General features: G+C 39.5%; 578 protein-coding genes, 12 tRNA genes, 9 rRNA genes, 2 other RNA genes, 15 pseudogenes, 3 riboswitches and 7 other annotated features (1 of these 626 cut by a window edge). Of the genes and pseudogenes, 132 read left to right on the forward strand and 484 right to left on the reverse strand.

Annotated elements, in window-relative coordinates; genetic code table 11:
- The 13 genes from F0161_RS08040 to ccpA all read right to left on the reverse strand — a co-directional run.
- On the reverse strand, positions 1-1,038 hold the 5' portion of the coding sequence (locus F0161_RS08040; protein WP_137602516.1) for a bifunctional metallophosphatase/5'-nucleotidase. It extends 342 nt beyond the left edge of the window; the window shows 1,038 of its 1,380 coding nt (coding positions 1-1,038); the start codon lies at positions 1,036-1,038; its stop codon lies beyond the left edge, outside the window.
- A 20-nt stretch (positions 1,039-1,058) separates the two neighbouring features.
- On the reverse strand, positions 1,059-1,667 hold the full coding sequence (locus F0161_RS08045; protein WP_137602517.1) for a metallophosphoesterase family protein: 609 nt from the start codon (positions 1,665-1,667) through the stop codon (positions 1,059-1,061).
- A gap of 93 nt (positions 1,668-1,760) precedes the next feature.
- Positions 1,761-2,945 carry an acetate/propionate family kinase gene (locus F0161_RS08050; protein ID WP_150204263.1) on the reverse strand — a complete coding sequence of 395 codons (1,185 nt, stop codon included), beginning with the start codon at positions 2,943-2,945 and terminating at the stop codon, positions 1,761-1,763.
- A gap of 17 nt (positions 2,946-2,962) precedes the next feature.
- Entirely contained in the window at positions 2,963-3,976 is a 1,014-nt protein-coding gene (locus F0161_RS08055; protein ID WP_150204264.1) for a class I SAM-dependent methyltransferase, read from the reverse strand.
- 72 nt (positions 3,977-4,048) lie between these two features.
- Entirely contained in the window at positions 4,049-4,324 is a 276-nt protein-coding gene (locus F0161_RS08060; RefSeq protein WP_137602520.1) for a hypothetical protein, read from the reverse strand.
- Positions 4,321-4,776, reverse strand: coding sequence for a competence type IV pilus minor pilin ComGF (locus F0161_RS08065; RefSeq protein ID WP_137602521.1), 456 nt, complete (start codon positions 4,774-4,776; stop codon positions 4,321-4,323). Before F0161_RS08065 ends, F0161_RS08060 begins: the two co-directional genes overlap by 4 nt.
- The gene (locus F0161_RS08070; RefSeq protein WP_150204265.1) at positions 4,773-5,060 is read right to left on the reverse strand and encodes a hypothetical protein; all 288 of its coding nucleotides are present in this window, start codon (positions 5,058-5,060) and stop codon (positions 4,773-4,775) included. The genes F0161_RS08065 and F0161_RS08070 overlap by 4 nt, the downstream gene beginning before the upstream one ends.
- The gene (gene comGD / locus F0161_RS08075; protein WP_170175968.1) at positions 5,047-5,484 is read right to left on the reverse strand and encodes a competence type IV pilus minor pilin ComGD; all 438 of its coding nucleotides are present in this window, start codon (positions 5,482-5,484) and stop codon (positions 5,047-5,049) included. The genes F0161_RS08070 and comGD overlap by 14 nt, the downstream gene beginning before the upstream one ends.
- Complete coding sequence (locus tag F0161_RS08080; protein ID WP_150204266.1) at positions 5,477-5,797, reverse strand: competence type IV pilus major pilin ComGC; 321 nt, start codon at positions 5,795-5,797, stop codon at positions 5,477-5,479. The genes comGD and F0161_RS08080 overlap by 8 nt, the downstream gene beginning before the upstream one ends.
- Before the next feature lies 1 nt (position 5,798).
- On the reverse strand, positions 5,799-6,854 hold the full coding sequence (gene comGB / locus F0161_RS08085; RefSeq protein ID WP_150204267.1) for a competence type IV pilus assembly protein ComGB: 1,056 nt from the start codon (positions 6,852-6,854) through the stop codon (positions 5,799-5,801).
- Positions 6,790-7,785: a competence type IV pilus ATPase ComGA gene (gene comGA, locus F0161_RS08090; RefSeq protein WP_137602526.1), complete on the reverse strand. Its 996-nt coding sequence runs from the start codon at positions 7,783-7,785 to the stop codon at positions 6,790-6,792. The genes comGB and comGA overlap by 65 nt, the downstream gene beginning before the upstream one ends.
- A gap of 100 nt (positions 7,786-7,885) precedes the next feature.
- Positions 7,886-8,617 carry a YebC/PmpR family DNA-binding transcriptional regulator gene (locus F0161_RS08095; RefSeq protein WP_137602527.1) on the reverse strand — a complete coding sequence of 244 codons (732 nt, stop codon included), beginning with the start codon at positions 8,615-8,617 and terminating at the stop codon, positions 7,886-7,888.
- Positions 8,618-8,706: 89 nt separating this feature from the next.
- The gene (gene ccpA / locus F0161_RS08100; RefSeq protein WP_150204268.1) at positions 8,707-9,708 is read right to left on the reverse strand and encodes a catabolite control protein A; all 1,002 of its coding nucleotides are present in this window, start codon (positions 9,706-9,708) and stop codon (positions 8,707-8,709) included.
- A gap of 162 nt (positions 9,709-9,870) precedes the next feature.
- On the opposite strand from ccpA, the gene F0161_RS08105 reads away from it, so the two are divergent.
- On the forward strand, positions 9,871-10,968 hold the full coding sequence (locus F0161_RS08105) for a M24 family metallopeptidase (RefSeq protein WP_150204269.1): 1,098 nt from the start codon (positions 9,871-9,873) through the stop codon (positions 10,966-10,968).
- Between the two features lie 52 nt (positions 10,969-11,020).
- Here F0161_RS08105 and F0161_RS08110 read toward each other — a convergent pair whose 3' ends face one another.
- Both F0161_RS08110 and F0161_RS08115 read right to left on the reverse strand, forming a co-directional pair.
- The gene (locus F0161_RS08110) at positions 11,021-11,476 is read right to left on the reverse strand and encodes a hypothetical protein (protein ID WP_137602606.1); all 456 of its coding nucleotides are present in this window, start codon (positions 11,474-11,476) and stop codon (positions 11,021-11,023) included.
- Positions 11,477-11,487: 11 nt separating this feature from the next.
- Positions 11,488-11,913, reverse strand: coding sequence for a DUF948 domain-containing protein (locus F0161_RS08115; RefSeq protein WP_137602607.1), 426 nt, complete (start codon positions 11,911-11,913; stop codon positions 11,488-11,490).
- A 146-nt stretch (positions 11,914-12,059) separates the two neighbouring features.
- Here F0161_RS08115 and F0161_RS08120 point away from each other — a divergent pair, with 146 nt between their 5' ends.
- Complete coding sequence (locus F0161_RS08120) at positions 12,060-12,923, forward strand: mechanosensitive ion channel family protein (protein WP_137602608.1); 864 nt, start codon at positions 12,060-12,062, stop codon at positions 12,921-12,923.
- Between the two features lie 63 nt (positions 12,924-12,986).
- Here F0161_RS08120 and F0161_RS08125 read toward each other — a convergent pair whose 3' ends face one another.
- The 6 genes from F0161_RS08125 to murI form a co-directional block, all read right to left on the reverse strand.
- Entirely contained in the window at positions 12,987-14,144 is a 1,158-nt protein-coding gene (locus F0161_RS08125; RefSeq protein ID WP_150204270.1) for an N-acetyldiaminopimelate deacetylase, read from the reverse strand.
- A gap of 78 nt (positions 14,145-14,222) precedes the next feature.
- Positions 14,223-14,933 (reverse strand): 2,3,4,5-tetrahydropyridine-2,6-dicarboxylate N-acetyltransferase, encoded by a 711-nt coding sequence (gene dapD, locus F0161_RS08130; protein ID WP_137602610.1) that lies wholly within the window; start codon positions 14,931-14,933, stop codon positions 14,223-14,225.
- 12 nt (positions 14,934-14,945) lie between these two features.
- Positions 14,946-15,425, reverse strand: a complete 480-nt coding sequence (cbpB, locus tag F0161_RS08135) for a cyclic-di-AMP-binding protein CbpB (protein WP_137602611.1) — start codon at positions 15,423-15,425, stop codon at positions 14,946-14,948.
- A 90-nt stretch (positions 15,426-15,515) separates the two neighbouring features.
- Positions 15,516-16,043 (reverse strand): metallophosphoesterase, encoded by a 528-nt coding sequence (locus F0161_RS08140; RefSeq protein ID WP_137602612.1) that lies wholly within the window; start codon positions 16,041-16,043, stop codon positions 15,516-15,518.
- The gene (locus F0161_RS08145) at positions 16,043-16,639 is read right to left on the reverse strand and encodes an XTP/dITP diphosphatase (protein ID WP_150204271.1); all 597 of its coding nucleotides are present in this window, start codon (positions 16,637-16,639) and stop codon (positions 16,043-16,045) included. Before F0161_RS08145 ends, F0161_RS08140 begins: the two co-directional genes overlap by 1 nt.
- 5 nt (positions 16,640-16,644) lie before the next feature.
- Positions 16,645-17,469, reverse strand: coding sequence for a glutamate racemase (gene murI / locus F0161_RS08150; RefSeq protein ID WP_225423103.1), 825 nt, complete (start codon positions 17,467-17,469; stop codon positions 16,645-16,647).
- Positions 17,470-17,591: 122 nt separating this feature from the next.
- Here murI and F0161_RS08155 point away from each other — a divergent pair, with 122 nt between their 5' ends.
- Complete coding sequence (locus F0161_RS08155; protein WP_150204273.1) at positions 17,592-18,059, forward strand: YslB family protein; 468 nt, start codon at positions 17,592-17,594, stop codon at positions 18,057-18,059.
- Between the two features lie 71 nt (positions 18,060-18,130).
- Here the strand turns inward: F0161_RS08155 and trxA are convergent, their stop codons facing one another.
- From trxA to F0161_RS08180, 5 genes are all read right to left on the reverse strand, one after another.
- Positions 18,131-18,442, reverse strand: a complete 312-nt coding sequence (trxA, locus tag F0161_RS08160) for a thioredoxin (RefSeq protein WP_150204274.1) — start codon at positions 18,440-18,442, stop codon at positions 18,131-18,133.
- A gap of 84 nt (positions 18,443-18,526) precedes the next feature.
- A complete protein-coding gene (locus tag F0161_RS08165) occupies positions 18,527-20,899 on the reverse strand; it encodes an endonuclease MutS2 (RefSeq protein WP_150204275.1) in 2,373 nt (790 codons plus the stop codon).
- Positions 20,900-20,917: 18 nt separating this feature from the next.
- The gene (locus tag F0161_RS08170; protein ID WP_150204276.1) at positions 20,918-21,451 is read right to left on the reverse strand and encodes a CvpA family protein; all 534 of its coding nucleotides are present in this window, start codon (positions 21,449-21,451) and stop codon (positions 20,918-20,920) included.
- Entirely contained in the window at positions 21,448-21,681 is a 234-nt protein-coding gene (locus tag F0161_RS08175; RefSeq protein WP_137602618.1) for a cell division protein ZapA, read from the reverse strand. Before F0161_RS08175 ends, F0161_RS08170 begins: the two co-directional genes overlap by 4 nt.
- Positions 21,682-21,736: 55 nt before the next feature.
- Positions 21,737-22,969, reverse strand: coding sequence for an MFS transporter (locus F0161_RS08180; protein WP_263862654.1), 1,233 nt, complete (start codon positions 22,967-22,969; stop codon positions 21,737-21,739).
- A 94-nt stretch (positions 22,970-23,063) separates the two neighbouring features.
- Here F0161_RS08180 and rnhC point away from each other — a divergent pair, with 94 nt between their 5' ends.
- Positions 23,064-23,978: a ribonuclease HIII gene (rnhC, locus tag F0161_RS08185; RefSeq protein ID WP_137602619.1), complete on the forward strand. Its 915-nt coding sequence runs from the start codon at positions 23,064-23,066 to the stop codon at positions 23,976-23,978.
- An 82-nt stretch (positions 23,979-24,060) separates the two neighbouring features.
- On the opposite strand, the gene F0161_RS08190 is transcribed toward rnhC, so the two are convergent.
- The 22 genes from F0161_RS08190 to yfmF all read right to left on the reverse strand — a co-directional run bounded on the left by F0161_RS08190 (position 24,061) and on the right by yfmF (position 50,308).
- A complete protein-coding gene (locus F0161_RS08190) occupies positions 24,061-24,378 on the reverse strand; it encodes a DUF1292 domain-containing protein (protein WP_137602774.1) in 318 nt (105 codons plus the stop codon).
- A gap of 10 nt (positions 24,379-24,388) precedes the next feature.
- Positions 24,389-24,826 carry a Holliday junction resolvase RuvX gene (gene ruvX / locus F0161_RS08195; protein ID WP_137602773.1) on the reverse strand — a complete coding sequence of 146 codons (438 nt, stop codon included), beginning with the start codon at positions 24,824-24,826 and terminating at the stop codon, positions 24,389-24,391.
- Positions 24,826-25,086, reverse strand: a complete 261-nt coding sequence (locus F0161_RS08200; RefSeq protein WP_137602772.1) for an IreB family regulatory phosphoprotein — start codon at positions 25,084-25,086, stop codon at positions 24,826-24,828. Before F0161_RS08200 ends, ruvX begins: the two co-directional genes overlap by 1 nt.
- A 114-nt stretch (positions 25,087-25,200) precedes the next feature.
- Positions 25,201-27,852 carry an alanine--tRNA ligase gene (alaS, locus tag F0161_RS08205; RefSeq protein WP_150204277.1) on the reverse strand — a complete coding sequence of 884 codons (2,652 nt, stop codon included), beginning with the start codon at positions 27,850-27,852 and terminating at the stop codon, positions 25,201-25,203.
- Between the two features lie 263 nt (positions 27,853-28,115).
- Positions 28,116-29,468 carry a DEAD/DEAH box helicase gene (locus F0161_RS08210; RefSeq protein ID WP_150204278.1) on the reverse strand — a complete coding sequence of 451 codons (1,353 nt, stop codon included), beginning with the start codon at positions 29,466-29,468 and terminating at the stop codon, positions 28,116-28,118.
- 1 nt (position 29,469) lies between these two features.
- Complete coding sequence (locus F0161_RS08215; protein WP_137602769.1) at positions 29,470-30,420, reverse strand: DHH family phosphoesterase; 951 nt, start codon at positions 30,418-30,420, stop codon at positions 29,470-29,472.
- Positions 30,421-30,510: 90 nt separating this feature from the next.
- Positions 30,511-31,629 (reverse strand): DNA polymerase IV, encoded by a 1,119-nt coding sequence (dinB, locus tag F0161_RS08220; RefSeq protein ID WP_137602768.1) that lies wholly within the window; start codon positions 31,627-31,629, stop codon positions 30,511-30,513.
- A 187-nt stretch (positions 31,630-31,816) separates the two neighbouring features.
- Positions 31,817-32,278 (reverse strand): IS200/IS605 family transposase, encoded by a 462-nt coding sequence (tnpA, locus tag F0161_RS08225; RefSeq protein WP_150204279.1) that lies wholly within the window; start codon positions 32,276-32,278, stop codon positions 31,817-31,819.
- Between the two features lie 210 nt (positions 32,279-32,488).
- Positions 32,489-32,902, reverse strand: coding sequence for a preprotein translocase subunit YajC (gene yajC / locus F0161_RS08230; RefSeq protein ID WP_137601597.1), 414 nt, complete (start codon positions 32,900-32,902; stop codon positions 32,489-32,491).
- Between the two features lie 71 nt (positions 32,903-32,973).
- A complete protein-coding gene (gene tgt / locus F0161_RS08235; protein ID WP_150204280.1) occupies positions 32,974-34,116 on the reverse strand; it encodes a tRNA guanosine(34) transglycosylase Tgt in 1,143 nt (380 codons plus the stop codon).
- 93 nt (positions 34,117-34,209) lie between these two features.
- Positions 34,210-35,247: a tRNA preQ1(34) S-adenosylmethionine ribosyltransferase-isomerase QueA gene (gene queA / locus F0161_RS08240; protein WP_137601595.1), complete on the reverse strand. Its 1,038-nt coding sequence runs from the start codon at positions 35,245-35,247 to the stop codon at positions 34,210-34,212.
- A 5-nt stretch (positions 35,248-35,252) separates the two neighbouring features.
- On the reverse strand, positions 35,253-36,269 hold the full coding sequence (gene ruvB, locus F0161_RS08245) for a Holliday junction branch migration DNA helicase RuvB (protein WP_137601594.1): 1,017 nt from the start codon (positions 36,267-36,269) through the stop codon (positions 35,253-35,255).
- 19 nt (positions 36,270-36,288) lie between these two features.
- Positions 36,289-36,882 (reverse strand): Holliday junction branch migration protein RuvA, encoded by a 594-nt coding sequence (ruvA, locus tag F0161_RS08250; protein WP_150204281.1) that lies wholly within the window; start codon positions 36,880-36,882, stop codon positions 36,289-36,291.
- Between the two features lie 108 nt (positions 36,883-36,990).
- Positions 36,991-38,937 (reverse strand): DNA mismatch repair endonuclease MutL, encoded by a 1,947-nt coding sequence (mutL, locus tag F0161_RS08255; protein ID WP_150204282.1) that lies wholly within the window; start codon positions 38,935-38,937, stop codon positions 36,991-36,993.
- Between the two features lie 33 nt (positions 38,938-38,970).
- Positions 38,971-41,541, reverse strand: coding sequence for a DNA mismatch repair protein MutS (gene mutS, locus F0161_RS08260; protein ID WP_137601600.1), 2,571 nt, complete (start codon positions 41,539-41,541; stop codon positions 38,971-38,973).
- A gap of 147 nt (positions 41,542-41,688) precedes the next feature.
- On the reverse strand, positions 41,689-43,248 hold the full coding sequence (rny, locus tag F0161_RS08265) for a ribonuclease Y (RefSeq protein ID WP_150204283.1): 1,560 nt from the start codon (positions 43,246-43,248) through the stop codon (positions 41,689-41,691).
- Positions 43,249-43,666: 418 nt separating this feature from the next.
- On the reverse strand, positions 43,667-44,713 hold the full coding sequence (gene recA, locus F0161_RS08270) for a recombinase RecA (RefSeq protein WP_137601590.1): 1,047 nt from the start codon (positions 44,711-44,713) through the stop codon (positions 43,667-43,669).
- A 94-nt stretch (positions 44,714-44,807) separates the two neighbouring features.
- On the reverse strand, positions 44,808-46,049 hold the full coding sequence (locus F0161_RS08275) for a competence/damage-inducible protein A (RefSeq protein ID WP_150204284.1): 1,242 nt from the start codon (positions 46,047-46,049) through the stop codon (positions 44,808-44,810).
- 88 nt (positions 46,050-46,137) lie between these two features.
- Positions 46,138-46,722: a CDP-diacylglycerol--glycerol-3-phosphate 3-phosphatidyltransferase gene (gene pgsA / locus F0161_RS08280; protein ID WP_150204285.1), complete on the reverse strand. Its 585-nt coding sequence runs from the start codon at positions 46,720-46,722 to the stop codon at positions 46,138-46,140.
- 26 nt (positions 46,723-46,748) lie between these two features.
- Positions 46,749-47,657, reverse strand: coding sequence for a helix-turn-helix domain-containing protein (locus tag F0161_RS08285; protein WP_137601587.1), 909 nt, complete (start codon positions 47,655-47,657; stop codon positions 46,749-46,751).
- Between the two features lie 97 nt (positions 47,658-47,754).
- Positions 47,755-49,053 (reverse strand): EF-P 5-aminopentanol modification-associated protein YfmH, encoded by a 1,299-nt coding sequence (gene yfmH / locus F0161_RS08290; RefSeq protein ID WP_150204675.1) that lies wholly within the window; start codon positions 49,051-49,053, stop codon positions 47,755-47,757.
- A 1-nt stretch (position 49,054) separates the two neighbouring features.
- Positions 49,055-50,308: an EF-P 5-aminopentanol modification-associated protein YfmF gene (yfmF, locus tag F0161_RS08295; RefSeq protein WP_137601585.1), complete on the reverse strand. Its 1,254-nt coding sequence runs from the start codon at positions 50,306-50,308 to the stop codon at positions 49,055-49,057.
- Positions 50,309-50,500: 192 nt separating this feature from the next.
- Between yfmF and F0161_RS08300 the strand changes: the two genes are divergently transcribed.
- Positions 50,501-51,859: an aspartate kinase gene (locus F0161_RS08300; RefSeq protein ID WP_150204286.1), complete on the forward strand. Its 1,359-nt coding sequence runs from the start codon at positions 50,501-50,503 to the stop codon at positions 51,857-51,859.
- A gap of 96 nt (positions 51,860-51,955) precedes the next feature.
- On the opposite strand, the gene cls (F0161_RS08305) is transcribed toward F0161_RS08300, so the two are convergent.
- The 14 genes from cls (F0161_RS08305) to ezrA form a co-directional block, all read right to left on the reverse strand.
- A complete protein-coding gene (gene cls, locus F0161_RS08305; RefSeq protein WP_150204287.1) occupies positions 51,956-53,401 on the reverse strand; it encodes a cardiolipin synthase in 1,446 nt (481 codons plus the stop codon).
- A gap of 59 nt (positions 53,402-53,460) precedes the next feature.
- On the reverse strand, positions 53,461-54,303 hold the full coding sequence (locus tag F0161_RS08310) for an amino acid ABC transporter substrate-binding protein (RefSeq protein ID WP_150204288.1): 843 nt from the start codon (positions 54,301-54,303) through the stop codon (positions 53,461-53,463).
- A gap of 18 nt (positions 54,304-54,321) precedes the next feature.
- Positions 54,322-54,972: an amino acid ABC transporter ATP-binding protein gene (locus F0161_RS08315; protein WP_150204289.1), complete on the reverse strand. Its 651-nt coding sequence runs from the start codon at positions 54,970-54,972 to the stop codon at positions 54,322-54,324.
- A 14-nt stretch (positions 54,973-54,986) separates the two neighbouring features.
- Positions 54,987-55,631, reverse strand: coding sequence for an amino acid ABC transporter permease (locus tag F0161_RS08320; RefSeq protein ID WP_137601580.1), 645 nt, complete (start codon positions 55,629-55,631; stop codon positions 54,987-54,989).
- Between the two features lie 176 nt (positions 55,632-55,807).
- Positions 55,808-56,035 (reverse strand) — a binding site (T-box leader).
- Between the two features lie 58 nt (positions 56,036-56,093).
- Positions 56,094-56,633, reverse strand: coding sequence for a rod shape-determining protein MreD (gene mreD, locus F0161_RS08325; RefSeq protein ID WP_150204290.1), 540 nt, complete (start codon positions 56,631-56,633; stop codon positions 56,094-56,096).
- 14 nt (positions 56,634-56,647) lie between these two features.
- Entirely contained in the window at positions 56,648-57,496 is an 849-nt protein-coding gene (gene mreC, locus F0161_RS08330) for a rod shape-determining protein MreC (RefSeq protein WP_150204291.1), read from the reverse strand.
- A 104-nt stretch (positions 57,497-57,600) separates the two neighbouring features.
- Positions 57,601-58,602 carry a rod shape-determining protein gene (locus F0161_RS08335; protein WP_137601599.1) on the reverse strand — a complete coding sequence of 334 codons (1,002 nt, stop codon included), beginning with the start codon at positions 58,600-58,602 and terminating at the stop codon, positions 57,601-57,603.
- Between the two features lie 158 nt (positions 58,603-58,760).
- Positions 58,761-59,378, reverse strand: coding sequence for a RadC family protein (radC, locus tag F0161_RS08340; protein WP_150204292.1), 618 nt, complete (start codon positions 59,376-59,378; stop codon positions 58,761-58,763).
- Between the two features lie 44 nt (positions 59,379-59,422).
- Positions 59,423-60,721 carry a bifunctional folylpolyglutamate synthase/dihydrofolate synthase gene (locus F0161_RS08345; protein WP_137601576.1) on the reverse strand — a complete coding sequence of 433 codons (1,299 nt, stop codon included), beginning with the start codon at positions 60,719-60,721 and terminating at the stop codon, positions 59,423-59,425.
- 93 nt (positions 60,722-60,814) lie between these two features.
- Positions 60,815-63,472, reverse strand: coding sequence for a valine--tRNA ligase (locus tag F0161_RS08350; protein WP_137601575.1), 2,658 nt, complete (start codon positions 63,470-63,472; stop codon positions 60,815-60,817).
- 53 nt (positions 63,473-63,525) lie between these two features.
- Positions 63,526-63,732, reverse strand: a binding site (T-box leader).
- Between the two features lie 39 nt (positions 63,733-63,771).
- The gene (locus F0161_RS08355; RefSeq protein ID WP_137601574.1) at positions 63,772-64,266 is read right to left on the reverse strand and encodes a peroxiredoxin; all 495 of its coding nucleotides are present in this window, start codon (positions 64,264-64,266) and stop codon (positions 63,772-63,774) included.
- A gap of 138 nt (positions 64,267-64,404) precedes the next feature.
- On the reverse strand, positions 64,405-65,625 hold the full coding sequence (thiI, locus tag F0161_RS08360; protein WP_137601573.1) for a tRNA uracil 4-sulfurtransferase ThiI: 1,221 nt from the start codon (positions 65,623-65,625) through the stop codon (positions 64,405-64,407).
- A gap of 15 nt (positions 65,626-65,640) precedes the next feature.
- Positions 65,641-66,789, reverse strand: a complete 1,149-nt coding sequence (locus tag F0161_RS08365; protein ID WP_150204293.1) for a cysteine desulfurase family protein — start codon at positions 66,787-66,789, stop codon at positions 65,641-65,643.
- A gap of 277 nt (positions 66,790-67,066) precedes the next feature.
- A complete protein-coding gene (ezrA, locus tag F0161_RS08370; protein WP_150204294.1) occupies positions 67,067-68,761 on the reverse strand; it encodes a septation ring formation regulator EzrA in 1,695 nt (564 codons plus the stop codon).
- Positions 68,762-68,907: 146 nt separating this feature from the next.
- Between ezrA and F0161_RS08375 the strand changes: the two genes are divergently transcribed.
- On the forward strand, positions 68,908-69,363 hold the full coding sequence (locus F0161_RS08375) for a GAF domain-containing protein (protein ID WP_137601570.1): 456 nt from the start codon (positions 68,908-68,910) through the stop codon (positions 69,361-69,363).
- Positions 69,364-69,559: 196 nt separating this feature from the next.
- On the forward strand, positions 69,560-70,168 hold the full coding sequence (gene rpsD, locus F0161_RS08380) for a 30S ribosomal protein S4 (RefSeq protein WP_137601569.1): 609 nt from the start codon (positions 69,560-69,562) through the stop codon (positions 70,166-70,168).
- 59 nt (positions 70,169-70,227) lie between these two features.
- Here the strand turns inward: rpsD and F0161_RS08385 are convergent, their stop codons facing one another.
- Entirely contained in the window at positions 70,228-70,824 is a 597-nt protein-coding gene (locus F0161_RS08385) for a DUF1054 family protein (RefSeq protein ID WP_137601568.1), read from the reverse strand.
- 74 nt (positions 70,825-70,898) lie between these two features.
- Between F0161_RS08385 and F0161_RS08390 the strand changes: the two genes are divergently transcribed.
- From F0161_RS08390 to F0161_RS08405, 4 genes are all read left to right on the forward strand, one after another.
- Entirely contained in the window at positions 70,899-71,354 is a 456-nt protein-coding gene (locus F0161_RS08390) for a YueI family protein (RefSeq protein ID WP_150204295.1), read from the forward strand.
- A gap of 36 nt (positions 71,355-71,390) precedes the next feature.
- Positions 71,391-72,647 carry a replication-associated recombination protein A gene (locus F0161_RS08395; protein ID WP_137601598.1) on the forward strand — a complete coding sequence of 419 codons (1,257 nt, stop codon included), beginning with the start codon at positions 71,391-71,393 and terminating at the stop codon, positions 72,645-72,647.
- 291 nt (positions 72,648-72,938) lie between these two features.
- Positions 72,939-73,223, forward strand: coding sequence for a hypothetical protein (locus tag F0161_RS08400; protein WP_150204296.1), 285 nt, complete (start codon positions 72,939-72,941; stop codon positions 73,221-73,223).
- 71 nt (positions 73,224-73,294) lie between these two features.
- On the forward strand, positions 73,295-73,771 hold the full coding sequence (locus F0161_RS08405; RefSeq protein ID WP_150204297.1) for a universal stress protein: 477 nt from the start codon (positions 73,295-73,297) through the stop codon (positions 73,769-73,771).
- A gap of 40 nt (positions 73,772-73,811) precedes the next feature.
- Here F0161_RS08405 and F0161_RS08410 read toward each other — a convergent pair whose 3' ends face one another.
- From F0161_RS08410 to F0161_RS08560, 31 genes are all read right to left on the reverse strand, one after another.
- Positions 73,812-74,660, reverse strand: coding sequence for a helix-turn-helix transcriptional regulator (locus tag F0161_RS08410; RefSeq protein ID WP_150204298.1), 849 nt, complete (start codon positions 74,658-74,660; stop codon positions 73,812-73,814).
- Positions 74,661-74,677: 17 nt separating this feature from the next.
- On the reverse strand, positions 74,678-76,108 hold the full coding sequence (locus F0161_RS08415) for a glycerophosphodiester phosphodiesterase family protein (RefSeq protein ID WP_150204299.1): 1,431 nt from the start codon (positions 76,106-76,108) through the stop codon (positions 74,678-74,680).
- Between the two features lie 60 nt (positions 76,109-76,168).
- On the reverse strand, positions 76,169-77,320 hold the full coding sequence (locus F0161_RS08420; protein WP_137602279.1) for a D-alanine--D-alanine ligase family protein: 1,152 nt from the start codon (positions 77,318-77,320) through the stop codon (positions 76,169-76,171).
- 102 nt (positions 77,321-77,422) lie between these two features.
- A complete protein-coding gene (locus F0161_RS08425; RefSeq protein ID WP_150204300.1) occupies positions 77,423-78,394 on the reverse strand; it encodes a DUF2785 domain-containing protein in 972 nt (323 codons plus the stop codon).
- A gap of 251 nt (positions 78,395-78,645) precedes the next feature.
- Positions 78,646-79,467: a MetQ/NlpA family ABC transporter substrate-binding protein gene (locus F0161_RS08430; protein WP_150204301.1), complete on the reverse strand. Its 822-nt coding sequence runs from the start codon at positions 79,465-79,467 to the stop codon at positions 78,646-78,648.
- A gap of 24 nt (positions 79,468-79,491) precedes the next feature.
- Positions 79,492-80,121 (reverse strand): methionine ABC transporter permease, encoded by a 630-nt coding sequence (locus F0161_RS08435; RefSeq protein ID WP_174795645.1) that lies wholly within the window; start codon positions 80,119-80,121, stop codon positions 79,492-79,494.
- A gap of 49 nt (positions 80,122-80,170) precedes the next feature.
- On the reverse strand, positions 80,171-81,211 hold the full coding sequence (locus F0161_RS08440; RefSeq protein ID WP_137602275.1) for a methionine ABC transporter ATP-binding protein: 1,041 nt from the start codon (positions 81,209-81,211) through the stop codon (positions 80,171-80,173).
- A gap of 387 nt (positions 81,212-81,598) precedes the next feature.
- Positions 81,599-81,904, reverse strand: coding sequence for a glycine cleavage system protein H (locus tag F0161_RS08445; RefSeq protein ID WP_137602274.1), 306 nt, complete (start codon positions 81,902-81,904; stop codon positions 81,599-81,601).
- A gap of 18 nt (positions 81,905-81,922) precedes the next feature.
- Complete coding sequence (locus F0161_RS08450) at positions 81,923-83,122, reverse strand: FtsW/RodA/SpoVE family cell cycle protein (RefSeq protein WP_137602273.1); 1,200 nt, start codon at positions 83,120-83,122, stop codon at positions 81,923-81,925.
- A gap of 26 nt (positions 83,123-83,148) precedes the next feature.
- Positions 83,149-83,370: a DUF2969 domain-containing protein gene (locus tag F0161_RS08455; RefSeq protein ID WP_137602272.1), complete on the reverse strand. Its 222-nt coding sequence runs from the start codon at positions 83,368-83,370 to the stop codon at positions 83,149-83,151.
- An 8-nt stretch (positions 83,371-83,378) separates the two neighbouring features.
- On the reverse strand, positions 83,379-83,621 hold the full coding sequence (yidD, locus tag F0161_RS08460; RefSeq protein ID WP_137602271.1) for a membrane protein insertion efficiency factor YidD: 243 nt from the start codon (positions 83,619-83,621) through the stop codon (positions 83,379-83,381).
- A 9-nt stretch (positions 83,622-83,630) separates the two neighbouring features.
- A complete protein-coding gene (mreB, locus tag F0161_RS08465; protein ID WP_137602270.1) occupies positions 83,631-84,608 on the reverse strand; it encodes a rod shape-determining protein in 978 nt (325 codons plus the stop codon).
- A gap of 54 nt (positions 84,609-84,662) precedes the next feature.
- Entirely contained in the window at positions 84,663-85,973 is a 1,311-nt protein-coding gene (gene murA / locus F0161_RS08470) for a UDP-N-acetylglucosamine 1-carboxyvinyltransferase (RefSeq protein ID WP_137602269.1), read from the reverse strand.
- Positions 85,974-85,992: 19 nt separating this feature from the next.
- The gene (locus F0161_RS08475; protein WP_137602268.1) at positions 85,993-86,223 is read right to left on the reverse strand and encodes a DUF1146 family protein; all 231 of its coding nucleotides are present in this window, start codon (positions 86,221-86,223) and stop codon (positions 85,993-85,995) included.
- Positions 86,224-86,369: 146 nt separating this feature from the next.
- A complete protein-coding gene (locus tag F0161_RS08480) occupies positions 86,370-86,786 on the reverse strand; it encodes a F0F1 ATP synthase subunit epsilon (RefSeq protein WP_137602267.1) in 417 nt (138 codons plus the stop codon).
- 11 nt (positions 86,787-86,797) lie between these two features.
- Positions 86,798-88,201, reverse strand: coding sequence for a F0F1 ATP synthase subunit beta (gene atpD / locus F0161_RS08485; RefSeq protein ID WP_150204302.1), 1,404 nt, complete (start codon positions 88,199-88,201; stop codon positions 86,798-86,800).
- A gap of 26 nt (positions 88,202-88,227) precedes the next feature.
- Positions 88,228-89,151 carry a F0F1 ATP synthase subunit gamma gene (locus tag F0161_RS08490; RefSeq protein ID WP_137602265.1) on the reverse strand — a complete coding sequence of 308 codons (924 nt, stop codon included), beginning with the start codon at positions 89,149-89,151 and terminating at the stop codon, positions 88,228-88,230.
- Positions 89,152-89,183: 32 nt separating this feature from the next.
- The gene (atpA, locus tag F0161_RS08495; RefSeq protein WP_150204303.1) at positions 89,184-90,704 is read right to left on the reverse strand and encodes a F0F1 ATP synthase subunit alpha; all 1,521 of its coding nucleotides are present in this window, start codon (positions 90,702-90,704) and stop codon (positions 89,184-89,186) included.
- A gap of 27 nt (positions 90,705-90,731) precedes the next feature.
- Positions 90,732-91,274: an ATP synthase F1 subunit delta gene (atpH, locus tag F0161_RS08500; protein ID WP_150204304.1), complete on the reverse strand. Its 543-nt coding sequence runs from the start codon at positions 91,272-91,274 to the stop codon at positions 90,732-90,734.
- Positions 91,274-91,786: a F0F1 ATP synthase subunit B gene (gene atpF, locus F0161_RS08505; RefSeq protein ID WP_150204305.1), complete on the reverse strand. Its 513-nt coding sequence runs from the start codon at positions 91,784-91,786 to the stop codon at positions 91,274-91,276. The genes atpH and atpF overlap by 1 nt, the downstream gene beginning before the upstream one ends.
- Positions 91,787-91,821: 35 nt before the next feature.
- Positions 91,822-92,034, reverse strand: a complete 213-nt coding sequence (gene atpE / locus F0161_RS08510) for a F0F1 ATP synthase subunit C (protein ID WP_137602261.1) — start codon at positions 92,032-92,034, stop codon at positions 91,822-91,824.
- A 23-nt stretch (positions 92,035-92,057) separates the two neighbouring features.
- Complete coding sequence (atpB, locus tag F0161_RS08515; RefSeq protein ID WP_137602260.1) at positions 92,058-92,774, reverse strand: F0F1 ATP synthase subunit A; 717 nt, start codon at positions 92,772-92,774, stop codon at positions 92,058-92,060.
- A gap of 204 nt (positions 92,775-92,978) precedes the next feature.
- Entirely contained in the window at positions 92,979-94,256 is a 1,278-nt protein-coding gene (gene uraA / locus F0161_RS08520; protein WP_150204306.1) for a uracil permease, read from the reverse strand.
- 149 nt (positions 94,257-94,405) lie between these two features.
- Positions 94,406-95,170 carry a YibE/F family protein gene (locus tag F0161_RS08525; RefSeq protein ID WP_150204307.1) on the reverse strand — a complete coding sequence of 255 codons (765 nt, stop codon included), beginning with the start codon at positions 95,168-95,170 and terminating at the stop codon, positions 94,406-94,408.
- Positions 95,167-96,285 carry a YibE/F family protein gene (locus F0161_RS08530; RefSeq protein ID WP_150204308.1) on the reverse strand — a complete coding sequence of 373 codons (1,119 nt, stop codon included), beginning with the start codon at positions 96,283-96,285 and terminating at the stop codon, positions 95,167-95,169. The genes F0161_RS08525 and F0161_RS08530 overlap by 4 nt, the downstream gene beginning before the upstream one ends.
- Positions 96,286-96,492: 207 nt before the next feature.
- On the reverse strand, positions 96,493-97,122 hold the full coding sequence (upp, locus tag F0161_RS08535) for a uracil phosphoribosyltransferase (RefSeq protein ID WP_137601154.1): 630 nt from the start codon (positions 97,120-97,122) through the stop codon (positions 96,493-96,495).
- A 75-nt stretch (positions 97,123-97,197) separates the two neighbouring features.
- On the reverse strand, positions 97,198-98,430 hold the full coding sequence (gene glyA, locus F0161_RS08540) for a serine hydroxymethyltransferase (protein WP_137601155.1): 1,233 nt from the start codon (positions 98,428-98,430) through the stop codon (positions 97,198-97,200).
- Positions 98,431-98,506: 76 nt separating this feature from the next.
- Positions 98,507-99,517 carry an L-threonylcarbamoyladenylate synthase gene (locus F0161_RS08545; RefSeq protein WP_150204309.1) on the reverse strand — a complete coding sequence of 337 codons (1,011 nt, stop codon included), beginning with the start codon at positions 99,515-99,517 and terminating at the stop codon, positions 98,507-98,509.
- Positions 99,518-99,522: 5 nt separating this feature from the next.
- Positions 99,523-100,380, reverse strand: coding sequence for a peptide chain release factor N(5)-glutamine methyltransferase (gene prmC / locus F0161_RS08550; protein WP_174795631.1), 858 nt, complete (start codon positions 100,378-100,380; stop codon positions 99,523-99,525).
- Entirely contained in the window at positions 100,373-101,455 is a 1,083-nt protein-coding gene (prfA, locus tag F0161_RS08555; protein ID WP_137601158.1) for a peptide chain release factor 1, read from the reverse strand. The genes prmC and prfA overlap by 8 nt, the downstream gene beginning before the upstream one ends.
- 21 nt (positions 101,456-101,476) lie before the next feature.
- Positions 101,477-102,046, reverse strand: coding sequence for a thymidine kinase (locus F0161_RS08560; RefSeq protein ID WP_137601159.1), 570 nt, complete (start codon positions 102,044-102,046; stop codon positions 101,477-101,479).
- Positions 102,047-102,195: 149 nt separating this feature from the next.
- Between F0161_RS08560 and F0161_RS08565 the strand changes: the two genes are divergently transcribed.
- From F0161_RS08565 to F0161_RS08575, 3 genes are all read left to right on the forward strand, one after another.
- On the forward strand, positions 102,196-102,618 hold the full coding sequence (locus F0161_RS08565) for a MarR family winged helix-turn-helix transcriptional regulator (RefSeq protein WP_170175889.1): 423 nt from the start codon (positions 102,196-102,198) through the stop codon (positions 102,616-102,618).
- A 97-nt stretch (positions 102,619-102,715) separates the two neighbouring features.
- The gene (locus F0161_RS08570) at positions 102,716-104,059 is read left to right on the forward strand and encodes a Mur ligase family protein (RefSeq protein WP_150204310.1); all 1,344 of its coding nucleotides are present in this window, start codon (positions 102,716-102,718) and stop codon (positions 104,057-104,059) included.
- Positions 104,059-104,766, forward strand: coding sequence for a type 1 glutamine amidotransferase (locus tag F0161_RS08575; RefSeq protein ID WP_137601162.1), 708 nt, complete (start codon positions 104,059-104,061; stop codon positions 104,764-104,766). Before F0161_RS08570 ends, F0161_RS08575 begins: the two co-directional genes overlap by 1 nt.
- A 40-nt stretch (positions 104,767-104,806) precedes the next feature.
- Here F0161_RS08575 and F0161_RS08580 read toward each other — a convergent pair.
- The 6 genes and pseudogenes from F0161_RS08580 to F0161_RS08605 form a co-directional block, all read right to left on the reverse strand.
- Positions 104,807-104,989: pseudogene (locus F0161_RS08580) on the reverse strand (hypothetical protein); the annotation flags it as partial.
- A 12-nt stretch (positions 104,990-105,001) separates the two neighbouring features.
- On the reverse strand, positions 105,002-106,591 hold the full coding sequence (locus F0161_RS08585; RefSeq protein ID WP_150204312.1) for a glycerophosphoryl diester phosphodiesterase membrane domain-containing protein: 1,590 nt from the start codon (positions 106,589-106,591) through the stop codon (positions 105,002-105,004).
- A gap of 114 nt (positions 106,592-106,705) precedes the next feature.
- The gene (locus F0161_RS08590; protein ID WP_150204313.1) at positions 106,706-107,719 is read right to left on the reverse strand and encodes a serine hydrolase domain-containing protein; all 1,014 of its coding nucleotides are present in this window, start codon (positions 107,717-107,719) and stop codon (positions 106,706-106,708) included.
- Positions 107,720-107,734: 15 nt separating this feature from the next.
- The gene (locus tag F0161_RS08595) at positions 107,735-109,570 is read right to left on the reverse strand and encodes an ABC transporter ATP-binding protein (protein ID WP_150204314.1); all 1,836 of its coding nucleotides are present in this window, start codon (positions 109,568-109,570) and stop codon (positions 107,735-107,737) included.
- Entirely contained in the window at positions 109,563-111,305 is a 1,743-nt protein-coding gene (locus tag F0161_RS08600) for an ABC transporter ATP-binding protein (RefSeq protein WP_150204315.1), read from the reverse strand. The genes F0161_RS08595 and F0161_RS08600 overlap by 8 nt, the downstream gene beginning before the upstream one ends.
- 33 nt (positions 111,306-111,338) lie before the next feature.
- A complete protein-coding gene (locus F0161_RS08605; protein WP_150204316.1) occupies positions 111,339-111,752 on the reverse strand; it encodes a MarR family winged helix-turn-helix transcriptional regulator in 414 nt (137 codons plus the stop codon).
- Positions 111,753-112,097: 345 nt separating this feature from the next.
- Here F0161_RS08605 and F0161_RS08610 point away from each other — a divergent pair, with 345 nt between their 5' ends.
- Positions 112,098-113,432: a gluconate:H+ symporter gene (locus F0161_RS08610; protein WP_137601169.1), complete on the forward strand. Its 1,335-nt coding sequence runs from the start codon at positions 112,098-112,100 to the stop codon at positions 113,430-113,432.
- 56 nt (positions 113,433-113,488) lie between these two features.
- Here F0161_RS08610 and F0161_RS08615 read toward each other — a convergent pair whose 3' ends face one another.
- From F0161_RS08615 to F0161_RS08630, 4 genes are all read right to left on the reverse strand, one after another.
- Positions 113,489-114,856, reverse strand: a complete 1,368-nt coding sequence (locus F0161_RS08615) for an ISL3 family transposase (RefSeq protein WP_150204317.1) — start codon at positions 114,854-114,856, stop codon at positions 113,489-113,491.
- A 281-nt stretch (positions 114,857-115,137) separates the two neighbouring features.
- A complete protein-coding gene (locus F0161_RS08620; protein ID WP_190318857.1) occupies positions 115,138-116,025 on the reverse strand; it encodes an IS3 family transposase in 888 nt (295 codons plus the stop codon).
- Positions 116,022-116,558: a helix-turn-helix domain-containing protein gene (locus tag F0161_RS08625; RefSeq protein WP_150204319.1), complete on the reverse strand. Its 537-nt coding sequence runs from the start codon at positions 116,556-116,558 to the stop codon at positions 116,022-116,024. The genes F0161_RS08620 and F0161_RS08625 overlap by 4 nt, the downstream gene beginning before the upstream one ends.
- A 92-nt stretch (positions 116,559-116,650) precedes the next feature.
- On the reverse strand, positions 116,651-117,688 hold the full coding sequence (locus F0161_RS08630; RefSeq protein WP_150204320.1) for a branched-chain amino acid aminotransferase: 1,038 nt from the start codon (positions 117,686-117,688) through the stop codon (positions 116,651-116,653).
- A gap of 564 nt (positions 117,689-118,252) precedes the next feature.
- Here F0161_RS08630 and F0161_RS08635 point away from each other — a divergent pair.
- On the forward strand, positions 118,253-119,575 hold the full coding sequence (locus tag F0161_RS08635) for an MFS transporter (protein ID WP_150204321.1): 1,323 nt from the start codon (positions 118,253-118,255) through the stop codon (positions 119,573-119,575).
- A 67-nt stretch (positions 119,576-119,642) separates the two neighbouring features.
- Here F0161_RS08635 and F0161_RS08640 read toward each other — a convergent pair.
- Both F0161_RS08640 and F0161_RS08645 read right to left on the reverse strand, forming a co-directional pair.
- Positions 119,643-119,715: transfer RNA gene (locus F0161_RS08640), tRNA-Glu, on the reverse strand.
- Positions 119,716-119,769: 54 nt separating this feature from the next.
- Positions 119,770-120,099 (reverse strand): hypothetical protein, encoded by a 330-nt coding sequence (locus F0161_RS08645; protein WP_137601172.1) that lies wholly within the window; start codon positions 120,097-120,099, stop codon positions 119,770-119,772.
- Positions 120,100-120,232: 133 nt separating this feature from the next.
- Here F0161_RS08645 and F0161_RS08650 point away from each other — a divergent pair.
- Together F0161_RS08650 and F0161_RS08655 are read left to right on the forward strand one after the other, a co-directional pair.
- Positions 120,233-120,305, forward strand: a tRNA-Gln gene (locus F0161_RS08650).
- A gap of 81 nt (positions 120,306-120,386) precedes the next feature.
- The gene (locus F0161_RS08655; RefSeq protein WP_137601186.1) at positions 120,387-120,797 is read left to right on the forward strand and encodes a hypothetical protein; all 411 of its coding nucleotides are present in this window, start codon (positions 120,387-120,389) and stop codon (positions 120,795-120,797) included.
- 129 nt (positions 120,798-120,926) lie between these two features.
- Here F0161_RS08655 and F0161_RS08660 read toward each other — a convergent pair whose 3' ends face one another.
- The 6 genes from F0161_RS08660 to thiW form a co-directional block, all read right to left on the reverse strand.
- A complete protein-coding gene (locus tag F0161_RS08660) occupies positions 120,927-121,292 on the reverse strand; it encodes a hypothetical protein (RefSeq protein WP_150204322.1) in 366 nt (121 codons plus the stop codon).
- 15 nt (positions 121,293-121,307) lie between these two features.
- On the reverse strand, positions 121,308-121,925 hold the full coding sequence (locus F0161_RS08665; RefSeq protein WP_150204323.1) for a hydrolase: 618 nt from the start codon (positions 121,923-121,925) through the stop codon (positions 121,308-121,310).
- Positions 121,926-122,072: 147 nt separating this feature from the next.
- Positions 122,073-122,444, reverse strand: coding sequence for an iron chaperone (locus F0161_RS08670; protein ID WP_137601189.1), 372 nt, complete (start codon positions 122,442-122,444; stop codon positions 122,073-122,075).
- Positions 122,445-122,461: 17 nt separating this feature from the next.
- Entirely contained in the window at positions 122,462-122,869 is a 408-nt protein-coding gene (locus tag F0161_RS08675; protein ID WP_150204324.1) for a hypothetical protein, read from the reverse strand.
- 229 nt (positions 122,870-123,098) lie between these two features.
- Entirely contained in the window at positions 123,099-123,620 is a 522-nt protein-coding gene (locus tag F0161_RS08680) for a L,D-transpeptidase (RefSeq protein ID WP_150204325.1), read from the reverse strand.
- 92 nt (positions 123,621-123,712) lie between these two features.
- Positions 123,713-124,216, reverse strand: coding sequence for an energy coupling factor transporter S component ThiW (gene thiW / locus F0161_RS08685; RefSeq protein WP_150204326.1), 504 nt, complete (start codon positions 124,214-124,216; stop codon positions 123,713-123,715).
- A gap of 51 nt (positions 124,217-124,267) precedes the next feature.
- Positions 124,268-124,365, reverse strand: a riboswitch (TPP riboswitch).
- 109 nt (positions 124,366-124,474) lie between these two features.
- On the opposite strand from thiW, the gene F0161_RS08690 reads away from it, so the two are divergent.
- The gene (locus F0161_RS08690) at positions 124,475-125,443 is read left to right on the forward strand and encodes an asparaginase (RefSeq protein ID WP_150204327.1); all 969 of its coding nucleotides are present in this window, start codon (positions 124,475-124,477) and stop codon (positions 125,441-125,443) included.
- 53 nt (positions 125,444-125,496) lie between these two features.
- Here the strand turns inward: F0161_RS08690 and F0161_RS08695 are convergent, their stop codons facing one another.
- The 6 genes and pseudogenes from F0161_RS08695 to F0161_RS08720 form a co-directional block, all read right to left on the reverse strand.
- On the reverse strand, positions 125,497-126,846 hold the full coding sequence (locus F0161_RS08695; RefSeq protein ID WP_150204328.1) for a glucose-6-phosphate isomerase: 1,350 nt from the start codon (positions 126,844-126,846) through the stop codon (positions 125,497-125,499).
- 77 nt (positions 126,847-126,923) lie between these two features.
- Positions 126,924-127,802 (reverse strand): GRP family sugar transporter, encoded by an 879-nt coding sequence (locus F0161_RS08700; RefSeq protein WP_137601199.1) that lies wholly within the window; start codon positions 127,800-127,802, stop codon positions 126,924-126,926.
- 190 nt (positions 127,803-127,992) lie between these two features.
- On the reverse strand, positions 127,993-129,471 hold the full coding sequence (locus F0161_RS08705) for a sensor histidine kinase (RefSeq protein WP_137601200.1): 1,479 nt from the start codon (positions 129,469-129,471) through the stop codon (positions 127,993-127,995).
- Positions 129,468-130,190 (reverse strand): response regulator transcription factor, encoded by a 723-nt coding sequence (locus F0161_RS08710; protein ID WP_137601201.1) that lies wholly within the window; start codon positions 130,188-130,190, stop codon positions 129,468-129,470. The genes F0161_RS08705 and F0161_RS08710 overlap by 4 nt, the downstream gene beginning before the upstream one ends.
- Before the next feature lie 237 nt (positions 130,191-130,427).
- Positions 130,428-131,612: an aminotransferase-like domain-containing protein gene (locus tag F0161_RS08715; RefSeq protein WP_150204329.1), complete on the reverse strand. Its 1,185-nt coding sequence runs from the start codon at positions 131,610-131,612 to the stop codon at positions 130,428-130,430.
- 248 nt (positions 131,613-131,860) lie between these two features.
- Positions 131,861-132,408, reverse strand: a pseudogene (locus F0161_RS08720) (phenolic acid decarboxylase).
- Between the two features lie 107 nt (positions 132,409-132,515).
- Here F0161_RS08720 and F0161_RS08725 point away from each other — a divergent pair.
- The 4 genes from F0161_RS08725 (at position 132,516) to F0161_RS08740 (ending at position 136,751) form a co-directional block, all read left to right on the forward strand.
- Positions 132,516-133,061: a PadR family transcriptional regulator gene (locus F0161_RS08725; protein WP_150204330.1), complete on the forward strand. Its 546-nt coding sequence runs from the start codon at positions 132,516-132,518 to the stop codon at positions 133,059-133,061.
- Between the two features lie 4 nt (positions 133,062-133,065).
- Positions 133,066-133,959, forward strand: a complete 894-nt coding sequence (gene rarD, locus F0161_RS08730) for an EamA family transporter RarD (RefSeq protein WP_150204331.1) — start codon at positions 133,066-133,068, stop codon at positions 133,957-133,959.
- A gap of 13 nt (positions 133,960-133,972) precedes the next feature.
- Complete coding sequence (locus tag F0161_RS08735; RefSeq protein ID WP_150204332.1) at positions 133,973-135,127, forward strand: AbrB/MazE/SpoVT family DNA-binding domain-containing protein; 1,155 nt, start codon at positions 133,973-133,975, stop codon at positions 135,125-135,127.
- Between the two features lie 313 nt (positions 135,128-135,440).
- Positions 135,441-136,751, forward strand: a complete 1,311-nt coding sequence (locus tag F0161_RS08740; RefSeq protein ID WP_190318858.1) for a DHA2 family efflux MFS transporter permease subunit — start codon at positions 135,441-135,443, stop codon at positions 136,749-136,751.
- A gap of 105 nt (positions 136,752-136,856) precedes the next feature.
- Here F0161_RS08740 and F0161_RS08745 read toward each other — a convergent pair whose 3' ends face one another.
- Positions 136,857-137,570: an SDR family oxidoreductase gene (locus F0161_RS08745; protein WP_150204334.1), complete on the reverse strand. Its 714-nt coding sequence runs from the start codon at positions 137,568-137,570 to the stop codon at positions 136,857-136,859.
- Here F0161_RS08745 and F0161_RS08750 point away from each other — a divergent pair.
- Positions 137,497-137,766 carry a hypothetical protein gene (locus F0161_RS08750; RefSeq protein WP_150204335.1) on the forward strand — a complete coding sequence of 90 codons (270 nt, stop codon included), beginning with the start codon at positions 137,497-137,499 and terminating at the stop codon, positions 137,764-137,766. The two genes, F0161_RS08745 and F0161_RS08750, sit on opposite strands and share 74 nt — an antisense overlap.
- Positions 137,767-137,867: 101 nt before the next feature.
- Here F0161_RS08750 and F0161_RS08755 read toward each other — a convergent pair whose 3' ends face one another.
- The 7 genes and pseudogenes from F0161_RS08755 to F0161_RS08785 all read right to left on the reverse strand — a co-directional run.
- A complete protein-coding gene (locus F0161_RS08755) occupies positions 137,868-138,758 on the reverse strand; it encodes an IS3 family transposase (protein ID WP_096772843.1) in 891 nt (296 codons plus the stop codon).
- Between the two features lie 11 nt (positions 138,759-138,769).
- A complete protein-coding gene (locus tag F0161_RS11735) occupies positions 138,770-139,015 on the reverse strand; it encodes a transposase (protein ID WP_150204336.1) in 246 nt (81 codons plus the stop codon).
- Between the two features lie 411 nt (positions 139,016-139,426).
- Entirely contained in the window at positions 139,427-140,767 is a 1,341-nt protein-coding gene (ltrA, locus tag F0161_RS08765) for a group II intron reverse transcriptase/maturase (RefSeq protein WP_225423104.1), read from the reverse strand.
- Between the two features lie 681 nt (positions 140,768-141,448).
- Positions 141,449-141,821, reverse strand: a transfer-messenger RNA (tmRNA) gene (gene ssrA, locus F0161_RS08770).
- 111 nt (positions 141,822-141,932) lie between these two features.
- Positions 141,933-142,508 (reverse strand): aggregation-promoting factor, encoded by a 576-nt coding sequence (apf, locus tag F0161_RS08775; RefSeq protein ID WP_150204337.1) that lies wholly within the window; start codon positions 142,506-142,508, stop codon positions 141,933-141,935.
- Positions 142,509-142,830: 322 nt separating this feature from the next.
- Positions 142,831-143,637: a Cof-type HAD-IIB family hydrolase gene (locus tag F0161_RS08780; RefSeq protein WP_150204338.1), complete on the reverse strand. Its 807-nt coding sequence runs from the start codon at positions 143,635-143,637 to the stop codon at positions 142,831-142,833.
- 200 nt (positions 143,638-143,837) lie between these two features.
- Positions 143,838-144,287, reverse strand: a pseudogene (locus tag F0161_RS08785) (MarR family transcriptional regulator); the annotation flags it as partial.
- Between the two features lie 159 nt (positions 144,288-144,446).
- Here F0161_RS08785 and F0161_RS08790 point away from each other — a divergent pair.
- Positions 144,447-145,202, forward strand: a complete 756-nt coding sequence (locus F0161_RS08790) for a LicD family protein (protein ID WP_225423105.1) — start codon at positions 144,447-144,449, stop codon at positions 145,200-145,202.
- A 40-nt stretch (positions 145,203-145,242) separates the two neighbouring features.
- Here F0161_RS08790 and F0161_RS08795 read toward each other — a convergent pair whose 3' ends face one another.
- From F0161_RS08795 to cdaA, 11 genes and pseudogenes are all read right to left on the reverse strand, one after another.
- The gene (locus F0161_RS08795) at positions 145,243-145,710 is read right to left on the reverse strand and encodes a universal stress protein (RefSeq protein ID WP_137602699.1); all 468 of its coding nucleotides are present in this window, start codon (positions 145,708-145,710) and stop codon (positions 145,243-145,245) included.
- A 47-nt stretch (positions 145,711-145,757) separates the two neighbouring features.
- Entirely contained in the window at positions 145,758-147,614 is a 1,857-nt protein-coding gene (locus F0161_RS08800) for an acyltransferase family protein (protein ID WP_150204341.1), read from the reverse strand.
- Positions 147,615-147,745: 131 nt separating this feature from the next.
- Positions 147,746-147,818, reverse strand: a tRNA-Asn gene (locus tag F0161_RS08805).
- Positions 147,819-147,937: 119 nt separating this feature from the next.
- A tRNA-Asn gene (locus F0161_RS08810) sits at positions 147,938-148,010 on the reverse strand.
- Between the two features lie 69 nt (positions 148,011-148,079).
- The gene (locus F0161_RS08815; protein WP_137602705.1) at positions 148,080-148,364 is read right to left on the reverse strand and encodes a hypothetical protein; all 285 of its coding nucleotides are present in this window, start codon (positions 148,362-148,364) and stop codon (positions 148,080-148,082) included.
- A 225-nt stretch (positions 148,365-148,589) separates the two neighbouring features.
- The gene (locus tag F0161_RS08820; RefSeq protein WP_150204342.1) at positions 148,590-149,294 is read right to left on the reverse strand and encodes a glucosamine-6-phosphate deaminase; all 705 of its coding nucleotides are present in this window, start codon (positions 149,292-149,294) and stop codon (positions 148,590-148,592) included.
- A 112-nt stretch (positions 149,295-149,406) separates the two neighbouring features.
- A pseudogene (locus F0161_RS08825) lies at positions 149,407-150,757 on the reverse strand (gluconate:H+ symporter).
- 157 nt (positions 150,758-150,914) lie between these two features.
- On the reverse strand, positions 150,915-152,735 hold the full coding sequence (glmS, locus tag F0161_RS08830) for a glutamine--fructose-6-phosphate transaminase (isomerizing) (protein WP_150204343.1): 1,821 nt from the start codon (positions 152,733-152,735) through the stop codon (positions 150,915-150,917).
- A 133-nt stretch (positions 152,736-152,868) separates the two neighbouring features.
- A complete protein-coding gene (gene glmM, locus F0161_RS08835) occupies positions 152,869-154,218 on the reverse strand; it encodes a phosphoglucosamine mutase (RefSeq protein WP_150204344.1) in 1,350 nt (449 codons plus the stop codon).
- Positions 154,219-154,254: 36 nt separating this feature from the next.
- Positions 154,255-155,097 (reverse strand): CdaR family protein, encoded by an 843-nt coding sequence (locus tag F0161_RS08840; RefSeq protein WP_150204345.1) that lies wholly within the window; start codon positions 155,095-155,097, stop codon positions 154,255-154,257.
- Positions 155,090-155,932: a diadenylate cyclase CdaA gene (gene cdaA, locus F0161_RS08845; RefSeq protein ID WP_137602176.1), complete on the reverse strand. Its 843-nt coding sequence runs from the start codon at positions 155,930-155,932 to the stop codon at positions 155,090-155,092. The genes F0161_RS08840 and cdaA overlap by 8 nt, the downstream gene beginning before the upstream one ends.
- A gap of 154 nt (positions 155,933-156,086) precedes the next feature.
- Here cdaA and F0161_RS08850 point away from each other — a divergent pair, with 154 nt between their 5' ends.
- Positions 156,087-156,728 carry a DUF1361 domain-containing protein gene (locus tag F0161_RS08850; protein WP_137602175.1) on the forward strand — a complete coding sequence of 214 codons (642 nt, stop codon included), beginning with the start codon at positions 156,087-156,089 and terminating at the stop codon, positions 156,726-156,728.
- Here F0161_RS08850 and F0161_RS08855 read toward each other — a convergent pair.
- The 3 genes from F0161_RS08855 to ppdK all read right to left on the reverse strand — a co-directional run bounded on the left by F0161_RS08855 (position 156,725) and on the right by ppdK (position 162,556).
- Positions 156,725-158,836, reverse strand: a complete 2,112-nt coding sequence (locus F0161_RS08855) for a cation:proton antiporter (protein ID WP_150204346.1) — start codon at positions 158,834-158,836, stop codon at positions 156,725-156,727. The genes F0161_RS08850 and F0161_RS08855 overlap by 4 nt on opposite strands.
- A gap of 55 nt (positions 158,837-158,891) precedes the next feature.
- Positions 158,892-159,785: a UDP-N-acetylmuramate dehydrogenase gene (gene murB, locus F0161_RS08860; RefSeq protein WP_150204347.1), complete on the reverse strand. Its 894-nt coding sequence runs from the start codon at positions 159,783-159,785 to the stop codon at positions 158,892-158,894.
- A 137-nt stretch (positions 159,786-159,922) separates the two neighbouring features.
- Positions 159,923-162,556 carry a pyruvate, phosphate dikinase gene (gene ppdK / locus F0161_RS08865; RefSeq protein ID WP_150204348.1) on the reverse strand — a complete coding sequence of 878 codons (2,634 nt, stop codon included), beginning with the start codon at positions 162,554-162,556 and terminating at the stop codon, positions 159,923-159,925.
- Between the two features lie 174 nt (positions 162,557-162,730).
- Between ppdK and F0161_RS08870 the strand changes: the two genes are divergently transcribed.
- Positions 162,731-163,348 (forward strand): helix-turn-helix transcriptional regulator, encoded by a 618-nt coding sequence (locus F0161_RS08870; protein WP_150204677.1) that lies wholly within the window; start codon positions 162,731-162,733, stop codon positions 163,346-163,348.
- A gap of 155 nt (positions 163,349-163,503) precedes the next feature.
- Positions 163,504-164,040 carry a 3'-5' exonuclease gene (locus F0161_RS08875; RefSeq protein ID WP_150204349.1) on the forward strand — a complete coding sequence of 179 codons (537 nt, stop codon included), beginning with the start codon at positions 163,504-163,506 and terminating at the stop codon, positions 164,038-164,040.
- Positions 164,041-164,080: 40 nt separating this feature from the next.
- Here the strand turns inward: F0161_RS08875 and F0161_RS08880 are convergent, their stop codons facing one another.
- The 4 genes from F0161_RS08880 to F0161_RS08895 form a co-directional block, all read right to left on the reverse strand.
- Positions 164,081-164,578, reverse strand: coding sequence for a GNAT family N-acetyltransferase (locus F0161_RS08880; protein ID WP_150204350.1), 498 nt, complete (start codon positions 164,576-164,578; stop codon positions 164,081-164,083).
- Complete coding sequence (tsaE, locus tag F0161_RS08885; RefSeq protein WP_150204351.1) at positions 164,568-165,029, reverse strand: tRNA (adenosine(37)-N6)-threonylcarbamoyltransferase complex ATPase subunit type 1 TsaE; 462 nt, start codon at positions 165,027-165,029, stop codon at positions 164,568-164,570. Before tsaE ends, F0161_RS08880 begins: the two co-directional genes overlap by 11 nt.
- Before the next feature lie 62 nt (positions 165,030-165,091).
- Positions 165,092-166,063, reverse strand: coding sequence for a phosphate acetyltransferase (pta, locus tag F0161_RS08890; RefSeq protein WP_150204352.1), 972 nt, complete (start codon positions 166,061-166,063; stop codon positions 165,092-165,094).
- Positions 166,064-166,096: 33 nt separating this feature from the next.
- Complete coding sequence (locus F0161_RS08895; protein ID WP_150204353.1) at positions 166,097-166,786, reverse strand: uracil-DNA glycosylase; 690 nt, start codon at positions 166,784-166,786, stop codon at positions 166,097-166,099.
- 103 nt (positions 166,787-166,889) lie between these two features.
- Between F0161_RS08895 and F0161_RS08900 the strand changes: the two genes are divergently transcribed.
- Positions 166,890-167,471, forward strand: a complete 582-nt coding sequence (locus F0161_RS08900) for an LURP-one-related/scramblase family protein (protein WP_174795644.1) — start codon at positions 166,890-166,892, stop codon at positions 167,469-167,471.
- 38 nt (positions 167,472-167,509) lie between these two features.
- On the opposite strand, the gene smpB is transcribed toward F0161_RS08900, so the two are convergent.
- From smpB to eno, 5 genes are all read right to left on the reverse strand, one after another.
- A complete protein-coding gene (gene smpB, locus F0161_RS08905; protein WP_137602166.1) occupies positions 167,510-167,980 on the reverse strand; it encodes an SsrA-binding protein SmpB in 471 nt (156 codons plus the stop codon).
- Positions 167,981-168,002: 22 nt separating this feature from the next.
- The gene (rnr, locus tag F0161_RS08910) at positions 168,003-170,411 is read right to left on the reverse strand and encodes a ribonuclease R (RefSeq protein ID WP_150204354.1); all 2,409 of its coding nucleotides are present in this window, start codon (positions 170,409-170,411) and stop codon (positions 168,003-168,005) included.
- Positions 170,398-171,168 (reverse strand): alpha/beta hydrolase, encoded by a 771-nt coding sequence (locus tag F0161_RS08915; RefSeq protein ID WP_137602164.1) that lies wholly within the window; start codon positions 171,166-171,168, stop codon positions 170,398-170,400. Before F0161_RS08915 ends, rnr begins: the two co-directional genes overlap by 14 nt.
- Before the next feature lie 59 nt (positions 171,169-171,227).
- Complete coding sequence (gene secG / locus F0161_RS08920) at positions 171,228-171,467, reverse strand: preprotein translocase subunit SecG (RefSeq protein WP_137602163.1); 240 nt, start codon at positions 171,465-171,467, stop codon at positions 171,228-171,230.
- A 213-nt stretch (positions 171,468-171,680) separates the two neighbouring features.
- Positions 171,681-173,003: a phosphopyruvate hydratase gene (gene eno, locus F0161_RS08925; protein WP_137602162.1), complete on the reverse strand. Its 1,323-nt coding sequence runs from the start codon at positions 173,001-173,003 to the stop codon at positions 171,681-171,683.
- 176 nt (positions 173,004-173,179) lie between these two features.
- Between eno and F0161_RS08930 the strand changes: the two genes are divergently transcribed.
- Positions 173,180-173,608, forward strand: a complete 429-nt coding sequence (locus F0161_RS08930) for a LysE/ArgO family amino acid transporter (protein ID WP_150204355.1) — start codon at positions 173,180-173,182, stop codon at positions 173,606-173,608.
- 161 nt (positions 173,609-173,769) lie between these two features.
- Positions 173,770-174,621 (forward strand): IS30 family transposase, encoded by an 852-nt coding sequence (locus F0161_RS08935; protein ID WP_150204356.1) that lies wholly within the window; start codon positions 173,770-173,772, stop codon positions 174,619-174,621.
- 170 nt (positions 174,622-174,791) lie between these two features.
- On the opposite strand, the pseudogene F0161_RS08940 reads toward F0161_RS08935, so the two are convergent.
- From F0161_RS08940 to F0161_RS08955, 4 genes and pseudogenes are all read right to left on the reverse strand, one after another.
- Positions 174,792-175,979 (reverse strand): annotated as a pseudogene (locus F0161_RS08940) (iron-containing alcohol dehydrogenase).
- A 16-nt stretch (positions 175,980-175,995) separates the two neighbouring features.
- A pseudogene (locus F0161_RS08945) lies at positions 175,996-176,734 on the reverse strand (SDR family oxidoreductase).
- Positions 176,735-176,751: 17 nt separating this feature from the next.
- A complete protein-coding gene (gene tpiA, locus F0161_RS08950; protein ID WP_150204357.1) occupies positions 176,752-177,504 on the reverse strand; it encodes a triose-phosphate isomerase in 753 nt (250 codons plus the stop codon).
- A 190-nt stretch (positions 177,505-177,694) separates the two neighbouring features.
- Entirely contained in the window at positions 177,695-177,904 is a 210-nt protein-coding gene (locus F0161_RS08955) for a hypothetical protein (protein WP_137602717.1), read from the reverse strand.
- A gap of 72 nt (positions 177,905-177,976) precedes the next feature.
- Here F0161_RS08955 and F0161_RS11850 point away from each other — a divergent pair, with 72 nt between their 5' ends.
- On the forward strand, positions 177,977-178,312 hold the full coding sequence (locus F0161_RS11850; RefSeq protein WP_150204358.1) for a helix-turn-helix domain-containing protein: 336 nt from the start codon (positions 177,977-177,979) through the stop codon (positions 178,310-178,312).
- A gap of 52 nt (positions 178,313-178,364) precedes the next feature.
- On the opposite strand, the gene F0161_RS08965 is transcribed toward F0161_RS11850, so the two are convergent.
- Positions 178,365-179,567, reverse strand: a complete 1,203-nt coding sequence (locus F0161_RS08965; RefSeq protein WP_150204359.1) for a phosphoglycerate kinase — start codon at positions 179,565-179,567, stop codon at positions 178,365-178,367.
- 80 nt (positions 179,568-179,647) lie between these two features.
- Positions 179,648-180,664, reverse strand: a complete 1,017-nt coding sequence (gene gap / locus F0161_RS08970; protein ID WP_137602719.1) for a type I glyceraldehyde-3-phosphate dehydrogenase — start codon at positions 180,662-180,664, stop codon at positions 179,648-179,650.
- 516 nt (positions 180,665-181,180) lie between these two features.
- Between gap and F0161_RS08975 the strand changes: the two genes are divergently transcribed.
- Together F0161_RS08975 and F0161_RS08980 are read left to right on the forward strand one after the other, a co-directional pair.
- Entirely contained in the window at positions 181,181-182,989 is a 1,809-nt protein-coding gene (locus F0161_RS08975) for an FAD/NAD(P)-binding protein (RefSeq protein ID WP_150204360.1), read from the forward strand.
- Between the two features lie 138 nt (positions 182,990-183,127).
- Positions 183,128-183,859: an MIP/aquaporin family protein gene (locus F0161_RS08980; RefSeq protein WP_137602721.1), complete on the forward strand. Its 732-nt coding sequence runs from the start codon at positions 183,128-183,130 to the stop codon at positions 183,857-183,859.
- Between the two features lie 54 nt (positions 183,860-183,913).
- Here F0161_RS08980 and F0161_RS08985 read toward each other — a convergent pair whose 3' ends face one another.
- Both F0161_RS08985 and F0161_RS11740 read right to left on the reverse strand, forming a co-directional pair.
- A complete protein-coding gene (locus F0161_RS08985; RefSeq protein WP_150204361.1) occupies positions 183,914-184,834 on the reverse strand; it encodes an L-lactate dehydrogenase in 921 nt (306 codons plus the stop codon).
- Positions 184,835-184,937: 103 nt separating this feature from the next.
- A complete protein-coding gene (locus tag F0161_RS11740; RefSeq protein ID WP_263854046.1) occupies positions 184,938-185,069 on the reverse strand; it encodes a hypothetical protein in 132 nt (43 codons plus the stop codon).
- 245 nt (positions 185,070-185,314) lie between these two features.
- Between F0161_RS11740 and F0161_RS11745 the strand changes: the two genes are divergently transcribed.
- Positions 185,315-185,437, forward strand: a complete 123-nt coding sequence (locus F0161_RS11745; protein WP_263854047.1) for a hypothetical protein — start codon at positions 185,315-185,317, stop codon at positions 185,435-185,437.
- 110 nt (positions 185,438-185,547) lie between these two features.
- Positions 185,548-186,138 (forward strand): ATP-dependent Clp endopeptidase proteolytic subunit ClpP, encoded by a 591-nt coding sequence (gene clpP, locus F0161_RS08990; RefSeq protein WP_137602849.1) that lies wholly within the window; start codon positions 185,548-185,550, stop codon positions 186,136-186,138.
- Between the two features lie 92 nt (positions 186,139-186,230).
- Here clpP and whiA read toward each other — a convergent pair whose 3' ends face one another.
- The 11 genes from whiA to F0161_RS09045 form a co-directional block, all read right to left on the reverse strand.
- Positions 186,231-187,172 (reverse strand): DNA-binding protein WhiA, encoded by a 942-nt coding sequence (gene whiA, locus F0161_RS08995; protein ID WP_150204362.1) that lies wholly within the window; start codon positions 187,170-187,172, stop codon positions 186,231-186,233.
- A 15-nt stretch (positions 187,173-187,187) separates the two neighbouring features.
- A complete protein-coding gene (locus F0161_RS09000; protein ID WP_137601210.1) occupies positions 187,188-188,195 on the reverse strand; it encodes a gluconeogenesis factor YvcK family protein in 1,008 nt (335 codons plus the stop codon).
- The gene (gene rapZ / locus F0161_RS09005; RefSeq protein ID WP_150204363.1) at positions 188,192-189,076 is read right to left on the reverse strand and encodes an RNase adapter RapZ; all 885 of its coding nucleotides are present in this window, start codon (positions 189,074-189,076) and stop codon (positions 188,192-188,194) included. Before rapZ ends, F0161_RS09000 begins: the two co-directional genes overlap by 4 nt.
- 102 nt (positions 189,077-189,178) lie before the next feature.
- Positions 189,179-190,561 (reverse strand): argininosuccinate lyase, encoded by a 1,383-nt coding sequence (argH, locus tag F0161_RS09010; RefSeq protein WP_150204364.1) that lies wholly within the window; start codon positions 190,559-190,561, stop codon positions 189,179-189,181.
- Positions 190,561-191,784: an argininosuccinate synthase gene (locus F0161_RS09015; protein ID WP_150204365.1), complete on the reverse strand. Its 1,224-nt coding sequence runs from the start codon at positions 191,782-191,784 to the stop codon at positions 190,561-190,563. Before F0161_RS09015 ends, argH begins: the two co-directional genes overlap by 1 nt.
- A gap of 188 nt (positions 191,785-191,972) precedes the next feature.
- The gene (locus tag F0161_RS09020; RefSeq protein WP_137601214.1) at positions 191,973-192,446 is read right to left on the reverse strand and encodes an S-ribosylhomocysteine lyase; all 474 of its coding nucleotides are present in this window, start codon (positions 192,444-192,446) and stop codon (positions 191,973-191,975) included.
- A gap of 60 nt (positions 192,447-192,506) precedes the next feature.
- Positions 192,507-195,344, reverse strand: a complete 2,838-nt coding sequence (uvrA, locus tag F0161_RS09025) for an excinuclease ABC subunit UvrA (RefSeq protein WP_150204366.1) — start codon at positions 195,342-195,344, stop codon at positions 192,507-192,509.
- Positions 195,345-195,368: 24 nt separating this feature from the next.
- On the reverse strand, positions 195,369-197,372 hold the full coding sequence (gene uvrB, locus F0161_RS09030) for an excinuclease ABC subunit UvrB (protein ID WP_150204367.1): 2,004 nt from the start codon (positions 197,370-197,372) through the stop codon (positions 195,369-195,371).
- 112 nt (positions 197,373-197,484) lie between these two features.
- Positions 197,485-198,126 (reverse strand): YfbR-like 5'-deoxynucleotidase, encoded by a 642-nt coding sequence (locus tag F0161_RS09035; RefSeq protein WP_150204368.1) that lies wholly within the window; start codon positions 198,124-198,126, stop codon positions 197,485-197,487.
- A gap of 47 nt (positions 198,127-198,173) precedes the next feature.
- Positions 198,174-199,898 (reverse strand): phospho-sugar mutase, encoded by a 1,725-nt coding sequence (locus F0161_RS09040; RefSeq protein WP_150204369.1) that lies wholly within the window; start codon positions 199,896-199,898, stop codon positions 198,174-198,176.
- A gap of 295 nt (positions 199,899-200,193) precedes the next feature.
- Entirely contained in the window at positions 200,194-202,179 is a 1,986-nt protein-coding gene (locus tag F0161_RS09045) for an ABC transporter ATP-binding protein/permease (protein WP_137601219.1), read from the reverse strand.
- Positions 202,180-202,416: 237 nt separating this feature from the next.
- Here F0161_RS09045 and F0161_RS09050 point away from each other — a divergent pair, with 237 nt between their 5' ends.
- Together F0161_RS09050 and F0161_RS09055 are read left to right on the forward strand one after the other, a co-directional pair.
- A complete protein-coding gene (locus tag F0161_RS09050; RefSeq protein ID WP_150204370.1) occupies positions 202,417-203,049 on the forward strand; it encodes a TetR/AcrR family transcriptional regulator in 633 nt (210 codons plus the stop codon).
- 121 nt (positions 203,050-203,170) lie between these two features.
- Entirely contained in the window at positions 203,171-204,847 is a 1,677-nt protein-coding gene (locus F0161_RS09055) for an IS1182 family transposase (RefSeq protein WP_051552863.1), read from the forward strand.
- 23 nt (positions 204,848-204,870) lie between these two features.
- Here F0161_RS09055 and trxB read toward each other — a convergent pair whose 3' ends face one another.
- The 12 genes from trxB to F0161_RS09115 form a co-directional block, all read right to left on the reverse strand.
- Entirely contained in the window at positions 204,871-205,812 is a 942-nt protein-coding gene (gene trxB, locus F0161_RS09060) for a thioredoxin-disulfide reductase (RefSeq protein ID WP_137601221.1), read from the reverse strand.
- A 151-nt stretch (positions 205,813-205,963) separates the two neighbouring features.
- Positions 205,964-206,863: a UTP--glucose-1-phosphate uridylyltransferase GalU gene (galU, locus tag F0161_RS09065; RefSeq protein WP_137601222.1), complete on the reverse strand. Its 900-nt coding sequence runs from the start codon at positions 206,861-206,863 to the stop codon at positions 205,964-205,966.
- Positions 206,864-206,913: 50 nt separating this feature from the next.
- On the reverse strand, positions 206,914-207,930 hold the full coding sequence (locus F0161_RS09070) for an NAD(P)H-dependent glycerol-3-phosphate dehydrogenase (protein ID WP_137601223.1): 1,017 nt from the start codon (positions 207,928-207,930) through the stop codon (positions 206,914-206,916).
- A gap of 23 nt (positions 207,931-207,953) precedes the next feature.
- Entirely contained in the window at positions 207,954-208,781 is an 828-nt protein-coding gene (gene lgt / locus F0161_RS09075) for a prolipoprotein diacylglyceryl transferase (protein WP_137601224.1), read from the reverse strand.
- A 6-nt stretch (positions 208,782-208,787) separates the two neighbouring features.
- Positions 208,788-209,723: an HPr(Ser) kinase/phosphatase gene (gene hprK, locus F0161_RS09080; RefSeq protein ID WP_137601225.1), complete on the reverse strand. Its 936-nt coding sequence runs from the start codon at positions 209,721-209,723 to the stop codon at positions 208,788-208,790.
- An 18-nt stretch (positions 209,724-209,741) separates the two neighbouring features.
- Positions 209,742-210,101 (reverse strand): phage holin family protein, encoded by a 360-nt coding sequence (locus tag F0161_RS09085; RefSeq protein WP_137601226.1) that lies wholly within the window; start codon positions 210,099-210,101, stop codon positions 209,742-209,744.
- Between the two features lie 12 nt (positions 210,102-210,113).
- Complete coding sequence (locus tag F0161_RS09090) at positions 210,114-210,437, reverse strand: PspC domain-containing protein (protein ID WP_150204371.1); 324 nt, start codon at positions 210,435-210,437, stop codon at positions 210,114-210,116.
- 109 nt (positions 210,438-210,546) lie between these two features.
- Positions 210,547-211,663 (reverse strand): peptide chain release factor 2 gene (gene prfB / locus F0161_RS09095; protein WP_190318860.1). Its coding sequence is split into 2 segments (ribosomal slippage): positions 210,547-211,590 and positions 211,592-211,663, totalling 1,116 coding nucleotides; the frame shifts between segments, so codons are not numbered across the junction.
- 63 nt (positions 211,664-211,726) lie between these two features.
- On the reverse strand, positions 211,727-214,090 hold the full coding sequence (gene secA, locus F0161_RS09100; RefSeq protein WP_150204373.1) for a preprotein translocase subunit SecA: 2,364 nt from the start codon (positions 214,088-214,090) through the stop codon (positions 211,727-211,729).
- A gap of 184 nt (positions 214,091-214,274) precedes the next feature.
- Positions 214,275-214,832, reverse strand: a complete 558-nt coding sequence (gene hpf / locus F0161_RS09105) for a ribosome hibernation-promoting factor, HPF/YfiA family (protein ID WP_137601230.1) — start codon at positions 214,830-214,832, stop codon at positions 214,275-214,277.
- Between the two features lie 119 nt (positions 214,833-214,951).
- A complete protein-coding gene (locus tag F0161_RS09110) occupies positions 214,952-215,626 on the reverse strand; it encodes a ComF family protein (protein ID WP_150204374.1) in 675 nt (224 codons plus the stop codon).
- A complete protein-coding gene (locus F0161_RS09115; protein WP_150204375.1) occupies positions 215,616-216,953 on the reverse strand; it encodes a DEAD/DEAH box helicase in 1,338 nt (445 codons plus the stop codon). The genes F0161_RS09110 and F0161_RS09115 overlap by 11 nt, the downstream gene beginning before the upstream one ends.
- A gap of 63 nt (positions 216,954-217,016) precedes the next feature.
- Here F0161_RS09115 and F0161_RS09120 point away from each other — a divergent pair, with 63 nt between their 5' ends.
- A complete protein-coding gene (locus F0161_RS09120; protein ID WP_150204376.1) occupies positions 217,017-217,655 on the forward strand; it encodes a YigZ family protein in 639 nt (212 codons plus the stop codon).
- Positions 217,656-217,689: 34 nt separating this feature from the next.
- On the opposite strand, the gene F0161_RS09125 is transcribed toward F0161_RS09120, so the two are convergent.
- The 4 genes from F0161_RS09125 to F0161_RS09140 all read right to left on the reverse strand — a co-directional run bounded on the left by F0161_RS09125 (position 217,690) and on the right by F0161_RS09140 (position 222,556).
- Positions 217,690-219,528, reverse strand: coding sequence for an APC family permease (locus F0161_RS09125; RefSeq protein ID WP_150204377.1), 1,839 nt, complete (start codon positions 219,526-219,528; stop codon positions 217,690-217,692).
- A gap of 266 nt (positions 219,529-219,794) precedes the next feature.
- Positions 219,795-221,417, reverse strand: a complete 1,623-nt coding sequence (gene groL, locus F0161_RS09130; RefSeq protein WP_150204378.1) for a chaperonin GroEL — start codon at positions 221,415-221,417, stop codon at positions 219,795-219,797.
- Positions 221,418-221,482: 65 nt separating this feature from the next.
- The gene (gene groES, locus F0161_RS09135; RefSeq protein WP_137601236.1) at positions 221,483-221,767 is read right to left on the reverse strand and encodes a co-chaperone GroES; all 285 of its coding nucleotides are present in this window, start codon (positions 221,765-221,767) and stop codon (positions 221,483-221,485) included.
- A gap of 141 nt (positions 221,768-221,908) precedes the next feature.
- Positions 221,909-222,556: a redox-sensing transcriptional repressor Rex gene (locus F0161_RS09140; protein ID WP_150204379.1), complete on the reverse strand. Its 648-nt coding sequence runs from the start codon at positions 222,554-222,556 to the stop codon at positions 221,909-221,911.
- A gap of 161 nt (positions 222,557-222,717) precedes the next feature.
- Here F0161_RS09140 and F0161_RS09145 point away from each other — a divergent pair, with 161 nt between their 5' ends.
- Entirely contained in the window at positions 222,718-224,625 is a 1,908-nt protein-coding gene (locus tag F0161_RS09145) for an ABC-F family ATP-binding cassette domain-containing protein (RefSeq protein ID WP_150204380.1), read from the forward strand.
- Here F0161_RS09145 and tsaD read toward each other — a convergent pair.
- The 17 genes from tsaD to F0161_RS09230 form a co-directional block, all read right to left on the reverse strand.
- Positions 224,622-225,635 carry a tRNA (adenosine(37)-N6)-threonylcarbamoyltransferase complex transferase subunit TsaD gene (gene tsaD, locus F0161_RS09150; protein ID WP_137601239.1) on the reverse strand — a complete coding sequence of 338 codons (1,014 nt, stop codon included), beginning with the start codon at positions 225,633-225,635 and terminating at the stop codon, positions 224,622-224,624. The two genes, F0161_RS09145 and tsaD, sit on opposite strands and share 4 nt — an antisense overlap.
- A 2-nt stretch (positions 225,636-225,637) precedes the next feature.
- Positions 225,638-226,216 carry a ribosomal protein S18-alanine N-acetyltransferase gene (gene rimI / locus F0161_RS09155; protein WP_137601240.1) on the reverse strand — a complete coding sequence of 193 codons (579 nt, stop codon included), beginning with the start codon at positions 226,214-226,216 and terminating at the stop codon, positions 225,638-225,640.
- The gene (gene tsaB / locus F0161_RS09160; protein WP_150204381.1) at positions 226,200-226,925 is read right to left on the reverse strand and encodes a tRNA (adenosine(37)-N6)-threonylcarbamoyltransferase complex dimerization subunit type 1 TsaB; all 726 of its coding nucleotides are present in this window, start codon (positions 226,923-226,925) and stop codon (positions 226,200-226,202) included. Before tsaB ends, rimI begins: the two co-directional genes overlap by 17 nt.
- A 126-nt stretch (positions 226,926-227,051) precedes the next feature.
- Positions 227,052-228,044 carry a UDP-glucose 4-epimerase GalE gene (galE, locus tag F0161_RS09165; RefSeq protein ID WP_137601242.1) on the reverse strand — a complete coding sequence of 331 codons (993 nt, stop codon included), beginning with the start codon at positions 228,042-228,044 and terminating at the stop codon, positions 227,052-227,054.
- 55 nt (positions 228,045-228,099) lie between these two features.
- Positions 228,100-228,849: an acyl-[acyl-carrier-protein] thioesterase gene (locus F0161_RS09170; protein WP_225423109.1), complete on the reverse strand. Its 750-nt coding sequence runs from the start codon at positions 228,847-228,849 to the stop codon at positions 228,100-228,102.
- A gap of 20 nt (positions 228,850-228,869) precedes the next feature.
- Positions 228,870-229,733, reverse strand: a complete 864-nt coding sequence (rsmI, locus tag F0161_RS09175; protein ID WP_137601244.1) for a 16S rRNA (cytidine(1402)-2'-O)-methyltransferase — start codon at positions 229,731-229,733, stop codon at positions 228,870-228,872.
- Positions 229,734-229,885: 152 nt separating this feature from the next.
- On the reverse strand, positions 229,886-230,224 hold the full coding sequence (locus F0161_RS09180; protein ID WP_137601245.1) for a DNA replication initiation control protein YabA: 339 nt from the start codon (positions 230,222-230,224) through the stop codon (positions 229,886-229,888).
- Between the two features lie 14 nt (positions 230,225-230,238).
- A complete protein-coding gene (gene holB / locus F0161_RS09185) occupies positions 230,239-231,252 on the reverse strand; it encodes a DNA polymerase III subunit delta' (RefSeq protein ID WP_225423111.1) in 1,014 nt (337 codons plus the stop codon).
- A gap of 17 nt (positions 231,253-231,269) precedes the next feature.
- A complete protein-coding gene (locus F0161_RS09190) occupies positions 231,270-231,599 on the reverse strand; it encodes a cyclic-di-AMP receptor (protein ID WP_137601257.1) in 330 nt (109 codons plus the stop codon).
- A gap of 39 nt (positions 231,600-231,638) precedes the next feature.
- Entirely contained in the window at positions 231,639-232,277 is a 639-nt protein-coding gene (gene tmk / locus F0161_RS09195) for a dTMP kinase (protein WP_137601246.1), read from the reverse strand.
- Positions 232,278-232,300: 23 nt separating this feature from the next.
- Positions 232,301-232,519 (reverse strand): YaaL family protein, encoded by a 219-nt coding sequence (locus F0161_RS09200; RefSeq protein ID WP_137601247.1) that lies wholly within the window; start codon positions 232,517-232,519, stop codon positions 232,301-232,303.
- A 15-nt stretch (positions 232,520-232,534) separates the two neighbouring features.
- Positions 232,535-233,134, reverse strand: a complete 600-nt coding sequence (recR, locus tag F0161_RS09205) for a recombination mediator RecR (RefSeq protein WP_137601248.1) — start codon at positions 233,132-233,134, stop codon at positions 232,535-232,537.
- Between the two features lie 9 nt (positions 233,135-233,143).
- Positions 233,144-233,455, reverse strand: a complete 312-nt coding sequence (locus tag F0161_RS09210; protein ID WP_137601249.1) for a YbaB/EbfC family nucleoid-associated protein — start codon at positions 233,453-233,455, stop codon at positions 233,144-233,146.
- 21 nt (positions 233,456-233,476) lie between these two features.
- Complete coding sequence (dnaX, locus tag F0161_RS09215) at positions 233,477-235,237, reverse strand: DNA polymerase III subunit gamma/tau (RefSeq protein ID WP_150204382.1); 1,761 nt, start codon at positions 235,235-235,237, stop codon at positions 233,477-233,479.
- A gap of 141 nt (positions 235,238-235,378) precedes the next feature.
- An RNA gene (gene ffs / locus F0161_RS09220) (signal recognition particle sRNA small type) lies at positions 235,379-235,475 on the reverse strand.
- Between the two features lie 36 nt (positions 235,476-235,511).
- Positions 235,512-236,006, reverse strand: coding sequence for a tRNA adenosine(34) deaminase TadA (gene tadA, locus F0161_RS09225; RefSeq protein ID WP_150204383.1), 495 nt, complete (start codon positions 236,004-236,006; stop codon positions 235,512-235,514).
- 5 nt (positions 236,007-236,011) lie between these two features.
- The gene (locus F0161_RS09230; RefSeq protein ID WP_150204384.1) at positions 236,012-236,620 is read right to left on the reverse strand and encodes a class I SAM-dependent methyltransferase; all 609 of its coding nucleotides are present in this window, start codon (positions 236,618-236,620) and stop codon (positions 236,012-236,014) included.
- 220 nt (positions 236,621-236,840) lie between these two features.
- Between F0161_RS09230 and nrdH the strand changes: the two genes are divergently transcribed.
- The 3 genes from nrdH (at position 236,841) to nrdF (F0161_RS09245) (ending at position 240,333) form a co-directional block, all read left to right on the forward strand.
- Entirely contained in the window at positions 236,841-237,071 is a 231-nt protein-coding gene (nrdH, locus tag F0161_RS09235; RefSeq protein WP_137601253.1) for a glutaredoxin-like protein NrdH, read from the forward strand.
- 86 nt (positions 237,072-237,157) lie between these two features.
- A complete protein-coding gene (gene nrdE / locus F0161_RS09240; protein ID WP_150204385.1) occupies positions 237,158-239,323 on the forward strand; it encodes a class 1b ribonucleoside-diphosphate reductase subunit alpha in 2,166 nt (721 codons plus the stop codon).
- Between the two features lie 17 nt (positions 239,324-239,340).
- The gene (gene nrdF / locus F0161_RS09245) at positions 239,341-240,333 is read left to right on the forward strand and encodes a class 1b ribonucleoside-diphosphate reductase subunit beta (protein ID WP_137601255.1); all 993 of its coding nucleotides are present in this window, start codon (positions 239,341-239,343) and stop codon (positions 240,331-240,333) included.
- A gap of 54 nt (positions 240,334-240,387) precedes the next feature.
- Here the strand turns inward: nrdF (F0161_RS09245) and F0161_RS09250 are convergent, their stop codons facing one another.
- Positions 240,388-241,065, reverse strand: coding sequence for a YoaK family protein (locus F0161_RS09250; RefSeq protein ID WP_150204386.1), 678 nt, complete (start codon positions 241,063-241,065; stop codon positions 240,388-240,390).
- Positions 241,066-241,218: 153 nt separating this feature from the next.
- On the opposite strand from F0161_RS09250, the gene F0161_RS09255 reads away from it, so the two are divergent.
- From F0161_RS09255 to F0161_RS09265, 3 genes are all read left to right on the forward strand, one after another.
- Positions 241,219-241,932 carry a glycosyltransferase family 2 protein gene (locus F0161_RS09255; protein WP_150204387.1) on the forward strand — a complete coding sequence of 238 codons (714 nt, stop codon included), beginning with the start codon at positions 241,219-241,221 and terminating at the stop codon, positions 241,930-241,932.
- Between the two features lie 198 nt (positions 241,933-242,130).
- Positions 242,131-243,336 carry an acyltransferase family protein gene (locus F0161_RS09260; protein WP_263862618.1) on the forward strand — a complete coding sequence of 402 codons (1,206 nt, stop codon included), beginning with the start codon at positions 242,131-242,133 and terminating at the stop codon, positions 243,334-243,336.
- Positions 243,337-243,525: 189 nt separating this feature from the next.
- Positions 243,526-244,449, forward strand: a complete 924-nt coding sequence (locus F0161_RS09265; protein WP_150204389.1) for an IS30 family transposase — start codon at positions 243,526-243,528, stop codon at positions 244,447-244,449.
- Positions 244,450-244,492: 43 nt separating this feature from the next.
- Here the strand turns inward: F0161_RS09265 and F0161_RS11605 are convergent, their stop codons facing one another.
- Positions 244,493-244,828 (reverse strand): DUF4767 domain-containing protein, encoded by a 336-nt coding sequence (locus F0161_RS11605; RefSeq protein ID WP_225423112.1) that lies wholly within the window; start codon positions 244,826-244,828, stop codon positions 244,493-244,495.
- Here F0161_RS11605 and F0161_RS09275 point away from each other — a divergent pair.
- Positions 244,817-245,104 carry a transposase gene (locus F0161_RS09275; RefSeq protein ID WP_003688751.1) on the forward strand — a complete coding sequence of 96 codons (288 nt, stop codon included), beginning with the start codon at positions 244,817-244,819 and terminating at the stop codon, positions 245,102-245,104. The genes F0161_RS11605 and F0161_RS09275 overlap by 12 nt on opposite strands.
- A 23-nt stretch (positions 245,105-245,127) precedes the next feature.
- A complete protein-coding gene (locus F0161_RS09280) occupies positions 245,128-246,006 on the forward strand; it encodes an IS3 family transposase (RefSeq protein WP_150204391.1) in 879 nt (292 codons plus the stop codon).
- A gap of 31 nt (positions 246,007-246,037) precedes the next feature.
- On the opposite strand, the gene F0161_RS09285 is transcribed toward F0161_RS09280, so the two are convergent.
- From F0161_RS09285 to cysS, 12 genes are all read right to left on the reverse strand, one after another.
- Positions 246,038-246,292 (reverse strand): hypothetical protein, encoded by a 255-nt coding sequence (locus F0161_RS09285; RefSeq protein WP_150204392.1) that lies wholly within the window; start codon positions 246,290-246,292, stop codon positions 246,038-246,040.
- Positions 246,293-246,580: 288 nt separating this feature from the next.
- Positions 246,581-246,949, reverse strand: a complete 369-nt coding sequence (gene rplL / locus F0161_RS09290; protein ID WP_150204393.1) for a 50S ribosomal protein L7/L12 — start codon at positions 246,947-246,949, stop codon at positions 246,581-246,583.
- 51 nt (positions 246,950-247,000) lie between these two features.
- Positions 247,001-247,501, reverse strand: a complete 501-nt coding sequence (gene rplJ / locus F0161_RS09295; protein ID WP_150204394.1) for a 50S ribosomal protein L10 — start codon at positions 247,499-247,501, stop codon at positions 247,001-247,003.
- A gap of 31 nt (positions 247,502-247,532) precedes the next feature.
- Positions 247,533-247,648 (reverse strand) — a sequence feature (ribosomal protein L10 leader region).
- Positions 247,649-247,685: 37 nt separating this feature from the next.
- The gene (gene rplA / locus F0161_RS09300; RefSeq protein ID WP_137601356.1) at positions 247,686-248,378 is read right to left on the reverse strand and encodes a 50S ribosomal protein L1; all 693 of its coding nucleotides are present in this window, start codon (positions 248,376-248,378) and stop codon (positions 247,686-247,688) included.
- 92 nt (positions 248,379-248,470) lie between these two features.
- Positions 248,471-248,896, reverse strand: coding sequence for a 50S ribosomal protein L11 (rplK, locus tag F0161_RS09305; protein WP_137601357.1), 426 nt, complete (start codon positions 248,894-248,896; stop codon positions 248,471-248,473).
- A 133-nt stretch (positions 248,897-249,029) separates the two neighbouring features.
- On the reverse strand, positions 249,030-249,578 hold the full coding sequence (gene nusG / locus F0161_RS09310) for a transcription termination/antitermination protein NusG (RefSeq protein ID WP_137601358.1): 549 nt from the start codon (positions 249,576-249,578) through the stop codon (positions 249,030-249,032).
- 112 nt (positions 249,579-249,690) lie between these two features.
- Entirely contained in the window at positions 249,691-249,870 is a 180-nt protein-coding gene (secE, locus tag F0161_RS09315; protein ID WP_137601359.1) for a preprotein translocase subunit SecE, read from the reverse strand.
- Between the two features lie 14 nt (positions 249,871-249,884).
- Positions 249,885-250,034, reverse strand: a complete 150-nt coding sequence (gene rpmG, locus F0161_RS09320; RefSeq protein WP_137601360.1) for a 50S ribosomal protein L33 — start codon at positions 250,032-250,034, stop codon at positions 249,885-249,887.
- A gap of 75 nt (positions 250,035-250,109) precedes the next feature.
- Entirely contained in the window at positions 250,110-250,676 is a 567-nt protein-coding gene (locus tag F0161_RS09325) for a sigma-70 family RNA polymerase sigma factor (protein WP_150204395.1), read from the reverse strand.
- 280 nt (positions 250,677-250,956) lie between these two features.
- On the reverse strand, positions 250,957-251,712 hold the full coding sequence (gene rlmB, locus F0161_RS09330; protein ID WP_137601362.1) for a 23S rRNA (guanosine(2251)-2'-O)-methyltransferase RlmB: 756 nt from the start codon (positions 251,710-251,712) through the stop codon (positions 250,957-250,959).
- Entirely contained in the window at positions 251,709-252,113 is a 405-nt protein-coding gene (locus F0161_RS09335; RefSeq protein WP_150204396.1) for a Mini-ribonuclease 3, read from the reverse strand. The genes rlmB and F0161_RS09335 overlap by 4 nt, the downstream gene beginning before the upstream one ends.
- 1 nt (position 252,114) lies before the next feature.
- Positions 252,115-253,521, reverse strand: coding sequence for a cysteine--tRNA ligase (cysS, locus tag F0161_RS09340; protein ID WP_150204397.1), 1,407 nt, complete (start codon positions 253,519-253,521; stop codon positions 252,115-252,117).
- Between the two features lie 322 nt (positions 253,522-253,843).
- Between cysS and F0161_RS09345 the strand changes: the two genes are divergently transcribed.
- Complete coding sequence (locus F0161_RS09345; protein WP_150204398.1) at positions 253,844-254,392, forward strand: M15 family metallopeptidase; 549 nt, start codon at positions 253,844-253,846, stop codon at positions 254,390-254,392.
- Positions 254,393-254,569: 177 nt separating this feature from the next.
- On the forward strand, positions 254,570-256,246 hold the full coding sequence (locus F0161_RS09350; protein WP_051552863.1) for an IS1182 family transposase: 1,677 nt from the start codon (positions 254,570-254,572) through the stop codon (positions 256,244-256,246).
- Positions 256,247-256,275: 29 nt separating this feature from the next.
- Here F0161_RS09350 and gltX read toward each other — a convergent pair whose 3' ends face one another.
- From gltX to F0161_RS09370, 4 genes are all read right to left on the reverse strand, one after another.
- Positions 256,276-257,763 (reverse strand): glutamate--tRNA ligase, encoded by a 1,488-nt coding sequence (gene gltX, locus F0161_RS09355; protein ID WP_150204399.1) that lies wholly within the window; start codon positions 257,761-257,763, stop codon positions 256,276-256,278.
- Positions 257,764-257,864: 101 nt separating this feature from the next.
- Positions 257,865-258,998: a PIN/TRAM domain-containing protein gene (locus F0161_RS09360; RefSeq protein WP_150204400.1), complete on the reverse strand. Its 1,134-nt coding sequence runs from the start codon at positions 258,996-258,998 to the stop codon at positions 257,865-257,867.
- A gap of 26 nt (positions 258,999-259,024) precedes the next feature.
- A complete protein-coding gene (gene radA, locus F0161_RS09365) occupies positions 259,025-260,395 on the reverse strand; it encodes a DNA repair protein RadA (protein ID WP_137601368.1) in 1,371 nt (456 codons plus the stop codon).
- A gap of 22 nt (positions 260,396-260,417) precedes the next feature.
- Entirely contained in the window at positions 260,418-260,954 is a 537-nt protein-coding gene (locus F0161_RS09370; RefSeq protein WP_137601369.1) for a dCTP deaminase/dUTPase family protein, read from the reverse strand.
- A 139-nt stretch (positions 260,955-261,093) separates the two neighbouring features.
- Between F0161_RS09370 and F0161_RS09375 the strand changes: the two genes are divergently transcribed.
- Positions 261,094-261,378, forward strand: a complete 285-nt coding sequence (locus F0161_RS09375) for an N-acetyltransferase (protein ID WP_150204401.1) — start codon at positions 261,094-261,096, stop codon at positions 261,376-261,378.
- 64 nt (positions 261,379-261,442) lie between these two features.
- A complete protein-coding gene (locus tag F0161_RS09380; RefSeq protein ID WP_150204402.1) occupies positions 261,443-262,774 on the forward strand; it encodes a C1 family peptidase in 1,332 nt (443 codons plus the stop codon).
- A gap of 70 nt (positions 262,775-262,844) precedes the next feature.
- On the opposite strand, the gene F0161_RS09385 is transcribed toward F0161_RS09380, so the two are convergent.
- The 22 genes and pseudogenes from F0161_RS09385 to F0161_RS09490 form a co-directional block, all read right to left on the reverse strand.
- Complete coding sequence (locus F0161_RS09385) at positions 262,845-263,516, reverse strand: 2,3-bisphosphoglycerate-dependent phosphoglycerate mutase (protein ID WP_150204403.1); 672 nt, start codon at positions 263,514-263,516, stop codon at positions 262,845-262,847.
- A gap of 169 nt (positions 263,517-263,685) precedes the next feature.
- A pseudogene (locus F0161_RS11890) lies at positions 263,686-264,036 on the reverse strand (CHAP domain-containing protein); the annotation flags it as partial.
- A gap of 668 nt (positions 264,037-264,704) precedes the next feature.
- Positions 264,705-265,490 carry a C40 family peptidase gene (locus F0161_RS09395; RefSeq protein ID WP_150204404.1) on the reverse strand — a complete coding sequence of 262 codons (786 nt, stop codon included), beginning with the start codon at positions 265,488-265,490 and terminating at the stop codon, positions 264,705-264,707.
- 228 nt (positions 265,491-265,718) lie between these two features.
- Entirely contained in the window at positions 265,719-266,657 is a 939-nt protein-coding gene (locus F0161_RS09400; RefSeq protein ID WP_150204405.1) for a DMT family transporter, read from the reverse strand.
- A 127-nt stretch (positions 266,658-266,784) separates the two neighbouring features.
- Positions 266,785-267,732, reverse strand: a complete 948-nt coding sequence (locus F0161_RS09405) for an AEC family transporter (RefSeq protein WP_137601374.1) — start codon at positions 267,730-267,732, stop codon at positions 266,785-266,787.
- 100 nt (positions 267,733-267,832) lie between these two features.
- Positions 267,833-268,588 carry a carboxyltransferase subunit alpha gene (accA, locus tag F0161_RS09410; protein WP_150204406.1) on the reverse strand — a complete coding sequence of 252 codons (756 nt, stop codon included), beginning with the start codon at positions 268,586-268,588 and terminating at the stop codon, positions 267,833-267,835.
- Between the two features lie 2 nt (positions 268,589-268,590).
- Positions 268,591-269,379 (reverse strand): acetyl-CoA carboxylase carboxyltransferase subunit beta, encoded by a 789-nt coding sequence (locus F0161_RS09415; RefSeq protein ID WP_137601376.1) that lies wholly within the window; start codon positions 269,377-269,379, stop codon positions 268,591-268,593.
- Positions 269,360-270,697: an ATP-binding protein gene (locus F0161_RS09420; protein WP_150204407.1), complete on the reverse strand. Its 1,338-nt coding sequence runs from the start codon at positions 270,695-270,697 to the stop codon at positions 269,360-269,362. The genes F0161_RS09415 and F0161_RS09420 overlap by 20 nt, the downstream gene beginning before the upstream one ends.
- Before the next feature lie 4 nt (positions 270,698-270,701).
- Entirely contained in the window at positions 270,702-271,067 is a 366-nt protein-coding gene (locus F0161_RS09425) for an acetyl-CoA carboxylase biotin carboxyl carrier protein (protein WP_150204408.1), read from the reverse strand.
- Positions 271,068-271,072: 5 nt separating this feature from the next.
- Positions 271,073-272,044 carry a beta-ketoacyl-ACP synthase III gene (locus F0161_RS09430; protein ID WP_150204681.1) on the reverse strand — a complete coding sequence of 324 codons (972 nt, stop codon included), beginning with the start codon at positions 272,042-272,044 and terminating at the stop codon, positions 271,073-271,075.
- Between the two features lie 132 nt (positions 272,045-272,176).
- Positions 272,177-272,262: transfer RNA gene (locus F0161_RS09435), tRNA-Leu, on the reverse strand.
- 54 nt (positions 272,263-272,316) lie between these two features.
- Entirely contained in the window at positions 272,317-272,757 is a 441-nt protein-coding gene (locus tag F0161_RS09440) for a SprT family protein (protein WP_150204409.1), read from the reverse strand.
- A 3-nt stretch (positions 272,758-272,760) separates the two neighbouring features.
- Positions 272,761-274,935, reverse strand: coding sequence for a Tex family protein (locus F0161_RS09445; protein ID WP_150204410.1), 2,175 nt, complete (start codon positions 274,933-274,935; stop codon positions 272,761-272,763).
- Positions 274,936-275,056: 121 nt separating this feature from the next.
- Positions 275,057-275,881: an ammonia-dependent NAD(+) synthetase gene (gene nadE, locus F0161_RS09450; protein ID WP_137601381.1), complete on the reverse strand. Its 825-nt coding sequence runs from the start codon at positions 275,879-275,881 to the stop codon at positions 275,057-275,059.
- 12 nt (positions 275,882-275,893) lie between these two features.
- Entirely contained in the window at positions 275,894-277,360 is a 1,467-nt protein-coding gene (locus tag F0161_RS09455; protein WP_150204411.1) for a nicotinate phosphoribosyltransferase, read from the reverse strand.
- Positions 277,361-277,512: 152 nt separating this feature from the next.
- Complete coding sequence (locus F0161_RS09460) at positions 277,513-278,169, reverse strand: ABC transporter ATP-binding protein (RefSeq protein WP_150204412.1); 657 nt, start codon at positions 278,167-278,169, stop codon at positions 277,513-277,515.
- Between the two features lie 14 nt (positions 278,170-278,183).
- The gene (locus F0161_RS09465; protein WP_150204413.1) at positions 278,184-279,638 is read right to left on the reverse strand and encodes an ABC transporter permease; all 1,455 of its coding nucleotides are present in this window, start codon (positions 279,636-279,638) and stop codon (positions 278,184-278,186) included.
- Between the two features lie 524 nt (positions 279,639-280,162).
- Positions 280,163-280,864 (reverse strand): GntR family transcriptional regulator, encoded by a 702-nt coding sequence (locus F0161_RS09470; protein WP_137601385.1) that lies wholly within the window; start codon positions 280,862-280,864, stop codon positions 280,163-280,165.
- 51 nt (positions 280,865-280,915) lie between these two features.
- A complete protein-coding gene (nagA, locus tag F0161_RS09475) occupies positions 280,916-282,049 on the reverse strand; it encodes an N-acetylglucosamine-6-phosphate deacetylase (RefSeq protein WP_150204414.1) in 1,134 nt (377 codons plus the stop codon).
- A gap of 21 nt (positions 282,050-282,070) precedes the next feature.
- Positions 282,071-282,865: a pyrroline-5-carboxylate reductase gene (gene proC / locus F0161_RS09480; protein ID WP_170175900.1), complete on the reverse strand. Its 795-nt coding sequence runs from the start codon at positions 282,863-282,865 to the stop codon at positions 282,071-282,073.
- 53 nt (positions 282,866-282,918) lie between these two features.
- A complete protein-coding gene (locus tag F0161_RS09485) occupies positions 282,919-283,542 on the reverse strand; it encodes a GyrI-like domain-containing protein (RefSeq protein WP_150204415.1) in 624 nt (207 codons plus the stop codon).
- A 94-nt stretch (positions 283,543-283,636) separates the two neighbouring features.
- The gene (locus F0161_RS09490) at positions 283,637-285,121 is read right to left on the reverse strand and encodes a hypothetical protein (RefSeq protein ID WP_150204416.1); all 1,485 of its coding nucleotides are present in this window, start codon (positions 285,119-285,121) and stop codon (positions 283,637-283,639) included.
- Between the two features lie 349 nt (positions 285,122-285,470).
- Here F0161_RS09490 and F0161_RS09495 point away from each other — a divergent pair, with 349 nt between their 5' ends.
- Positions 285,471-286,571: an acyltransferase gene (locus tag F0161_RS09495; protein ID WP_225423115.1), complete on the forward strand. Its 1,101-nt coding sequence runs from the start codon at positions 285,471-285,473 to the stop codon at positions 286,569-286,571.
- Positions 286,572-286,581: 10 nt separating this feature from the next.
- Positions 286,582-287,010: pseudogene (locus tag F0161_RS09500) on the forward strand (IS30 family transposase); the annotation flags it as partial.
- Here F0161_RS09500 and F0161_RS09505 read toward each other — a convergent pair.
- A complete protein-coding gene (locus tag F0161_RS09505; protein ID WP_150204418.1) occupies positions 287,007-287,648 on the reverse strand; it encodes a hypothetical protein in 642 nt (213 codons plus the stop codon). The pseudogene F0161_RS09500 and the gene F0161_RS09505 overlap by 4 nt on opposite strands.
- A 393-nt stretch (positions 287,649-288,041) precedes the next feature.
- Between F0161_RS09505 and F0161_RS09510 the strand changes: the two genes are divergently transcribed.
- A complete protein-coding gene (locus F0161_RS09510) occupies positions 288,042-288,983 on the forward strand; it encodes a 3-hydroxyacyl-CoA dehydrogenase family protein (RefSeq protein ID WP_137601393.1) in 942 nt (313 codons plus the stop codon).
- A gap of 44 nt (positions 288,984-289,027) precedes the next feature.
- Here the strand turns inward: F0161_RS09510 and F0161_RS09515 are convergent, their stop codons facing one another.
- Positions 289,028-291,106: a DNA topoisomerase gene (locus F0161_RS09515; RefSeq protein WP_150204682.1), complete on the reverse strand. Its 2,079-nt coding sequence runs from the start codon at positions 291,104-291,106 to the stop codon at positions 289,028-289,030.
- A 205-nt stretch (positions 291,107-291,311) separates the two neighbouring features.
- On the opposite strand from F0161_RS09515, the gene F0161_RS09520 reads away from it, so the two are divergent.
- Positions 291,312-292,397 (forward strand): Ldh family oxidoreductase, encoded by a 1,086-nt coding sequence (locus F0161_RS09520; RefSeq protein WP_137601394.1) that lies wholly within the window; start codon positions 291,312-291,314, stop codon positions 292,395-292,397.
- Between the two features lie 98 nt (positions 292,398-292,495).
- Here the strand turns inward: F0161_RS09520 and ltrA (F0161_RS09525) are convergent, their stop codons facing one another.
- The 8 genes from ltrA (F0161_RS09525) to F0161_RS09555 form a co-directional block, all read right to left on the reverse strand.
- Entirely contained in the window at positions 292,496-293,881 is a 1,386-nt protein-coding gene (gene ltrA / locus F0161_RS09525) for a group II intron reverse transcriptase/maturase (protein WP_150204683.1), read from the reverse strand.
- Positions 293,882-294,362: 481 nt separating this feature from the next.
- Positions 294,363-295,970, reverse strand: a complete 1,608-nt coding sequence (locus tag F0161_RS09530) for an amino acid ABC transporter ATP-binding/permease protein (RefSeq protein ID WP_150204419.1) — start codon at positions 295,968-295,970, stop codon at positions 294,363-294,365.
- On the reverse strand, positions 295,970-297,358 hold the full coding sequence (locus F0161_RS09535) for an ATP-binding cassette domain-containing protein (protein ID WP_225423117.1): 1,389 nt from the start codon (positions 297,356-297,358) through the stop codon (positions 295,970-295,972). The genes F0161_RS09530 and F0161_RS09535 overlap by 1 nt, the downstream gene beginning before the upstream one ends.
- 81 nt (positions 297,359-297,439) lie before the next feature.
- Positions 297,440-297,667, reverse strand: coding sequence for a hypothetical protein (locus F0161_RS11610; RefSeq protein ID WP_225423119.1), 228 nt, complete (start codon positions 297,665-297,667; stop codon positions 297,440-297,442).
- Positions 297,660-299,081, reverse strand: a complete 1,422-nt coding sequence (locus F0161_RS09540; protein WP_150204420.1) for an ABC transporter ATP-binding protein — start codon at positions 299,079-299,081, stop codon at positions 297,660-297,662. The genes F0161_RS11610 and F0161_RS09540 overlap by 8 nt, the downstream gene beginning before the upstream one ends.
- A complete protein-coding gene (locus tag F0161_RS09545) occupies positions 299,074-299,805 on the reverse strand; it encodes an energy-coupling factor transporter transmembrane component T (RefSeq protein WP_150204421.1) in 732 nt (243 codons plus the stop codon). The genes F0161_RS09540 and F0161_RS09545 overlap by 8 nt, the downstream gene beginning before the upstream one ends.
- On the reverse strand, positions 299,753-300,370 hold the full coding sequence (locus F0161_RS09550; RefSeq protein WP_318635331.1) for an MptD family putative ECF transporter S component: 618 nt from the start codon (positions 300,368-300,370) through the stop codon (positions 299,753-299,755). Before F0161_RS09550 ends, F0161_RS09545 begins: the two co-directional genes overlap by 53 nt.
- A 266-nt stretch (positions 300,371-300,636) precedes the next feature.
- Positions 300,637-301,275, reverse strand: a complete 639-nt coding sequence (locus tag F0161_RS09555; RefSeq protein WP_150204423.1) for a 1-aminocyclopropane-1-carboxylate deaminase/D-cysteine desulfhydrase — start codon at positions 301,273-301,275, stop codon at positions 300,637-300,639.
- 120 nt (positions 301,276-301,395) lie between these two features.
- On the opposite strand from F0161_RS09555, the gene F0161_RS09560 reads away from it, so the two are divergent.
- Complete coding sequence (locus F0161_RS09560) at positions 301,396-302,385, forward strand: IS30 family transposase (protein WP_150204424.1); 990 nt, start codon at positions 301,396-301,398, stop codon at positions 302,383-302,385.
- Positions 302,386-302,864: 479 nt separating this feature from the next.
- Here the strand turns inward: F0161_RS09560 and F0161_RS09565 are convergent.
- From F0161_RS09565 to pth, 27 genes are all read right to left on the reverse strand, one after another.
- Positions 302,865-302,936: transfer RNA gene (locus tag F0161_RS09565), tRNA-Gln, on the reverse strand.
- Between the two features lie 9 nt (positions 302,937-302,945).
- A tRNA-Tyr gene (locus tag F0161_RS09570) sits at positions 302,946-303,027 on the reverse strand.
- Positions 303,028-303,239: 212 nt separating this feature from the next.
- Positions 303,240-304,112, reverse strand: coding sequence for a metallophosphoesterase (locus F0161_RS09575; RefSeq protein WP_225423121.1), 873 nt, complete (start codon positions 304,110-304,112; stop codon positions 303,240-303,242).
- A gap of 10 nt (positions 304,113-304,122) precedes the next feature.
- A complete protein-coding gene (locus tag F0161_RS09580; RefSeq protein WP_137602841.1) occupies positions 304,123-305,619 on the reverse strand; it encodes a peptide MFS transporter in 1,497 nt (498 codons plus the stop codon).
- 348 nt (positions 305,620-305,967) lie between these two features.
- Entirely contained in the window at positions 305,968-307,254 is a 1,287-nt protein-coding gene (locus tag F0161_RS09585) for an MATE family efflux transporter (RefSeq protein WP_450091352.1), read from the reverse strand.
- Positions 307,255-307,650: 396 nt separating this feature from the next.
- Positions 307,651-308,427, reverse strand: coding sequence for a zinc ribbon domain-containing protein (locus F0161_RS09590; protein WP_150204426.1), 777 nt, complete (start codon positions 308,425-308,427; stop codon positions 307,651-307,653).
- Between the two features lie 29 nt (positions 308,428-308,456).
- Complete coding sequence (locus F0161_RS09595; protein WP_150204427.1) at positions 308,457-309,362, reverse strand: serine hydrolase; 906 nt, start codon at positions 309,360-309,362, stop codon at positions 308,457-308,459.
- 37 nt (positions 309,363-309,399) lie between these two features.
- Positions 309,400-310,440 carry a zinc ribbon domain-containing protein gene (locus F0161_RS09600; RefSeq protein WP_150204428.1) on the reverse strand — a complete coding sequence of 347 codons (1,041 nt, stop codon included), beginning with the start codon at positions 310,438-310,440 and terminating at the stop codon, positions 309,400-309,402.
- A gap of 467 nt (positions 310,441-310,907) precedes the next feature.
- Positions 310,908-312,293, reverse strand: a complete 1,386-nt coding sequence (gene ltrA / locus F0161_RS09605; protein ID WP_150204683.1) for a group II intron reverse transcriptase/maturase — start codon at positions 312,291-312,293, stop codon at positions 310,908-310,910.
- A 499-nt stretch (positions 312,294-312,792) separates the two neighbouring features.
- Positions 312,793-312,865 (reverse strand) — tRNA-Thr (locus tag F0161_RS09610).
- Between the two features lie 67 nt (positions 312,866-312,932).
- Positions 312,933-313,049, reverse strand: a 5S ribosomal RNA gene (rrf, locus tag F0161_RS09615).
- A gap of 84 nt (positions 313,050-313,133) precedes the next feature.
- Positions 313,134-316,055: ribosomal RNA gene (locus F0161_RS09620) — 23S ribosomal RNA — on the reverse strand.
- A gap of 180 nt (positions 316,056-316,235) precedes the next feature.
- Positions 316,236-316,308, reverse strand: a tRNA-Ala gene (locus F0161_RS09625).
- A gap of 5 nt (positions 316,309-316,313) precedes the next feature.
- Positions 316,314-316,388, reverse strand: a tRNA-Ile gene (locus F0161_RS09630).
- 87 nt (positions 316,389-316,475) lie between these two features.
- Positions 316,476-318,050 (reverse strand): 16S ribosomal RNA (locus tag F0161_RS09635).
- Together the 16S, 23S and 5S rRNA genes with 3 tRNA genes alongside form the textbook arrangement of a ribosomal RNA operon.
- Before the next feature lie 491 nt (positions 318,051-318,541).
- Positions 318,542-320,014 (reverse strand): lysine--tRNA ligase, encoded by a 1,473-nt coding sequence (gene lysS, locus F0161_RS09640; protein ID WP_150204685.1) that lies wholly within the window; start codon positions 320,012-320,014, stop codon positions 318,542-318,544.
- Positions 320,015-320,054: 40 nt separating this feature from the next.
- Positions 320,055-321,053 carry a tRNA dihydrouridine synthase DusB gene (gene dusB / locus F0161_RS09645; RefSeq protein ID WP_150204429.1) on the reverse strand — a complete coding sequence of 333 codons (999 nt, stop codon included), beginning with the start codon at positions 321,051-321,053 and terminating at the stop codon, positions 320,055-320,057.
- Positions 321,054-321,122: 69 nt separating this feature from the next.
- Positions 321,123-322,010, reverse strand: coding sequence for an Hsp33 family molecular chaperone HslO (gene hslO / locus F0161_RS09650; RefSeq protein ID WP_137602391.1), 888 nt, complete (start codon positions 322,008-322,010; stop codon positions 321,123-321,125).
- Between the two features lie 80 nt (positions 322,011-322,090).
- On the reverse strand, positions 322,091-324,160 hold the full coding sequence (ftsH, locus tag F0161_RS09655; RefSeq protein WP_137602390.1) for an ATP-dependent zinc metalloprotease FtsH: 2,070 nt from the start codon (positions 324,158-324,160) through the stop codon (positions 322,091-322,093).
- A gap of 91 nt (positions 324,161-324,251) precedes the next feature.
- Complete coding sequence (hpt, locus tag F0161_RS09660) at positions 324,252-324,791, reverse strand: hypoxanthine phosphoribosyltransferase (RefSeq protein ID WP_137602389.1); 540 nt, start codon at positions 324,789-324,791, stop codon at positions 324,252-324,254.
- Positions 324,792-324,793: 2 nt separating this feature from the next.
- The gene (tilS, locus tag F0161_RS09665; RefSeq protein WP_190318863.1) at positions 324,794-326,110 is read right to left on the reverse strand and encodes a tRNA lysidine(34) synthetase TilS; all 1,317 of its coding nucleotides are present in this window, start codon (positions 326,108-326,110) and stop codon (positions 324,794-324,796) included.
- A 28-nt stretch (positions 326,111-326,138) separates the two neighbouring features.
- Positions 326,139-326,645: a S1 domain-containing RNA-binding protein gene (locus tag F0161_RS09670; protein ID WP_150204431.1), complete on the reverse strand. Its 507-nt coding sequence runs from the start codon at positions 326,643-326,645 to the stop codon at positions 326,139-326,141.
- A 106-nt stretch (positions 326,646-326,751) separates the two neighbouring features.
- Positions 326,752-327,120 (reverse strand): FtsB family cell division protein, encoded by a 369-nt coding sequence (locus F0161_RS09675; protein WP_137602386.1) that lies wholly within the window; start codon positions 327,118-327,120, stop codon positions 326,752-326,754.
- A 158-nt stretch (positions 327,121-327,278) separates the two neighbouring features.
- Positions 327,279-327,548 (reverse strand): RNA-binding S4 domain-containing protein, encoded by a 270-nt coding sequence (locus tag F0161_RS09680; RefSeq protein ID WP_137602385.1) that lies wholly within the window; start codon positions 327,546-327,548, stop codon positions 327,279-327,281.
- Position 327,549: 1 nt separating this feature from the next.
- Positions 327,550-329,136: a putative polysaccharide biosynthesis protein gene (locus tag F0161_RS09685; protein WP_150204432.1), complete on the reverse strand. Its 1,587-nt coding sequence runs from the start codon at positions 329,134-329,136 to the stop codon at positions 327,550-327,552.
- On the reverse strand, positions 329,114-332,656 hold the full coding sequence (gene mfd, locus F0161_RS09690) for a transcription-repair coupling factor (protein ID WP_150204433.1): 3,543 nt from the start codon (positions 332,654-332,656) through the stop codon (positions 329,114-329,116). The genes F0161_RS09685 and mfd overlap by 23 nt, the downstream gene beginning before the upstream one ends.
- Before the next feature lie 16 nt (positions 332,657-332,672).
- A complete protein-coding gene (gene pth, locus F0161_RS09695) occupies positions 332,673-333,233 on the reverse strand; it encodes an aminoacyl-tRNA hydrolase (protein WP_150204686.1) in 561 nt (186 codons plus the stop codon).
- 260 nt (positions 333,234-333,493) lie between these two features.
- Between pth and F0161_RS09700 the strand changes: the two genes are divergently transcribed.
- A complete protein-coding gene (locus F0161_RS09700; protein ID WP_137602381.1) occupies positions 333,494-334,450 on the forward strand; it encodes an L-lactate dehydrogenase in 957 nt (318 codons plus the stop codon).
- A 193-nt stretch (positions 334,451-334,643) separates the two neighbouring features.
- Positions 334,644-335,285 (forward strand): cyclic di-AMP binding protein CbpA, encoded by a 642-nt coding sequence (cbpA, locus tag F0161_RS09705; RefSeq protein ID WP_137602380.1) that lies wholly within the window; start codon positions 334,644-334,646, stop codon positions 335,283-335,285.
- A gap of 93 nt (positions 335,286-335,378) precedes the next feature.
- On the opposite strand, the gene F0161_RS09710 is transcribed toward cbpA, so the two are convergent.
- The 7 genes from F0161_RS09710 to F0161_RS09740 form a co-directional block, all read right to left on the reverse strand.
- Positions 335,379-335,753 (reverse strand): type II toxin-antitoxin system PemK/MazF family toxin, encoded by a 375-nt coding sequence (locus tag F0161_RS09710; RefSeq protein WP_137602554.1) that lies wholly within the window; start codon positions 335,751-335,753, stop codon positions 335,379-335,381.
- 86 nt (positions 335,754-335,839) lie between these two features.
- A complete protein-coding gene (gene alr, locus F0161_RS09715) occupies positions 335,840-336,949 on the reverse strand; it encodes an alanine racemase (RefSeq protein ID WP_150204434.1) in 1,110 nt (369 codons plus the stop codon).
- A gap of 4 nt (positions 336,950-336,953) precedes the next feature.
- Positions 336,954-337,310 (reverse strand): holo-ACP synthase, encoded by a 357-nt coding sequence (gene acpS, locus F0161_RS09720; protein WP_150204435.1) that lies wholly within the window; start codon positions 337,308-337,310, stop codon positions 336,954-336,956.
- Positions 337,311-337,438: 128 nt separating this feature from the next.
- Positions 337,439-339,022: a DEAD/DEAH box helicase gene (locus F0161_RS09725; RefSeq protein ID WP_150204436.1), complete on the reverse strand. Its 1,584-nt coding sequence runs from the start codon at positions 339,020-339,022 to the stop codon at positions 337,439-337,441.
- Positions 339,023-339,532: 510 nt separating this feature from the next.
- Positions 339,533-340,903 (reverse strand): UDP-N-acetylmuramoyl-tripeptide--D-alanyl-D-alanine ligase, encoded by a 1,371-nt coding sequence (locus F0161_RS09730; RefSeq protein WP_150204437.1) that lies wholly within the window; start codon positions 340,901-340,903, stop codon positions 339,533-339,535.
- Between the two features lie 129 nt (positions 340,904-341,032).
- Entirely contained in the window at positions 341,033-341,926 is an 894-nt protein-coding gene (htpX, locus tag F0161_RS09735) for a zinc metalloprotease HtpX (RefSeq protein ID WP_137602549.1), read from the reverse strand.
- 26 nt (positions 341,927-341,952) lie between these two features.
- The gene (locus F0161_RS09740; RefSeq protein ID WP_137602548.1) at positions 341,953-342,510 is read right to left on the reverse strand and encodes a LemA family protein; all 558 of its coding nucleotides are present in this window, start codon (positions 342,508-342,510) and stop codon (positions 341,953-341,955) included.
- Between the two features lie 108 nt (positions 342,511-342,618).
- On the opposite strand from F0161_RS09740, the gene F0161_RS09745 reads away from it, so the two are divergent.
- Positions 342,619-343,077, forward strand: a complete 459-nt coding sequence (locus F0161_RS09745; protein ID WP_150204438.1) for a low molecular weight protein-tyrosine-phosphatase — start codon at positions 342,619-342,621, stop codon at positions 343,075-343,077.
- A 28-nt stretch (positions 343,078-343,105) separates the two neighbouring features.
- Here F0161_RS09745 and F0161_RS09750 read toward each other — a convergent pair whose 3' ends face one another.
- The gene (locus F0161_RS09750; protein WP_150204439.1) at positions 343,106-343,813 is read right to left on the reverse strand and encodes a class A sortase; all 708 of its coding nucleotides are present in this window, start codon (positions 343,811-343,813) and stop codon (positions 343,106-343,108) included.
- A gap of 119 nt (positions 343,814-343,932) precedes the next feature.
- On the opposite strand from F0161_RS09750, the gene F0161_RS09755 reads away from it, so the two are divergent.
- Positions 343,933-345,150 carry an MFS transporter gene (locus F0161_RS09755; protein ID WP_150204440.1) on the forward strand — a complete coding sequence of 406 codons (1,218 nt, stop codon included), beginning with the start codon at positions 343,933-343,935 and terminating at the stop codon, positions 345,148-345,150.
- Positions 345,151-345,190: 40 nt separating this feature from the next.
- Here the strand turns inward: F0161_RS09755 and F0161_RS09760 are convergent, their stop codons facing one another.
- From F0161_RS09760 to F0161_RS09780, 5 genes are all read right to left on the reverse strand, one after another.
- Positions 345,191-345,436: a type B 50S ribosomal protein L31 gene (locus F0161_RS09760; RefSeq protein ID WP_137602544.1), complete on the reverse strand. Its 246-nt coding sequence runs from the start codon at positions 345,434-345,436 to the stop codon at positions 345,191-345,193.
- Between the two features lie 95 nt (positions 345,437-345,531).
- Positions 345,532-346,830, reverse strand: coding sequence for a UDP-N-acetylglucosamine 1-carboxyvinyltransferase (locus F0161_RS09765; RefSeq protein ID WP_137602543.1), 1,299 nt, complete (start codon positions 346,828-346,830; stop codon positions 345,532-345,534).
- Positions 346,831-347,086: 256 nt separating this feature from the next.
- Positions 347,087-348,685, reverse strand: a complete 1,599-nt coding sequence (locus F0161_RS09770; protein WP_150204441.1) for a CTP synthase — start codon at positions 348,683-348,685, stop codon at positions 347,087-347,089.
- A 393-nt stretch (positions 348,686-349,078) separates the two neighbouring features.
- The gene (gene rpoE / locus F0161_RS09775) at positions 349,079-349,690 is read right to left on the reverse strand and encodes a DNA-directed RNA polymerase subunit delta (protein ID WP_318635332.1); all 612 of its coding nucleotides are present in this window, start codon (positions 349,688-349,690) and stop codon (positions 349,079-349,081) included.
- A 45-nt stretch (positions 349,691-349,735) separates the two neighbouring features.
- Positions 349,736-350,176, reverse strand: a complete 441-nt coding sequence (locus F0161_RS09780) for a DUF1934 domain-containing protein (protein WP_150204443.1) — start codon at positions 350,174-350,176, stop codon at positions 349,736-349,738.
- 132 nt (positions 350,177-350,308) lie between these two features.
- On the opposite strand from F0161_RS09780, the gene F0161_RS09785 reads away from it, so the two are divergent.
- From F0161_RS09785 to yidA, 3 genes are read left to right on the forward strand one after another with little or no spacing between them, the layout of a single operon-like run.
- Entirely contained in the window at positions 350,309-351,115 is an 807-nt protein-coding gene (locus F0161_RS09785; protein WP_150204444.1) for a lipoate--protein ligase family protein, read from the forward strand.
- Positions 351,112-352,461, forward strand: coding sequence for an HD domain-containing protein (locus tag F0161_RS09790; protein ID WP_137601867.1), 1,350 nt, complete (start codon positions 351,112-351,114; stop codon positions 352,459-352,461). Before F0161_RS09785 ends, F0161_RS09790 begins: the two co-directional genes overlap by 4 nt.
- Before the next feature lie 17 nt (positions 352,462-352,478).
- A complete protein-coding gene (gene yidA, locus F0161_RS09795; protein ID WP_150204445.1) occupies positions 352,479-353,300 on the forward strand; it encodes a sugar-phosphatase in 822 nt (273 codons plus the stop codon).
- A gap of 58 nt (positions 353,301-353,358) precedes the next feature.
- Here the strand turns inward: yidA and F0161_RS09800 are convergent, their stop codons facing one another.
- The 23 genes from F0161_RS09800 to trpS all read right to left on the reverse strand — a co-directional run bounded on the left by F0161_RS09800 (position 353,359) and on the right by trpS (position 376,090).
- Positions 353,359-354,705 (reverse strand): FAD-dependent oxidoreductase, encoded by a 1,347-nt coding sequence (locus tag F0161_RS09800; RefSeq protein WP_150204446.1) that lies wholly within the window; start codon positions 354,703-354,705, stop codon positions 353,359-353,361.
- A gap of 246 nt (positions 354,706-354,951) precedes the next feature.
- Positions 354,952-355,506 carry a hypothetical protein gene (locus tag F0161_RS09805; RefSeq protein WP_150204447.1) on the reverse strand — a complete coding sequence of 185 codons (555 nt, stop codon included), beginning with the start codon at positions 355,504-355,506 and terminating at the stop codon, positions 354,952-354,954.
- Positions 355,507-355,632: 126 nt separating this feature from the next.
- Positions 355,633-356,616 (reverse strand): ribose-phosphate diphosphokinase, encoded by a 984-nt coding sequence (locus F0161_RS09810; RefSeq protein ID WP_137601863.1) that lies wholly within the window; start codon positions 356,614-356,616, stop codon positions 355,633-355,635.
- Positions 356,617-356,681: 65 nt separating this feature from the next.
- Positions 356,682-358,049 (reverse strand): bifunctional UDP-N-acetylglucosamine diphosphorylase/glucosamine-1-phosphate N-acetyltransferase GlmU, encoded by a 1,368-nt coding sequence (gene glmU / locus F0161_RS09815; RefSeq protein WP_137601862.1) that lies wholly within the window; start codon positions 358,047-358,049, stop codon positions 356,682-356,684.
- A gap of 3 nt (positions 358,050-358,052) precedes the next feature.
- Positions 358,053-358,895, reverse strand: a complete 843-nt coding sequence (gene purR / locus F0161_RS09820) for a pur operon repressor (protein ID WP_150204448.1) — start codon at positions 358,893-358,895, stop codon at positions 358,053-358,055.
- 209 nt (positions 358,896-359,104) lie between these two features.
- A complete protein-coding gene (locus F0161_RS09825; RefSeq protein WP_150204449.1) occupies positions 359,105-359,893 on the reverse strand; it encodes a metal ABC transporter permease in 789 nt (262 codons plus the stop codon).
- Entirely contained in the window at positions 359,893-360,570 is a 678-nt protein-coding gene (locus F0161_RS09830) for a metal ABC transporter ATP-binding protein (RefSeq protein ID WP_225423254.1), read from the reverse strand. The genes F0161_RS09825 and F0161_RS09830 overlap by 1 nt, the downstream gene beginning before the upstream one ends.
- Before the next feature lie 114 nt (positions 360,571-360,684).
- Positions 360,685-361,215, reverse strand: coding sequence for a serine O-acetyltransferase (gene cysE / locus F0161_RS09835; protein WP_150204451.1), 531 nt, complete (start codon positions 361,213-361,215; stop codon positions 360,685-360,687).
- Between the two features lie 20 nt (positions 361,216-361,235).
- Complete coding sequence (locus F0161_RS09840; protein ID WP_150204452.1) at positions 361,236-362,396, reverse strand: trans-sulfuration enzyme family protein; 1,161 nt, start codon at positions 362,394-362,396, stop codon at positions 361,236-361,238.
- Positions 362,397-362,420: 24 nt separating this feature from the next.
- The gene (locus F0161_RS09845) at positions 362,421-363,335 is read right to left on the reverse strand and encodes a PLP-dependent cysteine synthase family protein (protein WP_150204453.1); all 915 of its coding nucleotides are present in this window, start codon (positions 363,333-363,335) and stop codon (positions 362,421-362,423) included.
- A 252-nt stretch (positions 363,336-363,587) separates the two neighbouring features.
- Positions 363,588-364,439 carry a 4-(cytidine 5'-diphospho)-2-C-methyl-D-erythritol kinase gene (ispE, locus tag F0161_RS09850; RefSeq protein ID WP_150204454.1) on the reverse strand — a complete coding sequence of 284 codons (852 nt, stop codon included), beginning with the start codon at positions 364,437-364,439 and terminating at the stop codon, positions 363,588-363,590.
- Between the two features lie 158 nt (positions 364,440-364,597).
- Positions 364,598-364,876: a Veg family protein gene (locus F0161_RS09855; protein WP_137601854.1), complete on the reverse strand. Its 279-nt coding sequence runs from the start codon at positions 364,874-364,876 to the stop codon at positions 364,598-364,600.
- A gap of 87 nt (positions 364,877-364,963) precedes the next feature.
- Positions 364,964-365,857, reverse strand: coding sequence for a 16S rRNA (adenine(1518)-N(6)/adenine(1519)-N(6))-dimethyltransferase RsmA (gene rsmA / locus F0161_RS09860; protein ID WP_150204455.1), 894 nt, complete (start codon positions 365,855-365,857; stop codon positions 364,964-364,966).
- On the reverse strand, positions 365,850-366,419 hold the full coding sequence (gene rnmV / locus F0161_RS09865) for a ribonuclease M5 (RefSeq protein ID WP_150204456.1): 570 nt from the start codon (positions 366,417-366,419) through the stop codon (positions 365,850-365,852). The genes rsmA and rnmV overlap by 8 nt, the downstream gene beginning before the upstream one ends.
- A gap of 1 nt (position 366,420) precedes the next feature.
- The gene (locus F0161_RS09870; protein ID WP_150204687.1) at positions 366,421-367,188 is read right to left on the reverse strand and encodes a TatD family hydrolase; all 768 of its coding nucleotides are present in this window, start codon (positions 367,186-367,188) and stop codon (positions 366,421-366,423) included.
- Between the two features lie 265 nt (positions 367,189-367,453).
- Positions 367,454-369,475, reverse strand: a complete 2,022-nt coding sequence (metG, locus tag F0161_RS09875; RefSeq protein ID WP_150204457.1) for a methionine--tRNA ligase — start codon at positions 369,473-369,475, stop codon at positions 367,454-367,456.
- Between the two features lie 135 nt (positions 369,476-369,610).
- Positions 369,611-370,450: a DUF72 domain-containing protein gene (locus F0161_RS09880; protein WP_150204458.1), complete on the reverse strand. Its 840-nt coding sequence runs from the start codon at positions 370,448-370,450 to the stop codon at positions 369,611-369,613.
- Between the two features lie 12 nt (positions 370,451-370,462).
- The gene (locus F0161_RS09885) at positions 370,463-370,780 is read right to left on the reverse strand and encodes a hypothetical protein (protein WP_137601849.1); all 318 of its coding nucleotides are present in this window, start codon (positions 370,778-370,780) and stop codon (positions 370,463-370,465) included.
- 54 nt (positions 370,781-370,834) lie between these two features.
- Positions 370,835-371,533, reverse strand: coding sequence for an NAD-dependent protein deacylase (locus tag F0161_RS09890; protein WP_150204459.1), 699 nt, complete (start codon positions 371,531-371,533; stop codon positions 370,835-370,837).
- Between the two features lie 5 nt (positions 371,534-371,538).
- Entirely contained in the window at positions 371,539-372,489 is a 951-nt protein-coding gene (locus F0161_RS09895) for an IpaB/EvcA family protein (RefSeq protein WP_150204460.1), read from the reverse strand.
- Between the two features lie 2 nt (positions 372,490-372,491).
- On the reverse strand, positions 372,492-373,733 hold the full coding sequence (locus tag F0161_RS09900; protein ID WP_150204461.1) for a hydroxymethylglutaryl-CoA reductase, degradative: 1,242 nt from the start codon (positions 373,731-373,733) through the stop codon (positions 372,492-372,494).
- A gap of 14 nt (positions 373,734-373,747) precedes the next feature.
- Positions 373,748-374,686 carry a Ppx/GppA family phosphatase gene (locus F0161_RS09905; RefSeq protein WP_150204462.1) on the reverse strand — a complete coding sequence of 313 codons (939 nt, stop codon included), beginning with the start codon at positions 374,684-374,686 and terminating at the stop codon, positions 373,748-373,750.
- A gap of 387 nt (positions 374,687-375,073) precedes the next feature.
- Positions 375,074-376,090 carry a tryptophan--tRNA ligase gene (gene trpS, locus F0161_RS09910; protein WP_137601845.1) on the reverse strand — a complete coding sequence of 339 codons (1,017 nt, stop codon included), beginning with the start codon at positions 376,088-376,090 and terminating at the stop codon, positions 375,074-375,076.
- Between the two features lie 306 nt (positions 376,091-376,396).
- Between trpS and helD the strand changes: the two genes are divergently transcribed.
- A complete protein-coding gene (helD, locus tag F0161_RS09915) occupies positions 376,397-378,667 on the forward strand; it encodes an RNA polymerase recycling motor HelD (RefSeq protein WP_150204463.1) in 2,271 nt (756 codons plus the stop codon).
- Positions 378,668-378,789: 122 nt separating this feature from the next.
- Here helD and F0161_RS11450 read toward each other — a convergent pair whose 3' ends face one another.
- The 6 genes from F0161_RS11450 to F0161_RS09940 form a co-directional block, all read right to left on the reverse strand.
- Positions 378,790-378,945, reverse strand: coding sequence for a hypothetical protein (locus F0161_RS11450; RefSeq protein ID WP_170175931.1), 156 nt, complete (start codon positions 378,943-378,945; stop codon positions 378,790-378,792).
- 293 nt (positions 378,946-379,238) lie between these two features.
- A 5S ribosomal RNA gene (gene rrf / locus F0161_RS09920) occupies positions 379,239-379,355 on the reverse strand.
- 97 nt (positions 379,356-379,452) lie between these two features.
- Positions 379,453-382,374 (reverse strand): 23S ribosomal RNA (locus F0161_RS09925).
- A gap of 233 nt (positions 382,375-382,607) precedes the next feature.
- Positions 382,608-384,182 (reverse strand): 16S ribosomal RNA (locus tag F0161_RS09930).
- A gap of 437 nt (positions 384,183-384,619) precedes the next feature.
- Positions 384,620-385,873 (reverse strand): tyrosine--tRNA ligase, encoded by a 1,254-nt coding sequence (tyrS, locus tag F0161_RS09935; RefSeq protein ID WP_150204464.1) that lies wholly within the window; start codon positions 385,871-385,873, stop codon positions 384,620-384,622.
- Positions 385,874-386,183: 310 nt separating this feature from the next.
- A complete protein-coding gene (locus F0161_RS09940) occupies positions 386,184-386,450 on the reverse strand; it encodes a hypothetical protein (protein WP_150204465.1) in 267 nt (88 codons plus the stop codon).
- Positions 386,451-386,653: 203 nt separating this feature from the next.
- On the opposite strand from F0161_RS09940, the gene F0161_RS09945 reads away from it, so the two are divergent.
- The 3 genes from F0161_RS09945 (at position 386,654) to F0161_RS09955 (ending at position 388,377) form a co-directional block, all read left to right on the forward strand.
- Positions 386,654-387,220 carry a TMEM175 family protein gene (locus tag F0161_RS09945; protein WP_150204466.1) on the forward strand — a complete coding sequence of 189 codons (567 nt, stop codon included), beginning with the start codon at positions 386,654-386,656 and terminating at the stop codon, positions 387,218-387,220.
- 5 nt (positions 387,221-387,225) lie between these two features.
- A complete protein-coding gene (locus F0161_RS09950; protein ID WP_150204467.1) occupies positions 387,226-387,831 on the forward strand; it encodes an NAD(P)H-binding protein in 606 nt (201 codons plus the stop codon).
- Positions 387,832-387,900: 69 nt separating this feature from the next.
- Positions 387,901-388,377 carry a nucleoside 2-deoxyribosyltransferase gene (locus F0161_RS09955; protein ID WP_137602533.1) on the forward strand — a complete coding sequence of 159 codons (477 nt, stop codon included), beginning with the start codon at positions 387,901-387,903 and terminating at the stop codon, positions 388,375-388,377.
- A 473-nt stretch (positions 388,378-388,850) separates the two neighbouring features.
- Here F0161_RS09955 and F0161_RS09960 read toward each other — a convergent pair whose 3' ends face one another.
- The 6 genes from F0161_RS09960 to argC all read right to left on the reverse strand — a co-directional run bounded on the left by F0161_RS09960 (position 388,851) and on the right by argC (position 395,590).
- The gene (locus tag F0161_RS09960) at positions 388,851-389,900 is read right to left on the reverse strand and encodes a hypothetical protein (protein ID WP_150204468.1); all 1,050 of its coding nucleotides are present in this window, start codon (positions 389,898-389,900) and stop codon (positions 388,851-388,853) included.
- A gap of 151 nt (positions 389,901-390,051) precedes the next feature.
- Positions 390,052-391,062, reverse strand: a complete 1,011-nt coding sequence (gene argF / locus F0161_RS09965) for an ornithine carbamoyltransferase (RefSeq protein ID WP_150204469.1) — start codon at positions 391,060-391,062, stop codon at positions 390,052-390,054.
- Positions 391,059-392,222, reverse strand: a complete 1,164-nt coding sequence (locus F0161_RS09970; protein ID WP_150204470.1) for an acetylornithine transaminase — start codon at positions 392,220-392,222, stop codon at positions 391,059-391,061. Before F0161_RS09970 ends, argF begins: the two co-directional genes overlap by 4 nt.
- Before the next feature lie 17 nt (positions 392,223-392,239).
- Positions 392,240-392,974, reverse strand: a complete 735-nt coding sequence (gene argB, locus F0161_RS09975; RefSeq protein ID WP_150204471.1) for an acetylglutamate kinase — start codon at positions 392,972-392,974, stop codon at positions 392,240-392,242.
- A gap of 12 nt (positions 392,975-392,986) precedes the next feature.
- Entirely contained in the window at positions 392,987-394,177 is a 1,191-nt protein-coding gene (gene argJ / locus F0161_RS09980; protein WP_150204472.1) for a bifunctional glutamate N-acetyltransferase/amino-acid acetyltransferase ArgJ, read from the reverse strand.
- Positions 394,178-394,552: 375 nt separating this feature from the next.
- Complete coding sequence (gene argC, locus F0161_RS09985; protein ID WP_137602541.1) at positions 394,553-395,590, reverse strand: N-acetyl-gamma-glutamyl-phosphate reductase; 1,038 nt, start codon at positions 395,588-395,590, stop codon at positions 394,553-394,555.
- A gap of 245 nt (positions 395,591-395,835) precedes the next feature.
- Between argC and F0161_RS09990 the strand changes: the two genes are divergently transcribed.
- Positions 395,836-396,909 carry a carbamoyl phosphate synthase small subunit gene (locus F0161_RS09990; RefSeq protein WP_150204473.1) on the forward strand — a complete coding sequence of 358 codons (1,074 nt, stop codon included), beginning with the start codon at positions 395,836-395,838 and terminating at the stop codon, positions 396,907-396,909.
- A complete protein-coding gene (gene carB / locus F0161_RS09995; protein WP_150204474.1) occupies positions 396,902-399,976 on the forward strand; it encodes a carbamoyl-phosphate synthase large subunit in 3,075 nt (1,024 codons plus the stop codon). The genes F0161_RS09990 and carB (F0161_RS09995) overlap by 8 nt, the downstream gene beginning before the upstream one ends.
- A gap of 525 nt (positions 399,977-400,501) precedes the next feature.
- Here the strand turns inward: carB (F0161_RS09995) and F0161_RS10000 are convergent.
- From F0161_RS10000 to F0161_RS10025, 6 genes are all read right to left on the reverse strand, one after another.
- Entirely contained in the window at positions 400,502-401,803 is a 1,302-nt protein-coding gene (locus F0161_RS10000) for a pyrimidine-nucleoside phosphorylase (protein WP_150204475.1), read from the reverse strand.
- Between the two features lie 85 nt (positions 401,804-401,888).
- Positions 401,889-402,842 (reverse strand): sugar-binding transcriptional regulator, encoded by a 954-nt coding sequence (locus tag F0161_RS10005; RefSeq protein WP_318635333.1) that lies wholly within the window; start codon positions 402,840-402,842, stop codon positions 401,889-401,891.
- A gap of 84 nt (positions 402,843-402,926) precedes the next feature.
- Positions 402,927-403,634, reverse strand: a complete 708-nt coding sequence (gene deoD, locus F0161_RS10010; protein ID WP_137602749.1) for a purine-nucleoside phosphorylase — start codon at positions 403,632-403,634, stop codon at positions 402,927-402,929.
- 18 nt (positions 403,635-403,652) lie between these two features.
- Entirely contained in the window at positions 403,653-404,840 is a 1,188-nt protein-coding gene (locus tag F0161_RS10015) for a phosphopentomutase (protein ID WP_150204476.1), read from the reverse strand.
- 41 nt (positions 404,841-404,881) lie between these two features.
- The gene (gene deoC / locus F0161_RS10020) at positions 404,882-405,553 is read right to left on the reverse strand and encodes a deoxyribose-phosphate aldolase (protein WP_137602747.1); all 672 of its coding nucleotides are present in this window, start codon (positions 405,551-405,553) and stop codon (positions 404,882-404,884) included.
- A gap of 262 nt (positions 405,554-405,815) precedes the next feature.
- On the reverse strand, positions 405,816-406,466 hold the full coding sequence (locus tag F0161_RS10025; RefSeq protein WP_137602746.1) for an MIP/aquaporin family protein: 651 nt from the start codon (positions 406,464-406,466) through the stop codon (positions 405,816-405,818).
- A gap of 339 nt (positions 406,467-406,805) precedes the next feature.
- Here F0161_RS10025 and F0161_RS10030 point away from each other — a divergent pair, with 339 nt between their 5' ends.
- The gene (locus tag F0161_RS10030; protein WP_150204477.1) at positions 406,806-407,957 is read left to right on the forward strand and encodes a VanZ family protein; all 1,152 of its coding nucleotides are present in this window, start codon (positions 406,806-406,808) and stop codon (positions 407,955-407,957) included.
- 48 nt (positions 407,958-408,005) lie between these two features.
- Here the strand turns inward: F0161_RS10030 and ndk are convergent, their stop codons facing one another.
- From ndk to F0161_RS10050, 4 genes are all read right to left on the reverse strand, one after another.
- Entirely contained in the window at positions 408,006-408,440 is a 435-nt protein-coding gene (ndk, locus tag F0161_RS10035) for a nucleoside-diphosphate kinase (protein WP_137602744.1), read from the reverse strand.
- 920 nt (positions 408,441-409,360) lie between these two features.
- The gene (locus F0161_RS10040) at positions 409,361-410,566 is read right to left on the reverse strand and encodes an IS110 family RNA-guided transposase (protein ID WP_150203428.1); all 1,206 of its coding nucleotides are present in this window, start codon (positions 410,564-410,566) and stop codon (positions 409,361-409,363) included.
- A gap of 766 nt (positions 410,567-411,332) precedes the next feature.
- The gene (locus F0161_RS10045; RefSeq protein ID WP_137602731.1) at positions 411,333-412,019 is read right to left on the reverse strand and encodes a 2,3-diphosphoglycerate-dependent phosphoglycerate mutase; all 687 of its coding nucleotides are present in this window, start codon (positions 412,017-412,019) and stop codon (positions 411,333-411,335) included.
- A gap of 121 nt (positions 412,020-412,140) precedes the next feature.
- Positions 412,141-413,181: an AI-2E family transporter gene (locus F0161_RS10050; RefSeq protein WP_150204478.1), complete on the reverse strand. Its 1,041-nt coding sequence runs from the start codon at positions 413,179-413,181 to the stop codon at positions 412,141-412,143.
- A gap of 243 nt (positions 413,182-413,424) precedes the next feature.
- On the opposite strand from F0161_RS10050, the gene F0161_RS10055 reads away from it, so the two are divergent.
- Positions 413,425-414,624 carry an SAM-dependent methyltransferase gene (locus F0161_RS10055; protein ID WP_150204479.1) on the forward strand — a complete coding sequence of 400 codons (1,200 nt, stop codon included), beginning with the start codon at positions 413,425-413,427 and terminating at the stop codon, positions 414,622-414,624.
- A gap of 370 nt (positions 414,625-414,994) precedes the next feature.
- On the opposite strand, the gene F0161_RS10060 is transcribed toward F0161_RS10055, so the two are convergent.
- Together F0161_RS10060 and F0161_RS10065 are read right to left on the reverse strand one after the other, a co-directional pair.
- Positions 414,995-415,369 (reverse strand): hypothetical protein, encoded by a 375-nt coding sequence (locus tag F0161_RS10060; RefSeq protein ID WP_150204480.1) that lies wholly within the window; start codon positions 415,367-415,369, stop codon positions 414,995-414,997.
- A gap of 132 nt (positions 415,370-415,501) precedes the next feature.
- The gene (locus F0161_RS10065; protein WP_150204481.1) at positions 415,502-416,032 is read right to left on the reverse strand and encodes a TetR/AcrR family transcriptional regulator; all 531 of its coding nucleotides are present in this window, start codon (positions 416,030-416,032) and stop codon (positions 415,502-415,504) included.
- A 112-nt stretch (positions 416,033-416,144) separates the two neighbouring features.
- Between F0161_RS10065 and F0161_RS10070 the strand changes: the two genes are divergently transcribed.
- Together F0161_RS10070 and F0161_RS10075 are read left to right on the forward strand one after the other, a co-directional pair.
- Positions 416,145-416,873, forward strand: coding sequence for a hypothetical protein (locus F0161_RS10070; protein WP_150204482.1), 729 nt, complete (start codon positions 416,145-416,147; stop codon positions 416,871-416,873).
- A gap of 366 nt (positions 416,874-417,239) precedes the next feature.
- Complete coding sequence (locus F0161_RS10075; RefSeq protein WP_150204483.1) at positions 417,240-418,712, forward strand: sugar porter family MFS transporter; 1,473 nt, start codon at positions 417,240-417,242, stop codon at positions 418,710-418,712.
- A 104-nt stretch (positions 418,713-418,816) separates the two neighbouring features.
- Here the strand turns inward: F0161_RS10075 and F0161_RS10080 are convergent, their stop codons facing one another.
- Entirely contained in the window at positions 418,817-420,184 is a 1,368-nt protein-coding gene (locus F0161_RS10080; RefSeq protein WP_150204484.1) for an ISL3 family transposase, read from the reverse strand.
- A gap of 223 nt (positions 420,185-420,407) precedes the next feature.
- Between F0161_RS10080 and F0161_RS10085 the strand changes: the two genes are divergently transcribed.
- Positions 420,408-421,133 (forward strand): helix-turn-helix domain-containing protein, encoded by a 726-nt coding sequence (locus F0161_RS10085; RefSeq protein WP_150204485.1) that lies wholly within the window; start codon positions 420,408-420,410, stop codon positions 421,131-421,133.
- Positions 421,130-422,008 (forward strand): IS3 family transposase, encoded by an 879-nt coding sequence (locus tag F0161_RS10090; protein WP_263862621.1) that lies wholly within the window; start codon positions 421,130-421,132, stop codon positions 422,006-422,008. Before F0161_RS10085 ends, F0161_RS10090 begins: the two co-directional genes overlap by 4 nt.
- A gap of 93 nt (positions 422,009-422,101) precedes the next feature.
- Here F0161_RS10090 and F0161_RS10095 read toward each other — a convergent pair whose 3' ends face one another.
- The 15 genes and pseudogenes from F0161_RS10095 to F0161_RS10165 form a co-directional block, all read right to left on the reverse strand.
- Positions 422,102-422,869: a hypothetical protein gene (locus tag F0161_RS10095; protein WP_150204487.1), complete on the reverse strand. Its 768-nt coding sequence runs from the start codon at positions 422,867-422,869 to the stop codon at positions 422,102-422,104.
- A 9-nt stretch (positions 422,870-422,878) separates the two neighbouring features.
- Positions 422,879-424,252 (reverse strand): AAA family ATPase, encoded by a 1,374-nt coding sequence (locus F0161_RS10100; RefSeq protein WP_150204488.1) that lies wholly within the window; start codon positions 424,250-424,252, stop codon positions 422,879-422,881.
- 172 nt (positions 424,253-424,424) lie between these two features.
- Positions 424,425-424,512: transfer RNA gene (locus tag F0161_RS10105), tRNA-Ser, on the reverse strand.
- Positions 424,513-424,561: 49 nt separating this feature from the next.
- Positions 424,562-424,632: transfer RNA gene (locus tag F0161_RS10110), tRNA-Gly, on the reverse strand.
- Positions 424,633-424,708: 76 nt separating this feature from the next.
- On the reverse strand, positions 424,709-425,038 hold the full coding sequence (locus F0161_RS10115; protein WP_225423256.1) for an AzlD domain-containing protein: 330 nt from the start codon (positions 425,036-425,038) through the stop codon (positions 424,709-424,711).
- Between the two features lie 65 nt (positions 425,039-425,103).
- Positions 425,104-425,835 (reverse strand): AzlC family ABC transporter permease, encoded by a 732-nt coding sequence (locus F0161_RS10120; RefSeq protein WP_225423258.1) that lies wholly within the window; start codon positions 425,833-425,835, stop codon positions 425,104-425,106.
- Between the two features lie 567 nt (positions 425,836-426,402).
- Positions 426,403-427,653 carry a serine hydrolase gene (locus tag F0161_RS10125; protein ID WP_150204491.1) on the reverse strand — a complete coding sequence of 417 codons (1,251 nt, stop codon included), beginning with the start codon at positions 427,651-427,653 and terminating at the stop codon, positions 426,403-426,405.
- 64 nt (positions 427,654-427,717) lie between these two features.
- Positions 427,718-428,854, reverse strand: a complete 1,137-nt coding sequence (locus F0161_RS10130; RefSeq protein ID WP_150204492.1) for a sensor histidine kinase — start codon at positions 428,852-428,854, stop codon at positions 427,718-427,720.
- Between the two features lie 239 nt (positions 428,855-429,093).
- On the reverse strand, positions 429,094-429,783 hold the full coding sequence (locus F0161_RS10135; RefSeq protein ID WP_150204493.1) for a response regulator transcription factor: 690 nt from the start codon (positions 429,781-429,783) through the stop codon (positions 429,094-429,096).
- A 128-nt stretch (positions 429,784-429,911) separates the two neighbouring features.
- The gene (locus F0161_RS10140) at positions 429,912-430,718 is read right to left on the reverse strand and encodes a hypothetical protein (protein WP_150204494.1); all 807 of its coding nucleotides are present in this window, start codon (positions 430,716-430,718) and stop codon (positions 429,912-429,914) included.
- Positions 430,719-430,829: 111 nt separating this feature from the next.
- Complete coding sequence (locus F0161_RS10145; protein WP_150204495.1) at positions 430,830-431,576, reverse strand: hypothetical protein; 747 nt, start codon at positions 431,574-431,576, stop codon at positions 430,830-430,832.
- Positions 431,577-431,675: 99 nt separating this feature from the next.
- Positions 431,676-432,518, reverse strand: a complete 843-nt coding sequence (gene rfbD / locus F0161_RS10150; RefSeq protein ID WP_150204496.1) for a dTDP-4-dehydrorhamnose reductase — start codon at positions 432,516-432,518, stop codon at positions 431,676-431,678.
- Positions 432,519-432,657: 139 nt separating this feature from the next.
- Complete coding sequence (gene rfbB, locus F0161_RS10155; protein WP_150204497.1) at positions 432,658-433,686, reverse strand: dTDP-glucose 4,6-dehydratase; 1,029 nt, start codon at positions 433,684-433,686, stop codon at positions 432,658-432,660.
- Between the two features lie 88 nt (positions 433,687-433,774).
- Complete coding sequence (rfbC, locus tag F0161_RS10160) at positions 433,775-434,347, reverse strand: dTDP-4-dehydrorhamnose 3,5-epimerase (RefSeq protein WP_190318937.1); 573 nt, start codon at positions 434,345-434,347, stop codon at positions 433,775-433,777.
- Positions 434,348-434,359: 12 nt separating this feature from the next.
- Positions 434,360-434,533, reverse strand: a pseudogene (locus F0161_RS10165) (glucose-1-phosphate thymidylyltransferase); the annotation flags it as partial.
- Between the two features lie 76 nt (positions 434,534-434,609).
- On the opposite strand from F0161_RS10165, the gene F0161_RS10170 reads away from it, so the two are divergent.
- Positions 434,610-434,897 carry a transposase gene (locus F0161_RS10170; RefSeq protein ID WP_003688751.1) on the forward strand — a complete coding sequence of 96 codons (288 nt, stop codon included), beginning with the start codon at positions 434,610-434,612 and terminating at the stop codon, positions 434,895-434,897.
- A gap of 23 nt (positions 434,898-434,920) precedes the next feature.
- Positions 434,921-435,799, forward strand: a complete 879-nt coding sequence (locus F0161_RS10175) for an IS3 family transposase (RefSeq protein ID WP_105310504.1) — start codon at positions 434,921-434,923, stop codon at positions 435,797-435,799.
- 360 nt (positions 435,800-436,159) lie between these two features.
- Here the strand turns inward: F0161_RS10175 and guaB are convergent, their stop codons facing one another.
- The 13 genes from guaB to F0161_RS10240 all read right to left on the reverse strand — a co-directional run bounded on the left by guaB (position 436,160) and on the right by F0161_RS10240 (position 451,970).
- Complete coding sequence (gene guaB, locus F0161_RS10180) at positions 436,160-437,302, reverse strand: IMP dehydrogenase (protein ID WP_137602042.1); 1,143 nt, start codon at positions 437,300-437,302, stop codon at positions 436,160-436,162.
- Between the two features lie 226 nt (positions 437,303-437,528).
- Positions 437,529-438,299 carry a DUF1129 domain-containing protein gene (locus F0161_RS10185; RefSeq protein ID WP_150204499.1) on the reverse strand — a complete coding sequence of 257 codons (771 nt, stop codon included), beginning with the start codon at positions 438,297-438,299 and terminating at the stop codon, positions 437,529-437,531.
- Between the two features lie 372 nt (positions 438,300-438,671).
- The gene (ychF, locus tag F0161_RS10190; protein WP_137602044.1) at positions 438,672-439,772 is read right to left on the reverse strand and encodes a redox-regulated ATPase YchF; all 1,101 of its coding nucleotides are present in this window, start codon (positions 439,770-439,772) and stop codon (positions 438,672-438,674) included.
- A gap of 59 nt (positions 439,773-439,831) precedes the next feature.
- Positions 439,832-440,035 (reverse strand): DUF951 domain-containing protein, encoded by a 204-nt coding sequence (locus F0161_RS10195; protein WP_137602045.1) that lies wholly within the window; start codon positions 440,033-440,035, stop codon positions 439,832-439,834.
- A gap of 14 nt (positions 440,036-440,049) precedes the next feature.
- A complete protein-coding gene (locus tag F0161_RS10200) occupies positions 440,050-440,928 on the reverse strand; it encodes a ParB/RepB/Spo0J family partition protein (RefSeq protein ID WP_150204500.1) in 879 nt (292 codons plus the stop codon).
- Positions 440,915-441,685 (reverse strand): ParA family protein, encoded by a 771-nt coding sequence (locus tag F0161_RS10205; protein WP_150204501.1) that lies wholly within the window; start codon positions 441,683-441,685, stop codon positions 440,915-440,917. The genes F0161_RS10200 and F0161_RS10205 overlap by 14 nt, the downstream gene beginning before the upstream one ends.
- A gap of 14 nt (positions 441,686-441,699) precedes the next feature.
- On the reverse strand, positions 441,700-442,644 hold the full coding sequence (gene noc, locus F0161_RS10210) for a nucleoid occlusion protein (RefSeq protein ID WP_150204502.1): 945 nt from the start codon (positions 442,642-442,644) through the stop codon (positions 441,700-441,702).
- A gap of 9 nt (positions 442,645-442,653) precedes the next feature.
- On the reverse strand, positions 442,654-443,388 hold the full coding sequence (gene rsmG / locus F0161_RS10215) for a 16S rRNA (guanine(527)-N(7))-methyltransferase RsmG (protein WP_137602049.1): 735 nt from the start codon (positions 443,386-443,388) through the stop codon (positions 442,654-442,656).
- Positions 443,389-443,601: 213 nt separating this feature from the next.
- A complete protein-coding gene (gene rihC, locus F0161_RS10220) occupies positions 443,602-444,513 on the reverse strand; it encodes a ribonucleoside hydrolase RihC (protein ID WP_137602050.1) in 912 nt (303 codons plus the stop codon).
- A 294-nt stretch (positions 444,514-444,807) separates the two neighbouring features.
- Positions 444,808-446,052 carry a NupC/NupG family nucleoside CNT transporter gene (locus F0161_RS10225; protein ID WP_150204503.1) on the reverse strand — a complete coding sequence of 415 codons (1,245 nt, stop codon included), beginning with the start codon at positions 446,050-446,052 and terminating at the stop codon, positions 444,808-444,810.
- A gap of 443 nt (positions 446,053-446,495) precedes the next feature.
- Entirely contained in the window at positions 446,496-447,245 is a 750-nt protein-coding gene (locus F0161_RS10230; protein ID WP_150204504.1) for an epoxyqueuosine reductase QueH, read from the reverse strand.
- Positions 447,246-448,352: 1,107 nt separating this feature from the next.
- Positions 448,353-450,158 (reverse strand): threonine--tRNA ligase, encoded by a 1,806-nt coding sequence (thrS, locus tag F0161_RS10235; protein ID WP_137602053.1) that lies wholly within the window; start codon positions 450,156-450,158, stop codon positions 448,353-448,355.
- Between the two features lie 456 nt (positions 450,159-450,614).
- Positions 450,615-451,970, reverse strand: a complete 1,356-nt coding sequence (locus F0161_RS10240; RefSeq protein ID WP_190318864.1) for an amino acid permease — start codon at positions 451,968-451,970, stop codon at positions 450,615-450,617.
- Between the two features lie 504 nt (positions 451,971-452,474).
- Here F0161_RS10240 and F0161_RS10245 point away from each other — a divergent pair.
- Complete coding sequence (locus F0161_RS10245) at positions 452,475-453,323, forward strand: oxidoreductase (protein WP_150204506.1); 849 nt, start codon at positions 452,475-452,477, stop codon at positions 453,321-453,323.
- Positions 453,324-453,529: 206 nt separating this feature from the next.
- Here F0161_RS10245 and serS read toward each other — a convergent pair whose 3' ends face one another.
- From serS to F0161_RS10265, 4 genes are all read right to left on the reverse strand, one after another.
- Complete coding sequence (gene serS, locus F0161_RS10250) at positions 453,530-454,831, reverse strand: serine--tRNA ligase (RefSeq protein WP_150204507.1); 1,302 nt, start codon at positions 454,829-454,831, stop codon at positions 453,530-453,532.
- 764 nt (positions 454,832-455,595) lie between these two features.
- Positions 455,596-456,735 carry an RNA-guided endonuclease TnpB family protein gene (locus F0161_RS10255; protein ID WP_150204508.1) on the reverse strand — a complete coding sequence of 380 codons (1,140 nt, stop codon included), beginning with the start codon at positions 456,733-456,735 and terminating at the stop codon, positions 455,596-455,598.
- Entirely contained in the window at positions 456,716-457,168 is a 453-nt protein-coding gene (tnpA, locus tag F0161_RS10260) for an IS200/IS605 family transposase (protein ID WP_150204509.1), read from the reverse strand. The genes F0161_RS10255 and tnpA (F0161_RS10260) overlap by 20 nt, the downstream gene beginning before the upstream one ends.
- A gap of 462 nt (positions 457,169-457,630) precedes the next feature.
- The gene (locus F0161_RS10265; protein WP_137602843.1) at positions 457,631-458,059 is read right to left on the reverse strand and encodes an OsmC family protein; all 429 of its coding nucleotides are present in this window, start codon (positions 458,057-458,059) and stop codon (positions 457,631-457,633) included.
- Positions 458,060-458,216: 157 nt separating this feature from the next.
- On the opposite strand from F0161_RS10265, the gene rpsN reads away from it, so the two are divergent.
- Positions 458,217-458,486, forward strand: coding sequence for a 30S ribosomal protein S14 (gene rpsN, locus F0161_RS10270; protein WP_137602844.1), 270 nt, complete (start codon positions 458,217-458,219; stop codon positions 458,484-458,486).
- A 90-nt stretch (positions 458,487-458,576) separates the two neighbouring features.
- Here the strand turns inward: rpsN and F0161_RS10275 are convergent, their stop codons facing one another.
- The 6 genes from F0161_RS10275 to thiM all read right to left on the reverse strand — a co-directional run bounded on the left by F0161_RS10275 (position 458,577) and on the right by thiM (position 463,560).
- Entirely contained in the window at positions 458,577-459,395 is an 819-nt protein-coding gene (locus F0161_RS10275; RefSeq protein ID WP_190318865.1) for an alpha/beta hydrolase, read from the reverse strand.
- A gap of 97 nt (positions 459,396-459,492) precedes the next feature.
- On the reverse strand, positions 459,493-460,287 hold the full coding sequence (locus F0161_RS10280; RefSeq protein ID WP_150204511.1) for an alpha/beta hydrolase: 795 nt from the start codon (positions 460,285-460,287) through the stop codon (positions 459,493-459,495).
- A gap of 115 nt (positions 460,288-460,402) precedes the next feature.
- Positions 460,403-461,134 (reverse strand): Fic family protein, encoded by a 732-nt coding sequence (locus F0161_RS10285; RefSeq protein WP_150204512.1) that lies wholly within the window; start codon positions 461,132-461,134, stop codon positions 460,403-460,405.
- Positions 461,135-461,262: 128 nt separating this feature from the next.
- Positions 461,263-461,910: a thiamine phosphate synthase gene (gene thiE / locus F0161_RS10290; protein ID WP_150204689.1), complete on the reverse strand. Its 648-nt coding sequence runs from the start codon at positions 461,908-461,910 to the stop codon at positions 461,263-461,265.
- A 40-nt stretch (positions 461,911-461,950) separates the two neighbouring features.
- Positions 461,951-462,769, reverse strand: coding sequence for a bifunctional hydroxymethylpyrimidine kinase/phosphomethylpyrimidine kinase (thiD, locus tag F0161_RS10295; protein ID WP_404825388.1), 819 nt, complete (start codon positions 462,767-462,769; stop codon positions 461,951-461,953).
- Positions 462,770-462,771: 2 nt separating this feature from the next.
- A complete protein-coding gene (gene thiM / locus F0161_RS10300) occupies positions 462,772-463,560 on the reverse strand; it encodes a hydroxyethylthiazole kinase (protein ID WP_137602439.1) in 789 nt (262 codons plus the stop codon).
- Positions 463,561-463,700: 140 nt separating this feature from the next.
- A riboswitch (TPP riboswitch) is annotated at positions 463,701-463,806 on the reverse strand.
- Positions 463,807-464,049: 243 nt separating this feature from the next.
- Between thiM and F0161_RS10305 the strand changes: the two genes are divergently transcribed.
- Positions 464,050-465,744: a phosphoenolpyruvate carboxykinase (ATP) gene (locus F0161_RS10305; protein ID WP_150204514.1), complete on the forward strand. Its 1,695-nt coding sequence runs from the start codon at positions 464,050-464,052 to the stop codon at positions 465,742-465,744.
- Positions 465,745-465,817: 73 nt separating this feature from the next.
- On the opposite strand, the gene F0161_RS10310 is transcribed toward F0161_RS10305, so the two are convergent.
- Together F0161_RS10310 and F0161_RS10315 are read right to left on the reverse strand one after the other, a co-directional pair.
- Positions 465,818-466,573, reverse strand: coding sequence for an ABC transporter permease (locus tag F0161_RS10310; protein WP_150204515.1), 756 nt, complete (start codon positions 466,571-466,573; stop codon positions 465,818-465,820).
- Positions 466,570-467,211 (reverse strand): ABC transporter ATP-binding protein, encoded by a 642-nt coding sequence (locus F0161_RS10315; RefSeq protein WP_150204516.1) that lies wholly within the window; start codon positions 467,209-467,211, stop codon positions 466,570-466,572. The genes F0161_RS10310 and F0161_RS10315 overlap by 4 nt, the downstream gene beginning before the upstream one ends.
- Before the next feature lie 403 nt (positions 467,212-467,614).
- Between F0161_RS10315 and F0161_RS11790 the strand changes: the two genes are divergently transcribed.
- From F0161_RS11790 to tenA, 4 genes are all read left to right on the forward strand, one after another.
- On the forward strand, positions 467,615-467,839 hold the full coding sequence (locus F0161_RS11790; protein WP_318635341.1) for an FMN-binding protein: 225 nt from the start codon (positions 467,615-467,617) through the stop codon (positions 467,837-467,839).
- Positions 467,840-467,841: 2 nt separating this feature from the next.
- Positions 467,842-468,627, forward strand: coding sequence for an FAD:protein FMN transferase (locus F0161_RS10325; protein ID WP_150204517.1), 786 nt, complete (start codon positions 467,842-467,844; stop codon positions 468,625-468,627).
- Positions 468,611-469,894 (forward strand): FAD-binding oxidoreductase, encoded by a 1,284-nt coding sequence (locus tag F0161_RS10330; protein ID WP_190318866.1) that lies wholly within the window; start codon positions 468,611-468,613, stop codon positions 469,892-469,894. The genes F0161_RS10325 and F0161_RS10330 overlap by 17 nt, the downstream gene beginning before the upstream one ends.
- A 41-nt stretch (positions 469,895-469,935) precedes the next feature.
- Positions 469,936-470,026, forward strand: a riboswitch (TPP riboswitch).
- Between the two features lie 164 nt (positions 470,027-470,190).
- Entirely contained in the window at positions 470,191-470,856 is a 666-nt protein-coding gene (gene tenA, locus F0161_RS10335) for a thiaminase II (protein WP_150204519.1), read from the forward strand.
- Here tenA and F0161_RS10340 read toward each other — a convergent pair whose 3' ends face one another.
- A complete protein-coding gene (locus F0161_RS10340; protein WP_190318867.1) occupies positions 470,857-472,161 on the reverse strand; it encodes a Fic family protein in 1,305 nt (434 codons plus the stop codon).
- Between the two features lie 332 nt (positions 472,162-472,493).
- Between F0161_RS10340 and F0161_RS10345 the strand changes: the two genes are divergently transcribed.
- Positions 472,494-473,345 carry an aldo/keto reductase gene (locus F0161_RS10345; protein WP_150204521.1) on the forward strand — a complete coding sequence of 284 codons (852 nt, stop codon included), beginning with the start codon at positions 472,494-472,496 and terminating at the stop codon, positions 473,343-473,345.
- 77 nt (positions 473,346-473,422) lie between these two features.
- Here the strand turns inward: F0161_RS10345 and F0161_RS10350 are convergent, their stop codons facing one another.
- The 3 genes from F0161_RS10350 to F0161_RS10360 all read right to left on the reverse strand — a co-directional run bounded on the left by F0161_RS10350 (position 473,423) and on the right by F0161_RS10360 (position 475,407).
- Complete coding sequence (locus tag F0161_RS10350; RefSeq protein WP_150204522.1) at positions 473,423-473,830, reverse strand: helix-turn-helix domain-containing protein; 408 nt, start codon at positions 473,828-473,830, stop codon at positions 473,423-473,425.
- Between the two features lie 497 nt (positions 473,831-474,327).
- Positions 474,328-475,011 (reverse strand): metal-dependent hydrolase, encoded by a 684-nt coding sequence (locus F0161_RS10355; RefSeq protein WP_150204523.1) that lies wholly within the window; start codon positions 475,009-475,011, stop codon positions 474,328-474,330.
- A 15-nt stretch (positions 475,012-475,026) separates the two neighbouring features.
- Positions 475,027-475,407, reverse strand: a complete 381-nt coding sequence (locus tag F0161_RS10360; RefSeq protein WP_137602449.1) for a nuclear transport factor 2 family protein — start codon at positions 475,405-475,407, stop codon at positions 475,027-475,029.
- Between the two features lie 326 nt (positions 475,408-475,733).
- On the opposite strand from F0161_RS10360, the gene rlmD reads away from it, so the two are divergent.
- On the forward strand, positions 475,734-477,131 hold the full coding sequence (gene rlmD, locus F0161_RS10365; RefSeq protein ID WP_150204524.1) for a 23S rRNA (uracil(1939)-C(5))-methyltransferase RlmD: 1,398 nt from the start codon (positions 475,734-475,736) through the stop codon (positions 477,129-477,131).
- Positions 477,132-477,339: 208 nt separating this feature from the next.
- Here rlmD and F0161_RS11455 read toward each other — a convergent pair whose 3' ends face one another.
- Positions 477,340-477,555 carry a hypothetical protein gene (locus tag F0161_RS11455; RefSeq protein ID WP_190318942.1) on the reverse strand — a complete coding sequence of 72 codons (216 nt, stop codon included), beginning with the start codon at positions 477,553-477,555 and terminating at the stop codon, positions 477,340-477,342.
- Here F0161_RS11455 and F0161_RS11860 point away from each other — a divergent pair.
- From F0161_RS11860 to F0161_RS10375, 3 genes are all read left to right on the forward strand, one after another.
- Entirely contained in the window at positions 477,526-477,831 is a 306-nt protein-coding gene (locus F0161_RS11860; protein WP_404825389.1) for an MMPL family transporter, read from the forward strand. The two genes, F0161_RS11455 and F0161_RS11860, sit on opposite strands and share 30 nt — an antisense overlap.
- An 18-nt stretch (positions 477,832-477,849) precedes the next feature.
- Positions 477,850-478,125, forward strand: a complete 276-nt coding sequence (locus F0161_RS11865) for an MMPL family transporter (RefSeq protein WP_404825415.1) — start codon at positions 477,850-477,852, stop codon at positions 478,123-478,125.
- Between the two features lie 167 nt (positions 478,126-478,292).
- Positions 478,293-481,214: an LTA synthase family protein gene (locus F0161_RS10375; RefSeq protein ID WP_150204525.1), complete on the forward strand. Its 2,922-nt coding sequence runs from the start codon at positions 478,293-478,295 to the stop codon at positions 481,212-481,214.
- Between the two features lie 237 nt (positions 481,215-481,451).
- Here the strand turns inward: F0161_RS10375 and asp1 are convergent, their stop codons facing one another.
- Entirely contained in the window at positions 481,452-482,957 is a 1,506-nt protein-coding gene (gene asp1, locus F0161_RS10380) for an accessory Sec system glycosyltransferase Asp1 (RefSeq protein WP_150204526.1), read from the reverse strand.
- Positions 482,957-484,501 carry a glycosyltransferase gene (locus tag F0161_RS10385; protein WP_150204527.1) on the reverse strand — a complete coding sequence of 515 codons (1,545 nt, stop codon included), beginning with the start codon at positions 484,499-484,501 and terminating at the stop codon, positions 482,957-482,959. Before F0161_RS10385 ends, asp1 begins: the two co-directional genes overlap by 1 nt.
- A 165-nt stretch (positions 484,502-484,666) precedes the next feature.
- On the opposite strand from F0161_RS10385, the gene F0161_RS10390 reads away from it, so the two are divergent.
- On the forward strand, positions 484,667-485,104 hold the full coding sequence (locus F0161_RS10390) for a DUF2628 domain-containing protein (protein ID WP_150204528.1): 438 nt from the start codon (positions 484,667-484,669) through the stop codon (positions 485,102-485,104).
- 286 nt (positions 485,105-485,390) lie between these two features.
- Here the strand turns inward: F0161_RS10390 and nrdF (F0161_RS10395) are convergent, their stop codons facing one another.
- The 4 genes from nrdF (F0161_RS10395) to F0161_RS10410 are packed head-to-tail and all read right to left on the reverse strand — an operon-like array spanning position 485,391 to position 489,939.
- A complete protein-coding gene (nrdF, locus tag F0161_RS10395) occupies positions 485,391-486,341 on the reverse strand; it encodes a class 1b ribonucleoside-diphosphate reductase subunit beta (protein ID WP_137602156.1) in 951 nt (316 codons plus the stop codon).
- 15 nt (positions 486,342-486,356) lie between these two features.
- On the reverse strand, positions 486,357-487,286 hold the full coding sequence (locus F0161_RS10400) for a ribonucleotide-diphosphate reductase subunit beta (protein WP_150204529.1): 930 nt from the start codon (positions 487,284-487,286) through the stop codon (positions 486,357-486,359).
- Positions 487,287-487,296: 10 nt separating this feature from the next.
- Positions 487,297-489,465: a class 1b ribonucleoside-diphosphate reductase subunit alpha gene (gene nrdE / locus F0161_RS10405; protein ID WP_137602160.1), complete on the reverse strand. Its 2,169-nt coding sequence runs from the start codon at positions 489,463-489,465 to the stop codon at positions 487,297-487,299.
- A gap of 6 nt (positions 489,466-489,471) precedes the next feature.
- Positions 489,472-489,939: a class Ib ribonucleoside-diphosphate reductase assembly flavoprotein NrdI gene (locus tag F0161_RS10410; protein WP_150204530.1), complete on the reverse strand. Its 468-nt coding sequence runs from the start codon at positions 489,937-489,939 to the stop codon at positions 489,472-489,474.
- Between the two features lie 439 nt (positions 489,940-490,378).
- Here F0161_RS10410 and F0161_RS10415 point away from each other — a divergent pair, with 439 nt between their 5' ends.
- The gene (locus F0161_RS10415) at positions 490,379-491,212 is read left to right on the forward strand and encodes a YitT family protein (protein ID WP_150204531.1); all 834 of its coding nucleotides are present in this window, start codon (positions 490,379-490,381) and stop codon (positions 491,210-491,212) included.
- A 39-nt stretch (positions 491,213-491,251) separates the two neighbouring features.
- Here F0161_RS10415 and pyrE read toward each other — a convergent pair whose 3' ends face one another.
- The 6 genes from pyrE to F0161_RS10445 are packed head-to-tail and all read right to left on the reverse strand — an operon-like array spanning position 491,252 to position 498,475.
- Positions 491,252-491,887 (reverse strand): orotate phosphoribosyltransferase, encoded by a 636-nt coding sequence (gene pyrE / locus F0161_RS10420; protein WP_150204532.1) that lies wholly within the window; start codon positions 491,885-491,887, stop codon positions 491,252-491,254.
- A gap of 1 nt (position 491,888) precedes the next feature.
- Positions 491,889-492,608 (reverse strand): orotidine-5'-phosphate decarboxylase, encoded by a 720-nt coding sequence (gene pyrF / locus F0161_RS10425; protein ID WP_150204533.1) that lies wholly within the window; start codon positions 492,606-492,608, stop codon positions 491,889-491,891.
- On the reverse strand, positions 492,605-493,525 hold the full coding sequence (locus tag F0161_RS10430) for a dihydroorotate dehydrogenase (RefSeq protein WP_137602151.1): 921 nt from the start codon (positions 493,523-493,525) through the stop codon (positions 492,605-492,607). Before F0161_RS10430 ends, pyrF begins: the two co-directional genes overlap by 4 nt.
- Before the next feature lie 18 nt (positions 493,526-493,543).
- The gene (gene carB, locus F0161_RS10435) at positions 493,544-496,726 is read right to left on the reverse strand and encodes a carbamoyl-phosphate synthase large subunit (RefSeq protein WP_150204534.1); all 3,183 of its coding nucleotides are present in this window, start codon (positions 496,724-496,726) and stop codon (positions 493,544-493,546) included.
- Positions 496,719-497,813 carry a carbamoyl phosphate synthase small subunit gene (locus F0161_RS10440; protein WP_137602149.1) on the reverse strand — a complete coding sequence of 365 codons (1,095 nt, stop codon included), beginning with the start codon at positions 497,811-497,813 and terminating at the stop codon, positions 496,719-496,721. The genes carB (F0161_RS10435) and F0161_RS10440 overlap by 8 nt, the downstream gene beginning before the upstream one ends.
- Positions 497,813-498,475, reverse strand: coding sequence for a dihydroorotase (locus F0161_RS10445; RefSeq protein ID WP_225423124.1), 663 nt, complete (start codon positions 498,473-498,475; stop codon positions 497,813-497,815). The genes F0161_RS10440 and F0161_RS10445 overlap by 1 nt, the downstream gene beginning before the upstream one ends.
- Here F0161_RS10445 and F0161_RS10450 point away from each other — a divergent pair.
- A complete protein-coding gene (locus tag F0161_RS10450) occupies positions 498,464-498,751 on the forward strand; it encodes a transposase (RefSeq protein ID WP_003688751.1) in 288 nt (95 codons plus the stop codon). The genes F0161_RS10445 and F0161_RS10450 overlap by 12 nt on opposite strands.
- Positions 498,752-498,774: 23 nt before the next feature.
- Positions 498,775-499,653, forward strand: a complete 879-nt coding sequence (locus F0161_RS10455; protein WP_057889459.1) for an IS3 family transposase — start codon at positions 498,775-498,777, stop codon at positions 499,651-499,653.
- Here the strand turns inward: F0161_RS10455 and F0161_RS10460 are convergent.
- From F0161_RS10460 to F0161_RS11460, 20 genes are all read right to left on the reverse strand, one after another.
- Positions 499,639-500,406, reverse strand: a complete 768-nt coding sequence (locus F0161_RS10460; RefSeq protein WP_150204536.1) for an amidohydrolase family protein — start codon at positions 500,404-500,406, stop codon at positions 499,639-499,641. The two genes, F0161_RS10455 and F0161_RS10460, sit on opposite strands and share 15 nt — an antisense overlap.
- Before the next feature lie 411 nt (positions 500,407-500,817).
- Entirely contained in the window at positions 500,818-501,747 is a 930-nt protein-coding gene (locus F0161_RS10465; RefSeq protein ID WP_137602147.1) for an aspartate carbamoyltransferase catalytic subunit, read from the reverse strand.
- Between the two features lie 153 nt (positions 501,748-501,900).
- The gene (pyrR, locus tag F0161_RS10470; protein ID WP_137602146.1) at positions 501,901-502,440 is read right to left on the reverse strand and encodes a bifunctional pyr operon transcriptional regulator/uracil phosphoribosyltransferase PyrR; all 540 of its coding nucleotides are present in this window, start codon (positions 502,438-502,440) and stop codon (positions 501,901-501,903) included.
- A gap of 232 nt (positions 502,441-502,672) precedes the next feature.
- Positions 502,673-504,946 (reverse strand): KxYKxGKxW signal peptide domain-containing protein, encoded by a 2,274-nt coding sequence (locus F0161_RS10475; RefSeq protein ID WP_190318868.1) that lies wholly within the window; start codon positions 504,944-504,946, stop codon positions 502,673-502,675.
- Positions 504,947-505,016: 70 nt separating this feature from the next.
- A complete protein-coding gene (locus F0161_RS11870; RefSeq protein ID WP_150204691.1) occupies positions 505,017-505,136 on the reverse strand; it encodes an LPXTG cell wall anchor domain-containing protein in 120 nt (39 codons plus the stop codon).
- Between the two features lie 24 nt (positions 505,137-505,160).
- A complete protein-coding gene (locus tag F0161_RS10485) occupies positions 505,161-507,860 on the reverse strand; it encodes a hypothetical protein (protein ID WP_150204538.1) in 2,700 nt (899 codons plus the stop codon).
- Between the two features lie 27 nt (positions 507,861-507,887).
- The gene (locus F0161_RS10490; RefSeq protein WP_150204539.1) at positions 507,888-508,124 is read right to left on the reverse strand and encodes a KxYKxGKxW signal peptide domain-containing protein; all 237 of its coding nucleotides are present in this window, start codon (positions 508,122-508,124) and stop codon (positions 507,888-507,890) included.
- Between the two features lie 174 nt (positions 508,125-508,298).
- Positions 508,299-508,415, reverse strand: a 5S ribosomal RNA gene (rrf, locus tag F0161_RS10495).
- Between the two features lie 97 nt (positions 508,416-508,512).
- Positions 508,513-511,434, reverse strand: a 23S ribosomal RNA gene (locus tag F0161_RS10500).
- A gap of 234 nt (positions 511,435-511,668) precedes the next feature.
- Positions 511,669-513,243, reverse strand: a 16S ribosomal RNA gene (locus F0161_RS10505).
- A 444-nt stretch (positions 513,244-513,687) separates the two neighbouring features.
- Positions 513,688-514,989 (reverse strand): D-serine ammonia-lyase, encoded by a 1,302-nt coding sequence (locus F0161_RS10510; RefSeq protein ID WP_150204540.1) that lies wholly within the window; start codon positions 514,987-514,989, stop codon positions 513,688-513,690.
- Positions 514,990-515,432: 443 nt separating this feature from the next.
- Complete coding sequence (locus F0161_RS10515) at positions 515,433-516,392, reverse strand: ketopantoate reductase family protein (RefSeq protein WP_150204541.1); 960 nt, start codon at positions 516,390-516,392, stop codon at positions 515,433-515,435.
- A 103-nt stretch (positions 516,393-516,495) separates the two neighbouring features.
- On the reverse strand, positions 516,496-517,674 hold the full coding sequence (locus tag F0161_RS10520) for a pyridoxal phosphate-dependent aminotransferase (protein WP_150204542.1): 1,179 nt from the start codon (positions 517,672-517,674) through the stop codon (positions 516,496-516,498).
- Positions 517,675-517,825: 151 nt separating this feature from the next.
- The gene (locus tag F0161_RS10525; protein WP_190318939.1) at positions 517,826-518,605 is read right to left on the reverse strand and encodes a carbon-nitrogen family hydrolase; all 780 of its coding nucleotides are present in this window, start codon (positions 518,603-518,605) and stop codon (positions 517,826-517,828) included.
- A 129-nt stretch (positions 518,606-518,734) separates the two neighbouring features.
- Positions 518,735-519,397: a methionine ABC transporter permease gene (locus tag F0161_RS10530; protein WP_150204544.1), complete on the reverse strand. Its 663-nt coding sequence runs from the start codon at positions 519,395-519,397 to the stop codon at positions 518,735-518,737.
- Positions 519,397-520,419, reverse strand: coding sequence for a methionine ABC transporter ATP-binding protein (locus F0161_RS10535; RefSeq protein ID WP_150204545.1), 1,023 nt, complete (start codon positions 520,417-520,419; stop codon positions 519,397-519,399). The genes F0161_RS10530 and F0161_RS10535 overlap by 1 nt, the downstream gene beginning before the upstream one ends.
- Before the next feature lie 311 nt (positions 520,420-520,730).
- Positions 520,731-521,567, reverse strand: coding sequence for a MetQ/NlpA family ABC transporter substrate-binding protein (locus F0161_RS10540; RefSeq protein ID WP_150204546.1), 837 nt, complete (start codon positions 521,565-521,567; stop codon positions 520,731-520,733).
- 250 nt (positions 521,568-521,817) lie between these two features.
- Positions 521,818-522,076, reverse strand: a binding site (T-box leader).
- A gap of 56 nt (positions 522,077-522,132) precedes the next feature.
- Entirely contained in the window at positions 522,133-522,615 is a 483-nt protein-coding gene (locus F0161_RS10545; protein ID WP_150204547.1) for a VOC family protein, read from the reverse strand.
- 120 nt (positions 522,616-522,735) lie between these two features.
- A complete protein-coding gene (locus F0161_RS10550) occupies positions 522,736-523,827 on the reverse strand; it encodes an iron-containing alcohol dehydrogenase family protein (RefSeq protein ID WP_150204548.1) in 1,092 nt (363 codons plus the stop codon).
- A 252-nt stretch (positions 523,828-524,079) separates the two neighbouring features.
- Positions 524,080-524,478, reverse strand: a complete 399-nt coding sequence (locus tag F0161_RS11460) for an LPXTG cell wall anchor domain-containing protein (RefSeq protein WP_190318869.1) — start codon at positions 524,476-524,478, stop codon at positions 524,080-524,082.
- Between the two features lie 52 nt (positions 524,479-524,530).
- On the opposite strand from F0161_RS11460, the gene F0161_RS11465 reads away from it, so the two are divergent.
- Together F0161_RS11465 and F0161_RS11470 are read left to right on the forward strand one after the other, a co-directional pair.
- Positions 524,531-525,049 (forward strand): hypothetical protein, encoded by a 519-nt coding sequence (locus F0161_RS11465; protein ID WP_190318870.1) that lies wholly within the window; start codon positions 524,531-524,533, stop codon positions 525,047-525,049.
- Between the two features lie 132 nt (positions 525,050-525,181).
- On the forward strand, positions 525,182-525,550 hold the full coding sequence (locus F0161_RS11470; protein WP_190318871.1) for a hypothetical protein: 369 nt from the start codon (positions 525,182-525,184) through the stop codon (positions 525,548-525,550).
- 115 nt (positions 525,551-525,665) lie between these two features.
- On the opposite strand, the gene F0161_RS10560 is transcribed toward F0161_RS11470, so the two are convergent.
- Positions 525,666-525,917 (reverse strand): hypothetical protein, encoded by a 252-nt coding sequence (locus F0161_RS10560; protein ID WP_150204550.1) that lies wholly within the window; start codon positions 525,915-525,917, stop codon positions 525,666-525,668.
- A 55-nt stretch (positions 525,918-525,972) separates the two neighbouring features.
- Between F0161_RS10560 and F0161_RS11760 the strand changes: the two genes are divergently transcribed.
- The 4 genes from F0161_RS11760 to F0161_RS10575 are packed head-to-tail and all read left to right on the forward strand — an operon-like array spanning position 525,973 to position 527,992.
- A complete protein-coding gene (locus F0161_RS11760) occupies positions 525,973-526,224 on the forward strand; it encodes an IS3 family transposase (RefSeq protein ID WP_002816285.1) in 252 nt (83 codons plus the stop codon).
- Between the two features lie 53 nt (positions 526,225-526,277).
- Entirely contained in the window at positions 526,278-526,505 is a 228-nt protein-coding gene (locus tag F0161_RS11765) for an IS3 family transposase (RefSeq protein ID WP_263862623.1), read from the forward strand.
- Positions 526,506-526,511: 6 nt separating this feature from the next.
- Positions 526,512-527,120 (forward strand): IS3 family transposase, encoded by a 609-nt coding sequence (locus F0161_RS10570; protein WP_225423260.1) that lies wholly within the window; start codon positions 526,512-526,514, stop codon positions 527,118-527,120.
- Between the two features lie 59 nt (positions 527,121-527,179).
- Positions 527,180-527,992, forward strand: coding sequence for a mucin-binding protein (locus F0161_RS10575; RefSeq protein ID WP_150204551.1), 813 nt, complete (start codon positions 527,180-527,182; stop codon positions 527,990-527,992).
- A gap of 154 nt (positions 527,993-528,146) precedes the next feature.
- On the opposite strand, the gene F0161_RS11475 is transcribed toward F0161_RS10575, so the two are convergent.
- From F0161_RS11475 to F0161_RS11615, 9 genes are all read right to left on the reverse strand, one after another.
- The gene (locus F0161_RS11475) at positions 528,147-528,299 is read right to left on the reverse strand and encodes a hypothetical protein (protein WP_170175904.1); all 153 of its coding nucleotides are present in this window, start codon (positions 528,297-528,299) and stop codon (positions 528,147-528,149) included.
- A gap of 58 nt (positions 528,300-528,357) precedes the next feature.
- Entirely contained in the window at positions 528,358-529,212 is an 855-nt protein-coding gene (locus F0161_RS10580; protein WP_137601428.1) for a transporter substrate-binding domain-containing protein, read from the reverse strand.
- Between the two features lie 283 nt (positions 529,213-529,495).
- Positions 529,496-530,233 carry an amino acid ABC transporter ATP-binding protein gene (locus F0161_RS10585; RefSeq protein ID WP_137601427.1) on the reverse strand — a complete coding sequence of 246 codons (738 nt, stop codon included), beginning with the start codon at positions 530,231-530,233 and terminating at the stop codon, positions 529,496-529,498.
- A complete protein-coding gene (locus F0161_RS10590) occupies positions 530,226-530,915 on the reverse strand; it encodes an amino acid ABC transporter permease (RefSeq protein WP_137601426.1) in 690 nt (229 codons plus the stop codon). Before F0161_RS10590 ends, F0161_RS10585 begins: the two co-directional genes overlap by 8 nt.
- Positions 530,896-531,555 carry an amino acid ABC transporter permease gene (locus tag F0161_RS10595; protein WP_150204552.1) on the reverse strand — a complete coding sequence of 220 codons (660 nt, stop codon included), beginning with the start codon at positions 531,553-531,555 and terminating at the stop codon, positions 530,896-530,898. Before F0161_RS10595 ends, F0161_RS10590 begins: the two co-directional genes overlap by 20 nt.
- Before the next feature lie 109 nt (positions 531,556-531,664).
- Complete coding sequence (locus tag F0161_RS10600; protein WP_150204553.1) at positions 531,665-532,963, reverse strand: O-acetylhomoserine aminocarboxypropyltransferase/cysteine synthase family protein; 1,299 nt, start codon at positions 532,961-532,963, stop codon at positions 531,665-531,667.
- A 55-nt stretch (positions 532,964-533,018) separates the two neighbouring features.
- Positions 533,019-534,203, reverse strand: a complete 1,185-nt coding sequence (locus F0161_RS10605; RefSeq protein ID WP_150204554.1) for a trans-sulfuration enzyme family protein — start codon at positions 534,201-534,203, stop codon at positions 533,019-533,021.
- A gap of 78 nt (positions 534,204-534,281) precedes the next feature.
- Positions 534,282-534,552: a binding site (T-box leader), on the reverse strand.
- Positions 534,553-534,630: 78 nt separating this feature from the next.
- Positions 534,631-535,389 carry an amino acid ABC transporter ATP-binding protein gene (locus F0161_RS10610; RefSeq protein ID WP_137601421.1) on the reverse strand — a complete coding sequence of 253 codons (759 nt, stop codon included), beginning with the start codon at positions 535,387-535,389 and terminating at the stop codon, positions 534,631-534,633.
- The gene (locus F0161_RS11615) at positions 535,386-535,673 is read right to left on the reverse strand and encodes a hypothetical protein (protein ID WP_225423126.1); all 288 of its coding nucleotides are present in this window, start codon (positions 535,671-535,673) and stop codon (positions 535,386-535,388) included. The genes F0161_RS10610 and F0161_RS11615 overlap by 4 nt, the downstream gene beginning before the upstream one ends.
- A gap of 123 nt (positions 535,674-535,796) precedes the next feature.
- Here F0161_RS11615 and F0161_RS10620 point away from each other — a divergent pair, with 123 nt between their 5' ends.
- Both F0161_RS10620 and F0161_RS10625 read left to right on the forward strand, forming a co-directional pair.
- Positions 535,797-536,084, forward strand: coding sequence for a transposase (locus F0161_RS10620; RefSeq protein ID WP_150204555.1), 288 nt, complete (start codon positions 535,797-535,799; stop codon positions 536,082-536,084).
- A 23-nt stretch (positions 536,085-536,107) separates the two neighbouring features.
- The gene (locus tag F0161_RS10625) at positions 536,108-536,986 is read left to right on the forward strand and encodes an IS3 family transposase (protein ID WP_150204556.1); all 879 of its coding nucleotides are present in this window, start codon (positions 536,108-536,110) and stop codon (positions 536,984-536,986) included.
- Between the two features lie 280 nt (positions 536,987-537,266).
- Here the strand turns inward: F0161_RS10625 and F0161_RS10630 are convergent, their stop codons facing one another.
- The 11 genes from F0161_RS10630 to F0161_RS10680 form a co-directional block, all read right to left on the reverse strand.
- Entirely contained in the window at positions 537,267-538,037 is a 771-nt protein-coding gene (locus tag F0161_RS10630; protein ID WP_150204557.1) for an acetoin reductase, read from the reverse strand.
- 11 nt (positions 538,038-538,048) lie between these two features.
- A complete protein-coding gene (locus F0161_RS10635; protein ID WP_150204558.1) occupies positions 538,049-538,522 on the reverse strand; it encodes an S-ribosylhomocysteine lyase in 474 nt (157 codons plus the stop codon).
- A gap of 19 nt (positions 538,523-538,541) precedes the next feature.
- On the reverse strand, positions 538,542-539,399 hold the full coding sequence (locus tag F0161_RS10640) for a MetQ/NlpA family ABC transporter substrate-binding protein (RefSeq protein WP_137601410.1): 858 nt from the start codon (positions 539,397-539,399) through the stop codon (positions 538,542-538,544).
- Positions 539,400-539,415: 16 nt separating this feature from the next.
- The gene (locus F0161_RS10645; RefSeq protein ID WP_150204559.1) at positions 539,416-540,087 is read right to left on the reverse strand and encodes a methionine ABC transporter permease; all 672 of its coding nucleotides are present in this window, start codon (positions 540,085-540,087) and stop codon (positions 539,416-539,418) included.
- A 5-nt stretch (positions 540,088-540,092) separates the two neighbouring features.
- Positions 540,093-541,160 carry a methionine ABC transporter ATP-binding protein gene (locus F0161_RS10650; RefSeq protein WP_137601408.1) on the reverse strand — a complete coding sequence of 356 codons (1,068 nt, stop codon included), beginning with the start codon at positions 541,158-541,160 and terminating at the stop codon, positions 540,093-540,095.
- Positions 541,161-541,163: 3 nt separating this feature from the next.
- Positions 541,164-541,643, reverse strand: a complete 480-nt coding sequence (locus tag F0161_RS10655) for a GAF domain-containing protein (protein ID WP_150204560.1) — start codon at positions 541,641-541,643, stop codon at positions 541,164-541,166.
- 56 nt (positions 541,644-541,699) lie between these two features.
- Positions 541,700-541,975, reverse strand: a binding site (T-box leader).
- A gap of 146 nt (positions 541,976-542,121) precedes the next feature.
- Positions 542,122-543,474 (reverse strand): APC family permease, encoded by a 1,353-nt coding sequence (locus F0161_RS10660; RefSeq protein ID WP_137601406.1) that lies wholly within the window; start codon positions 543,472-543,474, stop codon positions 542,122-542,124.
- Between the two features lie 206 nt (positions 543,475-543,680).
- Complete coding sequence (locus F0161_RS10665; RefSeq protein ID WP_150204561.1) at positions 543,681-544,094, reverse strand: hypothetical protein; 414 nt, start codon at positions 544,092-544,094, stop codon at positions 543,681-543,683.
- 153 nt (positions 544,095-544,247) lie between these two features.
- A complete protein-coding gene (locus tag F0161_RS10670) occupies positions 544,248-544,928 on the reverse strand; it encodes a hypothetical protein (protein ID WP_150204562.1) in 681 nt (226 codons plus the stop codon).
- A 113-nt stretch (positions 544,929-545,041) separates the two neighbouring features.
- Complete coding sequence (gene purB / locus F0161_RS10675; RefSeq protein WP_150204563.1) at positions 545,042-546,340, reverse strand: adenylosuccinate lyase; 1,299 nt, start codon at positions 546,338-546,340, stop codon at positions 545,042-545,044.
- The gene (locus F0161_RS10680; RefSeq protein WP_150204564.1) at positions 546,340-547,644 is read right to left on the reverse strand and encodes an adenylosuccinate synthase; all 1,305 of its coding nucleotides are present in this window, start codon (positions 547,642-547,644) and stop codon (positions 546,340-546,342) included. Before F0161_RS10680 ends, purB begins: the two co-directional genes overlap by 1 nt.
- Positions 547,645-547,908: 264 nt before the next feature.
- On the opposite strand from F0161_RS10680, the gene F0161_RS10685 reads away from it, so the two are divergent.
- On the forward strand, positions 547,909-548,883 hold the full coding sequence (locus tag F0161_RS10685) for a GMP reductase (RefSeq protein ID WP_137601401.1): 975 nt from the start codon (positions 547,909-547,911) through the stop codon (positions 548,881-548,883).
- Positions 548,884-549,138: 255 nt separating this feature from the next.
- Here F0161_RS10685 and addA read toward each other — a convergent pair whose 3' ends face one another.
- Positions 549,139-552,855 carry a helicase-exonuclease AddAB subunit AddA gene (addA, locus tag F0161_RS10690; RefSeq protein ID WP_150204565.1) on the reverse strand — a complete coding sequence of 1,239 codons (3,717 nt, stop codon included), beginning with the start codon at positions 552,853-552,855 and terminating at the stop codon, positions 549,139-549,141.
- On the reverse strand, positions 552,855-556,403 hold the full coding sequence (locus F0161_RS10695) for a PD-(D/E)XK nuclease family protein (protein WP_190318872.1): 3,549 nt from the start codon (positions 556,401-556,403) through the stop codon (positions 552,855-552,857). The genes addA and F0161_RS10695 overlap by 1 nt, the downstream gene beginning before the upstream one ends.
- A 156-nt stretch (positions 556,404-556,559) precedes the next feature.
- On the opposite strand from F0161_RS10695, the gene F0161_RS10700 reads away from it, so the two are divergent.
- The gene (locus tag F0161_RS10700) at positions 556,560-557,912 is read left to right on the forward strand and encodes an aspartate aminotransferase family protein (protein WP_137601398.1); all 1,353 of its coding nucleotides are present in this window, start codon (positions 556,560-556,562) and stop codon (positions 557,910-557,912) included.
- An 832-nt stretch (positions 557,913-558,744) separates the two neighbouring features.
- On the opposite strand, the gene ltrA (F0161_RS10705) is transcribed toward F0161_RS10700, so the two are convergent.
- The 4 genes from ltrA (F0161_RS10705) to F0161_RS10720 form a co-directional block, all read right to left on the reverse strand.
- Positions 558,745-560,130: a group II intron reverse transcriptase/maturase gene (gene ltrA / locus F0161_RS10705; protein ID WP_150204692.1), complete on the reverse strand. Its 1,386-nt coding sequence runs from the start codon at positions 560,128-560,130 to the stop codon at positions 558,745-558,747.
- Positions 560,131-561,225: 1,095 nt separating this feature from the next.
- Positions 561,226-562,698 (reverse strand): cardiolipin synthase, encoded by a 1,473-nt coding sequence (gene cls, locus F0161_RS10710; protein WP_225423128.1) that lies wholly within the window; start codon positions 562,696-562,698, stop codon positions 561,226-561,228.
- A 507-nt stretch (positions 562,699-563,205) separates the two neighbouring features.
- Positions 563,206-563,550 carry a chromate transporter gene (locus F0161_RS10715; RefSeq protein ID WP_150204567.1) on the reverse strand — a complete coding sequence of 115 codons (345 nt, stop codon included), beginning with the start codon at positions 563,548-563,550 and terminating at the stop codon, positions 563,206-563,208.
- The gene (locus F0161_RS10720) at positions 563,547-564,089 is read right to left on the reverse strand and encodes a chromate transporter (protein WP_190318873.1); all 543 of its coding nucleotides are present in this window, start codon (positions 564,087-564,089) and stop codon (positions 563,547-563,549) included. The genes F0161_RS10715 and F0161_RS10720 overlap by 4 nt, the downstream gene beginning before the upstream one ends.
- Before the next feature lie 102 nt (positions 564,090-564,191).
- Here F0161_RS10720 and F0161_RS10725 point away from each other — a divergent pair, with 102 nt between their 5' ends.
- Positions 564,192-565,064, forward strand: a complete 873-nt coding sequence (locus tag F0161_RS10725; RefSeq protein ID WP_150204569.1) for a LysR family transcriptional regulator — start codon at positions 564,192-564,194, stop codon at positions 565,062-565,064.
- A gap of 4 nt (positions 565,065-565,068) precedes the next feature.
- Here F0161_RS10725 and F0161_RS10730 read toward each other — a convergent pair whose 3' ends face one another.
- A complete protein-coding gene (locus F0161_RS10730) occupies positions 565,069-565,449 on the reverse strand; it encodes a VOC family protein (RefSeq protein WP_150204570.1) in 381 nt (126 codons plus the stop codon).
- A gap of 377 nt (positions 565,450-565,826) precedes the next feature.
- Positions 565,827-567,404 carry a helix-turn-helix domain-containing protein gene (locus tag F0161_RS10735; protein WP_150204571.1) on the reverse strand — a complete coding sequence of 526 codons (1,578 nt, stop codon included), beginning with the start codon at positions 567,402-567,404 and terminating at the stop codon, positions 565,827-565,829.
- A gap of 174 nt (positions 567,405-567,578) precedes the next feature.
- Here F0161_RS10735 and F0161_RS10740 point away from each other — a divergent pair.
- Positions 567,579-568,994: pseudogene (locus F0161_RS10740) on the forward strand (amino acid permease).
- Between the two features lie 87 nt (positions 568,995-569,081).
- On the opposite strand, the gene F0161_RS10745 reads toward F0161_RS10740, so the two are convergent.
- Positions 569,082-570,620 (reverse strand): multicopper oxidase family protein, encoded by a 1,539-nt coding sequence (locus tag F0161_RS10745; RefSeq protein WP_150204572.1) that lies wholly within the window; start codon positions 570,618-570,620, stop codon positions 569,082-569,084.
- A gap of 359 nt (positions 570,621-570,979) precedes the next feature.
- Here F0161_RS10745 and F0161_RS10750 point away from each other — a divergent pair, with 359 nt between their 5' ends.
- Positions 570,980-572,215, forward strand: coding sequence for an IS110 family RNA-guided transposase (locus tag F0161_RS10750; protein WP_150204573.1), 1,236 nt, complete (start codon positions 570,980-570,982; stop codon positions 572,213-572,215).
- 234 nt (positions 572,216-572,449) lie between these two features.
- Here F0161_RS10750 and F0161_RS10755 read toward each other — a convergent pair whose 3' ends face one another.
- The 4 genes and pseudogenes from F0161_RS10755 to F0161_RS10770 all read right to left on the reverse strand — a co-directional run.
- The gene (locus tag F0161_RS10755; protein WP_150204574.1) at positions 572,450-573,178 is read right to left on the reverse strand and encodes a DNA/RNA non-specific endonuclease; all 729 of its coding nucleotides are present in this window, start codon (positions 573,176-573,178) and stop codon (positions 572,450-572,452) included.
- A gap of 555 nt (positions 573,179-573,733) precedes the next feature.
- Positions 573,734-573,977, reverse strand: a binding site (T-box leader).
- 122 nt (positions 573,978-574,099) lie between these two features.
- On the reverse strand, positions 574,100-574,735 hold the full coding sequence (locus tag F0161_RS10760) for a hypothetical protein (protein WP_150204575.1): 636 nt from the start codon (positions 574,733-574,735) through the stop codon (positions 574,100-574,102).
- A gap of 480 nt (positions 574,736-575,215) precedes the next feature.
- The gene (locus F0161_RS10765; RefSeq protein ID WP_225423129.1) at positions 575,216-575,845 is read right to left on the reverse strand and encodes a L,D-transpeptidase; all 630 of its coding nucleotides are present in this window, start codon (positions 575,843-575,845) and stop codon (positions 575,216-575,218) included.
- Between the two features lie 506 nt (positions 575,846-576,351).
- Positions 576,352-577,761, reverse strand: a pseudogene (locus F0161_RS10770) (glycosyltransferase family 4 protein); the annotation flags it as partial.
- A gap of 123 nt (positions 577,762-577,884) precedes the next feature.
- Here F0161_RS10770 and F0161_RS10775 point away from each other — a divergent pair.
- The gene (locus F0161_RS10775) at positions 577,885-578,916 is read left to right on the forward strand and encodes an IS30 family transposase (RefSeq protein WP_190318940.1); all 1,032 of its coding nucleotides are present in this window, start codon (positions 577,885-577,887) and stop codon (positions 578,914-578,916) included.
- An 85-nt stretch (positions 578,917-579,001) separates the two neighbouring features.
- A pseudogene (locus tag F0161_RS11795) lies at positions 579,002-579,819 on the forward strand (alcohol dehydrogenase catalytic domain-containing protein); the annotation flags it as partial.
- A gap of 156 nt (positions 579,820-579,975) precedes the next feature.
- Here the strand turns inward: F0161_RS11795 and F0161_RS10785 are convergent.
- From F0161_RS10785 to F0161_RS10795, 3 genes are read right to left on the reverse strand one after another with little or no spacing between them, the layout of a single operon-like run.
- The gene (locus tag F0161_RS10785; protein WP_150204577.1) at positions 579,976-581,652 is read right to left on the reverse strand and encodes a glycoside hydrolase family 13 protein; all 1,677 of its coding nucleotides are present in this window, start codon (positions 581,650-581,652) and stop codon (positions 579,976-579,978) included.
- Positions 581,653-581,672: 20 nt separating this feature from the next.
- On the reverse strand, positions 581,673-582,653 hold the full coding sequence (locus F0161_RS10790; RefSeq protein ID WP_150204578.1) for a LacI family DNA-binding transcriptional regulator: 981 nt from the start codon (positions 582,651-582,653) through the stop codon (positions 581,673-581,675).
- Positions 582,634-584,139, reverse strand: coding sequence for a sucrose-6-phosphate hydrolase (locus F0161_RS10795; protein ID WP_150204579.1), 1,506 nt, complete (start codon positions 584,137-584,139; stop codon positions 582,634-582,636). The genes F0161_RS10790 and F0161_RS10795 overlap by 20 nt, the downstream gene beginning before the upstream one ends.
- Before the next feature lie 255 nt (positions 584,140-584,394).
- On the opposite strand from F0161_RS10795, the gene F0161_RS10800 reads away from it, so the two are divergent.
- The 3 genes from F0161_RS10800 to F0161_RS10810 all read left to right on the forward strand — a co-directional run bounded on the left by F0161_RS10800 (position 584,395) and on the right by F0161_RS10810 (position 589,475).
- Positions 584,395-586,350 carry a sucrose-specific PTS transporter subunit IIBC gene (locus F0161_RS10800; RefSeq protein ID WP_150204580.1) on the forward strand — a complete coding sequence of 652 codons (1,956 nt, stop codon included), beginning with the start codon at positions 584,395-584,397 and terminating at the stop codon, positions 586,348-586,350.
- Positions 586,351-586,369: 19 nt separating this feature from the next.
- Positions 586,370-588,529 carry an alpha-galactosidase gene (locus F0161_RS10805; RefSeq protein ID WP_150204581.1) on the forward strand — a complete coding sequence of 720 codons (2,160 nt, stop codon included), beginning with the start codon at positions 586,370-586,372 and terminating at the stop codon, positions 588,527-588,529.
- A gap of 79 nt (positions 588,530-588,608) precedes the next feature.
- Entirely contained in the window at positions 588,609-589,475 is an 867-nt protein-coding gene (locus F0161_RS10810) for a fructokinase (protein ID WP_150204582.1), read from the forward strand.
- Between the two features lie 77 nt (positions 589,476-589,552).
- Here F0161_RS10810 and F0161_RS10815 read toward each other — a convergent pair whose 3' ends face one another.
- Positions 589,553-589,813, reverse strand: a complete 261-nt coding sequence (locus tag F0161_RS10815) for a SemiSWEET family transporter (protein WP_263862626.1) — start codon at positions 589,811-589,813, stop codon at positions 589,553-589,555.
- Between F0161_RS10815 and F0161_RS10820 the strand changes: the two genes are divergently transcribed.
- From F0161_RS10820 to F0161_RS10830, 3 genes are read left to right on the forward strand one after another with little or no spacing between them, the layout of a single operon-like run.
- Positions 589,812-590,135 carry an isoprenoid biosynthesis enzyme family protein gene (locus F0161_RS10820; protein WP_225423134.1) on the forward strand — a complete coding sequence of 108 codons (324 nt, stop codon included), beginning with the start codon at positions 589,812-589,814 and terminating at the stop codon, positions 590,133-590,135. The genes F0161_RS10815 and F0161_RS10820 overlap by 2 nt on opposite strands.
- Before the next feature lie 39 nt (positions 590,136-590,174).
- Positions 590,175-591,221 (forward strand): ABC transporter permease, encoded by a 1,047-nt coding sequence (locus F0161_RS10825; RefSeq protein ID WP_057707429.1) that lies wholly within the window; start codon positions 590,175-590,177, stop codon positions 591,219-591,221.
- Positions 591,222-591,225: 4 nt separating this feature from the next.
- Positions 591,226-591,897: an ABC transporter ATP-binding protein gene (locus tag F0161_RS10830; protein WP_034529257.1), complete on the forward strand. Its 672-nt coding sequence runs from the start codon at positions 591,226-591,228 to the stop codon at positions 591,895-591,897.
- 103 nt (positions 591,898-592,000) lie between these two features.
- On the opposite strand, the gene F0161_RS11770 is transcribed toward F0161_RS10830, so the two are convergent.
- From F0161_RS11770 to F0161_RS10855, 5 genes and pseudogenes are all read right to left on the reverse strand, one after another.
- The gene (locus tag F0161_RS11770; protein WP_263862627.1) at positions 592,001-592,129 is read right to left on the reverse strand and encodes a hypothetical protein; all 129 of its coding nucleotides are present in this window, start codon (positions 592,127-592,129) and stop codon (positions 592,001-592,003) included.
- 96 nt (positions 592,130-592,225) lie between these two features.
- Positions 592,226-592,807 carry a recombinase family protein gene (locus F0161_RS10835; RefSeq protein ID WP_150204583.1) on the reverse strand — a complete coding sequence of 194 codons (582 nt, stop codon included), beginning with the start codon at positions 592,805-592,807 and terminating at the stop codon, positions 592,226-592,228.
- A gap of 135 nt (positions 592,808-592,942) precedes the next feature.
- Positions 592,943-594,328, reverse strand: a complete 1,386-nt coding sequence (gene ltrA / locus F0161_RS10840; RefSeq protein ID WP_150204697.1) for a group II intron reverse transcriptase/maturase — start codon at positions 594,326-594,328, stop codon at positions 592,943-592,945.
- 689 nt (positions 594,329-595,017) lie between these two features.
- The gene (locus F0161_RS10850) at positions 595,018-595,263 is read right to left on the reverse strand and encodes an integrase core domain-containing protein (protein WP_263862655.1); all 246 of its coding nucleotides are present in this window, start codon (positions 595,261-595,263) and stop codon (positions 595,018-595,020) included.
- Positions 595,264-595,282: 19 nt separating this feature from the next.
- Positions 595,283-595,555: pseudogene (locus F0161_RS10855) on the reverse strand (hypothetical protein); the annotation flags it as partial.
- Between the two features lie 471 nt (positions 595,556-596,026).
- Here F0161_RS10855 and F0161_RS10860 point away from each other — a divergent pair.
- A complete protein-coding gene (locus tag F0161_RS10860; RefSeq protein ID WP_137602828.1) occupies positions 596,027-596,473 on the forward strand; it encodes an Hsp20/alpha crystallin family protein in 447 nt (148 codons plus the stop codon).
- Between the two features lie 136 nt (positions 596,474-596,609).
- Complete coding sequence (locus F0161_RS10865) at positions 596,610-597,206, forward strand: AbiH family protein (RefSeq protein ID WP_150204585.1); 597 nt, start codon at positions 596,610-596,612, stop codon at positions 597,204-597,206.
- Between the two features lie 205 nt (positions 597,207-597,411).
- Here F0161_RS10865 and F0161_RS10870 read toward each other — a convergent pair whose 3' ends face one another.
- From F0161_RS10870 to F0161_RS10885, 4 genes are all read right to left on the reverse strand, one after another.
- Positions 597,412-598,272: an ABC transporter permease gene (locus F0161_RS10870; RefSeq protein WP_150204586.1), complete on the reverse strand. Its 861-nt coding sequence runs from the start codon at positions 598,270-598,272 to the stop codon at positions 597,412-597,414.
- Between the two features lies 1 nt (position 598,273).
- Complete coding sequence (locus F0161_RS10875; protein ID WP_150204587.1) at positions 598,274-599,137, reverse strand: ABC transporter ATP-binding protein; 864 nt, start codon at positions 599,135-599,137, stop codon at positions 598,274-598,276.
- A gap of 205 nt (positions 599,138-599,342) precedes the next feature.
- On the reverse strand, positions 599,343-600,716 hold the full coding sequence (locus F0161_RS10880; RefSeq protein WP_003690687.1) for an MFS transporter: 1,374 nt from the start codon (positions 600,714-600,716) through the stop codon (positions 599,343-599,345).
- 39 nt (positions 600,717-600,755) lie between these two features.
- Positions 600,756-602,285, reverse strand: coding sequence for a multicopper oxidase family protein (locus tag F0161_RS10885; protein ID WP_150204588.1), 1,530 nt, complete (start codon positions 602,283-602,285; stop codon positions 600,756-600,758).
- 126 nt (positions 602,286-602,411) lie between these two features.
- On the opposite strand from F0161_RS10885, the gene F0161_RS10890 reads away from it, so the two are divergent.
- Both F0161_RS10890 and F0161_RS11480 read left to right on the forward strand, forming a co-directional pair.
- A complete protein-coding gene (locus F0161_RS10890) occupies positions 602,412-602,603 on the forward strand; it encodes a hypothetical protein (protein ID WP_003576326.1) in 192 nt (63 codons plus the stop codon).
- A 128-nt stretch (positions 602,604-602,731) separates the two neighbouring features.
- Positions 602,732-602,821 (forward strand): annotated as a pseudogene (locus F0161_RS11480) (cation transporter); the annotation flags it as partial.
- Between the two features lie 12 nt (positions 602,822-602,833).
- On the opposite strand, the pseudogene F0161_RS10895 reads toward F0161_RS11480, so the two are convergent.
- The 8 genes and pseudogenes from F0161_RS10895 to F0161_RS11635 all read right to left on the reverse strand — a co-directional run bounded on the left by F0161_RS10895 (position 602,834) and on the right by F0161_RS11635 (position 622,843).
- A pseudogene (locus tag F0161_RS10895) lies at positions 602,834-603,763 on the reverse strand (IS30 family transposase).
- A 219-nt stretch (positions 603,764-603,982) separates the two neighbouring features.
- Positions 603,983-604,564 (reverse strand): recombinase family protein, encoded by a 582-nt coding sequence (locus tag F0161_RS10905; protein ID WP_150204589.1) that lies wholly within the window; start codon positions 604,562-604,564, stop codon positions 603,983-603,985.
- A gap of 161 nt (positions 604,565-604,725) precedes the next feature.
- Positions 604,726-604,923 carry an SGNH/GDSL hydrolase family protein gene (locus F0161_RS11875; protein WP_260158558.1) on the reverse strand — a complete coding sequence of 66 codons (198 nt, stop codon included), beginning with the start codon at positions 604,921-604,923 and terminating at the stop codon, positions 604,726-604,728.
- Positions 604,924-604,944: 21 nt separating this feature from the next.
- Complete coding sequence (locus tag F0161_RS11880) at positions 604,945-605,205, reverse strand: SGNH/GDSL hydrolase family protein (RefSeq protein ID WP_404825390.1); 261 nt, start codon at positions 605,203-605,205, stop codon at positions 604,945-604,947.
- Between the two features lie 209 nt (positions 605,206-605,414).
- Positions 605,415-605,852, reverse strand: coding sequence for a MarR family winged helix-turn-helix transcriptional regulator (locus tag F0161_RS10915; protein WP_068281351.1), 438 nt, complete (start codon positions 605,850-605,852; stop codon positions 605,415-605,417).
- Positions 605,853-605,863: 11 nt separating this feature from the next.
- The gene (locus F0161_RS11630; RefSeq protein ID WP_225423136.1) at positions 605,864-617,026 is read right to left on the reverse strand and encodes a mucin-binding protein; all 11,163 of its coding nucleotides are present in this window, start codon (positions 617,024-617,026) and stop codon (positions 605,864-605,866) included.
- The gene (locus tag F0161_RS10935; RefSeq protein WP_225423138.1) at positions 617,011-622,479 is read right to left on the reverse strand and encodes a mucin-binding protein; all 5,469 of its coding nucleotides are present in this window, start codon (positions 622,477-622,479) and stop codon (positions 617,011-617,013) included. Before F0161_RS10935 ends, F0161_RS11630 begins: the two co-directional genes overlap by 16 nt.
- A gap of 232 nt (positions 622,480-622,711) precedes the next feature.
- Complete coding sequence (locus F0161_RS11635; RefSeq protein ID WP_220096583.1) at positions 622,712-622,843, reverse strand: DUF5839 family protein; 132 nt, start codon at positions 622,841-622,843, stop codon at positions 622,712-622,714.
- A gap of 648 nt (positions 622,844-623,491) precedes the next feature.
- Between F0161_RS11635 and amaP the strand changes: the two genes are divergently transcribed.
- From amaP to F0161_RS10975, 7 genes are all read left to right on the forward strand, one after another.
- Positions 623,492-624,052 carry an alkaline shock response membrane anchor protein AmaP gene (gene amaP, locus F0161_RS10945; RefSeq protein WP_041095702.1) on the forward strand — a complete coding sequence of 187 codons (561 nt, stop codon included), beginning with the start codon at positions 623,492-623,494 and terminating at the stop codon, positions 624,050-624,052.
- A gap of 11 nt (positions 624,053-624,063) precedes the next feature.
- A complete protein-coding gene (locus F0161_RS10950; RefSeq protein ID WP_041095700.1) occupies positions 624,064-624,249 on the forward strand; it encodes a DUF2273 domain-containing protein in 186 nt (61 codons plus the stop codon).
- A gap of 27 nt (positions 624,250-624,276) precedes the next feature.
- Entirely contained in the window at positions 624,277-624,819 is a 543-nt protein-coding gene (locus F0161_RS10955; protein WP_150203729.1) for an Asp23/Gls24 family envelope stress response protein, read from the forward strand.
- Positions 624,820-624,833: 14 nt separating this feature from the next.
- The gene (locus tag F0161_RS10960) at positions 624,834-625,085 is read left to right on the forward strand and encodes a GlsB/YeaQ/YmgE family stress response membrane protein (protein ID WP_003680323.1); all 252 of its coding nucleotides are present in this window, start codon (positions 624,834-624,836) and stop codon (positions 625,083-625,085) included.
- Between the two features lie 11 nt (positions 625,086-625,096).
- Positions 625,097-625,237, forward strand: a complete 141-nt coding sequence (locus F0161_RS10965; RefSeq protein ID WP_003681696.1) for a hypothetical protein — start codon at positions 625,097-625,099, stop codon at positions 625,235-625,237.
- A 237-nt stretch (positions 625,238-625,474) separates the two neighbouring features.
- Positions 625,475-626,725, forward strand: a complete 1,251-nt coding sequence (locus F0161_RS10970; RefSeq protein WP_150204591.1) for an ISL3 family transposase — start codon at positions 625,475-625,477, stop codon at positions 626,723-626,725.
- A gap of 100 nt (positions 626,726-626,825) precedes the next feature.
- A complete protein-coding gene (locus F0161_RS10975; protein WP_076661461.1) occupies positions 626,826-626,903 on the forward strand; it encodes a putative holin-like toxin in 78 nt (25 codons plus the stop codon).
- A 265-nt stretch (positions 626,904-627,168) separates the two neighbouring features.
- Here the strand turns inward: F0161_RS10975 and F0161_RS10980 are convergent, their stop codons facing one another.
- On the reverse strand, positions 627,169-627,840 hold the full coding sequence (locus tag F0161_RS10980; protein WP_225423140.1) for a helix-turn-helix domain-containing protein: 672 nt from the start codon (positions 627,838-627,840) through the stop codon (positions 627,169-627,171).
- A gap of 290 nt (positions 627,841-628,130) precedes the next feature.
- Here F0161_RS10980 and F0161_RS10985 point away from each other — a divergent pair, with 290 nt between their 5' ends.
- The 3 genes from F0161_RS10985 (at position 628,131) to F0161_RS10995 (ending at position 631,329) form a co-directional block, all read left to right on the forward strand.
- Positions 628,131-629,102, forward strand: coding sequence for a S41 family peptidase (locus F0161_RS10985; RefSeq protein WP_150204592.1), 972 nt, complete (start codon positions 628,131-628,133; stop codon positions 629,100-629,102).
- A 242-nt stretch (positions 629,103-629,344) separates the two neighbouring features.
- On the forward strand, positions 629,345-629,950 hold the full coding sequence (locus F0161_RS10990; protein WP_225423142.1) for a DDE-type integrase/transposase/recombinase: 606 nt from the start codon (positions 629,345-629,347) through the stop codon (positions 629,948-629,950).
- Positions 629,951-630,609: 659 nt separating this feature from the next.
- Positions 630,610-631,329: an aspartate/glutamate racemase family protein gene (locus tag F0161_RS10995; RefSeq protein ID WP_150204593.1), complete on the forward strand. Its 720-nt coding sequence runs from the start codon at positions 630,610-630,612 to the stop codon at positions 631,327-631,329.
- A 64-nt stretch (positions 631,330-631,393) separates the two neighbouring features.
- On the opposite strand, the gene lepB is transcribed toward F0161_RS10995, so the two are convergent.
- The 4 genes from lepB to murE are packed head-to-tail and all read right to left on the reverse strand — an operon-like array spanning position 631,394 to position 636,821.
- On the reverse strand, positions 631,394-631,996 hold the full coding sequence (lepB, locus tag F0161_RS11000) for a signal peptidase I (RefSeq protein WP_150204594.1): 603 nt from the start codon (positions 631,994-631,996) through the stop codon (positions 631,394-631,396).
- A gap of 58 nt (positions 631,997-632,054) precedes the next feature.
- Positions 632,055-633,302, reverse strand: a complete 1,248-nt coding sequence (locus F0161_RS11005; protein WP_150204595.1) for a carboxylate--amine ligase — start codon at positions 633,300-633,302, stop codon at positions 632,055-632,057.
- Positions 633,303-633,330: 28 nt separating this feature from the next.
- On the reverse strand, positions 633,331-635,232 hold the full coding sequence (gene asnB, locus F0161_RS11010; RefSeq protein ID WP_150204596.1) for an asparagine synthase (glutamine-hydrolyzing): 1,902 nt from the start codon (positions 635,230-635,232) through the stop codon (positions 633,331-633,333).
- 59 nt (positions 635,233-635,291) lie between these two features.
- Positions 635,292-636,821, reverse strand: coding sequence for a UDP-N-acetylmuramyl-tripeptide synthetase (gene murE, locus F0161_RS11015; protein WP_150204699.1), 1,530 nt, complete (start codon positions 636,819-636,821; stop codon positions 635,292-635,294).
- Between the two features lie 237 nt (positions 636,822-637,058).
- Between murE and F0161_RS11020 the strand changes: the two genes are divergently transcribed.
- The 3 genes from F0161_RS11020 (at position 637,059) to F0161_RS11030 (ending at position 641,134) form a co-directional block, all read left to right on the forward strand.
- Positions 637,059-638,564, forward strand: a complete 1,506-nt coding sequence (locus F0161_RS11020) for a UDP-N-acetylmuramoyl-L-alanyl-D-glutamate--2,6-diaminopimelate ligase (protein ID WP_150204597.1) — start codon at positions 637,059-637,061, stop codon at positions 638,562-638,564.
- A gap of 60 nt (positions 638,565-638,624) precedes the next feature.
- Positions 638,625-639,608, forward strand: coding sequence for an aldo/keto reductase (locus F0161_RS11025; RefSeq protein ID WP_150204598.1), 984 nt, complete (start codon positions 638,625-638,627; stop codon positions 639,606-639,608).
- Between the two features lie 911 nt (positions 639,609-640,519).
- Complete coding sequence (locus tag F0161_RS11030; RefSeq protein ID WP_190318875.1) at positions 640,520-641,134, forward strand: CPBP family intramembrane glutamic endopeptidase; 615 nt, start codon at positions 640,520-640,522, stop codon at positions 641,132-641,134.
- 60 nt (positions 641,135-641,194) lie between these two features.
- Here F0161_RS11030 and F0161_RS11035 read toward each other — a convergent pair whose 3' ends face one another.
- The 8 genes from F0161_RS11035 to rpmH form a co-directional block, all read right to left on the reverse strand.
- Entirely contained in the window at positions 641,195-642,418 is a 1,224-nt protein-coding gene (locus tag F0161_RS11035) for an L-lactate MFS transporter (RefSeq protein WP_137601935.1), read from the reverse strand.
- A gap of 205 nt (positions 642,419-642,623) precedes the next feature.
- Positions 642,624-644,531: a tRNA uridine-5-carboxymethylaminomethyl(34) synthesis enzyme MnmG gene (gene mnmG / locus F0161_RS11040; RefSeq protein WP_150204600.1), complete on the reverse strand. Its 1,908-nt coding sequence runs from the start codon at positions 644,529-644,531 to the stop codon at positions 642,624-642,626.
- A 375-nt stretch (positions 644,532-644,906) separates the two neighbouring features.
- Positions 644,907-646,295 carry a tRNA uridine-5-carboxymethylaminomethyl(34) synthesis GTPase MnmE gene (gene mnmE / locus F0161_RS11045; RefSeq protein ID WP_137601937.1) on the reverse strand — a complete coding sequence of 463 codons (1,389 nt, stop codon included), beginning with the start codon at positions 646,293-646,295 and terminating at the stop codon, positions 644,907-644,909.
- Positions 646,296-646,431: 136 nt separating this feature from the next.
- Positions 646,432-647,160 carry a Jag family protein gene (locus F0161_RS11050; RefSeq protein ID WP_190318876.1) on the reverse strand — a complete coding sequence of 243 codons (729 nt, stop codon included), beginning with the start codon at positions 647,158-647,160 and terminating at the stop codon, positions 646,432-646,434.
- Between the two features lie 33 nt (positions 647,161-647,193).
- Positions 647,194-647,940, reverse strand: a complete 747-nt coding sequence (gene jag / locus F0161_RS11055; protein WP_190318877.1) for an RNA-binding cell elongation regulator Jag/EloR — start codon at positions 647,938-647,940, stop codon at positions 647,194-647,196.
- A 152-nt stretch (positions 647,941-648,092) separates the two neighbouring features.
- Positions 648,093-648,923 (reverse strand): membrane protein insertase YidC, encoded by an 831-nt coding sequence (gene yidC, locus F0161_RS11060; RefSeq protein WP_137601941.1) that lies wholly within the window; start codon positions 648,921-648,923, stop codon positions 648,093-648,095.
- Positions 648,924-648,926: 3 nt separating this feature from the next.
- Entirely contained in the window at positions 648,927-649,280 is a 354-nt protein-coding gene (rnpA, locus tag F0161_RS11065; protein ID WP_137601942.1) for a ribonuclease P protein component, read from the reverse strand.
- 54 nt (positions 649,281-649,334) lie between these two features.
- Positions 649,335-649,469: a 50S ribosomal protein L34 gene (rpmH, locus tag F0161_RS11070; RefSeq protein WP_057890229.1), complete on the reverse strand. Its 135-nt coding sequence runs from the start codon at positions 649,467-649,469 to the stop codon at positions 649,335-649,337.
- Positions 649,470-649,964 lie beyond the last annotated feature (495 nt).

Genomic DNA, 649,964 nt, shown 5'->3' on the forward strand with positions numbered 1-649,964 from the left:
CATCAAATGCATCGCATGAGGTAACATTTTGTGTAATTGATTGCGATTGACAATTCCTTCATCCAGTCCATCTAAAAATAAGCCGGTATTCAGGATTGCAGTATCAGTATGCGCTGTTTCCTTGATGGCTGCTAAACCTAATTTAATTAAACTTGAATCTCGTTCGAAGTCGACAGAAAACGATTGTGGAATTTTGGCAATAACTTGATTAGATAGTAACTGTTCTCCAAGCTTAGTATAGCCCTCAATTACAGACTCATCTTCGGGTTTCGCTGGTAGATGCTCTGTGACTGTCACACGAGCTTGCGAATTAACCACTTGGTTGTCCTCAATCACCAAATCAATTTTCCCAATATATTGACCATATTTACCTGCGGCAGCCAGCAACGATTGATTAACTCGTTTACCATGTTCTAATAAATGATGTGTGTGACTGCCAATAATAACATCAAATTCAGGAAAACGGGCAGCAATTTTTTCATCGGTGTTCAACCCCAGATGAGACAACAGGACTAAAATATCATATTGACCCTGCAATTGTTTGAGTAATTCCGGAATAATGTCAAACACATCAATCGGTAACCAACCTTCAAGTGGATACGTCAAAATAAACGGTGCGGTTAATCCCAAAACTGCAATTCTGGTACCGCCTGCCGTAGTGATAATCTTTGATTTAATGGCAAATGATGGTAATGTGCCAGAGTCAATGTCCATGATATTGCCAAGAATGACATCAAAATTTTTATTTTGATACAAAGCTTCTAACTGAGCTTTAGTGTTTCCTAATCCTTCATTATTACCAATTGTAACGCCATCGTAATGGATTTCATTTAGCATCTCCACATTTGCCTTACCATCAGTGGCTTCGCTTAGCGGATGCACCCGATCCATCGCATCCCCAATGTCAAAAGTTAATACCTCACTACCGTCTTGAGTTAATGATTTTTTTTGACTTAATAAGTAACGCTTGATTTTAGGCCAATTTTCAAAATGTGAATGCATATCGTTAGTATGTAGTATCGTGATTTTTTCAATCATGTCTGGTCTCCTCACGTATTTCATCTACGTTTATTAAAATCATCTCGTTTACCTTCAACCATTTGACCAATTTCTGCCAATGAAAATGGTGCTCCAAAAGGAACCTTTTCACTTAAATAGTCTGTTTCAGGAGTATCTACTCCAACGTTGATATTCTCTTTGATATTAACCGCGTAATGGTGAATATGCCCGTGGAGGTTAATAATTTGTGGCGCAATGCCCAACATCATTGGATAATGAGTCAAATAATATTGACGATGATCGTACTTAATCAGGGTCCCCACATCGTGAAATTCAAATTTAGGTTTCCCATTAAGTTGATAATTATTTTTATCTAAGAATTTAAATAAAGCCCGATTGTCATGATTACCCTTAATTAACACCAAATTGCCATGCAATTCATTTAAAATGTCCAAGACCGCTTGTTCAGAAACGCGAGCTGGTTTGGTGAAATATAAAGCAATATCACCTAAATGATAGACTGTGTCTGTTTCGCTGACCTTCGCATTCCAATTGGTAATAATTTCTTGATTCATATCTTCAACTGTCAAAAATGGACGCGGCGCAAAATCACTCATCCCCAAGAGAGCTTCATGATAAAAATGAGTGTCCGCAGTAAAAAATTTCATTAACAATTACCCGCTTTGAATATATTTTCGTACAAAAAAGGACTAAGTAAAATCCTTAGTCCCTTTATTATAACGCTTTTAAATTATTTTTGACTATTTGAAACGTTCTACGTCGCGAGCAATCATCAATTCTTCATTAGTAGGAATTAATAATGCCTTGGTTGTTGAGCCAGCAGCAGTCAAGTCACGTTCTTCACCACGAATGTTGTTCTTTTCAGGATCAATTTTAACCCCAAAGAATGACAAACCATCAGCAATTGCTTGGCGAATTTCAATATCATTTTCACCAACTCCGGCAGTAAAGACAATCGCATCGGCACCGTTCATTTCAGCTACATATTGGCCAACATAACGAACAACACGATTAATCCAGATATCACGTGCCATTTTAGCACGATGGTTTTCGTCCATCACTTTTTCTAGATCACGCATATCTGCAGAAACTCCAGATAATCCGATTAATCCAGATTTATGATTTAAAATATCAATCATCTCTTCAGAAGAAATTTCAAGTTTATCCTCTAACCAAGCAACTAATGATGCATCAACATCCCCAGAACGAGTGGCCATTGTAATTCCTGCTAATGGTGTGAATCCCATTGAAGTATCATATGATTTACCATTCATCACGGCAGTAATTGAAGCTCCCGCACCTAAATGTAAAGTCACTAATTTAAGTTCTTCGAGTGGTTTGCCTAACATTTCAGCAGCGCGATTAGCTACATAGCGGTGACTGGTACCATGAGCACCGTATTTACGAGCACCATATTTTTCATACCATTCATATGGAATACTGTAGAGATAGTTCTTTTCAGGCATTGTTTGATGGAATGAAGTATCAAACACTGCGACTGAAGTAATATCAGGTAAAATTTTCTTAAAGGCTTTAATACCCGTCAAGTGGGCAGGGTTATGGAGTGGAGCATAGTCTGCCAATTCGTCAATTTTTTTCATGACGTCATCATCAATCACAACGGAATCCTTGAAATATTCTCCACCAGCAACAACCCGGTGTCCAACACCAGTAATCTCACTAAAATCGCTGATAATTGATAATTTCAACAATTGATCAAGCAAGTAGTTAATTGCAATTTCATGATTGCTAGCTTGAATAGTTTCTTGTAAACGTTGTCCGTCACCATATTTAATATCAACTAAAGAATCCTTTAATCCGATTCTTTCGATTACACCTTTAGCGATAACTTCTTCGCTAGGCATTTCGAATAGTTGAAATTTCAATGTAGAACTTCCTGCGTTAATGGAAATTGTTTTTGACATGATGAATGTTCTCCTTTTTATTCGGCTAAGTTACTTGCTACCCATTTATCGATTTCTCGCATAAATTTGGCAAGCTCCGGCTTATTTTTAAATGATGGAAATGTACCTAATAAAATCTGTTTTGCCTGTTTACTTTCGGGACCTCTACGTTGCAGGAGCAAAATTGATTTTTGCCCTTGCTTTGTAGTAAACAATTCATCAGGTAAATTAATCAAACCTTGCATGTGTGCATGGCGATTAATCCACTCGACAAATTGTTTTGACTCTTCAGTTTGAAATAGACTACTTGGTATCAAGAATACTCCGAATCCACCCGGTTTTAAATAGTTAATTGATTGTTCTATTAGTAAATGGTGAACATATGAATGGCCCTTATCGGCCCGTGTTTCATAATTCTTTGTATTATCGTCCAATGGGTAGTAACCCACTGGTAAATCAGATACCACCATATCTACCAGCGGGATATCTAACGAATCAACTGCATCTTGATGATACAAGGTGATAGGCAGCTTTTGTAGTGCAACATTAATGCTTGCCACTGCCAACATTGAATCATCATTATCAATCCCATAACCAGTTGCTTTTTGCTTTGTTTCCGCTTGCAAATGGTTAATCACAGTCGTTAATAGATTGGCGGTCCCAACACTTGGATCTAAAATGGTAAATTCATCTGATAGTTTTGTAACTCTTTCTAACAGAAATGACATCAAAAATCCAATTGTGTCAGGCGTCATTTGATGATTAGATTGTATCGAATCTTCTTTAATCGCCTTAATCATCGAAAGCTGAATCACAGTCCTAACATCTTCAGGGCTCACTTTTGAAAAATTAATTGCTGCATATTTTTCTTGAAGCTGTTTAACGACAGCCTCTGTTGGCTGTCCATCTTCAACTTGAACCTGGCCGTCGTCAATGATGTTATCAACGTTTTCGATAAACGCATCCAAGTACGAACTAGCCAGTGCACTTCGTAGGATTGTGGTGGTTTCGTCTAGCAGTGTGTATAATTGCTCAACCTCACTTTGTGACATTTTGTTTTCACTCCAGTCTGCTTGTAAATCATAACACTCCACGATACAGTTTAACGATTTTCACAAGCAAATTCAAGGTACTTTATGCCAGTCTGTGGTAGAAAAACCATTATTCAACTTAATTGGTGCCTTGGGGGCATTAAAATCAACCGTCCCGGTGTTGAATTTAATTTTTTCATGACTGTTGCCCGCCATATTTGACATCACGTCACATAACAATTTATTTTGTAAATCGGTATACATTCTTCGCTCCTGTCGGCACTGTTCATATCGATAAATTTCATAGCTCGTGACTAACGCCATCACAATCAATACATTTACCAACGCATACCCTGCTTTTTTCATCATTCCCCCGGCCCCTCATATATTGGAAAGTTAACTCGTCCACTATGTTTTTCACCACTCATAAATTCAACCTCAAACTCAACCTTAGGGCTTTGGTTAGAATGCACTGCCTGAAAAGTCTTTACATGTTGTAATAACGGTAAGTACCCCGTGCCAGCCTCTGTGCCGTACATATAAACTGTTGATTTATATGGGTTGTGTCCAATTGAATAATTTTTTTGTCTTGTACGACTAAACACATTGATTGATTGTTTTGTCCCATTATTTTTAATTTCATATTGATTATTCGATGATTCCATTTCCTGTAAAAAGATGTACCACTGAGCATTATCATCATATGGTTGTTGATCAACTTTTTCATACACCTTAAAGGTCAATTGAATCAAGACTGCAATCATCGCGGTGATTAATAATGCCACAATACATTCAACGATAGTGAAACCTTGTCTTTTCATTGCTTCATGACCCGAAACACACACAGATGTCTTTGTTCAATTGAAACCTCATGATGACTCGCCTGAATTTGATAACCGTCTTGTGTATAACTAACACTTGGATGGCTTTCATCTATTTGTGTGCTTGCTTCCTTGGCCATTCGTGCCAAATTTAACTCTTGTTTGGCATGCATCATCTCAGAGTGAAGTTGTTGTTCGCCAAAGCAAAAGAGTGACACTACGAGCGAGATGAGCACCAACGCGACTAAATTATCTGCTAACACAAAACCGTCACTCCTTATCAATATAATACCCTCCCCACGCTAACTGAACCTTCATTGAGTATTCTTTATGTGTCCGTGTTGAATAAAACTTTTCGGTGGTGGCCTTCACGTATCCATTTTGTAGCATGGTAATCTCATCAAACTTTTTGATAATAATTGTTTTTGGAACTTTCACATCTCGATTATCATCGTCATTACGTCTATTATGCGAACGAAATAAAATTTCGGTTTGATTTTTACTTTGCCTAATGGTTGTTGGTTTCCCATGATTTTGCGCTCTAGATTGGCTTTGCTGCCATGAACGCTCCAATTGAGTCCAAAATCTTCGTTCATCACTCGCCGCTTTTAAGTCTCCCAACTTCATTGTGCCGAAGACAAACATCAAGGCAATTAATGCCAGGACGATGACTGTTTCAATCATTGTAAAACCGTCTTGCTTAGCCATGATCTTCGATAGCTTTGTCATTTACGATTTTGATATTTTCTTTTTCCGCCTTGGCTACCTGATCTGCAGTCAGATAGTCGGCATTTTGTAAGGTTTTATAATCAACATTAGAGTCCCCTATTTCGTCGTGATACAGGTCAATTTGCGTTTGCACTACCGATGTCATCGCGCTTCGATGCACCCCGGTGGCATGTTTTCTTTGTGACGCTAGATTAGGTAAAATTATCAAGACCAACAAACTAATAATAAATAGCACGACACTCATTTCTAGTAGAGTAAATCCTTTATGTTTGCGAACCAAAAATTTTTTCATTTTAATAAATTCCTTTCATTGAGTGATAAATAGGTAACATAATGCTTAAGTACAATAAGACAATCACCACCGCAATTACACCAAACAAGAGTGGTTGAATCATCGTTAAAAGTTTTTCAATGGAACTTGTCAGACGCTTAAACAACACATTGCTAAAAGCTTCTAATTGTTTTCCTAATTCTTTGGGTGTTTCACCTTTGTTGACAAAGATAATTAGTTCCATTGGCAAATAAGAATATTCTTTCAATAATAATTCGGGTTTATTGCCTTCCGCCAAGATTTGATTTAACGAAATTCCTAACTGATGTAACAAAGAATCTTCATCAAAACTGGCAAACATTTGACAAATACTTTTCATCCCCATGCCATTGCTGAGTAGTAATGAAAAATTAGTGACCAAATAATACGCATAGTACAACCGATATGATTCACCAATAATTGGTAGCCGACACATCAATTGAATTTTTTGATTAGTGGTTTGTTGTCGCCATTTATGCCATAGCTGGATTGCTGCTGCTAAAGCAAAAACACCACACAACGCAAACCCAACAACATATAAATGATTGGTGGGCGTGACTGCTTGGTCTTGGTTTTGCCACGTTTCAAGCTCTGGAAAGACAAAAATTTTGAGTGCAATTAACAATACCCCTAACATACTTAATAAAATAATCGGGTACTGTAATAATCCCTTAAGCGTATTTTTTTGTTTAACTCTAACGGCTAAATATTGTCCTAACCGCTCAATACAATCTTGTAAATCCCCATGTTTTTCTGCAATCACTAATTGGTAATAAATATCTTTTGAAATAAATGGCCGCAGACTTTGTGCAAATAATTGACCTTGGCTCAATCCTTCATCGACTTGTTGCAAAATATTTTCATGCTTTGGCAACAGCGTTTGTAAAAAAGTAATGGCTTGTTGTAAGGAAAACCCAACTTTTAATAAATCACTGATTAACACAAACATTTTTGATTGTTCATTCGTTGATAATTTATCCCGCTTGGAACGTTTGAGCAGTTTTCCGCGTGATTCTTCCCGTTTCAACCAAGTCTGCAAGGTGCCGCCCCCAATCTTTTGTCATGCCTGTCTCTAAATTAGCTTCATTCAATGCCATCGACAATTGGCCATCGGCTAAAATGTCATATAACGGTGCCATTTGATCATCAGTAGTGGCGATTAATCGCTGATAACAAATTCCACTCAACGTTTGTGCCAAATAGTGATCTTCTATCCCCAATTGTTGCATTCTTTGAATTACTCCATAGACATTCTTAGCATGAACGGTTGCCATCACTAGATGGCCACTCAAGGCAGCTTGTACCGCCATCTTAGCTGTTTTACTATCTCTAATTTCACCAATCACAAATACCTCAGGACGATGCCTCAAGCCCACCTTCAGTAATTCTTCGTAATCCATATTTGCCTTTTGATTAACTTGTAATTGAATAAAATTATCCTCTTCAATTTCAACTGGATCCTCAATTGTCATCACTACCTGGTGCTGACTGTAGCGACGGGCAAGTTGATACATCGTAGTTGTTTTGCCTGAACCCATTGGCCCAGAAAATAACATCAAGCCACGTTTGGCCCCAATTTGGTTCAATGCCTCTATTTGACCATCAATTAGTTCGTGCTGGTCTAAGTTTTCAAGTGAGTAAATAAATCGAATCACCATTGATTCATCACCATTAAAGTCTCCAACCGTGGACAAGCGTAAATTCAATTCTTCGTCCAAATTTGATTCCGAATGCCACTTTAGTGACCCCACTTGTGGCCGACGATGCTCACTCACTGCCATATTCGCCCGATATTTAAAGAAGTTAATCATTTGAATACCTTTTTCGCGATTGACCTCGGCCAACGTGGTTAATTGCAGCTTAGAATGATAACTCAGTTGGTACATATTATCCTTTGGCAAAATATATAAGTCTGATGCCTGTTCTTCGATACACTCTGTTAAATACTCTGTAAAATCTTCGTCTGTCATAATTGCCTCCCTTCTACTAGTTAAATACGAAATAAAATTGGCAATTACAACAAAAAAAGCCTCAAAACAAAAATTTTGTTTTGAGACTTACTAATTTTGATTATTCTTCTGTAATAACTCCAGCTTCATAAACATCTGAAACGTCGTCATTTTCTTCAAGTTCATCAATCAAACGTTGATATTGAGCTGTTTTATCAGCTGGAACTTCAGTCGTGTTTTCTGGAAGCATAGTTACTTCAGCAGTATCTAAGTCATAACCTTTTTCTTGTAAAGCATCACGAACAGCAGCTAAATCTGAAGGCGTGGTATAAATTTCAAACGCAGCATCTTCAGTATTCATATCTTCTGCTCCGGCTTCAAGTGCGTCCATCAACATTGTATCTTCATCCGTGTCTAGTTCTTCACGAAGAATAACGATGTATCCGCGACGGTTAAAGTTATAAGCAACTGAACCAGTAGTTCCAAGTTCGCCACCAGCATGTGTAAATGCTGAACGAACAGCAGCTGCAGTACGATTCTTGTTGTCGGTCAAAGCAGAAACCATCACAGCAACGCCACCTGGCCCATAACCTTCATACGTAATTTCGGCATAGTTTGCACCACCGGCACCAGTAGCTTTGTCGATTGCACGTTGTACGTTATCCTTTGGCATGTTGGCAGCACGTGCCTTATCCATGATTAAACGTAGTTGAGGGTTGTTAGCTGGATCAGGATCTCCACCCTTAGCGGCTTGATACAAGTCACGGGAAATTTTTTGGAAAATTTTTCCGCGCTTGGCATCTTGCGCGTTTTTACGACCCTGTATATTGTGCCATTTTGAATGTCCTGACATAATAACTCCTCTTTTCTTTTAATTTTCTTGTACTAAAACATACGTCAAACATTTTAGCAAAATTTGACCTACTTTTCAATATATTAAATTTATCGTGTTGAACCACGCTTGATTAATCCGTAAGGAAGCACAATATTTTCTTCATCTGCTTCTTCATTGTTCATCAATTTAGTCAACAAACGCATTGCAACGGCCCCAATATCATACAGTGGTTGGGTAACTGAAGACATTTTTGGTCGAGTAATTTCAGTATATTTAGTATCGTTAGTTGTCGTGACTTCAAATTCTTCTGGTACTTTGACACCACGATCAGTCAAACCATTTAATAAGCCTGCTGCTAATTCATCGTCTCCAACAAATGCGGCTGATACTCCGTTAGCTTGAATTTTTTCTGATAAATTATAACCAGTGTTATATGACGTATCTGTTTCAAACACTAATTTTTCATCAAAGGTAACTCCGGCTTCTTTCAAGGCTTCTTTGTAACCTTTCAAACGGTAATCTTTGTTAATTGATTGATCCATTGGTCCAGTTACCAGAGCAACGGATTTATTGCCACGGTTTATTTGATTTAAGACTGCTTCTTTTGTGGCCGCAGCGTAATCAATGCTGACACTAGGCAAATCTTGCTTAGCGTCAACTGATCCAGCAATCACAACTGGCATCTGTGCACGAGTAAATTCAGATTTTAAATCATCTGAAATTTTATTACCCATGAAAATAATTCCATCCACTTGCTTGGCCAGTAAAGTGTTAACCACTTGTAATTCCTTACTACCATTTTCATCAGAATTAGCCAAAATGATATTGTACTTGTACATAGTAGCAATATCGTCAATTCCAAGTGCTAATTGTGCAAAATAAGCGTTAGTGACATCCGGAATGACCACTCCAACGGTAGTAGTTTTCTTGCTAGCTAGTCCACGAGCAACGGCATTAGGACGATAATCTAATCGATCAATGACATCGAGCACTTTTTGACGGGTCGCTGGTTTAACGTTTGGGTTCCCATTTACCACACGTGAAACGGTTGCCATCGAAACTGCAGCTTCTCTTGCAACGTCATATATTGTAACGGTTTGTTTTTCCATTTTTATTTAAGCCCTTTCTTTACTGTTATAGTCTGTTTTCACTTGTTTTCATAACTTAATCAATATATCAGATTAAAATCACAATTGCAAATTGAAATCCAATCTGAAGTCACCCAACCTATGCTATAATATTGGCATTACATAAAGAAAGAAGTCATGTTAATGAGTCAGTTAGATAAATTACAAAAATTAGTTGCAGATAATAAATTGGATATCGCTTATATTAGCGATCCAATGACAATCAATTATTTGACGGGATTTTACAGCGATCCAATTGAACGAGTATTGGCACTCCTGATTTTCCCAGACAATGAACCATTTTTATTTGCACCTGCCTTAGAAGTAGAAGCAATTAAAGATACTGGTTGGAAATATCCAGTTTATGGGTACTTAGATCATGAAGCTCCCTTTTCAATGATTGCTGATCAAATTAAGAAACGGAACAATAACCCCATCAATTGGGGGATTGAGCAAGATCAATTAACTGTTAGTCGTGCAAGCTCATTGAAAGCACAATTTCAAGACGCAGACCTCAGCTTTGATTTAACTCCCGTCGTTCAAGCTTTTCGTCTAATTAAAAGTGCTGAAGAAATTGAATTATTAAATGAAGCCGGTAAATGGGCTGATTTTGCTTTTAAAGTTGGATTTGAAGCTGTTAAAATCGGTAAAACTGAACAACAAGTCGCTGCCGAATTGGAATACGCCTTAAAGCAACATGGTATCAGTCAAATGAGTTTCGATACTTTAATTCAAGCTGGCACCCATGCAGCGGAACCTCACGGTGCTACTTCTTCCAAAGCCATCGCCAATAATGAAATGGTCTTATTTGATTTAGGTACTATCTACAAGGGCTATATTAGTGATGCTTCCAGAACCATTGCAGTTGGTACATTGAATGATAAGCAAAAAGATATTTATAATGTAACACTCGAAGCCCAATTGACTGCCCAAGATTATGCTAAACCAGGTGTAACCGCAGCCGAACTTGATAAAGTTGCTAGAGATATTATCACCAAGGCTGGTTATGGTGATTACTTCATTCACCGTCTTGGACATGGAATGGGCATGAGCGAGCATGAATTTCCTTCAATCATGGAAGGAAACGATTTAGTTCTTCAACCCGGCATGTGTTTTTCAATTGAACCAGGAATTTATATTCCAGAAGTTGCTGGCGTTCGAATTGAGGACTGTGTTCACATTACTGAAACTGGTTGCGAACCATTTACTCATACATCAAAAGAATTAACATATCTCGGATAAAATTTAAAGATCCCCTCAGCAAAATTTGCTGAAGGGACCTTTTTTTGTAAATTTATTTTTCACCGTTATCTTTTTCTGCCTGTTCATCAACTTGATCATCAGTTGGTTCCTCATCGGCTTGTGCATCAGCCAAATCTTCATCAGTCTGATCAATGATAATGTCATCATCGTCGTTAGCAGCACTTAACTGTTCACGAATTGAGGCGGTTTGTTCATCAAAATCATCTTGATTGAACTTATCTAAAACTTGTTCTTTTTTGTCAGCTAAACGATCAGTTGCACTTTGTACTTTGTCTTTCACGTCCCCATAAAAATCTGAATCGTCAATTAAATCATCAATTAAGTCTTCAGCATATAATGCGTAGTCCGCGAATTGTTCCTTCAAGTCATCTTTAGTATCGCGTAACTTGTCATGCAGTTCTTCTTTTTTTTCTTCAGAAAGAGCTTGATATGCAGCAAATGCAGCTACACCACCAACGGTTAATCCTAATAAAAATCCTTTTTTCATTTGAAATACCTCTACTTTTCTTTCGATTTATTTTTTGCTTTTTTGCGCAACTTCCAAAGCTTAGTTGCAACAGTTTGTCCAACTGAGGCAGCCACACCAAACTTGCCAATGTTTGCTGAGTTACTAGCAAACTTGTCAGTAACATTACGAGTAGCTTCATTCAGATCAGATACTGATGTTCCTAAATCTGCAACTGCTTGGAAAGCTGGGTCAATGGTAGAAACCTTTTGATTTACATCCTCTAATAAATCATTGGCGTTGTTCAAAATAACTTCGGTTTCCCGGCTAATTGAATCAACATCGTTGGTAATGATTGGTAAACTTCGATTAACTTCTTTCAAGGTTTCGCTTAACCGAACCAAAAAGACTGCAATAAAAACTGCTAAAATTAAAAACGCTATGGCTGCAATTAATCCTGCAACTGCTCCTAAAGTCATAATTAATTCCTCCATCCAAAAAGTTGTTTAACTAAGGATATCACTGACAAACTACATCCGCAATTAAAACCCTGCTTAATCTGGTTGCTATCTATATTTTTTGGTAAGATAGAGAGTAACCAAATCATTTAAGAAAGTCTGAGCTTATGAATAAACTGCTAACTAAACAAGCTTCAACCTTTACCAACTATTTTACCACGATTAATTGGGACAAGTTTGTTGCTGGATTTTTTAATAAATTTTTTATCTTAATTTTCATTACAATCATTTTTATGTTGGTTTTGTGGATTGGTCGAATTATTATTAATCGCACTTTCAAACAGTACGTCAAAAGTAATTTTGTAGTTACCACCAACCGCACCAATACAATCCACGCCTTAACTTTGAATATTTTTAGATATACTTGTTTCTTTTTCTTCTTATATGCACTGTTATCAACCATCGGTGTGCCCGTTGGAACTCTGATTGCCGGAGCTGGGATCTTCAGTATCGCTTTAGGTTTAGGTGCACAGGGATTTGTGAGCGACGTAGTAACTGGGTTTTTCATTTTATTGGAGCAACAATTAGATGTCGGTGATATCGTCGAACTTGGTACGGTCAAGGGAACCGTCACATCACTCGGGATTCGAACGACTCAGGTGACCAGTGCTGACGGAACTTTGAACTTCATTCCTAATCGGAACATCACCATTGTGAGCAATTTTTCGAGAAATAATATGATTGCAACCGTTGATTTATATATCGGACCCAATGCTCCCTTAGAAAAAATTGAAGCACAGATTCAGTCAGTTAATGATCGTCTTGTACCTAATTTAAAAGAACTTTCGAGCGCTCCCAAAATTATTGGACCAACCTTAAATAAAAATAATATCATGGTTTATCGAGTCACGATGACCACAGAAAATGGTAAACAAGATGCCATCCGCAGCCAATTCTTAGCCGAATATTTAACCGCTATTCGGGCTGCCAAGATTGATTTGGGTGCCCAACCAAAAAGCCCACTGATGTAAAAATCAGTGAGCTTTTTTGCTGCATTAAATCAGCTAATTTCATTTTAAACATGAAGTTACATGCTACTTTGCGCTTAACGTTTCAAAACGATGTTCTAAATATCCAGTCATTGCTTGAATACCAAGCTCAATGGCGTTGGTATCAGGCGCCATCTTTTCGCTGTGTAATGAATAAGGACTATTGACCCCTAACCAAAACATGGTTCCTGGAATTTTCGATAACAGAAAGCCAAAATCTTCTCCTGTCATTGCAGGTTTAGTTTCGATGAAATTGATTCCAGGAGTCTGACTCATATAGTTCATAAAATCAGTAGTAGTTTCATGGTTATTTTCAACGGGCAAATAACCGCCTTGGTGCAAAGTCAATTTGACTTCACAACCATAGGTGAGGGCAACTCCTTCAGCAATTACCCGCACACGACGTTGCATATTCAAATTATTCACTTGTGTTAACGAGCGAATCGTCCCGTCAACATGCGCGTGACCGGCAATTACGTTACCAGTATCACCAGCGACGACATGTCCAATTGTAACCACTCCACCTTCAATTGGATCAACGTTGCGACTGACTACCGTTTGAAGTTGTAAGACAAAAGCACTGACTGCGACGGCCATATCATTTGCAGCATGTGGAAAAGCAGCATGGCCACTTAAGCCTTCAAAGTCGGCATGAATCTCACAAGTCCCGGCAAACAGTGTGCCATTGAGCGAACCAATCGCACCAGTTGGCAAATTTGGATTATCATGAAAAGCATAAATTTCATCGGGCATCCATTCATCCAAAACACCGCTGTTATAAAGTTGCATCCCCCCGCTGTGATTTTCTTCCGAAGGTTGGAAAATAAAAATCAAATCAAACTCTGGTTGATGACTCGCAAAATAATCCAAGATACCTAACGCGACCGTCATATGAATATCGTGTCCGCATGCATGCATCCGGCCCTTGGTTTTCGAAGCAAATGTCAAGCCAGTTTTTTCTTCAATTGGTAAAGCGTCGATATCTGTCCGATAACCAATTCTTTTGGTATGCTTTTTTCCCTCCACTTTAACTAGTAGTGCAGTGGGTAACAAGTCGATCGTTCGATATTCTAAATACTCTTGATTCATCGCACTAATTACATTTTGCAGAAATTTATGAGTTTCAAATTCTTCCAACCCTAGTTCAGGAATTTGATGTAATTGCTGATAGATAGAAAGTAACTGTTCATTTTTTAATGTCATGATTATCCAACCTTACTATTAAGGGACTGGAACAAAACAGTTGTCTTGAGTCACAGTCCCTTGCTTTATTATCTAATTTTATAGTTTACGAAGTTCATCCATTAATTCTGTCTTACTCTTGGTTTTGTCGTCGATATCTTTAATCTTACGTGCAGGCACCCCGGCAACAACGGTGTTAGGCGCAACATCTTGGGTTACCACGGCACCAGCACCGACAACAGATCCCTTACCAACTTTGACCCCTTCAAGAACTACACAGTTGGCACCAATCAATACATCATCTTCAACAATCACAGGTGTAGCCGAAGGTGGCTCTACAACACCAGCAAGCACAGTACCTGCACCAATATGACAATTTTGGCCAACTAGTGCACGACCACCAAGCACGGCTCCCATATCAATCATCGTATTATCACCGATTTCAGCACCAATATTAATTTGGGCACCCATCATGATGACGGCATTATTGCCAATTAACACTTGTTCTCGAATAACCGCACCCGGTTCAATTCGCGCATTAATTTCTTTCATATCCAACAATGGAACGCCTGAGTTGCGTCGATCATTTTCAATTTCATAATCCACAATTTCAGTCTCGTGTTCAGCTAAAAATGTTTTGACATCCTTCCAATCGCCAAAAATCACTCCGGATTTGGATTCAACAAATGGTCGAATGGTTTCTGGAAATTGTAGGTTATCCAAATTACCACGGACATAAACCTTCACTGGAGTCTTCTTTGGAGAGTTCCCGATATAATTGATAATTGATTGTGCGTCTAATTTTGCCATGCTTTCCCTCACTTATTGAATAGTTTCATTTTTCTTTGTAATATCATAGCGCTCATCGATGTTATGAACAAGTCGATTAACTGCCTTTAATAATTCTCTTCGTGTGACAATACCGGTGAAATCACCATTATCGGCAACCACTGGTAAAAATGGGTTATCCGTTAAGAGCCGTAAATCATTTTCTACATCGTATGGATCACAGACCGTCACCGCATCCGTCTGCATAACATCTTTAACTAAAATATGAGTTAATTTGTTAACATTGACGCGTTCAGTTTCAAGCATTTGGTCTGTAATCATCGACAGTGACAGTAAACCTTTATATTTACCATCATTATCTAATACAATAATTTTGGCGTATTGATTCTTAGTTAGCACCAAAAAGGCATGATAGAGATTATTGGTTTCTAACACATTTGCAACTATATTGGCTGGAATCAAAAATTTCTGTTTTCTCTCAGTCAACATTTCTTCAATTGACGCATCGATCATTTAGAATGACTCCTTTCAGTACTATTTCATTGTATCTGAAATACTGCCGATTGAACACCAATGTCCCTGACATTTTAAAATACTTAAAAATCACTTCATATTTCTTTCAAAAGTAAAGTGTAAATCTTCAACTGGTTCCATTGCACGGTTATAATACTGCACGTCAACCTGCGTTTTGCTTGTCGTAATAATCGCATATGTCCCACCCAGATAACTGTATTCACCCCGAGGTAAACTGATACTTCCTGGATTAATGTAGAGCTTGCCATTTTGCATGGTCACCGCTAACTGGTGAGTATGTCCATAGGCGATAATTGAGGCATTTCGCCGTCTGGCTAACATAACTAGCTCATCTAAATTAAAATTGACATTATATAAATGTCCATGAGTCACCAAAACACGCTCGGACGCAACTTCTAGCAATCTTTTTTCAGGGAACGGTTGTCCCCAATCATTATTTCCAAGCACGCTAGGCATGTTGTCAAAGATTTCATCGTCAACTGCCAATTCAGAATCTCCACAGTGAATCATTAAATCCATTTTATCCACATACTCTTGCTGTAACTTGACCAAAATATCTCGATCACCATGATTGTCGCTCACAACTAATAATTTCATTATTCATTCCACCAAGTTTCAAAGTTTGTCATTAAGTTTCGCATTGCATTTCCACGATGACTAATTTCATTCTTTTGCGTATCCGTTAGCTCGGCCATTGATTTATTAAACTGGTTAACAAAAAAAATTGAATCATAGCCAAATCCATGATGCCCACGTTGTTGTGTCAAAATACTACCTTCAACTTCACCTTGGACCAATAGTTGATCACCGTTGGGCTTCACTGCAACTAACGAAGTGTGGAAACGAGCAGTTCGATCTGGTAAATCCACCGACTGTAAATTGCGTAATACTTTGTCTATGTTTGCTTGATCATCATGGTTACCAGCATAACGCGCCGAATATACCCCAGGAGCGCCATTTAATGCATCAATCATCAGTCCAGTATCATCTGCCACAACGGGCAAATTAGTGGCTTTAGAAACTGTCTGCGCTTTAATTAGAGCATTTTCTTCAAACGTCGTACCCGTTTCATCAATTTCGGGTAAATCAGGAAAATCTTTTAACGTTTTTATTTTAATGCCTATTGGTGCAAACAACTCTCGGTATTCCCTGGCTTTGCCGTCATTGTTCGTTGCGACAATAATCTCGTTCATGTCAATCACTCTCCCAATTCAACTGTATTCAAATCTAACTGAGTTTCCTCTAACCATTTAGTGGCAACTTTTTCAAATTGTATGGCAGAGCCTGTCGTAAATAACTTCAAAAACGTTTGATTATTCTCATCGGCTTTTGCATCCAATTTTTGCAGCGTCTGATTAACAATTTCAACGGTTGCGGCGCCAGAATCAATTAACTTTACGTCAGGTCCAATCGCCGCCTTAATTTCAGGAGCTAACAGCGGAAAATGAGTACACCCGAGAATTAAAGTGTCAATTTGATAATCTTCAAAATATGTTAGTTTTTGTTGAATCTCTGTGGCCGCCATCTTAGTTCCCATTTGATCTTGCTCGACCAAGGTGACTAACTCCTGAGCTGCTAACCCAATTACTCTTTCATCTGAATTAATTTGATGAATTTGCTGAGTATAAGCAGCACTTTCAATTGTTTTTTGAGTGGCGATGACACCAATTTGTTGATTGTTGCTTGCTTTGACTGCCGCTGTACTACCTGGTTTAATCACACCCACGACTGGGATATCAAACTGAGCTTGTAGATATGGTAATGCCGCTGCAGTTGCGGTATTACACGCAATCACAAACATTTTAATGTCAAAAGTCATCAAATACTGGGCAATTTGATAACTAAATTGACATACTTCTTCTGGGGGCCTAACTCCATAAGGTAATCTGGCCTCATCCCCTAGAAAGATAATTGATTCATTTGGTACTTGCCGTCTCATTTCTTTAACAAAGGTGAGCCCACCTAGTCCTGAATCCATAACTCCTATTGGTCGATTATCCACTGTCTTTGCCTCACTTCTCATTTAAACTACAAATTATAATTATCGACTTACTTGTGTTTTTTTTCAAGCAAAATAGCAGTAAGAACTGACATATTCCAATATAAAATGTATAATAAATTTTAGCTAAAAAAGGAGTTCGACTAATGACACAATCTTTGTACGATCAAATGATTAATAGCAAAACGGGTTTTGGACAAATGATGTTACGCGACGTCCTACTGCCATCAATTCTTGGGGCAGAAACTGATGGGATTTTATATTGGGCAGGGAAAGACATTGCTCGTCAATTTCCTGTGGCTTCTGATGAAAATTTAAGTACACTGTTTAATCAATTAGATCTCGGGACGTTAGAACTAATCAAAAAAAATAATAAGCAACAAGTCTGGCATCTCACTGGGGACGAGATAATGGATCGTTCAAAATTGGAGCATGCGAGCTTTAATTTTGAAGCTGGATTAATTGCCCAACAAGTTGAATTTATGACTAATGCTGTGACGGAAGCATCTATTGAAGTTGAAAAGAAAAAAATGGTTCAAATTACCGTCTATCATGATTTTTCCAACCCCATCACCGATGAAACCCCAGTTAACTTTATTACATTAGCAGAGTAGTTTATGACTAAAAAGAAGAGAACAGACAGAAACTAGGTTTCTATCCGTTCTCTTCTTTTTTTATTGATCAATTATAGATATTGATTTAGGATTTTGGCTAATTGTTCTTTTGAGTGATAGCCAACTAAAGTATCAACGACTTGACCGTCCTTTTGAACGAGCAAGGTTGGGATACTCATGACGTTAAATTTTTGAGCAGTTTCTGGGTTTTGGTCAACGTCTAATTTATTAAAAGTGACTGCATCCATTTCGCCTGCTAGTTGTTCAACTACGGGTGATTGCATCCGACAAGGACCACACCAAGTTGCCCAAAAATCAGTTAAAGTTACTCCGTTCGCAGTATCTGCTACGAAGGTTTGATCTGTTGTATCTACGACTGCCATAATCAATTCCTCGCTTTCTTTGATAACATTCTATCAAATTTCATGTTCAAAATAAATATATTTGCTTACAAAAAATTAGTAACTTTAGAAAAAGACTAACGTAGCGCCATCTCCACCAGCATTGGGTGCGGCATATTCAAAGCTTTTAACTCTCGGATTACTACGTAAGTACTCTTGGGTCCCTTTACGAAGTGCCCCTGTCCCCTTACCATGAACAATCGTGACAGACGGTAGGTTACTCAAAACGGCATGATCGATGAATTGATCAACTTCTGACATTGCTTGATCATATCGATGTCCACGTAAATCTAGCCGTGCCGAAGTTTCTCGAGTTGAGACCGCTCGAGTGATTCGCTGTTTTGGTTCGCGTTCTCGTTCTTGGGCCGCAACATTCGCTTGCTTTGATTTTTCCAAATCGGTTTCGTTAACTTTCATTTTCAAAATTCCGAGCTGTACTTCCCATTCATGCTTGCCTAACTTGCGAATTAAATCTCCATATTGCCCGTATGATTTAACAAGTACTGGATCGCCATCTTTTAAATCGTGTTTCAATTTTTCACGCTGTAGAACCTTATTCTTTTTAAGGCGTTGGTCGTCAACTTTTAATGAATTCAACTCACCTTTGGCATCAATCATTTGATTTTCTTTAATTTGATTGCCTTCCAATTCTAATTTACGCAGCCGATCAATAATTTTATCCGCTTGCTTTCGCGATTGGGCGACTAAATGATTATTTTCAACTTGAGCGGCTTCAAGCATTTTAGCTTTTTCTGCCTCAAATCGATTGAATTTAGCAGTCAAGTCCGTTTGCAGTGCATCGGCTTCTTGCAAATCGTGTTCCAATTGTTCTGAACGATCTCGAGCCAATTTACGCTGGTTAACTAAGTCACCGATAATTGCATTTAAGTCTTGACTGTCTTCAGAAATTAATGATTTAGCTTCTAAAATAACCGAATCCGACAAACCCAATCTTTTGGCAATTTCAAGCGCGTTAGACCGTCCTGGAATGCCAAGTAACAATTTATACGTTGGTTGCAGCGTTTCTTGATCAAACTCCATACTAGCGTTAATTGTTTTGTCACGGTCAAATCCATAAGCTTTTAGTTCCGGATAGTGGGTTGTCACAAGGACATAACTTTCTTTAGCACCCAAGTCATCTAAAATTGACATGGCTAAAGCTGCCCCTTCTTTCGGATCAGTCCCTGCACCGACTTCATCCAATAACACTAAAGAATTATCATCAGCTTGATCCAAAATTGCTTTGATATTAGACATATGAGAAGAGAAGGTACTCAAGTTTTGTTCTAACGACTGTTCATCCCCGATGTCAGCGAAGATTTCCCTAAACACGCCAATCGAACTTTCTTCTTGGGCCGGGATGTAAAAACCAGACTGGCCCATTAACTGAATTAGTCCTAAGGTTTTCATTGTGATGGTCTTCCCACCCGTATTAGGGCCAGTAATAACGACCATCTGATAATCTTCGCCAATAATAATATCATTGGCAACGGTTTTTTGAGCATCAATTAATGGATGGCGAGCTTGTTTTAGATCAACATATTGCTCTGCACTAATAATTGGCAGTGTAGCTTTCATGCTGTGGGCCATTTGTGCCTTGGCATTAATAAAATCTAAATGTCCCAGAATGCGTTCATTATTACCAATATCAACACGATAAGGTGCTACCGCAGCTGACAACTCAGCTAAAATCCGAATTTCTTCTTGCTTTTCGTCTAATTGATCTTGACGTAACCGATTATTTAATTCAATCACTGATTGCGGTTCAATAAATAGGGTTTGACCACTACCACTTTGATCATGCACGATACCGCCGAATTTACCACGGTAATTAGCTTGAACCGGAATGACATATCGATCATTACGCATCGTAACAATCGTGTCACTAAGATATTTAGCATTGGAACCTCGAGTAAAGCCTTCCATCTTCGTCCGAATCGCACCCTCAGTTTGAGTAATGCGTTGTCTGAGACCGTGTAATTTGGTGGAGGCTTCATCGGTAATATGGCCATCGCCTTCAATCGCGGTCACTAATTGCTTTGTGATTGTTGGAATTGTCACTAAATCGTCCACGTAATGTTCAATCACGTGCATATCGACATCCTGTTCCCGTAATTTAGCAAAGAAATCCTTCACTGACATACTGGTGCGTAGGATCTTCGCAATTTGAGCTAATTCATTACCGTTTAAAACGGCATCCATCTTTAACCGTTTTAATTGGGTACTAATATCTGCTAACTGCGGAATCACGATTCCACCAGTCAAACGATAAATATTAACTCCATCTGTGGTTTCCTTAATGGATAGTTCAACTTTATTTAATTCTGTTTCTGGAATTAAGTCATCGAGTTCTCGCTTACCAGCAGCACTAACCAAATAAGGCAATGCCTTGGCTTTGACTTTATCAAATTCCAAGATTTCTAAAATTTTTGAATTCATTCTTTATTTCCTTTATTTTTAACTACCAGATAACCAATAAACAACTTGTTGTGACAACATTGGTGTATCGTTAATAATCCACTGACACATGCCAGATGTATTTAATTGAGCTTGCCACCATTCATTGGGGAATACCTGAAACACCGTGAGCAAAATAAAAATTACGACATAACTCAACAATAAATTGATTAATCCGCCCGCCAATGCGTTCACTTGATGAATCACTGGAACTTTACTGACTAAATTTAAACGCATAATCAACCAGCGCACGATTCTCATGACAATTAAAAAAGCAATCACAAACGCAATTCCATTGTAAAAAAATGTATCGGCGTTGCCACTATTCAGAGCACTACCAGAATTAGTTGTCGTTGCATCAAACACTGGAAATAGGTCAGCTAAATGAGTGCCCACAAATTGAGCAACTGCTTTGGCAGCTATAATGGCCACAACAAAACTAATTGCTCGTAATATCATATAAATCAAACCGCGTTTCCGGCCAATGGAAAAATTAAGTACTAAAATGACCAACACTGCAATTGAAAGTATCATTGATTGTCCTTACTAATATCTAAATCTTTTTGCATTTTAATTTGATCCGCTACCGCATTAAACGCCACTAAATTGGCACGTTGGACGTCGTCGAGCTTAGGATTAACTTCTTTTAAATGATTAATTTGTTCATTCACTAAATTTTGTGCGGCCACAATTAAATCTGGCTCGCCCGGACCACTGATTGTGTAATCTTGTCCATCTAAATTGATTTTATATCTTCTATTCATGTCATCACCCGTTTCATTTTAACTTACATATTTTAGCATGAACCGCGTCATTTTGCTACTTAAGCCCATCTTTTCGATAGGCCCATAGTACGACAATTAAATTAATAATCACTAACAAAGTGGCCATCAAAAAGACATATCGATAATCTAAGACCCCTGCCACGATTGAAGCCAGCATTGGCCCTAGGACCGAGCCAATCGCTTGAAACGATTGATTATAACTAAAAATTCGGCTAATTGCTTCGTGAGGAGTATTCACACTCATCACGGTTTGAGTCACTGGCAGTAGCGCTGCATCGGCAATCCCAATAAGAAATCGAAAGACACCTAACATCATGACTGTCCCTACAAAGAATGTTGGTAAAAAGACTGCACCAGATAAAATTAATCCAGCCACTAGCACTTTTTGAGGTCCAATATGGTCACCAAGAGCACCTAAACGAGGGGCTGCGATTAACGTGGCGATTCCGGGTAATGCGGCGACTATCCCACTAATCAAGGCTAAGTTACTATGACTTGTCAGTAATTCTTTCACGAACAAACTAATGATGGGGTTGATTGAATTGGTTGCTGCTTGAATCAACATCGAGGAAATAATCATTGCCCACACAATATGAATATTTTTAATCCCGGCAAATGCACTTTGCTTAGCCAATTTACTATTTCTATCAATTGGTGTGAATTTTTCAGTGACACCAAAGACCGTAATGATGGTCGCTAAAAACATTAAGAAACCGAAAATAAAAAACGGAATTCGATAACCAAACGCATCAGCAATTATCCCACCAAAAATTGGCCCAATCAATTGACCACCGACACTACCTGTTGTCAGCATCCCCATGGTTTTACCACTTTGATTAGTGGGCACTTCACTAGCCACTAGCGCGTAAGCATTGTTAATGTAACCGGAAAATGCGCCTTGAATCAATCTCAACAAAATCAATATCCAAACATTAGGCGACAACCCCGTTAATGTAGCGGTAATGGTCATTCCAATCGCTGCTCTCAGTAACATTGGTTTTCGACCCGTTCGATCTGCTAACCGACCCCAGAGTGGTGATACAATCGCCTGACTTAAAAACGTAATCGAAAATGCAATTCCTGAATACAAAGATAATTGCCATTGAGAAAAATTACCCATGGTAGAAATAAACAAAGGTAAAAATGGTAGACTCATACTTGCACCGGCCCCGGTAGCAAAGTTACCCACCCAGATTGCATATGTGTTTTTCTTCCATCTTGGTAAATTATTCATCATGTTATTTCCACCCATTTCATATAAATACAACGTCAAAGTATACACTGATTTAGGCTAATTGTTAACCAACGAACTTCACTTGATATGGTAGAATTGAATTAACAAATCAGTTAGGGATGAACGTATGCAAGAAGTAATTAAAGTATCCATGAGCACGTTAAATAAAATGAAATCACATTATGCCCAGGGACAGCAAGTGCCACCACCAGGAGCTGCTTTTCGTGTGAAAATTGGCGGAACGATTATCACCGGCTATAATTCAGGAAAAGTAATGTTTCAAGGTACTAACATTGGTTCTGAGCTATCTAAATGGAGTGACCAGCAACCGAGTGCCACCAAAAAAGATTTTCCCAAGGCAGTTAATAATAGTTTACCAGCAGGCTTTGATACTTGGTCGGTCATTGGTTCTGACGAAGTTGGCACCGGTAGCTATTTTGGCCCTCTCACCGTGGCCTCAGTTTTTGTCGCAAAAGAAAATTTAGCCACGGTGCGTAAACTTGGAATCCAAGATTCTAAAAAATTAACCGATCCTGAAATCGTTAAAATGGCCAAGCAATTAATTCAATTTTTGCCCTATCACGTGGTCAATATTATGCCTGCCAAATACAATGAGATGTTAACCAAATATAATCAGGGTCAATTAAAAGCGCTGTGTCATAATTTAGCATTGACACAAGTTTTGCAAAAAATTAAGCCAATCAAACCTGACGCTATCTTAATTGACCAGTTTGTTGCACCTAGTACTTACTACCGATATCTCAAAGGACAGCAAATCGTTAGGGAAAATGTTTATTTTCAAACTAAAGGTGAACAGGCTCATTTAGCAGTAGCGGCTGCCTCAGTCATCGCACGTTATATTTCGCTTGAAGCAATGGATGATTTAACAGCTAGTGCCGGCATTACTCTACCAATTGGGGCGGGAAATGCCGTTGATCAAATTGCCGCTAAATTGATTCGTCAAGGTAAACCGCTAGGTGACTTTGCTAAATTGCACTTCGCTAATACACAAAAGGCGCAAGCAATTGCAGATCAAGACTAAACAAATAGGGACTGTGATACAAAACGTTAGTTTTGTATCACAGTCCCTATTTGTTGTTCAACATTTACTTTGTACAGATATTTTAAGCGTCGAAGTTGCCTTCGTCATCAAGAAATGTATTCAAAACTTCTTCAACCATTTCCCATTCAGCTTCATCTTCGATAGGCTGTAAATCGCCTTCTGAATCTTCGCTTTGATCTGGGTTGTAGGCATAAGCCTGAATGTCAACCTCTTCATCATTTTCAGCGCTTGATGGATAAAGAAGAATATATGATTTACCAAAATCATCAGAATCGAATGTAAAGAGAACCTTATAAAGCTCTTCGTTACCATCATCATCTACTAATGTAATTAAATCTTCATCTTCGTGGTTATGGTCGTGATTATGTTCTTCAGCCATTATTATTTCCTCACAGTTCTTGTAGTAGTTTGCCATGGCCATCTAAGTAATTTTGTAAAATTAGACTGGCCGCCAGTTTATCAATAACTTTCTTTTGTTTTGCACGAGAAGTATCAGCTTCTTCCACTAACATTCTAGAGGCTTCAACCGTGGTCAATCGTTCGTCTTGAAAATCCACTGGAAGATTAAAAGTCTCCTCCAGAAGTTTACCATAATTACGAGCAGCTTCAACTCTAGGGCCTTCGCTGTTATTCATATTTTTTGGTAAGCCCACAACAAAACCAGCAACTTTTTTGGCTTGGACTAATTCTTTCACTCGTTCAATACCAAAAATTTGTTCATCTTCATTGATTGGAATAATTTCAACACCCTGTGCTGTCCAACCTAATGGATCGCTCACTGCAATTCCGACGGTTTTTGAACCGACATCTAATCCCATTAGTCGCATTAAGCATCACCTTTAGTTTTTAAATAAGAGCGCACTAGCTCTTCAATAATTTCATCACGTTCAAATTTTCTGATTAAATTACGCGCATCGTTCAAGCGGGGAATATAAGCCGGATCGCCAGACAATAAATACCCAACTATCTGGTTAATCGGATTATAACCTTTTTCCTCAAGTGCTTCGTAAACCGTATTTAATGTTTCGTGAACATTCTTTTGATTACTATCTCCAAAATCAAAAAACATTGTTTTATCTACTGCCATTAAACCCACCCCCACATTAATTTGTTTATGTCTTAATAGTACTAAACACAATGCAAAAGTACAATCAATGACAAGTACTGTAACGCATTTTTAATGTAAACTACATTTTGAAAACTAATTCAAAAAGTCTTTTGCCTGAGACAAAGCAGTATCAATTCCAGCAGGATTTTTTCCACCAGCTTGAGCCATGTTCGGACGACCACCGCCACCACCACCAATTGCAGGTGCAATTGTTTTGATAATATCTCCTGCTTTCAGACCTTCTTTAACTTTTGCGTCACTTACCCCAACGATTAAATTAACCTTATCATTGACCACTGCTGCTAAGACCAAAACATCTGAAACTGCCTTACTACGCCAAGTATCAGCTAATTGACGTAATTGATCCATGCCATTGACTTGGACTTGTTCAGCAACCAAAGTACCTTGGTTAGTTGATTGAACGTTTCCGAAAACATCAGAAGCTTGTTGTGAAGTTAATTTACTTTGCAAACTGTCGTTGACACGTTGAACTTCTTTTAATTCACTCTGAAGAGCTTCAATCTTGTGAGGCAATTCTTTGATTTGTGGCACCTTAAGAACTTCAGCTGACTGTTTTAATAATGTTTCTCGATCATGTAACAGTTTGTATGCATCCTCTGCAGTAACTGCTTCAATTCTACGAACACCGGCACCAACACCAGCCTCAGAAACAATTTTAAAAATACCAATTTCATTAGTATTACGAACGTGATCTCCGCCACAAAATTCAGTATTAAAATCGCCAATTTTAACAACGCGTACTCGATCACCATATTTTTCACTAAACAAGGCGATGGCACCCATTTCTTTGGCAGATTCTAAGTCCGTTTCAACCGTTTGAATCTCAATTTCTCGCCAAATTTGTTCATTCACCATTCGCTCAACTTGTTGCAAGTCGTCTTCAGTAATAGATCCGAAATGATTGAAGTCGAAGCGCAAATAATGTTGTTCAACTAATGAACCAGCCTGTTGGGTGTGTCCACCTAACACATTGCGTAAAGCTTGATCTAACAAATGTGTGGCTGTATGATTTTTTTCAATTTTCAAATGGCGTGCACGATCAACGACTAATTTGTAGCGTGCACCCTTTTTCAATGGCTTACTTAAAATAACTGTGTGTAAATTTTGACCATTTGGTGCATGTTGAACATCTGTAACTCGGCCAACTTCTTCACCTAAATTATTAATAATGGCCCCGGTATCAGCAACTTGACCACCCATTTCAGCGTAGAAAGGTGTCCGGTCAAAGATAATCTCAATCGCGTTTTCACTAGGTTGAGCTTCAGTAACGTCTGTTTCGTCTTGCGCAACAATGATAGCTTTGGCATCATCCACGACCAAATTATCGTATCCAACATACTCGCTTTCATCCTTGACACTAATCCAGAAATCACTTTGAACACCCATTGATTTGGTATTTCCGCGGGCGTTACGAGCTCGGTTCTGTTGTTTGTGCATTTCTGCATCAAAACCGTCTTCGTCGACTTGTAATCCTTCATCTTCCGCATATTCACGCGTTAATTCAATTGGGAAACCGTACGTATCGTAGAGCTTAAAGGCAGCTTCACCATCAATTTTGTCGCTATGATTAGCTTTAGTGTCAGCAATCGTAGCATTTAACAAATCTAGACCGTCATTTAAAGTGGCATTAAATCGATCTTCTTCAGATTTAATTACAGATGCAATATAGTCCGCATTAGCTAACACTTCTGGATAGTATGCTTGCATAATTTCACCAACCGTTGGCACAAGTTGATACAAGAATGCATCGTTAATACCCAATTTTTTACCGTTGACGACTGCCCGTCGAATTAATCGGCGAATGACATAACCACGGCCGACGTTAGATGGCAATGCGCTATCACCAATGGCAAAGGTAATTGCACGGATATGATCAGCAATCACTTTGAATGAAACGTCATCAGCACTGGCTTTGCCATAAACTTTATGGTCACTAACCTTCTCAGTGGCTTTGATTAATGGCAAAAATAAATCTGTTTCGAAATTAGTCCGAGCATGTTGAAAAATTGACACTACTCGTTCTAGTCCCATCCCCGTATCAATATTTTTATGTGGTAATGGTTCAAAAGTGTCTTCAGGCGTATGGTTAAATTGTGAAAAGACAATGTTCCAAATTTCCAAATAGCGTTCATTTTCACCACCGGGATAACTCTCAGGATCATCTTCACTCAAATTATTCATTTCTTGGCCACGATCATAAAAGATTTCGGAATCAGGTCCCGAAGGTCCACGACCAATATCCCAAAAGTTATCTTCATCTTCTAAAATGTGATCTGGCTTAATGCCAATCTTTTCCCAAACTTGGCGAGCTTCTTTGTCTTTTGGATACACGGTAATATATAATTTTTCTGGATCCAAACCGTACCAATCAGGACTGGTTAATAATTCCCACGCCCATGGAATGGCATCTTGTTTAAAATAATCACCAACAGAAAAATTCCCGAGCATTTCAAATAAAGTATGATGACGAGCAGTTTTTCCGACATTTTCAATATCATTTGTTCTAATACTCTTTTGCGAACTAACTAATCTTGGATTTTCTGGGACAACTGATCCATCAAAATACTTTTTCATTGTTGCAACGCCAGAGTTAATCCATAACAATGTTGGGTCGTCCACTGGTACTAATGATGCACTTGGTTCAATTTTATGGCCATGTTGAGCAAAAAAATCGAGGAACATTTGTCGTACTTCACTACTTGATAATTGCTTTAATTCACTCATAAAAATTCTCCTAAACTTTTTTATATAAAAAATCCACCATTGCTTTCAGAGACGTCTATGACGCGGTACCACTCTGATTGCAACGATGGAAATCGTTAACCTCTTAATCGTTAAAGCCGATATACAATTTATTCAATTACACATCCTATTGGGTAGCATTTACCAGTCTGCATCGTTTTTCTCAGCCCCAAAACGTTTCTAAAAATTCAACTGGTAAATATGTCCCAGAACAGTGTTTATTATAGTCGAGCAGTTTCCAAAAATCAACGGGAGGAATTCTTTTTTGCTTTTTTTGCTCGACGGAATTCAGCACGTTGTTCAATACGACGCTTTTGAATCGCTTGTTCTGCAATTGCACCCTTGATTTTTTTCTTGTAACCGGGTTTAACAGTCTTCTTTTGTTTCTTGACGTAACCCTTCATGGTAATATCTAACTCTTCTTGACGAGGCTTGCGCTTGGTCCGGCGTAAACGGTCATAAGTATCAACCACTTCATCATTTTTGATTTCTTTATCTTTAAACTTCACACCCAGTTGTTCAAGTGCCACAACTGCCTTATCATCACCTGGTTCATACAATGTCACAGCGGTACCGTTCATCCCTTTACGGCCGGTTCGCCCAACACGATGAATAAAGAAATCTAAATCAGTCGGAATTTCATCATTGATGACCATGGAAACTCCTTCAATATCAATCCCGCGGGCGGCCAAATCAGTCGCCACAACAAATTGGAATTCCAAGTTATGAACTTGACGCATCACTCGTTTTCGTTCACGTGGTTTAATGTCACCATGAATCATGGCAACTTTTAAATTTTGTTGTTGTAGATAGGCGTGAATTTCTTCCACTCGTGTTTTAGTATTAGCAAAAATGAGCACCAAATATGGGTCACCCATAGTAATTAATTTGTAAATTAATGCATTTTTACTTTTACCCTTAGTTGAAAGTAACCAGTTATCAACATCAGGATTGATTACTGACGTAACCGGTATTTCTTCAATGACTGGATTATTCATGTACTTACGCAAGAATGGACGTAATTTTTCTGGAATAGTTGCGGAGAACACCAACATTTGTAAATCAGCAGGTAAACTACCAGCGATTTTGTCAACTTGGTCCAAGAATCCCATATCAAGAGTCATATCTGCCTCATCGATGACAAATTGTTTAGCTGTATGAACATCTAGTGATTGAGCTGAAATTAAATCCCAAATTCTTCCTGGGGTGCCAATCACAATTTGTGGTTGATGACGTTTCAATTGATCAATTTGACGAGCTTTATCTGTTCCACCAACATAGTTGTGCACAATTAAACTGTCTGGTCCAAAACCTGCAATTTGTTTAGCAGCATCATAAATTTGATAAGCTAATTCCCTACTGGGAGTTGTGATGACAACTTGAACTGTGTTCGAACTTGCATCAATTTGATCGAAAATTGGCAATAAAAAGGCATGGGTTTTACCACTACCAGTTTGAGATTGTCCAATGACACTTTTACCCGCCTTAACAAGCGGAATTACCTTAGTTTGAACCGGCGTGGGTTCCCTAAATCCTAAATCAGAAATCGCATCATAAACATACGATTGAAAATTAAAATTTTTAAATGTTTCGGCCATGTTATACCTCATTTTCTTTTGTTAACTGGTCTAATTGTGTAATAATTTCTTTCACTTCTTCATCATCTTTAGCCTTGGCTCCACTAGCTAATGGATGCCCACCACCATCATGAAGTTTAGCAATTTCATTAATTGGTTCACCTTTTGAGCGTAAGCGAACTCGATAACTCTTATCATCTTGTTGAACAAAAATTGCCCAAGAAACAACATCACTAATTTGGCCTGGCAAAGGCACGATTCCCGATGTACCAGAGTCTTTTAAATCAAATTTATCCAAAATTTCGGTGGTTAAAATCAAATACGCTGCCCCATGAGACATAATTTCAAGGTTCTCATAGACGTATGCCGATAATCTTGCTACCGGCAAAGGCATTTCATTTTCTTGTTGGCCAATCTTCGAGTTATCAGCACCTAGTTCCATTAAAGCGGCTGCAACTTTCATTGTATGGGCCGTTGTTGCTGGATAAAGATAGCGTCCTGTATCTCCGATAATACCAGCTAATAGAGCATGCGCCGCGTTTTGAGGTAACGTAAGTTCATCTTTAAAATGATGATAAAAATCATAAATAATTTCTGAACAACTTGATGCTTCAGTTTTCACTAGCATGATATCGCCATACGGTTCATCATTTGGATGATGGTCAATTTTAATTAACATATCACCCTGATCAAACCGGCGATCATCAATTCTGGGAGCATTGGCAGTATCAGTGACAATCACCAACGCATCATCAAATACTTCATTATCAATTTCATCCATTTCGCCAATCCAAGCAAACCCTGGAATCTTTTTTCCAACCATGAAAATTTCTTTTGTTGGAAATGAGACTTTTAAGATTTCAGCTAATCCCGTTTGAGAACCAATTGCGTCTGGGTCGGGGCGTTGATGCCGATGAATAATAATTTTTTGATATTTTTTAATTTTTTCTAAGATTTCTTCTTGTACATTCATATTAATTTATTCCTCTCTCTAAAGAGACATCGTGATAAAGTCCATTCTCCAGTATACCGTTTATTGATGTTGGTTTCAAAGGTTGTTTTATCAATGTTTAAATAATGGCAAAGTAATGTTTTCAAATGTAGCTGGGGATAGGTTCGTCACTGTAATTCCCAACAATCTGATTGCATCATCATTTTTAGGTAAGTCTTCGTAAATCTGATTTGCCAAAAAATATATTGCCTCTGGCGTATTATCAACAAACTCAGTTTGCGTTTCCCGCTTGGTTATCGTTGAAAAATCCTGATATCTAATTTTAAGGACCACGGTTTTACCATGTTTTTGGTTAGTGCGCAGCGCTTCTGCCACTAATTCGGATAAGTAAGTGAGCTGAGCTTGCGCACCCTCATCTGAATTAATTAACTGTGTATAGGTTCGTTCCTTCCCAATTGACTTACGATCTCGTTGATACTCAACTGGGCGGTTATCTTCGCCTCGTACACGCCGATACAGAATGTAACCCATTTTGCCAAATTTGGCCATCAGTTCCGCTTCCGACCTAGCATACAAATCAGCACCATTATCAATCCCCATATCATGCATCTTAGGCACTGTCTTCTTCCCAACCCCACGAAAATCTTCAATTGGTAATTTAAATAAAAAGAATTCCACATCATCAGGATTAATCACCGCTACCCCCGCTGGTTTTCGATACTCAGACGCCAACTTGGCCAAAAATTTATTATATGAAATGCCTGTTGAACAGGTTAATTTAGTTTCTTCGAATATTTCAGCTTGAAGGCGATGGGCTAAATCAACTGGATTGGTGATACCCTGCTTATTTTCAGTAACATCTAAATATGCTTCATCAAAGGCAATTGGTTCCACTTTATCAGTATAACGATGAAAAATTTCATGTACCTGAGCTGAAATGCGACGATATAAAGTAAAGTCCGGAGTTTTAAAGACGGCCTTAGGTTCTAATTCCAGTGCTTTGGCCGCACTCATGGCAGAATGAATACCTGCCTTTCTGGCGGCATAATTAGCCGTTGCAACAACGCCATGACCACCTGTTTTACGTGGATCCTTAGCAATGACCAATGGTTGCTGCCGCCATTCAGGGTGATCACGCATTTCAATTTGAGCATAAAAAGCATCCATATCAATATGGATGATTTTTCGTGTAGTATCAATATTGAGTTGTTGTTGCATAAACTCAGTCATGGTTTCTTCCTCTAAAAATGATTATAGCAAAAAACAAATCATAACCGCCCGTAAAACGGGTGGTTTGTTCATGGGCTATAAGCCCTATGTACTTGCCAGCGTCTCAAGGCGCTGGCTTTTTATTTCATCAAAGCCAATTGAATGCATTTGTCACTTTCACCGCCACTTTAAGTGGCGACGTTATTACTTACCTGGAACCCTTAAAAGGGTCTTCATATTCTTTAACACTTAATTTATCTACTGCTTGATCATGTTTTTCTTGATCTCTAATATATTTTGTTATGGTTGCCTCATTCAAACCACCTGTACTAACATAATATCCTTCTGACCAGAAATGCCTGTTTCCAAATTTATATTTTAAATTCGCATGTTGGTCAAACATCATTAACGCACTTTTGCCCTTCAAGTATCCCATAAAGTTTGAAACACTTAATTTGGGTGGAATACTGACCAACAGGTGTACATGATCTGGCATCATGTGTCTTTCAATTATTTCAACACCTTTGTACTGGCATAACAGCCTAATATCGTTTTGTAGATCCTTCCGATATTGATTATAAATGATTTTTCTTCTATACTTTGGTGTGAATGCGATATGGTACTTGCAATACCATTTGGTGTGCGCAAGACTATTAAGTTTATTTGCCATATTTAATGCTCCCTTTCGATTTTTTATGTTGGCTTCGACACATTCATTCTAAATCTGATGGGGGCATTTTTGTATAACCCATTTGCTCTCCACCCGCATAGCAGGTGGTTTTTTGTTTCGCACACTTGACGTGCTCAACCAGGTCTAAAGACGCAAAAAAAGGGTGAAATCAACGATTTCAGCCCTTATATCAGGTGGTGATTTAGTAATTTATTTTGCTTCTTCAGAAGTAGCATCACTTGCTGATTCAGCAGGTGTTTCTTCAACTGCTTCAGCTGAACTTGCAGGTTCTTCACTAGAATCAGCAGGTTCTTCGGTTTCAGCTGTTTCACTAACAACTGGTGCAGCAGGTGCTGGAGCGTCAGCTGGAACGACACTAGCAACAGCAGCTAAATCAAATGTTAAATAAATTCCTTCAACATCTAAAACAACTGTCTTGTTAGTGTTATCAACTGAATCAATCACACCATGAAGACGACCAATGGTAATCACTTTATCGCCTTTTTTAAGGGCACTAACCATATTTTGATGTTGCGCACGTTGCTTTTGTTGTGGACGGATCATTAAGAAGTACATTACTGCTACCATCACAACGATTAAGATAATTCCTGAGTAACTTTGCATTAATTTGAACATCCTTTCAGTTTTACTATCTCTACTGTATCAAAAAAACTTATAAAACACGAGTCAATTTACTAAAAGTTACGTGCATTTTCTTCATTAAACCCATATTGTTCAAAAACCATTTCACGAAATTCTAGTACTTGATCGTTTTTGATTGCCTCACGCATATCTTCCATCAAATGAATTAAGAAATACAAATTATGATAACTCGTTAATCTGATTCCAAAAGTTTCATTGACATGAATCAAGTGTCGAATATAAGCTCTGGTGTAATTACGACAAACATAACAATCACAATTGTCATCTAATGGATTAAAATCACGGGCATATTGAGAGTTTTTAACAACTAGCCGTCCATGTGATGTCATACAAGTCCCATTTCTAGCGATTCGCGTGGGTAGCACACAATCAAACATGTCAATTCCACGAATAACGCCATCGATTAAGGAATCAGCTGTCCCAACACCCATTAAATAACGTGGTTTATTTTCAGGTAACAATGGAGTTGTGAACTCCAAAACGCGATTCATTTCTTCTTTGGATTCCCCAACTGATAACCCACCAACAGAGTATCCTGGAAAGTCCATCGAAACCAAGTCACGAGCACTTTGTTGACGCAGCGCTTTAAACCCAGCTCCTTGCACAATTCCGAATAATCCTTGCGTGGATGGATTTTGATGGGCTTTTAATCCTCTTTCAGCCCATCTTGATGTCCGTTCCACAGACTTTTGAATGTAGTCGTAGGTCTCAAAATATGGGGGACATTCATCAAAACTCATCATAATATCTGGACCTAAAGCATTTTCAACTTGAATTGCTTTTTCAGGCGACAAAAACATTGTCCGACCACTAGAAGGATCTTTAAATGTAACTCCTTCTTCTTCAATATCACGATGCTTGGCAAGTGAAAACACTTGAAAGCCACCAGAATCGGTCAAAATTCCTTTGTCCCAATTCATAAATTTATGCAGGCCACCAGCCTGTTCGACCAAATCTTCACCTGGTTGCAACCACAAATGATACGTATTTGCCAAGATAATGCCGGCACCCATTTCATTCAGTTCTTCGGGGGCAATACTTTTAACAGTTGCTTGTGTCCCGACTGGCATAAACATTGGGGTTGGGAATGTGCCATGCGGAGTGATGATTTCACCAGTTCGAGCTCCAGTATGCTTATCTTGGTGAATCAATCGGTACTTAATTGCGGGTTCCATAAAATCTCCATTTCATCATTTAACTGTAAATTCCAGTTAATAGTATAACAAATAATTCATTTAATTTGGAACAATGTGTTTTAGGCTGTCGGTTTATTTGACAAACATTGCATCCCCAAAACTGAAGAAACGATATTTTTCCTTAATTGCATGTTCATAAGCATTTAAAATCTTATCACGACCAGTGAACGCAGCCACTAGCATCACTAAAGTTGATTTAGGTAAATGGAAGTTGGTGATAAAGGCATCTACGACAGTCCATTTATAACCGGGCATAATAAAAATATCAGTCCATCCAGAATCAGCTTGTAATTTGCCATTAAACTTTGTGCCAATGGTTTCAAGAGTACGGATTGAAGTTGTTCCAGTCGCGATAATGCGACCTCCATTGGCACGAACATCATTCAACGTCTTTGCAGACTCTGCATCCAATCGATAAAATTCACTATGCATCACGTGATCTTCAATTCTCTCTTCATCGACTGGACGAAAAGTACCAAGACCCACATGCAAAGTTAAATAAACAAGTTTAACACCCTTATCTTCAACCTTTTGCAATAATTCTTTTGTCCAATGAAGTCCTGCCGTTGGTGCTGCCGCTGAACCATTTTCTTTAGCATAAACGGTTTGATAACGATCTGGATCATCCAATTTTTCTTTAATATAAGGTGGTAATGGCATTTCACCTAATTTTTCCAGAACCTCTAAAAAGATTCCTTCATAGTGAAATTCAATCATCCGACCACCGTGATCAAGTTCTTCAGTAACTGTGGCAGTTAATTCACCGTTTCCAAAAGTTAAGACTGTCCCGATTTTAATTTTCTTACCTGGTTTAACTAATGTTTCCCAAGTGTCACCCTCAGTATTGTTTAACAACAAAACCTCCACATGAGCACCAGTATCAGCTTTAATTCCATAAATTCGTGCTGGTAAGACACGCGAATTATTCATAACAACGGCATCCCCAGGATTTAATTGATCAATTACATCATAAAAATGTTGATCTTGCATCTCACCGGTTTTGCTATCCAAAACAAGTAAGCGAGAAGTATCTCTTTTTTCAATTGGGGTTTGTGCAATTAATTCGTGTGGTAAATCATAATCAAAATCATCAACAGTTAAATCTGACATTAGTGCTATTCTCCTTTAATTTCGGGTATTCCTAAGTGTTTATACGCCAGGGAAGTAGCAATTCTTCCTCGCGGTGTTCGTTTAATAAAGCCAATCTGTAGTAAATATGGTTCATACATTTCTGAAATTGTATTGGGTTCTTCACCAATGTTGGCTGCTAGTGTACCTAGCCCTACTGGGCCGCCTTGATAAAACTCAATCATCGTACGTAACAGTTTCAAATCAATTTCATCTAAACCGCGATTATCAACTCGCAGTAAGTCCAATGCATATGAAACAATCTCTTGATCCACATCATCACGATTTTCGACCTGAGCGAAATCTCTCACTCGCTTCAACAATCGATTGGCAATTCGTGGAGTCCCTCGTGAGCGTAAAGCTAACTCGTGCGCCCCACTGGCGACCATCGTGATTTGAAAAATTTCGGATGATCTAAAAATAATTTGCTGCAACTCTTCAATCGTGTAGTAATCCATATGTTCCACAATTCCAAAACGATCGCGTAATGGCGCCGATAATGAACCCGCCTGTGTGGTAGCACCAATTAAAGTAAATGGAGGTAATGGAAAATGAATTGGGTGCGCTGTTGGGCCTTGCCCTACGACAATATCAACAAAAAAATCTTCCATGGCTGAATAAAGCATTTCTTCAACAATTTTTGGTAACCGATGAATTTCATCAATAAACAAGACATCCCCCGGCTCTAATTCATTCAATAATGCCACCAAGTCACCTGGCTTTTCGATTGCTGGCCCACTCGTTGTCCGGATATTTACTTTCATTTCATTGGCAATCACCATTGCCAACGTTGTTTTCCCAAGCCCTGGAGGCCCATAGAGGAGTACATGATCTAACGCTTCTTCACGTCCACTAGCAGCTTGAATATAGACATCTAATTCATGTTTAATTTTCGTCTGGCCGATATATGCATCTAACGTTTGAGGCCGTAATGACTTCTCAAGCGAGTTTTCTAGTTCATCCTCACTTTGTCCAGATAAAATATTTTCATTGTCATCATCCATCAAAACGACCTCCCTTCATCTATTTGGTTAATAATGTTAAGCCTTGTCGTAAATAATCATCCGTGGTAGTTTCTGGAATCTCACGTAATTTTTTTGCGACTTTTTCGACATCTTTAGTCCGATATCCCAGTGATTCAAGTGCCGATAATGCATCTGATAATGCCAAGATATCATTTGACACTTTGACAATTTCACTGCTGTTTTGACTTCCAGTATCTAGCTGTAAAATTTTATCCTTCAAATCTAAAACAATTTGACCAGCTGTTTTTTTACCAACACCTGGAAACTTAGTCAGATATGCCGCGTCATCATTCGCAATCGCATTGATTAATCCACTGTGGTCTGCATTGGCTAAAATAGCGAGTGCACTCTTGGGACCAATTCCTGACACGTTAATTAGTTGCTCAAATAGCTGCTTTTCCGCTTGGTCAACAAACCCAAATAAGGTTAGCTCTGTTTCGCGGACTGCTTGATAAATATAAACCCTTACCACTGAATCTTCAGTGTATCGGTATGGGTTAGCAGTTAATACTCGATAGCCGACCCCTTGTACGTCAACAACAATATAGCTTGGCGTGACAATTGTGATTTTACCTTCTAGATATTCGTACAATTGGTATTCCTACTCTTCCCTAAATTTACTTTAATAATTCTATCATAAAGTTATGTATGGCACAGAAGAGATTTATCATCTAATCTGTTAAATTAGTCCACAATCAACTTAAAACTCATGGTCATTAAATTCACCAGCATAGGCACTGTGTGAGTCTTGAATTCGTTTAAACATTTTTTCAAGTTCTGGTTCACTAAATTGAATGACGACTGGTCGACCATGAGGACAATTAAAAGGATTCTCGCATTTAGGTAGCGCGACCAACAGCGCTTTAGCTTGATCATCATTCAGATAATGGTTGGCTTTAATCGCTCGTTTACAGCTCATCATAATGGCCGTCTTCTCACGAAATTGAGCCACGGTTAAATGACCATCTGTAATAATCCAATCAACCATTTCTCGAATTGTTGACTCTTCTTGTCCTTGCTTAAACCACGTAGGATGTTGGTGAACCACAAAACTGTTTTGTCCAAAGGGTTCCAATTCCAGCCCTAAACTTTTCAAAACTTCCATATGTTCCATAATCATCATTGCATCAGCAGTTGGATAATCTAAGACAATCGGTACCAACATCGTTTGCGCATCTTCACTAACTTTGCCGATTTCTTCACGATAATACTCATAATTAATGCGTTCTTGGGCGGCATGTTGATCGACTAAGTATAAGCCATCCGCTGCGGAGGCCAACAAAAAAGTCCCACGAAACTGACCAATAAACTGTAATTCAGGAAACCGTTCTTTACTTCGATCAGTTTTATCGTTTAAATCTAATTCAAGATTCTCTTGTTGATGCTCAACTTCAGGCTCCGGTTGTCCATCACCAAAAACAGAAACTCCGGTTTCAGCATGATATTTTTCATCAAAATTTTTAACCAACGGATCAGTTAATTCATCTGATTTAACAATCGTAATGGGCGCAACCGGTTCAACGATGGTTGGATCAGCAGTTTCTTGCGTTGTAATTTTGGGCGCAGTATAGCTACTAGAAGCATCATTGAGGCTGGATTTTAAATCATCAAAATCAACTTTTTCTTCCGTATTTAACTCACCTAAGGCATCCGGTATCAAATTTTCTTGAGCAATCGATTCTTGTAAGGCGGTAGCAATCAATTGCCCCAGTTGGTCTTCTTTGCTAATTCGAACTTCTCTCTTAGCTGGATGGACGTTTACATCAACTAAAATTGGATCCAGTTCGATGTTAATCACACTAATTGGATAACGACCCACCATTAACTTAGAACCGTACCCTTGAATAATTGATCTGGTGAGCTGGTAATTCCGAATATAACGACGATTAATCAGAATCGTGATGTATTGACGCGATGCTCGGGTGACGGCTGGTAAGGACGTATATCCCGTTACCCGGAAATCAGCATCTTCATTTTCAAAGTATACCATTTGTCGAGCATTTGAAATCCCGTAAATTGCAGCAATCACTTGTTGTAAATTACCATTACCAGCCGTTCTTAAAATTTCATGCTGATTATGAGTAAACGTAATCGCCACATCCGGGTTGCCTAGAGCTAATCGATCGACAATATCAGTGATTTGAGCTAATTCGGTTTGGGGTGATTTTAAATATTTCAATCTGGCCGGTGTATTGAAAAATAAATCTTTCATGAAAATATCCGTACCTTGGCGAACTGCGGCCACCGAGTGCTTAATAATTTCACCACCGCGAATATTAATTTCCGTCCCGGAATCAGTTCCGTTTGAGGTAATCATTGTGACATCTGAAACCGACGCAATGCTTGGTAAGGCTTCGCCTCGGAAACCTAAGGAAGCTACTTTAAATAAATCCTGTCGCGAACTAATTTTACTGGTTGCATGCCTCTTAAATGCAGTAAAGACGTCGTCTGATTCGATACCATCGCCATCATCAATAATTCTGATACTATCAAAGCCTGAATTTTCAACAATAATGTCAATTTGTCGACTGTGGGCATCAACTGAATTTTCGACCAATTCTTTCACAATCGACGCTGGACGTTCAATCACTTCTCCAGCCGCAATTTGATCAGCGAGGACCTCTGTCAGTTCATGAATTTTTGCCATTAATTGGTCCCCTTTCCAGCTTAATATTTGAGCTTATAAAATTTCCTTTTGCCATTCATAAATTACATTCATAACATCCATAGGCGTCATGGACATCAGATTTAATTTTTTAATTTGTTCAATCACTTGTTCATACTTTGGATCAAGCTCCACTGTTTGGAATAATTCCATTTGACCTTTTGTTTCGTCAGGTTCTTTGGTTGCAGCTTTGGGTTCCTCAACAGTTTCATGAACCGCATCTGGAATGGTTACTTCTTCGCCCTCTAATTGAGACAAAATTGAAGTGGCGCGAGCCAACAGAGACTGAGGCATCCCGGCCAATTTAGCAACATGGATCCCATATGATTGATCTGCCGGTCCATCTTCCACCTTGTGTAAAAAGACCAATTCTCCGTTCTTTTCAACGGCGCCCACATGAACATTTTTTAAGTTTTCAAGAGACTTATCTAAAACTGTCAATTCATGATAATGGGTTGAAAATAAAGTCTTAGCGTGAACTTTTTCATGCAAATATTCAATAATTGATTGCGCCAATGCCATCCCATCAAAAGTCGCGGTTCCTCGACCCAGTTCATCAAATAAAATCAAGCTATTTGAGCTGGCATGACTGAGTGCATTATTGGCTTCCTGCATTTCAACCATGAAGGTACTTTGTCCAGAAACCAAATCATCGGCTGCCCCAATTCGTGTAAATATTTGATCAAAGATTGGAAGTGTGGCCGCTTTAGCTGGTACAAAGCAACCCATTTGTGCCATCACAACTGTCAAGGCTAATTGACGCATATACGTACTCTTACCAGACATATTTGGACCAGTAATCAACAAGATGTTCGTTTCACTGTCCATTGATACGTCGTTCGGCACATACGACTGATGCCCCATAAATTTTTCTACGACCGGATGGCGTCCGTCGGTGATTGACAGGTTATGTTCCGCACTAAATTCTGGGCGAACAAAATGATACGTTTCACTGACCACCGCAAAGCTTTGAATGACGTCTAATTCAGAAACTACTTTGGCGAGCTTTTGCAATCTAGCTATTGATGATTTCACGTTTTCACGAATTTGAGTAAATAGCTCATATTCCAGCGCTGTAGATTTGTCTTGAGCTTCTAAAATTAAAGTCTCGCGTTCTTTCAACTCTGGAGTTGCAAACCGTTCGGCATTTGTTAGTGTCTGTTTACGCTCGTAACGTCCCTCAGCAAGTTTATCAACATTTCCCTTTGATACTTCAATATAGTAGCCAAAAACACGGTTAAAACCGATTTTAAGGTTGCTGATACCAGTTGCTGCTCTTTCTTGGGCCTCCAAGTTAGCAATCCATTGTTTACCATTTTTCATTGCATCACGGTATTTATCAAGTTTTTCATTATAGCCATCTTTGATTACTCCACCATCCGTAATTGAGACTGGTGGTTCTTCCGCGATAGATTCCTTAATCAAGTCAGCAATATCAGTCAATGGATCCATTCCTTTGAGTAAAGTGTTGAAAGTTTCAGAATCAAGACTTTCTAGCACATAACTAATCTTTGGAATTTGTTCAAGTGAGGTTAACAATTGAATCAAATCACGACCATTAACGCTCCCATAAGCGACTCGACCGGCCAACCTTTCTAAATCATAAACTTTGGTTAACTCTTCTTGTAAATTACTGCGTTCAAAATAATGGTTGAGTAACTCTTGAACCTTATCTTGTCGGCTTTCGATGGCTGACTGATCTAATAATGGACGGTCAAGCCATTGTTTTAGCAATCGGCTCCCCATCGCTGTTCTAGTTTCATCCAACAACCAACTTAAAGTACCTTGTTTTTTACCACTTCGTATATTTGTGGTTAGTTCCAAATTGTACTTAGAATAATGATCCATTTTGAGAAAATAGGAAGTCTCGTATGAAACGGCACGTTGTAAGTGATCTAAGGCTCTTTTTTGTGTTGTGATTAAATACGAAATAAGTAATCCTACCACGTGTTCTTCAGTTGATTGATCCAGATCTTGAATTAGAAAATTTAATTCTGAGCTTTCTGAAATTGAATTTTGATGTGAGATTAAGATTGATTGCTGAGTAATTTTATTGATTAATTCATCATTAATTGAGTCGTCAACAACAACTTCTTTAGTTCTTAGATTAATCATCTCGTTTAAAACTGCATTTTGGTCTGACAAAAATGTTGTCTTTAATTCACCAGTTGATAAGTCGGTATAAGCTAGGCCAAAACTTTTATCCTCTGACATAATCGCCGTTAAATAATTGTTGTCATGTGTTTGGTCACCTTTGACATCCATTTGTGTTCCAGGAGTGACTAATCGGGTAACTTCACGTTTTACCATCCCTTTAGCTTCTTTGGGATCTTCAACTTGTTCACAAACCGCGACCTTATAGCCCTTATCAACTAAAATATCAATATAATTTTCTGCAGCATGGTGAGGTACTCCACACATTGGAATTGGATCAACCGCACTTTTATTTCGTGTCGTTAACGTTAGCTCAAGAATTTGAGAACCTTTAATTGCATCATCATTAAATAACTCGTAAAAATCTCCGAGTCGATAAAATAAAAATGCATCTTGATATTGATCTTTAATCGCCTGATATTGTTGCATCATCGGCGTTTCTTTAGTTTTTTGTGGCACGCAAATTCACCTCATCTGTCATTTGGAAATACTCATATAATTTTACCACGATTTACGATTTAAAGTATAAATTTACCCAGGCGACAAAAAAGGATTGCCCAGAAAATTCTGGGACAATCCTTACTTTGCGTAATCAATTGCGCGAACTTCACGAATAACAGTCACTTTAATATGGCCTGGATATTCAAGTTCATCTTCAATCTCATTCTTAATATCATGAGACAAGGCTGTTGCTTCCAAATCTGAAACGTTTTTTGGCTCTACCATTACACGAACTTCACGTCCGGCTTGGATTGCATAACTATGATCCACGCCAGCATGCTTGTTAGCAATAGTTTCCAATTGTTTCAATCTTTGAATATAATTCTCGAGCGATTCGCTTCTTGCTCCTGGACGGGCTCCAGAAATTGCATCCGCGGTTTGCACAAGTACAGCAATAATGGATTCTGGTTCGACATCTCCATGATGAGAAGCGATGGTATTAATTACCACAGAATTTTCCTTGTACTTCGTTGTTAATTCAACACCTAATTCTACGTGTGAACCTTCAACTTCATGATCAACTGCTTTACCTATATCGTGTAGTAACCCTGCGCGCTTAGCTAAAGTAACGTCTTCACCAAGTTCGCCAGCCATAATGCCAGCAATCTTAGCAACTTCAATTGAATGATTTAATACGTTTTGACCATAACTAGTTCGATACTTCATGCGTCCAATAATCTTGATTAAATCTGGATGGATAGAATGCACTCCCAAGTCAAAGACTGTTTGTTCCCCAGCTTCACGAAGCTGTTGATCCATGTCTTTTTGAGCTTTTTCTACCGCCTCTTCAATTCGTGCCGGATGAATTCTTCCGTCTTGAATCAGTTTCTCAAGGGCCATCTTAGCAATTTCACGTCTAATCGGATCAAATCCGCTTAAAACGACAGCTTCAGGAGTATCATCAATGATTAAATCGATTCCCGTTAATGTTTCTAAGGTACGAATATTACGACCTTCACGACCAATAATTCGGCCTTTCATGTCATCATTTGGCAAAGTAACAACTGAAACGGTTGTTTCAGATACCATGTCTGCCGCACTTCGTTGAATAGCAGAAACAATTAACTCTTTTGCTTTTTTATCGGCAACTGCTGCTGCTTCCTGTTCACTATCACGAATCATAACTTCTCGTTCGTGAGTAAGGTGCGATTTCACATCATCTAAAATCAATGTTCTCGCATCATCTTTAGACATTTCAGCAACAGCTTGTAAGTCGGCCTGTCGTTGTTCAATTAATTCAGTTACATGTTGTTGATCTGTTTGAATTTGTTCTTTGCGTGTTGCATTTTCTTGTTCTCGCTCACTTAGAACATTTTCGCGTTTTTCAATGGCGTTATCTTTGTGATCCAAGGTTGTTTCACGTTGAAGGAGTCGATCCTCTTGTTTTTGCAATTCAGATCTACGTTCTTTTAATTCTTCTTCAATGCTAGCCCGATACTGATGACTCTCCTCTTTAGCCTCGATAATAGCTTCTTTCTTGGCAGTCTCAGCGTCCTTTTTTGCACTCGAGATAATTCCTTCGGCACTATTACGTGCTTGATCTACTTTTTGTTCGTAAGTTGACTTACGGACGAAGTAGCCAATTGCACCACCGACAACTATAGCGATCGCGGCGAGAACTATGCTTAAAGCACTCATTGTTTCACCTCCGCATCACTTATTAATTTGTTGTTTGGTTAATAATCTTAAAATTTTTGAATGTGTTAAATGATTATTCACACACACTTAATTTTAATCTTGAGTGGATGGCATGTCAATAAATTGTATGAACAACAAACAAAGCTGATTTAATATTTTCATATGCTTTTTAACATTAATTTTTGCTTAAAGCCTAATTAAGTAACGTTTTGATTACTTAATCCGAACTCTGATAGTCATAATAAATTTTTTTATATTTATCGATAAAAGACAACAAAAGAGGAGCCGCAGAATAAAACTAACGTTTTGTTCAACAACTCCATCTTTTGATATAAACTATTTACGAATCAGTTCGATAAGTCAAAACACTACACGATATCCATGATTTGTTCGACTGATGTCACACAACTCCAATTAATTATTCTTGTTCTGCTGGTTGTTCGCTTACTTCTGGTTCAGCAGCTGTATCACTGATACCATCCATTCCATAAGCTGCACGAACCTTGGCATTCAACTCTGCCATTGCTGCAGGGTTATCAGCAAAATATTGTTTTGCATTCTCACGGCCCTGACCAATTCGGTCATCACCGTATGAATACCAGGCACCACTCTTGTTAACCAAGTCTTTTTCAACTGCCATATCGAGCAATTCACCAGTCTTAGAGATTCCTTGTCCGTACATGATATCAACTTCGGCACGGCGGAAAGGAGGTGCGACCTTATTTTTAACAACTTTAATCTTGGTACGGTTACCGATAACTTCAGTGCCATCCTTGATTTGTTCCCCACGTCTGATTTCAAGTCGGACAGTAGAATAGAACTTCAGTGCACGACCACCAGGCGTTGTTTCAGGGTTACCAAACATAACCCCAACTTTTTCACGAATTTGATTAATGAAAATTGCAATCGTTTTGGTTTGATTAATAGATCCTGATAACTTACGTAGTGCTTGTGACATCAATCGTGCTTGAAGTCCGACATGGGCATCACCCATTTCTCCTTCAATTTCTGCACGAGGTACAAGTGCAGCAACGGAATCAACGACAACAATATCGATGGCTCCACTAGAAATTAAAGCATCAGCAATTTCCAAGCCTTCTTCACCAGTATCTGGTTGAGAAAGTAATAAATCGTCAATATTAACACCTAAAGCTTCAGCATATTTTGGATCCATGGCATTTTCAGCATCGATATAGGCAGCTGTTCCACCTTTTGCCTGAACTTCTGCAACTGCATGAAGCGCAACGGTTGTTTTACCAGAACTTTCAGGGCCATACATTTCAATAATCCGTCCCTTAGGGTATCCACCTACTCCAAGAGCTTCATCAAGTGCAAGTGATCCACTGGAAACGGTAGCGACATTCATGTCACTTTTTTCACCCATTCGCATAATAGATCCCTTACCGAAATTCTTTTCAATTCTTTTAAGAGCAGCATCTAAAGCTGCTTGACGTTGATCTGCCAATTTTTCGTTCCTCCTCAGATTGGGGTAAATCTCTCTTAACTATCATATCAGTTAGAAATAAAAATGCAAGAAAAATCGAACAAAGGTTCGTATTTTATTTTAATTGTAACCAAATCATTTGCAACGCAGACATAACACTTTTTTCTCTAATTGATTTACGCGATTCTGTTGTAGCAAATTGAATTTTTTTTGTAATTGTCTCTCCAAAGCCTGCTAAACCTAACCAAACTGTCCCTGCCGGGTTGCCTTCTAAACTATCTGGCCCAGCTACGCCCGTGAAGGAAACTCCAATATTTGAATGCATAATTTTACTGGAATTATCTGCCATATATATGGCAGTTTCTGCGCTAACCACGCCATTTTGATTAATAATTTCTGCCGGAATACCAAGTAGCTGTTCCTTAACTTGATTCGAATAAGTCACAAACCCACCTGTGAAAATTTGAGATGCACCAGGCACTGAAGCAATTGTGCTTTGAAACATTCCTGCTGTTAAACTCTCAGCGGCGGTAATTGTCTTGTGCTTTGATTTAAGCAACTCAACTACAATTGCAGCTAAACTTTCTTGAACGTTATCTGAAAAGTAATAACTCGGAAAGCGCTGTGCAATGGTCTGTTGTACCTGATCAATTATTTGCTGAGCATCATCTTGTCCATCATCAAAAATAGTTAGCCGTAACCATATCTCATTACCTTTTCCATAAGATGCAATCGAAACTCGACTTGACTCACTTACTAAATCATCCAATTCAGACATTAATTGTGATTCAGAAATACCGTAAAATTTCATTACGGTCGAAATCAATTGATGTTTAAGGTGATAGCTATCAATCAAAATTGGTACGAGTTCATCCATCATTGGTTCCATCTCAGATGGCGGACCTGGTAATAACACCACATCAGTTCCGGCCTCATTTTGATAAAAGTCTCCAAGAGCCAAACCGTGATGATTTAACAGTTTCTGTCCACCGGCCAAGTACTGGGCTTGCCTAATATTGGTTTCGACAAATTGACGATTCTGCTCCACAAATTTTTGCTTAATTCGGTCTAATTGCTGATCATCAAGAATTAAATTTGTTTTGAGGAATTCAGCAACGGCAGGTTTCGTCATATCATCCAATGTGGGACCCAATCCACCACTCATAATAATCAAATCGTTGCGTTGACTCGCAATCTTCAAAGCTTCTTGAATATGAGCAGGATTATCGCCAATCGTTGTTTGATACCTAACCTCAATTCCGATATCAGCCAATTTTGCAGCAATGTATTTTGCGTTGGAGTTCACAATTCGTCCAAGTAACAACTCTGTCCCAATTGAAATTATCTCAGCTTGCATATTTTCCTCCTTACACTAGTTAAATACGAAAAAAATTGATTTTTTTGACAAAAAAACTGAGAAATATTTAATTTCTCAGTTGGTTTGTTTATTTTAAGCCATCTGAAAAAACAGAACGACCTTTGACAAAATAATCGATGCCAGAATATACCGTGAAGAATAAGCATACATAAAGCATAATTTCACCAAATGGAATATTGGCAAGAGCGAAAAACATATTGTCTAACAGTAAGAACAAAATTGCAATAAATTGACTAACTGTTTTTATTTTTCCAGGCATTTTAGCAGCTAACACTTCACCGTTGGTTTCAACAATCAATAAGCGAAGACCAGTAACGGCTAATTCACGCCAAATAATGACGACAGTAACCCAAGCTGGAACAACATTCATTGAAGTCAACATGATAAATGCAGTCATAACCAACAGTTTGTCAGCCAACGGATCTGTGAACTTACCGAAGTTTGTAATCAAGTGATACTTTCTGGCAATAATTCCATCCAAGTTATCAGTAATAACTGCTGCTAAGAAAATAATGGCAGCAACTAATTGAGTGACCGGAACCGTAGCCCCTGCAAACGAGATAGTTCCCCAATCGAGTGGTAAAACTAACAGTAACAAGAAAAAAGGAATTGCAATTAAACGTAATACAGTTAACTTATTTGGTAAATTCAAACCAAACCCTCCAGTAATAAAAATTTTTAATTAGATGAACTTGATGAGGTGCCATTCAATTGGATTGTCACAGTTCTAACATTAGGATATGTTCCAGAATCTGTGATATCTAGTGTTTTCCCATTCAATTTAACCTTGGTACCTGCACCATTACCCACTGATAGTGTAATTGAAGTAGCAGAACTATCAACTTTAACACTCTTTGAGCCGCCGCTTTCAAGAGTCCCACTATAAAGCGTTGAACCACCTGAAGTTACTTGTAACCATGATGATTCCGTCGCTGACAAGCCTAAAGTATAATCACTTGAAACTTTACCAGTCACATTAAATGTTGCTGCACTGCTAGTACGTGATGCGGCAGTGACTTTTAAAGCACTTGAACTAGAATCTTTTTTCGATTCTGATTTGCTTGAAGAACTGGCCTTCTTACTGCTTGAAGAAGTTTTCTTCGTAGAGCTACTTGATACAGACACAGAACTGCTATCAGCATTAGTGCTCTTATTATTTGAACGACTATGGATTGCAGTCAACCAAATCGCACCCAAAATGGCAATGACAATCACGACGACAATCACCGTTGGAATGTATTGACGCAAGTTATCCAGTCCACTAGAAGTTTTAGTTTTACTTGATCGAGTTGCCGGTTCATTTTCAGTAATTTTTTCTTCATATTCAACAGAATGAACATCAGGAAGTTGTTCATTAAATTCTTGCAATAATGCTTCACCATCTAATCCGACAGTTTCAGCATATTGTTTAATAAATGCCCGGACATAAAAATCACCTGGCAATTCATCAAAATTTTCGTCTTCAATGGCAATTAAAAATCTCTTTTGAATCTTCGTGGTTTGTTGTAAATCATCAAGTGTGAGTCCCTTGGCAACACGGGCATCACGTAATTTACGGCCGATTTGACCAACTTCATTGTTATCCATTTATCTCGATATCTCCAATACTGTATTATTCACCATTACGAACGAAAGTATATCACATTTGAGAGTGCAAATGATTGAAAAAACATTGAAATTTTCTTTAGTTATTCCGAGGAATAATATGGAATACTGATATACCAGCAGGTTGAATAAATTCCGGAATAACACTCAACACATCGTCAAACGTGACAGATTCTAAAATTTCAACTTCATCTAGTAAATTCGTATTGCCGAATAATTTGCCGGCATATCTATTGGCAATGGCTTCAGGAGAGTCCATCATCCCTATCATTCGTCCCAAGATTGAACGTTTTACGTTTTCAAAGCGATCTTGGCCTTGCACTAAATAATCATTTGCATGTTCTAAAATATCCACAATTTCGTCAGAAAAGCGCTCTGTATCATCTGTATCAGCACTAAAATAAGCAAAATGGAAGCCACGTTGCATTTCAAAATTATAACTGAATGAATCATCAATCGTGCCATTGTCATACAATTCTAAATACTTATCTGATGTGTCATCAAACAAAGTATCTAGTAGCAATTCAACTGCAATTCGATATTTTAGTCCTTCTCGGCCTGGTTCTATTTCTTTTAGCCCTCTAATGCCCACCATGACTTTTGGTCGTGAAACGTCCATTTCAAGTGTTCTAAACGGTATTACATCTGACCCATCAGGCGCGTTCAATTCAAAAGAGACTTCAACATCGGTTGGTTCGTCAAACTGTTTAGCTTGTTGGTTAGCCTCAACCCACTGGATTGTCGCTTCAGGTTCAACGTTACCAACAATGAACAAATTCATATTATTAGGCTGATAGAAGGTGTTGTAAGTGGTATATAAATCATCAGCACTGATTTTTGCGATTGATTCTTTGGTTCCGGCAATGTCAATGTGCATTGGATCTTGTGGATATAGATTTCCCAAAATGCCGAAATATAAGCGCCAATTTGGATCATCATCGTACATACTAATTTCTTGACCAATAATACCTTTTTCTTTTTCAACTGTTTTAGCAGAAAAATATGGGTCTTGAACAAAATCCAATAATACATCTAGATTTTCATGAATATGATCACTGCCAGAAAACAAATAGCTTGTTTGAGTAAAGCTAGTAAATGCATTTGAATCTGCGCCTAATTTGCCAAATAAATCAAAGGCATCGTGATCCTCTTTTTCAAACATTTTATGTTCCAAAAAATGTGCAATTCCATCTGGAATTGTAATCATGTCATTTTGTCCCTTAGGAACAAAGGTGCGGTCAATTGAACCAAAATCGACGGTCAAAATCGCGTAAGCTTTATGAAAATCCTTTTTGGGTAAAACTTGAACTAACAATCCATTGTCCATTTTTTGAGAATAAATAGTTTCATTAAATCTTGAATACTGATGTTTTTCCATGTTATATACTTTCTCCATTTAAGAAATACACTGCTTGTAATTTGAGAAGTTTTGCGACTTCCACTACAGCATCTGCATCTACCGCGTTGATTGCACCAACAACTTCATCGATTGTTTTTTCATTATCAAACATATCATTCATCAAAGCTCGTTCCGCACCGTTACTTGAGGAATCTAAGCCTGAAAGGAAATGATGCACGAGACCATCTTTAACTTCTTGTAACAACTCGTCAGAAAAATCACCTAATTCAACCGCTGCCACTTGCTGCTTAATCAATTTGATGGCTTTGCCCTTGTTCTGTGATTCAATCCCAGTTTGAATGGTTAAGACCCCATTAAAAGCATTGAAATTGCTATTTGCATAATAGGCCAAACTTTCCTTTTCACGGACGTTGACAAATAGTTTCGATAACGGTGTTCCACCTAAAATCCCGTTCATTACAATTGCTGCGTAATATTTTGTGTCTTGAAAATAAACAGGCAGACGATACGCCAAATTTAATTTTGACTGTTTTAACTCTTGTTTTTCTTCTTTTTCGAATACTTCATGCAAGGCTTGTCGATATAAAACTGTCGTATCTTTAATTTCACGAGGACTAAATTTTAGTTGACTGAAGTCAGCCAGCGCTTGTTGTTCATCAACATCGCCTAATAAAACAATATTAATTTTGTCGTGAGTAATCATTTCTTGATAGACATCAACCAGCTTTGCGGCAGTTAACCCTTCCAAGTCAGAAACACGACCAAAACTAGGTATTTGCATTGCACTATCATTATCAAAAAATAATTTTCTTAATTCCATTGAAGCATAATATTGTTTGTCGTCATTAAGTGAAGTAATTGAACTGGCCAAATTGGTTTTTTGTGTATTAAATGTGGCTTCATCAAATTTACCGTCATTAACTAACGGACGAAAAATCAACTCGCCAAGCGTTTCAATGACTTGATTTAATAAACCTGATTGTGAATACTGATCATTTAAAAAACTGGCCCTAATTTTAATGTTATGTAAGTTTCCGATTCGGCTAGCATTGGTGCCTAAATACATACCATATAATTCCGCTTCACGACGAGCTAAAGCAGTTTGGGTGGGATATTTTTGAGTACTGGTTTCCATGACATCAGCTAGTAAACTTCTAGCAGTAATATATTTTTCAGTTTGAGTTGTCGCGAAATTTACGATAATTTGATTTGTTTTAAATTGACTTGTTTTGATAATGCTTAAGTCAACACCTTCAGTTAAGTTAAAATGCAAATGTTTGCCTCCGTCATATTTATATCAATCTTTTTTCACACACGCTCAACAATACTACGTTATTATGACAAAAATTACAAATATATTTCCACCTACATTAAAATTAAATGAGATTATTTTTTGAGATTAATTGTAAGTAGATATATGGTTTGATATTATTATACCTAACGTATAGACGAGGAGAGTGTGATTGTGAAAGTAATCAAATTTGGTGGGAGTTCGCTAGCAGACAGCGACCAAATAAAAAAAGTAATTAAAATAGTTAGTTCTGATCCACAACGTAAGTGTGTAGTGGTTTCTGCCCCTGGTAAACGTAACCCTGCTGATACCAAAGTGACTGATTTACTGATTCGTTACGCCAATCAAGCAATTGAGCATAACGATTTCACTAATACCCAAGCAGCAATTATTAAAAGATACCAAGAAATTGCCGAGGGCTTTAATTTAACAACTGAAAATTTTACACCAATTAAACAAGCAGTCATTGATTTACCAAAAAAAGAATATCCAAATGATAAATATTTAATGGCAGCTTTCAAAGCTCATGGAGAAAAATTAAATGCACAATTAATTGCCAAAGTATTTACCACTTTAGGTATTCCTGCTCGTTATTTAGATCCTGCAGATGCTGGAATGGTCGTGACTAACGTCCCTGATGATGCGCAAATCTTACCCGAAAGTTACAATCGGATTGCCAAATGGAAATTAACAACTGAAATTTTAGTTGTGCCTGGCTTTTTTGCATATAACACTGAAGGAGACATTTGTACTTTTTCACGCGGTGGTTCTGATATTACTGGCGCAGTAATGGCTCGTGGTTTAGACGCCGATTTATATGAAAACTTTACCGATGTTGATGCCATTTTTTCAGCAAACCCAAATGTCGTCGAAAGTCCTCATGCAATTGCCCACATGACGTTCCGAGAAATGCGTGAATTGTCATATGCTGGTTTCTCTGTTTTTCACGATGAAGCTCTAATTCCCGCCATTCAAGGTAACATTTCCGTTAACGTGCGTAATACCAATAACCCTGATGCTCCAGGAACAATGATCTCATCTAAAATCGAACCTGATAAAAATTATCCGGTGCGCGGAATCTCTGCATCTAAAAATTTCTGTGGCCTGTATATTAGTAAATATCTATTAAATAAAGAAGTTGGATTCACAAGAAAAATTCTGAATGTGTTGTATAAAAATGGCGTCAGTTATGAACATATGCCTTCTGGTATTGATGACATCACGATTATTATGGATGAAAGTAACCTGACTCCAGAAATTGAACGTTCTATTATGACTGAATTACAAGAAGCAATTCATCCTGATGAAATGCATATTATTCACAATTATGCGATTGTGATGGTGGTTGGTGAAGGCATGCGTAATACAGTTGGTCTAATGGCTCGTGCCACTCAATCACTTGCCAACGCTGGCGTAACTCTACAAATGATTAATCAGGGTGCTTCTGAACTTTCAATTATGTTTGGTGTGTCCCAAGATGATGCTGACAAAGCCGTGCAAGCATTACACAAAGAGTTCTTCAAACTAGGCTAATAATTTTAAAAATAGGAGTCTGTGACAAAACTAACGTTTTGGCGCAGGCTCCTATTTGTATTAATTTTTTTAATCAGTACCACTATTAATTATTACTTATAAAATTGGTGCTAACAGTCGCGATAAGCTCTGCCGAATTTTCTTCCATCGAGATTGGTTTTCAAAATATTCCAACGTTAAAAATTTTGAATTATCCTGATCATGAAGAAAAATCAATTCCGTTGCACTAGCGAATTCACGGTCATAAAGAAATGCATTTGCTTCAAAGCTTAATTTAAAAGATCTAAAATCAAAATTAGCCGATCCAATGGAAACAATCTTGCCATCAATCACTACCATTTTTGAATGCATAAATCCTTTTTGGTAAGTATAAATTTTACCCCCGGACAATAATAACTCCTTAGAATAATACTCGGTTGCTCGATAAACAAACGGATGGTCAGGTGCATTAGGAATTATTAAACGGACATCTACTCCCGCTGTAGCAGCTATTGACAACGCCTCAAGGACACTACTGTCCGGTACAAAATACGGTGATTCAATATAGACGGACTCTTTAGCAATTGAAATCATTTTAACGTAGCCTTGTTTAATTTTTTCACGATCATCATCAGGGCCACTTGAAACAATTTGCATACTTGTTTGCCCGACTGATTTTGTCGCCGGAAAATATTTTAAATCAAAATCTATTTTGTGTTTCGCTGTTGCATTCCAATCTAAGAAGAATCGACTTTGCATTGACAATACGGCATCCCCAACGACCCTTAAATGCGTATCACGCCAAAAACCAAACTTCTCTTTACGATTCAAATACTGATCACCAACATTGAATCCGCCGATATATCCTGTTTCTCCGTCAATGATGACTAGTTTGCGGTGCATTCGAAAATTCAGACGGAAGGTGACGGGAAAAATATTAGACGTTAGAAATGGCTCTACTTCCCCGCCAAGTTCAACTAAATGTTTAAATAATTTGTGCTTTGATCCGTGTGAACCAAATGTATCGTAAATCACCCGAACCTGAACGCCATGCCGTTGCTTTTTCTCTAATATTTTAACAAATTCATTTCCAATGCGATCATCATACCAAGTAAAAAATTCAATATTGATATGGTGTTTTGCCTGACGAATGTCGTCAAAAATACTATCGAATAATTTATTACCATCCGCATAGATTCTAACTGCATTCTTTTTAGTTAAAATGGCGTTATCAGTTTCCAAGAATAAGCGCACTAATTCGCGTGCACTGCTGGTAATCTTATTTGCAGGTAAGAGTTCCTTCTCATCAATTTGAAGCTTCTGATTAGCCACAATTTGCTCAATTCCAAGTGGCTCTTGTGCCTGCAGATTGAACACCTTACGATGCGATAAACTACGTCCGGCAAATAAGTACAATAAAAGCCCGACTTCTGGTAATAGTAACAATACCAGTAGCCAAGCCCAAGTTGTCGAGATGTCACGCTTTGAACGAAAGACAATGATAAAAGCCACGAGCGTGTTTACAATTGCAACACTGTCAACTATTATCCAAAAATCCGTCATTTAGCGGCCTCCCTGTCATTAATTTTTAATAAATTAATTTTACCATAAATTAGTGTCAATTATGGCTTACCGAGCCAATTACTATTCTCGCCAAACCATTTTTCATTAATCTGTTTCAATTGGCCATTTTTTTGCATTTTGCCAAGTGCGGAATCAATCTTATTCTTTAATGTTTTATCACCCAGTCGCATGCCGACCGCGAAGTTTTCAGAACTAATTTGACTGCTTTCATAGGTTTTATATGATGAGCTATCCTTTTGATGGCGGATATAATATTCGGCATAAACCTTATCCATCAAAATACCTTGAATCCGATTAGCATTTAAATCAATAAATGCTTCCGGGAAAGTGTCATACAATACTGGTTCCTGATTTTTAATTAGGTTTTTCAAAATTTTAGGATTTTCATCAAGTACAGCGGTCCCGGTTGAACCATTTTGAACACCTAACGTTTTACCCGCCATGTCGCTAAAATTGTTGACATTATACTTAGTTTTGGTCACTAAGATTTGTTGATTTTGTTGGTATGGACGACTAAATAATACTTTCCCTTCTCGGGCAGGTGTCATTGTATAGCCATTCCAAATCAAATCAATCGTTCCATTGCGTAATTCTGTTTCTTTCATGGACCAATCAATTGGCTGAAAGTCGACCTTAATACCATATTGTTTAAATACAGCTCTGGCTAAATCAATATCATATCCAACTAATTTTCCGTTTTTCTGACGGAATCCCATTGGTACAAAGCTATCATCAAGGCCAATAATTACTTTCCCACGTTTTTGAATATGGGTCCATGTATCTTCAGTATTTGCTCTTTGTGTTACGTTCTCACAACCACTCAAAAAAATTGTTGGCACTAGAAGAACTAACAAGAGAAACCAAATTTTAAATTGCTTCATCTTCTGCCTCCAATGTAGTTATTTTTGATTTGCTTGATCTAACGAATTAACTTCCAAAATATCATCTGCAATCACTTTGGCAAAATCCATATCATGAGTGACGACCAGCTGAGTCATTCCGTCTTCTTTTAATCCTAAGATTAATTTTTCGACTTCGCGTCTTAAATTTGGATCCAAAGCAGATGTTGGTTCATCGTAACATAAGATTTTAGGATGCATGGCTAAAGCTCGAGCTAAGGCGACCCGTTGTTTTTGTCCACCCGATAATTGATGGGGATATAAATCACCTTTGTCATTTAAGCCCAAATCATTCAGCAGTTGTTCTGCTTCTGATTTAGCTTCGTCCTTAGTCTTTTTCAATACCATCGTTGGAGCTAACATTATATTGTCAAACACCGTTAAATGTGGAAACAGATTGAAATCTTGAAATACAACTCCAATTACACTTTCTGAAGTGTCACTGGCTGCTGGATCAAACGGAACTCCGTCAATCAAGAATTCTCCAGAATCAGCCTTTTCAAGTCCTGCAATGCAACGTAGCAATGTTGTCTTCCCAGCACCAGAAGGCCCTACAATGCTCAAAACTTCATGGTCTTTAACTGTAACATTGACATCATCTAAAATGACCCGTGAACCAAAACTCTTTTTTAAATTTTTAACTTCTAACATAGGTTTACCTCCTGTTATTTATATGAATATCGTTGTTCGACTTTGCGTAAGATATACGTGAGCACTGCAATCATGAGTAGGTAAATCACTCCGACGAGTAGCAATGGTACTAGTGAAACATCTCTGGAAGTTGCGATATTACCAGCTCTTAATAAATCACCTAATCCGATAACGTAAACCAATGACGAATCTTTAACTAAGTTAATGACTTCATTACCGACTGATGGTAAAACAATTCTGAAAACCTGTGGGATAACAATTTTACGAATCGTTTGCCAATAACTCAAACGTAGCACTTTAGCACCTTCATATTGTCCTTGGTCGATTGATTGAAGACCACCACGGAAAATTTCCGCAAAGTAAGCGCCATAGTTTAAAATAAAAGCAAAAATTGCTGCGTCATAACGTTCAAACACAACTCCAATTAAAGGCAAGCCATAAAAAACGAAAATCAATTGTAACAATAATGGCGTTCCACGCATCAACCAGACATAAATGTCTAAGACCCATTTAATTGGTTTGATTTTGGAATTCAATCCTAAACTGACAATTAAACCAAGGGGTAATGAACCAATTAACGTCCAAAAGAATAATTGCAAAGTTAACCCTGCACCTTGGAATAATGATGGTAAAATTTCTGAAACATAGTGTATTGACATGTGCCATCCTCCTAAATATTGGTAATTAAACAAAAAAGATCCTCTCAAGTTAGTTATTCAACTAACTCAAGAGGACGCTTCAACCGTGGTTCCACCCCTATTTGTAAATACCTTACGATACCTACCTCAGCAAGTTTAATCATTAAAATAAAAAATGCCCTCATAGTCAATTTGACTACGAGGGCGTATCCGCGGTTCCACCTCAGCATTACTAGACTTTCGCAAGTCTAGTCTCATTAAGTTTAATGATTAAACTTATGCTGTAACGGGCTACCCGGATTTTCTTACTTATTTCAGAAAATCAACTCACAGATGTGTTTCAACTAATTATTTGATCCCAATTCCATCAATTAGGGACTTTCTATGCAAGATAACTAATTTACTTTTCTGTTCAATGTCATTTAATTATTGTCTCTAATGTTAATATGCAACTCAATTTATGTCAATCATTAAATTAAGATTTTATGAACGTAATCTGGCATATTTCTCATAAACCGCTGAAATTGGCACATAGAATACGACAAAATAAATTAAATTTAACGCTAACGTGGGTGCTAAAGTATACAAAACAAAATCTGCAAAGCTGGCACTCGCAATGCCAATAATTGAATAGGCAATGTAATTAAGCAACTCTAATAATGCAATATCTATGAAAAAAATCATGATTGAATTGAAAAATGTAGGTGAAAAGTTTTTCGATAACATTCTGGTCACCCAGACAATTAGTGGAAATAAAAAGACGAATAGTCCTAAAATACCAGCATAATAAGTATCAAACAGAAATCCAATCACCGCTGCAAAGAAAGTAAAAGGAGTCACTCTCGTGTTGCGGCCCTCTTGGATAACCCCTAAAACAATCCACAAGATGACCAAATGGCTAACCATCGAATATGGGTAGCTGAATAAAAAGCTACTAAACACGCTGCTTAAAGAGCCATCTAAGAAGAAAGCTAAGAGTAGCACTATTGGAAAAATGAACCTCATTCTAGATAATCTATACATATCCGGCCCCTTTACTAATCAATTTCAGCAACGGAAACAACGCTAAGGTCGTTGTAGTCTGTAGCAGGAGTAATATATATTTTCTTGGCTAGTCCGTAATCATCTTTACCAACTTTGGCAACTTTACCTACGTATAGTCCCTTAGGAGTCACGCCACCCATTCCGCTAGTGGTAATTTTGTCATTTTTCTTCATATCAGCATCTGATGTCACTTGACCCATGATTAATTGACCAGTTGATTTTTTATAGCCTGTGATGATGCCATTTACAACATCCCCAGTACTAGTTTTAATCTGAATTGCAAATCGGTTTGATGATTCATTTGAGTCACTGAGCAGCTCGACTTTACTATTGGTCTTATTCACTTCAGAGACACGCCCAATCAAACCTGATTGAGATAAAACAGGCATATTCTTGCGAATCCCATCGGTTTGTCCTTTGCTGATGACAATTTGGCTTTGCCATGATGAAGGTGTTCTTGAGATGACCGCTGCAGTGACAGTGGAATAATCAGTCAATGATTTTTGCAATTTCAATTCTTTTTTCAATTGAGAATTTTCATCGGCTAAGGTTTGATCTCGTACCTTCACCTGTGCTAATTCACTCACTTGCTTTTTTAAGGTTTTATTTTCTGAGTACGAATTCATCAGTTCTGATACCGAATTAAGTCCGGATTTAACCCCACTGATTGGATAAGAGACAACATTATTAGTGAAGCCAACAATGTCATTACCAAACTGTTGAATTAACGTTGGCGTCGATTTCTTATTTCGTAAAGCAACCGAACCAGCCATTAAGCCAAAGCAAAGTATCAGCAAAACGAAGATAACAACTAATCTTCGATTTGAAAAAAATTTTTGCATTTTAATCCTCCACTTTTAAATAAAAATGACGGCATTGGACAAAACATTAGTTTTGTACCAACCCCGCCCAAATATCTCGTGATGCTTTACGCTTCAACGAATATTTATTTTTTCAAAACATCAATACTCTTTAATGATTCGCCTGTACCAATAGCAACACAATCAAGCGGTTCATTCGCAATAAATACGGGTACTTTCGTTTCTTCAGCTATGACTTCGGGAAGGCTCTTCAACAAAGCACCACCACCAGTTAACACAATTCCATGATCAATTACATCAGAAGAAATTTCTGGTGAAGTTTCTTCCAAAGTTTCTTTGATTGCAACGATGATTTCAGAAACAACATCCTGAAGTGCCGTTGCTACATCGACTGCTGAAACTTCAATAGTCTTTGGCAAACCTGTAACTAAGTCACGTCCTCTAACGTCAGTCACGCCCAAATCATTAGCAGCTTCGACTGAAGCAGAACCAATATCCCATTTAAGTTGTTCGGCTGTTCGTTCACCGATTAAAAGATTTTTATTTTGACGAATGTACGACATAATCGCATCATTCATTTTGTCTCCAGCCATTCTAATTGAACGACTTGAAACAATCCCACCAAGGGAAATTGTGGCAACGTCAGTAGTTCCGCCACCAATATCCACAACCATACTACCAGTTGGATCCATAACAGGTAACCCGGCCCCAACAGCTGCTGCAAAGGGTTCTTCGATGACATAAGCATCTCTGGCACCTGCAACGCGTGTGGCATCGATTACTGCACGTTTTTCAACTTCAGTAACTCCACTGGGAACACAAACCATTACAAATGGCTTGCCACCATTTTTGCCAATCACCTTATCAATGTAATATTTCAACATCGAAATGGTTGTATCATAATCAGCGATTACGCCATCTTTCAATGGACGGATGGCCTGGATACTACCAGGAGTACGGCCAATCATTTCGCGGGCTTCTTGCCCAACGGCAACTACATCATCAGTTTTTGTATTTTTGGCTACGACTGAAGGTTCACGCAAAACAATACCCTTGCCTTCCATGTAGACAATGGTGTTTGCAGTACCTAAATCTATTCCAATATTTTTCGTTCCAATTCCAAGCACGCTGTTTCTTCCCTTCGTCATTTAAACATTTTAATTTCAAATTATCTAAAACATTATACCATAGTGTAAGACTTGAAACACTCGCATTCCAAAAGATAAAAAGTTAAGATTTCCAAAAGGATAGGATAAACCATTGCTGTTGAGCCAATCAAAGGTATCTAATCAAATAAATCAGCTTCACGTAAACTTAAATAATCACCATCGCCAATAATAAAACTATCCAGTAGTTCCACACCCATTAAATCACCGCACTGATCCAACCGTTTACTAAACAAAATATCATTCTGAGATGGCTCCACGCTCCCACTAGGGTGGTTGTGAGCCACTAAAATACTCTCAGCGCGATGCTCTAACGCTAAGGCAAAAATTTCTCGCGGATGCACCGGGCATGAACTTAAGGTCCCTTTAAAAACAACTTGTTGAGCAACGATTTGATGTTTGACGTCTAAACAAAACAACACTAAGCATTCTTGAACGTCATCACGCAATTGTTCCACCAACTCAAGACCAATTTGCTGACTACAATATATTTTACCAATTACCGGTCTGGATTGATGAGCAATTCGCTGTCCAAGTTCAATCCCCACTAAAAGCTGCTGATACTGCGTGTCGGATTCAATTAAATCCGTTTTAGATTGACGTTTGGCAATCTTAAAGTCAGTTAGAGTCGGGAAGGTACGCCAAAAATTACTTGCCAGTTCCCCTACTCTATTTTGCTCACTATTTGAAAAAAATTTGATTAGTAATTCTTGGTCCGTTAATTCACTCATAATCATTTCATATTCACCTCACTTATTAAGTACGATGAAAAATGCCAAAATTAGTGAAAATAATTTCGAACTTCTGAAATAAAATATAATGATCCGGTAAAAATAAGAATATCATCGGATGACATTTCCTGTGTCACTTTGACTAATCCATCTTGCCACGAATCTACCGTGTCAAACTTCGTCGAATGTTCACTAATATCAGTTGTATCAATTGATGGACGTTGCTTATACGGTGCCGCAAAGGACGTTAAAATCACTTTTACATTTGGCAATCGTAATAATTTATCCACCATTTTTTTTGCCTGTTTATCCGCCAAAATTGCCACAATCAAATACACCTGCTGTTGAGAAAAATCGGTTTCAATGGTGGTAATCAATGCATCGATAGCTGGAACATTATGTGCACCATCAATAAAAATTGCCGGTTGCTCATTGATGAGTTCCATTCTACCCGGCCAACGGGTTTCCTTAATTGCTTTTTTCATACTCTTGATACTAGGCACCATTGTTAAAACTTGACTTAACTTTAAAAACGACTGAATTGCAATGGCAGAATTTTGAATTTGAAATTCTCCCACCATCGATAGCTCAAGCTGCATCTTTATCCGCCCTGAGCGAAAAGTATACTGTGGATAAATTGAAGTTCGTTTGTTAGTTACTACTTGGTAATCTTTTTGCCATTCACTTAGTTCTGACTGAGATTTATTTGCTACCGTCTCAATTACCAGTCTCGCTTCATCAGGAACATTACCTAAAACCACTGGAATTTTTGGCTTGATGATACCTGCTTTCTGGTCAGCTATTTCACTCAATGTATCACCTAGGATTTGCATATGATCCATACCAACTGTGGTGATAATCGACAAGATTGGCAAAATGATATTGGTTGAATCATAGGTGCCACCAATGCCAACTTCAACAATCACTATATCCGGTTGAATTTGTCCAAAATACATAAACATTAAGGCAGTGACAATTTCAAATTCAGTTGGTCCACCATCAATATCCGCTTGATCCATGTCCAAAATTATTGGTTCAATCTCTTGTACAATTTTCAGTAATGCTTCGTTACTGATTGGATTTCGATTCAAACTAACCCGCTCATTAAAACGAGTAATAAATGGTGAAGTGAAAGTTCCCACTGATAATCCTTGTTCTAATAAAATCGACGTCAAATAGGCAACTGTTGACCCTTTACCATTAGTCCCAGTCACATGAACCATCTTTAAACTATCTTGTGGGTTCCCCAGTTGTGCCATCAAACGACTCATCCGATCAAGGATTGGTATTTTTTTAAATTTCTGTCTACCGTGAATAAACGACAATGCTTCTTCGTAGTTCTTTATCATATTTAACTTCCTAAAAATGGCCGCGGCCAAAATTAAATTTGTCTCACGGCCATTCTATTTTATTTCTGTAACATTAACAATCTAAATTGATTATTAAGCATTTTCAAGACTCAAAAGTCGATCTTTTGCGGCTTGTAGCTTTTGTTCCCATTCAGTCTGTTTAGCACGTTCTTCTGCAACAACAGCTTCTGGAGCGTTGGCTACAAATCGTTCATTTCCTAGCTTTTTCTCGGAACGTTGAACTTCTTTAGCTAAACTATCAATTTCTTTAGCAAGCTTAGCCTTTTCTTCGTCTAAATCAACCAATTCAGCCATTGGAATGTATACTTCAGCACCGGTAATAATTGCGCTTAACGCCAATTTAGGTGCTTCAATATCTGTCCCAATCTCTAAGGCTGATGGATGGCAAAAACGTTCGATATATTCTTTGTTATTTTCAAACACTGTACCTAAATCTTTGGAGTCGACTTTAATCAACAAATCAACTGGACTAGACATTGGTGCTCCGGCTTCATTACGAATGTTACGGACTGCTTTGATCAAATCAATCAGATGATTCATTTGTTCAGATGCCTGAGTATTCTCAAATTTAGCATTTACTTCAGGATAGGGAGCATTGACAAGGGATTCGCCAACGTGTGGCATACTCAACCATAGATTTTCAGTCACAAACGGCATAATTGGGTGCATTAATTTCAACGTTTGATCCAATACGTAAGCTAAAATATTACGCGTATTGGCTTTTTGTTGTTCATCCCCACCATTTAATTTTTCTTTGGACATTTCAATATACCAATCACAGAAATCGTTCCAAATAAAGTTATACAAAATTCGTCCAGCTTCACCGAATTCAAACTTATCAAAGAGGCGAGTCGTTTCAGCAATCGTGGTATTTAATTGATTTAAAATAAATTGATCCGCTAAGTCCCATTCAGATTCAGCTGGCAAGGTTGGCACATCCATCTCGCCCAAATTCATAATAACATAGCGACTTGCGTTCCAAATCTTGTTGATAAAGTTCCAAGCGGCATCCATTTTAGTATAGCTAAAACGTACGTCTTGGCCTGGTGTTGAACCGGTAGATAAGAACCAACGAAGCGCATCAGCACCATACTTTTCAATTACGTCCATTGGGTCGATTCCATTTCCAAGTGATTTACTCATCTTACGACCTTGTTCGTCACGAATTAAGCCATGGATTAAGACGTTTTTAAATGGTCGACGTCCAGTAAATTCTTTACTTTGGAACATCATACGAGCTACCCAGAAGAAAATAATATCATAGCCCGTAACTAGGGTGTCTGTGGGGAAATAGCGTTTGAAGTCTTCGCTATCTGTATCAGGCCAACCCATTGTTGAAAATGGCCAGAGTGCACTAGAGAACCAGGTATCCAAAACGTCTGTTTCTTGTTCCCAGTTTTCAGGATCAGCAGGAGCTTCCATGCCAACGTAGACTTCACCAGTTTGTTTATGATACCAAGCGGGAATTTGATGTCCCCACCACAATTGACGTGAAATTACCCAGTCGTGAATATTTTCCATCCAACTTGAAAAAGTATTTTCGAAACGTGGTGGCACAAAGTCAACACGATCATCACCATCTTGGCCATCCAAAGAGGCTTTAGCCAAGGGTTCCATCTTAACAAACCATTGCGTTGACAAACGTGCTTCAACTTGAACCCCAGTCCGTTCAGAATGGCCAACCGAATGGACAATTGGATCAATACTCAACATAAATCCACCGTCTTCAAGATCTTTGACGATTGCTTTCCGAGCTTCAAAGCGATCCATGCCTTCATACTTACCGGCGTTGGCATTCATCGTGGCATCTTCGTTCATGGTATTGATACGTTCCAAATTGTGTCGATTACCCACTTTAAAATCATTAGGGTCATGAGCAGGCGTAATTTTAACCATCCCTGTTCCAAACTCTGGAGTAACATATTCGTCGGCTATAATTTCAGCTTCACGGTTAACAAGCGGAACAATCACTTTTTTACCAACTAAATCCTTATAGCGTTCATCACTTGGGTGGACAGCAATTGCCACATCCCCAAACATAGTTTCTGGACGCGTAGTCGCAATTTCAATGTAATCTTTGCCATTAAAAGTCGTTCCGTCAGTGAATGGGTACTTAACATGGTAAAATGCCCCTTCATCATCTTGATGAATAACTTCAATATCAGATAAAGCTGTCCGGGCTTGTGGGTCCCAGTTAATAATATATTCGCCACGATAAATTAAATCCTTGTTATATAAATCAACAAAGACCTTGCGAACGGCTTTGTTAAGTCCTTCATCTAACGTAAAGCGTTCACGGTCATAGTCTAATGACAAGCCAAGTTTGGCCCATTGTTGGTGAATAATTTCAGCATATTCATCTTTCCAGTCCCAAACTTGTTGAACAAACTTTTCACGACCTAAATCATAGCGAGAAATTCCTTGTTCACGAAGTCGTGCTTCAACTTTAGCTTGTGTGGCAATTCCAGCATGGTCCATTCCTGGCAACCAGAGAGTATCAAACCCTTGCATCCGCTTTTGACGAATAATCATATCTTGTAGAGTTGTATCCCATGCATGGCCTAAATGAAGCTTTCCAGTAACATTGGGAGGCGGAATAACGATTGAATATTTGTGTGCATTTTTATCTTCATTTGGTTTAAATAAGCCTTGGCTGATCCATTGTTCATAACGACCAGCTTCAACTGATTTGGGATCATATTTGGTCGACATTTCAGTTTCTTTTGTCATAAAGTTGGAGCTCCTCTCTTTTTTACATCTACAAAAAAAGAAACCCGTCCTTGGAATAGGACGAATTTCTCGCGGTACCACCTAAATTGGGGAAAAATCCCCCTCTTTATCATGTTAACGGAATGCTCCGGATATTCTTACTGACGTTCAGAATATCAGCTCACAAGTTACCTTCAGTAGTTGGGGTGAAAGACATCTCATCGTATTGCCTTTTTTCTGAACACGACCCGACCACTTACTTTCTTGTTCGATGCTTATTGATAAATATCATAGTCAAAAATAGTTGCGACGTCAATAGCTTAAAGCAATTTCTTCATTGCATTAATTGCTGCCAAATAATTAGGCTCATCGGTTTGTTCTTCGACAATTTGACGATAAACAATCACGCCCTCGGCATTAACTAAATAAATTGATCGAGCTAAGACGCCTGCTGTTGGTACTAATAGTTTCATTTCGTAGCCAAAAGATTGTTCTGAATCGGACATCATATCCATATTCTCAACACCTTCAGCCGCACACCAAGCAGCTTGTTCTTGTAATGTATTCATGGAAACTGTTATAAAATGCACATCTTGATATTGGTCCATGGTTTGATTAAATTTCTTCGTTTGTAAACTACATACTCTCGTATTAATATCTGGTACGACACTAATCAAAGTCGCTTTTCCCAGTAAATCACGAGTTTTAACCTTTTGTTTATCCGCATTATATAACTTGAAATGTGGTAATTCTTCACCGACTTCTGGTGGATTCCCTACAAGTTGTTCAGCAACACCATTTCGTTTGATTTCCACTATGTTCACTCCTCTAATATGTTACTAGTATCAATATCATGAATTGCTATAAAGTTAACGCAAATAATGCTTTTTTGCAAGTAAAATCCTGATAAAAAAACTCTTAAATTTACTGATAAAATTTAAGAGTTTCTTTGATTAGAGTAATTCTGCGAATGCATCTGCTTCTTGGTTAAGGAATTCTTCTCCAGCTTTAACTTCTGAAATTTTGATTCCATCAAGAGAACGTTGCATTAGGCCATCAATATCTAAACGTTGTTCGTAAATTCTAGTCCGTTCAAGATTAGGACGAGTTTTTGGACTTGGTGGCGCAAAAATCGTACAACAATCCTCAAATGGCAGAATAGATAAGTCATAAGTGTCGATATCTTTAGCAATTTTGATGATTTCATTTTTATCTAATGAAACTACGGGACGTAAGATTGGTAAAGTGGTCACATCATTGATGGCCATCATACTTTCCATTGTTTGTGAGGCAACTTGACCCAAAGATTCACCGTTAAAAATTGCCATCCCATGTCTTTTCAACGTGAGTGCTTGCGTTAAACGAAGCATCATTCGCCGTTGCACTGTCATCAAATAACCTTCTGGAACAATTTCCTTAATGGTTTCTTGAATCTCAGTAAATGGAACTTCAATAAATTTAATCGAACCACTGTACCGAGCCATCTTACCCGTTAATTCTTTGGCCTTAGCGAGTGCTTGTGGGCTAGTATATGGTGGACTAAAGAAATGAACCATTTCCATCGAGACACCACGTTTCATCCCCAGGAAGCCAGCAACTGGTGAATCAATCCCACCAGAAAGCATTAGCATTCCCTTGCCACCAGTTCCAACTGGTAATCCACCAATACCTTGAATTGTTTCACTCGAAAGAAAAATTCCGTTATTTCGTATTTCAACTCTCAAAGTTAATTCAGGATGGTGAACATCAACTGATAGTTGGTCAAATTGTTCTAATAAGTACCCACCAAGGCGCATATTCATTTCATTCGTGTCAATTTCAAATTCATGATCTGAGCGTCGGGTATTCACCTTAAATGTCATAGGTTCATCACCCAGTTGTTCCTGAATCATTTTAACGGCCATTTCAGCGGTCGCTTCAAATGTTCGTTCGACTTGAATTGAAGGTGAAAAGTTTTGAATTCCAAATACTAGCTTTAAGCGATTCATCACTTCATCGCTATTGGCACCATTAAGATCAACATGCAACCGATCGCGATTAGCATGCACTTTCACTTCGGGAAATTCATGCAACACGTTACGCACGTTCGAACCTAACCGATCAATAAAAGTTTGTCGGTTTTTCCCCTTCGTCGATAATTCGCCATAGCGAACCATAATTTCTGAATACTGCATTCACCGTTACCTCCTTTAAGCCATAATCTTTCCAAAGCCTGCATATAATTGATCAAATACTCGGTTAAACTCCTCAGCTTCTGCCAAGGTGTTTTGGTCACCTAAACTCACACGAACAGCACTAGTTGCCACATCATCAGCCACGTTCATTGCCTTCAGCGTACTTGAAGCCAGATGCTTTTTGGATGAACAAGCACTTGTTGTTGAAATATAAATTCCTTGTTCTTCAAACGCGTGCACAATCGTTTCGCCTCGCACACCTTCAATGGCAAAGCAGAGAATATGCGGAGCAAAATTAGCCGTGTCCTCTGAAAAAATTGTGATGTTTCGCAGTCCTTGAATATGATTCAATATCGTTTGTTTAATGGTTAATTCTCGTGCGACAGCCTCTTGTTCATGATCTAACAGTAATCTTAAAGCTTTGGCCATGGCAGCAATTGCAGGAACATTTTCAGTTCCGCTGCGCAAATTGCGCTCTTGACCACCACCAGTTAGTAATGGAGCGATTTTTCTGCCAGCACGCGCGTATATAAAGCCGGTTCCTCTTGGCGCATGGAATTTATGACCAGAGAAAGTCACAAAATCAACTCGATCATTCATAATTGCATCTTGCAGTCCCTTACCAATTCCTTGTACCGCATCAATATGAAAGTGAATTTTTGGATAGTCTTTGAGCACATCAGCAACTTCCACTAATGGTTGTTCGGAACCAATCTCATTATTGACCGCCATCACAGAAACTAATATTGTATCGGGGCGAATAGCTGCCTTTAAATCTTCAACTGAAATTCTGCCGTGCTCATCAACTGGTAAATAGGTCACATCAAACCCTAGTTCTTCCAATTGTTCCATCGAGTTTTGAATCGCTGGATGTTCAATTGTTGTGGTAATTAAATGTTTACCAAATTCTCGTTTTTCAAATGCCGTTCCTTTAACGACCCAATTGTCGCCTTCAGTTCCACCACTGGTAAACAATATTTCACCAGGGTTGGCCCCTAATAATTTGGCAATTTGCGCACGGGATTGTTCCAGCAAGTTCCAGGCTGATTCCCCAAACTTATGCAAACTAGATGGATTACCCCACACTTGTTCGCTTACCTTTGCATATGTTGACACAACTTCTGGGAGAGCTTGTGTCGTTGCACTATTATCAAAATAGATCATTATTTCTTCCTTCTTCGGTTAAACACTCTGTCATACAAATGAGTACCAGCCGTGCAGGATGTGCGCTTAACAGGGATAGACTATTAGGCGCTGATTCGACTCCATCCAAAACAGAAACAGTATATCAGAATTTTTAATCATTTAATAGATATTTATCTTAGAAATTATTTATTTTCATTTTAAATTGCGTTTCAAAGAACCATCGAAACCGTTAATCTCAAAAAATGTGAACAAAAAAGCTATGACAACTAACTAATTTGTCATAGCTTAGATTGAGTTATTTACCGTAATAATTATCTTCTAAGCGCTTATAAGATCCAGGTTCAACCTTATCAAGCACCGTAGCGATTGTTTCAAGACTAGCTGAATAATCGTAATCTTCATCAAACAATTTCTGTGCCTTTTGCACGGCAGCTTCAACTTCAGCGTTATTTTCACGTAAGCGATTTGCATATTGAAGTAGTCTTTCTGCTAGCTGTGCACTATCTTTAACGTCATTGGTTTGTTCTTCCAACGTTTCTAAGTCAGATTGAACAATCAATAATTGCTTAGTAATATCTTCCATATTAATTTTAATTTTATTAATATCAGAGTCTAATTTCTTAATTTCATCACTGACAACAAAGAAATATTCCAAATATGCTTTTGGTAGACCGGGTAGATTAAGGCCTTCAATATGTCGTTTGATGCCATGAATATCAATAGCAAATTGTCGTAAAGTTTCCTTTGCACGGCGTTCATCGTTTTGTAGTCCAGAAACACTGTCGTTAATTTCAGTTTGTTGTTTTTCAATTTGCTCCAACTGAACCAAAGCTTCTTGTTGTCTAGCTAAAATGTCACTATCAACGGCTTGTTTAGCTTCAATTGCATTCAAATCATTTTGATAGTCCTTTTCCAGTTGGCGGATTTGTTCACCCAATCCTCTGGCAGTCTCTAACTCCCCATGATCTAACGTGTAGTTTTGACCCAATCGGTCTAGTTCCAACATCAATTCATGATTTTGATTTTGAGCATGAATAATAAACTTGGACACTTGTGGCATAATTTCAGTCACCTGTGGGCGTGCGTCAATTTCTGTTTGCATCAACTCATACAAATGATCAATTTGGCGTTCAATCGTTTCGTCAGCTTTCGTAACTGCATCGACATCGAGATCTGCCAACTTACCCAGTACTGCCACTCGTTGTGTTTCCACATTAGCAATTTGAGTTTCAATATTGCCATCATTAAAGTTGAAATCATCCCCAACAAGTTTAGTATAACCTGCTTTGAGTTCTGCTAGTTGGTCTGCATAATCAGACTGGAGCTTTTTGTACAGGCCAGGAATAACACTGATTAATGACTCCAAATGATTAGTGTTAACTTCCAAAGTTGCAAGAATTTCTTTAGCCGAGGCGTGATCGCCATTTGTCGTCAACGTACTAAATTTATCAAATTCATCCTCTAATTTTGAGAGTTCATCCTCCAAATTATCAATACTGTCACCAAACTTAAAGTTTTGTGACAATAATTGTTTTCTTAGTTCTTGATATTTCTTTTCCAATTTAGAAACAGCTTGTCGATGTTTTTGGTCAATTTTTTTGAAATCATTTAGAGTTTCACGTGTTTGAGTCACATCGTGTTGGGCCACATTAACTAGATTGTCCAGCATTTTAACGTCACTTTGCGTCTTAATAACGTTAATACCCTTAATTTCACGGGCAATATTATCAGCCAGTTCGTCAATTGCTTTAAATTGCTCATTTCTAATTTGATCAAAACTAGTTTGTAATTGTTTAAATTCTTCTAATGACTCTCCAGTTAAGCTCATCTTTAAACCCGATTGCAATTCCTGCTCAACATGGAGTTCAACTAACCTGTATTTTTTTGCTTTGATATCGTTCACGCGATTAGTCGTTGTCTTCCGAAATATGTATAAGCCACCGACGATAATTGCTGCGATAATAATTAACCCAATTAAGACTTGCAGCATGTAATTTACCCCACCCTCAAAAATAGATACGTATAGTTTGCATTTTAATAGTAAATTTATTAAAATTCATTTTACTTAAAATTATAACATAGACGAATTTATGGTACACTACGTTTTTATTAAGAATTGATTAGGAGTTATAAATTATGACAGAATCACTACTGAATCAGCAATTAGATGCACTTTTATTTGAAGAAACTAATACCATTTCTAACATGTCAAACGCCTCTGCGTTACTATTTCAGACATTAGCAGACGTTAATTGGGCCGGATTTTACCTTTATGACGCCAATAACAATGAATTGCATTTGGGACCCTTCCAAGGAAAAGTTGCCTGTATGCATATCAAAAACGGTTCCGGTGTCTGTGGGACCGCACTAGCAACCCAATCGATTCAACGCGTGGCTAATGTACATGAATTTCCTGGTCACATCGCTTGTGACAGTGACTCAAATTCAGAAATTGTTATTCCATTATTTACCCAAGATGGATCACCAATTGGTGTTTTAGACATCGATTCAGCTAAACTCGATCGTTTTTCTGCAGCAGATGAACAAGAACTTGCTAATTTTGGCAAAGTTTTATTACAACATATTGACTAGCACCTACATTTTGAGGTATACTGGCGTTTGTGTAAAATAGTGCAGCAGTATGCGGGTAAGCTCGTCAACAGATTGATGCCATCATGGTTCAGCAAGTAACCTAAGCTGTAAAGGTGAACGCTGCAGAACAATCTGCACGAATATCGCGCTTACGTTCGGATTATTTTACTCCAAAAAATATTTGGAGGACTACAATATGTCTCGTTATACAGGTCCAAGCTGGCGTCTTTCTCGTCGTCTTGGTGTTTCACTTTCAGGTACTGGTAAAGAATTAGCTCGTCGTCCTTATGCTCCTGGTGATCACGGTCGTGATCGTCGTAGCAAATTGTCAGAATACGGCTTACAACTTCAAGAAAAGCAAAAGTTGCGTTTGACATACGGAATGACTGAACGTCAATTCTCTAACTTATTTGTACGCGCCGGTAAAATCAAAGAAGGTACTCATGGTACTAACTTTATGGCTTTACTCGAACGTCGTCTAGACAACATGGTTTATCGTTTAGGTTTGGCAACTACTCGTCGTCAAGCTCGTCAACTTGTTAATCACGGTCATATCACCGTTGATGGCAAACGTGTTGATATTCCTTCATACGAAGTTACCGTAGGCCAAGTAATTGGTGTACGCGAAAAGTCAAAGAACTTGGTAATCATTGCAGCTGCTGTTGAAGCCGTTGTTGGTCGCCCTTCATATGTTGAATTCGATGCTGATAAGCTCGAAGGATCATTAGTTCGTATCCCAGAACGTCAAGATATGGACGCAGAAATTGATGAATCATTAATCGTTGAATATTACAACAAACTATAATTCATTAGATTTTAAAAAAGTTGATTACATTTTATGTAATCAGCTTTTTTTCTACCCTATTAGTCTCGTATCACCCAAATTTGATAAATATTAATCAAATCAGCGATTGTAGCCTGAATGATATCAAATTGATCCTCATTACTAAAGAAACCGTCATGACGAGGCCATTCAATTCCAACCATAAATTCAGCGGATTTAACTTTGGAATATCTGTCAATGTAGTTACTTGTATTCTCCAGCAGTTGCATGCCTTTTGTAGTATGGTCGCCACTGACTCCATATTTATCATTTAATTGCTGAATTGCGGCTTCTGAATCTTGCAAATATTTAGCATTAAAAGGATTTGCTTTGGATTCTGACAACAGGCAAAGTTTCAAAAACATTCGATCATCCCAAAAGCCCAGTTCAAAATGAGGATCTTTTTTGTAACCACGTTTGTTGGGGCCAAAAGCAATCCAAGTATCGACCGGTGGATTTACAGTTCTTCTCGCATGCTTGGCGACATGTTGATACACTTGGAGACCTTGCTTTGAAAAATAATCATGTAATTGTTCTCCAGTTTTTTCAAATTTTGGATCAATAAATTCTCTAATTTTACCTAGTCTACCTTGTAAGGTTAAATCTTCGAAAATAATAAAATCTGATTCATCATACATAATATCACTCGTTTCATTTAATCAATTTACATCATGGTATAATAGATATGACTAAAATGAAAGGAGCATAAGTTATGTCAAGCAATAATCCGATTCCTGAAGATGAACATCTGCAAAATGCAATTTATGGAACTCCCAAGGTCAACCCAGATGAGCAGAGAAAATATCTGGGTACTTTCCGTGAACGAGTGGGATTAACAATCTCCGTTAAAGAATTAAGTTCACGTGATTGGACCAATGAATTTAGCCAAGAACTGGCACAAGATTATGTTCAAATCATTTTTATTAATGGTAATTTACCACAAGAAAAAATTAATCCATATATCATGATTGCCTCTAAATCAGGGATTAATTTTACGATGAAAACTAACCCTGAATTTCGAACAGAGCCAGATAACTTTGCGATTGTAGTTGCGAACAAACAGGCAATTCACATCTCTCCTGTTGACATCACATCCAAATATCCAGTTGCCACTGAACCTGACGTGGATACACCCAAACAATCATTTTGGAAAAAATTATTTAAATAAAAGAGGTAAAATTCTGTGCAGCCATTAGCTTATCGTATGCGTCCCACCAATTTAAGTGAAGTTGTCGGTCAACAACACTTAGTTGGTGAAGGCAAAATAATTAATCGAATGGTAACAGCCAAAATGCTATCGTCAATGATCTTATATGGTCCTCCTGGTACTGGGAAAACCAGTATCGCTAGTGCCATTGCCGGCTCAACCAAGTATGCATTTCGAATGTTAAATGCTGCTACCGATTCAAAGAAAGATTTACAAATTGTAGCCGAAGAAGCCAAAATGAGTGGTACCGTAATTCTTCTCCTAGATGAAATCCATCGCTTAGACAAAACTAAACAGGATTTCTTATTACCACATCTAGAAAGCGGCAAAATCATTCTCATCGGGGCTACCACTGAAAATCCTTATATTTCCATCAGCCCTGCCATTCGCAGTCGAACTCAAATCTTCCAAGTATTTCCACTGTCCGAAGATGAAATGGAACTGGCCGTACAACGAGCTCTAACCGATAAAGAAAATGGCCTTGGCAACATGAACATAAAATTGGAAGATAACGCCTTACTTCAATTGGTTCGTGCCACAAATGGAGATTTACGTAGCTCTTTAAATGGCCTAGAACTTGCCGCGAAATCTACCACACCAGATAAAAACGGGTTAATCACCCTAACTTTACCAATTATTGAAGAAAGCGTTCAGCATAAGGCCCTATCCGCCGACAAAAATGGCGATGCCCATTACGATGTAATTTCAGCATTGCAAAAATCAATTCGTGGTAGCGACGTCAATGCGGCCCTCCACTATTTGGCAAGATTAATCGAGTCTGGAGACTTACCAATTATCACACGTCGCTTAATGGTGATTGCATACGAAGATATTGGCATGGCCAACCTGCCTGCCGCAGCGAGAACCATTGAAGCCGTGACGGCTGCCGAAAAGCTAGGGTTTCCAGAAGCTCGAATTCCACTAGCCGATGCTGTAATCGAATTATGTATATCACCAAAATCAAATTCTGGAATGATGGCCATTGATAAGGCCATTGCTCAGATCAGAAGTGGTAATTTTGGCGATGTCCCAGCACACCTCAAAGACGCACACTACAAAGGTGCTGATAAATTGGGGCATGGCGTTGATTATCAGTATCCTCATGACTTTCCCAATGATTGGGTTAAACAACAGTACCTACCAGATAAAATTAAAAACGCAACATACTATGAACCAAAAGCAAACGGAACCTTTGAACAATCGCTAGGCCAGCGATATCACCAACTATTAGATGCACAACGTAAAAACCAGTAATTATTTGCGCTGCTCTGGTCACCATGTTAGAATAAGTTAAGGAATTCTCAGGTGTACGCGTTGTTCATTTACAGTTTTGCCTTACAGTCTCACTACATTGGGACTAGTGCTAAATTATTTGGATAACATGCCTTATCTTTTGGTAGTTAGAGATTTAATTGCCATGTCCCACCTGTCATTAATACAGGGTCATCACTGACGAACAGTTAACGGCACCATTAGAGTTCCTTTTATTGAGAAATTAAACTGAGTCCGAGACGTTCTCGGACTTTTTATTTTGGAGGCTGAACATTGATTGCCATACTGACAATTATTTTCGCATTAATCTTACTTTTTCTAGGAAGTTATCTATTAAGTCATAGAAATAAGCAATTCATGTACTTTGATCCAACTCAACAACCAGGGCTCAAAACAATGATGACCTTTTGGGGGGCCGAATTTTTATTAGTTGCTATTGTCTGCGTTGCCGTGGCAATTACTGGTAACGAAGTCTGGACAATTATCATTCTCACTATTGGCAGTTTTTCTGGAACTTTCATGTTAATGACAATGACCAGATTTTTATATAAAAAATAATAACGTTTTCTTTGCCTTTTCGCTATTGTTCAACTACAATGAATATATAGATAAATAAGGGGGAATGGCATATGTTACAACAATACGAACGTATTTTAGTCCCAGTTGATGGTTCAAAGGAAGCCGAATTGGCTTTCCAAAAGGCTGTTGCAGTCGCAATGAGAAACGGTGAAGGTACCGAGTTACGACTGGTACACGTCGTGGATACCAGAGCTTTCCAAAATATCTCAAGTTTTGATACTTCAATGGTTGAACAAGTAACTGAAACCGCTAAAAAGACATTGGATAAATATATTGAAGATGCCAAAGCTGCGGGTCTACAAAATGTCAGTTACACTATTGAATATGGTGCTCCAAAAACCATCATCGCGAAAGACATTCCAACCGAAATGAAAGCCGATTTAATCATGATTGGTGCAACTGGTTTGAATGCGGTTGAAAGACTATTGATTGGATCAGTTACTGAATTCGTTACTAGGAATGCCATCTGTGACGTCCTAGTTGTTAGAACAGATTTAGAGAACAAACCCTTTCCAAAGAAAAAATAAAAAGTAATTAAAAAAATCGAATGAAATTTCATTCGATTTTTTATTTACCCAATTTTGTGTTTTCTTGACTAATTTGCTGTGTTAATCGATCATTTTGGAGAACTTCATTAACCGCTTTAGCAATAATAATTTGCTTCTTCGCTTCTTTTATTTTGCCTAACGCATGATTCCCTAAAGCTAAAGATAGATAAATTTCATCAAGAGCCAATAATAAACCATGTTCTCGGCATGCTGTTAAAGCATCTGTGGCAGCTTCTAAACTAATTAGAATTTGATTTGACTCCAAAGCTAATTTGGATAAATTGACATTAACATAAATATATTGTTGAATACTTCCACCGAGTTGTTCATCCTTGACCATCGTTTGAGCTTGAATCGCTAATTGACCAGCCAGCTTTTCATTTTTTTGGGCTAAATAAACTTTGCCCATTTCGATAGTGGTCAGAACTTTGTACATATTAGTTTCTTGTTCAGCAAATTCTTGAATTGAGAGCTGAAAGTTGAACATCGCTTCATTCAGATCTTGACTGACTTGCAATTGAATCACACCAATAAAGTAATAATATCTTTGTTTATCAAACGAAGTCCTAATTTGTTTAATTCTAATTTGATTTAATTCTCGTTCGGCCGTTTCATAATCTTGTTCCAGTAAATGTTGATTAATTTGACTAAAAATATCTCCTAAGTTTCGATTATCTTCGGTCACTAAATCTTCGACTTGAATCCCTAACCTCTCACAAATAGCAAAAAGGATTGGCATACCGGGTAGTTTATTTTTATTTTCCATCAAACTAACAGTCGCCTGTGTGCAAATATCCTTCGCTAAGTCTGCTTGAGACATCTCTTTTTTTTGACGGTATTCTTTTAATTTTGATCCGCGAAGTTCCATATTTTCAATTCCTTAACTCAGATTAATTGCCAAATAATATTTTTTGCCTGTTCACTAATAAGATTAATTTTCTCATGAAGTACCTTTTTTATCAAACTACTTCGATCTGTAATAATACCATCAACCCCAAGTGCCACCATCCTTCGAGCTACGACCGGTTGATCAACCGTCCAGACATATACTTTTTTATTTTCCCGATGGGCTTGATTGACGATTGTTCGATTAATTGTACGAGAATCCAGCGAATAAAACGAGATGCCATTCGTTGGCAACTTAGTTAAAACAAATGGCCGGATTAAACCTACTTTCAAAGAAGGATTATCCAACTTCAGATTTTCAATTAACTCACCATCAATTGAATGAACCATCGACTTAGACCGCATTAACTGCGTTCCATAGAGCTGATTGAATCTTCGGGCAACTTGTTGTGGATTGATATCTTCTGGCTTCAATTCAATAATTAACTGGTTCTTTTGTTGATTGGCAACTTTAAAATATTGATCAAAAGAAGATAAGTTAGTTACATAGCCATTTTCGTGTAATTTAACCTTCTGTAAAGCAGCAAAATCATCAGTCGCAACCGCCTGTTTTTTATCAGCCAAATGTTTGAGATTTGGATCATGTAACAGCACAAATTGATTATCTTCGCTCATCTGAATGTCCATTTCAATATAGGTGGTTTGCTGACCTGTTTTTTTCAAACTTTGTGTTGAATTTTGCACGCCATTTCGATTATCCACACCCCGATGAGCAATCACAGTTGGATAGCGATTATTGGTACTATTTGGTAAGTTAATACCGAGCACAACTGTGCCAATCAATACTAACAAGGTTAAGGCCGGCCACCATTTAAAACGCTGAGTTTCTTTTGGCTGGTTTGCAACACTAAAATGAAAATACATCACGGTACTCAATAACGAGGCCACCAATAGCATCCCCACAATGATTACGCTCACTCCATATACCAGATCTGACAGCCATTGTATCTTAATGTTGATTACCAACAAGCCAATCAAACATAGCCCCAATAAAATGCCAGTCAGCAGTGGTTTCCAAAAATTATTAGTCGAGTTTAACGACTTGATTCGCGGATATTTCCACCAAATTAAACCGAGCACCAAATAAATGATTGCCATCGGAATGACAACTGCCACTCGGTGCAAATTAACAACTCTTAAAATTGTTTCTGGAAAAGGAAAATGTGCTGCCAAATAGCCTGATAACCCTAACCCGCCTAAAGGCAACATTAAGGCCCAGGCCAGGCTCATGATTACGAACGACTTTTTCCAGGAAGTAATTGTCGTATTTATGGCGACCCACTTTGAAATAATTAGTAATTCAAAAAGAAAGGCCGCTAAGATTCCGCCCCAGAAAATGTCGTAAAATACCAACGTACTATTAATTAATAATATCAACCAGATTATGCTGGTCAGTTCTCGCCATCTCAAATCATTTCCCCCATTAAAAAAACACCTACAATACTATTGTATTGCAAGTGTTTTGGAGTTTCAATCTACTACATCAGTATTATATTTTTTCTGACCTACCCGTTCGTCTCCCAAAGCTTGGAAGTCATAATGAATTTTATTATTTCGTTCAAATTCTGCCAAACCATATTCAATGATTTGGTCGATTAATTCAGAGTAGCTAATGCCAGATACTTCCCACATTTGTGGATACAAACTGATGTTAGTGAAGCCAGGCAATGTGTTAGGTTCACCCAAATAAGGAACATCATTCTTATCAACTAGAAAATCCATCCGAGTTAACCCTTTGAGCCCGAGAGCAACAAAGGCATCAATCGCCATTTTGGTAATTTCCTTGGTCAATTTATCTGACAATACCACTGGTAGTTCAAAAACAACCCCACTAGCATCAACAAATTTATTTTGATAATCATAGAAGGTATCACTGGCGGGAACCCGCACTGCACCTAATTTAGATGCTCGAGGGATTTCATTACCCAAAATTGAAATTTCAATTTCTTGAGGTTGTTCAATTGTTTCTTCAATCAAAATCTTAAAATCATAACGCAGCGCATCTTCGAGTCCTTCATTATATGATGCAGCATCGTTAGCCTTATGAATACCAACTGAAGAACCTTGATTAGCTGGTTTAATGAAAACTGAGTTACCTAATTTGGCACTGATATAGTCCCAAGTCATCGTATCCCGATTCTCGGGAGTGACCAAAATGTACTTCGTATTGCGAACACCGGCTTGATTCAAAATCCGTTTAGTCATGTCCTTATCAAATGAGACAGCTGACGCCATCACACCAGAGCCAATGTAAGGCTTACGGAGCAACTTGAACAATCCTTGGATCGTACCATCTTCACCCAAATTACCATGGATAACCGGATAAAATAAATCGATATCCTTTACTTCTTGAAAAGCTTTGATTGGTGCCAATGGATCTGACATATCAATCTTAGGATACTCCTCAGCAATAATATCGTCTTCAGGAACCCCATCAAAGATTTTCTTTGATGCTTCGTGTCCCAACAAGATACCATCTTTGGTGAACATAAATAGACTAACGTCGTATTTATTTTTGTCCATGGCATCGTATATATTGTGTGCTGAACGTTTTGAAACATCATGTTCAGACGAGTTACCGCCAAACAGCAAAGCAATGTGTAACTTATTTCCGTTTTGCATAATTTTTCACACCTATTCTGTCGTTTTATAGAACCTTAAGTGTATCATGAAAAATATTATTTGTCGTAATTTGGCATAAACTCTAATAAATCTTTAATAATTTTATGAGAAGAAGTTTTCTCCAGTGGCCACATATTTCATTATTTCTTCAGGAAAATCATCTCGAACTAAAATAGTTTGCATTAAGCGACCGTGATTAAAGATTAAATTCCAATCCGACTCTGTTTGTGGTTGAAATTTGGTCATTAAATAGCTTCTCCACGATTTTAACTGGAGTAATAGGTAATTACTGTAAAGTTCATTTTTATTCGCTAGAGACGATAAGAATGCGACAATTCGTTGTGGCTCGCCAAAAATAACTGGAGTATCCAAGCGCTTGTATCGTTCAATTAGGACGGTCATTAAAAATAACTTGTCTGCTCGTGATAAATCATCTCGTTTACATAGTTCATCAATCACGTTCCCAATATGGGTGAAAGCATGTGCCCACCCATTAGACTTGATAAAGCCACGTGTATCAGTTTCCAAAACCATATAAGTAGCAAATTGAATGACAAAATCATTTAAGCGATCGCTATCTAAGAAGAAGTATCCGGCTTGATCGCCATACAACACTGTCGACAGCAATAATAAGCTAAACGACCGTTTAAAAATTGCGTTATTTTTTGGTTCTAAAATATGTGCAAACATCACTTCGTCTTGAGATAAGTAGTTAAAAGACAGCGAGAGTTGTTCTTTTGAAAGTACTTGGAATTCCAGCAATTCACTGAAAAAGAAATAGACCCCTTTGTCGCGGACATTGGGATTAGTTGAGCCAATATGACTGAGCATTAACACCAAATCTTCATCAGAAATGTCGGTTAACTGTTGTTCATGATTTTGTTCACGTAGTCCATTTAATGTATCTAAAAATTCATCGTCATCCGTAGCCAAATTAACTTTTGTTAATCGAACTTTTTTTACATTATCAATGATTGTCCCTACTTCAGTTCCCAAGGATTGATAGATTTTCCCATCATTCACTTTTTTGCGTAGTTCGGTTAATTGTTTTTTTACTGTATCAATTTGTGTCATACCGATTCATTCCCCCATCGTCTACATTTATACATTAATACTATCATAACAATTGAATAGCTGGGAAATTATCCATCCGGCTCAAATCAGTCGTTATTTAAAGTTTTCATTTTAAGCTCTCATGATACCACTGATTAGTAAAAACGTTCATTAATGATGACAACCAAAAAAACACTATCAACATAAACCCATGTGGGTCAACGTCAATAGTGATTTGTGATCTCAAAATATGATTCTAAGTTACAGAAATTTTATTTTCCGTTAGGATAAACAGGGACAACTGCGCCCTTATATTCTTTTTGAATCCATTGTTGAGTACTCTTTGATTGGAGTGCTTTCATCAACTTCTTGATTGCTGGTTTATCAGTGTCGCCTTTACGAACGGCCACGATATTAGCATATGGTGATGAGTTCTTTTCAAGGGCAATAGCTTTCTTAGTTGGGTTAATTCCAGCTTGTTCAGCATAATTGGCATTGATGACAACTGCATCGCCTTCTTTTTGTTGATAGAATTTAGGCATTAATTTAGGTTCAAGATCAGTCTTAAATTTAAGATTCTTACTATTTGTAGCGATATCATCAAAAGTAGCAGTCGTAATATCAGTACCTGACTTGATTGTAATTAAACCAGCATCCTTAAGGATAGTCAGCACACGACCATAATCAGCAACGTTGTTACTTACAAGAATGGTTGCTCCATCAGGAAGATCCTTCAAACTCTTATATTTTTGTGAGTAAACACCGATTGGTTCAAGATGAACTTTACCGGCACTAACCAAAGTACCATTATTCTTCTTGTTCCAGTTATTCAAGAAAGGTGTGTGTTGGAAGTAGTTCGCATCCAAGCTCTTATTTGCCAAGCTCTTGTTAGGTAAAACGTAATCTTGGAATACTTTGACTTTTAAGTTTATTCCTTCTTTTTTCAATTGTGGCTTCACGTGTTTCAAAATTTGGGCATGAGGTACATTAGATGCTCCAACTGTTAAAGTAGTTTCCTTGGTTGATTTTCCACAACCGACTAATAATAATGCGACAGCAATAATGCTGGCAAAACCTGCAATCCATTTTTTCATATGCTATTTCCTCCAAAGTTTGTTTTATCTTTTATCAATGCGTTTCACTGCAAAATCACCAATCAATTGGAAAGCAAAAACAATAATCACGATAATGACCGTGGCTGTAAGAGTTACAGCATTGTTATTTGCTTGGAACCCGTCTAAGTAGGCAGTATTCCCTAATCCACCAGCACCAATGGCACCAGCCATGGCTGTATAACCAATTAATGAAATTGCGGTAACGGTAATCCCTGAAACTAAAGCTGGTAAACTTTCAGGTAGTAAAACTTTAAAAATAATTTGTGCTTTTGTAGCTCCCATTGCCTCAGATGCTTCTAACACTCCATGGTCAATTTCGTGAAATGCAATTTCGACCAAGCGAGCATAGAACGGAGCAGCTGAAATAATCAATGATGGCAAAGCAGCCTTAGCACCAATAATCGTACCCATGATAATTTGTGTTGCTGGTAGTAATAATACAATCAAGATGATAAATGGGATTGAACGGAAAATATTGACAAATGCTGAAACAATCCAATTTAATGCTTTGATTAAAAATGCGTCACTGTTAGTAGTTTCGAATAACAGCAATCCTAGGAGAAAACCAAGAATGGCAACGACAATTATTGACACAACTGTCATCCAAACAGTTTCCCAGGTAGCGATGCCCATTGAAGGCCAATCAACATTACTAAACTTAAAATATGAACCAATTCCTGTATCAACCACGTTCAATCACCTCGGTTTCAACTCGCAAAGTTTGAAGATACGATAACGTACCGTCGATACTCTGCTGATTATCACTCAACAATTGAATGTACAATGATCCAAGGGCGCCATCTTGAGTTTGATGAATATTTCCTTCAATAATGTTTAAGTCAACATCATCAAATTGGCGAAGTGTTTCGGAAACAATTGGCAGTGAAGCCTGTTCACCATGAAAGGTCAATTTAACAATTTTCCCTTGTGGATATTTTTTCAGAAGCTCTTCAACCGCTGTATTGGTATCACCTGCGCTGCCCGAATCAGTTTCTTGGTTCACAAACCGCTTAGTAATTGTTTGCTGTGGATTCTTGAAGACATCAAGCACTGGTCCTTGTTCGACGATTTCACCTGAATCAAGCACAGCTACATGATCACAAATCTTACGAATCACGTGCATCTCATGAGTAATCACTACAACGGTTAAATTGAGTTGCTTATTAATATCTAGCAACAAATCTAAAACTTCATCGGTTGTTTGTGGATCAAGTGCGCTAGTAGCTTCATCAGATAGTAAGATTTCTGGATCATTGGACAATGCTCTCGCAATCCCGACCCGCTGTTTTTGTCCACCTGATAATTCTGATGGATAGGCATTCTCACGACCACTCAAGCCAACCAGTTCAACCAGTTTCATTGCCTTTTCTTTCCGCTGCGCCTTAGGAACTTTGGCGATTTCCAATGGAAATTCGATATTTTCCAACACAGTTCGTGACCATAACAAGTTAAAATGTTGGAAAATCATGCCAATTTTTAACCGTTGATCTCTTAATTCTTTTCCTTTAAGTGCACTAATTTCAGAACCATTTACAGTTACTGAACCAGTTGTCGGTGATTCAAGACCATTCAACATCCGAATAATTGTACTTTTACCGGCACCAGAGTAACCAACAATTCCGTATATTTTACCATCTGGAATTACTAAGTTTACATCCTTCACTGCATGGACGGTTCCAACTTTTGCATCGAATGTTTTCGAAACATCTTTAAATTCAATCACCTAGACATCACCTCCTATAAAATTGGTAAAAAAAAGCTTTCCATTCACTATTAAACATAATTGTTTAATAGGACGGAAAGCTTGATTTGCTTTGCGTGATACCACCTAACTTCTCAGTAACTTCGCAGCTACTGACTCAATGAGTATTACTACTCATGTGCGTTAATGGGCACCACCATCACAAATTCATTATCTACCGATGACTTATTTGTAAATTAATATTCGAAGACCATCTTCCGCTTTACTTCATTACTCCTTTTCACTTAAGGGAGCTCTCTGTGTATCAAGTTAAAAACGTACTCATCTTTTCAAATTAATTTTTAATAATTAACAATGCAGTAATTATACTTAACATTCATTCAAACTGTCAAGACATAACCTAATTAATTAAACTTCTTTGACTTCAGCAATCCAACGTAAGTCAGCTTGAGTTGAGTTTAGGTCACTCAAATCATTTTCTAGCTTAGGATTAACAGCTGCGATAGTTCCGGCAATTGGACTAGGAATATCAGTCACTGCTTTTTCTGCTTCAACTGAGATGAATTCACCATCAGCTTTTAATGTTGCGTTAACTTCAGGTAAGTCGATGAAACTGATTGCGCCTAATTCATCAACGGCTCCATCACTAAGACCTACACGACTGGTACCATTTGCTTGTTTCTTTACCCAAAAATACTTACTGGCTTCACTCAAAATACTAACTCCCTTTCCCTATCTAAATTGATCTTTATTGCTGAACATGTACGAATGATCATGAAATCTCATTGACATTATCATCCCTACTCCAATCAAATTCCCGATTAATGAAGATCCACCAGCACTAATGAACGGCAATGGAATACCGGTCAAAGGCAGCAATCCGATGCTCATTCCAATGTTTTCAAACACATGGAATAAAATCATCATGACAACCCCTGTAGCAATGTAAGCGTAAAATTCATTTTTCGTATCAAATGTTACTCTAATCATTTGATATATCAAGAGTAAATATAGCAATATCAGTAAAATTCCACCGATAAAACCAAAATTTTCACCAATCACGGAAAAAATCATATCTGACTCACGGACAGGTACATATACTTTTGACGTATTAAATCCAGTTCCCATGATTTGACCAGAGCCAACTGCTTTAATACTTTGCCATAATTGATAACCGTTATTTGAAGTATCTTGCGAAGGATGCAACCATGTATCAACCCGAGAGAATTGATATGCCTGGAATCCGACGTGCTCAAGAATTGTGCGTCCAAATGTAGTAGCAACTAGCGATAATGCGGTAATTCCAATGGTAGCCACACTGATGACTCCTGGGATGATTATCTTCCACGAAATACCTGAGACTAACAGCATGCCTGCAAAAATTGCAGCAAAGACTAATGTCGTCCCAAAATCATTTTGTAAATGCAAAGAAATGACGATTGGTAATAACCACAGTACCATTTTACCAATTAACTCGAAATCAGATCTAATGGTGTGTGTGGGATGAGTATTGTTATGCACAGTGATGACCCGGCCCATCATTAAAATGTAGGCCGGCTTCATCACCTCAGACGGCTGGAATGTGATTGATCCAATCGCAAACCAGCTTTTCGCTCCAGTACTTGCAAAATACGAACGACTGTAGAAAATGAGAATTGCGTACATCAGGAACATTCCTATTCCAAATATAAATGGGGCAATTTTCCATAATTGTTCCGAGTCAAATTGCATAATAATCACGATTGCAATTGATCCAATCACGTACCAAGCTAATTGCATTACTACATAATGCATCACACTAGTCGAGGTTTTATCATAGTTGGCGGCAACGTAAATAGATGCTAGCCCAATTAGGGCCAAAACTAGCACACAAAAAATAATTCCATAGTCAATCCGTGAATTTCCTTCTGTTCTTTCTGATTTTCGTTGCATTTGAGAACTCCTTCAATGAATGAGAATTAACCTTGATGTAGATGGTATTGTTGTAACACAACTTCGATTCCCTCATCGAACGAATGAACATTAAATTCTTCACCATCAGTTAGAATTGCTGTGTACTTATTTTCTTGGTTTTCAATCTCACCAACCACGTTTTTACCAATCAATACTTGTTGTACTTGATTGCCATTTTTGGTTGTTTCTTCAATTGCTACCTCAATATTTTTATCTTTCTTTGACAAATTGTCACCTACTTACAATTTTTATTTCGACGTAAACTAAAGTGGTCAGGTACTGGATCAAACCCACCGCGTACAAATGGGTGACACCTTAAAACTCGTGCCACCCCCATTAGAACTCCGCGCATTCCAAATTTTTCCACAGCCTCAAGCATGTAATTCGAGCAAGTCGGAGTATACCTACAAGTTGCAGGTCGAAATGCGGAAATACTTTTCTGATACCACTTAACAATTTGTACAATGAGTTTCGTCATTAATTTATCCTATTTTTGCATTCTTTCAAGCAATGCGCCAGCGCCTTGCGCTACGTTATCTAAGGGACTTTCAGATACTAATACAGGCACCTTCAAAAAGCCACTAAATAATGAATCAATATTCTTCAATAATGAAGTTCCACCAGTGAGCATTACTCCACGGTCAATAATATCAGAAGCTAATTCAGGCGGTACAGTTTCTAGGACTTCAATTGCACCGTTAACAATTTGCATCAAAGTTTCATGCAAAGCTTCTTCAACTTCATTTTCATCAATTTCGATTGAACGTGGCATTCCACTAACTGTATCACGACCACGAACTTCCATCTTTTCAGGATTTTCTGCCTTTGTAGCAGTACCAATTTTCATTTTAATGCTTTCAGCAGCATGTTCACCAATCACAAGACCATGGTTATTCTTGATATAACTGACGATATCGCTGTTCATCTTATCTCCAGCAATCTTCAATGACCGGCTAGACACAATATCGCCAAGCGAAAGCACGGCAATATCACTAGTTCCACCACCCATATCAATAACCATACTACCGGTAGGACGGAAAATATCTAAACCAGCACCAATGGCTGCTACTTTTGGTTCGTATTCAAGAAATACTTTACCACCACCAGATTGTTCGGCGGCCTGCATAATTGCTTTTCTTTCAATTTCAGTGATATTAGTTGGTGCACAAATCATAATGTTAGGCTTTGACATAAATCCTTTTACATTGAGTTTATCAATAAAATATGACAACATCTCTTGAGCAACATCAAAATCAGAAATTACTCCATCCTTCAACGGACGAATTGCCCGGATATTACTTGGTGTTCTACCGACCATACGATAGGCTTCGGATCCAACTGCCAACACTTTATTAGTCTTTGTATCAATTGCCACTACAGAAGGCTCGTTTAATACAATTCCCTTTCCCTGAACATAAATTAATACATTGGCGGTCCCTAAATCAATTCCGATATCTTTTGCCATGTTTACTTGTTGCTCCCTTCGATTATACGTCGATATTATATCATATTTGTTCTGTTATTTTTCAGGCTTTAAAGCTGAATTTACGTTAATAGTTACATTGTCCACGTCTTCAACACGTTTAATGTCAGCACCTAAGGCATGTAATTTTTCGTGGAAACGGTAATATCCACGATCTAAATATTTTAAGTTGGTTACTTGAGTGTAGCCTTCTGCAGCCAGTCCAGCTAAAACGAGTGCGGCAGCAGCCCGCAAGTCGGTAGCTTCCACTTCTGCTCCATTAAGCTTAGCAGGCCCGTTTAAGACCGCTGTTGATCCTTGAATTGTCACACTAGCATTCATTCGACGTAGTTCATCTAAATGCATGAACCGATTTTCAAAGACGGTTTCATTCAATGTCGAAACTCCATTAGCTAATAGTTGTAAAACGGATATTTGTGGTTGTAAGTCGGTTGGATATCCTGGATGTGGCATTGTGGTCACATTAGCCGGTAGTAAAACAGAGGTCCCAATGACGCGAATCCCGTTGTCTTGTTCAACCACTGTCACTCCCATTTCCTTGAGCTTAGAGATTAGTGGCAAGTTATGTTCCGCAATTGCATCTTGAACTAAAATATCACCGTTAGTAACGGCAGCGGCTACCATAAACGTACCAGCTTCAATGCGGTCTTGAACAACTGCATGTTCGCAACCATGTAGGAAGGTAACTCCTTCAATTCTGATTTCTTCGGTTCCGGCACCATGAACGCGAGCACCCATTTTATTAAGGATATTGGCTAAATCAACGATTTCAGGTTCGCGGGCCGCATTTTCAATCACGGTAATTCCTTGAGCCAACGTGGCTGCCATCATAATGTTTTGAGTCGCACCAACACTAGGAAAATCTAAATAAATCCGGTCACCAACTAATTGATCAGCAAAGGCTTCGATATAGCCATCGTGTTGTTCAATTTTAGCACCTAGAGCTTGCAAGCCCTTTAAATGTAAATCAATTGGTCGTGAGCCAATTGCACAGCCGCCTGGTAAGGCAACCTTAGCGTGACCACAACGAGCCAACAACGGTCCCATAACGACGATTGACGCACGCATCTTTGAAACATATTCAAACGGTGCTTGATATGAGATATCTCCTGATGCATCTAGTACTAGGGTTTTTTCATCTTGATTAAAATCGAGTTTAATATTCAAAAATTCTAGAACACTATTCATCGTAAATACATCGGACAAAATTGGCACATTACTCAATTCAACCACGCCTTGTGACGCCAAAATTGATGCGGCTTGAATCGGTAATACAGCGTTTTTGGCACCTTCAATTGTTACAGTACCTGAAAGCTTGTTGCCACCTTTAACAATGATTTTTTCCATGATAATTCCTCCGACGAAATTACTTCACAATATAAATGAGATTACGAATTGAATCGAAAAATGACATAAAAAAAGTGGCACTGGTGTATCCAATTGCAATAGATAGCAACACAATTAGCAACGGCAGTGTTTTTGGCATTTCTCGAAACAACCGTTCAATATGTAGACCTTGAATTGATTTGAAGGCGAGCCAAATAAAACTAAACTGTACAACTAAACTAATTAAGGCTTCGATTCCAACTAATTTCATGACGTACCCCTTCAATTATCGTCTTCAATAATACCATAAACTATGAGCTTCTGTCTGTTCTTAAACAAAGCTTAAATTGTGACTTTTTTGTAAAAAAATAAGATTAAACTCAATTGACATCGAGTTTAATCTTATTATTTAAATGATTATTTGCCAGAAATATTTAAACGGTTAACCGCACGTTTCAACGCAACTTCAGCACGCGAAAGTTCATCTGCATCGTGAACCTCGTGAGCATGTTTGATGTGTTCTTCCGCACGACTCTTGGCATTTTGTGCCCGTTCAATATCAATTTCTTTGGACGTTTCTGCACTATCAGCCACGATTGTAGCTAAATTACCAGAAAATTCAATGAAACCACCACAAACAGCGACTTGATCTTCCTTATCACCAGTTTGAATTCGAACAGCATCAATTTCTAATGTTGCTACGAATGGTTGATGGCTAGCTAAAATACCCATTTCACCACCGCCTGTTTTGACAATTACCATTGTCGCGTCATCACGGTCGTACACACTTCCATCGGGAGTAACAATGGTGACTTCTACTGTATGATCAGCCATTTGAATTCCCCCTAGTTAGTTTGCAATTTTTTTGATTTTGCAATTGCATCATCGATAGTACCAACCAAACGGAATGCTTCTTCAGGTAAATCATCATGTTTACCATCAAGAATTTCCTTAAATCCACTAACTGTGTCTTTAAGTGAAACATAAGCACCAGGAAGGCCAGTAAATTGTTCAGCAACACTAAAACTTTGTGAAAGGAAGAATTGAATCCGCCGTGCACGAGCAACAATCGTTTTTTCTTCATCCGAAAGTTCATCCATACCAAGAATTGAGATAATATCTTGTAATTCATGGTAGCGTTGAAGTGTATGTTGAACTTCAGTGGCAACATCATAATGTTCTTGACCCACAATTTCTGGAGTCAAGGCAGTTGAAGTTGAAGCCAAAGGATCAACGGCTGGATAGATACCTTGTTGAGTCAAGGCACGTTCCAAGTTAGTTGTGGCGTCCAAATGGGCGAAAGTAGTTGCAGGAGCAGGATCGGTATAATCATCGGCAGGCACATATACGGCTTGAATAGACGTAATTGAACCTTTCTTCGTTGATGTAATCCGTTCTTGTAACTGACCCATTTCAGTAGCTAATGTAGGTTGATAACCAACGGCTGACGGAATCCGTCCAAGCAAGGCAGAAACTTCTGAACCAGCTTGAGTAAACCGGAAAATATTATCAATAAACAATAGCACGTCTTGACCTTTAACATCACGGAAATATTCCGCAATTGTTAAACCAGTCAAGGCAACGCGCATACGTGCCCCAGGTGGCTCGTTCATCTGACCATAGACCATGGCAGTTTTTTCAAGAACACCCGACTCTTTCATTTCGTAATACATATCGTTACCTTCACGGGTACGTTCACCAACACCGGTGAATACAGAGATACCATTGTGTCCCTGTGCGATATTATGAATTAGTTCCTGAATTAGAACAGTCTTACCAACACCGGCACCACCAAACAAACCAATTTTACCACCACGAACGTAAGGAGCTAGTAAATCAATAACCTTGATACCAGTTTCCAAAACTTCCGTAGCATTGTTCAATTCGTCATATTCAGGAGCATCACGATGGATAGGATTACGTTCAGCATCGGGACCAAATTCCGCACCGCCATCAATTGTATTTCCTAAGACATTAAACATTCGACCTAAGGTATCGTCTCCAACTGGAACACTAATTGATTGTTCAGTATTTTCGACGTCCATACCACGTTGTAAGCCATCAGTTGCGTCCATGGCAATTGTTCTAACAATTCCATCACCCAATTCAAGGGCAACTTCGACTGTTAAAGTATTTCCATCAGCTAACTTAATGTCAAGCGCAGTATTAATATCAGGTAAACTGTTGTCTAAGGGGAATTCAACGTCAACGACAGGTCCGATAACTTGTGCAACTTTACCAGAACTCATTTTGTTGTTTCCTCCTATTTTTAGATTTATTCAAGTGCTACTTGGCCACCAACAATTTCAGTAATTTCGGTGGTAATAGCTGCTTGACGAGCACGGTTATATTTCAGTTCAAGGGAACTAATAACATCCGCGGCATTATCAGAAGCAGCACGCATCGCGTTAGAACTTGAGGCGTGTTCAGATGTTTTCGCATCCAAAATTGCTCCGTAAACTTTACTCTCAGCATATTGTGGTAACACAACTGAGAAAATATCATCTTCCGAAGGTTCAAAATCATAAGCTGGACTCACTTGATCAGCATTCTCAGCTTCTTTTGCATCGACAATGTCACCAAGTGTTTCTTCAGAAATCGGTAGCATCTGTGAAACTTGTACTTCAGAAGAAATCCGATTGACGTAGTGGCTATGAACCACATACAACTGATCGTATACTTCGTTACTGTACATTTCAGTTACCGTTTTGACAATTTCCCTTACTTCTTCAAACTTTGGAACGTCGTTAACACCAGTATATTCATAAGCTACATTCATTTGACGCTTAGTGAAAAATTCTGTCCCCGTGTTACCAATGGTTAAGAATACACTATTGTTAGCATCTAATTCATGTTCTTTCATGAAGTCCAACGTTGATTTAATCACGTTGCTGTTGTAACTACCAACTAATCCACGATCTGAAGTAATTACCAAAATGCCAGTCTTTTTAACTGGACGTTGAGTTAATAGTGGAGAAACTGTAGAAGATTGACCAGCAGATGAAGAACCGAAAGCATGAGATTGTGCAAGATGCGCTATAACTGACTCTACTTTAGCAGCGTACACTTGATATGTAGCTGTGTGGTGTTGAATTTGGTTCAACTTTGAAGTTGAAACCATTTGCATCGCCGAAGTAATTTGTCGAGTATTTTTGGTTGAAACGATTTTACGTTTAACGATTGCTAGTGATGCAGGCACTTAATCTCACCGTCCTTTCTTACTGGTTAGTCCTATTTTGCAACTTGTTTGCTACCTTGGAATTGATCTGAGAATTCTTTAATTGCATTATAGAATCCGTCGCCTTCAGGTAGTTTAGAAGTGCTTGTAATTTCATCAAGGATTTCTTGATGGTTTCCAGTCATATAACTGAATAATTCACTTTCGTAACGTTGGATATCTTCGATTTCAATTGCATCGATAAATCCTTTACTCAAAGCAAACAATGTAACAACTTGTTGTTCAACAGTTTCCGGTTGGTGAAGTCCTTGTTTCAAAACTTCAACAGTTCGGGCACCACGATTCAATTTAGATTGTGTTGCTTCATCCAAATCTGAACCGAACTGAGCAAACGAAGCTAATTCAGTATATGAAGCTAAGTCCAAACGAAGAGTCCCTGAAACCTTCTTCATAGCCTTAATTTGGGCATCCCCACCAACACGTGAAACTGAAGTTCCGGCATCAATGGCAGGACGAGTCCCGGCATAGAATAAGTCTGAATCCAAGAAAATTTGACCATCAGTGATGGAAATAACGTTCGTTGGAATATAAGCAGAAACGTCACCGGCTTGTGTTTGAATGATTGGAAGAGCGGTCATTGAACCTCCACCCAATTCATCTGACAACTTAGCGGCACGTTCAAGCAAACGTGAATGAGTATAGAAAATATCACCAGGATAAGCTTCACGCCCTGGAGGACGACGAAGAATCAATGATAATTCACGATATGCATCGGCTTGCTTTGTCAAATCATCATAGACAATTAAGACATGCTTGCCATTAAACATAAATTCCTCACCCATTGCGGCTCCAGTATAAGGAGCAATATACAATAGTGGAGCTGGATCAGAAGGTCCGGCTGAAACAACGATTGTATAATCCATTGCACCATACTTACGTAGTGTTTCTACTTGGCCACGAACAGTTGATTCTTTTTGTCCAATTGCGACATAAATACAAATCATATCTTGACCTTTTTGGTTAATGATTGCATCCATCGCGATTGATGTTTTACCAGTCTTACGGTCTCCGATAATCAACTCACGTTGACCACGACCAATAGGAACAAGGGCATCAATAACTTTGATACCTGTTTGTAATGGTTCGAAGACACTCTTACGTTGCATAACTCCTGGTGCTTTTCTTTCAACAGGACGAGTCTTGTCGGTTTTGATTTCACCATTTCCGTCGATTGGGCGACCCAAAGGATCAACGACACGACCTAATAATGCATCACCAACAGGAACTTCCATGATTCGGCCAGTACGCTTAACACTGTTACCTTCACGAATACCAGTAAAATCACCTAAAACAACGATACCAACATCGTTGCTTTCGAGGTTTTGAACCATTCCAAACACGCCATTGTCAAATTCGAGCAACTCACCAGCCATTGCATTATCTAACCCGTGAGCACGGGCGATACCATCACCAACATACGTAACAGTACCTGTTTCTTCAACAGATAATTGTTCTTGGTAATTAGCCAATTGTTGTTTGATGAGTGAACTGATTTCCTCAGCCTTAATGCTCATAAAAGTCTCACCTCTTTAAATTAAATGTTATTTCAGTAATAAACGACGAACTTTTTCGATTCTTGAACTAATACTGCCGTCCAAGATTTCTTTATCGGTACGGACGATTACCCCACCAATAATTGAATCGTCGATACGTTTACTAACGACAACTTCCTTCGCATGAACACGTGAAGCAAGCTGGCTAGTTAATTTTTCCGTTTGTGAATCGTCAAGTTCAACAGCAGAAACTACTTCTGCGTGAACTCTTCCAATTTTTGAATCATAACGTCGCTCAAACTCATCAATAATTGCGACCATTTCATTCATGCGGCCGTAATCAAAAACCATCTGAATCAAGTTAGTAACATATGGAGAAGCTCCATGTGTCAAAGCCTGAATTAATGACTGCTTTTCTTGAAGTGATAATTCAGCACCTGTTAAGACAGATGTTAAACCATCATTAGCTTTAAAGACTTCACGCAATTGCGTTAATTCTTCAAGCGTTGCGTCAAGTTGATCTTGTTCAACGACTAATTCAAACAATGCTTTTGCATAACGTTTTGCAATTGTCATCTTATCAAGACTCATTATTCTTTACCCAACCCTTCAATATAAGAATCAATCAATGCCTTTTGATCACCAGCACTAAGTTCTTTGTGAATGATTTTAGAAGCAATTTCAATAGACAAGTTTGCAACGTCGTCTTTAGCACTCTTCAATGCATCTTCACGAGCTTGTTCAGCATCTTGTTGAGCATTTTCTTTCAGTGCTTGTGCCTCAATTTGTGCTGACGTAATGATTTGCGTCCGTTGGCTTTCACCACTTTGCTTAGCATTAGCTACAATTGTAGCTGCTTCTGAACGAGAGTTTTGAAGTTCTGATTCACGTTGTTCAGCAAGTTTACTTGCTTCATTACGTGATGATTCAGCACTGTCGATATCATTAGCAATTTTGTCAGCACGGTCTTGCATCATCTTGGTGATTGGACCCCAGGCGAATTTCTTAACTAACAACATTAGAATTACTAATGAAACTAGATAAAAAATCATATCGCCGACGTACAAGCTATTCGATTCAGCTAAAACGCTTTGTGCAAACATCTATCGTTACCTCCTTTATATAATATAAAAAATTATTACTTGTTCATAACCATAAAGGCAATAACGATAGCCAAGATAGGCATAGCTTCAATCAAACCTACTCCTAAGAACATAGTTCCTTGAAGACGACCAGATAATTCTGGTTGGCGTGACATTCCTGAAATTGTGTTTCCGATAACAAGACCGTTACCAACACCGGCACCGATAGCGGCACCCATCGCAGCGATTCCTGCAGCAATTGCTCCCATTGTTAAATCCTCCTTAAAATGTGTTATTCCTCAGCAACTTTGTGAGAAATATAAACCGACGTTAATGTTACAAAGACGTATGCTTGAATTGCACCGATAAAGACTGAGAATCCTTGCCAAATAACTGATAATGGTAAAGCATAAATCACACCAAGTGATAAATGGCCATCTGGTAAGGCAAGACCTGCAATCATTTTAAGTAGCAATTCACCTGCATAGATATTACCAAAGAGACGAAGACCTAGTGTTAAGAAGTTACCAAATTCTTCAAAAAGATTGATTGGTAGCAAAAAAGCCACTGGTTTAACATACCCTTTCAGATATTTAAGAAAACCATTTTGTGCCACCCCAACAAGATGTGTAAGCACCATAATTGAGAACGACAGCGTCATCGTAATGACTGGATCTGCCGTTGGGCTTCGCAATAGCTCGTGTCCACCCCAACCGAATTGAAGTATCAATCCAAATTGGTTTGAGACAAATATAAAAATGAACAAGAAAAATCCTAAGAAACTATACCTTGGTGCATATTCTGCTGGCATTTGTCCGCGAACAATTCCATTTGTAAAATCAACAAACCATTCTAGTGCATTTTGACCACCAGTTGGTTTCAAAGTTAATTTTCGAGATAGCCCGAACAACAAAAAGAAAACAATCACGAATACTGCAAGTCCAGAAAGGATATTAGTCCAGTTGAACATGAGGCCGAACAGCTTAAAGGTATAAGCATCACCACCCATGTACATTCCACCTCTTTTCCTTATAACGATTAATTTTGGTTCCTATATAGTGAGTTGACAGCTTGAAGATTCTATCAATGTTACATTATTTGACAGCTCAAAATATATAAAACGATATTACCACCATTTGAGGTAAAATTCAAAGTTATTTAATAAATTCAGTACATCTCGACCAATGTGTCTCGTTATGCATTATAACAAGGTTTACCCTATGTTTTGTTTTTCGCTAGCGGCATCCTCAGGTAGGACTAAATTTAAGATAATCCCCAAAACCGCGGCAACTGCGAGCCCAGAGAACTGATATTGACCTAATTGGAGGTAAGCATTACCTATACCAATCACCAAAATCGTTGATCCAATCATCAAATTTCTTTTCTTATCAAAATCAACTTTTTTATCAATTAAAACTCGTAATCCACTAGAAGCAATCACTCCAAATAATAAGAATGAAATTCCACCAATTACTGGACTTGGAATAGATTCAATTAAGGCACTCAGTTTACCGACAAAACTGAAGACAATCGCAAAGAACGCTGCCCCACCCAGTACGTAGATACTATGAACCTTCGTGATTGCCAAAACGCCAATATTTTCACCATAACTCGTCACTGGTGGACCACCAACAAAACCGGCAATAATTGAGGCTGTTCCGTCCCCTGCCAGTGTCTTGTTTAGGCCTGGATCTCTAAAAAAGTTTCGTCCGGTTAATTGGTTAAGCACCATAATATGGCCTAAATGTTCAGTCATTGTGACAAACGCAATCGGTGCCATACTCAAAATCGCACCCCAATAAAATTCTGGCTTGTAGGAAACAAATGGAATTTGAAAATTAGGCAGTTGGAACCAATTAGCTTTCATAACAGGAGTGAAATCTACTAATCCAAAAATAACGGCCACGATATACCCAAAAACAATTCCTAATAAAATTGGAATTAAGCCAAGGAAGCCTTTGAGATACATATTAAATCCGATAGTGACCAATAAAGTAATCATGGCAACAATAAATAATTTAATATCATACTTACCGGCGGCATTTAGGGTTGCATCTTTAGCAGCGGTACTAGCTAGTGACAATCCAATTACCATCACAATTGGTCCCACGATAATTGGAGGTAATACTTTATCAATCCAATCTGATCCAAAGAAATTGACAATAATAGCGACAATCAAATACACCAACCCTACGGCAACGGTTCCTTGGGCAATTGCAGGATAACCAGCTGCTTTCATGAGCGCGAGCATTGGGACAATAAACGAAAAACTGGAACCCATATAAGCGGGAATTTTGCCTTTCGTAATCAGAATGTACATCAAAGTTCCGATGCCAGAACTAAACAATGCAATTCCTGGATTTAAACCAACTAAAATCGGAACTAAAACCGTTGAGCCAAACATGGAGAACATGTGCTGGATGGATAACCCAAACCATTGTCCTAGCTTGGGACGATCCTGAATATCTAATACTACTTGCTTCTTATCCACAGTAAATCCTCCTTAAAATTCAAAAAGCCTTCAAACCCGCGAAGGTTTAAAGGCAACAAGGATTATACATATTCCACTGTCTCCCTTAGTAGCCTCACGGGACTACTTTAAAAGGACTCTTAATATTGTCATCTATGATATAGATATCTTTATTCGTTGTCAACGAACTTTTTATGTCGTTGTCGTGTCATCACTAACGTTGTTAACGGAATTGTGATAATTACTCCGATAAAGGAGACAAAAATCATAATTAATTCGGACACAAAAATTTTGTTATTCATAATTTCACCAAACGAATAATTCAAACCCATAAACCAAATAAATAGTGCTAAAAAGCCTCCAAAGAATCCAAAAAACAAGGTATTGAACGTCGTTCCTAAAATGGACTCTCCGATGGACATTCCGTTGGCCATCAAGCTTGAATTACTCAAATCTGGGTGTTGTTCTAGTACTTCCGACAAACCAGCTGAAATGGCAATTGAAGCTTCTGCAATCGCCCCTAATGTACTCAAAATAGTCGTTGTCACAGAAATTTTTAAAAAGTCCATGCCAATATACAAAGACATCCCTTCAAGCGCATCAGAGTCTTCAGCTCCAAAGCCTTGCACCATCGCCCAGTGTTCAACTGGCACAATTATAATCAATAAAATCGCCATCACAATTAATGATGCATAAAAAGCAGTTTGCGAAGTTAATAAATCATCATCACCCATAAAAATAGTAATCGCTAAAATCACGATACCGACGCTGACTGTCACAAACATTGGTGGCACATGGAAGGCAATCAAAATCACGGCAAAAAATAACAAGCCAAAATTTAGGACTAAACTCATAAAAGCTTTCCATCCTTGTTTACCACCAATTATCACCATTAAAATTAGTAAAGTTAATCCCAACGCTGTAATAGTTGTCATGCCGCTCGCCTTCTTCCTAATAGCAATGCTGCCAGGCCACTAGCAACCGGGATTGCCAACACTATGCCAATCCCACTAATTAAGCTTTGAACTGTACCTAAGCTCATATTCATGGCGAAGGTATAGCCCCAAGAATTACCGTTTTTTATATAGAGCAATGCAGAAATAAAAGTATCAGTCATGAAAATTAAAAATAACACGTTAACTAACGGTCCCATAATTGATTGACCAACTTTACGACCAGATAAAAATAGTTGCCCTCGGCTAACCTTAGGATCAATACTTTTTAGTTCAAATAACGTGGCCACGATATCTGTGGACTCATCCATGACTGCCCCAAGTGATCCCAATAATGTTTCGGCTAAAAATAAGGGACGTGGAACTTGTGTCACGTATTCCATTGATTCATAAAACATGCCCTTTTCTTGAGTTAAAGCAAAAATGGCTAGGCTAATCAGCATTGAGATACTAGTTCCTAGCACTGTCGCCCCTAAAGTCGCCAGCATTCGCTTACTTGGCCCCAACACCAGTAATAGGGTTAACACTGAAAAGATGACCGCTAAGACGCCGAAAATGAGCATGACGTGGTTTCCTTGCCATTTTAAATCCAGTTTCACCGCGAACAGGAACAACGTGGCGTTGAGCAAGACACTAAATAGCGCCATTGCACCCTTAAATGCCATCGACATGACTAACAAGCAGACCACTAACCAGGCTAAGAAAACTAAAACTGAATCACGTTTAAATCCTTTAATCGTACCCCCGAGTTTGCCATCGTACGTGTGCAATTTGACAAATATCTGATCCCCCACCTTATACTTTTGATCAGTGGCTTGAGAATCCGAATACTGATTTGTAATAGTCAAGGCTTGACCTTTTTTATCACCATTCATCAGCACCAAATGCAACTTCTGGTCCGTCAAATGATCCACGTTTTGGAAAGTATCAACTTGTTTTTGTGGTTTGTCAGTTTGAACTGTTGTAACTTTAGCAATTGTGTCGTGATAAAGCATTTGATTATGCGTCACAAAAAGCATTGAGACAATGCCAATCAATACCAAAATTAAAAACGTTATTATTTTTTTCTTCGTCCACCATCGTTTTATCGAGTTCATGAAACTCCTCCTACGTCATCAACCCTAATTGTACCCTACCGATTTATCTATGAATCAAAAGATTTGTATAAAAATAAAAGCGTGAAATCAGCGTACAAATTGTGAGGACTAATTTGACTTATGACACTAATTCTAAAAATAGTCTATATCAAAAAATGGAGCCAGTGAACAAAACGTTAGTTTTATCACGACTCCATTAAACTCTTATTATTTTGTACCAAACAAACGATCACCTGCATCGCCCAAACCAGGAACGATGTAGCCATTTTCATTCAATGAATCATCAAGTGAGGCAGTATAAATATCAATATCAGGATGTGCTTCTTGTAAAGCTTTCACTCCTTGAGGAGCAGCAACAAGACAAACAAACTTCATGGAAGATGCTCCACGTTTTTTCAAAGCATCGATGGCCATGATTGCTGAACCACCAGTAGCTAACATTGGATCAACAACAAATAATTGGCGTTGATCAATATCAGATGGCAACTTAACAAAATATTCATGTGGCTTCAAAGTTTCTTCATCGCGATACATACCGATGTGACCAACTTTAGCTGCTGGAATTAAATCAAGAATTCCATCAACCATTCCAAGTCCTGCTCGTAAAATTGGAACAACGGCGACTTTTTTACCAGCCAATTGTTTGCGGGTAGTTTTGGTGATTGGTGTTTCAACTTCGACATCTTCAAGCGGCATATCACGTGATACTTCGTATGCCATCAGAGTAGAGATTTCGTTAACAGTTTCACGGAAGTCTTTCGTTCCCATGTTCTTGTCACGAATTAATGTTAATTTATGTTGAATTAGTGGATGATCCAGTACTTCAAATTTGCCCATAATTAATACACTCCTTCTAAAAATTCCATATCCATTGTACCAGACATAGCGCCCGTTCAGTAGCAAAATCTGAAATTAATTTACTTTATGTGCTCTTGTTAATTCTTTGACCTGAGCGGCGACTTCATCCATTGAGGCTTGATTATCATGTTCATTGATAACTCGTAAGATTAATCTAGCTACTTCTTTAGAATCTTCCTCGCTAAATCCGCGGCTTGTAATCGCAGGACTGCCGATACGGATTCCACTTGTAACAAAGGGACTAAGTGGTTCATTTGGAATCGATTCTTTGTTAGTAGTGATGTTTACACTGTCTAATAAGTTTTGAAGTTCCTTCCCATTCACGTCAGTGTCAACTAAAGAAATATTAAACAAATGATTGTCCGTTCCACCTGAAACAACATGGACGTTATCACTGGCATTAAATACTTCTGCCATTGCATTGGCGTTGGTCACGACTTGATTAATATATGTGGTAAATGAAGGTTGGAGTGCTTCATAAAATGCTTGCGCTTTCCCAGCTATGACGTGCTCCAATGGGCCGCCTTGCCCACCAGGGAAAACAGCTGAATTTAATTTTTTAGCGTATTTTTCTTGACTCAAAATCATTCCACCACGAGGGCCTCGTAAGGTTTTATGAGTCGTGGTTGTGACAACATCCGCAATGCCAATTGGACTTGGATGAGCACCAGTTGCAACTAACCCAGCAATATGAGCCATATCAACCATTAAATAAGCGCCAACTTCGTCAGCAATTTCACGGAATTTTTGCCAATCAATCACTCGGCTATATGCAGATGCACCGGCGACAATAATTTGTGGTTGAACTTCTTTTGCCTGTGCCAAAATAGCATCATAATCTAACAATTCTGTTTCAGGGTTCAGTCCATAACCATAGGATTTATAAAATTTACCACTAAAGTTAACCGCTGCCCCATGAGTCAAGTGACCCCCTGAATCTAATCCCATCCCTAGAATTGTGTCTCCTGGTTTGATGAGAGCTTGATACACCGCCGCATTTGCTTGTGAACCAGAGTGTGGTTGAACGTTAACATATTCTGCCCCAAATAATTCCTTGGCATGATCAATTGCTAATTGTTCTACTTGGTCGACAAATTGACAACCGCCATAGTAGCGCTTGCCAGGATATCCTTCAGCATATTTGTTAGTTAAAACAGTTCCCTGAGCCTCACGAACAGCATCCGAAACAATATTTTCTGACGCAATCAATTCGATTGTGTCTTCTTGTCGAACTTCTTCACGGGCAATTGACTGCCATAACTGGTTATCTTTCTCTGTATAGTTCATCGCACGCACTCTCCTATTTTTCGGTAAGATTTACAACTTACTAAAATAATACACCATATTCGAGTGAAACTATCTATTAAAAGTGCGAACCACCAGCAGATTTTTCTAAACGGTTCATATAAGCCGTCCCTAAGCCTTGATTTTCAAAGGCTTGAACCAAGATTGTATTAATTTCAGAATGCTCATCAAAATATCGTAATCCGGCAAATAATGCATGGCTAGCATCTTGTAAATTATTACCCAATGAATAGGTTTCAATGTTTTTATTTAGGGTTAACTTGGCTTTGACATCATTACTAAGCATCAATCCAATGGCCTGAGTTTGTTGATTAAGCCACTCATTTAAACGCGTTAGATCAGTCGTCGGATCAAAAATCGTAACTTGCGCTTTGGGGGAATAATGTGTGTACTTCATCCCCGGTGCCTTTGGCGTTTCTTTTTCACCCACGTGGTGATGATTATTTTCAATTGATCCAATAACTGCTTCAATTTGAGATTTAGTGACTGCACCTGGTCGCAAAATTACAGGCATCGCGGTCGACATGTCAATGACAGTCGATTCAACGCCGACCTTCGTTTCTCCATCATCCAAAATCCCGGCAATTTTGCCGTTTAAATCATGATAAACGTGTTGCGCAGTCGTTGGGCTTGGTTTCCCTGATGTATTAGCTGAGGGGCCCACAATTGGCCGGCCGGCTAGCTCAATTAATTTGCGAGTTGCATCATTATCTGGAAATCTAAAAGCGGCTGTAGCCAAGCCGCCAGTGACTGATTTCGACAACACACCTGGCTTTAATGTAAAAATCATCGTCAACGATCCAGGCCAAAACTGCTTCATGAGCTTGTAGGCAGCTGCCGGAATAGTCTGCGCATATTTTTCAACCGTCGCAACATCGGCTACGTGAACAATCAGTGGATTGTCACTTGGTCGCCCTTTGGCTAAATAAACTTGCTTGACGGCAGATTCATTGGTTGCATCTGCGCCGAGTCCATAAACTGTTTCCGTTGGGAAAGCGACTAGTTCACCTGCCTGAATTAACTTTGCTGCCTGTTTGATTTCATTTGTTGTAAAAATTTTAGTTTCCATAAATATTAGTCACTTTCATTTAAATCTGAAATTTTAATCATCCGCATTTGGTCGTTGATATCGTGTTTAGTTTGGATTTTTGCTTTTGGTAAGATCCGATGTGTTAAAACTTGCATTGCTTTTTCTTGTCCATAACCAGTCTCAGCAAATAGCTCACCATGAGGTGTCAATTGTGATGTCAATTCACTAAAAATTCGTTCGTAAATTGCTAACCCTTGATGATCGGCAAAGAGTGCTAAATGTGGTACGTACTCTAACACTGACTTATCCATATCCGCTTTTTCATCATCCCCGATATATGGTGGGTTGGACACAATCAAATCAAATTTTTCGTTGTTTAAATCGGTGAACAAATCACTATGTACAAATGACACATCTGCGCCTAAATCATCCGCATTCAACTCGGCGACCGCTAAAGCTGACTCTGATACGTCACTCGCAACTACGGACCAATTTGGTCGTTCCAATTTCAAAGTAATCCCAATTACCCCACTACCAGTCCCTAAATCAAGGACTTTTAACGGTGCTTCTGAATGTTCATTTAAAACCCATTCAATCAGTTCTTCGGTTTCATTCTCGGGAATCAACACATTCTGATTAACGGTAAATGTACGTCCATAAAATGGTGCTCTACCGACGATATATTGAGCTGGTTCGTTTTGCATTAATCGTTCAACTTGCGCCTTAAAAATTTCAAACTCAAAATCAATCATTACATCGTTCCGATGCAGAATAATTTGCGTTGAATTCCAATCATGTTCCATGCTTAACAAATATTCAGGAGCGGTTGGATCAACATCTTGATTTGTCTGGATAAAAGAAGAAGCCCAATTAAGGGCTTCTTGATAAGTCGGATTATTCATCACGTAACTGCTCCATTTTTTCTGCTTGATCAGCAATAATCAATGCATCAATAATGTCTTCTAATTCACCACTCATAATGCGATCTAACTTATTAAGTGTTAACCCAATGCGATGATCGGTCACTCGATTTTGAGGATAATTATACGTCCGAATTCGTTCAGAGCGATCCCCCGTTCCAACCGCAGTCTTCCGTTGTTCATTATAGGCATTCTCTTCTTTTTGAGAATAGTAATCATAAACCCGAGCTTTTAAGATTTGCATAGCTTTGGCCCGGTTTTGTTGTTGCGAACGTTGATCTTGCATAGCGACGACAATCCCAGTAGGTAAATGCGTCATTCGAACGGCAGAGGAAGTCTTATTAATATGCTGACCACCAGCACCAGATGAACGATAGACATCAGTCCGAATATCCTTATCTTCAAGTTCGATATCCACATCTTCAGCTTCGGGCATTACCCCAACTGTTGCTGTTGAAGTATGAATTCGGCCAGCCGATTCAGTTGTTGGAATTCGTTGCACACGATGGGCGCCATTTTCGTATTTCAGTTTAGAATACACACTAGCCCCACTAATCATTAAGACGATTTCTTTAAAACCACCAACTTCAGTTTGACTTTGGTCAACAATTTCAACCGTCCAACCTTGTTTTTCCGCGTAGCGAGAATACATTTCAAATAAATCTGCAGCAAATAAACTGGCTTCATCCCCACCAGCTGCTCCGTGGATTTCCATGATGATATTTTTATCATCGTTAGGATCTTTAGGCAACAGTAAAACTTTCAATTCATTTTCTAAATTTTCTTGTTCTTCACGAGATTCAGTCAATTCTTCCTTAGTTAACTGAGCCATTTCATCATCGAGGTTTTCACGAAGTAACTCTTCGTCATCCTTAACTTGTTGAACCACTTTTTTGTAAGCAGTATATTTTTCGACAGTTTCTCGTAAACTGCCCTCTTCCTTTGAAAGGTCCATGAACCGATCAGTATCAGCAATCACATCTGGATCACTGAGAAGTTCGTTCACTTCATCATAACGGTCGGCGACCGCTTGTAATTTATCAAATATTTCGTTCATTAAATGTCTTCTCCTAAGTTTCTAAACAGTGGGATGGAAATAATGACGGCGACAAACTGGATAATATGCTTCATTACCACCAATTTGGACTTGCTCACCTTCATAAACAGGTTTCCCATCATGCATTCTTAAATTAAAACTGGCTTTTTTCTTGCAGAACCAACAGATAGTTTTCATTTCTTCAATTTTATCTGCATAAATCAATAGGTACTTTGAACCTTCAAAAAGTTCATTTCGAAAATCATTTTTGAGGCCAAACGTCATCACTGGAATATTCAAGTCGTCAACCACTTTGGTCAATTGTAAAATATGGTCCTTGGTGAGAAACTGAGCTTCATCAACCAATACACAAGCAGCATCCGGATTAGTTTCCTGCACGTAATCAAAGATATTAGTGTCTTGCATAATTGGTAGTGCCTCGCGTTCAAGACCAATTCGACTCGAAATTTTACCAACCCCAGCACGATTATCCAGTCCACTAGTCATCATAATAACTGACTTACCTTGTTCTTCGTAGTTATAAGCAACTTTTAAAATTTCAATTGATTTACCGGAGTTCATCGCTCCATACCTAAAGAATAATTGTGCCAATTTGAATCACCTTTTCCTTGCATAGTCCTTAATAGTATACCGAAAAAAACGTCCTTTGTGAACAGACAAGTCACGATTGATATAATTGACTTGTCTATATATTTATTTATAATTGTATGTACAATCAATTGATGGAGGTGACACATACAATGAATCAACCCCAATTTTCAGACTGTCTCTACTTTGCTAGTGCCCGCTTAAACCGCTATATCGCTAAGATTGGTGATACTAAATTTAAACAAATTGGCCTTTCATCCTCCTCGGCATTTGTTCTAATGTGTATCGCTGATAATCCAGCAATTAATCCTTCTGAAATCGCTGATGAACTATATCTAGACCGCTCGACAATTACTCGCTTTTTGGATAAACTGGAAGTTCAAGGTTTCATCACCCGTGTGTCGGATGGGCGGTCCGTTAAAATTAACGTAACCCCCACGGGTCACAAATTAATTCCGGCAATTGCAAACGTTTGGGACGATTTGAACCAGACCTACGCTGATTTATTAGGTGCAGACACGGAAAAAAATTTTCGAGCCACACTGAATCAACATTTTGCCAATTTAACTAATTAATTATTAAGTTTATGTAAATTAAGATACCAATATTTTCAAATAAAACAATACGGTTTATGATTAACCACAACAATTCATAACTGGAGGAAATTTTTTAATGTCGATTAGAAGTTCATTTGCAGCCGCAGCCGGTAAATCAAGTTATTGGTTGCTACACAATTTTTTTCATGGTGGTAGCTCACTGCCCGGTAAAATCACGGTCGCACTGGACCCCAACATTTTACGCGCATTTGGTAAGGATTATGATGTCGTAATTGTCACTGGGACCAATGGTAAAACATTAACCACTGCGCTAAGCGTCAAAGTATTAAAAGAAGGCTTTGACAATGTTGTCACCAATCCAACCGGATCAAACATGGAGCAAGGTATTGTGACTACATTCATAACTGCTAAAAAATCCAAAAATGGTAAAACCATTGCTGTGTTAGAAGTTGATGAAGCTAACGTGATTAAGGTTACCAAACATATCACTCCAATCGCCTTTGTCTTCACCAATTTGTTCCGTGATCAAATGGACCGCTATGGTGAATTGTACACAACATATCAAAAAATCTTGGATGGTGTTGCTAACGCACCTAAGGCAACCATTATTGCTAATGGTGATGCGATGATTTTTAATTCTCAAACACTGCCCAATCCAATTATCTACTACGGTTTTAACCACTTACCAGCTGGGGACATTAAAGCTCCTGCTAATACGGATAGCGTTTTATGCCCCAAATGTAATCACATCTTACATTATGGCTTTATCACCTACGGAAATTTAGGCGATTATTTCTGTCCAAATTGTGGATTCAAACGACCTGAATTAACCAATCAAGTCACCCGTTTAACAGAATTAACGCCCACTAGTTCTTCCTTTGAGATTGATGGTAAGCCATATTCAATCCAAATTGGTGGCACCTATAACATCTACAACGCGCTAGCAGCGTATACCTTGGGACGTTTCTTAGATATTTCCACTGATCAAATTAAAAATGCTTTCGAAAATGATAGTCGCGTTTTTGGCCGACAAGAAGTTATTCAAGTTGGAGACAAGCAAGTGACCTTAATTTTGGTTAAAAACCCAGTAGGACTTAATCAAGTAATTGACATGATTTTGTCAGATAAAGATGCATTTTCATTTGTTGGTCTCTTAAACGCCAATTACGCCGATGGGATTGATACTAGTTGGATTTGGGATGGTAACTTTGAAAAATTAAAAAAACACGATATTCCTCAATTCATCACTGGTGGAGAGCGATATAAAGACATCACATTCAGACTAAAAGTTGCTGGCGTTGATAATTTAATTATTGAACCCGAGTTAAAAGATGTTGTTCAACGAATCACTGAGCTACCCACCAAAAAAGTTTATGTCCTAGCAACTTATACCGCGGTATTGCAACTTCGCAAACAATTAGCTGATCAGAAATTGATTAAAGAAGGGATGGATGCTTAATGGCCAAATATGTTTTGAATTTAGCACATTTGTATGGTGACCTATTAAATACCTATGGCGACGTTGGTAATATTTTGGCATTACAATATTATGCAAAACAAATGGATACCGAGATTCAAACGACTGTCATTAGTACGGAAAATGACTTCCACGCAGATGACTTTGACCTCGCCTTCTTTGGTGGCGGTCAAGATTATGAACAAGTCATCGTTTCTAAAGATATCCAAAATAAAAAAGCTGAAATCCAAAAATTCATTGAAGCTGACAAACCCATGTTAGCCATTTGTGGTGGTTATCAACTATTGGGTCACTATTATCTCAGTGCTCAAGGCAAAAAAATCCCGGGAATTGGGGTCTTAAATCACTACACCCTGAATCAAAATAACAACCGTTTTATCGGAGACATTACCATTAAAAGTGAAGACACTGGTGAAGTCTACCACGGCTTTGAAAACCATAACGGCATGACTTTCCTTGGTGACGGCGAAAAACCACTTGGAACAGTGGTGTCCGGCAATGGTAACAACGATCAAGACAATAGCGAAGGCGCCATTTACAAACAAACCTATTGCTCATACTTCCACGGCCCAGTCCTAACGAGAAATGGGCTACTAGCTAAACGAATGATTTTAAAAGCGCTCCATAATAAATATCCAGATGTTGATTTTACGACACAAGAACAATACGAAGTGCAACCTACTTTTTAAATCACAAAACGACCCGCTTGATAGCGAGTCGTTTTTTTGACTAATTTTGTGGTGTGCCACTAACCCCATTTAATTGATTGGTATAAATCATTAATTGATTTGCATACGAAGGATGGTCTTTATTATCTTGAATAACTTTTTGTAGCTCTGAAGTATCATCAGTCACAATGCCGTCAACATTTAAAAATAATAGTCGCTGCATTTGATCTGGATCATCGACTGTCCAAGCGTATACTTATTTGTTGCGTTTATGAGCTTGATCCATAAATGCCTGCGTCAATGTAGTCTCTTCCATCGTGTACGCATTGGCCTGCGTCCTTGGAAATGCCAAATTATAAGGCAAAATAAAACTTGAAAACAGCTGTGGTTCTTGTTTTTTTACCTTCGTAATCACAGGGTAACTTAACGAATGCATATAATTTCCATCTGCCAACATCCGTTTTTGATATAGCTTCAGAAAGTTTGAAACCATCTCAGGACTGTCTTCATTAGAAGTCTTAATTTCCACCAATAACTTTTGGTGATTTTTCTCCGCAGCGGCCAAATAATCATTGAAACTAGGAATTTTAGCTGACTGGTCATTTTCACTCACGGTTAATTGTGTCAACTGTGCCAAGGTTAAATCATGCACCTTCTTATTGACTCCAGCTAAGTTTTTCAAATTACCATCATGAATTACCACAAATTGATGATCCTTAGTTTCGTGAATATCCATTTCAACAAAATCTGGCTTTTCTTTAGCTGTTTTTTCAAGCGCCGGAATGGTATTTTGAACTCCATTTTGATCATCAACACCCCGATGAGCAATCACCAATGGTGGATCAATTAACGCACCTTTAAAATATGCAAAATTATAAACTCCGGCCGCCCCACCAATAACTACCACAAGCACGACAGCTAAGCTTCTTTTTAATTTTTTAAAACGTACCACGCCGTTAGTTTGCGCCGACTTCGAAACAATACTTCCTTGAAACTCATCCAAAGCGATATTCACAATAAATACCACTCCCATGACCATCAAGATTTGGTTGATAATTTCTAACAGCATCAAATTAATCACTGCTCCGCCAAGAGCTATGGCTGGTAAATGTTGATCTAATAATGTTTGCACTACGTATAAAATGCCACGAGAAACTGCACCGATTAAGCCTAACAAAAATGAACTCGCGAACAGTTTGACTGCAATTTTGAAGAAGTGTCCTTTAGTTTCTCGCCAACTATCAACAATCACTTCGAAGGTTGTTTCATGTCGATTAATGGTCCCCGGTAAAAATGTAATCAAACGAATCGATAAAAATACTGCCAACAATGTGAATGTAACAATTGGTACCCAAATAGTCGCTGAATTCCACATATCATCTAAAATAAAAACTGGAATTGTAATTTTTGATAACAATTCAGATTGAAAAATAGTTTTGCTAAATGGCACCACAACTATTAAATATGCAATGGTCACCAGCATGGTTGTAAAGCGCACTCGCCTTAAATCTTTAATTCGCTCAACAATCAACTGCCAAATTGAAACGTTTTGTTGTGCCCTGATATTGGCCACAATAGCCATCCAAATCGTAAATTGCAAATATGCTGCCAGCAATGTAATAATCAAAATTATTAACAGGCCCACAGCGACTACCGGATGACCAATAATTACACTCACAATGTTCGTGTAAGATAAGTACGGAATATTGGCAAGTTCCATCATTTTTTGGACAAGCCACGTTAATCCTGGAATTACCACTTGGCCAATAATAAAACTCGAACCAATTGTCACTAAAATAAAATAACCCCAATATTTACTGAATTGTTGCCAATAACGGCGATACATCCCCAATATTTTTTCATAATCTCCCCCACCATATAAAAAAGGTCCCAAATTCCTGGGACCTACCAGTAATTCGTTACCGTTATTTTATACATTAACGCAAAGAACTACAATTATTTAACATTTTTCATCTAAATAAGTACTAATTATTTGATCTCGCCGTGGCAAATACACACTATTATTGTCATTTGGATGAACTCGGTTTGACAAAAATACGAAGGCTTGATTAGTAACTAAGTCAATTGTTAACCAAGTCCCGGTATACCCTGTATGGTACAAAATATTGTGTTGATCATTTCGATCTTGAAGTAATCTCCAACCAAAAGTTCGACCATGAAATCCCGCCATCGGTGTTTGATCTACTTGCAAAAGTTCTCTCGTCGAATCAGTTAATAAGCCATTTAAATTCGAATCAATCATCTGATGGGCAAACGAAACCACATCCGTCAGTGTTGAAAATAACCCCGCACTCCCACAATGGGCTCCTAAAGTATAGGCTTTCGGGTCATGAACAACTCCACGAATCAATCCTCGGGTTGGATGCATCTGTGTTGGTACACAATTTTCTTTCAGTGGCGAAAAGCTCGAACCCATCATTTTTAAAGGTCCCAAAACTTCAGTCGTAATCACTTGTTGCACCGGCTGTTGATAGAATTTTTCAATAATCCAACCCAAATAGATTAGTCCAATATCAGCGTATTTAACTTGCTGCCCAAAATTTTTCGACGTAGTCAAACTCAATAACGCTTGATGTAAATGAGTTGCATCCAAATCATCGCGATTTGGGATGTATCCTTCAATCCCCGAAGTGTGCGTCAATAAATGACGGATTTTCACCCTCGAATCACCAAACTCTGGTAAATAAGCTTGCACGCTGTCCTCGACAGATAATTTGCCCGCTTGAACCATGTGCATGATGACCGTTGTTGTCCCAATGACTTTAGTCAGAGATGCAACGTCATACTGCATTCCTGCTTGTAACTGTTCAATAGTTGGAACTACTTGAGCATTACCGAAAACTTCACTAATTTCATGTTGACCATCAAAAATAGCATATGAAACTCCAGGAGCAATGCCATCCTCCACCAATTGATGGATTTGTTTGATTGTCCGTGAGTATTCATATGCCATTATGCAGCCGTCCTTCTAAATTTGATTACCAAGGAACTGACTATTATATAAGTCGGCGTAGAAGCCATTTTGTTTCATCAGGTTATCGTGATTACCAGTTTCTACAATTGAACCATGGTTAACTACAATAATATTCTCTGCATTTCTAATTGTCGAGAGGCGATGTGCGACAACAAAACTTGTACGGTTCTGTTGCAAACTATTCATTGCTTTTTGAATCAAGGATTCAGTCCGGGTATCAACTGAACTGGTTGCTTCGTCTAAAATTAAAATTTCAGGATTAGCGACGAACGCACGCGCAATTGTAATTAATTGCCGTTGCCCTTGTGAAATGTTAGATGCAGATTCATCTAAGATAGTGTCATATCCATCCGGTAATTGACGAATAAAGCCATCCGCATGTGCTGATTCTGCGGCAGCATACACTTCTTCTTCCGTGGCTGATTCATTACCATATTTGATGTTATCAAAGATTGAACCGGTAAATAACCACGTTTCTTGAAGAACCATCGCAAAGTGACTCCGAACTTCTTCACGGGTCATATTACGTGTTTCTTTGCCATCCAAATAAATATTTCCACTTTGAATATCATAAAAGCGTTCCAATAAATTAATAATGGTTGTCTTACCAGCACCTGTTGGACCGACGATGGCTACCATATCATTTTTCGGCGCCAATAAGTTGAAATCCTTAATTAATGGATTTTTGTCGTAACTAAAGGCGACATCATCGAACACCACTTTAGCATTAATATCGATTGCTTTGCTGTCAGCTTGAATCGTATCTTCCATTTCTGGTTCATCCAGAACAGCAAAAATTCGTTCAGCAGAAGCAATAGTTGCTTGAATGGTATTTGAAAGGTTAGCAATTTGAGTAATTGGTTGTGAAAGTTGGTTAGTATACTGCAACATTGCTTGCACATTCCCCAATGTCACGGTTCCACTGGCCACTTCAAGTGTTCCAACCACTGCGACTAGTAGATACGTCAAGTTTTTTGTAAAGTTCATCATTGGAAACATTAAAGTTGAGAAAAATTGAGCTTTCCAAGCGGCCTTGTAATATTCACTATTTTGGCCGTTGAACTTATCAATCGCATCTTGTTCATGATTAAAGGTTCTAACGACTGTATGACCAGCATAGTTTTCTTCGACCTGATCATTTAATTTCCCCAAACTAGCTTGTTGTTTGGCAAACAATTTTTGTGATTTTGGAGCAATAATCCCAACAATCACTAAACTAATTGGTACCGTAATTAAAGCTAAAAGCGTTAACTTCCAGCTAATCGTCAGCATGAAATACAACACACCGAAGAAGGTTAAAATACTAGTCACAATTTGAATCAAACTTTGTTGTAAGGTTCCGGCAATGTTATCCATATCATTAATTGCCCGACTCATAATGTCACCATTTGAATGCGTGTCATAGTAACTAACAGGCACTCGTTGCATTTTCGCTTTAAAATCGCGGCGTAACTGATAGACTACTTGTTGTGAAATTCGAGTCATAACTACTTGTTGGATCATACTGAATATGGCTGAAATTCCATACAAAAGTCCGACTACAATTAAAATTTGAATGATTTTGTCAAAGTTAATTGGCAAACTGGTGACGTGTAGTCCGGCTTTCATTTCGCCATATCCTTTAGTCACACCCTTATAAATCTCAGTGGTTGCTTTCCCAAGCACTTTAGGAGCATTCACCGATAATACAACCGAAACGGCACCTAAAACAATGGAGATGACAACTCCAGGAATCCAGCGACCCATGTACTTAAAGAGGCGTTTCGTTGTTGGCCAAAAATGTTGGGGTTTTTCAGTGGGGCCTTTTGACCCATGATTAGGATTACGCATTTTGTCCATCCCCTTCCCGAATTTGTGATTCCACAATTTGGCGATAAGTTTCGTTATTGGCCTTTAACTCTTGATGTTTCCCTTGACCAACCACCTTGCCATTATCCATCACCAGGATTAGGTCGGCATCAGCGACAGTGGAAACCCGTTGCGCTACAATCACACTTACGGCATTGGCAACATTTTCATCTTGCTTCAATGCCATTCTCAATTCAGCATCCGTTTTAAAATCTAAAGCAGAAAATGAATCATCAAATACGTAGATTGACGCCGGTTTGATAATGGTTCGAGCAATCGCTAACCGTTGTCGTTGACCACCAGAGAAGTTGTCCCCGTTTTGTTCAACAATTGCATCCAACCCGCCATTTTCTTCAATGAAATCTTTTGATTGAGCAATATCCAGCGCATGCCATATTTCATCATCACTTGCATCGCTTTTACCATACTGCATGTTCGAGCGAATCGTCCCTTTAAAGAGCACCGCTTTTTGTTGCGTAATTGAAATGGCTTCGTGTAATTGATTTTGGCTAACTGAGGCATTATTCTGACCATTAACCTTTATCTCACCATGATCAACGTTAAATAGGCGCGGAATCAAGTTCACCATGGTCGATTTACCCGAACCTGTTCCACCAATAATCGCGACCGTTTGTCCTGCCGTCGCCTTAAAGTTGACATCTTGTAAGGCCATATTTTCCGCCCCACGATACGTAAAATCAACGTGATCAAATTCCAATGAAGCAGGCTGACTTTGATCAAATGATTTCAAATCAGTTCCTTGAGCATCTTTAACACTGCTTTCACGGTCTAGCACTTCATTAATCCGTTGACCAGAAGCTTGAGCACGTGGCACCATCACAAAGACCATTGATAACATCATGAAACTCATCAAAATTTGAGTTGAGTATGTCATAAAGGCAACCAAATTACCGACTTGCATCGACATATCGCCAATTAAGTGACCGCCTAACCAAATAATTCCAATATTTGTACCACTCAATATTAACGTCATAATTGGAAACATAAACGAAACAATCGTTTGAGCTTTAGTTGATGTCGCCGTGTAATCTTTATTGGCTACATCAAAGCGGTCTTGTTCAAATTGATCCTGATTGAAGGCACGAATAACACGTACACCTGTCAATCCTTCACGAAAAACTAAGTTAATCCGGTCAGTTTTCTTTTGAATGGATTTAAATAATGGCACAACAAAATACATAATAATTAAGACACTGACAGCGAGTAATGGTAACGACACCAAAAAGACGGTCGTCAATTTGGCTTCGCGATTATAGGCTAAAACGCCTGCCGCTATCAACATAATTGGTGCTTGTAACATCATTCGGAGCATCGTCACTAACACGTTTTGAATTTGAACGATATCATTTGTGGTTCTCGTAATTAATGATGAGTCCCCAAAATCAGTGAATTCACGACTGGAGAAATTAATAATTTTTGAATACATTTGAGTCCGTAATTTTTGTCCAACTCTCATTGCCTGAGTTGAGGCAAAATAAACGTTGCCACCAGCGGCTAATAAACCAATTAAGGCGACAATTAACATCTTCCCACCTTGACTCCATATATAGGACTGGTCATTTTGTGCAATTCCCTTATCAATCAAATCTGAGGTAATGGTTGGTAAATACAAGTCAGCACTAACTTGTAAAAGCAAGAATAGGACTGCAAGAGCAACTGCCCACCAAGCAAAATTTTTTCGTGCGATTTTAAACAATGGCTTTCTCCTTTGAATTTAGTCGTTTAACAGTTATTGATTATTTTCAACTTCAGTCGTTAACGAACTAATAATTTTTTGATGAATCGTATCTAGTTCTGATAACTCTTCATCAGTCAGTGTACCAAACATTATTTGATCCACCTGCTGCCGAACCTTCGCATTTTCATGCATCAGTTGTAATCCCTTATCAGAAATGGAAACTCTCGTAATACGCCGATCAGAACTATCCTTGGTTCGCGTAACAAGACCATCATTTTCCATCTTTTCTAATAAGTCTGTCACTGATGCCGCCCGAATATGGACAATGTCAGCCAATTGTTTTTGCAATAAATTATCATGTTGCATCAGTATACTGAGTAAATGTCCCTGTCCATGATGGATTCCATGTTGCTCCGTACTTCTAGTTGAGCTGGCTCGCCTCATCAGCCCTAAAACTTCAAACATTTGATGCGACAGCTATCCGTAATTTGTCGTCATTCGTTGACCTCCCACAATACTTAGGTACCTAACGATTATTTAATTTACTCTCAACGTTCTGAATTATCAATTAACTTACTACTAAATGTGGACTTTGTTGAGGCACTTTATTATTTCACTACATATTGTTTTACTTCCAGTCTGACTTTCCGTATATTGAGAACGGTTACACAGATAAATCAGGTAAAGGAGAGTTCGATGACGGTACGCTATCATAGCAATTATTTATTTTAATTTCTGTGTAGCTCGGGAGATATGCGTACCGCAATCTGTTTTTGTTGCTGAACTAACAACCGTAGGGGGAGAACGAATATGCCATTATTAATTGTCGTAATTGGCGTTATATTTTTAATTTTCTTAATTACCAAACTGAAGTTAAATGCGTTTCTATCATTGGTAATTACAGCTTTTATCGTCGGAATTGCTCTTGGAATTCCAGTCGCAAAGATTTCAACCAGTATTGAAACTGGTATTGGTGGTCAACTTGGGCATTTAGCTATTATCTTCGGATTTGGTTCAATGCTCGGTAAATTGGTTTCTGATGCTGGTGGTGGGTACCGTATCGCGAACAAATTGATTCAAATTTTTGGAAAGAAACACATCCAAATTGCCGTAATCTTAACTTCATTTATTATCGGGCTTGCTCTTTTCTTCGAAGTTGGATTAGTTGTTTTACTTCCAATTATCTTTGTTATCGCTCGCGAAGTCGATCTTCCATTGATGTATTTAGGAATTCCAATGGCCGCTACTTTGAACGTGGCCCATGGATTCTTACCACCTCACCCTGCTCCAACAGCAGTTGCTGAAGTGTTGAATGCACCATTAGGTCACGTTTTACTTGTTGGTATCGTGGTTGCAATTCCAACCATTATTATCTCTGGACCAGTTTATAACTATTTCCTTCATAAATTCTATCCAGTTGTTTACCGTAAGGACGTTAATATTTCAGTTCTTGGTGAATACAAAGAATTCAAAATTGAAGACACTCCAGGATTCGGAATTAGTGTTTTCACTGCACTTTTACCAGTTCTTCTGATTGGGATTGAAACTATTCTTTCATTTGTGATGGACACTAAATCAGTGGCTTTCCAAGTGATTGAATTTATCGGTACTCCTGATCAAGCAATGTTAATTTCCTTAATTGTTGGTATCTTCACCATGGGAATTTTCCGTGGCTTGAAAATTGCCGACATTGGAAATGCAATGTCTGAATCAATCAAACAAATCGCTATGATGCTTCTTATCATTGGTGGTGGTGGTGCCTTTAAACAAGTCCTTGTTGACGGTGGTGTGGCTGATTATATCGGTCAACTATTTAACCATACAAGTCTCTCACCAATCATCGTTGCATGGTTGATTACCGCACTTCTACGTATCAGTCTTGGTTCTTCAACTGTTGCTTCAATGACCGGTGCCGGTTTGATTACATCGATTGTTGCAAACTCTTCAGTTGACCCAGTTTTGATTGTTCTTGCAATCGGAGCTGGTAGTGTCTTCATGGATCACGTGAATGATGCTGGTTTCTGGATGATTAAAGAATACTTTGGTTTAACATTGAAAGAAACACTGATTTCTTGGACGACGCTTACGAGTGTCATTGGGGTATCAGGGTTAGCATCGGTCCTAGTGGTCTCGATGTTCATGTAAATAAAAGGTTCTTTGTCAAGAAGTACTGATGACCTAGAATTTCACAATCATTAACATCAAGCTGCTAGTTTCTCCGTTGTCGGGGAATTAGCAGTTTTTTGTTGTTTTGTGAGAGATATGAAATTTTTAGAATAGAAACTATTTTTAAATGCAATTAGAATTCGAATCTTGAAGTGATAGAAGTTTCTAAACCCGTACGCAGTACGCTTTATTACTTTAATTTTGTTGTTACATTCTTCTACAGGACCTGTTGAGAAATGACAGTATTTTGTTTTAAAACTGTTTATAATCTCTTCGAAATGTTTTCGTAGAGTCTTGATGGCAGCATCCATTTCCTGTGGGAGAATTGCCGAATTTTTATCATCTTCTGGCCACAATAAGGTTTTCAGCCGTTCTGAACTTTGATTATGAATTATGAAAATGAGATCTTGGTAGAAGTTATAAGCAGCACGCAATTCTTCGGAAAGCGATAGTAAACGATTAACGACTTCGTCGTCAGTCAATTGTAAATTTTTGAAATTACGACGTTTATATCGATCAGAGCGATTTAAGTCGCTTTCTGATTTCATAATTAGTTTCCAAAATCTGTTAAGTTGGCGATATTCGGGTGACCCGTACTTAAATGATTTCATTACTTTTATTCTAAGCTGATTGAGGCCTTTAAAGGCCTGGACTACCACATGAAAATGGTCAGCAATGATAATTGCATTCGGGAAAACTTTTTGAATAGTACTTCGATAAGAAGAAAATAAGTCGACCGTAACCGTTCGAACAGCAGCACGAGCCGCCGGAGAATATCTTAAAAAGTACTTTTCAAGGGAGTAATCACCTCTGTCAGAAATTACATCTATTGGTTGATGTGTTTCAATATTCATAAGTAAAAGGGAGTATCCGCTTTTAGCAAACTTTCCCGATTTGAAATCATCGAAAGCAATGTTTCGCGATAAATAATGAAAAGATGGTTTGATATAACAAGCTAATCCTAGAATTGACCGGATAACAGTATTTGAGGAGACGTTATTGATTTTCGCAATTGTAGTCATACTCATGTTTTCTTCAATTTGCATAGCGATAATTTGTTTTACGTCACGAAAAAGATGGTCTCCTTTTCTTATATTACTCAATTCAGCAAGCTCAGTATTTTTACAGCATTTACAAATGTATTTTTGCTTTTTAATTTTAAAGAAAATCAGACTTGTACCATTTTGGGCAGATTGATACATGACACTTTTGTACCCGTTTCGACTCATGACGGTTGAACATTTAGGACAAGTCATTTCGTATGTGAGCACGCAGTGCCACACGTTAGCCTCACCTTTGTCAGTCATTTCTCTAGACATAGGTTGAGATTTATATTTAGGGTCGGGATCAAATTCTAAACGAGTATCTGTGATATTGAGAGCTAATCTGGTATTATTATCCATGGGAGATAGTTCCTTTCGTTAGATAGGGGTCAGGCTATCTTCTATTTTTGTACAATTTTACTTGATAATAGAAAATGGCACCAGTAGAAATTCACAAAGTGAATCTCTATCAGTACCAAATATTGTAGAATCAAATAAAATGGGCTGCGTCAAAACTAACGTTTTGTATCGCAATCCATTTTTTAAAATCAATTCAATAATCCCACCCACTACTTTTTATTTACTCTTCACAGCAAAATGGCCATTGACGTGAAGTGAACCCACAAGTTTGGACAACTAAATTAAGCTACTAACTGATTGGCAAGTTCTCGGTATTGTACTGGTGACTTGCCTTTTAGCTTGGTCCTGATTCTACGGTTATTATAAAACTCAATCCATTCAGTCATCGCTTGCGCGAGACTCTCTGGATTTTCGAAGTGTTCATCCATCATCTCTGCTTTCATGAGATGAAAGAATGATTCCATGGCGGCGTTATCTAAGCAAGTCGCCTTACGGGACATACTCTGAAAGGTATGATGAGTTTTAAGCGTTTTTTGCCACTGCTTATGTTGGTACTGAAATCCTTGATCTGTGTGTACCGTTGTTCGATAAGGAAGCTCAGGTAGTCCATCTAATGCTTCTTTTAGTGGCTTCAACGCAAACTCAAGAGTTGGATGTGCACTAATGTTAAATGCCAAAATTTCACCCGAAAATAAATCCATGATGGGCTCTAAATAGATTCGTTCACTTTGACTCATCTGACCGTATCGAAATTCACTAACGTCGGCGACAAGTTTTTGATATGGTCGATCTGTCTTGAATCGCCGGTGTAACTTGTTTTTGGCGATTCTACCAACAACTCCTTTGTATGAGTTATATTTACGAGTTTGCTTATTAAAGGCCTGACATTTCCAGCCTTGTTCCTTCATAATTAGGAGGATGCGTTTGTGATTAACTTTAAATCCCTGTTCATGCATAACTAACGTTATGCGACGGTAACCGTATTTTTGAGTATACTTGGCATCTGTTTGGCAAATTTCATCAATGGCTTGGATAACCTGGTCATCATCATATTTTCGTCCCTGGCTGTGCTTAGTGTAATAGTACGTGCTACGTGGTATCTTAACGGCTTTGAGGATAAAACTAATCGACGTTTTGAAGACTCGCCTCAGATCATCAATTAAGGTCACGGTTTCGCGTGAGCTGATTTTTCGTGATCTAAGGCATCGAGTTTTTTTAGGAATTCATTCTCGATTCTTAACATCTTATTTTCTTGCTTGAGTTGCTTTAACTCATCTTTATCGTGGCGTGCTTGAATTTGTGCTGTTGTGGGTTTGGTTACTTTTTTATGCTTATGCTTAGCCATAGTCTTTGGATCTCCTCTCACTCTATTTAGGCCACTGAGTCCCTTTAAATCAAACTTTCTTTGCCATTGCCAGATAGTACTTGGTGAAGAGAGATTGAAGTGTAGTGCTGTTTCTGAAAGCGAAGCTTGGTGCTGTTGTTTCCAGTTTAATACTTCTATCTTGAACTCACTAGAGTATTCCAAGTTCATAGGTCTCGGTTTTAATCCTGCAATGCCAAAACGATTAAAGCGATGAGCCCATAGGAGAATCGTTTCATTGTTGGCAATATGGTATTTTCTGGCCAATTGAATGGAACTAATACCCGTTAAATATTGTGTCACAATAGAAATTCGTAACTCTAAATTAAATTTAGTCATAATAAAACCCCCGAGATTGTTGTCCAATCTCGGGGGTTCACTTCAACCAATTAATTGGGTAATAGCCATTTTTTATTAGAAACTTATTTAATTTATTCGTTAACCTTAACAACCCATCCTTCAGGTCCTTCAATTTCACCAAATTGAATGCCTGTTAGAGTGTCATACAGTTTTTGAGTAACCGGGCCAACTTCAGTTTCACTATAAAAGACATGTTTTTTATCACCATCGACAATCGCGCCAATTGGTGAAATCACGGCGGCCGTACCACAAGCCCCAGCTTCACTAAATTGGTCTAATTGATCAATAAAGATATCGCCCTGTTCTACTTCTAAACCTAACTCATGTTCTGCTAGATACAACAACGAGAACTTCGTAACTGAAGGTAAAATCGAAGGCGATTCAGGGGTAATAAACTTTTTACCATCTTTCGTAACGCCAAAGAAATTAGCCGATCCAGCTTCTTCGATTTTAGTATGGGAAATTGGATCTAAGTACACAACGTCAGCATAACCAGCTTGATGAGCTTCATCACCTGGTAATAAGCTAGCCGCATAGTTACCACCAACTTTAGATTGACCAGTTCCTTGATGAGCAGCACGATCATATTTTGAAGTAACAAAACTAGTAGGTGTCATTCCACCTTTGTAGTAGGCACCGACTGGCATGGCAAAAATACGGAAAATATATTCGTTAGCGGGATGAACACCAATATTTCCACCAACCCCAAACATTACAGGACGAAGATACAGTGTACCTCCAGTACCATATGGTGGTACAAAATCTTCATTAGCTTTAACCACCTGTTTTAAAGCATCGACAAATTGGTCAGTTGGAAAACCAGGCATCATCATTCGGGCACATGAGTTTTGCATCCGGGCGGCATTACGGTCTGGACGGAACAGTTGTAAAGAACCATCTTTTGTCCGATATGCTTTTAACCCTTCAAAGTCAGATTGTCCATAATGTAAGACAGTTGACCCTTCGTTAATATGTACCTCAGCATCTTCGGTCAGTTCGCCTTCACTCCATTGACCATCTTTCCAAGTTGCTTGGAATCGGTATGGAAGATCAAAATAGTTAAATCCTAGGTTGTTAAAATCGATCTCTGACGCTTTTGCTTTTGCCATCTAAAAATAGCCTCCTAATATGTATTGAATTATTATCATCACAAGAATTTAATAAAAGTTTAGCCATTTCACTATATGATGTCAAGAACTCTAATCAGCGTCATTAATCTGTCTACAACGATAAAATTCATGTCAATGTCTAAAATCAAGCAAAACAAATGAAAATTTTTTAATTTATTTCGTCATCTAAATCCTTGCTGTATCAACGATTATACTTAATAAAAGTAAATTCTTTAATTTTTTAATCAAACTTTCATTTACAAATTTTTTTTTATCATGTATGATACATCCATCAAATGAAAAAGGAGAACTCGAAATGACTAACACAAACATTATTAGCATTAGCGTCGTCGTCATTAACTACGTCATTATTATGTGATGCGGGCTACTTAATGTGCCCGTGATTTACGCGGGCAGTGTTGGCAAAGCCAAGGACTGTCAAATCAGTTCTTGGCTTTTTCTTTTTCTCAAAACTTTTGGCTTGGAGGTTAAGTTTCATTCGTTCAGTAACACATAGTTTATTGCAATCATTTCAAAAACACACATATTAGAGGAGTGAATTATATGGAGAATGTTACATCAAACACTTTACATAAAGAAGAAGGCACCACACTAGAGCGGGATCCAGTCAAAACAGTTATTTTTGCATCAATGATTGGTACTGCTGTCGAATTTTTCGACTTTTACGCATTTGGGACTGCATCAGCCACGTATTTCCCTAAAATCTTTTTCCCAACCTTAACACCAACAATTGCGATGATGCTTAGTTTACTCACCTTTGGAGTTGCCTTTGTTGCTCGCCCACTGGGTTCATTTATTTTTGGACACTTTGGTGACAAGATTGGTCGGAAAAAGACTTTGGTTGTTTCCCTAGTGCTCATGGGTGGATCAACAGTTATGATTGGCTTTCTCCCTGGGTATTCAACCTTAGGCTTTTCGGCAGTGTTACTACTTTGTCTCTGTCGCTTTATTCAAGGAATTGGTCTTGGAGGCGAATGGTCTGGAGCTGTCCTAGTTGCTACTGAAAATGCTCCTGAAGGCAAGCGTGCCTTATATGGTGCCTTTCCCGAATTAGGTGCACCAATTGGTTTCATTTTATGTAATGGATTATTTTATGTTCTTGAATCATTCTTATCTGCTTCACAAATGGCTTCATTTGGTTGGAGAATTCCGTTCCTTGCTTCATCAGTTATGGTTTTCATCGGACTTTGGGTTCGTAAAAGAATGCAAGAAACTCCTTTATTCCGTAAGGCTCAAGAAAACTCTGAAACAACTAAATCACCACTTAAAGAAGTTTTCAAAACCAGCTGGAAACAAATCATCCGTGGAACCTTCATCGTTGCTGTTACATACACACTTTTCTTTACACTTTCAACCTGGTCAATCAGTTACGCAACCACTAACCTAGGATTTTCAAACAAAGAATTCTTGCTAATCTTAATGGGATCAATTCTCGTCTTCACTGCTATGATTCTTATTTCATCATACTTGGCTGATTTCTGGGGACGCAAGAAAATGTTGATGACTACCGCTGCATTACTCGTAGTTTTCTCATTCGTTTTCCCTTACTTCTTAAGTGGCACGCACAACGTGGCCGGTGCCGTAGCTTTCCTTGTAATTGGATTCTTCTTAATGGGAATCATTTATGGCCCTATGGGAGCTTTATTACCAGAACTATTCTCAACTAAAGTTCGTTATTCTGGTTCTGCCCTTGCTTATAATCTAGCCGCCATCGTTGGTGCTGCTTTTGCTCCAACAGTTGCAACTTGGTTAGCTGCTAACTGGGGTATCAAATATGTTGGTTTATACTTAGGCGTAATGTCAGTATTATCATTCGTTGCCTTTGCATTTACTAAGGAAACAAAACATGTTGACTACACCGAATAATTAAAAATAATTATCATGTACTAAAAAAGCTGTACTCCGTGATATACAAGGAGTACAGCTTTTTTAATCACCCGCACGGGGATCGAACCCGTAACTCAGCCTTGAGAGGGCTGCGTCTTAACCAATTTGACCAGCGGGCAAAATTACTATACTAGTATAGCTATTTATTCGCTCCGTTGTCAATGGTATTCAGGCTATTCAAATGATAATTCCAATAAATATGTGTTTTTATCAATAATATGTGAAGTCGTGACCCAGACATCATGGAAATTAGGGATTTCTTGATGCGTCATTTGGTAATAATAATCAAGCAAGTTACCATTTTTCGCTACAAAATCTGGTGTAAATCGATTAACCATTAATTTTTGTCTAGGAAAATAGATGTCTGCATCTGCAACCTTAATTGAATCTGGTATATTGAGTCTAATGACATTCGTATATTCCAACGGTTGTCGGTTAATTACCTCAGGATGTTGTTGCATATACGTTAAAACATGATAAATTGAATCTGAATTACTTGCCATAAACTTTTCCCCTTTCAACTCACCCACAATTATAGCAAACAACCCTTAAAAGATTAACTGATTAGTCTATAGCTATTGAATGTGAATTTCCAATTCTGTATAATATTATTGTTGAGGAAACCTAACGTCTTATTGGGCATTAGCCAAATTGGTAAGGCACCGGACTCTGAATCCGCAATTTACTGGTTCGAACCCAGTATGCCCAATTGTCAGCAACTAGTCTCCCAAGGCCAGTTGCTTTTTTTATTTCAAGTAACCGTACTCAATTCAAATACTGGAGGTATTTAATGGCTCAATGGTCCGTCGTTTTCACCTTTCATAATACACAAACTGGTAAAATTAATTCATACTTATCCAAATACGAAAACACTACTTCTAGAGTAGTCAATAATATTGATTTTAAGCAATTTCAACAAATATGGGATTCCGCCAATCTATTGTCACAAAAACAACGATTACAGCAAATTTTGAATGATAAATTAGATGATGTCCGAGAATCTATCCAAAAATTCCGTTTACCAGACGATGACGCTGATATCAGGAAAGTCTATGCCCAAAGTAGAGTTCTAGCGTTACAAAACGGTTTTTTAGCTGGTATTGCCAAATTACAACTGAACTTTGATTCAATTAGCAACTTGGCATCTCAACTAAAACAAATTAATGAACAACATATCGAATTATTGAAAGATTCATATTAAATTAATCGTCCGCAAATTAAAAAACTGAGGTTACACCAAAGGTATGATTTAGTGTATTCCCAGTTTTTTTGTGTTATGCACATTTATTTATGCTAACATCACGGAGACGTATCTAATTAATTTCACTACTTAAATTTCTTTAGGTGCATGACTCGGTTGTAACTTTAAAATATCATTCAATGTTGCTAACAGGCTCGCTTGTGAGGTTTGATATTGATCAATCTTACCTTTAAATTGATTATCAAATTCATCTAATCCGCCACGTACAAACGCCATTTCATATTGAAAGACCTCATTATATTGAGCGGTAACTTTTTCCAATAAATCAGTTTGGTTATCAAGTTGAAGAGCCATTTGAATCGCCCGAAAATCTGAATAGGCTAGTTCAAATTGGACTGCAATGGCTCGCATAAATTCGTGTCGAGCTTGAATGTGTAAAAAATGATGTTCAGTAGTCCATTGTAGATTTGAAATTGATCCTGTCACATCTAACATTAAAGATCCCCCCATCTATAATTCTAAGAATTCACCATGATCAGATAGAGCTTTAAAGAACTGTGGTACTGTTTCCGTTCTGCTCCAGTCACGTTGCCATTCGCAAGCTAACTGCGCAAATGATGTAAGTTGAGCACCCGCCTGTTCCACGCGGCTTAATGCTGCTTCGTGAGCTTTCACGCTTGTACCTCCAACTGCATCCACAATTGGATATACTTCATAGCCCTCACGTAACGCATCAATCGATGGGAACGTTAAGCACGCCTCTGTCCAAAGTGCCGCAATGACAATTTTCTTGCGACCGGTGGCTTTCAAGGCGGCATTAAACTCTTTATCCTCCCAGGCATTAATCGAAGTCCGATCGTAACTCGTAACACCATCTAATTCAGCTTTCAATTCTGGAATGGTTTCTTTATTCCGCCCAGTCGCCACATTCACAGTCGAAAGGATGATTGGAACATTATAAATCTTAGAAAGCTTAGTCACTGCGATAATGTTATTAATCAATTCACGACGATTCATCGATTCAATTGATTGAACCTGAACTGGTTGATAATCAATGATAACGAGCACACTATTTTCTGGTGACAAAAGTTCTTCTTCAGCAACAGTACGTTTTGGATAACTTGTCATAACTATTCCCCCAATTTTTTAATTCAACAACACTTCTTTTAACAAAACCAGTGTAACAGCTTACATCCAAATTCATAATGATAAGGTTTTCATAATATTAATGGTACAAAAAGGCAGCATCAGGGTTTAATTGATGCTGCCAAAGTCTTATTTTCGAAAAAAGTTAGAATAGTCTTTTTTGTCTTCAATATTAAATTCAATCATTTTTCCAATTAATTCATAATCGATTTTCGCGTCAAAAGGAACTCTTACTATATTTGGAGTATGAGTATAACCGGTTTTTTCAATTTGCGTTTCAAATTTGCTGATTGTGACACTTTCTGGGGTAAAAGCAAAATTATTTTTGGCGACGCTAAAGCCGATGATAAAAGTACCGTGATCAGTAAACATTGGCTGTTTCCAAGCAATTTTACCACCCAATTGTGGATATGTTTCACTTACCCAATCAAGTACTTTTTCAAGTACCATACGATGTTCTTGATTATCAAGTTGATCTAAAAATTCACTATAAAATGCCATAACTGCCTCCCATTGCTCTAATTAATTGCTAACTGAGTAAAGGATACCAGACTATTAACGTCACTCAAAACATAATGCAATGACATCATCACGGGAAATGCTAAAGCGGGAATTACCAATAAACTAACAAGCGAAAAAACTGTAAAATGATATTCTTCAGGGGTATAGTCTCGATCTTCCTTAATTGGAGTTATTCGAGGTAACATCCCCAATCCATTTTTCAAGGCATTGAAGCTTACCATTGTCACTGCCGTGGTGCCCAGCCAAATATAAGAAATAAACCAACCTTCATGATTCACTGACGGAGTCGCTAATTTTGCCGGATTACTTAGCCAAACAATAAAGATTGCCACTAACATACTAATTGCAATCACTTCAAGCATCCAATTAATTCTAACTCTAGTGTTAATTGATAATTCACGCATATTTTCACCTCTTCATTTACTAAACTAAGAGATTATAGCACGAATTTCACTAAGTAGACATAGTTAAATGCTAAAATGTAACAATCATGAAAACTTGTACCTATCTATTTTTGTATTATGAATTATTGAAAACGCTTTTTTGATTGTGAATATTAAAATAAAAAATGCCCTGTGAGAAAATTAACGTTTTCCACAAGTCATTTTTTGCACGAGCCTATTTGATCATCAGTTATTCAACGACCACCTTGGTCCCAACGGGAATATTTTTATAAATCCATTTAGCATCGGGAATTGTTAACCGAATGCAGCCGTGAGACGCGACTTTGCCTAATTTTTTGGCTTCGGCTTTGTCATAGGTACCGTCTTGTTTAATGGGAACAGTATGAAACAGGTACTCCCCGTGGTTTTTAAATGAAGTCCAGTAATTTGCGCCCTCATTTAAATTGGCATTATAAAAAGTAGTCCCTTTTTCATTTTCAATACTAAAGGTCCCAGTCGGGGTAGAATTATTTAATCCCGTTGAACAATACATGGTGTACAAAACTCTTGAGCCATCTTTAATGTAAACGCGATGCTTTCGAATCGAGACGTCAATCCATGCATTTGGATGATTTTTTAATTTAGGATAGCTTTTAGTTTGTGATGGTTTAGTGTAATCAACCGTCTTAGCATTAATCACATTGACATAAATGCCGTAAGCCAGTCCAATCGCCACCACAATCAAAAGACATTTTTTGATAAATTTCAACATGATGATATTAGTAGCCTTTCGTGTTCAGAGCTGGTTAACTCTATCTACATTTTACCATGAACGTCTTCATCCACTCTCTTCGCCTGATTACTTTAATAAAATTTATCTAATTGGGGTACGATGACCGTTTTCCACATGACTTTTAAAATTCCATAGCCAATTACAACTCCGACTAACGCGCTCAAGAAGAAACTTGGAATGAAAATCCAAAGTGCACCTTTGGTTCCTAAAAATAAACTAGCGACAGGGTAAGCAACGATTGCTCCAATAATACCGGTCCCAATTAGTTCTCCAAACACAGCAAAAATTAATTTTCTCGTTTTCTTAAAAATCCAGCCAGAACAAAATGCACCAATCATGCTTCCAGGGAATGCGAGAATCGTTCCTGTCCCCAATATATTTCTAATTAATGAGGTTAAAAAAGCTTGAGTCAGTGCTGCCCATGGCCCTAAAATCACCCCAGAAATTAAGTTGATTAGATGCTGCATCGGTGCAACTTTGGCAACCCCAATTGTAAACTCAAACATGCTACCACCGACTACACCAAACGCGACGAACAAGGCGGTTAAAGTTAACCGGTAAATTCTTTTATGCATAAAAATAGCCCTCCTAAGTGATTTTGCACACTAGAAGAGCCCTAAGTTTAGAGTTAGGTTCTAACACTTTCCTCCGCTGGTATCATCCAGATCAGGTTCAAGGGTTCGAATTGAATCGTCTCAGCCATTTGGCGCCCCTAGTGTGATTGATATTTATTTACTCGTTGAGGATACCATTTTTACAAAATTTTGTACACCATATTGCAAAGTTACTTGTTTCAACTATAATTACCCTATTAACTATAAAGGAGCGCCCTCATGAAAAATATTCTAGTTCTTCATACTGGTGGTACCATTTCGATGTCGGAAAACGATTATGGAGCCGTTGATACCAATTCGAGTAACCCGTTGATGAAGCAAGCGAACCTCTCTGGTGAAGATTTCCATGTGACTTCAAAGGAATTTATGAATCTCCCTTCACCACATATGACACCAGAAACAATGTTGACGTTACAACAAGAAATAAAACAAGAATATGAAAAATTTGATGGCTTTGTGATTACTCACGGAACCGATACCCTGGAAGAAACTGCTTATTTTTTAGATTTGACACTAAGCTCTAATAAACCAATCGTTGTTACCGGGGCGATGCGTTCATCAAATAGTATCGGCTCAGACGGGCTGCATAACCTAATTAGTGCAATCCGAATTGCCATTAATAATGAATCCCGTAATCGTGGTGTTTTGGTCGCATTAAATGATCAAATTCACGCCGCTCGATTCGTGACGAAAGCTCACACAACGAATGTTGAAACTTTTGAATCACCTAGCGTTGGGCCAATCGGTGAAGTTTTACATGACACAATCGCCTACTACTTCAATCCTAAACCAATTGCCCCCATTCAGATTAATCAGGTCGTTCAACAAGTCTACCTGTTGAAAGCCTACGCCGGAATGGACGCTGATTTATTCAATCACGTGGCGAAAAAAAGTGGGAATGGTCTGATCATCGAAGGTACTGGCGCAGGAAATTTGCCACCAACTGTCCTACCAGCGCTTCAAAAAGTGATCGACCATCAGATTCCAGTCTTTTTAGTTGCTCGTGGTTATCGAGGCAATGCAGAGCCCGTCTATACTTATGAAGGTGGCGGTGAACAGCTCGTGAAGATGGGCGTTAACTTTGTCCATGGTTTAAATGGCCAAAAAGCCAGAATTAAGCTGCTGATTGGGATCTCTGCTGGACTATCAAATGACGGCTTAAAAGAATATCTATCAAATAATTTTTAACTAAAAAAGCAGTCCAATTCGGCTGCTTTTTTGATTTTACATATTTAAATTAATTATTTTTGGCGACTCTTTAATTCTTCACCAATTGCTTCAAAGCCTGGTTTCCCAAGTAATCCAAACATATTGGTTTTGTATGCTTCAACCCCGGGTTGGTTAAATGGATTAATACCATTTAAGTAGCCAGAAATACCAATCGCAACTTCAAAGAAATACATTAAGTAGCCCAAACTGTATTCATCTTGCTTAGGAATCTTGACAGTCATAACTGGTACGCCACCATCAACGTGCGCAAGGACAACGGCTTGATATGCCTTGTCGTTCACATAATCCATGGTCTTACCTTGAAGATATTCAAGGCCGTCTAGGTTCCCATCTTCACTAGGAATAACAACGTCGTTCTTAGGTTCGGCAACTTTGACAACTGTTTCCATCAATGTACGACGACCTTCTTGAATATATTGACCTAATGAATGTAAATCAGTTGAGAAGTTAGCTGATGAAGGATAAATCCCCTTTTGATCTTTACCTTCAGATTCGCCGGCCAATTGTTTCCACCATTCAGCAAACATCATCATAGTTGGTTCGTAGTTTTCAAGTAATTCAGTTGTATAACCTTTACGATATAAAATATTACGATAAGCAGCATATTGATATGCTTCATTTTTGTTGAGGTCGGTGTCGACATATTCATGTTCAGCGTCACGAGCGCCTTCCATTAATTTGTCGATATCTGCACCGGCAGCTGCAATTGGCAATAAGCCAACGGCCGTCAGTACTGAGAAACGACCACCAACGCCGTCAGGAATAACAAATGATTCGTATCCCTCAGAATTAGCTTCAGTTTTAAGTGCACCACGTTCTTTATCTGTCGTAGCATAAATCCGCGCTTTAGCACCATCATCACCATATTTTTTAATTAACATTTGTTTGAAAATACGGAAAGCAATTGATGGTTCAGTAGTAGTTCCTGATTTTGAAATTACGTTAACAGAAAAATCACGATCTCCAATTAATTGAACCAAATCATGTACATAAGAAGAACTAATTGAGTTACCAGCAAACAAAATTTGTGGAGCTTTACGGTCTTCATCTGTTTGTGCTTGGAAAAAGGCGTTATTTAGGAAGTCAATTGCTGCACGAGCTCCTAAGTATGAACCACCAATTCCAATGACAACCAATACCTTAGAATCTGATTGGATCTTTTGAGCTGCTTTTTTGATTCGAGCAAACTCATCTTTATCATAATCAGATGGGAGATGTAGCCAATCGATATATTCAGAACCTGCACCGGTGCCATTACGCAACTGATCATCAGCTGCTTTCACCATTGCTTGCATCTCACCTAATTCGTTAGGTTGGATAAATGTACTAAGATTAGAACTATCAAATGAAATATGAGCCAAAATAATTACCTCTTTCTTTTCTTGATAACATCATTATACACCACAAAATTGGTATAGACAACTCAAAATAACTTAGTTTACTTCAGCATTCCAAGAAGTACTGACCCAACAATAACTAATACTGAACCAATCACAACGTACACCATTTCTTTGTTGGTTTTCTTTTCTCCCAAGAACCAAATGCTCCCGAAAGTGGAGATAACGATTCCGCTTTGAGCTAATGAATAGCTAATAGCTAAACCAACGTGAGGAATAGAAATGAACATGAACAAATTACCAACACCCCACACAAGACCGGTTAACACGTTTTTGTATGATACTGGTTTGGTAATATCCTTTGCGCTCTTTTTGTACAACGCAAAGATAATTGCGCCAACAAACATACCAATGGCTTGTGGGAAGACCACTGCTTTAGCATCAACGTTAGCGTAGTTAACAATGATAGTGTACATTACATAACCTAACGTTGAAAAAATAATGGCACGGATACCAGTAGACACATCATTATGTTGAGTATCTGTGGCCCCCATGGCTGAGGCCGCACGATCACGTAAAGAAGTGATGGCAGCTCCAGCAATCAATACGACAACTGCAATGGTACCAACAGTAATCATATGCGTAGTTTTCCATTCGTGGAAAAGTAACACCCCTGCTAGAGCGTTACCAGCAAGTTGTAACCCAGTAGAAATTGGAACAGTTTTTGAAATTCCGATTGCTTTCATAGATGTAAATTGTTGGCTTTGACCGACTGCCCAGAATAAACCAGATAACAGCCCTGAAATCCAAACGCGTCCCGTCAGCGCTGGTTGGTAAACCACAATTGTAAAAATCCCGAATAAGACAGCCCCTGCTGTCATTCCTAAGGTTTGTTGGATAGGTGTACCACCCAGCTTACCACTAATCAATCCGACACTACCCCAAGCTAACGCTGGGATTAAAGCTAATGCAATAAACATAATATAATTCTCCCTTAAATTTCTCTCTATGACATACCATTATATATATCTGGAAACGGTTACACAACTGTTATTTATTTCACAAGTTTGAAAAACTAATTGGTCTACTGCTGAAAACGTTAACATTGTGTATTAACGACAAAAAACAGGCAATTGGTCTAAATTTAACCAATTACCTGTAGATATCATACTATGAGTGCTTTGCGTGTTCACGATCTGGGAAATAAATCGTAAATTTAGTTCCTTTACCATATTCACTAGTGACATCAATCTTACCACCATGTAAATCAACTAGTTGATGGACAATGGCCAAGCCAAGTCCAGATTCACCGTACTCGGTATTCATTCGAGACCGATCAGCTTTGTAGAATCGTTCCCAAATGTTTTTAACTTGTTCATCCGTCATTCCAATCCCTGTATCAGAGATTTCAAATTGACTACCGGTCTCAACTTTTTCAGCTTTCAAAGTAATCGTACCATCTTTAGTAAACTGAATTGCATTTTGAACGATATTAAAAATCACTTGTACGAAACGATCATAATCAGCATACGTCATCAATGAGTCTGGCGCATCAACGATGATCTTGTCTCCTTGATTGTCAGCTTTCTTATTGAGTTGCTCACTTAAGTTAGCCAAGACCTCTGCGGCATTAAAGACCTTACGTTCCATGGTAAATTGATTAGTTCGAATCTTTTCGTAATCCAAATTATCGTTAACCAATCTAATCAAACGCTTAGTATCATTTTGCATCAACTTAATGCTTTGAGCTTTATCTTCCTCTGGAATTGCATCATATTCAAGTCCTTCAAGCAACCCATTAATCGTCGTAAGTGGTGTTCTCATTTCGTGGGCGGCATCCGCCATAAATTTACGACGGCGTTCTTCTTGACGTTTAATTTCCTCTTGTGATTCTTGTAACGAGCCAGCCATCTTACCAAAGTCATTAGACAATTCACTGATTTCATCACGGCCACGCAGATCCAACTTCACATCGTAATTACCATGTGTAATTTGGTGAGTCGCAATTCTCATTTTGTCGATTCGTTTGGTTGTCGAACGGGCAAGGAAATAACTCAAGATTAACGAAATTAACGTGGAAACTACAAAAGCAATCCATAAGTTATTTTGAATTTGTTTAACATTTCCTTGGATATCGGAAACATACGCTCCAATTGAAACCACAGCAACCAGTTTGCCCTTATAGAAATAAGGACGCACCACTTCGGTCATTTGTGGTCGATTCACTCCTGCTTTTTTACTCGACGATTTAGAACTGGTATCAGTCTTAACTGCAGTTGCCATCATCTTATGAACAGTTTTACCCTGTTTTAGCTTTTTCCAATCTGCTTTGCTCACCTGAGTTGCAAATTCTGAACTAGAATAACTAATTTTGTTTTCTTTACTATAAATAGTAAAATGCACATTTTGACGTGCCAATAAGCGAGCATTATTTTGCAGCGGAATTGTAGTTAACCCTTCAAATTGTTTGGTATTTTCATCATAGCGCATGGAATCTTCAATCAAACTATCTGAATAATTTTGCAACTGCGTCCAAGTGTTCGTATATAACATTCTGGTCGTTACATTAATAAACAAAAGTCCCACAATTACGATACAAGTTAAAATAACCGCAAAAAAGCCCAACATTTGTTTATAAATTAATTTCATTGATTAGCTCCACTATCATCAAATTTATAACCAACACCCCAAACGGTTTGCACCACTTGTGGACCAACTTTTTCAATTTTTTGACGTAATTTCTTAATATGGGCATCAACGGTTCTTTCATCCCCATAATATTCATAATCCCAAACTAGCTGAAGTAACTGTTCACGTGAAAAGACCTGACGTGGTTTGGTAGCTAAAGTTTTAAGTAAATCGAATTCTTTTGGTGTCAAATCTGTAATTGCTTCATTATTTAAGTACACTTCACGAGTTTTACTATTTAATCGGAAATTTTCTGTCACTACGTCGAAAGTATCATCGGTTTCTTCTGATTCTGTATTACCGATAGTATTCAACTCACTACGACGGTAAAGGGCCTTAATTCGAGCAATCAAGGTAATTGGGCTAAATGGCTTGGTGACATAATCATCTGCACCCATTTCGAGTCCTAACACTTGATCACTTTCTGAGTCACGGGCGGTTAACATAATAATGGGAACAGTTGGTGATAACTTCCGTAATTCAGCGGCCACCTGCATACCATCCATTTTTGGTAAATTCAAATCCAAAGTCACAATATCCCAACTATTGGAATCATCCTTAAACTTTTCAATCGCATCTTCCCCATCATAAGAAAAGTGCGCGTCCCAGTTTTCTTTTTTAAAGAACATTGCCATCATTTCTGATACTGATTTATTATCTTCTACCATTAATAGTTTCATTGTGTCTCCTCCTGTCGTATCACTGCTTATCAGTAATTATACGTTGTTTTATTTATTTTTAATAGTCTGAGCTTATCTCACTTTATCTAATTTACACAATAAATTTTGCATTTCATTGATTAGAATGTGAAGAAAGATTGATAATTTGTATCGAATGCATCTTTTTTTAACTTTCACCGAATTAATTCGACAAAAAAAGTGCTGCACCTATTTAGTGCAACACTCTGTACATTTGTATTAAGCCATCACTTCACGAATAGCTTCAGCTAAACGTTTAACTCCATCATCAATCTTTTCTTCTGGAGTATTTGAATAGTTCATTCTGAAGGTACCTGGAATCGTTTCATTACCAAAGAATGGATCACCAGGGACAATCGCAACATTTCGTTCCAATGCAGCATCAAACAGTTTTTGGGTATCATCAACACCTGGAACCATGACCCAAAGGAACATCCCACCTTCAGGATTACTATGAGTAACATTCTTAGGGAAATACTTGTCAATAGCAGCCATCATGATTTGTTCACGTTTGTGGTATAAAGCAGTAATCGCTTGAACATGTTCATCAATATCATTTTCAGCGAAGTATTCAGCTGCAATATATTGTGCCAAACTATCAGTGTGTAAATCGGCTGATTGTTTCATCATCATATACTTTTTGATTAATTTAGGTTCAGCAACAACCCAACCCAAACGCAAACCTGGTGATAGAATTTTCGACAAGGTACCCATATAGATAACGTGATCTGTAGTATCCATTGATTTAAGTGAAGGTAGGTTATCACCTTCCCAACGAATAGCACCGTAAGGATTGTCTTCCAAAACCATCACATCGTATTTAACAGCCAATTCCAATAACTTCTTACGACGATCTAACGTCATTGTCCGACCAGTTGGATTTTGGAAAGTTGGAATCGTGTAAATTAAGCGTGCGGTTGGATTGTCCTTCAAAGCTTGTTCCAAGGCATCCATTCTCATGCCGTCTTCATCCATGTCAACTCCAACAAAATGTGCCCCATATGAACGGAAAACATCAACCGCAGTTAAGTAGGTTGGATTTTCAACGATGACAACACTACCTTCATCAAGAAACATTTTACCAGTCAAATCAATCGATTGTTGTGATCCAGTAGCGACCATCACATGGTCAACGTCGGTATTAATACCATCGATTTTTAAACGGTCAACAATCACATTGCGAAGTTCTGGTACCCCTTGTGACGAACCATATTGTAAAGCACTAGGACCTTTGGTATCAAAAACCTTGTCAGCCGCCTTTTTGACTTGCTCAACGGGAAAAAGTTCGGGAGCTGGTAGTCCACCAGCAAATGACATGACTTTAGGATCACCAGCAACTTTCAAAATGTTTCCAACTGGGTCAACGTCTGTCTTTGGTACACGATCTGAAAAATGATATTTCATTATGAATATCCCCTTTAATATGTATTTTGGAACTTAATAGCGTTTGGTCATTTAATACTATGTAAATCGTCTTGCAAACGAATATGAACAAATCCGCCAGAATGTTCTACCTACTCCAAATGGAATAATTGTGCTTATTATACAACTAAAAGTTAAAAGTTCCAATCGATTTTTCATAATATTTTAATTTTTAGACTAAAAAAAGCCCCATTTATTAGGACTTTCACTCGCAATAATACGTATTAATGTTATTTTTTAATCATTTTGTAATTTTCATCGTAGTATTTACCATTGCGAATATCATCTGGCATCCCCTCATATGGAGCCTGAGCAATCACGTCATTGTTATTTTGACCAGCATCCCCGATATAAGTAATATTAGCAAATTCTGGAACCACCAATTTTGGATAGGTCTCGAATTTCTCACGCGTTTCTTCCATTAAATCAATATGTTCATTTTGACAAGTCACCGTAATTTCAGGGTGTTCTTGAACCCACTTAGGGAAGAAAATAGTCCCATTTAACTTCTTTTCATTTGGAAGAAAATCCAGAGCCACATCTGTACCAGTTGGTTCAGTCCAGGCAATTTTATAAATGCCTCCCGTCAACATTACGATATTCGCTTCTTGATCGGTGACCCAGCGACCAGCCACCATACCACCATACCACCATGAATTCTATAATCGACGGTATGATCATTTTTAGCATACCATTCATATTCCCACCCATTATCATAGGTATAGATAAAATGGGTTCCCAAAAAATCATCTAGAGTTTTAAATTGTTTTTCGCTCATCATCAGTTCCCCTTTTAAGTTATTTATTACATGTAATTATTTACATGTTTTAGAATACTCGATTATGATATACTCAATTTTGTTGATTGTCAAATGAGGTGAGAAAAATGGCGCAAAAAAATAATTTAAAATATATCATTTTAGGGCTGCTGAGTGAACGGTCCTTAACCGGTTATGATATTACCAAAGCGTTTGATTCTGATATCGGTGAATTTTGGAGTGCAAACCATAGTCAAATCTACCCTCTATTAATTAAAATGGAAGCTAATGGATTAATTAGTCATGAAATAATTGTTACCGGTGCAAAACTTGAAAAAAAGCTTTATTCTTTAACTCAGACCGGTACAATAGAATTCAAGACTTGGCTTCAATCGCCCACGCCAGAATTATCAGCGTCCAAAGACGAATTCATTTTGAAGTTGTATTTTATTGAAAACTCGACGGATCCCTTACTTCCTGAAATGCTCGCTGAGCAATTAATGCTCCATCACAACAAGTTAGTGCATTTACAATCGCAAATGACTAATAAATTTGAAAATACCGACCGCAAACAGGCACAATTTGGCCACTTTTTAATCTTGCAACACGCCATCGAACGGGAAACCGCTTATGAGTCATGGTTACAACAAACTATAAATAATCTAGGTGATTAATGGAATGGAAAATAAAAAAATTGGGCTCACTACTGGCCTAGCGTCATACATAATTTGGGGATTACTTCCGATTTACTGGGGATTGTTACACATAGTACCTGCAATGAATACATTGAGTTACCGGATTGTTTGGTCAATGGCCACCATGCTAATTGTGATTACGGTCCAACACGACTGGCGCACACTTATCACAACCATTAAAGATTTATTTGCAGCCAAGAAGTTACGCTGGATAGTCATGGCATCTTTCTTAATTTCAATTAATTGGTTCATTTATATTTATATGGTCGGTCATCATCAAGCAACTGAAGCTAGTTTGGGATACTACATTATGCCATTGATGAATATCGTAGTGGCTGTGTTATTCCTCCACGAAAGTCTTTCTCGAAATAAATTAATTGCGATTTCACTAGCTTTAATTGGAGTAATCATTTTAACTATCCAATCTGGTTCACTACCACTGAACACTTTACTGATGGCGGCCTCATTTTGTCTGTATGGTTTAATCAAGAAACAAGTACCACTGCCTGCCACAATGTCTTTGACGCTCGAAACCTTGTTTGTCTTTCCAATTGCTGCCATTTATTTGATATGGTTTGCGCCTGGTTCCATTTTTGCTTATACTTCCAGTGTGACAACTCTCTTAATTTTCAGTGGAGTTATCACAGTAATTCCATTACTACTATTTGCCGTTGCAACTAAAAATTTGGACTTTATCACATTGAGTTTTATTCAGTATTTGAATCCAACTATGCAACTATTAGTAGCTGTTCTGCTGCTCCATGAAGCATTTGACGTCCACAAATTAATCGTCTTTGCGTTCATTTGGGCAGGTATCATTATCTTCGCTATTGGTAGTATCCGTAGTTATCGTCAATCACAAAATTTTTCTAAATAATTGAGGTATTATTATGTCTGCGTCACCGCGCAAAATATCCATTCCAACTGAGATTTCCGAAAAGCTTAATTTAAAGAACGGTGATCCAGTTAAAATTGTTAGTCAAAATCAAGAATTTACCGTTAAACCTGTCAATCAAAAGGAAATGGCGCTGAACAACATTTCCATTTTATGGTACTTACCGGTATCAATTATCTGTGGTTTAATTTTTTATGCCATTTTTGTTGATCAAAAAGTCCATCAAATTCCTTTACACGGAGATAATTCAATTGCCACGATGGTAATTTTTGGTAGTGCGATTACTGGGATTATTTTCTTTTCAATTTTCTTTTTTCTCGATCGAAAACGGATTGCCAGGGATGGTTCCCGTGTCTACTTACGTATCTATTTTCCTCTCGTCATTTCGTTTGCTGTAATTTTAGTATTAGGACTATTAGGATTATTTTGGACCGTTGGGTTAATGTTTCACGGCGCATCCTTTGATCCATTTACTTCATCCGTCATTTTTATTTTGTTTAATGCATTAATTAATTATTCAATGATTCTTGCCGCCCTGTCGGTTTCCACGGCGGTGATGACTAACTTACTGATGGCTGTGATTATCAGTGGTACCGTTGTTTCGATGCTCAGTAATCAAAATAGTCATTGGTGGCAACATAATCTCAGCTTCTTAGGAACACAAATGGCCGATAAATCGTGGCAATTCAATTTATCCTTGATGCTCTCCGCACTACTAATGATTGCCCTAGTCGATTATCTGTTTGTGAGCTTACATTCGGCCTTTCCCAAATCTATCAAGTTGTTGATTTTACGAATTATGTTGACCATCACTGCGATTGACGTTGCTGCTGTCGGTTTATTTCCAAATGATATTACTTATCACAATATTCATACTCATTTCGCCCAACTACTAGTCTTATTTGTCTTAGCCATGATGATTAGTGTTAATTGGCTTTTACCGAAGACATCAAAAGAATTTAACTTGGTATCAATTGGTGCTGGGATTGCTTTAGTTGCAACCTCTGTTGGCTTTTACGGCATTCATTATCTGTCTTTGACTGCCTTTGAATTGATTGCATTTATGGTCGCATTTGCTTGGATTTTGATTTTATTACAAAATATCACTAACTTAACTAAGCCTGAAAGTATCATCGTTACAATCGAATAAATAAATAATCAAAGTTGAAATTATTAATTCGGCTTTGATTTTTTAGACTAATTTAGTGTAAAATAATTAATGTTATAAAATTTGTCGCGGTAAAGACGAGCGGAATCATTCCGTTCGGTACTTGTATATCCTTGTATCAACCTACATGGTTAAGGAAAAGTACCTTTTAACTATTTATTTAGTTGGAAGTACTTTTCCTCGACGTGGAGGTTATTTTTTTGCAAAAAGAATCAAATCAAGTTTCAAAACAAACCAAACTCGCTATCTTTGGGACTGCCGGAGTTGCCTTTTGTGGGTCTTGGTGGAAACATCCATGAACGTCACATTCCCTACCTTAATGCACCAATTCAATGCCACCTTGAGTCAAGTTCAGTGGGTTACAACTGCATACTTGTTAGCAGTAGCGGCCACGATGGTTATCGCGGCCTATATTCAAAGCAATTTCAAAACTAAAACTATCATCAACATTGGTGGGATTGCCTTCGTCTTAGGTGGGCTGATTTGTGCCTTTTCACCATCACTTGTACTTTTACTAATTGGACGTATTATTCAAGCCTTTGGAACAGGGTTTGCGATGCCACTAGTTTTTTCGCTGATTATGCATCAGGTACCGTTTAATCAACAAGGAAAGTTCACTGGTACCGCTGGCATGGTTATTGCCATGGCTCCTTCATTGGGACCAACCTATGGTGGCTTAGTCACTCAAACAATGAGCTGGCCGATTATTTTTTGGATTACAATTCCGATTGGAGCAATCTGCTGGTTAGTGGCTAGTTTCAATATGCCACAAAATCAAGTTTTGCATCGTCGAGCATTTCCACTGGTTCAATTCATCTTAATTACACTTGGCCTAGTGTTAATTGCACTTGGCTTTAACAGCGCTGGTCAACACGGCTTCACCAACCCACAATTTTACATGCCCGTCTTGGTTGCCATCATTGCAATTTGGGGATTTGTAAAATTAAGTACCCAAAATTCGAATCCATTGCTTCAACTCAAGATGTTTAAAAATTCCACTTTTACTAAAGTATTAGCAATCTATTTTCTGATTCAATTCGTACAAATCGGGATGGTGTTCTTGCTCCCTAATTTTGCTCAACTAGCATTAGGCAAGAATTCTTTGGTTTCAGGAATGCTGTTGTTAACCGGTAGTTTGGTGTCAGCCATATTATCGCCACTAGCCGGTAACTTTATGGATCGAGTTGGCTTCAACAAGCCACTCGTCATTGGCACCTTGTTCTTACTGATATCGACACTATGCTTTGCCATTTTTGCCCAACGTCTAAATGTTCTAACGATTATCATTTTCAATGTTTTCTACATGATAGGCTTTAGCTTTATGTTCAATAACTCGTTAACATTTGGTTTACAAGAAGTGGACAAATCACAAATTGGAGATGCCAACGCAATTTTTAATACCCTTCAGCAATATTCAGGATCTTTAGGGACCACAATCATGGCAGTAATGTTAGCGACCGGATCGCGCGTACTTCCTAATGCTAATACAATCCATCAGACCTTAATGGGGAACCAGATTGCCATGTGGACTAACTTCGGCATCATTATTGTTGTGATAATTTTAGTTATTTCATTAGGTCGTCAGATTCAAAATTCAAAATCATAATCCACTTATACTAGGCTGTCACTTGACAACCTAGTATTTTTTTCAAATAAAAAACAACATTGGAATTGTACTTCCTAATGTTGTCTTTGGTGACTGATTTAATAATTATTGAGCACTTATCCCACCGTCGATAACAAATTCTGATCCGGTCGAATAACTAGCATCATCAGAAGCGACAAACAAGACCATTTTTGAAACTTCTTCAGGTTCAGCAATTCTCTGAATTGGTATCATTTTGGCATACTGTTCAACTTTATCGGCAGTTTCCCCTTGGCGAATCATTGGTGTAGAAATAACACCAGGATGGATTGAGTTAACCCGAATACCATAACGCGATAATTCGATTGCTGCGGCTTTCGTAAATCCACGCACGGCAAATTTAGTATCAGTATAGCCAATGGCACCAGCTACTAAGCCATTTAATGATGAAATGTTAACGATACTGCCATGTTTTTGATCTTTCATAACTGCAGCAGCATATTTAGTCCCTAAGAAAACACTTAATTGATTGATTTTAAAAATTTTTTCATAATCGTTTACGCTGAAATCAAATAGAGACTTGGCCATCGTGATTCCGGCGTTATTAACCAGAATATCTAATTGTCCAAACTTATCGACTGTTGTATCAACAACCTTTTTCCAGTCATCTTCATTTGAAACATCCTGTTTAACAAACAGTGCGTTGTCACCTAATTCTTTGGCATACTGTTCACCTTTTTCGGCGTTGATATCGGTGATTACAACTTTGGCACTTTCATCAACGAATAATTTAGCATGTGATGCAGTAGATTTAATAATGTCAGATATAGATGAGTCAATTCAATTAGATCTTATGATGGGTGCTGATCAAAGTATCAAATCAATAAATACAACAAATATTATTGTTGATGGTAAGCAAACAGATATGAGCATTTCTGAATTATTTGATAACAAAAAGTTTTCACACTTTGCAGGGGTGACATACTCTTGTTCGCCAAAATTTATCAATAAATATTGGATTGAAGTCAATATTTGAGACAGATTTTAAGAGACATTCAGAACCGCGTTTACCTTCCACAGCTCAAATAAATCATTAATCGCGATTAATAACTTATTTGAACCCTGGAAAGCATTAAATCAGGCGGCCATTTGGCTCGTAAGTGTTGCAATTTCAACTTGTAAGGGGGTCTGATAGCCCAGTGAACTATGAATTCTCTTCCTATTGTAGAAAGCATGCACATATTCAAAAAGGACGGCAGCGGCAGTTTCATAATCTTCAAAGACCGGCACTGGATAAACACATTCCTTTTTGAGGGAAGCGTGAAAGGATTCCATTGGCGCATTATCATACGGACAACCCTTACGGCTGTATGAGTGGCGGATATGTAGCTCAGTTAAACGTTGATTGTAATCATCGCTGGTATACTGTGATCCTAAATCCGTATGGATAATCAGGTCCCCAGTAATGGTTCGATTTTTAACCGCGCTTTCAAGGGTCTTTAAGACTAAATCAGTATCCATCTTTTTTGAGAACGAATAGCCGATAATCCGTCGTGAGTGCAGGTCCATGATGGTTGATAAGTAACACCAGCCATTACGCTTCGTTTGAATATAGGTCATATCAGCGGTCCATTTTTGATTTAAACCAGTGGTCGAGAAATCCTGCTTAAGCAAGTTGGGACGCTGTTCAACCTTGGTTTTGGAAGCCGAAGCCGCTTTCCACTTATTGACGGTAACGGAGTGGATATCCAGTTCCTTCATGAGCCGGGAAATCCGTCGTGGACTGCACCGAAGCTGCAGTGGTTGAAGTTCCAGATTCAATTCATGGTGGATCTTCATAACACCGTATCGCTGCTTAAATTCCGCAAAGATCCGCAGAATCCGTTGTTTCAAGCCCGCATCTTCGGCCCGGCGTTTTGAAGGTTTGGGGGATCGATAACGATAATACTGAGCTCTGGAAACACCGAGGATTCGGCACATCTTGGTTACCTGGTGGTGATGGCTTTCTTGGTGAATGTAATCAAAGATATTGGTTACTTCTACGCAAGGAAGCCCAGGGCTTTTTTTAGGATTTCGTTCTCCTCAGACAGCGAAGCCAGTCGCTTTTCCATCGCTTTGATTTCGTCTGGCGATTTACCGGATTGAGTTTTGGCCTGGCCCTGGATCCACTTATGAACTGTTGAATAGCCAATGCCATATTCTCTGGCCAGTTGGGCAGCTGATTCGCCTTGCTTATATAGGTTGATAATGTTTTGTTTGAATTCTTTGTCGTAATGAGTTGGCATGTAAAAATTCCTTCCTTTTGAGAGATGATTTATTCATTATACCCTCTCTTAAAAGTTGTCTCAGGAATCAGCTTACATCCAACCAGTGTTATCCCAATACTGTGAAATACATTATTGATGTAAACAACGGTTATACACATATCACACAGATTAAATTTAAAAAGTCTCTAGCCTACCAAGTTACTATAATAATACCAAATATTTTACATTATTTTTATGATATGTTGCGTTATTAATTTTATATTTCATCTACATACGTTGATTCAATAGCCGGTTGAATTCCAATCACTTTTGATTATTAATATATTACCTGAATCTATTATTTGAATCGAGTAGGAGGCAGTTGATTAGTTCAGCTACCGACCTCTCACACCACCGTACGTACGGTTCCGTATACGGCGGTTCAGTAATTTAAGCATTTTGAATAGACTGGAATACCTTGGAGAGATTCATCAATCCAAGTTGTTCCAGTTTTTCGTTTGTTAACGTATAAAGTAGTGTTTTTCTATGTGCTGTGCGCCAGTAACCCTTGCGGGTATAAGCAGCTAGCCGAGCATCATTCTGATTCAAACCTAGTCGTTTCAGGTTAGTGATCTTCGTTTTGATTTTCTTCCATGATTTCCAGATGTATTGTCGAACTTTAGACCGTAGCCACTGATCTATTCGTTTCAAGAAGTTTGTCATCTTACCAGATGAGTAGTATTGAATCCATCCGCGCATTTTTCGTGTGATTTCCATAAACATTTGTTCAAGTGAAATTCCGCGATTGCGTTTCGTAATTCGTTTGAGTTCCTGTTTGACCCGTATTTGGGATTGTTTTGACGGCCTTGAGAAAGCACCACCCCTACCAACTCCCAGTGAGAATCCCAGAAATTTCAATCTCAATGGTGACCCGACTTTACTTTTGTCACGATTGACGGTTACTTTAAGATCCTTTTCCAGAAATCTACTAATACTCTCAAGTACCCGGTGACCTGCTCGTTTACTCTTAACGTAAATATTGCAGTCATCCGCATATCGGACAAAGTGGAGACCTCGTTCCGTTAATACTTTATCCAGCTCATTGAGATAGATATTCGCCAATAGTGGTGACAGTGGTCCGCCTTGCGGAGTTCCCACGACACTCGCTTCGAAGGTTGAACCAGTCATAACACCACTAGTCAAAAACTTTCGAATTAGCTTAATCAACCAAGGATCATCAATATATTGTTCGATATACTTGATCAGTAAATCATGATTGACTGTATCGAAGTATGCCTTTAAATCAAGATCAACCACGACGTGGTAACCCTCGTTATACAACGATACCACTCGTTTAATTGCATCTTGCGCACTTCGATTAGGTCGAAAACCAAAACTATTATTTGAGAAAACTTGTTCAAAAATCGGAGACATCACTTGTGCGATTGCTTGTTGTATCATTCGGTCAATTACCGTTGGAACGCCTAATTTTCGCACGCCACCATTTGGTTTGGGTATTTCTACCCGTTTAACCGCCTTCGGCCAGTACGTCCCATCATTCAACTGATGAATAAGTTCAGTTTTATGAACTCTCAAATAACCTAACAGATCATCGATGGTCATTCCGTCGATGCCTGCGACACCTTTATTACGCACAACCCGTTGATAGGCCAGATTCAAGTTATCTCGATCCAACACGCGTTGTTCAAACTTAATGCCACTCATCATCGTTGTTTCATTAGAATTCATCCTACGCGCCCCAGTTTGTTCTTGGTCTTCCAGACCTACCATCCACTGGTGGTCAGCTTTGTTTTCTGTTTTCTACGATCGTCGCATAAATTCCACCTCCATAATCAATGTGAGTTATTACTGTTCAGCCCTTCGTGACGAAGTCACTACTATGGCCTCGGCTGACTCCTGATAAACTCAGTATTCCATCACTGAAACAGTTGTCCTGTAGAACTTGATTGCTCTTCTTGTCGGGACTTGTCTATCAGGCCTCCCCGGGTAAGAACGTCAACTTTCATACCATGTCACCATTAGCTTTACCATCGTGATTTTGAGTAGTATCGGACTTCGATTTGTTGGGCAATCTTATCCAATCAGTTCTGGCCTTATAGCTACTTCTTGTTCATTGGTGCGGTATTTTGCTCCTCAGACTTCCTTCAGATTCCACTTCACAGTGGACACCCTTGTCCTTGGCTAGTGGTTCCGACTACTACGGCCCACAGTGGACTTTCACCACCTAGTTGGCGCCCATGCCGGGCGCACCCACAAAAAAAAGTGCAACCCAATCGGGATGCACTTTCATTATCATCGTACAAACAACAAATTTTCCTACACAGAATTTAAAAAATCCTACCATTTTTCCTACACGTCAGCTGATATCCCATGAAATTCTATGAACTTCAATGAAACAAGAAGTCTGATAAATCAACGTTCGTGACACTCAGTGATACTCGATGAATCTAAATATGGAGATGAGGGGAGTCGAACCCCTGTCCTAGCATGTTGCCAATCTGACGTCTACGCTCATATATCAACTATTTAAAATTCGCTAATCAATTCGCCGCTGATCAGGGCCAACATGATTAACTAGTCCGATTAATCTCTTCTTACCACTTCTGACTGGAGCAATAAGCGTAAGCTCACTTAGTTTTTGGACCCAGTATCAAGCCATGAGCAAACCTGGCTGGATCTCCACTCGCTGGTATTAAGCAGCTAAAGCGAAATTGTTTGTATTATTTTTTGCAGTTATAATTTAAACTGAGCGTTTTAACGAAGTCGCAACCTTCGAAGCGCAGTCAAACCTCAACCCATACCAGTCGAATCCATAAACATCCCCGTTTATGCACATTCAATATTACCATATCGCGCACCATTTTGGTACCATTTGAGCTATAACTGCACAAAAAAAGACGCCTCACTGAGACATCTTCAAAAGTTAATTTAAATTTTAGTACCAACCATTTGCTTGCCAGAATGATTGTGCTGCAGTCCATGAACCATAACGGTTTGCAACATATTGGTCAGCAACACGTTCTTGGTTAGCAGCTGAATAGTCACCATTTAAGTATGATGCGCTCAATTGATACTTACCAATAAATTGTCCATTGGTTGCACCATATGAACCGCCAGATTCTTTGTTAGCAATCCAAGCTTTAGCGGCTGCATCACTACCAGAAGTTGAGCTTGTGTAGCTTGAGCTGTCACTTGAAGTAGTTGATTGATCAGCTGCTGGAGTTGTAGCAACTTCTTCGTCAGTTGCGGCACGAACTGTACCATCACTTGTGATAAGTAATTTTTGACCAGTAACGATCAAGTTAACGTCTGAAATGCTGTTGTTTTTTGCAATTGTATCAACTGCATCTGTTGTTTTAGTGTATTGTACTGCAATATCTGAAAGAGTATCTCCAGATTTAACTGTGTAGATTTCATCAGCGTTTGCTGTGGCTGTAGTTGCTACAACACCAAGTGCAACGGCGCCTAAAGTAGCAGCAGAATATTTTAAAACATTTTTACGTGAAGTCATATACCAATAACCATCCTTTTTGTAATGTTTACATTGTCTTTTTTTAACTGTGACTATCATAATGGATGGATATTACTCATGTGTAACGCGCGTATTTCAATTTGCACTATTTTTGAATTGTTTGTAATAAAAGCTATGTTAATTATCACTGATTGACGAATAATCAGTTTCATATCAGCAATTGTTTTATCACTCGATATTCTAACTAACCCGTGTTATAACAAACAAAAAAGGGTAGTAAGGCTGGAAATCTTAACCCTTTTTTAATAAATTAGATTATATATGTTAATTATTACAAAACAAGTCAATACTTAGACAAAACTTAAGCAAAGTCTGCGTATTTTTCGACAAATTCTGCAACTCCGTCAGCATCATTGGTCCCGGTGACGTCTGTCCCTTGTCGTTTTATCTCATCTTTGCCATTTTCCATGACAACGCCAACTTGGGCACTTTTAAGCATCCCTAAATCATTTTCGGCATCCCCGAACACCATCAAGTTTTCAAATGTCCAGCCAAAATGATTTAATAATGCTTCGAGTCCAACAGCTTTATCCATATCATGATCCAAAAATTCCAGAATTTTAGGTTGTGACCTCACAATATGATAAGTTTCAAACATTTCATCAGTGACTCGATCAAATGCGTCATTTAAAATTGCGGGTTGTGTAGCCATGACCGCCTTACTATAATCATCAGCGTCTAACTGATCAAAATCCGTGGGCACAAAATCAATCTTAGCATTCAGCATTTGCTGATAAACCGACCGTTTTAAATCCGTGATTGGATAGACAGCTTCAAAGTCTAAAATATCCAACGGCAATCCATTGGTTTGCGCAAAGTCATGCAGTAATTGCAGCTTTTGTTTTGAAATTCCTTTTTGACTCAAAACTGTCTTTTCAGTATTTTGAATTACCAACGCACCATTGAAAGTGATCGTATAGTCGTCATCGTTGGTTAAGCCAAGTTGTTCAATATACTTCCAAATCGCGTTAATTGGCCGACCAGTACAGAGCACAATCTTAACACCTTGTTGGTGTAAAGCCTTCAATGCCTGTTCGTTGCGTGGACTAATCTGCTTGTCACTCGTTAATAATGTTCCATCTAAATCCAGTGCCACCATTTTAATCATTATTTTCACCTCACCGCTTACTATAACAAAAAACCACGGTGACTTCACCGTGGTTAACTGCATTTATTGATTTTTTGTTGTTCTGCCGCCTCAGCTTCTTCTTTTAATAAAGCATCCTGGGCATCTTGTAAATCTTGAGCTTTTTTAGCGGCTTTTTTGGCGGCCGCCTTAGCAGCTTTTAACTCAGCATCTTTAGCTGCCTTTTTCTTTTTAGCTTCTTCACGAACTACTCGATTATCGAATTCTTCAATGAAGTCTAAAATCTCGCCGGCTTTGTTTTCACCAAAAATATTCACCCAACCACTAAAGCGGGTGGCCACATTTTTACTGATTTCTTCTTCAACCTCTTTACCGCTCTTGGTTAAATGTAATAATAAACGACGACGATCTAATGGATCAGCTTTTTGATACACATATTTATGTTTAAGTAACACTTTAATTTGACGCGAAATAGCACTTCTAGTTACGCCTCGTTGCTGCGCAATATCCATCAACATTATTTTCTTTTGTGTCGAAATATCGTGTAGAATTAGATATTGTTCAAATGAAAGAAAATACTTTGCAGCTGGTTCGGAAATAAAAGTGTCTAACGATTTAAGCGTTGACATATATACGCTAATTGCCTTTATCAACAATTCATCTGAATCCATGGCTATTCCCCTCCCGGTCATAATAATATAGACTATATCTATACGGTATAATATGCGTCATTTTGAACAATATGTCAACTGATTAATATTTAAGGGGGGTTAATATTGAATTTAAAGCCAATACAGCAAGCAGAGCTCAATTTATTCGAGACTTTTATCATGATTTGCAATCAATATTCATTACATTATTTTCTAATTGGAGGCTCACTTTTAGGAGCAATCCGTCACCAAGGATTTATTCCCTGGGATGACGACTTAGACATTGGCATGGCTCGTGAAGACTATAACAAATTTTTAAAACTGGCACCGGTTTTGATCTCACATTCTGCCTATTTTTTGCAAACTCCATTCACCGATAAAAACTATGCCATGAGTTACGCTAAGCTCATCGATTTAGATACTGAGATTCAAGAAAAGAATATTTATAATAATGCCAAGAGTGGAATTTTCATCGATATTTTCCCATTTGATGCCATTCCGGAAAAGAGTAGTGAGCAAACCGCTCAAATGGCCAAAATAAAATTTTACGATAGTTCGATTATCGTCCGGTTAGGTTATCGCTTAACTGACTCGGCACTTAATCGGCTATTTAAACCATTAACCACCCGTCAATACGGTGATGTCCGCGAATTAAAACATAAACGCGACGAGGTTTTTCAACAATACAATCAAGACAATTTACCAGAATACAAAAATTTAGCGTCACAATATAAGTATGACAAAGAGATCATGTCGGTAGAGGAAATGACGAACCTAACCAGTCACCCATTCGCTCATCTGAATGTGATGATTCCCGCCAACTACGATGCGATTTTAAGCCGCTTATATGGCAATTATATGGCACTCCCACCCGAAGGTGATCGCTCGCCAAAGCACTACACCGAAGTCATTATTAACGGTAAAGAAATCCTATAAAAAATGCACCTCAGAAAATTCCTGAGATGCATTTATTTTTTTATCTAACTACGATAACCGAACAAGGCGCATTCTGCGACATATAACTAGCTTGGGTACCAATAAAGATACTATTTTTTTCAGTTGTTTCCGATCCACAAACTAATAAGTCGGGATTAAATTCTGGAATGATATCTTGCACAATCACCTTACCAGGTTTACCTTCGCCAATAAAGCCCTTGACGTCTATTACACCAAACTCTTTTGCCTTCTTGACGTATTCATCCATGGAGGCTTGCATGACGTTTCTGCGGCCTTCTAGGACATCAGGCTGCATACTTTCATACACACTCAAATCCTTCGTTTCCAAAACCGTCACAATTCCCAGAGGAACTTTAGCGGCACGGGCAAAAGTGACTGCATAATTAAAAGCTTTTTGTGACGAACTTGAATCATCTTCATCAACCGCCACTAAGATACTCTTAATCGAAATCTCTTGAACATCAAAATCTATTTCTCGTTTACCCATGTTGTTTCCTCCACTCGTATTTACAATCTAAAACTATTTGCTTAACATTACTGATCTTTCAATATCTCTGTGACAATTAACTTCGCAAATTGCGTGTTACCATCCACGTTGGGATGCACATTGTCATCATAGAACCAGTCTCGATGAGCGATACTAGCGGAATACCAATCAATCACATGCACATTACTATGGGTTTTGGCCAGCTTATTGATTTTATCATTCACTGGTTTTTGCCAAGGTTTCGATGGCACATGCGTGGTAATCCAGTATACTTGACGTTTTGTTCCAATCGTCTTCAGCATTTTATTGGCATCATCATCACTAATTGTACCATTACTTCCAAGGTTCAAAACGACAATATCTTGTAAATGGCCTTCAGCTTTTAATGAGCTAACAATCGCTGGTGCTTGATATGCCTGACGTCCCACTTTTGCTGAGATGTAAATATTAGGAATAATTTCTTGTAAGTTAGATGAACCATCCGCCAGTACAGAATCACCAACTGCAGTCACTTTTAACTTTTTGGTGGCAGCTACCTGATCGTTACTTAAGCCATACTTTCTGGCGATTTCACTGGACCCAACTTTAGTCGTGGCTTGTCCAGCTTTCACTTTGGCATTATGCGCTTTAAGTGCCTTTTCATTTTGTTCGATACGTTTTTGTAAGGCGGTATTAGGTTTTTGAGCTGGTGATTGAACAATCCCAACAATGGCAATGATGACTACAATAATTGCTGGAGCCAATTTGAACCATGGTCGATGGTTTTCTTTCACGTGTGTCAAAGCTTTAATTTTGGCAGGTAACGTCTTCCAGTCAGACTTCGCAATTGGTTGTTCAATAAACCGATATGACAGTTCGCTGATCACTAAAATGATTGCCACTTCAATGATGGCGTTCACCCATGGGTGCGTTCCCATATTTTTAAAATGAGATTCATAAAAAATGAGGACTGGGAATTGATAAACATAAATTCCATAGGAGCGCTTACCAATCCAAGTAAAAATTGGGTTTGTAAACCAACGATTTAAGTGGCTCCCTGGATGAGCGATCACACCCATTAATACCATGGCAAAGATACTAAAAATATACATCCCACCATAATAGGTAAATGCTGCTTCACCTGACAACACAAAGTACATTAATATCACAATTAATAATGAAATCAATCCGACGCCGTCAATGAGACGGCGTGCCTTTGGCTTGAGCTGAGCCCGCAATTGGTCTGCTGGCCAGACAAACGCTAACCAGGCACCTAATAAGAAGGAAAAAGCCCGTGTATCAGTACCATAATAGGCACGGTTGATATTTTGTGGATCATATAGGACTGCCATCAAAATGGCTGACGCCACGCTCATCGCCAAAACAACCATGCTAATTTGATGTTTATCCCTTAGTAATTTAAACAATAAAATTAGTAGCAACGGCCAGATTAAATAGAATTGAACTTCTACCCCCATTGTCCACAAATGTGTAAATGGAGACTCACCGTTGAATCGATCAAAATACGATTGCCCATGACTGACTTCCCACCAGTTGTAAACAAATAGCACGTTAGTCACAAAAATCTCTTTTAACTGGTAGAAAAAGTTCCTCTGAAATAACGTAATATATGTGATTGTGAGTATTAGCATCGATAACAGCGTCGGGTACAATCGCTTCAGTCGACGTAGATAAAAATTACCAACTCCAATTGGTTGATTAGCACTGAGCTTCCCAATCATTTGATTGGTCACCAAATATCCTGCCAATAACAAGAAAATTGGTACCCCTAAATACCCACCTTTAAGTGCGTTAGGCGAAAGATGATAAACTATTACTCCAATTACGGCCAACGAGCGCAATCCATCGAATCCTGTGATATATCGACGCCCGGTTTTCTTACTTGGCCACTTTGGTTGATCCATTACAATCCCCCGTCCCAACATTAAACTCTTTAAATACTACTAACGATTATACTTCACTCGTGTTACATTTGGTAATTTAAAGATAAAATTATATAAAAAAAGAAGATTCCCATCAGGAATCTCCTTAAGTACTGCCCCAGCTGGACTCGAACCAGCGACCTCTTGATTAACAGTCAATTATTCTACCAACTGAACTATGGGGCAATAACCTCAAAACAACATATATAATAGTAACATATTCATGTCATTCTTGTAAAGATATTTCTAACAAGAAATACGATGAATTTTAAGCTTTTAAACTTCCAATTATTGAAAATTTAAAACTGCCCCAGCTGGACTCGAACCAGCGACCTCTTGATTAACAGTCAATTATTCTACCAACTGAACTATGGGGCAATAACCTCAAAACAACAATAACATTTATACCATAAAAATCAGTACCGTGTAAAGGCTTTTTGGCATTTTTTAACCAATATGATTATCTTTTAGAATATTTTGGAAAATTGGTTCAATTTCTTCAGTCCTGGTCCATTCATTCCAGTGATCCATCGACTCACCTAAGTCTTTAAAATTGTCTGCTACATAGGCTTCGTACTTTGCGACGTTTTGTGAATGTGGAATGTTCAATTGTAAAATACGTACCATTTTAATGAAGCCACGTTCTGCAGCCAATTCTGCGCGGCCATTTTGGACCATATTACCAACTTCATAATACTTGGTGCCATCATTGCGGGTAATTTCTTCAATCATATCTAACGTCAAATCTTCCAACCTTTTCACCTCACAAATAACAATTCTAAAGAAAAATCACTTCAATGTCAAAGCACAAAAAAATCACCGTTCGGGAAAACGGTGATCGGCATAAGAGAGAAAGAGAATTGATTAGAAGGCATTTCCATACCTTATGACAAAAGAATACCGCTAAATGAAAGCGCTGTCAACCACTTTTCTCTATTTATTTAATTTTGTTTTTCTCTATTTGCTTAATTTTGAAGCTGCCGCTTCATCTAGAATCAAAGTAACATTAGGATGGCGTTGCAAAATTGAGGCAGGTAAATCTTCAGTAACAGGACCTTCGACCATTTTTTGCACAGCTTCTGCTTTATTTTCGCCAAAGGCTTCTAATAAAATACTCTTTGCATCCATAATAGTGCCAATTCCCATTGAATAGGCAAACTTAGGAACATCGTTCTCATTGTCAAAGAAACGCGCGTTAGCGGCAATCGTTGATTCTGTTAAAGTCACTTTATGTGTGCGTGAATCAAAGGCAGTACCGGGTTCATTAAAGCCAATGTGGCCATTTTGTCCCAATCCTAAAATTTGGAAATCAACTGGATTTTCCGCGATGATTTTTTCGTATCGCACAATTTCAGCGTCAGCATCGTTCATTCCGTTAGGCACATATGATTCTTTGAATGGTTTCTTTGAGAAGAAATGTTGATTCATGGAGTAACGGTAACTTTGTTCATGAGTATCTGGCAACCCAGCGTATTCATCCAAGTTAATTGAAATGCAGTTAGAGAAATCTAAATCACTGGCTGTAATAGCGTCATAAGTTGAAATAGGAGTACTTCCTGTTGCTAACCCGAAGACGGTGCTTCCGTTTTCAAGTTGTTCCTTGAATAATTCGTATCCTGCTTGGCCTGCTGCTTTTGAATCTTTTACAATATTAATTTTCACGATGAGCCTCCTGATTAATGCCCTTATTGGTATATTCCAATATTAACTCATCATTTGAAAAATTGCAAATAAAAACAGCACTGCCGAAGCAATACTGTCAATAATAACTAAATTACATTACTAAACTTAATAAAAGAACGACCACTAATCCAACAATGGAGATAATTGTTTCCAATACCGTCCAAATTGATAGTGTCTGTTTAACCGTTAAATCAAAGTATTCTTTAAACATCCAGAAACCAGCATCATTGACATGTGAGACCGCTAATGATCCAGACCCGATTGCAAGCGCCATTAGCACTGGGTTTGCCCCAGTAGAATGCATCAATGGAACCACTAATCCGGCAGCCGTCATTCCTGAAACCGTTGCTGAACCCAATGAAATACGTAGAATCACTGTAATCAACCATGCTAAGAACAATGGTGACAAGTTCGCGTGGGCCATCAAACTTTGCACGGCATCCCCAACTCCACCATTAATCAAAACTTGTTTGAAGGCAGCACCACCAATAACCATTAATAACATGGCAATTGATTTGATTGCTTCTTCCATGGTTTTACCAACTTGGACCATCGTCCGTCCACGATGAATCCCCATTGACCACACAGCGAAAATCAACGCAATCACCATAGCAATCATTGGATTACCAAGCATTGATACAACTGCATCAAGTCCTTGTGGATGTTTGAGGGTTTTTCCACCATGTAAGGCCAAAGAATAAATCGTTGATAACATCATGAAAACAATCGGGAATAATGAAGTGAAAGCTGAAATCCCAAAACCAGGATTTTCATCAATGTTATTATTCTTTCACTTCCCCAAAAGCAGGCAATGACTTCTTGACAACAAACGCATCTGGCGCAATCTTCTTTGCAAAAATGGTAAACAATGGACCAGCAATAGCCACACAGGGAATTGCTACGACAATCCCAACCATTAATACCATTCCTAAATTAGCACCCAACGCAGATGCAACTGCGGTCGGAGCTGGTTGTGGAGGCAAAAATCCTTGTGTTGCAGACAACGCTGTAGCCATTGAAATCCCTAAATAAAGCAAAGGAACCTCAGCCTCTAACGCGATTGCGAACACAATTGGAATCAACAACACCATTCCAACTTCGAAGAACATTGACATCCCAATGATAAATGAAGCCACTACGACAGCGAGTTGTAGTCGTTTTTTACCGAAGAGATTAATCAACGTTTTCGCGATACGGTATGAACCACCCGCATCAGAAACTAAACGTCCAATCATCGCACCAAATCCGAAGACAATGGCTAATTCACCAAGTGAACTTCCAATACCTTCTTTGATGGTGTCTGCGATTTCCGCAGGATTCATCCCAAGTCCAAGTGCGACTAAAATGGAAGTTACAATCAGGGAAACGAACGTATTCAACTTGACCTTAATAATCAAGAAGAGTAGCAGTAGAATTCCTAATAACAATACTACAAATTGCATTTTATTTTACCTACTCACTTTCGAAAATTTAAAAAAACACAAAGACTGGTATATGAAATTCACTTACATTTTGCAAGCGTTTTTCGACAAAGTGCCTGGTAGCCATTTTCAAATGTACAAAAAAAAGAACTTCGTTTAAAAGTTCTTTCGTTCATATTTATTGAACAGTTACTGATTTAGCTAAATTACGTGGCTTGTCAACATCCAAGCCCTTACCTAAACTCGTGTAATAAGCCAACAGTTGTGCTGGTACCACACTAAGTAACGGTGTTAGTAATGGATCGACATCTGGTAATACAATCGTATCATCAGTTTGTGATAAATGTTTGGTAGCGATGGTAATCACACTAGCGCCACGAGAAATAACTTCTTGTAAATTGCTTCGTGTGAGTCCTGCCGTCCGGTCTTGGGTGATAATCCCGATAACTGGAGTTTGTGATTCAATTAACGCAATTGTACCGTGTTTTAATTCACCAGATGCAAATCCCTCTGCTTGTACATAAGAAATTTCTTTCAACTTTAAGGCAGCTTCCAGTGCAACCGACCAATCAGTTCCACGACCGATGTAAAATGCATTGCGTGGTGTAGCTAAATAACGAGAAGCGACAGATTCAAGCTTTTCTTTACTATCGACAATGGCTTGCATCCCCACGGCCACGAGACTTAATTGTTGTTTCAAATCAAAATCAAGTGCTTCTTGGTGTTGGAGGTATTCGCCAATTCCTTTTGCCAAGACTGCTTCGACAGCTACTTGAGCAGTATAGGCTTTGGTGGATGCCACTGCAATTTCAGGGCCTGCATATAAAAGCATCGTAAAATTAGCTTCTCGCGATAATGTCGATTTTGGTACATTCGTAATCGTCAAACTTGGCCAACCTTGCTTTTTAACATTAACTAACACTTCTCGACTATCAGCAGTTTCACCACTTTGAGTTAAGAAGATAAAGAATGGCTTTTCCGACATGATTGGCTGATCATAGGCAAATTCTGAAGAAATATGCACTTCAGTTGGAATGCCAGTCAACTTTTCAAACATTTTGGCGCCTACTAAGCCAGCATGATAACTGGTACCTGCCCCAATGATATAAATTCTATCTGATTGCTTGATTGTTTCTAACATTTTTTGGTCGATAACGGGGGAACCGCTTTCATCCAAATAAGTTTGCACAATCTTGCGCATGACTGCTGGTTGTTCGTCTACTTCTTTTAACATATAAAATGGATAAGTGCCCTTATCGGCAGCACTCGCATCCATATCTACACGGAAAGTATCACGTTTTTTCTCGTTGCCATCAAAATCAGTAATCAACACTTCTTGTGGTTTCACAATCACAATTTCTTGATCTTGAATTTCCATAAATGTGTGTGTGCGCTTCAACATTGCCATTGCATCAGACGACACCAAATTGAAGCCCTCACCAATTCCAACTAGCAATGGGCTTTTGTTCTTGGCCACGTATAATGTATCTGGCGTTTCCCGATCCATCAAAACAAACGCATAAGATGAATCATCACTAATTAAATGCAACACCTTTAAAAAGGCTGCCTTGGTTTCCATATGATATTCCACTACAAAACGATCAATCAATTGAACAATCACTTCTGTATCGGTCTCACTCTTAAATTCAACCCCAGCTAAATATTCAGCCTTTAGTTGCTTGAAGTTTTCAATCACACCATTGTGTACTAAATAGAAGCGTTCGTCATTTGAAAAGTGTGGATGAGCATTTTCTTCGCTTGGTACACCATGTGTTGCCCAACGCGTATGTCCAATCCCAGCTAACCCTTGAACTTCAGGAGTTAATGCTGCTTTTAAGTTGGCAATTCTGCCGACTCGTTTAACTAAATAATCAGTTCCTGACTCATCGTTAACATAAATTCCAGCAGAGTCATAACCGCGATATTCAAGTCTTTCAAGACCCTCGATTAGTATTGAAACGCTTTGATTTGTTCCCGTTACACCCACAATTCCACACATATGCATTCCCGTCCTTATCCGAATCTTTTCTTAATTGGTATAGATTTATTTTCGAGTTTTATTAGCTCTTAACATAAAACATATTAGCGATTTCGCAATTAATTGTCAACTAATTAAAAAAATTGGTCTATTTCTAGACCAATTCTTTATTTGCGACTTCAACAATTCTCTGCACATATGCATGAACTGCTTCTTTCGTAGGGGCTTCAGCCATGATTCGTAATAATGGTTCGGTTCCACTTGGTCGAACTAACACACGACCATCCCCGGCCATGTCATCTTCGACCTCGCCAATAATCTTCAATAAACTAGCGTTGGTTAAGGCAGCTTCTTTATCAGCTACTTTAACATTCACGAGTTCTTGTGGATATTCGGTCACGTCACTAGCAAGTTCTGATAGTTTCTTACCAGTTTGCTTAACGACTTGCATTAACTGTAACGCGGTTAACATCCCGTCTCCAGTAGTATTGTGATCAATAAAGACAATATGTCCAGATTGTTCGCCACCTAAGTTATAACCGTTTTTGATCATCTCTTCAACGACGTAACGATCTCCAACCTTAGTTTTCACGCTAGTCATACCTGCTCGCTCAAGTGCTTTATACATTCCTAGATTGCTCATCACCGTGGTGACAACTGTTCCTTTTTTCAAACGACCAGTTTCATTTAAATATTTACCACAGATATACATGATTTTATCACCATCGACAATGGCACCATTTTCATCCACTGCGATACAGCGATCTCCATCACCATCAAAGGCCACACCCATTTGCAAACCTTCATCTACCACAAATTTTTGCAAATGCTCTGGATGCGTTGAGCCACTTTCAACATTGGTATTCAAACCATCTGGTGAAGTTGAAATAGTATGGAAATCCACATTTAAATCAGCAAATAATGAAGAAACGTAGCTGCTGGTGGCACCATTAGCGCCATCTACTCCCACCGATAAACCAGTTAAATCATTAGGAATGGTTTGTTCCAAAAATTGAGTATATTTTAAAGAGCCTTCACGGTAATCTGATACGCGTCCTAGTCCTTGATCAGATGGGCGAGGCAAATCATCAACTTCGGCGTCTAGCAATTTTTCAATTTCTAACTCAATTTCATCAGATAACTTAAAGCCATCATTCCCAAAAAATTTAATACCATTATATTGAATCGGATTATGCGAGGCGGTAATCATTACACCTGCATCAGCTTCTTGAGCTCTAACCAAGTAAGCCACACCAGGTGTTGTGACAACTCCAAGGCGGAGGACTTCAATCCCAACTGACAATAGTCCAGCAACTAAGGCACTTTCCAACATCTCACCTGAGATTCTTGTATCTCGCGAGATTAGTACTTGTGCTTGTTTGCGTTCCGAATGTTGAGTCAGGACATAACCACCTGCTCGACCTAATTTAAATGCAAGTTCTGGGCTTAAGTCTGAATTGGCTACCCCACGAACACCGTCAGTTCCAAAATATTTTAAATCCATTGTTTTCCTCATTTCTCAAAATAATCAAAGGTTGTCTTAGTTGAATGATGTTGAACTTGAACTGCTTGAACTACTGGACGACGAACTATTATCGTTCGCATTGCTTGATGCGTTACTATCATTGGATGACTCGCTATTACTGTCATTAGAACTCGAATCTGACTCACTACGGGTAATCGGAATGTTGACCGTCGTCGTTGATGGCGAAATCACCACATTAACCGTATTCCCGTTTGAATCGATTGCCTGCAAGGTCACCTTACGTGACAAGTCAGATTTAGTATCTTTAGGGACGGTAATTGAAGCAACAATGCGATTAATCTTACTAATTTCATCGGTTGCCCCAGTAACTTTCACTGACTCAGTTGATGAAGTGGCTTTACCAACTTTATAGTTACTTGCCAATTGGTCTGAATCCACTTGAATATTCACTGGCATTGTCACCGTTTTACGGGTCGCAATCGTGACGGTAATATTATCTGGATCAATCGAATAGCTCAAGTCTTTATTGATTCCTGTTTCTTTTAATTTAACTTTGTGTGTTCCTGTCCCTAACTTACTCAAATCAGCTGAAATTTTAAAGTTTTGCGTGTTCGAAGTTGTCGTGACTAATGCTGAAGGGCCTGTGATTGTAACCTTTACGTTGGCTGGGTAACCAGTCACAACGTATTTATCACTATCTACATTAACATCCAATGGTACCGTAATTGTCTTTTTCATCGTGGAAGTCAATGTTGAACTATTGCCACTACTGCTATCACGGACATTTTGTAACTTTTCACCATTCACGTAAACAAACAATAAAATCGCCAGTACAAGTGAACTGATTCTTAAAAATGTATGGCTTTTGAAAAATAGCTTCGTTATCTTATCATACATTGCGACCACCACCTTTAAAGACTCGCTCAATAAAACTAGCGACTGTGGCTTTATTATCGTCCTCTGGTTTGTATAGTTGTGTTCTCAAAAATTTAAGATACATTTCTTGATCCATATCACGATATAAATCATTGTCCTTGGTGATTGAAACCTCACCAGTTTCTTCTGAGATTACCACGGTCAAAGCATCCGTGACTTCACTTATCCCAACCGCAGCACGATGTCTCGTTCCCAGCTCTTTAGGAATTAAATTACTTTCTGAAAGAGGTAGATAAGCCGCCGCTACTGCAATTTTATTATCTTTGATAATCACCGCTCCATCATGTAAAGGGGTATTAGGGATAAACGTATTGATAAGCAACGCGCCGGATACGTCTGCGTTCATTGGAATCCCAGTTTCAATATATTCTTCCAGACCAGTTTCCATTTGAATGGAAATCAAGGCCCCAATTCTACGCTTTGACATATATTGAATTGCTTGATCAAGTTGTTGAACTAACTGTTCCTCGTCTTCGTTTTGCCGTTTGTTACGAGTTAACACCGTTCCACGCCCAAGGTGTTCCAACCCACGACGAACTTCAGGTTGGAAAATAACAACCATGGCAATTACGCCCCAGTTAATCACTTGGTCCATGATCCATGAAACTGTGCTGAGGCCAAAATACCAACTAGCTAATTTGACCACGACAATTACTAAGATACCCCGAAACAATTGAACTGCTCGCGTACCGCGTAACAGTATCATCAATTCATAGATTAAAAACCAGACTACTAAAATATCAAATAATCTGATTACATTTTGCCATGTCAGGATTGAACTCCAGTCTATCGACATTTTTATACCCCCAAATTTAGTTCCTGAACTATTATATCACGTACTATCAGTGAATATTGGTCGAATAGAAGATTAATTAAGTCAAAATAAATAAGTAAACTAGTGGTTTAGATAGAAAACTTTTGTTACGCTACTATTAAAGAAGGGAGAAAATATGGCACATATTTCAATGCAGTGGAAAATTAGAGGATTCTTCCTTGTTGACTTAATTATTTTAGGCTTTCTTGCCGAATCTCCCTTTAATTTTCTCGTTTTAAACACATTTTTAGGTTACGTTCCAATTGAACTCGCCTTTCAAATTAAAAAAATTAAATCGGTCAAATCACTCCCGTTCTTACTATTTTTCGTAATCTGGCTCGCTTTTTATCCAAATGCGCCTTATTTAATGACAGATTTATTTCATCTCTCATTATTAAATCCACACGATTACGCCAATGGACTCTTAAGTAACAGTCCCAGAATGTGGTTAGACTTTGGCCTGCTAATGGTTAGCATGTTTGGTGCTCTCTTGATAGGAACGTATGAATTAAACGTAATTGCCCAGCGAATTAATCAAGCCTTCCGTATAAAATTTATTTGGGTATTACCCACCATTTTAATGGCTGCTTCTGGAATTGGCGTCTACATCGGTCGGTTCTTGAGAATTCATTCATTATATCTCTTTTTAACTCCCACTTGGTTCATCAAACAAATCTTAAATATGTGGAATTTGCGAATGGTATTCTTCGTCACGATTCTCACAATCGTTCAGTTAGCCGTTCTTTGGTTACTAAATGAAATCAAAAAAGCAGACTAATCGTCTGCTATTTTTATGATTGAATTTTCTGAATAATTCAAATATTGACGTAATTTTTGAACAGTTGCGATTGAAATCCGATCTCCATCTCGTAGTTGCACAATTCCTTGTCGTTGCGCATTAACTGCCTCAAATCGAAGCAATTCCAAATCTAATTTATATTTATCCGCTAATTTTAACTTCGGATGTTTACTATGTTCGATTTTATTTCGGTAATTAACAATTAAATGGTATACCGAAGTACGGTCGATTTCTTGACCATTTTCTTTGGCATCGGCTACATATTTTGATAAGGCCTTAATGGCTGCCTTGCTAGTTTCAATATCAATGGTACGACGTTTTTCTACATCCGTATCGCGGTTAATGGCCCATCGACTAAACCAGTGCATTAATCCTGCCACTCGCGTTTTTAATTTACGCCAAGTCCACCAAATATTAGGATCTTTCAAATCATGAGCCAAATGATGTTCGACCTGATCAACTCGCTTCATCGATTGATAATAATCATTAGCATTGATTACCTTTTTTTCGAGCAAGCGTTGCAGAGCATGACGTTCAGCCTCATACCCTACTCGCCGCAATTCCAGTTCGTGTTCTAATGTTTTTGCCAGAACCTCATCGGTTTGATTACTCCATTGCAAGCGCCGCATTAGAATTTGATAATTCAAAATTAAGTCGTACGCTGCTTGTTGATTATAATCCCGACGATGTTCTTCAATGGTTTGAACTGCTAGCTGCATCAAGAAAAATTTAGCCTGTTCCTCTGTCAGATAATTAGGTTGTTCAACTTCATCATCGTCATCTAAGTCCTCATCATCAGTTTCGTCTTCATCGTCGTCTTGATTACTCCCACGAGTTTCAAATGGAAAATCAACTTTCGTAAAAATTGGAATGAATAAGGCTGCCACGACTAAGCTGACGATAATCACTCCGGCTGCAATGAATAGCATCAAAGAACGGGCGGGAAATTGCTGCCCACTTTCAATCACCAAGGGAACGGACAGCACCCCGGCCATCGTAATTGCACCCCTGACTCCGGATAATCCAGCTAAGAAGGCTGACTTAACACTAATTGTCTCACGACGTTTTCTGAAGTATTGGAAAGTTTCATAAACTAAAATCCAGCCAACTCGAATGAACAGTAATATTAGCCAAGCACCAATTACATAGCCAAACAGGCTGAAATTATTATAGCTTTCACTCTTCAGCGAGTCCGCTGTCGCAATTGGCAATTCAATGCCCAAAATAACAAACACAATCCCGTTTAATAAATAAACGACTAACGACCAAGTTCGTTCACTCACGACGTTCATTTCTGGCCGATCATCGACAATTTGTAAACTACGCGTATGGATAAATATACCTGCGGCAACCACGGAAATAACACCAGAAGCATGGAAAACTTCTTCCGTAATCATATAAATGATAAATGGTGCCATCAAACGAAATGCGACATCAAAAATTACATCTTGAATTCCCTGATTATGTAAAAATTCATGCAGGACTTCGATTACTAACATCAGGACAACTCCGGAGATTAAACCCACGATGGCCGTGTACAAAAAATCTCCAGTGGCGTTGACAATCGAAAAGTATCCGGTGGTGACAGCTGCAACTGCATACTTGAAACCAATTAGTCCTGAAGCGTCGTTAATCAAACTTTCACCACTGACCAAATGCAAAATATTTGAATCCAATTTTGCTTGTTTGGCAATTGATTGCACGGCCACTGGATCAGTCGGCGATAAAATAGCTGCCAAAGCAAAGGCCACGTACAGTGGAATATCAGGCACCAATAAATAAATCAAATAACCACCGAGTAAAGTCGTCACAAAGACCAACACAATGGCATTTGCGAAAATCGGTCCTTTTAGTTTCCAAAGTTCCTGTTTGGGAAATTTTCGACCATCATTAAAAAGCAGTGGTGCGATAAACAACAGTAAAAACCAATCTGTCTCCAAAGGCACTTGAACTTTAAACAATAAAGCCACTAATAATCCTAACCCGATTTGAATCAAACTATCCGGGATGATTTTTAAATAATGCGCAAACACTTTTGAAATTAGTACGAGAAATATTAATAATAATACTTCTTCTAATATCAGCATAAAACTCCTCCCCTCAATTTAAAAAAATGGGACAACCTAAATTGTTCCATTTCACTCAACGTCCAATCACTCTCACTTCTGTTTCCAGATGTACTTGAAATTTGTCAAAAACCGTTTCTTGAACATGTTTAATGACATCCAAATAATCTGTGGCCGTACCGTTACCAATATTAATAATGAAGCCAGCGTGCTTCATTGAAACTTGTGCGCCACCGCTGGTATAACCTTGCAAGCCAGCATCATGAATTAATTTGCCCGCAAAGAAACCTTTAGGGCGTTTAAATACACTCCCACATGAAGGCCATTCCAATGGCTGTTTCTCTGCACGACGAGTATTAAAATCATCCATTTTAAACTTAATCGTGGCTTTCTCACCTGGAACTAACGTAAAGGTGGCATCTAGAATCACACCACCAGCATCTTGAATACTACTATGTCGGTAACTGAAATCTAATTCAATTGCATCCAGAACCGTGATTTCTCCAGTCGTGCTTAAAACGGTGGCCGAAGTAACAGCTTGACTGATTTCTCCACCATACGCTCCAGCATTCATAAAGACGGCCCCGCCGACACTACCGGGAATCCCCGCAGCAAATTCCAGTCCACTTAAACTCTCATCCAAAGCTTTTTCACTGACTGAAATTAATGCCGCGCCGGCTTGTGCAACAATCGCATCTGATTGCACTTCAATTGTATTCATCTTAGTTAAAATAATCACCAAGCCTGCAATTCCGCCATCCCGGACAATTAAATTACTAGCATTGCCAATAATTGTCGTCGCCAAATCATGCTGGTTTGCAAATTGAACCAAGCGTTGCGTTTCAGCAACAGTAGTTGGAAAAGCCAACCAATCCGCTGGGCCACCGGTATCTGTATTGGTATATTCAGACAAAGCTGCGTTGTGTATAATTTCAATTGTTGGGAATGCTTCTATGATTGCTAATGCCATTGAAAATCCTTCTTCATTAATAATTTTGTTACTTTTAATTGTATCATGAAATGCCGGTTTCTGGGTATTCGTTTAGAATTGTTAATCGCAATTAAAAAACATACTAAAAGTAGTATGTTTTTTGTCTCAAATAGGCTCTATTGCATCACAGTTTGGACATCTTGTACTGCCACCTGTCCAGCCGCCAATCGAGCACTTGGTACCCGATAAGGTGAGCATGAAACATAGTCAACGCCTAATGACTGACAAAAGGCAATTGAGTCTGGATCACCACCAACTTCACCACAAACTCCAATTGATAATTCAGGTTTGGTTCGTCGACCCCTTTCAATTGCAATTTGCATTAAGGCTCCAACTCCATCTTGATCTATCGTTTGGAATGGATCTTTAGTGATAATTTGTTGTTCTTCGTAGACGCCAATAAAGTGACCAATATCATCACGTGAGAAACCAAACGCCATTTGAGTTAAATCATTGGTCCCGAAACTGAAGAAATCTGCCGATACCGCAATTTGGTCTGCAACTAAGCAAGCACGTGGCACTTCAATCATTGTACCAATATGATAATCCATTTCTTGTCCTTGTTCTTCTAAAAATTCATCGATTGTATCGACCAATAGTTGTCTTAAAAGATCCATTTCATTAGACGTCCCAATCAGAGGCAACATGATTTTAGGCGTAATCGCGTGTCCTTGTTTTAGTTGAACGGCCAACGCACTTTCCATAATTGCCAAAGTTTGCATTTGATAAATTTCAGGATAAGTTACCGCTAATCGACTACCACGATGGCCTAACATTGGATTAACTTCTACCTTAGCTGCAATACGACGTTTGATTTCGTCGGTACTAATTTGTAAATCTTTTGCCAACGCAATTTGGTCCGCTTCTTCGTGTGGCAAGAATTCATGCAATGGTGGATCCAATAACCGAATCGTACATGGTCGTTCTTGAGCCAATTCGAAGATAGCTTTAAAATCCGCCAATTGTAACTCTTTTAATGCTGTTAAAGCTACTTGGCGATCACTTAATTCATCCGCTAAAATCATCTCGCGCATCTTGAATAAGCGTTCAGGACCAAAGAACATGTGCTCAGTCCGCACTAACCCCAAACCTTTCGCACCAAATTCAAAGGCAGTGGCTACTTCCTTAGGTGTTTCTGCATTAGCCCAAACATCAATCGGCGCAATTTCATCACACCATTCTAGAATCGTATTCAAGGCCGTTTGTTGTTTGCCGGTTTGTTGTTTGAGTGCTCCCTGGTAAATCCGCCCCGTATGACCATCAACAGAAATCGTTGACCCTTCTTTTAGAATCTGGCCATTAAAGTTTGCCTGTTTTCGTTCTGCGTCAACACTCAGTTGTGAACAACCAACTACACAGCAACATCCCATTCCACGGGCCACCACAGCTGCGTGAGAGGTCATACCACCTCGACTGGTCACAATCGCTTGACTAACAACCATCCCATCAATATCTTCCGGAGATGTTTCTTGTCGAACTAAGATGACACTTTCTCCAGCTTCATTTGCCCGTTGAGCTTGTTGTGCATCAAAATAAATGGTCCCTGTAGCTGCTCCTGGACTAGCGGGTAAGCCACTAACTAGCATTGTTGCTTCTTCCAAAGCTTTCGGATCAAATACAGGATGTAACACTCCTTCAATCATTGCTGGTTTCAAGCGTAAAATGGCTGTTTGCCGGTCAATCAGTCCCTCCGTAACCAAATCAACTGCAATTTTAAAGGCAGCTTGAGGCGTTCTTTTACCATTTCTAGTTTGTAATACATATAACTGCCCATCTTCAATGGTAAATTCCATATCTTGCATATCTTTATAATGAAGCTCTAATTGGTTTGCTAAGCCTTTGAATTGTTCATAAATAGCTGGTAATTGATCTGATAGTGTTGAAATTGGGTCCGGTGTGCGAATTCCGGCTACGACATCTTCACCTTGGGCATTTAATAGATATTCGCCAAACAAACCTGCCTCGCCTGTGGCTGGATTCCGGGTAAACGCAACCCCGGTCCCACTCTTGCCTTGATAGTTACCAAAGACCATTTGTTGAATATTCACAGCTGTTCCCATCGTGGCATCAATTTCATGGAGACGGCGATAAGTTTTAGCACGTGAATTTAACCACGATTTAAAGACTGCCTCGACCGCCAAATTTAACTGTTCTGTCACTGATTGGGGAAATTGTGCATTATCTGCACTTTGATAAAGCGCTTGATATCTTTGAATCAACTGTTTCAAATCAGCAAGTGACAAATCAGTATCATTCTCAACTTGTTTTTCACGTTTCAGGGCTGTTAATTCTGCCTCAAAAACAGATTTTTCGATGCCGTAAACAACATCCCCAAACATTTGAATTAATCGGCGGTAGCAATCGTAGGCAAACCATGGGTTATGGGTCTTACGTGCCAATCCGTCGACGGTTTGGTCGTTGAGTCCTAAATTCAAAATTGTATCCATCATCCCCGGCATTGAAATGGGCGCGCCACTTCGAACTGATACTAATAATGGCTGATCTGGATTACCAAATTGACGATCAGTTTTAGCTTCTAGTCGTTGAAGCGCTTTCATTAATTCGCCTTCTAAAAATTCACCATCTGGTTGGTCTGCATTTAAATAACGACGACATGCCGCCGTCGTAATCGTAAATCCAGCTGGTACTGGTAGACCCAAGCGAGTCATTTCCGCTAAATTAGCCCCTTTTCCACCAAGTTCTGTATTCGTTAACGTTTGATCTTCAGCAAAAGCGTAAATATATTTCATGTCGTAGCCTCCAATTTTTTATTGAACACCAACATCATATAGTGTGACACAATAAATGTCAATAGTAGGACCTATTTATTTAAATAAACCGCACTATTGCACGAACTTAATTGCAAATAGGCCGTCATTATTTTATAATAAAGGGATTAATATCAGGTAAATGAAGGAGCTATGATGGAATTATCCGCTCGACAAAAACAAATTATTCAAATTGTCCAAAAGAATCAACCAATTAGTGGCACTAAAATTGCGAAACAACTGAATTTATCTCGTGCTACTTTACGTAATGATTTCGCGATTTTAACAATGACGGGGATACTAGATGCGCGTCCCAAAGTTGGCTATTTTTACGTTGGTCATGAGGTTACTCCACTGTTAACTGATTACTTATATAAAATTTCGATTGATAAATTAATGATTGAACCAGTCCTAATTAACAAAAAAACCACTATTGATGAAGCCGTTACCCAACTTTTCATGCATGATGTGGGTTCACTTTACGTCGTTGATCAGCAAAAACGGTTACTTGGTCTCTTATCGAGAAAAGACTTATTAAGAGCTACCATGAACGCTGTCAATACAAGCACAACACCAGTTGCCTTAATTATGACCCGCATGCCAAATGTCATCACCATTACAGAACATGCGACCGTTTTACAAGCTGGCCAACGATTAACAACTCACGAAGTTGATTCACTACCAATTGTGGCTGCTGATAATGTGACAGTGATTGGTAAAATTACTAAAACCATCATCATGCGTTATTTCATCGAAGAAGGTTTACACATTTAGGATTGCATAAAAAGCGGACCGACGCTTAAGAAAGGCGCGGTCCGCTTTGACTGAATACTGTTTAACTTAGATGTCCATTAAATAATCTGTCCCAATTGCTTTATTACATGATTTAACGTAGAATTGCTATGTTAAAAAACATCAGGAGGAAAACTATGAACTTTGTTGCCATTGATTTTGAAACAGCTAATGCTAAACGATATAGTGCCTGTTCTGTGGCCTTGACAGTTGTTCGCGAAAATAAAATTGTGGATGAATTTTATTCCTTAATTAATCCGCCAACTGATTTTCACTGGCGTAATATCCAAGTCCATGGAATTCACGCCGCTGATGTCGTGAATGCGCCAACTTTTACTGATATATGGGGCCATATCAATTCTTTCTTTGATGAAAACAAATTAGTAATTGCTCATAATGCACCGTTTGATAATAGTGTCATCAAGAGTAGCTTAGATTATTTTGGAATTGAACGGCCGAAATATTTAACTTTAGATACAGTGAAAACCAGTAAACAATTTTTCCCAGATTTTCACAACCATAAACTTGACACAGTTTGTAATGAACTAAATATCACCTTAGACCATCATCATAACGCACTGGATGACAGTCAAGCTTGTGCTAACATTTTGCTTTATCAAGCCAGTCACTTTGGTATTCAGCCAATTAAACCATTTGTCAAAACAGCTAAATAAGACCCAAAAATCACCCCAAAATATTGAGGTGATTTTTTGATTAATGATCCAGATCTAACGTCATCATAAATGATTTTCGTTCAGTACCTTGGCCATCTTTAACCGTTTCGACTTGTTTAGGTTTAAAGCCCATTTTACGATAGAGCCCAACCGCAGGTGTATTATCAGCAATCACTGACAAGGTAAATTGTCTTAGTGGACTAAAGTGATCACCCCAATAAATTAATTCATCTAATAATGCAGTCCCTAAGCCTTGATGATAGTATCGCTTCAAAATTGCAATTCCAATCTCACCCGTCGGTTTACCATCCAATTTTGACACGGTAGCGATTCCAATCATTTCACCAGCGTCTAGCGCTAGTAAAACTAAGTTATCATCAGTTTGGCCAATCTGCTCTAAATTATCAGCTTCTTGATTAACCGTGAGGGCATCAAAGTTTTCAATCGTAAAAAACGATGACTCAGCTTGCAGTAATCTCAATAATTGTAAAACTTTGGCAGCATCGTCAGGCTCTGCGGCTTTTAATTCAATTTCCATTATTTAGGTCCTCAATAATCTTTTTAAAATGGTATCCATGTGGTACAAAAGTAACCCGGCGTTCAGTTTCAATATCAGTGCGGCGAAAATTCACAGACAGATAATCGTGAGGTAGTTCGTCTTCAACAAACTGGGCCCATTCGACCACACTAACCCCAGGACCATCGAAATATTCATCTAACCCAAGTTCTTCTCCACCACCGTTTTCTAAGCGATATACATCCATATGATAAAGTGGCAAACGTCCACCTTGATATTCACGAATTATGGTAAACGTAGGGCTTTTAATTAACGCATCAATCCCAAGTCCTTCCGCCAAACCTTTGGTAAAGGTTGTTTTGCCGGCACCTAAGTCTCCATTTAAAACTAAAACATCCCCTGGTTCCAAACAATCTGCTAATTTTTTGGCAAAATTCATTGTTTGTGTACTATTTGTAAATGTAATTTCCATTATTTCACCTTAATCATTAAATAAGCGAACCGATTTTTAAGTATCGATTCGCTTAATGTTTATTAATCTAATGCTTGAGCAGCTGTAATCAATGCTACTTTATAAATGTCTTCTTCACTGGCACCCCGTGATAAATCAGAAATCGGTGCATTCAATCCTTGAAGAATAGGTCCAATGGCTTCAAAGCCACCAAAACGTTGGGCTATTTTGTAGCCAATATTACCTGATTGCAAGTCTGGGAAGACAAAAACATTCGCATGTCCAGCAACTTTTGAACCTGGTGCCTTACGTTCGCCGACACTTGGAACAAAGGCAGCATCAAATTGAAGTTCCCCATCAATTGGCAAATTAGGTGCCAGACCTTGTGCAATTTCAGTTGCTTCTGCCACTTTGGTCACAACATCTGCTTTTGCGGAACCCTTAGTTGAAAAGCTAAGCAAGGCAACCTTTGGGTCAATATCAAATAATTGAGCCGTTTCAGCACTTTGCAAGGCAACTTCGGCCATTTCTTGTGCACCCAATTCAATATTGATAGCACAATCGGCAAAGACATAACGTTCGTCACCTTTTTCCATAATAAAGGCACCACTGATACGAGAATTGCCTGGCTTCGTCTTAATAATTTGTAAGGCGGGACGAACAGTGTCACCAGTCGCATGAACAGCACCAGAAACCATGGCGTCAACTTTGTTCATGTAAACCAACATCGTTCCAAAATAGCTCACATCACCAATCATTTGCGCAGCTTGTTCAGGAGTTGTTTTACCCTTACGGCGTTCAACTAAACTGTCAATCATGGCTTGTTTGTCATCATACGTAGCTGGATCGATAATTTCGATTCCGGTTAAATCAAATTTATTTTGAGCAGATACTTCGTTAATTTTAGCGGTATTACCCAATAAAACTGGCTCTACTAACCCATCTTTTTTAAGGCGAGAAGCAGCTCCTAAGACACGTTCATCTTCACCTTCAGGAAATACAACTCGTTTGTTTTGACCCTTAACTTTTGATGCTAAGCCTGTAAATAAATCCATATCTATCACTCCATCTAATTTATTATGAAACAATTATTTTTCTTCCACAGATTCTGGAAGCTGCCAATCAATTTCTTTTTCTCCTAATTGCCGAAGGTCTGCATTAACTTTAGAAAATGGTCGTGACCCAAAGAATCCACGATATGCCGAAAGCGGACTAGGATGTGCTGATTCAATCACCATATTTTTGGTAGTATCAATCAGCTTCACCTTTGCTTGCGCTGCTTTACCCCATAAAACGAAAATCACGGGTGTATTTCGAGCTGACAATGCCATAATCGCGGCATCTGTTAACGTCTCCCAACCTTTCCCTTGGTGAGAAAACGCCACTCCATCTTGTACTGTCAGAACAGAGTTCAATAACAATACTCCTTGGTCAGCCCAGTGTTTCAAATAACCATGATTAACTGGTGTAAAGCATAAATCATCTTTCAATTCTTTGTAAATATTGCGTAATGATGGTGGTATCTTCACGCCTGGTAAAACTGAAAAGCTTAACCCATGCGCCTGAAAATTTTCGTGATACGGGTCTTGACCCAATATCACCACCTTGGTTTGATTAAACGAAGTCCATTCAAATGCTTCAAAAATTTTATCTTGATCAGGATGGATATTTTTTGTGTGATACTCATCGCTGATAAACTGACTTAAGGTTTGAAAATATTCTTTATGAAACTCCGGCTCCAAAACCGACCACCAATCATTGGTAATAAATGGTTGCATATACAGCACCTCATGACAATTCTAGCATAATAGCCCCGAAAATGATATCGCGAACAAAGCGTGGTAGAATATAAACAAATCCAATCAAAGCGAGGTGTCAGCATTGCGTGACTTATTTATTCGCCAACATTCTTCTGATTTGCGTGGGGCCAGTGTCGTCAAAGACGAAAATGGCGAATCCCTGTATTTAGTGATTGGAAAATGGGGCATCCAAAAAGATGTTATTTCCGTTTATTCCATGCAAGGCGAACTGTTATCTGAAATTAAACAGCTCACCCTCGGAATGCTACCCAAATTTGCAATTTTCAAAGGCTCAGAACAAGTTGGTACAATCAGTAAATCATTTGGCTTTTTCCGAGAAGTAATTTATATTCGAGGCTTAAATTGGATTATTGTTGGTAATACCCTTCGAGAAAGCTATCGTGTTTATCATGGATCGCAATTGATTTTCTCGTTTCATCCAGAAGATGACAATAATTTACAGTTTAACCAACTAACGGTCTGCAGTGAAGAATATGAAGCCTTGTCAATTGCCGTTGCGTCTGTTTTAGACCACTGGGCACGACGCGATAATTTTAGAATTATGACAGTCCCACCAGTTCCAAGTCCTAGATTTAGAAATTCAGAAGCTTTTTTCAATCATCCAATGAAAATTAAACGTATCAAAAAGAGTGATAATCCGTAATGGGTTATCACTCTTTAATTTTACCGTTTCAATTGACATCAATAATGTTTCATCACTCGTTCAATTTGACGGTTTTGATCGCGTTTCTTAATAGTTTCACGTTTATCATACTCATGTTTACCCTTAGCAATGCCTAATAATACTTTTGCATACCCTTTTTTGATATACATCTTTAAGGGAACTAATGTGATACCTTGATTGGTTAACTCACCAGTCAATTTACGAATTTCTTTTTTATGCAAAAGCAATTTTCGGTTACGTAATGGATCATGATTGAATTGGTTGCCTTGATCATATGGACTGATATGCACATTCATCAACCATGCTTCATTACCTCGAATCTGAGCATAACCATCCTTGAGCTGAACACGTTTGGCACGGACTGATTTAATCTCAGTTCCCGTTAAAACCACTCCAGCCTCATAAGTATCAGAGATTGAATAGTCATGACGGGCTTTCTTATTTTGGGCAACTAAATTATCATCGTTTTGTTGCTTCTTTTTGGCCAATTTGAATCACCTCACTTGTAATCTAGTGTGAATCTCTTGGTGACTTTCGTGCTTGTCCTCGATTGATTTGACGATTATTTTGTTCGCCATTATTACGAGAAGTATTGTTACTACGGTGTCCATTGTTATTATTACTATTGCTGTTGCGGTTACCATTAGAATGGTTGCCATTACGGCTGTTACTATTACGATTATTGCCGTTACGGTTTCCTTGGCCACCGCGGCGACCCCCGCGACGATCGTCTTGACGTGGAACGCGGAGTTTAGTCAATGGTGCTTCTGCTGGGTCTACAAGTTCAAAGTCAATTTCACGTTGATCCTTATCCACCCGTAACAGCTTCACTTTGACCGGTTGACCAATTTGGAAAATGTGATGGAATTTACGACCAACTAATGCTAAATGTTTTTCAACATATTCGTAATAATCATCATTCATCACACTGATATGAATTAGACCTTCAACCGTGTTAGGTAAGGAGATAAAGAGTCCAAACTTCATAACGGAACTAACCACAGCGTCAAAAGTTTCACCGATGTGGTCTTCCATAAATTCAGCTTTCTTCATGCTATCTACTTCACGTTCCGTGTCAATTCCACGACGTTCTGTGACAGATGTATGCTCTGCAATTTCAGGTAACTGATCACGATATTTTTCTTTAGCCGCGGCGTCAGTACCATGTTTTTCGTACCACTTAATTAAGCGATGTACCGTCGTATCTGGGTAGCGACGGATTGGTGAAGTAAAGTGAGTGTAAAATTCTGCGCCTAATCCAAAGTGACCTAATGAGTCCTCTGAATAACGCGCCTGTTTCATACTTCGAAGCATCATCACTTGAACCATTTGTGCTTCAGGTGTGTCCGCAACATCCTTCAAGACATTTTGTAACATCTTAGGTTTCAAGTTATTTGGATCACCCTTAACGTTAATTCCAAAGACACTAAGGAATTCAAAGAAATTATTTACTCGTTCACCATCTGGCGTTTCATGGACACGATATAAGAATGGTACTTGGAGTTTTTTAAAGTGTTCAGCAACGGTTTCGTTGGCCGCCAACATAAATGATTCAATCATACGTTCTGACAAACCACGTTCACGCAATTCAATGTCAGTTGGATGGCCATTTTCATCAACAATGATTTTAGCTTCTGGCGCATCAAAATCAATTGCACCCCGGCGTTTACGGCTCTTCAAAAGAATGCGGTGTAAATCACCCATTTCTTCAAACATTGGCACAAGTTCTTTATATTCATCACGAGTTTTTTCATCATGAGCTTCCAAAATTGCATTGACTGCTTTGTAAGTCATGCGCGCGTGAGACTTCATCACACTGGTAAAGATTCGATGGTTAACAACTTGTCCCTCAGCATTAATTTCCATTTCACAACTCATCGATAGACGTTCAACATCTGGGTTCAATGAACAAATTCCATTTGATAAACGACGAGGTAACATTGGAATTACTCGGTCAGTCAGATACACCGATGTGCCACGATTAAAGGCTTCACGGTCAAGCGGTGTTCCTTCTTGAACATAGTGGCTCACGTCAGCAATATGAACCCCTAAATGGTAATTGCCATTATCCATTTTCCATGCCACGACTGCATCATCCAAATCCTTTGATTCGATGCTGTCAATCGTTACCAGTGGTTGATCCGTAATGTCTTCGCGGCCAACTTTTTCTTCTTCAAGTACTGTTTCGCTAATCGCATTAGCCTGTTCGATGACATCTTCAGGAAATTCGTGAGGTAAATCATGTGCATAAACAGAAGCCAAGATATCAATTCCTGGTTCGTCTTTCGCACCAATAACTTGTTTAGCTACACCAATCATGGTTTTAGGTGCTTCATTAGTTGGATATTCTGTCACATCTGCAGTGACAATTTCTCCATCGGTTGGAACTAAGCCTTTATCAGTAACCATAAACTTGAAGGTTGCAATCTTCTTATCTTTTAAGACGACTTCACCGACAAAATTAGCAGTTTTGTTCGACTTAAATTCACCCACCACTTGTGAATAGTGATGAGTTACAATTTTTTTAACGGTTCCTTCAGGTCCTTGAGACTTATCGGGACGACCTGGACGAATGATTTCAACCTCGACTTCATCACCATTCAAAGCATGCATGGTGTGGTCAGGATTAACATAGATATCTGGTTCGTCCGGATCATATGCGACAAATCCAAAGCCCTTATCATTACCATGAAAAACACCAGTTAAGGCATTTTGTTTTACAACGGCTTTGAACTCACCACTGTCGGTCACTTCAACTTCACCGTCACGTTCTAATTGGGCCAGGGCTTGAACAATTGGCGTAAATTGTTCCGCTGCAGCCATATCTATTTGCGAAGCCAACTTTTCAACTGAAAAACTTAGTTCAGAGTTGTCATGCAAATGTTGGTTAATTTTTATTTTTAAATTACTTTCTGTCATTATCTACCTCAAATATTTTTGCTAAAAATTTACGGACATCACTTTCTAATTCCCGATGAGCCGAATTAACGGTAAGGACGTGAGTCGCATCTGGATAGAAATGAAATTCTACTTCTTTGTTTAATTCGATTAGGCGTTGCTTAAATGCATTTCCATTTTCAGGATCAATCATTTCATCTGCTCCGCCTTGAGCAATAAAGAATGGCACTTTAATCTGATTTAAATTATCTGCGACATTTTCTGTAAAGGTTTCAATCTCGTCTAATTGATTCTTAACGTTATCTTTAATCCACTGCAGTCCTTGCGCTTTTTCTTCTGCAGCTGTTCCCATTTTATCATATTTTCTTGCTGCCATTTTTGGAAATTCAACCGGTACGTTCGAACCACCAACGCGCACTACTGGAGAAGCAAAAGTTCCCCCCGCCACTAACTGTGGATAAGTCTCAAGCATTTTAGTAGTATAAATTCCACCCATCGAGAGACCAAAGATTGCAATTGACTGGTAGCCTTTATCTAACATAAATTGCACTGCATTTTGAGCATCGGTTTGCCATTGACTGGTCGATCCCTTACTCAAAACATCTCGAGGGTCACTCGTAGCATGACCTGTAAAGATGGGCGCATAGACGGTGTAGTCATCTTTTTCTAAGGCTCGACCCATCATTCTCATATCATTGCTACTACCCGCATAGGCGTGCAATAAAATTACTGCGTTTGGTCCATGTTCAAATAAAAATGGTTCCGGTTCTCGTACCATAAGTTAAGTTCCTTTCATAAATCAAAAAACCTCCTGTAAATTAACAGGAGGTTTTTTGTTTAGTGTGATGACAGATAAACTAATGCAATGGCTACAATGAAGAATATTGCACCCATAATTGTAGTAGCTACCTGCATGACGGCTTCAAATCCGCGCGCCTTTTTACGTGAAAATAAATCACCGGCACCACCTGTTAAAGCTGACATTGCATCATTACTCGTTTTAGCTGGTTGCATCATTACGCATGCAATCAATAATACACAAATTATCAAAAATGCTGTTAAAAGAATGTTATACAAGGAAAATTCCTCCTAATTTTGCCCGATACAAATACTACTGAAGTATAGCATATATCGCCGCACCATTCTACTTTTTTTACAGAATAGTCTTTGAGGTTTAACGAAATTTAACAATCCAAAGTACTCACAAGTCTGGATTTGGCAGATAAAATAAGGTAAATAAAAACTATATTTCTGAGCATACCCAGAAATATAGTTTATTGTAATTAATAATTATTTGTTGATTACGTCTTGACGAGCTTGTTCGCTCAAGTTGTAGAATGCGTTAATACCTTTGTATTCTGACACACCTTCAAGTTGATCTTCAATACGCATAAGTTGGTTGTACTTAGCAATACGATCAGTACGGCTCATTGAACCAGTCTTGATTTGTCCTGCATTAGTAGCAACAACTAAGTCAGCAATGGTTGTATCTTCTGTTTCACCTGAACGGTGAGAAACAATTGCTGTATATCCAGCTTCTTTAGCCATTTCGATAGCTTCCATTGTTTCAGTAAGAGTACCAATTTGGTTAACTTTGATAAGGATTGAGTTTGATGCACCCATCTTAATACCCTTAGCAAGGTATTCAGTATTAGTAACGAAGAAATCATCACCAACAAGTTGAACTTTCTTGCCAAGTTCTTTTGTGATAGTTGCCCAGTCATCCCAGTTGTTTTCGTCGATAGGATCTTCGATTGAAATAATTGGGTATTTTGTAACAAGGTCTTCAAGGTACTTAGTGAAGTCTTCAGTGTTGAATTCTTCACCAGTTGACCAACGAAGCTTGTATTTCTTGTCTTCGTCACTCCATAGTTCAGATGCTGCAACGTCAATAGCGATTGCAATATCCTTACCTGGTTTGTAACCAGCTTCAGTAATAGCCTTTACCAAATATTGAAGAGGTTCTTCGTTATTGGCAAAGTCAGGAGCAAATCCACCTTCGTCACCAACTGAAGTAGCTTTACCGTCAGCGGCAAGCAATTTCTTCAATGTGTGGAAAGTTTCTGAACCCATACGGATTGCTTCTTTGATTGAAGGAGCACCAACAGGCATGATCATAAATTCTTGGAAATCGACCTTGTTGTCTGAATGAGCACCACCATTGATAACATTCATCATAGGAGTTGGTAAAACGTGAGCGTTGAATCCACCAATGTAGTTGTACAATGGTTGTTCAAGTTCGTCAGCAGCTGCACGTGCAGCTGCAATTGAAACGGCCAAAATAGCATTGGCACCTAATTTACCTTTGTTAGGTGTACCATCAAGCTTGATCATAGCCTTATCGATAGCAACTTGGTCAGTTACTTCAAAGCCAATGATTTCTTTAGCAATGATGTCGTTAACGTTAGCAACGGCTTTAGTTGTACCCTTACCTTGGTAACGGTTCTTGTCGCCATCACGCATTTCAACGGCTTCATGTTCACCAGTTGAGGCACCTGAAGGAACGATTCCACGGCCTGCACCACCGGCTTCAGTATATAATTCAACTTCAACAGTTGGGTTACCACGTGAATCAAGGACTTCACGAGCATAAATATCTGTAATTAATGACATTATTGTATCTCCTCTGATTGTATAATTTTAAAAACTTTACATTTGTAATTGTATTATTTTGTGCAATTAAAAACAAGCCATTTGACGATAAATGTGACTACTAAATCCAAAAATGATTGGTAACACCGATTAAATATGCTAAAATTGTGCTCTATGTTTAAAAGGAGTCGTTTAATATGTGGCCTATCTATCTCAAAGGATTATTAATTAGTCTTGCCTTAGTTTGCTCAATTGGCGTTCAAAATATTTTTGTTTTTAACAATGCCATTGCAAATAAACTTAGTCGAAGTATTTTATTTGCCAGTTTTATCTGGATTGCTGATACTGCATTAACCGTCATCGCATTTTTAGGAATGGGTGCCATTATCAGTACTCATCCAGTCTTCAAAATTATTGTGATGGCTGTTGGTGGCCTAATGGTAATTTGGATTGGATACGGTATTATCAAATCCGCCGCCAGTTTTAAATTTGATTTAGCCCAGAACCAATTAACTACCAAGCGCGCATTTATCATGTCGTGGATTGTCACTTGGGCTAATCCACAAGCATTAATAGATACCAGTTTGATGTTAGGTGCCTTCCGCAGTACTTTAACTGAAGCATAAGTTTTACCGTTCATGCTTGGCATCGTGAGTGCCACGGCATTGTGGTTTTTTGGTATCACTTTAATTTTAAATTTCCCTGTTTGTAAAATTAAGTTAGAAATTTAAAAAGCCATTTGTGATAGACTTTTGAGTGTTGAAATCAAAAGAAAGGCTGATCACAAATGACCTATACTCATCTTACCATAGACGAACTCACTACAATTTATTCCTTTTGGAAGCTCAATAAAAAGGCTTACCGAGTAGCACCAGCACTCCACCGGAGTGCTGAAACCGTTTATCGCATCTATCGTTTTCTTGACGCTGGCGGTACGCTTATTGATTACCAACAACATTATCGACGGCACAAACAACATTGTGGGCGTAAGCCCATTCAACTATCCCCTGATGAACTGGTTTATATCCAAGCCAAAGATTTACCCATGCATGGTCAGCGTCACCCTAATGGGTACGTTGAACGACGAGGAAAAGCTGGGCAATTGGGCAGAGATTTAAAAACCCGTTATCAGGACTATCCTAATTTTAAACGAGAATTCGGTCATTTAGAAGGCGACACGGTTCAAGGCAAAAACCATCAGGGTGCCGTAACCACACTGGTTGAACGGCAGACCAAGGTCGCAATTGTTTTGAATTCACATACCAAGTCATCACAAAACGTCAATCGTAGTTTAGCAGCCTGGTTGACGAAGCTGCCACGCCACTTGTTTAAGTCCATCACGTTTGATAATGGTAAGGAGTTCGCCGGTTGGCGAACGATTGCTAACCAGTTTGATTTAAATATTTACTTTGCCGCTGTAGGAGCACCCAATCAACGTGGGTTGAATGAAAACACCAACAACTTACTTCGTAAGGATGGGTTGCACCATGATCTCATCATGGACCAGCTATCAGATGAATTTGTCCAGGCAGTTGCTAGTCGACGGAACCATATTCCCAGAAAAAGTCTCAATTATCAAACACCACTTGAGGCATTCGTAAATCAAATCACTGATGAGCAGCTAAAATTTCTAACTTAATTTGACATTTGAAGTTTATTAAAAGACAAATTACCAAATCAAGTTTTAGTCGCTATCAATGTTATTTCCGGGTTGATTGTGATGGGCTACGGCTTTTACTTAGGTTGGAACGTCTTACACTTTTTATTCTTTTAAAAAGGATTATCGCATTTTGCGATAATCCTTTATTTTTATTCAAATCCGTTTGTTGACATTGAAGCTTGATACAGTTTCACAACGTCGTCCGGGCTTAACTTAACGTAGGCTTTTTCAGATAAGTTAGCTTGGTTAACCGCTGAGGTAGCCATCTCTTCAAAATGCTCAGCACTGTTGATTCCGACATCTGGTAACGTGGTTGGCACCCCAAGACTCTTAACCCAATCATAAACCGCTTGGATTGTCTTCGAGGCAACCTCAGTATCAGAATCTCCTTGAATATTCCACACGTTTCGACCCGCTTTAGCCATTTTAGCATGCGTTGAGGGATCTTCGAAAACTTTTTTCATCCAACAAGGTGTTAAAATTCCTAAACCAACGCCATGGGTGATGTCATAAAAAGCTGACAATTCATGTTCAATGGAATGACAAGTCCAACTATTTTCGCGACCAGATCTAAATAAGCCATTTAATGCCATCGTTGCACTAATCATTAAACTACCGCGCGCATCATAATTTTCAGGTTCAGCGATTGCAATTGGTGCATATTTAATGACTGCACGCATTAACCCTTCGATCATATTGTCCATTGGTTCAGTCATTGCTCGATCAAAATATTGTTCCGTCAGATGAGAAAAAATATCAATTGAGCCCGCAGCAGTTTGATATTTAGAAACTGTAAACGTCTGAGTCGGATCCAAAAATGAAACGGCCGGCGTCTTAGGACCAAAAGTTCCAATTTTTTTGTTCAAATCTGGGTTAGAAATCACGGCTGCATTATTCATTTCAGTCCCTGTAGCGGCAATAGTCAAAATATCAACAACCGGTAATTGATCTAAAGAGTTGCGTTTTTTGGCATCCACTACTAAATCCCAAGGATCACCTTGATAGAAATAAGCTGAACCGATTACTTTAGAAGCATCAATGACAGAGCCCCCACCAACAGCCAAAATTACATCAGTATTCAGCTTTTGCCTTAAGCGTTGGCCTTCAAGGACTTAATCAATTTTAGGATTTGGTGCTATCCCAGGTAATTCTGTGACCTCCAGCCCTTCCAAAGCTTTGATAACTCGTTGATATAGTCCAGATTTCTTGATAGAACCTCCACCGTAAGTTAACAATACTCGATTACCGAATTTTGCTACTGCATCGTGGAGCTCGTTATCAATGTGATTCTGACCAAATCTGATATCGGTCGTATTTTGAAACGTAAAATCATTCATCATATTATTAACCCTCTTAATTTACTGATATGCCCCCATCAACATGTATCGTTTGTCCTGTCACAAAGCCGTTATCCATTAGGAAAGAAAAGCTTTCGCAACTTCTTCAACTTTGGACACACGTTGAAGCGGAATTTGTTGAACCATTTGTGCTTGATTGCTTTTAAGCTCTTGTCCCTGCAAATCCCGCCATAGTCCAGTCGGCGTCCAGGTGGGAGCGACTGCATTGACTCGAATTTTAGGCGCCAATTCAACTGCCAACCCAGCGACCATTGTTTCAATTGCTTGATTACCAACAATGGCTCCCGAAGCATCAGCTGGATGTCCACCGGCACCACTGGTAAAAATCATACTACCTTGATTATTTATATGAGGCCAAATTGCCTTGGCAATGGTTAAATTAGCGAAAAATTTGTCCTCAATTTTTTGTCTGATTTCAGCGATTGGAGCGGTAACAAACCCACCACCCATTGCCCCACCTAACATTGAAATCACATGGTCAAATTGACCATAGTGAGTTAACAATCGGTTTAACTGTTCAGAATTCGTCGCGTCTAACACTTCACCAGCCACTTGATTTGCATTTGATTTTAATGATGTGACAGATTGATCTACCCGGTGTTCATCCCTACCAATAATGATTACTTCAGCGTTATTACTTCAGCGTTGGCTTTTAAAGCTAATTCTGCAGTTTTTAAACCAAATCCTGAACTCCCACCAATAATTAAGATCTTTTTATTTGATAAATCTGTCATAAACATCTTCACTTCCACTATTTGTAATTAACTAACTTCAAAAACGAATCTGGATCTAAACTAGCGTTACCAACGAGTACACCATCAATATCATGACGATCCATCAAATCTGCAATATTGCTTGGATTGACAGACCCACCATATAAAACACGAATTCCATTAGCAATTTCGTCATTATAAATATCTGCCACTGTTTGCCGGATTAAATAGCAACCTTCTTCAGCCTGTTCTGCAGTGGCACTTTTACCAGTCCCTATTGCCCAGCTAGGTTCATACGCTATTGAAATTAACTTCATTTGTTCATCTGTTAGGCCACGTAAGTCAGTCAAAATTTGACTAACTACCCAATGAATTTTATCTCCGGCCGCTTGTCGACCCATCGTTTCATCACAACAAATAATTGGCTTTAACCCCGCCTTTAGTGCTGCAAATACTTTCCGATTAATAATTTCATCTGATTCGTGGAAATACATCCGTCGTTCAGAATGTCCTAATAAAACATAGTTGGCGCCCACTTCTTTTAGTACTTGTGGACTAACCTCACCAGTATAAGCACCAGCTTGTTCATAAAAAATATTTTCACCCATGATTTCTAACGGACTACCCTTTGCGGCTTCGGCCATCGCCTGTACATACAATGGCGACACCGCTACAGCGCTTTCAACTTTCGTTGCAGCTGGCAGTTCATCAGCGACCGCATGCACAAATTCGATTGCTTCCGCGGCAGTTTTGTTCATCTTCCAATTTCCAACAATAAATGGTGTTCTCATAACTACACCTCCGTATCAAAGTCTTTACCCTCTAATAGTACTTAATTTGTCGACAAATGGCTAGTAAAGTTCATTAATCATTTTTGTTTGTAAACTACAAAAAGTTTTAACCAAATCGCAAAATTGATTAAAACTTTTTTAATATAACGTTATTGTTCCGAATTTTATCATCATATCACACATGCGACGATTAATTGAAAAAGATCTCGATAGGTATTTCTAAATTATCATGTAAAATTTGAATCTCATCAACAGTAAAGCCTGACTTTCCGCGAATCTTACGGTTAGTAGTTCCGAGACTTTTCCCAATCAAATTGGCAACGGATTGCTGTTTAATGCTATTCTCTTTTAGATGTCCAGCTACCCTAAATTTTGGACCTTCGATTCGGTCAGAAGCCATGAAAACACATCCCCTTTTCTTATGCAATGTATCATATAAGTTATAATAACTCGATACTTTAGAGAAAACAATATGTTTTTAAATAAAAATAGTAGCTTTTATGATGATAAACGGTATAAAATTAACATACTGTTAGTTGGCATTAGGGAGGCGCACACAATTTTTGATACAAGAGCAGTAAATGTATTATTAGGAACCACAATACAGAATAAACGGAAACTCCGCCACCTTTCAACACATGAACTTTCCGCAGAATTATTCCGCGTATACGGAATTTCTGTCAGCGCAATGACAATTTCTCGTGTAGAACGTGGCAACGTTATTTCGTCGGATAAGCTATTCGCAATCGCTAGTTTTCTAGAGATTAACCTAACCGAATTCACATCATCCTTTCCGACGGTTAAATAAAAAAAGTTCTAAACCCCAATAGTGTGGGTTTAGAACTTTTTTATTTTCGAACTTATTTGTCTGAAATTGATGCAATTCCTGGAAGAGTTTTACCTTCAAGGTATTCTAGTGATGCACCACCACCAGTTGAAATATGAGTTAAACGATCGCCAACACCAAGTTGTTGAACAGCGGCAGTTGAATCACCACCACCAACAATTGTGGTTGCGTCAGTAAGTGTACCTAAGAATTCTCCAACTTCAAGAGTTCCCTTAGCGTAGTTACTCATTTCGAACACACCCATTGGTCCGTTCCATACAACTGTTTTAGCATCTTTAAGAACATCTTTGAATAAGTCAACTGACTTAGGTCCGATATCAAGTGCCATATAACCGTCTGGAATATTGCCTTCAACGATTTTATGTTCTGCATCATTATTGAATTCTTTAGCAACAACAGAATCGATTGGTAAAACAAGCTTGTCGCCAGCTTTGTCCAAGATTTCTTTAGCTAAATCAATTTTATCAACTTCAACAAGTGAATTACCAATTGTCATGCCTTGAGCAGCATAGAATGTATAGGTCATTCCACCACCAACAATGACTTTGTCAGCTTTGCTGAGTAGGTTGTTGATTACGCCAATCTTGTCTGAAACCTTTGCGCCACCAAGAATAGCAACGAATGGATGAACAGGATTATCAACTGCTTCACCGATAAACTTGATTTCTTTTTCCATCAAGAATCCAGCAGCAGCTTGTGGCATATTTGAAGCAATTCCAACGTTTGAAGCATGAGCACGGTGAGCAGTACCGAATGCATCATTGACGAAAACATCGCCAAGTGAAGCCCAATACTTACCTAATTCAGGATCATTACCTGATTCGCGCTTAACATATTCACCATTAATAACATCTTCATAACGAGTGTTTTCCATTACCAAAACATCACCGTTATTAAGACCGTTAATTGCGTCTTCAAGTTGTGTACCCTCGGTAGTTGGTACAAATGTAACTGGTTTGTTCAATAAGTTTGACAAACGTTCTGCGACGGGACGCATTGAAAGAGCTGGCTTGTCTTCTTCTTTTTTGATACGGCCAAGATGTGAAAACAAGATTGCACGTCCACCCTTGTCAGTAACATATTGAATAGTCTTTAAAGCGGCAACGATACGGTTATCATTACCAATAACGCCATCTTTAATTGGAACATTAAAGTCCACGCGCATTAAAACTTTTTTACCTTCTAAATCTAGATCTTCGACTGTTAATTTAGCCATGTTGACCCTCCTAGTTATATATAAATTAAAAAATGAGAGGAGACATTCTCCTCCCACTTTTCAATTAATGATTATTTATCTTAAAGTGTGGCAAATTTCAAAAGAGTACGAACCATGTTGCAAGTAAAGCCGTATTCGTTATCATACCATGCAACTGTCTTAACGATTTGTTTGTCGCCGACAGTTGTAACTTCTGTTTGTGAAGGATCAAAAACTGAACCGTATGTGCTACCAATGATATCGCTTGATACGATTTCGTCATTTGTGTAACCAAATGCTTCATTGTTTGCTGTAGCTTTTTCCATAGCTGAGTTAATGTCTTCTTCAGTAACCTTTTTGTCAAGGATTGTAACCAATTCAGTCAATGAACCATCAACAACGCTAACACGTTGTGCATGTCCCTTTAACTTACCATTCAATTCTGGGATTACAAGACCAATAGCCTTTGCAGCACCAGTTGAATGAGGAATAGTATTTGTACTTGCGGTACGGTTACTACGCATCTTGCTACCCTTAGGTCCATCAAGGATCATTTGAGTTGAAGTAAATGCATGAACAGTAGTCATAGTACCAACTTCGATACCAAATGAGTTATTTAAGAAATAAGCCATTGGTGCTAAACAGTTAGTAGTACATGAACCAGCTGAAACGATAGTATCTGAACCATCAAGGATGTCCAAGTTAACACCAGGAACAACTGTCTTGATATCACCAGCAGGAGCTGAGATTAAGACACGTTTTGCACCGGCAGTGATATGAGCTTGTGACTTTTCTTTTGATGTATAGAAACCAGTACATTCAAGGACAAAGTCAACACCGTCATTCTTAACCCAAGGAATGTTTACTGCGTCACGTTCTGCGTAAACTGGGTATTCTTTACCGTCAACTACGATTCCGTTGTCAGTTGCACTAACTTCACCAGGGAAGGCACCGTGAGTTGAGTCATACTTAAGTAAGTATGCCAACATTGAAGGTGTAGTTAAATCATTGATTGCCACCACTTCAATGTCATTTGAGATAGCGCCTAATTCGTGAATACGGCGGAAGGCAAGACGGCCAATACGGCCAAATCCATTAATACCAATTTTTACAGTCATACTGCAATTTCCTCCTTTAGGAAATAAAATATTTTAATAAAACGTACTTGTTAAGTATATCACGTTGTTCTGAAAATACAACTTTCTATACAAAACAAAAAAGCTAGTTCTATTCTTTGACACACAGAAATAATACTCGAAATTCATCTTTTAGTCTAGCAGTCTGCCTATTTTATTAAAATATTATTAAAGGAAAAATGACTCTAAAAACTAATATCCTGATTCTTTCAGATTTTATCTTGAATTTTATTATCTTTTAACGTAATATTAAAGATTGTTAAGCGCCCCTAGTGTAATGGATCGCACGTAAGATTCCGGTTCTTGAGATCCCGGTTCGACTCCGGGGGGGCGCACTCAATAAAGCACCTAAGCAACTGATATTCAGCTGTTTAGGCGCTTTTTTATTTCTCAATTCTCAACATTTCATAATTCGTCGAATCAAATTTATCGAATTGTGTGCTTATATAGAAAATAAATATATAATAGAAGTAACATCAAATAAGAGGAGGTTTAATTATGCATGTAACTCTTATCGGTGCTGGTCCAAGAGGATTAGTCACCTTAGAAAGATTGACAGAGCGATACCGCTTAAATCAAGAAAAAATTAACATCACTTTAATTGACCCTCATGGAGTCGGTGGCAGAGTATGGCAAGTCGAACAGCCTCATGAGTTGATTATGAACAGTAATGTCAATTTTGTATCTTTATTTACTGACTCCTCAGTTCAAATGAATGGACCAGTGACTCCTGGCCCTAGTTTATATGAGTGGTCAAAAACTGCAGAAGCCAAAGAATTTATTGAAGATTTACATTTTGACAATGAAGAATACTTGCTGAAAGAATTAGCTATTATTCAACCCAATAATTATGCTTCAAGAAGTCTATACGGGACTTATCAGAAATGGTTCTATGAGCATTTAGTAGCTAATTTACCTGACAATGTTCACCTCGAATTAATTAAAGATGAAGTCTATAACGTAATTAAAAGCAACGAACAATATGTGGTTGAATTAAATAATCATTTTTTTAAAACTGATGCAGTCGTTATGTCACTTGGCCATATTGAAAATTTTCCGACTCCAGAAGAAAGCTCATTTAGTAAATTTGCTAAAAAAAATAAACTGACCTACGTAACACCCACTCATCCCCAAGAATATGATTTTTCCGATTTACAGGCACAACAAACTATCATTATTCGTGGACTTGGGCTCAGCTTTTTTGATGCCGTTACCATGCTGACCCAAGGGCGTGGCGGTCATTTCACCCGAGAAGCAAATCAACAGTTGGTTTATCATCCCTCCGGTAATGAGCCTCAAATCATTGCGGGGTCACGACGTGGATTTCCATTTCATGGAAAAGGCACCAATCAAAAACAAACCAATGAAAATGATCAACCCCATTTTTTAACTGCAAATTGGTTTGCCAAGCATACAAAACCTGGTAGCGTTTCAGGTGAAAGCTTTATTGCGTTAGTGCACTCTGAAGTCGAGTACGTGTATTACCAGCGTTTAATTCAAATGAAATATTCATCCATCAATCAGGAAGCATTTCTGGATGAATTCATCAAATCAACTGATCGAACTGAATTCATTCAAGACTCGCTGATTGAGCCTTCAGATTATTGGAATTGGGATTACGTTCTCGGACACACGAACACTCAAAACAGTTTAGTTGAATATCTCATCCATGATTATACGGATGCCAAACTGGGTAACAAAACCGGTCCATTTACCTCTGCCTTTGATATGTTGCACGATATTCGTGACCTAGTTCGTCAAGTTGTCAAATTAGAACTACTTTCACCGGTTGATTATCAAAAATACTTTCTCAATCAATTTAAGAGTGAAAATTCATTTCTTTCCGTTGGCCCACCAGAATCACGAATTGAAGAACTAACTGCCCTAATCTCTGCTGGCATTGTTACAGTTCTCAAGCCTCGTATGCAGTTAAATGCAAATCAACAAACTGGCAAATTTGTGACCTTTTCTGCCTTAGATGTGCCTACACAATATAGTGCAAGTTACCTTGTTGAAGCTCGTTTACCTGCAATCAATGCTAATAAAACTACTAGTTATTTAATTAAAAGTTTACTCAACTCCGGCATTGTTAAACCGTATTCACTCAAGTTGCCCGGTCAAATCACCTATCAGACTGGTGGAATTGTGACTGATAAAAAAGTTAAAAATTCTGGTAAAGGACTTTTCTTCTGGGGTGTCCCAACTGAGGGTAAGAGCTGGTTTACTACAGTTAGTCCACGTCCCAACAATAATGATAAAGTCTTCATTGACGCCGACCAAATTGCCGAAAAAATTGAAAATTTATAGGCAATATTAAAATCACTTGCGACAACCACTGAAGTGTGGCTTTCTTTCCTAATTTATCATTTACTAAACTATTAAAGTCGAGTATAGTGTTAAACAGTGTGAAAATTACAAATTTTAGGAAAGAAAGTGGGAAACATAATGCATTACAGCTTATTAATTCGTGCCATTGCCGAGTTTATCGGTACAGCATTTTTAGTCGTGTTAGGTAATGGTTCAGTCGCCAACGTGGAACTCAAAGGAACGAAAGGATCTCATGGTGGTTGGATTCTAATCGGACTCGGGTACGGAGCTGGTGTATTAATTCCCGCAATGATGTTTGGGAATGTTTCTGGAAATCATATCAATCCTGCATTTACATTGGGATTAGCTATTAATGGCATGTTCCCTTGGAGTAATGTGATTCCTTATTTGGCCGCCCAGTTTGCTGGTGCAATCGTCGGACAACTTATTGTGGTTTGGTGCTACAAGCCTTACTATAATCAAACTGAAAATCCAGAAGCCATTTTAGGTACCTTCTCGACCATCGATGCGGCTCATTCTTACCGTGATGGATTCGTTAATGAATTTGTCGGAACCTTTATTTTAGTCTTTGGTGCATTGGCAATGACCAAAAATATCGCCTTTGAACAAAATATTGCTTTAGCGAACTTCTCAGTTGGTTTCTTAGTTGCAACTCTTGTTATTTCCATGGGTGGTGCAACTGGTCCAGCCTTGAATCCTGTTCGTGATCTTGGTCCTCGATTAGTTCACGCATTATATCCAATTAAAAATAAGGGTGATTCTCATTGGGACTATTCTTGGGTTCCGGTTGTTGCTCCAATCTTGGCCGGTATCTTAGCAGTCTTCGTATACAAATCAATTTTTATTTAAATTCAAAAAATAAAACCTCGGAATTTTCATTCCGGGGTTTTTGTTTACACTATTTTATTTACTTTCAGCATACTTTGTTTTGATATAATCAGCTGAAATTTGAAGTTTGTCTAATTCTTCTTGAGTTAAATCAAGTTGGATTTGTTCAACAACTCCATCACGTCCAACAATGGCTGGATATGAGAGATAAGTGCCATATTCTTCGCGATAATTAGAAACTGGCAACTCAGTTAAGGCGTCATTCAACACCGTATTAGCTAATAGAACTGCCGCTGTAGCAACACCATAGTTGGTATACTTCTTACCATGGAAGACTTTGTGTCCACCCAATTTAGATTCTTTATCAATAGCTTCCAAATCAAGACCACGATCTTTAGCAAGTTCAGTAATATGGTGACCTAAGACACGTACCGTTGACCAAGCTGTAAATTGAGAATTACCATGTTCACCAAGGTTATAGCCAACAACTGAACGAGGATCAATATTCAATTCTTCAGCCACTGACCGTTTCATCCGTGCAGAATCTAGTAACGTTCCTGTACCGATGACATGGTTCTTTGGTAATTCAGTCACTTCTTGATAAATTGAAGTAATCACATCAACAGGGTTGGTAATTGCAACAATAATTCCATTAAATCCGGCAGCTTTGATTTTAGCAGCGACATCTCGAACTTGCACGCGAGTAAATGGCAATTCAGCAAACCGATCATCATTTGCATTATCTTGTAACTTAATGTTACCCAAAGCAGAAATAATAACATCTGCATCTTTTAAAGCAGAATAATCGTTAACAACAATATTGGTATGATATGGCAAGTTTGGCATTGCATCTTGGAAATCTAATGCATCTGCTTCAACCTTCTTTTCATTAATATCAATTAAAACCAAATCATCTGCGAACCCATTTGCAACTATGTAATGTGCGGCTGTCGAACCAACGTTTCCCATTCCAATAACACCGATTTTTCGTGACATAACAACATCTCCTAATATGTATTTATCTATCATTATATTACAATCTGACAAAAAAACAATCATGATACAAAAAAACACCACTATTCAGTGATGTTAGGTTGCTTTACTTAGCAGCTTCTGGCTTTTGTTTAGCCCAGGCACGAATATCTTCAGCCTTCTTGGCTTTTTGTGCTTGTTTGTATTGAGAAGCTACTGGACGGCGTCCTTGTACTCCATGTGGATGTGCTTTGCGCATGATAATTGCCTCCTTAATTTCATCGTTTTATTAATCAACATTACAATTATAGTCATATTGCCGAATAAAATCAATAGTTTTCCAGAATCCTTCAGTCATTCTATCTATACCAATTTTAAATTAAGAACAATTATTAAGGGTTATTAAAGACTTAAAATACTATTTGACAGTTAGACCAATTAATCATATACTAGCATTACTCATAATAAGTAAATGAAATTTTAAATACTTTGGGGGAATTAATTATGGATAATACAAAAAAGACCGAGACCACACAAGAACAATTGATTGAAGATGATCGTAAAGAACTCGATCAAAAAAGTGCGGCATCGGAACTCGAATGGCTTAGTCAACAGCTTGATGACTAAGCTTTTTTTCTGCCAAGATAAACTATTTGACCTTTTTTGACCTATGCGGTAAACTGTCTTTACACGTTTAGCAAACACAATCTTTAAGTGCTAAAAGGAGGAAAACTTTTATGAACTTAGTACCTACAGTTATTGAACAATCATCTCGTGGTGAACGCGCCTATGACATTTACTCACGACTATTAAAAGATCGCATTATTATGTTATCCGGCCCCATTGAAGATGACATGGCCAACTCAATTGTTGCCCAATTACTCTTCTTAGACGCCCAAGACTCAACCAAAGACATTTACCTATATATTAACTCTCCAGGTGGTGTAGTTAGCTCAGGACTCGCTATTTACGATACAATGAACTTCATCAAATCTGACGTTCAAACCATCGTAATTGGTATGGCAGCTTCAATGGCCAGTGTCTTAGTATCTTCAGGTGCAAAAGGTAAACGATTCGGTTTACCACACTCTCAAGTTATGATTCACCAACCATCCGGTGGTGCTCAAGGTCAACAGACTGAAATCGAAATTGCTGCAACCGAGATTTTAAAGACTCGTAAGCAATTGAACCAGATTTTAGCTGACAATTCGGGACAACCTTTTGAACGTGTTCAAGAAGACACCGAACGTGACCACTATCTCAGTGCTCAAGAAGCAGTAGACTATGGTCTGTTAGATGGTATCATGTCAAACAAAGACGCAAAATAAAATTGTAATTTAAAGGCTGTGACAAAACTAACGTTTTGTATCACAGCCTTTTTTTGTACAAATATTTTTAGAATTGGTTCTACAAGTCATTTTTATCCCGCTAAACCATCCTGGCGTAATTGTTCTGCATAGGCATTCAGCTTACGCAGTCGATGATTTACTCCAGATTTAGAGATAGCCCCACTCGGAATCAATTCCCCTAGTTCTTTTAAACTGACTTCTTCATTTGCTAAACGAGTCTCTGCAATTTCGCGCAATTTAACTGGCAAACTGCCAAGACCTACTTTTGAATCAATTAATTTAATATTTTCAATCTGTTGGTTCGAAGCAGTGGCAATTTTGTCCATATTTGCTGTTTCACAATTAACCAGTCGATTCACGGAGTTGCGCATGTCGCGGACGATTCGAATATCTTCAAATTTCAACATTGCGTTCGTGGCACCAATTAAAGATAAGAAATCAGCAATTTTTTCTGCCTCTTTCAAATAAACAATGTAACCACTTCTCCGCGGTGTCGAACGCGCATTTAAGCCAAATTCATTCATCATATCAACCAACATGTTGTTATGTTCTTCATATAATGAATAAACCTCCAGATGATAACGTGATGTTTCTGGATTATTGACCGATCCACCTGCCAAGAATGCACCACGTAAATAAGAACGTACCATTCCTTCATCAGACAGCATCTCAACGGGAACTTGTTCTTTAATTTGTAAGCCTTGTAAAATCCCTAAGTCGTCCAAAACACTCTCAGCATCATTTCGAAGTCGGACAATATAGAGATTATTTTTTTTCAATTTCATTTTACGCCGAACCACTAATTCACTTTCAGCGTGATAAAAATCTTTCAGCAATTGATAAATACGTCGAGCAATTGCTGGATTTTCAGTTTGGATATTCAATACCAATTTGTGATTGGCAATATTTAACGAGCCGTTCATTCTAATCAACGCCATCAATTCTGCTTTAGCATTGTTCAAATGGACTTCTAAGCCAGTTAATTCTTTTTTCACTTCACTAGCGTATGACATTTTGTCACCTCCTACTTAGCTACAATTTTTAACCGCATGCAGCCGATTCATTAATTCAGCGACAACCATCTTACTGTCATGAAAGGCACCATTATCTTCTAATCGAAGAAAATCATTAGAAATTACACGGACATTTTGTTCTCGCAGACCCTGAAAGTCGTGTTGAACCTGTTTCGATAGTTCATTCCACTTATGATAATCCATGTAATCTTCAGGGACCTCCGTGGTATTCACTAAAATCGTATTGACGAAGTTTTGGCCCAAATGACGATTCAAAATGCGGACATGGTCTGCATCCGTCATTGCATCAGTTTCGCCCAATTGAGTCATAATATTGCAAATATAAATTACTTCGGCCTGTGTTTCACACACTGCCTTTCCGACATTCTCAATCATTAAGTTGGGTAAGATACTAGTAAATAAACTACCCGGTCCAATCACAATCTGATCTGCATTCATAATTGCATCAATCACTTCTTCGACAGCTTCAGCACTATGTCCATCACTATCATCAGAAGGGGTGACCCAGACGCGCTTAATCTTATTGTGCGCTGCCGTAATTTCGGATTCTCCCGCAACAAAACTACCATCCATAAACTCAGCGTTCAACACCAATGGTTCATTGGCCGCAGGGTAGACGTGTCCATTCACGTGCATCATTTTTGACAATTCTTGAACCGCTTCAAACACCCCGGACTTCATTTCCGCCAGTGCCGCAATAATTAAATTACCAATCGCGTGGCCGGCAAAAAACGAATCTGAACTATCAAATCGATATTGAAAAATATCTAACGTCAATTGAGGCATATCTGACATTGATACCAAAACGTTGCGGATGTCCCCTGGTGGAACCACGTTAATGTAGTTTCTCAAAACGCCAGAAGACCCACCATCATCTGCGACCGTCACGACTGCAGTGATATCAACATTTTGATTTCGTAAACCCTTTAAAATAACAGGTAAACCTGTTCCTCCACCAATCACAACAACTTTAGGACGGTGAAACTTTTCTATTTTTGTCATGACCGATTACTAGATTCCTTTCTCTTTTCAATGTCGCGATTACTGAGATTGACTTGATATTTTTGTTTGATATCATTGGTTAATTTTGACGCGATTGCCACTGACCGATGTTGACCACCGGTACAACCAATCGCGATGGTTAGATTTTGTTTGCCTTCTTTTTCATATCCAGGCAAGGTGGTTTGAATTAAATTCAAAAATTGATCATAAAATTTATCTGCGTTAGGTTGGCTAAAAACATAATCACTGACCGATTGATCAAGACCAGTTAAATCTCGCAGTTCCTTAACGTAGTATGGATTGGGCAAGAATCTCACATCCATGACAATATCTGCATCTAACGGCAGCCCATATTTGAAACCAAACGACATAACTTCAACGTGAAAAGTGACCGCTTGATCTTCATTAAAATGGTCCATAATTCGATGTCTGAACTCGCGCGGAGTTAAATTTGACGTATCAATCGTAACATCTGCTGCTAAACGAGTTTCAGCCAAGAGAGCCCGTTCCGTTTCAATCCCAACCAAAACTCTGCCTTGCGGTGCTAATGGATGTGATCGGCGCGTTTCCTTATAGCGAGAAACAATTTCTTCATCGGTAGAATCTAAGAACAGTAACTGCATATGCAAATCAGCTTGTTTGCGTAAATCATCAATGACTGGCATTAATAATGGATAAAAACCCTTTGATCTTAAATCAATGACCATCACAACTTTATTGACTTCACCCGCTTCTTTAATAATATCTAAGAAACGAACGACTAAATTAGGTAACATATTATCGACAACAAAGTATCCTAAATCTTCTAGGCTTTGAATTGCGACTGTCTTGCCAGCACCACTCATGCCGGTGACTAAAACAACTTCAAGTTTTTTATCCACAATCATTCCTCCGAATTCGCATTTCAATAATTGTAACATACCTGGTGTGTCTTTTTATATAGTTGGACTCAAAAAGCCGAGATTTTCATCTCGACTTCTCATTTATGCTTGCCAAAGTTGCTTGGCACGGTCAATATTTTGTTTGATTTGTTTAAACCCAGTCCCACCCAGTGAGTTCCGACGTTCTACCGCGACTTCACTTTGGAGATCATGATAGACATCTTCTTCAATTAATGGCGAAATTTGTTTATATTCAGCCAAAGGAATATCTTGCAAATTAGTTTCTGTTTCCAATCCCTTAAGCACTAACTTACCAACAATTGCATGAGCCTCACGAAAAGGAATTCCTTTACTAGCTAGATAATCAGCTAATTCAGTGGCATTTGAAAAATCATTCCGTGTGGCCTGTGCCATATGTTCCTTCTTAATAGTTGCAGTTGCCAACATCTGCGTGAAAATTTTAATACTAGGCATAACAGTCTTCACGGTATCAAAGACGCCTTCTTTATCTTCTTGCATATCCTTATTGTAGGCTAATGGCAAAGATTTCATGACCGTCAGTAAGCCCATTAAATCGCCATAGACACGGCCACTTTTACCACGAATTAATTCGGCCATATCAGCGTTTTTCTTTTGGGGCATGATAGAACTCCCAGTTGAAAATTGATCTGATAATTCCAAATAATTAAACTCATAAGAACACCACAAAATGATTTCTTCACAGAAACGAGAGAAGTGCATCATCATGATTGACGCATTACTCAAGAATTCTAGCGCAAAGTCACGATCTGATACTGCGTCCAAACTATTATGATAGACATCCCCAAACCCGAGTTCTTGCGCACTAAATTCACGGTCAATCGGGAAAGTCGTTCCTGCCAAGGCAGCTGCCCCTAATGGCAAAATATCTGTATGCTTCATATTGAATTCAAATCTTTCAATATCACGTTGGAACATATCAAAGTATGCTAACAGATAATGTGCATATGAGATAGGTTGCGCATGTTGCAAATGCGTATAACCCGGCATAATCGTTTCCACGTTAGCTTCCGCCATATCAATCAACACCTTTTGGAGAGCCTTTAACTCTTCAATGACTGCTGGTATCTGTTGCTTAACATACAAATGAAAATCGGTAGCTACCTGATCATTTCGACTACGGGCAGTATGCAGTTTACCTGCGACTGGTCCAATTTGTTCAGCTAAAATGGCTTCTAGATTCATATGGATATCTTCATTTTGAATCGTGAATTCCAATTCACCTGCTGCCAATTGCTTTTGTAAACTTTCCAATCCTGCCACGATAGCATCAGCATCTGCTGCTGGCAAAATCTCAGTTTTCTTCAGCATTTTTACATGTGCCAAAGAGCCCTCTAAATCTTGCTTTGCTAATTGTTGGTCAAACGGAATTGATGCGCCAAATTGATCGACCCATTGTTCAGTTGATTCGGCAAACCGGCCGCCCCATAGTTTCTTAGTGCTCATTATTGAATCCCATCTTTCTCTTTCGCCACTTTATCTTGGACTTGTGAATAAACCGTCGTTGGTAGTCCCCATAACTTGATGAAGCCAACTGCTGCTTGTTGATCAAATTCGTCAGCTGATGTGTAAGTTGCTAGGTTCTTATTGTAAAGTGAGTTAGCTGATTTACGTCCTTGTGTAATGACATTACCCTTGAATAACTTCAAACGAACAGTTCCATTGACTACTTCTTGCGTTGATGCCAAGAATGCTTTCATTGCGTCCATCAATGGTGAGAACCACAAAGCGTTATAGATTGTATCAGCTAATTTCTGTTCAATGATTGGCTTGAAATGAGCTAAATCACGTTCAAAGGTCAAATCTTCGAGGTCCTTATGTGCATGCATTAATACTGCAGCTGCAGGTGCTTCGTAAACTTCACGAGATTTAATTCCAACCAAACGGTTTTCGATATGGTCGATTCGACCAATTCCATGTTTGCCGGCAATCTTTTCAAGTTTTTGAATTAATGCTGCGACACTCATCTTAGTATCGTTTAAAGCAACTGGAACACCTTTTTTAAATTCAATGGTAATGATTTCAGGTTCATTAGGTGTTTTAGCAATTGGTGTCGTGATATCAAAAGCATCTTCTGGAGCTGCTTCCCAAGGATCTTCGAGCACTCCGGCTTCATTGGCACGTCCCCAAAGGTTTTGGTCAATTGAATATGGACTATCCAAATCTATAGGAATTGGAACATTGTGTTCCTTAGCGTATTCAATTTCTTCTTCACGTGACCAGTGCCAATCACGAATTGGTGCTTCAATCGTCATTTCTGGTGCTAAAGCTTTGATAGCAACTTCAAAACGAACTTGGTCATTTCCTTTACCGGTACAACCATGAGCAATGGCTGTAGCACCTTTTTCCTTTGCAATTTCTACTAGTTTTTTCGAAATTAAAGGACGTGAAAGAGCTGACAACAAAGGATAGATTCCTTCATACAATGCGTGTCCTTGTAAGGCTACCATGACATAGTCACTGGCAAATTCTTCTCTGGCATCAATCACGATTGATTCAGTTGCACCAACTTTAAGTGCTTTATCATGAATGAAATCCAAGTCTTTACCTTGTTCACCAACGTCGATACAAACTGCGATTACGTCATAATTTTTGTCCTTCAACCAATTAATTGCAACCGATGTATCAAGTCCGCCTGAATATGCTAATACTACTTTTTTATTTGCCATTTAAACTTCTCCTTGTTTTCATGAATTATTATACAGAGAATATTAACATTAATAAAATAAGTAATCAAGTATTTATTCATTCTTTTCTGAAAAAAGGTGCGTTTTATTCAAAATAATTGAATGTATTCACTTTTTACTGCATAAAAATAAACCAATCATTATTCATAATTGGTTTATTTTTTTAATTGTTAAATTTCTTTACGAACATATGGATCAGTAGAAATTTTTTCACTCAAAATCTTTTTTGCCCATTCTTGTGCGGAAAATAGTGAATGATCCTTGTAATTACCACAGCTTTCAATTGCTGTGCCAGGAACATCATCCCAAGTTGCTTCATTACCAATGAAATCTAATGATGACTTCAAAGCCTTAGCCACTTCAGTTGTGGTGTGTTCACCCCACATGATTAAATGAAACCCTGTTCGACAACCAAATGGTGAACAATCAATCACTCCTTGCATCCGGTCTCGCAAAAGGCCAGCAAGCATGTGTTCAATTGTGTGCAATCCCGCTGTAGGAATTGCATCAACATTTGGTTGGACTAAGCGTAAATCAAAATTAGAGATTTTATCGCCGTTTGGTCCTTCTTCTACTGTAATTAAACGAACGTATGGTGCTAAAACTTTAGTATGATCTAATTCAAAACTTTCAATTTTTGCCATTCTCAATCGCTCCTTTTTTAGTACACTATCATTTTACGAGTCTGAAAATAAAATTCAAGACTAGTTTCGAGCTGCATCTCGTTCCAGAACTGGTTTTAAATATTGACCTGTATAACTTTCTGGTACTTCTGCAATGGTTTCTGGGGTCCCAGTGGCAATCACAGTTCCACCGCCAGCGCCACCTTCTGGGCCTAAGTCAATGAGCCAATCAGCTGATTTAACCACATCCAAATTGTGTTCAATGACTAAGACCGTGTTACCAGCATCTACTAAACGCTGTAGCACGCCCAATAATCGCTTGATGTCTTCTGTGTGTAAGCCAGTTGTTGGTTCATCCAAAATATAGAAACTTTTACCAGTTGATTGCTTGTGCAATTCTGAAGCTAATTTCATCCGTTGAGCTTCACCACCAGATAAAGTGGTGGCTGGTTGCCCCATGCTGACATAACCAAGACCAACATCCACGATAGTTTGCAATTTACGTGTAATTTTTGGCAATGCACTAAAGAATTCCAATGCTTCCGCTACAGTCATGTCTAGCACATCAGCAATTGTCTTACCTTTATACTGAACCTCTAACGTTTCAGAGTTGTAACGTTTACCATGACAGACCTCACATGGTACATACACGTCTGGCAAAAAATTCATCTCAATCTTGAGAATTCCATCGCCTTTACATGCTTCACAACGTCCACCCTTCACGTTAAAACTGAACCGACCTTTTTGATAACCACGTAACTTGGCCTCATTAGTTTGAGCAAATAATCCACGCACGTCATCAAATACTCCAGTATAAGTTGCGGGGTTACTCCGAGGCGTCCGGCCAATTGGTGATTGGTCAATATCGATAATCTTCTCAATATTTTTAACACCCTTGACTGACTTATACTTACCCGGTTTTTCAGAATTACGGTTAATTTTTTGCGCTAATACTTTTTTCAAAATTGAATTAACTAAAGTCGATTTACCAGAACCAGATACTCCAGTAACGGCAATGAATTTGCCTAAAGGAAAATCAACATCGATATTTTTTAAGTTATTTTCAGTAGCCCCAGTAATAGTGATTTTTTTACCATTACCAACGCGTCGCTCTGATGGAACTGGAATAAATTTCTTACCGGCCAAATATTGACCCGTTAAAGATTTACGTGATTTTTCAACTTGTTTAGGAGTACCAGCAGCCATCACTTCTCCACCCAGTTCACCAGCTCCAGGACCGATGTCGACTAGGTAGTCTGCTGCTCGCATTGTATCTTCATCATGTTCGACCACAATTAGCGTATTGCCTAAATCACGCATTTTTTTCAAGGATTCAATTAATCGATCATTATCACGTTGATGCAACCCAATCGAAGGTTCATCCAAAATATACATCACACCCGATAAATTAGAACCAATTTGGGTGGCTAAACGAATTCGTTGTGCTTCCCCACCAGATAACGTTCTAGCGGACCGACTCAAATTTAAATAATCTAATCCCACATTTTGTAAGAATGACAGTCGATCTCGAATTTCTTTTAAAATAGGTTTGGCAATCATTTCATTTTGTTCGGACAATTTCAATGAACTGAAAAATGGAATTTCATCACTAACAGGCTTTTCTGATGCTTCACCAATATGAATTCCACCAACTTTGACACTGAGTGCTTCACGATTCAAACGATATCCATGACAAGTTTGACACGTTAATTCTGTCATGTATTTACGCATTTGATCACGAGTGAAGTCAGAATTAGTTTCTTTATAACGCCGTTCAACGTTTCTCAAAACACCTTCAAATTCAACATCGACATCGCGCACGCCGCCAAAATCATTTTCATAATGGAAATGGAAAGTATGTCCTGGATGACCATTTAAAACCATATTTTGCTGACGCGTGGTTAACTTATTAAATGGCTTATCCATGTCAATTTTAAATTGAGTGGCAAATTGTAAGAGTAATTCTGGGTAATATTGTGACGAGATTGGGTTCCAAGGTGCAATCGCCCCTTCTCGTAAAGTCAAAGTAGAATCAGGAACAATCAAATCTTGGTCGACTTCAAGTTTCATCCCCAAGCCTTCACATTCTGGACACGCACCCAAGGGCGCATTAAAAGAAAATAGTCTGGGTTCCATTTCACCCACAGTAAAGCCACAAACTGGGCAGGCATAAGATTCAGAAAATGGAATTTGTTCACCATCGATAATGTCGGCCACCGCATAACCGTCACTGAGGCGCAGTGCTGCTTCAAATGAATCAAAGAGGCGAGAACGAATTCCTTCTTTGACCACAATTCGATCAACCACAATATTAATATTGTGACGTTCATTTTTGTCTAATTCAGGCACTTCATCAACATCATAAGTTTCACCATCAACTTGCACACGAACAAAACCTTCGCGTTTAGCTTTGGCTAAGTTCTTTTTTTGTCCACCTTTTTTATCACGAACAATTGGTGATAAAATTTGTAATTTGGTACGTTCTGGTAGATCTAACACTGCATCGACCATCTGCTCAGGTGATTGACTCGTAATTTCAGTCCCATCGTTGGGACAAATTGGAGTCCCCACTCTGGCCCATAATAAGCGGAGGTAATCATTAATTTCAGTGACCGTTCCAACCGTCGAACGTGGATTTTTCGACGTTGTTTTTTGATCAATCGAAATTGCGGGTGACAAACCATCAATTGAATCCACATCAGGTTTATCCATTTGACCCAAGAATTGACGAGCATACGACGAAAGACTTTCTACATAACGTCTTTGTCCTTCTGCGTACAGAGTGTCGAATGCTAATGAACTTTTCCCAGATCCTGAAAGTCCTGTCACAACCACTAATTTATTTTTTGGAATTGACACATCAATATTTTTTAAATTATGTGCTCGTGCTCCGTGAATCACAATTTTATCATTTGCCACTTTGTTTTCCCCCTACGAATGCAATTAACCGATCTGTGACTTCAGTTCCATCACGGTATCTCGAAGTGTTGCTGCTTGTTCGAAATCTAATCGTTTAGCTGCTGCTTTCATTTGTTCTTCTAGTTGCTTAATCATTTCTTTTTGATCATCTTTGGCCATATCAGCAAAGTCTTGTTGAGTAAATTCATCTTCAGTCCCAGTATCATCAGTTTCTTTGACACTCGAAATTAAATCACGAATTTCTTTTTTGATGGTATGTGGCGTAATTCCATGTTCAATGTTATAGTCTTCTTGAATTTTACGACGACGGCTAGTTTCATCCATTGCGGACTTCATTGAATCTGTCACTGTATCGGCATACATGATTACCATACCGTTTTCATTCCGGGCAGCCCGTCCGATTGTTTGAATCAATGAACGTTCATTCCGTAAGAAACCTTCTTTATCAGCATCCAAGATGGCGACTAAAGAAACTTCTGGAACATCAATACCTTCCCGCAACAAGTTAATCCCGACCAATACGTCAAATTTACCTAATCGTAAATCGCGGATAATTTGCGTTCGTTCCAGTGTTTTAATATCACTATGCAAATATTTAACTTTCAATCCTAAATCTTTGAGATAATCACTCAAATCTTCCGACATCTTTTTAGTCAAAGTCGTAATAAACACCCGTTCATTACGCTCAATCCGAAGATTGATTTCGCCAACCAAATCATCAATTTGTCCCATCACCGGTCGCACTTCAATCTTTGGATCCAGTAAGCCAGTCGGACGAATAATTTGTTGAACTACTTTATCAGTTTGCTCATATTCATATGGTCCTGGAGTGGCAGACATGTAAATAACTTGATTGATATGTTTTTCGAATTCGGGTAACTGTAATGGCCGATTATCCAAGGCGCTGGGCAAACGGAAACCATAATCAACCAGCATTTGTTTCCGAGAACGGTCTCCCTTATACATCCCCCGGACTTGTGGCATTGTCTGATGCGATTCATCTACCACTAATAAGAAGTCTTTTGGAAAGAAATCTAACAAAGTATATGGTGGTTCGCCTGGCTTGCGGCCGTCCATATGCCGAGAATAATTTTCAATTCCTGAGGTATAACCCATCTCACGCATCATTTCAATATCATATTCAGTCCGTTGCTTGAGTCGTTGCGCCTCTAATAATTTACCTTCTTTATCTAATTCTTTTAATCGATCTTCCAGTTCTTTTTCGATATTATCAATGGCTGTGGCCATGATATCATCGTTGGTCATAAAGTGAGTGGCCGGGAAAATAGAAACATGATCACGGTCACCAATTACTTCTCCAGTTAATGAATCAACTTCTCTAATTCGGTCAATTTCATCACCAAAAAACTCAATTCTTAACGCTCGTTCATCACGTGACGCTGGAAAAATTTCGACGACATCCCCATGGACACGAAAACGACCACGTTGAAAGTCAATGTCATTGCGTTCAAATTGAATATCTACTAATTCACGTAACAATTGATTCCGTTCGATTTCCATCCCAACTCGCAATGATAAGACATGATCACGATATTCATTAGGATCCCCTAAACCAAAAATACTAGAAACAGAAGCCACAACAATAACATCCTTACGTTCTAACAAAGAGCTAGTCGCAGAATGTCGTAATTTATCAATTTCATCATTAATAGCAGAATCTTTTTCAATATAGGTGTCGCTTGAAGGTACGTAAGCTTCTGGCTGGTAATAGTCATAGTAACTTACGAAATATTCGACCGCGTTATTGGGAAAGAATTGTTTAAATTCTCCGTACAATTGACCCGCTAAAGTCTTATTATGAGACAAAATTAATGTTGGTTTATTAACATTTTTGATGACATTTGAAATCGTAAATGTCTTCCCTGTCCCTGTTGCTCCAAGCAATATTTGTGATTTTTCACCCGATTCAATGCCATCGGTTAATTCTTGAATTGCAGTAGGTTGATCACCAGTTGGTTTATATGGTGATACAAGTTCAAAATCTTTATCTTCTTGACGATAAATCATTCTTTAATCCCCCTGAATCTTTTCTTAGTCGTAAAGAAAAAGGAAAGCACATGCTTTCCTTTTCATGTCAGTCAATCTTACCATACGAACATGCATTCGTCTAGCAATCAGATTAGTCCTCAATTTGCTTTAAAATTTGATTTGTAATTGCGTCCAATTGATTATTTTTATTCACATTATCCGCAATTAGTTCGGGTAAAATTTCATGAACAAAATATTGCACACTGGCCATCTGTTTAAATTCCAGCATCGTACTTAAACTTTCACGATAAATTTCCAGATAAACTGGCTCCGGATTGCCCTTTTGAATCTCACCGTACGATTCATACATTAAATCAATCTTATCTGCTAAAGACAAAATTCGGCCTTCAAGTGTATCATCTTTACCTTCTGACAACCGACGGCGATAAGCATCTTGGAACTCAGTTGGGATTTCATTATTAATAAAGTTTTCAGTCAATGAGTCTTCAACATCCGCTAACATTTGTCGCAATTCACTAGTGGCATACTTCACCGGCGTTTTGATATCGCCAATAAAACGTTCGGTATAGTCGTGATTGAGTGCTTTTTCGTATAATCTCCGCCAATCAACTTGATTACCGGCCTGTTCTTCGATATCACCCAACATCTGAGCAGCTTGCGCCACTTTAAATGAGTGAGCAGCGACCGTGTGCTTTTCAAATTTAAAGTAACCCGGTGCACGACTAATCATTTCTAAATCACTTAAACTATTTAAATATTGATGCATCCCCATCGTACATTTCTCCCTTCAAAAAAAGTCTGGTTTCCCAGACTAGTTGATTACTTACTAAAATCATTCAGTGCTTGTTCAAATTCAGCCACTTTTTGGTCAGCCGCATCCTTACTTTCAGCACTCGTTCCAATATAAAACTTCAACTTAGGTTCTGTTCCTGAAGGACGAATAGCAATCCACGTTTCGTCATCCAAAATATACTTCAACACATTCGCTGTTGGTAAGGCGAGTTTAGTCACATTACCTTGTGCGTCTGTTTCAGTTTGCAAACTAAAATCTTCAGTTTTAACAATTTGATGACCAGCAAAGGCCGTTGGGGCTTCTTCGCGGAACTTCTTCATTAACGCTTTGATTTCATCGGCACCGTTGATGCCATCATAGACATTTGAAATCGTTTTTTCACTGAAATAGCCATATTCCTTGAATAATTCTTGGAGGCCATCATACAGTGTTTTGCCTTGACTACGATAAAAGGCTGCCACTTCAGCCAACAAAACAAGTGATTGAATAGCATCTTTATCATGGGCAAATGGTTTCACCAAATAACCGTAACTTTCTTCAAAGCCAAACATGTATGTATGTTCACCGGTAGCTTCAAAATGTTCGATTTGTTCGGCAATGTATTTAAAGCCGGTCAACACATTAATCATTTCAACGCCATAGCTTTGAGCAATCTTAGTAGCAAATTCAGTTGAAACAATTGATTTAACCGCAGCAGCATTCTTCGGTAAATCACCGGCTTGCTTATGAGCTTCCAAAATGTAATGTAACATGACAGAAGCAATTTGGTTCCCGGTCAATAGTTGATATTCACCATTTGGTAAACGCACGGCGGTGCCCAAACGATCAGCATCTGGATCGGTAGCAATCAAGACATCTGCATTCACCTTTTTACCTAATTTGATAGCGAGATCAAAGGCAGCTGCATCTTCAGGATTTGGTTTTTTAATCGTGGGGAAATCACCATCTGCAATGGCTTGTTCTGGGACAATTTCATAATTTGTAAAGCCAGCATTTTGCAACGCTTTTTCACCAAGCATTTGGCCAGTTCCATGAAGTGGTGTATAAACCAACTTCATATCCTTACCTTGCTCTTTAGCTAAATCAGCGTTGATGGTGACAGTTTGAACCGCTTTTAAATAATCTTGATCAATATCATCACCAATAATTTTCATCGTGCCATTGGCTAATAATTCTGATTCAGCGACCGTTTTAATCGTAAACATGTTTTCAACTTTACGAATGTAGCTTGTGATTAAGTCTGATTCCTTTGGTGGCATTTGACCGCCATCTTCACCATAAATCTTGTACCCGTTATAATCTTTTGGATTATGACTAGCTGTAATCATAATACCAGCATAGGTATGCAAGTGACGAACCGTAAATGACAGTTCTGGTGTTGGACGCAAGCTTTCAAAGACAAATGACTTAATGCCATGGGCACCTAAGACGGCCGCTGCCGTATGAGCAAATTCAGTTGAGTAATGGCGTGAATCAAAGGCAATCGCCACTCCACGTTCTTTGACACTTTGATCCAGTGTATCCATGAATACTGCCAGACCTTCAGTGGCTTGGCGAACCGTATAAATGTTCATCCGATTGATGCCGGGTCCGAGCAATCCACGCATTCCCGCCGTTCCAAATGACATTGGTTCGTAAAATGCGTCCTCTAATTGTTCATCTTTACCATTTAATTGATCTAATTGTGCTTTTAAGTCAGCATCTAAATTTTTTTCATTGTTCCAAATTTGATAAGTATCTTTCCAGCTCACTAGTCTATCTCCTTTTCGTAATCGTTTTCGCTATTAAGTATACCGCATTTGATTTCGTCGGTACATAAAAAGCAGCCTTCAAATCAAAAGATTAAAAGCTGCTTCACATTAACAATTATTTTATTCGTTACCTCAAATCAATACTCATGAGCTACCCAAGGTAAATCGCACTTTTTTGAAACCGGCTCTTAACCTTAACTCATTGCGTTTAGGTACGGGTAGCTCGATTTCCAACTACATAATCCTTCGCTATCCTAGCCTATACTCATGAGCTACCCAAGGTAAATCGCACTTTTTAGTCTGCAGCCAAAGCATCAATTGGATTGAGCTTAGCAGCACTTCTAGCAGGAAGTAAGGCTGCTAAGAAGGAAATCACAATGGCGAGAATAAAGGTCGTCAAAATGTTTGTTGCGGATATTTGAATCAAATCGTACTTCGCAATTGTATACAAGAATTGATTCAATAAGTACCCTAGGCCAAACGCAAGCACAGTTGCGAGTGCAGCAGAGATGAGTCCAATCAGTAATGATTCACTTGTAAACAAACGACGCACATCTGCTTTACTTTCACCTAAAGCCCGCAAAATTCCAATTTCTTTGGTTCGTTCTGATACTGACATGTACATTGAAACAATAATCATCAAGGCTGAAACGACCAATGAAATTCCAGCAATCGCCATCAAGACATAGGTGGCCAAATCAACAATCGTATTAACTGTCTTCAGCGCACTACCAACTGTATTAGCTTTGAAGACCCGCTTGTTATCCATCTTGATACTATTAACTTTCTTTTCAACTGAATCAACATTCTTAGAATTATCAACATTGACAACCGTTGCAGAAGGCTTGGTTGTTGCACCTGCCGCTTTCAAAGTGTCCTTCATTGTTTCTCCAGACATCGCATTCATTGAAGCCCCACTTGAACCAGCATCAACAACCCCGGAAATCGTTAAATCTTTTGAAACTTGCACTGGCATGCCGTTGTCATCGGTAGTTGTCCATTTAACGGCAATCTTTTTACCAACGACTGATTTCCAATCCTTAGTATTATATACCTTAGCAACGGTCTTTTTATCAACCGCAATTTCATCTTTACCAGGTAAGGTCCCTGCCTTGAGCATGTCCTTTGAAAATAACTTGGTCCATGATTGAACGGTGGCTAAAGAATAATCACGACCACTCAAACTAAATTTCATATTGGCAGCGACATACATTGATTCAACAGAATCAACATGTTTCAAGTTAGCCATCTTTTTAATTTGTGCTTCACTAAATGAAGTCGTAGTTGGATCAGCTGATGCAGCTTGTGCCCAAGCCTCACTTTGACTCGATGCTGAGCCGGAAGTCTTTGTATATCGCTGAACCATCATGGCATTCGGATTGACTAAGGAATTAACTTGATCATTAATATAACCCTTAATTCCATTGCCTAGCCCACTAAATAACAGGACAGCAAACAGTCCAATCGCCGTTCCTATCATAATCAAAGAGTTACGACCAAAATTATATTTTAGATGCTTCCACGCATTGCTATAACTGGCACTAGCTGGTAATTTGCGACTTTCAATTTTTGATTCATTGGATACTTCTGGATATTTTTCGCGGATTTGCTTGTCGTAATCCACTTTTCCATCTTCAAGATGCACAATTCGAGTCCCAAAATCAGCTACATCTTGTGAATGGGTAACCGCAATGACCAATTTACCTTCAGCAGCAATGTTTCTTAAAATTTCAAGGACTTCTTCAGTGTTAACCGAATCAAGTGCTCCTGTTGGTTCATCGGCAATAATAATTTCTGGGTCTGCCGCCAAAGCTCGCGCAATGGCAACCCGTTGCTTTTGTCCACCAGATAATTGATTAGGATGCTTTTTGATTTGATCTTCCAAACCAACTTTTTTCAGCATTTCTTTAGCTCGTTCAACTCGTTGAGCTTGGCTCAATTGTGCCATTTCCAGCGAAGTGAGCACGTTATCTAGGACCGTTAAATGACTAATCAAATTGTAAGATTGATAAATGTAACCAATCGTTCCACGACGGTATTCGTCCATTTCTTTTTCTTTATGATGATCAAGTGCTTTATCATTGACTAAGACTTGCCCCTCAAACTTTCGGTCCAAACCACCAATAATGTTCATCAAGGTAGATTTACCACCACCTGATTCCCCAAGAATTGAAACAAATTCACCTAACTCAAATTTTAAATTAATCCCTTTTAAAACGGGAAATTCTTCTTTTCCAAGAAAATACGATTTATGAATATCTTTAAGTTCTAAGTATGACATCGAATTATCTCCTTTTGTTTTTGAATACGAGTAATGATAACCCAAGCATTTTTTTAAGTCAATAAAGGTTAACATTTTCTTCAAATGTTTAACTTTTCTTAGATTTATGATAGAATATAGCTTGTTAAAATATCGTCTATACTCAGTTAATCATAGTTAAACAATGTCTGTATAGTCTTACGCCTTAACTGGTTAATAATCTTGAGTAAGTGGTATCCATCTAGAGAGGAGCAGCCTATGAAACGCGAAGAAAAGAAGAAACTAACCCGCGCCAAAATCCTGGCAACAGCTGAAAAAATGTTTTCCGATAAAGGTATTAAAAAAACTGACATTCGGGAAATTGCCAAATCTTCCGGCGTTTCGGTTGTGACTTTTTACAAATATTTCGCCAGCAAAGAAGAATTACTCACAGAAATTACCATCAAGAAGTTAACTGAAGTCGCATCGTTAATTAAATTAAACTTAGCCACCTCTACTGATGATGTCATGTCGACTATGAAGCGAATTGATGATTTAGTAGAATCGCACACCAGCAATTTACACAACGCTGAATTTGATGAATTTATGAATATTGCCTTTTTCAGTAATCCCGAAGTCATCGCTGCACAAGAAGCCATGACTAAAGACATCGTGACCGCTGTTTATGAGCAACTCAAAAAGACCAATCAATTGCAAGACGGCGTCACACTAGAGGCAATGCTGATGTATGTAGATATGATTGTCCAATATAGTCGTTTACCCAAAAACCGTGGCATTCTGGGACCACATCCCCGCCATGCACACACTAATCTAGAACAAGAAGTACTGAATATCTTAATGTATGGACTAATCAAAAAAAGTGGCTGGGAAAAAACTAATTCCAGACTATAAAAAATAAAGGGACTTTGGAAAAACACTCCAAAGTCCCTTTAACTATGTACACAGGAAGTAAATTCCTGTTATGATGTTAGCGACCAAACCAAACAACAAAACAGTAAAGGAGTTTCCTTCCATGTACAAGAATTATAACACAGCACAAACTAGCATCGCTTTAAACTTAAATTTTGATATTCCTAATAACCATATTGCGAGACTAATTGATATGTTTGTTGAGACAATTCCGCATAATATTATTGAAACCTCTGTGGCGACCACCGGTCGTCCTGCTTATCATCCGGCTATGTTAATAAAAATGCTCCTTTTCGCGTATTCTCGCAAAGTATTTTCTGGACGTAGAATTGTTGAAATGAATACCGAAAATATTCCAATGAAATGGTTGAGTCAAGATGCCACAATTTCTTACAAAACAATCAATAATTTTCGATCCAGTAAAGAAGTTTCTAACTTAATCAAGATTTCCTTTATTTACTTTACCAAGTTGTTAGCCGACAACGGTATGATTGAAGATGAGGCCTTATTTATTGATGGTACGAAGATTGAAGCCGATGCAAATAAGTACTCATTTACTTGGAAACGTGCAGTTGATAAATTCTATCCAAAACTAAAAGAAAAAATTGTGCTCCTTTATGAAGAATTGATTGAAAATCAAGTTGTCAAAGAAATGGAGAAAGAATACCTAACGTCTAGCGATGGATTAGCTGAGATTTTAGAAAAAACGCACGATGAAATTACTCACTTAGATTATGTCATTGAACAAGAACCGAAGGTTATCAAAGGTGGCTCTAAGAATAAACAACAGCGGCGAAAACTCAAAAAATTAGCGCACAAAATGGAAAATGATTATTTGCCCCGAGCAAAAAAGTACGAAGAAGCTGAACGCCTTTTTAATGGTCGGAACAGTTTTTCAAAAACCGACCATGATGCTACCTTTATGCGTATGAAGGAAGATCCAATGATGAATGGTCAATTAAAGCCTGGATATAATTTACAGGCTGCCACTAATGGACAGTTCGTGCTAAATTACGGAATTTTCTCGAATCCGACGGATACGAGAACTTTATTACCATTTTTATCTGACATGCATTCACTCGATTTGTTTAAATACATCGTGGCGGATGCAGGTTACGGTAGTGAATCTAATTATTCCGCGATTGTCGACGATTTTGATAAGACACCACTGATACCGTATGGTATGTATGAAAAGGAACAGAAGCGCAAATTTAAAAATGATCCTACACGAATACACAATTGGAAGTACAATGCCGCAGACGATTACTATACGGATCATTTGAGTGTTAAATTCAGTTTTAAACGATACAGTATTCGTCATGATAAATATGGATACGAACGACAGTTCAAAATTTATGAAGCGGATAAAACACAGGAAACATTCAAGCTAGATGAACTAGCTAAAACCCCTAAGGGAAGGCAACGACAGGTTGCCTATAATCCAACTTGGAACTACTTTAAAAATTATGTTAAGGATTTACTTTCATCTGATCAAGGCTCAGAGATTTATTCGCATCGTAAGTATGATGTTGAGCCAATGTTTGGCAGAATGAAGTCCATTTTTGGTGTGCGCAGAACTCATCTTAGAGGGAAACAGCCTGTGGAAAATGAATTGGGTATTCTATTAATGACAATGAATCTAACAAAATTAGCGGGAATTTTAACCAAAGCAACCGCTAATTTTTCACATAAACAATTATCAAATATAAAAAAAACAAAAAACCGACCAAAAATTCTATTAATTATAGAATTCTTGGTCGATTTTTCTATAGCTGGTTAGTTTTTTCCCAGCCATTTTTTGTTTTAAACCGCTGTTTTATTGTCTTTTAATTCTTCAATGTAGTTGAAGACCCCTTGCCCGGCAATTCCACCATCACCGACCGCAGTGGTAATTTGACGTAACTTTTTGTCTCGCACGTCACCAATTGCAAAAATTCCAGGTACATTCGTCTCCATCTGATCGTTGGTGATTACCCAACCTTGGTCGTCAAGAATACCTAAGTTTTGGAATGAATCAGTCATTGGTAAGACTCCAACATAGATGAAAACACCGTTAGCATCAATATCAGATTCAGCACCAGTTTGGTTGTTCTTAATGTGCACACCGCCAACTTTTTGATCGTCATCTTTGATTTCAGTCACTTCACTATTCCAAATGAATTCCATCTTATCATTCGCAAAAGCGCGATCCTGAATTACTTTTTGGGCGCGTAATTTATCACGACGATGAACTACTGTGACTTTGTCAGCTAATTGAGTCAGGTAAATACCTTCCTCGATGGCTGAATCTCCACCACCGACAACGACCACGTGCTTATTCTTAAAGAAGGCACCATCACAGACAGCACAGTATGAAACTCCACGACCAGATAATTCAGCCTCACCTGGAGCCCCTAACTTCCGATATTGTGAACCAGTCGCAATAATAATTGCTTTGGTTTCATACTCTTCCATATCAGTCGTAACTGTCTTCACGTCGCCATGGTCTACAATACTAGCAACCGTTCCATATGCATATTCAGCTCCAAATTGAGTGGAACTTTCATACATTTCTTTGGACAAATCAGGTCCTAGGATTGATTTAAATCCGGGATAATTTTCGATTTCAGCGGTGTTATTCATTTGACCGCCATAAATTCCGCGATCTAACATTAATACGGATAGATTGGCCCGTGAAGCATATAGCGCAGCAGTCATTCCACCAGGCCCTGCCCCAATAACAATCACATCATAACTTTTTGCCATGTTCTTTCCTCCTAAAATTCCTAATCTAATTATTTTACAATACACTGAATTATGATTTTTGTCGACTACTTTAGCTCACAAAAAGTAAGTAAAAAAGTGGCGGAACAATTATTAATCTGCTCTACCACTTATTTGTAAAATTTGTTAATTATTATTTACTAGCTTTTTCATCTTCGGCAGTTAATTTCGCACCCAACGTCTTGATATAAGCACGGAGTTCATCTTTAACTTGAGGATGTTTGAGACCGTATTCGATATTAGTTTCAATCCAACCGAACTTGTTTCCAACGTCAAAACGTTGACCCTTAAATTCATGGGCGAAAACGCGTTGAGTTTTGTTCAATTCATCAATTGCATCGGTTAATTGTAGTTCTCCACCCTTACCCATTGGTGTTCTTTCCAACACATCAAAGATTTCAGGTGTTAATAGATAACGACCGATGATTGCCAAATCACTTGGTGCTTCATCTGGATCTGGCTTTTCAACAAAGTTTGAAACATTGTATAGTCCTGGTTTAACTTGTTCAATTGGATTGATAACACCATATTTTTCAGTTTCTTCATGAGGAACCTTCATTACAGCCAGCGTAGATGCACCAGTTTCTTTGTATGATTCCATCAATTGACGAGTTAAAGGCACTTTATCTTCCATTAAATCATCGCCAAGCATAACAACGAAAGGTTCGTCACCAATAAATGCTTTGGCAGTCAAGACAGCATCCCCTAAGCCACGAGGATGTGATTGACGAATAAAGTACAAGTTAATGTCAGTGGTCTCTTGTACCATCTTTAACATTTCTTGCTTATTTTTTTCTGCCAAGTTGTTTTCAAGTTCTGGGTTTGAATCAAAATGGTCTTCGATTGAGCGTTTACTTTTACCATCAACAACCACAATGTCTTCAATACCAGATTTACGTGCTTCTTCAACAATAAATTGAATAGTAGGCTTGTCCACGATTGGTAACATTTCCTTGGCAAGGGCCTTAGTAGCTGGTAAAAAACGAGTGCCTAAACCGGCAGCTGGGATGATTGCTTTTCTTACTTTTTTCATTAGTTAAAATTTCCTTTCAATCATTTCAATATACTTGCATTATATCATACCTAATCTAGCTCTGAGCGCATATCTCGTTGCATTAGACCATTGATCAGCACTTTTACGTCAGCGTTTTCATATAACACTTTATAAATTGATTCAATGATTGGCATTTCAACATGACGATCTTGGCTCATTTCATAAGCAGCCTTGGTAGTATAGACACCTTCAATCACCATGCCCATATCTGCCATCACATCATCCAAAGATTTACCTTGGCCTAGTTGATTACCTGCCCGCCAGTTACGTGAATTTACGCTAGTAGCAGTCACAATTAAATCACCGACTCCAGATAAACCAGTAAACGTGAATGGGTTAGCACCAAATGCAACGCCTAGTCGTTTAATTTCATTCAAACCACGGGTAATTAGCGCTGCCTTGGCATTGTCATGATATCCTAAGCCAACTAAAATTCCGGCAGCAATCGCAATAATGTTTTTGAGAGCCGCACCAAATTCAGCTCCTACAATGTCGTCATTTGAATAAATTCTAAAATAATCATTATTAAATAATACTTGTACCTCTTTAGCATGTGATTCATCAGCAGAGGCGGCAGTAATCGCAGTTAAATCTTTACGCGCAACGTCTTCGGCATGACTCGGACCTGTAATGGCCACGATACCACGACGATTAGTTTCGGGAATTTCTTCAGCTATCATTTCAGATGGTCGCTTATAGGTTACCTGCTCTAAACCCTTGGTTGCATGTAAAATCAGTGAAACTTGGTTTAATCTGGACAAAATGGTTCCGGCCTGATTCGCAACTTCACGAATTCCACCTGTTGGAATCGCGATTAAGATCACCTTAGCGTCCTGAATGGCATCTTCCATACTTTCAGTAGCAATCAATGTTTCTGAATATTTGAAATCTTTCATGTACTTGGGATTCTCGTGTTGATCATTGAGCACATTTACTTGCTCGGGATTATGTGACCATAACCGAACATCATGTCCGTTTTCGGCCAATAAATTTGCCAGTACACTACCCCATGAACCCGCACCAAGTACAGCAATTTTTTCTGTCATCTGTTGAAACTCCCTTCGAATTTCTACGATTTCTTTGTTTTTGCATCAACATAATACCAATCAATATTGTCTCGTTTACGTCTCACAATGATTGTCACAATTGCTCCGACAAATAAGATGACTGATAACAATTGAGATACACGAATTGTATTACCAATCATTAAACTGTCAGTTCGCATTCCTTCAACGAAAAAGCGCCCAACTGAATACCAGATTAGATAACACAAGAAAATTTCACCTTGTTTAAATAAATGAAATTTATGACGTAAAGTAAACAACACAATAAACCCGAGCACGTCCCAGACCGATTCATACAGGTACGTTGGCACCCGATAATGACCGTCGATATACATCTGGTTAATAATAAAGTTTGGTAAATGTAAGGACGTAAGAAAGCCCTTACTTGTTATTCTACCAAATGCTTCTTGATTCATAAAGTTTCCCCAGCGACCAATTCCTTGTGCCAGGATAACTGTTGGTGAAACAACGTCTAGCATTGTCCACATTGAGATAAATTTAGAGCGACAATACAAAAACATTACCAGAGCGGCTCCAATCAGTGAACCGTAGATGGCAATTCCACCATCCCACACCGCGATAATTTCACTGGTGTGCTGTGAATAATATCCCCATTCAAAAATTACATAGTATGCTCGGGCAAATATAATTGCCACTGGTAAGGCCCATAAAATATAATCATAAAAATTGTCGGCTTCAAGTCCAACACGAGTACCTTCACGCACTGACAACGTCAATGCAATAATGACGGCTGAAGCAATTATTACTCCATACCAATGAATTTGAATTGGTCCTAAATTAAAAAAAATCGGATTAATTGCGAGTACTGACATTAATTTTTAGTCCTTCTTTGAATTTTCTTTAATTAACTTATTTAGGTTGGCATCAAAGACTTCAGTCGCATCATATCCCATTGATTGAGCACGGAAGTTCATCGCTGCAGATTCAATGATAATGGCTAAATTACGTCCAGTTTTAACTGGAATAGACACTTTGGGTACAATAACGTCTAAAATCTTTTGACTATCACCTTTGTCACCGAGACGGTCAAATTGTACATCCGGGGCCCAGGTTTCAAGATTAACGATTAAATCAACATCATCTTCTTGCATAACTGCACCAGCACCATACAAGTTCATGACGTCAATAATACCGATGCCACGAATTTCCATTAAGTGATTTAAGATTGCAGGGGCTGAGCCAACCAGTGTTTGTTCATCTTGAGCGTACACTTCAACTCGATCATCGGCGACTAACCGATGTCCACGACGAACTAATTCAAGCGCGGTTTCACTTTTACCAACTCCAGAATCACCAGTAATCATGACCCCAACACCATTAATGTCCACTAACACACCATGCACAGATTGACGCTCTGCCAACTTGCCACTTAAATAGTAAGTCATATTACTCAAGACACGTGAGGAGGTGAGACTCGTGCCGAGAATTGGAATATTATTTTCTTTGGCAGCCTGTTTCAATTCCTTTGGTACTTCTAAATCGGTGGACACCACAAAAGTTGGTGTTTCGGGTGCACACATTTTTCTCATCACCATCAGTAATTCGTCATGGGTCATATTTTTGGCGAATGAGGTTTCGGTAATGCCAAGTAATTGGATTCTCATTGCTGGATAATATTTAAAATACCCAGTTAATTCCAATCCTGGTCGAGAGATATCACTAGTAGTGACCACCCGATCCAAATACTTGTCTCCTTGTAAAACTTTGAGTCTTGTCTTCTTAACTAAATCTGCAACCGTTACTTCATTTGCCACTAGTAACCCCTCCTTATGCTAATCACGATGTAAAAGATGTCCTGAAATAATTGTGTTACAAATGGAAATAATTATCGCAATGAGAATTGTTATTCCAAATGACGAAAACCGAAAACTATCCGTTCCAACTAACGTTGACGTTAATTGCAACATAATGGCATTGAGAATCACACTGAACAATCCCAAGGTAAAGACAGTTATTGGTAAGGATAAAATAAATAATATTGGCCGTACAAATGCGTTCAAAATTGCTAGCACCAAGCTTGCGACAAATGCAGTCCCAACACTTGCTACATAAAAACTTCCGCTTTGTGCAAAAAATCCAGCGATTGCCACAAACAGAACTGTATTAATCACTATTCTCATCGAAAAGCCCATGCAAATACCTTCTTATTTCTCATCATGTTCATCAACATCATGAATTACTTTACGATCCGTTTTACTTTTAGTTTCTGTTTTATTTCCAGTATTAAATCCAAAATTACTAAATAATGCGCTAAAGTCAGGTTTATTAGGATCTGCAGGCATTATGACAATCAACAAGATATAGATCAAAATTCCTGGAATAAAATGTGTTAAAGCTGTCAGAATAATAAACCCAACACGCAAATAATTTGCATTAATTCCAATAAATTCTCCAAATCCCCCGATTGACCCTGTCAGAACCCGATTACTTGCTGACTTCGTTAAACGACGTTTTGACTTTGATTTCATCGATCATCCCACCTTCCCGTGTATTAATAGCTTAATCTTACTGGTTTCACTTATTTATCGCAACTATAACTACCATCTGGCTACGGTTGTTAAGGTTTTCATAATTATTTTAATCTGGATTTTTTTGGCTCAGTTTCCATTGCAAATATGCGTCAATAAATGGATCCAAATCACCATCCATCACTGCATTTCCATCATGGGTTTCGTAATTCGTTCGGTGATCTTTAACCATGGTGTATGGATGAAAAACATACGATCTAATTTGCGAACCCCAGCCAATATCAAGCTGTTCACCTTGAATTTTAGCACGTTCTTGTTCCTTTTTTTGGACTTCTAATTGATACAACTTGGATTTCAACATGTTCATCGCAGTTTCACGGTTTTGTAATTGAGACCGTTGTGCCTGTGAAGAAACTACAATTCCAGTTGGTAAATGCGTCAAGCGAACCGCGGAAGAGGTCTTATTGATATGCTGGCCCCCAGCACCACTGGAACGAAAAACATCGACCCTTAAATCATCACTATTCACTTCAATATTGGTGGTATTATCCAATTCTGGCATAACGTCAATCGAAGCAAATGAGGTATGGCGACGACCGGCAGAATCAAAGGGCGAGATACGCACCAGACGATGAACACCACGTTCAGAGCGCAAGTAGCCAAATGAATTATGACCATTGATTAACAAAGTCACACTTTTAATCCCGGCTTCGTCCCCGGCTTCATATTCAGCAATTTCAACCTGAAAATTATGGGCACTGGCCCAGCGAGTATACATTCTTAATAGCATTGAACCCCAATCCTGAGATTCGGTGCCCCCGGCCCCCGGATGAATTTCTAAAATTGCATTGTTAGCATCATATGGTTCATCCAGTAGTTGTTCTAATCGATAAGTTTCCAATAGATGCTGAGTCTGACCCAATTCAGTTTCAAATTCGGTTCGCATTTCTGGATCATTTTCTTCTTGCAACAAACTTTGTGTAACTTCCAAATTTTCCACGCTATCACGTAACACGACAAAATTGTCACGTTTGGCCTTATGGTCGTTATTTTCATCAATTAACTTTTGTGCTTCAACCCCATCATTCCAAAAATTGGGTTCCGCCATTTTGGCTTCATTTTCGGCGATTCGTTCATTCAACAAATCGAGGTCAAAGAGACCTCCCGAAGTTAGCAACCTCTTGTTGCATCTCTTCTATTACTTTTTTGGTTTCGCTTAATTCCATTTTTCCCTCCGAAGGCTAAAAAAGAAAGCACCCAGAATAATCTTAGGAGCTTTCTTTTTATTCTTAGCGTGTAACGTTTTGTCTAATTTCTGATTTCATAAATAAGCGTGTTGTTTCATACTCAATATCTGCAATCATTTCTTGGAACAAGGTATACCCCGCAGTTTGATATTCAACTAATGGATTTAATTGACCATATCCACGTAGACCAACTGATTGACGGAATTGATCCATCGTATCAATATGATCAGTCCAGTGAGAATCAATTACTCGTAGCAAGACCACTTTTGAGAATTCAAGTACTTGGGCCTTGTCATTTAGTTGACTTGCCTTTTCGTCGTAGACTTCTTTGGCAAAGCCATTGAGTTTTTCTTTGATTTCATCACTAGATAGACCCTTCAAGTCATTTTCAGTAATTTTGTCTGGATGAACTAGTGTCGTTGTAGCAAAATTAACAATTTCATCCAGTTTCCAATCAGGTTCATTACCAACTGTAAATGAGTCCACGGCCCGTTCGATTGAACGACGGAAGATTGGTTTCATGATGTTTTCGAGTGATTCATCTTCTACAATCACTTGTTGACGTTGTGAATAAATAATTTCACGTTGAGAACGTAACACATCATCGTATTGCAGCACATTTTTACGTGAATCAAAGTTATTACCTTCAACTCGTTTTTGCGCTGATTCAACTTGGCGTGACAATAAACGACTCTTAATGACAGCATCTTCATCATCAACCTTCATCCGATCCAAGAAGGCTTTGATTCGGTCGCCACCAAATCGGAGCATTAAATCATCTTCCAATGATAGATAAAATTGTGAGAACCCAGGGTCCCCTTGACGTCCGGAACGTCCACGTAATTGATTATCAATCCGTCGTGATTCGTGTCGTTCAGTACCAATAACGGCTAATCCACCAACTTCAACCACACCGGGTCCAAGTTTGATATCAGTCCCACGACCAGCCATATTAGTGGCAATCGTCACGGCACCTTTTTGACCAGCATTTTTAACAATTTCAGCTTCACGCGCATGGTTTTTCGCATTCAAAACTACGTGAGGAATCTTTGCCTTATCTAATAAGTTAGACAAGTATTCAGAGGTTTCAACGGCCACAGTACCAACCAAGATTGGTTGACCCTTATCGTGCAATTCTTCAATCCGTTTGGCAACGGCATCGAACTTGCTCTTCAAAGTTGGGTAAAGCAAATCAGGTTGGTCATCACGTGCAACAGGACGGTTTGTCGGAATCGTGATGGTTTCCATGTTGTAAGTTTCACGGAATTCTTCTTGTTCAGTCTTGGCAGTCCCAGTCATCCCGGATAATTTTTTATAAATCCGGAACAAGTTTTGATACGTGATGTTAGCCATTGTTTTACTATCATCTTGAATTTCAACATGTTCTTTGGATTCCAAAGCTTGATGCAATCCATCACTAAAACGACGCCCTGGCATTGTCCGACCGGTAAATGAATCAACAATCAAGACTTCGCCTTCAGAAACCACATAATCTTTATTATTAAACATGATAAAGTTAGCCCGCAAGGCTTGGTCAATATGATGAGTTAAAGCGGTATTATCGGCGTCATACAAGTTATTCAGTTTGAAGTAACTTTCTGCCTTTTCAATTCCTTCGTTAGTCAAAGCAACTGTTTTAGATTCCAAATCAACCTTGAGATCATCGTCTTCTTTTAATGTTTTCGCAAAACGGTCGGCAGTGTCATAGAGTTGAGATGTTCCCGTACTTGGTCCAGAAATAATCAATGGAGTTCTCGCTTCATCAATCAGAATTGAATCCACTTCATCAATCAAGGCATAATTCATTTTACGTTGAACTTGATCAGCTTGGTAAACAGCCATGTTATCACGAAGATAATCAAACCCAATTTCCGCATTAGTTGAGTACGTAATATCAGCAGCGTAAGCTTCACGTTTTTCATCTGGAGACTTTTCAGAGCCATTAATCCCAACTGAACAGCCGAGCCAGTTGTATAACTCACCCATTTCAGTGGCATCACGTTCTGATAAATATTCATTAACGGTGACAACGTGCACGCCATCCCCACTAATTGCATTCAAATAAACTGGCATGGTGGCCGTCAAGGTCTTACCTTCACCAGTTTTCATTTCGGCGATGTTACCTTCATGTAACACGATTCCACCCATGATTTGAACGTGGAAAGGTGTCATTCCCAATACTCGCTTGGCCCCTTCTCGAGCCACAGCAAAGCCCTCTGGTAATAATTCATCCAGAGTTTCGCCGTCTTGATATCGTTTCCTAAATTCATCTGTTTTTGCTTTTAATTGGTCGTCAGTTAGCTTCTCATATTCATCGTAGTATGCTTCAACCTTGTCGGCTAAGCGACTAATGCGACGAAGCTCACGTCGATCGCTTTCAACCCATTTTTTTAGAACGTTTGCCATGAATAAATCCCTTCTAAATCTGTCTTTTCGTACGCTGGTGTAACTACTCCTCGCGTATTATAATTTCTTAAAAATATCACACTTTATCATACCATTATTTACTAATAATTAAAACCGAACTATTCAGCAACCAAAAAACGTACTCGGAAATTAATCCAAGTACGCTGTTGTATTTCATCATTTTTTATTCGTCAGCATCTGTTTCAATCAGGCCGTAACGACCATCATTACGTCTGTAGACTATGCTAACACCGTTCGTTTCAGAGTCTTCAAAAATAAAGAAGTCATGTCCAAGCATATCCATTTGTAAAATTGCTTCTTCATTATCCATCGGTTTCAAAGAAAATTGTTTTGTACGAACAACTGCCAATTCATCAACTGGCTCGTCTGAAACTTCTCCTGCCGTAAAATCAAGATTCTTGAATCCTTTTTCACGAGATTTGCGATTAACTTTCGTTTTGTATTTACGAATCTGACGTTCGAGCTTGTCAGTTACCAAGTCCACACTACCGTATAAGTCTTGTGATGTTTCCTCGGCTCTTAATGTTAAATATGGAAGAAGAATAGTTACTTCAACCTTTTCTTCGCGATCCCGGTTGGAGTACACTTTGAGGTTTACATTTGCTGTAGCATCTGTATTTTCCCCGAAGTATTTTTCTAACTTACTAATTTTTTTCGTTACATACTCACGAATTGAATCTGTTACCTCAATGTTTTCACCACGAATATTGAATTTAAGCATAGAAATCTCTCCCTTCGACTACATCTGGAATCGGAAGGACCACTCTTCCGATATCCTTATACTAATTGTAAAGGAGTTCCCGCCCCGTTGCAATTAATATGGCAGCGATTTCTTAATTTTTATCTGGCTAAAGTTAAACTACAAATTTTGTGAGCGCCTGCCGATTTCAAAAGATTAGCCGCATGGTATAAAGTCGTCCCGGTCGTATAAACATCGTCAATCAATAAAATATTTTGCTCAGGCAACTCATCTTTAAATTTATTTACCATCGCAAATGGCTGTTCCAATTGTATTCTTTCTCGCCTAGTCTTGTGTGATTGGGGTTCAGCTTTTTCACGTTCTACCGTCGATATGGCGGCACTCAATTCTAGATTTCCCAGCATGCCTGTAACTTGGTTAAAGCCCCTTGACCTCCAGGTGGCTTCAGTGACGGGAATGGGAACAATCAAGTCACACTCAATTAAACTTGCTGCTGATTTGAGCTGTGATTCAAAAACCAGTCTCAAACGATAATCACCATTAAACTTGTACTGTTTCATAAAATCTTTCATCGCTTCATCGTAATGAAACAATGCTTGATTGTGTAGCACATAGCCAAACTTATTTTCCCAGCGAATACACTCATCACATAGGGCGCCATTGGTATCAGTGCGACCACATCCTTGACATCTCGGTCCAGTAATTGGTTCAAACCCTTGATTACATTGTTCACAAATTAAAGGCGCTGGCAGTTTTTTCCAAGCTAATAATTGATTCAAATTAAATAGTTGATTGATACGTTGATTACAAATCATGCATTTCACGTTGAATAACCCGTCCTTTCTGATTCACAAATTTGATTTGATGAATGGCAGAGCGAACATTTTGCGCATATTGTCCAATCCAAAAGATGACGTCACCCGTTGGTCTATCCGTTGAACGACCGGCACGTCCGGCAATTTGGACAAGTGCTGAGTCCGAGAAAACATCATCTTCTGCTCCCAAGACAAACACATCTATGCCCGGAAAAGTGACTCCGCGTTCCAAAATTGAGGTCGTCACTAAAAACATAATCTTTTCTTCACGCATTGCCTGCACCTTTTCTAACCGTTGTGGATCAGCTGCATGAACCGTGACACATCGCACAACTGAAATTTTTCTTTCAATTGCTATCTTAATCAATGGGAGATCAGCAATTCGAGGTACAAATAGCAAAAATCGTTGTTGTTTAGCAATTCGTTCTTTCATCGCTCTAATTAACGATGGTGGCAACTGTTTCTTTTTTATTTTTAGTTGCCAATTTGGGACTAATTTAATTTTAATTTCTGGTAACAAATGGCCATGATATCGCAGTGGTAAGTAACTAATCCCCAGCTCACCGCGCTTCGCTCGTGCTAGCAACTTTTTCCCAGGGGTTGCCGTTAAATATAAAATTCCGCCTTCTTTTTTTACCGCTTGCTCCGTTGCAAAATAAAGTTGCGGGTTATCTGCATAAGGAAATGAATCCACTTCATCCACGATTAAATTATCAAAAGCATGGTAAAATTTAAGTAATTGATGGGTGGTGCAAATCGTCAATTGAGTATAACGATAAGGGTCAGTCTGTTTTCCATGTAACAAACACATCTCCGTGTTGGCAAATGCCGATTGAATTCGTGGGAATAATTCAATGCAAACATCCACTCGTGGTGAAGCAATCGCCACCCGTTCATTTCGCTTTAATGCTTCGCTAATCGCATTAAATAACATTTCTGTTTTACCAGCGCCGGTGACCGCCCACAATAAATGGCGTTGGTGTTGTTGCAAGCACTCGGTAACTTGCTGTGAACATTCTTCTTGTAGTTTCGACAACTGTCCCGTCCACGTTAACGGTTGAGTTTGCAATTCAAATCGATTCTCTTCAGGTAAATGGTAAAATTGAGTTAGCGTTGAATTGCGTCCTAACATAATACAATTGGCACAATAATAATTTTCGCCAGGCAATTGGGTTTGTAGCGGTTCAATCACTGAATTACATCGACCACAGCGCCAAGGCTTTTGACTTTGATTAATCGATGGCGAAATAATGACATCATTTGGATACTTAGTCTGTTGATTACAATTATCGACGATTCGTCGACCAAACAATAAATTACGGTCCATAAAATTCTCCCTTTACTAACTACATACGTAAAAAAACTTAAAATCTACTTGAAAGGTCAAACAATGAACGATTTATTATTAACCATCGCCAACAACCATACATTTGAACAAACCATTAAAAAGTCCAGATTTATTTGTTCACTAGCCAAAGTCCATTCAGAAGATGAAGCACAGGCATTCATCAACAGTGTGCAAGCCGCGAATAAAAAAGCCAATCATAACTGTTTCGCATATACGATTGGTGATCATTTTGAAATTAAGCGCGAAAGCGACAATGGCGAACCCAGTGGTACGGCTGGATTACCAATTTTAAATACGCTCGAAAAAGAAAATTTACACGATGTTGTAGCAGTAGTGACTCGTTATTTCGGAGGTATCAAATTAGGCGCAGGTGGATTGATTCGAGCATATGGTGGCACTGTCTCCCTTGCTATCAATGAAGTTGGCTTAGTACAACGTGTCCTTCAAAAACAAGTAATCGTTACCGTTAGCTATTCTAATCATGAAAAGCTAAAATATTACCTCGCACAAAACAACCTAAGCACCGCTAATGAAGAATTTGGTACCAACGTACAACTCACAATTTTGGTCAACGAAGAGTCTGTTGATGATACTATTCAGGACTTAACAAATCAGTTTAACGATTCACTCAGTTTTCAAATTGGTGAGCCTCAAATGATTGAAATTCCATATGAAAAGTAAAAGGTTTCTGCAAAATTGCAGAAACCTTTTATTATTACTCTTTTAGATGATAACTATAAGTGGATACAATCACGTTTTCACGAGAATTCAATAATCCTCTCAAACGTAAACTAGTTTGATTATGCAGTGCCATTTGCCAAGGATGCTTTGGAACAAATTGCGGTACAAGCACAGTGGTCGAATAGTTTCTCGCAGCAGCTCGTTTCGCAATTACATCGACGAATCGCAATGTTGGTGCCGCGATTGAACGATATGAAGAATGAATATCTACAAACCGAACGTCTGGGAATTCTGCCTTAAATTCATTGGCTGTCTTATGTTCCTTGCCTGGATTCTCATCAAATGAGATATGCATTGCAATCACATAATCACCAATCGAACGGGCATAGTTGATTGCACCAGCTGTCACTTTCGTCACATTGCTGACAAGCACAATAACCGTTGCTCCATCAAAGTCTTTAATCTGAACAGTCGATTTAGCTGCCACTCGTAATTGTTCAGCAACTTTTTTATAATGCTCATGGATTTTATGAAATAGCATCAACAGTAAGACCATGATGATGATGTATGGCCAAACTTTTTCGAAATGTTGCCAGAATAGGGCAACGACTAGTAGCAATGAAATCAAAGCACCAATCAAGTTAATAAATGATTTACCAAGCCAGAAGCCCTCGCGAGTTCTGAACCAATGAATAATCATCCCCGATTGCGACAGCGTAAATGGTACGAACACACCAACAGCATATAAAGGAATCAAATCAGTTGTTTTACCATGGAAAATTAAAATTAAGATTACGGCACCAACTGCTAAAGAGATAATCCCATTGGAATAACCTAAGCGGTCTCCGCGATCCATAAATGCATGTGGCATAAACTTATCTTTCGCCAGATTATAGGCCAAAATTGGGAACGCTGAGAAACCAGTATTAGCAGCAACTGCTAGAATTAAGGCAGTTGAAACTTGAAGTAAGTAATAACCAACCCCATGCCCACCATAAACGGCTGAACCAATTTGTGAAAGGACAGTTGCATGTTCATTTGGCATGATTCCTAAGTAGAAACTTAAGAAGATTACTCCAGCGAAGAAGCAAGCCAAAATAAAACTCATAATTGATAAAGTAGCGGCCGCATTTTTAGAACGTGGCGCATTAAAGTTTGGTACCGCATTACTGATGGCTTCAACCCCAGTTAAGGAAGAAGAACCAGCAGAGAAAGCACGAATGAGTAAGAAGATTGATACCCCTGGTACAGCAGTCCCAACAGGTGTTGGCGCATGGAATTCAATGTTCCCAGTCATAATATTGAACAGTCCCCACCCAATGGTGATAAACAAAGCCACCACGAAAAAGTAAACAGGTACCGTCAAAATATTGGCACTTTCACTCATCCCACGCAAATTCATCGCCATAATCAGAAAGACAATTACAATCGCAATTGGCACTGAATATGGATAAAGTGCTGGTACAGCTGAAGTGATGGCTTCAGTTCCAGAAGTTGTCGAAACGGCTACGGTTAACATGTAATCAACCAGTAACGATCCTCCGGCAACCAAACCACCATTTCTGCCCCAGTTAGCACTGGCAACCATATAGGCACCACCACCACCTGGATATGCATGAATAATTTGACGATAAGATAACGTAATCGCCAATAACAGAATTAAGACCACGCCGGCAATTGGAATAGAATACCACAGAGCGGCCGCAGATAAGCCAACTAAAACAGTTGTAATAGTTTCAGGTCCGTATGCCACTGATGAAAGTGCATCTGAAGACAACAAAGCTAAAGCTTTGAACTTAGTAAGATGCATCCCGCCTTCATCAAGTGTTTTCAACGGTTTACCAATTATCATGCGCTTTAAATAACGCCACATATTAAATATCTCCTTGAATTAAAAAATCGAACAATCGCTATTGTACTACTTTCAAAATTCAACTACTAGTACATTTCATTATTAAATCCAAGTATACCCTAAATTGTTGAAAAAACCGAGTAATGCTATAAAAGCAATACTCGGTTTTTTAGTAATCTTATTGGGATTAATAGAGTCAATATATTTACGATTTTAAATACTACTATTTTGGCCTAAACAAAATGCATTTTCAATCGTGCCCACTTATTATTAACTAATTAATCAAACTACATCATTCCGCCCATTCCTGGTGCTGCGGGAGCTGCAGGAGCTGGATTATCTTCAGGCTTGTCGGCAACAACAGCTTCGGTTGTTAATAACAAGGCTGAAACTGAAGCAGCATTTTGCAAGGCTGAACGAGTAACTTTGGTTGGGTCAACGATTCCGGCTGCAACCATATCTTCAAACTTGTCATCAGCAGCATTGTAACCAATTCCGCTTGCTTCACCCTTCAAACGTTCAACAATAACTGAACCTTCTAAGCCAGCGTTTTCAGCGATTTGACGAACTGGTTCTTCAAGTGCACGTTTAACAATCTTGATTCCTGTAGCAGCATCGCCTTCAGCTTCAAGAGCATCAACGGCATCAATTGCGTTAACTAATGCAGTACCACCACCAGCAACGAAGCCTTCTTCAACGGCTGCACGAGTTGCATTAAGAGCATCTTCAATCCGATACTTCTTTTCTTTTAACTCAGTTTCAGTTGCGGCACCAACTTTGATGACGGCAACTCCACCAGCTAATTTAGCAAGACGTTCTTGTAATTTTTCACGATCAAATTGTGAAGTTGTTTCGGCGATTTGGCCCTTGAGCAATTCAACACGTTCTTGAATTTGTTCTTTAGCGCCAGCACCTTCAACAATAGTTGTGTTTTCTTTAGTAACTGTAACTTTGTTTGCTTGTCCTAGTTGAGCAAGTGTCGTGTCTTTCAAGTTCAAGCCAAGATCATCAGTGATAACAGTTCCGCCAGTCAAAATAGCGATATCTTCAAGTTGTGCTTTACGACGATCGCCAAAGCCAGGAGCCTTAACAGCCACAACATTGAAAGTTCCACGCATCTTGTTCAAAACAAGTGTTGGTAAAGCTTCACCCGTAATATCGTCAGCGATGATTAATAATGAGCGGCTTTGTTCAACAACCCCTTGCAATAAAGGCAAGATATCTTGAATGTTACCAATTTTCTTATCAGTAATTAAGATATATGGATTGTCTAAGTCTGCTTCCATCTTATCGTTGTCAGTAACCATGTATTGTGACATGTAACCACGATCAAATTGCATTCCTTCAACAACATCCAAAGTTGTGTCAACACCACGAGATTCTTCAATCGTGATGACACCATCGTTACCAACTTTATCCATTGCGTCGGCAATCAAAGCACCAACTTCTTCGTTAGCGGCTGAGATTGAAGCGATTTGAGCAATATCATCCTTTGTCTTAACATCGTGTGACATTGAGTGTAGTGATTCAACAGCTGCCTTAGTGGCTAATTCAATCCCACGACGGATACCAACAGGGTTGGCACCGGCAGTCACGTTCTTCATACCTTCAGTAACGATTGCTTGTGTTAAGACGGTAGCAGTAGTAGTACCATCACCAGCAATATCATTCGTTTTTGAAGCAACTTCAGCAACTAACTTGGCACCCATATTTTCAAAATGGTCTTCCAAATCAATGGCCTTAGCGATTGTTACACCATCATTGGTAATTGTTGGTGAACCGTAAGTTTGTTCCAAAACAACGTTACGTCCCTTTGGTCCAATTGTAGTTTTAACTGTGTCAGCTAATTTGTCGACACCTTTGAGCATTTTTGCACGTGCATCTTCAGAAAATTCAATTTCCTTTGCCATGATAATTTTTCACCTCATAAAAATTTTTGAATATATTAGTTTAAATTTTATTGGTCATTTGCAGCTTAATCAATCACTGCAACGATATCTTTTTCATGTACGACTAAATATTTTTGGCCTTCATACTCAACTTCATTACCTGCATATTTGTCGAACAATACGCGATCATTTTCCTTAACTGAAGGAGCAAGTTTCTCACCGTTTTCAAGAACTCGGCCTTCACCGACGGCAATTACCTTACCAACAGTTGGCTTTTCTTGGGCATTAGATGCCAAGACAATCCCACCAATGGTTTTTTCTTCTTCTTGTTCAGCTTGTAAAACAACGCGATCTCCTAATGGTTTTAACACGTCTATCCCTCCATCATTTTATTTTTAGCACTCAAAACCTTCGAGTGCTAATCACAAAATCTACTATATCATTTTCAGATTAAATTGCAAGAATTAACCACATTTATCAAAAAAAGCCAACCCACGATTGGGCTGACTTAATTATGCTTGTTCGTCATTAGCATTGTAATGATCAATAAAATAAATTAATGTTTGCAATTCATTGGTCAAATCAACGTTTTGTACTCTGACATCTTTTGGCACTCCTAATCTGAGCGGTGTAAAGTTCAAGATACCACGTACGCCAACTTTAACAATTTGATCTGTCACTGCTTGGGCAGTTTCAGATGGCACTGATAAGATAACGACGTCAATTTGTTGGTCCCGTAATTGTTGATCCAGGTCATCAACAGAGTAGATTGGTACCCCGCTTTGAACCGTGTTAATGATTGAATCGTTCACGTCAAAGGCTGCACTAATCCGAACATTACTGTTCTTGTGAAAATTGAAATTCAAAAGTGCGTGTCCTAAATTACCTACACCAATTAAAGCTGCGTTCGTTAACTTGTCTTGATTTAGAATTTCTTTAAAGAAATTCAATAAATCCTCAACGTCATATCCGTATCCACGCTTCCCCAACTCACCAAAATAGGAAAAATCTCTCCTAATAGTTGCAGAATCAACTTGAACCGCTTGTGATAATTCTGTCGATGATACACGATGTTTATTAGCATCTAATAATATATTTAAATAGCGATAATAAATGGGTAATCGTTTGGCTGTGGCGCGAGGAATCTTCTTACTTGTCATAACTCATCCTCCTGCTTGTGAAATTTACTTCACCGTCAATTGTAGCATATGTAACTAGATTGTGAAACTTCTTTCAAATAAAACGCTATCATTTTTTTGTTTTGATACGGTTTACTGCTTAATTATGCTACAATTTTAGTATTATATTTCGAGGTAAACACATGATAATTTTACAAACACAAAACGTTGCTCGCAGATTTGGCAGCGAATATCTTTTTAAAAATGTTAATTTGCAAGTTCAGGATCGTTCACGAGTGGCATTAGTCGGTCGCAATGGTGCTGGTAAAACCACACTCTTAAAAATGCTTGCACAAATCACTCAACCTGACGAAGGCGAAATTAGTACCAAAAAAGATACCACCATCGGCTATCTAGCTCAAGATCAAGGCTTGGACAGTAGTTTAACCATCTGGAATGAATTAGACACCGTTTACGCAGATTTGCATGAACAGGAAAATAAAATCCATGTCCTAGAAAATAAAATTGCCACTCTTGATTCATCAACAGACGAATATGCTGACGTCTTACGTCAATATGATTTATTACAGTCCAATTATGCCAGTAACGGCGGTTTTGAAATTGAAAGCCAAATGCGCGGTGTGTTAAACGGATTTGGCTTTGCAGACGAATATCAAACTGTTGTCAGCAGTCTTTCCGGTGGACAAAAGACAAAATTGGCACTAGCTAAGTTACTTTTGCAAAAGCCCGATTTACTCATTTTAGATGAACCAACTAACCATTTAGATATGACCATTTTGGGTTGGTTAGAAGACTTTTTGAAAAATTACAGCGGTGCCCTATTAATCGTGTCTCATGACCGATACTTTTTGGATCGGGTCGTAAATGAAGTTTATGATATGAGCCAAGGAACATTGAAACACTATACCGGGAACTATTCACAATTTATGGACCTAAAGGCCGAAGATTTAAAGACTGAGATGAAACATTACGAACATCAGCAAGCTGAAATCAATAAGCTTGAAGACTTCGTTAATCGAAATATCGTTCGTGCTTCAACGACTAAACGGGCCCAGGCCAGACGAAAACAACTGGACAAGATGAAAGTCATGGATCGACCAACCACAGATGATCAATCCATTCACTTTACCTTCAAACAAGATTCGCCCAGCGGTAATATCGTCCTGAGAGCAGATGAACTTGCTATCGGTTATGATGACAAAAAAATCGCCGGCCCAATCAATTTTGAGCTGGTAAAACCCAATCGACTTGGTGTTATCGGGCCAAACGGGATTGGTAAATCAACGATGATTCGAACGATTTTATCAATGATTCCCAAAATTAGTGGCGACGTTAAACTTGGTGCGAACGTGAAAGTTGGTTACTACGACCAGGAACAACAAGTCTTGCATCCCAACAAAACCGTTTTGCAAGAAATTTGGGATGATTATCCAACCGTCGATGAACGTGAAATCAGAACCCTGTTAGGTAGTTTCTTATTCATCGGTGATGATGTCTTTAAAACTGTCAGTTCACTCAGTGGTGGCGAAAAAGCCCGTCTGCAACTGACAAAATTGTCATTTGAACATTCTAACTTTCTAGTGTTAGATGAACCGACGAACCATTTGGATATTGATAGTCGTGAAGTTCTGGAACACGCAATTAATGAATTTGATGGAACGGTTCTCTTCATTTCTCATGACCGTTATTTTATTAACCAAGTTGCCACTCAAATTCTAGCGGTGAGTGAAAATAACTCTGCCGTCTATAAAGGTGATTATGACGACTATCTGCTTGAATTAGAGAAGCATGCCGTCACAGAGACCGCCAGTTCCACGGAAAAAGGACCTACCACCAATTACCAACAAAACAAAGAACAACAACGTGAACGGCGAAAAGTTGAGCGCCGCGTTGAACAATTTGAAACTGAAATGAATCAATTAGAGGACAAAAAAACAGCCATTGAAACACAAATGGCTGATCCTGATAATGCATCCGATGGAACGAAATTAGGTGATTTACAATTAGAACTCAACGACTTAGCTGAAAAACTCGAGATTGTTGAAGCCAACTGGACACAAGCCGCTGAAGAATTAGAACAATTTGATTAAAATGATAAACCAGGAACCGCATTTAAACTCATGTCGGTTCTTTTTTTGTGGTCAAATGCCACTTGACCTGCTGCACCAATCATTGCGGCATTGTCTCCGCACAGCTTTAAGGGTGCCATTAACAATTGAACGTTGGGAAATTTAGTTTGTAAATCACGTTCAATTCGACTCCGCAATCCTTTATTAGCAGCTACTCCACCTGCAACGACAAATTGTTTGACTGGATGATCTAACAAAGCTCGTTCAACTTTGCTTGCCAAAACGTCCACAACACTTTGTTGAAAGCTAGCAGCTAAATCACGACTGTTTAACTCTTCATCCCGTTGTTCGGCATTATGCACTGTGTTGATGAAGGCACTTTTTAACCCACTAAAACTGAAATCATAATTATCTTCTTTAATCATTGCCCGAGGAAAATCAAATGTGTCACTACCTTCGTGCGCCCATTCATCAATCGTTTTTCCCGCTGGATAATTAACTCCTAAGACACGGCCAATTTTGTCATATGCTTCACCGGCAGCGTCATCTCGTGTCTCACCCAGAATTTCAAAATCATATTCAGATTTAATATACACGATTTCGGTATGACCGCCAGACACCAGCAGCGCCATTTGTGGATACTGAAATTGATCGACAAATCTAGCAGCATAAATATGGCCGGCCATATGGTTGACCGGTACTAATGGCAAATTATGTGCAAATGCAACGGCTTTAGCGGCCGTTACACCGATTAATAATGAACCAACTAGCCCAGGGCCATAAGTTACCGCCACAGCGCTTAAATCATCATAATCCACGTCGGCAACTTCCAGTGCTTCAGTCAGACAATGGGTGATTTGTTCAATGTGATGACGACTGGCAACTTCAGGAACCACGCCACCAAAACGTTGATGGCTATCAATTTGGGTCGCTACAATATTTGATAATATTTTTTCACCGTTTTCCACGACTGCGATACTAGTTTCATCACAACTAGTCTCAAACGCGAGGATTAATTTTCGTTTATCCATCTTTATTTTCCCTTCAAATAACTCAAATCAAGTTCCATATCTAGTGCATCTTCATGATCACCAAAATAGTAGCCGGCTTTTTTACCAGTCACAATGAACCCAATCTTTTTATATAACCGTTGTGCAGCCACATTACTACGACGAACTTCTAACGTCATCTTCTCCATATTAATCAAAGAAGCTTTACGAATTAGTTTGTGAATCAGGTAGCCGCCAATTCCCTTGCTTTGATATTCAGGACTAATCGCAATATTAGTGATATGTGCTTCATTGGTTTGTCGATTAAAAGAACAACCAGCAAAGCCCAATAATTTATCGTTTTTGCGCACGACTAAATATAACCGATCACGGCGACGACGGATTTCCTGAAGAAATGCTGATTCATTCCAGGGGGTCGCTCCATATATTTTTCTTTCAACTTCCAAGATTTCTGGCACATCCGTGACTTGGGCGCGCGCAACAAAATAATCGCAATCATTAATATTAATAATTGCGTTCTTTAACTCAATTGTTTGTGCAATCTCTTCACGTCTTTGTTTTTGACGTGTTAGATTCACCCATTTTTTAAACTTCGCGAACATATGATTTCTTTGATTCTCCTGGATGAGATTTTTGCCAATTCATTTCGGCTTCCGTAATTCTCAAATAATTTGGGACGAAGCCATCGATGTCTTCTACTGACTGTCTGTCCGTTCCAATTAAGGCTAATTGAAAAGCTGATGGAAATTGTGATTGTGCATTGCCAAAGGTTACCAAATTAGTATTATTCATAAATTGGTCTTTAAATTCCGGTATGATTTCACCAACTACCATGACAGGCTGTTGATTAGCATTAATTTGGCTAATTAAATCTGCCAATTCATAATGAGCTTCTGGGATAAATGTCTGCAATTGATTATTTTTAAGTTGATATCCACCGGCAAAGACAGTATTTCTACGTGCATTAAAAATGCTAACGACTGGTAAACCTGTTAACTCAATTGGTGCCTTTGCTAATACTTCTAAACTCGAAACACCAACTAATTCAATGTTCAAAGTACTAGCTAATGTTTTGGCCGTGGTGACTGCAATCCGCACACCTGTATATGAGCCTGGTCCTTTCGCCACTACAATTCGATTTAATTGTTGTGGCGTCCAGCTAGCCATTTGCATTAATTGTTCAATGACCGGCATCAGAAATACGCTATGATTTTTAGTGATATTTAGGGTTGTTTCAGCAACTAACTGCTTATCCTCAACCAAGGCAATGGCCAGAGGTGCGTTAGATGTATCTATTGACAGAATCTTCATTAGTACGTCCTTTCAAGTAAACATCAACTATCTTACCACAACCATTAACATTGCAATAGTAACTTGATATCAAAAAAGAGTAAAGTTATCGAACTTTTTGTCCGGTAGCTTTACTCAAATAATTAATTATCTATCTTCATATCCATTTGGATGTGTTTCGTGCCACTTCCATGCGGTTTTGATGATTTCGTGGACGTCGTCAAATCTTGGCTTCCAGCCTAAAATTTCACGAGCATCTTTACTTTCAGCGACCAATGTATCTGGATCTCCACCACGACGAGGTGCATCGACAGTTGGAATTGGCTTACCCGTTACATCACGAGCGGCTTCCACCATTTGACGGTTCGAAAAGCCGGTTGAAGAACCGAGGTTAAATGCACGACTGTCATGGCCTTCACTTAGATACTTCAAAGCTAGGATATGAGCATCAGCTAAATCCATCACGTGGACATAATCACGGACATTGGTGCCATCTGGAGTGTCGTAATCAGTGCCAAAAATTTTCAGTTCGTCACGTTTACCTTGTGCGACTTGCAAAATAATTGGTACTAAATGACTTTCAGGTCCGTGATCTTCACCAATACTACCATCTTCTTTAGCTCCAGCCACATTGAAGTAACGCAATGGAACAAATTTAACACCGTAGGCAACATCTGCCCAGTGCATCATTGTTTCCATCATCAACTTACTTTCGCCGTAAGGATTGATTGGCTTTTGGGTATCTGTTTCTTTTATAGGAACAGAATCAGGAACACCATAGGTTGCAGCAGTTGACGAGAAGACAATCTTTTTCACGTCATAATCAACCATTGTTTCCAATAAGGTAATCATGCCACCTGTATTATTATCAAAATACTTCAAAGGCTTTTTCATAGATTCTGGAACAACTGAAAAAGCAGCAAAATGTACGACTGCGTCAATATCTTCAGTATCAAAGACATGATTTAGAAAATCTCGATCTCGCACATCTCCTTGATAAAATTTGGCTTTGGCATCAATAGCTTTTTTATGACCTGTTGATAAATTATCAACAACTACGACACTTTCACCTTTTTCGATTAATCTGGCCACCATATGTGAACCGATGTAACCTGCACCACCAGCAACTAAAATTGACATTCCGCCCAACCTCCTGAGAAATATTGTTCCTTTTTAGTTTACCACAAGAATGCGCTTACGCACGTTTTTCCCACCAACAATTTGCTTCGGCATTTAATTCACCTTTAGTACCGATTTTGTGTTTCGTCAACAGTGCTTGATCATCAATGGATACCTCACTGCTAACTACATCTTTGCCATAGCGAACTTCTAAATCATATTTAATCAGCATTTTTTTCAGCTGATGAGACTTTAAAAAGTCTTCTCCAAGCACGTCTAACATCCAGTCAAAATAATGGGCATTGTTAACGTGCTGATTGGAGTCAATGTCAAAATAGCGGACATGGTAGTCTTGCTGCAAAATTGAATCATCTTCAGTAATGCCCTCTAATTTGCCCACCCGTGGGATGCGTTTTACCTCTTCAGAATGAAACGGTTTGATAATTTCGTCTGGTATTTGCACAATTTTTCTCGTAGTCAAATCCATATAAACAAACATACTTGAGATATGAGCATATTCCTCCCCATTTTGGTCACGAATCCAAAATTCTCGAAAGGCAAAGTAGCGATTATACGAAGTAGCTCGAGTACTCAAAACAATAGTTTCGTCTACTTTTGGTAATTTACTAATTTCAATATTATAACTGGTAATCACCCAACCACCGCCAAATTGAGCGACGACGTCAGGTCCTACACCAATTGCTTGTGATTGTTCTTCAGATACCAGGATGGCGAGATTAATCAGCATCCCAACTGTTACTTCGCCTTGTGGATCACATTCATAATAGGTCACAGTATGATTCATTTTAAATTCATTGTCTGCCAATTTTTCTCACTCTCCATTTATTAAATTTCGTGATAATCCTTGTACAAATCTTGTCGGTTAATTTCTCTGCGCTTGGCCACTTGTTTAATTGCAGCATTAGTTGTCAAACCTGAATCAATTAAGTGGGATACTTCTTCAACGGGAGACAAATTAATCACTTCTTCATCAACCTCTTCAGCATCATTACCTGCCACTAACATGACGAACTCTCCACGAACGTTATCTTCGGTAGCCCACGCTTGCAGTTCGACCAGCGTTCCTCTCAAGAACTCCTCATGCTTTTTAGTTAATTCTCTGGCTAAAACAGCCTGCCGGTCAGCCCCAAAAATTTCAATCATATTGACTAAAGTTTTTGCGATTCGATGTGGTGATTCATAAAAAATTAAGGTTTCTTGATGCTTAGCCAATTCCGTTAATTCTTGTTTTTGGAAGCTAGGCTTTCGTCCTAAAAATCCATAAAAATAAAATGGTTGCGGTTCTAATCCAGAAGCAATTAATGCTGTCAAGCCAGCATTAGCACCTGGTAACGGCACGACCGGAATATCGTTTTGGATGGCCGCAGCGACTAACTCTTTACCAGGATCAGAAATGGAAGGCATCCCCGCATCACTCACTTGAGCAATCGAAATCCCAGTCAATAATTTTTCCACTAATTGTGGAATGCGTTGCGCCGTATTATGTTCATGGAAACTAATTTGTTTGGTTTCAACTTCAAAATGATTTAATAATTTTTGGGTATTACGTGTATCTTCGGCAGCAATCAAATCTACCGTTTTTAAAGTATCAACTGCCCGAAAAGTCATATCTTGGAGATTTCCAATCGGAGTCGGTACTAAATAAAGCGTGCCTAACTCGGTCTGATCAAAACTATGTTGACGTTGCAAAATATTTTCTCCTTTGACTAATAAGCTTTTAATTCAATAATAATAGCCCTACATCTCTTTAGTCGACATGCAGAGCTTAATTTTAATATTAACATAATTATTTTAGGAACCAATCAGTTGAACGTCATCTTACACGCTTTTTTGAATTTTGGTTATTGTCTACCAAAAATGACATCCAGGCAAAACGTGCATGATTCATTATAATCGAGCCGCTTACCGTAATATTCATTACAAACATGAAAGCCCTGTTCGTAAATCTTTTGCAGATTTTGACGTGGCATGGACAACCCATCATCTTCGGTACTTTCACCTTTAATATCTTTAATAACTGTATGTAAATGGTCGTTTTCAACAGACAGTTCAGCATTTTCTTCCAAGATTTCCGTCATGTCTGCCTTTAACTGTTCCATACTATCTAATAGCTCTTGCGTCTGTTTAGTTACTTGCGCAAAACGGTCATAAACTTCTCGTTTATCAATTCTATCAGTCATTTTTATCCTCCGCGTTAGCCACGTAGTGTATCTAATATCTTAATCGTTAATTGTTCTACTATATTTTGAAAGCTAATATTTTGATCTAGCTTCCGGCGCAGTTCCAAAGTTAACTGCGCGATATTGGTAATTTTTTTCGTCGCTGTTTTACCAACAACTTGTTCAATCTGAACTGTAGCAGCTTGATAACTAATTTCGCCAGTATCTCGTTGGTTCGCTTCAATGATTGTATCACGCCAAATTAACATAATCATATCCAACATGGTTTGTTGCCGGTCACGTTCCTTAGCGAGAGGCATCATTTCTTTTTGAACGGCAATAAAGCTTTGCAAATCATGATTTCCTAGTAACACATACCAATCAATCACGGCTTTTTGGGCTTTATCGAGCCAATCATCTTCAAGCCACAACTTAATTTGATCAATTGAATTAGTCAATCCTGAAGCAAATTGGGCTTGTGACTTAGTAATACCATCTTTTTGAAGTAATTCAATTAACCTAGTCTTACTAATAGGAAGAAACTCAACACTTTGACTGCGTGATTGAATCGTCGGTAAAATTGAGCTTTTGTTGGCAGTCATCAAAAAGGCAATAAAATCGCCTTCGGGTTCTTCCAGAAACTTCAATAAACTATTGGCAGCATTGACGGTCATCTTATCAGCTTGCTTAATCATAAAAATTTTGATTGAGCCTTCGACAGCACTTTTAGAAAATTCGGACTTTAAATACCGAACTTGATCAACTTTGATTTGACGACCATCGGGTTCAACTTCGACAATATCTGGATGATTCCCGGATAAAATTCGTTGACACTCTTCGCAAGTTTCGTCAGGCTGATTATTTTCTACATGTAAACAAAATAAACGCATCGCAATCCACTGGGCAAGCTGAAACTTACCTGCTCCTGAAGGACCTGCAAATAAATACGCATGCGCCAATTCATTATTCTCAATAATTTTCTTAAATCGGGTCACAATCTGTGGTTGCGATTGCTCCAACTGATCAAGAATGGTCATTGTTTCGTTCATATTTGATTTACTATCCTCTAGAATTGATGGAACTGTTCGATAGGAAGTACAAAGACGGTTGCCCCTCCAACTTGAACTTCAACCGGATAAGCGGCAGATGCATCCATTGAGACATCCATATTAACCTGTGGGGTCATAAATTGACCGCGGGTGTGGGAAGTCTTTTTGATTAAACTTAACACTTCCTCAATCCGTTCATCTTCGATACCAATTAAAAAGGTCGTATTACCGGAACGCAGAAAGCCTCCCGTTGATGATAATTTAGTTGCACGAATATTTGCTTCAATAAATTCATTACTTAAAATATTACTATCTTTGTCTTGAACAATTGCTATAATCATTTTCATCATTGTCACACTCCCTTTACCAGTATTGTTTAATTAATATTAAAACAGGTTCGGATACTTTTGCAACATTGTTTCTTTAACATCTTGTAAAACTTTGTCTAACGGTTGGCTCGCATCAACTAATTTAATGCGTTCTGGATTTTGTTCCAAAAGATTTAAATACGACTTCCGAACCCGTTGGTGAAATTCTAATGCCTCGACATCAAGTCGATTAATTTCATCGGTGCGATGTGTTTTAATCCGGCGAATTCCTTCTTCAGATTCAATATCCAAATAAACCGTCAAATCAGGTTCCAATCCATCAATGGCAAATTGGTTCATTTGCCACACGGCTTGTTCACCGATTTCACGGCCGCCACCTTGATAAGCCACTGAGCTATCAACATATCGATCGGAAATCACTAATTTTCCTGCCTTCAAGGCTGGAATCACGGTTTCCATTAAATGTTGACGCCGGGCCGCTGCATAGAGTAACGCTTCAGTTCTGACATCCATTTCGGTGTTAATGGGGTCTAAAATAATATTACGAATTGACTCGGAAATTTTGTTTCCACCAGGTTCACGAGTTAACATCAAATTATCCCCGTATTTTACCCGTAATTCTTCCCCAATAGCCTTTAAAACACTGGTTTTTCCAGCGCCATCAGGTCCTTCAAAAGAAATAAATTGTCCGTTCATCAAATTACACCCCATCTTTAAGTTTAGCCGTGTACTTCGCGCCGCCGTGCTTCACGAAATAAATACATATATTTCTGCTTTTGCAATAATGTCTGCATTTCTAGTTCATTAGTAACATTGCTTTCATAAACTGCTTGCTCAGTTTCTTGTGCTTGGTCCCAACTAGCCTTCGCATTGTAAACCAATTCGAGCAATTGATCGTCATATTCAGCTTTGATGCGTTTATTAACTCTGTTAAACATCAGCCATCACCTTTTCTACAGTTCAGTTCGTCCTTCAACAGCCTTAAATAAAGTCATTTCATCGGCGTAATCGATATCTGCTCCGACCGAAAGCCCGTGTGCCAAACGAGTGACCTTAATCCCAGCAGGCTTAATTAATCTCGACAAGTACATTGCCGTGGCTTCACCTTCCGACGAAGCATTCGTCGCTACAATTACTTCTTTCACCGTGTCGTCTTTTTGCAGACGAGTTAATAATGACGGAATATTAATATCCTCCGGACCGGTTCCTTCAATCGGAGACAACACACCATGTAAAACATGATATAAGCCATGATATTCTTTCATTTTTTCCATTGAAATAATATCTTTTGGTTCTTCAACCACTAAAATCGTCGACTGGTCTCGTGACTTATCTTGGCAAATTGGACATGGATCATCTTCTGTTAAGTTGCCACAAATACTGCAGAAATGTAAATCTCGTTTCGCCGATAGCAACGATTTCGCAAAATTAGTCACATCATCATCTTGCATTGAAATAGTATAAAAAGCTAAACGGGTCGCGGTTTTATTACCAATCCCCGGTAGCTTCATATAGCTTTCAATTAGTTGTGCAATTGGTTCTGGATATTGCATAAATTTCTCCTACATACCTAAGCCGTTAGTATATTTACCCATTGTTTTTTGGGTGGCATCATCAATTTTAGCAATGCCATCATTAACAGCAGCAACCACTAAATCTTCAAGCATATCTACATCATCAGCATCAACTGCTTCTGGATTGATGGAAATATCTTTAAGCTTCTTATCACCTGTAAAGGTAGCTGTAACCATATCATCTGGTGCGTTACCAATAAATTCTTGGGCATTTAATTTTTCTTGTTCTTCGCCCATTTGTTTTTGCATCTTTTGAGCTTGTTTCATCATTTGTTGCATATTTCCCATTCCGCGCATCATATTAATTTCCACCTTTTTTTATTAGTCATTTTTAATTTCAACAATATCTTCGCCAAATAATTCTTGGGCTTCACTAACTATCTTATCATCTTTTTGTGTTTGAACTGTGTTATTTTCTTCTGACTCAGTTTGTTCTTCGTCCAGTTGATCTTCATTGGTGGTTTCACCAGCTTGCTTTTTACCAGCCAATTGGTCGATATAGCCTTGTCGAATATGCGGCCACTGTTCTTTAGAAACAAAAATAATGTCTCGGGCGCTTCCACTGAGTTTTTCCAGATTATCGTGCATCATCGTTAACAATTCAGTATCATCTGCTGCTTCTTGATAGAGCAAGCTATATTCAAATGACACAATCACACCGGCTGCACTCGCAGCGACTGGCGTTGAAACGTGAAGCATCGACCGCTGCGGCACAGTCAGCATGTCCAACATATCGCCCCATAAATCTCGCAAATTAACCAAATCTTCTTTAGTCGCAGTCTCCAAGATTGGATATACCTTAGTGAGATTAACTTTGGGTTCTTTTTTATTCGTATTAACCCGTGGTTTTTTGGTAGCCTTTTGTGTAGCCACTGGTGCTTTGTTGTGCGCCAATTGTTTGATTTCAGCCTGCATTTTAACAACTTGTTGCTGCAATTGATCCACACGAGCGTCTTCAACCTCGCCAGCTGGTGCGGCTTGACTCGGAACTGGTTGACCAGTTAATTGAGCCAATTTAATGGTTAAAACTTCCAAATAGACATCTGGATGGGTTGTAAACCGCATTTCTTGTTGAATTTCATTTAAAGTATCTATGGCTTGATACCACACTTCTTCTGAAACCTTCGTGCCTAATTGCGTCAATTCATCCGTTGTTAAGCCAGTAATTTCAACGTTCACCATCTCTGGTGCTTTTTGATACAACAAGATATCTCGAATAAAGGAAATTAAATCTTCAATGAACCGTTGGCCATCTTTTCCTTCATTCATAATGTTTTGCATGGTTTCTAGTGCCTGTGCACCATCATGATCCGTGATTTGGGTCACGTATTGGTGTAACAAGCCTTTAGTCACACTACCTGTCACTAAGAGCGCATTTTCAATTTCAACTTTATTGTTACTAAAAGAAATCACTTGATCCAAAATGCTCAAGGCATCCCGCATTCCACCTTCAGCTGCGCGAGCGATGACCCATAAAGCTTGTTCATCATACTCGACATGTTTTTCTCCCAAAATATATTTCATCCGTTCGAAACTTTGGTCAGCAGAAATCCGGCGAAAATCAAAACGTTGCGTTCTGGAAATAATGGTCAATGGAATTTTATGCGGTTCTGTGGTAGCCAAAATAAACACAACGTTTGCAGGTGGTTCTTCTAAGGTTTTCAGTAGCGCGTTAAATGCACCAGTTGATAACATATGCACTTCATCAATAATGTAAACTTTGTAATCAGCAATCGTCGGCGCATACTTTGCCTTATCCCGAATGTCCCGAATTTCTTCAACCCCGTTATTAGATGCCGCATCAATTTCGATTACATCATTTAATTGTCCATTGGTAATTTCCTTACACGTTTCACATTCATTACAAGGCTCACCATCTTTTAAGAAGTGGCAATTGATGGCTTTGGCAAAAATTTTTGCTGCGGATGTTTTACCCGTTCCACGTGGTCCGGTAAATAAATAGGCATGACTCGTTTGATTCGAAATTAACGCATTTTTTAAAGTTGTCGTAATTACTTGTTGCCCAACAATCTCGTCAAACCGTTGTGGGCGCCAAACTCGATACAATGCTTGATAACTCATCTACTTTTTCCTTTCCCGATAAAAATCTATGTAAATAATTATACTTCATTTTTACTTTTTTCGTGTGATGAAAATCTGCGGTTTCAATTTAATTTGTATAAAAAAAGATTGGCCGTGAGCTATCACGCCAATCTGCTAATTATCTTAAAAACTTAAGGCACAAGGTACTGCAAACTTAGTGCTGCTTCCTTCCGGACCTGACACGGTTCGTAAGAGCGCCCTCGCCCTAAGGCCTTTCGGCAATAACAATCATACTATATCTGATTAAAAAATGCTAGTCAGTTTGTCGTAATCGTTTGGCTTCTTTGCGTCGTTTACGAATCGCTCTAAAAAAATCAGTTAGCATTTGACTACATTCTGACTCTAACACTCCAGAGACCACCTGCACTTGATGATTTAAGCGCTGATCATTTAATAGATGATACAAGCTATCAACCGTCCCGGCTTTAGGATCACTCGCGCCATAATAAACCATCTTAATTCTGGAGTTGACAATTGCCCCGCTGCACATCATGCATGGTTCTAATGTGACATATAGTTCGCAATCTTCTAAGCGCCAACTATGCAAATTAGTACAGGCTTCCTCAATGGCTAACATTTCTGCATGAAAGGTCACATTTTGAAATCGTTCACGCATGTTATGACCATGACCGATAATAACCCCATCGTGGACCACAATCGCACCGATGGGCACTTCATCAACGAGCAACGCCTGCTTAGCCTCTTTGATTGCTTCAGTCATATAAAATTGACTTTGTTCCATGTTCATTAAAGCTAATCTCCTACATTAACACTTTTTAAAATATAATAGCCCTTATCTCGTTTCACCACTTCACAATGGCCAAAGACACTGGTCATTAATTTTTTAGCAGAAGGGGCCCCTTGTTTTTTTTGTAAAACAATCCACAACGTTCCATCATCTATTAAATGTTCTTTAGCTTCCGTAATAAAATCGTCGACAACACTTTTCCCTGCTCTGACTGGCGGATTTGAAACAATGGATGCATATTGATCAGTCACATTTTCATAAGCGTTTGAGCTATTAATCGAAATATTCTTAATCTCATTAGCGGTGGCATTAGCCCGAGCCAACTCCAACGCCAGTTCATTTACATCAACCATATCAACGGTTCGGTCGGGATATGCGTGCGCTAACGATAGTCCAATTGGACCATAACCACAACCAAGATCTAAAATTTTACCGGCAGGTAAATCGGCTGTGTCAAAACTATCAATTAAAACTCGACTACCATAATCAACTGATTGTTTTGAAAAAACACCGTTGTCAGTAGTGAATTTAAAATTATGACCGCGTAATTCAAAATTCCAAGTTCGTTCTTGATGAATTACATCCGGATTTTGTGTATAATAATGGTTGTTCATTTTCTCGTCTCCAAATTAAGTATGGTTCCATCATATCTTATTAACGAAAAAAAAAATACAATTTAATTGCTGCTTACAAAATGTTAGTACACCACAATATGTGGTGTTTTTTATTTTAAAATGTCACAATATGTGGTGTTTTATGGTTGCTTTTTCAAATTCACGCGGTATACTTATAAGCACAGAACATTAAAAAAAAGCTGTTACGAGGGTGAAGAATATGGGTAAAGTAGTATTATTTTCAAAAAATAATTGCATGCAATGCAAAATGACAAAGCGTTTCCTTGATGAACACAATGTGGAGTTTGTGGAACATAACATCGACGAACAACCAGAATTTATTGATAGTTTAAAAGCTGAAGGTTTCCAAGCTACGCCAGTAGTTAAATTAGGCAACGGCGAATCATTCACAGGTTTTCGTCCAGATGTGTTAAGCAAATTGGCAATCTAGACAGTTAAATTTTTTGAATGCATGAAGACGGGTCTTACCGGATCCGTCTTCTTTTGTCTAGTTATATGAAGAAAGAGGTTAAAATTATGTCGTTAAAAGAATTGAGCGATGTTACATATTTCGATTTAAACAACGAAATCAACATCCCTGTCAACAACCAAATCCCACTCAACAAGGATAAAGAAGCACTGGATGCCTTTATCAAACAAAACGTGGTGCCAAATACCAAAGAATTCACAGATTTACGCGATCGGTTTGATTACCTCATCGATAATGATTACATCGAACCTGAATTTTTCAATCAATACGATTTTTCATTTGTCGAAAGTCTCTATGATTATTTGAAGGGCGAAAACTTCCATTTCAAATCATTTATGGCAGCTTACAAATTCTATGCACAGTATGCCTTAAAGACTGATGACAATGCGTTTTATTTGGAAAACTACATTGACCGTGTAGCAATGAACGCTTTGTATTTTGCTGATGGTAATGAAGATTTAGCGATGTCATTAGCTGATGAAATGGTCCACCAACGTTATCAACCTGCGACTCCATCATTTTTAAATGCTGGTCGGAAACGTCGTGGTGAATTGGTATCTTGTTTCTTAATTTCCACGACTGATGATATGAATACCATTGGACGGACCATCAATTCCGCCTTGCAACTGTCACGTATTGGTGGCGGTGTTGGTATTAACCTCAGTAATTTACGTGCTGCTGGCGATCCCATCAAACATATCGAAGGCGCTGCTAGTGGTGTTGTTCCTGTGATGAAATTGTTGGAGGATAGTTTCTCATATTCCAATCAATTAGGCCAACGTCAAGGTGCCGGTGTGGTTTATTTATCAGTTTTCCATCCAGATATCGTGCAATTTTTATCTGCCAAGAAGGAAAATGCTGACGAAAAAATTCGTCTCAAGACATTGTCACTTGGTGTCACCGTCCCTGATAAATTTTATGAATTAACTCAAAATAACGAAGACATGTACTTGTTTAGCCCATATGATGTTGAACGTGAATATGGTAAGCCATTCTCATATGTCGACATTACCGCTGAATATGACAATATGGTGGCTAACGACACCATCAAAAAAACTAAGATTCCTGCTCGTGAATTAGAAGATGAAATTAGTAAATTACAACAAGAATCTGGCTACCCTTATGTTGTCAACGTTGACACTGCCAATCGTGCGAACCCGATCCAAGGTAAAATCATTATGAGTAACTTGTGTTCAGAAATTATGCAAATTCAAACGCCTGGTACTGTTAACGACAAACAAGAATATGAAACTATGGGAACCGACGTTAGTTGTAACTTAGGTTCTACTAATATTGTTAACTTAATGACTTCACCTGATTTTGGTAAGTCAGTGAGTGCGATGACTCGTGCCTTAACTTTCGTTACTGATACTTCTCATATTGAATCAGTTCCAACTGTTCAAAACGGCAATGATTTAGCTCATTCAATTGGTTTAGGTGCCATGGGACTTCACAGTTTCTTAGCTAAAAACCAAATTGAATATGGTGCGCCTGAATCCGTTGAATTTACGGGTGTCTACTTCATGCTATTGAACTACTGGACATTAGTTGCTTCTAACGAAATTGCTCGCGAACGCCAAACGACTTTCCATAATTTTGAAAATAGTGATTATGCCGATGGTTCATACTTTGATAAGTACGTCGCTGACGACTTTGGTCCTCAATCTGACCGTGTCAAAGAATTATTCGAAGGCATCTTCATTCCAACCACTGCAGACTGGGCAACCCTGCGTGATAACGTTAAAAAAGATGGTCTTTATAACCAAAACCGTTTAGCCGTTGCACCAAATGGCTCAATTTCTTATATCAATGACACCACTGCCAGCCTACATCCAATCATCAACAAGGTGGAAGAACGTCAGGAAAAGAAAATTGGTAAAATTTATTATCCAGCTCCTTACCTTTCGAATGAAACTATGCCATACTATAAGTCAGCATACGATATGGATATGCGTAAAGTCATCAACGTTTACGCTGCAGCTCAAGAACACGTTGATCAGTCATTGAGTCTCACTTTATTTATGCGTTCAACCATTCCAGCAGGTACTTATGAATGGAAAGATGGTCATACTAACAAAATGACAACTCGTGATCTTAATATCCTTCGTCACTATGCTTTCCGTAAGGGAATCAAGTCAATTTATTACATCCGGACCTTTACAGATGGTGAAGAAGAAGTTGGTGCAAACCAATGCGAAAGCTGTGTAATCTAATTTAAGGAGTATTATCAATGTCCGATTTCAAACAAATTAAACAATTTAAAGCCGTCAATTGGGATCAAGTCAATGACGCCATTGACAAAGCCACTTGGGAAAAATTAACGGAACAATTCTGGTTAGATACACGGATTCCAGTGTCAAACGACATGGATGACTGGCGCACCTTAGACGAAGACCATCAATGGTTAGTTGGTCATGTCTTTGGTGGACTCACCTTACTAGATACGGTTCAATCTGAACAAGGAATGGCCTCGTTACGCCAAACCGTTCGGACCCAACATGAAACTGCCGTGTTAAACAATATTCAATTCATGGAATCAGTTCATGCCAAAAGTTATTCAACTATTTTTTCAACCTTAAATACACCGGATCAAATCAGTGAAATTTTTGAGTGGACGGATACTGAAGAATTCTTACAAAATAAGGCTGTACGCATTACGAATATGTATATGGACCCTACCGTGGATCCATTGAAGAAAAAAGTGGCCAACGTCTTTCTAGAAACTTTCTTATTCTACTCTGGTTTCTTCACACCACTCTATTACCTAGGCCATAATAAATTAAACAATGTCGCCGAGATTATCAAATTAATTCTTCGTGACGAATCCGTTCACGGTACTTACGTTGGTTATAAATTCCAACTCGGTATGAAAGAATTAACCGATAACCAACAACAAGATATGAAAGATTGGATGTACAACTTCTTATATGAACTTTATGATAATGAAGAGCGTTACACTTCAATTTTGTATGATAAAGTTGGCTGGACAGAGGAAGTCTTAACCTTTATTCGTTACAACGCTAATAAAGCGCTGATGAATTTAGGTCAAGACCCACTCTTCCCTGACACTGCTAAAGATGTCAATCCAATTGTTATGAACGGAATTTCAACTACCACAGCGAACCATGATTTCTTCTCACAAGTTGGAAATGGCTATCGTTTGGGCGAAGTTGAAGCAATGGAAGAAAATGATTACTTTGTAGCTGATCCTAACGACAAGTAAAAATACAAAACACCCTGTCAAAAATCAGAGTGTTTTTTTGTGCTCACTATCCGATTAACGCTCAGGATTAACCATTAAAATCATCGCGGTGATGGCCACCATGACGGCTGAACAAACAATCGCCAATTCTTTTAACATCGGTACCAGTAAGCCCATTAAAACGGCCCCGGCCACAAAGCTTAAAATAATGGTTCCCATGTCAATCGCCTTGGAACGCGCTTTACTTTGGCCGACTAACCAGCCATTGAATAAACTTTCACCCAATGTGCGCAAATTTCCTGTCATCATCAACGACGTAAATGGGCCCCCTTTGAGTTGTCTAAACTCTTGTAATTGACCAGCTGCGACAATTGATAAAATCGCCGTTGCCATCATTTGTGGAATGTGTGTACCTAGAAGTGCCACAACCACCATTAAAACGCACTCATAAATTAAGACAAAAATTTCATGCCGTTTTAAACTATCTGAAAGTTCAAACCGGTACTGAATAAAACGAATAATAATTGCTCCCAAAATAAATGCTAAAATCGACACGATGTATTTTAGTACCTGCCAATAACCACCCTTACTAACTTCAACCCCAATTAAAATGCAATTTCCGGTCTGTAAGCCAGAAAAAACACCTCCATGGAGTAAGTAGGTATACGAATCTAAACTACCAGCGATACCGGCTAATAAGGCCCCAAAATACAATCGCTGATGCCGTGGAAATGCTTGTGATTGTGCTTGCAAAAATAACTCCTCCCCATCAATAACTTCAATTTATGTGTATGATGTCATAAATTGAAAACCATGTCTAACAACAAGTCTTGTCCTTTGAGCTGAATAATTGCTTTTTCAATGAGTAATCGGCATAATGACCAAAAAATAATTGAGGTATGTATTATGGAAAAGATATCCATTGTAATTCCAACCTATAATGTCGCTGGTTATTTAGAACAAACACTGGAAAGCTTAGCTGCCCAAACTCGACCATTTGAATTGTGGTTAATTGATGACCATTCCACTGATCAATCAGCACAACTGGCGGAAGCGTTCACGCGTGACCATCCTGATTACCACTTTCACCAGTTCACGCAACATCAAGGCATCAGTGTCGCTAGAAATTATGGTATTGAACATGCAACTGGGGATGCAATTGCTTTTGTCGACGGGGATGACGCGTTAGATCCATTATTTGTTGAAACTCTCGCTGATTCGTTTACAGATGGCGTTGTCGCCGCTGCTGTTGGCTATGTTTGGCATGGTAGTCGAACAACCGTCAATCATCCAATCAAAATTAACCAACGCGAAATGTTCAATCAAGTTTCTTCTCACGGATCTGAAATTGGCGGTTATGTCTGGAATAAAGCCTTTGCCAAAACGGCAATTGATGCAATTAATTTGCGGTTTGATGAAACATTGCCGATTGCAGAAGATTATTTATTTACATCTGCCTTTGTAGCAAATACAGCTGGCAGCTATGCCTACAATCCCAAACTGCTATATACCAAAATAAATCGCCCGAACAGTACAATTCACACTGCCAGTTTTAAAGATCGACAAATTGAACGGGAAGTCTTCAAACAAATTAATGGTTTAAAACACTTAGTTCAATAATCAAAAATAATAGGGATCTGTGACACAAAATGTGAATTTTGTTACAGGTCCTTTATTTATGTCCATTGATTCACCATCCACTTCATACTATCTTCGCTAAGTATTAAAAAAGATGACACTTTTTGCTCCTCAAATCGTCCACAACTTAAGTCTAACATGAGTAGTATTGTCCACAACTTAATGTGACAGGAAAGAAAGGTGATCGACTTGCAGCAAGACCACACCACCCCTAGAAAACGGAACTATTTATATGAAGTTGATTTTATGCGAATCCTTTTTATCAGTGGCGTTCTTTTGAATCATACCGTTAATATTTTTACGAGTGCCATGAACTCAACCAGTATGTCTTACGATGATTTGCGGAGCATACGTCTAATGATTCATTTCAGTCGCATGGGTTTTATGTTCATGAGCGGCTTGGTGCTAACCATGAATTACTATAACAATCACAATTGGCACAGCTTTTGGAAAAAGCGTTTCAATGGTAGCATTTGGACTTATTTAATTTGGAATTTAATTATTTTTAGTTTATCCATTTTCTTTGGCGTCATGCATGCCCCACATCATTTTTTGATTACATATGTAGGTCATCTCTTTCAAGGTGACTTGCAATACATGTACTATTTATTAGTCACCATGCAATTATATTTAGTCTTTCCTATCATTACCTGGCTATTCCACAAATGGCCGAATCACCATAAACAGCTGTTAGTGATTAGTTTTATTGTTCAACTAGCCCTAACAAGTTTAATTAAATACAAACTCTGGTATGTAGATACTTCACATTGGCCATATTGGTTTCATGCCTATAGTATTAATGTCTTTACTTATCAATTTTTCTTTATCTTTGGTGCTTATGCAAGCCAACATTATAATGAACTTACCAAGTTTGTAAACAAACATATTAAGATAATTAGTATCATCTTCGCTGGATTATCGCTTGGAACCATTCCTTTTTATCGCATCTTGAATCTGGGTATTTTACAGCTTAACTCTGACCACGCTCGGTCAGCATATCAACCTTACCTCATGGTTTTTGATACTATGGCCATCCTGTTTATCTTTTGGCTAGGTAAACGATATGCTTCTTGGCGGGCTACGCATCCAGCGGCTTTATTTTCTCGTGTTATTGGAACGGGTGCCAAAATAAGTTTTGGTATTTATTTAGATCAAATCATTGGGCTTCTATTATTGGAATGGGTATTGGCGCAATTGAGTCTGCCTGATTTACTCTTACTATTACTCGTGCCAATCGGCTGGTTATTTGTTTTGGCTATTTCATTTATCATCGCCTGGATATTCTATAAAGTTTCACCATTTGCTTTCCTCATTGGTAGGCCCCAACTACACTGGCGTGATATTAATAAATTTTGGCGATATCGAACTTCAGAAAAAGAAAATTAACTTGATAATAACTGCACTACATTAACCTAAAAAACGATGAATCTTTTTTGAAACTATGCGTTTCTAGATTGATTCATCGTTTTTATTTGGTAGATTGTAAAATTTAAGTTGAACATATTAGTGGACAGAAAAACCCATAAAGGCCTTTAATGGTGTCACCACAACATTCCACTAGAAAGAAGGACCTTTATGGGCACCACTATTTTATCATTTGAAGACCGCGTTGTCATCGAAACACTTCATCATGAAAAGCACTCACTTCAATATATTGCCGATTATTTAGGCTTTAGTAAAACCACTATCTTTAATGAGGTTCATCGCTTAGCTGGTGAGTACCACGCAGTTAAGGCTCAAACTGACCATGAAGTTAAACTTAGTCATCGTGGTCGTAAAACCATCTTAACGACCAATCTAAAGCGATTGATTGAAGAAAAAATCAAGATCCAAAAATGGTCAATTGAACAAGTGGCTCATGTAGTTAGAATTGCCTACAAAACCATCTATAACTGGATTGATCAGGAACTACTGGATATTAATGTGACTGATTTACCTGACCATGGTATTCGTCGCAAACGAGCTAAAGAAACCCGTGGTACTTTTAGTCATGGACGTTCCATCGAATATCGTCCAGCTGAAATTTCTGATCGTAATACTTCAGGTCACTTCGAAGCTGATACAGTTTTATCTGGAAAACGTAAAGGTCAAGCAGTAGCTACGTTTGTCGAGCGTAAGAGTCGGCTTACCATCGTTAAACGGCTTAATGGACGAGATAGTACTTCAATGACCAAGGCTATTTTAGAATTGGCTAACCAGTTAGGAGATAATCTCAAGACCCTTACTGTTGACCATGGGAAAGAATTCGCCAACTACAATTTGATTGAAGAACAGACCGGTGTTCCGCTGTACTTTGCGCACGCTTATTCGCCACATGAACGAGGCAGTAATGAAAATCGCAACCGAGTACTACGCCGCTTCATTCCCAAAGGTCAACTGATTGATGAGATTACCGATGATGAATTGATTCAAATTAACTGGTATTTGAATTCCCGACCACTCAAATGTTTAAATTGGCGAACACCGATTGAGATCTTTTTGCGTGATCTGCGTTACTAAATTTGTTCAAGTTATTTCTTGCAATCTGCCATTTGAATAAAGATTATTCTGCTATTTCTGCAAAATTGGACTTAACTTCATTATTTTGCGTTTCAGTTAATCTCGGTCCACCATCACGTGATTGGTCAACTAACGCTACTGGTTGACCATCATGGAAAGCAAACACATACGTGATGTGATTTGGTAATGGTGGTTGTGTGCCATCGTAATTATAGATGGCGACAACGTTATATTCGTAATTACCCATTCCATCAGCACTCCAACCAATACTAGTGCTTTCTCCATTTGGGCCTAGAATAAAAAGTGTACAAGTTAAATAGAGACTCTGATTTAGTATAATTAAGGAAGTAAATTGGAGGATCAAATAATGACGAAGCACAGTTATGACAAGGAATTTAAGGAACAGGCCGTTCAGTATTACTTAGATAACAAGGATCACATGACCATGAATGAAATAAGTAAGAATCTAGGTATTGGGGCTAGTACATTACATAAATGGATTAAGCTGTTTACTGAGACTGGGGAGTTTGGCCGTGGCTCTGGTAATTTTGCCAGCGATAAGGACAAGGAGATTGCACGACTAAAGCGTCAACTTCGTGACGCTGAAGGAGCGATCGAAGTGTTAAAAAAATCAATCGGGATTCTGAGCAAGTAACTACCGAAAAGGTATACCAAGAAATGGACGTTCAGCACGCTTTGGAATCCCACCCTTCCATCAATGGTATGTGTGATTATGTTGGAATCTCAAGAAGTGGTTACTATCAACGAGAAAAGCGTCATAATCACCAATCACCGCGAAAGCTTCGGAAGAAGTTTATTCAAGGTGAAATTAAAGCAATTTGGCTCAAAAGCCTTTGTATTTACGGTGCCGGCAAAATCACCCAAGAACTTCGCTCAAAAGGATATAAGATCGCTGAACGAACTGTTGGTAAGTATATGCGTGAACTTGGCATTCACGCCGTTTACCTAACCCCTTGGACGACTACCACTCGCAATTCTAAGTTTGGTAAACAGCTAATAAATATTTTAGACGAGCAGTTCAATCCATTGCGACCAAACGCCGTTTGGTGCATTGACACCACTTATATTCCAGTTCATGACGGATTCGTTTATTTAACCAGTATTATGGACTTGTACTCCAGACGGATCATTGGTTGGGACTTATCTGAAACCTTGGAGGTATCGAATGTCATCCCACTTATTGAAAAGACTAAGCACAGTCGCCATATTAGCAAGCCATTAATCATGCACAGTGATCGTGGTAGTCAGTTTACGTCTGAAGCTTACAATCAAGCTACAGCTAACATGACATTAAGCTATTCAAAGAAAGCTTATCCTTGGGATAATGCCTGCATTGAGTCGTTTCATGCCTTGATTAAGCGTGAATGGATAAATCGGTTTAAAATCCATTCATACTCCGAAGCTAAACGACTAGTTTTTCAGTACATTGAAACGTTTTACAACACAGTTAGAATTCACAGTCACTGTGGATTCAAATCACCAAAGCAACTTGAAGATGAGTATCAAACTCAAATTCAAAATTTAGTCGTGGCATAGGACAAAAAAGTCTCTATTTAAATTGTCTATTTTATTGACAGGGGACCAATTGATTAATGAAATTTTGTAATTCATTATCCTTAGTATCATTCCAAAGCGTGGTTGATTTTGATTCACTCGCTGCTTTGGCAGAGCTTGATACATTAGCACTATTCTTGTTAGTAGTTGATGTTGATGTTTGACTACTTTTGTTGGTATTATTCGTACTGCCTTGTGTGCCACAACCTGTCAAAATCAACAAGCTCACTCCAACCATTAACACAACTTTTACCCTATTTTCACCCATATTAATCCCCACCCTGTTTTGATAGTTAACCAATGTTTCCTCCCAATCAGTAACATTCCAATCACTACTGACGACATTAGTATATCTTAAATGATTGGGTTATCAAAGAAATCATTTAAATTAATTCCAAACTACAATATAAATTTTAGTATACAAAAAAATCCCACCAAGACATAACTTTGTAGGATTTTAGACAGGAAAACATGACATTTTCCTTGATTTTAATAATTACCATAAGAAACAAAAGACTTGTTTCATAAGGACATTGTTTCAAATTTATAAGTTGTATTACTTAAGAGTAACAACTCCACCGACTTCTTCAAGTTTTGCCTTGATGTCGTTAGCTTCGTCTTCTTTAACGTCTTCTTTGATTACAGAAGGAACGTCATCAACAAGACCCTTAGCATCTTTCAAGCCAAGTCCAGTGATTTCACGAACTGCCTTGATAGCTTTAACTTTTTGGTCGCCTGATTCAGTAAGTTCAACAGTGTATGAATCCTTAGCTGCAGCAGTGTCTCCACCAGCAGCGCCAGCAACTGCAACTGGTGCAGCAGCTGAAACGTCGAATTCTTCTTCGATTGCCTTAACTAAGTCGCTAAGGTCTGAGATTGATGCTTCTTTTAATGAAGCAATGATTGAGTCTTTATCAAAAGCCATTATATTGTCCTCCAAATATTGTGTGTGTTTGTTTTTTTGTTTGTTACTAGATTATGCAGCGTCTTCGCCCTTTTCGATAACAGCGTTAAGCGCATAAGCCACGTTGCGAACAGGTGCTTGTAGCATTGATGCCAATGTAGCAAGTAATTCTTCTCGACTTGGTAATGTAGCAAATAAATTGATCTTATCAAGATCGGCAACACTCTTTTCGAGAATACCACCCTTGATTTCAAGTGCCTCAAATTCATCTGAGAACTTCTTCAAGAGCTTGGCTGGTGCAATAGCATCTTCGTTAGAAAATGCAACGGCACTAGGTCCAGCAAAGACGTCGTTCAATTCAGCATAACCAGCTGCTTCAGCTGCACGAACCAATACAGTATTTTTAATTACTGATAATGAAACGCCAGCATCACGAAGTTCTCTACGTAGACGTGTGTCTTGTTCAACAGTTAAACCACGTAAATCAACAACGATTGCAGATTCTGCTGCCTTGAAACGATCAGCGACTGCTGAAACAGTTTCAGCTTTCTTTGCGATTGTTTGTTCACTCATATTTTTTCACCTCCAAAATTTTAATCATGTAGGATTTAATAAAAAATCCCTATGCCCACCTAGACATAGAGAAGAAATTTAGCTTCCTCGGCAGGTAATAATTATGGCTTGCGCCGCCTGAGTCTTAGGTGAATTATTTAATTGAACTAAGATAGTATAACAATCTGACGAGAAATGTCAAGAATTAAAGTGATGTTACATCAACATTAACACTTGGGCCAAATGTAGATGCAAGTGAAACATGTTTTACATATGTTCCACGAACTGAAGCTGGACGAGCTTTAAGAACTACATCTGAGATAGTCTTAAGGTTTTCAGCCAACTTAGCTGCATCAAATGAAACTTTACCAGTTGGAACATGAACATTACCGTCACGATCAGTACGATAAGTTACCTTACCGGCTTTTGATTCAGAAACAGCCTTTGTCACGTCCATAGTAACAGTTCCAGTTTTAGGGTTAGGCATTAATCCCTTAGGTCCTAAAGCACGACCTAAACGGCCAACTTGAGCCATCATGTCTGGTGTTGCGATAGCAACATCAAAGTCTAACCAGCCATCAGAAATACGAGCAACTAGGTCATCGTCACCAACGACATCTGCACCAGCAGCTTCGGCTTCTTTAGCTTTGTCACCCTTAGCAAAAACAACAACCTTTTGTTCTTTACCAGTACCGTTAGGAAGTACTACGGCACCTCGTAATTGTTGGTCTGCTTGTTTTGTATCAACGTTTAAATTGAAAGCAACTTCAATGGTTGCATCAAATTTTGCGAAATCAATTTCTTTAACCAAGTTGATAGCTTCGTCAACAGTGTATGATTTTTCAGCATCCACTTTCTTGACAGCATCTTGGTACTTTTTACCTCTATTTTGAGCCATTTGTGTTTTCCTCCTTGCAAAATGTGGTCAAACGGAGTTCCCTCCCACTTGGTACATTCATTTTTATGAAGTACCCGACTGTCACGGTTATATTAACCTTCGACTTCGAAGCCCATACTGCGTGCAGTACCTTCGATCATGCGCATTGCTGATTCAACATCAGAAGCGTTTAGATCTTGCATTTTAGTTTCGGCAATTTGTTGCACTTGAGCCTTGGTAACCTTGGCTACTTTCTTAGTGTTTGGTTCACCGGAACCGTGTTCAACACCTGCGGCTTTCTTCAAAAGAACTGAAGCGGGTGGTGTCTTAGTGATGAAGTCGAATGAACGGTCTTCGTATACACTAATCACAACGGGAATTAATAGTCCTGCTTGGTCAGCAGTACGTGCATTAAATTCCTTTGTGAAACCCATAATATTAATTCCTGCTTGTCCAAGCGCTGGTCCAACTGGTGGCGCTGGAGTTGCCTTACCGGCTGGAATTTGTAACTTAACAACATTAGCTACTTTTTTTGCCATGAGACATAACCTCCTTAGGTCATTGTGGTAATCATGGGACATTAGATTTGTCCCTCCCACTACATATGCCAAAAACATACTTAATGAGTTTACCACAAAAAAAGCACTGGTTCAACGACCAATGCTGTAAAAATTAAAGTAATTTATCTACTTGATCAAAATCAAGTTCAGTTGCAGTTTCACGACCAAACATTTCGATATTAACCTTTAATTTCATTTTTTCATTATCAATTTCAGTAATTTTACCGGTTAAATCAGCAAAGGCACCTTCAACAATTTTGATGGTTTCACCGACTTCAACGTCAAGCTCTTGATGACGAGCACTCATCCCCAAACGACGCAAGACAAGTTCAACTTCATCTGGTAACAATGGAGTTGGTTTTGAACCACCACCATGAGAGCCAACGAATCCAGTAACGCCAGGAGTGTTACGAACAATATACCAAGCTTGGTCAGTCATAACCATTTCAACTAGTACATATCCAGGAAAGGTTTTTTGGATGGATTCTTTTGCTTTACCATCTTTAATTTCACGCACTTCTTGTTCCGGAACCACAATCCGAAAAATGAATTCTTCCATCCCCATTGATTGAGCTCGGGATTCAAGATTACTTTTTACTCGATTTTCATATCCAGAATAAGTATGCAATACGTACCATTGTTTTTCAATTGATTCAGCCACGATATAATCTCCTATTTTTTTAAATCAGAATCATAAACAAAATAAAAAAACTTCGCACTAAACGAAGTCCTCAACAAACAAAGTATATCAAAATAATAACTATTTGACCACACTATTTAGTAAAAATGAGCAAACCGGACTCGATTAACCAGTCGAATAATGCAAAAAATAGCATGAAAAAGACTGATAATGAAACAACAACTGCAGTATCTCGACGATTTTCTTTGACAGTTGGCCAAACAACGAGTTTCATTTCTTTTACGACATTTTTAATGAATCTAAATAAATGCATTGGATGTTCTCCTCCTACTTTGTTTCTCTATGTAGCGTGTGTTTTCCACAGTATCTACAAAATTTTTTAACTTCTAACCGCACTTGGCGATTAGGATTAGCTGTAATTATATAATTGCGTGAACCACAAACGGAACACGCCAAAGCCACTTTAGTATGGGCCATAAACGCCACCCCACAATCCATATTATAGTATCATGCTTAGCTAATTTATGTCAACGGTCTTCCACTAAAACGATTTTACTTCATCGCTAACTTTAATTTTTTTCGACATCGACTTAAGGCGCCATCAATACTACGTTGATCACATTTCAATAGTATTTTAATTTCAGAACGTGTTCGTCCTTTGACAATTAAATCAAAGACATTTAATTCAAACGGTGAACAATAAGTGAGAAACTCATCAATTTCAGTATGACAAATTGCGCATTCATCTGGTTGAGATCGCGAGTAATCTACCAATACTTCATTTTCTTCATCGCTGGTAATAGTTTCGTTTACGTACTCAATCCGCTTTTCACGGCGAATAATGTCAAATGCCCGATTACGTAAACTAATTTTAAAAAAACTACCGAACGTCGCACCATTATTTTCATCAAATTGTCGGATGACCTTTAAACAAACAATTCGTGCTTCCTGCTCCCAATCTTCACGATCATACTGTTTAAAGTAATATTGACGTTGCATCTTATGAACCAATGGTAAATACCTTTTAAATAAAGCTGTAAAACTGATTGAATCTCCTGCGTTAAACCGCGTGATTAATTCCGTATCAGATATCAAATGTTTTGCAGTTCCCTCGTACATACTTCCTCCTGAGGCATAAAAAATTTGTTTTGAATATACCTATCTTTCCTAATATACCGAAACAGATTTCTAGCACAAGCGAACATATGTTTATTATTCATAATTCGGACAATATGCACCCTTTTATGAATATTACATGAGCATTAAAAAAATTCAATGAGCAAAATTTATCATTTGCTCATTATAATCCAAGATAGTATTTCAACGCACATAACATTTCATGGCATAACGTAACTGGTATTAAAAAACTATTTAAGCTTTCACCTAAATAGTTGTCTTTCTATAGTTGATGTCTTGAATTAAAACCTTGATAAATTAACAAACTAGCAGCGACACTAGCATTTAATGACTGTACGTGTCCAATCATTGGAATGGTCAACATTTCATCAACCGATTTTTTCAATAGTTGTGAAATTCCTTTGCCTTCGTTACCAATGATTAATGCAGATGGTCCTTTAGCGTCCCAACGACGGTAATCAGTTCCGTTCATGTCAGTCCCAAAAATCCAAACATTGCGTTTTTGTAATTCTTTGACGGTTTGCACTAAGTTAGTGACTTGGACTACTGGGACGTGTTCAATTGCCCCAGTCGAGGTTTTCGCCACCACAGAAGTAAGACCAACTGCGCGTCGTTTTGGAATAATAATTCCATGCACACCAGCTGCATCAGCAGTTCTCATAATAGAGCCTAAATTATGAGGGTCTTCAATTTCATCTAAAATTAAAAAGAATGGATTTTCATTTGCCTGTTCGGCCTTATCAAATAAATCATCGAGTTGTGCGTACTGATATGCCGAGATGGCCAGCACCACCCCTTGATGCTTCTGGTGGTCAGTCAACAAATCTAGTTTAGACTTAGGTACATTTGAAATCACAATACCCTTTTCACGCGCCAATTTAACGATGTCTTTAATGGTGTCAGACGTTAACGCGTCTTGTAAAAATAATTTGTTGATGGATTGGTCTGTTTTTAGTGCTTCAGTGACCGCGTGCCGACCAATGATAAAATCAGTTGCTTGTTTTTGTTCTTCGCTCATTCTGTTCTCCCTGCTTCTACTTGGTCAATACACCAGTTGGCAACTTCATCTAATCGTTCCTGCTGATCACTTAATTTCAAATATCCCATCAAAGCTTCAAAGCCGGTTGAAATACGATAAGTCAGCACATCTGTATTTTTGGCATGGGTATGACTGTTGGCGTTTCGACCACGTTTAAAGAAATCCCACTCTTCTTTATTGAGTAATTCATCTTGTTGCATTAAATCGATTAAGGCAGCCTGTGCCTTGGCAGAGACGAAATGCGTGGCTGTGTGATGTAGCTTGGTAGGCTTAGTATAACCTTTGCTTAATAAATGTTCTCGAACATATACCTCATAAGCTGCATCCCCTAAGTAAGCCAAGGCAATTCCGTTAACCTGTTGATAATCTACTTTTGACATTCTATTCCTTCCTGTAACGCGTTCCATTTGGTGTATCTTCAATGATAATTCCTTGATTCTTTAAATCGTCTCGAATTTTATCACTCATCGCAAAGTCCTTATCAAGTCTGGCTTGATTACGTTGAGCAATTAGTTCCATAATTTTAGCGTCATCAAGCGTTTCAACTCTTAATTCGATGCCAAAGACTGCGACTAACCGTTGTAAAGTCGTCTTTAATAAAGTTAAATCATCTTTTAGAACCACTTCACGTTCAGCATAAACATTGCTATACTTCACTAATTCATACACGACTGCAATTCCATTTTGTACATTAAAATCATCATCCATCGCTGCCGTGTACCGACTGACGTAATTATCGACTTCCGCTGTTACATCTGTGGACGATTCTGGTTGAGCATCATTTAACCGATAATCTAAATTTTCAAACGCATTTTGGATATGCGACAAATTATTTTGCGCATCCGCAATATTTAATGGACTATATTGAATTGGCCGACGATATTGGGTAGTTGCCATAAAGAAACGCAACACCTGAGGATCCAAATTTTTGATGATATCATGAACCGTCACAAAGTTACCAAGTGATTTACTCATCTTTTCATTGTCTTCACCTACTGTGACAAATCCATTGTGCATCCAATAGTTAGCAAATTTTTGGCCGGTTCTGGCCTCACTTTGCGCAATTTCGTTTTCATGATGTGGAAATTGTAAATCTTGACCACCACCATGAATATCAAACGTATCGCCCAAGTACTTGGTAGACATCACGGAACATTCGATATGCCATCCTGGTCGCCCTTTGCCCCATGGTGAATCCCAATTGATTTCATCGGGTTTAGCGGCTTTCCAGAGCGCAAAATCAATTGGATCTTCTTTTTTTTCAAATTCCTGCGAATCAACATGGCGACTTGCCCCAACCTCTAAATCATCAATTGATTGGTCAGATAGTTCACCGTAGTGCTTAAATTTGCGAGCGCGATAGTAGACATCCCCCTCAGATTCATAGGCAAAGCCCTTATCAATTAAATCCGCAATAAATTCAATAATTTCTGGAATGTTTTCGGTAGCACGCGGATGCATCGTTGCCGGTTCGATATTCACCGCTTCGGTATCTTCCATAAATGCATTAATAAATTTATCTGCTAATTGCGGAACCGTAATTCCTCGTTCATTAGCCGCTTTGATCATTTTATCATCGACATCGGTAAAGTTAGACACATAATCAACCGTATAACCACTGAATTCAAAATAGCGCCGAATTGTATCAAAGGCAATTGCGCTCCGGGCATTACCAATGTGAATATAATTATAGACCGTCGGACCACACACATACATTTTGACCTGTCCGAGATTTATAGGGACAAATTCTTCTTTTTTTCTTGTTAGAGTATTATAAATTTTTAGCATGCATTTTACCCCTTAAACGTTGTTAGTAATAGTATTTTACCACACTCCGAATTAGATACAAAAAAATGAATTTAAAAAAAATTGAACTTTTTTGCAAAAAATCACACATTTTTCACAAATACATGTTATTATATATCTTGCAGTTAGGAAGAAGAAATTCTTTCCGACTGCAAACCTATATTTTTCAATTACTCCTCCCAATAGTAACCGAAAAATAGTTACGAAATCCCCCAAGATTTTCGTAATACTCCTCAAAAGATGGCTCCCGCCATCTTTTTTTATACCCTTTTTTATTGAAATCCCTTACGTAGAGGTATACGACATGAACAATGAATTTATAGATATTCAACAACTTGATCCCGAAATCTATGTTGATTTAAAATATGCGACTAAAGATAATTTTACAAAACAAATAATTTACGATTTCACAACTGCAATTGCTAGAACTCAAACGGCCGAAAAATTAGCTGTTGCTAGTGAGCTTGTGAAAAAATCTGGCTTTCGTTTGAAAGTCTGGGATGCTTATCGACCAGTTGCGGCGCAAAAGAAGTTATTTGAGATTTATCCGGATCCAAAATGGGTCTTACCACCCAATCCTAATGCCAGTCATCAAAAGGGCGTGACCTTTGATTTGACCCTCTGTGAGCCAGATGGAACCAACCTACCGATGCAAAGCGCCTTCGATGAATTTGGCCCCAAAGCTAAGCGCAGTTATCGTCGCAAGCCATACCAGGAACATAATTATCAAATTCTGAATCAAGCCATGCTGGCAGCTGGCTTTGTCGGTTATATTGATGAATGGTGGGATTATCGCGACAGTGAGATGGATAACATGTCACCTGCCTCAGCTAACCCGAATGATTTTAAATAAATATAAATATGTGCACCAAAAAACGTGGCTGGGAAAAAACTAATTCCAGACTATAAAAAATAAAGGGACTTTGGAAAAACACTCCAAAGTCCCTTTAACTATGTACACAGGAAGTAAATTCCTGTTATGATGTTAGCGACCAAACCAAACAACAAAACAGTAAAGGAGTTTCCTTCCATGTACAAGAATTATAACACAGCACAAACTAGCATCGCTTTAAACTTAAATTTTGATATTCCTAATAACCATATTGCGAGACTAATTGATATGTTTGTTGAGACAATTCCGCATAATATTATTGAAACCTCTGTGGCGACCACCGGTCGTCCTGCTTATCATCCGGCTATGTTAATAAAAATGCTCCTTTTCGCGTATTCTCGCAAAGTATTTTCTGGACGTAGAATTGTTGAAATGAATACCGAAAATATTCCAATGAAATGGTTGAGTCAAGATGCCACAATTTCTTACAAAACAATCAATAATTTTCGATCCAGTAAAGAAGTTTCTAACTTAATCAAGATTTCCTTTATTTACTTTACCAAGTTGTTAGCCGACAACGGTATGATTGAAGATGAGGCCTTATTTATTGATGGTACGAAGATTGAAGCCGATGCAAATAAGTACTCATTTACTTGGAAACGTGCAGTTGATAAATTCTATCCAAAACTAAAAGAAAAAATTGTGCTCCTTTATGAAGAATTGATTGAAAATCAAGTTGTCAAAGAAATGGAGAAAGAATACCTAACGTCTAGCGATGGATTAGCTGAGATTTTAGAAAAAACGCACGATGAAATTACTCACTTAGATTATGTCATTGAACAAGAACCGAAGGTTATCAAAGGTGGCTCTAAGAATAAACAACAGCGGCGAAAACTCAAAAAATTAGCGCACAAAATGGAAAATGATTATTTGCCCCGAGCAAAAAAGTACGAAGAAGCTGAACGCCTTTTTAATGGTCGGAACAGTTTTTCAAAAACCGACCATGATGCTACCTTTATGCGTATGAAGGAAGATCCAATGATGAATGGTCAATTAAAGCCTGGATATAATTTACAGGCTGCCACTAATGGACAGTTCGTGCTAAATTACGGAATTTTCTCGAATCCGACGGATACGAGAACTTTATTACCATTTTTATCTGACATGCATTCACTCGATTTGTTTAAATACATCGTGGCGGATGCAGGTTACGGTAGTGAATCTAATTATTCCGCGATTGTCGACGATTTTGATAAGACACCACTGATACCGTATGGTATGTATGAAAAGGAACAGAAGCGCAAATTTAAAAATGATCCTACACGAATACACAATTGGAAGTACAATGCCGCAGACGATTACTATACGGATCATTTGAGTGTTAAATTCAGTTTTAAACGATACAGTATTCGTCATGATAAATATGGATACGAACGACAGTTCAAAATTTATGAAGCGGATAAAACACAGGAAACATTCAAGCTAGATGAACTAGCTAAAACCCCTAAGGGAAGGCAACGACAGGTTGCCTATAATCCAACTTGGAACTACTTTAAAAATTATGTTAAGGATTTACTTTCATCTGATCAAGGCTCAGAGATTTATTCGCATCGTAAGTATGATGTTGAGCCAATGTTTGGCAGAATGAAGTCCATTTTTGGTGTGCGCAGAACTCATCTTAGAGGGAAACAGCCTGTGGAAAATGAATTGGGTATTCTATTAATGACAATGAATCTAACAAAATTAGCGGGAATTTTAACCAAAGCAACCGCTAATTTTTCACATAAACAATTATCAAATATAAAAAAAACAAAAAACCGACCAAAAATTCTATTAATTATAGAATTCTTGGTCGATTTTTCTATAGCTGGTTAGTTTTTTCCCAGCCACGTTTTTTTATCTTGTTAACTTAATTCATTAATCATTTCGTCAAGATTCTTAATTGATTGTTCATAACCAATTAATTCAATTGATTCAGGCAGTTCTGGGCCATGCATCTCATGCGTAATTGCAATTCGAATTGGCATCCATAACTTGCGACCCTTAATCTTGGTATCCTTTTGAATACTCTTGATTGTCTTTAAGACTTTGACTGTATTCAAGTAATCAACGTCCGCAATACGAGCACGGAATTCTTTCAAGACAGTCAAAGCATCGTCTTCAACTAACTCAACGCGCGCTTCATCATTAATATCTGCAGGTCCATGGAAGAATGGCTTAGCAAATGGTAATATTTCGGCTGCGTAACTAATTTCACGCTTGAACAAGCTCACTAACTTACGAGTCCATTCCATCTTCATAGGATCAGCATGCTTTTCAAGCAACCCTGCTTCAATTAATTGAGGCAATGCCAAATCAAAGACTGCATCTTCATCCGCATTCTTCATGTATTGGTTATTAACCCATTCAAGTTTCTTGCCATCAAATGCAGCAGGTGATTTACTCAACCGTTTTTCATCATACATTTTAATAAATTCTTGACGAGTAAAGATTTCATCTTCACCAACTGGTGACCAACCAAGCAAAATAATGAAGTTTAACATGGCTTCTGGTAGATAGCCCAATTCACGATATTGTTCAATAAATTGAAGCACTGATTCGTCACGTTTGCTTAACTTTTTACCCGTTTCAGAGTTAATAATTAAACTCATATGACCAAATTGTGGTGCATCCCAACCAAAGGCTTCATAAATCATCAATTGCTTAGGCGTATTAGCCACGTGGTCATCCCCACGGAAAACATGAGAAATTTCCATTAGGTGATCATCAATCACAACGGCAAAGTTATAAGTTGGCATTCCGTCACGCTTTTGAATGACAAAATCACCACCGATAGTCTTTGATTCAAATGATACATCACCTTTAACTAAATCAGTCCAGGCATATGTTGCCCCTTCAGGCACGCGGAAACGAACAACTGGTTCCAGTCCATTATCTTCTGCATCAGCCTGTACTTTGGCGATTTGCTTGTCATCCATGCCAGCATATTCATAAACGTAATGAGGCATTTCCTTACGAGCTTTTTGAGCTTCACGATCAGCTTCTAGTTCATCTTCCGTCCGATATGACTTGTAAGCTAAACCTTTTTCTAGCAATTGATTAATGTAATCTACATAAATATCTTTACGTTCAGATTGACGATATGGTCCAAAATCTCCACCTACATCAGGACCTTCATCCCAATCTAAGCCCAACCATTTTAGATTATCTAATTGGCTGCGTTCACCATCATCGATGTTCCGTTTAGTGTCGGTATCTTCAATCCGGATGATGAACTTTCCTTTGTTGTGTCGTGCGTACAAATAATTAAATAGTGCTGTACGCGCATTTCCAATATGCAAGTGTCCAGTTGGACTTGGTGCGTATCGTACTCGGATTTTGCTTTTAGCCAAAATATTACGCCTCTTTCATGTATTGATAGTAAATGACTATCTACTTTTTTCAAACCATCTATTAGTTTACAAGTCTCAGAAAAAAAATCAATTATCTACTGTTATTTTTTTGGATCTGTGTGTTTATCGTTGATATTCTTGGTTGAATGCACTGGGCGAGCAAAAATCATCCGACCGGAATCAGTTTGCAAAGCACTAGTTACTTCAACTTCGATATGATCATTTAAGTAATAGCGACCATCTTCAACCACAACCATCGTGCCATCGTCTAAATAGGCGACCCCTTGTTGTCGTTCTGTCCCATTTTTAACGACCATGACATTAAGTTTTTCACCAGGTAAGACTCGTGCCTTCAATGATGAAGTCAATTCGTTGATGTTCATCACTTGAACATTTTGGAATTGAATTACTTTATTCAAGTTGTAGTCATTGGTTACGATGACGCCATCGACTTCCTTAGCTAAACGAATTAACTTGCTATCCACTTCAGGAATATCTTCAAAATCGCCTTCATACATTTCAATTGGGACGATTTTTTCACTTTGCAGTTTGTTTAAAATGTCCAATCCACGGCGACCACGAACCCGTTTAATACTATCGCTAGAATCCGCGATATATTGCAATTCGTACAAGACAAAATTAGGAACTAATAAAGTTCCTTCAATGAAACCTGTTTTGACAATGTCATAGATTCGACCGTCAATCAAAATATTAGTATCCAAAATTTTGTAGTGATGATAGTTAGCATCTTGTTTGGATAAAACACTGCCAGATTCACCATCAGTTTCTGGGGTTCCCTTTGAACGCCGTGACTGCATTAACGCACGCCAATCATCTAATCGAGTAGTTCCAATTCGAAAACCTAAGTACCCGAATGTAACCATTAAGATAATCGGAACAACATTGTTCAACACTGGCACGTGTGAATTCCACAAGGGTGTCGATACAAGGACCGCTAAAACCAGTCCAATAATCGTTAGAAAACTCCCAAATAACAAGTACACAGGACTTTGCTTGGTTAAATAGTTTTCCGTACGATTTACCAATCGTTCAATATATCCCCCAAGTGGTAATGACAGCAACCAAAAAATAATTGCACCAATCAAGATATCGCTAAATAATAACCCAATTCCGGGTAAAGTGACTCCTGTCATCCGCCAAAACATTGGTAAGTAGTAAAAGCCTAACGCAGCTCCAACAACAACGAATAATGATCTAATAATATGTTTTCTCATAATTTAATTACACCTCCCTTCTTCAGTTAGTCTAACGCAAGTTTAAGTGATTCGACAAGTGTAGCTACACCAATCACTTGGATTCCCTTTGGTGGGGTCCAACCTTGTAAATTATTCTTAGGGACAAAAATCCGTTTAAAGCCTAATTTACGGGCTTCTGCCACCCGTTCTTCAATGCGATTAACACGGCGAATTTCACCAGTTAAACCGACTTCACCGACGAATGCATCTGTAGGCCGTGTTCCTTTGTCTCGGTAACTTGAGGCAATACTCATCGAAATAGCCAAATCTATCGCTGGTTCATCTAATTTGACACCACCAGCCGCTTTTAAATAGGCATCCTGATTTTGAAGCATCAAATTCGCCCGTTTCTCAAGCACTGCCATTAAAAGGGAAACTCGGTTTCGATTTAAGTCACTCGCTGTCCGTTGGGCATTGCCAAAGACAGTCGGTGTAACTAGCGCCTGAATTTCTACTAAAATTGGACGCGTTCCTTCCATAGAAACCACGATGGCTGAGCCAGTTGCATCCTTCAGCCGTTCTTCCAAAAACATCTCAGATGGATTTGACACTTCGTACAATCCACCATTTTGCATTTCAAAAATGCCTAATTCATTTGTGGAACCAAAGCGATTCTTGACCGAGCGTAAAATTCGATAGGCATGGTGTAAATCGCCCTCAAAATAAAGCACTGTATCAACCATATGTTCCAAAATTTTAGGCCCCGCAATGGCGCCACCTTTGGTCACATGGCCAACGATAAAGATCGTAATATTATTGCTTTTACCAATTTGCATCAGTTCTGCGGTGACTTCGCGAATTTGGGCCACACTCCCAATCGCCGAAGTTACATCTGGTTCCATCATTGTCTGGACAGAATCAATAATGACATAATCTGGTTTCATTGTTTCAATGGTGGCGCGGATACTAGCCATATCAGTTTCCGGATAAATGTAAAATTGATCTCCGGTTACGTCTAAACGTTCCGCACGCATTTTAATTTGGTTGGCACTTTCTTCACCAGAAACATACAGCACTGTGCCACCCGTTTGGTTTAATTGTCCTGATACTTGTAAGAGGAGCGTTGATTTCCCAATTCCAGGATCTCCACCAATCAAAATCAAAGAACCAGGGACAATTCCGCCACCCAAGACGCGATTTAGTTCCGGCATTTTAGTCTGTACTCGTGGTGTATCTTCTGAATGAATGTCACTAATCCGTGTTGGTTTAGTTTTATTTCCATCAATGGTAATTCGGGAGCGGCTTTGGGCCGATTCTGGTTGCACCTTTTCTTCCACTAACGTGTTCCATTCACCACAATTAGGACACCGCCCTAAAAATCTGGGAGAACTATATCCACAATTTGAACATACATAGACTGTTTTTGCTTTAGCCATTAATACTCCTCCACCTCCTAAATTATTTCTTGGTTGATCCAAAGCCACCAGTGCGGTCGCTTTGAGGTTGTTCTTCATCATCAGCCGTCAAGAATGGCATAAAGATTCCTTGACCGATTCGTTCACCTTTTTTAATCACTAAATCCTTCACGCCATAATTAATTAATTGGAAAAATATTTCACCCTCATTACCTTCATTGTCGAAGTAATCAGCATCCACGATTCCAACCCCATTTGGTAAAATTAACCGACGTTTTAACGGCCCACTCGAGCGGTTGACCAGCATTAAAAATTCACTTTCTGGCATGTAGGCTTTAATACCAGTTGGTACTAAAACTGGCTTCAATGCATTATTAGCATCTAAATAATCGTCATCTGACAGCTCAATGTTGTGCAATAAGCCCTTAATGATTTTAACAAATTTTAATTTCCAAATTGAAGGTAACACGAAATCTTCTGAGCTTTCAAAATCATACCCAGCGGCTTGTCGAGTCTGGCGCTTTGGTAAATTGATATTTTGATCTGCTTTTTTTGATACTACTTGAAATCCCCGTAACATATAATTTCACCTCATCTGTTATTTACCCTCTAATTATAAGATATGGCAAAATATATTGATACTACTTTATCGGCTTGAATTGACAATCGTGTGTATTATCGTTTAAATTTTAATTAACCTCTCAGAAAGTTGGCTTTTCATGACATATCATTACACATCAGATCGTCTAATTCTTAGTGACACCAATTATCCAATTATTGGCGAAATTTATTTTCCTTCGATTGCCACAGATAATTCAATTGCGGTCTTAGAACACGTTTTTGTGCACCCAGATTTTGACGCGACTGAAATTGGTGCTCAACTAATTGCTGAATTTGTCAGTTATGCTACTCAAAATCATCTCACCATCAAATTATTAGACCCTTGGGCAAAAACTGAATTTTCCAAACACCCTAGTTATCAAAAAATACTAGTGAATGAGTAAAAAGGACGCAGTTTTACCCTACTTGCGCTACAATTGAAGATATACATTAAAGGAGAGTGACTTCATGAGTTTTGAAATTGATCAAACAAAATTAAACGCATATCAACAACAATTAGCAAATGAACCACAAGCAAAAGTGTTAGAACGAACTGTGACTAAAAATGGTATTTTAGCCAGCAGTTATGATTGGCATGCTGCCGTTGAATCAGATCCAACATTTTCAATTGACCTAGATACGGGTGACGTGGCCAATCAAAAACAATCTGGCCGTTGTTGGATGTTTGCAGCCCTCAACACGATGCGTCACGACATGGCCAATAAATTAGGCCTGAAAAAATTTGAATTATCACAGTCTTACACTTTTTTCTGGGATAAATTTGAAAAAGCTAACTATTTCTACGAAAACGTTTTAAATACAGCCACACAATCTGCAGATAGTCGCGAAGTTGCTTTCTTGATGGCCACTCCACAGCAAGATGGTGGTCAATGGGACATGCTTTGTGCCTTAATTGAAAAATATGGTATCGTCCCACAATCTGTCATGCCAGAAACTTACAGTTCTTCTAAATCTAATGAAATTAACACTGTTTTAAACAAAAAACTACGGAAAGACGCGATTACTTTACGAACACTCGTGGCTAATCATAGTGATGATTCACAAATTGACGCTGCTCGGAATCAAATGATGTCAGAGAACTATCGTATTTTAACTTATACCTTTGGCCAGCCACCGGTTAAATTTGATTTTGAATATCGCGACGAATCAAAACAATATCATATTGAAAAAGATTTAACTCCACAAAGCTTCTTCAAGAAATATATTGGCTGGAATTTGGATGATTACGTTTCAATCATCAACTCCCCTACGGATGACAAGCCCTACAATAAAACTTACACCATTGATATGCTTGGTAATGTCGTTGGTGGTCGTGCAGTCAAACATTTGAATGTAGAAATTGAACAATTCAAACAATTGGCCATTGCTCAACTAAAATCTGGCGAAAGCGTTTGGTTTGGTTGTGACGTAGGTCAAAGTTCAGAACGTCAGCAAGGAATTATGGACCTAAACGTCTATGCTAAGAGTGAACTTTTCAACACAGACTTTTCAATGACCAAGGCCGAACGTCTTGATTACGGTGAGAGTTTAATGACTCATGCCATGGTCTTGACTGGTGTTGATTTGGTTGATGGACAACCAACTAAATGGAAGGTTGAAAATTCATGGGGACCAAAAGTCGGAACCAAAGGCTATTTCGTGATGACCGATGCTTGGCTAGATGAATATTGTTACCAAATTGTGGTTAACAAAAAGTTCCTCCCCGAAGATTTGTTAAAGGCACAAGCCGAGGAACCAATTACATTGAAGCCTTGGGATCCAATGGGAGCTTTAGCATAATATCCATTTAAATAACTTTTGACTTAAAATAGTGTGTTACTTCATCGTTAATTGAAGTAGCACACTATTTTTATTCTAATATCTGTTTTTCAATGACATTTAATTTCGAATCAAGTTCATAGACGATGGGTTGCCCATTGGGAACTTCCACCAAATTTATTTGATCATCTGGTATTTGATCTAGATACTTGATCAGTGCTCGTAGAGAACTGCCATGTGCCACAATCAATTGATTCTGACCGTCTATCAATTGTCCGGCTATTACATCATTCCAATATGGTAATAGGCGCTCTTGCGTCATTTTAAGGCTCTCAGACAATGGTATCTGAACCCCTAAGCGGTCATAACGACGTTCATGATCTCGTTTTGACAATTGTGGGGGTACTTCTGAATAACCTCGGCGCCATTTAGCGACCTGTTCAACGCCAAATTGTTGTTTGGAATCATCCTTGTTCATACCACGAAGTGCACCATAATGGCGCTCATTTAAACGCCACGTTTTGTGGATAGGTAAATATGATTGATCAATCTCATCACAAATTAAGTTTGCAGTCGTAATTGCGCGTTGTAACATCGATGTGTGGACATCGCTAAAGTGAATATTCAAATTTTTAATTCGCTGAGCCGCCATCTGTGCCTGCTTAATTCCCTTGGCGGTTAAAGGCACATCAGACCACCCTGTGTACACATTGTCTCGATTCGCCTGACTTTCGCCATGACGGGTAATAACTAATTTGACCAATGCTTCCACCTCCGATTAATACCGCCTATTATATCACGCAAATTTGACTCTTTTTGGTTTTTCTGCAATTTAATAGTCGTACTAGTATTAATTACTAAAAATTTAAGCCAAATAAAAAATGCTAATTTTCGAGTTGAAAATTAACATTTTAAAATAATTAAATTTAAGTTTATTGGTGAATGTAAGTCAAATCAGCAGCACTAATTGTTTGCTCGTTAGGACCTGCAGGACTACTAAAGCCTAAACCACCTTGTGAAATAGTGATTGTGTTGTTAGCAGCATTGTATGATTTAACATAGGCAACGTGACCATAAGAAGCATCAGCTGGCCAGCCACCAACGGATTGTCCACCAGCAAAGGAAACGATAGTTCCAGCAGCTGGTGTACTGTTTACAGTAAAGCCTTCAGCGGCAGCACTGGCACCCCATTGGTTACCATTGCCCCAGTGATTACCTGCCCATGATGCGACAGTCTTAACATACCAAGTACATTGACCCCAGGCGTATGCATTACCTGCTGAATCAGCAGAAACGTGTGTTGAACCAGTTGTAGCAGCTGTATCTTCAGCAGAGGCTGATGAATCAGGAATTTCAATTGATTCGCCAGCAATGATCAAATTAGCATCAGCTAACTTATTAGCTTTAACAATATCATCGATTGAAACGTTGTATTTAGCCGCGTATGCAGACACTGTGTCACCAGATGCGACATTAATGGTAGCGGCGTTAGCCACTTGTGTTCCGGCAACGAATAGTCCTGCTGCACCTACTGTACTAATTAAAGCCTTTGTTGCTGCTGATTTAATCATATTACACTCCTGTATGTTTGTTTGACCTTTAACGGTCTTATTTTATCTTGATTTATCGTATGAGACCAATATTAACATGCTTAGATTTCGCTTAAATACCAGTAGTATTACAGTTATTTACAAAGATTACAGGAATATTGCATAATCATTCACAATCCCCGGTATAATACGGTTTTAATTTTTTAAGTTTTTTTAAAATTTGTGGAATTTTTTTGATTTTTTTATTTCTTTTTGTGTTTTTTCAATAATTATTGACTCAAATTATCGTGTACTGGTTTAAAATAGTCAATTCTTGATAGCTTTTTCAAAAATATCGTTTTATCAATGTACTAAAATCTACACCCAACAAAAAAAGAGCCCGAAGACTCTTTAAAGTTTAATTACATGTTGATATAAAATGAAGGCTTGTAGTATTGCATTGAACCAATCTTCACACTTTGACCAGGTTGTGGTGCGGCAACATATTGGCCATTACCAAGTGAGATTCCTACGTGATAAGGGTTTGAATCTGATCCCCAGAATACAAGTGCGCCAGCAGGTGCATTCGTTACATCATAATGATGTTCACCGATAGTTGCTTGTTCTGATGTGGTACGTTGTGATAATCCATAAGCATATTGAACAAGTCCTGAACAGTCAAATCCTGTAGTTGTGTTTCCACCCCATACATATGGTACTCCGATTTGACCCAAGGCAGTTGCAAGACCTTGTCCAGCAGCAACGCTACTACCTGTTGAAGCAGGTGCTGGTGTTTGTTGATCTGAACTTGAATCAGCAGGTGCAGCTGAAGTAGTGTCAGTAGAAGCAACAGTTGAGTCAGCAACGGCTGATGATGCAACTGCAGATGATTCAACAGCAGATGATTCAACAGCTGATGATGCAACAGTGGTGTCGGCAACAGCTGATGAAGCAACTTCTGAAGTTGCGTCGCTAGTAGCGCCTGGAATTTCAATAGTGTGACCAGCAATGATTAAGTTAGCATCAGCAAGCTTGTTAGCTTTAACGATGTCATCGATTGATACATTGTATTTTGCAGCGTAAGCTGAAATTGTGTCGCCTGATGCAATGTTGATTGTGTCTGCATTAGCTACTTGTGTTCCTACTACGAATACTCCTACTGCTCCTAAAGTACTGATTAATGCTTTTGTTACTACTGATTTACTCATATTACGCTCCTATATTGTTTGTTTAGCCTTGAATGGCTTTTCTTCTTTATTTATCGTACGAGAAATATACTAGCATACTTAGATTTCGTTAAAATGCCAGAAGCGTTACAGATATTTACAAGTATTACAGCAGTATTGCATAATCATTCGTCCACCCCAACATGGCGCGGTTTGAAATTTTTAATTTTTTTAAAAAAATGTGGAAATTTTTTGCCTTTTTTGTGTTTTTTACACTCTTTGGCGTTTTTTATTACCTAAGAAGGCCACAAATGACCCGGCAATTATTACAAGAATTCCGACAATTGTCGTTGGAAGTACGTCCTCACTAAGTAACAGAGCGGCGAATATTGGGGCTAAAGCTGGCTTAATGAAAAAGACTAATGAGGATGTCGAAACGTCAGAGAGTTCCATTGCCATGAAATAAAATGCAAATCCTCCACCTGTGACTCCAACACCAACGAAGAATAATAGCCAGAAATATTGTGGAGTAACATTGTTGAAAAATGGAATTGCACTAAATTGTTTAAGCCAAGAAACGTGATTCATCGCTGTTGCCACTGCTGGAATTTTAGTAATGAACATGATTACCATCAGCTCGACTGAACCAATCAAAAATGTAAAACAGGTCATTGTTATACCGTCAAAACCGCGACGTAGTGATCCATATCTAGAAATGATGCTATACAATCCAAAGGTCAACGCAGATGAAATTGACAGTGTGAGTCCTAGAGGATTCGTTAAATGGGTTGGATTAACAATAATCAGTAACCCAATTAAAGAAACAACTACTGAAATTAAGTTAGCTCGGCCAAGACGTTCTTTTAAAATTAAATTTGAAAAAATTAATGCAAAGACAGGGTTGGAACAAAAAACCACCGCTACAGTCGATGCTTTATCATATGTAATTGCCAATTGAAACAGTGTCATACTGACAACCAGACACATCAAGCCAGTGAGCGCAAACAACTTTAAATCTGCTAAATGAATCATTGAATTGCTCATCCGCAATGAATGAATCGCAAATGGCAAAAGCACAATGCCACCAATTGTAAATCGAATCCAGTTAATTTGGATTGGATTAAATGCCCCTCCTGTTGATTTCAATGTAATTTCCATTAAACTAAAAAGTACCGTTGATAACGCGATGTATAACCCTGTTCTTTTCAAAATATTCTCCTTATTCTCTTATGTAATAAAATAATGGCCGAGACAAGATTATCATCTCATCTCAGCCACATCTATTGTCCAATCTGCACAGACTAAATGTAGTCAATAAGTCTATGATACTACTTTTTTAAATCATCGTTTTGATAATAACCATCAAAATAGGTACCACAATGATGCTAAGTAACGTGGTTTCCGTGACCATGATGGCGGCGTAATCCGCATCCGCATCATACAATTTAGAAACAACTGGCGCATTAGTCATGACAGGCATTGCAGCTTGTAAAATGAAGACTTGTTTCATCAAATCTGACATGCTACTTGGCAAGACTAAAATCATCATTAAAATTGGTGAAAAAATAAATCGACCAATGATAATTCCTAATGAATCAGGATTAAGTCGCATTCGCGAAATACCCGCATTTGATACGGCTATCCCGATAAACAGCATTGATAAAGGAATGGTTAGCCCACCGATATAGTCTAAATCGCTCACGATAAATGCTGGCAATTTAATATGCAAAATTACAAAGATAACTCCGACCACGAAGCCCATCAATGGTGGCGAAAAGACTTTCTTAACAGTGGTCCAGATATCAATTTTAACTTTACCCATCCCATCTTTTTGAATCAGATAAACGCCTAAAGTCCAAAAGAAGGTTGTATTGGCCATGTAATAAACTAAAACGTAGGGTAAGGATTTATCACCAAACAAAGCTAAATTAATTGGTAATCCGACAAACACTGTATTTGAGTTAAAGAACATTGATGAAAAGAGTCCCGCATGTGATTTTTTAATATGTAATGCATTAGACACGGCAAATGACAATGCAAACAATATTAACATTGAAATAACTGGATATCTCAAATCAGGTAACAATGTTTTTAAATCGTGGGCGGTAAAATCACGCATAATGGTGGTGATCATGTATGCTGGTAGAGCAATTTGTGTAACTAACTTTGACAAAAGACGAGTGGAATTTTCATCAAACCACTTTTTTTCTGCCAATATGTATCCAATCACGACCATGATTAGAATAATCAAAACTCCCGAAACACTCGATAAAAAGACTGACACTTCTATGCCTCCAAAATATGTAATGTAAAAAGTATAGCACACGTATCAAGGATTAAATTGCAAAATAAAAAAGCCGTACCACCTGGTAGGGCTTCCATTCTTACTTCCAGGTGTTCAACACTTGGTTAAATTTATTACTGCGATCTGTAATTAATTCTTCTGCTGATAATGATGTTAATGAAGACACATGTTTTTTCAATGCCGATTTTAAATTGATGACTAAATTCTGATTTTCCAATATAGTTTCATCATTTACTCCAATTTTTAACAACTGACTGGCTGTCATTGGAAGATATTCACTGACGTCATCGTCGGTAGTAATAATAGCTGCAACTGCTTCTGGAGAGGCCACGGAAAATAAGGCCGATTCAAGCATTAAAATCCGGTTGGCATTCGATAAAGCTAGTGCCCCACCACTATGACCTTCACCAAGAAAGACAGCAATATTCGGAACGGTCAATGCACCCATTTTACTCATTAAATCTGCAATGGCTTGGCTCTGCCCGTGATCTTCAGAGTCAACACTAGCATCAGCGCCAGGCATATCAATCAGTGAAATCACTGGACGGTGGAACTTTTCTGCCGCCACTATCATTCTTAAAGCTTTACGATAGCCACTGACTCGTACTTGTCCACCATTAAATCGTTGGCGTTCTTGCATACTATGACCACGATTAACTGCGAGTACCGTCACCGGCATGCCTTCAAATAGAGCAATTCCGGCCGTTAGGGCAGGATCATCCCCCAAAACTCGATCTCCATGAATTTCGGTAAAATCCGTCACAATTTGGCTTAATAAGTCAGCACTAGAGATTCGATGACTACTTCTGATAATTTGAAGCTGTTTATCTAGCATGTTTATTCTCCTTGGTGCAATTTCAACATTTTCCCGACATAGTCAGCAATAGCAGCTCGTTCAATCACGTCATCTAACAAGCCATGTTGCTTTAAATGATCAGCATCTTGAAAATCAACTGGTAACTGTTCGTTAGAAATAGTTTCAATCACGCGACGACCCGCAAATCCAATTTGGGTATATTTTTCGGCAATCACAATATCACCTTCAAATGCAAAGCTAGCCGAAACGCCACCCATGGTTGGGTCCGTTAAAACATTCATCGAAAACAAGTCTTGTTGGTCAAAAGCTCGCTTCGCATTGAGAATCGTGTTCATTTGAAGTAATGAATAGATGCCTTCTTGCATTCGCGCTCCACCAGAGGCAATGAAAATGACGATGGGTAATCGTCGTTGTGCACCTTCTAAATACAATTGCTTAATAATCATGCCCACAGCAGTATTCAGCGTTCCCATCATAAAATGAGTGTCCATTACCCCGATTAATGTTGGCTGTGCCTTGATTTTGGCTTGACCAATCACCATTGCTTCATCTAATCCACTTTGCTGATGTGCTTTAGCTAGTTTTTGGGTGTATTCTGGCACATTCAAGTGGTTTGTCGATTCAACATTCGTGTCAATTTGACTAAATGAATTCGCATCAACCACTTGATTAATTCGTTGTTGCGCCGTGAGCCGTAGATAACGATGACAATGTGGACATTGCTTATAAAAGCCCCACTCTAGTTGGTTCACATGAGCATTGCAAAATGGACATTTACTCCACGTTCCATTAGCTGGTAAGTGACTCATATTGTTTCACCATCCCCGCATCTAACGTTTCGATTGTAAATGAGTTTTGCTGATACTTCGTGTTATCCATAATTTGCTGTAACAACTCTAGATTGGTATCAATACCACTGATTCTTACTTCTGACAAAGCTTGTTGCATTTTTTGAATGGCAGCCATTCTAGTCTCACCGTGCACAATGAGTTTTGCTAATAACGCATCATAATATGGCGTAATCTTGTCACCAGTTTGGTAGCCAGTATCAACTCGGACATCGGCTGGCACCTCAAACGTGTCCAAACGTGCTTCTTTTGAATTCAGATTCATGGAAATCCGAGCTTCAATTGCCACTCCACTATGGGTTGGCGTATTTTCACTGGCAATTTTGCCTTGGCCTGAAGCCAGTTGTAGCTGTAATAAAACCACATCTAATCCAGAAGTTGCTTCAGTCACACCGTGTTCAACTTGTAATCGGGTGTTCATTTCTAAGAAATAAAAGCGGTCTTCACAAAACAAAAATTCAACCGTGCCTAGCCCTTGATAACCGACCCCATCAAGCAATTGATGAACTGCTTGACCGAGTTCTCGCCGTTGAGCGCCAGTAATAAAAGTCGCCGTACTTTCTTCAATCACCTTTTGGCGACCGATTTGCAACGTGCAATCACGGTCACCTAAAATTTGAATATGCCCCTTTTGATCACCAATAATTTGAATTTCAATATGGCGCGCTTGGGTTAAAACTTTTTCCAAATAAATTTCACCATTCGCGAACGCAGATTGTGATTCACCTTTGGCTAACTGAACCATATTGTCCAATTCTTCTAGGCGTGTAACTTTTTTGATTCCTTTACCGCCACCACCACGACTGGCTTTGATTAACAAAGGAAAACCAAGTTTTGTCGCTGCTACGGTAATTTTTTCTGTATCGTCGATGACTTGTGTCCCTGGAATAATAGCAACTCCTCGACTCGCTGCAAATTTACGAGCAGACGCTTTATCACCCATCAAGGCAATAATTTCAGACCGAGGTCCTAACCATTGAATCCCGCACTGTTCACACATTTGCACAAACATTCCATCTTCTGCTAAAAAGCCATAGCCCGGATGAATTGCATCAACATTCGCAATCACCCCAGCCATTAAAACTGCTTCACGATTCAAATAAGACGCCGTGGCTGCAGATGACCCAATACAAAAAGCTTCATCTGCCATTTGGACAAATGTCGCATCTTTATCAACAGTCGAATAAACTGCAACTGTTTTTATATTTAATTGTTGGCAAGCCCGAATCAATCGACAGGCAATTTCTCCACGATTAGCAATTAAAACTTTTTTAAACATGACCCTAAATATCCTCGTTTAATTCAATCTCAAATAAGTTTTGGCCGAATTCAACTGCTGCTCCATCAGCAACTAAGACCTTCGTTATTTGACCTTCTACCCCAGCAACTAACTCATTATAGAGTTTCATGCTCTCGATTTGACCTAAGACGGCAGTCTTGTCTACCACGTCACCAACCTTGATTGGCTGCTCATTTTGATGAAAGATGCCAATCATTGGGCTAGTAATGACTTCCGTATCGGAATCAACGATTTGTTCGGAACCATCTCGATCAATTTCCAGTTCGAAATCATCAATTTTAATTCGAGCATGTGTGAAATCTATTTTTTTTAATTGTGAAATTAAAGTATTAATTTGTTTTGCATTCATATCAATTACATCCTAATGAGTATACTACCATAAGCCAAGCCTGCACCAAATCCTGTTAACAATACAGGTTTGTCTGCGTGTTCGAGTGTAGACAAAGTCAACGGAATTCCGGCTGACGATGTATTACCAAACCGTTCAACCGTGTGCGGAAACTTGCCCATATCGACTCCGAGTGTGTCACTTATTTTTTCAATAATTCTTAGATTAGCTTGATGACAAATTACGGCCTCTAAATCATTCCCGCTTAAATGATTTTTTGATAACAATTCCCGCATTTGAACTGGCACCGTTTGGGTGGCGAATTCAAATACCGAACGACCATCTTGATAAAAAGCATCAGTCACCGGAAAATTATCAGCGCTAATGTGAGTAATTGGGTTAACTCGACCGCTATGGATAGTGGTGGCCCCAGTTCCATCAGTTTCAATTTTTTCATCAATTAAAAATTCTTGTGCGGCATCATCGGTTTGGCTCAATAGCGCACCACCAGCTCCATCCCCGAAGAAAACCGTGGATGTTCTGTCTGTAAAATCCATCATTTTGGAATTAACTTCAGCGCTAATCACGATTGCGTGGCGATATAATCCACTACGCATCATTTTATCCGCTACGCTCATGGCATAAACAAACCCCGCACAGGCTGCGCTGAGGTCAAAGGCCATCGCATTTTTGGCATGTAGCTTTCCTTGCACAATTGCAGCAGTTGATGGAGTTAATGAATCTGGCGTAATCGTGGAAATGATAATTAAATCAATCTCTTCAGCGTCAATACCAGCTTGTTCAATTAACTTTTGTCCAACTTGCACCGATAAATCTGACGTGTTTTCCTGATTCATTGCATAGTGACGCGTGTGAATTCCGGTATGGGCCACAATCCAATCATCTGATGTATCCATCAATTCGGCAAGTTCTTCATTGGCTACAATCCGGTCTGGCACATAGCCCGCGGTTGCAGTAATTTTAGCAAAAGTTTCCATCATAATCCCTACTTTCAATTTGCGAACCACTACATTTTATCGTAGCGACATTGAAAATGCTACTTATCTACATAAACCTTTAAACAAACAAAAAGAGTTCGGCTCACACCAAACTCTTTCAATCGTATAATATGCGGCGAAGAGGACTTGAACCTCCACGGACATAATTGTCCACAAGATCCTTAATCTTGCGCGTCTGCCAGTTCCGCCACCGCCGCATCAACGAATACTATCATAGCAAATATTTTTGCAGATGACAATACTCAAATTGATTAAATTAACTTCAATCGGCCACCACATCTAGCACAAACATAGCGCTTCACATTTAATTTTCTGCGCCTCACTACAACATTCCAGCATGATTGGCATTGATAGCGCACCATCTTTGCTTGTTCAGTCGCAGGAATTGGCGCATAACGACTTCCACCAACTTGCTGCAACAATGCTTTAAAGTCATGACTACCATGATGATAATCCTTACCTGTTAAATGTAGATGATAGTGACACAGTTCGTGTAAAATCACACCCACCAAGTTATCCATATCAAATTGATCAATCATTTTCGGATTAATATCAATATGATGATCGTTCAAATGATAGCGGCCACCAGTAGTCCGCAGCCGTTGGTTAAAATAGACATCATGGATAAATGGTCGATTAAATTTTTCAGTCGACAATTTTTGTGTTAAATTTTGTAATTCTAAATTCGTCATTTTTTACTCTTTCGGATCAATCATCGTCAACTGAATTCTTTGTCGATTCAAGTCCACTGAATCAATCCATACTTCCACAATATCGCCAACGGAGACAACTTGCTTAGGATCAGACACAAACTTTTTAGTTAGCTTAGAAACGTGCACCAGACCATCATGCTTCACACCAATATCGACAAAAGCACCAAAATCAACTACGTTTCGCACCGTACCTTCCAGCTTCATGCCTTCGCTCAAATCTTCCATAGTTAAAACATCCTTACGTAATAACGGTGCTGGCATGTTATCACGTAAATCACGGCCTGGATTTTGCAAACTATTTAAAATATCATTCAAAGTTTCCATTCCGACTGACTCGTCAGTTGGTAATTGTTTGGCATTAATTTGTTTGAGTTTGTCAGCTGCTGAATCAGTACCTAACTCTTTAGCATCCACACCGGCTGCGATTAATACTTTTTTGGCCGTGGCATAACTTTCTGGATGAATATCGGTATTATCTAATGGCGTTTTGCCACCAATGATTCTCAAAAAGCCAACTGATTGTTCAAATGCTTTAGGTCCTAAACGTGGAACTTTTTTCAATTCTGTTCGACTATTATAACGCCCATTTTCATCACGATATTTGACAATATTTTCAGCTATCGTTTTCGACAAGCCAGAAATATGCGTCAATAATTGATAACTGGCCGTATTCAGATTAACACCGACACGGTTGACTGCCCGTTCAACAACCACATCCAACTCACTATCTAAATCTTTCGCTGGTAGATCATGTTGATACTGACCCACACCCACCGACTCTGGATTAATTTTGACTAATTCGGCTAATGGATCTTGTAACCGCCGTCCGATGCTGATGGCACTACGTTGTTCAACGTGCAAGTCGGGAAATTCATCCCGTGCTTCTTGACTAGCTGAATAAACTGACGCACCCGCTTCATTGACGATTACATAATAAATGGGTTGTTTGATTTTCGTAATTGCTTCCGCCACAAATAGTTCTGATTCACGACTTGCAGTTCCATTACCAATGGCAATCATTTCAACATGATATTTCGTTAACAAATCAATAAATTCTTGTTGAGCGGCTTGTCGTTTTGCTTCGGGCGCTGGCTTATGTGGATAAATAACAGCTTTTTCTAAAAACTTACCATTTTCATCGATGACCGCCAACTTACATCCAGTACGATAAGCCGGATCAAATCCTAACACAACCTTGCCTTTAATTGGCGCCTGCATCAATAAGTTGTACAGATTTTGACCGAACACTTTAATCGATTGTTCTTGGGCATCGTCTGTTAAACTATTTCGAATTTCACGTTCAATTGCTGGACCAATAAAGCGTTTATACGCATCTTGATAGGCTACTTCAATAAACTGTGTTGCTTCACTATCTGCATGTTTGCCAATCAATCTAAATCTAAAGAAGGTCATTATTGGTTCAGTTTCAACCTTAACTTTGACGGTTAATATTTTTTCTTTTTCACCGCGATTGATGGCCATCGTTCTGGTCGACGACATGCGTTTGATGGGTTCTTCGAATTGATAATATTGTTGATAAACTCCTAATTCGTCAAGCTCTTTACCCTTCGTTTTAACCGTCGTTTCGACTGTCCCATTGGTCATAGTTTGGTTACGAATCCAGTTACGAACAACCGCAATTTCACTAAATGCTTCGGCTAAAATTTCATGTGATCCATCAAGTACAGCTTGGACATCAGGCAATTTTTTCTCAGCATCAACAAATTGCTCGGCTTTGGTGGTTAAACTGTCAGTTGGGAACGACAAGATCCAGTTAGCTAATGGCTCTAAGCCTCTTTCTTTTGCGACCATCGCTTTAGTCTGTCTTTTCTGCTTGTATGGCAAATATAAATCTTCCACATCTTGAATTTTTTCCGCAGATTGAATCTTCTTTTCTAACGTTTCAGTTAGCTTACCTTGTTCAGCAATACTTTTAACAACCGCCGTCTTTCGGTCTTGAAGAGTTGTTACGCGCTTATATTCAGTTTCAATGTCTTGAATTTGGACTTCATCCAAACTACCAGTCATTTCTTTTCGATAACGTGCAATAAACGGCACAGTATTGCCCTCATCCATGAGTTTTAAGACCGTGTTGACTTGCTTGCCGCTAATTCCCTGCAAATTATTTTTAACTAGTTGAACAGTTTGTTCTTCCATTAAGTTTGTATTCCCCTTTATTGAATCTATTCATAACAATACCTCGACTTCAATATGAAATCGAGGTATTTATTTTTCTATCACGAATGCTCTGTAGCTGACCAGTTGGCTTCGCTTTTACTTATTTCCACCATTCATCTTTAACAGTGATTGGAAGGTGGCGTTTGTGTTGGGTTTTATTATACCAATTTTCAATGGTTGCAGCTGATTTGGCTGGTACTTCACGGCCTTCCAAATAGTCATCGATATCGTCATACTTTACCCCTAATGCGACTTCATCAGGTAAAGCGGGTCGATCATCTTCAAGATCTGCTGTCGGTACTTTAACGTATAAATGTTCAGGTGCATCAAGAGCTTTAAGCAATGCTTTCCCTTGACGTTTGTTTAAACGCCAGAGTGGCGTCACATCTGCTCCGCCATCCCCAAACTTAGTATAAAATCCGGTGACCGCTTCGGCAGCATGATCAGTTCCAACCACCGCTGCATTAAATCCGCCAGCAACCGAATATTGAGCAATCATTCGTTGGCGGGCCTTAATGTTACCACGATTAAAATCAGACACAGTAATGTTGTTTTCTTCTACCGCAGCGACAGTTGCATCTACTGCTTCTTTAATATTTACTCGAACAGTTTTGTCGGGTTGAATATACTCAATTGAAGCCATTGCATCCGATTCATCGGCTTGACTTCCATATGGCAAACGAACCGCAATAAATTGATAATCACTGTTGCCCGTCTCTTTACGTAATTCTTCCATGGCCAATTGTGATAACTTACCTGCTAGTGAAGAATCTTGTCCACCTGAAATTCCGAGGACTAATCCTTTTAGCCCAGTCTTCAATAAATATTGTTTCAAAAAATCAATACTATTTCTAATCTCTTCTTGAACATCAATCGTTGGTTGTACTTGTAACGCATTGATGATTTCAGTTTGTTTTGGACTCATTCTCTCACCTCATTAAAAATTCAACTTATTTACATAATCACGAACTTCGTTAATAATCTCCATTTTATTATCAAAACAGTTTTGCGACAAGTCAACAGGATAAATTTGTGGATTCAAATCACGTTTATATTCATCCCATAATAAGTTTAAGCGTGCTTGCGATCCCTTCTTAATATCTTCCAAAGAAGGTAAGTCATAGGTTAATTTGCCATTCTCATAAATTGGCTGCAACACAGCGCGAGCTTCAAAATTATCAACCGTCTTGTTGATATACGTGTAATCTGGGCTAAACATATAAATTGAATCTTGAGCTTGTGGATCTTCATCAAATAACGTGATGTAATCACCTTCTGATTTGCCATCCCCGGTGTCAGTAATTCGCCAAACCTGTTTCTTACCTGGAGTTGAAACCTTCGAAGCATTACTAGAAATTTTGATGGTATCAATCATTTTGCCATCATCATTTTCAAATGACACTAACTTATAAACGGCACCCAAAGCTGGTTGATCAAAAGCAGTAATCAACTTAGTACCCACGCCCCAAACATCAATCTTTGCGTGTTGCATTTTCAAGTTCAAAATTGTCTTTTCATCTAAATCGTTGGAAGCATAAACTTTTGCATCAGGAAAACCAGCTTCATCCAACATTTCACGCACACGTTTTGAAATGTAGGCCATATCACCACTATCAATGCGAACTCCTTGGAAATTAATCTTGTCTCCCATTTCCTTCGCTACTCGAATTGCGTTTGGCACCCCACTCTTTAACGTATCAAATGTGTCCACCAAAAAGACACAATCACGATGGGTTTCGGCGTATGCCATGAAAGCATCATAATCGTTCATATAAGCTTGCACTAGTGCATGGGCATGAGTTCCACTAATTGGAATATTAAATAGCTTCCCAGCACGAACGTTACTAGTCGCATCAAAGCCACCAATATAAGCCGCTCTGGTCCCCCAGATGGCTGCATCCATTTCTTGTGCACGACGAGAACCAAACTCCAGAACTGGATCAGTCCCCACGACTGATTTAATTCGGGCTGCTTTGGTCGCAATCAAGGTTTGATAATTAATAATATTCAAGATTGCTGTTTCAATTAATTGACCCACCATCAATGGTGCATCAACTTGAATAATCGGTTCATTGTTAAAGACAAGTTCGCCTTCAACGGCACTGTTAATTGAGCCTTCAAATTTAAAATCTTTTAAATAATCCAAAAAGTCATCATCAAATTGGTTCGTTGTTCTTAAATATTCGATATCACTCTTTGAAAAGGTTAACTGTTCGATATATTCCACAACTCTTTGTAGGCCTGCAAAAACTGCATAACCATTCTTAAACGGCATGTCGCGGAAATACGCTTCAAAAACAGCTCGGCGCTGACCGATTCCTTTTTTCCAATACGTTTGCATCATACTGAGTTCGTATGCGTCCGTATGTAATGTGCAACTGTCATCTGGAAATTGGTAACTCATGATTAGGTACCCTCCGTAATTTTATTACTGTAAATACATAACGCTATCATTTTACCACGTTTGGCCATCATTGATGAAATAACAATATTAATTACGATTGAACAAAAAACGAAGCCTCATTATTCGGCTTCGCTCATAATAGTTATCTTAAATTATTCTTTCGTAAACACGTGGTGCGATAGTCGATAGGAGACATCACATGCCGCCGCCACCGCGGTTTCATGGGTCACGATGATGACACACTTATCACGTTCATGCGCGATTCTTTGGAAGAGTTCAATTACTTCTGCGGTATTGTCTTCATCCAAATTCCCAGTGGGCTCATCAGCAACAATCACTTGGGCATCTAACACTAATGTCCTGGCAATTGCCACCCGTTGTTGTTGTCCACCGGATAAGTGTTGCATATTTTTATCCATTTGTAATTCAGATAGTCCTAATTGACGCAACATATCTCGGGCATATTCTTTATCACCCTTATGTTCAGCGTTGGTTACAGCCATGGCCGTCATTAAATTATTGAGTGGTGACATGTAAGTAAAGAGATTATATGATTGAAAAATTACTGACACGTCTTTTTTGCGGTAATTGTTTAAACCGATGCGTTTCAAATCACTGCCATTGAATTCTATCGAACCCATTTTAGGCGTATCAAGACCAGCCAACAGTGATAGAAAAGTTGTTTTACCTGAACCACTTTGTCCAACAATCGCATATAACTTACCAGTGTCAAATTCTAAATTGACTTCTTCAAATAAAATATTATCTGGATTGTCGTACCAGTATCCTAAGTCTTTCGTCGCTAACATATAAATACCTCCATTTAATCAATTGACACTTTCTTGGGCTGTAATCGGAGTATTCCGCCGGAAGCGAGTAAGACCGATAGGAACATAATTGCGAGACCAAAGCCTCCCAGTTCAACCATCTCAACCACTGATAAGTTTACATCAATGTCAGTGTCGCTTGTCGAAGTCCCAGCGGTTGCCCCACCAGACATACCACCACTTGGCTTGGAACCACCGGCCATACTGCCGCCACCGCCACCACTTGGCTTACCACTCATTTGCACGTTCTTATCACCTGGAGCTGAAATTGTACCGGCCGAGGTTGCTGCTTGTGATGAAACTAATTGTGAACCAAGCTTGTCACCAACGATCTTACCACCGATTCCAGCAACAGCTAACCCAACGACTAAAATGATGACCATTTCAGTAAATAGTTGACCAATAATTTTCCATCGTTGTTCACCCATCGACAGTAAGATGCCAATTTCATGGCGACGTTCTCGAACCATCAAGATTACAATCAAAGCTAAGATAATGGTCCCGGCAATTGACACAAGCCAGACGATTTTATTTGAAAATGACTTAACACTGCTCATGGCTGATTTAACAGTTTGATAACTAGCATCATTTGTTGCCAAAGTGTATTTGGAATTGTTGATGATTTTGTTACCAGCGGTTTTCACACTACTAATCTTTGATGGTTCCGAAATTGTAAAGGTAACTGAATCTGCAGTATTAGCGTACTTAGTCCCCTTAATTGTGTTAGCTAGCGTGTATGATCCATAAATTGTATTGCCAGGATCACTGGCGCCGGGGCCCATTTGAGTCGATGAACTTGAACTAGACTTATAAATTCCAACAACCTTTAGTTTGTAAGACTTGCTACCAGAAGCCGACTTGACGGTAATGGTGTCACCAACACTAATGTTTTCTTGTTTGGCTAATTCGGACTCAATGGCCACATTGTTAGTATTCTTATCTGAGGCAGTGATTCCGCGTCCCTTAGTGATTTTATTGGTTCCATCAGTAAACGAAGTTGATGAGGCAGTATTCGTTAACCCACTAATTGAAATATCACCACTACTAGACGAATCTGAACCACCTTGCTGGTTAGAACTACTTGTCGTCGTAATTGCATCAAAACTTGACGCGTTAACGGAAGCCGTTGCCGAAACATTATAACTCGCAACATGGTTTAATTTAGCAATCTTAGCAGCATCACTCAACTTAACTGAAGACATTTTAACTGTCTTTTTCGTCGTCGAGGAACTACTAGCTTGAGATTTACTAAATGCTGCCTCACGATTGGCAGACAACGTTAAGGTCGCCCCCACATTAGCTTTGGCATTTTTAATTGCCGAATCGGCTGCATTATTAATTAGTAACCCTGCTAAAACGAAAAGCATAATGGCAGAAGTGATAACTGCTAACAATACTGTTCTACCTTTCTTAGCGACTAAACTAAGCCAAGCTCGTTTAACAAAATTCATACTTGTTTCCTCCTGATAATTAATTCATAAGAACACTTTACTGAATAAAAATGACTTATTTATGAATTTAGTTAGCTCGTTTCATGGATTTTATCGCAAGAAAAAAGCGGTCAGCCAAATTTAGCCGAACCACTCTCGTCATTTCATTACATATTTCGATGTTTAGTAGATAGATAATCGTGCTCAACAAATTAATTCTCTCGCTTAGCTCGTAAAGCAAATACCCGATAGCTAAATTACGTTCAATAAGTCTGCAATTTCCGCCTAGTCATCAATGCCACCCATAACATAATCATGCTTACCTAATTAATTCTCTCGCTTAGCTCGTAAAGCAAATACCCGATAGCCAAATTACGTTCAATAAGTCTGCAATTTCCGCCTAGTCATCAATGCCACCCATAACATAATCGTGCTCACCTAATTAATTCTCTCGCTTAGCTCATAAAACAACTAACCGATAGACCCGGCTAATTGTTTTACTTTGCAAATGCTCCAGAATTGAACAATTAGGTTCACACTCTGGGCTATCTTTCCAACACGAATTCAAACCGATCTCCAACGTATTGGGTATGAACATATTCAAAGGGACGCCCATCTTGAAGATATGATAATTGGCGGACACGAAGCAAAGCATCCCCGCGTTTTACTTCCAGATGTTCGGCGATTTTTTCGGATGCTGCCATCGCTGACACGGTTTGCATCGCTTTCCCAGGGAAAAGCTTTGCCTTATTTTCTAATGAACTATAAAGGGAGGTCGTGATTTCTTCTTTAGTCAGCCCAGAAATTAAGTCAGATGGAATCGTCGCAATTTCAAAACAAATTGGGACGCCACTACCATAACGAATTCGTTCCATTCGTAACACCTTTTGACCATTTTTCAACTTCAATTGATCAATTTCACTTTGAGATGGCATCGTCATATGGTAAGAAATCGTCTTACTAGAGGCTACTTTACCAGCAGCCTTCATTAAATCGGTAAAACTGGTCACTCCAGACATTTTTTCTTGAACCTTTTGATTGGAAACATAGGTTCCAGAACCAACTCGTCGTTCAAGAATTCCTTCGTCAACCAATGTTTGGATGGCCTGTCGTAGCGTCATTCTGCTCACATCAAATTGAAGTGAAAGTTCACGTTCAGCAGGTATTTTAGCACCAACTGCCCACTTGCCGTCCTCAATCTCTGCTTTGATTTGATTATGAATTTGAATGTATACCGGTGAGGCCATATGTCAGTTCCTCCGCTATTTAAGAATATCGAAAGTCTATACCAATTTTAATTAATTGTCAAAGTGACGTCCATAACTATACACACGTTCAACATCTAAGGTACTGTTCATGATATTCAAGTCAGCATCTTTGCCAACTTCTAGGGTTCCTTTATCATCCAAGCCAAATTCGGTTGCTTGGTTGACAGATGACATCTTGACTGCATCTTCAATGGTACAGTTCATGAATGAAATAGCATTCTTAAAGGCATCATTAAACGTCAAGACGGAGCCAGCTAAATTGCCTGATTCCAAACGCGCTTGCTTATCCTTAACGATAACTTTTTGGCCACCTAATTCACTTTCGCCCTCAGGCATTCCTTTAGCACGCATTGAATCTGTAACCAATTCAATTTTATCGGCACCCTTTTGTTCAAAGGCCAAACGCAACATATCAGGGACAATATGGAAACCATCACAAATTAATTCACAATACATATCATCTTCAAGCATGGCATGTCCAGTTACACCTGGTTCACGATGCTTAAATTCACGTTGTGCGTTATACAAATGAGTCACGTGAGTTGCACGACTAGCTAACATTTGTTCACGGGTTGCATTACTGTGGCCGGCTGATGGGACAATGCCGTGTTCCAAACAATAATCTTCAAAGACACGTGCACCCTTATCTTCAGGTGCGTACGTAATTAAACGAACTAAATGATTAGATAGTTCATTCCAGTGGTCCAATAGTTTTGGATCAGGATCTTTGATGTATTTTTCGGGTTGGGCACCCTTATAAATTGCCGCAATAAATGGGCCTTCCAAATGAGTTCCCTTAATCACAGGGTTAACTTTGGCTGCTTCAGCAACCCCCTTCATAGCATGATCAATAGCTTGATCTGATTGAGTCATTGTTGTTGGGAAAATGGTGGTAATCCCTTCGTGTATCATTTTGTTAACCATTGTATTAATTTCGTCAGCATTTCCATCCATCGTGTCCAGACCATAGCCACCATGTGTATGCACATCAATAAATCCAGGGATAATTTTTTTACCGCTTACAAATTCGACTTGATCACCTGCTTGCGCCCGAAATTCACTCATTGGACCGACTGCTTCAATTTGCTTATCAAAGCGAATAAAGCCGTCACGAATTAATTCTAACCCTGTATAAATTTGTGCATGTTTTAATACGATACTCATGCTTGATTACACTCCTAATTTTTAATCTACTTTTTTGTCCTGACCAATTGTAGCGTCGATACATTTAATAATTGAAGTCATAAAGCCGGCTTCTTCCATCGCTAGTAACCCGCGAACTGTACTTCCACCTGGTGAAGAAACGGCGTCAACAACATCCATTGGTGTTTCGCCTGATTCTGTCACTAACTGTGCAGAACCTTGAACAACAGATGCGGCAATTTCAGTGGCCGTTTGTTTGCTCAAGCCGTATTTCACCCCAGCACGACTCATTGCATCAATGAAATAGGCCACGTAAGCAGGTCCACTTCCAGCCATCGCACTAAAAATACTAAATTTATCTTCTGGCTGTTCACTGACAGACCCAATTGCTTCAAATAGCCCAACTGCTTGTTTCGTTTGAGCTTCATTGAGTTGTTCATTCGCATGGATTGCAGTCATCCCTGCTGTTATTTCGACATTTACATTTGGTAATGCACGTAAAATAGGTGTGTTATAACCTGTCAATTCTTCTAACCGTTGGATACTCATCCCTCCAACAATCGAAATCAAAACTTTGTCTGTCAGTACATCATTGACTTCTCGAAGTACGTCAGCTGCACGATCCGGTGTCACTGCCAGCACTACATAATCTGAATTTTGTACAACTTCTTTATTTGTACTAGCAGCCACTAAGCCTTTTGCCTGAGCAAATGGTTCGTAATTGTTAGCATGTGCACTATGGAGATAGATATCTGAACCAGAAACATGGTTCGCTTTTAACAAGCCGTTGATAATTGCTTTCGCCATTTCACCGGCGCCAATAAATCCAACCTTCATGTAAATATCATCCTTTCAATTTGACTAGTGTCATTGTACCACGATTTAGAGGTCTATACCAATTTAATTTCAACTTGCAAGATAGTTTTCATCTTTTCAGGGGCCGTTTTTCTTGGATCAGACAAATAAATTTCATCGTGTTCATGCGAAACCCGTTGGTATCCTTCAGTCTTTAAATAGTCTTCGAGTTTAGCAAAACTGACTGGTTCTTCATCAAATGGACCAACATGCAAAATTTGGCTGACCTGTTTACCTTTAATTGTTTCGAACCTCACCTGTTTAAGTAACGCCGCATCAACTTTCTCAGCTGCTCGTTGTTTAGCTTTTTCTGCTACTGCCGCAGTCACAAACTCAGGCTGTTTAATGCCAATCGTGTATTTAAAATAATCTTTTTTCATCGGCGTCTGATTAAGATACTGCTCTTGAATTGACCAATGTCCTTGTAATGGATAGACCGTATATTCTTGATACCCATCAATCTCCCAATCATTGCGATAGCTCATTCGAATCGCATATGATAACGGATAAAGGGTTTGTACGCGCTGGGCAAAGTCGGCTTGGTTAGGATCACCCAGGCCATCAATTAAAAAATAATGTTGATCTGGCAAGGTTAGAATTCTTGCCTTTTTCCGTGTTGAGTACCAGGGTTCCGTTTTCTTCCATTCAATTTTTGTCATATGAATTCTTCCATTTACTATCTTAAAGATAACGATTATCTGCGGTTATTTCAAACAAAAAACTACCCTACAAACTGTAGGATAGTTGGATGAATTAGTCAGCTAGCTTAATTTTATTAAATTGTGTATTTTGCACGATTTTTTCAAACGCAATTAATTCTTTTTTGTCAGGCAAATTTGGCCAAACAACTTGTGGAATTTTGACAAAATCAGAATAAACGTCAGTCATGTAGATGTCTGTGTGATCAGACAAGCAGTCATCGATGTGAATCGAAGGATAACGGCGTAACAACATTTTGACGTAATCAGCATACGCAAAACTATTGGCATAATCCAAGGCAATATTAACGTTCTTATCAACCGAATCATCGGGAATAATTTCCATAAACCCAATTAAATAATTATATTTTAAATAATTCAAAGATTGTTCTTCTAAATCTAAGTCAAAAGTCGTAATTAATTTATCTACATACTGATCCGACACCAATGAACGTTGTGGATACTTGGCCACTAGACTTTGATAAACGCTATCAGGAACACCATTGATAAAGCCCAAGTCAAAAATCAATAACCATTCGTTGAGCCGCAAAATATACCCAATTTTTTGATCAATTTCAGCTGGACTAAATCCGTGATCGGATGCATTAATTTCCAGCAACTTATCAAGAAAAGTATATAAAGAATGATTCTTTTTTTGAATATAGCTATCAAATTCAACAAATTGGCCATACTTAGCTGGATCTTTAACGACGATTTGGCTATAACAGATACTTAGTAAAAAGACTGCCTCAGTCAATGCGTCAACGTCATCATCTTGAGCAAACTGCTTGTAAATCAATGAAAATTCATTCGCCAATTCTTCAGTCTTCAGCGTCATTGGCACTGAGTAGTTCTTTAAGAAGTTTTTATTCTTAATCCGCATCAATTGCACTGAAATACAGATTCTTAATTTCGCGGTATTCGCGTGTGACAAATCAAACGGCATTTTGCTGGCAATCAGATTAATAAACTCTGTGACTGTTTCTGAAACCTCAGGAAATGGATCCCGGACATCAGTGTAGTATGAGTAAAAGAGACTAGCTAATTTGCGACGTTTCACATATTCAAAATTATCAATGTAAGTCGGTACCATAGCGAAAACCGTTTTGCGTTCAAGTAACGGTTCCAATTCTTTTCTTAAATGATAATAGTTAGGCTGACCAATCCCGTTATCTTCTAAGAAATCGTGTAGCTTGTATCTGTTATTTTCAAACTGATTATATCTCATGATTTTAAATGAGTTTGAATTAACGATATATTCCAAACGAATAATTTTAATATGCGAACAAGTTAAATTTTGCGTAGTTAAATAATTATTTTCATACTTAAATGACACATCTGGATCAACGATATGTTGATTAATTTCTGTGTCTAATTCTTCAATTAGATTCTGCAATCTAAACTGAGACACCCCAGTTTGTTTGATAATATCTTTGTCCAATATTGAATGGTTTGGCAAATTAACTAAGATATTCAATATTTGAATTTTAATTAGCTCAGTATCGCGAAAAACAGCGTCCTTAACCATAACTTCTAACACTCCCCCAAAAATATTATATTATAGTAAGTTTCATGATATTTATCTATTTGTTTGTTATTATACCTTAAATATCCCGTCATTCAAGCCTACTCAACTTGTTTTTATAATATATTTGTCAAAATCAATTTAACCAGCTCTAATTAAAGTTGTTATTTTTTCATCATATTGGTCGCTTTTGTCGATTAAATTAGTTTATTTATCTTTTAAAAAAGCAAAAATTACATCGCTAAATTTGGCAGTTTAGCCTCACAATATTCATATTTAGTTGGTAGCATTTATAAAGACTAAACAGCGGAGGCATTTTTTAATGACAGATAACAAGCCATAACCTTATCTACACGAGGTTGATTTGATGCGACTACTTTTCATCTCTGGTGTCTTAATGAACCACGTCACCACCGCTTTCATCCACAGTATGAGTCACGGATCATTCAGTCGATTATTTTTAGAGTCGTCTCATCTCTCACTACATTTCACGCGCTTTGACTTCATGTTTATCAGCGGCTTAGTCCTCGTCTACCAATACCAAAACAGCAGCGATTTTATGCTTAATTTTTGGTATAAACGCGCCCGCCGTGTTGGCATCCCCTACTTATTTTGGAATCTCACTTTGATGCTTCCTACCGTTATTTATCAAGCTCGTTCCTTTACTTGGCATCGTTATTTGAATCATCTCTGGCCCGCTTTAATTCATGGAAATAAATTCTATATGTACTTTTTATTTGTCATCATTCAATTTTATCTTTTGTTTCCATTCTTTTTAAAATGGTGGCATTGGCTTGACCGCCAAGGATTAGTCCTGGGCATCAGTTTTCTTGCCCAATTAATTTTATCGTTGGGTATCAAATATCTTTTTCCTGGTGTTGATCGTAGCAGTTGGCCATTTTTCTTCCGCTCATACGGAATGAATGTATTTACGTATCAATTTTATTTTATTTTTGGCGCCTATACCGCCACTCACTACCAACAGCTGACCAATCTTTGGTTAAAATATCAACGGTTACTGTGGAGTGCCACCGACATTTTAGCTATTGGTACCTTTGGTTTGTTTTTCTACAACCGCCAAATCCTGCATTTATCCCTAGGTAGAACCGAATTAATTCACCAACCCTATTTACTCATTTATGGCATCCTCACTGTGTGCGTTACTTGGCTCCTGGGCCACCACTTACTTGCCAAAAAAAGCAGCCACTTAAATCATTTGATTAAACTCAGTTCACGATATTCATTTGGCATGTACCTAACCCAGACGATTCCATTAATGGGGCTTTATGGCTTATTAAGTTTAGTTTCATTACCCTCTTGGGGTATTTTACTGCTACTCCCGATTGGCTATCTTTTTGTTTGGGGTTGTGCCTGGGGAATTAACGCGCTCCTTGGTCATTTTAAAATCACTAGTTATGTCGTCGGGCTCTCGACTCTGCATCAACAAAATAAAGCGCGAATGTAACACAAATCGCGCAGTCATGACTTTGGTTGAACGACTCTCCAAAGTTGAAATCATTCTTAACATTCATCATCGTACTGCCGAATGTGTTAACACTCACCTTGATCAATGGCTTGCCAAAATACCACGGCACCTCTTCAAGTCCATCACATTTGATAATGGTAAAGAGTTTGCCGAATGGCGTGAGATCGCTAATAAGTATGATATTAGTACCTACTTTGCAGAAGTTGGTGCTCCCAATCAGCGGGGGTTAAACGAAAACAATAATGGTATTATTCGACGTGATGGGCTAAAGAAGGGTATGGATTTTCGTTCACTACCTGATGAATTAATCCAGCAAATTATGACACACCGTAATAACATTCCACGCAAGTCACTTAATTACCAAACACCTTTAGAAGTATTCATGAAGCATATTACAGATAGCCGATTTCTAATTTAAATTGACATTCCGGGTCTAATAAAATAGACGTGGAATGTTTTTCCACTAACCAGATTAGGATACTTGGCTGGATCTTGAAGTGTTGACGACCCAATTTGAAGCTTGACACCGTTATCTAATGTGGCGTCCAAACTAACTACGTCGCCAGATACAACAGACGATACATCAACATTAAAGGATTTAACTTCGGCTGGTTCTTGTCCACCCTTTAGAGTAACCGAATTAACTTGGAAACTACCGTCTGCTTGTTTTTCAACGTAGTGTGCAGTATCACCATTTAATAGTGAGGCAGCATCAATGACGGTGACCATTTGATCTAAATTTTCTCTGTCAGAAATTCTTGGTTCAATTACACCAGTATATTGTCCATTTTCATCCATCGCCTGTGATGGATTTATTTTGGCAGCATTTCCCACGTTAATAGGATCATAATCCTTGTCTGTCGCAGTCGATGCATCTACTGTATCATTAATTCCAGTTGTTTTAGTTGTTTGGTTTTCTGGAACTGCACTGGTGACTGATGTGGTCACGTCTGCAAAGACAGTTGTGTTATTAGTATCAGTCACAACTCCCAACGCCAGCGCTCCTAAGACAACCCCTGAAAATAGCACAGTGTTTCTTAACTTTCTACTCTTCATATTAATTCCTCCAAATTTTTCCAACCCTATACCCGACTCCAAATATTCCTAAAGCTTATGATTCGGACTGTTTCAACCCATTGTAATCAATTGAACCAATTCGATACCACACGATACCATAGGCCATTGTGTTAAATTTCTCACATTGTTACTCACCTAAAACAATAAAATGATAAATAGGCGTAACATTCAAAAACAGTTTTAAAAGCAACTCATTTTTTTGTTCCACAAGTAGCTTTACCTTTTTATTATTGTATTTATCCAATTATTTTATAATATCTTCAATAAATTGTTATAGATTAAATATGTAACTAATTATTTTAATATTCGTCTTATTACCGCTATAATCATGTTGTAAACGTATAACAAATTTAACCATTTGGAGGAAACGTTATGGACGTCAATCAAATTAAAAATATTGCGAACATTGGGGCTGGCACAATGGGACATGCGACTGCACTACAATTTGCCATGCATGGGTATCACGTCACCATTTTAGATTCCAGTCACGATGCACTTGAAAAGGGAATGGATGCCATCAACCACGACATTGCTACTTTCCAAAAAGCTGGACTGATTACTGAAACGTTAGAAGATATTACACAGCGCATCAGCATTACGACAGATTATGAAATAGCGTTCCCGAGAGCTGATTTTGTCATCGAATCTGTGATTGAAGACTTGAAAATTAAACAAAATGTCTGGCAACATGTGGAGGAATTTGTCTCCGACGATACTATTTTAGCCACCAATACTTCTGGTCTGAGTCCAACAGCTATTCAATCTGTGTTAAAACATCCAGAACGTTTCGTCGTCGCTCATTTTTGGAATCCGGCTCAATTAATGCCATTAGTTGAAATTGTTCCTGGCGAAAAAACTAATCAAGCCACCATGGATTTGACCGAACAATTAATCAAAAAGATTGGTAAGCATGGCGTGCCACTACAAAAAGAATCACTGGGCTTTGTCGGGAATCGAATCCAACTGGCGGTGATTCGCGAAGCGCTGCATATTGTCGACGAAGGGATTGCTACTCCCGCCGCAGTTGATGACATTATCAAATACAGTTTAGGCCGACGCTGGAGCTTGGTTGGACCCATCGCAAGTGCCGATCTAGGTGGCCTCGATATCTTCCGTGGCGTTAGTACCTATCTATACGACGACTTGGCTAATGATACTGGCGTTGATCCAGTTCTTAATCAAAAAGTTAAAGATAACAATTTAGGTTTAAAAACTGGCCATGGATTCTTTGACTGGCACGGTGAAGATGGCCAAAAAATTGTCGCGCAACGAGATCAAGCTTTAATGGAATTACTCAAACAAGATAAAGACTAAATAAAACACAGAAACTGCTGGTAAATGCCAACAACTTCTGTGTTTTATTTTTTGCCAAAATCAGCTTTAAATCCCCAAAACTTTTTGCCCTTATATGTTTGTTCCTTCAACATTCCACTAGCCGTATAAGCCTTGCCAGCTTTACTTTTAGCCGCAAATGAAATTACCTGGCCGGCCAATAACTGCTGAATTTCACCTTCAGTAAATTTATGACCGCCCCAAGTCGAACTAAACTCGACTGCTTTGCCGTTCGTCAATTGACCCTTTGTCTTTGGTTTGGCCGCATATTTCTTGGTTGCTTTGACTTGTTTCCCGACAAATTGTGTTAGTTCCCGACTGTTTTTTAAAATAATTGGTAAATCATGTTCAATCACTCTAGTCGCCGAATTTACTACAATCGCCGGTGATTCATTGAGTTTGCCAACTTCATCCATATGATCAAATAGTTGTTTGGTGATATTAGGAGATCCAATCCAGCTATCGCGCACTAACACGGCGGCAATGGTTCCCGGTTGGGTCAGTGTATAAAAACCTTTTTGATCTTTGATGAATGCATTTTTACCGCTTGTCAGTTGAGCTTGCACGCCCAATCGAGTAGCACCAGTGCCGATATTGTGTTTTTCAAGAAATTTGCCAATCCAATCTGCGCTCGGTCTAGTTGGCTTAGGATTAGCTCCTTGATAAACAAATGGTTCTGCTTCTGGACCTACGACATCACTGACTGAATTGGAATCGTCATCAGAATCATTATCATCAAAAATAGCTTTGTAATTCAGTTGCACGGGTACATTAAATCCGGTTTTAAAATCAGGATATAACTTCAATTCTGCAGTGACGCGATCAAACTGATAGTCTTCGCCTAAAATGGCTAAATAATTAAGTGCCAATGTCCGATAAATCGCCTGCGCACTCGGACCGTACTTAGACAATGATTCTAACGAACTAGGAACTTTAACTCCAGGTCGGTTCGCCCCATGGGCTGCCTCTGTGGCGCGATGCTTACTCCGCAAGCTTCGATGAGTTAAGAGCTGTTGATTAGCTCCAACTACTTGGGCAATCGCATCGACTACCGACAAGAGTTCATTAAATTGTTCCTGAGTGATTTTCTTGTCTTCGGTTCGGGGGTACGATACAATTTCTGCTTCATACATTTTTTGATAGGTCGCCAGTACTTCCTTAGAATTAAACCCTTGTTTTGCCAGAATGGAACCTAACTTCGCCAAATCTATCAAAGCACCGGGAGCTTGAGTCTTGTGTTGGCGTTTGATATTAGTAACTGGGCTTTTAGTATATTTATCAACTTCCGCTTGACCGTCTTTTTCAGCTGCAAATCGGGCAGCTTGTTTTTGTTCGTCATCCTTTAAGGAACGGGCAAAAATATGACCAGCTGGATCTTTAAACTTTGCTTCATAGTACGGGGTCTTCACGTATTGATCAATCAATTGTTGCTGTTGCCAAATTTTTAAGACAATCACTGACTTCAAGCGACCTTGATTAATTACCTTCACTCGATAGCCCGCTTGTCGCGCCGCGTACGTTGAAATTCTGGTCAGCTGCATCGAAAGAAAATCCCATTTGCTCCGTGCATCTGACTTAAGGTATTCGCCTTGTTTAAATTGGTCCGTGATTTCGACCATACTGTGCATTGCTTGATTCAATGACTTGGGTGTTTCATCAGCAAATCGAATCCGATAAACCGGCTTGTTCCATTTGATTGCATTGACAATCTCCCAGCCCAGTAAATCCCCTTCACCAGAAGGATCATTATCCGTCGCAATTAAAATAGCATCCGCATTGGCGGCTTCACTCTTGATTGCATTTACGTCATCTCGCGTCGATTTTGATTTTTTCGTATATGAATTATATGACTTTGCGTAAGTTTTGGCCCACGAAAAATCGGCCTGATTCCATGGCATTGTTTTCATATCCGACCAAGAACTGTAGCGCTCCTTTTCGGCATCTGTCTTCACCATTTTTTCAGGATCTTTAAACTCCATTAAGTGACCATGGGCATGTACAATTTTGTACGTTTTACCTGCCACTGTGCCACTCGTACCACCAAATGCCTTGGCCATATGCTTTGCTGCACTAGCCTTTTCGGCCAAAATTAACATATCCAATATCGACATACCTTCCTTTATTTTCTTAACATATTGTACCAATTTACTTCATTTTTTTGTGTTAATTTAGTTAAATATCACAAATACCCTTTCTTTTTATGGTTATTATGATTAAAATTAGATTAGAAAATGATTGACATTTTTTAATTTTATTACTAACATGTGAAATACAATACAATTTATACATATAACAGGAGAACATAATATAATGGTAAAACGATATGATAGCACCAAAATTAACGAACTGGTCTACGACATTTACAAAGCCTATGGTTTCTCAGAGGAACAAAGTCATCAAGCTGCTGACATGTTGATTTACACTGATTTACATGGTATTGAATCTCACGGGGTTCAACGCTTAGTCATGTATGATAACTTCATTCAAAACGGTAAAATCCGCGTTCAAAGCGCTCCTGAGATTGTGAAAGAAACAGACGTCAGTGCCGTTGTAGACGCTCACTTTGGTTTAGGCCAACTTAACGGCATCTACAGTATGGATATCGCCATTCAAAAAGCTAAGGAACATGGAATTGGAATTGTTACCACCCGTAATTCCGGTCACTACGGCATTGCAGGTTACTATGCCAACATGGCCGCGGAACAAGGACTGATGGGGATGTCATCATGTAACTCACGTCCTGCCATGTTACCAACTCACGCGACAAAAGCCTTAGTTGGGACTAATCCAATTGCCTTTGCAATGCCAGCAAAGCCCCATACCTTTATTTTCGATGTCGCTACAACGACGGTTCCTCAGGGTAAAATTGAAGTCTATCGTAAACTCGAAAAAGATTTGCCAGCTTTATGGGTGGCCAAAGATGGCGAAACCCCTGTCTATGATCACAATGATACCGAAGATTTTGATTTACTTCGTGATCCTGATGCTAACGTTGGATTAGCTCCTTTAGGTGGTGTCACTGAAGATACTGGTAGCCACAAAGGCTTTGGTTTAGGTGTAATCGTTGAAGTATTTACTTCAATTCTTTCCATGGGTAATGTGTCTAATGAAATTACTCCAACCGACCTATCTGTGGGCCCTTGTCAAAGTTTCGTTGCTATCGATCCTTCAATTTTTGGCGATAAAGATGCCATCTTTGAAAAATTCTCTAATTACCTGCAAGATATTCGTTCATTACCTGCTGTCCCAGGCAAAACTATCTATGTGGCCGGCGATAAAGAAGCACTCGCATATGAAAATAATATCAAAAACGGGATTGAAATTGATGACCGGACTCTTGAAGAAATTGAAGCTATCGCAGCTCGCTTAAACGTGAAGTACGAAGCATTCGTATAATCAATTAAATGGTAATCGAGTAGGAGGCATTTGATTAGTTCAGCTACCGACCTCTCACACCACCGTACGTACGGTTCCGTATACGGCGGTTCAGTAATTTAAGCATTTTGAATAGACTGGAATACCTTGGAGAGATTCATCAATCCAAGTTGTTCCAGTTTTTCGTTTGTTAACGTATAAAGTAGTGTTTTGCTATGTGCTGTGCGCCAGTAACCCTTGCGGGTATAAGCAGCTAGCCGAGCATCATTCTGATTCAAACCTAGTCGTTTCAGGTTAGTGATCTTCGTTTTGATTTTCTTCCATGATTTCCAGATGTATTGTCGAACTCTAGACCGTAGCCACTGATCTATTCGTTTCAAGAAGTTTGTCATCTTACCAGATGAGTAGTATTGAATCCATCCGCGCATTTTTCGTGTGATTTCCATAAACATTTGTTCAAGTGAAATTCCGCGATTGCGTTTCGTAATTCGTTTGAGTTCCTGTTTGACCCGTATTTGGGATTGTTTTGACGGCCTTGAGAAAGCACCACCCCTACCAACTCCCAGTGAGAATCCCAGAAATTTCAATCTCAATGGTGACCCGACTTTACTTTTGTCACGATTGACGGTTACTTTAAGATCCTTTTCCAGAAATCTACTAATACTCTCAAGTACCCGGTGACCTGCTCGTTTACTCTTAACGTAAATATTGCAGTCATCCGCATATCGGACAAAGTGGAGACCTCGTTCCGTTAATACTTTATCCAGCTCATTGAGATAGATATTCGCCAATAGTGGTGACAGTGGTCCGCCTTGCGGGGTTCCCACGACACTCGCTTCGAAGGTTGAACCAGTCATAACACCACTAGTCAAAAACTTTCGAATTAGCTTAATCAACCAAGGATCATCAATATATTGTTCGATATACTTGATCAGTAAATCATGATTGACTGTATCGAAGTATGCCTTTAAATCAAGATCAACCACGACGTGGTAACCCTCGTTATACAGCGATACCACTCGTTTAATTGCATCTTGCGCACTTCGATTAGGTCGAAAACCAAAACTATTATTTGAGAAAACTTGTTCAAAAATCGGAGACATCACTTGTGCGATTGCTTGTTGTATCATTCGGTCAATTACCGTTGGCACGCCTAATTTTCGCACGCCACCATTTGGTTTGGGTATTTCTACCCGTTTAACCGCCTTCGGCCGGTACGTCCCATCATTCAACTGATGAATAAGTTCAGTTTTATGAACTCTCAAATAACCTAACAGATCATCGATGGTCATTCCGTCGATGCCTGCGACACCTTTATTACGCACAACCCGTTGATAGGCCAGATTCAAGTTATCTCGATCCAACACGCGTTGTTCAAACTTAATGCCACTCATCATCGTTGTTTCATTAGAATTCATCCTACGCGCCCCAGTTTGTTCTTGGTCTTCCAGACCTACCATCCACTGGTGGTCAGCTTTGTTTTCTGTTTTCTGCGATCGTCGCATAAATTCCACCTCCATAATCAATGTGAGTTATTACTGTTCAGCCCTTCGTGACGAAGTCACTACTATGGCCTCGGCTGACTCCTGATAAACTCAGTATTCCATCACTGAAACAGTTGTCCTGTAGAACTTGATTGCTCTTCTTGTCGGGACTTGTCTATCAGGCCTCCCAGGGTAAGAACGTCAACTTTCATACCATGTCACCATTAGCTTTACCATCGTGATTTTGAGTAGTATCGGACTTCGATTTGTTGGGCAATCTTATCCAATCAGTTCTGGCCTTATAGCTACTTCTTGTTCATTGGTGCGGTATTTTGCTCCTCAGACTTCCTTCAGATTCCACTTCACAGTGGACACCCTTGTCCTTGGCTAGTGGTTCCGACTACTACGGCCCACAGTGGACTTTCACCACCTAGTTGGCGCCCATGCCGGGCGCACCCAAATAAACAGCCACCACAGAAATTATGTGATGGCTGTTTATTTGTTATGCAGGTTCTAATTGTCCTTGATTGAGCCTTAAGACGCGATCACAAATCGCGAGTGTACTCATTCTGTGAGTCACAATCACAACTGTTCCATGATAATATTGTTTAACTGCATTTAGAATAATTGCTTCATTAAGCACATCTAAATTACTAGTTGGCTCATCCAGTACCAGCAACGAGCTTGGATTTAATAATGCCCGGGCTAATTCTAGTCTCTGAATTTCACCAGCCGACAGCGTGCGCTTGCTATCAGAAATTTCGGTATCCAACTGATCAGGTAGGTTCCGGATAATTTCATCTAAATGAACCCACTTTAAAACATTCCAAATCCGGTCATCTTGGATTTCATTATCGCGGAGGACTAAATTTTCACGAATGGTGGTGGCAAAAATTTGCGCATTTTGAGATACGTAATTAATTAAACTGCGTTGATTATTTAATGCAATTTCTTCGTTGTTGATATCATTCAACTGAACTGTCCCGCTTTGGGCTTCGTACCAGCGCATAATTAATTTAACAATCGTACTTTTACCCTCACCACTTTTCCCAATCAATCCAATTCTTTCCGTTTGTTGAATCTTCAAATTCACGTGGGAAAGTACTTCATCAGTTGGGCGGCTGGGATAAGCAAAGGTCGTATCGTGCAAATCAATTTGGTTAATCTCTGAAATTTGATGTTCTCCTTGATCTGTTACTTCTGGTTGTTCATCAAACAGTCCAAACAAGTTTTTAGCTGCTAATAGGCCACCTGACAATGAACCTGGCAACGATGCGAGCGCTAAAACTCGACTAAAGGTAAATGGAAAGACTAAGACGGCGACGAAGGAACTTGAAGTTTTCAACGCCACTAGCAAAAATACGAGTAAACTCACGACCAATACCAATTGCATCAAAATACCTTGCCGTTCTTGTTTGGCCACTTTCGTTTGATTGATTTGCCAATAATCAGCCGTTGCAGCATTAATTTTATCTGTTTGCTTGTTGACAGCCTGATACTGTTGCAACTCAAACTTTCCATTGACCATCTCTGACATCAGTCGTTGATTCGTTAATTCGCTTTGACTCAACTCACTAGCTGATTTTTTCATCGTGCGTGAACTAATTAATGGCAGTACCATTCCCATCACTAAATAAGCAATCAGTGCAACCACGCCTAAACTTGGTTTAACTATCCAAAAACCAATCACCTGAATTATCGAGACAATAATCGCAATCACAATCGGAGACAGTGTATGGGCGTAAAAGATTTCAATTTGTTCAATATCTTGCACCAACAATTTCAACAAATCACTACTGTGCTGACCATCCAATTTAGCTGGTGCTAACTTCATAATTTTTTGGTATGTTAAATTGCGAAATTTCGATAAGATTTTAAAGGCGACCAAATGTCCGAGATATTGTTCCTCAAATCGAAAAATACCAGCACAGATTGCTAAAACTAACAGTAAGGCCCATGGAAAATCGGCAAGCCGCGTCATAAACGTCACGAACCCTAATCCAATAATACTGACTTGCAGCAATGTTGCGACGATTCCGGCCAAGATACTTGCCCCTAAAATAAAGTTCAGGCTACCAGCATTTTTTAATAATCTACTTAACAATTTCATTAGGCCTGTACCTCCGCTAATAATTTGCGTTGTTCGGTAATCAATTGCTTAAAGGCCGGCACTTGGTTAGCCAATTCTTCAGGCGAGCCCACTACTAGTTTTTGATTATCTATCATGTAAACTTTTGACAACTGTTCAATATCTTCCAAGCGATGGGTAATCAGTAACACTGCCTTGTCCGTCGCCAAGCTTTTAATTGCTGCCAAAATAACTTCAGCATTAACAGTATCAATATTAGAAGTGACTTCATCAAAAATATAGGCTGGTTTATTAGCTAAAATTGCTCTAGCAACTGCAATTTGTTGCTTTTGTCCGGGAGAAAGTAGCGAGCCATCTTCACCAACAATGGTGTTAAATTGTTCTGGTAAATCCTCCACAAACTGACATAACTGCAACTGATTCAATTTTTGTTGCCAATCGGTTTGGTCATGCATCCCCAATAGCAAATTTTCTTCGATTGTCCCGTCAAATAGCACCATCTCAGGTCCCAAGTAGCCAATCATCTTCCACCATTGGTCTTGCGAAAGTGAATCCAATTTATGTCCATCAACTGTGATTTGGGTATCTGGAATGTTTAATTGCTTCATTAATAGTTTAGCAACGGTACTCTTACCACTACCACTGGCTCCGGTTAAGCCAATTAATTTACCCTGAGTCAAATTCAAAGATCCATTTTGTAAAATGACGTGTTCATCAAAGGCGAGCGTTCCCGTTAGTTGAATGTTTTTAACGTCCTGGATTGAATTGACTCCATTATCATCATCAACAGTCTTATTTTGAACGTCGATTAGTTTGAAAATGTGATTCACCTTTGGCAATAATGACATGAAAATGTGGATGAAATAACCAAATTTTCGAAAATCAATTAGCCAAATACAGACCAGCGTACTGATTAGCACTGCACTCGGTACGCCTAACGAACCAGCCTTGATAGCAAATCCTTGCGCCAGGACGAACCAGCCCAGAGCACCATACAAACAAAAATCCATAATAGTCAGTGTTTGGAGTTGATAGCTCAGTACGCCCATTGTTTTTTGGCGATAATTTTCAGAATCGTCCGCAAAGTCTTTGGCATACTGGTCTTCCCGTTGATACATAATCAAGGTATTCATACCTTTGAAATCGCCTAAAAACCGTTGGCCCATTTGATTAAAACTTTTAATGTAGGAATTATTCTTTTTATTACCAAGTCCTTGTAGCATCCCCATTCCTGCACCGATGGCAACAATACTAATTAGCGGAATGAGCACTGTAATTGGATGAATGAATAGCACCGTCACCACCATCACGACAGCTGTCATGATTAATTGGAGGACAGTCGGAATAATCGTGTCATAAAACACTGATAAGCCTTTTATTGTTCCCAAATCTTGATGGATTACTTTCATGACTTGGGTTCGATCAACTTCGTGTTCATCTAAATAATAATTGAGAAAACGCTGCTGTAGTTCTTCACTGGCGGACGTTGCCTAGCGATCACTAAACAACTTTGCACCCCAGATACCATAAAATAACATGATAATAACTTGAACAATCACTAATCCAATTATTCCAGTTGACCACTGATTAGTCGTGAGATATGACGCTCCCAGCCACAAAATTGTAACCATCAGCATTTCACTTGCCCACTGGCATAAGACTTGTAATAAAGTGCGCCAACGTTGCTGACCACCTAATACCCATAATTTTTTAATCATTGATGTTCCCTCGATTTACATTTTTAATTTGGCCATGTTCTAATTCAATCACTCGACTGCATGTCATGTTAATAAAATCTAAGTCATGCGAGACGATGACAATCAGCACGTTTCGTTGTCGAATCTGTTTAATTATCTCACTTAATTTCACCAATGTGCCATAATCCAGGCCACTGGTTGGTTCGTCTAATAAAATTATTCGTTTGTTTGATGACAGGGCCGTCGCAATCGCGACTAATTGTTGCTGACCACCTGACAAGCTTTGCGGCCGACGTGTCAACAAGTCAGTCAATCCTAATGATGCAACTAATTTTGAATCAAGTTGTTGTTTGCCACCATTACTTAGCTCTTTAGCAACACTTTCAAAGAATAATTGCATTCTCACTTGTTGCATGACTACAAAAGAATATCGAATTTTCGATTTTCTGGTAAGTTGCTCCTGATTTAATTTGAATTCACCTGTTCGCTGTTTCAACAACCCTGCTAGTAATTGAACTAAAGTTGATTTCCCGGCTCCGTTATCACCGACGATTCCAATCACATCTTGATTATCCATGAACATCTGTGGCAACTGCAGGCTCAATTTTCGATGCGGATAATGAAAGTTAAGGTGACTAATTTGATACTGAATCAGACTGATAGATTCACGCGAAATAGCGTTTTCCGCTAGGGCCAATTGTGGTCGTTGCAAATTTCTTAGTTGAAACTTAGTTTGGAACTTTTGTGAAAATTGCCAAAATTCAGTAGCGGCAATATCAGCCACTATTTGTCCGTCCTGCATCACTATGTATCGATCAACTAAAGGACGCAAATAAAAAAGGCGATGTTCGGCAATCACCATCGTTTTTCCCTTGTCCTTCAGCGCCAACAACTGTTCCGTTAATTTATCGACTGTCTTAGCATCCAAATTACTGGCCGGTTCGTCTAATAAGTACAAATCTGGGTCCATAATCATCGACGCCATACAAGCGACCAATTGTTTTTGACCGCCAGATAGACTGGTTAACGGCCGATATAGCAATTTGTCAAATTCAAATAAATCCACAATCTGTTCAATTCTTGCTTGCATCTCGTGACGCTCAATCCCCATATTTTCCATGGCAAATGCCAATTCTGAATACACATCTGGATTGATAAATTGACTATTGGGATTTTGAAATACCATGCCAATTTTAGCGGCAAAAGTTTGAAACAATTGATCCATGTCGGATTGGCCCATAATTCGGCGTTCCCCAGTTAATTGTCCACCATGGATTGCCGGTGTCAGACCGCCGATAATATTTAATAAGGTTGATTTTCCACTGCCGCTTTCACCACATAACGCGACAATTTCACCAGCTTGAATATGTAAATTGACATTAGCAATAATGTCAGTTGATTCATTTTGATAACTAAGATTCGTGAGCTCAATCAAATGTCACACCCCCAATAATTAATAGCAAGCTACTGCCAATTGTGATTCCGTCCCGCCACCTAAACTGGTTCGGATAAATACTGGTATGCGGTACTTGATTGCCCATTCCCCGAATAAATACGACGGCACTCAATTCCGCAATAATTTCATCCGTGGACATCAAGATTGGCACTAACAAGTATTCGACCGCCCTAATTGGATGAACAATCAACTGGACGTTATGCGTAATCAGGCCACGAAACTTGAGGGCTTTTAAAATATCGCGGGTATTATGAAACAGCGTTGGAAAATAACGAAAGACAATTACGAGTGGTAAAATAACCCGAAATGGAATCTTAAGTTTCTGGAGGCTGGTCACCCACTCTCCAATTTGGGTATTAGTCATGGCAAACGTTGCGGCCATGATAGTGGGCAAAATCCGGCGGCCACCAATTAATAAAAATGAGCCTAAAATGGACCACGAATCTTGTATATTATTAAATACGGTTAAATTCAATCCTGCAAGACTCGCAAAAATCAACAAATAGACCGCACTCATTTTGTGATTGCCATTTAAAAATAATAAGCAGCTTAAAAAAATAACAAACCCAATTTCAATCATAAACGAAATATTTAGTACAAAAATCAGGGTCGTCATTATAATAATCGCTAATTTAGTTCTGGGATCAAATTTAATCCTGACTGGCATCAATGGATCCTTTCTGGACAGCAAAGTATTTAGCATAGATTTTTAATCCAATCGTCATCCCCACGAGACCACCAATAATAATCGAAATCATACAAACAACGAAACTCGTAGTGGTAATGGCTGAGAATACGTGGTCAATATAAGCCTGACTTTTGCCCCGACTAGCTAACTCATTAATGTATGCCCGTTTCATAAACCATAACGGTAGCAACGGTCCGGTCAAACCAAAGCTAAAAGCTGTGTAGCCCACATATAGCTTAGCTTTAGATGGTAACTTAGTTTTATATTGAATTGTATCAGCTAGTACTGAAAAGACGATACCAGGAACAAAAGCTAACGGAAAATGTCCAGTAATCAAGAAAAACAATCCGGTGACTGAACCAATGGTCGTTAATGCTCCAAACCGCGATACCTTGTCTAAGACTAATAAATAAACAATGCCGGCTAATAACGCATTTAGAGCTGGAATCATGATGGAATTAAAAATCGGTACCGTTAACTTTAAAAAGGCCGTCGAAAAACAAACTACTAAAAAATAAACTGCGGTATAAATTCCAATCGAAACTAGTTCCTTAATTCTTGATTGTTGCTGTGTCATCATGGTCCTCCCCAATAAATAATGAACAATTTTAATCGAAATGATTAGTAATTATGCTCTCATTATTACACATGAAAGTCAACGCAAAAAGCGGGTCGAAACATTGGTGTAACACTGTTTGTACCCACTTTAGAATGATTCTAAATCAATTTAATCGGTCAATCATAAGTCACTCACCCAGTTAGTAACCAAACTGAGAATGATTCTTATTTAGTGCTGTCAATTTCAATTATTTTTGAAATGTATTAGTAACATTTCACTGGCTGGTATTAATACAGTTTACCAACCATTTGTTGTTCAGCAAATAACGCTGAAATTCCACCGGTATGCCAGAAAACCACATTACTACCAGCGGCAATCTTACCAGTTGCTACATAGTCCAATAGACCAGCAAACGCTTTGCCTGTATAGACTGGATCAGTCAAAATACCTTCTGTCATTGCCAATCGTTTAATCGCATTAGTTCCAGCATCGCTCGGAATTTCATATCCCTCTCCAAAATAAGCTTGATTAAAATGTGTGTCATCCACCGTAATCCGCGCATCTAACTCTAACAAGCTCAATGCCTCATTGCCTAAATCGACTAAATGTTGATAATGCTCCACTGGCTTTGGGCTGACATTGATAGACAACACTTTGGTTGCTCCTTCATCATCTGCATATGCCTTGGCTCCAGCAACTAACCCAGCGGCCGTGCCACTCCCATGCACCACATAGTCAATTTGCACATCGGATAATTGATCTTTTAGTTCTTTGAAGCCTGTCACAAACGACGCTGAACCAATCGGCGTTGCGCCACCTACTGGAATAATGTAAGCTTTATGACCTTGCTGTGCTAATTCATGAGCTTTCTGTTTGGCCTGTTGCATGGCTAGCTCATCAGCTTCAGCTTCCGTGCGACCGTCCATTGAAATGCAGTGAATTTTTGCATCTTGAATTTATACTTTAAGTGCAACAAAAGAGACTCATGATATGAATCCCTGTAAAATGGTGTTTGCGAAGACAACCATCGAAGGGAGCACATAATCATGAGCCCATACAAACATCTTACCATGAGTCAACGCGAAACGATATTCCTGATGCATAATAATCAGGCTTCACTGACTTCAATTTCCCAAACAATTGGTCGAGCAACGTCGACAGTTAGCCGTGAGTTATCGCGAAATAGATCGGCATATTCACCTTCTGTTGCTCAAGAGCGCTACGAAGCTCAAAAATCTCATTGTGGACGCCGGTCGCTACTTTCTGATCACCAATTGCTTCAATTAATCCGGCATTTATTCTTGGATCTACAATGGTCACCAGAAGAAATTGCCGCACGCTTAAAATTAGAGACCTCATCATTTCAGATCAGCTACACCACGCTTTATCGTGGCATCTACTCCGGTTTATTTGATCAGAAGCTTTCATCACGAGGTGCCAGAGGGGTGATCAGAAAGCTTAGACATCATGGTAAATCGCGCCATAAAAAAGGTTATGATGAACGTCGCGGGAAGATTCCTATATCGCATACACTCCAAGAACGACCTGAGTCTGCCAATAAGCGGACTCAGATTGGCCACTGGGAGCTGGATACTGTAGCTGGCAAAACTGGCAGATCTTGTGTGGTCACAATGGTTGACCGTTGTTCAAGATACTTAATAATGCACAAAGCAGCTAAGAAAAACTCAGCCAGTGTGACCACTACTATTCGAAGACTACTAAAAGATCTGCCACCAGAACACTTAGGTACGATTACGCCCGACCGTGGCAAGGAATTCGCTAAACATCATCAACTAACTGAAGAATTTGGTATTGAGTTTTACTTTCCAAATCCTCATGCCCCGTGGCAACGTGGGTCAAATGAAAATACAAATGGCTTAATCCGCGAGTACCTGCCTAGAAATCAAGATATGGATCCAATTTCGGATACCGTCATTTTAGAATTCGTTGATCGGCTGAATAAAAGGCCACGAAAATGTTTAAACTGGAAAACACCATATGAGATCTATCATAATCAAAAATTGCACTTAATTTGACAATTCAAGGTACTAACCCCCATACCTAAAAAGTTTGGGTCAAATTTTGAAACTGAGAACCGGTGGGAATGGTCGACTTTACAGAAAAAGGCTTAAAAATACACACATGAGGGGGGAGTGGTATTGGTAAACGTTGTTATATCAAATAAAACATGTATAATTTCATGAAGTAAAACGGGTTAAAACCTTACTATTTGGCTAATTAATAAGACGTACAAGTAATAAAAAAACATAAGGTTCTACCATGTAAAGCGAATTTACCCGTCTATAAATATAAATGGGCTATAAAATACTAATATATTATACAAAAAAATAGCCATTCAATTAAGAATGACTACTTCCCGCCTGCTGAAGTTTTTGGCTACCAAATTGGCTTCCTGTAATGTGTAATCAACGACACTAAATGATAATTATAAATTTTAAAAACGTTGATTTATAGCACTTTGTGGCATGTAATGATAATGGATAAATACTAACAATTGGGCTAGCTGGGATCGAACCAGCGCATGACGGGATCAAAACCCGTTGCCTTACCGCTTGGCTATAGCCCAAAAATAAAGTGGAGGGGAGAGGATTCGAACCTCCGAACCCGAAGGAGCGGATTTACAGTCCGCCGCGTTTAGCCAACTTCGCTACCCCTCCATATGTCATAACCAACTATTATATAATACCGAAATTCGTGCTATATTACAAGCCCTTTTATCAAAAAATTGATAAATTTTGTCAACTTGTAACCGCTGGTATTGTTGACTTTAACAGTCATAAACGAACCAGTGAATTCGGTGCTGCCTAAATAAGCAACTATTACATCATACAGAATTTATGACATCATTTCAAGCCCTTTTAGAAAAAAGCTAATTTTTCTCAATGACCTGCAATCGTTCGACCCATTGATTAAAGAATGGTTCCGTCAGCCATTCATTGATATGTTTATTTTTATAGCCAACCGACTGATTGTAATAAGTGGTCTGACCGTACGTCCGTGGAGCCGGGTGAATATGCATGTGCCCAAATAATACGGAATCAACTTGCTCTTTTTCTAACAAATCACCAAGGCGATAACTACCCATCATGGCGTTTGCCATGCTCCACATCCGAATGTCAGGTTTATTAATTAAATATTCGCGCTTAGGTGAAAAATGAGTAAAGTAAAGCACTTGTCGCTGTCTTTTAGCGGCTAATTCAAGTTGTTGTTTCGTCTGCAACAAAACGATTTGCATTCTTTCAATATCGGTCATCGGTTGCTGAATAGCACGATCGACCCAGTATGCCCGCTTCCAAAGCTCAATTTCATCAATATCAGTTTTTTCCGGACGAAATGAATAGTCATACCAACCGTTATTACCAATAATCGTCCAATTTGTGCCCGCTACATCAATTGTTTTATTGTGAACGTAAATATCATCCTGTATCGACTCAAGTTCCTCAAACGAGACCCCAGCCAACATATCGTGATTACCCGCGATGAACAATACCTTGGTAGCATCCTCTAATTCAGTTTGTAAGTCGTGCACGTATTTCATCGATTTTTGAAAATCATTAAATAGATCGCCCGCAATTAAATAATAGTCGATTTGCTGCGTCACCAGGTATTCTGCTTGTTGTTTTAACATTTCCTGACTATCAATGCGATTCACATCAAAGTGATTATCACTCGTCATTGCAATTCTGCTCATCATGTCACTTCCAATTCCAAATAAAAAAGCCGACATATTGTCAGCTTTCATTATATATAAGTTAGTTAATCCCTGCCATTAATTTATGGATAGGTTTAACGAAGAAGAACAAGATGATACCAAGAACGACACTCGCTCCCCCAACGGCTAGGAAGTATTGAACTTCCGTGCCAGGTGTGTAAAATTTAACGATTTGAGCATTAATAGCTTGTCCAGCTGAGTTTGAAAGGAACCACATACTCATCATTTGCGCAGTAAATGCTTTTGGCGCTAATTTAGTGGTTAGAGATAATCCGATTGGTGAAATCAACATTTCGGCAATTTCAACGATGAACCATGAACCAACTAACCAAAGGGGACTCACGCGACCTGAAGTACCGTATAGCAATCCAGGCATAGCGATAAAGACATATGAAAGACCAGCAATCACAAGTCCAGCAGCAAATTTACCAGGGGCACTTGGTTGGTTTTTCCACTTACTCCAGATTACCACGAAGACAGGTGTCAAAATCATGATGAATAATGGGTTTAAGAGTTGGAAGTTTGCAGCTTGGAAATGCCATCCACCTAAATGTAAGACAGTCCGGTTAGCGGCAAACAAGGCCAAAATACTTGAGCCAGATTCTTCAATGCCCCAGAACATTGCTGCAGCAACGAAGAGTGGAATATAAGCCCAAACTCGTGATTTTTCAACTTTTTCAACTTTACGGCTGTTCAGCATTGTAACAAAGTAAATAATTGGTAAGGCAATCGCGATAACGGTAATCAACCAAATAATGCTGTCGATATTCAAATTACCCATTGCGCCTAATAATCCAACCACCGCAACTAATGCCACGATAGCAATCACAGTCCAAATAATAATTGATTTCATATTTTCACGTTCAATTGGATCTTTAGGATAGTTACTTTCAGATGGTAAGTATTTTTTACCATCAAAGTAATATTGTAAAAGACCAAAGAACATACCAATGGCGGCTAACGCAAATCCAGCGTGATAGTTAATATGACCACCAAAGAGGTTCATACCAAAGCCATCAGAAGCCCAAGGTACCAAGATTGGTGCCACAGCAGCCCCAAAGTTAATCCCAAAGACGAATAAACTAAAGCCGGCATCACGACGACGGTCAGTTTCTGAATACAAACCGCCGACCATTTCTGAAACGTTTGGTTTCAATAAACCAGTCCCAGCAACGATAAATGCAATTGATGCAAATAACGCAGCAGAGCCACCTGGAATCGATAGTGAAATATGACCAAGCATGATCAAAACTCCACCAATAAAGACAGTCTTACGACTACCCCAAATCCGGTCACTCAGCCATCCACCAATCACTCCTGACATATAAACAAGTGATCCATAAATTGACATAACTGAAGCAGCGGTTGTTTGGTCAAAACCAAGGCCGCCATCTTTTACAGCCAAAATCATGTAAAAGATTAAAATTGCACGCATACCATAGTAACTAAATCGTTCCCACATTTCAGTGAAGAACAACGTTGACAAGCCTCGAGGTTGACCCAAAAAGGCAGTGTCAAGTTTCGCTTTTTTATCCAAAATATATCCTCCGTTATGTAAATATCTTACATATTGTTGTCATTAAAATTCAATTAATGAATTATTAAATTATAGTCTTTTATCTGAAGTTGGTCAATAAACGGTACCATTTTTTAGTGAGTAGTTTGACCTTGATATTTGCAAATAAAAGTGGCTCAACACGTTATTATCAACGGATTGGGCCACTTTTGTCTAGAAGATACTATTTATCAGATTATCATCAACATGTAAAATTATCATGGGGTTAACAGTTATCTATATCAAACTATTATCAAAAGTGCGAAATGGATGTTTACTCACATTATTGGGTAATTGTGTTCCTTTTTAATGCTAGTCTAAGCACGCCGGTCACCAGTTTCTAATTGCACGTCCATTGGGACCAAATGCCCGACGGTACAACCAAAAACCAACTGCGGCTGTTAATACATCAGCTATTGGTTGAGCTACAATTACTCCTTGGTATCCTAATAGATTTGCCATAATAAATATGACGACAATAAAAATAATCCCTTGTCGCGAAATCGACATCACGAAAGCATCAAGTGGTTGGTTAACCGACTGAAACATGGTTGTGAAAACTAACGACAAACCAATAAATGGGGTTGTAATCAAGAACCAACGCAGCATGTAAGTTGCTGAACGAACCACTTGTTGATCTTTCATAAATAAACTAACTAGTGCTGGTGCAATTGCAATTAGTCCCAAAGCAATCACGAAGGCAAAGCCCGCATTAACTAGAATATCGAATTGAATGATTTTTTTCAGTCGTTCTTTATTTTTAGCACCATAGTTATAACCAATTAATGCCTGCGAACCAAAACAAAAGCCGACCAAAACCATCGTCACAATTGTTTCGACTTTGGTGGCAATTCCAAAACCGGCCACTTTACTAGCACCGTAGACTATCAAGAAATTGTTCATGATTGCGGTCCCCAGCATTGTCATAAAGTTAGTCACTGACGCTGGAATCCCAATCATTAAAACATCTTTGATTTCAATCGTAGGAATTTTAATTTGGTGAATTTTGATGTGAATATACCGTGCTCGTTTAATCGTATATAGAATCAAGATTGTATCTGTGATTAAGTACCCAGCAATCGTGGCTAATGATGCCCCAGCGGCTCCGAGATGAAAACCAAAAATAAATAACGGATCTAGAAATATTTTAAAAATAGTTCCCGTCGCGGTTCCCACCATCGATTCGGTTGCTAAGCCTTCAGTTCTTAAGGTGTTAATTGGCACGAGCGACACAATAATCAAAATTCCCGCTGCGGCCATAATTTGGTAATAAATCGATGCATATTGATAAGTTGCGGCCGTCACTCCTAGCCAACCTAAAACTTGCTTTTTAAAAATAAATAACCCTGCGGTCACAATGATGCTCAATAGCAGGGCACCATAAAAGCAAAAACTATTAACTCGTCCAGCTAAATCATACTTTCGCTGACCTAACAGCCGCGAAATTGCTGAACTACCACCTAAGCCAAACATATCGCCTAATGCAATCATCATTGAAAATAATGGCGTACATAACGTAATACCGGCCACTAAGTTCGCATTTTGTGTTTGGGCAACAAAAAATGTGTCCGTTAAATTATAAATCATGGAAACAACAGTTCCTAAAACAACTGGCAAGGCCAGCTTGAAGTACGCTTTATGTATTGGTGCATTTTCGAATAACTCTAAAATATAATCACCTTCAATTTTTTTGACAACAAGAGTATCTTACCACAGTTGTCACTGTTAGTTTGCCAAAAAAACCAACAGAAAAAAGAGACTGCATTTAAACAGTCTCTCCAAAGTTTTCTTAGTTGATTAAGAACTGAAGAAAATCAACGAAACCTCCCATAGTTCCGTGGCACAATCATAACATAAGTTATACATGATATTCTACACATATCCGTATTTTGTTCTTTAAAATTTAAGACAAATTTCGTATAAAAATATGTTTAACCACTGATAGAAAGCGCTTATTGCTGAAATTGGTCTATATGATTAACAATCAGTCACCCCAAAAATTACCGCGTTTATTTAATTACTTTCATTCGCAATTTTCTTAAAGCCATTTTGTAATTGTTGATTACGGGAACTAGTAAAATCATGGGCGCTACTTCCAGTTTCTTCACACACCAATACATCAGGTTCTCCATTATGAAATACATACAAATAAGCAATCATTTTGGATTCACCATCATCATTGTGATTATAAACAGATGCCGCAACCACCTGATATTCTTTATCTGTATCCGCCTTGGGTGACCACTTCAGTGTTACATCGTCACCATCGACAGTGATGTTACCTTCATAATCATCGTTTTTAATATCATCCGGTAAAGTAATGCCGTCGACATCAACCGTATCGCCATCATAAGTGCCGATGTACGACTGATTCATGGTGTCTTCCCAAGATGACATAAACGATGATAAATCACTAGTTTTACTTGTAGACCATAGAGCTGTTCTGGTTGGCGCAGCACTACTACTTGATGCACTAATCGTTTCATTTGAAGAGGTATTCGCAGCTGTATTATTAGCCACTTGTTTTTGATGGTAAAAATAGTACCCACCACCTCCAATGATGATTACAACTAGTGCAACAATTAGTCCAATCATCGCTTTATTAGGTTGTTTCTTTGGTCCTTTATTGGCAGTCTGCATTTGTCTGCTTGGAATATTGGACGTCACTGGTTGTGTGGGTATTTTTTGGGACGTAGGTTGTTGCGTTGCAGCTGGTGTTAACCGTGTACCACAGTTTTCACAAAACACTGCGTCTGGCGCATTTTTGGCCCCACAATTTGGACAAAACATAGAATCTCCTCCAATTATCACGTATTATTTTACTTTGCCACAGCGTAAATTTTTTGCGCCAATTGGGCAACCTGTTCATCACTCCAACCATCAGTCATAATCGTTAAAGCAAATTTGTGATTACTCAAGACAATCGCCGCGTCATTATTTGCAGCACCATTAATACCAATTTTATGAGCAACCGTAACTGGTAATGATCCAATCTTATCATGAGCCCAGTTAGTTTGTTCCAACCATTGTGAAGCTTTTTGATCCTGTTTCCAAATCGAAATAATGGCTTGATTAGCTTGTTTTGCGCTCATCGTTTTACTATACGTTTTTGCACCGACAGTAGATTCTAAATAGGCACTAAAACCTTGTGAATTAGCATTCGCCACGTGATAGTATAATTGATTGCTAGCTTGATTGTCAGATTGTTCAACTGCTCGTTTTGTTAAATCTTCAACTGAATATGATTGGCCCTGATGATTTTCGTTTTGTAAAGTTCCTGTTCCACCGATGACCATGGCACTGGGCAAACTGTTCGCGGCATCAGCATATGCAAACTTGGTCTCCCAGCTAATCTTACCAGTAGCAATTTCACGTTGCACGTAGGCTATGATTGGAAGCTTGGCCACACTGGCAGCATAAAACATCGTATCCCCGTTGGTTGAAGCTGTGGTTCCAGTCGATAAATCAGTGTATGCAACACCAATATTTTTTTGATTATGATATTGATCTAATATTTTTTGAACTGCCTGACTCCGTGAACTACTCGTTTTTTTACTAGTGGTCACTGATGATGATTCTTTCGTAGCTTTGTCGACCTGTTTTTGTGTACTAGCAGCTTGTTGTTTAGCTTGTGATGTCTTTTGATAGTAGTGGTACCCACCATATAATCCACCACCTAATATGAGTACAAGCGCCCCTAGTACGGTGACTCTTTTAACATTCATTTAATCCAAGCTCCTTGGTTAAGTCTATAAGTTTAATTTAAAACAATGATGAAAATTGACTGATTAGACTTTGGCCAAAAATCGACATTAAAATAATTAGTGCTGCTTCTAAAGCAATCATGGCCACAACAGTCAAATAAACACTATCAAAACCTGCCCGGGGTTTTGGTAAAACGATTGATTGCATAAAGCCAATTACAAAAATACTGCCACCTAAACTAATTAGCAACACGGATAATAATTGTACCGCTCCACCTAGTAAACTGAGGAGTAAAGCACATAAAACTAAAATCAAATTAAGATTACAGCGATGCATCAAATCAGTGGTATATTCCAAAAAAGTTAGATTGTCATTTTGTGCCCATTTACGGAACAAAAAGCCAACTAATCCGAAAACTAACATCCCAACAATTAATAATAGCAAGAATTTAAAATAAACGGTCATCGCATTACTTTGAATCGTACTCGTTGCTGATTCGGCCGTCTCACTGTCAAATAAGCTTAAAGCTGAGTTAGTTGTATCTTCAACAGTGTCAATTCCTGATTGCGCAGTATGTCCAACCGAAATCGTACCGAGTAATGCCCAGATTCCCATTGAAATAAGTCCAAACCAACGATTATATTGGCTGACAATCACTTGAGAAGGCTTTTTCCAGGAGTCAACTAAGTAATCCCAGTAACCCTGACTAGATTCTTTAAATTTGGATACTTGATCAGCTCTAACTTGCGCCTGAGCCTGACGCTGTCGTTCTTGTTCTGCTTGAATTGCAGGATCAACTTGTGGCTGTTGTGGCCGCGTATTTTGCTGTACCTGTGCTGTTTGAGTTGGTGTAACTGGTTGAACATTTGGCTGTTCCGGTTCCACTTGTGAGGCTACTCGTTGAACATTGGGTTGCCCTGGTTCTACTTGTGAGGTTACCGGTTCAACTTTTGGTTGCTCTGGTTCTACTTGTGAAATTACTGGTTCTGCTTTTGGTTGTTCTGGTTGAACCTTTTCCCCTAACAGTTTCGTACCGCACGTTGTGCAAAATTTTGCTGTAGCGGAATTAGTTGCGCCGCAATTTGGACATATTTGCATAATCAAATCTCCCCTTTAAATAATTGCAATAATATTTTTTCTTCGAACTTGTGTTGCATTTGAGTTACTATACTTACCTATATAGTCTAATCCCCATATTTTTTTGCACACAAAAAATCCTCCCATAATGAAATAATTTCACCCCAAATTTAACCAAAGTACGATAATATTGACGGTAAATTAATTAATTTATTTTTATAATTAGTCTAATTCCGATAATATTAGTTACTGCTAATATAATTTATATTTATTCCTATGTCAATAATGGATATTTTTTAGAGTAATGCTTTAGACCGCTTTGTTAGCAACAATATACATACTTTTAAAATCTCAAACTTGGAAGTGTAAGTTATGATTTTATTGCCGAATTTTCTGTTGATTGAATCGAGTAGGAGGCAGTTGATTAGTTCAGCTACCGACCTCTCACACCACCGTACGTACGGTTCCGTATACGGCGGTTCAGTAATTTAAGCATTTTGAATAGACTGGAATACCTTGGAGAGATTCATCAATCCAAGTTGTTCCAGTTTTTCGTTTGTTAACGTATAAAGTAGTGTTTTGCTATGTGCTGTGCGCCAGTAACCCTTGCGGGTATAAGCAGCTAGCCGAGCATCATTCTGATTCAAACCTAGTCGTTTCAGGTTAGTGATCTTCGTTTTGATTTTCTTCCATGATTTCCAGATGTATTGTCGAACTCTAGACCGTAGCCACTGATCTATTCGTTTCAAGAAGTTTGTCATCTTACCAGATGAGTAGTATTGAATCCATCCGCGCATTTTTCGTGTGATTTCCATAAACATTTGTTCAAGTGAAATTCCGCGATTGCGTTTCGTAATTCGTTTGAGTTCCTGTTTGACCCGTATTTGGGATTGTTTTGACGGCCTTGAGAAAGCACCACCCCTACCAACTCCCAGTGAGAATCCCAGAAATTTCAATCTCAATGGTGACCCGACTTTACTTTTGTCACGATTGACGGTTACTTTAAGATCCTTTTCCAGAAATCTACTAATACTCTCAAGTACCCGGTGACCTGCTCGTTTACTCTTAACGTAAATATTGCAGTCATCCGCATATCGGACAAAGTGGAGACCTCGTTCCGTTAATACTTTATCCAGCTCATTGAGATAGATATTCGCCAATAGTGGTGAAAGTGGTCCGCCTTGCGGGGTTCCCACGACACTCGCTTCGAAGGTTGAACCAGTCATAACACCACTAGTCAAAAACTTTCGAATTAGCTTAATCAACCAAGGATCATCAATATATTGTTCGATATACTTGATCAGTAAATCATGATTGACTGTATCGAAGTATGCCTTTAAATCAAGATCAACCACGACGTGGTAACCCTCGTTATACAGCGATACCACTCGTTTAATTGCATCTTGCGCACTTCGATTAGGTCGAAAACCAAAACTATTATTTGAGAAAACTTGTTCAAAAATCGGAGACATCACTTGTGCGATTGCTTGTTGTATCATTCGGTCAATTACCGTTGGCACGCCTAATTTTCGCACGCCACCATTTGGTTTGGGTATTTCTACCCGTTTAACCGCCTTCGGCCGGTACGTCCCATCATTCAACTGATGAATAAGTTCAGTTTTATGAACTCTCAAATAACCTAACAGATCATCGATGGTCATTCCGTCGATGCCTGCGACACCTTTATTACGCACAACCCGTTGATAGGCCAGATTCAAGTTATCTCGATCCAACACGCGTTGTTCAAACTTAATGCCACTCATCATCGTTGTTTCATTAGAATTCATCCTACGCGCCCCAGTTTGTTCTTGGTCTTCCAGACCTACCATCCACTGGTGGTCAGCTTTGTTTTCTGTTTTCTGCGATCGTCGCATAAATTCCACCTCCATAATCAATGTGAGTTATTACTGTTCAGCCCTTCGTGACGAAGTCACTACTATGGCCTCGGCTGACTCCTGATAAACTCAGTATTCCATCACTGAAACAGTTGTCCTGTAGAACTTGATTGCTCTTCTTGTCGGGACTTGTATATCAGGCCTCCCCGGGTAAGAACGTCAACTTTCATACCATGTCACCATTAGCTTTACCATAGTGATTTTGAGTAGTATCGGACTTCGATTTGTTGAGCAATCTTATCCAATCAGTTCTGGCCTTATAGCTACTTCTTGTTCATTGGTGCGGTATTTTGCTCCTCAGACTTCCTTCAGATTCCACTTCACAGTGGACACCCTTGTCCTTGGCTAGTGGTTCCGACTACTACGGCCCACAGTGGACTTTCACCACCTAGTTGGCGCCCATGCCGGGCGCACTCAAAAAAAGTCACGTAAATGTTATGAATAAACATTTACGTGACTTTCATGTTTTGTATATAAGTGCCGACTGCAGGATTTGAACCTGTGACCCTCGGTTTACGATACCGATGCTCTACCAACTGAGCTAAGTCGGCATATACATTATCTAAATAATAAAGACAATATATACAAAAAAATTTCCTTTGCAGGAAATTTATATATGCATGGCGACGTCCTACCCTCGCAGGGAGCGATCCCCCAACTACTATCGGCGCTTAGAAGCTTAACTTCTGTGTTCGGCATGAGAACAGGTGTATCCTTCTAGCCATCATCACCACACTACTGTTTAACATTGTTAAACAAGAGAACTTGCGCTCTCAAAACTAAATAATATCAAGAATTTTTTAAACCGGACACCACTGTGTGGTTAAGTCCTCGACCGATTAGTAATGGTCCGCTCCATGCATCACTGCACTTCCACTTCCATCCTATCTACCTCATCATCTTTGAGGGGTCTTACTCTCCCGAAGGAGATGGGAAATCTCATCTTGAGGCGAGTTTCACACTTAGATGCTTTCAGCGTTTATCTCATCCATACGTAGCTACCCAGCGATGCTCCTGGCGGAACAACTGGTACACCAGCGGTATGTCCATCCCGGTCCTCTCGTACTAAGGACAGCTCCTCTCAAATTTCCTGCGCCCGCGACGGATAGGGACCGAACTGTCTCACGACGTTCTGAACCCAGCTCGCGTACCGCTTTAATGGGCGAACAGCCCAACCCTTGGGACCGACTACAGCCCCAGGATGCGATGAGCCGACATCGAGGTGCCAAACCTCCCCGTCGATGTGGACTCTTGGGGGAGATAAGCCTGTTATCCCCAGGGTAGCTTTTATCCGTTGAGCGATGGCCCTTCCATACGGAACCACCGGATCACTAAGCCCGACTTTCGTCCCTGCTCGACCTGTCTGTCTCGCAGTCAAGCTCCCTTGTGCCTTTACACTCTGCGAATGATTTCCAACCATTCTGAGGGAACCTTTGGGCGCCTCCGTTACTTTTTAGGAGGCGACCGCCCCAGTCAAACTGCCCACCTGACACTGTCTCCCATCACGATTAGTGATGCGGGTTAGAGTGGTCATACAGCGAGGGTAGTATCCCACCAACGCCTCCACCGAAACTAGCGTTCCGGTATCTACGGCTCCTACCTATCCTGTACAAGCTGTACAAACACTCAATATCAAGCTACAGTAAAGCTCCATGGGGTCTTTCCGTCCTGTCGCGGGTAACCTGCATCTTCACAGGTACTTCAATTTCACCGAGTCTCTCGTTGAGACAGTGCCCAGATCGTTACGCCTTTCGTGCGGGTCGGAACTTACCCGACAAGGAATTTCGCTACCTTAGGACCGTTATAGTTACGGCCGCCGTTTACTGGGGCTTCAATTCTGAGCTTCGCCGAAGCTAACCCATCCTTTTAACCTTCCAGCACCGGGCAGGCGTCAGCCCCTATACTTCATCTTACGATTTTGCAGAAACCTGTGTTTTTGATAAACAGTCGCCTGGGCCTATTCACTGCGGCTGTACTTTCGTACAGCACCCCTTCTCCCGAAGTTACGGGGTCATTTTGCCGAGTTCCTTAACGAGAGTTCACTCGCACACCTTAGGATTCTCTCCTCGACTACCTGTGTCGGTTTGCGGTACGGGCAGTTAAATACTCACTAGAAGCTTTTCTCGGCAGTGTGACATCGGCAACTTCGCTACTAAAATTTCGCTCCCCATCACAACTTGTCCTTAAAAGAAAAAGCATTTCACTCTCTCCAAGACTTGTTGCTTGGCCAGACATATCCAACAGTCTGGTTTGCTTAGCCTCCTGCGTCCCTCCATCGTTCAAACGCATTTAACTGGTACAGGAATATCAACCTGTTATCCATCGTCTACGCCTCTCGGCCTCGACTTAGGTCCCGACTAACCCTGGGAGGACGAGCCTTCCCCAGGAAACCTTAGTCATTCGGTGGACAGGATTCTCACCTGTCTTTCGCTACTCATACCGGCATTCTCACTTCTAAGCGCTCCACCAGTCCTCACGGTCTGACTTCATTGCCCTTAGAACGCTCTCCTATCACGCAACCTAATGGTTGCATCCGTAGTTTCGGTAATATACTTAGCCCCGGTACATTTTCGGCGCAGGATCACTCGACTAGTGAGCTATTACGCACTCTTTAAATGGTGGCTGCTTCTGAGCCAACATCCTAGTTGTCTAAGCAACTCCACATCCTTTTCCACTTAGTATATATTTTGGGACCTTAACTGACGGTCTGGGCTGTTCCCCTTTCGACGATGGATCTTATCACTCACCGTCTGACTCCCGGACATAAATCAATGGCATTCGGAGTTTATCTGAATTCAGTAACCCATGACGGGCCCCTAGTCCAAACAGTGCTCTACCTCCATGATTCTAAGTCCGAGGCTAGCCCTAAAGCTATTTCGGAGAGAACCAGCTATCTCCAAGTTCGTTTGGAATTTCACCGCTACCCACACCTCATCCCAGCCATTTTCAACTGACACGGGTTCGGTCCTCCAGTGCGTTTTACCGCACCTTCAACCTGGACATGGGTAGGTCACCTGGTTTCGGGTCTACAACAACATACTTCATACGCCCATTTCAGACTCGCTTTCGCTACGGCTCCGACTTTTCTGTCTTAACCTTGCATGCAATCGTAACTCGCCGGTTCATTCTACAAAAGGCACGCTGTCACCCATTAACGGGCTCCAACTGATTGTAGGCACATGGTTTCAGGAACTATTTCACTCCCCTTCCGGGGTGCTTTTCACCTTTCCCTCACGGTACTGGTTCACTATCGGTCACTAGGTAGTATTTAGCCTTGGGAGATGGTCCTCCCGGATTCCGACGGAATTTCACGTGTTCCGCCGTACTCAGGATACAGAGCTGAGGGTATTACGTTTCGCTTACGGGGCTATCACCCGCTCTGGCTCAGCTTCCCAGCTGATTCAACTACGTAATACTTTTGTAACTCAAATGTTCTGTCCTACAACCCCAAAGAGCAAGCTCTCTGGTTTGGGCTTTTCCCGTTTCGCTCGCCGCTACTCAGGGAATCGATTTTTCTTTCTACTCCTGCAGCTAATGAGATGTTTCAGTTCACTGCGTCTACCTTTACTTAGCTATGAATTCACTAAGCAATAACTGACGATTAAGTCAGCTGGGTTCCCCCATTCGGAAATCTCCGGATCAAAGTGTACTTACCACTCCCCGAAGCATATCGGTGTTAGTCCCGTCCTTCATCGGCTCCTAGTACCAAGGCATTCACCATGCGCCCTTTATAACTTAACCTTGTTGATTCCAGCACTTGCGTGCTGGCTGACAACAGATTAATTGAGTATATGCGATAACTCTTTAAAAAAACTCAAATAACGCGGTGTTCTCGGTTTAATCGTTAAAACAATTAATAAATAAAAAATTTTGATATTATTTAGTTTTCAAAGTACAAGTTAGTCAACTTACGTTGACTAATGGAGAATAGCGGGATCGAACCGCTGACCCCCTGCTTGCAAAGCAGGTGCTCTCCCATCTGAGCTAATTCCCCATATATGGGCCTAAATGGACTCGAACCATCGACCTCACGCTTATCAGGCGTGCGCTCTAAACCAGCTGAGCTATAGGCCCATGTAAATCCAATTGATTAAGTTGAGAGTAGACCTCTCAAAACTAAATAAAGTTTCGACTAATGTGTAGGTTCCGTATATTCCTTAGAAAGGAGGTGATCCAGCCGCAGGTTCTCCTACGGCTACCTTGTTACGACTTCACCCTAATCATCTGTCCCACCTTAGGCGGCTGGCTCCTAAAAGGTTACCCCACCGACTTTGGGTGTTACAAACTCTCATGGTGTGACGGGCGGTGTGTACAAGGCCCGGGAACGTATTCACCGCGGCATGCTGATCCGCGATTACTAGCGATTCCGACTTCGTGTAGGCGAGTTGCAGCCTACAGTCCGAACTGAGAACGGCTTTAAGAGATTAGCTTACTCTCGCGAGTTCGCAACTCGTTGTACCGTCCATTGTAGCACGTGTGTAGCCCAGGTCATAAGGGGCATGATGATTTGACGTCGTCCCCACCTTCCTCCGGTTTGTCACCGGCAGTCTCACTAGAGTGCCCAACTGAATGCTGGCAACTAATAATAAGGGTTGCGCTCGTTGCGGGACTTAACCCAACATCTCACGACACGAGCTGACGACAACCATGCACCACCTGTCTTAGCGTCCCCGAAGGGAACGTCCTATCTCTAGGATTGGCGCTAGATGTCAAGACCTGGTAAGGTTCTTCGCGTTGCTTCGAATTAAACCACATGCTCCACCGCTTGTGCGGGCCCCCGTCAATTCCTTTGAGTTTCAACCTTGCGGTCGTACTCCCCAGGCGGAATGCTTAATGCGTTAGCTGCGGCACTGAAGGGCGGAAACCCTCCAACACCTAGCATTCATCGTTTACGGCATGGACTACCAGGGTATCTAATCCTGTTCGCTACCCATGCTTTCGAGCCTCAGCGTCAGTTACAGACCAGACAGCCGCCTTCGCCACTGGTGTTCTTCCATATATCTACGCATTTCACCGCTACACATGGAGTTCCACTGTCCTCTTCTGCACTCAAGTTCTCCAGTTTCCGATGCACTTCCTTGGTTGAGCCAAGGGCTTTCACATCAGACTTAAAAAACCGCCTGCGCTCGCTTTACGCCCAATAAATCCGGATAACGCTTGCCACCTACGTATTACCGCGGCTGCTGGCACGTAGTTAGCCGTGGCTTTCTGGTTGGATACCGTCACTACATGATCAGTTACTATCACATACGTTCTTCTCCAACAACAGAGTTTTACGAGCCGAAACCCTTCTTCACTCACGCGGTATTGCTCCATCAGGCTTGCGCCCATTGTGGAAGATTCCCTACTGCTGCCTCCCGTAGGAGTATGGGCCGTGTCTCAGTCCCATTGTGGCCGATCAACCTCTCAGTTCGGCTACGTATCATTGTCTTGGTGAGCCATTACCTCACCAACTAACTAATACGCCGCGGGTCCATCCAAAAGTGATAGCCGAAACCATCTTTCAAATTAGAACCATGCGGTTCTAACTTTTATGCGGTATTAGCATTTGTTTCCAAATGTTATCCCCCACTTTTGGGCAGGTTACCCACGTGTTACTCACCCGTCCGCCACTCATTCAAATGTCTTTTCAATCTGGTGCAAGCACCGTCAATATAAAACGAGAATGCGTTCGACTTGCATGTATTAGGCATACCGCCAGCGTTCATCCTGAGCCAGGATCAAACTCTCATATATAATTTAAGTTTGTAGCTCTTATTTGTTTGTATTCACGAAATTGACTTCGCAAATGTTATTTGCTTTTGACTATTGTCAAAAGACCCTACACATTTGATTTGTCGAAACTTTATTCAGTTTTCAAAGGTCTACATTTCGTTGCTTTTTCTAAATCAGCAACGAGTAATATCTTACCATTTGAGCAATTACGTGTCAACGTTTTATTTAACTTTATTTGACTAAATAAAAACTTTGTAATGCCTTAACAGCAATATCTATAGTACCAATTACTCAATAAACCGTCAACTATTTTCTTTAAATTTCTAAGCACGTAAATGCCTTCGTTTCTCATCGATTTCGTTAAATTCCGAACTATAAACTTTCAAATTATTTTTTCATTCGTAATTTTAATTCCTTAGCTTTTTATTCCAAACTTTTTGACAAAAAATGACTGAAAAAACTTTTTTTAATTCATAAAAAAAGACCGATTTTCATCAGTCTTAACACTCGTATTAATCTTCTGGACGCATAGTTGGGAACAAAATCACGTCACGAATTGAAGCACTGTCAGTTAATAACATTGCTAAACGATCAATTCCGATACCTAGTCCACCCGTTGGTGGCATACCATATTCCAAAGCTTCAATGAAATCTTCATCGATACCTTCGGCTTCATCGTTACCAGCTTCACGTTCTGCCACTTGGGCTTCAAAACGTTCACGTTGATCAATCGGATCGTTCAATTCTGTAAATGCATTAGCAAACTCATTACCTATAATGTAAAGTTCAAAACGATCTGTAAAGCGAGGATCATCAGCATTTTTCTTAGCAAGTGGTGAGATTTCTACTGGATGACCATACACAAAGGTTGGTTGTACTAGTTTGTCTTCAACAAACGTTTCGAAAAATTCATTGATAATGTGACCAACTTGCCAATAATCTTCATAATGCACCTTATGTTCATCAGCAATTTTACGAGCTTCGTCAATTGTCATTTCTTGCCAGAAATCAACACCGGTCTCTGCTTTAATAGCATCCACTATGTGAACACGAGCGAATTCTTTGTTGAGGTCCAAATCAGTTCCTTGATAACTAATCTGACCGTCAGTAGCGACAGCCTTAACTGCAGCTTTGAAAATGCCCTCAGTTTCATTCATGACATCTTGGAAGTCAAAGTAGGCGACATAAGTTTCAAGCATCGTGAACTCAGGATTGTGCTTTGTATCCATTCCTTCATTACGGAAAACTCGTCCAATTTCATAAACTCGTTCGAAACCACCGACAATCAATCGCTTCAAATGTAATTCCAGCGCAATCCGCATATATAGATCAACATCTAAGGCATTGTGATGTGTAATAAATGGACGTGCATTAGCTCCACCAGCTTGGTTATGCAAGACAGGCGTTTCCACTTCCATAAATCCATTACCATCTAAATAGCTACGGATAGCAGTAATAATTTTGCTACGCTTTTGAAAACGTTCAAAGCTATCGCGGTTGGCAATTAAATCTAAATAACGTTGACGATAAATTTGTTCTTGATTTTGAAGGCCATGAAACTTATCAGGCAATGGGCGCAACGCTTTTGACAAGAAAGTTAGGCCAGTTGCCTTAACCGTCAATTCACCCATATCTGTTTTGATGACATGTCCAGTTATTCCTAAGAAATCACCAATATCAGCACGCTTGAAAATGTGATAAACATCTTCGCCTAATTCATCTTTACGCAAATAAACTTGAATCCGGCCCGACTTATCCAAAATATCAGCAAAGCCGACTTTTCCTTTACCACGTTTTGAAACCATTCGGCCACTAATGGTCACTTCATTTTCTTGCGCTAATAAATCATCATGTTCAACCGCATCAAATGCAGTATGAATTTCAGCTGCTAAATGAGTACGTTCAAATCGATGACCAAAGGGATCCATTCCGTTATCACGCAATTCTTGCATTTTTTCGCGACGAACCCGAAGTTGGTCATTCATTGGTTGTTCTTGTTTTGCCACGTTATTGCCTCCATTATTTTTATTGTGCTTGCTTTAATGCTCGTTCTTTTGATTGATCTACAAACTGGTCGAAAATATCATTCATTTCTTCCATCGTGTTGCTTTCCATTAATGCTGCCTTGGCTTTTGCTGAGCGTGAAGTTCCTTTTAAGTAATAAGTTGCTTGCCCACGAAATTCTGGCACACCAAACTTCTCGCCTTTTAAGTTCACCAGTCCAGCCAAATGTTCTTTAGCCATAGCAACTTTTTGTTCTACAGTGGCTTCTGGTAATAGTTCACCTGTAGCTAAGTAATGTTCTGTTTGTGAGAGCATCCAAGGATTCCCCATGGCTGCACGACCAATCATAACCGCATCAGCACCTGTTAAATCAAGAATATCTTTAGCATCTTGAGCAGATTTGACATCCCCATTTGCCATAAATGGAATCGTCAGTTCCTGTGCAACATCTTTCAAAACGTTCCAGTCGGCGGAACCGGTATACATTTGTTTCCGAGTACGTCCGTGCATACCAATAGCTGAAGCACCAGCTTTCTCAGCAGCTAAAGCATCTTCCACTGCTAAAATATGGTCTTCATCCCAACCGATTCGCATTTTAACTGTGACTGGCTTTTTGACAGCGTCAGTCACATATGACACCATTTCATAAACCTTGTTTGGGTCCAATAACCAGCGAGCACCAGCTTCAGTTTTGACCACCTTATTAACAGGGCATCCCATATTAATATCGATAACGTCTGCTTCAGTATTTTGATCAACAAATTTGGCTGCTTCAACTAGCGTTTCTTTTGTGCCACCAAAAATTTGGATTCCCATTGGGTGCTCGGCAGCTTCGACATTCATCATTTGTAAAGTTTTTTTGTTCTTATACATAATTCCACGGTCTGAAATCATTTCACAGACCACGTAACCAGCACCAAACTTTTTACAAATTAAGCGAAAAGCCGAATTAGTCACTCCTGCCATCGGAGCAACAACTACCTGGTTCGGAATTGTAACATTCCCGATTTTCCATTCCATTTTATTCACCTCATTAAATCATATGCGACCACTATCATAGCACAGACTTGACTGTCTTACCAAACTGTATTAATCCATTTTACTTAAGATTTCGTTTAAATCGTTTTCATCGTATTGATACTTGTTGCCACAAAAATGACAAACCACCTCAGCATGATGATCTTCATTAATCATTTGTTCAATATCAGCTTTCTTGATAGTCGCCAACATTTCACTGAACTTTTCCTTTGAACAATCACATTTAAATGCGACAGGCATTGTATCAACAATCTTAACTGTATCTTGTTCAAACAATTGATATAAGATATCTTCTGGAGCTTTATGTTCCTGTAATAATTGTGAAATTAACGGTAAATGGGATAATTTTGTTTCTAGGTCAGTGATAGCTTCGTCAGAGGCGCCTGGCAAAACTTGAATTAAAAAGCCACCAGCCACTTCAATTGAATTATCCGGATTAACAAAAACCGATAGCCCCACCGCCGAAGGAATTTGTTCAGATTGTGCCAAATAGTAAGTGAAATCTTCACCGAGTTCTCCAGAAACCAATTCAACTTGTCCTGTAAAAGGTTCACCCACCAACAAATCCTTGGTGACGGACAAAGTTCCAGTTGTTCCCACCGCACCCGCGACATCAATTTTGCCTTTGGAATTGAGGGGCAAATGAACGTGTGGGTCTTGCAAGTATCCTTTAACTGTCCCGTTGGCATTTCCATCAACCACGATGCCGCCCACTGGACCGTCACCTTGAATCCGGACCGTCATTTTTTCCTCACCTTTTAAAACTGATGAAGCGAGTAGTAATGTTCCTACTAGACTTCGACCCAAGGCAGCTGAAGATGCGCTCCAGGTATCGTGTCGTGTTTGTGCTTCTTGAACCAAGTTAGTCGCATCAACTACATATGCACGAAACATCCCATCATTAATAATGCTTTTAACCATATAATCTTTATGTGTCATTGATATCTCCCTGGATATTATCCGTTACATTAACAAAGGATTGCTACAAAGTTAATTGCACCAATCCTTTGGAATTACTATTAAATTGAATCTGAACTACTATCATCTGTTGAATCGTCAGTTGGAGTTTCATCAGCGACGTCTTCATGACGTTCAGCTTCTTTACGTTCCAATTCACGTTTTGATTCTTCAAATGTAGCTGCATGACTCGTGTCTTCCGCTTTTGGATCGTCGTCTGGCATATGACCAGTCTTAAACAAACTAATAATTTGTTTTTCATCCAAAGTTTCATACTTGAGTAACGCTTCAGCAATAATCTTATGTTGTTCACGATGGCTTTCGATGATATCAACAGCTTGTTGATGTCCCTCAGAAGTCAATCGACGAACTTCAGAATCGATGATGCTTGCAGTTGCTTCAGAATAAGCAGGTGATTGGCCATATTGTGCACCTAAGAATGGTTGACCACTACCTTCAAGTTGAACCATTCCAATCTTATCACTCATCCCATATTGGGTAACCATTGAACGAGCAATTTGAGTTGCCTGTTCAAAGTCATTTGAAGCCCCAGATGATTGTGAGTTGAAGATAATTTCTTCAGCAGCACGACCACCCATTAAACCAGCAATTTGTTCTGTCGCATTTTTCTTCGACATCAACATTTGATCTTCACGAGGAAGCATAATTGCGTATCCACCGGCACGTCCACGAGGAACAATGGTAACTTTGTGAACGACTCGAGCTTCATTTAAGACCAATCCAACAACAGTATGGCCAGCCTCATGGAAGGCCACTGTTTCACGTTCGGTTTTGGAAACAACTCGATCTTTCTTAGCTGGTCCAGCAATCACACGGTCTTCAGCTTCATCTAAGTCTTTAGCATCAATTGTCTTACGATTACGACGAGCAGCCAAGAGGGCAGCTTCGTTCAAGAGGTTTTCCAAATCGGCACCAACAAATCCAGGTGTTTCTTTGGCAATCACTTTTAAATCAACTGTGCTATCAAGAGGCTTGTTCTTCGCATGAACCTTCAAAATAGCTTCACGACCCTTAACATCAGGACGTCCGACAAGAATCTTACGATCAAAACGACCTGGACGTAGCAAGGCAGGATCAAGGACATCAGAACGGTTAGTAGCAGCCATAACAATGACCCCTTCATCCCCGTTGAATCCATCCATTTCAACCAACAATTGGTTTAAGGTTTGTTCACGTTCATCGTGTCCACCACCCATTCCGGCTCCACGTTGACGTCCAACCGCATCAATTTCATCAATAAAGATGATTGAAGGTGCAGTTTTCTTGGCATTTTCAAACAAGTCACGAACACGACTTGCCCCAACCCCAACGAACATTTCAACGAAATCAGAACCAGAAATAGAATAGAATGGTACGCCAGCTTCACCGGCAACTGCCTTAGCAAGCAACGTTTTACCAGTCCCAGGAGGTCCCTCTAACAGAACCCCCGCCGGTATTCGTGCCCCAAGTGCCAGGAACTTCTTCGGATCTTTCAAGAATTCAACCACTTCGACTAATTCTTGTTTTTCCTCTTCTGCCCCAGCTACATCAGCGAACCGGACTTTATTTTGTTTCGAATCTGATGGTTTGGCTTTGGATTTCCCAAAGTTCATGACACCACGGCCACCACCGCCACCTTGGCCAGATTGGCCCATCATCATATAGAAGAAGAACACCATGATGACGATTGGTACGATATAAATCAGGATATTGAGCCAGAATCCACTAGATTCCTCAGCCTTGGTCCCCATTTTGACATTGTTCTGAGTTGCGTATTTTTGCAACTGTGAAGTTGTCACTTCATTTGGTAATACGATTGACGTAAATGTCTTAGTCGTTGCTGCCTTTGAGGTTCCTAGCGTAAAGCTACTACTTGCCTCAGTTTTTTGGGCTTTGTTGTACGTCCCAGTAACTTTGTAGACACCGCCACTTGGTTGTACATCAAAACTCTTAATCTTCTTATTTTTCAACTGACTTACAAATTCACTTTGCTTCAAGTTAGCAGATTGACCTGCTGAACTATTGCCGCCAAAGAAAAAGTAAGCAATTCCCATGATACATAAGAAAATGACAGCATAAAAAAGAACATTACGTGAAAAGCCATTCTTTTTATTGTTGTTATTGTTGTTCATGTTTTCCTCCTACCAATCGATATATTTTCCTCTTTGTTAATGGAAATTATAATAGCATAATTGACCATAGTTGACTATTAATTTATCGCTTCTATTTTTGGTACACTGCTGGTTTCAAGATACCGACATATGGTAGGTTACGATACAACTCGTTATAATCCAATCCATATCCAACTACAAACTCATTTGGAACATTAAATCCAACATAATTGGCTTTGATATCGACAACTCGTCCTTCTGGTTTATCCAAGAGAGTACAAACCTTGATATCATTGGCTCCTCCTTGCTTTAAAAGATTCACCATATATTCTAAAGTTCGACCAGTATCGATAATATCTTCAATCAAGATGATATCACGGCCCTTGATATCGGTATTAATTTCACGGACCAAATCAACTTTCCCACTGGATTCTGTTCCCCCGTGATAACTTGAAACATCCACGAAATCGATATCTGTGTAACAGTCAAATTCTTTTAACACATCAACTGTAAAAAAGATGGCTCCTTTGAGCACTGAAATAACAAGCGGCTGACGGCCTTCATAATCGTGAGTCAGCTCTTTACCGATCCGTTTGGCCGCTCCGGCGATTTCTTCTCGACTATAAAGTACCTTTTCAATATCGTTATCCATGACTAGTCTCCTTTTAAATTATGATTTAATTGTGGCATAAAATACAATTTTTGCCAATTAGTTTTATAGTCGTCAGGTCGCTCTAAGTACGTGAACTTGCGATTTACAATCCAAATCGGTTCGTTTTGACGAGTCACCACCACCAATTGTTGCAATCGGTCTGCATTAGGGACCTTTTGATCAATTAATATTCTTCTGACCTTTTGATGATGGCCATCTTTTAAGCGAATTTCATCATCTGAGTCTGCCTTTCTGATGGTCAAAGGCAAAGCTTCTGGAGGCAGCCATATTTCAATTGCACCTGTCACAGGCTTGGTGCTGACAAAATCCTCAAGTTTAAATTCTTGTGCCACTGCGTTGGAAAGTCGACTCAGTTTAGCAACCTGATATTCTTTTTCAAAAACAATCTGATTGCCTAAATCAAGTTGCGCCTGAGCAGTTTCACTCTGCACGAGTTGTTCAACGGTCTCAATTTGTGATTCCTTAATATCCACTAATTGTTCAATATTAATTAGCCAATACCGGACTACTTGATGTCGTTCAATCTGACTTAACTTACTTAATTGTGAAATTACCAGATTACCATCATGACTCACCTGTTGCCATAATCGACCCAGTTGCAAATCAGCAAACTGCGTTAATTCTGCAAGCTGATTGCCAAACGAAGCTAAATGATTTAAGACTTCGTTATTTTCTTTAGTTAGTAACGGCAAAATTTGATTACGATAACGATTCCGCGAAAATTCCAAGGTTTGATTTGTCTGATCTTCATAATACCGAACCTGGTTTTGAGTCAGATATTCACGTAGTTCTGCTTTGGAATAATGCAGCAATGGTCTAATCAATTCTCCTGGTCCAAATTGACGTCTGGTTGCCATCCCCGATAACTGAGACAACTGACCGCCACGGGTCAATTTCATTAAAATGGTTTCAGCTTGATCATTCAAGTGATGGGCCGTTAACAATTTGGCTGACTCATACTTATTCATTAACGCTTCAAAAAATTGGTAACGGAATCCGCGAGCCGCCGTTTCAATCCCCGTCGCAGGATGTTGCTCTTTAGGCCAATGACTCACTTCTAATTTTAAATGGTGTTGCTGACAAAATTGCGCCAAAAAGCGTTCTTCTTCTGCGCTTTGATGTCGTAACTCATGATTGACATGTGCGACAACGATTGTCGGTTGCAGATTAGTCGGCAAACTCAACAATAGCATCAAAAGACACATTGAATCGGAGCCTGTCGAAACAGCCACAATTACTGGTTCTTTTGAATAAAAAAAGCGGTCCCGTTGTAAGTCCCGCTCGAATTTTGTTTGCAAGTTGTTCATCTGTTTAGTATTTCACCTATTAACTTCTTCTACCACCACGTCCACCGCGTTTACCCTCGGTATTATGTTTCAGAGTTGATAAGCGAGATTCACTTTCCTTTAAGAAACCAGACATCATACTATCGAAGTCACTGGCTCCACCTGCACTAGCTTGTTTTTTATTTCCAAAATCGTTTCCACGACTATTATTAGGTCTACTTTGATACCTTGGCTTTGAATCACGATTGTTTTGTGTTGACTGTGTGTGTGCATGATGAGCATGACTTGGACGATCGGATTTTTGCTCCGGATTGTCACTAGCTGCCTTGATAGATAATGCTATTTTGCCATCATCACCGATTGACATGACCTTAACATTAACCGCATCCCCCACTGTCAAAACGTCGTGAATATCATTGACGAATCCGCTGGAAACTTGACTAATATGGACTAGCCCCGTTTTGTGATTTTCTAAATCAACAAATGCCCCAAAATTTGTAATTCCAGAAACTTTACCAGAAACTTTTGTACCAACTTCAATTGCCATGAATCGAAAGATCCTCCTTGAATTATGTAATTCGAGTATAGCATAATTTGCGCCGACATCTCTACAAAAAAAGAGTTTAGTCACAATTATGTGTTGTGGTCAAACTCTATTTACTGGAATCCGATAAACTGTAGATGGTTTCGCCGGATTTAGAATAGTAATATTTTTGTCTCAAAATCTTTTGTAGATAATTATTGTCATGGAGTAGCTCGACTTGTTTGTCTAATTTTTTATTCTTAGCTTTAGTTTTTTGCAGTGTTTCTTGCTTCGCTTCAATTTGGTTATTCACTTTACCTAAATTATATTTAGTTTGAATAATTTGAAAACCTAAAACTAGAAAAATGACCGCAAAAAAACCGATGATAGCGTAAAACCGATGTTTACGTACCTTAACGATGCGATCTCGCTCTTCGACTTGTTTAGCTAGTTTCGTATTGATTGACGCAATATTACTGCTATTACGTTTTTTCCCCATAGTACTTACCCCTCGTAATTCATTACCACGAGTATACCAACCTCTCTCCTATTTGTCTAATACAAATAAATTCAGTTAGGACTTGTAATCCCGCTTAAATAAAGGGGTAAATGGACAATTCTTAAAAAATTATTCAGAGAAAATTAAACTACTATACATTATTTGCGAAAATCTTCAGCGTAACTTTCATCTAAAATTTCATACATTTGTTCTGCTTCATCTTTTTTAGTGGTTTCGATGATTTTTAAAATCTTAACGATTTCAGTCTTGTTACCAAATTTAATCGTTAATTCATCTGCGACCTTAACGTTACTTGACGATTTCGCAGCATTACCGTTAATTAAAATTCGACCTTGATCCGAAATTTCTTTCGCCACTGACCGTCGTTTAATAATTCGTGAAACTTTTAAAAATTTATCTAATCGCATATTATTCCTCCGTCTTTTGACTGTGTGTTAATAAATTCAATATTTTACGGCCGCCTGGAAAGACCAGTACTTCTTTGACAGTAAACAACTTCAACCTAATAATCCCAATAGCGCTCACAATCACCCCTGCGATAATTGGTAAAAATACATTGGGAATCATCGCTAGCCGTGAATGTTCAAAAATCATTTCAGACAAGGCAGCAACAATCCAAGCAACTGCCATCATAGCCATCACGATAATGGCTAACTTCATACCAAAGGTTTTTCCTTCGATGACCGCATGCAATTCGCTCGGCATTTTCATCCAAATAATCAGTAAGGCGACGCTGAGACTAATGACTGTGCCGAAACTGGCTCCAGCAATGCCTAACTTGGTGACTAAGAAAAAGTTAATAACAATTTTCACGCCGATTCCGGCCAGTAGAGCAGCCACTGTTGATCTAAAACGATTAATACTTTGCAAAACACTACTGTAGGTCGTGATTAAGCTAATAAAAATAATACTAATCATATTTATTGATAGAGCAATTTGACCATTGGCATTTTCGAACAGCAATGTATCAATTTCCGGCATGAGGGCCACTAACCCGGCCGTTGCTAGACAAGCTAAAGTCGTGCACAGGTGCATTAAGGAACGATAAATCCGTCTAAATTCAACTTCCTTTTTTTCGATAAAACTAGTTGTGAGGGATGGCAACAATGATGCTGAAACCGAGGTTGCCACCACGAGCCCTAATTGAATCAGTGGTTGTCCACGGTCAAAGATTCCTTTCAAGCTTTTAGCCATCGCTGGGGTTTCTCCTTTGGCAACCAGTGCCTGTTGAACCGTAAACGAATCTATCAATTGGAGCAATACCACTAGTGATGCAAACAGGCAAATGAGGCCACCTTCTAGTAACAACCGCCGAGCGATAATTTTTAATTCGTTGATACTGCCAGCTTGTTTTGTACCCGTCAACATTTTCTTAAAGGTTGGCATTAACACGATACTAGCGGACAATCCGGCTGCGGCAGCTGCTCCCATGGCCCAGGTACCCATTTGATAAACGTTCCAGCCAACATTAACTGAAATCACTGCCACTGAAATTACAATCACCACGCGGACAATCTGCTCAACTAATTGAGAAATTGAGGTGGTCGTCATTATATAACGACCTTGTTGATAGCCACGCGTGACTGAGGTGAGTGGAATAAACAAGAACATTAAGGAAACACTTTGAATAATCGGTGCTAATTGGCGGTCACCCATTAAAGTGGCTAATGGCGTAGCTAAAAACCATAGGCCAACCAAAATCAACCACGATACTGGTGTAATCAACTTCAGTAGTTGCTGAGCAACTCGCCGTTTGCCAGCTTCATCTGGTTGTTCTGCAATCAATTTAGAAATAAACACGGGCAACCCGGTTAAAGCAATTGTCATCCCAATCCCGTAGATTGGATAAACTTGTTGGTAAACATAAAAGCCTTGATCGCCAACTAAATTTTGAAACGGTACTCGATAGACCGCGCCTAAAATTTTAGCGATCAATGATGAGAGCGATAGAATCATCGCGCCTTCAAATACTCTATGCAGTCGTTGATTCTTCATTGTCCTGTTCTCCTGCAACTTCGAAATGTTCACTTAACGCTTTCACAAAGACGGTCAACTGTTCCATCCAATCTTTTTGTGTCATCTTCGGTTGGATTACCAATTTAATCATCGTTTTACCAGCCTCATCCCCGATTGTGGCTTTAAAGGCTGTCACGGTTAAGTCTTTCAATAATTCGCGAGCTGTGATTTGTTCACTGGCCTTCTCTGATAAGGTCACGAAAATATAATCTTTTTGTTTCCTAATTTTATCAAGCTGGGCTAAATCAGCATACATTTTTAGCCGCCCAACTGCTAATAGATTTTCAACCTGCACTGGGAAATCACCGAATCGATCAATCAGATCATTTTCTAAGTCCATCAGACGCTCTTCATTTTCCAGCGAACGAATACTCTTATATAATTCAATTTTTTGCCGTTGATCATCGACATATTCAGTTGGTAAATAGGCCTCAATGCCAACTTCAATCTCTGTATCTGTTTTAACAATCCGTTCTTCGCCACGTTTGACTGCGACGGCATCCGCCAACATTTGCGAATACAAATCATAACCCACAGAATCAATGAACCCGTGTTGTTGTTGGCCTAATAAGTTACCCGCCCCACGAATCGACAAATCACGCATGGCAATTTTAAAGCCGGAACCTAATTCGGTAAAATCACGAATGGCAGAGAGCCTTTTTTCACTAACTTCCGTTAAAACTTTGTTTTGTTGATACATGAAATACGCATAGGCCACCCGATTACTTCGTCCAATTCTACCACGAATCTGGTAAAGCTGTGATAGTCCCATCCGGTCCGCATCTTCGACGAAGAGCGTATTGACGTTTGGAATATCGACCCCAGTTTCAATGATTGAAGTGGTCACGAGCACGTCGTATTCACCGCGAATAAAGTCATATAGTACCGATTCGAGCTGAACTTCAGTCATTTGTCCGTGAATATAGCCCACGCGAGCCTCTGGCACCAGCACCGAAATTTCTGCCACGGTTTTTTCAATATCAGCAACCCGGTTATGCAAATAATAAACCTGGCCACCACGACCCATTTCACGCATGACCGCGTCACGAAGTGCACCGGCATTTTGTTCCATCACGTACGTTTGAATTGGAAAACGACCAGCTGGTGGCGTTTCAATCACAGATAAATCACGCACACCCAACATTGACATATGCAAAGTACGAGGAATTGGGGTAGCCGTCAAGGTCAACACATCAACTGAGCTTTTTAACTGCTTCAATCGTTCCTTATGTTTCACTCCAAAGCGTTGTTCTTCATCAATAATTAATAAGCCTAAATCCTTAAATTTAACGTCTTTTGACAAAATGCGATGCGTCCCAACGACGATATCACACTCGCCGGTCATCAATTGTTGTTCCGTTTCATTGAGTTGCTTGCGCGTCCGGAAGCGAGACATCATGGCCACATTAACTGGATAGCCTTCGAAACGACGCTGCATTGAATCAAAATGTTGCTGAGCCAAAATTGTAGTGGGTACTAAGAACGCGACTTGCTTACCACCTTCAACTGCTTTAAAGGCGGCTCGTAAGGCGACTTCTGTTTTACCGTATCCAACATCCCCGACCAACAGTCGATCCATTGGTTTGACGCCTTCCATGTCCTTTTTAATTTCAGAACTACTGCGCAACTGATCTGGCGTTTCCGTATACGGAAAATCATCTTCAAATTGCTGCTGATAATCATCATCACGTGGAAATTGGAAGCCAACTTCAGCTTCCCGTGCCGCGTACAATTCTACTAGTTCTTGAGCGATATCTTCGATTTTAGCAGCGACACTGCGTTTAGTTTTCGCCCATTCAGAACCACCTAATTTGTTAATTTTAGGTTTCTTGGATTCAGAGGAAACGTACTTCTGCACTAAGTTAAGTTGAGTAACGGGTACAAAAATTTTGGCATTTTTTTGAAATTCGATGGCGATGTAATCTTGTTTAACGCCTTGGCTCTCAATCGTTTCAATGCCTGTGAATTGACCAATCCCGTGGTTTACATGAACGACATAATCCCCTGGTTTAAGGTCCGTGTAACTTTTAATTCTTTCCGCATTTTCGAGTGTTTGGCGTCGTGCCCGCTTTTTTTGGACCGTTTTAAACAGTTCTGATTCGGTAATGACAACCAAATTCGCCCCTGGCAATTCAAATCCATTAGCCAAACTATCATTGACTAATTGGGATACGCCAGTTTGAATTTCATCTTTTTCAGTCAAAGTAATCTGAATACCAAAATCGTTGAGCGTGTTTTCAACCTTGGTCAATCGTTCGGCGCTATTGACTAAAATAACTGTCGTCAACTGTTGCTTATTGAATCGCTGCATTTCGGCTTTCAACACTGGCATTTGGCCAAAAAATTGTTGCATGTTGCGCGCAATTAGATTGGTAATTTGTGCAAACCGAATCTTACCCATTCCCTTTTGAAAGAGTGCGAAGAAAGCTTGCGCATGCTTATCACTGGTGATTAACTGACTCACGTCATGATTCAAAGATTGATCACTAATGATTTTTTGACTGGCTGCTTGTGCTTCTAACCAACTTGTTTGGCCTTCATCAACATCATCTTCCTTAGCTAAAATCCGGGGATAATCTTCGGTCAGCACCATCCCTGTCTTGGGTAAATAGTCTAAGATTGAGACGTCATCTGCATATACATCCTGACTAAATTCAATCAATTCCGGTGTAATTTGTTGATGCTTCAAGGCCTTTAAAATTGGTGAAATATTTTGTTCTAATTGGTTTCGTTGCTCGTCATCTAGCTTACCGCTCGCCTTACTTAATTGTTTCGCTAATGAATCATGAATTCGATCAAAGTCAGTTGCATCAATCACGAAGTCAGTCGCAGGTAAGATTGAAACTTCCTCAACATTTTCGATACTGCGTTGTGTGGTCGCATCAAAATACCGCAATGAATCCACTTCGGTATCAAATAAATCAATCCGAACCGGGTTATCAGTATTTAATGGATAAATATCTAAAATTGAGCCACGAATAGCAAAATCTCCAGGACGAACGACCATTTTTTCAAACTGAAAGCCCATTGAGCTGAGCTGCGTCCGTGCTTCAGTTAACTTGATGTCAGAACCAATTTTGATTTTTAGTTGTGCATTTTGAAAAGTTTGCGCTGCTGGTAATCTTCTTTTCAAACCGGAAGTCGAAGTGACAATTACCACTGGTTGGTCGCTTAAAAGCGCGTCCAAAGCAAGGACCCGCTGTAAACGAAATTCAGGTGAACTAGTTGCGACTTCAACCGCCAAATTTTCTTCCACTGGAAATTGGAAGACTTGATTGTCCGGCAAACGGTTCAACAAGTCATTGGTAATCAATTCCATATGTGCCAAATCGTCAGTGACAATAATTTGGGATTGTTGCAATTGGCTATGAAGTGCACTGATTAACAACGTTTCCGCCGAACCTGAAACACCAGTAATTAATTGCCGCTTTTGTTCATTAATTCCAGATTCAATTGTCTTAAACTCTGGCATCTGCACCAGAAGGTTTTCTAATTTCAATCGATTTCCTACCTTACTAGTTATACTTATTCATTAATTGACCAAATGGCATCCCGGTAATCCAGTCTTCTACCGCGTTTTCAGCTTGAGTAATGTTATCTTGTAATCCATCTTGTTGATCTGCTTTAAATTTACCTAACACATAATCAACAACATTCGAATTTCCTGGATGATCAATGCCGACTTTCACGCGGTGAAATCCTTGGGTACCTAAATGATTAATCAGACTTTTCAAACCATTATGCCCGGCGGCTGATCCTTTCGCTTTCAAGCGGATTTTTCCAATTGGCAAATCCATATCGTCATGAACAATAATCAAATCTTCGACTGGGACATCGTAATAATCCATCAATGGTTTGACTGACCGACCCGACTCATTCATAAACGTCGTTGGTTTGACCAACAAAACTTTTTCGCCATTAATAATGCCACTCGCTGTCATTGCTTCCATTTTGCTTGTATGTTTAAACGACAACTGATAATCCTTGGCAATTTGGTCAATTACCATAAACCCCATATTGTGCCGGGTTCCATCATACTGAGGTCCAATGTTTCCTAAACCAACAATCATTTTCATTTTTTCTATTAATCCCTTCCAGATAAAATACAAAAAGGCCGCACCAGGCAGATACCCGGTCAGCTAATCTATAACATTATAAACTAGAATTGAAAAAACAGACAGTTAAATCATTCACTGTGAGACATTTAGCAAAGTTTTATTAAAATTAAGTCGGCTTTTGAAATAGCTTTCATTAAAACCTTAAAAAAATTTTACATTCATGTTATAATATTCACGTTATAAAATATTTTGTTTTTCTGAAAGGACGTATTTAGAAAATGACTAAGACACCTAATCATCAAAAAGTTGTACTTATCGGTGACGGAGCAGTTGGATCAAGTTATGCATTTGCAATGGCACAACAAGGTTTAGCAGAAGAATTCGTTATCGTTGATGTTATCAAGGAACGTACTGAAGGGGACGCACTTGATCTTGAAGACGTGCAAGCTTTCACTGCTCCAAAGAACATCTACTCTGGCGACTACTCAGACTGTTCAGACGCAGACCTTGTAGTTATCACTGCTGGTGCACCTCAAAAACCAGGTGAAACTCGTTTACAACTTGTAAACAAGAACCTTAAGATTATCCAATCAATCGTAAAACCAATCGTTGATTCAGGATTTGACGGCATCTTCGTAGTTGCTGCTAACCCAGTTGACGTATTGACTTACGCTGTTTGGAAGTTCTCTGGCTTCGACAAGAGCCGTGTGATTGGATCAGGTACATCACTGGATTCAGCACGTCTTCGTGTTGCTCTTGCCAAGAAACTTAATGTTGACCCTCGCGATGTTAATGCTAACATCATGGGTGAACATGGTGATTCAGAATTTGCTGCTTATTCAACAGCAACTGCTGGTGGCGTTTCAGTTGTTCAACTTGCAAAAGAAGCCGGTGTTTCATTTGACGACTTACTTCAAATTGAAGACGAAACTCGTCACAAGGCTTATGAAATCATCAACCGTAAGGGTGCAACTTACTACGGTGTTGCTACCTGCTTGATGCGGATTTCACGCGCAATCCTACGCGATGAAAATGCTATCTTACCTGTTGGTGCTGCACTTGACGGTGAATATGGTTTGAATGACATCTTCATCGGTACACCTGCCGTTATCAATGGTTCAGGTCTTGCTAAAGTTATCGAAGTTAAACTTGATGACCGTGAAAAAGATTTGATGGCTAAATCAGCTGCAACGCTTCGCCAAGTAACTGCTGACGGAATTGCTGCATTAGACTAATATTAATAGAACTTAATCGTTCGTTAAACTCATGTAATCATTTGATTGCATGAGTTTTTTATATCATGTACCATGATATTTGGAGTAATTTCCCACAATATTTTTATTTATTTCTCATTAATTTCTCATTCACTCTCATTTTTGTGTTATTATATTTAGTGGTTTATTTTACAGATTAAATGAGGTTTAATTTATGCTACTAGAAACACTAGTTAAACAAAAAAAAGAATTAACAACTTTACAAGAAGATACGACACTCGAAACGGCACTTTCTGTTTTGGAAGATTCTGATTTCAGATGTGTCCCAATTTTAGATGAAACTGGCACTTTTTTCAGAGGTAATATCTATAAGATGCATATCTATCGTCATAAGTCTCGCGGTGGTGATATGCAATTACCAGTTACAACACTCCTGAAAAACTCAACTAAGTTCATCTCTATTAACGCCGCCTTTTTCACTGTGTTCTTCGCCATTAAGGATTTACCTTACATTGCGGTGCTTGATGAAAATAGTCAATTTTCGGGTATTCTGACACATACTAAATTACTCAGTATGTTGGCAGAAGGCTGGAATGTGCATACCGGTAGTTATGTCATCACGGTTTTAACCGCAGATGATCGTGGTTCATTGGTTAAGATGACCAAAGCGATTACCAAGTACACACCAATTAATAACTGTCTGACCTTAGGCTTAAATGAATCTAGTGAATATCGTCGTATTTTATTCACTTTGCCTGCCAATGTTGACCAAAAAATGTTGGATAAGATTGTCCATAATCTAAATAAAAAAGGCTTCGAAGTTCCTGAAATTGAAGATCTTCATGCGAAGTTTTAATCGATGACCAAAAAGGCACCAACAATTCACAATCGAATTGTTGATGCCTTTTTAATTTGGTGCACTCTTGATAACGCTGTAATATGTACTACCCTATGATGTCTGCTTTTTATTACTAAGTAACCCGATACTCACCTGCAACGATCGATCAACCTTATGCATTAACCCGTCGGACAAGTGTGTGACCTTATCCCGTAATCGTTGCTTATCGATGGTGCGTACCTGTTCTAATAATATCACTGAATCTTTTTCAATCCCGACATACTCTGAATTAATTTGAACGTGAGTGGGCATATTTGGCTTTTGCATTTTTGCCGTTATTGCTGCCACAATCACCGTTGGACTGTAATGATTACCAATATCATTTTGAATAATCACTACAGGTCGTAATCCACCTTGTTCAGAGCCAATCACTGGTGACAAATCCGCATAGAAAATATCACCACGTTTAATTTCAACCTTGGCCAAACATCCCCACCTCCTTTTTCACAAAGTCTAACAAGCGCTAATTATACCATACTACAACCCGATTTGCTCGATATAGTTAGTTTGATTTATCGATAAACTCGTTGCACTCGTTCAGCAACGCTCGTCATAATCTCGTAGTTAATCGTACCGGCATACTCGGCGACATCTGTAGCACCGATTGTTTGATTTCCTTGATGACCAATTAAGGTCACTTTGGTGCCAGTTTGGTATTGTTTAGGCAAGCGAATCATCATCTGATCCATGCAAACCCGACCAACGATTTCACATTGTTGGCCGTCAATTAACACATGAAAGCCTTGCATACAACGTGGATATCCGTCGGCGTAACCAATTGGCACCGTGCCAATCCATTCGTCGGTTTTGGCAGTGTACGTGGCTCCATAACTAACCGAGGCTCCAGCTGGAATTTGTTTAACAAAGACTAATTGTGTTTCCAATTCTGCAGCTGGTTCTAGTTGATATGGCAATTCTTCAATGGCCACTCCTGACGGATTAAGGCCATACATAGTCACACCAAAGCGAATCATATTACCAGTCACTGGTAAATGCCACAAACTAGTTGCCGAATTTGAAATATGTACATATTTGGGCAATTGAACTAATGCGCCAGTTAATTGCTGCCAAGTTTTAAATTGTTGCTCAAAATATTTGGTATCTGTTTGATCTGCCGTCGCAAAATGAGTGAATACTCCGTCAAAACTAAAGAGATCACTGGCTAATAAAGTTTCTGCCTGCTTAACATCTTCTGAGTGGCGAAATCCGATTCTCCCCATGCCAGTGTCGATTGCCAAATGGACACTCAATGGTTGCTTTGCCGTAGTTTGATCAGCATAATCTTGTAACCAATCCACGGACCCGACAGTTAGTGAAATACCGGCATCTGCGGCCAAAGTAGCGAAGGCAGGTGAAGTTATCCCTAAAACTAAAATTGGCGCGGTAATCCCTGCTTTTCGTAACGATAACGCTTCATCTAAGATCGCCACACATAATCCTGTGGCTCCAGCAGCTAAAGCAGTCTGTGCAATTTCTAAAATGCCATGTCCATACCCATTTGCTTTGACAACCGCAAACATTTCAACATCATCTGTTAAAATAGCACGTTCATGCTGAATATTATCTGTTATTGCTTGTAAATTAACGACTAACTTAGTTTCCCGATTCTTCCCGATTACCATTGCACTATCCCTCTTCTAAAATGACTTCACTGATGACGACTGAATCAGTATGTGAAATTGACACATGGACTGGGCCATCAAAAATTGATTGCTTAATCGTCGGTTTTCCAGATTCATCGTCAAGAACTTCCAAATCTTGAAAACCAACTGCCGCACCAATACCAGTTCCCAACGCTTTGGAAAAAGATTCCTTCACTGAAAAGCGGCCTGCCAAATACTCAGCCTGTTTATGAGCGCTTCGCGTTAAATACTGTTGGTGTTCTGCAGCGGTTAACGTTTTGCTAATAAAATTAGCGTGTTTTTCTTTCATTTGTTCAACGCGTTTAATTTCACTGATATCAATTCCAATACCATAAATCATGATTATATCCTTTACTATCACTATTTTGTTTCATATTGTAGCACAGTTTGCTTTCACAATCGTCCTAAATTATCAGAAACAAAAAGATCTAAGCCAGATTTTACATCCAACTTAGATCTAAGTACTAATTAATCATTATTTTTTTTGCGAATACTGAATGCGTGGGATGAACCACCATTGCCGCCGCGGCTGCTTGAGCTACGGTTGCTTGATCCACGACTGCCGCCATGGTTATCACGGCTGCCCTTATATCCACCTTCACGGTTTCCACCGCCTGAACGATTGCCGCCGCGGTATCCACCGCCATTACGACTCCCGCCTGAACGATTACCACGATAGCCGCCACCATTACGGCTTCCACCGCTACGACGACCGCCGCCACCCTTGTGACGAGGTAATGGACGTTCTGGAGTGATCTTAACTGGCACACTTGAAGCATCGTCTTTAGTGACGTTGTTCAACAAAGCAGCAACCAAATCAATTGGTTCGTACTTCGTCAACAGCTTTTCAGCTTCTTCTTCAAATTTAACAGTTTCAGTTTGACCAACAAGTTCGTCAACCTTAGAAATTGCATTTGCCAATTGACCCTTCAACGCTTCATCAGCGGTTGGTGGCTTCAATGGTAACATACGGACCTTCGTTAATTTTTCAATTTCACGAAGATAATCCATTTCACTAGGAGTAACGAAGGTTAATGAAACACCATGGTGTCCGGCACGACCGGTACGGCCAATACGGTGAACATAACTATCTGGGTCTTGAGGAATATCGTAGTTGTAAACATGAGTCACACCAGAGATATCTAATCCACGGGCGGCCACATCAGTAGCAACTAAAATATCAATTTTACCGTTCTTAAATTGTTGCATGATTTGACTACGACGTTGTTGAGTCAAGTCACCATGAATACCGGCAGCATTGTAGCCACGGGCTTCAAGGCCTTTTGATAATTCGTCAACACGACGCTTTGTCCGACCAAACACAATTGTCAAATCAGGATCTTGTACATCAATCAAACGTGTCATTGTATCGAACTTTTCAAAGTCCTTTGAACGAACGTAGAATTGGTCAACTAAGTCAGTAGTAACTTCCTTAGCCTTAATCTTAACGTGTTGTGGGTCAGTCATGAATTGCACACCAATTTTTTTGATAGCTGGTGGCATAGTAGCTGAGAACAACAATGTTTGACGATCTGCAGGAGTCTTGTTGATGATTGATTCAATATCATCCAAGAATCCCATGTTTAACATTTCATCGGCTTCATCTAAAACTAATGTCTTAAGATGGTCAAGTTTGACTGTCCGACGGTTGATATGGTCAAGCAAACGACCTGGAGTCCCAACCAAAACTTGTGGATGGTTCTTCAAGTTGTTGATTTGACGACGAATATCAGCGCCACCGTAAACAACTTGTGCCTTAACCTTTTTATCTTTACCTAATTTGTATAATTCTTCTTGCGTTTGGATAGCCAACTCACGAGTTGGTGAGATAATCAACGCTTGAATATCTCCATTACTTGTATCCGTATCTTCGACGATTGGCAATCCAAAGGCAGCTGTTTTACCAGTACCGGTTTGTGCTTGTCCAATGATGTCCTTACCCTGTATTACCAATGGAATAGTTTCCTCTTGGATTGGGGTTGCTTCTTCGTAGCCACTACGCTTAATGGCTTTAAGTAGGTCTTCTGATAGACCCAATTCGCTAAACTTCAAGTGTTTTCCTCCTGGGATTGAACCTCACCATCTAGTCAAATTCCGTTGACCACAGCAATGGTGAAACTATATAAAATAAATACAACTAAATAAGTATACTAGTTCTTAGTTGAAATAACAACTAATTTTAATAATAAGTGCTGAGCTTATCGGTTAACTTCGGAACCTTTACGATAAATAATCAAGTGTTGTCGCTTTATGACAATGGTTGATTATTTAATTAAAGTGACGAAGTTGATAAGCGAAGCCGTTAATAATAAGTGCTGAGCAACTCGGTTAATCAATGAGCACTAACGTGATAATTCAATGAATTCGGTCTGTGAATTTGTTGAGTTATGAGTTAGATGAGTTGATTGAGGTGCGAAGCCGTTAATAACAAGTGCTGAGCAAAGCGGGAGACATTGAGTATTAACAGATAATAACCGTCATCCGTTTTTAGGATGATGGCTATTATTGGTTAAACGGAAATGGCTGCTTTGCATAGCCGTTTATCAGCACCCCAAATCAACCCTAACTAGTCAATGCATCCAGCACCGTTTCCAAATGCAATCCGTGACTAGCTTTAATCGCGACAATATCTTTATCGGTAATCAAAGCCCCTAATTCAACAGTCATCTTGGCTTTTTCTTCAGTAGCAAAATAATGCACATGCTCACCATAGTCTTCAACAAGAGCATCGTACAAAGCCTTCATATGAGGACCAATCAAATAGACTTCATTGATTTTTTCTGGATCAAATACTTCGGATAAATCTCGATGAAAATCATTTGATTGTTCACCAAGTTCAAGCATGTCACCCAAAACCACGATTCGTTTACCCGCTGTTTCTGCCTTGGAAAAGACGTTAACAACTTCTTTGACCGCTGTCGGATTGGAATTATAAACGTCACTGAGAATCTGTTCACCGGCACTACCTTTAATCCATTCAGTCCGATTTCGTGTAATATCGGGAGAACTGAGTGCCCGATGCATATTTTTAACTGAAATGTGCATTAATTTTCCAACACTCAGCGCAGCTAACGCATTGGTTACGTTATATTCACCCATCATTGGAACTTGGAAAGTTTCATCTGGCCACGCATTGGTGACAAACTCTAATGAGTAAGCAGTCGCGTTGACACTCGTGGCATAAATGTCATTATTCAACTGACGACCAAATTCGAGTTTATCTTGCACAATTGATGCAGTCCGTTCAGTTAACAATGGTTCATCCCCATTGAACACCAGCGTACCGTCTTCTTTTAAACCATTCACGATTTCCATTTTCGCGTCAGCAATTTTGTCACGACTGCCAAAGAATTCAATATGGGCTTCCCCAATCATTGTAATCACGGCAATATCAGGGGTGGCTAATCGACTCAGTGCATCTAATTCACCAAAATGATCCATCCCCATTTCAACAACGACGGCCTCAGTATTAGGGTCCATGTTTAATAAGGTAACTGGGACACCAATTTCATTATTGAAATTTTCAAACGTTTTGGTGACATTCATTTGGGTGCTAAGAATCGATGCAATCATATCTTTGGTCGTGGTTTTACCATTACTACCGGTCACTGCCACCACGATTGGGTTAATTTTACATAAATAATAACTGGCCAATTCTTGCAAGGCAGCCAATGGATCATCAACAACTAACAATGGTTGACTGTCATCTCCCACCGCGTGATCACTGGCCCATAGGCTAGCTGCGGCCCCATTTTCAAAGGCACTGGCCACAAACTTGTGACCATCTTGTTCTCCATTGAGCGGCACAAATAGTGCTCCGTCGTCAAGGTTTCTGCTGTCAAAGGCAACACTACTAACCTCGACCCCTTGCAAAGCACTAATATCATTCTTTACATTAATCGCTTTGGCAATTTCCGCCAATTTCATTTTCATTCTGGAATCTCCTTTTAGATCTACTTCATTCAATCTACAACCTTATCATTATAACACCTTTTACGACAAGCCAATTCCACAAAAAAAGTTAACCCGCCGTCTTCGACAGATTAACCGTTTAATTGTTATTTACATTTGTTCGAGGCGTTTAATCCGTTCTTCCATTGGTGGATGAGTTGAAAATAAATTAGCCATCGATTTCTTTTTAATTGGATTACTGATATAAAGCGCTGCACTACTTGGATCAGCTTCTTTCATCGGTTCCGCGTTGGAGATTTTTTCTAAAGCTGAAATTAATCCCCGTGGATTCCGTGTCAGTTCCACCGCCCCAGCATCGGCCAGATATTCACGATTTCGAGACAGTGCCATTTGAGCTAACGACGCCGCAATTGGTGCTAAGACAACTACAACTAGTGAGAGCACCATCAAAATAATTTGAATGTAGCCGCCGCCTTCACGATCATTGTTACGTCGGCCACCGCCCCACCAAAACGAATGCATTCCGATATTAACGAGCATCGAAATAACAGCCGCTAATGCTAACGCAATCGTTTGTAAACGAATATCGTAATTCCGCACATGAGTCATTTCGTGACCCATCACACCTTCGAGTTCTTCGCGATTCAATTTATCTAAAATACCAGTGGTTGCCGCAACGGCTGCATGCTCTGGATTATTACCAGTGGCAAAGGCATTTGGACTTGGGTCATCAATGATATACACTTTTGGCATCGGAACATTGGCAACTAACGCCATATCCTCAACCACGTGCCACAATTCAGGTGCTTGATCTGCGCTCGTAATTTCATGGGCATGATTCATCCCCATCACCACTGAAGTTGATTGGGAAATCATCAAGGCCATGTAGATTCCACCAATTACGACTGCCATTAAAACTCCAGCCACATAACTATCAAAGAATACATAACCGACAGCTGCGCCAATCAAGAGCACCAACAAAACAAAGCCTATCATGACATAGACTGTACGTCGTTTATTTCGAGCAATTTGTTGATAGAGCATCTAGTTTATTCTCCAATACGAGTAAATTAAAATGAAACTTTGACATTTTCTTTTTCTTCTTCTGGAACTTTTAAGTATTCTACTTGTGCAAAATGATGAATACCGGCTACAATGTTAGTTGGAAATGATTGAATCTTGGTATTTAAGTTGGCCGCCGTTGAATTAAACAATTGGCGTGAATAAGCAATTTTATTTTCAGTATTTGAAAGTTCTTCCATCAATTCTGAATATTGAGCACTGGCTTTCAAATCTGGATAATTTTCGGCTAAAGCAAAAATTGATTTCAATGAACTAGTTAATTGATCTGAAACTTCCATGGCTTGTTGATGATCACCGGCTGGTACTTGAGTCATTTGGTTTCTCAATTCAACCACTTTCTCAAGTGTTGATGATTCGTACTTACCATAGCCTTTAACTGTTTCAACTAAGTTAGGAATCAAATCATTCCGACGTTTGAGTTGCACATCGATTTGGCTCCATGATTCTTGCGTTTGAACACGCGCACTAACTAAGCCGTTATAAATTCCCGCATAAATTGCGATTAAGGCAATAATCACGACAATTACTACAATAATTGTTACCATTAATATTTCCCCCTTGAATGATGTTACGTATAATCAAATGATAACGTACTTTACTAGTGGAATAAAGTCATTTGAATAAACTTAATAAGTTTTGAAAGGTTGATAATTATGAATAATGTTTTATTTGTTTGTTTGGGCAACATTTGCCGCTCACCAATGGCAGAGGCGATGTTTCGCCAGATGGTTAAACAAGCTAATTTAGAATCACAATTTCAGATAGATTCTGCTGGCACAAGTAGTGAAGAAACTGGTAATCCGCCACATCCCGGCACTCGTGAAATCCTAGCTAAATATAATATTCCTGCTGATGGCTTGGTTGCGCGTCAAATCACGCGCCAAGATTTTGAAAATGCTGATTATATTATTTGCATGGATGGAATGAATTATAACAATCTAGTGCAAATGGCTGGCCCAAGCTCCCAAGATAAAGTCCATCGTATCTTTGAACTAGTGCCTGGAGAAGAGTCTCGAGAAATCCCTGATCCTTGGTACACGCACCGTTTCCAAGATACTTATGACAGTTTAGCTGCCGCATTACCAAGCTGGTTTGATTATCTGACCAAGTAAAAACCGTCTTTTTTTCGAAGACGGTTTTTTAGTTCTTATTATTAAATGATTTAGCAAAATTCTTTTGCACAGACTTTGGTGCGTCCTTGTATTTCATCGTCTTCACGAGTTCACCCCGAACCATTAAACGACCTGCACCAGTAGCATCACAAGTAACTAATGTTATAATATTCTTTCCAGGTGTATTCTCGACCACATCAACTCGAGTCGCTGCAATATAGGTTTTTTCAGTGGTTTTATACTCATAAATCTTTTTCAAATCGGTCAAATAAATCTTTTGACCCACTTTACTCTTCCAGTATAACGGACTAAACAAAATTGTGTGGCTATTCATATGGTGCCCGGCTAAAGGATAATTACCTTCACCCATTTTTTGATCAGCACGCATGGTCCCCGCAGCCAAGGCTAAGGTATAATTATCAACCCCTTTGGCGATTGGTAAATTCAATTTAATAGATGGAATTGAGATTTCACCGATGACATTTAACGCAGATTTTTTAGCTCGCGCTTTACCCACCATTTGTAAATCTAATGACTTAACATCCTTAAAATCAAAATTACCGGACTTTTTTTTGTTATTATTAATCTTTGTCTGTGAAATTTCTGGCTTATAACTATCAACCAGATAATCCTTAATCTGTTGATTAAAAATTAAAGCAAGCGAGACAATCAACAGAAGCGTTAGCCCAACCCAACTCAGCCAGCGTTTCCAACTTGAACGTTTCTTATTTTTCATCAAATTCCCCCTACACCTGATCACTTTTATTAATAAAGTGGTTGGTGTTACCATAATAACTATTGTTATTATGAGAAAATTATACATTACTTTTAAAAAAAAGAAAGAAGAACGCACGTATGAAGAAGCTGTTACACCTAAATAAACTAGAAGATTGGGAGAAAAATCTCTACGTTCTCTGGGTCAGCGTATTTGTGACCGGACTGGCATTTTCCGAAATTATGCCCTTCATGTCACTATATGTTGATACATTAGGTGACTTTACAAAAAGCCAATTAAACCTCTACTCCGGTGCCGTGTTCGCCATCACTTATCTGATTACAGCAATCATTTCACCCTTCTGGGGTAAGCTATCTGACACTCACGGACGGAAAATTATGATTCTTCGTGCCTCGTTTGGGATGGCAATTGTCATCGGCTTAATGTCTTGTGTCACCAACGTCTGGCAATTATTTACTCTGCGTTTTATCCAAGGAATTTTTGGTGGTTACGTCAGCAATGCCAATGCCATTATTGCAACCACTGCCCCTCGGGAGAAAAGTGGCCGGGCCTTAGGAACTTTGATGGCCGGCTTAACTGGTGGTTCCCTGCTGGGTCCCTTATTAGGTGGAGCATTAGCATCCATGTTTAGCTACCGGATGACCTTTTTAATTACTGGTATCTTACTATTTATTGTCTTTATTTTTAGTTGGTTATTCGTCACTGAAAAGAACTTCAAGCCAACTACGGCGAAAAAGTTGCAAAAAGCGTCTGGCGTGATTGCCGCTTTAAAGAGCCCACAAATGATTTTTGGAATGTTCATTACCACATTAATCATTCAAGCTTCTAATAACTCTATTACTCCGATTATTTCTCTATATGTCCGCGAACTCATGCATAACAATGGTAACGTCACATTAGTGAGTGGGATTATTGCCGCCGTTCCTGGGTTGGCCACCATGTTAGTTGCTCCAAGATTTGGAGCGCTGGGCGACCGAATTGGTACCGAACGGGTGTTAACTATTGGTTTTATTTTAGCCATTTGTTTCTTTATTCCCACGGCGTTTGTCACTAATATTTGGCAATTAGGGATTTTAAGATTCTTGATTGGAATTTCCAATGCGACCATGATTCCGCAAGTCCAAACCCTCTTAACAAAAAATACGCCACCAGAAATTACGGGGCGCATCTTCAGTTGGAACCAAAGTTTCCAATCGTTTGGAAATGTGATTGGCCCCATGATTGGTGCCTTTATCTCTGGATTATTCGATTATAGTGCCGTCTTCTTATCCACAGCTTTACTGGTTGCTATCAATTTCGTGTTATTTAGAATAAATGTTGTGAACGCTAAGAAATAAAAAACACATACCAAATTGGCATGTGTTTTTTTGATGATTCTTATTTGAGACCATATTTCTTGTTGAAACGATCGACTGCACCATCTGCTTGAGTAAACTTTTGCTTACCAGTGTAGAATGGATGTGAGTCTGATGTAATTTCAACACGAATCAATGGATATTCGTTACCGTCTTCCCACTTAACAGTATCTTTAGAAGTTGCTGTTGAGCCAGAGATGAACTTGAAACCAGTTGATGAATCTTCGAATACAACTGGATGGTAATCTGGATGAATGTCTTGTTTCATGTTATTACGCTCCTTTTGCCATGAGTCATTGACTGAGACATAGTTTATTTATATCTAACTTTACGATGATACCATAGATAATAATTTTTGACAACCTACGATTCGGAAACCTGAGTTTCAACTACTTCAGCTCCAGCTTCATCGACAATATGCACGTCAGCATTGAGGCGGTTAAGTTTCCAAACAATCCGATCATAACCACGCAAAATATTATCAGCATGGGTGATTTTGGTCACACCATTGGCCATTAAACCGGCAATCATTAACGAAGCACCTGCGCGAATTTCACCCGCTTCAACCGTGGCTCCATGTAATCCTTCAGAATGTTCAATCAGGATTAGGCCGTTTTCAGTCGAAATCCCCATCCCCATTTTCTGTAATTCAGGAACGTGTTTCACACGTTGTGAATAAATTGTATCCACAATTACGCTGACACCTTCAGCTGTTGACAATAAAGGCGTTAAGGGTTGTTGTAAATCCGTGGCAAATCCTGGGAATGGTAAGGTTTTAATTTTAATTGGTTTGAGATTTTCGCTCCGTAACACGCGGATACTATCTTCACCAATTTGTAAATTAACACCCATTTCAAGTAATTTGCTGGTGAATGATTCCAAATGTTCTGGAATAATATTATGCACAATGACATCGTCACCAACTGCTGCTGCCATGGCCAGATATGTGCCAGCTTCAATGCGATCAGGAATAATTGTATGAGTATTAGTGGAACGCAGTTCTTCGACTCCTTCGATACGAATTACGTCAGTCCCTGCTCCACGAATTTTAGCACCCATGTTATTCAAGAAGGTTGTCAAATCAGTAATTTCTGGTTCGCGAGCGGCATTTTCAATCACCGTCGTACCTTCTGCTTTAACCGCAGCTAAAACCGTATTAATCGTCGCTCCAACTGAGACCATATCCATGAAGATGGTAGTCCCTTTTAAGCCATTTGGTGCACTTATATGCACGGTTCCATTATCTTCAAATACCTCAGCACCTAAAGCTTCAAACGCCTTAATATGTTGATCAATTGGCCGTGGACCGATATTATCTCCACCAGGAAAAGTGAGTACTGCTTTATGGAAACGACCCAATAAAGCACCCATGAAATAATATGACGCTCTCAAACTCTTGATGGCCTTGCTAGGAAGTTCGCTTTCAACAATTTGAGTAGGATCAATATTTAAAATTCCATGCTTAAACGAAGATGTTACATTCATCGACTGAAGAATAATCATCAGGTTATGAACATCCAAAATATCTGGTACAGTATCAAATTGGACTGGTGTATCCGCTAAAATAGCAGCTGGAATAAGCGCCACTGTACTATTTTTAGCACCGCCAATCGTGATTTCTCCCGAAAGTCGGTTTCCTCCCTGTATGATCATACTTTTCATTGATAATTCCTCGCTCTAATTTATAGTTCTGTTTAAAACAACCAAATGTAATGATAAAGAAATATTGGCTAAATTACAATACTTTTCGACCACATATTATGTTAAATTTTGACAAAATTTTGCACAATTATGAATCACATAAATGTTTTAATCTAATTTTAATAAATAATTCTGGAACCTATTTCGTAAATCTTATTTTATTATATCGAAAAAGAGATTGAGTAATCCCCAATCTCCTCCATTTTGATAATAATTATTATTTTTCGCTAGCCGCTTTGATGAAAGCTTTGAACAAGCCTTCAGGGCGGTTTGGCCGCGATAGAAATTCAGGGTGATATTGTGCTGCCACAAAGAACTTCTTTTCTGGCAATTCAACGACTTCCACCAAACGATCATCAGGTGATGTACCTGAAAAGACCATACCGTGGGCCGCAAACTGTTCGCGATATTCATTGTTAAATTCATAACGATGACGATGACGTTCGCTAATGACATCTTGATTATCATAAGCTGCTGCTGCAACAGTACCAGGCTTTAATTTACATGGATAGGCACCCAAACGTTGAGTTCCACCCATATCTTCAACGCCTTCTTGATCATTCATCAAGTCAATCACATTGTAAGGTGTTTCCAAATCAAATTCAGCTGAGTTAGCATCCTTTAATCCGACCACATTACGTGCAAATTCGATACATGCAGTTTGCATCCCCAAACAAATACCTAAGTAAGGTACATCATTTTCACGAGCATACTTAATCGCCGTAATCTTGCCTTCAGTTCCTCTGGTACCAAAACCACCTGGTACCAAGATACCGTCAGCATCGCCTAATAATTCAGCAACATTATCTTCATTCACATCTTCAGAATTCAAATGTGTGATATCTACGTCAGAATCGACGGGATATCCAGCATGCTTGAGTGCTTCATTTACAGAAATGTATGCATCTTGCAGATTTGAATATTTGCCGACCATTGCAATCTTGATGGTTTTGCTCAAGTGTTGCACATGTTCAGACATTGCAGCCCATTCAGCCATATCGGATTTAGGTGCATCAATATGCAATTGATCACACACAATTTGGTCCATGTTTTGTGCCTGTAAGTTCAATGGAATTTGGTACAATGTGTCAACATCTAATGATTCGATGACCGCATCGGGTTCCACATCACAGAACAAGGCAATCTTTTTACGCATACCGTCGTCGATTGGCTTTTCAGTCCGAACAACTAAGATATTAGGTTGAATTCCCAAACCACGTAATTCTTTGACACTATGTTGTGTTGGTTTCGTCTTCATTTCGCCGGCTGCGTGCAAAATTGGAATCAACGTTGTGTGAATGTAAATCACATTGTCAGAGCCAATATCACGCTTCATTTGACGTAGTGCTTCCATGAAAGGTAACGATTCGATATCGCCGACGGTTCCGCCAACTTCAGTGATAACAATGTCGGAGTCGGTACTTGTACCAGCACGCATAATCTTTTCTTTAATCATATCTGTGATATGTGGAATTACTTGTACGGTGGCACCTAAATAGTCTCCGTGACGTTCTTTATGCAGAACCTCAGAATAAATTTTCCCAGTTGTTACATTTGAATATTTGTTCAATGTGATATCAATAAAACGTTCGTAGTGACCTAAATCTAAATCAGTTTCCGTACCATCATCAGTGACAAACACTTCACCATGTTGATAAGGACTCATCGTACCTGGGTCGACGTTGATATATGGATCAAACTTTTGAATCGTAATCTTCAGGCCGCGATTTTTTAATAACCGACCTAATGAAGCAGCAACGATCCCTTTACCAAGGGATGAAACCACCCCACCTGTTACAAAAATATACTTTGTCATGTTGTTACTCCTTTGGGAAAATTTGAAGGCTGGTACCATCTTGCAAAATTAAAAAAGTCCCCTATCCATCATAGAATAGGGGACCATATATTAATCGAACAATATTGTCTCGAAGTAAGTCCTTCGAGAGCCCATATAAGATAATACAGTCAGAAAAGAGATTCGTCAAGAGGAAAGTAATAAGTGCTGAGCAAAGCGCTAGCCATTGAGTATTAACAGATAATAGCTGTCATCCTTTCTTGGGATGATAGTTATTATTAGTTAAACGGAGATGGTTGCTTTGCGAAACCGTTAAAGCAACAAAAAAACAGCACAATTACAAAATGTAATTGCCCTGTTCATTCAAATCGAATTAATCACCGCAGTGGTTCGAATTCAATCAGGCACTAACCATTACTTATCGTGGTCGTCTTCCTCATCATCATCGTCGCCATCACCATAATCGTCTTCGTCATCATCTTCATCATCGTCATCAGACAATTCAGCAAGTTGACCTTCAATTCCATCATCAGGAATATCGGCATCTTCGTCGACGTTTTCTGTATCATCATCGTCGTCAAAGTCGTCTGCACTATCGTCGTCATCGTCTTCGTCGTCATCACCCAAATCTTGATCTTCTGGGTCATCATCGTCGTAATCGATCACGTCATCATCGTCACCAGCATCGACAAGGAACGCATTAACCTTCTTGCGCTTCTTACGTTTTGGTTGACCGTCGTCTTCTTCATGAATGGTTGCTTCATCAATTGATTCAAATGGGTACCACGCACGTAGTCCCCATGTATTGTCACCAAGGGAAATAAAACTACCATCGACATTTAAGTCCGTGTAGAATTGTGACAACCGTTCACGGACTTCCTCATCACTCTTACCTAAATATTGTTGAACTTCATTTGCAAGATCAACAAAAGCCATTGCGTCGCCATGATTTGCTAAAATGGCGTGCGCAACCTCAATCATTGAAAGTTCTGATCTGTCTTGGCCTTCAAATGCTTTTAATTCCAAACTGGTGCACATCCCTTCGAAAAGTCTAAACTACATAATACAACGTTAGCTAAAAAATTGCAATCTTATTTGGTACTTACCCAGTATATTATCCGCCGATTTCAGCTCATAATCAACCCATAGCTTGCCATTATTTGTATTCTCATCAAAATTCAAAACCATTTTTTCCGTTTCGACAAATAATTGCATCATGCCATAAGCACTTTGATAATGAGTTTCTATGGATTGCCCCAAACGAAATTCAAAATGAGCTCGATTTTCACTGTGACGGGTCAATACAACAGAGCCATCGGCAGCAAATTTAAAAGTGACTGGTGTTTTGATGTCATCCTGAACTTCGACATACCGTAAATAATGAGCATCCCCGACCTGGATGATTTGTCCCGGTTCGTTAAATTCAAATTCTTCGCGGCCTTCAGGCTGAACAATTGTGGCTTTTAATTGAACTTGCACGTTATTTGTTTGATTAATTGTCTTCACCTTCATTTTTAATTCAATTAATTATATCTGAAAACGGCCCCAAATCAAATAGTTACTCGTTATTTTGATGTTTTTAACTACTTAGTTAGGTATAATGGTAGATAAATACGGTTACATTTAAAAAAGGTGATTTTAAAAATGAAGCTCCATAGTCAGTTCGATTCAATTTCAATTGTTGATCAAAAACTTAAACCAGCTCACAACTTGGACTCATTTGCGTATACCAATGCGCTCCTAACCAAATTATCTGAGACTCCAATTCTCCATTTTTGGATGTTGCAAGATACTCTCATTTTAGGTATGACAGATCAACGCCTGCCCCATCTTAACGATGCATTGAACTTGCTCACGCAAAATCAATATCATTACTTTGTGAGAAATTCAGGTGGCTTATCGGTCATTAGTGACGACGGCGTGTTAAATATATCTTTGTTTATCCCAGCAAGCTTGCCACTCACCGTGGACGAGGCATATGCCGAAATGGCAGAATTAGTACAATCAGCCTTTCCAGAATTAACTATTTCCACTGGTGAAATTGTGCACTCGTATTGTCCTGGTAAATTTGATTTAAGTGTCAATGGGCAAAAAATTGGAGGCATTTCGCAGCGACGCAATAAAAACGGCTCTGTCATTATGCTTTATCTCAGCATCAATGGTAACCAACCTGCGCGCGGACAATTAGTGGCTAATTTTTATCGCGCTGGAATTCAAACTGACGAAAATAAATGGAATTTCCCGTATGTCTGGCCTGATTCAATGGTTAACTTAGCTGACTTAGTTGCTAACCTATCAATTGGTGAAACCAAGCAACGGGTGCTAAACGTGTTCACCCAATATCAACGCTCAATCTTTGATGAAACAGCAGATTTTAACGAAGAAGTTGCGGTTCAGCGAGAATCGATGCAACATCGACAAACTAAATTAGAGAGCAGGCGGCCTATTTGAGTTTCAATGACGAACGATTAGAAAAAGAAAAGGTTTTCCGAGATCCGGTCTACAAATATATTTACATTGAAAATCAGATTATTATTGATTTGATTAACACACCAGAATTCCAGCGGTTGCGCCGCGTTAAACAACTGGGAACTGCCTCATTAGTTTTCCACGGGGCAGAACATTCTCGTTTTGGTCATTGCTTAGGTGTTTATGAAATCACCCGCCGGATTTGTAATTACTTCCAACGAAACTATTCATCGACTTCGCCGGAAGACGGGCTATGGAATGACGAGGAACGCGGTGTGGCCTTATGTGCAGCTTTATTACACGATATTGGACATGGTCCTTATTCACACACCTTTGAGCATATCTTTCACACCAATCATGAAGAAATCACCACTAAAATTATTACTTCAAGTGATTCCAACATCAATAAAATTTTAAAACGAGTTTCAGACGATTTTCCTAAACAGGTGGCCAGCGTGATTGACCATTCCTATCCAAATAAGCAAGTCGTGCAAATGATTTCAAGCCAAATTGATGCCGACCGAATGGATTATCTGCAGCGCGACTCATACTACACGGGTACTAGCTACGGTAATTTCGATTTGGAACGGGTTTTACGAGTGATTCGCCCATACAAAGATGGGATTACTTTTGAAATTTCGGGCATGCATGCCGTTGAAGATTACATTTTGAGCCGGTTACAAATGTATTTACAGATTTATTTTCATCCTGCCTCACGGTCGATGGAAGAAATTTTAGACCATATGTTGGAACGAGCGCATAATCTTTATTCCAGCAATCAAGATGAGAGCTCGTTTGCATCAAAAATGTTAATGCCATTTTTTAATAATTCGTTTACCCTAAAGGAATACTTGGCCCTAGACGACGGCGTGTTAAATACCATTTTTGCCCAATGGCGTGATTATCCCGATGACATTTTGTCTGACTTAGCTAATCGCTTTCTTGATCGTAAGCCTCTCAAATCAGTGTCGTACGATGATACCACTAAAAACCTATTACCTAAGTTACGCGAATTAATTCAAACTGCCGGTTTTAACAGTGAATATTATACGGCCACGAATGACAGTTATAACTTGCCCTACGATACTTATGATCCACAAGAAGCCAATTCAAAAACTCAAATTGAATTGATGCAACCCAATGGTGAATTAGTCGAGCTATCAGAGGTCAGTACCCTAGTGGCATCGATTTCCGGTAAAATTGTCGGTAATCAAAAATTCTTCTTTCCAAAAGAAATGTTGTCCGCCGACCAAAATATCGAAATTTTCCAACCGATTTACGAAGAATTTCAGTCATACATTAACAACGACGAAATAATTAACCCATAAGACTAAAGGAGATCATTATGACCATCAAACTAGTAGCAATTGACATCGACGGAACCCTTGTCACAGACGATAAACAACTCACTACCGAAACGATTGAAGCCATCAACCAGGCCACAGAACAAGGTGTTAAAGTAGTGCTGTGTACCGGCCGACCATTAAACGGTGTCCAAGATTATTTAAAAAAATTAGGTCTTGATAACCAAGCAGAAAGTTATGTGATTACTTTTAACGGTTCATTAGTCCAAAACACCAATGGCGACATCATCGTGCGCCACACCGTTTCATTTAACGACTATTTAGACATGGAACTGTTAGCACGTAAGATTGGATTACATTTCCATGCTGAAACTGACCAATTCATCTACACTGCCAACCGAGATATCAGCCCCTATTCAATCGCTGAATCATTCTTAGTTCGGACGCCCATCAAGTACCGAACTGTTGAAGAGATGACCCCAGCGTTGTCAATTTCAAAAGGAATGATTATTGATGATCCAGAATTAATCAGTAAAGCATTGGATGAAAAAGCGGTGCCCACAGATTTCTTTAACCGTTTTTATATTGTTCGTAGCGAACCTTACTTCCTAGAATTAATGAACAAGGATGCTAGTAAGGGCAACGCAATCCGCGATTTAGCGGCCCAACTAGACATTAAGCAAGAAGAAATTATGGCCCTTGGAGATCAAGAAAATGATTTAACCATGATTGATTATGCCGGTCTAGGAGTTGCCATGGGTAACGCCATTAACGAGGTGAAAGAACATGCTGACCAAATGACTCTCACGAATCAAGAAAATGGAGTCGCTGCAGCCATTAATCAATATGTCCTAAATAAATAAGCCATTCAAAAATGCCCCCGAAAAATTTCGGAGGCATTTTAATTAGTGCAAAAACTGATTATTTACTAGCGTTAGCTTTAGCCATCGCTGCTTGACCAAGTAAATTCAAGTAATTGAATGGACGGTCAAATTGTGGTTGAAATAACATATCGACAAAGGCTAAAAAGTCGATTGTATTTTCGTTTTGGATACAAACTGAAATTAAGTTCGCAGACTGTGAAACGTCATACTTACTCATTAATTGAGCCCCTAAGATTTTACGATTAGTTTTATCCCACACCAGCGTCATTAAAACTGGCGTTGTGGTTGGCATAAATTCTGGACGGTAATTATCTTCAATAGTGACAGATTCAGCGTCAAAGCCTTCATTTTGCGCATGTTCTAACGTCATGCCAGCGGCCACCATAGTGTTGCCGTACAATTTCAAGCCAGAAGCTGATTGAGTTCCCATATATTTAACAGTTGGTTTGAAGATATTCATCCCAGCTAACGTTCCTTGGCGCACAGCATTTGTGGCCAATGGAATATAGGCATCACGACCGGTTGGGTTATAATGAACTGCCACAGAATCACCAGCACCATAAATGTCTGGATTGGAAGTTTGCATATAGTCATTCGTTTTAATTGAACCATCTGCATTCATTTCGACGATTCCTTTAAGTAAATCAGTATTAGGTCGGAACCCGATACACAAAACAGCTAGATCAGCTTCATAATCTCCACCGTCAGTAGTAACTACCACGCCATCACCAGTGTCAGTAAATTTATCCACTTTTTGATTTAAGGCTAATTTAACGCCACTATCTTGAAATTCTTTTGATAAACGGTCAGTATATTCAGCATCAAAGTATTTACTTAGCATTCTTGGTAAACCATCAACCAGGGTAACTTCGTGTCCCTTTTTGTTATATGATTCAACTAATTCAACGCCAATATATCCTCCACCAATCACGACAATCCGTTTACCGGCTTGTGCATCTTGGAACAACTTCTTAGCATGATCATAGTTCTTACATAGGTAAACGTGCTTGCTATCAATACCTTCAATTGGTGGTATCACAGGCCATGAACCAGTGGTCACGATTAATTTATCATAACTATCGGTGCTAGTTTCTCCAGTCACTAAATTAGTGACGCTAACTTCTTTTTTATCGGCATCAATGTTAGTTACGTCATGTTGCATTTTAACGTTTGCACCTAACTTGGCCAGCGTTTCTGGGCTTGAGTAAAATAGTCCTTGTGGATCTTTAACTTCTCCGCCTAAATACAGCGCGATTCCACAAGATAAAAATGAAATGTTGTCATTACGCTCATAAACGGTCACTTGCGTATCAGGATCCGTGGCATAAATTTGATTAACAGCGGCGGTTCCTGCGTGCGTACATCCAATAACAATAACTTTCATAGTAAATCCTTCCATGAATCAGATTTTGTGAAAACTTTTACAAACCAATGTTAACACAATTTCACTATCAAAAAAATAAGTAATTCAATATTTTATTTATCAATTAATAAGACACCATTGCCTATCAGCATTGCAGAAGTTTCAACTTTCAAAATTTAATAAGTTATTGATTGCCATCAATTATTTATCAGATAATAAACACAGCGACAAAAAAATACACCTGAATGGTGTATTTTTAAATTTATCTTAATATTTAGCCGTATAAGTGTTGGTTGAAGTATTGTAATCAAAGATACCAACTAAATTTTGAACTTGTGAATCGCCATCAGTGGCACGTACTTCAATAGTATAATCTGAGCCACTTTGATCAGTTACCATGAATGAATAATTACTTGAGCCATAGTAACCTGCGGCTTTGGCAAAGTTACCAATAATGGTATTTTGATCAGTTGGGGTAGTGGTAGCAGTGCTTGAGGTATTAGTATTATTGTTTTGTGTGGTGGTTGCCGGAGCTTGTGAGCTAGCTGCTTGGCTCGTAGTGCTTTGACTTGGGGTAGTCACTGCACTATTGCTGCTGGTACTACTGTTTGAACTGACAGCTGCAGCTTTGGTAGCAGAACTAGTGCTTTCTTTAGCACTGTCTTTTTTAGCTTTGACTGAGCTACTGATACGAGTATTTGAGCTTGAGTTGTCGGAGGAACTTTTAACCGAACTGTTAGTGCCACATCCTGCTAAAGATAATGTTAGTACTAAACCACCAATCGTAAGTCCTAATTTTTTAATAATCATTGTTGTTTTCATAATCATGTTCCTCCTCCATCTATTTATGTGTTAATTATAACATTAATGTAACAAAAAAAACGCAGAATCGAAATATTTATGTAATCTTAATGTAATATTTCGTTTCTACGTTTTTTATTAAGTTGTTTACCAAGCTTGGTCCATATCAAAGCGTTTTTTGAATAATGGACTCACTGGTTTGTTTTCATTAATTCGTTTAATAGCAGCTCCTAGCAATGGTCCAACAGAGACTTGAACGAGCTTATCAATCTGTTTTTCCTTTGGTAGGTTAATGGAGTCTGTGACCACGACTTCTTTAATTGGTGAATTTTCTAGGCGTTCAATTGCTGGACCAGATAATACTGGATGGGTACAAGAAGCATAAACTTCTTCAGCTCCTTGGTCCATCAGTGCTTGAGCACCCAAAGAAATGGTTCCGGCTGTATCAATCATGTCATCAATCAAGATACATTTCTTACCCTTAACATCCCCGATAATATTCATAATTTCGGCCACATTGGGCTTAGTCCGTCGCTTATCAATAATGGCAATTGGTGCGCCTAAAAATTCAGCTAACGCACGTGCCCGGCTCACTCCACCATGATCAGGTGAAACGACAACCGCATTTTCAGCCACGCCATTTTTAATAAAGTAATCGGCTAACAATGGTGCGCCCATCATATGATCCAATGGAATATCAAAGAATCCCTGAATTTGAGCCGCATGTAAATCAAGGGCCACCACGCGATCAACCCCAGCTTTTTCTAACATGTTCGCCACTAGTTTAGCGGTAATCGGTTCCCGCGAACGTGCTTTTCGATCTTGTCGTGCATACCCATAATAAGGCATGACGATATTGATTGTGTTTGCACTTGCTCGCCGCAATGCATCAATCATGATGAGTAGTTCCATCAAGTTGTCATTGACTGGCGCAGAAGTGGATTGCACAACATAGACATTATCACCACGAATACTTTCTTCAATGTTAATGCGAATTTCACCATCACTGAACTTGTCCACTGATAGTTTGCCAAGCTCAACCCCGACCGTTTCAGCAATCTTTTCTGCTAACGGACGATTAGAATTAAGCGCGAAGACTTTCAACTTTGGATCGAAATATTGCTGTTCCATTTAATTATCCACCTTATTTAATCTCAAGTATCTATGATACGTATTTCAAGACAAAAATTCAAGCTTTACCAAGGTAGTTTTTTTGCATAATCAGGCTTATTGGTCTGACGAGCACGGGCAATTGCCATATCAAATTTATTGGTATCATCAGTAATGGTCGAGCCAGCTGCCACAAAGGAATCCTCTGCAATATTCACTGGCGCAATTAAATTACTATTACTACCGATAAATGCATGGTCGCCAATATTGGTATGGTGCTTTGAAGTACCATCATAATTAATAAAGACTACTCCACAACCAATATTAATGTTCTTACCCAGTGTCGCATCCCCAACATAAGTTAAGTGTCCCACCTTCGTTCCCTTATCAATAAATGATTTCTTCACTTCAACAAAGTTTCCGATGTGTACGTTTTCCCCAATTTCTGAAGCTGGTCTTAAATGAGAATATGGTCCGATATCGCTGCCAGTGTGCATTTCTGAATCTTCTAAAGTCGATGAGGTAATTTTCACTTCATCATGGATGATTGAGTTAATAATGTCTGAATGCGCACTAATATAACAATCCGTCCCGATGACCGTGTTGCCTTTGATGGTCACGCCACCTTCAATCACGGTATCTGACCCAATTTTAACATCACTATCGATATATGTCGTCTTTGGATCTAATAAAGTGACGCCTTCTTCCATCCAGTGGGTGTTAATTCGATTTCGCATAATTTCATTTGCTTTCGCCAATGCAATGCGATCATTCACACCCATTGATTCGTCAAAGTCGGCCATTCGGTACGCTGCCACAATATCACCGCGTTTCTTTAAGATTCCAATCACATCAGTCAAGTAATATTCACCTTGCGCATTGTCATTACTTAACAATTTCAATGCGTCAAACAAAGTTTTGTTGTCAAAGCAGTAGACACCGGTATTAATTTCATCAATGGCTTGTTCTTCTGGAGTGGCATCTTTTTGTTCGACAACTTTTTCGACAATCCCAATATCATTACGAACCAACCGGCCATATCCAGTTGGATCAGGCGCAATGGAAGTGAGGACAGTGGCTGAAGCTTTCTTCGCCGTATGATAGTCCACGAGTTTTTGCAATGTAGCCGCCTTAAACAAAGGCGTATCGCCGCTAATCACTAAAGTTTGACCATCTAAGTCACTCAACAAGTCGGCGGCCTGCATAACAGCATGGCCAGTTCCTAATTGTTGCTTTTGAACTGCATACTTAGTTCTCTCGCCCAATGCTTGTTCAACATTCTCGGCTCCAAAGCCCACCACCGTCACGATATTGTCCATATGGTTTGCTTCTAATTGAGTCAATACATGGTCAACCATTGCTTTACCAGCAACTTGATGCAGCACCTTGTAAAGTTTTGACTTCATTCGGGTACCTTTGCCAGCAGCTAGAATAATTGCGTTTTTCGTCTTCATTACCTATTTCTCCATTCCTGATCCAAATACTGTATTAATAAAATTACCAAATTCGGCTGAAATTGTTTGATTGTTCGGATTAACTGCATTGACTTTCACTAATGAAGTGAAGTCATCTACCAAGCGATTACCACTAAATTCACCTTCAGCAAACACCGTCATACCAACTAAATGTGCTTCAAATTCATTAATTAACGACTTCATGCCGTTTAAGGTACCGCCGCCCTTCATAAAATCATCGACAACAAGCACATTGGCGCCTCGTTTCAAACTACGCCGTGACAGTTCCATTTTTTCAATCCGCGTCGAAGATCCAGAGACATAATTAACGCTAACCGTTGAACCTTCCGTAATATGTGAATCATTTCGAACAATCACAAATGGAACATTCAAGAAAGTGGCAACACTTTGCGCAATCGGAATTCCCTTCGTGGCAACTGTCATGACTGCATCCACTTCTTGATTTAAATACTGGGTGGCAATCAACCGACCCACTTGACGCAAGACATCTGGGCGACTGAGTAAATCAGACAAATACACATAGCCCCCAGGTAGCAAGCGGCTTTCATCGTTAACTTCATCAACGACCCGTTGTAAAAAGCTTTCGGCTTCTTCCTTAAGCATGTACGGAATAAAGCGTGCCCCGCCTGATGCTCCAGGTAAAGTTTCCAAAATTCCAGTCCCACGTTCTTGAAAGGTGCGTTTGATAATTCCTAAATCTTCACTGATGGAAGACTTAGCAGAGTCATATCGTTCGCCAAAAAATTTCAAGGATACTAGCGCACGGGGATGTTCTAAGAGGTATCTAGTCATATCTACCAAGCGATCGCTACGTCTGATTTTCATTTCAAATTCCCTTCTAAATCACGTTATTTTCATTAATATAATACCATAAACGTTCGTGTTTTAGGCATTATTAACTGGATAAGTTTTCTATTTGTAACAATTTAATGTAAATAGTCTCGGGGGATGATAATCAAACAGTTTTGTATCGACAAAAAAAGATGAATCAGCAAACCTATCACGTCGTTTGCTCACTCATCTATTCTAAATTATTAACTTCTTTTGTACCAAATTAACCCGATTAAATAAAAAATCACTTCGATTGTGGCAATAAAGAAACTGGTTGGCCAATTAGTTAAATACCCTAACGTAATCCCTAGCCATGTGCCAGCGACTGCAAAACCAATTGATAACGCAATCATCGAACTGACGCTGTGGACAAAATAACGAGCACTCGCCGCTGGTAATGTCAGCAAGATAAAGATTAATAATGCTCCCACAATTTGTGCGGCCACACTGACGCTTAACGCCAGCATAATCAAAAATACAATTGAGATAATGGCTCCGTTAATCCCATTGACACGCGCCCCGACTGAATCAAAAGAATCAAACTTCAATTGACGATACATTAATAACGTGACCACAGCCACGACAATTGACAAAATCACGACTTGCCAAACTTCACTCAAGCTAATACCAATGACGCTCCCAAATAGGATGCTAGTGGCCGAAGTGGCACTTTTATCAGACAGTGCAATAAATAAAATACCTAACCCTAAAAACAGTGCAGACACTGCGCTAATAACATTTTCACGTCTAGCAGAACGCACTCCTAATTGTCCCACCATCGCAGAACTCAGCACGGTAAATAACAGCATTCCATTCAAGGCCGGCCAACCGATGAACAAGCCAAACGCAGCTCCCGCAAAGCCAATTTCAGCAAGTGTATGGGTTAAAAACGACATTCCACGAGCAATGACAAAAACTCCCATCATGCCACAAATTATCGAGATAAACGTTCCCGCCACTAACGCGTGACGCATAAAATCAAAACTTAACATTAAACTTTCTCACTTTCCGAGATTACGAGACTGCTAATTGGGCCCGTGGTGTATTCTTGTTGTTTGGTCATCAACAGATAACTGTCGGAATATCTTCTGGCCAGTGGTAAATCATGCGTAATAAAAATAACGCTCGTTTGATTTTCTTTTTGAAATTTGACGACTAACTTTAACAGTTCTTGTTTCATTTCAACATCTAAACTGGCGGTGGATTCATCTAAAATTAATAATTTGGGCGAATTTAATAAAGCTTGCGCCAAATACGCACGCTGCTTTTCACCACCAGAAGCCTGTCCGAGTGGACGATTAGCAATTTTCATCAGATCTGTTTGTTTTAAAATTGAAGTAACCTTGGCTTTTTCATTTGGACTGAGCCAAGGTAATTTACTATCTCGTAAGTTTAAACTCACAAAATCACGCACCGTAATTGGATATTCTTCATCTAAATTACGCGACTGTGGTACATAACCGATGTTATGCGCAATTGAATTATCTGCAAATTCAATCTTGCCGGCCCGTGGCTTGAGAATACCTAATAAACTTCTCACCAAGGTGGTTTTCCCGACCCCATTTTCACCGATAATTGATAAAAATTCCCCTTGGGCTAACTTAAAATTCAAATCTTTAATAATGTTAACTGGGCCGTATGAGGCCGTTAATTGACTCACTGTAAGTATATCGTTGATAATGTTGCCTCTTTCTCAAAAGCTAAATTGTAATGATTACCATTTAACTAGTTTACACAAACAAGTTACTTTACGCAACAACAAAAAAGAGACTTAATAAAGTCTCTAAATATTTTTGCCAACCGTATGAAATTTCCGTTGTTGGACTTGTGCACCAGGATTGCCCACAACCGTTGTATTTGATAATACATCATTAATTACAACGCTCCCAGCGCCAATTTTGGCAAATGAGCCAATTTCGATATTGCCTAACAACATGGCCTTTGCACCGATGAAAACGTGGTCATGCACCTGTGGATGCCGTTTACCGTCAACCACTCTGCGAGAACCAAGTGTCACCCCATGTAAAATGGTGACGTAATCGCCCACCACCGCAGTTTCACCAATCACCACTCCGGTCCCATGATCAATAAACACATGCTGACCGATTTTAGCCCCCGGATGAATTTCGACCTGTGTCATTTGCTTGCCAAGATGTGCCACAAGAGCAGCCAGTAAATAGCGGTGATGACGGTAGAGCCAATGACTCACCCGGTAATAAGCTAAGGCGTGAAATCCAGAGTAAGTCAAAATTACTTCCCAAATGCTACGCGCAGCTGGATCACTATTCATAATGTATTTTGCTGCTGAAAACATTGTTATCATCCTGACTTTAACTAGTTATTGACTGTTTGGTTAGATAAACTAGCTAATCCTTTTTTGACATCGGCAATCAAATCTTCTTCATCCTCAATTCCAACGGATAAGCGAATTAATTCGTCTTGAATTCCTTTTTTCAATCTTAATTCACGAGGAATTGCTCCATGGGTCATAATAGCAGGAATTTCAATCAAGCTTTCAATTCCACCAAGACTTTCCGCCAGTGAAATCATATCCAAGTTTTCAATGAATTGTTTTGGATCTAAACCAGGTTGTAGTTCAAAGGAAATCATGGCACCAAAATGTTTCATTTGCTTCTTAGCAACTTCATATCCCGCAAAATCTGGGTCCCCTGGATAGTAGATTTTAGCCACCCGTGAATCGTTTTTGAGCAAGTTCACAATTGCTTCAGTATTTTCATGGTGAACACGCATCCGTGCTCCTAAAGTTTTAATCCCACGTTGTAATAACCAGCTGTCGTCAGGTCCAAGCACGCTCCCAATTGAGTTTTGCAAAAAGGCCAATTCTTCGGCAATTTGTTCGTCATTCGTAATTGCTAACCCTGCCACTAAGTCACTGTGACCGCCTAGATATTTAGTTGCAGAATGAACGACCACATCCGCCCCTAAAGCTAATGGGTTTTGGTTGTATGGAGTTGCAAAGGTATTATCTACAATTGTTTGCAAGTGATGCTGCTTAGCAATTTTTGAAATTTCTTCAATATCTGCAATTTGCAATAAGGGATTAGTGGGTGTTTCAAAATAAATTGCGACCGTGTTATCCTGAACCGCTTTTTCAACGGCTGATAAGTCTTGCATATCAACGACCGTGAATTCTAAACCGAAACGTTTGAGTACTTTGTTAATCAACCGGAATGTTCCACCGTAGACATCGTTACCGACAATGATGTGGTCCCCTGCTGAATACATGGAGAATGTTGCGTGAATTGCGGCTGATCCTGAAGCAAAGGCAAAGCCTGCAATCCCTTGTTCCAAATCTGCGACTAAGCTTTCTAATGCATTTCGCGTTGGGTTACCACTCCGTGAATATTCCCATTCTGGTGTGCCCCCTACTACTTTTTGATGGAAAGTTGATGCGCGATAAATGGGCATGGAAACCGCTCCGGTTGTTGCGTCTTCGCTAATTCCGCCGTGGATTAATTTTGAATTGAATTTCATGATTGTTGCCTCCGAATAATTTTTTTATTTTTGATAGATATTTTCACTTAAGTAACGTTCACTTGAATCTGGGAAAATGGTCACGATGTTGGAACCTTCTGGTAATTCTTGAGCTAACTCTAGACTAGCTGCTAGCGCCGATCCACTGGAACTGCCGATAAACAAGCCATAATAACGGGCCATATCTCGAACTTGTTTAAATGCATCATCGTCACTAATCGTTTTGATTTTATCAGGTTGGACATCTTTGAAAAATGGTGGAATAAACTCAACCCCAATTCCTTCAGTCTTATGTGAATGAGGTTGTCCACCATTCAAAATCGATCCTTCTGGTTCAACCACAGTCGTGATTAAATCAGGATACACTGACTTGAGTCCTTTGGCGGTCCCTGCAAAAGTTCCACCGCTACCAGCTCCAGCGACAAACGCATCAATTTGTAAATTGTCTAAATCAGCCAAAATTTCTGGGGCCAAGGTACGTTCATACACATCGGGATTATTTTGATTTTCAAATTGTAATGGCACAAATGAATTAGAAATGTCAGCGGCCAATTCCTTAGCTTTAGCAATCGCGCCCTTAATGCCCTCGCTAGAAGGAGTATTAATAATTTCCGCTCCCAAGGCAGCCATCAACGTTTGTTTTTCAAAACTGAATTTTTCAGGTACCACCAACTTAACTGGCAATTTATATTTTTGAGCGGCCAGCGCAACCCCAATTCCAGTATTACCAGCAGTCGGTTCAATAATCGTAGTCCCCATGTTGATATGACCTTGTTTAATACCATTTTCAACTAATGACATCCCCAACCGGTCTTTGATGCTACCGCCTGGATTGAACATTTCTAACTTAGCGTAGATTTGACTGTTATTTGGTGTTGGAACGTGGAGCTTCAGTAGTGGTGTATGGCCAATTAATTCATAAACGTTTTTGACTAACATGTGTAACTTCCTTTCTGATTGAGGACAAAAAAAGACGCTGACTTCAGTTTTGAAGTAGCGTCTTATACGATTTATCCCGATGTAATTGAATGCTAGTTTAAATAAAATTAGGCATGACAATTAGTGGGTCGCATAAGACGCGATCCACAACAACATACTTCTAAAAATGTGTTGTTTGCTAAAGTCATTTAAAATACCTCCAATTGATTGAACTAAGATTACCCTAGTTGGGTTGTGCTTGTCAAACATTTTTTATAAAGATCTAACCAAATAGACTTCACTACAGAATCCTTTTAAGCTATTTGTCAGTCGTTTCGCCCTTGATAATTTCTCACAGACAGCAAACATTGTGGGGCCCGTACCGGTCATTTGCGCTGCGTCAGAGCCAATTTTCATCATCTTGCCCTTCAAGTGATCAATCTCTGGATGTTTGGCCGCAGTGATTGGTTCTAGTACATTACCCATTGATGCAAAAATATTTTCAGCATCGCCAGAATTGATGGCCGTAACTAACTGGTCAATTTGAATATGTTGAACTGATTCATAATTAATTTGTTTCAAAATCGTGGGCGTGGAAACACTAATTTTTGGTTTGGCCACGACGATTGGATAATGCGGGAAGTGTTCTATTGGGGTCACAATTTCGCCATGTCCGGTCACATGTGCCGTTTGACTATAAATACAATACGGGACATCAGAGTCAATTGTCAGCGCTAATTTAGCCAATTCTTTATAAGTTAGTCCAAGGTTCCAAATTTTATTGAGTGCCCGCAACACCGCCGCTGCATCAGAAGATCCTCCACCAAGTCCGGCAGCAACTGGAATTTGTTTAGTAATTTGAACGATTACGCCATCCGTTTGATGAAATCGCGTACGTAAAATGTGCACGGCTTGATAGGCCAAATTTCGTTGGTCGTTGGGGAGAAAACCGCTGTTGGTATATACTTTGATTTTATGAGTTTCTTGCGTTGTTTCAACACTGACATAATCCGCCAAATCGATGGAGGTCATCACCATATCCCATTCTGGCGATTTATCCGCATAGCGTCGTGGCGTATCCAATCCGAGATTGATTTTGGCCGGTGCTTTTTCAATGATTTTCAATCGGACACGCCTCCTTATTTTTGATTTGAAATTATTATACTAATTATCAATATCAACGACAATTAATTTAGTTTATTCTTCATTATACAAAAAAATCTCCATTATTTAACTAATAAAATGAAATCACTTTATTAATTAGATAAATGGAGAAGTTCAACCTACTCTACATCCTCTGTATCTTCGTCCGTATCTTGATGATCTTCAAAGTTGAAGTCAATTTCGATGTTCTTGGTCAATAGATCAGTATAGCTATATGAAACCCGTTCAAAGGCGTTTTCGTCTTGATTCAAGTTTACAATGAACACAGCTGGATATGTTTCGCTCAAAACGCCGTGACGTTTTGTAATTTTTTTCCGACCTGCTTGTGCAATAACGACGACTTCATCGCCAACACGTTGGTCGAGCTCTGCTTTAATGCTAGCTATTGTTACTGGCATCCTATTCACCTCACTAGATGATACTATACGCTCATTTGGCCAGAATTGCAAATTTTACCACAACTGTTTTAAATGTGCAAGGAATTTCTATCGTAAATCTCGTGATTCCAGCGCATTTGATAGTTGAACAAATTGTTCGAGCGATAATTGTTCAGGTCGAATTTGCGAGTCAACACCAATTTCATCCAGTGCTGCTTGCATTTTTTCACGAATTTCAGGTGTTTTACCATATAAAGTTTGCAAATTATTCCAAAGACTCTTCCGACGATGTGAAAAACAACCTTTAATAAGACTAAACATCGCTTTTTCATTGGTTGGCTCGATTGGCAAGGCAACTTTGCGTGGTTCCAAAACAACAATCGCTGAATCAACATTTGGAGCTGGCACAAAGACATTACGTGAAACTTCAAAGGCAATCTTGGCATCCATTTCATATTGGACAGTCAAAGAAAGGGCTCCATATGCTTTGACCCCAGGATCAGATACAATTCTTTGGGCTACTTCTTTTTGCATCATAACTGTGATTGATGACCATTTGATTTCTGATTTCAATAACTGCATCAAAATTGGCGTCGTAATGTAATATGGTAAATTAGCGACTACTTTGATTGGTGCTGAAGGATCCGTAAATTTTGTCTGGATTAAATCAGGTAAATTGGCTTTCAACACATCTTCATTCAGAACTTGGACATTATTATATGGATCCAAGACCTCATCTAAGACATCCATCAACTGAGTATCGATTTCTAAGGCTAAAACTTCACCACCAGCAATTGCCAGTTGTTCGGTTAAAGCACCAATTCCGGGACCAATTTCAATCACATTATCTGCCGGTGTAATTCCGGCAGCTTCAACGATATTCTTCAGGATATTTAAATCCGTCAAGAAATTTTGTCCTAACGCCTTTTTAGCTCTAAGCCGGTATTTTTCTAAAATCGCCCGGGTCCGGACTGGATTACCAACTGCTGGAATTTCACTCATTTTTTTCCTCCTGATTCAGTTGGTCTATCCCCGACTGAAATTGTACTTTTGTGATTTGAAATAAATTTAACCGTTTTAACATTTGTTTCCCATTACCATAACCAATGCCAAGAATTTCACCTAACCGTTCACGACGATGACGCGCATTCGTGCCACTGGTCAAACCAGCCTGACGCAAATCCGTGACTTCTATTTCACTCGGAAATTGACCGTCGCTTTGCGTATACACGCTTTTGAGCGCCTCACGGATAACTGCGGGGCTCGCATGTTCAACACCTAGACTACCACCAGAAACGGTCGGTACGCCTTCTTTTCGCTTAATAAAGGCATGCTTAACCCCTGGGATGGCCGCCGAAATCATTTTTCTGATTCGTTCACCGTTAAAATCCGGATCCGTAAAGACAATTAATCCACGTTTAGCTTGTAGCAGCTTTAATTTTTCAATATCTTTAGACGACAAAGCAGACCCGTTTGTTTCAAACGTGTCTGCGTCAACTGCCTGAGCTATTCTCTTTGTATCATCCTTGCCTTCAACGACCAGGATCTCTTTTATTTTTTGCATTTTACTTCCTAAATAACTTGGTGGCATTTTCAAACGTGATATCACTAATTTCTTTATTAGTCATGCCACGTAGTTCAGCAACTGCCTGGACCACAAAATGAGTAAAACCTGGTTCATTTTGCTTACCACGATATGGCGCTGGCGTTAGATATGGTGCATCAGTTTCCACTAACAATTTGTCCAATGGCGTAGCAATGACAGATTCATGAACTTCAGTAGCATTTTTAAAACTAGCAACACCACTGTAAGAGATATGCATCCCCAAATCCAAAAACTTCTTCAGCCATTCCGTCGTCCCATTAAAACTGTGCATTACGCCGCCAATATCACGAACATCTGCCGCTTTTAATATGTCATACGTATCTTCAAACGCATCACGATCATGCACTGAAATTGGTAAATGTAAGTCTTTGGCGATTTGGACTTGCCGCTTAAACGCTTCTTTTTGAACGTCATGAGGGGTTTCTTTCCAATAATAGTCCAGTCCCATCTCACCAACGGCAACCACTTCAGGGTCTGCCAATTGTTCAATTAAGATTGTTTCTTGTTCAGCAGTAAAATCCTTTGCAGATTCTGGATGCCAGCCAACAATCGCGTGAATATTATCATACTGGTGAGCGAGTTCAATTGCTCGCGCATTTAAAATCGTATCTGAACCAACGACATTCATTTCATTAACCCCGAAATGTTTTGCACGGGCCATATATGCCGGAATTTCATCCCAAAAAGCATCGTCATTTAAATGCGTATGCGTATCATAAATATTCAGTTGTTCTTCATGGTTATAAATTGCCAACTTAAATCTCCTTGTACATTTTACTCAATTTCACCCTTCTGAAGTGCGAAGGCCTTATTATTTCTTCGTTAGTGCTCGAGAGCTAACCGAGGTTTTCAGCACCTTTTTATTCGGGCTTCAATACCTCAACCATCTCTCCTAACTACAAATAATTTCACCCTTCTAAAGTTCGAAGGCTTTATTATTTCTTCGTTAGTGCTCGAGAGCTAACCGAGGTTTTCAGCACCTTTTTATTTATTTATTCTACACCGGATCCATTGACTAATGAATCAGGGACAGTGACAACAGTCACAACACCATCGTGTTCAGCTGACATAATCATGCCTTGACTCATTTCACCACGCATTTTACGTGGCTTCAAGTTAGCGACAATCAGCACTTTTTTATTCAATAACACTTCTGGTTCTGGATACCATTCAGCAATTCCAGAAAGAATTTGACGACCGTCTTCTGATCCGTCATCTAGTTGGAACTTCAATAACTTATCGGCACCTTCAACGTGGCCAACTGCCTTAACTTGAGCGACTTTCAACTCTACCTTGTCAAAGACATCAATTCTGATAGGTTTCTTACCATCAGCATCTTCTTCGGCATTAGTTTGAGCAGCCTTCTTAGCTTCTTCCATGGCAGCACGTCCCTTTTTCTTTTCATCAGCAGACATTTTATCTTGAATAAATGCCACTTCTTGTTCCGTATCTAGGCGTGGGAAAATAGGAGTTCCCTTTTCAACAACCACCGCACCAGCTGGAAAACTATTAAAGGTTAAATTTTTAATATCTAAACTGGTATCTTTGACACCTAATTGGCGTAACATTTCAACGGGTGCATGAGTCATAGTTGGTTGTAATAAGCCAGCGATTACTCGTAAGCTCTTAGCCAAATTACCCATCACAGCAGAAAGAACATCCTTTTTGGAATCATCTTTGGCCAAAACCCATGGTTCGGTTTCATCAATATACTTATTAGCGCGAGCAATCAATTTCCAAACTGCCTTTAAAGCATCGGCAAAATGCATATCATCCATTAATTCTTTGAATTCAGCAATTACATCCGTGGCGGTCTTTTCAAGGTCAGCATCAAATTCAGTTGAAGCTGTACTATCAACTGTCACTTTACCGCCTTCATATTTGTTAATCATCGCAATTGTCCGGTTCAACAAATTACCTAAATCATTAGCTAAGTCATAATTGACTTTGTCGACGAAATCTTCTGGTGTGAAAATTCCATCATTACCATAAGGCATTGCCCGTAGTAAATAGTAACGCATGGCATCAAGGCCATAACGAGCCACTAAGGTTTCTGGGTAAATCACATTTCCCTTAGACTTCGACATCTTGCCGTCTTTCATCAAGAGCCAGCCGTGTCCAAAGACTTGTTTAGGTAATTCTAGACCAAGTGCGTGTAACATAATTGGCCAGTAAATCGTGTGGAAACGAACGATTTCTTTACCCACCATATGAGTACCAGGCCAGTATTTTTTAAACTTACTATCGTCGTTGCTGCCATAGCCTAACGCAGTAATATAGTTAGTTAAAGCATCAATCCAGACGTAAATCACGTGCTTAGGATTACTCTTGACTTTAACACCCCAATTAAAGGTTGTCCGTGAAACCGCCAAGTCTTCGAGACCTGGTTTGATAAAGTTATTAATCATTTCATTCATCCGAGCTGCAGGTTGAATAAAATCAGGATGTTGTTTGTAGTAATCTAACAACCAGTCGGCATATTTACTCATCTTGAAGAAATATGACTCTTCTTTGACAAGTTCAACATCGTGGCCAGAAGGGGCTTTCCCACCAATTGTCTTGCCATTTTCATCTTTGTAAACTTCGGCTAATTGAGTTTCCGTGAAATATTCTTCATCAGAAACAGAGTACCAACCTTCATATTCGCCAAGATAAATGTCACCTTGAGCTAATAATTGTTCAAAAATTTGTTGCACAGCGGCTTCATGATAATCGTCAGTGGTTCGGATAAAGTTCGTGTTTGAAATCTCCAATAACTTCCAAAGATCTTTGATGCCAGCTGCCATTTCATCTACGTAAGCTTGAGGATCTTTACCGAGTTCTGCGGCCTTTTCTTCGATTTTAAGACCATGTTCATCAGTTCCTGTTAAGAACTCTACATCGTAACCCATGAGCCGCTTGAAGCGTGCCTCTGCATCACAAGCGATCGTTGTGTATGAATTACCAATATGTAATTTCCCTGATGGATAATAAATTGGTGTTGTTAAATAATATGTTGGTTTGTTGTCAGCCATATGAGGCCATCCCTTCTACTCACAGTGTGAAATTTAATAATAAGTTTAAGTATAGCAAAAATGATAAGAAAATTCGACCAGTCTTAACAGTAATAGCGCATTTAAACACGTTTTTCTGAATTATCTCGCCTCAATTTAAAATAAATCGAGTTGTTGCGGTGGCCGTGGTGCCAAATTGGCAAAATGTAAATCCAGCAGTTGCTGCAATTCAAGTGCGTTCCCAGCGGCCGCGTGACCACCATTATTATTGAAAATCACACATACATCAGTGGCACCACTCGCTCGAATTTTCGTGGCTAGTTGTCGCAGTTCTTCAGTCGAATAACGATAATTGGTTCGTTCTTTGCGCCATTGCATCCCCGAGTCCTGCCAACCATGTTGATTATGACCATGTAATCGCACAATTTTGGTTTGAGCATTCAAAATAAAGTCAGCCGAATTGGTCAAGCCGCGAGGTTCATCCACAGCCACCAAATCGTACTTCAAATCAGAAAAGAATTCTTCTAGTTCCGGAAAAATGGCATCATCAAACCAAGTCATGTTTCTAAATTCAATCGAAATCGGCAAATCAGCCATCAACGACCGCAATCGCATTAAGTACTGAATATTTTCGTGAGTCGCATTAAACATTGGTGGAAATTGAAATAAGATTGTTTTTAGTTGATTAGTCGCTATCAACAACCTCATCCGTTGATTAAAATCGCAAAAAATTTGTTCACGTTCAGCTTCAGTAATTTGTTGATCCAAATCTGGATGCATCGTCATTTCCCGATTGGCCTTCACGATAAACTGAAAGCTCGTCGGCACTTCTTCAACCCAATGTAAAAAAGTCGATTCACTTGGTACTCCGTAAAAAGTGGTGTCAATTTCAACCACAGGAAAAACAGCGGCATATTCAGATAGCTGAACGGGCCGCTGTTCGTCATTTATTAAATTAGGATGGTCACTCCACGTGGTGAGTCCAATTGTTATCAAATTAGTTCTCCATCAATAAAATAATTTTACTTTTCGCTGTTCTGCATCAGTTAAGTCACCGTCTAGTTGTTCGGCTAACTCACGACCAGAACGGCGATAACTACGCTGCAATAATGATAGGCATAAATTTATCACTGATACCAAAATGACGATAATCAGTGCATTACTTTGTGTAAATTCTCTTCCAAAGAAAGTCATGACATCCCCTGAAATCAAGATACAATAGGTTAGGTAAATAAAGAAAAAGTCCGATACAACTTGTATGCTCTTAACTAATAGTAGCTGATTAGCTAATCTGTTAATTGATCCAATAATAGTTTCTCGTGACATAATTATCACCTCTTACTCTTATTGTAACGATTTCAAGCAAATAGTTAAAGTATTTCACACAGTCAAATCATTGAAAAATTCTACTGCATCTTGTTGCACCATCGTAAATGGAAAGCTAAATTGTAGCGGCTGCTGGTTAACAGCCACGACTTGCGCACTCCGATTCCGATAATCCAATAAGCCCGCAAATGGATAAACTCGCATCGACGTGCCGACAATCACCACTAAATCTGCTTCTTGCAAATAATCTAGCGATTGTTGAATATTATTTTGGTTAATCCCTTCGTCGTACAATACAACATCTGGACGTAATGGGCCACCACAACCTTGATGAATCCGGCTCGTTAAATAGTCATGCCAATCAACTGACTGGTGACATTTTTCGCAATAGACATTAAACAAATTACCATGAAAATCAACCAGATTTTTAGTTCCGGCAACTTCATATAAATTATCAATATTTTGCGTAATCACTGCTGCTTTACCTTGTTGCGTTAATTGTGCCTGTTTGGTATGAATAATATTTGGCTTTGCTTCAGGAAAATACAAGTTATCCTTGGCAAACTGATAAAAGCCATCTGGGTCAGATTCAAAATAGCGATGGCTCAAATAATATTCCGCATTTTTATCTTTAGTATACAAACCATTTGCCGAACGAAAGTCGGGAATGCCTGATGCCGTTGAAACTCCGGCACCTGTTAAAAAGACAATCTGTTTTGCGTTATCAAATAGTTGTTGAATTTGTTGTTCCACAACAATCACTTCCTTACGATATAAGGGACATTCAATTCATCTAATAGTTCTTGTACGGTTTTATCATACATCTTTTTAAAGAAAACATCTGAATCTTTCTTGGGTGGATTTACGACAAACGAATTTTGTCGATCACTCCGCTGTAACGCAATATAAGCTTTTTCGCCAGTTTCTTTGTTAGTCATTTCTGAATGAAATACTTCAAATAATTGCCGTGTGTCCAACCGTAATTGGCGTTCGCTTAACACGGTTGATAGCGTCGTAAATTCAGTTGTATGCAATGCTGGTAGACCCGATTGGTTCAGCTTCACATCAAATTGTTTAAACAGTTTCACAATTGCCCGACGCATCGTAAATGGTGAATCAATTGGCTTAACCATCAAATCCGCATACATTTCTTGGGCAGCTTTGTAAGCCACTGGATAAAGTTCCCGCAAATGTGCATCAACAGTCGACGCGTGGTCGCCCATAAATACTAGCGTATCTAATAAGGTCAACAATCGTAGCGTACGCTCATCATCAGGTTCAGCCGTTTCTGGCGTGAGAGTGGCATCCACTCCTTTGATATACAATGCTTCAATTTGGTCATCAATCAACCCATGTTTCCGTTGTTCATCTACCACAATCACATGCATCGCCACGTCATACAAATCAGTCGCCATAATCATCAATTGTTCGTCTAATCGTTCATCCCCAAATGACACTTGAAAGAATATCTGAGGGAAACCTTGCATAATCATCATCAAATGCAATAGTTCATGTGACGCCGTGTAATCTGGTGCAGTGATATCAGTCACCGTAATTTCAATTCCGCCTTGTAAAGACTCTTGTTGGGCTTGGTCATGGCGGATATAACCAACTTTTTCATCCCCAAAATGGACTAAGACCACTCCGGGATACATTTGATTAACTTGATCTAATAATTCTTGTGTTGTCTGGTTTAATTCAGTTGCCATTATTACTTTCCTCTCATAACTGCTAATTCTTGAATTGCGATTTGTTGGTCTACTCTAGACAGCTTGCTTAGCCGCTCAACTAATAGATTAACTTCTGTGGCTTGAGCACCAATTTGAATGGCCAATGCACGATATTGTAAACGCATATGACCGGCTTGAATTCCTTCACTAGCCAAAGCTTTTAACGCTGCCAAATTTTGAGCTAACCCAACACTGGCAATCACTTGAGCTAGCTCTGAAGCAGTCTTAATTTTTGAAATTGTCTGATTTAATTTAACGGTAGGCACGATGCCAATTGAACCGCCTACCACACCAACGGGTAATGGTAATGTGATGGTACCGAATAGTTGCTTATCTCCCACGGTCCATTTAGCTAGGCCTCGATACTGTCCATCTTGTACTGCGTAAGCGTGTGAGCCACTTTCAATCGCACGCCAATCATTACCAGATGCAATCACCGCCGCGTCGATACCATTCATGATACCTTTATTGTGGGTCGTCGCACGGTAAGGGTCGATTTGCGCTAAATGACTAAGCTTAGCAATTTGTTTAGCAACTGTACTTCCATTTTCACCTAAGTTTGCAACGGGGATCTCACAGGTGGCTGTTTGTAAACTTTCGGTCGCCAAATTGGTTAGGATTGCGGTTACTACCTCATAACCTTGATTGAGCAGCCATGCCTTAACGGCTTCGCTCATCGTATTCACAACGTTGGCTCCCATGGCCTCACCGACATCAATCAACAGCTCTAACGCCACAAACTCGTCTAACTGTCGAATTCGCAGTGACTTCGCCCCAGCTCCACGTGCTAGCATCGATGGATGGGAATCATTAGCAACTTTAATCAGTTCGGTTTGATGTGATAATAACCAAGTTTTGGTTTGTTCAAAATCATCGATATTTTCCAACACAATTTGGCCAATCATTTGTCGTGATGAAGTTGGCGCCACAAAGCCACCGCTTTGACTGACAATCTTAGCAGCATGACTAGCCGCTGCAATCACGGACGGTTCCTCAGTCACCATTGGTACGGTATATTCACGCCCATTAATCACAAAATTAAGGGCCACCCCTTCTGGTATTTCAAAATTGGTGAGATAATTTTCAATCATCTGAGAACTCCAAAAAGAAGTGTGAGCCTGTAACTGCTCCACTTCTTCCTGAGATAAATTTAATTGTTGTTGAATTAATTGTTGTCGTTGCGCGACAGACAATTTATAAAATCCACTTTGCCAAGCAGCCATTTAACTACCTCGAACTACTTCTTGCCAGCTGAATCTTCACTACCTTGAATGTACTCAGCAATGACACCTTCACGGACACCACTTTCGGAGAAAATGACGCGGCCATCACTGTTGCGTTGTAACAAACTAACTAACGGTAGCATTCCACCAATAATAATATCCGCACGGTCTGGTTCCAAACCAGAAATCTTTTTCCGCTGTGCTAAATTTTTATTTAATAATTCACGATAAGTCGCATAGACAGCTCGAGCTGATAATTGATACCCATGAATGCTCCCGCGACCTTGGCGTTTGTAATTACGACTCATCCGAGCTAAGGTCCGGTTGGCTCCGCCCAATAACACGATTGGAACGTGACTAGCATACTTTAACCACGGAATCTTGGTCAGCCGTTCATTAACCGAAACCTGTGCTTTAAACAAATCTGCAGCTTTAACATAGCCACCGAGATGAAATTGCTCTGATAAGTTCACGGCTCCGATTGGGATTGAAATTAAATTTCGAGCTTTTTTATGTTGCACCAAAATCAATTCGACACTGGCACCACCAGTATCTAAAATTAAGCAATGATCCATTTCTAACGTTCGAACTACACCAAGGTAATCATAATAAGCTTCCTTGGCACCAGTAATAACTTGTAAATCGATACCGGTTTCTTTTTTGACACGCACTAAAAATTCTTTTTGGTTCTTCGCTTGTCTCACTGCAGCAGTGGTAATTGCCCGGACTGTCAAATTGGGCAATCCGACGTACAGTTTGGTAAATCTTTTTAACGCAGCAATCGTGCGATCCATAGCTGCAGGCTGCAGCATTTTTTCTCGTCCCATACCTTCTGAAATACGCGAATCTTCTTTCACGCGTTTCACTTCACGGTATGTACCATCGGCTTGAATTTCCGTAATCGCCATTCTAACAGAGTTGGAACCCAAGTCGACAATCGCTAGATTCTCCAAAGTTTCACCTCCCGTTATTTTGTTTTATTTTCTCTCATAATAAATTCTCTTATATCATACCATTTCACACCGCAATGCACACAAAAAAAATCACATTAAATTGTATTTATGCAAAGAAATTTATGTAAAAAAAGTCGTGATGTAATTTATTTTCATTTACATCACGACCAAGGAGAGCTTATTTAAATTTGTGAGGCGTACTTTCAAAATTGTTTCTAAAACGTGCTTTAGTAATCAGACATCTCCGAATTACTGCAGCGTTCAATTTTGAAAACGTGCCTTAACCATCATTTCTCTCACCTAGCTACGATTATTTCGATTACTTAGCCCGTAATCATTCAATAATCTATGGCTATTGCTCGAGCAATTACCGATGGTTTCAGCACTCTATTTGAAATAATTGATTCCCATTGCATCTTGAACTTCTTCAAGTGTTTGGTTAGCGATAATATTGGCTTTTTCTGAGCCTTCGCGAAGGACTTGATAGACATAGTCCATATTTTGTTCGTATTGAGCACGGCGTTCACGAATTGGTGACAATACACCTTCGAGAACTTCATTTAAGTAACGCTTAATTTTGACGTCACCTAATCCACCAGCTTGATATTGATCCTTTAATTCAGCAACTTTAGCTTTGTCCGTATCAAAAATATCAAGATAAGTAAACACGGTGTTCCCTTCAATGTGACCTGGATCGCTGACTTGTATGTGCAATGGATCAGTATACATTGACATCACTTTCTTTGAAACAGTGTCCGCATCATCTGACAAGTAAATGGCATTGTTCAGTGACTTACTCATTTTGGCATTACCATCTAGCCCTGGAATGCGTCCTTGTCCCTTCGTTGGGAAGTATCCTTCAGGTTCAACCAAAATATCTTGGTTATAAGTACGATTAAATGAACGCACAATTTCGCGGGTCTGTTCCAGCATTGGTTCTTGATCATCACCGACTGGCACTGTATCTGCCTTAAATGCTGTAATATCAGCAGCTTGACTGACTGGATAAATAAAGAAACCAGCAGGTACACTTTCGCCAAAACCTTTTTGAGCGATTTCTGATTTAACCGTTGGATTACGATTCAAACGAGCAACTGAAACTAGATTTAAATAATGCATTGTTAATTCGCTCAATGCAGGAATTTGTGATTGAACTAATATCGTAGATTTTTGAGGATCAATCCCGACAGCTAAATAGTCTAGCGCAACTTGTGTAAGACTGTTACGAATTTTTTCGGGATCACGGGCATTGTCAGTCAGTGCTTGTTGGTCAGCAATCATGATAAACGTGTCGTAATCACCTGAGTTTTGAAGTTCAACACGGTTCTTTAATGAACCAACGTAGTGACCAATATGTAGCTTACCTGTGGGACGATCACCTGTTAAAATAACTTTTTTTGTCATAATTTTCTCCTTTTTATACGAAAAACGCCCCATTGCAAGATTGCAATAGGACGCCATTTGCGCGGTACCACCTAATTTGTAGTCATCTGACTACCACTTTACCCTTACGGCGGGCAACCATTTAACCAATTCGCGTTTTGGAAGTTCTCACACCAAATCAACTTCTCGCTGGACTCACGCTACTAAATTCAATATTAATTTTACTGATTTATCAGTCAAATGTAAAGCAATTTTCTAAGCTCAAAACTTGTTTTAATCAAGAAAACAGCATACAATTAATAGACTTATTTAAACGGAGGTTCTTTTGTGACTGAAAATAATGAACGACAACAAGAACAAAAACGAGTAGATTTCGTTATTGAACAAATCGATGATCAAATCAACGAAGCCAAAGCAGCGGTTGAAACGGCCCATAATGAAACTCGAGCCGTTGAAAAAAACTATAGTGCGAACGCTTCGGTCAACTTGTATGAAATTGATGATGCGATGGACACGAATGTTCAAATCCAACAACAACGACAATTGGTGGCCCGGACAGTTGAAAATGAAACGATTTTAAAACGCCAATTAACCACGCTACAAGAATTACAAGGTTCACCCTATTTTGGAAGAATTGATATTAAAGACGACGGTGATTTCGAGACTGAATCGCTTTACATTGGTGTGGCCTCATTAATGGATAATGATCAAACCGATTTTTTAATTTATGATTGGCGCGCACCAATCTCTGGAATCTATTATAACGGCTCATTAGGCAAGGTTGAATATCCAACCCCCAATGGTCCGCAAAAAACAGAACTGACCAAAAAACGGCAATTTACCATTAACGATGGCAAAATTACCAACATGTTTGATACTAACGACACCGTTGGCGATGAGATGTTGCAAGCTGCGTTAGGTTCACAAAATGACCAATTGATGCAAAATATCGTGGCCACGATTCAAAAGGAACAAAATGACATTATTCGTGATACGACTAGTGATTTACTACTCGTGCATGGTGCTGCCGGGAGTGGCAAAACTTCTGCCATTTTGCAACGAATTGCTTATTTACTTTATCATAGCCGTGCATCATTAAATGCCGACCAAATCGTGCTTTTCTCACCCAATCGATTGTTTAGTCATTACATTTCTGAAGTGTTACCTAGTTTAGGTGAACGTAACATGCGCCAAGTCACCTTTGCTGAATTTTTAACACGGAGATTTGAAGGACTCACAGTCGAGACGTTATTTGAACAATACGAGGCACAGCATGGTACTCCATCAGCCGTCCAGAAATATTTAGAAAGTCCGCAAGTTATGCAACAGGTCGAAGCTTATACAGCCCAGTTAACAGCTGAAAACATTGAATTCATTGAAATTCAATTCGAAGGTCAACCTTTCTTCCATGAAAGTCATATTCGCCAAACTTTTGCGACTAATCCTGAAAATATGAGTATCGCTGATAAAATTTTGGCCACCAAAAATGCGCTGATTAAAGAACTGAAATTGCGAATTAAGGAAGCTGCCACGGCAACGTGGATTCAAGATGAATTAGAACAACTCCCCACTGATCAATTACACGATTTGTACGGTGACCGTCAATCGGATGATTTCGATTCTGAAGATGAACAACTAGAATATTTAGGTAAACGATGGGCAACCAATCGATTACGCGTCGTCTACGATGCTATTTATAATAATCATTTTATCGATAGTTACTCGCAATATCGTGAATTTTTAGATCAGTTAAATGTTGCTGGTATTGATTTTAGCCAGGCTATTTCAGATTATGATCACGCAATTGAATTCCACCAAATGCCATTTGAACACTGCGCACCTGCGTTATATTTACGCGATTTAATCACAGGTTCGGGGCAAAATCGTCAACTTGAATATGTATTTATTGATGAAATGCAGGACTACTCGGTCGCCGCATTAATATATCTAAAGCACATTTTCCCTAAAGCAAAATTCACGGTTCTGGGTGATAGTGAACAAGCACTCTACTCTGATATCGAAGAACCTGAAGTGTTGTTATCACGCTTAAGTCAATCACTGAATGCAAAACGAACCAACTTAATTTCGTTGAATCGCAGTTATCGTTCAACAACTGAAATTACTAATTTTGCTAAATCTATGTTACCGGATGGAGAAAAAATCATTCCATTCAGTCGCCATGGTGAATTACCTAAAGCGATTGAAACACGTGATGAAGTGGCCTTTAATCAGCAACTGAGCCAAGAAGTCTCACGCTTGGCCGGCAAATACGATACCATTGCTATCTTAACTCGGACAATGGATCAAGCAAACCAAGCTTATCGTCAGTTACGACATCTTCAAGGCACTAAATTACTCACTGCAAATGACCGAGTGCTCCCAACTGGGATTTTAGTAATGCCAATCTACCTAGCTAAGGGATTGGAATTTGATGCTGTTATTGCGTATGATGCTTCTAAAAATAATTATCCTAACGCACATACTGCTGGTATTTTATACACCATCTCATCTAGAGCCATGCACGAATTGACCTTAATTAGCTTAGGTTCACTTAGTCCCATCGTGGCAAATCATCGTTCATTAATTTCTGAACAGTAAAAAAGGCATCCCTTCAGTTTATCTTACTGGATGCTTTTTTAGTCAATAAAATCGGAATAGTGCATTGACTGTGTTTGATTATCACTGCCAGTTTCTGGAGCAGTTGACAGATAGTGAATCGTTTATGTTTTGTGCTTGTTTGGGGTTTCCAATTCATGCACCGTCCCAATTACATCGTCATGGATTACATTTTGCTTTGCTGTAACCATGTCAATACCTTGATTGATTAAAAGTATCGTTGCAATTGTGATTGTGACAAATAGAATTATTTTTTTCATTTGAATCACTCTCCTCAATTCGATAACAAATTTCTTATTTTTTCTATCATGATTATATATGATGCCTTTATATTATGCAAACGATAAGATATCTATATTTACTCGATTTATCAATAATTAAGGTGACTTTAGCGATTAAATTAGGATTTATTTATGTAAAAATGCCAAAAATAATATTATTTCTGAATTGGTATTTATCATAGTATAATATATATTATTGGAATATTTTACGCTATTACATTAATTTTAGTCACAAAAAACACGAATCAATTAAGATTCGTGTTTTTAATCATGCATGGCGACGTCCTACCCTCGCAGGGAGCGATCCCCCAACTACTATCGGCGCTTAGAAGCTTAACTTCTGTGTTCGGCATGAGAACAGGTGTATCCTTCTAGCCATCATCACCACACTATCGTGTGTGTACTTCAATGAATACGTTTAACACGGAGAACTTGCGCTCTCAAAACTAAATAATATCAAGAATTTTTTAAACCGGACACCACTGTGTGGTTAAGTCCTCGACCGATTAGTAATGGTCCGCTCCATGCATCACTGCACTTCCACTTCCATCCTATCTACCTCATCATCTTTGAGGGGTCTTACTCTCCCGAAGGAGATGGGAAATCTCATCTTGAGGCGAGTTTCACACTTAGATGCTTTCAGCGTTTATCTCATCCATACGTAGCTACCCAGCGATGCTCCTGGCGGAACAACTGGTACACCAGCGGTATGTCCATCCCGGTCCTCTCGTACTAAGGACAGCTCCTCTCAAATTTCCTGCGCCCGCGACGGATAGGGACCGAACTGTCTCACGACGTTCTGAACCCAGCTCGCGTACCGCTTTAATGGGCGAACAGCCCAACCCTTGGGACCGACTACAGCCCCAGGATGCGATGAGCCGACATCGAGGTGCCAAACCTCCCCGTCGATGTGGACTCTTGGGGGAGATAAGCCTGTTATCCCCAGGGTAGCTTTTATCCGTTGAGCGATGGCCCTTCCATACGGAACCACCGGATCACTAAGCCCGACTTTCGTCCCTGCTCGACCTGTCTGTCTCGCAGTCAAGCTCCCTTGTGCCTTTACACTCTGCGAATGATTTCCAACCATTCTGAGGGAACCTTTGGGCGCCTCCGTTACTTTTTAGGAGGCGACCGCCCCAGTCAAACTGCCCACCTGACACTGTCTCCCATCACGATTAGTGATGCGGGTTAGAGTGGTCATACAGCGAGGGTAGTATCCCACCAACGCCTCCACCGAAACTAGCGTTCCGGTATCTACGGCTCCTACCTATCCTGTACAAGCTGTACAAACACTCAATATCAAGCTACAGTAAAGCTCCATGGGGTCTTTCCGTCCTGTCGCGGGTAACCTGCATCTTCACAGGTACTTCAATTTCACCGAGTCTCTCGTTGAGACAGTGCCCAGATCGTTACGCCTTTCGTGCGGGTCGGAACTTACCCGACAAGGAATTTCGCTACCTTAGGACCGTTATAGTTACGGCCGCCGTTTACTGGGGCTTCAATTCTGAGCTTCGCCGAAGCTAACCCATCCTTTTAACCTTCCAGCACCGGGCAGGCGTCAGCCCCTATACTTCATCTTACGATTTTGCAGAAACCTGTGTTTTTGATAAACAGTCGCCTGGGCCTATTCACTGCGGCTGTACTTTCGTACAGCACCCCTTCTCCCGAAGTTACGGGGTCATTTTGCCGAGTTCCTTAACGAGAGTTCACTCGCACACCTTAGGATTCTCTCCTCGACTACCTGTGTCGGTTTGCGGTACGGGCAGTTAAATACTCACTAGAAGCTTTTCTCGGCAGTGTGACATCGGCAACTTCGCTACTAAAATTTCGCTACCCATCACAACTTGTCCTTAAAGGAAAAAGCATTTCACTCTCTCCAAGACTTATTGCTTGGCCAGACATATCCAACAGTCTGGTTTGCTTAGCCTCCTGCGTCCCTCCATTGTTCAAACGCATTTAACTGGTACAGGAATATCAACCTGTTATCCATCGTCTACGCCTCTCGGCCTCGACTTAGGTCCCGACTAACCCTGGGAGGACGAGCCTTCCCCAGGAAACCTTAGTCATTCGGTGGACAGGATTCTCACCTGTCTTTCGCTACTCATACCGGCATTCTCACTTCTAAGCGCTCCACCAGTCCTCACGGTCTGACTTCATTGCCCTTAGAACGCTCTCCTATCACGCAACCTAATGGTTGCATCCGTAGTTTCGGTAATATACTTAGCCCCGGTACATTTTCGGCGCAGGATCACTCGACTAGTGAGCTATTACGCACTCTTTAAATGGTGGCTGCTTCTGAGCCAACATCCTAGTTGTCTAAGCAACTCCACATCCTTTTCCACTTAGTATATATTTTGGGACCTTAACTGACGGTCTGGGCTGTTCCCCTTTCGACGATGGATCTTATCACTCACCGTCTGACTCCCGGACATAAATCAATGGCATTCGGAGTTTATCTGAATTCAGTAACCCATGACGGGCCCCTAGTCCAAACAGTGCTCTACCTCCATGATTCTAAGTCCGAGGCTAGCCCTAAAGCTATTTCGGAGAGAACCAGCTATCTCCAAGTTCGTTTGGAATTTCACCGCTACCCACACCTCATCCCAGCCATTTTCAACTGACACGGGTTCGGTCCTCCAGTGCGTTTTACCGCACCTTCAACCTGGACATGGGTAGGTCACCTGGTTTCGGGTCTACAACAACATACTTCATACGCCCATTTCAGACTCGCTTTCGCTACGGCTCCGACTTTTCTGTCTTAACCTTGCATGCAATCGTAACTCGCCGGTTCATTCTACAAAAGGCACGCTGTCACCCATTAACGGGCTCCAACTGATTGTAGGCACATGGTTTCAGGAACTATTTCACTCCCCTTCCGGGGTGCTTTTCACCTTTCCCTCACGGTACTGGTTCACTATCGGTCACTAGGTAGTATTTAGCCTTGGGAGATGGTCCTCCCGGATTCCGACGGAATTTCACGTGTTCCGCCGTACTCAGGATACAGAGCTGAGGGTATTACGTTTCACTTACGGGGCTATCACCCGCTCTGGCTCAGCTTCCCAGCTGATTCAACTACGTAATACTTTTGTAACTCAAATGTTCTGTCCTACAACCCCAAAGAGCAAGCTCTCTGGTTTGGGCTTTTCCCGTTTCGCTCGCCGCTACTCAGGGAATCGATTTTTCTTTCTACTCCTGCAGCTAATGAGATGTTTCAGTTCACTGCGTCTACCTTTACTTAGCTATGAATTCACTAAGCAATAACTGACGATTAAGTCAGCTGGGTTCCCCCATTCGGAAATCTCCGGATCAAAGTGTACTTACCACTCCCCGAAGCATATCGGTGTTAGTCCCGTCCTTCATCGGCTCCTAGTACCAAGGCATTCACCATGCGCCCTTTATAACTTAACCTTGTTGATTCCAGCACTGACGTGCTGGCTGACAACAGATTAATTGAGTATATGCGATAACTCTTTAAAAAACTCAAATAACGCGGTGTTCTCGGTTTAATTGTTAAAACAATTAATAAATAAAAAATTTTGATATTATTTAGTTTTCAAAGTACAAGTTGGTACATTTTGAGAGTAGACCTCTCAAAACTAAATAAAGTTTCGACTAATGTGTAGGTTCCGTATATTCCTTAGAAAGGAGGTGATCCAGCCGCAGGTTCTCCTACGGCTACCTTGTTACGACTTCACCCTAATCATCTGTCCCACCTTAGGCGGCTGGCTCCTAAAAGGTTACCCCACCGACTTTGGGTGTTACAAACTCTCATGGTGTGACGGGCGGTGTGTACAAGGCCCGGGAACGTATTCACCGCGGCATGCTGATCCGCGATTACTAGCGATTCCGACTTCGTGTAGGCGAGTTGCAGCCTACAGTCCGAACTGAGAACGGCTTTAAGAGATTAGCTTACTCTCGCGAGTTCGCAACTCGTTGTACCGTCCATTGTAGCACGTGTGTAGCCCAGGTCATAAGGGGCATGATGATTTGACGTCGTCCCCACCTTCCTCCGGTTTGTCACCGGCAGTCTCACTAGAGTGCCCAACTGAATGCTGGCAACTAATAATAAGGGTTGCGCTCGTTGCGGGACTTAACCCAACATCTCACGACACGAGCTGACGACAACCATGCACCACCTGTCTTAGCGTCCCCGAAGGGAACGTCCTATCTCTAGGATTGGCGCTAGATGTCAAGACCTGGTAAGGTTCTTCGCGTTGCTTCGAATTAAACCACATGCTCCACCGCTTGTGCGGGCCCCCGTCAATTCCTTTGAGTTTCAACCTTGCGGTCGTACTCCCCAGGCGGAATGCTTAATGCGTTAGCTGCGGCACTGAAGGGCGGAAACCCTCCAACACCTAGCATTCATCGTTTACGGCATGGACTACCAGGGTATCTAATCCTGTTCGCTACCCATGCTTTCGAGCCTCAGCGTCAGTTACAGACCAGACAGCCGCCTTCGCCACTGGTGTTCTTCCATATATCTACGCATTTCACCGCTACACATGGAGTTCCACTGTCCTCTTCTGCACTCAAGTTCTCCAGTTTCCGATGCACTTCCTTGGTTGAGCCAAGGGCTTTCACATCAGACTTAAAAAACCGCCTGCGCTCGCTTTACGCCCAATAAATCCGGATAACGCTTGCCACCTACGTATTACCGCGGCTGCTGGCACGTAGTTAGCCGTGGCTTTCTGGTTGGATACCGTCACTACATGATCAGTTACTATCACATACGTTCTTCTCCAACAACAGAGTTTTACGAGCCGAAACCCTTCTTCACTCACGCGGTATTGCTCCATCAGGCTTGCGCCCATTGTGGAAGATTCCCTACTGCTGCCTCCCGTAGGAGTATGGGCCGTGTCTCAGTCCCATTGTGGCCGATCAACCTCTCAGTTCGGCTACGTATCATCGTCTTGGTGAGCCATTACCTCACCAACTAACTAATACGCCGCGGGTCCATCCAAAAGTGATAGCCGAAACCATCTTTCAAATTAGAACCATGCGGTTCTAACTTTTATGCGGTATTAGCATTTGTTTCCAAATGTTATCCCCCACTTTTGGGCAGGTTACCCACGTGTTACTCACCCGTCCGCCACTCATTCAAATGTTCCTTCAATCTGGTGCAAGCACCGTCAATCTAAAACGAGAATGCGTTCGACTTGCATGTATTAGGCATACCGCCAGCGTTCATCCTGAGCCAGGATCAAACTCTCATATATAATTTAAGTTTGTAGCTCTTATTTGTTTGTATTCACGAATTGACTTCGCAAATGTTATTTGCTTTTGACTATCGTCAAAAGACCCTACACATTTGATTTGTCGAAACTTTATTCAGTTTTCAAAGATCTACTTGGTCATTGCTAAACTTCGTTAGCAGCAACGTTATATATATTACCTGATTCGCAATTCATTGTCAACCAAGAATTAATATTTATTCTTGTGAAATTCACGTTGATTTCTTTGTTTATCTCTCTGACAACGATTAATAACTATACACTCCAAACCTATGAGCGTCAACCACTTTGCCAACATTTATTTTTTAATTTCATTCGCGCCTAGCGTGTCATTTACTTGGTTCACAAATCGATGCCGATATAAAAAGCAAGATTCCCACTCAACGTAGAAATCTTGCTTACACAGTATATATAGTAGATTATTATTTTACATTGGCTAAGAAGTACTTCTTCTTACCACGTCGCACAATGACAAACTTGCCATCAAAGGCTGCATTGGGATCAATTTCTGCATCCACATCAACAACCTTTTCACCATTGATTCGAATAGCACCATTTTCAACATCTTCTCGAGCTTGGCGACGAGATTTTTCAATTCCTGTCTCATCCACCAACCATAAAATGATATTTTGTTTCTCAGCACTCACATCCATCGATGGCATATTTTTAAATCCTTGTTCAATTTCAGCAGTGGTTAAATCAGCCACTTCACCGGAGAATAGAGCTGCAGTAATATGTTGCGCTTCAATCACGGCTTGCTTACCATGAACGAATTCAGTCACTGCTTCTGCCAAGCGGCGTTGTGCTTCCCGTTTCTCTGGTTGAGTAGCGACTTTATCTTCTAACTCTTTAATTTCAGTTTCATCGATAAACGTGAAGTATTTGATATATTTAATCACATCACGATCATCTTGGTTAATCCAGAATTGATAAAATTCATATGGTGTCGTTTTTTCAGGGTCAAGCCAAATAGCACCACCGGCAGTTTTACCAAATTTGGTACCATCGGCCTTAAGCATTAACGGAATGGTTAAAGCATGTGCCCGTGCGTCTGATCCCTCAATTTTATGAATCAAATCAATTCCGGCTGTGATATTGCCCCATTGATCTGCCCCACCAACTTGGAGTTGGACATCTTCAAATTGGAACAAATGTAAGAAATCAACAGATTGTAAAATTTGATAAGTAAATTCGGTAAATGAAATTCCAACTTCTAAGCGACTCGAAACAACTTCTTTATTAAGCATCGTGTTAACGTTAAACAGTTTTCCGTAATCACGAAGAAAGTCCAACAAACTGAATTCAGACAACCAATCATAATTATCAACAATGGTGAAATTTTCTGTCCCAAATAATTTTTCCATTTGACCAGACAAAGCTTCCTTGTTGTGTTGGATTTGATCCATCGTTTGCAGGACCCGTTCTGAATTTTTACCAGAAGGATCTCCAATAGCGCCTGTACCACCACCAATTAAAATGACTGGATGGTGACCTTGCAGTTGGAATCGTTTCAACATCATAAATGGAATCAGATGACCAATGTGTAAACTGTCCCCGGTAGGGTCAACCCCACAGTAAAGACCAATCTTCTTTTCGTCAGTTAACTTACGTAAATCATCAATGTCCGTGGTCTGATTAACAGCACCACGCCATTCTAGTTCTTCAATAATATTCATGTTCATCCTCCTAAAATTTGCGAATTGAACAAAAAAATCCCCGATTTCAATAAAGAAATCAGGGACGAATTTATTCCGCGGTACCACCTTGAATAGAAAGTTTTCACCTTCCGCTCGAAGTCAATATCGCGACTAACCGTTCAATTCAAAATGCTCCACAAGTGTAATTCAAAATTAATCATTGGCTAGTTTGCATTTAACACTAGCTTTCTAAATGTCCAAAATAATTTCTACTAATTGCTTCACTGCAATTCTTGATAATTCAATTCTAGCGTGCCCACATCGAGAAGTCAATTCAATCAAATAATAGCTATGCAAATTTCGCTTGGTCTTGGTCATCCACTTGTTGTCCAACTGGACTGACGAATTTTTTAGCAATCACTATCCGACCATTAAACTCTTTAATATTCATCAGACCAGACTTATCCTTGGAGCACAAGCTATTCATATCCAAATTAATTAGATACGTATTCACGTACTCTTTCAGGACTTGTCCATTAAATCCACCCAGGACCATCGGACAACTATCACATTCAACATTGAAGCGTTCATAATTGCAATCTTTATCAAATAACATGTCGTTCACCTCGGATTTCATAATTTTACTAATGTTTATGATAAGTATTGTATGCGTCAAATTTGAAGAATGTGTGAATTTTAATGTAAATATTATAGTTACCAAAAGAAATCCACTTTTATAACTGAATGTTTTTGATTGCATTTTAGCGCCTTTTCGACAATAATTAACTACATCATCATAGATATTTAAGGGGTATTAATATGTCAAAGGGACGTATGGAAGCTTTTACAGATGCGGTTATTGCAATTATTATGACGATTCTCGTTTTAGAACTTCAGCCACTAACTGATTTATCATTTCATGGCTTATGGGAAATTCGCACAGAGTTATTAGCTTATTTCTTTAGTTTTTTCATCCTAGTGGTAACTTGGAATAACCATCATCACATGTTTCAAGTGGTCAAAAGTGTGTCGACGCCAGTTTTATGGACCAACTCCATTTTATTGTTTTGGCTGTCACTGTTTCCGTTTGTGACTGCGACGGTGGATGCAAATTGGGAATCGCGATTTGCGGAGTTAATGTATGTCTTCATCTATTTAATGTACAACATTTCATGGGTGCTACTACGAGTCGCGGTTGTTCGGGCAAATCCATCCACACGGGAATACATTGGTCGCAAAGATTTGCTCACGACGGCGTGGGTGATTGTGGTCATCGGAATTACTTGGTTTATCCCTGAAGCTGGGGTGATTGGCTGTTTCATTATTACTATCATTTGGATTTTACCTTATAAAAATGTGGAAAAGTTATTCAACGAAAGGAAGTAATCACAATGAAAATTGCTATTTTGGGTGCCACTGGAATGAGTGGCCAAACAATTTATCAAGAAGCGGTTGACCGTGGTCATGACGTGACTGCATTTGTCAGAAATGAAGCCAAATCCAAAGAAACATTGGGCGACGATGCTAAACTAAAAGTCGCAGATGTCTTTGAATTAACCACTGAAGATTTAACACCTTTTGAAGTGGTAGTTAATGCACTGGGGACACCCAGAGGCCGTGACATGGGGTACTTGCACATTGATATGGCAGCTCATTTGATTCGTATTTTGCGTAACACTACTTCACCTCGAATTTTCTTTATGCTGGGGGCGGCCAGCCTGTTAGACAAGGATGGCCATCCGTTTATTGATTCATTTGTCAAAGATCCAAGTTCGGACTCTTGGATTGACACACCTTTGATGCAAGTTCATGAGTATCACTTTTTACAAACCGTCACCAATGTTAACTGGGTGGGAATTTCGCCTTCCTTAAGTTACGGCCCTGGTCCCAAAACCGGCTATGTCCGTAATGACAAAAATCAAGCACTCTTCGATTCATCGGGTAAACCTAATTTAACGAGTGGCAATCTTGCTACTGCCTTACTAGATGAAATTTAAGCACCCTCAATTAACCAAGCACGATTTACCGTTGGCAACAACGACTAACCTAAAGGAGTTTTATTAATTATGCAAAAGAACAAAGTTTACCTTGCGAGCCCATTTTTCTCTGACGGCCAAAAAGAACGCATCGAAAAAACGGTGGCTGCTTTACGCAAGAACCCCACCATCGCTGGTGATGAAATTTATAATCCACAAGAACACCAAGAAGAAACATTAGAATTCGGATCACATAAATGGCAAGATTCCGTCTTCGCGACTGATATGCGCCAAGTAAAACGGGCTGACGTCGTGGTGGCAATTTTAGATTATAAAGCTGAAGAGGATAATCCTGAACCAGACGCTGGTACCATTTTTGAAATCGGCGCTGCCTGGGCTTGGAACATCCCCGTTATTATGGTTCAATTCAAAGAAGATCACGAACTTAACCTAATGCTCGCTCGTTCGCATACCGCCATGTTCTCCGGTGACAAAATTGAATCCAGTCTTGCTGAATACAATTTCAATACGCTGCCAACTAGCTGGACGACGATGAAGGTATTCTAGAAAGAGTGCGACCTCATTCGGTAATCAACGAGTACTAACAAAAAATACTATCTGACTCGGTTTGGGAGTCAGATAGTATTTTAAGTTAGACGGAATTGATTGAAGGAGGGAGCACGTTTCAGACAGAGTGTGACTCACCACGTTTAACCTTTGAGCATTAACAAAATATAGCTTGATTGCTGGTCTTTAGTAATTGAGCTATATGAGTTAAGCGAAAAGATTGTGGGGAGGAGCACGTTTCAGCCCAGAGTGCGACTCAATTCGGGAATTCACGAGCATTAATAAAGGCAATTATTGATTTCGAGTTTGGAAATCTAATTGTCTAAATTAAGCGGAATGAATTGAATTGATGGAACACGTTTATACTCACTAAATCCCCCTTCACCCACAGCCACCCAAGCCACCCGCTTGGATGGCTATTTGTTTACAAAAAATCCTACACACCAGGTGAGTGGCGTGCAGGATTAGCTTAACTATTTATCATTTTTGGTATCTTTAGGTGCTGCTTTCTTTTTAGCATCATTAGGTTCAATTTTAGCTTGAACTTCTTTTTTAGCTTTTTTTGATTTCTTTTCGTATGGTTCTGTACCAGTTAAACGACCAACTGACTTAAATGTATCTTCAAAGGTTTCATCAATTGAAACAGATGAGCGAGTCAATTCAAAGTAAAGTGGTTTTGAGAAGTAGAGCACTGGTAAGTATGCACATCCATAAACAACCATCAAAATAATACCGAGGTATAAGAAGAAGTAAGTTGCGGTATATTCACCATAAAATGTGATTAAACCAAAGATGATTTGACCCACAATCAAAGGAACCACCGTAACGATCATCAACCAAAGGTATTGCCATTTCTTATGTGACATGAAACGACGGCTGGCTGTAAATGCATGACGCATTGATTGACCCAGGAACTTCGGACGTTGTTCACGATATAAGAAGATACCTTGAGCATATTCCAATGTCTTCCAAATGGTAATCACAGCTGTCAACAATCTGAAAATAATTGCTAGAATCGTATTACTGCTAAAAACTAATTCCAAAATGTTGGTTGGCAATGTCCATAATCCAATAAACAATGATGAGTACAAGAACAAGCGCCACATTTGGTTTTTGTTCATAATTCGAAATTGTGCCCAAATACCTTTCAGTGAGATTTTCTTGCTGTCCTTTTGAATTGTATCTTGGAATTCATATTGAATGGCAACGGCAAAAAATTGAATAAAGACAATCGCTGCGACAAACAGTGCCAAGGCAGCTAGGAAAATGACGACACCAATCGCAATCGAACTAGCCGATACCGCACCGGTCATACCGTACATCACAGTATACATCAGCATCACAAGCTTTTGAGTTACATACGCAAATGCTTCGTAACCGGCAAATGCAACAATCGCAATCACGGCAATCGCAATCACAATAAAGCTCACTAAACTAATGACAGATTCCTTATATTTAGCTTTAACGATATCTCTTAACTTCGAAACAAAACTTTTAGTTGTTACTTTACTACTTGCTTCCATCAATCCACCCTTATTCCTGATCTTATGCCGATCAAATTAGTTTTCCGATTTCAGTGTGTCTAAAATCAACAATAGGAAGATTGTAACACACATCAAATCTTCTAGCCCAATCTTTACAAAATCTTCAAATAATTGTACGGCTTTCTTCACTTTAAATTTCTGGAATGAATAAGTTTCCTAAAGTAGCAGCCATGATAGCTTTGATAGAATGCAAACGGTTCTCAGCTTCGTCAAAGACCACCGATGCAGGTCCATTGAAGACATCATCTGTAATTTCAAGAGCGTCGACCCCAAATTCTTCACCAAGTTCTTTACCCACTTCGGTGTCGTGATTGTGGTAAGCCGGTAAACAATGCATGACAATCGTACTATCTTTACCAGTCGCGTCGACTAAGGCTTGATTGATTTGATATGGCAACAACATTTCAATCCGTTCTTTCACATTGATTTGTTCACCCATTGAAATCCACACATCTGTGTACAATGCATCTGCACCTTCAACTGCTGCCTGTGGATCTTCAGTCAAAAAGATTTTTGAACCAGATTTCACGGCAGCTTCTTTGGCTAAACCAATCACTTCGTTACTAGGCCAGAGTGCTTTAGGAGCGCCCATATGAATATTAACCCCCAGCTTTGCGGCAGTCACTAATAAAGAATTACCCATGTTATTGCGGCCATCCCCAAGATAAGTCAGCGTCAAGCCTTTTAAATGACCAAAGTTTTCTTTCAGCGTCAAAAAGTCCGCAATCATTTGAGTTGGATGCCATTCATCGGTTAAACCATTCCAAACTGGCACACCACTATATTTGGCTAAGCCCTCAACCGTGGCCTGCGCAAACCCACGATATTCAATTCCATCAAACATCCGCCCTAACACTTTGGCTGTATCTTCCGTTGATTCTTTTTTTCCAAATTGAATATCATTTTTTCCTAAAAATTCTGGATTAGCGCCCAAATCGTTGGCAGCAACCGTAAAGGCAGACCGAGTTCGCGTCGAAGTCTTTTCAAATAACAAGGCGATATTTTTACCCTGCAAATAAGGATGCGCAATATTGTGGTGCTTTAGGTATTTCAAATGTGCTGAAAAATCAACTAAGTAACTGAGTTCCGCACTGGAAAAATCGATTTCTTTTAAAAATGACTTACCTTGGAATTGATTCATGATTTAGCCTCCATTTTGGTTTGAGCAAACTGGCTCAATATCTGGTTAATTTTTGTTAAGCCGGTCGTTAATTCTTCCGTATTCATCACGAGCGGTGGTAACAACCGCAACGTGTTATGTTTCGCAGACAATGTCAGCAGTCCGTCTTGTTGCAAGGCTTTGACAATATCTTCCACGTTGACTTGTTCATCTAAGTGAATGCCAATCATTAATCCTTGACCAGAAATGGCCGTGACGATGGATTGTTGCGCAATTTCATTCTTCAAAATGGCCCACACCGATTTTGATTTAGCTTGAACTGCCGTTAAAAATTCAGGCGTCAATTGATCCAAGACAGCATCTGCGGCGGCCAAAGATAATTTATTGCCCCCAAAAGTGGTCCCATGAGAACCGGGGCCAAATGCACTCGCTAATTCTTGCTTACCTATCATTGCCCCAATTGGTAGCCCGTTGCCAAGCGCTTTAGCCAGGGTCACAATATCGGGATGCAAATCATAATTTTGATATGCAAACTTGGTTCCGGTCCGACCAATCCCCGTCTGAACCTCATCAATAATTAACAGTGCACCCACTTGATGAGCTTTAGTTTCGATTGCTTGGAGCCAGTCAGCATGCGCATTATTCACGCCGCCTTCACCTTGAATCACTTCTAAAATCACAGCCGCCGTTTGATTATCGACTTGTGTCAGTGCGGCATCATCGTCAAAGTCCGCAAACTCAATTGATGGCACAAGGGGAAAAAAACCTTCCTTGATTCCTGGGTTGCCGGTCATTGACAATGATCCATATGTCCGACCGTGGAAGCTATCGTTAAAGGCGATGACTTTCGTTTTACCAGAGGCTTTGCGGGCTAATTTTAAGGCCGCTTCATTGGCTTCAGTCCCTGAATTACAAAAGAAAGCCAACATACCAGGCTCAACTAACTTTGCCGCTACTTGGTCTTGTAACTGGCTGTCATACAAATTTGACGTGTGCCAAACTTTGCCGGCTTGTGTGTCGACGGAATCTTTGATTAATTGATTCGAATAGCCAAAACTACAGACCCCAATGCCACTTGTGAAATCAAGATATTGCTGTCCTTGACTGTCCACTAAATGCACATCTTCGCCATCGACGATATCGATTGGATATCTGGCGTACGTTGGAAATACATATTCCATTCTTCTCGCTCCTTTGGTTACGCGGTTTTTAATACCGTACCGTGATTTTCAATATTGTCCGTAATGAGCACTTTTTGTACCCCATGCTCGAGGGCCGTGAACGCTGCTTTAATCTTAGGCTTCATCCCCGATTTAATAATCTCATCTTGCATTAAGCTGTGCGCCATTTGATTATTCAGCTCTGAAATCACATTGCCATCTTTAATCACGCCAGGAACATCCGTCAACAAAACTAGTTCTGCGGCATTTAATTCTTCCGCAATTTTAGCTGCGGCCACATCCGCATTGACATTAAGCACGGCACTGTGAGCAGTTTGTACCAAGGGAGCAATCACAGCAATCTGGCCATGCAAGTTTTGTGCGAGCCACTCCTCATTGACCTTGGTCACCTGACCAACTTCACCATACAATGGTTGATCAACGTATTCGCCTTCCAACAGGTGATTGTCAGCCATGTTTAGCCCCATCACTTCAAAGCCATGATCGGCAATCATCTGGCACAAGGCTGGTTGAACGACTCCGAGTAAAACGGCCTGGGTGACTTTCAAAGTCGCTTCATCAGTTACTCGAATTCCGTTCTTTTTGGTCACGGTTAAGCCAAGATCCGAACTCCATTTAGAAATTTGTGGTCCACCACCATGAATAATGATGACTTGTTTGCCTTGTTGTTGCCAAACTGCGAGCTGTTCAAAAAACGATTCAGTTAGTTGTTGAGTGGCGTTCCCACCAATTTTAATGACAATTTTTTCCATTGAATTCACCTATTAGCTTCGATATGAAGCATTAATTTTCACATAATCATACGTTAAGTCACAACCCCAGGCTTGGCCACTTGCTTCACCGACATTCACATCGACATCAATTACGACCTTACTAGACGCCAGAGTTTCTTTCACGACTGCTTCATCGAAATTGACTGAAATACTATCTTTGACTAATTGGATGCCATTAATCCACAAGCTGACATGATCAACATCAAGCTTGGCATCCGTTTGTCCAATTGCGCCCATAATGCGACCCCAATTTGCATCATCCCCAAAGATAGCAGATTTAACTAAGTTTGAGCCCACGATTTGTTTGGCAATTTTTTGAGCATCCTCTTTGGTTTCAGCATGCTTTACATTAGCTTCGACTAATTTGGTGGCTCCTTCACCGTCAGCAGCAATTTCTTGTGCCAAGTATGACAAGACTTGATGAAAGGCGGCTTCAAATTCATCAGATGCGGCCACATCCACGCCGGATGCCCCATTGGCCATCACCGTCACCATATCATTAGTGGAAGTATCGCCGTCCACGGTAATTTGATTAAACGTATCGTTGACATGTTCACTTAGCAGGGCCTGTAATTCATAACTAGCGATTTTGGCATCAGTGGTCACAAAGCCTAACATGGTAGCCATATTGGGATGAATCATCCCAGACCCTTTGCAAAAGCCCGATACAATCACCGTCTCGCCGTCAATATCAGCAGCGACACTAATAGTTTTAGCGTGCGAATCAGTGGTCATTACCGCATGAGCCACTTTATCGGAATCACCGAGCTCCAACTTTTTAATACCGGCCGTAATCAAACCCATGGGCATGTATTGACCAATCACTCCAGTTGAAGCCACGCCAACTAAATTGGAATCGATAGTCATTTTGTCTGCCACCGCTTGTTGCATGACCAAGGCATCAGCTTCACCTTGTGGTCCAGTACAAGAATTTGCACAGACACTATTCATCACGACTGCTTGCAGTTGATGGTTTAAATTAATTGTATTTTTCGTTAATTTCGTTGGAGCCGCTTGAAATTGACTCGTTGTATAAACGCCTGCCGCAGCGGCTGGCGTTTCAGAATAAATCCAACCTAAATCTAGTCCATCTCGTAAACCCGCATGAATTCCATCACTGAAAAATCCCTGTGGCCATTGATACTCATCTAATTTTTTCACTTTATTTTGAATTTGATCCATACTGTTTCTCCCTCGTGTCAGTTGTAATTTCCCCAAATTATCCCTGTTTTCCTCATCCAAAGCTCCCGCATGTTGCTTGTATCTGTTGTAGTGCTCAGTGATTACCCGGTTGGTTCAGCACTTATTTTGATTAACGGCTTCTCCAACCAATCTCCTCACCTAACTTGTAATTCCTTCGATTTCTTAACCCCTGAAATCTTTGAATTACCTCGTTATTGCTCGGCGATTACCCGGTTGGTTCAGCACTTATTTTCTGAAACGTGCTTACTCAATCTGCTCTCTTCGTTTAACTCAAATGGCTTATAAACTTAACCCGTTTATAAGCCATTTTTTGTTAATCCTACAGAGCAACTCGATTGAGTTCACACTCTAAACCTATGGCACCCACACATTCACCGGTAATCCGGCAGCTTCATCAAAGTTGAACATTTGATTGAAGTTTTGAATTGCTTGACCGCCAGCACCTTTGATTAGATTGTCGATGACACTGACTACCATCACGGTGTGAGTGTCGGGATTGTAAATTGCCCCAATTTTACAATCATTGGTCCCAACAACTTCCTTAATAGTAGGAAATCGTCGATCAGTCCAATTCACAAAGGTTTGATCTTGATAAGCTTGCTCAAATGCTTCAGATACTTCAGCTTGAGTGACTCCAGCTTTAACTTTAGCGTAGACCGTACTCATCAAACCTCGAGTGATCGGTAACAAAGTGGTATTAAATTGAATTGCTTTGACAGCTGGATTCCAAGTTTGCAATTCTTGTACTACTTCTGGAATGTGCTGATGTTGATTCACTTTGTACACTTGTAAATTCTCATTAGTTTGACTGAAATGTAATAATTCACTCGGCTTCTTGCCAGCCCCAGAGGTCCCTGATTTGGCATCCACGATAATTGAATCAACATCAATCAAGTCATTCTTGACCAACGGTGCCAATGCCAACAAGGTGGCGGTCGCATAACAACCAGGATTAGCAACGTATTTCGCATTGTGTGCTGATTCAAACTCTACTAAGCCGTAGTGAGCAGTATCCAGTGCACTTTGTTGCGCCGGTTGCTTGTGATACCACTGTTCATACAACGCTTGCGTGTTTAAACGATAATCACCAGACAAATCAATCACTGGAAAGTCCGCATCGATAAATGGTTGTGCCAACTGTGCGGTTACTCCGGCCGATGTGGCAAAAAAGACGACATCGTTATCTTGCATGATTTGGATTTCATTATAAGGAAAGATTTGTTGCTGATTAAAGTGGCCTAGTTCAAAGAGCGAAACCACATCCCCTAAATTTTGATTCTCCGTTTGTGCATGTCCATATAAATTCACCTGGTCAACGCCTGGGTGATTATTTAATAGTTGAAAGAGCACCATGCCCCCGTATCCGGAAACCCCGACGAGTGCAGCATTCATACTAATCATTCCCTTCTCATTCATATAATTGCATTTTTATTAGTTGCCCATTAGCTTACATGCAACGAGAAATAAAAGCAAGCTTTTTATGTAATTATTCACTATTATTCATGATTTAGTTAGTTTTATTCAGTAAATAGTGAATTTATTTGAATATTATGAATAAAAATTATTGACTTAGGTTCTCGTTTGGTGTTTAATATTGATAATAATTACGAATGGATATTCAAAAAGGTGGGAATAATATGAATAAATACCTGACATTACAAGATGGAACCATCTTTATTGGCGAAGCATTTGGCGCAACTGAAATTCAAGCTGCCGGTGAAGTTGTGTTTAACACGGGGATGACCGGCTATCAAGAAGCAATTACGGATCCTTCCTATACAAATCAATTATTAACGTTTACTTACCCATTGATTGGGACATATGGCACAGACGAATGGCACAGCCAAAGTGTGGCGGCAACTTGTCAATCAGTCATCGTTCGACATTTAGAAAACGAAGACCCTACTGAAGGACAATCAATTTCCAGTTTTTTAAAGGAACAAGGAATTCCTGGGATTTCGGAAATTGATACGCGCTCATTAACCAAACATATTCGGACGCAAGGCACAATGAAGGCCGTGTTAACCAATGCACCAGTTGCGATGACAGACTTTGATACTATTTACAACCAGATTGATGCCATCATGCATCGAACACCAGAATTGCAAGACGCCATTTATAATGTTGAAAATGCTGATTTTCATGTGGTGGTGATTGACTACGGTATTAAACAAGCGATTATCGAACAATTGATGGCACACGGCTGCAAGGTGAAGGTGCTGCCATACACGACCGACTTTGAAACGGTCAATCATTATGAGACAGACGGCGTTTTGATTTCAAATGGGCCGGATAATCCCACGGACTATTTAGAAACCCTTCCTTTATTAAAAGAAATTCAAGCACATTACGCGACTGCCGGGATTTGCTTAGGTCATCAACTGCTCGCCCTAGCCAACGGTGCAACGACTCATGCAATGTTGTTTGGGCATCGTGGTTTGAATCACCCCGTCGAACTCGAAGATGGAACGACGATTTTAACAAGTCAAAATCACGGTTATGCAGTGGACGTTGATTCCTTAGTAGAGACCGGTTTAGTCGTCACTGCTACAGAAGAAAATGACAAAACTGTTGAAGGTTTACGTCACACCAGTTTGCCCGTCATCACGGTGCAATACCATCCGGAGGCTAATCCAGGCCCCACCGATGCCCATAACTTTTTCAATCAATTTAATCAATTAATGCTCAAGGAGACGAAAGTACATGCCTAAAATTGCAACTATTAAAAAAATCATGGTGATTGGCTCGGGACCAATTGTCATTGGTCAAGCCGCCGAATTTGACTATGCCGGCAGCCAGGCATGCATTAGTTTACAAGAAGAAGGCTACGAAGTGGGCTTAGTCAACTCCAATCCAGCCACAATTATGACCGACGATGAAATCGCTGATCATGTTTACTTGGCTCCTTTAACAGTGGCTTCAATTACCGAAATCATTGCCAAAGAAAAACCAGATGCCCTGCTGCCAACTTTGGGCGGACAAACTGGTCTCAATTTAGCGATTGATTTATTTGAAGCCGGCGTTTTAGATCAATATCACGTGCAATTACTCGGTACGGGTTTAAAAACGATTCAACAAGCGGAAGATCGAGAAGAATTCAAAGAACTAATGGAATCAATTCATCAACCAATTCCAGCGAGTTTGACCGTACATGATACTGAAGCTGCAGTTAAATTTGCACACCAAATTGGCTATCCGGTGATTGTTCGTCCGGCCTTTACCCTTGGTGGTTCGGGTGGTGGAATTGCCACCAATCAAACTGAATTGCTAGATATCACCCACCGTGGTCTATCAATGTCACCAGCGACTGAATGTTTAATTGAAAAAAGTATCGCTGGTTACAAAGAAATTGAATTTGAAGTCATGCGTGATGCTAACGGTGATAAAATCAGTGTTTGTTGTATGGAAAACTTTGATCCAGTCGGTATTCATACGGGTGATTCGATTGTTGTCGCCCCTAGTCAATCATTAAATGATTCCACTTATCAACGGTTACGGACCGCTTCTTTAGCGATTGTTGAAGCACTCAATATTCAAGGTGGCTGTAATGTCCAATTGGCACAAAACCCAACCACCGATGAATACTTTGTCATCGAGGTAAACCCACGGGTCAGTCGTTCATCAGCCTTAGCTTCAAAAGCGACTGGTTATCCAATCGCTAAAATCGCCGCTAAAATCGCGGTTGGTTTAAATTTAAAAGAAATTACGAACCCCGTCACCCAAACGACTAATGCCGCCTTTGAACCGGCGTTGGATTATTTAATCGTTAAAATTCCGCGCTTTCCATTCGATAAATTTGATACTGCCGATTCTCACCTCGGTACCCAAATGAAGGCCACGGGTGAAGTGATGGGGATTGGTTTGACAATGGAAGAAGCCTTCTTAAAAGCAGTCGCATCGTTAGAAATTAATCCACAACTGGAAAATACGCTCTTGCCTGAACAAGATTTATCCGATGAAGAATTAACGCAACATTTGGCCCATCCAACAGATCAACGGTTGTTTGAAATCTTTTTAGCACTACAACACGGCTGGACGATTGAGCAATTATTTGAAGCTACGCAAATCACGCCTTTTTTCTTACACAAGTTAGCGAACATTTGGGATATCATGACGGAATTACAAAACAACCAGCTGACGGTTCCTTTGTTGCAACATTCCTTGAAATTTGGCTTCAACCCAACCATGATTGCGACCGCCACTGCGGTGCCAGTTGCAGAGATTAATTCGATGATGGTCACCAACCACATTCAGCCCGTTTATAAAATGGTGGATACCTGTGCAGGTGAATTTGACAGTGCCACCCCATATTTTTACAGTAGTTATTTCCCAGGCGAAAATGAAAGTGTGCCATTAAAAAATAATATTATCGTCCTGGGATCTGGTCCGATTCGGATTGGACAAGGAGTCGAATTTGACTATACAACCGTGCATAGTGTACAAGCGATTCAACAACATGGTTATCAAGCCATTATTATTAATAACAACCCCGAAACAGTTTCGACTGACTTTTCAATTTCAGATAAATTATATTTTGAACCACTCACAATTGACCATGTAATGCAGATTATTGACTTGGAGCAACCCGAAGGCGTAATTGTTCAATTCGGTGGGCAAACTGCCATCAACTTAACGGCTGAGTTAGTTGCCCAGGGCGTGAACATCTTAGGCACTTCATTAGCCGGAATTAATCAAACTGAAGATCGCCACGAATTTGAAGAACTACTCGCTAGCTTATCAATTAAGCAGCCCAATGGTGATACCGCAATGAATCAAGCCGATGCACACGTGGTGGCTAAACAAGTAGGCTATCCGGTGATGGTACGTCCTAGTTTCGTCTTAGGCGGACGGGCAATGGCGGTCGTGACCGACGATAGCGAATTAGATGAGTACGTGGAAAAGGCCATTGACGCCGCTCCACATCAACCAATTTTAATTGATCATTATGTAGCTGGGACTGAGTGCGAAGTCGACATTTTAAGTGACGGACACGACGTCTTCATCCCCGGCATCATGGAACATCTCGAAGGTTCCGGTGTGCATTCTGGTGATTCTATTTCCATCTATCCCACTCAGCACTTAACCACAGCGCAAAAGCAAGAAATCATTGCCATTTCTACCAAAATCGGCAAAGCGGTGCACTGTATCGGCATGATGAACATTCAATTTATCGTCGCCGACGCCGTTTACGTGATTGAAGTCAATCCACGTGCCAGCCGGACAGTCCCTTTTATGAGTAAAATTACCGGCAATCATCTCGCCAAACAAGCAACTGGCTTGATTTTAGGCAAGTCACTGACCGAAATTGGTTTGTTCGCCGGTTATGGCGCAGAACCAGACCAAGTGTTTGTCAAAGCTCCAGTCTTTTCGTTTGCCAAACTACCTGGCATGATGACGACCCTTTCTCCTGAAATGAAATCCACTGGTGAATCCATTGGTAGTGGCGCTACTTTCAGCGAAGCCTTAACCAATGCTTTATATGATAGCTATGGTTCGTTAAGTAATCGGACCGGCAAAATTGTGCTCCTCGACAATTCAGCTGAAGACGACACCGAACTACTGATTGAACTCGCCAAACATAATTTTGAAACGATGGTCATTTCCGGTGATATTTCTGACGTAACTCCTGCCGAAGCTGCTTTCGTTGTTACCGGTGATGAAAACCAAACTACTGATACTCCTTTAAGTTACTTTGCATTAAGTAACCAAATCCCCCTCTTCTCTAATCCAATGACGATTGTGGGGATATTAAAGGAGAGCGTGATTCAACCCGTTTAGCCTTTGAGCATTAACAAAATCTAACTGAGTCACCGTTCTTGGGTGGCAAAGTTAGATGAGTTAAGCGAAAAGGTTGGGTTGAAGAGCGCGATTATGAAAACGAACGCTCAGCTCCTGAACTCTAACCTAAACTAATTGTTTATCTGCACTTAGATAAATGATTAGTTGTAGTTAGGCGAAGAAGTTGTGAGTTTGAGCGCGATTATGAAAAAGAGCGTGATTCAACCCGTTTAGCCATTGAGCATTAACAAAATCTGACTGAGTCACCGTTCTTGGGTGGCAAAGTTAGATGAGTTAAGCGAAAAGGTTGGGGTGAAAAGCGCGATTATAAAAAGAGTGTGCCATCAATCGGTAGATTACGAGCACTATCCTAGCTAATTGGTTTATCCGGACTAGGGATAAATTAATTAGTGTAGATAGGCGGAGTAATCTGATTGATGAAACACGATTAAGGAGAGCGTGAACTCTATCGTACAAAAATAAACCACAATCGCCCCATGCGATTGTGGTTTATTTACATCCATATTAATCTGTAATAATTTCGTGGATTAATTTGATTGGTTCAGCAGCATCCCCAATTAAATAATTATCACGAATCAATTGTTCAACTTTAGTGATATCTTCTTGGTTACTGTAAACTGTCAGTAAGGTATCACCCTTTTTGACTTGGTCACCAACTTTGTGACTCAAAACAATCCCAACTGAATAATCAAGCTTGTCTTCTTTGGCAGCACGACCGCCTCCAAGTAACATGCTGGCTACGCCAATTTCGTCAGCCGTAATTTGACTCACGACTCCATCTTTTTCAGCTTTGATGTCAATCTTGTATTTAGCTTGTGGCATGATTGAATAATCATCAATCACCCGGGTATCGCCACCTTGCATTTCAATCATTTGTTTGAATTTTTCTAAGGCTGACCCATCATCGATAGTAGCTTGTAATTTTTGACGAGCTTCGTCTAAGTTAGCAGCTTTCTTGCCTAAAACAGCCATTTGAGAACCTAATGTCAAAATTAATTCAACTAAATCGGCAGGTCCTTTGCCCTTCAGAACATCAATTGATTCTTCAATTTCAAGAGAGTTACCAATCTTATCACCAAGTGGTTGGTTCATATCAGAAATAATCGCCATACTCTTTACTCCAGCTCCATTGGCAATTTCAACCAAGGCATGGGCCAAGCTTTGTGCATCGGCTTCTTCTTTCATGAAGGCACCACTACCGGTTTTAACATCAATCACTAACGCATCTGTCCCTGAGGCTAATTTTTTACTCAAAATCGAGCTAGCAATCAATGGAATTGAATCAACTGTGTCAGTTACATCACGCAAGCCATAAATCCGGGCGTCAGCTGGTGCAATTTGGCCTGTTGCACCGACAATTGCCAAGCCTATTGATTGGACTTGATTAATGAATTCTTCTTCGGTTAACTCTACTCGAAAACCAGGAATGGCTTCCAATTTGTCCAAGGTTCCACCAGTGTGACCTAAACCACGACCAGAAATCATGGGTACGGGAATCCCTAACGCTGCTACCATGGCTGCCAATGGCAAACTAGTTTTATCACCCACACCACCGGTAGAATGCTTATCAACTTTAATGCCATCAATCTTTGATAAATCTAGTTGATCACCAGATTCTAGCATGGCCATCGTTAATTTAGTTTGTTCAGGTGCAGTCATTTTTTGAAAATAAATGGCCATTAACAGTGCACTAATTTGATAATCAGGAATCGAACCATCTACAACTCCATCAACGAAGAATTGGATTTGTTCATCGGTCAGAACCCCACCATTTCGTTTTGCATCGATTACATCTAACATTCTCATTGTTCATTATCCTCCTTGTGTTAGCGGTTACATTTTGTTGTTAAAAATATGGACGTTAAGAGTCACGTCCTCATTTTATTTTCAATTAGTTTCGATAATTAATAAGTTGTTGCGCCGTATGTTGATCAATAATCAAAGTGTTGGCGTATTTACCACGTAGAGCCGCATCAATTGCGGCGACTTTAGCTTCACCGGTAACGACCAAAATGGAGTGATCTTTAGTCGTCAAATCTGACAGTTGAATACCAATCGTGCGTTGATTAATTTCATCGCACACAATTTTTCCGTCCTCATCAATAAATCTAGAGAAGACATCCCCAACTGCATGGTCTTGCAAAAACTCAATTTCGTCTTCGGCAAAATAGTTTAAGTTCAAGACCAACGCGCTGTCACGGACAGTTCCGACAGTAAAGACTGCAATATTAGCTTTTTTACCTAACTCAATCAAATGTTGAATATGGCGTTCTTTTTCAACTAGGTCTTTCGTCATCTTTTGATCAAAAATGACTGGCAGTGGCAAATATTGAGGAATTGTCCGAAACGCGGCGGCAAAGGCGTTGATACTTTCAAAGCCGTAAGTGTGGTGTTTAGAATACGAAACACTACCTTTGAGTTGCACGACTGAGACGTCCGTGACTTCATCCTTCACATTTAAATGATTAGCGATGGAATGAATGGTTTTACCCCAGCCAATTCCAATCGTATCGTGATCGCCAACCAAATCAGCTAAGTAATCGGCGGCGTACTGACCAATCGCGTCTAGCGAAGAACCAGCATTCACCGTTTGAACGGGCACCACGTGGGCTTCATTCAATTGGTAGCGTGCTTTAATTTTAGCTTCCAGTGCTTCCGAGCTTTCGACCGGATCCATGATTTGGATCCGAATCAAACCACTTTTTTTGGCCGCTTGAAGTAGTCTTGAAACGGTTGGTCGAGAAATCCCCAATTGAGCAGCAATCTGATTTTGACTCAGTTCTTGTTCATAATACATTCGCGCAACTGCGATACTTTGTTGAATTTTATCCTTTTCAATATCCATTGGTTTGGCCTCAACTTAGCTTAATTTTATTTACAATAGTTCATTATAAGACAGTCCAAGCCAAGAAACTAATCAATCTAATGATTAGCCACGAATCCCAGTTTCAAGCGAAACTTTCATCATGTCGGTAAAGGCTTGTTCACGATCGTGTGGTGAAGCAGATTCACCTGTCACTAAGTTATCGCTACAAGTCAAGATACTCAATGTCTTGATGCCATATTTAGCACCAATTAAGAATAAGCCGGCCGATTCCATTTCAGTGGCGACACAACCATAGTCAGCTAATTTCTTCATGTCTAATTCATCATTATAGAAACGATCAGCAGCAAAGATATTTCCCACTCGAACTGGTACATCCATCTCTTGTGCCACATGATAAGCTCGGTCAAGTAACTCAAAGTCTGACAATGGAGCGTAATATACGCCAGCCCCAAACGTATTGGCGGTAACAGCTGAATCCGTGGTGGAACCTTGGCCTAAAATAACATCACCAATTTTGACATCTTCACGCATCCCACCGGCGGTACCAACCCGGATAATGGTTTTAACACCGTAAAATTTAATTAGTTCGTTAGCATAAATTGACAGTGAAGGAATCCCCATTCCACTACCTTGAACGGAAATCTTTTTACCCTTATATGTTCCTGTATAACCAAACATATTCCGGATGGAACTGTATTGATGAACATCTTCTAAGAAGTTTTCAGCAATAAACTTAGCCCGTAATGGATCCCCTGGAAATAGAACTGTTTCAGCGATTTCGCCATCTTTTGCACCAATATGTGTACTCATAATTTATCACTCCTCGGATTATTTAAGATCAGCTAAGAAACTTGTGCCTTTGACATTGTTAACACCAAAATTATCCAAAATAGTTGCACCAAAGTCTGAGAATGTTTCGCGCACACCTAATGATTCACCGGTTTGCTTGAAACTTGGTGAATAAGCTAAGACAGGTACTAACTCACGGGTGTGGTCAGTGCCACGGAAACCAGGATCATTACCATGGTCAGCGGTAAGCATTAACAAATCGTCATCTTTTAATTGAGCTAAAACTTCACCCAATTGTTGATCAAATTCCATTAATGCAGCACCGAATCCCTTTGGATTACGACGATGACCGTACATGGCATCAAAATCAACTAAGTTCGTAAATGAGAGGCCGTTGAAATCTTGGCCCATCGTTTCCAAAACATGTTCCATACCGTTATGGTTGCTTTCATTGTGATAGCCACGAGAAATACCGTGACCTGAGAAAATATCATTGATTTTACCAATTCCGATTACTTCATAGCCAGCATCTTGGAGACGGTTCAAATCAGTGTCACCAGTTGGTTCCAGGGTAAAATCACGACGGTTAGCCGTCCGAGTGAAGTGATCTTTGTCAGGTCCAACGTAAGGGCGTGCAATAATGCGGCCAATCACATATGGAGGTTCATTCACTAAACTACGTGCGTATTCACAAATCTTATAAAGTTCTTCCAATGGAATAATATCTTCGTGAGCGGCAATTTGAAGTACTGAATCGCCAGATGTATAGACAATCAAGGCGCCTGTTTTCATCTGTTCTTCACCGTAATCGTGAATAACATCCGTGCCGGAATATGGTTTGTTGACAATCACGTCACGTTTAGAAAAATCCTTCAACTTGTCAATTAAGTCAGCGGGGAAACCATTTGGAAATAGTGATAAAGCGTGTTCAACGGGTAAGCCCATCATTTCCCAATGGCCATCCATACTATCTTTACCAGCTGAAATTTCACGCATCTTGCCATAATAGGCTAATGGTTTGTCAGCTGCGGCGACGCCCTCAATGGGTGTTTCACGCAAATTAGAAATCCCAAGTTTTTGCAGATTAGGAATGTCTAAATTACCTTCATAAAATTCACCAACATGGCCCAATGTATCTGAGCCGACATCACCAAACTTATCAGCGTCTGGTGCAGCACCCGTTCCAACTGAATCCAAAACAATTCCGAAAACACGATTGTACTTCATTATTGCACTCCCTTTATTTACTATTTAGTACTTGGCTATGATTAGCCTTCATTTTCTTTCAAAATTTCAACACTGGCACTCACGCCTAAACGACTGGCACCAGCTTCAATCATGGCATAGGCTTCTTTGGCACTATGGATACCACCAGAAGCTTTAACACCCAAATCAGGGCCAACAGTTTCACGCATTAATTTAACATCAGCTACTTGAGCACCGGCAGTTGAGAACCCAGTTGAAGTTTTAACGAAATCGGCTCCTGCAGCTACAGACAATTTACATGCACGAACTTTTTCTTCATCGTTTAATAAAGCGGTTTCAATAATAACTTTCAAAATAGCTTTTTTAGCATGAGCGGCATCGGCCAAGGCTTTAATATCAGCTTGAACAGCGTCATCATGATGTTGTTTTAATTCACCAATGTTGATCACCATATCAACTTCAGTAGCGCCTTTGTCGATTGTATCGTTCACTTCAAAGACCTTTGTGGCTGTGGTATTGGCACCGAGAGGGAAACCAATTACAGTACAAACATTGACAGTTGTGCCCTTCAATTCTTTGGCAGCTAATTCTACCCAATATGGATTGATACAGATTGAAGCGGTATTATATTTTTTTGCTTCAGCGAGTGTTTCTTCGACTTGAGCTTGTGTGGCATCTGCTTTTAAGAGTGTGTGATCCATGTATTTTGCTAATTCTGCGTTTGTAAGTTTCATTTTTGAAACCCCTTTCATTTTTGATAAATCAAGCTTAACAAATCTTTGAGCAAATGTAAAACGATTTACTGAAATTATGTTCAGAGTGCTTTTCATAATTTTAAATTAAATGTTGTTTACCATTTCACAAGTTGACATTTGTTTACGTTATGTATAATTCGCTTGTCTTAAATCTACATATTTATTGAATTTCAATGAAATAAAAAAAATCACCACTGATAGCAAATTGCTGTCAGTGATGACTGTAATTAAATATTAATTTTTATCTTTCTGAATCTAAGAATCGTGAACAATATGCTGCCAAAATGGCACCAATTTCTGGAGCTAAAATGTAGACCCAGATGTGTGACAAAGCACTACCACCAGCAAAGATAGCAGGCCCGAATGAACGGGCTGGGTTTAATGAACCACCAGTCAGGTTCAAGGTTGCAATAATCAAGAAGGCTAACGTAATACCGATTGTTAAGCCGGCAAAGTCACTGTTACCATGATCGTTGCTCGTGACGTTTAAGATGACCATCAAGAATAAGAATGTAGCTAAGGTTTCGACAATAATTGCGGTAACTGAATTAATCTTGGGGAAATCTGTTTGTCCAAGTGCAGTAGCTGACAGGTGCAAGGCTTTAACAAAGTAAAGCACGAAAGCGCTGGCCGCAGTGGCACCAATAAATTGAGCGATGATGTAAAAGATTGCATCCCCGACTTCAATCCGACGATTGATTAGCATGGCAGTCGTAACAGCTGGATTAAAGTGCCCACCTGAAATTCCACCAAATGCATATGCTGATACAGTGATGGCTAACCCAAATGATAAACCAATGGCAAGAACGTTGCCCTTAGCAATCACTACGGTGGCCGTCCCTAGGAATACCAACATAAAAGTTCCTAAAAATTCTGCAAAATATTTTCTCATAATAAAATAAATCCTCCCTTGTTTATTAACACTTACAATTGTACAAAAGGAAATTTACCTATGCAAGGCCATTAACTGTTCAAATTTTGTCAATAATTTAAAAAAATCTGAACAATAATATTTTCAGAGCCTTGATATCACACGATTTCCGCACGTGTTGTGGCATAAATAGATATTGTAGTCCATTCTTATCTAAAGTGTATGACTGACAAAATAGCTGTGAATTATTTCTTATCATTGAATTGTCCCTAAATTTTCGATGTTTTGTTGTTGTCACATGCCCCGTGGGTTTGGTACATTGAGTACAATACAAAAAAATTCAAAAAATCAGGAAACCAAATGTCATTATATATTAGCAATATCAAATCAGCAGTCATAATTTTCCCATTCTTAGCGGCTTTCATCACGCTGCCGTTATTAGTCATTGAGTATCGCCATTATGGAAGTTTCACGTTTAAGCGGGCCTTTGTGCTGTACACGATGATTTTTTACCTGTTAGCGGCGTACTTGATGGTCATTTTACCTTTGCCGTCGATTGAATCGGTCTTTAAAATGACTTCGGCAAGAGTACAACTGATACCCTTTAACTTTGTGCATGATTTTTTGACAGAATCTGGATTTTCATTAGTCCATCCGGGCACCTGGGTTGGATCGTTAAAAACGATTTCGTTTCTCCAGCCAGTCTTCAATATATTACTCATCATTCCGTTTGGGTTTTATATTCGCTATTACTTCCGACTTTCATTTAAGAAAACCATCTTAGCTTCATTTTTGCTGAGTCTATTCTTTGAATTAACTCAATTATCTGGACTATATTGGATTTATCCTCGTTCATATCGTCTCTTCGACGTGGATGATTTAATGATGAATACGCTCGGTGGCACCTTTGGCTGGTTGCTGGCACCAATTATCGCTAAGATTTTCCCTAATCGTGACAAACTTGATAGTTCCAGTTATAAAAGAGCCGAACATGTCGGTTGGCTCAGACGTTTGGTTGCTTTATTTATTGATTACATGATTGTTTCGATGATTTGTAGTTTGATGATTGAAGTTTTCTTCTATATGATTGGTCACCGTGGCATGGCCCACACGCCACTCTTTAATTATATTTTGCCCATTGCGATTGTCCTGATTCTGGTACCAATGGTGACGGAAGGACAAACCTTTGGTAAATCAATTGTCCACATCAAGATTACTAACTTTTATCCGGGCAAGCTTTCTCGACTGAGAATTGGCATGCGCCAAGCCTGGATTTACTACTTCACGTTACCAATTAGTATTGCCTGGTTAAAACAAGCTAAACTAATTTTGACGGTCGAATCTGCCCGAACCAAATTAAATGCCTTTGTACTCGTGATATTAAGTGCGATTGTGCTCGGCTTTGTCTTTGATTTTCTGGCTGCGTTAGTTACACGCCGAGACCGCTTATTTTACGACTTAATCGTGCATACGAAGCAACAAAATACCTTGAAAAAGCGCGGTAGAAAATAGTGCCAAAAAAATCCACTTCACGAATTCACTCGTGAGGTGGATTTACTATTATAACGTATCGCCTAGTTCTGGGAACCAGACTTTAATTTCGCGTTCAGCTGACTCGGCACTATCAGAACTGTGGACGACGTTTCGAATCAAGCCATCAGCCCATTCACGTCCAAAATCTCCACGAATTGTCCCTAGTTCAGCTTGTGTAGGATTAGTCCCACCAGCCATTCGATGGAACACTTCTACAATATTAGTGCCTTGCGCCACAATTGCAGTAATTGGACCTTCCTGCATATAAGTCGTAATTTCTGGAAAGAAAGGCTTGTCTGCTAAGTCCGCATAATGATCCTTCAATTGTTCCATGGTAGCGTTTACAATTTTTAAGGCCTCAATTGTATAACCACGTTGTTCAAGTCGCGTGATTACTTGGCCAATATGCCGTTGTTTCACACCATCTGGTTTCACTAATACTAACGTACGTTCTTCTGCCATCTCGTCATCCCCAATCATTTATTACAACGATTGTACAACGAGTGCTCGTGGTAACGCAATCAAAACTAATATCAAATGTTTTCTTTGTGCAAATTATAGTAAATACTATATACTCATTAATGCAACTGATACTAGCAGCAATAACTAGTGTAATTAGTTCACTTACTGTACGTAACAATTGTCAATTTACATTAATCTATTTATCTTGAGTTTTTATCTAACTCGCGTTATATTGTCTATGTAAGGAAAATGAATTGTTCATCCAATTCATTTTCCACCAATCATCAGTACTATTTTTGTGGGAGAGTAATCGTCTTTTGACGGTTACTCTATTTTTTCGTCTTGAGCATGATGATCAAACGCACTATCATTGTTACGCTATTGATAGCTGTTTGAGCAATGCACAAGAACAAATAAATATTGTCCACTGCAATAGCACCTTTCATTAGTTTTCATTTTGATACCCCCCATCATCAAATTTGTCTGCTGAGGTATTCAAAAATAGTCACTAAAACGATTGGTGACTTCGAATTCATAATTCTGAATTGTCCGTCTATATATTAAGTACGTAATTATTGTCAATTTACGTTAATCTATTTATCTTGAGTTTTTATCTAACTCGCGTTATATTGTCTATGTAAGGAAAATGAATTGTTTGCCCAATTCATTTTCCACCAATCATCAGTACTATTTTTATGGCAGAGTAATCGTCTTTTGACTGTTACTCTATTTTTCTACCATTAGTCAAGGGAAACCTCGTTCTAATGGTTTTTTATTTTAATAAAGCATGGCTACAGGCCTATTTAATAACGTATATGAACTGAAAAAGATCAATTAAATTAAATTGAGTGTACACAAAATAAACATCTCTAGTATTCCTAATTTTTGAGATGCTATAATGTATTTGAATGGATAATGATCTACAGTTCTGGCGTGAACTTCATAGGGTCATAAAATTCATTATTTTTGATGAGGTGGTAGATGGTTCGATTGAGCCTTCCCATCGCAGCTATGGCAATCTTCTTGGTGTGAATGTCACCGGAAGATTGCTTTTTTCTTTGATAGAACAGACTAATGTTACTAGGATGATATCTTGAGACACTCACTATATTCAGTACAGCTTTGAAAAGTATTTTACGAGCGTAGGTATTCCCACGCTTCCTGATGTGCTGTCCCATTTCAAAGTCCCCAGATTGATATTGAATTAAGTCAATTCCGATATAAGCATTAATCGCATTAGGTTTTCTAAATCTGCGGATATCTCCCAATTCAGCCACCAAACATACTGCTGTTTTAATACCAATTCCTGGAATCGATTGTAGAATGGGAATTTCCTGAAGATTAGCTGAAATTTCAGTCATTTCGTCAATCGTTTTCTTCTTCAAAGTATCGAGTCGTTCTACTTCTCCGGCTAAATAAATTACAGCTTGGACGGCATGTGTGCAGTTTTCAACAGCTGGAGCTGAATTATATGCCAAATCTTGTAAGTGCTGGGCTAGAACCAGCGAACGACGTTCACCCATGTTCTTAGGTGTCGCTTCAATAATTAGCCGAGCCAGTTCGGTAATTCCCATTTCTAAAACCAGAGATGGATGTGGAAACTGCTGAACGATGTGCCAATACAATGCACCATCGGTGACACTTAAGAATCGTTCAATTTCGGGGAAAGCCAGTTGTAGTTTTTGATGTAATCGATTCTTAGCCCTAACAATATCTTCATTCAGCTCTTGATATGTCCGTTCTAAATCATGCAGTTCTGAATAAACTGGTTGTTCCTGAAATGTTGGCTTGTAGTGATGTTGTGACATCGCCATTGCCAATGAAACTGCATCTAATCGGTCATTTTTATTGTGGCGAAAACTATCCATATCCTTCTTAGCTGCTAAAGGATTAATTTCTGTATATTGCCAACCGTTACGAATCAGAAATGCACGTATACTGCGAGAATAGATTCCTGAAGATTCAAAAATTATCTGTGGTGATGTTAAGCCATCTAGCTCATCTTCAAGAATTTCAAACCCATGCCGGTCATTTTGAATTTTGAATTCTTTGTAAACCTTTTGTTCAATCAAAATTGCTATATTGGAGCTGTGCTTACTTACATCAATACCAAATACGATATCCATGACTAACTACCACCTTTATGAAAGTTGTATTCACTGATTCACTCATCTCAATTTTCAATACACGACTTTAAATAGCCAACGGACTTCGAGCGAGTTAATTTGTGAACCAAATGAAGTTGCCAGTTTTTGTGACGACGTCACCAGAAGGTGCGCCAAATAGACCTTCGACATGTCAACTTCATTACCACTTTAGCAAAAAAAGAAAAAGTGGTGAATCATAATTCCGTCGAATTATGATTCACCACTAATGTTAGTCAGTTTTTGTCTTTAGCATGATAATCAAACGCACTATCATTGTTACTATATTGATAGCTGTTTGAGCAATGCATAAGAACAAATAAATATTGTCCACTGCAATAATACCTTTCTCTAGTTTTCATTTTGATACCTCCCATCATCAAATTTGTCTGCTGAGGTATTCAAAAATAGTCACTAAAACGATTGGTGACTTCGAATTCAGAATTCTGAATTGTCCGTCTATATATTAAATACGTAATTAAACTTCTATTATTTTAAATTTATTATTTTTGTTTAGTTCCTTGCCTATCGTTTTTCAACTACACTCAAATTTCTATGAACAAAAAAATTGAACTAGTCTAAGCCCTTGGTATTTCCTGGCTTAGACTAGTTCAAAATCTATACTTTCTTATAAGTTAAAACAAATTCGGCAATGATTCAATTAACGAATCATTGCCGAATTTTCATTTTTCTACGAAATCAAACCGTGTGCATTTGCACAGGTTAATAACCGATTTTTATCTCGCTCTTAATATTTTTCTTTACCTAAGACATTCAACTTTTCATCAAAGTCATAAACAACTGGTTGGCCAGTAGCCATTTCCAAGTTGATGATATCGTCGTCTGAAATTTCTTCGATATACTTGCTTAGGGCACGTAATGAATTACCATGGGCTGCGATGATGATATTCTTACCATCAAGCAACTTAGGTGCAATTTCATCTTCCCAAAGAGGCATTACACGTTCAAGGGTAACTTTAAGGTTTTCGCCACCAGGGATCAACTTAGGATCCAAGTTTGAGTAACGACGGTCTTGAGCAGCTGAGCCTTCGTCAGATGCATCCAACAATGGAGGCAAAACGTCGTATGAACGACGCCAAGTGTGAACTTGGTCTGCGCCAAATTTGTCGGCTGCTTCTTGCTTGTTTTGGCCTTGAAGTGCGCCGTAGTGACGTTCGTTTAAGCGCCATGTCTTAGTTTCTGGAACCCAGATTTGGTCTGATTCTTCCAATGCGTAATGAAGAGTCTTGATAGCACGCTTCAAGACTGAAGTGTAAGCATAGTCAAATTCAAGTCCTGCTTTTTTGATTGCACGACCAGCATTCTTAGCTTGTTCAACGCCTTCTTCGCTCAAATCAACGTCAACCCAACCAGTAAATTGGTTAGATAAGTTCCATTCACTTTGTCCGTGACGAATTAATACAAGTTTTGCCATGAGATAAAAACCTCTTTCTTCTTATTTAGACGGCTGTTCACCACAAGTGATGTTCAGCACAAATTTTATACATTCTCCATTTTACTCTGAAACGGACTAAATCGAAACCCATTTTGACAAATTAATCCGGCTTCGCAGTCTCAACCGCTTTTTTATTTTTACCAATGTGCTTCACGTCCAGTAAATCAAGGAAGAAGACGAAAATAGGTACTCCGACAATCAGGCCCCACACGCCGAAGAAATGTTCACCAACCATCAGGACTACGAAAGTATAAAAGACGGGTAATTCAGTACGGCTGGCCATGAATTGTGGATTCAAAACGTACGTTTCAATCGCATGGACGACCACAATCATAATGATAATGTAGGCTACTTGTTTAAAGCCACCTTCGGAGTAAGCAATGATGCTCAGTGGAATACTGGAGACAATCACCCCAGCGACGGGTACCAAGCTAAAAATAAAAATCATTAATGATAACGTTAAAATTTGTGGCATTTGCATAAAGATTAAGCAAATAGTGGTGATAATCGTGTTCGCAATGGCGATGGAAAATTGAGCACCAATCACGACCCCAAACGTATTGACGAATTTGCGACCGAAGTATTCGATATCACCAAAGAACCAGGCGAAATCGCCGGTTTTAAAATTCTGGGAGAAACGATGCAGTTGCTTGAGTTCGACTGCGTAAAAGAAACTGAGAACAAATGATAAGAAGAACGTGAACGCCATCGATCCAATGCTGGTGGCATAGCTGAAGATGAGTGTGACGCCTTTTTTCACTTGTTCGTTAATGCTGGAAACACTGACGTACTTGTTGACGAATTTGTAAAAATCAGTCGTATTTTGATGATTGTAAAATTGGACCAGTGAATCAGTCATCTTAATGATTTGATTAACCAGCTGTGGTAAATAATTAACAATCCCGATGTACAGTCCCCAGATAATCACTATGTAAGTGACAATCACCAGAATGCTACTAGGAATTTTCGTATGTTTATGAACAAATCTGACGAAGTTTACCACTAAATAAGTGAAAACAAAGGTCAGTAATAACATGCTTAACATGGATTTGATCAAAAATAAGATTGCAATCAATAATGCTAAGACGGTGAATCGCCTTAATTTAACGTTCCCTAAAAAACTATGCCACGCTTCTACCAATGTAAATCCTCCCTACCCTTTACTAATTAGAGTCAATTATAACAGTCCAATCGACCATTCCAAATAAATACGATGATTAATTACCTTTCTTAACTATTTGCAATTTATTTTCCTGCTTCGATTTCCACGTAGGGCTGTTTTTAAACTTCTGTCCATTAAACGACACATTACTAACTTTTGGTTAGCAAGTTTTTCAATATAGGCGTATAATAACTGTCGTCAAACATTGGCATGGAGGATATTATGTTAGAGAAAACGTTTTATAAGCAATTTTTAAGCAATTCTTTCAACATCCCCGTTACCGTTACCTACTGGGATGGAAAATCCGAAACTTATGGCGAAGGCGCACCACAAGTTAACATCATTTTTAAAGAAGCTGTTCCAATTAAAGAAATTACAAAGAATGCTTCAATCGCACTTGGCGAAGCATATATGGATGGACGTATCGAGATTAAGGGTGATATTCAAGAATTGATTACCGCCGCTTATGAAAATGCAGATAGTTTCATCCATAACAAAAAATTCATTAAATTCTTGCCTAAACAAAAGCATTCAGAAAAGGCAAGTAAGGAAGATGTCCAGAGTCATTATGATGTTGGGAATGACTTCTACCGTTTGTGGTTGGATGACACGATGACCTATTCATGTGCCTACTTCACCAACGGCAACACGGACGATTTGTTCCAAGCACAACAAGACAAGGTGGATCACATTCTCCAAAAGCTTAATCCGAAAGCAGGTAACACACTGCTGGATATTGGGTGTGGCTGGGGTACTTTGATGTTAACCGCTGCCGAAAAGTATGGTTTGAGAGTCACCGGGGTGACGTTGAGCCAAGAACAATTTGACTATGTCACTCAACAGATTAAAGACAAAGGTCTCGAGCATATTGCTGAAGTGAAGTTGCTTGATTATCGTGAACTTGGCGATCGTCAATGGGACTATGTGACTTCAGTTGGGATGTTTGAACATGTCGGCGAAGAAAACCTTGGCGAATATTTCAAGGACGTTAATCGTTACTTGACTGATGATGGCGTGGCATTAATTCACGGTATTACTCGTCAACAAGGTGGAGCTTACAATGGTTGGATTAATAAGTATATCTTCCCAGGTGGTTATGTACCTGGTTTGACTGAAAATATCCAACATATTGTTGATGCTGGCATGCAAATCTCAGATATGGAACCCCTCCGTCGTCATTATCAACGGACACTTGAAATCTGGGATGATAACTTCAACGCCAAACGTCAAGCTATTGAAAAGATGCAAGGAATTAACTTTACTCGCATGTGGGATCTTTATCTCAATGCCTGTGCTGCATCCTTTGAATCTGGTAACATCGATGTCATTCAATTCTTGATGACTAAAGGCCCTTCTGGCCGTGTATTACCTATTACAAGAGATTATATGTATGAAGCTCAGAGTGAGACAGTTCACGAATAGCTTTTAAGCACTAATAGATATAGGACATTATCCGCACTTGGGATAGTGTCCTATATTAATTAGGCGCAGAAAGTTGTGAACTGGAACACGATTAAAGAGAGTGAGAAAATCTACGCTTAAATCGTGAGTTTTTAACTATAATATTTCTAATGCCTGTACTTTAGGTATTAGAAATATTTTGTTAAGTGAACGATTTGTGGATTTGAACACGATTATAAAGAGAGTGTTAAACAAACCGTTTAATCCATAAATAATACAAAATCAGCTATGATTGTAGTTCAATCATAGCTGATTTTTATTTTGCTAGCATAGTGATTAGAAACGAAAGCTTTGCAAGTTATCTCTCTAATCACATTACGATAACTATTATTTAACCCTCTATATAACAAAATGACTGCGGTGCACATTTTAGATTAAAAGCACCCAGTTCAAGTGGCTTTTCATAAGATTTAAACTCTGAAAAAGCAATTGCAAAACCTCTTTTACGATTACTAAAATAATCGTAAAAGAAATTTTGAGTTGTACCAGAAAATTTTTTTGTTCTTTGCCAAATATTAGAAGGGTTATCGTCGATGATTCGATCAATTTTAAACTCACCAACAACTTTACCGTATGGCTTAGTCGCATAGACAACAACGTCAGTGACATCTGCGCGTTTGAAAATACTTTTCCTATATTCAAATTTTTTGTTTCCTAAAACCATTTCATTAACAAATTCAGGTTTAATTGATAATAAAACTTTCATTGATTTCACCCTTTCTTACATTATTTCAAATTTAAATGACCATTTATTTAACCAGTAATTCACTTTAAAACATGTAACTCAAGTCTTCAATCAATCCGACAAAATAAAGTTCATAAAGATATCTTTAAACTTTCACCTATACAACATAGTCAAATCACTTTCCAAAAGTTTCCCTACTTCGTACGATAATTCCGTCTGCGATAATTCTTCTGGATGGTTAATTTGATACACGTACACATTAATAATGCCACTGGTGATGTACTTCAAGGTAGCAATTTTATGGTGATGAATGTGCATGACCTCTGCTAACGTGGCAAATAACATTGATTCTAATTTATTAACCAATGCATCTTGGCGGTGATTTAGACAAATAATTTGAAACTGCGATTGGTAGTCTGAAAAGATCTGATTAAAGATACCTAATAAAGTTTCCGCATCAACTGGCTGATGACTCAGCTGTGACTCAATTTGAGTAGAAAAGTCCTGCAAATAATCATCGAAAATTTCCATGATATTGTCGTAGTGCAAATAAAACGTACGACGACCGATATCGGCACGTTCACACAATTCGGTCACAGAAATGTCTGCTAAACTTTTTTGGTCCAATAATTCAAATAACGCTTCTTGTAATCCGCGTTTTGTTTTTGCCACTCGTCGATCCATCTTATCCACCTTCTTCACTTTTGAGAATTAATGCACACTTTTATGTAAATCGTGATTTTTATGGTACTCCTATTGAGTTTATATTATACACATTAATTAGGAGGTAGCAATTATGTATACAATTTCTGAAGTGATGAAAATTATTTACGCTCATCAAAATTCAGTCGTTTTCATGGCATTATTAACTTATTTATTTGGCTTTTTACAATACGGTACCAGTATGGCAATGCAAGTGAAGGATAAAGAATCACCCTTTTACTTTTGGATGCACGCCTGGTACTTTGGCCATGATTTGACCTTTTCATTGTTATTCCATCAATGGTTTGTCACGATTCACTGGTGGTTGTTTGAAGTATTATGGTTTGGTTGTGTAATTTTTGTCGGTATTGAATTATTCTCACTTTTCATGTCTGTTAAATATGAACGCAATATTATTTGGAAGAAATATCTTCACCGAGACGTAAGCGAACGGACTGGTTGGATTATGGGGATTTTCGGTTATCTAACAGGTTTCGCGATGTTTTGGCTATTACGCTTAGGACTAGGTGACCACATCTGTTTGATTTTGATGATGTCAACTAATACTATCCTGGCGATGGCTGTTTCATGGAAGCTACAAGAAATGGGCGACCGTCGCTTCGGTACCATTGCTTTAGGTTGGTTTACACTTTTTGGTACTATCTTTACTTTCTTACCAAAAGGATATGGCTTCTTCGCAACCGCCATTACCGTCTTAGATCATACTTGGTTCTCACTCCTGGGAATCATCTGCATTATTTACGCACTGAGATATTTATGGATTGCCTACCGTTATCCAGTTAACTCACTTGCCAAAAATTAATCATTAACATAAATGCATCTGACCGTTAAAAGTCAGATGCATTTTTTCTCTTCCAAGTCCTTCATATTTGCTCCCTTCCCGGTTATTTGGTTAAATTGTAACGTAGTTCATCGATAAATTTGATCAAAACGACTCATTTTTTTGAATCAAAGTCTTAACGAAAATCAATAATAAGTCTGTGATAATATACACAATATTTAGTTGTGTATTTACAACTCCATTTTAATTGGCAGCGTTTACATCTTTTTCATTTGGTTGGTTGCCGAAACAAACTAAATGAGTTATACTATCTTTTGAAAGCGGTTACCAATGTGAACCGTGTCTCAATCTTATTATTTTGGATCGTATCAAGGAAGGGGAACACTTATGACAAATACTGGGAGACATATGTCTACTAAGTTTATTTATTTCTTTGGCGCTTTAGGTGGCTTACTGTTCGGTTATGATACAGGGGTTATCTCAGGTGCTATGCTCTTCATCAACAAGGAATTGAATATCGCTGCAGGTTCTTTCGCAAACGGTTTCATTACTGCATCAGTTCTATTAGGAGCTATTCTGGGTGCTGCAATTATTGGACCACTGTCAGATCGACTTGGTCGTAAAAAGCTACTATTGACTGCTGCCGTTATTTTCTTCGTTGGAGCAATGGGTTCAGGCTTTGCGCCAGAATACTACGTCTTAGTTAGTTCACGAATTTTGTTAGGGGTTGCCGTTGGGGCTGCTTCAGCCTTGATTCCAACTTACTTGGCAGAACTTGCACCTGCTGAAAAGCGTGGTGGAATTGGAACGTTATTCCAATTAATGATTATGACTGGTATCTTCTTAGCTTACGTTTCTAACGAATGGCTTTCACCACAAGGGATGTTTGGTTTATCATCAGCTGTTGGTTGGAGATGGATGTTAGGTTTAGCTGCGGTTCCTGCTGCTATTTTGTTCTTTGGTGGACTGTTCTTACCAGAATCACCACGTTTCTTGGTTAAAAAAGGCCAAGTGGATGAAGCACACAAAGTGTTACTCCAAATCAACCCTAATGAAAAAGCGGTTGAAGAAGAATTACATGATATCAAACTACAAGCTCAAATTCCTTCAGGCGGTTTCAAGGAATTATTCGGACACATGTCACGGCCAGTCTTGATTATGGCAATCGGATTAGCAATTTTCCAACAAGTCATGGGTTGTAATACTGTTTTGTACTACGCACCAACAATCTTTATTTCAGCTGGCTTTAGCGAACATTTCGCCCTTCAATCACATATCATCATTGGTATCTTTAACGTGGTTGTGACGGCTATCGCTGTGATGATCATGGATAAAATTGATCGTAAAAAGATGTTAACTTTCGGTGCCATCGGAATGGGTGTTTCACTCTTCGTCATGTCAGCTGCAATGTTAGTTCTTAAAGCCGGTGGTGGTAACTTAGGTTCATGGATTTGTGTTATTGCTTTAACTCTTTACATCGCCTTCTTCTCAGCAACATGGGGTCCTGTAATGTGGGTTATGATTGGTGAAGCCTTCCCACTTAACATTCGTGGTTTAGGTAACTCATTCGGCGCCGTGGTTAACTGGACAGCTAACTTCGCCGTTTCACAATCATTCCCAATGTTATTAATTGCCTTCACACCTGCTCATGCAGCTAACGCTGAAGGTCAAGGGATTGCTAAATTGTTCCTTATCTATGGTGCACTCTGTTTCGCCGCTATCTGGTTCATTGCCAAATACACGATTGAAACTCGTAACCGTAGTCTTGAATCAATTGAAGCTGATCTTCGTTCTCAAGCACATGCTAAAGGCTATACTGAAGAAGGAGAACCTACTTCAACTAAACCTTTATCAAATTAATTATCTTAAAGCACAGTCGCAATTTTGGCTGTGTTTTTTTGTTGCAATAAAAATGGTTCTTTGTCAAGAAGTACTGATGACCTAGAATTTCACAATCATTAACATCAAGCTGCTAGTTTCTCCGTTGTCGGGGAATTAGCAGTTTTTTGTTGTTTTGTGAGAGATATGAAATTTTTAGAATAGAAACTATTTTTAAATGCAATTAGAATTCGAATCTTGAAGTGATAGAAGTTTCTAAACCCGTACGCAGTACGCTTTATTACTTTAATTTTGTTGTTACATCCTTCTACAGGACCTGTTGAGAAATGACAGTATTTTGTTTTAAAACTGTTTATAATCTCTTCGAAATGTTTTCGTAGAGTCTTGATGGCAGCATCCATTTCCTGTGGGAGAATTGCCGAATTTTTATCATCTTCTGGCCACAATAAGGTTTTCAACCGTTCTGAACTTTGATTATGAATTATGAAAATGAGATCTTGGTAGAAGTTATAAGCAGCACGCAATTCTTCGGAAAGCGATAGTAAACGATTAACGACTTCGTCGTCAGTCAATTGTAAATTTTTGAAATTACGACGTTTATATCGATCAGAGCGATTTAAGTCGCTTTCTGATTTCATAATTAGTTTCCAAAATCTGTTAAGTTGGCGATATTCGGGTGACCCGTACTTAAATGATTTCATTACTTTTATTCTAAGCTGATTGAGGCCTTTAAAGGCCTGGACTACCACATGAAAATGGTCAGCAATGATAATTGCATTCGGGAAAACTTTTTGAATAGTACTTCGATAAGGGGAAAATAAGTCGACCGTAACCGTTCGAACAGCAGCACGAGCCGCCGGAGAATATCTTAAAAAGTACTTTTCAAGGGAGTGATCACCTCTGTCAGAAATTACATCTATTGGTTGATGTGTTTCAATATTCATAAGTAAAAGGGAGTATCCGCTTTTAGCAAACTTTCCCGATTTGAAATCATCGAAAGCAATGTTTCGCGATAAATAATGAAAAGATGGTTTGATATAACAAGCTAATCCTAGAATTGACCGGATAACAGTATTTGAGGAGACGTTATTGATTTTCGCAATTGTAGTCATACTCATGTTTTCTTCAATTTGCATAGCGATAATTTGTTTTACGTCACGAAAAAGATGGTCTCCTTTTCTTACATCACTCAATTCAGCAAGCTCAGTATTTTTACAGCATTTACAAATGTATTTTTGCTTTTTAATTTTAAAGAAAATCAGACTTGTACCATTTTGGGCAGATTGATACATGACACTTTTGTACCCGTTTCGACTCATGACGGTTGAACATTTAGGACAAGTCATTTCGTATGTGAGCACGCAGTGCCACACGTTAGCCTCACCTTTGTCAGTCATTTCTCTAGACATAGGTTGAGATTTATATTTAGGGTCGGGATCAAATTCTAAACGAGTATCTGTGATATTGAGAGCTAATCTGGTATTATTATCCATGGGAGATAGTTCCTTTCGTTAGATAGGGGTCAGGCTATCTTCTATTTTTGTACAATTTTACTTGATAATAGAAAATGGCACCAGTAGAAATTCACAAAGTGAATCTCTATCAGTACCAAATATTGTAGAACCATAAAAAATAGACAACTAGTATTTGGCTATACTCCTTCTTGGGTAGACAAGCAAATAATTAAAGCTTGTCTTCCTAGAAAGGAGTTTTTGTATGGGCCGAAAAGGTTCTAGATATACGTTAGATGAGAAGCTCTTTTATATTGGTCTGGTCCAAAAGGGCCAGTCTGCTAATTCAATTCATAGACAGTATGGCGTTCATGATTCACAAATCCAGCAATGGTTAGAACGTTACGAGTCAGATGGTGTGGACGGGCTTAAGCGAAAACGAACCAATCGAGTCTACTCTCAAGAATTCAAACTTGAGGTCGTTCAGAAGTATCTTGGAGGTAGTACCTCATATCCCAAGTTAGCCAGAGAATTCGGTATTCCCAATAGTGGTGTCATAGTTCAATGGGTTTCCCTGTATAATGGTGGTAAATTACTTAAATCCGCTAGGAGGGCTGCACCCATGAAGGATGGCCGTAAGACGACGCAAGCTGAACGTATCGAGATTGCACAATGGACTATCGCCAATGAATTGAATTACGTTGAAGCGACAAAGCACTTCGACGTTTCGTATGGACAAGTCTATGCCTGGGTCAAGAAATTCAAGCGAGGTGGTGAATCGTCACTTGCCGATCGGCGTGGTAAAGCCAAGGAAAATAATGACCAACTGACCGAACTTGAGAAGAAGGATCTTGAGATCAAACGCCTTAAGGCGCGACTTGAATACGTCTCAACGGAGGCCGCCGTTCTAAAAAAACTTCAGGAAATAGAAAGAAGGAATGCCGCTCAGACGAGCAATATCAGACCATTCAACAACTCGCACAAGAAATGAATCCAGATTCGGCCAAGCCTTATGGCATTAGCACTGCGTGCCGTGCTCTTGATATTTCGCGTGCCGCATATTACAAGTGGTTGAATCGTAAACCAACGATACATCAATTGGATAATCAGGCGATTCTCGAATATATTATTGAGCTTGAAGAAAATAATCATTACATCTTCGGCGTTAAGCGACTCGTGACCTACATCAACGTCGAAACGCCGTATCATGTCAGTCACGGCCGTGTTCGTCGAATTATGCGCAAAGGTCACATACGGGCCTCTATTCGCGTCGCGAAGCATGATCGCAGAGCCGAGAAGAAAGAGTATCTCCTTGCCAACAAGCTGTACACTGTGGACGCTGGACATGCGTTCCATCCAGTCAGGCCTAATTTAGTCATGGTCACCGATTGTTCAGAGTTAACCTATGGAATCAAGAACGAGAAGAAGCTTCGACTCAGTGCCGTAAAAGATCTGTATGATCATAGCATTATTGCCTGGCGCGTCGCGCCAACTGAGACTGCACAACTAGTGACAGATACCATCAAATTGGCCCTTAAGAACAATAATGGCATTAAGCCCAAGACGATGCATAGTGATCAAGGATCGGCGTACACAGGTGGCGAGTACAATACATTTTTGGCTGGAGAAGGCATTATTCATAGTATGTCTCGCCCAGGCACTCCAGGGGATAACAGCCCGATGGAAAGCTTCTGGAGTCATCTGAAAACCGAACGCTTTGCATTTGAACAAGCTTTATCTGAAGTTGAGATGATGAAACAGATTGAAGACGCCATTCACTGGTATAACTATGAACGACGCCAAGAAACACTAAACGGCATGACGCCGATGGAATATCGGAATCATGCCGTAAAAGAAATTGCATAGGAACTTTAATTATTTGACCTGTCTACTTGACACGGACCAGCGCCATTTTAACTAGCTGTCTACTTTTATTTAACACTCATCTTCGACCAGATATTAATTCTTGTAGTAAAGGCCTAATTGCATTAGTAGAAAATAAATTGAACTGCTATGTTCCCACGGATTTTGTTTAATTTTGTCCCAACTCTGCTTATTATTCGTTGCATTCGCCGGTACTAATTTTTGAAAGAAAACTTTTGCCGTTTCAAACGGTGTTTCATCACTGGCAATTCGTTTTGAAAATGCTCTGACAATTTGCTTTTTCTCATCTTCCGCGTCCATTCCTCTTAAAATCTTATTTACTAAAACATGTTCTAATGTAATATTATTAAAATAAATTTGTACGGGTATGTCAATCCGTGTCGATGTGCCTGCGTGTTCTCTCATTTTGATTGTAAAATCGTTAGACTGTAGTTCGTTAACCCTACTTTGTTTCTTGACCCACTTAGCTTGCACATTTTCCATTTTTTCTTTTGATCCAAATACAACTTGTTCACTTGAACTATCATATTGAAAATAGTCATCGTCCCGTTTGTCTTCACAAGATACATCACTTTCCTTGATATAAATACCATCAACATCAAGAATATAGCCAACAAAAGCAATTTGTTTTGCAGGTATTTTGGTTCTTGTAATGAAGCTACTAATAACCGCACTTACCACCGCTTTTCCCTTTGCTGACGAATTGCTTGTAAATGCATCTCCACGAACTAGTTCAAATTGAATAGATGTACTACCTGCATTCATTTCTCTGATAATCGATGACAAAACACGTTCATCACTGGAACCCTCAACAATTAACAAAACAACTTTTTTCTCTGTCATAAATACCACCTATAGTCCAAATGAGTAATCATGATAGGGATTAATCGCAGCTTGTTCTTCGTCATCTAAATCAGCATCTTCGAACGCAAATTTAATGCTGGAAGTATCCGTATTTTCATACAAACTTCTCTCAGATTCATTCAAAAGAATTTCACGTAAGTATAAATTACGTAAATTATTGGAATCACGAGTTCCCTTAATTTGCACGTATCGATTATTTTCGTCGTTAGTAGAAAAGTAAATTTTTGATTCTGGTAACGTTTCAAGAACTCTTAAATTATGAGAAGTAAAGATTAACTGCCCTCTAGCACCATCTGACATAACTTGTACGAGTTCACCTAATAGATATTCAAATATGCCAGAGTCTAATTCATCAATGAAAACAATCTGATTTGGATTATTATAAACTTCCATCAACAGTGCCAATATTGAAATCAATTTTTGCACACCTAGTGACTCTGCTCTTAAAGGAATTATCTTCCCCTGACGATTAGTCAGAATTTCAACTCTAAATTCTTTACCTTCACCATCTGCAGTCGTTTGTTCGTATAATTTAGTCAGCAAAGTCATACCTGGTACAATTTGCTCAATAACATTGCTGATCTTTGCAAATACGTTCTTAATCAACATCGCTTCTGGTTCTTTGTAATGAAGCCCACCTTTTTCTGAACCCTCGTACTTTTGTAACGACACTGGTAATGTACCAGTTGATTTCGCATGTTTATCATTCATCACAAAAGACAATGGCAAAAAATTACCCGTTGCAAGGTATCCATTCATAACTTCCGTATGAATGTTAAGTTGCAAGGCAACACGCTGTATTAGCGTCACAGCTTGCCTAAGATCACTATATTTTTTGACGCCTTCATTTCTTTTTAACCATTCATGAAATACATTACCAAAGACAAATGATTTTCTATCTTTAGCTGTGGCTATTATTGGTATTTCAAGGGTACTAAAATTGCCCTTTTCGGGTTCAATCTTTGTTTCATTATTAGCGACATCATATTCAAATGAGAAAACATCTTTCTTGTACGTATGATTTGGTAGTTTTGAAGTTCTTAGCTTCTCACCAGTGACTAATGCTTGGCCATCTACTAACTCTAATCGAACTACATATTCAAATGCCTTACCATCATTTTCAAATAAAATAGAAATAACTGATGGGTCAGCATTCAAATAATCGATGACATCTTCTTTCATCATACGTCCTGTGACTAAGTCATGATAAATGCCAACTGCATCAATTAAAGTAGTTTTCCCTGATCCATTTTGTCCGTAAATTCCAACCACATTTAAATATTTATCTTTACTTTTAAAATTCATTTCGCCATGAACAACATTCTTCAAATTATCAATAATTATCCTAGACAATTTTGTCATGATTATAACTCCCCTTCAATCACGTTGTTTCTATATTCTAACTTACAACGTCGAAAAATGCCATTATTATGTATAAAAAATACAAAAAAGATGGTTTTTCGCTATTCATAAACCAAAAAAACAATAAAAAAGCACGATCCACATCACTGCGAATCGTGCTTAATATCTATAACGGAGAAGGAGAGATTCGAACTCTCGCACGGTTTGACCCGTCTACACCCTTAGCAGGGGCGCCTCTTCAGCCACTTGAGTACTTCCCCAAAATAACCATAATACTTCTCATTATTACCATCAAAACGTAATTGGTAAAGCGGGTGACGAGAATCGAACTCGCGACAATAGCTTGGAAGGCTATGGTTTTACCACTGAACTACACCCGCAAACTTAAAACGTTTGCATGACATCAATCATATAATACTTTCGTGAAATGGTCAAAGTAATTTAACATCACGATTCCTACATGAGGAATGTGATTAGGGCCACCGCAACAAGTCCGGCAATAACAGACAACGCCATTGAGCGCGTCATGTACGTGATAATAATGACAATCACGGCGGCAATAATCTGGTTAACGTGACCAAATAAGTGAAATGAGTACGAGGCGGTATCAATGAATATACCCTTAACAACCAGCGCGGTAAATAAACTGACTGGCACGTACTTCATCCATTCGTTGAACCATTCTGGAATTTCGCGTTTAGTAAAGAATCGCATAGGAAAGTACCGCGGAATAAAGGCGGCAATTGCGGCTAAGAAGATTAGCAACAAGTGATCCCAGCTATCCATTGTGCTGGTCACCGACTGAGCGACAACCGGTGCATTGAGTAATAAATTATTCATGAGGGCCCCCGTCAGCTTTCATTCTTATCTTCGATTGTCTTGCGCGTCATGGCAGGACCACGAACCTTACCAAACATCCAGCGTTCGGCTTTAGTCCCGGTATGACGTAAGCGAGATTCAATGAAGAAACCAACGAATGAGGCAAGCAGTGTTGAGATAATAATCCCGATGGTACTCTTAGTCGCTACTAAACAAACAGCAGCTAACACTGCGGACAATAGGCCGATGATTAGAGTCAGACGGTTACGGACTTGCATCACAATCATGTATAAGAACAAGGCAGTTAATGCAAAGTCAACAATTTCTAAGTTAATTGAAATGGCGCTTCCGACCAAACTACCAACCAAGTTAGCCACTGCCCAGGAAATCAATGAATAATGTTCCACCATCAATGCCTGACGTGGTGTCCAGTTTTTGTCGGTGGCAAATTTTAAATAGTTAATTGCATAGTTTTCATCGTTTAATGATACCGAAAATAGCCATATAAATCGTTGTGGCTGATTTTTCATGTATTTAGATAGACTTGACCCTAACAAAGCATAACGTAACTCTAAGAAGAATAACGTCACGACAATTGATAGCATTGGTGCATTGATAGTAAGTAATGATGCAATTAAAAATTGAGCACCACCCGAAAAAACCACAATTGACACTAAAAAAGTCATAATGAAATTAAAGCCAGCCGCATGGAGTAAAATCCCACACGCTAGGCCTATTGGAAGATAACTAAGACACAATGGCATTGAAATTTTCAATACCGCCAACCAATTTGGTTCTTCTCTTTTCAAGAATGTTCCCCCACTGAGGTCTGTTTTAAGCGACATTAATCAAATTCTTTGAAACACAATCAACACTCATTTTATCACGTTTTTTTTAATGTGAATAGACGTGATTATACCGGGCTTTACCTGTGTATATTTGAACAAAACCAATTCACGAACGAACCGGATAATCCCACAATATTATCGGTATAAAACCGGATAATCACGAACTATCGAGTGCGATTAATTAAGAGAGTCCGTTAATTACCAGACTAAATTTATTCATACGGTTGAATTAATCGTTTGGAAACAATCACCTTTGGTGAATTGTTGCAGTTTAATGATCTTTGGAACTGGGATTCAAACTACTGCCATCTACACCTAACTTGGACGCCTAGTATGCTTAACCCGTAGTTTTCGTCAATTTACTTAATCGTGATTCATTCCACTGTTCATTCCGTTTAACAACAAATAGCTTATGGATCTAAACCATCCATTCGCTATTTGTTGTTAATCCTCGTGAACATCCGTGGAATTCATCAACTTGCTTTAATACCCAAACACCGCTCTCCAACCACGGACAAAGATATTAGCTTGAGCATCGGCAGCTTTTGCTTTAAGACTGATTTTAGCACCAGTGCCATCGATGAAGGTCATGTTGTCGCCACTGAGAGAAACTTGACCAACGGTTTGATTCTTTTTAATTGGTGCGGTTAGCTTACCATTCTTATCTTTCAACGCTGACTTATAAAGGAACTTGTGTGACAGGTTTTGGACGCTCGTTCCAGTACTGAGCCATAAGGTCATCTTACCAGTAAACTGAGTTTTCAGTTTTACGGTTTTACCATTTGGTACGGTGACCGTGGTCGCCTTCGCAAATGAGGTCGATGAATCAACCGTAGTAGGAATGTACTTACCAATCACGTAATTAACGAGGTTAGCCGTTTGGGTGTACCGACTCGTATCATTGGCGTGTAAAATCACCGTGATAATACGATGACCCTTGTAAGTCCCGGTACCGACAAACGATTGACCAGCAGCATCGGATGTCCCGGTTTTTAAACCATCCGTCGTGTAATTAGTCATTGCACTCGCATTACCAGGTAACATTTCATTCAGATTATCCATTGTCGTCGTATCAAACATTTCTGACTTAGTGGCAGTAATCTTTAAGACGGCTGGATAATGCTTGATCACATATTGTGAAATCTTAGCTACATCGGTGGCGGACATTTCGTTTTCGACACTATCGGCCATTCCAGGTACCTTTAAAGTATCCAGATCACTATTCTGTAGACCAACAGCATTATAAATTTTAGCATCATCCACGCCAATTGCTTTGGCCTTCGCTTGCATCTTTTTATTGAACGAAGTGACCGTATCACCATTCATCGTACTTAATGCTAACGTCGCACCATCAGCTGACTTGATTAAAGCGGCATGAACTAATTGTTTCACCGTATACTGTTGGCCCTGATTGAGCACAATATTCGATAAGGCGGTATCTGCTGAAACAGCTGCAATTTCTGGACTAATCGTCACTTTGGTATCCCAAGAAATCTTACCCGCTTGAATTTCATCTAAAATCACGGAGACTGCCAATATCTTGGAAATTGAAGCAATTGGTAGCACCTGTTTGGCATTTTTTTCATATAAGATTTGACCAGTCGTCGCATCAATCGCTAGAGCGGCACTAGCGTTAATCTCTGGTTGGGTGTCATCGGCCTGGGCAATGATGGTGCCAAAGCCCGAGCTAAAAATAAGTAAGGCACTAAGAATACTGATGAGCCATTTTTTCATGGGTGTTTTCTCCTAGTAGAAGGGCTCTAGCAAATACATGCTACAGCCCCCGTTAATTGATATTTTAATTTTTTTCTGGTGTGTAATCTAATGGCAAAGTTACCACAAAGCTGGTTTTTTTATCGTTTGACTCGACGCGCACGGCACCGTGATGCATATCGACAATTCCTTGGACAATCGCTAAACCTAGGCCAGTCCCCCCGGTGGCTTTGGAACGAGATTCTTCGACACGGTAGAATCGTTCAAATAAATGTATCTGTGCATCTTCAGGAATCTTGGCACCATCGTTAGTCACACAAACTTCGACTTGTTGATCTTTTTGTTGCGCCGTTAATTTGATGTAACTGGCATTTTGGCCGTACTTCAAGCCATTGGCGATCAAATTGCTAAATAAGCGCCCGAGTTTCTCGGCATCGGCTTCTATCATTAAGTCAGTGGGCTTGGTGTCGGCAGACATGGTAATCCCCTTCTTGCTGGCTTCGAGTTCAAAACTAGCGGCCAGTTGTTCTAACATCTGATCTAAGTTGACACTCATAATGTTAATGGGAGCACTGGTTTGCCGCACCTTGGTGTATTCAAACAAATCTTCCACTAACGATTTCATTTGGGTCGCCTTTTCGTAGGCCGTGTGCGTGTATTTCAGCAAATCTTCTTGACTATGGTATTGTTTATCCTCAATCAAGCCTAAGTAGCCAATAATTGACGTTAATGGTGTTCTCAAGTCATGACTGACATTGGTAATCAATTCATCTTTAGATTGTTCAATCTTGCGTTCATCATCCATCGATTGAATGGCACTATCAACCAGTGAGTTAACACTGGTAATTACTTGTTGTTGACCACCACGGACGCGGAATGGAATCCGGTGATCAAAATGTCCTTGAGCAATATAATGTAATTCACGAATGATATGTTGCAATTGATATTGCGCATACCGACGACGTAACCGCCAAATCAGTACCCAAATATCGATTAGGATTAAAATCCCAATCATCCAGCGTTGATAACTCCAAATTTGGGTGTGATAAGGACCAATTTGCATTGATTGTTTAATAATAAAAATGCCATTTTCTAATCCCGGATTACTTTTAATCGCAAAATCTGCCATTACAATCAACGACACATTCAACAAAAAGAGGAGGATTACAGTACTAATCCCCTCAAATATCAATGAACTTCTTTCTCCAGCTGTTAGTTTCAAGTTACTTCTCCCACTTCTATGTACAATGTTAACCATCTCAGGTTAACACGGTAATGCTAAAAAACTTTAGATTATCTTGCTGTTTTTAAAACGTGTCTCTCACCGCAGACAACTCACCTAACACTGCTTTCCTAGATTCCAGCAAGCGGAATCTTCGTCAATCATCGTTAGAAGCTCGTTGCCTGCCCGCGGTGATCCACACTCTACTTTTCCAAATCGTGGCTGTCATCACTCTACTTTTAATGACTCTCTATCTTATATCCAACGCCCCAAACAGTTTCAATGACTTTTTCACCGTTGGTAGCTTCTTCAATTTTATCACGAAGATGACTAACGTGAACCATGACGGTCTTGGCAGAGACAATACTTTCTTGTTGCCAAACTCGTTCAAAGATATCATCGGCTGAGAAGACGCGATTGGGATGACTGGCAAGTAAGTATAGGATTCCAAATTCCAAAGCAGTCAATTGAATGGTTTCACCATTGATGGTTTTTACTTCGTGTGAATCCTTGTTGATAGTTAATGAACCAACATCTAAGATATCAGGAGTACTGTTAGTCACGTCATTAGAACTACGCCGCAACAGCGACTTAACCCGTGCCATCACTTCAAGTGGATTAAATGGTTTGGTGACGTAGTCATCCGCGCCAGTAATTAAGCCTTGAATTTTATCCATATCAGCAGTTTTAGCTGACAAGATTAATATTGGAATCTGTGAATCTTTCCGGACTTGTTTCACAACTTCAATTCCATCCATTTCAGGCATCATAATATCCAAAATGATTAATGCGATATCTGGATTCGTATTGAGTTTCGTTAAGGCTTCTTTACCATCATAAGCAGTAACAGGATCATAGCCTTCGTTCTTAACGTAAATTTCTAGTAATTGAACAATTTCTTTATCATCATCGACGATTAGTACTTGCATAGTTTTTCTCCTTACAACAATTGCGAGTCAAGAGTCCACTCTCGCATTATTTATACCAATTGATAACATTATATTACTACAAATAGCAAAAAAGCCCGAATGATAACGGACTTAATAAAATATTTAGGTTAGTCGGTGGTAAATTCACTGTTTTCTGTGCCACTATCACCGCCGGTGTTAGTTTCACCACTCCCAGTATTGTCGCCTGTGCTTGGCGTTTCTGGTGTTGTATTACTTGTCCCACTGCCATCATTATAGACATTATAACTGCCACCTGTTGATCCATTAGAAGTTCCTGTACCACCACTATAAGAACTACCGGAGCCCGTGCCGCCGTTCGTCGTTGTGGTTGTACTATTATCTGAAGTTGAGTCAGTTGAATCTGCCATTGCACTCGAACTACTACTTGCTGAATCGCCCGAAATCTTGATTGATTTCGTCACTGAAGTATCTCCACGTGTCAGTTCCACATCATAGGTGCCTGGATCAGTAAACGTGTAACTAAAGGTTTGAGTCTTGTTCTTGGTCCCCGCCGCAAAGGTCTTGTAGACTGTCCGAGACGAATGGCCAATAATCTTAACACTTGTTTTTGAAGAGACGTATAGTTTGACCGTCACTTTACCTGCAGAATCTAGTGTAGGATTTTTCTTACTAAAAGTGACATCCAATGTGTCGTTCATGCTGCTCGAGTGACTGGTTTTCTTAGTGGTCTTTTTAACAACTTTAGTTTCAGTCTTTTTTTCAGGATGTGTGGCAGCATAAGCTGCTCCGCCAATACTCCCAATCATTGTAAAGATTAATAACCAACTGAAAATAACCCGCAAAAATTTAAACCGTTCTGGCAATCCAGATCGACTGACCCGACGGTAATTTAAAAACATTAACACTAAAAAAGCGAACGCTAAAATTGCTAAAACTAACAAATAAATTACCATAATAAACCCTACCCATACTCCATATTTGTAAGTGTACTTTCATCCTATTACACAAATCATACCGCATGCCATACCACAAGTTATATAAATGATAAGAATGTTTATAAATCCTTAATTATTTGACGTGGTCGACTCATCGGTTGGTGTGTCAGTTTCTACCGCTGGTGCGACTGATTCAGCACTTGAAGTGGCACTACTATTTTGTGTAGCGTTGTTGTTACCAGCGTTATTTGACTGACCTGTCGAAGGTGCTGTCTGATAATTATTCGCGGTACTTGGTGCTGTGCTAGTTGAAGAACTGGCCGCACTAGAGACAGCTGTGCTAATAGAGGCGGTACTGGTGCCACTAACCGTGATTGATTTGGTGATGGTTTTACTACCCCGTTGAATCACAATGTCATAAGGTCCTCCAGAGGTGAACGTATACTTGAAGGTTTCTTTTTTACTATTCTTACCAGCATCAAAGGTCTGATAAACACTCTTAGTATTGTGCCCGATAATTTTTACGCTTGTTTTAGAGGAGACCGATAAAGTTAACTCATTACCAACGGTTGGTGTGTCAGTACTGAGTTGAATGGCTAACTTATCGACTTTTTTACTCGAGCTCTGACTGGCATGTTTATGAGAGCTACTCTGTTTGACAGTGGCAGTTTTAGCCTTATCTGATGGATGCACGGCAGCAAACACTGCTCCACCCAAGCTTCCCAGCATTAGCAACAATAAAACCCAGCTCATGGCAATCCGTACGTGGGGGTGGCGTTCTTCTAAATGAGATGTCACAACCGTGCGATAATTTTTAAACATCACAAATAAAATGCTAAATGCGACGATTGCGACAACAATTAAATAGATTACCATCTTACTCCCCCACTGCCCGTTTGAATAAAAAACTTCTATATAAAAAACATTTTACCTTATCCATTCATAAAAGAATAGTTAAAATAAAATGTTGATAAATTACTTTATTGAGGCCTGGAATGAGGCTAATGCTTCTTGCCAGGTTGGAATATTAAAGCCAGTCGCTTTGGCTTTATCCAGATTCATAATAGAATGTTCTGGACGATGAGCCTTTTGTTTATAGGCACTGGAGTCAACTGGTACAACCTTGGTGTCTGTACCCTTCAAGATTTCAGTGGCAAAATCAAACCAAGTAGCTGAATTGTCGTTGGATAAGTGATAAACACCATGTTCTTCATCGTTTTGTACGAGATACAACATGAATTCTGCCAATGTCCGTGTCCAGGTAGGACGACCAGTTTGATCATTCACGACAGTTAATTCATCATGAGTTTCAGCTAAGTTTTGCATGGTGAAGACGAAGTTCTTACCAAATTCACCAAACACCCATGAAGTCCGAATAATGTAGTAGTTATCAGACGCCGACTTCACGGCTAATTCACCAGCTAACTTAGCTAAGCCATATTCGTTTTGTGGATTAGTCGCGTCATCAACGTTGTATTCGCCTGCATTAGTACCATCAAAGACATAATCAGTACTAATATAAACTAAGGTAGCACCCACTTCATTAGCTGCATCTGCGACATTCTTCGTACCATTCACATTAACTAACCAGTTAGCATCTTTACCATCATCTTCTGCATTATCCACAGCTGTATAAGCCGCACAATGGAAAATAATCTCTGGTTTTAATTCACTGACTTTGTTTGCTACCAAGTCACGATCAGTAATATCGAGATCAGTGGCATCAAAGCCAACGTATTCAAGTCCTTTTTCATCCATCAACTTTGATAATTCTGTTCCAAGTTGACCTTTAATCCCTGTAATCATATATTTAGCCATTAATAATTCTCCTGTAATTTCTATATCTGGTTAAACCAATCAATTTATCCGTTACGCACCATAATATTGTAACCCAACTGGTATTTAAAAAACAGGCTAAGTCAATTAATTGACCGGCCTGTTGTAAATTACTAGATTATTATTGATTGTTAGCAGCGTACTTAGCTTCCGTTTCAGCCTTTTCAGCTTTCCACCAATCTTCGTGTTCGGTATACCACTTGATGGTATCTTTGATGCCAGCTTGGAAATCAGTAAATTCAGGTTTCCAACCTAATTCTTCACGTAACTTAGTAGCATCAATCGCATAACGTAAGTCATGTCCATGACGATCAGCGACGTAATCATAGGCATCCTTAGGTTGGCCCATCGCTTCCAAGATAAATTCAAGCACGTGCTTGTTATCCTGTTCGCCATCGGCACCAATTAAATAAGTTTCGCCAATCTTGCCTTCGGTCAGAATCTTCCAAACGGCACGTGAGTGATCGTTAGTATGAATCCAGTCACGAACATTTTTACCTTCACCGTAAAGTTTTGGTTTAATCCCACTCAAAATATTTGTAATTTGACGTGGGATAAACTTTTCAATGTGTTGGTAAGGTCCATAATTATTCGAACAATTTGAAATCGTAGCTTGTAAGTCAAATGAACGAACCCAGGCACGAACAAGCAAATCTGACGATGCTTTTGATGATGAATAAGGACTGCTTGGATTGTAGTTTGAATCAGGAGTGAACTTTTCACCAACTCCTTCACCGTGTCCAGGTAAGTCTTCACGTAATGGTAAATCACCGTACACTTCATCAGTTGAAATATGATGGAAACGCTTGTGGTACTTAGCAGCAGCTGTGATTAACACAGAAGTTCCGACAATATTAGTTTGAATAAATGGTGATGGATCTTTCAAAGAATTGTCATTATGACTTTCAGCAGCATAATGAACAATTGCATCGGTGTCTTTAACTAATGAGTCAACCAGTTTCTCATCACAAATATCGCCAACAACCAAATCTACTTGATCTGCTGGTAGACCAGCAAGGTTTTCGCGATTACCAGCATAAGTCAATTTGTCTAAGACGGTTACGTGAACTTCAGGATGGTTGTTAACCACGTAATGAACGAAGTTTGAACCAATAAAACCGGCACCACCGGTTACAATAATATTTTTCATTTGTTTCTCCTCATGAATTCAGAGTGTGACAAGAAACTACGTTCCTTGAAGCACGATTAATCGATTATATTATATCATGCAACCAATCTTAAATTTCACCATACTTAAAGGGATTATCTTTCTCAAATTCAGTAAAGGTTGGTTGTGCAGCATCTTTTTCAGATGTAATGGCTTTGTCAAATTCAATTGGCCAGTAGATATTCAGTTCAGGTGTCTTGAAGGAGATCCCACCATCGGCTTCAGCATTATAAGGATTGTCACACTTGTATAAGAAGTTAACGTCATCTGTTAACGTCACAAAGCCATGAGCATAACCCTTTGGAACAAGTAGTTGACGATGGTTGCTAGCAGACAAGATGTAGCCTTCCCATTGAGCATATGTTGGTGAACCGGCACGAACATCAACAATGACATCCAAAACAGCACCGGTAACTACACGAATCAGTTTGGTTTGGGCCGCTTTTCCACGTTGGAAATGTAATCCACGCAAAACGCCGGCTTGTGTTGATAGTGAGTGATTGTCTTGAATAAAGTCAAAATCAATTCCAGCATCTTTAAAGTCCTGATCTGAATATGATTCCATAAAGAATCCACGATTGTCACCAAACACAGCTGGTGTGATTAACTTAACATCTTGTAACTTAGTTTCTTGTACTAGTATTTTACCCATTTCTTATTTGCTCTCCTCTGCTATTCTTAACATATATTGTCCATATGCATTTTTCTTAAGTGGTTGGGCCAATTTAATTAGTTGGTTTTTATCAATATAACCCATTCTAAAGGCTACTTCTTCAATACAAGCCACCTGTAAATTTTGACGTTTTTGAACAGTTTCAATAAAGTGGGCCTAGAATAAAAAGTGTACAAGTTAAATAGAGACTCTGATTTAGTATAATTAAGGAAGTAAATTGGAGGATCAAATAATGACGAAGCACAGTTATGACAAGGAATTTAAGGAACAGGCCGTTCAGTATTACTTAGATAACAAGGATCACATGACCATGAATGAAATAAGTAAGAATCTAGGTATTGGGGCTAGTACATTACATAAATGGATTAAGCTGTTTACTGAGACTGGGGAGTTTGGCCGTGGCTCTGGTAATTTTGCCAGCGATAAGGACAAGGAGATTGCACGACTAAAGCGTCAACTTCGTGACGCTGAAGGAGCGATTGAAGTGTTAAAAAAATCAATCGGGATTCTGAGCAAGTAACTACCGAAAAGGTATACCAAGAAATGGACGTTCAGCACGCTTTGGAATCCCACCCTTCCATCAATGGTATGTGTGATTATGTTGGAATCTCAAGAAGTGGTTACTATCAACGAGAAAAGCGTCATAATCACCAATCACCGCGAAAGCTTCGGAAGAAGTTTATTCAAGGTGAAATTAAAGCAATTTGGCTCAAAAGCCTTTGTATTTACGGTGCCGGCAAAATCACCCAAGAACTTCGCTCAAAAGGATATAAGATCGTTGAACGAACTGTTGGTAAGTATATGCGTGAACTTGGCATTCACGCCGTTTACCTAACCCCTTGGACGACTACCACTCGCAATTCTAAGTTTGATAAACAGCTAATAAATATTTTAGACGAGCAGTTCAATCCATTGCGACCAAACGCCGTTTGGTGCATTGACACCACTTATATTCCAGTTCATGACGGATTCGTTTATTTAACCAGTATTATGGACTTGTACTCCAGACGGATCATTGGTTGGGACTTATCTGAAACCTTGGAGGTATCGAATGTCATCCCACTTATTGAAAAGACTAAGCACAGTCGCCATATTAGCAAGCCATTAATCATGCACAGTGATCGTGGTAGTCAGTTTACGTCTGAAGCTTACAATCAAGTTACAGCTAACATGACATTAAGCTATTCAAAGAAAGCTTATCCTTGGGATAATGCCTGCATTGAGTCGTTTCATGCCTTGATTAAGCGTGAATGGATAAATCGGTTTAAAATCCATTCATACTCCGAAGCTAAACGACTAGTTTTTCAGTACATTGAAACGTTTTACAACACAGTTAGAATTCACAGTCACTGTGGATTCAAATCACCAAAGCAACTTGAAGATGAGTATCAAACTCAAATTCAAAATTTAGTCGTGGCATAGGACAAAAAAGTCTCTATTTAAATTGTCTATTTTATTGACAGGGGACCAAATTCACGCCATTAATAGTTGTTTAAACATGGTTTTAAATGCTTACAAACCCATTCATCTCCGCTACTTTCAGATTAAATTATTTTATTTTTCTATCATTTTATTAATGCAGTTTGTACGATAAATATCATCGTGTCAGTGTTTTACCGACATTTTATATAATTATCTGAGTCCCAAAAGAGTGCAGTTTTATGACATTTTATGATTTAATTAAATATTTTTATTTTTAGATAAATATGAGTCACTTTTTCGTAATTTTTCGTCAAAAAAAGAATCAGAAGATATCATCCTCTGATTCTTGAGTTATTCACTTTATTTGTAGTTAGGAGCTGCTTTGGTAATTTGCACATCATGTGGATGTGATTCAATTAAACCAGCACCTGAGATTTGGACAAATTGGGCTTTTTCAATCAAGTCTTTGACTGTTCCGGCACCAGTGTATCCCATTCCTGAACGAAGTCCACCAACCAGTTGGAAGATAATGTCAGAAACATCACCCTTATATTCCACACGAGCTTCAATACCTTCAGGAACTAATTTGTTAGCTTCGTTAACGCCACCTTGGAAGTAACGATCTGATGAGCCATGTGATTGTGACATTGCAGCCACAGAACCCATCCCACGGTATGATTTGTATTTCTTACCAGCATCTTCGAAGACTTCACCAGGAGCTTCAGTTGTGCCTGAGAACATACTACCAAGCATCACTGCATTACCACCAGCTGCCAGAGCTTTAACAATATCGCCTGAATACTTGATTCCACCATCAGCGATGATTGTCTTGCCATATTCACGAGCAACACTTGCTGAATCGTAAATCGCCGTTAATTGAGGAACCCCAACGCCAGCCACAACACGAGTAGTACAGATTGAACCAGGTCCAATTCCAACTTTAACTACATCAACACCGGCTTCATATAAAGCACGAGTACCTTCAGCAGTGGCAATATTTCCAGCAATCAAAGTTGCTTCTGGGAAATGTTCGCGGATTTCAGCAATCTTGCGAAGTACTCCGGCACTATGACCATGAGCAGTATCAATCACGATTGCATCAACACCAGCGTCTAATAAGGCACTAGCACGGTCAAATGTATCTGAAGTGACTCCAACAGCAGCGGCAACTAAAAGACGGTTATCAGCATCAACAGCAGCTTTATCAAAGTTACCACCTAGTTCAACGCCCTTCACGTTTGCCACTTCTGCTGCTTGTGCGGCACTTGTCATGTTCTTATGGATAACACCCATACCACCTTGTAAAGCCATGGCAATGGCCATTGAGCTTTCAGTGACGGTATCCATTCCTGCACTAAGGAATGGTAAGTTCAAATGAATCTTGTCGGTTAAATCAACACCCAAATCTACTTCATTAGGTAACACATGACTCTCTGCTGGAATCAACAATACATCATCAAAAGTAAAACCCTTTTTAGCGAACTTTGTTTCCCATTCTGACACGACAAATTCCTCCTATAAATTGTAATTGGTATCACTTTACTAGCCTTTGTTGCTGAGGTCAAATGTTTTTCACGAACTCTAATCAAATTCTAATGTATCGGGCAAAACACGAACATTAATTAGTGAAATTAGGTTACTTTGACCAACTTTTTTTCATTTCATACAACGTAAAACTCCATTGAAATTAAAAACGCACTCTTCAGTAAGAATGCGTTTTGAAATAAAGCTATTTTTTCGATTGTTGAGTTTGTCCACCAGCAAATGCACCACCGACGATATTGAAACGACGACGCACATACATATCTGCCAAGAATCCAAGCACTGCCAAGACAACATAAGCAATCCCAGGAAGTATTGGGTTAATTACTGTTGGCATGAGGCTGGCTGCAAAGTAGATGGCAACCCAAGCGATTAACGCTGCTACAACTGATAAGATTTTATACCAAACAGGCTTCTTTTCTTCACCTTTTTTAGCAGGTGACAATACTTTCGTGACCCAAGCAAAGAGTAATCCACCAGAAACTGCAACTAAAATAATTGCAGTGATTCCTGACGTACCAGTTTGATCAGCGGCCATTGATTTTGGTGAGAATAATGACATCAAACCAAACATAAATGCAAAGATATTAAAGAACATCAAGCCATTGTCTAAGGCTAATAATTTATAACTACTTTGTTCACGTGGTCCGCGATGAACTGGTCCCTTAACGATTTCAGTTGCGTATGCGGTCGGTGTACCAAATAATTGTTTCGCTGTGGTTCCCGTTTTTTGACCTTCAATTAAAGCAGTTAAAGTTTCTTCAACAGCTTGTGTTTTCTTCTCAGGCTTAGCACCTTGAGCGTCCAGTTGTTTACCCAATTGGAACATAAATTCTTCGTTTCGCTTGGTTAAGCCTTGACCACTTAACTCATGATGCGTTGCCACACTATCTTTTTCCATTTGTGCGCGCTGCTTTTGTCCTGCTGCTGCATTTCTTGATTGATTATCTTCGCTCACGAATATTGCCCCTTCCGGCTCCTATGTTTTTGATACAGTTATGATATTTATTACGTTGTTCTGAGTCGTGTTCTCTTCCGCAGCCTCCTCACTCAACTTAATTAACTCGCCGTCAGTAAACCACTGACAACTCGTTGATGCTCGGAGACTATTCGCGGAAGTTCGCACTGTTTTCCAAAATCGGATTTTTAATTCAACAACTTCCGTCTAGCTACGCTTAATCATTCACCATAGTTAGATGGTTGTTCTGAGTCGTGTTCTCTTCCGCAGCCTCCTCACTCAACTTAATTAACTCGCCGTCAGTAAACCACTGACAACTCATTAATTCTCGTTGATGCTCGGAGACTATTCGCGGAAGTTCGCACTGTTTTCTTACACATTAAATCTAAATTCTACGATGTCGCCATCTTCCATGACGTATTCCTTACCTTCTTGACGAAGGCGACCAGCTTCACGAACAGCAGAATGAGTTTCGTATTTATCGAGGTCATCAAAGCTCATAATTTCTGCACGAATGAATCCACGTTCAAAGTCAGAATGGATGATACCGGCTGCTTGTGGCGCTTTGGTACCTTTATGATAAGTCCAGGCACGAGTTTCCTTACCACCTGCGGTAAAGAATGTCTCTAAACCTAACAATGAATAGGAAGCGCGAATCAAACGGTTCAAGCCTGGTTCCTCAACGCCTTCCATTTCCAAGAATTCAGCTTTATCAGCTTCTTCCATCGAAGCAATTTCTTCTTCACTGGCCGCTGCTACACCAATTACTTCGGCACCTTCATCTTTAACATATTCACGGATTTGACTCATAAATTTATTGCTTTCAGGATCACCCATTTCATCTTCCGCCACATTGGCTACATATAAAACAGGTTTTGATGTTAACAAGAAGAGTCCCTTAACAATTGGTTCTTCATCTTCGTTAAAATCGATTGTCCGAACTGCATTCCCAGCTTCAAGGACAGGTTTAATTTTTTCCAGGACGGCTAATTCAGCTTTAGCTTCCTTATCGTTACCCTTCGCAACTTTTTCAACTTTAGCCAATCGTTTGTCGATTGTTTCTAAGTCGGCAAATCCTAGTTCCAAGTTGATTGTTTCAATATCATCGATTGGATCAACTTTATTGTTGACGTGGGTGATATTGTCATCTTCAAACGCACGCACAACGTGGACAATGGCATCCACTTGGCGAATATTTTCTAGGAACTTGTTACCTAGTCCTTCACCCTTGCTAGCACCTTTAACAATACCGGCAATATCGGTAAATTCAAAGGTCGTTGGCACTACTTTTTTAGCAGGAATCAATTCCTGAATTCGTTCCAATCGCGCATCAGGGACTTCCACCATCCCCACATTCGGATCAATTGTCGCAAAGGGATAATTTGCCATTTCCGCGCCTGCTTTTGTAATTGCGTTAAATAACGTTGACTTACCAACATTGGGTAAACCAACAATTCCAGCTGTTAAAGCCATCTGTTAGTCACTCTTTCTTTAATCATTTTTATTAGAATCGGGTTTCGACAAACAACGAATTAGTCGTTAGTCGCTTCATCTGGTTCTTTTTTCTTCAAAACTTTCTTGAGACGCTTTTCAAAATCACGGCGTGACAACATAACAATGTGTCCACAACCGAGACATTTAATTTTAATATCTGCGCCCATACGAATGATTTCCCATTCATTGGCACCACATGGATGTGGCTTTTTCATCATCACAACGTCGCCTAAATCATACATACTTTTCACCTCGACTAGTCTAAGTTGATATCTAAAATTTCCAAAATACGTGTTAAATCATCATCTGACACATATGGGATTTCAATTTTTCCGGCACCTTTTTTAGAACTTGATTGAGCAACGGAAACCTTGGTTCCAAAATGTGATTGAAGTGAGCTTTCAGCTGCTTTGAGATAAACTGATTTTTTCTCAGCTTTCTTGGCATGCTTCTTACCCTGGCCATTCATTTGACTAACTAATTGTTCCAATTGACGAACGGTTAAGTTTTGTTCAACTACCCGGCGAGCCAATGCGACTAATTTGTCTTTATCTTTTAATCCCAACAAGGTACGAGCTTGGCCCATTGATAACTGCTCTTTTTGCAGCATTTCTTTGACCATTTTTGGGAGGCCCAGTAAACGCAAATAGTTAGCAATATATGGGCGACTCTTGCCTAACCGCTCTGACACTTGTGCCTGGGTTAATGACAATTTATCCATCAAAGTCTGATAAGCTTGTGCTTCTTCCAACGGAGTTAAGTCTTCTCGTTGGAGGTTTTCTAAGACGGCAACTTCCATCATTTCTTCATCCGTCATGTCACGAACAATGGCGGGAATGGTTTTGTTGTCGATTGATTTAGAAGCGCGGAACCGTCGTTCACCAGCGATAATTTCATAACGATGCATTTTAGCATCTGGCTGACGAACAATGATTGGTTGGAAGACCCCTGACTTTTCAATTGAAGCCGCTAATTCTTCAATTCCTTTTGAGTCGAAGGTTTTCCGGGGTTGATATGGATTGGGGCGGATATTACTTAATTTTAATTCTTGAACGTTTTCTTCGTTGGCCGAAACATCATTTTCTTCAAACAATGCTGACAGTCCACGTCCAAGCCCTTTTTTATTGTTTGCCATGCGCTGCGACGACCTCCTTAGCCAATTCAACGTACACTTGTGCACCCTTTGAGCGTGGATCGTAATCAATAATTGGTAGTCCATGACTAGGGGCTTCCGCTAAGCGGACATTACGTGGAATGATAGTTTCATAAACTTTGTCACCAAAGAATTTTTTAACTTCTTCATTAACTTGTTGACCCAAATTGGTGCGTTCGTCATACATTGTTAACAAGACACCTTCAATTTTCAAATCTGGATTGAAGTGCTTTTGCACTAATTTGATGGTGTTTAACAATTGACTCAAACCTTCCAAAGCATAATATTCACTTTGAACAGGGATTAAAATAGAATCACTAGCCGTAAAGGCGTTAATCGTCAGTAAGCCTAACGATGGAGGACAATCAATTAAAATGTAATCATATTGATCACTCACAGTTTTGATAGCGTCATTCAAACGAGTTTCACGGGCCATCATCGAAGTTAATTCCATTTCAGCACCGGAGAGTTGAATTGTTGTTGGTGCAATATCCAACCCAGGATGAGCTGATTCAAGAATGACATCTTTAATATCCGCATCATTAATCAAGACATCATAAATATCTTGGTCGATGGTTGGTTTTTCAATACCAGTTCCGCTGGTCGCGTTACCCTGTGGATCCAAATCAATTAGCAATACTTTTTGATTAATTTCTGCGAGGCAAGCGCCTAAATTGACGCTAGTAGTCGTCTTCCCGACGCCACCTTTTTGATTGGCTAAAGCAATCACATATCCCATTATCTTATGCCTCCTTATGATTTATCAGTCTTCTTTGGACTTTTTGGTTTAGGTTTAGTTTTAGGCTTGCCTTTATTACTATCCATGACACTTTTTGGAATGTCGATGACAATCTGATAATGGTCACCCATATCTTCTTCACGGGTTTTGATTTTCATGCCATTATCTTTGATGAGTTTAACTGATTTTTTAATCGTATTGACGGCAACTCGAGTATCAGCGGTTAGGCCCTTGGTGGATGGCTTTTTTCGTTTTGGTTTATCAACTGGCGTTGGCTTATGAGTAAAGGTTGGTTCTTCTTCGGTCACTGCTTTACCAGTCAACACGGCCACCATCTCTTCGGTTTGTTTGACAGTTAAATGGCGGTTAACGATTTCCATCAAGCTTTCTCGCTGTTGTACTTCAGATAATTCAAGCAAAGCACGGCCATGACGTTCTGAAATCCGATGATCTAGAATCGCATTTTGAACTGGTGGAATCAGTTTTAATAACCGAATTTTATTGGCCACTGCTGATTGACTTTTACCCATACCTTTAGCAAGCGTGGCTTGAGTCAGCCCATTCAATTCCATTAAATTGCGATAGGCCTGCGCTTCTTCAATCGAAGTCAGTTGTTCCCGTTGCAAGTTTTCAATCAATGCTAAGGAAGCTGTTTCCTTGTCATTCATTTTTTCAACAATCGATGGAATTTTTTCCCATTGTAATTCGGTCATGGCCCGAAAACGGCGTTCACCAGCAATAATTTCATATTTACCATTTTCATACTCCCGCAGGATGATTGGTTGTAGTAAGCCATGTTCTTGAATTGTTTCGGCTAGTTCTTTAATAGATTCTGGATCAAATACTTTTCGTGGTTGAAATCGATTAGGGGTAATATCAGCCCGATTAATTTCGACAACTTGATTAGTTGATTTATGCTTTTTATTACCTGAATTTCCAAAAATTGAAAATGATGCCATCCTCTTCACCTACTTCTTTGTTTGAATTGGTTTTTTCAACGGCACTCCTGGTCGACGTGGATATTTATCTGGAGTCGCCGTTACCTTTTTAATTACAATCATGGTTCTAGGTTCACCACTAACGGGTAAACTTGATTCTACCACCGACTCAACGGAACCGCCTAACGTTTCAATTGCTGCCTGGCCTTCGGATAATTCATCTCCAGATTGACTCGCTTTTAATGCAATGAAATGACCACCAATTTTCGTCAGTGGTAAGCAAAATTCAGTTAAGACTGAGAGGCGCGCGACTGCCCGAGCAGTGACAATATCAAATGATTCACGATACTCACTGGTTAATCCCCCAAAAGTCTCTGCACGATCATGAATTAAAGTTACATCCGTTAATCCGAGTTGTTCCACTAATCCCTGCAAAAAATTAATTCGTTTATTCAGAGAATCAATAATCGTAATTTTCAACTGCGGAAAGGCGATTTTCATGGGTAGCGATGGGAAACCTGCCCCTGCCCCAACGTCGCATAAAGTTAACGATTCAGTTTGTAAAGCTTTGAAATTTAATGCCGGTAGAATTGAATCATAGAAGTGTTTTAAATACACCTCTTCGTGATCAGTAATACTGGTCAAATTTAATTGCTCATTACCTTCCACCAACAACTTAAAATACAACTCAAATTGATTTAATTGAGTTGCTGACAATTGAACACCATTTTTTAATAATTCTGTTTGAAATTGTTCCGGATTCATGGATGTACTCCTTAATTCGTGAAACAAATTTATGTTTCACATACCATTTAACTTTAACCCAAAAAGCTATAATTATCAACCAATTTAACATCATTGAAATATTAATCTCTGGTCGATTTTAATCAATTTCACAAAAAAATGATTAACCAATCTTGAGATTGATTAATCATTAATAATGTCCGTTGTAGACAAACATTTACGCTACTTTTCATGCTATTTAATTTTTGATACTTCTTCTAAGAACCATTTGTTAAATGCATCGGCGTCAATGTCGACACAAACTTTAGTATTAGTTTTACCATCATGGTATGCGCCACGGATATCGCCAACTGTTTCACCCATTGCTGGGCCTTCAGTTTGAACATCCACCCACATATCTTCAGTGGTGATAAATTCTGGATGAAGTAAATAGAAAATTGTATTTACATCATGCATTGGATGACCATTTTCATCCCCGTCACTGTAATGAGTGATTAAACCATGTAGCATTTTACCAGTCCGGTTTAAGCCCTCAAGTTTGTCCAACGTATCAGCGGTTAACAAAGCCTTCAAAGTGATATCCAGACCAACCATGACAATTGGTAAACCAGAATCATATAAGACTTTGGCTGCATGTGGATCAGTGAAGCAGTTGAATTCTGCGGCACTAGTCATGTTACCTTTACCTAAAGTTCCACCCATGGCCACAATTTCTTTGATGTTGTCTTTAACTTCAGGATATTGTGAGAATAGGATGGCGATATTAGTATATGAACCAGTTGGAACCAAAGTGATTGGTTCGTCGGCAGCCATAATTTCTTTATGCAATGCTTCAACCGCAGACATATCAATGGCATGTCCATAATCTTCACCAAAATCGTATCCTGGCATACCAGATTCACCATGAATCCGGGCAGCATCTTCAAATGGTTTTAACAATGGTAACTTAGCCCCAGCAGCAACCGGAACATCTTTATTAAAGAAATGGACAATCTTCAATGCATTGATCGTGGTTTTATCAACAGTTACATTTCCAGCAACCGTCGTAATTAATTTTAAATCGAGTTCGGGATTGTTTAACGCCATCGTTAAAGCGGCAGCATCATCAATTCCTGGATCAGTATCCATAATAATTTTGGTAGTCATATTGATTTCCTCCATTTGTATAACTTCAAATCAGTTTTTCTCTTATTAATATTAATACCCAAAAGTAAGCGCTTTTAATCGTTTTGAAAACAAAAGCCTGAATCGTTTTAATTATTCAGACTGTTGTTACATTCTGATACCTTTAATCAGGCTTGACGGTATGTTTCACACCATCAAATCAGGTTCATTATCACAAAGCTTTCCGTCTTGCTTCAGATATCTTGTGTTCATACTGAACACTTCGATACCTGTTGCAATACTCAAGCTATGACCGTGATAATTCACACCATCATTCTACCAAACGAATAGTCCAACAAATCCGGCAGAAAGAAGTGATACTAAGATACCTGAAACTAGCATCAAACCAACATTCTTAGAAATTAATGTGTTGGTTTCTTTACCAACGATACCCTTGAAGGCACCGATGATCATACCAGTTGTTGATAAGTTAGCAAATGATGTCAAGAACACTGTCAAGACAGCACGCAAGTGAGGAGTATAGCTAGCAATAGTCTTACCAGTAACTTCACCCATAACAACGAATTCGTTGGTTACAAGTTTCATCCCCATGTGTTGAGCTAAAATCCATGCATCGTGCCATGGCATACCCATTAAGAAGGCAAATGGTGACATGATAATTCCTAACACAGTTTCCAATGAAATTTGTGGAAGATGAATCCAAACAAAGATTTTGTCAATCAAGGCTGCCAATGCAACAAAGGCAACAACGTTAGCAAAGATGATTAAAATCAACTTACCGGCGTTTAAGATTGAATCACCCAAGAATGAGAAGAATGGTTCACGTTTGCCGTCTTCTGATTCTTCAGAAACAGTAGCAATTGTGTCGTCTTCAGGAGCAACATCAACTGGGTTAATCATACTTGTTACAATAATTGAATTAATAATATTAATTGGAACAGCAGTCAAAACATATTGACCAGGAACCATTTGTACATAAGCACCAATGATTGAAGCCGTAACACAACTCATTGACATCATGGCGATGGTTAAGTTACGTTGTGCTGACATTTTACGAAGTTGCATACCTGAGATGGCAAGCACTTCAGTATTACCTAAGAACATCATTTCAACCGCAAAGAACGATTCAAATTTTGGTTGTCCGGTAATAAATGAAAGTCCACGACCAATCCATTTGATGATCCATGGCAAGATACCAAAATAAGTTAAGATATCAAACATTGGAACAATCATCAAAATTGGAAGTAAGGCACTGGTCACAAAGTTCATTGATTGTGCAGATCCGCCTGCAGCCCCACCTTGTGCTAATGGAGTTACCCAATTAGGTAAGGCAAATGTAATTCCGACATAGGCCACTTTGACCAATTCAGAGAATCCATCCGCTGCAGCTTGAATTGCAGCCCGTCCAGCTGAGAAACTTGTGAAGAACCAAGCGAGGACTAAGTTAATAACAACCATGATACCAATTGATTTCCAATGGATACCTTTCTTGTTTTTTGAGAATAGGAATCCAACAAGTAAGAAGACTACTAATCCCAAAGCATTTATAGCTATATACATATAAATAAACCCCTTTTTTATATTTCCCGAAACCAAAAATAAAATAATGGCAATCTGTTTCTGGGTACTCTTCAAATATAAACTTTTAAAATAATCGTGTAAACCCGCAAAGTTTGCTCAAAAATTTATTAAAATTGGTAAAGCCTTTTACGTAAAGCGCTTACAGAGTTCACAAACTTTACAAAATTAATTTATCGATAAATATTCACTAACTTATGAATAGTACAAAGCTTCAAATATGTACCATTCTTTTGTTGATTAAGATTAATAAAAAACATGATACTTTAATGATTGTTGATTTTGTAAACAGTTTCATGCTGTTTACCAGTATCTCGTTCAACAAAGTGAAATTTATTTGATATCTATCAATCGAAAAAGGTGCAAACCAGATTAAAAATCGAAACAGGAGTTTCAATTCATTCTGAGGTTGCACCTTTATTTAATTACTGATTGTACATAATTCCTGAATAATCATCATCTTGATGCTCATTGACATATTCACGGGCATCCTTGTTAATTTGTTTTAAATCGACGCCTTGCTGACGCGCAGCGAATAAGCAGCCACAATAGCATTGCCGATAGACATTATATTCCGCTGACATTTCAACGGATCGTTTATATCCTGAACGCTTCTTAAAATCACTTGGTAAATAAGAAACATCGTACATATGCTGCACATCAAAGCCCAGCTTATTAATTGTCCGTGCGTCCTTATGTGGGCTAATAGTTAAGGCACTACCAAAGTAATCAAAGCCATATTCTTGGGCTTTTTTGGCTACACGTTCTAGCCGATAATTGTAGCAAAGAATACAACGAGCTCCACCTTCAGGTTCGTTTTTCAAATCACGCACCACGGATAACCATTTGGCTGGTTCATATTCAGCCGCAATAAAAGTCACATTGTTACCAGTTTTTTCATTAAAGTCTTGGATAAACTTAGCTTGAACTAATTTACGACGTTCAAATTCCATACGAGGATGGATATTTGGATTATCATAATAGATAGTGACATCAGCATATTGAGTCATATACTCCAGGGTATATGTACTACAAGGCGCACAACAGCTATGAAACATAATGCGAGGCCGCGTACTAGCCTCATCCCACTGTTTAATTACCTTTTGCAGGACTTCATCATAGTTTATTTTTTGGCCTTCTTGGAACATTTTGACCACTTCGTTATATTCAAGCATTACATTCATCTCACTTATTTATCAAATTAATAACCATATAATACCACAAAAATGAGGACACAAAAAAACGGAGCCTTCTCACTCCGTTTTGTTATAAAATCAGGAAAGTAACATGCAACTACCTAATTGTTTTAACTGTTTACCTATTGGTCTCGCCTCATTCTTTTCATGGATCTGTAAGTCTAACCAGTAAATCTATGGTCGATGGTTCAATAAATCGATGTTACTTAAATCCTGGTACATGGTTCCTAATTCTTTAGTGCCTGGTACTTGATTCTTGGCTCTTTTATCGTTAATTCTGGCTGGTCAATGGTCGACTGCCAATTTAATACTTTGATGGATATTGTTCTATGCTAACCGCTGGCTTAATTGTTACGCGTGGGCTAGTCTCTTAACTTAATCATGGATACACTTTACAAATCTGTTCGAATCTTCAAGCTGTCAATCTGAATTCTTTGTATCATGTGGTTCCAAACTCTACTACTAAAGGAGCTTGTGCACTGAGAAGGTAGTAGTCACAAGAGAAACTTCCTTTCCTGTAACTATATATTAACCGTTTTCACATAATTGTACAAACAAAACGACTCGGACTTATACAAAATTATTTTCAGTGCTAAAGTACTGATTTATCAGCAACCTTAGCAAGTCTGTTAATCGCAAATTGGGCTTAAATAATTGATTGGTCCAATAAATCAAAACATGATTAATAAATTACTCTCATTGTATTTTCAGAGGGTTTGATGGATTCTGAAACGTGCTCAAATCACCATAACTAAACAAAGACAGACAATGAAAAATCTCATTGTCCGCCTTTGTTTACGTTAGTAACTCGAAAGCTACCGGTAATTTTTGCACTCTACTTTGAAACGTGTCTCCCAAAGCAACTTCGTCACTTAACTCAAATAACGCAAACTGATTCAAAATACAAATCAATTTGCGTTATTTTACGTTAATGCTTCGAAGCTGACCGCTTTGGTCAACACTCTACTCTCTAAAACGTGCTTCCCAATTCAATCATCTCCGTCTAAATAAAGACATCAACCATCCAAAAACCGGATAGCCGATGTCTTATTTTAGTACTCAATGATTACCGAATTGATACGCACTCTACTTTGTTCTTGAGTACGTTGCCAAATCAGCAAGGATTTCACTAATGAAATCACTCTTAGATTTAGAAATTTGGTCTTGTTCACCATACTTACGGACAGTTACGCCGTTGTTTTCAACTTCACTATCACCAACAACTAAAGTGTATGGAACTTTATGCGTTTGGGCTTCACGAATCTTGTAACCCATTTTTTCATTACGGTGATCAACAGTGGCACGGATACCAGCAGCTGCCAATTCGTTACGAACTTGGTCAGCATATTCCGCATGCGTATCTTCACGAACTGGAATGATTTGAACTTGTTTTGGAGCTAACCAAGTTGGGAAAGCACCCTTATACATTTCAGTTAAGTATGCCGTGAATCGTTCCATGGTTGAGATAACACCACGGTGAATCATAATTGGGCGATGATCTTTGCCATCTTCACCAACATAATGGAGGTCAAATTGTTTTGGTAACATAAAGTCTAATTGAATAGTAGAAAGTGTTTCTTCATTTCCTAAAGCAGTCTTAGTTTGAACATCCAACTTAGGACCGTAGAAAGCAGCTTCCCCTTCAGCTTCAACATAATTAAGGTTCATGTCATCCATAGCTTTTTTCAGCATTGTTTGAGCATTGTTCCACATTTCATCATCATCAAAATACTTGTCAGTATTCTTAGGATCACGATAGCTCAAACGGAACGTATAATCATCAATATCAAAATCATGATAAACATTGATCATTAAGTCCAAGATGCTCTTGAATTCATCTTCAATTTGGTCAGGAGTTACGAAAGTATGACCGTCATTCAATGTCATTTCACGAACGCGTTGAAGACCAGAGAGTGCACCGGATTTTTCGTAACGGTGCATCATACCTAATTCAGCAATCCGCAATGGCAATTCGCGATATGAACGGATGTGATGTTTGTACACTTGAATATGGCTTGGGCAGTTCATTGGACGTAATTCCAATAATTCGCCATCCCCCATGTCCATTGGTGGGAACATATCTTCACGATAATGTTGCCAGTGACCAGAAGTCTTATATTCATTTAAATTCATCAAAATTGGTGTGTAGACATGGTTATAACCATTGGCAACTTCTTTGTCGATAATATAACGTTCGATAGTACGACGGATAGTGGCACCATTTGGCATCCAATAAGGTAAACCAGCGCCGACTTTAGGATCTACGAAGAAGAGGTCTAAATCATTCCCGATGACACGGTGATCACGTTCCTTGGCTTCTTGGCGACGAACCAAATCTGCTTCCAAGTCATCTTTTTTGAAGAAGACCGTTCCGTAAATTCGTTGTAGCATGTCGTTTGATGACATACCTTTCCAATAAGCACCGGCAACTGAAAGCAATTCAAAGTTCTTCACTACATCAACATAATTTAGAACTGCACCACTCGCAATTGTGGCGAAGTCGCCAACTTTGAACAATGGAACCTTGCCATTTTGAGCGTTATCTTCAAACAATTCTTGTTGGAATTGATCATTTGGATATAGTGCTTTTGCGGCTGTTAAATCAGCTGATTCAAATTCAACCTTCGCTTTATCCTTACCAAATGATTTAACAATTGCAGCAACAGCTTCAAGTTCATCTGCGGAAACTTGAACTTCATCTTTATCTGAATCGATAAAGAAACCATCATCGGTTGCTTGGTTATCGCCTAAACGAATCCCATCAAATTGTTGGTGCAATGCGGCAGCGGTTAAAAGCGCTGTCGTTTGACGTAAAGCCTGTAACGCTTCTGCTGATTCCTTGTCGACTTTTTCGACTGAACCGTCGACGTAAAGTAATTGTACTTGTGCCATAATCCTATTCCTCCTAATAAATTAGTAAAATAATTGCAAAATAAAAGTCCCAGATATCGTTTCCGATATCTGGGACGTTAATTTATAAATTGACGCGGTGCCACCCATCTTTAAAAATGAACTGAATTCATTTTTATCTCTGACAGGCAATAACGAGCACTATCCGGCTCACCTTATTTCGGTGAACAATCAAACTGAGATAGTATTACTACTCCGATAATTGCGATTAGAATTTCAGCCTGGCCCTAATCTCTCTTGTGGTTCGGATACGTAACTTGTTCTCAATGAAAAAGTATAGCATGTTTCCAAAAATATGCAAATCGAATTTTTTTAACTAAGCTATTCGCTTGTTTTCACTCTATTTCGATTCAGGTTCAACCAAGCAACTCGCTGCGCATAACTTGAATTTTCTTGAGTTTTTCAACTCATCGTCAATTCTTCGTTAGTACTCACAAGCTATTCGCTTGTTTTCACTCTATTTCGATTCATCAGCCAATGGGTCAAGAATAAGCCAATGAACCAAATAATGGAAACCATCAATGAAACTCGAGTTTCTGGATCAAAAATGAGGAAAATTAAAACAGCGATGAAGAAAATGAGACTGGCGTAATCTGTGTAAGGATAGCCTGGCATCAAGAACTTCTTCACACCTTCTGGACGACTCTTACGAAACTTCAAATGACACCACAGCATGATCAACCAAACAAAGACGAAATTAATCGTGGAAACACCTGAGATTAAGTTGAAAATTCCTTCAGGCATGACATAATTTAAAATTACAACGACAAACAAAATTGCTGAAGAAAAATGCAAGGCAGTATTCGGTACCATATGCTTACTTAACTTTGCGAACCGTTCCATGGCATTCCCGCCGGTTGCTAACGCATGAAGCGTTCTACTGGTACTGAAAATTGCACTATTTGTCGCAGACATTGCGGCTGTTAAAACCACAAAGTTCAAGATAGCGGCAGCACTGGTGATTCCAATTCCTGAGAAGACTTGGACAAAGGGGCTGGAAGTCGTCGTAATTTTATTCCAAGGCGACACCATCATAATCGCAATCATTGAACCAATGTAAAACAAGCCAATTCTGATAGGTAAACTGTTAATCGCTTTAGGTAAATCTTTTTCTGGATTTTTAGTTTCACCAGCTGTTAATCCGACCATTTCAATTCCAACAAAGGCAAAGACAACCATTTGAAATGACATCAAAAAGCCAGTTGCACCCTTTGGAAAGAAGCCGCCATGTGAGTACAAATTGCTAACCGATGCAGTTGATCCACCCACATGATAATGAAAAATCGTTAAGCCAAAGCCAACAACAATCAAAGCTAAAATTGCCACCACTTTAATCATCGAGAACCATGATTCCAATTCACCAAACAAGCCAACGTTTAAGAGATTTGTGATGAGCAATAGCACAATGATGACGAGTGGCCCCACCCATTGTGGAATATTCGGGAACCAGTATTTTAAATAGATCCCGGTGGCGGTTAAATCAGCCATCGCTAAGCTAAGCCAACACGACCAATATGTCCAACCAGTAATAAATTCCATTCGATCGCCCAAATATTCCTTCACAAAATCGATAAACGAATGCTTTGAAGTATCTGATAATAGCAATTCCCCAATGGCACGCATCATGAAGAAACAAAAGACCCCAACAATTAAATATGACAAAATAATCGAAGGTCCTGCCTTATGAATCGCACTCCCTGATCCCAAGAACAACCCAGTTCCGATGGCGCCACCGATAGCAATCATTTGAATATGTCGGCTTTGTAACGAGCGAGATAATTTACGTTCTTCCATGATGTCCTCCTAAGTTTAAAATCCACTAAATTCGATTTGTTCAGCACTTTTCTACATCGGCCTCGTAAATCAAGCATCTCCACTTAACTTTATCCAATCTCAGTTGGATTGCACCAACTGTTCCTGGCTTTCGTTAATGCTCAATGCTTATTCGATTTGTTCGGCACTTTTACTTTTATACAAAAAAATCCCCGGCACGAAAGTTCGTACCAGGGACGTTAAGTTTATATTTAACGCGGTTCCACCCAAGTTTTACAATCTGGAATACTTCCAAATTGACTCTTGCGGTTGATATCGGAACCACCCATTGTGTTCAGCCATGTAAATGTCGATTCGCAGCTTTCCTCGACTCTCTGTTTTGCTTCTCTTGAGAATAGTTCAATTATACGAACCTCACATTGATTGTCAACAAGAAAATTAAATTATGATTAAAAAATACAGTTTGTGATGTCCAACTGAAAATGCTATCATGACTGGTAAATACAGTAATAGGGGCAATTATTCATGGCAGAAGAAAAAGTTTGGTTAATTACGGGAACATCAACTGGTTTTGGTAAAAACTTGGTTGAAGAACTACAAAAAACAAACGCAAAAATTGCAGCAACCGCTCGAAACGTTGCGAAAATTCAACACTGGGCAGACAACAAAAACACACTATTATTGGAATTGGACGTTACTAAAGAGGACCAAGTTGCTAAGGCAGTATCAGATACAATTGATAAATTTGGTCGAATTGATGTCCTAGTCAATAACGCTGGCTGGGGTTACTTTGGCTCCGTTGAAGAAGCTGATGAAAAGGCTGTGCGTTCATTGATGGAAACCAATTTCTGGGGATTATCAGCTATGACTCGTGCCGTGTTACCAACCATGCGCAGTCAGAAATCTGGTCAAATTATCAATATTTCCTCAATTGCTGGTATCCTTGGTGGTGCCGGAATTGCGTATTATAATGCTACAAAGCATGCCGTCGAAGGTTTCTCAAAGGGTTTAGCGTACGAAGTCGAACCTTTAGGTATCAAAATCACCAATGTGGAACCTGGACCATTTAGAACCGATTGGGCTGGTCGTTCACACCAAGCTGCTGATTCAACCATTGCCGATTATGCGAAAACCGCTCATAGTAATACTGACCGTTTCGAAGGTAATTCAGGACAACAAGATGGTTCACCTGATTTGTTAGCCAAAGCCATTATTAAACTTAGCAATGTCACTAACCCACCATTGCATTTCTTGGCTGGCGCGAATGCTGTCGAACGTGCCCACGAAGAAATCGAGAGATTACAACAAGATTTTGATGTTTGGGAAGAAGATTCAACTCACTTATCATATGGTGATGAAGATTACTGGAACTAAATTAATACAAATAAAACAAGCGTTTCGCCCGATTAAAGGTGAAACGCTTGTTTTTATTTTGAAACGTGATTCAACCATCAATTTACTTCTTAAACGTGTTACCACCACAATTTTCTGTGCTTAATTAATAACTACCACTACCCCAAAACCGGGTAATAGTAGTTATCTATTAATGCTCAAAAATTACCCGTGGATTGTCACACTCTCTACTTCTTAAATGGCACCGCATTTTCTTTAGTAATCTTAGTGATACCGTGGAAATAAGGTACTAAAACTTCTGGAATTGTAACTGTTCCATCTTCATTTTGGCAATTTTCAAGGATGGCTGCAACTGTCCGTCCAACCGCTAATCCAGAACCATTTAAAGTATGGACATATTGTAATTTGCCGTTTTCATCACGATATTGAATATGCGCACGACGAGCTTGGAAATCTTGTGTATTTGAACAGCTTGAAATTTCACGATAAATATTTTGTTCTGGCATCCAAACTTCAACGTCATTAGTTTCAGCAGCTGAGAAGCCCATATCACCAGTTGATAACTTAATAACGTGGTAAGCTAAGCCTAATTTTTGCAAAATACTTTCCGCATTCGCTGTCATTTTTTCTAGTTCCATATATGAGTCAGCTGGCTTAGCAAACTTAACCATTTCGACCTTGTTAAATTGATGCATCCGGATTAAGCCACGAGTATCACGACCAGCCGAACCAGCTTCTGAACGGAATGAAGGCGTTAAGGCAGTCACATAAACGGGTAAATCTTCACTAGGAATCACTTCGTCAGCAAAGAAGTTCGTCAACGGTACTTCTGCAGTTGGGATCAAAGTTAATTCTTGATCTTCATTGTTGATTTGGTAAACGTCTTCCTTGAACTTAGGGAATTGGCCGGTTCCGTACATTGTTTTGTCGTTAACCAAGTATGGAGGCAAAATTTCAGTGTAGCCCTCTGCCATATGTTCATCCAGCATGAAATTATAAACGGCACGTTCTAATTGCGCACCCAAACCAACGTAGTATACGAAACGAGCACCAGAAACCTTGGCTCCACGTTCAAAGTCAAGAATTCCAAGATCCTCTGCTACATCCCAATGGGCTTTAGGTTCGAATGAAAAGGTTGGAATTGTTCCAACTTTTTTAAATTCTTCGTTTGAATCTTCATCAGGGCCAACCGGAATTCCTTCATGAGGCATATTTGGCAAATGCGCCATCCGTACTTGGAATTCGTGGTTAATTTTGCCCAATTCTTTATCGATGTTACTAATTTCGTCACCAACGGCTTGCATTTCCGCAATCGCATCATCAGCAGATTCTTTGTTTCGTTTGGCGGCACCAATTTGCTTTGAAACTTCATTTCGTTTGGCTTTGAGCTCTTCTGTATCTTTGATTAATTCGCGTCGCTTATCATCTAGTTGAAAAATTTTGTTCAAATCAACTGGGTCTGTTCCGCGTTGAGCTAATCTTTTCTTAAAGTAATCTGGATCTTGGCGCATTTTCTTAATATCTAACATTGTATTTCTCCTCGTATTTTTTGGCATAAAAATAGAGCTACTTCTCCCTCATTGGGACGAAATAGCTCTTTTCCGCGGTACCACCCAAGTTTGCCATTACAGCACACTTTGAAAACTGATAACGGTCAATTAACCGTGCGGCATTACCCGCCCACCTTATCTACACCGGAATTTCAACGTACGCTTTTCATCGACCAGCGTCTTTCTGAACGTTTACTTAAAATGTATCGTGTTTAATATCTTCATTCATTTTATTACAGTAATCATATGTTTGCAAATAACTGCATGAAAAAAATAATTATCTTAGAGTAATCACCAGCGAAAATGTCCCGATACTATTGAGTAATTCTGTCCCAATGTTTCAAATAACTCGAAGCTCAAAGTCAAAAATTACATCTAATAAAATGTAATTGCAAATTAGTTACGTATTTATATAGTGAGTGGGTAAAACCGCTCCCTAATACATTAGTGTCACATGGCAGACCTATACAACCAACTTATACGTTAGGGGGTCTGAACGGTGAAAACTAAAGAAAGGTCACTTTGTGAATTGGACTATTTTAAATTGTTCAATGACACATGTCAGATGATTATCAATGTAATTCAAACGATAATCATTCTGGTTACTGTGTTACGAACAGTGAACTACTCCGGGAATAAATTCCCGGGCTTCTAGGAACACCGCATACTTGCCTATCACTCTTTGAATGATACGTAGAGGTTACGGCTTTTTACTAAGGGCTGTTCCAGCCCATTTCAGTCGGTTACGCCTTTAAGATATTCACCGCCGCGTTAATGTCGCGGTCGTGGTTCGTGCCACATTGTGGGCACGTCCACTGGCGAATATTTAAGGTGTGTTTACCATCATCATATCCACAGGTTGAACATATTTGACTTGTCTTACGTGGGTTAACGGTGACTAACTGTTTTCCATACCAAGCACATTTGTATTCAAGCTGTGAGCGTAGCTCGCGCCAACTCTGGTTTGCAATTGCACGTGCCAACTTGTGATTCTTGAGAAGATTTTTGGTTTTCAAATCTTCGATTTTGATCACATCATAGTTAGTCACCAATTGCTTTGTAAGCTGATGGAGATAGTTGTTACGTTGATTAGCGATTTTCTCGTTGTATTTGGCAACCATGATTCTCGCTTTTTCAACGTTCTTGAAGTCAGACATCTCACGGGGTTCCACAACTTTGTTGTGTTTGTCCCATGCAATCTCTTTGGTTGCATGAAGACGGCGCCGTGCAAGTCGTTTTTCCCAATGGTGTTTCTTGTTGGCAATAATCTTGTCAAAACGGATAGTGGGATACTTCACACCATTGCTAGTAATCATCAAATCAGCAACGCCCATATCAATGCCAACAGCATTGCCAGTTTCTGGCAACTTTTCTATTTCAGTATCTACAAGGATAGTGGCGTAGAATTTACCAGCAAATGACTTACGAATAGTGACATTCTTGATTGTTCCCGTCACTATTTGACCACACTTGAATTTAACAGTACCGAGTTTAGGAAGTCGCAGATAACCTTCCTTGACGACTTGAATATTATGGTTTACAGAGTTACTTTGGTAGCTTTGTTTTGGAAACTTTCGTGATTTAAATCTTGGGTACCCATGGTGTTCTTTAAATAGTTTCTGAAACCCATGATTCAAGTCTCGACTAACATGTAATAATGATGTTGACTCAGCTTTCTTTAGAAACGGATACTCAGCTTTCAGTTGCTTAATGAGATAGTTCATACCAAACTCATTGACGTAACTGCCACCGTTGTCGTGGCGTTCAGATTGCATTGCAAGTAGCTGATTCCAAACGAATCTACAACAACCGAAGTTGTTGACTATCTTGTCCTGTTGTCCAACAGTTGGATAGATTCTAGTTTTAATCGCCTTTAGAGTCATTAAGATTCACCTCTTTTTTCTTTTGGTCATCTACGTATTTAGCGACAGCGGATTCATTAGTTGTCCCGATACTTTCAACATAGTAGCTAGGTGACCACAGATGCCGGTCTTGCTTTTTCCAGTACGAAGATTGAAGTTCAGGGCACTCTTTGAAAAGTGTCCACGCTGATATGCCTTTTAACCAACGAACAATGTTCGTTACTGAGAGCTTAGGTGGTGCACTCACAAGCAAGTGGATATGGTCATCTTTACCAATTTCCATATGGTCGATACTAAACCCATATTTATCGGCGACTTCTTTTAGAACTCGCTTCAATACAACTTCAACGTGTCCTTTGAGCACTTTGTTGCGGTATTTAGTTCCCCATATAATGTGGTAGTTCAGATTGTAGACGGATGTTCTACCATATGTAAATCTACTAGTATCTTTCATACTAGTAATTATAGCACTTTTTATTAACACCATCTACAATAGCCCTTCGGGCAATAAAAAAGAGCAATCCATCACGTCCTTGAAAGAACGTGTTTCCTTGCTCCGTTCCAAAAATAAAGTAGTCGTTTACACGACTACTCAACCAAAGTGACACTATATTAGGTAGGGAACCAGCTGTGTCCTCAGCTGGTTCTCTTTTCATGTATAAATATATACCAGAGACCTTCCGTTTTCAAGCAAAAGCAGGCAACGCAAAACAATTATAATTGCAAAAAAAAATGATTAGCCCGGGTAAGCTAATCATTTAGGAGTAGGATTGTAGCTGCTTTCCAGCTACTGTTTTCATTACTTTGGAGGAGTAAATGAAAAGAGGTTTAATTGGTATGGTGTAACTATACCGAGTTCGTGTGAAGAAAATATGAAGAAAGAAACATGAAATTTAGAAATATTTGTTGAGAATATTTAAACTGTAAATTTATCGACTAGTTTGACCGATACATCTTCATTTCCACTTAGTAATTTGGAAACGGGACACCGACTTTCAGCAAAATCCAACTGTTTTTGAGCTTCTTCTGGTTCTACATTTGGAATTCGTGCTTGAACTTCAATAACAAATCGCAAACCATGAGTATCATATTTCAGATCAACCCCCACTCGAACTTCGCTTTGATATTCGATTCCTCGGCCCTCTTGAATCGTCTGTAATGTTGAGGCTAAACATGTAGCTTGGGCTAACCCTAATAATTGTTCTGGGTTCGTCCCTGGCTCTTCAGGTTTTCTAGGAGAACTAACTTGAACATTCAGTTCACCGTTACCTAACACATAAGCACGTCCGGGCATGCCGTGGGGATTAATTGTAGTTGTATGATATAAACTTTCATCTGATTTCATGAGTAAAGCCTCCAATTCAATTAATACGCTTATTGTAACCGTTTGAGCAATTTGATAACAGTAAATTAGCCTAAAAAAGCAATTTACTTGCTTTTAGTAAGTAAATCGTTTATCGTTATCGTCGATATTTAAGTTTATTGCTCAGAAAGGACCATCAATGGCCAAAAAATCTAAAATTGCAAAAGCTGCAAAAATTGATGCAACAATTGCAAAGTATGCAGAATTACGTCAACAATTGAAGGCTGCGCATAATTATGAAGCTCTAAGCAAGTTACCACGCAATGCCTCACCTACACGTCGCCATAACCGTGACCAATTGGACGGACGTCCACGTGGTTATATGCGTGACTTTGGAATGTCTCGTTTAAATTTCCGGCACTACGCTCACCTCGGACAAATTCCTGGTGTAAAGAAAGCTAGCTGGTAAAGAAATAGTGCTTTTTGAGTCGATTATACTCGGAATTCTAATGATAAATACCAATAATTACTCGGGTTTTGAGTGGTTATTGGTTTTTTTCTACCAAATAAATTTAATCCATTTTTGATCTACTTTCGCACTTTTATGCAATTCGGTATGCGATAAACCAACCATTTTGACATTTTTAATTTGATCATTATGCTTGTACAACAAGTAATTAATCGACAATTCTGATTGAATAGTCACTAGTCCATCTGAGTGTGTACCATCATTTAAATCACCATAAATGTTGAGAATTTTGACATGTTTTGGAAATCGTTGACTAACATCTAGTAACTGTTGATACCCAGGATAATAATTATTAGCAGCGTAATAAGTTTGCGGTTGGTAATGCTTCAACAATTGATTTTGATTGGCAGCATCGTTCATCCCCACCACCCCATTGAATGGGCCAGCCAAAATAACATATTTCTTCAACGTTGGTAGTTTAACTGATTTTTGAGTTACCGTTTGAAAGAACGCAACGTTACCGGCAGAGTGAGCCACCACATTATACTTGGTCACCCCATATTTATTTTGAAGCAATTGCAGCGCCTTTGTCAGCCACTGTGTTTGTGTGGTTGTACTAGCTTCGTTATTAGTAAAATTAATTTGAATCAAGGGCTTTTTGACTTGTTTTGAGAATGATCCTTGCACATCTAAAGTCCCATCTGCTGCCACGGTGATAGTCATCACTTTTTTAGCATTAACCTTCGTTTCAGCTGCAGTTATTAATCCATCCGTTGATTTCTTGGTTCCACCTAAGCCATGAATAAATAACGTGGGTGTGGCAACAGTTGTCTTCGCGTGAGCAGTTGTAGAAATGCTAATGCCAAACAATATGGCAAAAATTAGCACAATTAATCGAATTTTTTTCACTTGTGAACTTCCTTTAAGAACGTTTGTCAAAATACTAGCACAACCTGCCGATGATTGAACACAAACGATCAGAAATTAACAAAATTATTAAACACTCTCACCATAAAAATTTAATCCATTTTTGATTCACACGATTACTGTTGTGCAACCCGCTATGCTGAATTCCATTCATTTTGATATTTTTAATGGTGTCTGGTTTTTGATACAACAAATAATTAATCGAGAGTGCCGATTGCACAGTAACACGTCCATCTGAGCGCGTTCCGTCATTCAAATCACCATAGATGTTCAATATTTTTACATCTTTTGGAAAATACTGGCTGCTATCTAACAATTGTTGATACCCATCAAAATATATTTTTGGTTGATAATGTGCGAGTAGCTTATTTTTATTGGCTGCGTCATTTCTCCCCATCACTCCGTTAAACGGCCCGGCTAAAATGACATATTTCTTCAAAGTTGGTAACTTTGTGACATTTTGCGCAACTGCTTGAAAAAACGAAACGTTTCCCATTGAATGTGCGACAACATTATATTGCTTCACATGATATTTTGATTGCAGTAACTGCAGCGCGTCGGTAATCCATTTGGCTTGTGTTGAGCTCTTCGCATGATTATTAATAAAATTAATTTGAATCAATGGTCGTTTAGTTTTGCTCTTTAATGTCCCTTTGATATCTAATTTGCCAGAAGATTGAACGTTGATAGTCATGGCTTTAGTAGCATCTGCCTGCTTTTCCGCTGCCCTAATTAAGCCATCCGTTGAACGATGCGTCCCTGAATATCCATGCAAAAATATAGTGGGCGTGTTGGCACTCGCATCCGTATTATTAATTAACGTGAGGCCAAAAATCATTGCGAGAATTAAAATTAATAAGTGATATTTTTTCATTTGAACCTCATCCTTCAGTTGGATTAATCCATTTAATTGACCAAATCATACAAGCTTTACCACGCTTTACATAAAAATATGCTCAAAAAAAAATAAGCACTAACAGTGCCTATCATTAAATTTCTAAAAATCGCTCAACTAGCTGCGTGTAATAATCTTGTTCAGCACCCAATGTATCGACTAAATAGCTGTCATCATCTTCAAATTTTTTTAATCCACGTAAATAAAATGGTTTGTTGGATTCTCTAATGACCAACGGCATTAAGTCCGCTTTGCATAACTCTTTGAAGAGGATTAATCTGCCAATTCTACCATTACCATCACTAAATGGATGGATTGTCTCAAATCGATAATGAAACTTGGCAAAATCCAATAAATTGGAATGCGGATCCGCATTCCATTTTTCTAACAAACTCTGGATTGCATGCGGAACTTCAGCTGGTAAAGTTGTTTGAACAGCTTCAATACTACCAATTTGGTTGGGAAATTGTTTAAAGCCACCCACGTTCATCTTGGAATCTAATTCTGACTTTGTCCCTCGTTTTAACATTGTATGCAGTTTAAACAGATATTCACTGGTTAAATCCACATCGATTGTATCTAAAACATAATCAAACATTCTAAAATGATTAGAAGTCTCTAGCACATCATCAACCACAATTAAACCATTCTCATCTGCAAAAATAGTGCCAGTATCAAAGACTTGTTGGGTTTGTTTCTCGCTTAAGGTTGAGCCTTCTATACGATTACTATTAAAAGAAAAGATAATCTGCAGCCAATAATATAAACTGGCACTCACCTTATTTTCACGTTGATTAATCAAAATTTTAGCAATATCCTTGACCATTTACATATCTCTACTTTTTTATTTTGGCGTTCAAGTGTCTCTTGAATCAAGGCTATCAGATTAAATAGTTCAGCACAAATTAAAAAAGTATCCGCAGATACTTTTAGTTTTAATGCGAGTTGTCATCATTAATATATCGATAATAAGTCTTTAACCGTCTGTTCCACATCCGGACTTTGCATAATCATTGAAATTCCGGAAATTCCCGCCACACCTGTTTTATCAACTGTGTCCTTAGCATTGTCGGGGGTGATTCCACCGACGGCCACGATTGGGAAATTGCTATATTCCACTAATTCTTTCAATTTTTCAAATCCCATCACTGGGTCCGCATCATCTTTGGAGCCAGTTGGGAACACTGGTCCGCTTCCTAAATAGGCAATTTTTTGCAGTTGATTAGCATGATCAATTTGAGCTTTAGTATTACATGAATATCCCACAAACATATCATCCCCAACAGCCGCAATCACTTGTTCCACTCGTTGATCTTTTTGACCAACATGGACCCCATCGGCATGGACTTTAATGGCTAATTCATAATCATCATCAATAATCAGCGGTACATCATACTTCGTCGTCAGTTCACGGCATTGCTGTGCCAGTGTCAGTCGTTCGTCCGCCGTTAACTGTGAACTCCCTTTTTCACGAAATTGAAAGGCCGTCACTCCGGCGATTAATGCTTTCTCCACACGTTGCAAGTAATCATCAACATCGTGATTAACATCTTGTGTGCCCGCAATTAAATATACGCGGAGCATCTCTGGTTTAAATTTCATTAATTTTTCTCTTTCCTGAGTTAATAATCCTGTTTCACGCTTAACCGTTACTTTCATCACTATTGCGGCCTGCCCAGTGATTCAATGGTCCATGACCGTGCCCAACAATAATGCCGTGCCGAATCGTTTCATCGACATATTTTTTCCCAATTCGTATCGCATCCTCAACAGATTTTCCCTTGGCAAGTTCAGCTGTGATACAAGCAGATAGCGTATCTCCCGTCCCATGGGTTCGAATCGTATCCACGCGTGGAGAAGTCAACCAAAATGACGTACCATCTTCAAGTAATACAAAGTCACTACTTTGATCATCCCCGACAAAATGGCCGCCCTTAATCATGACGTTTTTAACCCCGACGGCCTGTAATTTTTTGGCCGCAATTTCCATATCGGCTTCATCTTCAATCGACACATCCGTCAATTTTTCGGCTTCAGGTAAATTAGGGGTGGCAATCGTCGCCAATGGCAATAATTCATTTTTCACCACCGCGATTGCATCTTCACTTAACAATGGAGCACCACCTTTAGCAATCATGACCGGATCGACCGTCAGGGGACCGAAATCAAACTTTTTCAAGTTTTTTACGACCGCCCGGACCCGTTCCACATCGGCTAACATCCCCGTTTTGCAGGCTTTAATGGCCAAATCCTCAGCAAGAGCTTCAAATTGTTCATCAATTATTTTGGTAGGTAACGCAAACGCATCATTGACGCCCAAGGTATTTTGCGCCGTAATCGCCACTAACACGGTCGTCGCAAACACGTGCCGTTCTTGAATCGTTTTTAAATCGGCTTGCATCCCCGCACCACCACCGCTATCGGAGCCGGCAATTGATAATGCTTGTACGAATTGTTCCATAATTATGCTTCCCTCAACTTTTCTTCAACTTGTTGACGCGTCACCAAGTGTAGTTTATCCATTAATTTAACTGAAAAGGTGCCAGGTAGTTCCCCACCAAGTTCTTCTGCCACCAGTTGGCCCGCGACTGCAAAGACGGCACAGGCCGCTTTGGCTGCTTCAAAATAATTGTCACTAACGGCAGCAAACGCGCCGACGATACTGGAAAGCATATCACCAGAACCAACATGTAATTGAAATAGTGGGGTTCCATTTTTGACTTTCGCCACCGTTTTGCCATCACTAATCACATCCGTTGGACCGGATAAAATTACGACGCAATGCTGCTTCAAGGCGCACGCTTTCGCGATGGCATCTAAATCGCCACTCCCTTCCCCAGCATCGATACCTTTAGCTTGCCAATCAACACCAGCCAAGGCGGCAATTTCACCAGCATTGCCGCGAATAATATCAACTTGAAAATCAGTTAACAATTGTTCGGCAACATCTAAGCGAAATTTAATTGCCCCGACGGCAACTGGATCAATCACCAATGGCTTTTTGTATTGGTTAGCCAATTGCCCGACCCGCTTGATATGGGCGACTTGAGCGGTAGTAAAGGCCCCTAAATTAAGTGCTACGGCAGAACTGATGGCGACCATTTCTTCAGACTCAGCGATTTCTTCAGACATAATTGGTGAAGCGCCAATTGAATTAATGCCATTAGCCACGTCTTGCACCGTCACAAAATTAGAAATGTTAAACACAATTGGATTTTGCGCACGAATTTGATCTAAAAGTTCAATTTGCATGATAAATTCCTTTCTTGGTACGAAGTTGTGATAATTCAACAATCGTTTGAACCATGAGCTGAAACAAAAAAATCCTAAAGCCGCAGTGGACTTTAGGATTAATGGTAAAAATATATCAACATGTGGCATGCACTCATCGATATTTTTATTTTACACTTTCCTACGCAAGTACCAACTTACAGGTTCCAAGGGCCTTTGCTGCATAAGCAAATCTCAGTTCGTCTACGAACACCCCTAGTGTTTTCATGATTATTTAATTGTCGAATTAATTGTACTGTAAAAGTGCTTACATAACAAGTTTGACCAAAATCTCGCCAAACATTAAAATTTTTTCATTTTCCGGTTAACTCATTAAGATTTAGAGTTAACAGCGCTTTCATTCTTTTCTTTTTGAAGATTGTGAAAATATCCACTTGTATCGTGTTTCGCCTTGTATTATGATTGTTTCAATACCCAAAAGGTTATAACGAGAAAGGAAACTGATTATCAATGGAAAATGTGAATAGCATTAAAACTGGCTCTACGTATCTGAATCTTGATCGAAAGATTGCCGTCCTCAAATACAATCGAAAATATTTGAGTAACGTCTTCTCTCTATTAAACAGCGATGAAATGTTACAAGTGGTCGACTGTTTCTTATCATCAACGCCTAACCATCAAACGAAAATCAATAAATTAACGAGTGCTGAATACGTGGCCGTGATTAAACGACTGTTAATTGACGATGCCACCGTTTACGACGCATTTGATGCTAAAGAAATCTTAACTAGTGTTGAAAACTTGTATTCATTCTACCGTTCATTCCTGCGCATCTCGGTCATGAATGCCACTCACAACCAAATCCTAAACACCGAGTTTTTAGGAATTGATGACAAATTTAACGATCTTGTCCGTAATCTTTACCGGGCCGTGGAAGAAAAAATCCAAGGCTTCCCTAATCATACGTATCGTCAAGTCAATGCCGGTACCAACGCATCCATTATGATTAAGCCTTACAAGTGGTCAATCCCCACTGAATATGAACAATTAAAATCAATTAACTTTATTGATAAAATTATGTTGCGTCCACCAATGATGATGCATACACCAAGTAACAAACGCAAAGGGACTTTTTCAAGTGTCGATTACAATCCAATCGATCATTTTGATGGGAAACCGGGCGAATGGTACTGTTACCCAGCCAAAATTGGTGAAAGTTTAGCCTTTATTTACTTCAATCAAGACTACTTTGTCAGTGGTTTAGCCTTAGCGAACTTGTTTGAACTTGCCGATGAAGAACTCATTACTAACCACAAACCAGATTTGATTTTACTCTTTGGGGTCGACAAAACTGAAGGGGACGTCAGTCACTATCATTACGATGAAAGTAATGATATCTGGGTTGGTGAAGTGCCTTATAATGACCAAACCACTTACTTTGGTTATATGAAGAAAATGTGTCTCACATTACACAACCTCCACATGATTTATCAAAACCGGTTACCAATCCATGGATCAATGGTCAAGATTAAGTTCTCAAATGGTAAAACCAAAACCGTCGTCTTCTTTGGCGATTCTGGTGCCGGTAAGTCTGAATCAATTGAAGCTTTGCAAGAAATTGCGGGTGAACAGATTCATGAAATGGAAACCATTTTTGATGACATGGGTAGCTTTACCCTTGACCCCAATGATCCTGAAGGCTTGTATGCCCAAGGAACTGAAATTGGCGCGTTCGTCCGGCTTGATGACTTGAGTAGCGCCGTGGCCTTTAACAACATGGACCGTGGAGTTTACCTCAATCCGGAACAAAAAAATGCCCGAGTTATTATTCCAGCGAACACCTATGACCGGGTTATCAAACGTCACCATATCGATATGTGGGTTTACGCCAATAACTATGATACTGAAATTGGCTTGCATCGTTTTGAAAAATTGGCCGATGCCAAGAAGACCTTTACGGATGGCAAACGTTTTGCTTTAGGAACCACTGATGAAGTTGGTATGAGTACCACCTTCTTTGCCAATCCATTTGGCCCGGTTCAAGAGCAAGCGCGGACCCAAACGATTATCGATGGTGTCTTTGATGTCTTATTCAAAAACAATGTCTATGTCGGTGAAATTTACACCCATCTAGGTAATGATAAATCTAAAGATAGCTTGAACCAATCAGTTCAACAAATGCTTGATACCTTAATGGATTCATAAAAATCTATGTTAAAAGAGGCACGACGCAAATTTGCGTTGTGCCTCTTTTTTGTGAGAACTTTTTAAGAAACGGTTACTTTAACTGCATTTGGGTATTGTAAAACTTGCGATAAGCCAAGTAGCACGCTATCACTGACCCAATCGCGGTTGTCGCTAACAACATAAACATCACCATGATTTGATACTTGATGGCTTTGACCGGGTCCACGCCGGCAATAATCAAACCAGACATCATCCCCGGTAAACTCACCAAGCCGACCGTTTTTGCCGAATCAATCGTTGGTGACATACCCGCCCGAACACTTTCACCTAAAATTGATTTGGAGGCTAATTTAATTTCTGCTCCTAAGGCAAGCTTTTCAATAATCTGCTGGCGTTGATCGCGAAAACTCGTATTCAAGCTGCGATAACATAAGCCAATCGCGACCATCGTGTTACTGGCTACCATCCCCGAAAACGGAATGATTTGCGCCGGAATCATTTTTAACGAACCGGTCGCAATCAACGTGCCCACCACCACAACGGTACTGGTTAAAATAGCAATAAACGAAATTAAAAAGGCATTATCAATCCCAGGTCCGCGTTTGCGCGCGTTATCGGCCGCATTGACAATAATAATTAAAATCATCAACACCGTCAGCGCCCAGTTATTAATTTTAAAGACATACTTCAAGACGTACCCAACTACCGTCAGCTGAATCACGGTCCGAATTACCCCAATGACAATATCTTTATTCAGGCCCAACTTTTCGCGATAACTAATAAATAAAGCGACTAACACTAAGCCGGTGACTAAGGTTAATGATAAGTTACTAACGACTAAATTCATTTGCCAATCCTCCCCTCAATAATTTGAATCATTTTTTTGGCACTGTCGATTTCTTGTTGGTCATGGGTAACTGAAATGATGGTAACTTGATCTTCATTGTGCACCGCTTGAATTAAATTCCAGACAATCGCCTTATTCTCGGCATCCAGTCCGGTCGTGATTTCATCGAGCAGTAATACTTTGGGAACATACATTAAATGACGCAGGAGGCCAATACGTTGGCGTTCGCCACCGGAGATATCAATAATTTTTTCATCCATCATGGAGGCTGGCAACTGAACTTTAGTTAACAAATCCACTGCCCGCGTTTGGTCAAATTCCACACCGCGCACTTCCGCTGGGAATTTTAAATTATCGGCCACCGTTTCTCCAAACAAGGCTGGTCGTTGCACACAATAGGAAACTTCCCGGCGATACTCAACCGGATTTAGCTCTGCAATATCCGTCTGATTATAATACAGGTTGCCCGCCGTGGCGGTCGCCATTTGCGCCATTAATAATAACACCGTACTTTTACCACTGCCGGAAGGACCCGTAATGGTTAAATAATCATTGGGTTCCACCGCTAAATCAATCGAATCTAAGATTTTTTTATCGTCAATCTGATAGTCAACTTGTTTCAATTCAATTATTGCCATGTCACTACTCCTCATTTCATTTGGTTCAATTGTATCGAACTCTGGCGACGGTGCCAAATGATTGAGCGGTGTGTTGTATTTAAACAATGGTTATCGTGACAAAATGAACAAGCTTTATCTCGCCCCTTTATGATAAATGGTGATACATTAACACCAACAAATTTGGGGAGGGGTTCCGTATGTACAAAAAATAATTGCCGGCTTACTCAGTCTGGCGATTGCTGGTGCAATTGTCTTAGACTTCTTTTATACTTTTTTTGGCCAGTCAAAAGCGACCACGACCACGGCCAAAAATAAAACGGCCACCAGTTCTGCTGCGGCTAGTAGCAACCCGACGGCCAATCAATACCAGGATGGCACCTATACCGGCGAGGCCACTGAAACTGAATACGGTGACGTACAGCTGAAAATCAATGTCGTTGGTGGCAAGATTACCACCATTGATGTACTGAAATATCCTAATGATGAGCGTAAAAGTGAATCGATTAACGCTAAGGTCCTGCCCACCTACAAGCAAGAAGCGTTAAGTGCCCAAAGTAGTCACATCCAGCAAGTGTCTGGCGCCACCGAAACCTATAAAGGCTTCAAAGGTTCGCTTCAAGATGCTCTCAATCAAGCGGAGGATTAGCGATGAATTCAACCCTACGCAAACAAACTCGCGTGTTAAATCACATGAATGTTCCCTTTACGTTGACCTTTATGACGCCATCTGAAGTTGATGTAACCGCAGAAATTGCGACGGTTTCTCAACAAGTCGACCGATTTTTAGCCCAAGTTGATCAACAATTCTCACCCTTCAAAGTAGATTCAGATGTCAGTCGCTTTCAACGCCACGAATTGGATTTACTCACGGCGGATGCGACTTTTCAAACTATTTATGCTTTGAGTGAGGATGCTAAACAATTTACTCAAGGCGGGTTTAATGCCTACTATCACGGTTACTTCGACCCGACTGGTTTAGTGAAAGGTTGGGCCATCGAAACAGCGCAACAACAATTTTTACAACCATTACTGGACCATCCGTGGTTCATTGCCGTCGGAATCAACGGTGGTGGTGACATGCAATTGGCGACCAACGATGGTGAATTTAATTGGGAGATTGGCATGGAAAATCCGACCAACTTGCAGCGGATACTGGCCACTTATCACCTCACCAATGACGCGGTCGCCACCTCTGGTTTTAACAAACGCGGGCTGCATATCGAGCGACCAGCGGCCAATGATTTTCGCCAATTAACCATCATCGGTGATTCGCTGACGACGGCGGATATTTGGGCTACCGCTGGGCTAAGTATGGCAGCGACTGACTTTAAAAGGTTGTCTGAGTTACATCAATTGTCGGGAATGGTCGTCTATGACGATTTATCGGTTCAAGCATTTGCAGGAGGTGAGTGGTTCGATGCTCAAAAATTATAAATTTGGTAATGGCCTAGTCTGGCTTTTAATTATCTTTGTCTTGCCGTTGCCCTTGTTACAGGCCACTTACTATGAACTTCCTGCCTTATATCATGACACCTTGATGCCGATTCAATTCGGAACGTTGGCCTATATTTGGATGTTGGCCGCGATTTATTTAGCGACGCGTCCGCGGTGGTTGGACCGCTTGATTGGGTTACCGTCAATGTATTTAGTTCACGGCATCATCAGTATTTTAGCGATTGGATTAGCCTTCGTGCATAAGCTCTTGCTGCCTTCGAGTGGCTGGATTAAATGGACTGGTGATTGGGGTTTGTATTTATTTATCGCGGTCGGCGTGTATTCACTGATCTTCTTAGCTGGTTGGCTCACTAATCGCGTGCCAGTTTTAAATCACCTCAAGCACTGGTTAGAAACGTTGTTCCAACATGAAATCTCAGTTTGGTTGCACCGGCTGAATTTAGTGGCGACCGCCTTGGTGATTATTCACGTCATCTTAATTCCATACATCCTGGCAATGCATAATTATATGATGTTATTTGGAGCATATACGGGAATCGTGGCGCTGAGTTATTTGGTGAGTGTTTATCGAGTGCATTTCCAACAGCCAACTGGTGAGTTAATAGAACTCGACCAGCTAGCAGACAATGTGGTGCAATTAAGCGTAAAGATGCCGCGGTTGCGGCGGCAATTTCAAACGGGGGACTTTGTCTTTATCGCCTTTCCAAATTTACCGGGGATGAAGGAACCCCATCCCTTCTCACTAGCGAATAATCCACTGGCTGATGGTCAACTTGAATTAATTGTGCGTGAGGATGGTGATTTTACGAAATCATTGGCATCAGTACCAATTGGAACGCCAGTTAAAATATTAGGTGGCTACGGTCGTTTTCAAAATTTCATTGATGAACATCCGGGTACACAACTAGTGATGATTAGTGGTGGCATTGGTGTCGTGCCGTTATTGTCCCTTATTAACCATAACCTTGAGAAACCCATTCATATTTTTTATTCCGTCCAAAAGCAAACCGATTTCTTGCACCTAGATCAATTTGATTATTGGAACACCACTCCTAATTTTTCTAGTCAGCTGCAAGTGGGCCGATTTAAGGACGCACAACTTGAAAACTATTTAGCGACTATTGATGTGAACCACACCATTTTTCTCGTTTCCGGGCCGGCCGCGTTAGGGCAACACTGGCAACGCTTTTTGAAAAAACACGGTATTCGGGGATGGCAAATTTATTATGAAGAGTTCGGTTGGTAATTACCTTAATTGACAACCCCACTGTGACGGTCTATTCTTAACTTAAATATCTGGGGTGCCAACTTGGCTGAGAAAATACCCATCGAACCTGATCCACGTAATGGTGGCGTAGGAAGTTAGAGAGTGTGAGACACAACGTCTAGCTAGTGAGCACTAACAATGGAAAATTTTGAGTTTGTTTTTTAACTCATAATTTTACGAGTTAGGTGAACTAGCTGTTGTGTCGAACACGTTTCAACCAACAAAAATTCGATGAAGACCCCCAGATAAAAACAATTTCTGGAGGTCTTTTTATTTTGACAAATATTAGCAATGAACTATTTGATATCGCCCAACCGGTTTGGAATTTAAGCTACCAGCACCCTTTCATTACTGAACTAGCGGCTGGTCAACTACCTATCGAAAAATTTCGGTATTATCTCAAACAAGATCGATATTATTTAGAACAGTTTGGTGATTTACATGAAAAGATTGCCACTTTGATTGATAATCCGGCCGACAAAGACATTCTGTTAGTTGGAGCAGCCAGTATGCATGATGGTGAAACCGATATTCGTTCGACAATGTTCCAAGAAATTGGCATTACCCTAGATGAAATACAACAAACACCAATTGCCCCAACCGCGTATAGTTATGTGACCCACATGAACTACGAATTAACTAATGGCACCACCGCTTCTGCCGTGGCCGCCCTGTTACCTTGTTACTGGTTATACAGTGAAATTGGGCATCGTCTCATTCACGAGAAGTCCCCTGTGCCAATTTATCAAGAATGGTTAGACAGCTATGCCAGCACCGAATTTGATACCGGCACTGACCAAATGATTGAACTCGTCAATCACCTCGGCGAAAATGCCGACTCTGCTGAACAAGCTTTGATTAAAGATTCCTTTTTAAAGAGTAGCAATTATGAACTGAACTTTTGGCAAATGGCTTATACAATGGAAAATTGGGCCAGCTAATTAGTTAATGTATTCGCTATTCAAAATGTGCTGTAATGGTTTTCTCTTAATAGTTTTCAGTACCCCATTGCCAGTATATTTTTTAACGATATCTTTAAATTTACGACGTGAAATATTACTATTTTCTTTAATAAATTCACCCAATTCATTATCTGTAATGCCATCTGTAGTTCCACTGCTGGTAAATAACTTAGACTGCAGAAAGATATATAAGATATTGGATTCATCATCATTCATATCAGGTAATTTTTGTTTCAATTTCTCCAACCCGTTTTGCAAAGTCTGCATCCGCAAACTAAATTGGTTTAACACCTCAGTTTGACCATCAGCGATAATTTCAAGCATTCCTTCAATAAAAAGGGTTAGCTCTGCACGATTTTCACTATTACCAGCATCCCTAAATAACCGATAATAATTCTGAACATGGGTATGAATTGATGTTGAAATTGATAAACCTGTAAATACATCCAATTTATTTGATAAGTATGAGGATAATAAGTATCTTCCCATCCTTCCGTTGCCATCTCTAAATGGATGAGTATTCTCAAACATAAAATGTGTAACAATGGCTTTAACAATTGGAATTACATCATCGTCATTATTCATAAATGTAATCAATTGTGACAACGCCAAACTAATATCTTGCTCATTGTCCGGAGGCAAGTGAACTGTGTTATTCTGCCGACCAATATAAACAAAACTATCACGAATAATATTCACATCTGGTAGTGAGTCTTTCGATATTTCACCTTCCAATAGTTGATCGTATATTTGCCTAAAATCAGATAAATTATTGATCTGCCTTTGATTGGCTTGCAGCGAAGCTTTGTATTGCCGGATTGTCGACTCTAAACGTCTATGCTTATTGTCAACTTTGGTGTCAGTATCCCAAACAATGGTACTAATTTCTTCAGGATTAGTGTGCACTCCTTCAATTTCATTTGAGAAAAATATTTCGTTTGTCAGCATGGAATACGTATAACTGTTAATCGCAACAGTAGGTATTTTGTTAGTATAAATTAACGCAGATATTTCTGCTGATTGCTTTCTGACCGTATCTAATAACATAAGGATTTTGGGCGTGACCATCCAAAAGATTGGGTCATTAAACTTTGCCACACTTTTCCCATTTAAAATGCCCATTTCTAAGCTTTCTTTATTTACTAGACGTGGAAACATCGCCGTCACAGTTGCTGAATAATCGTTTATCCGATGCAAATATTCAGCGTTTATCTCTTCTTCACTTAGGCTTGAATGACCATTTGATCCATATTTAAATGTACTCAGCAATTGATAATTTTTCATGATTACATTACCTCTCATTTCTCTAAATTACCAAAATGGGCCTTTTGGTCAAATAGAATCATTTGTTTACCTACCTATTTTACCAAAATAGCTGTTTTGGTAAAATAGAACACTCAATTTCACTATCTATTTTGCCAAAATAGACCATTTGGTAAAATAGAACGTCAAAAATAATAGCAATTTTACCAATTACGAAGTTTTGGTAAAGTTGATTTCTAAGTCGGCAGTCAAGCGCTTACATTTTTTCTTAAAATTCGCTCCTTTTTGACTAGTTAAACTACTTTGTGTGTTAAACTAGGCGGTAATCATATTAAGTTTGGAGGAATTATAACTTGCAAAGCCTTATTGACACTTATACTTTGAATAATGATGTAAAAATTCCAATCGTTGGATTTGGTACTTGGCAATCCGCTGATGGTGATATTGCGTACAAATCTGTCCAGGCCGCACTTGATGCTGGCTACCGTCACATTGATACTGCAACCGCCTATGGTAACGAAGGCAGTGTTGGCAAAGCAATTAAAGATAGTGACGTTGATCGTCATGATATTTTCTTAACCACAAAGCTTTGGAATGATGATCATGGCTACGAAGCAACTCAAAAAGCTATCGATAATTCTTTAAAAAGTTTAGAAACGGATTACGTTGATTTGTACTTAATTCATTGGCCCAACCCCCTCAAGTTCCGTGACAATTGGGAACAAATGAATGCCGAAAGTTGGCAAGCAATGGAAGAAGCCTACAAAGCGGGTAAAGTTCGTGCGATTGGCGTGTCTAACTTCCGTCCACACCATTTAGCCTCACTTATGAAAACTGCCACGATTACACCGGCGGTTAATCAAAACTACCTTAATCCCTGTGACTTACAACCTGAAGTCACCCATGCAAATGAACAATACAATATTTTAAATGAAGCTTATAGTCCTTTAGGTACTGGTGAACTCCTGTCAGTTCAATTACTCCGTGACCTTGGTGAAAAATATGGCCATAGTTCTGCACAATTAATGCTCCGTTGGTCATTGCAACACGGCTTCTTACCACTTCCTAAATCAACTCATGCTGAACGTATTCAACATAACACCGGCATTTTTGATTTCACAATTGATGATGCTGACATGAAGGCCATCGATGGACTGCATGGAACTACTCGTGTAGCTGACGATCCTGATTTAGTTAATTTCTAAAATTTAAAAAATGAGCTGTCTGATTATAATAATCGGGCAGCTCATTTGATATTTATATGAAAAAGTAACTCAATAACTCATTGTCCAAATGCATACCAACAGATCATACCAACAAGGCCAAATATCGCCCACCAATACCTTGCTAACCATTCCCAGCCATTATTGATTGGTTTATAATTCCATTCACGCCAGCGATGATTTTCATGCCAATCTTTATCAGCTGCATCTTGTTCAAAAAATTTTTTTACCCCATTATTATTGCTAACTTTAGGTTGAACCCCAAGAACTAATTCATCTAATCCGACGTTCAACACCTGAGCCAACATGACCAAATTATTCATATCGGGAACTGAGTCACCATTTTCCCATTTAGAAATTGATTGTCGCGATAAAAATAATTTTTCTGCTAATTCATCCTGAGAAATCTTTTTGGCCTTACGTAATTCAACCAATTTATTTGAAAACTGTGTTCCCTCTTTTGCCATCTTAACTACCCCCATTAATTTATAGATTGATTATAGCAAAGGCTCGATTCTCTGGCCCGCACTTATCAACCATAATGCACTTTACATTTGCGCAACTGGGAGTTGCAAGCCGTGCAGTGTCAGCATTCGTAAGCAAATATTTTTAATTGTTAATTTGTTCATAAAGAATATCCATAGTTACCAAAAGCTCGTTATCATTTACGTTTACAAACGTTGATATAGCAGTTGTTTTTATGATTTGATTGTCATTAATATTCATTTATTAGCAATCTAGGAATGACTAACGGTATACTTGAAACCATTAAAATAAAGTCTTTTCCTAGCAAGCCTAGATAACTTAACACTAGTATAGTTAGCCTTTTATCTATGACAAAATAGGACATCTCCAAACTTGTGGGTTCACTTCAATGTCCTTTTGTATTATTTATATCATTTTGATAAAACAACTTGATATTTTGTTTTTAAATGGTTTGGGTATAGTCCTCCTATATCTCCACTTAAATATCAAATGTTCCATTCTGACCTGGGGTTAAAATTTTTACGACTCCTTGTGGTAATTTTGTCACCAAGTCGTCTGGATTTTGCTGAATCTCTGGAAAAGTATTGTAATGAATAGGTACAACATATTTGGAGTTGAGACGTGTGGCACAAATCGCTGCCTCGGCCGGTCCCATTGTGAAGCGACCACCAATTGGTAGAAAGGCCACATCAATATCAAATGCCTTACCAAAAATGGCCATATCACCAAAATTAGAGGTATCTCCAGCAAAAAAGATAGTTTTATTATCCGCTTTAATTAAAAATCCTGCCGCATCCCCCGCATACTTAAGCTTTCCATCGACGTTGATACTCGAAGAATGTTGAGCGTGCATCATTTTAACAAACCCGAATGGAAGGTTAGCACTTCCACCCAGATTGATTGGATAAGTGATGGCACTTTCCTTTTCGGCATAATAAGTTAATTCCGGTACCGCAATAATAGGAGCTTTGTTTTTCTTAGACAAGGTAATCATGTCCCCGTTGTGGTGGGAATGTCCATGAGAAACAAAGATAAAATCGACGGGGTAATCCACTGTAATATCCGTTTGTGGGTTATTGGTGATGAATGGATCAAAAATTAAATGTAATCCATTTTGCAATTGTAGTTCCACACATGAATGTCCGTGATAGATAATTTTCATAGCAAATCCTCCAGTCTAAAGTGTCTGAATTGTTCGGGAATGATAATACCAGCGTTTACCAACTAAAATTAATTCGTGATTTACCGCCACTATGTTAACAATTTTATTGTGACTTGGATCAATAATTAGCATCTTAGTTGTGGCATAAGCTTCATTTTGTGTTATCGATGTAATAACCGAATTTAAGGTAAGATGAATTGATTCCGCGGGCTCGTTTCCCCAGGTTTGATGTAAAAAAGTATTCATTTGATCAAGTGAAATCGTTGATTTATCTGGCAAAATAATGGTACCGTTCGGAGTAAATAAATCTAAGTATTGTTCATAATTTCTCTGACTTGCGAGCTCATCAGCTTTAACTAAGAACGCTGAAACTTCAATAAATGCATTACTATCCATACGCTTTCCCCTCCGACGTAATTGTATGCGAAAAGCCAGTAAATTTCTAATTTAAACCCCCGTCTGGTTACACACTTTCCTTCTAATCAGGTTCAATAAGTCAGTTCTCTCACTTAACTTCAATCCATTAATCAGGCTCCTCCAAACAAATTACTCACCTAATCTCAAATTGTCATTATCCACAACCCGGATAATGTCAATTTTTTGATTATTGCTCGTAATCTACCCGTCTGGTTACACACCTTCCTTCTTCTGTGTTATACTCACTGTTGGCTCAAAAAGAGCTAAATGTAAAAACGCCTTTGTAGAACGAATAGGAAGAAAAAATGAAAACATATAATGATCGCACCAAAAGTAATGCAGTTAACATGGAAGTTGGAACAAGATTTCCATTAACTATCAAACAAATCGGAATTAATGGCGAAGGGATTGGCTATTATAAACACAAGATTGTCTTTATCCCCAACGCTTTACCCGAAGAATTAGTCACCGCAGAAGCTACTGAAGTGACTGACCGCTATATTCGTGCCAAGATTCACACCATGCGTCGCGAAAGCCAACACCGAGTTCCTACTCGGGACAGTTACGCTGAAGAAGTTGGTGGTTTTGAACTTGAGCACCTATCTTACCCACAACAATTAAAATTCAAACGTGACCTCGTCATGCAATCACTTGAAAAATTTAAGCCACGTGGTTATAACAAATACCAAATTCGTGCCACTCTGGGCATGGAAAATCCTTACGAATACCGTAACAAGGCTCAATTCCAAATTCGTATCATTGATGGTCACGTCGCCGCCGGACTCTTTAAACCCGGGAGCCATGATCTGGTCGATTTAGAAGAATGTTCCGTTCAAATGCCTGCGACTATGAAGGTCATGCGTGCCTTAGTTCAAATGATTGAAGACCTTGAAATCCCAGTTTACGATGAAGAAGCCAACTCCGGCATCATCAAAACAATCGCTGTTCGGGTCGCTAACGAAACTGGAAACGTCCAGGTAACTTTCATCACGAACTCACCTAAATTGCCTAAAAAACGTGACTTATTAGCTCGTATGGCTGAAGAATTACCTGAAGTGACTTCCGTAATGCAAAACATCAACAAGGGAAAAGGTCCATTGATTTGGGGTGACGAAACTGTTCACTTAGCCGGATCAACTGCCATCACTGAAAAAATCGGTGACTTGCAATTCCGCTTGTCAGCTCGTGCGTTCCTTCAATTAAATCCACAACAAACTGACGTTTTATATGCGGAAACTAAACATGCCTTGCGTGTTAACAAACACGACACTTTAGTCGATGCCTACGCCGGAATTGGTACAATTGGGCTATCCCTGGCGACTAAAGTCAAGCAAGTTGTTGGTATGGAAGTGATTGAAGATGCTGTCAAAGATGCTAACTTTAACGCCGCATTAAATGGTATCGACAACGCCCAATACGAAGTTGGAACTGCTGAAGAAATCATACCTAAGTGGCTTGAACAAGGCCTTCAAGTCGACGCGATGGTTGTGGATCCTCCCCGTGCCGGCCTTGATGAAAAATTAATGGAACAAATTTTACTCGCTGATCCTGAAAAATTTGTCTACGTCTCATGTAACCCATCAACCCTTGCTCGCGACTTAGTAACACTTACTGAACGCTACAACGTTGAATACATGCAACCAGTTGATATGATGCCTCAAACTCCTAAGTGCGAAGTAGTTGTTAAATTGGTGAGAAACTAAGGATAGAGTGCTGAACCTGCTGCTTAGCTTCGGAGCATTATTTTTAGTTAAGTGACGAAGTTGCTTTGAGAAGCCGATTTAATTAGTTTGAGAACAACCACGGTCAGTTTTAAATGACGAAGTTGACAGGTGAAGCACATTTCAAAAGACGTTATACCAAAACAGCATCCCCCTTAATAGGAAGATGCTGTTTTGTTACCTCGTGTTTTTAACAATCAAAATTGCCATTTTCTGTAATCACAACCAAATGGTTAATGAATTCTTTCACTTCTTTGGCAGAAATAGTACTTAAATTACTCATCCAACCTTCCATTATTCCAACAATCGCTCGAAAGTCCAGTTCTGCATGGATTGGATTGCCACCATCCATTGCGTTGCGGATTGTAAATGTATAATGAAGAATATCAACAAGGATCTCAAGCATGATGATACGCACTTAAATATTTCATCTGCGGGGACACAAAATATGATGATTACCGGAGTTTCTAATATGACTGCCAACCATGGCCTGATTATTGTCCTCGGATTAGCCATCATCGCCGTTGTCTTGTTATTGCTCTACCATAAGATTAGATTGGCAATTTTGCCACTGTTCCCAATTGCGATTGGGCTTGGTCTATCTCCATTGACCTTGCATTTGCTCGGTGAATCTTACAATCCCCTGACAATTGCCTTAAGTTCCTTAGTCTTAAGAATTTGAATAGGATTTACCATTCTGATTTTGGAACGATTCCACGAAGAACAGCGACTCGGGAAACCGGTCCAAGATTCGATGGTTTCAGCCGTTAGTAACGTTGGCCAAGCAATCACTGCCTCTGGTCTAACCGTTGTTGGTGGGTTCGCAGCGCTAATCTTCGTCAACTTCCCCGTAATTAGCTCATTTGGACTAATTACTGTCCTAGACACGCTCTACTCATTAATTTCGGCGCTAACAATTTTGCCAGCCATTACAGCTTTGTTATACTCAAAAGCCAAAAATAAGAAAGCCAAGTAATTTATCAATTACTTTTCATTAAAAGAACAATATTTTCAACATTAAATTTAGCTTATCTTAAAAAGAGACAAATGTACTGTTTTGTATCTTACAATCCTTGGAGGAATAGCTATAATGTTACTCATGCAAGATTCGTAATCTATTAAAAATTTGAAAAGAGTGATACTTTGAAACGCAATCTCCATCCCCAAATTAAATTGGCCGGAGTCATTAATTATTTAATCATCTTCGGTGCTCTAATAGTTGTATTTGGGACATTTGCTCAACAACATTATTTGACGAGCGTCAACTTCTGGTTAATTTGGTGCTTAAAAAATGTGGCTGTTATGGCCAGCCTCGCGATTCCATTAATCATTGGGATGAAAGCTAGCACAGTCAAATCCAGCAACAAAGTACAAATCATCATCCTCAGTGTATTTTGGCTCCTCATGATGGGCGTTAAGCTAGTGACCCCGTCACCCACAGTAATCACTGGTAGTTTATATCTGATTACTCGCATTGGGCCTAGCTTACTGTGCTACTTAGTGTTACTAGCAGTGGGGCCCATCATCAAATTTCGATTACAAGCTATTTCGCTACCTTCACTGCGAAAAGTTGTTGGTGGGTTAGCCGGAATTTATCTGGTGTCTAGTTTGGTTTTAGGGACTAAATGGCTTGGCATTACAGGTGGTCAGACAATTGTTGCATATATTGCATTATTTATCATTGGGATTTGGATCCAAACCGACCCACTTATTAAACAGCTCCGTTCACGCTTATTAATCCCAGCCACGGTGTTGGCCACCATCCTAGCTATCTTTGTATCATGGTTGAACACCAATGTGGTTAACTATGATCCCCATCATGGGATGACTACGACTTTACATTATTTAGATGGAATCAGTTTAAATCAACCACTAATGATTGTGGCTTGTGTGGGCATCCTGATTATTGTGCAGCGTTTTTGGTTGACTGCTACTCAATTAAAACCTCAAGACACAATCTTATTAGGTACAAGCTACCTATGGTTAATGTACCCACAAGTATTGGCGACTAACTTGACTCTGCTAATCAATAAAGCCCACCATTGGCCATTATTCGCAACGCTAGGTTTACTTGTTGTTTTAGCGATTGTGCTAACCCTTGTCATTCGGCTAGTTATTCATTTAACCTTATCACTGGCCAATAAACTGAATCTGCAGCAGATTGATCCATTACCTGTTTTAAAACGCTTCACTATCCAAGCTTGGCGGACGTGGTCGTTCATTGGGACGGCGTGGTTAATTACCGTAATTTCAATTTGGCACCTGTGGAATTGGAAACTAGATATGTTGCAGTGGATGATTTTAAATCGAGAAATGGTAATCTTTATTAACGTTGTCATGATTTACGCCTTCTTTGCCATCCTCATGGCCATCTTCAATCGTTATTGGTTTGCGTCTGTTGCGACCTTAACTAGCTATGCCGTCTGGCTTGTAATTAATTTGATTAAAATTTCTAGCCGTAGTGAACCAGTCTTACCGGTTGACGCTTCAATGGTATCATCATTAGGATCAATCAACGATTTATTAAAATTAGTTTCACCGCTAGCAATTGTTGGCGTAATTATCGTGATATTGCTAGCTTGCTTAGCAGCTGGATTACTTCAGCATTTTGATTCAACCAAACGGTGGCAATTACCCAAGCGAATCGTCATGATTTTGTTGTCGGTCATTTTATTATCATCTTTCCGAGTTTCAAATCATCCTGGTTCAATCGCTGCCAAGAGTTTAAGTTATGCCAAGGACAAACCATATTTTTATTCGCAATTACGGGCAGCTAAGCTCAATGGAACCTTATTACAATTTGCCAATAACATTGATGTCACCGTTATGGATAAACCAGCCGGTTATTCTGAGAAGACGATGCGCAATTTACAAAAGAAATATCATGCGCAAGCTAAGCAAATCAATCAGCACCGTCATTATCAAAACATGGATCATCAAACTGTTGTCTTCGTACTGAGTGAAAGCTTTGCGGATCCAACTGACGTACCTAATTTACAAGTCCAAGGAGATCCAATTCCTTACATTCATTCACTCGAGAAAACCACCACCTCGGGTAAAATGATTAGTTCTGGTTACGGTGGCGGAACGGCTAATATGGAATATCAGGCTCTGACCAGTTTGTCGATGACTAATTTTTCACCAACCTTGCCAACACCTTATTCCCAATTAGTGCCTTATCAAAAACAGACTTTTGCTGCTTCCGATTTATTTAGTTATCGCGTGGCTATCCATCCATTTACCGCTAACTTATATAACCGCAAACAAGTTTACCAAAAGCTTGGTTTTAACAAGTTCTATCACCTCCAGGGTGGTGATAAGCTAAGTTACACGGCCAAAATTCAAAATAGTCCCTATATTTCGGATGAATCAGCTTATTCTCAAGCTCTCCAACAAATTACCGGGCATACCGGTGGTCAATTCATTAATTTGGTCACCATGCAAAATCACATGCCATTTGATAATTACTATCAAAGCACGGATTACCCCGTTTCAGGAACGGCGTTTGCCGATGCTGAACATAAAAAGAATATAGAAAATTATATTCAAGGATTGCATTATACCGATACTGCCTTAAAAGGGTTTAACGAAAAACTCAATAAGGTGCATAAGCCAGTAACGGTTGTCTGGTACGGTGATCATTTGCCCGGAATTTATAACGGCGATAGCATGCAACAATACGGAATTCAACTTCATTCCACGGATTATTTAATCTACGGCAATAAGTACAGTCCTGCTCATAATGTTAAGTTAGCTAAGCATTGCGTAGTCTCACCCAATAACTTTGCGGCGATGTTATTAAAGCAAATGGGGGTTAAAGTTTCACCATATTATGCTCTCATGACTCGTGTCTATGAAAAATTACCAGCGTTAGCTTTGAATCCATTTGATGGCGCTGGCAACAACACGGCCAATGGTAGTTCTATTATGGTCAGTCAACATGAACAGGCTGTCTCTAAATTATCTAAGAAGCAAAAAGTTCTACTCCACGATTATAAACTCGTTCAATACGATTTAACGGCCGGCAAGGGTTACCTCGCCAACAGTACTTTTATGGATCGTTAGTTATAAATTTGAGCAAACTAAAAACGATTTTCAATTCAACATTGAAAATCGTTTTTGTGTGGTTTTTTAAACGTGGCGAATTTTTGAAACGTGCTACTTCGCCACAGACTTCTCACTTAACTCATATAGATTCAGCAGCCTAAACCAGCTGCCTTATCCATATTTTGTTAATGCTCGAAGCCTAACGTGGCGAATCGCACTCTCATGTTCTACCCGACAGGTTTCACGCTCTTTTTTTCACGCTCTAATTTGTTCCCACTGTTTCCAAACATTCTCAGGAGAAAAGGCAGTGCTGTTAGCATATGCAGCATCACTCATTTTTTGCCACTGAGTATCATCTTGTAAAATTCCAATGGCAGCTTGGGCGATTGCAGAAATATTATTGGCTTCGATTAAGCGGCCGTTTTGACCATCATCAATCATTTCTGCAGGCCCATAATTATACGCATAGCTGACGACAGGGACGCCGTGACTTAGCCCTTCCATCATCGCCAGTGGTTGGCCATCACGTTTACCCAAATCAAGCATTAATTGAGCTGAATCATAAACATTCTCGACATTAGGTTGATATCCTTTAAAATTAACCGAATCATCGTCAATTTTTAAATCAATCACCTGCTGTTCAAATTTTTCCATATCCGGTTTGCTACCATAGCCATACACATCAATATTCGTCTCCGGTACCGCTTCATGGATCAACTTGTAGGCTTGAAGTAATTGATCAATTTGCTTATCGTTACCCAATCGGCCGACATACAACAAACTACCATGCTGGCGTGCAGTTAATTTCACCGGCTGGTGCTCCTCGGCAATTGCACCGCTAATTGTGTAAATCTTATTTTTAAACTTCGGTAACCGAGTTTGCAAATTTTCTCGTTGTGCATTGGTCATGACAATCACACCCGTAAGCTTTTTCAATCCTTCTGGGGTAAATGGCACGGCATAGGAACCATCATATGCTCCGATCACTTCATCTTGACCATCCCGAACATGATCCATCGGAATCCACAGATATTTTTTAGCTTTGGAAGTAATCTGCATAACTGGTTGATTGGCCATCGCTGGTCGATCAGCAATAAACACATTATTTTCATCATTGGCCATGTTTAATTCATTTAAGAAAAAGGCGAATAAATCATCAATTGTATTAAAGAAACGGTCCTTCCCACGATAATCAATTAGGCGATTCAATGAGTTAATTGGTGTATTAGCGGTAGATTTAATATAATGGCGTTCCATATAACGAGTACCATCCGGACGATAGTAAATTTGATAAAATAAGTGACCTTCGTTATCAAAAAATTCATCGACTGACTTAAAGCCTCGAATATCATACTGTTCACGATTAGTTAAATTACCGGCACCATCGACATAATCGATGCGGGCAATTTGGCCCACTGTTCCACTGGCAAAATGCATTTCGCCAATCAAGCGCCCACCATCTTTAATCGTCCGCGAGTTGTTTCCCGTGCTCACCTGATAATCAATCGGAATATCTAAATCACGCGCTTTTAATTCCCGACCTTGATAATCGACTGTATCGCCAAAGAAATCAAACATATTAATAATTTGTTCATCAGTTAAGTTAAACTTTTTAACTGTTCGGTGAAGTTGGTTGTCGTGGTTACGAGTCACAATTTTTGCAGGTTCATTGTGTTGATCAAATAATTTAATTCGTTTAAATTCGGCGTGCTCAACACTTGAATTTTGGCCCAGAATATATTCATTCACAAAGAAAAACATTAGTGAGCCTCCTTTCCAAATTGTTCCGCATCTTTAATCAGCACATTCCACTTATCCATCACCGCAGCTTCTGAATAACGTTTGCTATCTTCATACGCATTTTCACTGAACTTCGCTAATTTCTTTTGATCAGTCAGTAATGAAATAATGGCTTTGGCTAGCCCGTCGATATCTCCATTGGTCGTTAAAATACCATCTTGACCATCAATCACAACATCGGCCGGACCATATTTAATATCATTAGAAATGATGGGTAAACCGTGCGATTGTGCTTCAACTAATGACAATGGTAGTCCTTCGGCACGACTAGGCAAAATCAGCAATTGTGCATCGTCATACACGCTGGCAACGTCCGAAGTATAACCTTTAAACGTAATTGATTTTTCTAATTGTTCTTCTTTAATAATGGCTTTGACTTTTTTACCGAAATCTTCATTTTCATAACCCCAAAAATCTAGTGAAGCCTCTGGGACTACGGCAATGACTTGTTTCCAAGCGTGGGCTAATTGATCTTGTTGTTTTTCAGAAGAGATTCGCGCCACCATAACCACTTTTAGCGGTGTTCGTTTGGCAAACTCAACTCGTTTAGCATTTAAAGTAGCTTCTGGCACAATGGGACCTGGGATTTGATAAATTTTAACTCCTTCATCCCCAAATCGTGCATCCAAATCGATTTTCTGCTGATGTGTGAGGCCGATTAAGCCGTCCCAGTTTGTTAAATGATTTAATCCGTATGCATAGTTGTAGTTATATTCGGCATGCAGCATGTCCTTAGAATCATTGACATGATTATTGTGCAATTGCATCGCACGGTACACCCGATTTTTCATATGGAACACGGGCCAAGCTAATTCGTACGAACGATCCACAATGAACTTAGGCTCAGTGCCTTCGTTTAATTGGTCATCAACCACCACTTGATCATAAAAGAAGCTGGCCAATTCGGTAAAATTAGCAAACGAATACTTCTGTTGGTGATAATTTAAGATAAAGTGTTCAATATCTTTACCTTGTCGGTCGTGCATGCGGGATTTTTGAATTGCAATCGTGCCATCCGGCTTAAGATAGTTTTCAACGGAAATTTTTCCATCCCATCCATAAACCTGTTCTACCGAGATAAAGCCGCGCACATCAAACCATTTGACGTTCAATAATTTACCAAAATGGTCGAAATATTGGAGATTCATCACCCGCTTATCGTTTTCGCTACGGCGACGAATATACATCATCCGTTGATCACCATCATAATAATTGTAACTAGCGCCATCAGCTGCCCGCCGCCAAGATGAATCAATTTGGATATCTTGTATCATCTTGGGCTTATCTTCAATATTAAATGCCTCTTGAAAATAGTCATACAGACTCACTAATTGTGAATCGTCAATTCCAGCGGCTCGCGTCACTTTATGCAGCTCATTATTGTACTGAATTGTCATAATTTTGGCTGGTACGTTGTAAGTATTGAAGAGATTCAATCGCTTTATCTCCGCGTGTTCAATGCCAGATTTATGATCTTGCATATTGTCATCAAGAAAATAATACATTGTGTCTCCTCCCCTGTTTCATTCATTGTATAGATAATACCATATATTAACTTTGTGACCATATTTTGATGAAATGTTTATAACTTTTCGAATGTTAATATCAATGTTCAATAAATCAGCGTTATGTTATGATATATCAATAGTTAACAGGAGGAACATCGTATAATGCAAGATCCATTTAACAATCAAAACGACCCAGACCAAGACAATAATGATCCATTTGCAGGGCTACCTATCCCACCAAATTACGCTCGAATTGTGAACAAAGAGAATCGTCAAGTTCGCATCGCTAAAGTTGGGGTTTCTTGGACGACCTTTTTCTTTGGTCCTTTACCTTCAATTTTTCGTGGTGATTGGTATAATTTTGCTTTGATGTTAGTCATTGACCTGGCCTATGGATTATTACTATCTATGCTTGGAGTTGAAGTCGTTAGCACCGATACGGCATCAAACTTAGCTTTAATTTTAAATGCCATTCCATCAATTATTTTCTCACTCTACTACAATCTTATGTATTTCCGTCACAAATTTTATACCGGCTATGAACCAGCAGATGAACGTTCGAAGGCGTTGTTGGTGAAGGCGAAGTACTGGAAAGACTAGAGTGCTGACCAAAGCGTCCAGCTTCGGAGCAATAACGAAAAATAACGTGAATCAATTCGTATTTTGAATTGGTTCGCGTTATTTAAGTTAGGTGACGAAGTTGCTTTGGAAAGCACGTTTTAGCAAACTAAGTTTTAAAAGTCTCATACACTCTATTTTTTGAAACGTGCTCCATGCTTCAATCAATTCCGTCTAACTTAAAATACTATCTGACTCACAACCCGAGCCATTTAGTATTTTTTGTTAGTACTCGTTGATTCCCGAAGCCTGTCAGCACTCTTTTGCTCTAATACTCATAATCCTCATTCCCCATAGACTCTGCATTACCCATTAAGTAACCAGCACCAACTTGGGAGAAGAAGTCATGATTAGCAGTTTCAGTTGAAATACCGTTCATAACGATCGGATTAATATCTTCAATTTCTGCGTTAGGAAAAATTGATTCGAAGCCCATATTTTGTAACGACTTATTAGCATTGTAGCGAACAAACTGTTTTACGTCTTCCGCTAAACCGATTGGTGAATAGACTTCATCAGTAAAGGCAAACTCATTTTCTAGTAAGTCGTCTAACAATTGATCCATCCACTTTTTAAAACTCACTTGTTCTGCTTCAGGAAGTTCTCTAAAGCCTAGCGAAAATTTATAGCCTAAATAGGTGCCGTGAACCGATTCATCACGAATCACTAATTTGATAATCTCAGATAAGTTGGCTAATTTGTTATTACCTCGATACCACAATGGTGTGAAAAAATTAGTATAGTAGAGAATTCCTTCCAAAAAGACACTGGCAACTTTCTTTTGGAGACCATCCCCAGTTTGGTAAACTTCATTTATGCGTTTCGCTTTGTACTGCATGCGTGGATTGTTATTCATCCAATCAAAGGTCGCGTCTACCGTCTCTTGATTATTCAATGAAGTCAAAATTGTGCCATAGCTCTTCGCATGGATAGCTTCCATCATCAAAAAATCGTTAATGACGGCTGCTTCTTTTCGCGTTCGGACATCTGGGCGCATCACATCAACGCCTTCTTCAGACTGTAACGTATCCAGCAACGCTAACCCGCCGACAACCTTGTTGATAACGTCTTTTTCAGTTTGAGTCAATGTCCGCCAGTCACGTAAATCATTTGAAACCGGCACACGGGTATCCAGCCAGTATTGCGCTGTCGCTTTATCCCAAACATATTCATCAAATTCGTCTTCGTTTACATCCCAATTAATCGTTGTATACTTCATTAATTTTGTCTCTCCTTAAAAATCATAATCATCGTCTGCCATGACCTCAGTGTCAGCTTCTGGATTGGCTGCATTAACTTGCTGTAAGAACTGTTGTTGATTAATCATTCGTTCATTAATTTCATCAATCACTAACGAAGGATGCACTTCAAAGATTGTTGATAGTCCGAGTGAGCTTAAGGCATGATTGGCACCAAAATAACACGCATTTTTGGCAGCAGCTGCATCAATTGCATTGGCTTCAAGCAATTCCACCTCAGCGGCGACAAATTCTTGAACTCGCTGATTGATCCAATCAATTAATTCGGTTTGATCATTGTCAGTTAAATCACTGAATCCCAGCTGAAATTTATAGCTCAAATACGCCGTAAAGATGGCGTTACCGCGCATAATATTTTCAATCATTTGGTTAACGTTGATTAACTGTGAATTTTGTAAGACATCATTGTACTTGCCAAAGACTAAGGCTGTTTCGGCCAAAATAAACATCGCTTTTTTCTGCAAATCAGTCCCCGTTTGGCAAACATCAGTTAATTGACTAATTGCCAACGCCAAATCATCTTGATTGTCAGCCCACTTAAAAGCAGCACTAGATTGGTCACCAGTTAAGAGTTCACGGAAAATAGTTGTACAACTTTTAGCATGAACTGATTTCATAAATGTAATAGTATTCAAAACTGATTCTTCTTGTTGAGTTCGGGTATCATGTCTGAGACTCGGTGTGCCCACTTCAGATTGAAATACATTAATCAATGAACTACTAGCTAGCATGTTGGCAATTGCTTTTTGTTCGTTTGCTGGTAAAGCTTGCCAGGCCGTAATGTCATTAGCGATTGGTACTCGAATATCTAGCCAAAAATTACTAGTTAATTGTTCCCACGTATATTTATCAAAATTATCTTCGATTTGATCCCAGTTGATTGCTTTGTAATATAAATAATCCATCTTTTTCTCCTTAAATCATGCAGGCTTCACATTCGTTGGCTGTCTTAATTTCGTCATCTTCTGTAAAAGTCCGAATGTAATACAATGACTTGATGCCCTTAGTCCAGGCATAATTTCTAAGTCGATTTAAATCACGCGTGGTCATCTTCAAATTGGCATTGTCTTTCCATTCATATAAATCTGGTTTCAAGACCGACCGCATGAATAACGTCAAACTCATCCCCTGATCAATATGCTTTTGTGCCACCGCATACGTATCGATAATTTTGCGTTGATCAATGTCATACGCCGTATGGTAATAAGGCATAGTGTCGTTTGACAAATAAGGTGCTGGATAAAAAATCGAACCAACTTTATTTTCTTGGCGTTGTTCCACTAATTGCGTAATTGGATGTAAGGAAGCGCTCGTTTCATTAACATATGAAATTGAACCGTTTGGAGCAATGGCTAATCGATTACGATGATACAAACCATCGTTCATCACGGCTTGACGCAGGACTTGCCAATCCGCCACCGAGGGTAATTCAATTGACGCAAAAATTTCGGCCACCTTGGGGCTATTAATCGCAAATTCAGCTTGAACATATTGGTCAAAATAACTGCCATCAGCGTACGTTGATTCGGTAAACTGTGCGAAGCTTTCTTGGCGTTCTTTGGCAATTGCGTTACTGGTTTTTAAAGAATAATAATTCAGCGCAATAAAGTAAGCTTCGGTAAATTCTAAGGCTTCGGCTGACCCATACTCAATTTGATGGCGAGCTAAGGCGGTATGTAATCCCATCGCTCCTAACCCGATTGTATGATAACGATCATTGCCTTTTTTCACAGTTGGTACCTCATCAATACTGGTAGTGTCGGTCACCATGGTTAATGCCCGAACTGCTACTTCAACGGAATGGCCAAAATCTGGAGATTCAATCATATTCATGATGTTGGTTGATCCTAAGTTACATGAAATATCGGTACCAATATTTTGATAACCTAAATCATCATTCAAAGCTGAAGGTTCTTGTGGTTGCAAGATTTCACTACATAAATTACTCATGATAATCCGGCCAGCAACTGGATTAGTTTGATTAGCGGTATCAATATTTAGAATATATGGATAACCCGATTCTTGTTGTAATTGCGAAATTTTTAATTCTAACTTCCGTGCATTAATCTCAGTCTTTTTGATGCGTGGATTAGCGACTAATTCATCATATTTAGCCGTGATATCAAGATATGAAAATGGTTGCTGGTATTCGCGTTCCACATCATAAGGACTAAACAAGTACATTGGTTGATTAGTTTTCAATAATTCATAATATTTATCCGGCACCACAAGTCCTAATGACAATGTTTTAACCCGAATCTTTTCATCGGCATTTTCTTTTTTTGTATCCAAGAATTGTAAGATATCAGGATGAAAGACGTTTAAATAAACCACGCCCGCACCATTTCGTTGCCCTAATTGATTACTATAACTAAACGAATCCTCTAACAATTTCATCACTGGTACCACCCCTGACGAGGCATTTTCAATTTGTTTAATTGGATCACCAGCTGCTCGCAGATTAGATAAGTTCACACCCACGCCACCACCAATTCGTGACAGCTGCAGGGCTGAATTAACGCCCCGACCAATTGACAACATCGAGTCAGCGATATCAATTAAGAAACAAGAAACCATTTCTCCACGACGTTTTTTCCCAGCGTTCAAAAAAGTGGGAGTCGCTGGCTGGTAACGTTGTGAAATTAATTCGTCAGCGACTTCTTGCGCTAACTTTTCATCCCCCTGAGCTAAATACAATGCATTCATTGCCACTCGATCAACAAAGCTTTCTAAAAATTGTTGGCCATCGTTAGTTTTCATCGCGTATTGACTATAAAATTTGTACGCCCCTAAAAAGCTTTTAAAGTGAAATTGATTGGCATTTAACTTGTCGAATAATTCTTGAACGAATTCTTCAGAATACTGATTCAGCACCTCCGCATCCAAATAGTTGTTCTCAACCAAATATGTTAATTTGTCAGGCAATGAGTCAAAACTCATTGTTCGTGGAATAACTTCTTCTTTGAAATAAGCCTTCAACGCCTCTTGATCATAATACAGTGGAATTTCACCATCCACTGGAATGTTTACTAGATTGTTTAAATAAAAATAAGTCTTTTCTGTTTGTGGTGCGCTAAGATCCATCATTGTTTATTCCCCCACTGGTTGATTTTCAAATTGTGCCCGAGCATAGATGATTTCGCGTGCAATTCGCTCTGGGTCACTTTCACTACCACGCAACTCAAAATCAGCAATAAACGGGAAATCGTAGCGTTCAGCATATTGGTGCGCCGTTAACGCAAATTGCTTATTGAAATTACGATTGCCACTACCGACAATGCCGTAGCAGTGCGCAAAATTATCCTGATAATCTAAGTATTGACCTAAGCGGCCAGTCAAAATCTCGCGATCGCCATTATTAACACCATTACCGCCTTCTAAAAACGCCGGTAAAAAGGTCACAAATGGTGCTGTTAGTTTCGTCGGTTCTGGATTTTCTTTCACATTAATTGCATTGACCGTAATCTCATGCTCGGCAAAATACTTAGTTAACTTCCCAATAAAATATTTTGTATTGCCACTTAAGCTAATGTATAAAATATTAATATCTTTACTCATTACATCGTCCCTTTAACTACATATTGTGTTACAAAAATGATAATACCACAATATATGGTATATGAAAGGAGAAAATATATATTTATATAATATTAGAATATTACGTTAGCATATAATAAACATTCTGATAATTAGTCATATCAATGATTTAACCGACTAAATTTTAACCAAAATAACGGTAAAATTGATTCAAATATTTTTTTATTGTTCATCTGATTAAATTAGAACGATTCTTATTTAGACCATTTTAAATCGAAAGAATTTACTAATCAATTTTCCATCGAAGTGTTAATTTGAACTTTTTATGTATATTTTGTTGTATAAATTGACTCTCATTTCTTAATAATTTATTAATATCAACTTTTTTTATGTATTTGAAAGGAAAAATATCAGCATTTAAAGTATAATTATTATAACAATAAAATTATGGAGGATGACAATGAGATTACCAATCCACAAACCAATTTTTCGCGGATTCCTAATGATCGTTGCCTTAGAAATTATCGCAATTGCCATTAATATGTTTTTTGCTCCACACGAGGTGGCGGCTGGTGGCGCAACTGGGATGGCTATTTTGGTCCAAGAGGCCTTTAACGTTCCACTTTGGATTACAACCCTAGTAATCAATATCGCCATGCTTGGGCTCGCATTTTCCTTTTTAAGCGGTGGCACCACTCGCCGAATTTTATTCGGTAGTTTAGCTTTACCAGTCTTACTGTCCATTACCCCTCAAATGATGTTAATTCAAGATCGTTTATTAGCGATTATCATTGGGAGCATAGTGATTGCAACCGGTTTTGCTTTAAATTACCGGATTGATGCATCTAGTGGCGGTACCACCGTCCCACCAATGGTTTTTGCCAAATATTTTAAATTAAGACCTTCAATCGGACTATTAATCGTAGATTTCGTGGTCTGTCTTTTCAATATCCCGGTCACTGGCTTTGATGCCTTTGCATTAGCCATTTTTTCTGTTGGGATTACCAGTCTTGCCATGAACTTTATCGAAACCGGCTTTGACCGCAAAAAGGCTGTCTATATTATGAGTAATCAACAATTACCTGAAATCAAGCAAGCCATCTTAGCTAACAATGACTTTGGCCTAACTGTCCAGCAAGTCATTGGTGGTTACAGTAATGAAACGCGTGAAATGTTGATGGTCGTGGTAGAGCAACGCGACTTCCGTCATCTAGTCAATAAGGTTCATAAACATGATCCAGGCGCCTTTATCATTGCGACCGAAGCAACCGAAGTGCACGGTGGTAGTATTTAACAAAAAAGTTGTGAGCAAAAATTTTGCTCACAACTTTTTTTAGATGTTCCATTGATTTGGATTTTCTCGCCATTTTTTTAACGATTCAATGTCGGATTCAGTAATTAAATCTTCAGCTTTGGCCGTGTCGATTAAAGTACTGTAATCAGTTACCGCGAAGTAATCTAATCCCCGTGCACTAAAGTTTTCATCCGCCGCATTCAATTGGTAAGTAAAGACAGCCGCGACACCTAGTACCTCGGCGCCTTCGTTTTTCACCGCGTCAACAGCTTTCAAAACACTGCCACCAGTTGAAATTAAATCATCGATTAGGACAACTTTTTGCCCAGGCTTCAAGACACCCTCAATTTGACGACCTTGTCCATGGTCCTTTGGTTTTGAACGAACATAAATCATTGGTACATCAAGCATTTGTGCCACCCATGCAGCATGTGGAATTCCGGCCGTGGCCGTTCCAGCAATCACTTCGACGTCTGGAAAATGTTCCCGAATAATTGCACTAATGCCGGTATAAATATTTCTACGAACCGTTGGATATGAGATTGTCATTCGATTATCCGTGTAAATTGGGCTTTTAATTCCACTGGCCCAGGTAAATGGTTCGGTGGGTTTTAATGAAACAGCACCAATTTCTAGTAAATCATGTGCAACTTGTTGTGCAATTGAGTCCGACATACTAATCCTCCAAAAATTCTTTTGTAATTTCAAGGTAGGCATCCTGTGGATGATCACTTTGTGTGATAGGGCGACCCACCACAATACCATTGCTGCCTAATTGTCGCGCTTGCGCCGGTGTAACAGTTCGCTTTTGGTCATCTTCAACATTTAAATCTGGTCGAATTCCAGGAGTAATGCAAAGGAAATCATCGCTAACGACCGGGCGAATGACCGCTAATTCTTGTGCTGAGCAAACCACCCCGTCCACGCCTGCTTGTTGCGCCAATTTAGCGTAGCTTTGGACAGACTCTTGAATCGATAAATTCACATGTTGTTCGGTCTGCATGCTATGTTCATCCGTCGAGGTTAATTGCGTAATGGCCAATAATTTAGGTGCTTCAACCTCTGCCTCGGCTGCCCCAGCTTGCAAGCCGCGTAGCCCAGCTGCCATCATTTCTGATCCACCTGCAGCATGAATGGTCGTAAATTGCACACCGAAATGACCAATTGATTGCATCCCTTTTTCAACCGTGTTCGGAATATCGTGAAGTTTCAAATCCAAAAAAATATCAAAACCTCTGCGTTGCGTTTCCCAAATAATGTCTGGTCCTTCTTCATAGAATAACTGCATGCCAATTTTAATAATCGGTTTGGGTTCCACCTCAAATTGATCAAGTAATTTAAGCGACAATCTTTTGGTGGGCACATCTAAAGCGACAATCGGTTGAAATCTTTTCAAAATTTGACCTCCGCTAAATCCGTTAATTTGTCGACATGATATGAATCCATGACGGTTGGTAATTGATCAATAATTTTGGGACATGCCAAAGGATCGTGGAAGTTCGCCGAACCGACTTCAACTGCGTTGGCTCCAGCCATCATGAATTCAAGAACATCTTCTGCTGTTTCGATGCCGCCAACTCCAATAATTGGAATTTGAGAGACTGCTCGAACTTGATGAATCATCCGCAATGCCATTGGTTTCAAGGCTGGACCAGATAAGCCACCGGTTTGGTTTGCTAAAACTGGTTTGCGGGTATTTAAATCAATGCTCATCCCCGTCAAAGTGTTAATCATGGTCAGACCAGCGGCTCCACCGCGTTCTGCGGCTAAAGCAATCGGCACAATATCCGTAATATTTGGTGTTAATTTTACATAAAGAGGAACACTGCTAACGGCGGCACATGCGCGGGTGATTTCTTCTACTGTTTCTGGATCAGTTCCCATCGCTAACCCGCCATGTTTAACATTCGGACACGAAACGTTGATTTCAATCGCATTCACCAGCTTGGACGCACTGAGTTTACGCACCACTTCAACATAATCCTCCACGCTAAACCCTGCCGCACTAGCAATTACCGGTAATTCTGGAAATTGTTGATTTAACCAAGGCAGCTTTTCCGAGACCACGCGATCAACTCCGACATTTTCAAGACCATTGGCATTCATCCAACCGGCCGTGGTGTTGGTTGTTCGCGGTTTAGGATTTCCTTCGCGTGCTTCTGGTGTTGTCGATTTAATCACCAGCGAGCCCAACAAGTTCAAATCATATTTTTTTGAATATTCTTGTCCATACCAGAAAGTACCACTGGCAGGAATCACCGGATTCTTCAAATTTAACCCTGGTAATTGCACGTTCAATCGATTTGTTGTCATGCTGGTTCCTCCTATTTTTTACAATGCTTCCAATGCGTAACTTTGTTCTTCTAACATGCCGGTTAAAGCATTGAGGGTATCTAATGACGTTAAAAGCAAAATTTCATGACTAATAGCTAAGGCTCGCATTTTGGCGCCATCTTCTTTATGGCTGTTGCCATCATCCACGGTATTAATCACCATGGCAATCTTTTTGCTTGCGAGCACTTCAGATAATTCATTTTTACCATCACTGCCAAATTTGCCAACTCGTTGTGAAACCTTGATACCATGCTGTTCAAAGTAGTCTGCTGTCCCATCGGTGGCAGAAATTCTAAATCCAAGCTCAATTAAGCGCGCCGCAATTTTAGTGGCATGGTCCTTTTGCTGATCATCAATTGTCATCAGTACTTGACCTTCATTAGGCACATCAAATCCACTGCCTAAGAACGCTTTGGCCAGAGCTTTGGCAAAAGTTTCGTCACTACCCATTACTTCACCAGTCGATTTCATTTCTGGACTTAATAAGCTATCAACATCGTTTAATTTACTAAATGAGAAGACCGGTGCCTTCACATGAACTTGACCCGAATATGCAGCAATTCCCGTCTGATAGCCTAAATCAGCGAGCTTTTGTCCCATAATGACTTGTGATGCGAGTGGCGTCATCGGAATTTTTGTCACCTTGCTTAAGAACGGTACTGTCCGACTTGCGCGCGGATTTACTTCGATAACGTAGACCTTTTCATTGTGAACGACGAATTGTACATTCATTAAACCGATACATTTTAATTCAATTGCCAAATCAATTGTGTATTTTTCAATTTGATCAATCACTGACTGTGAGAAGGCTTGTGTTGGATAAACTGCCATTGAATCACCTGAATGGACCCCAGCACCTTCAATATGTTCCATAATACCTGGAATCAGTACGGTCTCACCATCACAGATGGCGTCAACCTCACATTCCTTACCGGGTAAATAGCTATCAATCAGAACCGGATGGTTCGGTGAAACTTCTACAGCGGTGGTCATATAGGTATGCAGCTGTTCATCATTATGAACGATTTGCATCGCCCGGCCACCTAAGACATAACTCGGGCGAACCAAAACAGGATAACCAATTTCATTGGCATTATGTTTGGCTTCATCATTTGTAAATGCGGTTTGACCAACCGGTTGTGGAATTTGAAGTTGTTGAATAATTCGATTAAATTCATCTCGGTCTTCTGCCCGATTCACATCGGTGACTGTAGTCCCAAGTATCTTAACTCCATGTTGTTCGAGCGGGGCCGCTAAATTGATGGCCGTTTGACCACCGAACTGAACAATCACGCCAAGTGGCTTTTCTACATCGACCACATTGAGGACATCTTCTAACGTCAAAGGTTCAAAGTACAATTTATCTGAGATGGAAAAATCAGTCGAGACGGTTTCAGGATTATTGTTCATGATAATGGCTTGATAGCCAGCTTGTTTTAAAGTTTGGGCACAGTGAACGGTCGCATAATCAAATTCGATTCCTTGCCCAATTCTGATTGGTCCCGATCCTAATACCAAGACGGTTTTATCACTGTTAGCATGACTTTCATTTTCAGATTCATAGGTGCTGTAGAAATAAGGCGTGTGAGCTTCAAATTCGCCGGCACAAGTATCAACCATTTTGTAAGTTGGTTGAACCCCTGCTGTGGCACGTTGTTGCCGAATATCATCTTCAGTCGCATGCCAAAATTCACCTAACATTTCGTCTGAAAAGCCATTTTGTTTCGCCAGTTTTAGTAAATCGGCATCATTGGGGGCTTGTTTTAATGCCGTTTCAATTTCAAAAATGTGGAGTAATTTATCCAAGAAGAAAATATCAATCTTGGTAAGTTCGTTAATTTCTTCGAGTGACCAATGACGTTTTATTGCTTCGTAAATCGCAAAGAGACGGTCATCACGTGCTTGTACTAACAAATCGGCAATTTCATCATCGGATTTAGTCGCCATTTCTGGCAAAGTTAAATTTTGTGTTTCAATTTCGAGGGAGCGAACAGCCTTTTGAGTGGCTTCTTCGATGTTGCGCCCGATTGCCATCACTTCACCGGTGGCTTTCATTTGCGTACCCAAGCTTCGATCCGCTTGGTTAAACTTATCAAATGGCCAACGTGGAATCTTTGCGACCACGTAATCGAGCATTGGTTCAAACATCGCAAAGGTGGTTTGGGTGACTGGATTTTGAATTTCGTCTAACGTGAGGCCCACCGCAATTTTAGCAGCTAATTTGGCAATGGGATAACCCGTGGCTTTAGAAGCCAAGGCTGATGAACGACTGACACGTGGATTAACTTCGATAATGTAATATTCAAAACTATTGGGATCTAACGCCAATTGTACGTTACAGCCACCTTCAATTTTTAATGCTGAAATCAGCTTTAAGGCGACATCACGTAACATTTGGTATTCACGGTCTGACAAAGTTTGCACCGGAGCATAAACAATTGAATCGCCAGTATGAATACCCACTGGATCAAAGTTTTCCATCGAACAAACCACCATGGTATTATCAGCACTATCACGCATCACTTCAAATTCAATTTCTTTGAAACCAGCAATACTTTGTTCAATTAAAACTTGGCTAATTGGTGAAAGCGAAAGCCCATTTTCGGTAATTTCTTCAAATTCTTCCTCATCTTTGGCAATCCCACCACCAGTTCCACCCAAAGTATAGGCTGGCCGGATAATTGCTGGGAAACCAATCGTTTGGACAAATTCTGTGGCTTCATCCAGTGTGTTGACAGTTTTAGATTGTGGTACCGGTTCGTTCAAATCTAACATCAACTGTTTAAATTGTTCGCGGTCTTCCGCTTGCTTGATGGAAGTTAGACTGGTCCCTAATAACTCAACATCATACTTGTCCAAGACACCATGTTCATCAAGTTGTTTGGCTAAGTTAAGACCTGTTTGACCACCAACCGTTGGCAAGATGGCATCTGGTTGTTCGATCCGAATCACGCGTGAAACAAATTCTAAGGTTAATGGTTCAATGTACACTTGGTCAGCAATTTCTTTATCCGTCATGATAGTGGCTGGATTTGAGTTAATCAGTACTACCTCATAACCTTCTTCTTTTAAGGCAAGACAAGCTTGCGAACCGGAGTAATCAAATTCAGCTGCCTGACTGATAATGATAGGGCCAGAACCGATGACCAATATTTTTTTCAAATCTTCGCGTTTAGACATTTTGTTCTAGCTCCTTTTGGCGTTGTTGACTATCAATAATTTCCAAGAAATCATCGAACAAATGGCTGGCATCGTGTGGTCCAGGTGCGGCATCTGGATGAAATTGCACTGAGAAGGCTGGATATTTTTTATGGCGTAAGCCTTCCACGGTATTATCGTTAATTTCTTCATGGGTAATAAATAATTCGGTCTTGGCAACTGATTGTGCATCCACCGCGTAACCATGATTTTGAGAAGTAAAATCAATTCGGTTAGTAACAATTTCTTTCACTGGGTGGTTAAATCCACGATGACCAAACTTCATTTTAAATGTGTCACAACCATTCGCTAAGGCAAATAATTGATGTCCCAGGCAAATACCAAACAACGGTACTTCTTGTTGAATCGTCCGAATCATGTCCAACGCAGCAGGTACATTTTTCGGATCACCAGGTCCGTTACTGAGTAGCACACCATCTGGTTTACAGTTCAACACTTGTTGCGCTGTGGCGTCTGACGGAAGCACCGTGACATTACAATTTCGTTCAGCTAATTCGCGTAAGATACTATGTTTCAGGCCGAAATCGACCACCACAATTCGTTTACCGGTATTGGGATTGGGATAAGCGTTATGTGTGCTGCTAGCTTTAACCAACTGTTTCGATGATTGTTCGAGTGATGTAATCAAGGCTGGTGCCTGAGTGACTTCATCTACTAAAGCGGCTTTGGGAGCTCCCTGTGTTCTAATTTTCTTGGTTAAGGCTCTGGTGTCAATCCCTTTGATACCAGGAATATGATGCTGTTTCAAAAATTCATCTAAACTCATTTGATTGCGCCAGTTACTAGCAGTACGGGCCACTTCATGGGCCACCACCCCGGCTGTCGTTGGCGCGACTGATTCATCATCGTCAAAGTTAATGCCATAATTGCCAATCAGCGGATAGGTAAACATCAAAATTTCACCATTGTAGGATTGGTCGGTAATTGATTCTTGATAGCCGGTCATCCCCGTGTTAAATACCAACTCACCTGCGCGAGCCACATCCGCACCGAATGCCTCACCTTCAATTACTTCGCCATTTTCAAAGACCAAATATCTTTTTTTCATTATGCCCTCCGATATGCGACTTCCCCGTCAACCAGTGTTAAGACCGTTTTGCCATAGACCTTGTCACCTACAAATGGTGAGTTATGCCCCTTTGACAAAAATTGTTGATCATCAATGGCAAATTCATGTTCTAAATCAAACACTGCAATGTCTGCTACTGAACCAATTTTCAACTCACCAGCATTTGGTAAATCAAAGATTAGTTTATTGTTCGTACTCATCCATTCAACTAATTGTTCCAAAGTCCAAATTTTGGGTTTTACAAATTTGGTGTAAAGCAAGGCAAAGGCCGTTTCAGAACCGACAATCCCATTTGGTGAGTTCAAGAAGCCGTGTTGTTTTTCTTCGTCAGTATGTGGCGCGTGATCCGTAGCGATGATATCGATAGTGCCGTCCATCAAGCCATTAATGCAGGCTTGGCGGTCATCTACCTCTCTCAATGGTGGATTCATTTTCATTTGTGAATTATCAAAGGTAATATCGGTTTCATCTAATAAAATGTGATGGGGAGTCACTTCGCAAGTCACATTCACCCCTTGTTGCTTCGCGTGCCGTACTAAATCGACACTTGGGCCTAGAATAAAAAGTGTACAAGTTAAATAGAGACTCTGATTTAGTATAATTAAGGAAGTAAATTGGAGGATCAAATAATGACGAAGCACAGTTATGACAAGGAATTTAAGGAACAGGCCGTGCAGTATTACTTAGATAACAAGGATCACATGACCATGAATGAAATAAGTAAGAATCTAGGTATTGGGGCTAGTACATTACATAAATGGATTAAGCTGTTTACTGAGACTGGGGAGTTTGGCCGTGGCTCTGGTAATTTTGCCAGCGATAAGGACAAGGAGATTGCACGACTAAAGCGTCAACTTCGTGACGCTGAAGGAGCGATCGAAGTGTTAAAAAAATCAATCGGGATTCTGAGCAAGTAACTACCGAAAAGGTATACCAAGAAATGGACGTTCAGCACGCTTTGGAATCCCACCCTTCCATCAATGGTATGTGTGATTATGTTGGAATCTCAAGAAGTGGTTACTATCAACGAGAAAAGCGTCATAATCACCAATCACCGCGAAAGCTTCGGAAGAAGTTTATTCAAGGTGAAATTAAAGCAATTTGGCTCAAAAGCCTTTGTATTTACGGTGCCGGCAAAATCACCCAAGAACTTCGCTCAAAAGGATATAAGATCGCTGAACGAACTGTTGGTAAGTATATGCGTGAACTTGGCATTCACGCCGTTTACCTAACCCCTTGGACGACTACCACTCGCAATTCTAAGTTTGATAAACAGCTAATAAATATTTTAGACGAGCAGTTCAATCCATTGCGACCAAACGCCGTTTGGTGCATTGACACCACTTATATTCCAGTTCATGACGGATTCGTTTATTTAACCAGTATTATGGACTTGTACTCCAGACGGATCATTGGTTGGGACTTATCTGAAACCTTGGAGGTATCGAATGTCATCCCACTTATTGAAAAGACTAAGCACAGTCGCCATATTAGCAAGCCATTAATCATGCACAGTGATCGTGGTAGTCAGTTTACGTCTGAAGCTTACAATCAAGCTACGGCTAACATGACATTAAGCTATTCAAAGAAAGCTTATCCTTGGGATAATGCCTGCATTGAGTCGTTTCATGCCTTGATTAAGCGTGAATGGATAAATCGGTTTAAAATCCATTCATACTCCGAAGCTAAACGACTAGTTTTTCAGTACATTGAAACGTTTTACAACACAGTTAGAATTCACAGTCACTGTGGATTCAAATCACCAAAGCAACTTGAAGATGAGTATCAAACTCAAATTCAAAATTTAGTCGTGGCATAGGACAAAAAAGTCTCTATTTAAATTGTCTATTTTATTGACAGGGGACCAACTTTCCTTTGTAGAAACGTGGCACACATGATAATGTACACCCGTTACTTGGGCTAACGCGAGATTACGAGCAATTTGTGCCGTTTCACTAACATCTGGTAAACCTGGCAGGTTCAATCGTTGGGATGCATTTCCATCATTGATAACCCCTCCAAAAGATAGTTGCATATCTTGAGCGTGGTCACACATGGGTACGCCTAATTCGGCCATTTTTTGCATTCCTTCATAAACCACGGCTGCATCTTGAATACCTGAGCCGTCATCACTGAAGAAACGTGCACCTGCTTGATTCAACGCCTTAAAATCGACTACTTCATGTCCTGCCCGTCCTTGAGTCACCGGTGCATACTGTTCAATTTTTATAGCGCCTTGTTGATTGCGTTCAACTTGTTTTTGAAACCTGTCTGGGGTATCACAAGTCGGACTTAGATTTGCCATTGCGGCAATCGTTGAATACCCACCATGTGCTGCTGCCTGGCTCCCAGTTACAATTGTTTCCTTATTTGTATAGCCGGGTTCACGTAAATGAACGTGCATATCAATTAGCCCTGGCGAAATGAAAGCACCTTGTAAATCGATAACTTCCTCTTCATCTGAATCAATTGACGCTTGCATTTTAACGATTGTGCCATCAGTAATTAAGACTTCCAAAGGTACCAATGTGTGATGATTTAATCCGCGTCCATTTTTTAACAGTAATGACATGGGGGTTGCTCCTTTTTGTTTGTGAATTTTGTGGTGGCTTGTGACTACGTAATTGTGCTTCATCGAATAGCTCCTTACGTTTAACTTTATTATCTGTTTTAATCTAAACCCAATTAACTCAGATAATTCGTTAATCCTCGGGAGCTGAACATTCGATGTCGCACACTGTCCTAATAGTGCTCATCCCCACAAACAACTCACCTAACTTTGATTTCCTTGATTCTTGTCAGAATCTTTGTCAATCATCGTTAGATACTCGTTGTCTGACCGTGGTGCTTCGCACACTGTTTTGATCATGCTCTCCTAACCAGATACCTCATGTATAAGCCCAGATAATTCAATTACTAAATTACGGTAATTGATTATCTCGTCTTATACTCCAGTATCTCCGGTTAGTCTCGCACACTACTTTTACATTACTTCTTGGTATCTCAAAACACGGCTAAGGATTGCCATGCGGACGAAAACACCATTTTTCATTTGTTCAAAGATTCGTGATTGTGGACCTTCAACTAGAGAGCTGTCAATTTCAACACCGCGGTTAACAGGGGCTGGATGAATGATAATAGCTTTTTTCTTCATTTTAGCAGCACGTTCTTTAGTCAAACCAAACTGTTGATGATATTCATCACAGTCAAAATTCAATCCCTCAGTCGCATTCAAGCGTTCATTTTGAACCCGAAGTAAGTTAACAACATCCATTTCTGGTAAAAGCGTATCTAGGTCGCCATAAGTCCCATACTTTTCAAAGTCCTTGTCGAACCATTCTTTTGGTCCAGCAAAGTATACTTGAGCGCCTAAGCTGTGCAACATTTGTGCATTTGAACGAGCAACTCTTGAATGTTTAATATCACCAACAATCAATGCTTTCAAATTATGAAAGCTCTTAAAATCTTCAGCAATCGTCATCATATCCAATAAACATTGTGATGGATGTTGACCACTACCGTCGCCAGCATTAACAATACTGATTTTTAAATCATCATGTTTAAGTAAATCGCGATAATATTCTGTTTCTGGATGACGGATGACCGCAACGTTTACACCGATTGATTCTAATGTTTTTAACGTGTCATAAAGTGTTTCACCTTTATTGACCGAACTAGTTGAGGCATCGAATTTAATCATTTCCATACCTAATTTATTTTCGGCCATTTGGAAACTGCTTTTTGTTCGGGTAGAATCTTCAAAGAATAAATTAGCAGCATAGGCTTTTTGGAAGAGTTCCGGTTTTTTGCCCTCTTTATATGCTTGTGCTTCATGAATCAAATCAAGTGCATCGTCGGCTTCCATGTGATCTACCGTTACCATATTGCGTTGAATTCTTTCTGCCATCATCATAAGTCATTTTCCTTTCTGTTCAAAAAAAGCGTCAAGTTAATCATTTTCTGATTAGCTCAACGCTTGTGTGAGTAGAGTTCCGTAGCAAGGTGCTACAAAAACTGTACTGTACCGTTTTGCTCTCTCAGGAAACAATTAAAAGGTTCAGTTACATTATTTTATTTTCTCAATAGTAATATCTTCATGACTGTCGAATTCCTCAACAGCAACATGAACTTGTTCATCTAGTGCGGTAGGAATATTCTTACCAACGAAATCAGGACGAATTGGTAATTCACGATGACCGCGATCAACGAGAACTGCCAATGAAATTTTCTTAGGACGACCAGCGTCCATTAGTGCATCAAGGGCTGCGCGAACAGTCCGACCAGTAAAGAGCACATCATCAACCAAGATAACATGTTTGTCATTGATGTCGACTTTGATATCAACACCTTTAACTTCTGGTTCTTCGTGATAATCAGCAACATGACGATCGTCACGATACAAAGTAATATCCAATTCTCCAACAGGGATATCAATTTGTTCAAGTTGTTTAAGACGCTTTGCTAAACGTTTCGCAATGTATACACCGCGAGTTTTAATGCCTACAAATACAAGATCATCGACACCTTTGTTCTGTTCGATAATTTCATATGTGATTCGAGTCAATGCGCGTTGCATGCTTGAACCGTCAACAACTTCGTGTGCCACTAATCTCACGCTCCTTTTTGATGTGGTTGAGTACTCTGAAGTACCGAGTAAAAATAAAAACCTCTCAGCTTTCACTAAGAGGTTCCTAAACATTTCTGCCGGTTTGCTTCTTAGCCTCACTGGACTAAATTAAAGTTATTTAATTGTATTCATTTTAGCGAATCTAAAGGTACCTGTCAATGGTCTGCAAAACAATAATTTTATGATTCGCTAGCAAAAAGGTCCCATATTATTAGTATCGTTTCTTCTTGCCAACAGCGGCCAAGCCCATAAATCCAAGCAACATTAAACCAATTGTTGCCAACTCGCTTTGAGATGATTCGCCAGTTTGTGGTAAAGATTTGCCTAAATTATTGGTTGTTTCACCTATGGATTGATTAGGTTTAGGTTGGTTATTTCCCAAATCAGTGACTGTTTCAACAACTTTATTTTCTTCTGGAACAATTATCGGATCTGCAGTTTTAGCTTCGTGGTAACCCCCCTCGCTAACCGCCGTTTTCACCTGAATACCATCGCCTTCATTGCCCGCATAATTAACCGGAATGTAAACCACTTTATTCTCGCCTGGTGTTGGCGTGAGTTTTGCATTTTGTGGGGAGTACCCCGCTACCGTTGGCGTATCAATCGTTACTCCTGGTATTGTATCGATGGTAAATGAAGGTGCATATTCCAACGGATTTCCACTTAAATCGACCGGAATAATCGTGATTGTTCGTGCTTGAGGCGTAGTTGGTTCCTTATCAACTCCCTGAATCACTGGTTTTGCAGGAGCAGTTGGTAGCGCCACGGCTGCAACGTTGGTGTAAGCTGTTGGTGCGGACACATCAAACGAACCACTAATTGTAACTAGCGGTTGGATAGTTTGTTGTAAATCATCGGTCACACCAAAAAATTCTTCAGCTAATTTCGTGATAGCATCTGCCAATCCAATGGCTGCATCAAAAATCACTTGGTGGCTCGCGACGAATTCATTTGAAAATGTGAATGTTCCGGCTGCAGATTTGACACCATTTGTATCTAATCCTGGAAGGACCGTTTTCATCATTGGTGAAGTACTACGACCGTAGTTATCAATTGAACTATTAATCGTAGACCAAATTGAATTAATCGAATTAGTGATCTTATTATTACCACTGTATACCGTTTCCAAAAAATCATCCGACGCAGGTAAAGCTTCAATTTCAGCTAGACCGTCTGTAACTTGCTGAGTTGCTTTGGCAATTACCGTTTTAAGTCCACCGACTAATGGATTGGTACTATTACTCGTCCATACTGTATCAGTGGTAGCGGCTTGAAATTTAACCAATAAATCATTTAGGGTCTGTAAAAATGCCGCGGTTTGTTCTTTGTAATTATCAATTGCAATTTGTTTAAGTTGTTCCACGTAAGTCGCATCAAAAGCTGCTTCATCAAAGGTCATCCCGGCTTGACTATAAATATCTTTTAATTTATTTTCCAAATCCGTTTTTAACTCAGTTTGAATACTTTTAACTAATGCTGCTTCCGCAGTACTTCCAGAGGTTTTAAATGCACCAGAAGCAGTATTCATTAAGTCCATTGAAGTGGCAGCCGCACCTGCTGAAACTGCTTTAACCGCTGTTCCATTGGCATCTGTTGAATCAAGCGCAGTATCAGCAACTCGTTTCAAATAATAAAACATCACTGTCACATCCGCCAAGGACGTCGGCGTTTGTAATTCAGGGATAATATCATCTTCAAAAGTTATTTTACCGTCACCATTTTGATCAGTGTATGTTGCACCAAATAAAGTCGCAGTCACTGCTCCAGAACCATCCGTTGATGATGCCACGGTAATTGGAGTGGCACTGTTAGCTCCCTTAGCTTTATTTACTGATTTTAATAGATTACTTAAACTACTCGTGCTGGCCGTAACCGCATTAGTATTTGATTCCTTAGTAATTTTAGCCGCAATATCCGCTGAAACTGTATCCGTTGTTTTATTGTATTCAGTGATTAAGGCCCCTGCTGTCTTTATTTTAGCTGGCAAAGCATCATATTTGGTCTGTACTGATTCATATGATGCCTGTGCAGAATTATTTTGTTGCTCAATTACTGTATTAGCAGAATTAGCTGCCGAAACCTGTACCGCATATTCTGAAGCCGTATCATTGTATTGTGACAATACTTCAGCTTTTGTATCATAAGTTGCTGCATTTGAAGCGGTATTGTAACTGGCTAAATCCGCCGCGTAATCCGATGTCGCACTACTACTGTTATATTCATCTGCTGCCTGGGTGGCCGATGCACTCGCAGTTGACGCCATACTTTGATAAGCATCACGATCTGATTGATAAGCGCTCACTGCTGCAGTCGTAATCGAATCATCGGGCGCATCTAACGGGGCTGCAGCAGTTGGATCATTCACATCTGCACGCACGTTTCCACTAGTAATTGCAACTGCTCCCGTCATTACCATTAAGGTAATTCCCACGTAAATCCAGTGTTTATTGGCTTTATACATCTTATAGTGTGTTTGCCCATTCATTTCATTAACCATTTATCGTTTCATCGTTACCCCTCCCTTGATATTGATGCGGCATGATAATTAATTTAAGCTAACGTTTCTTTTTTCTAATTCCTACTGAAATACCCATAAATCCAAGTAACATCATACCTAAGACTGATAGTTCATTTTGAATTGTTTCATCAGTTTGTGGTAAAACTTCTCGTTGGATATTAGCACTAGCTTCTGGTTGATGCTATTTACTTGTGGAAATAGTTACCTGATTAGAAGTAGTTTCACCACTCGTCCCATCTTCAACTATGACCGTTGATTGCGATTTTTCAGGTACTTCATTTGCATCAGCCGTCTTTTCTTCATGATAAACACCCTCACTAACTGCCGTTTTCACTTGAATCCCATCGCCTTCGTTACCGGCATAATTAATCGGAATATAGACGATTTTATTGACTCCAGGTGTTGGTGTAAAGGTTGTTTTCTGTGGTGTATACCCTGTAACTACAGGTGTGTTGATGGTCACTCCAGGAATTGCCTCAATGGTAAATTGTGGTGCAAATTCTAATGGATTACCACTCAAATCAACCGGGATAATCGTGATTACTCGTACTTCCGGTGTGGTTGGTTCCGCCACTCCCGTTTTCACTTGAATTCCTTCGCCGACGTTTGAATTATTCACAGGTATATACGTTACTTTATTTTCACCATATGTTGGCGTAATCGTCGCTTCTAATGGTGTATAACCATCAATGACAGGGGTAGTAACTGGGTAACCAGGCACACCTTGCACCGTAATTGGGCCATGACCATAAAGTGGTTGTCCACTGATGTCAACTGGTACTAAAATAATTTCTTCAGCAGTCGTTGAAGTTCCTTCACCGAGCTGTGTTTTTACTTGAATCCCATCACCTTCATGACCAGCATTATTGATTGGTACATACGTTACTTCATTTACGCCATATGTTGGTGTAATAGTTGCAACGAGCGGTGTGTATTTCTCAATCGTCGGAGTGGCAATCGGATAACCTGGCACTCCTTGTATCGTAATTGGTCCGTGACCATAAAGTGGTTGTCCACTAATATCAACTGGTACGATAACAATATCTTCAGCTGTTGTTGATGTACCTTCACCGAGCTGTGTTTTTACTTGAATTCCATCACCTTCATGCCCGGTATTATTAATTGGTTTATAGGCTACGTAATTGATGCCGGTCGTTGGGGTGAATTTATCATTCACAGGTACATAATGATTTACCGTATTAGGCGTTTCAATTTCTACACCCGGAATGGCTGTAATTTCGTATGAAGAAATATTTTCCAATGGATTGCCACTTAAATCGACCGGAATAATCGTGATTTGTCTTGGCTGAGGTTGTGTGGCAATATCTTTTAAAACAACCTGTTGAGGCGCAGTTGGTAATTCAACTGATGGCACTTGTTGTGGCACACTTGGTGCAGAAACATCAAAATAACCACTGATTTTAACCATTGGTTGAATCGTTGCTTGTAGATCTTCTGTGACGTTAAAGAATTGATTTGCTAGTTGAGTAATGCTATTCGCTAACGCTGTCGCCGCATCAAAAATTAATGGATGTGCTTGAACAAAATCATTTGAAAAAATGACTGTCCCGTTATCTTGTTTAACTAGATTGGGATCAAGAGATGGTAACACAGCATTCATCATATAGGATGTGCTTTGACCAAACATGTCAATTGTGCCATTCATACTTTCCCAAATGGCGGAAATCGAATTTGGCAATTCAGCACTGCCACTGTAGACCAAATTCAAAAAATCATCACTAGCGGAAGCTAGTTGAAATTGTTTCAGTCCCTCATCAACTTTAGCTTTAGTGTCCGTAATTAATTGAGTTAATGTTTCTACCAAGGCATTATTTGAATTATTTGCCCAAACGGAATCAGCCATCGCGGCCTGATAAGTAGTTAACAAATTTTTAGCAGTTTGAATAAACTGATTAGTCTGTGCTTGATAATTATCTATTGCCAAAGATTTAAGTTGTTCTGCAAATGTATAGTTAAAGTAGTCTTGTTCCCATGTAATCCCTGCTTGGCTATAAATATCTTTCAAGGAAGTTTCCAGTGAGGTTTTTAACTTCGTTTCAATCGTTGAAATTAATTCTTTCTCGGATCCTTTACCTGCATTTTGGAAAGCTAATGCGACACCGTTCATCAAACTGCGTGAAGCATCATACGCTGTCGCTGACATTGCTTTAACCGTAGAACCATTCTGGTCAGTGTAGTCAATCGAGGTATCTGCAATACGTTTTAAGTAATAAAACATCGTTGTAACTTCAGCTAATGATGACGGTGTTTCAATTGATGGCAAAATATCTTCGTCCATTGAAGTTTTTCCATCACCATTTTGGTCAACGTATTTCACGCCAAATAAATCGGCGTAAACTACTCCATTTTCATCTTTCTGTGAGTCAATATAGACTGGCGTTTCCGTATTTGCTGCCATTACTGTTGCAACTTCAGTCTTCAACGTATTTAAATCATCTGGAATGGCTGCAATTGCTTGATTGTTAGCATCTTCTGAAATACTCGTTACAATATTTGCTGAAAGTTGATCTGTATTTTCATTGTAGGTAGTAATCAATTCACCAGCCGATTTGACCTTATCGGGTAAATTATTGTATGCAGCTAACTGTCGGGCATACGCGGCATTCACAGAACTATCATTATGCTTAGTATTTTGAATTGCAATAATCTCATTTGTACTCGTAGCTGAAGATGATACGACCGCATAGTCGGAGGCTAACCGATTATAGTTTGATTCGAGTTCCTTCTTTGTAGCTACATCATTGGTCGTATATCCAGGTGCATCCGAATCAACTTTGGTATTATAGGCTGCCAAGTCTTCTTGATATTTAATTGTTCTTGGACTGTCATTATAGCTTGCTGCAGCTTTTTCAGTATACATATAAACAGCAGCTGAGGTTCCTTCATATCAGTCTCGAGCTGAAGTATAAATTCTGATTTCGTGAGTTGATATGCTGTCATCCTGCGTTTCATTGAGCGTTAACGCAGGGGGTTCGGTATCTGGCGTTGTTTCTTGAGCATTTGCTGTGATAGAGCCATACATCATGACACTACTAAACATGACGACTGAAATGCCTGCAAAAACCCATCTTTTATTGGCTTTGTACATTTTGAAATGCGACTTAGTGCCCCTATTCTCTATCATAGCTACTCCTCCAATGGTATTAACTATTTTTCTACAGTTTAACCTAGAAATGTTGATTTATCAATAAGATAAACCTATATTTTTGAATTTAATTAATACTATTAACAATTAGACAGATTTAAAAAATATACGACAAAAAAACACGAATCAATTAAGATTCGTGCTTTTTATTATGCATGGCGACGTCCTACCCTCGCAGGGAGCGATCCCCCAACTACTATCGGCGCTTAGAAGCTTAACTTCTGTGTTCGGCATGAGAACAGGTGTATCCTTCTAGCCATCATCACCACACTGTCGTGTGTGTACTTCAATGAATACGTTTAACACGGAGAACTTGCGCTCTCAAAACTAAATAATATCAAGAATTTTTTAAACCGGACACCACTGTGTGGTTAAGTCCTCGACCGATTAGTAATGGTCCGCTCCATGCATCACTGCACTTCCACTTCCATCCTATCTACCTCATCATCTTTGAGGGGTCTTACTCTCCCGAAGGAGATGGGAAATCTCATCTTGAGGCGAGTTTCACACTTAGATGCTTTCAGCGTTTATCTCATCCATACGTAGCTACCCAGCGATGCTCCTGGCGGAACAACTGGTACACCAGCGGTATGTCCATCCCGGTCCTCTCGTACTAAGGACAGCTCCTCTCAAATTTCCTGCGCCCGCGACGGATAGGGACCGAACTGTCTCACGACGTTCTGAACCCAGCTCGCGTACCGCTTTAATGGGCGAACAGCCCAACCCTTGGGACCGACTACAGCCCCAGGATGCGATGAGCCGACATCGAGGTGCCAAACCTCCCCGTCGATGTGGACTCTTGGGGGAGATAAGCCTGTTATCCCCAGGGTAGCTTTTATCCGTTGAGCGATGGCCCTTCCATACGGAACCACCGGATCACTAAGCCCGACTTTCGTCCCTGCTCGACCTGTCTGTCTCGCAGTCAAGCTCCCTTGTGCCTTTACACTCTGCGAATGATTTCCAACCATTCTGAGGGAACCTTTGGGCGCCTCCGTTACTTTTTAGGAGGCGACCGCCCCAGTCAAACTGCCCACCTGACACTGTCTCCCATCACGATTAGTGATGCGGGTTAGAGTGGTCATACAGCGAGGGTAGTATCCCACCAACGCCTCCACCGAAACTAGCGTTCCGGTATCTACGGCTCCTACCTATCCTGTACAAGCTGTACAAACACTCAATATCAAGCTACAGTAAAGCTCCATGGGGTCTTTCCGTCCTGTCGCGGGTAACCTGCATCTTCACAGGTACTTCAATTTCACCGAGTCTCTCGTTGAGACAGTGCCCAGATCGTTACGCCTTTCGTGCGGGTCGGAACTTACCCGACAAGGAATTTCGCTACCTTAGGACCGTTATAGTTACGGCCGCCGTTTACTGGGGCTTCAATTCTGAGCTTCGCCGAAGCTAACCCATCCTTTTAACCTTCCAGCACCGGGCAGGCGTCAGCCCCTATACTTCATCTTACGATTTTGCAGAAACCTGTGTTTTTGATAAACAGTCGCCTGGGCCTATTCACTGCGGCTGTACTTTCGTACAGCACCCCTTCTCCCGAAGTTACGGGGTCATTTTGCCGAGTTCCTTAACGAGAGTTCACTCGCACACCTTAGGATTCTCTCCTCGACTACCTGTGTCGGTTTGCGGTACGGGCAGTTAAATACTCACTAGAAGCTTTTCTCGGCAGTGTGACATCGGCAACTTCGCTACTAAAATTTCGCTCCCCATCACAACTTGTCCTTAAAGGAAAAAGCATTTCACTCTCTCCAAGACTTGTTGCTTGGCCAGACATATCCAACAGTCTGGTTTGCTTAGCCTCCTGCGTCCCTCCATCGTTCAAACGCATTTAACTGGTACAGGAATATCAACCTGTTATCCATCGTCTACGCCTCTCGGCCTCGACTTAGGTCCCGACTAACCCTGGGAGGACGAGCCTTCCCCAGGAAACCTTAGTCATTCGGTGGACAGGATTCTCACCTGTCTTTCGCTACTCATACCGGCATTCTCACTTCTAAGCGCTCCACCAGTCCTCACGGTCTGACTTCATTGCCCTTAGAACGCTCTCCTATCACGCAACCTAATGGTTGCATCCGTAGTTTCGGTAATATACTTAGCCCCGGTACATTTTCGGCGCAGGATCACTCGACTAGTGAGCTATTACGCACTCTTTAAATGGTGGCTGCTTCTGAGCCAACATCCTAGTTGTCTAAGCAACTCCACATCCTTTTCCACTTAGTATATATTTTGGGACCTTAACTGACGGTCTGGGCTGTTCCCCTTTCGACGATGGATCTTATCACTCACCGTCTGACTCCCGGACATAAATCAATGGCATTCGGAGTTTATCTGAATTCAGTAACCCATGACGGGCCCCTAGTCCAAACAGTGCTCTACCTCCATGATTCTAAGTCCGAGGCTAGCCCTAAAGCTATTTCGGAGAGAACCAGCTATCTCCAAGTTCGTTTGGAATTTCACCGCTACCCACACCTCATCCCAGCCATTTTCAACTGACACGGGTTCGGTCCTCCAGTGCGTTTTACCGCACCTTCAACCTGGACATGGGTAGGTCACCTGGTTTCGGGTCTACAACAACATACTTCATACGCCCATTTCAGACTCGCTTTCGCTACGGCTCCGACTTTTCTGTCTTAACCTTGCATGCAATCGTAACTCGCCGGTTCATTCTACAAAAGGCACGCTGTCACCCATTAACGGGCTCCAACTGATTGTAGGCACATGGTTTCAGGAACTATTTCACTCCCCTTCCGGGGTGCTTTTCACCTTTCCCTCACGGTACTGGTTCACTATCGGTCACTAGGTAGTATTTAGCCTTGGGAGATGGTCCTCCCGGATTCCGACGGAATTTCACGTGTTCCGCCGTACTCAGGATACAGAGCTGAGGGTATTACGTTTCGCTTACGGGGCTATCACCCGCTCTGGCTCAGCTTCCCAGCTGATTCAACTACGTAATACTTTTGTAACTCAAATGTTCTGTCCTACAACCCCAAAGAGCAAGCTCTCTGGTTTGGGCTTTTCCCGTTTCGCTCGCCGCTACTCAGGGAATCGATTTTTCTTTCTACTCCTGCAGCTAATGAGATGTTTCAGTTCACTGCGTCTACCTTTACTTAGCTATGAATTCACTAAGCAATAACTGACGATTAAGTCAGCTGGGTTCCCCCATTCGGAAATCTCCGGATCAAAGTGTACTTACCACTCCCCGAAGCATATCGGTGTTAGTCCCGTCCTTCATCGGCTCCTAGTACCAAGGCATTCACCATGCGCCCTTTATAACTTAACCTTGTTGATTCCAGCACTGACGTGCTGGCTGACAACAGATTAATTGAGTATATGCGATAACTCTTTAAAAAAACTCAAATAACGCGGTGTTCTCGGTTTAATTGTTAAAACAATTAATAAATAAAAAATTTTGATATTATTTAGTTTTCAAAGTACAAGTTGGTACATTTTGAGAGTAGACCTCTCAAAACTAAATAAAGTTTCGACTAATGTGTAGGTTCCGTATATTCCTTAGAAAGGAGGTGATCCAGCCGCAGGTTCTCCTACGGCTACCTTGTTACGACTTCACCCTAATCATCTGTCCCACCTTAGGCGGCTGGCTCCTAAAAGGTTACCCCACCGACTTTGGGTGTTACAAACTCTCATGGTGTGACGGGCGGTGTGTACAAGGCCCGGGAACGTATTCACCGCGGCATGCTGATCCGCGATTACTAGCGATTCCGACTTCGTGTAGGCGAGTTGCAGCCTACAGTCCGAACTGAGAACGGCTTTAAGAGATTAGCTTACTCTCGCGAGTTCGCAACTCGTTGTACCGTCCATTGTAGCACGTGTGTAGCCCAGGTCATAAGGGGCATGATGATTTGACGTCGTCCCCACCTTCCTCCGGTTTGTCACCGGCAGTCTCACTAGAGTGCCCAACTGAATGCTGGCAACTAATAATAAGGGTTGCGCTCGTTGCGGGACTTAACCCAACATCTCACGACACGAGCTGACGACAACCATGCACCACCTGTCTTAGCGTCCCCGAAGGGAACGTCCTATCTCTAGGATTGGCGCTAGATGTCAAGACCTGGTAAGGTTCTTCGCGTTGCTTCGAATTAAACCACATGCTCCACCGCTTGTGCGGGCCCCCGTCAATTCCTTTGAGTTTCAACCTTGCGGTCGTACTCCCCAGGCGGAATGCTTAATGCGTTAGCTGCGGCACTGAAGGGCGGAAACCCTCCAACACCTAGCATTCATCGTTTACGGCATGGACTACCAGGGTATCTAATCCTGTTCGCTACCCATGCTTTCGAGCCTCAGCGTCAGTTACAGACCAGACAGCCGCCTTCGCCACTGGTGTTCTTCCATATATCTACGCATTTCACCGCTACACATGGAGTTCCACTGTCCTCTTCTGCACTCAAGTTCTCCAGTTTCCGATGCACTTCCTTGGTTGAGCCAAGGGCTTTCACATCAGACTTAAAAAACCGCCTGCGCTCGCTTTACGCCCAATAAATCCGGATAACGCTTGCCACCTACGTATTACCGCGGCTGCTGGCACGTAGTTAGCCGTGGCTTTCTGGTTGGATACCGTCACTACATGATCAGTTACTATCACATACGTTCTTCTCCAACAACAGAGTTTTACGAGCCGAAACCCTTCTTCACTCACGCGGTATTGCTCCATCAGGCTTGCGCCCATTGTGGAAGATTCCCTACTGCTGCCTCCCGTAGGAGTATGGGCCGTGTCTCAGTCCCATTGTGGCCGATCAACCTCTCAGTTCGGCTACGTATCATTGTCTTGGTGAGCCATTACCTCACCAACTAACTAATACGCCGCGGGTCCATCCAAAAGTGATAGCCGAAACCATCTTTCAAATTAGAACCATGCGGTTCTAACTTTTATGCGGTATTAGCATTTGTTTCCAAATGTTATCCCCCACTTTTGGGCAGGTTACCCACGTGTTACTCACCCGTCCGCCACTCATTCAAATGTCTTTTCAATCTGGTGCAAGCACCGTCAATCTAAAACGAGAATGCGTTCGACTTGCATGTATTAGGCATACCGCCAGCGTTCATCCTGAGCCAGGATCAAACTCTCATATATAATTTAAGTTTGTAGCTCTTATTTGTTTGTATTCACGAAATTGACTTCGCAAATGTTATTTGCTTTTGACTATTGTCAAAAGACCCTACACATTTGATTTGTCGAAACTTTATTCAGTTTTCAAAGATCTACTTGGTCATTGCTAAACTTCGTTAGCAGCAACGTTATATATATTACATTATCTAGATTTGATTGTCAACAACTATTTATTAATTGAATTGTGAAATTCTCTTTTAAAAGTGTCGTTCACCTCTCTGACAACGAGATATAACTATACTCGTACACCTACACTTCGTCAAGCAAAATAACGAAACAAATCGGAAATAATTTAAAAATCATTTATGTACGCGTTTACAATTACTGCATCTATTAATATACAGCATTTTTGTCTCAATTGCACGCAATATCAATTTAGAAAAAAAGACATCACCTAATGTGATATCTCTACTTAAATAATTTCAAACCATGCTGATAATATTCTTGCATTTCTTTTTCTGGAACCATACTTCCACCCGTCGCCCAAACAATATGTGTTGCATTTTTTAAAAACTCTGGATGATCTAGTTGTTGAATCGTCGGTAAAATTGCAGTGAATCCTGCTGCCGCTGACGGTTCTACCCATAAACTCGCACTGTCTTTAAGCATGACCAAGTATTGATAAATTTCTTCATCATCAAATGTATGCGAAGCATATAGTAACGTCTTCATCACTTCTCCAGCGATTTGGGAAGGTCGTTGGACTGCTAACCCATCGGCTTCTGTCTTGCCGTCCAATCCAATATCATTAACCGCAATATTAGAATTTAACCCAGTAATCATCCCCAATGTCACTGATGGCACATGTGTTGGCTCAACAAATACTGGATAGATTCCTTCTGGCATGATTTGGGATAATCCAAAACTGACCCCACTTGGGCTACCACCAACTCCGGCTGGTAAATAAACAAATACCGGATGACTCACACTGGGAGTAATGCCCAAATCTTTCAGTTGTTTTTGTAATCGAATCCCAGCAACCGCATAACCTAAGAATAAATCACGCGATTTTTCGTCATCAATAAAATAAGTATTAATTTCCTTCGCTGCAATTTTACGTCCCTTAGTAATTGCCACCGTAAAACTGTCATCATACTCAACAACATTGACACCTTTATCACGTAACTTATCTTTCTTCCACTGGCGGGCATCAGCTGACATATGAACCGTCGTTTTGAATCCAAAAGTTGCCGCCGTGATTCCAATACTAAGTCCTAAGTTTCCTGTTGATCCAACAGCAATCCCATAATGTGAGAATATTTTATGATAACGTGGTGTGGCTAACACCCGATAATCGTCTGAATATACGAGGTCTCCTTCACGCATTGCGACAGTTTCAGCAAATTTTAAAACTTCATAAATTCCACCTCGTGACTTAATAGAACCAGAAATTGGCATTAAACTATCCGCTTTTAATAGTAAACGGCCGTCAATCTTACTTTCAAATTCTGCTTCCATCTGATGTTTCATATCATTAATTTCGAGTAGTGGTGACTCTATCATGCCGTTTTGTTTGGCAGTTTCAGGAAAAACTTCTGCTAAATACGGTGCAAATCTGTCCCATCGTGCAGCGGCGTCAAAAATCTCTGCTTGGGTAAAGTTTAAATCTGCCTTTTCGCCAAAATCAGGATTACGCCAATAAATTTTGTCATATCGTTTCATTGATTCAACGAATGGATTAGTTAAATTTAACGCTTCTACATTGTTCAATAGTGGAACCTCCCTTTGCCAAATATGTTTCAATTGTAAATTGCCAAATCATAGAAATCAATCACATCACAAGAGAAACGAAGGAAACAAACTGACTCTTTCCCGGACAATTGGTTTCATAACTTTAATACCAATTATATTTACTTTAATAAAGCCAGTCCACATGTCACTGTCTCAAGGATACTTACAGCAATGAATTAATGTCAAAATAAATAGCACAATCCACAAAATGGATTGCACTATTGTTAGTTAATTTTCGAGAGCTGAGCGATTAGGCTCACGTTCTACTATTTTTGAAACGTGTTACATCAATCAACGCTACTTTTCTGAAATACGTTCTCCTAATCAACTCCCTTCCTTAACTCAAAACATCGTTTATCCACAATTCAGATAAGCGATGTTTTATCGTTAATTTTCGAGAGCTGAGCGATTAGGCTCACGTTCTACTTATTAAATTTTCTTGAATTTTCTGCCAAATGAACTAAGTTACGGATGAAGTCATGAGTTGAGGCTTCGTAATTGTATTGCTTACCTAAGTCATAAATATAACCGTTGATGTAATCTACTTCAGTATTACGACCCTTACTCATATCTTGATACATTGATGGGTAGTGAAGTGGGTTCGTCACACGACTAACATGTTCAACTGATTCCCATTCTTCTTGACGAGTTGTCAATAGGGTAATGCCGGCACGTTCACAAACATCATACGCTTCATTGATGAGTTGCTTACTTAATTTTTCAGCACCTTCGAAATCGATAAATTGACCCATTTGAATTTCAAACAAGGTACAAATAGTGTTGATAACTGAATTAAAGACAACTTTAGCCATCAAAGTCCCTTGGAAGTTAGTCGTCAAATTAGGATTCATGTTACCTTTTTCAAAATCATCCATAATTTGATGAGTGGTATCATCAGGAGTTTCATTTTCATTAGCAAAGTTCATTGAACCTGCACCGGATTCGCCGATGAAGTCAACATCCCCAGCCTTGTTCAAAACAGTTCCAATCAAAGCTGTTCCGCCGATAATATGATCTGGATTGAAATACTTATCCAGCTTTTCAATATGTCCCATACCGTTCATGCCAGTAACCGCATATTGCTTGTCATTAAAGAAATGGGCACAGCGTTCCAACATATCGCCAAGTAACATTTGCTTTTCAAAGAAAATAAAGACGTCTGGTGTGCCCTTATATTCTTCTGGAGAATAAATATTAACTGGAACCAAATGACGTCCTTCGCCATCGCGAGAAACAAATGCTCCACCTTGTTCTTTAATAGTAGAAACTTGTGGTTCCCATCCATCAACAAAATCAACTTCAACGCCTGCGTGTTCTTGTAACAAAATACCAATTCTCAAGCCCATTGCGCCTGATCCAATAACCGTATACTTAAGTGCCATAATATGTTTACCCCTTTTTTCTATGTAATATTCATGGACACCAGTAATTTGATGCCCACGTGTAGCTTGTCTCTATTCTACTACTTTATTAATGAAAATCTAATTAAAATTTAATGTTGAGTTTGCCAATTCTTTCAACGGCTTCGACTAAGCGTTCTGGTTCCACTAACAAGCCGATACGAACATACCCTTCACCTTGGGCGCCAAACCCATTAGCGTCAGCCAATGCCACACCTGCATTAGCTAACAATAGGTCCGCAAATTCACCACTGGTATAGCCGTCTGGAACTGTCATTAAGACATAGAAGGTTCCACCTGGCTTAATTGCGCGCCACCCAATTTTGGCCGCCGCATCCAAAAATGCGTCACGCCGTTCTTCATAACGGCCAACGATTGTCGCAATTTCTGCATCGCGACGAGGGTCTTGTAATGCTTTAATTCCAGCTTCTTGTAATGCCGGAAAGACACTAACAAAGAGATGATCTTGAATAAGATTAATCGCTCCAATAATATCAGCATTGCCGACTGCAAATGCCAATCGCCAACCGGCCATATTAAAGGTTTTCGAAAAAGTATAAAATTCGATACCAACTTCTTTAGCACCAGGAGTTTCCATAAAGCTAATGGGCGCTTTACCATCAAAGCCAATAGCGCCGTACGCAAAATCACTGATGATACCGACGTTATATTTCTTGGCCCATGCCACTAGTTCTTCATAAAATTCTTTAGTCGCCACTGCTCCGGTTGGATTATTGGGATAATTAATATAGAAGAATTTCGCTTTTTTGGCCGTAGCTTCTGGAATGGATTTCAAATCAGGTAGGAAATTGTTTTCTTCTTTTAAAGGCACGGTTTCAAAATTAACCCGACCCAAAGCCGCACCCGATAAATAGTCTGGGTAACCAGGATCTGGAAGTAAGAATAAATCACCAGGATTCATCAATGCCCAAGGAAGTTCCACTAAACCAATTTTCGAGCCACCCAAAACAGCCACTTCTTTTTCAGAATCAAATTGCGCATGATATTTTTCTGCATAAAATTTAGCTGCCGCCTGTTTAAAATCAGGTTGGCCACGGAACTGAGCATATTTATGGTTGCCAGGCTTTGTGACTTCGTCTTGAGTAGCTTCGATAATATAATCTGGGGTTGGCTTATCTGGATTTCCTTGTCCCAAATTAATTACATCCACCCCAGCGGCCACTTGTGCGTTCACCTTGGCGACTAAACTAGCAAAAAATTGTTCTGGTAAATTATCTAATAATTCTGATTGTGGAAAGTTCATTTCTGCATCTCCTAAAATTTATTCATACTTTTATTTAAACGTGTTCTTCAAATAATTCATTCCGTGTAACGTTGCTAATTAGATTTCAAACCCCGAAATCCTTAATTAGCTTCGTTAATACTCTTGCACTCCCAATTTGAATCACACTTTTTTATTCATATAGCTCAGGTCGACGATCATCAAAAACTGGAATTGAGCCTCGGACTTGATCAATTTGGTCAAAATCAAATTCGGTGGTGACCAGTGTCTCATCTTCACCGGCATCAAGCACGACATTTCCGAGTGGGTCAATCACTTGTGAATGACCACTAAAATGATTGTCAGGATCATTACCGACCCGATTAACGGCGACAACAAACGCTTGATTTTCAATGGCACGAGCGGCCAGCAAAGTCTCCCATTGTTTAATGCGTGGTTCTGGCCATTCAGCTGAGACGTAAATAATTTTTGCACCACCAAGGGCATTTGTTCGTAACCATTCTGGGAAACGGATATCGTAACAAATTACGCCTGCGCTTAGAACTCCAGCCAAAGTAAATTGATTTTTAGCAGCACCAGCCGTGATAAATTGTTCTTCATGCATCAGTCCGAATAAATGGACCTTATCGTATTGGCTTACCAGTTGGCCTTCACTATCAAAAATATAACTCGTATTGTAAAAATGACCGTTACGGTTAGTCGAGACTGATCCACCGACAATATTAACGTGATATTGTTTGGCTAATTTAGATAAGAGTTCTTTAGTGTGTGCGCCATCACGGTCAGCCAACTGATCTAATTCAGTCAGTGCGTAGCCCGTATTCCACATTTCAGGAAATACAACCACATCAACCTGCTGTTTCGCAGCTTGTGCGACAAACTTTTCCACTCGCTCAAAATTTTCGTCCGTCTGACCAAAAGATACATCGATTTGTGCAAGTCCCACTTTAATGCTCATAATATTTTGCCTCCTGAATCTGAATATCAATTTTCACACATTTTAATGCTTAACTCTCACTATGTACACACAAAGCCTTACTTTCTATACTTTCGGCTTTGTGATTTTTTAAAATAAGTTACTTTAATCTTTTTTCAATCTAGCTGAAATGACATTGCCAACTGATTGTAGAATTTGAACCAGCACAATCAAAATAATAATTGTGGCATACATAACATCAGGTTGATAACGTTGGAATCCGTATTGGTAAGCAATATCACCCAACCCACCAGCACCGACAAGTCCAGCCATGGCAGTAGCACCGATTAGTCCAATGGCTGCAATCGTTAAATCACGAATAATACTACCTCGCGCTTCACGAACCATCACGCGCCAGATAATTTTACTATTACTAATACCCATGGAACGGAAGGCTTCAATCGTTCCAGGGTCAATTTCAAGTAAAGAAGATTCTACTAACCGACCAATATATGGTGCAGCGTAAACAACTAATGGTAAGACCACACCACGAATCCCAATCGTAGTTCCAGCAACAATTTTAGTCACCGGTAAAATTAGGAATAGCAAAATGATAAAGGGCAACGACCGCAGAATATTAATGACCCAGTTGGAAATTGAATAGACGGTGCGGTTTGGATGCAATCCATCAAAACGCGTGACTACTAATAAAACACCAATTGGAATTCCGACGATAATTGAAATCACGAATGTAATTGAGGTCATGGCCAAGGTTTGTCCTAAGGCTTCCCAGATGACGGTTCCCCAGTTTGTAATAAAGTCTGACATTATATTTCAACCTCCTCAACGTGCACATCTTGACTCCGAATGAATTCCAATGCTCCATCAAACTGATCTTGTTGATCAGCTTTTAAGTAAACTAATAGACGACCGTATGGTTCGCGTTTCATGTAGCCCATGCTACCAGCTAAAATATCTGGAGTAACGTCAAATTTATCCTGAACTTGTGCCAATAATGGTTCATTTGCTGTTTGTCCCACAAATTGAAGCGAAATCAAACGATGCTTTTCTGCGTAAGGCTTTAAAATATCGCGTGGAACGCCTAGAGTATCTGAAACACCAGCAAACTTGCGGGTAATCCCTTGCTTAGGCTGGGTGAACACATCGACCACTGGCCCTTCTTCAGCAATTACACCAGCATCGAGGACAGCCACTCGATCACAAACTCGTTGAATCACGTTCATTTCATGAGTAATCAAGAAAATAGTAATCCCTAATTCCTGATTGATTTTCAATAGTAACGATAAAATCGATTCTGTTGTTTCTGGATCTAAGGCACTGGTGGCCTCGTCAGAAAGTAAAATCTTGGGTTCATGTGCTAAAGCCCGTGCCACCGCCACCCGTTGACGTTGCCCGCCAGACAACTGAGCAGGATAGCTATCGCGTTTGTCCCACAAATCGACAATTTTTAAATACTTTTCAGCGCGTTGTTCGGCTTCGGTCTTATCCAATCCTTCTAGCGTTAAAGGCAAGATAATGTTCTGGGCCACTGTCGCGGTGACCAGCAAATTATAACTTTGAAAAATCATTCCAATTTTTCGACGTAGCTGGAGCAATTCTTTCTTTGATAAATCGGCAACCGATTCGCCATCCACAATTACATCTCCATCGGTTGGTTTTTCCAAACCATTAATCATCCGAATCAATGTACTCTTACCGGCTCCAGAATATCCCATGACACCGTAAATTTCTCCATCGGCTACCTTAAAAGAAACGTTCTCTACGGCACGCACGTGTTGATTTTTTTGTTGACCCCTGAAGGTCTTCGATACATTTTTAAATTCAATCAAACTGGATATCCTCCTTAATTCAGTAGTACAAAGTTTTAGTATGAATAACTGGCAAAACATCAGCGCTAAATACGTTGCTGTTTTGTTTTAATGTTCATTTTGCAAAGGTTGTGTAGTGACGCTTTTCAATCACTATCTTTAATCCGGCTTCCCAACCCAACTCACTCCGTCTAACTTAAATATTTATCGACCTCTTCGATTTTTATAATATTTTTCGTTATACTCGTAAGCTGTTCGGCTTGCTAAAAATCGCAACCATTCATCAATCTAGGCTAGAAGCTCTCAAATTGCCCGATTTTTGAATCACTATATTATTTACCCGCAATCACAACTGAGCCGCCAAATGTCTTAGTGATGTAGTTTTTGATTGTTTGTGAGTGGTAATATTTGTCGAGTTGTTTAACAACCTTATCGTCTTTGTGACCTGACTTAACAACAAAGATATTTGGATATGGATTGTTAGTTAATTTTTCGTGATAAATGGCGTTACCTTTGATAGTGAGGCCAGCTGAGTATGCATAGTTCGTGTTAATGGCAGCGGCGGTAACTTCGCCAAGTTGCTTAGGTAATTGAGCAGCATCCAATTCAACAATCTTCAAGTGCTTTGGATTTGATGCAATTGTGTTCTTGGTTGCATTTTGTCCAACACCCTTTTTAATCTTCAACACACCGGCTTTTTGGAATAGTTCCAAGGCACGAGTTTCGTTGGCTGGATCATTAGGAACGGCAATTGAATCGCCATCCTTCAAGTCATCCAAGTTCTTTAATGTGTTTGAGTAGATACCCATTGGGAAGGCCACTGTTTCAAAAGCATTATCAAACTTGTAGCTCTTAGCTTTTTCTTGTGCTTTCAAGAATGGAATCGTTTGGTAACTGTTGGCGTCCAAATCACCTGAGCTCAAGGCTGAGTTAGGCGTATTGTAATCTGAGAACACCTTGATCTTAATTTTTAAGCCATCTTTTGCAGCTAATTTTTTCACTTGTTGTGCAATTTGTTCATGTGGTCCACCGGTAACACCAATTGTGATTGATTTAGTGCTTAGTTCGTCACTTTTTGATGATTTACCACAACCTGCTAATGCTCCCAAAGTAATAAATGCGACCGCTGATAAAACAGCTAAACGTTTAAATAATTTTCCTTTTGACATATACAATTCCTCCAAATAATTTTTAAGTTAATGACCTACTGTGATGAAGATGTTCCTAGTTAAATAAAATGAGTGCTGGTTCGAGCTGGATTGAGTAAACGTGCTCTTCGACTCAATTCATTCCGGTTAACCCAGATAATTAGATTTCCAAGAACGAAATCATTAATTATCTACGTTAATCCTCGTGAATTATCCGAGTCGAATCGCACTCTCTCCACAAAAAAATAGCCCGTCCTACTTAAATAAATAAGTAAAGGACGAGCTAATACTCGTGGTACCACCTTAATTTGTCACTTTCTCACAAAAGTAACCTCGGTAAGTCGCAAAAGATGACGTCTCATCAATTATGACCTGGTATCGGTAACGAGCACCACTTCGGTACTGACTTAGCTTAACCTCATCAGCACTAACATTGGAGACCATCTTCAATTCATCGTCTAGCTTCCTTTCACCAACCGAAAGCTCTCTACATAGACTCAAGAATTTACTCATCTCTTCATCACGTTCTAATTAACTATTAATTTGATAAGTCCAATTTTAATCAACCTTTAATGTAATGTCAACACTAAAATGTCATTTTTGCCAAATTGAAGTTACTTTGCACAAAGAAAGCGTATTTGATGACTAACATTTCATTATCGTCAAACTCCCAATCTGGTCCGAACGCTAATTCCCAATAATATCCATCTGGATCAGTAAAGTAGCCACTGTACCCGCCCCAATCAGCATGCTTCGGCTCCTTAATCATCTTCCCTCCAGCTTGAATAACTAGTTGAAACATTTCATCAACTTCGGCTTCCGACTTGCTATTAACCGCTAAAGTAATGCCATAAAAGCTGTCGTTACTTAATGCCGGTGGGTTTACTTCATTAATATCTTTTGCTAAATCATTAATTGAAAATAATTCTAACTTGCTACCCTGATTATTAAAAAATACGATTGGTGGCTGATCTCCTTTTTCAAACGTCTGAAATCCAATGGCTTTATAAAAAGCTAATGAACGTTTCATATCGTGTACCCCAACACAAATAATGTTAATTCGATTCATCCTATTATCCTCATTTCAATTTATTAACGTCATTATACAAGTTTTATTACCACGAAAGTTAATAAAAACGCCTCTGACGATTGGGATCGTCAGGGACGTTTGTTAAAGTTTATTTTTTGTCTAAGCTGTTTGTTTAGCGACTACTTCCATTTTAAGCATGGCGACTTTAACTAGTTGTGCACTAACTTCCATTGGCATGAAGTGAATCATTTTTTCTTCTGTCGTTGCCTCAGTAGCCAAAGCATCAATATCTTCATCGCTAAAATCAGGTAAGTTTAATTCAGCAAAATTTGTTGGAACGCCCATTTCACGGAACATTGGTAGCAGTTCATTAAATGAATCTAGCTTATCTTCCATCATTAGAAGCACCAAAATTCCATAGCCAACTTTTTCACCATGCAACAGGTTACCCGTTTGAGGATATAGCGTCAAAGCATCATGAACTGAGTGGGCACCCGTAGCGCGGCCATATTCATCGCCCCAACCACCAACAGTTCCAGCAGTCACAATAATAGTTTCAGCGACATTACGCCAACGATGCGTTAATTCACCATTCTTCATATCTTCAATGGCACCAAGACCATCGCGTAACAGTACTTCTTTACAGTTGATAGCATTCTGACGAGACATCATCAGAGCTACCGTAAATTCTTCTGGTTTTAAATTATCAAAAATCAGTTCTGATTCATAGAATTTAGCTAGGGTATCTGCAATTCCCGCCACAAAATAATTAATTGGTGAATTGAGGATTACTTTAGGATTCAAAAGCATCAAGTTGGCAGTTTCTTTATAGATTTGATGATCGATATGTTCACCATTTTCCTTATAGTGAACGCTCAAAGCTGACCAAGGGGCACAGTTACTGGCCAAGGTTGGCATCAGAACAAGGTACAAGTGTGTACCAGTAGTTGCACTCTTGGCAGTATCCAAAACTTTTCCGCCACCAAGGCCAATCACCATTTGAACATCGTTTTCTTTGGCAATTGCTTTGATTCGATCAATCTCATCATATGAACATTCACCACCAAATGGGACATCCGTCACATCAAAGCTTTTCGATAAGTCTGGTAAATATGGTGCAGCGGCTGCTAATGACTTTTCACCATGTAAGAATAACACGCGTTTAACCCCGAGTTCTTCCGCAAAAGTTAGTAAGACGTCATACGCCTCGTTATCAGAAATATATCGTTGTGGTCCACTTTGTGACATCATAATTGATCGTCCCCTTTTCTATGTGTACTTAAAATAAATTACTATGTCTAATTAAAGATATAAGAACAATTTTAGCACCATCAACTTAATTTTTCAAATCAAATTTTAATCTTGCTTTAATAATCTAAAGGCATTTACACGATGAACTTTAGATAATCAAATGCACGCAAAAAGCCCTAAGAATTGGAACTTTTCTTAGGACTTCTCTTGCATAGGCCACCAGACTAAATCAAAATTCAGAAACTAATCAAATTAGATTTGATTTTCATCATTTCGACGTCTGAGTTTAATACCCATAAGTGCGAGCATCATAAGCATACTTGCTCCAATAGCCATTAATTCAGCTTGTTGTTCATCACCGGTTTGTGGCAACTTACTGTTTGCCTTAGCTCTATTAGCAGCTGAGAGTGCTTCAATGGCACTGAGCTTGCTTGCAGAACCTGATGCAGAAGCTGAAACTAAAGTACTTAATGATTGTGCTACTGAGTCAGAGGTACTCTTAGAACGTGATTCACTGACATCCTCAGCTTGTTGAGTAGATTCTGAAGTAACTCGACCGAGTGATTCGGAATCTGACTTAGAAGCTGAAACTGATTGTGAATTTGCCGCAGATGTTGATAATGAATCTGAAATTGATGCAGAGTCAGACAATGATGTCACCTTAGATAATGATTCTTGGTCTGACTGATCAGCAGATGTTGACTTGCTTTGTGATTCTGAAGTTGAAATTGAGTCTGAATTTGAAACAGATTCAATTTGTGATGGATTCAATGATGGTTGCTTCTCAATTGATTCACTCTTCGATGTTGAAGCTGAATCTGATAATGAGTATGCAGCTGATAATGAACCGGACTTCGATACACTAGCTGAAGTGGATGCTGATGCTGATGTTGATAATGAGTATGCAGCTGATAATGAACCGGACTTCGATACACTAGCTGAAGTGGATGCTGATGCTGATGTTGATAATGAAGTGCTCTTCGACGTTGAAGCTGAAGCTGAAGCACTCTTAGACGATAACAATGAGCTCGACTTAGATGAACTTGCTGACTTCGAAGCTGATTCAGAGGCGGCGTCTGATTCTACACTAGATCCAGATGAAGCGCCATCCAATGACTTAGAACGTGAAGTTGATGCAGATACTGATTGCGAAGTTGCCAATGACTCTGAAAGTGATTTGCTTGTTGAAGCAGATGCAGATTCAAGGTTCTCTTCAGATTGACTATCTGAATTTGACTTCGATTGACTATCTGAAACTGAGTCGTCATCAGATTCTGAAATTGATCCTGATGTACTTGCAGAACCACTTGTTGATGCAGCAGATTTACTTGCTGACGCTGAAGTTGATTCTGATGTGCTTTCAGAAGAATCTTCTGAAAGACTCGTTGATGTCGATGCCGATAAACTAGCATGGAGTGAAGCATCAGTTGAATCAGATTGTGCGTTCTTCAATGAAAGTGACTTCGATGTTGAAGCAGATGTTGACTTGCTCAATGAAGTAGATTCTGAAATGGCATTTGATTCAGAAGCTGATGTTGACTTCGTAGCTAACGCGTCATCAACATTTGAGTTTGAGTCAGAAGCTTTCTTAGATGCAGACTTCGACATTGATTCAGATTCAGTAATCGATGCAGATACTGATGCAGCTTCTTCTACTGTCAATGGTGCATTGATTGATTCAGATCTTGCTCGACTTGCAGATGCACTACCAGATCTTGATTGAACAGCTGAAAGTGACTTGCTGATCGATGTTGATGTTGATAATGAAGTAGATGTCGAAGCACTTGTAGATGTTGATGCTGACTTCGATGCACTGATTGAAGAAGAATCAGCTCTCTCTAATGACAACGAATCTGATTTAGATCAGAAACGGAATCAGAAGAACTCATTGATGCTGAGACTGAATCTGAAAGACTTGCAGAAGTTGACTCAGATTGAACTTCAGAAATTGAATCTACAGTTGACTTGCTTGCAGAGGCGGATTGGCTCTCATAATCTGATGAATCTTCGATGACATATACCGGATTGTCATCAACTTGTTCAATAAATGAAGCTTGTACTGATTGGATGTAAGCTGATTCCTGAGACAACTTTTAAGAGAGGGTATAATGAATAAATCATCTCTCAAAAGGAAGGAATTTTTACATGCCAACTCGTTACGACAAAGAATTCAAACAAAACATTATCAACCTATATAAGCAAGGAGAATCAGCTGCCCAACTGGCCAGAGAATATGGCATTGGCTATTCAACAGTTCATAAGTGGATCCAGGGCCAGGCCAAAACTCAATCCGGTAAATCGCCAGACGAAATCAAAGCGATGGAAAAGCGACTGGCTTCGCTGTCTGAGGAGAACGAAATCCTAAAAAAAGCCCTGGGCTTCCTTGCGCAGAAGTAACCAATATCTTTGATTACATTCACCAAGAAAGCCATCACCACCAGGTAACCAAGATGTGCCAAATCCTCGGTGTTTCCAGAGCTCAGTATTATCGTTATCGATCCCCCAAACCTTCAAAACGCCGGGCCGAAGATGCGGGCTTGAAACAACGGATTCTGCGGATCTTTGCGGAATTTAAGCAGCGATACGATGTTATGAAGATCCACCATGAATTGAATCTGGAACTTCAACCACTGCAGCTTCGGTGCAGTCCACGACGGATTTCCCGGCTCATGAAGTAACTGGATATCCACTCCGTTACCGTCAATAAGTGGAAAGCGGCTTCGGCTTCCAAAACCAAGGTTGAACAGCGTCCCAACTTGCTTAAGCAGGATTTCTCGACCACTGGTTTAAATCAAAAATGGACCGCTGATATGACCTATATTCAAACGAAGCGTAATGGCTGGTGTTACTTATCAACCATCATGGACCTGCACTCACGACGGATTATCGGTTATTCGTTCTCAAAAAAGATGGATACTGATTTAGTCTTAAAGACCCTTGAAAGCGCGGTTAAAAATCGAACCATTACTGGGGACCTGATTATCCATACGGATTTAGGATCACAGTATACCAGCGATGATTACAATCAACGTTTAACTGAGCTACATATCCGCCACTCATACAGCCGTAAGGGCTGTCCGTATGATAATGCGCCAATGGAATCCTTTCACGCTTCCCTCAAAAAGGAATGTGTTTATCCAGTGCCGGTCTTTGAAGATTATGAAACTGCCGCTGCCGTCCTTTTTGAATATGTGCATGCTTTCTACAATAGGAAGAGAATTCATAGTTCACTGGGCTACCAGACCCCCTTACAAGTTGAAATTGCAACACTTACGAGCCAAATGGCCGCCTGATTTAATGCTTTCCAGGGTTCAAATAAGTTATTAATCGCGATTAATGATTTATTTGAGCTGTGGAAGGTAAACGCGGTTCTGAATGTCTCTTAAAATCTGTCTCAAATATTGACTTCAATCCAACTTCAACGGATGCCGTTACTGGTACAAAAACTACCACCCCAACTACTGATTCATTAGGGCATCAAGCCAATCCCGTTCTGACAGGATATACGGTTACTTCGAATCCCACTGAAGCAACCACTGATCAAACTGTTAAAAATGGCGACACTAATGTTGATATAACTGTTGTTTACACTAAAAATGCACCAACAGTAACTACTAATACAATCACTAAAACAGTGCATTATGTTGATGCTGATGGCAACAAATTGGCTGAAGATTATATCAGTTCTGTCATGTTCAATACTTCTACTGATGCTTTGATTGGCGATACCACTACTACTCCAAGTTCAGATACACTTAGTCATCAAGAAAATCCGACGATTGAAGGTTACACTTTGACAACTAATCCTGCAGAAGCTACCACTGATCAAATTGTTACAAGTGGTGATGCCAACGTTGATGTAACTGTCGTTTACACAAAAGATCAACCAGCGAAGGTCACTAAAACAGACGCCTTATCGAATACTCAAGATGAAGTAGTCAAGGAAGCTAGCGAAACAGTAAAACCTGTAACTGTTGTCTCCAATACAGATACTGTTAAATCAGAGCAATCTAAGAATCAGCCAGTTTTAACTACGACCAACAAACAGTCATTACCACAAACAAATGAAAAAGGATCTTCAATAATTATGATTGCGGGTGTAGCTTTACTGATGTTCGCCCTCTCAATCCTAGGTATTGAAACCAAGAAATCGCGTAAAAATTAATCAAATTCATTCCCCAATTTGATTAAATCCTCAAACACCAACAAAATAAGCCACCCACACAAAGCTGATAAAGTTGTGTAGGTGGCCTATTTAATTTGTAATGATATTCGCTAGAATAACCATGAACATTTAATCAATTACTTAAATTTCGTAATCATCTCAGCGTTGTTAACTTAATTTCTTCATTGAATAACAGGTTAATTGCCAATTGATCATCAGCAGATAACGGTTCAACATTTTCGCCATAGGTACTGTCAGCCACATACAAACTGGCTTGCTTAAAGTAATTCAATAGTTTTTGTAACATATTGATATCCTCCGGTCTGAAATTAAATTAATTTTCCACAGTAGGTATTTTCATCATTCTATTTACTAAAATCATAGTCCTTTGCCAAGACAATGTCACTAGCCTTGATGTCTGAACCAAAGTATTGTTTCAAGTTATTCTTGTAGTCTGTTTCAAAGAAACCATCTTTAGTTAACTTCTTAACTTCTTTGTTGGTCCAGTTCAACAGACTAGTATTGCCCTTCTTGATACCTGGTGCAATGTATTGGCTAGGTCCAAGAGTCTTGATTCCAACTTCATAGTTCTTGTGGTTCTTAACCCAGGCGAATAAGTATGAGTTGTCGTCTGCCAAGGCGGAAGCACGGCCATTTTTTAAAGCATTAAATTGTTGTGTCTTTGAATCATATTTTTGAACAGTGATATTCTTCTTGCTTTCAAAATAAGTTTCAGCAGTTGTTCCTTTGTTAACAATCAGTTTCTTACCATTCAATTGGCTTTCCTTGGTAATTGGATTACTCTTCTTTGAGACAACCCCAATGGCAACCTTCATGTATGGGTTAGCAAAATCAATGACTTGTTTCCGTTCATCAGTCACCGTAAAGTTAGCAAGCACAATATCAACTTTGTTTGAATTCAAAGCGTCCACACGGCTATCAGCATTAACTTGTACGTATTTAACTTTAACGCCTAAATCTTTACCGATTTGTTTAGCCAGAGCGATATCGTAACCTTTACGAGTTCCTGCTTTATTAACCCAACCGTATGGTGGTAAATCACCAAATACAGCTACTTTAATAGTTCCGCGTTTCTTGATGGCACTGACTGATGAATTGTTCGTATCAGCATGTGCGGTAGCAGTTGCGGCGGGTAAAACTGAAATCAACGTGAACGCCGTCGCGATTGCTAGAACGAACTTAAATAATTTTTTCTTCATTTGTAATTCCTCCAAAGGTTTTCAATGATTAATGATGTTGCTAGTTTACTAAATACAAAATTATCACTCAATTGCTTACACTTTGAGAGTTCTTAAATGAGACACTCAAAGCAGATATGACTAATAGTGGAGATACACACACTGTTCTTAATCGTGCTCATCTCCACAAACAGTTCGCCTAACTTAATTATCAATTTTCCAAACTACGGAATATCAATAATTTTCGTTGGTAACTCGCTGTCTGAACGTGGAGATTCACACACTGTTTGAAATCACGTACTATTTAGAAATCCATGCTTTCCAAAAATTCTTTAGCACGATCAGTTTGTGGGTTATCAAAGAATTGCGACCCACTGGACTCTTCAACAATTGAGCCGTTTTCCAAAAACAGTACTTTATCTGCAATTTGTTTGGCAAAATTCATTTCATGAGTCACGACAATCATGGTCATATCTTGTTTGGCTAACCCTAAGATAACTTCCAGCACCCCGCGGACCATTTCAGGATCGAGCGAAGCCGTTACCTCATCAAACAACATGAATTCAGGATTCAGAGTCAACGCCCGCACAATCGCAATTCGTTGCTTCTGACCGCCAGACAATTGACGAGGATATGTATCCTTATAATCCGCCAAATCGACTGTTTCTAATAAATCAGTGGCCTGTTTAACCACTTCATCACGATTACGTTTCTGGACCTTTAAAGGTCCTAATAAGATATTATCTAAAACCGTTAGGTTAGGAAACAGTTCATAACTTTGGAATACCATGCCAATTTTTTGACGAATTGGGAGCCACGCTTTAAATTTCGAATCAATAACTTGTCCATCAAATTCGATTTGCCCAGCTTGGAAATCTTCCAGCCCATTCAAAGTTCGAATGAGTGTACTTTTACCCGAGCCAGAAGGACCCAATAACACGGTCACACTACCTTTATCTACCGTGAAATTAATATCCTTCAACGCTTGCTTTTCCCCATAGTTTTTACTGAGGTGGTTGACCGCTAGTAATTGCTCAGCCATTTTGAATTGCTGCCTCCTTTCGTGCCATATGTTTTTCCCATAGCGATAATGGATAACATAGGATGAAATATAAAATAAAAATCAAGCCATAGACCCAAAATGCACCATTTTGATACTGTTGTTGGTTGGCTTCAATGATTTGCTGTCCCACGTTAATCACGTCCATCACAGAAATCAGCAGGAGCAATGATGTCGTTTTGATGACCCGACTCGTTAGATTAATCGTCGCTGGAATCATCAGCTTCAATGACTGCGGCAACGTTATGTATCTAAATAACTGGACAGGATTTAACCCAATTGCTTTGCCAGCATCTGTTTGATGCTTAGGTACTGAAATGAGCCCGCTACGAACAATGTCACTCATTTCGGCAGCCATCCACAACGCGAAGACCAAGGTTGCCACAACTTCAGCACTTAAATTCAAATTGAAGTTTTTCGGTAAAATATAATAGAACAAAAATAACAAAACAACCGTTGGTACAATCCGGAAAAACTCCAAATAAATTCTTAATATGAAGCGCACAATCCGGCTTTTAGTCGTTCGCAATGCACCTAAGATAATTCCGAGAATCGCTCCCAGAATAATCGCGACAAACGCAATTTCTGCTGAAACCAACAGGCCGTGCAACAAACGCACGAAATTAGATCCTTCAAAAAATATATTAATTCCCGAATGCGACACGACGAGTCCTCCTTTCGAGCCAAGTCAACAAGATGGAAAGTGGAATCAAGATAATAGCGTACGCTATTACCAAGATAAACAGGGACTCATCGGTATGATAATACATCCCAATTTGGTCCAGTGCTGTATTGGTCAACTCCGGAATCGCAATTACTGTAAAGATTGACGTTTCCTTAATCAGAAAAATCACGTTGGCAGCAATTGCTGGAATACTAGTTAGAATTCCCTGCGGTAAAATCACATAACGAGCCAATTGAGCATTCGACAGCCCAATCGCCTTCCCGTTTTCCACCTGAATTTTTTCCACTCCATTGAAGCCACCAAGAAACGCTTCAGCCATGTAGCTTCCACCTAACAGTGTTAATCCGACTACTCCACTAACTTCTGCGGAAATTTTGAACCCAACTTCGGGTAACGCATAGTAGATAAAGAACAGCTGAATCAGCAATGGCGTATTGCGAAAAAGTTCAATATAAATATAACCAATTCTTTTAGCCACTGGAACTTTAAAATATGAAATTAAACTGACAATAATGCCCACAATTATTGATCCGATAATTCCATACAACGACAGCCGTAATGTAATCCAAAATGCTTTTGCAAATATCGGAATACTTTGTTGGATAACTATCCAACTCATGACTTCACCTCCTTTAATCATTTAATACTAATCAAGTGTAATGTACCACGACGCTACACGCAAACTATCATTCCCATGAGTTGATAATTTGTCAAAATAGTTACTAGAGCTAACTAAATGCCTTTGTAATGGCTGTGTCCAAATCATTAATCAAATCATCAACATCTTCCAATCCAATCGATAAACGAATCGTTTGATTGTTCAATTGGTGCTTCGAACGAATAGCTTGTGGTACTTCACGATGAGTTGTTCTTCCTGGATTAACAATTAAAGATTTCGCATCCCCAATGTTGGGTAAGTAACTAAAAATTTGTACGTTATCAATTAACTTGGCAATATTTGTTTCATCACCTTTAAGTTCAAACGATAAAATTGACCCAACGCCCTTTGGAAAATACTTCGCAACTAACGGATTGCTTGCCTCCGTACCTGAGTAAAATAATGATTCAACATGCTCGTTGCTCTCTAAGAACTTAGCGATGGCGACAGTACTGGCGACCTGCTTATTAAGTCGTTCCGAAATTGTTTCTAAACCTAGTAGGACAAAATATGCATCGGTTGGCCCTAACACCGAGCCTAGTAAGCGGACAAATTTTGATCTAATCCGATTAATGAACGCCGCATTCCCGAATTTAGAAAGATAACTATTTTTTTCACCTGACTCTTCATCCCCCAAGATGAATTCGTCTTCTTCAAATTGTGGAAACTTTCCATTGGCCCAATCAAAATTTCCATGATCAACTATCAAGCCAGACAAGGCATTCCCGTGTCCGTTGATTCCCTTGGTGGAAGAATAAAAATCGATATCAGCTCCATGTTCAAATGGTCGTAACAAATATGGAGTGGGGAAAGTATTATCCACAATCAATGGAATTTTGGCTGCATGTGCAATTTTAGCTAGTTCTTCTAAATCAGAAATTTCTGTACTAGGATTTGCAACGCTTTCCACATAAATTGCTTTAGTGTCTTCTTGAATTAATGATTTGATGGTCGCAAAGTCATTGACGTCGTCGACTAAATCAAAATTAATTCCATACTTTGGAAAGAAGTTTCTAAATTCATCTAAGCTAGAACCATAGATATTGGTTGGTGCAATTACTCGTCCACCGCCTTCGGCCACATTTAGAATGGTAAATGAGATAGCCGACATGCCAGAGCCTACCGCGACTGCATCAATACCGCCCTCCAAGGCAGCAATTCGTTGTTCTAACACGTGAACGGTTGGATTGCCGTCCCGGGAATAATCAAAACGGTCGGGTAATTTACCGGCCACAATTTGATTCGCTACATCTGTATTTGATAATCCAAACGCTGCCGTTTGGTAAATTGGAACTGACGAAGCAAACTGATGCTCTTCTGGTTTATAACCTGCATGAACTCTTAATGTATCAAAACTATCTTTTGCCAAAATATTTCACTCCGTTTTCTATGTTTATAAAAGTAGATTGCGCATCCACATTTAATTAAATTGCGTCACGATTAATTGATTGCACGTTGTTTGACTTAGTTGCAATGGTTAGTGATTGTTGAATATCGCCTAATAAGTCTTCAACATCTTCAATTCCGACGGACAATCGAACAAGTTGTGGGGTAATCCCAGCCGCTAAACGTTCCTCTGGCGGTAGCTCTGCATGGCTCATTTCATAAGGTAATTCAGCTAAGCTTTCAACGGCTCCCAAACTGACCGCTAGGCGAATTAATTGTAAGTTGTTAACAAACTCTGTGGCATCTACGTCCTCATTCAATTCAAATGACAGCACTCCACCGAAACCATCATTTTCTTGTGAAGCAATTTCATAATCACGCGTACCTTTAATCCCTGGATAATGAATCGTATCAACCTGACCAGATTCATTTAGGAAATCGATAATTTTACACGCATTTTCTTGTTGTCGATCCATCCGGATTGATAATGTTTGAATGCCGCGACGAACCAAATTGGCATTCTCTGGTGACAGCACACCACCTAAGGCATTTTGTACAAAATAGATTTGTTTACCAATCGTTTCATTTTTAGTCACGACCAAGCCAGCGATTACATCAGAATGTCCACCAAGGTATTTAGTTGCTGAATGAACGACAATATCTGCACCTAAATCAAGTGGTTGTTGTAAGTATGGTGTCAAAAAGGTGTTATCGACAATTGTTAATAAATCATGTGCTTGCGCAATATTGGCAATTGCCCGAACACTGGTCACTTGAAGCAATGGATTAGTGACGGGTTCAAAGTAAATTGCTTTAGTATTGTCTTGGATTGCTGCTTCCACTTCAGCATTCACTTTGGTGTCAACCGAAGTAAATTCAATGCCGCGAACCTCAAAATATTCTTTAATCAAACGATACGTACCACCATAAATTTGATTACCAATAATGATATGATCACCAGGTTCAAAAATTGATAATGCAGCGTGGATAGCTGCCATTCCTGAGGCAAATGCATAACCATTTGATCCATGTTCTAGTGAAGCAATTTGTTTTTCTAAATATTCACGCGTTGGATTACCTGAACGGGAATAATCCCAACGTACTTTGCCGTTAATTTCAGGATAGACATAAGTCGAAGAATTATAGACAGGCATATTAACTGCACCTGTTTGATTATCATTAATTTTTTCGCCGTGAATTAGTCGTGTATTAAAGCCTGCCATATTAAATTCCTCCAATTTTTAAAATTATTATTTATTCGTTTAAAAACAAAAAAAGCACTCCATCCCTATCTATCTCTAGACAAGGACGGAAGTGCTTTCCGTGTTACCACCTTTGTTTAAATAACCCTCGCGGATTATTCCTCTTTGGGTACTTAAATACAGTTCAATTCAGTACTTACTATAAGCGCATACCCCAACTCTATAACGGGAGTTCCCGTCATTGCTTTACTTGCGCTCAGCAACGAACTGCATTTAAGACCATCTTCGGTCATTCTCTATTATCGTCTTCCACCAACGACGACTCTCTTGGAATAGTATCCTGACGTACTCATCTTTGCACGTTTTTAATATGTTGAGACTATTATTAAATATTGGTGAGAAAATATCAATAGTTTTTAATATAATTCAGAGTACAAAATATTATTACTTACTTCGTAACTAAACTTTTACGATTATATCTTTGTAGAAATTGTTTGGTTCGTTCGTTTTTTGAATTGTTAAACACTTGATCTGGAGTACCATCTTCAATTATTTTACCATCGTCAAAGAAAATGACTCTCGTCGCAACATCCTGAATAAATGATAATTCGTGAGAAATAATAACGACGGTTTGATCTTCATTTTTCTCTATTACTTCCTTAATTGTAGATAATACCTCATCAACTAATTCTGTATCTAATGCAGAAGTTGGTTCATCAAGTAGTAAGGTATTTGCATGCATTGCTAATGCTCTAGCAATCCCGACACGTTGTTTTTGCCCACCAGATAATTGACTTGGGTACTTATTAATATGTTCGGTTAAGTTAACATTTTCAATTTCATCTTTAGCAATTTTCTCTGCTTCCGTTCTCTTTAAATGCTTGACCGTTATTAACCCCTCTGTCACATTATCTAAAACATTTTTTTGCCTAAATAAATTAAATTGTTGAAATACCATACTCGAGTTTTGTCTGAATTGAATTTTATCTTTTACGCTAACTTTGGGTGCGACATAAGTATCATCACCAATTGTTATTTTGCCTTCATCTGGTAATTCTAACAGATTAAGGCATCGTAATAGCGTTGACTTCCCAGCACCGGATGGTCCAATTATGCCAACAACTTCACCCGTTGCAATTTCCAAATTAAAATCTTGAAAGATAGTTTGTCGGTTATACTTTTTTGTCAAATTTTCGATTTTTATCATCGCGCTACCTCACCGCTTACAATACTTTTCTTATTTCTAACAAACGGATTAAATAATCTGCTATCTTGAACCGTGTCTAATCCTAATTCGGCAGCTCTTTCAAAAATTGTTAATCTATTTTCTAATACCTTCAAGATGCGTTCTGTAATAATCGTCAAAATCCAATAGATAATTGACAAAGATAAATAAATTTCGAAGTATCGGTAATTACTACCAGCAATAATTTGTCCTTCCGCTGTTAAATCGACCACTGATGCCACAAATGCTAATGATGTGTTTTTCATTAACCCAATGAAAGCATTGCCTAATGTTGGTAGCGCAACAACTGGGCCTAGAATAAAAAGTGTACAAGTTAAATAGAGACTCTGATTTAGTATAATTAAGGAAGTAAATTGGAGGATCAAATAATGACGAAGCACAGTTATGACAAGGAATTTAAGGAACAGGCCGTTCAGTATTACTTAGATAACAAGGATCACATAACCATGAATGAAATAATTAAGAATCTAGGTATTGGGGCTAGTACATTACATAAATGGATTAAGCTGTTTACTGAGACTGGGGAGTTTGGCCGTGGCTCTGGTAATTTTGCCAGCGATAAGGACAAGGAGATTGCACGACTAAAGCGTCAACTTCGTGACGCTGAAGGAGCGATCGAAGTGTTAAAAAAATCAATCGGGATTCTGAGCAAGTAACTACCGAAAAGGTATACCAAGAAATGGACGTTCAGCACGCTTTGGAATCCCACCCTTCCATCAATGGTATGTGTGATTATGTTGGAATCTCAAGAAGGGGTTACTATCAACGAGAAAAGCGTCATAATCACCAATCACCGCGAAAGCTTCGGAAGAAGTTTATTCAAGGTGAAATTAAAGCAATTTGGCTCAAAAGCCTTTGTATTTACGGTGCCGGCAAAATCACCCAAGAACTTCGCTCAAAAGGATATAAGATCGCTGAACGAACTGTTGGTAAGTATATGCGTGAACTTGGCATTCACGCCGTTTACCTAACCCCTTGGACGACTACCACTCGCAATTCTAAGTTTGATAAACAGCTAATAAATATTTTAGACGAGCAGTTCAATCCATTGCGACCAAACGCCGTTTGGTGCATTGACACCACTTATATTCCAGTTCATGACGGATTCGTTTATTTAACCAGTATTATGGACTTGTACTCCAGACGGATCATTGGTTGGGACTTATCTGAAACCTTGGAGGTATCGAATGTCATCCCACTTATTGAAAAGACTAAGCACAGTCGCCATATTAGCAAGCCATTAATCATGCACAGTGATCGTGGTAGTCAGTTTACGTCTGAAGCTTACAATCAAGCTACAGCTAACATGACATTAAGCTATTCAAAGAAAGCTTATCCTTGGGATAATGCCTGCATTGAGTCGTTTCATGCCTTGATTAAGCGTGAATGGATAAATCGGTTTAAAATCCATTCATACTCCGAAGCTAAACGACTAGTTTTTCAGTACATTGAAACGTTTTACAACACAGTTAGAATTCACAGTCACTGTGGATTCAAATCACCAAAGCAACTTGAAGATGAGTATCAAACTCAAATTCAAAATTTAGTCGTGGCATAGGACAAAAAAGTCTCTATTTAAATTGTCTATTTTATTGACAGGGGACCAGTCTAACTGGAAGCTCGACTGTGAAACTGCATTTAAGACCATCTTCAGAAACTTGCTACTGTTATCTTTCACCAAACGATAACTCTCTAAAAGTAGTTCGTGACTTACTCATCTCTGCACGTTGTATTATATGTTGTTTTCAAATATACTACTGTAATTTTGAATGTCAATATAATTATTAAAAATAATCTAATTATTTTTTAATTGATATTTAATTGACGCCAAATAATGTCTATAAGTAATGCATTCCACCATCAACCATCACTGATTGACCAGTGATATATTTTGCGGATGGCGAGGCAAACCAAGAAACCACTTCAGCTACATCCTCTGGTGTTCCTTCCCGGCCAAGCCCAATTTCAGTCAATACTCGAGCTTGCTGATCTGGTATCGATAATCCCTTGATTGCAGACGTCTTTTTATCAATTGCATCACGCAGCGGAGTCCGCACCACTCCAGGATTATAGGCATTAACCGTGATTTGCTCACTGGCTAACTCTTTTGATGCTGATTGTGTGAGCCCTCTAATAGCAAATTTGGAAGCAGAATAAGCGCTCTGAAGGGCTGACGCCTCAACCCCAGCTAGCGAAGCAGCATTAATTATGCGGCCACCGTTACCTTGCTTCTTAAATTGAATGGCAGCGGCTTGTATACCCCAATAAGTCCCCTTAATGTTCACGTCAAATAATCGTTCAACATCAGTCGGTTTTGATTCAATAAAAGTATCAATAAAGCCGACACCTGCATTATTAACAAGAACTGCCAGTTCACCAAAATCTTTAACCGCTTCGTCAATTAAATTAAAAACCTGATCACGATTCGCCACATCTAAATAATAAGCCTTAGCTTCAAAACCATTATTTCGCAAATTTTCAGCAACCCGGTCTGCCGTTTCGTGATTAATATCTGCAACTGCAATAGCAAAACCATCTTTTGCTAGTCGTTTTGCAATGCCTTCTCCAATTCCTTGCCCTGCACCAGTTACTACAGCCACTTTTGTCATTTTGAATCTCCTTAAATTACATTACGTTCAAACGCATCGTCACTAATCCCTTCAGCTAAAATCTTCTTGGCCCATTCTTTAGCTGAAAAAAGTGAATGGTCTCGATAATTTCCACAACTATAAATATCTGTCCCTTGAACGTCTTTCCATTCAATCTTATTCGCAATATCTTCCAAGGCACCTTTAAGAGCCACAGCTACATCAGTGGTTGAATGCTCCCCCCAGGTAATCAAATGAAAACCCGTTCGGCAGCCAAATGGAGAGCAGTCAATCACTCCATCCAAACGGTCACGCAATAAACCGGCTAATAAATGTTCAATTGTATGCAACCCTGCTGTTGGAATTGCATTTGCATTTGGTTGTACCAACCGTAAATCATAATTACTAATTAAATCGCCTATTTTCCCTTTTTCCTCAGTAATTAACCGAACATATGGTGCCTTTACCTTTGTATGATCTAGTGTGAAGCTTTCTACTTTTGCCATGTTAAATATCTCCTATTCTTTATTTTTCCAAATATGATAATGGTTTTTTAACTTCAATTTTTGTACCGTAATACTTGTCTTTGATATACTTTTGGATACTCTTTTCGTGATACAATTTCACCAATTTTTTGTAACTTGCATTGTTTTTATTTTTAGCAGATGTAGCTAAGATATTGATATTTTCCTTAGTGCTTTGATCAACCTTTTCGTGATAAATTGAATCTGTCAACACGTGAAGATTCCCCTCAAGTGCAACAGTATTAGAAATAAGAACTGCATCAACGTCCTTAAGCACACGTGGACCTGTAGTATCATCAATTTCTTTAAACTTCAGATTTTTAGGGTTGCTCTTAATATCATTGACTGTGCCCAGATAGCCAAAATCATCGTTCAAGGTGATTAGCCCTGCTTTTTGTAGTAACAATAATCCACGTGCAGCTTGTGAAGGGTTATTAGCAATAGCAATTGTAGCTCCATCCGGGATATCCTTAACAGAATTGTATTTCTTTGAATAAATTCCTAGTGGTTCCAAATATGTAGTTCCTAGAGCGGCCAATTTATTCTTTTTGTTTTGTTTGTTATAGGCCAAATAGTACGTCCATGATTGGAATGCATTAACATCAACATCCCCATCAGCTGTTGCTTTATTAAGTTGGACACCATCAGTAATTTGCTTAACTTTGATTTTTAATCCTAAGTCCTTGGCTTCATCACTCTTTGCAATATGTTGCCAAATTTCAAGATCAGATCCTTGTGAGCCAATCGTAATCGTATCAGATTTAGCATTTTTACTTGAGTTGCTATAGCTATGAATTCCAAAGACCACAACCGCAATCACCACAATAATTCCAATAATCCATAAATAACTTTTCTTCATCCTAATTTCCTCTTTTCTAATATCTCTCTACTCTCCGTGCTAACCAATCGCCAAAAGTTTGAACAATAAATACCATGATTAAGATTACAATTGTTGCCGTAATCGTGATGTCATTTTCAAATCTGGCATAACCAATGCTGATGGCAACATCCCCTAAGCCGCCAGAACCGATTGCCCCTGCCATCGTCGTCAAACCTATTAAACTGATAATTGTAACGATAGAAACTCGGATAATATCGCCAAGTCCCTCACGCAAATAAATACGCCAAATAATTTCCGCCGGACTTGAGCCCATCGATTCGGCCGCTTCAACTACCCCTCGATCAACATCCAATAACGCATTTTGAATCTGCCGCGCATAAAATGGGAAAATACCGAATATCAGTGGTACCAAAGAGGCAGTTGTACCGACTGTCGTACCCACCAGAAAATTGGTTAATGGTGAAATCACTGCCAATAAAATAATGAACGGAATTGACCGCAATAAGTTGACGATTTTATCTAAAATTGAATAACTCACTCGGTCCTCAAGGATGCCGCCCGGCTGAGTCACAACTAATAAAATCCCTACGGCCAGTCCTAACACTCCAGCGATGACTGCCGAAAATAGTGTCATATATATTGTTTCAAAAATTGCTGAAATAAATTGTTCTTTCATTGCAATTACGTTTGGAATTAATGCTGCCATGTATCTCACTCCCCTTTCTGCTTAGCCTGTAGTAATCTAGTACGGACGCCAGCAGTTTGTAAATCTGAAATTGCACGTTCAATTGACGCCTCTTCACCCGTAATAATCGCAATCGTATATCCCACGTTTTCGCCATCTACTTGGTCGATATTTGCAAATAAAATATTGACATTCAGTTGATATTTTTGCGAAAGTTCAGAAATTAAGCCTTCCTTGCTGGCATTTCCAATGAAATTTAGATAAATTAACCGCTGATTATCACCGAGTGTTGATAAACTTGGATCTGCGGTGATTCTTTCAATCGCAGATTTAACATTGGTAGAAGTTTCCACAAAATCATTAGTGAGCGTTTCTTGCGGGTTAGTAAACACTTCAGCAACCTTTCCTCGTTCAATAATTTGCCCTTCTTCCATCACCGCAACATTATGGCAAATCCCTTTTATAACTTGCATTTCATGAGTAATCAAAACAATAGTCAATCCCAATTCAACGTTTAATTTCTTGAGTAATTCCAGGATTGAGGTCGTCGTTTTCGGATCGAGAGCACTAGTCGCTTCATCAGAAATCAAAACCTTAGGATTGTTTGCTAATGCCCTTGCAATGGCCACTCGTTGCTTCTGACCACCAGATAGTTGTGATGGATATGAGGTCGCATACTCTTCTAGTCCGACTAATTTCAATAACTCTAATGATTTACCCTCACGTTCATTTTTTGACAATTTTTGACTTAACAAAGGATATTCCACATTTCCCTGCACGGTTCGTGTTTTCATCAAATTAAAGTGTTGAAAAATCATTCCAATTGATTTTCGAGCATTTCTCAATTCCTGTGGATTAAGTCCCTGTAATTCTTGATTATCAATCGTCACCGTACCTTTTGATGGTCTCTGTAATAAATTCATTACTCTCACCAAAGTACTTTTCCCTGCACCCGAGTACCCAATAATTCCGTAGATGTCTCCTTTGTTGACATCTAAAGACACATCATCAACTGCAGCAATATCTTTTCCATCTCGTTTAAAATCAACAGATATATTTCGCAAGGAAATTAATTGTTTTGAATCTTCACTCATAATTTAATTTTCCTTTCCAACAATCTCTTTGACACCAAAGATAATCGGTGCAATTTGTTTTAAATAGTTTTCGTCAATTTCATCAAAAGTATTAAACTCTGGACTATCTAAATCCAAGACACCCCAAAACTGCTCATTTTTAAAAATTGGTACCACAATTTCAGACTTCGAGGCGCTATCGCAAGCAATGTGCCCTGAAAAGTTATGAACATTTGGCACAATTTCAGACCTCAACGTTGCAGCAACTGTACCGCAAACACCTGATCCAATCGCAATATGCATGCACGCTGGTTTTCCCTGAAATGGTCCTAATATTAATTCATCATTTTTAAAACGATAGAATGATGTTCCGTTTAAATTTGGAAGCTCATTAAAAATTAACGATGCTAGGTTACTCATGTTTGCAACCAGATCAGTTTCACCGTCTAAAAGTGCTTTTGCTTGTGCTAATAATAATTGATATCGTTGCTCTTTCTCTGCCATTCCAAAAACCTCATTTCAAGCAAAAAAGCACTTTCGCCCAAGTATCTATTTCTAGATAAAAGGACGAAAGTGCTTTTTCGTGTTACCACCTTAATTTAAGCAACCCTCACGAATTGCTTCTCATCGGGTACTTAAATACAGTAGTGATAAAGTACTTACTGTAAGTGCATACCCTAACTCTGTAACGGGAGTCCCCGGCACAATCTAACGAACGCTCGATTGTGAAACTGCATTTATAAGACCATCTTCAGAAACTCACTATTGTTATCTTTCACCAAGCAATAACTCTCTTAAAATAGTTTGTAACCTACTCATCTTTGCACGTCATTTAATTTATTATGTTTTCCATTATTGAACACCAACTTATGAAAGTCAACTTAAAAATTAAAATTAGATTAATAACTAAACACAATATTCTCATTTATAATTGCTAAAAACATAGAAAAAACGCGCCAACTACGTCAGCGCGTTTCCATTATTATTCAGCAATAATTTCATCTTCAACTTTATTACTTTGTTTAGCATATTTCTTAACCAAATAGAACACTGGTAATCCGACAGCCACAATTGCTAGTGAAGCAAATGAGCCAATTGGATCGTTGAAAATTTGGCTAATCGTCACAAACAATGCACCAACAATCGCAATGATTGGCGTGATTGGATATAAAGGTGTTGAGAATGGACGTTCTGCGCCCTTGTTACGTTTTCTCAACAAGAATACACCAATAAATGCAGCAATATAGAAACAGTAAACAGTGAAAATACATAAATCTGAAAGATAATCAGCATTTGAAAATGTCACCATTAAGGTAGCAATTAGTAAGATGACTACTGTTGAAACCATAGGTGCATGTGTTTTTGAATTTAGATATGCCAATTGTTTTGAAAATGGCAAATCATTTCGTTTGGCCATCGCATACATAATCCGTGGGAAAGTCATAATCTTCCCGTTCATACATCCCATAATTGAGATAATCACCCCGATATTTAATAATCGTCCACCAATTGTCCCAAAGGCTTTTTGAGCAAGATAAATTGTGGTATTATCCCCTAACTTACTAACCATATTAGCTGGGATTGCATTGAAAACACCAAACGTAACTGCAGTATAAACAATCAAAACGAACACTAATCCAAAGACAATGGCACGAGGCAAAATACGTTGTGGATGCTTAATTTCACCACCAAGATTAGCAATCAAAATCCAGCCATCATATCCAAACAAGGTTGCCAACACGGCTACCCCAAAAGTCCCAGAATTTTCATGAACATGGGTAATAGTTTGTCCAACTGCACCTTCATGACCGTAGAAAAGTCCAAAAATGATGATAGCAGCAATTGGTAATAGTTTTGCCAACGTGGTGATAATCGCAAAGGCAGCACCTAAACGATTTTCTAACATGTTTAAGCCACCAATTAAGACCATTGAAGCAATGGCCAATGGAATTAACCACGCATTACTCAGCCCAAAGAAATTAACCAACAACAAGGCGAGATAACCGGCCAGTGATGCGATAATCGCAGGTCCGTAGACAATAATTTGCATCCAACCTGACAAAAATCCGAGGACACGCCCATAAATCTTTTCCATATAAATATATAATCCACCAGTATATGGTAATTGGGCTCCGATTTCAGCAATCGTCAAGCCGGCAGTTAGGGTGATAATTCCACCAACGACCCATGCTAACAAAGCCATGGTAGATGAGCCAGCACTGTCTAAAACTGCTCCTTGTTTAAAAAATATTCCGGATCCGATAACAGTCCCAACGACTAATGCTAGTGCTGACCATAATCCTAACGACCTTTTTAACTCAACTTCTTGTTTCATATGCGAAGTCCTCCTCCAATTAGTTAATGGAATACGATAACATCAAGATGTCAATAACTCAAATATGAAAATTTGACGAGCACGGATATTATCGCGATAAAATATGAAACTAATCCCTCCCTGACGGGATTTATATTTGTTAATCATCACTATTTATAAATATATTTATATCGTTAAAACGTGCCTTTTTATAAATATATTTATATTTATTCTCCTCCATATAGCCATGCATACAAGACATTAAAAATAATTGCCGGTTGGCTATTAATTGGATCAATTTTATTGTATGCGCCAATCCACTTCTTGTACGCTTGCTTGGTTGGAATTGTTTGTGGGCTTGGTAATGTTTGACCCTCATATTCCTTCGCTAACAGTGTTAATGGTGTAGCATCCCCATCTTTCGCTACTTCATTTTTCCAATCATTGGGATCCTGATTGTTTTCCATGGCTTTTAAATCTAATAGAATACCCGCATAACCACCAACTTTATAAGCTTCTGTCACAGCTCCAGTAGCTCGATAGGCCGGATTATCATTTTTTAATAACGCAGTAATTGCTGGATATACTTCACTTTCATTTTTAACTTGATTTGGATAAGCCGCATACAAAGCTGACTTCAATTCATAATAGAAGACCGTTCCTTCGAGGCGATCATATAAAATGGATGCGTCGTAATCTTTCTTATCCTGTTTTTCATATTGATTGTAGGTTGCTAAGGCATCCTTGATGTGAGTATCGCGGTTAGCGGTATCAGTAATCGCTAATGACAGTTGCTACATTAACAACATTCTGCTGCGGCGACCGGTTGAATCACTTAAGCGTTCGTCCCGGTTTAAGTTACCATATTTGTTGTCGCCCCAATTTTTCTGGGTAATCGTGTGAAACAATTCATGACTGTAGGATAAAAATTGATCATAGGTTCCAAGATGTTCATATCTTTGATATACATAGTAATTAGATAGTGCCTGAGGTGAGACGGTTATATATGCCCCTTCGATTCCATTCCCACTAAAGGGATTCCACTCACCTGTAACTTGCATGGTTGAAGGAACATTATATGAATCGAATTGCTTAGACGTTAATTTTTTATATTCTCCACTAGGATTTACTAGATAAGCCGTCTTAGTTTTAACATCCTGTGCAATTAAATATTGATTCTTTTGTGGATTATTTGGCCAATAATTATTCAAATGTTCATTATAATTTTTAACCTGACTGGATACTACTTTAACGTAGCCCAGCATTGTTTTCGGTTGCGTTCGTGCTGCTGCTCCAAACCGGTAATTACTAGAACTGACTGTTTCAATTGTCGGATGATTCGTCGTGTGTGACTTAAACAAAAATTTGTGTCCAATAAAAACAGTGGCATATAGTAGCACCACTAAACCAATAATCACGATAAAAAACAACTTAAAAAAACGTCGAACCCGGTGTTTGCCCTTCACTTTTGCCATAATTACTCCCCCAATTAAATTGTTAACTTCCGAAATTATACAACACAAAAATAGCACACCAACCCTTAAAATAAAACTGAAAAGAGTTGGTCTGCTATTCATGATAATAATTATTAAGAATTCAAGCCTAATTTACCGAAAATCTCATCGACATAACGTAAATGATAATGATAATCAAAGGCGTCTGCAATATCTTCCATACTAAGGCGTTCGATAATCGCTGGACTGGCTTCCACTAAATCGCGGAACTGAATTTGCTCATCCCATGATTTAGCAGTCAATGGTTGCACCGTATCATATGCAGCTTCACGAGAAAGACCAGATTCAATTAACTTCAATAAAATGCGTTGACTGTAAATTAAACCATACGTCCGATCCATATTTTTCAACATGGTTTCGGGGAAAACCGTCAGATTTTCTAAGATTCGACTGAAACGATTAATCGCATAGTCTAACAAAGTTGTGGTGTCTGGCAAGATAATCCGTTCTGCAGATGAATGTGAAATATCACGTTCATGCCACAATGGGATGTTTTCATAAGCCGTCACTGCATGGCCGCGAATGACCCGGGCAATCCCACAAATATTTTCGGAACCAATTGGATTACGCTTGTGTGGCATTGCTGACGATCCTTTTTGACCCTTAGCAAATCGTTCTTCAACCTCATGGATTTCCGAGCGTTGCAGTGAACGAATTTCCGTTGCGAACTCTTCTAACCCAGTAGCAATTAATGCCAAAGTTGAGATATATTCTGAGTGTAAATCTCTTGGTAACACTTGACTCGCGATTGGCTGTTGATTCAAGCCTAATTGCGTCACCACACTAGTTTCAACCTGAGGTGGCACATTCGCAAATGTCCCCACTGCACCACTAATTTTGCCCGTTTCAACGCCGGCAGCAGCATGGTCAAAACGCTCAATATCGCGTTCAATTTCTGCGTACCAACGGCCTAACTTCAGTCCAAAAGTAGTTGGTTCGGCATGCACTCCATGAGTCCGACCCATCATCACTGTATTTTTATATTTAACTGCTTGTTTCGCAATCACATCTTTAAACATCAACAAGTCTTTACGCAAAATTGCGTCAGCTTGTTTTAATAACACTCCGTTGGCAGTATCGACAACGTCAGTACTCGTTAATCCATAATGAACCCACTTTTTCTCGTCGCCTAATGATTCTGAAACTGTTCGCGTAAACGCCACGATATCATGATGAGTAGTTTCTTCAATCTCTGCCACACGTTCAGCCGTGAAAGTTGCATTTTCAGCAATCTTTTTAGCGTCTTCAGCAGGGACTTCACCTTGTTCCACCCATGCGTTCGTTGCAGCAATTTCTACTTTTAACCATGCAGCATACTTATTTTCATCTGACCAAATCTGAGTCATTTCGGGTCTTGAATAACGATCTAACATTATTTAACTGTCTCCTTTTGTCCCCATGGGTTTTGTAAAATTAAAGTTTGCAAGCGATCCGGACCAACTGAAATTGTTGCCAATGGAATTCCAGTTAATTCAGTTAAACGATTTAAATAATTTTGAGCATTAACCGGCAACTTTTCAAAATCAGTAATCCCAGTAATATCTTCGTTCCAGCCTGGCAATTCTTCATAGACTGGTTCGCACTTAGCAAGTTCCGTTAAACTAGCTGGATAATAATCGACTTCTTTACCATCGATTTTATAAGCTGTACAAATCTTGATTGTTTCTAAACTCGTTAACACATCGAGTAAGTTTAAACTGAGGCAAGTCAGTCCAGACACGCGGCGAGCATGACGCATTGCCACTGAATCAAACCAACCAATTCGACGTGGGCGTTTAGTCACCGTTCCGTATTCATGACCAGTTTCACGAATATAATCGCCAACTTCATCCGTCAATTCAGTTGGGAATGGGCCATCCCCAACTCGAGTTGAATAGGCTTTACTGATACCTAAAATAGTTTCAATCTTGTTAGGTCCAATTCCAACCCCTGTTGTGACACCACCGGCAATTGGATTTGATGAAGTAACGTAAGGATAGGTACCGTGATCAATATCTAACATTACGCCTTGAGCACCTTCAAATAATACGTTTTCGCCATTATCAAGGGCATCATTAACGAGAACAGATGTATCCGTCACGTATTGTTTAATTTGTTGACCGTAACCATAGAATTCTTCGAAAATATCATCGAATTTAAGTGGTTCAACATTGTAAATCTTTTCGAACAATTGATTCTTTTCTTCTAAGTTTAACTTCAATTTTTCAGCAAAAATGTCTTTGTCTAACAAGTCTGCAATCCGAATTCCTACACGTGCAGCTTTATCCATGTACGTTGGTCCGATTCCCTTATTAGTTGTACCGACCTTTAATTTTCCCTTGGCCTTTTCTTGACATTCATCCAACAAAATATGATATGGCAATGTCACATGGCTGCGACTTGAAATTCTCAATCCGCTTGGGTTAACACCCTTATCTTCTAAATAAGTAAGTTCTTCAATCAAGGCTTTAGGATTGACGACCACTCCATTACCAATCACACTGAGTTTATCAGAAAAGAAAATTCCTGATGGAATCAAATGTAACTTGTAAGTTTCACCATCAAAGACAATTGTGTGTCCAGCATTGTTACCACCTTGATACCGCACAATCACACTAGCATCCTGACTGAGATAATCAGTCATTTTACCTTTACCTTCGTCGCCCCATTGACTTCCAACTATAACTACTGCTGACATTTAGTCACCTCATAATATTGAGCCCAATCACAAGGCACATACCTTGTCTCATCGTCTCATTTTTGTCCGATTTTAGATGTGAAAAACCGGCTTTTTCTCACTATTATAGTGTAACAATTTGCCGTTATCTGGTCAATAGTAAAACACGAACTTTAATTACTTAAATTTAATTAATATACGTTTTTATTGTTGACATTGTGACGTAAAGTGCGTATATTCTTTAGTTGGTTATGAAAGACGAACTTTTTTGAGGAGAGATTAACTATGGAAACATTCGATTATGATGATATTCAACTAGTACCTAGCAAATGCATTATTGAGAGCCGACATGATGCCGACACAAGTATTCAATTTGGCCCACGAAAATTTAATATTCCTGTGGTCCCAGCAAACATGGCTAGCGTGATTGATGAAGACCTCGCAATTTGGATGGCTGAACATAATTATTTCTATGTGATGCATCGTTTCACACCTGAAAAGCGTCTTGAATTTGTGCACGATTTAAAAGAACGTGGCTTGTTTGCATCAATTTCAGTTGGTATCAAACAAACTGAATACCAATTCATTGATGATTTAAAGGCTGCCAATTTAGAACCAGAGTACATCACGATTGATGTTGCCCATGGTCATTCCGATTATGTGATTAAAATGATCCAATACATCAAAAAAGAATTACCGGGAAGTTTTGTAATTGCTGGTAACGTGGCTACTCCTGAGGCTGTGCGTGAGCTTGAAAACGCTGGTGCTGATGCGACTAAAGTTGGAGTGGGCCCAGGTAAAGCATGTATCACTAAATTAAAAACTGGATTTGGAACTGGCGGTTGGCAATTAGCTGCCCTTCGTCTTTGTAGTAAGGCTGCACGTAAGCCACTCGTGGCTGATGGTGGTATCCGCCATAATGGTGACATTGCTAAATCCGTTAGATTTGGTGCATCAATGGTGATGATTGGTTCGCTCTTAGCCGGCCACGAAGAATCACCAGGGAATATGATCAAAATTGATGGTAAAACTTACAAACAATATTGGGGTTCAGCTTCTGAAACCCAAAAAGGCGCTTACCGTAACGTTGAAGGTAAGCAAATGCTAGTGCCATTCCGTGGTAGCATTAAAGATACCCTTGATGAAATGCAAGAAGATCTTCAATCATCAATTTCTTACGCTGGTGGGCGTGATCTTGAATCCATCCGTAAAGTTGACTACGTGATTGTTAAAAACTCAATTATGAGTGGAGATTATTAAAATAAAATGTTGCTGACTCAAGCGGTCAGCTTCGGAGCATTAACGAAGAATAACAGCTATCGATTGGACTTTAATCGATGGCTGTTATTTTAGTTAAGTGACGAAGTTGCTTGAGAAAGCACGAATATGCAAGAGTGTGAAACCAACTGTTTAGGTTGTGAGCTTCTAACGACAAAAGGCAAACTACAATTCGCTTTATGAATTGTGGCTTGCCTTTTAAGTTAGGTGAACGGCTTATGTCGAACGTCCTTAAGTTTAAATTTCAACTAGTTGATTAATTGATAGTAAGTATAAATATTTATGTTCAACCGGAACATTTTCAATCCTTGTCAGTGCTTCTGAATATAAGTTAACTTGTCCGCGATATTTTTCAACAATTTCGTCGATATTATCATGAACATCATCAGTCTTATAATCAAAAATCGTCACTGCACCATCATTAATAAAATATCCGTCAATAATTCCATGAATCAAAATTTCTTCATCTGAATCTTTAAGATCTTCAAATAAAGTTTTAGCCGGTAATAATAATGAGAATGGTGTTTCACGTTTTAATGAATTACCGTTTGCAATTACTTGTTGGCCAAATTCAGATTGATAGAACTCAATAATCGATTCTCGATTAATCTTCAACGCAATACTTTCAGGAATCGTTTTCGCAATGGTTAATTGTTTGATCAAACGGTCCACATCTTCAACCGTTGGCACTTGGTTTAAATCTAATAACTGAAAAATCAAATGCGTTGCTGTCCCAATTTCGGCAGCGGTTGGCGCTTTTTCTTCTCGCAAGAATTGTGGTTTACCGAACTCAACATTCGTATATCGTCCTTGTTTTTTATCAACATTTTCTAAGTCCAATTGAATCAATTCATGATTATCAGGATCATCAAAGAGACGTTTGATTTCAGAAACTGACTGATAGGCCGTTGTTTGAGTAGCAGCCCGATTGGGATATTGGTAATTCAAAATATGCTTTATCAAATTTTGTTGTTCAATAGTCAATTGTACTTGTTCTTCGTCGGTTTCTTCATTTACTTCAATCGTGTTAGGTTGCGTTTCGCTAATGCCCAAATCGGCTTCAGTGACAATATTAAATGTAAATTTAGACTTGTCTTCATTTAAATTTGGTAACGGAGCGTAACCTGAAACTAAATGCGATTTAAAGCTTGGATGCCGGGCAATGGCCATTCCAATCCACTGCATAAAATTATTAGCATTCAACCTAAGTTGCGGAGGTAACGGTAATTGAGTCGCCTGAAAAGCGGACTCCCAACTCTCTACCTTTTTAATTCCACTAAGCGCTTTGCCGGTAATAATCAAGCGCTGTTCGGCACGTGTTAACGCCACATATAACAGTCGCATTTCTTCGGCTTGATTTTTTCGATTCTTGCCATCCTTCAACAGTTGTTTTTGAATCGTATCAATTTTGATTCGTTGGGGATTCAGATAAGTAATCCCAATGCCCTTTTTACCATCCAAAATAAACGATGATTTTTGAAAATCGCTTCGATTAAATTGCCCAGTCGTATTCATCAAAATGACCACCGGAAATTCAAGTCCCTTACTCCCATGAATCGTCATCACATTAACTGTATTCGTATCAACCTGGGTTTGTGCTTCAGCTAAGTCTTGTTCTTTTTTCTGCATTTGATTAATAAAGCGAACAAATTGGAATATTCCTTTAAAACTACTCTGTTCATAATCATGTGCGCGATTATAAAGGGCATGTAGATTAGCCTGACGCTGCCGTCCACCTGGCATTCCACCAACATAATCAAGAAAACCAGTTTCTTCAAAAATAGACCAAATTAAGTCCACAAGACGATTTTGCTTTGCAATTTGTTTAAATTGATTGAGTTGGGTTAAAAACCTAGTGATTTTTTCATGCAACCGCTGACCAAATTCATCATCTTGAGCTGGTGTTCTCTGAGCAAAATCTTGCAGTGCTTGGTAATATTGATCAGTTTTATTTTGGATTCTCAAGTAGGCTAATTCATTCTCATCCAATCCCACAATTGGAGAACGTAAAACTGCCACCAACGGGATATCTTGATATGGGTTATCGATAATCCGTAATAATGACATCATAATGCGTACTTCAGTAGCTTGAAAATAGTTTTCCGAGCCACTCAGGGTGACTGGAATTCCTAATAAACCAAATTGTTCTTCAATCACTGGGTTATTTGAACGCGATGCAACCAAAATCGCAATATCTCCGTACTCAATTGGACGATCTTGACCAGTTGAACGATCAATCACCGTCTCGTGTTCTTGTACCATCTTTTGAATTCGTTGACCGACCATGACAGCTTCTCCAACTGTTTTATCGATATTTTCATCAGTACTATCATCGTCATCTTCAGTATAATTCTTCGATTCTTCTTTGACTGAATTTGATTCATATAACAAAATTTCAGCAGGTGCATCCTTAGTCGTATCATAATCATTCACTGCCCCAAATTTTAAATGGGCATCGTCATCATATTCCATTTCGCCAACGTTAGAATCCATTAATTGTTCAAAAATTAAGTTGGTAAAATTAATTACATTCCCAACCGAACGAAAGTTTTCAGCTAGCACAATTGCTTCACCATCGGGGTTAGAGGATTGTCTATACTGATCATATTTACCCATAAATAAGCTAGGGTCGGCTTGTCTAAACTGGTAAATTGACTGTTTCACATCCCCAACCATAAACATATTGCCCGGTTCTTTACTGACAATTTGTTGCAAAATGCTTTCCTGTAATTGGTTCGTATCTTGATACTCATCAACCATTACTTCGGAATAATGCGACTTTAACTGTTCAACCACTGCTTGTCCTTCAGGTGATTCATTCGTTAATATTTGATAGGCAAAATGTTCCAAATCGTTAAAGTCGAGTGTATGTTTCAGTTGCTTTTCTGCCGCAAATGCAACTCGATAAGCTTTGACAACTTCTACTAACTTCGCAACCAAAATTTCTGTTTCACGTGTAACATTTTTTACATCGGCCTCATTTTGAAGAAAATACATATCCTTCAGTTTCAAAATGATAGCTTTGGCATGATTACGTGCTTCCTTAATTGGTTCAAACGCAGCTGCGGCATCTGGATCAGAATTTTTTCGAGGGCCCAAGAATTTTTTGAACTCACAATTATGAAACAACTCGAAACTTTTATCCCACATGTCATTTTTAACCGAGAACACAATCCCCTGTAATTGTGCCATTTCATTTTCCAAAATAATCCGCGGTTTATCAAACACATCTTCCCCCGCAGCATTCATCGCCATTTCTAGTTCTGATTCTGCTTGCTGTAGCTCTTCCAATAATATTGGTAATAACTGTTGCTGGTATAGGCTAGTCTCGACAAAATTGGCATCATCTAATTGATACGATTTAACTAAAGCATTTAACCACTTTTCTGGGTCTGGTGTCGCATTAGCAAATTCATCGACCTTTTGTACCACTTCTGTCAACCCGTCATCACTGCGATCATTAGAAAAGTTTTGCGTTAAACGTTCAAAAACATCATTATTTTGGGCATAAAATTCTTCGCGTACATCATCCCAGACGCTTTCACGCAATAACTGTTTCTCAGTTTCATCAGTCATTAATCTAAATTGTGGATCCAAGTCAATCACATAGTAATATTGCTTGATGAGATGCAAACAAAATGAGTGCAGTGTACTAATATCTGCAACAGCTAAACGGTTAATTTGAATTTTAAGGTGGGCTTTTAATTGATCATCATCAGTTGCGTCAATAGTTTTGCGTAATGCTTTAGCAATTCGATCGCGCATTCCCTTCGCGGCAGCGTCAGTAAAAGTAACCACTAATAGCTCATCAATATTTTCATGATGTAACAGTTTTTGAATTACTCGTTCAACGAGGACTGATGTTTTACCTGAGCCAGCGGAGGCGGAAACTAAGATATTTTGATTACCATCTTCAATCGCTTGTAATTGATGGTCTGTAAAGTGAGTTGCCATTATTTACCGTCCTCCTTAAGCAATTTAAAAAAGTCTTTATTTGCTGGCAGTTCAATGTCGTGATAATTGTTATCGGGTAACATCGCGTCAAATTGGAAAATGTCTTTATATGGTGAGTATTGCAAGGCGGTTTTCTTTTGACTGTAGCGTGCTGGATTTAATTCCACCGAACCGGCAAAGATTTTATTTGCCGCATTAACAATCCGTTCTTCATTTCGATCCAATAATAATTGTAATTGCTCACGGGTAATTAAACTGCTATTACTGCCTAAGCGACTACCATTTTTATCTTCACTTTTATTAAATGAAAGTGGAAAAACCAATGATTTGCCAGCTTCATCCCCATTTAATGATAAATCAATCGAATCAAGCAACGATGGATCCTTAATCAAGATACCTTTGTACATATTAGCCTTCAGTCGTGCAGTTTCCAGATTGGTTTTCATATCCGCCAATTTAAAGGTGGGATTTTGAATGTGTAAATATAAGGCACTCGACAGGACACTTCCATCAATACCTAATTGACTAGTATCCTTTTGTAACACATTCAGATAAGTCATCATTTGCATGGCTAACCCAGCATAGACTTCAGAAAATTTAACATCTTTGTCACCCGACTTATAGTCCACAATTCCAGCAAAATTTTGTTTGTCTGCAATCATGGTGTCGATTCGATCAATTTTTCCACGCACCCGCACTTGCTTTCCATTGTCCAAGTCGAAATTAAGTCCTGGGATTCCGGTTTGACCATTAATGTCACCAAACATCACTTCGGACCGTAATGGATCCATTCTTGATTTAAGGCTTTGCTGTTTTAATGTCTGCGCAATTTGTAATACTGTGGCTTGTAATTGGAGGCCAATATAATTCATCCGATGTGAACTATTAAGGATCATAAACTGCGGTTGTTGAATAATTTCCTGGGTAATTCGCGGAATCATTTCATTAATTTCGTCCATCGAAACGGTCCTAATTGTTTGCCCTTTTTTCACCAGTTCCTTAATAAACCCATCCAGAACACTATGGAATAGTTCTCCTGAATTGGCGGCCGTTAATTCAAATTCATCTCGTTCTTGAAGCTTCAAACCAAATTTTAAAAAGTAAGCATATTCATTTTGATAAAATTCTTCGAGTTTGGAAACTGAAGTGCGAATCGTATCCCCATACAAACCATTAACGATATCAGGTTTCAAAGCGACCGGTTGATTATGATAAATCAGTCCACCCATCGAACGATGATAATGATTTTGAAATGCTGAATTATGTTTTAGGTAGTTATCAATAAACCGCCAGGCATCATTTTTAACGGTTTTTAAATCTAGCGCTAACCGTTGTACTCTGACCAACACACTTAAGGTTGACGAAGGAGTCCCAACATATTGTGTAGCTTTATGATCTGTAATCTGTGGCGAAGTTTGATATTTAGCTGCCTGCAAGCCAAAGTGATTCATTAAAGAAATCGTGTAAGGTGACATCTTATATTCGTGACCATCATCATCCATTGTGGCAAAAGAAATAATTAGCCGTTCATTGCCATTCACTAACGCTAGGTAATTGACAAACGATTCATTCACTAACTGGTCAATGTTCCCGGCAGGTAAAAATTGCGTATCATCTAACAGGCCTTCAAAGGTTTCCTTATCTTGATCTGATAGGAGTAACTGTGTGCTGCTAGCTTCTGGCATCACCTGATCATTGGCGCCGACCACAAACACGACCCGTTTCTTCTGACTCTGGACAATCCCAATTTCTGAAATCACTACTTGATCTAAAGTTGACGGGATTTGTGAGTAGGTTGCTGAATCAAAACCTGCTTGCATTAAATTATTAAAATCATCAACGTCAAATGGTTGATCACCTAAAATTGCCACAAACTCATCTAACGTACCGCAGAAAGTCTGCCAAACTTGTTGAGCTTGATCGGCTACTTCAAGATTACCCGCCTCATTTTGTTCTTGATACCAAGCCTTTAGCTGTTCGTCGACCCCTACTTCAATTAAAAATTGATAGAGAACGGTGGCGGCTTGCGTACCGGTCACTGCCGCATCCAGTTTTTTAAAGAACGGTGGTAAAATTTCTTTAATGTAGTGGCGAATTAAGTTAATTTGGCGAGTCGCAGTTTCAACTTTGTCTGACTGTACACCCATATCGTTGTCTCTGAATTGGAAGTACTGCCAGTCATCTTTACGTACCCATGTTTCACCATGAAATCCCGTTTTTAATAACCAATTTTCAGTAATAGCCAATGCATCCCGAAAATCTGTGGCTGACATAGATTTACCATCAACTTGGGGAATTAATAATTCAGTTTTCAACAGTTGCATGACATCGGCATGACGATAGTAATGACTCTTCACATTGAAAAGCGCATTTAATAGCGCCACCAACGGATGATCATTCATTAATTTTTCGTGGTCATCAAAAACCGGAATATCAAATTGCTTAAACGTTGGTAGTAGGGCAGAACTATAAACATCCATATGTTTCGTTAAAATCAGAAAATCACGATAACGATATTTACCAGTGGCCACTAATTGACGAATTTGCCGCGCCACTTGTCGTAATTCCGTCAATCTGCTATCAGCTGTAAAAACCGTCACAGCTGATTGATCAGCTAACTTTGTCGGCAGAATTTGTGCCATCTTCGCATCTGCAATGAGTAAATCTTCAACTTGTTTTAGGTCCGATGTTACACGTGAAACTTTAGCATACGTATCAAACTCATGGTGCACGTGGAAAGTTTCCGCAACATTATACAAGCGATGGTACAGTTTACCAGATTCCACAAACATATCATTGACATCGGGTACATCTTGGATAGCAGGTTTATCTAATTCTAAAGCCATCACCACCGTCTTAGCTTGTTTAATTAATGCAGTTGCGATATTTAGCTCGCTGGCCGTGAATTGGGAGAATCGATCCAAATAAAAATGGGCATGGCTAAAATCATTACTTTCTAAAAAGTCAGCTAACTGTTGATACATTTCCGAATTACCTAAATATTGACCCACCATCGCAAGTTCGTATTCACGATAAATAATCACTAAATCGTGTAATTTAGCGTTCAGCGTTTGATTAGTTTGAGTTACTTGATTGGCTAACTGTGCCAAATCATCAGCGCTAATATTGGCTTGCTTCAGTTCTTCTAATTGTCGTGTAACTTCCCCAACAAAACCAGCTTGGTCAGCTTCACCTGCATACAATTTCAGCTCACCTTGATGTTTTTTCATAATTTGAAAGACTAACATGTTCAAACCGTTAGTCGAAATCCGTGGTACTTGATACCCTGCCGTATTGCGTAAAAAGAACCAAGCCAAGCGGCTAAATGACAACACCTGCAACTTGGATTGGGCGTACATGTCGGCCTCATCACCCTGCAGTTTTCCCAGACGTGACAGAACGTCCAACTCAGATTCAAACTTAATATGGTTGGGAACTAGATAATAGAACTGATCATTGGGAAATTTTTCCATATCTTCAGCCAAGCGTTCCACCATGGCCTGTTGATGATCCATCGCTGCAGTTCCTAAAACAAATCCTAAGCTCATCAATAACTCCCCTTTGCAACACATGTTCAATGCTTAAATGTGCCCTATATTTTTCAAAAAACTATCACCATTATTTTAGCATTGATATAGTTGAATTAAAAAATTAATATCGGTATGATTGATAATAATTACATTAAAAAGAAATGAGGAAATATCATGGCTTGGGAAAACGATTTAGGCGACCAACTTTTCCATCAAAATATGGACAATGTGGCACCGACCGGAATTATTCAATATTATAATCTCGTCGTCAAAGAAGCTCGCGGTGCTGAGGTGACTGACGTTGAAGGTAAGCAATATATCGATTTACTTGGTAGTGCATCTGCCATGAATGTTGGTCACAATCATCCCCACGTGGTTGAAGCCATGCAGCGTCAAATTAACGAACTCGTCAGTTATGATGCCGGCTATTTTACCAATCCAACCAGTATTGCTTTGGCGGAACGCTTAGCTAATCTAGCGCCCGGTGATGGCAAACATAAAGTTGCTTTCGGTACTTCCGGTTCTGACGCAAACGACGGCATTATCAAATTTGCTCGTGCAGCTACCGGTCGTTCTTATGTCGTGTCCTTTGAAGGCAGTTATCATGGTTCAACTTTTGGCGCATTATCAGTTGGCGCCTGCGACGTGGATATGGTTCGCAAAGTCGGTCCATTGGTGCCCAATATCGTACACGTTCCCTTTCCTGATTTATATCGTCATTATCCTAATGAAACTGAACATGATATCGCCATGCGTTATTTGGCCGATTTCATGCGTCCCTTCAATACTTACTTACCAGCTGAAGAAGTGGCCTGTGTCTTAATTGAACCAATTCAGGGGGACTCTGGAATCATCAAACCACCCGCTGAATATATGCACGCCATCTATGACTTTTGTCAGGAAAATGGCATTTTATTTGCCGTTGACGAAATCAATCAAGGACTTGGCCGCGCCGGAAAAATGTGGTCAATTGAACATTTCGGGATTGAGCCTGACTTAATTTCAACAGGTAAGTCAATCGCTGCTGGCATGCCTCTCAGCGCTGTAATCGGTAAAGATGATATTATGAACTCACTTGGTACTTCTGCGCATGTTTTCACTGCAGGCGGTAACCCAGTTTGTGCAGCTGCTTCATCTGCCGTACTCGATGTTATCCGAGACGAAAAACTCGCTGAAAAATCCACTATCGATGGTGAATATGCCAAAGCCCAATTTTTAAAACTCCAAGCTCGTTTTGACTTTATTGGCGATGTGCGGATGTTTGGTCTCAACGGTGGTATTGAAATTGTTAAAGATAAAGAATCAAAAATTCCCGATAATGATGCTGCTGCACATATTATTTTTCGCGCCTTCCAAAAGGGCTTAATCTTGGTTAAACTTGCCGGCAATGTACTTCGCTTCCAGCCGCCACTTGTGATTACTCGTGATCAACTTGATCAAGTTTTTACCATCCTGGAAGAAGTTTTTGAAGATTTCAAACAAAATAAAATTGAATTACCCGACGAATTAAAAAATATGGTGTGGTAGTAAATAAGTGATGAAAAGCTCGATTAATTAGTGAGCACTAACAGAAAGTAGCTTGGTTACGGTTCCTGTAACAAAGATATTTTTAGTTAGGCGGAACTGATTGAGCTTTGAATCCGTTAAATAAGAGTGTGTTTCAAAGCGATTAACTTCGGTGCAATTAACGAAGAATAATGTAAATAGATTTGTATTTTAATCGATTTACATTATTTTAGTTAAGTGACGGAGTTGCTTTGAAATGCACGTTTAAAAAATAAGTGATGACAAGCTCGGTTAAATAGTACGTAAGAATTTAAAAATAACACTAAATTTAATTAGTTGATGTTTATTCTACTATGTATTATATTGGTAGATGAAAAGAGAGTTAGCTGCGGTTTCAGCTAACCCTCCACCTAACATCAGTATCATTTGTTGAGTTTAAAGCGGTCGCTTATGCGATTGCTTTATTTTTTGCTCTTAAACACATGTACAAGAACAATCACAATATTTAAAATATTGGTGACTGCCTGACATATGTCGCAGAATAGTCGCAAACTATCAACAAATGATTCCTTTCATTAGTTTTCATGATGTATCCCCCCTGAACATCAGATTTTTTTGATGAGGAGCACAAAATGATACTAAAATCGTTAGGGTAGACTTGTTAGTAGTCTACATAGTATAAGTACGAATAATTGCCTCATTTTCCTTTAAAATAAAATATTTATATTTTTCATTGCCTGCCAATGATTTAAAACTTAACTTTTTCCCAATCGAGTAGGAGGCAGTTGATTAGTTCAGCTACCGACCTCTCACACCACCGTACGTACGGTTCCGTATACGGAGGTTCAGTAATTTAAGCATTTTGAATAGACTGGAATACCTTGGAGAGATTCATCAATCCAAGTTGTTCCAGTTTTTCGTTTGTTAACGTATAAAGTAGTGTTTTGCTATGTGCTGTGCGCCAGTAACCCTTGCGGGTATAAGCAGCTAGCCGAGCATCATTCTGATTCAAACCTAGTCGTTTCAGGTTAGTGATCTTCGTTTTGATTTTCTTCCATGATTTCCAGATGTATTGTCGAACTCTAGACCGTAGCCACTGATCTATTCGTTTCAAGAAGTTTGTCATCTTACCAGATGAGTAGTATTGAATCCATCCGCGCATTTTTCGTGTGATTTCCATAAACATTTGTTCAAGTGAAATTCCGCGATTGCGTTTCGTAATTCGTTTGAGTTCCTGTTTGACCCGTATTTGGGATTGTTTTGACGGCCTTGAGAAAGCACCACCCCTACCAACTCCCAGTGAGAATCCCAGAAATTTCAATCTCAATGGTGACCCGACTTTACTTTTGTCACGATTGACGGTTACTTTAAGATTCTTTTCCAGAAATCTACTAATACTCTCAAGTACCCGGTGACCTGCTCGTTTACTCTTAACGTAAATATTGCAGTCATCCGCATATCGGACAAAGTGGAGACCTCGTTCCGTTAATACTTTATCCAGCTCATTGAGATAGATATTCGCCAATAGTGGTGACAGTGGTCCGCCTTGCGGGGTTCCCACGACACTCGCTTCGAAGGTTGAACCAGTCATAACACCACTAGTCAAAAACTTTCGAATTAGCTTAATCAACCAAGGATCATCAATATATTGTTCGATATACTTGATCAGTAAATCATGATTGACTGTATCGAAGTATGCCTTTAAATCAAGATCAACCACGACGTGGTAACCCTCGTTATACAGCGATACCACTCGTTTAATTGCATCTTGCGCACTTCGATTAGGTCGAAAACCAAAACTATTATTTGAGAAAACTTGTTCAAAAATTGGAGACATCACTTGTGCGATTGCTTGTTGTATCATTCGGTCAATTACCGTTGGCACGCCTAATTTTCGCACGCCACCATTTGGTTTGGGTATTTCTACCCGTTTAACCGCCTTCGGCCGGTACGTCCCATCATTCAACTGATGAATAAGTTCAGTTTTATGAACTCTCAAATAACCTAACAGATCATCGATGGTCATTCCGTCGATGCCTGCGACACCTTTATTACGCACAACCCGTTGATAGGCCAGATTCAAGTTATCTCGATCCAACACGCGTTGTTCAAACTTAATGCCACTCATCATCGTTGTTTCATTAGAATTCATCCTACGCGCCCCAGTTTGTTCTTGGTCTTCCAGACCTACCATCCACTGGTGGTCAGCTTTGTTTTCTGTTTTCTGCGATCGTCGCATAAATTCCACCTCCATAATCAATGTGAGTTATTACTGTTCAGCCCTTCGTGACGAAGTCACTACTATAGCCTCGGCTGACTCCTGATAAACTCAGTATTCCATCACTGAAACAGTTGTCCTGTAGAACTTGATTGCTCTTCTTGTCGGGACTTGTCTATCAGGCCTCCCCGGGTAAGAACGTCAACTTTCATACCATGTCACCATTAGCTTTACCATCGTGATTTTGAGTAGTATCGGACTTCGATTTGTTGGGCAATCTTATCCAATCAGTTCTGGCCTTATAGCTACTTCTTGTTCATTGGTGCGGTATTTTGCTCCTCAGACTTCCTTCAGATTCCACTTCACAGTGGACACCCTTGTCCTTGGCTAGTGGTTCCGACTACTACGGCCCACAGTGGACTTTCACCACCTAGTTGGCGCCCATGCCGGGCGCACCCAAAAAAGCACCATCAGTCTTTTCCACTGATGATGCTTCCGGAAGGACGGTCGGTAACTACAATCTCTGGAGGCCTTCTCTGGCTGCTCAATCTTATTGTGTTACGCCTAATAGTTCCTAGTGCACGCTGGTGGCTAGCTCTGTCCGAATTTTTTCGATATTATGAGCCACTCTTACGCTGCTTCTGACCTACTAATCTTCGGTTACCAGAAACACACTTCTTGACATCGGTGAGGTTGTTCATAACGAATCAATTCCTCATCAATCCGCTTCAAGAACTTTTATGTCCTTCCTCATAAATAAATATATCATAGTTTGTAAGCGGTTGCAATAATAATATTCATTAATTGTGATTATATGAGCTAAGCACAATACAAACATTGATACCACAAGTCTTTTAAATATTGTTAAGGATTTATTAAGAACAATTAGTGTGCAACATCTGCTAACACGCTTTAAATTAACATAGTGAATTTATATAAATATTCTGGATTCTAAAACTATTTTGAAGAATTTGGCGATTGACAACCGAGTGATTGTGAATTTCATAACAATCCCTGGATGATATTTGACGGTTCCTTCAAATTGTTAATTTAAACTTGTTTAGGCGAATATAAAAACTACCCAATTTCATCTTAGAAATTGAGTAGTCTACTTGTTTATAGAATTGGCGAAAGTAATCTTGATAAGGTTTGTTTAATCCTTAACCATAATGATTGCTCTTCAAAATCTTTCGGAGTCATCATTTTGCTTGCTCTAATATCTTCTAAAAAAGCATCTTCTAGATCATCTGCAGTATCTTTGTCATACAGAAATGCATTGACCTCAAAGTTCAATTTGAAACTACGAAAATCCATATTAGCTGAGCCAACAGATGCTACTTTCCCATCGACTACCATAGTCTTAGCGTGCATAAAGCCATTTTCATAGAAGTAAATTTTTGCTCCTGAATTTGCTAAATCATGTGCATAATATTGCGAAGCACGGTACACGAATGGATGATCTGGCATATTGGGAATCATTATCCTTACATCAACCCCAGACTTAATTGACAACTTCAAAGCATCTAAGACACTATCATCAGGAATTAAATAAGGTGATTGAATCCATAGCTTGTCTTGTGCCATGTTGATTAATTTCAAATAACCTAATTTAATTTTTTCCAAATCATGTTCTGGTCCGCTAGAAACAATTTGCAATTGTCGATTACCATTCGGACGGTCAATTTGGATATATTTGGAATAATCAGTAATCTTGATTTTGTTACTTGTTGCACTCCAGTCCCGTAAAAAGCGTGATTGTAAGGACAGTAATTTTCCTTCAATCCTTAAATGAGTATCACGCCAATAGCCAAACTTTTTGTCACGACCTAAGTATTGATCACCAATATTAAAGCCACCAATGTATCCAATTTCTCCATCAATGACCACAATTTTTCTATGGTTACGAAAGTTCAATCGTAAATTCAAAAGATTCGACCCAACTCCCAAGAATTGTTCCGCAAAACCACCATTAGCACGTAACTGATCAAAAAATTTACGTTTGGTTCCCATCGATCCCCATGAATCATACAAGACTCGCACTTCAACGCCCTCAAGCGCTTTTTTCTCTAATTCTCTTAAGATTGCATTTCCAATTAGGTCATTGTAAAATGTGTAAAATTCAATATGAATATGTTTAGTGGCAGCTTGAATATCTTCAATCATTTTATCGAATAGCTTGGTGCCATCAGTAAAGACATCCACATTATTTTCGCGAGATAAAAAGGCGTCATCAGTATTTTGAAAAAAAGTTACTAATCGATATTCGGATTCTTCTAATCGCTTACTAGTTTTTTGATTGGCGGCAATTTCTTTTTTCTGACTCTCAATCGCCGCTTTAATATTTTTTTCTTCATCGACTTGCAATCGACTTAATCTTTTTTGAGGTAACTTTCGACCAATAATTGAGTATATAATAAGACCAACGACTGGTAATAAAATTAACACTAACAGCCATGCCCAAGTTGCCGAAATATCTCTTTTTTCCCGGAACACCGTGAAGATAGATAAAATGATATTCAAAAATATCACAAATATGATTCCATATTTGATAATTTCCCAATTTGTCATCCATAAACTTTCAAGTACCATAAAATTCCCCTCTTATTCATTCCCTCTTTAGAAAGGTGATTATTCTATGCATTTTACACTACCTATTGGCATTGGCCAATACCATGCGCTACATATGTTGTTAAAAGAGAACCCAGGACTCACAATTTGCGTGCTTTTGTTGCTTATTGTGCTGGCATTTTACTTTAAATATAAAAAATAGAGCGTTGAAATAATTGATCTGATGCCGGAGTATAAAGTGTCCAATTGTTGAGACACGTTTTGACTAGGCCATGACAATTAACGGACTCACGCTAATCATTTAGCGCGAATTAATTATCAGATTAAATATACCAATCCACCCAATAATCCAGACGCTAAGATCAGAATGATTGGATTTATTTCGTATCGTAAATAAATGAAAATTACAAGAACAATGATGCCTAATGAAGTGTAATTTATCGATAAGTGCTGCCAATTAAAGATATTTTCAACATTTAAACCAATGGATAAAATCAATAAGAAAGCAACGGCAAAGATCAGTCCCACCTAAGCAGCTTTAATACACGACAAGATTTGATTCAAATAATAATTCTTGTTAATTTTAGCTTCATATTTTACATATAAAGGAACAAAAATCATCGACGGTACGCTGACAGCCACCGTTGCAACTAATGCTGCCCAAAATCCACCGTACATTTGACCGACATACGTTGCTGAATTAATCGCAATCGGTCCTGGAATAATTCCATCGAGCGCATTCATATCGGCAAATTGAGCCATTGTCATCCCAAATTTTGATGCTTCATGATAGATCAACGACAGCATCGCATAACCACCGCCAAATCCCAAAAAGCCTATTTTCAGAAACACTAAAAATATTTTAATAATCATTTTTTCACCTGCCGACCATACGTCAGAATAATACCAAACACGATTGCCAAGACAATTAACATTGGGGCACTGACAAGGTTAAAAATTGTCAGGATAAAGCAAACCAACGCAATCCCAATATTTACGACATTATTTAAATTATATCTAGCAATTGAATAGGCTGCGGTGATTAAAAATGCTGCTGAAGTCGCTCTGATTGCACCCAAAATGCTTAAAACAATGCCATCTTGTGGTACTAATTGATACAGTACCGTCGCGATTGACATTAAAATATATGCCGGTAACACCGCCCCGAGACCTGCCGCAATCATCCCCACGGTTCCGTTAACTTTTTTACCAACAAAGCAAGCATTGGTCAATGCAATCACTCCTGGGAAAGTTTGCGACAATGTGGTGTATTCGTATAAATCTTTTTTGGTAATCAGGTTGAGCTTATCACATAATTCTCGTTCAATTACTGGGAGCATTGCCATTCCACCAGAAAATGTAAACGTGCCCGCAAGTAAATATACTTTAAAAAGAGTCATATTCTTATTCATCAGATTCCTCCACATTTGATTATACCCAGTTATTAAGATAACTAAAAATACATATATGGTAAACTAAGCATAACTAAAAAGTCATGGGGTGATGTCGTGAATTTGCGCCAATTAGAAGTCTTCTTATCAGTTTGTGAAACATTATCAATTACGCAGACTGCCAATCAATTGTATATTTCGCAACCAGCTGTTTCAAAAACTATCAAAGCACTAGAAAATGAATTACAGATTCCCTTATTTGACAGAATCGATAACCGATTACTACTAAACGAAAATGGTAAACTGTTTCGCGTTAAAGCATATCAACTAGTTCTCGATTTTAGGCAACTACAAAATTTTAATGACCATTTCTCACAACAAATCCCATTACGTATTGGGACCAGTTTAACCATCGGAAACCACTCACTACCAGCAGCCATCACACAGTTTCAGACATTGCACCCCAAAATTTCTGTAAAATTATTTGCTGAAAACGCAATCCAAATTCAACATCGCCTGGAAGCAGGTGAGATTGACCTGGCCATCACTGAAGGATTTATGACTAATCAAAATTTCGATAAATCCATTGTGTCTCGATATCCACTGTTTTTAGTCTGCGCTCCACAAAATAATTTAGCAAAGAGTGGCGTCATTGAAGCTCAGCATTTGCTCCAACAAAATTTTGTTTTACGTGAAAAAGGGAGCACTCTTCGCGACCATTTCGATGAATTAACTCATCAACTAGGTCTTGAAGTAGCTCCCATTTTAGAAAGTGTTAATACTGAAATTTTAATTCAAGCAGTGAAAGCAAATCTGGGCATTACTGTTTTGCCGTTACCTTTAGCTCAGCCGTATTTGGATGAAGGCTCGCTAGTTCGGCTTAATATATTAAGCCATCCAATGGAAACAATCAATTACGCGGTCACTCATCCTGGTAAAATAAAATCCAAAATTTATCAATCCGTCATTGATTGCTTTGTTGCGGTCGAAAAGTAACACTTCATTTCGTAATTTCAATTTGATTATTTTCAGGATCAAGCACGACGCTTTCATAATAGCCATCCCCAGTGGTTCTGGGTCCACTCACAATTTGAAAACCAGCACTGGCTAAGCGAGTAGTTATTTCATCAACTTCATTGCTATTTCCCACACTAAACGCTAAATGTGTATATCCTAATTGTTGTGCCATCAAGTGATTAGTGACATCTGGCCGTTGCATTATTTCTAGGCGCATTTGATCATCAAAGCTCAAAAAATAAGTCGACAAACCCGTTCTTGGATTGTGATATTTATCGTTCGCAGTGGCGCCAAAATAAGTTTCGTAAAACTCGCGCATTTTTTCTAAATCTTCAACGTATAGCGCTATATGTGAAATTTTCATCTGATTACATCTTTTAGTCTGATTATACAAAATATTGGTGTAATAAAATACCAGAGATTGTCGTCTATCGACAGTCTCTGACCTTTCATCTACCCATAAATATAATGTTGTGTTCGTCCACTCAAACCCTTCACCAGTTTGAAACGTGTTACCCAAATCAATAATCTCCGTCTAATAAAATGCCAGACATTGTCCAAGAACAACAATCTCTGGCTTTTCCTTAGTACTCAATTATTCCCGATTTGGTCCACACTCTAATTTGCTGAAACACGTTCCTTCAACCAATCAACTCCGTTTAACTAATAATTTAATTTTCAAACAACGAAAATCTCAATTATTTCGTTAATACTCATTGATTTAACGGTCGAAGTCACACTCTAGTTTGCCTTATGCAACCACAACGCAAATTGCACATTCTGAGCAGTTTGGGGATCACTTAGGTCAACACCTAATAGGTCCTCAACTTTTTTGATTCGATAAATAATCGTATTACGGTGCACAAACATACTCCGTGCTACTTGTGCTAATTGTTGGTGATAGTAAAAATACTGTTCCAAAGTACTTATCAAAGCTTCGCGTTCTTCCACGTTATCCATTTTTAACAAGGGTGCTAAAAATTTATCAGTAAAGTCGCTAGATTCATCGTGCGGAATTAATGATAATAACTCTTGCACATATTTTGGTTGGTAACGGCGGATTTTTAAGGCTGGATCTTGTTCGACGGTTCGACTAGCTTCACGTGATTCCTTAAAAATATCAATCAAGTTTTCAATCGTTGCCGATGACTTACTGTAACCAATCAAAAATTGATATGAGTCTGGTGTTTTGTCTGAAATGAACTCTTGCATTGCCGTCACAAAATGGTCTTCATTTTCAGAACTGTCCAACAATAAAATTAATCGTTGGCGCCAAGAAAAGACAATCGCTGGCAAGTCGTATTCATTAATAAACCAAGTCACCAATTGTTGCACTTGTTCCAAAATATGATAATTGACCATTTTGCTAGGTTCAACAGAAATCACATTCGTCATGATGGCCGTGTACTTCGTGTTCGGATTTAAATTCATCTCCAAAAGCCGTTTTTCCAATAGCTCCTTAGAAACGCCGCCGTCCAAGACATTCAAAAAGAAACCTGAGAGATTACGAAAATCACTTTCTTTTAACATATCAATTTGACTATTCACGAAGCTCAAGGTATTCATAATTAGCTGTTGCAAAATAATTCTAAATTCGTCGGTATCACGATAATTTTTCACCCCAACAAAGGCCTTATTTTCTTTAAACGCTGGAAACAATGGGAACAGTGTGTAGTCATCATCCCCCATTTCAACCGTGATTCGCTTTTCTAAGGAGAAATAATCAATCCTAGTTTCCCGGAAAAATTTCGTTAACGCATTTTCTTGCCCATGTAATTCTTGAGAAGCGACAGCCACTTGAAAGTGGCTATTCAACAAAACAATCGGGGTATCCATGATCTTTGAACCGGCCGTCAGAACTGCCTCGACTTTAGGATGTTTCAACACTAAATCTGCCAAATCTTGATTGCTTTGAATAATTTTACGCAGTTGTCCTGTTTGTTGTTGCAGCATTGCTTCGAAAAATAACTGCATTCCATCACTAAATGAAAATAAGTTTGGCATTTTAATTAGTGGGAATGCTAACCGTTCCGCTAATTCTAATAAATCGTATGTAAGAAATTCAGCTTGATTCTCCATAATGACAATTCCGGCAGCGTGACTTTCAGCTAATTGGGTAATTAATTTCGTCATTTTCTCATTGTTTTTTAACATTTCGTTATTATCAAGCAAATATAGCATGTCAGCCTGATGATACTTGTCAACCTGAGTCGTTTCAATGGTTTGAACAGTTTTAATGGTTCGATAGTTGCCATTCTCACCTGCTATGTATTTTACTCCTGATAATAAATCTTCTTCTATTAATTCCTTTAGTTTCAAGCCTTATCGCCTCCAATTTTAAGCAATTATACACTTTTTAGGCATAATAACCAATAGTAGATTTATTTTAGCCATTTCGCCCAATTATTAAAATTTGATTAAGAACTACGCTAGCAATAATCATACGAAAGGAGTGTTGATTTTGGACTTACTCAGAAAAAAGATTTATCGACGCTGATTAACGGAAGCTACGCTAGTCCGCTGAAAAAAGATCTCAAAACCTTTGATTTAACAATGTTAGGAATTGGTGCCATCATCGGAACGGGGATTTTCGTCTTAACTGGGACAGGTGCTTTGACTGCCGGGCCTGGATTAATGATTTCATTCGTGATTGCTGCAGTGGCGTGTCTGTTTGCCTCACTATGTTACGCAGAATTTGCGTCACTAGTCCCAGTCGCCGGTTCCGCCTACACTTATTCGTATACTTCAATTGGCGAGATTGTCGCCTTCATTATTGGCTGGGATTTGATGCTAGAATATTTACTGTCAGCCACTACTGTTTCAGTCGGTTGGTCAGGTTATTTTCAATCATTCCTCGAAGGCTTTGGAATTAACATTCCGACCGTTTTAACTGCTGCACCAGGTAGTTTAGCGCATGGTGTCACGTCTTACTTTAACCTTCCCGCAACTGTTATTATTTTATTAATTACCTTACTTATCTCCCTCGGGGTTAAAGAAACCAAGAGCGTGAACAATATCATGGTGATTATCAAGGTAGCTGTCGTTCTTTTGTTCATCGTCGTAGCTGTGCGGTTTGTCAAACCATCTAACTAGACACCATTAATTCCATTCGGTACTTCTGGGGTCTTCGCTGCTGCTTCGAGTGTCTTCTTTGCCTTTATTGGTTTTGATGCAATTTCTTCTTCAGCCGAAGAAACCGTCAATCCTTCGAAATCACTACCTCGTGCAATGTTCCTCGCGCTTGGGATTTGTACGATTTTGTACGTTATCGTCACCGCTATTATGACTGGTGTCGTTCATTATTCAATGTTTGCTAGTTATATTGACCGGCCTGTCTCTGCAGTTTTAAAGCTATCCGGGCAAAATTGGATGGCCGGCATTGTCGATTTAGGTGCGATTCTTGGTATGACTACTGTGATGTTAGTCATGCTTTACGGCCAAACCCGAATTACCTACTCAATGTCTCGAGATGGGTTGATGCCAAAAATATTTAGTAAAGTTAATCCTAAAACCGATACACCATTCGTCGCTACTTGGCTATTTGGCTGTATCGCGGCAGTTTTGGCTGGTTCGATTCCATTATCCGAATTAGCTGAATTAGTCAATATCGGTACCTTGTCAGCCTTTGTATTAGTCGCATTTTCTGTGATGCGATTACGCAAAACTAAACCAGACGTGAAACGGGTATTCCGCACGCCTTGGGTACCATTTGTTCCAATCATGGCAATGGCTAGTTGCTTATTCTTAATTTTCAACTTGAATCATTTAACTTGGCTCCGCTTTGTTGTTTGGTTAATTATCGGTATGTTTGTCTACTTTGGTTATTCACGTAAACATTCAAAAGTCGGAATTGACGAAATGACTAAGGACGCTTACGACGTTAAAAACGATATTAATAAAAAACTTTAATTCTCGATTAAAAAGCATCGCCATTCTTGACGATGCTTTTTTGAACCAAAACTATTTTTTACAATTGAGTCCACTCTTTAATTCACTTTACATTTTCATTCCCATCTTCATATATGATTCCATCCCACCAAGCCACAAATCCTTAGGGTCAATTCCTCGTTCTTTCGCTAGTGCGGCGGTCATCTTGTCCATATTCATTAATTCGTATTGTGGTAATGGCTGCCCCGGTTCAAACGATTGGATCTGTGCCATCATGCCACCATCTTCATGCTCTAAAATATGACAGTGGTACATATAAAGGCCTGGTAAATAAAATCTCACTTGAATGCGGACGGTTTCTCCAGGATTTACCCCTACCGTATCTTTATAACCATGCTCATTTGGATATGGGGCTTTGCCATTTCGTGAAATTACTAAAAATTCTGTGCCATGTACATGAAATGGATGAACCATCCCATCCTTCATGTCATTAGTATTCGTGATATCCCAATACTGTTCCAACCCAATTGGCTGAGTCGCATCAATTCGTTCCATCTCGAACTTTTTCCCATCGAGCATCACCATTTCGTCCATCCCACTCATCACTATTTTACGAATAGCCGTATTCGAGTCAACTTCAGGGGTGTGGATGGTATATAAGCGCTCTGGAATTGTAGTGTGATTTGCGGAAAATTCATGAATTTTAAACTGAATCAATGGCGTATCATCGGTAAATAAAGTCACCGTATCATCGGCTTGGTAATCCTTAAAATCTAGCACAATTTCAGCTCTTTCAGCACAGGTAATCATAAGATGCGTCATAGTAACCGGGTGTGGTAATAAGCTGGAATCACCGGCGACCTGCACGAATGGTAAATCATCAGAAAAATGAAGTCGCCATTCGCGGCGATTGGCTCCATCAAGTATTCGTAACCGAATTTTCTGGGTCGTCACATCAAAAACTGGATTGACCGTGCCATTAATGACTGGCGTTGGTCCTTGAATACCATCTGGATCATAACGTTTCCGATAGTCCCACTGATTATCATCTTCAAAGAAACGATCTTGAAGGATAACCGGAATGTCATCAACACCATAGTCATGCGGTAAATTCAAACCGTTTTCGCTATCATCTTTGACTATCACCATAGCAGCTAAGCCACGCCAAACTTGCTCCGCTGTTGATGGACATGGGTGTGGATGCAGCCAAGTAGTTGCACCTGGCTGATTCAAAGTGAAATCAATGGTTTTGCTTTCACCAGGATAAACGGGTGCATGACACCCACCATCAACATATGGACCAGTCACACCCAATCCATGCCAATGAAAAGTAGTCAGTTCTGGCAATTGATTTTGCAAAGTCACATGATTATGTTTGCCAACTTGATACACAATCGTTTGGCCTAGGACGCTGGTCCCGTAACCCCATGTTTTTGTTTTTGCTCCTGGTAACATTTGCGTCTCACCAGCTTGTGCAGTTAATGTATACCAGGCGTCAGTCGCAGTTTCTTTATCTGGTTTCAAAATCGAAGGTATCAATAGTTTTGTTTCCGGCACTTCAGGTACAACTAAAGGTACATAAGCCGCATCGTGAACATTGAAGGCCGTCTTATCAAAAAAATAATCGGTGAACACTTTTTCTGTCATATTTTTATCCTCCTCGTATTATATAAATATAGTCATTCAACATTCTGTAAATAATTGTTTCATTGTTGGACACCGCATGATAACCTCTAATTGTCATTGGCTTTGGTCAACTGGTATAGGTTATTTCCTCCTGTAGTTAAACTACTCTCTAAGGCTGCCGCCCAGGCAATGTTCTATAGTACCAACCACATGCTGTACCGATTATTCAATTCAACTAATTTGAGTAGAATTAGCGTAGCTTTGAATTAAATAACCCATGAGTACTAATATTGCGAGGATGTACTTAGAGATTGTAATTAGGGGCTATCATGCAGTGTCCAACTTAAGACCAGACAATTTAAATGAAAGGAGGCCAACCAATGAAATTATTTGTCGGTATTGATGTAAGCTCCAAAGATTTACAAGTCGCCATTATGTCTTCACAAACAGCTCAAGAATTACTTTTTTCTGGTTCTGTTTTAAATGACTTGAATGGCATATCTGAATTGAAACAAAAAATCTTAACTCTGAACCAACAAAACCATTATGAAAAAATTGTCATCGGTATGGAATCGACTTCCATCTATAGCTTTCATCCGGCGATGTTTTTCCAACTAGACGATGATTTAAATCAGTTTAACTTAGAGACAGTCGTTTTAAATCCCACTGAAGTTAAACGATTTAAAAATATTTTTGAAGAAAATAAAAATGATACGATTGATGCTTTTTACATTGCCGATTTTCTGCACTTAGAACGCTATTCCGTAGGAATCGTAAAAGAGGAACAGTACATTGCCTTACAACGTTTAACCCGTTCACGATTCCAACTAGCAGCTAATCTAACTGAATCTAAGCAGCACTTCATCGAAAATCTTTATTATAAGCTTAATAAACTCGTAGTTGATAAGCTAGACACCTCAATTTTTGGTGCTACGATGATGAATTTATTGTCTGATGAATTCACCAATGATGATCTCAATGCCATCCCGGTAGAAGATTTAGCGGCTTACCTTAATAAGCAAGGACATGGACGTTTCGCAGACCCACAAAAGTTAGCGAAAGCCATTAAAAAGGCCGTCCGTGGTTCTTACCGATTGGGTAAAGTAATGCAAAATTCCGTCGATATTGTGCTATCAATTTACACTTCAGAGATCAAAACATTTACCAAATTAATTAAGCAGCTGGATGATGAAATCACCAAAATGATGACTGTCATTCCTGAAGCTGCAATCCTGCAATCAATTCCTGGTATTGGGCCAGTGTATTCTGCTGGTATCATCGCAGAAATTGGTCAAATTGATCGCTTTGACAATCAAGCTAAATTAGCAAAATATGCTGGATTAACATGGAAACAATATCAGTCTGGCAACTTTACTGGTCAAGTAACTCGAATGACTCATTCGGGTGATGTTTACCTTCGGTATTATCTAATTGAAGCTACCAATTCGATAATTCGCTATGATGAAACCTTTAATCGTTACTTTACCAAGAAACAACATGAAGTTGCCAGAACACCAAGAAAACGCGCCCTCGCACTTACCGCACGAAAATTAGTCAGGGTGATCGATAAACTACTCCGCGATCATCAAATCTATCGAAAGGAGGAAATGGTATAGGTGAATAAACGAATTTAACACCTATTATCTCTTCTCAAGATTTTAAAAATAAAATCTTCGAGGTTTATTTAAGTGCATCATTTTTAGCTCTTACCACCTCTTAAGTTTGGACATTGGTAAAATTAATCTATTGACTTAATACCACATGTCTTTATTGAATACGCTTACAGAATACTACTAAAATAATCCCAGTCCAACTGAAGTAGACTGAGATTACTTTTTTATAGCATTAAATTAATTTTGAACGCTGGTCCCGTCATTATAATTCAGGGTTACATCTTGTTGAACATTGAAAATATAGATGTTAAATGAAACTTGATTATCTTCGACTGACTGAGCTTGCATATGCACACCTCGAGCTAATAACTCGTTCCCACGAAAAATCGGCTCCACTTGATAGCGTACATGGTGATTCGTTGACTTGATGTACTTAGCTACTTGGCTTTCATATTCTTCCATCCCCGGTGCATTTAAACTAGCTGTCCCGGTCATTAAATTTTTAGGATTATTATTTTCACCAGTCAATTGATACCCAATTATGTGACTTCGATTGTATAACCAAATTCGGTTACCATCAGAATTTACTTGTTTATTATGCCATCCGGTTGGTTGCACATACAGCGGATCTCGTTCCTTCGTCGGCATCAAATCTTTGCCTAACATGGCATTTGCTGTCCCCACTCGATTTGATGAATCCAAATCACTGAAAGTTTGCCAACTCCCATGGGCGATACTGAGATCATCCTTCGTAAATGTGGGCTTTCCTTCATTCACATTCACAATTTGTTGATTCGAATAATCCAATTTTTGTAAATTTTCTTTTGAAACACTAGTGGTAGCTTTATTCGTATCTGTTGTCTGGTTATTTAGTTGCGTATATCCCCCAAAGATTGCTAATGCCACGGCAATAACCAGGGTCGTAATCGATACCTTAAACTTCTTTTTCTTCCGTCTCCGAACCATAATTTCCTCCGTTGATGTGCACTTACTATTTTAACAGAAGAATTATGTTACCAAACAAAAAAGCTTCCATAAGATTGCTGGTTACAATCTGGAAACTTTTTAAACTTAATCTAAATTGGGATATATATGGTTGTGACGATATGTTTGTTCTATGTGTTCTCTAATGCAATATGTGTTTGTTCTATGTGAAACATTTTTATATGTGAAACTATAATCAGCTAACTCACGCTGAATGCTGACCAGTCATTTCGTTAATTTAATTTGGCCTTCTTAAAAGGTGGTATCAAATTAAATCCTCGATTCAAAAGATTTGATAAGGATCTTTTGAATCATAATTGCTAGTTGGGGGTATTTGAGATGATTAGTTACTTTAATCACCAAATGTCACACCTAATATATGTGTATGGCGAGAAATTGTTACTATGTGTTCTATAATTCGCTCTCTTGAGCTTTTAATCTGACTAATGTCAGAAATATCCGATTTCATCGCCACCACCTCTCTTTAGTTATTTGAATAAAAAAACGCCCTACCAAAAACCCAATTACTTGGATTTTCAATAGGACGGGAATACACCGTGTTACCACCTAAATTCACCTAAACTATCACTAGCTAGGTCTCTTTACGTACAAACATACGCAGGCACTGTAATGGGTGCTTCCAATTTACTTTACTAACCGGTTGGCTTTCAAGAAATCACTCAAGGATGATTTTCACATTTACAACGACGACCTCATCTCACCATAACTGAGGCTCTCTAACGAAGTTGCAACTGCTACTCTTTCCTCTCAAAGTGCATTAACTTTTCTCATTCAAATTTAATTATGAATTCATTTTAATCTCATTTAATGTGAGTGTCAATAGTTTTCTGAAAATAAATTATTGAGTTTTCATAAAAAAGTTAACACCCACAATTTGCAAGATTATGGATTGGCATTAGTAGTTGTATTGGCTTGCGACTGCGCCGCTGATTCTGACGCCGCCCTAGCAGAGGAAGACGATGATGCTTGCGAATTAGAAACCGATTGTGAATATGCCGCTGAAGATGCTGCTGCAGCACGAGCATTTGCTGCCGCTTGCGATTGAGCTGCCGCTTGTGCTGATGCGGCGGCTGCTCTTTGTGATGCCTGCGCCGCTTGATTTGCGGAATATTGAGCTTGATAATCCGTTGAACTTGAACTGCTACTTTTCTTTGAACTGCTCTTCTTTTTAGAACCACTATCTTTCTTCTTTGAACTCGAACTTGATTGAATATCTGATTCACGAGTGGTTGAAACTGGATCACGTTGCTTAATTGCAAATACAATCAGCACTACGACCAATAAAGCGACTAACGCTAATAAGATGACCTTCATTGGCTTGCGCTTCTTATGCGGCTTCTTAGGTCCCTTATTTTTAAGCTTCGATCCTTTTGCTTTATTTTTTCTAGCCACTTTATCTGCTTTTCGTGCAGCACGGCTTTCACCATAAAAAGGGCTTTTTGGTGTGGCTTTCGCCTGCTTAGCTTCTTTTTCTTGCGCGTGGCGACCCACTCGCGTATTAGGTTCTTCGTTATTCAAAATATCACCTCTAATAATTCTCTAATTACGTCGACGATTATACACTTCTCTACAAACATACAAAAGCCGATTAGCTTGGGGAAACTAATCGACTTCTTGGAGTAGAATTGTAACTAATTGACTAGTTACACTTTTTCATTACTTTGGAGGAGTAAATGAAAAGAGGTTTAATTGGTATACTGATAATTATAAATGGTACCTGTGAAGAAAATATGAAATTCTGGCTGCAATTCCGTAAAGAATTCAGCGTCTCAAAATTATGACTACTCGATATACCATCAAAAAGACGGCAGTTAAAAGTAGAAAAATTAGAAATATTTTTAGACTAATTAAATTCCAACCAAATAACCATGCTAACAGATCATAAACTCCTGAAAAAAACGTGAAAACTCCTAAACACCAAAGTGCTCTTGATAACCAGCGATAACGCCGATTAAATTTTACCAACAAATTGGCAACCCGATTTATTTTATTCATTATTTAGTTTTCTGTAATTGAGACCTTCATTCCCTCTGGAACGTTGTCGTAAATCCATTTGGCATCTGGAACCGATAAACGAACACATCCATGAGAATTAGATTCCTTCCCAAGCTCTTTTGCTTCGCTCAAAACATAATTACCATTAGCGTCGACGGGAACCGTATGGAATAAGTACGTTCCGTGATCCTTCCAACTAACCCAATAGTTGGCTCCTTCGCCGCTCTTAGCACTATAAAATGAAGTCCCGCGCTCAGCCTGAATATAATACGTACCCGTTGGCGTGGCATTGTCACCACCACTTCCGGTAGAACAGTACATAGTATATAATACATCATTCCCATTCATGATGTAGGTCCGATTTTTGGCTAATGACACATGAATCCACGCATTGGGATACTTAGTCAAATCTGGATAAGCAACTTTCTCTGAGGATTTTTGCCAGTTTACTTTATTCATTACGGAACTAGTTTTTGTTGTAGAGGCTTTCTCACTTGAACTAGAATAAGAACTGCTGCTACTGCTAGTTGTGGCTGCGTGTTCAGTTTGATGCATGCCAAAAGTGACAATTAAAATCATTGCCACAAACACAACTCCTGTTATTTCAATCATTCGTTTAAATTGTTTGTTCATTGATATCCTCTTTACTACTAATTACTTTTTTCATCATTCAATTCTAACAAGAACTCCTTAAAATTCCTATTAAATTGGATTACTAGTGTGTTAAATTTTAAAGCATCCTGTGTAATCAAACTTAATATTGATAAAAAAAATATAATTTCTTGATTTTTAACTAGATTAAATTACAAAAGCTGATTAGCTCGGGCAAGCTAATCGACTTTTTTGGAGTAGGATTGTAGCTGTTTTCCAGCTACTGTTTTCATTACTTTGGAGGAGTAAATGAAAACAGGTTTAATTGGTATGATTTAACTATACCGAGCCCGTGTGAAGAATTTGTGAAGAGTTTTTAACTAAATTGGTAAAGCTTGGTTAACTAATTATTAACCTTAAAATAGGTCTGACGTATCAACCTTTAAAAGTTTAGTTTCTACCATTATTACTCAATTTGACACACCGTTAAATGGACATTTATTGTAATTCATTGGCTATTACTAAATTTACTGGTTATCTGCAGCAACCTATTTCTTTCTTTGGTCACCAATCCCATGGGTAATTTCTGGGACGTATTCAACCGGTTTATTGGCATCTGTTAATAAACGTTTCCATGCTTTCCAAACGTTCTTTTCAAAATATCGTTCAGACAGTTCATACGACTTTGTTGACATTTCTTGCAATAAATCAGGATTGTTAAATAGTTCGACAAACTTTTTAGCCATCATTTCAGTATCATTGAACGGTACAATATAACCATTTTCGCCATCAACGACTAATTCATTTGGTCCGTAATTAACATCATAAGTAACGCCAAACATCCCGTTACTTGTTGCTTCCATTAATGACAGGTTAAACCCTTCCATGACGGAGGCCAACGCATAGATTTGGGCCTTTCGTTGAACGGCACCAACATCTGCAACGTATTCTTTAATATTAACTTTGTTTTCCAGATGATACTTTTTGATAGCTTTATTGATTTTAGTAATTGCCTCATCATTATTCCGATGATCAATATATCCATACACATATAATGAAATATTAGGTACATCCTTCTGGGCAATTCCAATCGCTTCAATAATGCGATCAATCCCTTTTTCAGGGTCAATCCGGGCGGTAACCAAAACTTTACCAGGAGTTCGATCACTCATTGGTACCTGAGGCTGTTTAAACACTGCATCTGGCACAACCCCAACCGGAATCGTAAATAAGCGACTCTTGGGTTTAAAACGACGGCGTACATCAGCGCTTTGTTTTTTGGTTGCCGAAATAATGGCATTATAGTCATTTGCATGCGTCAGTGGATATTCATAGAAGTTATTCATTACTGAATGCATTGGGTCTTGAGCATCCCCAGCATGTGAATTATGCAAATGCATAACTTTATAAGCCGGACGTTTTAAGTGAAGTAAATGCCAATCGGCCAAGTGAGTTCGATCGACGATAAAGATATTTTCTTTCTCATCGGACCAATATTTAGCATTTAACTCATCATAAAAATGAAGCGTTAAATCATCAATATTAGAAAACATATAGACGGCGCCATTGTCAGCATTTAACCGCCAACCAGTTTTACCAAACTTTTTATTGCCATCGTAACGATTATATGTTTCGATCACTGGACGGCCATCCACATCTGACCAAATTTCAGTACCGATTTTATTATCTGGCGTATACCATTGTGATAGTGACTTGAATCCTCGGAAATCATAAAAATCAACCCGATAGAGGTTACCAAAACCATCAAAAAGTTCGACAGAATTAACTCGTTCAGCATCGTCATCAAAGTAATTAACACGAGCAATAAACTGCTTGTTACGAGTGACAATATATCGATTACTTTGTGGTTCCTTAGCATAACTGAGATTATCGACACCAAAGTCTAAATCTTCGACTTGTAAAATCTTTTCTTCGACATTTTCAGCTTTCTGATAATAACGCGCGTTTTATAATCAAGTTAGCCAAATACTTTTAGCTAATTGATAAAATAAAAAACACCAAGACAAATCTCTGTTATCATTGATGTTCCTACACAAACAATGAAAGAGGTTATTGTCTTGATGCAAGAACAGAATACCACAGTCAGAAAAAAAGGTCAGCACCTAACTTCGTTTGAACGAGGCAGAATTGCTACGCTACACAGCCAAGGCTATTCCAATCGTGCAATTGCCAGAGCGCTTAATGTTTGTCATCAAACAATCAATAATGAATTGTGCCGCGGCGAGATCGACCAAGTAAAAAAAGTGAATGGTCAACACCAATATTACGCTGTATACTCACCAGAAACAGCACAAGCTAAGTACGAAGCTAATCGAGCCCACTGTCATCGACCTTTGAAACTCGTCGGTGTCGCTGATTTTATCGACTATTTTACGACTCGTTTGCGTCAAGATGGTTGGTCGCCTGATGCAGCAGTAGGACGGGACAAACTTGAAGGCTTATATCAACCTGAGGAGATGGTCTCGACCAAGACGCTATACCACTATATTGATGCCCAGTTACTTGAAGTCCGTAATCTTGATCTACTCGAAAAAACGCGCCACCGTGCCAAACATCATCACTCGATCAAGCACAAGCGTCTGGCCGGACGGAGTATTGATGAACGGCCTAAAAGTATCGACCAGCGCCAAGAGTTTGGCCATTTCGAATTGGACACCGTGGTGGGCAAGCGCAACGGTCAAGAGAGTGTGATCTTAACGCTGATCGAGCGTCAATCCCGCTGCCAAATTCTACGTTTGATCGATGGTCGTGATGCCGATTCAGTCAACTATGAGCTGGCCAAGATCTGTCAAGATTACGGATCAATCATGAAGTCAGTTACTGCCGATAATGGCGCTGAGTTCTCGGAAGTTGGCGCTGTACTTACCGGTGCCGCTGACCTTTATTATGCCCATCCATATCGTTCCTCTGAGCGTGGGACTAACGAAGCGCATAATCGAATGATCCGCCGCGATGTACCCAAGGGTCTATCCATGGATATTTTGGGCCCTCATGATATCCAAGCAGTTGAGTCAAAGCTAAACAATTTACCGCGCCGGCAAACTGGCTATCAAACACCCAAAGAGCTTTTCTCCGCTGCTTCCGCCGGTTAAGTTAAGTCCATAAAATATGAATATTAATGAAAATACTGATTTAATAGGATTTATCGTGTGGCTAATTTGTTCTTGCAATTTGGGCAAAACTTTAGCCGTTAACCTAACCGAGGAAGACCGCTTAGAACGGCTAGGTACTATCCAAAGCGTCGCACTACCGCATATTCCTGGGCATGATGTCATTGGGAAAATCATTCAAGTTGGCGCCGCTGTCACTGACTTGGACGTTGGGACAGTGGTGGCTGCCCGCACGAACCATACTTACGCGGACCAGGTTTGTTTAGATAGCGATCTAGCGGTGACCATGCCAACTAATCTTGATCCGGTCACCGCCGTCAGCTTAGTCACTCCAGGGATTGTCGCTTACAAAACGGTGCGCTACTTTGCGGACGTCCAGGCCGACCAAACGGTGATTGTCAAAGGCGCTGGCAGCCCAGTCGGCTTGTTAATTATTCAGTTAGCCAAACGATTAGATGCCCACGTTATCGCGATTGCTAGTGACCGTTATGCTAACTTGATTGCGACACTGGGAGTCGGATAATTCGTCGACTATCAGCATCAAAATCCAGTTCACGTGTTAGCCGACCGCGGTGGCGTCGTAATCAATGTCGCTATCGATGGCGTTGGTGGCAAAGATGACTTAGCAATGGCCAAATTTGATGCGACCATCGCTTCATTCACCCGTACTTGCCAGCCAACAGTAAATCAATTCGTTTCCAAGCAATCCAACCGACCGAAGTGATTTCTGATCAAGCCGCCTTACAATTACTATTCAAGTTGCTAGATACTGGTCGATTGACCACGACGATCGATGAACAACTACCGTTTAACCTCACGGGCTTCATTCAAGGTCACCAACTACTAGATGAGCCTCACGTGGGCCAAGTGGTCGTCGCGCGCTAAAAAAACTGCTTTCAAAAGTTATCCTTTTGAAAGCAGTTTTTTAGTCAGGTGGTCGCTTATTAAGACCATCGCAGAATTTTGAGCAACCCAATTCACACTAATCGTAACGATTGGGTATATTTCAAAGACCGCCTCAATTAGCCAAGTCCTGGATACCTATGCGAGTTGGTAGACCCAAGCCTCATAAGGCCGTAATTTATTTGGCTGCTGCTCGCCATAATTACTAATCAAGCATTTGGCCGTGGGCGTCAGATATTGATCCAGTGGTCGGGACAGTGTCTCGGCCGTGAAATTGCAACAAACTAGCCAGGTCCACCCTTCCCATTGCCGTGCATATAAGAATACCTGCGGATCATCGGCCCACAAGAGCTCAAACGAACCTAACGTCACTAAGGGGTATTGATGTCGTAATTGAATCAAGTGCTGATAATAGTACCACACTGAATCCGGATCAGCCAAAGCTGCGGCAGCATTGATTTGACGATAGTTGGGATTGACCGTGAGCCATGGCGCCGCGTCACTAAAACCCGCGTTAACCTCCGTGTCCCATTGCATCGGCGTTCGCGAGTTGTCCCGAGAACGCGCCGCTAATCGGGCCATCATATCTGCCGGTGATAGCAGCTGGCGCTCAGTCACTAAATCACGATAGGCATTGAGCGATTCAATATCTCGGTAACTGGCTAGTTCAGTAAAATGAGCGTCAGTCATCCCCAGTTCCTCACCTTGATAAATATACGGGGTTCCCTGTAAGAGGTGTAAACACGTTGCGAGCATTTTAGCCGAACGTACCCGATATGCTGGTCGGTCATCACCAAAACGTGAGACCGCTCGTGGCGTATCATGATTGTTCCAAAACAGGCTGTTCCAAGCCCGCCCTTCAAGTCCGACTTGCCAGTCACTAATGACTTTCTTTAGCGCCACTAACGGTGTCTTACGCGTACTCCACTTACCAAGACCATGCTGACTATTATCAAGTCGCAGATGTTGAAATTCAAAGACCATATCTAATTCGTGCTGATCAGCGCCCGCATACTTCAGCGCATCCGCTGGTGTCACCCCGTGGGTCTCACCAACCGTCATGATATCAAACTGTGACAACACTTCTTGGTTCATTTCTTGCAAGAATTCATGAACTCGCGGTCCGTTCGTTACTCGAGCATCGCCAAACTGACTGTGCGGTTTCAGTGGACCATCTGGTAATCCGGGTAACTTAGAGATTTGGTTAATGACGTCCATTCGAAAACCGTCAACACCCTTGTTCAGCCACCAGGTCATCATCGTATAAACTGACTCTCGTAAGGTCGGATTCTCCCAGTTTAAATCAGGTTGTTTTGTTGAAAACGTGTGTAAATAATACTGCTGGGTCTGCTCATCATATTGCCATGCTGAACCACCAAAAGCCGCATCCCAATTATTGGGCGCCTTTTTGCCGTTACCTGAGCGCCAAAAGTAGAAATCACGATATTGATTGGTGCGGTCCTGGCGACTGCGTTTGAACCATGGATGCTCATCAGAGGTATGGTTAACAACCAAGTCCATGATGATCTTTAAGCCCCGGTCATGGGCGGCTTGCAATAGTTCATCAAAATCAGCCATCGTGCCAAAGTCGGCCGCAATTTGTTGATAATCACTAATATCATAACCATTATCATCGTTGGGTGAACGATAAATGGGATTGAGCCAAATGACGTCGATTCCTAATTGCTTTAAGTAGTCTAGGTGGGCCGTGATCCCCTTTAAGTCACCAATACCATCATGATTGGTATCTTGAAAACTCCGTGGATAGACCTGATAGACAACGGCTTGTTGCCACCACTTGATTGTTGCTGCCATAATTACGATTAACTCCTTAGTTACGCGGTAAGGCCCTTGATGAGCTTAACTGGTAACGTATATTTTGATTCCAGTGTACAATTCGCATCCTCAATCCGCTGCAATAGTAGAGAAACCAGTAACGTACTAATATCCGCTAACGGTTGTTCTACTGTTGTTAATTCAGAATGATAATCACGTATGAGCGCCGTGCCATCATAACCAACAACGCGTAATTGCTCAGGAACCGTTAATGACAGTTGTCGCGCGACGTTGAGCACTAGTAAAGCGGTCAAATCATCACTACAAAAAATACCATCATACTGATGTTGTGTCATAATCGTCTTAATTTCCATCATCTTCAGCGCAGGGGTCAATTCAAACGGTAATTCATGGACATGGGGTGTTAGCTGTTGGGCAGTCAAGTAGGCTTCATATCCTTCACGGCGACCATTCGTTGGCGAACCAGCGCGTGACTTACCAGTAAAAATAGCCACGTTAGTCGCCCCCGCCTGATGCAATGTCTGGGTTGCTAGCCAGCCCCCCTGGTAATTATCCGAACTAACGATGGGAATATTGTCGGATAAGTACCGGTCAAATGAAATAATCGGAAGACCATATTGTTGATATTCTTCAATACCTAAATTGTGGGCACCAGCAATAATCCCGTCGACCTGATTAGCCATCAACATTTGTAAGTAGTCGCGTTCTTTTTGCGGATCATCCGCACTATTACATAAAATCACCTTATAATTTTTAGCAAATAAGATTTTTTCAATCCGGGACACCAGTTCACCAAAGAACGGATTACTAATATCTGAAAAGATGACGCCAATTAAGCGCGTATTCTTTCCTTGCAGTGAGCGTGCCATATTATTCGGCTGATAATGCAGTTCTCGCATCGCCGCGAAAACTTTTTCTTTAGTCTGACTACTCAGGTAGCCATGGTTATTAATAACCCGAGAAACGGTTGTCGCTGAGACCCCCGCTAGCTTCGCAACATCATTTAATTTTGGTTTCATTGTTATCGACTCCAGTATGCTCTGATTGGCGCCATTCCCAGACTTTACCGGTAACTGCCGTAGTGTCACCTTGAACGTTAAGGCGACTCGGGGTAGCGTTTAAGAAGAAACGGCCGGTCATCACGAAATAGCCGTTATCAATATAGCATTCAAAGACTGACACATCTATGATTAGCCGGATTTTTATCGTCTTATGGGCCGTTAACTCAACTTGACGAGTCTGACCATAATCTTCAGCAAACGAATTCCCCGTATGCCGCCGATCAATCATAACCTGACCATGGTTGGCATCAACAGTCACCTGCAGCTGACCACTTTCCTGCTGATCAGCAATGTTAACCGTGACCGTTTTATCAGCGGGAACCGTCAGTAAGAGTTCAAAGCTGCCATTCAAAGCGGCCACCGTCGCCCGTTGTTGCTCAAAGACTAGGTCATGCGCCGTCGTCCGCAAATCATCCACCGCTGCCACTGGATTTTGATAGAGGTGCCCATCTTTAAGCGTTAGTTCCTTAACTAAGCTCAAACAATGGGCCCAATTTTCACGATCAGTTGGATAGGAAATTTCAGGTAACCCAATCCAGCTGACGGCTAACGCGCGGCCATCCGGCGCATTGATTGCCTGCGTGGCATACACGTCAAAGCCGTCATCCAATTGCGTCAGGGCGTGGGGTTCAGTGAATTGTGCCTGAGCTAGGTCCAATTGATCGGCAACTAAGTATATGTTCGGATAAATATTCTGATACGGGATCGTTGCTTGCGATAACCCTTGGGGACAGAACAATAAGACGGGCTGTTGATCGATCCAGACCAGATTTGGACACTCAATCATATAACCCCGCGCATTTGCGGGAACGTTCAACTCGCCTTGACACGTCCAGGTGGTCAGATCCTTTGAGAAATAAACCAAGATAGCACCGATCTCAGTAGTCGTCTGCGCACCGAACAGCGCGTAGTAGCCGTGGTCAGTCCGGATCAAGTCCGGATCACGAAACGAACTCGTGTACCCAGCCGGAGCATGCGCAATTAGTGGCCGGGACAGCTTTTTAATGTGATTATCCGTGTCCATCCAGGCACCTAATTGATACGATTCACGTTGCCAGTCGGCAGTGCGGACATTACCCGTATACATAATAAATAACTGATCATCAATTGGTAGTGCTGTACCCGTGTACGCGCCGTGTGAGTCGTATGGCGTATCTGGTCGAATCGCTAAGCCCTCATCATGCCAATCCACCAAGTTCTTAGAGGTCACGTGTTGCCATGACTTCAGCCCGTGTACCGGACCGAACGGAAAGGCTTGGTAGAACAGGTGCCACTGACCATCAAAGTATGAAAAGCCACAGGGGTCATTTAACAAACCTGATGTAGGCTGAATATGATGTTGCATCCGCCACTTAGACTGGCGTGCCTGGGCAACGAGCTGTGGTAGCTTAGTTGCTGGCCACTGTTCATAAGGGGTATAACGGGTTTTACGATTCCATATCATGACGATGAGCTCCTTTTTAACGTTCGACTTAATTGTCACTATTATAAAACCGCTTACACCGATATGTCAATCGTTTGACATTTTTATATTATATTTTCATGTCAGCGTTTCAAATTCGGCTTTTTAACAAAATTATCAAGCAATTCAATTTTGTATCAAACGCTTGACATATTTTCCAAACTTGTTATTATTGGGTCTGTAAAGCGCTTACATTATTAAATCAAAAATAATTTTAGACTCAGGGAGTGAATTATTATGAATCATCAAGAAGTTGCCGACCGCGTACTTAATGCAATTGGTAAAAACAACATTCAAGCCGCCGCCCACTGTGCGACACGCCTCCGTTTGGTCATCAAGGATGAATCCAAGATTGATCAACAAGCCTTAGATGACGACGCGGACGTTAAGGGGACCTTCGAAACTAACGGCCAATACCAAATCATTATTGGCCCTGGCGATGTCGATAAAGTCTATGACGCCTTAATCGCCAAAACAGGTCTTAAAGAAGCGACCCCCGATGACATAAAGGCAGTTGCCGCTGCGGGTCAAAAGAAAAATCCATTAATGGACTTCCTCAAAGTCTTATCTGATATTTTTATTCCAATCGTCCCTGCACTAGTTGCTGGGGGTCTATTAATGGCACTAAACAACGTTTTGACTGCCGAGCATCTTTTTATGGCGAAGTCAGTTGTTGAAGTTTACCCTGGCCTCAAAGGTATCGCCGAAATGATTAACGCGATGGCTAGTGCGCCGTTTACTTTCTTGCCAATCCTCTTAGGATTTTCAGCAACGAAGCGCTTCGGTGGCAACCCCTATCTGGGTGCTACGATGGGCATGATCATGGTCTTACCATCACTAGTTAACGGCTATAGCGTTGCAACGACCATGGCTGCCGGCAAGATGGTTTACTGGAACGTCTTTGGTTTACACGTTGCACAAGCAGGCTATCAAGGCCAAGTGCTCCCTGTTTTGGCCGTTGCTTATATTTTGGCTACTTTGGAGAAGTTCTTCCACAAACATATCAAGGGTGCATTTGACTTTACGTTCACGCCAATGTTTGCAATTGTCATCACTGGCTTTCTAACTTTCACAATCGTCGGTCCTTTCTTACGAACGGTGAGCGACGCATTAACTAACGGTTTAGTAGGCTTATATAACACGACTGGTTGGATTGGCATGGGCATCTTTGGCCTTCTCTACTCGGCCATTGTCATTACTGGGCTCCACCAAACCTTCCCGGCTATTGAAACCCAGTTATTGGCTAACGTCGCCAAAACGGGAGGTTCTTTTATCTTCCCAGTCGCCTCGATGGCCAACATTGGGCAAGGTGCCGCCACTTTAGCTATTTTCTTTGCCACTAAGAGCCAAAAGCAAAAAGCCCTGACTTCTTCAGCCGGGGTCTCAGCGTTACTCGGAATTACGGAACCTGCTATTTTCGGGGTCAACCTCAAGATGAAATTTCCATTTGTCTTTGCAGCGATTGCCTCAGGAATTGCTTCAGCTTTCTTAGGACTATTCCACGTTCTGTCCGTGGCGATGGGTCCCGCATCAGTCATCGGGTTCATTTCGATTGCTTCAAAGTCGATTCCAGCATTCATGCTCAGTGCTGTCATCTCGTTCGTCGTCGCATTTATTCCAACTTTTATCTATGCCAAACGAACACTCGGTGACGATCGTGATCAAGTAAAATCACCAGCACCAACGAGTACCGTCATCAATGTTAATGATGAGATTATCAGTGCACCAGTAACGGGGACTAGCGAAAGTCTCAAACAAGTTAACGACCAAGTTTTCTCATCCGAAATCATGGGGAAAGGCGCCGCAATCGTGCCAAGCGCTGATCAGGTCGTCGCACCAGCTGACGGGGTCATCACTGTCACTTATGATAGCCATCATGCTTATGGCATCAAAACAACTGCTGGTGCCGAAATTCTGATTCACTTAGGATTAGATACGGTCAATTTAAATGGTGAACACTTCACTACTAACGTTCAGAAGGGCGATACCGTTCATCAAGGTGATCTACTCGGAACGTTTGACGTCGCTGCCTTAAAAGCCGCTAACTATGATCCAACCGTCATGCTAGTCGTCACAAATACGGCCAATTACGCTAATGTTGAACGACTCAAAGTCACGAATGTCCAAGCTGGTGAACAGCTCGTTGCGTTGACTGCACCGGCAGCTAGCTCAGTTGCTGCTACAACTGTCTAAACTTTATTAGGAGGACGTCATGCCTGTTGAATATGACCCCAAAACCGGCTTAATCAATCTTCATAATGACCAAATTAGCTATGTTATTCAAATTTTAGCTCATCGTTACCCAGTGCATCGATATTTTGGACGTTACTTTTCAAAACAACCGTACTTTGAGCCGATGCCATCCGGTAGCCATGCTTTTGCTAATGACCCAACAGAACGCTTTCCATATTCCGTGACTTCACTGCCACTCGAATATTCCACTATTGGCAGTGGTGACTATCGCCAGCCAGCTTACGTTATTAAGGATGCTAACAATCAATTACTGCCAATTTTAGAATATACTGGTTTTTCTGTGAATGATCAGCCAATCAACTCGCGCCAATTGCCACCCACCGTTAGCAAACACACGCCTGTAACAATCTTAGTCATTCATTTGGCCGATGCAGTGACCAAGTTACAGATGGATCTTAACTACACTATTTTTGAAAATCAGCCGCTTATCTTGCGAAGCACAACTCTGCGCCATCACGGCACTACTAATTTGCAAGTAACAGCCCTATCCAGCGCTCAGCTAGATCTACCAACTGACCAATATACTGCGCTGACATTAAGCGGTACCCATGCACATGAAGCTAATCCATCGTTTAACCGTTTACACCCAGGGTTACAAACGGTTCGCAGTCTGCGCGGCACTAGTGGACCACAACACCAACCGTTCATGGCTCTAGCAGAACCTAACACGACAGAATTAGCTGGGACTGTTATTGGTTGTGCACTAGCATGGAGTGGTAACTTCGACAGTACTGTCGAAGTTGACCAATATCAACATAGCCGCCTAACAATCGGTCTTGAGCCCGATACATTCGAATGGCAGCTCAAACCAAATAGCAGTTTTCAGACTCCTGAAGCCGTGCTAACTTGGACAAATACTGGTTTTAACGGCATGTCGCAAGTATTTCACGACTTTAGCTATCAGCTGATGCCCTCCCAGACTAACATTCCAAGTGTGCTTAACACTTGGGAAACACTGACATTTGCCGTTTCGGAGTCTAAAGTTCAACACTTAATCGAACACGCCCACCAGTTGGGCTTACAAATGCTTGTCTTAGACGACGGCTGGTTTGTCAACCGTAACGGCGAAAATGGGCAATTAGGTGACTGGTTTGTTGACCCCATTAAGTTTCCTAATGGTCTGAACCCCCTTGCCCAACAAGCCCATTATCATCGAATGAAATTCGGTCTCTGGGTGGAACCAGAGATGATCACCACTAACAGTAAGCTCTACCAACAACATCCTGACTGGGTATTACAATATGTTGATCGGACACCCATCACAGCTCGCCACCAGCTAGTCTTAGACCTTTCGCAGGCCGCTGTCCGTGACCACTTAATCACTACTCTGACGAACTTGGTTCAAAATAACCAACTCGATTATCTTAAATGGGATATGAATCGCCATCTTACACAGGTTGGCAGCACACACTTACCGGCTGCACAACAGGGGGAACTGTATTATCGCTACGTCTGTGGACTTTATGATATTCTCACACGCTTGAAGCGCGCCTGCCCCAAGCTGATTATCGAAAATTGTTCAGCTGGTGGTGGCCGGTTTGATTTTGGTATGCTACCATACACCAATCAGACGTGGATAAGCGATTTGACTGATCCAGCCGACCGAGCAACCATCGAGAACGGATTTAGTTATCTATTTCCACCACGGATATTCAGCAACCATATAACCTCATCACCCAATGCGCAAAATGGCCGAATAACAACATTTGAAACTCGATTACAATTAGCCTGCATCGGGCAACTAGGATTGGAACTTAATCCTAAACAACTTGCTCCTAGTGAACAGCAACTTCTTCGAGGAGCCTTGATTAAATATCAGCAACTGAAATCTACTTTTATCAAGGCCCACTTTTATCGTCTACCAACAACAAGACACGTTGTTGCGTGGTTGCTAGTAACGGCAGATAAAAAGCAGGCAATTTGCTATTACTTAAATGGGCTTAATTCTGCTGTCAAAACTCAGCACCCATTACCATTACACTATCTCGATGCTGAATTAGCGTATAGCGATTCATCGGGTAATCGCTATACGGGGCATCAGTTAAACACGATGGGGATTCCACTTAAACCCACCAACGCTGATTTCACTAGTCAGCTAATTTATTTATGTCAAAATTAATATAATCGTTAACAAAATTTCTAATTAAGAATATACTATTAATAAATAAGACTACATTTTTAACTACAGGAGGCACACTATGCTTTTAGGTGCAATTGAAGCTGGTGGTACAAAATTTGTTTGTGCCACGGGCGCTGAAAACGGGCAAGTTAGCGACCGAATTTCGATCCTCACGACAACCCCCGCTGAAACCATGACTGCGGTAGACGACTATTTTACGACTCATCCCGTTGACGCGATTGGTATCGGTTCATTTGGCCCCATCGGCGTTAATCCCGATGATCCGAAATATGGTTACATTACCACGACTCCCAAACCCGGCTGGGGTGACTTCGACTTTTTAGGCCATCTTAAAAGTCGATTCAACATCCCACTCTACTGGACCACTGATGTTAACGAAGCCGCTTATGGCGAATCAATGATTGGAATCGCTAAGGACGTCCCTAACAGCATCTACATGACGATTGGTACCGGTGTTGGCGCTGGCGTCATTAGTCAGAACCACATTTTTAATGGTCGCACTCATACTGAGCTTGGTCACATGCGACTCAACCGGTTACCTGGGGACGATTTCAAGTCCAACTGTTCTTACCATGACATCTGTTTAGAAGGTTTAGCTGCTGGGCCAGCAGTTGGAAAACGAACGGGGAAAGCTGGGAAAGATATTCCCGTTGACGATCCGGTCTGGCCAATCATCGCTGACTACATCGCACAGGCATGTGTCAACCTTACCGTCGCCTTCGCACCTGATAAGATTATTCTTAACGGTGGTGTTATGAATCAACGGCAGCTCTTTCCCATGATTCGTGAAAAGTTTGCCGCCTATCTAAATGGCTACGAAGAAGTCCCACCACTGGATGACTATATCGTTCCCGCTGGACTGGGTAACAATTCTGGCATTGCCGGTGGCCTATTGTTAGCTCAGGCTGCTTTAAAGAACGCTTAACACCTTGCAAAAAAGTCCGCCGATAAGCGTTTAAAAGTATCAGCGGACTTTTAGTTTACAGTCAATTTGTCATTCGGTTAATGAATATAAACGGTTAAAACAGTGATAAATCTAAAAATCACCCCGGGAACATTTGAAATAATAACGGGCCAATCCTTATAAGTCTTGAACCAGCCGTAACCAGTCCATAATATCCCATTAATCATTGCCACGAGTGGTTGTAGCGGTGATACTGGGTCACCTGAGAAATTCGAAATGATTTGCGGAATATACGACACGTACATGGTAGATTGTAAAATTAATCCGACGCTGTTCGGATTAATTTTACAATCTACCATGTACACAAGATATTTTACGCTCTCAAAATATGATATCCAAAAACAAGTTTTGTTAGAGAGTAAACCTGATATTCAAACACAATCTTTGTTGCAATATTTAGCAAGATTAGCACTTTCCAAGTACGCCGAAACTGATGTGATTACTAATCAGATTTTAGATAGAAAAGGCAAAGTAGCATTAGAACTATCCATTAATGTCTACAAAAAGATCCTAACAAAATTAATGAAAAATAACTTCGTTGATTTATCAAAAAGAGTATATGTGACACCCCAAGAAAAATTACTATTACTATTAAAAACCTTTTCAAAACACATTAAGTGATATATTAATAATAAATAGAATTAATAACAGGAGATTATTATGTTTTTAGCTATTAAAGAGATGCTACATGAAAAATTGCGTTATAGCCTAATAGTGGCACTTATATTTTTAGTAAGTTATCTTTTGATTATTCTTACTGGTTTAGCCACTGGTTTAGCTAACCTAAACAAAGCGGCAATTAACGAGTGGGATGCTTCAAGTATTGTCTTAAATAGTGATTCTGAAGGACGTTTACAACAATCTTTTCTTTCACAGGATGAGGTTGCTAGTTTACCCAATAATGGAACCAGAATTTCACAGTATAGTACACTTGTAAAATCAGAAAATGGATTAAAAGAGAATACTCAATTAGTAGGTCTTGATTCCAAATCGTTCATATTTAAAAAATTGAAAATAACAAGTGGTAGTAAAAATATCCGAAACAATGCCGGCGTCGTATCGGATAAATTCAAAAGTGATGGATTCAAAATCGGTGACCACTTGTTAGTTGCTAATTCATCATTGAGGATTAAAATTACAGGTTTTACACCCAGGGCAACTTTAAGTGCTCTTCCCGTGGTTTATATTTCACCAGACACTATTCAACCACTGAATAAAGGTGTAACAAATGCTGTGGTATTCAAGAATAAGTTAAAGAATTCAAAAATACCAAAAGGGACCAATCAATTGAGCATTAGCTCATTTATTAAAAAATTACCTGGATATAGCGCACAACAACTCACATTCGACTTCATGATTGCTTTTTTGTATATTATTATTCTAATTGTTATTTCAATTTTTTTGTATATTCTGACTGTTCAAAAATTACCCAACTTAGGTGTCTTGAAGGCGCAAGGAGTCTCAACGCAATATCTTATTTTGAGTACGTTATTTCAATCATTTATTATTTCAGTTATTGGCGTTATTATAGCCATTATATTAGGTGAAATAACAGCTATTACGTTACCCAGCGAGGTACCCATTGTCATCGATAAAAGTAATATTATTGTAACTGGAATCGGTATTATTATTATGTCCTTGTTAGGTGCACTGATACCTATTCGTCAAATCGCCAAAGTTGATCCTTACAAAATTATTGGAGGTTAATTTCATGTCAAATCTAATTTTTGAATCGGTGACAAAAGTTTTTGGAGAAGGGAGTAGTAAGTACGTAGCGCTGGAAAATATTAATTTTAAAGCAGAAAGTGGTCAGCTTATTTTAGTTGTAGGGCCATCAGGATCAGGAAAAACTACATTTTTGACTATAGCCGGCGGGCTGCAGACACCAACTGAGGGTGACGTAAAAATAAATGACAGCACAATTAAAAGTTTATCCGAAAAACAGCAAACAAAATTAAGATTGGAAAAAATAGGATTTGTTTTACAATCTTATAACTTAGTTCCATTTTTAACGGTCGAAGAACAGTTTAAATTAGTAGATAAACTAAAAAAACAAAATTTAACTGAACAAAAAATGCATGAACTTCTATCTGATTTAGGACTTTTAGAACTCCTAAAAAAATATCCTAATCAACTTTCTGGTGGACAAAAGCAACGTGTGGCAATTGCTAGAGCATTATACACTGATCCTGACTATATCTTAGCGGATGAACCCACAGCCGCCTTAGATACGGATAGATCTATGAAAGTAATCGAGTTACTCAGAGATTTAGCACATAAGAGAAATAAAATTATTATTGTAGTTACTCATGACTTAAGGTTAAAAAATACGGCAGACAAAGTTTATCAGATAATTGATGGTAAGATGCAAATGATAAATTAGCTACTGTCTTAATTTTACTTGAAAACATATTAAATTTATGAATATCTAATACCACATCTAAATGCTCAGAAGTCAATAAATTGGACTATTTTTAGTCAGTTAATTAGACAACTGGAAATTGACGGTTCAGCACATTTTCTTGGATGTAGGTTTCTTGTTGCTCTCGTCGGTTATGTTTCTTGGCATGTACGGTTGTCCGCACGTTCTTCGCATTCATGACGTGAGTAATCAATGCGACCAACTTCCAGTAGCATCATTTTTAAACATTTGTTATTTTACGCCTGTTTCAGGGCTTCTAATCTATTCTGATTATCTCATGTAAACCGGTTCAATGCACATCGAATTTCTTTCGGTATCTGATAAAGGTCGTCCGTTTAATCCCGGTATTACGGGCAACATCTACATCACTCATGCCCGTCTGGTAAAGTTTAAAAGCATGTAGTAAACGGGGATCATCTTCGGCATATTGAGGTTTCCGACCATGATATTTACCCTGCTGTTTAGCGAGGGCAATCCCTTGTTGCTGCCGTTCAATGATCCGCTTACGTTCGCTTTCAGCTTGATATTTATACAGTTCAATAATGAGATTCGTCATGAGCTGGCGTAAATTAGGATCCGCAATCCCTGTCATGGACGGCAAGTTTAACACATCTAGGGTGGTCCCCTTATTTTGAATGGTGTTCATGATCTTAGTTAAGTCCTGGTTGTTTCGGCCTAAGCGATCTAATTCAGTGACCATGACAATATCACCCTCGCGAACATAGGCGAGCATTTTTTGCAGTTCTGGTCGATTGGTGTTGGCCCCACTCAATTTATCTGTGAATAGCTTATCAACGCCCTTTAAAACAGCTAGCTGCCGATCTAAATGTTGTTCCTTGGAACTCACGCGAGCATAACCGATTTTAGCCATTGTCAGCACTTCCTTTTGGACAGTTCTAATGAACATTTATAATTCCTAGTATAGCAGTAGGAGGCAGTTGATTAGTTCAGCTACCGACCTCTCACACCACCGTACGTACGGTTCCGTATACGGCGGTTCAGTAATTTAAGCATTTTGAATAGGCTGGAATACCTTGGAGAGATTCATCAATCCAAGTTGTTCCAGTTTTTCGTTTGTTAACGTATAAAGTAGTGTTTTGCTATGTGCTGTGCGCCAGTAACCCTTGCGGGTATAAGCAGCTAGCCGAGCATCATTCTGATTCAAACCTAGTCGTTTCAGGTTAGTGATCTTCGTTTTGATTTTCTTCCATGATTTCCAGATGTATTGTCGAACTCTAGACCGTAGCCACTGATCTATTCGTTTCAAGAAGTTTGTCATCTTACCAGATGAGTAGTATTGAATCCATCCGCGCATTTTTCGTGTGATTTCTATAAACATTTGTTCAAGTGAAATTCCGCGATTGCGTTTCGTAATTCGTTTGAGTTCCTGTTTGACCCGTATTTGGGATTGTTTTGACGGCCTTGAGAAAGCACCACCCCTACCAACTCCCAGTGAGAATCCCAGAAATTTCAATCTCAATGGTGACCCGACTTTACTTTTGTCACGATTGACGGTTACTTTAAGATCCTTTTCCAGAAATCTACTAATACTCTCAAGTACCCGGTGACCTGCTCGTTTACTCTTAACGTAAATATTGCAGTCATCCGCATATCGGACAAAGTGGAGACCTCGTTCCGTTAATACTTTATCCAGCTCATTGAGATAGATATTCGCCAATAGTGGTGAAAGTGGTCCGCCTTGCGGGGTTCCCACGACACTCGCTTCGAAGGTTGAACCAGTCATAACACCACTAGTCAAAAACTTTCGAATTAGCTTAATCAACCAAGGATCATCAATATATTGTTCGATATACTTGATCAGTAAATCATGATTGACTGTATCGAAGTATGCCTTTAAATCAAGATCAACCACGACGTGGTAACCCTCGTTATACAGCGATACCACTCGTTTAATTGCATCTTGCGCACTTCGATTAGGTCGAAAACCAAAACTATTATTTGAGAAAACTTGTTCAAAAATCGGAGACATCACTTGTGCGATTGCTTGTTGTATCATTCGGTCAATTACCGTTGGCACGCCTAATTTTCGCACGCCACCATTTGGTTTGGGTATTTCTACCCGTTTAACCGCCTTCGGCCGGTACGTCCCATCATTCAACTGATGAATAAGTTCAGTTTTATGAACTCTCAAATAACCTAACAGATCATCGATGGTCATTCCGTCGATGCCTGCGACACCTTTATTACGCACAACCCGTTGATAGGCCAGATTCAAGTTATCTCGATCCAACACGCGTTGTTCAAACTTAATGCCACTCATCATCGTTGTTTCATTAGAATTCATCCTACGCGCCCCAGTTTGTTCTTGGTCTTCCAGACCTACCATCCACTGGTGGTCAGCTTTGTTTTCTGTTTTCTGCGATCGTCGCATAAATTCCACCTCCATAATCAATGTGAGTTATTACTGTTCAGCCCTTCGTGACGAAGTCACTACTATGGCCTCGGCTGACTCCTGATAAACTCAGTATTCCATCACTGAAACAGTTGTCCTGTAGAACTTGATTGCTCTTCTTGTCGGGACTTGTCTATCAGGCCTCCCCGGGTAAGAACGTCAACTTTCATACTATGTCACCATTAGCTTTACCATCGTGATTTTGAGTAGTATCGGACTTCGATTTGTTGGGCAATCTTATCCAATCAGTTCTGGCCTTATAGCTACTTCTTGTTCATTGGTGCGGTATTTTGCTCCTCAGACTTCCTTCAGATTCCACTTCACAGTGGACACCCTTGTCCTTGGCTAGTGGTTCCGACTACTACCAGTGGACTTTCACCACCTAGTTGGCGCCCATGCCGGGCGCACCCAAAAATGACCACTAGGGTATACCCTATTGGCCTGAAAATGAAAAACAAATTTATTTTTCAAACATAATACTTACAAAAATGGTTTCTAGGTCTGTTAATTGCTGCTTAATGTTTTTTTCTAGTCTTTGACTTTTTTTGGATTGAAGTCAATATTTGAGACAGGTTTTAAGAGACATTCAGAACCGCGTTTACCTTCCACAGCTCAAATAAATCATTAATCGTGATTAATAACTTATTTGAACCATGGAAAGCATTAAATCAGGCGGCCATTTGGCTCGTAAGTGTTGCAATTTCAACTTGTAAGGGGGTCTGGTAGCCCAGTGAACTATGAATTCTCTTCCTATTGTAGAAAGTATGCACATATTCAAAAAGGACGGCAGCGGCAGTTTCATAATCTTCAAAGACCGGCACTGGATAAACACATTCCTTTTTGAGGGAAGCGTGAAAGGATTCCATTGGCGCATTATCATACGGACAACCCTTACGGCTGTATGAGTGGCGGATATGTAGTTCAGTTAAACGTTGATTTTCCGTTCAAACCATACAGAAACTGCCCTGCATGGTATGGTGTGTCAAGGTTAGAGATCTCCTCTTCCACTTGTGCAAATTCGGTTTTAGATAAGGGACGAGTTAACTTGTCAGGGTTATTAATTTCCAAAATGTGCTTAAAATTTGCCCAAAGTTGATCATTCGTTTGAATTTCGGATAAATATTCCCATTGCTTGGTGCCACCAATATTGACCAAATAATGGATAAGTTGATCTTCAAAATTTAATTCATTTGTTTCTACTGTCATTTTAGGATAACCTCCGATGAATGAGTTCCATTTATTTTCAATGACCTACTTTCTAATATCAACAAATGCTGTAATAGAACTAGAAAGGGGTAGCATCCTTTTCCTTAAGCAAGTATTGAACAATTGATCTTGCAACTTCACTTTGTTCCTTTTTTCCAACTTGACTTATATCAAATCCATTAAGAACTGTGTCTCTAATTATCATGGCTCCTTGATTGGCATATTCATTGAATAAAAGTTTTGCATCGTTAATTAACTCAGTGAAGTGAACCCCCGAGATTGGACAACAATCTCGGGGGTTCACTTCAAATTGCAAGCAAATTAGTAGAGCTTTTCACAAAATGGAATTATAATAAAACTATGGTTTGAATAAAATAATTCAAACAAAAAGTAAGCTGTTTTGTTTGAATTTATGGTTCAAACTGATTAGCATTGATAGTGGAATCAAGATAAAGAAGGGAAGTTATAAGTATGGCAAATGGATTACAAAAACGTCATGACGATTTCTTTGGTGATTTTGGTGATTGGATGAACGACGGATTCTTCTCAAACCTTGGAAAAGCTTTCTACTCAATAACGCCGGAACATGGCACAATGAAAACAGATGTGAAGGAAACAGATCAAGCATATCAATTAAAGATTGATTTACCGGGCTTTGATAAGGCGGATATCCACCTGAACTATGCCAATGATATGTTAGCTGTTACCGGTCACCGGAGCAGCTTCAGTGATGATAGTGATAAGAAAGGCAACATGATTCACAGTGAACGCACTTATGGTCAGGTTAGTCGTCAATACCATCTGCCGGATGTTGATCGGGATAAGATCACCGCAAAGTATGAAAATGGTGTTCTCAGTATGACACTACCAAAACTCGATCAGGCTGTGGATAATGATAGTCACATTGAAATTGAATAATTAAATAAAAAGATCGAAGCAAAGTCGCTTCGATCTTTTTATTAGATTAGCCTAAAAGTTCTTTAATGCCATTGGGAAAATCTTTATCAATTTCTTTTGTAACAATAATAATGTAATATGTCAATTAAGAGTTAAAATGCAATCACCGAAAAGCTTCAACGATTATTTAAAAACATTACAGAATGAAAAGTATAGAGAAAAGAGTCAACAGCTATTAAACAAATTATCTTCCAATGAACGCTATAATTTGTTGTCCTTTAACTATACAACTCCCTGTACAAAAGATTCCTCATGTAATATAAAACGAAATATACATGGAAAACTTGAAGACCATCCAATAATTGGGATTGATTCAAAAAATATAAGCCCTGATAGTCCAGTATTTAGGTTTACAAAAACTTACCGAATAATGACTTTAGCGAGTGAGAAACAAGATAAATTATTACCCCAAACCGTTAAAACTATAGTTTTTTATGGACATTCATTTTCTCCAGCTGATTACTCATATTTTCAATCGATTTTTGACTATTATAATATTTATGATAATGACATTACTTTGGTATTTTACTATTCTATTTATGATGAGAGTAAAGAACAAGAAATAAAACGAACTCAATTTAACTCTGTCTCTAAACTTATGTCTGAGTATGGAACAACTTTTCATAGTGAAAAAGGGGGGAATTTGATGCACAAAATGTTGCTTGAGGGTAGACTAATCTTGAAAAAATTGTAATAATAAAAATTATCCAAAATCAATTTTATCCAGCATAGTTTATTGGCTAGGCCAATATCGTAATGTGACTGCGTGTCGATGCAATTAAGGCAGATTCCAATTTAATCGGATTTTTATAGGCATTATTGATCCCTCGCAATTCACTTGGAATGCTTAATCAATAATCACAAAACATTGGTCTACTTGTTTCATCATATTTGCTATCTCAATCAACCGTTCTCACATTTTCCTTGCTTCGAATTAAGTCAACAATTAGTAAAACTGCTATTCCTAATAAAAAAACTATGGTAAGGAGCACAGTCGTTTGCATTCCAGTTAATAAATGATGCCACTCTAACTTAATTCCCATCGTTTTTTCAAAATGGCTTTGCTGACCATGAAAAGAGGTTTTTAATTTATCTGCCATAAGTATTTGTCGATAAACGGCTGCTACATATGCACCCGGAGTTAATTTGATAAGTAACTGCGCAAAGTTAGGAAGAATACCAATTGGAATATAGGTACCCACTAAAAAGCCAGAGGCCGTGCCAACAATTGTTCCTATAGCGTTCAAGGAATCAAAGCGACTAATAAACTGGATAAACAGCATATTAATTACAACTGCTAGTAAAGAGCTAAAAAGAGCAACGCAAATTACAGCTGGTAGCGACTCCCATGGCATGGTCAAGTTATCTGTGATTGAAAAGTATCCTATCATCAGTACGAACATAACTATTTGCATAATAAAGCCAATCAAAGCGGCACTTAACATATAGCTCATGGTGATTTCAAAATGAGAAAGGTCTGTTAAATAAAAATCTTTAATAACCTTGCGTTCTTTATCTTTTACTAATTGTCCAAGTGAGGTAAGGGTGGTTGTGATGGCAGTCACTGATAAAGTCCCTCCAATCAACCAAAAATCAAGTAATTGGTGAGAACTAGGGACAGTTTTCCAGCTACTTATCATTGACTTTTTTAGAAAGACAATATATAAGAGAAATGAAATCATTGCTCCCAATAATGAAAAGAATACTCCGGGGCGATTGCGGAAATACAACAGTAGATTTCTCCTTGTTAAAGTAATCATATCAACGCATCTTCCTTCCGGTTAATGACAAAAAAGCATCATCCATCGTCCCCTCTTGATAAGTGAACGTTTTAATGAAACTACGAAACTTTAATAATAATGAGAGTGCTTCGTCAGAATTAGCCTTTAAACAAATGGTTTTATGATTAATCTGCGTATGAATTATTTTACTTGGTATCAATGCCATTAATTGATCAGCTTGTTCAGAAACAATCACGAGTTTACTGCTAGAGTTTTGTGTTTTAATTTCATCAGCGGATCCGCTGGCAATTATTTTGCCATGATCAATAATATAAACCTCATCTGCATTGTCTGCTTCTTCAAGATAGTGTGTCGTCAAAATAATGGTTAAATTATTTTGACTTTGCAATGAATGCAACAATTTCCAAATTGCCGAGCGGGTTTGGATATCCAAACCCGTAGTTGGCTCATCCAAAAAAATAATATCAGGTTGATTAAGTAGAGCTCTTGCTATATCAACTCGTCGCCGTTGCCCACCAGAAAGTCGGCCGTATTTTTGATTAATAAATTCAGTTAACCCGATTTTCTGAATCAAAGCATCAATATGATTAGATTTGGCTTCTTTATAAAGTTTATTTCGAATACTCAAATTTTCCATAACTGTCAAATCATTATCTAAAATACTCTGTTGAAATACCATGCTAATCTTTATGTCTGGTTTCATCTTGATCATTCCACTGGTTGGATTTAAGATCTTTGTGAGCATCGATATAGTGGTTGTTTTACCAGCGCCATTGGGTCCTAGTAGAGCAGTTAAGCTTCCTTCTTTGATTGATAAATCAATATGGTCAACCACCACTTTTGATTGATAAGTTTTAGTAAGTCCCTTTGTTTGAATGATCATTATGTCGCCCTCTCTAAACTAGTATAACGTAATTATCGCATGTAAATCTCATCTTTTTATATTGCACTTCTTGCGATATCTGATAAAAGTTGTCTCAGGAATCAGCTTACATCCAACCCAGTCAAGCATGCTTAGTTGCAACAAAAATGACCGCCTACTTTTTGGTAGGCGGTCATTTTTGTAGATGCAAAGCACGAATTCGCAGCTATACCGCTTTCTTCGCGACTTCCTTTGGTAACGTCAACGCCAACAGCAAGCCAATCAGGCCCACGCCAGCAAACACAGCGAAGGTAACAGCAAAACCGCCAGCATGACTTCGCAGCGTGGTTTGCATGCCATCCAACAACACTGTGGCGAACATGACACCGGCAGAACCGAATAACTGACGAGCCGTCGTTGTAACCGCAGTGCCGTCTGCCACGAGCTCATTCGGCAAAGCATTCGCGCCAGCCGTCACTGAAGGCATCATCACAAAGGCATTGCCGGCTTCAGTCGCCATCGCCAACATAATTGCCCCAATCAGCGGTAAATGATGGGCAAAGACTGCTAACAGACCAAAGCCGCCAGTAATCAACAACATGCCAATCATGGCCACAACACGCGGTCCAAAGCGATCCAGTAGGCGCCCGCTAATTGGATTCAAAATACTCAGCAACACCGCAGCTGGCACTAAGGACAAGCCAGAAATCAACGGTGACAAACCAAGTAGCGTTTGAAAGTAAAGCGGCATCAGGATAGTGGTGACAATCAAACCGACGTATGAAATTCCGGTCAGAAACACCGCTTTAGTAAACATACCAGTGGCAAAAACTCGCATTTGCAACATTGGTGGTTGGCGATTCAATTGCCGAACAACGAAAATACCAGCTGCCAGAACGCCTAAAATCAACAAACCAACCACGCCAACAGTTAAGCCTTTTTTCGACAAAGCACCCAAGGCATAAAGTAGAATTGGAAAACTTGCGGATAAAAGGAAGGACACCCAGTCCAGTTGCGTCGGTTGCAATGGCATGACAGACGCAATGGTCACCGTTGAAACGGCCAATACAAGCAGCGAAACGACCAAGAAGAACAAGAATAAAGCCTGCCAAGGGAACCATGTCAGCAAAACACCGGAAATAATCGGACCGACTGCCAAGGCTGAGCCCATGACCAATCCCGCCGTGCCCATCACCCGACCACGCTCACTATGCGGCGTAATCGTCAGCAACACGGTCTGGAAACTCGGGAAAATAATCCCGACCGCAATCGCTTCAAGCAACCGGCCAATCATGAGCACGGTAAAACTCGGTGCCCAGATACATAAGCCTGTCCCAATGGCAAAAATGAGTTCAATCGCTTGGAAAAGCCGTTGGAAAGTAACATTATGCAACAGCCATGGGCTAACCGGAATCATCAAGGTCATCACCAACATAAAGCCGGTTGTCAGCCAAGCAACTGTATCCGCTCCTAAACCAAAAGCTTTCATAAAAGCAGGATAAGCGGTGCTTAAAGAAGACTGAGAAATTGACATCGAAAAGGTACCTGTCAGTAACGTGGCGACAAAAGCCCCGCGATGTTTGATCGTTGGAGAGTGCATATTAAAATCATCTTTTTCTATATTATTATTGTGGGACGTTTACATTTTCATTCCCATTTTTTCATAAGACTGCATACCGCCCATCCAAATCTCAGATGGTTTGACGCCACGTTCTTTAGCCAAGGCCATCATTAACGTATCCATATCCATCAATTTATATTCTTGCTTTGGCTTGGCTGTATCGAATGTTTCAATCTGTGCCATCATGCCGCCATCTTCGTGCTCAATGATATGGCAGTGATACATATAAACCCCTGGCAAATCAAAGCGAACCAGCAGCCGAACCGTTTCACCAGGATTCACGCCAATTGTATCTTTGAAACCATGTTCATTTGGATACGGCGCATGCCCATTCCGCGACAAGACTAAGAATTGGGTTCCATGCACATGGAATGGATGAACCATTCCAGGCGCATCATTGCTATTGGTAACATCCCAGTACTGGGCTTTGCCAATTGGTTGCGTGGCATCAATCCGCTGCATGGCAAACTTTTTACCATCAATCGCAACACCTTCGTCCATCCCCTGCATCACAACGTGGCGAACTGGCAAAGCCGGGTCAACCACTGGTGATTTCACATCGAACAACTTATCAGGCAAGGTAGTCTGATCCGGTTCGAACGCATGAATGCGGAACTTTAGCAATGGTACATCATCCGTATATAAGGTGACCTCGTCGCCTTCATGGTATTGGCCAAAATCAACAATCACTTCGGCACGCTCAGCACAAGTCATCATCAAATGGGTAAATTTGACCGGCTCCGGTAACAGTGAGCCATCCCCGCCAATTTGCGTAAATGGCAGGTCATCGGAAAAATGCAACCGCCATTCACGGCGATTAGCACCATCCAGAAAACGCAACCGGACCTTTTGCGTGGTGACATCAAAATAGGGATTGATTGTACCGTTAATCATTGCAGTTGGCCCAGCAACACCGTCAGGATCATAATCAGCCCGGTAGTCCCACTGGTTGTTCTCATGAAAACGCCGGTCTTGCAAAATGACCGGAATATCGTCAACGCCATAGTTCCTTGGCAATGGCAGGCTGGCTTCATGGTCGTCTTTGACAATCACCATGGCAGCCAAACCATGCCAAACCTGCTCGGCTGTGGATGGGCACGGATGCGCGTGCAGCCACAAAGTCGTCGCCGGTTGTTCCAATGTGAAGTCGATATGCTTACTTTCACCCGGATAAACCGGCGCATGGCATCCGCCATCAACATAAGGGCCACTGACATTAGCCCCATGCCAATGAAAAGTGGTCAACTCAGGCAGAGTGTTTTTCAGTGTCACATGCGTATGCTGACCACGGCGATACACAATCGTCTGACCTAACAGACTGGTATTATAGCCCCACGTCTTGGTCTTCGCCCCAGGTAACAGTTGCGTTTCCCCAGCCTCTGCTGTCACCGTGTAATAAACGTCGGTCGCCGTCTCTTTATCCGGTTTCAACAACGGCGGCACATTTAAGGGCTTCTCAGGCGCATCACTGACCTCAAGCGGCACGTACCCGCCATCATGGAGATCAAACGCTGGCTCATCAAAGAAATAGTCCGTATAGGTTTTCATCGTGATTTCCCCCTCTGACAAGAATTTTAACACTTTTTAGGATTGCCATAAACATAATTTAGAATTAATCTAAAGTAGTATCGAAAAATGGTATAGGTCTTATCCATACACTTGAGGAGGATTTTCATGCAACAAATGTCGAAAACAATGGGCTGGCTCATGCTGGCGTTAAATGTGGTGCTGCTGATTCTAATTGGTACCATGCACAATATGGCAGCGATGTGGTTAATGGGTCTGATTATGACTTTGGACGCTGTGACAGGGTTAGTTGCCGCTTATCGGCCCCAGTCAAGTCAACAACACGCCCACCAGCACTAGTTTGTTAAGAAGTTGCTGCAAGACCTTTCATGGAGTCATTGATCGGCGTTATATGTTGACATATACATATGTTGAATATATCATGTGTCTGTACTTAGATGAACAGTCACATGAAAGAGGGTCGTTTAATGCAGCAACTGTCAATGACGCAGAAACAAACCATGACGTCAGCCTTACGGGTTGAATATTTTTCAACGGCATGGATGGCATTTGAGTGGTAGATTGCAAATTTAATCCGAATTTTTTGACAAATTTGTCAGCATAACCTGATACGGTGTTTGCCAGTCGAGTATTTTAAGCGGTCGCTGGTTAATTTGGAGTAACGTCGTCGTTAAATCTTGAGCACTAATGTGCTCAAAACGAGTCCCTTTAGGATAAAAATAACGTAAATTCCGATTAAAGCGTTCATTACTACCACGTTCAGCTGGAGTATAAGCATGACAGTAATAGGTCTTAATACCATATTGTGATTCAAGTGATACTAGACCGCTAAACTCAGTGCCACGGTCCACCGTAAAACTATGCACCGGGCCATTAAAAGTTGCTAGAAACTTATTTAGGGCTTCATTAACAGTTACTGCTGTCCGGTTTTTTAATCGGTAGGCCCAAAGGAAACGTGATTTGCGATCGATTAAGGTTAATAAAACTGCCTTACTATGCCCACGGGGGCCAACAATTGTATCTAATTCAAAATCACCGATGCGATTACGTCGATTAACCACGATGGGTCGCTGTTCAATTGACCGCCCTAATGATTGATTATATTTAGAACGTTGGTCAAGGTTACGCCGTTGGCGCACGCCATGTTCAGGCAAATCATTTAAAGAAAACTCAATTTTCCCTTGATTTAACCAATTATAAATTGATTTAGTCGCTAGTTTAAATTCGTGAGCTATCATTTCTGGTGACTAACTTAGCCGTAAATGGTTTAAAATTATTTGCCTTAATTTGTCATTCAATTTAGTCTTTCGGCCACATCGTGACCGCTTGTATTCGGCATCTGTTTGGGCCACTTCGGCCTGGTAAGGTTCACATCGAGCTAATTCATAAGAAATTGTGGCAGGTGATCGTTTTAGGCGATCGCTCATTTGGATATTGGACAGGCCTAGTTCACAAAAGGTTTCGATTTTAATTCGTTCAGAATAGGTTATACTAGACAAAAGATCAGCACCTAAAAGATGGGTTTGTGGTAAACACCATTTTAAAGGAAGCTGATCTTTTTTGTCCGAACAGCGTTCGGATTAATTTTACAATCTACCATATAAACACTTTACCATACACGGTAAAAATCAAACTATTAGGGACATCACACGATTATTAAAAATCAGTCAAAATAGGAAATAATTTAAAATATCCTTTTTCATGATCTTTCACCTGTCTTAGATTTTAGAAGTATCACTTGGTTTCTCAATTAACTTAAACCGTCGCTGCTGCGTGCGTTTACTAATCCCCGTCTTTCGTTCAATCATCTTATAGGTCATGCCTTGTTTTCGCAGCTCATAAGCAAATCTGATTTGTTCATCAGAATACGTTTTCGGTCGCCCTTCCCGAAACAACGGGTCATGTTGCTTGGCATACAATTTACCTTCTTGTGTGCGCGTGACAATCATATCGCGTTCAAACTGCGCAAAGGCGCTAAATATCGTAAAGACTAATTGGCCAGTCGGCGTATTGTCAATTAAGCCCATATTCAAAATGTTGACTTTGACATTTTCTTTAAACAACTCTTGGATAATGGCTAATGCCTCACGCGTGTTCCGCGCAAACCGATCCAGCTTAGTGACAATCAAAGTATCACCTGTTTTTAGAGCGCGAAACAGTTTTTGAAAATCCGGTCGTTCAGTAGTTGTGCCGGTAAACTTTTCCTGAAAGATTTTTTCTGCTCCTGCCAATTTTAGTAACTCAATTTGATTTGCTAATTTTTGATCAGTGGTACTGACCCGCGCATAGCCATATTTCATCTTTTTGTCTCCTTACTTATGTCATTAAGTAATGACACGGTTCTAACCCTTTAATTATACAGTATCAAAAAAGAGGCCACAACTGTTAAGTTATGGCCCCGCTTTACTCTATCTAAACACTTTAATCATTATATATCAAAAACGTCAAGAAATATTTTTATCTAATCCTCTTTAACAGGGGAATGCTTAGCCACTTGTAGTGCCTGATTGATTACCTTGGCGTATAAAATATCACCAGCCCGAATGCCACCGAAGTGTACGCCATCTATCCCTTTGAAGACTTCTGGATGTTGCGCCGCAATCTTGCCCCAGTCGGCAATCGTAATGAACTTATACTTAGCTGGCAGACGCCGTTCCAAAACGGCCAACTTTGATGAATTTCAGTCAGCATCGGCCCGGGCATTATAAGGTGTCATCAGAATCAACTTGTGCCCCGGCTCCAAGTCATGAATGATCTTCATGGTTTGCTCTTCGTAATCATCCAGCGCGTTGGTCCTAATACAAATCACCGCGTACTGCCGTAACGTATAGCTTCGCTGCTGGTTCATCATGACTTTATACGCCAAGTTCATCGTCCGATCGCCCTTAATCTTTAAGCTTTGCCATTTTTTTAATAGCATGCCTAAATAGATGGTACACATCGCCGCAGGGCAGTGCTTTTCTAACATTCCAGCTACCAAGTGTTTTGGTAAAAATGTCCCTTATTCAGATAATTATTATTACAGGCAAAAATAATCTTAATGTTTAAATTTGCTTCACTTCAATAAAAGACCGGCCTGCTCAACCCCAAGGGTTTTAACGGACCGATCTTTATTTACATTAAGGCATCTTTACTTACTTTGAAAAACTTTTAATTTATCTTAGCCAGTTGTTGTGACAAAGTTTCCACTTGTTTAGTCAACTTCTCCAAATCGTGACTTTGGTTGAAAGTTTTTAAATTTGCTTGCACTTGCCGAACGCTCCTTTGGACAGTTTCTTGGCCATTAGTAGTCAAGGTTAGCCGCACAATTCGTCGATCAGTTTGATTTACTTGTGATTGAATTAAATTATCTTGAATCAGTCGCCAAGTGTTTCTGAAAATTAGTGTGCGCTTAACTATGAACGCATCAGCTAATTCACTAGCAGTGGCTTGTCCGTGTTGTTCCAGATAGATTAATATTCCGCACTCACGCATTGAGAAACCAGTTGTGGTCAGCCCTTGCATTAACATCTGGTATGCTTGTTTCTGAATAGCCTGTAGGGTTGCTAAGCTCTCAAACTGGATCTTAGTTTGCCGATGATTTAGCATATAATATCATCCTATTCTTTGCGCTGCCGCTTAGTCATTCCGAAGAGTCCTAACACACTACTCATTGCTAATAGTAATAAGCCACTCAGCGTCATGTGTTGTTGATCAGTTTCACCAGTTTGAGGCAACCGTTGGTCCACAAAATTAGTAGCCGCCGCTTGACCAGCCTGAACCGGTTTTGCTGGCGTCGTTGGTTGACTTGGATTAACTGGTTTTGTTGGCGCATCCTTGGTATAAATCACCGTGAAGTCAAGATCACTAGCGTCACCACTCACAGTTTGTGCCCCAATTTCAGCTTGATCTGGCGTATAACCCTTAATAACTGGGCTAGTCACTGCCGCAAAGCTTTGACCAGCTGACCAAGACCCATAGGTCTTTTCACCTGTAACCGTATCAGTTGAGACTTGACGCGTAAAGGTCACTTGAGCGGTGTTATCAGCAGGAGTTTGATTACCAGCGCCTTGATAATGAATAGTTTCTGTAACGGTTTTGGCCTCTGTAGACTGAATGTTTTGATGCTTCAAGTGAACCGTGAAGTTCTGATCAGTTGTGTCATCATTGTCGAATGTCAAATCTGCTGGATAGCCATCAGTAACCAACTCATACCCTTGTTTCTTATAATCCGCAATGTTGCCACTGGTACTATAACTGGATTTCGAGCCCGTTGTTCCTGAAATTGAATCCGTCTTTAAAGTTTTTCCGGTCGTATCATCAACGTAGCTGACACTACCTTTTTGCTTATCTGCTGTATAGGTGATCGTTGTATCTTTCGTTGGATCACTTGGCTGATAACTGCTACCGGGTGTCAAAACATGACCTTCTGGATCATGTGCTGTATAACCTGGTACCGTCGGTACACCGGCTGGTGTAACCTTCGTCGCATCACTTGGGTCATTTGGATAGACTACTGTTGGTGCTCCAGGGAAGTTCCCATCACTTGAGCTTGGTACCAATGATCCGACTTTCGTGTATGTCACGGTCTCATTAACATCTGCTGAATCGGCATTCAGGTCAGTTACGGCAGCTGTCTGCGCTTTATCAGCTACAGATCCCGGCACCACTGGGCTAACAACGGCATCAAAGGTCGTATCACCATTTGTCGCTGTCCAGGCTGTTGTTCCAGCACCACTTGTAATAACTTCACCAGTAACGTTATCGACAACGACCGTTCGTGTGAAGTTGACAGAATCAGTGTGTTGCTTGGCCACTACGTGTCCATTCTGATCAACATAGCTAATCGTCTCGTTGACCGTCTTATCATAGTTGGTGCTAGTTGGCCACTTTGGTCCATCTGGTTCGTCTGGATTGATTGGCGTTCCAGGTGTCTGTGGATCCGTTGGATTCACTGGCGTCAACCGATGCTTCAAGTGAACCGTAAAATTCTGATCAGTTGTGTCATCATTGTCGAACGTCAAATCTGCTGGATAGCCATCGGTGACCAACTCATACCCTTGTTTCTTATAATCGGCAATGCTACCGCTGGTACTATAGCTGGATTTTGAACCCGTTGTTCCTGAGATTGAGTCCGTCTTTAAAGTTTTTCCAGTCGTATCATCAACGTAGCTGACACTACCTTGTTGCTTATCTGCTGTATAGGTGATCGTTGTATCTTTCGTTGGATCACTTGGCTGATAACTGCTACCTGGTGTCAAAACATGACCTTCTGGATCATGTGCTGTATAACCTGGTACCGTTGGTACATCGGCTGGTGTAACCTTTGTCGCATCACTTGGGTCATTTGGATAGACTACTGGTCGTGCTCCAGGGAAGTTCCCATCACTTGAGCTTGGTACCAATGATCCGACTTTCGTGTATGTCACGGTCTCATTAACATCTGCTGAATCGGCATTCAGGTCAGTTACGGCAGCTGTCTGCGCTTTATCAGCTACAGATCCCGACGCCACTGGGCTAACAACGGCATCAAAGGTCGTATCACCATTTGTCGCTGTCCAGGCTGTTGTCCCAGCACCACTTGTAATAACTTCACCAGTAACGTTATCGACAACGACTGTTCGTGTGAAGTTGACAGAATCAGTGTGTTGCTTGGCCACTACGTGTCCATTCTGATCAACATAGCTAATCGTCTCGTTGACCGTCTTATCATAGTTGGTGCTAGTTGGCCACTTTGGTCCATCTGGTTCGTCTGGATTGATTGGCGTTCCAGGTGTCTGTGGATCCGTTGGATTCACTGGCGTCAACCGATGCTTCAAGTGAACCGTAAAATTCTGATCAGTTGTGTCATCATTGTCGAACGTCAAATCTGCTGGATAGCCATCGGTGACCAACTCATACCCTTGTTTCTTATAATCGGCAATGCTACCGCTGGTACTATAGCTGGATTTTGAACCCGTTGTTCCTGAGATTGAGTCCGTCTTTAAAGTTTTTCCAGTCGTATCATCAACGTAGCTGACACTACCTTGTTGCTTATCTGCTGTATAGGTGATCGTTGTATCTTTCGTTGGATCACTTGGCTGATAACTGCTACCTGGTGTCAAAACATGACCTTCTGGATCATGTGCTGTATAACCTGGTACCGTCGGTACACCGGCTGGTGTAACCTTCGTCGCATCACTTGGGTCATTTGGATAGACTACTGTTGGTGCTCCAGGGAAGTTCCCATCACTTGAGCTTGGTACCAATGATCCGACTTTCGTGTATGTCACGGTCTCATTAACATCTGCTGAATCGGCATTCAGGTCAGTTACGGCAGCTGTCTGCGCTTTATCAGCTACAGATCCCGGCACCACTGGGCTAACAACAGCATCAAAGGTCGTATCACCATTTGTCGCTGTCCAGGCTGTTGTTCCAGCACCACTTGTAATAACTTCACCAGTAACGTTATCGACAACGACTGTTCGTGTGAAGTTGACAGAATCAGTGTGCTGCTTGGCCACTCCGTGTCCATTCTGATCAACATAGCTGACGGTCTCATTGACCGTCTTATCATAGTTGGTGCTAGCTGGCCACTTTGGTCCATCTGGTTCATCTGGATTGATTGGCGCTCCCGGTGTCTGTGGATCCGTTGGATTCACTGGCGTCAGCTGATGCTTCAAGTGAACCGTGAAATTCTGATCAGTTGTGTCATCATTGTCGAATGTCAAATCTGCTGGATAGCCATCAGTAACCAACTCATACCCTTGTTTCTTATAATCCGCAATGCTGCCACTGGTACTATAACTGGATTTCGAGCCCGTTGTTCCTGAGATTGAGTCCGTCTTTAAAGTTTTTCCGGTCGTATCATCAACGTAGCTGACACTACCTTTTTGCTTATCTGCTGTATAGGTGATCGTTGTATCTTTCGTTGGATCACTTGGCTGATAACTGCTACCGGGTGTCAAAACATGACCTTCTGGATCATGTGCTGTATAACCTGGTACCGTCGGTACACCGGCTGGTGTAACCTTCGTCGCATCACTTGGGTCATTTGGATAGACTACTGTTGGTGCTCCAGGGAAGTTCCCATCACTTGAGCTTGGTACCAATGATCCGACTTTCGTGTATGTCACGGTCTCATTAACATCTGCTGAATCGGCATTCAGGTCAGTTACGGCAGCTGTCTGCGCTTTATCAGCTACAGATCCCGGCACCACTGGGCTAACAACGGCATCAAAGGTCGTATCACCATTTGTCGCTGTCCAGGCTGTTGTCCCATCACCACTTGTAATAACTTCACCAGTAACGTTATCGACAACGACCGTTCGTGTGAAGTTGACGGAATCAGTGTGTTGCTTGGCCACTACGTGTCCATTCTGATCAACATAGCTGACGGTCTCATTGACCGTCTTATCATAGTTGGTGCTAGTTGGCCACTTTGGTCCATCTGGTTCATCTGGATTGATTGGCGCTCCCGGTGTCTGTGGATCCGTTGGATTCACTGGCGTCAGCTGATGCTTCAAGTGAACCGTGAAATTCTGATCAGTTGTGTCATCATTGTCGAACGTCAAATCTGCTGGATAGCCATCGGTGACCAACTCATACCCTTGTTTCTTATAATCCGCAATGCTACCGCTGGTACTATAGCTGGATTTTGAACCCGTTGTTCCTGAGATTGAGTCCGTCTTTAAAGTTTCTCCAGTCGTATCATCAACGTAGCTGACACTACCTTGTTGCTTATCTGCTGTATAGGTGATCGTTGTATCTTTCGTTGGATCACTTGGCTGATAACTGCTACCTGGTGTCAAAACATGACCTTCTGGATCATGTGCTGTATAACCTGCTACCGTTGGTACACCGGCTGGTGTAACCTTTGTCGCATCACTTGGGTCATTTGGATAGACTACTGGTCGTGCTCCAGGGAAGTTCCCATCACTTGAGCTTGGTACCAATGATCCGACTTTCGTGTATGTCACGGTCTCATTAACATTTGCTGAATCGGCATTCAGGTCAGTTACGGCAGCTGTCTGTGCTTTATCAGCTACAGATCCTGGCACCACTGGGCTAACAACGGCATCAAAGGTCGTATCACCATTTGTCGCTGTCCAGGCTGTTGTCCCATCACCACTTGTAATAACTTCACCAGTAACGTTATCGACAACGACCGTTCGTGTGAAGTTGACGGAATCAGTGTGCTGCTTGGCCACTACGTGTCCATTCTGATCAACATAGCTGACGGTCTCATTGACCGTCTTATCATAGTTGGTGCTAGCTGGCCACTTTGGTCCATCTGGTTCATCTGGATTGATTGGCGCTCCCGGTGTCTGTGGATCCGTTGGATTCACTGGCGTCAGCTGATGCTTCAAGTGAACCGTAAAATTCTGATCAGTTGTGTCATCATTGTCGAACGTCAAATCTGCTGGATAGCCATCGGTGACCAACTCATACCCTTGTTTCTTATAATCGGCAATGCTACCGCTGGTACTATAGCTGGATTTTGAACCCGTTGTTCCTGAGATTGAGTCCGTCTTTAAAGTTTTTCCAGTCGTATCATCAACGTAGCTGACACTACCTTGTTGCTTATCTGCTGTATAGGTGATCGTTGTATCTTTCGTTGGATCACTTGGCTGATAACTGCTACCTGGTGTCAAAACATGACCTTCTGGATCATGTGCTGTATAACCTGGTACCGTCGGTACACCGGCTGGTGTAACCTTCGTCGCATCACTTGGGTCATTTGGATAGACTACTGGTCGTGCTCCAGGGAAGTTCCCATCACTTGAGCTTGGTACCAATGATCCGACTTTCGTGTATGTCACGGTCTCATTAACATCTGCTGAATCGGCATTCAGGTCAGTTACGGCAGCTGTCTGCGCTTTATCAGCTACAGATCCCGGCACCACTGGGCTAACAACGGCATCAAAGGTCGTATCACCATTTGTCGCTGTCCAGGCTGTTGTTCCAGCACCACTTGTAATAACTTCACCAGTAACGTTATCGACAACGACTGTTCGTGTGAAGTTGACAGAATCAGTGTGCTGCTTGGCCACTTCGTGTCCATTCTGATCAACATAGCTGACGGTCTCATTGACCGTCTTATCATAGTTGGTGCTAGTTGGCCACTTTGGTCCATCTGGTTCATCTGGATTGATTGGCGCTCCCGGTGTCTGTGGATCCGTTGGATTCACTGGCGTCAGCTGATGCTTCAAGTGAACCGTGAAGTTCTGATCAGTTGTGTCATCATTGTCGAATGTCAAATCTGCTGGATAGCCATCAGTAACCAACTCATACCCTTGTTTCTTATAATCCGCAATGTTGCCACTAGTACTATAACTGGATTTCGAGCCCGTTGTTCCTGAAATTGAATCCGTCTTTAAAGTTTTTCCGGTCGTATCATCAACGTAGCTGACACTACCTTTTTGCTTATCTGCTGTATAGGTGATCGTTGTATCTTTCGTTGGATCACTTGGCTGATAACTGCTACCGGGTGTCAAAACATAACCTTCTGGATCATGTGCTGTATAACCTGGTACCGTCGGTACACCGGCTGGTGTAACCTTCGTCGCATCACTTGGGTCATTTGGATAGACTACTGTTGGTGCTCCAGGGAAGTTCCCATCACTTGAGCTTGGTACCAATGATCCGACTTTCGTGTATGTCACGGTCTCATTAACATCTGCTGAATCGGCATTCAGGTCAGTTACGGCAGCTGTCTGCGCTTTATCAGCTACAGATCCCGGCACCACTGGGCTAACAACGGCATCAAAGGTCGTATCACCATTTGTCGCTGTCCAGGCTGTTGTTCCAGCACCACTTGTAATAACTTCACCAGTAACGTTATCGACAACGACTGTTCGTGTGAAGTTGACAGAATCAGTGTGCTGCTTGGCCACTTCGTGTCCATTCTGATCAACATAGCTGACGGTCTCATTGACCGTCTTATCATAGTTGGTGCTAGTTGGCCACTTTGGCCCATCTGGTTCATCTGGATTGATTGGCGCTCCCGGTGTCTGTGGATCCGTTGGATTCACTGGCGTCAGCTGATGCTTCAAGTGAACCGTGAAGTTCTGATCAGTTGTGTCATCATTGTCGAATGTCAAATCTGCTGGATAGCCATCAGTAACCAACTCATACCCTTGTTTCTTATAATCCGCAATGTTGCCACTAGTACTATAACTGGATTTCGAGCCCGTTGTTCCTGAAATTGAATCCGTCTTTAAAGTTTTTCCGGTCGTATCATCAACGTAGCTGACACTACCTTTTTGCTTATCTGCTGTATAGGTGATCGTTGTATCTTTCGTTGGATCACTTGGCTGATAACTGCTACCGGGTGTCAAAACATAACCTTCTGGATCATGTGCTGTATAACCTGGTACCGTCGGTACACCGGCTGGTGTAACCTTCGTCGCATCACTTGGGTCATTTGGATAGACTACTGTTGGTGCTCCAGGGAAGTTCCCATCACTTGAGCTTGGTACCAATGATCCGACTTTCGTGTATGTCACGGTCTCATTAACATCTGCTGAATCGGCATTCAGGTCAGTTACGGCAGCTGTCTGCGCTTTATCAGCTACAGATCCCGGCACCACTGGGCTAACAACGGCATCAAAGGTCGTATCACCATTTGTCGCTGTCCAGGCTGTTGTTCCAGCACCACTTGTAATAACTTCACCAGTAACGTTATCGACAACGACTGTTCGTGTGAAGTTGACAGAATCAGTGTGTTGCTTGGCCACTACGTGTCCATTCTGATCAACATAGCTAATCGTCTCGTTGACCGTCTTATCATAGTTGGTGCTAGTTGGCCACTTTGGTCCATCTGGTTCGTCTGGATTGATTGGCGTTCCCGGTGTCTGTGGATCCGTTGGATTCACTGGCGTCAACCGATGCTTCAAGTGAACCGTGAAATTCTGATCAGTTGTGTCATCATTGTCGAACGTCAAATCTGCTGGATAGCCATCGGTGACCAACTCATACCCTTGTTTCTTATAATCCGCAATGTTGCCACTGGTACTATAGCTGGATTTTGAACCCGTTGTTCCTGAGATTGAGTCCGTCTTTAAAGTTTTTCCAGTCGTATCATCAACGTAGCTGACACTACCTTGTTGCTTATCTGCTGTATAGGTGATCGTTGTATCTTTCGTTGGATCACTTGGCTGATAACTGCTACCTGGTGTCAAAACATGACCTTCTGGATCATGTGCTGTATAACCTGGTACCGTCGGTACACCGGCTGGTGTAACCTTCGTCGCATCACTTGGGTCATTTGGATAGACTACTGTTGGTGCTCCAGGGAAGTTCCCATCACTTGAGCTTGGTACCAATGATCCGACTTTCGTGTATGTCACGGTCTCATTAACATCTGCTGAATCGGCATTCAGGTCAGTTACGGCAGCTGTCTGCGCTTTATCAGCTACAGATCCCGGCACCACTGGGCTAACAACGGCATCAAAGGTCGTATCACCATTTGTCGCTGTCCAGGCTGTTGTTCCAGCACCACTTGTAATAACTTCACCAGTAACGTTATCGACAACGACTGTTCGTGTGAAGTTGACAGAATCAGTGTGCTGCTTGGCCACTTCGTGTCCATTCTGATCAACATAGCTGACGGTCTCATTGACCGTCTTATCATAGTTGGTGCTAGTTGGCCACTTTGGTCCATCTGGTTCATCTGGATTGATTGGCGCTCCCGGTGTCTGTGGATCCGTTGGATTCACTGGCGTCAGCTGATGCTTCAAGTGAACCGTGAAGTTCTGATCAGTTGTGTCATCATTGTCGAATGTCAAATCTGCTGGATAGCCATCAGTAACCAACTCATACCCTTGTTTCTTATAATCCGCAATGTTGCCACTGGTACTATAACTGGATTTCGAGCCCGTTGTTCCTGAAATTGAATCCGTCTTTAAAGTTTTTCCGGTCGTATCATCAACGTAGCTGACACTACCTTTTTGCTTATCTGCTGTATAGGTGATCGTTGTATCTTTCGTTGGATCACTTGGCTGATAACTGCTACCGGGTGTCAAAACATGACCTTCTGGATCATGTGCTGTATAACCTGGTACCGTCGGTACACCGGCTGGTGTAACCTTCGTCGCATCACTTGGGTCATTTGGATAGACTACTGTTGGTGCTCCAGGGAAGTTCCCATCACTTGAGCTTGGTACCAATGATCCGACTTTCGTGTATGTCACGGTCTCATTAACATCTGCTGAATCGGCATTCAGGTCAGTTACGGCAGCTGTCTGCGCTTTATCAGCTACAGATCCCGGCACCACTGGGCTAACAACGGCATCAAAGGTCGTATCACCATTTGTCGCTGTCCAGGCTGTTGTTCCAGCACCACTTGTAATAACTTCACCAGTAACGTTATCGACAACGACCGTTCGTGTGAAGTTGACGGAATCAGTGTGCGGCTTGGCCACTACGTGTCCATTCTGATCAACATAGCTGACGGTCTCATTGACCGTCTTATCATAGTTGGTGCTAGTTGGCCACTTTGGTCCATCTGGTTCATCTGGATTGATTGGCGCTCCCGGTGTCTGTGGATCCGTTGGATTCACTGGCGTCAGCTGATGCTTCAAGTGAACCGTGAAGTTCTGATCAGTTGTGTCATCATTGTCGAATGTCAAATCTGCTGGATAGCCATCAGTAACCAACTCATACCCTTGTTTCTTATAATCGGCAATGTTGCCACTAGTACTATAACTGGATTTCGAGCCCGTTGTTCCTGAAATTGAATCCGTCTTTAAAGTTTTTCCGGTCGTATCATCAACGTAGCTGACACTACCTTTTTGCTTATCTGCTGTATAGGTGATCGTTGTATCTTTCGTTGGATCACTTGGCTGATAACTGCTACCGGGTGTCAAAACATGACCTTCTGGATCATGTGCTGTATAACCTGGTACCGTCGGTACACCGGCTGGTGTAACCTTCGTCGCATCACTTGGGTCATTTGGATAGACTACTGTTGGTGCTCCAGGGAAGTTCCCATCACTTGAGCTTGGTACCAATGATCCGACTTTCGTGTATGTCACGGTCTCATTAACATCTGCTGAATCGGCATTCAGGTCAGTTACGGCAGCTGTCTGCGCTTTATCAGCTACAGATCCCGGCACCACTGGGCTAACAACGGCATCAAAGGTCGTATCACCATTTGTCGCTGTCCAGGCTGTTGTCCCAGCACCACTTGTAATAACTTCACCAGTAACGTTATCGACAACGACTGTTCGTGTGAAGTTGACAGAATCAGTGTGTTGCTTGGCCACTACGTGTCCATTCTGATCAACATAGCTAATCGTCTCGTTGACCGTCTTATCATAGTTGGTGCTAGTTGGCCACTTTGGTCCATCTGGTTCGTCTGGATTGATTGGCGTTCCCGGTGTCTGTGGATCCGTTGGATTCACTGGCGTCAACCGATGCTTCAAGTGAACCGTAAAATTCTGATCAGTTGTGTCATCATTGTCGAACGTCAAATCTGCTGGATAGCCATCGGTGACCAACTCATACCCTTGTTTCTTATAATCGGCAATGCTACCGCTGGTACTATAGCTGGATTTTGAACCCGTTGTTCCTGAGATTGAGTCCGTCTTTAAAGTTTTTCCAGTCGTATCATCAACGTAGCTGACACTACCTTTTTGCTTATCTGCTGTATAGGTGATCGTTGTATCTTTCGTTGGATCACTTGGCTGATAACTGCTACCTGGTGTCAAAACATGACCTTCTGGATCATGTGCTGTATAACCTGGTACCGTCGGTACACCGGCTGGTGTAACCTTCGTCGCATCACTTGGGTCATTTGGATAGACTACTGTTGGTGCTCCAGGGAAGTTCCCATCACTTGAGCTTGGTACCAATGATCCGACTTTCGTGTATGTCACGGTCTCATTAACATCTGCTGAATCGGCATTCAGGTCAGTTACGGCAGCTGTCTGCGCTTTATCAGCTACAGATCCCGGCACCACTGGGCTAACAACGGCATCAAAGGTCGTATCACCATTTGTCGCTGTCCAGGCTGTTGTTCCAGCACCACTTGTAATAACTTCACCAGTAACGTTATCGACAACGACTGTTCGTGTGAAGTTGACAGAATCAGTGTGCTGCTTGGCCACTTCGTGTCCATTCTGATCAACATAGCTGACGGTCTCATTGACCGTCTTATCATAGTTGGTGCTAGTTGGCCACTTTGGTCCATCTGGTTCGTCTGGATTGATTGGCGTTCCCGGTGTCTGTGGATCCGTTGGATTCACTGGCGTCAACCGATGCTTCAAGTGAACCGTAAAATTCTGATCAGTTGTGTCATCATTGTCGAACGTCAAATCTGCTGGATAGCCATCGGTGACCAACTCATACCCTTGTTTCTTATAATCGGCAATGCTACCGCTGGTACTATAGCTGGATTTTGAACCCGTTGTTCCTGAGATTGAGTCCGTCTTTAAAGTTTTTCCAGTCGTATCATCAACGTAGCTGACACTACCTTTTTGCTTATCTGCTGTATAGGTGATCGTTGTATCTTTCGTTGGATCACTTGGCTGATAACTGCTACCTGGTGTCAAAACATGACCTTCTGGATCATGTGCTGTATAACCTGGTACCGTCGGTACACCGGCTGGTGTAACCTTCGTCGCATCACTTGGGTCATTTGGATAGACTACTGTTGGTGCTCCAGGGAAGTTCCCATCACTTGAGCTTGGTACCAATGATCCGACTTTCGTGTATGTCACGGTCTCATTAACATCTGCTGAATCGGCATTCAGGTCAGTTACGGCAGCTGTCTGCGCTTTATCAGCTACAGATCCCGGCACCACTGGGCTAACAACGGCATCAAAGGTCGTATCACCATTTGTCGCTGTCCAGGCTGTTGTCCAGCACCACTTGTAATAACTTCACCAGTAACGTTATCGACAACGACCGTTCGTGTGAAGTTGACGGAATCAGTGTGTTGCTTGGCCACTACGTGTCCATTCTGATCAACATAGCTGACGGTCTCATTGACCGTCTTATCATAGTTGGTGCTAGCTGGCCACTTTGGTCCATCTGGTTCATCTGGATTGATTGGCGCTCCCGGTGTCTGTGGATCCGTTGGATTCACTGGCGTCAGCTGATGCTTCAAGTGAACCGTGAAATTCTGATCAGTTGTGTCATCATTGTCGAACGTCAAATCTGCTGGATAGCCATCGGTGACCAACTCATACCCTTGTTTCTTATAATCCGCAATGCTACCGCTGGTACTATAGCTGGATTTTGAACCCGTTGTTCCTGAGATTGAGTCCGTCTTTAAAGTTTTTCCGGTCGTATCATCAACGTAGCTGACACTACCTTGTTGCTTATCTGCTGTATAGGTGATCGTTGTATCTTTCGTTGGATCACTTGGCTGATAACTGCTACCGGGTGTCAAAACATGACCTTCTGGATCATGTGCTGTATAACCTGGTACCGTCGGTACACCGGCTGGTGTAACCTTCGTCGCATCACTTGGGTCATTTGGATAGACTACTGTTGGTGCTCCAGGGAAGTTCCCATCACTTGAGCTTGGTACCAATGATCCGACTTTCGTGTATGTCACGGTCTCATTAACATCTGCTGAATCGGCATTCAGGTCAGTTACGGCAGCTGTCTGCGCTTTATCAGCTACAGATCCCGGCACCACTGGGCTAACAACGGCATCAAAGGTCGTATCACCATTTGTCGCTGTCCAGGCTGTTGTTCCAGCACCACTTGTAATAACTTCACCAGTAACGTTATCGACAACGACCGTTCGTGTGAAGTTGACGGAATCAGTGTGTTGCTTGGCCACTACGTGTCCATTCTGATCAACATAGCTGACGGTCTCATTGACCGTCTTATCATAGTTGGTGCTAGCTGGCCACTTTGGTCCATCTGGTTCATCTGGATTGATTGGCGCTCCCGGTGTCTGTGGATCCGTTGGATTCACTGGTGTCAGCTGATGCTTCAAGTGAACCGTGAAATTCTGATCAGTTGTGTCATCATTGTCGAATGTCAAATCTGCTGGATAGCCATCAGTAACCAACTCATACCCTTGTTTCTTATAATCCGCAATGTTGCCACTAGTACTATAACTGGATTTCGAGCCCGTTGTTCCTGAAATTGAATCCGTCTTCAAAGTTTTTCCGGTCGTATCATCAACGTAGCTGACACTACCTTCTTGCTTATCTGCTGTATAGGTGATCGTTGTATCTTTCGTTGGATCACTTGGCTGATAACTGCTACCTGGTGTCAAAACATGACCTTCTGGATCATGTGCTGTATAACCTGGTACCGTCGGTACACCGGCTGGTGTAACCTTCGTCGCATCACTTGGGTCATTTGGATAGACTACTGTTGGTGCTCCAGGGAAGTTCCCATCACTTGAGCTTGGTACCAATGATCCGACTTTCGTGTATGTCACGGTCTCATTAACATCTGCTGAATCGGCATTCAGGTCAGTTACGGCAGCTGTCTGCGCTTTATCAGCTACAGATCCCGGCACCACTGGGCTAACAACGGCATCAAAGGTCGTATCACCATTTGTCGCTGTCCAGGCTGTTGTTCCAGCACCACTTGTAATAACTTCACCAGTAACGTTATCGACAACGACCGTTCGTGTGAAGTTGACGGAATCAGTGTGCTGCTTGGCCACTACGTGTCCATTCTGATCAACATAGCTGACGGTCTCATTGACCGTCTTATCATAGTTGGTGCTAGCTGGCCACTTTGGTCCATCTGGTTCATCTGGATTGATTGGCGCTCCCGGTGTCTGTGGATCCGTTGGATTCACTGGCGTCAGCTGATGCTTCAAGTGAACCGTGAAGTTCTGATCAGTTGTGTCATCATTGTCGAATGTCAAATCTGCTGGATAGCCATCAGTAACCAACTCATACCCTTGTTTCTTATAATCCGCAATGTTGCCACTGGTACTATAACTGGATTTCGAGCCCGTTGTTCCTGAAATTGAATCCGTCTTTAAAGTTTTTCCGGTCGTATCATCAACGTAGCTGACACTACCTTTTTGCTTATCTGCTGTATAGGTGATCGTTGTATCTTTCGTTGGATCACTTGGCTGATAACTGCTACCGGGTGTCAAAACATGACCTTCTGGATCATGTGCTGTATAACCTGGTACCGTCGGTACACCGGCTGGTGTAACCTTCGTCGCATCACTTGGGTCATTTGGATAGACTACTGTTGGTGCTCCAGGGAAGTTCCCATCACTTGAGCTTGGTACCAATGATCCGACTTTCGTGTATGTCACGGTCTCATTAACATCTGCTGAATCGGCATTCAGGTCAGTTACGGCAGCTGTCTGCGCTTTATCAGCTACAGATCCCGGCACCACTGGGCTAACAACGGCATCAAAGGTCGTATCACCATTTGTCGCTGTCCAGGCTGTTGTTCCAGCACCACTTGTAATAACTTCACCAGTAACGTTATCGACAACGACCGTTCGTGTGAAGTTGACAGAATCAGTGTGTTGCTTGGCCACTACGTGTCCATTCTGATCAACATAGCTAATCGTCTCGTTGACCGTCTTATCATAGTTGGTGCTAGTTGGCCACTTTGGTCCATCTGGTTCGTCTGGATTGATTGGCGTTCCAGGTGTCTGTGGATCCGTTGGATTCACTGGCGTCAACCGATGCTTCAAGTGAACCGTAAAATTCTGATCAGTTGTGTCATCATTGTCGAACGTCAAATCTGCTGGATAGCCATCGGTGACCAACTCATACCCTTGTTTCTTATAATCGGCAATGCTACCGCTGGTACTATAGCTGGATTTTGAACCCGTTGTTCCTGAGATTGAGTCCGTCTTTAAAGTTTTTCCAGTCGTATCATCAACGTAGCTGACACTACCTTGTTGCTTATCTGCTGTATAGGTGATCGTTGTATCTTTCGTTGGATCACTTGGCTGATAACTGCTACCTGGTGTCAAAACATGACCTTCTGGATCATGTGCTGTATAACCTGGTACCGTTGGTACATCGGCTGGTGTAACCTTTGTCGCATCACTTGGGTCATTTGGATAGACTACTGGTCGTGCTCCAGGGAAGTTCCCATCACTTGAGCTTGGTACCAATGATCCGACTTTCGTGTATGTCACGGTCTCATTAACATCTGCTGAATCGGCATTCAGGTCAGTTACGGCAGCTGTCTGCGCTTTATCAGCTACAGATCCCGACACCACTGGGCTAACAACGGCATCAAAGGTCGTATCACCATTTGTCGCTGTCCAGGCTGTTGTCCCAGCACCACTTGTAATAACTTCACCAGTAACGTTATCGACAACGACTGTTCGTGTGAAGTTGACAGAATCAGTGTGTTGCTTGGCCACTACGTGTCCATTCTGATCAACATAGCTAATCGTCTCGTTGACCGTCTTATCATAGTTGGTGCTAGTTGGCCACTTTGGTCCATCTGGTTCGTCTGGATTGATTGGCGTTCCAGGTGTCTGTGGATCCGTTGGATTCACTGGCGTCAACCGATGCTTCAAGTGAACCGTAAAATTCTGATCAGTTGTGTCATCATTGTCGAACGTCAAATCTGCTGGATAGCCATCGGTGACCAACTCATACCCTTGTTTCTTATAATCGGCAATGCTACCGCTGGTACTATAGCTGGATTTTGAACCCGTTGTTCCTGAGATTGAGTCCGTCTTTAAAGTTTTTCCAGTCGTATCATCAACGTAGCTGACACTACCTTTTTGCTTATCTGCTGTATAGGTGATCGTTGTATCTGTACCATTATCAGAAGGTATTGGCGGAATATAGCCCTTAGTACGGTCATCGGGATCAACTGGCACCAAAGGAGTCCCCATATGGTCTTCAGGTGTATAGCCAGGAAGAAAATCAATAACCGGGTAACCAGGCACAGATGAATCAGCAATCTTAGTAGGGTCACTAGGATCATTGGGATAAATAATTGATTTTGTCGAGCCATCAGGATTAGAGACGACCCAGTTGCCGAGCTTGCTGTAAACATACTCAACATCAGAGGTTTGTGGAATATATGGATTTTTAATTGCGTTTGTCGTATAACCTATTTGATACATTATCGCAGGATCTGAGGGCTTTATATTTGTCCATGTTTTGAGAACTTTTCCATCTTGAGCAATTGAAGCAGACATTGTTCCATCTGAACCAGTCTGAGTGTAAGTAATAACTGTTCCATTATGAAAGTTTTTAACATAACTAGCACCAATCTCTCCGTATGGTGACATAACGCCATTTGAATTAGAAGGTGCAGTAGCATAGTAACCATTTATAACATTTACGTCGCTGGTCGTATAATTTTGGCCAACTAACCCTTTTTGTGTATAAGCAACAACCAGATTACCATTACTGTCGGTGATTTGCTTGCCATCTTTATCAACGTAATAGGTTGTTTGTGTAATCAATTTGGGTACAAAATAAGATAGGTTATTGTAGTAGCCACTATCATATTTATTAGCAATATATTTAACAGCAAAAGGATTTCTTGAACTTTCAACCATCGCAGAATAAGCATCATTATAGTAGGTAGTGCTATCAAATACAGCAGATGGTACCTTAGTATTTTGATTTAAAGTGTATTGTTTTAAAACTGCATTTGATGGCGATAATTCCGTTACATAAACAATTCCATCGCCCGTTCGATTAGTTGAAAAAACAATCTGGTTTCCACCATATTTTGCTTGCAACCATTCATAACTGTAATGAGATTTATCTGGATCAATCCACATTCCAGATGGATAATCTGGATCACTAACTGAGAAACCCGTATTGGTAACTGAACCTGCCAATACCCTTCTATCATAGTTTTGAGCAAACTTAGTTGTAACTATTGCATCATTTTTAGAAACATTAGTGGCTATCTGCGCTACAATCTGGTTTCCACCCGCACTGGTCGTTTCAGCCTTCACTGCACTGCTACTACTTGCACTGGTCGTTTCAGCCTTTGCTGCACTGCTACTACTTGCACTGGTCGTTTCAGCCTTTGCTGCACTGCTACTACTTGCACTGGTCGTTTCAGCCTTCACTGCACTGCTACTACTTGCACTGGTCGTTTCAGCCTTTGCTGCACTGCTACTACTTGCACTGGTCGTTTCAGCCTTTGCTGCACTGCTTGAGGTGCTGGTGGCTGTCACATCAGCTGACACTGGCTGGCCGGTAACTAGCATCCCTAATCCCAGCGAAAATAATGAAATCCCCATGACAGCCCAATTCTTACCGCGTTTATACAGTTTATAATGCGTTTTAGTCTCTCCAAAGTAATTATTCCTTAACATAAAAAACCTACCTTTCACACTATTTCAAATAAAATGTTGTCATTAAAATCCCGGTTTATTAAGGCTATCGGTTTTTTAAATTATAATAGAAACTACTAATATCCCCTTATATCCCTTAAATGGGGCCTATCTTTCGCACGAAAATATTTGAAATCATGCTAAAGTCCTATTATTAATTAAGTGGTCTTAATAAATCACGTTTATATTATAATAGCATACTTAAACTTTAAATTTAAATCACTGGCATCCCTCTCGTCTGTTCAGTGATCCGCCACTTATACAACTTTTTCGTATTCAACACATGTTTCGCCCAATCATCGGGATCATGCACAATATGATAGGCCATTAACACATTATCAGCCATGTTGATTCCTCCTATTTTGGTCATCAGTCATTCCTTAATGTGTTTAGTACACGTGCTGAGCCCTCAGACTAGCAATTATTTGAACCAAGCCACCAATCGATCAAATTAAGTTTGGTGATGACCAGTCTGGATCATCTTAACTACTTTAGTAACCGTTGGCTTAGGCGCTGGCATCGTTGGTTTTGCTGGGTTACCAGCATACTCCGCGGTTTTATCAGCTTTTGGCGTTACGGTTAGCTTACCGTCCTTATTGCAGCGTTGATGCTTGTCAAAAACTTGGCAACCTTCTTTCGTGGTGATTATTGAAACAACCCTGCTCGTCGTCTTGGGTCCGGCAGACCTGGAACTGAATCTGGCTATTCGGGGCTGGTGACCTCTGTGTGGTGACAGCAGCATGTATATCAAACCTTTACCATCTTCAAGCACGAAATTAGCTTGCATACTGTTTGATAAATATCGCCTAATTTGGACAATCCTACTGAACTATTTCAGGTGGCATCAGTTCATACAGCCAAGTAAAGCCAATAAGGTATACCCTAGTGGCCAGGTTGGTTTAGTCAAATAAAAATTTTAATTGGTTTCTTATAAGTGCATATAATTTCATCATCACTACCTGTCTGCTATAATGATGGTAAAGGTGGTGATGATTTGCGATTTATATTTAAGGCTTTAATAGTAGTTGTTATTATCCTTGCATTTCCTTTGTCCATAGTTCTTGTCTTTAAAAATTGGTCAACGGCCATTGGCACTAGCACACCCATGCAATTAAAGTTTGATTGGTTGGATCAGTACGAACCGATATACCTTTTTTGGAGTGGGATAATTCTGGCGGCGGTGTTAATTGTTTTATTGATTATCACACTTTTTTGGCCACGGTCACAGTCATTATATCTTCACCAAAAGTCTGATGGTCAAGTTACCATCAGTAAGAAAGCTATTGAGCATTTTGCTCTTTCAGCACTTCAACATGAACCCTTTATTGGTAACCCCAAGGTATCAGCTAAGTTATCACGAAAAAGGATCACACTTAAAATATCGGGTGATCTACTAAATTCAGTCAATGCCAAGAAACAGACTGCAAATTTTCTCAATCAATTAAAAAAAGATTTGCGTATTTGTCTTGGAATTTCTGAACAGAAAAAAATAAAAATCCGACTCGTTGATTTCAATGAGTCGGACGCTAATGTGCATCAATCTCGAGTTGTCTAGGAGGTGATAACGTGACCGAACTCATTAAAGCCTATTTTTGGCCACTAATTGGTGGAATTATAGGATTGCTCTTAGCGGTCCTTATCATCACTTTTGGATTTTTAAAGACGCTTTTTGTTTTGATTTTTATGGTAATCGGGATTACCGCGGGTTATTATATTCAAAAAACTGGTATCTTAACAAATGTTTTTAAATAACTGTTTGAATTATAAGGAGGAAAAATTATGCAGAACGGAACGCCAAGTGAAAAAACAACAACTAACGAAAAGTCTGGTATTAAAGGCAATTTAACATTTGATGATAAGGTTATTCAAAAAATAATTGGTATTGCACTTTCTGAAGTAGATGGCTTATTAACCGTAGATGGCGGTTTTTTCGCAAATGTTGCTGAAAAACTAGTTAATACTTCCGATGTCACATCAGGAATTGATGTAGAGGTTGGAAAAAAGCAGGTTGCAGTGGATCTCGACATTGTTGCTGAATACGGCATTGATATTTCTAAACTGTATGACAAGATCAAAAATGTTATCGTTCGGGAAGTAAAGAATATGACCGACTTAGAAGTAATTGAGGTAAATGTGAATGTTGTTGATGTCAAGACAAAGGAGCAACATGAAAAAGATTCGACTTCTCTGCAAGATCGCGTGAGCGATGCTACAGACAAAACGAAGGAAGCCGTCAGTAATGGCGCAAAGAAATCGAAGGAAACATTAAGTGACAGCGTTGATAAAGTAACGTCTGACAATAAATCTAGTCGTGTTAACTAAGGGGGTGAGTAAATATGGGACTTATTTGGTCATTAATCGTCGGGGCAATCATTGGTGCCATTGCTGGCGCAATCACTAACCGTGGTGCTGCTATGGGCTGGATTGCAAACATCGTAGCTGGTTTGATTGGTGCATGGATTGGCCAAGGGCTCCTTGGCACTTGGGGCCCTTCATTAGCTGGCATGGCATTGATACCATCGATCATCGGGGCAATTATTTTAGTTCTGATTGTTTCATTAGTTGTTGGTCGAACCAGTAAAAAGTAAGGGGGAATTTTATGGACGTCTTGAAAAGTGTATTTAAGTTTATGATCGCTTCTACGCTCATTGTAGGTGGTGTTCTCATCGGTGGCACCGTCTTGGCTGCTAAGAAGGTAGATGGCATTGGTGATACGTTGCAACAAAAATTACATGGATAATTAGCCAAATTATCTATATTAGTCATCTTAGAACGTAAATAATTTGACAATTAAAGGTCAGTTAATCAATATTTCAATTGTTATGATAACCTTTTATAAATATAGATGGGAATTTTTTGGGGTCTACACTATCTGATATTGGTGAAAACTAATATCAGATTTTTTTGCGTACAAAAGGACATGACATCCTATGGTAAGATTTAAGCGCCTAAACAAAAATCGAAAGAAGGTATTGTCATGCCCCAATCTAACTCTATACTAAGTCTCTGTGAATTAACAGATGAAAATATTAATGCAATTAATGTTGAAGATAAAAAAATAGTAAAAAATGGTATCGTCAAGCGCATCAAAATTATCAATGCTGTACTCACGTACAGCCGTACGACGTGTCCTAAATGCCGAACTGAAACTCTAATTAAAAATGGATATACTATGCACCATATTCGTTTGGCGACTATTTCCGGTCCTGAAACATACATGTATTTAAAGAAACAACGGTATCAATGTAAAACGTGCCATTTAACATGTGGTGTGCACACTCCAATTGTTAAACCAAATCATAGTTTAGCTACTAATATCAAAGCAAAAGTTGTAGAACAAGCCCGCCTTTCGCATTCTGTTATTTCTATCGCAAAAGTTTTAAATATTTCGCCCAGTTCGGCAGAACGGTTATTGTACAGCAACAATCCAGAGCCATACAGGGTTAAAAATTTAGGCACTCATATGAATTGGGATGAATTTAGATCTGTTAATAAAGGTTTTTCATTTATATGCATTGATGCCGAAGGGCATTCAATTATTAAAGTTCTAGATACAAGATTATCCAAAGATATTTGTGACTATTTTGAAAATAGATACGAATTATCAGAACGTCAAGCAGTAAAAACGATTGTTATGGACTTAAATGCGTCTTATCAATCTTTTGTACATCGACTTTTTCCAAATGCACAAATTGTTGTAGATAGATTTCACATTGTACAACTGGTAAATCGCGCTTTTGACAACGTTAGAACTTCTGTTTTAAAAGGCATTCAAGATAAGAAATCTAGACCATATAAAGCACTTAAAACTAACTGGCGTTTGTTTCATCTTGCTCAAGATAAAATTGATGATACCAACACAAAATATATTTGTGGAATCAATGAATACATGACTCAACAAAATTTAATTGATTTGGGCCTGAATGAAAGTTCAACTTTAAAAAAAGTATATGAAACTGCTCATGCTATTCAACAGGCAATCCATAATCGTGATGGAGAGTCATTAACAAGTATATTAAAAAATTACATTCCCATGGGGAATGCTATGGATACAGCTATATTAACATTAAAAAAGAATCGTTCAAGTGTTGTTGCTAGCTGTTCTTCAGCTTTCTCAAACGGAGCCATAGAAGGAATTAACAGAAAAATAAAAACGTTGAAAAGAGCTTGCTATGGATTTACTAACATGAGTCATTTTAGGACTCGTATCCTTTTGATTGTAAAATAAAAGAACATCCCGAAGGATGTTCCAATATCTGGGTCACCAATACCAGTTGACGAAGACCCATTTTTTGATAATTAATAAAAGCAGGCACTTTTTTACGTAGGTGCTGGCTTTCGGTACATTTATCGTGGCCTTAATCGCATTAATTGTTGAGCTGATCAAAAGTCAGCAAAAAAAATAACCGCCTTAGCTTGGCACAGCTAGCGGTTATTTTAAGTCGTTAATTAATGCCACCGTCTTAAACGGCTCTACATGGGAAGCCCTGTTCACGCGGGGCTTCCCTTTTATGCCTTTATTATAGCATGACTACAGCTGGATTTCGACTATTTTTAATCAGCTTCTTTAGCAGTTTTAATGTGATTAATAAACATTAATTTTCTTAATTGAACGGCCACCACGGAAATCGTTTAGTAATCCGTCGTTCTGCATGAGTATCGTAAGCCACATTAATGATTCCCAGTTTGTTCACGCATCATTAGGGGTATCTGCGCACGAGAGACCAGACGAATATTTGAAATATAGGATCCTTTATGAGCAACAAGTGCCCAATGCTGTTTAGAACTATATTGTCCGGTATAAAACTTTAGCCAACTACCACTACCAAAAGGATCATCAGCTACAAACGCATCAACTCGCTGCCGGGTTTTAACAGCAGCAACATGTTTATTTTTACCATCACTATCAATGATAGTTGTCTTTTCTCTCTTCTCTGGGACCTGATTAGGGAGTACCGCATAACCATATTGAACTCTTAAAAAAGGATTGAAACGATCAATCCATTCATTTTGCGTGGCACGCCCATATCCTAATATACTTAACCATAAAAACAGTAGCACAATAATTCCCAACACAATTAGTAAGTAGTGTTTGTATTTATTTTTATCCCGCACATCTTGACTAATTTTATTGACCATCAAATTTCCATAACCTTTAAGTAAAATATCTAGAGGAACAGCTAAAAATTCACTTAAATTTACTAATGTGTCTAAATTTGGATAACTTAAATTATTTTCCCAGCGTGATAGCGTTTGACGTGTCACATGTAATTTATCAGCCAATTGTTGCTGAGTTAAGTGCAGTTCTTTTCTTTTTTTCCGTAATACATTAGCAAATTGCAATTTAATAGCCCTCCTTAACTTTTAAGATAGCAGAAATCTCGCGAATGTAACGCAATTACCATGTTACATTGCCCGTTTTCCCGTATTGAACGAAAGAACACTGATTCCATCTGGCAATGGCACTGCCAGAAAACCACGTCTGATATTTTTTGTGGTGAGCTTCATTGGAGTAGCGATTACGTATGATAGCGACCTTTCTTGAAGCTAACTCATTTACAAATATCCCATGATGGTTAGGCATATCTCCTAATGTGTTAAAATTAAGTTGTAAGTATCTTAAGGATTAAGGAGTGAATTATTTGAAAAAGCATAAAAAATTAATTATCTCGCTAATAGTAACTATGCTAGTGATTATTTCTGGAGGAATATACATAGGATATCAGTATGGACCTAGCTTTAACTTCTACTTGGTCCCACCAACCCCTAAAAGAGACGCCATGCTGGCTTTTAATAAAATATCGTCCACAGGGATCTATACAGAAAATCAAACGCAGAAAAATAGGATGACAGAGATTCGCAATGACATTTCAAATAAGCATACCTACAAAGAAATTTATCCACTGTTAAAACAAGCCTTGGCAATTAAGGGTGGTAAGCACGCTTCTTTGATAACTCCATCAGAAGTAAAAAAAGAAGTTTCACAATACAAAGCACCAACTAGCAGCGTTAAAAATAATATCTTACACGTCCACTTACCAGAATTCAATGGATCATCATCACAAGGGAAAAGATACGCAAACACAATTTATTATAAGCTGACTAGTAAAACATATAAGGGTATTATCATTGATCTTAGGAATAACCTAGGTGGTGATATTGGCCCAATGTTAGCTGGAATTTCGCCAGTTGTCCCTAATGGAAAATTATTTGAAGTAGTTAATGCGGCAAACAAGCCTACGAGTGTGACCTTCCAAGGGAGTGTTACTAACAACATGGGAACTAAGATAGACCTCGGCAAGGTAAAAAAAATCACAGGAATTCCTGTTGCGGTGATACTCAATCGATTGACTGCTAGTTCAGGCGAGTTAACGGCTTTAGCACTTGAAACCAATCCCAACGTTAAAACTTTTGGTGGTAACTCTGCTGGGTATACTAGTATCAACGATACGTACACTATGTATAATGGTGCCCAAGTAAACATAACTGCTGAAAAAATCAAGAAAAACAATGGGCAAGTACTCTTCAATAATAAAATTAAACCTGAAGTGCAAACTAACAGGCCAATTGTTCAAGCAAACAATTGGCTATTAACTAAAAAATAGTTTTTGGTTAGAGATCGGTTGATCTCTAGCTTCCACTGTATAATAGATTAAACAAGAAGTTTTAAGGGCGGTGGCTGTCTTTTCCCTTGCGAGGTGAGGCCCATGGGAACATGGAATAATCTTCAGGAAGGTTTGGATGTAAGCTGATTCCTGAGACAACTTTTAAGAGAGGGTATAATGAATAAATCATCTCTCAAAAGGAAGGAATTTTTACATGCCAACTCGTCAAAATAATCAAACGAGTGCAAAGAGAGCTTGGCATTCACTGCAAGATTAGAGTGAAAAGGCGGAACCATCGTAAGGAACGTGAGCAGCACATACTCGACAACGTACTCAACCAGAATTTTGAAGTCGATGGGCCCAACCAGGTATGGCTGTCTGACTCAACGGAATTGAAGTATGGCCTGAATGGTGAACATAGCGTGAGATTGAGCGGTGTCCTCGATCTGTTCGGGCGTCGTCTACTAGCTTTTAACCTCAGCGATACTGAGACCGCGGCCGCGGAAATTCAGGTCTTCCAGCAAGCATTTGAGGTGGCTGGGGACGTTCATTCGACAACGCATACCGACCGCGGCTCAGCTTACACGGCAGGATCATTTAACCACTTCTTAGAGCTCCACAACGTGAAGCGCAGTATGCCTCGTCCAGGTACACCCTATAACAACGCACCGATGGAGCGCTGGTGGAACGAATTCAAGTTGCGGTGGATGGAGCGACACGCAATGGCTAAGACATATCAAGAACTCGTGAAACTGGTGGAAGAAGGTGTTGAGTACTTCAATCGCCACAATCGCTCGGCACAAAGAAACGGCCTCACTCCAGAAGAATACTGGAGTAAAGCCGTTTAGGAACAGACAAAACTTTATACTTTTTCATCTGTCAACTTGACAGGGCCTAGTGCAATCGGTCGACGCTTTTGGATTTCGTCGTCATTTTGTAAATGATGAACTAACGTGCCAGACGCGTATCCACCTAACGCCTGTCACTAAGCTAGTTTAGCGATGTCCCAAGATTTTATATTTGATGAAATGGTGGATTGGGTGTGCCATCCACATTTTCGTAGTATATTCAGAAACGCCGTTGCGTAAGTGTCTCTACCTTGTGTTCGGGCAATCTGGTTGTATTTAGTCCCCCCCTGTTAGAGTACTGGGGGTATGGGCGGCCGGCTGACGCCGACCGCCCTTTGCTCGCGCTTGCGCCTTTCGCGCTGCACGGCGCGCGCGGCAAAGTGGTGAGATAGAAACGGCGATCATCCATGTTTTAGATGACCGCCGATAAGGTATCCTTGGATGAAGTTGTGGCACAGAGATGGCACACTTCAAAGTGTTTTCGTTGATTTTCGACGTTTTTAGCTCTGCTGAAACGCCGCTAACTCGCTATTCTTACCTCGACTTATATGAGGGCTTGTTTTCACATGAAACATTACTAGCAGACAAAAAACATGAAAATATCCCAGAAGTTTGGTACGATATTCACTGTTATTTATTCACATTGGAGGAGATTTATCATGAATCATTTTTTCACAGTTCTAGGCGGCATGGGATCTCTAGCGACAGAAAGTTTTGTCCGACTATTAAACGAACGAACTCCAACTAATAAAGACCAAGATTATTTGGATTACTTGGTCGTTAATCACTCTTCGATTCCCGATCGATCGTCATATATTTTAGACCATACTCAACCCAATCCAACTGACCAGTTGGTTGGTGACATTAAGAAGTATAGTCAATTAAACCCTGACTTTTTTGTCTTAACATGTAACTCAGCTCACTATTTTTATCAAGAAATGCAAGCTGCAACTTCCATTCCAATCCTTCATATGCCCAAATTAGCGGTAGAAGAAATCAATCAAATCAATCCTACTGCCAAGAAAGTCGGTATTTTAGGAACTCCTGGTACCATTAAAACGGGAATTTACGATCAATTTATCATTGACCAAGGTTATGAACCCGTGCACCCAACACCTAAAATTCTAGCAGAAACTGAAAAATTAATTTTTGAAGATATCAAGGCAAAAGGTACCGTCGATAAGGATCGATACCATAATATTCTCAAGCAGATGCAAAATGACATGCACGTCGACATAACTGTCTTAGGATGTACAGAATTATCACTAGCCCAAGAGCAAGCACCTGACCACCCATATCTTGTGGCCGATGCCCAATCAATTCTAGCTGATAAAACTATCGAATTGGCAATGCGCCAGCAAAATAAGCTAAGTTTATAAATAATTATGTTAAAAAATGGTCAACCAAACGAAAGTTTGATTGACCTTTTTTTGTAACTCGTGATTATTCGAAATAATTTTTCCACTCGGTATTAATATTATTTTTGGCAGTCTTATCTGACGACCAGAACGGTACTTTAACAACCCCTAAGATTTTACTCTTAGGTACATATCCCCAGTAACGACCATCGTTAGAAACACTTCGATGATCTCCTAGTACAAAGTATTCACCTTTTGGTACTTTATTAGCATTCACATTTTTTGACCAAGCATGAATATTAGACAAACTGGACAAGGTCCAATTACCAGTCCCTGTGGTACGCTCATCAGTACCAATATAACTTTGTTTAACTTTCTTATTGTTAACGTATAGATTGCCATCTTTAGATTCAACTGTATCACCAGGTAAGCCAATCACACGCTTAACGTAGTCAGTTTTAGTGGTGGCGCTTGGGTCCACTCCTTGAGCTTGGAACACGACAACACTCCCACGGTGAATTGTTGACTGTTTAAAGACAACCACGCGTTCATTATCACTCAAATTCGGATCCATTGAAGGTCCGTCAACACGAACTAGTTGGAAAACAAATTGCTTGATTAATAAGGCTACTAATAGCCCGATTACAATTGGCACTATCCAACTAAGCACTTCTTTCATTGCTTTCATAACTTAATCCCCACTTACAAGTTTTATACTTCTTAGTATACTCATAATTCCCAAATAATTAAATTTTTTCTTTAAAATACTTGTCAAAATTTTGCTTATATCGATGATTCATCCAAAATTCAATCAATGCTCGGCGAATATTCCAATCACGATTGTATTTAAACGTCGTGCCATATTTATGATGTTTAATTAATTCCATTGCGGCCGTTTTGGCTTCATTATCCGTCGCGTATTTTTCAAAAGTCGCTTTGGAAACACCTAACCAGAGTTTATATTGACTGGTATCTTTATTGGCAAACACCGTTGGTTGGTCTTTTAACGTTCCAAAAATATAGTCTTCGACTGGTAACGATGCAAAGTTATAACCATTCAACATGGTAAAGAAACTACTCCGACCTTGGCGAGGATTCAAGTCAAACACCTTGAAAGAATTATCACGTCGGTCATATTTCACATCAAAATTAACAAAACCAGTGAATTCAATTTTTTCCAAAAAGTTTTTTAATTGGTCATAAATGTCTTGATCATATCCGGGTGCAATTGCGACATAATTTCCAATTGACAGTGGCGATGGGTCTTCCAATAATGGATGACCCAAAACCATCATTTTGACATGATGATATTGATCAGCATAAATATTGATAGTTCTCATATTACTATCATCACCAGGGACATAGTCTTGTAAAATTAAATCTCCCACGTATCCATGTTCAAAAATACGATGAATCATCAAGTTCAATTTTTCTTTATCATTAATGGTAAAGGCTTTCTCATAACCATCAAAATGAATTGTCCGCCATTGGTTCGCATCTGCACCTTTTAACACAACCGGATAACCAAAGGGTGAATCAAAATCTGACGTATCGTCACTTGAATTAATAATCTTAGTATGTGGGTATGGCAAGCCGTACTCGTCACATATTCGATAAAAAGATTCTTTATCAGTTAATTTGGCCACTGTGTCAGCATCCGTATACGGACAGACATAATATTCAAGAAAAGCGTCTCGATGTTCGGCAACAAATTCGGTGTAATCATCACCACAGCTAATCAACACCGGAATGATGTCTTGGTCCCGATACTTTTTTCCAACCGCTAACAAGGTGTCTTTAAAGACTTTCGGATCTTTAAAATTCTCAATAAAATGTGGTGTGACAATTTTTGAAAAACGCGTTGGCGCTAATTCCATCATGGCATATAATTCAGATTTAACTGTATATTTTTCGTAAAATGAACGCGCCATCCCATAGGCGTTCAAATCAGTTCCCAAAATAATTGGAACAAATGCTTGTTTTGCTGAATCCATGCGTCTTGATACCTCTTTGCATTACTTTTTATCCTACTTTGTTCATTGCTGGTACTGGAACTGTAATTGATTCTAGGAATCCTTCTGGTACATCTTCCTTAAAGTATACAGCATACCAAATCAAGAATGAATATATTGTAAATAATTTTTGCATACTTGATTGACCTGCACGATGTTTATCCAATATTTCAACTAGGTAGTCAGAATTGAAGAATCGTTGTGCGACTTCAGAGGTGAAAGCACCTTTGATTAAATCGTAATACTTATCTTCTTTCATCCAGGTAGCTAGAGGAGATGGGAAGCCCATCTTTTCTTTCTTGGCCACATCACTGGGAACATTATTTTTGGCAGCTAAACGAAACGCATATTTGGTTTCAGCACCACTAAAGCGGTTAGAAACTGGCAATGTCCGGGCATATTTGGCAATTTCACGATCAACTAATGGCATACGAACTTCTAATGAATTAGCCATGCTCATCCGATCAGCCTTATGCAAAATATCATATGGCAACCAAGCATTAATATCAAAGTACTGCATTTGTGATTTTTCATCCAAATCAGACACTTCATCAAAGAGATGTTTTGTCATTAAGCCAGTGTCCACATTTAATGATTTATCTTTTAACAATTTAGCGCGTTCGTCTTCATTGTAAACATAGTTAACTCGGTAATAACGTTCGCTAATTGGTTGCGCTCCGCGAATCAAGAATTTACGACCATGAAATCTTGGTAAAGGCTTCACTGCAGCAGCCAAGGCCGAACGAACAAATCCTGGTACATATTTTTGATACTTATGGAAAGTATCACCTTCAAGATACGTGTTGTATCCACCAAAGAATTCATCAGCCCCTTCACCAGATAACGCAACTTTCACATGTTTGCTGGTTGATTTGGCCAAGAAATAAAGTTGAATGGCTGATGGGTTTGAAAGTGGCTCGTCCATGTAATACAACACCGTTGGCAAACTACTAAAATAGTCCGCTTCAGTAATTTTTATTTGGGTATTTTTTTGGTTGATTTTTTCGGCAAATTTAGTCGACCATGCCAATTCACTATAACGCGGATCGTCAAATCCAAGTGAAAATGATTGGATATCTTTTAACTTACTAGCTTCATTCAGAACGTAACTTGAATCAACCCCACTAGACAAAAAGCTTCCAACCTCCACGTCGGCAATCATATGTGCATCAACGGAATCATCAACCAGTTTTTCAATTTCTTGACTAGATTCCTCAACTTGTTTGTTAGGATCCATATCGTATTCAAATTTATAGTACCGTTCACATTTCAAATCTTTCGTGACGATATCATAGGTCATGAATTCCCCAGGAAGTAATTTAAAGACATGTTTAAACAAAGTTTCACGTCCAGGAATGAACTCAAAACTTAAATGATAAGGTAAATACTTCATATTGAATTCTTTTTTGAATCCAGGATGATCCAAAAAGGATTTGATTTCAGAGCCCCACATGAAATTTTCACCATCATTGTAATAATAAAAAGGCTTCATACCAAAGTGATCACGTGCGGCAAAAATCTTTCCGTTCTTACGATCATAAATTGAAAAGGCAAACATTCCACGAAGATGATCTAATAGTTTAGAGCCCCATGCATCATATCCATGCAATAAAACTTCTGAATCAACATTAGTCTTAAAAACATAATCTAGCGCTTCTAAGTCCTTGCGAACCTCTTTAAAATTATAAATTTCACCATTGAAGGTTAGGACCGTCGTTTCTTCATTGTTTTCCATGGGTTGTTTTCCATGAGCTAAATCAATGATTGACAACCGTCGAAAACCCATCATTACTTTGTCATCTTTAAAATACGCTTCGTCATCTGGTCCCCGATGTTTGATGCGATTTGCCATATTAACGATGACGTCATCGCTAAGCTTATCTGTTTTAATCGTTCCTACAAATCCACACATTTAAAACTCTCCTATCTCTTATAAAAAACCGAATACACATACCGCTTAGTTTACCATTTTTAACCATTTGAAGCATTATCCAATGCTTTTATTAATTTTTTTATAACAACTGCATCCCCATCATACGGCACATCTACGCCGTTAATCTTCTGATAAGGATCTTCACCTTTACCGGACACAACAACCGCATCCCCAGTCTGAGCTTTTTGCAGCGCAAACTGAATCGCACTCTTACGATCTTCAATATACTTGACATGTACCTTAGGATTATTGATTGCACCCGCAATAGCTTTCGCAATGTCATTAGGATCTTCGGTGTCTGGATCATCTGACGTGAGGACCGCATAATCGGCAAAATTACCAATTGCTTTTCCAATTCCAACTCGTCGATTAAGTCCCTTTTTACCAGTACTACCAGTGACCACCCACAACGTGTGATCAGGATGTTGATTGCGCACCACGTTTAACAATCGGTTCAAACTATCGAAATTGTGCGCATAATCAACATAAATTTGAATGTTTTGGTGTAATTCAAATTGTTCCATGCGACCAGGAACAACTGTTTCTTCAATGCCACGAATACAGTCATCAACACTCGCGCCTAATTTTTGACTCACGGCCATCGCAGCAGTGGCATCTTCTTTATTAAAATCACCATCTAACTGCAAATGAAATTCTAGTAATTGACCCAAGTGTTGACTCACAAAACTAAAACGCGCTTCTTGTTCGATTCGATAATCAGCCGACAACTGCCGTCCATAGGTGATTTCTGGCACATTTTTTTCATCAATAATTTGATGTAAGAATGAATAATAACGTGAATCTTGATTAATCACCATGACGTCCGATTGCGAAATAATTTGGCGTTTGCAAAAGAGGTAATCATCAAAGGTAGCATGTTCAATTGGACTAATATGATCAGGCGAAATGTTTAAAAAAACACCTACATTAAATCTTAAACCATATACTCGTGATTGCTTAAAAGCTTGTGAAGAGGCCTCCATCACTAAATGAGTCATCCCGTTTTCCACGGCCTCATTCATCATTCTAAATAAATCCAAAGCCACCGGGGTGGATAGATGCGATTTAAAATAATTTTGACCATCTAAAGTTGTATCGATTGTCGATAACAACGCTACTTTTTGGTGAAAAGTTCGATCTAAAATATGCTTTAAAAAATAGGCCGTCGTGGTTTTACCCTTCGTACCGGTAATACCGACAATCGTCAATTTTTCTTCTGGGTGTTGGTAAAATTCGGCCGCCAATAAAGCCATCGCTTTTTTGATGTCCGTCACAATAATGCCAGTCACTTGGTGATCATCAATCTTGTATTCACGATCAGCGAGGTAGTATTTGACTCCGTTATCTATCGCAATTTGCAAATAAGCTTGTTTAAACGTTAATCCCTTACAAAAAAACAAGGTATTCGTATCGCGTTTAATGGTTCTGGAATTAGATTGTAAATCTAAAAATTTAGTTTCGTACTCTTCAACTGGAAATTGATATAACCAATTATCACCAATTCTAATTTCTTTTAATAGGTTCTCTTTTTTTAAAATCTTTTCGATTTGACTAATGGATATTTCCATCATTTATCCTCCGACCCGTCTCGTAAAAATATACATGTTATATTCTATCATCAATTGTCGTTAATCTACATAGTAGGGCTTCATTCATGTCAATATATTTCACAAAATAATCATTATTTAATATTTCTTCACATTTTCTCAACAATTAATCTAATTTTCTTCAATTTTTATAAATCATTCTCTTCATAATCATCGCGTAAGATAAAGACCATTAAATCTAAATTCGAGGTGTTTCTAATGAAAATGAAACAAATAGCCGATATTTTACAAATTAGTCCCGCCGATAAATTAAAATTGTCTGCCCTAACAGACCGCATCCATAATTTAACAGCTAATACCAAAGAAGTAACCACTGGAACTTGTTTCGTCGCGATCAAAGGAGCTAATTTTGATGGTCACACTGCCATCAAGGAAGTCTTTGAAAATGGAGCGGTACTAGCTGTGGTTGATTCCGCCTCAACAGTAACATTACCGACTGAATATACCGACCGGATTATTGCGGTCCATAATACTCATAAATCTTTGGCCCAACTGGCTACGATTTTTTATCACAATCCCAGCGCGGATCTCTCGATGATTGGGGTCACTGGCACTAACGGTAAAACAACCGTCACTCATTTAATTAGTGAAATTATGTCTGACAATAACCAACCAACCGGCATTATTGGCACGATGTATAACAAAATTGGTGATACCAAAATTTCCACCATTAATACCACACCAGATGCTAATACACTCAATCAAACACTCAATGAGATGCGGAATCAAAATATGACTGGATGTGCCATGGAGGTTTCTTCAATTGCGCTAGATCAAGGTCGCACTTATGGGGTCGATTTCAATGTGGCGGTCTTTACCAACTTCACTGAAGATCACCTGCTATATCACAAAACAATGGAAAATTATTTTGCTGCTAAAGCATTACTATTTTCACAGCTTGGTAATGGCTATGATGTTAATAACATTAAAACGGCCGTCATTAATACCGATGATTCTTATGGTAATCGCTTAATCGGGATGACTTCTGCCAATATTATTACATATGGTCTAGACGAAAGTGCGATTGTTCGTGCCAAGGAAATTAACATTTCGAGCAATGGGACTAGTTTCGTCTTATCAATTTACGGTGAAGAATACAACGTGAACACGCCACTGATTGGAATGTTTAATGTCTACAATACTTTAGCCGCTGTCGCAGCATGTTTCGCCATGAACCTTGCCCCAGAACAAATTGTCAATAAATTATCGACCTTACACGGGGTTGAGGGTCGTTTTCAATTAGTACCCAATGATTCTGGCATTACCGCCATTGTCGATTATGCCCATACTCCTGATGGCTTAAAAAATGTGTTAGCTACGATTAATGACTTTGCCGAAAAACGGGTCTTTTGTGTGATTGGTTGTGGCGGTGACCGCGATCGGCAAAAGCGGCCTTTGATGGCGGATGTTGCTGCTCAGCTAGCCACCAATGCCATTTTCACTTCGGATAATCCACGTAAAAAAGATCCCGATGCCATTTTGGATGATATGACTAATCATTTGCCAATGAAGTCATTTACCCGGATTACCGATCGCACCGAAGCCATCAACTATGCTCTATCGCATGCTTTACCAGGCGATGTCGTGTTAATTGCCGGTAAAGGTCATGAAAAATATCAAATTATCGGGACAACTAAAAGCTATTTCAGTGATTTTGATGTGATTAATGCAAATTTTACGCGTAAGATGAGTCTCTTAAGCTAATGCTTATTATCAATAATAGTGGTACTATTTCACTATTAAAGTTAGTTTTGGAGGATTATCATGGAATATCGAACATTGGGTAAAACTGGTTACAAAATTAGTGAAGTTTCACTTGGTACTTGGCAATTAGGTTCTAAATGGGGAGATCCATTTAGTAATCAAGATGCACAAGAAACGCTTGAAGCCGCCTATCAAGCTGGTGTTAATTTCTTTGACACTGCAGATATTTATCAAGATGGTGAAAGTGAAAAAGCGATTGGTGAATTCTTAGCTGCCCATCCTGAAAGAGACATCATTGTATCGACAAAAATGGGCCGTGCCTTAGACCCACACACAATTGATAGTTATAGCAAAGAAAATTTAGAAGCTTTCGTTGCCAAGTCTCTAAAGAATTTAAAAACAGACAGTTTAGATTTAATTTTGCTTCACTGTCCACCCACTGACGCGTACTATCACAAAGAAATTTTTGATACTTTAGATGAAATGAAAGCGGACGGCCGCATCAAGCACTATGGTGTTAGTGTTGAACGAATTGAAGAGGCAATTAAAGCCCTTGATTACGATATTTCAGTAGTGGAAATTATTTTTAATATCTTACGCCAAAAACCAGCTGATTTATTCTTTAAGCTAGCCCAGGCCCAAAATGTAGGAACAATTATTCGGGTGCCGTTGGCTAGTGGGCTATTAACCGGTAAATACACCTTAGAAACCACCTTTGGGAAAAACGATCACCGGAACTTTAACCGCAATGGCGAGGCTTTTGATAAAGGTGAAACTTTTGCTGGTGTGGACTATGCAACCGGAGTTAGAGCTGCGACCGAATTAAAAGACCAACTTGGAACCGATAATTTAGCCCAAACGGCACTTCGTTGGATACTGATGTTTGATGCCGTATCCACCATCATCCCCGGTGCCAGTAACGCTGCTCAAATTGCGTCCAATACTGGGGCTGCCGATTTACAACCCTTAACCCATGAACAAATGCTAATCTGTCAAAATATCTATGAAGAATTTTTTGAACCAACCGTTAAGTATTTGTGGTAATAATATAGTGCTTTTTATCTCGTCTAGCTTTGGAGCACTAGTTTAGAATAAGTCATTATAGTCGGTTCTTGACTATGGTGGCTTATTTTAACTAGGTGACAAAGTTGAGATTAAAAGCCGGATTAAATATAGTGCTGAGCAAATTGAACAGCCAATGAGTAATAACGAAAATATCGAACGATTTCGAACTTTGAAATCAAGATATTTAAAGTTATACGGAATTGGCTAAGTTGTGAAGCCGGATTAATGATAGTGCTTTTTATCTCGTCTAGCTTTGGAGCACTAGTTTAGAATAAGTCATTATAGTCGGTTCTTGACTATGGTGACTTATTTTAACTAGGTGACAAAGTTGAGATTAAAAGCCGGATTAAATATAGTGCTTCAGTCAGCGAAAGCTTCGGAGTATTAGCGATAAATATCGATTTGTAGTTCGCATTATGAACTATGAATCGATATTTTAGCTATGTGACGAAGTTGCTGAATGAAGCCGGATTAATGATAGTGCTGAACAACTTGAACAGCCAATGAGTAATAACGAAAATATCGAACGATTTCGAATTTTGAAATCAAGATATTTAAAGTTATACGGAATTGGCTAAGTTGTGAAGCCGGATTAAATATAGTGCTTTTTAACTCGTTTAGCTTTGAAGCACTAGTTTAGAATAAGTCATTATAGTCGTTCATTGACTATGGTGGCTTATTTTAACTAGGTGACAAAGTTGAGATTAAAAGCCGGATTAAAGATAGTGCTTCAACCAGCTAAATTTAATCCATTTCCGGGACATCACTACCATTTCATATCCCATGCCAGTGGTGGCTTTTCACTCATTGACACGTGATTAAATTTTAAGCTACAATGTTTCTCAAATAGTGTAGTTTCGCTTACGTGGTTAATGAATGAGGAGCTTATCATGAATCTTTTATGGAATCAGCTTATCTCTACAATTATGCAGTTATGGATATTTATTGCTTTACCGTTCATTTGGTGGAAATGGTTTAAACCACCTGTTCATTTTTCAGCTTGGATCGGCATCAAACCAGTCAATCATGTCACTAAAAAATTGGTAACTACCAGTTTAATTACATTCGTTGTCTTTGCTTTGTTTGGCACAGCATTAATCTGTGTGACACCAGATTCAACTGTCTTAGCTAACACTAAATTCAATAATTTCAAGTTAACCACCGTTCTAGCAATGCTATTATATGCATTCTTTCAAACGGCGACGGCAGAAGAAATCCTGTTTAGAGGTTTTTTTGCCAAACGAATTCAACATAAATTTGGCTATTTCAAGGGCAACCTTACTCAAGCAATACTATTCGGTGCTTTGCATGGTGGTTTGTTGTTAGCTAGCCATATCGGCCTTATTTTTGTGCTTTTAACCTTTATTTTTACTAGCTGTATTGGGTTTGCATTTTATTACATCGATGAAAATATGGCCAATGGATCCATCATTCCTAGTATTTTGCTCCATGGCTGTGCAAACGCGGTTAGTTCGCTAGTTTTTATGAGTGGCTTAATAATTTAAAACAATTGAAAATGGCATCCAAGACTTTAAATCAGTCTTGAATGCCATTTTATTTTTTTATTATTGTTCTAATTTCGTTTGGGCCACTTTAAATCGTTTACGAATAGCAAAGGATACGAGTAACGCCAATAACTCCAACAGTGCAAATAAGATTAGTGTCATATTGTAGCTTTGTAATATCTGGTGCGACATTGAGAGAATCAACGGGCCAACGAGGCCAGCCATCCCCCACGCCGTTAAGACATAGCCATGAATGGCTCCTAATTCCTTGGTACCAAAGACGTCACTTAGGTAGGCCGGAATGACAGAAAATCCTGCCCCGTAACCAGAGATAATCACACACATAACAACGGTGAAAATCGACGTAGAATTAACCCCTAGTAAGCCAAATAAGAGAATCCCTTCAATTAGAAAAACCAAACTAAAGGTATTTGGCCGTCCCAAATAATCTGAGATACTTGCCCAGGCCAGTCGACCAACTCCGTTGAAAATACCAATTACACCAACCATCCAGGCAGCTTTTACGACTGACATATGCGTTAATTCTTGGGCCATTGGTGAAGCAGCCGAGACTAAACCAATTCCGCAAGTAATATTGATGAATAACATCAGCCACAGCATTTTAAACTCAGGCGTCTTGACAGCTTGATTAGCCGTCATTTGACGTCCACCAGTTAGACTAACCCCTTGCTGCAATGAATCTTCAGCATTAGTAACTTGCTTTGGTGGCTTAATAAACTGAGCAGCAGAGACCATGACAAGAAAATAAAAAATACCAAGAATATAAAAAGTTCGTTCAATTCCAACTGTTGTAATCAATTGTTGGGCAATCGGACTAGTAATCATTGCTGCAAAGCCAAAGCCCATAATGGCGCATCCAGTGGCAAAGCCACGTCTTTCAGGGAACCATTTAATAATGGTCGAAACTGGTGTCACATAGCCAGATCCTAAACCAATCCCCCCTATCACGCCATAGGCCACATACAACAACCATAATTGATCTGAATGGACGGCAACACCCGTTAACATCGTTCCGGCACCATAACAAAAACTTGAAATGGTACCTGTCACTCGGGGCCCAAATTTTTCAACTAACCGACCCATAAACGCAGCCGACATCCCCAAAAAGAAAATTGCTAAACTAAACGCAAAGGTAATTTCTGATTCTGCCCAATTAGTTTTAGCAGCAATTGCTGTGACATACACGCTCCAGGCATAGACCGAACCTAGCATTAAATGAAAAGTTACACCGGCGGTTGCGACTGTGTACTTATTTAATCTCAAGATGAACTCCCTTTCTTCTCTACCGACAACAATATTAAAGTTCGTAAATTAATGTTATCTTGATTTAAAAGGATGGTCAAGATATAAATTTTATTAAAAAAACGAACATTAATAAGTATAAATAACCTAATCATAAAGATTTAGCTAATATATGGTACAAATTAATTCAAAAAAATAACTTATCTCGTAAGATAAGTCATTTCGATTATAATTTTGCGATTCGGCCTTGTTGAATATATACACTCAAAATCGCAATGTCAGCAGGATTAACACCGCTAATCCGTGTTGCTTGAGCGATTGTCTCAGGTTGAATCTTTTTAAGTTTTTGACGCGCTTCAGTCGCCAGACTATCAATGTCATCATAATCAATTCGATCTGGAATCTTTTTAGCTTCCATCTTCTTTAAGCGGGCTACTCGATCTTCGGCTTTTTTGATATAACCAGCGTACTTGATTGTGATTTCAATTTGTTCGATTACTTGGCGATCCAAAGGTTCTGTAGCTGCTGGAATAAATTGCATCAAGTCAGCGTAACTCACTTGTGGACGACGTAAAAATTCACTAGCTAATAAAGCATCCTTCAATGGCTTTTCACCGCGAGAAACCAAGAAAGCATCAATATCATCATTAGGTTTGATACGAATGGTATCCAAACGCTTTAGTTCTTCTTCAACGGCCGTTTTTTTACTTTCAAAAGCTGCATAACGAGCATCGTCAATTAAGCCTAATTCACGACCCATTTCAGTCAAACGTAAGTCTGCGTTATCATGACGTAAAATCAAGCGATATTCTGCACGGCTAGTCAACAAACGATATGGTTCCTTGGTACCCTTGGTAACCAAATCATCAATCATGACACCAATATATGCGTCAGAGCGCTTCAAGGTAAATTGGCCACGATCCAAGGCACGTAAGCCAGCGTTAATTCCCGCAATCATTCCTTGTCCAGCCGCTTCTTCATAACCAGAAGTCCCATTAGTTTGACCAGCAGTATACAAGTTTTTAATAATTTTAGTTTCTAGGGTTGGCTTTAATTGATATGGAGCCACCACGTCATATTCAATTGCATATCCGGGCCGCATCAATTCTGCATGTTCAAGTCCCTTGATGGAATGTAAAATCTTTTGTTGAATTTCTTCTGGCATCGAAGTTGATAGTCCTTGAACATACCATTCTTCAGTGTTACGTCCTTCTGGTTCTAAGAACAATTGATGACGTGGCTTGTCGGCAAAGCGCACAATCTTGTCCTCAATTGAAGGACAGTAACGAGGTCCGACTCCTTCAATGGTTCCAGAGAACATTGGAGCCCGATCCAAGTTACCACGTATAATTTCATGAGTGGTTTCATTTGTGTACGTCAACCAACATGAAAGTTGATCCTTTAACAGTAAATAGTTTGTATCTGGGGTAGTAAAACTAAAGTGATTAGGTGCTTCATCCCCAGGTTGTTCCTCGGTTTGGCTATAATCAATCGTGGTGCCATCTACTCGGGGTGGAGTCCCAGTCTTGAAACGTTCAATCTCAAACCCTAAGTTAGCCAAATTCTTTGTTAACTTCATGGCAGCTTGAGAATTATTAGGACCAGATTCATATTGAAGTTCACCAATAATAATCTTGCCACGAGCGGCGGTTCCCACAGTTAAGACCACACTCTTGGCAGCATAACGTGCACCAGTACTGGTAATAACACCTTTACAAATTCCATCTTCCACAATTAAATCATCAACCATACCCTGACGCAAAGTCAGGTTAGGTTCATTTTCAATTGTGTGCTTCATTTCAGCATGATAAGCATGCTTATCTGCTTGTGCCCGCAATGCACGAACCGCGGGCCCTTTACCAGTATTCAACATTCTCATTTGAACATAGGTCTTATCAATATTACGGCCCATTTGTCCACCAAGTGCATCCAGCTCCCGAACAACAATTCCTTTAGCTGGTCCACCGACTGATGGGTTACATGGCATAAAGGCTACCATGTCTAAGTTAATTGTCATTAATAACGTTTTATTGCCCATTCGTGCAGCTGCTAAGGCGGCTTCACTCCCGGCATGACCGGCACCAACGACAATTACATCATATTCTTTTCCTGTGTATGGTAATCCTTGTTCCACGATACGTTCTCCTCGTCTTCTGAGATTGTTTTAGTTTTTGCGCTATTTTATTTAGATAATTTTTTACAAGCTGATTTGGAATGTTTAAATTGGCTTTTTTCTCCAACTTCAGAAAAAACACTCTACTTAAATCGGCCTCTTTCGTCAATTAGTTCACCTAGCTACGATTAATTCAATTACTAACAACGCAATTATCATTAATCTCAGCTAGCAGCTCACTAATTAAACGACTCATTCAGCACTCTAATAAATCGGCTTTTCTTTCCAACTTCGTCACTTAGCTTGAATTCTAGGCCATCGTTCACAAAGCAGAACAATAACCTCTCATTCTCCGCTAATGCTCCGAAGCTAAACGGAGAGAAAAGCACTCTGGACTTATTTGCCCAAACAAAACTGGCTAAACAATTGATCAAGTAATTCATCTTGATAACTATCTCCAGTGATTTCACCTAGTAATTCCCAGCTTCTAGTCATATCAATTTGAACCAAATCAACTGGTAATCCGGCAGCGATACCTTGTTGAACATCCCCAAGTGCTGCATCTGCTTGATTCAAAAGACCAATGTGCCGTGCATTTGTGACCATCACATTATTAGAATTAGTTTCAATACCTTCACCAAAGAACAAATCACTAATCCGTTTAGCCAATTGATCCATGCCTTGATCATTTAAGATTGAAGTTTCAATGACGTCGTCTTCATTCACCAAACTAAATAACTCTTGATGATCTAGTTGCTCCAGCAAATCCGTTTTGTTTAAAATAATAATTCGTTTGACATCGGCCGTATCAGCAATTAAGCCACGATCTTCATCAGTTAAAGCTTCACTATTATTCAATAACAATAAAACTAAATCAGCCGTATCGATTGCTTGCCGACTCCGTTCCACCCCAATCGCTTCAATTTGATCAGTTGTTTCCCGAATTCCTGCTGTATCGATTAGTTTTAATGGCACCCCATTGACGTTGACATAATCTTCAATCACATCACGCGTGGTCCCAGCAATATCAGTCACAATAGCTTTGTCTTCATGTAACAAATTATTCAAGAGACTCGATTTACCCACGTTAGGACGGCCAATAATAGCGGTCGCTAATCCTTCGCGCAGTACCTTACCTTGTTTAGCGCTATTCAATAATTGCTTAATTAATTTTTGGAGTTCCGCTGCTTTTTCTTGCAGTAGCTTAGTGGTCATTTCTTCCACTGCATCATACTCAGGGTAGTCAATATTTACTTCAACTTGTGCTAAAACGTCCAAAATATCTTGTCGTAACTGCCTAATCAAGCGCGATAAATTACCATCTAGTTGATTTAACGCCACCTTCATTGACTTATCAGTCTTAGCGCGAATCAAATCCATCACTGCTTCTGCTTGTGATAAATCTATTCGACCGTTCAAAAAGGCACGTTTGGTAAATTCACCTGGTTCGGCCAGACGAGCACCATGACTCAATAATAATTGTAAAATCTGATTTGTTGCCACTAAGCCACCGTGACAATTGATTTCGACGATGTCTTCTTTGGTATATGTTTTAGGTGCTAACATTACCGAAGCCATGACCTCATCAACTTCCGTTTGTGTACCCGGGTCAATGACGTGTCCATAATTAATCGTGTGTGAATCAACTTTTGATAAATCTTTGCCTTTAAAAACTACTTGAGCAATTGGTAACGCCTCTTCTCCACTAATCCGGATAATGGAAATTCCGCCTTCTCCGACTGGAGTTGAGATTGCTGCAATGGTATCAAATTCTGAGTTTGCCAAGTTAATACCCCTTTCTGACAAATAAAAAAAGCACCCACTCCACGCCTGCACTTGTGCACACGTGGTTAAAGTACTTTCACTACTTTTACCGTATTTAATTCTAACTACGACATTTTAAAATTTATTTTACAAAATGTCAATCATTAAGTTTCGTAAGTGGAGCAACAACCACCGCTCTTTCATCGCCTTGTCCCTCAGAAAAAGAACGAACTGTTTCACTATCTTGCAAAAAAGCATGAATTTGGTCTCGCTCACTTTTAGGCATTGGATCAAAATAAATCGCACCTTCTGATTCACCCACTACTTTTTCGGCACGCGTTGCGACCTTGCGCAAAATTCTACTCCGCTTGGCCCGATAACCATTAATATCTAATTCAACTTTGATTCCCTGAATATTAGCTTCTTGCACAGCCGGATTTTTTTCCGCATTAACGACATACTGGTTGGCGAGTTCCTGAAATTGATTAATCGTTTGTCCTTTCGGGCCAATCAATTCTTCTTCATCATTACTCGACATTTCAATGAAAAATTGATCTGGAACAACCTTAATTTCATAATTTAGCGTTATCTTTTTTTCGGTCGCCAAGTATTTTACATACTCAGCAGTTGCCTGTGAAATACTAGATAACAGCAATAACCGGTTCTCGTCTGCCGTCATTGGTGTTTCTGCCGGTAAAGTATCTCCCAAGTCAGTATCAACTGACAAGGGTTCTATTTCAACGACTGCTGCTTGGCGGACCCGACCGAACATGCCCATTTTAGGAAACTTTACCACTTTGATATTCGACTGATGTCGGTTAACTTGCAAATCACTTAACCCGTTATCGATGGCTTCAGTCACCGTCTTACCCGTATACGTTGCCATGTTAACTGGCCTCCTCATTTAACTCAATCATTATTAATCACTGAGCTTGGTTCTCGGTGCGACCACCACAACTCGTTGTTTCCCCTTACCCTCTGAATAAGAACGCACTTTTTTATTATCTTTTAAAAATTCGTGAATTTGCACGCGTTCAAATTCGGGCATTGGATCAAAATAAACTGACTCTTCTGAATTCGCGACTTCTTTTGCTGCTCGTTCTGCAACTTTTTTCAAGATTTCACTGCGTTTAGCTCGATAATCTTTCGTATCGAGCACCACGTCAATATCATCTAGTTTCGCTTGTTGAACAAATTGATTAGCTTGCTCTTGTAATTCGTTAATTGTCGTTCCACGGGTACCAATTAATTGCGATTCATTCGTCGTAGATAGGTCAATCAGAAATTGATTGGCAGTTGTTTTGATTTCATAACTAACAATAATATCTCGCTTGGCAGCCAAATCTTTGACATATTCAGCGGTAGCATGCGACAAGCTAGATATCAGCATCGAACGGACTTGATCGTCACTCATCGTTTCATTTTCATTCACAGTATTTGTGCTTTCCAAGTTAGGTGCTTCGTCTGCTGATTGTTCTTCACCAATTAAATGGTATTGAGACCCAATTGGGACAATTTCAACTTCAGCTTCTTTACGCACTCGACCAAATAAACCTGTCTTGGGTGCGTTAATCACTTTAATATTCGCTTCATTTTTGGTGACCTTGAGGGTTACCAAACCATTTTCAATTGCTTCTGCAACTGTTTTGCCAGTAAATGTTGCCATGTCTTGCTGGCCTCCTTGTTTAATTTCAGCAACCATTATAGCACGTCTACTGCCAGTCACTGTTACAAAGCCACAACAAAAGAAGGATTAAGCAAAATTTATGTTTTGCTTAATCCTTCTTAGTTACTGTTTTATATTAATACATCTCACTACTATTTTCGGCCCTTAACGGCTTTACGCTTAGCTTTTTCGATTGCTTTTTTCTTAGCTTTCTCAGCAGCCACTTTTTCAGCCCGTTCTCGATTAATCTTAAATGGATTTTGAATAACTAGGGTCTGTCCCACTTGGAACGCATTCGTCACACTCCAGTAAAGAGAAATAGCTGAAGACATATTCATTGCCATAAAGAAAATGAAAATTGGCATTACATACGTCATCGTAGTTGTCATCCCATTTTTTTCTGGCATTGAGGCCATCGATAGCCAAGAACTCATAAACGTGAAGATTGCCGCTAAAATTGGCAAAATAAAGTATGGATCCTTGTCACCTAACTCTAACCAGAGGAATGAACCATGTTTCAAGGCATCTGTCCGCCAAATAGCAGCATACAACGCATAGATGATTGGCAATTGAACAATCAAAGGTAACATTGAGGCAAATGGATTAACACCAGCTTCGGAATATAACTTCTTTTGTTCTTCTTGTAATTTACGAACGGTGTCCATATCTTTAGATGAATACTTCTTTTGAAGTTCTTTCATCTTTGGTTGAATTTCTTGGGTTTTACGCATTGAACGAGTTTGATAAATCATCAATGGTAAGATAATAATTCTCACGATAATCGTGAAAATAATAATTCCCATGCCGTATCCACCAAAATGATGTGATAACCAAATAATTACTCGTGAGAAATTATAAACAATCCAATGATCCCATAAACCGGTACTTTTACTTGTTACTGGTGTGTTAGAACAAGCTGCCAAAAAGACAGTTAGTCCCAAAACACTCAGTAAGGCTAAATATTTTCGAAATCTCTTCTTCACTCTTTAGTCCTCCGCTTCATCATCGATTAATTGAGCTAACTTTAAAACGTGTGTCAGATGTTTTTTTGCTTCATCCATTGTTATTTGATCCGCTGAGGGTCGCGCAATGACGATGAAATCAACATCAGGCTTTATCTGAGGTTTTAATTCCAATAACGATTGGCGAATTCTACGTTTTACCCAAACACGATGAACAGCATTACCAATTTTTTTACCTACAGAGATGCCGACCCGAAAATGTTTTTGTTCCGGTTTGTCTAACTGATAGATAATAAATTTTCGATTTGCGACCGAGTTGTGTGTTTCGAAGACCTTCTGGAAATCTAATTCCTTCTTCACACGATACGATTTTTTCATTAAATCTTCCTCGAATTTATTTCAGAAAAAAAGACCACTTTATCAGTGGCCTTTTTATGCAGACAATACTTTTCTACCTTTTTGACGTCTACGTGCTAATACACTACGGCCGTTGCTTGTACTCATACGTTGACGGAAGCCGTGTACGCGTTGGCGATGGCGCTTCTTTGGTTGGAATGTTCTTTTCATAACTTAGCACCTCCTTATTAGGATGTTATTTTTTATATTTTTAGTCGATCAAATCGACCTTTCCAAACAATACCCTACAATTTTATCACAAAGTGAAAATAGAATAAACACCCAAATTAAGAGAAAATATATTTATTTAACTCAGTTTTCCACAAATAATACACAGCGTTACTTTTCAATCTGTGGATTCTTTTTTGTTTTCCACAGGTTTATCCCTTAGTTTTCCACATATCCACAGCTTGTGCTTAAAGTTATCCACAACTACATTTTTGCTGTGGATAACTCTTATAAATCCTTTCATAGCAAGGACCTTTATCCACCACTATTTTGTGGATAACCCGAAAACAAGGCGTTCCTTTTTGGTTATCCACAATCCTGTGCAAATTTTCCACACAGCGTTGTTCATTATTACAAAAAGATTTCAACATCCCTGTGGAAAACTCGCTCCGTGCATGCTAAACTAAATAGAGTATTTTCACAACTGGAGGGCTTGCT

Source organism: Paucilactobacillus nenjiangensis (assembly GCF_008632615.1).
Taxonomy (GTDB): Bacteria; Bacillota; Bacilli; order Lactobacillales; family Lactobacillaceae; genus Paucilactobacillus; species Paucilactobacillus nenjiangensis.

What these genes read in the sequence shown, in the direction of transcription:
- F0161_RS08045 (WP_137602517.1), bottom strand. Translation starts at nt 1,667, where the DNA reads ATGAAATTTTTTACTGCGGACACTCATTTTTATCATGAAGCTCTCTTG.
- F0161_RS08050 (WP_150204263.1), bottom strand. Translation starts at nt 2,945, where the DNA reads ATGTCAAAAACAATTTCCATTAACGCAGGAAGTTCTACATTGAAATTT.
- F0161_RS08055 (WP_150204264.1), bottom strand. Translation starts at nt 3,976, where the DNA reads ATGTCACAAAGTGAGGTTGAGCAATTATACACACTGCTAGACGAAACC.
- F0161_RS08060 (WP_137602520.1), bottom strand. Translation starts at nt 4,324, where the DNA reads ATGATGAAAAAAGCAGGGTATGCGTTGGTAAATGTATTGATTGTGATG.
- F0161_RS08065 (WP_137602521.1), bottom strand. Translation starts at nt 4,776, where the DNA reads ATGAAAAGACAAGGTTTCACTATCGTTGAATGTATTGTGGCATTATTA.
- comGD (WP_170175968.1), bottom strand. Translation starts at nt 5,484, where the DNA reads ATGGCTAAGCAAGACGGTTTTACAATGATTGAAACAGTCATCGTCCTG.
- F0161_RS08080 (WP_150204266.1), bottom strand. Translation starts at nt 5,797, where the DNA reads ATGAAAAAATTTTTGGTTCGCAAACATAAAGGATTTACTCTACTAGAA.
- comGA (WP_137602526.1), bottom strand. Translation starts at nt 7,785, where the DNA reads ATGACAGACGAAGATTTTACAGAGTATTTAACAGAGTGTATCGAAGAA.
- F0161_RS08095 (WP_137602527.1), bottom strand. Translation starts at nt 8,617, where the DNA reads ATGTCAGGACATTCAAAATGGCACAATATACAGGGTCGTAAAAACGCG.
- ccpA (WP_150204268.1), bottom strand. Translation starts at nt 9,708, where the DNA reads ATGGAAAAACAAACCGTTACAATATATGACGTTGCAAGAGAAGCTGCA.
- F0161_RS08105 (WP_150204269.1), top strand. Translation starts at nt 9,871, where the DNA reads ATGAGTCAGTTAGATAAATTACAAAAATTAGTTGCAGATAATAAATTG.
- F0161_RS08110 (WP_137602606.1), bottom strand. Translation starts at nt 11,476, where the DNA reads ATGAAAAAAGGATTTTTATTAGGATTAACCGTTGGTGGTGTAGCTGCA.
- F0161_RS08115 (WP_137602607.1), bottom strand. Translation starts at nt 11,913, where the DNA reads ATGACTTTAGGAGCAGTTGCAGGATTAATTGCAGCCATAGCGTTTTTA.
- F0161_RS08120 (WP_137602608.1), top strand. Translation starts at nt 12,060, where the DNA reads ATGAATAAACTGCTAACTAAACAAGCTTCAACCTTTACCAACTATTTT.
- F0161_RS08125 (WP_150204270.1), bottom strand. Translation starts at nt 14,144, where the DNA reads ATGACATTAAAAAATGAACAGTTACTTTCTATCTATCAGCAATTACAT.
- dapD (WP_137602610.1), bottom strand. Translation starts at nt 14,933, where the DNA reads ATGGCAAAATTAGACGCACAATCAATTATCAATTATATCGGGAACTCT.
- cbpB (WP_137602611.1), bottom strand. Translation starts at nt 15,425, where the DNA reads ATGATCGATGCGTCAATTGAAGAAATGTTGACTGAGAGAAAACAGAAA.
- F0161_RS08140 (WP_137602612.1), bottom strand. Translation starts at nt 16,043, where the DNA reads ATGAAATTATTAGTTGTGAGCGACAATCATGGTGATCGAGATATTTTG.
- F0161_RS08145 (WP_150204271.1), bottom strand. Translation starts at nt 16,639, where the DNA reads ATGAACGAGATTATTGTCGCAACGAACAATGACGGCAAAGCCAGGGAA.
- murI (WP_225423103.1), bottom strand. Translation starts at nt 17,469, where the DNA reads ATGAGAAGTGAGGCAAAGACAGTGGATAATCGACCAATAGGAGTTATG.
- F0161_RS08155 (WP_150204273.1), top strand. Translation starts at nt 17,592, where the DNA reads ATGACACAATCTTTGTACGATCAAATGATTAATAGCAAAACGGGTTTT.
- trxA (WP_150204274.1), bottom strand. Translation starts at nt 18,442, where the DNA reads ATGGCAGTCGTAGATACAACAGATCAAACCTTCGTAGCAGATACTGCG.
- F0161_RS08165 (WP_150204275.1), bottom strand. Translation starts at nt 20,899, where the DNA reads ATGAATTCAAAAATTTTAGAAATCTTGGAATTTGATAAAGTCAAAGCC.
- F0161_RS08170 (WP_150204276.1), bottom strand. Translation starts at nt 21,451, where the DNA reads ATGATACTTTCAATTGCAGTGTTGGTCATTTTAGTACTTAATTTTTCC.
- F0161_RS08175 (WP_137602618.1), bottom strand. Translation starts at nt 21,681, where the DNA reads ATGAATAGAAGATATAAAATCAATTTAGATGGACAAGATTACACAATC.
- rnhC (WP_137602619.1), top strand. Translation starts at nt 23,064, where the DNA reads ATGCAAGAAGTAATTAAAGTATCCATGAGCACGTTAAATAAAATGAAA.
- F0161_RS08190 (WP_137602774.1), bottom strand. Translation starts at nt 24,378, where the DNA reads ATGGCTGAAGAACATAATCACGACCATAACCACGAAGATGAAGATTTA.
- ruvX (WP_137602773.1), bottom strand. Translation starts at nt 24,826, where the DNA reads ATGCGACTAATGGGATTAGATGTCGGTTCAAAAACCGTCGGAATTGCA.
- F0161_RS08200 (WP_137602772.1), bottom strand. Translation starts at nt 25,086, where the DNA reads ATGGCAGTAGATAAAACAATGTTTTTTGATTTTGGAGATAGTAATCAA.
- alaS (WP_150204277.1), bottom strand. Translation starts at nt 27,852, where the DNA reads ATGAGTGAATTAAAGCAATTATCAAGTAGTGAAGTACGACAAATGTTC.
- F0161_RS08210 (WP_150204278.1), bottom strand. Translation starts at nt 29,468, where the DNA reads ATGGCCGAAACATTTAAAAATTTTAATTTTCAATCGTATGTTTATGAT.
- F0161_RS08215 (WP_137602769.1), bottom strand. Translation starts at nt 30,420, where the DNA reads ATGAATGTACAAGAAGAAATCTTAGAAAAAATTAAAAAATATCAAAAA.
- dinB (WP_137602768.1), bottom strand. Translation starts at nt 31,629, where the DNA reads ATGACTGAGTTTATGCAACAACAACTCAATATTGATACTACACGAAAA.
- tnpA (WP_150204279.1), bottom strand. Translation starts at nt 32,278, where the DNA reads ATGGCAAATAAACTTAATAGTCTTGCGCACACCAAATGGTATTGCAAG.
- yajC (WP_137601597.1), bottom strand. Translation starts at nt 32,902, where the DNA reads ATGCAAAGTTACTCAGGAATTATCTTAATCGTTGTGATGGTAGCAGTA.
- tgt (WP_150204280.1), bottom strand. Translation starts at nt 34,116, where the DNA reads ATGGAACCCGCAATTAAGTACCGATTGATTCACCAAGATAAGCATACT.
- queA (WP_137601595.1), bottom strand. Translation starts at nt 35,247, where the DNA reads ATGTCAGATTTAACTGTTGATGATTTTGATTATGATTTACCACACGAA.
- ruvB (WP_137601594.1), bottom strand. Translation starts at nt 36,269, where the DNA reads ATGGATGATGACAATGAAAATATTTTATCTGGACAAAGTGAGGATGAA.
- mutL (WP_150204282.1), bottom strand. Translation starts at nt 38,937, where the DNA reads ATGGCAAAAATTCATGAACTGACAGAGGTCCTCGCTGATCAAATTGCG.
- mutS (WP_137601600.1), bottom strand. Translation starts at nt 41,541, where the DNA reads ATGATGCAACAATATCAGGCGATTAAAGATCAATATCAAGATGCATTT.
- rny (WP_150204283.1), bottom strand. Translation starts at nt 43,248, where the DNA reads ATGAGTGCTTTAAGCATAGTTCTCGCCGCGATCGCTATAGTTGTCGGT.
- F0161_RS08275 (WP_150204284.1), bottom strand. Translation starts at nt 46,049, where the DNA reads ATGCAAGCTGAGATAATTTCAATTGGGACAGAGTTGTTACTTGGACGA.
- F0161_RS08285 (WP_137601587.1), bottom strand. Translation starts at nt 47,657, where the DNA reads ATGGATAACAATGAAGTTGGTCAAATCGGCCGTAAATTACGTGATGCC.
- yfmH (WP_150204675.1), bottom strand. Translation starts at nt 49,053, where the DNA reads ATGGAAAAACATCAGTATTCAAGATTTAATGAAACTATTTATTCTCAA.
- cls (WP_150204287.1), bottom strand. Translation starts at nt 53,401, where the DNA reads ATGACGGATTTTTGGATAATAGTTGACAGTGTTGCAATTGTAAACACG.
- F0161_RS08310 (WP_150204288.1), bottom strand. Translation starts at nt 54,303, where the DNA reads ATGAAGCAATTTAAAATTTGGTTTCTCTTGTTAGTTCTTCTAGTGCCA.
- F0161_RS08315 (WP_150204289.1), bottom strand. Translation starts at nt 54,972, where the DNA reads ATGTTAGAAGTTAAAAATTTAAAAAAGAGTTTTGGTTCACGGGTCATT.
- F0161_RS08320 (WP_137601580.1), bottom strand. Translation starts at nt 55,631, where the DNA reads ATGTCAATACACTATGTTTCAGAAATTTTACCATCATTATTCCAAGGT.
- mreD (WP_150204290.1), bottom strand. Translation starts at nt 56,633, where the DNA reads ATGTATAGATTATCTAGAATGAGGTTCATTTTTCCAATAGTGCTACTC.
- mreC (WP_150204291.1), bottom strand. Translation starts at nt 57,496, where the DNA reads ATGCAAAAATTTTTTTCAAATCGAAGATTAGTTGTTATCTTCGTTTTG.
- radC (WP_150204292.1), bottom strand. Translation starts at nt 59,378, where the DNA reads ATGATTATGAGTGAATTAACGGACCAAGAATTACTAATCAAATTTTTT.
- F0161_RS08345 (WP_137601576.1), bottom strand. Translation starts at nt 60,721, where the DNA reads ATGATAAAGAACTACGAAGAAGCATTGTCGTTTATTCACGGTAGACAG.
- F0161_RS08350 (WP_137601575.1), bottom strand. Translation starts at nt 63,472, where the DNA reads ATGACAAAAGAAACTGAAATGTCGACCAAATATGATCCCAAATCAGTT.
- thiI (WP_137601573.1), bottom strand. Translation starts at nt 65,625, where the DNA reads ATGCAGTATTCAGAAATTATGGTTCGCTATGGCGAATTATCGACGAAG.
- F0161_RS08365 (WP_150204293.1), bottom strand. Translation starts at nt 66,789, where the DNA reads ATGATCTATTTTGATAATAGTGCAACGACACAAGCTCTCCCAGAAGTT.
- ezrA (WP_150204294.1), bottom strand. Translation starts at nt 68,761, where the DNA reads ATGCTGCAAGTCTTAATTGGGTTAATTATTATCGCAGCAATTATCGTC.
- F0161_RS08375 (WP_137601570.1), top strand. Translation starts at nt 68,908, where the DNA reads ATGACAGAATCACTACTGAATCAGCAATTAGATGCACTTTTATTTGAA.
- rpsD (WP_137601569.1), top strand. Translation starts at nt 69,560, where the DNA reads ATGTCTCGTTATACAGGTCCAAGCTGGCGTCTTTCTCGTCGTCTTGGT.
- F0161_RS08385 (WP_137601568.1), bottom strand. Translation starts at nt 70,824, where the DNA reads ATGTATGATGAATCAGATTTTATTATTTTCGAAGATTTAACCTTACAA.
- F0161_RS08390 (WP_150204295.1), top strand. Translation starts at nt 70,899, where the DNA reads ATGTCAAGCAATAATCCGATTCCTGAAGATGAACATCTGCAAAATGCA.
- F0161_RS08395 (WP_137601598.1), top strand. Translation starts at nt 71,391, where the DNA reads ATGCGTCCCACCAATTTAAGTGAAGTTGTCGGTCAACAACACTTAGTT.
- F0161_RS08405 (WP_150204297.1), top strand. Translation starts at nt 73,295, where the DNA reads ATGTTACAACAATACGAACGTATTTTAGTCCCAGTTGATGGTTCAAAG.
- F0161_RS08410 (WP_150204298.1), bottom strand. Translation starts at nt 74,660, where the DNA reads ATGGAACTTCGCGGATCAAAATTAAAAGAATACCGTCAAAAAAAAGAG.
- F0161_RS08420 (WP_137602279.1), bottom strand. Translation starts at nt 77,320, where the DNA reads ATGCAAAACGGAAATAAGTTACACATTGCTTTGCTGTTTGGCGGTAAC.
- F0161_RS08425 (WP_150204300.1), bottom strand. Translation starts at nt 78,394, where the DNA reads ATGACACAAATTGATACAGTAAAAAAACAATTAACCGAACTACGCAAA.
- F0161_RS08430 (WP_150204301.1), bottom strand. Translation starts at nt 79,467, where the DNA reads ATGAAAAAATGGATTGCAGGTTTTGCCAGCATTATTGCTGTCGCATTA.
- F0161_RS08435 (WP_174795645.1), bottom strand. Translation starts at nt 80,121, where the DNA reads ATGGGCATCGCTACCTGGGAAACTGTTTGGATGACAGTTGTGTCAATA.
- F0161_RS08450 (WP_137602273.1), bottom strand. Translation starts at nt 83,122, where the DNA reads ATGCAACGAAAATCAGAAAGAACAGAAGGAAATTCACGGATTGACTAT.
- yidD (WP_137602271.1), bottom strand. Translation starts at nt 83,621, where the DNA reads ATGACGAAACTCATTGTACAAATTGTTAAGTGGTATCAGAAAAGTATT.
- mreB (WP_137602270.1), bottom strand. Translation starts at nt 84,608, where the DNA reads ATGGCAAAAGATATCGGAATTGATTTAGGGACCGCCAATGTATTAATT.
- murA (WP_137602269.1), bottom strand. Translation starts at nt 85,973, where the DNA reads ATGGAAAAAATCATTGTTAAAGGTGGCAACAAGCTTTCAGGTACTGTA.
- F0161_RS08475 (WP_137602268.1), bottom strand. Translation starts at nt 86,223, where the DNA reads ATGAAATTAGTTGGAATCGAAGCCTTAATTAGTTTAGTTGTACAGTTT.
- F0161_RS08480 (WP_137602267.1), bottom strand. Translation starts at nt 86,786, where the DNA reads ATGGCTGATCATACAGTAGAAGTCACCATTGTTACTCCCGATGGAAGT.
- atpD (WP_150204302.1), bottom strand. Translation starts at nt 88,201, where the DNA reads ATGAGTTCTGGTAAAGTTGCACAAGTTATCGGACCTGTCGTTGACGTT.
- atpA (WP_150204303.1), bottom strand. Translation starts at nt 90,704, where the DNA reads ATGAGCATTAAGGCTGAGGAAATCAGTTCACTCATCAAACAACAATTG.
- atpH (WP_150204304.1), bottom strand. Translation starts at nt 91,274, where the DNA reads ATGAGTCTTGATAAGATGACAATTGCAAAACGTTATGCAAAAGCATTG.
- atpF (WP_150204305.1), bottom strand. Translation starts at nt 91,786, where the DNA reads ATGTTTGCACAAAGCGTTTTAGCTGAATCGAATAGCTTGTACGTCGGC.
- atpE (WP_137602261.1), bottom strand. Translation starts at nt 92,034, where the DNA reads ATGGGAGCAATTGCTGCAGGAATCGCTGCGATGGGTGCCGCTATCGGT.
- atpB (WP_137602260.1), bottom strand. Translation starts at nt 92,774, where the DNA reads ATGGGTGGTGATGCTTATACCTTTAAGCTGTTCGGCCTCATGTTCAAC.
- F0161_RS08525 (WP_150204307.1), bottom strand. Translation starts at nt 95,170, where the DNA reads ATGACAACTATTACAGCGTTGGGATTAACTTTACTAATTTTAATGGTG.
- F0161_RS08530 (WP_150204308.1), bottom strand. Translation starts at nt 96,285, where the DNA reads ATGAACTCGATAAAACGATGGTGGACGAAGAAAAAAATAATAACGTTT.
- upp (WP_137601154.1), bottom strand. Translation starts at nt 97,122, where the DNA reads ATGGGCAAATTTGAAGTACTGGATCATCCACTAATTCAACATAAATTA.
- glyA (WP_137601155.1), bottom strand. Translation starts at nt 98,430, where the DNA reads ATGAACTATACAGAGAAAGATAACCAGTTATGGCAGTCAATTGCCCGT.
- F0161_RS08545 (WP_150204309.1), bottom strand. Translation starts at nt 99,517, where the DNA reads ATGGAAACTAAAATTTTTACAACAAATGAAATCAAACAGGCAGCAAAG.
- prmC (WP_174795631.1), bottom strand. Translation starts at nt 100,380, where the DNA reads ATGAATAATCCGACTTATCAAGAAGCCCTTAATTGGGCTTCTTCTTTT.
- prfA (WP_137601158.1), bottom strand. Translation starts at nt 101,455, where the DNA reads ATGAACGAAATATTTGATAAATTACAAGCGGTCGCCGACCGTTATGAT.
- F0161_RS08565 (WP_170175889.1), top strand. Translation starts at nt 102,196, where the DNA reads ATGAATCAACCCCAATTTTCAGACTGTCTCTACTTTGCTAGTGCCCGC.
- F0161_RS08570 (WP_150204310.1), top strand. Translation starts at nt 102,716, where the DNA reads ATGTCGATTAGAAGTTCATTTGCAGCCGCAGCCGGTAAATCAAGTTAT.
- F0161_RS08575 (WP_137601162.1), top strand. Translation starts at nt 104,059, where the DNA reads ATGGCCAAATATGTTTTGAATTTAGCACATTTGTATGGTGACCTATTA.
- F0161_RS08585 (WP_150204312.1), bottom strand. Translation starts at nt 106,591, where the DNA reads ATGTATCGCCGTTATTGGCAACAATTCAGTAAATATTGGGGTTATTTT.
- F0161_RS08590 (WP_150204313.1), bottom strand. Translation starts at nt 107,719, where the DNA reads ATGGCATATGAATACTCACGGACAATCAAACAAATCCATCAATTGGTG.
- F0161_RS08595 (WP_150204314.1), bottom strand. Translation starts at nt 109,570, where the DNA reads ATGCGTAATCCTAATCATGGGTCAAAAGGCCCCACTGAAAAACCCCAA.
- F0161_RS08605 (WP_150204316.1), bottom strand. Translation starts at nt 111,752, where the DNA reads ATGTTTGAAGTTTTAGGGCTGATGAGGCGAGCCAGCTCAACTAGAAGT.
- F0161_RS08610 (WP_137601169.1), top strand. Translation starts at nt 112,098, where the DNA reads ATGCCATTATTAATTGTCGTAATTGGCGTTATATTTTTAATTTTCTTA.
- F0161_RS08615 (WP_150204317.1), bottom strand. Translation starts at nt 114,856, where the DNA reads ATGGATAATAATACCAGATTAGCTCTCAATATCACAGATACTCGTTTA.
- F0161_RS08625 (WP_150204319.1), bottom strand. Translation starts at nt 116,558, where the DNA reads ATGACTAAATTTAATTTAGAGTTACGAATTTCTATTGTGACACAATAT.
- F0161_RS08630 (WP_150204320.1), bottom strand. Translation starts at nt 117,688, where the DNA reads ATGGCAAAAGCAAAAGCGTCAGAGATCGATTTTAACAACCTAGGATTT.
- F0161_RS08635 (WP_150204321.1), top strand. Translation starts at nt 118,253, where the DNA reads ATGGAGAATGTTACATCAAACACTTTACATAAAGAAGAAGGCACCACA.
- F0161_RS08645 (WP_137601172.1), bottom strand. Translation starts at nt 120,099, where the DNA reads ATGGCAAGTAATTCAGATTCAATTTATCATGTTTTAACGTATATGCAA.
- F0161_RS08655 (WP_137601186.1), top strand. Translation starts at nt 120,387, where the DNA reads ATGGCTCAATGGTCCGTCGTTTTCACCTTTCATAATACACAAACTGGT.
- F0161_RS08660 (WP_150204322.1), bottom strand. Translation starts at nt 121,292, where the DNA reads ATGTTAGATGTGACAGGATCAATTTCAAATCTACAATGGACTACTGAA.
- F0161_RS08665 (WP_150204323.1), bottom strand. Translation starts at nt 121,925, where the DNA reads ATGACAAGTTATCCAAAACGTACTGTTGCTGAAGAAGAACTTTTGTCA.
- F0161_RS08670 (WP_137601189.1), bottom strand. Translation starts at nt 122,444, where the DNA reads ATGGCATTTTATAGTGAATTTTTAGATCAACTTGATAATCAAGAACAT.
- F0161_RS08675 (WP_150204324.1), bottom strand. Translation starts at nt 122,869, where the DNA reads ATGCGTGAATTATCAATTAACACTAGAGTTAGAATTAATTGGATGCTT.
- F0161_RS08680 (WP_150204325.1), bottom strand. Translation starts at nt 123,620, where the DNA reads ATGTTGAAATTTATCAAAAAATGTCTTTTGATTGTGGTGGCGATTGGA.
- thiW (WP_150204326.1), bottom strand. Translation starts at nt 124,216, where the DNA reads ATGCATAAAAGAATTTACCGGTTAACTTTAACCGCCTTGTTCGTCGCG.
- F0161_RS08690 (WP_150204327.1), top strand. Translation starts at nt 124,475, where the DNA reads ATGAAAAATATTCTAGTTCTTCATACTGGTGGTACCATTTCGATGTCG.
- F0161_RS08700 (WP_137601199.1), bottom strand. Translation starts at nt 127,802, where the DNA reads ATGTTTATTGCATTAGCTTTAATCCCAGCGTTAGCTTGGGGTAGTGTC.
- F0161_RS08705 (WP_137601200.1), bottom strand. Translation starts at nt 129,471, where the DNA reads ATGAAATTAATTTATAAACAAATGTTGGGCTTTTTTGCGGTTATTTTA.
- F0161_RS08710 (WP_137601201.1), bottom strand. Translation starts at nt 130,190, where the DNA reads ATGAAACTATTAATGGTAGAAGATAATAAATCAGTATCAGAAATGATG.
- F0161_RS08715 (WP_150204329.1), bottom strand. Translation starts at nt 131,612, where the DNA reads ATGAAATATCATTTTTCAGATCGTGTACCAAAGACAGACGTTGACCCA.
- F0161_RS08725 (WP_150204330.1), top strand. Translation starts at nt 132,516, where the DNA reads ATGGCGCAAAAAAATAATTTAAAATATATCATTTTAGGGCTGCTGAGT.
- rarD (WP_150204331.1), top strand. Translation starts at nt 133,066, where the DNA reads ATGGAAAATAAAAAAATTGGGCTCACTACTGGCCTAGCGTCATACATA.
- F0161_RS08735 (WP_150204332.1), top strand. Translation starts at nt 133,973, where the DNA reads ATGTCTGCGTCACCGCGCAAAATATCCATTCCAACTGAGATTTCCGAA.
- F0161_RS08740 (WP_190318858.1), top strand. Translation starts at nt 135,441, where the DNA reads ATGAACGTCACATTCCCTACCTTAATGCACCAATTCAATGCCACCTTG.
- F0161_RS11735 (WP_150204336.1), bottom strand. Translation starts at nt 139,015, where the DNA reads ATGCCAACTCATTACGACAAAGAATTCAAACAAAACATTATCAACCTA.
- ltrA (WP_225423104.1), bottom strand. Translation starts at nt 140,767, where the DNA reads ATGGTAGGTCTGGAAGACCAAGAACAAACTGGGGCGCGTAGGATGAAT.
- apf (WP_150204337.1), bottom strand. Translation starts at nt 142,508, where the DNA reads ATGACTTCACGTAAAAATGTTTTAAAATATTCTGCTGCTACTTTAGGC.
- F0161_RS08780 (WP_150204338.1), bottom strand. Translation starts at nt 143,637, where the DNA reads ATGATTAAAATGGTGGCACTGGATTTAGATGGAACATTATTAACGAGT.
- F0161_RS08790 (WP_225423105.1), top strand. Translation starts at nt 144,447, where the DNA reads ATGATTTGCAATCAATATTCATTACATTATTTTCTAATTGGAGGCTCA.
- F0161_RS08795 (WP_137602699.1), bottom strand. Translation starts at nt 145,710, where the DNA reads ATGGGTAAACGAGAAATAGATTTTGATGTTCAAGAGATTTCGATTAAG.
- F0161_RS08800 (WP_150204341.1), bottom strand. Translation starts at nt 147,614, where the DNA reads ATGGATCAACCAAAGTGGCCAAGTAAGAAAACCGGGCGTCGATATATC.
- F0161_RS08815 (WP_137602705.1), bottom strand. Translation starts at nt 148,364, where the DNA reads ATGATTGAAGAAATTACCCGCAATGATGGCACCAAGTATTATGAAGTT.
- glmS (WP_150204343.1), bottom strand. Translation starts at nt 152,735, where the DNA reads ATGTGTGGAATTGTGGGTGTAACGGGAACAAATCAAAGCGTTTCAATA.
- glmM (WP_150204344.1), bottom strand. Translation starts at nt 154,218, where the DNA reads ATGGATTTAAAATATTTTGGAACTGACGGTGTTCGTGGGGTAGCCAAT.
- F0161_RS08840 (WP_150204345.1), bottom strand. Translation starts at nt 155,097, where the DNA reads ATGTATGATAAGATAACGAAGCTATTTTTCAAAAGCCATACATTTTTA.
- cdaA (WP_137602176.1), bottom strand. Translation starts at nt 155,932, where the DNA reads ATGTCGATAGACTGGAGTTCAATCCTGACATGGCAAAATGTAATCAGA.
- F0161_RS08850 (WP_137602175.1), top strand. Translation starts at nt 156,087, where the DNA reads ATGGCACATATTTCAATGCAGTGGAAAATTAGAGGATTCTTCCTTGTT.
- F0161_RS08855 (WP_150204346.1), bottom strand. Translation starts at nt 158,836, where the DNA reads ATGCTGATATTAGAAGAAGTATTATTATTAATATTTCTCGTACTAATT.
- murB (WP_150204347.1), bottom strand. Translation starts at nt 159,785, where the DNA reads ATGGCATTAGCAATCATAGAAGCATTCCCAACAATTGAAATTATACAC.
- ppdK (WP_150204348.1), bottom strand. Translation starts at nt 162,556, where the DNA reads ATGAAATATATTTACGCTTTTGCTGAAGATCAAACGTTAACGAATACA.
- F0161_RS08870 (WP_150204677.1), top strand. Translation starts at nt 162,731, where the DNA reads ATGGAATTATCCGCTCGACAAAAACAAATTATTCAAATTGTCCAAAAG.
- F0161_RS08875 (WP_150204349.1), top strand. Translation starts at nt 163,504, where the DNA reads ATGAACTTTGTTGCCATTGATTTTGAAACAGCTAATGCTAAACGATAT.
- F0161_RS08880 (WP_150204350.1), bottom strand. Translation starts at nt 164,578, where the DNA reads ATGGAAATTGAATTAAAAGCCGCAGAGCCTGACGATGCTGCCAAAGTT.
- tsaE (WP_150204351.1), bottom strand. Translation starts at nt 165,029, where the DNA reads ATGGAAATTACATTTACAAATAGTACACAAACAATGAATTTTGCCAAA.
- pta (WP_150204352.1), bottom strand. Translation starts at nt 166,063, where the DNA reads ATGGATTTATTTACAGGCTTAGCATCAAAAGTTAAGGGTCAAAACAAA.
- F0161_RS08895 (WP_150204353.1), bottom strand. Translation starts at nt 166,786, where the DNA reads ATGCAACCATTTATTACCAATGATTGGTGGTCGGTTTTGGAGCCGGAG.
- rnr (WP_150204354.1), bottom strand. Translation starts at nt 170,411, where the DNA reads ATGACAGAAAGTAATTTAAAAATAAAAATTAACCAACATTTGCATGAC.
- F0161_RS08915 (WP_137602164.1), bottom strand. Translation starts at nt 171,168, where the DNA reads ATGGTACGAGAACCGGAACCATTTTTATTTGAACATGGACCAAACGCA.
- eno (WP_137602162.1), bottom strand. Translation starts at nt 173,003, where the DNA reads ATGTCATTAATTACAGATATTTATGCTCGTGAAGTCCTTGATTCACGT.
- F0161_RS08930 (WP_150204355.1), top strand. Translation starts at nt 173,180, where the DNA reads ATGTGGCCTATCTATCTCAAAGGATTATTAATTAGTCTTGCCTTAGTT.
- F0161_RS08935 (WP_150204356.1), top strand. Translation starts at nt 173,770, where the DNA reads ATGACCTATACTCATCTTACCATAGACGAACTCACTACAATTTATTCC.
- tpiA (WP_150204357.1), bottom strand. Translation starts at nt 177,504, where the DNA reads ATGAGAACACCATTTATTGTTGGAAATTGGAAGATGAACAAAACTGCC.
- F0161_RS08955 (WP_137602717.1), bottom strand. Translation starts at nt 177,904, where the DNA reads ATGGCTTCTGACCGAATCGAAGGTCCAAAATTTAGGGTAGCTGGACAT.
- F0161_RS11850 (WP_150204358.1), top strand. Translation starts at nt 177,977, where the DNA reads ATGTTTTTAAATAAAAATAGTAGCTTTTATGATGATAAACGGTATAAA.
- F0161_RS08965 (WP_150204359.1), bottom strand. Translation starts at nt 179,567, where the DNA reads ATGGCTAAATTAACAGTCGAAGATCTAGATTTAGAAGGTAAAAAAGTT.
- gap (WP_137602719.1), bottom strand. Translation starts at nt 180,664, where the DNA reads ATGACTGTAAAAATTGGTATTAATGGATTTGGCCGTATTGGCCGTCTT.
- F0161_RS08975 (WP_150204360.1), top strand. Translation starts at nt 181,181, where the DNA reads ATGCATGTAACTCTTATCGGTGCTGGTCCAAGAGGATTAGTCACCTTA.
- F0161_RS08980 (WP_137602721.1), top strand. Translation starts at nt 183,128, where the DNA reads ATGCATTACAGCTTATTAATTCGTGCCATTGCCGAGTTTATCGGTACA.
- F0161_RS08985 (WP_150204361.1), bottom strand. Translation starts at nt 184,834, where the DNA reads ATGTCACGAAAAATCGGTGTTATTGGAATGGGAAACGTTGGTTCGACA.
- F0161_RS11740 (WP_263854046.1), bottom strand. Translation starts at nt 185,069, where the DNA reads ATGCGCAAAGCACATCCACATGGAGTACAAGGACGCCGTCCAGTAGCT.
- F0161_RS11745 (WP_263854047.1), top strand. Translation starts at nt 185,315, where the DNA reads ATGGATAATACAAAAAAGACCGAGACCACACAAGAACAATTGATTGAA.
- clpP (WP_137602849.1), top strand. Translation starts at nt 185,548, where the DNA reads ATGAACTTAGTACCTACAGTTATTGAACAATCATCTCGTGGTGAACGC.
- whiA (WP_150204362.1), bottom strand. Translation starts at nt 187,172, where the DNA reads ATGTCATACGCTAGTGAAGTGAAAAAAGAATTAACTGGCTTAGAAGTC.
- F0161_RS09000 (WP_137601210.1), bottom strand. Translation starts at nt 188,195, where the DNA reads ATGACAAAAATAGAAAAGTTTCACCGTCCTAAAGTTGTTGTGATTGGT.
- argH (WP_150204364.1), bottom strand. Translation starts at nt 190,561, where the DNA reads ATGAGCACTAAGAAACTATGGGGCGGCCGGTTTGCCGAATCAACTGAA.
- F0161_RS09015 (WP_150204365.1), bottom strand. Translation starts at nt 191,784, where the DNA reads ATGGCAAATAAAAAAGTAGTATTAGCATATTCAGGCGGACTTGATACA.
- F0161_RS09020 (WP_137601214.1), bottom strand. Translation starts at nt 192,446, where the DNA reads ATGGCAAAAATTGAAAGTTTTGAATTAGATCATACTAAAGTTTTAGCA.
- uvrB (WP_150204367.1), bottom strand. Translation starts at nt 197,372, where the DNA reads ATGATTTATCGTCAAGAAGATAAAGATTTTGAACTTGTATCACCATAT.
- F0161_RS09035 (WP_150204368.1), bottom strand. Translation starts at nt 198,126, where the DNA reads ATGGGGATGCATCAATATTTAAATAGTTTAAGTGATTTAGAAATGATT.
- F0161_RS09045 (WP_137601219.1), bottom strand. Translation starts at nt 202,179, where the DNA reads ATGTCATACTTAGAACTTAAAGATATTCATAAATCGTATTTTCTTGGA.
- F0161_RS09050 (WP_150204370.1), top strand. Translation starts at nt 202,417, where the DNA reads ATGAAACGCGAAGAAAAGAAGAAACTAACCCGCGCCAAAATCCTGGCA.
- F0161_RS09055 (WP_051552863.1), top strand. Translation starts at nt 203,171, where the DNA reads ATGTACAAGAATTATAACACAGCACAAACTAGCATCGCTTTAAACTTA.
- trxB (WP_137601221.1), bottom strand. Translation starts at nt 205,812, where the DNA reads ATGGCAAAAAGTTATGATGTGATTGTTATTGGGGCAGGGCCTGGTGGA.
- galU (WP_137601222.1), bottom strand. Translation starts at nt 206,863, where the DNA reads ATGAAAAAAGTAAGAAAAGCAATCATCCCAGCTGCCGGTTTAGGCACT.
- F0161_RS09070 (WP_137601223.1), bottom strand. Translation starts at nt 207,930, where the DNA reads ATGACAGAAAAAATTGCTGTACTTGGTGCGGGTTCATGGGGTAGTGTA.
- lgt (WP_137601224.1), bottom strand. Translation starts at nt 208,781, where the DNA reads ATGTCAGTACTCGCAATTAATCCGATTTTTTTTAATTTAGGACCAATT.
- F0161_RS09085 (WP_137601226.1), bottom strand. Translation starts at nt 210,101, where the DNA reads ATGGGCTTTTCGATGAGAATAGTGATTAATACAGTTCTGTTTGTGGCA.
- F0161_RS09090 (WP_150204371.1), bottom strand. Translation starts at nt 210,437, where the DNA reads ATGAAATCAAAGTCAAAACGTCGTTTAACGAAGTCAGCAAGTAATCGG.
- secA (WP_150204373.1), bottom strand. Translation starts at nt 214,090, where the DNA reads ATGGCAAACGTTCTAAAAAAATGGGTTGAAAGCGATCGACGTGAGCTT.
- hpf (WP_137601230.1), bottom strand. Translation starts at nt 214,832, where the DNA reads ATGCTTAAATTCAATATTCGTGGTGAAAACATTGAGGTAACAGATTCA.
- F0161_RS09110 (WP_150204374.1), bottom strand. Translation starts at nt 215,626, where the DNA reads ATGATTTGTAATCAACGTATCAATCAACTATTTAATTTGAATCAATTA.
- F0161_RS09115 (WP_150204375.1), bottom strand. Translation starts at nt 216,953, where the DNA reads ATGGACCGTAATTTATTGTTTGGTCGACGAATCGTCGATAATTGTAAT.
- F0161_RS09120 (WP_150204376.1), top strand. Translation starts at nt 217,017, where the DNA reads ATGAACGATTTATTATTAACCATCGCCAACAACCATACATTTGAACAA.
- F0161_RS09125 (WP_150204377.1), bottom strand. Translation starts at nt 219,528, where the DNA reads ATGTGGCGTTATTTAAAGCGCATGATAATTGGTAAACCGTTGAAAACA.
- groL (WP_150204378.1), bottom strand. Translation starts at nt 221,417, where the DNA reads ATGGCAAAGGAAATTGAATTTTCTGAAGATGCACGTGCAAAAATGCTC.
- F0161_RS09140 (WP_150204379.1), bottom strand. Translation starts at nt 222,556, where the DNA reads ATGACAAGTAAGAAGATTCCTCGCGCCACAGCCAAACGATTACCCATT.
- F0161_RS09145 (WP_150204380.1), top strand. Translation starts at nt 222,718, where the DNA reads ATGATAATTTTACAAACACAAAACGTTGCTCGCAGATTTGGCAGCGAA.
- tsaD (WP_137601239.1), bottom strand. Translation starts at nt 225,635, where the DNA reads ATGGATAAACGAAAATTAATCCTCGCGTTTGAGACTAGTTGTGATGAA.
- rimI (WP_137601240.1), bottom strand. Translation starts at nt 226,216, where the DNA reads ATGTTCGCGAAGTTTAAAAAATGGGTGAATCTAACACGTCAAAAACAA.
- tsaB (WP_150204381.1), bottom strand. Translation starts at nt 226,925, where the DNA reads ATGAAGATTCTGTCAATAGATACATCTAACGCACCTCTGGCCATTGCC.
- galE (WP_137601242.1), bottom strand. Translation starts at nt 228,044, where the DNA reads ATGTCAATTTTAGTTGCTGGTGGTGCAGGTTACATCGGTTCACATATG.
- F0161_RS09180 (WP_137601245.1), bottom strand. Translation starts at nt 230,224, where the DNA reads ATGACTGATAGAATTGATAAACGAGAAGTTTATGACCGTTTTGCGCAA.
- holB (WP_225423111.1), bottom strand. Translation starts at nt 231,252, where the DNA reads ATGAACGAAACAATGACCATTCTTGATCAGTTGGAGCAATCGCAACCA.
- F0161_RS09190 (WP_137601257.1), bottom strand. Translation starts at nt 231,599, where the DNA reads ATGAAAATGATTATAGCAATTGTTCAAGACAAAGATAGTAATATTTTA.
- tmk (WP_137601246.1), bottom strand. Translation starts at nt 232,277, where the DNA reads ATGAACGGACAATTTATTTCTTTTGAAGGACCTGATGGCGCTGGAAAA.
- F0161_RS09200 (WP_137601247.1), bottom strand. Translation starts at nt 232,519, where the DNA reads ATGTTTAACAGAGTTAATAAACGCATCAAAGCTGAATATGACGATCAA.
- recR (WP_137601248.1), bottom strand. Translation starts at nt 233,134, where the DNA reads ATGCAATATCCAGAACCAATTGCACAACTAATTGAAAGCTATATGAAG.
- F0161_RS09210 (WP_137601249.1), bottom strand. Translation starts at nt 233,455, where the DNA reads ATGATGCGCGGAATGGGAAATATGCAACAAATGATGAAACAAGCTCAA.
- dnaX (WP_150204382.1), bottom strand. Translation starts at nt 235,237, where the DNA reads ATGAGTTATCAAGCATTGTATCGAGTTTGGCGCCCACAACGGTTTGAC.
- tadA (WP_150204383.1), bottom strand. Translation starts at nt 236,006, where the DNA reads ATGAACATGGAACAAAGTCAATTTTATATGACTGAAGCAATCAAAGAG.
- F0161_RS09230 (WP_150204384.1), bottom strand. Translation starts at nt 236,620, where the DNA reads ATGAACAACCATTATTATACACAAAATCCGGATGTAATTCATCAAGAA.
- nrdH (WP_137601253.1), top strand. Translation starts at nt 236,841, where the DNA reads ATGGGTAAAGTAGTATTATTTTCAAAAAATAATTGCATGCAATGCAAA.
- nrdE (WP_150204385.1), top strand. Translation starts at nt 237,158, where the DNA reads ATGTCGTTAAAAGAATTGAGCGATGTTACATATTTCGATTTAAACAAC.
- nrdF (WP_137601255.1), top strand. Translation starts at nt 239,341, where the DNA reads ATGTCCGATTTCAAACAAATTAAACAATTTAAAGCCGTCAATTGGGAT.
- F0161_RS09255 (WP_150204387.1), top strand. Translation starts at nt 241,219, where the DNA reads ATGGAAAAGATATCCATTGTAATTCCAACCTATAATGTCGCTGGTTAT.
- F0161_RS09265 (WP_150204389.1), top strand. Translation starts at nt 243,526, where the DNA reads ATGGGCACCACTATTTTATCATTTGAAGACCGCGTTGTCATCGAAACA.
- F0161_RS09275 (WP_003688751.1), top strand. Translation starts at nt 244,817, where the DNA reads ATGACGAAGCACAGTTATGACAAGGAATTTAAGGAACAGGCCGTTCAG.
- F0161_RS09280 (WP_150204391.1), top strand. Translation starts at nt 245,128, where the DNA reads ATGGACGTTCAGCACGCTTTGGAATCCCACCCTTCCATCAATGGTATG.
- F0161_RS09285 (WP_150204392.1), bottom strand. Translation starts at nt 246,292, where the DNA reads ATGGGTGAAAATAGGGTAAAAGTTGTGTTAATGGTTGGAGTGAGCTTG.
- rplL (WP_150204393.1), bottom strand. Translation starts at nt 246,949, where the DNA reads ATGGCTTTTGATAAAGACTCAATCATTGCTTCATTAAAAGAAGCATCA.
- rplJ (WP_150204394.1), bottom strand. Translation starts at nt 247,501, where the DNA reads ATGAGTGAACAAACAATCGCAAAGAAAGCTGAAACTGTTTCAGCAGTC.
- rplA (WP_137601356.1), bottom strand. Translation starts at nt 248,378, where the DNA reads ATGGCTCAAAATAGAGGTAAAAAGTACCAAGATGCTGTCAAGAAAGTG.
- rplK (WP_137601357.1), bottom strand. Translation starts at nt 248,896, where the DNA reads ATGGCAAAAAAAGTAGCTAATGTTGTTAAGTTACAAATTCCAGCCGGT.
- secE (WP_137601359.1), bottom strand. Translation starts at nt 249,870, where the DNA reads ATGCATTTATTTAGATTCATTAAAAATGTCGTAAAAGAAATGAAACTC.
- rpmG (WP_137601360.1), bottom strand. Translation starts at nt 250,034, where the DNA reads ATGGCCCATACTAAAGTGGCTTTGGCGTGTTCCGTTTGTGGTTCACGC.
- F0161_RS09325 (WP_150204395.1), bottom strand. Translation starts at nt 250,676, where the DNA reads ATGTACGAGGGAACTGCAAAACATTTGATATCTGATACGGAATTAATC.
- rlmB (WP_137601362.1), bottom strand. Translation starts at nt 251,712, where the DNA reads ATGAGCGAAGAACAAAAACAAGCAACTGATTTTATCATTGGTCGGCAC.
- F0161_RS09335 (WP_150204396.1), bottom strand. Translation starts at nt 252,113, where the DNA reads ATGTCAAAAGTAGATTATCAACAGGTTAACGGAATTGCCTTGGCTTAC.
- cysS (WP_150204397.1), bottom strand. Translation starts at nt 253,521, where the DNA reads ATGCTAAAAATTTATAATACTCTAACAAGAAAAAAAGAAGAATTTGTC.
- F0161_RS09345 (WP_150204398.1), top strand. Translation starts at nt 253,844, where the DNA reads ATGAACAATGAATTTATAGATATTCAACAACTTGATCCCGAAATCTAT.
- F0161_RS09350 (WP_051552863.1), top strand. Translation starts at nt 254,570, where the DNA reads ATGTACAAGAATTATAACACAGCACAAACTAGCATCGCTTTAAACTTA.
- F0161_RS09360 (WP_150204400.1), bottom strand. Translation starts at nt 258,998, where the DNA reads ATGAGAAAACATATTATTAGATCATTATTCGTTGTTGTTGGAGCTGCG.
- radA (WP_137601368.1), bottom strand. Translation starts at nt 260,395, where the DNA reads ATGGCTAAAGCAAAAACAGTCTATGTATGTTCAAATTGTGGATATAGT.
- F0161_RS09370 (WP_137601369.1), bottom strand. Translation starts at nt 260,954, where the DNA reads ATGTTACGGGGATTTCAAGTAGTATCAAAAAAAGCAGATCAAAATATC.
- F0161_RS09375 (WP_150204401.1), top strand. Translation starts at nt 261,094, where the DNA reads ATGACATATCATTACACATCAGATCGTCTAATTCTTAGTGACACCAAT.
- F0161_RS09380 (WP_150204402.1), top strand. Translation starts at nt 261,443, where the DNA reads ATGAGTTTTGAAATTGATCAAACAAAATTAAACGCATATCAACAACAA.
- F0161_RS09395 (WP_150204404.1), bottom strand. Translation starts at nt 265,490, where the DNA reads ATGAGTAAATCAGTAGTAACAAAAGCATTAATCAGTACTTTAGGAGCA.
- accA (WP_150204406.1), bottom strand. Translation starts at nt 268,588, where the DNA reads ATGCTAGATAAACAGCTTCAAATTATCAGAAGTAGTCATCGAATCTCT.
- F0161_RS09415 (WP_137601376.1), bottom strand. Translation starts at nt 269,379, where the DNA reads ATGAGTCACTTACCAGCTAATGGAACGTGGAGTAAATGTCCATTTTGC.
- F0161_RS09420 (WP_150204407.1), bottom strand. Translation starts at nt 270,697, where the DNA reads ATGTTTAAAAAAGTTTTAATTGCTAATCGTGGAGAAATTGCCTGTCGA.
- F0161_RS09425 (WP_150204408.1), bottom strand. Translation starts at nt 271,067, where the DNA reads ATGAATGCAAAACAAATTAATACTTTAATTTCACAATTAAAAAAAATA.
- F0161_RS09430 (WP_150204681.1), bottom strand. Translation starts at nt 272,044, where the DNA reads ATGGAAACTTTTGCTAAAATTACTGCAACCGCGGGCTATGTGCCAGAC.
- F0161_RS09440 (WP_150204409.1), bottom strand. Translation starts at nt 272,757, where the DNA reads ATGACGAATTTAGAATTACAAAATTTAACACAAAAATTGTCGACTGAA.
- F0161_RS09445 (WP_150204410.1), bottom strand. Translation starts at nt 274,935, where the DNA reads ATGGAAGAACAAACTGTTCAACTAGTTAAAAATAATTTGCAGGGAATT.
- nadE (WP_137601381.1), bottom strand. Translation starts at nt 275,881, where the DNA reads ATGAGTCCAAAACAAACTGAAATCATCAATGCGTTACAAGTACAACCA.
- F0161_RS09455 (WP_150204411.1), bottom strand. Translation starts at nt 277,360, where the DNA reads ATGAGTTACCAATTTCCAGATGACAGTTGCACATTACATACGGACGCA.
- F0161_RS09460 (WP_150204412.1), bottom strand. Translation starts at nt 278,169, where the DNA reads ATGTTAGCGACGAAAGACTTAGGATACTGGTACGACAATCCAGATAAT.
- F0161_RS09465 (WP_150204413.1), bottom strand. Translation starts at nt 279,638, where the DNA reads ATGAATTTTGTTAAACGAGCTTGGCTTAGTTTAGTCGCTAAGAAAGGT.
- F0161_RS09470 (WP_137601385.1), bottom strand. Translation starts at nt 280,864, where the DNA reads ATGGCCTCACCGGTATACATTCAAATTCATAATCAAATCAAAGCAGAG.
- nagA (WP_150204414.1), bottom strand. Translation starts at nt 282,049, where the DNA reads ATGAGTATCGTATTAAAACATGCACAAATTTATACAGGGTTAGAATTA.
- proC (WP_170175900.1), bottom strand. Translation starts at nt 282,865, where the DNA reads ATGAAGGTTGGATTTATTGGCGCCGGTGAAATGGCGAAAGCAATTATC.
- F0161_RS09485 (WP_150204415.1), bottom strand. Translation starts at nt 283,542, where the DNA reads ATGACAAAAATTGAATGGAAGAAAACGGAACCCTGGTACTCAACACGG.
- F0161_RS09505 (WP_150204418.1), bottom strand. Translation starts at nt 287,648, where the DNA reads ATGAAGAGTAGAAAGTTAAGAAACACTGTGCTATTTTCAGGGGTTGTC.
- F0161_RS09510 (WP_137601393.1), top strand. Translation starts at nt 288,042, where the DNA reads ATGGACGTCAATCAAATTAAAAATATTGCGAACATTGGGGCTGGCACA.
- F0161_RS09520 (WP_137601394.1), top strand. Translation starts at nt 291,312, where the DNA reads ATGGTAAAACGATATGATAGCACCAAAATTAACGAACTGGTCTACGAC.
- ltrA (WP_150204683.1), bottom strand. Translation starts at nt 293,881, where the DNA reads ATGCGACGATCGCAGAAAACAGAAAACAAAGCTGACCACCAGTGGATG.
- F0161_RS09530 (WP_150204419.1), bottom strand. Translation starts at nt 295,970, where the DNA reads ATGAAATTGTTAAGTAGATTATTAAAAAATGCTGGTAGCCTGAACTTT.
- F0161_RS09535 (WP_225423117.1), bottom strand. Translation starts at nt 297,358, where the DNA reads ATGAAAGTAATCCATCAAGATTTGGGAACAATAAAAGGCTTATCAGTG.
- F0161_RS11610 (WP_225423119.1), bottom strand. Translation starts at nt 297,667, where the DNA reads ATGATTAAAAAATTATGGGTATTAGGTGGTCAGCAACGTTGGCGCACT.
- F0161_RS09545 (WP_150204421.1), bottom strand. Translation starts at nt 299,805, where the DNA reads ATGCTAAATACTTTGCTGTCCAGAAAGGATCCATTGATGCCAGTCAGG.
- F0161_RS09550 (WP_318635331.1), bottom strand. Translation starts at nt 300,370, where the DNA reads ATGATGACACAGCAACAATCAAGAATTAAGGAACTAGTTTCGATTGGA.
- F0161_RS09555 (WP_150204423.1), bottom strand. Translation starts at nt 301,275, where the DNA reads ATGGACGGTCGCACGGAAGCTGAAGCTGATGAGCTAGCCATGCAACAG.
- F0161_RS09560 (WP_150204424.1), top strand. Translation starts at nt 301,396, where the DNA reads ATGAGCCCATACAAACATCTTACCATGAGTCAACGCGAAACGATATTC.
- F0161_RS09575 (WP_225423121.1), bottom strand. Translation starts at nt 304,112, where the DNA reads ATGAAAGCTGACAATATGTCGGCTTTTTTATTTGGAATTGGAAGTGAC.
- F0161_RS09590 (WP_150204426.1), bottom strand. Translation starts at nt 308,427, where the DNA reads ATGTTTTGTCCAAATTGTGGGGCCAAAAATGCGCCAGACGCAGTGTTT.
- F0161_RS09595 (WP_150204427.1), bottom strand. Translation starts at nt 309,362, where the DNA reads ATGAATGTTAAAAGAGTCACCGTACTAGGGGCGCTTGTACTCATATTA.
- F0161_RS09600 (WP_150204428.1), bottom strand. Translation starts at nt 310,440, where the DNA reads ATGCAAATATGTCCAAATTGCGGCGCAACTAATTCCGCTACAGCAAAA.
- ltrA (WP_150204683.1), bottom strand. Translation starts at nt 312,293, where the DNA reads ATGCGACGATCGCAGAAAACAGAAAACAAAGCTGACCACCAGTGGATG.
- lysS (WP_150204685.1), bottom strand. Translation starts at nt 320,014, where the DNA reads ATGAATGACCAACTTCGGGTTCGTCGCGAAAAAATGCAAGAATTGCGT.
- dusB (WP_150204429.1), bottom strand. Translation starts at nt 321,053, where the DNA reads ATGGAATGGAAAATCGGGAATGTTACAATTCCGAACCAGGTAGTTGTT.
- hslO (WP_137602391.1), bottom strand. Translation starts at nt 322,010, where the DNA reads ATGACACATAAAGATTATATGGTTAAAAGCATTATTAATGATGGGATG.
- ftsH (WP_137602390.1), bottom strand. Translation starts at nt 324,160, where the DNA reads ATGAACAACAATAACAACAATAAAAAGAATGGCTTTTCACGTAATGTT.
- hpt (WP_137602389.1), bottom strand. Translation starts at nt 324,791, where the DNA reads ATGGATAACGATATTGAAAAGGTACTTTATAGTCGAGAAGAAATCGCC.
- F0161_RS09670 (WP_150204431.1), bottom strand. Translation starts at nt 326,645, where the DNA reads ATGGCAATTGAAGTTGGTACAAAAGTTTCTGGTAAAGTTTCTGGAATT.
- F0161_RS09675 (WP_137602386.1), bottom strand. Translation starts at nt 327,120, where the DNA reads ATGGGGAAAAAACGTAATAGCAGTAATATTGCGTCAATCAATACGAAA.
- F0161_RS09680 (WP_137602385.1), bottom strand. Translation starts at nt 327,548, where the DNA reads ATGCGATTAGATAAATTTTTAAAAGTTTCACGAATTATTAAACGACGG.
- F0161_RS09685 (WP_150204432.1), bottom strand. Translation starts at nt 329,136, where the DNA reads ATGAAGAATCAACGACTGCATAGAGTATTTGAAGGCGCGATGATTCTA.
- pth (WP_150204686.1), bottom strand. Translation starts at nt 333,233, where the DNA reads ATGAAAATGATTGTTGGTTTAGGAAACATTGGACCTCAGTATGATGGA.
- F0161_RS09700 (WP_137602381.1), top strand. Translation starts at nt 333,494, where the DNA reads ATGACTAAGACACCTAATCATCAAAAAGTTGTACTTATCGGTGACGGA.
- cbpA (WP_137602380.1), top strand. Translation starts at nt 334,644, where the DNA reads ATGCTACTAGAAACACTAGTTAAACAAAAAAAAGAATTAACAACTTTA.
- alr (WP_150204434.1), bottom strand. Translation starts at nt 336,949, where the DNA reads ATGGTAATCGGGAAGAATCGGGAAACTAAGTTAGTCGTTAATTTACAA.
- acpS (WP_150204435.1), bottom strand. Translation starts at nt 337,310, where the DNA reads ATGATTTATGGTATTGGAATTGATATCAGTGAAATTAAACGCGTTGAA.
- F0161_RS09730 (WP_150204437.1), bottom strand. Translation starts at nt 340,903, where the DNA reads ATGAAAATGAAATTGGCGGAAATTGCCAAAGCGATTAATGTAAAGAAT.
- htpX (WP_137602549.1), bottom strand. Translation starts at nt 341,926, where the DNA reads ATGCTCTATCAACAAATTGCTCGAAATAAACGACGTACAGTCTATGTC.
- F0161_RS09740 (WP_137602548.1), bottom strand. Translation starts at nt 342,510, where the DNA reads ATGGTAACAATTATTGTAGTAATTGTCGTGATTATTGCCTTAATCGCA.
- F0161_RS09745 (WP_150204438.1), top strand. Translation starts at nt 342,619, where the DNA reads ATGAATAATGTTTTATTTGTTTGTTTGGGCAACATTTGCCGCTCACCA.
- F0161_RS09750 (WP_150204439.1), bottom strand. Translation starts at nt 343,813, where the DNA reads ATGAAAAATAAGAAACGTTCAAGTTGGAAACGCTGGCTGAGTTGGGTT.
- F0161_RS09755 (WP_150204440.1), top strand. Translation starts at nt 343,933, where the DNA reads ATGAAGAAGCTGTTACACCTAAATAAACTAGAAGATTGGGAGAAAAAT.
- F0161_RS09760 (WP_137602544.1), bottom strand. Translation starts at nt 345,436, where the DNA reads ATGAAACAAGACATTCATCCAGATTACCATCCAGTTGTATTCGAAGAT.
- F0161_RS09765 (WP_137602543.1), bottom strand. Translation starts at nt 346,830, where the DNA reads ATGAAAAGTATGATCATACAGGGAGGAAACCGACTTTCGGGAGAAATC.
- F0161_RS09770 (WP_150204441.1), bottom strand. Translation starts at nt 348,685, where the DNA reads ATGACAAAGTATATTTTTGTAACAGGTGGGGTGGTTTCATCCCTTGGT.
- F0161_RS09780 (WP_150204443.1), bottom strand. Translation starts at nt 350,176, where the DNA reads ATGAAGGTGAAGACAATTAATCAAACAAATAACGTGCAAGTTCAATTA.
- F0161_RS09785 (WP_150204444.1), top strand. Translation starts at nt 350,309, where the DNA reads ATGAAGCTCCATAGTCAGTTCGATTCAATTTCAATTGTTGATCAAAAA.
- yidA (WP_150204445.1), top strand. Translation starts at nt 352,479, where the DNA reads ATGACCATCAAACTAGTAGCAATTGACATCGACGGAACCCTTGTCACA.
- F0161_RS09800 (WP_150204446.1), bottom strand. Translation starts at nt 354,705, where the DNA reads ATGAAAGTTATTGTTATTGGATGTACGCACGCAGGAACCGCCGCTGTT.
- F0161_RS09805 (WP_150204447.1), bottom strand. Translation starts at nt 355,506, where the DNA reads ATGAAAACAACAATGATTATTAAAAAATTAGGACTTACGATTGGTGGT.
- F0161_RS09810 (WP_137601863.1), bottom strand. Translation starts at nt 356,616, where the DNA reads ATGGAACAGCAATATTTCGATCCAAAGTTGAAAGTCTTCGCGCTTAAT.
- glmU (WP_137601862.1), bottom strand. Translation starts at nt 358,049, where the DNA reads ATGAAGACGAAAAACGCAATTATTCTAGCTGCTGGCAAAGGTACCCGA.
- purR (WP_150204448.1), bottom strand. Translation starts at nt 358,895, where the DNA reads ATGAAAATCAGACGTAGCGATCGCTTGGTAGATATGACTAGATACCTC.
- F0161_RS09825 (WP_150204449.1), bottom strand. Translation starts at nt 359,893, where the DNA reads ATGTTAAGTTTTGATTTTATGCGTCACGCGTTAGTGGCGGGAACGTTT.
- cysE (WP_150204451.1), bottom strand. Translation starts at nt 361,215, where the DNA reads ATGTTTTCAGCAGCAAAATACATTATGAATAGTGATCCAGCTGCGCGT.
- F0161_RS09840 (WP_150204452.1), bottom strand. Translation starts at nt 362,396, where the DNA reads ATGAAATTCAATTCAAAATTAATCCACGGCGGAATTAGCGAAGACGCA.
- F0161_RS09845 (WP_150204453.1), bottom strand. Translation starts at nt 363,335, where the DNA reads ATGTTAGTCAAAAACGTTTATGAATTAATTGGCCATACACCACTACTG.
- F0161_RS09855 (WP_137601854.1), bottom strand. Translation starts at nt 364,876, where the DNA reads ATGCCAGTAACAATAGCTAGCATTAAAGCAGAGCTCGACCAACGTGTT.
- rsmA (WP_150204455.1), bottom strand. Translation starts at nt 365,857, where the DNA reads ATGAGTGAAATTCCAGCAGTTGGTAATCCAGTCCGGACCCGGGCGATT.
- rnmV (WP_150204456.1), bottom strand. Translation starts at nt 366,419, where the DNA reads ATGCAAAAAATAAAAGAGATCCTGGTCGTTGAAGGCAAGGATGATACA.
- metG (WP_150204457.1), bottom strand. Translation starts at nt 369,475, where the DNA reads ATGGCTGACAACAAACCAACATATTATTTAACAACACCAATTTATTAT.
- F0161_RS09885 (WP_137601849.1), bottom strand. Translation starts at nt 370,780, where the DNA reads ATGTCACGAGAAACTATTATTGGATCAATTAACAGATTAGCTAATCAG.
- F0161_RS09895 (WP_150204460.1), bottom strand. Translation starts at nt 372,489, where the DNA reads ATGGCAACTGAATTAAACCAGACAACACAAGAATTATTAGATCAAGTT.
- F0161_RS09900 (WP_150204461.1), bottom strand. Translation starts at nt 373,733, where the DNA reads ATGGCTGCTTGGCAAAGTGGATTTTATAAATTGTCTGTCGCGCAACGA.
- trpS (WP_137601845.1), bottom strand. Translation starts at nt 376,090, where the DNA reads ATGACAAAAAAAGTTATTTTAACAGGTGATCGTCCCACAGGTAAGCTA.
- F0161_RS11450 (WP_170175931.1), bottom strand. Translation starts at nt 378,945, where the DNA reads ATGAAAAAAATAATTCTATTTGTCACAATCACAATTGCAACGATACTT.
- tyrS (WP_150204464.1), bottom strand. Translation starts at nt 385,873, where the DNA reads ATGAATATTATTGAAGAACTAGAATGGCGTGGTGCTGTTAATCAGACC.
- F0161_RS09940 (WP_150204465.1), bottom strand. Translation starts at nt 386,450, where the DNA reads ATGTTATTTGATAAAGATTGCAATTATGAACGCTTCAATGTTGAATGT.
- F0161_RS09945 (WP_150204466.1), top strand. Translation starts at nt 386,654, where the DNA reads ATGTCAAAGGGACGTATGGAAGCTTTTACAGATGCGGTTATTGCAATT.
- F0161_RS09950 (WP_150204467.1), top strand. Translation starts at nt 387,226, where the DNA reads ATGAAAATTGCTATTTTGGGTGCCACTGGAATGAGTGGCCAAACAATT.
- F0161_RS09955 (WP_137602533.1), top strand. Translation starts at nt 387,901, where the DNA reads ATGCAAAAGAACAAAGTTTACCTTGCGAGCCCATTTTTCTCTGACGGC.
- F0161_RS09960 (WP_150204468.1), bottom strand. Translation starts at nt 389,900, where the DNA reads ATGGAAGCAAGTAGTAAAGTAACAACTAAAAGTTTTGTTTCGAAGTTA.
- argF (WP_150204469.1), bottom strand. Translation starts at nt 391,062, where the DNA reads ATGAATCAATTCCAAGGTAAGTCATTTTTAAAAGAAATCGATTTTTCC.
- F0161_RS09970 (WP_150204470.1), bottom strand. Translation starts at nt 392,222, where the DNA reads ATGGAATATGTATTTCCAACGTACGCCAGATATCCAATCGATATCGTC.
- argB (WP_150204471.1), bottom strand. Translation starts at nt 392,974, where the DNA reads ATGGAAAAAATTGTCATTAAAATTGGTGGGAACGCCACTCAACAACTA.
- argJ (WP_150204472.1), bottom strand. Translation starts at nt 394,177, where the DNA reads ATGGATCAAATTCAAAATAAAGTGAAAAAATTAGATGAGTATCAATGG.
- argC (WP_137602541.1), bottom strand. Translation starts at nt 395,590, where the DNA reads ATGAATGCTGCACTCGTCGGGGTTTCCGGATACGGGGGCATGGTGCTC.
- F0161_RS09990 (WP_150204473.1), top strand. Translation starts at nt 395,836, where the DNA reads ATGAATAAATACCTGACATTACAAGATGGAACCATCTTTATTGGCGAA.
- carB (WP_150204474.1), top strand. Translation starts at nt 396,902, where the DNA reads ATGCCTAAAATTGCAACTATTAAAAAAATCATGGTGATTGGCTCGGGA.
- F0161_RS10000 (WP_150204475.1), bottom strand. Translation starts at nt 401,803, where the DNA reads ATGAGAATGTTAGATGTAATCGATGCAAAACGAAATGGTGGGGTTCTG.
- F0161_RS10005 (WP_318635333.1), bottom strand. Translation starts at nt 402,842, where the DNA reads ATGGATATTGAAAAGGATAAAATTCAACAAAGTATCGCAGTTGCGCGA.
- deoD (WP_137602749.1), bottom strand. Translation starts at nt 403,634, where the DNA reads ATGAGTACACATATTGGTGCAAAAGATGGCGAAATCGCTGAAACAGTT.
- F0161_RS10015 (WP_150204476.1), bottom strand. Translation starts at nt 404,840, where the DNA reads ATGAAGTACAATCGTGTTTTCGGAATTGTTTTGGATTCAGTTGGAACG.
- deoC (WP_137602747.1), bottom strand. Translation starts at nt 405,553, where the DNA reads ATGAAACTTACAAACGCAGAATTAGCAAAATACATGGATCACACACTC.
- F0161_RS10025 (WP_137602746.1), bottom strand. Translation starts at nt 406,466, where the DNA reads ATGAGAAAATATTTTGCAGAATTTTTAGGAACTTTTATGTTGGTATTC.
- F0161_RS10030 (WP_150204477.1), top strand. Translation starts at nt 406,806, where the DNA reads ATGTCATTATATATTAGCAATATCAAATCAGCAGTCATAATTTTCCCA.
- ndk (WP_137602744.1), bottom strand. Translation starts at nt 408,440, where the DNA reads ATGGCAGAAGAACGTACGTTAGTATTAGTGAAACCAGATGGTGTGAAA.
- F0161_RS10040 (WP_150203428.1), bottom strand. Translation starts at nt 410,566, where the DNA reads ATGGATATCGTATTTGGTATTGATGTAAGTAAGCACAGCTCCAATATA.
- F0161_RS10045 (WP_137602731.1), bottom strand. Translation starts at nt 412,019, where the DNA reads ATGGCAAAACTTGTATTAATTCGTCACGGACAAAGTGAATGGAACTTA.
- F0161_RS10055 (WP_150204479.1), top strand. Translation starts at nt 413,425, where the DNA reads ATGTTAGAGAAAACGTTTTATAAGCAATTTTTAAGCAATTCTTTCAAC.
- F0161_RS10060 (WP_150204480.1), bottom strand. Translation starts at nt 415,369, where the DNA reads ATGAAAGTTTTATTATCAATTAAACCTGAATTTGTTAATGAAATGGTT.
- F0161_RS10065 (WP_150204481.1), bottom strand. Translation starts at nt 416,032, where the DNA reads ATGGATCGACGAGTGGCAAAAACAAAACGCGGATTACAAGAAGCGTTA.
- F0161_RS10070 (WP_150204482.1), top strand. Translation starts at nt 416,145, where the DNA reads ATGTATACAATTTCTGAAGTGATGAAAATTATTTACGCTCATCAAAAT.
- F0161_RS10075 (WP_150204483.1), top strand. Translation starts at nt 417,240, where the DNA reads ATGACAAATACTGGGAGACATATGTCTACTAAGTTTATTTATTTCTTT.
- F0161_RS10080 (WP_150204484.1), bottom strand. Translation starts at nt 420,184, where the DNA reads ATGGATAATAATACCAGATTAGCTCTCAATATCACAGATACTCGTTTA.
- F0161_RS10085 (WP_150204485.1), top strand. Translation starts at nt 420,408, where the DNA reads ATGGGCCGAAAAGGTTCTAGATATACGTTAGATGAGAAGCTCTTTTAT.
- F0161_RS10090 (WP_263862621.1), top strand. Translation starts at nt 421,130, where the DNA reads ATGAATCCAGATTCGGCCAAGCCTTATGGCATTAGCACTGCGTGCCGT.
- F0161_RS10095 (WP_150204487.1), bottom strand. Translation starts at nt 422,869, where the DNA reads ATGACAGAGAAAAAAGTTGTTTTGTTAATTGTTGAGGGTTCCAGTGAT.
- F0161_RS10100 (WP_150204488.1), bottom strand. Translation starts at nt 424,252, where the DNA reads ATGACAAAATTGTCTAGGATAATTATTGATAATTTGAAGAATGTTGTT.
- F0161_RS10115 (WP_225423256.1), bottom strand. Translation starts at nt 425,038, where the DNA reads ATGGATAGCTGGGATCACTTGTTGCTAATCTTCTTAGCCGCAATTGCC.
- F0161_RS10120 (WP_225423258.1), bottom strand. Translation starts at nt 425,835, where the DNA reads ATGCCATTGTGTCTTAGTTATCTTCCAATAGGCCTAGCGTGTGGGATT.
- F0161_RS10125 (WP_150204491.1), bottom strand. Translation starts at nt 427,653, where the DNA reads ATGAAAAAATGGCTCATCAGTATTCTTAGTGCCTTACTTATTTTTAGC.
- F0161_RS10135 (WP_150204493.1), bottom strand. Translation starts at nt 429,783, where the DNA reads ATGCAAGTACTAATCGTCGATGATGATAAAGAAATTGTTCAATTACTA.
- F0161_RS10140 (WP_150204494.1), bottom strand. Translation starts at nt 430,718, where the DNA reads ATGGTAATTTATTTGTTAGTTTTAGCAATTTTAGCGTTCGCTTTTTTA.
- F0161_RS10145 (WP_150204495.1), bottom strand. Translation starts at nt 431,576, where the DNA reads ATGGTAATCTATTTAATTGTTGTCGCAATCGTCGCATTTAGCATTTTA.
- rfbD (WP_150204496.1), bottom strand. Translation starts at nt 432,518, where the DNA reads ATGGCTAAATATATGATTACAGGGATTAAAGGTCAACTTGGAACAGAA.
- rfbB (WP_150204497.1), bottom strand. Translation starts at nt 433,686, where the DNA reads ATGAAAAATATTATTGTAACCGGTGGTGCCGGTTTTATTGGTTCAAAC.
- F0161_RS10170 (WP_003688751.1), top strand. Translation starts at nt 434,610, where the DNA reads ATGACGAAGCACAGTTATGACAAGGAATTTAAGGAACAGGCCGTTCAG.
- F0161_RS10175 (WP_105310504.1), top strand. Translation starts at nt 434,921, where the DNA reads ATGGACGTTCAGCACGCTTTGGAATCCCACCCTTCCATCAATGGTATG.
- ychF (WP_137602044.1), bottom strand. Translation starts at nt 439,772, where the DNA reads ATGGCTTTAACAGCTGGAATTGTTGGTTTACCCAATGTTGGTAAGTCA.
- F0161_RS10195 (WP_137602045.1), bottom strand. Translation starts at nt 440,035, where the DNA reads ATGTATGATTTAGGCGACGTTGTGATGATGAAAAAGCCACATCCATGT.
- F0161_RS10200 (WP_150204500.1), bottom strand. Translation starts at nt 440,928, where the DNA reads ATGGCAAACAATAAAAAAGGGCTTGGACGTGGACTGTCAGCATTGTTT.
- F0161_RS10205 (WP_150204501.1), bottom strand. Translation starts at nt 441,685, where the DNA reads ATGGGATATGTGATTGCTTTAGCCAATCAAAAAGGTGGCGTCGGGAAG.
- noc (WP_150204502.1), bottom strand. Translation starts at nt 442,644, where the DNA reads ATGGCATCATTTTCAATTTTTGGAAATTCAGGTAATAAAAAGCATAAA.
- rsmG (WP_137602049.1), bottom strand. Translation starts at nt 443,388, where the DNA reads ATGAATCCGGAACAATTTCAAACAGAATTATTAAAAAATGGTGTTCAA.
- rihC (WP_137602050.1), bottom strand. Translation starts at nt 444,513, where the DNA reads ATGACTACCAAAATTATTATGGATACTGATCCAGGAATTGATGATGCT.
- F0161_RS10225 (WP_150204503.1), bottom strand. Translation starts at nt 446,052, where the DNA reads ATGTATATAGCTATAAATGCTTTGGGATTAGTAGTCTTCTTACTTGTT.
- F0161_RS10230 (WP_150204504.1), bottom strand. Translation starts at nt 447,245, where the DNA reads ATGCTTGAATATAACGAAGTGGTCAAAATGTTCCAAGAAGGCCAAAAA.
- thrS (WP_137602053.1), bottom strand. Translation starts at nt 450,158, where the DNA reads ATGGCACAAGTACAATTACTTTACGTCGACGGTTCAGTCGAAAAAGTC.
- F0161_RS10240 (WP_190318864.1), bottom strand. Translation starts at nt 451,970, where the DNA reads ATGGAAGAACGTAAATTATCTCGCTCGTTACAAAGCCGACATATTCAA.
- F0161_RS10245 (WP_150204506.1), top strand. Translation starts at nt 452,475, where the DNA reads ATGGCAGAAGAAAAAGTTTGGTTAATTACGGGAACATCAACTGGTTTT.
- serS (WP_150204507.1), bottom strand. Translation starts at nt 454,831, where the DNA reads ATGTTAGATATTAAGAAAATGCGCCAAGATCCAGATTACTTTAAGAAA.
- F0161_RS10255 (WP_150204508.1), bottom strand. Translation starts at nt 456,735, where the DNA reads ATGACTCTAAAGGCGATTAAAACTAGAATCTATCCAACTGTTGGACAA.
- tnpA (WP_150204509.1), bottom strand. Translation starts at nt 457,168, where the DNA reads ATGAAAGATACTAGTAGATTTACATATGGTAGAACATCCGTCTACAAT.
- F0161_RS10265 (WP_137602843.1), bottom strand. Translation starts at nt 458,059, where the DNA reads ATGAAATCAGATGAAAGTTTATATCATACAACTACAATTAATCCCCAC.
- rpsN (WP_137602844.1), top strand. Translation starts at nt 458,217, where the DNA reads ATGGCCAAAAAATCTAAAATTGCAAAAGCTGCAAAAATTGATGCAACA.
- F0161_RS10280 (WP_150204511.1), bottom strand. Translation starts at nt 460,287, where the DNA reads ATGAAAAAATATCACTTATTAATTTTAATTCTCGCAATGATTTTTGGC.
- F0161_RS10285 (WP_150204512.1), bottom strand. Translation starts at nt 461,134, where the DNA reads ATGGTCAAGGATATTGCTAAAATTTTGATTAATCAACGTGAAAATAAG.
- thiE (WP_150204689.1), bottom strand. Translation starts at nt 461,910, where the DNA reads ATGAAATTTAAACCAGAGATGCTCCGCGTATATTTAATTGCGGGCACA.
- thiD (WP_404825388.1), bottom strand. Translation starts at nt 462,769, where the DNA reads ATGGAACAATTCGTACAAGCATTATCAATTGCCGGCTCCGATAGCGGT.
- thiM (WP_137602439.1), bottom strand. Translation starts at nt 463,560, where the DNA reads ATGCAAATTGAACTTTTAGATCAAATTCGTGCGCAAAATCCAATTGTG.
- F0161_RS10305 (WP_150204514.1), top strand. Translation starts at nt 464,050, where the DNA reads ATGGAAAATGTGAATAGCATTAAAACTGGCTCTACGTATCTGAATCTT.
- F0161_RS10310 (WP_150204515.1), bottom strand. Translation starts at nt 466,573, where the DNA reads ATGAATTTAGTCGTTAGTAACTTATCATTAACCTTAGTCACCGGCTTA.
- F0161_RS10315 (WP_150204516.1), bottom strand. Translation starts at nt 467,211, where the DNA reads ATGGCAATAATTGAATTGAAACAAGTTGACTATCAGATTGACGATAAA.
- F0161_RS10325 (WP_150204517.1), top strand. Translation starts at nt 467,842, where the DNA reads ATGAATTCAACCCTACGCAAACAAACTCGCGTGTTAAATCACATGAAT.
- F0161_RS10330 (WP_190318866.1), top strand. Translation starts at nt 468,611, where the DNA reads ATGCTCAAAAATTATAAATTTGGTAATGGCCTAGTCTGGCTTTTAATT.
- F0161_RS10340 (WP_190318867.1), bottom strand. Translation starts at nt 472,161, where the DNA reads ATGAAAAATTATCAATTGCTGAGTACATTTAAATATGGATCAAATGGT.
- F0161_RS10350 (WP_150204522.1), bottom strand. Translation starts at nt 473,830, where the DNA reads ATGGCAAAAGAGGGAACACAGTTTTCAAATAAATTGGTTGAATTACGT.
- F0161_RS10355 (WP_150204523.1), bottom strand. Translation starts at nt 475,011, where the DNA reads ATGAAAATTATCTATCACGGACATTCATGTGTGGAACTACAATTGCAA.
- F0161_RS10360 (WP_137602449.1), bottom strand. Translation starts at nt 475,407, where the DNA reads ATGGATAGTAATGCATTTATTGAAGTTTCAGCGTTCTTAGTTAAAGCT.
- rlmD (WP_150204524.1), top strand. Translation starts at nt 475,734, where the DNA reads ATGAAAACATATAATGATCGCACCAAAAGTAATGCAGTTAACATGGAA.
- F0161_RS11860 (WP_404825389.1), top strand. Translation starts at nt 477,526, where the DNA reads ATGAAGAATATCAACAAGGATCTCAAGCATGATGATACGCACTTAAAT.
- F0161_RS11455 (WP_190318942.1), bottom strand. Translation starts at nt 477,555, where the DNA reads ATGCTTGAGATCCTTGTTGATATTCTTCATTATACATTTACAATCCGC.
- asp1 (WP_150204526.1), bottom strand. Translation starts at nt 482,957, where the DNA reads ATGTTTTTCTTTGTGAATGAATATATTCTGGGCCAAAATTCAAGTGTT.
- F0161_RS10385 (WP_150204527.1), bottom strand. Translation starts at nt 484,501, where the DNA reads ATGTATTATTTTCTTGATGACAATATGCAAGATCATAAATCTGGCATT.
- F0161_RS10390 (WP_150204528.1), top strand. Translation starts at nt 484,667, where the DNA reads ATGCAAGATCCATTTAACAATCAAAACGACCCAGACCAAGACAATAAT.
- nrdF (WP_137602156.1), bottom strand. Translation starts at nt 486,341, where the DNA reads ATGAAGTATACAACGATTAATTGGGATGTAAACGAAGACGAATTTGAT.
- F0161_RS10400 (WP_150204529.1), bottom strand. Translation starts at nt 487,286, where the DNA reads ATGGATTATTTATATTACAAAGCAATCAACTGGGATCAAATCGAAGAT.
- nrdE (WP_137602160.1), bottom strand. Translation starts at nt 489,465, where the DNA reads ATGGATCTTAGCGCACCACAAACAGAAAAGACTTATTTTTATTTAAAC.
- F0161_RS10410 (WP_150204530.1), bottom strand. Translation starts at nt 489,939, where the DNA reads ATGAGTAAAGATATTAATATTTTATACATTAGCTTAAGTGGCAATACA.
- F0161_RS10415 (WP_150204531.1), top strand. Translation starts at nt 490,379, where the DNA reads ATGAGATTACCAATCCACAAACCAATTTTTCGCGGATTCCTAATGATC.
- pyrE (WP_150204532.1), bottom strand. Translation starts at nt 491,887, where the DNA reads ATGTCGGACTCAATTGCACAACAAGTTGCACATGATTTACTAGAAATT.
- F0161_RS10430 (WP_137602151.1), bottom strand. Translation starts at nt 493,525, where the DNA reads ATGACAACAAATCGATTGAACGTGCAATTACCAGGGTTAAATTTGAAG.
- carB (WP_150204534.1), bottom strand. Translation starts at nt 496,726, where the DNA reads ATGTCTAAACGCGAAGATTTGAAAAAAATATTGGTCATCGGTTCTGGC.
- F0161_RS10440 (WP_137602149.1), bottom strand. Translation starts at nt 497,813, where the DNA reads ATGAAAAAAAGATATTTGGTCTTTGAAAATGGCGAAGTAATTGAAGGT.
- F0161_RS10450 (WP_003688751.1), top strand. Translation starts at nt 498,464, where the DNA reads ATGACGAAGCACAGTTATGACAAGGAATTTAAGGAACAGGCCGTGCAG.
- F0161_RS10455 (WP_057889459.1), top strand. Translation starts at nt 498,775, where the DNA reads ATGGACGTTCAGCACGCTTTGGAATCCCACCCTTCCATCAATGGTATG.
- F0161_RS10460 (WP_150204536.1), bottom strand. Translation starts at nt 500,406, where the DNA reads ATGTCATTACTGTTAAAAAATGGACGCGGATTAAATCATCACACATTG.
- F0161_RS10465 (WP_137602147.1), bottom strand. Translation starts at nt 501,747, where the DNA reads ATGATGATGGCAGAAAGAATTCAACGCAATATGGTAACGGTAGATCAC.
- F0161_RS10475 (WP_190318868.1), bottom strand. Translation starts at nt 504,946, where the DNA reads ATGAATGGGCAAACACACTATAAGATGTATAAAGCCAATAAACACTGG.
- F0161_RS10485 (WP_150204538.1), bottom strand. Translation starts at nt 507,860, where the DNA reads ATGTATACTGAAAAAGCTGCAGCAAGCTATAATGACAGTCCAAGAACA.
- F0161_RS10490 (WP_150204539.1), bottom strand. Translation starts at nt 508,124, where the DNA reads ATGATAGAGAATAGGGGCACTAAGTCGCATTTCAAAATGTACAAAGCC.
- F0161_RS10515 (WP_150204541.1), bottom strand. Translation starts at nt 516,392, where the DNA reads ATGGCACTTAAGTATACGGTTATTGGATCAGGCGCAATGGGCTTGAGA.
- F0161_RS10520 (WP_150204542.1), bottom strand. Translation starts at nt 517,674, where the DNA reads ATGAACTTTCCACAATCAGAATTATTAGATAATTTACCAGAACAATTT.
- F0161_RS10530 (WP_150204544.1), bottom strand. Translation starts at nt 519,397, where the DNA reads ATGTCAGACTTTATTACAAACTGGGGAACCGTCATCTGGGAAGCCTTA.
- F0161_RS10540 (WP_150204546.1), bottom strand. Translation starts at nt 521,567, where the DNA reads ATGTCAAAAGGAAAATTATTTAAACGTTTAGCTGTTTTATCAGCGGTC.
- F0161_RS10545 (WP_150204547.1), bottom strand. Translation starts at nt 522,615, where the DNA reads ATGAATCGAATTAACATTATTTGTGTTGGGGTACACGATATGAAACGT.
- F0161_RS10550 (WP_150204548.1), bottom strand. Translation starts at nt 523,827, where the DNA reads ATGATGTCACAAAGTGGACCACAACGATATATTTCTGATAACGAGGCG.
- F0161_RS11760 (WP_002816285.1), top strand. Translation starts at nt 525,973, where the DNA reads ATGCCAACTCGTTACGACAAAGAATTCAAACAAAACATTATCAACCTA.
- F0161_RS11765 (WP_263862623.1), top strand. Translation starts at nt 526,278, where the DNA reads ATGTGCCAAATCCTCGGTGTTTCCAGAGCTCAGTATTATCGTTATCGA.
- F0161_RS11475 (WP_170175904.1), bottom strand. Translation starts at nt 528,299, where the DNA reads ATGTTACAAAAACTATTGAATTACTTTAAGCAAGCCAGTTTGTATGTG.
- F0161_RS10580 (WP_137601428.1), bottom strand. Translation starts at nt 529,212, where the DNA reads ATGAAGAAAAAATTATTTAAGTTCGTTCTAGCAATCGCGACGGCGTTC.
- F0161_RS10585 (WP_137601427.1), bottom strand. Translation starts at nt 530,233, where the DNA reads ATGGCTGAGCAATTACTAGCGGTCAACCACCTCAGTAAAAACTATGGG.
- F0161_RS10595 (WP_150204552.1), bottom strand. Translation starts at nt 531,555, where the DNA reads ATGAGTTGGATAGTTATCCAACAAAGTATTCCGATATTTGCAAAAGCA.
- F0161_RS10605 (WP_150204554.1), bottom strand. Translation starts at nt 534,203, where the DNA reads ATGGCAGGCTTTAATACACGACTAATTCACGGCGAAAAAATTAATGAT.
- F0161_RS10610 (WP_137601421.1), bottom strand. Translation starts at nt 535,389, where the DNA reads ATGATAAAAATCGAAAATTTGACAAAAAAGTATAACCGACAAACTATC.
- F0161_RS11615 (WP_225423126.1), bottom strand. Translation starts at nt 535,673, where the DNA reads ATGAAAAACACATCATTAGCATTTGTGGCATCAGTGGTCGATTTAACA.
- F0161_RS10620 (WP_150204555.1), top strand. Translation starts at nt 535,797, where the DNA reads ATGACGAAGCACAGTTATGACAAGGAATTTAAGGAACAGGCCGTTCAG.
- F0161_RS10625 (WP_150204556.1), top strand. Translation starts at nt 536,108, where the DNA reads ATGGACGTTCAGCACGCTTTGGAATCCCACCCTTCCATCAATGGTATG.
- F0161_RS10630 (WP_150204557.1), bottom strand. Translation starts at nt 538,037, where the DNA reads ATGACAAAAGTGGCTGTAGTAACTGGTGCAGGGCAAGGAATTGGAGAA.
- F0161_RS10635 (WP_150204558.1), bottom strand. Translation starts at nt 538,522, where the DNA reads ATGGCAAAAGTAGAAAGCTTCACACTAGATCATACAAAGGTAAAGGCA.
- F0161_RS10640 (WP_137601410.1), bottom strand. Translation starts at nt 539,399, where the DNA reads ATGAAGAAAAGTTATTTATGGATTATTGGAATTATTGTGGTGATTGCG.
- F0161_RS10645 (WP_150204559.1), bottom strand. Translation starts at nt 540,087, where the DNA reads ATGGCAGCATTAATTCCAAACGTAATTGCAATGAAAGAACAATTTATT.
- F0161_RS10650 (WP_137601408.1), bottom strand. Translation starts at nt 541,160, where the DNA reads ATGAGTGAAGATTCAAAACAATTAATTTCCTTGCGAAATATATCTGTT.
- F0161_RS10655 (WP_150204560.1), bottom strand. Translation starts at nt 541,643, where the DNA reads ATGGCAGAGAAAGAGCAACGATATCAATTATTATTAGCACAAGCAAAA.
- F0161_RS10660 (WP_137601406.1), bottom strand. Translation starts at nt 543,474, where the DNA reads ATGAAACAAGAAGTTGAGTTAAAAAGGTCGTTAGGATTATGGTCAGCA.
- F0161_RS10670 (WP_150204562.1), bottom strand. Translation starts at nt 544,928, where the DNA reads ATGGCAAAAGTGAAGGGCAAACACCGGGTTCGACGTTTTTTTAAGTTG.
- purB (WP_150204563.1), bottom strand. Translation starts at nt 546,340, where the DNA reads ATGTTAGATCGTTATTCAAGACCCGAAATGACTCAGATTTGGTCAGAT.
- F0161_RS10680 (WP_150204564.1), bottom strand. Translation starts at nt 547,644, where the DNA reads ATGTCAGCAGTAGTTATAGTTGGAAGTCAATGGGGCGACGAAGGTAAA.
- F0161_RS10685 (WP_137601401.1), top strand. Translation starts at nt 547,909, where the DNA reads ATGGAAACATTCGATTATGATGATATTCAACTAGTACCTAGCAAATGC.
- addA (WP_150204565.1), bottom strand. Translation starts at nt 552,855, where the DNA reads ATGGCAACTCACTTTACAGACCATCAATTACAAGCGATTGAAGATGGT.
- F0161_RS10695 (WP_190318872.1), bottom strand. Translation starts at nt 556,403, where the DNA reads ATGAGCTTAGGATTTGTTTTAGGAACTGCAGCGATGGATCATCAACAG.
- F0161_RS10700 (WP_137601398.1), top strand. Translation starts at nt 556,560, where the DNA reads ATGGCTTGGGAAAACGATTTAGGCGACCAACTTTTCCATCAAAATATG.
- ltrA (WP_150204692.1), bottom strand. Translation starts at nt 560,130, where the DNA reads ATGCGACGATCGCAGAAAACAGAAAACAAAGCTGACCACCAGTGGATG.
- cls (WP_225423128.1), bottom strand. Translation starts at nt 562,698, where the DNA reads ATGGTACTTGAAAGTTTATGGATGACAAATTGGGAAATTATCAAATAT.
- F0161_RS10715 (WP_150204567.1), bottom strand. Translation starts at nt 563,550, where the DNA reads ATGATTATTAAAATATTTTTAGTGTTTCTGAAAATAGGCTTTTTGGGA.
- F0161_RS10720 (WP_190318873.1), bottom strand. Translation starts at nt 564,089, where the DNA reads ATGAATAAGAATATGACTCTTTTTAAAGTATATTTACTTGCGGGCACG.
- F0161_RS10730 (WP_150204570.1), bottom strand. Translation starts at nt 565,449, where the DNA reads ATGAAAATTTCACATATAGCGCTATACGTTGAAGATTTAGAAAAAATG.
- F0161_RS10745 (WP_150204572.1), bottom strand. Translation starts at nt 570,620, where the DNA reads ATGACAGAAAAAGTGTTCACCGATTATTTTTTTGATAAGACGGCCTTC.
- F0161_RS10750 (WP_150204573.1), top strand. Translation starts at nt 570,980, where the DNA reads ATGAAATTATTTGTCGGTATTGATGTAAGCTCCAAAGATTTACAAGTC.
- F0161_RS10755 (WP_150204574.1), bottom strand. Translation starts at nt 573,178, where the DNA reads ATGGTTCGGAGACGGAAGAAAAAGAAGTTTAAGGTATCGATTACGACC.
- F0161_RS10765 (WP_225423129.1), bottom strand. Translation starts at nt 575,845, where the DNA reads ATGAACAAACAATTTAAACGAATGATTGAAATAACAGGAGTTGTGTTT.
- F0161_RS10775 (WP_190318940.1), top strand. Translation starts at nt 577,885, where the DNA reads ATGCAAGAACAGAATACCACAGTCAGAAAAAAAGGTCAGCACCTAACT.
- F0161_RS10785 (WP_150204577.1), bottom strand. Translation starts at nt 581,652, where the DNA reads ATGGCAGCAACAATCAAGTGGTGGCAACAAGCCGTTGTCTATCAGGTC.
- F0161_RS10790 (WP_150204578.1), bottom strand. Translation starts at nt 582,653, where the DNA reads ATGAAACCAAAATTAAATGATGTTGCGAAGCTAGCGGGGGTCTCAGCG.
- F0161_RS10795 (WP_150204579.1), bottom strand. Translation starts at nt 584,139, where the DNA reads ATGATATGGAATCGTAAAACCCGTTATACCCCTTATGAACAGTGGCCA.
- F0161_RS10800 (WP_150204580.1), top strand. Translation starts at nt 584,395, where the DNA reads ATGAATCATCAAGAAGTTGCCGACCGCGTACTTAATGCAATTGGTAAA.
- F0161_RS10805 (WP_150204581.1), top strand. Translation starts at nt 586,370, where the DNA reads ATGCCTGTTGAATATGACCCCAAAACCGGCTTAATCAATCTTCATAAT.
- F0161_RS10810 (WP_150204582.1), top strand. Translation starts at nt 588,609, where the DNA reads ATGCTTTTAGGTGCAATTGAAGCTGGTGGTACAAAATTTGTTTGTGCC.
- F0161_RS10820 (WP_225423134.1), top strand. Translation starts at nt 589,812, where the DNA reads ATGTACACAAGATATTTTACGCTCTCAAAATATGATATCCAAAAACAA.
- F0161_RS10815 (WP_263862626.1), bottom strand. Translation starts at nt 589,813, where the DNA reads ATGGTAGATTGTAAAATTAATCCGAACAGCGTCGGATTAATTTTACAA.
- F0161_RS10825 (WP_057707429.1), top strand. Translation starts at nt 590,175, where the DNA reads ATGTTTTTAGCTATTAAAGAGATGCTACATGAAAAATTGCGTTATAGC.
- F0161_RS10830 (WP_034529257.1), top strand. Translation starts at nt 591,226, where the DNA reads ATGTCAAATCTAATTTTTGAATCGGTGACAAAAGTTTTTGGAGAAGGG.
- F0161_RS10835 (WP_150204583.1), bottom strand. Translation starts at nt 592,807, where the DNA reads ATGGCTAAAATCGGTTATGCTCGCGTGAGTTCCAAGGAACAACATTTA.
- ltrA (WP_150204697.1), bottom strand. Translation starts at nt 594,328, where the DNA reads ATGCGACGATCGCAGAAAACAGAAAACAAAGCTGACCACCAGTGGATG.
- F0161_RS10860 (WP_137602828.1), top strand. Translation starts at nt 596,027, where the DNA reads ATGGCAAATGGATTACAAAAACGTCATGACGATTTCTTTGGTGATTTT.
- F0161_RS10865 (WP_150204585.1), top strand. Translation starts at nt 596,610, where the DNA reads ATGCAATCACCGAAAAGCTTCAACGATTATTTAAAAACATTACAGAAT.
- F0161_RS10870 (WP_150204586.1), bottom strand. Translation starts at nt 598,272, where the DNA reads ATGATTACTTTAACAAGGAGAAATCTACTGTTGTATTTCCGCAATCGC.
- F0161_RS10875 (WP_150204587.1), bottom strand. Translation starts at nt 599,137, where the DNA reads ATGATCATTCAAACAAAGGGACTTACTAAAACTTATCAATCAAAAGTG.
- F0161_RS10880 (WP_003690687.1), bottom strand. Translation starts at nt 600,716, where the DNA reads ATGCACTCTCCAACGATCAAACATCGCGGGGCTTTTGTCGCCACGTTA.
- F0161_RS10885 (WP_150204588.1), bottom strand. Translation starts at nt 602,285, where the DNA reads ATGAAAACCTATACGGACTATTTCTTTGATGAGCCAGCGTTTGATCTC.
- F0161_RS10890 (WP_003576326.1), top strand. Translation starts at nt 602,412, where the DNA reads ATGCAACAAATGTCGAAAACAATGGGCTGGCTCATGCTGGCGTTAAAT.
- F0161_RS10905 (WP_150204589.1), bottom strand. Translation starts at nt 604,564, where the DNA reads ATGAAATATGGCTATGCGCGGGTCAGTACCACTGATCAAAAATTAGCA.
- F0161_RS11880 (WP_404825390.1), bottom strand. Translation starts at nt 605,205, where the DNA reads ATGTGTACCATCTATTTAGGCATGCTATTAAAAAAATGGCAAAGCTTA.
- F0161_RS10915 (WP_068281351.1), bottom strand. Translation starts at nt 605,852, where the DNA reads ATGCTAAATCATCGGCAAACTAAGATCCAGTTTGAGAGCTTAGCAACC.
- F0161_RS10935 (WP_225423138.1), bottom strand. Translation starts at nt 622,479, where the DNA reads ATGTTAAGGAATAATTACTTTGGAGAGACTAAAACGCATTATAAACTG.
- F0161_RS11635 (WP_220096583.1), bottom strand. Translation starts at nt 622,843, where the DNA reads ATGGCTGATAATGTGTTAATGGCCTATCATATTGTGCATGATCCCGAT.
- F0161_RS10955 (WP_150203729.1), top strand. Translation starts at nt 624,277, where the DNA reads ATGCAGAACGGAACGCCAAGTGAAAAAACAACAACTAACGAAAAGTCT.
- F0161_RS10960 (WP_003680323.1), top strand. Translation starts at nt 624,834, where the DNA reads ATGGGACTTATTTGGTCATTAATCGTCGGGGCAATCATTGGTGCCATT.
- F0161_RS10965 (WP_003681696.1), top strand. Translation starts at nt 625,097, where the DNA reads ATGGACGTCTTGAAAAGTGTATTTAAGTTTATGATCGCTTCTACGCTC.
- F0161_RS10970 (WP_150204591.1), top strand. Translation starts at nt 625,475, where the DNA reads ATGCCCCAATCTAACTCTATACTAAGTCTCTGTGAATTAACAGATGAA.
- F0161_RS10995 (WP_150204593.1), top strand. Translation starts at nt 630,610, where the DNA reads ATGAATCATTTTTTCACAGTTCTAGGCGGCATGGGATCTCTAGCGACA.
- lepB (WP_150204594.1), bottom strand. Translation starts at nt 631,996, where the DNA reads ATGAAAGCAATGAAAGAAGTGCTTAGTTGGATAGTGCCAATTGTAATC.
- F0161_RS11005 (WP_150204595.1), bottom strand. Translation starts at nt 633,302, where the DNA reads ATGGATTCAGCAAAACAAGCATTTGTTCCAATTATTTTGGGAACTGAT.
- asnB (WP_150204596.1), bottom strand. Translation starts at nt 635,232, where the DNA reads ATGTGTGGATTTGTAGGAACGATTAAAACAGATAAGCTTAGCGATGAC.
- murE (WP_150204699.1), bottom strand. Translation starts at nt 636,821, where the DNA reads ATGGAAATATCCATTAGTCAAATCGAAAAGATTTTAAAAAAAGAGAAC.
- F0161_RS11020 (WP_150204597.1), top strand. Translation starts at nt 637,059, where the DNA reads ATGAAAATGAAACAAATAGCCGATATTTTACAAATTAGTCCCGCCGAT.
- F0161_RS11025 (WP_150204598.1), top strand. Translation starts at nt 638,625, where the DNA reads ATGGAATATCGAACATTGGGTAAAACTGGTTACAAAATTAGTGAAGTT.
- F0161_RS11030 (WP_190318875.1), top strand. Translation starts at nt 640,520, where the DNA reads ATGAATCTTTTATGGAATCAGCTTATCTCTACAATTATGCAGTTATGG.
- F0161_RS11050 (WP_190318876.1), bottom strand. Translation starts at nt 647,160, where the DNA reads ATGGCAACGTATACGGGTAAGACGGTGACTGAAGCCATCGATAACGGG.
- jag (WP_190318877.1), bottom strand. Translation starts at nt 647,940, where the DNA reads ATGGCAACATTTACTGGCAAAACAGTTGCAGAAGCAATTGAAAATGGT.
- rnpA (WP_137601942.1), bottom strand. Translation starts at nt 649,280, where the DNA reads ATGAAAAAATCGTATCGTGTGAAGAAGGAATTAGATTTCCAGAAGGTC.
- rpmH (WP_057890229.1), bottom strand. Translation starts at nt 649,469, where the DNA reads ATGAAAAGAACATTCCAACCAAAGAAGCGCCATCGCCAACGCGTACAC.